The sequence below is a fragment of the Virgibacillus salinus genome (assembly GCF_900102415.1).
GTDB lineage: Bacteria > Bacillota > Bacilli > Bacillales > Amphibacillaceae > Lentibacillus > Lentibacillus subterraneus.
In genome coordinates this window covers 115,344-1,038,089 of the sequence record NZ_FNKD01000001.1, presented here as the reverse complement: position 1 = coordinate 1,038,089, position 922,746 = coordinate 115,344, and the positions used below count along the sequence as shown (strand labels likewise).

Annotated in this window: 852 protein-coding genes, 3 tRNA genes, 11 pseudogenes, 7 riboswitches and 1 other annotated feature (2 of these 874 running past the window's edge); of the genes and pseudogenes, 207 read left to right on the top strand and 659 right to left on the bottom strand. The window is 38.1% G+C overall.

The genetic code is table 11. The features are described 5' to 3' along the window. The 9 genes from asnB to BLS02_RS04840 form a co-directional block, all read right to left on the bottom strand. On the bottom strand, positions 1-1,716 hold the 5' portion of the coding sequence (gene asnB, locus BLS02_RS04880) for an asparagine synthase (glutamine-hydrolyzing) (protein ID WP_092491829.1). Its footprint begins 132 nt before the window's first position; the window shows 1,716 of its 1,848 coding nt (coding positions 1-1,716); its start codon is at positions 1,714-1,716; its stop codon lies beyond the left edge, outside the window. A gap of 671 nt (positions 1,717-2,387) precedes the next feature. After that, positions 2,388-3,374: a Gfo/Idh/MocA family protein gene (locus tag BLS02_RS04875; RefSeq protein ID WP_368073004.1), complete on the bottom strand. Its 987-nt coding sequence runs from the start codon at positions 3,372-3,374 to the stop codon at positions 2,388-2,390. A gap of 69 nt (positions 3,375-3,443) precedes the next feature. Beyond that, a complete protein-coding gene (locus BLS02_RS04870; protein ID WP_092491827.1) occupies positions 3,444-3,773 on the bottom strand; it encodes a PTS lactose/cellobiose transporter subunit IIA in 330 nt (109 codons plus the stop codon). Between the two features lie 15 nt (positions 3,774-3,788). Then, complete coding sequence (locus tag BLS02_RS04865; protein WP_092491826.1) at positions 3,789-5,096, bottom strand: PTS sugar transporter subunit IIC; 1,308 nt, start codon at positions 5,094-5,096, stop codon at positions 3,789-3,791. 13 nt (positions 5,097-5,109) lie between these two features. After that, positions 5,110-5,412: a PTS sugar transporter subunit IIB gene (locus BLS02_RS04860; protein WP_092491825.1), complete on the bottom strand. Its 303-nt coding sequence runs from the start codon at positions 5,410-5,412 to the stop codon at positions 5,110-5,112. Positions 5,413-5,430: 18 nt separating this feature from the next. Further along, positions 5,431-5,652, bottom strand: coding sequence for a hypothetical protein (locus BLS02_RS04855; RefSeq protein ID WP_092491824.1), 222 nt, complete (start codon positions 5,650-5,652; stop codon positions 5,431-5,433). Between the two features lie 223 nt (positions 5,653-5,875). Further along, complete coding sequence (locus BLS02_RS04850) at positions 5,876-8,509, bottom strand: sigma 54-interacting transcriptional regulator (protein ID WP_092491823.1); 2,634 nt, start codon at positions 8,507-8,509, stop codon at positions 5,876-5,878. Positions 8,510-8,911: 402 nt separating this feature from the next. Beyond that, positions 8,912-11,293: a penicillin acylase family protein gene (locus BLS02_RS04845; RefSeq protein ID WP_092491822.1), complete on the bottom strand. Its 2,382-nt coding sequence runs from the start codon at positions 11,291-11,293 to the stop codon at positions 8,912-8,914. Positions 11,294-11,489: 196 nt separating this feature from the next. Next, positions 11,490-12,338, bottom strand: coding sequence for a chemotaxis protein (locus BLS02_RS04840; RefSeq protein WP_092491821.1), 849 nt, complete (start codon positions 12,336-12,338; stop codon positions 11,490-11,492). Between the two features lie 262 nt (positions 12,339-12,600). Here BLS02_RS04840 and rfbA (BLS02_RS04835) point away from each other — a divergent pair, with 262 nt between their 5' ends. From rfbA (BLS02_RS04835) to BLS02_RS18745, 8 genes are read left to right on the top strand one after another with little or no spacing between them, the layout of a single operon-like run. After that, positions 12,601-13,533, top strand: a complete 933-nt coding sequence (gene rfbA, locus BLS02_RS04835; RefSeq protein ID WP_092491820.1) for a glucose-1-phosphate thymidylyltransferase RfbA — start codon at positions 12,601-12,603, stop codon at positions 13,531-13,533. Beyond that, complete coding sequence (gene rfbB, locus BLS02_RS04830; RefSeq protein WP_092491819.1) at positions 13,526-14,542, top strand: dTDP-glucose 4,6-dehydratase; 1,017 nt, start codon at positions 13,526-13,528, stop codon at positions 14,540-14,542. The genes rfbA (BLS02_RS04835) and rfbB (BLS02_RS04830) overlap by 8 nt, the downstream gene beginning before the upstream one ends. Continuing rightward, the gene (locus BLS02_RS04825; protein WP_092491818.1) at positions 14,512-15,462 is read left to right on the top strand and encodes a glycosyltransferase family 2 protein; all 951 of its coding nucleotides are present in this window, start codon (positions 14,512-14,514) and stop codon (positions 15,460-15,462) included. The genes rfbB (BLS02_RS04830) and BLS02_RS04825 overlap by 31 nt, the downstream gene beginning before the upstream one ends. Before the next feature lie 4 nt (positions 15,463-15,466). Further along, positions 15,467-16,141 carry an N-acetyltransferase gene (locus BLS02_RS04820; RefSeq protein WP_092491817.1) on the top strand — a complete coding sequence of 225 codons (675 nt, stop codon included), beginning with the start codon at positions 15,467-15,469 and terminating at the stop codon, positions 16,139-16,141. A 2-nt stretch (positions 16,142-16,143) separates the two neighbouring features. Continuing rightward, complete coding sequence (locus tag BLS02_RS04815) at positions 16,144-16,509, top strand: EamA family transporter (RefSeq protein WP_092491816.1); 366 nt, start codon at positions 16,144-16,146, stop codon at positions 16,507-16,509. A gap of 1 nt (position 16,510) precedes the next feature. Next, on the top strand, positions 16,511-17,632 hold the full coding sequence (rffA, locus tag BLS02_RS04810) for a dTDP-4-amino-4,6-dideoxygalactose transaminase (RefSeq protein ID WP_439144711.1): 1,122 nt from the start codon (positions 16,511-16,513) through the stop codon (positions 17,630-17,632). Then, positions 17,595-19,271 carry a DUF6044 family protein gene (locus tag BLS02_RS04805; protein WP_092491814.1) on the top strand — a complete coding sequence of 559 codons (1,677 nt, stop codon included), beginning with the start codon at positions 17,595-17,597 and terminating at the stop codon, positions 19,269-19,271. Before rffA ends, BLS02_RS04805 begins: the two co-directional genes overlap by 38 nt. Beyond that, positions 19,228-19,551 carry a hypothetical protein gene (locus BLS02_RS18745; protein ID WP_139180766.1) on the top strand — a complete coding sequence of 108 codons (324 nt, stop codon included), beginning with the start codon at positions 19,228-19,230 and terminating at the stop codon, positions 19,549-19,551. The genes BLS02_RS04805 and BLS02_RS18745 overlap by 44 nt, the downstream gene beginning before the upstream one ends. Here BLS02_RS18745 and BLS02_RS04795 read toward each other — a convergent pair. From BLS02_RS04795 to BLS02_RS04740, 12 genes are all read right to left on the bottom strand, one after another. Continuing rightward, complete coding sequence (locus BLS02_RS04795) at positions 19,539-19,979, bottom strand: hypothetical protein (RefSeq protein ID WP_092491812.1); 441 nt, start codon at positions 19,977-19,979, stop codon at positions 19,539-19,541. The genes BLS02_RS18745 and BLS02_RS04795 overlap by 13 nt on opposite strands. Before the next feature lie 26 nt (positions 19,980-20,005). Beyond that, on the bottom strand, positions 20,006-20,419 hold the full coding sequence (locus BLS02_RS04790; RefSeq protein WP_092491811.1) for a hypothetical protein: 414 nt from the start codon (positions 20,417-20,419) through the stop codon (positions 20,006-20,008). A gap of 89 nt (positions 20,420-20,508) precedes the next feature. Continuing rightward, positions 20,509-20,787: a ferredoxin reductase domain-containing protein gene (locus BLS02_RS04785; RefSeq protein ID WP_092491810.1), complete on the bottom strand. Its 279-nt coding sequence runs from the start codon at positions 20,785-20,787 to the stop codon at positions 20,509-20,511. Positions 20,788-20,953: 166 nt separating this feature from the next. Further along, positions 20,954-22,189 carry a threonine synthase gene (locus tag BLS02_RS04780; protein WP_092491809.1) on the bottom strand — a complete coding sequence of 412 codons (1,236 nt, stop codon included), beginning with the start codon at positions 22,187-22,189 and terminating at the stop codon, positions 20,954-20,956. A 34-nt stretch (positions 22,190-22,223) separates the two neighbouring features. Then, positions 22,224-23,438 carry a Gfo/Idh/MocA family protein gene (locus tag BLS02_RS04775; RefSeq protein ID WP_254788722.1) on the bottom strand — a complete coding sequence of 405 codons (1,215 nt, stop codon included), beginning with the start codon at positions 23,436-23,438 and terminating at the stop codon, positions 22,224-22,226. Positions 23,439-23,454: 16 nt separating this feature from the next. Next, on the bottom strand, positions 23,455-24,351 hold the full coding sequence (locus BLS02_RS04770) for a class II fructose-bisphosphate aldolase (protein WP_092491807.1): 897 nt from the start codon (positions 24,349-24,351) through the stop codon (positions 23,455-23,457). A 16-nt stretch (positions 24,352-24,367) separates the two neighbouring features. Continuing rightward, positions 24,368-25,102 carry a GntR family transcriptional regulator gene (locus tag BLS02_RS19300; RefSeq protein WP_092491806.1) on the bottom strand — a complete coding sequence of 245 codons (735 nt, stop codon included), beginning with the start codon at positions 25,100-25,102 and terminating at the stop codon, positions 24,368-24,370. Between the two features lie 4 nt (positions 25,103-25,106). Then, positions 25,107-26,255: a diphosphate--fructose-6-phosphate 1-phosphotransferase gene (locus BLS02_RS04760; protein WP_092491805.1), complete on the bottom strand. Its 1,149-nt coding sequence runs from the start codon at positions 26,253-26,255 to the stop codon at positions 25,107-25,109. A gap of 17 nt (positions 26,256-26,272) precedes the next feature. Beyond that, positions 26,273-27,613 (bottom strand): sulfoquinovose isomerase, encoded by a 1,341-nt coding sequence (sftI, locus tag BLS02_RS04755; protein ID WP_092491804.1) that lies wholly within the window; start codon positions 27,611-27,613, stop codon positions 26,273-26,275. A 443-nt stretch (positions 27,614-28,056) separates the two neighbouring features. Continuing rightward, complete coding sequence (locus tag BLS02_RS04750; RefSeq protein ID WP_425445142.1) at positions 28,057-28,806, bottom strand: carbohydrate ABC transporter permease; 750 nt, start codon at positions 28,804-28,806, stop codon at positions 28,057-28,059. Between the two features lie 77 nt (positions 28,807-28,883). Continuing rightward, positions 28,884-29,759 (bottom strand): carbohydrate ABC transporter permease, encoded by an 876-nt coding sequence (locus BLS02_RS04745; RefSeq protein ID WP_092491802.1) that lies wholly within the window; start codon positions 29,757-29,759, stop codon positions 28,884-28,886. Between the two features lie 48 nt (positions 29,760-29,807). Continuing rightward, positions 29,808-31,073 (bottom strand): ABC transporter substrate-binding protein, encoded by a 1,266-nt coding sequence (locus tag BLS02_RS04740; protein WP_092491801.1) that lies wholly within the window; start codon positions 31,071-31,073, stop codon positions 29,808-29,810. A 238-nt stretch (positions 31,074-31,311) separates the two neighbouring features. Between BLS02_RS04740 and BLS02_RS19145 the strand changes: the two are divergent. Next, positions 31,312-31,443, top strand: a pseudogene (locus tag BLS02_RS19145) (acyl-CoA dehydrogenase); the annotation flags it as partial. A 54-nt stretch (positions 31,444-31,497) separates the two neighbouring features. Here the strand turns inward: BLS02_RS19145 and BLS02_RS04735 are convergent. Then, positions 31,498-33,216, bottom strand: coding sequence for a methyl-accepting chemotaxis protein (locus BLS02_RS04735; RefSeq protein WP_092491800.1), 1,719 nt, complete (start codon positions 33,214-33,216; stop codon positions 31,498-31,500). A gap of 494 nt (positions 33,217-33,710) precedes the next feature. Next, entirely contained in the window at positions 33,711-34,541 is an 831-nt protein-coding gene (locus BLS02_RS04730; protein WP_092491799.1) for an aldo/keto reductase, read from the bottom strand. 155 nt (positions 34,542-34,696) lie between these two features. Here BLS02_RS04730 and BLS02_RS04725 point away from each other — a divergent pair. Both BLS02_RS04725 and BLS02_RS04720 read left to right on the top strand, forming a co-directional pair. Continuing rightward, a tRNA-Thr gene (locus BLS02_RS04725) sits at positions 34,697-34,762 on the top strand. Between the two features lie 27 nt (positions 34,763-34,789). Next, positions 34,790-34,879 (top strand) — tRNA-Ser (locus tag BLS02_RS04720). A 50-nt stretch (positions 34,880-34,929) separates the two neighbouring features. Here BLS02_RS04720 and uxuA (BLS02_RS04715) read toward each other — a convergent pair. The 13 genes from uxuA (BLS02_RS04715) to BLS02_RS04655 all read right to left on the bottom strand — a co-directional run bounded on the left by uxuA (BLS02_RS04715) (position 34,930) and on the right by BLS02_RS04655 (position 46,531). Next, positions 34,930-36,003 carry a mannonate dehydratase gene (gene uxuA / locus BLS02_RS04715; RefSeq protein ID WP_092491798.1) on the bottom strand — a complete coding sequence of 358 codons (1,074 nt, stop codon included), beginning with the start codon at positions 36,001-36,003 and terminating at the stop codon, positions 34,930-34,932. A gap of 23 nt (positions 36,004-36,026) precedes the next feature. Further along, positions 36,027-36,647, bottom strand: coding sequence for a bifunctional 2-keto-4-hydroxyglutarate aldolase/2-keto-3-deoxy-6-phosphogluconate aldolase (locus BLS02_RS04710; RefSeq protein WP_092491797.1), 621 nt, complete (start codon positions 36,645-36,647; stop codon positions 36,027-36,029). 15 nt (positions 36,648-36,662) lie between these two features. Beyond that, entirely contained in the window at positions 36,663-37,433 is a 771-nt protein-coding gene (locus BLS02_RS04705; RefSeq protein ID WP_092491796.1) for a glucose 1-dehydrogenase, read from the bottom strand. A 28-nt stretch (positions 37,434-37,461) separates the two neighbouring features. Next, on the bottom strand, positions 37,462-38,478 hold the full coding sequence (locus tag BLS02_RS04700) for a zinc-binding alcohol dehydrogenase family protein (RefSeq protein WP_092491795.1): 1,017 nt from the start codon (positions 38,476-38,478) through the stop codon (positions 37,462-37,464). A 15-nt stretch (positions 38,479-38,493) separates the two neighbouring features. Then, on the bottom strand, positions 38,494-39,771 hold the full coding sequence (locus tag BLS02_RS04695; RefSeq protein ID WP_092491794.1) for a TRAP transporter large permease: 1,278 nt from the start codon (positions 39,769-39,771) through the stop codon (positions 38,494-38,496). Further along, positions 39,771-40,256, bottom strand: a complete 486-nt coding sequence (locus BLS02_RS04690) for a TRAP transporter small permease (RefSeq protein WP_092491793.1) — start codon at positions 40,254-40,256, stop codon at positions 39,771-39,773. The genes BLS02_RS04695 and BLS02_RS04690 overlap by 1 nt, the downstream gene beginning before the upstream one ends. A gap of 63 nt (positions 40,257-40,319) precedes the next feature. Continuing rightward, a complete protein-coding gene (locus tag BLS02_RS04685; RefSeq protein ID WP_092491792.1) occupies positions 40,320-41,330 on the bottom strand; it encodes a TRAP transporter substrate-binding protein in 1,011 nt (336 codons plus the stop codon). Between the two features lie 114 nt (positions 41,331-41,444). Beyond that, a complete protein-coding gene (gene allD, locus BLS02_RS04680; protein WP_092491791.1) occupies positions 41,445-42,455 on the bottom strand; it encodes an ureidoglycolate dehydrogenase in 1,011 nt (336 codons plus the stop codon). A gap of 14 nt (positions 42,456-42,469) precedes the next feature. Then, complete coding sequence (hxlB, locus tag BLS02_RS04675; protein ID WP_092491790.1) at positions 42,470-43,021, bottom strand: 6-phospho-3-hexuloisomerase; 552 nt, start codon at positions 43,019-43,021, stop codon at positions 42,470-42,472. Beyond that, positions 43,021-43,638: a 3-hexulose-6-phosphate synthase gene (gene hxlA / locus BLS02_RS04670; protein WP_254788721.1), complete on the bottom strand. Its 618-nt coding sequence runs from the start codon at positions 43,636-43,638 to the stop codon at positions 43,021-43,023. Before hxlA ends, hxlB begins: the two co-directional genes overlap by 1 nt. An 8-nt stretch (positions 43,639-43,646) precedes the next feature. After that, positions 43,647-44,597 carry a sugar kinase gene (locus tag BLS02_RS04665; RefSeq protein ID WP_092491788.1) on the bottom strand — a complete coding sequence of 317 codons (951 nt, stop codon included), beginning with the start codon at positions 44,595-44,597 and terminating at the stop codon, positions 43,647-43,649. Then, positions 44,590-45,618 (bottom strand): LacI family DNA-binding transcriptional regulator, encoded by a 1,029-nt coding sequence (locus tag BLS02_RS04660; RefSeq protein ID WP_092491787.1) that lies wholly within the window; start codon positions 45,616-45,618, stop codon positions 44,590-44,592. Before BLS02_RS04660 ends, BLS02_RS04665 begins: the two co-directional genes overlap by 8 nt. A 244-nt stretch (positions 45,619-45,862) precedes the next feature. Next, on the bottom strand, positions 45,863-46,531 hold the full coding sequence (locus tag BLS02_RS04655; RefSeq protein ID WP_092491786.1) for an HAD family hydrolase: 669 nt from the start codon (positions 46,529-46,531) through the stop codon (positions 45,863-45,865). A gap of 140 nt (positions 46,532-46,671) precedes the next feature. On the opposite strand from BLS02_RS04655, the gene BLS02_RS04650 reads away from it, so the two are divergent. Beyond that, a complete protein-coding gene (locus BLS02_RS04650) occupies positions 46,672-46,881 on the top strand; it encodes a hypothetical protein (protein WP_092491785.1) in 210 nt (69 codons plus the stop codon). A gap of 90 nt (positions 46,882-46,971) precedes the next feature. Here BLS02_RS04650 and BLS02_RS04645 read toward each other — a convergent pair whose 3' ends face one another. Continuing rightward, positions 46,972-47,730, bottom strand: coding sequence for an alpha/beta hydrolase (locus tag BLS02_RS04645; protein ID WP_092491784.1), 759 nt, complete (start codon positions 47,728-47,730; stop codon positions 46,972-46,974). 688 nt (positions 47,731-48,418) lie between these two features. On the opposite strand from BLS02_RS04645, the gene BLS02_RS04635 reads away from it, so the two are divergent. Together BLS02_RS04635 and BLS02_RS04630 are read left to right on the top strand one after the other, a co-directional pair. Next, positions 48,419-49,186: a 2-keto-4-pentenoate hydratase gene (locus BLS02_RS04635; RefSeq protein WP_092491782.1), complete on the top strand. Its 768-nt coding sequence runs from the start codon at positions 48,419-48,421 to the stop codon at positions 49,184-49,186. Positions 49,187-49,324: 138 nt separating this feature from the next. Continuing rightward, entirely contained in the window at positions 49,325-50,416 is a 1,092-nt protein-coding gene (locus tag BLS02_RS04630) for a branched-chain amino acid aminotransferase (protein WP_092491781.1), read from the top strand. A 136-nt stretch (positions 50,417-50,552) separates the two neighbouring features. On the opposite strand, the gene BLS02_RS04625 is transcribed toward BLS02_RS04630, so the two are convergent. The 12 genes from BLS02_RS04625 to BLS02_RS04570 form a co-directional block, all read right to left on the bottom strand. Further along, a complete protein-coding gene (locus BLS02_RS04625; RefSeq protein ID WP_092491780.1) occupies positions 50,553-52,190 on the bottom strand; it encodes an amidohydrolase in 1,638 nt (545 codons plus the stop codon). A 5-nt stretch (positions 52,191-52,195) separates the two neighbouring features. Further along, the gene (locus BLS02_RS04620; protein ID WP_092491779.1) at positions 52,196-53,635 is read right to left on the bottom strand and encodes a sodium:solute symporter family protein; all 1,440 of its coding nucleotides are present in this window, start codon (positions 53,633-53,635) and stop codon (positions 52,196-52,198) included. Between the two features lie 613 nt (positions 53,636-54,248). Beyond that, on the bottom strand, positions 54,249-55,337 hold the full coding sequence (locus tag BLS02_RS04615; RefSeq protein ID WP_092491778.1) for a tartrate dehydrogenase: 1,089 nt from the start codon (positions 55,335-55,337) through the stop codon (positions 54,249-54,251). Between the two features lie 24 nt (positions 55,338-55,361). Continuing rightward, entirely contained in the window at positions 55,362-56,912 is a 1,551-nt protein-coding gene (locus tag BLS02_RS04610; protein ID WP_092491777.1) for a Na+/H+ antiporter NhaC family protein, read from the bottom strand. A 45-nt stretch (positions 56,913-56,957) separates the two neighbouring features. Beyond that, a complete protein-coding gene (gene alr / locus BLS02_RS04605) occupies positions 56,958-58,091 on the bottom strand; it encodes an alanine racemase (RefSeq protein ID WP_092491776.1) in 1,134 nt (377 codons plus the stop codon). A gap of 25 nt (positions 58,092-58,116) precedes the next feature. After that, on the bottom strand, positions 58,117-58,938 hold the full coding sequence (gene dat, locus BLS02_RS04600) for a D-amino-acid transaminase (RefSeq protein ID WP_368073006.1): 822 nt from the start codon (positions 58,936-58,938) through the stop codon (positions 58,117-58,119). A 31-nt stretch (positions 58,939-58,969) separates the two neighbouring features. Then, on the bottom strand, positions 58,970-59,959 hold the full coding sequence (locus BLS02_RS04595) for a pyridoxal-phosphate dependent enzyme (protein WP_092491774.1): 990 nt from the start codon (positions 59,957-59,959) through the stop codon (positions 58,970-58,972). A gap of 165 nt (positions 59,960-60,124) precedes the next feature. Then, complete coding sequence (locus BLS02_RS04590) at positions 60,125-61,312, bottom strand: M20 metallopeptidase family protein (protein ID WP_254788720.1); 1,188 nt, start codon at positions 61,310-61,312, stop codon at positions 60,125-60,127. Positions 61,313-61,489: 177 nt separating this feature from the next. Further along, positions 61,490-61,864, bottom strand: a complete 375-nt coding sequence (locus BLS02_RS04585) for a RidA family protein (RefSeq protein WP_245736053.1) — start codon at positions 61,862-61,864, stop codon at positions 61,490-61,492. A gap of 43 nt (positions 61,865-61,907) precedes the next feature. Then, positions 61,908-63,353 (bottom strand): NAD-dependent succinate-semialdehyde dehydrogenase, encoded by a 1,446-nt coding sequence (locus tag BLS02_RS04580; RefSeq protein ID WP_302846734.1) that lies wholly within the window; start codon positions 63,351-63,353, stop codon positions 61,908-61,910. A gap of 36 nt (positions 63,354-63,389) precedes the next feature. Next, positions 63,390-64,742 carry a 4-aminobutyrate--2-oxoglutarate transaminase gene (gabT, locus tag BLS02_RS04575; protein ID WP_092491772.1) on the bottom strand — a complete coding sequence of 451 codons (1,353 nt, stop codon included), beginning with the start codon at positions 64,740-64,742 and terminating at the stop codon, positions 63,390-63,392. Between the two features lie 33 nt (positions 64,743-64,775). Further along, positions 64,776-65,429: a GntR family transcriptional regulator gene (locus BLS02_RS04570; RefSeq protein ID WP_092491771.1), complete on the bottom strand. Its 654-nt coding sequence runs from the start codon at positions 65,427-65,429 to the stop codon at positions 64,776-64,778. Positions 65,430-65,834: 405 nt separating this feature from the next. Here BLS02_RS04570 and BLS02_RS04565 point away from each other — a divergent pair, with 405 nt between their 5' ends. Then, a complete protein-coding gene (locus BLS02_RS04565; protein WP_092491770.1) occupies positions 65,835-66,818 on the top strand; it encodes a 2-hydroxyacid dehydrogenase in 984 nt (327 codons plus the stop codon). Between the two features lie 212 nt (positions 66,819-67,030). On the opposite strand, the gene BLS02_RS04560 is transcribed toward BLS02_RS04565, so the two are convergent. The 3 genes from BLS02_RS04560 to BLS02_RS04550 all read right to left on the bottom strand — a co-directional run bounded on the left by BLS02_RS04560 (position 67,031) and on the right by BLS02_RS04550 (position 71,449). Then, positions 67,031-68,218, bottom strand: coding sequence for a M24 family metallopeptidase (locus BLS02_RS04560; RefSeq protein ID WP_092491769.1), 1,188 nt, complete (start codon positions 68,216-68,218; stop codon positions 67,031-67,033). 396 nt (positions 68,219-68,614) lie between these two features. After that, a complete protein-coding gene (locus tag BLS02_RS04555; RefSeq protein ID WP_092491768.1) occupies positions 68,615-70,021 on the bottom strand; it encodes an APC family permease in 1,407 nt (468 codons plus the stop codon). A gap of 84 nt (positions 70,022-70,105) precedes the next feature. Continuing rightward, complete coding sequence (locus tag BLS02_RS04550) at positions 70,106-71,449, bottom strand: aminotransferase family protein (RefSeq protein WP_092491767.1); 1,344 nt, start codon at positions 71,447-71,449, stop codon at positions 70,106-70,108. Between the two features lie 563 nt (positions 71,450-72,012). Between BLS02_RS04550 and BLS02_RS04545 the strand changes: the two genes are divergently transcribed. Continuing rightward, positions 72,013-72,846 (top strand): YitT family protein, encoded by an 834-nt coding sequence (locus BLS02_RS04545; protein ID WP_092491766.1) that lies wholly within the window; start codon positions 72,013-72,015, stop codon positions 72,844-72,846. 104 nt (positions 72,847-72,950) lie between these two features. Here the strand turns inward: BLS02_RS04545 and BLS02_RS04540 are convergent, their stop codons facing one another. Continuing rightward, positions 72,951-73,517, bottom strand: coding sequence for an REP-associated tyrosine transposase (locus tag BLS02_RS04540; RefSeq protein ID WP_092491765.1), 567 nt, complete (start codon positions 73,515-73,517; stop codon positions 72,951-72,953). Positions 73,518-73,954: 437 nt separating this feature from the next. On the opposite strand from BLS02_RS04540, the gene BLS02_RS04535 reads away from it, so the two are divergent. From BLS02_RS04535 to BLS02_RS04520, 4 genes are all read left to right on the top strand, one after another. Then, entirely contained in the window at positions 73,955-75,349 is a 1,395-nt protein-coding gene (locus BLS02_RS04535) for an MmgE/PrpD family protein (RefSeq protein ID WP_254788719.1), read from the top strand. Next, positions 75,346-76,170: a phosphosulfolactate synthase gene (locus BLS02_RS04530; RefSeq protein ID WP_092491764.1), complete on the top strand. Its 825-nt coding sequence runs from the start codon at positions 75,346-75,348 to the stop codon at positions 76,168-76,170. The genes BLS02_RS04535 and BLS02_RS04530 overlap by 4 nt, the downstream gene beginning before the upstream one ends. Positions 76,171-76,303: 133 nt before the next feature. Further along, the gene (locus BLS02_RS04525; protein ID WP_092491763.1) at positions 76,304-76,717 is read left to right on the top strand and encodes a hypothetical protein; all 414 of its coding nucleotides are present in this window, start codon (positions 76,304-76,306) and stop codon (positions 76,715-76,717) included. A 70-nt stretch (positions 76,718-76,787) separates the two neighbouring features. Then, positions 76,788-77,234, top strand: a complete 447-nt coding sequence (locus tag BLS02_RS04520) for a flavodoxin domain-containing protein (protein ID WP_092491762.1) — start codon at positions 76,788-76,790, stop codon at positions 77,232-77,234. 51 nt (positions 77,235-77,285) lie between these two features. On the opposite strand, the gene thrB is transcribed toward BLS02_RS04520, so the two are convergent. Genes thrB through dapG form a run of 4 tightly spaced genes read right to left on the bottom strand, consistent with a single transcriptional unit; the run spans position 77,286 to position 81,761 of the window. After that, positions 77,286-78,176, bottom strand: a complete 891-nt coding sequence (gene thrB / locus BLS02_RS04515; RefSeq protein WP_092491761.1) for a homoserine kinase — start codon at positions 78,174-78,176, stop codon at positions 77,286-77,288. Continuing rightward, entirely contained in the window at positions 78,163-79,236 is a 1,074-nt protein-coding gene (thrC, locus tag BLS02_RS04510; RefSeq protein ID WP_092491760.1) for a threonine synthase, read from the bottom strand. Before thrC ends, thrB begins: the two co-directional genes overlap by 14 nt. Continuing rightward, a complete protein-coding gene (locus BLS02_RS04505) occupies positions 79,233-80,543 on the bottom strand; it encodes a homoserine dehydrogenase (protein ID WP_092491759.1) in 1,311 nt (436 codons plus the stop codon). The genes thrC and BLS02_RS04505 overlap by 4 nt, the downstream gene beginning before the upstream one ends. A 15-nt stretch (positions 80,544-80,558) precedes the next feature. Beyond that, entirely contained in the window at positions 80,559-81,761 is a 1,203-nt protein-coding gene (dapG, locus tag BLS02_RS04500) for an aspartate kinase (protein WP_092491758.1), read from the bottom strand. A 798-nt stretch (positions 81,762-82,559) separates the two neighbouring features. Between dapG and BLS02_RS04495 the strand changes: the two genes are divergently transcribed. After that, positions 82,560-83,615 (top strand): dipeptidase, encoded by a 1,056-nt coding sequence (locus BLS02_RS04495; protein WP_092491757.1) that lies wholly within the window; start codon positions 82,560-82,562, stop codon positions 83,613-83,615. Between the two features lie 105 nt (positions 83,616-83,720). Here BLS02_RS04495 and BLS02_RS04490 read toward each other — a convergent pair whose 3' ends face one another. From BLS02_RS04490 to BLS02_RS04435, 12 genes are all read right to left on the bottom strand, one after another. Then, positions 83,721-84,899, bottom strand: a complete 1,179-nt coding sequence (locus tag BLS02_RS04490; RefSeq protein WP_092491756.1) for a pyridoxal phosphate-dependent aminotransferase — start codon at positions 84,897-84,899, stop codon at positions 83,721-83,723. A gap of 78 nt (positions 84,900-84,977) precedes the next feature. Further along, positions 84,978-85,985 carry a threonine ammonia-lyase gene (gene ilvA, locus BLS02_RS04485; RefSeq protein ID WP_092491755.1) on the bottom strand — a complete coding sequence of 336 codons (1,008 nt, stop codon included), beginning with the start codon at positions 85,983-85,985 and terminating at the stop codon, positions 84,978-84,980. 334 nt (positions 85,986-86,319) lie between these two features. Beyond that, positions 86,320-86,895 (bottom strand): 3-isopropylmalate dehydratase small subunit, encoded by a 576-nt coding sequence (gene leuD, locus BLS02_RS04480; RefSeq protein WP_092491754.1) that lies wholly within the window; start codon positions 86,893-86,895, stop codon positions 86,320-86,322. Between the two features lie 13 nt (positions 86,896-86,908). Continuing rightward, a complete protein-coding gene (gene leuC, locus BLS02_RS04475; protein WP_092491753.1) occupies positions 86,909-88,315 on the bottom strand; it encodes a 3-isopropylmalate dehydratase large subunit in 1,407 nt (468 codons plus the stop codon). Positions 88,316-88,335: 20 nt separating this feature from the next. Further along, on the bottom strand, positions 88,336-89,442 hold the full coding sequence (gene leuB / locus BLS02_RS04470; RefSeq protein ID WP_092491752.1) for a 3-isopropylmalate dehydrogenase: 1,107 nt from the start codon (positions 89,440-89,442) through the stop codon (positions 88,336-88,338). Continuing rightward, on the bottom strand, positions 89,443-90,999 hold the full coding sequence (locus tag BLS02_RS04465; RefSeq protein WP_092491751.1) for a 2-isopropylmalate synthase: 1,557 nt from the start codon (positions 90,997-90,999) through the stop codon (positions 89,443-89,445). It lies immediately after the preceding gene. Next, positions 90,986-92,029 carry a ketol-acid reductoisomerase gene (gene ilvC / locus BLS02_RS04460; RefSeq protein WP_092491750.1) on the bottom strand — a complete coding sequence of 348 codons (1,044 nt, stop codon included), beginning with the start codon at positions 92,027-92,029 and terminating at the stop codon, positions 90,986-90,988. Before ilvC ends, BLS02_RS04465 begins: the two co-directional genes overlap by 14 nt. Before the next feature lie 40 nt (positions 92,030-92,069). After that, on the bottom strand, positions 92,070-92,588 hold the full coding sequence (gene ilvN / locus BLS02_RS04455; RefSeq protein ID WP_092491749.1) for an acetolactate synthase small subunit: 519 nt from the start codon (positions 92,586-92,588) through the stop codon (positions 92,070-92,072). Beyond that, entirely contained in the window at positions 92,585-94,306 is a 1,722-nt protein-coding gene (gene ilvB / locus BLS02_RS04450; protein ID WP_092491748.1) for a biosynthetic-type acetolactate synthase large subunit, read from the bottom strand. The genes ilvN and ilvB overlap by 4 nt, the downstream gene beginning before the upstream one ends. 954 nt (positions 94,307-95,260) lie before the next feature. Next, entirely contained in the window at positions 95,261-96,940 is a 1,680-nt protein-coding gene (ilvD, locus tag BLS02_RS04445) for a dihydroxy-acid dehydratase (RefSeq protein WP_092491747.1), read from the bottom strand. A gap of 362 nt (positions 96,941-97,302) precedes the next feature. Next, positions 97,303-98,232, bottom strand: coding sequence for an ornithine cyclodeaminase family protein (locus BLS02_RS04440; RefSeq protein ID WP_092491746.1), 930 nt, complete (start codon positions 98,230-98,232; stop codon positions 97,303-97,305). 68 nt (positions 98,233-98,300) lie between these two features. Next, positions 98,301-99,473: a CdaR family transcriptional regulator gene (locus BLS02_RS04435; RefSeq protein WP_092491745.1), complete on the bottom strand. Its 1,173-nt coding sequence runs from the start codon at positions 99,471-99,473 to the stop codon at positions 98,301-98,303. Between the two features lie 176 nt (positions 99,474-99,649). Between BLS02_RS04435 and BLS02_RS04430 the strand changes: the two genes are divergently transcribed. Further along, positions 99,650-100,816 carry an NAD(P)/FAD-dependent oxidoreductase gene (locus BLS02_RS04430; RefSeq protein WP_092491744.1) on the top strand — a complete coding sequence of 389 codons (1,167 nt, stop codon included), beginning with the start codon at positions 99,650-99,652 and terminating at the stop codon, positions 100,814-100,816. Between the two features lie 98 nt (positions 100,817-100,914). Next, on the top strand, positions 100,915-102,375 hold the full coding sequence (locus BLS02_RS04425; RefSeq protein ID WP_092491743.1) for a sodium/proline symporter: 1,461 nt from the start codon (positions 100,915-100,917) through the stop codon (positions 102,373-102,375). Positions 102,376-102,524: 149 nt separating this feature from the next. Here BLS02_RS04425 and BLS02_RS04420 read toward each other — a convergent pair whose 3' ends face one another. Then, the gene (locus tag BLS02_RS04420) at positions 102,525-102,818 is read right to left on the bottom strand and encodes a DUF3006 domain-containing protein (RefSeq protein ID WP_092491742.1); all 294 of its coding nucleotides are present in this window, start codon (positions 102,816-102,818) and stop codon (positions 102,525-102,527) included. 246 nt (positions 102,819-103,064) lie between these two features. Between BLS02_RS04420 and BLS02_RS04415 the strand changes: the two genes are divergently transcribed. Next, entirely contained in the window at positions 103,065-104,348 is a 1,284-nt protein-coding gene (locus tag BLS02_RS04415; RefSeq protein WP_092491741.1) for an MBL fold metallo-hydrolase, read from the top strand. A gap of 3 nt (positions 104,349-104,351) precedes the next feature. Continuing rightward, complete coding sequence (locus tag BLS02_RS04410; RefSeq protein WP_092491740.1) at positions 104,352-104,618, top strand: DUF3006 domain-containing protein; 267 nt, start codon at positions 104,352-104,354, stop codon at positions 104,616-104,618. A gap of 87 nt (positions 104,619-104,705) precedes the next feature. On the opposite strand, the gene motB is transcribed toward BLS02_RS04410, so the two are convergent. Together motB and motA are read right to left on the bottom strand one after the other, a co-directional pair. Then, positions 104,706-105,485 carry a flagellar motor protein MotB gene (motB, locus tag BLS02_RS04405; RefSeq protein WP_092491739.1) on the bottom strand — a complete coding sequence of 260 codons (780 nt, stop codon included), beginning with the start codon at positions 105,483-105,485 and terminating at the stop codon, positions 104,706-104,708. Beyond that, positions 105,463-106,263: a flagellar motor stator protein MotA gene (gene motA, locus BLS02_RS04400; RefSeq protein ID WP_092492230.1), complete on the bottom strand. Its 801-nt coding sequence runs from the start codon at positions 106,261-106,263 to the stop codon at positions 105,463-105,465. The genes motB and motA overlap by 23 nt, the downstream gene beginning before the upstream one ends. A gap of 120 nt (positions 106,264-106,383) precedes the next feature. Then, a riboswitch (cyclic di-GMP riboswitch) is annotated at positions 106,384-106,468 on the bottom strand. A gap of 225 nt (positions 106,469-106,693) precedes the next feature. Here motA and BLS02_RS04395 point away from each other — a divergent pair. Both BLS02_RS04395 and BLS02_RS04390 read left to right on the top strand, forming a co-directional pair. Next, positions 106,694-106,766 (top strand) — tRNA-Ala (locus BLS02_RS04395). Between the two features lie 220 nt (positions 106,767-106,986). Further along, entirely contained in the window at positions 106,987-110,118 is a 3,132-nt protein-coding gene (locus BLS02_RS04390) for a M14 family metallocarboxypeptidase (protein ID WP_175559434.1), read from the top strand. A 120-nt stretch (positions 110,119-110,238) separates the two neighbouring features. Here BLS02_RS04390 and panD read toward each other — a convergent pair whose 3' ends face one another. The 9 genes from panD to BLS02_RS04345 form a co-directional block, all read right to left on the bottom strand. After that, complete coding sequence (gene panD, locus BLS02_RS04385; RefSeq protein ID WP_092491737.1) at positions 110,239-110,631, bottom strand: aspartate 1-decarboxylase; 393 nt, start codon at positions 110,629-110,631, stop codon at positions 110,239-110,241. A gap of 297 nt (positions 110,632-110,928) precedes the next feature. Next, positions 110,929-111,384: an SRPBCC family protein gene (locus tag BLS02_RS04380; RefSeq protein WP_092491736.1), complete on the bottom strand. Its 456-nt coding sequence runs from the start codon at positions 111,382-111,384 to the stop codon at positions 110,929-110,931. Positions 111,385-111,487: 103 nt separating this feature from the next. Then, a complete protein-coding gene (locus BLS02_RS04375; protein ID WP_254788717.1) occupies positions 111,488-112,936 on the bottom strand; it encodes an amidase in 1,449 nt (482 codons plus the stop codon). A 47-nt stretch (positions 112,937-112,983) separates the two neighbouring features. Further along, positions 112,984-113,517 (bottom strand): helix-turn-helix domain-containing protein, encoded by a 534-nt coding sequence (locus tag BLS02_RS04370; RefSeq protein WP_302846738.1) that lies wholly within the window; start codon positions 113,515-113,517, stop codon positions 112,984-112,986. Between the two features lie 63 nt (positions 113,518-113,580). Next, the gene (locus BLS02_RS04365) at positions 113,581-114,933 is read right to left on the bottom strand and encodes a tripartite tricarboxylate transporter permease (RefSeq protein ID WP_092491734.1); all 1,353 of its coding nucleotides are present in this window, start codon (positions 114,931-114,933) and stop codon (positions 113,581-113,583) included. A gap of 2 nt (positions 114,934-114,935) precedes the next feature. Next, on the bottom strand, positions 114,936-115,172 hold the full coding sequence (locus tag BLS02_RS04360) for a hypothetical protein (protein WP_092491733.1): 237 nt from the start codon (positions 115,170-115,172) through the stop codon (positions 114,936-114,938). Between the two features lie 40 nt (positions 115,173-115,212). Further along, entirely contained in the window at positions 115,213-116,121 is a 909-nt protein-coding gene (locus BLS02_RS04355) for a hydroxymethylglutaryl-CoA lyase (protein ID WP_092491732.1), read from the bottom strand. A gap of 29 nt (positions 116,122-116,150) precedes the next feature. Further along, positions 116,151-117,410, bottom strand: coding sequence for a hydroxymethylglutaryl-CoA reductase, degradative (locus BLS02_RS04350; RefSeq protein WP_217633932.1), 1,260 nt, complete (start codon positions 117,408-117,410; stop codon positions 116,151-116,153). Positions 117,411-117,772: 362 nt separating this feature from the next. Then, on the bottom strand, positions 117,773-117,979 hold the full coding sequence (locus tag BLS02_RS04345; protein ID WP_092491730.1) for a hypothetical protein: 207 nt from the start codon (positions 117,977-117,979) through the stop codon (positions 117,773-117,775). A gap of 265 nt (positions 117,980-118,244) precedes the next feature. On the opposite strand from BLS02_RS04345, the gene BLS02_RS04340 reads away from it, so the two are divergent. Then, a complete protein-coding gene (locus tag BLS02_RS04340) occupies positions 118,245-118,763 on the top strand; it encodes a GNAT family N-acetyltransferase (RefSeq protein ID WP_092491729.1) in 519 nt (172 codons plus the stop codon). A gap of 67 nt (positions 118,764-118,830) precedes the next feature. Here the strand turns inward: BLS02_RS04340 and manA are convergent, their stop codons facing one another. From manA to BLS02_RS04290, 10 genes are all read right to left on the bottom strand, one after another. Then, positions 118,831-119,790 (bottom strand): mannose-6-phosphate isomerase, class I, encoded by a 960-nt coding sequence (gene manA, locus BLS02_RS04335; RefSeq protein WP_092491728.1) that lies wholly within the window; start codon positions 119,788-119,790, stop codon positions 118,831-118,833. Positions 119,791-119,809: 19 nt separating this feature from the next. Then, positions 119,810-120,721 (bottom strand): ROK family protein, encoded by a 912-nt coding sequence (locus BLS02_RS04330; RefSeq protein WP_092491727.1) that lies wholly within the window; start codon positions 120,719-120,721, stop codon positions 119,810-119,812. A gap of 263 nt (positions 120,722-120,984) precedes the next feature. After that, on the bottom strand, positions 120,985-124,872 hold the full coding sequence (locus BLS02_RS04325) for a beta-galactosidase, LacZ type (RefSeq protein ID WP_092491726.1): 3,888 nt from the start codon (positions 124,870-124,872) through the stop codon (positions 120,985-120,987). A 673-nt stretch (positions 124,873-125,545) separates the two neighbouring features. After that, positions 125,546-126,529: an aldo/keto reductase gene (locus BLS02_RS04320; protein ID WP_092491725.1), complete on the bottom strand. Its 984-nt coding sequence runs from the start codon at positions 126,527-126,529 to the stop codon at positions 125,546-125,548. 203 nt (positions 126,530-126,732) lie between these two features. Continuing rightward, a complete protein-coding gene (locus BLS02_RS04315; protein WP_092491724.1) occupies positions 126,733-127,554 on the bottom strand; it encodes a carbohydrate ABC transporter permease in 822 nt (273 codons plus the stop codon). Then, on the bottom strand, positions 127,554-128,495 hold the full coding sequence (locus BLS02_RS04310) for a carbohydrate ABC transporter permease (protein WP_092491723.1): 942 nt from the start codon (positions 128,493-128,495) through the stop codon (positions 127,554-127,556). The genes BLS02_RS04315 and BLS02_RS04310 overlap by 1 nt, the downstream gene beginning before the upstream one ends. Before the next feature lie 216 nt (positions 128,496-128,711). Next, positions 128,712-129,995, bottom strand: a complete 1,284-nt coding sequence (locus BLS02_RS04305; protein ID WP_092491722.1) for an ABC transporter substrate-binding protein — start codon at positions 129,993-129,995, stop codon at positions 128,712-128,714. A gap of 97 nt (positions 129,996-130,092) precedes the next feature. Next, positions 130,093-131,514 (bottom strand): response regulator, encoded by a 1,422-nt coding sequence (locus tag BLS02_RS04300; protein WP_092491721.1) that lies wholly within the window; start codon positions 131,512-131,514, stop codon positions 130,093-130,095. After that, on the bottom strand, positions 131,511-132,941 hold the full coding sequence (locus BLS02_RS04295) for a sensor histidine kinase (protein WP_092491720.1): 1,431 nt from the start codon (positions 132,939-132,941) through the stop codon (positions 131,511-131,513). Before BLS02_RS04295 ends, BLS02_RS04300 begins: the two co-directional genes overlap by 4 nt. Further along, positions 132,938-133,924 carry a sugar-binding protein gene (locus BLS02_RS04290; RefSeq protein WP_092491719.1) on the bottom strand — a complete coding sequence of 329 codons (987 nt, stop codon included), beginning with the start codon at positions 133,922-133,924 and terminating at the stop codon, positions 132,938-132,940. Before BLS02_RS04290 ends, BLS02_RS04295 begins: the two co-directional genes overlap by 4 nt. A gap of 480 nt (positions 133,925-134,404) precedes the next feature. Here BLS02_RS04290 and BLS02_RS04285 point away from each other — a divergent pair. Further along, positions 134,405-139,438, top strand: a pseudogene (locus tag BLS02_RS04285) (GH92 family glycosyl hydrolase); the annotation flags it as partial. A gap of 115 nt (positions 139,439-139,553) precedes the next feature. On the opposite strand, the gene BLS02_RS04280 reads toward BLS02_RS04285, so the two are convergent. Both BLS02_RS04280 and BLS02_RS04275 read right to left on the bottom strand, forming a co-directional pair. Beyond that, positions 139,554-142,556 (bottom strand): glycoside hydrolase family 2 TIM barrel-domain containing protein, encoded by a 3,003-nt coding sequence (locus BLS02_RS04280; protein ID WP_092491717.1) that lies wholly within the window; start codon positions 142,554-142,556, stop codon positions 139,554-139,556. Between the two features lie 136 nt (positions 142,557-142,692). Continuing rightward, positions 142,693-143,868 (bottom strand): ROK family transcriptional regulator, encoded by a 1,176-nt coding sequence (locus tag BLS02_RS04275; RefSeq protein ID WP_092491716.1) that lies wholly within the window; start codon positions 143,866-143,868, stop codon positions 142,693-142,695. Between the two features lie 380 nt (positions 143,869-144,248). Here BLS02_RS04275 and BLS02_RS04270 point away from each other — a divergent pair, with 380 nt between their 5' ends. From BLS02_RS04270 to BLS02_RS04255, 4 genes are all read left to right on the top strand, one after another. Then, the gene (locus tag BLS02_RS04270; RefSeq protein WP_092491715.1) at positions 144,249-145,433 is read left to right on the top strand and encodes a galactokinase; all 1,185 of its coding nucleotides are present in this window, start codon (positions 144,249-144,251) and stop codon (positions 145,431-145,433) included. Then, entirely contained in the window at positions 145,430-146,434 is a 1,005-nt protein-coding gene (gene galE / locus BLS02_RS04265; RefSeq protein ID WP_092491714.1) for a UDP-glucose 4-epimerase GalE, read from the top strand. The genes BLS02_RS04270 and galE (BLS02_RS04265) overlap by 4 nt, the downstream gene beginning before the upstream one ends. Next, positions 146,431-147,924, top strand: a complete 1,494-nt coding sequence (gene galT / locus BLS02_RS04260) for a UDP-glucose--hexose-1-phosphate uridylyltransferase (protein ID WP_092491713.1) — start codon at positions 146,431-146,433, stop codon at positions 147,922-147,924. Before galE (BLS02_RS04265) ends, galT begins: the two co-directional genes overlap by 4 nt. Before the next feature lie 72 nt (positions 147,925-147,996). Beyond that, entirely contained in the window at positions 147,997-149,034 is a 1,038-nt protein-coding gene (locus BLS02_RS04255; protein WP_092491712.1) for an aldose epimerase family protein, read from the top strand. 117 nt (positions 149,035-149,151) lie between these two features. On the opposite strand, the gene BLS02_RS04250 is transcribed toward BLS02_RS04255, so the two are convergent. The 3 genes from BLS02_RS04250 to xylA all read right to left on the bottom strand — a co-directional run bounded on the left by BLS02_RS04250 (position 149,152) and on the right by xylA (position 153,545). Further along, positions 149,152-150,576, bottom strand: coding sequence for an endo-1,4-beta-xylanase (locus tag BLS02_RS04250; RefSeq protein WP_092491711.1), 1,425 nt, complete (start codon positions 150,574-150,576; stop codon positions 149,152-149,154). A gap of 139 nt (positions 150,577-150,715) precedes the next feature. Continuing rightward, positions 150,716-152,215: a xylulokinase gene (gene xylB / locus BLS02_RS04245; RefSeq protein WP_092491710.1), complete on the bottom strand. Its 1,500-nt coding sequence runs from the start codon at positions 152,213-152,215 to the stop codon at positions 150,716-150,718. 4 nt (positions 152,216-152,219) lie between these two features. After that, entirely contained in the window at positions 152,220-153,545 is a 1,326-nt protein-coding gene (gene xylA / locus BLS02_RS04240) for a xylose isomerase (RefSeq protein ID WP_092491709.1), read from the bottom strand. Between the two features lie 259 nt (positions 153,546-153,804). Here xylA and BLS02_RS04235 point away from each other — a divergent pair, with 259 nt between their 5' ends. Continuing rightward, positions 153,805-154,431, top strand: a complete 627-nt coding sequence (locus BLS02_RS04235; protein WP_092491708.1) for a YesL family protein — start codon at positions 153,805-153,807, stop codon at positions 154,429-154,431. 57 nt (positions 154,432-154,488) lie between these two features. On the opposite strand, the gene BLS02_RS04230 is transcribed toward BLS02_RS04235, so the two are convergent. The 4 genes from BLS02_RS04230 to BLS02_RS04215 form a co-directional block, all read right to left on the bottom strand. Continuing rightward, positions 154,489-156,096, bottom strand: a complete 1,608-nt coding sequence (locus BLS02_RS04230; RefSeq protein ID WP_092491707.1) for a glycoside hydrolase family 43 protein — start codon at positions 156,094-156,096, stop codon at positions 154,489-154,491. Positions 156,097-156,126: 30 nt separating this feature from the next. After that, positions 156,127-156,948 carry a carbohydrate ABC transporter permease gene (locus BLS02_RS04225; RefSeq protein ID WP_092491706.1) on the bottom strand — a complete coding sequence of 274 codons (822 nt, stop codon included), beginning with the start codon at positions 156,946-156,948 and terminating at the stop codon, positions 156,127-156,129. Between the two features lie 22 nt (positions 156,949-156,970). Further along, the gene (locus tag BLS02_RS04220) at positions 156,971-157,849 is read right to left on the bottom strand and encodes a carbohydrate ABC transporter permease (RefSeq protein WP_092491705.1); all 879 of its coding nucleotides are present in this window, start codon (positions 157,847-157,849) and stop codon (positions 156,971-156,973) included. Between the two features lie 369 nt (positions 157,850-158,218). After that, positions 158,219-159,526 carry an extracellular solute-binding protein gene (locus BLS02_RS04215; protein WP_092491704.1) on the bottom strand — a complete coding sequence of 436 codons (1,308 nt, stop codon included), beginning with the start codon at positions 159,524-159,526 and terminating at the stop codon, positions 158,219-158,221. Between the two features lie 245 nt (positions 159,527-159,771). Here BLS02_RS04215 and BLS02_RS04210 point away from each other — a divergent pair, with 245 nt between their 5' ends. Further along, positions 159,772-160,971 carry an ROK family transcriptional regulator gene (locus tag BLS02_RS04210; protein ID WP_092491703.1) on the top strand — a complete coding sequence of 400 codons (1,200 nt, stop codon included), beginning with the start codon at positions 159,772-159,774 and terminating at the stop codon, positions 160,969-160,971. 56 nt (positions 160,972-161,027) lie between these two features. Here BLS02_RS04210 and BLS02_RS04205 read toward each other — a convergent pair whose 3' ends face one another. From BLS02_RS04205 to BLS02_RS04190, 4 genes are all read right to left on the bottom strand, one after another. Continuing rightward, positions 161,028-162,029 carry a Gfo/Idh/MocA family protein gene (locus BLS02_RS04205; protein WP_092491702.1) on the bottom strand — a complete coding sequence of 334 codons (1,002 nt, stop codon included), beginning with the start codon at positions 162,027-162,029 and terminating at the stop codon, positions 161,028-161,030. Positions 162,030-162,182: 153 nt separating this feature from the next. After that, a complete protein-coding gene (locus BLS02_RS04200) occupies positions 162,183-163,094 on the bottom strand; it encodes an AEC family transporter (protein ID WP_092491701.1) in 912 nt (303 codons plus the stop codon). 58 nt (positions 163,095-163,152) lie between these two features. Further along, positions 163,153-163,842: a ribose-5-phosphate isomerase RpiA gene (gene rpiA, locus BLS02_RS04195; protein WP_092491700.1), complete on the bottom strand. Its 690-nt coding sequence runs from the start codon at positions 163,840-163,842 to the stop codon at positions 163,153-163,155. A 24-nt stretch (positions 163,843-163,866) separates the two neighbouring features. Beyond that, positions 163,867-164,643, bottom strand: a complete 777-nt coding sequence (locus BLS02_RS04190; RefSeq protein WP_092491699.1) for a glucose 1-dehydrogenase — start codon at positions 164,641-164,643, stop codon at positions 163,867-163,869. Between the two features lie 194 nt (positions 164,644-164,837). Between BLS02_RS04190 and BLS02_RS04185 the strand changes: the two genes are divergently transcribed. Further along, positions 164,838-165,689, top strand: a complete 852-nt coding sequence (locus tag BLS02_RS04185) for a MurR/RpiR family transcriptional regulator (protein WP_092492228.1) — start codon at positions 164,838-164,840, stop codon at positions 165,687-165,689. A 134-nt stretch (positions 165,690-165,823) separates the two neighbouring features. Further along, positions 165,824-167,326: a gluconokinase gene (locus BLS02_RS04180; protein WP_092491698.1), complete on the top strand. Its 1,503-nt coding sequence runs from the start codon at positions 165,824-165,826 to the stop codon at positions 167,324-167,326. A gap of 16 nt (positions 167,327-167,342) precedes the next feature. Here the strand turns inward: BLS02_RS04180 and BLS02_RS04175 are convergent, their stop codons facing one another. The 19 genes from BLS02_RS04175 to BLS02_RS04085 all read right to left on the bottom strand — a co-directional run bounded on the left by BLS02_RS04175 (position 167,343) and on the right by BLS02_RS04085 (position 185,112). Continuing rightward, positions 167,343-168,062 (bottom strand): hypothetical protein, encoded by a 720-nt coding sequence (locus tag BLS02_RS04175; protein ID WP_092491697.1) that lies wholly within the window; start codon positions 168,060-168,062, stop codon positions 167,343-167,345. Then, positions 168,049-169,158: a molybdopterin-dependent oxidoreductase gene (locus tag BLS02_RS04170; protein WP_175559432.1), complete on the bottom strand. Its 1,110-nt coding sequence runs from the start codon at positions 169,156-169,158 to the stop codon at positions 168,049-168,051. Before BLS02_RS04170 ends, BLS02_RS04175 begins: the two co-directional genes overlap by 14 nt. A gap of 27 nt (positions 169,159-169,185) precedes the next feature. Continuing rightward, positions 169,186-169,443: an HPr family phosphocarrier protein gene (locus BLS02_RS04165; protein WP_092491695.1), complete on the bottom strand. Its 258-nt coding sequence runs from the start codon at positions 169,441-169,443 to the stop codon at positions 169,186-169,188. Between the two features lie 18 nt (positions 169,444-169,461). Continuing rightward, positions 169,462-170,454 carry a C-terminal binding protein gene (locus BLS02_RS04160; protein WP_092491694.1) on the bottom strand — a complete coding sequence of 331 codons (993 nt, stop codon included), beginning with the start codon at positions 170,452-170,454 and terminating at the stop codon, positions 169,462-169,464. A gap of 60 nt (positions 170,455-170,514) precedes the next feature. Further along, positions 170,515-171,663: a galactonate dehydratase gene (gene dgoD, locus BLS02_RS04155; RefSeq protein ID WP_092491693.1), complete on the bottom strand. Its 1,149-nt coding sequence runs from the start codon at positions 171,661-171,663 to the stop codon at positions 170,515-170,517. Between the two features lie 12 nt (positions 171,664-171,675). Then, positions 171,676-172,320, bottom strand: coding sequence for a bifunctional 4-hydroxy-2-oxoglutarate aldolase/2-dehydro-3-deoxy-phosphogluconate aldolase (locus BLS02_RS04150; RefSeq protein ID WP_092491692.1), 645 nt, complete (start codon positions 172,318-172,320; stop codon positions 171,676-171,678). Positions 172,321-172,343: 23 nt separating this feature from the next. After that, a complete protein-coding gene (locus BLS02_RS04145; protein ID WP_092491691.1) occupies positions 172,344-173,312 on the bottom strand; it encodes a sugar kinase in 969 nt (322 codons plus the stop codon). 1 nt (position 173,313) lies between these two features. Beyond that, positions 173,314-174,594 (bottom strand): TRAP transporter large permease, encoded by a 1,281-nt coding sequence (locus BLS02_RS04140; RefSeq protein ID WP_092491690.1) that lies wholly within the window; start codon positions 174,592-174,594, stop codon positions 173,314-173,316. Positions 174,595-174,612: 18 nt separating this feature from the next. After that, positions 174,613-175,149: a TRAP transporter small permease gene (locus BLS02_RS04135; protein WP_092491689.1), complete on the bottom strand. Its 537-nt coding sequence runs from the start codon at positions 175,147-175,149 to the stop codon at positions 174,613-174,615. Positions 175,150-175,406: 257 nt separating this feature from the next. Next, positions 175,407-176,495 (bottom strand): TRAP transporter substrate-binding protein, encoded by a 1,089-nt coding sequence (locus BLS02_RS04130; RefSeq protein ID WP_092491688.1) that lies wholly within the window; start codon positions 176,493-176,495, stop codon positions 175,407-175,409. A 25-nt stretch (positions 176,496-176,520) separates the two neighbouring features. After that, on the bottom strand, positions 176,521-177,417 hold the full coding sequence (gnd, locus tag BLS02_RS04125) for a phosphogluconate dehydrogenase (NAD(+)-dependent, decarboxylating) (protein ID WP_092491687.1): 897 nt from the start codon (positions 177,415-177,417) through the stop codon (positions 176,521-176,523). A 482-nt stretch (positions 177,418-177,899) separates the two neighbouring features. Then, the gene (locus BLS02_RS04120; RefSeq protein WP_092491686.1) at positions 177,900-178,583 is read right to left on the bottom strand and encodes a copper homeostasis protein CutC; all 684 of its coding nucleotides are present in this window, start codon (positions 178,581-178,583) and stop codon (positions 177,900-177,902) included. A 49-nt stretch (positions 178,584-178,632) separates the two neighbouring features. After that, positions 178,633-179,505 carry an NAD(P)-dependent oxidoreductase gene (locus tag BLS02_RS04115; RefSeq protein ID WP_092491685.1) on the bottom strand — a complete coding sequence of 291 codons (873 nt, stop codon included), beginning with the start codon at positions 179,503-179,505 and terminating at the stop codon, positions 178,633-178,635. Positions 179,506-179,718: 213 nt separating this feature from the next. Continuing rightward, the gene (locus BLS02_RS04110) at positions 179,719-180,429 is read right to left on the bottom strand and encodes an FAD-dependent oxidoreductase (RefSeq protein WP_254788715.1); all 711 of its coding nucleotides are present in this window, start codon (positions 180,427-180,429) and stop codon (positions 179,719-179,721) included. 168 nt (positions 180,430-180,597) lie between these two features. Continuing rightward, entirely contained in the window at positions 180,598-181,611 is a 1,014-nt protein-coding gene (locus BLS02_RS04105) for an NADP-dependent oxidoreductase (RefSeq protein WP_092491684.1), read from the bottom strand. 116 nt (positions 181,612-181,727) lie between these two features. Next, positions 181,728-182,462: an SDR family oxidoreductase gene (locus BLS02_RS04100; protein ID WP_092492226.1), complete on the bottom strand. Its 735-nt coding sequence runs from the start codon at positions 182,460-182,462 to the stop codon at positions 181,728-181,730. Between the two features lie 142 nt (positions 182,463-182,604). After that, positions 182,605-183,426, bottom strand: coding sequence for a MetQ/NlpA family ABC transporter substrate-binding protein (locus tag BLS02_RS04095; protein ID WP_092491683.1), 822 nt, complete (start codon positions 183,424-183,426; stop codon positions 182,605-182,607). A 17-nt stretch (positions 183,427-183,443) separates the two neighbouring features. Next, complete coding sequence (locus BLS02_RS04090) at positions 183,444-184,109, bottom strand: methionine ABC transporter permease (protein WP_092491682.1); 666 nt, start codon at positions 184,107-184,109, stop codon at positions 183,444-183,446. Then, positions 184,099-185,112 (bottom strand): methionine ABC transporter ATP-binding protein, encoded by a 1,014-nt coding sequence (locus BLS02_RS04085; RefSeq protein WP_092491681.1) that lies wholly within the window; start codon positions 185,110-185,112, stop codon positions 184,099-184,101. Before BLS02_RS04085 ends, BLS02_RS04090 begins: the two co-directional genes overlap by 11 nt. Before the next feature lie 174 nt (positions 185,113-185,286). After that, positions 185,287-185,397: riboswitch (SAM riboswitch) on the bottom strand. A gap of 219 nt (positions 185,398-185,616) precedes the next feature. Here BLS02_RS04085 and htpX point away from each other — a divergent pair. Beyond that, positions 185,617-186,531, top strand: a complete 915-nt coding sequence (htpX, locus tag BLS02_RS04080; protein WP_092491680.1) for a protease HtpX — start codon at positions 185,617-185,619, stop codon at positions 186,529-186,531. A 264-nt stretch (positions 186,532-186,795) separates the two neighbouring features. Continuing rightward, positions 186,796-187,215 (top strand): hypothetical protein, encoded by a 420-nt coding sequence (locus BLS02_RS04075; protein WP_092491679.1) that lies wholly within the window; start codon positions 186,796-186,798, stop codon positions 187,213-187,215. A gap of 63 nt (positions 187,216-187,278) precedes the next feature. On the opposite strand, the gene BLS02_RS04070 is transcribed toward BLS02_RS04075, so the two are convergent. Next, the gene (locus BLS02_RS04070) at positions 187,279-187,620 is read right to left on the bottom strand and encodes an ASCH domain-containing protein (RefSeq protein WP_092491678.1); all 342 of its coding nucleotides are present in this window, start codon (positions 187,618-187,620) and stop codon (positions 187,279-187,281) included. Between the two features lie 216 nt (positions 187,621-187,836). Between BLS02_RS04070 and BLS02_RS04065 the strand changes: the two genes are divergently transcribed. Genes BLS02_RS04065 through BLS02_RS04055 form a run of 3 tightly spaced genes read left to right on the top strand, consistent with a single transcriptional unit; the run spans position 187,837 to position 191,755 of the window. Further along, the gene (locus BLS02_RS04065; RefSeq protein WP_092491677.1) at positions 187,837-188,829 is read left to right on the top strand and encodes a glycosyltransferase family 2 protein; all 993 of its coding nucleotides are present in this window, start codon (positions 187,837-187,839) and stop codon (positions 188,827-188,829) included. Positions 188,830-188,857: 28 nt separating this feature from the next. After that, positions 188,858-189,151: a GtrA family protein gene (locus BLS02_RS04060; RefSeq protein WP_368073003.1), complete on the top strand. Its 294-nt coding sequence runs from the start codon at positions 188,858-188,860 to the stop codon at positions 189,149-189,151. A 12-nt stretch (positions 189,152-189,163) separates the two neighbouring features. Next, the gene (locus tag BLS02_RS04055) at positions 189,164-191,755 is read left to right on the top strand and encodes a YfhO family protein (protein WP_092491675.1); all 2,592 of its coding nucleotides are present in this window, start codon (positions 189,164-189,166) and stop codon (positions 191,753-191,755) included. A 48-nt stretch (positions 191,756-191,803) separates the two neighbouring features. On the opposite strand, the gene BLS02_RS04050 is transcribed toward BLS02_RS04055, so the two are convergent. Beyond that, positions 191,804-192,454 carry a hypothetical protein gene (locus BLS02_RS04050; RefSeq protein WP_092491674.1) on the bottom strand — a complete coding sequence of 217 codons (651 nt, stop codon included), beginning with the start codon at positions 192,452-192,454 and terminating at the stop codon, positions 191,804-191,806. Positions 192,455-192,917: 463 nt separating this feature from the next. Here BLS02_RS04050 and BLS02_RS04045 point away from each other — a divergent pair, with 463 nt between their 5' ends. Genes BLS02_RS04045 through BLS02_RS04035 form a run of 3 tightly spaced genes read left to right on the top strand, consistent with a single transcriptional unit; the run spans position 192,918 to position 197,186 of the window. Continuing rightward, positions 192,918-195,182 (top strand): EAL domain-containing protein, encoded by a 2,265-nt coding sequence (locus tag BLS02_RS04045; protein WP_092491673.1) that lies wholly within the window; start codon positions 192,918-192,920, stop codon positions 195,180-195,182. Further along, entirely contained in the window at positions 195,179-196,813 is a 1,635-nt protein-coding gene (locus BLS02_RS04040) for a thiamine pyrophosphate-binding protein (RefSeq protein ID WP_092491672.1), read from the top strand. The genes BLS02_RS04045 and BLS02_RS04040 overlap by 4 nt, the downstream gene beginning before the upstream one ends. 1 nt (position 196,814) lies before the next feature. Further along, positions 196,815-197,186, top strand: coding sequence for a carboxymuconolactone decarboxylase family protein (locus BLS02_RS04035; RefSeq protein ID WP_092491671.1), 372 nt, complete (start codon positions 196,815-196,817; stop codon positions 197,184-197,186). A gap of 47 nt (positions 197,187-197,233) precedes the next feature. Here BLS02_RS04035 and BLS02_RS04030 read toward each other — a convergent pair whose 3' ends face one another. The 13 genes from BLS02_RS04030 to BLS02_RS03970 form a co-directional block, all read right to left on the bottom strand. Then, positions 197,234-198,181 (bottom strand): LCP family glycopolymer transferase, encoded by a 948-nt coding sequence (locus tag BLS02_RS04030; RefSeq protein WP_092491670.1) that lies wholly within the window; start codon positions 198,179-198,181, stop codon positions 197,234-197,236. Between the two features lie 320 nt (positions 198,182-198,501). Then, entirely contained in the window at positions 198,502-199,497 is a 996-nt protein-coding gene (gene pdxA, locus BLS02_RS04025) for a 4-hydroxythreonine-4-phosphate dehydrogenase PdxA (protein WP_092491669.1), read from the bottom strand. Then, a complete protein-coding gene (locus tag BLS02_RS04020; RefSeq protein WP_092491668.1) occupies positions 199,487-200,791 on the bottom strand; it encodes a four-carbon acid sugar kinase family protein in 1,305 nt (434 codons plus the stop codon). Before BLS02_RS04020 ends, pdxA begins: the two co-directional genes overlap by 11 nt. A gap of 30 nt (positions 200,792-200,821) precedes the next feature. Beyond that, positions 200,822-201,805, bottom strand: a complete 984-nt coding sequence (locus tag BLS02_RS04015; protein WP_092491667.1) for a 2-keto-3-deoxygluconate permease — start codon at positions 201,803-201,805, stop codon at positions 200,822-200,824. Between the two features lie 199 nt (positions 201,806-202,004). Further along, positions 202,005-203,741 carry a sigma-54-dependent Fis family transcriptional regulator gene (locus tag BLS02_RS04010; RefSeq protein WP_175559431.1) on the bottom strand — a complete coding sequence of 579 codons (1,737 nt, stop codon included), beginning with the start codon at positions 203,739-203,741 and terminating at the stop codon, positions 202,005-202,007. Between the two features lie 100 nt (positions 203,742-203,841). Continuing rightward, positions 203,842-204,372 carry a chromate transporter gene (locus BLS02_RS04005; RefSeq protein ID WP_092491665.1) on the bottom strand — a complete coding sequence of 177 codons (531 nt, stop codon included), beginning with the start codon at positions 204,370-204,372 and terminating at the stop codon, positions 203,842-203,844. Positions 204,373-204,377: 5 nt separating this feature from the next. Next, positions 204,378-204,962 carry a chromate transporter gene (locus BLS02_RS04000; RefSeq protein WP_092491664.1) on the bottom strand — a complete coding sequence of 195 codons (585 nt, stop codon included), beginning with the start codon at positions 204,960-204,962 and terminating at the stop codon, positions 204,378-204,380. A gap of 34 nt (positions 204,963-204,996) precedes the next feature. Then, positions 204,997-206,541 (bottom strand): gamma-glutamyltransferase, encoded by a 1,545-nt coding sequence (gene ggt, locus BLS02_RS03995; RefSeq protein WP_175559453.1) that lies wholly within the window; start codon positions 206,539-206,541, stop codon positions 204,997-204,999. Between the two features lie 113 nt (positions 206,542-206,654). Next, the gene (locus BLS02_RS03990; protein ID WP_092491662.1) at positions 206,655-207,626 is read right to left on the bottom strand and encodes an ABC transporter ATP-binding protein; all 972 of its coding nucleotides are present in this window, start codon (positions 207,624-207,626) and stop codon (positions 206,655-206,657) included. Then, entirely contained in the window at positions 207,601-208,446 is an 846-nt protein-coding gene (locus BLS02_RS03985) for an ABC transporter ATP-binding protein (protein WP_425445135.1), read from the bottom strand. Before BLS02_RS03985 ends, BLS02_RS03990 begins: the two co-directional genes overlap by 26 nt. Positions 208,447-208,454: 8 nt before the next feature. After that, entirely contained in the window at positions 208,455-209,990 is a 1,536-nt protein-coding gene (locus BLS02_RS03980) for a glutathione ABC transporter substrate-binding protein (RefSeq protein ID WP_092491660.1), read from the bottom strand. 19 nt (positions 209,991-210,009) lie between these two features. Then, entirely contained in the window at positions 210,010-210,906 is an 897-nt protein-coding gene (locus BLS02_RS03975) for an ABC transporter permease (RefSeq protein ID WP_092491659.1), read from the bottom strand. Between the two features lie 18 nt (positions 210,907-210,924). Continuing rightward, the gene (locus BLS02_RS03970; protein WP_092491658.1) at positions 210,925-211,866 is read right to left on the bottom strand and encodes an ABC transporter permease; all 942 of its coding nucleotides are present in this window, start codon (positions 211,864-211,866) and stop codon (positions 210,925-210,927) included. A 280-nt stretch (positions 211,867-212,146) separates the two neighbouring features. On the opposite strand from BLS02_RS03970, the gene BLS02_RS03965 reads away from it, so the two are divergent. Further along, positions 212,147-212,596: an Lrp/AsnC family transcriptional regulator gene (locus BLS02_RS03965; protein ID WP_092491657.1), complete on the top strand. Its 450-nt coding sequence runs from the start codon at positions 212,147-212,149 to the stop codon at positions 212,594-212,596. Between the two features lie 55 nt (positions 212,597-212,651). Here BLS02_RS03965 and BLS02_RS03960 read toward each other — a convergent pair whose 3' ends face one another. Both BLS02_RS03960 and BLS02_RS18730 read right to left on the bottom strand, forming a co-directional pair. Next, complete coding sequence (locus BLS02_RS03960; protein ID WP_092491656.1) at positions 212,652-214,304, bottom strand: M4 family metallopeptidase; 1,653 nt, start codon at positions 214,302-214,304, stop codon at positions 212,652-212,654. Positions 214,305-214,493: 189 nt separating this feature from the next. After that, the gene (locus BLS02_RS18730) at positions 214,494-214,727 is read right to left on the bottom strand and encodes a hypothetical protein (protein ID WP_139180764.1); all 234 of its coding nucleotides are present in this window, start codon (positions 214,725-214,727) and stop codon (positions 214,494-214,496) included. After that, positions 214,713-214,797: riboswitch (cyclic di-GMP riboswitch) on the bottom strand. (Overlaps the previous gene by 15 nt.) 167 nt (positions 214,798-214,964) lie before the next feature. Here BLS02_RS18730 and BLS02_RS03955 point away from each other — a divergent pair. Beyond that, positions 214,965-215,375 (top strand): ribonuclease HI family protein, encoded by a 411-nt coding sequence (locus BLS02_RS03955; protein WP_092491655.1) that lies wholly within the window; start codon positions 214,965-214,967, stop codon positions 215,373-215,375. A 187-nt stretch (positions 215,376-215,562) separates the two neighbouring features. Here the strand turns inward: BLS02_RS03955 and BLS02_RS03950 are convergent, their stop codons facing one another. Genes BLS02_RS03950 through BLS02_RS03940 form a run of 3 tightly spaced genes read right to left on the bottom strand, consistent with a single transcriptional unit; the run spans position 215,563 to position 217,840 of the window. After that, the gene (locus tag BLS02_RS03950) at positions 215,563-216,312 is read right to left on the bottom strand and encodes an amino acid ABC transporter ATP-binding protein (RefSeq protein ID WP_092491654.1); all 750 of its coding nucleotides are present in this window, start codon (positions 216,310-216,312) and stop codon (positions 215,563-215,565) included. A gap of 15 nt (positions 216,313-216,327) precedes the next feature. Next, complete coding sequence (locus tag BLS02_RS03945; RefSeq protein WP_092491653.1) at positions 216,328-217,032, bottom strand: amino acid ABC transporter permease; 705 nt, start codon at positions 217,030-217,032, stop codon at positions 216,328-216,330. Next, positions 217,016-217,840, bottom strand: a complete 825-nt coding sequence (locus BLS02_RS03940) for an amino acid ABC transporter substrate-binding protein (protein WP_092491652.1) — start codon at positions 217,838-217,840, stop codon at positions 217,016-217,018. Before BLS02_RS03940 ends, BLS02_RS03945 begins: the two co-directional genes overlap by 17 nt. Positions 217,841-218,050: 210 nt before the next feature. Here BLS02_RS03940 and BLS02_RS03935 point away from each other — a divergent pair, with 210 nt between their 5' ends. Beyond that, a complete protein-coding gene (locus BLS02_RS03935; RefSeq protein ID WP_254788714.1) occupies positions 218,051-218,503 on the top strand; it encodes a hemerythrin domain-containing protein in 453 nt (150 codons plus the stop codon). Between the two features lie 81 nt (positions 218,504-218,584). On the opposite strand, the gene BLS02_RS03930 is transcribed toward BLS02_RS03935, so the two are convergent. The 8 genes from BLS02_RS03930 to BLS02_RS03895 form a co-directional block, all read right to left on the bottom strand. Then, entirely contained in the window at positions 218,585-219,907 is a 1,323-nt protein-coding gene (locus BLS02_RS03930; RefSeq protein WP_092491651.1) for a M14 family zinc carboxypeptidase, read from the bottom strand. 260 nt (positions 219,908-220,167) lie between these two features. Next, positions 220,168-221,067 carry a DMT family transporter gene (locus tag BLS02_RS03925; protein WP_092491650.1) on the bottom strand — a complete coding sequence of 300 codons (900 nt, stop codon included), beginning with the start codon at positions 221,065-221,067 and terminating at the stop codon, positions 220,168-220,170. Positions 221,068-221,246: 179 nt separating this feature from the next. After that, the gene (locus BLS02_RS03920) at positions 221,247-222,257 is read right to left on the bottom strand and encodes an aliphatic sulfonate ABC transporter substrate-binding protein (RefSeq protein ID WP_092491649.1); all 1,011 of its coding nucleotides are present in this window, start codon (positions 222,255-222,257) and stop codon (positions 221,247-221,249) included. A 21-nt stretch (positions 222,258-222,278) separates the two neighbouring features. Beyond that, entirely contained in the window at positions 222,279-223,040 is a 762-nt protein-coding gene (locus BLS02_RS03915) for an ABC transporter permease (protein ID WP_092491648.1), read from the bottom strand. Next, on the bottom strand, positions 223,018-223,815 hold the full coding sequence (locus BLS02_RS03910; protein ID WP_092491647.1) for an ABC transporter ATP-binding protein: 798 nt from the start codon (positions 223,813-223,815) through the stop codon (positions 223,018-223,020). The genes BLS02_RS03915 and BLS02_RS03910 overlap by 23 nt, the downstream gene beginning before the upstream one ends. Before the next feature lie 209 nt (positions 223,816-224,024). Then, positions 224,025-225,170, bottom strand: a complete 1,146-nt coding sequence (locus BLS02_RS03905; RefSeq protein ID WP_092491646.1) for an aminotransferase class V-fold PLP-dependent enzyme — start codon at positions 225,168-225,170, stop codon at positions 224,025-224,027. 10 nt (positions 225,171-225,180) lie between these two features. Continuing rightward, the gene (locus tag BLS02_RS03900) at positions 225,181-226,653 is read right to left on the bottom strand and encodes a Na+/H+ antiporter NhaC family protein (RefSeq protein ID WP_092491645.1); all 1,473 of its coding nucleotides are present in this window, start codon (positions 226,651-226,653) and stop codon (positions 225,181-225,183) included. Between the two features lie 21 nt (positions 226,654-226,674). Further along, on the bottom strand, positions 226,675-227,805 hold the full coding sequence (locus BLS02_RS03895) for an aminotransferase class V-fold PLP-dependent enzyme (RefSeq protein ID WP_175559430.1): 1,131 nt from the start codon (positions 227,803-227,805) through the stop codon (positions 226,675-226,677). A 51-nt stretch (positions 227,806-227,856) separates the two neighbouring features. Here BLS02_RS03895 and BLS02_RS03890 point away from each other — a divergent pair, with 51 nt between their 5' ends. Continuing rightward, positions 227,857-228,531: a Crp/Fnr family transcriptional regulator gene (locus BLS02_RS03890; protein WP_092491643.1), complete on the top strand. Its 675-nt coding sequence runs from the start codon at positions 227,857-227,859 to the stop codon at positions 228,529-228,531. A gap of 264 nt (positions 228,532-228,795) precedes the next feature. Here BLS02_RS03890 and BLS02_RS03885 read toward each other — a convergent pair whose 3' ends face one another. Beyond that, positions 228,796-229,656 (bottom strand): protein phosphatase 2C domain-containing protein, encoded by an 861-nt coding sequence (locus BLS02_RS03885; protein WP_092491642.1) that lies wholly within the window; start codon positions 229,654-229,656, stop codon positions 228,796-228,798. A gap of 20 nt (positions 229,657-229,676) precedes the next feature. Further along, a pseudogene (locus tag BLS02_RS19385) lies at positions 229,677-230,084 on the bottom strand (CAP domain-containing protein); the annotation flags it as partial. A gap of 540 nt (positions 230,085-230,624) precedes the next feature. Between BLS02_RS19385 and BLS02_RS03875 the strand changes: the two are divergent. Continuing rightward, positions 230,625-231,563, top strand: coding sequence for a threonine/serine dehydratase family protein (locus BLS02_RS03875; protein ID WP_092491640.1), 939 nt, complete (start codon positions 230,625-230,627; stop codon positions 231,561-231,563). Positions 231,564-231,704: 141 nt separating this feature from the next. On the opposite strand, the gene BLS02_RS03870 is transcribed toward BLS02_RS03875, so the two are convergent. Then, positions 231,705-232,208 carry a hypothetical protein gene (locus tag BLS02_RS03870; RefSeq protein WP_092491639.1) on the bottom strand — a complete coding sequence of 168 codons (504 nt, stop codon included), beginning with the start codon at positions 232,206-232,208 and terminating at the stop codon, positions 231,705-231,707. Positions 232,209-232,606: 398 nt separating this feature from the next. Here BLS02_RS03870 and BLS02_RS03860 point away from each other — a divergent pair, with 398 nt between their 5' ends. After that, positions 232,607-232,993 carry a hypothetical protein gene (locus BLS02_RS03860; RefSeq protein ID WP_092491637.1) on the top strand — a complete coding sequence of 129 codons (387 nt, stop codon included), beginning with the start codon at positions 232,607-232,609 and terminating at the stop codon, positions 232,991-232,993. Between the two features lie 184 nt (positions 232,994-233,177). On the opposite strand, the gene BLS02_RS03855 is transcribed toward BLS02_RS03860, so the two are convergent. Genes BLS02_RS03855 through BLS02_RS03840 form a run of 4 tightly spaced genes read right to left on the bottom strand, consistent with a single transcriptional unit; the run spans position 233,178 to position 237,567 of the window. After that, a complete protein-coding gene (locus BLS02_RS03855) occupies positions 233,178-233,987 on the bottom strand; it encodes a carbohydrate ABC transporter permease (RefSeq protein WP_092491636.1) in 810 nt (269 codons plus the stop codon). A gap of 16 nt (positions 233,988-234,003) precedes the next feature. Then, complete coding sequence (locus BLS02_RS03850) at positions 234,004-234,987, bottom strand: carbohydrate ABC transporter permease (protein WP_092491635.1); 984 nt, start codon at positions 234,985-234,987, stop codon at positions 234,004-234,006. 60 nt (positions 234,988-235,047) lie between these two features. After that, positions 235,048-236,343 carry an extracellular solute-binding protein gene (locus tag BLS02_RS03845; RefSeq protein WP_245735994.1) on the bottom strand — a complete coding sequence of 432 codons (1,296 nt, stop codon included), beginning with the start codon at positions 236,341-236,343 and terminating at the stop codon, positions 235,048-235,050. 48 nt (positions 236,344-236,391) lie between these two features. Beyond that, a complete protein-coding gene (locus tag BLS02_RS03840) occupies positions 236,392-237,567 on the bottom strand; it encodes an ROK family transcriptional regulator (protein ID WP_092491634.1) in 1,176 nt (391 codons plus the stop codon). Positions 237,568-237,838: 271 nt separating this feature from the next. On the opposite strand from BLS02_RS03840, the gene argH (BLS02_RS03835) reads away from it, so the two are divergent. Beyond that, positions 237,839-239,239: an argininosuccinate lyase gene (argH, locus tag BLS02_RS03835; protein ID WP_092491633.1), complete on the top strand. Its 1,401-nt coding sequence runs from the start codon at positions 237,839-237,841 to the stop codon at positions 239,237-239,239. A gap of 113 nt (positions 239,240-239,352) precedes the next feature. On the opposite strand, the gene BLS02_RS03830 is transcribed toward argH (BLS02_RS03835), so the two are convergent. The 20 genes from BLS02_RS03830 to BLS02_RS03740 all read right to left on the bottom strand — a co-directional run bounded on the left by BLS02_RS03830 (position 239,353) and on the right by BLS02_RS03740 (position 265,571). Next, positions 239,353-240,633, bottom strand: a complete 1,281-nt coding sequence (locus BLS02_RS03830) for a family 4 glycosyl hydrolase (protein ID WP_092491632.1) — start codon at positions 240,631-240,633, stop codon at positions 239,353-239,355. Between the two features lie 118 nt (positions 240,634-240,751). Further along, positions 240,752-243,262, bottom strand: a complete 2,511-nt coding sequence (locus BLS02_RS03825; protein ID WP_092491631.1) for an NEW3 domain-containing protein — start codon at positions 243,260-243,262, stop codon at positions 240,752-240,754. 793 nt (positions 243,263-244,055) lie between these two features. After that, positions 244,056-245,240 carry a site-2 protease family protein gene (locus tag BLS02_RS03820; RefSeq protein ID WP_139180762.1) on the bottom strand — a complete coding sequence of 395 codons (1,185 nt, stop codon included), beginning with the start codon at positions 245,238-245,240 and terminating at the stop codon, positions 244,056-244,058. Positions 245,241-245,517: 277 nt separating this feature from the next. Then, positions 245,518-247,455, bottom strand: coding sequence for a BglG family transcription antiterminator (locus BLS02_RS03815; RefSeq protein ID WP_092491629.1), 1,938 nt, complete (start codon positions 247,453-247,455; stop codon positions 245,518-245,520). A 45-nt stretch (positions 247,456-247,500) separates the two neighbouring features. Continuing rightward, on the bottom strand, positions 247,501-248,823 hold the full coding sequence (locus BLS02_RS03810; protein WP_092491628.1) for a 6-phospho-beta-glucosidase: 1,323 nt from the start codon (positions 248,821-248,823) through the stop codon (positions 247,501-247,503). Positions 248,824-248,844: 21 nt separating this feature from the next. Then, positions 248,845-250,233 carry a glycoside hydrolase family 1 protein gene (locus BLS02_RS03805; RefSeq protein ID WP_092491627.1) on the bottom strand — a complete coding sequence of 463 codons (1,389 nt, stop codon included), beginning with the start codon at positions 250,231-250,233 and terminating at the stop codon, positions 248,845-248,847. 16 nt (positions 250,234-250,249) lie between these two features. Further along, entirely contained in the window at positions 250,250-250,561 is a 312-nt protein-coding gene (locus tag BLS02_RS03800) for a PTS lactose/cellobiose transporter subunit IIA (RefSeq protein WP_092491626.1), read from the bottom strand. A gap of 70 nt (positions 250,562-250,631) precedes the next feature. After that, a complete protein-coding gene (celB, locus tag BLS02_RS03795) occupies positions 250,632-251,927 on the bottom strand; it encodes a PTS cellobiose transporter subunit IIC (protein ID WP_092491625.1) in 1,296 nt (431 codons plus the stop codon). A 23-nt stretch (positions 251,928-251,950) separates the two neighbouring features. Continuing rightward, positions 251,951-252,259, bottom strand: coding sequence for a PTS sugar transporter subunit IIB (locus BLS02_RS03790; RefSeq protein ID WP_092491624.1), 309 nt, complete (start codon positions 252,257-252,259; stop codon positions 251,951-251,953). A 265-nt stretch (positions 252,260-252,524) separates the two neighbouring features. Then, a complete protein-coding gene (locus tag BLS02_RS19140; RefSeq protein WP_254788713.1) occupies positions 252,525-253,991 on the bottom strand; it encodes a carbohydrate binding domain-containing protein in 1,467 nt (488 codons plus the stop codon). Between the two features lie 36 nt (positions 253,992-254,027). After that, complete coding sequence (locus BLS02_RS03780) at positions 254,028-256,124, bottom strand: glycoside hydrolase family 97 protein (RefSeq protein ID WP_217633931.1); 2,097 nt, start codon at positions 256,122-256,124, stop codon at positions 254,028-254,030. A gap of 328 nt (positions 256,125-256,452) precedes the next feature. Then, positions 256,453-257,013, bottom strand: coding sequence for a sigma-70 family RNA polymerase sigma factor (locus BLS02_RS03775; protein WP_254788712.1), 561 nt, complete (start codon positions 257,011-257,013; stop codon positions 256,453-256,455). Positions 257,014-257,374: 361 nt separating this feature from the next. Then, the gene (locus BLS02_RS19295) at positions 257,375-257,506 is read right to left on the bottom strand and encodes a hypothetical protein (RefSeq protein WP_302846733.1); all 132 of its coding nucleotides are present in this window, start codon (positions 257,504-257,506) and stop codon (positions 257,375-257,377) included. 52 nt (positions 257,507-257,558) lie between these two features. After that, complete coding sequence (locus tag BLS02_RS03770; protein WP_092491623.1) at positions 257,559-257,807, bottom strand: sigma factor; 249 nt, start codon at positions 257,805-257,807, stop codon at positions 257,559-257,561. A gap of 355 nt (positions 257,808-258,162) precedes the next feature. After that, on the bottom strand, positions 258,163-259,659 hold the full coding sequence (mqo, locus tag BLS02_RS03765) for a malate dehydrogenase (quinone) (protein ID WP_092491622.1): 1,497 nt from the start codon (positions 259,657-259,659) through the stop codon (positions 258,163-258,165). Positions 259,660-259,854: 195 nt separating this feature from the next. Then, entirely contained in the window at positions 259,855-261,198 is a 1,344-nt protein-coding gene (locus tag BLS02_RS03760; RefSeq protein ID WP_092491621.1) for a GntP family permease, read from the bottom strand. A gap of 110 nt (positions 261,199-261,308) precedes the next feature. After that, a complete protein-coding gene (gene rhmD, locus BLS02_RS03755) occupies positions 261,309-262,493 on the bottom strand; it encodes an L-rhamnonate dehydratase (protein ID WP_092491620.1) in 1,185 nt (394 codons plus the stop codon). Positions 262,494-262,517: 24 nt separating this feature from the next. After that, the gene (locus BLS02_RS03750) at positions 262,518-263,543 is read right to left on the bottom strand and encodes a zinc-dependent alcohol dehydrogenase (protein WP_092491619.1); all 1,026 of its coding nucleotides are present in this window, start codon (positions 263,541-263,543) and stop codon (positions 262,518-262,520) included. A 19-nt stretch (positions 263,544-263,562) separates the two neighbouring features. After that, positions 263,563-264,465 (bottom strand): fumarylacetoacetate hydrolase family protein, encoded by a 903-nt coding sequence (locus BLS02_RS03745; protein WP_092491618.1) that lies wholly within the window; start codon positions 264,463-264,465, stop codon positions 263,563-263,565. 341 nt (positions 264,466-264,806) lie between these two features. Continuing rightward, positions 264,807-265,571, bottom strand: a complete 765-nt coding sequence (locus BLS02_RS03740) for an IclR family transcriptional regulator (protein WP_092491617.1) — start codon at positions 265,569-265,571, stop codon at positions 264,807-264,809. A 291-nt stretch (positions 265,572-265,862) separates the two neighbouring features. Here BLS02_RS03740 and BLS02_RS19480 point away from each other — a divergent pair. After that, positions 265,863-266,079, top strand: a pseudogene (locus BLS02_RS19480) (IS91 family transposase); the annotation flags it as partial. A 125-nt stretch (positions 266,080-266,204) separates the two neighbouring features. Here the strand turns inward: BLS02_RS19480 and BLS02_RS03730 are convergent. The 13 genes from BLS02_RS03730 to BLS02_RS03670 form a co-directional block, all read right to left on the bottom strand. Continuing rightward, positions 266,205-268,190, bottom strand: a complete 1,986-nt coding sequence (locus BLS02_RS03730) for a sodium:solute symporter family protein (RefSeq protein ID WP_092491616.1) — start codon at positions 268,188-268,190, stop codon at positions 266,205-266,207. An 11-nt stretch (positions 268,191-268,201) separates the two neighbouring features. After that, on the bottom strand, positions 268,202-268,966 hold the full coding sequence (locus BLS02_RS03725) for a cyclase family protein (RefSeq protein ID WP_092491615.1): 765 nt from the start codon (positions 268,964-268,966) through the stop codon (positions 268,202-268,204). Beyond that, positions 268,963-269,793: a beta-keto acid cleavage family enzyme gene (locus tag BLS02_RS03720; RefSeq protein WP_092491614.1), complete on the bottom strand. Its 831-nt coding sequence runs from the start codon at positions 269,791-269,793 to the stop codon at positions 268,963-268,965. Before BLS02_RS03720 ends, BLS02_RS03725 begins: the two co-directional genes overlap by 4 nt. Before the next feature lie 92 nt (positions 269,794-269,885). After that, positions 269,886-270,695 (bottom strand): TrmB family transcriptional regulator, encoded by an 810-nt coding sequence (locus BLS02_RS03715; RefSeq protein WP_175559428.1) that lies wholly within the window; start codon positions 270,693-270,695, stop codon positions 269,886-269,888. A 777-nt stretch (positions 270,696-271,472) separates the two neighbouring features. Next, positions 271,473-272,417 carry a sugar kinase gene (locus tag BLS02_RS03710; protein ID WP_092491612.1) on the bottom strand — a complete coding sequence of 315 codons (945 nt, stop codon included), beginning with the start codon at positions 272,415-272,417 and terminating at the stop codon, positions 271,473-271,475. Between the two features lie 12 nt (positions 272,418-272,429). Next, entirely contained in the window at positions 272,430-273,278 is an 849-nt protein-coding gene (locus BLS02_RS03705; protein WP_092491611.1) for an SDR family oxidoreductase, read from the bottom strand. Continuing rightward, entirely contained in the window at positions 273,254-274,351 is a 1,098-nt protein-coding gene (gene uxuA / locus BLS02_RS03700) for a mannonate dehydratase (RefSeq protein WP_092491610.1), read from the bottom strand. The genes BLS02_RS03705 and uxuA (BLS02_RS03700) overlap by 25 nt, the downstream gene beginning before the upstream one ends. Before the next feature lie 21 nt (positions 274,352-274,372). Then, entirely contained in the window at positions 274,373-275,776 is a 1,404-nt protein-coding gene (gene uxaC / locus BLS02_RS03695) for a glucuronate isomerase (protein ID WP_092491609.1), read from the bottom strand. 77 nt (positions 275,777-275,853) lie between these two features. After that, positions 275,854-276,612 carry an SDR family NAD(P)-dependent oxidoreductase gene (locus BLS02_RS03690; RefSeq protein ID WP_092491608.1) on the bottom strand — a complete coding sequence of 253 codons (759 nt, stop codon included), beginning with the start codon at positions 276,610-276,612 and terminating at the stop codon, positions 275,854-275,856. A 48-nt stretch (positions 276,613-276,660) separates the two neighbouring features. Further along, on the bottom strand, positions 276,661-277,938 hold the full coding sequence (locus BLS02_RS03685; RefSeq protein ID WP_092491607.1) for a TRAP transporter large permease: 1,278 nt from the start codon (positions 277,936-277,938) through the stop codon (positions 276,661-276,663). A gap of 43 nt (positions 277,939-277,981) precedes the next feature. Continuing rightward, the gene (locus tag BLS02_RS03680) at positions 277,982-278,455 is read right to left on the bottom strand and encodes a TRAP transporter small permease (RefSeq protein WP_139180761.1); all 474 of its coding nucleotides are present in this window, start codon (positions 278,453-278,455) and stop codon (positions 277,982-277,984) included. Between the two features lie 13 nt (positions 278,456-278,468). After that, entirely contained in the window at positions 278,469-279,476 is a 1,008-nt protein-coding gene (locus BLS02_RS03675) for a C4-dicarboxylate TRAP transporter substrate-binding protein (RefSeq protein ID WP_092491605.1), read from the bottom strand. Positions 279,477-279,559: 83 nt separating this feature from the next. Continuing rightward, positions 279,560-280,240, bottom strand: coding sequence for a GntR family transcriptional regulator (locus BLS02_RS03670; RefSeq protein ID WP_092491604.1), 681 nt, complete (start codon positions 280,238-280,240; stop codon positions 279,560-279,562). A 610-nt stretch (positions 280,241-280,850) separates the two neighbouring features. Between BLS02_RS03670 and BLS02_RS03665 the strand changes: the two genes are divergently transcribed. Together BLS02_RS03665 and BLS02_RS19290 are read left to right on the top strand one after the other, a co-directional pair. Further along, complete coding sequence (locus tag BLS02_RS03665; protein WP_092492220.1) at positions 280,851-281,879, top strand: C40 family peptidase; 1,029 nt, start codon at positions 280,851-280,853, stop codon at positions 281,877-281,879. A 258-nt stretch (positions 281,880-282,137) separates the two neighbouring features. Then, complete coding sequence (locus BLS02_RS19290; protein WP_302846732.1) at positions 282,138-282,338, top strand: aspartyl-phosphate phosphatase Spo0E family protein; 201 nt, start codon at positions 282,138-282,140, stop codon at positions 282,336-282,338. Between the two features lie 468 nt (positions 282,339-282,806). Here BLS02_RS19290 and BLS02_RS03650 read toward each other — a convergent pair whose 3' ends face one another. From BLS02_RS03650 to BLS02_RS03600, 11 genes are all read right to left on the bottom strand, one after another. Beyond that, a complete protein-coding gene (locus tag BLS02_RS03650; protein ID WP_092491601.1) occupies positions 282,807-283,859 on the bottom strand; it encodes a galactitol-1-phosphate 5-dehydrogenase in 1,053 nt (350 codons plus the stop codon). Between the two features lie 24 nt (positions 283,860-283,883). Then, positions 283,884-284,039 (bottom strand): hypothetical protein, encoded by a 156-nt coding sequence (locus tag BLS02_RS18890; RefSeq protein WP_175476696.1) that lies wholly within the window; start codon positions 284,037-284,039, stop codon positions 283,884-283,886. Positions 284,040-284,096: 57 nt separating this feature from the next. Beyond that, on the bottom strand, positions 284,097-284,768 hold the full coding sequence (gene deoC, locus BLS02_RS03645) for a deoxyribose-phosphate aldolase (RefSeq protein ID WP_092491600.1): 672 nt from the start codon (positions 284,766-284,768) through the stop codon (positions 284,097-284,099). Positions 284,769-284,789: 21 nt separating this feature from the next. Next, positions 284,790-285,821 (bottom strand): zinc-binding dehydrogenase, encoded by a 1,032-nt coding sequence (locus tag BLS02_RS03640; RefSeq protein WP_092491599.1) that lies wholly within the window; start codon positions 285,819-285,821, stop codon positions 284,790-284,792. Between the two features lie 275 nt (positions 285,822-286,096). Next, positions 286,097-287,356: a galactitol-specific PTS transporter subunit IIC gene (locus BLS02_RS03635; RefSeq protein WP_092491598.1), complete on the bottom strand. Its 1,260-nt coding sequence runs from the start codon at positions 287,354-287,356 to the stop codon at positions 286,097-286,099. 71 nt (positions 287,357-287,427) lie between these two features. Beyond that, entirely contained in the window at positions 287,428-287,712 is a 285-nt protein-coding gene (locus BLS02_RS03630; RefSeq protein WP_092491597.1) for a PTS sugar transporter subunit IIB, read from the bottom strand. After that, on the bottom strand, positions 287,709-288,203 hold the full coding sequence (locus BLS02_RS03625) for a PTS sugar transporter subunit IIA (protein ID WP_092491596.1): 495 nt from the start codon (positions 288,201-288,203) through the stop codon (positions 287,709-287,711). Before BLS02_RS03625 ends, BLS02_RS03630 begins: the two co-directional genes overlap by 4 nt. Before the next feature lie 39 nt (positions 288,204-288,242). Then, positions 288,243-290,300, bottom strand: coding sequence for a BglG family transcription antiterminator (locus BLS02_RS03620; protein ID WP_092491595.1), 2,058 nt, complete (start codon positions 290,298-290,300; stop codon positions 288,243-288,245). Positions 290,301-290,951: 651 nt separating this feature from the next. Then, a complete protein-coding gene (locus tag BLS02_RS03610) occupies positions 290,952-291,902 on the bottom strand; it encodes a nuclease-related domain-containing protein (RefSeq protein ID WP_092491593.1) in 951 nt (316 codons plus the stop codon). Between the two features lie 394 nt (positions 291,903-292,296). Then, entirely contained in the window at positions 292,297-292,512 is a 216-nt protein-coding gene (locus tag BLS02_RS03605; protein WP_092491592.1) for a DUF2922 domain-containing protein, read from the bottom strand. Positions 292,513-292,556: 44 nt separating this feature from the next. Then, entirely contained in the window at positions 292,557-292,781 is a 225-nt protein-coding gene (locus BLS02_RS03600; RefSeq protein ID WP_092491591.1) for a DUF1659 domain-containing protein, read from the bottom strand. A 226-nt stretch (positions 292,782-293,007) separates the two neighbouring features. Here BLS02_RS03600 and BLS02_RS18725 point away from each other — a divergent pair, with 226 nt between their 5' ends. Further along, complete coding sequence (locus tag BLS02_RS18725) at positions 293,008-293,469, top strand: hypothetical protein (protein WP_139180760.1); 462 nt, start codon at positions 293,008-293,010, stop codon at positions 293,467-293,469. A 54-nt stretch (positions 293,470-293,523) separates the two neighbouring features. Here BLS02_RS18725 and BLS02_RS03590 read toward each other — a convergent pair whose 3' ends face one another. From BLS02_RS03590 to BLS02_RS03540, 11 genes are all read right to left on the bottom strand, one after another. Then, positions 293,524-294,309 (bottom strand): Cof-type HAD-IIB family hydrolase, encoded by a 786-nt coding sequence (locus tag BLS02_RS03590; RefSeq protein ID WP_092491589.1) that lies wholly within the window; start codon positions 294,307-294,309, stop codon positions 293,524-293,526. A gap of 57 nt (positions 294,310-294,366) precedes the next feature. Next, positions 294,367-295,746: a dihydrolipoyl dehydrogenase gene (gene lpdA, locus BLS02_RS03585; RefSeq protein ID WP_092491588.1), complete on the bottom strand. Its 1,380-nt coding sequence runs from the start codon at positions 295,744-295,746 to the stop codon at positions 294,367-294,369. Positions 295,747-295,758: 12 nt separating this feature from the next. Beyond that, on the bottom strand, positions 295,759-297,075 hold the full coding sequence (locus BLS02_RS03580) for a dihydrolipoamide acetyltransferase family protein (RefSeq protein WP_092491587.1): 1,317 nt from the start codon (positions 297,073-297,075) through the stop codon (positions 295,759-295,761). A 12-nt stretch (positions 297,076-297,087) separates the two neighbouring features. Beyond that, positions 297,088-298,071 (bottom strand): alpha-ketoacid dehydrogenase subunit beta, encoded by a 984-nt coding sequence (locus BLS02_RS03575; protein WP_092491586.1) that lies wholly within the window; start codon positions 298,069-298,071, stop codon positions 297,088-297,090. Positions 298,072-298,083: 12 nt separating this feature from the next. Next, a complete protein-coding gene (locus BLS02_RS03570) occupies positions 298,084-299,070 on the bottom strand; it encodes a thiamine pyrophosphate-dependent dehydrogenase E1 component subunit alpha (protein WP_092491585.1) in 987 nt (328 codons plus the stop codon). An 809-nt stretch (positions 299,071-299,879) separates the two neighbouring features. Continuing rightward, positions 299,880-301,166: an NAD(P)H-dependent oxidoreductase gene (locus BLS02_RS03565; RefSeq protein ID WP_092491584.1), complete on the bottom strand. Its 1,287-nt coding sequence runs from the start codon at positions 301,164-301,166 to the stop codon at positions 299,880-299,882. A gap of 27 nt (positions 301,167-301,193) precedes the next feature. Beyond that, positions 301,194-301,559 carry a PTS glucitol/sorbitol transporter subunit IIA gene (locus BLS02_RS03560; protein WP_092491583.1) on the bottom strand — a complete coding sequence of 122 codons (366 nt, stop codon included), beginning with the start codon at positions 301,557-301,559 and terminating at the stop codon, positions 301,194-301,196. 181 nt (positions 301,560-301,740) lie between these two features. After that, positions 301,741-302,799: a PTS glucitol/sorbitol transporter subunit IIB gene (gene srlE, locus BLS02_RS03555; protein ID WP_092491582.1), complete on the bottom strand. Its 1,059-nt coding sequence runs from the start codon at positions 302,797-302,799 to the stop codon at positions 301,741-301,743. Positions 302,800-302,823: 24 nt separating this feature from the next. Next, positions 302,824-303,366, bottom strand: a complete 543-nt coding sequence (gene srlA / locus BLS02_RS03550) for a PTS glucitol/sorbitol transporter subunit IIC (protein ID WP_092491581.1) — start codon at positions 303,364-303,366, stop codon at positions 302,824-302,826. After that, the gene (locus BLS02_RS03545) at positions 303,354-303,752 is read right to left on the bottom strand and encodes a transcriptional regulator GutM (protein ID WP_092502497.1); all 399 of its coding nucleotides are present in this window, start codon (positions 303,750-303,752) and stop codon (positions 303,354-303,356) included. The genes srlA and BLS02_RS03545 overlap by 13 nt, the downstream gene beginning before the upstream one ends. A 115-nt stretch (positions 303,753-303,867) precedes the next feature. Continuing rightward, positions 303,868-304,812, bottom strand: coding sequence for a sugar-binding transcriptional regulator (locus BLS02_RS03540; protein WP_092491579.1), 945 nt, complete (start codon positions 304,810-304,812; stop codon positions 303,868-303,870). Positions 304,813-305,002: 190 nt separating this feature from the next. On the opposite strand from BLS02_RS03540, the gene BLS02_RS03535 reads away from it, so the two are divergent. Further along, entirely contained in the window at positions 305,003-306,652 is a 1,650-nt protein-coding gene (locus BLS02_RS03535; RefSeq protein WP_092491578.1) for a glycerol-3-phosphate dehydrogenase/oxidase, read from the top strand. A gap of 16 nt (positions 306,653-306,668) precedes the next feature. Further along, on the top strand, positions 306,669-307,709 hold the full coding sequence (locus BLS02_RS03530) for a zinc-dependent alcohol dehydrogenase (RefSeq protein WP_092491577.1): 1,041 nt from the start codon (positions 306,669-306,671) through the stop codon (positions 307,707-307,709). Between the two features lie 137 nt (positions 307,710-307,846). Here BLS02_RS03530 and BLS02_RS03525 read toward each other — a convergent pair whose 3' ends face one another. From BLS02_RS03525 to BLS02_RS03445, 16 genes are all read right to left on the bottom strand, one after another. After that, on the bottom strand, positions 307,847-308,791 hold the full coding sequence (locus BLS02_RS03525; protein WP_092491576.1) for a sugar-binding transcriptional regulator: 945 nt from the start codon (positions 308,789-308,791) through the stop codon (positions 307,847-307,849). Between the two features lie 791 nt (positions 308,792-309,582). Further along, positions 309,583-310,224: an FIMAH domain-containing protein gene (locus BLS02_RS03515; RefSeq protein ID WP_092491574.1), complete on the bottom strand. Its 642-nt coding sequence runs from the start codon at positions 310,222-310,224 to the stop codon at positions 309,583-309,585. 261 nt (positions 310,225-310,485) lie between these two features. Then, the gene (locus BLS02_RS03510) at positions 310,486-311,295 is read right to left on the bottom strand and encodes an MBL fold metallo-hydrolase (protein ID WP_092491573.1); all 810 of its coding nucleotides are present in this window, start codon (positions 311,293-311,295) and stop codon (positions 310,486-310,488) included. A 38-nt stretch (positions 311,296-311,333) separates the two neighbouring features. Beyond that, positions 311,334-312,419 (bottom strand): GNAT family N-acetyltransferase, encoded by a 1,086-nt coding sequence (locus tag BLS02_RS03505; protein WP_092491572.1) that lies wholly within the window; start codon positions 312,417-312,419, stop codon positions 311,334-311,336. Positions 312,420-312,422: 3 nt separating this feature from the next. Beyond that, the gene (gene nagA, locus BLS02_RS03500) at positions 312,423-313,568 is read right to left on the bottom strand and encodes an N-acetylglucosamine-6-phosphate deacetylase (RefSeq protein WP_092491571.1); all 1,146 of its coding nucleotides are present in this window, start codon (positions 313,566-313,568) and stop codon (positions 312,423-312,425) included. A 9-nt stretch (positions 313,569-313,577) separates the two neighbouring features. Continuing rightward, positions 313,578-314,456 (bottom strand): ROK family protein, encoded by an 879-nt coding sequence (locus BLS02_RS03495; RefSeq protein ID WP_092491570.1) that lies wholly within the window; start codon positions 314,454-314,456, stop codon positions 313,578-313,580. A 55-nt stretch (positions 314,457-314,511) separates the two neighbouring features. Continuing rightward, on the bottom strand, positions 314,512-315,486 hold the full coding sequence (locus BLS02_RS03490) for a Gfo/Idh/MocA family protein (protein ID WP_092491569.1): 975 nt from the start codon (positions 315,484-315,486) through the stop codon (positions 314,512-314,514). Then, positions 315,486-316,169: a hypothetical protein gene (locus tag BLS02_RS03485; RefSeq protein WP_092491568.1), complete on the bottom strand. Its 684-nt coding sequence runs from the start codon at positions 316,167-316,169 to the stop codon at positions 315,486-315,488. The genes BLS02_RS03490 and BLS02_RS03485 overlap by 1 nt, the downstream gene beginning before the upstream one ends. 11 nt (positions 316,170-316,180) lie before the next feature. Then, positions 316,181-317,023, bottom strand: a complete 843-nt coding sequence (locus BLS02_RS03480; protein ID WP_092491567.1) for a sugar phosphate isomerase/epimerase family protein — start codon at positions 317,021-317,023, stop codon at positions 316,181-316,183. Positions 317,024-317,482: 459 nt separating this feature from the next. Continuing rightward, complete coding sequence (locus BLS02_RS03475; RefSeq protein WP_092491566.1) at positions 317,483-318,508, bottom strand: acetylxylan esterase; 1,026 nt, start codon at positions 318,506-318,508, stop codon at positions 317,483-317,485. 14 nt (positions 318,509-318,522) lie between these two features. Beyond that, positions 318,523-320,085: an FAD-dependent oxidoreductase gene (locus BLS02_RS03470; RefSeq protein WP_254788711.1), complete on the bottom strand. Its 1,563-nt coding sequence runs from the start codon at positions 320,083-320,085 to the stop codon at positions 318,523-318,525. After that, on the bottom strand, positions 320,086-321,138 hold the full coding sequence (locus tag BLS02_RS03465) for a Gfo/Idh/MocA family protein (protein ID WP_092491565.1): 1,053 nt from the start codon (positions 321,136-321,138) through the stop codon (positions 320,086-320,088). It abuts the gene before it with no gap. A 31-nt stretch (positions 321,139-321,169) separates the two neighbouring features. Further along, the gene (locus BLS02_RS03460) at positions 321,170-322,225 is read right to left on the bottom strand and encodes a Gfo/Idh/MocA family protein (RefSeq protein ID WP_092491564.1); all 1,056 of its coding nucleotides are present in this window, start codon (positions 322,223-322,225) and stop codon (positions 321,170-321,172) included. A gap of 13 nt (positions 322,226-322,238) precedes the next feature. Continuing rightward, complete coding sequence (locus tag BLS02_RS03455; RefSeq protein WP_092491563.1) at positions 322,239-323,243, bottom strand: zinc-dependent alcohol dehydrogenase; 1,005 nt, start codon at positions 323,241-323,243, stop codon at positions 322,239-322,241. Positions 323,244-323,278: 35 nt separating this feature from the next. Then, positions 323,279-324,331 (bottom strand): dihydrodipicolinate synthase family protein, encoded by a 1,053-nt coding sequence (locus BLS02_RS03450; protein ID WP_092491562.1) that lies wholly within the window; start codon positions 324,329-324,331, stop codon positions 323,279-323,281. After that, the gene (locus tag BLS02_RS03445) at positions 324,332-325,348 is read right to left on the bottom strand and encodes an NAD-dependent epimerase/dehydratase family protein (protein ID WP_092491561.1); all 1,017 of its coding nucleotides are present in this window, start codon (positions 325,346-325,348) and stop codon (positions 324,332-324,334) included. 239 nt (positions 325,349-325,587) lie between these two features. On the opposite strand from BLS02_RS03445, the gene BLS02_RS03440 reads away from it, so the two are divergent. Together BLS02_RS03440 and BLS02_RS18715 are read left to right on the top strand one after the other, a co-directional pair. After that, a complete protein-coding gene (locus tag BLS02_RS03440) occupies positions 325,588-326,946 on the top strand; it encodes a GGDEF domain-containing protein (RefSeq protein ID WP_092491560.1) in 1,359 nt (452 codons plus the stop codon). 29 nt (positions 326,947-326,975) lie between these two features. Continuing rightward, positions 326,976-327,188 carry a hypothetical protein gene (locus BLS02_RS18715; RefSeq protein ID WP_139180759.1) on the top strand — a complete coding sequence of 71 codons (213 nt, stop codon included), beginning with the start codon at positions 326,976-326,978 and terminating at the stop codon, positions 327,186-327,188. A gap of 28 nt (positions 327,189-327,216) precedes the next feature. On the opposite strand, the gene BLS02_RS03435 is transcribed toward BLS02_RS18715, so the two are convergent. The 7 genes from BLS02_RS03435 to BLS02_RS03405 form a co-directional block, all read right to left on the bottom strand. Then, a complete protein-coding gene (locus tag BLS02_RS03435; RefSeq protein ID WP_092491559.1) occupies positions 327,217-328,335 on the bottom strand; it encodes a mandelate racemase/muconate lactonizing enzyme family protein in 1,119 nt (372 codons plus the stop codon). 15 nt (positions 328,336-328,350) lie between these two features. After that, on the bottom strand, positions 328,351-329,379 hold the full coding sequence (locus BLS02_RS03430) for an alpha/beta hydrolase family protein (RefSeq protein WP_092491558.1): 1,029 nt from the start codon (positions 329,377-329,379) through the stop codon (positions 328,351-328,353). A 12-nt stretch (positions 329,380-329,391) separates the two neighbouring features. Continuing rightward, on the bottom strand, positions 329,392-330,414 hold the full coding sequence (locus BLS02_RS03425) for a Gfo/Idh/MocA family protein (protein WP_092491557.1): 1,023 nt from the start codon (positions 330,412-330,414) through the stop codon (positions 329,392-329,394). A gap of 14 nt (positions 330,415-330,428) precedes the next feature. Continuing rightward, on the bottom strand, positions 330,429-331,334 hold the full coding sequence (locus BLS02_RS03420; protein ID WP_092491556.1) for a Gfo/Idh/MocA family protein: 906 nt from the start codon (positions 331,332-331,334) through the stop codon (positions 330,429-330,431). Positions 331,335-331,367: 33 nt separating this feature from the next. Beyond that, a complete protein-coding gene (locus BLS02_RS03415; protein WP_092491555.1) occupies positions 331,368-332,171 on the bottom strand; it encodes a carbohydrate ABC transporter permease in 804 nt (267 codons plus the stop codon). Positions 332,172-332,204: 33 nt separating this feature from the next. After that, positions 332,205-333,125 (bottom strand): carbohydrate ABC transporter permease, encoded by a 921-nt coding sequence (locus tag BLS02_RS03410; RefSeq protein WP_439144710.1) that lies wholly within the window; start codon positions 333,123-333,125, stop codon positions 332,205-332,207. 169 nt (positions 333,126-333,294) lie between these two features. After that, a complete protein-coding gene (locus BLS02_RS03405; RefSeq protein ID WP_092491554.1) occupies positions 333,295-334,548 on the bottom strand; it encodes a sugar ABC transporter substrate-binding protein in 1,254 nt (417 codons plus the stop codon). 381 nt (positions 334,549-334,929) lie between these two features. Between BLS02_RS03405 and BLS02_RS03400 the strand changes: the two genes are divergently transcribed. The 3 genes from BLS02_RS03400 (at position 334,930) to BLS02_RS03390 (ending at position 340,602) form a co-directional block, all read left to right on the top strand. Continuing rightward, entirely contained in the window at positions 334,930-335,550 is a 621-nt protein-coding gene (locus tag BLS02_RS03400; RefSeq protein ID WP_092491553.1) for a YesL family protein, read from the top strand. A 281-nt stretch (positions 335,551-335,831) separates the two neighbouring features. Beyond that, on the top strand, positions 335,832-337,808 hold the full coding sequence (locus BLS02_RS03395) for a ligand-binding sensor domain-containing protein (protein WP_092491552.1): 1,977 nt from the start codon (positions 335,832-335,834) through the stop codon (positions 337,806-337,808). Positions 337,809-337,827: 19 nt separating this feature from the next. Beyond that, positions 337,828-340,602 (top strand): FIMAH domain-containing protein, encoded by a 2,775-nt coding sequence (locus BLS02_RS03390; protein ID WP_092491551.1) that lies wholly within the window; start codon positions 337,828-337,830, stop codon positions 340,600-340,602. A gap of 142 nt (positions 340,603-340,744) precedes the next feature. On the opposite strand, the gene BLS02_RS03385 is transcribed toward BLS02_RS03390, so the two are convergent. The 32 genes and pseudogenes from BLS02_RS03385 to BLS02_RS03230 all read right to left on the bottom strand — a co-directional run bounded on the left by BLS02_RS03385 (position 340,745) and on the right by BLS02_RS03230 (position 379,569). After that, on the bottom strand, positions 340,745-342,337 hold the full coding sequence (locus BLS02_RS03385; RefSeq protein ID WP_092491550.1) for an FAD-dependent oxidoreductase: 1,593 nt from the start codon (positions 342,335-342,337) through the stop codon (positions 340,745-340,747). 1,020 nt (positions 342,338-343,357) lie between these two features. Then, positions 343,358-345,118 carry an asparagine synthetase B family protein gene (locus BLS02_RS03375; protein ID WP_092491548.1) on the bottom strand — a complete coding sequence of 587 codons (1,761 nt, stop codon included), beginning with the start codon at positions 345,116-345,118 and terminating at the stop codon, positions 343,358-343,360. Beyond that, on the bottom strand, positions 345,115-346,419 hold the full coding sequence (locus BLS02_RS03370) for a lipopolysaccharide biosynthesis protein (RefSeq protein WP_092491547.1): 1,305 nt from the start codon (positions 346,417-346,419) through the stop codon (positions 345,115-345,117). Before BLS02_RS03370 ends, BLS02_RS03375 begins: the two co-directional genes overlap by 4 nt. A 26-nt stretch (positions 346,420-346,445) precedes the next feature. Further along, positions 346,446-347,486 carry a glycosyltransferase family 2 protein gene (locus tag BLS02_RS03365; protein ID WP_092491546.1) on the bottom strand — a complete coding sequence of 347 codons (1,041 nt, stop codon included), beginning with the start codon at positions 347,484-347,486 and terminating at the stop codon, positions 346,446-346,448. A 216-nt stretch (positions 347,487-347,702) separates the two neighbouring features. After that, positions 347,703-348,509 carry a 3'(2'),5'-bisphosphate nucleotidase CysQ gene (gene cysQ / locus BLS02_RS03360; RefSeq protein ID WP_092491545.1) on the bottom strand — a complete coding sequence of 269 codons (807 nt, stop codon included), beginning with the start codon at positions 348,507-348,509 and terminating at the stop codon, positions 347,703-347,705. After that, entirely contained in the window at positions 348,509-349,111 is a 603-nt protein-coding gene (gene cysC / locus BLS02_RS03355) for an adenylyl-sulfate kinase (protein ID WP_092491544.1), read from the bottom strand. The genes cysQ and cysC overlap by 1 nt, the downstream gene beginning before the upstream one ends. A 12-nt stretch (positions 349,112-349,123) precedes the next feature. Next, positions 349,124-350,902, bottom strand: coding sequence for an SLC13 family permease (locus tag BLS02_RS03350; protein WP_092491543.1), 1,779 nt, complete (start codon positions 350,900-350,902; stop codon positions 349,124-349,126). A 17-nt stretch (positions 350,903-350,919) separates the two neighbouring features. Further along, positions 350,920-352,071 (bottom strand): sulfate adenylyltransferase, encoded by a 1,152-nt coding sequence (gene sat / locus BLS02_RS03345; protein WP_092491542.1) that lies wholly within the window; start codon positions 352,069-352,071, stop codon positions 350,920-350,922. Positions 352,072-352,593: 522 nt separating this feature from the next. Continuing rightward, positions 352,594-353,613 carry a dTDP-glucose 4,6-dehydratase gene (rfbB, locus tag BLS02_RS03340; protein WP_092491541.1) on the bottom strand — a complete coding sequence of 340 codons (1,020 nt, stop codon included), beginning with the start codon at positions 353,611-353,613 and terminating at the stop codon, positions 352,594-352,596. A gap of 1 nt (position 353,614) precedes the next feature. Then, on the bottom strand, positions 353,615-354,469 hold the full coding sequence (rfbD, locus tag BLS02_RS03335) for a dTDP-4-dehydrorhamnose reductase (protein ID WP_092491540.1): 855 nt from the start codon (positions 354,467-354,469) through the stop codon (positions 353,615-353,617). Between the two features lie 7 nt (positions 354,470-354,476). Then, positions 354,477-355,037 carry a dTDP-4-dehydrorhamnose 3,5-epimerase gene (rfbC, locus tag BLS02_RS03330; protein ID WP_092491539.1) on the bottom strand — a complete coding sequence of 187 codons (561 nt, stop codon included), beginning with the start codon at positions 355,035-355,037 and terminating at the stop codon, positions 354,477-354,479. 16 nt (positions 355,038-355,053) lie between these two features. Further along, positions 355,054-355,932 (bottom strand): glucose-1-phosphate thymidylyltransferase RfbA, encoded by an 879-nt coding sequence (gene rfbA / locus BLS02_RS03325; protein ID WP_092492217.1) that lies wholly within the window; start codon positions 355,930-355,932, stop codon positions 355,054-355,056. 277 nt (positions 355,933-356,209) lie between these two features. After that, positions 356,210-356,848 carry a sugar transferase gene (locus tag BLS02_RS03320; protein WP_092491538.1) on the bottom strand — a complete coding sequence of 213 codons (639 nt, stop codon included), beginning with the start codon at positions 356,846-356,848 and terminating at the stop codon, positions 356,210-356,212. Then, positions 356,814-357,824, bottom strand: a complete 1,011-nt coding sequence (locus BLS02_RS03315) for a hypothetical protein (protein WP_092491537.1) — start codon at positions 357,822-357,824, stop codon at positions 356,814-356,816. Before BLS02_RS03315 ends, BLS02_RS03320 begins: the two co-directional genes overlap by 35 nt. A 362-nt stretch (positions 357,825-358,186) precedes the next feature. Next, entirely contained in the window at positions 358,187-359,359 is a 1,173-nt protein-coding gene (locus BLS02_RS03310; protein ID WP_092491536.1) for a glycosyltransferase family 4 protein, read from the bottom strand. A gap of 13 nt (positions 359,360-359,372) precedes the next feature. Continuing rightward, positions 359,373-361,265 carry an alginate lyase family protein gene (locus tag BLS02_RS03305; RefSeq protein ID WP_092491535.1) on the bottom strand — a complete coding sequence of 631 codons (1,893 nt, stop codon included), beginning with the start codon at positions 361,263-361,265 and terminating at the stop codon, positions 359,373-359,375. A 32-nt stretch (positions 361,266-361,297) separates the two neighbouring features. Continuing rightward, positions 361,298-362,578: a nucleotide sugar dehydrogenase gene (locus tag BLS02_RS03300; RefSeq protein ID WP_092491534.1), complete on the bottom strand. Its 1,281-nt coding sequence runs from the start codon at positions 362,576-362,578 to the stop codon at positions 361,298-361,300. Positions 362,579-362,678: 100 nt separating this feature from the next. Beyond that, on the bottom strand, positions 362,679-363,452 hold the full coding sequence (locus BLS02_RS03295) for a sulfotransferase family protein (protein WP_139180758.1): 774 nt from the start codon (positions 363,450-363,452) through the stop codon (positions 362,679-362,681). A gap of 472 nt (positions 363,453-363,924) precedes the next feature. Then, entirely contained in the window at positions 363,925-365,415 is a 1,491-nt protein-coding gene (locus BLS02_RS03290; RefSeq protein ID WP_175559427.1) for a lipopolysaccharide biosynthesis protein, read from the bottom strand. A gap of 215 nt (positions 365,416-365,630) precedes the next feature. Then, positions 365,631-366,584 (bottom strand): glycosyltransferase, encoded by a 954-nt coding sequence (locus BLS02_RS03285; RefSeq protein WP_092491531.1) that lies wholly within the window; start codon positions 366,582-366,584, stop codon positions 365,631-365,633. A 19-nt stretch (positions 366,585-366,603) separates the two neighbouring features. Next, positions 366,604-367,809 (bottom strand): DUF6337 family protein, encoded by a 1,206-nt coding sequence (locus BLS02_RS03280; RefSeq protein ID WP_092491530.1) that lies wholly within the window; start codon positions 367,807-367,809, stop codon positions 366,604-366,606. Positions 367,810-367,877: 68 nt separating this feature from the next. After that, positions 367,878-368,741 carry a sulfotransferase domain-containing protein gene (locus tag BLS02_RS03275; protein WP_092491529.1) on the bottom strand — a complete coding sequence of 288 codons (864 nt, stop codon included), beginning with the start codon at positions 368,739-368,741 and terminating at the stop codon, positions 367,878-367,880. Positions 368,742-368,857: 116 nt separating this feature from the next. Beyond that, a complete protein-coding gene (locus BLS02_RS03270; RefSeq protein WP_092491528.1) occupies positions 368,858-370,051 on the bottom strand; it encodes a polysaccharide pyruvyl transferase family protein in 1,194 nt (397 codons plus the stop codon). Then, on the bottom strand, positions 370,044-371,156 hold the full coding sequence (locus tag BLS02_RS03265) for a glycosyltransferase (protein WP_092491527.1): 1,113 nt from the start codon (positions 371,154-371,156) through the stop codon (positions 370,044-370,046). Before BLS02_RS03265 ends, BLS02_RS03270 begins: the two co-directional genes overlap by 8 nt. Before the next feature lie 412 nt (positions 371,157-371,568). Further along, positions 371,569-371,661, bottom strand: a pseudogene (locus BLS02_RS19135) (UTP--glucose-1-phosphate uridylyltransferase); the annotation flags it as partial. Positions 371,662-371,763: 102 nt separating this feature from the next. Continuing rightward, positions 371,764-372,717 carry a Wzz/FepE/Etk N-terminal domain-containing protein gene (locus BLS02_RS03260; RefSeq protein ID WP_092491526.1) on the bottom strand — a complete coding sequence of 318 codons (954 nt, stop codon included), beginning with the start codon at positions 372,715-372,717 and terminating at the stop codon, positions 371,764-371,766. 51 nt (positions 372,718-372,768) lie between these two features. After that, complete coding sequence (locus BLS02_RS19380; RefSeq protein ID WP_368073005.1) at positions 372,769-373,431, bottom strand: O-antigen ligase family protein; 663 nt, start codon at positions 373,429-373,431, stop codon at positions 372,769-372,771. A gap of 520 nt (positions 373,432-373,951) precedes the next feature. Beyond that, complete coding sequence (locus tag BLS02_RS03250; RefSeq protein ID WP_092491524.1) at positions 373,952-375,781, bottom strand: polysaccharide biosynthesis protein; 1,830 nt, start codon at positions 375,779-375,781, stop codon at positions 373,952-373,954. Between the two features lie 312 nt (positions 375,782-376,093). Then, positions 376,094-376,861, bottom strand: a complete 768-nt coding sequence (locus BLS02_RS03245; protein ID WP_092491523.1) for a tyrosine-protein phosphatase — start codon at positions 376,859-376,861, stop codon at positions 376,094-376,096. A gap of 21 nt (positions 376,862-376,882) precedes the next feature. After that, positions 376,883-377,575 (bottom strand): CpsD/CapB family tyrosine-protein kinase, encoded by a 693-nt coding sequence (locus BLS02_RS03240; RefSeq protein WP_092491522.1) that lies wholly within the window; start codon positions 377,573-377,575, stop codon positions 376,883-376,885. Continuing rightward, the gene (locus BLS02_RS03235) at positions 377,556-378,314 is read right to left on the bottom strand and encodes a YveK family protein (protein WP_092491521.1); all 759 of its coding nucleotides are present in this window, start codon (positions 378,312-378,314) and stop codon (positions 377,556-377,558) included. The genes BLS02_RS03240 and BLS02_RS03235 overlap by 20 nt, the downstream gene beginning before the upstream one ends. Before the next feature lie 520 nt (positions 378,315-378,834). Further along, the gene (locus BLS02_RS03230) at positions 378,835-379,569 is read right to left on the bottom strand and encodes a WecB/TagA/CpsF family glycosyltransferase (protein ID WP_092491520.1); all 735 of its coding nucleotides are present in this window, start codon (positions 379,567-379,569) and stop codon (positions 378,835-378,837) included. Between the two features lie 252 nt (positions 379,570-379,821). On the opposite strand from BLS02_RS03230, the gene BLS02_RS03225 reads away from it, so the two are divergent. Next, entirely contained in the window at positions 379,822-380,862 is a 1,041-nt protein-coding gene (locus BLS02_RS03225; RefSeq protein WP_092491519.1) for an LCP family protein, read from the top strand. A gap of 37 nt (positions 380,863-380,899) precedes the next feature. Here the strand turns inward: BLS02_RS03225 and BLS02_RS03220 are convergent, their stop codons facing one another. Beyond that, positions 380,900-381,955 carry a glycosyltransferase family 4 protein gene (locus BLS02_RS03220; RefSeq protein ID WP_092491518.1) on the bottom strand — a complete coding sequence of 352 codons (1,056 nt, stop codon included), beginning with the start codon at positions 381,953-381,955 and terminating at the stop codon, positions 380,900-380,902. Positions 381,956-382,168: 213 nt separating this feature from the next. Between BLS02_RS03220 and BLS02_RS03215 the strand changes: the two genes are divergently transcribed. Next, positions 382,169-382,885, top strand: coding sequence for a glycerophosphodiester phosphodiesterase (locus tag BLS02_RS03215; protein WP_175559425.1), 717 nt, complete (start codon positions 382,169-382,171; stop codon positions 382,883-382,885). 38 nt (positions 382,886-382,923) lie between these two features. Here BLS02_RS03215 and BLS02_RS03210 read toward each other — a convergent pair whose 3' ends face one another. From BLS02_RS03210 to BLS02_RS03185, 6 genes and pseudogenes are all read right to left on the bottom strand, one after another. Beyond that, complete coding sequence (locus BLS02_RS03210; protein ID WP_092491516.1) at positions 382,924-383,889, bottom strand: hypothetical protein; 966 nt, start codon at positions 383,887-383,889, stop codon at positions 382,924-382,926. Between the two features lie 110 nt (positions 383,890-383,999). After that, the gene (gene tagH / locus BLS02_RS03205) at positions 384,000-384,791 is read right to left on the bottom strand and encodes a teichoic acids export ABC transporter ATP-binding subunit TagH (protein WP_092491515.1); all 792 of its coding nucleotides are present in this window, start codon (positions 384,789-384,791) and stop codon (positions 384,000-384,002) included. 15 nt (positions 384,792-384,806) lie between these two features. Further along, positions 384,807-385,628: an ABC transporter permease gene (locus BLS02_RS03200; RefSeq protein WP_092491514.1), complete on the bottom strand. Its 822-nt coding sequence runs from the start codon at positions 385,626-385,628 to the stop codon at positions 384,807-384,809. Between the two features lie 119 nt (positions 385,629-385,747). Next, positions 385,748-386,944: pseudogene (locus tag BLS02_RS03195) on the bottom strand (CDP-glycerol glycerophosphotransferase family protein); the annotation flags it as partial. 64 nt (positions 386,945-387,008) lie between these two features. Beyond that, positions 387,009-389,126: a bifunctional glycosyltransferase/CDP-glycerol:glycerophosphate glycerophosphotransferase gene (locus BLS02_RS03190; protein ID WP_092491512.1), complete on the bottom strand. Its 2,118-nt coding sequence runs from the start codon at positions 389,124-389,126 to the stop codon at positions 387,009-387,011. Between the two features lie 214 nt (positions 389,127-389,340). Then, on the bottom strand, positions 389,341-392,067 hold the full coding sequence (locus BLS02_RS03185) for a CDP-glycerol:glycerophosphate glycerophosphotransferase (RefSeq protein ID WP_092491511.1): 2,727 nt from the start codon (positions 392,065-392,067) through the stop codon (positions 389,341-389,343). 213 nt (positions 392,068-392,280) lie between these two features. Here BLS02_RS03185 and BLS02_RS03180 point away from each other — a divergent pair, with 213 nt between their 5' ends. The 6 genes from BLS02_RS03180 (at position 392,281) to BLS02_RS03155 (ending at position 401,180) form a co-directional block, all read left to right on the top strand. Further along, the gene (locus BLS02_RS03180; RefSeq protein ID WP_092491510.1) at positions 392,281-395,133 is read left to right on the top strand and encodes a CDP-glycerol glycerophosphotransferase family protein; all 2,853 of its coding nucleotides are present in this window, start codon (positions 392,281-392,283) and stop codon (positions 395,131-395,133) included. 277 nt (positions 395,134-395,410) lie between these two features. After that, complete coding sequence (locus tag BLS02_RS03175) at positions 395,411-397,759, top strand: SH3 domain-containing protein (protein WP_092491509.1); 2,349 nt, start codon at positions 395,411-395,413, stop codon at positions 397,757-397,759. Positions 397,760-397,954: 195 nt separating this feature from the next. Further along, entirely contained in the window at positions 397,955-398,353 is a 399-nt protein-coding gene (tagD, locus tag BLS02_RS03170) for a glycerol-3-phosphate cytidylyltransferase (protein ID WP_092491508.1), read from the top strand. Further along, positions 398,346-399,530: a CDP-glycerol glycerophosphotransferase family protein gene (locus BLS02_RS03165; protein WP_139180756.1), complete on the top strand. Its 1,185-nt coding sequence runs from the start codon at positions 398,346-398,348 to the stop codon at positions 399,528-399,530. Before tagD (BLS02_RS03170) ends, BLS02_RS03165 begins: the two co-directional genes overlap by 8 nt. A 110-nt stretch (positions 399,531-399,640) precedes the next feature. Next, positions 399,641-400,033 (top strand): glycerol-3-phosphate cytidylyltransferase, encoded by a 393-nt coding sequence (gene tagD / locus BLS02_RS03160; protein ID WP_092491507.1) that lies wholly within the window; start codon positions 399,641-399,643, stop codon positions 400,031-400,033. Beyond that, the gene (locus BLS02_RS03155) at positions 400,026-401,180 is read left to right on the top strand and encodes a CDP-glycerol glycerophosphotransferase family protein (RefSeq protein WP_092491506.1); all 1,155 of its coding nucleotides are present in this window, start codon (positions 400,026-400,028) and stop codon (positions 401,178-401,180) included. Before tagD (BLS02_RS03160) ends, BLS02_RS03155 begins: the two co-directional genes overlap by 8 nt. Positions 401,181-401,184: 4 nt before the next feature. Here the strand turns inward: BLS02_RS03155 and pssE are convergent, their stop codons facing one another. The 13 genes from pssE to BLS02_RS03090 all read right to left on the bottom strand — a co-directional run bounded on the left by pssE (position 401,185) and on the right by BLS02_RS03090 (position 415,267). Then, on the bottom strand, positions 401,185-401,664 hold the full coding sequence (gene pssE, locus BLS02_RS03150; protein ID WP_092491505.1) for a PssE/Cps14G family polysaccharide biosynthesis glycosyltransferase: 480 nt from the start codon (positions 401,662-401,664) through the stop codon (positions 401,185-401,187). Continuing rightward, positions 401,661-402,131, bottom strand: coding sequence for a PssD/Cps14F family polysaccharide biosynthesis glycosyltransferase (gene pssD / locus BLS02_RS03145; RefSeq protein WP_254788710.1), 471 nt, complete (start codon positions 402,129-402,131; stop codon positions 401,661-401,663). The genes pssE and pssD overlap by 4 nt, the downstream gene beginning before the upstream one ends. A 13-nt stretch (positions 402,132-402,144) precedes the next feature. After that, positions 402,145-403,245 (bottom strand): glycosyltransferase, encoded by a 1,101-nt coding sequence (locus BLS02_RS03140; protein ID WP_254788709.1) that lies wholly within the window; start codon positions 403,243-403,245, stop codon positions 402,145-402,147. A 15-nt stretch (positions 403,246-403,260) separates the two neighbouring features. Further along, on the bottom strand, positions 403,261-404,586 hold the full coding sequence (locus BLS02_RS03135) for an O-antigen ligase family protein (RefSeq protein ID WP_092491503.1): 1,326 nt from the start codon (positions 404,584-404,586) through the stop codon (positions 403,261-403,263). Between the two features lie 130 nt (positions 404,587-404,716). Beyond that, positions 404,717-406,033: a UDP-glucose dehydrogenase family protein gene (locus BLS02_RS03130; protein WP_092491502.1), complete on the bottom strand. Its 1,317-nt coding sequence runs from the start codon at positions 406,031-406,033 to the stop codon at positions 404,717-404,719. 1,077 nt (positions 406,034-407,110) lie between these two features. Then, on the bottom strand, positions 407,111-408,571 hold the full coding sequence (locus BLS02_RS03125) for an APC family permease (protein WP_092491501.1): 1,461 nt from the start codon (positions 408,569-408,571) through the stop codon (positions 407,111-407,113). Between the two features lie 440 nt (positions 408,572-409,011). Beyond that, positions 409,012-409,905, bottom strand: coding sequence for a UTP--glucose-1-phosphate uridylyltransferase GalU (gene galU / locus BLS02_RS03120; RefSeq protein WP_092491500.1), 894 nt, complete (start codon positions 409,903-409,905; stop codon positions 409,012-409,014). Positions 409,906-409,986: 81 nt separating this feature from the next. Beyond that, positions 409,987-411,063, bottom strand: a complete 1,077-nt coding sequence (locus tag BLS02_RS03115) for a glycosyltransferase family 4 protein (protein WP_092491499.1) — start codon at positions 411,061-411,063, stop codon at positions 409,987-409,989. 291 nt (positions 411,064-411,354) lie between these two features. Beyond that, positions 411,355-412,215 carry a permease gene (locus BLS02_RS03110; RefSeq protein WP_092491498.1) on the bottom strand — a complete coding sequence of 287 codons (861 nt, stop codon included), beginning with the start codon at positions 412,213-412,215 and terminating at the stop codon, positions 411,355-411,357. A 168-nt stretch (positions 412,216-412,383) separates the two neighbouring features. After that, positions 412,384-412,707 carry an ArsR/SmtB family transcription factor gene (locus tag BLS02_RS03105; RefSeq protein ID WP_092491497.1) on the bottom strand — a complete coding sequence of 108 codons (324 nt, stop codon included), beginning with the start codon at positions 412,705-412,707 and terminating at the stop codon, positions 412,384-412,386. A 164-nt stretch (positions 412,708-412,871) separates the two neighbouring features. Next, on the bottom strand, positions 412,872-413,513 hold the full coding sequence (locus BLS02_RS03100) for a TetR/AcrR family transcriptional regulator (protein ID WP_092491496.1): 642 nt from the start codon (positions 413,511-413,513) through the stop codon (positions 412,872-412,874). A gap of 19 nt (positions 413,514-413,532) precedes the next feature. Then, positions 413,533-414,549 (bottom strand): ABC transporter permease, encoded by a 1,017-nt coding sequence (locus BLS02_RS03095; protein WP_092491495.1) that lies wholly within the window; start codon positions 414,547-414,549, stop codon positions 413,533-413,535. After that, positions 414,527-415,267: an ABC transporter ATP-binding protein gene (locus tag BLS02_RS03090; protein WP_092491494.1), complete on the bottom strand. Its 741-nt coding sequence runs from the start codon at positions 415,265-415,267 to the stop codon at positions 414,527-414,529. The genes BLS02_RS03095 and BLS02_RS03090 overlap by 23 nt, the downstream gene beginning before the upstream one ends. A gap of 252 nt (positions 415,268-415,519) precedes the next feature. Here BLS02_RS03090 and BLS02_RS03085 point away from each other — a divergent pair, with 252 nt between their 5' ends. The 3 genes from BLS02_RS03085 (at position 415,520) to BLS02_RS03075 (ending at position 417,472) form a co-directional block, all read left to right on the top strand. Continuing rightward, a complete protein-coding gene (locus BLS02_RS03085; protein ID WP_092491493.1) occupies positions 415,520-415,951 on the top strand; it encodes a DUF2935 domain-containing protein in 432 nt (143 codons plus the stop codon). 300 nt (positions 415,952-416,251) lie between these two features. Further along, positions 416,252-416,989, top strand: a complete 738-nt coding sequence (locus tag BLS02_RS03080; protein WP_092492214.1) for a threonine/serine exporter family protein — start codon at positions 416,252-416,254, stop codon at positions 416,987-416,989. Between the two features lie 42 nt (positions 416,990-417,031). Next, positions 417,032-417,472 (top strand): threonine/serine exporter family protein, encoded by a 441-nt coding sequence (locus BLS02_RS03075; RefSeq protein ID WP_092491492.1) that lies wholly within the window; start codon positions 417,032-417,034, stop codon positions 417,470-417,472. Positions 417,473-417,484: 12 nt separating this feature from the next. On the opposite strand, the gene BLS02_RS03070 is transcribed toward BLS02_RS03075, so the two are convergent. The 5 genes from BLS02_RS03070 to BLS02_RS03050 form a co-directional block, all read right to left on the bottom strand. Further along, positions 417,485-417,775 (bottom strand): hypothetical protein, encoded by a 291-nt coding sequence (locus BLS02_RS03070; protein WP_092491491.1) that lies wholly within the window; start codon positions 417,773-417,775, stop codon positions 417,485-417,487. Positions 417,776-418,029: 254 nt separating this feature from the next. After that, on the bottom strand, positions 418,030-421,095 hold the full coding sequence (locus tag BLS02_RS03065) for an efflux RND transporter permease subunit (protein ID WP_092491490.1): 3,066 nt from the start codon (positions 421,093-421,095) through the stop codon (positions 418,030-418,032). A 3-nt stretch (positions 421,096-421,098) separates the two neighbouring features. Further along, the gene (locus BLS02_RS03060; RefSeq protein WP_092491489.1) at positions 421,099-421,959 is read right to left on the bottom strand and encodes an efflux RND transporter periplasmic adaptor subunit; all 861 of its coding nucleotides are present in this window, start codon (positions 421,957-421,959) and stop codon (positions 421,099-421,101) included. Between the two features lie 24 nt (positions 421,960-421,983). Beyond that, positions 421,984-422,838, bottom strand: a complete 855-nt coding sequence (locus BLS02_RS03055; protein WP_092491488.1) for a TetR/AcrR family transcriptional regulator — start codon at positions 422,836-422,838, stop codon at positions 421,984-421,986. Positions 422,839-422,977: 139 nt separating this feature from the next. Continuing rightward, positions 422,978-423,478: a competence protein ComK gene (locus BLS02_RS03050; protein ID WP_092491487.1), complete on the bottom strand. Its 501-nt coding sequence runs from the start codon at positions 423,476-423,478 to the stop codon at positions 422,978-422,980. A gap of 117 nt (positions 423,479-423,595) precedes the next feature. Here BLS02_RS03050 and BLS02_RS03045 point away from each other — a divergent pair, with 117 nt between their 5' ends. Beyond that, positions 423,596-423,784, top strand: coding sequence for a YjfB family protein (locus tag BLS02_RS03045; RefSeq protein ID WP_092491486.1), 189 nt, complete (start codon positions 423,596-423,598; stop codon positions 423,782-423,784). A 106-nt stretch (positions 423,785-423,890) separates the two neighbouring features. On the opposite strand, the gene BLS02_RS03040 is transcribed toward BLS02_RS03045, so the two are convergent. From BLS02_RS03040 to BLS02_RS03015, 6 genes are all read right to left on the bottom strand, one after another. After that, a complete protein-coding gene (locus BLS02_RS03040; protein WP_092491485.1) occupies positions 423,891-424,193 on the bottom strand; it encodes a hypothetical protein in 303 nt (100 codons plus the stop codon). Positions 424,194-424,399: 206 nt separating this feature from the next. After that, the gene (gene fabZ, locus BLS02_RS03035) at positions 424,400-424,819 is read right to left on the bottom strand and encodes a 3-hydroxyacyl-ACP dehydratase FabZ (RefSeq protein WP_092491484.1); all 420 of its coding nucleotides are present in this window, start codon (positions 424,817-424,819) and stop codon (positions 424,400-424,402) included. A gap of 147 nt (positions 424,820-424,966) precedes the next feature. After that, on the bottom strand, positions 424,967-425,320 hold the full coding sequence (locus tag BLS02_RS03030; protein ID WP_092491483.1) for a DNA-directed RNA polymerase subunit beta: 354 nt from the start codon (positions 425,318-425,320) through the stop codon (positions 424,967-424,969). A 30-nt stretch (positions 425,321-425,350) separates the two neighbouring features. Further along, on the bottom strand, positions 425,351-426,181 hold the full coding sequence (locus tag BLS02_RS03025; RefSeq protein WP_092491482.1) for a flagellar hook-basal body protein: 831 nt from the start codon (positions 426,179-426,181) through the stop codon (positions 425,351-425,353). Between the two features lie 10 nt (positions 426,182-426,191). Further along, complete coding sequence (locus BLS02_RS03020; protein WP_092491481.1) at positions 426,192-426,995, bottom strand: flagellar hook-basal body protein; 804 nt, start codon at positions 426,993-426,995, stop codon at positions 426,192-426,194. Between the two features lie 122 nt (positions 426,996-427,117). Continuing rightward, positions 427,118-428,119, bottom strand: coding sequence for a rod shape-determining protein (locus BLS02_RS03015; protein ID WP_092491480.1), 1,002 nt, complete (start codon positions 428,117-428,119; stop codon positions 427,118-427,120). A 201-nt stretch (positions 428,120-428,320) separates the two neighbouring features. Between BLS02_RS03015 and BLS02_RS03010 the strand changes: the two genes are divergently transcribed. Then, positions 428,321-429,379 (top strand): nuclease-related domain-containing protein, encoded by a 1,059-nt coding sequence (locus BLS02_RS03010; protein ID WP_092491479.1) that lies wholly within the window; start codon positions 428,321-428,323, stop codon positions 429,377-429,379. A gap of 155 nt (positions 429,380-429,534) precedes the next feature. On the opposite strand, the gene BLS02_RS18705 is transcribed toward BLS02_RS03010, so the two are convergent. The 60 genes from BLS02_RS18705 to BLS02_RS02710 form a co-directional block, all read right to left on the bottom strand. Then, positions 429,535-429,714 carry a hypothetical protein gene (locus tag BLS02_RS18705; protein ID WP_139180755.1) on the bottom strand — a complete coding sequence of 60 codons (180 nt, stop codon included), beginning with the start codon at positions 429,712-429,714 and terminating at the stop codon, positions 429,535-429,537. Positions 429,715-429,921: 207 nt separating this feature from the next. Next, positions 429,922-430,206 (bottom strand): sporulation transcriptional regulator SpoIIID, encoded by a 285-nt coding sequence (gene spoIIID / locus BLS02_RS03000; protein WP_245735983.1) that lies wholly within the window; start codon positions 430,204-430,206, stop codon positions 429,922-429,924. A 411-nt stretch (positions 430,207-430,617) separates the two neighbouring features. Further along, positions 430,618-430,746, bottom strand: coding sequence for a hypothetical protein (locus tag BLS02_RS19285; protein WP_281243640.1), 129 nt, complete (start codon positions 430,744-430,746; stop codon positions 430,618-430,620). A gap of 81 nt (positions 430,747-430,827) precedes the next feature. Beyond that, the gene (locus BLS02_RS02995) at positions 430,828-431,865 is read right to left on the bottom strand and encodes an AimR family lysis-lysogeny pheromone receptor (protein WP_092491476.1); all 1,038 of its coding nucleotides are present in this window, start codon (positions 431,863-431,865) and stop codon (positions 430,828-430,830) included. 218 nt (positions 431,866-432,083) lie between these two features. Further along, the gene (locus BLS02_RS02990) at positions 432,084-432,971 is read right to left on the bottom strand and encodes a stage II sporulation protein SpoIIQ (protein ID WP_092491475.1); all 888 of its coding nucleotides are present in this window, start codon (positions 432,969-432,971) and stop codon (positions 432,084-432,086) included. Between the two features lie 273 nt (positions 432,972-433,244). Beyond that, complete coding sequence (gene spoIID, locus BLS02_RS02985; protein ID WP_092491474.1) at positions 433,245-434,375, bottom strand: stage II sporulation protein D; 1,131 nt, start codon at positions 434,373-434,375, stop codon at positions 433,245-433,247. Positions 434,376-434,502: 127 nt separating this feature from the next. Continuing rightward, a complete protein-coding gene (locus BLS02_RS02980; protein WP_092491473.1) occupies positions 434,503-435,519 on the bottom strand; it encodes an ABC transporter ATP-binding protein in 1,017 nt (338 codons plus the stop codon). 2 nt (positions 435,520-435,521) lie between these two features. Continuing rightward, a complete protein-coding gene (locus BLS02_RS02975) occupies positions 435,522-436,463 on the bottom strand; it encodes a C40 family peptidase (RefSeq protein ID WP_092491472.1) in 942 nt (313 codons plus the stop codon). Between the two features lie 26 nt (positions 436,464-436,489). Next, positions 436,490-437,584, bottom strand: coding sequence for a mandelate racemase/muconate lactonizing enzyme family protein (locus BLS02_RS02970; RefSeq protein WP_092491471.1), 1,095 nt, complete (start codon positions 437,582-437,584; stop codon positions 436,490-436,492). A 21-nt stretch (positions 437,585-437,605) separates the two neighbouring features. Then, the gene (locus BLS02_RS02965) at positions 437,606-438,526 is read right to left on the bottom strand and encodes a S66 peptidase family protein (protein ID WP_092491470.1); all 921 of its coding nucleotides are present in this window, start codon (positions 438,524-438,526) and stop codon (positions 437,606-437,608) included. A 433-nt stretch (positions 438,527-438,959) separates the two neighbouring features. Continuing rightward, positions 438,960-440,603, bottom strand: a complete 1,644-nt coding sequence (locus BLS02_RS02955) for a peptide ABC transporter substrate-binding protein (RefSeq protein ID WP_092491468.1) — start codon at positions 440,601-440,603, stop codon at positions 438,960-438,962. Between the two features lie 23 nt (positions 440,604-440,626). Continuing rightward, complete coding sequence (locus BLS02_RS02950; RefSeq protein WP_092491467.1) at positions 440,627-441,631, bottom strand: ABC transporter ATP-binding protein; 1,005 nt, start codon at positions 441,629-441,631, stop codon at positions 440,627-440,629. Positions 441,632-441,640: 9 nt separating this feature from the next. Continuing rightward, positions 441,641-442,594, bottom strand: coding sequence for an ABC transporter permease (locus tag BLS02_RS02945; protein WP_092491466.1), 954 nt, complete (start codon positions 442,592-442,594; stop codon positions 441,641-441,643). 1 nt (position 442,595) lies between these two features. Further along, a complete protein-coding gene (locus BLS02_RS02940; protein WP_092491465.1) occupies positions 442,596-443,528 on the bottom strand; it encodes an ABC transporter permease in 933 nt (310 codons plus the stop codon). Positions 443,529-443,540: 12 nt separating this feature from the next. Further along, the gene (locus tag BLS02_RS02935; RefSeq protein WP_092491464.1) at positions 443,541-444,365 is read right to left on the bottom strand and encodes a M55 family metallopeptidase; all 825 of its coding nucleotides are present in this window, start codon (positions 444,363-444,365) and stop codon (positions 443,541-443,543) included. 262 nt (positions 444,366-444,627) lie between these two features. After that, complete coding sequence (gene murA, locus BLS02_RS02930) at positions 444,628-445,956, bottom strand: UDP-N-acetylglucosamine 1-carboxyvinyltransferase (protein WP_092491463.1); 1,329 nt, start codon at positions 445,954-445,956, stop codon at positions 444,628-444,630. Between the two features lie 34 nt (positions 445,957-445,990). Further along, on the bottom strand, positions 445,991-446,707 hold the full coding sequence (locus BLS02_RS02925) for a YwmB family TATA-box binding protein (RefSeq protein ID WP_092491462.1): 717 nt from the start codon (positions 446,705-446,707) through the stop codon (positions 445,991-445,993). A gap of 133 nt (positions 446,708-446,840) precedes the next feature. Beyond that, the gene (locus BLS02_RS02920; protein ID WP_092491461.1) at positions 446,841-447,071 is read right to left on the bottom strand and encodes a DUF1146 family protein; all 231 of its coding nucleotides are present in this window, start codon (positions 447,069-447,071) and stop codon (positions 446,841-446,843) included. Positions 447,072-447,427: 356 nt separating this feature from the next. Further along, positions 447,428-447,823: a F0F1 ATP synthase subunit epsilon gene (locus BLS02_RS02915; protein WP_092491460.1), complete on the bottom strand. Its 396-nt coding sequence runs from the start codon at positions 447,821-447,823 to the stop codon at positions 447,428-447,430. A gap of 332 nt (positions 447,824-448,155) precedes the next feature. Next, positions 448,156-449,568, bottom strand: a complete 1,413-nt coding sequence (atpD, locus tag BLS02_RS02910; RefSeq protein ID WP_092491459.1) for a F0F1 ATP synthase subunit beta — start codon at positions 449,566-449,568, stop codon at positions 448,156-448,158. Positions 449,569-449,607: 39 nt separating this feature from the next. After that, positions 449,608-450,471 carry an ATP synthase F1 subunit gamma gene (gene atpG / locus BLS02_RS02905; RefSeq protein ID WP_092491458.1) on the bottom strand — a complete coding sequence of 288 codons (864 nt, stop codon included), beginning with the start codon at positions 450,469-450,471 and terminating at the stop codon, positions 449,608-449,610. 177 nt (positions 450,472-450,648) lie between these two features. Beyond that, complete coding sequence (atpA, locus tag BLS02_RS02900) at positions 450,649-452,157, bottom strand: F0F1 ATP synthase subunit alpha (protein WP_092491457.1); 1,509 nt, start codon at positions 452,155-452,157, stop codon at positions 450,649-450,651. Between the two features lie 21 nt (positions 452,158-452,178). Then, entirely contained in the window at positions 452,179-452,721 is a 543-nt protein-coding gene (locus BLS02_RS02895; protein ID WP_092491456.1) for a F0F1 ATP synthase subunit delta, read from the bottom strand. Next, the gene (gene atpF / locus BLS02_RS02890) at positions 452,721-453,245 is read right to left on the bottom strand and encodes a F0F1 ATP synthase subunit B (RefSeq protein ID WP_092491455.1); all 525 of its coding nucleotides are present in this window, start codon (positions 453,243-453,245) and stop codon (positions 452,721-452,723) included. Before atpF ends, BLS02_RS02895 begins: the two co-directional genes overlap by 1 nt. A gap of 125 nt (positions 453,246-453,370) precedes the next feature. Then, the gene (atpE, locus tag BLS02_RS02885) at positions 453,371-453,577 is read right to left on the bottom strand and encodes a F0F1 ATP synthase subunit C (protein WP_092491454.1); all 207 of its coding nucleotides are present in this window, start codon (positions 453,575-453,577) and stop codon (positions 453,371-453,373) included. Between the two features lie 148 nt (positions 453,578-453,725). Further along, on the bottom strand, positions 453,726-454,448 hold the full coding sequence (gene atpB / locus BLS02_RS02880) for a F0F1 ATP synthase subunit A (protein ID WP_092491453.1): 723 nt from the start codon (positions 454,446-454,448) through the stop codon (positions 453,726-453,728). A gap of 23 nt (positions 454,449-454,471) precedes the next feature. After that, a complete protein-coding gene (locus BLS02_RS02875) occupies positions 454,472-454,840 on the bottom strand; it encodes an ATP synthase subunit I (RefSeq protein ID WP_092491452.1) in 369 nt (122 codons plus the stop codon). A gap of 430 nt (positions 454,841-455,270) precedes the next feature. Beyond that, positions 455,271-457,430: a S8 family serine peptidase gene (locus BLS02_RS02870; protein ID WP_092491451.1), complete on the bottom strand. Its 2,160-nt coding sequence runs from the start codon at positions 457,428-457,430 to the stop codon at positions 455,271-455,273. A 182-nt stretch (positions 457,431-457,612) separates the two neighbouring features. Continuing rightward, positions 457,613-458,728 (bottom strand): non-hydrolyzing UDP-N-acetylglucosamine 2-epimerase, encoded by a 1,116-nt coding sequence (wecB, locus tag BLS02_RS02865; RefSeq protein WP_092491450.1) that lies wholly within the window; start codon positions 458,726-458,728, stop codon positions 457,613-457,615. An 18-nt stretch (positions 458,729-458,746) separates the two neighbouring features. After that, positions 458,747-459,376 (bottom strand): uracil phosphoribosyltransferase, encoded by a 630-nt coding sequence (gene upp, locus BLS02_RS02860; RefSeq protein ID WP_092491449.1) that lies wholly within the window; start codon positions 459,374-459,376, stop codon positions 458,747-458,749. A 126-nt stretch (positions 459,377-459,502) separates the two neighbouring features. After that, on the bottom strand, positions 459,503-460,738 hold the full coding sequence (gene glyA, locus BLS02_RS02855; RefSeq protein WP_092491448.1) for a serine hydroxymethyltransferase: 1,236 nt from the start codon (positions 460,736-460,738) through the stop codon (positions 459,503-459,505). A 20-nt stretch (positions 460,739-460,758) separates the two neighbouring features. After that, positions 460,759-461,334, bottom strand: coding sequence for a TIGR01440 family protein (locus BLS02_RS02850; protein ID WP_092492213.1), 576 nt, complete (start codon positions 461,332-461,334; stop codon positions 460,759-460,761). Between the two features lie 29 nt (positions 461,335-461,363). After that, positions 461,364-461,804 carry a ribose 5-phosphate isomerase B gene (rpiB, locus tag BLS02_RS02845; protein WP_092491447.1) on the bottom strand — a complete coding sequence of 147 codons (441 nt, stop codon included), beginning with the start codon at positions 461,802-461,804 and terminating at the stop codon, positions 461,364-461,366. A 65-nt stretch (positions 461,805-461,869) separates the two neighbouring features. Continuing rightward, positions 461,870-462,484 carry a low molecular weight protein arginine phosphatase gene (locus BLS02_RS02840; RefSeq protein WP_092491446.1) on the bottom strand — a complete coding sequence of 205 codons (615 nt, stop codon included), beginning with the start codon at positions 462,482-462,484 and terminating at the stop codon, positions 461,870-461,872. Positions 462,485-462,658: 174 nt separating this feature from the next. Next, positions 462,659-463,213, bottom strand: a complete 555-nt coding sequence (locus BLS02_RS02835; protein WP_092491445.1) for a manganese efflux pump MntP — start codon at positions 463,211-463,213, stop codon at positions 462,659-462,661. A 67-nt stretch (positions 463,214-463,280) separates the two neighbouring features. Then, the gene (locus BLS02_RS02830) at positions 463,281-464,288 is read right to left on the bottom strand and encodes an L-threonylcarbamoyladenylate synthase (protein WP_092492212.1); all 1,008 of its coding nucleotides are present in this window, start codon (positions 464,286-464,288) and stop codon (positions 463,281-463,283) included. Between the two features lie 442 nt (positions 464,289-464,730). Then, positions 464,731-465,132: a GNAT family N-acetyltransferase gene (locus tag BLS02_RS02825; protein WP_092491444.1), complete on the bottom strand. Its 402-nt coding sequence runs from the start codon at positions 465,130-465,132 to the stop codon at positions 464,731-464,733. Positions 465,133-465,234: 102 nt separating this feature from the next. Beyond that, positions 465,235-465,849, bottom strand: coding sequence for a stage II sporulation protein R (gene spoIIR / locus BLS02_RS02820; RefSeq protein WP_092491443.1), 615 nt, complete (start codon positions 465,847-465,849; stop codon positions 465,235-465,237). A 71-nt stretch (positions 465,850-465,920) separates the two neighbouring features. Then, positions 465,921-466,772 (bottom strand): peptide chain release factor N(5)-glutamine methyltransferase, encoded by an 852-nt coding sequence (gene prmC / locus BLS02_RS02815; RefSeq protein WP_092491442.1) that lies wholly within the window; start codon positions 466,770-466,772, stop codon positions 465,921-465,923. A gap of 1 nt (position 466,773) precedes the next feature. Continuing rightward, entirely contained in the window at positions 466,774-467,844 is a 1,071-nt protein-coding gene (gene prfA, locus BLS02_RS02810) for a peptide chain release factor 1 (protein WP_092491441.1), read from the bottom strand. A 334-nt stretch (positions 467,845-468,178) separates the two neighbouring features. Further along, the gene (locus BLS02_RS02805) at positions 468,179-468,799 is read right to left on the bottom strand and encodes a thymidine kinase (protein ID WP_092491440.1); all 621 of its coding nucleotides are present in this window, start codon (positions 468,797-468,799) and stop codon (positions 468,179-468,181) included. Positions 468,800-469,156: 357 nt separating this feature from the next. Next, the gene (locus BLS02_RS02800) at positions 469,157-469,402 is read right to left on the bottom strand and encodes a type B 50S ribosomal protein L31 (RefSeq protein ID WP_092491439.1); all 246 of its coding nucleotides are present in this window, start codon (positions 469,400-469,402) and stop codon (positions 469,157-469,159) included. A gap of 149 nt (positions 469,403-469,551) precedes the next feature. Continuing rightward, positions 469,552-470,832: a transcription termination factor Rho gene (gene rho, locus BLS02_RS02795; protein ID WP_092491438.1), complete on the bottom strand. Its 1,281-nt coding sequence runs from the start codon at positions 470,830-470,832 to the stop codon at positions 469,552-469,554. A gap of 396 nt (positions 470,833-471,228) precedes the next feature. Continuing rightward, on the bottom strand, positions 471,229-472,197 hold the full coding sequence (gene glpX / locus BLS02_RS02790) for a class II fructose-bisphosphatase (protein WP_092491437.1): 969 nt from the start codon (positions 472,195-472,197) through the stop codon (positions 471,229-471,231). 98 nt (positions 472,198-472,295) lie between these two features. Further along, positions 472,296-473,582 (bottom strand): UDP-N-acetylglucosamine 1-carboxyvinyltransferase, encoded by a 1,287-nt coding sequence (locus BLS02_RS02785; RefSeq protein ID WP_092491436.1) that lies wholly within the window; start codon positions 473,580-473,582, stop codon positions 472,296-472,298. 182 nt (positions 473,583-473,764) lie between these two features. After that, positions 473,765-474,406 (bottom strand): fructose-6-phosphate aldolase, encoded by a 642-nt coding sequence (gene fsa / locus BLS02_RS02780; RefSeq protein WP_092491435.1) that lies wholly within the window; start codon positions 474,404-474,406, stop codon positions 473,765-473,767. 64 nt (positions 474,407-474,470) lie between these two features. After that, positions 474,471-475,337, bottom strand: a complete 867-nt coding sequence (gene fba / locus BLS02_RS02775; RefSeq protein WP_092491434.1) for a class II fructose-1,6-bisphosphate aldolase — start codon at positions 475,335-475,337, stop codon at positions 474,471-474,473. A gap of 191 nt (positions 475,338-475,528) precedes the next feature. Continuing rightward, positions 475,529-475,888, bottom strand: a complete 360-nt coding sequence (locus tag BLS02_RS02770) for a response regulator (protein ID WP_092491433.1) — start codon at positions 475,886-475,888, stop codon at positions 475,529-475,531. 203 nt (positions 475,889-476,091) lie between these two features. After that, positions 476,092-477,690, bottom strand: a complete 1,599-nt coding sequence (locus BLS02_RS02765; protein WP_092491432.1) for a CTP synthase — start codon at positions 477,688-477,690, stop codon at positions 476,092-476,094. 496 nt (positions 477,691-478,186) lie between these two features. Continuing rightward, a complete protein-coding gene (rpoE, locus tag BLS02_RS02760; protein ID WP_092491431.1) occupies positions 478,187-478,744 on the bottom strand; it encodes a DNA-directed RNA polymerase subunit delta in 558 nt (185 codons plus the stop codon). 767 nt (positions 478,745-479,511) lie between these two features. Next, complete coding sequence (icmF, locus tag BLS02_RS02755) at positions 479,512-482,751, bottom strand: fused isobutyryl-CoA mutase/GTPase IcmF (RefSeq protein WP_092492211.1); 3,240 nt, start codon at positions 482,749-482,751, stop codon at positions 479,512-479,514. 5 nt (positions 482,752-482,756) lie between these two features. After that, positions 482,757-483,398: a TetR/AcrR family transcriptional regulator gene (locus BLS02_RS02750; RefSeq protein WP_092491430.1), complete on the bottom strand. Its 642-nt coding sequence runs from the start codon at positions 483,396-483,398 to the stop codon at positions 482,757-482,759. Next, a complete protein-coding gene (gene meaB / locus BLS02_RS02745; protein ID WP_092491429.1) occupies positions 483,395-484,321 on the bottom strand; it encodes a methylmalonyl Co-A mutase-associated GTPase MeaB in 927 nt (308 codons plus the stop codon). Before meaB ends, BLS02_RS02750 begins: the two co-directional genes overlap by 4 nt. 351 nt (positions 484,322-484,672) lie before the next feature. After that, on the bottom strand, positions 484,673-485,812 hold the full coding sequence (locus BLS02_RS02740) for an acyl-CoA dehydrogenase (RefSeq protein WP_092491428.1): 1,140 nt from the start codon (positions 485,810-485,812) through the stop codon (positions 484,673-484,675). Positions 485,813-485,827: 15 nt separating this feature from the next. Continuing rightward, the gene (locus tag BLS02_RS02735; protein WP_092491427.1) at positions 485,828-486,970 is read right to left on the bottom strand and encodes an acyl-CoA dehydrogenase; all 1,143 of its coding nucleotides are present in this window, start codon (positions 486,968-486,970) and stop codon (positions 485,828-485,830) included. Between the two features lie 36 nt (positions 486,971-487,006). Next, on the bottom strand, positions 487,007-487,855 hold the full coding sequence (locus BLS02_RS02730; protein WP_092491426.1) for a 3-hydroxybutyryl-CoA dehydrogenase: 849 nt from the start codon (positions 487,853-487,855) through the stop codon (positions 487,007-487,009). Positions 487,856-487,932: 77 nt separating this feature from the next. Further along, complete coding sequence (locus BLS02_RS02725) at positions 487,933-489,120, bottom strand: acetyl-CoA C-acetyltransferase (protein WP_092491425.1); 1,188 nt, start codon at positions 489,118-489,120, stop codon at positions 487,933-487,935. Between the two features lie 273 nt (positions 489,121-489,393). Further along, on the bottom strand, positions 489,394-491,502 hold the full coding sequence (locus BLS02_RS02720; RefSeq protein ID WP_092491424.1) for a heterodisulfide reductase-related iron-sulfur binding cluster: 2,109 nt from the start codon (positions 491,500-491,502) through the stop codon (positions 489,394-489,396). A gap of 847 nt (positions 491,503-492,349) precedes the next feature. Next, positions 492,350-494,020, bottom strand: coding sequence for an arginine--tRNA ligase (argS, locus tag BLS02_RS02715; RefSeq protein WP_092491423.1), 1,671 nt, complete (start codon positions 494,018-494,020; stop codon positions 492,350-492,352). Beyond that, the gene (locus BLS02_RS02710; protein ID WP_092491422.1) at positions 494,017-494,457 is read right to left on the bottom strand and encodes a YwiB family protein; all 441 of its coding nucleotides are present in this window, start codon (positions 494,455-494,457) and stop codon (positions 494,017-494,019) included. The genes argS and BLS02_RS02710 overlap by 4 nt, the downstream gene beginning before the upstream one ends. Positions 494,458-494,629: 172 nt before the next feature. On the opposite strand from BLS02_RS02710, the gene BLS02_RS02705 reads away from it, so the two are divergent. After that, the gene (locus tag BLS02_RS02705; RefSeq protein WP_092491421.1) at positions 494,630-496,666 is read left to right on the top strand and encodes a transglycosylase domain-containing protein; all 2,037 of its coding nucleotides are present in this window, start codon (positions 494,630-494,632) and stop codon (positions 496,664-496,666) included. A gap of 311 nt (positions 496,667-496,977) precedes the next feature. Here the strand turns inward: BLS02_RS02705 and BLS02_RS02700 are convergent, their stop codons facing one another. From BLS02_RS02700 to BLS02_RS02690, 3 genes are all read right to left on the bottom strand, one after another. Further along, positions 496,978-497,499: a YwhD family protein gene (locus BLS02_RS02700; protein ID WP_092491420.1), complete on the bottom strand. Its 522-nt coding sequence runs from the start codon at positions 497,497-497,499 to the stop codon at positions 496,978-496,980. A 96-nt stretch (positions 497,500-497,595) separates the two neighbouring features. Continuing rightward, on the bottom strand, positions 497,596-498,096 hold the full coding sequence (locus BLS02_RS02695; RefSeq protein WP_092491419.1) for a YwgA family protein: 501 nt from the start codon (positions 498,094-498,096) through the stop codon (positions 497,596-497,598). Further along, entirely contained in the window at positions 498,086-499,405 is a 1,320-nt protein-coding gene (locus BLS02_RS02690; protein WP_092491418.1) for an HD domain-containing protein, read from the bottom strand. Before BLS02_RS02690 ends, BLS02_RS02695 begins: the two co-directional genes overlap by 11 nt. 97 nt (positions 499,406-499,502) lie before the next feature. Between BLS02_RS02690 and BLS02_RS02685 the strand changes: the two genes are divergently transcribed. Beyond that, positions 499,503-500,354 (top strand): lipoate--protein ligase family protein, encoded by an 852-nt coding sequence (locus tag BLS02_RS02685; RefSeq protein ID WP_092491417.1) that lies wholly within the window; start codon positions 499,503-499,505, stop codon positions 500,352-500,354. Beyond that, positions 500,329-500,547 (top strand): hypothetical protein, encoded by a 219-nt coding sequence (locus BLS02_RS18700; RefSeq protein WP_139180754.1) that lies wholly within the window; start codon positions 500,329-500,331, stop codon positions 500,545-500,547. Before BLS02_RS02685 ends, BLS02_RS18700 begins: the two co-directional genes overlap by 26 nt. A 91-nt stretch (positions 500,548-500,638) precedes the next feature. Here BLS02_RS18700 and pta read toward each other — a convergent pair whose 3' ends face one another. Next, positions 500,639-501,607, bottom strand: coding sequence for a phosphate acetyltransferase (pta, locus tag BLS02_RS02680; RefSeq protein ID WP_092491416.1), 969 nt, complete (start codon positions 501,605-501,607; stop codon positions 500,639-500,641). Between the two features lie 197 nt (positions 501,608-501,804). On the opposite strand from pta, the gene hemQ reads away from it, so the two are divergent. From hemQ to BLS02_RS02660, 4 genes are all read left to right on the top strand, one after another. After that, a complete protein-coding gene (hemQ, locus tag BLS02_RS02675; protein ID WP_092491415.1) occupies positions 501,805-502,545 on the top strand; it encodes a hydrogen peroxide-dependent heme synthase in 741 nt (246 codons plus the stop codon). 225 nt (positions 502,546-502,770) lie between these two features. Then, positions 502,771-502,920, top strand: a complete 150-nt coding sequence (locus BLS02_RS02670; RefSeq protein WP_425445144.1) for a hypothetical protein — start codon at positions 502,771-502,773, stop codon at positions 502,918-502,920. 301 nt (positions 502,921-503,221) lie between these two features. Then, entirely contained in the window at positions 503,222-503,704 is a 483-nt protein-coding gene (gene gerQ / locus BLS02_RS02665; RefSeq protein WP_092491414.1) for a spore coat protein GerQ, read from the top strand. A gap of 73 nt (positions 503,705-503,777) precedes the next feature. Further along, positions 503,778-504,029: a hypothetical protein gene (locus BLS02_RS02660; protein WP_092491413.1), complete on the top strand. Its 252-nt coding sequence runs from the start codon at positions 503,778-503,780 to the stop codon at positions 504,027-504,029. Here BLS02_RS02660 and BLS02_RS02655 read toward each other — a convergent pair. From BLS02_RS02655 to BLS02_RS19270, 6 genes are all read right to left on the bottom strand, one after another. Further along, entirely contained in the window at positions 504,024-504,392 is a 369-nt protein-coding gene (locus BLS02_RS02655) for a DUF423 domain-containing protein (protein ID WP_092491412.1), read from the bottom strand. The genes BLS02_RS02660 and BLS02_RS02655 overlap by 6 nt on opposite strands. 108 nt (positions 504,393-504,500) lie before the next feature. Continuing rightward, the gene (locus BLS02_RS02650) at positions 504,501-504,785 is read right to left on the bottom strand and encodes a YwdI family protein (protein WP_092491411.1); all 285 of its coding nucleotides are present in this window, start codon (positions 504,783-504,785) and stop codon (positions 504,501-504,503) included. A 147-nt stretch (positions 504,786-504,932) separates the two neighbouring features. Continuing rightward, on the bottom strand, positions 504,933-505,061 hold the full coding sequence (locus tag BLS02_RS19280; protein WP_281243639.1) for a hypothetical protein: 129 nt from the start codon (positions 505,059-505,061) through the stop codon (positions 504,933-504,935). A gap of 410 nt (positions 505,062-505,471) precedes the next feature. Further along, on the bottom strand, positions 505,472-505,771 hold the full coding sequence (locus BLS02_RS02645) for a phasin family protein (protein WP_092491410.1): 300 nt from the start codon (positions 505,769-505,771) through the stop codon (positions 505,472-505,474). Positions 505,772-505,855: 84 nt separating this feature from the next. Then, a complete protein-coding gene (locus BLS02_RS19275) occupies positions 505,856-505,990 on the bottom strand; it encodes a hypothetical protein (protein WP_281243638.1) in 135 nt (44 codons plus the stop codon). Between the two features lie 114 nt (positions 505,991-506,104). After that, entirely contained in the window at positions 506,105-506,230 is a 126-nt protein-coding gene (locus tag BLS02_RS19270; RefSeq protein ID WP_302846731.1) for a hypothetical protein, read from the bottom strand. Positions 506,231-506,565: 335 nt separating this feature from the next. On the opposite strand from BLS02_RS19270, the gene BLS02_RS02635 reads away from it, so the two are divergent. Together BLS02_RS02635 and BLS02_RS02630 are read left to right on the top strand one after the other, a co-directional pair. After that, entirely contained in the window at positions 506,566-508,683 is a 2,118-nt protein-coding gene (locus BLS02_RS02635) for a choice-of-anchor J domain-containing protein (RefSeq protein ID WP_092491408.1), read from the top strand. A gap of 523 nt (positions 508,684-509,206) precedes the next feature. Beyond that, positions 509,207-510,556, top strand: coding sequence for a YjiH family protein (locus BLS02_RS02630; protein ID WP_092491407.1), 1,350 nt, complete (start codon positions 509,207-509,209; stop codon positions 510,554-510,556). 226 nt (positions 510,557-510,782) lie between these two features. On the opposite strand, the gene BLS02_RS02625 is transcribed toward BLS02_RS02630, so the two are convergent. The 3 genes from BLS02_RS02625 to BLS02_RS02615 form a co-directional block, all read right to left on the bottom strand. Continuing rightward, positions 510,783-511,610: a sugar nucleotide-binding protein gene (locus tag BLS02_RS02625; RefSeq protein WP_092491406.1), complete on the bottom strand. Its 828-nt coding sequence runs from the start codon at positions 511,608-511,610 to the stop codon at positions 510,783-510,785. Between the two features lie 34 nt (positions 511,611-511,644). After that, positions 511,645-512,661 carry an acyltransferase family protein gene (locus BLS02_RS02620; RefSeq protein ID WP_092491405.1) on the bottom strand — a complete coding sequence of 339 codons (1,017 nt, stop codon included), beginning with the start codon at positions 512,659-512,661 and terminating at the stop codon, positions 511,645-511,647. Between the two features lie 333 nt (positions 512,662-512,994). Further along, positions 512,995-513,858, bottom strand: coding sequence for a non-homologous end joining protein Ku (locus BLS02_RS02615; RefSeq protein ID WP_092491404.1), 864 nt, complete (start codon positions 513,856-513,858; stop codon positions 512,995-512,997). Between the two features lie 115 nt (positions 513,859-513,973). Here BLS02_RS02615 and BLS02_RS02610 point away from each other — a divergent pair, with 115 nt between their 5' ends. Both BLS02_RS02610 and BLS02_RS18695 read left to right on the top strand, forming a co-directional pair. Continuing rightward, entirely contained in the window at positions 513,974-515,764 is a 1,791-nt protein-coding gene (locus tag BLS02_RS02610) for a DNA ligase D (protein ID WP_254788736.1), read from the top strand. Positions 515,765-515,798: 34 nt separating this feature from the next. After that, entirely contained in the window at positions 515,799-516,122 is a 324-nt protein-coding gene (locus BLS02_RS18695; protein WP_139180753.1) for a hypothetical protein, read from the top strand. 46 nt (positions 516,123-516,168) lie between these two features. Here the strand turns inward: BLS02_RS18695 and BLS02_RS02605 are convergent, their stop codons facing one another. The 6 genes from BLS02_RS02605 to BLS02_RS02580 form a co-directional block, all read right to left on the bottom strand. Continuing rightward, positions 516,169-517,563 carry an L-cystine transporter gene (locus tag BLS02_RS02605; RefSeq protein ID WP_092491402.1) on the bottom strand — a complete coding sequence of 465 codons (1,395 nt, stop codon included), beginning with the start codon at positions 517,561-517,563 and terminating at the stop codon, positions 516,169-516,171. A 216-nt stretch (positions 517,564-517,779) separates the two neighbouring features. After that, a complete protein-coding gene (locus tag BLS02_RS02600; protein ID WP_092491401.1) occupies positions 517,780-518,220 on the bottom strand; it encodes an OsmC family protein in 441 nt (146 codons plus the stop codon). 15 nt (positions 518,221-518,235) lie between these two features. After that, positions 518,236-519,414, bottom strand: a complete 1,179-nt coding sequence (gene chrA / locus BLS02_RS02595) for a chromate efflux transporter (RefSeq protein WP_092491400.1) — start codon at positions 519,412-519,414, stop codon at positions 518,236-518,238. A gap of 202 nt (positions 519,415-519,616) precedes the next feature. Continuing rightward, positions 519,617-519,976: a DUF488 domain-containing protein gene (locus BLS02_RS02590; protein ID WP_092491399.1), complete on the bottom strand. Its 360-nt coding sequence runs from the start codon at positions 519,974-519,976 to the stop codon at positions 519,617-519,619. A gap of 20 nt (positions 519,977-519,996) precedes the next feature. Then, complete coding sequence (locus BLS02_RS02585; protein ID WP_092491398.1) at positions 519,997-520,755, bottom strand: TerC family protein; 759 nt, start codon at positions 520,753-520,755, stop codon at positions 519,997-519,999. Positions 520,756-521,043: 288 nt separating this feature from the next. Beyond that, positions 521,044-522,771 (bottom strand): phospho-sugar mutase, encoded by a 1,728-nt coding sequence (locus BLS02_RS02580; RefSeq protein WP_092491397.1) that lies wholly within the window; start codon positions 522,769-522,771, stop codon positions 521,044-521,046. A 166-nt stretch (positions 522,772-522,937) separates the two neighbouring features. Between BLS02_RS02580 and BLS02_RS02575 the strand changes: the two genes are divergently transcribed. After that, the gene (locus BLS02_RS02575; RefSeq protein ID WP_254788708.1) at positions 522,938-524,050 is read left to right on the top strand and encodes an AI-2E family transporter; all 1,113 of its coding nucleotides are present in this window, start codon (positions 522,938-522,940) and stop codon (positions 524,048-524,050) included. A 174-nt stretch (positions 524,051-524,224) separates the two neighbouring features. On the opposite strand, the gene BLS02_RS02570 is transcribed toward BLS02_RS02575, so the two are convergent. Further along, positions 524,225-525,082, bottom strand: coding sequence for a GNAT family N-acetyltransferase (locus BLS02_RS02570; RefSeq protein ID WP_175559424.1), 858 nt, complete (start codon positions 525,080-525,082; stop codon positions 524,225-524,227). A 92-nt stretch (positions 525,083-525,174) separates the two neighbouring features. On the opposite strand from BLS02_RS02570, the gene BLS02_RS02565 reads away from it, so the two are divergent. Continuing rightward, positions 525,175-525,354, top strand: a complete 180-nt coding sequence (locus BLS02_RS02565; RefSeq protein WP_092491395.1) for an SE1832 family protein — start codon at positions 525,175-525,177, stop codon at positions 525,352-525,354. An 83-nt stretch (positions 525,355-525,437) separates the two neighbouring features. Here BLS02_RS02565 and BLS02_RS02560 read toward each other — a convergent pair whose 3' ends face one another. Next, positions 525,438-527,288 (bottom strand): cation:proton antiporter, encoded by a 1,851-nt coding sequence (locus tag BLS02_RS02560; protein WP_092491394.1) that lies wholly within the window; start codon positions 527,286-527,288, stop codon positions 525,438-525,440. Positions 527,289-527,719: 431 nt separating this feature from the next. Between BLS02_RS02560 and brnQ the strand changes: the two genes are divergently transcribed. Together brnQ and recQ are read left to right on the top strand one after the other, a co-directional pair. Further along, a complete protein-coding gene (gene brnQ / locus BLS02_RS02555) occupies positions 527,720-529,015 on the top strand; it encodes a branched-chain amino acid transport system II carrier protein (protein ID WP_092491393.1) in 1,296 nt (431 codons plus the stop codon). 142 nt (positions 529,016-529,157) lie between these two features. Beyond that, positions 529,158-531,305: a DNA helicase RecQ gene (recQ, locus tag BLS02_RS02550; protein ID WP_092491392.1), complete on the top strand. Its 2,148-nt coding sequence runs from the start codon at positions 529,158-529,160 to the stop codon at positions 531,303-531,305. Positions 531,306-531,960: 655 nt separating this feature from the next. Here the strand turns inward: recQ and BLS02_RS02545 are convergent. Further along, complete coding sequence (locus BLS02_RS02545; protein ID WP_092491391.1) at positions 531,961-533,205, bottom strand: aminopeptidase; 1,245 nt, start codon at positions 533,203-533,205, stop codon at positions 531,961-531,963. A 181-nt stretch (positions 533,206-533,386) separates the two neighbouring features. Here BLS02_RS02545 and BLS02_RS02540 point away from each other — a divergent pair, with 181 nt between their 5' ends. Further along, on the top strand, positions 533,387-533,716 hold the full coding sequence (locus BLS02_RS02540; RefSeq protein WP_092491390.1) for a winged helix-turn-helix transcriptional regulator: 330 nt from the start codon (positions 533,387-533,389) through the stop codon (positions 533,714-533,716). A 38-nt stretch (positions 533,717-533,754) separates the two neighbouring features. Here the strand turns inward: BLS02_RS02540 and hutG are convergent, their stop codons facing one another. The 7 genes from hutG to cls form a co-directional block, all read right to left on the bottom strand. Then, the gene (gene hutG / locus BLS02_RS02535) at positions 533,755-534,696 is read right to left on the bottom strand and encodes a formimidoylglutamase (RefSeq protein WP_092491389.1); all 942 of its coding nucleotides are present in this window, start codon (positions 534,694-534,696) and stop codon (positions 533,755-533,757) included. Then, entirely contained in the window at positions 534,693-535,946 is a 1,254-nt protein-coding gene (hutI, locus tag BLS02_RS02530) for an imidazolonepropionase (RefSeq protein WP_092491388.1), read from the bottom strand. Before hutI ends, hutG begins: the two co-directional genes overlap by 4 nt. 15 nt (positions 535,947-535,961) lie before the next feature. Then, the gene (hutU, locus tag BLS02_RS02525) at positions 535,962-537,608 is read right to left on the bottom strand and encodes a urocanate hydratase (protein ID WP_092491387.1); all 1,647 of its coding nucleotides are present in this window, start codon (positions 537,606-537,608) and stop codon (positions 535,962-535,964) included. Then, positions 537,601-539,121 carry a histidine ammonia-lyase gene (hutH, locus tag BLS02_RS02520; RefSeq protein ID WP_092491386.1) on the bottom strand — a complete coding sequence of 507 codons (1,521 nt, stop codon included), beginning with the start codon at positions 539,119-539,121 and terminating at the stop codon, positions 537,601-537,603. Before hutH ends, hutU begins: the two co-directional genes overlap by 8 nt. A 605-nt stretch (positions 539,122-539,726) precedes the next feature. Further along, on the bottom strand, positions 539,727-541,151 hold the full coding sequence (locus tag BLS02_RS02510) for an alanine/glycine:cation symporter family protein (RefSeq protein ID WP_092491384.1): 1,425 nt from the start codon (positions 541,149-541,151) through the stop codon (positions 539,727-539,729). A gap of 295 nt (positions 541,152-541,446) precedes the next feature. Then, positions 541,447-541,968, bottom strand: coding sequence for an acyl-CoA thioesterase (locus tag BLS02_RS02505; protein WP_092491383.1), 522 nt, complete (start codon positions 541,966-541,968; stop codon positions 541,447-541,449). 62 nt (positions 541,969-542,030) lie between these two features. Beyond that, positions 542,031-543,473 (bottom strand): cardiolipin synthase, encoded by a 1,443-nt coding sequence (gene cls, locus BLS02_RS02500; RefSeq protein ID WP_092491382.1) that lies wholly within the window; start codon positions 543,471-543,473, stop codon positions 542,031-542,033. A gap of 101 nt (positions 543,474-543,574) precedes the next feature. Here cls and BLS02_RS02495 point away from each other — a divergent pair, with 101 nt between their 5' ends. After that, positions 543,575-544,132: a short-chain dehydrogenase gene (locus tag BLS02_RS02495; protein WP_092491381.1), complete on the top strand. Its 558-nt coding sequence runs from the start codon at positions 543,575-543,577 to the stop codon at positions 544,130-544,132. On the opposite strand, the gene megL is transcribed toward BLS02_RS02495, so the two are convergent. Next, complete coding sequence (gene megL, locus BLS02_RS02490; protein ID WP_092491380.1) at positions 544,133-545,317, bottom strand: methionine gamma-lyase; 1,185 nt, start codon at positions 545,315-545,317, stop codon at positions 544,133-544,135. Positions 545,318-545,542: 225 nt separating this feature from the next. Here megL and rarD point away from each other — a divergent pair, with 225 nt between their 5' ends. From rarD to BLS02_RS02465, 5 genes are all read left to right on the top strand, one after another. Continuing rightward, positions 545,543-546,445: an EamA family transporter RarD gene (gene rarD, locus BLS02_RS02485; RefSeq protein WP_092491379.1), complete on the top strand. Its 903-nt coding sequence runs from the start codon at positions 545,543-545,545 to the stop codon at positions 546,443-546,445. Positions 546,446-546,730: 285 nt separating this feature from the next. Further along, positions 546,731-546,848: riboswitch (SAM riboswitch) on the top strand. Between the two features lie 97 nt (positions 546,849-546,945). Then, on the top strand, positions 546,946-548,706 hold the full coding sequence (locus tag BLS02_RS02480; RefSeq protein ID WP_092491378.1) for a PLP-dependent aspartate aminotransferase family protein: 1,761 nt from the start codon (positions 546,946-546,948) through the stop codon (positions 548,704-548,706). 57 nt (positions 548,707-548,763) lie between these two features. Beyond that, a complete protein-coding gene (locus tag BLS02_RS02475; protein ID WP_092491377.1) occupies positions 548,764-549,756 on the top strand; it encodes a homoserine dehydrogenase in 993 nt (330 codons plus the stop codon). A gap of 417 nt (positions 549,757-550,173) precedes the next feature. Next, positions 550,174-551,061, top strand: coding sequence for an SGNH/GDSL hydrolase family protein (locus BLS02_RS02470; protein ID WP_092491376.1), 888 nt, complete (start codon positions 550,174-550,176; stop codon positions 551,059-551,061). A gap of 12 nt (positions 551,062-551,073) precedes the next feature. Next, positions 551,074-551,697 carry a YpmS family protein gene (locus BLS02_RS02465; protein ID WP_092491375.1) on the top strand — a complete coding sequence of 208 codons (624 nt, stop codon included), beginning with the start codon at positions 551,074-551,076 and terminating at the stop codon, positions 551,695-551,697. Positions 551,698-551,726: 29 nt separating this feature from the next. On the opposite strand, the gene BLS02_RS02460 is transcribed toward BLS02_RS02465, so the two are convergent. Further along, positions 551,727-552,710 (bottom strand): helix-turn-helix transcriptional regulator, encoded by a 984-nt coding sequence (locus BLS02_RS02460; RefSeq protein WP_092491374.1) that lies wholly within the window; start codon positions 552,708-552,710, stop codon positions 551,727-551,729. A 54-nt stretch (positions 552,711-552,764) separates the two neighbouring features. Then, positions 552,765-553,400 carry a hypothetical protein gene (locus BLS02_RS02455; RefSeq protein ID WP_092491373.1) on the bottom strand — a complete coding sequence of 212 codons (636 nt, stop codon included), beginning with the start codon at positions 553,398-553,400 and terminating at the stop codon, positions 552,765-552,767. Between the two features lie 273 nt (positions 553,401-553,673). Between BLS02_RS02455 and BLS02_RS02450 the strand changes: the two genes are divergently transcribed. Both BLS02_RS02450 and BLS02_RS18880 read left to right on the top strand, forming a co-directional pair. Beyond that, on the top strand, positions 553,674-555,293 hold the full coding sequence (locus BLS02_RS02450; protein ID WP_092491372.1) for an ABC-F family ATP-binding cassette domain-containing protein: 1,620 nt from the start codon (positions 553,674-553,676) through the stop codon (positions 555,291-555,293). Between the two features lie 66 nt (positions 555,294-555,359). Continuing rightward, on the top strand, positions 555,360-555,542 hold the full coding sequence (locus tag BLS02_RS18880; protein ID WP_175559423.1) for a hypothetical protein: 183 nt from the start codon (positions 555,360-555,362) through the stop codon (positions 555,540-555,542). An 81-nt stretch (positions 555,543-555,623) separates the two neighbouring features. On the opposite strand, the gene BLS02_RS02440 is transcribed toward BLS02_RS18880, so the two are convergent. The 3 genes from BLS02_RS02440 to BLS02_RS02430 form a co-directional block, all read right to left on the bottom strand. After that, the gene (locus BLS02_RS02440; RefSeq protein ID WP_092491370.1) at positions 555,624-556,556 is read right to left on the bottom strand and encodes an L-threonine 3-dehydrogenase; all 933 of its coding nucleotides are present in this window, start codon (positions 556,554-556,556) and stop codon (positions 555,624-555,626) included. A 46-nt stretch (positions 556,557-556,602) separates the two neighbouring features. Next, a complete protein-coding gene (locus BLS02_RS02435; protein ID WP_092491369.1) occupies positions 556,603-557,793 on the bottom strand; it encodes a glycine C-acetyltransferase in 1,191 nt (396 codons plus the stop codon). Positions 557,794-557,858: 65 nt separating this feature from the next. Then, entirely contained in the window at positions 557,859-558,263 is a 405-nt protein-coding gene (locus tag BLS02_RS02430; RefSeq protein WP_092491368.1) for a hypothetical protein, read from the bottom strand. Between the two features lie 130 nt (positions 558,264-558,393). Between BLS02_RS02430 and BLS02_RS19265 the strand changes: the two genes are divergently transcribed. Further along, positions 558,394-558,525: a hypothetical protein gene (locus BLS02_RS19265; protein WP_281243636.1), complete on the top strand. Its 132-nt coding sequence runs from the start codon at positions 558,394-558,396 to the stop codon at positions 558,523-558,525. A 65-nt stretch (positions 558,526-558,590) separates the two neighbouring features. Here the strand turns inward: BLS02_RS19265 and BLS02_RS02425 are convergent, their stop codons facing one another. The 6 genes from BLS02_RS02425 to BLS02_RS02400 all read right to left on the bottom strand — a co-directional run bounded on the left by BLS02_RS02425 (position 558,591) and on the right by BLS02_RS02400 (position 565,926). Continuing rightward, complete coding sequence (locus BLS02_RS02425; RefSeq protein WP_092491367.1) at positions 558,591-559,364, bottom strand: 3D domain-containing protein; 774 nt, start codon at positions 559,362-559,364, stop codon at positions 558,591-558,593. Between the two features lie 605 nt (positions 559,365-559,969). Continuing rightward, positions 559,970-560,905 carry an ABC transporter ATP-binding protein gene (locus BLS02_RS02420; RefSeq protein ID WP_092491366.1) on the bottom strand — a complete coding sequence of 312 codons (936 nt, stop codon included), beginning with the start codon at positions 560,903-560,905 and terminating at the stop codon, positions 559,970-559,972. Beyond that, on the bottom strand, positions 560,905-561,957 hold the full coding sequence (locus tag BLS02_RS02415; RefSeq protein ID WP_092491365.1) for an ABC transporter ATP-binding protein: 1,053 nt from the start codon (positions 561,955-561,957) through the stop codon (positions 560,905-560,907). The genes BLS02_RS02420 and BLS02_RS02415 overlap by 1 nt, the downstream gene beginning before the upstream one ends. Positions 561,958-561,975: 18 nt before the next feature. Further along, on the bottom strand, positions 561,976-563,133 hold the full coding sequence (gene opp3C / locus BLS02_RS02410) for an oligopeptide ABC transporter permease (RefSeq protein ID WP_092491364.1): 1,158 nt from the start codon (positions 563,131-563,133) through the stop codon (positions 561,976-561,978). Next, positions 563,134-564,063 (bottom strand): oligopeptide ABC transporter permease, encoded by a 930-nt coding sequence (gene opp3b / locus BLS02_RS02405; RefSeq protein ID WP_092491363.1) that lies wholly within the window; start codon positions 564,061-564,063, stop codon positions 563,134-563,136. Between the two features lie 153 nt (positions 564,064-564,216). Next, positions 564,217-565,926, bottom strand: coding sequence for a peptide ABC transporter substrate-binding protein (locus BLS02_RS02400; RefSeq protein ID WP_092491362.1), 1,710 nt, complete (start codon positions 565,924-565,926; stop codon positions 564,217-564,219). A 250-nt stretch (positions 565,927-566,176) separates the two neighbouring features. Between BLS02_RS02400 and BLS02_RS02395 the strand changes: the two genes are divergently transcribed. Then, positions 566,177-566,545, top strand: a complete 369-nt coding sequence (locus BLS02_RS02395) for a DUF3899 domain-containing protein (RefSeq protein WP_092491361.1) — start codon at positions 566,177-566,179, stop codon at positions 566,543-566,545. A 79-nt stretch (positions 566,546-566,624) separates the two neighbouring features. On the opposite strand, the gene BLS02_RS02390 is transcribed toward BLS02_RS02395, so the two are convergent. Beyond that, positions 566,625-567,524: a DUF1002 domain-containing protein gene (locus BLS02_RS02390; protein WP_092492209.1), complete on the bottom strand. Its 900-nt coding sequence runs from the start codon at positions 567,522-567,524 to the stop codon at positions 566,625-566,627. A gap of 269 nt (positions 567,525-567,793) precedes the next feature. Between BLS02_RS02390 and BLS02_RS02385 the strand changes: the two genes are divergently transcribed. Together BLS02_RS02385 and BLS02_RS02380 are read left to right on the top strand one after the other, a co-directional pair. Then, entirely contained in the window at positions 567,794-568,993 is a 1,200-nt protein-coding gene (locus BLS02_RS02385) for an MFS transporter (protein ID WP_092491360.1), read from the top strand. Between the two features lie 151 nt (positions 568,994-569,144). Beyond that, the gene (locus BLS02_RS02380) at positions 569,145-569,390 is read left to right on the top strand and encodes a YuzB family protein (protein ID WP_092491359.1); all 246 of its coding nucleotides are present in this window, start codon (positions 569,145-569,147) and stop codon (positions 569,388-569,390) included. A gap of 380 nt (positions 569,391-569,770) precedes the next feature. Here BLS02_RS02380 and BLS02_RS02375 read toward each other — a convergent pair whose 3' ends face one another. From BLS02_RS02375 to BLS02_RS02360, 4 genes are read right to left on the bottom strand one after another with little or no spacing between them, the layout of a single operon-like run. Continuing rightward, positions 569,771-570,940: an iron-containing alcohol dehydrogenase gene (locus tag BLS02_RS02375; RefSeq protein ID WP_092491358.1), complete on the bottom strand. Its 1,170-nt coding sequence runs from the start codon at positions 570,938-570,940 to the stop codon at positions 569,771-569,773. 18 nt (positions 570,941-570,958) lie between these two features. Continuing rightward, entirely contained in the window at positions 570,959-571,336 is a 378-nt protein-coding gene (locus BLS02_RS02370; RefSeq protein WP_092491357.1) for a RidA family protein, read from the bottom strand. A 49-nt stretch (positions 571,337-571,385) separates the two neighbouring features. After that, on the bottom strand, positions 571,386-572,006 hold the full coding sequence (locus tag BLS02_RS02365) for a lysozyme family protein (RefSeq protein ID WP_092491356.1): 621 nt from the start codon (positions 572,004-572,006) through the stop codon (positions 571,386-571,388). Between the two features lie 44 nt (positions 572,007-572,050). Beyond that, positions 572,051-573,394, bottom strand: a complete 1,344-nt coding sequence (locus BLS02_RS02360; protein WP_092491355.1) for an MATE family efflux transporter — start codon at positions 573,392-573,394, stop codon at positions 572,051-572,053. Positions 573,395-573,664: 270 nt separating this feature from the next. Here BLS02_RS02360 and BLS02_RS02355 point away from each other — a divergent pair, with 270 nt between their 5' ends. Then, the gene (locus tag BLS02_RS02355) at positions 573,665-575,287 is read left to right on the top strand and encodes a long-chain fatty acid--CoA ligase (RefSeq protein WP_092491354.1); all 1,623 of its coding nucleotides are present in this window, start codon (positions 573,665-573,667) and stop codon (positions 575,285-575,287) included. Positions 575,288-575,641: 354 nt separating this feature from the next. Here the strand turns inward: BLS02_RS02355 and BLS02_RS02350 are convergent, their stop codons facing one another. After that, on the bottom strand, positions 575,642-576,676 hold the full coding sequence (locus tag BLS02_RS02350; RefSeq protein WP_092491353.1) for an NAD(P)H-dependent flavin oxidoreductase: 1,035 nt from the start codon (positions 576,674-576,676) through the stop codon (positions 575,642-575,644). Positions 576,677-576,863: 187 nt separating this feature from the next. Between BLS02_RS02350 and BLS02_RS02345 the strand changes: the two genes are divergently transcribed. Then, entirely contained in the window at positions 576,864-577,655 is a 792-nt protein-coding gene (locus BLS02_RS02345) for a serine hydrolase (RefSeq protein WP_175559422.1), read from the top strand. A gap of 15 nt (positions 577,656-577,670) precedes the next feature. Then, positions 577,671-578,966, top strand: coding sequence for a hypothetical protein (locus BLS02_RS02340; RefSeq protein WP_092491351.1), 1,296 nt, complete (start codon positions 577,671-577,673; stop codon positions 578,964-578,966). A 742-nt stretch (positions 578,967-579,708) separates the two neighbouring features. Here the strand turns inward: BLS02_RS02340 and BLS02_RS02335 are convergent. The 10 genes from BLS02_RS02335 to BLS02_RS02295 form a co-directional block, all read right to left on the bottom strand. Further along, on the bottom strand, positions 579,709-582,873 hold the full coding sequence (locus BLS02_RS02335; RefSeq protein WP_092491350.1) for a DEAD/DEAH box helicase: 3,165 nt from the start codon (positions 582,871-582,873) through the stop codon (positions 579,709-579,711). A gap of 296 nt (positions 582,874-583,169) precedes the next feature. Then, on the bottom strand, positions 583,170-583,304 hold the full coding sequence (locus BLS02_RS02330) for a YvrJ family protein (RefSeq protein ID WP_092491349.1): 135 nt from the start codon (positions 583,302-583,304) through the stop codon (positions 583,170-583,172). Between the two features lie 122 nt (positions 583,305-583,426). Then, positions 583,427-583,642: a DUF2922 domain-containing protein gene (locus tag BLS02_RS02325; RefSeq protein WP_092491348.1), complete on the bottom strand. Its 216-nt coding sequence runs from the start codon at positions 583,640-583,642 to the stop codon at positions 583,427-583,429. A gap of 32 nt (positions 583,643-583,674) precedes the next feature. Continuing rightward, positions 583,675-583,899 (bottom strand): DUF1659 domain-containing protein, encoded by a 225-nt coding sequence (locus BLS02_RS02320; protein WP_092491347.1) that lies wholly within the window; start codon positions 583,897-583,899, stop codon positions 583,675-583,677. Positions 583,900-584,117: 218 nt separating this feature from the next. Continuing rightward, on the bottom strand, positions 584,118-585,317 hold the full coding sequence (locus BLS02_RS02315; protein ID WP_092491346.1) for an MFS transporter: 1,200 nt from the start codon (positions 585,315-585,317) through the stop codon (positions 584,118-584,120). A 373-nt stretch (positions 585,318-585,690) separates the two neighbouring features. Beyond that, the gene (locus BLS02_RS19130; protein WP_280922988.1) at positions 585,691-585,792 is read right to left on the bottom strand and encodes a putative holin-like toxin; all 102 of its coding nucleotides are present in this window, start codon (positions 585,790-585,792) and stop codon (positions 585,691-585,693) included. Between the two features lie 234 nt (positions 585,793-586,026). Next, on the bottom strand, positions 586,027-586,623 hold the full coding sequence (locus BLS02_RS02310; RefSeq protein ID WP_092491345.1) for a superoxide dismutase family protein: 597 nt from the start codon (positions 586,621-586,623) through the stop codon (positions 586,027-586,029). A 141-nt stretch (positions 586,624-586,764) separates the two neighbouring features. After that, positions 586,765-587,007, bottom strand: a complete 243-nt coding sequence (locus BLS02_RS02305; RefSeq protein WP_092491344.1) for a hypothetical protein — start codon at positions 587,005-587,007, stop codon at positions 586,765-586,767. A 65-nt stretch (positions 587,008-587,072) separates the two neighbouring features. Beyond that, complete coding sequence (locus BLS02_RS02300; protein ID WP_092491343.1) at positions 587,073-587,582, bottom strand: DoxX family protein; 510 nt, start codon at positions 587,580-587,582, stop codon at positions 587,073-587,075. 199 nt (positions 587,583-587,781) lie between these two features. Further along, positions 587,782-587,991, bottom strand: coding sequence for a hypothetical protein (locus tag BLS02_RS02295; protein ID WP_092491342.1), 210 nt, complete (start codon positions 587,989-587,991; stop codon positions 587,782-587,784). 78 nt (positions 587,992-588,069) lie between these two features. Between BLS02_RS02295 and BLS02_RS02290 the strand changes: the two genes are divergently transcribed. Next, positions 588,070-588,408: a YqzG/YhdC family protein gene (locus BLS02_RS02290; protein WP_092491341.1), complete on the top strand. Its 339-nt coding sequence runs from the start codon at positions 588,070-588,072 to the stop codon at positions 588,406-588,408. On the opposite strand, the gene BLS02_RS02285 is transcribed toward BLS02_RS02290, so the two are convergent. From BLS02_RS02285 to BLS02_RS02250, 8 genes are all read right to left on the bottom strand, one after another. After that, entirely contained in the window at positions 588,405-588,872 is a 468-nt protein-coding gene (locus BLS02_RS02285; RefSeq protein WP_092491340.1) for a hypothetical protein, read from the bottom strand. The genes BLS02_RS02290 and BLS02_RS02285 overlap by 4 nt on opposite strands. Before the next feature lie 124 nt (positions 588,873-588,996). Beyond that, entirely contained in the window at positions 588,997-589,245 is a 249-nt protein-coding gene (locus BLS02_RS02280; RefSeq protein ID WP_092491339.1) for a hypothetical protein, read from the bottom strand. A gap of 355 nt (positions 589,246-589,600) precedes the next feature. Next, complete coding sequence (locus BLS02_RS02275; protein ID WP_092491338.1) at positions 589,601-589,885, bottom strand: TIGR04104 family putative zinc finger protein; 285 nt, start codon at positions 589,883-589,885, stop codon at positions 589,601-589,603. A 6-nt stretch (positions 589,886-589,891) separates the two neighbouring features. Continuing rightward, positions 589,892-590,323 (bottom strand): DUF1801 domain-containing protein, encoded by a 432-nt coding sequence (locus tag BLS02_RS02270; protein WP_092491337.1) that lies wholly within the window; start codon positions 590,321-590,323, stop codon positions 589,892-589,894. Beyond that, positions 590,311-590,829, bottom strand: a complete 519-nt coding sequence (locus BLS02_RS02265) for a DinB family protein (protein ID WP_092491336.1) — start codon at positions 590,827-590,829, stop codon at positions 590,311-590,313. The genes BLS02_RS02270 and BLS02_RS02265 overlap by 13 nt, the downstream gene beginning before the upstream one ends. 189 nt (positions 590,830-591,018) lie before the next feature. Continuing rightward, positions 591,019-591,300, bottom strand: a complete 282-nt coding sequence (locus tag BLS02_RS02260; protein WP_092491335.1) for a hypothetical protein — start codon at positions 591,298-591,300, stop codon at positions 591,019-591,021. A 307-nt stretch (positions 591,301-591,607) separates the two neighbouring features. After that, positions 591,608-592,165, bottom strand: coding sequence for a histidine phosphatase family protein (locus tag BLS02_RS02255; protein WP_092491334.1), 558 nt, complete (start codon positions 592,163-592,165; stop codon positions 591,608-591,610). Positions 592,166-592,188: 23 nt separating this feature from the next. After that, a complete protein-coding gene (locus BLS02_RS02250; RefSeq protein WP_092491333.1) occupies positions 592,189-592,620 on the bottom strand; it encodes a VOC family protein in 432 nt (143 codons plus the stop codon). Positions 592,621-592,771: 151 nt separating this feature from the next. Between BLS02_RS02250 and BLS02_RS02245 the strand changes: the two genes are divergently transcribed. Further along, positions 592,772-593,857: an N-acetylmuramoyl-L-alanine amidase family protein gene (locus BLS02_RS02245; RefSeq protein WP_092491332.1), complete on the top strand. Its 1,086-nt coding sequence runs from the start codon at positions 592,772-592,774 to the stop codon at positions 593,855-593,857. A gap of 79 nt (positions 593,858-593,936) precedes the next feature. On the opposite strand, the gene BLS02_RS02240 is transcribed toward BLS02_RS02245, so the two are convergent. Then, complete coding sequence (locus BLS02_RS02240; RefSeq protein WP_092491331.1) at positions 593,937-594,974, bottom strand: MerR family transcriptional regulator; 1,038 nt, start codon at positions 594,972-594,974, stop codon at positions 593,937-593,939. Between the two features lie 178 nt (positions 594,975-595,152). Beyond that, entirely contained in the window at positions 595,153-596,544 is a 1,392-nt protein-coding gene (locus tag BLS02_RS02235; RefSeq protein ID WP_092491330.1) for a sodium:solute symporter family protein, read from the bottom strand. 140 nt (positions 596,545-596,684) lie between these two features. Between BLS02_RS02235 and BLS02_RS02230 the strand changes: the two genes are divergently transcribed. Next, on the top strand, positions 596,685-597,944 hold the full coding sequence (locus BLS02_RS02230) for a hypothetical protein (protein ID WP_092491329.1): 1,260 nt from the start codon (positions 596,685-596,687) through the stop codon (positions 597,942-597,944). Positions 597,945-598,145: 201 nt separating this feature from the next. On the opposite strand, the gene BLS02_RS02225 is transcribed toward BLS02_RS02230, so the two are convergent. The 8 genes from BLS02_RS02225 to BLS02_RS02190 form a co-directional block, all read right to left on the bottom strand. Beyond that, the gene (locus BLS02_RS02225) at positions 598,146-599,189 is read right to left on the bottom strand and encodes a ribonucleotide-diphosphate reductase subunit beta (protein ID WP_092491328.1); all 1,044 of its coding nucleotides are present in this window, start codon (positions 599,187-599,189) and stop codon (positions 598,146-598,148) included. After that, positions 599,170-599,604 (bottom strand): flavodoxin, encoded by a 435-nt coding sequence (locus BLS02_RS02220; protein WP_092491327.1) that lies wholly within the window; start codon positions 599,602-599,604, stop codon positions 599,170-599,172. The genes BLS02_RS02225 and BLS02_RS02220 overlap by 20 nt, the downstream gene beginning before the upstream one ends. Next, complete coding sequence (locus BLS02_RS02215; protein WP_092491326.1) at positions 599,601-601,802, bottom strand: ribonucleoside-diphosphate reductase subunit alpha; 2,202 nt, start codon at positions 601,800-601,802, stop codon at positions 599,601-599,603. Before BLS02_RS02215 ends, BLS02_RS02220 begins: the two co-directional genes overlap by 4 nt. 116 nt (positions 601,803-601,918) lie before the next feature. Next, a riboswitch (cobalamin riboswitch) is annotated at positions 601,919-602,111 on the bottom strand. 195 nt (positions 602,112-602,306) lie between these two features. Next, positions 602,307-603,053 (bottom strand): GNAT family protein, encoded by a 747-nt coding sequence (locus BLS02_RS02210; protein WP_092491325.1) that lies wholly within the window; start codon positions 603,051-603,053, stop codon positions 602,307-602,309. A gap of 23 nt (positions 603,054-603,076) precedes the next feature. Continuing rightward, a complete protein-coding gene (locus BLS02_RS02205; protein ID WP_092491324.1) occupies positions 603,077-603,607 on the bottom strand; it encodes a GNAT family N-acetyltransferase in 531 nt (176 codons plus the stop codon). A 202-nt stretch (positions 603,608-603,809) separates the two neighbouring features. Then, complete coding sequence (locus BLS02_RS02200) at positions 603,810-604,289, bottom strand: thioesterase family protein (RefSeq protein ID WP_092491323.1); 480 nt, start codon at positions 604,287-604,289, stop codon at positions 603,810-603,812. Positions 604,290-604,308: 19 nt separating this feature from the next. Further along, complete coding sequence (locus BLS02_RS02195) at positions 604,309-605,283, bottom strand: 3-hydroxyacyl-CoA dehydrogenase NAD-binding domain-containing protein (RefSeq protein WP_092491322.1); 975 nt, start codon at positions 605,281-605,283, stop codon at positions 604,309-604,311. Position 605,284: 1 nt separating this feature from the next. Next, on the bottom strand, positions 605,285-606,178 hold the full coding sequence (locus BLS02_RS02190) for a beta-keto acid cleavage family enzyme (RefSeq protein ID WP_092491321.1): 894 nt from the start codon (positions 606,176-606,178) through the stop codon (positions 605,285-605,287). A 195-nt stretch (positions 606,179-606,373) separates the two neighbouring features. On the opposite strand from BLS02_RS02190, the gene BLS02_RS02185 reads away from it, so the two are divergent. Further along, the gene (locus BLS02_RS02185; RefSeq protein WP_092491320.1) at positions 606,374-608,032 is read left to right on the top strand and encodes a BCCT family transporter; all 1,659 of its coding nucleotides are present in this window, start codon (positions 606,374-606,376) and stop codon (positions 608,030-608,032) included. 77 nt (positions 608,033-608,109) lie between these two features. Here BLS02_RS02185 and BLS02_RS19125 read toward each other — a convergent pair. Further along, positions 608,110-608,313: pseudogene (locus BLS02_RS19125) on the bottom strand (phospholipase); the annotation flags it as partial. 217 nt (positions 608,314-608,530) lie between these two features. On the opposite strand from BLS02_RS19125, the gene BLS02_RS02175 reads away from it, so the two are divergent. After that, on the top strand, positions 608,531-609,937 hold the full coding sequence (locus BLS02_RS02175) for a Na+/H+ antiporter NhaC family protein (protein ID WP_092491319.1): 1,407 nt from the start codon (positions 608,531-608,533) through the stop codon (positions 609,935-609,937). A 19-nt stretch (positions 609,938-609,956) separates the two neighbouring features. On the opposite strand, the gene BLS02_RS02170 is transcribed toward BLS02_RS02175, so the two are convergent. The 3 genes from BLS02_RS02170 to BLS02_RS02160 all read right to left on the bottom strand — a co-directional run bounded on the left by BLS02_RS02170 (position 609,957) and on the right by BLS02_RS02160 (position 612,562). Beyond that, positions 609,957-610,610, bottom strand: coding sequence for a DUF421 domain-containing protein (locus BLS02_RS02170; protein ID WP_092491318.1), 654 nt, complete (start codon positions 610,608-610,610; stop codon positions 609,957-609,959). Between the two features lie 248 nt (positions 610,611-610,858). Then, positions 610,859-611,380 (bottom strand): hypothetical protein, encoded by a 522-nt coding sequence (locus BLS02_RS02165; RefSeq protein ID WP_092491317.1) that lies wholly within the window; start codon positions 611,378-611,380, stop codon positions 610,859-610,861. A gap of 9 nt (positions 611,381-611,389) precedes the next feature. Continuing rightward, complete coding sequence (locus tag BLS02_RS02160; protein ID WP_092491316.1) at positions 611,390-612,562, bottom strand: ParM/StbA family protein; 1,173 nt, start codon at positions 612,560-612,562, stop codon at positions 611,390-611,392. Positions 612,563-612,926: 364 nt separating this feature from the next. On the opposite strand from BLS02_RS02160, the gene BLS02_RS02155 reads away from it, so the two are divergent. Continuing rightward, the gene (locus BLS02_RS02155; RefSeq protein WP_092491315.1) at positions 612,927-614,186 is read left to right on the top strand and encodes a GGDEF domain-containing protein; all 1,260 of its coding nucleotides are present in this window, start codon (positions 612,927-612,929) and stop codon (positions 614,184-614,186) included. 4 nt (positions 614,187-614,190) lie between these two features. On the opposite strand, the gene BLS02_RS02150 is transcribed toward BLS02_RS02155, so the two are convergent. Beyond that, positions 614,191-614,916, bottom strand: a complete 726-nt coding sequence (locus tag BLS02_RS02150) for a DUF421 domain-containing protein (protein WP_092491314.1) — start codon at positions 614,914-614,916, stop codon at positions 614,191-614,193. 209 nt (positions 614,917-615,125) lie between these two features. On the opposite strand from BLS02_RS02150, the gene BLS02_RS02145 reads away from it, so the two are divergent. Beyond that, complete coding sequence (locus BLS02_RS02145) at positions 615,126-616,031, top strand: EamA family transporter (protein ID WP_092491313.1); 906 nt, start codon at positions 615,126-615,128, stop codon at positions 616,029-616,031. 197 nt (positions 616,032-616,228) lie between these two features. Here the strand turns inward: BLS02_RS02145 and rlmN are convergent, their stop codons facing one another. The 51 genes from rlmN to gltB form a co-directional block, all read right to left on the bottom strand. Then, positions 616,229-617,302: a dual-specificity RNA methyltransferase RlmN gene (rlmN, locus tag BLS02_RS02140; RefSeq protein WP_092491312.1), complete on the bottom strand. Its 1,074-nt coding sequence runs from the start codon at positions 617,300-617,302 to the stop codon at positions 616,229-616,231. Positions 617,303-617,388: 86 nt separating this feature from the next. Continuing rightward, a complete protein-coding gene (locus tag BLS02_RS02135; RefSeq protein WP_092491311.1) occupies positions 617,389-618,372 on the bottom strand; it encodes a metallophosphoesterase in 984 nt (327 codons plus the stop codon). Between the two features lie 22 nt (positions 618,373-618,394). Continuing rightward, a complete protein-coding gene (locus BLS02_RS02130; protein WP_092491310.1) occupies positions 618,395-620,191 on the bottom strand; it encodes an ABC transporter ATP-binding protein in 1,797 nt (598 codons plus the stop codon). 12 nt (positions 620,192-620,203) lie between these two features. After that, positions 620,204-621,391, bottom strand: coding sequence for a nucleotidyltransferase domain-containing protein (locus BLS02_RS02125; RefSeq protein WP_092491309.1), 1,188 nt, complete (start codon positions 621,389-621,391; stop codon positions 620,204-620,206). A 19-nt stretch (positions 621,392-621,410) separates the two neighbouring features. Continuing rightward, on the bottom strand, positions 621,411-621,851 hold the full coding sequence (locus tag BLS02_RS02120) for a lasso peptide biosynthesis B2 protein (RefSeq protein WP_092491308.1): 441 nt from the start codon (positions 621,849-621,851) through the stop codon (positions 621,411-621,413). A 20-nt stretch (positions 621,852-621,871) separates the two neighbouring features. After that, positions 621,872-622,162, bottom strand: a complete 291-nt coding sequence (locus tag BLS02_RS02115; RefSeq protein WP_092491307.1) for a lasso peptide biosynthesis PqqD family chaperone — start codon at positions 622,160-622,162, stop codon at positions 621,872-621,874. Next, positions 622,159-623,091, bottom strand: coding sequence for an aldolase (locus tag BLS02_RS02110; RefSeq protein WP_092492208.1), 933 nt, complete (start codon positions 623,089-623,091; stop codon positions 622,159-622,161). Before BLS02_RS02110 ends, BLS02_RS02115 begins: the two co-directional genes overlap by 4 nt. A 76-nt stretch (positions 623,092-623,167) precedes the next feature. Then, positions 623,168-623,323: a paeninodin family lasso peptide gene (locus BLS02_RS18690; RefSeq protein ID WP_139180752.1), complete on the bottom strand. Its 156-nt coding sequence runs from the start codon at positions 623,321-623,323 to the stop codon at positions 623,168-623,170. Between the two features lie 15 nt (positions 623,324-623,338). After that, entirely contained in the window at positions 623,339-625,279 is a 1,941-nt protein-coding gene (locus BLS02_RS02105; protein ID WP_092491306.1) for an asparagine synthase-related protein, read from the bottom strand. A 216-nt stretch (positions 625,280-625,495) separates the two neighbouring features. Beyond that, positions 625,496-625,627 carry a paeninodin family lasso peptide gene (locus BLS02_RS18685; RefSeq protein ID WP_139180751.1) on the bottom strand — a complete coding sequence of 44 codons (132 nt, stop codon included), beginning with the start codon at positions 625,625-625,627 and terminating at the stop codon, positions 625,496-625,498. Beyond that, positions 625,581-627,584: a lasso peptide isopeptide bond-forming cyclase gene (locus BLS02_RS02100; RefSeq protein WP_092491305.1), complete on the bottom strand. Its 2,004-nt coding sequence runs from the start codon at positions 627,582-627,584 to the stop codon at positions 625,581-625,583. The genes BLS02_RS18685 and BLS02_RS02100 overlap by 47 nt, the downstream gene beginning before the upstream one ends. Positions 627,585-627,711: 127 nt before the next feature. After that, positions 627,712-628,428: a metallophosphoesterase family protein gene (locus BLS02_RS02095; protein ID WP_092491304.1), complete on the bottom strand. Its 717-nt coding sequence runs from the start codon at positions 628,426-628,428 to the stop codon at positions 627,712-627,714. Between the two features lie 19 nt (positions 628,429-628,447). Next, positions 628,448-629,587, bottom strand: a complete 1,140-nt coding sequence (locus BLS02_RS02090; protein WP_092491303.1) for an acyltransferase — start codon at positions 629,585-629,587, stop codon at positions 628,448-628,450. Positions 629,588-629,634: 47 nt separating this feature from the next. Further along, complete coding sequence (locus BLS02_RS02085) at positions 629,635-630,957, bottom strand: UDP-glucose dehydrogenase family protein (RefSeq protein WP_092491302.1); 1,323 nt, start codon at positions 630,955-630,957, stop codon at positions 629,635-629,637. A 47-nt stretch (positions 630,958-631,004) separates the two neighbouring features. Next, positions 631,005-632,159, bottom strand: a complete 1,155-nt coding sequence (locus BLS02_RS02080; protein ID WP_092491301.1) for an SAF domain-containing protein — start codon at positions 632,157-632,159, stop codon at positions 631,005-631,007. 48 nt (positions 632,160-632,207) lie between these two features. Continuing rightward, entirely contained in the window at positions 632,208-633,284 is a 1,077-nt protein-coding gene (locus tag BLS02_RS02075; protein WP_092491300.1) for an NAD-dependent epimerase/dehydratase family protein, read from the bottom strand. Between the two features lie 14 nt (positions 633,285-633,298). Further along, the gene (gene lhgO, locus BLS02_RS02070; protein WP_092491299.1) at positions 633,299-634,525 is read right to left on the bottom strand and encodes an L-2-hydroxyglutarate oxidase; all 1,227 of its coding nucleotides are present in this window, start codon (positions 634,523-634,525) and stop codon (positions 633,299-633,301) included. Next, positions 634,512-635,096: a dTDP-4-dehydrorhamnose 3,5-epimerase gene (rfbC, locus tag BLS02_RS02065; RefSeq protein WP_092491298.1), complete on the bottom strand. Its 585-nt coding sequence runs from the start codon at positions 635,094-635,096 to the stop codon at positions 634,512-634,514. Before rfbC (BLS02_RS02065) ends, lhgO begins: the two co-directional genes overlap by 14 nt. 27 nt (positions 635,097-635,123) lie before the next feature. Further along, positions 635,124-636,029, bottom strand: a complete 906-nt coding sequence (rfbA, locus tag BLS02_RS02060; RefSeq protein ID WP_092491297.1) for a glucose-1-phosphate thymidylyltransferase RfbA — start codon at positions 636,027-636,029, stop codon at positions 635,124-635,126. Between the two features lie 191 nt (positions 636,030-636,220). Further along, complete coding sequence (locus BLS02_RS02055) at positions 636,221-637,420, bottom strand: hypothetical protein (RefSeq protein ID WP_092491296.1); 1,200 nt, start codon at positions 637,418-637,420, stop codon at positions 636,221-636,223. A gap of 263 nt (positions 637,421-637,683) precedes the next feature. Further along, positions 637,684-639,453, bottom strand: coding sequence for an ABC transporter ATP-binding protein (locus BLS02_RS02050; protein ID WP_092491295.1), 1,770 nt, complete (start codon positions 639,451-639,453; stop codon positions 637,684-637,686). A gap of 141 nt (positions 639,454-639,594) precedes the next feature. Further along, the gene (locus BLS02_RS02045) at positions 639,595-640,491 is read right to left on the bottom strand and encodes an ATP-grasp fold amidoligase family protein (protein ID WP_092491294.1); all 897 of its coding nucleotides are present in this window, start codon (positions 640,489-640,491) and stop codon (positions 639,595-639,597) included. A 125-nt stretch (positions 640,492-640,616) separates the two neighbouring features. Continuing rightward, entirely contained in the window at positions 640,617-641,519 is a 903-nt protein-coding gene (locus tag BLS02_RS02040; protein WP_175559421.1) for an ATP-grasp fold amidoligase family protein, read from the bottom strand. Positions 641,520-641,584: 65 nt separating this feature from the next. Beyond that, positions 641,585-642,604 carry a glycosyltransferase family 2 protein gene (locus BLS02_RS02035; RefSeq protein ID WP_092491292.1) on the bottom strand — a complete coding sequence of 340 codons (1,020 nt, stop codon included), beginning with the start codon at positions 642,602-642,604 and terminating at the stop codon, positions 641,585-641,587. A gap of 24 nt (positions 642,605-642,628) precedes the next feature. Beyond that, positions 642,629-643,660: a glycosyltransferase family 2 protein gene (locus BLS02_RS02030; RefSeq protein WP_092491291.1), complete on the bottom strand. Its 1,032-nt coding sequence runs from the start codon at positions 643,658-643,660 to the stop codon at positions 642,629-642,631. Between the two features lie 56 nt (positions 643,661-643,716). Next, complete coding sequence (locus BLS02_RS02025) at positions 643,717-644,718, bottom strand: glycosyltransferase family 2 protein (protein WP_175559420.1); 1,002 nt, start codon at positions 644,716-644,718, stop codon at positions 643,717-643,719. Between the two features lie 20 nt (positions 644,719-644,738). Continuing rightward, a complete protein-coding gene (locus tag BLS02_RS02020; RefSeq protein WP_092491289.1) occupies positions 644,739-645,935 on the bottom strand; it encodes a glycosyltransferase in 1,197 nt (398 codons plus the stop codon). Then, complete coding sequence (locus BLS02_RS02015; RefSeq protein ID WP_092491288.1) at positions 645,932-647,146, bottom strand: glycosyltransferase; 1,215 nt, start codon at positions 647,144-647,146, stop codon at positions 645,932-645,934. Before BLS02_RS02015 ends, BLS02_RS02020 begins: the two co-directional genes overlap by 4 nt. Further along, positions 647,143-648,150, bottom strand: a complete 1,008-nt coding sequence (locus BLS02_RS02010) for a glycosyltransferase family 2 protein (protein WP_092491287.1) — start codon at positions 648,148-648,150, stop codon at positions 647,143-647,145. Before BLS02_RS02010 ends, BLS02_RS02015 begins: the two co-directional genes overlap by 4 nt. A gap of 30 nt (positions 648,151-648,180) precedes the next feature. Beyond that, positions 648,181-649,173 (bottom strand): glycosyltransferase family 2 protein, encoded by a 993-nt coding sequence (locus BLS02_RS02005; protein WP_092491286.1) that lies wholly within the window; start codon positions 649,171-649,173, stop codon positions 648,181-648,183. 16 nt (positions 649,174-649,189) lie between these two features. Then, the gene (locus tag BLS02_RS02000; protein WP_092491285.1) at positions 649,190-650,167 is read right to left on the bottom strand and encodes a glycosyltransferase family 2 protein; all 978 of its coding nucleotides are present in this window, start codon (positions 650,165-650,167) and stop codon (positions 649,190-649,192) included. A gap of 12 nt (positions 650,168-650,179) precedes the next feature. Then, complete coding sequence (locus BLS02_RS01995; RefSeq protein WP_092491284.1) at positions 650,180-650,596, bottom strand: FAD synthase family protein; 417 nt, start codon at positions 650,594-650,596, stop codon at positions 650,180-650,182. After that, a complete protein-coding gene (locus tag BLS02_RS01990; RefSeq protein ID WP_092491283.1) occupies positions 650,583-651,758 on the bottom strand; it encodes a CDP-glycerol glycerophosphotransferase family protein in 1,176 nt (391 codons plus the stop codon). The genes BLS02_RS01995 and BLS02_RS01990 overlap by 14 nt, the downstream gene beginning before the upstream one ends. After that, a complete protein-coding gene (locus BLS02_RS01985) occupies positions 651,755-652,792 on the bottom strand; it encodes a glycosyltransferase family 2 protein (protein WP_092491282.1) in 1,038 nt (345 codons plus the stop codon). The genes BLS02_RS01990 and BLS02_RS01985 overlap by 4 nt, the downstream gene beginning before the upstream one ends. 16 nt (positions 652,793-652,808) lie before the next feature. Next, positions 652,809-653,987 (bottom strand): glycosyltransferase, encoded by a 1,179-nt coding sequence (locus BLS02_RS01980; protein ID WP_092491281.1) that lies wholly within the window; start codon positions 653,985-653,987, stop codon positions 652,809-652,811. Then, complete coding sequence (locus BLS02_RS01975) at positions 653,959-655,095, bottom strand: glycosyltransferase family 1 protein (RefSeq protein ID WP_092491280.1); 1,137 nt, start codon at positions 655,093-655,095, stop codon at positions 653,959-653,961. Before BLS02_RS01975 ends, BLS02_RS01980 begins: the two co-directional genes overlap by 29 nt. Before the next feature lie 15 nt (positions 655,096-655,110). After that, the gene (locus BLS02_RS01970) at positions 655,111-655,455 is read right to left on the bottom strand and encodes a helix-turn-helix domain-containing protein (protein WP_092491279.1); all 345 of its coding nucleotides are present in this window, start codon (positions 655,453-655,455) and stop codon (positions 655,111-655,113) included. A gap of 3 nt (positions 655,456-655,458) precedes the next feature. After that, complete coding sequence (locus BLS02_RS01965) at positions 655,459-656,613, bottom strand: DegT/DnrJ/EryC1/StrS family aminotransferase (RefSeq protein ID WP_092492207.1); 1,155 nt, start codon at positions 656,611-656,613, stop codon at positions 655,459-655,461. Between the two features lie 52 nt (positions 656,614-656,665). Continuing rightward, positions 656,666-657,295, bottom strand: a complete 630-nt coding sequence (locus BLS02_RS01960; protein WP_245735966.1) for an acetyltransferase — start codon at positions 657,293-657,295, stop codon at positions 656,666-656,668. Position 657,296: 1 nt separating this feature from the next. Next, positions 657,297-657,896 (bottom strand): sugar transferase, encoded by a 600-nt coding sequence (locus tag BLS02_RS01955; RefSeq protein WP_092491277.1) that lies wholly within the window; start codon positions 657,894-657,896, stop codon positions 657,297-657,299. Positions 657,897-658,053: 157 nt separating this feature from the next. Continuing rightward, positions 658,054-659,133 carry a UDP-glucose 4-epimerase GalE gene (galE, locus tag BLS02_RS01950; protein ID WP_092491276.1) on the bottom strand — a complete coding sequence of 360 codons (1,080 nt, stop codon included), beginning with the start codon at positions 659,131-659,133 and terminating at the stop codon, positions 658,054-658,056. 19 nt (positions 659,134-659,152) lie between these two features. Next, complete coding sequence (locus BLS02_RS01945) at positions 659,153-660,229, bottom strand: EpsG family protein (RefSeq protein WP_092491275.1); 1,077 nt, start codon at positions 660,227-660,229, stop codon at positions 659,153-659,155. Between the two features lie 26 nt (positions 660,230-660,255). Next, positions 660,256-661,140, bottom strand: a complete 885-nt coding sequence (locus BLS02_RS01940; protein ID WP_092491274.1) for a glycosyltransferase family 2 protein — start codon at positions 661,138-661,140, stop codon at positions 660,256-660,258. Beyond that, the gene (locus tag BLS02_RS01935; RefSeq protein ID WP_092491273.1) at positions 661,137-662,255 is read right to left on the bottom strand and encodes a glycosyltransferase family 1 protein; all 1,119 of its coding nucleotides are present in this window, start codon (positions 662,253-662,255) and stop codon (positions 661,137-661,139) included. The genes BLS02_RS01940 and BLS02_RS01935 overlap by 4 nt, the downstream gene beginning before the upstream one ends. Then, positions 662,240-663,394 (bottom strand): glycosyltransferase family 4 protein, encoded by a 1,155-nt coding sequence (locus tag BLS02_RS01930; protein ID WP_092491272.1) that lies wholly within the window; start codon positions 663,392-663,394, stop codon positions 662,240-662,242. Before BLS02_RS01930 ends, BLS02_RS01935 begins: the two co-directional genes overlap by 16 nt. A gap of 26 nt (positions 663,395-663,420) precedes the next feature. Then, positions 663,421-664,299, bottom strand: a complete 879-nt coding sequence (galU, locus tag BLS02_RS01925; RefSeq protein WP_092491271.1) for a UTP--glucose-1-phosphate uridylyltransferase GalU — start codon at positions 664,297-664,299, stop codon at positions 663,421-663,423. A gap of 21 nt (positions 664,300-664,320) precedes the next feature. Next, the gene (locus BLS02_RS01920) at positions 664,321-666,147 is read right to left on the bottom strand and encodes a polysaccharide biosynthesis protein (protein WP_092491270.1); all 1,827 of its coding nucleotides are present in this window, start codon (positions 666,145-666,147) and stop codon (positions 664,321-664,323) included. A 307-nt stretch (positions 666,148-666,454) separates the two neighbouring features. Continuing rightward, a complete protein-coding gene (locus BLS02_RS01915; protein ID WP_245735965.1) occupies positions 666,455-667,108 on the bottom strand; it encodes a CpsD/CapB family tyrosine-protein kinase in 654 nt (217 codons plus the stop codon). Further along, a complete protein-coding gene (locus BLS02_RS01910) occupies positions 667,098-667,832 on the bottom strand; it encodes a YveK family protein (protein WP_175476687.1) in 735 nt (244 codons plus the stop codon). The genes BLS02_RS01915 and BLS02_RS01910 overlap by 11 nt, the downstream gene beginning before the upstream one ends. Positions 667,833-668,127: 295 nt before the next feature. Then, positions 668,128-669,612, bottom strand: coding sequence for a glutamate synthase subunit beta (locus tag BLS02_RS01905; protein WP_092491267.1), 1,485 nt, complete (start codon positions 669,610-669,612; stop codon positions 668,128-668,130). Between the two features lie 554 nt (positions 669,613-670,166). Then, positions 670,167-674,789, bottom strand: coding sequence for a glutamate synthase large subunit (gene gltB / locus BLS02_RS01900; protein ID WP_092491266.1), 4,623 nt, complete (start codon positions 674,787-674,789; stop codon positions 670,167-670,169). A gap of 352 nt (positions 674,790-675,141) precedes the next feature. On the opposite strand from gltB, the gene BLS02_RS01895 reads away from it, so the two are divergent. The 5 genes from BLS02_RS01895 (at position 675,142) to BLS02_RS01870 (ending at position 679,686) form a co-directional block, all read left to right on the top strand. Then, positions 675,142-676,584 carry a sensor histidine kinase gene (locus tag BLS02_RS01895; protein ID WP_092491265.1) on the top strand — a complete coding sequence of 481 codons (1,443 nt, stop codon included), beginning with the start codon at positions 675,142-675,144 and terminating at the stop codon, positions 676,582-676,584. After that, positions 676,577-677,263 (top strand): response regulator transcription factor, encoded by a 687-nt coding sequence (locus BLS02_RS01890; RefSeq protein ID WP_092491264.1) that lies wholly within the window; start codon positions 676,577-676,579, stop codon positions 677,261-677,263. The genes BLS02_RS01895 and BLS02_RS01890 overlap by 8 nt, the downstream gene beginning before the upstream one ends. A 140-nt stretch (positions 677,264-677,403) precedes the next feature. After that, positions 677,404-677,898: a hypothetical protein gene (locus tag BLS02_RS01885; protein ID WP_092491263.1), complete on the top strand. Its 495-nt coding sequence runs from the start codon at positions 677,404-677,406 to the stop codon at positions 677,896-677,898. A 21-nt stretch (positions 677,899-677,919) separates the two neighbouring features. Then, on the top strand, positions 677,920-678,327 hold the full coding sequence (locus tag BLS02_RS01880) for a DUF6220 domain-containing protein (RefSeq protein WP_092491262.1): 408 nt from the start codon (positions 677,920-677,922) through the stop codon (positions 678,325-678,327). Between the two features lie 357 nt (positions 678,328-678,684). Further along, positions 678,685-679,686 carry an LLM class flavin-dependent oxidoreductase gene (locus BLS02_RS01870; protein ID WP_092491260.1) on the top strand — a complete coding sequence of 334 codons (1,002 nt, stop codon included), beginning with the start codon at positions 678,685-678,687 and terminating at the stop codon, positions 679,684-679,686. A gap of 46 nt (positions 679,687-679,732) precedes the next feature. Here BLS02_RS01870 and BLS02_RS01865 read toward each other — a convergent pair whose 3' ends face one another. After that, complete coding sequence (locus BLS02_RS01865; RefSeq protein ID WP_092491259.1) at positions 679,733-679,936, bottom strand: SDR family oxidoreductase; 204 nt, start codon at positions 679,934-679,936, stop codon at positions 679,733-679,735. Between the two features lie 105 nt (positions 679,937-680,041). Here BLS02_RS01865 and BLS02_RS01860 point away from each other — a divergent pair, with 105 nt between their 5' ends. Then, complete coding sequence (locus BLS02_RS01860) at positions 680,042-680,806, top strand: C40 family peptidase (RefSeq protein WP_092491258.1); 765 nt, start codon at positions 680,042-680,044, stop codon at positions 680,804-680,806. 67 nt (positions 680,807-680,873) lie between these two features. Here BLS02_RS01860 and wrbA read toward each other — a convergent pair whose 3' ends face one another. From wrbA to BLS02_RS01830, 6 genes are all read right to left on the bottom strand, one after another. Next, positions 680,874-681,482 (bottom strand): NAD(P)H:quinone oxidoreductase, encoded by a 609-nt coding sequence (gene wrbA, locus BLS02_RS01855; protein ID WP_092491257.1) that lies wholly within the window; start codon positions 681,480-681,482, stop codon positions 680,874-680,876. Between the two features lie 263 nt (positions 681,483-681,745). Further along, entirely contained in the window at positions 681,746-682,171 is a 426-nt protein-coding gene (locus BLS02_RS01850) for an RDD family protein (RefSeq protein WP_092491256.1), read from the bottom strand. Between the two features lie 33 nt (positions 682,172-682,204). After that, on the bottom strand, positions 682,205-682,771 hold the full coding sequence (locus tag BLS02_RS01845) for a hypothetical protein (RefSeq protein WP_092491255.1): 567 nt from the start codon (positions 682,769-682,771) through the stop codon (positions 682,205-682,207). Between the two features lie 130 nt (positions 682,772-682,901). Continuing rightward, on the bottom strand, positions 682,902-683,906 hold the full coding sequence (locus tag BLS02_RS01840) for a DUF3231 family protein (protein WP_092491254.1): 1,005 nt from the start codon (positions 683,904-683,906) through the stop codon (positions 682,902-682,904). A 102-nt stretch (positions 683,907-684,008) separates the two neighbouring features. Further along, positions 684,009-684,923, bottom strand: coding sequence for a pseudouridine-5'-phosphate glycosidase (locus BLS02_RS01835; protein ID WP_092491253.1), 915 nt, complete (start codon positions 684,921-684,923; stop codon positions 684,009-684,011). Next, the gene (locus BLS02_RS01830; protein WP_092491252.1) at positions 684,920-686,005 is read right to left on the bottom strand and encodes a carbohydrate kinase; all 1,086 of its coding nucleotides are present in this window, start codon (positions 686,003-686,005) and stop codon (positions 684,920-684,922) included. The genes BLS02_RS01835 and BLS02_RS01830 overlap by 4 nt, the downstream gene beginning before the upstream one ends. Before the next feature lie 186 nt (positions 686,006-686,191). Between BLS02_RS01830 and BLS02_RS01825 the strand changes: the two genes are divergently transcribed. The 3 genes from BLS02_RS01825 (at position 686,192) to BLS02_RS01815 (ending at position 688,014) form a co-directional block, all read left to right on the top strand. After that, on the top strand, positions 686,192-686,605 hold the full coding sequence (locus BLS02_RS01825; RefSeq protein ID WP_092491251.1) for a DUF4395 domain-containing protein: 414 nt from the start codon (positions 686,192-686,194) through the stop codon (positions 686,603-686,605). Positions 686,606-686,751: 146 nt separating this feature from the next. Then, a complete protein-coding gene (locus tag BLS02_RS01820) occupies positions 686,752-687,324 on the top strand; it encodes a DUF899 family protein (RefSeq protein WP_175559419.1) in 573 nt (190 codons plus the stop codon). 231 nt (positions 687,325-687,555) lie between these two features. Then, a complete protein-coding gene (locus BLS02_RS01815; protein ID WP_092491249.1) occupies positions 687,556-688,014 on the top strand; it encodes a DinB family protein in 459 nt (152 codons plus the stop codon). 56 nt (positions 688,015-688,070) lie between these two features. On the opposite strand, the pseudogene BLS02_RS01810 reads toward BLS02_RS01815, so the two are convergent. Continuing rightward, positions 688,071-689,198, bottom strand: a pseudogene (locus BLS02_RS01810) (acetyl-CoA hydrolase/transferase C-terminal domain-containing protein); the annotation flags it as partial. Positions 689,199-689,641: 443 nt separating this feature from the next. Between BLS02_RS01810 and BLS02_RS01805 the strand changes: the two are divergent. After that, on the top strand, positions 689,642-690,703 hold the full coding sequence (locus tag BLS02_RS01805) for an NAD(P)/FAD-dependent oxidoreductase (RefSeq protein ID WP_092491248.1): 1,062 nt from the start codon (positions 689,642-689,644) through the stop codon (positions 690,701-690,703). Between the two features lie 51 nt (positions 690,704-690,754). On the opposite strand, the gene BLS02_RS01800 is transcribed toward BLS02_RS01805, so the two are convergent. The 3 genes from BLS02_RS01800 to BLS02_RS01790 all read right to left on the bottom strand — a co-directional run bounded on the left by BLS02_RS01800 (position 690,755) and on the right by BLS02_RS01790 (position 692,060). Then, positions 690,755-691,069, bottom strand: coding sequence for a DMT family transporter (locus tag BLS02_RS01800; protein ID WP_092491247.1), 315 nt, complete (start codon positions 691,067-691,069; stop codon positions 690,755-690,757). Then, the gene (locus BLS02_RS01795; protein ID WP_425445134.1) at positions 691,069-691,416 is read right to left on the bottom strand and encodes a DMT family transporter; all 348 of its coding nucleotides are present in this window, start codon (positions 691,414-691,416) and stop codon (positions 691,069-691,071) included. Before BLS02_RS01795 ends, BLS02_RS01800 begins: the two co-directional genes overlap by 1 nt. 71 nt (positions 691,417-691,487) lie before the next feature. Next, on the bottom strand, positions 691,488-692,060 hold the full coding sequence (locus BLS02_RS01790; RefSeq protein WP_092491245.1) for a TetR family transcriptional regulator: 573 nt from the start codon (positions 692,058-692,060) through the stop codon (positions 691,488-691,490). 171 nt (positions 692,061-692,231) lie between these two features. On the opposite strand from BLS02_RS01790, the gene BLS02_RS01785 reads away from it, so the two are divergent. Next, entirely contained in the window at positions 692,232-692,498 is a 267-nt protein-coding gene (locus BLS02_RS01785; protein WP_092491244.1) for a hypothetical protein, read from the top strand. A 459-nt stretch (positions 692,499-692,957) separates the two neighbouring features. On the opposite strand, the gene arsC is transcribed toward BLS02_RS01785, so the two are convergent. Genes arsC through BLS02_RS01770 form a run of 3 tightly spaced genes read right to left on the bottom strand, consistent with a single transcriptional unit; the run spans position 692,958 to position 695,055 of the window. Beyond that, positions 692,958-693,377 carry an arsenate reductase (thioredoxin) gene (arsC, locus tag BLS02_RS01780; protein ID WP_092491243.1) on the bottom strand — a complete coding sequence of 140 codons (420 nt, stop codon included), beginning with the start codon at positions 693,375-693,377 and terminating at the stop codon, positions 692,958-692,960. An 18-nt stretch (positions 693,378-693,395) separates the two neighbouring features. Next, positions 693,396-694,694, bottom strand: a complete 1,299-nt coding sequence (locus BLS02_RS01775; protein ID WP_092491242.1) for an arsenic transporter — start codon at positions 694,692-694,694, stop codon at positions 693,396-693,398. Positions 694,695-694,710: 16 nt separating this feature from the next. After that, positions 694,711-695,055, bottom strand: a complete 345-nt coding sequence (locus BLS02_RS01770) for an ArsR/SmtB family transcription factor (RefSeq protein ID WP_092491241.1) — start codon at positions 695,053-695,055, stop codon at positions 694,711-694,713. A 145-nt stretch (positions 695,056-695,200) separates the two neighbouring features. Between BLS02_RS01770 and BLS02_RS01765 the strand changes: the two genes are divergently transcribed. The 3 genes from BLS02_RS01765 (at position 695,201) to BLS02_RS01755 (ending at position 697,136) form a co-directional block, all read left to right on the top strand. Further along, the gene (locus BLS02_RS01765) at positions 695,201-695,614 is read left to right on the top strand and encodes a VOC family protein (protein WP_092491240.1); all 414 of its coding nucleotides are present in this window, start codon (positions 695,201-695,203) and stop codon (positions 695,612-695,614) included. An 88-nt stretch (positions 695,615-695,702) separates the two neighbouring features. Next, on the top strand, positions 695,703-696,152 hold the full coding sequence (locus BLS02_RS01760) for a hypothetical protein (protein WP_092491239.1): 450 nt from the start codon (positions 695,703-695,705) through the stop codon (positions 696,150-696,152). Positions 696,153-696,197: 45 nt separating this feature from the next. Beyond that, a complete protein-coding gene (locus BLS02_RS01755) occupies positions 696,198-697,136 on the top strand; it encodes an aldo/keto reductase (protein WP_092491238.1) in 939 nt (312 codons plus the stop codon). Positions 697,137-697,442: 306 nt separating this feature from the next. Here the strand turns inward: BLS02_RS01755 and BLS02_RS01750 are convergent, their stop codons facing one another. Further along, positions 697,443-697,922, bottom strand: coding sequence for a PaaI family thioesterase (locus BLS02_RS01750; RefSeq protein WP_092491237.1), 480 nt, complete (start codon positions 697,920-697,922; stop codon positions 697,443-697,445). Between the two features lie 115 nt (positions 697,923-698,037). On the opposite strand from BLS02_RS01750, the gene BLS02_RS01745 reads away from it, so the two are divergent. After that, positions 698,038-699,120, top strand: coding sequence for a DUF3231 family protein (locus tag BLS02_RS01745; protein WP_092491236.1), 1,083 nt, complete (start codon positions 698,038-698,040; stop codon positions 699,118-699,120). Positions 699,121-699,327: 207 nt separating this feature from the next. Here the strand turns inward: BLS02_RS01745 and BLS02_RS01740 are convergent, their stop codons facing one another. From BLS02_RS01740 to BLS02_RS01675, 14 genes are all read right to left on the bottom strand, one after another. Further along, on the bottom strand, positions 699,328-699,882 hold the full coding sequence (locus BLS02_RS01740) for a DJ-1/PfpI family protein (protein ID WP_092491235.1): 555 nt from the start codon (positions 699,880-699,882) through the stop codon (positions 699,328-699,330). Between the two features lie 75 nt (positions 699,883-699,957). Beyond that, positions 699,958-700,890 carry a fumarylacetoacetate hydrolase family protein gene (locus BLS02_RS01735; protein ID WP_092491234.1) on the bottom strand — a complete coding sequence of 311 codons (933 nt, stop codon included), beginning with the start codon at positions 700,888-700,890 and terminating at the stop codon, positions 699,958-699,960. Between the two features lie 22 nt (positions 700,891-700,912). Beyond that, positions 700,913-704,323: a hypothetical protein gene (locus BLS02_RS01730; protein ID WP_092491233.1), complete on the bottom strand. Its 3,411-nt coding sequence runs from the start codon at positions 704,321-704,323 to the stop codon at positions 700,913-700,915. A gap of 599 nt (positions 704,324-704,922) precedes the next feature. Next, positions 704,923-705,099, bottom strand: a complete 177-nt coding sequence (locus tag BLS02_RS01725) for a YjzC family protein (protein ID WP_092491232.1) — start codon at positions 705,097-705,099, stop codon at positions 704,923-704,925. 120 nt (positions 705,100-705,219) lie between these two features. Then, entirely contained in the window at positions 705,220-705,648 is a 429-nt protein-coding gene (locus BLS02_RS01720; RefSeq protein WP_092491231.1) for a cell wall hydrolase, read from the bottom strand. Between the two features lie 223 nt (positions 705,649-705,871). Beyond that, the gene (locus BLS02_RS01715) at positions 705,872-706,852 is read right to left on the bottom strand and encodes a TIGR00341 family protein (protein WP_092491230.1); all 981 of its coding nucleotides are present in this window, start codon (positions 706,850-706,852) and stop codon (positions 705,872-705,874) included. Between the two features lie 240 nt (positions 706,853-707,092). Beyond that, complete coding sequence (locus tag BLS02_RS01710; RefSeq protein ID WP_092491229.1) at positions 707,093-708,229, bottom strand: ABC transporter substrate-binding protein; 1,137 nt, start codon at positions 708,227-708,229, stop codon at positions 707,093-707,095. A 6-nt stretch (positions 708,230-708,235) separates the two neighbouring features. Further along, positions 708,236-709,033, bottom strand: coding sequence for an ABC transporter ATP-binding protein (locus tag BLS02_RS01705; protein WP_092492206.1), 798 nt, complete (start codon positions 709,031-709,033; stop codon positions 708,236-708,238). A 33-nt stretch (positions 709,034-709,066) separates the two neighbouring features. Beyond that, positions 709,067-709,873, bottom strand: coding sequence for an ABC transporter permease (locus BLS02_RS01700; protein WP_092491228.1), 807 nt, complete (start codon positions 709,871-709,873; stop codon positions 709,067-709,069). Positions 709,874-710,201: 328 nt separating this feature from the next. Continuing rightward, positions 710,202-710,996 carry an ABC transporter ATP-binding protein gene (locus tag BLS02_RS01695; RefSeq protein WP_092491227.1) on the bottom strand — a complete coding sequence of 265 codons (795 nt, stop codon included), beginning with the start codon at positions 710,994-710,996 and terminating at the stop codon, positions 710,202-710,204. A gap of 1 nt (position 710,997) precedes the next feature. Further along, positions 710,998-711,984 (bottom strand): ABC transporter permease, encoded by a 987-nt coding sequence (locus BLS02_RS01690; protein WP_092491226.1) that lies wholly within the window; start codon positions 711,982-711,984, stop codon positions 710,998-711,000. Positions 711,985-712,054: 70 nt separating this feature from the next. Then, positions 712,055-713,095: an ABC transporter substrate-binding protein gene (locus BLS02_RS01685; RefSeq protein ID WP_092491225.1), complete on the bottom strand. Its 1,041-nt coding sequence runs from the start codon at positions 713,093-713,095 to the stop codon at positions 712,055-712,057. A 304-nt stretch (positions 713,096-713,399) separates the two neighbouring features. Further along, positions 713,400-713,720, bottom strand: coding sequence for a nucleoside triphosphate pyrophosphohydrolase (locus BLS02_RS01680; RefSeq protein WP_092491224.1), 321 nt, complete (start codon positions 713,718-713,720; stop codon positions 713,400-713,402). 232 nt (positions 713,721-713,952) lie between these two features. Continuing rightward, positions 713,953-715,110, bottom strand: a complete 1,158-nt coding sequence (locus BLS02_RS01675) for a hypothetical protein (RefSeq protein ID WP_092491223.1) — start codon at positions 715,108-715,110, stop codon at positions 713,953-713,955. Positions 715,111-715,426: 316 nt separating this feature from the next. Between BLS02_RS01675 and BLS02_RS01670 the strand changes: the two genes are divergently transcribed. From BLS02_RS01670 to BLS02_RS01645, 7 genes are all read left to right on the top strand, one after another. Then, positions 715,427-716,971, top strand: coding sequence for a solute symporter family protein (locus BLS02_RS01670; RefSeq protein ID WP_092491222.1), 1,545 nt, complete (start codon positions 715,427-715,429; stop codon positions 716,969-716,971). Further along, complete coding sequence (locus BLS02_RS01665) at positions 716,968-718,707, top strand: LytS/YhcK type 5TM receptor domain-containing protein (protein ID WP_092491221.1); 1,740 nt, start codon at positions 716,968-716,970, stop codon at positions 718,705-718,707. The genes BLS02_RS01670 and BLS02_RS01665 overlap by 4 nt, the downstream gene beginning before the upstream one ends. Before the next feature lie 20 nt (positions 718,708-718,727). Beyond that, complete coding sequence (locus BLS02_RS01660) at positions 718,728-719,486, top strand: LytR/AlgR family response regulator transcription factor (RefSeq protein WP_092491220.1); 759 nt, start codon at positions 718,728-718,730, stop codon at positions 719,484-719,486. A 180-nt stretch (positions 719,487-719,666) separates the two neighbouring features. After that, positions 719,667-719,960 carry a hypothetical protein gene (locus BLS02_RS19475; protein ID WP_439144701.1) on the top strand — a complete coding sequence of 98 codons (294 nt, stop codon included), beginning with the start codon at positions 719,667-719,669 and terminating at the stop codon, positions 719,958-719,960. Continuing rightward, complete coding sequence (acsA, locus tag BLS02_RS01655) at positions 719,941-721,392, top strand: acetate--CoA ligase (RefSeq protein WP_439144700.1); 1,452 nt, start codon at positions 719,941-719,943, stop codon at positions 721,390-721,392. The genes BLS02_RS19475 and acsA overlap by 20 nt, the downstream gene beginning before the upstream one ends. A gap of 141 nt (positions 721,393-721,533) precedes the next feature. After that, positions 721,534-721,890, top strand: coding sequence for a DUF485 domain-containing protein (locus BLS02_RS01650; protein ID WP_092491219.1), 357 nt, complete (start codon positions 721,534-721,536; stop codon positions 721,888-721,890). Beyond that, complete coding sequence (locus tag BLS02_RS01645) at positions 721,890-723,428, top strand: solute symporter family protein (protein WP_092491218.1); 1,539 nt, start codon at positions 721,890-721,892, stop codon at positions 723,426-723,428. The genes BLS02_RS01650 and BLS02_RS01645 overlap by 1 nt, the downstream gene beginning before the upstream one ends. A 170-nt stretch (positions 723,429-723,598) precedes the next feature. Here the strand turns inward: BLS02_RS01645 and BLS02_RS01640 are convergent, their stop codons facing one another. Beyond that, positions 723,599-724,213 (bottom strand): PH domain-containing protein, encoded by a 615-nt coding sequence (locus BLS02_RS01640; protein ID WP_092491217.1) that lies wholly within the window; start codon positions 724,211-724,213, stop codon positions 723,599-723,601. A 281-nt stretch (positions 724,214-724,494) separates the two neighbouring features. Here BLS02_RS01640 and BLS02_RS01635 point away from each other — a divergent pair, with 281 nt between their 5' ends. Continuing rightward, the gene (locus tag BLS02_RS01635) at positions 724,495-725,070 is read left to right on the top strand and encodes an acetylglutamate kinase (RefSeq protein WP_439144709.1); all 576 of its coding nucleotides are present in this window, start codon (positions 724,495-724,497) and stop codon (positions 725,068-725,070) included. A gap of 116 nt (positions 725,071-725,186) precedes the next feature. On the opposite strand, the gene BLS02_RS01630 is transcribed toward BLS02_RS01635, so the two are convergent. Next, positions 725,187-725,414 (bottom strand): hypothetical protein, encoded by a 228-nt coding sequence (locus BLS02_RS01630; protein WP_092491215.1) that lies wholly within the window; start codon positions 725,412-725,414, stop codon positions 725,187-725,189. 65 nt (positions 725,415-725,479) lie between these two features. Continuing rightward, a riboswitch (SAM riboswitch) is annotated at positions 725,480-725,581 on the bottom strand. Between the two features lie 480 nt (positions 725,582-726,061). Between BLS02_RS01630 and BLS02_RS01625 the strand changes: the two genes are divergently transcribed. Together BLS02_RS01625 and BLS02_RS01620 are read left to right on the top strand one after the other, a co-directional pair. Continuing rightward, positions 726,062-726,616 (top strand): CBO0543 family protein, encoded by a 555-nt coding sequence (locus BLS02_RS01625; protein ID WP_139180750.1) that lies wholly within the window; start codon positions 726,062-726,064, stop codon positions 726,614-726,616. 96 nt (positions 726,617-726,712) lie between these two features. Then, on the top strand, positions 726,713-727,882 hold the full coding sequence (locus tag BLS02_RS01620; RefSeq protein WP_254788705.1) for a D-alanyl-D-alanine carboxypeptidase family protein: 1,170 nt from the start codon (positions 726,713-726,715) through the stop codon (positions 727,880-727,882). Positions 727,883-727,934: 52 nt separating this feature from the next. Here the strand turns inward: BLS02_RS01620 and coaW are convergent, their stop codons facing one another. Then, entirely contained in the window at positions 727,935-728,753 is an 819-nt protein-coding gene (gene coaW / locus BLS02_RS01615; protein WP_092491213.1) for a type II pantothenate kinase, read from the bottom strand. A 306-nt stretch (positions 728,754-729,059) separates the two neighbouring features. Next, positions 729,060-729,872, bottom strand: a complete 813-nt coding sequence (locus BLS02_RS01605) for an alpha/beta fold hydrolase (protein WP_092491211.1) — start codon at positions 729,870-729,872, stop codon at positions 729,060-729,062. Between the two features lie 143 nt (positions 729,873-730,015). Here BLS02_RS01605 and argF point away from each other — a divergent pair, with 143 nt between their 5' ends. Genes argF through argH (BLS02_RS01590) form a run of 3 tightly spaced genes read left to right on the top strand, consistent with a single transcriptional unit; the run spans position 730,016 to position 733,601 of the window. Beyond that, positions 730,016-730,990, top strand: coding sequence for an ornithine carbamoyltransferase (argF, locus tag BLS02_RS01600; RefSeq protein WP_439144699.1), 975 nt, complete (start codon positions 730,016-730,018; stop codon positions 730,988-730,990). After that, positions 730,983-732,200, top strand: coding sequence for an argininosuccinate synthase (locus tag BLS02_RS01595; RefSeq protein WP_092491210.1), 1,218 nt, complete (start codon positions 730,983-730,985; stop codon positions 732,198-732,200). Before argF ends, BLS02_RS01595 begins: the two co-directional genes overlap by 8 nt. Positions 732,201-732,212: 12 nt before the next feature. Further along, positions 732,213-733,601 carry an argininosuccinate lyase gene (gene argH, locus BLS02_RS01590; protein ID WP_092491209.1) on the top strand — a complete coding sequence of 463 codons (1,389 nt, stop codon included), beginning with the start codon at positions 732,213-732,215 and terminating at the stop codon, positions 733,599-733,601. Positions 733,602-733,683: 82 nt separating this feature from the next. On the opposite strand, the gene BLS02_RS01585 is transcribed toward argH (BLS02_RS01590), so the two are convergent. The 4 genes from BLS02_RS01585 to BLS02_RS01570 all read right to left on the bottom strand — a co-directional run bounded on the left by BLS02_RS01585 (position 733,684) and on the right by BLS02_RS01570 (position 738,052). Beyond that, positions 733,684-734,619 (bottom strand): nucleoside hydrolase, encoded by a 936-nt coding sequence (locus BLS02_RS01585; RefSeq protein ID WP_092491208.1) that lies wholly within the window; start codon positions 734,617-734,619, stop codon positions 733,684-733,686. A gap of 43 nt (positions 734,620-734,662) precedes the next feature. Then, the gene (locus BLS02_RS01580; protein ID WP_092491207.1) at positions 734,663-735,190 is read right to left on the bottom strand and encodes a protease complex subunit PrcB family protein; all 528 of its coding nucleotides are present in this window, start codon (positions 735,188-735,190) and stop codon (positions 734,663-734,665) included. A 341-nt stretch (positions 735,191-735,531) separates the two neighbouring features. After that, positions 735,532-737,049, bottom strand: a complete 1,518-nt coding sequence (locus BLS02_RS01575) for a family 10 glycosylhydrolase (RefSeq protein WP_092491206.1) — start codon at positions 737,047-737,049, stop codon at positions 735,532-735,534. A 358-nt stretch (positions 737,050-737,407) separates the two neighbouring features. Beyond that, the gene (locus BLS02_RS01570; RefSeq protein WP_092491205.1) at positions 737,408-738,052 is read right to left on the bottom strand and encodes an SDR family oxidoreductase; all 645 of its coding nucleotides are present in this window, start codon (positions 738,050-738,052) and stop codon (positions 737,408-737,410) included. Between the two features lie 154 nt (positions 738,053-738,206). Between BLS02_RS01570 and BLS02_RS01565 the strand changes: the two genes are divergently transcribed. Continuing rightward, a complete protein-coding gene (locus tag BLS02_RS01565; RefSeq protein WP_092492203.1) occupies positions 738,207-740,378 on the top strand; it encodes an FUSC family protein in 2,172 nt (723 codons plus the stop codon). Positions 740,379-740,496: 118 nt separating this feature from the next. Here the strand turns inward: BLS02_RS01565 and BLS02_RS01560 are convergent, their stop codons facing one another. The 8 genes from BLS02_RS01560 to BLS02_RS01530 form a co-directional block, all read right to left on the bottom strand. Next, positions 740,497-740,700, bottom strand: a complete 204-nt coding sequence (locus BLS02_RS01560) for a CDGSH iron-sulfur domain-containing protein (RefSeq protein WP_092491204.1) — start codon at positions 740,698-740,700, stop codon at positions 740,497-740,499. Between the two features lie 258 nt (positions 740,701-740,958). Then, positions 740,959-741,687, bottom strand: coding sequence for a hypothetical protein (locus BLS02_RS01555; RefSeq protein ID WP_092491203.1), 729 nt, complete (start codon positions 741,685-741,687; stop codon positions 740,959-740,961). A gap of 75 nt (positions 741,688-741,762) precedes the next feature. Beyond that, on the bottom strand, positions 741,763-742,287 hold the full coding sequence (locus tag BLS02_RS01550; protein ID WP_092491202.1) for a D-glycero-alpha-D-manno-heptose-1,7-bisphosphate 7-phosphatase: 525 nt from the start codon (positions 742,285-742,287) through the stop codon (positions 741,763-741,765). Between the two features lie 4 nt (positions 742,288-742,291). Next, positions 742,292-742,870, bottom strand: a complete 579-nt coding sequence (locus BLS02_RS01545; protein ID WP_092491201.1) for a GNAT family N-acetyltransferase — start codon at positions 742,868-742,870, stop codon at positions 742,292-742,294. A gap of 62 nt (positions 742,871-742,932) precedes the next feature. Further along, a complete protein-coding gene (locus BLS02_RS18865; RefSeq protein ID WP_175476684.1) occupies positions 742,933-743,070 on the bottom strand; it encodes a hypothetical protein in 138 nt (45 codons plus the stop codon). Between the two features lie 73 nt (positions 743,071-743,143). Then, positions 743,144-743,743, bottom strand: a complete 600-nt coding sequence (locus BLS02_RS01540; RefSeq protein ID WP_092491200.1) for a response regulator transcription factor — start codon at positions 743,741-743,743, stop codon at positions 743,144-743,146. A gap of 11 nt (positions 743,744-743,754) precedes the next feature. Beyond that, a complete protein-coding gene (locus tag BLS02_RS01535) occupies positions 743,755-744,876 on the bottom strand; it encodes a sensor histidine kinase (RefSeq protein ID WP_092491199.1) in 1,122 nt (373 codons plus the stop codon). A 113-nt stretch (positions 744,877-744,989) separates the two neighbouring features. After that, positions 744,990-746,042, bottom strand: a complete 1,053-nt coding sequence (locus BLS02_RS01530; protein WP_092491198.1) for a Delta(5) desaturase DesA — start codon at positions 746,040-746,042, stop codon at positions 744,990-744,992. Between the two features lie 232 nt (positions 746,043-746,274). On the opposite strand from BLS02_RS01530, the gene BLS02_RS01525 reads away from it, so the two are divergent. Together BLS02_RS01525 and BLS02_RS01520 are read left to right on the top strand one after the other, a co-directional pair. Further along, a complete protein-coding gene (locus tag BLS02_RS01525) occupies positions 746,275-746,865 on the top strand; it encodes a sigma-70 family RNA polymerase sigma factor (protein ID WP_092491197.1) in 591 nt (196 codons plus the stop codon). After that, on the top strand, positions 746,858-748,015 hold the full coding sequence (locus BLS02_RS01520) for a hypothetical protein (RefSeq protein ID WP_092491196.1): 1,158 nt from the start codon (positions 746,858-746,860) through the stop codon (positions 748,013-748,015). The genes BLS02_RS01525 and BLS02_RS01520 overlap by 8 nt, the downstream gene beginning before the upstream one ends. 80 nt (positions 748,016-748,095) lie before the next feature. Here the strand turns inward: BLS02_RS01520 and BLS02_RS01515 are convergent, their stop codons facing one another. The 10 genes from BLS02_RS01515 to BLS02_RS01470 are packed head-to-tail and all read right to left on the bottom strand — an operon-like array spanning position 748,096 to position 755,432. Beyond that, complete coding sequence (locus tag BLS02_RS01515) at positions 748,096-748,323, bottom strand: hypothetical protein (protein ID WP_092491195.1); 228 nt, start codon at positions 748,321-748,323, stop codon at positions 748,096-748,098. A gap of 9 nt (positions 748,324-748,332) precedes the next feature. Continuing rightward, positions 748,333-749,265, bottom strand: a complete 933-nt coding sequence (locus tag BLS02_RS01510; RefSeq protein WP_092491194.1) for a type II secretion system F family protein — start codon at positions 749,263-749,265, stop codon at positions 748,333-748,335. Between the two features lie 3 nt (positions 749,266-749,268). Then, positions 749,269-750,225 (bottom strand): type II secretion system F family protein, encoded by a 957-nt coding sequence (locus BLS02_RS01505; protein WP_175559418.1) that lies wholly within the window; start codon positions 750,223-750,225, stop codon positions 749,269-749,271. Beyond that, positions 750,225-751,550: a TadA family conjugal transfer-associated ATPase gene (locus tag BLS02_RS01500; protein ID WP_092491192.1), complete on the bottom strand. Its 1,326-nt coding sequence runs from the start codon at positions 751,548-751,550 to the stop codon at positions 750,225-750,227. Before BLS02_RS01500 ends, BLS02_RS01505 begins: the two co-directional genes overlap by 1 nt. Continuing rightward, positions 751,550-752,731: a CpaE/TadZ family protein gene (locus BLS02_RS01495; RefSeq protein ID WP_092491191.1), complete on the bottom strand. Its 1,182-nt coding sequence runs from the start codon at positions 752,729-752,731 to the stop codon at positions 751,550-751,552. The genes BLS02_RS01500 and BLS02_RS01495 overlap by 1 nt, the downstream gene beginning before the upstream one ends. Further along, positions 752,731-753,342 (bottom strand): Flp pilus assembly protein CpaB, encoded by a 612-nt coding sequence (gene cpaB, locus BLS02_RS01490; RefSeq protein WP_092491190.1) that lies wholly within the window; start codon positions 753,340-753,342, stop codon positions 752,731-752,733. Before cpaB ends, BLS02_RS01495 begins: the two co-directional genes overlap by 1 nt. Before the next feature lie 27 nt (positions 753,343-753,369). Further along, on the bottom strand, positions 753,370-754,323 hold the full coding sequence (locus tag BLS02_RS01485) for a TadE/TadG family type IV pilus assembly protein (RefSeq protein WP_092491189.1): 954 nt from the start codon (positions 754,321-754,323) through the stop codon (positions 753,370-753,372). After that, complete coding sequence (locus BLS02_RS01480; RefSeq protein WP_092491188.1) at positions 754,320-754,700, bottom strand: TadE/TadG family type IV pilus assembly protein; 381 nt, start codon at positions 754,698-754,700, stop codon at positions 754,320-754,322. The genes BLS02_RS01485 and BLS02_RS01480 overlap by 4 nt, the downstream gene beginning before the upstream one ends. Beyond that, positions 754,697-755,206 carry an A24 family peptidase gene (locus tag BLS02_RS01475; protein ID WP_092491187.1) on the bottom strand — a complete coding sequence of 170 codons (510 nt, stop codon included), beginning with the start codon at positions 755,204-755,206 and terminating at the stop codon, positions 754,697-754,699. The genes BLS02_RS01480 and BLS02_RS01475 overlap by 4 nt, the downstream gene beginning before the upstream one ends. A 58-nt stretch (positions 755,207-755,264) precedes the next feature. Further along, entirely contained in the window at positions 755,265-755,432 is a 168-nt protein-coding gene (locus tag BLS02_RS01470) for a Flp family type IVb pilin (RefSeq protein WP_092491186.1), read from the bottom strand. A gap of 213 nt (positions 755,433-755,645) precedes the next feature. Here BLS02_RS01470 and BLS02_RS01465 point away from each other — a divergent pair, with 213 nt between their 5' ends. From BLS02_RS01465 to BLS02_RS01455, 3 genes are all read left to right on the top strand, one after another. Further along, positions 755,646-755,972, top strand: coding sequence for a DUF192 domain-containing protein (locus tag BLS02_RS01465; RefSeq protein WP_092491185.1), 327 nt, complete (start codon positions 755,646-755,648; stop codon positions 755,970-755,972). A gap of 140 nt (positions 755,973-756,112) precedes the next feature. Continuing rightward, positions 756,113-757,690 (top strand): Na+/H+ antiporter, encoded by a 1,578-nt coding sequence (locus tag BLS02_RS01460; RefSeq protein WP_092491184.1) that lies wholly within the window; start codon positions 756,113-756,115, stop codon positions 757,688-757,690. A 193-nt stretch (positions 757,691-757,883) separates the two neighbouring features. After that, positions 757,884-758,519: a lysoplasmalogenase family protein gene (locus BLS02_RS01455; protein ID WP_368073002.1), complete on the top strand. Its 636-nt coding sequence runs from the start codon at positions 757,884-757,886 to the stop codon at positions 758,517-758,519. Positions 758,520-758,557: 38 nt separating this feature from the next. Here the strand turns inward: BLS02_RS01455 and BLS02_RS01450 are convergent, their stop codons facing one another. Then, positions 758,558-760,213, bottom strand: coding sequence for an FAD-binding dehydrogenase (locus tag BLS02_RS01450; protein WP_092491183.1), 1,656 nt, complete (start codon positions 760,211-760,213; stop codon positions 758,558-758,560). Positions 760,214-760,520: 307 nt separating this feature from the next. On the opposite strand from BLS02_RS01450, the gene BLS02_RS01445 reads away from it, so the two are divergent. Further along, positions 760,521-762,908 (top strand): immune inhibitor A domain-containing protein, encoded by a 2,388-nt coding sequence (locus BLS02_RS01445; protein ID WP_092491182.1) that lies wholly within the window; start codon positions 760,521-760,523, stop codon positions 762,906-762,908. A gap of 154 nt (positions 762,909-763,062) precedes the next feature. On the opposite strand, the gene BLS02_RS01440 is transcribed toward BLS02_RS01445, so the two are convergent. Both BLS02_RS01440 and BLS02_RS01435 read right to left on the bottom strand, forming a co-directional pair. Further along, entirely contained in the window at positions 763,063-763,680 is a 618-nt protein-coding gene (locus tag BLS02_RS01440; RefSeq protein ID WP_092491181.1) for a class I SAM-dependent methyltransferase, read from the bottom strand. A gap of 53 nt (positions 763,681-763,733) precedes the next feature. Continuing rightward, positions 763,734-765,005 carry an MFS transporter gene (locus BLS02_RS01435; RefSeq protein ID WP_092491180.1) on the bottom strand — a complete coding sequence of 424 codons (1,272 nt, stop codon included), beginning with the start codon at positions 765,003-765,005 and terminating at the stop codon, positions 763,734-763,736. A gap of 163 nt (positions 765,006-765,168) precedes the next feature. Between BLS02_RS01435 and BLS02_RS01430 the strand changes: the two genes are divergently transcribed. From BLS02_RS01430 to BLS02_RS01385, 12 genes are all read left to right on the top strand, one after another. Beyond that, positions 765,169-765,354, top strand: coding sequence for an H-type small acid-soluble spore protein (locus BLS02_RS01430; protein WP_092491179.1), 186 nt, complete (start codon positions 765,169-765,171; stop codon positions 765,352-765,354). Between the two features lie 18 nt (positions 765,355-765,372). After that, positions 765,373-765,561, top strand: coding sequence for an H-type small acid-soluble spore protein (locus BLS02_RS01425; RefSeq protein WP_092491178.1), 189 nt, complete (start codon positions 765,373-765,375; stop codon positions 765,559-765,561). Between the two features lie 115 nt (positions 765,562-765,676). Continuing rightward, entirely contained in the window at positions 765,677-765,775 is a 99-nt protein-coding gene (locus BLS02_RS18680; protein ID WP_139180775.1) for a DUF4023 family protein, read from the top strand. A 95-nt stretch (positions 765,776-765,870) separates the two neighbouring features. After that, on the top strand, positions 765,871-766,650 hold the full coding sequence (locus BLS02_RS01420; protein ID WP_092491177.1) for a CAP domain-containing protein: 780 nt from the start codon (positions 765,871-765,873) through the stop codon (positions 766,648-766,650). Between the two features lie 266 nt (positions 766,651-766,916). Further along, positions 766,917-768,155, top strand: coding sequence for a dicarboxylate/amino acid:cation symporter (locus tag BLS02_RS01415; RefSeq protein ID WP_092491176.1), 1,239 nt, complete (start codon positions 766,917-766,919; stop codon positions 768,153-768,155). Between the two features lie 759 nt (positions 768,156-768,914). Continuing rightward, the gene (locus tag BLS02_RS01410; RefSeq protein ID WP_092491175.1) at positions 768,915-769,676 is read left to right on the top strand and encodes an AAA family ATPase; all 762 of its coding nucleotides are present in this window, start codon (positions 768,915-768,917) and stop codon (positions 769,674-769,676) included. A 44-nt stretch (positions 769,677-769,720) separates the two neighbouring features. Further along, positions 769,721-770,956: a polysaccharide deacetylase family protein gene (locus BLS02_RS01405; protein WP_092491174.1), complete on the top strand. Its 1,236-nt coding sequence runs from the start codon at positions 769,721-769,723 to the stop codon at positions 770,954-770,956. A 31-nt stretch (positions 770,957-770,987) separates the two neighbouring features. Next, on the top strand, positions 770,988-771,851 hold the full coding sequence (locus BLS02_RS01400) for a M23 family metallopeptidase (RefSeq protein WP_092491173.1): 864 nt from the start codon (positions 770,988-770,990) through the stop codon (positions 771,849-771,851). Positions 771,852-771,879: 28 nt separating this feature from the next. Then, positions 771,880-772,272 carry a bactofilin family protein gene (locus BLS02_RS01395; protein ID WP_092491172.1) on the top strand — a complete coding sequence of 131 codons (393 nt, stop codon included), beginning with the start codon at positions 771,880-771,882 and terminating at the stop codon, positions 772,270-772,272. Between the two features lie 43 nt (positions 772,273-772,315). Beyond that, positions 772,316-772,468, top strand: coding sequence for a hypothetical protein (locus tag BLS02_RS18860; protein WP_175559417.1), 153 nt, complete (start codon positions 772,316-772,318; stop codon positions 772,466-772,468). Positions 772,469-772,628: 160 nt separating this feature from the next. After that, positions 772,629-773,381 carry an SGNH/GDSL hydrolase family protein gene (locus tag BLS02_RS01390; RefSeq protein WP_092491171.1) on the top strand — a complete coding sequence of 251 codons (753 nt, stop codon included), beginning with the start codon at positions 772,629-772,631 and terminating at the stop codon, positions 773,379-773,381. 199 nt (positions 773,382-773,580) lie between these two features. Then, on the top strand, positions 773,581-774,777 hold the full coding sequence (locus BLS02_RS01385; RefSeq protein WP_245735960.1) for a PLL family lectin: 1,197 nt from the start codon (positions 773,581-773,583) through the stop codon (positions 774,775-774,777). Positions 774,778-774,798: 21 nt separating this feature from the next. Here the strand turns inward: BLS02_RS01385 and BLS02_RS01380 are convergent, their stop codons facing one another. After that, positions 774,799-775,902 carry an alanine/ornithine racemase family PLP-dependent enzyme gene (locus BLS02_RS01380; RefSeq protein ID WP_254788703.1) on the bottom strand — a complete coding sequence of 368 codons (1,104 nt, stop codon included), beginning with the start codon at positions 775,900-775,902 and terminating at the stop codon, positions 774,799-774,801. Next, positions 775,899-776,987, bottom strand: a complete 1,089-nt coding sequence (locus BLS02_RS01375; RefSeq protein WP_092491170.1) for an N-acetyltransferase DgcN family protein — start codon at positions 776,985-776,987, stop codon at positions 775,899-775,901. Before BLS02_RS01375 ends, BLS02_RS01380 begins: the two co-directional genes overlap by 4 nt. A gap of 715 nt (positions 776,988-777,702) precedes the next feature. On the opposite strand from BLS02_RS01375, the gene BLS02_RS01370 reads away from it, so the two are divergent. Then, positions 777,703-778,209, top strand: coding sequence for a hypothetical protein (locus BLS02_RS01370; RefSeq protein ID WP_092491169.1), 507 nt, complete (start codon positions 777,703-777,705; stop codon positions 778,207-778,209). A gap of 229 nt (positions 778,210-778,438) precedes the next feature. On the opposite strand, the gene BLS02_RS01365 is transcribed toward BLS02_RS01370, so the two are convergent. Next, on the bottom strand, positions 778,439-779,470 hold the full coding sequence (locus tag BLS02_RS01365; protein WP_254788702.1) for a tellurite resistance/C4-dicarboxylate transporter family protein: 1,032 nt from the start codon (positions 779,468-779,470) through the stop codon (positions 778,439-778,441). A gap of 182 nt (positions 779,471-779,652) precedes the next feature. Between BLS02_RS01365 and BLS02_RS01360 the strand changes: the two genes are divergently transcribed. Continuing rightward, positions 779,653-780,561, top strand: a complete 909-nt coding sequence (locus BLS02_RS01360; protein ID WP_092491167.1) for a Gfo/Idh/MocA family protein — start codon at positions 779,653-779,655, stop codon at positions 780,559-780,561. A gap of 402 nt (positions 780,562-780,963) precedes the next feature. Here the strand turns inward: BLS02_RS01360 and BLS02_RS01355 are convergent, their stop codons facing one another. The 9 genes from BLS02_RS01355 to BLS02_RS01315 form a co-directional block, all read right to left on the bottom strand. Continuing rightward, positions 780,964-781,170 (bottom strand): hypothetical protein, encoded by a 207-nt coding sequence (locus tag BLS02_RS01355; protein WP_092491166.1) that lies wholly within the window; start codon positions 781,168-781,170, stop codon positions 780,964-780,966. Positions 781,171-781,288: 118 nt separating this feature from the next. Continuing rightward, a complete protein-coding gene (locus tag BLS02_RS01350; RefSeq protein ID WP_092491165.1) occupies positions 781,289-781,573 on the bottom strand; it encodes a hypothetical protein in 285 nt (94 codons plus the stop codon). Positions 781,574-782,023: 450 nt separating this feature from the next. Next, positions 782,024-782,926, bottom strand: coding sequence for an anti sigma factor C-terminal domain-containing protein (locus BLS02_RS01345; protein ID WP_175559416.1), 903 nt, complete (start codon positions 782,924-782,926; stop codon positions 782,024-782,026). Next, positions 782,916-783,419 (bottom strand): RNA polymerase sigma factor, encoded by a 504-nt coding sequence (locus tag BLS02_RS01340; RefSeq protein ID WP_092491163.1) that lies wholly within the window; start codon positions 783,417-783,419, stop codon positions 782,916-782,918. The genes BLS02_RS01345 and BLS02_RS01340 overlap by 11 nt, the downstream gene beginning before the upstream one ends. Positions 783,420-783,626: 207 nt before the next feature. Then, the gene (locus BLS02_RS01335; protein WP_092491162.1) at positions 783,627-784,160 is read right to left on the bottom strand and encodes a hypothetical protein; all 534 of its coding nucleotides are present in this window, start codon (positions 784,158-784,160) and stop codon (positions 783,627-783,629) included. A 149-nt stretch (positions 784,161-784,309) separates the two neighbouring features. Further along, positions 784,310-784,720, bottom strand: coding sequence for an immunity 70 family protein (locus BLS02_RS01330; RefSeq protein ID WP_092491161.1), 411 nt, complete (start codon positions 784,718-784,720; stop codon positions 784,310-784,312). A 128-nt stretch (positions 784,721-784,848) separates the two neighbouring features. Next, positions 784,849-785,139, bottom strand: coding sequence for a hypothetical protein (locus tag BLS02_RS01325; protein WP_139180749.1), 291 nt, complete (start codon positions 785,137-785,139; stop codon positions 784,849-784,851). Positions 785,140-785,686: 547 nt separating this feature from the next. After that, a complete protein-coding gene (locus tag BLS02_RS01320; protein ID WP_092491159.1) occupies positions 785,687-786,043 on the bottom strand; it encodes a nucleotide excision repair endonuclease in 357 nt (118 codons plus the stop codon). Between the two features lie 221 nt (positions 786,044-786,264). Next, positions 786,265-787,767 carry a malate:quinone oxidoreductase gene (locus tag BLS02_RS01315; RefSeq protein WP_092491158.1) on the bottom strand — a complete coding sequence of 501 codons (1,503 nt, stop codon included), beginning with the start codon at positions 787,765-787,767 and terminating at the stop codon, positions 786,265-786,267. Between the two features lie 261 nt (positions 787,768-788,028). Here BLS02_RS01315 and BLS02_RS18855 point away from each other — a divergent pair, with 261 nt between their 5' ends. Both BLS02_RS18855 and BLS02_RS19120 read left to right on the top strand, forming a co-directional pair. Beyond that, positions 788,029-788,193 carry a hypothetical protein gene (locus tag BLS02_RS18855; RefSeq protein ID WP_175559415.1) on the top strand — a complete coding sequence of 55 codons (165 nt, stop codon included), beginning with the start codon at positions 788,029-788,031 and terminating at the stop codon, positions 788,191-788,193. Positions 788,194-788,236: 43 nt separating this feature from the next. Continuing rightward, complete coding sequence (locus tag BLS02_RS19120; RefSeq protein WP_254788701.1) at positions 788,237-788,362, top strand: DUF6254 family protein; 126 nt, start codon at positions 788,237-788,239, stop codon at positions 788,360-788,362. 122 nt (positions 788,363-788,484) lie between these two features. On the opposite strand, the gene BLS02_RS01310 is transcribed toward BLS02_RS19120, so the two are convergent. Together BLS02_RS01310 and BLS02_RS01305 are read right to left on the bottom strand one after the other, a co-directional pair. Then, positions 788,485-789,678, bottom strand: coding sequence for an aminotransferase-like domain-containing protein (locus BLS02_RS01310; RefSeq protein ID WP_092491157.1), 1,194 nt, complete (start codon positions 789,676-789,678; stop codon positions 788,485-788,487). 112 nt (positions 789,679-789,790) lie between these two features. Further along, the gene (locus tag BLS02_RS01305; RefSeq protein ID WP_092491156.1) at positions 789,791-791,179 is read right to left on the bottom strand and encodes a YjiH family protein; all 1,389 of its coding nucleotides are present in this window, start codon (positions 791,177-791,179) and stop codon (positions 789,791-789,793) included. A gap of 514 nt (positions 791,180-791,693) precedes the next feature. On the opposite strand from BLS02_RS01305, the gene BLS02_RS01300 reads away from it, so the two are divergent. Then, positions 791,694-792,995 carry a voltage-gated chloride channel family protein gene (locus BLS02_RS01300; RefSeq protein WP_092491155.1) on the top strand — a complete coding sequence of 434 codons (1,302 nt, stop codon included), beginning with the start codon at positions 791,694-791,696 and terminating at the stop codon, positions 792,993-792,995. 170 nt (positions 792,996-793,165) lie between these two features. Further along, the gene (locus BLS02_RS01295) at positions 793,166-793,777 is read left to right on the top strand and encodes a DUF421 domain-containing protein (RefSeq protein ID WP_092491154.1); all 612 of its coding nucleotides are present in this window, start codon (positions 793,166-793,168) and stop codon (positions 793,775-793,777) included. A 515-nt stretch (positions 793,778-794,292) separates the two neighbouring features. Here the strand turns inward: BLS02_RS01295 and BLS02_RS01290 are convergent. Together BLS02_RS01290 and BLS02_RS01285 are read right to left on the bottom strand one after the other, a co-directional pair. Then, the gene (locus tag BLS02_RS01290) at positions 794,293-794,982 is read right to left on the bottom strand and encodes an LrgB family protein (protein ID WP_092491153.1); all 690 of its coding nucleotides are present in this window, start codon (positions 794,980-794,982) and stop codon (positions 794,293-794,295) included. Continuing rightward, the gene (locus BLS02_RS01285) at positions 794,975-795,346 is read right to left on the bottom strand and encodes a CidA/LrgA family protein (RefSeq protein WP_092491152.1); all 372 of its coding nucleotides are present in this window, start codon (positions 795,344-795,346) and stop codon (positions 794,975-794,977) included. The genes BLS02_RS01290 and BLS02_RS01285 overlap by 8 nt, the downstream gene beginning before the upstream one ends. A 501-nt stretch (positions 795,347-795,847) precedes the next feature. Here BLS02_RS01285 and BLS02_RS01275 point away from each other — a divergent pair. Further along, entirely contained in the window at positions 795,848-796,288 is a 441-nt protein-coding gene (locus BLS02_RS01275) for a staygreen family protein (RefSeq protein WP_092491150.1), read from the top strand. Positions 796,289-796,773: 485 nt separating this feature from the next. On the opposite strand, the gene BLS02_RS01270 is transcribed toward BLS02_RS01275, so the two are convergent. The 4 genes from BLS02_RS01270 to BLS02_RS01255 form a co-directional block, all read right to left on the bottom strand. Next, positions 796,774-797,373 (bottom strand): dihydrofolate reductase family protein, encoded by a 600-nt coding sequence (locus BLS02_RS01270; protein WP_092491149.1) that lies wholly within the window; start codon positions 797,371-797,373, stop codon positions 796,774-796,776. A 13-nt stretch (positions 797,374-797,386) separates the two neighbouring features. Beyond that, the gene (locus BLS02_RS01265) at positions 797,387-797,842 is read right to left on the bottom strand and encodes an SRPBCC family protein (RefSeq protein WP_092491148.1); all 456 of its coding nucleotides are present in this window, start codon (positions 797,840-797,842) and stop codon (positions 797,387-797,389) included. Then, positions 797,826-798,185, bottom strand: a complete 360-nt coding sequence (locus BLS02_RS01260) for an ArsR/SmtB family transcription factor (protein WP_092491147.1) — start codon at positions 798,183-798,185, stop codon at positions 797,826-797,828. The genes BLS02_RS01265 and BLS02_RS01260 overlap by 17 nt, the downstream gene beginning before the upstream one ends. Before the next feature lie 109 nt (positions 798,186-798,294). Continuing rightward, positions 798,295-798,474, bottom strand: coding sequence for a hypothetical protein (locus tag BLS02_RS01255; RefSeq protein WP_092491146.1), 180 nt, complete (start codon positions 798,472-798,474; stop codon positions 798,295-798,297). 182 nt (positions 798,475-798,656) lie between these two features. Here BLS02_RS01255 and BLS02_RS01250 point away from each other — a divergent pair, with 182 nt between their 5' ends. Then, the gene (locus BLS02_RS01250; protein WP_092491145.1) at positions 798,657-799,163 is read left to right on the top strand and encodes a CBO0543 family protein; all 507 of its coding nucleotides are present in this window, start codon (positions 798,657-798,659) and stop codon (positions 799,161-799,163) included. Between the two features lie 380 nt (positions 799,164-799,543). On the opposite strand, the gene clpP is transcribed toward BLS02_RS01250, so the two are convergent. The 23 genes from clpP to BLS02_RS01140 form a co-directional block, all read right to left on the bottom strand. Next, positions 799,544-800,125: an ATP-dependent Clp endopeptidase proteolytic subunit ClpP gene (gene clpP / locus BLS02_RS01245; protein WP_092491144.1), complete on the bottom strand. Its 582-nt coding sequence runs from the start codon at positions 800,123-800,125 to the stop codon at positions 799,544-799,546. Between the two features lie 24 nt (positions 800,126-800,149). Then, positions 800,150-800,839 (bottom strand): sigma-70 family RNA polymerase sigma factor, encoded by a 690-nt coding sequence (locus BLS02_RS01240; protein ID WP_092491143.1) that lies wholly within the window; start codon positions 800,837-800,839, stop codon positions 800,150-800,152. 183 nt (positions 800,840-801,022) lie between these two features. Continuing rightward, entirely contained in the window at positions 801,023-801,415 is a 393-nt protein-coding gene (locus tag BLS02_RS01235; RefSeq protein ID WP_254788699.1) for a nuclear transport factor 2 family protein, read from the bottom strand. A 72-nt stretch (positions 801,416-801,487) separates the two neighbouring features. Beyond that, positions 801,488-802,105: a TetR/AcrR family transcriptional regulator gene (locus tag BLS02_RS01230; RefSeq protein WP_092492199.1), complete on the bottom strand. Its 618-nt coding sequence runs from the start codon at positions 802,103-802,105 to the stop codon at positions 801,488-801,490. After that, complete coding sequence (locus BLS02_RS01225; protein WP_254788698.1) at positions 802,059-803,345, bottom strand: MFS transporter; 1,287 nt, start codon at positions 803,343-803,345, stop codon at positions 802,059-802,061. The genes BLS02_RS01230 and BLS02_RS01225 overlap by 47 nt, the downstream gene beginning before the upstream one ends. Positions 803,346-803,709: 364 nt before the next feature. After that, positions 803,710-804,675, bottom strand: a complete 966-nt coding sequence (locus BLS02_RS01220) for a hypothetical protein (RefSeq protein WP_092491141.1) — start codon at positions 804,673-804,675, stop codon at positions 803,710-803,712. After that, positions 804,672-805,121, bottom strand: coding sequence for a DUF6932 family protein (locus BLS02_RS01215; protein ID WP_092491140.1), 450 nt, complete (start codon positions 805,119-805,121; stop codon positions 804,672-804,674). The genes BLS02_RS01220 and BLS02_RS01215 overlap by 4 nt, the downstream gene beginning before the upstream one ends. 243 nt (positions 805,122-805,364) lie before the next feature. Beyond that, positions 805,365-805,592 carry an HTH-like domain-containing protein gene (locus tag BLS02_RS01210; RefSeq protein ID WP_092491139.1) on the bottom strand — a complete coding sequence of 76 codons (228 nt, stop codon included), beginning with the start codon at positions 805,590-805,592 and terminating at the stop codon, positions 805,365-805,367. 121 nt (positions 805,593-805,713) lie between these two features. Next, positions 805,714-806,889: a nuclease-related domain-containing protein gene (locus BLS02_RS01205; protein ID WP_092491138.1), complete on the bottom strand. Its 1,176-nt coding sequence runs from the start codon at positions 806,887-806,889 to the stop codon at positions 805,714-805,716. 215 nt (positions 806,890-807,104) lie between these two features. Beyond that, on the bottom strand, positions 807,105-807,455 hold the full coding sequence (locus BLS02_RS01200) for a hypothetical protein (RefSeq protein ID WP_092491137.1): 351 nt from the start codon (positions 807,453-807,455) through the stop codon (positions 807,105-807,107). Between the two features lie 21 nt (positions 807,456-807,476). Then, positions 807,477-808,088: a hypothetical protein gene (locus BLS02_RS01195; RefSeq protein WP_175559414.1), complete on the bottom strand. Its 612-nt coding sequence runs from the start codon at positions 808,086-808,088 to the stop codon at positions 807,477-807,479. Between the two features lie 145 nt (positions 808,089-808,233). Then, on the bottom strand, positions 808,234-808,560 hold the full coding sequence (locus tag BLS02_RS01190) for a hypothetical protein (RefSeq protein ID WP_254788697.1): 327 nt from the start codon (positions 808,558-808,560) through the stop codon (positions 808,234-808,236). 298 nt (positions 808,561-808,858) lie between these two features. After that, positions 808,859-809,143, bottom strand: a complete 285-nt coding sequence (locus tag BLS02_RS01185; RefSeq protein ID WP_092491136.1) for a hypothetical protein — start codon at positions 809,141-809,143, stop codon at positions 808,859-808,861. A gap of 50 nt (positions 809,144-809,193) precedes the next feature. Then, a complete protein-coding gene (locus BLS02_RS01180; RefSeq protein ID WP_302846730.1) occupies positions 809,194-810,876 on the bottom strand; it encodes a recombinase family protein in 1,683 nt (560 codons plus the stop codon). After that, complete coding sequence (locus tag BLS02_RS01175) at positions 810,869-811,402, bottom strand: recombinase family protein (RefSeq protein ID WP_092491135.1); 534 nt, start codon at positions 811,400-811,402, stop codon at positions 810,869-810,871. The genes BLS02_RS01180 and BLS02_RS01175 overlap by 8 nt, the downstream gene beginning before the upstream one ends. After that, the gene (locus BLS02_RS19260; RefSeq protein ID WP_302846729.1) at positions 811,392-811,517 is read right to left on the bottom strand and encodes a hypothetical protein; all 126 of its coding nucleotides are present in this window, start codon (positions 811,515-811,517) and stop codon (positions 811,392-811,394) included. Before BLS02_RS19260 ends, BLS02_RS01175 begins: the two co-directional genes overlap by 11 nt. A 193-nt stretch (positions 811,518-811,710) precedes the next feature. After that, positions 811,711-814,239, bottom strand: a complete 2,529-nt coding sequence (locus BLS02_RS01170) for a hypothetical protein (RefSeq protein ID WP_092491134.1) — start codon at positions 814,237-814,239, stop codon at positions 811,711-811,713. A 72-nt stretch (positions 814,240-814,311) separates the two neighbouring features. Continuing rightward, positions 814,312-814,512: a hypothetical protein gene (locus BLS02_RS01165; RefSeq protein ID WP_092491133.1), complete on the bottom strand. Its 201-nt coding sequence runs from the start codon at positions 814,510-814,512 to the stop codon at positions 814,312-814,314. A gap of 106 nt (positions 814,513-814,618) precedes the next feature. Then, entirely contained in the window at positions 814,619-815,050 is a 432-nt protein-coding gene (locus BLS02_RS01160) for a hypothetical protein (RefSeq protein ID WP_092491132.1), read from the bottom strand. Further along, positions 815,022-815,630, bottom strand: a complete 609-nt coding sequence (locus tag BLS02_RS01155; RefSeq protein WP_092491131.1) for a hypothetical protein — start codon at positions 815,628-815,630, stop codon at positions 815,022-815,024. The genes BLS02_RS01160 and BLS02_RS01155 overlap by 29 nt, the downstream gene beginning before the upstream one ends. Positions 815,631-816,035: 405 nt before the next feature. Further along, entirely contained in the window at positions 816,036-816,224 is a 189-nt protein-coding gene (locus BLS02_RS01150; RefSeq protein WP_092491130.1) for a hypothetical protein, read from the bottom strand. A gap of 371 nt (positions 816,225-816,595) precedes the next feature. Continuing rightward, complete coding sequence (locus BLS02_RS01145) at positions 816,596-817,351, bottom strand: hypothetical protein (RefSeq protein WP_092491129.1); 756 nt, start codon at positions 817,349-817,351, stop codon at positions 816,596-816,598. Positions 817,352-817,807: 456 nt separating this feature from the next. Then, the gene (locus BLS02_RS01140) at positions 817,808-818,128 is read right to left on the bottom strand and encodes a hypothetical protein (protein WP_092491128.1); all 321 of its coding nucleotides are present in this window, start codon (positions 818,126-818,128) and stop codon (positions 817,808-817,810) included. A 317-nt stretch (positions 818,129-818,445) separates the two neighbouring features. On the opposite strand from BLS02_RS01140, the gene BLS02_RS01135 reads away from it, so the two are divergent. The 3 genes from BLS02_RS01135 to BLS02_RS01125 all read left to right on the top strand — a co-directional run bounded on the left by BLS02_RS01135 (position 818,446) and on the right by BLS02_RS01125 (position 820,410). Further along, positions 818,446-819,453 (top strand): hypothetical protein, encoded by a 1,008-nt coding sequence (locus tag BLS02_RS01135; protein WP_139180747.1) that lies wholly within the window; start codon positions 818,446-818,448, stop codon positions 819,451-819,453. A 177-nt stretch (positions 819,454-819,630) separates the two neighbouring features. Next, on the top strand, positions 819,631-820,008 hold the full coding sequence (locus BLS02_RS01130) for a hypothetical protein (protein ID WP_092491126.1): 378 nt from the start codon (positions 819,631-819,633) through the stop codon (positions 820,006-820,008). A 15-nt stretch (positions 820,009-820,023) separates the two neighbouring features. After that, positions 820,024-820,410 carry a hypothetical protein gene (locus tag BLS02_RS01125; RefSeq protein ID WP_092491125.1) on the top strand — a complete coding sequence of 129 codons (387 nt, stop codon included), beginning with the start codon at positions 820,024-820,026 and terminating at the stop codon, positions 820,408-820,410. 364 nt (positions 820,411-820,774) lie between these two features. Here the strand turns inward: BLS02_RS01125 and BLS02_RS01120 are convergent, their stop codons facing one another. The 7 genes from BLS02_RS01120 to BLS02_RS01090 all read right to left on the bottom strand — a co-directional run bounded on the left by BLS02_RS01120 (position 820,775) and on the right by BLS02_RS01090 (position 827,153). Beyond that, positions 820,775-821,116 carry a DUF960 family protein gene (locus tag BLS02_RS01120; protein WP_175559413.1) on the bottom strand — a complete coding sequence of 114 codons (342 nt, stop codon included), beginning with the start codon at positions 821,114-821,116 and terminating at the stop codon, positions 820,775-820,777. After that, positions 821,067-821,390 (bottom strand): hypothetical protein, encoded by a 324-nt coding sequence (locus BLS02_RS01115; RefSeq protein ID WP_254788696.1) that lies wholly within the window; start codon positions 821,388-821,390, stop codon positions 821,067-821,069. Before BLS02_RS01115 ends, BLS02_RS01120 begins: the two co-directional genes overlap by 50 nt. Positions 821,391-821,405: 15 nt before the next feature. Then, positions 821,406-821,909, bottom strand: a complete 504-nt coding sequence (radC, locus tag BLS02_RS01110; RefSeq protein ID WP_092492193.1) for a RadC family protein — start codon at positions 821,907-821,909, stop codon at positions 821,406-821,408. Between the two features lie 318 nt (positions 821,910-822,227). Then, positions 822,228-825,509: an Eco57I restriction-modification methylase domain-containing protein gene (locus BLS02_RS01105; RefSeq protein WP_092491123.1), complete on the bottom strand. Its 3,282-nt coding sequence runs from the start codon at positions 825,507-825,509 to the stop codon at positions 822,228-822,230. 47 nt (positions 825,510-825,556) lie between these two features. Next, positions 825,557-825,769, bottom strand: a complete 213-nt coding sequence (locus tag BLS02_RS01100) for a hypothetical protein (protein ID WP_092491122.1) — start codon at positions 825,767-825,769, stop codon at positions 825,557-825,559. Positions 825,770-825,834: 65 nt separating this feature from the next. Then, positions 825,835-826,314 carry a 23S rRNA (pseudouridine(1915)-N(3))-methyltransferase RlmH gene (gene rlmH / locus BLS02_RS01095; protein ID WP_092491121.1) on the bottom strand — a complete coding sequence of 160 codons (480 nt, stop codon included), beginning with the start codon at positions 826,312-826,314 and terminating at the stop codon, positions 825,835-825,837. 86 nt (positions 826,315-826,400) lie between these two features. Further along, a complete protein-coding gene (locus BLS02_RS01090) occupies positions 826,401-827,153 on the bottom strand; it encodes a hypothetical protein (protein WP_092491120.1) in 753 nt (250 codons plus the stop codon). A gap of 191 nt (positions 827,154-827,344) precedes the next feature. After that, positions 827,345-827,432: riboswitch (cyclic di-GMP riboswitch) on the top strand. Positions 827,433-827,464: 32 nt separating this feature from the next. Here BLS02_RS01090 and BLS02_RS01085 point away from each other — a divergent pair. The 8 genes from BLS02_RS01085 to BLS02_RS01050 all read left to right on the top strand — a co-directional run bounded on the left by BLS02_RS01085 (position 827,465) and on the right by BLS02_RS01050 (position 834,115). Beyond that, positions 827,465-827,653 carry a Spo0E family sporulation regulatory protein-aspartic acid phosphatase gene (locus BLS02_RS01085; protein WP_092491119.1) on the top strand — a complete coding sequence of 63 codons (189 nt, stop codon included), beginning with the start codon at positions 827,465-827,467 and terminating at the stop codon, positions 827,651-827,653. Between the two features lie 138 nt (positions 827,654-827,791). Beyond that, a complete protein-coding gene (locus BLS02_RS01080; RefSeq protein WP_092491118.1) occupies positions 827,792-829,009 on the top strand; it encodes a lysophospholipid acyltransferase family protein in 1,218 nt (405 codons plus the stop codon). Further along, a complete protein-coding gene (locus BLS02_RS01075) occupies positions 829,006-830,370 on the top strand; it encodes a sodium/glutamate symporter family protein (RefSeq protein ID WP_092491117.1) in 1,365 nt (454 codons plus the stop codon). The genes BLS02_RS01080 and BLS02_RS01075 overlap by 4 nt, the downstream gene beginning before the upstream one ends. A gap of 74 nt (positions 830,371-830,444) precedes the next feature. Then, positions 830,445-830,951: a GNAT family N-acetyltransferase gene (locus tag BLS02_RS01070; RefSeq protein ID WP_254788695.1), complete on the top strand. Its 507-nt coding sequence runs from the start codon at positions 830,445-830,447 to the stop codon at positions 830,949-830,951. A 136-nt stretch (positions 830,952-831,087) separates the two neighbouring features. Beyond that, positions 831,088-831,369 carry a hypothetical protein gene (locus BLS02_RS01065; RefSeq protein WP_092491116.1) on the top strand — a complete coding sequence of 94 codons (282 nt, stop codon included), beginning with the start codon at positions 831,088-831,090 and terminating at the stop codon, positions 831,367-831,369. Positions 831,370-831,667: 298 nt separating this feature from the next. Beyond that, on the top strand, positions 831,668-832,480 hold the full coding sequence (locus tag BLS02_RS01060; RefSeq protein WP_254788694.1) for a LysM peptidoglycan-binding domain-containing protein: 813 nt from the start codon (positions 831,668-831,670) through the stop codon (positions 832,478-832,480). Between the two features lie 160 nt (positions 832,481-832,640). Beyond that, positions 832,641-833,654 carry a C45 family autoproteolytic acyltransferase/hydrolase gene (locus tag BLS02_RS01055; RefSeq protein ID WP_092491115.1) on the top strand — a complete coding sequence of 338 codons (1,014 nt, stop codon included), beginning with the start codon at positions 832,641-832,643 and terminating at the stop codon, positions 833,652-833,654. Positions 833,655-833,674: 20 nt separating this feature from the next. Further along, positions 833,675-834,115 carry a DUF4181 domain-containing protein gene (locus BLS02_RS01050; RefSeq protein WP_092491114.1) on the top strand — a complete coding sequence of 147 codons (441 nt, stop codon included), beginning with the start codon at positions 833,675-833,677 and terminating at the stop codon, positions 834,113-834,115. 96 nt (positions 834,116-834,211) lie between these two features. On the opposite strand, the gene BLS02_RS01045 is transcribed toward BLS02_RS01050, so the two are convergent. Continuing rightward, positions 834,212-834,427, bottom strand: coding sequence for a hypothetical protein (locus BLS02_RS01045; RefSeq protein ID WP_092491113.1), 216 nt, complete (start codon positions 834,425-834,427; stop codon positions 834,212-834,214). A gap of 136 nt (positions 834,428-834,563) precedes the next feature. On the opposite strand from BLS02_RS01045, the gene BLS02_RS01040 reads away from it, so the two are divergent. Genes BLS02_RS01040 through BLS02_RS01025 form a run of 4 tightly spaced genes read left to right on the top strand, consistent with a single transcriptional unit; the run spans position 834,564 to position 836,835 of the window. Next, a complete protein-coding gene (locus tag BLS02_RS01040) occupies positions 834,564-835,568 on the top strand; it encodes a serine hydrolase domain-containing protein (RefSeq protein WP_092491112.1) in 1,005 nt (334 codons plus the stop codon). A 60-nt stretch (positions 835,569-835,628) separates the two neighbouring features. Further along, the gene (locus BLS02_RS01035; protein WP_254788693.1) at positions 835,629-836,114 is read left to right on the top strand and encodes an NUDIX hydrolase; all 486 of its coding nucleotides are present in this window, start codon (positions 835,629-835,631) and stop codon (positions 836,112-836,114) included. Positions 836,115-836,169: 55 nt separating this feature from the next. Then, a complete protein-coding gene (locus BLS02_RS01030) occupies positions 836,170-836,388 on the top strand; it encodes a hypothetical protein (protein WP_092491110.1) in 219 nt (72 codons plus the stop codon). 24 nt (positions 836,389-836,412) lie between these two features. Beyond that, a complete protein-coding gene (locus tag BLS02_RS01025) occupies positions 836,413-836,835 on the top strand; it encodes an NUDIX hydrolase (protein WP_092491109.1) in 423 nt (140 codons plus the stop codon). Positions 836,836-836,844: 9 nt separating this feature from the next. On the opposite strand, the gene BLS02_RS01020 is transcribed toward BLS02_RS01025, so the two are convergent. The 3 genes from BLS02_RS01020 to BLS02_RS01010 form a co-directional block, all read right to left on the bottom strand. Continuing rightward, on the bottom strand, positions 836,845-837,483 hold the full coding sequence (locus tag BLS02_RS01020; protein ID WP_092491108.1) for a potassium channel family protein: 639 nt from the start codon (positions 837,481-837,483) through the stop codon (positions 836,845-836,847). A gap of 73 nt (positions 837,484-837,556) precedes the next feature. Continuing rightward, positions 837,557-838,882, bottom strand: a complete 1,326-nt coding sequence (locus BLS02_RS01015; RefSeq protein ID WP_092491107.1) for a TrkH family potassium uptake protein — start codon at positions 838,880-838,882, stop codon at positions 837,557-837,559. A gap of 4 nt (positions 838,883-838,886) precedes the next feature. Beyond that, the gene (locus tag BLS02_RS01010; RefSeq protein ID WP_092492190.1) at positions 838,887-839,546 is read right to left on the bottom strand and encodes a potassium channel family protein; all 660 of its coding nucleotides are present in this window, start codon (positions 839,544-839,546) and stop codon (positions 838,887-838,889) included. Between the two features lie 298 nt (positions 839,547-839,844). On the opposite strand from BLS02_RS01010, the gene BLS02_RS01005 reads away from it, so the two are divergent. Then, complete coding sequence (locus BLS02_RS01005; RefSeq protein WP_092491106.1) at positions 839,845-841,203, top strand: TrkH family potassium uptake protein; 1,359 nt, start codon at positions 839,845-839,847, stop codon at positions 841,201-841,203. A gap of 906 nt (positions 841,204-842,109) precedes the next feature. Here the strand turns inward: BLS02_RS01005 and BLS02_RS00995 are convergent. Both BLS02_RS00995 and BLS02_RS00990 read right to left on the bottom strand, forming a co-directional pair. Then, on the bottom strand, positions 842,110-843,132 hold the full coding sequence (locus tag BLS02_RS00995) for a DUF3231 family protein (protein WP_254788692.1): 1,023 nt from the start codon (positions 843,130-843,132) through the stop codon (positions 842,110-842,112). 508 nt (positions 843,133-843,640) lie between these two features. Then, positions 843,641-844,279, bottom strand: a pseudogene (locus BLS02_RS00990) (SpoVR family protein); the annotation flags it as partial. 14 nt (positions 844,280-844,293) lie between these two features. Between BLS02_RS00990 and sda the strand changes: the two are divergent. Further along, positions 844,294-844,488 (top strand): sporulation histidine kinase inhibitor Sda, encoded by a 195-nt coding sequence (gene sda, locus BLS02_RS00985; RefSeq protein WP_092491103.1) that lies wholly within the window; start codon positions 844,294-844,296, stop codon positions 844,486-844,488. Between the two features lie 163 nt (positions 844,489-844,651). On the opposite strand, the gene BLS02_RS00980 is transcribed toward sda, so the two are convergent. The 3 genes and pseudogenes from BLS02_RS00980 to BLS02_RS00970 all read right to left on the bottom strand — a co-directional run. Beyond that, a complete protein-coding gene (locus BLS02_RS00980) occupies positions 844,652-845,683 on the bottom strand; it encodes a DUF3231 family protein (RefSeq protein WP_092491102.1) in 1,032 nt (343 codons plus the stop codon). A 27-nt stretch (positions 845,684-845,710) separates the two neighbouring features. After that, positions 845,711-846,721 carry a DUF3231 family protein gene (locus tag BLS02_RS00975; protein ID WP_092491101.1) on the bottom strand — a complete coding sequence of 337 codons (1,011 nt, stop codon included), beginning with the start codon at positions 846,719-846,721 and terminating at the stop codon, positions 845,711-845,713. 378 nt (positions 846,722-847,099) lie between these two features. Beyond that, positions 847,100-847,750: pseudogene (locus BLS02_RS00970) on the bottom strand (SpoVR family protein); the annotation flags it as partial. A gap of 372 nt (positions 847,751-848,122) precedes the next feature. Between BLS02_RS00970 and BLS02_RS00965 the strand changes: the two are divergent. The 8 genes and pseudogenes from BLS02_RS00965 to BLS02_RS00930 all read left to right on the top strand — a co-directional run bounded on the left by BLS02_RS00965 (position 848,123) and on the right by BLS02_RS00930 (position 853,128). Continuing rightward, positions 848,123-848,665, top strand: a complete 543-nt coding sequence (locus BLS02_RS00965; protein ID WP_092491100.1) for a DinB family protein — start codon at positions 848,123-848,125, stop codon at positions 848,663-848,665. A 114-nt stretch (positions 848,666-848,779) separates the two neighbouring features. Next, positions 848,780-848,971: a hypothetical protein gene (locus BLS02_RS00960; protein WP_092491099.1), complete on the top strand. Its 192-nt coding sequence runs from the start codon at positions 848,780-848,782 to the stop codon at positions 848,969-848,971. 107 nt (positions 848,972-849,078) lie between these two features. Continuing rightward, positions 849,079-849,270: a hypothetical protein gene (locus BLS02_RS00955; RefSeq protein ID WP_092491098.1), complete on the top strand. Its 192-nt coding sequence runs from the start codon at positions 849,079-849,081 to the stop codon at positions 849,268-849,270. A gap of 65 nt (positions 849,271-849,335) precedes the next feature. After that, the gene (locus BLS02_RS00950; protein ID WP_092491097.1) at positions 849,336-849,545 is read left to right on the top strand and encodes a hypothetical protein; all 210 of its coding nucleotides are present in this window, start codon (positions 849,336-849,338) and stop codon (positions 849,543-849,545) included. Positions 849,546-849,791: 246 nt separating this feature from the next. Continuing rightward, complete coding sequence (locus tag BLS02_RS00945; RefSeq protein ID WP_092491096.1) at positions 849,792-850,355, top strand: LOG family protein; 564 nt, start codon at positions 849,792-849,794, stop codon at positions 850,353-850,355. 43 nt (positions 850,356-850,398) lie between these two features. Further along, complete coding sequence (locus BLS02_RS19255) at positions 850,399-850,521, top strand: hypothetical protein (RefSeq protein WP_302846728.1); 123 nt, start codon at positions 850,399-850,401, stop codon at positions 850,519-850,521. A gap of 327 nt (positions 850,522-850,848) precedes the next feature. Further along, positions 850,849-851,405 (top strand): annotated as a pseudogene (locus BLS02_RS00935) (histidine phosphatase family protein). Between the two features lie 126 nt (positions 851,406-851,531). Continuing rightward, positions 851,532-851,790, top strand: a binding site (T-box leader). A gap of 81 nt (positions 851,791-851,871) precedes the next feature. Beyond that, positions 851,872-853,128 (top strand): MFS transporter, encoded by a 1,257-nt coding sequence (locus BLS02_RS00930; RefSeq protein ID WP_092491095.1) that lies wholly within the window; start codon positions 851,872-851,874, stop codon positions 853,126-853,128. Positions 853,129-853,490: 362 nt separating this feature from the next. Here the strand turns inward: BLS02_RS00930 and BLS02_RS00925 are convergent, their stop codons facing one another. Both BLS02_RS00925 and BLS02_RS00920 read right to left on the bottom strand, forming a co-directional pair. Next, positions 853,491-854,897: a SpoVR family protein gene (locus BLS02_RS00925; RefSeq protein ID WP_092491094.1), complete on the bottom strand. Its 1,407-nt coding sequence runs from the start codon at positions 854,895-854,897 to the stop codon at positions 853,491-853,493. Positions 854,898-854,953: 56 nt separating this feature from the next. Next, positions 854,954-856,771 (bottom strand): LysM peptidoglycan-binding domain-containing protein, encoded by a 1,818-nt coding sequence (locus BLS02_RS00920; RefSeq protein WP_092491093.1) that lies wholly within the window; start codon positions 856,769-856,771, stop codon positions 854,954-854,956. Between the two features lie 172 nt (positions 856,772-856,943). Between BLS02_RS00920 and BLS02_RS00915 the strand changes: the two genes are divergently transcribed. Then, a complete protein-coding gene (locus tag BLS02_RS00915) occupies positions 856,944-857,291 on the top strand; it encodes a protein YmzB (RefSeq protein ID WP_092491092.1) in 348 nt (115 codons plus the stop codon). A 76-nt stretch (positions 857,292-857,367) separates the two neighbouring features. On the opposite strand, the gene yhbH is transcribed toward BLS02_RS00915, so the two are convergent. Together yhbH and BLS02_RS00905 are read right to left on the bottom strand one after the other, a co-directional pair. Continuing rightward, on the bottom strand, positions 857,368-858,525 hold the full coding sequence (gene yhbH / locus BLS02_RS00910; protein WP_092491091.1) for a sporulation protein YhbH: 1,158 nt from the start codon (positions 858,523-858,525) through the stop codon (positions 857,368-857,370). Positions 858,526-858,793: 268 nt separating this feature from the next. Beyond that, positions 858,794-860,689 carry a PrkA family serine protein kinase gene (locus tag BLS02_RS00905; RefSeq protein WP_092491090.1) on the bottom strand — a complete coding sequence of 632 codons (1,896 nt, stop codon included), beginning with the start codon at positions 860,687-860,689 and terminating at the stop codon, positions 858,794-858,796. 299 nt (positions 860,690-860,988) lie between these two features. Between BLS02_RS00905 and BLS02_RS00900 the strand changes: the two genes are divergently transcribed. Both BLS02_RS00900 and BLS02_RS00895 read left to right on the top strand, forming a co-directional pair. After that, entirely contained in the window at positions 860,989-862,620 is a 1,632-nt protein-coding gene (locus tag BLS02_RS00900; RefSeq protein WP_092491089.1) for an acetolactate synthase large subunit, read from the top strand. Positions 862,621-862,641: 21 nt separating this feature from the next. Continuing rightward, the gene (locus tag BLS02_RS00895) at positions 862,642-864,069 is read left to right on the top strand and encodes an aldehyde dehydrogenase family protein (RefSeq protein ID WP_092491088.1); all 1,428 of its coding nucleotides are present in this window, start codon (positions 862,642-862,644) and stop codon (positions 864,067-864,069) included. A 335-nt stretch (positions 864,070-864,404) separates the two neighbouring features. Here the strand turns inward: BLS02_RS00895 and BLS02_RS00890 are convergent, their stop codons facing one another. The 16 genes from BLS02_RS00890 to BLS02_RS00815 all read right to left on the bottom strand — a co-directional run bounded on the left by BLS02_RS00890 (position 864,405) and on the right by BLS02_RS00815 (position 880,270). Next, entirely contained in the window at positions 864,405-866,153 is a 1,749-nt protein-coding gene (locus tag BLS02_RS00890; RefSeq protein ID WP_092491087.1) for an acyl-CoA dehydrogenase family protein, read from the bottom strand. A 14-nt stretch (positions 866,154-866,167) separates the two neighbouring features. Further along, complete coding sequence (locus BLS02_RS00885; protein WP_092491086.1) at positions 866,168-866,947, bottom strand: enoyl-CoA hydratase; 780 nt, start codon at positions 866,945-866,947, stop codon at positions 866,168-866,170. Next, on the bottom strand, positions 866,948-867,826 hold the full coding sequence (locus tag BLS02_RS00880) for a 3-hydroxyacyl-CoA dehydrogenase family protein (RefSeq protein WP_092491085.1): 879 nt from the start codon (positions 867,824-867,826) through the stop codon (positions 866,948-866,950). 94 nt (positions 867,827-867,920) lie between these two features. Next, entirely contained in the window at positions 867,921-869,528 is a 1,608-nt protein-coding gene (locus BLS02_RS00875) for a long-chain-fatty-acid--CoA ligase (RefSeq protein ID WP_092491084.1), read from the bottom strand. A gap of 658 nt (positions 869,529-870,186) precedes the next feature. Next, positions 870,187-871,161: a quinone oxidoreductase family protein gene (locus BLS02_RS00870; protein WP_092491083.1), complete on the bottom strand. Its 975-nt coding sequence runs from the start codon at positions 871,159-871,161 to the stop codon at positions 870,187-870,189. A 24-nt stretch (positions 871,162-871,185) separates the two neighbouring features. Further along, positions 871,186-871,920, bottom strand: coding sequence for a 2-phosphosulfolactate phosphatase (locus tag BLS02_RS00865; RefSeq protein WP_092491082.1), 735 nt, complete (start codon positions 871,918-871,920; stop codon positions 871,186-871,188). 6 nt (positions 871,921-871,926) lie between these two features. Then, positions 871,927-873,003 carry a phosphotransferase family protein gene (locus BLS02_RS00860; protein ID WP_092491081.1) on the bottom strand — a complete coding sequence of 359 codons (1,077 nt, stop codon included), beginning with the start codon at positions 873,001-873,003 and terminating at the stop codon, positions 871,927-871,929. Next, positions 872,996-873,385, bottom strand: coding sequence for an acyl-CoA thioesterase (locus tag BLS02_RS00855; protein WP_302846736.1), 390 nt, complete (start codon positions 873,383-873,385; stop codon positions 872,996-872,998). Before BLS02_RS00855 ends, BLS02_RS00860 begins: the two co-directional genes overlap by 8 nt. Positions 873,386-873,413: 28 nt before the next feature. Further along, a complete protein-coding gene (locus tag BLS02_RS00850; protein WP_092491079.1) occupies positions 873,414-873,977 on the bottom strand; it encodes a TetR/AcrR family transcriptional regulator in 564 nt (187 codons plus the stop codon). A gap of 27 nt (positions 873,978-874,004) precedes the next feature. Next, positions 874,005-874,778 carry an SDR family oxidoreductase gene (locus BLS02_RS00845; protein ID WP_092491078.1) on the bottom strand — a complete coding sequence of 258 codons (774 nt, stop codon included), beginning with the start codon at positions 874,776-874,778 and terminating at the stop codon, positions 874,005-874,007. 18 nt (positions 874,779-874,796) lie between these two features. Beyond that, positions 874,797-876,005 (bottom strand): acyl-CoA dehydrogenase, encoded by a 1,209-nt coding sequence (locus BLS02_RS00840; RefSeq protein ID WP_092491077.1) that lies wholly within the window; start codon positions 876,003-876,005, stop codon positions 874,797-874,799. A 154-nt stretch (positions 876,006-876,159) separates the two neighbouring features. Beyond that, the gene (locus tag BLS02_RS00835; RefSeq protein ID WP_092491076.1) at positions 876,160-876,441 is read right to left on the bottom strand and encodes a hypothetical protein; all 282 of its coding nucleotides are present in this window, start codon (positions 876,439-876,441) and stop codon (positions 876,160-876,162) included. 235 nt (positions 876,442-876,676) lie between these two features. Continuing rightward, a complete protein-coding gene (locus tag BLS02_RS00830) occupies positions 876,677-877,843 on the bottom strand; it encodes a TraB/GumN family protein (RefSeq protein ID WP_092491075.1) in 1,167 nt (388 codons plus the stop codon). Between the two features lie 99 nt (positions 877,844-877,942). Then, positions 877,943-878,545 (bottom strand): YpjP family protein, encoded by a 603-nt coding sequence (locus BLS02_RS00825; RefSeq protein ID WP_092491074.1) that lies wholly within the window; start codon positions 878,543-878,545, stop codon positions 877,943-877,945. A gap of 447 nt (positions 878,546-878,992) precedes the next feature. Then, the gene (gene cbpA / locus BLS02_RS00820) at positions 878,993-879,619 is read right to left on the bottom strand and encodes a cyclic di-AMP binding protein CbpA (protein WP_092491073.1); all 627 of its coding nucleotides are present in this window, start codon (positions 879,617-879,619) and stop codon (positions 878,993-878,995) included. Positions 879,620-879,721: 102 nt separating this feature from the next. Further along, the gene (locus BLS02_RS00815) at positions 879,722-880,270 is read right to left on the bottom strand and encodes a hypothetical protein (RefSeq protein WP_092491072.1); all 549 of its coding nucleotides are present in this window, start codon (positions 880,268-880,270) and stop codon (positions 879,722-879,724) included. A gap of 294 nt (positions 880,271-880,564) precedes the next feature. Here BLS02_RS00815 and gdhA point away from each other — a divergent pair, with 294 nt between their 5' ends. Then, positions 880,565-881,947 (top strand): NADP-specific glutamate dehydrogenase, encoded by a 1,383-nt coding sequence (gene gdhA, locus BLS02_RS00810; RefSeq protein WP_092491071.1) that lies wholly within the window; start codon positions 880,565-880,567, stop codon positions 881,945-881,947. Positions 881,948-882,006: 59 nt separating this feature from the next. Here gdhA and BLS02_RS00805 read toward each other — a convergent pair whose 3' ends face one another. Continuing rightward, the gene (locus BLS02_RS00805) at positions 882,007-882,477 is read right to left on the bottom strand and encodes a DinB family protein (protein ID WP_092491070.1); all 471 of its coding nucleotides are present in this window, start codon (positions 882,475-882,477) and stop codon (positions 882,007-882,009) included. 292 nt (positions 882,478-882,769) lie between these two features. On the opposite strand from BLS02_RS00805, the gene BLS02_RS00800 reads away from it, so the two are divergent. After that, positions 882,770-883,129 (top strand): Lin0512 family protein, encoded by a 360-nt coding sequence (locus BLS02_RS00800; RefSeq protein ID WP_092491069.1) that lies wholly within the window; start codon positions 882,770-882,772, stop codon positions 883,127-883,129. A gap of 1,220 nt (positions 883,130-884,349) precedes the next feature. Here BLS02_RS00800 and dacB read toward each other — a convergent pair. The 6 genes from dacB to BLS02_RS00770 form a co-directional block, all read right to left on the bottom strand. Beyond that, positions 884,350-885,870, bottom strand: coding sequence for a D-alanyl-D-alanine carboxypeptidase/D-alanyl-D-alanine endopeptidase (gene dacB, locus BLS02_RS00795; protein WP_092491068.1), 1,521 nt, complete (start codon positions 885,868-885,870; stop codon positions 884,350-884,352). A gap of 241 nt (positions 885,871-886,111) precedes the next feature. Next, on the bottom strand, positions 886,112-887,146 hold the full coding sequence (locus BLS02_RS00790; RefSeq protein ID WP_092491067.1) for a Gfo/Idh/MocA family protein: 1,035 nt from the start codon (positions 887,144-887,146) through the stop codon (positions 886,112-886,114). An 11-nt stretch (positions 887,147-887,157) separates the two neighbouring features. After that, the gene (locus BLS02_RS00785) at positions 887,158-888,138 is read right to left on the bottom strand and encodes an ABC transporter permease (RefSeq protein WP_092491066.1); all 981 of its coding nucleotides are present in this window, start codon (positions 888,136-888,138) and stop codon (positions 887,158-887,160) included. After that, a complete protein-coding gene (locus tag BLS02_RS00780; protein ID WP_092491065.1) occupies positions 888,131-889,645 on the bottom strand; it encodes a sugar ABC transporter ATP-binding protein in 1,515 nt (504 codons plus the stop codon). The genes BLS02_RS00785 and BLS02_RS00780 overlap by 8 nt, the downstream gene beginning before the upstream one ends. Positions 889,646-889,722: 77 nt before the next feature. Beyond that, positions 889,723-890,682 (bottom strand): substrate-binding domain-containing protein, encoded by a 960-nt coding sequence (locus BLS02_RS00775; RefSeq protein ID WP_092491064.1) that lies wholly within the window; start codon positions 890,680-890,682, stop codon positions 889,723-889,725. 126 nt (positions 890,683-890,808) lie between these two features. Next, a complete protein-coding gene (locus BLS02_RS00770; RefSeq protein ID WP_092491063.1) occupies positions 890,809-891,798 on the bottom strand; it encodes a LacI family DNA-binding transcriptional regulator in 990 nt (329 codons plus the stop codon). 208 nt (positions 891,799-892,006) lie between these two features. Between BLS02_RS00770 and BLS02_RS00765 the strand changes: the two genes are divergently transcribed. The 4 genes from BLS02_RS00765 to BLS02_RS00750 all read left to right on the top strand — a co-directional run bounded on the left by BLS02_RS00765 (position 892,007) and on the right by BLS02_RS00750 (position 895,137). Then, positions 892,007-892,975, top strand: a complete 969-nt coding sequence (locus BLS02_RS00765; RefSeq protein ID WP_092491062.1) for a sugar phosphate isomerase/epimerase family protein — start codon at positions 892,007-892,009, stop codon at positions 892,973-892,975. Positions 892,976-893,832: 857 nt separating this feature from the next. Further along, positions 893,833-894,147 carry an ArsR/SmtB family transcription factor gene (locus BLS02_RS00760; RefSeq protein WP_092491061.1) on the top strand — a complete coding sequence of 105 codons (315 nt, stop codon included), beginning with the start codon at positions 893,833-893,835 and terminating at the stop codon, positions 894,145-894,147. Between the two features lie 85 nt (positions 894,148-894,232). Beyond that, positions 894,233-894,661 (top strand): DMT family transporter, encoded by a 429-nt coding sequence (locus BLS02_RS00755; protein ID WP_092491060.1) that lies wholly within the window; start codon positions 894,233-894,235, stop codon positions 894,659-894,661. A gap of 11 nt (positions 894,662-894,672) precedes the next feature. Then, the gene (locus BLS02_RS00750) at positions 894,673-895,137 is read left to right on the top strand and encodes a DMT family transporter (RefSeq protein WP_092491059.1); all 465 of its coding nucleotides are present in this window, start codon (positions 894,673-894,675) and stop codon (positions 895,135-895,137) included. 563 nt (positions 895,138-895,700) lie between these two features. Here BLS02_RS00750 and BLS02_RS18850 read toward each other — a convergent pair. From BLS02_RS18850 to BLS02_RS00705, 10 genes are all read right to left on the bottom strand, one after another. After that, positions 895,701-895,871 carry a hypothetical protein gene (locus tag BLS02_RS18850; RefSeq protein ID WP_175559411.1) on the bottom strand — a complete coding sequence of 57 codons (171 nt, stop codon included), beginning with the start codon at positions 895,869-895,871 and terminating at the stop codon, positions 895,701-895,703. Positions 895,872-895,957: 86 nt separating this feature from the next. Beyond that, on the bottom strand, positions 895,958-896,812 hold the full coding sequence (locus BLS02_RS00745; RefSeq protein ID WP_092491058.1) for an alpha/beta fold hydrolase: 855 nt from the start codon (positions 896,810-896,812) through the stop codon (positions 895,958-895,960). 169 nt (positions 896,813-896,981) lie between these two features. Further along, a complete protein-coding gene (locus tag BLS02_RS00740; protein ID WP_092491057.1) occupies positions 896,982-897,314 on the bottom strand; it encodes a helix-turn-helix domain-containing protein in 333 nt (110 codons plus the stop codon). A 129-nt stretch (positions 897,315-897,443) separates the two neighbouring features. Next, complete coding sequence (locus BLS02_RS00735) at positions 897,444-897,950, bottom strand: GNAT family N-acetyltransferase (protein ID WP_254788689.1); 507 nt, start codon at positions 897,948-897,950, stop codon at positions 897,444-897,446. Positions 897,951-898,254: 304 nt separating this feature from the next. Beyond that, positions 898,255-898,911 carry a Type 1 glutamine amidotransferase-like domain-containing protein gene (locus BLS02_RS00730; protein ID WP_092491056.1) on the bottom strand — a complete coding sequence of 219 codons (657 nt, stop codon included), beginning with the start codon at positions 898,909-898,911 and terminating at the stop codon, positions 898,255-898,257. Between the two features lie 175 nt (positions 898,912-899,086). After that, positions 899,087-899,485, bottom strand: coding sequence for an ester cyclase (locus BLS02_RS00725; RefSeq protein WP_092491055.1), 399 nt, complete (start codon positions 899,483-899,485; stop codon positions 899,087-899,089). Positions 899,486-899,606: 121 nt separating this feature from the next. Continuing rightward, positions 899,607-900,230: a DJ-1/PfpI family protein gene (locus tag BLS02_RS00720; protein WP_092491054.1), complete on the bottom strand. Its 624-nt coding sequence runs from the start codon at positions 900,228-900,230 to the stop codon at positions 899,607-899,609. Positions 900,231-900,450: 220 nt separating this feature from the next. Further along, complete coding sequence (locus BLS02_RS00715; protein ID WP_254788688.1) at positions 900,451-900,906, bottom strand: DinB family protein; 456 nt, start codon at positions 900,904-900,906, stop codon at positions 900,451-900,453. Positions 900,907-901,156: 250 nt separating this feature from the next. Next, positions 901,157-901,576 carry a flavoprotein gene (locus BLS02_RS00710; protein ID WP_092491053.1) on the bottom strand — a complete coding sequence of 140 codons (420 nt, stop codon included), beginning with the start codon at positions 901,574-901,576 and terminating at the stop codon, positions 901,157-901,159. Positions 901,577-901,785: 209 nt separating this feature from the next. Next, the gene (locus BLS02_RS00705) at positions 901,786-902,022 is read right to left on the bottom strand and encodes a hypothetical protein (protein ID WP_092491052.1); all 237 of its coding nucleotides are present in this window, start codon (positions 902,020-902,022) and stop codon (positions 901,786-901,788) included. Between the two features lie 463 nt (positions 902,023-902,485). Here BLS02_RS00705 and BLS02_RS00700 point away from each other — a divergent pair, with 463 nt between their 5' ends. Next, positions 902,486-903,037 carry a GNAT family N-acetyltransferase gene (locus BLS02_RS00700; protein WP_092491051.1) on the top strand — a complete coding sequence of 184 codons (552 nt, stop codon included), beginning with the start codon at positions 902,486-902,488 and terminating at the stop codon, positions 903,035-903,037. After that, on the top strand, positions 903,034-903,411 hold the full coding sequence (locus tag BLS02_RS00695) for a nucleoside 2-deoxyribosyltransferase (RefSeq protein WP_092491050.1): 378 nt from the start codon (positions 903,034-903,036) through the stop codon (positions 903,409-903,411). The genes BLS02_RS00700 and BLS02_RS00695 overlap by 4 nt, the downstream gene beginning before the upstream one ends. 81 nt (positions 903,412-903,492) lie before the next feature. Here the strand turns inward: BLS02_RS00695 and BLS02_RS00690 are convergent, their stop codons facing one another. Continuing rightward, positions 903,493-903,789, bottom strand: coding sequence for a 4a-hydroxytetrahydrobiopterin dehydratase (locus tag BLS02_RS00690; protein ID WP_092491049.1), 297 nt, complete (start codon positions 903,787-903,789; stop codon positions 903,493-903,495). Positions 903,790-904,370: 581 nt separating this feature from the next. Here BLS02_RS00690 and BLS02_RS00685 point away from each other — a divergent pair. Continuing rightward, a complete protein-coding gene (locus tag BLS02_RS00685; protein WP_092491048.1) occupies positions 904,371-905,051 on the top strand; it encodes a type 1 glutamine amidotransferase domain-containing protein in 681 nt (226 codons plus the stop codon). Positions 905,052-905,442: 391 nt separating this feature from the next. Here the strand turns inward: BLS02_RS00685 and BLS02_RS00680 are convergent, their stop codons facing one another. Then, positions 905,443-907,158 (bottom strand): ABC transporter ATP-binding protein, encoded by a 1,716-nt coding sequence (locus BLS02_RS00680; protein ID WP_092491047.1) that lies wholly within the window; start codon positions 907,156-907,158, stop codon positions 905,443-905,445. A gap of 152 nt (positions 907,159-907,310) precedes the next feature. Between BLS02_RS00680 and BLS02_RS00675 the strand changes: the two genes are divergently transcribed. Next, the gene (locus BLS02_RS00675; RefSeq protein ID WP_092491046.1) at positions 907,311-907,688 is read left to right on the top strand and encodes a DoxX family protein; all 378 of its coding nucleotides are present in this window, start codon (positions 907,311-907,313) and stop codon (positions 907,686-907,688) included. Positions 907,689-907,692: 4 nt separating this feature from the next. On the opposite strand, the gene BLS02_RS00670 is transcribed toward BLS02_RS00675, so the two are convergent. The 13 genes from BLS02_RS00670 to rplI form a co-directional block, all read right to left on the bottom strand. Beyond that, positions 907,693-908,523, bottom strand: a complete 831-nt coding sequence (locus BLS02_RS00670; protein WP_092491045.1) for an ABC transporter permease — start codon at positions 908,521-908,523, stop codon at positions 907,693-907,695. Further along, a complete protein-coding gene (locus BLS02_RS00665) occupies positions 908,523-909,491 on the bottom strand; it encodes an ATP-binding cassette domain-containing protein (RefSeq protein ID WP_092491044.1) in 969 nt (322 codons plus the stop codon). Before BLS02_RS00665 ends, BLS02_RS00670 begins: the two co-directional genes overlap by 1 nt. Next, on the bottom strand, positions 909,484-909,957 hold the full coding sequence (locus tag BLS02_RS00660; protein ID WP_092491043.1) for a MarR family winged helix-turn-helix transcriptional regulator: 474 nt from the start codon (positions 909,955-909,957) through the stop codon (positions 909,484-909,486). The genes BLS02_RS00665 and BLS02_RS00660 overlap by 8 nt, the downstream gene beginning before the upstream one ends. Positions 909,958-910,207: 250 nt before the next feature. Next, positions 910,208-911,437 (bottom strand): S1C family serine protease, encoded by a 1,230-nt coding sequence (locus tag BLS02_RS00655; protein WP_092491042.1) that lies wholly within the window; start codon positions 911,435-911,437, stop codon positions 910,208-910,210. Positions 911,438-911,961: 524 nt separating this feature from the next. Beyond that, a complete protein-coding gene (locus BLS02_RS00650) occupies positions 911,962-912,747 on the bottom strand; it encodes an MBL fold metallo-hydrolase (RefSeq protein ID WP_092491041.1) in 786 nt (261 codons plus the stop codon). Between the two features lie 6 nt (positions 912,748-912,753). Continuing rightward, the gene (locus BLS02_RS00645) at positions 912,754-913,674 is read right to left on the bottom strand and encodes a two-component system regulatory protein YycI (protein ID WP_092491040.1); all 921 of its coding nucleotides are present in this window, start codon (positions 913,672-913,674) and stop codon (positions 912,754-912,756) included. A 2-nt stretch (positions 913,675-913,676) separates the two neighbouring features. Next, positions 913,677-914,978: a YycH family regulatory protein gene (locus BLS02_RS00640; protein WP_092491039.1), complete on the bottom strand. Its 1,302-nt coding sequence runs from the start codon at positions 914,976-914,978 to the stop codon at positions 913,677-913,679. Further along, a complete protein-coding gene (gene walK, locus BLS02_RS00635) occupies positions 914,978-916,804 on the bottom strand; it encodes a cell wall metabolism sensor histidine kinase WalK (protein WP_092491038.1) in 1,827 nt (608 codons plus the stop codon). Before walK ends, BLS02_RS00640 begins: the two co-directional genes overlap by 1 nt. A 5-nt stretch (positions 916,805-916,809) precedes the next feature. Continuing rightward, positions 916,810-917,514 carry a response regulator YycF gene (yycF, locus tag BLS02_RS00630; RefSeq protein ID WP_092491037.1) on the bottom strand — a complete coding sequence of 235 codons (705 nt, stop codon included), beginning with the start codon at positions 917,512-917,514 and terminating at the stop codon, positions 916,810-916,812. Positions 917,515-917,639: 125 nt separating this feature from the next. Next, positions 917,640-919,142, bottom strand: a complete 1,503-nt coding sequence (locus tag BLS02_RS00625) for a M23 family metallopeptidase (protein WP_254788686.1) — start codon at positions 919,140-919,142, stop codon at positions 917,640-917,642. Between the two features lie 527 nt (positions 919,143-919,669). Next, entirely contained in the window at positions 919,670-920,956 is a 1,287-nt protein-coding gene (locus tag BLS02_RS00620; RefSeq protein ID WP_092491036.1) for an adenylosuccinate synthase, read from the bottom strand. A 228-nt stretch (positions 920,957-921,184) separates the two neighbouring features. Next, positions 921,185-922,558: a replicative DNA helicase gene (dnaB, locus tag BLS02_RS00615; RefSeq protein ID WP_092491035.1), complete on the bottom strand. Its 1,374-nt coding sequence runs from the start codon at positions 922,556-922,558 to the stop codon at positions 921,185-921,187. A 48-nt stretch (positions 922,559-922,606) separates the two neighbouring features. Next, positions 922,607-922,746, bottom strand: partial view of a 50S ribosomal protein L9 gene (gene rplI / locus BLS02_RS00610; RefSeq protein ID WP_092491034.1) — the end only. The gene runs 307 nt beyond the window's last position; the window shows 140 of its 447 coding nt (coding positions 308-447); its start codon lies beyond the right edge, outside the window — the gene reads right to left on this strand; it ends in the stop codon at positions 922,607-922,609.

Genomic DNA, 922,746 nt, shown 5'->3' with positions numbered 1-922,746 from the left:
TGCTTCTACTTTTTTTCGATCTATAAATTCAAATAGCGGCGAACCGGAATCTGCTAGAATTTCATTCATCCAGTTAACCACTTGTCTAGTGTATTCTGGTTGAAATGTTTTTGGATATGGGCTCTTCTTCCGATACAATATATCGTCCGGCAGGATTCCTTCCATAGCCTTTCGTAAAATACCTTTCTCCCTGCCATGTAAATTCTTCATTTCCCATGGTATATTCCAAACATATTCTACTAATTTATGATCGGCAAATGGCACCCTAACTTCCAGACTGGCACCCATACTCATCCGATCCTTACGATCCAGCAATTGCGCCATAAACCAATGCATATTTAAATAAAATAGTTCCCTGCGCCTTGCGTCCTCCGCATTTTCCCCATCAAGTCTTGGTGTCTCATCAATCGTCTCTTTATAACGATTATATACATAGTCTTTAAGATTTAGTTTTGTTTGCCAATCTGAGTGAAGCAAATCTATTCTTTCATCCAGGGATCTCATCCAAGGAAAACCATCGTCTGATGAGGCTGTGGGGTCATGAAACCAAGGATATCCACCAAAAATTTCATCTGCACATTCTCCGGATAAGCTCACTGTTGTATGCTCTTTAATACGCCTGCTAAACCATAACAGAGACGAATCAATATCAGCCATTCCTGGTTGGTCACGTAAATCAACCGATTCCTTTAGCAAACTCGCTAATTCATAACCAGTCATCACTTCATCATGATGATTGGTTGAAAAGTGTTTAACCATCTTTTCAATCCATGGTCGATCACTAGAAGGCTGAAATTTGCTAGACTCAAAGTACTGATCGTTACCTTCATAATCTACCGAAAAAGTAGCAAGCTGACCTCTGTGGTTTGCTTTAAAATAGTCAGATGCAATAGCAGTTATTGCACTTGAATCTAAGCCGCCTGATAGAAACGTTGAGACTGGCACATCAGCAACTAGCTGACGCTGAACAGCATCAACAAATAACTCCCGCACAATTTCAGATGTTTCCTCTATTGAATCATGATGTGGATTGCTTTCTACATTCCAGTATCGCCAAACTTTTAACCCGTTTTTAGAAAAAATCAAAGAATGACCCGCCCGTAATTCATCAATTCCTTTAAATATTCCATGTCCTGGTGTTCTCGATGGACCTAAGCCAAATACCTCAGCCAAACCATCACGATCAACTGCCGTCTTCATATCTGAATGCGCCAATATTGCTTTTAGTTCAGACCCAAAAAGTAAACGTCCTGAACCTTCATAGAAAAACAACGGCTTAACACCAAGTCTATCTCGTGACATAAATAACTGTTCTCTCTCCTCATCCCACACCCCAAAAGCATAAATTCCGTTTAAGAAATCAACACAATTTTCTTTCCATTCAATATAAGCTGTAAGCAGCACTTCTGTATCTGATGTTGTATAGAAATTATAACCTCTGTTTCGTAACTCTTTTCGTAATTCTTCCGTATTATATAACTCACCATTATACACAAGCGTATAAGTAAATCCATCTTTCTTCTTATGCATTGGCTGTTTTCCACCTTCAATGTCAATAACAGCAAGTCTTTTGTGACCAAACGCAGCATGTTTATCCACCCAAACTTGTGTATCGTCCGGGCCACGCAAAGTCAATGTATCTGTCATTTTTGCCAATGCAGGTCGCTCGTTCCAAGCGCTAATATTCCAATTCACCAATCCAGTAATCCCGCACAATTCACTTCATCCTCTCACAGAATATCAACAGAATAGTATATGCAGGTGACATAATAAGTATTCCAGATACAACTTATGAGTATATGACAAACAACCTTAAATAATGATAGTGAAAAAAAGAAAGAGCCAGGGACATAACTAAAACTTTCCACCTTAAAGATGGATAATAACAGGCTAGAATTTTTAGAAAGGTTATTTTCAATGGTTGGATCTATTGCGTAGTTGATATAAACTGTGAAGTAACATGGAAAAATACTCAACCGGAATCATAACTTCGATATGAGTGACCGTTTCTCACTATTTAAACAGAGTTCGGGTTCTCATAGCCCTGATGAAGACACGTTTCACACTATTTGAACAGTGTTCGCGTTCTCATAACCCCGATGAAGACACGTTTCACGCTATTTGAATAGCGTCCGGGTTCTCATAACCCTGATGAGAGAGCCCATGGCTAGTAAGACTGCGAAAGTGTTAGCTTGAGCAGATGTTGCATTGGTACTGGAGTGGTGCAAAAGAAAATTTTCACTGTGTCGCAGTTTATATCTAATTAGCAAGAAAAATAAATCCGAACTTATTCTAATTCTATTTCAAGAATTTTGAATCATAGTTCGGATTTTACTTTGACCAGATCACTTTTGTCCCGGCTTCACATAGCCAGTCAATCTCTCGTTTTATTTTTCAGAAGCAAATACAATCCCAGTTTGTATACGTGCTTCTTCAGTTACAGAAAGTACATTGAAACTCAATTCTTTCAGTTCCTTATATGCCTTATCATTTCCAGTTTCTATAATTCTGGCAAAATGGTCAATCTCAAACACCATGTTATTGTCTTGATTTACAGAATTTAAAGTTACTCGTTCTTTTGATGGTGTTTTAAAAAGGCGCGGGTTATTTATCTCCCCAGCATCATCGAAAATTAGTGTCCCTTGCTCACCTTGAATCTCACATGAATTAAAGGAATTGGATATCTTTGAACATAGAATCGTACAAGTGAAATCAGAATACGTTAAAACTAATGTGCCATTGCCGTCGACACCACTCTTTAATTTAACCGGAAAGTATGAAATATTTTCAGGCTGTCCAAACAAAGCTATTGCCACAGATAAAGGATAAACACCGAGATCAACAAGTGCTCCACCAGAAAATTCCGCTGTAAAGATATTTGGATTTTCTCCCTGCAAATACTTATCATAACGGGAAGAGTACTGAATAAGATGCAACGACATACTGCGAACATTTCCGATTTTATCAACATTATCCTTCAAACTTTTAAAATTAGGTGAATGTATATTGCGCATTGCCTCGAATAAATAAACATTATTTTCTTCAGCTATTTGATGGGCCTTTTTCCACTCTTCCGTATTTGAAAAAATTGGCTTCTCACATACAACATGTTTTTTTTGCTTTAAAACTGTAATAGCATGTTCAATATGCATCGAATTTGGGGATGCAATATAAACACAGTCCAACTCCCTGCTTTTTGCCATTTGTTCGATGTCTGTAAAAACGTTTTTTACATTATGTTTGTCAGCAAACATATTCGCCTTTTCAGAAGTCCTGGAATAAACAGCATTATGCCTAAAATTTTCGGAACTTTTAGACGCATCTATAAATGCATCCGTAATCCATCCTGTACCGATTGTACCGAATCTCATCATCTCATCCTTCCTTTTGAATATAAATACTGCCCAACACCAGTGATGTTAGGCAGTATATACTACAAGATTTTATTGTTCAAGCTTTTCGATACGCTTTTCCAGGCTCTCTGTTGATTTCAAATGATTTATCATTCGCTTGATCAATTGTATCTCTGCCTGTGCAGTCATTACATGATCCTGTGCGTGTATCATGAAGAAGTTTGGTACAGTATCATCTTCGCTTTGAATTAGCTGTGTTTGATACTTATGACCTTTAAGAAATTCTTCATCCGCTTCCTCAAGTAACTTCTCGGCATCATCAAACTTATATTCTTCCGCTTCATTCAGGGCTTCATAAGCTGCACCACGGGCGTTTCCACCGTGTAAAATAAGTTGCATCATTATTTCTTCATAATTCATAGCGCAATCTCCTCTCTAGCTGTTAGCTGGCTGTTCTTCGTTATTTGATTGCTCTTCTTCGACAAGTTGTTTTTCATATCGTTTAAAGAATGGGTAATAAATTACTGTCGCAATTACTGCGTTCATAATCTGAACAAGACCTGCCAGCCATGAACCACCGGTAGCAATAAATCCACCAAAGAAAATCGGCACCGTAAATGGTGGTTGAACGATAACAGGTGGCAAAATACCTGTTGCAAATAAAATATAGTTGACAGTAACAATAATTACTGGACCTAATATAAAAGGAATTATTAGAACCGGGTTCAGAACGATCGGAAGTCCGAAAATTACTGGTTCATTAATGTTAAAGAATGACGGGATAATAGCCGTCTTCCCTACTTGTTTAATTTGCGCTGACGCTGAGAAGACCATGAAGATAACCAGTCCCAGTGTTGCACCTGACCCACCGATATGTGTAAACATATGGAAGAAGGGCTCTGTAACAATACCTGTTGCTTCACTTCCTGATTCAATTGCATCAGCATTGCTAGCTAGCTGCGTCATCCAAAATGGATAGGCAACAGAAGATACGACGTTCATTCCATGAATACCAATTGACCACAGAACAAGCATTAACAAAATCATACCGAGGGCTGCCCAGTAAGAGTTTGATGCTGCAACAAATGGACTAAACGCGTCCAATACTAATTGCGGGATTGTAACGCCAAAGTTCGCCCAGACAATCCATGCCAGAATCCACACTAAAGGAAGGATTAACATGAATGGAACTAGCGCTCGAAAGGTTCGCATTACATATGGTGGAACACCTGCTGGCATTTCAAAAGCAACACCCTTATTAATAAGAAACCGCATTGCTTCAGTTGTTAGTATACCTAATATAATTGCTACGAATAACCCTTGTCCACCTAGATAGTTTAAAATATCACCAAAAGGTACTTGTGTAATGTCTTTTACTGGAAACGCAGTCATAAAGAAAGCTAGCATCGAAAGAATACCTGCCATAACTGCATCCATATCTTCCCGAATCGCTAAACTATAACCAACACCAAACGCCACCGTTAATGCCATTAGTCCAAAGGTCAGGTTAAATGGAAATAGTAGCTGTGCCTGAATAGGCTCTACTGCGTTTTCCCACGCATTAATTATTCCCCAGTCCAAAGAAGATGGCGGGTTGGCAATAATTAAGAAGAACGCCCCTGTAATAATAACTGGTAATGCAAAAATAACGAATGCATCTCGAATTGCCTGCAAGTATTTATTTTGGGCAATTTTTCCCAATGGTTCCATAAGGTGATCTTCTAGCCATTTTGCTATGTTCATTTCTATCTCCCCCTTATTTCATTAAATTTAATGCTTGATCAAGTACTTTATCGCCATCCATTAATGCGAATGCACGTTGATCAACAAGTTCTACCGGAATATTATGTTCATCTGCCACTTTTGTAACTTCTTTCTTCAGATGACGAACCTGTGGCTCCAATAATGCAACATCATATTCGCTTGCTTTCTGTTTAAATTCACCGGTTCCTCCAGCAAAAGCTTGAAAATCCAAATCTCTTTTTTCTGCTGCTTCCTGAACCTTTTTAGCTAATTGACTTGAAGTTGCTCCCCAGCTGCATAAGATAATTAATTTCATTTTAGTCCACTCCTTGAATTAATTTTTTGATAGAATCTTTCTAGCTAATGCATCAACATTTTTATAGTGACCCATTAGCCAATATGAAAACCATGACGCTGCGAAAATAGTTAATGAAAATGCGACACCAATTCCCAGGATAAGGTTTGCGGAAGGCTGATTCGTTATAACTGAATACAGACCGTATCCCACCCAAATCAGTGAAAATGCGAGTGCATAAATAAATAGAAACTTTTTCATTTTATCCCTCCCCTTGTTATAGTCCCAAAATTGTTGTTGCCTATACCTTTTTACAGAATTGAAACTTGATACATCTTTCATGTATCATTAAGCAAAAACTGTGCCAACTTATACTAATCAAACGAATTTACTCTTCAAAACATTGACATAACAATAATATTATTTTTCACAATAAGTAAAAAAAGCGCAATAAAAAAATGTGTGCAATTTTTATTGCACACATTTAGTGAGAGAGCTTTACCAGCTCCTTACGTATTTCGCTTACTAGTTCAATCTGGAAAACTTCTTCTATTTTGTTATAAAGAGGCGACCAAAGCTTATCCTCTTTGTCCGTAATTGCTGTTGTGTTGTCTAATGGAATGGAAGATATATATTGTTCATTAGTACCTTTTACATTTACCGAGATAATTCGATCAATTAAAACACTTAAATGCATCCACATACCAAGTTCCCTATTCGTATCCCATCCATAATAATGGCGAATCTGTGGAATAAACTCATTTAAGATTCCAGCAATTGTCTTCGGGTTTATATAGGTAACAATCTCTCCAAGTCCTTGAACAATCAAATCATAAATTTCTTCACTTGAAACATTTTTTTCCACGTTGGGGATTGTTGATTGGCGGGTGATTTCCAGCAGTTTCAACATTCTGGAAATACCCTCTTGCTGCAATAGTTCCCACGCTGGAATATATGGAATACCATCGATAGAAACCGGAACAGTCCCGATTATAGCAATCACTTCATAATAACTTTTCAAGTCTTTAAGGATGGAAGTGTCTTTCGTATTCGGATCAATTCTGACTGACCGAATCAATACATCCTGATCAAGTGTTGATAATTGATTCTCAATCCATGACTCTAGTAACTGTGCAGCACCCTCTCCAGTGAAACAAACCGTGGCAATAAGGCGCTTTTTCTTAATATTAGCTGACTCTTGTTCTTTTTCCATAAAAGTAAACATTGCCTTTTTAGATTCGTAATAGATATCATCCAAAGTCTGATCAGAAACAAGCGATTTTCTGCCAGCTTCCAGCACCATTGGAAGATTAACGCTTGATAGAGTTTTAATCGGCACATCCAATTCGTGCTGAATCGTATCGCCCATCGTAATCAGCGATCCGATATCAACTAGTAATAATGCACCTTTTATATGGTTTAGCCCAATAACTTTTTCCTTAACTCGTTCATATGTGTCTGCTGCAGCAATATCCAATGGCATATCAATCGCATGTATTACATTATTACCTAGCAGATAATTCGTAACTTCCGCCATCGAGGAAGCAGTTGATTTGCCATGGGTGACAAGAATAACCGCAATGGTTTGTTCAGATGCCTGTTTGTAATTCTGCTCAGGTGTCAGAAAATGTGCAATGAGCTCTATTTCTGATTTTGGCAAGTCTAATTCAATTGTTTTTTGCAAATGTGCCGCAAGCTGGCTCGCTGCCTGACGATAGGCCATATTTGGATGAATCATCTCTGGAATTGGAGCTTTATCAACATTATTCTTAAGGTGATTACGATAATTTTGTAAATGCAAGCCAATTACGTATAACTGATTCTCATGAATATTAATTGGCATAATATCCTTCAATTGTTTCGCCGCATTCTGTAATGCCCGATACAAATCTTCCTCTATCAACTGCTTCCACCCTTGTTGCAGTGAGCCCGAATGCTGATACTTTTGTGTTAAATCCTGTATATAATTTAAAACAACTGATTGAAGTCTATCGCTGCCATTCTGTTGCGAACCCTTATCGAGCCGTTGATAGATATTTGGAAAAGACTTTTGGTCAGACTCTTTTGCTTCAATTAGTTGAACCGCTTTTTGTTCATCCGTTTCCTGATGCACGAGTGCCGTGCTGTTACCAGGAAAATCCTCCATTTTTATTAGCACATTTTCTTCTTCTTTATTTAAATAACGTAAATAGGCACGCGCACAAACAATTTGAATATCACTTTTCAGCTGTCCGATATTACCAGGACAATCATAAGTCAAGAATGCATTCCGACATGCATCCTCAATCGATAAATTAGTATTCATTTTTGCAGCTTCTTCAGCGAGGAAATGCTCAATCAGTGCCTCACGTTCTGATATTGTTCTTTCTCTTAAAGGTGGAACATTCAATTTAACCGAAAAACGCCTTAATAACGTCGGCAGTAAATAGCTTTCAGAATCCTCCGTTGTGGCACCAATCAGCGCGATGTTGGCGGTCCTTTCTTGTGTTGCTTCACCCAGGCGGCGATAAACCCCTTTATCTATTAGGTAAAACAACATCTCCTGCCCAGAAGGCGGAAGACGGTGAATTTCATCCAGGAAAAGAATACCACCATCTGCCTGTTCAACTAAACCTTTTTTATCCTCTGTTGCACCTGTAAAGGCACCTTCTTTAATACCGAAGATTTGGCCAACAAGTAATTCAGCATTTTGCGCATAATCTGCACAATTAAAGGCAATGAAAGGTACTTCCTTGCGCTCAGTTGACTTTTCTATCGCCATGTTGGATAATTTTTCTGCTAGATAGGATTTCCCTGTTCCCGTTTCACCTGTCAATAGAATGGGGAGTGGTCTGGAAGGATACAAAAACGCTGCAGTTCCTGTTTCCAGAATCGGCTGGAGACTGTCACCCGCGCCAATCACGTCCGTTTCAGATGCTTTATTGCTGCTGGAAGTTTTTATTTTGTATTTCACAGGCTTCCCAGGAAGCTTAATGACCTTTTCCGCTTTTACCAAGTCATTTAAATAGCGACTAGCTGTGGACCGGTCTATATTGAGTTGCTCACCAATATCACCCGCGCTTAAGCTATTTTTATCTGTATTGTTAAGTTTTTTATAAATATCCATTATGCGACTCATAGCATGCTATACCTCATCTATCTTAAATAATAGTAATGCACATTTAATTTTAGCAGGAATAGCACAAAAATGCATATTTATTGACTAGCAAATAAAAGATGAGGCGACCTTATGTTTTACTGATGGCTTAGAAAAAGCTTAGAGAAAAAATCTTCTCTAAGCTCGTTTCCTTTTATAAGCGGACTCACGGGACGCTATTCTTGCAAAACAGTGACCTTTTAGCAGTTATCCGGACATAGAAGCACTTATTTTACATATATCGTACTTAATAGAAAGAATTTTGCCAAATAAGGTATCTGGTGTCCGAATACGCCACCATATTAGTTGTTTTTTACAAAATAAAGTACCTGCTGTCCGCCAAACTTCATAATTATATTTTTACCCGAATTTGCTTTACATATTTTAAGGCGTCAACGTTAATTCGATTCCTTTTTCTGCATTCATCTTAGTCACATGATATCCGCCGCCGACCCAGTCGTTCATTTGGTTATGGTACCAGTCACTCTTAAAGTGTCCAGCCTGGCCCGGGCCTACGATATGATAACCTGTTTTCATATCATTAGTATCGATCACAAACCGCCATGATGCACCATGATCAACAATTCCGGTTTCGGCATCATAACTCGCAGCCATTGGAGTAACACTGCTCCCACCAACAGAAATTGGATCCTCGTTATTGAAAAAGAATTCCAGTACCGGACTTACATCTGACAATGGATGATAAAACTGAACCTTATGGTAGTCGCCCCATTTCCAATCTGCTGTTTCGTTTCCATACTCTTTTAACAATTTGTCCATTGTATTTTCAAGTGACACGCTTAGCACTTTCTTAATTCCGCCATTCTCCTCAACCCATATCGAATCATTACCTTTACGGAGAAGTTCATCAGTTGTTTGCCCACGGCTGCCGAATAAATCCATGACATCTTCAGGAATTTCACCATCATATAAAATAGCTTCAATTTCATCCAGCCATTGGTGAAATATTAGTGGCTGAGCTGCATCAACATGATCCTTGTAATCCCATTCCAAAAGCAGTTCCAATGCCCTTTGAGCGTCATCCGTTAATTCCACACTATTTAACGTTTCTGCAAACATTGGTACAAACTCCCTTGCCTGTAAATTCATTTGGTCCATCTGCAACGCCTGCATATCTTTAGCCGTTAAATCATTACCTGTTTCAAGTACTTCAGCAATCCGCTCATAACGATACGGTTGTGCCCACATGTTGCTAATATGATAAGGATATTCGTCACCGATTATTTTATTGTTTGCAGTCGCAATAAATCCCTTATCAGGATTAACTACTGTCGGCAATTCATCAAATGGAATATACCCTTTCCAGTTATTCTCTTTTTCCCAACCTTCTAGAGGTAACTGTGCATCCTCACCATCTTCATAAATAGGAATATTTCCATTTGCTTTATAAGCAATCGTCCCATCCTTTGATGCAAACACAAAGTTTTGCGCTGGAGACAGGAACTTTTCCAAACCTTTCTCAAATTCTGGCCAATTTGATGCACGGTTTATTTCCAAAATAGCTTCAAGCTCTGTCGTTGCTTCCAAAGCCGTCCACCTTAAGGACATAACTGTATCCTTCGCGCTTTCATTGGCATGTTCTGAAATGATCGGCCCATGACGTGTCTCAACAACCTCGTAATCTATTGTTTCACCATCTTTAACCTTGATTGGCTCATCGATTACTTCAGCTTCTTCCCAATTATCCTCATACAAAAATTCATTAGGGTTATCAGGATTTCTCTTTTCCAGATAAAGCTGCTGGACATCTGGCCCAGTATTCGTAACGCCCCAGGCAATTTCCTCATTATGGCCTAATATAATCCCAGGAACACCAGCGAAAATAACGCCGCTCACACTCACGTCAGGTGACTCCAATTGCATCTGATACCAAATCGATGGCGTCGCAAGACCTAAGTGCGGATCATTCGCTAATAACGGCTGGCCCGACTCTGACTTTTCGCCACTTACAACCCAGTTATTGCTTCCATTAAAAGCATGTGGAATAATCGCATTTTCAAAACTTGCTGCCACATCAACTTCATCCGCGCCTATGATTGTCGGCTTATTTTCAGGGTAAGTCGGAAATAACTCATACGCCTTTTCTTCAGCAAAGTTGTTCAGTGCATAATAGTTAAACGCTTGACGCTCCCAATGCCCACCAAGGTCAAACGCCATATATTTACCTATTGTCAATGAATCAACCGGTGTCCATTCGGCTGGTTCAGACCCCATAAGTGTAAACTCGACAGGTAAACTATTTTCTTCTTTTGCCTGTCTAATATACGCGTTCACACCGTCGGCAAACCACTGTAAAACTTTCTTGCTTTCATCAGAATAGGTATCATATGACCCCTCCGCTGCCCGTCTTAATCCTAGTGAACGAAAATACTTATCATGACCGACAGCTGCTTCGCCAACAATCTCACTTAACGTCCCAGATGCCTGCCTGCGCGACATTTCCATCTGGAACATTCTGCTTTGGGCCTGTATGTATCCTTGAGCCATGAACAGATCATGATTGTTTGCCGCCTTGATATGCGGCACACCATCCCCATCCGTTATCACTGTCACCTCATTTTCCAATGATGGCAACTCAATTGTCCCTTCAGTCTGTGCAAGTGACTTATTTATGTATCCATTTACAAAAACAAACAGACTAATCCCTATCGCCAACAATACCCCAAGACTGATAAGAATTATTTTTTTCTTATTCCTCTTTTTCTTTAGTGGCTCCAGATTAACTTCCTGTGTTTGCAATGACATAATCCCCCCTTGTTTCTTAGCAAGATAGTATTGAATAAGCGCAACTGATTGCATGCACTCCATGCTTAATCCAAGTTTTCTAATATCTATTATTATATTCATTCGATATATACCGACAAAAGTCCTGCAAATCTACTAAATATTTAACGATAAGAGATTGGAGAACAGACTTTCTTAGAAAAGAACAAGTTCAAGCCTAGTCATTCACAACCTTCCATGTCCTGATTAGCCCCTCAACAATAGCACGAACCACTTCCGGATCCGTATCATATTTCGTATGCGAAAGCGGGTTCCAGCTTGTCAGCAATCCTCCAGTATTTACCCCAACGTCTTTTTTCACTGCCCGATTATATTCACCGTTCAGCCCCTTAAGTGGATATGCCAGAATATCATCTTTATCATAAAAATTAAGCCATTCTCCTTTTAAACCTGGGTAAAATTTCTCCAAATCAAGTGACGGAACAGCGATTGGCGAGCCAAAATCAATATATCGCATCGACCATAATGCCATTGGACTTCCCATCGTATAAAAGAGAGTTAGCGTCTCACATTGTTCAATCGGTGTCTGGTGGGTACACGTTTTCGTTTCAACACCCATATTTTCACGTCTGAACTGTAAATCATAAAAATAATTACTCGCAACTACAGTTCCAAGGCTATGACTGATGACACAAAGTGGTGCGTTTTGTCCAGCCCGTTCTTTCAATTTTCGAATCGCTTTAGCAACCAGCGTATGAACCTTATCATAGTTTTGCCCACCCGAACTCGTAGGCTGGTACGCAACAGCATCGGATAAAAAATCAATTATAAAGCGGCGCATCCGTGTATAATCCAAATCCTGATCCTGTTGCAGATTATTCCAAAGCTCCTCCTGCTCACCTGCAAAAATAGCCGACCAGTACACAGGCTCAAACTCCAGCTCTGAGCTCTTTACCCCTAACTTTTTCTCAAAACGATTCGAAATACGTCTAATCATTTTCTCAGCAAAATGTTTATCAGGTGTACCTGCTCCATGTAAAATCAATATGGCAATTTTTTGGGTCATACGTCGCCTCCTCTAAATACCTATTAACCTACTGAACAAGACAGACTTCAATTACAAACAATATATCCCATCTTCACTAGAAAAACAATCTCTTATTCGTAATAAAAATGCAACGTTATTGTAAGATTATTACAGCGCTAAAAAGGTTATATACTTGTTAACAGAGTCATTTCTGTAAGCGAAATATTATTTAACATAAACCGACAAAAACCGGGAAGTGACAGGCACCACCACCACCACCACTACCAAAGGAGTGATTTTAATGAAGGGGATTATTCTTGCTGGGGGTAGCGGTTCGAGGCTTTCTCCGAGTACCGACAGTATTAGTAAACATTTACTTGCTGTCTATGATAAGCCTATGATTTATTATCCATTATCAGTATTAATGCTGGGTGGGATTACCGACATCATGATTATTACCACACCTGAAGATAAACCCCGCTTTAAGGACCTTTTGGGCGACGGCTCATCACTTGGCATCAACCTTAACTACTTGGAACAATCAGATCCAAATGGGATCCCGGAGGCATTTATTCTAGCTGAGGATTTCATCGGAAAAGATGATGTGACACTTATCCTAGGTGATAATATTTTTTACGGTCAAGGTTTCACGACCCTATTTAGAAAAGCACTTGAAAATCATCGGAACGCAACAATATTCGGATATCGTGTAAAAGATGCACATCGGTTTGGGGTAGCAGAATTTGATCATAATCAGAAAGTAATTTCCCTTGAGGAAAAACCGGAACAGCCAAAATCAGATTTTGCCGTAACTGGGCTATATATTTACGACTACCGCGCTGTCCAGATTGCTAAACAACTACCATACTCAGCACGAGGCGAACTGGAAATCACCGACTTAAATAAAGAATACCTAAAAGGCAGCCAGCTTGACGTGCAATTATTGGGTAGAGGGTTTGCTTGGATGGATGCTGGAACACATGAATCACTTTTCGAGGCATCTGAATTTGTAAAGATTACGCAGCAGCGTCAAGGATTTAAAATTGCATGTCTGGAAGAAATCGCCTATTACATGGGCTATATGAGCCAGAAAGCACTAAAGGAAAAAGGAAGAGCAATGGAGAAGACCGATTACGGAAAATATCTACTCGAAATTGCTGACCGTAAACACACAGAACAATACTGGGAATCTATTGATCGAAATCCAATGTTAGGACTGGTAGAAAATGAATAAAACATTACTCATAACAGGCGGAAATGGATTTATTGGTTCAAATTTCATCTATTATTTCCTGAATAAATATCCCGATTACCAGCTAATAAATGTTGATAAATTAACCTATGCAGGCTCAACAGCCAATCTTCGTGAAGTGGAGAATTTTGAAAATTATCACTTCATTCAAGGAGATATTGCTGATGAAGTTCTCATAAAAAGTGTATTTTCAATTTACGATATTTATGGTGTTATCCATTTTGCAGCTGAATCGCATGTTGATCGGTCCATTGAAGATGCAGCATCGTTTATTGAATCAAATGTACTCGGAACAACCGTATTGCTTCAGGCTGCTCGCGAATCATGGGAATTGAAAGGTGAACTTGCAACAAGACGCTTCCATCATATTTCAACCGATGAAGTTTATGGATCACTTGGCGCAGCTGGAAAATTTCATGAAGATACACCCTATGACCCCCGTAACCCGTACAGTGCTTCCAAAGCAAGTGCCAATATGCTTGTAAAAAGCTTCGGCAATACGTATGGGATGAATGTTGTTATTTCGAGCAGCTCCAACAATTATGGGCCCAAGCAGCACGAGGAAAAACTGATACCAACAATTATTTCAAAATCCTTAAAAGGTGAGTCTATCCCTGTCTATGGTGATGGAAAAAACATACGTGACTGGCTTTATGTTCAAGATCATTGCCGGGCATTGGATCTTATTTTTCACAATGCAAAACCATTAGAAACATACAACATTGGTGGCGGAAATGAAATTACGAATATCGAACTAGCGATGAAAATATGTGATATTCTGGACCATCTAAAACCTGAAAATCATAGCTGTAAAGAATTGATTGCATTTACAGAAGATCGCCCGGGACATGACAGACGTTATGCAGTCGACGATACAAAACTAAGGGAAACCTTAGGGTGGGAGCCAGCGATGGATTTGGATACGGGATTAAAAAATACGGTTGAATGGTATGTGGAACAATGGGAACAAATCACCCAACAATCTCTGTAGTCATTCCAGTATTCGGATGCGAACCTTGTTTGAACCAACTTTATGACCGTATTAGAACAACCATCGAAAAAATCCCTGCCCAGTTCGAAATTATTTTAGTAAACGATGCCAGTCCTGATAATGCCTGGGAAACCATTAAACAGCTAAGCGTAACAGATGATCGCATAAAAGGAATTGACCTTGCCAGAAATTTCGGTCAGCACCATGCAATTACTGCTGGTCTTGACTACGCTATCGGTAACTGGGTTGTTGTGATGGATTGTGATTTACAGGACCGTCCAGAAGAAATCCGAACTTTGTACGATAAAGCTCAAGAAGGATATGAAGTCGTATTTGGGAATCGTGTACAGCGTCAGGATAATTTGTTTAAGCGAAAATCATCACAGTTTTTTTACTCAGTTTATGATTATTTTACAGGTGGGACATCAGACCATACCTCTGCCAACTTTAGTATCAGTTCCAAAAAAGTGGTTGATGGATTCAAGCAAATGCGCGAACAAAACCGATTCTTCCCACTTTTCATTCAATGGATGGGGTATAAATCGAGTACTGTCCAAGTCGAGCATAACTCAAGAAAGGCAGGAAAAACTTCCTATAACATAAAAAAACTAGTCACTCTAGCAACCGATGCTATCATATCCCAATCGAATAAACCACTTCGCTTATCAATTCAATTTGGCTTCTTAATTTCGTTGGGATCATTTCTTTATGGGATGTATCTATTTGCAAGATACTTCTTTTTAGCAGAACCCGTACAAGGCTGGACCAGTGTCATGGTCTCCATTTACTTTATTGGTGGATTGATTTTTTTCAACTTTGGCATTCTTGGGCTTTATCTAGGCAAGGTATTTAATGAGACAAAGGCAAGACCACTTTATTTAATTCGTGAGACGACAGAAGATAACGACAAACGGAGCTGATAATATGAAACATTTACGGGAAACCCCTTGGGACAAGAGAAATTTTAATATGGACACATTTGAAGTGACTGGAACACGTGAAGAAGCGCTTCAGGAAACAAATAAGTATAATGGGCACTACACCCTTAAGATTGGCCCCTTGGAAAGTCCGGAGCTCCTTCTAAAATATGGTTTTTATTATATGGACACATTAATCGAGCCCGTATGTAAAAAAGAAAATTTACATCTTTTCGATAAAGATGCCACATCAATTACGAAAGATTATAATCCATCGGAGATTATTCTAATAGCAGAAGAATCGTTCAAGCACGGGCGGTTTCATCGTGATTTCAATATCCCAAATTCGATGGCTGACACTCGCTACATGAATTGGGTAAAGGACCTTCAGGAGAAGGATCAGATTTACGCCCTCATGTATGAAGATGATACAGCAGGTTTTTTTGCTTATGAGGATGACAAAGTTCTTCTGCTTGGAATTAAAGAGGAATACCGAAGCAGAGGTCTGGCAAAAGCATTTACGAGTCAAGGCTGTGCCGAGCAATTCAAGCACGGGCATAACGAGTTACGGACGTCCATTTCAGCTGCTAATGTGGCTTCATTAAATCTGTTTTATTCACTTGGCTTCAGGCTTATGAATACAGTCGACGTTTACCATAAAGTAACCGGCCCAGGTGTGTGATCATGGGATACCTTTATATTTTTGGCACAATATTTTTCACCGTTTATGGCCAAATTGTTTTAAAATGGAAAATTGATAAAGCAGGCTTACTACCAGAAGCATTGACTGATAAAGTTTATTTCCTCTTGCATTTATTACTCAACCCTTGGATTCTATCTGGGTTCATTTCAGCATTTGTCGCATCCCTTTTTTGGATGGCAGCAATGACAAAATTCAATATCAGCTATGCATACCCTTTTATGAGTCTGTCATTTGTTTTAGTGTTTCTGCTTTCCGTAATTATTTTCGGGGATCCCATAACTGTACAAAAAGTAGTTGGATTAACGTTAATAGTTGCGGGCATTATCGTTACAAGTCAATCGTTGTGAGGTGATAGATTTGATTCCGTTTAATAAACCATGTGTTGTTGGAGAAGAAGCAGCAGCAATGCAGGAAGCAATTGAACAAACAAAGCTGTCCGGCAATGGACCGTTTGGAAAAAAATGTACCGACTGGCTTGAAGCACGACTGCAGTGCGAGAAAGTTATCCTGACACCATCATGTACAGCTGCACTTGAAATGACCACATTGTTAATGGAAGTTGGCGAAAAGGATGAAGTAATCATGCCATCGTACACATTTGTTTCAACGGCTAATGCATTTGCTCTACGAGGAACAGCGATTCGCTTTGTTGACATCGAACCAAATACTATGAATATCTCACCTGATGCAATCGAAGCAGCTATAACCAGTCGTACAAAGGCGATAGTTGTTGTTCACTATGCGGGTATATCTTGTGATATGGATTCGATAATGGATATTGCAAATCGCTACGGACTATGGGTTATAGAAGATGCGGCCCAGGCACTGTTCAGCTCGTACAATGGAAAGCCTCTAGGTACCATTGGACACTTTGGTGCGATTAGCTTTCATGAAACAAAGAATTTTACTTGCGGTGAAGGTGGTGCCTTAATCGTAAATCACTCTGAGTCAGTCGAACGCGCAGAAATTTTACAGGAAAAAGGCACAAACCGGGAGCAATTCTTTAAAGGAATGGTAGATAAATATACATGGCGCGATGTTGGTTCATCCTATTTATTGAGCGACCTAAATGCAGCATACCTGTCTGTTCAATTACAGCATGCCGAATTGATTAATAAGAGCCGATTACGTGCATGGAAGCAATATTACGATGGGTTAACTGATTTGCCCGAAGTTGAAGTTCCGCACGTCCCATCAGAATGCCAACACAATGCCCATATGTTTTATATAAAAACCAATCAGCAACAGGAGCTGATTGAATACCTTAAAAAACATGACATAATGGCCGTAACACATTACGTGCCGCTACATTCGTCACATGCAGGGAAAAAGTTTGGAAAGTTTATTGGTGAAGATCAGTTCACCACAACTGAAAGTGAAAAAATTGTTCGCTTACCATTATACTTTGGAATAGGAGAAGAGGCTGTAGATGATGTGGTCACCCATACACAAGCTTTTTTCAACACCTAAATTAATAACGTTCGCATGTCTGGTGATTATCGCCTATCTGCTGCCATATTATATTCTTGGTGAAGACACACATATTCGCGTGCACGACAATTTAGACTCAAACATTGTCTGGTACAAACTGCTCGTTGAAAGTGGACAGTTATTTTCACCAGGAACAATTCCAAATGTGATTAATGGACTGCCACGAAGTACACTTGCCTCCCCATTTGATGCAATGGTGTGGCTTTATGTACTCTTCGAACCGATGACAGCTTATACGATTGGGCAAACAATCATGCGGTTTGTTGCTTTCTATGGCATGTATATTTTACTTCGAAATCGTATTGAAACACCATTAATTTCAGTTGGTGCAGCACTATGTTTTGCACTGCTGCCATTTTGGCCATCAGGTCTCTTAACAATTGCAGGTCTGCCACTTGCTTTACATGTATTTTTAACAATCCGCGACCATGGGTGGAACATCAATAAATATTATTGGCTAGTATTATTGTTACTGCCGTTTTTCTCAAGTTTTATCCTTACATTTGTATTTTTCTTAGGTCTGATGGGCGTAATTTGGTTAATTGATTGGATACGATTAAAAAAGTCCAACTGGGCATTTTTTACCGCGATTACGTCTATGACAGTTCTCTTTTTGATGAAAAATTATCTATTACTTTATTCCATGTTTTTAAGCGATGGATTTATATCGCACCGGACAGAAAATGACCTTGGACATAATGATTTGGCAGAGACATTGAAGTTATTTTCCCATAATTTCGTTAACGGACATACGCACGACATGGCAGTCCACACCAAAATCATCGTCCCTGTTATCGGTGTTGCGTTCCTTGTTGCAGCATATCGTAATCTGAAACCGAAAATATTACCTAGCTTATTTATATTCAACGCCTTGATTTCACTCTGGTACGCATTCTGGTATTGGGGAGGATGGCGTGTATTAAAGGATCAAATTATGATTCTGAACACGTTTAACTTCAGCAGGATACATTTTCTCGATCCAGTGATTTGGTATATCTGCTTTGCATTGGCATTGTGGATTCTATGGAAGCATCTCCGATTTGGGAAAGTTTTAGTAGTAGCCTTAATTGTTGCGCAATGTGGCATCGTGTTTTATTTAAATGAAGAAAATAAATACAGTAAACTGGGCACTCCCACATTTGCTGAATTTTATTCAGAGAATTTATTTGATTCGATTGAAAGTTATATTGGAAAGGACCAATCCAAATACAGCGTTGTCAGCATCGCTATGCACCCAACCATTGCTCAATATAACGGATTCTATACACTTGATACGTATAACAACAGTTTTCCATTGGAATACAAGCACAAATTCCGAAAAATAATCGCACCCGAACTTGAAAAAAACTCAAATCTTAAGAATTATTTCGATACCTGGGGCGGCAGACTGTATATGTATGTTAGTGAGCTCGGCGAAAATTATCGATTCACAAAACATAGTAACAAAGAATTGGAAAATCTCAATATAAATACTGAGGCACTGTCTATGTTAGGTGGAGACTATGTGTTGTCTGCCCTGCCTATTTTGAATAACGAAGAGAATGGGCTTATATTTGAGCGGAGTTTCGAAAATAGTGAATCCCCATGGAAGATCTATTTATATAAAATTGTCGCTTGACTTTGAGGCGTCATCGCTCGACTTTGAGGCGTTGTCGCTCGACTTTGGGGTATTGTCGCTCGACTTTGAGGCGTTGTCGCTCGACTTTGGGCCGTTGTCGCTCGACTTTGATCCGTTGTCGCTCGACTTTGGTCCGTTGTCGCTCGACTTTGGTCCGTTGTCGCTCGACTTTGAGGAATCGTCGCTCGACTTTGGGGCAACTTCGCTCGACCCCTCACCATGTCAAAGTTCAATTTTCTTAGTACATACTAATAGAAGAATACAGGTTCACTTATTGTAGTCCCAGAGTACTTTCCACTCCCCTTCAACCATCGTCGCATAAACATCCTGGACAATATGAAACCGGCCATATTTACCTTTATACTCTTGTGTGACAGTCAATTTATAAACAAGATCAATCGGTTCTGCTCCTTCTTCAATTTTCCAGTTCTTTACTTCCACTGCTTCGTCCAAGGAGTAAGTAAACGTAGTAACCCCAAAGTGATTCATGAACACGTGCGCGCGATCCTGCAGATAGTGCCCTTTATCAAACTTTTCTTGCATTAATGGATGGAACATTGCCCAGGAATCGGAAAAGGCCCCATCCTGTTCATATGCATAAAACATGTCAATTGCCTCAACCGCATAATCCTCAGGAGACTTATCAATGAGAAAATATATGGTAAAACCAATACCAAAGGTGACCACCAACAGCAGCACTATCCTCATCTTACCCCTCCTAATTGAATGGGCAATTACATTCCTAATTTAACCCATAACTTATCTCCGTTAACTTTGAACCCTTTTACATTGCCAACCGGTATATCTCTAATCCTGTCAATACAATTCAAATCAATCCTTATCGTATTTTTTTTATAGTGTAAAAAAGGTGGTCTGTTAAATATTTTACTTTTCAGCCACCCTAAATTAAGCGGTGTTATCCTATCAATTTGAAAATACAGCACTCGCTTGTCCGCATGTATTGGCTTTAAATCTATTTCAAAATTCATGTTAAAAATCAGCTTTTTAGCTACGCCGCTGAACCGTATTAAATCATCTTGCATGCATATAGATAGGTCCTGTACAGAATTTTGCCGGGCCAGTCTTTTTTCAAAGATGCGTAAGAGTATATTTGATGAAATTGGCAGGTTTACTCCTAGGTTGTTCATTAGATTCTTCCTTTGCAAATGCCGTTAATACCATTTTATTCGAAAATAGGCGAAATATTATATAATTTACCCAGTCTAAAATCTTTGTTTCAAGTGACAAGTAACCATCGATACCCCGAAAACTCCTCAGCACGAATATCATCCTCATTCGCACCTTCTTCAACAAACATGTCATACATGGCCATCACCATACCAGCCGGCCTGGTAAGATAATAGATTGGTTTGCTGACATCTGACACGTAACGCTTCAACAATTTCGCATCAATGTAACCGTTCTCTCCGCCCCATTCATCCGAATCGGCTTTCATCATGACAGGAACAAAACTGAATTTAGGATTCTGTTCCGCAAACTTTTCGAAATCAGTCATGACTGAACTTCCGGTGTATGCAAAGTGAAATTACCATGAGGATCGTCAAATTTCACCTTTTTTCGCTCGAGCAAGTCCTTAAGTATCCGTTAATATGCAGAATTACTCCCCAAAAAGATTTTGTAAAACCATTAAAAAAAGCCACCAGTCTTATAAACCAGCAGCTTCAATCTCCTTTATAGACAGGCTCCAACTTATTAATCGAATCCTCCTTACCCAACATCCCCGGGCTCACTTCAATAATATCCGGATACTTAATACCAGCTCCTGTGTTCAGAGCAACTACAGTTTCATCCTGTCCAACCCACCCGCTTTCTCTTAAGCTGCGAATCGCTGCAAATGTAGCAGCACCTTCTGGACAAATAAAACATCCTTCCATGTTAGCCACTTTCTCCTGTTCCTTAAGCATCGATTCGTCATCGATCGCAATCGCGCAGCCATCGGTATTATAAATAGCATCTAACACTAGAAAATCTCCTAATGCTTTCGGGACATTGATACCGAATGCAACGGTTTCGGAATTCTTCCAAAACACAGATTCGTGTTTTCCTTCTTCCCATGCCTCGACAATAGGCGCACATCCCGTTGATTGAACAGCTACTAATCGGGGAAGCTTTCCTTTGACCCAGCCTAATTCCTTTAATTCGTTCAGAGCTTTATAAATTCCAATCAGACCAACGCCGCCACCAGTTGGATATAAAATGACATCAGGCATATTCCAATTAAGCTGTTCAGCGATTTCCAGCCCCATTGTTTTCTTTCCTTCAATCCGATAGGGCTCTTTCAATGTAGAGGCATCGTAAAGGTTATAGTCCTTGACCGCTTTTCCTACTATTTTTCCGGCATCACTAATGAGTCCATTCACTAAATAAAGATTGGCTCCTGATAGAGCGATTTCATTTCGGTTGATTTTGGGAGCATCTGTCGGCATCACAATGGTAGCTATTATACCAGCCCTGGCAGCATATAAAGCCCATGCTGCACCAGCGTTTCCATTTGTCGGCATTACTAGTTCCTTAACGCCAACTTCTTTTGCCTTCGATACACCAACGGCTGCCCCTCTTGCCTTAAACGTACCTGTCGGGATCAGTGCCTCATCCTTCATGTACAGACTTCCAATGGACATATCATTTCCAAGTTTCCGCAACGGGATTAATGGAGTCATACCTTCTCCCAGTGAAACGACATTAATTTCTTCCTCAACCGGAAGTAATTCGTGATACCGCCATAATGTAAGTTCCCTTGTCCCCCATTCACCGGGTGCTACATTCTTCTTCATTTTTTCCAAGTCATATGTTACTAATAAAGGTGAACCACAAGTGCATACTTGATGCTGCTCGCTGGTCCCAAATGTATTTCCACATTTCGGACAATAAAGATGCGAAATATAACTGAATTTCAACATATCCCCTCCTATCTAAAGACATGGTTGTATATCATTCCAATAGTTTCGAATAAATATCTTGTTCCAACATATCACTTACATTGATTACCTCACCGTTTTTTATGGAACGTTCAGCAGCTTCCCCGACAACAATGGACCAAAAACCTTCTTCCACTGTGGCTGTTGCTTTATAATTACCCTCTATGTTATCGATAAAATACTTGTGCTCATAATATGTGGCGCCGCTATGACCACTTCCCTGAATGACTGTTGGGTAGCAGGGGACTGCTGTTTTTGCTGTTCCGTTTTCTCCACTTAATACTTCCAGATACGTTCTGTCACCGTTTATAGGTAAAAAATCCTCTTTTTCGTACGCTTTCAGTCTGCCTCCGTCACCGCATATTGTTATTTCTTCATAAAACATAGGTGCAAACATACATAGCTGAAATTGGGCTTTGATACCATTCTCGTAATTTACCGTGACCATCGCATTGTCGATAATATTCGACTTGGTACCTTTATAATAAAAATCCGTAAAATTGACATCCATGCTGCCTGTTGCGTAAACTTTTTCCGGCCTCGATTGTGCGAATAAGTTTAATAGATCAAAGTAGTGACAGCATTTTTCAACCAGTGTTCCCCCAGAGTATTCCGAAAATTTATTCCACTGATTGACCTTATCCAAAAATGGCACACGATGCTCTACAATACTTATATTTTTGATATTTCCTGCTGATTTTCTTTCCAGCATTTCGTGAATGGCTTCCGTATAAATAGGTTTATGTCTGTATTGAAGACCAATTTGAAAAATAGAATCGTAGTCTTTTGCTATCTCTTTTATCTCCCAGGTGTCCTTTAATGTTGTTGCCATCGGCTTTTCTAATAAAATATGTTTTCCTGACTTAACTGCCTCTTTAACAATGTCAACATGTGTATAATTAGGGGTGCAAATAATTAGCCCGTCAACTTCCGAATCCTGACAAGCACTTTCTAACGTATCATAAACTTTCAATTTATTACCCGGATACTGCTGCCGAAAAAAATGACAGGTATTCTCTATACTGTTTTCATTAAGATCAAAGATACCATTGATTTTTGCCCGTCCCTCCAACATTGTAACCTTTATGTGCTCCTGGCCAATCATACCTGCACCAATTACATTAAATTTATACTTAGGGGGAGTTTTTGAGAATAAATACTTATCTTTCTCTGTTAAATAGTCTGACTTAAAAAAACCAGTATAAAAATTATTATTTGTTTCACTCACCACCTGATACACCTCCTTACAGTCGACACGCCGGAATCGAATAATTTTGAAGGACATCCGCAGCCTTATTCTGGCTCCCAAATAGATTTATTTTTTCTTTTACTTTCTCTTTCATATAGGTTTTACCTGTCCCAAGTGAATTAGCGAGTACAAATTCCTGCTGGTTTTCCTCGAACACTTTTTGAATACCGTAAGTGAAAGACTGCCTCAATTCGGTATCCACGTTAATTTTAGCAACACCTAATGAAATAGCCTTTTCTATTTGCTCATCAGGTACACCAGAACCACCATGCAAAACAATTGGCCGTCGTACAGCTTCTGTTATATCTTGTAATCTTTCAAAACGTATTTTTGGTTCTGCCTTGTAAAGACCATGTGCAGTGCCAATAGATACTGCTAAATAATCCACATCCGTTTCTTGTACAAATGAAACAGCTTCTTCTGTTGTAGTTATTAGGGCGTCTTTTTCATGAACAGTTATATCATCTTCTGTTCCTCCAATTTTTCCAATTTCACCTTCTGAACCAATGTTAAGCGCCCTGGCTATAGCCACAACTTTTTTAGTTAACGCTGTATTTTCAACAAATGATAAGGACGAGCCATCAAACATAACGGATTGAAACCCTAATTGGATCGCTTTCATCGTTTGTTGAAAATCACTGCTATGGTCAAGATGATTAGTAATTGGAACGGTGGTATTCCTCCCATACCAATCAATTAATAATTTCATTGGATCCATGCCTAAGGTTTGAATAACTTTCTGTCCTACCTGAATCATAACAGGTGACTGTTCCTCTTCTGCCGCTTCAATTATAGCTTGAACAGTTTCGGCATTGTGTGCACTAAAAGCACCTATCCCATAACCATTTCTATAAGCATGATCTAATAATAGCTTGCCATTCAGAAAAGGCATTTTTAACTTACCTCCTTTATCTGTTTAACTCAATATCATAATGATACTGATCACTGCGATATTTTGTTTTCGTATATTCAATCGGGTGGTTGTTCATACCAAAACTTAAACGATTCATCTCAAGCATCGCCTCACCGGGCCTTATACCCAGTAAATCTGCCTCGTCCTGCGTTGCATTAATCGCATAAATTTTTTCGCTTGCCTTATGAAGATAGATATTGTGGTTCTCTAAAATTTCATAATACCTTGCTGCATTCAGGTCGTATTGCATTAAAATACTCCCAATATTATATGGCCAGCACGTTCGCTCCAAAGCAATTGGCATATCATCAGCAAACCGGATTCTTTCTATTAAAAGAATAGGTTGATCTTCCTTAACAGCTAACATTGATTTTTCAGTAAATAGCATATCACTAAATTCCGTTCGTATCAGTTTTGATTGAGGAATTTGACCTTTTTCAACTACCTCCTCAGCAAATCCTTTAAGGCGGCCTAAACTCCCTACTAATCTCTGAGGTTTAACAAACGTACCTCTGCCTTGTGTTTTTTCCAGTAATCCGATTTGTACAAGAACAGAAATCGCTTGCCTAATAGTCGTTCGGCTTACGTCAAATTCTTTCATTAATTCCCGTTCGGTTGGGATCAGTGTTTGTTCTCCCCACACACCATCCTGAATGCGTTTAACCAATACATCCTTAATTTGAAGATATAAAGCCTTATTTGAGTTATGATCTAATTTATTTGCAGACATCAACTTATCTCCTTTGCAATGGCGGCGGATAAGAGGATAAGTCATAACCAATCAGTGGGCTCAGCCATTCATTATACGCTGCCTGGTCATTCAAAAATTTTGCTGGAAGTTTTCTTTCCCCGCTTTGAACAATCGTTTTAAGGGAAACTGGTGTAAACACTGATTCATATGCAGTATTTTCGGAACGCTGGAGAGATACCATGACATCTGTCGCTCCTTCTCTAAGCCAGCGGGCTCCCACACTGCCGACTTGAATGGCTTCGGTATAATCAGTTGCTGAAACGGAAGCAGAGCAGCTTCTTTGATTCATTCCTAACAATTCAGCACGCACCATGACATTCATGTGTTCATTAACCTTATTTTCAATCTCCTTTGAAATCCCTCCCAAAACGGAATGACCATTTACACGCTCTCTCTCTATTTGGCTTCCTTTATCCAAGCATACCCCTTCGCTTACAACAATCAGCGCAACACCATAATCCCGAGTTGCCTTTTTAATATGATGAAATAAAATCTCAGGTCTTAACGGCTTTTCAGGCAATGCGATAAAATGGGGACCATCGTTTTCGTATTCCTTGAGAAAACCAGAAGCTCTCGCCAACCAGCCAGCGTTTCTGCCCATTGTTTCAATAATCCGTACTTGTTCAAAATTATTCATAGCCAAGAGATCACGTCCCATATCCCTTGTCACTTGTGCCACATATCTGGCAGCACTCCCAAAACCCGGAGAATGGTCTGTTCCTGCCAAGTCATTATCCACCGTTTTGGGGAGACCTAATAGTTGCAACTGATAATGCTGACGAATAGCTTCATCTTTTATTTTGTCCATTGCCTCCATGGTTCCGTTTCCACCAATGAAGACAAGCGTATCAATCTGGAGGTCTTGGAGTACCTGTACAGATTGGCTTATTTGTTCCTCACTTAATGTATAGCGGCCGGCACCCAGAGATGCACCAGGCACTTTTTCATGTGCCAATATATTGTCAATCACGTTGTCACTAGCTTGCAGAAACTTTTCTTTTGCTAACCCTTCAAAACCGTTCCTAATGAATGTAAGGGAGTGATCCTTATATAACGCACGGACAAAAGCTGCCAACGTGGCGTTAATAACTGCTGTCGGTCCTCCAGCTTGCCCAATGGCAATATGCTTCATTGATTCCTTAGCTCCCTTCAATCCAACGTGTATACAGATACTGGTAATTGCAGCTGTTTACCTAATTCCATTAAATCACTAACAACATCTTCATAAACCATTCCGTAATGAGGTTCGAACCCTTCTTCCATTAGACCGTAAAGTGTCTCCGTCACATTCGTTTCCAGTTCAACCTCGACCGAAGTTCCATTAAAACGTTGTGGGGTATCAAGTGCCTTCCCCCTCATAACAAGCAGTCTGTATCCTCCAGTGGTATAGCCGACACGAAAGATAGTCACTATTCCTGGTTTAAGTCCGAATTCCATCGTAAATCCAAGCCCGCGATTTGGATGCACCCCAGGCTGAGCGCCCTGCTCAGGATGCGCCAATGAGTACGCTCCTGCTCCACAGTGCCATAATACAACGGAATTACTAGCTTCATTTACATGCACCATATCACCTAGGTATGGCGCTTCCCCCCCTGACAATTCTTGCAAAATAAACATTGTGAGGGCTCCATGGATATCCGATTCACAAGAGGAGACAACCCCATCCTCCGTGAATTGGGACAATGTCGAACATGCAGCAGCTCCAAGTTCATTAAAAAATTCCGGCCAGCAGCGAATAGAAAGTGCAGAAATATTTCTCCGATGTATTTCTTCCCGTACAAAAGCTGAGAACTGTGCAAATCGTTTAACCGTTTCATCAGTTGCGTTCAAACCAATAACTTGCTCCTTGGCACGGCTAATCTCCTTTTCCCATTTTTCCTCAGGCATCTGTTTACTTTTAGCGAACGCTTCCTGTAAATCCATCCGGATCACATCGATTCCAAATTGATCTTTCAGTTGTTTCTCATCTGTTCCTGAAAAATAAAACCCTGGCTGGTGATCACCCAGGACGCCAATGTTAAAATTCTTGATCCGGTCAATCAACGTTCGTATGTTAAGTTGTTGTTTTATATTTCGTTGAACCTGTGCATCCTCTGAATTACCAAACACAAATGTATAAGGATGACGATCACTTTTCAAGACATGACAAGTGCTATTTCCGCCTGTCAGTGAATTAAGCCGTAACCGCTCACCAACGCTTGGTTCTCGTATGGACCATACAATTACAGGCGCAGAGGAATGATCCAACAACATCCTGATAAATTGACCATCAGCAAATGTGACGCTTTGATAAATCGTAACGGCAACCTCATCAATGTTTATATCTAGAAGAAATTTTTGCAATGCACTAGGAGCTGTAATGATTCTTTCCGGTTCAATCAGCTCATCGGTCAAGTCATGCAAAAGGGCTGAACTATTTTGCCGCTCCTTCTCGCCTGTTTCCAGATCGAACGTTTTTCTTCCGATTGGCAGGTATAATATTTTTCCCATTGCAATCACTTCCTCCCTGGTATTTCGTGATAAAAAATGGTTCTTTTCCTATAGTTTGTTACTATCTGTACCCGCAGCCCGTATACACTTCACTTTCCGGGAGACGACTGTAGAGTTCTTCTTTTGCTCGTCGTGTAACAAGTTGGTGCTGTGATATTGCGCATAAAAGATTGCTATCGCACTGCGAGGTCTCACCGATGCCTTTGTTCGAGGCCACTGAAAGACTACCGTATCATTAACCAAGTGAAAATCACTTCCCATATTTCATTCAATAATCATCTTATAGTAGGGAGTAACATAACATTTCACTCATTCTTTACTATGTGAAGTGGAAAATAAATCTTCCTTTGCTCCCCCAGGAGTCTTCGTGTATACGGTTGTGAATAATATATGCTTAAATATTTCTTCAAAAACAACAAATCTTTTAGAAATAGCCTAAAAAATTAGCCTTTGACCGTACCGGATGTCATGCCTGCAACAAAATAACGTTGTAAAAAGATATACATGATGACCATTGGAATGGATGCAATCAGTACTCCTGTAAACAACATTGGGTAATTCGTGGAATACTGCCCTTGAAAGTCCAGTAGTGCAAGCGGCAGTGTTTTATATGCATTATCTGTAATAAACAGCAATGGAAACAGCAAATCATTCCAGTGCATCACAAACAAAAAGATGGCAGTGGCTGAAAGTGAAGGCAATGATAATGGAATAACGACTTTTGAAAAAATCCGCCAGTTGCCGGCACCATCAATGGTGGACGCTTCAAATAGTTCTTTTGGCAGTGTCTTCATAAAACCAGTCAGAATAAAAACACCAACAGGTAATGTGGAAGCTATATTAACTAAAATCAGCCCTAACAAACTGTTTGTTAATCCTAAATCTAAAACAAGTGAATATAACGGAACCATATTCACCTGGGGCGGAACCATCATGCCGACCGTAAACAATGCGAAAAGTACATTCCCCTTCCAGTTATTAAGCCGTGTTATGCCAAAAGCAATCATGGCAGCGAAAAACAAGGTGAGCGATACTGAGGAAAGGGTCACGACCGAGCTATTCACAAAATAGCCTGCCATCGTCTGTTCTTGAAAGATGTTGATAAAGTTATCGATGATGAGACCATCTACCGGTATTCCCAACGGATTATCAAACGTCTGCTCCAATGTTTTCATCGATGTCAAAACGACCATTAAAAGCGGTACAAGTATCAGAACGGCATATATAAGTACCGCAGACTTTCTAATAAACAAGCGCATTGCCCCCTTCCCTAGTAAGATACCCGGTTGGATCGCAGCACCTTAAACTGAATATACGTAATCAACGCAATAATACACATAAAGATGACTGAAATACCCGACGCATATCCAAAATCATAATTTCTGAAAGCAACGGTATAAATGTAAGTGGATATAATTTCTGTCGAATAATTTGGCCCACCGCCAGTTAAAGCGAAGATTAAATCAAAAGCCTGAAACGACTGTATTGTTGTATAGGCTATTACAATCGTCGCTGACGGTGCCAGCAATGGCCAGGTGATTTTTCGGAATAGCTGCCATTTAGAAGCTCCTTCCATTTTGGCCGCTTCATATAAATCATTCGGAATGGCATGCAGTCCAGCTACAAAAATGATTAGCATCTGACCTGCATGGAACCAAACTTGTGTAAAAGCCAACGAATAAATCGCAATATCACCGTTACCAAGCCAATTTTGTGTCAAAAATCCAATCCCTAAAAGATTCAATAATTGATTTAAAATCCCCAAATTCGGGTCATAAACAAACGCCCATATAAAAGCAACCGAAACAGATGATAAAATAGTCGGGAAGAAAAACAAGGCTCGCAGGTAGTAATTCACTTTCGTATTTTTAACCAGAATAATAGCGAATATCAAAGCTACCAAGGTTTGAAAAATGGCGACGAAAATCATAAACTCCAAGTTATTGCCTACAGACTTCATGAAGATACTATCGCCCGTAACAGCACGTTCATAATTCGCAAATCCGACATAATTAAAATCAGCACTTATTCCATCCCAATCAGTAAACGAATAATATAATGCGCTAACTGTCGGAAACAAAAAGAATATCGAATACAGTATCAAACCCGGAATAAAAAACAGATAAATCGCCTTTGAAATTTTCATGAAATCAATCCTTCTCGAAATTACTTATAAGCGAGCCTTACTTGTCATTTACTCTATATTTTCCTCAATAATTCGCTGTGCTTCTGCAGCAGCATCTTCCGGCGAGGCATCACCTAAAACATTTTCAATTGATCCAAGTACAGCATCCTCCACAGCAGCCTCTGTGATTAAATACCTTGGCTGGAAGCGTGTCTTTTTATCAGTAATCCAATGCGCCGTATTCTGAAGTTCCTCTGATTCATATTCCACATCTTTTACAGTTAAGTGCTGTCCCGTTCCATTAGCATACTGAGAAGCAATTTCAGGTTGGCTCAAAAAGTTGATAAACTGCTTCGCTTCTTCTTTCTTTTCGGAATTTTTGTTAATTGCGAGCATAAACGTAGCCGTATGGATACCTTCGTACTCTACTTCATTTTCCGGTACCGTAATTGGCGGTAAAAGGCCCAATTTAAGATCCGGATTCAACTCCTTTAACGCAGCCATATGATAGGAACCGGTAGCCAGCATTGCTGCTTCCTCATTTGCAACCATTTGCATGGCAGAGTCCTGATTTGTCCCTAAAGCGTTTTCCTGGAAGTAGCCATTCTCATTGAAATATTGAAAGTCTTCTAATGTATTAGTCCACCAATCATTTGTCAGTGACTCTTCACCACTTTCAAGTTTCTGAAAAACTTCTTCATCTTTCGCATTGTTCATCATCATGCTATTCATCGTTTGGTTCGGCCCAATATCAGCACCTGGAAATGCAACAGGAACGATATCATTTTCGATCAATGTATCCACCATTTCCTGGTACTGTGACCAGCTTTTTGGAACATCAAGTCCTAATTCCTCAAACATACCCTTGTTATATACAGGCATATTAAATACAAGCTGATACGGGATGGCTAGTTGTTTTCCATCAGCCTGACCAACGCTAATAGGTCCTTCCGAAAAGTTACCCACAAAGTCTTCATTCGTTAAATCGGTAAACAAACCCGCTTCCTTCATTGCCTCAAATTGCGATCCCGGAAATGATGTGAACACATCACCGGTAGATCCATCACGAAGCAATTGCTGTGCGTTTGACTGATACTGTTCGGACGGATAAATATTCATCTTAATATCGATGTCAGGATTTTCTTCTTCAAACTGTGCAATAATATCTTCAAATACCTCCTTATCTTCACCCCTCCAATGAATAAAACTAAGCTCAGTTGCTTCAGACGCCGATGACGAATCATCACTATCCTGTTCTTCCTGACTTGAGCTATCTGCACAAGCTGCTGCAAAAAGCATCCCTAAAAACATAAAACCGGCCAGCCACTTTTTCATGAACTAATAACCTCCTCTTATATTTGTAATAATAAATTCCTAAAGGTAGGTACCTTTTGAACCAAGATGCATGTCTTCAATTAAAACGCCTGTTTATAAAAGCGCTTTCAATAAATCTGAAAATATCTCTTATTATTAAAAAACCTATTCCTCATTTTAAATAAATAGAACTGCTTGAATAAAAAACTAGTCAAGCAGTTCTAGAATTATCACTAATGATGCAGGTTAGGGTAAATCAGCACGTAGCCTATCCAAACAAAACCCATTGCAGCGCCATTATCGTAACGTAAGAGCAGGTATCCATAACCCACCAATGGATGATATGACAATCATGCAGCTAGGGAATAAAGCAATTGAACAAAACAGCTAAAATAGTAAAAGGATCGTTCGCAATAATAGCGAGCGATCCTTTTTCAATTAATCCTTATAGTTTAAATTTCCTTACTAATCCATTCAATTCTTCTGCCAGCTTGGCAAGGTCCTCTGAGCTTGCTGCCACTTCCTCCATTGAACTGCTAGTTTGCTGCGCCGATGCAGAAGTTTGCTCAACGCCCGCAGCAGATTCTTCAGAAATAGATGCAATTTCTTCAATAGATCCATTCATTTCCTGACTCCCTGCGGAAATTTCGGATAAATTTTCAGACACAGTGTTTATACTATTAACCATTTCTTTAACGGCTGTGTTTATTCCATTAAATGTCTCACTTGTTGTTTTGATTTGTCCTGTTCCTTGTTCAACCTCACGATATCCACCTTGTAACGATTCAGATACTGCGGTTGATTCATTTTGAATACTTGCCACAATCTCTGTAATATCCGTAACAGAAACGGAAACTTGTTCAGCAAGCTTCCGAACCTCATCAGCTACTACAGCAAAGCCTTTTCCATGCTCACCAGCCCGGGCAGCTTCAATTGCTGCGTTCAACGCAAGAAGGTTTGTTTGTTCGGCAATATCTTTAATTACCGAAACCAATTTGGATATTTCCTTGGATTTGGAATCCAGACCTTCTACTTTTTCAACAGCATCTTTTACAATTTGGTCTATCCTGATCATTTGTTCTGTAGAAGATTCCATCAGCTGACTACCTTTATCTGTCATACCAAGTACGTCATTTGATGCTCTTTGGATACGTTCTCCGTTGTCATTTGCTTCCATAACCTTGGTTGAAAATGACCCCATAACCGTTGATAGTTCACTTGCACTGTTAGCCTGTGTTTCTGAACCAGAGGATAACTCCTGCATAGTTGTGGCAATTTGTTCAGATCCTGACTTTACCTCATTGGCCGACTGGGTAAGTTCCTCACTTTGGCTGTTTACCGTTTCCGAAACATTTGCTACCTGCTGAATTACATTTCGCAGGTTTGCACTCATTGTGTTCACAGCCGCAGCAAGCTTTCCAATTTCATCTTTTCCCTTATAATCAATTTTTTGCACAGTCAGGTCACCATCGGCAATTTTATTACTTACTTCAACAACACTATTCAGGTTTCGGGAAACTTTACGACTGACTATGTAAGCAAGTATTCCGCCAATGAATATAGCTGTAACTACAGATGCCACCTGGATAATAAGTGTCAAATTCTGACTTTCCTTTGTTTGTGTTATTGCCGCATCACGTTCCTCGTTAACAATGGCCCGTAAACTTTCCAATAAACCCACTGTTTTAGACCTAAGTTTGTTCGCCTGCGTTACATAGTGCTCAGCAGTTCGCTCATCACCATTTTCAATGGCATCAACAATACGTTGTTCAAACAATTTATTTATCAATTGGTCATTCTCAACAATTTTATCAAATAATTCCTGCTGTTCCTTCGTATCCATTTTATCACTCAACTGAGCTTCCAAAACATCGAACTGATTGCTACTCGCCGCATATTCATCAGCAATTTCCTGATCCTGATTTTCAAGGTATTCGACAATACGAATACCTTTAGACCTTGTCAGTGAACCCATTTCAGTAAGATTGATAGACCTGTCTCCTCTTCTTTCCAATGCATCAACATTATCCCCGATATTTGAAATTAACATTGTTGCCGTCCCAGTTGAAGCTCCAAATAAAATAAAAACTAAAATTAATATAAGACCGTACTTCTTCCCAATCGATATATCCTTGAAGTTGAATTTAAATTTGTTTTTAAACATTCCCGACTTCCCCTCTATCTCTATTAACTTAATATTAAGTTATGTCTCTCCTATTAATATCGACATAAAGTACCTGTTTGTTAATATTAAAAAACTAGACTTATCGCCAAGCATTAATGACTAAAGCCTTAGTCGCACTTATGCAGTAAGAAAGGATTTATTCTTTCTTAACTGCTAAAAAAAGCTATTCTACTAATATAATAGAATAGCCAAGTTTTAGAGTAATAATAATATTAAGCCGTTTGGCAGTCAAAGCGATCATAGCAACTTCAATATTTCAATCAGTTTGCGTTTATAAGTCAACTACAGGACTTTACTAATGGTACTAAAATCATATTAATGATTACTAAACAAAAATTTAGAAAACTAGACTTATCGCCAAGCCTTAATGGCGAAAGCCTTAGTTGCACTTATGCAGTAAGAAAGGATTTATACTTTCTTAACTGCCAACAAGTTTCTGTATATTTTGGAAAGAACAGCCAATCAAGCTTTTATCAAACATCAAAACTGTCAGGATTTCCACCACTGCGATCATTAATATTTAAACCGCTGATCCGTTCGATATCTTCCTCCGTTAATGAAAAATCAAATATATTCGCATTCTCGATAATCCGGTGTTCTTTTACCGACTTAGGAATCGTAATAACATTCGTTTGTATATCCCATCTTAAAATCACTTGTGCTGCAGACTTATTATATTTTTCGGCAATTTCAACTATAGTCGGTTCATCCAAGAGACCGCCTCTTTTAAGCGGAGACCATGCTTCTAGTTGGATGCTTCTGTCTTCACAAAATGATTTAAGCTCTGGTTGTGTAAGATGAGGATGATGTTCCACCTGATTTATCGCTGGTCTAACATCACAATCAGCCAACAGACTTTCTAAGTGCTGTACATGGAAATTACTCACACCAATTGACTTGACCTTTCCATCTTCATACAATTTCTCCATTGCTCTCCACGTGTCTTTAAACTTTCCACTGACCGGCCAATGAATTAAGTAGAGATCAAGATAATCCAACCCTAGTTTCTTAAGACTTGATTCAAATGCCTTTAATGTATTATCATAACCTTGCTCATCATTCCATACCTTTGACGTAACAAAGATTTCCTCTCTCGGTATTCCAGATTGCCTAATTCCTTCTCCTACTCCTGTTTCATTTTCATAGAAAGACGCAGTATCAATACTTCTGTAACCATAGTTTAGGGCCGCCTTAACCGCCTCAGTCGCAACTTCTCCATCTTCAACTTTGTAGACGCCGAGACCAAATCCAGGCATCTTTACACCATTATTTAATGTGACTGTATCCTGCAGACTATTTATCATAATTATTACCTCCACATACAATTATTTATTTTAAATCCTATCCTACTTTAAAGCTATAAATCAAATCATAATAACATTTATCCGTAAAAATATAGACGAATTACATACTTAAAGAAAATACAAAATTGAAGTATTATTTTTATTGTAATTAAGTGGCTGGTGTAGCACAGTTGGCAGTGATGTTCACTCGTAATGAAGAGATTCGAATCCTCTCACCAGCATCCTCGTAATCTCTGCTAGTAAAATATGGAGAAATACCCAAGTCTGGCTGAAGGGGATGCACTCGAAATGCATTAGGGCGGGTAACCGTCGCGTGGGTTCGAATCCCACTTTCTCCTTTTCTATCATAATAGAAAAAAATCGGATAGTGAAAGACACTATCCGGCTTTTACTGACTTTCCTTTTTAAATCTATCAAATGAATCCCATAATCCCCATAAATACATAATTCCGAGTGCTCGATCATAAAGTCCGTAACCTGGTCTACTATTTTCTCCCCATATATGTCTACCGTGATCAGGCCTAACGTATCCGGAGAAACCTGTATCATGATAAGCCTTTACAATATTATTGATGTCAACACTTCCATCTTTTGTACGATGAGATGTTTCTATAAAATCCCCGTTATCGTACGTTTTCACATTTCTAATATGAGCAAAGTGAATTCGGGCTGAAAATTCACGAACCATATTAGTAATATCATTATTAGGGTTTGCACCGAGCGAACCACTACATAAAGTTAAACCATTATACGGGTCATCTACCAGTTTTAAAAACCTTTGGATATTTTCCCTATTAGTTATAATTCGTGGCAAACCAAATACTGACCAAGGTGGATCGTCGGGATGAATCGCCATTTTTATATTGTTTTCTTTAGCAACTGGTATAACTCTTTCAAGAAAGTATTGAAGGTTGGACCATAAATCTTCTTCTGTTACCTGTTTATACTGTTCAAATAGCTTAGATAAATGTTCAAGTCTTTCTGGCTCCCAGCCTGGCATAGTAAACGAAGAATTATTAGAAATCATTTCCACTAGTTCCACTGGATCAGATTCCTTTATTTTTTCATTTTCAAAAAATAAGGCTGTTGATCCATCCTCCATTCCCTTAAACAATTCAGTCCGTGTCCAATCAAAAACCGGCATGAAATTATAACAAATAACTTTCACACCCGCTTTTGCCAAATTCTCAATAGTCTTGATATAATTATTGATATATTTTTCACGTGAAGGTAATCCCAGTTTTATATCCTCATGTATGTTAACACTTTCTACAACATCTATATTTAAGCCGTAATTCTCTACTTCTTTTTTCACCTCTAAAATTTTTTCCTCAGGCCATTCTTCTCCCGCTGGCACGTCATGAAGAGCCCATGCCACACCTTCTACACCAGGTATTTGTTTGATATGATCTAACTCAATTGTATCGTTTCCTTTTCCAAACCACCTTACTATCATTCTCATATATTGTTACACCCCCCATCAACTTATTTCAAACTTGAAACTTTAAAAACAAATTCCCTGGATGCGTTCTCGGTATCCTTTAAACTTCCTTTAATCAATGAGCTCCCTACTCCTACAACTTCAGCACCGTTCTTAAACCAATCGTCAATATTAGATAAATCCACTCCACCTGTTGGCATAATAGACAGTTGCGGTAATGGTGCTTTGAATTGCTTTATTGCCTTAGGTCCGAAAACACCACCGGGAAATAGTTTAATCATTGAACAGCCTGATGAAAGAGCAGTCATCATCTCAGACACTGTCATGCACCCTGGCAAATATGGAATTTGATATAGATTGCACAGTGATGCAGTTTCTTTATCAAAACCTGGACTTACAATGTATTCCGCACCAGATTGCATTGCCATCCTAGCTGTAGTTGCATCCAACACAGTTCCTGCACCAACCAGAACATCAGGAAAGCGTTCGGACAACGTTTTAATTGCTTCTTCCACTTGAGGAATTGTATATGTTAACTCAACGCTAGTAATCCCACCCCGAATACACGCTTCCGAGGATTCAATAGCTTTTTGACTTGACTCCGCACGAATTACAGCTACTATTTTTGATTCTTTTAATTTTTGTAATGTATCGATCATTTGCATAGCATTCACTCCCTGCTAAATTTTGGTTGCACCAAATCCTCCGTCTACAGTTATCATTGAACCAGTAACAAAACCAGCTGCTTTTTCAGATGCTAACCAAATTACAGCCCCTTGTAATTCTTCAGGATTCCCAAATCGTTTCATAGGTGTGTGGTCCATGATTGATTTCACACGATCCTCCGTAAGAATTTTGCGATTTTGTTCTGCTGGGAAGAAGCCTGGAATGATAGCATTTACTCTTATATTATCCGGAGCCAGCTCCTGTGCCATAAATTCTGTAATACTATTAATAGCAGCTTTGGAAGCAGAATATGTTACTACTTTTGTCAGCGGCGTAATGGAGGAAACAGAAGAAACATTAATTATGCTTCCACCTCGTTCTCTTTCTTTGTTCCTACGCGCAAATTCCTGGCATGTAAACATTACAGACTTCAAATTAACATCCATTATACTATCCCACTCGTCTTCTTTTATATCAAAAAAAGGTGTTGAGCTATTAACCCCTGTGGCATTAATTAAAATGTCCCAGCCACCATACTTTTTATCAATCGCTTCAGCCGCTTCTTTAATAGAGTCCATCTGCAACACATCTAATTTTATAAAATCTGCTTTTACATCATACTGTTTAATCTCCTTTAAAATGGAATTTGCTTTATCCTCATTTCGGCCAGTTAAAACTATATCTGCTCCACTTTGCGCCAAGCCTAGTGCCATAGATGAACCAAGTGTGCTTGTACCACCCATAACAACTGCAATTTTATTATGCAAATTAAACATTTCATTCATTAAAAAAACCTCCAAATATTTTGCCATCCTACAGTTTAATTATTACTTTACGTACTCCAGAAGGCATTTCTTCCATTAATTTAAAAGCTTCTTGAACATCATCTAAAGCAAACTCATGACTTATTAAGTCTTTCACATCAAAGTCTTTCGAATTAAACAATTCAACAACCTTAGGAAAACGATGCGTCTGTAGTCTTGAACCACATATAGTTAACTCTTTCTTTGTGATATTTACTTGTGCTATACGAGAAACATCTACATGGAACCCTAATAAAACCACTCTTGCTGCAACAGATGTTACATCGATTGCTTGCTCAGCTGTTTTTGGAGTTCCTACGGCGTCAATTACTACGTTTGCACCCATTTCACTTGTCCAGTTAGAAAGTGCTTCGCTAACATCCTGGTCTCGAGGATTTATTATAAGATCTGCTCCCCACTTACGAGCGAAATCTAACCTTTCCTGATTAAAATCAGATATAGCTACTTTTGCTCCTGCATTCAAGGCCATTTTCAAACAGCATAATCCAATTGGTCCGGCACCTATTATATAGACCATATCTTCATTCTGAATTTGACCACGATATGTTGCTTGTGCACCAATTGAAAAAGGTTCAATTAAAGCAATCTCGGACCAGTCAAGCGAAGAATCCACACGATGAACAAGGTTCTCAGGCATTACAGTTACTTCACGCCCACCACCTTCTCTATGAACACCATATACTTCTACATGCTCACATACATTTGGACGCCCCTGCTTACAAGCATAGCATTCACCGCAGGATGTCATTGGTTCAATTACGACTTTGTCACCAACGCTTAAGCCTGACACAGCATCGCCTATACCCTCTATTTCACCTGCTACTTCGTGGCCGATAATTCGAGGGTAAGAAGCAAAAGGATTCTGCCCATGTAGAATGTGCATATCAGACCCACAAATTCCCATTGCCTTCATACGAACCTTTACTTCATTCGATTTCATTAGTTTAGGTTCTTCTACTTCAGCCACGCGTAAATCATGTGGCTCCTTTACTTGTATTGCTCTCATCTATATACCTCCGATCTAATTATCAAAAAGACTTGGTAAAAACAGAGTGATTTCAGGGATGAACGCCACTAATAATAATACAATTAAGCTTACAGCAAGAAATGGCAATAATGCTACCGAAGCTCGCCCAATTGATACTTTCCCAATACTGGAAGCCACGAATAAACATACCCCTACTGGTGGTGTTGACAGGCCAATCATTAGGTTCAATACCATCATGACACCAAAATGAACCGGATCCATACCAAGCTGTGTTGCAATTGGTAATAGTACAGGGAAAAGAATAACGATAGCCGCTATAGTTTCCATAAATGTACCAACAAACAATAATAATAAATTTATCAATAAAATAATTATTATTGGATTATCAGAAATAGATAAGATAAAATCAGCAACTAACTGTGGTATTCGCTCACTTACCAATATCCATCCAAATAAATTTGCAAATCCAACGAGAACCATAATACCAGCAGCACCAACCATTGAATCTAGTATAATCTTTGGCATTTCACGAATCTTCAAGTCCCTGTAAATAAATAGTCCTACTAAAGTCGCGTATACCACTGCTACAATAGATGCTTCAGTTGGTGTGAAATAACCACTGAGTATGCCAAATAATATAACTACCGTCATCATTAAGGCCCAAAACGCACCCCAAAAAGACTTGAATATAACTGGGAAACTTTGCCGTTCTCCCCTAGGATACTTACGTTTAGCAGAGATAACATACGTAACAATCATTAGTCCTGTAGCAAGTAATATTCCAGGAATTACTCCGGCAATAAATAAGTCACCTATGGAAACTGTTGCCAATGTACCCAGAATAATCATTGGCAATGATGGTGGGATAATTGGACCAATCGTTGAGGATGATGATGTAACAGCAACTGAAAAAGATGCATCATACCCCTCCTTTTTCATAGAAGGAATCATAACCGAACCGATACTTGCTGTATCCGCAAGCGCTGTTCCGGATATTCCAGCAAAACCCATTGAAGCACCAACATTTGCTAAACCTAGACCTCCACGAATATGACCTACAATATTATTCGTAAATGCGATAATTCTTTTTGTTATCCCACCTGCATTCATCAAGTTTCCAGCTAAGATAAAACCAGGTATACAGAGCAAAGTGAATGAATTAATCCCTTCAAACATTTTTTGCGGGATAATCGATAAAGATATATCAGTTAAGAGAAGGTAAATTAGCGAGGATAAACCCAAACTAAAAGCGATTGGAACACCAACAAAAATCATTACGATAAATGACAAAAATAAAATCAGTGCCATCATTATTCAACACCCTCTTCCCTCTTAACGGTATTTTCCTTTAGAACATGAATTATATTTAAGAAGCTATACAAAGCTAGAAACAGAAGTGTTATTGACATACTTAAGTAGACATAAAACATATCAAGTCCCAGAGTTGCAGATGTTTGCCCCTCTCCGAGCATTGCAAATTCATATGCATACGTAACAAGCACTCCTGAAAATACACCTAATACCAGATAAATAAATGCATTATAGAACTTCTTTATTCTATTTGGGAGGAATCCAACAAGCAAATCCACTGTAATATACTCCCTTTTCTCCATTGCTACTGGTGCTCCAAATGCAATAGAATAAACAAATAAGTATCTTGACAACTCTTCCGTCCATACAAAAGTTAATGGTGAATATCTACCAGTGATTTGGATAAGAACAACTACAATCAAAGCAGAAAACGTTAGAACTGTTAAGAATTTAAGTATCCTGCTGAAAACATTTACCGCTTTCATGGTTTCACCTCATTTAAAAAGATTAAGGGGGGAACATCTACTAAGAGATGCTCCCGATATTCATTATTCTGCTGCGCTTAGAATTTTTTCATAAAGTGCTAATTGTTCCTCTGAAAGGCTATTTTGTACCGCTGGTTTCATTGCTTCAGCAAAAGCATCTTGATCAACTTCAACGAATTCCATGCCCTTATCTTCCAACTTTTGAACATATCCTTCTGTTTCAGTTTTATATAAATCCATGCCGAATGCCTGTGCTTCTTCTGCAGCCTCTTTTACTGCTGCTTGCATATCTTCATTCAACGAGTTTAACTGTTCGTTTCCTACAACAACATAAATCCAGCTGCGAACGTGTTCTGTTTTGTTAACGTAGTCTTGTACTTCAAAGAAACTTGCACTATGAATTAAATCAACTGGGTTTTCCTGGCCATCAATAACACCTTGTTGTAGTCCTGTAAATACTTCACTAAAATCCATTACCTGTGGACGAGCTCCAGCTTCTTTCCATGAATCCATGAATAATGGAACGTTAGGAACTCTCATTTTAAATCCTTCTAAATCAGAAGGTGATTTAATTGGTTCGTTTGATGTTAGATTACGTGGAGCACGCAAATGATAGTACAATGGTGTCACGCCAACTTTTTCTTTGACGGCGCTTTCAATTTCCTCACCAATATCTCCTTCTACAACACTCTTAACATGTTCTTCATCTTTAAATGCGTATGGCACTGCCATTAGAGCAGCTTCGGGTGCCCAGTTTTGCATCGTTTCACCAGAAATAGTCATATCAACAGTTCCAGCTTCAATACCATTTAGTACTTCTGTTTCACTTCCTAATTGCTCGTTTGGATAAATTTCGATTTCTAATTTACCATCTGTTTTTTCACTAACTAATTCTGAAAATTTTACTGCAGTTTTATGCCATTGGTGATCTTCATTAGATAAATGACCAAGCTTCCAAGTAGTTGTTTCTCCTTCACTACCGCTGCTTTCCCCATTTGATGATTCATCTCCACCACAAGCTGCCAAAATAAAAATTAGTGATAGCCCCATTAATAAGCCAATAACTCTCTTCATAATATTAATCCTCCCTGGAAATATAATTTGTTGTTCTCTTAGTCACCGTTTTCATTTAAGAATATTTAGTATATTTAATAAATTAATCCCCCCTTTAACGTAATAAAGATTAGATTATGAAGTTAAATATTCATAAATACTTTCAGGAATAGGTATACCACTATTCATTCGTTCTTTCTCTTTCAATTGCTCAGGTTCTCCTGGCACCATAACTGAATTAAACCCTTCTGCAGGTTCAAGCTGGTGTAATTCGTCAATCATATTGTCAATGTTTTCAAGGAATTGATCTTTTTCAATGAATAATCCTGGATCAACCGTTAAAATCACATGTCCCAAACGACGGTTATTATTATAATCACCATACATAGTAGCGATATTTGTTCCGAATGCAGAACCTGTTAAAATTCCGGAAAGTACATCTACGGTTAGAGCTAGTCCGTATCCTTTTGGACCACCGATAGGCAATAGGTTTTTTACTAAGTTAGGATCTGTAACAGGATTCCCGTTGGCATCTACACCCCAATTATCCGGTATGGATTTACCAGTTTCTCTAGCATGTAGTACTTTTCCTAATGCTACGTTACTTGTAGCCATATCAAGTATAATTGGCTTGTTATTTTTTGCTGGAAATCCATATGCTATAGGGTTTGTACCAAAATACGGCTCAGATCCGCCAAATGGAACCACTGCACTGTCTGTTTGAGTCATTACCATACTTACAACTTCTTCTTTTGCAGCTTGTTCTGCAAAATAGGATAGAGCACCACAATGACTGCTGTTAACAATTCCAACCATGCCAATTCCGTTTTTCTTCGCTAAATCAATTGCTTTATCCATCGCTTCTTTAGTAATAACATGACCCATTCCATTATCACCATCGAATAATGCTGCTGTTTTACCTCTATCCTCAACATTAAAATCCGGATTTGGATTCATTCCGCCTTCATTCATTCGTTTCACATAATGTTCTGTTCGCAACACTCCGTGAGAGCTTACTCCTCTAGAGTCAGCATGTACCAAAACATCTGCAACTACTAATGCATGTTCTTTACTTACATTTGCTTCAGTTAATTTGTTTACAACAAGTGATTTTAATTCTTTCTCTTGAACTATTACGTCTGTCATCTATATCTTCCTTTCTAGTCAAGGTTCTCATGCTGCCTCTTCATATAATAATTAATGTCATCACGGCTTTGAGTTAAGGAAATTACGATTGCATCTAGTAAAATATGAACACTTTGATCAAACTGATTACCCATCGGTTGAATTGTTGCAGGTTCTTCCGGACGTCTTAGCTTAGTTGCAGCAGGGACCTGGATAGTTTCATCAGCTAGATGACTAAGTTCGGAGTCAGCTGCAGTTGTAACTAATAATAAGGTTGCTCCTGATTTCTTTACCTGTTCAGCAGCCGATAAAAGTGAGGTTGAATTCCCCGATCCACTAATCTCCACCAAAACATCATTTTTTTGAATACTGGGCGTTATTGTTTCACCTTTGACAAAAACGTCGTAACCTGCATGCATTAACCGCATGGCGAACGCTTTTCCCATTAGACCTGAGCGACCTTCACCGGCAACAAATATTCGGTCTGCCTTATTAAGTTCATTTGAAAATGACTCAATTTGGTTTTCATCAAGCTGTTCGGCAACTTGCTTTAGTTCCTCAAGAATTTTTAAATGAGTTTTCTTCATTACTTTCCAATCACCTCCTGCATATTTTTAGCTGCTTGTTCAGGATTCAGAGAGCCCGTAATATAGCTTCCGATAATATACACGTTAGGATTTAGTTTCGAAAAGTACTGAACGCACTCTGGGTCAATACCTCCAGCTACAAAAATGGTAAAGCCTTCAAGTACATCTTGATAATTTTCCAGAATTTCCAAGGATGTTTCACCTTGCATGTCCTTTCCAATATGCATTGATACTGCCTTTACACCAATTTCCTTCAACTCTAAAATACGATCCTTTGTTGTTATACCAAGTAAGTCTACAACAATATGTTTTCTGTGTTCTTCAGCAACTTGTAATGAGTCTATTATTGTTTTATCTGCCGAAAAACCCATTACAGTTGTATAATCTGCACCAGCTTCGAAGGCTTGATGCGTCTCATGCTTTCCTGCATCACATGTTTTCATATCAGCCAAAATCTCTTTTTCAGGGTACCTTTCTTTCATCTCCTGAACGATTGACATTCCGTATTGCTTTATAACACCAGTTCCAATTTCAATGTAATCAATATATCTATTAATTTGGGCAACTATCTTGAAGCATTCTTCCTTACCCATTCGGTCGAGAGCTATTTGAATCATCAAGACCCCTACCTTTCAATAGTCTTTATCTCCTCTAATCTGTTCAGGGCATCTTCTAGGTATGGCAACCCTTCATTATCACCAACCACTTCAACAACCATTGAACCCAGAATATTAGCAAACTTTAATATCTTTTCTGCACCCCAGTGATTTAGTAGTCCATAAAGAACACCTGCATCGAAACCATCCCCAGCACCAACGGTATCTATAGCGTTTACATTTTCTTCAGAAGGTTGTTCATATAAATTATTATCAGTCCACAGCATTGCGCCATTTTCACCTTGTTTAATAAATAAATGTGATACTGAGTATTCTTTTACTTTCCCAATCCATTTGTCTATATCCTCTGTACCGAACAACAATTCTAATTCATCAGTTCCTGCCAATAAATAATCAATATCTTCCATCCATCGCAATAGTGTTTGTCGAGCCAATTTTTCATCCCATAGCTTTAATCGAATGTTTGGATCCATTGATATTTTTAAGTTATACTTTTTTGCTAATTTAATAGCCTCATATACAGTATTAATGTTTTGATTATTTACTGCTGGGAAAACCCCTGTAATATGCAGCAACCTTGCTTCTTTAAAGTATTCTTCATTTAAAGAATTTGAATCTAGCGTTAGTGTTGGTGATTTCTCCCGATAGTAAAATGTATTTGATGACCCATCTCCATTTATTTCCTTAAAATTAATTGACGTCGGATAGCCATTCATGAGCTCCACTTCACTAACGTCAATACCTTCTCCGCGAGCGAAATTATAAATATATCTGCCAAATTCATCCTGACCTAACCGGCTTATCCATCCTGTTTTTAAACCAAGCCGAGCACATCCAATCGCAACATTAAATTCTGCCCCACCAACTTTTCGTTTGAATGAGTTAACGAAGCGCATTGGCCCAGTTGTATCAGGATCAAAAGTAATCATGGCATCGCCAATTGTTATAACATCATTCACTAGATACACCTTCTTTCTTAGTTGAATTACGAATGATTATTGATGGTTCATGTCGATGTATTACTGGATCTTTTATTTTTTTATCCTTAATTTTTTTCAATAAAATTGTTGCCACCTCTTTACCCATTTCAAATGTTGGTTGCGCTATGGTCGTTAGAGGTGGTGAATGAATAGGACCAAATGATACTTCATCAATCGTTATTAACCCTATATCCTTACCAATTTCTATATCGTTTTCAAAGGTATATTTTAATATTTCCATTAGAGTCAAGTCGTTACCAGAAATAATAGCATCAGGCTTTTTATCCAATGAAAACAGAGCATCTAGACCTTGGTTGAACGAGTTCAGTTCCATCCCTCTAATGAATTCAGGTCTAACTGTTATACCGTTTGCTTTAAGAGTACTTTTGTATCCATTTATTCTTTCAACCCTAGGCGTAACGTTATCAACTAGTGATGTAGTTACTATGGCTATATCTTTATAACCATTCTTCAATAGATGACTAACAGCAAGTTCGGAAGCCCTTTCATTATCTAAAAGAACTGTATCCGTATTAAGCCCATCAACTAGCCGATCCAAAAAGACAATTGGGTAGTTCTGCTTCAGTAGTTTGTCATAAGTTCCTAAGTTACCACTTATTGGTACTACTATTAATCCATCCACTTGTTTAGCTAAGAGAGTTTCAATATATTTCTTTTCTTTTTCTGGATTATCGTCAGCATTGCATATTATCGTAGAAAAGCCATTATCGTTACATACATTTTCTATTGCTCTAATAACTTGGGTGGAATATGCATGTAGAATATTAGCCACGATAACACCAATTGTCGATGTACTCTTCTTTTTCAAGCTTCTGGCAACAACGTTTGGTTGATACTCCAATTCCGAAATTGCATTTTGAACTCTTGTTCGAGTTTCCTCACCCATATATTCAAATCGCTCATTCAAAAATTGAGACACTGTACTTTTTGATACCTCAGCTTTTTCAGCCACATCTGCAATCGTCATTTTCCTACTCATGATAATCTCCCTTATTCCTTACTAAAACGGTTTACTAAATCGATTTAGTGAAATTATATAATAGATGTAAGCGTTTTACAATGGTAAAATTATTTTTTTGAAAAATTCCTTTAAGAAATTGGGTAATAATACACACAAATCACAGACACAGCAATGTCTGACTAAATATAACATCATAAAAAACGTCATCCCATCTGGAATGACGTTTTATTATTTATGCAACTTTTCCGACATATGAACAATTTCAAGCAGACTTAAATATCGGCCAATTATACTTTTCAGCTAGCTTTTTCATTGCTTCATCTGGATTTACAACAATTGGATGGTTGGCAAATTGAAATAATGGGAAATCGCTTAAACTATCCGCATATGCCCATACTTCCACTGATCCAGTGATGTTATTTTCATCATTGATCCATTTCCGTACTTTATTTACTTTTTCATCTCCATTAATCACAGTCCCGATTTCACCAGTGCAAATGCCGTTCTGATCATACTGTAACTCCGTACTAATAATATGTACTTGCAAATTCACTTCCCTTGTAAATGCCTTTAAAAAGGGATGGAGTGCACCAGATAGGACAATTATTTCATCACCTTGCTCCTGGTGTTCCTGAATTTTTTTAACGAGCCCTTGATGAATATCTTCCCTGCCAATGTCCACTAGCTTACGGAAAAATTCATCCATTTCTGTTTCAGACTTTCCTTTAAAGGATTTAGCAAAAGCTTTAAAAAAGCTGATCCGGAATGCGTTCTTTCCTTTTAAAATTCCATTAACAGCCGCTTTGATAACTCCCGCACCAACGACTGCCCACTGTTTAATGTTAAAATCCTTTTGCGCTGCCTGAAACATAACTTTAAATGAATTCCCTTGGAATAGAGTGCCATCGAAATCTACCGTTACAACTGCCATTACTATATCACCTCTAGTACAATTGTATCCAAGCAATGGAGGAATGTAAATATTTTCATGGATGTATATGCTTCAGTACATATCACAAAATTGATATTAAAGTACAATCCATTTAATATACTAACAAGGAGTGTTGTTACATGCGTATTAAACATGGTGGAAAGCTAAGCAAAGCTTATTTCAAGTCATATATGAAATTGATAATGAATACCAGAGATTGTTCACTTGAAGAATCAAGTTCAATAACACTGGAGCGAATATTCGTTGAAGAAAAAGACGAGACTGATGTCGAGGTCTACCAAAATTATTTAAAAGCATTTGAGGAATTACGAGATATTAATACAGATTAAAGGAATTGCTATTGACAGAGCAATTCCTTTTTAGCAAGTAAGAAAGCTCATAAGATTCCCTTTGACGATAATCCAAGTCTTATAATCAGCCTAAATCTTACTTATTCGCTTTATAAATCCCACACATTTTTCAGCAATCAATTCTTTATCGTTATCCAGTGTAGCAACATGATAACTATTTTCAAGTTTCACCAGTTCACGGTCATTTGATGAGATAGAATCGTATATCTCCTGTGAATTATCAGGTGGAACGACATGATCAACCGTTGACGAAAATATCATTGCTGGTGTTTCTATCATTGATAGATTCCCTCTGACAATCATCGAAAGGGCGATAAGTTCCTTCATCGACTTTACCGGCGTTTTAGCATATGCGAGTTCTTCCACGCCTTCTTGTTTTATATCCGACCCAATACCATCAACAAATCGCGTCTTTGTATCCCGAAGTGAATCATGAGTTTTAATTAAATCAGGCATATGCACTGCAGCGTTAATGGGCATAATTCCTTTGATTAAGGAAGAATTCTCTGCCACATAAAGTGTTAATGTTCCGCCCATGGATAACCCTGTCACGAAAATCTCATCACATGTCTTATTTAATATTTCTAAGGCATCTCCTACTGATCGAATCCAATCGCGATACGCTGTAGTTTCCATATCCTTTGGGTCAGTTCCATGCCCTTTAAGACTTGGTCCATAAACCGTAAAGCCTTCATCTGCTAATTTTTCACCCAAGAACCGCATACTCTGTGTTGTGCCAGTGAAGCCATGGATAACTAGCACCCCTATTTTGTTTCCCGAAAAATAAAATTCTTCGGCATTTTCCATCACTTGATAAGATTCACCCATATTACCCCTCCGTTTCACACTATTACTGTATTTATTCGATGGATACTTCTAATATTCCTTCAGTCAACTGGGATTAATCACATTATAGGATAAAACGATCTTCTCTACTACTACATTCGAATCTCGAAGGATAAAAGTGTCATTAAAACTAAAAATATTTTTCTTTAATTATTGACACTTTTCATCGCTTGGAATCGATTGTAGTAGTAAGAAGTCCTAGTCAAGCTTACTGAACAGTACTAATGCCTTTCACTGTGCAGCCTTTCCTCTAAATTTGACTTTGTCTTTGTATGATTATGCAGGTCACAATAATACACAACTGTTTTTAGTTTAAGTGAAATTTCACAAGTTCCTGTCTGCCTGATAAAATTTTTCCAGTAATAATAATTGTGCGTCTCTGTTTGAATAACTTCATGATTGGTGCTTAATTCTTCCCAATTGTGCTGTTGTTCAACCTCTATGTTCTCTGCGTTTACTAATCTCATGGGCATCAGAATCAGAAAAACCAATCCAGTCATAATAATATACCTTCGCAATAACATCACCACTTTTATTGTTAGTCTGTTCTCATTTAAGTAACATTCACTAAAAATTGGAAACTATACACACAACGTGTTGAAATACATTACACAATCGATAATTTTCTGTTAATATATTTATCAACTATATAAAAAAGGGGCCTGAAGCAATGACCAATACTACTAATCTGGTAAATACGTTATATAATGCATACAGTCTTGGACAAGCTATTTCCAAGGAAGAGATTCCAGAAACTATTAGTAAAGAAGATGCATACAGTGTCCAGCATCAACTCACTGAGCTGAAATCAGCCAATAGCAATGATAAATTGATAGGCTATAAAATAAGTTTAACAAGTGAAGAAACACAGCAATTATTCAATTCCACAACACCTTTATATGGTGCATTAACAAAATCGAGTCTTTCTGACGGATCGATTGATTTAAAAAAAATGCTATCCCCTCTTATCGAAATTGAGCTAATGTTTATTGCACATGAAGATCTATCGGCAACAGATGACATACATTCTATTTTACAGAAAATGAGTATTGCACCAGGACTGGAAATTCCAGATTCACGTTTCAATGATTGGTTTCCAAAACTCAGTTTAGGTCAAGTTATTGCAGATAGTGCAGTTGCTGGTAATGTGATTGTTGGAGAACCAGTCGAGGGAATATCTTATGACCAATTAACAAATATAAATGCAAATCTTACATTAAATGGCGAAATAATTGCACAAGGCCCGTCGACCGAAGTGCTTGGTAATCCTGTTCATGCAATCCAATGGCTTATCGAAGAACTGGCTAAAAAAGGACGAACAATTCAAAAAGGAATGATCATCTCATCTGGTACATTCATTCTGCCTAAACCTCTTGAAAAAGGAAAATATCAGGTTTCTTTTGATAGAGTTGGTTCAGTTAATCTTGACGTATTATAATTGTAAAAATCGCACGATAAATGGGGGTAACAGGCACACACCTAAAAAGTTTAATAATTATCACAATTTAGTATTGCATTAACATAAAATATGCCGTAACATTGATATCAAATTTTTACACCACAGGGGGCTGGCGACATGGATAATCATTCAATTAAAGTTAATTATTGTTCAACAGGAAAAGTAAAGCCAAAGTCGGATGAATTGGAATTTGGAAGAATCTTCACCGACCATATGTTTATCATGGATTATTCAGATTCTTTGGGGTGGCATGATGCACGTATTATACCGTATCAACCACTTTTGATTGACCCCTCTGCAATGGTATTCCATTACGGTCAATCCGTTTTTGAAGGGTTGAAAGCATATCATACACCTGAAGGAGATGCACAATTATTTCGACCTAAAAAAAACCTTGAGCGGATAAACCGATCAAACGACCGGCTATGTATCCCGGAGCTTGACGAAGAATTTGCTCTACACGCAATCAAACAGCTAGTCGGTATCGATAAGGATTGGATTCCAAAAGCTGATGGAACATCACTCTACATCCGCCCTTTTATTATATCTACTGAGGCTTATCTTGGTGTTGCACCATCACGACATTATCAATTTATTGTTATCCTTTCACCGGTTGGTGCTTATTATAAAGAAGGAATTAATCCTGTTAAAATTGCTGTGGAAAATAAATATGTACGCACAGTAGCAGGAGGAACCGGTGAAGCCAAAACTGGCGGAAACTATGCAGCCAGTTTAAAAGCACAGGAACTAGTTGCAAACAGTGGATATGCACAGGTATTATGGCTTGATGGAGTTGAGAGGGAATACATTGAAGAAGTCGGCAGTATGAATGTGTTCTTTAAAATAAATGGAGAAATCGTGACCCCAGCATTAAATGGAAGTATTTTAAAAGGTGTGACGAGGGACTCTGTGATCGAATTATTGAAACACTGGGATATTCCCGTTGTTGAACGAAAAATTTCCATGCAGGAATTATATGACGCACATGAGAATGGATCACTGGAGGAAGCATTCGGAGCTGGTACTGCTGCAGTTATTTCACCAATTGGTCAGTTAACATGGAATGGCGATCATATTATAATTAACAACGCGGAAACAGGCTCAGTTTCCAAAAAACTTTATGACACATTAACAGGTATTCAATATGGAAAACAGGAAGACCCATTTGGCTGGATCGAGAAAGTGAAAGCAGTTAGTAAAGTTAAATAATTAGAAAACTTGGCTTATCGCCAATCCTTGATGGCGTAAGCCTTGCACTTATGCAGTAAGACAGCATTCATGCTTTTTTAACTGCTGAAAAATGTAACCCCCTAGCTGCATTAACTAGGGGGTTGCATTATTAATATTACTTATTTTCCTGGTCACGTTGAAATACTACTTCACCGTCAATCATTGTTGACTCAATGACAACATCCTTAATTTCCACCGGATCTAATTCAAGCAGATTTCGATCCAATATTGCAAAATCAGCACGCTTTCCTTCTTTTATAGAACCATTAACATCTTCTGTACCATTGAGTTTCGCACCATAAATGGTCATAGACTTCAAGCCTTCCAGTACGGATATCTTTTCATCCTCACCAAGCACATATCCATCCTTTGTAAGACGATTTACGGCAGCCCATATGGAAAACAGTGGAGAAATCGGTGTGATCGGACAATCAGAATGCAGTGTGTATAGTATTCCATGATCAGACACACTTGCAAGTGGATCTATTTTCGCTCCCCGATCTGGTCCCAGGAAAATATCACGGTGATCATCACCCCAATAATAGACATGGTTAATGAAAACAGATGCCGCAATATCATACCTGGCCATTCTTTCTAAATCCTGTTCTCTTGCAGTTTGTAAATGTTCAATCCGATGAAGGTGATTTTCTTTAGGTTGCAGGTCCAATGCTTTCGAATATCCTTCAATAATTGAAGCAATCGCCAGGTCTCCATTCCCATGTGTTGTAATCCGAAATCCTTCTTTATGAAATCGCTGGTATAATGCATTCAAGGTTTCCTGAGAATGTATAAGCTCACCATTGAAATATTCATCTCCATAATAGCCATCACGCAAAGCAGCAGTTCGCCCCTGGATTGATCCATCCTGAAAGAGCTTTACACTGTCCAATTTTCCACGACCATTCGTATCTTTATCAATTCGCTGCCCCATTTCTTCTGCATCAAATCCCATAAACTCACCATCATCAAATAAGTGGTGCATGATCATATAGCGCATATACAACGGGTTTTTCCTAGTACGAACCGCTTCCATATGTGCCTTGTATTCTTCAAACCCTAAATCGAGACCTACAGCTGCATCCGTACTAGTCGTTATTCCTACCTTCAAATAATCGCGTGCTGCCGCTTCCAACTGATCAACCAACTCATCCGTAGTTGCCTGAGGCATTCGATGCATGACACGTTCCAATACCGGCAACTCATATAGTACCCCGTCAAGTTTACCATCTGCATCACGTCCGAAGTGCCCTCCGGATGGATTCTCAATAGCTTCAGATACCTCACAGTACTCAAGTGCCTTTGAGTTTACTATAGCAAGATGTCCGGAAATATGCCGAATAAATACAGGATGATCTGGAGAAACTTCATCTAAGTCTTTACGGGTTATATGACGGTTCTCTGCAAGTTTTGTGTTATCATATCCAGCCCCTACAATCCATTGCCCATCCGGTTTCCCTTTGATTTCCATTTTCACAATAGACAAAATATCATTCACTGTTTTGTTTGGAGGAGTCGAACAATTCAATTGTTGCTTTTGCTGTGAAAACATAAATAAGTGATTATGGGTATCGATGAAACCCGGAATAAGAGTGCGCCCGTCTAAATCAATCCACTGATTCGCTTTTGTTTCAGTTTCCAGATAATCAAACCATATTTTTGCGATTTTTCCATCGGAGACCCCTACCGCATTAGCAGCTCGACTATCTTCTAATGTAAGAATGTTTCCATTATATATGACTTTATCATAACTCAATCATGTTAACTCCTTTCATGAACATCTTCATCTGATTGTATAAAATCCTCAAAATAAACTGCATGAACTTTTTCTCTTTTTGAATGCTGTGTTAGAAGACTAACAACTATTAATGTTATTAAAGAAACAGTAAATCCTACTATCGTTACATCTATCGGCATATCTAAAAATGGCCAGAAAATTGTGATAGTTGCTGACAGAATCATGGATGATAAACCACCCATAGCTGTTACACGTTTCCAGAACATAACTGCAAGAAATGGAAAAACAAGTGTTACCGCGGATAGTCGCAGTGCCCACTGATAAATCGTAATAATATCTGTAATGTTATATGCGACAATTAAGCCCAACACTGAAATAATTACTACACTCCAGCGTGATACCCGCATCATTTGACGTTCATCAGCATCCGGTTTAATCAATCGGGCATATAAATCCTTCGTCAAATTCGAACTCCCCTGAAGAATAAATGAATCCGCTCCTGTCATTAAAGCTGAAAGTAGACCAACTAGGATAATTCCACCAAGAGATGGCGGCAGCAATTCAATTGTTACATAGGAGAATATCAAATCAGGATTAATATCTGAAGGTACAAATCCACGGGCAATAACTCCAATTCCGTATGGCAAAATAGAAATCAGGGCACCTATGATAACAGCTGTTATCCCAGCCTTGCGCGCTACCTCTTCAGATTTCGAAGCGAAAATTCGCTGCCAGGTGGATTGCCAAATTAAATAAAATGGGCCAACTGATAGCGCATAAATTAAGACAGCGGTAACCCCTTCTTTTCCAAATGGTGTTAAATAATCTGCAGGAGTTGTGGCAAGAATCTCTTTCAAGCCTCCTCCATACATGATACTTGCAATAAACAACATGATAATACCAACCACTAAAATAACTGACTGAATCGCATCCGTAATTATAGTCGCAGGTAAACCACCCAAAATAGTAAATCCTAAAATTAATGCAAATGACACAATAACACCCGCATTAAATGACATATCAAATGCCAACGTAAAGACCGTTGACATCCCAACTATTTGCAGTGCTAATGTCGGTACTGAATAGATAAATGCAGATAATATTGAAGGAAAGATTCCAGTCTTACTGCCGAATCGTTCACTAAATAAATCCGCTAATGTATATAGTCGCTGGCGACGAAGCGGCTTGGCAAACAATACAATTAATAATAGTGTAAATATGTATGCTGGCAAAGCAAATTTAAAAAAGCCTGACATTCCAACTGTAAATCCCATTCCTACCCAGCCGATAAATACTGCTGCACCACAGAACGTACTAATTATAGTTCCTACGATTGACCAATAGCCCATATTCCAGCCTGCAATTAAGTAATCATCTGATCCTTTGACACGGAAAAAGTACCAAAAACCCATCCCAAAAAGAAATCCAAAATAAATGATAAAGTAAAATAAATACCAACTCATGTTTAACCTCCAAAATTGTACTAATATTCATTATATATTAGTACAAAAACCTTGTATAATAGCAGATTGTAAAGGGTGTACGAGTATTTGCTATTATTTTATGGAATGTAGGAGATATGTATTCTGTGTGTCGGAATACCGTAATAAGTGTTGAATTTTGCCGAAATCTTTTGGTTATCTTTAGAACTTTCTATTTTATAAAACTTTGTTGTTGACACAAGAGAAGTGAATTACGACTACTTCAATTATATGGTATGTACTTAAACTGGCAGGATTATACAATAAGGGGGATAAAGTGTTACCACTCGCCCGCCAACCAATCGAAGTGAATCCTCGTTCCGCTAAATTGCTGAAATGATGCTCTCGGATGGGTGAGACGGATCCTCGTTCCGCTAATAGCTGAAAATCAGCCAATTTTGAGGCAAAAATGGCGAATAGCGGAATGAGGATCCGCCAAAATAGTAAACTGGATCCTCATTCCGTTAAAAATAGATTCTTCAACAATAGAGGCAAAATGTATACTAACTATTAAATGATTTCCAATGTTATTAGCATTTTTATCTCCCAAAATTGAATTAGCCAGTAAAATAGTAAACTAGCAACCCTATTAAAATTATTTAACTTTAATAGTGTCAGCAGTTATTTTCAATTTTTCAATGAATGAATCGCCTACATCCCCTGTAGCAGCATTTCCACCTAAATCCGGGGTCAGCATCTCTGTTTCTTTAACCATATCCTGTATCGTAGTTAGTACTGCTTTACCCCAACGTTCTTCTCCAAAAAAATCTAACATCTGACTAACAGACCAAATAGCTGCAATCGGGTTAGCTATCCCTTTTCCAGCAATATCCGGAGCAGATCCATGTACAGGCTCAAACATAGAAGGGTATTGCTTTTCAGGATTTACATTGGCACCTGTTGCAAGCCCAAGTCCTCCGGTTATTCCAGCGCCGAGATCTGTTATGATATCACCAAAGAGATTGGATGTTACTACAACCTCAAACCGCTCGGGGTCTGATACTAAATACAGACTGGCAGCATCAACAAGATAAGAATACGTCTCGACATCAGGATATTCTTTTCCCACTTCTTCAATTACTTCATCCCAGAATACCATCGAATAGTTAAGTGCGTTGCCTTTACTTATGCTTGTGAGTGTTCTATTTGACTTGCGAGCTTCCTCATAAGCATAACGGATGATTCTCTCTGTACCTTTACGGGAAAACACGCCAGTTTGCAATACCACCTCTTCAGGCTGTCCTTTAAACAGCCTGTCCCCTGCCCCAGCATACTCACCCTCACTATTTTCGCGGATAACAAGGAAATCAATATCCTCTTCAGTTTTTGATTTCAATGGTGTCAGCGACTGATTTAATAGTGTGACTGGTCGCAAGTTAACATACTGATCAAATTCTTTTCGGATTCGTAATAGAAGTTCCCATAATGAAATATGATCAGGTACTCCAGGGTAACCAACAGCACCTAAATAGATAGCATCAAAATGTCTTAATTTATTAATGCCATCGTCATCCATCATCTTTCCGGTTTTTAGATAGTGTTCACAGCCCCAAGGAAACTCTGTGAAGGAGAAGGAAAGTTTGGTATCCATTTTTTCAATTGCTTTTAGAACTTTCACACCCTCTGTCACAACTTCCGGTCCAATACCATCGCCTGGGATTAGTGCAATATCGAAATTTTTCATAGTAGCTCCTTTCTGTAACTAAAATTACGCTCCAATCCTCTTTTCATCTTCTATAAACTTCTTCTCATTCCGATTACCCAAATAACGAAGCAGGAAGAACTGAGCGATGATACCCACAATCAACAGTACAATACTGCTTCCAATTAAGGTGTACGACAAATATAAAACGCCCGCAATTCCCGCTGGTACCATAGCATATGGAATCTGCGTGTTAACATGGGCGATATGATCGGACTCAGCGAATATGGAGGCCATAACAGTCGTATCTGAAATTGGCGAAACATGATCTCCAAAAATTGCCCCGGCAAAAACAGCACCAATTACAATATGAACTAAATCCATGCCACCAAAGGTATATGCCATTGGAATTGCAATTGGAGTCAGTATTGACATTGTGCCCCATGATGTACCGGTTGCAAATGAGATAAACATACCTATCGCAAATACAAGAAATGGGACTAGGGCTGCGGTCATCCACCCTTCTGTTGCACTGACAACGAATTCCGCTGTGCCAAGGACCGATGTGACTGTTCCAATGGACCAGGCCAATATGATAATTACTAGTGCAGGAAGCATTGTTCGAATACCACCAAGCAATGTTTCTTCACACTTTTTCAGGCTCATACCCTGGATAAGTGCCAGAATAATGCCGACCGTAGTCATCGCAAATGCGCCCCATGTTAAAGCAACCGAAACATCAGTAGCTGCAAGTGCATCCATAATCGAAATCCCTGTAGCACCACCACCTGAATACCATAATCCCCAAATACTTACTGAAATAAGTGTTACAAGTGGAAGAATGAAATTCCAGACACTACCTTCTTTCTTATGTGGTTCACCTAGATCCTGATCAACAGAAGATAAGGGTGTTGATCCATCAGGTATTAATTTGCCAGTTGTCTGTGCTCGGTGTTCGGCTTTTGCCATTGGACCAAAATCCTTACCGGCAATGATCATCGGAACGGCTAACAGACATAGTATTGCATAAAAGTTCCACGGAATTGATTGTAAAAATGCGAAGTAAGGTTCTGCACCTACAATGCTAAGGCTTGCAAAGGCTGCGGCAATCAAGGATACCTGGAAGCCAATCCAGTCGGAAACTGGTCCTATTGTCGCTATCGGAGCAGCTGTCGAGTCTAGTATGTAAGATAACTTTTCCCTCGATACCTTATGTTTAGCGGTAATATCTTTTGAAGCATTTCCAACAATGACAGAGTTCACGTAATCGTTAAAAAAGATGAGCATTCCTAAAAGGTAAGGTAAAAATTGAACTCTTTTTCTAGTAGTTAATTTCTTTTCCAATAATCGTATCAGACCATCTGAACCGCCTGTCTTGAACATAAAGGCAGCACCTGTCCCAAGTAACGCCGTCATAACGAGAAATCGTGCGTTCCAAGGATCAGTCATAACATCCTTCATCCATGTAAAGGTTTCCCCTACTGCACCAAATGGGTTTCCTCCCGCAGCAATTAAACCACCTACCAAAATACTAATAAACAATGAAAACAAGACACGTTTCGTTAAAATTGCAAGTACCACCGCAACAATCGGTGGGACAACAGATAAAAAGTCCATAGTGTTTTCCCCTTTTCTTATTAGTAATATTGCAAATAAAGTCTATTAAACATATACTCGCCGAATTCTTTCCATTAAACTCGACAAAACTTCATCCACGATGCTGTCCATCCATCCTGCTATTTCACGTGCTAGAATTTCCTCCTTTCCCTGACCGCCCATCATAACAACTTCGTCCCCTTCGCAAACATCCGGTACGTTCGTGACGTCTATAACCGTTTGGTCCAGGGAAATCGTTCCAACAATCTTGGCTCGATGTCCCCTAACAAGCATTTCACCCTTATTAGATAAGGCTCGCTGATAACCATCACCATGCCCAACAGGTACGATAGCAATCTTTTCAGCAGTGGTAGTGACATAGCAGCCACCATAGCCAATTGGAGTGTTTGGCGGCAACTCCCGAACATGCAAAATTTTGGATTTCAACTGCATAACTGGTTTTAGCGAAATTAAATCACGTTGATGAAGTTCAGGCGGATATCCAAATAAAGCAATCCCGGACCTAACCATATCCAAATGCATATCCTTTCTTTCGATAGCAACAGTCGAAGCACCAACATGGCGAATCAGAAAATTAAATCCCAAGTCATGTAGCTTAGATACTGTGTCGATAAATAATTTATATTGCTGCTCAGTTGTTTCCCAATCCCTTTCATCGGCACTGGAAAAATGGGTGTATATACCTTCCCACTGCAATCCAGGAAGGTTGTAACACGACTTGCAGAAATTACTAGCTTCACCTGGGGAAATCCCAAACCTGTGAAGTCCAGTATCTATTTTTAAATGTACTGGTATTGTTTTTCCTTCCCTTGTTGCCTCATCGCTAATTGCATGTGCCAGTTTTATTGAAGAAACAGATGCTGTTAATCCATAATAAACAGCATCCGCTGCTTGTTCAGGCATAATGGAACCTAACAGATGAATAGGTACAGATATGCCGCTTTCCCGGAGCAATGCACCTTCCTCAACAGTTGTGACACCAAGCCGGTCTGCTCCTGCTTTAACAGCTTCACGTCCGATTGGAACAGAACCGTGTCCATATCCATTTGTTTTTATCACGGCCATAAGCATGCTGTTTCCAACTGCTTTTTTTAGTGTCCTTACATTTTCGTTGAAAGCTGCCAAATTCACTTCCGCTATTGTTGGACTTCCAGACGTCATTGTTAATGAATACGACACAGTTCAGTCCCTCCCCTAAAATCCTCTAGTAAAGCGAGCGAAACTCCTTCACTATTTGTTTTGTGATTTCCCCAGGTTCCCCATCACCTATTGTGTGATCATCAACTTTCAGGATCGGCACAACATCCAACTTGGTAGCCGAAATAAATACTTCATCTGCATTCAGTAATTCATCGACTGTGTACGTCTGTTCATTTACTTTTAAATTTAACGCCTCACACAATTGAATTATTTTTCTCCTGGTAATCCCATTTAAAATATAGTTGTCAGCTGGATGTGTGTAGAATTCACCATCTTTCACCATAAATACATTCGAAGCACTCGCCTCCGTAACGATCTCACCACGATGAAGGATAGCTTCAATTGCACCATGCTCAACAGCCTCTTGTTTAGCCAACACATTCGGAAGTAGATTAAGTGTCTTTATATCACACCTTAACCAGCGAATGTCTTCCGTCAAAACTGCTGTTGCACCCTGATCTTCCACGTTATTCGCTCGATCCTCAGCCCTAGTATAAGCCACAGTTACGGTTGAAGTATCTGCGTTCGGAAATTCATGCCATCTTGCGGCAGCCCCTCTTGAAACCTGCATATAAATAATGCCTTCGTTCAAGCTATTCGCCGATACTAATTCTTCGAGCTTGGTTTTCAAATTACCAATTGAACTAGACATGTTTAACTTAATTTCTTTTGCACTTCTTTCCAGCCGTTCCAAATGTTCATCAAGCATCAGCGGTTTACCATCATAGACACCGATAACTTCATAGATTCCATCTCCGAATTGATAGCCGCGATCCTCTATATCGACCAGGTTTTTCCTATCCATAATCCGGTCATTGAAAAGCATTTTATTCAACACAAAAACCTCCTTTACCTTTTCACTCTGGAATTGTAGATTTATATTTGTTTGCTATATCCAATATGACGGATGTTTCGACACTGCAGCCACTAATAACAACTACAACCTCGCTGCCAAGCTGTATTCTGTTATTCAAAATTGCGCCGATTCCGGAAGCAGCTGCACCTTCGATAATCATCCGGTGATTATCCAGCATAAATCCCATTCCCTCAGCAATTTCATCTTCATTCAGCAAAATAATTTCATCGACATACTGCTGAACCATATCAAACGTGTAACTATTGTTGAGACCAATTCCTCCTAGCAAACTATCAGCTAACGTGTTCTGTTCTTCCACGATGATAGGCTTTCCAGCTTGAATACTCTCATACATTGTCGCACCGTGCTCTGTTGATGCTCCTATCACCTGAATATCCGGATCAGTTGATTTCAATGCTACTCCTAATCCGGAGTGCAGACCACCACCAGATAGCCCGCCAATCACTGTATCAACCTCAGGCAAATCCTCTAATAATTCCAAACCAATCGTTCCCTGCCCAGAAATAATATAAGGGTCATCAAATGGATGAATGACAGTCAGACCTTGTTCTCGTTCCAGCTGGTAACTGCGTCTTTCCGCATCATCCTGTGACTCACCATATATTTCTATCTCAGCCCCTGAACGCTTTAGAGTATTAACCTTCCCATTTGGAACTCGTTTCGAAATACAAATCGTAGCATTAATTCCCAGTTTTTTTGCTACATAAGCTACACTCATCCCAAAATTCCCTGTCGAGAACGTTGTGATACCACGTTCCTGTTTCTCAGGCGTTAGACTCAAAATCTTATTTGTTGCTCCCCTGATTTTAAATGAATCGCTTACATTTAAGTTTTCCAATTTTAAATGAACCGACGTACCTGCAAATTCCGATAATACAGGGGAATAAATCAGCGGGGATTTCTTAACAACGGAAGAAATCCGCTTCTTCGCTTTCCAGACATCACGTAGCACAACAGATTTTCCAGCCATTCTATCCCCCCTTTTTGGACTAAAGTACACATAAGTTAACTGACTTCGAGCGACTGCCTCCCGATTTCCACCAAGATTCACCTATTCCTTATTTTAGAAAACTTGGCTTATCGCCAAGCTCTAATATAGATAAGCCTTAGTTGCACTTATGCAGTAAGAAAGTAGTTATACTTTCTTAACTGCCAAAAAACGTTTAACTGTTTCCCCCAAAATAGATACGCCAACAGGAAGAACCTTTTCATTTATATCAAAATTCGGTGTATGCAGTTCGCGGGTTTTTCCATCACCAACTGCACAACCCAGAAATAACATTGCACCCGGTACAACCTGCGTCATATGTGCAAAGTCTTCTCCCCCTAAGCCGAATGGTGTGTCGAGTACCTTGAACTCCGGATGAATATCCCTAATAACCTCTCGAAAGAGCTGATTAACTGCTGGATCATTCTTTAGTGAAGGGTCTTCAGGAGTTATCGTCAATTCATAATCACCGTCAAAAACCCTTACTAATGAAAGGGACTTTTCCAATTCAGCATGTAATACCTCTCGGACATTAGGATCATAACTCCGAATTGTTCCTTTGATTTGTACTTCAGATGGGATAACATTTCCGGCCACACCGCTTTGGATACTGCCAACACTGATTACTGCTGAATCAAGAGGAGAGATCCGACGCGACACAATTCCGTGCATAGCTTGCAGGACAGGACCAAGCATCCATACTGGATCAGTTCCCAAATGTGGGTATGCGCCGTGACCACCAGTGCCAAAAACAGCAGCATCAAACACATCTACGTTAGCCATGCTATAGCCATCGTGTACCTTTACCTCCCCAAGCTGATTTTCAGGACTCATATGAAGCGCTATAACACGATCAACACCCTCTAGTACCCCTGCTTTAATCATATATGGCGCACCGGTCGAGCCGTGGACATCGGCCTTTTCTTCAGCAGGCTGAAATAAAAATTTCACAGTTCCTTTTAACCCGCCATTTTGAAAGCTCTCTCCTAATAAACTAGCAACCCCTAAGCCAATCGCCATATGTGCATCATGTCCGCAAGCATGCATCACACCTTCATTACGGGACTTAAAATAATGATTCGTTTCTTCATGAATTGGCAATGCATCCATATCCGCTCGAACCGCTATTGTTGGACCAGATCCTGACGAGAGTGTACCAACGACTGCTGTTGGACACCCTATTTCAGCTTCTACCTGCATACCTGGGATTTTTTCTAAAACCGAAGCAACAAACTTTGATGTTTCCACTTCCTGAAAGCTTAATTCCGGAATAGTGTGAAGCTTGCGGCGCCACTTGGATAACTGATCAGCCATGTTTTGTGCTTTTTTTAACACCTTCACATCCCCCCTTTTAGAAAACGTGGCATTCGGTTAAAGGGATTCTCATGAAAGCGTGTTTTGCTTTCTCCCCCCCTTATAATGTGGCGTGCACGCCCTATGGCGGCTGTATTTATTCTTCATTAACTGCTAAAAAAGAAGGGAGTCAATTTTAAGCAACTCCCTCCATCAAGATCAATTAACGGATGCTATAGCAGTGATTTCAACTTTAACTCCTAACATTTGACTGCCAATCGTAATTCTCGCTGGCTTTATTTCTACATCTTCAAAATATGATGCATATACGTTGTTGAATTCTCGAACATTTTCCTCATTCAAATTAGCTAAATGACATGTCATATGGACAATGTTTGACAAACTAGCATTCTTCTCAGCTAGAATACCTTTAATATTTTCCAAACTTGCAGCGGCTTGAGCTGCGATTGTATTTCCTGCCGAATCCCCATTTGGATGAACACCATCTTGCCCTGAGATAAAAATAAAGTTACCAGATTGAACGCCTTGTGAATATGGTCCGCTCGGTTGTGGAGCATTGAGCGTCTGTATCATTTGTTTCAAAAAATCACATCCTCTTCAAGTAACTGTTCAACCACTATTCCATTCCAATTGAAACATACTGTGATTCTACAAAAGCGTCGATTCCTTCATGCCCGCCTTCTCTGCCGATACCGCTCTCTTTCATTCCACCAAACGGAACCTGTGCTGCTGAAGGAGCCCCGTCATTCCAGCCGACAATCCCGAAATTAAGCTGTTCAATCACACGGTGACCTTTTGCAACATTGTCCGTAAAGACATAAGCGGCTAACCCATATGGCGTATCATTCGCTAATTTTACGGCATCCTCTTCTGATGCAATTTTTTGAATAGGTGCTACAGGGCCAAATGTTTCCTCCTGCATAATTACCATGGATTGGTCCACATCTTTAACGACTGTTGGTGTGTGGAAAACTCCGCCGTCATCTGTGATAGGCTTACCTCCCGTAACAACATGAGCACCTTTTTTAACTGCGTCATCCATGTGATGCTTAACCTTATCCAATCCTGCCTGATTAATTAATGGTCCAATATCAACTGAATCATCGGCACCATTTCCGACTTTTAATTTCTCAACTTGTTGCGCAAACTTCTCTACAAACTCGTCATAGACTCCCGCCTGCACGTAAATTCGATTTGCACAAATACACGTTTGACCAGCATTTCTGAATTTAGAAGCCATTACACCTTTAACCGCCAAATCAACATTAGCATCATCTAAAACGATTAATGGTGCATGACCGCCGAGTTCCAGCGATAATCGCTTCACTTGATCAGCACTTTGACGTATTAAAATTTTCCCAACCTCGGTTGAACCAGTAAAGGTAATTTTACGAACCTTGTCATTATCCATAATAGCCTTAGCAATTTTGGATGATGAACCTGTTACTAGATTAATAACACCTTTTGGAAATCCAGCCTGCTCACATAATTCCATTATTTTAACAGCTGTTAATGGACTTTCACTTGATGGTTTCATTACAACCGTACAGCCAGCAGCCAATGCCGGACCCATCTTACGAGTTAACATTGCAGCCGGAAAATTCCAAGGTGTTATCGCTGCAACAACACCAACTGGCTTTTTCCATACTTGCAGGCGTTTATTCGTCGCATGTGAAGGAATTGTTTCACCATAAATCCGCTTACCTTCCTCAGCAAACCATTCAATAAAAGAAGCTGCATATTTTACTTCTCCCCTTGACTCGTTAATTGGCTTACCCATTTCAAGTGTCATTACTTGTGCTACTTCTTCCAGATTATCCAGCATGAGCTGATTTAATTTTTTCAAATAACCGGCGCGTTCATAGGCAGTAAGCTCTGACCATGATTGATAAGCTTCATGTGCAGCACTGATTGCTTGTGAGGCTTCTTTTTCACCACCATTAGGAACCGTTCCGATAATGTCACTGTTTGCTGGGTTCGTAACGTTTAACGTGCTCAGGCTATCACCAACCCATTCACCGTTAATGTTCATTAAATAATTATTTGTCTTTACTTCATTCATTTTTGCTTCACTCCAATCAGGAAATCTAGAATTCTATTAACCATTTACCCCAACAAGCACTGCTTCAATCGATTCTTCCAGGATATTCAATGCTTCCTCAAGCTGTTCATCAGTAATTACTAAAGGCATAAGCAGGCGAACAACATTGTCATGTACACCGGCTTTTAATACGATAACTCCGCGCTTGTGAGCTTCTTTTAAGACCTGACCTGTCAGCTCTTTTGCAGGTTCTTTACTATCACGATCTTTAACAAGCTCAAGCGCGCACATAGCTCCAAGACCTCTATATTCACCAATAACATCAAAACGATCGTACATGTTTTTAAATCTTTCCATCACTTTTTTACCAATAATATCAGCACGATCGTTTATATTTTCTTTCTCCATTACTTCCAATACGGCAAGCCCTGCCCGGCAACCAAGCGGACTACCACAATACGTACCTCCTAATTCACCAGGTTTGGCACTATCCATTACCTCTTCACGGCCAATCACACCACTAATTGGCAACCCTGCAGCCATCGACTTAGAAATAGCTGTCAGGTCAGGTTCAACGTCATAATGTTCCATTCCAAAGTACTTTCCGGTACGCCCAAAACCTGTTTGGATTTCGTCTGCAATAAACAGTATGCCGTGCTGTTTACAAATTTCATATATTCCCTGAACGAATTTTTTACTAGGAATAATAAATCCGCTTTCTCCTTGAACAGGCTCCATAATAAACGCTGCAACTTGGCTTGGGTCAACTTCACTAATGAAAAAGCTCTCCACCTGTTCTAACAAATAATCAGTGTATTCCTCTTCATTCATTGATTCAGGGCGGCGATAGTTATAAGGGTATGGCGCATGATAAACTTCTGGTGCAAACGGGCCATATTCATATTTGAATGGTCTTACTTTTCCGGTTAGTGACATTGTCATTAATGTACGGCCATGGAATCCACCTGAAAACGATACTACTGCCTGACGCTTCGTATACTTCCGAGCAATTTTCACTGCGTTTTCTACAGCCTCTGCTCCACTATTTAAGAACATTACTTTCTTTTTTGAATAGCCTGGTGCAAGCGTTGCTAATTTTTCAGCAAAATCGATATACGGATCGTACATCATGACATTAAATCCAGTATGAATGTAGCGATCAACCTGGTCGTGTAAAGCGCTTACAATTGTGTCATGACTATGGCCAACATTAATACAGCCAATAGCTCCAGCTAAATCAATAAAATGGTTCCCGTCAACATCCTGCAGCAACGCACCTTTTGCTTTTTCAACAAATGTTGGAACTCCATAGCCAACCCCTTGAGGTACAACGTCATGTCTACGATCCAGCAGCTTCTTTGCCTTTGGCCCTGGCAGTTCAGTTTGAACGTTTGCGAACTTTTTGTTCATAATGTTAAGCCTCCCCAACCTTTAAAAATTATTTTACTTCACACCAAGTAAATGTGCCTCTACGTATGCGATATGATTCTTAACGCTCTCATTCACTGTATGCACATCCCTTGATACTAATGCTTTAAGTAATTCTTTATGCTCATCATAGAAAGCTTGAAAACTGGAATAATATTGATCAAGATGCATAAGAAACGTTCTAATTTGCACTTGAAGCGAGTCGTAAATTTTTATAATTCGTGAGTTACCACATAAATTAACGACATAACTATGAAATTGCATATCAAGATCAAACAATTCATTCCAATCCTTTTCGTCAGCCTTTTTCTTCATTTGCTCGATAATCTGCTCCAAAAATTCAATATGTTTTTTTTCAAGACTTTTTATTGCTTGTGTGAAGGCCTGTGATTCAATCAATGTGCGTAACTCAATAATTTCATCCAAATCCTGTTCGGTAAAATCAGCAACATAAGTACCTTTCCTCGCTTGACTTATAACCAGTTCTTCAATTTCAAGTATCTTCAGTGCTTCGCGGATCGTACTCCGACTCACATCAAAGCTTTCCGCTAAATCCGTTTCAAGTAAACGTTCACCAAACTGAATCTCTTCATTCCATATTTTCCTCTTAAGTTGATCCGCAATTAGCTGACTTAATGGCTTTTGCACGATGTAATTATCATCTTCCATATGCAGAACATCCTTCCTATCCTTTTGTATAAAGATGTTTTATGTCGATTGTCGACAATTACTATTTTCATAGTAATGCATAATTTTTGAATTGTCAAATTTTTTATACGTTTAAAGGAGTAATAGTGTATTCTTCAACTCATGCCCCTGATTTGCAAACCTGCCTGGACTTTCGTTACAGATGTGGATAATTATGACAGCTAAGAACCAAAATACGTTTTATTTTTTTTGATAAAACAAGGCATTGCAGAGATAATACACAATGTTTAAATAGAGGTAATGACTTGAATCATAAACTTTATTTATATTATTTTAAATTTTTTATTTTTTATTGACTTTACACCATATAATGGCTATTTTTATGTTAGATACATTGCCGACATAAATGGGAAATGAGGGATTAAAGTGAAAAGAAAAATTATCGCATATAACCGAGTGGAAAAGCCTGTTCTGAAAGATTTACAGAATAAGTTCGATGTCCGCTTTTTTAACAATGCTGATATCAAAAGTAACCCTGAATTCTTGGAGTTCCTTGGTCAGGCGGAAGGCATTATCGGATTGGAATTGCCTGTTGACCGTGAATTACTGGACCTTGCTCCCCACCTAAAAATAGTCAGCAATGTCTCGGTTGGGTACAGTAACCTAGACATCAGCGAAATGAGTAAGCGAAACATTATGGCAACCAATACACCAGACGTCCTAACTGATACAGTTGCTGATACAATATTTGGTATACTTGTTGCCACAGCCAGGCGAATTCCGGAATTAGATCAATTTGTTAAAAATGGCGAATGGATAACAGAGGCGATTGGCCCTAAATATTTCGGCGTTAATGTTCATCACAAAACGTTAGGGATTATTGGTATGGGTAGAATTGGTCAGGCAATTGCTAAAAGGGCTCACCATGGTTTTGATATGGATATTTTATATCATAGTCGCACAAAAAAACCGGATGTTGAGGAAAATTTTAATGCAACATATTGTGACCTAGATAGATTACTGGAGAGTTCTGACTTCGTTTGTCTCATTACGCCACTAACACCAGAAACAGAAGGTCTCATCGGGAAAAGGGAATTTCAGTTAATGAAAGAATCAGCTATCTTTATAAACGGGTCTCGGGGGAAAACAGTCGTAGAAAAGGATTTAATTAAGGCTCTGCAAAATGGGAATATTGCAGCAGCTGGTTTAGATGTTTTTGAAAGAGAGCCCATTAAGCTGAGTAACCCGTTACTGCAGATGAAAAACGTTGTAACAACTCCTCATATCGGGTCATCCACACATGAGACTGAGCTGAGGATGTCAGAAGTTGCTGCCAGCAATCTCGAAGCAGGGTTAACAGGTAAAAAGCCACTTAATTTGATTGATGCCAGCGTATGGAAGGAATCATAATAACTGTCAGAAAACCTGGCTTACCATTTAAGGGATTCTTAGAAAACGTTCTGTGTTTGCATAGAGTCCCTTTTCTTTGGAGTAAAAGCCATAGTTACACTTATGCAGTAAGATAGTATTTCTTAACTGCCAGAAAAATAGAGTGCAAGAATCATAATGATTTTGCACTCTAGACTATTGAACTTTTTTGATGTTTTCGATTTAACATTAGATTAAGCAAGCCGTATATTCGGTTTAACCATCAATTCACGTGGGAAATTAGCCAAAATTTCGCATCCTGTTTCCGTCACCTGAAATGATTCACTAATTTCGACACCCATATTGTCCATCCAAATACCAGGGATTAAATGAAATGTCATATTCGGTTTTAATACCGTACGGTCCCCAGGTCTAAGACTTGCCGTATGCTCACCCCAATCTGGAGGGTAATTGAGCCCCATGGAATACCCCATCCGCGACTCTTTTTTAATTCCGCTTTTTTCGATAACTTTACGCCAAACCATCTCAAGCTCTTCACATGTAATACCTGGTTTGACAGCATTTAATGCCTCACCGATTCCTTCAAGTACAACATCTGATACATATTGCATTTCTTCTGATGGCATACCAATTACTGCAGTTCTTGCTAGCGGTGCGTGATATCGTTTATAGCAGCCAGCCAACTCAATAATAACTGGATCCCCATGCTTAAATCTATCGTCTGTCCAAGTCAAATGACATGCAGATGTCTTTTCTCCTGTTGGTAATAATGGAACAATTGAAGGATAATCACCACCAAAATCTTCGGTGCCGGTAATCTGCGCATGAGATATTTCTGCTACGACATCACATTCGCGGACCCCTTCATTAATCGTATCAAAAGCTACTTGCATTGCCTTTTCAGAAATTCTAGCAGCTTGCTTCATATAGGCAATCTCCCGATCCGATTTTATGATGCGCACCCAATTGACCATATTTGTACCATCTTTAAACGTCGCATTTGGCAACCCTTGTGTTAATCGCATATAACACTTAGCTGTAAAATAATACGCATCAAGTTCAACGGCGATCGTTTGCCTCGCTCGGTTTTTTTCTTTTAGTAAGTCACACACAAAGTCCATTGGATGCAAAATAGTCGATTGAACATAATGATCTGCATACGGTGTTATATGGTCTATATCTAACCATGTAGTATGCAGTGCAGCACTAGCGTCTTGCCCACGCCCAATCCATATCGGCTGTTCCTCATCAATCATTACGACAAGTAGTTGGTGAACGTAAAAGGACCAAGCATCATATCCAGTCAAATAATTCATATTAGCAGGGTCCGTTACTAACAGGATATCAACTCCGGCATCAGCCATCCGCTGCTTTGTACTAACTAATCTCTCTTTAAACTCAGAAATAGGAAATGTTAACACAAATCATCCCTTCCCCTCGTGCTCAATTTTACTAACTATATACACAGAAGCGCATATTTATTACAGAAATAAGTTTGATAGTTGTGGGTCGGATTGTTGGAAGAAGTAAGTTATGTTGTGTAGTGTATGTGGCGTGATAACAGTCTTTATACATTAAATGCATAAAAGATTTAAAATGGAACAACATTTACATTTTGTCGATTGTCGACATTATCTAAATACTATTATAATTCAGTACAATTCCAAAAGTCAATAAATTTCTATCGCCCATTTTCGTTCCTGTCACATCCCGGTTTTTAGCGAACCTTGTCGACCGGACCTGCCCAACTGTCCCATTAAAAAACGGAACAACCTAAATTTAATGGGTTGTTCCGTTTTTTAATTATAATTCACTACCTAAGCAACTCTATCAATCTCTTTTTTCATATGCTCATCTGAATACGCTTTTCCGTACTTTACAATTGAAAACTTATACAGTATAATGCCTAGAATTACCCATGCCCCTACAATCACCCATTCATACGGCCAAATAAGTGCAGAAGGCATTCCCGGCATATAAAGTATTGTTATACCTCCTGACATGAATACTGCAATCCATCCAATTGTCGTGCCCCCACGTAATCTAAATGGACGCTTCATGCCCGGTGCTTTTTTACGTAAGATAATAAACGATATAGCTACCATTAACCATGCAACAACCAAACCGAGTCCACCAGCATCAACTAACCATACAAGGGCTGGACGACCTAATAATGGTGCAATGGTTGAGAAAACACCAATCAGCAATATTGCTCGATGTGGCGTATTATATTTAGGATGCAGTTCGCCTAGCGATTTTGGAAGCATCCCTGCTCTTGCAAGCGCATAGATTGCACGACTTCCACCAACGTAGAAACCAATCCAACTGGTTAAAATCCCCCCAATACCCCCGAGGACTAGTAGATTGCCCATCATCTGGCTATCACCAAATGCTTTTGCCATCGCATCAGCCGTTACAAGATTTGATTCACCTATTTCAGTTGGACTCAACACACGTGAAACACCAAAAATCACAGCAACATACCATACAACAGCAAGAATAACCGAACCAATTAATAACTGTCCGATTTTCTTTTGTGGAAGATTAATTTCTTCAGCAGCTTGTGGGATAACATCAAATCCAACAAACATAAAAGGAGTCATGATAATAACAGTAAGCAACCCAGCAATTCCCTTTTCAAAGAATGGCTGCATATTCTGAGCGTTTCCTCCGGCAGTACTACCAGTTATCAGCATTAGTCCCGCTATCAGAATCAGCAACGTGAGGATAAACGTTATCGCGGTCGTAAGTTTAATTCCACGATAATTTATCCACGCAACGAGAACGGATCCCAGTATACCAACACCTGCCCATGTCGCTGTGACATCCCAACCTGCTATCGTGTATAAATAACCTTGACTGTATTCTGGAATTAAATATTCAAAAACAGTTGGAAGAGCAACTGCCTCAAAAGCCACCACTGAAACATATCCAAGAATTATGGCCCATGTTGCTATAAATGATGCTCTTCTTCCCATAGCCTTGTAGGTATATACATGTTCACCGCCAGCAAGAGGAAGTGCTGAAGATAATTCCGCATAAGTTAAACCAACAACCACAACTAGTAATCCACCAATTGTAAATGCAAGAATAGCTCCCAATGATCCAGCCTCGGTTATCCATAAACCTGTTGTTACTACCCAACCCCATCCAATCATTGCACCAAAAGCCAGTGCAATAACATCCTTATTACCTAGAATTCTTAATAATTTCCTTTCGTTCATTTTGCTCCCTCCGATCGATTTTGGTAACTAATTAGCAAGTCCATGTATAATTCATATGTTTTTACACTGAAATTTATTTAAGTGTTAAGATGTCACGCCAAGCTGTTTTTGAACTGACAATACAGAATCGTAGAGTTTTTCCACCAATGTATTTATCTGCTCGTTATCTATAACAATTGGTGGTGCAAAGCAGATAATATCTGTACCATTAAACGTGACAGGACGGCATATTACCCCTCTTTCATATAACGCTTCAATTACTCTTGGAGCAACATTCAGTTCTTGTGCGAATCGTTTATTTGTTACTGGATTCTGAACAAGCTCAACAGCACCAAGAAGTCCGATAGTTCGTACATCCCCAACAATATCAAGGTTTTCCTTCACCATTTTGAAACTCTTCAGCAATACCTCCCCCATTTTCCGGGAATTTTCAATTAGATTTTCGTGTTCAATAATCTCGATATTTTTCAATGCAACAGCTGCAGCAGTCGGGTGGCCACTATATGTAAATCCATGGAATAAGGTACCTTTTGACTTTTCCTTTAGCACGTTGTGAATATGATCTGAAACAACAACACCTCCCAGCGGAATATAACCACTGGTAACTCCTTTTGCGAACGTCATCAAATCAGGTGTAGCTCCCCAATTTTCCATTCCAAACATTTTTCCAGTCCGGCCAAACCCGGTTATTATTTCATCAGCAATAAACAAAATTTCATATTCATCGCACAATTTGCGAACCTCTTTAAAATAATCTGCTGGGGGAATCAGCACACCACCAGCACCTTGAACAGGTTCCACTAAAAATGCCGCTATATTCTCCGGCCCTTCGTCTTCAATCACTTGACGAAGAGAAGCTATTGCCTTTTCCGTATTGCCCCCGTATGGTGATTCCGCATGGATAAAATCAATCATCATATGTCCGGCCATTCCCCAAAATTCCGGTATCCCTGTCACACTAGTAGATGCTGCAGCCACACCATGATAGCCGCGCTTTAGGGCAATAATTTTCCTTCGACCCGGCTTCCCCTGTATTTTCCAGTAATGGCGAACTAGCTTAATAGCAGAATCATTTGACTCCGAACCGCCAGATGTGAAAAATACAGCATTCAAACCTGTGGGAGAAATAGTTGCAATCTTCTCAGCTAGTTTTATCGCAGGTTCATGGCTAAAGGTTGAAAAAGCAGAACTAAACGCTAACTTTTTCAATTGTTGTGCAGCCACTTCGGCCAGTTCTTCTCTTCCATGTCCAATATTTACATTCCAAAGAGACGACATCGCATCAATGTATACGTTTCCATTTGTGTCCGTTAAGTAAATTCCCTCTCCCTTTTCCATAATCACTTTTGCTCCATCCTTTTGTTGTTGCTGGATTGACGAAGTTGGATGAATAAAATGTCGCTTGTCTAACTCAATTAAATTTTCCACATTGGCCCCTCCTTGTTTTAGGTGTATCCGACGCTTTTTACTGTCACATATAAATAAAAAAACCAGATATATGGACAGGAGAAAATAAGGTATATACTCCTATCTATATAACTGGTCGTGATCTAGGTACTTGCTCCACTTATCCAGCAGAGTCAATTAGATTTAGCAGTTAATATTATTTAATTATTATTAATTTACCAAATATTTAGTAAGCGGTCAACTCCTTTTTTGATAGTCCCTTATCGTAAATTTTATTGCGCTGTAACCATCGCAATTTATTTATGAAATACGACGTAGTGTGTAAAAATACTCAACCGGGTCTCATAACCCTGATGAGTGAGCCCATGGCTAGTAAGACTGCAAAAGTGCTAGCTTGAGCAGATGTTGCATTGGTACCGGAGTGGTGCAAAGGTTTTTTGTGTCAAAAACAACAAACCTTTAGAAAACAGCCTTTTGCTATAAGGTCACAACATACAATATGCCGGGGGCAGCTAAAATTTTTGCACTGAAGGTTTTATCACGACAATTTTAGATAGTATAATAACTGTGGAGGTGAAAACCAGATGAATAAAACGGTAAAAGATATACTCATGATTATTATTGGTTCATTTATTTTTGCAATCGGTGTTAATTATTTCGCCATTCCGAACCGTTTGTCAGAAGGTGGTGTAATTGGTATTACGATTGTCACGTTTTATTTATTCGACTGGTCCCCGGGGATTGTAAACTTTATCCTTAACACATCACTCGTGGCAGTCGGTTATAGATTTTTTGATAAACGTGTAATCGTTTATACAGTAATTGCAATTATTTTTTCTTCATTATTTTTACACTTCACAGTTGGTTGGGGTGACGAAATAAATGGTGATACATTGCTTGCCGCTTTATTCGCTGGTTTGTCGGTTGGACTCGGACTTGGACTTATTTTCCGGTCCGGTGGTACGTCAGGTGGATCGGCTATCCTCGCCCGACTTGGAAACCAACTTTTAGGCTGGACGATTGGAAAGGGAATGCTTGTAATCGACATTGCCGTTATTGTTGTATCCTCCTTCATCATTGGTCAGGAAAAAGCCATGTACACACTGATTTCTGTTTATGTCGGCGCAAAAGTAATTGATGTTGTTGTGGAAGGTGCCAATGAACGGACAGCCGTAATGATTATATCCAGCCACCCGGATCAAGTACTTGATGCAGTGACTAACAAAATGGATCGCGGCATCACAATACTTGAAGGAAGAGGTGGCTATACAAAATCACATCGCGAAGTATTGTATCTTGTCATTAACAGGTATGAAATCGTCCCCTTCCGAAAAATAATAATGACTATCGATCCAGAAGCATATGTAACCGTGCACGGCGTCCAGGAAATATTCCGAAAAGGATATAAAGGCAGGTAACGGTCTGGCCTGAAGAGGTGCCTGTCGGAAGAGGTGCCTGTCACTCCCCGAATTTTAGCGAATCGTGTCGAACCTGAACAATAAGTATTTAAAAGGTCAGCACCTTATACCAGATGCTGACCTTTTTCTATTTCCTCATTTAAGTACATCCTATACTTCTCCCGTTTTTCTGTGACAGACCCGGAAAAGCTATCTAAAATAACATCGCTATTCAACAAAGCACTCTTTTTCGTATACAAATAGTATCGATAACTGCTCCAGCGGTAAGATTCAGGAGTTTTTACCATCCCCGCTTTAAGAGGGTTTAAATGAATGTACCTGCTAATCTCAAGCATATCCTCGTTTGAATAAATAATCTTATCAAAATAACGTTTTTCAAATACGTGGCCCGTTATACTATTCTTCGTATTATAATAATCGGCATAACGCTTGTTAAGAAGTGACATAACTTTGGAGACAGGCTGTACTTGAGAGCGTAACTGAAGATGAAAATGATTAGTCATCAGGCAATATGTAGCAAGCTCAAATGGAGCTTGCTCATTGACTTCCTGTAGCATGTGAAGAAAAACTTTAAAATCACCTATATCCTTAAAAAGAGCATCCCGCCGATTACCACGACAAACGATGTGATAAAAGGATTCGGGTACCCAAAGACGTGGTTTTCGTACCATAATTCACCTCACTTTTCATTCCTTATTTAAGATAATTGATATGGCTCGAAAAAGCAAAAGCGTAAAATAGGCTGGGTTATCCCTAAAATTAAGATTTCAACCAGCAGAGTCATGAAATAATGCAATTCACTCGTAAATCCCAGCAAAATAGAGCTAACATCCACTATCAAAATAGAAAACCAACCAAATTTGCGCTTCGACATATATTGACAAAAACCGGGGAGTGACAGGCACCAACGAAACTCTCACCCAACAACTTTAACTTATCAATAGGTATAAGTTTTTGATATCACTTTTTTAAGTTTAAATAATTTATTTTTATCACTAACAAGCATACTATAGTAAGTGAAGGAAGGGAAAACATCTCTTGCTTCACGATACCGCCTTTGTGGCCACAGAACTATTCATTTCCATCAAAATATTTGGAGGTGACTCACATGTCAATGCAAGAAAGTACAATGGTTGAACAGCTTGCAGATTGGACAAATGACATTAAATGGGATGACCTTTCTGAAGAAGCAATTGCTGCTCTTAAAGGGCGCATGCTTGACTCGATTGGCTGTGCAATAGGGTCTCTTGAGGGAGAACCTGTTAAAGCGATTCGCAAAATGACAGAAGATCTGGGTGGAGAACCACTCGTCACATTAATCGGTGGCGGAAAAACGACCCCTGATTATGCAACTTTCCATAACGGGGCTACAATCCGCTATCTGGATTTCAACGACTCTTATTTAGCAAAGGATGAGACCGGTCATCCATCAGATAATATAGCACCAGTCCTGGCAGCTGCAGAATATGCTAATGCCGACGGACGTGACTTTCTAACAGCACTGGCCATTGCCTATCAGGTTCAATGCCGTCTGTCGGATGTCGCACCAGTAAGAAATCACGGGTTTGATCATACCGTTCAGGGTGAGTATGGCGCAGCAGCTGGAGCCGCGCGAGCTATGGGGCTTAGCAGTAAACAGATTGCAAACGCCATTGCGATTGCAGGTACAGGCTACAATTCACTGCGCGTAACAAGAACCGGCGAACTTTCGAACTGGAAAGGTCTCGCCTATCCAAACACTGCTATGGGAGCAGTTCACGCAACATTGCTTGCAAACTATGACATCACAGGTCCCCGCGAGGTTTTCGAAGGCAATAAAGGATTGATGGATTCAATCACTGGTCAATTTGAAATAGATTGGGCAAAAGAAGATCTTGAACGCGTGACCGATACAATCATAAAACGCTATAATGCAGAAATACATTCACAGTCATCAATTGAAGGAATTCTCGAACTGCGTGACCGTGAAAATATCAAAGCGCATGATATAAAAGAAATTCGACTTACCACCTTTGATGTTGCCTACAACATTATCGGTGGCGGAGAAGAAGGCAGTAAAAAAATAATCCGCTATAAAGAAGAAGCTGATCACTCCTTACCATATATGTTGTCTGCTGCATATCTGGATGGTAACGTCATGCCCGAACAATACGAACCGGACCGCATAAATCAAGACGATATCCAGCAACTCCTGCAAAAAGTGCATGTTGAGCCAAGCGATGAATTTAGTGATCGTTTTCCAGACGAAATGGCATGCAGGATTGAAATCGAAACAAATGATGGCCGTATTTTTGACATTGAAAAGCGTGACTATCAAGGCTTCAAAACACAACCCGCCAGCTGGGAAGTACTAATGGGAAAATATAATGGATTGACTCAAAAGATTGACAGCAATTTGGCTGCCGAAATCTCCAATACAATAAGAAATCTTGAAAACGTAAAAATTAGTGAACTAACTGCATTACTTGGTCAAATTAAAATCAAGGAGGATGAATCATTATGAGTAATCAAAAAGCATTTCAAGGAATTCGCATGAACAGCCGTCAGGAAAAACCACGTACACGTGGAATAACCGAAATTCGCGGACCATACTATTCCGTTATGGGCAAAAATTATCTCCAGGATATTTTAGAAACAATGGGTGATTATGTTGATTCATTAAAATTTGCTGGCGGGGCTTTCACATTATACCCCGAGGATAAACTTCGTGAATTAATCGACCTAGCACACGATTATGATGTAAAAGTATCGACTGGTGGGTTCATGGAAACAGTTGTAACACAAGGTCCTGAAGCAATTGATCACTATATAAGTGAGTGTAAACGTGTCGGCTTTGACATTATCGAAATTTCCACAGGCTTCATTACCATGCCAACCGATGATATTGTCCGTCTGGTTGAAAAGGTACAAAACGCCGGCTTACTCGCCAAACCAGAAATCGGCGTACAATTCGGTGCAGGTGGTACAAATACTGTTGAACAAAATGAAGCTGAAGGCATTACTGATCCAGCACAGGCTATCGAAGTCGGCAAGAGATGCTTAGACGCCGGAGCTTATATGCTAATGATTGAATCAGAAGGTATTACGGAAAGTGTTCACACATGGCGTACCGAGGTTGCAACTCAGTTCGCACGTGAACTTGGTACTGAGAAAGTTATGTTCGAGGCAGCCGATCCGGATGTATTTGAATGGTATATCAAAAACTACGGCCCGGAAATTAACGTCTTCGTTGACCACAGCCAGATTGTTCAGCTTGAAACATTACGCCGTGGCACCTGGGGAACAAAGGATTTATGGGGTCGCGTAGTTACGCTGGGTGAATAATAATTTAAAAAATATAGCCGGGCACACTAACCCGGCTATATTTATTACAAAACTTGACCTGCGACAATTAATAAAATCATAAACTGCCTTATAATTAATTTAAGTAATAAAAATATAGCGGGAATTGGACAGTATGAAGATAACTGCATTTATCATCATAATTGTAATGACCCTATTAACTACTTTTGCCATGCAATTTGAAGGCAGCACGCTACACCTTTCGGAAACATTAAAGGTGAATCCCAAATCTATTACTAAAATTACGTTATCTCCTCCATCTGATAGCAGCTATAATAGTACAACTGAAGAAGACAAGATCCAGGAGTTTATTCAGTTCATCGACCGGTTTAATTATAAAATAATCAGAGGGAATGAACCAGCCTATTTACCTATGACAGCGAGTATGATTTATCTGTATGAAGATGGGAAAGTGGACTTTATTGTTTCATTTGAGGACAAAGTAATGATCAGCCAGGAGGTTTTTGAGGTAAAAAACGGAGAAATCAAACATAGCTTTGTAACCGACTATTATAAATCACTGGAATGAATTAATTGAAAGTAATTCTCATTAGGACGTATAATACAGTTAGAAACAGATAAAAAGGAGATGACCTCTAATGGCTAGGATTTTAGTTATATATGCAAGCTTGACTGGCAGCACAGAAATAATGGCAGAAAGTATCGTCGAACATATTAAAGATGATCATGATGTTGTCGTCAAAACGTTTGACTTCGATCCAATTGATGCAAAGGAATTGAAGAATTTTGATGGAATATTGATTGGCTCTTATTCATGGGATGACGATATCCCATTTGAAGTAGAAGGATTTCATGATGATATGGATGAAGTTGATTTAACGGGAAAACTCGTGGGTGTATTTGGCTCATGTGATTCCTATTACGATATATATGGTCCCGCACTTGATACAATGGCTATAAAAGCAGAAAAACAAAATGCAACCGTCTTTGAGGAAAAATTAAAAATTGAGCTTGAACCCGATCCTGATGACATCAAGCATTGCCAACGTTTTGCCGATGAATTTTTAAAAGAAATAAAGAAGTAATTACATAAGCCCTTAGTTATTATCTAAGGGCTTTAAGTATATCTTTCAAACTCAGTTAACCTGTAAGCCTGTTTGATCAATTTGTAAACCGGCAATCGTGTAACCTGTTAGTCCTGCTTCCATCTGTTCCCGAATATAAGCTCCCTTTCCTTTAGGAACAAAGGAAATCATAGTTGGCCCCGCTCCGCTTATCACTGTTCCATACGCACCCTTGGCTTTTGCTTTTCGCCTTATATTTTCGTAGTTCGGAATGAGTTCTGCCCGATAAGGCTCATGAAACAGATCATTCTCCATCATCTTACCGGCAACATGATAATCGCCAGACAGTAGAGCGGCAATCATTACGTTGGTAATTGCACTTGCACTAGTGGCATTTTTTCTGGAAAAGTTAGCTGGAAGTACACTTCGCGCGGTTTCAGTCTTCAGTTCACTATCAGGTATGCAGACAACAACATCTAAATCAAGTGAAGTCAGCCGGACATATTCAACTTGATTATTCTGCGTTGTAGCAGTAACGACGACCCCTCCAAATAGGGAAGCTGCGATATTGTCCGGATGTCCTTCGATATCGGTCCCATATTGCAGCTTTTGTTCACCTGTTAAAGACAGACCACATAACTGATTGGCTAATTCAATCCCAGCCAGTACCGCAGATGCACTGCTTCCGAGTCCCCGTGCTAACGGAATTTCACTAGCTACAGTCACTTTACAACCTGGTAATGTTTTTTGATGGCGATCTGCTGTTTGCTTGGCAATTTTATAGATGAAGTGATCCGCATAGTCTGTGAAAGAAGGCAGAAAATGGGATTTGTGCTCAAACTCCCATTCCTCCTGTTCTGTTACATCCAATGTCAAAAAACGGTTTAATGCAAGACCTGCTGAATCGAATCCTGGTCCTATATTTGCTGAACTTGCTGGAATAGAAATCTTAAACTGTTTCAAGTTCTGTCACCATATCTGTGATATAAGCCGTAACTTTTTCTTCATCATTTGGAAGTGACACAGGATCGACTGTTACCTGTTCAATCGCTGTTTGTGGATCCTTCAGACCGTTACCAGTTAGCACAGCTGCAACCTTGCTGCCTTGTTTAATAGCCCCTTCCTTACACTGCTGAATAACTCCCGCAATCGATGCACAGGATCCAGGCTCTGCAAAAATCCCTTCCTTTTTTGCCAGGAGTTGAAAGGCTTTTTTTATTTCATCATCTGTTACCATACCAATTTTTCCACCAGATTCATCTCTTGCAGCTATCGCCATGTCCCAGCTTGCTGGATTGCCAATACGAATTGCTGTTGCAACTGTCTCTGGATTAGGGATGATTTTATTTTTCACAATAGCTGCGGCTCCCTCAGCTTCAAATCCAAACATTCTCGGAAGAGCTGTTTGCTTTTCTCTGTTATATTCTTTAAATCCTTTCCAATAGGCACTAATATTCCCGGCGTTGCCGACAGGAACTGCAAGGATATCAGGTGCCTCGCCAAGCTGTTCACAAACCTCAAATGCAGCTGTCTTTTGTCCTTCAAGACGATAGGGGTTCACCGAATTCACAAGTGTAACCGGTGCATTTTCACTTAGTTTACGCACCATTTTTAACGCATCATCAAAGTTGCCGTCGATTTCAACAATCTCAGCACCATACATTTTGGCCTGTGCAAGTTTTCCAAGTGCTACTTTTCCCTTAGGAATCACGATAATTGCGCGCAGACCTGCTCTTGCAGCATATGCTGCTGCTGAGGCTGATGTATTACCGGTTGAAGCACAAATAACGGATTTACTTCCTTCTTCAACTGCCTTTGCAACAGCCATCACCATTCCGCGGTCTTTAAATGAGCCAGTAGGATTTGCTCCTTCCACTTTGCCATACAGTTCCACACCCAATAACTCTGATAGGTGTGGAAAATGTATTAAGGGTGTATTGCCTTCATGAAGTGACAAGGCAGGTGTTTTTTTGGTTACAGGTAAATAGCTTTGGTAATGATCAATTATTCCTTGCCAGCTCATTGGTCATAGCCTCCTTCAATGCGGAAATAGCTTTTCACTTCCTCGACAACATCGACCTTCGCTAATTTTTCCAGCGCTTGATTGATTTTTTCCAAAGTTGTTTGATGTGTAACTACGATAACCTCAGCAAGTCCATTTTCCTTATCATTTTTGATTGGATCCTGCAAAATCCGTTCAAAACTTATATCTAATTCATTAAACAAGGATGAGATTTCCGTAAATGTTCCGCTCCGATCCTGCACATGTATTCTAAAATAATACTGTCCAAAGCGCTGTTCAGGTGATTTTAGCACCTTGTCATAACGAGGTGTAACAACCTGTTGTCCAGTTACACCCAGCAGCATATTTTTAATGACTGCAGTAACATCAGACATTACAGCTGTAGCAGTCGGTAAGCTTCCTGCCCCAGGCCCGTAAAACATTGTCTCGCCAACAGCTTTTCCGTTAACATAAACCGCATTGTACTCATTTTTCACTGCTGCCAGTGGATGGTTCTCAGGCAAAAATGTTGGCTGTACACTTACTTCAATCTGCTTATCCTGAAAATCTGCAAAGCCGATCAGCTTCATTTTAAGGCCAAGCTGCCTCCCAAACTGGAGGTCCTCTAAGGCCAGACCATCTATCCCATCAACCTCTACATCCGCTAGATCTACGGATGTTGAAAAAGCAAGTCTGGCAAGGATCGCCATTTTTCTGGCGGCATCCAATCCACCTACATCCCCTGTAGGATCAGCCTCAGCAAAGCCTAGCTCCTGAGCTTCTTTTAATGCATCTTCATAGGCTACTCCTTCATCATCCATTTTCGTTAGAATATAATTTGTAGTCCCATTTACAATTCCCATCACTTTTTCGATTCGGTCTGATGCGAGTCCATCAACTATACCGCCTATAATAGGGATCCCCCCTGCTACACTGGCTTCATAGAACAAGTCACATCCGTTTTGTTTTGCCGCATATTGCAGCTCTGGACCGTGTAATGCCATTAAATCTTTATTTGCAGTTACTACGTGCTTTTTGGCTTTAAATGCTCTTAAAATATGTTCACGCGCTTCATCAATACCACCCATGACTTCAATAATGATGTCAATTTCAGGATCAGCCAACACTGCTTCTGGGTTTGTCGTGAGAGTTGCAGGATTTACTTGTACATCACGATCCTTCTCTACGTCACAAACCAAAATACTTTTGATAGTGACCCCGCACCCCAGCTGATGGACAAGTTCTTCCTGATGTCCTTCAACAATTTGCACCACACCAGAGCCAACTGTTCCTAAACCTAAAAGTCCTACAGATATATTTTTTTCCATAATCTCACCTCATTTTTAATTTGTTACACCTGATTCTAACGGTTGACTTAATTGAAGCGTATCATGCAGCAAATTCACTGCCCTGACTAGATCCATCTCGTGTATTAATACACCTATAGTTGTATGACTGTCAGCTGATTGCAAAATTTGAATATCTTTTTCATTCAGTTCATCTGCAATTTTAGAAGCAATTGGACCGCTTAAAAGATCATTCCCAACTACAGACACCTTTGCACAATTTTCGATTACCTGTGGCGGTTTGCAACCCAGGTCCTTAATGAGACCTATTGCTGTTTGTGTATTAGCCTTTGGAATTGTGAAAAGTAATCCAGTTGAGGATATAGCTGAAAAGTCAACTTGAATCCCTGTATCTGATAACTTCTTAAAAATTTGATCGCGATGCTCTTTCTTTTCAATCTTAAAATGGGTTAACGCCGACTTATGAGCAATACCAGTAATTGATTGTTCAGGACCAAAATCTGTGATCAGCGTTCCATTTTTTGTCTCATAAGTAGAACGTACATGTAGTGGTACATTCGCCACTCTGGCAATCTCAACAGCACTTGGATGAATCACTTTCGCGCCTTGATTTGCCAAGTTACAGCTATCCGAGTAGGTCGCACGTTTTAACTGCCTTGCCGACTTGACTATTCTCGGATCTGCAGTCATAATCCCGTTGACATCCGTAAAGATTTCAATTTTTTCCGCATTTAGGGCCACTCCTAATGCTGCTGCAGTCGTGTCACTTCCACCTCTGCCAATCGTCGTAATCTCTCCATCAGTTGTTTGCCCCTGAAAACCCGCAACAACTACTACATCGAAGTTATTTAGCTCTTTTTCCAGGCGGGTTGTATCCACATTCTTAATCTCCGCTTGTGTAAATTCTGCTGTTGTCATGATTCCAGCCTGACCGCCAGTGAGTGCAGTAGAATTAATATGATTTTTTTGCAGTTCATTTGATAAAACAATACTTGCAATTGTTTCTCCGCACGACATCAACAAATCCATTTCACGTTCATTGTGAAAAGGTACCGACCAGTCAACAAGATTTAGCAATGTATCTGTTGCATAAGTGTCAGGCTGGCGCCCCAATGCTGACACAACCACAACCAACTTATACTGCCTTTCAACTGCATATTTAATATGCGAAATAACTTTAGAAATGCTCTCTTCTGATTGTAATGAGGTACCTCCAAATTTCTGAACTAAAACTGTCATCTCGACCCTCCCTAAATTTTTTCCGGTTCTGTCCTCTCCATAATTTCAATGGAGCCTGCTAGGATATTAGAAAACTTGGCATTCGCCAAGCCTTAATATAGATAAGCCTTAGTTGCGCTTATGCAGTAAGAAAGAATTTATACTTTCTTAACTGCTAAATAAAAAAGACCCTTCTCTTCCCATAATCCTGCATAAGTTCAGAATTAATGGGGAGAAAAGAGTCTACTTTTCACGGTTCCACCCAGGTTTATAGCAATCTCGCGACTACTACCTTGTGAAGCTGTCGAACAGCCCGTTTTGATAACAGGTGCATTTGATTGCACCTGGCCAAGTCTAATAAGATAACCCGTTCAACTTAGCACTCGGAGATGGTTTCAGAACACTTGTATTTCCAGGCTTCCAGCAACCCCAGATCTCTGTTAATACAAATCACATGTTCCTTCGTTCTCGTCAATGAGTTAATTTTATTCTTTTATAAGATGTGTATTTCATTTATTGAATATTTGATATTGCCGATAATCATATAACGTTTTACGCAGTTGGTCAACAGCTTTTTCTAATTTTTTAATATCTTTTCTAATAAATTGTAATTGTATGCGGTTGCAATGTCTGTGGCATAAGGAAAGCTACACAATATTACAATATTATTACACTGCTAATGTGCTGCAGCAAAGAAACCCAGGAAGTGACAGGCACCACATATTAATTCAGTCACATTGTTGCGGGTTTGGTATATTTTAATGTAAGGATAATGGTATACTAATTTAGAAAAATATCACACTAGGAGGTTCCCACATAATGAGCAACTTCCCAATTTTCGATGGGCATAACGATACACTTTTGAGTCTTCATTTACCTGAAGAAGCGAAAGAACGATCATTTTTCAAAGAGAGCGACATAGGACATATTGATTTTCCCCGAGCCAAAAAAGGCAATTTCGGTGGTGGTTTTTTTGCAGTATGGACACCTAATGACGGCTATGAAGTTAATCCTGAAGACCATGTAACATCAGATGGATACGATATACCACTTCCACCACCAATTAAACATAAAAAAGCATTGGCCAACACAAATACGTTTGCTGCTGGCTTGTTTCGACTCGAAAACGAATCAGATGGAAAATTTAAGGTAGTTCGCAATGCAACTGAACTGGCACATTGTCTTAAAAACGACGTCATGGCTGCTGTGCTTCATATAGAAGGCGCTGCAGCCATTGATACAAATTTTGATACACTGCACGTTTTATATAAAGCTGGACTGCGTTCACTTGGAATCGTATGGAGCAGACCAAACGTCTATGGTGAAGGTGTTCCCTTCCGCTACCCATCATCCCCTGATATTGGGTCTGGACTTACTGAGACCGGCAAGCTGCTTGTTCGTGAATGTAATAAACTAGGCATCATGGTCGACACGACACACTTGAATGAAAAGGGATTCTGGGATGTTGCGCAAATTACAGATGCACCTATCGTAGCAACTCATTCTAATGTACATGCACTTTGTCCAATATCACGTAATCTGACAGACAAGCAGTTAGAAGCTGTTGCACAATCAAATGGTGTAGTTGGTATCAATTATGCGGTGAACATGCTTCGTGAAGACGGTGGAACTGATACGGATATTTCGCTGGATTTAATTGTTCGCCATGTCAGCTATATAGCTGACAAGTTCGGTATAGACCATGTCGCTCTCGGGTCTGATTTTGATGGTACAACCGTACCAGACGAACTCAAAGACGTTACTGGTTTACCCAAACTTGTTGCACGACTACAAGCACACGGATTTAACGATGATGAATTACGAAAAATCACCCACGGAAACTGGATCAGGGTACTGAGTGAAACGTGGAAATAGGTGGTGCAGTGCCTGTCACTTCCCGATTTTTGTCAAACTTTGTCGAACAACATAAATATCTACCAATACAAAGCAGCCGTCATGTAATAACGGCTGCTTTCTATCTTACTTATTAAATATCCCTAATCTACCAATACGCTCTACCGCTTCCTCCAGTCGTGCTTCGGAATCAAGCAGACCAACACGAACATAGCCTTCCCCATTTGACCCAAAACCATTTCCAGGAGCAACAACCACATGTGCTTTTTCCAGCAATAAATCAGCAAATTCTTCTGAAGTATAACCAGTCGGGACAGGTAGCCAGGCAAAGAACGTACCCTTTGGCGCGTCCGCTTCCCAGCCGATTCTATCCAATGCAGCAATGAATCGCTCCCGACGATTTGCATATGTATCAACCAAGTATTGCGCTGCGGTCTGATCACCAGTCAACGCTTCTGCAGCAGCTTCCTGTACTGCTCCAAACAAACTGACATACATGTGATCCTGCACAAGGTTAATGCTCTCAATAACAGAAGGATTTCCTACAGCAAAAGCAACTCGCCATCCAGCCATACTATAGGCTTTTGATAACGTATAGATCTCGACCCCGACATCTTTTGCACCAGCTGATTGCAGAAAACTAACTGGCTTTTCCTCTTCAAATCCAATTGTCGCATAGGCAAAATCATGCACAACACAAAAATCATGCTTATTCGCTAGTTCAATCGTTTCATCAAAAAACTCTTTACTTGCGGTTGCTGCAGTCGGATTGTTCGGGTAGTTTAAAAACATCAGCTTCGCCCGTTCAAGTTCTTCCTCACTTATCTCACTGTAATCAGGCAAAAATCCGTTCTTCCTAAGCAGTGGCATAAACGCTGTTTCAGCATCAGCCATTGCCGTGCCTGACATGTAATCCGGATATCCCGGGTCAGGCAGCAATGCCAAATCACCGGGGTTCAACAAACACTGACTCAATTCCACAAGCCCTGTTTTTGCCCCAAACAAAATAGCTACTTCTGTTTTCGGATCTATCGTTACACCGTACTCCCTTTGGTAAAAGTCTGCTACAGAGTCTTTTAAATACTGGAACCCTTGAAACGGTGTATACTTATGATTTCTCGGTTTTTCTGCACCCTCCTGCAGTGCCTTCACTATATGCTCAGGTGTCGGCAGGTCCGGGTTTCCCTGTCCAAGAACTATAACATCATGACCCTTTTCTTTCATAGATTGCGTCTTCTTAACCAGCTTCGCAAAAAACTGTTCAGGCAACCGCCTCAGCATATCTGATTGCTCAAATTTTCTCACACGAACCACTCCCCAATCCCAGATTAAGTTTTATCGTAACGATGTTTCCCGGGATTGTAAAGGGAGCCCACAATAAATTTACGATGCAAATATCCTTTGTTCTCCCGCTAATTTTTGAATCATCGGAAGCATCCCAATATCCAAGTTACCGCCACTAACAATCACTCCACAATTTCTGGAGCGAATTCTGTCATGATATTTAAACAGTGCTGCAAGTGACGCAGCACCTGCCCCTTCCATTAACGTTTTATTACGTTCAAGCATATAAACAATTGCTGAGGCAATTTCCTCATCGCACACTGTTACAATATCATCGACATACTTTCGGATAACCGGTAATGTATTTTTCCCTGGCTGTTTCACTGCAATACCCTCTGCTATTGTTTTAACAGATGTAAGTTTTTCATTCACGTTACGATGAAAACTTTTATGCATGGCAGCAGCTCCATTTGCCTGGACACCGATCACTCTGATATTGCGATTGATATGTTTTGCAGCTGTCGCGATGCCGCTAATTAATCCGCCACCACCAATTGGTACCAAAATCGTGTCAATCCTGTCTTCCTGACGCAACATTTCCATCGCAATAGTCCCTTGCCCTGCCATAACGTCATAATCATCAAATGGATGTATATACGCTGCTCCAGTTTCTGCTTTTCTTTCTAATGAAGCCTCAAATGCCTCTTGGAATGATTCACCAATAAGAACAACCTCTGCTCCATATGCCTTAGTGGCATTGATTTTTGCAAGCGGCGTTCCTTCTGCCATAAATATCGTCGTCTTCACTCCCAATTTAGCTCCTGCATAAGCTACACCTTGTGCATGATTCCCTGCTGATGCAGTAACCACGCCATTTTGTAACTGTTCCTTTGGAAGCTGCATTAGTTTAAAGGTTGCTCCTCTAAATTTGAACGCACCTGTTTTCTGCTGATTTTCCATTTTAAAATACACGTTTTTCCCGACCATTTGATTGGTGGTAGACGAGGTTAGTAACGGTGTGCGATGGACAAAAGGCTCGAGCCGCTTCCATGCATTGTAAACCGTTTCGCCAGTTAAGAAATTCCCAAGGTTTACACTCCTTTTTATTATAAAACTGTTTTTTGCTGTTTAATGCCTAATAGAAATATACTAGACATCCCTACAAGCACCATGTCTTCGCTTTCGAAATATCTTCCCCACAAGAGTCTCACAGAGTTCCCCCTGCTAAAGTGTGCAAAAACCAGCGGAGGAAATACATGGAGACTCCTGCGGGAATAGCAACAGCTGAAGATCCCGCAGGAAGCGGTTTTTGCTTCCGAGGAAGCTGAAGCGTTACCCGCGGAAAGCGGAATGTATTTCCGTAGCGGTGTCACAGCACTTAAATTATCTTTCTACATCACAGTTTATATAAAACCAGCCTAACTAAAATAGCAGTTATTCACTATCTGCCCTCAAACGCAGTGATTTTAGCTTCATGATGCAACGTAAGAGCGATATCGTCCCAGCCATTTAACAGCTTTTCTTTATGGTAGTTATCAATCGAAAATGGAACTGTTCGTTTATCATCAACAATCTGCTGATTTTCCAAATCCACTTGCAAATAAAGTGCTGATTCTTCCGCTTGTTTCATCCATTCACTTACTTGTTTTTCATCCATCTGCACTGGAATAATCCCATTCTTCAAGGCGTTATTATAAAAAATATCGGCAAAACTAGGGGCGATAATTACCCGAAACCCATAATCCAGCAACGCCCACGGTGCATGTTCACGTGATGATCCGCACCCAAAATTTTCACCGCCCAATAAGATAGAGGCATCCGCATATGCATTTTGATTCAAAATAAAGTCATACCGTTGCTTGCCATTATCATCAAACCGCCAGTGATAAAAGAGAAATTGTCCGAATCCGGTTCGTTCGACACGTTTCAAAAACTGCTTTGGGATAATCTGATCTGTATCAACATTTGTACGATTTAATGGAAATACTTTTCCAGTATGCTTTTGAATTGCTTCCATAACCACTCACCTCCTATTGCAGTGCCCCTGCATATTGACGTACATCCACAAAATGACCTTCAATCGCAGCAACAGTCGCCATTTCCGGGCTAACCAGATGAGTTCTGGCACCATTTCCTTGCCGCCCCTCAAAGTTGCGGTTCGACGTTGAGGCACACCTTCCACCAGGAGGAACAATGTCATCATTCATAGCTAGACACATACTGCAGCCAGCCTCTCGCCATTCAAACCCAGCTTCTTTGAAAATAAGATCAAGTCCCTCTTCTTCCGCTTGCCATTTCACTTTAAATGATCCTGGAACAACAATCGCTCTAACTTTTGGATTCACTTTTCTACCTTGAATAACTGATGCAGCTTTTTTCAAATCACCCAATCGTGAATTGGTACAGGAACCGATGAACACATGGTCAATTTCAATTGAGGTAATTGGCTGATTTTCCTTTAATCCCATATATTCCAACGCTCGTTCCAAGTCCTCTTTATACTCTGCATCATTTACTGACGGAGTGGAACCATTTACAGGTACACACATACCAGGATTTGTTCCCCATGTTACTTGCGGTTCAACTTCAGCTGCCTTAATTGTTACGGTCTCATCATAAACTGCACCTTCATCAGTAGCGAGCTTCAGCCATTCACCAGTAAGCTGATCAAATTCCTCACCTTCAGGCACATGTGCCCGGCCGCGCAGGAATTCAACAGTTTTTTCATCCGGACTGATCAAGCCAGCTCTTGCACCAGCTTCAATCGACATATTGCAAACAGTCATCCGACCTTCCATAGACAAATTCCGAATCGCATCTCCGGTATACTCAATTACGTATCCTGTGCCAAACCTAACGCCATATTTCCCGATAATAGCTAGTATTAAATCCTTCGCTGTCACACCTGGACCAAGATCTCCATCCACATGGACATTTAGCGTCTTTGGTTTTTCCTGCCACAATGTTTGCGTCGCCAAAACATGCTCAACTTCACTTGTTCCAATTCCAAAGGCCAATGAACCAAAAGCGCCATGTGTAGAGGTATGACTATCTCCGCAAACAATCGTTTTTCCCGGCTGTGTCAACCCAAGTTCCGGACCAATCACATGAACAATCCCCTGATCAGGATGATACATATCTGCAAGAGTAATACCAAAGTCCATGCAGTTCTTTTTCAACCTTTCCATCTGTTTTACCGAAATTTCATCCTTTATTACATCACGGTTTTTCGTTGGAACATTATGGTCCATCGTTGCATAAGTCAGGTCCGGCCGACGTACTTTGCGATCAGTCAGCCGTAATCCTTCAAATGCCTGTGGTGACGTAACTTCATGAACAAGGTGCAGATCAATATACATAAGACTCGGTTTTCCTTCTTCATCATGGACAACATGCTTATTCCAAATTTTTTCTACAATCGTTTCGGGCTTCCCCATTAGGAATACCTCCTCTCTCTTTAAAAATATGAACTGCAAATACTGTCTGAAACGCTTTTAGTCGTGATATTTTCTATAACTGCCTCTGTCATCTCGGCGGTACCAACAAGTTTTCCGCCTTCTCTATTCAAATCAGCTGTATGATAGCCTTCATTTAACGTATCATTTACTGCTGATTCAATCTCAGCAGCCTCCTCTTCCATGTTAAAAGAATGGCGAAGCATCATAGCCGCTGACAGAATCATCCCAATTGGATTGGCCATTCCACGTCCTGCAATATCAGGCGCAGAACCATGAACTGGCTCGTAAAGACCGACACCGTCTGAACGTACACTTGCGGACGGCAGCATTCCAAGCGAACCTGTTAAAACGGATGCCTCATCACTTAAAATATCGCCAAATAAATTCTCCGTAACCATAACGTCAAACTGATCAGGACTAGTAACAAGCTTCATTGCAGCAGCGTCAACAAGCAGATGGTCCACCGTTACATCTGGATACTGCTGTCGCTTTTCCTCGACAACTTCCCGCCAAAGACGGCTTGATTCCAGCACATTTGCTTTATCCACTGAAGTTAAATGCTTTCGTCGTTTTCGTGCACTTTGGAATGCTTTATCCACAATCCGTTCAATTTCATAGCGCTGATAATAAAGAGTATCAACAGCCGCCTGCCCATTTTCTCGCCGTTCACTAGGCTGCCCAAAATATAGACCACCTGTTAATTCACGAATGATTAAAATGTCACTTCCACTGATAACTTCTTGCTTCAGTGGAGAAACATGTTCTAATGCCGGAAAACTCTTGATTGGCCGCAAATTCGCAAACAGACCCAATTGTTTCCTAATTCCAAGTAATCCTTTTTCAGGCCGCTTGTTTGCCGGGAGATTATCCCACTTCTTTCCCCCAACAGACCCTAGTAATACAGCTTCAGCCTGCTGGCAAGCCTTCAACGTATCATCCGGCAGCGGGTTGCCATAGCGGTCAATCGCATCTCCACCTATGGCATGTTCATGAAAAGCAAAACGGTGGCCGTATTCTGTAGCAACCGTATTCAGTACTAACTTCGCTGACTCCATCACTTCTTTACCAATACCATCTCCTGGCAGCAAAACAACCTGTTTTTTCATTTAATATCCTCCTTTAACAGCCTCTTCTTTCGGCTTTGATATATGATATTGAATCATGTAGCGGTTCACAGCATTTAAAAAAGCATTTGCCGACGCCTCAACAACATCCTGTGCTGTTCCACGTCCATTCATTGATTCTCCATTTACCAAAAGCTGTACATGTGATTCAGCAAGTGCATCTTTTCCGCGTCCAACTGAGTTCAGTTGATAATCAACTAATTGCAATTCCTGTTCGATTAAGCTATCCAATGTGTTATATAGTGCTTCAACACTTCCCTGACCTGTACGAGCATTCTGAACCTTATTCCCGTCAGGAGTAGTCAAGGATACTGTCGCTGTAGGAATATTCGCTGTACCATATTGCACCTGGAACATTTCCATTAGATACTTAGCTGCACCAGATTGATCTGTCTGTATTTCCATCAAAATTGTAAAAATATCATCGTCCGTTACTTCTTTCTTACGATCAGTTAGTTGTTTAAATTGATAGAATGCCTTTTTCAAATTTTCCTCAGCTAGCTCAAACCCCAGTGACTTAACTTTATCCTGGAACGCATGACGCCCGGAATGTTTTCCAAGAAATAGTGTATTTGACTGAACTCCAACCATTTCTGGTGTAATAATTTCGTATGTTTCCTTGTTTTTTAGAACGCCATCCTGATGGATACCAGCTTCATGTGAAAATGCATTACGGCCAACAACAGCCTTATTTGCCTGGACAAACATTCCAGATAACTTCGCAATAAGGTCACTCGTACGCTTTATCTCGTTCAATTTCAGTCCAGTTGTATAAGGATATTGATCAGAGCGAATTTCGAATGCTACAGCCAATTCTTCTAATGATGCATTACCAGCACGTTCTCCAATACCATTTATCGTTCCTTCTACCTGAGTAGCACCGTTTTCCACAGCAGCAATCGAATTGGCAACCGCCATACCCAAATCATTATGGCAGTGACAGGATAAATCTACCTGATCAATATTAGGTACTGTTTCTTTAATAAATTGAAATAGCTCCCCATATTCTTTTGGAGTCGTGTAACCGACAGTATCTGGTAAATTAATCACTGTGGCACCAGCATCAATCACTTGCTCAATTATCTGTGCAAGGAAATTCCAGTCTGACCGCGAAGCATCTTCAGCTGACCACTCCACTTGCGGGAACTTTTGCCTTGCATATGCGACGATATCTACCGCTGTTTCAATCACTTGCTCAGGTGTTTGTTTCAGCTTATATGTCATATGAATCGGTGAAGTTGCCAAAAAGATATGAAGGCACGGTTCTTCTGCATATTTCAGCGCATCCCATGCCGTGTCGACATCTGATTTCACTGCCCTTGCAAGTCCCGTAACCGATGTTCCTTTGATGGTTTCAGCAATTGCTTTTACTGCTTCAAAGTCACCCTGGGAAGAAGCAGGAAAACCTGCCTCCATCCGGTCAACACCCAATTTCTCAAGCTGTCTGGCGATTTCCAGCTTCTCAAGTTTATTTAAATTTACTCCCGGTGATTGTTCACCGTCTCTCAAAGTCGTATCAAAAATTTTAATTTGTGACATGCACATTCACATCCTTTTGCTTTTCTTTTGTTGCTTGTAATGGCTGTTTTACAAAAGGCATTAAATCACGGAGCTCCTTTCCAACTTTTTCAATCGGATGCTGGTTTTCCAAGGCATTGATTGCATAGAATTGAGGACGGTTTGCCTTATTTTCCAAAATCCAGCCTTTCGCGAATTCACCTGATTGAACTTCAGAAAGCACTTCTTTCATGCGGGCTTTTGTTTCATCGTTGATGACTCGTGGTCCTGAAACAAAATCACCCCATTGCGCGGTATCAGAAACTGAATAACGCATATTTTCAAGTCCACCTTCATAAAGCAGATCTACAATCAGTTTCACTTCATGCATACATTCAAAATAGGCTACTTCAGGCTGATACCCTGCTTCAGTCAATGTCTCAAACCCAGCTTTTATTAAATTTGTAAGTCCACCGCAAAGTACTGCTTGCTCACCAAACAAATCTGTCTCCGTCTCTTCCTGAAATGACGTTTCAAGAACACCCGCTCTTGCTGCGCCAATTCCTTGAGAATAGGCAAGTGACAGTTGCTTGGCATTGCCGGTAACATCCTGGAAAACACCATACAATGCTGGGACTCCAGCACCTCCCTCGTAAGTCCGGCGAACCAGATGTCCTGGACCTTTTGGAGCAACAAGGAAGACATCAACATCTGAAGGTGGAACAATTTGATTAAAATGAATGTTAAACCCGTGCGCGAACGCCATTGCATTACCCGACTGCAAGTTTGGCTTAATGCTTGCTTCGTAAACCTCTGTCTGATGTTCATCCGGCAGCAGCACCATAACAACATCAGCAACCTTAACAGCATCAGCAACAGAATAGACCTTAAAGCCGTCTTCCTCTGCTTTTTGCTGCGATTTTCCTGGCCTTAGACCAACTACAACGTCATACCCGCTCTCTCTAAGGTTTAATGCATGTGCATGCCCTTGTGATCCGTAACCTACCACCGCGATTTTCTTTTCCTGCAATACCTGCTTATCGATTTCTTTTTCATAATATACTTTTGCCATCTGAAACATCCTCCTCAAAGTTTTTTTAATTTAACATTCTTTACACTGGAAACGAATTGATTTCGGTTACCTGCTGGGGCTGCTGCCCTCTTAGGAATGCAGTTACACCAGTTTTGGAAAGCTCTTTAATTCCGTATGGCCTTAATAATGAAATTAACGCTTCAACCTTATCAGGTTTACCGGTGACCTGAATCGTCAGGCTTTCCCGGGAAACGTCAATGATGGATGCCCGAAACGGAGTAATTACTCCTTGAATTTCTGCACGCAATTGGCCGCTCCCTTTCACCTTTATCAATGCTAGTTCCCTTGCAACAATCGCCTTTTCTGTAATATCCGATACTTTCAATACATCAATTTGTTTGTTGAGCTGTTTGGTCAGCTGCTCCAGTTTCTGATGATCACCTACCTCGACAACAAAGGTCATTTTCGATATGCCTTCTGTTTCGGATGCACCAACTGAAATACTTTCGATGTTAAATTGCCGCTTATGCATCATCCCGGTTACTCGATTTAGTACGCCTCCTCGATTTTGAACTGTTGCACTTATAATTCGTCTCATTTTGTCACCCCTACCATTTCGTGAATTCCTTTTCCTGGGGCAATCATCGGATACACATTTGATAATTGAACAACTCGGCAATCAACAACAACCGGACCATCATATGCAAAAACTTCCTGCAATCTTTCTGTTACATCCGCTTCCTTGTCGATCTTCATCCCACGGATCCCGTAACTTTCAGCTAGTTTCACAAAATCAGGATTTGATGAAAAAACTGATTCAGAGTAACGTTCCTCATAAAAACTTTCCTGCCACTGCCTTACCATTCCGAGCGCCTCATTATTAACAATGATTACTTTAACAGGTAGGTTTCGTTCCTTAACTACAGAAAGTTCCTGAAAAGTCATCTGAAAGCCTCCGTCACCTACTAACGCAACAACAAGATCCTTAGGCGCTCCAAGTTGTGCACCAATTGCAGCGGGAAATCCGAATCCCATTGTTCCGAGACCTCCTGATGTCACCCAACGATTTGGTTTTTCCATTTTATAAAATTGCGCTGCCCACATTTGATGCTGTCCGACGTCAGTCGTAACAATTGCTTTTCCTGACGATTGTTTATAAACCTGTTCTATCAGCCATTGTGGCGATATTTCTTTATCCGACTGTTCATACCACAAAGGATAATCTGTTTTATTTACTTGCAGCTTTTTCAGCCAAGGTTCATGATGCATAGCCGGAACAGCCTTTTCCAGTAACATCTTCAACGCTTCATCCGCATCAGCAACAACAGGAATTTCCGTCTTAATATTCTTGCCGATCTCAGCAGGGTCAATATCAATATGTGCAACCTTCGCATTCGGCGCAAAATGTTTTAAGTTTCCGGTCAAGCGATCATCAAACCTTGCACCAATATTAATTAATAAGTCACTTTCATAAATCGCCATATTCGCCGCGTAAGTTCCATGCATTCCGCCCATTCCAAGTGATAACTTCTCTGATCCCGGATAAGTTCCTAGACCAAGTAATGTTGTTACTACCGGTAGCTGATGTTTCTCCGCAAACTGCTTTAAGTTCTCCGACGCATTTGCAAATTGAACACCCGCTCCAGCGAGAATAACCGGTTTTTCCGCACGGCTTAGAGCGTCAGCTAGTTTAACAATTTGTAACGGGTTAGGCTTTTTGGTTGGCTGATATCCAGGTAAATGAAAATCACTGGAAAATGTCTCTGTCGTTACAGCTGCTGATACATCTTTAGGTATATCAATCACAACAGGTCCTGGTCTTCCTGAAGCAGCAATATAAAAAGCTTCTTTCACGATCCTGGGTATTTCAGATACACGTTTTACTTGATAATTGTATTTGGTAATTGGAGTCGTAATCCCCAGCACATCCGACTCCTGAAAAGCATCCGTTCCAATTACACCACTTGCTACCTGCCCGGTAAATACGACTAGCGGTAACGAATCCATCATCGCGTCGGTAATACCTGTTATCAGGTTCGTTGCTCCCGGTCCAGATGTCGCCATCACAACGCCTGGTTTACCCGTAACCCTTGCATACCCTTCAGCCGCATGAACCGACCCCTGTTCATGCCGTGACAGCACATGCTGAAAAGATGCTTGACTTCGATACAACGCATCATAAATTGGGAGTACCGCCCCGCCTGGATAACCGAAAATTGTATCGGCACCAGCCTCTACAAGAGCATTCATCAACACATCAGCACCGGTCATCTTTTCTGTTACACTTACCATTTCAGGTTTCGCCTCCACTTTCACTATTGCATGCCTCCTTAAAATTAATTTTTTAGAAAACTTGGCTTATCGCCAATTTAGCAAGCCTTAGTTGCAATTATGCATAAGAAAGCTTTTTATACTTTCTAAAATTGCTTATAAAAAAAAAGACCCTTCTTTCCCCACACACCTGCCAATAAGCAGAATGAATGGGGAGAAAAGAGTCTCTTTTCACGGTACCACCCAAGTTTACAGCATCCTCACGAATCCTGCCTCACTAAGCTGACAAACAGCTTTTTTTGATAACAGGTATACCCGTGTATACCTGACAGAATCTAATTGGGAGCTTTATTTGCAACCCTTTCAATTCTGCACTCAGGGACGATGTCAGAACAACATGTAATTCCGGGCTTACAGCAACCCCGGATCTCTGTAAAAACATGGGCCATGTTCCTTTATTCCCATCATCGAGTTGATGATATTATTTGTATCTGAAAATTTGATATTGTCGATAATATTATACCGTTTCACAGCAAAGGTCAACCACTTTTTGAAAATTTTTTGATACTTTTGATTAGTCAAATAGTTTGAATGCGTTTACATTATGATTGCGATAAGAATTTCGTGCATATATTACATTTACATTACAGTGTAAAAGGGGAGATTTGTCCGCTATAAGGTTGAAGTTTTTTGATATCTGGTTGAAGTTCTCGATATTGGGATGAAGTTCAGATATCCGGTTGAAGTTCACATTTAGGTCGATATATTCATTTTCCAGTTGATAAACTAAATTTCAAGTCGATATCCTTCCATTACCGTTGATAAACCATACATCTGGTTGATATATCCGGTTTCAGGTTGATAAGGCAAATTTCAAGTCGATACCCTTCCTTTTCGGTTGATATATCCAATTTCCGGTTGATAAACATATCCGATCGAAGTTCTATAGATTCTTAACCACCAAAAAATAACCCCGGTATTATCCGGGGCATCAAAAAACTATTTAAAATCAGTCACTGCTCCTTTTGAAGAACAAGAAACCGTATGAGCATATTTACCTAAGACACCTTTTTTATACATAGGTGGAGCCGTCCATTCATCTCTGCGGCGCTGTAATTCATCTTCAGAAATCTCAAAAGAAATTTCCTTTTGCTCCGAATCAATCGTAACAAGATCATTTTCTTGTAAAAGCGCTACTGGACCGCCATCCTGTGCTTCTGGTGCAATATGACCTACTACAAGACCATGTGTACCACCGGAAAATCTGCCGTCCGTCAACAATGCCACTTTTTCACCAAGTCCCTTACCAACAAGCAAACTTGAGATTGACAGCATCTCAGGCATACCGGGGCCACCTTTTGGACCGACATAGCGGATGACTACCACATCACCCTCAGCAATCTTATTCTCACTAATTGCCGCCGAAGCCTCGTTCTCCGTATTAAACACACGTGCCGGACCAGTATGACGACTGACTTTCACACCGGAAACTTTCGCTACTGCGCCGCGTGGGGCTAAATTACCTTTCAGAACAATCAATGGACCATCCGCACGCTTAGGGTTATCAAATGGCATAATTACTTTCTGATCATCCTGCAATGGAGGTGCCTCAGCTAAATTCTCGGCAACTGTTTTTCCAGTTACCGTCAAACAATCCCCGTGCAAATACCCTTCTTCATAAAGAAGCTTCATGACTGCCTGCACACCACCTGCATTATGTAGATCCTGCATCACATATTTGCCACTTGGCTTCATATCAGCAAGGTGCGGTACTTTCGGTTGCATCCTGTTAAAGTCATCAATGGTCAGATCAACATCAATCGCATGGGCCATCGCCAGCAAATGAAGGACCGCATTTGTCGATCCGCCCAATGCCATCACTACCGTTATTGCATTCTCAAATGCTTTTTTAGTCATAATATCTTTTGGATAAATACCTTTTTCCAGTAAATGATACACAGCTTCACCTGCAGCAGCGCAATCAGCTGCTTTTTCCTTTGATTCAGCAGGATTCGACGAACTACCAGGCAAACTCATGCCCATTGCTTCCACAGCTGACGCCATCGTGTTCGCCGTATACATCCCACCACAGGCACCGGCACCAGGACATGCATTACATTCAATCGCTTTTAATTCCTGATCATCAATGTCACCGTTGCTGTGTTTACCAACTCCTTCAAACACCGACACAATATCAATATCTTTTCCACCGTGGGAACCAGGGGAAATTGTTCCGCCATATACGAAAACAGACGGTACCTCGCTATTAGCAATCCCAATCATACAACCGGGAATATTTTTATCACAGGCACCAATTGCCACAAGTCCATCTAAGCTTTCTGCACCAGTCACCGTTTCAATAGAATCTGCAATAAGATCCCGGCTTGGAAGTGAATAACGCATACCACTCGTACCCATGGAAATACCATCAGAAACAGTTATCGTGTTAAACATAAGTGGAACACCGCCAGCTTCTTTAGCACCTTTCTTGGAACTCATCGCCAAATCGTTCAGGTGGATGTTACAGGGCGTTACCTCACTCCACGTACTTGCAACACCAATCATTGGCTTTTTAAAATCATCATCCGTAACACCAACTGCACGAAGCATCGCACGGTTCGGTGCTCTCAAAAAACTATCACTGAAAACATTACTCTTTATCCGTAAGTCTTTTCCCATAACAAGCCCCACCTTTCTTTTGTAAAACTATTCTAATAATTTAATATAAAATTCTACCACTAACAGCTGAAAATGAAAAGGTATTTTTTAGAATAATGATGCAAAGATAGAGAGGAAGACTTAATATGAAAATGATAGAATAGTGCTAAATTGCTTAGAAAACTTGACATTCTTTAAAGAAATTTTTATGAAAGCGTATTTTGCTTTCTTAGGACCCCTTATACTTGAAGTGTAAGGCCATAATGGCGAGTGAGTTAGTTCACCTAGGCAGTTGGAAAGTATTTCTTAACTGACTGCTACAAAGTAATACTGCTAGATATGCTATCCTACCCTTAATTTTGGTAACTTAAAATAATTTTGTATTAGCTGTTTTTTTCATAGATGACTTTAGCCGTAATCAAATCAAAAATACCTATACCAACAGACTTAAACAATAAAGTTTTGTCCGAAATATCGTTCGGCCTATGTCGTTCCTTAATCATTTCTTCTAATGACATTGTACTGCTTTCATTTGCTCCAAATTGTTTCGCTCGAATCATATCCCCCGACTCGTGGAATGCACTAGATGCATCAACATAAAACTCATCTACTGCTGATAGAAAAGAATCAGGAAGTTCCTGCATGGAAGGCTTAAAAGATCCAACTGCCACAACTAGTTTCCCCTTCCAAACCGATGGCTCCATATTAGGCAAGACCGGTGTTTTGGATGTTGTCGTAGTAATAACAATATCTGAATTTATGATTAGTTCGGCCAATCCAGCCTCCTGTACAGTTAAATCAGGGAACTCTTTTTCTGCTTTTGAAATAAAATCATTTAATTTTTTGCTACTGCGATTATAGACATATACTGTTTCAATTGTTCTCACAGCGCATGCTGATTGCAAATGACTCCATCCTTGGGTACCCGTGCCAATAATTCCAATCGAGGAGGCATGCTGATCTGATAGATATTTCATCCCAAGTCCACCAAGTGCCCCAGTACGTAATGCAGTTATTGGCATTGCATCAAACGTCATAAGAGGTTCAAGTGTTTTACGATTATAAAGCACCATTAACCCATGTATCGTCGGCTTATCCAGCTTCGTATTGTTGGGTGCAACACCTACTAATTTTGTTGAATAGTAATCCCCATAAAATGCCGGCATTAATAACGCTGTGTTATCCTCATCATCAATATGCATGCGATCAGGAGTTATCTCATTACTAGACTTATCCTGCAGGTAATAGTCTTCGATAGAACTTATTACTTCCCTCATCGATATCGCTTTGTTTATTTCTTTACTTGATAACATGCCATACGTCCTCCTTTATTTTCATAAAATTATGTATTTTATCTTAACATAATATGTAAACAACCATCCTATTTCAGCACAAAATACAGTAGTGTGCAATGTTCGAAACAGCTTGTGTCGAGGCCTGTAATATTATTAATTTTTTTCAGACGATAGATTAACGTGTTGCGATGGATAAATAAATCTTCAGCTGCTTTACTTATATTCATATTGTTATTGCAGTAAGTGATGAAATCATGTTTTAGCTGTGAAAATGCATCATCGTTTATAAGTGGTTTCAAGCGTTGAACAAGTATCTTTTGCATGTTTAAACCCAGCTGATGTGGAAGCATCTCAATTAATATATCCCAATCGAAATAAGAATAAATTTTTGGTGTGATCATGGATTCATGCGAGAATTTTATAAGCGAATCTGCTTCCCAATATGATTGAGCTACATGGTCCAGCGACGAGCAGATATTTCCCGAGGCAATAATTACATCACTGAGTTTATATACCTGAAACATTTCCAACAAATGAATGCTGCAATTCCTAAAGTCATTCATAAACTTCTGAAAATCTTCTTCACTATTAGTACACTTTAAAAATACAATTCTCTCAGTGTTTAAGAACGCACATATATCTTGTTGATTCCCGCTAAATGCGCGAACAATACAGTCCAGTATTGTTTTTTTCATGCGCTCTGGCGGGATATGTCCATGTTTATCTTGCATATTCTTCAATAAATAGTCACCGATATCTATTACAATACAAGTACGCTTCCAATTTGGTTCAATATGAAGCAACTCACAATAATGACTGATTTGTTCATGATTAATAGGTTCATTTAATAGAATATACTGGACAAACGATTCCAATGTCATAGCTTCCAAATTCTCAATTTGAACATGGAGTGTTTCCTGCCACATCATCTCCACATATTTCTTCACCAGATACGCATAGGATTCAACTTCTTGCGGATTTCCAATAATACCAAGGACACCAACAGGCTTGTTTTCAAAATTAAGAGGAACAGCAACTCCTGGCAATACATTATCCATATGGATTGTTTTTTCTTCAGTAAATAAAATGACTTTATTAGCTTTGATAACCTCAATTGAGGGTGTATGTATCGTTCCAATTCGCAAAGGATTTGTATCTCCGATTATATAACCTTGTTCATCACTTACACTAATTGGAAATGGCAATATTTCTGAAACCGTTTTCACTGTATTTTGTGCAAATTGTACAAAGCCTTCCATCACAGTTTCCTCCCTCACATAACCTGTTCACTTTAATATTATCACAATATTTTAAATAATAATACACTTCACTTTCCACTACTAATTTTGTGTAAAGTGCCCATAGACTTTACTGTGAAAAATACGTTATAAATAAAATGTTAAGAATTATCTAACTATTAATCAGAGGTGATTTAATGCAAAAAACATCAGATATCATCATTATTGGCGGGAGTGTAATCGGTTCGAGTGTTGCTTATAACCTGCTAAATGATGGTTACACAGGCAAGATTACAGTTTTTGAAAAAGACCCTATATATGAATTTTCCTCAACGCCTAGAAGTGCTGGAGGCATCCGCCAGTTATTCACCACAGCAATCAACATTCAAATTAGTCGCTACAGTTTAGAACGATACAAAACATTTCCTGAAGACATGGCAATCAACGGTGAAAAGGCTGAAATAGACTTTCAGCAACGAGGCTATTTATTCCTAGCTAAAAATGAAAACATGGATCAATTACAAAAGCAAGCGAACTTACAACGCGAATATGGTGTTCCATCTGAATTTTTGTCACCTGAGGAATTAGTAACCATTATTCCTGAATTAAACACAGATGATTTACAAGGAGGGTTGTATTGTGCAGAAGACGGATATCTTGATCCCTATTCGGTCATGCAAGGCTATGCCAAAAAGGCAAAACAGCTTGGGGCCACTTATGTATATGAACCAGTTGAAACGATAATAAAAAACAATCGGGGTGTTACCGGTGTACAATTAGAAAATGGCGATACATATCACGCACCAATCGTTATAAATTGTGCCGGTCCTTGGGCACCAGCATTAAGTGAAACAATTAACTGTCCTGTGCCTGTTATTCCATTAAAAAGGCAGATTATCCAGTTTGACATTGCAGAACCTTTAACACATAAACTGCCTCTAACTGTTGACCCGACTGGGGTTTATTTTCGTCATGAAGGACAGAGTCTGATTGTAGGGTTCTCGGAAAAAGTCAAACCAGGAATCGACTTTAAATGGTCCCGCGAACTTTTCCTGGAGCAATTATGGCCTATTCTCGGACATCGGATTGATAATTTTCTATACGCAAAGGTCATCAGTGGCTGGGCAGGAATGTACAGCCATAATACAGAGGATCAAAATGCGATTATCGGTGAACATCCAGAAGTAAATGGTTATTATTTAGCCTGTGGGTTCAGTGGACATGGTATGCAGCAGGCGCCAGCTGTGGGTAAAGGTTTGTCCGAATTAATCCGTACAGGAAACTATCAAACACTTAATTTATCACCGCTCCGATTTGAACGTTTTGAAGAAAAAGATTTACTTATTGAAGGTGCAATAGTGTAATCTATATCGACTATAGAAGGAGGATGATTTAACGGTCTCAAGCTAAGATTTATGCACTAGTATTATGTAAGCGATTACAAAAAATGGAGGTTTTACGAATGAATATAATATTAATCGAATTTATTCTGTATTGCTTAGTAATATTGACTATTGGTTACTATTTCAGTAAAAAAAGTAAGACACATTCCGATTTTTTACTGGGTGGAAAAAAGTTACCTGGATGGGCACTTGCCTTTTCCGAACGTGCAACTGGTGAATCAGCATGGTTACTCTTAGGGTATACCGGTTTTGTATTTATGACAGGGTTATCAGGGGTTTGGGTAGCTGCCGGTATCGCAATTGGTATTTTATTTGCCTGGCTATTCCTAGCCAAGAAATTTATGAGGGAGACCAATAAATATAACGTCCTCACACTCCCAGATTACCTTGCAGCACGTTTTGGTGAAAAAGCCAATATTATTCGCTGGCTGACAAGTATCCTTATTGCGGGATTTCTAATGTTTTATGTAGGCGCACAAATGGCTGGTGCTGGCAAAATGCTCTTCACAACATTTGGTATGTCCCCCACAGCTGGCGTTATTCTAGCTACTATTATCATAATTATTATTGCATTTGCTGGCGGTTTTATATCAGTAGTTTGGACAGATATGATTCAAAGTATCATGATGTTAATCACCTTAGTTATTTTACCGATTGTCGCACTTATTTACATTAACACAAACGACTTATCAATCAGTCAATCACTTGCTGATGCAGGTAATTCGTACAATAATTGGTTTGGTGGTTTGACTGGATTTGCTCTTGGCGTATTATTCTTCAACAACTTCTCATGGTTCTTTGGATTTTTAGGGGGACAGCCACAGCTTAGCGCTCGTTTCATGGCCCTTAAAAATGATAAAGAAGCTAATCAAGGCAGTGTAGTTGCAATCATATGGACAGTTCTCGCTTACAGCGGGGCATTCCTAATCGGTATATGTGCAATTGCGATGTATAGTCAGGGATCTTTTGCCGATGTCGAAATCATTCTGCCTACTATGATTCTGGACTTAATGCCTCCTTGGATTGCCGGAATTCTACTTGCAGGAATCTTGGCTGCAATTATCACCACTGCTGATTCACAGCTAATGGTTGTTACAAGTTCTGTCAGTGAGGATATTATTCACAAAGCAATGGGTATCGATTTAACCGAGAAACAATTAATCTGGATCTCGCGTGCTTCTGTTGTATTTTTCGGATTAGTTGGAATGACAATTGCTCTCGTATCTGAATCGTTGCTTTATCTTGTTGTCAGCTGGGCCTGGGCAGGAGTCGGGTGTACACTGTCACCAGCTATTCTAATGACATTTTTCTGGAAACGTTACTCGGGTGCTGGTGTTATTGCTACTATCCTATCAGGCTTAATATCTACATTAATTTGGATTAGCACACCACTTGAAGAAATGATCACATCAAAGTTCTCCACCTTTTTCATAGCTCTATTTTTCGGTATCGTATTTAGCTTATTAATGCCAGATAGGGACGAGAAGATAGAGTTAGGTACAACGGAAGAAGCATTATAATGATTATAGTTGGAGGAAGTGCCTTAGGTGCTTCCTCTTACTATAATAATCGAACCTCAAGTCAAGAAAGTGGCATAAAAAGTAAAATAAATTTTTTCCTGAAAGATGCCACTTTTTTTGTTTCACGTTCGATTGTAGTATAAATAGAACTACTTGATTAATTTAGTTATTCCGATCAGACAAAATCCGCTAAATACCGGCAAATCGCAGGCACCACGCATTTTAATCTGGAGCCATGTATTCGGTGTACTCCCAGGTGGTAATGTATGCATCGGTACAACAAGTTCTTGCTGCAATTCTTCCAGTAAAATAACGGCCTGATTACCATCTTCAATTCGGTCCAATACTCCGGCTGTAATCAGTTCTGAATTGACGTCAGAATCCAGGTAAGTCAATGACAACAAAAACAGTACCAACAGGTAATACTTCCAGACAATATTCATGAGTTGCTCCTTGTTTAACTTTTTTTCTATTATGACAAGATAGATCGCAATTTGCACATAACGATAATTGGAAAAGCGGAGCAGACATCTAAGGGAAAATTAAATTCTTTCCTTAGAAAAAATTAAATTTTCACGTACAAAACTCAGTTCAAAAATCAATTATGATCATTTTGTATATAGATTTTCCCTAATAGCTCTGATACGCTTAAAGATAAGCAATAGTTAGGCGATTGGGGAGACATTAAGATGACCAAAAAATATTTATTTATTCTAATTTTCGCTATTCTGGTAGCATGCGGCCAAAACACAGATCAAGGTTCAACTGATCAACAAAAGGGCACAAACCATTCGGAATCAGTAAAAGATTCATTACAGGATAAGGAGAAACCGAAAGAGCAAGATTCAAACCAAAGCGAAACCGATGGAGCTACCAAACCAATTTCAGATGATAAACCTGTTAAAAAGAGCAATTCATTATCAGATTTGAAGGTTCACTACATCGATGTTGGACAAGCTGACGCTACCCTTTTTCAATATAAGAGTAATGGTGAGCAATACACTATATTATTTGATACTGGAGATTGGCAAGGAAATGAGGTGGCTAACTACCTTTTAGCACAAGGTGTTTCTTCTATCGATGTGCTCATTGTCAGTCATGCTGATGCTGATCACTCCGGGCAATTGGCAGATGTCATGAACACATTTGATGTTGGCGAAGTTTGGATGTCTGGAAATGAAAGTTCATCACAAACATTTCAACAAGGTATGAAAGCTGTTCTGGCAAGTGATGCTGACTACGATGAGCCAAGAACCGGAGACACGTTTGAAATTGGTACGATGGACATAACCGTTCTCCATCCAAGCAGTATTTCTGGCAACACAAACGAAGAATCCATTTCCGCAAAATTCACATATGGCGACATGAGCTTCCTGTTCACTGGCGATGCTGATCGTGATAGCGAAATGGAAATGGTAAACAGCGGAAATAATGTTAATGCTGACATTGTGCAATTAGGACACCACGGATCCAACACATCCAGTAGTCCAGCCTTTATTGATGCAGTAAGTCCTGAAATAGCCATTTACAGTGCAGGAGCAGATAACCAATATGGACACCCTCATGCCGAAGTGATTTCACTTATTCAAAACGCTGGGATCAAATTATATGGTACTGATGTTCATGGAACGATTGTTGTAACAACGGATGGAAAAGACTATACCATCCAAACAAAAGAAGATGGCACAATCAGCCCAAGTAACAGCGATTCCTCAGATAACTCATCCAATAATGATACAAATAATCAATCAACTAGCACGGAAAATAAGACAGCAACTAGGGACTGTATTAACATCAACAATGCATCATCTAATAAATTGCAGGAAATTATCCATATCGGTCCGGCACGTGCAGAGGATTTGATGAAATTACGTCCATATCAATCAGTAGATGATTTAACAGATGTTAGTGGAATTGGTCCATCGCGGATAGCCGATATCAAAAGCCAAGGCTTAGCATGTACAGGAGGATAAAACATGAGAGGAATACTAGATCGATTTGAAGACAATAACAAAGCCGTCATCCTCATTGAGGAAACCAAGGAAGAAGTGGTCATTCCGGTTGATGAATTACCTAATGGCAGCAGCGAAAATACGTACTTCATTATGGAAAAAATAGACGATAAGTACCAGATTGTTTCGATTGATGAAGCAACCACCCAAAAGGAAGCTGAAGAAACATCTGATTTAATGGCAAAATTACGTGCAAAAAGTAAAGGGAGTAAGTTTAAGAAGAAGCAATAATATGAAAAGCCGAAATCCTATATGGACTCCAGCTTTTAGTTTATTTATCGATAAAAATTGACAAAAATCGGGAAGTGACAGGCACCACTACAATTCTTCTTTAATATCATAATTAGGCAATACCAGCACTTCTACTCGTCTGTTTTTTGCCCGATTTTGATCATTGGTGTTCGGTACTAGTGGTTTATGTTCACCAAACCCCTTTGCACTGAATGTTCTTGGGTCAAGTTTGTCATTCTCTAGTATTAAACGCATGAAGTTAACCGCTCGCATGACACTTAAATCCCAATTCGATGAGAATTTACTAGTACGAATTGGCCGTTCATCTGTATGTCCACTGACTACTATTTGATGTGGTGGATCCGTGTACAAAAAGGTTGATATAGCACTTGCAATTTTCCTGCCTTCTCCCCTCACCACCGCGCTTCCAGAATCAAATGTTACATCATTGATAATAGTAACTAATAATCCTTCTCCAGTTAACTTTGTTCCTAACTTTTCGGCAAGATTGTTTTCAGTTATATATTCATTTATTCTCTTCTGCAGCAATTCCAATCTATTTAACTCTTGTTCACTGTCACTTAACTTTTCTTCTTTTTCCTCTTCCTCAGGTTTTTCAGTCTCCTCTTCATCCTCTTCCACATCCTGAGGCATCTCTACTGTGCTATTACTTTCTTCTAGTATCCCATCGCCCCCGGAAAACTCACTATTAAACACGCGAGAGAGCTCCTCATATTTTTTTGCATCTAGCTCACTCATCGCAAATAAAACTATGAATAATGCCAGGAGCAGCGTTAATAAATCCGCATAAGGAAGCAACCAGGATTCACTCATATGAGTTTCATCATTCTTTTTCTTTCTGCGCATCTGATCCCTCCTGGTCTAACTTCGATAACTCTTTTGGAGATAAATATGAACTTAATTTATCCCGAATCAGCTGTGGGGATTCACCATTTGTTATGGATAAGACACCTTCAATTATGATTTGTTTCATCAGCACCTCTTTTTTTGATTTCTCTTTAAGTTTGTTTGCAAAAGGGTGCCACAATACATAACCAGAAAATATACCAAACAGAGTTGCGATAAAAGCCGAAGAGATAGCATGTCCTAAAGCCTCCATGTCATTCATATCACCTAAAGCAGCGATTAAACCGACAACCGCCCCCAACACACCAAGCGTTGGAGCGTATGTACCAGCCTGTGAAAAGACGGAAACACCTTTCTGATGCCTCTCTTCCATAGCGTCAATTTTTTCTAACATAAGCTCTCTAATAAACTCCGTTGATTGCCCATCAACAGCCAACTGGATGCCTGACGACAAAAAACTGTCATCCACCTGTTCTATTTTAGACTCAAGCGATAGTATTCCTTCTTTCCGAGTAAGCTCTGCCCATTCAGTAAATCTATCAACAGTTTGTTTTACATCGTTCTGCTTATCTTCCTTAAATAGTATTATAAATAGTCTCGGTACCTTTTTAATCGTTTCCATTGGAAAAGCAATACACACAGACGCAGCTGTTCCGAAAAATATAATAATAAAAGCAGCAGGATTAACTAACGCTGCGGGATTAACACCTTTAAGTGTCATACCTATCCCAATAGCTAAAAATCCGATAAAAATGCCAATAATTGATGTCTTATCCATCATTATGTACCTCCTTGAAGATAGGGAATAACTGAGAATTCCCGATTTTCCTATAATTAAAAATAGCCTACCAAAAATGATAGACTTTAATTAGCTTAACTACTAATCTTTTCATCCTTTTTCGGTAACCCGGCGATCATAGTCATAAAACCTTAGACCCGTGGCTCTGCGTCCTTACCTTTCAATAAGTTTGCCGTTATCGCAGGTTATTCAACTTTTTTCTCATCAATCAACCCTTATTTTTATTAGAAGTTTCATACTAACTATATCGTTCAAAATTCCGGAAAGTTGAATATCAAAAGGGAAGAAAAAATATTTCGAAAAATTTAACATGTGTTGTGGCCAGTATGATTGCGCCTTCTGATACTCTAAAATCATCTGATACCTTGAAAAAAATAAAGAAAATGCTTATAATAAAGTCTGACTCAACGGGGCATTAGCTCAGCTGGGAGAGCATCGTGCTGGCAGCGCGAGGGTCAGCGGTTCGAGCCCGCTATGCTCCATCCAACTTAAGTCTTGTGGTATCAAGGGGTAAATAGAAATATCCACTTACATCATGTAAGTGGTTTTTTTGCGTTGTGTGCGAAAAACCCAAAGGTACAAACTATAAAATATATAAATGAAATTTTTATATTATTCTTTACTAATACTTTACTTTGAACCTTTTTTATTAATTTTGAACTGATATAATAAAGACTAACTATTATTATGGAGGGGTGTTTTTTGAGGTATAAACTATTAATAAATATTATATTTTTTATTGTATTAATGGGATTGGTGAGTCAACCTATCTTTACATCTGCTGAAGAGGTGGAAGCATCTAGAGCAGTGTCTATGGATGGAACTCTTCAAGTATATGTCGATAAAGATGTTGAATCAGAAGTATTAATAGAATATGAACTGGGTACTATTATCAATTACCAGAAAGATGAAAATGACGGTAATTGGTTAAATGTAGAAGTAATTATTGGCGAGGAAACAAAGAAAGGATATGTACATAAAGATGACGTTACATTGATCGAACCCGAAACACAAGATCTTCAGGGTGTAGTAATTCCTGATGTCATGAACGTTTATCAAAAGCCAGTTGAGAATTCTATTGTAATGAAATCTATTGAAAAAGGTACATTAGTATCTTATCAAACATTCACTAATGGTTGGTACGAGATAACATTAAATGCTGATGGGAAAGAAACAACAGGTTACATAATCGCAGAAGAAGTAGAAGAGCCACTGAACAATCCAAGCTCTTTCTCTGGAATTGCTTTAAATGATAAAACGCATGTTTACTCCAAAGCTTCTAAGGACTCTGTGTCGCTGAAGAGTTATCCAAAAGGAAAACTTTTATATTATCAAGCTTTTATTAGTGGTTGGTATAAAGCTATTGTGTACGTGGATGGTCAACCGCATACAGGCTACATATCTCATGATGATGTGGAAGAACCTGTTCAGAACCAGCAAAGTTTGTCAGGAATAGCTTCAAACAGTCAGACTAATATCTATTCCTTTGCAAGCAAGAATAGTGAAATACTAAAAAGTTATCCAAAAGGTGACATATTATATTATAAGACATTTCTGAGTAATTGGTATGAGGCATTAGTATATGTAAATGGTGAGGCTAGAATAGGATACATTCATTTGAATGATGTACAAGAGCCTACCAATAATCCTGTCTCTTTATCAGGTGTTGCGCAAAAAAATAAAACATACATATATTCTAATGCAAATAAAAATTCAAAAATAATAAAAAACTATCCGCAAGGTAAAACATTATATTATAAAACGTTCATTGATGGATGGTACGAAGCTTTAGTATATATAAATGGAGAAGCAAAAACAGGTTATATATCCGCTTCTGATGTGGAGGAACCTGTTGGAGACCAAAAAAGTCTAAAAGGTGTCTCGATAAACTCTACTACTAATGTATATAAGCGACCTAGTAGAGATAGTTCATCCTTGAAGTCGTATGAGGCTGGACAAATACTATATTATAAAACGTATTTAGAAGATTGGTATGAAGCACTGGTTTATGTGAATGGGGATAAACGCACGGGGTACATTCATGTCAATGATGTGGAGTCACCTGTTAAGAACCAAAAAAGCTCATCAGGATACGCTGTAAAGAAAACTCATGTGCATTCTAACCCTAGTAAAAATAGTAGCTCGTTGAAATCCTACGATGAAGGAAGTTTGCTTTACTATAAAACATTTTTAAGTAAATGGTATGAAGCAATTATATATAAAAACGGGGTAAAATATACCGGTTATATCCATAAAGGTGATATTGAAGAGCCTGTGAAAAATCAAGAGAATTTATCAGGTTATGCATTAAACAAAACGCTAATTCATTCAAGTCCAAGCAGGACTAGTAAGTCATTGAAATCTTATCAAGAAGGTAGCTTATTGTACTATAAAACATTCTTGAATAATTGGTATGAAGCATTAATTTATAAAAATGGAGAAAAGCATATCGGTTATATTCACCAAAAAGATGTTGAGATGCCTGTAGATAATCATGAGAGTATGAGAGGTTATGCATACCATTCCAAAATAAACGTTTATTCAGCTCCTAGTAAGAAGCGGGACGTATTAAAATCTTATAATGAAGGAAAACTATTATACTATAAAACTTTTATGGAAGATTGGTATAAAGCCTTGATATATGTGAATGGAGAAGCACAAGCTGGTTACATTCACAAAAACGACGTATTAGATGAAAATGCTAGTCGGAATACCTTAGATGGGATAGCAGTAAGAGATAAGACATTTGTTTACAATAAGACTTCAAGAAAATCAAAGAAACTGAAGGGATATAGCTTTGGTTCGAAATTGATTTTCAAATCCTTTACATCAAATTGGTATGAAGCAATCATTTTTATAGATGGAAAAAAACATACTGGTTATATTCATAAGAATGATGTGGTAGATGAGATGGATGATATTGGACCGATTGTCAATCCTAAGACTGTCTATTCCTACAATCAAATGGTTAGTGACATTACCAAGCTAAAGAACGCCTATCCAGGAATCATTCGTACTAATGTCATCGGTAAATCAGTCGAAGGACGGGATATACCATTAGTGAAAGTAGGGAATGGGGATAAAAAGATTACAATCAATTCATCCCACCATGCTCGTGAATGGATTACAACAAATTTGGTTATGCATCAAATTGATGAGTATAGTAGAGCTTTTGTGAACGGGACAAAAATTGATGGCTATAATGTTCGCAAATTGCTGAATCAAGTGACAATCTACTATGTACCTATGGTAAATCCCGACGGAGTGACCTTGAATCAATTTGGGGCGGATGGTTTCAATAATAGATCTCAATTAATTAGATTGAATAATGGAAGTACAAACTTTACTGCGTGGAAGGCCAATTCAAGGGGAGTAGACTTGAATAGACAATATCCCGCTAAATGGGAAAATATCAGATACGTCGCTTCTAGCCCAGGACCATACAATTATAAGGGAACAGCACCACTTACCGAGCCGGAAGTACAAGCTCTTTACAATTTCACCAAAAAACATAATTTTGAATCACACGTAGCTTATCATTCTTCTGGTGAAATCTTATATTGGGCTTTCAACTCAACTGGAAAATTAAGAGAAGAACATCGGGAAATTGCGGAAAAAGTGAGTAATAAAACTGGTTATAGTCTTTACCATCCTACCAATCCAAGTGGTGGGGGGTATACTGATTGGGTAATTGAATCATTGAAAAAAACTGGTTTGACACCTGAACTCTCACCGCCTGTTGGGAACCAACCTGTACCTTTAAGTTATTATGATCGAATATGGAGACAAAATAACTCTATTGGTTTATTGCTAGCAAAAGAGGCTCTTAAATAGGTTGAACGCATATAATCCTACCAAGTGTACTTGGTAGGATTATTCTTTTTGCAGTTAATTACGTCATTCTATTGTTAACTCCAGTGACCAGCATTTCAGCCTTTTTCTCACAACCATAATTTATAATTCCACACCCTCAGGCCAATGTAAATCATGTTCCTCAACACTGGTAATCTCGTTATTTTCATCAACAAATACTACTTTAGGCTTTAAATGTTCTATTTCCTCATCGGTCATGAGGCCTTGGCTCAAAATAATAACCAGATCATCTGGAGAGAATAAGTTTGCAGGCGGACCGTTGAGGCAAATGCGGTTCGAGCCCTCTGGAGCCGGAATGGCATAGGTCTTCCATCTTGCAGCATTTCGTATGTTTGCAATCTGTACCATTTCATAAGGCTTAATATTTGCTTCCTTCATTAACTTGCAATCGATCGTTATACTGCCAACATAATCAAGCTCAGCCTCCGTGACTGTAGCTCTATGTATCTTTCCTTTACACATTAAGCGTTGCATAAAAATGCCTCCTCTGTAATAAATGAACATCTCAAGTATAGTATGACTTAAAACCAACGATAATTACAAGTGGGCTTTTACAAGCATTGCAAACTCTACCTTTGATAAAGTGCCTGTCACTTCCCGTTTTTTATCATAATATGTCGAATGCGATATCTATTTCGTTCCTGTAACAACAACAACATTACAACCATTAATATAACCATTTTTCACCTTTCCAGGTCCTTATAAACAAAACACCGCTCTCCGTTTAGAGAACAGTGTCCGAAAACAACAATATTTATAAAACAAAAATTGTTACAAAGATCGGGAAGTTACAGGTACTAATTCATTTGCTACTGCTGTGGTTAGCTCTTTCGTGGTTTTTGGTACGAATGATTTTAGCACTGAGTTTATCATCGGTCCGGTAAATCCTTTTGCGGTTATATTTAGGGAGCCAGTCATTCTTGTCACATATTCGTTTTTCTCCTCAGCTTCAAAAAAACCATTTCCATCAAAATTCTCGTTCACTCCGGTTAAACGAAAAGAGACTGTGGTCGGCTCTTTCCATTCTGTGATGTCCACCTGAAGACAAACTGTTTTTTGTATAATACCGACGTCACCTTTAAATGTCCAGGTCGATTGTTTGGTGTTAAGAATTTCATGCGTCACATAGCCAGGAACTAATGGGGCCCACTTATTCATATCACTGACAAATTCCCAGATGTATTCAATCGGAATATCAAGATCCACCTGGTGCTTCCCATATGGCATTATACTACCTCCCTGTTTGTTAAACTTACGTTAAATTGCACATTTATTATTATATGCCTGCTTTATAAATCTAGAAGCATATTCTAAAATTATTATTATGAGACTAATCCAATCCACTACAACGATTATATCCGCCAGATTTCCGCTCCACTATCTTGCCTAACTGGAATATCGCATCCTCATTACCATTCGCACTTATAATCTGAATACCAATTGGCATATCATTTTCATCAGTGCCAGCCGGTATTGTCAATGATGGCAACCCCCAAACATTAGCGTATGCAATATATGGCATATAGTGCAGGAACGTTTTACGGATGGAGAATATTTCTTGAAATACCTTTCCATGCTCAGGTGCGCCTGTATGATAAACCGGTAAAATTAATAACCGATTGTTCAAAAAAGCGGCTACCTCCTCATCTCCCTGCTCAATAATACCTTCTATTTCCTTTATTCTGCCTGCCGATGGTTTGAATAGTTTAGCTCCAATTAATGCCCATGACAAATACGGATGAACCTTAGTTTTCCTGGTTAGTTTTTCTTTAGCATATGCGGCTAATACGTTTGAACGGTCCGTACTGAACGCTAGTTTTTCCATACTCTTTCCACCATCAAGTGACATAATTTCCTGCCATAGCTGGGCACTATTTTCAAAGTAAGGAGGTGTGGATCTATTTACCAAAAATAATCTACTTAAATATTGTTCAATTCCACTCAGCGTCTCCTTAGTTTTTTGCGATAACGGAATATTCATATCGAATGATAAAATATCAATCTCGAAATCACTGAGGGATTGCTCGGTAAAGGGGTTATTTGCAATAATATCGTATATTAATTCCATATCACGCACCGATTTTCCCATCGGCCCCATTCCTGACATTCTTTTTTGTAAAGGAATAGTGTCAGCTGGAAAATGGCCATTGGATGATACTTGAAATTTCCCCGGTTTAAATCCAACTACCCCATTAAAATGACTTGGAAAGCGAATAGAGCCACCAATATCGGAACCAATTCCAGCTGCAGCTCCACCTGCTCCGAGCAATGCACCTTCTCCACCACTTGAGCCGCCAGCTGTTCTGGCAACATCCCATGGGTTGTTCGTTCTGCCATACAATTTATTATCAGTTTCCTGACAAAAACATAGTGCAGGTATATTTGACTTACCTAGAATAATTGCACCAGCCTCTTTTAACTTTGCCACAACATCTGCATCTTCTCTCGCTATCAAGTGCTTTCTATTTAACAGTCCACCTGTTGTTTTCATGTTCACAACATTAAATGCTTCTTTCACACTAATTGGAACCCCAAATAGTGGCCCTTTATTGACGTGCTCTTTTTGATTATCTTTTTCTTGAGCCTCTCTTATGGCTTCTGCATATCGTTCCTCCACAACAGCATTAACAGCAGGATTCACTCTCTTAAGATGTTCTATATAAATGTTTACCACTTCATAACTGGATAATTCTCCACTTTTAATAGCATTAGCAATAGAAGTAGCATCCATGTCTAAGATGGATTGTGCAGATAACAATGAAACTTGATCCGTCCCCATTTCATCCCATCCTTTTGGTTATTATTTCGAAAACAGGTTTATCGATTTTATAATTGGTTATCTATAAATACCGACAGCACCTTGGCCCCTTCATTATCTACTGGGATAAATAAATGAGGTTTATCCCCATTAAAATATGCACTATCCTCTGCTTCCATATAGTGTTTATTACCATCATAATAAAGGTAAATGGACCCCTTTAAAATATAAATAAATTCATCTTGTGAGTGTGTATACGATTCCTGACGTAAATTTGAATCCTTTGGTGTAACGTTAACAATCGTCGGTTCAACACCAGAATATGAAGATCTGTTTGCAAGTAATTCATATGAATAGCCCATATTCTCATCTGTTACATTAGACTCCCTATTTGTCTTTGGAAGCAACACGAGATTCTGTTCTGCCTGATCGTCCAGCACCCAAGATAGCGGTACATCCAATGCTTTACTAATTTTCGATAACGTAGCAATCGCAGAAGAGGTTTGCCCGTTTTCAATTTTTGACAATAAGCTCTTTGAAATCCCGCATTCATCAGCTATTTGTTGTTGTGTTTTCTTTTTCCGCAAACGAATTTGATTTATTTTTTGGCCTAAACTATCAAGATTTATGAGAAACCTCTCCTTTTGTAATCGTTTTTCTTCAAATTAACTCAAAACACCTAAAAGCCATGGTGCAGCATATAAAATCATAAACAGCACACCATAGTTTACACCATTCTTATGAAGTAAACCTGAAACAAGTGCTATTAGCATAGTACCAAAGATATTGATCCATCCAGCATCCATAAATGCTAACATAACGACTAAACCCGCAAAAAGCCCGATTAGTGCTTCGTGTGGAATATACTTAAATACAAAAGCGCATATTTGGCTTGCATATTTGATAGTTACATAAAAAGTAATAAGTATAGCAATTATGGCGCCAATTATTGTAGCTGTCATGATTTCACCCATGGAAAGTAAATGATGAATATTGTGTTCAGGTGTGAAAACTGGAGGAGCATTGAATAATCCAGCTGCAGGGCCGATAGCCATCGGTGACAAAGGTAATCCAATAGCAATTAACGGGACTAATGTTCCTGAAATATAAGCGGCATTTGTTAAACCATCCATTGTAGATATTGCCCTGGAAGCCCGCTGAACAGGATCTTTAATATGTCTAGTTAAAAACTCCCCTAAAAATACTGTCATACCAACCGGTGAAAGAAAAAAAGTAACTGCCCCTATAAAACTACCGAATGCAGAAGATGCCGTTTCCTTCTTGGTTAAGATATTAAACGGGTTTGGAAATCCTTTCTCTTTCTTGGCGCTTTTAAGACTTATTTCTTTATTCCCTAGTCCAGGCAAATTTTTACGAAAATCATTATTTAAAAGCTCAAATAATTTAAATGCAATTGGACCAATCGTAATTCCTAAAAAGAAAGAAACAAAGACTGTTACATCTGAGGGTACAATTTCAAGTCCCCAATATAAATGACGTAGCCCCTGTATGAGCAGAGCAAAAGGAACTATAATTGCTAAAGATAAGATTTTATTTTTGGTCATTAATGCAAGGAATATTGCACCTAAAAAAAAGATTAAACCTGCATACTCACTGATTTTATCTGCGTAGGGTAGAATTAAATTTGCGATTAAGAAACTTGTAGGTATGGAAACCAGCGTTCCTACCACAGAACCTGAAGACATTTTTTTAATACTTTGATCTGGCAACCCATGCGTTTTCAATACCATAGCATGCTCGACCATTGGTGCTGACATAACACCACCAGGTATACCTGCTATTGCAACAGGAATCGAATCAGTTAATTTTTTAGCCACGATAGCGGCAATGAAAAATGATAGAATCACATAAGGCGAAACCCCTACAAGCACAAGTGCAATAGTCACAGGAGCTAGCACAGCTGTCTCGTCTGTTCCTGGTGCGATTCCAATGAGTGTATATAAGGCAGCACCCCCTATGCTAGCAAGTATCATTTGTAAAACAATCATCATATCCAAGTCTAAACATCCTCTCTCATTTTGGAAATAGTTCGTTTTGGTTTAATAATAATACTGCTGACTATAAAGCCAATAACACCGCCGACAAGACCAGTAATTAAAGGTTGAGGCGCCTCGCCTGGAGCGATTATATATCCACCAAGAGCAAAAGCGATACAAAGTGCCATAGAGATACCAAGATCTTTAATTTTTACATTATCTCCCCACACATCTACATAATCCTTCTGTTCTTCGTTCAAAATCTCACCCCCTTGTTATACGAAATTGTTTCAAACTACATCAAATTCCCCTACCACTAACAGCATAGGCAAGCGACTTACTTGGCAGTTCTTTTTTCAGTTTGTCCTGTATAAAAAATGCAGCTTCCTGTATCTTGTTTTCCTGAATCCCTGTATCAATTCCTAAACCATGTAACAGATATAGCACATCATTAGTTGCCACATTACCTGCAGCTCCCGGTGCATATGGGCACCCTCCCAGTCCTCCAACAGAGCTGTCAAATCGGGAAACGCCATATTGAAGTGATCTCATAATGTTGGCAATAGCCATTCCCCTCGTATTATGAAAATGCATGATAATCTTATCTTCCGGAAAACGGGAAAGAATGGCTTCGAGTAACTGTTCCACTTGTGATGGAACTGCTGAACCAATCGTGTCACCCAAAGAAATTTCGTCTGCTCCATACTCAAATAATTTTTCGCAAACACGGACAACTTGTTCAGGTGTAATTTTTCCCTCAAAAGGACAATAAAACACAGTTGAAACATAGCCTGTAACACGCTTGTTTGCCTGTTTTGCCTCGTGAACCACTTGGCCCAACACTGGAAATGTATCAGCAATAGATTTATTAATATTTTTTCGATTATGTGTTTCACTTGCCGACATAAATACCGATGCACCGTCAATTCCTGTCTCAAGGGCATGCTGCAGTCCCTTCAGATTTGGTACAAGTGCCGAATAAAAGACATCCGGATTCCGCTTAATTTGCCTTCCGACTTCACGAGCATCAGACAAGGCCGGAATCCACTTTGGGTGAACAAATGAAGAATATTCGATCTCTTTTACCCCCGAATCGGAGAGCTTATTGATCCAAGCCACCTTATCTGCAGTCGGAATCCATCTCTTTTCGTTCTGCAAACCATCGCGAGGTCCGACTTCTTTCAATTGAACATATTTTGGCCATTGCATGTTTACCCCTCCTAGTTCTCTTGAAAAAACTACTTCTGTAGTGTCTGCACAATTTGTTGAATATCATCAAAGCTGAACTTTTCCTGCTCTGCTGCAAGTCTAACAACTTGATCTATTTGATCATTTCTCGCCCCGGCCATCGATGCCATGTTTCTGGCATGCAGCTTCATATGGCCCTTTTGAATACCTTCGCTCGCCAAGGCTTTTAATCCGGCAAAATTCTGTGCCAATCCTGTAGCTGCAATAATTCCTGCAAGCTTTTCAGCTGTTTTAACCTGCAAGATTTTTGTTGCAAGTTTAGCTACAGGATGCGCTTGCGTTGCGCCACCTATTAATCCTGCAGCTAACGGCAGCTCAATAGTTCCGATAATGGAATTGTCTTCACCAAGCTCCCATTGTGTTAGCGAACGATATCTTCCCGTAATCGAAGCATATGCATGAGCACCCGCCTCAACAGCCCTTGTATCATTTCCTGTTGCAAGAACAACAGCAGAAATTCCATTCATGATTCCTTTATTATGTGTCGCAGCACGATATGGATCAGCAATTGCTAACTGATGTGCCTTCATAAATTTACTGATTGCCTCCTGATCTCCTCCAAATGAATCTTCAAATACAGCTCGCGCCCGCACGATCCGCTGATCAGCAAGGTTGGATAAAATGCGTAAGACTACCTGACCCCCAGTAATATTCTCAATTAACGGTGAAACAGCTTCAGCCATTGTATTAACAGCATTAGCACCCATGGCATCTTTTGTATCAACCAGTAAATGAACAACAATCATTTTTTCGTCTTCACCTTGAATAACATGTACATCCAAATCCTTCGCTCCACCACCAAACGACACAAGCGTTTGATCCTGTTCATTACAAAGTCGTAATATAACATCTTTATTTTCATAAATTCGTGCTAATGCACCATAAGGATCATTCAAGTTCGTTACTTGTACCTGCCCCCTCATAATTGAACCAGAATAAGAAGTCGTAAAGCCTCCAGTGTTGTACGCGAATTTCGCAGCATGACTCGCGGCCGCCACCACAGATGGCTCTTCTGTAGCCATTGGTACAAAAACGTCTTTTCCATCCACTTTAAAGTTAGCAGCAACTCCTAATGGAATAGGTAAATATCCAATTACATTTTCTATCATTCGATCTGCTTGTTCAATCGTAAATCCATGTTCCCCTTTTATAATCTTTTTTTCATCATCTGAAAGTTCAAGATGTGCTGTTACCTTATCCAGCCTTTGTTCCGGTGATAACTTATAGAAACCCGAAATATATGATGTCATTATGAACCCTCCTAAAGTTTGTTGAGATAAAAGAATGCGCTTTCAAAGTTATATTTATCAATGTTTCCTTATATTCAATTTTGTTGAATACAGTGTATAATGAATTTTCTAAATATGTCAACTTTTTATTTAAATAATTATAGCTTCTTTGAAAAATCATAAAAATTAAGGCTTAAAAGTAATACAATTTCTTGTTAATCTTTCAACAAAAAAGGCTGCTAGTTCTAATTAAATCCTAAATAAAACTAACAACTGGATATCATATCTGTTCATCTTACGTACCTTTTCACCTGTCTTTTTAAATTCCTTAAATAAATAAAGGAGCTCTTTCCATAGAAAGGGCTCCTTACGTGGCGTTAAACTTAGTCATTGGTTTGCCGGTTTTTCTGTTTAACCTCTTCAGCATTGGTATCACTATAAATGTTGGTACCACGGCCACCTGATGTCTTAGCAATCCATTCTTTTGCTTCATTATACGACAGCCCAGAATGCCGGCTCTGTTCTTTAACCGCATCAATATCTGTTCCTGCAGCCGTATATCTGTCATTATTTTGATTACTTTCCTTCATGAAAAAACCTCCATTCCGTTTCCTATTATTTTGCACAAATGACGGTTTTTAATTAGGGAATATATTTAGTGGTTGAATATCTCATATACAGAATAGTTTTTGGTGAATTTCAGGAGTTGTCCGGTTTATACATATTTTTTCCCAACACGAATCGCACCTTTCACAATTGGATAATAACTAGCAATACTTATTCCTTGTGACTGACATCTAAACTTCTGATAGTATTAATTGATAATGAGAGTAATTGATGGGAGGAATATACAGCATGTCAAAGGATGTAAAACTACGCACATTGGAAAAAGATGATTTGGAGTTTTTACACAAGCTGAACAATGATCCAGATGTGATGGATTATTGGTTTGAAGAACCTTATATGTCTATGGAAAAGCTAAAGGATGAATATGAAAAAAGCCAGGACAGCACACGAGAGAGACAGTTTATATTAACTTATAAAGGGGAAAAATTGGGATTTGTAGGCTTGTATGGTATTGATCAGAGACACCGATATGCGGAATTTGCGATTATGATTGATACCGCACATCAGGGTAATGGTTATGCAAGCACAGCAACTCAGTTGGCGATGAACTATGCTTTTTCCACGCTTAACCTGCACAAGCTTTATTTAGTTGTGGACAAAGTGAACGAAAAGGCAATTCATATTTATGAAAAAGTAGGTTTTCAGGCTGAAGGCGAATTGTATGAACACTATTTTGTCAACGGTGAGTATCATGACGCCGTGTTGATGAGTATCTTTGAAAAAGACTATTGGAAACTGCTTAAATAGCAATAATCTGTAAATAATCATAATGGAGGAAGTTCCTTGCCACTTCCTCCATTTGTATACTTAACACTTAATCCATTCCAGGCACCGAAGCAATAATTTCCAAATCACCTTCAATTATATATTCCTCTACAGTACTTGGTAATATAAAATGATCTCCTATCTGTACTGGAAACGTCTGTCCATCAACCATAACATTACCTTTTCCACTAATCACACTTACTAAAAGGAAAGACTCCAATTTTCGTGAAACTTCACCATCGAGTTTCCAGTGATAGACACTGAAATACTTCTCATCAACTAACTGTGTACTAACCAAATCGTCAATTACTTTTTCAATATGTCGTGAGTCAACTTCCTCATGTGGATAATTAGTTACCTCAATAGCAGCGTCAACGTGTAATTCACGTGTATTTCCTTCCGTATCAGTACGGTCATAATCATAGACCCTATATGTAATATCTGAACTTTGCTGTATCTCCAAAATGACTATTGCCTTTCCAATTGCATGAATTGTACCACTTGGGACGTATATAAAATCACCTTTTTGAACCTTTACACGTCTAAGTAACTTATCCCAGTCCCCGGAATTAACCATTCCCTTAAATTCTTCAGCTGATTGTGCATGGTGTCCGAGAACAATTTCCGCACCTTCTTCACAGTCCAGCACATACCAGCATTCAGTTTTTCCGTAACTTTCACCCTCAACTTCTCTTGCATATGTATCATCAGGATGAACCTGGACAGATAAATCATTGTTAGCATCCAAAATTTTAACTAATAACGGAAAATCTCCTTCAGTAGATGTCTTCCCAAATATTTCTGGATGTTCCTTCCACGCTTCAGCTAAATTCTTTCCCTGTAACGGACCATTTACTATTTCAGAAGGTCCATTTGAATGGGCTGATATAACCCATGCCTCACCTGTTTTGTTATTCGGGATGTCGTATCCAAAAAGTGTTTGTAAATTATTGCCGCCCCATATACGCTCCTGAAATACAGGTTTCAGAAAAATTGGTTCGTTATACATTTTTATTCCTCCATACCTATTATCGAGCAAAACATAAAGCTGCCGCTCCAATAACACCGGAACTTTGTTCTAACTTAGCCGGAACTATTTCTGTTTGTCTTCCTGTTTCGTTTAATGCGAATTCACTCACATATGCTTGAATCGATTGAAACAGCGGATCACCTACTTTTGATACTCCACCTCCGATCACGATTTTTTCGGTGTCAAAGGTATTAATAACTGAGACACATGCAACACCAAGTACACGGAAAACCTTTTCGATTAAACGAATAATTTCCTTATTTCCATTAAAATAAAGATTAAATACATCTTTTGTAGATATGTCTTTTCCGATAATCGCCGAACCCTGTCTGGCAATTGCCGTTCCTGAGGCAATCCACTCTAAGCAGCCGTATTGTCCGCACGTACATTTTCCGAACGATGGGTCAACCACTGTATGTCCAATGTCACCTGCATTCCCCTTCAATCCCCGTAGCAGCTTCCCTTCCGCCACAATGCCAGCACCAATGCCTGTACTCACTGTTATATAGGCAAAGTTATCATTCTCTTGTGCTGCACCTATCAGTCTCTCAGCCATTGCTGCAGCGTTTGCATCGTTTTCCAAGGAAACAGGAATAGAGAAATGCTGCTCAACTATTTGTGTTATTGGCACATCAATCCATCCACTTAAATTAGGTGGCGACGTAATAATGCCATTTTTACTATCTAATGGTCCAGGTGCCCCAATACCGATACCTATTAGCTGTTCCATTGGGATTCCCGTTCTTTTGATAACCTGTTCTATTTCATTATTAATTTTCCCCACCATTTTAATTGCAGGAATCGATAGATCAGTAGGAATAACTGATTCTGTTAAAATATTACCAGCTTCATCAACTATCGCTATTGCGACTTTTGTTCCACCGATATCAACGCCTATAGCATGCTGCATTATGTACACACCCTTTTATTTATATCTTATCATAATTAGGCTAAAGTGCCGTCTTTCCCTATTAAACTAAAAATGGAAGTTTACCCGTGGAACAGAGGGACAGGTTCCCGCCCCTCCTGCACCCTCTCCCATGAAAAGGCTATCCACAATTAACCTTTGAGACAGCCTTCTTTACTACCAAGCTACTAACTTAGTCTAATAGTAGTAATCTCAGTGAATCTGCAGTTAAAGAGGCACTGTCAATTTGCGCACCATAGTTCAAATCAATCAGTCATTATCATCTTAGGGGCAGCCCAAGCACCGTGACCATGTCCGTTTGATCCACCATCAACCGTTCTCATTACTAATTTCAGTTCTTTTTTACTTTCTATATTCACACTAATAAACTGTTGGGGTGTACTTTTTCTCATTGGATTTGTTTGATATGCCATTTCTCCGTCCAACCATACTTCAAATATAAAGAGGTTACCGTCTTTATCCGCATGTTGTTCAACGCCTGCATAGGTTTCAAATCGGTCAAATTCCCAGTTTGTTAAATCGTAAATAATTTCTGAAATAGCATGGATCCCTAACCCCTTATTGTAGATAACCGGGCCTTCTTCACCTTGGAGCGTGATTGGTGGACCAGCAAGTGATGAGTCTTTTTGTATCGTTCCCCAACCAACTGTAGCGCTTTCCCATAGTATGTCACTCAAGTATAAGTCAGAAACAGGATTGAATTTTACGGTGTACGTTTGTTCTAAGAATCCATCCTTTGTCCGAGCGTGGATAAGGGTTTGACCAGATATTTTTTCTGCCTCCTCTATTTCATACTCGATGTCTTCATTAGCCGGAGTCACTTGTATTTTAGGTATATCTGCATTTAATGCACTAGAGAAAGTATACGTATAATTTGTCATATCGGTATGGAACTCTTCTAATGACTTGCCATCAACTTTAATATCTTCTATTAAACTCAAATCAATTTGACGGTTACTAAGGTCTGTTGCTGATTGTCCGTCACTAAATGGACGGAGAACATAATTATAGGAATAGGAATGATCTGTATACAACATGTATTGTGGAAGTGCCGTACCACCCCAACTATTCCATACTCCCATTTGTGCTTGGTTAATTGTTAATGCAATACCATCAAGTTTAGTTAATTCGAATGGATGGTTAGCTTGTTCTAAATCACTTTCCGCGTAATGAAGTGCAGAAAATTCAAATTGTGGTAATCCACCAACCATTAAACCATTTCCGTTATCATTTGTTAATGTTAACCAACGGACATCTGTCTTATTACCTGTCTCTTGTGGTCGAGGATAAGAAAAGAATTGCTCTGTAACGGTACTGTTGTATACATTAACCTCAGCACCATCTTTACGATCCGAGTAATTATCGAAAGGACCGCGCCCATAATAATTAACGTTCTCAAATTCACCAGGAAGTCTTAATTCCATACCAACTGCTGGGATTTCAGAAAGTGTCGTACTAGGTTTAACGGTGCTTCGTACTACTACTTCCCCACTTCCATAAACAAAATAACCCACGCGATAAAGTGTTTCACCAGTAGTCGGTAAAATAGCATCTACTTGAATGTGTACAACCTTTTCACTAATTTCTCTTGCTTTTATATTAGTGATATCCATATGTTCTCCAGCATTTCGCCAAGAGCTATTTCGGCCTAACATTCCATTCATTAAATCATTGTCATTACGAGCACGCCAGAAATTTGGAATAGGTCCTGATTTGAATAACTCTATTCCATTCTGCTTAAAAGAGGTAATTGTCCCTTTTTCCTTACTGAACTCTAAGTTAAATTCTTTACCGGATACACTTATTACTGATTCCTCATTATTAACAGAAAGATCTGACATTAAAGTGGTATTAAACCCTGGAGATGCAGGTGCGTTGTAAGGCATTTTAAATTGGTTGCTCGCTACTTCATACCCCTTCTTAGCCCAAGGTTCATTTTTGGTTAGCGAAAAGCTAACCTCTAACCAATACTCTGCTCCTTCTTCTAACTGTTTAGGCGTGTTTATTGGTAAGGTAATCTCTTTTGTTTCTCCTCCAGCAATGTCTTCATTAATTTCACCTTCCTGAATCGCTTCACCATCTTGTTTTAGTACCCATTTGCCGGCAAATTTATTTAAGTTGATAAATAAGTGTTCATTATAAATATTAATCTTGTTTTTCTTAAGATCTACATCCTTAATATCAATATTTTGATAGACAGACTTGACTGCGTACATTTCCGGTTGTGGTGTACGGTCAGGACTTAGAAGACCATTCATCATAAATATCCCATCGGATGGATAACTACCCCAGTCACCTCCGTAAGAAAAGTACGTCTCACCTTCATAGTCCTTAGTTATTGGTAGTCCTTCTGCGCCACCATCAACTGGAAGGCGTACAGACTGGTCAACAAAGTCCCAAATAAACCCACCTTGTAAATTTTCATATTGATCAATTATATCCCAGTATTCTTTTATATTTCCTACACTGTTACCCATCGCGTGTTCGTATTCACTCATAATAAGTGGTCGGTTATTCCGCTTTCCATAGGTTTCAAGAGTACTTAGGCTTGGATACATAAAACTATCAAAATCAGCCAGACTATTATCCTGCTGGAAATGAACAAGTCTAGTAGAGTCAAACTCCTTAATCCATTCTGAGGCTTCTCTAAATACGTCACCTGATCCAACTTCATTCCCCATGGACCAGAAAATTACGGATGGATGATTTTTATCACGTTCAACCATTGTTTTAATTCGATCTAACACTGCTCCGCTCCAATCTGGACTGTTGCCTGGAAATGGCCTCATATTATGCGTTTCATTATTTGCTTCATCTAAAATATATATCCCGTACTCATCAGCCAATTCATAAAATGTGGAACTAAAAGGGTAGTGTCCTGTTCTAACAGCGTTGATGTTAAATTTTTTCATTATCTTAATATCTTTTCTTATTTGTTCTTCAGACATGGTATAACCAGTATCCGGGTGAACTGCGTGACGATTAACACCTTTAATAGTTATCGGCTTTCCATTGATCCTAACTTGGGTTCCCTTAATGTCGATTTCTCTAAACCCTACATTCGAACTTAACACCTCAACTATTTCCCCTTTTGGATCCTTTAATTTTAATACAAGTGTATACAGGTTTGGTTTTTCAGCAGACCACTTTAAAGGGTTTACTAAGGGGATTTCTGAGTAGAATCCACCTTCATTATCACCCGTAGAAGAGGCAGCTAATTTTTTTGGTTCGTTCCAAAAAGCTTTGTCAATTTCATTATATAACTGTACTTCAATCGAATAATCATCTAAATTAACATTATCTTTATTTGAAAGCTGTCCATCAATCTTTAAGGTTGCATCTTTGTAGTCATCATCTAAATGCGCTTCAACTTTATAATCATCCATGTGGACATCTCGTGTTGAATAAACGTAAACGTCCCTAAATATACCACTTAAATCAACCATATCCTGATTCTCTAACCACGCTCCATCTGACCACCGAAATACTTCAACAGCAAGTGTGTTTTTGCCTTTTTTAACATAATCAGTAATATTAAATTCTGCAGGAGTGAAACTGTCCTCACTATACCCAACCTTCTCACCGTTCACCCAAACATTAAACGCGGATTTAACCCCCTGGAACGAAAGGATTACTTGTCGTTTATCCCAGTTCCCCGGTATTTGGAATTCATGTCGGTAAGACCCTACTTCGTTATGTTCAATAGGAACTTCTGGAGGTGAAATCTTCCCGTATCCCTGCCAAGGATGGTCTTGATTTTGATAGATAATATCCCCATGTCCTAGTAGCTGCCAGTTACTAGGTACTGGAATCGTAGTCCAATCTGAATCATCGTAGTCGTCTAAGTAAAAATTCTCTGGTCTCTCATTTGAATCATTCGACCAAAAAAACTTCCAATCCCCATTAAGAGAACGATAGAATCGCGAACTATCCAGGTTTCTTTTTACAGCTGCTCTTTCATTGTTGAATGGAATGGTTTCTACACTTGCAGGCTCTCTGTTAACTTGGAAAGTCTCAGGTGTACCGTTCCATACAGATTCATCGCCTTCAGCTAAGACATTTGAAGAAAAACCAACAAGATTTAATGAGAAGAAAATAATGATAAGTGAATACATACGTATTGATTGTTTCATATAATAATAAAACCTCCTTAAATAAAATGTTAACGCTGTTAGTCAAAAGGAACCCTAAAATTGCGGATAACTTTTAAACCATCACCTACAGTAGCCTTAAACACTATATACCCTTAATAAGATGCCTCCTTTTCACGAAAAATTATAAAGCGACTTACTCTAGTGTACTTTTTTGAGAACTCTATCTAAGATGGAATAAAGGAAGGATTGTGAAATCTTTGGTAGCGCTTACATTAAATTATAAGTGACTATTCTGGATATGTTGGATTAAAAACTGGATAATATCAAGAATTTATTCACTATTTTAAGACTACGGGAATGAGATTTGGTTATGTTTAGGTCTTAGTAATTAGTTAATGATGAAAAAGAACTACAAAAATAAGGCCTGTTCCTCCCTAAATAAAAAGACTGTCCACAAATCATCTCAGGGACAGCCACTTTTTACTATCATACTTTTATCTGAAGGTTACGAGACGGGGATTCTTGTCCGAGACACTGAAAAATTGATAATATTTCCTTCCGAACTATCTTAAAAGTGTTCAATATACAGAAGATAAAATATGAAGCAACTTATATATGGTTGTGAACTTCTTCCTTTTTGGGTAGGTTACACTTTTTCAGTTGCCTCTTCCTGTTCCCTCTGTCCCTGTAACTCCCAATCGTCCAGTTTAATTTAATAAGCTCCCCGTATATGTTCATATACCTCATTACGATAAAACGTTACCAGTCTTTCTAATTCTTCGGGCGAATACCCTTTTACATCTAAGGACTGTAGATTATCCTCTACCTGCCCCACATTTTTGAATCCAGGAATAACACTGGAGATTTCCTTATGTTCCAGAATCCACTTAAGCGCAGCACGAGTCATACTCCCTCTGCCATCAGCTATCCAATCCAGCTTACGGCTCAGCTCGACTCCCTTATTAAAATCAAGTCCGGCAAACGTTTCACCTACATTAAAAGCTTCACCATCCCGATTAAAGTTACGATGGTCATCTGCATCAAATTTAGCACTTTCGCTAAACTTTCCAGTAAGTAGCCCACTTGCCAATGGTACACGGGCAAGGATACCTACTCCTTTTTTATATGCTTGGGGGAACAGCTTCTCTAATGGCTTCTGACGAAAAATATTAAAAATGACCTGTAGTGAACTTGCATTTGTATGTTCCAGGCAATATGAGCCTTCTTCAACAGTCTCAACGCTTACGCCATAGTAACGTATTTTCCCTTGTTCCTTTAACTTTTCCAATGCCTCGAAGACTCTGCCGTCTTGCAGTACTTCCATTGGTGGACAATGGATTTGATACAAATCAATTTGATTACGATTCAAGCGCTTTAAGCTCTCCTCACAATACTCCGTCACGCGTTCTAACGAGTACGTTTCAAGGTCATGAATATCACCAGCACGGCAAAATTTCGTCGCAATGTGAATGGAATCTTCTTTTCCTTTTGTTGCCTTAGCCAATAGTTCCTCACTATGACCATCACCATAAACATCGGCAGTATCAAAGAAATTGACACCTTCATCCATGGCACGGTCTAAAGCACGCACTGCCTCTTTATCATTCAACTTACCCCATGCACCACCAATTGCCCATGTGCCAAAGCTTAATTCACTTATTTTCAAATCTGTCTTTCCAAGTTGACGGTAGTTCATAATTTCTCTCCTCCTCACTTTACGTAGTATGTTTGTATCGAAAGGATCACTTCTTCATGTGCGTCAAAAGACGAATTACTTACACTTAAGGATCAGAGTGTTCCCTCCGATCCTTAAAATTCGCTACCAGTGAAAGTTTTCCTCTAGCCTGGAGAGTGGTAAGAATAGTCCACTTGTAAGCATTGCTTGGTACCAAAAACCTTCTATCCCTTCACAGATCCAGCCAGAAGGCCACGAACAAAGTATTTTCCCAATATGATATAAACAAGCAGCGTTGGTAATGCTGCAATTAGTGCTCCGGCCATTTGAACATTCCACTCGACAATCTGACTCCCAGAAAGATTCTGCAACGCCACCATAATTGGCTGGTTTTCATTTGTTGTAATAGTTACTGCAAATAAAAACTCGTTCCAAATATTCGTAAACTGCCAGATTGCTACTACTACAAACCCTGTTATTGATAACGGCACCATAATATGTCTGAAAACACCAAGAAAACTTGCCCCATCAATTTTAGCAGCTTCAATCATTTCATCTGGAATACTTGCATAGAAGTTTCGGAACATTAAGGTTGTAATCGGCAAGCCATATACAACATGTACAAGAACCAGCCCTGCAATAGTGTCGTACAATCCAATACTACGTATGAATTGTATCAGTGGTATCAGGATGCTTTGATACGGGATAAACATTCCAAATAAAATAATCATGAATAATGTTTCCGAACCTTTAAATTTCCATTTGGATAAAACATATCCATTCATTGCCCCTAACAGGGCAGATAAGAGAGTTGCAGGAACCACTAAGTATACACTGTTCATAAAGTTGGGGGCGAGTTGCTTGATTGCCTGTGCATAGGAGCTGAAGTCAATTGAAGTAGGTAACGCCCACATTTGTTCCAATGAAACTTCATCCAATGGTTTTAAACTCGTTACAATGATTACATAAATCGGCATTAAAAATAATATAGCTAAAAAGATTAATATCAAATATTTTATTGTTTTTCCAATCGGAAATGCCGCCATTAATTATCACCCTTTCTACTGTTCCATAGGTACGGAACAATGAATATTGCTACCAAAAGTAGCATGATAATTGCAATAGCAGCACCATTTGCATAGTAATGCCCTTTAAACGTTGTTTCGAACATATAAACAGCAGGAACATCGGTAACATAGTTTGCCCCTGATCCTGTCATGGCATAAATTAGATCAAATATTTTCAATGATATATGAGCCATGATGATAATAACACTTACCGTTATCGGCATTAACATCGGAATTACAACCTTCCGATATATCTGGAATTCACTTGCCCCGTCAATTCTTGCTGCTTCACGGAGTTCATCAGGGATTCCACGCAAACCTGCCAAATACATTGCTAATGAAAATCCGGTCATCTGCCAAACCGCTGCAATAACTACTGCTATAATCGCGACCGGTAACCCAAACTCTATCTTGCCCCACTCAAAGCCAGCAATAATATTTGTATCCGTATACCACTTTGGGGTTATTCCAAACACCTGTAGAAACTGATTAAATCCTGTTGATGGATTCAATAACCATTGCCATACTACACCCGTAACAATAAATGACAACGCCATTGGGAATAAAAAGATATTACGGAAAATGGACTCACCTTTTAATTTTTGGTCAATCAGAATCCCTAATCCCAACCCAGATACAATGACCAATCCTATGAAAAAGATGGTGAAAAATACTGTATTCCGTAAATCAGCCTGAAAACGGTAATCTTGAAATAAATAAATATAGTTTTCAAGTCCAGCAAAGGAAAAATCAGGTGCAAGTGTGTTCCAATTACTTACTGATACAAACCCTGTCCATCCGATAAACCCGTAAACGAATACAAGAATCAGGATAATAGACGGTATGAGAAATGCCACTGCTGTCCAATGGTCTTTGGTAATTTTGTGCTTATGCTTTTTCTTAATTGCTGTCTCCTCCAAATTGTTTCCTCCTTACTTAGAGGCTTTTCTCTGTTAGAAAATCCGGCTTACATTACGGAAATCTTATAATAGCGCCTTCTGCTTTCCTGACTTCCTTATACCTTGGAGTGCAAGCCTTAGTTGCACTTAGCAGTCAGCAGTGTATATACTTTCTGGACTTTTAAAAAATCAATAAGAGACTGCCCCCGCTTTCAGGCAGCCTCAAAATTCCACTTATTAAAGTTCAGATGATGCAGATTTTAATGCTTGAATAAAGTTATCAACATCACGTTGTGTTACAAAAATATTTACAGCCTGATTAGCTTTTGTCAGAAAACCTGCAGCAGCTGCAGACCCGTGCGCAAGACTTGGCACTAAACGTGAGTCTTTAAAGTCTTGCATTGCTTCTTTTCCATATTCATCATATTTTGATTCATCAGCATCAGTACGTGCAGGAATTGAACCTTTTAATGGATTAAATACATCCTGTGCCTCAGTAGATCCAAGGAATGTCAAAAATTCCTTAACATCTTTCGGATTTTCAATTCCTTTAGGCAATCCAAATGTATCAGTGATGACTTGAAACTCACCTTTTGTTCCAGGGAATTCAAAGAATCCAAAGTCTTTGTTTGTTTCCATATCCAAATCGTTTACAAAGTAACCTTTTGCCCAGTCACCCATATTAATCATAGCTGCTTCTCCATTAGAAACGAGTTGTGCAGAATCCTGCCAGTTTCGTGCAGCGTGGTCTTCATTAATGTTATCAAGAACCTTACCGAACTGCTCGGCAGCTTCAACTACTCGTTCATCATCAAACGGAATCTCGCCCGCGAATAATTTTTTGTAATCGTCAGGTCCAAGCACACCTAACAAAACGTTTTCGAAGATTTGTGTTGCCGGCCAGGAATTTTTATCACCCAGTGCTACCGGTGTAATACCTGCTTTTTTTAATTTCTCTGATGCTGCGAAGAACTCCTCGAATGTCTCTGGTTCTTCAATGCCATTGTCTTCAAATACCTTCTTATTATAAAAAATCACATTTCCTCTATGAATATTTACTGGTACGGAGTAAATATCTCCATCCTTACTGACCAAATCAATCAGTTCCTCAGGAAATTTTCCCTTCCATCCATTTTTCTCATAAAGTTCGTTAAGTGGCTCCATTTTTCCAGCTGCCACCCAGCCTTCATTCAATTCGTCACCACCGTGAACCTGGAATGTTGATGGTGGATCGTCACCTTGCATCCGAGTAGCAAGTACTGCTTTGGCGTTCGTACCAGCTCCACCGGCAACTGCTGCATTTTCCACCTTGATTTCGGGATGCTCTTTCTCAAATAAGTCAATTAATGCAAGTAAGCCATCTTCTTCACCAGCACCAGTCCACCAGCTGAAAATTTCAACTTTGTTTTCACTTTTCTCTTCTCCTGAGTCTGAACTACCTTCTGCATCATCTGAACCACTGCATGCAGCTAACACAAGAGCTAATGCAAGCAGTAAAATAACACTAAATAATTTCTTCATATTTTTCCCCCTTTTTATGGTAACGCTTACAGATACTATTATAAATATTCAGATTGGCAGTTGCGTTTTTGATTACTGTATTATTTTATGATTACCTTCACTTTTTAAAGATTTGCTGCTGAAACTTCTTCGGTGACATTTGATAAGACCTTTTAAACACCCTGCTGAAATAATTGGGATCATTGTAACCGACCATATAACTGATTTCCTTAAGAGAATACCGATTTTCCATAATTAAAAGCTTTGCTTCATTCATTCTTCGGCCAGTTATAAATTCTACAAATGTATTTCCGAACTCCTTTTTAAATACATTTGAAAAGTAATTCGGACTTAATCCGACGTGTGCAGCCATCTCCTCCAGTGTGATTCCATGCCTGTAATGTTCATCTATATATTCCTTCACTTTCTCCATGAGCTTCTTCGAACGATAATGTTCCTGGAATTTCAAACAGCACAGGTTAATAAATTGCTGCCACTCTAAATCGGAGTCCAGTTCAGAAATGGTGTTCTCGGGGAAAGCAATATTTTGTTCTTCCATCATCCGCTTCACATTAAAATAAATATCCTCATGATCATCTATAGAAAAGAAGTTACGTTTATCTTTATAAAGCTGGATTGACTCATGTTCATTACCTTTCTCAACTTCAGCCAGCATCTGAACAATGACATCCTGAATATTATCATTGTCTTCATTTTCCTCTAGGAATCCGTATTTTCTATTATTTGTCTTTGTCAGTTGATAAGCTGCTGTTAGGGCTTCATGATACGACTTTGGAAAATTACCCAGGACTGAACATGGATTTCCAATGCCAATATAACAGTGGTTACCGAATTCCAATTGAATCTTTCGGACTTGCATTAAAATGTCAGACTTATTTAATTTTGTATTTGCTAAGATACAACAGGCAATCCGTCCATCTGTACTATCCACAATAAATGGGTGCTCCAGATATTTTGTAAGCCTTTCTCGAATCGGTTCTATATCAGTAGGCTGAGCAAGTTGCATCACAAGAAAATAACCACTTTCAAACGAAGGAAAATATTCTTTCTGAATCGAATAGGCTTCTTTGTCTAAAGGCTGATGCATTAATTTTGTAATAAAACTTTCTTCGATTAGGTTTCTTTTTTCGGTCTTCTGTTGCAACTCATACTCAATTTCCTTTTTCACACGCAAAATCGATTTGACAATCTCTTCTTTTTTGCCAGGTTTTAAAATATATTCCTTTACACCGTGACTCATCGCTTGCTTCGCAAAATCAAAAGAATCGTATGCAGATACCAATATAAATTTACTTGAAGGGCTCAAGTTCTGTATTTCCTCAATCGCTTCAAGTCCATTAATTCCAGGCATTTTAATATCCATAAAGATAATATCAAGGGGATTTTGCTGTACAAGTTCAATTGCTTCTCTTCCGTTCGTAGCCTCGTCAATAATCTTAATTTCTGAAAAGTTATTCTCAAGAAACTTTCGCATAGCTTTACGTTCAAGCAATTCATCTTCAGCAATTAGGATTCTCATTCCAGCTCCTCCTTATCTTGTGGCAGTAAAAGCCTTATCATGGTTCCCTGCCCAGGCTTCGACTTCATCTCAACGATATGGGTCAAACGGAAGAAAAGCTGTAATCGTCTGATTACATTCGTTAGTCCTATTCCAGTCGAATGACCGACATGCTCTTCCTGCTGTTTTGTTAGAGAAAGAATTTGATTGACTTTCTCTTGTTCCATGCCTACACCATCATCGCTAATTTCAACAATTACATTCTTTAATTCCTGGTAAATGACAAGAGAAATCATCCCCCCTTCTTCTTTCCCCTCAATTCCGTGGATAAAAGCATTCTCAACTAAGGGCTGTAATGTTAATCGGGGAACTTCGAGCACAAGACAGGACTCATCAATATCTACATGAAACGTTATCCGTTCAGAAAATCTGACCTTTTGAATATGAAAATAGTCTTTAACGACCTTAACTTCATCTTCTAGTGAAACACGATGTTCAATTTCCCCAAGACTGTGCCTAAGCAGTGTCGCCGCAGAATCTATTAATCCGGAAGTTGATTTGGCATCTTCCAAATATGCCATTTTGGAAATTGTGTTTAACGTATTGAACAAAAAATGCGGGTTTATTTGATTTTGCAAGTGCTTTAGTTCCATTTCCTTAACTAATCGATCAAGCTCTGATTGATCCTGTATTTCCTCAAATAGTTCATAAATGTTTGAACGCATTTGGTTAAACGTATCCCCGAGCAATCTTAGTTCATCATTAGTATGAACATTAATGGGATCCCCCTTCAAGTCACCTCTGGATACTTCCTCAGCAGCAACAGACAGTTGTCCTAATGGACGGGTAATCCCTTTTGAATACCATAAGGCAAAAAATACCGCCAGCATAATAGTTGTCAGAAACAAAAAAGCGATAAATAGCAGAAAGTTTTTATTACGCAACTGCAAATCATCGTAAAATGATTGATAAGCCGTTAGTTCGAGCTTAATAATTTCCAGTGTGGATTCTGCTATGTAATCCGATGCATTTCCTGCTTCCTCCAAGTGATTTATATACTTTTCACTGTCATCTCTTAAAACAAAACCAACTGTTAGTTCCGTTTCACGAATGTATGTCTCAATTAGATTTATATAATTTTTCATTTCAATTGTGTCTATATAGTAAAATGTGGTCGTTAACTGGTCCACGTTTCCTTCCAGTTCTGATTTTATCCTATAATAATCTTCAGCACTTCCAGACTTCGGTTCGTTCACATATGATTTTGTTGTTGAATATAACTCTGAAGTCTGTTGTGATATAGTATTCAGCAATAGAAAACGCTGGAAACTGTCATTATATGTTTTAGTTAATTCATTTGAACTGACAAAGATAGAAATCGCTGTTACATGAAATAGAATAACAAAAACAAAGAAATAAATGATTAGCTTACCGCGAATTGTCTTCATTTTAACCCACCATACTTAAGTGAACTTAAATCCCTTTTTTCTATCACTTTAGTATCGGTATAAATCTCTTTATTTAATAAATCATTGTTCTGCAACTCAATCATCACATTTACCGATTTAATTCCCATCTTCTTAGGATATTGTGCAATCGTTGCATCAATTTTTCCTTCTCGAATTAATCCCTGTGTTTCAGGCAGCAAATCAAATGCAATAATAGGAAATTCTTTATATGTACCAATTTCCTGAATTCCATCAACAATACCGATTCCATCCAATGCACTTGTTCCAACAAACATAGTTATAGATGGATGTTGTTTTAATAGCGAGTAGGTTGCCTGAGCAGCACCAATTGCAGTAATATTGGACTCTTCTATGTCAACAATATGTATACGGGGAGTCTGCTTTATTACATGTTTGAAACCTTCCAGTCTTCTTTGTTGATTAATTGCGTTATATCTCCCTGTAACAATTCCCACGTATTGTTCACCTGTGGTATTTTCGATTACCGCCTTACCGGCTAATTTTCCTGCATAGAAATTATCTGTTCCGATGTAGGCTTTACGCTCACTGCTTTGAACATCTGTATCCACTGTGATTATAGGAATTCCTCGCTCAACCCCTTTATGTACTAAATCAACAAAGCGTTCGCCTGGAACCCCTTGAACAATAATCCCGTCCACCTTAGCAGAAATCATCCGATCCAATAACTTTAAAAGTTTATCATTGTTTGCCCTGGACGGAGCAAGGTACTCCAAATAGATATCATGTTCAGCTGCAGCCTTTTTAGCTCCTTCCTCGACTTGCCTCCAATATTCGTTGTCCGCTTCTTCAGCTATTAATGCAAAATGATAATTGTAATCTGCTGATTCCACTTTTTCCGTTTGAATAATAAATGTTTTATAACCATAAATAAGCATACCGATAAAACATATGCAGAAGATAACACCACTCAATGTATAAACTAGTAATCTAGAATTGCTCATTGCATCTCATCCTATTAACATTATGAATCTATTCTATCATGATGCTGCTAAAAATTGAAAAAATAATTTACAGAGTATTGCAAACTTAATTTATTTAAATAATGCAATATTTATTTTTTGAATAAAATTGTCCTATGTGAATGATAGATAACCCTGATCACACATAGGCAAAAAGTATTATGACCCTGATGGAATAGGTGTTAAGTTCTATTTTTTGTTGATGTTCTTTTCTTATAATAATCTAGAAATTATTAAAAAAATCCATCAAATTATTGTAAGCGGTTACAATAACTGAAGTATAATTCTACTAATAGTAATAGGGTTGAAAATGGAAAGGGAGTGAATACAGAAATGATGCTGTTGTAGGACGGACGAATTTTTTTATCAAACCAGTTAACTACAAAAAATCTATTAAAAATTGGAGGATGAGAAGTGAGAAAAAAGTTTATATCAAAATTATCAGTTATTCTTTGTATTCTAATGGTAGTCTCGGCGCTGCCAATCTCACCAGTAAAATCAACTATGACTGAAGCTGCTGCAACCAGCAATTTTAATTCATCATTTGAAGTCAACGAACAACAACCAACATGGGAAAATACTTCAGAAGTAGATAATGAAGGCAATAAAATGACCTCAGGTGTGATTGGAAAAATTCCTTATGATTCAATCCAGGGGGATATAACAAATAAAGTAGAAGGAGTCTCAGCTAGTAACAGCAATCCCCCAAATGAAGTAGCTACTAATTTAACAGATCGAAGTGCACAGTCAAAATGGTTAGCATTCGAATCAAGTGCATGGATTGAATTTTCATTTGCAGAGCCACAGAATCTGGTTAAATATGCACTAACATCTGCTAATGACGCACCAGGAAGGGATCCAAAAAATTGGACATTAGTTGGCTCTAACGATAGGGAAAACTGGGTGGAGCTAGACACAAGAACGGATCAGGCTTTCAAAGACAGGTATAAAAGAAAAGTATTTGAATTTGAAAATAATCAGGAATACACTTATTATCGCCTGAAAATAACCGAAAATGCTGGTGATGGGCTTACTCAATTGGCAGAAGTTGCATTGTCCAACGGAATTGATGTCCCGCCACCACCTCCATCTGACATGAAAACATACGTTAGCGAAGGTCCTACAAGTAGCTATACCGCAAAGACCAGAGTTGGCTGGACGGGTACAAAAGCGTTAACTTATGAAGGCAGACATGAAGTTGACGGGGAAGCATATGCCTATAACAAGCTATTTGATGTGAACATTAAAGTTACACCAGAAGCACAGCTGTCGTATTATATCCATCCACAGTTTGTGGATCAGGATCAACTGGACTATTCTAGTACCTATGTATCGATTGACCTAGCATTTACCGATGGTTCCTATTTGAGTGATCTTGGAGCAAAAGACCAGCATGGTGTTGTGTTAAACCCTCAGAAACAAGGAAAATCGGAAACACTTTATCCAAATCAATGGAACCATAAACTAGCTGACATTGGATCAGTTGCTGAAGGAAAAACCATTGATAGAATACTTGTTACTTACAAGAATCCAAAAGGACCGGGTGTCTTTAAGGGAAGTATTGACGATATTAAAATCGAAGGTAACCCCGAACCAGCAGACTACACAAGTCCTGTAGATTACGTAAACATACTAAGAGGAACGAATTCGAATGGTTCATTTTCACGTGGGAATAACTTTCCAGCAGTAGCAGTCCCACACGGTTTTAATTTCTGGACTCCCGTAACGGATTCTGGTTCTACAAGCTGGCTTTATAGTTATCAGCAATCGAATAACGAGAACAATCTTCCAGAACTAGAGGCATTCTCTCTTAGCCATGAAACTAGCCCGTGGATGGGAGACCGTCAGACATTCCAGGTTATGCCGGCTAAAGGGGATAATCCGAGTGCTGATCGTAATGAACGAGCACTTCCGTTCAAGCATAAAAATGAAATAGCAAAACCCCATTATTACAGCGTAGAGTTTGAAAATGGTATACAAACAGAAATGACCCCCACGAATCGAGCAGCAATGTTTAACTTCACATTTACGGAAGATACCTCAAATCTTATTTTTGACAATGTAAATAATAATGGCGGTTTAACCTTAAGTTCAGATAAGCAGACAATTACTGGGTATTCAGATGTTAAAAGTGGTCTTTCAACAGGGGCAACAAGGATGTTTATTTACGCAAAAGTTGATAAGCCCGTAAAAGATAGTGGTAAGTTAACCGGTGAAGGAAGAGATAATGTCACAGGTTATTTGCAATTTGATACATCTGGTGCTGACAAAACGGTCAGCATGAAAATAGCAACATCTCTAATTAGTGTTGAACAAGCTAAGAAGAATTTAGAACAAGATATAAAGGCTGATACTAGTTTTGAAGACTTAAAAGAAAAGGCAAAAGAACTTTGGAATGAGAAGCTGGGTATTATTGAAATAGAAGGGGCAACACATGATGAGCTTGTAACATTTTACTCAAACATGTACCGTCTGTTCACATACCCAAACAAAGCATATGAAAATACTGGTACAGACACTGACCCTGTTTATAAATACGCAAGTCCATTTTCGGAAGAAGTTGGCGAGAATACTGCAATGGAAACGGGGGCTAATATTGTAGAAGGTAAGCCTTATGTCAACAATGGCTTTTGGGATACGTACCGAACGACTTGGCCTGCTTATACATTATTGACACCGACACAAGCAGGTGAAATGATCGACGGATTTGTCCAACAGTATAAGGATGGAGGTTGGATCTCAAGGTGGTCTTCTCCTGGATATGCGAATTTGATGGTTGGTACAAGCTCAGATGTGGCATTTGGAGATGCATATCAGAAAGGGATAACAAACTTTGATGTTGAAGCCTATTATGAATCTGCGTTAAAAAATGCCTCTGTTGCAAGTGAAGATCAAAGTGTTGGTCGAAAAGGATTATCCACATCCATCTTTGACGGATATACGAGCAACTCAACCGGTGAAGGCATGTCATGGGCAATGGATGGTTATATCAATGACTTTGCAATTGCAAACATGGCAAAAGAACTACTCGAAAAAACAGATAAAAATGATCCCAAATACGAGCAGTATCAAGCAGAACATAACTACTACTTGTCTCGTGCTCAAAACTACGTGAATATGTTTAATCCGGAAACAGATTTCTTTATGGGCAAAAAAGCTTCAGGTAAATGGAGAGCTACGCCGGAAAACTATGACCCAAGAGAATGGGGCGGAGACTACACAGAAACAAATGGATGGAATATGGCTTTTCACGTTCCACAGGATGGTCAGGGTTTAGCCAACCTTTATGGTGGCAGGGACGGGCTTGCAAATAAACTGGATGAATTTTTCTCTACCCCGGAAACTGCCTTACATCCAGGTCACTATGGTGGTATTATTCATGAAATGCGTGAGGCAAGAGATGTACGAATGGGAATGTACGGACATAGCAATCAGCCTTCCCATCATATCCCATACATGTATAATCTCGCAGGGCAACCTTGGAAAACACAGGAAAAGGTTAGTGAAGTATTATCACGACTTTATTTAGGAAGTGAGATTGGCCAGGGATACCCGGGAGATGAAGATAATGGTGAAATGTCTGCATGGTATATTTTCAGTGCAGCAGGATTCTATCCATTACAGATGGGGAAACCAGAATATGCAATTGGGGCTCCATTCTTTGAGAAAATGACTATCCATTTGGAAAGTGGCAAAGATCTTGTAATTAAAGCTCCAAATGTAAGCAAAAAGAATAAATATGTACAAAGCTTGAAGGTGAATGGTAAATCCTATAATAAGACGACACTATCCCATGACTTGTTAGCTGAAGGGGCAACACTTGAATTTGATATGGGACCGGAGCCGTCTGATTGGGGAACAAGTGAAGATGCATTACCTGCATCTATTACAGATAATGCAACTAACGGTTCTTCCCTGCTTCCAGATCCTTTAAAAGATTTGACAAATGATACTAATGGCAGCACCGTTCATAGTGATAAGGGCGTTGCGGATCGCCTTTTCGATAACAACTCTGAAACAAAAGTGACATTGGAAAGTGACAATCCATGGGTTCAATTTCAGTTTGAGGATGGTGCAACAAGACCGTTAATGTACACCATTACTTCAGGCAACAACGACCAATCAGATCCAAAAAGCTGGACATTGTTAGGATCTAAAAATGCAAAAGATTGGACAATAGTTGATGAAAGAACAGACGTTAGTTTTAAATGGCGGGAATTCACAAAACCATTTAGTATTCAAAACCCTGGTGAATATACCTATTATAGATTAAAGGTAACTGAAAATGGAAAAAATGGCTCTACTTCATTTGCAGAACTTGAACTTCTCGGTTATGGAAATACGGATGAGAAATTTGAACAAGTGAAAGAGACGTATGAAGGTTATCGTGATTCTGGCGATATTAAAGGAGCACTGATCAAGCAGTTCGATACCAAATATGGTCAGGCAGAAGATCAGTTTGAAAAAGAGCATTTTAAACAGGCAGCTAAGAAACTGGATGATCTGTTGAAATCCTTGAATAAGAAGTCCGGGAACATTACAAAAGATGCAACAAAAGTACTAAGTGCAGACATAAATGCACTAATCACTTCTGTTTCACGATTAAATTCAGGTGGTAATCCAGGCAAAGGACAATGGAAATATAAAGATGAGGTAGAACAAGTGCCAGTCTTTGAAGTTTCCAAGCTAGCCGCTCCTACTGTTAAACCAGGAGGAGATGCTACGATTTCAGTTATTGTTACAAATATCGGATTATTAGCAGGTGACAAACAAATTGACTTTTCTTTTGATGGAGCTCCTGTTGAAACAAAAACAATTACCCTTGAACCTGGTGAAAGTAAGACTGTAACATTTACCGTAAGTGACGTGGCATTAGGAATACACCAATTTAAAATTAATGAATTAACCGGAACATTAAAAGCTCTACATGATGGACCAGTGCTGTCACTTGATTTTGAAGATACTGTGCAAGATGCATCACCTTATGGACATGATGGAACGATACATGGCGATGTATCGTTTGTAGAAGGAAAAGTTGGAAATGCCATTAAACTAAATGGTGGATGGGTTGATATTCCTTCCAGTAAGTTGTTGAATGGTGATGATGAATTTACAATTGGGCTATGGGTTAACCTTGAAGACCCAGGCCAAGATCAGAAAATTATAGGTAAAACCACTATTGGAAATGGTTATGTTTTAGGTGTAGACGGTGGCCTTTATCCTGAAATGTGGGATGATAGTGGAAGCAGGTTTAGCTTTAATAATGGCTCGATTGCTCCTAATGAGTGGACTCATCTGGCGCTAACCTGGAAACAAAATGGGCAGGTCACTGGCTATATCGATGGAGAAGAAGCAGCAAGTGTGGCAGCAGGAATGAATCCAATAGCACCTAATGATAACCCGTTAATTATTGGTGGAGCACCATGGGGACCTGATGGACTTCAGACAAAAGGTTTAGTCGATGAAGTTCGAATCTACAAAGAAGCACTAAGCTCAGAAGAGGTAAAAGAAATGTACACGGGTAACGCAAATTAGATTAATTTTATCTTAATTGCTAAACAGAAAAAAACTCCGATCCTATTGCGAGGGATCGGAGTTTTTTGAGTGCTCGTTATTCGACTGTGAATTTCGCTTCAGCCCAGTTTCCATGGTCTTCTGCGTTACCATCACCTGCGTCTGTAACTACTAATTTTAGTTTCTTTTTCCCTGTTATATCTAGGTCAACTTTCTTTGCTGGGGTGTTATTATACATAATGCCACTCTCATATACGAGTTCTCCATCTAACCATGCTTCAAAGGCAATTGAACCACCGCCTATCTCCTGGTCAACTCCCACGAAAGACTGAAAGCGTGCATAGCCTTTTCCTTCCAAATCGTAGACAATTTCTGAGTGAGCATGTGTTCCAATTCCTTTATCATAGGTAACTTCTGATGAACCATCCCATAATCGTAACGGATTGCCTTCAATCGATTTATCCATCTGAATCGATCTCCAGCCAACCGTTGCACTCTTCCATTCCGTATCACTTAAATATAGTTCATCTACAATCTCAAAATTAATTTCATATTTTGCTGATAGCAATCCATTGTTTGAGGTAACTTCCACAACCGTTTTTCCTGGAAGTCCTTCCGCTGGTGTTATATCAACTGTAACGTTATCGCCCGTCGGAATCACGTCTACCTGTGGTACTTCGTCAATCGTACCCTTTAGGTAACTAATCGAATACTTGTTTATTTCTGTATTAAAGTTTGCTAAGGATTCACCATTAATTTTGATATTCTTAACTAAGTCATCCGTTACTACACGTTTGCTCAATTCCATTGGAGAATCATTCTTTGAAATTGGCTGCAAACGATAGCTGTAGGCATATGTCTTATCCGTATCTAACGTAAATTCTGGATGCGGTCTTGCCCCCCAGCTGTTATCGCCACCAAGTCCCATTTGATGATAATTTAAGGTAACAAATATGTCTTCCTGTTTTTCCAATTCATATGGATGTGCGGAGGACTCTAAATCCTCTTCCGTATAATGAAGTGCATTAACTTCCATTAGCGGTAAGCCGGTAGCCATTAAACCAATCCCTTTTTTATTGGTAAAGGTTACCCAACGTACATCCGTTTTGTTTCCAGTTTCCTGTGGTTCGACATATGGGAAAAATTGATCGTCCACTGTACTGCTGTATACACCAACAGGATAGCCGGTTTTACGGTCCCAGTAGTTGCTTTCAGGCCCGCGCCCATACCAGTCCATTTGTTCAAACTCTTCTGGAATGGTTAATTCCATTCCTATAGCCGGGATTTCTGGTAAACTCTCTCCTGCTTCTAATGTACTTTTTACAACTACTTCACCTGTTCCATATACAATATATGCTGTTTGGAACTTAGATTCATTTGTCGTCGGTAAGGTGCCGATCACATTTATTCGAACAGCATTTTCGCCGTAATTCGTTACCTCAACATCTGTCACAGTTCTGTTTTCACCAGCATCCCTCCATGTACCCGAAATGCTAGGCATGCCATATCCTTTATCATTGTCAAGTGGAGCTCTCCAGTAGTCAGGTACCGGTCCACTCTTAATTAATTCTGTTTTCTTGTATGTGAAAGATGTGATGGTACCTTTAGCTTTATTAAAGTTCAGCTTAAAGTCTGTTCCATCAACGGATATAACAGAATCTCCATTCTCTACATTAATTTCAGGCATCCCTGATATCTCTTCTGGTTGTACATTTGGAACATCGTACTGCACTTCAAATTGTTCGTATGCAATCTCATGACCTTTAGAGGCCCATTTTGTGTCTTCTTTCAACGTAAAACTTACATCTAAAAAGTACTCTGCACCTGCTTCCAACGTTGGCTTTTCCATTGGTACTGTTATTTCTTCTGTTGATAATGGATTAACATTTAATTCATTTATTTTTCCTTCTTGAATCACTTTACCGTCTCGTTTTAATTCCCAATGGGCATCAAATGCATTCAAGTTTGTAAACAGGAATTCATTTTTCAACTCGATGACACCATTTTTCACATCTACGGCATGAACTTCGATTTCTTGATATACTTTTTTAACTTCTTTTAGTTCCGGTTGAACCGTCCGATCTGCAGAAACCAAACCATTTGCCATGAAGTTATCGTCATTTGGGTTATCCCCCCAATCCCCTCCATATGCGTGGTAAAATCCCTTATCTTTACCAGGTATAGGTTCAAGTAGAGTTTGATTCACCCAATCCCAAATAAATCCACCTTGTAGGTTATTATAAGAATCAATAACATCCCAATATTGGTTAAGATTACCGACACTATTCCCCATAGCGTGAGCATATTCAATCAGGAGAAAAGGTTTTTCATTTCCAGATTTTCCATAATCATCGACACTTGAAACAGAGGGATACATCACACTTTCCATATCAGCCCAGCGGTCGTCTCCTTCATAGTGAATGATCCTGGTTGGATCTAATTCGCGTGCTAACTCAGCCATATGCTTGAAGGTCGTACCAGTTCCTGCTTCATTTCCTAATGACCAGATCAATACCGATGGATGGTTCTTGTCACGTTCAACCATGCTTTCCATACGATCAAGTGATGCTGGAAGCCATTGTGGATCACTTTTAGGTAGTTGCCACCTGATTCCATGGGATTCCAGGTTTGCTTCGTCTATAATATAGAGCCCGTATTCATCAGCTAAATCATACCACTCTGCTTGATTCGGATAGTGTGACGTACGAACTGCGTTAATATTGTGCTTCTTCATCAATTTAATGTCTTGGATCATGCGTTCTCTCGAAACCGTTCGTCCATCTACCGGATCCATTTCATGACGGTTAACACCTTTAAATGTGATCGGTTTACCGTTTAGTTTCATTTGACCATCTTTAACCTTAAATTCCCGGAATCCCACTTTTGTACTTGTTGTTTCTGTGATGTTGCCATTTTTATCTTTTAGTGCTAAAACAAGTGTATAAAGGTTCGGTTGTTCAGCCGACCATTTTTTTGGGTTCTCAATTAACTGCTCTTTTTTAACAGATAATTTTGTTTTTCCGTTAAAATCAACTGCAGTTTTTAACGGCTCTTCTAATACCTCTTTATTATTACTAAATACCCACGGCGGTTGTTTCATCTGGAGTAGTCCTGCAACGCTTAGGTTTCCGAGTTCTCATACAATTCAAATTCTCTGATCACCCTCAATAAGCTGTTAACCTTTGATTTTTAGGCATTAGTCAAGAAATTTTCTATTACTATTCAACAGGTTACTATCATGAAACAGGATAAAAGAATTCCTCCAAAAGCAGCGATACAGCTCCTAACAGTGTTGCATCTTCCCCTAAATTGGTTACTACTACCTCAGTCTTCTTTGCCTTCGGGGTAAGTATTCGCTCTTCAATCGTTTGATGAATGGCAGGTAGAATATACGCTTGGCTTTTCATAACTCCACCACCCAACACAATTTTCCTCGGATTAACTAAATGAATAAGGTTCGTTAGACCAATACCAATAATCATTCCTGTTTCATGTAATATACCCACATATGCTGTGTTACCGGATTTGGCTAATTCAAATACAACTTCCGCTGTTGGCGTGATCGGGTTGGCCATATCTTCTAACTTTTTGCGTGCACGTTCAGCAATGGCCGAACCAGTCGCAAAGGTTTGAAGGCAGCCGCGATTGCCGCACTCACACACTTCCCCATTAATATCAATTGTCATATGACCAATTTCACCAGCTATATTTTGTGCGCCATGAAATAGTTTTCCATTAACAACCATACCTGCACCAACTCCACGGCCCAAGTTCACTGCAACCATACTGTCCAACTCACCATGTCCTCCAAACCATGATTCTCCCATTGCCATAGCGCGGGCATCGTTTTCTACTTTAATCATGACATTAAATTCCGTTTCTAGTTCCTCTTTAATAGGAATATTAGTAAGCTTTAAATTTGGCGCTATGAGAGATGTTCCTTTTGATACATCTACAACTCCGTGCATAGCTATCCCAATTCCCATAATTTCGCGATCTCCGATGGGAATTTCATTAATAACATCACGTATAGACTTTTTTAAAATCGAAAGAAACTGATCATTAGAGATTGGAAGGGCCAGTTTGGCGGATGATCGATTCACAATATTTCCTGCAAAATCCGTAAGAATACATTCAATTCTCTCAGGACCGGCATCAACTCCAACAATGTAGAAAGCTTTACTATTAATGTGAAGCATCGTTGGCTTTCTGCCACCCATAGATTGTCCACTGTCACTCTCAATTACAATGCCCTGATCAATTAACTCTTTAACAATACTACTTACTGTTGGTGGTGTGAGTTTAGTGTCTTTTGCGATTTGCGCACGAGAAATCGGCTCGTGCGTTCTTATCTTATTTAATATAATTGACTTATTCACTGATTTCATCAGCCTAAATGAGCCTCGCTGCATCGTAAATCCCCCGTACAATAGTTATTTTTTCTTATTATATCATGTATCAGCCTTTGGTAATGTAAATAACTTAATCGTAAAATCTATATTAATAACTGCACTGACTTATATAAAGATAGGGATTCCCCTCCTCTCCAATATCTAGCATTATTTAATTACCTTCAGCTTTTATTGAATATTCCAGCTAAATCTTTTATAATTAACTTAGTTAAATTAATTAATTAAGTTAGCAACTGGATTTTACTTGTAAACTATTTTAGAAAACATGGCATATCGCCAACCTTAGTTGCACTTATATAGTAAGAAAGGATTTATACTTTCTTATCTAATAACAATAAACATATAGCGTTTTAGTATCCATTAAAACCTGGAGGTTACTTATGAACACAAATGAACTGACCAACCAATTCCAATCCATTTTCCATACAACCGATTTACCGCTCATCTTCTTCGCCCCTGGCCGAATCAACCTAATCGGTGAGCATACTGATTATAACGGTGGCCATGTCTTTCCAGCAGCCATTTCTTTTGGTACATATGCACTTGCCAGAAAACGAAATGATCAGAATTTGCGGTTTTATTCGCTGAATTTTCCTGAGAAGAATATAATAGAATGTGAGCTTGCAGATCTCTCCTACCAGGAAACACATAGTTGGGCAAATTACCCGAAAGGCATGATTAAAATATTACAGGACTATGGGCATGCCATTACGACTGGGATGGATATCTTATTTTATGGAAACATTCCTAATGGGGCTGGCCTGTCCTCCTCAGCTTCCATCGAAATGGTGACAGGAGTGCTTTTGGAGGAATACTACCAACTTGATATTGATCGTGTTACTATGGTTCAGCTAGGACAAAAGGTGGAAAATGACTATATTGGCGTGAACAGTGGGATAATGGATCAGTTCGCAATTGGTATGGGGAAAAAAAATCATGCCATTTTATTAAACTGTCAAACATTGGAATACCGTTATGCTCCAATTCATCTTGATAATTATGCAATTATCATCATAAATACCAATAAGCAGCGAACGTTAGCTGGATCCAGCTACAATGAACGACGCAAACAATGTGAGGAAGCACTTGCCGATTTGCAGACAGAGCTTTCGATTAGCAGTCTTGGAGAGCTATCCAATGAACAGTTTCAAAGGTATCAGCATTTAATCACTAATAGCATCAACCTCAGGCGCGCTAAACATGCAGTATTTGAAAATAGTCGAACCCTGGAAGCGCTCGATCAGCTGCAACAAGGTAACCTGAACCAGTTTGGTAAATTAATGAATGCATCCCACCTTTCTTTACAGCAGGATTATGAAGTAACCGGACGTGAGCTTGATACACTTGTCGAAGCAATATGGGAGCAGGATGGCGTACTCGGTTCCCGCATGACCGGCGCAGGATTTGGTGGCTGTGCCATTGCCATTGTGGAAAAAGATAGAATAGAAGATTTTAAGCGAAATGTAAATAAAATATATCGAAACGACGTCGGATATGATGCAACATTTTACACAGCATCAATATCCGATGGTGCTAAACAATTGGAAGAAGGAGTGATAGAATGAGTGTTTTAGTATTAGGCGGAGCCGGTTATATTGGGTCCCATGCAGTATATCAGCTGATGGAAGAGGGTCAAGATGTTGTAGTGGTTGATAATCTTGAAACTGGTCATCAGGATGCTATTCATCCAGAGGCTACCTTCTATCAGGGAGATATTCGAGAGATTACCTTTTTACGTGAAGTTTTTAAAAAAGAATCCATAGATGCAGTTATCCACTTTGCCGCAAATTCACTTGTTGGCGAATCCATGGATAAGCCATTGAAATACTTTGATAATAATGTTCATGGCACACAGGTTTTATTAAAGGTTATGGTGGAGCATGATGTGAAATATATCGTGTTTTCCTCTACTGCCGCTATCTACGGCGAGCCGGAAACTGTCCCCATTACTGAGTTAATGCCAACAATTCCAACAAATGCTTATGGTGAAACGAAGCTAACAATGGAAAAATTGATAAAATGGACGTCACAGGCACATGGAATCAGCTATACGTCCCTCCGTTATTTCAATGTTGCAGGTGCCAAACAATCAGCAGTAATCGGTGAAGATCATCGTCCGGAAACACACCTTGTTCCAATTATTTTACAAGCGGCCCTTGAAAAGCGTGAGTCTATAACTATTTTCGGAGAAGATTATGACACCCCAGACGGCACATGCATTCGCGACTATGTTCATGTTGATGATTTGATCAGCGCACACCTGCTCGCATTGGACTATCTGAAAAATGGTGGCAAGAGTGATATTTTCAACCTTGGAAGCAGTCAGGGATTTTCTGTTAAAGAAATGATAGACGTCGCAAGAAAAGTAACCGGCAAAAAGATTCCAGCAGTAATTGGGCCACGTCGTACTGGTGACCCAAGCACCTTGATTGCAAGCTCGGGTAAAGCAAGACAGATTCTTGGCTGGAGACCAAAACGCACCTTCATTCAGCAAATTATGGAGGATGCATGGAGATGGCACTCCACTCATTCAGACGGCTATAAATCGGATGTGAATGAAAAATGATCTATGAGCAAATTTCCAGTCTGATTGAGAAGGCAATTGAAGCAGAACTTATCGAACGGACTGATCGTATATATGTCCGTAACCAGGTTATGCAGCAACTGCGATTGACTTCTTTTCCGGAAAACGTGTACGGTTCTAATAATAATGACTCCATTGCTGACCTTCTTGAGGATATTATTTCCTGGGCAGTAGAGCAAAAAATAATTGAAGATGTTTTTGATGAAAAAGAAATCTTAACAGCGAACATAATGAATTGCTTTGTAGCAAGACCATCAGTTATCAATCACAACTTTTATACAAAATATGAGCAATCACCAGTTGCAGCGACCGATTATTTCTATCAACTAAGCAAATACAGTAATTACATTCAGTTGAATCGCATCCGGAAGAACATCCATTTTAAAGCAGACAACAATTATGGGGTATTCGATATTACAATTAACTTATCCAAACCGGAAAAGGACCCTGAGCAAATTAATCGCGAACGTAAAATGAAGCAAACCGTACATTATCCAAAATGCCTTCTTTGTGTGGAAAACGAAGGCTTTACTGGAAGAACTGGACATCCAGCACGGGCGAATCATCGGGTGATTCAAGTACCTATTTTAGGCGAAAATTGGTATCTGCAATACTCGCCATATGTCTATTATAATGAGCATAGTATTTTGCTCGCAGAAGAGCACCGTAATATGAAAATTGATAGGCATACTTTTGCCCGACTGCTCGCATTCACGGAAAGATTCCCACACTATTTCATTGGCTCGAATGCGGATTTACCAATTGTTGGTGGGTCAATTTTAAGTCATGATCATTACCAGGCAGGGCGGTATCAATTTGCCATGACCAATGCCAAAGATGTTCTTAACTTTAAGTTGAAAAATTTTTCGAATGTTTCTGCATCTGTCTTAAAATGGCCATTGTCTGTTATTCGTTTGAAAAGTAATAATCAAGTAAAACTTGTGGATGCAGCCGATTATATTTTACAGATATGGAAAAATTACTCAGACAGAGATGCAAAAATTCTTGCTTTTTCAGGAGAAACAACGCATAACACAATTACCCCGATAGCAAGAGTTCGCGATGGTTCATTTGAGCTTGATCTGGTATTACGAAATAATCGCACAACTGAAGAACATCCAATGGGGATTTTCCACCCACATGAAGATGTGCATCATATTAAGAAAGAAAACATAGGCCTGATTGAAGTGATGGGTCTTGCTGTACTACCAGCTAGATTAAAGGATGAGCTTAGTGATTTAAAAAAGTTTCTACTTGGTGAATCAACTAACGTGGCAGCATATCATCAGGAATGGGCCGATTCCCTGCAGGATAAGTATGGTACAATTACTGACTCTGACAAGGCAAATGAATTTGTGGAAAAGGAACTTGGGAAGAAGTTTACTAGAGTACTAGAGGATGCCGGTGTTTTTAAACAGACGGAAGCAGGGTTGGATTCCTTTAAACAGTTTGTTTCGGCATTGAATAGATAGTATTTCAGAGCAATAACACATGATTATAAAACGCTTTTATTCAAACTTTAAATAAAAGGAAATGAACACTCAATGAAAATTACAACAAAAAACATAAATCCTAAAGAAAATATAACTTGGCAACTCTACACGCTTTCCAACGATAATCAAATGGAAGTAAGCTTTCTTAATTATGGAGGAGCAATAACAGAAATACGAACCCCAGACCGTAATGGAAAAGTTGAGAATATAGTTCTGGGCTATAAAGATTACCGGAATTACATAGATAATCCTACCTTTTTTGGAGCCATTATCGGTCGTGTTGCGGGAAGAATAAAAGATGCCACATTTAAGGTAGTTAACCAATCATTTTCGTTAACTGCTAATGATGGGCAAAATCATTTACATGGTGGAGCAACAGCATTTCATCAATCTGTATGGGAGGCTACTCCCTTTGAAACAGAAACATCTGTTGGTGTAAAGCTTTCACATAAAAGCCCTGACGGGGATGATGGTTATCCTGGGAATATCCATGTTAATGTTATCTATGAATTAAACAACCAGGATGAGTTTACGATTACATGTGATGCAACTACAGATAGAACGACACCACTAGCACTCACAAATCATACATATTTTAATTTAAGTGGGGACTTGAAGGATACAATAGAAAATCACAATGTAACGATGGGAAGCAGCCAATTTGCAGAGTTAGATGAATATCTCATCCCAACAGGCAAAAAACTTAATGTTAAGAACACACCATTTGACTTTACTTCAGGCCGAAAAATTAAACATGGAATATACTCTACTCATCTACAAAATAAAATAGTCGGAAACGGGTATGATCATTACTTTCTTTTTGAAAAGCCTCAATCAAATATTACTGTATCAGAGGAACAAAGCGGACGTACATTAACTGTCCACACTGATGAACCAGGAATGGTTATGTATACATCCAATAACCTGGACACTGGTCTTGAGCTTAATGAAAGGGTTTCAGAAAGGTATTTGGGGCTTTGCTTAGAAACACAAAAGCACCCCGCATCGCTCATCTATGATGATTTACCGTCAATACTTTTACATCCTAGAGAAAGATATCATTCAAAAACTAGATTTAAATTCGGGTAGGAGTGGTGACAGTCATTTCCCGTTTTTTAGCGAAGAATATTATATAATAAGGATAAATAAAGGAAGGGAAATCAGCCATAGTTGGCTGATTTCCCTTAATTATATTACCCAGATCATCTATTGCCACTTTCTAACAAGATACTCACTATTTTGTTTAAGAATATTATAAGCATTTTCAGAAATCATTTCTTTTCCTTTCTCATTTTCAAGCTTTTTAATAAATTTGTCCATATGATCAATAGCTTTCTCAGTCTCACCCTTATCTTCAAAGTTAATCACCGAATCCAAGTGCGCCTGTAATGATCTAGCAGTACCATAGTTTTCAAACTCTCCGTCTTGTTCAAAATCACCAATAAGTATTCTCATCTCGTTTAAATCATAATCCATCATTTCCCAATAGGATGGTTTTACATTGAAATTTGGATCAAAGACAAATGGTGCATCTTTCCCAACTCCATTATTATAATCTTCTGCACGATCATCAAGCCATGTATGATCATCGGCAATACCCCAGAATGTTACGTTGCTGATTTTATCATCTAATTCCTCATAGAGCTCAAATAACTGATTGTACCGCTCTGCTTGATCGAACAGACGTCCACTTGCCAGGATTTCATCATAGTTTGCAAAAGCAGGAGTTGGCGGCCATCCATAAAGACTAACATCTAACTCGGTAATTTGATTATCCAATCCTAAACCAGCGAACATATTGATAGATTCTCTTGTATCTTCAATAGAAGGCCAACCGATTTGAATGTGTGCCTGATGTCCTACTCCATCAATTGGAACCCCTTGGTCCAGTAAATCTTTTACCAAATCATACATATAGTCTCTCTTTGGTTCTACTTCGGTATTATAATCATTAATAAATAATTTGGCATCTTCTGCGGCATATTTTCTCGTTGTCTCAAAAGCTTTTTTAATATAGTCTGTTCCAGTAATCTGGTACCATTTAGATTCACGTAAGCCTCTGTCATTAGATGCATAAGGGTCAATTGTTTCATTGACAACATCCCAGGCATCCACTTCATCCTTGTAGCGCGTTACGATAGTCTTAATGTGAGTTTCCAGACGTTCAAGTAAAATCTCCTTATTTCTTTCTCGCTGTTCAGGATCTGTTTCATCTACCATTGGATTTCCTTCCCCATCCAGGAAAAACCATTCCGGTACCTGACTATGCCAAACAAGCGTGTGGAAACGCAAATCCATGTCATTCTCTTTCGCAAACTGAACAATTTTGTCTGCTTCTTCAAAGTTAAAATTTCCTTCTTGTGGCTGAATATTGATAGGCTTCATCACATTCTCGGCAACAATGCTGTTATAATGGCGCTTTAATACCTCTCCATGAATTCCTTCCAGCTGATACGGTTCAACAGCAGCCCCAATAGGAAAGGAATCTTCATATCTTTTTTCAAGCGGCGTTACCTCTAAAGCACTTTTTGATTCATACCCCTCCTCTGCATCGGCTACGCTTGTCCCTGCAGGTAATAATAACGACAAGGCTAACCCTGTAACAACTGTTACTCCTAGAACTTTTAACATCAAACATTCCCCTTTCTATAATCATTTTAAAAAAAACTAAACCGATAGACACCTCCCCCAATAAAAGTTCTGATATATTAAAAAGACCACCTCAAAGAGCGTTGAAAACTTCTGAGATAGCCTTTTTTTGTGAGTATATTTATTTGCGGAATTCTAAAAGTACTTCATTCATTTTTTTCGTCAGACCATATATTTCCTGATATACACCGAATAACTTTTTATAGATTTCAACATTATCCCTATCCGGAATAAACTCTTTCTCTACTTGTAAAAAATCATCCGCACAATCGCTTAATGAATCAAACCAGCCACTGCCGTATGCCGCTAACATTGCCGCTCCCATTCCAGGGCCTTGCTCACTTGAAAGTTTGATGATTCTGGCATCGAAAATATCAGCCTGCATTTGGAGCCAAACATCATTTTTCGCACCGCCACCTATTGAAACTATTGAATCAATCATCTTTCCATTATTACGGAAAATGTTAATCGATTCATTTAAAGAAAATGTGATCCCCTCGAGAACCGCTCGAACAAAATCCTTTCGCTGATGCGAACTATCCATGCCAATAAAACTTGCCCGAATCGCAGCATCTGCATGTGGAGTTCTTTCGCCTGCCAAATAAGGCGTGAACAACAATCCATTAGATCCAATTGGAACAGAATTCACTTCAGATACTAAACCATCAAACGACTCATCCTTGGCAAAGACATCTTTAAACCAACTGAGACTATGCCCGGCCGATAGGGTAACACCCATTGTATAAAAAGCATTAGGTGCCCCGTGGTTAAAGTAATGAACTTTACCTTGAAATTCTTTTTCATCACTATCTTCATAGGAAAGGACAACACCAGAGGTACCAATACTGCAAAGCGTTTTTCCATCCTCTAGAATTCCTGAACCAATAGCACCACAGGCATTGTCTGCGCCACCGGCAAATACGCTTGTTGATTTCGATAGGCCAGTAATACCAGCAACTTCAGTACATATTTTCCCTGTTTCAGCATGTGACTCAACTAATGGAGGGCAAAGCTTTGGATCAATGTCCACTAAATTACAAATCTCTGTACTCCATTCTTTCTTACCTATGTCCAATAGTAATGTGCCTGCAGCATCGGAAAATTCCATGTGCAGTTGGCCTGTTAGTCTATAGCGCAGGTAATCTTTTGGTAAAACAAATTTCCTGGCTTTTTTAAACAATGCTGGTTCATGTTCTTTTACCCATAACAGCTTTGGTAATGTGAATCCTTCTAGTGCAGGGTTTTTCACTATATCTAGCAATCTCTCTTCGCCTACAGCATTATAAATTTGCTGGCATTGTTCAGTCGTACGTGTATCATTCCAAAGAATAGCGTTACGTAGTACTTCATTATTTTCATCTAGCAAAACTAAGCCATGCATTTGTCCGGCAAAACTAATACCTTCAATTTCATCAGGGCTGATGTTGCTATTCGTCAACAGATCTGATAGCCCTGCAACTGTCTGTTCCACCCATACATGAGGGTCCTGTTCACTGTATCCGCTTTTTTCCTGAATTAAAGGGTATTCTTTTGAAATTTCGTGTACAACCTCACCATTTCTGTTAACCAGTAACATCTTCACCGCGCTGGTTCCTAAGTCGATACCGATTACATATTTCATAGCATCACTCCCCAGCATAAGCTTTTAATAAGTATTGATTCAATGTCGCTTTAATTTGTTCCAGACGTCCGGATTGATGGCTGATTTCAGATAAACCTAAAGCATGATCCTCCAGCTTTTGAAAATCAGTTTTTCCTTGAACAACATCCAAACCGATCCCTTCCTTGTAGCTGCTATATCTGTTTTCAACAATTTCCTCAAGAACGTTATCATCAATCAGTTTTTGCGCTACTTTTAACCCGACTGCGAAGCTATCCATCCCGGCAATATGAGCATGGAATAAATCCTCCGGCTCAAATGAACCTCTTCTAACCTTCGCATCAAAGTTTAATCCGCCACGGCCGAGACCACCATTTTTAATAATTTCATACATTGCTAATGTTGTAGCATGCAGATCTGTAGGGAATTCATCTGTATCCCATCCTAACAATGGATGCCCTTGGTTGGCGTCAACTGAGCCTAACATATCATTAATACGTGCATAATTAAGTTCGTGTTCAAATGTATGCCCGGCCAGTGTGGCATGATTTGCTTCAATATTAAATTTAAAATGGTCCTGAAGATCGTAATTTTGTAAAAAGGCAAATCCACTGGCTACATCAAAATCATATTGATGTGTAGTCGGTTCTTTCGGCTTAGGCTCGATTAGAAATTGAGCATCAAAACCTATCTCTTTAGCATAATCAACAGCCATATGAAAAAATCTTCCCAAGTTATCCATTTCCAGTTTCATATCTGTGTTAAGAAGTGTTTCATAGCCTTCACGTCCACCCCAGAATACATAATTTTCTGCACCCAGTTCTTTACCAATTTCCAATCCTTTTTTAACTTTTGCAGCCGAATAAGCAAAAACATCTGCATTATTAGAGGAAGCTGCTCCATGAATAAAACGAGGGTGCGTAAAGTTATTCGCTGTATTCCAAAGTAATTTAGTTTTGCTGTCCTTCATATACCCCTTCATGAGGTCAACAATCGTATCCAGATTCTTATTCGTTTCCCTTAAATTGCTTCCCTCAGGAGCAATATCTACATCATGGAAACAAAAATATGGTACATTCAGTTTTTCAAAGAATTCAAAGGCAGCTTCTAATCTAGATTTAGCCAAATCCATCCCTTTATATTTATCCCATGGCCGAACCATCGTACCGGCACCGAATGGATCGGAACCATCCATTGTAAATGTATGCCAATAGGCAACCCCAAAACGAAGGTATTCCTCTACCGTTTTATTGCCTACTTTTTCTTCCGGATTATAAAATTTAAACGCAAATGGATTAGTTGAATTCGCTCCTTCGTATTTTATCTGCCCAATATCGTTAAAAAATGTCATTATAATAACCTCCCAATAATTTATAATGTCTTAATTGAAGATTTTGAAATCGCATACATCAAACAGTCTAAATTTAAACTCCGTAAGGTATGTATGTTTTACGTTAATGTAACTGCTTACATAAAAGTATACCAACCAAAAGTTAGTTTGTCTATCACATGAACAAAGTTTATAATAAACATGTGATAACCTTCTTCCCTTGGATAAATGATTAATTTATAATGGATCACATGGAACATCCCGAAAGGAGGATTCCATCTTGAATAGTACAAGTGGCTTTATTTATAGTGTATTAGAATGGATTACAAGGTTTGCCTATGTAAATTTGCTCTGGATAGTGTTCACATTAGCGGGCGGCATCGTATTAGGCATCTTCCCTGCTACAGTATCCTTGTTCGCCGTGATACGAAAATGGCTCTATGGCGAAGCAGACATTCCAGTTTTTAAATCATTCTGGAATTTTTACAAAAAAGATTTTATAAAAAGTAATTTACTTGGCGTATTTATCAGTGGGTTAGTCATACTTATAGGAATCGACTTTTTATTTATAGAGGTAAATGTAAACGATTTACTTAGATTAACGTATTTACCATTGTATATATTTATGTTCCTGTTTCTATTATTCTTTTTCTACATCTTCCCGGCATTTGTTCATTATGATTTAAAATTGCGGAAAGTGATCAAGAATGCTTTTCTTGTAATGTTAATTACTCCGCTTCATAGTTTACTAATTATTGTAAGTCTCATATCCATTTATTTTATTATGGAAGCAGTGCCAGCTTTGGTCTTTATATTTGGTGCAAGTATTTATGCATTTATTACGATGTGGCTTTGTCTAAATGCATTTTCAAAAGTTGAAAAAAAAGGAAAACGTTCAAGAGGGTGAAAAAGAATCCAGCGACTCTTCTACAAGAGTTAACCTGGAATTCTTCTCTGGTTGTATCTATTTTTCTTTGTAAATAAAGTAATCAAAATCAGCTTGCTTGCTTTGGCCAGATGTATCCTGGCAATGCATGCCAACAAATGCGCCTGTAAAAAATCCTCCCCCTTGAATATAATCATCTGACAGTTTATAGGAAGGAAATTGAATTGGGATAACTGTCCAGTTTTCACCGTCAAATGAATAGGAATACTCGTAAATGTTTGTCTGTACATCAACCCGAAGGTACACATATTCCACATCATCAGGGAGAACAACTTCTTTACCTTTAAGCGGATGATTAAATGTAAAGTTATCACAGGTCATAAGCTCTAGTATTCTACCTTTCTCTTCATGCCAGGAGACCTGCAATGATGTCCAGTTTTGCGTATTATAATAATTTACTAGACCTGCAGATTGCTGAAAAGTATCTGGCTTGAAAGCTACTTTTGTCTCTGCAGTAAATTCAAAGTGCTGCCACCGCCGTGCGACATATGCTTGCGTAAATTTTGATGATAATGATTCTTTTCCATATAATCGTAAATGCCCGGGGTTGTCGTTTAGCGAGACAATCTTCTCCCCTAATGGAACACGTAATGTCTGAAAATGAGGGTTTAATTCAATTGAATCAAAGTCATCTTTTTCAGGATAATCTTTTTCCCATTTCACTTCTTCTATTGATGGTCCCTCAATTTCTAATAAAGGCTGATTACCTCCAACGACATATGGCCAGTCATTTTTCCATTCCAATCGCTGAATTGCTGTTTCTCTGCCAAGCGGACAAAATCCACGAGGATCCAACAAGGGCTGACCTTCTCTTGGCAATGGCCTTCCTGTTAAATGAACTAAAAACCATTCATCTGTATGTGTTTTAACCATCGAAGCATGCCCTGATTTCTGCAATGTATTTCTGGGGTATGGCCAAGAAGTAATCAATGGATTACTAGGATGAACTTCGTATGGCCCACCTATATTTTTAGAGCGGGCAATTGTAGCTTGGTGATCATATTTTGTACCACCTTCAGCAGTTAACAAGTAGTAATAACCATTTATTTTATATAAATGAGGCGCTTCTGTTAATTTTATGTCTGTTCCTTTAAATATAACTTCTGCTTTTCCAACAAGTTTTTGTTCATTCACATTATATTCCTGGAGCACAATACCATAGAAATCATGGTTTCCTGAACGATGATCCCACAGCATATTTGTTAAGTATTTTTTGCCATCGTCATCATGAAATAAAGATGGGTCAAATCCTGAACTGTTTAAGTGTACTGGCTCTGACCAGTCACCATCAATCGTCTCACATGTGACAAGATAATTATGACTATCTTTCCAATTCCCTTCTGTTACCTTGACATCAGTATAGATAAGCCAGAACTTCCCATCGCTATAGGAAAGCGCGGGCGCCCATATGCCTCCTGAGTCAGGATTACCAATCATATTAAGCTGACTCAGCCGGTTAAGTGGACGCGAAATTAACCGCCAATTCTTCAAATCCTTCGAGTGATAAATTCCTACTCCCGGGAACCATTCAAATGTAGAAACAGCAATATAGTAATCCTCTCCAGCACGACAAATACTTGGATCCGGATTAAATCCTGTTAATATTGGATTTCGAATAATAGCCATTTAAATCCACCTCTACCTCTCTATATTTTCTTATCCTTTTACTGCACTCGCTGAAATCCCTTCGACAATTTTGTTACTGAAGAAGAAGAACGCAATTAAAATTGGAACAATACTAATTACGAGGGTAGCTCCGATTGCACCCCAGTCAGTCATATATTGTCCAACAAAGTTTTGAATTCCCACCGTTAATGTCTTATACTTATCTGAACTAATAAAGGTATTAACAAATACAAATTCATTCCAATTGTAAATCATGTTTATAATAACCGTTGTTGACATTACTGGTATTGTCATCGGTATGATAATACGAAAAAACAAGCGATTAATAGAGCAGCCATCTATGATTGCAGCCTCCTCAATTTCACGTGGCAGGGTATAATAAAAACCTAACAGTATCATCATCGTTATTGGAAGGTTGTAAGCAGTATACGTAATGATAATCGAAAATGGATTATCAATTAAATTAACGGTTAGGAACATTTTAAATAGTGGTATCAGTGCTGAATGGATTGGTATCATTAAACCGACCATAAATAAACCTAATACTAACGAACTGAGCTTCCAGCGCATCCGTGTGATAGCGAAAGTGGCCATACTTGCTAATAAGACAGTTAGAAAAATAGCCACAACCGTATACCAAACACTATTGAAAAAATATACTCCTATATCACCTTGCCAAACCTTAATATAGTTTTCCCATTTCAGTTCCTGTGGGAGTGCGAGTGGAGATCCCCCGAAAATTTCCCTAGTATCTTTTAAAGAAAATAGAACAAGCCATACTAACGGAAAAATCTGAAAGACTCCTACTACCCCTAAGCAAAAGTAAAGAATTAAATATCCTATACGATTCATGTATTTAACCTCCTTCTCCCTTCTAATACTGCACTTCATCATCGGTAGCAGTTAACTTGCGGATGAATACTGTGACAATAAGTGTAATGATTAATAATAGGAAGCCAATTGCACTTCCGTAGCCAAAGTCAGAGACTGAAAATGCTAATTTATACATATAAGAAGCCATTACTTCACTTGCTCCACTTGGACCTCCGCCAGTCATAACATAAATTAAGTCAAAGTATTTCAATGACCCAACAATAGCCAATACAATAGTTACCTTTATAACCCCCATAATAAGAGGTAATTTTACTTTATAGGCTATCTGCAAAGGAGAAGCTCCATCAATTTTGGCTGCCTCAATTAGTGAATCAGGGATATTTTTAAGAGCTGCATAATAAATCAATATATAAAAGCCTGCATACTGCCATAAAATAGGAATAAAGATAGCATACAATACGATATTTGGATCCCCTAACCAGACGGGGGTATTCTCTATGCCTAAGCCTCTTAATAGACTATTTAAGATACCATTCGCCGGATTATAAATCTTAATCCAAAGTTGCGCAATCGCCACAGAAGACAGCAGCATTGGTATTAAATATATTTTCCTAAGCAGACCTGCACCTTTTATTTTCGAGGCCAAAATAAGGGATATTGCTAAGTAAATTACTAAACTTAATGTAGAAAAGGCCGCCAGTAAAAAGGAATGCATGGCACTATCCCAAAACTTATCATCTTGGACAGCGTTAATATAATTCTCTAGACCAATAAATTGCATATCACCGATTCCATCCCACTCCATTAAGCCATAATAGCCTGTCAGAATTAATGGTATGTAGATTAATATAGCAATCAGCAGAAGAGCAGGAAGTATATACAATGCAATCATTAGCTTGTTAGACATAACTTTATTCAAAACCTTCACCCCCAAATAATTGTATATAAATCGCTATGCTAGTAAACTAATTTTCTTATTGAAACCTTTGCGCTTCATATGTTTCACCAAACTTCATTGTAACCGTTTTCTTTTTTTATAATTAAAAAACTTTAATAAGTACTATACCATTCTTATTAAAGTGCAGTTTTAGAATATCAAAATACGAGCTGTTTGTCTAGTGGATAAACAAAGTTTATATCGTTTAGTTTATATCAGTAAACTTGTAGCTAGTAGTAATAGTATAGCAGATTACTATGGCCCTATTTTTTCACCAAAAAAATAAGGCTGTCGAGTTTCTTATCGACAGCCTGTGGACATACAATTAAAGCTTTTTCTTCTACTTATATTCTATTCACCTTCAGCAAGCGCTTCTTCTTGTAGTTCAGTAAACTTCTCTGGTGTTATTTCCCCGCCAAATAATGATTGAATTGCATCCAGGTGGACCTGTGCTACATCAGGATCCATTTGAACATCGGCAAATAGTGTAATATTCTCCGCCGCGCTTAATTCATCCAGTACATTAATATACATTTCTGGGAGATCAACAGAACTCGTATCAACTTTAGTTGCTGGGATAACCCCTGCATCTGTTACAGCTTGTTGTCCCCATTGTTCAACAAAGTAAGAAGCAAATTCTTTAGATTCAGTTTTAACCTCAGAGTTTTCTGCTACAAATAATCCAACTCCTGGTCCACCAACCCAGCTGTTCAAGCTTCCTTGACCATCAACAGTTGGGAAGTTAAAGAAACCAACCGAATCTCTGAATTCTTGTGGCACATCTTCGTTCGTTGTATAGTTAGGCAAATCCCATGATCCGATTAAATACATAGCGGCTTGACCATTCATAAATAAGCTTTTAGCCTCCTGATCAGCAAGGGCATTATAACCTTCATTAAACGCATCCAGTTCTGTTAAACTTTGTATTTCTTCCGCTGCTTTTACTAGTGCTGGATCTTCAAACGAGCCAGATCGATCAATTGCATTAGTTAGTGTTTCCGCTCCACCAATACGGTCAGCCAGGTACATATACCATAATGAACCAGTCCACCGGTCTTTATTTCCTAAAGCAATTGGTGCAATATTATTTTCTCGTAATGTATCAACAACGTTTTTGAATTCTTCATATGTCTTTGGAACTTCCAAACCATTCTCTTCAAATATTGCCTTATTATAGAAAATAGGTGCGATATTTAATTCTAACGGAAGTCCATATGTGTTCCCATCCATTGCATACGCTTCAGTTGTTCCAGACACAAAGTTTTCCTGTAAACCACTGTCTAACACATCATTTAAAGGAGCGAACATCTCCCCTTCAACATAAGGCTTTAAAAATCCTGCCGCCCATGTCATTCCAACATCAGGTAGTTCTCCGGATGCCGAAAGTACCTTCAGTTTTTCCTTGTATTGCTCATTGCCTAGAATCTCCAATTCAACTTTTACACCGGGATTATCCTCTTCGTACTTACTTACAATTTTATTAACAATTTCGTAGTGGTCTTTTGAACTACCCTCTGGCCACAAATGCATAAACTCAATTGTTTTTTTATCACTTTCAGCTTCATTTCCACTAGCATCTCCATCTTCAGAACAGGCAGCAAACACCATCAGTACCAAAACTAGTAAAGCAAATAATAATACTGATTTCTTCTTCAACATATTTATACCCCCTCGTTTTTGTAAACGCTTTCTAATTCCATGTGTATAGAATAGCAAACAAATCATCGTTTGTCTACTGAATAAACAAAGTTTATAATAATACTTAGTTGTCGATAATAGTTAAATAGAGGTCTCGCTTTTTATAACTGCTTTAAATGGTGTTATACTTATACTAATTAATAACGTTCTGAATAAAGGTGGCCTACAATAATTAAATATCTAAGGAAAAGGAGAACACGGTAATTATGGGAATAAATCAAACATGGAATCAATTCGTCGTTAAAAAAGGAAACAAATCATTAGTGCTGCATACAATTAAAGTTAGCTCACCGAGTTCACGGGCAGATGTTGCTCATAAAACTGGGCTCAATAAAGGAACTGTATCTTCTTTGGTAAATGAACTGCTTCAGGAACAGCTGATTACCGAATCAGGCCCAGGACAATCAAGTGGTGGCAGAAGACCTGTCATGCTACATTTCAACCAAATTGCCGGGTTCTCTATTGGTATAGATTTAGGTGTTAATTATTTACTTGGGACATTAACCGATCTTCAAGGAAACATTTGCTACGAAAAAAAAATCAATTACAGTCAGCTGTCGTATGAAGAATTAGAAAAAAGGCTAGTTGAAGTAATTGATTTTTTAACAAACTCTGCGCCTTCGAGTCCATATGGGATTGTCGGAATTGGCATAGGCGTACCAGGGACGGTAAGTACAAACGGTGAAGTATTATTAGCACCAAATTTAGGCTGGAAAAATGTAGACTTAAAAACAGTTATAGAAGAAAAATATGATGTACCTGTTACGATTGAAAACGAAGCAAATGCTGGTGCTTACGGAGAAAAAAAATTCGGGGTAGGAAAAACCGTCGACAATATTATTTATATCAGTGCAGGTATTGGAATAGGGGTAGGCTTAATCCTTAATGGGGAACTTTTTAAAGGCAGTAAAGGGTTTTCCGGTGAATTAGGACACATGACAATCCAATCCAATGGACTTAAGTGCCGCTGTGGTAATGAAGGTTGCTGGGAATTATACGCATCTGAACAAGCTTTATTAAACGAAGCTAAACAACTGGGCATATACCCAGAGGGTAATAATGAATTAACTCTCGAAGATATTAATAAACTAGCTGAGGCCAACAATCCAGATGCTATTCAGCTATTTGAAAAAATCGGGGATTATTTAGGAATCGGCGTGAATAATATAATAAATATTTTTAACCCAGACCAAATCATTATTGGTAATCGGATTGCTACCTCTGAAAAATGGCTTAAGAAAACACTAGAAAATAGAATGAAAACCCATACGTTATGGTATCAGCATAGTGATTTAAACATTTACTTTTCGGAATTAAACATCCACTCCACTGCTCTTGGAGTTGCTGCTATAACTGCAGAGAAATTTTTAAATGTAAATTTCGAGAAAAAGGCATTAGAAGTATAAAAGTAATATGTAACCCTAATTTGCCAAAAATCCGACAAATTAGGGTTTATATAAACCTAAGATATTTCGATTAGACGACCTTGCTTGATTGATTCATAGCAAGCATCAATCACACGCATATTATTTATCGTATTATTAAAATCATGATACACCTGAGTTTTTTTATCTATAATTGCCTGTGATAAATGCTCCACCTGGCTTCGGTATTGATCGCAATTCACTGTTTCAGTTCGTTGCACATTTCCCTTTTCAACAACCACTAACCCGTCGCCACCATTATTATCCGGACGGTATGCTCTAGGAACTTTAATCCGTCCCTCTGTTCCGACCACCTCATATTCACTCCGATGTGCCATATTAAAACTAGAGTCAAATATTGCTCGTACTCCATTTGGAAATGTCATATACCCCACTGCATCGGTTTCTACTCCATACGCAGGGTCAACTGCACCATGCACTTGAACAGTATTTGGTTCAGTCCGAAGTATATTCCTAATCGAATGAATACCATAACAGCCGATATCATAAATACTGCCGCCACCCTTTTGATTACTCATACGGATATTATTTTCCTTTTTGGCAAGGTAAAACGAGAAAGCAGCGCGCATCAGTTTCACTTCACCAATCTCACCAGAGTCAATTATCTCTTTCACACGATTATGCTGCGAGTGAAAGTAATACATAAATGCTTCCATGAAAAGAACCCCGTGCTCATCACAAACTTTTTTCATTTCCAAAACATCATTGGAGTTTATTGCTGCTGGCTTCTCACATAAAATATGTTTACCCTTCTTAGCAGCCTCAATTACCCACTGTTTATGCAAATGGTTTGGCAATGGAATATAAACAGCATCAATATTCGAGTCATTCAACAGCTTATCATAGCCATCATAGGCAGTTGGGATACCGAATTTTTCCGCTACCTTTTCAGCCTTCGTAATGTCACTCCCACTTGCTATAGCTGTCACTTCGGCATTATCTGAACGTGAGAATGCAGGTAAAAGTGCTTTTTGTGCAATATTTGCAGTGCTTAATACACCCCAACGGATTTTTGACATGAAAACTCCTCCTGTATGAATAGTTGCAATCTTTTATTAATTATACATGAAATTGTTTCGACAGCAAAAATGTTCAAATGTCGAAAAAACAGTCAATATGTCATTTCCCGGGAAATAAGAAGAATATTGTTGTTTTGTGAAAAAATCTAGCAATCAACCAATTATATTCATCAGAACCCATAATAAAAAGAAAGTAATTAGAATCGTCAAATTGGATACAGTTCCGATAAATCTCTGGTCATAGTTAAATTCAACAGAATAAGGCAAAACAGACACAGATACCGGCAGCATCAGACCAATAAGGACAGTATATCTAAACATATCATCATAAGGTAATATAAAAAAGAGTGATATACCGACAGTTAAGCCAAGTACATATCTAATGGTCAAGACCTTTATAATGAGTGTATAGTAGCTTTTATCAAACTTAAAATTTAAATAAATACCTAGTAATAAAAATGATAGAGGCATGTTTGCTACGGAAATTATCTCGGAAACATTTACTACCATTTCTGGAAGCTGAATACTTATAATATTCAATCCACAAACAATAATATAAGTCATTAATGGGATTGAACCGGTTAACTTCCTCATGATTACACCTGGACTAAGCTCTGCCTTATCGGATGAATAATAGCTGCCTATTAGATATAGTAAACCAAACACGATAAATGCATTTCCAACATCAAACATCCCGAAATATTTAATACCTTCTCTTCCCCAGATTCCTTCAACAAGCGGATATGCAAACAAGCCAATATTAAAGCCGGGTACCAGCATGCCAAGCATACCTTTATTTTCTCTGCTTTCCTTTCTAAATATAATAATAGATACAAAAGCCGAAAGTAATCCATAACAAAAGGCTATACCTATAAGAAGAAATAAGGAAGATTCAATTTTAATGTCACTAAAAGATACAATTATTAATGCCGGAAGAGTCAGATTGAATATTATTCTCGCTAAACCTTCACCATCTTTTTCCTTTATTATATTAAATCGCTTTAGTGTATATCCCAATGCTATGATTATTACGGCATACAGAAATTGTTCATTAAAGCCAGACATTATGTAGCTCACCCTTAGTTATGTATAGTTATATTGTTTCATCATTCATAAAAAAGCATTAGAATTCATTCACATGAGTTCTAATTCCATTATCACTTCCAATAATAACGCGATCCACCATGCCCACAAATAAACCAGTTTCCACAACACCAGTCATTAGTTTTAACTTTTCATGCAATCTGGTTGGTTGGGGAATTTTTTCAAAACTGCAATCTAAAATATAATTATCATTATCAGTAATAAATATTTCATTGTTATCTTTTTTTCGTAAATAGGGAACACAATTCAGCTGAGAAATATGATGTGCGGTTAGTTCCCATCCAAACTGGACCACTTCAACAGGTAATAAAAAATCCCCCAGTGCAGGAACCAATTTAGATTCGTCTGCTATAATGATAAGCTCCTTTGCCACCGAATCAACTATTTTTTCCCTAACGAGTGAGCCGCCTCCACCTTTTAGAAGGTTGAGCTGTTCATCTATTTCGTCAGCTCCATCAATAGCTAAGTCAATTTCAATTACGTTTGAGGAGTCAGTTAAGGGAATGCCGTATTCTCGTGCTAATTTTTCCGTTTTATATGAAGTTGGTATGCCTTTAATATCCAATCCTTCGTTAACGCTTTCTCCAAGCTTTTTAAGCATCCAGTCGATGGTTGACCCAGATCCCAACCCCACAGTCATTCCGTTTTTGATATATCTAACAGCCTCTTCTGCAACCTTTATTTTATTCCTGTCTATTTTATTTAGCATGTATATCACTCCTAGTCCAATGGATTAACGGCCCAGCCATCCGCCATCCACTGCTAATAAATGGCCATGAATATATGCTGACGCCTCTGAAGCAAGAAATACTACAGTACCCTTAAAATCTTCTGGATTGCCCCAACGATCTGCAGGTATTCGATCAAGTATTTGTTTACTTCTAACAGGATCGTTTATTAAAGCCGTATTCATGTCTGTCGTTATATAGCCTGGAACAATTGCATTTACATTTACGTTTTCTTTTGCCCACTCATTTGAAAGTGCCTTAGTTAGTTGGGCTACCGCGCCTTTGGCCGCAGCATATGCAGGAACGGTTATCCCACCTTGAAATGAGAGTAAGGAAGCGATATTAATAATCTTTCCACTACCTTGTCCAACCATGTACCGACCGGCCTGCTGGCATAAAGTCCATACAGTTTTAAGGTTAACATTTATCACATCGTCCCAATCTTGCTCAGTGAATTCGACGGATGGTGAGCGACGTTGTATCCCAGCGCTATTTACTAAAATATCAATTCTCCCATAAAGCGCAACGACTTCAGGAATAGCATTTTTAACTTGGTCTGGATTCTCCAAATCACAGGCAATAATTTTACACTGCCGGCCTGTATTTGCTTCAATTTCTTCCTTAACGTCTGTTTGTTCGGGGTTTCGCTGTAACAGCGCAATATCCGCACCTGCATCTGCTAAAGCAAAAGCCATTGACCGGCCAATTCCTCTTGTCGCCCCTGTAACTACTGCAATCTTTCCACTTAACTGAAATAAATTTGCCACGAGAATCCCCCTCATTTTATGGAACCTACATATCATAACATTTCCTAAATGCAAGCTATCTGTTTGTATAAATCTAATGATAATCGAGTTAGATGATAATTGAAAGAAAAAAATTTTCATCTTTTCTCTTTATTTTAAACTTATTTTCATATAAGATTATAATTAAACGCATAAACACAAATTAAGGAAGTGGGTTATTAGTGAATACAATTACTCCAGCCACAAACGTCTTAAATAGAATCCGTTCAGCTTATAGTTCTTTTAGTGAAAAAGAAAAACTGGTTGCCGACTACATTCTTGATAAGCCAGAAAAAATTATTCATGCAACAATTAATCAGGTTGCCGATGATTTGATGATAGCAGATGCTACTGTTTTTCGCTTTTGTAAGCGATTAGGCTTCAAAGGTTACCAATCACTTAAAATTGTATTAGCTTCTGAAATAGTCAATCCCATCAAAGATATTCACGAGTCAATAAATGAAAATGATTCAGAGCTGGAAGTTACCAAAAAAGTATTCCAGTCAAATATAAAAGCAATCGAATATACAAGAGATTTACAATCACAGGATTCTATCCAGCAGGCAGTTGACTTTCTAACACGATCCAATAATCTAAGTTTTTACGGAAATGGCGGTTCTGGGATTGTCGGCTTAGATGCACAGCATAAGTTTATAAAAACTGGCCTGATTAGCCAGGCCTATACAGACAGTCATTTACAGCTCATGTCTGCATCTCAATTAAATGAACAATCTGTTGCCATATTTATTTCACACTCTGGTTCTAATAAAGACTTGCTCGACGTAATTGAAGTTGCAAAAAAGAGAAATGCCAAGACAATAGGAATTACAAACTTTGCCAAATCACCACTAAGCAAAGTAGTTGATATTAGTCTGTTCACTGCAGCACAAGAAACTGAGTACCGATCAGAGGCACTTGCCTCACGAATTGCCGAGCTAAGTATTATCGACGCCTTATATGTCAATTACTGCCTGCAAAAAAAGGAGCAAACAAAAGAGTCCTTATCCAAAATGCGTGATGCAATTTCAAGCAAACGATTATAAGGATACAAAGGTAAAGGCGCCCTACTGGAAGGCAATGGGCGCTGGATGTAGGGACTTGACGCGGCAACAAACTAATCAACATAAATAACTGCCAACATTATATCAACTTTTACATACGAAAAGGAGAATCAAGCATGTCCTCTTATATTATAGGGCTTGATATAGGTACTACGAGCGTCAAAGCTTTAATGTTTGATTATAGTGGGAGAATCATAGCTGAGCACGAAAAGAAATATCCAATCCTTTACCCCGCTTTGAATTGGGCTGAACAAGATCCACTTGAAATTGAAATAGCAGCTATCCACGTTTTAAAAACAGTAATACTAGAATCCAATACTCCCAAAAAACTACTAAAGGGAATTGGAATCTCTTCAGCTATGCACTCACTGATATGTGCCACAGACGATGGAGAGCCCCTCTCAAATTCGATTATTTGGGCTGATTCACGAAGTCAGAATCAGGCAGATCACCTTAAACAATCAAATTCAGCTTTATTCTTTAAAACAGGTACTCCTCTTCATCCGATGACCCCTCTAGCAAAATTAGTCTGGATGAAAGAGCTGGCTTGGCAGCCTTACAAAGACGCAAACAAATATTTTTCCATTAAAGAATTTCTTGTGAAGCGATGGTTTAATGAAGAAGTGGTTGATTATTCAGTAGCAGCTTCAACTGGTTTATTTGATGTGGAGAAAATGGATTGGAATGAAGAAGCACTTACCGAAGCTGGCATAACAAGAGACAATCTCTTCTCACCTGTTCCACCTACTTATCTTCTAAAAGGTTTGAAATCTAGTATTGCCAAAGAAATAGGCATCGACCAACAGGTTCCATTTACAATTGGAGCTTCTGACGGCCCTTTAGCCAATTTAGGTGTAGGAGCGTTAAAACCCGGTGATACCGCAATCACAATTGGAACAAGCTGTGCCATAAGACAGTTTACAGCCAAACCGCTGTTAGATAAAAAAGAAGAAATATTCACCTATCGATTCGATTCGAAATCATGGATAACTGGGGGTGCCTCGAATAACGGGGGGATTGTTTTAGCTTGGCTCCAGTCTTTATTTAGCTCGGAAGGTGACGAACTTTCTATGGAAGACATGAGTCAACTGGCAGCATCCTCGCCGCCCGGAGCTAACAATTTATTATTCCTTCCATACATCACAGGGGAAAGAGCCCCCATCTGGGACTCACAAGCCAAAGGAACATTTATCGGCTTGACCTCTACACACCAAAAAGGTGATTTAATTAGAGCAGCTATGGAAGGCGTCATTCTTAATGTGTACCAAATTGGACAAGCGCTGAACAGACTAGGCAATGAACATGTAAATCTTTTTGCTAATGGCGGCTTCAGTCATTCCGATATTTGGGTCAGTATTCTTGCCGACACTTTCGGAAAAACCGTACATTTACCTGAGAGTCATCAAAGTTCAGCTTGGGGCGCTGCTTGGTTAGCTTTATTCAGTCTTAATGAAGTTTCTACCCTTGCTGATATTAAAAAGGTCGTCCCAATGAAGGATACGATAGAACCTAATTTAAACAATCATCTATTATATAAACGTTTATATGAGATATTCAAAGACGTTTATGGACAAATTAATACAACCTATACCAGGTTAGATAACCTGCAGAGGCCATAGTAGTTTCACAGATTAGTTAGTCAATTTCTTCCGCCTTCTCCGCCTCTTCTGGAAGAGCGGGAACAGCATCCTTGTTGGTATCAAAAAAGAGGTGATAAGTTAGCGTTTCGGGATAAGAGACAAGTGGACCTAATGAATCAGGGTGTACTGGATTAACTACCCATTCAAGAGAAAATGGTTCTCCTCTCTTAAAATTCATCTCTAAATAAGTATCGTCTTGCTTACTAAGTAGTGTACCCCGAAAGTCGATTGATGGAAACGCTTTGAAAATGGCTTTATATGTGATATGGTCCCCATTTTTATCTTTAGTGATTTGCTCTGCATGTTTTAATAAATCAACTGTCCATTTAAATGGATTATCAAGTGGTGCCAGTTCTTCTGTGAAACTGTGGGGGAAAGTTCCAACAAACCAATGGCCACTGCTCTTTAAGTAAAATTGCTCCTCAAATACATAAGCATCAAATGAAAATTCATCACCATCAGATATTGGTGTGGTAATCTGATAATAAGAGTTTTCTTCTGACCAGACTCCCTGGCTTTCAGAATATACTTTATTGTCCCACTTGTAGGCTGATTCAATCTGGTACATACGTGTTTCATTATCTTCTAGCAATGTAACCCATTGACTATATTGATAGTCTTCCTTGCTTAGGAACAACGCGTAACCAATCGACAATCCGATAACAATAGACAGAAGTGGCAAAAGCCATTTTTTAACAGGTTTATAAATAGCCATCTAAGTCATAGTCCCCATTCGTTTGCCAGTAGCCTTGTTCTCGGCCTGCAGTCAATTGGATTCTGGTAACCCACTTCACTGATTTATATCCGTACATATTTGGATGGTAAAGTCGACAAGGGAATCCCTGTGATCTTTTCAATGGCAAGCCATCAAGCTCAAATATAAGCATGGCTTCTTCATCAAGCAGTTGGGAAATAGTAAAGGAGTCATAGTATAATTCATCTCCTGAATAAACCGTTACATAGATATCATTAGGATGATTCGCATAATACGGTTCTAGCAGATTCTTCAAATAAATGCCACGCAATTCTACGCCCCTGACACTCCAGCCTGTAACACAATGAAAATCATCGACGATTGAATACCATGGTAATTTTCGCATATCTTTCATCGTTAATTCTTCCCTTACCTGATTAAGATCTTCGATGGCGACCTTCCAGTCTTCTTCCTCATACCGTGGATAATCGTTGGTTACATTATAGATTCGAAAATAGCCCCTTCTTTTCTCTTCGTTCTCTGGGATAGACAGTATAGGGGAAATCCAGCGAATCCAGCCTCCTAAAAATAGAAAAACGAGGAATAACAGAAGCGACTTCGTAATATCACGTCTCCCTAATTTGTTTTCGGATATCCAATCAGGGACTTGTTTACGCCCTCTCCACCAATTCGGCCACGGAATCCTTACATTAAATAGATGCCCATAACCGTGAATTAAGATCCAAGGAATGACAATCCAGGTCGACCAATCATGAATGATTACACTGTTGTTCCGCACCCATACTGGGACGAGATGCTGAAAATACATCAGAATACCAGAACTTAGCCATAGTGAAAAAAGAAGGACAAATAACCATATGTTGAACTTTTTAATTGGGGCACGTTTTTTACCATACAAAAATGCCTGATAAATAGAGATCAGCATAATTCCAATATAAAAAATGGCGATAACTATATGAATCGCCACGAGTGGTATTTTCCACTCATTAAACAGTGTCCTGAAAAAAGAAACATATAAGCTAATGCCAGTAAGTAAAAGCAGAATAAGAACTGTTGCGTGTATATGATGAATCCAAGCTAATTGTTTCCGATTCATTTTCATATCCCCTAACTTTTATTCAAGTCACGAAAGGAATCGAACAACTTCATCAAGAGCTTCTTTGCAATCTTCCCCTACAACTCTAATTGTAAGATGATCACCATTTTGTAATTGCAGCGTGATTAATCCTAAAAAACTTTTCAGACTGATCTCTAGAACAGATCCTCCGACTATTTTCTTTAGGTAAATTTCCGAGTGATATTTTTGTGTCATTTGACTTAGGTCAATAATTGTCTCCTCTTCCGTAATATTAACCACCACTTCTTGCGTAATTTCGTTCATTACCTCCTCCTCCTTTCTCTATTTATCCCTAAGCAGAACTTTCCCTTTAATTTTTTTATTAACTAAATATGTTGGATAATAACCTGTTAATACGTCTGCTACATTTTGAGCTACTTTACTTTTAAGCTCTAATTCAGCCTCCTTTGAATTCCACGCTATATGCGCGGTTAGAGTAACATTCTTCATCTCAAGCAACGGATTATTAAGGTCTATAGGTTCCGTTTCAAGTACATCCAAGGAAGCCCCGGAAATCACATTTTCTCTTAGAGCATCAACTAACGCTTGCTCATCAACAACAGGTCCTCTTGAGGTATTAATAAGAAATGCTTGTTCTTTCATCTGTTTAAATTGTTCTTTTCCGACCATCCCTTTTGTCTGTTTGTTCAGCGGAGCATGAACGGAGACAAAATCAGATAGCTCGCACAGTGTTGACAGATCCACCAGCTCAACGTCTAATTGTTCCGCTGCATGAACAGGAATAAAAGGATCGTGAGCGACCACCTTCAATCCAAAGGCTTGTGCTTTTTTCGCTAACAGCTGTGGGATATTGCCAAAGCCTACTAACCCTAAAACCTGATTACTTAACCGATAAATTGGGGCAGTGACCTTGTAATCCCAAACTCCTCTTCTGACAGCCTTATCCTGCTCGACTATTTTCCGTACCGAAGCCATTAAAAGAGCAAATGCATGGTCCGATACTTCCTCAATGCAATAGTCCGTCACATTGCAAACCATAATGCCCTTCTCAGTAGCAGCATTAACATCAATGACATCATAGCCTATTCCATACCTTGATACTACTTTACAATTTGTGAGTTGATCGATCACTTTTCTGGAAATTGGTGCATACTGACAAATGATTCCATCAGCATCTTTAGCTGCATGAATGACTTCTTCCTCTGTCGTACATTGGGCAGAAACAACTTCAGCTCCAATACGTTCCAATATTTCAATTTCTGGAGCTATCGTATCATAATTAAAATCTGTTACTACTACCTTAAACTCACTCATATCCTTGCCTCCTTACGTTTGCAAAAATATAGAAAATATATACCTCAAGCTTTTGCTTCTCTACCATTCAGCCACTGAATTATCTTTATGACGCCATACCGGATTTTTCCAGTTATGCCCTATCTTTGCTTGTTCACGTACATATTCCTCGTTAATGGTGATTCCGAGCCCCGGTCCTTTTAACATTGCTACATAGCCATCTTTATAGTCCAGCACGGATGGATCAGACAAGTAATCCAATAAATCATTACCTTTGTTGTAGTGAATGCCTAAACTTTGCTCTTGAATGAATGCATTATGCGATGTAGCATCTACCTGTAAACAAGAAGCTAAAGCAATCGGTCCAAGTGGACAGTGTGGAGCTACAGCTACATCATAAGCTTCAGCCATTGAAAAGATTTTTTTACACTCCGTAATGCCGCCTGCATGAGACAAGTCGGGCTGGATAATATCCACATAGCCACCCGTAAATAGATCTTTAAAATCCCAGCGCGAAAACATTCTTTCACCTGTTGCTATTGGTATATTGGTTAAACCAGCGATATCTCTAAGTATTTCATTATTTTCCGGCAATACTGGTTCTTCAATAAACATTGGGCGATATTGCTCGAGTTCTTTCACCAATACTTTCGCCATAGGCTTATGAACTCTCCCATGAAAGTCAATGCCGATTCCAATGTTGCCCCCTACTGCTTCACGAACAGCTGCTATTCGTTCAACTGCTGCATCAACTTTGTCGTATGAATCAACATATTGTAATTCCTCGGTTCCATTCATTTTAACAGCGGTAAACCCTTTATCGACAGCTTCTTTGGCCGACTTCCCAACCTCAGTTGGACGGTCACCGCCAATCCATGAATAAACTTTTATCGTGTCACGACATGCCCCGCCCATTAGTTCTGAAACAGATGCATTATAATATTTCCCTTTAATATCCCATAGCGCCTGATCAATACCTGCAATCGCACTCATTAGAATAGGACCACCTCGGTAAAAACCAGACCGATACATTACTTGCCAATGATCTTCAATTAGAAGTGGGTCTTTTCCCAGCAAATAATCTCCTAATTCTTCAACGGCAGCTTTGACTGTTGCCGCTCTTCCTTCGACCACTGGTTCACCCCAGCCAAAAATCCCTTGATCGGTCTCAATTTTAAGAAACAACCATCTTGGGGGGACTACAAAGGTTTCTAATTTTGTTATTTTCATTGTTAGACTCCTTTACAATCTTGCTCGTTTAATCCGCATCACGAACTGTTCTGCGATTTCCGTAAGTTTTTCAAAGTTTCCGTCTGCGATTGCCTCTGCATCCGTCAGAGAGCTTCCAACACCGACAGCTACCGAACCCGTACGAATAAGGTGCTCAACATTATCAAGTGATACACCGCCAGTTGGCATCATTGAAATGTGGCCTAATGGACCTTGTAAATCTTTGATATAATTTTCGGAAAGAGCATTGGCTGGGAAAACCTTGATTAAGTCTGCACCAGCCTGATATGCCTTCACTATTTCAGTAGGGGTCATGGCACCAGGGATAGAGATTTTCCCGTATTTATTAGTCAGCTGAATAGTTTCTGCATCAAAAATAGGTGAGAAAATGAAATCAGCACCCGCCTGTATAGCCGTTTTTGCTGTTTCTGTATCTATGACTGTCCCAGCACCAATCAATACGTTATTTCCATGCTCAATTTTCAGTTGATTTATCATCTCAAATGATCCATCAGAATCAACTGTTATTTCTATTGCCCCTGTTCCGCCTTTGATTAAAGCATTACTAATCTCGTAAATTTTATCTTTATCAAGTTTACGGAGTACTGCAACAAGACCAGACTTTTTCAAAAATTGCAGCTGTTCCCATTTATCCATTGCACATCCCCCTGGAACTTTAGTTATCGATTTACATCACTATTATTTGAACCATTATCTAAAAATTGTTCTAGTTCATCTTCCCTCGGCAGTCCTTCAACGTCACCATGCATTCCAACAGTAATAGCTCCGATTGCATTTGCCCGAGCCAATGTATCAGGTAAAGAATCATTTCGCAGCATACCACTGATAATCCCTGCAGCAAATCCATCTCCAGCGCCAACCGGGTCAATCACTTGAGCGACAGGGTAGCCCCTGACAAATCCGCTCGCTTCACCTTTTTGATAGTAAGCACCTTCACTACCAAGCTTAACAACAATTGTTTTCTTTCCATCCTTGTTAAGGGCAGCAGCGATTGCTTCTGGTCCTGTTTCCCCTGTTAAAAACGTTCCTTCATCAAGTCCAGGAAGGATGACATCTGCTTGCTCAGCCATTTTCAGTAGAACCGCTCGCGCCTTTTCCGCCTTCCAAAGTTTTAGTCTAAGATTTGGATCAAAAACAATCGTCGTGTTATTTTTTTTGGCAATGTCCATTACTTGAAAGACCGTCTGCTCACACGTTTCACTTAAAGCTGGCGTAATACCTGTTACATGAAGAAATTTTGCATTCGCTATATATGACTTATCCAAATCCTGTGGCGTCATTAAGCTTGCTGCCGAATGTTTCCGGTAGTAAAACACATTTAAATTCTCATGTGACTTTTTTTCCTTAAAAAGAAGACCTGTTGGAGCCTCATCCGTTTGAAGACAAGCTGACGTATCAATTCCTTCTCCGCGAATAAATTGAAGAATGTAGCGTCCAAAGGGATCATTCCCAAGCTTGCTAAACCACCCGACTTTATGACCAAGCCGCGTAAGCCCAATACTTACATTTGATTCTGCTCCACCTATATGTTTATGAAATTGACCAACATATTCCAGTGGAAACATCTGAACTGGTTCAAACAGGACCATGGTTTCGCCAAATGTGACGACATCCAAAGATTTTTCCATATTAACCTCCAAGACTCGGCAAGAATAATGATAACTGTGGAAAAACAATTATTATGATAAGTGTAACCAGCATGGCAAAGAAAAATGGCATAATTGCCTTTGCAATTGTTTCAATAGGCAAACCGGAGATGCCCGAAGCAACGAATAGGTTAACACCTAGTGGTGGCGTGATAAATCCTATTGCAAGGTTAACGACCATAATGATTCCAAAGTGCATTGGATCATAACCAATTTGAACTGCAATTGGCAGTAATATAGGCGTCAAAATGATAATAGCTGCCAATGTATCCATAAAACAGCCGACAACTAATAACAATAGTGTAATTAACATCATAATAATAATTGGACTTTCAGAAACTGCCATCATTGCATTTGCTACCTTTAAAGGTATTTGTTCAATGGTGAGAAATCGCCCAAACGCAGTTGCTGTCCCCACAATAATTAAGATTGTTGCAGTCATTAGAGCTGCATCTGTTAATACCTTTGGAAGCATACGAAATGACAGTTCACGATAAATTGCCATACCAGCAATTAACCCATAAACGACCGCAATAACTGCAGCTTCTGTAGGAGTGAAGTATCCACCATAAATTCCTCCCAAAATAATAACCGGAATTAAAAGTGCCCATTTTGCTTCCCAAGTTGCTACCCAAATCTTTTTTAGTGAAGTTGGTTCGTCCATTCCTTTAAAGCCCATTTTCTTAGAGTAGAAGTATGCATAAACCATCAATCCCATGGCGACTAACAAACCAGGTATAATACCCCCAATGAATAAGTCACCAATCGATGTACTCCCAACAACACCATAAATAACCATCGGAATACTTGGTGGAATAATGACCCCTAAAGAACCAGCTGCTGCAACAACAGCCGTGGAAAACTTCTTATCATAGCCATTTCTTACCATTGCAGGTATCATAATACTTCCGATTGCAGCCACTGTGGCAGGACCAGACCCGGAAATTGCCGCGAAAAACATACACGTAATTATTGTAGCAATCGCAAATCCACCTGTTTTATTACCAACTAATGCGTTTGCAACATTAAATAAACGCTCCGATATTCCACCTTTACCCATGATTTCCCCAGCTAAAATAAAAAATGGAACAGCCATTAATGGAAAGGAATCGATTGAAGTTACTAATTCCTTCATTAGAAATTCAATCGGTAGGGTACCAGAGTAGAAAATAGTGATTAATGTTGCTATACCTAATGAAATCCCAATGGGTACAGTTAAAATTAAAAGTACTGCAAAACTGCCAAATAAAACACCCGATACCATTTTGTGTAACCTCCTAACCTATTCAATAGGATCCTTCTGCGCTCTTTCATACTCAAGTGTAACTACATCTGAAACCTTTCTTGATCCAAATAAAGCAGTAAAATTCTGTACGAGATTCTGTATCAGACGAATTGCTGTTAAACCCATGCCAACCGGAGTTGCCATATATACTAAACCCATCGGTATATGTAATGCCGGTGATTGTTGTCCAAATGCTAAGAGCTTTTCTCCAATGGAGTAACCATAAATGATTGTGAATATCGCAAAAGCCAAAAATAGTAAATTAGCAAAAATAGTGAGAATAACTCTTCCTTTTTCTTTCAGCAAATGCAGCATAATATCAATCTTTATATGTCTTTGCTTTTTCACACCTAAACTTATCCCTATATAAACAAGCCATATAAAACTAAACCGTGCTAGTTCTTCCGACCAGGATAGCGAATTATCGAAGGTTCGCATGACAACTTGCAGAAAGATAACTACAACCATTACAACTGATAATATGACAAGTAAGACTTCTTCAATATATTCATCAATCCATTTTATAATTTTCATGTGGTAATCACCTCTTCATCATTCAAATCATGATAATCATGATTTTGAGTTGAAATCCTAAAGCCTTTATTCCGTGTATATTATAGTGAAAAAAGACTCTGAAGATTAACTCCCCAAAGTCTTTTTAAATGTAATGCACATCCACAATACCTGCCCCAAATAAACATAAGATATAAAAATACCACACCTTATATTGTTAAGGGAATTGTCGTAGGAGCAGGTCAATTAATTACAATAACTATTAGACTCCTTATTACTTACTTCGATGCCTCATCAATCGCATCATAGACTTCCTGTACCAGATCTTCACCAATCTTTTCTGTATACTCATCCAAGACAGGCTGAATAATATCTACCATTTCCTGGCGAGCTTCTGGAGTGATTTCAGTATAAGTCATTCCTTCATTTTGTAGGTCTTCTACATACTTTTCATTTGCTTCACGATTTAGTTTACGTTCATATTTTCCAGCTTCTAGAGCAGCGTCTCTTACAATAGTTTGTTGTTCATCTGTTAATCCATCATAAAATTCTTTGCTCATAAGGAACACAAATGGACTGTAAACATGGTGTGTGCTAGATACATAATCTTGAACTTCATAGAATTTTTCCAAGTAGATTGTTGCAACCGGATTCTCCTGACCATCAACTGTACCTTGCTGCATCGCAGTGAATAACTCTGTAAATGCCATTGGAGTTGGGTTAGCACCTAATGCGCGAAATGCATCTAAATGCAAGTCATTTTCCATGGTACGAATTTTTAATCCTTCAAAGTCTTCAGCAGTTGCTACTTCACGCTTACTGTTCGTTAAATCACGGAAACCATTTTCCCAATAAGCTAAACCTACTAAATTCTGATCTTCAAGCATATCCAAGAATTTTTGCCCAACTTCTCCATCCAATACTGCATCAGCTGTTTCTTCATCTGGGAATAGGAATGGAAAGTCAAAAATACTATATTCAGGTACAAAGTTAGCAAGAGGAGCCGTTGATGGAATTGTTACTTCTTGAGATCCTAACTGAAGTGCTTCCGTCATTGTACGGTCATCACCAAGTTGGCCACTTGCATAAGTTTCAACCACGATTGCTCCATCGGTTTTTTCTTCCACAATTTCCTTAAACTTTAATAGTCCTTTATACTGTGGATGATCCTCATTCAGTCCGATTCCTGCACGAATTGTCTTTGTTTCTCCTGAAGAGTCAGCTTCTTCTGTTTCTTCAGTACCATCTGTTGCTTCTGCGTTGTTGTCACTAGAATTGTCAGACGATGATTCATCACCATCACCGCTACATGCACCAAGAAAAATAACCATTAGAGCTACAACTGCAAACATTAAAATCTTCTTCATTTTTATAAATCCCCCTATTTTTTGATTAATTTTTAATAACGTCATGTCCACCAAATTCATTTCGTAAAGCAGCAACAACCTTACCTGTAAAGGTATCTTCCTCAAGCGATCGATATCGCATCATTAGTGATAAGGCAATGACTGGTGCTGCAACCTGCATATCAAGTGCTGACTCAACAGCCCATTTTCCTTCACCTGAAGAATTCATAACCCCTTTGATACCATCAAGATTAGCATCTTTTGCAAATGCACCTTCAGTCAATTCCATTAGCCACGAACTGATAATAGAACCATGATTCCAAACTTTAGATACGCTTTCATAATCATAATCAAATGGACTTTTACTGAGGATATCGAAGCCTTCCGCGATAGATTGCATCATTCCGTACTCAATGCCATTATGTACCATTTTTAGGAAATGACCACTCCCCAATGGACCAGTATATAAATATCCATTTTCTACAGTAACACTTTCGAAAATTGGCTCTATTTCTTTAAATACCTCTTGTTCTCCGCCAATCATTGCACAAATACCATTTCTAGCTCCATTTATTCCACCACTAGTACCTACATCATAGAAATGAATTCCTTTCTCCTTTAATTGATTCCCTCGACGAATAGAATCTTTATAGTTTGAATTCCCCCCATCAATAATAATGTCACCCGGGTCAAGTTTATCCTGTAAATCACTTACCAACGCTTCTGTAGCTTCGCCAGCTGGGACCATCGCCCATATTATTCGAGGGCTTTCTAACTGTTGTATTACTTCCTCAGTTGAATATGCCGGGATGGCACCTTCAGATGAAATTTCTTTCACCTGTTCGTGATTGATGTCGTATGTGATAACTTCATGACCTTGGTCAATTAAGTTAAGTGCTAGGTTGTAACCCATCTTGCCTAGACCAAGTAGTGAAAGTTTCATCCATGTAACCCCTTTCAAAATAATGAAAAAATATTTCTTAAATTCATTATATATGAAAAGAAATTTTATTCAATACTTTTTAGATAAAATATGAAAAAAATTTTATCTAGGAAAGTATTTGCTTTATGCGTTGTTGATGTCGCGCGTTCTGGACTATTTGAACACGAAAACTACCAGAAAAGAAATAGATTACAAAGTTTGTTTAAATATTAGTCAGCGGACAGAGTGCTATTATTTTACATATATCAACATAAAATAGGGGGAATTTTATCAAATAATGTAACTGATGCCCGCGAAAATAATTTTAGGTATTCCTCTATTTAATTAGACTAATATTTCACTATCCCATTAAACCAAAAAAGCTAATACCAATAAAAATGACCATCAGTACAAAATGATGGTCATTTCACATTATTATATTTGTGATAATCAGCGTCTCTATTATGATGACAGACGCTTTTTCTATTTGATACTTTTAGCGTTTAACCCTTTAACTTCTCCTGAACCTCCTTCATCACATCCGGATCAAAGCCATTTCCAAATGAATTGCCAACTCGCACTGATTTTCCGAAATGATACTGAGTGGCACCAACAGCCTCGTGGATTTCTTTGATATTTGCAGGTGTAAGTCCTGACCCCGGTATGATGACAGGTCCATAACCCTTTTCTGCAAGCTCTTGAAGCTGTTGTTTCCCTGCTTCAGCATTTGCTTTGCCACCTGACGTTAATATCCGCTTCACATTCTGTCGGTATTTTGTCAAGGTTTCATATGCAAGTTGCTGTGATGGTAATTCGTCAAATGCACGGTGAAAAGTGATATCCAGATTAGGATAAAGCCGGATAAGTTCCTCCAGCATAGTCGTATTAATTGTATAATCCTGATTTAATGCCCCAAATACAATGCGATTGCTGCCAAGTTTTTGAATGACATCGATATCGTCACGAATAATTTCGAAATCCTCATCTGTATAGCAGAAATGATAGCTATGCGGGCGGACCATAACCTGCACAGGGGTGGCTACACTTTCCAGCACTTGCTTGATTGTTCCATAACTTGGAGTCAAGCCACCCTCCTGCATAGCTGAGACAAGTTCAAGTCTATCTGCTCCCAGCTTCTCAGCTTGAATTGCTTCCTGCCCATTTTGGACAATTACTTCTACTTTCATCAGATCACCAGCCTTCATATGTATTGTCTGGGAAGTGACATGCATCTCACTATTGAAATAGTTTTATCAATGCTTGTGTTCCGCTGTCGTTTTCTCCTTTTTCGGCTAGTTCTTTGTATAGTTCCAGTGAAAGTGAAAGCCCTGGTGTAGAGAGTCCCATTTCTTGTGCCGACTCAAGTGCAATGGTCATATCTTTGATAAAATGCTTCACATAAAATCCTGGTTCAAAATCACCTGCAAGCATCCGTGGGGCTAGCTTTGATAACGAAAAACTGCCTGCTGCACCGGTTGTAATACTATCCAGAACTCGGGAAGGATCGAGCCCTGACTTTTTGGCATAGGCTATTGCCTCACAAACTCCAATCATATTCGATGCAATTGCGATTTGATTTACTAATTTCGTATGCTGACCTGCACCAGCTTTCCCCTGTAAAATAATATTTTCTCCAAGTACATCAAAGATTGGGGAAATTTCATTAAATACATGCTGTTCACCGCCAGCCATTATGGCAAGTGTTCCGTTTTGGGCACCAACATCACCACCGGATACTGGCGCATCTAATACATGAATATTTTTTTCCTCTGCTTTTTGGTTGATGTAAATGGCAAGCGCTGGTTTGGATGTAGTCATATCAACTACATATGTACCAGACCTTGCATTTTCGATAATTCCTTCTTCCCCAAAATAAACACTTTCCACATCTGATGGATAACCGACCATGGTTATAATAACGTCAGATGTCTGCGCTAAATCAGCGACGGAATCTTTCCAAACTGCACCGTTATCCAATAACTCCTGAGCTTTTTCTTTTGTCCGGGTATAGATATTTATGGAATAACCTGCTTTTTGCAGATTTAACGTCATACTTTTGCCCATTACGCCTGTTCCAATAACCCCAATAACTGACTGCTTTGAAGGCATAACTTCTCACACCTCTCCCTTTATGTTAACTGTTTCCATTATATTAGAAAATTCGGCTTATCGCCACGCTCAATGACGAAAGCTCTTGTTACACTTATTCCAGTAAGAAAGTATTTATGTTAATTGCGAACAAATTACAAAGAAACTTTTCAGCTAGCTGCTCAAATAAAAAGCTCTGACCAATAAGGACAGAACTAGCTTTTTACTACTCGTTTAATATCCCGGAAATTCTTCAGTAATGATATTATCATCATTTACCCCTGCTTCAATTAGCATTTCCCGCATATCCCATACCATACCAGGTGGACCAGACAGATAATATATTGGCACATTTACATCTGAAATATACTTTTTAAGCATATCAGCATCAATATGACCACTTTCCCCATTCCAATTTGAGTCGGCTCTTGTCATTACAGGAACAAATGTAAATTTACCATTTTTCTCTGCAAATGCTTCAAAGTCATTCAGAAATGGTGCATCGTCAGGTGTTTTATTCGAATACAATAACGTCATGTCATGTGAAGTTTTGTCAATGGTTGCTTGGGCAATCATGCTCCGTACTGGAGTGATGCCAATACCTCCTATTATAAATACGGCAGGTGTTGATTCCGTTTTATGAAGGGAAAAATCGCCATATGGTCCATTAAATTCAACCTCCTCACCATCTGGTAAATCCTTTAATACCTGCTTATAAGCAGAATCACGTATTCTTGTCGCAGTAGCTAATTTATTTTCAGCCGGCGCATATACAAAGGAAAAGTCTCTTGAATTCCCTTTTTCATCTGACTCACTCGGTTCAATTAAATTAAACTCACCAAATTGTCCTGCCTTAAATTCAAGTCCATCAGGATTTTCCCAGTGAAACAGCATAGTGTCATTCGCAATAACTTCTTTTTTAATTAATTTAATTGTATTAGACACTTTATTCAGCTCCCTTCCATCTCAATCAAACAATCTATTTAGCTTTACCCAATATAGCCAAATTTCAATCAAAAGCGTCGTCGTGCCTGTCACTCCCCGGTATTTGTCATTATATGTCGAACAGAAACTGAAAAGGATGCGCTCCATTACGGAAACGCATCCTTCGACTTATTCTATATCAGATACTTTTACAACTGCTTTCCCCAGATTTGCTCCCTGGAATAAATCCAGAAATGCATCAATTGTCTGGTCGAATCCTTCTGTAATTGTTTCTTCGTATTGTATTTTTCCTGCCTGCAGCCATCCAGCTAATGCTTCAGATCCTTCTTTAAAACGGGAAGCATAATCACCAACAGTGAAACCTTTCATTAACGCGCTTGATTTAATCAGGTAGCCTTGGACACGTAAACCAATATCGGCCTCCTGGTTATTATAGGAAGAAATCGCTCCACAAACAGGGATACGCGCAAATTTATTCAATAGTGGAAGAACGGCATCACCAATTTCCCCGCCAACATTTTCATAATAAACGTCAATTCCGTTAGGACACGCATTTGCCAATGCCGTTTTAATGTCCACCGTTTTATAGTTAATCGCAGCATCAAATCCTAGCTCATTTTTAAGGTATTCTATTTTTTCATTCGAACCGGCAATACCAACGACATATGCTCCTTTAATTTTGGCAATCTGGCCTACAACAGAACCGACAGCACCGGCTGCTCCTGATACAACGACTGTTTCACCTTCCTTTGGCTCGGCTATATCAAGCAGTCCGAAATAAGCTGTTAGGCCTGTCATTCCTAACACACTTAAATAAGCAGATGCTGGGGCAAGTTTCGTGTCAATTTTCCGTATCCCGGATTGGTCTACAACCGTATACTCCTGCCATCCTAACGCGCCCGTTACAACATCATTTTTTTCAAAATGTGCGGACTTCGATTCAATAACCTGTCCTATCACAGCGCTTGTAATTACGGAGTCCAATTCAAATGGCGGGACATAAGACTTCACATTATTCATTCTTCCTCTTAAATAAGGGTCCACCGATATATAGTTAGTACGAATAAGCACTTCACCTTCAGCCGGCTCTCCAATTGGTACTTCGGCAAATTCAAAGTCCTCTTTTGTAGGCGTTCCTGATGGTCTTTTTATAAGTTTAATTTGTTGTTGCAAACGAGTCATCCTTTCTTTTTTTAAAACCTTAGTTACTATCCAAATATAACACCAATGCAACTCTATATACCAATAAGTAAGCTGTCATCTTATTAAAAGGCTGACAGCTTAATCAAATTTATTCCTTATCCCTGATTGTTAGGGCGAACAACCACTTCATTAACATCTACATTTTCCGGCTGATTTACAGCATAGAATACAGCCTCAGCAATGTCCTCACTATTCAGTGGCGTCATTGACCCGGCACTTTTTTTAAAGTTAGAAAGAACTTCTTCATCTGTGATCGTATTTGTAAGCTCCGTCTGAACTGCACCTGGAGAAATGGATGTTGTACGGATGTTGCTTTGTGCCACTTCTTTTGCTAGTCCCTCCATCATAATACGAACTGCAAACTTCGTCCCTGAGTACACCGCACTGCTTGGAAATACCTCATGCCCAGCAACGGAAGATGTCGTTAAAATATGGCCAGCGTTTTTCTCTAGCATATGCGGAAGTACTGCTGCTACACCATAAAGCACTCCCTTGATGTTGACATCAACCATTCTGTCCCACTCATCTATCTTCAGATTTTTCATGAAGGATAAAGGCATTAACCCTGCATTATTGAAAAGAACATCTATTTGACCGTATTCCTTTATAGCAAAATCAGCAAGTTCCTGCATTTGTTCTCTCGATGTAACATCTGTTTTCTTTATAGCAATGCTGCCATTTTCAGAGCTGATTTTATTTTTAATTTCTTCTAATCGTTCTTCTCTGCGTGCAGCAAGGACAACATTGGCTCCTTCATTAGCAAACTTTTCGGCTGTTGCTTCACCAATACCGCTGCTTGCACCAGTAATAACAATTGTTTTCCCTGTCATATTACCCACATATATCACTCCATTAATTAGTCTAATACAGTATTTTCCCCTGCATAACCATTTTTAAACGAAGCAATGTATAACTGCCAAAAAAAATATCGAGTACCACGATTACGTGATACTCGATATTCGATAATAGACTTTATTTCATCCACGTAGGCTTGCCAAATCCTTTAAACTGCTCATCAATAATCTTTTCAAACTCTGCTGATTCAATTACCTCTTTAATATCCTTAGCCCATTTTGTGTCAATATCTTTCGTATTAACAACCACCCGGTTTCGATAATCATCAGGCATTTCTTCAAGTACTAATGCCTCCAGCAGATCCAAATCTGCTGCTAAGGCATAATTCCCGGGTACTGCAGCTAAATCCTCACTTTCTACGGTTCTTGGTAGCTGTCCTGCCTCTATTTGTTGGAACTTCAGATTATTTGGATTTTCAACAACATCCTCTATTGTTGCACGTAATGGGTCAATACCATCCTTTATCGTTATCAGGCCAGCATCTTGCAACATAAGCAACGTTCTAGCTAAATTAGTTGGGTCATTTGCGATTGTGATTGTGCTTCCATCTTTAATATCTTTCAGCGTATCAAACTTATTTGAATAAACACCCATAGGAGCTGTAGGTACTATTTTTACCTCAGACAACTCCATATTATGTTCCTTTTCAAATGCTTCATAGTATATTTTATGCTGGAATAGATTCGCATCCAAATCTCCATTGTCTAACGCTTTATTCGGTTGAATATAGTCACTGAATTCTGTATTTTTAACGGTATATCCTTTTTCTTCAAGTAATGGCTCCAATGCCTTTGTCACCATGTCACTGTAAGGTCCAGTCGTCGCCCCAAATTCGATTGTCTTATCATCTCCATCATCACCAGATGCCTCGCCCGACCCACAAGCTGCAAGTACCAATGCTGCCAATAACATTACTAGTAATCCTAATCCTTTTTTCATTTTAAATTTCCTCCTCATTATCGTTTATTAACTGTTTTTGCTATAAAATCACCTGTGTACTGAATCACTTGTACCATTACAATCAGGACTATAACAGTCGTATACATGACCAAATCATCGTAGCGGTAATAGCCATATCGAATTGCTAAATCACCGATACCTCCACCGCCAATCGTACCTGCCATCGCTGAAAATCCGATTAAACTAATCGTTGTTATCGTCAGTCCACTTATGATCCCTGGCTTTATCTCAGGTAAAATAATATCCTTAATAATCATCCATGGTGACGCACCGACAGAAATGGCCGCTTCTATAACCCCTTTATCAATTTCCCTGGCTGCTGATTCTACTATTCTTGCAAAAAAAGGAATAGCTGCAACTGACAAGGGTACTGCTGCTGCAGTAGGACCAATTGTCGTACCTAAAAGACTGTTCGTTAACGGTAATAGGAAAACAAGCAGAATGATAAACGGAATTGACCGAACAAGATTGGTAATCACCCCTGCAACGCTTTTCACAAGTTTATTTTCCAAAAAGAACCCTTTGTCCGTTACATATAAAATTATTCCAAGTGGAAGACCGATTACAATAGCAACCAATAATGCTACTCCAACCATATAAAGTGTTTGAAAGAAAGCAGTATTCAGTTCCGGTAAGATTTCAATCAAGCGACTAAATTCCATTTTGAATCACCTCCACCTGTTTCACCCTATCCTCTAAATAAGCGATAGCTTTTTCAATTTCATCCTTATCACCATTTAACTCCATAATAAAAATACCAAGTGGAGCATCCTGTATGTATTCAACTTTCCCATGTAAAATATTCGCACTAACTCGAAAGCCCTGCATCATATCGGATACGATTGCTTCCTCAGCAAGCTTTCCGCGAAATTGAAGCTTAACCAATGTACCTTTGCATGATTCAAGCAATTTTTCAGGCAAAGAAAATTGCAATACTGTTTCAATAAAGTTCTTCGTTAACTCCTCCTTTGGATCAGAGAAGATATCATAAACAGGTCCTTCTTCAATAATTCGCCCATCCTGCATCACAGCACACCGTTGACAAATTTCCTTGACAACCTCCATCTCATGGGTAATGACAACAATTGTGATACCAAGCTCTTTATTAATTTTTTTCAATAAAGCTAAAATAGATTTGGTGGTACTTGGATCGAGCGACGATGTTGCCTCGTCACAAAGCAATACTTTAGGATTATTCGCAAGCGCCCTGGCTATACTGACACGTTGCTTCTGACCACCGCTTAACTGTGATGGATAATGATTAATCTTGTCAGATAAACCAACCAGTTCCAATAATTCTACCACCCTATCTTTTCGGGCAACCTTATCAATTCCAGCAGCCTTTAACGCGAACGAAACATTTTCAAAAACCGTTTTAGAAGCAACTAAATGAAATCCTTGAAAAATCATCCCAATCGATTGTCTTGCTGTTCGCAAAGCTTTTGGAGGTAAGGTTAACAAATTCACACCATCAACGAGGACTGCTCCTGAAGTCGGCCGTTCCAAAATGTTCATGCATCGAAGCAACGTGCTTTTACCTGCGCCACTATAGCCGACAATTCCATATACCTCCCCTTTGCTCACATTTAGAGATACGTCGTCTACACCCACAACCTTTTGATGCTTCGATTGGTATACCTTTTCTATCTCTTGAAGTTCTATCATCACCTAACCTCCTTTAGATTAGAAAACTTGGCATTTGTTAAAAGAATTCTTTTGAAAGCTTATTTAGCTTTCTTAGAACCTCTGATAATTTTTGGGATGCAAGTCTTCCTTAATGGCGAATGCCTAAAAAACCCCCTCTTCCAAAATGAAAGAGGGGGTTGATTATGTATTCAATCCTTATCTCTCAGAATGGTAAACATCATTCTGCAGGAATTAGCACCACACCTTAAAGGTAGGTTGCTGTGACATCGTAGAGCCTGATCCCTCCGTCACTCTGGATAAGATATTTAATTTTTTTAATTAGTACGACTAATATTATATTTATTCCGTATTTTTGTCAACAGCAAATTTTTAACAATGCAACTTACTTCTCTACTGTAGTGAAATCATGGTAAACTAGAATCGTATATATTAGCAGTTAAAAAAATTACTGCATAAGTGCAACTAAGGCACTCGACATTAAAGCTTGGTGAATGCCAAGTCTTATAAAAATGGGGGAAATGAATGGGTAAACGAATATTACTTTTTATAATAACAAACATTCTAGTTTTAACGACGATTATAATCGCCTGGTCGCTAATTACAACTTATACAGGGATTAGCGGTTCGTTTGAAAATAGCAGTGGTTATTTGGGAATTGATTATGCATCACTAATGGTATTCAGCTTGCTGGTAGGTTTCATAGGATCGTTCTTCTCACTGGCAATATCACGCTGGATTGCCAAGAAAATGATGAAGGTCAAAGTGCTGGATCCGAATGGCCAATTATCAGCACATGAACGCGCTGTAGTTGAAAAGGTTCATCGACTTTCTCGTGCAGCTGGATTAGTTCATATGCCTGAGGTTGGAATTTACCAATCTGGCGAAGTCAATGCATTTGCGACAGGCCCTACCAAGAAACGATCGCTTGTTGCTGTTTCAGCTGGTCTATTGAACAACTTGGACGATAAAGCGGTTGAAGGTGTCATTGCCCATGAGGTAGCCCACGTATCTAACGGCGACATGGTAACCATGACATTATTACAGGGAATTGTTAACACGTTTGTAGTCTTCTTCTCAAGGATTGCAGCAATTATTGCGTCACGATTTGTGCGCGAAGAAATGCAATTTGTCGTCCGTTTCGCGGCGATTATTGTTTTCCAAATCTTATTCTCAATTCTTGGAAGTATCGTCGTAAGTGCTTACTCAAGACACCGAGAATATCATGCTGACCGTGGAGGCGCAGATTTAGCTGGTCGGGATAAAATGGCCCATGCGCTGCGTTCATTGAAAAATAACGTTGGCCGAGCTAGTGTGAATGATCGTACCGATGATTCAGCAGTTCAGACAATGAAGATAAATGGAAAAAGCGGTCTAATCTCACTCTTCTCATCTCACCCGGATATCGATGAGAGAATTAAACGATTAGAACAGCGCTAACTTTTAACGGGTATTTAGGATAAACAATAAATCGCTTATGAATTAGGGGTACAAACCACACGTGGATTTGTACCCCTTTTTAATTGGCTTCAGTTATTTTAACATTGCGATTAAACTCAAGACGCATTATGTTTAAACTATTCGCAACGAACGCTAAATGCAGGTGGATCCCCGGCTCCTATTTATATAGTTATTAGATCCAGAAATTAATGAATAACCCAGCAAATTATGGGAAAAGTAGAAAAAACAAGGAGGTATAACACTATGAAGAAGTTTCTGCTTTTCATTGGTATTGTTCCAATTACAAGTCTAATGTTAGTTGGATTTAACAACGCGGAACAGCATTCCGATGTACGCGGAATGCATGAGCTTAGTAATAAGGAAGACATTTTAAGAGGTACCAGTGAAGTGATTACCACTACAGAAGAATTAAAAGAGTTAACAGAATCTGATGAAAATAATAGTACTGAAATTAATCAACTCGGGGAAGAAATCGAAAAAAGGTGGGACCGGATCGAAAAGAAAGTCGAAATGGATTACCCAGAAGATTACACACATATCGAGGAGAGTCTGTACCCGTTAATTGCAATGGCTAATAGAGAAATACCCAACAAAAAACAACTTCATGATTTGTCCAAAGAAACACTAGAAAAGCTAGAGAACTTTAAGAAGAAGATTAATTAAGTCTAGCGGGACGGAGGGGACAGGTTCATCGTCCCGCTGACGGAGTATGCCCCCTCCATCCCCCTACTCAGCTAATTCGTACTCATGAGCCCAAACTTTCATTTCGGGTTCCCATTTCATTCCAGGATGTATGGATAAAATGGCGTTCTTATATCCGTCCGCATTTTGGTAGCCTTCCTGCATTGCATCTTTATCTGTTATTTCGCCAAGTTTTTGTTCATAGACATTCGTTACAATACACTTCTGACCTTTAAGTGTCATGACCTCACCAATATCTGCATAACGTCCATTTCGGCGGGTTGCAGTTTTTTTGCCGTTAATTACCTTATCTATATCTGCTTCAATTGTAACCAGTTTATCAATCGCACACGTTTTTGGTGGTAAAGCGTTATTCTGTTCTGCCATTACGTAACCTCTCCTTTGTTTATCTAATTCAATTATATACGTTGAGAGATTACAAGGCTAATATTAATTTCAGGACGGCGAGACAAAGGAATAGGTTCCTCATCCCAACACCACTGGGACGGTGTTCCTGTCCCCTCCGTCCCCCTCAAATAATAAATATTCAAATGTTGTTCATACTAAGCTGTAAAATGCTACACAATAAAAGCAGGTGCATCTATGAATTCCCAACTTATTTCAATTATCATTCCATCTTATAATGAAGCAAGTAACATTGAGCCTCTTTATCAGGCAATTGCTAATGAGTTTTCCGGCATCAATTATGAATATGAACTTCTTTTTATCAATGATGGAAGTACAGATGACACGCTAAATCGTATCAAACAGCTGGAATCAATCGACCCAAATGTGAAGTATATCGCTTTCACAAGAAACTTTGGCAAAGAAGTAGCACTCCTTGCAGGCTTTCAGCATGTTAAAGGGGAAGCTGTAATTGTCATGGACGCTGATTTACAGCACCCCTGTTCCTTAATTAAACCATTCATTCAAGGATATGAGGAAGGATTCCATCAAGTCATCGCCCAGCGCAATCGAAAGGGAGACAGTCGAATACGGTCATACCTTTCCTCTCTCTATTACTGTATTGCTAACAAAGTAGTAGATGTTGAACTTAAGGATGGTGCTGGAGACTTCAGGCTATTAAGCAGAAATGCAGTCGAAGCACTTCTGCTTTTAAATGAAGGTAACCGTTTTTCAAAAGGCTTGTTTTCCTGGATAGGCTTAAATCAAAAAACAATTTTTTATGAAAATATAGCCCGGCAAAACGGAAAGCCTAAATGGTCACTCTCCAAGTTATTGAATTATGGTATTGACGGGGTTATTTCTTTTAACAACAGGCCACTAAGAATTTGTTTTTATACTGGCGCTCTTATTTTACTCCTGTCTCTCATTTATATTTTTGTCAACCTGCTTTTTATTATGACTAATGGTATTACTGAACCCGGGTACTTCACCATTATCTCTGCCGTTCTATTTCTGGGAGGTGTTCAATTACTCTGTCTTGGTGTGATTGGCGAGTACATTGGAAGGATTTATTATGAAACAAAAAAACGCCCCCATTATTTAATACAGGAAACAAATATTTTAAAAGGAGAACATCGTGAACGTAATCAGGCTAGAATTTATAAGATTTATAATAGTGGGGATCATTAATACCTTAATTTATTATGGGATTTATTTGATGTTTAATGTAATGCTGGAAATTAACTATATGGCTTCTCACATTATTGGGTTTGCGATTAGTTTAATTGTTTCCTTTTTTCTTAGTTCCTACTTCACATTTCAAGTAAAGCCGTCTTTAAAAAAATTCCTGCAATTCCCGCTGACACAGCTTTTTAATATCAGCATTTCATCCGTACTAATTTATTTATTTGTTGAGTATTTATTTATTGATAGCACGATTGCTCCGATCGTTTCCCTATTTATCACCGTTCCTTTCACATTTTTGATTACGGGAAAAATTCTAAAGAAATAACGGAGAATACATATGCAAAAAAAACGCAGTCTAATTTTTCTTATAATCTGTAGCCTTGTCGTTGCTATGCTGGGACATCTATTTTTTATAACAGAATGGTTTCAGGATAGATATATGGTAGGGCCGAATGATGGCTTACAGCAAATGGTTACATTTAAAAAGCTTTTGTATGAGCAATATTCCACTGGAAACTTCTTTTATTCCTATCAATTTGGTTTAGGTGGCGGTACGTACAGTCAATTGGCGTTTTACTTTTCAACGTCATTTATGTTTATGTTAACGGCAGCTTTCGTTTACTTATTACAATCTGTACAGTTAATTGGCCCCGCCGATACATTATTTTGGGCGAATGCAGCTGTATTTGTCAGCATCGTCCGGCTGGCGATTATTATTGTTATAACAACATATGTATTTCGCTATATGAAATGCAACTGGATGCCTGCATTTACCGGGGCTGCTATCTATGGATTATCCGCCATCTATTTTCGCCATGTAACTTATTGGGAGTTTTTTGCGGATGCAATGCTGTGGGTCCCATTACTTGTATTTGCTGTGGAAAAAATCATTCGTGAAGCACAAGGTGGCTGGTTCATTGTTGCTGTCGCAGTCACTCTCTTTAACAATTTTTACTTTGCGTATGTTAACTTAATCTTTATCCTGATTTACATCATGCTTCGTTGGAAAATTCAGTTGGTCGAGAATGAAACGAACCGACTGAGGCAATTAAAAATGTACTTTGTCAGCGGGATCCTCGGTCTAGGAATCAGTGCGATTTCTTTTGTTCCTGCTGTTTATGGCTATTTGAATAATCATCGACCACCATATAGCCAGCAAGTTCCTTTATTTAATTGGGATAACATTTTATTTAACAGCCGATTCGTGATTATCCCTGCCCTTTTTTTGATTTTACTTTTCGTATTTTCCTTGTATAAAAATCGGACCTTTCGACTGTTTGCAGCGTTGAGTATAATATTTATACTTCTTCACTTCACTCCAATCGTAGCCAGTGCATTTAATGGATTTTCTGCACCTCAATATCGTTGGGAATACCTGCTTTCCTTTACAATAGGTGGTTGTGTAGCTTTCGGCTTAAAATATATAGATGAAATTAGCAAAAAAAAATTGACAATTGCAAGCATTATCGTAACTATTGCTTATCTTTTTACTGTTTTTTTTGATAAAAATATAAGCATCACTTCTTATCTAAGTTTTGCAGTATTAACTATGGTCCTTATCACGATATTTTTACTTTTCATGTTTATATGGGGGAAAGATCGAGTACGTCTCATACTGTTGTACACCGGACTTTTAATCATTCCTATTGTTTTTGCAAATGTTTTCCAATACGGGCTTTCCGTGCCGGGAAAAGTAGATGAAGTATCAAAAAATCATTTGCGAAGTGAGGATTATAATGGAGAAGAACAGCGGCAAATTATTCAGCAGATTAAAGACCGCGATAATAATCCTTTCTATCGGATTGATTGGAAAGTTGGATCCTTCAATAATACACCTATTGTACAAAATTTTAATGGAATGAGTGTTTATGGAAGTATATTGAATAAGCATTTACTCTACTTTTACCTGTATGATCTAAACATTGACATGGGGCGGGAAAGTGTTAGCCGATATGCAACCCTCGGAAACCGTGCTAACTTGTATAGCCTGCTTCAAGGAAAATACATGATCATAGAGAAGGACAATAACAGCCCTATTCCATATGGATTCAACAAAATAATTGAATCAGAAAACTACATTGTATTTCAAAACAATAATATATTGCCATTTGCACGCACTGCCAAAATGCTTTTCTCGGAACAAGAAATGAAACATACTTCAGTATTGGCAAGAGAATATGCCATGCTGGAAGGCGCAATTGTACCGAATAAAAACAACACTGCTGCAATTCCAAAAGAGCAGAATATAATTGATACAGCAACTCTTGAAACAGTGAACGCTTTATATAATGACAATAAGCTCTCAGTCACAGATGATCAGGGTGGAATTGATATTATAGCCGATGAAATTCACCCTGATACAAAAGATTTTTATATCCGTTTTCATCTTGAAAATCTGGCAGCCGACCAAGGATTCACTTTAAAAGTAAATGACTATAAAACAACACGTAAGTCCAATCAATCTGTTTATAAAACCTACGATGATAATCTGACCATTCGCGTTTCAAAGGCAGACAAAGTCAAAATACGCTTGCCAAAAGGAGACTATATTTTAAAAGTTATAGCACTGTATCAGGAAGACTATTCAAAGCTGGAACAAGCCAAAAGACAAGCGACAGAAACTAAGAAGATAAACTGGAGCGATAACCGCATTACAATTACCTACAACAACCAGAACAATGACAATCTCATGATCCTGCCAATTCCCTACGAAAAAGGCTGGGAAGTAAAAGTGAATGAGGAAACACAAGCAGTAAAAAAGGTTAACTACGCATTTGTTGGCTTTCCTATAGAAAAAGGAATCAACCACATACAGTTAGATTACTACCCACCATACTTCAGAACCACACTAGTAATAACCCTCATAAGCCTCATACTATCTGTGGTGAGCTGGTGGAGAGCCAGAGGGACAGGTACCTTGTCCCGCTAGAGCTGAAAGTGTGGGGACGGGGTTCCTGACCCTCCGTCCCGCTTCGCCTTAATTAAAGGATATTTCGTTAATTTTCCATTGTCCTTCTAATTTGGTGAAGACAAATTCCATATCAAATATTCCGTGTAATTCGCTTTTGTGTTTTTGGACCAGTTTATATGTGGCTTCATTAGATTTTTCTATTGTATAAGGATTATCTTTGTTAAACATTGGATAGAGGTCTCTTGGAATCAAATATAGACTGCCATCTCCTTCTTTCACAAAGCCACTCCATATTGTTTGTGCCATATCTGTCGTCATAATATCGGTGAACTGGTTATATAGCTGTTCTTTCGTTTTTATTGTTTTAAATTTGTATCCAACATATTCTTCATTAAAATTGTCATAATCCACATCCGACTTTATTCTTTCAAACATATTATTATAGTTGGTTAGTATTTTTAAAAAAGTTTCTTCTTTATTAGATCCATTTTTATTTGTGTTTTCATTTTCAGAGGAGTTGTTTTTCGATGTTTCGCTTATATTATCACCGGCACTATTCACATGTAAAAGTGCAGTAGATTTGACTGCCTTAGACGCATTTAGTGAATGCTGATGACTTTCTGGCGACTTTTCCGTACCGCTGCTGTTTTCTTCTGCTGTACCACAACCGGAGATCAGTAACGTAATAGTTAAACTGACCATTAAAATGTGTTTCACAATAACACCCTCTCCATTAAGTTCTATCTATTTAGACGGATTAGCATATGCAAATGTTTCATTTATATTACAATATTCTTATCCTTTGTAATATTATTACCAAATTTTATCTTAGTAAAACTTCTGCAGGGGGATGAAATCATGGGCTTGCCTCACCTCAAAACAAGGCAGATCAGCATCACAGCGTTGTCCTCATTTTTAATTCAACTACTTCTAGTACCTCTTATACTATTACAATCGAATCTCATGTAAAAAAAGTGTCATGCGAAAATAAATATTTTTTCTTTAAATAGTACACTTTTTCGCTTCCAGAAACGATAGTAATAGTAAGAGATATATTTCCTGCTTCAACTTACAGGGGCTTGAATTCAGGTGCCCTTAGTCCGTTCACTGAATTGACATGCGAGTAGTCATAGCTTATAATGAGGTGTTATATTTTGGAAAAAAATCCGGAGTGATATAAATGCTAAACCAGGAAGATAACTTTATAACTAGATCAAAACAATTGTGTGAAGAAAGTGGAATGGATCCGAATGTTATGTCCAGACCAAAAGTATTTTTAACCGAAAATGAACTAGCAGAAAAGAGAAAATCTTATAGTGAGATCCTATCTGTTGTAAGCTTTTTCTCAAATAAGCTATTAAATTCATTAGAAGGTACTCCAATATTAGTAGTTATTTCTGATGCGAATGGATATCTTTTAGATATAGATGGCGACGAATCAATAAAGGCTACCACCGAACAGTTTGGAATTATATTAGGAAGCCAATTTACACAGGAAGACACGGGAACAAATGTTGTAAGTCTAACATTACAACAAAAACATCCAATAAGTTTAATAGGTGAAGACCATTACCATAAATCCCTCCAAAATATAGCCTGTTATGGTGATACATTTCAATATACAGATGAAAAAAATTTACTTGGCAGTGTTTCAATTATGATGCCTATTCAATTTCAAAATCCGTTGTTTTTAACCATGCTTTCACAAGCTGTTGATTCGATTGAAAGAGAGTTATTGCTAAGGAAGCAAAATAGGAAACTAGATATCATGAATCAAATCATGTTAAGCAGAACAAGTAATGGTATCGTTATCACAGATGAAAATGGGATTACAACTGAATTTAATGATTTTGCTCAACAAATCTCAAATAATAGTAAAGATTCCGTTATAGGAAAAAATATTTACGAATCACAATTAACGGGCGACTATTTTAAAAAAGTACTAGAACAAGAAAAAACCTTTAAAAATGAAGTTATTAAATTTACAAATCAGCAAGGTGAACGTACTGTTTGTTTATTTGATGCACAACCAATCTATGAAGAAGGAAAAATGGTTGGCGCATTCGGGCAATTCAGGGATATTTCTGTTCGATATTCCCTGCAGGAAAAATATAATTATTTAGCATACCATGATGATCTAACTAATCTAGCAAATAGACGCTACATCAAAAAAGAAGTAGAAACACTTATAGACGAGATTAAATCCGGTTATCAAAGAAATTTGGCTATATTATTTTTGGATCTGGACCGATTTAAAATAATAAATGACAACTTTGGCCATTCAAATGGCGATATACTCTTAACGGAAGTGAGTAAGAGACTGTCCAAATGTTTAGGAGAAAATGACTTGCTCGCCAGAATGGGTGGTGACGAGTTTATTTTCCTGCTTAAGGACTTTGAAGATTTTAGTTACGTTACTGAAAAAGCGGGAGAGATATTAGCTCAATTTAATGAGCCTTTTCAAGTTGCAGCAAACGAACTGCATACTACTGCTAGCATTGGCATTGCAATTTATCCTGATTACCCAATCACACCTGAACAACTTATGGTATATGCGGATAATGCAATGTATCAAGCAAAGTCACAGGGTAAAAACCGTTATGCGGTTTATACATCTGAATTATTAGTGGACTCTGTGGAGGAATTACAGCTTGAAGCTGATTTACGAAAAGCGTTGGATCAAAATGAATTCGTATTACATTATCAGCCTCAAATTAATAACAAAACAGGAAAAATAGTTGGGCTAGAAGCATTAATTCGATGGCAGCACCCTAAGCTGGGTTTACTCTATCCGGGCAAGTTCATAAAGTTAGCAGAAGATAGCGGTCTAATTACGCAAATTGGTGAATGGGTGATAAAGGAAGCATGTACCCAAAATAAAAAATGGCAAGAGGATGGTTGGGAACCAATAAAAATTGCAGTTAATCTATCAACACAGCAATTTTTGACCCAGGACCTAGTCAAGTTTATGGAAGGTGTTCTTAATGAGGCAGGATTAGATCCAAAATATTTAGTCGTAGAAATTACAGAGTATATGGCAATGGAATATGATTACTCCCTTAAAGTATTACAACAACTTAAAGCCCTTGGAATTTGTATCAGTATCGATGATTTCGGTACTGGTTATAGTTCTTTAAAATATCTTAAGGACTTTCCGGTCGATTACATAAAAATCGATAAGTCATTTGTCGGAGAAATAATAGAAGATAATAATGATGCTGTCATTGTGAAAGCAATTATTACATTAGCTCACAATCTTAGTATGGAGGTAATTGCAGAAGGGGTTGAAACAAAAGCACAGTTAGAATTTCTGCAACAATACCACTGCGATAAAACACAGGGATATTTCTTCAGCAAAGCTATCTCAGCTGAGGAATTCGAACAAGATTATCACACTTTACAAAAACAAATTAAGTCAAAAAACGAGAGGATAATGGATAAATGAATACTTCTGCATCAATATTAGCTGCAAATTTTAAAAAATGGGGAGTTGACCACCTATTTGGTATACCTGGTAAGGCTATCTCTCCAATTATATTTGAATTAAGGAAATATGATATAGAGTTTGTACTGAGTAAGCATGAGTCTGGCGGTGGGTTTGCGGCAACTGGCTACTCGATGATGAATCAGAAAATCGGGGTGGCTCTCGGGACTTCTGGACCAGGAGGTACTAACCTGCTAACAGCAGCAGGACAAGCGAAAGCAACTCATACACCTTTGCTGCTTATTACAGGTCACCCTTCTATGAAAGATACCGGTAAAGCAATGGGGCAAGATTCAAGTATATTTGGGACAGACCTTCTTGACATGTATAAATCGGTAACTAAATTCAGTGCTAGGGTAGAACGAGGCGATATGCTACAATCTTATCTCCAGCATGCTCTGGAAAAAGCCCTATCTGGTATTAAAGGACCAGTACACTTATCAATTCCTTTCGATATTTTAATAGAAGAGATAGAACCTTTTGAAATAGATTTACCGAGCCCAAGTGAGATGGTTTCGCCTGCCATTGACGATGTCATTGAAAAATTGGATTCAGCACAACGCCCGCTTTTATTTTTAGGAAAAGGCGTACATTCAAGCAGAGCATATGAAGAAGTACAGATGCTTGCTGAACATTGGAAAATACCTGTTATGACAACACCGGGTGGCAAGGGGACATTCATCTCCAACCACAAACTCTCGCTGGGAGCATTTGGATTAGGCGGCACAGTGGAAGCGACCGACTATGTAAATCAGGGTGTAGACCTATTAATCGTAATCGGATCAAAATTAAGTGATATGTCCATACCTGGTCTTTCAAAAGATATGTATCCAGAACATCTTATTCACTTTGATTATGACCCAACATTTATCGGAAAATCTATCAATGTACCTACAACACCAGTTCTGGGAGATATTCGATCTAACTTAAAAGTTATTTTAAGAGATATACCTAAACCTGACAGTGCTGAATTTTCAACTGACATCAAGACCGCGCAAGTCGAAAACAACCATCCAAATGAGCGAATGTCTGCAGTCACCGCATTAAAATCTATGAGAAACGCTTTGCCTAATGATGCGATTGTCTTTGGAGATGATGGCAGTCACTCGTTCTACGGAATTCAAAATTTTGATATTTATAAACCAGGAACTTTCTTTTTTGATGATATCTTCGGCGCCATGGGAAATGGAATTGGCTATTCAATCGGCGCAAAACTAGCAGCTCCTGACAAAACGATTGTTTGTCTAGTTGGAGATGGATGTATGTTTATGCACGGCACAGAAATTTCTACGGCATATAATTATGATTCCCCTGTGCTTTTCATCGTATTAAATAATGGAAGATTAGATATGGTGGAAAAGGGAATGAAAAAAATGACCGGTTCATCCACTGGTGGCGTTTATGAAACACCTTTAGATGCAGCGTTATTTGCTCAATCAATGGGATTACAAGCATATACCTGCCAAAATTCACTTGATTTAACAGACCAAATTAAACAAGCACTACACACTACAAAAGAAACTAAAAAACCAGTTGTTGTGGAGGTTTTAGTCGATCAGAATGAAACACCACCAACCATGGGGAGGCAGTAAAATGGAAAACAGTAAACGATATGAGGCCGGCATGGATGTAATGAAAAAACTATTCTCAGATGAAGTCCGTGGAGGAATGGAAGGGATGAAGGAAATTTCACCTGACTTTTGGGAAATGATAGTTTCGTTTGGATTTGGTGACACCTATTCAAGAGAAGTACTGTCGCTATCACAAAAGGAGATCATTACGCTAACTGCACTAATCACACAAGGGGCATTTGATCAGCTCAAAGTCCACCTGCAAGCAGCACTCAAAATTGGATTAACAAGAGACGAAATCACCGAAATTATCATCCATTGCTCTGCATACACCGGCTTCCCCAAAGCCGTCCAAGCAATGGGAATCGCCGGCGAAGTGTTTGACGGGTCATGAGGGTCCCAGTCAGTGGCGGGACATGAGGGACAGGTCCCTCGTCCCGCTCATCCCACTTCATTAATCATTTCGTGCACTTTGGCGATTTCTTCATCTGGAATTAGATAATAATATACGCCGTCAATCTCTGTTCCGCTTCCTTTCATCATATAACTTACTGTATTCTTTCTGACATTCTTGTAGTTAAACAGCAGATCCTTCATATCAGCAAAATCCATATTGGTTGCCATATTTTTACCAAGAACATCAATCATATTATCAATTTTATTAACCGATGCGATACTTGAGCCTTTATCAATAATGGCTTCAATAACCTGACGTTGACGTTTAGTTCTGCCGAAATCACCGTTTGGGTCCTTGTAACGCATGCGGACGTAACCCATTGCCTCTGGCCCATTTAGTGAAATTTCACCTTTGGCATAATGGTAACCTTTTTCGTAGTATCCAGTATCATACCACTCCAGTTGGTTATCAACGGTAATCCCTCCAACAGCATCAACCATTTCAGTTAAGCCTTCCATATTCATTTGCACATAATAGTCTAAGTTAATATTCAACAAGCTCTCCACTGTCGCAATAGACATATCCGTTCCACCAAATGCATAGGCATGATTAATTTTATCTTCAAGACCTTTTCCAACAATAGTTGTTCTAGTATCACGAGGAATACTGATTAATTTCATCTTATTATTTTTTGGATCCAGCGACAGAACCATCAATGCATCTGAACGACCACTGTCCCCAGCACGTTTATCAACACCTAACAGCAAGATATTTAATGGTTCTTCTCCCTTGATTTTCTTTTTACCTAATTCATGATCAATGGATGGTACTTTTTGATGAATTTTCTCATTCACGGTATCCTTGGCATCATTATAAAGTAAAAGGGCATACGCTCCCACACCAATTGCCAAGATTAAAATCAACACTAAACTATATTTAATCCAGGGACGTTTTCGCTTATACTTGTTATTTGAACGTTTTTGTTCTGACATATACACATACCTCTATCTATGGAAAATAAATACATTTCTATTGAAAAACAGGTCTATTATACCATCTAATAGAGGAAAATTACTAGTTACATTTAGATTTCATATGTATATCGTACATGAGTCTAAGCTCTTCCCTATATTTATAATAGCTTATCGGCAAGTCCTAATAGCGATAGGCTTAGTAAGGATTGTAATTTCTTAACTGCCAAAAAACAAGACGGCATAAGTCGTTTAACCGATTTATACCGTCTTATTAACAATGTTAATTTCATTCATATATTATTCGACATAAACCGGGAAGTGACAGGCACCACCACCACCTACTTCTCCGGTGCCAATTCTATTGCTTGTCTCAGGGCTTCCAGCATGCTTCTTTCGTCTGCTTTGCCTGTGCCTGCGATGTCAAATGCTGTTCCGTGGTCAACACTTGTTCTGATAATTGGCAGACCTACTGTGATATTTACTCCAGCTTCAAGTCCCAATACCTTAATTGGTCCATGTCCCTGGTCGTGATACATGGCTAGTACGATATCAAAATCACCCCGCTGCGCTCTGAAAAATAACGTATCAGCTGGAAGTGGTCCTTCAACATTCAGTCCTTCCTCTGTTGCCCGGTCAATAGCTGGGATGATTTTTTCTTCCTCTTCCCCATAACCGAATAATCCGTTCTCTCCAGCGTGAGGGTTAATTCCGCATACACCTATTTTAGGTTGGTCTACTCCAGCATTTGTTAGTGTTTCATGAGCTAAACGAATAACTTTATAAACGCGCTCCGGATTAATCATATTGATAGCATCGATCAGACCGACATGAGTCGTTACGTGAATTACCTTTAATTTAGGCGACGACAGCATCATAGAAAAGTCTTTCGTACCCGTTAACTCAGCCAGAATTTCTGTATGTCCAGGGTAAATATGTCCACCTTTATGCAATGCTTCTTTATTTAAAGGAGCAGTACAAATTGCATCAATTCGACCGTTGTTTGCAAGTTCGATTGCAGTCCTTAAATATTCAAATGCTGCATTTCCTGCCTCTGAAGAAACCTGTCCAAATGGCAGATCTCCTGGAAGTAAATCAAGATCATAACAAGCAATTTCACCAAAATTTGTTGTGAAATCAGAATCACCATCTACTTCCTTAATCGTTAATTCAGTATTAAGCAGTTCTGCAGCACGCTTCAGCATTTTTGCATCGCCAATTACAATTGGATGGGATTGTTCATATACATGCTTACTCTGTAAACTTTTCACAATAATCTCCGGTCCTACTCCTGAAGCGTCCCCCATTGTGATACCTACTATTGGTTTATTGCTCATCTTTATAAACTCCCTTCAATTCCTGCATTGCATTATAAATCGAAGCTTCTTTTCCAAATGCTCCCGCTTTTGTAACCACTGTATATTCCAGATCTGTACCGATTAGTGTCCCCAATGGAATTCCTGCTTCAACTTGCTTGATTAAACGAAAGCCTATTCCACCTAAATGACGCGAGGTGTCTTTTGCTGTATCTCCGCCTGTTAGTACCAAACCAGTAAGGTCTTTATTTTTTTCAGTAATTGCTGCTACGATTTCGCCAATCGCACCAGAAATACGTTCTCCTATTTGATATCCTGTTAAATTAAGCTTTTTTCCAGTTTCCATAACTTGATCTCTTACTTTTTGATTAGAAGGAACATACAAAACAATATCATTCCCGATTGCTAATCCTTTAAGCAAATCTTTTATAGTATTCTGTCTTAATTTTTCCCAATCATTCCCAAAGATTTGCACGGGATCTAGTTCAACCGCTGTTACGCCAGCTTGATCAACCGCATAACGCACTTGATTCTGGGTTACCTGTGATAAACTTCCGCAAACTGTCATGACACGATTGGATTTGGCAAAAGATCGCTTGTCTGTCTTTTCACTGATTCCAAGGACTTCAGGAAGTACCTCAGCTAAGCCAGCAGACCCAGACCATATAATCCGATCAGAAACTTGAACCATCTTTTTGGCAGCTTTTTGTAAATCATCCTGAGATTCTGCATCACAAACAATATAGTTTATCTCATTTTCTTTGAAGCTATTAACCTTTTTACGAAAATCTGATAAACCTGCCTCAATATCTGCTTTTTTCAATAAGCCAATCGGTTGTCCAATTTCGTTTTCCAACAGCTTAGGGATGAACGATTCCGTGACAGGGTGCTTCGGATCCTTTGATATTTCTGTTTCAGCTATCTTCTCACCATTAACATAATGAATCCCATCTTTCGTCTTTCTGCCAAGCGGAGGGAAAGCCGGAGCAATAAATACAAACTCCGGCTTAAATACTTCATACAGGGCCTGCAACTCGGTTCCAATATGCCCCCTCAGGGTAGAATCCATTTTTTTATAAATAGATAAATAACCTGCTTGTTTTAAAAACTGACCAGCCTGCTTCGTTACAGAAGCCGCTTCATCCTTAGACAACGCACGTGAATTTGTATCAATGACAACTCCGCTATCAAGGTTATTCTGATCTTTCGGAATATCAAAAAGAACGGAAGTATTGATACCTTTTTCTGTAAGCTGAACGCCACTATCATTTGCTCCAGTTAAATCGTCTGCAATAATACCTATATTGTGTTTCATGTTGATTCCTCATTTATTAACAGATTTATATTATTCAACTACATAGTCGTCTGGTACTTTAACACCCTTTTTGTCTAGCCGCTTCACAAGAAAACCGATATATACCGGAAGCAGAATCGCTGTTGTAACAGTTGATGCTGCAACCTGTACTGTAGCAAGGTCAACGTGTGAAGCAAAGCTTGCACTGGCAGCTGCAATTGCGGCTGGTGTTGCTACTGCGTTACCTGCAGTTGAACCCTCTGAAGCACCAGCAATAGGATTCCATTTAAATGCTTTAAAAATGAAGTACCCTGCTGTACCAGTTAAGAATACAGTTGCTAGGCCAAGGATAATACCTGACAATCCGCCATCAATAATTGCGCCAAAGTCAATTCCCATACCTAATGCAAAAGCGAAGAACGGAATTAACATGGAACTTCCTTTATCGAAGAACTCTCTCATTTCTTCATCTAAATTACCTAATACCATACCAACAATTATTGGTAATAATACTGCGATAAATGAAACGAATGAAAACAGCCCGTCAACGAATCCCATAGCACCAAAAATAGATAACGCTACCATTGTAAAGAAAGGACCATCATTTAACGCAAGCAAAGAATATGCTGCACGGTCTGTTTTATCACCATACTGGCCAACCAGCGCTACATACAAGCCACCATTACTGTTAGTCATTGCAGCAATAATTGCAATTGGCGCTAAACCTAACCAAAGACCATTATCTCCAGCTAACATATATGCAATCAGACCGAAAGTTGCACCTACTATCCATTTGGTCGTCAGCAATGTTGCACCTTTACCAAGACTGACCCCAACATTTTTCAAATTAATTTGTGCTCCTGTACATAATAGGAATAGTGCGATAAGCGCGCCTGCCCCATCTACGAATAATGCCTGTGTGAAGTTACCGATCCTTAGTAAATCAGGTGCGATAGTATTAAGTGTTGCAGCAAGCAACAATGGTATTACCATCATACCTCCAGGAACTTTTTCTATCGATGCTTTAATTCTCATGTTTATCCCCCTCATAATATATTGTTTAATAATTAAACATAAAATATAATGTAAAGCGTTTTCATATATTATGATAAGATAGATTGATATAAAATGCAACACATTTTATCTTTTTATTTTTTACCAAAAAACTCCTTTTAATTATCGTTGCATTTTTAAACAATTGTATTAAAAAAGAGAACCCTATCTAGGATTCCCCTTACTGCTTTAATTTTCTCCATAAAGTTGAACGATTAATATTCAACCTTTTTGCAGCTTTTGATTGATTGTTTCCTTCTTCTTCCAATACCTGCCTGATCACCTGTTGTTCTATTTCTTCCAATGTTCCATCAAGTTGCAGCTTTTTATCATTAACCATCGACATTTGTTTGTATTTATTCATCAATTCTTTTACATGGAAAAGTTCTATATAATTTGCCGTCGTCATCGTACTTAATTCCCTGATTATCTTTTTTAGTTGGGACAGATTTCCTAACCATTCAAATTGCAAAAGATATTCAATTGCATCTTGTTTCATTCCGATTGTTTCAAAACCATTTTCAGCATGAAATTCAGCTAAGAAGTAATCAACAAACACTCCAATGTCCTCTTTTCTCTCCCTTAACGGTGAAAGATGAATGACATGATCAGAAATCTTTTGATAAAGCTCTTTATCAAGTGCTTTGTTGTCCACCAATTGATCAAGCGACTCGTTAGCTAGTACAATAACTTGCATGGTATTTGGTATATTTCGTAATAAGTTTTTAATGGTATCCTGCATTTCAGCAGACAGTGATTCAATGTCTTTTATAACAACTGTACCGTGCTTTATAGCCGTAAGCTTTGCTTGTATCTTATCTCCACTTGTTAAGTGGCTTCCCTCTAAAACAACCATAGGATACCCTTGGCCAAATTTTTCAAAATGTATTTCTTGCGCAACTGTGTATTTCCCTGTACCGGATTCGCCAATAATGCTCACCAATTCATCAGCATGTGCAAATTGCTGTATATTATTTCGTAAACGCTTGGCTTCGTCACTCTCTCCAATAATCGGAATATGTACAGGGGCACCTATAAGTCTAACCGCTCTATTGTCGGATTTTAACACTGAGGCATGAATATTTATCCCTGCAATACCTTCCGACTTACTCACCATAAAGGCTTGTAATTCATATATAGTATTTTCACCTTCAACCTCAGTCCACTGATTTGTTTCGTTTTCCAGAACCCTCTTTATGACCTTCGAAATAACAGGTGATTCTAATATCTCATGGCACTGAATATCTTGTTCGTACATTAAATTTTTCTCAATTACATCTGCATTTTTATTCAATAAGATAACCGGGAAAGGCATCGAATTGAAGGTTTCCTGAAAATAATAGAATTGGCTGTTCACTCTGCGAAAGAAGTTATATACTCTTATTCCTTCTTCAAAAGCATCTGTAACGGCTTCTTTTCCGGACGTAATCAGAACACCACGCAATCCTACCTGTTCAGCAACTTGAACCGTGATAACATCACCAATCACCACAGCGAAACCTTGTTGCTTCAGTTCCTCCAAGTGACCTCTCACTTCAGTTCTGGATTTAATTGTGATCATCTTTACATCAAATTCTAAAATATTGCATATAGTTGCTGCCCCTTGAGAAATATTCGCATAGCCAACGAGCGCAACCCCTTTTTTGATACCACGAATGAGAGTGAAAACACGCAGCATATCATACCCAGTTATATCAATATGCACAACAGGTATCGAAACTTCATCCTGAATCATTGTGGCTGTTCCACCACGACTGATGATTAGCTCATACCCTTGCTTTTCTGCTAATTTCGCCACCTTTACGCCTTCCTCAAGGTTAGCTATAGTCACATCCAAATCTATATCTTCTGGTGTATCCACTTTTTTAGCCGTTTCTGCCAGACCTTGATACGGAGCAATTAGGAGTGTTTTTATCATCTTCCATCCCTCACTTGTTGCATATTTCAACACTTCCATTATTACATATAGACGGTTAAATGTCATGTGAAATAGGGATGAATATAGGTAAGTTAACCACTTACCCCAATAATAACCCGCCATACACTAGTGCAGCCCCAATAACAAAGGCCGGATGTACTTTCATACGTTCTATTAATAAGTAACTGCAAATTGTAATTAAAGCTGTCTGCCAGAATCCTATTCCTACATAGGACTCTTTGAAAAAGTTCCAAGCCATAACACCTAATAATATTGCGATTACAGGGCGTACATATTGCGTAAGTCTTTTAACTTTGTTGGAGTCTTTATATTTATAAAGGATTCCTACCAGCAAAATCATAATTATTAAAGAAGGTGCCACTGCTGCAAAAACACCAATAAAAGCTCCTAGTATACCGCCTTCATCGTACCCGATATACCCAGCCATTTTCGTCGCTATTGGACCTGGTAAAGAGTTTGCGAGTGCCAGCATTTCACTAAATTCCTGTACACTCATCCACTCGTACCGTTCTACAACTTCATGTTCCACTAAAGGAATTGAAGCTGGTCCACCTCCATAGCCAAGGATACCTGGGATAAAAAAGGCCATAAATATATGCCAGTACTTCATAACCTTTAGCCCTCCTTCTCCCTAACATGCTGTTGCGTTTCATCTTTTTTACTGCTTTTATCTTTCTTAACTAAAGCCATTAGTAACAAAAATCCGATTACGATACCTGGATGCATATTTAAAAAATATAGTAAGGCAAAAATTATAATAGCCATAACTCCTGATTGCATCCAGCCCATACCTTTAACAGCTTTATCAAAAAACTGCCACGTCAGTACTGCTAGCATTACACCGACAACCGGTATTACCGCTGCAGTCATCCCCTGCACCCATGGAAGATCATCAATTGATGACAGGGAAGCTAACAAAATTATCATCAGAATAATTGTGGGCAGGATTGTTGCTAATACTGCATTTATCATTCCAATAAAACCAGAAACATTATGTCCAATATACCCTGCAAGTTTCGTTGCAATTGGACCTGGTAATGTATTCCCTAGCGCCAGCAGATCACCAAAGTCTTCATCACTCATCCATTTATATTTATCTACTACTTCTTTATGGATGAGCGGAATTGACCCAGGCCCTCCACCATATCCGAGCATGCCTATTCTAAAAAAGGCAATAAATAAGTCCCAATGTGTTTTCATAGATAGCTTTCCTTTTGTTTAGTTTTATCTTTACCTACCATGCTGTAACAGCACCATCTGTCCGTGACTCTGTTCCACCTACCAATACTCCGGTTTCAGGGTCTCGCCAAATTATTTGACCACGGCCAAAGCTATTTGGTTCGAGTGCTATTTGTACATCATGTCCTTTATCTGACAATGCTTGTGCAATATGGTGTGGTAGTCTGTTTTCTACTTCTACCACTTTATCTTTAAGCCATTGCCAACGTGGTGCATCAAGCGATGCCTGTGGATTGAGTCCAAAATCAATCGTGTTCATGATTACCTGAACATGCCCTTGTGGCTGCATAAAGCCGCCCATTACACCAAAAGGACCGACGGGCTGATTGTTTTTTGTTAAAAACCCTGGAATAATCGTATGGTAAGTTTTTTTGCCACCTTTTAAAGCATTGACGTGCTGTTCATCCAACGAAAAATTATGGCCACGATTTTGTAAAGCAATTCCTGTTCCAGGTACAACTAAGCCTGAGCCGAATCCCATGTAGTTACTTTGTATAAAAGAAACCATGTTCCCTTCATTATCTGCTGTTGCTAAATAAACCGTACCACTCAAGGAAGGTTCTCCTGCTTCAGGAAGAAGTGCATTGTCACCGATAAGCTTTCTTCGCGTTTCCCCATAATCATCAAGCAGTAATTCATCAGACGTGACTTCCATATAATCTTCTTGGGTTACGTGCTTTTGCCCATCTGCAAATGCTAGTTTAATAGCTTCAATTTGCTTATGGTATGTTTCTGCGGAATCTTTTTCTTGGAAATTAAACCCTTTTAAAATGTTCAATGCCTGTAGTGCAATAATACCCTGACCGTTTGGCGGGATTTCCCAGACATCATATCCCCGATAATTCACATTAATTGGGTTCACCCATTCTGCTTTATGTTCTGCAAGATCTGCAGCAGTTAGGTAGCCACCATTTTCTTTTGAAAAGCTAGCAATTTTCTCGGCTAGTTCACCACGGTAAAATGATTCAGCATTTGTTTCAGCAATGGAGCGTAATGTATCAGCATGATCTAATGAAGACCATACTTCACCGACTCTGGGTGCTCGACCTTTAGGAGCAAATGTGTCAAACCAATGTGTAAAGACATCTTCCTTCAAGTTCTTCTTAAACCCCTCGTAAGCCTTGTTCCAAAACTTACTTAACGTAGGGGATAACGGGTATCCCTTTGTAGCATAATTAATTGCCGGCTGTAATACTTCCCTTAATGGAAGTTTCCCAAATTGCTTAGAAAGCTCAGCCCACGCCCCAGGTGCTCCTGGTACGGTTACAGGAGTGAAGCCATATTTAGGAATTTCATTATGCCCAGATCCCTTAACAGCATCGATTGAAATGCTTTTCGGGGCACGTCCGCTTGAATTCAAGCCATGCAATTCACCTTTTACCCAAACTAATGCAAAGGCATCTCCACCAATGCCATTAGAAGTAGGTTCTACTACTGTAAGGCACGCTGCTGTTGCAATCGCCGCGTCTATTGCATTTCCACCCATTTTCAAAATATCCATCCCCGCCTGCGAAGCTAAAGGCTGGGAAGTTGCAACCATACCATTATTAGCATATGTTGCATTTCGTGTTGTTGTATATGGATGAGATTGGTCGGTAAAAGAATTCAATATGATCCTCCTCGTATAGTTATATTATTATTATTTAAAAAATATCAAACTTCGTGACATGCAATAAAATGACCCTCTTCTACCTCACGCCATTCTGGAACGACTGTTTTACAATGTTCCTGTGCTAATGGACAACGGGTATGAAATGGACAGCCCGTTGGATAGTTGGATGCACTCGGCAAATCTCCCTCAAGCTTTATCCGTTCCTTTTTCCGGCCTGGTATTGGACGAGGAATAGCGGATAATAATGCTCTTGTATATGGATGCAATGGATTCTTATATATTTGGTCAGATGAACCAAGTTCCACCATGGTACCAAGATACATCACTAACACACGATCACACATGTGCTTCACAACTCCTAGGTCGTGAGAAATAAACATATAAGTCAGCTGGTACCTTTTTTGCAGATCAATCAGAAGTCGAATAATTTGAGCTTGTACGGACACATCCAGTGCAGAAACAGCTTCATCACACACAATTAATGATGGATTAAGTGCAATTGCACGAGCAATGCCAATTCGCTGTCGTTGCCCTCCACTAAATTCATGTGGGTATCTATTATAATGATCCTCCTGCAGTCCAACCTCTACTAAAAGTTCCCGAACGCGCTTTTGCCTATCTGCCTTCGATAAACTACTGTGAATTACAAATACCTCTTCCAAAGCATCGCCAATTCGTTGCCGGGGATTCAAGGATGCAAAAGGATCCTGAAATATCATTTGCATATCCTTTTTGTATTCTTTTAATTTACGTTTTGACAAACCTTCAATATGGTCGCCACGAAATTCAATGGTACCATCGGTTATATCCTCTAAGCCTAAAACTGATCTTCCAAATGTCGATTTCCCACAGCCAGACTCACCCACAATACCAAGAGTTTCTCCTTCATGTACCTGTAAGCTAACATTCTCGACAGCTTTCACATTTGCTGTTGTCCTTTGAAGCACTCCGCTTTTTATCGGGAAGTACTTTTTCAAATCCTTTACTTCAAGAAGAGGTTGTTGATCCGTCATCAGTAGTCGCCTCCTGGAGCCAAAATTTACTTTCATCATCTACATTCGGCACTGCAGCTAGAAGTTTTTTTGTATAGGAATGCTGCGGGCTGTTAAATACACTGTACACATCACCCATCTCGACAACTTCACCACCATACATAACCATAACTCGGTCGGCTATCTCAGCAACAACCCCCATATCATGCGTTACAAACACAACGCCCATCCCCATTTGTTCCTTTAAATCATCAATTAACTCGATAATCTGGGCCTGGATAGTTACATCCAAAGCTGTCGTTGGTTCATCTGCTATTAATAAGGAGGGGTCACATGCTAATGCCATTGCAATCATTACCCTTTGCCTCATTCCGCCACTAAGTTCATGTGGATATTGTTTTAATTTTTCCTCAGGATTTGGTATCCCCACTTTGTCCAGTAAATCAATACTATTTTGTGTAGCTTCTTTTTTTGACAGTTTTCGGTGAATCATTAATGGCTCTCTAAGCTGAAAACCTATACTAAAAACCGGATTCAATGCTGTCATTGGTTCCTGGAATATCATTGACATTTCGTTGCCTCTGATCTTTTGCAGCTGTTCCTCAGATTTACCTACAATTTCATCACCCTTCAAGCGTATGGAGCCAGTTATTTCCCCATTAGCAGGTAAAAGACCCATTATGGATAGGGAAGTAGCACTTTTTCCACACCCAGATTCACCAACTATGCATAATGTCTCCCCTTTATTCACGGAGAAAGAAATACCCTGAACAGCAGGAAGTTTCCCGCCTGCTGTCCGGTATTGGGTGACAAGGTTTTCTACTAGTAATAAATGTCCCATCAATAACCCTACTCTCTGCTAACGTTATATAATAACCACTGACCAGTAGGATCTACAACTAAGCCTTTAACAGACTCATCGTATGCGGCTGTAACCGTTCCATGTTGCATAACCACCCATGGCGCATCTTTTATGGCCATTACATTCGCTTCATGTAGTTTTTCCTTACGAACTTCCTGATCGACCGTTTCACGTGATTCTTCTACTAATTTATCAAAGGCATCATTACTATATCTGCTAAAGTTTGATGAATCGATATTGTCTGAATGTAGATTTGGATAAAGTAATTCACTTCCATCGGCTGTACTATTGGACCAGCCCAGGAAGGTCATTTCGTAATTACCCTTTCTTCCCGTTTCCAGAAAAGTTGCCCATTCCATTGTTTCAATTTCTACATTTAGACCGATTTCTGTTAACTGAGCCTGCACAATTTCAGCCATCTTCATATAATTATCACGATTCGCTGTTAAAAGTGTTACTTTTTGACCACTATACCCATTTTCCTCTATTAATTGTGAAGCTTTTTCCTTATCATACGGGTAGCTCGCTTCTTTGGCTTTTTCATTATAACCAAACACCTTTGGTCCAATAACGCTCTCGTTATGCGTTCCTAATCCATTTAATTGCTTAACATATGCTTCCTGATTAACTCCGTAAGCAACAGCTTGTCTGAATTTCAATTCATTAAATGGTGCCTTATCCATATTGAACCCTAAATAAGATACACGTGTTCCTTCAGACTTCTGAACTTCAACACCTTTAAGTGACTCGATTCTAGGAAGCTGATCAGATGGTAAAGCATCGATAAATTGGACTTTACCTGTTTCTAGCATTGAAATTGCTGTGGAAGTTTCCGGAACCACCTTAAATGTAACCTTTTCCAATGAAGCGGGATCCTTCCAATAGTCTTCATTTCTCTTTAATGTGATATGGTCTCCTTCTACCCATTCTCCAAATACAAATGGACCAGTTCCTACAGGATCTTTGTTAATATCCCCTTCCTTATCAGCAGTTGGACTAACAATGGCTGCGTTCGTATGGCTTAATGCTGCCAACATTGGACCATAAGGTTTTTCCGTTTTGAGAACTACTGTATATTCATCTCTTACTTCAATGGAAGATATCGGTTCTAGTAGCGATGCTCTTGGTGCCGCTCTTTCAGGATCTTTAATTTGTTCAAACGTATACTTTACTGCTTTAGCATTGAACGGTGTTCCGTCGTGAAATTTAATATCTTCACGAAGATGAATTACCCATGTATTATCATCGGGTGTCTCATATGACTTCGCCAATAACGGCTTTGCTTCCAATGTTTCGGGATCTTGCGTGAATAAAGTTTCATAGATTTGATAAGTAACATTAGATGAAACCGAATCATTCGTGTCAATTGGAGACAAACCAGCAGCATCTGTTGTAGTTGCGTATGTTACTTCGTTTGGCGCTTCACTACTGCTATTTTCTCCACTACTACTTTCACTGCATCCAACTAATGTAATTATTGTTATTAATACAAGCATGAAAAGCTGAAACATTCTTTTACTCATATAAATTCCTCCTCATTTTTTATCCATCTAATTCCATATTAGGATCCAATGCATCCCTTAATCCGTCACCAACGACATTAAATGCAAAGATAGTTAGCATAATAGCTACTCCTGGAATAACTGACATATGTGGAGCGCTCCACATGAAGTCTTGACCCGCTGCTATCATTGCTCCCCATTCAGGTGTTGGCGGTTGTGCTCCAAGTCCTAAGAAACTCAATGCTGATGTAGATAAAATAGCTGTACCCATTCGCATTGTTGCAAACACAATAATTGGTGCTGTGCAGTTTGGCAATATATGTTTTAGTATTATCCTTGCATCACTTGCTCCCAATGACTTCATAGCTAAAATATATTCCTGCTTTTTAATGGATAAGGCACTCCCTCTTACTATCCTTGCGCACCCAGGGATTGACCAAATACTAATTGCAATAATCACATTTACCAGGCTCGTCCCTAACATCGCAATAATTAGCATTGCTAGTAAAATCCCAGGAAATGCAAATAACAAGTCAACAATTCTCATAATTATGCCATCAAGTTTCTTATAGTAACCACCCAGAAGACCTAAAATAAGTCCTCCAATTAACCCTAATATAACGGATGACAACCCCACTACAAGGGAAATCCTGGCACCGTATATTAATCGTGACCACATGTCCCTGCCATAGTTATCAGTTCCAAGTAGGTGACCTTGTTCACCAACCCCAAGCTCCGTCTCACTTAAATTTTGTTCAAACGGACCCTGACTAACGAGCAGAGGTGCAAATACAGCGATAATTATTAGAATTGCAATAATGAAAAGTCCAAAGACTGCTAGCTTATTTTTCAGTAACCGTTTAAAGGTTTTTACGAGATTGCTTTCTCGTTTCCTTGAAGTTGCATTTTTTCCATTTAAAGCCAAATTAGATGGCACCACTTTTCCTCCTCACCGCTAGTTGTACGTTATTCTTGGGTCAATTAGTGCATAAATAATATCTACTATTAAGTTAACTATTACGAAAATTGCAGCTACTAACAGCACGGTACCTTGTACAACAGGGAAGTCCCTTGCTGCAATTGCGTCTATCATTAATCTACCTATACCATTAATTGCAAATACTTGCTCGGTAATGATAGTACCACCCAATAATGCTCCGAAATTTATACCAATAACGGTAACAACTGGTATCATTGCATTTCTCAAAGCATGAATCCAAATTAATGACCAGCGCTTCACACCTTTTGCTTTAGCAGTACGTATATAGTCAGATTTAATTACTTCTAACATCGCTGACCGACTCATACGGGCAATTAAAGCTGCTGAAGCAGTTCCTAATGTAATTGCCGGTAATATCAACTCAACTACACCCTGGAAAGTAAAAATCGAGGAGTTTAAACCTCCTACTGGAAGCCATTGCAGATTAACCGCGAATATAAGTATTAGCATCGTTCCCAGCCAAAAGTTGGGAATAGATACACCCGCCAATGAAAATGTCGTACTGGATATATCAATCCAGGAATTTTGCTTAATGGCTGCGATCATACCTGCAATAATCCCGATAATTATCGCCACGACCATGCTTGCACTAGCAAGTTTTATCGTATTCGGAAATCTAGTTAAAATAGCCTCCGTCACTGATTGTCCTGTTTGGTATGAGTAACCAAAATCACCTTGCAGAATACCACCCAAGTAATCAAAATACTGAACTAAAACTGGTCTATCTAACCCTAAGTCTACTCTGATTGCTTCAAGATCTGAGTTACTTGCTGTAGGTCCACCAATGATGGTTGCAGGATCTCCGGGAGCAATAAACATACTCATAAACACTAAAAATGAGATACCCAACAACAATAAAACTAACTGGAACAGCCTTCTAACTACTAAACCGATCACTTTATCACTCCTCCATTCAATATATATTTAAAGTTGTCAAACTTTTTATTAAATTACTAAAATAGTACATAATTATGAATTGAAAGTCAATAGAATTTCAGACAAAAAGTATAATAAAATGGTGTAACCGATTCCATTAATGACAAATAAATGGTAAAAAAGTTTCATTTTGTATAAAATCAAGCATATTAACTTAGCTAAAAAGTTTTGTTAAAATGTCTATTTTCTGATATTATAAAAAAAGAAATCAAAAAATAGTAATTTTTAGGGGAAGTTAACTATGAAATATGATGATATAGATCGGAAAATTATAGAAGAATTAATTGTCGATGGAAGGTTATCGTATGTAGAGTTAGCTGAGAAGGTAGGTTTCTCACGTGTAGCTGTTAAAGATAGAATTAAGAACCTGAAGGATACTGGAGTAATCGAGAATTTTACTGTTACCATTAACTCAGAAAAGTTCGGGAAAAATGTTTCCGCTTTTTTTGAAGTAGATGTGGAACCAAAGCAGTTACAGAAAGTAGCGCAAAACCTTGCAGATAACCCCAATGTCGCTAGTGTATATCAAATGACTGGTCCCAGCACACTGCATATGCATGTACTTGTGGAGGACTTCAAAATGCTAGAAGTTTTTATTAACAACGAACTATATGCTGTTGAGGGCATAACAAGGGTAGAAAGTTCTATACTATTAAAAAGATTTAAAAGTCGGATAGGATATAAGCTGTAGATTATTAATAAAGCTTGCAAGGGAAACAATCCCCTGCAAGCTTTTAATTATATTGCTAGTAAATTCCTACCTGATCAAATCCACTAGCAACCTCTTCTGCTTCTATACTATCTTCACCATAAATATCTACCGCTGACTGTACGATAGCTGCTCGTGCAACACTAAAATCTGAATCCGGTGTTAAGTAAGTAGTTAATGCACGATAGTAAATATGCCCAAGTTTATCCTTGCCAATTTGCTGACCTATTAGGTATGCAGCATGGTTGGTAATGGACGAGTTAACATGAACACCACCATTATCTACCCAAATTGGCATATGATAGAATTCATCCATATGTTCAGGGTACATTCCGTCACCATATGGGGCTCTAGCGTCAGACACTGCAAATTGGTCTGGATTACTTAAGCTGCGTAATGCAACCCTTCCCTCTTCAATGGAGGCTGGCGCCATAATGTCTTCACCCAATTCCCAATCATCTTCATCGATAAGGGCTCCAAACACATCAGCGAATGACTCATTCAATGCACCTGATTTATTCCGGTAACGTAAATTTGCCGAGTGACTGATCACACCGTGAGTCATCTCATGAGCAGCGACATCAAGACCTGCCGATAGTGGTACCATAAACTCGCCATCCCCGTCACCATAAGTCATCTGACGTCCATTCCAAAAAGCATTATTATAATTGTTGCCAAAGTGAACGTAAGAAACGATAGCCATTCCATTACCGTCAAGGGAGTTACGATCATGTTCATTAAGGTAATAATCATATACAGTTTCTGAATTATAGTGTGCATCTACTGCCGGGTGTTGGTACTCATCCATCCAGGCTTCACTCTTGTTTTCGAAAATATTTCCAGTGTTATAATCATATGTGTAAATACCTTCTAGACTATTATGTGATTCATCATATAACTTAAATGTGGTGCTTTCATCAGGTTGTATTTCCATCGTTGTGTGAAGCTGTCGCTTTGCACCGTGCACCCCTTCGCCTACACCTTTGTGTGCCTTCTTTTCGATTTCATCGGCATGCAATAACGCATTATACTTATCAATGACATCTCCCGATTTGGCATCAACAAATACAAACCAGTTGCCAGGTTTGTCACCAAGGAAATTAACATTAATTTTATAGGCTAGATTACTTTCTCCTTCGAATGAATAAACAACGAGGTCAGAGGTAGGTTTATACGCAAGTTTTTCTGGAGCATTCACTGATGACTTAGCTTGGTGTATAGCTTCGCTGATGTCAACGGAAGGATTGGTGTTAATAACATTACCTTCAACTACTTTATTATGGTTGCCATTTACTGCAACAACCTCATTTTTCTTGTTAAAGTGAACAATTATTTCTGTACCTTCTACAGGCACTCCATTTTTCGTTTGATCAAAGCGAATGTGTGTCATTCCAAGATCATCTTTTTGAACATCTTTAACCTTTAGATTTTCCTCTGGATTCTTAATCCCAAACCTTTTTTCATTTTGCTTCAGGAAATTAACCGCATTTGAGGCATTGCTGTCTTTAAACTTTTTTGCGACTTTTCCCTTAACAAATATAGGGACATTCGCATTTGCATTCCACTTCTTCTCTTCTTGCACACTGCTAAAACTAGAGTCTTGCGGTTTAGCTAACACGTCACTCACTGTGACCGAGCCAATTAATAGCGCTGAAGACAGAACAACAGGAACAATATACTTTTTCTTCAATATTATACCTCCTATTTAATTTGATAGTTTTATTATAGATTAGTAGACCGATAATTTCATGATTAATTAGAATTGTTTTAATTTTATGATAAATGGTTATGTTTACCTAATATGGTTATTGATTAGGGTAATAGAGACTATCTTTTAACTTCATAGAAGTAATAGCAATTTAATCAAAAAAAGCACCATTCAGGCGCTTTTTTTGTCTTTCACTATGTAGTTCATTGCTGCTTCTTCATGATAATTAATTTTCTGTTCAAGCTCATGTTTGAATCTCTCATCAAGACAATCGGAAACAACAGTTGATAATTCCCTCAGTCTTAATTGATGCCAAAAAAACCTACCACGATAGTAAAATTTCTTCAAACATATTCCTGCTTGCAATGCCATAAATCGACGGAGGTCGTATTCGATATCTGGCAAGCATTGTCATCCGACTTTAGCCCCTGTAGTTTTGCGTCATCGCTTTTCAACGATTTTGCCCTTTCGTACAATTTATGTTGTTAGTTGTATTACCGTGTATATAGTCACGGTTTTTAATGATTCTTTATGCCTGTTTATAAAAGCTAATTTCTTTGCGGAGCAAAATAATTCAGGTAAACTGTACGCTAAACTGATATAATTTCTTTACAAGACTCGCTTAAAAAGGAGATAAAAGCATTGATTAATGTTTACACAGATGGGGCATCAAATGGCAACCCGGGAATTAGTGGTGCTGGTGTTTATATAAAAGCAAACGGAAAAATATACGAATATTCATTTCCATTAGGAGAAATGTCTAACCATGAAGCAGAATTTCATGCTGTGTTAAAAGCATTGGAAATTTGCCTGGAAAATTTTCCAGATGAAATACTGTCATTTCGGTCGGATTCAAAGCTAGTAGTAGATACAATTGAAAAAGATTTCACGAAAAATCAAACCTTTCTCCCCTTACTTGAGAAAATTAGAGATAATTCAAGCAGCTTTCCATACTTTTTTATCAAGTGGATACCTGATAAAAATAACTACGCAGATAAATTGGCGAGAAAAGCTATTCAACGGGACGGAGGGTCAGGTTCCTCGTCCCATTAATGCCAATCCCGAGGTCGCCCCTCGCCCCATTAGAAAACTTGGCTTATCGCCAAGCTTTAATATAGATAAGCCTTAGTTGCAATTATGCAGTAAGAAAGTATCTACACTTTCTTACTTGTCAAAAAAGCTGAAATTCCTCCTAAATGGAATTTCGGCTTTTTACATTCATACCCAGAACCCTGGTCCGTTACGCTGGATTCAGTATCCTTTTCAGAAACTGCTTCGTCCGCTCTTCTTTTGGTTCCTTAAGCACTTGACTTGGAGGACCTTGTTCGACGATATAACCTTCATCCATAAACAGGACTTCATCGGATACCTGTTCGGCAAATTGTAATTCGTGGGTTACGACAACCATTGTCCAATTTTCTTTTACCAGGTCTTTGATGACGGATAATACTTCTCCGATTAACTCTGGGTCTAATGCAGAAGTAGGTTCATCAAATAACATCAGTTCAGGTTTAATTGCCAATGCTCGTGCAATACCAACCCGTTGCTGCTGACCGCCGGATAACTGATTTGGGTAAAGATTTGCTTTATCCTTTAACCCTACTTTTGTAAGCAACTCTATTGCCCTGTTTTGCTCCTCTTCCTTCTTACCTCTTTGCACAATAATGGGACCCTCTGTCACATTCTCCAGTGCAGTTTTATGTGGAAAAAGATTATAGGATTGGAACACCATCCCGGACTTTCTTCTCAATTTCAATACATCCCGTTTATGGATTTTGTTGGAAAAATCCAGATTAAAAGAATCATGAAATGAAAAGGTTCCTTCATTTGGCTGTTCCAATGCATTCAGGCAGCGAAGTAGTGTTGTTTTCCCTGAACCTGAAGGACCTATAATTGATAATACTTTTCCTTTTTCGATTGTTAAATTTATGTCTTTCAATACTTCCAACTCTCCAAATGATTTGGTCAAGCCATTCACAGTTAAATACACAGATAATTCACCTTCCTAGGAAGAAATATGACGCTCCAGTCGGGTTTCGATTGCCTGCTGAACAAGTGACAACAGAAAGCAAACAACCCAATATAAAAATGCCGCTTCAATATATATAAGCATGAAATCGTATGTTACAGCCGCAATCTCTTGTGCCTTCCTGAACAACTCCGTGACAAGAATTAACGAAGCAAGCGACGTATCCTTCACCAGACTGATAAACGTATTGGATAACGGTGGCACGGATACCCTTGTCGCTTGAGGAAGAATTATTCGCCTAAGCGCTGTATTTTGGGTCATCCCAATCGTATATGCGGCCTCCCATTGACCCTTTGAAATAGATAAAATAGAAGCACGAATAATTTCTGATGCATATGCCGCTACGTTAATCGAAAATGCAATAACCGCACTTGGAAAAGGGTCAATCGTTACATCAAGACTTGGCAGCCCATAAAACACAATAAATAATTGAACAAGCAAGGGCGTCCCTCTGACTGCCGATACAATTGCAATAGACGGTGCGCGGAGAAATGCTGATTTGGAAAGCCGCATGATGGCAAGCAATAGTGCGAACAATAAGCCAACGGTAAATGCTATTAAAGTAAGCGGGATTGTATATTGAATCCCGCCTAAAATCATTGGAAGCAAAGAGTTTTTGAATAACTCCCAGCCTCCCATCGTTGCATCTATGGTAAATAATATATTACTTGGAAGAAACATCTTCACCAAACCATTCTTTTGCAATTTTAGCTAGTGTGCCATCTTCTTTCATTGCCTTCAATTGTTTATCAACCGCATTAACTAGTTCCTCATTCCCTTTATTAAAAGCAAATGCCGTTTTGGAAGCATCATCCTGTTTGGCAGCAATTTTAATTTGCTCTGATCCCTGCTGCTGGATATAGTCGAGGACGGCGAGTCTGTCATTCACTGTTACATCTGCTCTACTTTGCTTCAGCAATTCAATTGATTGAGCTAAACCTTTAATACTAACGATTTCCGCCCCATTTTCTTTAGCAATCTCTTCAAAGTTACTTGTAAGGGACTGTGCGGACTTTTTCCCTTTTAAATCGTCAAACGAATCAATACTTTCATTATCTTTAGGTGTAACAACCACTGCTGATGAATATGTGTAAGGCACGGAAAAGTCATAGTTCGCCTTACGTTCTTCATTGATTCCTACCTGGTTAGCGATAAGATCAAATCGTTTTGAATTCAAGCCTGCAAACATCGAATCCCATTTTGTTTCCATGAATTCAACGTCAACATCCATTCTATTTGCAACTTCCCGGATGACTTCTACATCATAGCCAGTTAATTTGTCTTCTGCATTATGGAATGTAAACGGAGCATATGTGCCTTCCGTTCCTACAGTAAGAACACCTTTTTCCATAACTTGATCATATAAACTAGCCGTTTTTTCTCCTGATTCATTATCTGCACTGTTATTTTGCTGCTCTTCGCCAGATCCACATGCCGATATAACAGCCACTAAACTTGCCAGTACCAACAAATAAAATAATTTTTTCATATTTATACCCCCAGTAATCTTATCGGAATAATGTCTAATTGATTATAAAGTATCAAACCCAATATGTAAATGAATTGATTTCGAACTTATTTATATACTTACCTAAAACTAGAATTTCATTAACCCGGGACGGAGGGTCAGGTGCTTGTCCCTAATCCTGAAAATGCTATAATGAGGAAAAAATTGGATAGGCACAAGAGGAGGATTATAATGGCAAACCGTAAAGGCATTAAACGTCATGAGTCACTACAACCTCTGTCACGTCACCATATGATTGGGCTGCACTTAGCACTGAAGCTAAAACGAGCTGGAACAGATGAAAGCCGTTTAACAATAGAAGAAATTAAGCAGGAAACCGATCAATTTTGGAATCCAAATGGGCAACAGCATTTTCGAGAAGAAGAGGAATTTCTTTTACCTGCATACGCCCAGTATGCAAAAGTAGATCAGCCGGAGATAATAGAGATGCTTTTGGAACACGTAAAGATACGCGCACAAATGGATAATCTTATCAATGGAGAAGATGTCAGTTTAGATGTCATGCACGAGTTGGGTATACTGTTAGAGGCACATATCCGAAAGGAAGAACGAATGATTTTTCCCATGATAGAAAAAGCATTACCTGAGGACAAGCTTCATGAGCTATCCCCTTATTTGCATTGAGTCATCGGTAGTTGAAAATTCTTTCCGAATAAATAACCACCTCTCTAAAAATGAGGTGGTTACTCTCTTATTCGGATCAACTTAAAAAGCGTCATCTTCCCTAGTTGTCGGATCACTTATTCTATTAGTTGATACAGGAATATCATCGTAGATTTGTGGATCTACATCATTAATCGTTCCATCTGATAGCCCCTTAAACACTTCATAAAGTGGCTTTTTAACAGTTTCTTTAAGCATACCATTTTGTTTTTGGCCCAATGTTTGGGTTTGGCCTTTAATTTCAATTAACATAATAGCAGCATCATTTAGTGCAAATGCTCCTAATGCAGTACCTGGCAGATTTACATCTGGATACTTTTGAATTGCTCCAAAATGTGAGTTACCAGTTTGTAATGTAAGATAAGAAAGTGCGTTTACTTGTTTTCCAAGCTTTAAGACATCCTCATCAACCTCATACTTTTTACCAGAAAAAGGATCTTCATACGATTGTGTCGCTACTACGGCAGCGAGCTGAACAGGAACGGAACGATTGTCCTCGTCTGATAAAGTGTTAAATCCACGGTGGTGAACATCTACAAACACATCAGGCTGAAATTCCTGAAATACAGATGTTACCGTTCTTGACTCAGCTGTTACATAAAAGCCACCGTATCTACTGTTATTGGTAGAGCGACTATTCAGAAAATCAGCAACTTCTGACTTGTCCTGGTCTTCAATATTAAGGTCAAGATTCGGGTTATAGTCCCTATTCTGATCATATCCCGGAATTCCATAAACGATGCGCCCATTGTTATTTTGAGCTCGTTCACTGCCATCCTCATTATAATACCAAGGTGCTAAAGTATCAGCCGGTAATCCTAATGCTTCCGGATCCCAAGTTTGATGCGTATACCTAGTTGGATACCAGCTATCCTCATATTTATTGTCTGCACCTTCCGGATTAATACGTGGCATAATCCATATCGATACATTTTCCAAAATTTCATTTACTTCTTTACCATTTGATGAAAGCTTTTTGATAATATCCAAGGCAGCTTCCGTACTAATTTGTTCATTGCCATGGATTTGTGTCGTAATAAGTACTCGTTTCTTATCTGGATCACTATCACCAAATTTCACAACATGGAGTGGTTCACCCTTGTCCTCCGCTGTACTATATCCATCTGGTGATAGATTTGAATAACCTGCTATATCAAGCTTCATTTTTCCATTAGAGTTTCTTTCCAGTTTCTGGAGTTTTTTGTATAATTCCTCATTACTCATATAGCTAGAAAGCGAAATGTTTTGTTCGTTTTCGACGTAAGGGCCATTAGGACGAGATTGCGGGTCTGCAGTAACACTTGATGAGAAGACTAATGTGAATACAAACGTGATAGGAATTGCTAACTTGATTAACTTCTTCATGTCTATTCCTCCTAAGTGATTTGATAGTTTAATTATAGAGTAATAGACTTATATTTTCATGATTAATTAGAATTGTTTTAATTTTATAACAAATAGTAGTGTTCACCTAGTTAACTGTTAAATACAGGTAAAATAGACTATAAAATCCATATTGTACGGAAATTCATATAAAAGTATTGTCTTCGAATTCATAAAGAATTTGGAAGGCAGGGGGATTGGGGCAATGAGAGGCTGGTAGATGCGGGACGAGGAACCTGACCCTACGTCCCTCTCCTCTTCATCAACATATACTCTACAGCACCTGTTCCAATAAACACACCGCTCAAAATCAAGATAAATCCAACTATGTGATTCATCGTAATTACTTCATTTAAAAAGATAGATGCTCCGGTGATCGCAAAAAGTGTGTTCATATTGATAAATAGGGCTGCTTCTGCTGGTCCTACTTTTTTTATGGCATAATTATATGTCATATGGCCAAACGCTGATGCAAAAACTGCACTGAACAAAAAGACCGCTCCCAGCTTCCAATCAAACAGATAGGTAATCTCCTGAATTTCTGAACCAAAAGCCTGGCTCAATATAAAAATAAAAACCGAGCCAAGTAAAAGCATGTAACCAGTTGCCAGACGTGGATCAAATGTCGGTTTCAGTTTGCTAATCAGAACAAAACTAAACCCCTGAACGATAACTCCCAAAAACACGATGAAGTCACCTAATGAAATAGCAGCCAATCCATCAGCACCTGTCAATGTTGTTACGACCACTCCAATAAATCCTAAAATGAATCCAGAGACCCTGAGCCACGTAACACGCTCACGCAAAATGATTACAGTCATCATCACGGTAACCAGAGGCATCATCCCTAAAATCAACCCCCCGTTTATACCCGATGTCAAATCTAGACCAATCGCAACAAACGAATGATGTAAAACGACATTAAAAATGGCTATGTAAAAAATGACCAGCCACTCATGCTTGCGAGGTAACCTGAATATCCCCATCACAGCACAAATTATCAGCACAACAACCCCGGCAGTCATAATTCTAAAAGACGTCAACAGCATCGGGTCAATTGCATCAACAAGCACCTTCAGCGCCGATAGATTTAACCCCCACATTAACATTACCAGTAATAATAAAATATATATTTTAACCATAAAACTCTTCACCTAATTCCACAGTTGATTCTTCTACTCTACAATACTACCAGGGAACTGTCACGGGACAGTGGGGTCAGGTCCCTTGTCCCCCCCATTTCTATCACTGGGACAAGGTTCCTGTCCCCAGCGTCCCAGTCCAAGCAAAAAGCCAGCTCCGTGGCTGGCTTTTTCCTTAATTATTCAATAAAACTAGTATCAACTAATCCTTCTAGGTCTGGTTTTTCTTTTAAGAATTCAAGATCATGGGAGGAGTTTGCGAATTCTTGTAATACTTCTGCATCAACTTCATATGTGAAATTAATTCGTTCCCATGCGTTATCAATAACAGATGCGGAAAGTTCCTGATCGGTAATTTCCTTTATCTTTTTGATAGCAATTTCTTTAGCTTCTGCTGGGTTATCTTGAATGAACTCTGTTGCTTTTTTGTGACCATCCACGATACTTTGAACGAGGTCAGGTTTGTTTTCGACTAGATCTTGTGACGTTACAAATACAGCTGCTGGTAATGTTTCACCATATGCAACATCTTTAGTATCTACGAGTACTTTACCGCTTCCTTTTTCCTCGATTACAGATGCCCATGGTTCAGGAACTGTAGCTGCATCAACGTTTCCTGTGGTAAACATGCTGTGATATGTTGCTGGTTTACCTGTAACATGCTTCATCTCTCCACCAGTTCGGTCGGATGTGATGCCATATTCTTCCTTCATCATTGTTTCAAATTGAACATCATGCGTGCAGCCTACACGTGGTGAGATAAAAGTTTTTCCTTTCATGTCTTCTGGTGATTCGATATTGGCGTCTTTTCTAGCCATAATCACCGTACCACCTGTTGATCCTGCACCAACAACATTAATTTCTGCTCCACTTGTGAAGTGATTCATCGCTGGCCCTGGTCCAACGAGTCCACCTTGGATGTCACCTGTTTCAATAGCTGTCATAAAGGCTGAACCATCCGGGAAATACTGATATTTTACTGTTGTTCCGTCTGGTAGTGTTTCTGAGTACAAGTCTTTTTCTTCAGCTACCATCCCAGCAACATGGTTAATGTTTGGGAAGTATCCTATCGTAATTTCTTTTGAACCATCACCACTTTCATCTCCACCTGATGCTTCACCGCTGCTCCCGCATGCAGCTAATACGAGACTAAGTGCTGCTAATGCTATAATTGATAAAAATCTCTTCATTTTCCACTTCCACCCTTCATTTTATTTAACTAATCCCCAACGTTTCATAACGTTTTTCTCTAATTTAGAAAATACAAGTTGATCGACGATTGCTCCAATCAGTCCGATAATGATAATAATGGCAATAACCTGATCCATCCTGGCATAGTCTTGTGCGTATCTCAATGAATATCCCAATCCGGGACCATTACTCAATAATTCACCAGCCATTAATGCGCGCCAGCTGAATGCCCAGGAAAGCCTGACACCAGACATGAAATATGGAATACTTGCAGGTACTTCAACACGGTAAAATAATCCAAACCCGCTTGTTCCCATCGTTCTTGCTGCTCGAACGAAGTGAGGTGGTACATTATGAATTGCCGACCTGACATTTAAGGCCATCACAAATGTGCCGCCTAACACAACGACAAATACGACAGCAAATTCGGTGAATCCAAATAACATAATAGCAAGCGGAACCCAGACAATACTCGGTATACTTTGCAATGCAATTAAATACATGCCCGCTGTTTCATCCGCCTGTTTCGATTTGCCTAGTATCACACCGACAATCGTTCCCAGGAGAATCGCCATGAACAATCCTGCAAATAAATGTTTAAAACTCGCCCCTAGTGCCTTGACGAAATCCCCTTGCGTAAATCCTTCATACAATGCTGTCCAAACTTTACCAGGGGACGGAAAAACAACATCTGCAAACACATTTATCGAAAAAACTAACTGCCATAATCCAATGATTGCGGCCAAAAATAATACACGTTTAACGACTATATTGAATTTCATTTGATAACTCTTCCTCTAAGACTTTTTTTATTTCACCTTCAAGCAAATCCATGACTTTCTTTTCATGTTCAATTACGACTTGGTCCTCACGCTTTCTAGGTCTTGGTATATCGACTTTAAAATCAGAAATCACTCTGCCGGGACGCGTCCCCATCACAATGACACGATCTGACAGTTTAATAGCTTCCTGGATACTATGCGTTACAAAGAGGATCGTTTTTTGTGTTTCCTGCCAAATTTTTATTAACTCATCCTGCAGTATATGGCGTGTTTGTTCGTCCAACGCTCCAAATGGTTCATCCATTAATAAGACCTTCGGATCCATTGCGAGAGCTCGAGCAATGGCAACACGTTGCTGCATCCCGCCTGACAGTTCATAAATAAAGCTGTTTTTAAATCTGCTTAAGTGGACCATTTTAAGATAGTGATCGGCCCGTTCATTAGCTTCTTTTTTACTCATAATTCCTTTTAATGGAAAGGTAATGTTATCGCGAACATTGAGCCATGGGAATAAGGAAGGTTGCTGAAAAACCATACCGCGTTCTCGTCCGGCCTGTTTAATTTCCTTTTCCTGAAGCAGAATTGACCCTGACGTTGCGCTCTCAAGCCCTGCGATCATCGATAGTAAGGTTGATTTCCCACAGCCAGAGGGTCCTAGAATAGACACGAATTCGTTCTCAGATACATTTATGTCAATATCGGAAAATACTTCAAATGATGACTGCTTCTCCTCGTCTGTAAAAGTCTTTCCAACATGATTCAATTCAAGAAACAATGAATTCCCTCCTTTTTATGACAATTCCTATCAACTAACTTGGTTATTACAGTATACTCATCTTGCCTTGCATGTGTCAATGGTTTTTGTTCCTATTTATGCATATTGATGAATCCTTCTTTCATAAAAATTAGCCACACATTTAAAAAACCCCACATAATATTTGTGGGGTTTGCTGAGGATTAGTCAATGGGCGTCTATTTAAATATCTATCCATTAATCATCTCAACCAACTGCTCAACTTCTGTTTCCGTTGTTCTATAATGAAACCCGATTCGAATTCCTCCAATTCCGTTAATAGATCGTAAACTAACTTTCATATCGTTCTCGGAAAGTTTATTAAATAACTGCCTCTCTTTATCAATCCCATCTTTATTTGTTAATGTTATAATGGATGACCATGTATTTGGTGAATCACTCCCTAAAATCTCATAACCTTCCATTAAATACATTCTACTTCTAAATAATTTTTGTAACTTCATAATATGTTCTATAGCAACGTCTATGCCAAAGTTCTGCCAACAAGCAATACTTTTACTTAGCATCAGGGCTCCAAGGGCATTTATCATTCCACCTGACTCAAAAATACTGGCATCATTTCGACGTGACATATCAGTTAAATCAACTAACTTCCGTGTTCGTGATTCAAGATAATTAACCCAACCTACCTTAGGCTCCTTAAGATTAAAGTATCCATAATAAGCTGGACATATTTGTTTAAGCAAACGATCACTAATGTACATAAAGCCTAATCCAAATGGGCTATTTAATAATTTATGTCCACCTACAATGTATGCATCAATCTGATCATTTTTTAAGTCACGTCTAAATACACCTGCCTCCTGAATCCCATCAATTATCCAAAATTCATTAGACTTTTTGTCACGTAACTTCAAAAGATCCTGGAATGAGAAACGGTATCCACTTACTTCTTGAACAGCACTCATGCACAGAATATTGGCATCCCTGCTCAAACAGTTATTTATTGTATTCGCAGAAATTATCCCATCCCTGGTCTGGCAGTAGTGTATTCCATCAGAACGATCCCATACGAGTGCACTGGACATAAACTCAATATCTGGAACCCCTACTTCAACATCAATTTCAGAATCTCTTAAAGCAGATGCAATAGTACCGAGACCTTCTGTTGTATTGGAAATAAACGCTATGTTATCAGCAGAAACGTTATATAAATCAGCTATTTGTTCTCGTGTTTTCTCTACTAGTGTTACCATTTCCAATGTATAGTCTTTTTCGCTTATAATATTCATTGGTAGCTGAGTTAAAAATACTTCTGCTTCCTTTAGAGCCTCTTTATCTGGTATACCCAGTGAGCCATAATCAAAATATACCATCTAACAATCCTCACTTCGCCGCCTTATTGAAATCGTTATCATTTTGTTCATGACCATAAATATCTATTGATTCTGCTTGATATTCATCTTCACTCATAAATTCAAGACCCCATCCACTAAATGCTGCATACACGATTACAATGACCATAGCTATACAGTAAAACACATAAGGTACAACACCTACTGGGTTAAAATTTGGATATACAGCTAAATCAACCGTTCCGCCAACAAATGCAAACGGAATTAACAACCCTACACTATAAGGTAAAAATCCAATAATTGATGTGGAGCCGGCGTCAAGTAAATTACCTCTTCTCCAGGGCTGAATCCTAAATTTATGTCCAAGTCTTCTAACAAAATCACCTAACATAACCATTGAAGGGGTACCGGCTGTCGTTAGTGCATTTAAAATTAGCGTAGCGAATACAATTACAACTTCAGCACGCTGTGGTGTAGTAGCTACAATCTCAGCCTTTTCAATTAGCCAATCCAAAAAACCACCACGTTGAAGTGTCCCAATTAAGGCCATCAGGAATATTGTAAAGACAGCAACTCCTACCATCCCAAAAATACCATCTAAAATAATCCCTCCAGCAGTGAACTCCTCACGGTTTATAGACAAAATATTTTTGAACCCTATTAAGCCTGTCACAAGCCCCAAAATAAGTCCAAAGGCATTAGAGTATAATAAACCCTCAACAAGGTCTCGCCCTTTTATCATTAAAAACAACAGTAGTGCAGGAACTAATAACATAACTAATCCTAGAGGTGAAATATCTTCAGGTGGCTGAACTGATCCTGAACTATTAGAAAAAAGTGCAAAAATGATATAAAGCCCTATAGTTATGGAACCTGCAGCAATTGCGTACCTAAGGCGACTCTTAACAACTCTATCAATATCTGTTCCTTGCGAATACGCAGAAACTATTGTCGTATCTGAAATAGGAGCCAAATTATCACCTACATAAGCACCACCAATAATTGCACCAATTATTAGCAACGGATCTCCTCCTAGCGCATAGCCAACAGGGAATAATATAGGACTCGCTGCAATTAACGAGCCAACTGCTGTTCCAGTTGCCATAGAAATAAGAGCTGTAATCAAAAATGCAATTAACGGAAACCATGCAACTGATAACCCTATTTCCAATAAAGACCACACCAATCCTTCAACAAGGCCAGTTGATTGCAATAACTTAGCCATAATTCCTGCTAAAAACCATGCTAATAACATAATTGCCAGCATACGCGAGGTAATCCCCTGTATTAGTGAGTCTATATATACCTTTTTATTCTTTGCTAACATTAGTCCTACTAGTAAAGCTAATAAAATCATCGGCCAAAAGGCTTCTGGTAAAGCTGCTCCAGTAAACCCAAGCCATAAGATTCCAATAAACATTACCCCAAAGGGAACCAGTAAAATCGGTACGCCCCCATAGAATTCCAGTTTTCTATTCGTTACATCCTGCTTATCTCGAGACATGTTGACTCCTCCTCCAAAAGATTAATTAACTAATTTAGCAAGTTCTTTTATTGCTAACCTAACGTCATCTTTGGTGTTATAAAAATGTGGAGCGATTCTAACAACGTCATTTCGAGCTGAAACAATAATACCTTCATTCTTTAATAAACCCTCAACTTCTGATGCATTTTCTACATAAATTGCAGTGTTAGAAGCTTTACTCTTTAGTGAATTAGGACTTTTAACCATTAACCCCCTCTCTGCTGCTTCTTCAATCGCAATCTGAGATAATAGTTTTAAATGTTCTTCAATATCACCTATTAAGTATTGATTTAATACTTTTAACGCAGCTTCTGCCGCAAAACCGTTAATCATCGGAAATGTTCCTGAATCAAAGCGCTTTGTCCCCCCTCCGTAGTCAACGTTTTTAATATCAAATGCAAATGGATTACTCTGCCCAAACCATCCTGTAATTTTAGGTGTCATCCGGTCCGCAATTTCTTTCTTAATATATAAAAATGCGATACCCGGAATACCTAAAGCGTACTTTTGCAAACCGGCAGTCAGCATATCTATATCCATTTCCTTAACATCAATAGGACATTGACCTAACGATTGATAAGCATCTACAGATAAATACGCTCCCTTTTCATGGACAACTTTTGCAACTTCCTTTAAATCTTGTTTAAAACCATCATAAAAGGAAACATGCGAGGTATTTACAATTAATGTTTGATCATCAATGTGACTATCATAATCCTCAGCCTCAATAAATCCGTCTTTCTTATGACCAATAAAATCTATATCAAATTTATCTTGATGAGATAGCCAAACATGACCAACTGTAGGAAAGTCGAAATCAGCAACTAAAACTTTTTTTCTCTTCTGATCTGTTAAACTAGTTGCTATACTTGATACACCATGTGATACACTAGATACAATAGCTATTTCACTAGGATCAGCATTAATCATTTTTGCAAATTCAGAACGAGCGTTTTCACAAGCTTGCATCCATCCTCCCCAATCCATTCCGTTCTCTTCCCAGGAGGACATGTATTTATTAATAGACTCTTTCACATCAACGTGCATCGCACTTTGAGAGCAGCTTGAAAGTTGGATTTTATTTTTTAAAATTGGAAAAGACTCTCTTATTTTATTAATATCATTTATCACTATAATCATTCCTTTCAAAACTATAAATATAGTGGGAGGTTCATAATTAAAATGGAAATACTAACGCAAACAATATCCCCTTGGTTAGAAAACTTAGACTATGACTGGAGCCCACTTATTGACCAAGCGAAAACGAAAGAACTCACTTCAAACATTCATATCTACGACCAAGGCGATCAAGCAGACACTGTTTTTCTAGTTCTGTCCGGACGTGTAAGACTATTTATGCTATCAAGTGATGGGAGAGAAAAAGCGATATCAATAGCCGGAAAAAACTGTCTAATGGGCGAAAACCGGGTACGAAAAGATAACACCTACTTTGAAAATGCAGTAACTGCCTCTTCAGTTAGCATTGCGTATATACCCTACGCCAAATTTGAATCGATTATCTATGATAATAAAGATCTTATGGCACAATACATTGATTTGCTAAACACCAAATTACGATTAGCTACTGTCTATAACCTTCACCTTTCATATGGAAGTTCTATAAAACGTATTTGTGACGCTTTCTACCATCTTGCTATGAACTACGGTAATAAAAAGGACGACGGAATTACCATCCGAATTCAATTTACTCATCAAGAACTTGCAAACCTAATTGGGACAAGTAGAGTAACAGTCGCAAATACGGTAAATAATTTGTTGAAACAACAAATTTTAGTAAAAAAAGGTAAGTTTTATCACATCCCAAAATTATCAAGGTTAATCAATACCACTAACTAGTACAATTGTGCCCTAAGCAAAATAAAAAGTCTGTTAAATACTTTACATATTAACAGACTTTTTTATATTTTCAGATTTAGGAAAATTTGTTAACAGCGGAAGTAGGAACGTCCTGCTTACAAAAAAGAAATTGATTTAGTGGATTTTCGCAAGCAGTCGAGGATGCTGAATAAGACTATTGAAGGAACATTAACTGTTTGTTCTTTTTATCTGTTGGAGCTTCTCTGGACTCTATAGCTTTAGTCCTACCCTACTACAATTCAATTACAATTCAACCAAAACCCCAGTCTTATCATCCCTCTGTTTCATTCGAGGATATTTCATACACTGCGGATCTTCCTCTTCTCTTTTCTCAACTTCATCCAATAATCCCTCCAGACCATTGTCAAAAGCTATTTGAGCAGTCTTACTCCAAGCATTGATTTCATCAAGTTCTGTTGGCAAAAGTAGCCCGTCACTTAATAAAAGAATTCCAGTAACTCTATTGAGCGGAATTCTACCATATTCTATATAATCAAACGCCTTATCACTGCCATCAATAACACTGTAACCATCAGCCGAATTAAGCTTATCCCGATTCCGTAGCAACGTAGGTTTAACCTTTTCTCGAAGCTCTTTTAAATCCAAATCATTTCCTGCTTCCTCACGTAACTTAACCAATTCACTAATTGCCTCTTTATCCAGGTATTGGACCAGATCATGAGTAACAGTACGTATTTCATCGCTTTCATATTTAAGGAACAACATGCAATCTCCTGCATGAAAATAGTCAAAAGCTAACCCATCTTGCTCAAATTGGACAGCAGCTACACCTGTTGAACTTCTCTGCTTTTTAGGTATCTCATTAATACTGGGAGTATCTAATTTTCTAAAACTAGTCTCATAGTATTCCACAGCTTTTTCACTTAATCTGTAATTTGCTGCCTGCATACTTTCATAGAGGGATTTAGCTTGTGTAACCTGCTGCAATTCTTCCTGTACAGCATGTGAAGCTAGATAGCCCGGCATACCATCCAAACCTGTTGCACCATCAATAGCTGCAAAGATATGAGCATCTTCATTTATAACATAGGCATCCTCATTAATATCTTTATCGCCCTTTTTGTATATCTTGGTTATTTTCAAATCAATTAACCTCCCCCAACCTACCTTGGTGTCATAAATAATTGCGTCCAGTAGGTCTTATATGGCAGCCCAGCACCTTCAACATATCCAACACCAATATGTGTGAATCCATCCTTCATAATATTTTTTCGATGACCTTCACTGTTCATCCAGCCCTCTACAACCTGTTCAGGACTGCGTTGCCCGGCTGCAATATTTTCACCTGCTAAGCTATAGTTAAAGTTGAATTGCTGCATCATATCAAAAGGTGAACCGTATGTTGGCGATGTGTGGCTAAAATAATTGTTTTCAGCCATGTCCTGCGATTTCTTTCTGGCAAGACTGCTTAGACGGTCATGCATTTTTAGTGGATCTAAGTTCTCTTTTGCCCGTTCTTCATTAACGAGTGCAACTACTTTCTTCTCAAACTCGGAAGGATCTTTAGCCTCAAGGTCCGAGGACGCACTTTGCTCTGTAGAACTTCCTGGGTTCGTTTCTCCACCTCTTGGAACTCTCACCAATTGAGTTAAATTATCTTTAACTTCCGCTACACTTATATCATTGTCAGCGAGCCATTCTTTTATATTTATTGTCCATTTATCAAAAGTCGCTGCTTCTATTTTGTCAGCCTTCCACGTTTTCTGCACTGTATCTGGTGTTTGAATCGACACCATAAATAAAATAGCCACAAACACAAATAACCATCTCAACATTTGTGTTCACTCCTTCGTTTGTGAAATCTCTCTAAACATATCATTCCTGTAGTCAGACTGTCTATATCGTCTGTGATATCTGCATGAATACCCACTATGTAATATTTCCCTTTTTTTATCATTAAAAAACAAACTTGAAATATTATTAGGCATTATCACCAAATCTCAATTAATTTAATCGAAAAGAAAACTGCTAGATTATATGATAAAATAAATCACATAATTAACGGGACGATGAGCCTGTCCCTCTTGTCCCTCATAAAGGAGTTGTATCAATTGATCACACTAAAAAACATTCATCAAGCTGCTGTACAGATTTCAGATACGATCAATGAAACACCAATCCTTACTTCCACAGCGCTTTCTTCAATTTGCAGGAATAACATGTTTTTAAAAAGTGAACATTTGCAGAAAACAGGTTCCTTTAAAATCAGAGGTGCTACGCATAAGGTTAAACAAGCCGTTCAAGATGGGGCGACATACGTAACAGCAGCTTCCTCTGGAAATCACGGGCAAGCAGTTGCTTATATTTCCGACATCCTTGGAGTTCCAGCCACAATTGTTGTGCCTGAGGATGCAACGGCCAGTAAATTGAATGCCATCCGAGACTATAATGGTGAAATCGAGGAATGTGGGACAACTTCAGCAGAAAGATTGCCTCGCGCAAAGGAATTAGCAGCTAAAAAGAATGGCGTGTTTATTCCCCCATATGACGACCCATATATCATGGCAGGACAAGGTACAGTAGGAATGGAGATATTGAAGCAGTTAGATGATGTTGATGTGGTAGTTGTTCCCATCGGTGGTGGTGGTCTTATTTCCGGAATATTAACAGCAATTAAGGAAACGAAACCACATGTGAAAGTTATTGGAGTCGAACCGGAAATAGCTAACGATACACACCTTTCGTTGGAAAATGGAATAATCACATCAATTCCTGGAACAAGTACAATTGCCGACGGGCTGCGAACGAGTCAGCCTGGTGATCTGACATTTCCGATTGTGCAAAAGTATTTAGACGACCTGGTATTAGTCAGTGAAACAGAGATCCAGCAGGCCCTATTTTTTATTCTCGAACGAATGAAACAGGTCATTGAACCATCCAGTGCTGTCGCAATAGCTGCGGCGATGTTTGAGAAGTTGGGTGTACAAGAAAAAAACATAGCATGTGTTGTTTCCGGCGGTAATCTGGATGTGCGTAAGCTTGGGACATAGGGTCAGGTCCCTTGTCCCGCTGCTGTGGTACCGGGACGATGGACCTGTCCCCTGTTGTCCCTTCAGGAGCAATACTTACTTTTGTATGAGTGCGCACACCAGTCAAAACTGGGACAAGGTTCCTGTCCCTCTTTGTCCCTGTTATTTCAAGAAGGATGCACTTACGTTTACCATAATTCCGGAGTCTTCGGGCACGGCACTCGAGTTTATTGATAATTTGTCATTGTGGAAACTCAAACTATTTATACCATCCATATTCATTTCACTAATTAGTTCATATCCATTATCATTCATGAAGACCTTATACATTTCCATAATTTCATCTACAGTCATCGACTCAGTTAAATATGAAACAGTTAGTCCATTAGTATCCCCTTCATTTACTTGTACAGAGCTGATGATTTTATATTCACCAGGAAAAGGAATCTCATCGGGAAATTCCTCTGGTAGTTCCTGAGATGAACTCACTGAAACACTCTCCCCATCCTCTGACTCTAATTTCACTTCACTACCTTCATCTCCGCCAACAGACACACTATCTCCATTATCTCCAACTGGAATGGTAATATCATCGTCTCCGCAGCCACTCAATAACAAGGTGACGATAGATAAACCAAGAATAAACAGTACAACTTTATTTTTCATTATCAACAAATCCTCCCAAATTATAATTAACTTACTACCACCTTTTAATTATATTGGATGAGGCTAGCTATTGATATTATACTTAGGGATACACTTTGGTTTTACTGGACGGAGAGTCAGGTTCCTCGCCCCACTGCGTACCATCCAATTAGATATGAAACAAGAAATAGTATCTATTTTAACTATAATCGATCCTCACGTTATAAAAGTGGCATCGGATAAATATTTTTATCCAGATGCCACTTTTTCAGTTTGAGAAACGATAGTACTTAAAAGAAAGTTATTTTCTGCTTTAGCAGAAAATGGACCGCTGACCCAAGAGAAAGCAGCCCAAAAAACACCATGCTATCATAACAATCCTTATCAAAAAATATACATTTAGATGAGGGGGAATTGGTGTGAGTGAAATCAAATGCTTAGTGTGTGGTGGAGAACACTTCCGTAAAGGATACTATGATATTGATGTTAACGTCGATATTTATTCAACAGCTTATAACAATGTTAGAACCATGACTAACAGTTTTGAGTATCCAGTTGATATCGATGTTGACGTAGATACTGATATAGACTATCAAACAGATACGAGGGCAGAAATTAATCTGATGCTGGTACCAGAAGAAAAGAAATCCTTTATTGATCGCCATTCTGATGTTTATAAATATGCTTGTGAGGATTGCGGCTATATTATGACATTTACAAAAGTAAAAAATGTTAAAAGTAAAAAAGAAGAACATGAACAAAAACAGAGGGAGAATAATTATGATTGGACTGATTTTGGTAATTAGGGGAGCTGTTGACTGAAAACGTGGATCGTATTTTTCATGCGGAGTTTTTGAAAGCTTGGGTCTGGGACAAATAAAACGCCCCTACCATCCCAACGTTCCCATGTGGACGACTAATTAAAAAATGCATCTCCCAAAAATGTTTACCTAGGAGATGCACCCTATTTTGATAGCATGTTTCTCTTCATTACTTCATACCAGTTAAAACAATACCTTTAATTATATGACGCTGCAGTAGGATAAAAACCAGAATTAATGGAATAACAGAAATAGTAGCTCCAGTCATTATCAAATGCCATTGGGATTCAGCCTCCCCAGATGAAAAGTACGATAACCCTACAGGCAAGGTTCGAAGACTTGAGGATTCTGTTACAATCAATGGCCACAGAAACGCGTTCCAGTTACTAAGAAAAGAAAAAATACCTAAAGCAGATATTGCTGGCCACACTTGCGGAACAGCTATCTTAAAGAAAATTGAAAACTCATTCATGCCGTCAATTCGTGCAGCGTTCAATAGATCTTCTGGAATCTGTTCCATAAATTGTTTCATCAAAAATACTCCGAAACCAGTCATTAGACCCGGAAACAGTATCCCCCAATAAGTATTGGTCCAGCCTAGTTCCGAACTCATCATGTACCATGGAATAATTAGCATTTCTACTGGTACCATCAAAGTACTAAGTATCACTATAAATAAAAATTTCCTTCCAAAAAAAGTAAATTTTGCTATGATATAGCCAACAAGTGTATCGAAGAATATTACACTCACTGTCGTAATAACTGCGATAATAACACTATTTAAAAACCACCTGATAAACATACTTTCTTGTAAAACCTCAATATAATTTGCTAAGGTTGCACTTTCTGGAATAATATTCAGATTAAATATATCCATTGGTGCTTTTAAAGAAGTAGATAACATCCAGATAAATGGAAAAAGCATAACAACTGCGCCTATTATTAGGGCTATATAAGGTAATAACTTTCCTGGTTTCATCCTCACACCTCCTATATTAATAATCAAATTTCTTGGTTAGTACTTTCATTTGGAAAATAGTCAAGCCCAAAATAAATAGGAACAATATTACAGTTGCTGCAGAAGCCATTCCCATATCATATTGTTGGAACGCCTGTTGATAGATATAAACAACAACTGAAATTGTAGAATCTAGCGGTCCACCGCTACCATCTGAACTCATATTAATTACCTGGGTGAAGGAAACCTGGATAAACGTAATCATTCCAATAATGGCTGAAAATACGATAGTTGGGTTAAGTAGCGGAACAGTAACATTCCAAAATTTTTGCCATGGGCTAGCTCCATCAATATCAGCTGCTTCATATAACATTTGTGGAATGTTTCCCAATCCAGCTAAAAATAAAACCATTTGGAATCCGATTGATTGCCAAATCATAGCTGCTGCTATAACATAAAGTGCTTGATCTGGAGAACCTAAAAAAGGTTGTGGCGGTAAACCTATATTTATCAATACATCATTAATAAAACCGTTACCCATAAAAAGCCATTGAAAAACCCAACTTATGGCAACAATACTGGTCACATATGGAATAAAGTAAATGACTCTAAATAAGCCCTTAAACCGATTGATTTTGTGCAGTAATAGCGCAACGGTTATACCGAATAGCAATTGACCTGCAACGCCTATTACAATATAAATAAAAGTATTTAAAAGGGATTTAAGGAAAACTTCATCCTGAAACAGCGCTACAAAATTATCAAGGCCTACAAAGGGGCGCTCCCCAGTTGCAAGGAGGTTCCACTCCCTAAAACCCATATTAAATGTAAATAAGGTTGGCATAACTCGTATGCCTAAATAGAAGATTAATGGGAGCATTAGACTGATAAATATAAAGAAATACTTTTGATATTTATGGGTCTTTCTGAGTTTATAAAAGAAAGGTGCTTTTTGTTTAACTTTTTCCTTTTTTTTATCATATTCTCTATCATAGTCTTGAGAAGATTTTAATTGTTCCATTATGTACCCCCTTATTGTGAAGAAAGGAGAAGGGAAATACCCTTCCCCCATCAAAACCTTCTATTTATCACTCCAATACTCATCATAAAGTTCCTGTGTAGAATCAACCATTTCATTGAATGCTTCCTCTGGATCTGCTTCTTCCAATAAAACTTTATTAGCGGCATCGATTACAATATCACGTTCCTTAGTTTCATCTATAAAGAAATGAGCATTTGCAAAAGGTAATGATTCAATAAATGGACCGTATATTTCGTGATTTACATATTTATCCTGCATTGCAACTGCTTCTTTAGCAGGAAGTTCTCCTGTAGCGTCCAACCACTTTTCCATTACACCCTCACTTGTTAAGAACTTTATAAATTTAGAGGCAGCTTCCAATTTTTCGCCCTCCACGTCTGAAGTAATACCATTAGTCCAGAAAGAAGCATTAGTGGATTTTTCATCCTTTGCAGGAAGTGGCGCAACTGCATAATTCAAATCGGGAGCATCACTCTGCAATGTTCCTATCCGAAACGACCCATCTATGTTCATAGCAGCTTTTTCTGACATAAAAGCCGTCACATCATCGGTATAAAAACCTTGCTCTGAGGTTCCAAGTTCTCCAGGGAAACTTAACCAATATTTAAATGCTTCAAGCCCTGCAGATCCTTCCCCCCAAACTACTTCTTTTCGATCGTCACCTAAAACTTTACCGCCAGCTTGATACGTCAAGCCATCTCTTAGCCAATGATGCCCCTGTTGTGAAGGTTCCCAAGCTAATCCAGACTGCTCAATTCGCCCGTTGTCTTCTGCTTTCGTTAATTTAACAGCATAATCCTGTAGTTCATCCCATGTTTCGGGTGGAGCATTTGGATCAAGACCAGCTTCTTCAAAAAGATCTTTATTATAGAATAATGCTAGTGTTCGAACTGCTGTTGGTATTGTCCAGTATTCACCATCCAGTTTTGTAGCTTCCACTAATGGGAAAAATTCATTTTCAATTTCCTCATGTGAAAAAGTATCTTGAGGCAGCGGCTGTAAATAACCAGAATCTACATAAGACGGAACCCATCCATAAAATAAATTAATTACATCTGGCCCATTTCCTGCTGGCACTTGGGCAGCTACCTGTTCATTATACTGATCATAAGGAAAAGTTGTTTGCTCAATAGTAATTCCCGGATTTTCTTCCTCAAACTCCTTAATTAACTCATTCATTAAGTTAACCTTTGAATCGAAAGCATACTGCCAGTATTCTAATGTAATATCACCATCAGACCCTTCTGCTGCGTTTTCCCCGTCTTCATCCGAGCATGCAGACAATATAAACAACACCATTATTCCCAGCAATATCAATTGCCATTTCTTAATCATTTAAAAACCCCCTACTCATAATTTATAAAACCAAGATTCATTAAGTAATCAATCTTTCAAAATAGACTCGTGTTCTTTTAACAACAAATAACCTGCCCCTAACAATGAAACATCCTTAACAGATGTTATTTCAAGCTCTGTTTGTATAGGTATATGCTTTTCAATTGTTGCAGATAAATATGGTAAAAATTGATTCATAGATTTTGAGATTCCGCCCCCCAATACAATCCGTTCAGGGTTTATAATGGAAATCACATTTACTAAGGCAAAGGCAAGATGCGACAGGGTTTCATTAATCACCTCCAAGGCAATTTCATCTTTGTCCATGGCCATTTGGAATACTTTTTTTGCTGACCAAACTTCATTTACACCATTTTTGCCCACTAAATTACTAAGCATTCTCCGTGAAATAGAAGGGCCCCCAACATGGTTATCTAAAAATCCATAACCTGTAAAAGTATGTTCATATTTTTTCTCTGCTGTATCTTTATCAGTAACCATATACCCTATCTCACCTGCCGAATAAGAGGATCCGCGATAAAGTTGACCATTGATAATCACGCCGCAACCAATACCGGTTCCTAATGTTATGACAAGAAAATTATTATTTTCCGTACCCATTCCTTTCCATAATTCACCTAGAGCAGCAACATTTACGTCATTGTCGAGATAAACTGGGAATGGCAGAAGATACTCCATTTGCGATTTCAAAGGGACGTTTTTCCAACCAACACTAGGAGCATCAACCACAACACCTTTATTCACATCAGTTATTCCAGGTACTCCAATGCCTGCACCGAATATTTGATCATTTTCAAGGTTACTATCTTTAATTAGTTTTTTAATCATATCAGCAATTACTGGGGTAAGTTGACTACCTACAAATGGTTGTGTTTCAAAAGATAGTTGATTTATAACTGTCCCTCCAAGGTTCATGACAGCCATTTTCACAGAGGTGCCCCCAATATCTACGCCAACAAGATAGTATGCCTCCTGGTTAAAGTAAATTTTGAATGGTTTTCTTCCACCAGAGGAGCTTCCTCTTATACTTTCTTCTTCACTGACCCACCCTTCTACCAACAATTTATCAACAACATTAGATACAGTTGGCTTACTAATAGATAGTGCCTTAGAAATGTCTGAACGTGAAATTCCTGGATTTCTTTGAATATAACGAATAATTATTCTTTTGTTTAAGTCTTTTATGTTATTAGAACTCACCATGATGCCTCGGGTATATATGGTTTTTCCCTCCCTTCAAAAACAATTCACTTTCCAATAAGTTAGTAAAGTTTACTTATTAATTAAACACACAATACTAAAATATTTCAGAAAAGTCAACGCTTTCATTTGATAATTTTACTAACTTGTCCATTTTTCTGAATAATCAATGCTTTACAATGAAAGCGCTTTTGTATAGACTAATAATAATATTTAAATAAGTAAGTAAGGCTTACTAACTATAATTTTTTTATATTTTGGAGGTCGAATTGGGATGAAAGAATTAAAGAATGAATTTGAAGCTACCGATGGTGTTGAATTTCCAGGGGAAGTGTATGTGGAGGAATTATTAAAACCCATATTCAATGACCAAAAACAGTACTTATTTGAAGCGATGTTTAAAATAAACAAAGCGCATACGACTATGCTGACAGAGCAAGGGATTCTTACCAAGGATGAATGTAATAAGGTTTTTGAAGGATTAAATCTAGTAGAAGGCTTGGATCGAAGTGATTTATTGTATACTGAAGAGTTTGAGGATTTATTTTTCCTTGTAGAATCTAAAATTGGGAATCACATTGGTGATGAATTGGCGGGTAAAATGCATATTGCAAAAAGTAGAAATGATATGGGTGAAGCAATGTACCGTATAGTGTTACGAAACTATCTAGAGCAGACTATAGATAATGCAGAGAAATTAAATCAAGTAATTCTCTATCAAGCAGAACAACACATAGAATCTATTATGCCTGCCCATACTCATACCCAACCGGCACAACCAACGACATTCGGACACTATCTAGTCGCAATATATGATAATTTATCAAGAGACATTGAAAGATTAAAACAGGCATATAAGACAGTAAACCAATCTCCTATGGGCGCAGCTGCCATTACTACAACGGGATTTCCTATAAATCGAGAGCGAATGGCCGACTTGCTTGAGTTTGATGGGTTAATTGAAAATTCCTATGATGCAATTGGTACAGGGGATTATTTAATAGAAGCAGCACAAGAATTAATAAGCCTTATGACAAATATGGGTAGATGGATTCAAGAGTTTTTACGAATGTCATCAAAAGAGGTTGGATTGTTACAAGTATCAAATGCATATGTTCAGGTTAGCAGCATTATGCCACAAAAAAGAAATCCTGTTTCTGTAGAACATTCTCGCGCCATTGCTAGCAGTGCTGCAGCAGAGGGGATGGCAGTACTTCATATGATTCATAATACACCATACGGAGATATAAATGACACAGAAGATGATTTGCAGCCTCATCTGTATGGTGGATATCAAAAGGCTAATAGAGTGATAAAATTAATGCGAGCTGTTATTCTTACATTAAATTTCAATAAAGAGCGTGCTCATCAGCAAGCAAAGGAAAATATGATTACGATCACAGAACTTGCCGATGTACTTGCCCGGGATTACGGTGTGCCCTTTAGAAAAGCACATAAAAAGGCAAGCACTATAGCAAAACGTGCTAATGAAGAAAAGAAGGAACTTTATCAAATACCATTATCTAAAGTGAATGAATGGTTAGGTAATGTTCAATTAGAAAATAATGATTGGGAATCCATCATTGACCCCAAACAATTTGTAGAACGAAGAAAGGTAACAGGGGGAACAAATTCTAAGGTAGTATTAGATATGATACAACGGAGGAAAAGGTAAAAATTTATTCTTGAGAAGTTTGTGTCCCCCTAAAACTATTATTAATACGGGGGGGATTACAACTGCAACTTTCTTAATTTAGACCAATCATAGTTTTCCTCCATTACTTTTCATTAGAATTGATTCAAATAAGGTTTGTTGATTTCCATTAACTCCTCATAAATTTTCATTGCAGCATTTGCACTTGGAACATTTGGATCGGTAAGTAAGGCTTGCATAACCAAATTTCTGTCACCGTTAACTCCTGCATCTACTACAAGATGCTGAACATCAATTTGTGTTTCACATAAAGCAGCAATCCCCCTCGGAAGCTTACCAAGTGCAAGTCCATTTATCCCGTTACCACTGATTAAAGAAGGCACTTCAACAATTGCATCATTTGGAAGATTAGTTATATAGCCTTCGTTTGGGATATTTACAGATTCAACCATTTCATTCGTATTATTTGTTATTCCGTTTATTATAGTAAACGCTTTTTCTCCAGAGGGCTTAATTAAATCACTGTCAATAGTTACCTCATCATTAATAATGTCGTTTAAAGTTTTAACTACATTTTGACGCCTTTTTTCATATTTATTAAAATCATAGCCTGCTTTACTAATCATTTCATGCGCATAAGGAAAGAATTCACCTAAATGACTGTCACCAGACGTTGGAAAAAGCCCATAATTGTGGAAAATAAACCTCGATAATTTTTCATATTCTGTAGTATAAATTGCCTCTTTTTCTATTAAGAGCGGATACAAATCTTCTCCATTGCGTTTATCTCTAATATCAACCATCCAAGTAAAATGGTTTATACCCCAAGCTTTCACATCAATATATTCTCTATCAATATTAGTTAATGTTGAAACAATACCAATTCCTGCGTTAATTTGATGACAGAGACCTACCACTTTAACATTCGTATACTTTTTAATTGCCATGCATAAGCGACTTTCAGAATTTGTAAAATTAATTAGTAGTGCATCAGGACAATACGTTTCTATATCCTTACAAATATCAAGAATAATTGGAAGGTTTCTCATGGTATGAAAGACTGCACCCGGTCCGACATTTTCACCCAATACATGGGGAATTCCATGCTTTTGTGGAATTGAAAAATCCCACTTCCACATTTTCACCCGATCAACAGCGATAGATACAATTACAAAATCCGCTCCTGGTAAGGCATCAAGTCTATCGGTGGTCGATGATATCTTGTATCCAGCATCAAGGTAATCATTAAACCGAATTGCGACTGATTCCATTCTTTCAACGGCAACTTTGTCAATATCTACTAATACCAGTTCACTTCCCCATAAATCTTTTGTAGAAAAAGCATCTTTCAACATACTTAGTCCGAAAATGGCGCTACCTGCACCAACAATAACTATTTTCGTTTTATTCACCATAAAAGACCCCCCTTAATTAGGTTACTCTCTAAAAATTCCCCCGAATCACAATAAATAAAAGATATTGCGATTCAGGGGATTCTTTTTGTAATTTTCCTATTGCTGATACTAGGTACTTCTATTCTTCATATAATGGATAGCTGATTAGGTTGCTAAAAATGCGATACCCACCAGGTACATTATTCTGAATTTGTCGGTACCAAACTAGGTTTGTATACATGTATGTTCCCTCTCCATGATCAGCCATCAAGATACCACCGTTAAATGGCTCCTCATTCGGGTCAGCCATACTTACGAACGTTTCAAATCTATCATCCCATTGCATAGGGTAATATAAACCACGCTCCTGAACCCAATTGGACCAGTCATTTTCAGTTATACTGTTTGGATAGTTAAACAAAGGATGATTTGGTTTCAGAACGTCAACTTCGGCATCTTCATTTGTGACACGCCACTCGATTGAAGGCTGGCCTATAACAAGATTGTATGGACTTGTTTCATCGGGATTCCAATTATCCCATGGCTTATTGTATTGCACTACAAGATGTCCTCCATCTTCAACGTAATCTAGCAATCGTCCATTGTTATTTCTTAAATCTTCACGAGAAAGATATGCTCTAACACCAGTAACAATGGTGTCGTATTGGGACAGATCAGCGGATTGAAGGTCTTCTTGTGATAATTTCGTAACATCCATCCCAATACCTTGTAATCCTTCAGTAACTTTATCAAATCCACTATCAACATATCCTACCTTCAATGTTTCAGGTACGTTTAAATCGAATGCGACTCCTTCGACTTTTGCAGGGTAAAGATAGTAGGACTTATCGATATGATCGTAATCAATCTTTTGTACGTCTGTGCTTAATGATTTTCCATTTGCGTTTACGATAGGGTTAATAGAAAATTCACCTTTGTTAACACTAGATCCAGGCGAAACGGTAAACGTTATCGTTTTGGATTCACCCTCTTCTTCAAATGTAACAGGTGCTGCTTCAGGCTCAACTTCCCATCCTTTTGGTACATCTAAGCTGACAGACGCATCAAGCTCTCCATTCGTATTATTCTGTACTTCAGCATCCACGGTGATTTGTTCTGGGACATCCAAAGTATTTACTACTAAGTTATTTGGATCGACCTGCACGGAGACATCCGGCAATACAGCTACGGTAGCATTTGCATCATAACTATGCTTCACTTCTGTTGGTCCTACCGAATAGGATACTTCTGAATGGATAACAGGCTCTTCATAAGGCTTAAAGTAATTAGCATCAGAGGGAACATTGATAGTAAATTCAATAGTTTTCTCCTCACCGGCTTTTAAACTGGATAGAGTTGTTGCTTCATTCAAGGTCCAACCCTCTGGTAGATTTAGCGTTGTGCCAACCTCCTTTAGAGGATGCTTCCCTTTATTTGCTAGGGTAACGGTAACTTGTGTTTGTCCATTTTGAACAAGCGTAGTATCTTCAACCACTGTCTCTACTTTCAAGTTAGCAGCCACTTTACTTACATCAGAGAGTTGTTGCTGTTTAACATCAAGGCGAAACAGAATATCTTCTTTAATCTTATCTTCCAGATTACTATTTTTTAATTTCGACTCTAACTTTCTTGCTTCATTAAGAGCAATATGAGCCTTTTTCATTGCCTTATTACGATTTGGATATTGTTTTATAACCTTCTCGAGTGTCTTTTGAAAATGGCTTAGTTCTTCACTTAACAGTTCGTTATTTAATTGACTTGCAATTTCAGAGAAATCATATGCTAGTCCATCAAAAAGGTCCTCTTGTTCTGGAATATCCTTTAATGACTTAGCAAGTCTTAAGTTAATTTTCTCTGGTTCAGCTGGAATGTCATTTCCCATTCCTTGGCTTTTGTGAAGATAACGCGACTTTTCGCCAAGCTGTGGGTAAGTCATCCCATAAATCGGATCATACATACCGATTTCTGTTGAAGTAGTTGCGTTTTTAGAGTCTGCGGGAAGGTACAATTTTTTAGCTTGCCAAGTAGAAAGCCCTTCTTCCTCAAGCTGTTCGGGATACACGGTTGGATCCGCCGCATCTTCGAAAGCCTTTCTTGTAAGCTGATTAATTGCTCTGTGGTGTCCATGTTGAGTGTTTACATCTAAAAAAGATGTGAAGAGAATATCGGGTTTATATGTTCTTATTCTATGAATAAAACGTTCATAGGTTTGGTCGCTTCCCCACTTTTCTAACGTTTCATCCGAACTCTTAGAGAAACCAAAGTCATAAATAGGGTCACTAGTTGTTTGACTTAAATGAAATACATCAATGCCAGTAACCTCGGAAGCCTCAATAAGCTCATTTGAACGGATTATCCCTAATCCATTACCGAGTTCCTTACCTATTTCATTTTGTCCTCCTTCCCCACGGTTAGCGATAAGACTCGCAGTTCTTAATCCAAGTCCTCGTGAAAGGTATGCAAGAAGATGACTGCGCTCATCATCCGGGTGAGCCCCAGTATTCATGAAACTTAATGTAGTATCTAAAGGCTGCAATGTATTCCAGAGTTCAACATCATGTTCAACTTTTTCTTTTCCCACTGTTTTCATAGGTGTCATTAGTGGGATTAGTAAAAATAGAATTAAAAACAAATAAATAATTTTCTTCATGGTATTTCTCCCTTCATGTTTCTGATACAGTGACAGGTTTACTTACCAAATACTTATTTATCTTCATGTTAGTATCTTAAATACGATCACCTCCTAAATTTAATTGATAAAAAGTAGTTTATACTATAAGTTAGTAAAGTTTACTTACCAACAATAGACGCACTTCAACTGAAAGCCCATTCATTTATGAATTCTAAATATGTTGAAGATAAATTTATTCTTACATTTATCTTCCCTTATGCATATATTCCCCATCGTTTACGGGCCCACCTAGGGTATAAGAAAAATCGATCCTTCTTGTAAGGGAGGTTAATGGATAAATATTAACAAATTATTTTAAATAGTTTGTCATTTATTGTTAAAAGTACCATATTTATGTCCCCTAGTATATAATTCATTATTACTATTTATAATTAATCTAAGAAAACTTCACATGAGTCATAAGTACTGAATTTAGGAGTGTAAAATTTCAATTATATACTGAAAAAAGACTGAAAAACAGTTGCTAAAAATGAACAAGAAATTGATATCCGCCACAAAATAAAATGCCGTGGAACTTTCCGGGTCACCAACAGCGCAAGATATACAAAAACAATATCTGCCTATACTAAACGAATCTAATATAAATAAAGTGGCACCTGGATAGAAAAATTTAATTTTTTCAATCCAGGTGCCACTTTTTCAGTTTGAGAAACGATAGTACTTAAAAGAAAGGTATTTTCTGCTCTAGCAGAAAATCAACATTGTTATGGTACCTTACGCAAAATATCGTGCGATTGTATACCACACTCCACTACATCCCCTCTATCTGACTTGCATCTAAAATGCCCATTGCAAAAACTAGGATTACAGCAAGCAGTATAGCTAAAGATAAATAGAGAGCGAGCGACTTAACTTTTGTTCCGACCGAGGTTTGGTAGTATGCTTTAACACGCTTGACCTCTTTTCTAATCTCCATAAGTTGGTATTCATTTTTGTGGTAAATAGTTTCAACTAGTGAATCGAAATGAGTAGCCTCATCTACTTCCAGCGTATCCTCTCTAATGTTCATTTCATTTAAAATTCTTCTTAAAATGTGTTTCTCCGCCTTGTTCTTTTTGATTTCTGTACGCTTCTTTTCCTGTAAAATCGGAAAGGTGAAGCCTGTATTATTCTGCAGGTAATGATTAACTTGGTCTTTTCGTTCTTTTATTTTGACAAATAAAGTAGTAAATTGATTTTCAGTGATATCGGAATGGCCAAAATCGCTTGACTGATCAGCTAAAAATCTAAACTCCTTGTTTATTTCGGTCAAAACATTCTCTTCATGCTTCATAATCTCCATGTCTGTATTCTTTTTGAATTGTTTCCACCATGTTACGAGACCGAAAATAAATATTAAAATTAGTATGGGATCTGGTGAGATAAAAAGAATCGGAATTAAAACTAACAGCCCAACTAACCATATATTCGGTGACAATACACTCACGATCCGTCCACCATCAAGTGGGGATACCGGAAATAGGTTGAATAAATTAATAAGTGCGCCAAGCTGAATGACAAGAGCCCAATAAGGATCCCCTGTCGTCGTGTATAAAGCAAATGCTGGAATTATGGATATTAATCCAGCTAAAGGACCACCATATGCCACAAAAAATTCTGTTTTGGCATTGTCTATCTTTTTCGGGTCTATCCCTATCGCAGCCCCTAAAAATGGAATGAAAACTGCGGGACTTGTTGGAATGTTTTTCATCTTAGCTGCAACAAGGTGCCCCATCTCGTGAATAAATATCAAGTAAACTAGTGCGATTGCAAATTTCCATCCAAAAAATATCGCATACGCCCATAGTGATACAAACATTGAAGCTAACGTAGCAAATTTTCCAACTTTCAATAAGACTAGCAGCCATTTTGCTTTGGTTAATAAGAAGACTCCAATTACGGCTAGCCATCCCCAGTAACTTTTATTTGTATTTTGTTTAGCAGTTGTTGCCATCATAAATCCCCTCTATCCATTGTTGCTCTCATCTATATTAGCAAGTTTAACATAAACTTATTTTTGAGTGTCTGATACTTGAAAGTTTAGTTAACTCATTAACTAAATCAATGGGTGGATTGATCCTATGGAGGGATGGGAGTGAAAACACCTAAAGCATCCAACTGTTATTCCATTCTTTGAATTTTCTACACAACTGGAAACCGGGACGGAGGATCAGGTTCATCGTCCCAATTTTTAATGAAGCCCGGGACAAGGTTCCTGTCCCTCCTGTCCCACTTCACTGCAATAGTGCTTTGATGAATTGGTCGTATGTTTGGGTGTTAATCAGTTTTTGTACGGTGGTTGGGCTATCAATGATTTTTCCTAGAAGTTCGTACATGGATTGGAGATCTTCCATGCTGTTCCGTCTGACACTAAGTATGCAGACAAATTGAACTGGCTTCTCGCCCCAGATAACTGGTTTTTCTAGTGTACATACTGACAAAAATGTTTCGTCCGATTGTGGTGATATCGGATGGGGGACTGCGACTAGATTGCCGTAAGCCGTTGAGGCAACTTTTTCACGTTCATAAATAGCATCCAGAAATGCCTCGTTGACCATCGATTGATGCTTTAAATGTTCAAACATAAAACGTAACACGTCATCTTTGGAACTAAAATTCCTTTTTAAAAACATTAGTTCCGGATGAAAATAATCGTAAATTGATTGTTCGTCTTCAACGACAAACAATTCGATATTTTCAATATCCTGTTTACCGAGGACAGCGTTTACTTCAATCACCGGTAATGAAATGTCTTCCGGAATTGGAACTGAACTGATAATAAAATCAATCGCACTTAAATCATACTGGTTCAGCTTGTAATATTGAGTAGTTCCGATGACTTCCAGCTTTCCTTCAAATTTTGACTTGATCCGATAGTAGAGCAGTCGGGCACTTCCCAAGCCGGATGCACAGACAATTAGGCAGCGCTTTGGTTTTGTCTCCATCCTTCGCCTTTCCATGGCAGCACCTATATGTAAGGCAAGATACCCGATTTCATTTTCATTTATTTCCGAGCCAGTTTGTTCTTCGATCGCTAGTCCGGCTATGATTCCAGCCTCATATGCCATTGGATAATTCCGCTTGATATCCTCCAGCATCGGATTCCGGATATTCATGCCATATTTGTATCGATTAATGGCAGGTTTTAAATGCAAGCCTAGCGCAATCAACAATTCTTGATCAGGGTAGATTTTCAAATTCATTTTATCTTCTATTTTTTCAAGTATCGCGTTAACCAAATGGTGCGTATCCGTTTCAATTAGATGATCAACCTGGTCGTCTTCACCTGTCCCGGAAACTGACACCATTTTCGTACCGAGTAGATGAATTGCTACATAGGCTACTTCTTCTTCCGGGAATGTCATGCCTAATTTATTTTCAACTTTTTTTACGATACGTTCGGCTACTTTAAATTCCTTTTGTTTGATAATTTCCTCAAAATCCGTATGATACAGTGAAACGTGATGGCCATCCTTAATTCGTTTATATGCAATGACTATATGGATCAGAAGATTGTTAATCGCGATATCCGATAATGTAATGTCATTAGCTTTGATCTCATCTACAATAATTTTAACCACATCATCCATATCTTTTTTATGAAAAGAAGAAAAAAGTTCATCTGGAAGCTTGTCACTTATTTCCTCACTCCTGTCAAAGACATACTCAGCCATGCAGAACCGAAGTTTCAGCTCATCACCTACTACCATTAAACCATGATTGGGACGGGATTCCAGGTGGATATCATAATCACTCAATACAGTCTTAACATTTTTCAGGTCATTTTGGATGGTGGATTTGCTAACGTAAATTTCATCTGCCAAATCATCCAATTTCAGATAACAATCACTCAGTAAAAAACGCTTAATCAGGTAAGCCGTACGCTCTTCCGGCAGACTGGGAACAAGGCTGTCATTCGATACTTCCTCATTAAAAATACTCTTAAGAAAATGCCGGAATTTATGGTCATCGTTCATTTCCAGTTGGTATCCTTTGCCCATAATGGTATGAATTTTTGCACCATGCTCAGAAATAACCTCGTTCAGGTTTTTGACATCGTTTCTAGTCGTCCGTGCTGTAACCTGATTAATAGTTGCAAGATAATCCCCGGTTATCGGTGAATCCATAGCCATCAATTCCCGCAGTATATGTTTCATTCTGGCGTTTAGCATCTCGTTTCTTCTCCTTATCCTCCAAAACGTTTTACCTAGAATAACTTATGAGGTAACCTGATTAACGAATTGCGGCAAATAATCCCGATGCGCTTCCATCATCTCATCAAGTATATTCTTTGCGATGGTGTCAGACGGAACAAGCGGATTAATAGTCATGGCTAGCATGGCTTTCTGGTAATCTCCTGTGACAGCCGCTTCTGCACTAATCTGTTCAAACGACTTTATTTGTTGAACAAGTCCTCTAGTGGCAACCGGGAGATCCCCAACAGCAATTGGTTTCGGTCCATCTTTTGTGATTACACAGTTAACTTCGACTGCCGAATCGTCTGGAATGCCAGCAATCGCTCCATTGTTTTGAGTGTTCACCGGCTGTATATCACCTTTATTATTATAAATAGAATTAATCAAACTGCAGGCGGCATCGCTGTAATAAGCACCACCCCGTTCCTCCAGCTGCTTCGGTTTCACAGTTAGGTCGGGATTCTTATAAATATCAAATAGTTCTTTTTCAAGCTGCTTTACAACCTGAGCTCGTGTCCCTTTTTCAGCGAAATCTTCTTGTTCTTCTTCCAATAATTTGCTTGTCTGGTAATAATAACGGTGATAGGGGCATGGTAAAGCAGCTAACCCTCTAATGAAGTCTTTATCCCAGCCAAGATCGACAATGTTTTTCATGGTAAGGCCGTTACCACTAACTAATTTATCCAATACATCCTCTGTTATTGTTTCACCGTCCAGGTATATGTTCAGTCCATAAACCATATGATTCAAGCCGGCAAAATCAATATGTATTCTATCAGCGTCAACACCAAGCATCTCCGCAACACCCATCCGCATTCCAACAGGCACATTGCATAAACCGACTGTTTTTGTGATATTGCTATAGCGTAAGACTGCTTCTGTCACCATACCAGCTGGATTGGAAAAATTGATCAGCCATGCATTGGGACAATATGTTTCGATGTCCCGGCAGATATCTAAAATGACCGGAATTGTCCTTAATCCCTTAAACAAACCACCAGGACCATTTGTTTCCTGGCCGATGACCCCATACTTTAGAGGTATTGCTTCATCTTTGGCACGTGCATCCAATTGGCCAACCCGGATTTGGGTGGTAACAAAATCCGCCCCCGTCAACGCTTCACGACGATCGAGTGACGTGTAAATTTCCAGCGGGACACCAGCTTTTTCAACCATCCTTTTTGCTAGAGCACCGATGATTGCTAGTTTTTCGCTGCCTTCAGGAATATCAACAAGCCACAATTCCCGGACAGGAAGTTCTTTATACCTATTAATAAATCCCTCAACAAGTTCCGGTGTATAACTTGAGCCGCCACCTATAGTCACTATTTTAATACCAGGCATGTCTTAACGCCACCTCCTGTTTTAAAATCCATTATTATCTGAAACAGCCTTAATCCAATAGGCACTTTTCTTGGCAGTACGTTCTTGTGTTTCCAGGTTAACTGAGAAAAAGCCATAACGATTTTTATACGCGTTCATCCATGACCAGTTATCCATGAACGACCATAGATGATAACCCTTCGCATTGCACCCTTCTTCAATGGCTTGATGCAGCCACTTCAAGTGTTCCCGAATGAATTCAATTCGGTAGTCATCCTGGATTTCGCCATTTTCAATAAATCGCTCTTCATTCTGTACGCCCATACCATTTTCGGATATAAAGGATGGAATATTGCCGTAGTTCTCTTTTAAATTAATCATAATATCATAGACGCCTTTTTCATAGATTTCCCAGCCGCGATATTTATTCATTTTACGTCCAGGCATTTCATACATATCAAAAAACCAGTCAGGCATGAACGGTCCATATGGATTTGGCATGTTCTCTTTTGCTTTTACACGACGTGGCTGATAATAGTTCACACCTAGAATGTCTGCTGTATTTGTTTTCAATAATTTCTTGTCACCTTTTTCCACTGTTGGTAGGTGCCCATGCTCCTTCAAAATATCAATGAGTTCTTGCGGGTATTCTCCCAGAACAGCAGGATCCAGAAAACTCCTATTGAAAAATAAATCCGCAATCTGTGATGCCCTTAAATCAGCCGGATTATTACTCCGTGGATAGGACGGTGTCAAATTAAGAATAATCCCGATGATGCCGTCCGGTATATGATGTCTGCGGAACGCCTCGACAGCTTTTGCGTGGGCAATCATTGTATTATATGCAACCTGAAAGGCACGTTTGGCATCAACAATGTTCGGATAGTGAAAATCGTATAAATAACCACCTTCAACAGGAACGATTGGCTCATTAAAAGTAAACCATTTCGTCACACAATCGCCGAACAGACGGAAACATTCATCCGCAAATCTGGCATAAGCTTCAACAACTTCTCTGTTTTCCCATCCGCCTTCTTCCTGCAATTCAAATGGCATATCAAAATGGAATAGATTTATGAATGGTTCAATATCATGTGCGAGCAATTCGTCAATGACATTGTTATAGAATGTTACAGCCTCCGGGTTAATCTCCCCTCGACCACCAGGAATCAATCTTGACCAGGAGATCGAGAATCTATATGTGTTATGCCCGATTTCCTTCATCCGTCTGATATCTTCTTTATAACGATGGTAAAAATCAGAAGTAGTCTCTGGCCCGACATTTTCAAAAAAACGATTTGACTCTGTTTCATACCAGTGATCCCATATATTCTTGCCTTTGCCACCCGCGTTGGCAGCACCTTCAATTTGGGTGGCTGATGTGGCACTTCCCCACCAGAAATCCTTTGGAAATGAATAGGTAATTGTCATGCATTATACCGCCTTTCTATTTGATCCGATAAATTTCAACAAGTTCAACCGCAAGATCCCGAACCGTCATGGATGTCATTAGATGGTCCTGCGAATGAATTAGCATCAGATTTAGTGGTGATTCGTCACCATTAGCTTCATTCTGTAACAGTTTAGTTTGGTATTCATGTGCCTTGTTCAACTCTTCTCCGGCATTTTCCATGAGCTGATCAGCCTTCACAAAATTACCTTCTTTTGCTTCCTGTATAGCTTCCATAGCGCTTGACTTCCCATTGCCAGCATATAAGATTATTTGAAATGCGGTTTCTGTTATATTGTTAGTATCCACGTGTTTTCACCTCTGAAGAATAATGTGAGATAATGGCCCTGCCAACACAGGACCATTTTTTAAAATAAGTCTAACTTGCTTTACTTGTTCCTTCCTTTTTCTCCGATTCATAATAGCTTTTATCAAGAATTTTCAGGAACGGCCACCAGATCAGGAACACAACCGCCATATTGAAAAACTGCAGCACTGCCCCCTGCCAGGCATTCCCTGTTGCCAGAAAGCCACTTATACCAACTGGAGTCGTCCATGGCACAATAATCCCGGCTGGTTTTGGCACGAGACCAGTCGCCATCGAAAAGTATGTGATGAACGTAATAACAACCGGTGCAAGCAGCCATGGAATTAATGCCAGCGGATTCATGATAATCGGCAGACCAAATATAATTGGTTCGTTAACATTAAATATCCCTGGAGGTCCGCCAAGCTTACCAAGTTCCTTCAGCTGACGACTTCGTCCAATCAGAAATATACCAATTACAACTGCCAGAGTCATACCTGACCCGCCCATACCGACAAGGAAAGTATCAATAAACTGCTTGGTAATAATATTTGGCAATTCCTCGCCTGCCTGGAACGCCTGCAGGTTTTCGTCATTTAACGCGTACCAGATTGGGTCAAACACCGAGTTGATAATGATCTGTCCATGCAAACCAAAGAACCAGAACAGCTGAATCAACAGAACCGCCACAATCGTAGCAGCCAAACCGCTCCCCAGAGACGTCAATGGCTCCTGAATAAGTGTATAAATAAAGTTCTGAACCGTTTCAAATGGTGTATAACTGAAAATAATTCGGATAACGATAAATACACCTAGTGTTAATGTAATTGGAATTAAAGCACTGAATGAACGCGATACCGCTTCAGGTACACCCGCTGGCATCTTGATGGTCCAATTTTTCTGGACAAAAATCCGGTAAAGCTCAGCAGCGAAGAACGCCGTGAAAATACCAAGGAACATCCCTTCCGCACCAAGCACGTTCGTCGGGATGACACCTGAAACCCCTTCAAGTGTCTGTGGCGTCAGAATAAGAAACGCAGCAAATGCTGCCACACCACCATAAATTCCTTCTATATCATAAGACTCTGTCAATTTAGTACCTATACCAATAATAACAAAAGCACCCATAATGCTGAGTGTTGCAGCAGAAGCTGGCCCCAAAGCACTTTGATATGTTGCAAAGGCATCTTCACCAATCAATTTATCCAAAAATGGAAGATTGGCAAGAACGACAAAAATAGATCCAAAAATAATTAATGGCAATGCTATCATGAAACCATCACGCAATGCGGTTAAATAACGGTTATTATTCAACTTTTCCGCAATTGGCATCAAGATGTTTTCAAGAATATCCATGAATTTATTCATTTTGACTCTCCCCCTATTAAAGTTTAACCGTCAATCAGCTTCAGAGCATGATCAAGAACTGCTTTTCCGTCAACACGCCCATATGCAACAGGATTAATGACATCTAGTGGTACACCAAGCTCATCAGCCACTTTTCCATATTTCTTCTTCATAAATCGCATCTGCGGACCGATAAGCAGCACATCCGCATTTTCCAGTTCTTTAACGGCTTTATCCTGAGCAACCGCCCAGATTTTCACATCAATTCCACGACCTTTCGCTTCCTCCTCCATTTTTTTAACTAATAGACTTGTAGACATTCCGGATGAACATGCTAATAAAATATGTTTCATAATAGTTCCTCCCCAAAGGCTTGTTTGTCTTGAAGTACTTTCATTATAATTTAAAAGCGCTTACATGTAGACACAATGTATTTCCGTTGATAGTAGGAAAAAGTTATTTATTGCTTTGCTTTTGGCAGGAAGGAATAAAAAAAGGTTAGGAACCTGAGCGGACATTATCCGCGTCGTTCCTAACCTTTTTATGCACAGAGATTAACCGGTAGAAAAATCTTCTTGCCTAGTTAATAGTAGCTACCATATTGTCAGCTCATTAACTTTAATTAGTCTCAACCAAAGTTAATGTCACATTATCAATTTGCAAATTAGTATTACCAGGCGCTTCCTGATAGAAAGCAATTTTCAGGGTTCCGTTGGTCACCTGAACAGTTCCACTTATCTCTTTGTACTCTGTTCCATGAGTAATATCAGTGTATACAGGATCTCCTCCATAACCTGATAATTCCATTCTGCTTACATCAGCAGTTCCGGAATTTTGTTTAACCATTGCACTCACGGTATACGTACCATTTTCGAGTTCAGTTATTGTTTGTGAAACCTCTGCAGTATATGGATTAGTACTCCATATCCAGTACTTACTGCCTTCATATGCATCGTTACTGTCTACACCACCAGATGCATTACCTGTCAACGTCCATCCAGTTGTTCCATCTTCAAAATCTCCGTTGATCAATTTTATAGTTGGATCATCATAGCCTGGTACCTCTATGTCCGGCTTATCTTCCCATTCTACAAATATCTCCAACGGGCTGACTGGCCCAGTATAAAGACCACCACCACCTGTTCCATCAAAAACTCTTATACTAATAACATTTTCTTCACCATATTGGATGGCTTCAGCAGGGATTACATATTCTCTATCCACTTCCCATGCAGTGACCATTCCTGCTTCCCCTTCTCCTGTTGGGAACGTACCGGTTTGGCCAATCTTATGTCCGTTGAAGTATGTTGTGTCTACATCATCAATCTTTCCCAATCTTACTTTTAATGAATGACCTTCCCATTCTGCAGGAATGTCGATTGTTTTTCTGTACCAGCCATATACACTGTTATCTGTATAGTTAGAGTGTTCCTCCCAGCTTGATGGAAGATTTACTGTTTCCCAGTCGCTATCATCAAAATCTTCTTCTTTCCAGCTAGGATCGTCTCCTTTTTGAAATAACCATTTCCCTGCCATTTCAATAGAAGGTAATCCTATGGTTTTTGTAAGGTCACCTAAGGAAACTTCGAATACTCCAACAGTTTCTGTAAGCTGATAAGTAAGCCTTACTTCTACGCTGGCTCCTCCTGCTTGTGCAGGCACTTCTACTGTTTCACTTTTTACAACCTCGCCATTCACATATAGTGGCACCTCTGTTTCTCCTGCATAGCTTCCATAGTTAACTACATCGGCTGTTGCTGTAATTGTTTGGCCTTCTAACAATACATCTAAATTGTAATAGTCAAATGTTGGTTCTTTTTCATTAACCGTTACTTGTTTTGTATTTAGTCCACTTACCCTGAATTGATAATCGCCTGCTTCAAACAGTTTATTGTAGGTTAAGCTTACCTCCTTGGTACTTCTAGGAGCAACCCTTACAAACTTTTCGTCTACCTTTTCTCCATCAATTTTCAATTCCAATTGTTTAGCGGCAATTACATTCCCTTTATTTCTAAGGTTGACTTTCACTGCAAATTCATCATTGGATTGAATAGATTTAGCAAAATCTTCATAGGAAACTTTCACTTTTTGTTTCTTGTAATTCGGAAATTTTGCTAGTTCCTATTTAGATGCCGGATAAATTCTAACTGCTTGCCCGCCACCTGCTGCAAGGGAAGCAGTTAATGTGTCATTCGACTTTACAATTACTTTATTTATAGAGACCGATGTTGGATTCGTTACCAAATCTGCGTCAGGACCATCAGAATAAATTTCAGCTACATATTGTTCACCTTTATCCAGGAAGTCCAGGGCTATATCCAAATCTCTCGCGTTTTCATCTGTGATACTTCCGATATACCATTCTTCTCCACTGCGACGGATAATACTGGCATAATCCCCAATTGCAGCGTTTGGAACGATGATATCATCCCATGTTACCGGGACGTCCTTAATAAACTGAAATTCTGGTAAAATATTTCCATCCTCATCCTTGTAATTTTCTGGTAAATCGGCAACCATCTGTGTTCCACTGGAAATGGTTACATACAAGGCTAGTTGTTTAGCTCGTGTTGTATGGACACGAGTATTAGCATGTGATATTTCAACATCAAAAATTCCTGGCGTAAAATCAATAGGTCCACCCATCATTCTAGTGAATGGAAGAATTGTTGCATGTTCAGGAGGATTTGTATCGTCGCTAAAGGCACTATATTCCATTCCACTAACACCTTCACGACTCATCCAGTTCGGATAGGTACGTTCAAGGCCTGTACCTTTAATTGGTTCGTGGGTATCAATCATAATCTGATGTTCGGCCGCTCTTTTCACAGCATCTAAGTAATGATTAACCATATATTGACCATGATGACGCTGACCCTCTGGATTATGGATTCCATTGTCAGCAACATATCCACTTTTAATGGCATGAATCCCTAACTCTTGATATAAATCATAGGCTTCACCCATTTGATTCTCGTAATTCACGATATCTCCTGATGTTTCGTTATGCATAATATAAGAGACATCTTTATTTTGCGCATACTCGACAACCTCTTTTAAATCATAGTCAGGATAAGATTTAGTAAAATTAAATTGATCTCCATTTTCAATCCAATTTCCATCCCAGCCAATGTTCCATCCTTCGACTAATAGACCGATATTTTGGTTTTCAGTATCAAGATAGTTGTGGGCGAAATCGATATATTCTTTTGCATGTTCTGTTGTAGCACCATGCTTTGGACCTGATGCCCATGTTGATTTGCCACTAATCATTTCCCACCAAACCCCTACATATTTCATTGGCTCGATCCATGAAGTATTCTCTAGAGCATTTGGCTCATTTAGATTTAAAACCATATCAGATTCAACAAGGTCACCAGCGTTTTCTCCAACTTGAATGGTCCTCCACGGTGTTTCTATTGGGAATGAGTCCTTTTTAACCTTTGTACCGTCTGGCCATGGTGCTAAGTGACTTTCTAATGTATTTTCTTTTCCATCTACTGCTTTTAGAGCCATACCCGCATAATCTATTAAAGCAGCCTCATGAACAGTAAGGTGTATCCCTTCTGGTGTTTTCATAGTAAAAGGAGTACTAACTTCTTGAACTTGACTTAATAGAGTTTGTTTATAGTTATATTCATAACTATCCCAGTCATTTGGAATCCACCAGGAAGTATTATTACTTGATAATTGAAATTCCGTTTCCTCTGATGTTATTTCTATATGTTCACTACTAAAACCATTTTGTTCTGGCAGGACATATTTAAATCCTAACCCCTCATCAAAAACTCTAAAGATAAGGTTCAATTTTCTATGCGGTTCTTCTTCCTCCTGCAGATAAACTGTTAATTCTTCATAATGGTTTTTTATCTCGCTTTTTTCACCCCATTGAGGCTCCCAGGTCTCGTTAAAACTATCAGTAGTAGTTTTGATGATTTTAAAGTTATTTTTTAAGGGTAGTTGTTCTTTAAACTCAAATCCTAAAGTTGAGGAATCAACAAGATTAACCCCGTTATAGGAAAGCTGATAACTTGGCGCTCCCTTATCAGTTAGTTGAAAACCCAGGTTAACCTTGCCATCAGGTGAGCCTACCTGCGCGGTCATCTCCTGTTCACTTTCCACTTCGGCACTTACTTGTACAACCGTTGCAATGGAAAAAGCTAGTATTAAACTTAGCATCAGGTAAAATTTCCGTATTACTTTATTTTTATTCCCCATACTTTTCCTCCTTTTTATCATTTCACTTGCTTGAAATTATCGTCAGACGCTTGACCGTTCTTCTTAAAAAAGAAAAACAATGTTACAAGTACTCCCTCCCTCATTATTAGATAACGTTACAATAGTTTAGTATACAGAAATTTCTAATTTTTTAATTGATTAAAGTCTGTACTTTCTTATGATTTTTATCAATTTTTTATTATGCGAATCAATTTCATAATTACTCTTTTGAGGGACAGGTTGAGCTTTTGTTTTTTTGTTTATATAAATTTAATCCCTTAATTTTCATATTTTAGTAGTCGATTTTCAGAGGTCTCTTCCTGTCCCCTCAGAAGGGCCTATACAAACTCTCAAGATACTCCCCCTCATCTTTCAACTTCTTCCTCATTTCTCTTCCCCAGCTTTTCACGGCATCAATGGATACACCTTCCTGCTGAGCGATTTCTTGCTTTGACATCCCTTCAATGATGAAGAAATGCACCCATTTCCATTGATTTTCGGTTAGCTTGGACTTCACGCTTTCCCAAAAGGTATTATCCTCGATGGTGATACCATTCTGGTCGAATATTGGAAGTTTCATTGTCCCGCAGCTGTTGCCATTATCTACTTCGCATATTTCTTTTTGATTAATTTTCTGTTCATTATTGTCTTCTCTTGTTTTCGTTCGGAGCATGTCGATTAGGCGGTTGCGAATTGTGTAGTTGAAATAGGTTGCAAGTGGGCCTTTGTCTGGGTCGTATTTTTTGTAAGCCATCCACATCGCGTACAGTCCTTCTACGTAGAATTCCCGATGCGGGTCGTTTATTCCCAGCTTCAGCATATGATAATGGATCCTTTTTTCATTTTGCTCGAAGATTTCTTCAAACGTCATACTCACCTTTTCAGTCATTTTTTCTCCCCCTAATAACTATACTTTTAATAGAGCAAGTCCACTAAATCTCATCCTATGTATCTCTCAATTTTCGCTGTAAAATCGGAAAATGTCCCTATAATTGTGATATTCAGATTACCCATCTATTCATTTGTATAATCGATAGAACTCTGCAAAAGGTGGCATTTTACTGAAAAAAAATTATGTATGAAATTTTTAGAAATAAACAAAACTGCCAGATCAACTAGTGAACCATCACCACAGACCTAACAGTTTCTATGTTTTTTATACTGCTTCAACACAACCTACACCCACACATCAAAATCTAAAGAATGGTGGAATCTGACTCCAATTTCCCAGCTTTTCACTGCCTCTGTGGTTACGCTTTCATTTTTGCAAATTCCTTTAGTGATATTCCTAATAGAAACTCCCTCATTTCCATTGGTTTTCTTTTAGCTTTTACTTCATTGCTCTCCCAGAGCATATCTGTGATTCCTGATTGATCTACCATTGGAAATTTCGTTAATCCGTTCCGATCGCTTTATCCGTGCTACATATTTCTTCTATGTTGTTACCTTATCTTGTTTGTTTTTCATATCAATGAGACGTTTATGAATTGTGTAGTTAAAGTAAGTTGCCAGTGGTCCTTTGTTTGGCTCGTATTTTTTGTATGCCATCCACAACTCATATAATCCTTCCACGTAAAACTCCCGATACGGATTGTAGCTACCAAGTTTGTGCATATGGTAGTGAATTCTTTTTGCATTTTGCTTAAAGAATTCCTCAAACGTTACATTTTCTTTGTCTTTCATTGATTGGCCCCCTTTATTATTCTCTTATATAATAGAGTATGTTCACAAATTCGTCATCAAAAATTTTCCATTTCTGACTAAAAATTTAGCTTTTATGGAAAAAATGTCGAAAATTTGTAATATTTGATCGAAAAGCACGCTTATTTCAGCTATTTAATCGATAAAATCACACAAAAAGTGGCCACAACTTTAAAGATATCAGTTTTTATGTAAGGCACCTAACCTCCAATTCCCACCTAAAAACTATAAAGATTTTTTGACATAATTCGGGAAGTGACAGGCACCCCCAAAAAAGCTGTCCGCCCCAAAAAAGACCCTTCCCCTCGAAAGGAAATGAGCCTCATTCATCACTTAATTATTCCTGCTTTTTTAAATTATCCAATTCCAGAGCTTTCATTGTTGAAGTTTTAATTTCAGCAATAAGTTCGGGTTTATCAGATAACGTTTCACCATATGAGGGAATCATTTCTTTTAATTTTGGTTTCCACTCATTAAGCTTTTGCGGGAAGCATTTTTCAATTAATCCAAGCATGTCTGAAACAGACGTTGATGCACCCGGCGAACCACCAAGTAATGCAGCCAATGTTCTATCGTGGCTGTGAACAATTTCCGTATCACTAAATTGAATGGTCCCTTTACCAGCTGGCGTATCTTTAATCACTTGTACACGTTGTCCAGCCACTTTTAGTTCCCAGTCCTCGTCTTTTGCATTAGGAAAGAATTCTCGTAATTCATTCATTCTCTCTTTCTTTGATAGTCTCAATTGTTGAATCAAGTATTTCAGCAACGATATATTTTTGACGCCCGCTGCTAACATGGTAATCATATTGTCCGCCTTGACTGAAGCAAACAAGTCCAAATTTGAACCTGACTTATGAAACTTAGGTAAAAAGCCTGCAAAAGGACCAAAAATTAGTGTTCTTTTACCATCGATAAAACGCGTATCCAAATGTGGAACAACCATTAGTGGTGCTCCAGGTGGATTTTTACCATATACCTTTGCGTAGTGCTGTTCAATCACCTTAGGATTATTACATTCCAGATATTGTCCACTGATAGGAAAACCGCCAATGTGTTTCCCTTCAGGAATTCCGGTTTTCTGTAATAAAAGCAAGCTGCCGCCGCCGGCTCCTATGAAAACAAACTTCGAAGTATGCGTTCCAATTGCACCGTTCTTGTCCCGAACCTTCAATTCCCACAACCCATCTGTGGTCTGCTTTATATCTAGCACATTATGATTGTAATTAACAGATACGTTTTCTCTTTCCAAATAATCGTACATTGTGCGGGTCAATTCCCCATAGTTAACATCTGTTCCATCATCAATTTTCGATCCGGCAACAGATTCATTTGCTGACCTATCATTCATAATAAGCGGGAACCATTCTTTTAATCGTTCTGGATCTTGGGAAAACTCTATTTCTTGAAATAAAGGATGCCCAGATAATGCTTCAAAGCGTTTTTTTAGAAATTCTACATTTTCCTCGCCTTTAACAAAACTCACATGAGGTAAACTGGTAATAAAATTGCGTGGGTTCTCAATTAAACTACGATTTGTCAAATAAGCCCAGAGTTGCCTTGACAAGTGAAAACGTTCATTTATTCTAACTGCTGCATTAATATCGATGGAACCGTCAGATTGTTCATTTGTATAATTCAACTCGCATAATGCGGCATGTCCTGTTCCTGAATTATTTTTTTCGTTAGAGCTTTCTCCACCAGCAACTCCAAGCTGTTCGAAAGCTGTAATTTTCCAATTAGGTTCTAATTCTTTAAACAATACTCCCAAGGTTGCACTCATAATCCCAGCACCTATTAGAACAACGTCTGATGTAGATGATTGATAACTCATTTTGGCTCACTCCCATTTATATAGTTCGAATTCTCGTTTAAACAGAGTTCAGTATTATAAGACCATAAGCTCCGTTTTCGAAAGCAAGTGGAACTAGCTTTCGAAAACGGAGCCAAACTGTTGGTTCCAGCACTTATGGAAATATGAAAGGTAATTATGAAACTCGTATAATAACATCCTCTATAAATCTTATACTTAGAATATATGTGCTCCGATTATCGTAATGAATAATACGACAAAACCAGCAATTGCTTCACTAGTGGTATATGTTTTCAAACCACCCTTAACAGTTAATCCAGCAATTTTGGTTGAAATCCAGAATCCACTGTCATTTACATGCCCAAGCATTAATCCACCTGAGAGAGAAGCCATGGCAACCCAAACCGGATGAATATCGACACCTGTTGCAACTCCAGCCATAATAGTCATTGTAGTAATACCGGCTACTGTACCTGAACCGGTGATTGTCCTAAACATAACACCCATAAAAAATGCTACCAAAATAATACTTATGGTGGACTGGGCATCGCTTACAAAAATATTTACAATAGCCTGATCAATGCCAGTGTTTTCGATAATTTTACCGAAAGCTCCACCAGCCCCGGTAATTAACAATACGATACCTGTTGCCTGCATTGCTTCTGAAGAGGAATTATCTCTTTCTTCTTTGCTAAGCGATTTGGCTGCGATAAAGTAAGCTGCTAATGTACCGATTAGTAATGCAATAATCCGATGACTAAAGAAGGCGATTACAGCAGGATTTTCATCATAGAAAACGCTTCCAACTGAACCTAAAATAATCATAATACTTGGTAAAATGATTGGAATTAAGGCCAGCAATGCAGATGGCGGATTTGATGGAACATCTATTCTTCCAAAAGTATTGTCCAATGACTCATCCTCGTCCTGCTCTTTATTCCAAAATCCTTTATCTAAAATAATGAAATATAGTTTGATCGTTACCATTGTAGCCACAAATCCAACTAATGTACCTATCAAAATCATAATTCCTAAGTCAAAATCCAATATACTTGCAGCAGCTAATGGATTTGGTGTTGGTGGCACCAGTGTATGTGCTACAGCCGCACCAATTATAATTGCCCCTACAGAGTATGGTAAAGGTTTATTTGCTTGTTTCCCCAATTGAATTGCTAATGGTACCAAGATGATAAAGGCAACATCAAAGAATACTGGTATTGCCAGGATGAACGAAGCTGCACCCAAGGCATATAAAGCCCATTTTTCGGACGTCCTGTTCAAAACTGCCGTCGCAATTGAGTAAGCACCACCGGAATCGGAAATAAGTTTACCCAATATAACTCCAAGGCCAATTGGAATACCCAATGCAGTCATTAATCCTCCAAAGCCTTCTGAAATACTAGTTAACGTTTCCACGAGTCCAAGTCCTGAAGCAATCCCCATAAATAAACTGGCAATAACTAACGTTACAGCAACATTAAATTTAAACTTCATTGCTAACGTTAAAATGATTACAAGTGATAAAAATAAGTATCCTATCAAAAAAATATCTTCACTCATATTCCTGTCTCCCCCTTGTTATTTTAATATTAAGAAATATATTTATCTACTTCCGGGCGATATAAGCTTACCTCGCCCTGGAAGTTGAAAATTTAAATTTTATAATTCTATTAATCTTTATTTACTTTTTGCAGATTTGCTTTTTTATTTAGACTTACACCAAAACCTGGACGGTCGCTTAATTTGACCTTACCGTTTTCTGGAATAATTTCATCCTCAAGTAATGGGTAATATTGCGGAACAACCTTATCTGCATTCGGGCTCATGACCAAATATTCTGCAAACGGACTGTTAGTCTTGGTAGTCACATAATGATAGCTGTACACCCCACTGCCATGAGGAATTACGTATTTTCCATAGCTTTCAGCCAAATTACCGATCTTTATTAGCTCAGTTAATCCACCACACCATCCAACATCCGGCTGGATAATATCCACGTCACTGAACTCCATTAACATTCTAAATCCGTAGCGTGTCGCTTCATGTTCTCCACCGGTAACCATCATGTTATTTGGTGCCCTTTTCTTCAAATCACGGTATGCCCAATAATCATCCGGGTTGAAGCATTCCTCAATCCATCTAAATCCAAGCTCTGATGATTTTTCCATTAATTTTTGTGCGTATGGCAAATCGAGTGACATCCAGCAATCCCACATAAGCCAGAAATCATCGCCAACACGTTCACGCATATCTGCTGCTTGTTCAATGTTTTTCCGTAACCCTTCTTCGCCATCAGCAGGACCATATACCAATGGAATTTTACCACCGATAAAGCCCATTTCTTTAGCCAAATCCGGGCGCGGTCCGGTTGCATAACATGAAATCTCATCTCGGACCTTTCCGCCAATCATGGCATATACGGGTTCTTGTCTGACTTTTCCAATTAAATCCCATAAAGCAAGATCAACTGCTGAAATCGCATTCATAACTACACCTTTTCGACCATAATACATTGTCGATCGATACATTTGGTCCCACATTTTTTCAACATTTTCCACTGGTTGTCCAACAATAAATCGATCTAGGTGATTCATGACTATCCATGCAGCCGGGTAGCCTCCGGTTGAAATTCCAACACCAACTTCTCCATTATCCGCTTCAACCTCGATTACTAATGTCTTTAAAGCATTAATCCCAAAACTGGTTCTTGTTTTTTTGTATTCAGGATAAATACTCATTGGTGTTGCAATTTGATTGACAATCCAATGTTCCTGTCCCTGATCGTGATAGTCACCGCCGCCACCACCTGCAACATATGCACGAATGTCTTTGATCTTTTGACCGGTCAACCCCATTATTCTACCTCCCTAAAATTCCTATTATTTATTAAGATCAAGGAAAATTTTACTGTTTTTAACTTTGCCTTCGATTAAATCCATGAAAGATTGCTGTCCATCTTCCAGCTTACGAACTTCTGTCCATCCATCTGGTGTAACCTTGGCATTGACAAGTAATTGAACTGCATCTTGGAAATCCTGTCTGGAATAACAGAAAGATCCTAATACCGTAATCTCACTTCTAATAAAGTCATTGATTGGTAAAGGTGTCTCATTAACTCCCAGTCCAACATTCATAATAACGCCACCAGGATTGATAACTTTAGCTGCCTGTGATCTAGTTGGCAGAAATCCGACGGCATCAATCAACACATCTATACCTTTATCACCAGCGATTTTCTCCAGTTCCTGTTCAAACCCATCCTCACCGTTATTCAAGGTGTGCTCAATACCAATTTCATTCAATGTTTGCAACCGTTCTTCATTAATATCAGCAACAATTACATGGTTTGCACCAAGTTCTTTTGCAACAAATGAACTTAATAAGCCGATAGCTCCTGCACCATAAATCAATACATTTGGTACAGTATGTAAAGCCAGCGCTCTTCTTACAGCTCTGAAACAGCAAGCTAATGGTTCTGCCAGTGTAGCAGCATAGGAGTCAATACTTTCTGGCACTTCAACAACAGCACTTGCGGGAACAGCAACATATTCCGCAAATGCACCTGAACGGTGAATTCCGATAATTTGTCTGTTTTCACATTGCGTTTCGTTACCTCGTACGCATTGTTTACAGCTTCCACAAGTTAATAGTGGATTTACGACAACCTTTGCGCCCTTCGTAACTCCATTAACTTCCTCGCCTAAACACTCAACATGTCCACTAAACTCATGACCCATTATGAGCGGTGGAACACGCAAACTATTATGTCCTAAGAAGCCCTCAATTTCGGAGCCGCAAATACCGGCGACATCCACTTTTACCAACACTTCATCCTTTGCCAGTTCGGGTACGGACCTTTCCTCTACATCCATTTGCTTTGGTCCATTCCATGATAGTACTTTCATCTGTTTTCCCCCTTCGTTGTTATCGAACTGGATTTTCCAGTACTCCAATATTCTCTATCTCAATTTTGCATGTATCACCCGATTTTAAAAATAATTGCGGATTACGGAAAACGCCTACCCCATGAGGTGTTCCGGTTGCAATGATATCCCCAGGTTCAAATGTGAAACCTTTTGACAGATATGAAATGATGAATGGAATATTAAATATTAAGTGTTTCGTATTTGAATCCTGCAGTCTTTCCCCATTCAAATCAAGTTTGATATCCAAATGATGCGGATCTTCAATATCCTCTTTTGTAACAATCACAGGACCAAGTGGTGCAAACGTATCATAGGATTTTCCTCTTACCCACTGTACATCTGCAAATTGTACATCCCTGGCACTGACATCATTAATGATTGTGTAACCAAAGACATGATCCATTGCATCTTCTTCAGGGATATTCCTACCTTTCTTCCCAATGACAACTGCAAGCTCTGCTTCATAATCCACCTGTTCTGATTCCTCAGGTAATTCAATCGCTTCACCAGGAGCTGTTAGACATGAAGCCCATTTTGAAAAAATCATCGGTTGTTTTGGTGGTTCCACATTCTGTTCAATACAATGGTCCATATAATTATTTCCTACACAAACTACTTTTCCTGGACGAGATACCGGATTCAATACCTTGACGTCCTCATAACGATAAACCGCTCCCGTTACTGTATCTGCGTTATCTTTTGCCCACTTCCAGACCTTGTTAATAACAGGCAATGTTTTATCATTATTAACCACCAATTCATCCAAATTATTTACTAATGAAACATTCTGATTGGTTGCTTCATTATATAAATCTACTAATTTCCCCAAGTCATATACATTTGTGTCTTCCTGAATACCAATTCTTTCTTGTTCCTTTAATTCGAATGTGAGTAATTTCATGTTTCCACTCCTTGTTAGTTAATATTAAATTTGATAACGTTTCCAAAAAGTTTTAATCAAGTGGTAGATTATCTAACTTTTAGTAGAATCTCCCCTTTTTTATTAGTTTATTATAGTAAACTTAGTTTTATTAAATGAACTATTTAATATAGTAACATAAGACAATTTATTGTCAAATAATTTTTAACCTTCTTCAACTTTGAAAACTTGGCTTATCGTTAAGACTTAATTGGGAAACCTTAGCTACGCTTATGCGCTCAATTTTTAGTGTTTTCTAACCAATAAAAAAATGCCATATACCATTCAATCAGGAATATGACATCATTAATACCTTCATTATTTTATCCTAAATAGCCGCTTATCTTAGATAGTTTGTTTGCTAATTCAATAATTTCTGTGGTTGCTATTTCTTTCTTCTTTATCCAACTCGTTTTCGGCATAGTAAAACTTATGCCATAAACAATTCTATTGCTATGATCATAAACAGGCGCTCCTACACAATAAAACCCCTCAGCACCCTCCTGTTCTTCAACCACATATCCATCTAATTTTGCCTTTTGTAACTGGTCCCATAACTGTTCAATATTTTCCACTGTATAGTCCGTTTTCTTTTTAAATGATTCATCTTTATAAATTTCTTTTAGTTCGTCAAATTCATACTGCGCCAACTGAATCTTTCCGATTGCGGAAGCGTACGCCGCAAATCGGGTTCCTGGATCTGTAACAAGTCTGACCGGTGAGCTTCCTTCTTCCCTACCGATATAAAAAACATCGCCACCCATTAGTTTGCCTAACTGAATATGTTCATCAACGATTTGGATTGCCTTTTTAGCCTCACTAGAAAACGTTTCCATAATATTGAATTGATTTAAATAAGTGGAACCGATAAATCCTAAAACTGAGCCCAGATTATATTTCTCATTCTGTCCTTTTTCGATCCAGCCTAACGTCTCCATTGTATTTAATAAAGAATACATAGAACTTTTATTTATTTCTAATCGATTTGATAAATCAATCAACCTTAACCCATCCGGATTCTTAGCAACTTGTTCAATAATCAGGTTTGCCCTTTCCAGCGCCGGCACCCAATACTTTTGCTTTACCAATTTCAACCACCGTTCCTTTATCAGTAAAATTTCAGTTTATAATAGTAAACTTACTTTATTATAACACACATAAATTAGCGACAATATTAAGGCAGATTTCGTGTCTCGTCTTTTTAATGAAACAGTTGGCAATTGCTGAAATAATTTTCAAATATAGATTTCTATGTTGTTCGTCTAATAGATTCCAAATGATGCTGCGTTTTAGGGGGTTGTTGCTTGTAATGGCTGCTGATTCCCATTAATCCAATACATCCAATCGTTCGAGGTGATAGGCACCCATAAATTCAAGAGAATGACTCTTATTTTCACGTTGTATTCACGGTGCCGAAGCAACTGCACAGGGTTATTTATCACAATAAAAAATTACTGTACGATATAATGTACAAAGCAGTCGCTGAGACTTTAATGGGGAATATCCGCAGACAGAAATATCTTGGCGCATAGATTGGCTTTTTTTCCGTTTTACACATATGGGAAAAATCTACACTATCATCCTCATATTAATTCAAAAAAATAAGCCGCCAGTTCCAGCAGCACTTCTCTAGCGCAGCCAAATCTAACAGCATATACTATAAAACTATTCTACTTTAAATATACGAAAAATAACTAGAGGTTACTAACGTGTTTAATAAATCAAACAATTACTTGGTTAATCTTTGAATCATATTTATCCAAAAGGGTTTTCCCTTCTTCACTGATATTAATTTTCCTTTTCCATAGGCCACCTTCATTCAAATATCCTTGTTTAATTAACTTGGATATAATAACAGAGGCTTTCAATGAATCCATTTTTTGTTCTTTTATATATTGGTTGAATGCTGCGATTCCAGAATCCACTTTTTGTAAAATGATTAAGTCAGCCATCGTTATCTTTTCTTCAAATTTGTCTCTTGAATCGGCGATTACTTTGACATGCTTTAAACCCGCCTTTGTTATATTAAAAGTATAAAATCCCGGACCAGTGTGCTTATCTCGATAAATCAATCTATTCTGGTCAAGACTTTCAATGAATTTGTTGCTGATTGAAGAATCTACACCAAGCATATCGGAAACTTCAGCCATTGTATTATAACCGTTAGAAATAAGTTTCAATACTTGTAATTCCTGTTCACTAGGTTTAAATGAACTGTCAACTGGTTCTTCATTTAGCTTCCACCCTATTTTTCCGTAATAGTTTGGTGTAGTCATCAAACTAACAGTAATGGTGGATACTACAGTTACAACTAAACCCACTACGCCTACGTGGGTGTATTGAGCAATTGAAAATATTCCTAATAAATCTAGTAAAGTAAATAGCGCTGTTATTCCGATTCCTAGTACAGCCCCATAAAAAGCTCCTTGCTTTGATGTACGTTTCCACCATATTCCTAAAAAGACTAATACAGAAGGTGGCCCTAACCAAGCTGTGGCGAATGCGAATAAATATAATGGCCCTCCAGGATAAAAGCACAGAAACCAAACTAATATCCCCAATCCTACTGTAATTAACTTGGAAGGTAAGGTAAGCTCTTCCGGTGTTGCCTTTGGTCTCATAAAGCGTTGATAAACATCTCTGACAGCTGTGCCAGAAGCACCTATTAATGCTGTTGTAGAAGTAGATATTGATGCTGCGAGTGAACCCATAAGAGCAAGTGCTGCTATAGCAATCGGTAAGCCCTGAAGAACTACCCCGAATGCGGCCATTGGTGAAACACTGCCGTTCGGAGCAAACATGTCAGAAAATGCAGAGCCTGCATATATCCCGGCAAATGTTAGAATTAGATAAGGAACAGTTGCCAATAGAATAGCGGCATAAATAAATGAACGTTTTGCAGTCTTTTCACTTCTTGTAGATGACACACGCAACCAGTAATAGTTATTACCCCATACTAAGAAGCAAGCAAACAGTATAGCAAATGTTAAAAGACTAGGATATTGTAAAGAAAAAATACTCAATTGCCCTCCAGTAAATCCATGAGCCCAATAACTTAAATCACTTGGCCAGTTATTACTAATGAAACTAGGTCCTCCGAACTCGATTAGTAGTGAAATTAGCATTGCTGGAAGTGCTATTAAACCAATGCACATTTGTACAAAGTCAGTTAATGTGACAGCCCAGAATCCACCGATATAAGTGAAAAACAAGAACAGGAAAAAGATTACAGAGAGTGTTGCGATCAAAGACCATCCCGTAAACCCATTAACTACAATCGCCATCGAAACAACATTATTAGCCATAATTCCAAGTAACCCTAAAATACTTGCTATAGTAACTAAAACTCGTGTTCTTGAATCAAACCTCATCTCAAGCCATTCAGGCAATGTATGTGCTCCCGACCTGCGAATATACGGTGCGAAGAAAACGCCATAAAGGGCTAATCCGCCAATAAGATATGCAAATCCGAAGCCATATGAACCCCAAAACCCGTACATAACTGCTAAACCTGGTCCTAATGTAATAATCGTACCAGCGAATCCAATTGCGGCAACTCCAAAGATATTAACAATTAAACCTACTTCTCTACCAGCTAGTAAATAGTCATTTGAATTGTTTACCCATTTTCTTGTAATCAACCCACCATATAATAGGACCATGAAAAAAATCGCAAAATAGATAATAAAGATCGTATTGAACCCCATTAGTATTCCCCCTATTCAATAATTGCTACTGGTCTTGCCCATCCAGCACTAGCTTGCTCAATTTTCACCGGAAAAACAGCCACCTTAAACCCGTGAGGCTTTGATATTTTATCGAGGTTAGCTAGTTTTTCTATCTGACAATATTCCTTTTCTTCCCCCACAAAGTGAGCAGCCCACAGCACTCCATCTCTTGGTTCCTTTTTATATTCTTCTGCTTGCAGATGGAAAGGTATGTCCCACCCCCAACCATCAATTCCCATGACTTTAATTCCACTATCGATCAACCATCGCGTTGCATCAGCAGACACACCAGCATGAGCATTAAAATAACCTTCTTCATAAATCTTTTTGTCTGCATCCGTCCGAATTAAGACAATATCATATGGCTTTAAAGAATAATCCATCTCAGTAAGTTTTTGTTTTAGATCGTTAGTCGTAATCTCGTACCCTGGTTCCTTATCATGAAAGTCAAATAAAACACCAGGTCTGTAAAACCAATCAAGTGGCATTTCATCAATTGTCCTTGCTCGTTTCCCTTCAGATGTCGGCCAATAGTGCCATGGTGCATCAACATGTGTACCTGTATGAGTATTTAGAGTTACCGTTTCAACCGCCCAAGCCTTCTTTTCTGGGAAGTCATTAGCCTCTAAACCAAACATGCTGGCAGCTTGCACTGCTCCTTGCTCATGTTTAGAATAATCAATCTTAGCAGGAAGTGGCTCCTTTACTTTCTCGCTTAGCGGGACACTTAAATCGATAATTTGGAAGTCACTCATTTGACAACCCCCACATGGTTTAGCCCTAAAATCTTCCGAGTTTCATTTACATCAGCAACTTCCCGCCCTAATTCACCTGAAATGCGCACGATCCTCTCAACAAATTGAGCGTTCGTTTTTGCTAATTCATCTTTCTTATAAAAGACGTTATCTTCCATCCCAACCCGTACATGACCACCTAGAACTATACCCAATGTATTCATAGCCAGTTGATGTTTTCCGATTCCTATTACGGACCAGGTTGAACCAGATGGAATGCTATCAACCAAATGAATTAAATTTTTTGGAGTTGCTGTCATGCCACCAGGTACTCCTAAAACAAATTGAAAATGAAAAGGCGGTTTAATAAGTCCTTTTTTCGCTAGCATTAAGGCATTGTTAATCATTCCAGTATCAAAAACCTCTATTTCTGGTTTAACATTATATTCGTTCATATTGTTAGATAATTTCTCTAAGAATGGTGGTGAATTGATAAAAACTGAAGGTCCAAAATTCATTGACCCAGCGTCCAATGATGCAAACTCAGGAGCTAATTCACAAACCTTTAGTCGTTCCTCTTCCTCTAAATTCAGTCCTCCCGAAGAAGTAAGATTGATTATGATGTCACACTTATCTTTAATTCGCTCTACTGTCTCCTGAAACTTCTCGAAGTCCATTGAAGGGTTACCCTTTTCATCCCTAACATGAATGTGTGCTATGGAGGCACCAGCATTATACGAATCAAACACTTCATTAGCTATTTCTTCAGGTGTTATCGGGAGATAAGGCGAGTTATCCCTTGTTGTGACTGCACCTGTTGTTGCTACAGTAATAATTAATTTTTCCATAAAGATCCTCCTTGTTTTAATATTCTTTGACTAAACTCCTGCCCTCTTTTTTGAAAGCCCTTTCATTTAATCTCAGAAATATTTCCAGCAAATCAAAAGTCTTTAATTAGATTTTCAAGATCCTGTCCATACTTCTTTTTCATCACCCCCTCGAAGTCGTGAAGTATCCGATTCACATAAATATCATGACGGATATAGTTACGGGTGGTAGATATTGTCACCGGATGACTAGAAACTACTGCATGGGGAGAATTGTTTAAGGACTGAAGTATAATCGCTTTCGACTGATCTGTCACAATAGAAAGTTCTCCTGTGTGTCGATGGGAAGCGATATCCCCCCCATAGTGTTTAAAGTTTCGCCAGAGTACATCTGTATTATTACCTTCATCAAACGTCAAGGTAACAATGCTGATTCCCCGGTTATAAGCTTCAGTTAGTGGGGCCTTCAAAGCATAAAGTTCTTCACACCAACAACTCATTACAATTTCAGATTCACAGTGTGCGATTGCTGATTCAACTGCTTCCATTGATGATGAGTAACCATGTATCACAAAAAGCTCGGTCCAATTGGTGTCACTCATCGAAGAAATATTTGTTAGTTCTTTCGAAAGAAAATCTACATTACCCGAAAACGCTTCTTTTTTTTGCTGCAGTAAATCCTTATAGGGTAATGGGCTATAACGGACTTTTTTACCTTTATCACCACCAGAAACCGTAAAAATAACGTCACGTTCTTGCATTTTACGAATCGTTTCATAAACCTTTGGTGTTGGCACACCAGATAACACGGCAATTGCATTCCCATTTGCTGGGTGGGAGCGTATGAGAGCTAAATAAATTTTAGCCTCATATTCTGTGAAACCTAGTTCTTTTAAACTGTCTATTATTTGTTGTATATTCAATACGATTCACCTCTGGAAATAGTATACTACTAGGGTAGTTATTTAGTCAATTGAAAATATTAAGAATATTTAATTTTTCAATTCAAAGTTAATTTACAATTCTTACCTTAGAGGCCAATTGCAACAAGAGATGAAAAAGCGCCTTCTCGCAAAAGAAAACGCTTTTTCTAGGGTATTTAATTAGATTCCATGCTTAGCAAAAAAGTGTTCGCGATTACACGTTTAACATTAAACTTGGAATTTTGCCGCTCACACCATGACCAAAAAAGAATCAGGAATTTCCTTGTATTCTTTTGTTCTTAGCAATTGTTCGAATTCTTCTAGCCCAAGCATAACCATGTCAGATTGTCTAGCTAACAACTACATGTATTTTTTTGCTACTTCTAATCCTAAAAAGTCCATAATTTTAACCGTATATTCGGATCGAATGATACAAAGGATTGATTAGCCCCAGAATTCTATAACAGTCTGAACTCTTTAAAATAATAATCATTTATAAAAGGGGTAATACCAGGTAAATGAACTAAACGTGCATGTTTCAAGATCTCCCAAGGAATATGATCAGTTGTAAGATGACTTCCGGCTGATTGCTGTCTGTTATATTAAACCTGGTTATTTCCTGCTCGCAAGCAGTTCTATAATATAGAGACCTGTCGAAGTGTTCATCCTAGAAAAGCTTCACCTGCGAAAAGTCTCCTTACTTCTCTTTTGCCCGCTAAAAAACTTATCGCTGACTCTGCAGACATACTGTCCAAAGCAGTTCTTGCTATCCCCCCTTTATCGTAAAACTTTATTTGCAGAATTTAATGGGTTAACCTGATGCCAGTATGGATAACCTTCAACATCCCCCGCCACTGACAGAGCATAAGCACCAACACGATTACCTAATTCTGCTGAATTTCGATAATCCCAACCACGAATTAGACCCGATAGAAAACCTGCAGCAAATCCATCCCCTGCTCCTGCGGTATCAATTATTTTTGAAACCTCAACACCAGGTATGTAATGCTGTTCATTTTGGGTTGCCATATAGGAACCTTTTTCACCTATTTTTACTACAACAACCTTTGTTTTCCCATGCAGCAAGGATTGTGATATTTGTTCAGGCGTATCTTTACCAGTTAAGGTTTGCCCTTCATCCAATCCAGCTAGAACAATATCACACTTTCCTGCTATATCTGTTAATACATTTGCCGCTTCCTTTTTCGACCATAGTTTAAGCCTAATATTTGGATCAAATACAACCACTTGTTTATTCTTTTTTGCAAGTTCAATTATTCGATAAATTGCCTGTTTACAAGATTCACTAAGGCCAGGAGTTATACCTGTCAAATGGATGAATCTAGCTTTTGAAATATACTCCTCATTTAGGTCCTTTGGCGATAGATTACTGGCAGCAGAAGATTTACGATAGTAATATATACTAGGATCTTGCCCCGGGTTCATCTCCTTAAAGAACAGACCTGTAGGGTTTTCTTGATCAAAAATAATATTTGAGGTATCTACCCCTTCACCACGTATAAAATTCCGAATATAATAACCAAATTCATCATTACCTAATCGACTTATCCAACCGGTTTTATGTCCAAGCCTTGATAGAGCAATAGCCACGTTTGATTCGGCTCCTCCAAGTGTCCTATTAAATCGATCAGAAAACCTTAAAGGTCCGGATGAAGTCGGGGTGAAAAGTACCATACTTTCACCTATTGTGACCAAATCCATAAGTAATCCCCCTTATACTCCAGAATAAGCCATAAATCCCCCATCAACTGGAACTGTTATGCCAGTTACAAATCTAGACATATTACTATCAGCAAGCCATAGTAATGTCCCTAATAAATCTTCCGGTTCACCAAATCTGTCCATTGGTGTATTTGAAATAATTTTAGTTGACCTTTCAGTTAAGGTTCCATCAGGATTCGTTAGAAGGTTTTTGTTTTGTTCTGTCAGAAAAAAACCTGGTGCAATAGCATTTACACGTATTCCGACATCCGCTAAATGAACCGCTAACCACTGGGTAATATTATTAATCCCTGCTTTCCCGGCACTATATGCAGGTACCTTTGTCATCGGTGATGGCGCACTCATCGATGAAATGTTAATCACTGTTGCTCCATTAAGATTAATCATGCCTTTTGCAAAAACCTGGGTTGGAATAATCGTACCCAATAAATTTAAATTTAGGACATGTTGAAATCCTTTTTCTGTTAAATCGAAAAACGTTTTAAGTTCTTTGTTTTTAAGATCATCTGGCTTAAGTGTTTCATTTGTCGTTGTTCCTTCCGGATGATTTCCTCCAGCACCGTTGACTAATATATCACAAGGTCCATATTTCTCCGTGATGGTTTTCTCGGCATTTTTCACATTTTCTGCATCTAACACATCACAAGCAATAGCCGTTGCCTCTCCACCATTACTTTTGATTTCCTCTGCTACTTTTTTTCCCTTTTCAATCGTTCGATTTAGCACAGCGACTTTAACACCCTGTCTGCCAAACTCTTTAGCCATTTCTCGGCAAAGAACACCACTTCCTCCTGTTATAACAGCAACTTTACCGTTTAAATTTTCATTGATGGGTAACATACTTTTTTCTCCCTTCTTATATTTACCAATGAGTCCCATATGCCTAATAAGTACATGGCACCAAGCGCACGGTCATATAGACCATATCCCGGTCTACATTCTTCATCCCAAATGTGCCTGCCGTGATCCGGTCTTACGTACCCTTTGAAATCCGCATCGTATAATTCAGTAACAATTCCCGGTATATCTAAACAACCATCTGCATTGTAATGTGAAGTTTCGATAAAATTGCCATTTTCATATCTTTTTAAGTTGCGAATGTGAACAAAGTGAATTCGACTAGAAAATATTCTTACCATATCGACAAGGTCATTTTCCGGATTCGCGCCAAGAGAGCCAGTACAGAAAGTTAGACCATTATAAGGACTATCTACTAATTTTAAAAATCTTTGTAAATTACTTTTGTTCGTAATGATACGTGGGAGGCCAAACACAGAAAATGGTGGATCATCCGGGTGAATAGCCATCTTGATATCAAGCTTTTCAGCCACAGGAATTACTTTTTCTAAAAAATAATGCAGATTATTCCAAAGGTCTTCCTCTGTTACTCCCTCATATTCCTTAAATAATTCTGTTAAATATTGTAACCTCTCTGGCTCCCAGCCCGGCATTGTGTAATCAGAGCTATGGGAAATCATTTTCGCTAGTTCCATAGGATTGGTGTCTTTAACTTTACTTTTTTCAAAAAAGAGTGCTGTGGAACCATCCTGGTGTTTCCCATAAAGATCTGTACGCACCCAATCGAAAACCGGCATAAAATTATAACAAATTACTTTAACACCAACACACGCAAGTCGCTCCATTGTCTTAATGTAATTATTGATATATTCATCCCTCGATGGTAATCCCAGCTTAATATCCTCGTGAATATTGACGCTTTCAACCACTTCTATGTTTAGTCCAGACTGACTTGCTTGCGATTCTACCTCCTGTATCCTGTGAAGAGGCCATTCCTGACCAGTTGGAATGTCATGAAGAGCCCAAACAACTCCCTTCACACCAGGTATCTGTTTTATATTGTTTAAAGGAACTCGGTCATTCCCTTCTCCAAACCACCGAAAAACCATCTCCATCGTTGTATGCACGTCCCTCTTTTAATGTTCAATATTTAAATAGTTACATATATTATTAAAGGAAATATCTTGCACCACTTTCCCATTCCATTCCATTTCATTTGGAATTTCTCCATTTTCTACCCAGTTACCAATTGTATTACATAAAATCCTTCTAAAATACTCATGCCTTGTATAGGAAAGTAAACTACGAGAATCTGTTAGCATTCCAACAAAATTAGTCAGGACACCTACATTTGCAAGAGTCTTAATTTGGTTTTCCATACCATCGCGATGGTCATTAAACCACCATGCTGTGCCAAATTGAATTTTTCCCGGCGTACCTTTTTGAAAGTTACCAGCCATAGATGCGATCATATAATTATCACGAGGATTTAGATTGTAAAGAATCGTCTTCGGCAATTGGTCACTTTCTTCCAATTGACTTAATAAATTTGCCAAATCATTCGCATACGTAAAGTCTGCTATTGAATCAAAGCCTGTATTCGGGCCAATTTCCTCTACCATCTTTTTGTTTGTATTTCTTAACCCTCCGATATGGAGCTGCATAGCCCACTCTTTTTCAGCATAGAACTTTCCTAATTGAATCAGGACATCCGTTTTATATTGGATTGCTTGTTCTTCACTTATCGTCTCACCTCTTAATGCCTTTTTGAAGATAGCGTTGATTTCTTCCTTAGAAGCTTCACGATAAAAAGAAGAATCTAGACCATGATCAGCTAACCTGCAGCCAACTTCATGAAAATAGTCAATTCTGGACTTAAGTGCATCTAAAAATTCATGAAAACTTTTAATTCTATGTTCCGAAACTTTTTCTAATTGGCTTACCCAATCAGAAAAAGAATGTAAATGGATGTTTAAAGCCCCGTCTGGCCGAAAAGTTGGTAAAACCTTAACATCAAAGGTATGGTCATCTTTAATTTTTTGATGATACTTTAAATCATCTAAAGGGTCATCTGTTGTACAGATACCTTTAACATTAAAATTACTGATTAATCCTCTAGCACTAAAACTTTCTTTCTGAATTATTTCATTACACTTTCCCCATATTATTTCAGCATTCTCAGCATTAAGATTGTCATAAATACCAAAGCACCTTTGTAGTTCTAAATACGTCCAATGGAAAAGCGGATTGCCCATTAAATTTGGTACAGTTTCCGCCCATTTCACGAACTTTTCTTTATCACTTTTATTCCCTGTTATATATTCTTCAGCTATTCCATTTGCTCTTAATACTCTCCACTTATAGTGATCTTCACCTAGCCAGGCCTCGGTAATAGTAGAAAACTGCTTATCTTCTGCAATTTCTTTAGCAGTAAGATGGCAGTGATAATCAAAAATCGGCATATTCTTGGCATACTCGTGATAGAGTATTTTTGCTGTTTCGGTTTCTAATAAAAAATCGGCACCCAAAAAATTCCTCACAAAAACCCTCCTAGCCTCTAGTCAAGGCCTAATTATGAATTGGCTAAATCATAAAGTGAATGGACAAAACCTAGAGGTTAATCCATTAAGAGGCCACCGTTCACTTCTATGATTTCGCCTGTAATGTAATTGGCATAATTAGATGCTAAATACATTGCTGCACCAGCTATTTCTTCTGGCTCTCCCTCTCTTTTCATTGGAACCTGACTTGCCATTTTTTCACGCATTTCTTTTGTACTATATTTATCATGGAATGGTGTGCGTATAATTCCAGGAGCTATCCCGTTAACGTAAATATTGTCGTCAACTACTTCCTTTGCAAGGCCTCTGGTAAACGTTGATACAGCCGCTTTAGCCGATGCGTATGCGACGGCGCCACCGCCACCACCATTTCTAGCAGCTATTGATGTGATATTAATAATTCTTCCTTTACGCTGCTCTTTCATAATGGGCAAAACAGATTGTGTTACATTTAAAACAGAATTCACATTTATATCAAAGATTTTCTTCCATGATTCCATATCTATGGACGCTATTTCGCTTCGTTTTACCATCGTTCCGGCATTGTTTATTAAAACATCAATTCTATCAAAATGAGCCTTAATCTCTGATACCATCGACTCGACTTGGTCACGGTCCGTTACATCACCTTTAACAAGTAAGGCTTTATTTCCCTTAGCTCGAATGGTATTTAGTACTTGTTCTGCCTTTTCAATGTTAGAATTTCCATGCACAACAACCTTCGCACCATGTCCAGCAAAAGCTAATGCTATAGAACGGCCAATTCCCGTACTACTTCCTGTAACCCAGACAACTTGATTTTCAAAAGTAAACAATTACTTCAACCTCCCTCATATGTCACTGTTATAAATTATAAGTACCTATCAAAATATGCTAGGCAAAAATAGCGAAACCTCCGGAACAAATGTTAACAATAAAACCAGGATAACAACTCCTACAAAAAACGGTAAGGACTCTTTCACATAATCTTCAATGGGAACGTCTGTTAAGGAACAGACTGTATACATCGTTACACCAACTGGTGGGGTCATTCCTCCAAAAGTTACAATTGTCATCATTAAGATACCAAAGTGAACTGGGTCTACCCCAATCTGTTCAATAATAGGTAAAAATATTGGCGTAAGTAATAGTACTAATACAGTTGACTCAATAAACATACCTGCTATCAAAAGGAAGAGTAAAATTAACAAAAGCAATAATGTCGAATTACTCGTCACCCCTAATAAAAAGTCCGCTGCGCTTTGGGGAAGTCTCTCATATGTAATAAGATATCCTAACATGGCAGAAGTCGATATAATTAATAGGATTGTCGCATTATCCACTACTGATTGTGATATAGAGGCTTTCAAACTTTTCCAATCTAGTTCTTTAAAAACAAATATACCAATAAAGAGAGCATATACTACCGCAAATGCACCTGCTTCAGAGGCCGTGAAAATACCAAATCGAATTCCCACAACTAATATAACCGGAAATAATAATGCCCAAATACTTTCTTTGAAAGATACAAATATTTCCTTGAGTGATGACCTCTTTGTTATTGTTTCCTGATCATATTTCCTTTTTTTCGCAATGATATAAGTTACAATCATTAAAAAACTCATCATCAAAATACCAGGGATAATTCCTGCTAAAAATAAACTACCTATTGATACTTCCCCCACGTAACCATATAGAATTAAACCAATACTAGGCGGTATGGTTGCAGTAATTAAAGAACTGACAGCGATTACACTCGCAGAAAAACCTCCCGAATAACCTCGCTTAATCATTGGGGACCCCAACACCCTACTTTGCATAGCAGCATCAGCATTCGCTGATCCTGAAATCCCCCCCATAATGGTACTTAAAACAATGGACACATGGGCCAAACTTCCAACAATGTGACCAATTAGCGCATTAGCAAACCGTATAAGGCGATTCGTTATCCCTGAGGAATTCATAAGGTTTCCGGCTAGAATAAAAAACGGTACGGCTAGCAGCGGAAAAGATTGTGTTCCAGCCACCATGCGCTGAGAGGCAATCTCAAATGGCAGGCCTGGTTCAAATGCAAATAAGGACAAGCTGGCTATACCAATAGCGAATGCTACTGGCATATTAAGAAATAGCAGTACAAAAAATATTATCGCTACCATTAACATGCATTCCACCTCCTTCACTTGAAAAATAAAGTCTGACTTCTTATTAGGAAATTATTTTAAATGCTTTTATGTTTTCATAGATTTTCGCTAGTGCTGTAAAAGACATCAATAGGCATCCAATAGGCACTGCAATCGTGATGAATGAGTAACTTATTGAAAGAGAATTGATTTGCCTTATATCATTTTCAAAACTAAGCATAAATCCATATCTACACAAAAACACTAAAAAGCCTATAATAAATACCAGCATTATGATCTCCAGTACAACTTGTGCTTTTTTTGGAAGTTTCTTCACAAAAAAGTCAACACCTATATGTCTATTTTCTCTTAGAGAACGGTTTGCCCCCAGAAATATCGCCCATACAAATAACAACTGGGCAATATCAACAGACCATGCGATGGGGCTCCCAGCCCATCGCATGATTGAAGCAATAAAAACAAAAAGCACAACTGTCATTAATAAAAGACTAGACATAAAATTTTCTACTTTGATATAAGTATTAATTACTTTTTTCAAGGATATCACTCACTTATTTCCCTAGAGTTTTATTAATTTTTTCACGAAGCTCTGTATAACCGTCAAATTCCTCATATACAGCATTCGTTTTCTCTTTAAAAGGGGCTACATCCACCTCATTAACCGTAACACCTTCATCAATTAACTTTTGTTCATATTCTTCTAATGATTTTACTGTATTTTCAGATGCAATTTCACCTTGTTTTTGTGCCTCTTCATAAATAACCTTTTGATAATCACTTGGTAAATTTGACATCCAATCTGCGCCAGCAACTATTCCAGTTATTAATTGAAAATGTCTTGTTTTCGTTAAATAATCAACAACCTCATGTAGGTTTGCCCCATAAGTAGCAGGGTGCTGAGCTTCAGCGGCATCAATAACCCCTTGCTGTAAAGCTGGGTAAACCTCTGTCCAAGCAATACCAGCTGGACTCATGCCAAGTGACTCCATTGTAGCTAAGGCAACAGGTGATCCCATTGTACGAATTTTTAATCCCTCTAAATCATCTGGTGTTTCAATTGGCTCATTTGTTAACATATGTCTTTCACCCTGGTACCAGTTAAATGAAAGTATTTGTAAATTGTGATCTGTTGCCAAATTTTCTGACCATCCATTAAATAAATCTGATTGGGCAACCTTGTTCGCCTCGTCAAAATTGTCTACGATATAAGGCGCTGTTAAAATTCCGATTTCAGGAACCATATCTGCTAAACGACCAGAGTCTACTAGCACTGCCACATTTGCACCAGTTTTAGCTTGCTCGATAATATCATTGTCTGCCCCTAAGGAACCGCTTCCAAAAATTTCGATCGTAACTTTTCCATCTGTTCTTTCTTTAACCGACTCGCTAAAATCCTTTAGACCTTCATATATCGGATCTCCATCTGTAAGTGCAGTTCCTAATTTAAGTGTGTAAGATTCCCCTTCACTTCCACTATCTCCGCTCGCTTCATCTCCGCAAGCGCTTACAAAAGTCAATAATAAAACAGACAGAATAGCTACTAACATTTTAGATTTCATAAGAAAATACCTCCTATTAATTTTTAATAATATAAAGCTATCAATCCTATAATCTTTCACGAACACCAATGACTAACCATGTATTAGTTGAAATAGTCAGGGAATTCCTGTTTTAATTTCCCCTGTTCGAACGTCAATTTCCTTAAATGATTTTCCATGACTTGGTGAGCAATTTCAGCCTCTTGCTTCCTAATCGCATCAATAATTTTTTCATGGTGTGATAATATTAAATCCCAATCATGATTCATTGTAAGACTGAGCATACGGATTCTGTTTAGATGAGCGTTCATCTGTTGGATAATTGCCCAGATCCGTTCCTTTCCTGCCCCCATAATAATCGTTTTATGGAAACTTTCATCGAGCTCATATAATTTTGTATAATCTTTATTCTTAACAGCTTCTTTTTGGAGAATAAAATTACTTTCCAATTCTTTTAAATTGTGATTTTCAAAGTTTTGACTTGCGACTTTTACTGCAGCTTTTTCTAGATGTTCCCTAATAAACCTTGCTTCTTCCATGTGATTAAGGTCTATTAATGAAACAAATGTCCCTTTCTGTGGATATACTTCCAGTAGTTCTTCTTGGGCAAGTTTCATAAATCCTTCCCTTACTGGAGTTCGGCTCACCTCTAACATCTCTGAAATTTCCTTTTCAGAAATGCTTCGGCCAGGGCTCAATTCAAGCATAATAATTTTTTTCCGTATCGTTTCATAAACATAATCCCTTGTTGAGTAACGATTAATCTGTTTTTGATGATTTAACATTTCACCTCCCCCTTTCCATTTTTAATAGGCTAAAAATAGTGTACCATAATAGTATACTTGTATGGTAGTATATTTCTAAATTTTTTGCAAATTGATTTTTTTCTAAAGTTTTAAATTTTTAAGAACCTAAACACTAATTCCATTTAAAGGTGCTTTGTGGTTTTAGCAAGTAGGTATAATTATATCCCTGAAATTTAAGCGTATTAATAGACTCACAATTAGTCATTGAATTTAATAAAAATTACCCACAAAGTGAGGTAATTCAATGAAAGCTGCATTAATCTATGGTGAAAAGACGAATTGAGGACGTAGATATACCAAAGGCAAGTATCGGGGGCAGAAACCATTGTTCCAACGCGGCGGGGGTCTGACCCCAATGACGCCTAGTACATCTTGAAAATCTTTGTCATAAGAGGGAATAAAATCTTCTATCATTGAAGCGGAGCGAATGATACATTATCCTCCACTGGTACAGGCTCTATGTGTAAAATTCGATTGTTTTTTTAAAATGTGTCTACTACTATTTTCCTATTTCTAATGGAATCTATTAAAAATATGTAGAATCATGCTATAATTAACGCACTTTATATGGAAGGGAGTATTGAAAAATTTGAACAACAAGAAATTATTCATGTCGGTAACTGCAAGTGCGTTTATAGCCTCAGCATTTGTCGGTGCAGAAGATGCAGATGCAGCATCGTATAAGGTGAAAAGCGGTGACTCATTGTGGGCGATAGCAACTAAATACGATGTTAGTGTCGGACAGCTTAGATCATGGAACAGTCTATCAGGAAACATTATTTTCCCAAATCAGTTAATCGAAACATCCAAATCTACTACTACATCAAACTCTAATTCTACTAATCAGACAACGAAATCTACTACATATACCGTTAAGAGTGGTGACACACTGAGCGGCATCGCAAGCAAACATAATATTTCTCTAGCTAAATTAATGAAATGGAACGATTTGGATACAACGCTGATTTATCCTGGGAACGAGTTTGTGGTTTCTAAGGGTGGGGCCGGTAATAGCGGGCAGCCTGAAGTGAGCCCTGCACCGGATAAGGAAGTTGCATCATCGAAAGTGTACACCGTTAAGTCAGGAGACAGCTTGTCTGCGATTGGTTCGCGCAATGGTGTTAGTGTTGCTCAGTTGAAGAAGTGGAACGGGCTGAGTTCAGACTTGATATTGATTGGTCAGAAGCTGAATATTGGCGGGAAGTCGACTACTGATGATGGAGGCGATACGAGTGCGCCTACTGCTGATGTTGACTATAACGTTAATAAATTGATAAGCGGTGCTAAGAGTGTAAACGGTGCAGGCTACGCATGGGGTGGCGAGTCACCAAGCGGCTTTGATTGCAGCGGATTTATTTATTATGCGTATAGTGAGGCAGGAAAAGACCTAAGCCGACTATCGACTGAAGGCTACTACAACCGCTCATTCTATATTAATAAACCACAAGTAGGCGATCTCGTATTCTTCGAGAACACCTATAAGTCCGGGATATCACATATGGGAATCTATCTAGGTAACAACGAATTCATCCACGCCGGCTCAAGTGGCGTGAAGATTACTAGTTTGGATAACTCTTACTGGAGCAAGCACTTCGATGGGTTTAAGCGGTTTTACTAGGTTTTAAGTGTGAAGGAGAACATCCAGCTGATGCTGGATGTTTTTTTAATGGCGATTGCACGAGGTTGGTTGCTATCCCAAAGTTTTGTGCTATAGTCATTCGGTATAATGTTAATATTTTCTAATTATTGTCGATATAACAAATAATAAATGGTACAATTAGACAAGAAATACCCTATTACAAAGATTCTAATATAAATCTAAGACCTAAATTACTTCATGCTATTATATTCTAGCTCAAGTTTCTAGCTTTGGATTGTGATTTGGCAATTAAGGAGATGTTGTATAATAGATACCCATGCCGAGTATACAGATGAGCTGTTACGAAATATTGAAAATAAGAAAGACAAAATGATAAAGATAGCCCAAACTTACGGTCTAACAGCAAGAGAAACATTAAAATATAGTCAAGAATTAGATGAGTTAATAACTAAGTACCAATATATGCAAGAATACTAGAGATAAGGGGAACATTCAGCAGGTGCTGGATGTTTTTTTATTTACTGGGAAGGTAATTTTCTGCTTTAGCAGAAAATATCCTATTGAATTGATTAGATAAAGTAGAAGATTTTCGGCAGATGCCGAAAATCACCCTTCAACTGTACGGCAGCTGTCACTCTATCTATATTGAGATCTGCTTGGGGAAGGCTTACTCGGACGGGGCTGTTTTTTGCGCGAGTTTGCGGGCTTGCTCGCTCGAGTTTGGGGGTTGCTCGCTCGAGTTTGAGTGTTGCTCGCTCGAGTTTTGGGGGTGCTCGCTCGAGTTTGGGGGCTACTCGCTCGAGTTTGAGGGCTGCTCGCTCGAGTTTGGGGGCTGCTCGCTCGAGTTTGGTGTTGCTCGCTCGAGTCTGAGGGCTGCTCGCTCGAGTTTGCGCGACAGCAGCAATTTTCTGCTCCAAATAAAAAAGCGCCCACATGGACGCGTGATTATCCTAGTTCTGGATAGAAGAGTACTTTGACATATGATCCTTTGCGGTTAATCAGGTTGTCAAAGGTTTCTGGCCCTTCCTGCAAGTTCAGGCGGTGGGAGATCATTGGTTTGACGTTAATTTGTCCTGTGCTCATGTAGTGGACGGATGAACTCCATTCTTTTCCGGGGAACGGCGAGGATAGCGCATTCCAGGATCCGAGCACGTTTAGTTCATTTCGGACGATGCGCTCAAAATAAAAGCGTTCGATATTAATGTCGGCATATGGGATACCCATAAAGACGACTTCTCCGCCTTTTTTTGGCAGGGCGAATACTTGGGCCGATGTGATTGGAGATCCTGCTGATTCGACAGCGAGGTCAACCCCTTTACCGTTTGTATGTGCTTCGATTTGTTCATGTGCTGGTTTCTCCAATGAATTGATTAGCACATCCGCACCGACTTCTTTGGCAACTTCAAGCTTCGTGTCATCGATATCAATTGCATAGACTTTCTTTGCACCGAATATTTTTGCCCATTGGACGGCGAGCAATCCGATACTGCCACAACCCATGATGGCCACTTCGGCTCCTGGCTGGATGCTTGTGCGGTAAAATCCATGCGCTACGACGGATGATGGTTCTACCAGTGCTGCTGTATCGTAGTCCACATTATCTGGAATTGGTACAATATTTTCCTCTGGCAGTTTTACAAATTCTGCATATGAACCTGGTACGCGCGCGCCAATGACATGCAATTTCTCACAGCGTGATGGTTCTCCTTTTTGGCAACTTTCACATTCGCCGCAATAAAAAGCAGGACAGCCGGACACTCGGTCACCTGGTTTAACGTTTTTCACACCTGCGCCAACGGCTGTGACTTCGCCTGAAAACTCATGGCCGAATGTCATGCCTTCAACATATGGTCCCAATTTTTTGTAGCGTGAAATATCGGAACCGCATATCCCAACAGCCTTCACCTTAATAATCACGTCATCTGCTTGTTCAATGACTGGTTTTGCTGATTCTTCAAAACGGATATCCTGTTCATCATAAAGATTAAGGGATCTCATTTCTATCACCCTTTCTAGTTGTGATTAGTTAGCTGTTTCTTCTGTCTTTTTTTTACTGGACAAGATTTTATATAATGCAAATCCTACAATGATTGTATTGAAATAGATTTGATAGTCGAGGTAAAAATCACTTATTCCGCGTAAAGGTCCAAGCATAACTTCCAACATTGCGTCGACCATTTTTAACCCTCTTTTCTAATGGGATCAATCGGGCTTTGATACCCGATCGTCCACTGATTAATAGTTAGCATTTGATGTTCCACCAGTAACAATTGCTATGGCACCACTTGCTCCGATGCGGTCTGCACCTGCTTCGACAATTGCTATTGCATCGTCGTAGGTGCGAACACCACCAGCAGCTTTCACACCGAAATCCGGTCCGACAACAGAACGTAATAGTTTCACATCTTCAACAGTAGCACCGCCACCATTAAAGCCTGTTGCCGTTTTGACAAAGTCTGCACCTGCTTCGACAATCAGCTTGGCAGCCTTGACTTTCTCGTTTTCCGTTAACAGTGCTGTCTCAATGATTACTTTCGTTGTCAGGCCTTTAGATGCGTTAACTACTTCAGCAATATCCTGTCTTACAACATCATATTCCTGTGACTTCAGTGCACCTAAATTGATCAGCATATCAATCTCTTCAGTACCGTTTTCAATCGCTTCTTTTGTCTCGGCAACTTTTGTCTTCGTTGTAGCACCGCCTAATGAGAAGCCAATTGGTACACCCACTTTAATGTTGTGTGGTGACAATAGCTCATAAGCATATGGCACATAGTACGGATTGACGAATACTGTCTTAAATCCATATTCAATCGTTTCCTGGCAAAAAGCCTTAATATCTGCCCTACTCACGGTTGGGTTCAGCAGTGTATAGTCAATAATATCGGTCAGTTTTTGTTTATCCATTTTCCAGCTCACTTCCCATGTTTAATCAACAGGTGTCAGTAATACTTTGATTGCATCCCCGTCTTTGATGGCTTTATAAGCTTCATCCCATTGGGTAATATCAAATTCATGTGTGATCATATCCGTTGCATTAACAGACCCATTATTGATCAGTTCCAGGGATGGCTCCCAGTCTGCCGGTTTCTGACTTCTGCTGCCGACAACCCGGATTTCTTTTTGAATGACTTTTTCCATATCGAATTGGATTTCTGACGCTGGGAAAATACCAACTTGTGCGTATTGCCCTTTTTTGCGCAGCAGATCAAGTCCTTGTTTTGCTGCTGGAATTGCACCAGAGCATTCAAACACAACATCTGCGCCGTAGCCATTTGTCAGGCTGTTAACCACTTCTTTGACATCCTGTTTTTGAATATTAACAACGTTGTCGATGCCAAGCTCTTCTGCTTTATCGAGGCGAACCTGGTCATTTGTTAAGCCGGTAATAATAACTTTTGCACCGCGGCTTTTGGCAACCTGTGCCGTAAATAGCCCGATCGGTCCTGGACCAATAACAACAACGATGTCCCCTTCGTTAACATCTGTTTTGTAAACTGCGTGATGCGTACATGCCAATGGTTCGGTCATAGCAGCATCCTCGTATGAAACATTTTCTGGCAAATGATGCAGGCTGTCTTTACGGGCAACCAAATATTTGGCAAAGCCGCCATCCTGCTGTGTTCCAAGTCCTTTACGATGATTACAGAGATTGTAGTCGCCGGCTTGGCAATACTCGCATTCGCCGCAAATGTAGAATGTTGTTTCTGATGTGACACGGTCACCTGGTTTGAACTCTGTAACGCCTTCTCCAACGTCAACAACTTCTCCGGAAAATTCATGTCCTAATGTAACAGGGACTGCAACTTTGTAATGACCTTCGTACGTGTGGATATCGGAACCGCAAATACCTGCATATTTGACTTTGATTTTGACTTGATCTTTGCCAGCTTGCGGTTCTGGTTTTTCCTGAATTTCCAGGTTTCCAAATCCATGTTCTCTTTTGACTAAAGCTTTCATTGATGACTCCTCCTATCATGTTCGATTACAGTGGCTGTTTTATGTTTTGTTGATTTATGCTTTGATTTAGATATGAACTGCGTCATAGACTTAGGGTGATTGATTAGTCTAGTGTAGTTCTCTGACCATGCAGCTGGAATATATGGCTTAATATAAATGAGCACAATCCAGCGCAGTGTATTTCCGGAGCGACAGTCTATGACGCAGTTTAGTTTTTCAACAACAAACATTCAAAAAACAGCCAACACATTTAATGGTAAGTTTAGAGGAACAATTTAGTTAAATAGTGCAAAGAATTTCCAAATAATCCAGTTCACCAGGTTACCACCTTGGTCGATACTTGAGATTTTGGCTGATCCTTCAGGCATTTCAAATTGTGCATTTTGTGCCATTTCCGTAAAGATTGGTGCAATATCTGTTGCCATATAAAGTGATAATGCAATCATAATCGTACCAACAATTACCGAGTGCACAATGTTACCTCTTGCTGCACCGACGATGAATGCGACAACAAATGGAATTGTAGCCAAGTCACCAAACGGTAATAATGCGTTACCAGGAAGGATAACTGCTAGCAATACTGTAATTGGAACAAGAATTAATGCTGTTGCAATAACAGAAGGATGTCCAAGTAATACTGCTGCGTCAAGTCCAATATGGATTTCTTTATCACCAAAGTGTTTATTCAACCACTCACGTGCAGATTCTGATACAGGCATTAGCCCTTCCATCAGGATCTTAACCATTTTCGGCATTAACACCATAACGGCTGCCATTGACATACCAATGTCAATAACGTCACCGACACTGTATCCTGCTAATGCACCAATTGCTGCACCTAGGAACAGTCCGATAAAGATTGATTCACCAAAAATACCAAATCGTTTTTGAATCGTGTCCGGGTCAGCATTCAAATTTTTCAGACCAGGAACTTTTTGAAGTAATTTTACTAACCAGATTCCTGGTGCATAAGAGATTGTACTTCCTGTTGCAATCGACACACCTGGTAGCTCATAGAAATCACTAACCATAGGTGCTGTCCAGTCAGCAACTTTCAGTGTTACTATTTGGAAAATCACCGCAGCGATTAGTCCTTGAATGATACTGCCTGAAATTGTGTAAACAAGTGCTGCCATAAACGTGTAGTGCCAGAAGTTCCAAATATCAACGTTCATAGTTTTTGTTGTTTTGGTTAATAGCATGGCAACGTTTACAATCAGGCCAAGTGGTATGATAAATGCTGCTACTGTAGATGCCCAAGCGATGGATGATGTAGCAGGCCACCCAACATCAATGACGTTCAATTCAACTCCGAGCCGATCAACCATTCCTTGTGCAGCTGGTCCCAAGTTATTAACCAGCAAATCAACGACTAGGAAGATACCGACAAATGCTACCCCTATTGTTAGACCGGATCGGAATGCTTTACCTGGCTTCTGCCCGAATAATAGACCTAATAAGAATATAACAACAGGTAAAATAACGGTAGCTCCAAGATCCAAAAAGGCTTGAATAAAATCAACAAAACCTTGCATTGTTCTTCCTCCTCATACTGTGATGTGAATCTCGATTTCTTTTGATACAAGAAACCGAGATTGTCAGTTTATTATTTTTGCAGTTCTTCTAAGATTTGTTTCTTTGTATCTTCTGTCCCAATACCTGTTAGGAATGAGCGAGCATTAATGACTGGGAATGGATATTCCTTTTTAGTCATTGCTGTTGTTACGAGTAAGTCAGCTGTATCAATATAGCTGTTTACTTCTGCAATTTTGATTTGTCTGATGTCCAAGCTAAGACCATGTTCTTTTTCCATATCCTCGATTGCTCCATTAACAACTGTTGATGTTGCAATACCAGCGCCACATGCTACTAATACTTGTTTCTTTTTCAATTCGACTCACCTCCTTTAAGAGCTGCTAAATCTAACTTAGCCTCCAGTAATTGTTTGATTTCAGTTTTATCTGCTGAATTAACCAGCTGCTGCAATGTTTCCTGATTCTGGAAAACCTGCATCAATTTCTGCAGCAATGATAGCTGTGAATGGGCCTCATCCATTGCCAGCATAAAGACAACCTTGACTGGTGTTGTTTCACTGTCATCGCCACCCATCACACAAAAATCAATCGGGTCTTTTAAAATACCGACACTGATTGTTTTTTGGTTAACATGTTCCACATCTGTATGTGGAATGGCGACTGACACTTCACCAGTTGGCAGGCCAGTGGCAAATTCACCTTCTCTGGCAATAATTGCATCCGTAAAACTTGCTTTTACTAGCTGTTTATCTGCCAGATTCTGACCCATTTTTGCTAAAATAGCTTCCTTTGAATCGCCTTCTACATTTAATAGAATGACAGATTCATCAAAATATAATTCGCCCAATTTCGACACTCCTTTTCTATGCTGATACGGACCACTTGCTCAATCTTTCGAATAAGATTGTATAATGGCATGGATGGCTTCTTTCGTTTGAGCATTAATCAGCTGATTGCGGTCCTGCTGTGATCCAGAAAGTTCCATTAGCTGCATAAGCGCATGTAAGTGCTGTTGTTTATCAACCGCCGCAATAACAATAATTAAATGAATGTTGTAATCTGATGAAAACGTAACGCCTTCTTCTAACCTCAATAAGCTCATTCCAACTTTGTTGACCCCGTCCTCAGGTGATGCATGCGGAATCGCTATATTCGGTCCGATCACAATGTATGGATCTTCATTTGAATAGCGAAGCATGGCGTCTACATATTCCGGGGTGACCGCGCCTCTTTCAACCAGCGGCTGTGCACTCAGGCGGACCGCTTCTTCCCAGGATTCAGCGCTTTTTTTCAATGTAATGGTGCCAGGTTTAATTAGCTCATCCAAGTTCCTCGTTTTACGGACCGTATTCTGGCTAATCGATGAATCATCATCCCTTTTTACATAGCGTTGTAATTCCTCAGCTAATGCTTGTTCATTTTCAATCGATGAATGATTGCGAATAATCGCCATCAGCTCTTCGACATTCAGATCATGCGGCAAATAGCCATGCAGCTCAAGCATTACCTGCTTCCGAAGGCGTTTCTTTTCCTCACGTCCAAGAAATGCCTTTGCAATAAATAATTTTTTATCCGTTTCCAAAAATGTCGGTGCAAACACAATGTCATAATCCAATTTATAATTCAGGAACTCACGAACTGACAGTGAGTCGAGAAAGACAAACTCTGGAAAAAGTTCACTTAACTCGTTAAACATCAGTCTTGATACCGATACACCCTGCGGACAAACAACAATTGCTTTTGTCTTCTTCTCAATGCTTTCCCCTTGGCGTTTCATCCAGCCACCGATCAGCATCGTGATATACGCGATTTCACTATCAGGAATGGGGCTGCCAACCAAATTTGCCAATGGTCCTGTTGACCGTTTAACCAAATGGTGCAACTCCTTAAATTCTTTACTTAATGAACCCTCAAGCGAAATCGTTTCTGACAGCTGATACTTAATACGGTAATAGGCTGGCTTGATATGCTGCAGCAATTTATCCAAAAGCAATCCACGATCCTGCAGATAAATACAAGCACTTTTTTCAAACAGACGCAGCATATTATCAATCACCGGAACCAGATTTGGAATGACATCTTCATCTGTCGGGAAGTCTGTCCTGTAAACATTTGTTGTCAATAAATGCAATGTGATGAACAAGCGCTCCTCCATTGGAATCTTGTCAGCTTCCTGGAAAATCTCTTCCGTCGCCTGATATTCCTTCGTATTGGAGAGTTCCTCATATTCAATGGAAAAAATATTGACAGCATGCCCCTGTTCAATCCTTCTCAGAATCAAAATAAGCACATATGGCATAGTCCCAAGCTTCTCATCCGTGAACTTCAGATCAAGCTTATTCTCAACATTTTCAATCCGCTCGTAATATTCAGCTACTTCCTGTTCATCAATCGAAGCCAGCTTCTTCAACTGTCGCTCTCCATCAGTCATGGACAGCATCTGGTACGTTGCATAAATGAGTAAATTGCGAATCTTGAACTCCTTGCCCTCAATCAAATACCCGAATTTTCGCGAATAACGAAGATTCAAATCATAATTATCCAGGAAAACCTGTGCATCCTTTAAATCACTAAGAACTGTATTCTTACTCACATCCAATTCAATTGAAAAGTGATTTAGCGATAATTCCTCTTCCGTGCTCAACAGCATCATGATAATGATTTGAACCCGCTGTTCACCAGTCAAAATCGCTGTATCCATTGGAACGCTTTCATTCTCGATACTATACATAGTAAAAACGGATTGATCGATAACAAAATATCCTTGTCTTGTTCTTTCAATACTCGGAAGGTCTTTACGCATTAGCCAATCATTAATTTTATTAATGCTGTAACCAAGCTGTCGACGCGTTAAATTATATTTCTTCTCAATCGCCAAACTCGTAACACCAGGGTTACTAATTAGTTCATCCAGGACTTTATTATCCCTCTCACTAAGTGGCACAATGTCTCCCCTCCCTCCGTTAAGTTAATTATATCACCGCACCAACGCATAAAGTATACGTTTTCAGCACAAGTGATTGAACAGTTGATGTACAACATTGTGATTTACATTTTCAAAACCAAGGTATTACATAGTTTGGGGTATGGTGGTGGGAATTATGTATTGGGGTTGATTCTGGGGTGGGGCGGTCGCTCGAGATTAGGGGTTGCTCGCTCGAGTTTGTGGCTGCTCGCTGGAGTTTGGGGCTGCTCGCTGGAGTTTGAGGGGTGCTCGCTCGAGTTTGGGCGCTGCTCGCTCGAGTATGGGAGCTGCTCGCTCGAGTTTAGAGGCTGCTCGCTCGAGTTTGGGGTGCGCTCGCTCGAGTTTCGGGCGCGCTCGCTCGAGTTTGGGGGCTGCTCGCTCGAGTTTGAGGGCTGCTCGCTCGAGTTTGGGGCTGCTCGCTGGAGTTTGAGGGGTGCTCGCTCGAGTTTGGGCGCTGCTCGCTCGAGTTTGGGGATGCTCGCTCGAGTTTGGGAGCTGCTCGCTCGAGCTTGGGTACTCAATTAAATAGGAAAACATCCAGCCTCGGCTGGATGTTTACATTATTATTTTTGATAGAAGATTTTCGGCTCTTGCCGAAAATCAACAATATTGGTGAGGTCGTTCTAATTTTCAATGCTTTACCCAATACCTACCTTTCTCGATGTAAATAAGTCCGCTTTTTGATAGTAACCTTGTAGCTCCATTCCGTGAGTTCAATTTTAGAAAACGCATGCATTCTCTGTTTGTTATGTAGGGTTTTACTAATAACAAGTAATCAGATATTGCATTTAGGTGAGCGTTCTTCGAGAACATTTCACATCTCCTGCACCTCCACCCGCCATATACCCGCTCCATCCCCAGCAATCCACATTCTGGACAGATAACCCCAGGGGACAGATCCATTTTTTTGATGGAAAATTTCTTGTTAATATCCATATCAAACACATTGCAGGCATTCAGAATTATTTTTCCGACTTTTCCATCTTGAATTTTGTTAACACTTTGCTCGGTAATCTGTTTTTCTTTTTCCATAACCATGGATGGGATGCGTGCGGCATGAGCTACTACTTTTCCAATTGCTTCTGTATCACCATTTACTTTAATTATGGTTGATGGTTCACTGATAGCTACGAAATAATAGATTGGGATACTAGGCAGATTGTGTTGGGAGAGCCAGTTTTGAAGATGAAATTGTTGGTTTTGGACTTGGGTGATAGGATATTCGAATCCTTTATCTACCTTTCCGTCGCTCCGGGTCATTTGTTTGAGGGTTGAATCGAAGGTTATCGTATCATTATAGTTTTTTGAATCAACAATATAGATCGCCTGCTGTGAAAGAACCAGTGAATCAATTTGCACATTTTTGCCGTTCACCCGCAAATAAACATCTTGAAGAATGGTATAGTTTGTTGCCAAATAGTCAAGGTAGTAATCTACTTTCGATTCCCCACTAAACCCTTTCTGTTGGATTGCGGCATCTTCCTTCATCGCTGGTAACTGTTGAAAATGTGGTGACAGTCGAGGGATCGCTGCGTCAAGCTTTTGGAGTGGTCGTGGTTTAGTCCTTATTTTCATATTCATTTCCATTGCTCCTTAATTCATTTATAGTAATATATAACGTTTTGCTTCATAAGGGAAATCAGCAACAATCACTGAAGTGGCAATAAAAATGAAATTTAATTCTACTAAAAATAAGGGAATGGAACTTTCCTTTACCCAGGTCAAAATTTCACCTGTTTTAGTGAGAGTGAAATATTAATTTATTGATTCCTGGAGAAATTTTCGGTATCCGTCGAAATTTAACACTTCTCCAACTGCTGATGCAAGAAATAATTAAAAATCATATAGAAATAGCGACAATATCTAACAAATTATTTCCCCGGAAATAATTTTGTCAATATTTGTTTGATAAAATGGGATATGGAACGTAATAACATACTAAAGGACCAGTGCACCCCCGCACTGGTCCTCAATATTATACTAATTCAACTTCCTGCACATTGCGTTCAACTACGCGTGCGCTTTTGATAGTTACCAGATTTCCACCTGAAGATGTGAATGCATCTTGTGCGATGACCTCGTCCATTGCAGCCTTGACTGCTACTGGATCAACTGGCTCAATTGGCTTCTCTAATGAGTATGTCACTGTTTTTCCTTCAGCGTTTAAGAATTTAAGTTCTAACTTTTTCATTATGGTCCCTCCTTTCCTTCCTTATTTTGTAGAGATGTGAGCGATTATGCTCCTCTTAGTTCGGAACTGTCTTTTCGCTCGATACTTAATAGTGGGCGTTGCTGTAAAACGACGACTGCGTTAGCGATTGAATATAACTGATCAGCTGTTGCAGCGATCTTTACATTGTTGAAGCTCTTTGTTTTGAAAAGCTGCTTACCTGATATTTCGTCAATACCGTCATCCAAAATCAAGCTCATTCGTGAGTTCACCATTTGTGCTACTGCCATGTTACTCACCTCCTTTCACACATACTATCGAACCTCACGACTAAAAAGTGGCATCGAAAATAAAAAAATTTTTTTCACTGAAAATGCCACTTTTTTGGTTTAAGAAACGATAGTACTTAAAAGAAAGAGATTTTCTGCTTTAGCAGAAAATGGCCTATTGAATAGTTCACTAAAAAGCAGAAGATTTTCGGCATCCGCCGAAAATTAACATTATTGGAGAGGGTAGTTGCGCGAGTTACGTGCGTTATTGGTCGAGTTTGAGGACTGCTCGCTCGAGTTTGGGTGCTACTCGCTCGAGTCTGAGTGCTGCTCGTTCGAGTTTGAGGGCTGCTCGTTCGAGTTTGAGGGCTGCTCGCTCGAGTTTGGGGGCTGCTCGCTCGAGTTTGAGGGCTGCTCGCTCGAGTTTGGGTGCTACTCGCTCGAGTCTGAGTGCTACTCGCTCGAGTTTAAGTTCTGCTCGCTCGAGTTTGGGGGCTACTCGCTCGAGTTTGAGGGCTACTCGCTCGAGTTTGAGGGCTGCTCGCTCGAGTTTAAGTTCTGCTCGCTCGAGTTTGGGTGCTGCTCGCTCGAGTCTGAGTGCTGCTCGTTCGAGTTTGAGGGCTACTCGCTCGACTCTGAGTGCTGCTCGCTCGAGTTTGGGGGCTACTCGCTCGAGTTTACACGCTACTCGCTCGATACCGAATTCTAACATATCAAAAAAAGCAGACCCGCCTAAGCGAGTCTGCCTTGATCAAACGTTTGATTAACTTTTGATTAACCCAACCATTCTAAGTCCGTGCAGAATGCCATCATCTTGTACATCTTTTGTCACTAGTTTGGCTGATTCCTTAACTGCATCTGATGCATTGCCCATTGCGATGCTATTCCTGACTGATTGCAACATTTTAATATCATTCAGGCCGTCACCAAATGCGTATACATCATCAGCGGGAATTTGCAGATGATCGATTAATTTTTCTATACCAGCTGCCTTTGATCCGCCGTGGGGAAGGACATCCATGGAGTGCTCATGCCAACGAATAAATTCAAGCTGCTGCTTGAATGCTTCCCAATAGTCCTGTTCACTCTCCTCTGGAGTGAACAACAGGGCTTGGTATACTTCTCCACTATAATGGAATTTGGGATTATAGGTTAACTCCTGGTCAACTTTTAATGAGTCGATTGCCCTTTTCACCAGTGGATGATTTTCCGTATTGGAATACCAATCTTCATGATTCACATAGATAATAGGATGATTTTTGGTTGCTGCAAAGTTATTTAATTCTTGCAGAACATTTGATGATAAGGGATTTTTATATATTGCTTCATTTTCAAAAACAACGTATTGCCCGTTCATACTGACATGTGTATCGATATCCAATTCTTCCAATATTGGTTTGAATGTGAAGGGAGCACGTCCTGTCGCAGCAGCGACGATATGTCCTTTGCGCTTTAATTCAGCGATTGCTTTTTTTGCTGTAGCTTGTAATTGCTTATTGTGATCGAGAAGGGTTCCGTCAATATCAAAGAAGATTAATTTCTTATTCATTTTTTTCTCCATTTCATAGAAAATTGGCCATCATTTAAAATGATGACCACTATTAGATTAATTAAAATGTATTCCTTTTTCAAGCCATGCGCTTCCAGCTTCAAACAACGATTCAGATATCGTTGGATGCGGGAATACCATGCTTTCGATTTCATCTACGGTTCCTTCCAAGTGCATGTAAGATGTTGCTTGGCTGATCATTTCCGTGACATGGGCGCCAACCATGACAACACCTAGAATTTCGCCGTATTTTTCCTCGGCAATGATTTTCATAAAGCCGCTTGTTTCACCAGCTGCAATCGCTTTTCCGTTCGCAGCGATGTCGACTTTTTTCGCCTTCACGCGATATCCTGCTTCTTTTGCCTGGTTTTCAGTTAATCCAACACTGGCAATCTCAGGGAAGGTATAGACACATCGCGGTATGATCGATTCCTTTTTAGCAGATTTACCTAAAATATGATTAACCGCTTTGATGCCTTCATCGGTCGCAGCATGGGCAAGCAGGAATCCACCAACCAAGTCTCCAACAGCATAAATGCCATCAATGGAGGTTTTCATATCCTGATTTGCTTTGACAAATTTACCGTCAAAATCAACGGACAACTCCTCTGTCCCAGTGAGATTCGGGGTTCTTCCTACTGAAATGAGCACACTGTTTGTCTGGATACTTTTCGTCTCGCCATTCTTCTCCATTTTAACAGTTGTTTTACCATTATCAGATATAAAACTGGTAATCTTGGATCCTGTATGAATGGTAATCCCGTTATTAGCGAATTCTTTCGCCAAATAATCAGCGGCATCAGGGTCCTCGTTAGGCAAAATACGGTCAGCCATTTCGACGATTTCTACCTTCGTATCGAGGCTGTTAAAAATACAAGCAATTTCCAGACCGATAACGCCACCTCCAACAATTACCATATGGGATGGAACTTCACTTATATCGAAAATGGTATCACTCGTATAATAGTCAACAGTATCCAGGCCAGGTAGGGGTGGGACAAAAGGCTTCGAACCATTCGCTAATATAACATTATTAGCCTGCAGCTTTTCACTGCCATTACCAGTCTTAACAGTAACCGTTTTGCTGTCATCAACATACCCATATCCTTCAAATACTGTAATTTTATTTTGTTTCATTAATCCTTTGATTCCATTTTTTAGCTGGTTAACGACTTTATTTTTTCGGTTGACCATTTCTTCTATTGAATAGGAAAAATCATTCACCGTGATTCCATATGTCCTGGAATCTTTTATTTCTTCAATTACTTCAGCATGTTTTAATAATGTTTTGGAAGGAATGCAGCCTCGATTCAAGCATGTTCCACCAAGGTCACGTCCTTCAACCAGCGCTACGTTCAGGCCTTCTTTTGCAGCGCGGATTGCTGCTACATAGCCACCGGGGCCACCGCCAATTATTGCTAGATCAAATGTCTTCATGGATTTCACCTCCTATACTAACAGACCATATGGATTTTCTAAGCGATCTTTTAATTCTGTTAGGAATGCAGCTGCTGGTGCGCCGTCGATTGCCCGATGATCAAATGACAGGCTGAGTACCATCATTGGTCGAACTTCAACCGATCCATCGACAACAACTGGCTTTTCAACGATTCGACCGACGCCAAGAATTGCTGTTTCAGGCGGATTAATAATTGGTGTAAACCCATCGACAGCATACATGCCTAAGTTACTGATGCTGAACGTGCTGCCGGACATTTCAGCTGGTGACAATTTGCCATCACGTGCCTTCAAGCCTAGTGTTTTACTTGCTTCAGTTAATTCAGCAAGACCTTTTTTGTCAGCGTCAGGAATAGATGGAACGATCAATCCGTTCTCGACCGCTACAGCCAATCCGATATTCACATCTTTATTCATTACGATTTCATCACCAACGAGCGAGGCATTCACTTTCGGATGATTTCCTAATACGTGTGCTGTTGCTTTGATAATAATTTCAGTATAAGAAAGTCGATAGCCTGTCTGTTTTTCGATAACTGGCAGTAATGATTTACGAACGTCAATTACCTGTGACATGTCAATTTCACTTGTTAGCGTGACATGTGGAATACTCTGCGTGCTTTCCAGCATCTTGTCTGCAACTGCTTTACGCAAGCCTTTCAGCTTAACGCGTTCAGGCTCTTCAGTTGGCTCCGTCTGAGCAGCAGCATATCCTGTGACATCCGCTTTCTCTATTTTCCCACGAGCTCCAGATCCTTGTACCTGACTAAGGTCCACACCTTTGTCAGCAGCTATTTTTTCAGCAAGCGGTGTAGCACGGTTTGTATTGATCGCTTCAACAACATCTTGTTCGTGTACACGGCTCTTAGGACCTGAACCCGATACACTGGACAATTCGATATTATTTTCCCGGGCAACACGTCTTGCTGCTGGCGTAGCACGTACTTTATCAGTTGCAGATCCTTCAGGCTGTTCAGCTGCTGGCTGCTCAGCTTCCTCAGCAGATTCACCAGCATCAGAAGACTCTTCCTCATCTGCTAATTCTGGCGGTTCGTCCGGTACCTCTTCGTTTTCCTCACCAACATACCCAATAACCGCATTTACAGGTATCTCATCATCCACTTGATAATATTTTTTTAAAAAGACGCCTTCTTCATATGACTCAACTTCAATATTGATTTTGTCAGTCATGATTTCAAATAAAGGCTCACCGATTTCAACAGGATCGCCTTCTTCTTTCAACCATTGAAGCAACGTACCAACTTCCATCGTACTGCTTAGCTTTGGCATGAAAACTTCTTTAGCCATTACGATCCCCCCTTACGCCTTATTTAACGTTTTCTTAACGGATTGAACAATGTCAGGAACCTGTGGAACCGATGCTTTTTCCAAATCTGGATTATATGGAACTGGCACAGGTAGTGCTCCCAGGCGCTGAATTGGTGCATCAAGATAATCAAATGCATCACTTTCCGCTATCATACTGGCAATCTCACCGCCGACTCCACCGCGTTTAACTGCCTCATGGACAACAACAACGCGTCCTGTTTTTGAGACGGATTGAACAATTGTTTCTTCATCTAATGGCACGATTGTTCGTGGATCTACCACTTCGACACTAATGCCCTCTTTTTCAAGTTCTTCAGCTGCCTCTAAAGCACGATGCACCATAACCGCTGTAGCAACGATTGTCACATCAGTACCTTCACGTTTCACATCTGCTTTTCCTAAAGGAATGCTGTATTGATCCTCAGGAACATCGGATTTTGTTTTGTATAATACTTTATGCTCGTAAAATACAACCGGGTTATCGTCATCCATCGCCGCTTTTAACAAGCCTTTTGCATCATAAGCTGTTGATGGCTGTACAACCTTTAGACCCGGAACGTGTGCCACCCAAGCTTCCAGACTTTGTGAGTGCTGTGCGGCTGCACCAGTTCCAGAACCACTTGGCGTACGCAATACCATCGGCACTGTAGCTTTACCTCCGTACATATAGCGCATTTTGGCTGCCTGGTTAACCATTTGGTCCATCGCGATGGTAATAAAATCGGAGAACTGCAATTCCAAAATCGGACGCATTCCGGTTAATGCTGAACCAACAGCCGCCCCGGAAATCCCTGACTCACTAATTGGTGTGTTTCTGACACGTTCAGGACCGAACTCCTCAATCATGCCACGAGTTACACCAAAGGCACCGCCATATACTCCAATATCTTCACCAAGTATAAATACATCATCATTCTTTCTCATTTCCTGTTCCATTGCTTCACGAACTGCTTCTGAATAGGTTATCTCTCTCATGATTATTCCCTCCTATGCGTAAACGTCACTTAATAGGTCTTCGTTAGCTGGCATTGGTCCTTCTTTTGCGAAATCAACTGATTCCTCGACAACTTGTTTTGCTTCACTTCTTAGTGATTTTGATTCTTCTTCGGTGAAAATTCCCGCTTCAATCAATACACCAGCAAAACGTTTGATTGGATCTTTATCTTTCCATTCTTTCTCTTCTTCACGTGTACGATATTTCTTCGCATCACTCTTTGAATGACCTTTCCAGCGGTATGTTTTCGCTTCGATTAACGTTGGGCCATTCCCGTTTCTGGCGTTTTCAACTGCTTCATGTGTTGTATTCATCATTTCAACAATGTCGTTTCCATCAACCGTAACACCAGGGAAACCGTATGACTGAGCACGCTCAGAAATGTCCTTTACATTGACCATATCTTTAACGGGGCCAGACATGCCGTATTGGTTATTCTCACAGATAAACACAATAGGCAGGTTCCAGATAGAAGCAAGGTTTAATGCTTCATGAAAGCTTCCCTCGTTTGATGCACCATCACCAAAGAAACACAGTGTCACATAATCCTGTTTTTTCATGTGGGCTGTTAATGCAGAACCGACTGCTAATGGAATACCACCACCAACAATCCCGTTTGCACCTAGATTCCCTCGTTCAACATCGGCAATATGCATTGATCCGCCTTTACCTTTGCAGTAACCGTTTTCACGACCAAACAGTTCCGCCATCATTTTGTTTACATCCGCACCTTTGGCGATACAATGTCCATGGCCGCGGTGAGTACTTGTAATTTTATCCTGGTCCTGTATAACAGCACATGCGCCGGACGCACTAGCTTCTTGCCCTACGCATAGATGTGTCGTTCCATGAATTTCACCTTTCGCAAAAAATTCATCAACCTTCTCTTCAAAAAATCTTATTGTCCACATTTGTTTATATAAATCTACCAATTTGTCCTTGCCAACATCAGGTACTAATTTTACGTTATTTAATTCCATTTATTTCACTCCTTTTACATTTGTTCATTATAATTACGTTTGTAACAATGATAAAATTTTCTGGCTCTTTCGTCAAGTGATTTGCTAGAAAATGTGGCTTATCGCCAAGCTTTTATGGTGAAAGTATTAGTTGCTCATATGCAGGTATTCTTACTTGCTTAATTGTTAAAAAAACCTCCCCACATGAAGAGTGAAGAGGTATTTATTTAGTTAAGCTGTTTTAAAAGATTTGATACAAAGATATAAACTGCAATACACTGAAAATTTCTTTTGTGAGCTATGACTCCACTTCAGAAATACACTTCGCTTTCACTGCTCTGGGTACAAAGACGACATCTACCCAAACTGAAGCTTTCATAGTGTCTTCTTAGCTTTGGGCAACGCTCCAGCTTCCCCGGAAGCCAAAACCGCTTCCTGCGGGATCTTCAGCTGTTGCTTCGACGAACAGGACGTTCTAGTACCGGCGTTGGTCACAGGACGTGACCGGTTTTAGCCGGTGACCCACAGGAGTCTACGTGTATTTCCTACGCTGGATTTTGCTCACTAAATATTAACAAATGTATATTGTGTTGGATAAAAACGAAATTTCAGACTATTTAAACCTGCAGTTGGAATATGCGAGACTCCTGTGGGACAGCGATCCTAAGAGACTCCACAGTGAGCGTTCTTTGCGAGCGAGGAGGCTCGTGGTGAGCCCACGGAAAGCGAGTATATTCCAACTGCGTGGTTAGACAGCTATACTAAATACTTCGAACAGGTTACTCTTAATCTACATCGTAGTTCATTTCAACTAAAAGCAACAATAGTCTTTATCCCTTATCCTGCATTGAGCGCAGTTTCCAGATGGTAGATTCGTTTGTTTGCTCGATATCACCGTAAGTAATTATATCGCCTTTTTTAATCGCATTCTTCAGCTTCACGTTTTTATCAACCAACCCGATTGGCAGAGCACCTTTTTCTCTTGCCTCATCCGCTTTTAAAAGTTTCCCATAAACAGTAAATCCGCCAATACTATCGAGAAACTCACCTTCAGCCAAGTCTTTTTTAGCTACTGCAACAGTTTCTCCTTGTCCCCCGAAATATGGAGTAATCGTAGGCTCGTTGTCAAAGTAAGCTTTAGCAATCGATAATGGTGTCTCAAGACTTGTTAAGTGGTATGGACGATATAAGACATAGTTTGGTCCGTCTCCCATTTTCAAGTATTTCATTTCAGCATTTACCTCTTCTTTGTCAGAGGTAATAATGGCGAATACTCCTGGGGCAACACCGTTAACAAAATCTACTATTCTTCTTCCATTAAGCTTTCCGCCTTGTGACTTATCTTTAAAAATATTCGGAAGATCTGCTACTGAGCCTTCAAATCCATGCATGCCTGGCTGATCTGGTGCAAAACCAATTGCATTAGCAACAGCGTTCATTTCAACCATTGTCTTGGTTCCATCCTGGAATGAGGCAAGCATTTTTGGGCTTGATCCTTTCGCTTTAGCTTCGTCTGCTGCTGTGTCAGGATTTGCTTCCAAATTCAGTGGGTTGTTCTTTCCTTTTCCGACTGCAACAATTTCAAAGCCCATTGCATCTGCAAAATCATATAATTCCATAATTGCACCTGGTTCGTCACCAGCAGTACCTGTATAAACAACACCAGCGGAATCCGCCATCTTCTTCAATAGTGGCCCAACAGTAACATCGGCTTCCACGTTAAGCATGACAATATGTTTCTTATTCAGAATGGTATCCCAGGCGATTTCAGCTCCAAGATTCGGAATGCCTGTAGCATCAACCACTACATCAACATCAGGTAACGATGTAACAAGTTTGACGTTTGTTGTGGCGACCACTTGATTCTGATTTATCGCTGATTCAGCTTTTGTTAAATCATCAGTAACAGCAATAGTTGAAGTACTGATTCCAGCATTTTTATAGGCATTTTCCACATTTTCTATTGCAAGGTCCGCCGTGGCAACTACACGCATTCCTTTCATACCTTCAATCTGAGAAATCATGCCTCTTCCCATTTGTCCTGCACCTATAAGACCTACCTTGATATAAGAACCTTCATTTTCTAATTTCTGCAGTTTTCTATTAATATTAAGCATTTGCTTCACTCCATTTCTGCGTTGTAATTATCTTCTGAATGATATAATCATTTTTTCATTTACTTCAGGTATTTGTTTTTGCTCCAAGCACACAGTTCCTGGTAATTCTGAATGTGAATCGCCATTAAAATTAAATGTAGCGTGACCAAGCTCTTTCATTGTTTCGTTAGCTTTATCACCGACAAACAAAATCTTAAAAGGTTCATCGTTAATGACCATTTCGTCCCCTGCTTTTATATCCTGAGTCAATGAATCGCCATCATGAACAACTGAAATACTTTTCAAATCTGCTGGAACTGTATCATTAAAAAGAATCATCATTTTTTCTTCAAACATTAGTGGAGCATCTTCTCCAACTTCAACAACCTTTACTTCATAAAAAGAATTAGACATATCAATACATCTCCTTACCTGTGTTAAGATCATTTCTAAGATGAATGTTACACGAAACAAGTGTGATATTCAATTACTTTTTTACAATTGTAACAATTGATTACATTTGTAAAAACACAATCATTTTTATACCCTCCTTCACTGGAAAAGAGGGTATAAATTTGTGTCGTCTTAAATACTCTTAGCTGTATAGCCCAAAGCTTGCAAAGTATGCAATTACAACTGCAGCTGGTCCTGTAACTAATCTGGAAAAGAGTACTGCTGGTACACCGACTTCAATCGTTTCTGGTTCAGCCTCTCCAAGTGTTAAGCCAACAGGAACAAAGTCTGTCCCTACTTGTGGGTTGATGGCGAATAATGCCGGTAATGTCATCTGTGGCGGGATATTCCCCTTACCAACTTCAACCCCGATTAGAACACCTACAACCTGAGCAATTACAGCGCCTGGTGCAAGTAAAGGTGAAATGATTGGTATGGAACAAATAAGGGAAAGTATTAACATCCCCAGTAATGAAGTTGCCAATGGTGTTACGGTATTAGCGATGAAATCACCAATTCCTGTATAGTTAATAATCCCCATTAACACACTGACAAAGGCCATGAACGGTAGAATGTTCTTAATAACTGTATCAATTGTATCTCTACCAGCTTGGAAGAATGTGCTGACAACGTTCCCAACCTTATCACCGAGCACTTCAATTACTCGATTAATTATATTCTTCTTCTTACCTTGTCTTTCCTCTTGTGCTGCAACTTTTCCTTTTGCTTCTTCTTTCTTCTGTTTTGCAACATTTTTATCCAATAACGATTCATCATTCCCTGTTCCCTGGTCCTTACTTTCTTCTTGCTGGTTTCCTTCAGAAGAACCGTCAGCCTGGCCAATCTTTTCTGTGGTAACACCTGAAACAAAATTTTCTTCATTGATGAATTTGGCAAGCGGGCCAGAAGGTGAATTACTAAATACATTTATAGTCTTTATTCCCATTTTCGGGTACACACCACTTCTGGCTGTCCCTCCGCAGTTGATAACGGCGCAGATCATTTCTTCTTTTGCTACTGACTTTTGGAAGCCGTCAATCGCAATACCGCCTGTCCGATCTGCTATTTCCTGTGCAACTGGATGAATCCCACCACCAGTTACGGATATAATATATTTTTTATCGTCAGTCGGATGGATAATAAGTGGACCTCCCCATCCAGATGAACCTTTTGAAACTTTTACAGCTTGATATTCACTCATAGATTATCCTCCTCACCATTATTGCTATGCCGCAATATTTTCAGATTCCTGTTGTCTGTTTTTAATCATTCGATTCGTAATAAGCTCTGTAACAAAGCCTCTCAATAACATTACTACTATTCCGACAAGTAAAAACCGAAGTGCTAGTGGACCGGTAGATAGCCCTAGTTCTGTTATACCAGCTGCTATCCCTGTATAAACAAACAATTCAGCCGGATTCGCATGTGGAAATAAACCGGTAATTGGGTGAACAAATGAAACCGCAGAGTCATAAAAAGCTGGTTTTTGTTTTTCAGGCAAGAAACGACCGAACGTATAGCACATTGGATTTGTTAGGAAAAACACTGCTAAAAATGGAAAGATCGTATACCGTAAAATAAAATACTTCGTACAATATTGAGCGAATTTAAATACCCTTTCTTCCCCGATAAATTTAATTAAAGCGTTTACAGCTGTAATCAAAACAATTAACAATGGAATGATGCCCGTTACAAGGCCCATAAATGTATCTCCGCCAGCCTGGAACATTCCAATAAAGCCTTCTGCAAGCGTGATTAAGAAATCCATGCTTTATTCTCCTTTCCTTTGTTTAATTCTTTTTTAATCATATCAACGGCATTGGAAAGAGCGTGATATTCTTTTTTTGATAAGAAATCTACAAATCTCGTCTCCTCCAACTTCATACCTACTAATTGTTTAATATCATTGAATCTAGCAAAAACTGTTATACCTTTCATAACTTTTGCATCAATAATATGTGACTTTTCATCACAGACAAGTACAATGATTGCGCCATTACCTAATCTTTTCTTGTAATAGCCTGTTCCTAAATATCCAGAGTCTCTTCTGCTCAGTTTTTTAATTTCAGACTTATAATGCTTGACCTGAAAATGAGTCATCAAAAACTGTAATCCCCAAATAAAGGCAAATATGAAAATAAAAGTTCCCCACATTGTATCGCCCCCCTTTTTTACATTTGTATTCATGTGAAACTTTTGTAAATACAATAGTAAAACGCTTTCATCTTCATGTCAATATATTTTTTAATTTTTTTGTTTTTTCATAATACTAATCGTATTCCAGCAATGATTCCGCGGTTTTGTCATCTGTTACCAGTACATCCAAGTATTTACTTTTTAGGGCTACATGAAGACCTTCAGCCTTATAAGCTCCTTCAGCAATAGCTAAAACTTCAGGTATTTCTTTTATTTCTTCCAAATCTAATCCTATTACTCTATCATTTATTGGATGCTGGACAAGTTGACCATCCCTATTATAAAAACATGAATTAATATCGCCAACTGCCCCTGAGTCTTTTAATGTCCTTACATCCTGTTCATTTAAATAGCCCATTCCAACCATTGTTGATTCACACGAAGGGCTGCTTACACCAACGATTGCTATATCGACTTTTCTTCCCTCTTCCAGCACAGCAGCTACATCCTTAGAATTTTTAATAGCGTGCTTCAAATCAGCAGTTTCAGCCACTGCGGGAGCATACAAATAGGAAGAACTAGTATTTAACTGTTGAGCAAGCTGAAACGATAAATGATTGGAGTGATATTGCACAAACCCCTGCCCCATTCCTCCGATCAATGGGACTAAATGAATATGACTCTGCTGCTGACTTTGAAATTCTTCTACAAAAGTAGATACAGATTTACCCCAGGAAACCCCTATTGTGTTAAGTTGATTTATTTTTTTAGATAGATAGGCAGTAGCCGCTTGACCCAAACGACGTCTCACCATTTCCGGACCCTTATTAGAGACGGAAACTACTACCGCTTCATGCAGACCATACTTTTTTTCCAGCTTTCGTTCCAGTTCTACGGTATGAACCGTTTCATCCTTCATATAAACTTCTACAATATTTTTCTCTCTAGCTTGCTGAAGTATTTTAGAAATAATAGGTCTGGACAAGTCTACTTTCTTGCAAATTTCGTTTTGAGTCCATCCTTCTAAATAATATAGTTTTGAGACCTTCGCAATTAAATTCCGCTCTTTTGCATCCAATCTATAATCCCCCTAGTTACATTCGTAAGATTCGATGTCTTTAATATTAACAACAAATCAAGAAATCAGAAAGCGATTTCATACCCTTATTGACTAAGGATAATAAAAAAGATATACTAAATTCAAATAAATTTACAATTGAAATTATATAGAACATATGTAAAAAAACAGCTTAATTGGAGGACCTACTATGAGCACTAAAACTTTTTCTGCATTGGACCGAAATTCCACCATTAAACAAATGGAGAACGAGCATTTTGATTTGTTGGTTATTGGTGGAGGCATAACGGGAAGTGGTATCGCATTAGATGCAGTAAACCGTGGGTTAAAGGTTGGATTGATTGAAAGAAATGATTTTGCGGCAGGAACAAGCAGCCGCTCAGGTAAGTTGATACACGGAGGTCTAAAATATTTACAGAAATTGGACTTCAACGTTATTAAAGAAATCGGAAGCGAACGTGATATTGTCTACAATAATGCTCGTCATTTAGTCTATCCGATTAAGATGAATTTCCCATTGATTAAAAGGGAATCTTATAATCTATTAACATTAAAAGCTGGACTTTCATTATATGATCGCCTGGCTGGCGTAAAGAAGGACGAACGTCATACCATTCACGGTAAGAAAAAAACATTGCAATACGAGCCATTATTTAATGAGAAAACCGTTACTGGAAGCGGGGCGTATGTTGAGTATCGTACAGATGACAGCCGTTTAACATTAGAAGTGGCAAAAACAGCATCTGAGAAAGGTGCAACTGTCCTGAATTACGCTGAGATGACAGACTTTCTTCAAGATGAGAACAATCATGTCAAAGGTGTAATAGCTAAGGACCTTAACCAAGGTCAGAACATCCGAGTCACTGCAACACATGTCGTTAATGCGACAGGCCCATGGGTCGATGAGGTTCGAAAAAAAGATCGCCCAATAACAGGAAAATACATGGTACTTGCTAAAGGCATTCACATTGTTTTTGACCATCAATCACTGCCAGTCAAATCTTCAATCTATTTTCAGCATAAAGGGCGCATGATTGCAGTAATACCACGAGGTAACCGCACCTATGTTGGATCAACTGAATCTATCTACAAACAGGATATGGATGATATTCACGTTAAATCCTCAGAAGTAGACTATTTAATTGGCTGTCTGCATGCTATATTCCCATCTCTGGACTTAGGAAAAAATGATGTTATTTCAAGCTGGGCCGGTATTCGCCCGCTTATAGGGGAAGATGGCAATTCACCAGCAGAGTTATCAAGACATGATGAAATTTTCGAATCGGATACAGGACTGATTACGATTGCAGGCGGAAAACTAACAGGCTACAGAAAAATGGCTGAACGGGTATTACAGCATATTGAGAAAAAAGACAGTTCAATCAAATCCAAAAACACAACAGACCAGGTTAAATTATCTGGCGGACATTTTAATTCTCAGGAGGAAATAACATCACATGTCCCGTATTTACACGGCAAATTTAAACATTTGAATCTATCTATTGATGAGGTTAACGACTATGTTTTCCGGTATGGCTCAAACACAGAAAACCTGCTTAAACTGATTGACCGGTATGATGATCGTTTTGAGGATAAAGAGTTAAGAAATATCGCAGCAGAAGTAAGATATACAGTTGAACATGAAATGGCAGCATCATTAGCTGATTTCTATGATCGCCGTACAAGCTATCTTTTATTTGATCTTGATAAAGTAAAACGCACACTGCCTATTGTCACTGAGGAAATGGCGCAATTACTGGAATGGACTGAGGCGAGAACGACCGATGAAATAGAAAAAATGAATTACGAGATAAAAAAAGCATTAACATTTGTTGAATAGCAAGGAGGAACCAGTTATGTATTCAGTTGCTCTTACAGATAAACGAACATTGGAATTACAGGAACGGGAATATCCTAAGATTACTAGTGATGAAATATTACTCAAGGTTCATGCGATTGGCGTATGCGGATCAGACCTTCGAGTATACCAGCATGGTGATGCCAGGGTTGACTTCCCACGCGTTATCGGACATGAAATTGCCGGTGAAGTGGTCGAATCAGGCAGCAATCTTTCCAGGTTTCAAACCGGCGACAGAGTAACCCTCGGCGCGCATATCCCATGTGGCGAATGTGTTTTTTGCCAAAAAAATGAGGGACATCAATGCGTAGAAGGAAAATCAATGGGATATCACGTTGATGGCGGATTTGCTGAATATGTTGTTTTGCCAAAGAAATTTGTTGAAAATGGCTCCATTCAAAAAATAGCTGATACAACCTCATATGAATTAGCCAGTTTGTCCGAACCTTTTTCATGTGTGTTAAGCGGCCTGTATGAAGTCGATGTAAAACCTGGAGAGAATGTAGTAGTTTACGGGGCTGGAGCGATTGGGTGCATGTATATTGCTGCATTGAAAAAAATGGGTGCTGCCAAGGTAATTGCCGTGCAAAGATCTGCACCAAGACGACAAAAAGCATTAGAAAGCGGCGCCGACATTGTCATTGATCCTAATTCAGCAGACACCGCACTTGAAATTAGTGACGCAACACAAGGACTAGGCGCTGACACTGTCATTGTCACAGCACCTTCAACCGAAGTGCAGAAGGAAGCATTGGAAGTTGTGAAGAAAACAGGGAAAGTACTATTCTTTGCCGGTATAAAAAATGTTACCGAAGTTCCGATTAATACAAATCACTTCATCTACAAACAGTTGAAGGTCGTTGGTACGCACGGTGCACCACGTCATCTGCATATCGAGGCGGTAAAATGGATTGATGAAGGACTGCTTGATTTTTCATCCTTTATAACCCATACCTTTCCGCTAAAAGAAACGGACAAGGCCTTTGAAACAGCGGTAAGTAAAGAAGGACTCAAATGTGTTGTGAAGCCAACTGAATAAAAATTAGAAAACTTGGCATTCGCCCAAGCTTTAATGGCGGAATGCCTTAGTTGCTCTTATGCAGTAAGAAAGTATTTACACTTTCTTAACTGCCAAAAGGAATGAAATTGGTTTTGCGGCCAACTTCATTCCTTTTATTATTCTTCAAGTAATTCCTGAGCAGTTCGGTCATCGGTAATTAATACGTTTAAATACCCACCTTTTAGCGCAGCCTCAATACTCTCCAGTTTGTATGAGCCTTCGACAATTCCTATTACTTCAGGAATATTTCTGATCTCATCTAAATTCAGCCCAATTACCCGATTATTTAATGGGTGATCAACTTCTTTTCCAACCGCATCAAAAAAACGTGAGCTAATGTCGCCAACAGCACCGGCCTTGCGGAGAGATGCTAAATCACTTTCCTCCAAATAACCTATCGTCTCCATTGTTGAACTTTTAAACGGATTCCCTAGCCCAACTAAAGCCATGTCCACATTGCGCCCTCGTTCTAAAACATGTGCAATATCCTTTGAGTTAACAAGCCGCTCCTTCAGCTCATCACTCTCAACCATTGCTGGCGCATAAAGATATGAACAGGATGTATTCATTTTCTGAGCCAGATTAAATGCAAGCTGATTGGAATGAAGGTGAACATAATCGCTCCCCATCCCCCCAACAATTGGAACAATATTAATATCATCCCTACGTTCATAAGGATATTCTTCAATCAAGGAAAGGAGCGTCGTACCCCAGGAAATCCCAAGACTTTTGATACCTTTTAAATTCTTAGCTATATACGAAGCTGCCGTCTTACCAAGCTGCCGCTTAGCCATATCCGGCGCAAATCCAGCAGTCGAAACAACAATAACCTCGCTCAATCCATATTTCTTTTCAAGCGTTTGCTCCAGTTCAACCGTTTGAACTGTCTCATCTTTAATATATATCTCAACAATTCCTTCTTTTTTGGCATTGTTTAACAGCTTAGAGATAACCGGTCGGGAGACATTATTTCGTGCCGCAATCTGGGCCTGTGTCCAACCCTCAAAATAATACAACTTGGCCACCTTTACCATCAAGCGGCGTTCTTCCCAATTCAACATAATATCGCTCTTTTCCTCTTAATTTCTATTCTAAGTATAACATTATATTCGAGTACGCGCGCGTGTCGTTACATCCGTTCCAAATAATTACCCTTGTAACGAGTTTAATGGGGATGATGCATCGTGTCAAGCGTATTGTAAGTGGAAGGAGGGGTGCTGCCGCTCGAGTTTAGGCGCGGCTCGCTCGAGTTTGGGGTCTGCTCGCTCGAGTTTGAAGGCTGTTCGCTCGAGTTTGGGCGCTGCTCGCCCGAGTTTGGGTGCAGCTCGCTCGAGTTTGAGCACTGCTCGCTCGAGTTTAAGCACTGCTCGCTCGAGTTTAGGCGCTGCTCGCTCGAGTTTAGGCGCTAATCGCTCGAGTTTAAGCACTACTCGCTCGAGTTTCCACACCGCTCGCTCGAAATCTAGCCCCGCTCTCTCGAGTTTGGGCGCTGTTCGCTCGAGTTTGAGCACTGCTCGCTCGAGTTTAAGCGCTGCTCGCTCAAGTTTAGGCGCTGCTCGCTCAAGTTTAGGCGCTACTCGCTCGAGTTTGCGCACTACTCGCTCGAGTTTGAGGGCTGCTCGCTCGAGTTTGAGGGCTACTCGCTCGAGTTTGGGTGTTACTCGCTCGAGTTTGGGCGCTATTCGCTCGAGTTTGGGTGCTCCTCGCTCGAGTTTGAGGGCTCCTCGCTCGAGTTTGAGGACTACTCGCTCGAGTTTGAGCCCTCCACGCTCGAAATTTAGCCCAGCTCGCTCGATCCCAAACCATAAAAAAGAGTAAGCAACATAAAGATGCTTACTCTTCCCTAATGACGCTAGTCCTGTAAATACGATTCTTTTATCGATGCTATGTTACTCTCAAGTAAACTCTTTAACTCTTCCTCGACACTGCTATTCTCTAAGTGCTTCAGGAAATCTTCTAGATGCTTGATTGCTTGGTCTGTTTCCTCATTTTCATAATGATGGTTGGCTTGTGCTAGGCGATTTACAAGCTGTTGGGCTACTGAATGTTCAATATCTCCTGCTTCTTCAAGTGATTGCACTTGTTCTGTTAGAGATGTTGTTGTGACTTGAACTGTGATCTCAATTTTATTGGAAGCGATAGTTTCACCGTTATAGGAAACGTTCGCCTGTATCACAGTGCTTCCCGCATTTTTAGCAGTGATTTTTCCATTTTCTATTGTTGCCACTTGTGGAGCACTGTTCGTCCATTCAACGTCTGCTCCAGCTAAGTCAACATTATTGCCGTTAGCCAGTGTGACAGCAAGATCTGCACTTGTTTCTTCGCCTTGAACTAGAACTATTGTCACCTCTTCATCAGTTATGGAAGCCGTTTCTAATGGAACAGGTAATTTAAATAGATTTTCTCCGTTGGCATAGTAAATGTTACCTTCACAATCCAAGTCCGTTAAGTGCACATTGTTTCCGATAAGTTGTTTGCTCTTCTGTATCTGCACTATAGGCAAACACCTTTGCTTCTTGGGCGGTCGGTTCAATTCCAAGTCCGCCAGCGTTGGATGAACCTCCATAAACCATTCCGTTTAGATATGTTAGTCCGATAATACTTTAATTCTGTATTATATTGCGAATACTATTCCATTCCGCTTTTCTGGGTCTATCTCGTAAATGCGGGCACCACCATAAGTATCCATATATACATTTCCATTACAAAAAATATTTAACTGTGAAAAAATTCAAATTAACGATTCTTGGTCTATCTATACCTGTAATTCCATCCCATCATACGCTACATCAATTCCAAATGGGACTAGCAATTTTTCTAAATCATCATGCAACAATCCGCAATTATGGGAAAAATGTGTTGCTACAACCCTGGATTTCTCATGAAGTACACCTAATTCAGCAAATTTTGCTTTCGTATCCTTAACTGCTTCTATATTCATGTGGATTGTCTTTCTATCTATTAACCCATTTGTGCAATCAAGTATAGCAATATCTATGACACGTTGAGCTAACCAATTAAAGGTTTCTTCAGGGAATACTCCTGTATCATGACCATACAGACAAGTCTTTCCTTCTTTTTCTATAAAATAAATAAAACTATTTTCGTCCGGTTTATGGTCTGCCGGCAAAGGTGTTATTAACTTGCCACCTATTTCATTTGTTGTAAAAGCCTGGACAGGCGCAATATTAAAATACTCCTTCTCATTCTCAAGTGTTTCATGACAACGTTGAACGACGTTCTCATTTCCGTAAATATTAACAACATCCCCGAAATCTTTAGCAAAATCGGGGGTACGCATTCTTATATCTTCCGGGTAAAAGTGATCATGATGTGTATGGGTAATGATTAAATGTTCAAAATCAGAGATCATATCTCCGTCACGCAATACATGCATGAAAGTATCTGGTGGAAAATCAATCTTTAAATTATCATCTACTAATGCTGACGTTCTCGTTCGAATGTCTTTCCCACCAAGCTCCTTTGCCTTTTGACAAAGCTCACACCGGCAAAAGATTGCTGGAATACCTTCAGCTGCAGCACTGCCTAGCAAGCGAATTTTCATTTTATATCACCTCATTGGAAAATTTGATTATATTTTGTTCACACATAATACAATCCTTCTGTACTAGGTATTGGAATAGGAAGCAATGTCTTTAAATTACCTAGTTCAACATTATCCTGAAAATCAAATAACACCTTTACCAAATCTGCCGGTAGCAATGTGACTTGTGATTCATTATACTGCAGGGTTACATTCCCGTCTTTTGAAGTTATCGTCAACTTCTCAACCACAGCAAGATTTTTCTCCATTAAATACGGCATTACCTGCTCTATTAATCTCTCAGCATTAACAATATGTACGGTGCCACCATTCTGCTCGACCTTGAATGGAAGATCACTTAACTTATCATGAAGCGACTCCTGCCAAGGGACAGTTAAATCTATTTTCGGTACAACATTGTTGGCCAATAAATCCGTAAATATCCCGCGGATTGCTTCTGGATTACCACCCCAGTCCGTTACAATAGCAGATTCATTCTCAGGTACTCCAATTACCACATATGCTTCGATTGTCCCGTGATTCTCAGCAACATATAACGCTTGTTTCTGCTTAAAAATACTTGCATAACCGCCTGCATCAAGAAGCATTGCCCACTCCCATATATTAGTTTCATAGCGAACTTCTTTTGCTTTTATTAAATCATCAACTTGAAAGAGATCTGTCGCAGAACCTTTCCTTACTGATCCTTTATAATTTTGTTCCTCAGGAATATTATCGATTTTATAATTGTACACTTTTCCAAAATGATAACAGTCATTTCGCCTATACAATCCGCGATCACCAGACACAAACAACAATGACGCTCCGGCCTGATCGATGAAGTTATATACTTTCTTTAGGATGGCAGTTGCTATGCCCTGCCCCTGGTAATCAGGATGTGTGCAAACAGATCCAATCGAGAAAGTATTTAATTCAGCACTTCCAATGACCATTTTCGATGGCACTAATCCAATAAAACTCACCAATTGATCACCATCAAAGGCAGCGAATGACTGGTTTAATTGCTTAGAGAAAACCTGCGGGAATGCATCTCCCATTGACGTATGATCCTTTTCTCGAAACGTTTGATTGGATAATTCTATCGCCTGTTCAAATTCCTGTTCTTTTAAATGGCGAATATCCATTTATCATGCACCTCCAGAGTAAACTGTTTCCCCATTAACAATTGTTTTCTCAACAGTTAAATTGTTACCTAGAATCATGATGTCGGCTTTATATCCTGCAGCAATTCTACCTCTATTTTCTCCTTGATCTATTGCATTCAACGGTGCCTGTGTTGCCATGTAAATAGCTTTTTCCAATGGAATATTGCACTGGTCCACAACATACTTAATTCCTTTATCCAACGTAATTGCGCTTCCTGCTAGTTGACCGTTATTCAAGGTTACTTTATTGCCAGTCTTTATAAGGTTCTTTTCCCGGAAAAAATATTCTCCATTAGCTAATTCGTTATATCCCGTACAATCAGATATAAGGACCATCCGTTCACTGCCCTTCACCTTATATAGAAGCTCAATCATCCTGGGATGTATATGGATACCATCTGTAATAATTTCGCATGTTAGGTTATCATAATACAAAGAAGCAGCAGCGGTCCCGGGTGTTCGATGGTGCACGGGACTCATCGCATTGAATGTATGCGTTATTTGTGTCAGCCCAGACTCTATTGCTAATCCGATTTCCTCAATTGTTGCGTTTGTATGTCCAGCTGAAACGTATATGCCGTTTGTATGTAAGTGATTTAGTATCACATAATCTTCCATTTCCTCTGGAGCCAATGTAATAATAGAAATGGTATCTAAAAAAGGATCCAAAACATTATCGACATCATTCCAGGTGAGCTGCCTTATATAGGACTTACTTTGTGCTCCGCTATACTTCGGACTAATCCAAGGTCCTTCCAGATGAACGCCAAGGCAGTTAGCACCAACAGCCGGATTATCCTGATACGACTTGGCACCCTCAAGAAACTTCTTCACATCGGTAACTGTACCTGTTCTGGAAGTAGCTAAAAAAGATGTTACCCCGTAACACGGCAGGCATTTTGAGATTTCAGCAAATGCTTCCTGATTGTCCATAAAATCAAACCCATTTACACCATGAATATGAATATCTGTTAATCCAGGGCAGATAAAACCATTCACTTCATATACGGCACCATTATTAGCTGCTTTCTCGTTGCCAACGCAGGTTATTTCGCCATTCGTTATTTCAACAAAACAATCCTTTATCATACGCCCATCTGTGATGACATCACCTTTTAAATAGTACATTTTAATCCCTCACTTACCTTGTTTGACTAACGAACTGGCTCCAATCATGCTTGCATTATTTTTTAGATGTGCCTGCTGTAATACTATCGGAACAGATGCTGTTGCTGCCATTTTTTCTTCCAATTCACTCCACCAATACTTGCTGGAATCAATCACACCACCACCAATTACAATCATTTCCGGATCAAATAAATATTGCAGGTTAATAAGTCCAATTGACAGGTATTCTAAATATTGATCAACAACGCTTTTACAGGATGCATCTTTCGTATAGTTTTTAAATACATCTTCTGGCTGATAATTTTTCGAAGCTAAATCAGATTCAATTGAAATCATTCTTTCCAATGCTTTGCCTGATGCGTATGCCTCCCAACAGCCTTTACGCCCACATCCACAAACCAATCCATCTGGAACAATTGTCATGTGACCAACTTCGCCGCCGTACCCGCTATTTCCATGAACCAATTCATTATTAAGGATTATTCCACCACCGATACCTGTTCCTAGTGTGACACAAATATAACTGCTGACGGCTCTTGCCGCCCCTGCAGTTCCTTCTGCCAAAGCTGCGCAATTCGCATCATTTCCCACTACAACCGAAACATGAAAGGCATCTTCCAGCATATCCTGTATTGGCACATTTGCTAAGGCATGTAAATTAGGACAGCTTTTTATTACGCCATTATGAAAATCAACTATCCCAGCTGAAGCAACCCCAATACCTTGAATTTTTTCATCCTGGACAAGTTCTTTTAGCGCATCAATCATATTTTCAACAATTGCTTCCTTAGGCGTTCTTATTTGATTCTCTTTAACAAGTTGACTATTTCCATCAAACATGCCGAATTTAATTTTGGTACCGCCGATATCAATTCCAATCGTGTACACTGGCTGTTACCTCCTTCTTATAAAAGTGGACACCTTATACAGGTGCCCGCAATGTTTATAAATTTACTGCTGATTTCTTTTCACTCGATTTATACGCTGCTAAAGCAACTTCCAGCGCCTTTAAACCGTCCCTTCCAGTTATGAATGGTTTTCTTCCCTCTTCTACACAGTTAACAAAATCTCGAATTAGGCCAAGATCCATATCATTTCCATAGAAAACATGATTTAGCGATTTAGATCCGCTTGTAAACATTCTAAAATGTTCTTTAAATGCATCAGCCTTCACTGTCTTCTTTGTGCCGACGACTTCAATTGTTGCATCACCCCAGATTGGATATTCTTTAAATCTTGACCAACTCGCGTCATGTGAAGCAACAACACCATTTTCAAATTCCAATGTGAGCAGCCCTGCATCATCAATAGCGATGTCATGAAAATAAGAGTCTACAATCGCATGTACTTCGGTAATTTCCTTTCCTAAATACCAGCGCATAATGTCAACCATATGTACTGTATGATCTAATACAGCACCTCCACCAGATTGCTCTTTATCGATAAACCAACCACCGGGATTTTGACCTCTGTTTGTGGTACGAAAAGCAACAATGTCACCAAGTTCTCCATCATCAATCATATTCTTTAGCTTCCGCATCGGGGAGCTGAATCTTACCGGAAATGCTGTTTGTAAAACTACGTCATTCTTGTCACAAATGTTAATCATTTCTTGTGCATCTTCTACTGTTGTGGCAATTGGCTTTTCGCATAAAATATGTTTATTGGCTTTGGCAGCATTTATGACCATTTCTTTATGGCGGAAGTTTTCACTGCAAATAATGACAGCATCCATATCCATCGCAAGAAACGATTCCTGATCGTTGAAATGCTTTGTTAGATACTTTTCAGCCACTTCTTTTCCTCTATCTGAATCATCATCAAAGATTCCAACTAATTCAACATTGGGCAGTTTCATCAAACCGTCCGCATAACTGTGTGCATGCATATGCGCGAAACTCATCATTCCAATTTTCATTAATTAGCACCTCCGTTTACAAGCTGACTGAAATTGTTCAAACGTTTGATCAATCCTTGATCTGCTGTATGAGCAGACTCAATGATGGAGTCTACTGAATAAACTAACGATGGGTCAGTTGGATTCATCGTTTCACTATTGAATTCCAGGATAGTTTTTATCCCGCTCCACTCGAGTTCAATGCTTTCATCCTGATCAGAAAATGTATATTCCAAATGTGCCATTGTTCCACCGCCAAAATTGACAGTGACGATCAGATGGTAAGGAGAAACTGTCTGATTTGTATGCTTCACTTGAATATCCTGCGTTTCACCTAATAGTGAGGAAAGAACATATAAATCACCAGCAATCAGCTCCTTGCTTTCATCATTACCATTTATTCTTCTTAAACGAAAAACACCCTTTGGCTTATTTTCTTTTTCAATAACCTCTTTTATTTTTTGGAAAAACGTATAGTTTTCCAAATCAAAATAAACATTTACCCCTTCTGCAGCGTTATCCAGTAAGGTCGACGGAATAAATATGTTATTATTTTCGTGTAAAACAGCATCCAGTTTAGTCTTGCTTAAAGATAATAATGCCGTTTCATCTTGTTCCGCCTGTCGTTCAACCGAATCTACAATGGTTCGTAATGTAGCTTGATAATCGATTTTATCTAACCTTGCAAATACAATATTCCCCATTCTTCTCCCTCCTACTGAAGTAAATTCCTTAGACGATTGACCGCTTCTTCATTGGCATCCTTAGCATCGTCCTTACCTTCGTATTCGATTGAAAGCCATCTTTGATAATTCATTTCTTTTAGACCTTGAACAATGTAAGCTAAATCCACCTGCCCATCTCCAGGGATGGTACCAATCAATTCCGTACCTTGTGCTGAACGAAATCCTTTGATATCTTCACTGGCTTCTTTTTCCCGGAAGTCCTTAAAGTGAACATGGACAATTTTATCTTTCAGTCGATCAAAAGCTTGATGAGGTTTCTCATGTACTAATAAAAAGTTACCTGTATCAAATGTGGATTTCACATACGGGCTATTGACTTTTTTTATGATCTCTTCAACCTGTTCACTCTTTCCAGCTAATAGACCATGGTTTTCAATTGCTAAATAAATCTGCTCTTTTTCAGCTGCTTCAGCACATTGCCTCAAGCCATCAACTATCCAGCCCTGACCATCCTCATAAGTTAAGTCATCATGTATGTCTCCGCAAAACACACGGATTATATTTGTGTTTAATTGCTTAGCTACTTGAATAGCATCTTTTACTTTAGTTACTTCCTTTGCCCGTTCTTCACTTGATTCTTTTACAAAATTATTCGTGACGTCATAGGCGGAAACCTTTAAGTTATGTTTCTTCAGTGCTTTTGTCACTTGCTCGAGTTCGTTGCTAATATCGTCTTTATTTTGCCAAAAAATATCAAGGAGCTCGACGCCGTCCAATGAAATATGATTGGCATAATCAATGAAATCTACAGTAGACCAATTTTCCTTTTTAACGGTTGAAATTAAACTGTACATGCTGACACTAATATTCATAATTATCCTCCTTGTATTTAGGTACTTTAAATTGAGCTTTAAGTTCTTTTTTCGTAAAGACTCTTTTCGTAAGTTTTGTGACTTTTTAAGCTTCTCAGTTCAGACTGCGAGAAACGGTCGCTCATCGGGGTTATGAGAATCCGAATTCTGTTCAAACATCGAAAAATAGTCACTCATGAGAGTCATGAGAACCCGAATTCTGTTCAAACATCGAAAAATAGTCACTCATGAGAGTCATGAGAACCCGAATTCTGTTCGAACAGCGAGAAACGATCACTCATCGGTCGAGTATTTTACCGCAGCGTTGGATTAGCACTCTTCTTATATAGTATGGAAGAAAACCACGATAAAGTTATGAAGCAGTTTATAGATTCTTATAATATAGTACATTCCATTTCTTGGGTGTTCTAAAAAACCATAATACGTTGACTAGTTCAGTTATGTCCTGGAAATTGTACCTTACAAATCAAATAGGTGTTGTTTAGTTATTCCTGGTATTTCATCATGGGGCTTATTTTCTAATTGTCTGCTCAAGAATTCGAGCTTTTTTTCATCATGAAATGGGTTAAGCTCATGGGTGAATTGTGGATATATCTCGATTTTTTTGTTGACTGACTGAATATGGTTAAAGGCTGCAAATGCTGTTGATGGTGGTGTAATTGCATCCTCTAATCCTGCCGCCATTAATGTTGAGCAGTTAATAGATTCACAGAAATGAACACTATCAATATAGCCCAATGTCTCAGCAACCTGATCGTAAGTATTGTACTGTGGGTCATTCCACTTAAAATAGTTTACAATTTCCATATACGGACCGGACAGAGCAACATCCAATGCCCGTTCAAAATGGGTAAGAAATGGCCAATCAGCTAACACAAAATCCATTTCTCCATCTAATCCTGCAGCACTAAGTGCCAGCCCGCCACCCTGCGAAGAGCCCATAACCCCCAGTTTCGTTGGCGTAAAGGGAGACTCCTCAGACCTGATCCATTTTATTTGCATTAAAATATCACGGTATACGTTGGTAAAGTAATAGTTTTCAGGGTCGTAAATTCCAAGTAACATCCAGCCCGGAATTCTGCTTCCATTCTGATACTTTCCATAATCAGGTGATAATCCTTGCCCACGAACATCAAATGTATAGACTGCAAATCCAAGTGACACCCATTTCAGGTAATCAACGGGCAGCCCGCAACTACCTGTATACCCAGGAAAGCATACGATTACCGGACATTCCAACGCTGATTTTGGTTTGATTAGCATGCCATTCAGCGGCGTATCATCCCAGCTTTTAAAAACAATATCTAAGACCTCTATAGATGGAACAGGATATTTTCTTAAACCTGTTTCAACCTGTGAATGCTTATTTTTCAATTTATTCTTTTGCTCAGACCAAAATGCGTCAAAATCATGTGGTTTATTCCCTAATGCCGGACGGTAATCACGAAGCTTTTCGAGTGGAAAGTCCCCAACTTGCCTTCCCATAACAGCTCACCTCATTACTCTTTATAAAATTCATCAGGCCATTCAAGCTCAAACCCGCTTTCCCTTAACTCATTCTGAAATGCTGCTAGTAAGTTATCATTCTCTCGTACTGACTTCGGATCTGTATTATTGTTAAGACAAAATCCAGCCAACGCACCGCATGCCTCACCAATATTCCATTCCACCGGGTGAAGACGGTAACAGCCATTCGTAACATGAGTTGTTCCGATGTTTTTGCACCCGGCCAAAACGTTATCTGCATCTTTTGGAATAAGTGCGCCCAACGGTATATGAAAAGGAAGCGCTTTAATATCAAGATAGGTTTTTCCTGCCATACTAGGATGTAAGTCAATACTATATGATCCGATCCCGACACTATCTTTGTATCGTTTACCAGCCTGACCGTTGTTAAAATTTGGCGACACATCCTGCTCGGCGACGGTATATTCTGCCTTTATCCTTCTTGATTCTCTGATATAGGCAGCTTTTGCCAACCCATCTTCTGTGCCAAAGATGTCTTTTCGAAGCTTTAATCCTGGATATCCCTGAGCCCCATCAGATCTTGGTGCCTCGGTTTGCAGCCAGTATAATAGGGAAAGACTCAGTTGTTTTGCCTGATATAGATGCTTTGCTTTTTTTGACTCTGAAACATCATATATATTCCCTAAAAAGTAATCATTTTGCGGCCAATTCATTAATGAGACATCGCCTGGATTATAAGGATTTTCGTATTGGTTCTTATCAAATATTCGGCGATACTCCCACAATGGAAATCCTGTTTCCTCCCGAAATAATGTATATTCACGCTTTTCTCTTGTAATAGGATGCGGTGCGAAAAAACTTAATAGTTTATCCGGCCAAATAGCTGGATGGAACTCCTTCCAAAATTCATACATCGCAGGCTTTGGGATGGTATGGTCTTCTCCTTCTCGATACTCCATACCCAAAACATATGTGAACGCTTGAATATCATCAGGGTCAGCAACATCCAATGCGTGTGGTTCCCCAGTGTCCTTCTTTGCTTCTGCTCCTGTTACATATTCCATTTCAGCTAACGGCAGTACATCACCCGCTTCTGTTGCATCGATAAAATATTGCGCGGTAACCTGTTTCTCAGCACCTGTTTGCACATGTTCAAACGTCATGGATCGAACCGTTTTTCCGGCTTTTTTTACAGAAGTGACCTTTGTGTTTAAGTCGATTGTTAGCTGATTCGTCAGTACATAAGTCATTAACATTTCATTTAACACATGCAGTGTCACACGCGGATCATGGCAAATGTTGCTCACTAACCCGTTTCCAGGATTTAAGATGGCTTCACCTGACTTTACCGTCATATTACGCGAATAGGTTTCTCTTACTTTATTACGGTAATCACGATATCTCTTTGTTGAACCAAACTCCTCTATCCACTTATGTTCATCGGGAGGAACCCCTTGTGATGTCACCTGGCCGCCTATCCATTCTGTTTCTTCTGTTAACAGAACGTTTAGTCCACTTTCGCAGGCGGAGAGTGCTGCTGCACAGCCACCCAATCCCCCGCCTACGATTACTAGCTCCTTATTCAGATTTTCCATCTACAGATAAACCTCTTTGCCGTTTTCTGCTGACTCATAAACAGCATTGAGCATTTTCATCACCTGGACACCATCTGCAACAGGCGCGATTGTTTCTTCTCCATCTTTACAGCACGTAACAAAATGGTTGATCTCATTCACGAATGCTTTATGAACATCAAATTTAAGTGTATCCAGCTGTGGGGTAACATTTAAAATGGTATTATGCTTCTCCGTAACTAAAGATAGCTCGGGTTCAATTTCCGCTCCGCCCTTATCGCCATATAGCTTAACATTTACTTCATCTTTTTTTGCTTGCAAGGTAAAGCTAACATCTACTAAAAGGGATGCACCATTTTCAAAACGGATTAATGCATTTGTTAAATCTTCTACATCATTCAACGTCGGATCGTAATCAGCAGCCTGGTAGAATGATAGATTCTCAATGTGACTGCGATTTCCTAATTTTGAATACGTATTGCCGCTTACTGATACTGGGCGCGGTTTCCCCATCATGTACCAGCAAATATCAATCATATGAACACCTAAGTCGATTAAAGGACCGCCACCAGATTTTGAAATGTCGCTAAACCAGCCTCCAGGATTGCCAAGTCTTCTTAAGCATGAGGCTTTGGCATAATAAATTTCACCTAACTCATCATTATCAATAAACGTTTTTAATAGTTTTGCATTATCGCCATGCCGTCTAACAAAACCAACCTGCAATACCTTTCCTGACTTTTTGGCTGCCGCTTCGATTGCTAATGCTTCCTCGGTTGTCATGCTTAATGGCTTTTCCACCAATACATGCTTGCCAGCTTCCAATGCTGCGATAGCAATTTTTGCATGGGTGTTATTCCATGTACAAATACTGACAGCGTCAATTTCGTCATTTTGCAATAACTGCTGATAGTCACTGTACAACTGGGTCACTCCATACAATTCACCTTTTTCATTCAGACGGTTTTGATTGCTGTCACATAGCGCAACTAAATCCGCTTCCTCGCTTTCAAGATACGGCTTAATATGAAATTCAGATATCGACCCTACCCCAATAACTCCAACTTTCAACATTTAGACAAGCCCCTTTCTTTTATTAAAAAAATTAATCGAAACTGACTTCTTTATTCTGATCTGATGAATCATAAATTCCGTGAATCATTTTCAAAATTTCATACCCATCATTGCCATCAATTAATGGAGTTGTGTTTGTTTGCACACATTCAATAAAATGCTCGATTTCAGCTTTAAATGGTATGCTGCTCTCGTATAATGGACTTGTCTTGCTGAGCAACCCGTTCTCTTCCTTAAAAATAGTAAGTGGTGATAAGGTTGCACCACCTTTATTGCCAAATAATTCAATATCAATATTACCGTCCTGCTCCCCATTCACGGCCCAAGCGATCTCAAGTGATAAAACTGAGCCGTTTTTAAAGCGGATCCAGGCAGAACTGAAATCCTCTACATCAAATACATGTTCTGCATTTAATTTTTTGTTTTTCGATTCCCAGCTTGAGGTGTACTTTGTTTGATAATTCCCCAATCCGTTAAGCGTTTTTCCTGTAATCGATTGAACCTGTGGATTTCCCATAAGCCACCATGCCAAATCAAGTGCATGGACGCCGATATCCATCATCGCACCACCGCCAGCTAAAGCTTTATTGGTAAACCAGCCCTTTGGTGTCCCGCGACGTCTGAACAGTTTTGCTTTTGCATAGTAAACATCTCCAAATGCTTGCTGTTCTGCATATTCTTTTAAGATACCCGTATCACGACGAAAACGATGGGTCATTCCAACCATCGTCAATACATCTTTTGCTTTAGCTAATTCCAAATAGTCGTTTACATCCTGTAAATCAGTACCAATTGGTTTTTCCATAAATACATGTATTCCCTTTTGGGCCGCCAGTGTAGCAATCGGAATATGAGTTTGGTTTGGTGTGCAGATAATAACTGCATCGATTGCAACCTGTTTAAACATCTCTTCAGCTTCCTGAAAAGAATGTGGGATTTGATATTTTTCAGCTATTTCCTGCGCCTTATTGATATCCAAATCCGCAACAGCAGCTATCGTTACATTTTCAGAGTCGTTTAAATGAAGGATATGGCTCGTTTCCGCAATAGCACCAAGCCCAATTATCCCTACGTTGACATTTTCCATTTTAATCAGCACCTTATTTTGAGAAATTTATCACCTTTGTTAACGTGGTTGATTTTTTATTTACTAGTTCATCAAAGGCAGCAGATACATCGCTGAAGTTAATTTCCTCTTTAATGAAAGAGCTTACATTAATTCGTTTTTCGCTTACTAGTCTGATATATTCTTCTATATTTCTGCCTTCTGTCCAGCGAACAAATCCATATGGATAGTCATTGGCCCCTGCTTCGTAAGTCTTATCGTACCTGCCTGGGCCACCTGCTCTTGAAATAAGAATTTGCGCTTCTTTGCTGAACATCCGGTTTCTCGGAAAATCTGGTTCAATGTCACCGACAATAACAACTTTCCCTTTATTTCTTATCCATTCGAGACTTTGTGCTGTTAAAGGCGATTTCTTACCACCCGCACATAGAAGTACAGCATCTGCACCATTCCCGCTGGTGCTATTTTGTATCTCACGTTCCATAGCGTTTATCGTAGAAAATGACTTTATATTCGTTTCTTCTTGCAGCATTGATGCTCGTTCTTCATGAAAGTCATAAGCAATAACATTGTAGGCTGCAGCGTCTGCAATTTTAGCAATCATTTGACCGAGTAATCCTAATCCTACTACAGATACTGTTTCACCAAATTGAAGATTTGCAACCCGCAGTGCATGAATAGCAATCGCACCAATACCAGCAAGTGCCGCCTCCTTTGGTTTAACATTTGAAGGAACTTTAGCATAGAGAGTTTTCGGAACTAATAAGTACTCGGAATGCTGCACATACGGAGCGCCATAAACAGCAACCAAATCCCCGGGCTTCACATCTGTAATATCACCTCCGCACTCCTCGACTACTCCCATCGCGCTGTAGCCTAACGTAATTTTTTTATCGGTACTATTTTCGATAATTGTTAATTCAGTACCTGGTGAAATAATCGAGTACATTGTCTTTATTAATAAGTGGGAAGGTTTTACTGCAGGTGAATCATCCACAACTATTTCAACCTGTTTGTTGTTGGCAATAATTTTTTGCATTTTTCCTTTACTCCTTCCATAAAACTCTTACATTACTAGCTGAACCACTTTGAAAGATTCTTTTTCACGAATTCATCATCATGTAAATGCGGGTATGCTGCATATACACGATTTATTTCTTCCATTTGATTAGGTCCCAATTCTTCTTTTTCCAGTAGGCACCATCTTCCTTGAAGCAGGCCTTGTCTGGCTAACACTTCATTAATCCCGGCAATACTCCCTTTAAATTGATTTTTAGCATCAAAGAAGGCAGCATTTGCATCTGTGATCTCCTGTGCTGATGTTAACAACTTACTTGGGATATGATCGTTATGCTGTACCTTTTTTATGTCATCAAATACTTCTACTGCTTTCTTTGTCCATACTGACCAATGTCCCAGTAAACCTCCGACAATCTTCTTTTCTACCTTTTCCCCATCGACATCTACATTGTAAGTAGTCAATAGGTCATTAACGATATTGTCATCATTCCCGGTATATAAAGCAATGTCCTCATTTCTTTGGGAGTTGCATACTGCCCTTACCACATCAAGCGAAAGATAGCGGTTAAACGGAGCAATCTTAATCGCATGCACATTAGGAATATCCGCAAATTTTCTCCAGAAATCATACGAAAATACTCTTCCACCAACAGCTGGCTGCAGGTAAAACCCGAAAACAGGGATGATTTCAGCTACCTTTTTTGTTCTATCAAGTAATTCTTCCTCTGTATGAGACTGCAAACCTCCCATACTTAGTAATCCAAGGTCATATCCTATTTTTTTAGCAAATTCTGCTTCTTTAACTGCTTGATCTGCAGGGCCACAAATTCCAGCAATCTTAATAAATGAATCTGGTGCCTGGGCCTTTTTCATCTCTTCAATCGCAAGTGTTAACACCTTTTCAAACAAATTAAACGCAGGATCACGGATCTCAAACTGGGTTGTATGGACCCCAACTGCCAGACCCCCTACTCCCGCATCAATATAATATCGGGTAAGTGCTCGCTGACTTCGCTCGTCAAGTTCTCTTTCTTCTGTTAAGGCTAATGGATGTGCTGGAATAAACGCGCCTTCATGCAAATAATTTTTTACTGGACTTTTTAACATTTAAAATGCCCCTTGCCTCTCTTGGAAATGAGTTGGTTTGTCGTATGTAGAGCCATCATTCTTCAGCCATTCTGCCGTCATGTCAATCATTTGTTGTATCGTTACTTTTGGATATCCAAATAATTTATGTGCTTGAGAAGCGTTATTTAATAGGGCAGTAGGGTTTTCCTCGTTATAAAAGTTGACATCTTTATCAAATCGTTTAGCAAATTCCTCAGCAAGCCAGCGAACGGATACTGTTTCTGGGCCAGTGGCATTTAATATCTTGGGTGGGGCTTCCGTATATAATAAGGAGCGAACAGCATATTCATTTGCATCACCTTGCCAAATGACATTGACATTTCCCATTTCAAGATCAATGGACTGATCATTATATACTTGTTTGGCAATTTCCAGTAACACACCATATCGGAGATCAATTGCATAATTTAATCTGAATAGCAGCATCGGTGTTTTATTTTTATGTGAGAAATGGGTGAGTACACGTTCCCTTCCTAAACAGGATTGTGCATACTCTCCAACTGGACTAACAGGTGTGTCCTCAGAGCAATTGCTGCTTAATACATTTACAAGGGGGTATACATTCCCAGTTGAGAACGCGACCATTCGTGAATCAGCAAATTTTTCAGCAAGCCTACCTGGTAAATACGCATTCATAGCCCAGGTGAAATGCTCATTTCCAACAGTTCCAAACTTATTCCCAGCCATATAAATGACATTTTTAGCGGTTGGAAGTGATTGGAGGTCGGACTCATTTAGCAAATCAGCTGAGATTGTTTCAATACCAAAGTCCTCCAATTCTTTTTTTAACGTTCCGGAAGAAAACCTTGATACACCAATTACCTTTTTATTCAGGCCACCATCATCTATAGCTCTTTTCGTTAATTTTGCCATTGAAGGTCCCATTTTCCCGCCAATACCTAATATCATAATATCACCTTCCAATTTTGAAAGGTCTTCAATTAATTCTTCAGATGGCTCTGTCATAAACTTTTCTAACTCTGAGATCGTTTTCATTTAACCACTCCTACTTATTTTATGTTTTTTCTCTTTTCGATTGAAATTTCAGATAATATACTTATTATTCTATGAACAATTCCATTAAAAGACAAGTCTTGAATGCGTCTTTATTAGATAGACTCTGGAAATTCATCAAGGTATTGAATTTTGACAATTCTAATTATAAAAAGTATTATAAATATAATGATGACTAAAAGACATGTCTATACATTTGTCTTTCTAAGGGAGATGATTTTATGCAAATTAATAAACGAGTTGATGATAGTTCAGAAATTAATATTGGCATTATCGGATCAAAGTCCCTCCTAGACCAAACAAAAGAAACGTTAAAATCTTTTCCAAACTTTAAACCAGTCTTTGGTGTAGTTGAAGCTGACACTGCAATTACAGATTTAGCAATAGAGTTAATGCATGATGTTGATGTTCTAGTGTTTACAGAGTTCCATTTATACAATCTCGCCAAGCAATCGTTAGATTTCTCAATCCCTGTTCATCATGTTCCATTAATGGGTACCGGACTGTACAGGTCACTATTTCTTATTAAAAGCAACTATGGTTTAAAACGTTTGTCAGTCGATACGATTGAAGAAAAATATGTCGAAAAAATACTCGTCGAATTAGGTGAAGAAAACTATGAGTTTAAAGTATTTCCTAACCACTCCAAACCAAAATTGATTGAAGACATTATGAATTTCCACATTGAAAACTATAAGTCTGATGGATCAATTGTACTCACAGGAATACAGGAGGTTTCTATTAGATTGTCAGAAATGAATATTCCAAACGAGTGGGTAACACCTACACAACAGGACATGATTGTTTCCTTAGAACGTGCTTTACTTGCAACAAACACCCGCCGGAACAAAGAATCACAAATTGTTTTTGGGTTAATAAACGTTGATGACTTTAAAAGAGTCACTGAAAAATATAAATCAGAACATGATATACAATTACTAAAATTAAACATCCAGCAAATTCTCCTCGATTACATAAAACAGCTTGATGGACATTTAATAAATCTCGGCGGAGAAGAATATTCATTCATCACTACACGCGGCATTTTTGAACGTGAAACCAGAGGATATAAGTTCATACCCTTACTTCAAGATACAAATAATGCTATTGGAATCACGCTAAGTATTGGTGTCGGCTTTGGAAGTTCTGCTGCCGAGGCAGGCACTCACGCACGGTTAGCATTACGTCAGTCAAAAGAACTGGGCGGCGATGTTTGTTATATTGTCCGCGAAGATAAAAGTGTCTTAGGCCCGGTCGATATTACTACCAACACACAATACGAAAGATACGATTTAGCTATTACGGATGCACAACTGCTAGAGCGAGCTGAAAAGGCTGGTATGTCTGCATCCTATATGACAAAGCTAATGGCACGTGTTGCCCGCTACGGAATCATCGATTATACTGCACAAGAACTGGCTACAACTCTTAAAATAACGATTAGAAGTGCACACCGGATCTTGTTAAAATGGATGGATGCTGAACTAGTCGAGATTATTGGCGAGGAAAAAGTAACCTATAAAGGCAGACCCCGCCGAATCTATCGTCTTACTTTTATAATGGATGAACAGCTGAAATAAGTCCTTTTAATGTGTGTTGTCGCTCGAGTTTGGCGCGCTGCTCGCTCGAGTTTGGGGCGTCGTCGCTCGAATTTGATGCGCTGTCGCTCGACTTTGGCGCGCTGTCGCTTGAGTTTGGGCGCTGCTCGCTCGAGTTTGGGCGCTGTTCGCTCGAGTTTGAGTGCTCCTCGCTCGAGTTTGGCGCACGCTCGCTCGAGTTCAACGCACATTCGCTCGAGTTCAGCATGCTCTCGCTCGGCTAAGGCACTTTCTCGCAACTCTAGTACACTGCTATACTGATAGCCTCTCAAGCTTAGCAGTATCAACTCCCCATCCTATTCCAAACCCACCAGGCAGTGTAACTTCGCCATGTTCAATCTCAGCTTTTACCTTAGAGGGATCATCAGCCAAAAATAGTGGGCCGTTCAGATCGACTGGTGATGTGATACCTAACGCATGAAACAGCTGTGCACTAGCATAAAGACCTAACGATGATTCCGTTAACCCTCCACCGATTAATTCCATTCCAGCTGCTTGAGCAATTTCACCACATCGTTTCGCTCGTGAGATGCCACTCATTTTCGTCACTTTAATGACAATAGCGTCACATGCCTCTAATCGGATAGCTCGAACAACATCTTCAGGCGTCCATATACTCTCATCTAAAGCGATAGGAATGGTTGTAAATTCCCGAAGCTTTGCATGTCCTAGTAAATCACCAGCTGCTAATGGCTGCTCAAATACATTGACTCCAACTTCCTCCATTTCTCTGCTTAGACGCATCGCCTCTTTTAACCGGTAAGCTTGATTAGCATCAACACGAAAGTAAACTTCAGGCATTATTTCCTTTACAGCTCTTATTATTTCAATATCTTTTTCAGGGTTTAATCCTATTTTTACGTCAACACCTGTATATCCCTGGTCCTTCGCAATTCTTGCCTTTTTTGCAGCATCTTCCACGTTTGTGACACTAATTAAATAGGAAAGGGCAATTTTCCTTTGCTGTGGTGACAGCCATACATGCGCAAGTGGTTGTTTTGAACTTTTTCCGACAGCATCCATAACAGCCATGTCAATTGCCGCCTTCGCTATCGGCTGACCGCGTGTTATTCCTGATGATATCTGCTGATCCATTACACTGTGAATTTCCTCCAGATTAACTAATTCCATACCCATTAATGACTCAGCAAAATAGTTTTGAATCGTACTTACCACTGTTTCCAATGTTTCATAACTCCAGCGATGACTTGGCCGTGCTTCTCCCCAGCCTTCCGTGCCGTCATCAGTCGTTATACGTACATAAACATGTGGCGCACCAGCATTCTTGCTCCCAACCTGCCCACCAGAAATGGAGAAGTTTTGCAGCATCGGTAAATTTAAAGGAAAAACATCGATAGCTGTTATTCGCATAAATTGATTACTCCTTCAAAAGTTGACATTATGATCCAACCATTTATCTAAAAACTGATATGCAGATTCTCGTATGTGCGGTGGGAAATCATGTCCTTCAGAACCAAGCAACGATGTGAAGCGGTCATGATAGCCCAGCTTTTCATATAGCTGATAGACATTATGCAATCCGCTTGCAATCGACTTCCAATGCGGAAAAATTGAATCACTTTGTCCGCTCCAATTAAACATTGGCTTCGGTGCAACAAGAGCCAAAATCTCGTGAAACTCAAAAGGGATATCCCCTTCTGCTATCATTGGTGTTAATTTTGGAAAATGTGTATACCAATCGCGATCAGCCCAGCGTTGCGGCCGGTAATCCCCAGTGAACATAGAAAATCCGCAGCTAGTTACAATAGCCTTAACCCTGTCGTCTATACCAGCCAAGTAATAAGCATTATAGCCACCGAATGAATGACCAATAGCTCCGATACGATTCCTGTCAACAAACCGATGGGATTCGAGTAAATCTATTCCATGCCGATGATCAGTAAGATTCTTGGCAGTAATCGATGAATACTGCGGGAAATCACGATAAAAATAAGCATTATGAAACGGTTTTTCACCTGTTTTAATCCGTTCTCCCGCAGTTAAAGCGTCTGGAGCTAATACGACATAGCCTCTTTTGACCAGTTCAACTGCATAATTTTTAAAATGCTTGGCATTATTTGTGCTTACCGAATCCTTACCCATTTCGTCTGTACCATGCAGTGCAATTAGTGCCGGCAGCTTTTTTTCTTCTGCTCCCTTTGGAATCAGTAAGTATGCCGTAACAGTATCAGCGTCAGCTGTGTTGTATGTGACATGTTGTCTGATAAAGCCATCTTCTTTTGTCTCTGCATGTATTGTAAAATCTAACGGAACCCTCTCAGGAAGTTTGCCTATCATATCCTGCCACCGCTTAAAGATATCTGATCTTCTTTTCAGCCAATCTTCTGTAGAATCAATACCCTCAATAAGTGATGGTATACCTTGCTCATTTAACATATGCAGCTTGTAAGTCAATCAAATACCTCCTTACGTTTTAAAAGGGTGGAAATCCGAAAGCACTACTTCACGACCTGAGCGAGCTGATTCATATATTGCCAAAATAATTTCAACTGATTTCCTTGCTTCAATCCCAGATATCATTGGCTCACGGTTCTCTAAAATAGCTTCAATCATGTCACCAACAATAATGGAGTGTCCGTCATGATCATCCTCGGGCAATTGTGGCTCCTCAAGCTCTCTATCAGTGTTCATGAATTCCCAAATGTCCACGGTAGTATCGGAAACTTTTACTGTTCCTTTGTCACCATTGACTTCAATGGATGTCTGCTGTTCCGGAAATACGGAAGTGGCACCTTGAATTGTCCCAAATCCACCATGTTTAAACTTCACCACAGCAACTGCAGTATCCTCGACTTCAATATTTTTGCGAGCTAATGTATCATTGTAAGCAAATACACTTTCAACCTCTCCGCCAATCCACTGTAAAAGATCAATGCCATGTACACCCTGATTCATCAGTGCTCCGCCGCCATCAAGTTCCCATTTACCGCGCCAGCCAGCACTAGCATAATAGTCATCATCACGAAAATATTTTAAATAAGCGTGGATCATCATCATGTTTCCTAATAGCCCATTTTCTTTAGTATCCTTGGCAGCAATAAAATGCGGCAATGTCCTCCTTTGGAAAACAGCACCTAGTTTAACGCCTGCTTGGTTGCACGCATGAATCATCTGGTCCATCTGCTCGAACTTAATATCTAATGGCTTTTCGCATAACATATGCTTTCCCTTTGCGGCACACGCAAGTGCAAACTTCGCGTGCATACCGCTTGGCACACATAGACAGACAACATCAATCTGTTCTTGAAGCATCTCGTGGTAATTGGTAAACGTTTTTGCTACGCCAAATTCCTCAGCTAAAACAGCGGCCTTTTGTTCATCAATATCCGATATCGCCACAAGTTCAGCCTGGGGATTTGATACAATTGCTTTGGCATGCAAAGGCGCTAATACACCAGCACCTATGATGCCAAATTTTATTGAGGTCATATTTTCACCTGCTCCTAAATTAAAACCTGTTTTCCAGTAGTTCTACTTTCGTTCGCCGCTTCAATAAATCGAATTACCTCTTTTGTTTCTGCTAACGAAACTCTAGGGATTCCATCTTGAAAGAAATCCATTATCTGATCTAATAAGCTGGCATAATAAGGCTTCGCACTGGTGTTTATATCGACATATTCGGTACCCTGTTCAAAGTGAATTGCTGCTCCAAATTGCTTGTTACCTTTACGGTTACCCCGAACAGTTCCAAAAAGCCCATCCTGCCGCTGTCCAACAATAACATCATGTTCATTGTTTGTTGTGGTGGTTACTGACTGGAAGCCTTCACCTAAAATCGCAAACAGCATTTCAATCGAATGGATTCCATACCAAAAAAAGCCCGGTTGCTTCTCCTGCAGTTCCATTGGGCCAAAGCAATCAGCACCTATTATTTCTCCTTTATCAGACATTGATAATACTTCTACCAATCGATCTGCATAACGAAGAGCAGACGTACTCATAACTGGAGTCTGGTAAACTGAAGCAAGTTTAACCATTTCAGCAGCCTTTTCTGACTTCAGACTGAACGGTTTATCGATAAAAATTGGTTTCTTATAGGAGATAATTCTTCGCAACTGTTCTAAATGAACTCTTCCATCTACTGATTCTAATAAAATAGCATCACTTTCTTCTGCTACACGTTCAATTGAGTCAGTAATGTTAACATCATAATTACGCTGAAGTTCCTTTGTAAAACCCTCTACACGAGAGATACTAAGGTCAAAATCAGGGGAACCTCCAGGAAAAGCTATCACAACTTTTCCACCAGGTACATGATATTTTTCCAAAGGGTCATTAAGTAATTTTGTAAAGGCTACAGCATGCGATGTATCTAACCCAATGATGCCGACCTTCAAGTTGTCTGACATATTTTTCCGCCTTTCAGTTAGCGATAATACCTTTTATTTTAGCCCTGACATCTGAATTCCTTCTGTGAAATAACGCTGGAAGAATAAAAATATAATGAAAGTCGGAATAAAGGAAAGTGTCGATCCGGCCATCTGAATTCCAAAGTTGCCCTCTTTCCCTAGTAAAGATGCTAAACCTACTGTAATGGGGAACATCTCTTCCTTCGTCATATAAATTAGCGGTTGGAATAAGTCATTCCAATTTGATATAAATGAAAAGGTTCCAACGGTTGCAACTACAGGTACCGACAATGGTAAAATAACTCTAAAGAAAACTTGAATATCAGTTGCACCATCAATACGTGCTGCCTCTTCTAAATCATTCGGTATATTTTGTAAAAATTGCTTAATTAAAAACACACCCATTATTCCCCATAATTCAGGGATAATCAAAGACCAATACGTATTTATCCATCCGAAATCAGAGAACATAATGTATTTCGGTATTATTAAAAGCTGCTGCGGTATCATGATAACCGCCATAAACACCCAGAAGATTACGTCTCTGCCAGGGAACTTCTTTTTTGCAAAAATATATCCTAAGATTGCACAGAAAAGCATTTGGCTACCCACCGGAAAAATTGTAATCACGATTGAATTAAAAATCCATCTAAGAAATATTCCATCATTGAAAATTTGCTTGTAGTTCACTAATGACGGATCCTCAGGTATCCAAAATAATGGGTCTAACAAAGCGTATTGCATCTCTTTTAATGATCCTAGTGCCATTATGATAAAAGGCAAAAGAAACGATATACCCAATATAATCAATGCAAAATAAATGAATATTTTTCTCACTTTTCTTATGCTCCTTTCCAAATCATCAACATATTAAAAATGTGTAGTTTCTTTGCCAAGGTATTTTCTTTGAATAAGCGAAATAACCAAAATGATAAAGAATAGTATATACGATAGAACTGCCGCGTAACTCAAGTTAAGTCCAGTAAACCCTTGTTCATATAAGTAATATACTATAGTCGTGGTCGAGTAATTTGGCCCTCCACCTGTAAGCAAGAATGTTGAATCAAATATTTGAAAGGAACCGATAGTCGTTATAATCGCTACGTAAAAATGAATCGGCTTTAAAAGTGGAAACGTTATTCTCCAAAAAATTTTAAAGCGTGATGCTCCATCAATCCGTGCAGCTTCATATAATTGTTTTGGTATCGATTGAAGACCAGCAAAATAATATATCATCGTACTTCCGGCAACTTTAAAAACACTTAAACCTGCAAGTACCATAAGTGCTTGACTTGAGTCTGCCAAAAACAATTGTGGTTCAACCCCAAAAAAACTCAACAAATAGTTAACCATACCAGATCCTGTTCCTCTGAAAAGCCAACCCCAAATTCCAGCTATTATTACAAAGGAGGTTACTACAGGTAAGAAAAAGATACCTTTAAACACACCTGCTGCTTTAACACCTGAGTTAATGATTAACGCCAAAATTAATCCGAGCGTCATAGTAGGTACAATATAATAGATGGAAAATAGGACAGTATTCCAAATTGCCCGCCAAGCTAAATCATCCCCTAAAAATGTCTTCCAGTTTTTCAACCCCACAAATACTGGATCTCCAATTATTTTCCAATCCATAAAAGTGAGTACAAAACTGTAGGCGAAAGGATATACTTGGAATATTAAAAAGTGAATCAAGGCAGGAGTCAAAAAGATATAAACAATTGCATTTCTGTCCCATTGACGTTTGATTCGTTGCTTTAGAGGCAAATTTGTCTTTTTAGAATGTTGTATTCTATCTTTTTTCCTTTTGATTCGTTCCTTTAATGGGAGTTTTCTTTTATTAGGAGATTCCATTTCTCCATTAACCTTTTCTGCATTATTCAGAGTAATCACCTAATTTCATATGTAAGTTAGGAACAGAGAGTTTGATTAAACCAAACCCTCTGTTCTATTAAACTATTTACTTATCAAGCTCAGCTTGAATACCCTCTGCCGCTGCATCTGCTGCTTCCTGTGGAGTTTTCTTCCCTTCCATCATCGTTTGTACTTCTGCTTGAATTGCTGGCATAATGGAACGCCCTTTTGGATGAATAACTCCTGGTAGTGCATATTGTGTATATTCGGAAAGCTGACTTAGATATTCTTGGTCATCAAATATATCTTTAGCTGATTTTCTAGTTGGGATGTATTGGGTAACTGTATTGAATTTCCTTTGGTTTTCCGAATTCGTTACAGTTTTAACAAATTCAGCTGCCGCCGATGGATTATCGCTATTTTTAGTAACCACAAACATTCCTGTTGTACCATACGTTACTTGTTCCTCTTTCTTCAGAGGTGGAGCAATTGTGAAATCAATCTGATCTTTTGCTAACAAATTACTTAAGGTTATTCCTGATCCTAGTATTGTCATGATTTCCCCACCATCCCACAATGCATTATGTTCCTGTGCGGTTATGGAATCTTCAGGAATCCAACCTTCTTCATACATCTTATTGATAAACTCAAACGTTTCGACACCCTGCTCATTATTAATTAGAATTTCATCGTCTTGCGTCAGTACTTTACCACCATTTTGCCATAGCCATGGATACAAGGTACCATTCATTGAACCCCCGCCAGGATAGCTCAGAGAATAGTAACCTTCTTCTTTTGCCTTTTTAGACCATTCTTCAAACTCAGCCCAAGTTGTTGGTAAATTTTCTGGATCTTCACCGATTGCTTCTACTATTTTGTTATTATAGAAAAATGTATAAGCTTCCTGAAGTATAGGGAGACCATATGTTTTATCTTTCCATTGAGTTGATACCAATGAAGATTCTACAAAATCACTCATATCAAAATCCTTTAGATACGGATCAAGTTCTAATAATAACCCCTCAGAAGCGTATTGTGGCATTTGGTCTGGAATTGCATAAAACACATCAGGACCATTACCAGCAGCGAGAGCTGTTAATATCTTCTGATCACGATTACCCCAAGGAATTTGCTCAAAGTTTACTGTTACCCCGTTTTCTTCTTCATAAGAAGCAATAACTTCTTCCCACATTTTAGCCTCTGCATCACCCTCGCCTGTGAACGGATGAGCCCATACAGTTATTTCACCAGATAATTCACCATCTTCAGCAGGTGCAGATGTTTCTTCCTCATCAGGACTACAGCCTACAATCAGCATCCCTACTACAATAAGTAACAAAAAAATCCTAAGTTTTCTCATCAACTAAAACCCCTCTCTTTTCATTTTCGAGACAGCTTACGAAAAAAATTGTATTATCCCCTCCAATCCTCAAATGCACGTTTCTATGAAAGCGATGTCAAATATAGGTGTTAACCCGAGACCATCAAAATCGGTATTTCGTGCACAGTGTTTTTAATTATTTTAATATTCGATAACTTATTATTAGTCTATGTTGTTTTTCATCTAGAGACAAGTCACTAAAGTGTCTTTAATAAAACAAAATTTCCTGCCAGGAGAAAATCGTATTTATTCATCCGTGTTGACATGATTTTTGGACACCAATATAATGAATAAAAATATTAGAAATTTTGTGTAAAAATAAAAAAGTTACGCTTCTTGCTTAACTTAAGGGGGAACAGCATGACATTCGGTGGTTGGGAAAAATTTAATACGGCTGCTTTTTGGATGATCAAATTAGCTTACATAAATTTACTTTGGATTTTATTTACAATAGGAGGACTAGTGATTTTCGGATTGTTTCCAGCTACCGTGGCAATGTTTACTGTTGTCCGTAAATGGATGCGCAAAGAAAATAACTTTAAGATCTTCCCGGCATTTTGGACAGTTTTTCGCACTGATTTTATAAAGTCAAATGGTCATGGTTTATTATTTATTATTGTTGGTTATATCCTTTATTACGACTTTACTTTTCTGCAGCTAAACGATGGTAAATTATCCTATCTGCTTCCAGTATTAATTTTTATTCTTATTTCATATGCCGTGACCTTGTTATTTTTCTTTCCTGTATTCGTCCATTTTGACTTGAAATTCTTTCAATATATTAAACAATCTTTTTTAGTTGCAATAACTTCCCCAATTGAAACAATACTAAGTGCTGTTTCGATTGTATTACTATATTTTGTAATCACGCTTTTACCAGGAATAATTCCGTTATTTAGTGGCAGTCTTTTGGCAATTGCGATGACTTGGACTAGTTTTAGAGCCTTCAGAAAAATTGAGCACAGGAAAGGATTAACTTAAACAGGTATAGAGTAATATTAAAGGAAAGGTTTAACCTCTAGGGTTAGGCCTTTTTTAGTGCCGGAAAAATCCACATAGTACATTTGTCCCATTTAACATAAGGACTCTTAAAAGACTTGTTATAGGTCGGTACTTGTCTAAAAATATTAATTATAGAGAAAATTGAAAACGCTTTCTGTGTGAAGGCAATAATTAGTAATAGGGAAACCTAATAATTGGAGGTGAATCCAGCTTAGAGTATAACTTTTAACAATTCTCAATGGAAGGGATGAGTAATTAAGATGCGTAAAGTAACATTTCTATTGGCATTACCTTTACTATTCACTATTTATTTAGGTGTTGTTGAAAACAAAAGTACAGAAGCCGCAGAAAGTAACGTACGCGAAATTGGAACTGCTTTAAATGCTGTTTCAATTCCTGGGGCTGCCTATGGTAAAAGTCCAGATGGTGAAGAAGATTGGATTTATGCAGTCTCCGGAGGGTCGCCAGCAGTTTTTAATGTTGTGAATGCTGAATCCGGTGAACTGGTTAATAGTTTTTCATTAGAGGGCGCTAGTAACAGCTGGGCACTTACAGTAGACCCTGACGGAAATGTTTATATGGGGACCTACTCAAATGGTACACTATACCGTTATGTACCAGGCAGCGATCATATTGAAAACCTCGGAAAGCCCCTTGCAGGTGAATCATTTATCTGGCGCATTAGCTCCGATGAAGACGGTAACATTTATGGCGGGACATATCCTAGCGGTAAAGTATTTCAATATAATCCCGAAACGGACGAGTTCCGTGATTATGGCCAAATGGTTGAAGGGCAGCAATACGTTAGAAGTATAGATATTTATAAAGACAAGGCATATGCCGGGGTTGGAACCAATGGGGCAAATCTTGTCGAGTTAGATACAGAGACAGGAGAAACCAAGCAAATACCACTGCCTGACAAGTTTTCAGGGGCAACAAATGTATACGATATTAACGTTGTCCGCAATAAACTATTTGCCAGAGTCACTGGCGCTAGCACTATTCTTGTATACGACTTGAAAACAATGGAAGTTATTGACGAGATTGAAGATGCGAATGGAATAGATGTCTCCCAGGCGGGGCCAAAGAACAACATTTATTTAATCAGAAATGAACAGCTCTATTCTTATAATTTAAATACGCTTGAGTTAAAAGCGACAGGATTTGATGACCTCTTTTCAGCACGAGGATTTGGCTGGATTAATCTCGGCACGAAGGAATTTCCAGGCAAAACCTTAGCAAGCATATCGTGGAACGGGGAAATCCGAAAATATAACCCGATAACCGGTAACACTGAAATCACACCTGGACAAATCAAGGGGGAACCAGTCGATATTCAATCCCTCACTCAAGGTCCTAACGGAAATATATTTGTTGGTGGTTATTTTTCCGGCGGGCTTGCTGAGTTCGATTATCAAGCAGATCAACTTACAGAGTATAAAGGTTTGGGGCAAATTGAAGGTATGGTAACGCATAATAACAGATTGTATATGGGCATTTATACAGGAGCAGAGCTTTTTTCATACAATCCTGATAACCCATATGAGCTAGGTAAAAATCCAGTAGAGCACTTCAGCTTGAAGGATAAAGAACAAGATCGACCTTTTGCACTAGTTTCTGCTGGCGATAAACTGGCGGTCGGTACTGTGCCTGATTACGGAAAACTAGGCGGAGCATTAACTATCTTTGATCCCACTACAAATGAATACTCCTTCCATCGAAACGTCGTGGAAAACCAAAGTGTAATATCACTTGCTTATAAAGACGGATTAGTATATGGAGGAACTTCGGTCTGGGGAGGACTAGGAATCCAACCAACTGAAGACGAAGCAAAGTTATTCATCTGGGATATGGAGAATGAACAGAAAGTATTAGAGACCGTTCCAGTACCTGGTGAAAAAGCAATTTCAGCACTAACCCTTGATGATGAAGGAAACCTATGGGGATTAACATCAGGTGTTCTGTTTAAATATGACACACAGTCCAACCAGATCGTTCGACACGAAGAACTATATTCATTGAATTGGGATGCAGTTGGCCACTTATGGCGTGGAGGCGCGTTAACATTTGATGACGATGGTAATCTTTATGGTCAGACACATAATGAACTTTTCAAAGTAAATCCGGAAACATGGGAAAAAGAAACGCTAGCTGAAGATGCAACTTTATTCGCGCAAGATGCTGATGGAAACTTCTACTTCGCAAGAGACCATAAACTTTATCAATATCAACGATAATAATGAGGAGAGATATTAAATGAAAGGAAAGCCAATTTTAAACAAATGGTTCTATTTATTAGCAGGATTGTTAGTACTTGTTTTAGCAGGAGTCCCATCACTAGCACAGGCTAACTCGAATCAGGAGTCAACTGAACTTGCTAACACCACTTATGGGGAACCCGAAAAGGTATTAGCACCTCTCACTGGAACAGTTAGTATCTTCGATGGAGCAGTTGGAAAAGAAGATGGCAATAACGTCATGTACACTACCGCAAAAGGAATACCTGCCAAGCTTAATGTGGTAGACCTAGATAATTACGAATTGCTGCGGACGATTACCCTTGAAGGTGCCGAGAGTACATGGGCACATGAAGTAACAGTCGATGGTGACTTGTATATAGCTACTATTGGCGGGGGCGCAAAGCTTTGGAAATATTCTCCTGAAACGAAGGATGCTAAGGTTGTCGCTACCTTCCCAGGGCAAACATTTCCTTATTCGATAACATCGGACCCTGAAGGAAATGTATATGTTGGAACCTATCCGGGCGGAAAAGTGTATAAATTTAATCCGGAAAGTGAAGAAGTTACAGATTATGGAAAAATGATTGATGAGTCTTCAAGGCAATATATTCGATCAATCGCTTATATTGAGGGAAACATTTATGCCGGAACTGCTAAAGATAAAATAATCAAATACAATATTGCAACAGGAGAGAAATCAAACATTGCATCATCTTTAGATGAGACGGGCACCGTATACGACATGGATAGAGTGGATAATCGCTACTTGTTTATCAGGTATAATGACACCAACAATGGCTACATTTACGATACAGAAACGCAAGAGTGGCTTGATGTTGTTGTTCCAAACGTAAGAGGATTACATGTAGAACAAGAATCATACAATGGATTAGTGTATTACATGACACCAGATGATAAATTCATGTCGATCGATTTAAACACACTGGAGATAAATGACACAGGTATGAGATATGGCAGTGGCTTGCGAGGAGCGGATTGGGTTGAACTAAGCGATCCGGATCTACCTGGTAAAAGTCTCGTTACCATTAACTGGAGTGGCAGTGTAACAATTTTTAATATCGAGACAAACCAGGTTATAGAGCGCCCTTCTTTAGTAAAAGGGGCACCAGCGATTATGAGTAAAGTAAAGAATGGTCCCGATGGAAACATATATATTACTGGTACACAAGCCACAGAAGGAGCTATCTTTAATCCGGTTGAGAACTCGACTGTCTCTTTTAATCTAGGACAGGGAGATAGCATGCATGCCGTTGGAGATAAAATGCTATTTGGCGTTTATCCTGGGGCAAGAATTTTTGAATATGACACAAAAAAAGAACCAACAGAAAACAATCCTAAGCAGCTGTTTCAAATTGGGAAAGAACAAGATAGAATCAGTGATATAACCAGCGGAGATGGAAAAACGTTTATCGGAAGTATTCCCGATTATGGTAAGCTAGGTGGTGCTTTGACGCTATATGACCAGACAGGAGAACAAACAGTCTACCGTAATATAGTAGAAAATCAAAGCATTGCTAGCTTAGCCTATAAAGATGGTATTGTTTATGGCACAACCACCATTAACGGCGGTCTAGGAATAGACCCAGTTGCTGAACAGGCCAAAATTTTCAAGTGGGATGTAGAAAATGAACAGAAAACAGAAGAAATATCACTATCAATCGAAGGTTTAGACAACCCACAGACAATTGGCGACTTATCCTTTGGTAAAAATGGTTTGTTATGGGGTGCTGCAAATAACATTATTTTTGCATTGGATCCCGACACGTTAAATGTAGTAAAAAGCAAAAAGATTTATCCTGATGGAGCTCTTTATTACGCTGACTGGCAAACAATTGATCTTGAATGGTCAAACAATATATTGTATGCAAAATTTGATAATAATCTAACTGCAATAGATCCTGAAACACTTCTCAGTCATAAGATCACCGATGCAAAATCTTTTACAATAGGAGACGATGGAAACATATACTACTCGCTTCCATCTAACCGGACACTTCTATATAAGGTTGAGGTAACAAGTGCAGGGCTTATACAGGAAATTCTAGACGGTTATCACACCTCAGAAGACATTGCGGAACCAGTCTATTCTCAATTGACTAATAAGTTGGAACAAGCAAAACACCATCTAAATAAGGATGATATAAGCCAGGCTGTTAAGCATCTGAATGATCTGCTTAAACTTCTGAACAACGATTCTATGAAAGAATTTATTTCAGATGATGCAAAGGATATATTGAATTCTAAAGTCGAAAATCTTATAGAAACCTTGTCATCTGAAAATGAGGAACCGCCAGTGAATTCCATACAACTAATAAATCCTGGCTTTGAGGAACCTTTGACAGATGAGGCTATACCTGGGTGGACATCTGCATTTCAAGTAGGTGGAGAATATTACTACGAAATTACGGATGAACGCAGTTTTAGTGGAAACAATAGTTTAAAGATTGATGATACTGTAAGATCTGCATCTGTTGCACTATACAGTGATAAAATAGATGTTGAACCTGGTGTTGAGTATATGGCTTCAACTCAAGCTTTTACTGAAGAAGGTTCAGCAAGCTTTCTGTTACGCTTTTACGATAAAGATGGTAACCAAGTCGCTAATTATGCTAACCATTTTGAGACCATGCTCGGCCAATGGGAAAAAATAAACACTCAGGGTGTAGCCCCAGATAATGCTGCATATGTACGGATCTATGCATATACAACAAGCTATCAAATAGGAACCGTTTATTTTGATGATATCAATCTATGGACAAACCATGAATAGATAAGTACTAATTAGAAAACTTGGCATTCGCCAAGCCTTAATGGCGAGTGCCTTAGTTACACTTATGCAGTAAGAAAGGATTTATACTTTCTTAACTGCCTAAAAAGGTCAATGTATTGTGTATTCAATACATTGACCTTTTTTATTTTCCGAACGTATTTTTCATTCGTTTGAGTGGATCATCTTCTATTGCAGGATCCCATTGTAAAACTTGGTCAGCATTGTGAAGTTCTTTTATAAGTTCATTATAGTCTATGTTTTGCACGTTTGTTTTATTTTTAAAAGCAAGAGCTGCAGCTAATCCTGCTGATTGGCCAATAATCATAAACACTGGTTCCATGCGGATTGACCCGTAGGCAATATGGGAACTTGATAAACAGACTGGAACTAATAAATTTGTACATTCATCTGCACGGGGACGAATGGAGCGATAGGAAATCGGATACGGTGAAATAGGAATTTCCACATCCCCCTCATTGACACATTCTCCATCCAGCACAACTCGTCTGACATGATGTGAATCCATTTGATAGGAAGCAAGACCAACCGAATCATCAACACCGGTTTTTCCCAGACAATTATTATCTGTCATTACGTAATCTGATATCATTCTTCTGCTTTCGCGAATATATAATTGCGGTGGCCAATGCCCGGTCTTTTCAAATTCATCTTTTGGCAACCCCCACTGTGAAACCTCCTCAAGAATATGTAATTGAACTCGCATGTCATTGGACAAAAAATATAACATTCCTAAATTATAATTCACATGATCCTGAAAAATTTCCTCGCGGGTCTGATAACTGCCTTCTGGCCATTGATGGTTCATTCCAATATTGTCAGTTGATACAGCCCCATAGTTATTCAAATCAGACTTCCCATTAGGAAGCATTATATGAAGATTCATAGCATCCCATACACCTGCATTGATATAACGTAATAAAAGCAAATATCTATTTGGATCATACTTTGGGGGTTCTGGAAACGGAACGCGGTTTTCAGGAACTCTTGTTAGGCAAATACGAAAATTATAGGATTGAATACGGTGATCCCCGTCTCCCTGATATTCCTGATCCGTGGAATCCTCGGTCACTCCAGGCAAGAGTCCGCTTTCCTTATCACCTTCTATGATATATGGATCAACTGGCTTTTCGAACTTATGATGTGGCTCACCAAAACGAACACCATTATATGTTTCGTCATATGTTGCATTTGACTCGCGCCCCACCGTGTAGGAAATGTTCGATTTTGCCATCAAATCTCCTTCGTAACTAGCATCTACATAATATGCTCCCTTAAATGTATTGCCGTTTTCCATCACGATTTCATTAATCTCTTTATCTTTGTTCATCTCAACCTCTTTAAGATGTTGGCCATAATAGATTGGTATATTATATTCTTCTATCCAACTCTTAAATAGATGCTTGGCAGCTTTTGGCTCAAATGTCCATTGCTCTTCTTTACCATAATAGTTGCCAATTTTTTTATAGAATTCTCTTGAAAGACCGCCAATAGCATCTTTAGCGCCTAAATCAGTAGCCCCAAGTCCACTAGCAGTAATCCCACCGATATGATTTCCAAATTCAGCGATAGCAACCGTCAGTCCCATTGTTTTTGCCTGAATCGCAGCCGTAATTCCTGCTGGTGTTGCACCATATACAATTAAATCTTTTATGATTGTTTGTGGGTTATTAGAAACTTTTGATGGTACATAGTAGTTAAGGTTACTAAAATCCATTTATTTGCCCCCGTTCTGTGCTTTCGCTAGCCATGCCCCTAAGAACTAATACATTGTTAATCATTATAGTATTAATATTAAGTCCTTAATAGGTCTTTAAGACATTGTAGGGAACCAGAAGCTGCGCATACCCTTCTGTTACTATTACAATCGATACTCGCGTGAAAAAAGTGGCATCGGGGTTAAATAAATATTTTTTCGATGCAGATGCCACTTTTCATGCTTTGGAAACGATAGTACTTATGAGAAAGGTATTTTCTGCTTTAGCAGAAAATGACCTATTGAAATTTAGTAGAGGATTTTCGGCCTGCGCCGAAAATCTACATCCTTGGAAAGACCTATCGCTCGAGTTGAGTTGTGGCTCGCTCGAGTTTGAGTGTGGCTCGCTCGAGTTTGGGCGTTGCTCGCTCGTGTTTGAGGGCTGCTCGCTCGAGTTTGGGCGTTGCTCGCTCGAGTTTGGGTGTGGCTCGCTCGAGTTTGAGGGTTGCTCGCTCGTGTTTGAGGGCTGCTCGCTCGAGTTGGGGTGTGGCTCGCTCGAGTTTGGGTGTGGCTCGCTCGAGTTTGAGGTTGTTCGCTCGAGTTTGGGGCTGCTCGCTCGAGTTTGGGCGCTGCTCGCTCGAGTTTGGGGGCTGCTCGCTCGAGTTTGAGGGCTGCTCGCTCGAGTTTGAGGGTTGCTCGCTCGAGTTTGGGTGTGGCTCGCTCGAGTTCGAGGGTTGCTCGCTCGAGTTTGGGGGCTGATCGCTCGAGTTTGAGCGTTGCTCGCTCGAGTTTGGGGGTTGCTCGCTCGAGTTTGAGCGTTGCTCGCTCGAGTTTGGGGGTTGCTCGCTCGAGTTTGAGGGCTGCTCGCTCGAGTTTGAGAGCGCCTCGCTCGAGTTTGAGAGCGCCTCGCTCGAGTTTGAGGGTGGCTCGCTCGAGTTTGAGGGCTGCTCGCTCGAGTTTGAGGGCTGCTCGCTCGAGTTTGGGGGCGGCTCGCTCGCAATTGGACATTAAAAAAAGCACCCCAATGAGGTGCCCCAAAACTTACTTCCTTCTATGATCACTATACAATGTCTGCATTAGATTAATTTTCTGGACATAATTCAAATCATTACTTTCAAACAACTTGGATACATCTTTTTCCTTAAACGCTGGAGCTATTACATCCATACCACTTGAGTATTCACTTATAGCTTTTTCCCAATCTGGACTACTCATGACTGTCGACCATTCTGTCCAGGGTCCCTGATTACCTTTAATCAATCCAGCCCTTTCACTTATCTCCTGTTTTATCCAGCTTGTAAATTGAACAAAGCTGTTAATGTACCATGGGTAATACGGTAACCGACCATCAACATGAAACAGCCACTTTGTGGGCTTTAACAATGGCTTGGTCGCCTTTTGAAACAGTCTCCTGTTAAGCTTCCATTTTTGTGGAACTGCAGCACTTATTTTCACAGCATCTTTAGTCATAAAAGGTTCATAGGTCCGAAATAGTCTGCGATTAGCATGAAGGTTGGGTATATTAATATTCATAGAAATTGGCCAAAGCTGAAACCATTCTTCTGCGGATTCACTCCGAAAACGCTTAATACAATCTAAATGAGCTTGGCGTCGTTTCGTTAATTCTGAAAGTACATCAGCTGTAAAAGTATTGTTTTTTAAATGCACATCGGCTGAATGATCATTTCTTTTAATATGAGGTACAAATGGAAAGCGTCCTGAACCACCGAATTTTTTAACACATGCACCCTTTAAGGAAACATCTGAGAATAGACCTCCAAAAACAGCGGGATACTCGTCCAATTTACAGCTTTTGTGAAAACCGTAAGTATGTGCGTGAAAATACTGTGAGCCGCCACCAACTAAATTTGTGCTAGAAGGCAGTATTTCAAGATAATGCAGCTTACCCCGTTCAGCCAAGTTGAAATTTGCACCATAAGCATTAGCAGCTCGTTTAGCCACTTTTCCTTCCCTGTTCATATGATCAAGGAAAATATAGGCGTCTCGTTTACTTTTAGCAGGCAACAGGCCAGAAATTGTACGTGAGTCTTCTCCACCACTAATAAACTGCGCAATATGAGACATTTCATTTGTAATAAGGTCCACATATTTTTGTATACCATTTCTAAGATCGTCAGCTGCTTTATCTATTGATTGATACATGTTTTTTTCTTCCGGCAGCCAATATGTGTTACTTTGGAATTCGGAGGTACTACTTATGAGAGAATACTCCGTTGCTGGTTTTATCTGGCGGATAGCATTGTACATTGTAAATGGAAAAGTTACCACACCATGAAGAATAAAATCAACTTTTGATATGACATCTATATTAGCTTGTTGATCGGCTACATTTGCCAGTAAATCGACGTGAGTTGACAGCATAATACTTGATTCCTGGTATGAAAAAACTGGGATAAATGACATTAAATCTGTTATACAAGTTACTTCTGATGAATGCTTATTAATAATCAATATAGCAAAAGGACCACTCAAATCTTCATCCCATTGTATAACACCTTCACGCCAGCGGTCATAGATAGCTTGCGTACCTGCTACGCCTGAATTATTATTTAAGAACTTGTTATCCTGAAAATATAGTACAGGCCCGCCAATCACAACACAAATATACTCAGAATTTTCATAAGGCTGAAATCCATTATACAGATTTCGGCTCACAGCTAGAGAACCCCACTCTCCATGAAATTCTTCAACTGATGGTCCATCCTGTTGATAGATAGACTGAACATTTTGTGTTAGTTTTCCCTTTTTAATAGACTCTTTAGAATAAATGAAATCACTCATAACCTATCGCCATCCGATTGTTTATCTTCATAGTTTTTACTTATATGAAGCGTTATTAAAATTAAACTAATATTAAGTATTGCACCTGACACTCCAAACAAGGCAATCGCCACTAGATCACTCATAAATACATAATAACCAATTGCTAAAGCAGCAATTCTTGTTATTAACATAAATACCGTGAATTTCAAATGGAAAGCTTGCGCTGCCAGAACAGGTAGTGCTACAACACTGGGTCTATTGATAAATCCAAAAAAGGTCCAAAGTGCAATCCATCGTGCATATTCCCCTGCTGTCACCCATTCTGCACCAAACACAAAACTAAAAAGCCAGGGTCCAAAGATGACTACAGTTGCAAAAGGAATTATCCCTACTGCTCCAAGCGCTACCGTTGCCTTTTTAATCAAATTTGTGAGGTTTTCACCATTGTTGGCAGCTTCAGATATTCGTGGATAAAAAACATCTCCCACCGATTTACTAATAAGCTGCGTAGGTAATCTAAGGACCATCCTTCCAATTGAATAAAAGCCTACAGAAGCTGGACCAAAAAAACTCGTTAGCAATAAAATTGGCAGGCCTTGTGATGCTGCATCCAGGAAGACTTCTGGTGCTCTATAGTATGGAAAGTCCCTATATTTAGTAGCAATTTCTTTCATAGATACCTTTTCTGTATGTAAATCTGTTTGCTTGTAGTCAGTTTTTCTAGCAAATATGACCATCATCAAGGCTCTCAAACCATTACCTAATGCCGATAGAATTATAAGAACAGCTGCTACCGGATAAATAAATCCAATTCCTACCTTACTTCCTTGTATAATTAAGGAATGAAGAAATGCCACTTTGGCTGTAATAGCAAATTGCTTTGTTCGAATTAACCATTGCTCTGCGACTTGCATGAAACCTGAAAATAGTACAACGATAGGAATTAAATACAAAAATGGAGCAATATTCTCAAGGTTAAATAAATTAACAACTGGCTGATGAAACACCAACAAGATAATAGCCGTACCAACTGCAATTCCGGTTGAAATACACAATGAAAGTAGAATTATTCCCTTAGCATCTCGATCACTCTTAGGCAGTACAATTGCTATCGGGTAGGTCAACGCTGCAACGGGAGCAATAATGCCAACCACTGCCATAAATACACCCATTAAACCAAAGGCTTCAGGCCCATACAATCGAGTGATGAAGGGAGAAAGTGCCATCGTTACTAATTGAGCTGCAGCTGTTCCAGATGCCATTATTATGACATTGCGTACAAATGGCTTTTTAGTTAATTTCAAAATTTTACGCTTCATTCAATACCCCTCTTAAAATATTGAATTTATAATAGTAGAAAGTTATATATATGTTTTGGCACCATGTAACTCAAATCCCTTGTTATTGATCTGACACTTTTCACCTTACAAACTTCATTATATACCCGAAGTTTTCGACTTAGATTAATCTTACGACGATTTAAGACAACGAGCACTGTGTCTCTGATTATTTCTGAGAATAATTCTTCTTTAAACAGCTTATTATGCCTGTTCTGTTCCACCATTTTTGTTAGTAACCTTGGTAAGTGATCTAGCGTACTATCGCTAATCTCACTTTGATAGTTATCATTGAAAAATTCATTAAATACCCTCAATTCTACTTCTGTTAAATCAAAGTTATAGAAGTCTAAAATGTCTCGATGAATAGAATCGTTTATTTTTTTCCGTTGAATGATCTTACTGGACTTTGATTTTTTTGTAACATTAGTGTGCCCCGTCCGATACTTAAGTAATACCTCAGGTAGAATTGACAACTCACCCACTTTGGAGAGTTGAATCCACATATCATAATCCTGAGCTACAAAATACTCAGGATTATACCTAAGCTCATATTTGTTAATAGTCTCTAAACGAAGGAAAGAAGTTGGATTAGCAATACGGTTAAGAAATAGTAATCCTGCCTTGATCTCTTCAGAGGTAATATTCTTCGGCCTCATTACTTTTTTAAACCTGCCTCCGAATATTTCATAATAAGTCCCTATACCATCTATATTTGAATTGTTTTCCATATAATTAACTTGCTTCTCTATCCTTGTTAAATATGCAATATCATCCGAATCCATAATAGCCATATATTTACCTTGTGATTTCTCAAGACCTAAGTTCCTAGTGTATGGTATACCTCTGTTAATTTCATTTTTTATTAACCGGATTCGAGGATCTGTATAGGAATTCACTATATTTACGGAATTATCCGTAGATCCATCATCTACGATTACTACTTCTATGTTAGAATATGTCTGATTAATGACGCTCTCTAATGCTTCACTAATATATTCCTCGCAGTTGTATAATGGTATAAATACGGTAACTAAAGGTTGATCCATTTATGTAACTCCTTAAAATTAAATCCTTAGAACAGTATGGACATATAATCGTGTTTTTATTAGAAAACTTGGCTTATCGCCAAATCTTTATGGAAAAAGCCTTAGTTGGACTATTGCAGTAACAAAGTATTTATGCTTTGTTAACTGCAAAAAAAAGATCCTTACCGGTATTAAAGTAAGGATCTTTCTCTCTATAGTAACTACTTTTTAAAAAGGTTAGTGATTTCTCTCTACCAAAAACCAGCCATTCTTTAAATTCTCGCGATTATAATAAAAACGCTCTTCATCCTCATGTCTAATTACTTTCCCACCAGATGCTTCTACAATTGCTTGTCCAGCTCCTGTATCCCATTCCATCGTTGGTGCATAACGTGGGTAGTAATCAGCTTTACCTTCTGCCACTAAGCAGAATTTAAGTGAACTACCAGCCGTGACTACATCCACCTCACGATCCTTGCGTAATCCTTCAATAAATTCTTCCGTTTCTGCTGACATATGGGAACGACTTGCAACGACATTAACCACATTAGTATCAGCGACTTCCGGTAAACGAATACTTTCAGAAACTAACGCTTCATCATCTGTGATATCCTTTTTAGATGCATCTTCCAATTTAAAAGCACCTACGCCTTCACGGCCAAAATAAAATGTATCCAGGACAGGTGCATAGATTACTCCCAATGTTGGGTATTTTCCTTCGATCAGTGCAATATTCACAGTAAATTCGCCATTTTTCTTAATGAACTCTTTTGTTCCATCCAGTGGATCCACTAGGAAAAATTGAGTCCAATCTTTACGTTCCTCATAAGGGATATCCGTGCCTTCTTCACTTAGTACAGGAATATCTGAATACGCAGTTTGCAAGCCTTTCATAATAGCCTGATGAGATCGTTGATCCGCTTTAGTCAGCGGTGAATCATCTTCTTTGGTTTCAACTTCAATATCTTTTTCGTATACATCAAAAATTTCGCGTCCAGCTTCCAATGAAACATCGAGTAATTTTTTTATGCTCACATCTGTCATTATTCCAGGTATCCTTTCTCTTTCAGGTAATGTACAATTTCTTGCACAGATTCCTCAAGAGTTAATTTATCGGTATCGATTGTTACTTCTGGATTCTTAGGCTCTTCATATGGAGCGTCGATTCCAGTGAATCCTTTGATCTCTCCAGCTCGTGCTTTTTTGTACAAGCCTTTTGGATCACGCGATTCACATGTTTCAACACTAGCGTCAACAAATACTTCAATAAATTCACCATCTTCCACAAGTTCACGAACTTCATCGCGATCTTCACGATATGGTGAAATAAACGCTGATAAGGTAAATAATCCAGCATCAACCATTAATTTTGAAACTTCACCTATACGGCGAATATTCTCTTTGCGATCTTCTGGACTAAATCCTAGGTTTTTATTTAAGCCGTGACGAACATTGTCGCCATCCAGGCGGTATGTGCGTACTCCCTGGGAATAGAGTTCTTTTTCCAATTCAACTGATACAGTTGATTTACCTGAGCCAGAAAGTCCTGTAAACCAAATTACTGCGCTCTTATGTTTGTTTAATCCTCGTCTATTTTCTTTCGTTACCTTTGAATCGTGCCATACGATGTTTTCTGCTTTTGCCATGTTATATTCCTCCTAAAACCATACATTATATATTATTGAAACAGATGTAATCATTACTAAAATACTAAGTGGCGTACCAACTTTTATATAATCTTTAAACGTATATCCGCCTGGTCCAAACACTATAAGGTTTGTTTGGTAACCTATTGGTGTAATAAAGCTTGCTGAAGCAGCGATTGCAACAGTTACCGCAAAACCCATAGGGGACACATTAAGCTGGGCTGAAAGCTCAAGGACAATTGGAATCATCAAGACAGCTGCTGCGGTGTTCGTAATTAATTCCGTAAATAAATTTGTCAAAAAGTAAACCATAAATAAAATAACTAATAACCCTAAAGGTTCACCAAAGCTGACAAGTCCCTTAGCCAGCCATTCAGCCAATCCTGTTTCTGTCATGGCCGCGCCAATTCCGAGTGCGCTTGCTATTAACAACAATACATCAAACTGAACATATTGTTTCGCTTCTCCTGGAGTGAGAACTTTTGTGCCCAGCAATATGAGAACTGCTAATGCCATAGCCTTAAACATAGTAAACACACCGGCTGTAACTAGTGCAATCATGACGACTAACAGTGCGATTGAGAACCAGCCTTTTGCCGGATTCTGTTTAAGTGTTTTTGGTGTATCCAATGAAGATACAACATAAAAATCATTTGATTGGTAATGTTTTTCCAAAAAGTCTGAACCAGCTAGTAATAGCAGTGTATCCCCAGGACGTAAGACAATTTCCCCAACCTTGCTTTTAATCCGTTCATTGTTACGATGAACGGCGATAACGCCAGCATCATATTTCGAACGGAACTGGGCTTCTTTAATAGACCTTGACGTTAAAGAGGACTGGTGGGATACAACAACCTCAATCAAATTGGATGTACCATTTTTCAAATCATTTAATCCAATATTTGTACCTGTCTCAAGTGTCAGTCCTTTAATTTTTTCAAGCTCAGCTATGGTTGTTATCAAACCTGTAAAGATCAATCGGTCGCCTTGCTTAATAACCGTTCTCGATTTCACTGGTGAGATATGCTCTTTCCCCCGGATGATTTCAACCAAGTAAAGACCTTTCAGATCCCTGAGCCCAGCATCTTTAACGTTTTTTCCAACATGCTGAAATGACTCCGTTACATGCATTTCAGCTATATATTCTTTGGAATTTTCTTGAACCCGCTGACTGAACCCTTTGTTGTCTGGAAGCAACCGATGGCCAATTGTAAATAAATAAATGAGACCGACAATTGCAATTGGAATACCAACTACTGCTAGGCTAAACAACGAAAATCCACTAAAGCCATAATCTACCAACATTCCGTGAACTACTAAGTTAGTAGACGTTCCGATTAATGTAATCGTTCCACCTAAAATAGTGACATACGATAATGGAATTAGATACTTAGAAGGGGCAATCCCACGATCCTCACACCATTTTTTAATGATTGGCGTAAATGTTACTACAATCGGTGTATTGTTTAAGAATGCTGAAAAAAATGAGGTAGGTAGAAAGAATCGCAGCATGGAACCGGTTTGTGTCTTACTGTTCTTCAGCCAGCCTTCCATCATCCGATCAATCAGTCCACTTTTTTGCACTGCCCCTGCAACGATGAACAGTAAAGCGATCGTGAGCATACCTTGATTCGAAAATCCACTCAATGCTTGGTCCGGTGTTAATATACCAGTTACTAATAAAATAACCAATACTGAAAAAATAACCATATCAGGCCGAGCTACTTCAAAAAGTAACCCGGCTAACATGGCTATAATCATGATCAGAACAAAAATCATCTCAAATGACATGGGAGTCAATCCCCTTTTTAGTTTTGTTGCATCCCTTTAATAAGAATGTCAGCAACTTCCGGACGTGAAAATTCCTTTGGAGGACGTTCCCCATTGCGTAATTTTTCGCGCACTTTTGTTCCACTTAAATGTACATGGTATTCTTTATCGTGCGGGCATGTCTTGGCTGTACCCATATTACCACATTCTGTGCAGAAGAAAGCATGTTCAAATTTAAATATTTGAATACCTAACTCCTCTTCAAACTGTGATATAAACTCTTGCGCTTCGTAAGTTCCATAATAATCACCCACACCAGCATGGTCACGGCCGACAATGAAGTGTGTGCAACCAAAGTTTTTACGAACAATCGCATGCAATACAGATTCTTTTGGCCCAGCATAACGCATAGCTGCTGGATAAATCGCAAGACGAGTGCGTTCAGCAGGATAGTAATGTTTAAGAATCGCTTGATAGCTTTCCATGCGGATATCTGCTGGAATGTCATCTGATTTTGTTTCACCGACTAATGGATTTAAAAGTAATCCATCAACAGCTTCTAGCGCACATTTTTGAATATACTCATGTGCACGGTGTACTGGGTTCCGTGTTTGGAATCCGACAATCGTTTTCCAGCCTAAATCAGCAAACATTTTGCGTGTTTGATTCGGATCCATATAAAATTCGTTAAATACTCCATGATCAGGACGGTTCAATAACGTAATTGGTCCACCTAAGTATACATTTCCGCGGTCATAAAGTTTTTTAACACCTGGATGTGCTTCTTCGGTAGTCCCATAAACGTTCTGTGCCTCAAGCTTCTGATCATACGTATATTTTTCTTCTAGCTTAATCGTTCCATAAATGATCCCGTCTTCACCTTTAAGTGCGATTTCCTCACCTATTTTATACTGTTCTGCTTCATCCTCTGTAACAGACAGTGTAATGGGTACTGTCCATACCGTACCATCAGCTAAATGATTGTTTTTTACAACATTCTCATAATCAGCTTGTCCCATGAAACCAGCAAGTGGACTAAAGCCACCAATACCGATTAGTTCAATATCTGAAATCACCCAAGGATTTGCTTGGATTGTCTTTAATGATTCAGCATTTGATACTGCTTGTTCTCTTTCTTGTCCTTCTAGTTCGCGGTTCACTAGTGTACCGCCGTGTGGTTGATTCGACATTTAATTACCTCCAGATGAATTTACTATTATAGATAATGTGAAGTCTTGTAAGAATGTGATTAATTAGAAAAATGCTCTTATATATTTTAACATAAAATCTTGTATCTTTGAAAACTTTGAGGAGTACAGTAAATAGAGGATATCCCAATCGATTTTACATAAATAGTATCCACTCATTTAGGATAAAGTTTTGCTCTATCATTGTATAAAACCACCACATCATAGCACAGTTAACGCAACACATAAGAAATATAAATAATATTAATATTATTCGAGAGTAATCTTAAGTTTTTGCAGAAAAACACCGCGATAATTAATCCAATCTTTTCATCTGAACTTTCCGTGTTGCTAGAACTTCTACATATAATGCAGCAGCTTAACAAAAATAAAACAGATAAGAAACCAATTTATTAACTATAAAAATGAACATTATCTCCCGATGAGTGTTTTTATTATATACTGGGAACCAGTCACAGAAGACCAAAATATATCTGTAGGAGTTTGGTTGTTCGCCGGACATTGTTATAAAGAATACTGTTTATCAAAGTAGTTTTTATACTCACCACTAATAATCTGTTCCCACCATTGTTTATTACCCAAATACCACTGAATGGTTTGTGCTATACCAGTTTCAAAGTTATACTTTGGTTTCCAACCTAATTCTTCGAGTTTTGTAGGATCAATTGCATAGCGTTTATCATGTCCTAATCGATCTGGAACAAACTCAATCAAGTCGTCATTCTTCTCTAAAGTGTTAATTATAGTTTTTACTACATCTAAATTAGTACGTTCATTATGGCCACCTATATTATAAACTTCTCCACTTTCACCCTCGTGTAACACTAAATCTATTGCAGAACAATGGTCTTGAACATGCAACCAATCACGAATGTTCCTCCCATCTCCATACACAGGGACTTTCTCATCATTGAACACTCTTGATATCGTTAATGGAATCAACTTCTCTGGAAAATGATAGGGTCCATAATTATTGGAGCAGCGAGTTATATTGACAGGCATTCCAAAGGTTTCATGATAAGAACGAACTAGAAAATCTGAGGATGCTTTAGTGGCACTATAAGGGCTATTAGGTTGAAGAGGAGTATCCTCTGTGAAATAAGTAGTTGGCTCAAAATCTAGCTCGCCATAAACCTCATCAGTTGAAACATGAACAAACTTAGATGTATATATTGATTTTGCTGCATCAAGTAACACTTGTGTACCTAAAACATTCGTTCGTATGAAAATCTCTGGGTCTGTTATAGAACGGTCGACATGGCTTTCGGCTGCAAAGTGTACAACATAATCAAATTGTTCTTTTTTAAATAAAGACATGATTGTCTTTCTATCAGAAATATCTGCTTTAATAAAATGATAGTTACTTTTTGCTTCTATGTCATAATGTTTAGTTAAGTCTCCAGCATAAGTTAACTGATCTAAATTATAAATATCATACTGGGGATGCTTTTCAAGCATATAGTGCACAAAGTTACCACCGATAAACCCTGCTCCACCTGTAACTAATATTTTCTTTTTTAACATCCTATTTCACCTCTACTTCTAGCTGATGCAAATAATGAGTAAGAGCATCTTGCCAACTTGGTAACCTATTAAAACCTTGTTGTTCTAATTTGTTCTTAGACATACGAGAGTTCTTTGGTCGCACAGCTCGTGTAGGATATTCCTCTGTAGTAATAGCATTTACTTTCACTTTCTTATTACTCTGCTTAAATATCTCTTTTGCAAAATCAGCCCAGGTACAAAAACCCTCATTCGATGCATGGTAAATGCCATATTTTTCAGTCTGTATCATGTCAATTAGTAATTTCGCTAAATCAAACGTGTATGTCGGTGAGCCATACTGATCACCAACTACATTTAATTCACTATGAGTTTCAGAAAGTCGCAACATTGTATTAATAAAATTATTACCATTGATACCAAATACCCAAGAAATTCGAACAATGAACCAGTTTTCTAATAATTCCTGAACTGCTTTTTCACCCTCATGTTTGGTCAAGCCATAATAGCCAACTGGATTTACTTCACTAGTTTCTTTGAAAGGTATTTCTCCAGTACCTTTTAATACATAATCAGTGCTAATATATATAAATCTTGCTTCAACCTTTTTGGCTGCACCAGCTAGATATTTTGTCCCGTTAACATTTACATTCCAACATAACTCTTTATTGTCTTCAGCTTTATCTACCGCTGTAAATGCTGCACAATGAATGATTGCATCAGGGTTAAGTTCATTCACATAATTAGAAACAGCTTGTTCTTCAGTAATATCTAATTCATCAGGCCCAACACCATGCATGTCCAAACCATGCTCTAAACCTTCTTCAACAACATCAAATCCAAGTTGTCCTGTATAACCAGTAACTAGTATTTTCATAGAAATATTACTCCTCAAACCTAAAATTGTTTTCTGCGTCTTCTAACAACGGGGCTTTTTCATCTTTCTCAGATAACACTGGTTCAATATCGATTGGCCATTTAATTCCAATAGCTGGATCATTCCAAATAATTCCTCGGTCGCACTCAGGTGCATAAACTTCATCTACTTTATATTGTACTTCGGCATCTGCCGTTAATGTTATAAATGCATGTGCAAATCCCTTTGGTACTAACAACTGTTTTTTGTTTTCTGCAGATAATTCTACCCCAAACCACTGTCCATAAGTGGGACTTTCTTTTCTTATATCTACCGCAACATCAAAAATTGACCCCTGTGTGCAGCGGACAAGCTTTGTTTGTGCTTTTGGATTTAGTTGATAATGTAAACCTCGTAAGGTACCTTTAGTTGCAGAAAAAGATTGGTTATCCTGCACAAAGTCTAACTCTATTCCTGCTACTTTAAACTTTGTTGCGCTGTATGTTTCCATAAACCATCCACGATGATCTCCAAATACTTTTGGCTCGATAACTTTTACTCCAGGTAGATTAGTATCCAGGATTTCCATTCTATCGCCTCACAATTTAGTATTTTATGTCGCCATTTGCTACTTTTAACAGATATTGGCCATATCCAGTCTTAGAAAATAACTCGCCAGACTCTATTAATTCATCTTTGTTTATCCATCCATTTAGATAAGCAATTTCTTCTGGGGCAGATATTTTAATTCCTTGGTGGTCTTCGATAGTTTTCACGAAATTAGTAGCTGATACCAAACTTTCATGGGTTCCCGTGTCTAACCACGTATGACCCCGTCCTAATAATTCTACATCTAATTCACTAGATTGCAGATATGCTTCATTTATTGATGTGATTTCTAATTCCCCACGCGTAGAAGGTTCGACATTTTTCGCAATATCGACAACCCGATTATCATAAAAGTATAAACCAGTCACTGCATAGTTCGATTTTGGATATTCAGGTTTCTCTTCCACACTCAGAACTTTGCTATTTTCAGCAAATTCAACTACTCCATATCTTGCAGGATCAAGAACATGATATCCAAAAACTGTGGCTCCTCTTTCCTTTTTTGCTGCCTTTGAAAGTATGTTTCTCAAACCACTTCCATAATAAACATTATCTCCTAAAATCATTGCTACTGAATCATTACCAATGAATTCCTCTCCAATGATAAATGCTTGTGCTAATCCATCAGGACTTGGTTGAACTTTATACTCTAGATTTATTCCAAATTGAGATCCATCACCAAGCAATGAACTGAAGCGTGGAGTATCCTCTGGGGTGGAAATAATTAGAATATCTTTAATCCCTGCCAACATTAAAGTGGACAAAGGATAATAAATCATTGGTTTATCATAAATAGGTAATAATTGCTTACTTGTCACCATTGTAAGGGGATATAAACGAGTGCCACTTCCACCTGCAAGAATAATTCCTTTCATCATAATCAAATCCTCTCATTTATGTCTATTATCTTAAGAAAAGATAAGTAAGAACATTAATACAGCTTGATTTACTAATTCTCTACCTATTACTTAGTCCAGCCTCTGTGTCCCTTTCCATTGTTGCTCATCTTAAATATTAACTCTTTTCCTTCTCCATAGAGCTTAAACTATAGATAACTGTTTCAGAAGATTATTCTTATTGATTACACTTTTACGTTTCGGGATGTGATGGGGATAAATGATATTTTTAATTCCTTTATTCATTACTAAACTATCATACAGATCCTTTCCCTTCTAAAACCTGTGCGACTGTCTTTAAAAAAACCCTCAAATCAAACCATAAATTAAAGTTCTTGACGTAATACAAATCATGCCTAATCTTATTTCCATGATTCATGTTACTTCTGCCATTCGCTTGTGCCCAACCGGTAATACCAGGTTTAACTGCCAATCGTTGCTTCTGTTTTGAGCTATAGCACTTTGTAATCTCAATTATTTCCGGCCTAGGACCTATTACACTCATATCGCCTTTTAATACATTGATAAACTGCGGTAGCTCATCCAAACTATATTTTCGGATAAATCTTCCAATCTTTATTATGTTTGGATTATCAGCAGATCCTGTTTTAAAAACAAATTCATCCGGCACACCATTCTTCCAGTCATAAATTCTACCCTTACTCTTTTCGTCAAACGTTTGCTTCACTTTCATGGAGCGGAATTTATACAGACCAAAGTATACATCACCTTTACCACTTCGCTGCTGTTTAAAGAACACCGGTCTTCCATCTTCTTTGATAATTAATATAGCTAATGCCAAAAATACAGGGCTGAGAATAATCAATACAATTAAACTAAATACTATATCAATTAAGCGCTTAATTGCTAGTTGAAATGACTTTTTTGATTTCATATATTCTACTTCTGTCTGCCTCACTGAGTTGCTCACTTACTTTCACACCTCCTAGGCCATCTGCTATACCAATCACTTGATTTGGATGCTTTATATTGTCCACAATCACAGTTCCATCAGCACCAATATATCCACCAGCTACGACAGGAACACCTTTTATGAAGGCTTGTCCATAAACTTCCTTAAAAAAGGTATGTATATGATCATGCGTTGACAAAAATTGGTATGGCAAAGCAATTCTAGTATCAAGTCTCGTGATGTTTATATTAACTGATAACATATGTTGAATAAAGTCATTGCTAAAATTATTTATACCACCATCAATTATGAACGAATTTTCTCCAATGACTGGGAATATAGTTTCCTCATTTGTTAATTGACCGGATAAGAATGATATAACTACATCCACTTTTTCAGTTTCTTGAATTTGATTCATTGTTTTAATAATAGGAGTATGTTTAGGCAAAAATATATTTAAGGCCTCAGTAACAGTTATTTCTTTTTCATTATTTCTTCCTTTAATATATACATGTGCTTGTCTCTCTGCAAGTCTTGTAGCAATTTTACTGGCTAGATTTCCTGTTCCTATGACTATAACTTTCTTATCATATAGGTCATCATTTAAAAAATATCGTATTAATAAATCGCAGGATTCTACAGTAATATCATTTGGTTTGACTGTTTCTATCTTTGATTTTTTTATTGTTTCTCTTGCAGTTTTAAATAGATTTAAATCCTGTTTTTGTTCTATATCTATATATATATAATCTACTTCTCCATCAAAAAAAGAAAGTGTTTCTTCCAATGAGTTTTTGTCATTTATCATAAAGCAAGCCATAGACATTCTTGAAATAGTTCTTCTCGGGAGAACTCTAAAAGCTAGGGCATGTTTAGCAGTTGTGCTGATCATTATAGACTTATGAGTATAATTTTGTAGATTAGAGAGCTCTTTTTGAAGAATATTTTTTATTTCCAATTATTGCACCAATCCTTATTTTTTTAGTAATCACTGATTAACATTCAAGTATAATAGCACACAACCTTAGAAACTCAATCATCCTAAATAATCTTATTCGACCAATTACCTTTCTTTCCCGTTTGGTGAGAAATGTAACTCTGTAATAGCACACTGCTAGTGGACAATCTATTTTCTAGTACTAAACTATTTCTGTGTCCTAACTACTTTTTTATTATGCTGCACGTCAAGCTTCAGAATAGTCGCGTTATGTTACCATGGACTAAAACACTCTACTTTCTAAACCTAAACATGCGGATCCATTCTGACTGCCTTTTATTTTTTGACGACTTTCTTTAATTGATATTAATTAACAAATTTTCTTACAGTTGACTTAGAAATTGCACAAAGCCTTCTTCTCGATTATAATTTTTTATAACATATTCTCTATTAGTAATAGAAGCCTCATCATAGAAATCCTTATTGTTTTCATATTCAACTAATGCATTTACTAAGCTTTTGGGATTACTAGGATCGAAAAATAAAGCACAACCTAATTCATTTAAGATATCTTTACCTTCACCTTTTATACTAGTAATAATTGGTTTATTATTTAACAAGTAATCAAATAGTTTAGATGGTATTGTTTTCTCAAAAACAGGGTCTTCAATTAAGCTGAAAAATAATAAATCTACATTCTCAAGTTTAGTTAATACTTCATTTTTAGGTAGTGCCCCAGTAAACTTTATATTTCTTAGATCAAATTCTTCTGCGTTTTCTTTTAACTTTTTAAGCTCTATTCCATCCCCAATAATTAAAAATTCAAATTTTGATTCTTGTGGTAAAAATTGAGCAGCTTTCAAAATTACATTCATATTTTGTACTATCCCTATATTTCCAGCATAACCTATTGTTATCTTCTCACTATGCCCTTTATTGGTTGGTTGTAACTCGCTGTTAATAGTTGCAGGGGATATCCCATTATATAATACATGGATATTACTATGTATTGACTCCTTATAAATATAATTACGCATTGGATTCGACACACAGGTAATCACATCTGCTTTTTTATATAAAAATCTTTCTATTATTTTAGTGATTTTATATAATAATCCTCCGCGCTTTAACATACCCGCAGAAACAGCTGAATCTGGCCAAACATCTCTTATATCAATTACCAATTTGCTCCTTTTAAAAAAGGATACAATTAAACCTCCAAGTGCCACAAATAATGGAGGAGATGTTACTATTATATAACCATATCTTTCCTTTCTTAAACGATATAGAGAATAAAACATAGATTTAAACATAAATCCAAAATAGTTTTTTACATAGTTTATAAAAGATTTTTTATTAACTTTTTCTAATTCTATTCTTTGAATATTATCTACTTCTTGAATTTCTTCGACTGCTGTTTTTTGTGGATATGTTGTTACAACAGTTACATCAAATTCTAGTTTCTGCAAAGCATTATATAAATCATTAATTCTAAACGAAGCAGCATTAATATCTGGTGGAAAATATTGAGACAATAATAGTACTTTTTTTTCCATGAAAATGCACCTTTCACTTAAATTCTTTATTTTCAACTATCACTTTGGTATCCATTGTAATTGGCAATGGACCGTTAAAGGAGATAATAATCTTTCTTGTTTCAATTTCAGTTTTCCATTGTTCTGATATCCATGTTTTTTCAAATTTTATATCGCTTTTAGTATTAGAAGTGAAAGTTAAACAAACAATCGAATTTTTAAATATTAATTTACAAGTATTATTTACTATACTTATATTTTTACATGTCTTACCGACTTGGAAGTATAACTTTCCATTTATTAAGCCTTTCCCAGTAAGGCTATCTTTGATACACCAAGTTGCATCTTTATCCCACAACACTTCTCTTTTATGGGTGACACATTGTTTTAACCTTTTGTAACCATCATGCAATGCACTGAACTTTTCAATAGAAGAATTTAAGTCAACATAGTTTAGTTTACTCTTTGCAATATAACCGGGTCTAAAAGCTCCCCAGAAAGTAGTTTGATTTTCATTTTCAACTTCGATAGTATTATGAGCTTTAGTACTTCTATAGTAATCTCTTTTTTCCCCTGCTTTATACTCGTATGTTCCTGGGTCAATAAAAATATCCTCATTATTAGCATGTAAATAGACACTTAAATTATCCGCGTGTGCGTGACCGGCATTATGATTGGGACCAACACTACCAGCATCAAATAATAAATAATTGCTACCATTTTCCCACCCACTTCTCATTACACCGTAATTTGATCCCTTTAATAGTAGGGACTTATAGATGGGCTGAGACGCAGTTAATCTATTATACCTAACTAGACCTTCATTACCATAAACTTTGAACAGATATCTTAATGGTTGCTTTCCTACAGCAAATTTAAAATCATTTCTATTAAAAAATACGGCAGCAATAGCAAATAATTCATTAACATTTACTGGATAATTTTTCACTGAATCATTTAAAAGTGGCAGAGTCTTATCAGGTTTTAATATATTTAAAATAAACTCATACATTTTTTCTGTATAAGTAAAAAATTCTTTCGGCAACGAAATGTTGTTTTTCTTGGCATATATAAGCACTTCGATATAGTCTTTCGCGGTCATTACTTGATAACTTGTTGAATTTTCATATTGTGATCCATCTTCTCTTACCTCTTTAATGAGTTGAGAATGTAACACCTTTATTCCGACCCTCAAGTAAGTTCCAGACTTTTTAATAAAGGGAAATGTTATACCTATCCAAAATAATGCTTTTCCATTAGCAGTAAAATGATTATTTGCTAAATCCTTCTCTAAGTTCGAGTACAAAAATCTTGCTTGCTGATCAACAGATCCAATAAATTTATCTTTGAAACCTTTAAAAAGCTCAGCATCAGTTTCTTGCAATAATTCCCATAAATATGACCAATAAATCAATCTTTGAGAAATTGTATATGCTTCCCATGAATTTCTTTGGCCAGGATATGTTTGATCAATCCAATCATTAACAAGTTCTTGTGCTGTATCAATATATTTCTTGTCTTTGGTTAAATTATATGATTCAATTAAAACTAATAAATATTCAAAGTAATGAAGATAATAAAACCATAGTTTGTCTGTATCAATATCATTCTCCCAGTCAACAGACTGTTCTTTGAATTGGTGAGTTATATTTAAAAAAGTAAATTTATAATCACAAATATCATTTGCCTTTTGTCTTACTTTCCACTTGTAGCCTTCGATATCTTCAATCTCTTTAAAATCAGTCCAATTATAATAATATTTTACTGGAAGATAGTGTCCTTTTATTATAAAACCAAAGGGAAACAACTTTCTTCCCCATTTGGGATAGATGAATTTAGACTTAACAATCTTGATCATTCTATAATAAAACTGTTTATAACTAATTCGAGACATTAGCAAACAATAATTTTTGATTTTACCTTTCATATCAAACACATCTCTTTTTATATTAAATTAATTTATTTGACCAACCATTCAATTTCTTTTAGGTTATATAAATTACCAAAATTATAATAATTAATTTGTTCAGCAACATTTTTAACACAGTTTTTAGTGTCTAATACATTTGGAGTTGTCATTAACTGGTCAATTTCTTGCCAATCAAGACACTTAAACTCATCATGTTCAGTAAGAATCAATAATATGTCAGCATTTTGTAAGGCGTTTTTATACGATGATAACTTGAATGTTATTTGTTCTTGTTTTACGTAAGGGTCATACGCTTCAACATTATAATTCTCAGTCATAAGCTGTTCTGCAATTTTCATTGCTGGACTTTCTCGTACATCATCAATATTCCCTTTATACGCTAACCCAAATATCGCAATTTTCGATGACGTCTTAACCACTTTTTTCATTTGATCAATCACAAATTCTGGCATTGAATTATTAATAGTTCTAGCATTACTAATTAGTTTCGCATTTTCAGGATCTTTTTCGATAATAAAATACGGGTCAACAGCTAAACAATGTCCTCCAACACCCGGACCAGGCTGATGCACATTTACCCTTGGATGTTCATTCGCCAAAGAAATAACTTCCAATACATCTATATTTAGTCCTTCAGAAATCTTAGTCAACTCATTAGCTAATGCTATATTAACATCACGATATGTGTTTTCCATTAGTTTAGACATCTCAGCACTTTCAGCAGTTGTTTCCAAAATTTTTCCTTGCACAAAGGACCGATATACTTTAGCTGCTTTTTCTGTAGAATTAGAATTAATTCCTCCTACAGTTCTATTATTCTCATATAATTCTTTCAAAATTTTTCCAGGAAGTACTCTTTCAGGACAATGTGCTAGGTAGATATCATCACCTGATTTAAACCCAGCTTCATCTATAATAGGTGCTACTACATCCCTTGTTGTTCTAGGTGGAATAGTAGACTCTAATATAATGGTATCACCTAGTTTAAGAACTGGTAGTATTGATTTAATCGCATTTTCAACATACCGGAGGTTAGCTGTCAAATCATGATTATGTGGGGTAGGTACAGCAATTACAAATACATCAGCCTCAACTGGCGACATTCTTGCACAGAATTTTTTTTCAACCACTACTTCCTTTACTGCTTCTTCTAACCCATTTTCTTTAATATGGACTCTCCCTTTATTCAACTCATCAATTGCTAATGAATTTATATCCACTCCTGTTACTTCCCAGCCATTTTGGGCGAATACGACTGCTGTTGGTAAACCTATGTAGCCAAGTCCTATGACGCATAATTTACTAATCATAATAATCACACCCTTCAATTTTCACAAAATTACTAATAATTTAGCCTACGTCAATAATGCTAATTATTAAAAATTAAGTTTTGATAATAAAAAACTATAGCTATTTGATATAGTACTTTATTATTTTCAATACATGTTTGTGCCCAATTATAAAAAAATCAACAGGATTCTTAATACGCTTATTAAGCTTGCCTAGTATTTCTTTTCTTTTTGATATACTTCTCTTAGACCGTACTACGTCTAATGGTTTAACGACTTTTTTTGCCTGATTTATTTCATTTTCATTAGGGGATAACTCCAAAAAGTTAATTAGACCGTAAATAATCTGCTCGGAATTACTATGTAAATCCTTGAAATTGATATAATAGTAATCGTTGCTAGATAATGTCATTATGAATTCGTTTATATCCTGTGTATAGCGATTATGAAGGTGTTTTCCTTTTTTTATAGGCATTTTATTCCTTTTCTTTAGAGAGTCCGATACCTCTTGTTCATCTCTATCCACAATAATATATTTTGGATTCTCAAGATATGATTGATAATAAGGCATTAATAAACAGGTCCTTGGTTCTTTCCAGCCCCATATCTCATGTTTTCTCTTTTCAGAAATTAATTGAGAGATTTTTTTATCAAAGTTATGCTTATTCTTTAATAATCTATTTCTCGTAGGTGGGAAATCCCATGTTCCTTCTGAATATGATAATATTTCTCTATTTAACTTTAAAAAATCCATATCTTCACCATGACCATATGGATTACCCGGGGACGCCCCCAGTAAATCGTCACCTATATGTACACCTAACTTTTGTAAGATCATTGATACCGTAGAAGTTCCTGATCTATGCATCCCTAATACTATTACTTGTTTTGACAATTTAATCACACCATTAGCATATATTTTAGTTTTAGCTGTTCTAAATAGAAATCCATTATTGCTTACTTTCTGCATACCAATTTATAGTCTCTGTTACCCTTACTCAATATTATAAGAATGTTTGCATCGTTAAATACTATTTTGAAGGGACAACTGTACATCTTTTACCATGACCTTTTCTTCTTAATAATAGCTTCAATTACCTTTTAAATTTTTTTTCATTATGCTATCAATATTATTCTCATAATTTATTAAAGTCTAAAGTTTTACAGTAATTATATAAATTAATAGATCACATAAGTTTAGGGACATTCTATAGATGGTACCTTCTCATCGTTCATCACTTTGGTAATGATCAGTGGAAATACTTTTACTTAATTTCATTTTTAGAAGTTATACTAAAGTCAATATAAGCTACACTACAAGTGTAACCCTAGTTAATATAAAACTCGAGTTATACGTCAATTCAACTCTAATTTTTTGAAGGTTCTTTCATTCCAAAAACTTTTTTTAAAAAGTGTTTTTCATCTCCATTCAATGCTATTAAAGGCATTATTACTGAGTATAATATAGTTATTAATACCACTGAAAAAACAAAGTAGGGTAGAAAAGAAATGTTTATTACCTCTTTAACACTAAAGCCTATTATATAAACAACAAAAGCTGAAATTAGGACTCTAAAATAATAGTTATTGTAAGGGTGAAAAGAAAAGATTCTCCAAACAAATAATATCTGTAAACAATTTAATAATATAACACCTGATGCTACTGCAATTATGGCACCAATCAAACCATAAATTTGAACAAGTATTATTGATGCTATAACAGTTAATAATGCTTGCAGTAAAGATAATTTAATCATAAGTTTCTGTCTACCAGTCATTAATAAAATATGCCCGCTGGAACCTGTAGAAGCATTGATGAATTGAGCAATAGCAAGTATTTGTAACAAGACTCCCCATTCCTGAAAATTTTTACCGAATACCCCCATCAGAAAATCGGAATTCAATAGAATAATCATACTAATGTATGAACCAATAATTAACGTCCATTTTGTTGTTATTATATAGAAATCACTAAATTCTTGGATCCTATCTTCATTATATAGTAAAGAAATTGTTGGAGCGAACACCATATTAATAGAAGTTAAAAGAAATGCCGCTAGTATAGTAGTTTGCTGAGAGATTCTAAATATACCCACTTCAGTAGCTGTTAAGTAGAAACCTAAAACCAGTACAGGGCTAAATTTAACCGATTGATTTAATAGTTGAACTAGAGTGAATTGTAAAGAATTGTTGAAATCACTCACAGTTAATTTTAGTTTATTAGACCTTATAATTGACATTAGTTCTCTTCTTACACAAAAAGCTATGAAGAAAGCTATGAAATAACTAATTACATACGCTATTATAACATAATAAATACTATCTAATCCTGCAAGGTATATAAATACCGCAAAAATAAAAAAAGCGAATGGTCTTATAAAGTTCTCAGGTATTATTGCATTTCCAAACTTAAGAAGTGATTGATTCCAGGATCTGAAAAATGTTATAAAAGCTATCAATGGTATGGTCCAAACAACAATTAACAAAACTTCTTTATACATAGGAATATTTAAAATTTTATCAATATAACTTCTACTAATCAAAAGCACGGTTACAACTATCGAAGAGGTTATTAATAATAGAAGAAAAAGTTTACTAATTGTGTTTTGATATTTCACTTTATCTTTTATTTTAGGTATAGAAGCTAATGTCACAGTTTCTATACCGAATTTTGCAACTATAATAGAGAAAGCAACCAGTGACGTGAAAAATGTAAATGTACCAAAAAGACTTACAGGAAGTACCCTTGCAATTATAGCAAGCGTGGTATACATGAAAAGAGCGTTAAATATTTTTCCACTAAACACAATAATAGTACCTTTAGAATTAGTTCCTAATCTATTTAATAATGATTTCACCTTCATATTAACTCCTTAATAACTTTCATACCTAATGTTGTTCTCTGTATTCACTATGATTAATGCTTTATATCTTTTTAAATTGAGTAAGGCATTTTTTCTATATTAATTTAATTTTTATAGTTTGGTCGTTCCATTCTATCTTCTCTTTTCTTAGTGTGTTTTCAAGCTAGAGATAATTAACAATAACTTGCATTCCTTCAAGAGTATTGCAACTAATTTGACTTGTAAAAATAAGCGATATATATATCTCCAAATAACATCTTTATGTTCATATAATACTTATGATTTTTTAAAAGATGTATTAATGAGGATATTTTTCTTTTCTCACATAATTTTAATCTATCTCTTAAAAAAGTAATAGTACTATATATAGTTGTTATTCTCTCATTATAAATAAAAATATCATTTTGGTAATTTTCAAGTACAGTTTCTATCCACTCGATATTCCTATATATTTTATTTATTCGGTTTTCTTTATCTAAGCTAATAGAAAATGAATTCGATTGTCCCGGGTTAGTCACATTATCATTGTGTATTCTGCGCAATATAACAGGAGTACTCAATTTATAAGCCGAATTTAAAATAAGAGAAAGCCTAAAGCATTGTGCATCATGTCCTAAGTCGTAAAAATTTAATGTATAGACCTTTTGAGCTAATTCTTTAGATATACACATAGTGCAGCCCAAAGCATTTTTATGAATGAATTTTTCTGAAAAATTAACCTTAGAAACAATTTTACTTATCTTCTTATTAAAAGAATTGGTTTGTTTTGAAACTAACCTTTCCTCCTCATCAATTGATATACTCTCCCCAAACAACATGTGTATATTATAATTAGTTTCCATAATATTTGACATTGTTTCTACTTTATCAATGTGCCAAATATCATCTTGATCGGAAAAAAATATTAATTCCCCATTAGCTTCATTCATCAAATCAATAAAGTTTCCTCTCCAGCCTTTATTAAAATCATTAATTTGAATTTTCCAATTGTCTAATTTGTTTTGGGCAATAAAATTTTCAATTAATTCAACAGTATTATCAGTTGACTTGTCATCTCTGATTAATACCTCATCCACTTGTCTTGTCTGTCTTAAAATAGACTTTAGTTGCTGGATGATAAATCTTTCACCATTATATGTGGCCATTATTATAGATGTTTTCATTAAATCACCACTATCCGTATTATTGATTTTTCTTATATAAAAATAATTTAGGTATAAAGATGCTAAACAACATAATTTCCCAAGGTATCATCAATGTATAATAATTAGAAAAGAACGATAACATACTAAAAGTTATAAATACTGATACAAATAGCTTTAAGGTTTCTCCTTTAGTTTGTAAAGATTTAGTAAATAGAAATTCTAATATCATTCCCCATATGAAAACTAAAAGAATAAATAATAATAGATTATTGAATGAATAAAGTTGTCCTACAGTACTAACTACAGGTGAAGTTAATTCCCCAGAATTCATATTGAACCCAATAGTTTGTAAGCCAATACTAAATTCCTCAAGTTTATAACTCTCACCTATTAAATTTTTAAAAATAAAATTAGGCAAGGCTAAAAACGTCTCTGCAAACCAACTGCCTATGTTGTCATTAATTATTCCTTCATGTACTAGAATATTCATATTTATCACACTACCTGCAATGTATGTCCATATATTATATATATAAAAACTTAAATCAGGATGAGCGTTGCGGGCTAGAAATAATATAGCATAATTTAAAATGAAAAGGAAAGGAACTATTAGTAACGAAATTCTAGCTCCTTTTAACCAATACTTTTTATCTTTGATACTGATATACAGATATAATATAAATACGAGAGAAATAACATGATACTTTACAAAAGAAAAAAACGCCAATAATATTCCAGTTAAAACAATCCCTATTAAATATTTTTTATTTTGTTTTATACCAACATATAATAAAATGCCTAGTAGGGGATAAGTTGAAAGAAACAAGTGACCAATAATTCCATCAAGACCGAAATCTTTATATCCAGATTTCACCAACTCTTTACTGCTCGAAGTAACAGAAAAATAACCTATTTGAATTAATTTTAATACAAATACTGTAACAACATATGTTGTGATATTTTTAATGTTTATATTATAAACACCTGATAACTTACTTTCAGGTAGTCTTATTTTACTTAAAAAATAGTCAGAAAAAAGTGTTCCAGTAAAAAATACCACTAAAAAAACTATTATAACCATAATTACTTTATCACTTATTGAAAAGAAGCCAAAAGTGGTTGCAATTAAATTATTTATAATGATTATAAAAATGAAAGGTGTAACTATAAATATTGTCGTATTAAGTAAATTAGTACGCAACAAATATAGTATAAAAATTATTAAAATATAGACTAATAACATTAAGTATTCCATTTTTCCTTATTAACACTCATTTCTTGAGTTTTGTTTATTTAAATTAATCTCTAATTTTATCTGTCTAACCATTTATTAAAATTTTTATTTGTTAAATTATTTAACTCTAAAATATCCTCCCTATAAAATTCCATTAAAGATCTATAATCAACCTTCTTTATATTAGTATAATCTTGTGTTTGTTTCATGTTATCAACTAACAACTTCCTCAAACCTATATTTCTAGCAATATCATTTAAAAAGCCCAATTTTGTTTTAAATCTAAAAAAGCTCGCTAACCTCCTTGTGTTATCATATATGAATTTATTCTTAACAGTAAAAGACTGATTTGATTTCTTATAAAGATTCGATTCATCCACTTTTCCATTATTTATATTTAAAAACTCCAATACTTCTTCTATTAACCCTTTAGGGTTACTTGAAATCATGTCAAAATCCAATACTAAAATATTGTTATCTGGAAATAATTTATAATAGTTTTTTAACTGACTTGCATACAAACCTCTTTCGATAATTTTCTTATCTTGATTTTTAACATATTGAGAAAATTCACCATCAATATAGCCTTTCCTTCTTATATACCAATAATGAGAATATGCTCTATAAATTGGATTCCTTAACATAACTATTAGTTTAACTTCTGGATTAACTTTATAAATTTCTTTATAAGCTTGACTATCGCAAAGGTACATAGGTGATGCTTCACCAGCTAATTGATGATCTTTTCTGTTTTTAAAAAATTGCATATACCAACTTAAATTTTTCTGATAACCAGGATTTAATTCTAAAAAAGAATTATATTTATTAAAATAGTTAACCTCTTTGGTATCGGGGAGATAGATATTATCTATTTGTTTCAAGTTGTCATAAAGCCAAGTAGTACCTGATTTTTCCGCTCCTACTATTAAAAAGTCAATCATCTGCTTGTTCCTTTCTTATTACCAAATTATAAAGACAAGATTTAACCTAAGGAATAATTGCTACTCATATAACCTTTTCAGATAATTATATTAGCAAACCTTCATCAATCTTAAAATTATTTTATAAAAGTTATCAATTGATCTTTATTTAAAGTTATTAATTCATTAATTTTCTGTTTATGCATATTTTCATTCTTTAACAAATCCTCAGCTGTTAATGAAATTTGATCTAAGTTACTATTCTCTTCTAAATAGTAATAAGGCATTTGAAACATATCCATAACACCAGGGTTCTTGAATCCCCAACTTTTATCAAAATATCCAACTACAGGAGTACCACTTAACAATGATAAGATTAATGAATGCAACCTCATACCTATAACTAGATTACATTCAGAATAGAACCTAATTAAATTCATAGGGTCTTGTTCTTCTATATAGAATATCCTTTCATCTTTATTAAGTTCAGAGTAAATATCTCTCGAAATTTGAATATCCTTTTTTGTTTGAGCTACAATGTAAATCTCATTTTTATCCTTTGCTAAATTTTTTACGGTATGCTTTATATGTTCTTTAATACTATTATACTTATTTCCATCGAACTCTGTAAGGTCCCCAACTGACTGAGCGCGTACGGTTATTGCTATTCTATCAATTCCTGATTTTTTAATTCCATTCTTTTTATTTGATTGGATAAAGAAAGCTAAGTCTATAGAAGGCTTTATATTTTTTAAATTAAATCTATCTTTTAAATAATTATAACTAATTTCTTCTCTAGTAAAAACATTGTCTGAACGTTTCAGATATTTACTAATCATAAGCTTTCCAATAATATCTATCTTAGATGCTGATTGCGGGAAAATTATATAGGGGGTTTTATATTTCAAAGCTATTTTTAATGGGTACATTAATGCACGTAGCCTTGCATAATCAGACAACCCTTTTGCTCTTAATAAATTACCACCATTGAAAACAACTATATCTGACTGGCTTATTTGTTGAATCAGGCCTTTACTTGCTCTAGTTAACCCCAAGGTAGTTAATATACCATGTACAGTAGTTTTAATTTTTTGCTTTCTATTTCCCTCACGATTTAAAGTGAAAGGTGAAGAAAATAGTTTGATATCATTATAAGTATTTAAATACTTATTACTAATCTTAAATTCTATATGAGATTTATCAAATAAAGAAATTGCATGAACGGTATACCCCGCATCTTGAAGAACTTGTATTGCTCCAAGATTTATAGCCATATCCCCGCCATTCTTAAGACCATAGGTGTAAACTAAAGTAGCTATCTTTTCATTCATAATTCTCCCCCGAATAACTTATTATTTTTTTATATATAGAATACATATCCTTTACATTTTCCTCCCAATTATATAACCTTTCAACTTTAGCTATTCCATTTTCCCCCATTTTATTACGGAGGGATTCATCTAAAATTAGCTTGTATAAATAATCAGAAAGTTCATCTATATTCTTATTTTCAAAAACGAACCCGGTTACTGTGTGGTCTACCACTTCTGGCAAACCTCCAACATTAGAAACAATTACAGGTTTTCCACAAGCACTTGCTTCTATAACTGCAACTCCAAAACTTTCTATCATGCTGGGCGCACAATAAATATCAAACTTATTTAACCATTTCGGCACTTCATCGTGATTTATTCTACCTATAAATTCTACTTTATCTTGAATGTTCAACTTTCTTGAAAGTAACTCTAAATTATTTCTCTCGCTTCCCTTACCTACTATAATTAATTTTATATCACCTGATATATCTTCTTTTTGTTCTTCATTGAGTTTTAATATAGTATTATGAAAAGCTTTTATCAGATAGTCGATACCATATGTCGTCTCAAGTCTTTTTACTATTCCCACAACTAACCCAGAATTATTTTCACGTGCATTACACGGTCTAAAACTGTTTAAATTAACACCAAATGGAGTAACTTCAATTGCTTTATTTAGCTGTGGGTATAGTTTGTTTATATGATCTTTCATAGAATGGCTTGTCGATGCAATTACATTTATGTTTTTTAGATTATGATATATTAATAACTTGTGTAACCATGTTTTTTCCGGAAACTCAAACACATCAGATCCATAGACTGATAATAAGGTTGGAATTTTATTTAAATTACTTATTACCGCTAAAGTGGCATGTCCACTTGCCTGATGAATGTGTATAATATCCGGTTTAACAAGTTTAAGTTTTTTTTCAAAATCCTTCTTGTTTAAAAGATATCCCCACGGAGATGGATACTTAAGTTTGATTACAGTAATACTGGAATCGACAACTTCGATCGGATCATGCATTGTAATCAAAGTTAAATCACATTTTTCAGCTATAGCATTAGCCCATCGTATAACATGTATGGAGTTTGCTGGGGCAAGAAAAGCAACTTTCACTTAAAATCATCCACCTTTTTATAATTTATTATATATTTATAAGACCAATTTCAATAATAAAATTAATCATTATTAACAAAGTAATAAATAGCCCTGGTAAATTTAGAATTTACCAAACTGACTAAATATTAAAGGTATTTTTATAGATAAGCTAAACCTGCCCTATAATTGTTATTAAGAATCCACTGTATCAAAATACATTCGATTATATATTATTTAAAAAGACATTTTAGACCAGTTGACACGTATACTACTAATGTATATATTCTTAATTTCCTAGTCTTGATTATAATTTGTTGATTTAATACTTCCGGTTATTACAGATAATGTTCTTCAAACTATGTTGAGAAGCTGTATAGTTTAACCAAGAAACCATAAAAACCGCAAATGGCTCATCACCTAGTTCAAATTATTCCTTTTTTAAAAGGTTATCTTTAAAGTTGTGATCGAAATGACCTTCAATCGCACGCTTTTCCTTGCCATTAACAATGATAATATCTTTAAGCTAATCTTTACTTTGTTGCTGGTTAGAATCTAGTACTCAGTCCAGTTGCTCGGTACTAGATTTTTTACTGTTTTCAATTTAACAACCCCTTCCATTAAAGTATTAGTTGTTATTATCTATACTAGGGTCACTACTAAAATATCCCCTAACAAGAGTCACGAAAACACCAACTATCAAACCTAGTACTATAGAAATAGCCAAATTTAATACTTTACTTGGCGAAATTGGACTTTGAGGAACAAATGAATCCGACAACACATTTGTGCTTATATCAACTATATTCATTGTACTTATGCTTCTTACTTCATCATATTTGTTGCTATAAAAATTATATAAAGAAGTTAAGTCATTTATCTTTCTATTAATCTTTTCATATTTAACTTGTTCAGATTTATCTAAGTTATTAAGTTCATTTAAAAGATATTCATTTGCTTCCAACACATATTCACTACCAGAAGCATTTTGCTGGAATAAGATTAATGTAGGCAAGTCTTCACCCGCACCAAGATTATTATATTCTTCTACAGCTTTCGTGATTTGCTTATCTTCCTCTTTCATCTTAGACTGATATTCTTCCTCTAGTAAAGTTAGTCTCGTCTGAATATTCTTACCTAGTTCATCTCTCGTTAGGGAAATCGCACCATCTATAATTGCTTTAATATCTTCTCTATTTGTACCTTCCATTGAAATTGAGATAAATGAATTTGTTTCTTCACCCTGCACATTAGGAAGTTCAACATTAATTTTGTCTTGCAGCTGGCCAATTGTTGAATCCAAATTTTCTTGTTTAATAAGTTTTTCTAAAACGATAGTTGATTTCATCGTCTGTTCAAAAACTTCTGGCTTAGTCATTTCATTTATATACGGTTGAACTGTTTCAGGTACTGAAGCAACATTATGTACTGTTACTTTCGCATTCCCTTTGTATACTGGATTGGCAATAAAAAAACTATAAACAAAACTTATTAATAACGCCACAATTGTTATACCAACAATAATCCATTTGCCTCTCCATAATTTCTCTATTATCTCTCTCAAGCTGATTTCTTCTTCCAACTAATTCACCCCTGAATTGCACGTTAATAAAATTAATGAGCATCTTATTTTTCAAACATTTTGATCTTTTATATAGAATAGTGCTTTATTAACTAACAAAGCTAGTATCAACCAACTTAAAACGGAAATCACTGAAAAACTATATATTAACTGCCCCTCAAAAACCTGAAGAATTAATATACCTATAAAGAATGATACTAATGTTTTAAGTCTATGATCAGTAGATACATTTTTCGTTTCCTTAATTAGCGACATAATGATCCACAACACACACATGAATAACAGTAATCCAACTAAACCTCCTTGATAGAAAAGCTGCACATATAAACTGTGTAAATAACCATTTAATAATTCAAACTGGACATTATTCCCAAGTCCCAATAAGACCTTATCGGAATCTACTACGTTGTTAATGGCTCCCTCCCATAGTCTCTGTCTTCCACTGAAAAGGGATTTGTCAGTATACTTTAAACTAACCTCATTTAAATATGTCCCAATTTCAGTTCCTTTAATTTTTATATAAAAAAACGTAATTAATATACTTAATGCAACAATTGAAATGATTACTGGTTTTATATAATTACAAATTTTATTCCAAAAAGAGTATATAAATAGCACAAACAATAGGGCCAAAATTGTAGTCCTAGAATTAGTATCATAAATAACAATAAATAGTAATATGATTGAATAAATATTTATTACTCTAAATATCATATTAGATACATTTAAACTCATCATACAAAAAAACAATAGTAAAAAAGCAATTAGACCATTAGAATTAATAAAGCGTATATCCTCGATTAACATAGGTAAAAACACTATATTACTATACAAAAATACAAAAATTGTCCACATTGGATATATTATAAATGTTTCCTTAAATATACTGATAAATATAAACATGAAATAAATAACTGTTAAATATAGTAAGTATTGTACATCTATTTCGAAGTTTCCATTTACGTTAACAATATAGTAAAAAAAGAACAAAGTCGTCATACTCACTAATAAGACGGTGTATTTGGAAATATGTAATTGCTTAACAAAAAAGAAAAAATACATGCTTAGGAAGACCAAAATAATAAATGGACCTATTAAAGAATTTGTATGCATGAAATTATAATGTGTGAACTGTAATGCCATCACAGAAATGCATATAATTAAAAGAAGATTTATAGTATATTTCACAGAACTTTCATTGATTTCATATCCCATATTTTCCCCAACTCATTAATTAATTAATTACTATTTCTTTAATGTTGTTTTGTTGATTTGCTATTAGTAACAATTCTTCTTTCAACCCATTAATGGATAGGTATTGAAACTCACTAGTAATTGATTGAACGACATCTGTATTAACCCTATTGGTCTTTCCAATATAAATCTTATCAAACACTTGTTTAGGATAAACTTCATCTGTACTTAAAAGTTCTTCAAACATTTTCTCACCTGGTCGTTTCCCTGTATAGTTTATCGTGATTTCCTCTTCCGTGAACCCGGATAATTTGATAAGATTTTTGGCTAAATCAACAATTTTTACCGGTTCACCCATATCCAGAACAAATATTTCTCCTCCGCGCGCTAGTGTTCCTGCTTGGATAACTAAGCGTGATGCCTCTGGGATTGTCATGAAATATCGTGTCATTTCTGGGTGAGTGACTGTAACAGGACCACCTTTTTCAATCTGCTTTTTAAATAATGGGATAACACTACCACTACTTCCTAATACATTCCCAAACCTAACCGCGACAAATTTGGTTTTGCTCTGGAAACTCAAATCCTGGATTACCATCTCGGCGATTCGTTTTGTAGCTCCCATCACATTAGTGGGATTGACCGCTTTATCAGAAGAAATAAGAACAAACGTTTCCACGCAAAATGCATCAGCTGATTCTGCGACATTTTTCGTGCCAAGAACATTGTTTTTCACTGCTTCATAAGGGTTATACTCCATTAGTGGCACATGTTTGTGTGCTGCTGCATGGTATATCGTTGTCGGTTTATGTTCTTCCACTATTTCAAATATGCGGTTCCGATCTTGTACATCACCGATAATAGGTACAATTTCTATTCCCATATTGCCAAACTTCTCACGAAGCTCCATTTCAATGGTATAAATACTAAATTCACCATGTCCCACAAGTACTATTTTACTAGGTGTGAACCTCATAAGCTGCCTACAGATTTCCGAGCCAATCGATCCGCCAGCACCTGTTACAAGAATGGTTGCATTCGTTACATTTTCAGATATCGCATCAATATCTAATTCAACCGGTTCCCGGCCTAGGAGGTCCTCAACCTCAACATTTTTCAACTGACTGACTGAAACCTTCCCAGTCATTATATCCTCAATTTTGGGGATCATTTGAGTTTTAGCATTTGTTTTATTGCATTCGACAATAACTTTATTTAAAGCCCCATTACGTAAAGATGGAATGGCTATTACAATATGTTCAATGCTCTTTTTTTCAACTATTTTTGAAATATCTTTAACTCGTCCCATAACTGGTAAATTATAAAGCTGCATTTTCTGTTTTGAAAAATCATCATCAACAAATGCAACAGGTTGCAACTCAGATGTGTTATTGTTGTTCTTTAATTGACGAACAATCATAGCTCCTGCTGATCCAGCCCCAACTATGAGTGTGCGCTTTTTATTTGTTCCTTCAGTAATGTATCTGTCACGAACAATTCTCCATAAAAATCGGGAGCCACCAATTAATATAACGTGTAGCATCCAAGTTACTACTAGCGCTCTCCTGTAAATGGCAAAATCATTTACAATGTATTGAACGACTCCAGCAGATACAATAGATAATGTAATTGCTTGAACAATAGCAATCAATTCTCCAACACTAGCATATGCCCAAACCTTATTATATAATTTGTAAATAAAAGCCCAAAGGTGATGGAAAAATAAGAGTGCAATTGAACTAATTAGTAAAGCGGGCATTGCAAATACTGATATATCCGGATAAACAATCCATGATGCGACAAATATTGCTAAACTAACAATCAACGAATCTAGCAATATTAACAACGACATCCTTATACGATATGTCAAACTAGCCTCTCCTTTCGGTACTTCTTGATGTATTTAGAGTTTAAATTATAATTATATTTAATTGGTTATAGTTTTTGTCGAAATTAGTCTTACATATTATAACACTTTTAGGCATACAAAAAAACAGACCCTGTTTAATTCATATCCGTTGCCAAAATCCTCGTACACTAAACCCATCTATGTATGTAATACAAAAGACCTATTTTTGAGTCGAAATCTGTGTTTTAGTATACTCCCATGTATAAAGATAGGCAAGAACAAATTACAATTATATAATAATAAAAGAGCTATACAAAAAGATGTATAGCTCTACTAAAACAAACCTAGAATTTTTTTCTTTTTAATATATATTGGCTGACCTCTAATAACAGTTTTCCCTTCAATTAAAAGTTGGCTGTTTTCCATAAACTGATAGAATGTTTCAGACCCATACTCATTACGTAGTGTTTGATATGCTTCATATAAATGAAAATCCCTTGTTGTCGTGTTATGTGCATCAGATGCTATAAAGTGGGTCAGGTTAGCATCAATCAATTTATGAGATAGTTTTTGTATATTTTTTCCGAGTTTGCCGACAAAACTGGCTGCAGTAATTTGTGTTAACGCTCCAGTACGAACAAAGTCATATAAAATAGAGGGATGTTCAATAATTCTTTTGTTTCGTTCCGGATGTACAATGATTGGGATATATTCTGCCATTTGGATATCGAATAGTAATTGCCTCGTATATCGAGGTACCTCTGAAGTAGGTAATTCGACAAATACATATTTTGTATTTCTGTTTAATGGAAGAATATCTTCACTAGTAAGATCATTTAATAGATCTCCGTATATTCGTGGCTCCTGCCCTGGTAAGATTGTTAAAGGGATATCAACTTCCATTAGTTTGTTATTTAAATGCTCAATATTGCGCAATATACTTTCTTTATTATTCGTATATCTGCCATTTTTGTGATGTGGTGTGGCAATAATGGTGTGTATACCCTGATCAACTGCCTGTTTAGCCATTTCAATACTTTGTGGTAATGTTGAAGGTCCGTCATCAACGTTAGGCAATATGTGACAATGTATGTCAATCATTTATATCACACCTCTCTGTTATTAGTTTATACCATAATAATAGTAGTTCTGTGATTCCTTTTGTTCACGATCATTCAAAATAGTACCTAGTAATTTTGCTTTGCCAGGACTTAGTAATTCTACTGCTTTTCTTGCTGCCTCATTTTCCGTATGTTTACTACGTACCACAAGAATTGCCCCCTGACAAATATTTGTTATAATCTGCGCATCCGTAACTGCTAATACTGGAGGGGTATCAAATAATATAACGTCATATAGTTGGGATGCCTCGTTGAGCATTTGCTTCATTTTTTTTGATGCTAGTAATTCGGATGGGTTAGGTGGAATCGGGCCACATGAAATAATATCTAGGTTATTGATTTCACTTGTTGATATTGCCTCCTCCAGCGATATATCACCGACTAACATATTGCTTAATCCCCTTAGATTATCTAGTCGAAATGTATAATGAACCGTGGGCTTCCGTAAATCTGCATCAATCAGCAATACCTTCTTTCCTTGCTGTGAATAAACAACAGCTAAATTTGCCACTGTTACCGATTTCCCCTCACCTGGACCGGATGACGTTACCATTATGGACTTTAATTCCTCATCAACCGATGTGAATTGAAGGTTCGTGCGAATAGTTCTATACTGCTCAGAAACTGGTGATCTGGGATTTTGGTTTGTAATTAGGTTCCTTATTTTATTATTACTACCCCTTTTTCGAGCCATACAGTCGCCTCCTATCTGAACGGTTTAGTGTTGGTTTAAAACGTTCCTTTTGTACATCCCCATCATTTATATGTGTAATTACTCCAAGTACTGGCAGATTTAATGTTTTTTCAACATCTTCTTCTGACATTATAGTGTTATCTAAATACTCTAGTAGAAAAGCCGATCCAACACCTATCATTCCTCCTAATACTACTGCGATAGCGATATTGAGCATAGGCCTTGGACTAACAGGGGAAGGATTCTCCTTCATTTCTGCTTCCGATAAGATGTGAACATTGTCTGCGTTCATCAGATCAGGAATTTTGGTCTGGAAAATCTGAACAGTAGTATTTGCTATCTGTGTTGCTAGATTTGAATTTGTATCTGTTACAGTAACTGTAACTACTTGTGAATTTTCCTCATTTAAAACATTTATTTTATTTTGTAGTTGTGTAACTGAGTAGGATAGGTTTAATTCTTTAACAACCTCCTCAAGAATAGCAGGGCTTTTAATAATGATATTATATGTATTAATAAGTTCAACATTTGAACGAATATCGTTAACATTATAATTAGTGCTTTTATCCTGTTCGCTTTGATTTACGATGAACTGGGAACTTGATTCGTATGTTGGTGTGAGAAAAACATAACTTATTATTGTACTTATAATAGCTGCCCCAATAGTGAAAGATAGAATTAATAGAAACTTCTTTTTGATTACATCGAATATTTCTTTAAGAGATATAGTTTCTTCCATGGTGTTCCCCCAGATATATAATTTGCTTATTAGTTTTAAGTACCCTGCTTTAGGGATAAATAATCATTTACTTTAAGAGCATTTCGAAATAATGAAGTTCTTTTTGGGTGTGGAATATATTTCCTCTAACAAACAGGCTACTACTTTACCTTGGCAAACTAGACAAAAACGTGACACGTAATTAAGATATAATTCTAAAAATGTTAAAATTTTACTACACATTTTCATGAAGAAAATGTAAAATAGGATATATGCACTTTATATAAGGATTTTGGCCTAATTTTAAGAGAAAATGGCTTTTATATTGTGGCGTTGTTATTACATGTGACGTTGAATCAGTCAGTCTAGAAGGTCATGGAGAAATTACGGATGATGGTCTGTGGTATTATGCAGTGGATGATAAAAGTATTAACAGTGTGCAAATCGAATTACGTGATAGTCTGAATTTAAAATCAAATGTAGATGGTTTTGCTGAGAATGATAAGCAAAAAGAGGTATACTAAAAAGCTAGTGTGCGCCACTAGCTTTTTCTGAATACTATACGAACCATAAATTCAAACACTTTCAAAATACGCTTTAGTCGAAATGGTTGTTTCAACAAACGATAAAGCCATTCAAGATTAAGTTTGATCCATATTTCAGGTGCGCGGTTCACCTCACCAGCAAGAACATCAAGACTGCCTCCCACTCCCATAAATATTCCCTTTTGGAATTGTTCACTATGCCTGGCAATCCATAGTTCCTGTCTCGGAAGACCTAAAGCTACAAAAACGATATCAGCATTAGCGTTTTGAACTTTCTCTACAAGTTCTTGATCATCTAATTTAAAGAAACCGTGGTGACGACCAGCAATATTTATATTGGGAAATCGTTTTTCCACTTCCAATACAGCTTTTTCGTTAACCTCTTCTTTTGCTCCTAAGAAGAAACAACTTAATCCTTTATCATTGACGAATTCGAGCAAATCTAGCATTAAGTCGTAGCCAGCTATTCGTTCCTGAAGTGGTAGTTTCATATATTTAGCTGCCATTAAAATACCCGCACCATCTGGGACAACATAATCTGCTGAATGAATTGCTTGTTCATACTGTTCATTTTCACGTGCCTTCATAACAATCTCTGGATTGGCTGTAACGATAAATTGTTTATGTTCATTCATTAAGCTTGGATAGATATGATTTTTCAAGAAAATATCTTTTGTTGCATTTATAAAATTAACGTTCATAATTTTTATTGTTTTCAACTGATTAGTCATATTTTGCAACCTTTCCTGCTCTCATTCGTCTAATATATATGGATTTAAATTTCAATTTGAAATATTCTTCTAATAAGAATGTAATAAAAAAAGAATTTACTAAAAAGCCTATTCATAGTAAAATAAAGAATAGTTTTTCGTTAAGCGATTGTAAAGTTTTTAAAGACTTTTGGATTATGATATCATTAAATGTTTTATTTTCCTAATAAACATATACTATATATAAATTACGTACAAGAGGGGAATTTTTTTATGTCTGAAAAATCAAGACTTATAAGGAGAAATAAGAAGCGTAAACTTCGAAAACGAGCTTATTTTATACTAATACCAGTTATCATAGCATTTATCGGCCTGTCATATGGAGCGTATTTGTACGTGAAAGCTGATACTGTATTATCTGATTCCTACCAGGAGGATGGCAAAGAAAAATCAGACCTGCGTGAAAAGGAAGTTGATCCTAATGAGGACAATGTTTCTATTCTGATTGCAGGTGTTGATGCTAGTGATGTCCGCAGTAATTCGAACAGCTCTAGAACGGACACACTAATGCTGGCAACTTTGAACAAGGAAGATAAAAGTGTGAAAATGCTCAGTATCCCAAGAGATTCATTCGTTTATATTCCGGAAGTTGGTTATGAGACAAAAATTAACCATGCTCATGCCTACGGTGGAATGGATGCAACAGTTAAAACAGTAGAAAACCTAATGGATATTCCAGTCGATTATTACGTAAAACTTAATTTCGAAGCTTTTATCGACGTTGTGGATGCAGTAAATGGCATTTCCGTTGATGTTCCTTATGAACTATATGAGCAAAATTCAAAGGACGTAGCTGGGGCGGTCCATTTGTTACCTGGAGAACAGGATTTAAATGGCGAGGAAGCACTTGCACTTGCTCGAACAAGGAAGTATGATAACGATATTGAACGAGGTAAGAGACAACAGGAAATCATTAAATCTGTAATTAAAAAAGCTGTTTCAATAGATTCCATCTTAAAATATGACAATATAATTGAGGCTGTCGGTAAGAATATGGCGACAAACATGACATTCAGCGAAATGAAAAGTTTTATTTCTTACGGGACAGGTGGAGGAAACCTTGACTTTGAAACCTATACGCTGGAAGGTCGTGACTATCAGCCAGGCGATACGTACTACTGGCAATTGGATGATGTTGCATTAACTGAAACAAAAGAAATGTTTAAGCAGCATCTGGAAATTGACAGCTCGACAACCGCTTCTGACTCAGATGAGACTTCTACAGCAACTGGAGACTCTTCCAATTCATATTAAGCAGAAAGCTGCTAGCCAATGGCTAGCAGCTTTTATATTATGATTTTTGCCTTATACCTTTTATGAAGTTCGTTAGTGGCTTAAATTCACTATTAATCATCTCAAGATTTTCAATTAAAATTTGGATTGCTAATAATGATATAGAAAAGATTAAAATGGATCCCCATACTGTTGTCATCGAAAATAGTATCGCCGATAAACTGAACATAGTACTAAGCGCATAAATGAATAATACTGTTTGTTTATGGGTGAATCCAGACTTCACTAACCTATGGTGCAAATGTGAGCTATCCGGGCTAGATAATGGTTGTTTATTTATATGCCTTCGTACAATCGCAATTAACGTGTCTGAGATTGGTACACCTAGTATAAAAATCGGGATAATAAACGAAATAACCGTTACATTCTTGAATCCTAACAATGCTAGCACTGATATCATATAGCCAAGAAAAAGAGCTCCTGTATCACCCATAAAGATTTTTGCTGGATAAAAATTATATCGTAAAAATCCAACGGTACTGAAAAACAATATAAGTGCCATCGTTGCTACATATATGTTACCCATGATAACCGCCATTCCAGCAATGGTAAATAACGCAATAGCTGATACACCCGCTGCTAGTCCATCCAATCCATCAATTAAGTTAATCGCATTTGTAATCCCTGCTATCCACAGAATCGTTACGACTGAACTCAAGAAACCAAATTCAATCTGTCCACCAAACGGCAAGTTGATAAATTCAACTTGCAGTCCTCCCCAGAAGACAACTAGCGAGGCCACTGTTAGCTGAGTCATAAACTTAACTCTAGGTGACAAATCATAAACATCATCAAAGAAGCCAAGCAAAATTATTATGAGAGCACCACTGATTATGGGAATGTGATACTCACTTGCCGGCTGAAGTATAAGTAAACCTATAATAAAACTGATGAAGATAGCTAAACCACCCAATGTCGGTATTGGGTCAGCATGCATTTTTCGGTGATTTGGTTTATCGGTAGCATTCATTTTTAATGCAAATTTTATAAACATCGGCGTGATGATTAAGGAAACAAGCATCAATAAAAAGGCTAATATTACAATCTTTACCATTTAGCCCACCTCAATTTTTATCTCTTGCTTACAATAGACGTCTCATGTGTTAAAATATTTCATACTCAAATATATATTATATACTTTTTCTGTAGAACTCGCCACCGTATATACTAAAATAATCCTTCTTGTAATTTACCCGTTCATGAAAAAATAATGCATCCTTGTATTATGTTAGTATTGATTTAGAAAACCGTAAGGAGCGTGTACAACTTGACACTAAACTTCGCCCATCGTGGCTCATTGACTGAAGCACCGGAGAATACGTTACCTGCTTTCAAGAAAGCCATTAGGCATGGTACTAAAGCACTTGAGCTTGATGTACAGCTATCAAAAGATAATCATTTAGTTGTATGCCATGACCACAAATTTTCTAGGTTTAATAAAGATGTAGAAGGCCTAATCAAAGATTATTCAATAGAAGAGATAAAACAAATTGACATTGGCTCAGCATTTGGTGATGAGTATATAGGGGTTACCCTTCCAACTCTTGAAGAAGTTCTAAAAATATGCCCACCAGACCTTCTGTTGAATATTGAGATAAAAAATATACCTGTAATATATGACGGTATAGAACAAATTTTACTTGATACACTCCATGAACATGACCGTCTCAAAAATCTGGTCATCTCTTCATTCGATCATGTAGCATTAAAAAAAGTACAAGAAATCAACTCGAACATTCAGCTCGGTATGCTATTCTACTATCGCATTCTAAATCCATGGGATTATGCCAATACCAGCGGATTGAATATTAGTAGCATCCACCCCAACCAAGTGTACGTCGATCAAACCTTTGTTCAAGAATGTAAACAGAATGGATATAGTGTATACCCGTTCACAGTCAATAATGTGGGAAGATATGAGGAATTGTTAGAGTATGGAGTGGATGGAGTGTTTTCAAACGAACCGGAAATTTTTATTCGATAAATATACGCCCTGCATATTACAGGGCGTTACAAAATGTATTATGACTTCAGGTAATATTCAGGAAGCTCTATCCCTTCCCTTTTTGCTAACATTTGATTATCATCAATATAGTAATCATTTATTTTTCTTCGAAGTTCGTCTGACAATTTATATCGTTTATAATGTAATTTATAGCTTAATTTATTCTGTAAAAAAGTCCGAGGAGAAATGGGAATCTTCTTTTTTTCTCTACCCATAAGCTTTTTGACTATTTTTTTACTATACTTTCTCTTTAATATTATTTCGGTCTCAGGTATTTTACCATTTGGATTCTTTTTCGTTTTAAATATTGTATTCAGTCTTCTGGCCATTTTAGCTTGAAGAGCACCATAACTTCTGTTCAATGGTTCATTGCTGTATTTAGGTATCTTTTTAACGCCCATATAATTTAATAATTGTAATAAATATTTTTCTTTTTCATACTTGAAGTTTTCATATATAAATACATAGTAATCGTTACCAAACACTTGTTCAACATGATTCAAATAATCATTATACAAATAATGTTCGAATATCCCGTTTTTCTCTAATTCATCAAAGTATACTTTTTCTTTCTTGTAACCGCCTTGGTGCAAATACTCAATATATAGTGACGTCATTATATCTACTTGCTTTCTGATTCCAACGATAACATTAACATCATAAAGATCTTCCGGAAAAATTCTCTTTAAATCCTCAAGTATGTTAAAGGCGCTTTTCGATTTCTTTTGGGCAAAAGGACTCCCAGTCAAGCCTTCATATGAAATAAGTGTAGGTTTCTTAGCAGAACCTTTTTTATCAAATTTTTGCCTTAAATCCACAATGTCCTCGTCACTTAACTTATTCAACCTTACTCTTCTGAATAGTTCCTTAGCATGTGATTTTCTTATTAACTTTACCTCTTTTAAATTTGGAAACAGATTAAATTGGAGAAACGTTGTTGCAGTTTTATGGAATCCAACGTGTAAGTATATTTTTCTTTTCACATCTATTCACCCTTGTTTTTTAGTATTGAAGTTCCTCAAATTATTCTCTTTCGTATACGAATTTCGGTTATTATAGCGAAATAATCAGCTGGAGTCAATCAGGATTAAACTTATCCTTGCTGATTATTCTTTGAGGCATTTTTTCTGTACCTTTTCCTTTTTTTCTTTGACATGGATTTCCATTGCATTAAAAACTCTTCATACTTTGGGATAACTTCCTCTACTAAGCCAAAGTCTTTAACTTTGCCATATTCTAGCCAAAGTACCTTGTTACAGAACTGTTTCATCTGGTTAAGTGAATGACTCACAAAAATCATCGTTTTTCCATCTTCCTTAAAATCGTTCATTTTATTAAAGCTCTTTTCAGAGAATGATTTATCTCCTACTGACAGTGCTTCATCAATAATTAAAATATCAGGATCAATATTGACCGATATTGAAAAACCCAATCTGGATTTCATCCCACTTGAATAGGATTTAACAGGTTGATCAATAAAATTTCCCAACTCTGCAAACTCGATAATTTCAGGTTCAAGTTCATTTATTTCTTTTTTATTTAATCCCAGCATTAGACACTTCAGTTCAATATTGTCTCTACCTGTTAAATCACCCTTCAGTCCAGAGGCAACTGCAATCAGTGACGCTTGTCCGTTTAATTCTACTGATCCTGAGGTTTCAGGTATTATCCCGGCTACAATATTTGATAAAGTCGATTTACCGGATCCATTAATACCAATAAACCCTATAACATCCCCTTTTTCCGCTTCAAAACTAACATTGTTCAAAGCATAAAAATCCTCACCATAGCTTCTAGGTGTGATTAAATCCAAAATTCTTTCCTTACTGCCGTTATACAATTTGTATTTCTTGGTTATATTTTTAGCAATAATTGCCTTCTCCATTTTCATCACTTACCTTTACAAGAAATCAATAAAATGCCTTCTGAATTTGACATGTATTTTTGCTCCAATAATAAATAACACAGTTACAAAACCCCAGAAGAATAACGTTAACTCCCAGTTTGTAATAAAATACCAATCCACCCCGAATAACGCATAGCGGTATCCTTCAATTAAATAAAATAAAGGATTCAGTTGCATCAAATTCATCAGTGTCTCAAATTCCTCTAATAACGTTAACGGCCAAAGTACTCCTGAAACGTAGAGCATCATGCGTAAAGTTGAGTTTAACAACATGTGAACATCTCTGACTATGGTAGATAATGTAGATGTTATAAGAGCTATGGAGAAAAACAGACAGAATGATGCAAATATGAAATAGAAAAGCTGTAAATAATAAATATTCACATAATAGCCAAAAAATTGAACTACTATAATTGTGATTCCTAATAAAAGTAGATGAATATAAAACTTAGAAAATATTACAAAATTAGGTATTACACTCATTGGAAAATTCATTTTGGATAGCATTTTCAATCTTGAATAAATAGACTTTGATCCTTGAATAGTTGATTGGTAAAAGAAACTCCACAAGAAAAAGGCAGCCAATAACCAAGGGAAAAAGGGTATCAGTTTATCCCCTACCTCTACTGAAGGACGCTCTCTTAAAGTGCTAAAGACGAACCAATAAATCATGACTTGTATAGCTGGGCCAATAAGTTCCCACGCAAATCCTAAATAATTACTCCGATTTTTACTTTTTAATTCATACAAGGAAAGCCTTTTTATTAGATAAAAATGTTCTATTTGTTCTTTTATGACTGTTATAGCTGATTTCATCATACTTTTCCCTTTCAATGGTCAAACTTTGACTTAATAATTTTATATTATACAAGCGACGACCTGAAATAACAATAGAATTAATCAATAGCAACTTAACCTATAGGATACAATAAGCTTTATTTATAATTGTTTACAAAAACCTCATTTACAACCCGCTCACTTGCGTGGCCATCCTCTAGATAACAGAACCTTTCATAAAACCTCTTGGTCCTCTCTGATGGCATAAAATTTTCCGGTTCTATCTCTTTTATTACTTCAATTAATTCATTAGTTGATTTCACCAAGGGTCCTGGAGCTTCCGACTCAAAGTCGAAGTAGAATCCTCGAAGGTTATCCCTATATTCTTCAATGTCATATACAAAAAATACCATTGGACGCTTCAGAATAGCATAATCAAAAAATACAGAGGAATAATCTGTAATGAGCATATCAGAAATCAGATATAACTCACGAATGTCTTCATGGCTCGTAAAGTCATATACAAACCCATTGTAATTTGTTAAGTCAAGGTTTTCTGCCACAAGGTAGTGCAGCCTCAATAGAATTATATATTTATCCCCCAACTGCTCTTTCATCTCATTCAAATCCATTTCCAATGAGAATTTATATTCACCCTTTGTGTAAAACTGATTATCCCTCCATGTAGGAGCATATAAGATGATCCTTTTATCTTTCGGTAATCCACATCTACTTTTTATTTCATCAGTTGTTTTCTTATCATTACAATTAATTAGAATGTCATTTCTTGGATAACCAGATTCAATAAATTTTCGGTCAAATTGAAATGCTCTTCTGAAAATATCAGTTGAATATTCATTAGGAGATACGAGGTAATCCCACTTGCTTGTTGATACTAAAAAGTTTCTCTTATATTTTTCTATATTTGTGTCTGGCATATGAACCTCATCCATATCAGTAGCTAATTTCTTCAATGGGGTTCCGTGCCATGTTTGCAAATATGTTACTTTCTCAGACTTAGGGATCCATAAAGGCAGTCTGCTGTTAGTAACCCAATATTTTGCCCTTACCATTACAAATATCCATTTGATTGAGAACCGCTTGGTATATTTAATATCACGCTTACTAAATATGCTTAAGTACCTTCTATCAGCACTCCAACATAAGCGATATTCATGGAAATATTTCCTCATATATTCGTAAATCGCTCGTGGATTATCACTATATTGCTTGCCGTGAAAACTTTCAAATATCACCAATTTATCGTCTTTTGGCATGATTGATAGCAAAATCCTGAACAAAATCTTGTAACATCTAAAGATCATTTTACCAAGTTTATGCTTCATTTTAATCACCACATATTTCCATTCTAAAAAAGAAAGAAGGACATAAATCCTTCTCCACATTATAAATTAATTTCTAATTATCAAAAACTCTTTCAACTGTATTTTTCGTAGCTTCTCCATCATCCCATAAACAAAATTTATTATAAAATCTGTCATAAGTCTCTTTATAGCTATCACGAAGACCATCAATATTCTCAACTGCATTAACTACCTCATCAGTTGTTAGCAGCAGCGGTCCTGGTACTTCTTCTTCCATATTAAAATAAAAGCCCCGTAATTCATCCCGATATTTTTCTATATCGTAGGTGTAGAATAATATAGGTTTCTTTAAATGTGCAAAATCAAAGAATACTGAAGAATAGTCAGTAATTAATATATCAGAAACTAAATAAAGCTCAGCGATATCATCATATAAACTGAAGTCATAAACAAACCCTTTTTGGTCTGACACATCCAGACTGTTCGCAATATGATAGTGAGTCCTTAGCAGGACAACGTATTCATCGTTAAAGTTTTCTTGCATTTTGTCTAAATCCAGATTTAATGTAAACTTGTAATTTCCTCTCGAGAAGAATTCATCATCCCGCCAGGTAGGTGCGTATAAAATTACCTTTTTATCAAGAGGGACACCTAGTCTCTCTTTTATTTTCTGAATATCATTTTCATTATTTTTTTTGTACAAAATATCATTCCGCGGATAACCAAATTCCAGCATTTCTTTATCATACTTGAATGCTCGCCTGAATATTGCAGAAGAATATTGGTTAGGGGAAATTAAATAATCCCACCTGCGTGACTGTTCATAAAAGTTTTGCTTATAGTTTGGATCAGCTGAATATATATCCTCTATATCAAACACTAACGTTTTTAATGGTGTGCCATGCCAGGTTTGAAGATAGACATTTCCTGCACGTTTATCCAAATACTTTGGCATTCTTGAATTACACACCCAATATTTAGCTCTGGCCAAATAGTAGAAATATCTTAAGCTGAACCGTTTTACCTGGATAGGATTCCCTGGGATGTTTTTCTTTTCTTTTACGCTCCATACAAACTTATAATCCATATTGTTATCAATCATATGTTCATATATATATTTAGGGCTATCGGAATAGGATTTTGCTAAAAAACTCTCGAAGAAAACCGTTTTTTTCTGCATCTTCATTTTCATAAAAACCCGTTGGTACAGAAATGTATACAGCTTTTTCTTGGACTTAAATCCTTCGCGCAAGTCCCTAAATAATTGATGTCTTTTATTCACCTTTTTGTATTGATCAATCCCATTCGATAGAGCATTGATTTCATTTTTCAATACCCAACTATGCTTGTTGATTAGTCTGTTGTTGATTCTTGATACGGTATTCGATAATCGTTCATAGAATGTGTCGATTTCATGGCTATTTTTAAAATAAGTTACAATATCCTTTCGATAAAAATTCAGCATCTGCTTATCCAGAAATTCAATTGCTGACTTATCACGATAGGTGTCTTTCAAGTCATTGTATATGAATATAAAGTCATTGATTTGATGCGATTTATCATATTGTGACAATGATGGATTTGAAATTGGATCATTTCTCTTCCTTTTAAAATATATAGCTTCTTTAACATGAGCAATTTGTTCAGCATGGATATAAGCAGGAACCATAAACGCAAGATCAGAAAAAACTTCGACATCCTCGGAAAACGATAATCCTTCCTTCAAAACAAAGTCCTTTCTAATCAAATAGTTTACAGCAAAATAGTTTTCTAACAAATTATATTTAGTGTCGGTATAGTTATGAATTTTGAATAAACCATCAAATATTATTGCCATGCTGCTACTAAAATTGGTGTATTTAAATTTTCCCCGGATTATATTGTTTTGTTTGATATTGTCGATCAAAATTTGCAATGTTTTTTCAGGCAGATAATCATCGCTGTCCATAAAATATATAAAGTCTCCAGTAGATTCTTGTATTCCCAGGTTTCGTGCAGCGCCGGCACCTTTTCTTTCTTGTAGATGGAATAGCTTTATCCTATTGTCCTTCAAAGTTATATTCTCTAGTAATTGTGTACACTTCTCACCACTATTATCATTAACTAAAAGTATTTCAATGTTTTTGTATGTCTGTCTTATTAAGGAGTTTATACACTCATCTATATATTCTTCCGTATTGTATACGGGTATAATCACTGAAATCTTTGCCATACTAATCCTCCCACGTAGAATATGAATTAATATATTATAACATACAAAAAATAACTAAATACACACTAATATTAGTGTGTAAAAAGTAAAACCAAAAAACTTTACCAATAAAAGATATATTCTACTCACCTAACAAGAATATGGGGGTATATAAATAATTAAATAAATTTAAAAACATGCCATTGTACACGTTAGTGTTTTTGTTGCAGTTATTCTAATCCATTTCTTTAATTCGAGTATACACTCTTCTAGAATTAAACTGATCGTTATATTCAAAGAAAGAATCGATCCTATCTTTATATTTTACAGAAAGTGAACAATTATCCTTTATTGAATTTGTTATTGTATTAATTATATCATCATACTTGCTAACAACTGGTCCAAATCCCATATCCTCATAACTAAAGTAACCACTAGAAAAATGCTTACGATGAAACTCGAATTGATCAAACTGAAAATAAATTACAGGTTTTCTCAAGTATGCAAAATCAAAAGCAACAGATGAATAATCTGTTATTAATAAGCTAGAGCTATTAAATAGCTCAAAATAGTTAACATCATCAGGATTAATTATTTCCACATTTTTACTTTCTTTAAAATCAGATACCTGTTCCTTTAATGCAGGGTGTATTACAAACTTAATTTTGTATCCGTATTTTTCTAATACACCTAGCACCTGTTTATCATTTATTAATTTATTGTACATCAAGAAATATTCCGTCTGTACAAAATTCTTATTGTAAACTCGATTGAAATTCTGATCTAACTCTGAAGAAATATTCTTCCTCCAAGTCGGCATAATTAAAATCTGTTTATCAGCATTATCAGATAGCCTGTCATATCTAGCCAAACCAGTGCAAACAACTTCTTCATCGGTGTAGCCATACCGCCCATTCACTATGGAATCATATTCCTGTTGTGACGATGTTATAAATAACTTAATGTTTTTCTTGTATTTGTTAAGCCATCCGGACAAATCATTTTGAATAATACCATGTTGTAAGAAAACAAAATCAAAATTTATTAAATCCTTATAATACATTTCTGCTGATTGGAACGGATGTACAATCACTTCATCTGCGTGCGATGAAATTAACTTATCACTTAACATCAATAATAATTTATGGTAAAAAGAACCATAACGTATTACCTTCCCATATTGTCTCATTCGGGAATAGTCTGAAGAGTTACTGGATATTACAAAATATTTTTTTATATTATCCTTAGTTTTTACAGCAAATTTGAATAAAACCTCAGCATTGTCATCCGCTTTATCTATACGGTCCATGAACAAATAAATATCACGTCTTTTAAAAGATTTAATTAAATAATAAAAGAGTCTTGTAGCTATTACTTTTCCTGCCTCAGATTTACTTAAGCGACGAACTAACTTTTTTAACATTCCGGCTTCTTTTATAAAGTGATTTTTAAAGGTATTACCCATTAATATTAACTTCTTTTTACCAGGGGAAACAATCACCTTATCTTTAGCATAATAGCTAGGGAATTCTCTTGAAAACTTTATCGTTGGGGATATTTTGTAATCCAATTTACAATTAACATCATTTACCTTCATATTGAATTCCAATTTTGCTGGTTTTTCAATTTCTGCTGCATTAAATTCTACTTTAAACCCATAAACTTCTTTATACTTAATTCCCCATACTTTTGCTTCACTTAAGGGTCGTTCAACTCGTGTGGTTTTTATTTCCCTCCCTCTAAATAGAAGCGTAAGTTCACAACGTGCAGGATCAAAAGCACTTACAAACATACCTTCAATAAAAACCCGGTCCTTTTTAACTTCCAAAAGATTAATATGAACCTTTTGCTCTTTTAGACTATTGAGCAGTTTTCCATCAAAATAAAGCTTGATGTTTTTCTTAAACTTTACGATATTAAATTTATTTTGCGTTTCGTTAAGATATTTCAATTTTAGAATAAATATTTTTAAATGGAGATTTATGGACTGAGATTTTATTACGTCATTATCAATAAATTGAAGTATACCATGTACAAGTTCAATAAATTCTTGTTCCTTACAGTCACTCAAAATTGCAGAGATATCTTTGACTTTAAACTTGTAATGCAAATCATACATTATTACATGCTGTAAATACTTTGGTACAAAACCCCACTTATCAAGAGCCATGTTAATCATAGAATTTGAAAAACGAACAAGATTCTCATTGTACCAATCCTCGGAAATCCTACGTGTTTGTATTGCTGAAGATTGACTTCCCCTATATCTGTAGTAATAACTGGTATTTGCTAGTACACCAAAAAAACCTTTAATTAGTATTATTTCATTTATGTATTTTGCGTCTTCTGCATATTTTAAACTTTCATCGAATTTATGGGCCTTAGCTTGATGAGACGTTATAAATACACTACTTACATGAAGCTGAATTTTTTCAGGTGTTTCTCTAGTGTTAATTATTTTTGTCTTCTTAAATTTTTCATTAAGTTTGTGTGGCCCCTCTTTAGCTTCAAAGTAATAAATAGGTAAACAAACTACATCTACACTATTTTTATTTTTCTCAAAGAAGTCATATACCTTTTCTAAGGCATCCTTCCCTAAAATGTCATCGGAATCTAAGAAATTAATGTATTTACCTTCTGCATGGGAAATACCTAAATTCCGGGCACTACTTACCCCTCCATTTTCCTTTTTAATATAAATTATATTATCAGGAAACCTATCTCTATATTTAATACATATTTTCTCGCTATTGTCAGGACTTCCATCATTTACAAGAATAACTTGGACATGTTTTGTAAACTCCAGTGTTTGCTTTACTATACTTAATATGGTTTCCTCAATATAATTTTCAACATTATATATAGGTATAATAATAGAAAACAAGAAATTCTTTTGGTTATATTGGATATCAGTTTGCTTTCCATAATTCTGGATGTAATTTCGTGTTTTGTTTTGATCCATTATAGCTTTTTACTCCTTTTTTATATGCAAATATTTATAAAGAAACTAGATGTAATTATTACTTCAACAAAATTCCCCTTAAATTGAGTAGTTGCAACAATTTATCACAATGTATAGAATTAATTTTAACATAGTTATTTAATCGGGTTAATATTTAAACTAACTATGATACGCACTTTAACATGAGTAGTAATTTAATGAGGAGCCTAAAGTATGAATCTTTATCAGAAACTTGTACAAATAGCAACTGGAGTTGTGCATAAATTTATGGATAGTAATACACATGAATATAATGTTGAGTTTTTTAATGATGGCAATAATAATATTTCTTTAAAAATAAGCAGTAATAGCCGACTTCCATTAATTAGAAAGTATTTAGTACTAAAAAAGAGCGATAAAATAATTGCTAATTATCAGTTACATAGGGAATCCTCTCACTATAGAGCCAAAATTCCATATAGTGATTTTGAAAACTTTCCTGATCTAGAAAAAGTTTCTTTTTTTATCAAATCTCATTCAAAAGAAAACCAACTTGTTGTTAAAGAATTATTAAATTCCCCTGATAATTCAGCACATAAAATTATTCACAATCAATTCTTTACTGAGGTCTACACTACCAAAAATAATGCCTTAGTAATGCGAACAACCAAATTCATCAAAAAAAATGTTATAAAAAAACTGCCTAACTTGGTAGAAAATATACTGGTGTCAGATAATTATATTCGTTTAGATGGTTGGGCACCCGTGAACTCGATACCTATTAATACTATAACTTTGGTAGTAAGACACAGAAAAACCAATCAATTCTATGAATTCCCAGTCACTAAACTTAATCAGAATAGTTGGGCTTCAACCGTCTACTATGAAGACATTGACATTAATGAAGGTACATGGGACTTCTTCCTTTTAGTAAATGGTTCTGGATATTTCAGAGTAAAATGTAAAAATAGTTCCCTTGTTGAATCTTCTACATTCATAAATTCGACGGAAAAAGAGTCAGGTATAAACTCTTTTTATTTGACTAAATATGGTTCATTATCTCTAGTTAATGAGAGAAAATGGATTGAATTATCTACTATAGACTCAGCCTATACTAAAGATTCCATATTTATTATGGAGGGTGTTATAGAAAGTGATTTATTTGATACTGCACAAGTCCTTAAAGAATTTCAAATAGAATTAAGGAATAGAAGAACTGGAAAGTATTCTCTGGTACCCTTGGATGTACAAAGAAACCTTAATAACTCCTACGATATTTCATTTTCTCTTGATTATAACAATATAATCCCTTTTAATGAGTCCATGAACTCAAAGTGGGATGTTTATATATCCTTTATAATGAATGGAAAACTGGGGCGTCTTCGAGTTCATTATTTGTCTGATGCAATTACAAAGCTTTCTAGGTACCAATTTCATCATTACAACTTGCATCAAATATATTTTTATTCAACAATTCAAAAAAACTTATCGATCTCCTTAAGTAAATTGACAATTATACGTAATGTTGAGAATTGTATTTTTGATAAAGAAAAGTTACTTTTAAAAGGGTATGCCTATATAAATACCATTGAATGGAAAAATGAAAATGACTTAAAGAGATATATTATAATCAGAGACCGTCAAACCAATAAAGAATTAAAACTTCCTTTAGAAGGTCACCTAAACTATCATGAAGCTAATCAGCACCAATATTATTATAGCGGTTTCGATATTTCAATAGACACTAGGGATCTAAATGACTTATCTACAAGTTCATTTGATAATACCTTTGATTTAATTATACAATTTGATTACCAAGGTGGAAGTTTAGAAAAAAAAGTAGGAAGCCAGGATTTTCAATATTACAGAGATGGACACCTTGATAAAACAACTACAAAATACAATAACTTATATATTCTAACTTATTTAAGGTATACACCTTTTGGTAATCTAAAGTTGGAGACGCTAAAGTACAGTGAAGAAAATTATAATCTATTAACTAGTCGTCATATCCAACCAGATACAACAAATGAAATTTGGTTAATTGGAGAACGACCAGATACAGCACAAGACACAGGATACCACTTCTTCAAATATTGTCGCGAAAATTATCCTGATTTAGAAATATATTATGTTATAAGTGCAGACTCTAAAGATAGAACGAACATTGAACATTTAGGTAATGTACTATATTTAGGCTCTACTGAACATATTAAAAAGACAAAAATGGCAACTACTTTTATAGGCTCACATGAACTGGAATATTTTTTACCTTCTAAAGGGAATGAATTACCTTCTTTCAAAAATGGTAAGCGAGTGTTTCTTCAACATGGTATCTTGGGAAGGAAGAAAGTGGAGTATGATAAAAAAAACTATAAAATTCCATTTAATTTAGTATGTGTCAGTTCAAGTGCAGAAAAAGAATTAGTAGTTAATGAGTTAGGCTATAATGAGAGTGAAGTAGCAATTACAGGTCTCTCAAGATTCGATAATCTGCTAAAAAATAACCAAAAAAAGAAAGAGATTTTAGTAATACCAACATGGCGTGAATGGCTTTATAGTGGGGACAGTTTTCTCTCGTCTGAGTATTTCAAGAGATATAAAAATCTCTTACAAAACGAAGAATTACATCAACTTTTGGAGAAATATGATATCACCCTTAATTTCTTTCCGCATTATAGAATGCAAACTTTTATAGAACACTTTGAAGCTTTATCAACTAAGCATATTAATATTATTGGATTAGCTGATAAAAAAGTACAAGACTTACTACTAGAGAGCAGTTTAATGATTACAGACTACTCTTCTGTATCTTTTGATTTTAACTATATGTCAAAACCAGTTATATTTTATCATTTTGATTTTGATAAATTCTTTAGAAATGGCATATTACGTTCGCCTGAAGATACTTTTCTTGGGGATATTCGTCAGACAGAGACTAGTGTAGTAGAATCGATTAAAAAATATATAACAGCAAATTTTGAAGAGGATCCCATCATTAGTAAAAATAAACTAGGGGTGTTCGATAATATAGATACTAATAATAATAAGAGGATATTTAATGAAATAAAAAATGACAAAAAATAGTAAAAAGTACATGGATAATCTCCATGTACTTTTTACTATTTTTTGGATTAAGTGTTTTATAGAATTGATATTTCATTTATAATAAGATTCAGTTACAAAGATTTTGTAGTTTCATGTTAAAATATGTAACTATAGCATGTTATATACTTTGCTACTATCTTAATAACTTTAATCTACTAAACTACTTTTTGTTATTAAGATATAGTAACTAATTTTAACTAAAGGAGGGGATAGTGATTTTTAAATTAAAACTAAATAAAGGAGGGAGTATCAATAATTGGTTAATTTACAACAACGAAAATTGATACTTAGTTTTCTTTTTGCCATTTGCATGCTGGTAACTATTATACCTATTAATGAGTATAAGGTAAGTGCAGCAGAGATTCATAGAGGTGTTGCATTAAAAGATACAACAAATGTTTACCAGAGTAAAGATAGAGACGCCAAGGTTTTAAAAGACTACTCAGAAGGAACCATTTTATACTATCAATCAAATTCTGGTAATTGGTTTATGGCAACAGTCTTTGTGAACGGTAAGGCACAAGATGGTTATATCCATAAGTCTGATGTAGACACTGCCTCTGTTGGTCAATCAGTCCTAAATGGGGTTTCTTTAAAAAGCCCTACATCCATTTATTCTAAGGCATCTACTAACTCTAGCAAACTAAAATCCTATAATATTGGATCTACTTTATATTACAGAGACTTTGCAAGCGACTGGTATGTAGCTACCGTTTCAGTCAATGGAGAAGCAAGAGAAGGGTTTATTCATAAATCACATATTGGAGAAGCAGTAAAGTCAAATAGAGTATTAAAAGGAATAGGATTAAAAAGTCCAACATCTGTTTATAATGAAGCTTCAACAAGTTCTAAATCATTAAGATCATACTCTAAAGGTAGTATTCTTTACTATCAACCTTTCACAACTAATTGGTACAAAGCTACTGTATCTGTAAATGGTAACCATAGAACTGGGTACATCCATAGATCACATGTTGAAAATGCATCTGCTGGAAATACGGTTTTAAATGGGGTTTCGCTTAAAAAACCTACATCTATATACTCTAAGGCATCTACAAATTCTAATAAACTAAAATCTTATAAAATTGGATCCACCTTATATTACAGAAACTTTTCCAGCGATTGGTATATAGCTACTATTAGTGTGAACGGTAAATCAAGAGATGGATATATTCATAAATCACATGTAGAAAAGGCAGCAGAAACAAGTGGTTTACTGAGTGGAAAATCATTAAAACAGCCAACTGCTGTATTTAGAGAGGCTTCCACTAGTTCTAAATCATTAAAAACATATGATAAAAATATTGTTTTATACTATGAGCCATTTACGACAAATTGGTACAAAGCTACTGTTTCTGTGAACGGAAAAAATAGAACAGGTTATATCCACACTAATCATGTGGCTACTGGTGATACTTCGGTAGGTCATAAATATAATGAGACAAATTATGACAGTGATTTTTATGAAGTAGTCGATACACAAATGAAAAGAGCACCTCAAGTTTGGAGATCAGGTGGTTTTGTTGACGCTTCAGAAGAACAGGTAGCTTATTATGTAAATTCTTCTAACTTCCATAAAGATGATAATAGCTTTTTTCAATTTCTTGATTTATCTGAACCCGCGGGTGTAGATGCTAAAGAAATTGACCAGAATATCCTGAATAACAAAGGCACACTTTCAGGTCAAGCACAGGCTTTTATTGATGGAGCAAATGAATATAATACTAATGAAATATATTTAATGGCACACGCAATACATGAAACTGGTAATGGTACTTCTGAGTTAGCGCAGGGTGTTACCTATAATGGTGAAACAGTTTACAATATGTATGGAATTGGTGCTTATGATGATTGTGCTGTAGAATGTGGTGCTGAGCACGCATTTGAACAAGGTTGGTTCACACCTGAAGAAGCAATTATTGGAGGCGCGGCATTTATAGGGAGAAACTATATAAATGACGGACAAAACACATTGTATAAGATGCGTTGGAACCCTGATAAACCTGGGGATCATCAATATGCTACTGATGTTGCATGGGCTGTCTCCCAAACTAGTAACATTAGTAATCTATATAACCTAATAGAAAACTATGTACTGGTATTTGATATTCCTAAGTATGACAATCAGCCTAATGAATCAGGTGATCCATATGCATACGAAACTAAATATCCAGATGGTCTATATGGAATTACGGATACCGGATCAGATAACCTAAACTTCAGAGATGCGCCAAATGGTGATCGAATTGGAAGTATTCCGGATGGCTCTAAGATAGAAGTTATCGGATTTAATGGAGCTTGGTTGTATGTGAAATATGATGGTAAGACAGGCTGGGTTCACGGTGACTATGTAAATCTACTGAATTTACTTGAAGTTACAGCTACAGACTTAAATGTACGCCCTAAGCCAAACACTTCGAATGATCCGATTGGTCAAATTGAAGACAGTGGGACTTTAATTGCAGGTGTACTAAACGACAATAAAATGGTGAAACAAAAGGCAGATGGTTATGTATGGTATAAAATCTACTATAATGGCCAAGTTGCCTGGGTAAGTAGTGGGTCAACTTCCAACCCAAACGAATTTGTGAAAGTTGTTAAATAACTTTAATACTTTAACACACCATATGCTATTATTTAGCATATGGTGTTTTTTTATATTCATGTTTCTATTATTGTAATTTCATAGTATAATATAAAGAATGAATTTATTAAGAAATTGAAAAGTCACTGTTAAGTTTACGTAAAGAAACTATAGTATTATAGAATATAAAGCATCATTAGATGGAGGCTATTATAAATGAAAAAAGTAATCACTTATGGAACATTTGATTTACTTCACACTGGGCACATCAACATTCTACGCCGTGCAAAGGAATTCGGCGACTATTTGATTGTTGCCATTTCAGCAGATGTTTTTAATAAAATAAAAGGTAAAAAAGCATATTATAGCTTTGAACAACGCAAAGCAATTCTAGAAGCTATTCGATATGTAGACGAAGTTATTCCTGAGTACAATTGGGAACAAAAAGTGGAAGATGTGCAAAAGCATGACGTTGATGTCTTTGTAATGGGAGACGACTGGACCGGTGAATTCGACTTCTTAAAAGAGCATTGTGAAGTTGTGTATTTACCAAGAACAGTCGGGATATCAACTACTAAAATCAAAAAAGACTTGAATAATACGAACAATGGCTAGAGAACTGGCAATTACAGTGTACCTTTCTGTTTTTCGTACACTCTTTCAGATTTTAAAAATGTTTCCCCAGAAGAAGAAAACAACATTTGTTGCTTCATTTGGGGATAATATTTTGTATACTGTTAATGAGCTTGAAAAACAGACTGATGATCAGTTAGTAATTCTTAAGACCTCCCATTGCAAGATTAATTTTGACAGTTCAGCTAATAGAAAAGTACTAGACTTTGAGAGTGTTAATATTATAAATTGGGTTCTGTCCATCTACCATCTGGCAACCTCGGAAAAGGTTATTGCTGACAATTATTATGGTTTTTTAGCAGTGACCGAGTTTAAGCCCAATGTTCAATGTATCCAACTTTGGCATGCTGCAGGTGCAATCAAACAGTTTGGATTAAAGGATCCATCGATTCAAAATCGATCTCCACGAGCGTTCGAGCGTTTCCAAAAGGTTTATCACCGATTTGATTATGTTGTAGTTGGTTCCGAGCGCATGGCGTCTATTTTCCGAAAAAGCTTTAATATATCAAACGACCAAATATTACGCACAGGAATACCAAGAAGCGATTTCTTTTTTGATGCTGTGGCTAAAAATGAAGCAGAAAATTCATTAAAACAGGATTTCCCAGTTATTAATGGGAAGAAAGTTATTTTATATGCACCGACATACCGTGACAATGATTTAAATGCAACGGATTTACATTTAAACATTGAAAAAATGTATCGTGAGTTCAAGGATGACTATGTATTATTTCTGCGTCTTCACCCAGCAATTGATGGAGAATATCAGAATAAATTTCCCGGTTTTGTTATCAATGTATCAAGCTATCATAATATGAATCATTTATTAGTGATCTCGGATATTTTAATATCTGATTACTCCTCTATTCCGTTTGAATATTCATTACTGGACAAGCCAATGGTATTCTATGCATATGATTTGGAAGACTACGCTAAGATAAGAGGATTCTGGGAAGCTTATGATGAATTAGTTCCTGGGCCTGTCGTGAAATCTACAGAAGATTTAATTGATGTGATTAAAAGTGGTAGTTTTAATATGAATCGAGTTAGCATTTTTGCTAATCAATGGAATCAATATTCAAATGGATATTCAAGTGAAAGTTTGGTTAAAGCTATTTACACCGAAGAAGAGCAATCGAAAGTTGCAGACCAAGTCTGATACCCAGAGAACAGTTATACTGTATCTCTGGGTTTTTAGTATGATTATCTTTTTATTAATAATGCATACTATTACTACTATAAACCTTATTATAAAGTGGAGGTTTTACTATGAAAAAGGTAATCACATACGGAACTTTTGATATTCTACACACTGGCCATATAAATTTATTACGTCGTGCTAAAGAATATGGTGACTATTTGATTGTTGCTATTTCATCTGATTCGTTTAATGCGTTAAAAGGTAAAGCCGCATATTATACTTTTGAGCAACGTAAAGCGATCCTGGAAGCTGTCCGTTATGTAGATGAAGTGATCCCAGAGGATACATGGGAACAAAAGCTGGAAGATGTGAAAAAGCATAATATCGATGTATTTATTATGGGAGATGACTGGAAAGGTGATTTTGACTTTTTAAAGGAACATTGCGAAGTTGTTTATTTACCTAGAACTGTTGGAATATCATCAACACAAATTAAGACAGATTTGAATAAAAATGGTTAGAGAATTAGTAATTTCCATATACCTATACGTTTTGCGTACATTCTTTAATTTATTTAAGTTATTTCCCCGAAAGCATAAAACAACGTTTGTTGCCTCTTTTGGCATTAATATTATATATACGATAAACGAGTTGGAGAAAAAAACAGATCACCAAGTCGTTATTCTTAAGACACCTCAATGCAAAAACACTTATGAAGATAGCCCGCGTAGAACGATATTGAAGTTCGGAAGTCTTAATATAATTGACTGGGTTCGATCAATTTATCATTTAGCTACCTCTAAAATAGTTTTTGTAGACAATTATTATGGTTTTTTATCTATGACCAAATTTAGACCGAACACCCAATGTATCCAGTTATGGCATGCAGATGGGGCGATTAAGCGGTTTGGGTTGATGGATCGATCTATTGAAAACCGCCACCCTAGAGCCTGTGTACGATTCAAGAATGTTTATAAACGGTTTGATTACGTTGTTGCTGGTTCGGAAAAGATGGCTGCTATTTTTGGTGTGGCCTTTGATTTGTCGGATAAGCAAATCTTGCGTACTGGGATACCAAGAACCGATTTCTTTTTCGATACGATGGCAATAAATAAGGCAGAACAATCATTACTAAGTAAATTTCCAATCATAAATGAAAAGAAAGTTATCCTATATTCCCCAACTTATCGTGCCAATGACCTTGATTCATCAGAACTTAAATTGGATATTGAAAGATTGTACAATGCGCTAAAAAATGAATATGTGTTGTTTCTAAGTCTTCACCCTAAAGTAAAGTCAAAACTCCAAAATGACTACCCTTATTTTGTTTTCGATATTTCCAACTATCGATATTTAAATCATTTACTGGTAATTAGTGATATTTTAATTACAGATTACTCATCGATCCCATTTGAATTTTCATTACTGAGTAAGCCGATGGTGTTTTTTGCATATGACTTGGAGGAGTATGCGCATGAGAAAGGTTTTTGGGAGAATTATGAAGACCTTGTTCCAGGACCTGTTGTTAAACATACGGACGCTTTGATTGATGTATTGAAGGCTGGTGAGTTTGATATGGAAAGGGTTCGGGCATTTGCCGATGAATGGAATCAGTATTCGAGAGGTAAATCGAGTGAGCGTTTGATTAAAGCTTTATATAAGGAGTAGCTGATTATACTTCATTGATGAAATCCTCGATCAATTGATAAATCTGTTCCCTGCCAGACCGAAAAGGCTTTGGTTGAAATGTCTCGGCTTTTTGAATAACCTCCTCCAGCATTGTACCATCTTCCCAGCTTAAAATATGTCCTTGGTTAACCAAGGCAGATACAATCTGTAACTGATGATCATCATTATGTTCTCCATATTTTTTCAAGCGGGCGCAGGCAATTACACTTTTCCCTTTTTTTAGACCTGCAGTAATTGATCCTGTACCTGCATGCGTGATAATGAGACGAGCCTGTTCACATAATAGGTCCATTTCTTTATAACTGACAAATTGTTTGATGGTTAATTTATTACTATTATATTTTGTATGACCAGACTGGACGATAATATCGTCTTCAATTATATTCTCGCTCTTTAATCGCTCTACTTCCTTTAATAGTCTGGTGAAAGGCAACTCATGGGTACCTAAAACAACTAAAATCAATAGATAGACCCCCCATTTACTGCTTTTGGATAAACCTTTTTCATTGTTTCCCATTGAACGATAAACAAGTCCGCTATTGGATATACCAATCTACCTGATAATGTTGGACTGGTTGTTTTTGCAAAGCTTTCAATAAAGATTACTTTTTTTCGGAAAAGCTTGGCAATATAACACATTGGGACTGCGGTGTGTGCCCCTGTCGTGATAATTACATCCGGTCGTTTATTCAGAAAAATAAAGAATGCTTTGAACATGTTGAATGAAAATTTAAAGATGTACCGAAATAGATAATTTCTGGCACCATAGACAAGCAAAGATATTGGGTATTTATCTTTTAAATCCATTGTTATTGCACATTTCTCAGTAACAATATGATATTGATAATTTTTAAATAGGGGTTCAAGCTGTAATAACTGTGTTAAATGTCCGCCTACAGACGAAATAAGAAGTACTTTTTTTGGGTTCAACTTTATTTCGCTCCTATTCTTGGTGATATAGTTCAAGCAGTTGTTCAATCTGCTTTTCTTGGTCGTACTTATGAGCCTTCTCTTCCCCATTCGCAATAAGCTCTTTGCGAAAATTATCATTCGTTAGTATAGATTCAATCCCTATCCTTAATGATTCTTTGTTTTTTGGCTCTACCAAAACCCCGGCATTGTTGGCTAGTAAATAACGCAATCCACCAACATTCGTTCCAACTACTGGCGTATGACAGGACATTGCCTCCAATGCAACAAGGCCAAAACCTTCCATATGTGATGGGATTACGAAAACATCGACCGCTGATTGCCATCTTGCTAAATCTTTTTGCTTCTTAGGTGGATGGATTTTGATATCCTGTGTATTCTCGTTTGAGATTTTATCTTTAAGCCATCTCACATATGCTGGCTCTTTCTGGGCCCCGATTAAATGGAGTTCCAGATTAGGATGCTCATCTTTCAAGTCGCTGTATGCGTCTACAAGTTCTGTTATTCCTTTAGCTGCAATAATATTGCCTACAAATAAAATAGATTTGGATGAAGAGGATATATCTAATAAATGCTTAGCTTGCTCCTTGTCCATTGGTGTAAAAACCTGTCTATTGACACCCATGTTTAGAAGGGTAATTTTCTCTTCCTTTACCTTAAAGGCTGTCACCATGTCAGTTTTTAGCTTTTCTCCAACAGCGATAACATGATCTGCTTCATGTAATACCTGTTCTGTTTGTCTGAAAAAGAAAGGCCCTATTCTCGACATCTTGTCCAAGTCTCCGCCATGTGCAGTAACGATTACCCTGGTACCGAAAGTTTTTAGAAATAATAGGGCTAGCCAGCCGCTTGGAAAAACGTAGTGGGCGTGTATGATGTCATAGCTTCTACCTCTCGTAAGTAAGATATAGATGATGCGTATAGTCCATACGAAGTATTTTTTTAATACAAATAGTTTCCCCATACGTGGTTCCTTGATTGCAGCAACATCTACTTGGATTCCTCGTTTCTTAAGTTCTTCCACCTGATTTTTAACAAAGATTCCAAAGGTAGGATTCGCTTTACTCGGATACATCGTACTTATTACTAATATTCTCTCCAATTTTTTAGTCATCTTATACATATCCTTTTATTTTTTGATGTATGATGATTGTTGTTGTTTCGTTAATGCAAATAGGTAAGCGATAAATATGCCTAAGTATATACTTGAAGCTGGTGATGAAAGAACATGACCTGCTATCATAGAGCTGCCCAGACCTAAACTGACAGATAATCCTACAAGCACAATGGCTAAATTGATTTTCTTCAGGTGATAGTTGAAAATATTAATTAGGATATGATATCCAAAATAAATAAATGGCAGCATTAACAGTACAAAACCTAGTAAACCAAAGTTATAATACCAGTCTAAAAAGTCCATTTCGATTAACTTGGGTGACACGACATAATTGCCACCAACCCCCATACCAAATAGCCTCTGTGATAAGGGAGCTTCCCTGTATTGCTCCTTAATATTGTTTAAAAAATCACTTCTGCCACTTAACAAATTCTGATGAAGTTGTCCTTCATTTCCATGGTCCTCCTCCATATTAAAAGGTCTATTTTCCTGATTAGTAAAATCTATACCAAAGGAGAAACTTAGATTGTTGCCAATTGAGGTACTTGGCGTTATTAAAATTGTCGCTGCTAGTAATGCTGAAAGCGTGATTACGTTAAACCAATCTTTCCTATTTCGTACAATCTTAGGAATGAGTACTAAGATAGAAATACTTAGTACAATTATTATTGACCCAAAACTAACTTTAGTACCAACTGTTAGCATCGCCCAAATAACCAGGCCGATAAATGGCAATAACCTTGCCTTCTTTAGTCGGGATTTTTGATTAATCATGTATAAAACCATCATACTAAATCCCATTCCTAAAATGACGCTCAGCTCATTTCCTGAAAAAAACCATCCAGAATGACCTTCCTTAGCTAGTGCTCCATAGCTTCTTTTTGCTGTATCCGAAAGTCCTGCCAACAGCATTACTGCAGCAATACTTACCATATTGATAAAAATACAGAGCTGTATAATCCTTTGCCAGTTTTTCTTTAAAGAAAATGAACGAATTACAAATACATAGACAATAAGTAATTCAACAAAGAAAACGGATTTTATTATATACGTTATTTCAAGAGACATCATAAACTGATTTTTGACCATTAAATTATTGGTAAAATGAATTACCATAAAAAGACCAAGCATAATGATATATATAAGGCCTATCTTTCTCTCTTTGTTATCTGGAAGTATCAATATGTATATAAATCCCATTCCCATAGCTACAACTCTCAAGATAATTGAGATAGGAATATTGAAATAAGCTAACACATCTAAGGCTGGCTGTAAGAGAATAAAGTAGATAAATAAAATTTCCACACTGTTCCTATGCTTTTGCAAATCTAAATTCATAAGGGGGTTCCCCTTTCAATATAAACCCCCGTACAGGAGTAAACGCTATTTTGTTACATAAATTGTCTTTACTATTATTTGACATTCTATCTAGTTTTAAACAAAAGAAAAGATGCCCAACGAGGCACCTTTAGTTTTGTCTATTTATTGATGGTCGACCAACGGAGTGGTATTCGATACCACTTCCATTAAATTTTTCTAATGAAAAGCAGTTTCTTCCGTCAAAAACAATCGGGTATGATAAGTATTGTCTAAAAAGGCTAATCGGATATTCCTTTATTTCTTTCCAGTCGGTTAGAATTACTGCACAGTTTGCATGGTTCAAAACTTCTTCGATTGTCTTCACATAATTTACTTCTTTCGGCAGAACGCTCTTGGCATTTTCAACGGCTACTGGATCATAGGCATTAATTTTAGCACCAGCATCTATTATTCTATGTGCTACCTGTACAGATGGCGCGCCCCTCATATCATCTGTATTTGCCTTGAAAGCCAACCCCAGTAATGCAATTGTTATATCCTCGATATTGCCGCTAAATCGTTTAATAATTTTATCGACCAATATATCTGTTTGTTTTTCATTAACATATTGAACACTTTCTAGAATAAACATGGGATAGTCCACGCGGTTTCCTAAGGCAATTATGGCATTTGTATCTTTTGGAAAACATGAACCTCCATATCCAATACCCGCTTTCAAAAATCGTCCACCGATACGACCATCCATTCCAATTCCGTTTGCTACATCGTCCACGTTTGCACCAACATGCTCACATAGGTTGGCTATCTCATTTATAAAGCTGATTTTGGTTGCCAGAAAGGTATTCGATGCATACTTAATCATTTCGGCACTTCTAAGGTCTGTTTTTACAATTGGGATATTATATGGTTTATAGATTTCCTCCATAATGTCCATCGCTTCTTCATCTTCACAACCTATCACGATACGGTCACCGTTAAACGTATCGTGTACAGCTGTTCCCTGACGCAAAAATTCAGGATTGGAGACGACTTTAACGGTAAGGTTAGTTATTGCATTTTGTTCAATACTCGTTTTAATATGTTCATTCGTACCTATAGGGACGGTACTTTTGGTTACTATTACAACATCGTTATGTAGGTATTTCACTATATCGCTACAAACTGTATTTAAGAATGTTAAATCTGCCGAACCATCTGCCCCCTGAGGTGTTCCAACGGCTAAAAAGATTACCTCTTTAGCAGCTAGACCTTCTTCATAATTGGAAGTGAAGTGCAATCTTTCTCTCTGAATATTTGTCTGTAATAGTTCCTCTAAACCTTCTTCATAAATGGGAGACTTGCCGCTCCTTAATGTCTTCACTTTCTCCTCATCAATATCAATACATGTAACATTGTTGCCGATTTCAGATAAACAAACACCTGTGACAAGACCTACATAACCGATACCGATTACAGCAATATTCACTATGGCATGCCTCCTTTTTTTGATTAAACTTCTAACTAATACTTATGTATCGAAAAGCTGTTTTAGTAATTTTTATACTTTATTAGAAGGTCAATACAGGTTCAAAGCTATGGCAATGATGTATGTGTTAATACTTTTAAGTTTAATGCATATGGAGGATTACAGAATAACTATGAAGGCTATCAGCAACGTCACTATAATAATTCCTGCCTTTAATCCAGACGAAAAATTGCTCAATTAGCTAAATCAGAAAAATGTACTATTCTTAAACATGCAGTAAACCCTGGGTAAGGGCAGAGAATTAAAAACAGCCATTAATCACTTTTTAAATAATCATAACGAATCGATAGGGATAGTAAATGTAGACGCTGATGGGCAGTATTCTGTAGAAGATATCAAAAAAGTTGCAATGAAATTAAACCAGCACCCTAACAGTCTGATCTTAGGCGTGAGGGATTTTTCCGAGGATAACATTCCATTGAGAAGCCGATTTGGCAATGAGATGAAAAAATGCGATTATATCATCGTTTTGGATACGGATGGGAATTTTAAAACATTCTTCTCAACCTATGTAGACTCCAATAATTTGGAGGGAGTTTTTAACGTTAATAATAGTAATAATGGGTTAACAATTGTGCCTGTACAGTAGATAACCCCGGAGCAGATATCCAATCCAATCCACTCCGGGGCCTTTATTTTTGTCTAGGAAACTATAAAATTTAAGTTCTGTGAATAACTGGACTCCCGAATCAGCCACGTCCAGCTCCGACGTACAGGACGTACTAGTGCCGGTGACGGCACAGGACGTGGCGTTCTCACCGGCCAGCGCCTAGCGCCTAGTGGACTTTCCTCCCCGTGTCTACGATAAGAAATAAAGGATGTTCGACTAAAACCACCACATCCTGTGGCAACGTCGAACTACCCCACGTCCTGTGGGGCAGCTTACGCTCTTCGTGTATCCTTTATCTCAGGGAAAAGGAAGATCGACTAAGACCGCCGCTTTGCGCGGCAACGTCGACCCACCCGCGATGCACGGGCACAGTCCATACGGCGCTGAACAGGCGCTTACGCTTTTGTTCACTCTCTGTTCTTCGCTTCTATTTTCTTATTACCTAATATTAGGTAGTTCAGTTCCTCTTTTGGAATTTTATTGAATTCAGTTCGCTTGGCTAGATAGAATATTACGCCTAATATGATCCATGAGATCAGTGCGATTCTGGATTCAATTCCCAGGAATGCTGGTGAAGCTGGGATAAGCAATAAGCTCAAGAACGTCAGGCTGGCTAACATTCCTACTCCTGCAATTGTCTTTTTCATTGGTGCTACAACATGTTTCTTATGATTAAAGTCTTTGTCTTTTGACCATTTAAAAAGTGAAAATGCTGTAAAACATGTATAGAAATATGCAATTGTTACACCAATTGATGACATGTCTACTACCCAGATAAGAGCCTCACGCCCAAACCATGGTGCAAACATAGATACAATTACCGTGAAAATGATACCAACATACGGTGTTTTATATTTAGGATGAAGCCTTGAAAATGCTTCAGGGATTATTTTCGCACGTGACATAGCGAATAGTAAACGGCTTGATGAGATAATAAAACCATTTAAACCTGTGAAAACACCCATTGTAAGTGCGACAACCAGAATTACGAGTCCCATCGTGCCTACCGTATCCTGAATAGCTGCTCCTGTTCCCCATTGCTGACCTTCAGCAACAAGTCCTTGCCAAGGCTGTGTCATAGCAGTTGCAATAATCATCAAGCTATATAATACAGCCGCGAATAATATCGCCAGAATAATTAATGTGAATGCTTTTTTAGATGAAAAACGAAATTCTTCTGCTGCCTGGGGTATGTTATCAAAGCCAACGTAAGCCCATGGCGCAATTGCTACGATTGAAATAATTGCAGCAAATGCTGTTGTTCCTGTTGGGAATGCTGGTGATATATTCGATAAGCCTGCACCCGGCTGTCCGCCAACTAAAAATGTTATGGCGAGGACACCTAAGATCATAATAGTACAAAAGATAAATTGCATGCGGCCTGTTAAGCCAGTTCCTCGTATATTTAAAAAGCCAAACAATCCTAATGCTGCTGATGCAATAATGATTTCCATTCCATAAACATCCCACCCAGCTATTTGGTAAAGATGCAGGTTCTCAATTAATGCAGGAAAAACATATTTAAACATTAATGCAAAAGCTGAGGCGTTCAATGCAACGATACAAATATACCCAAGCGTTAAAAACCATCCGCTTATAAATGCGTGTGTACGACCTAAACTAATAAATGCATAGGCAAATTCCCCTCCTGATACTGGGAAACTTTTTATTAAAAATCCATAGCTCACAGCGATCAACATCATTAGTAATGCGCCAATACCGAAACCTGCAATTACTCCTAATGGACCAGCCTGGGACATCCAGTTCGTTGGCTGTACGAAAGCACCCCAACCAATTGATGAGCCTAGGGCAATCGCCCATACCCAATGTGGCTTTAGTGATTTTTTTAGCGTCTGTCGTTCTTCCATGCTTCGTCTCCTTTTAACCTCTTTTTTTTGATACTACCCCGTTATACCAAAATTCGACTATTTTCGCAATATTTCTAGTACTAGCATATGCGAGGTATGGGAAATTATTTTGGCGTTATATGCCCCTTATATTCTGTGGTAAGGAATTTTGGGATTATATGGGGGGATTTGGGATATTTTCCGGCCGGGGATGTGGTGCCTTCCGCTGGATGTGGTGCCTGTCACTTCCCGTTATTTGTCGAATAGGTTTCCAGCGATATGCTCCTTTTTATACTGTTTCCAGTTTTAAGTTGTTGTATCCCGATATACAGCAAATGTGCCACAATAAAGACTGTAGGCGTGAAGAGGATATTTTCTTGAACAATTGAAATGTTGTCCCACACAAAGAAACACAGCTGCTACGCTGTGTCAGAACTCCACTCTTGTGTGGATTATTACAGTTATTTTAGGTTAGTTTTTTGTCCACTTAAAGTCGTATTTAATTCATTCAAATAGTTCATTAACGGTTCTCTTAAATCATCTCGGGTTAGTGCCATTTCTATCGTAGTTTGGATAAATCCTAATTGTTCACCAACGTCATAACGTGCTCCTTCAATCTCCAAAGCAAAAACGCGTTGAATTTTATTCAATTCTTGTATCGCATCTGTTAATTGAATTTCTCCACCGGCACCAACATGTTGTTTTTCCAGAAAATCAAAAATCTCTGGTGTTAATATATATCTTCCAATAATCGCCATGTTGGATGGAGCTGTTCCTTGCTTAGGTTTCTCGACGAAACTTTTTACCTGATGGGAGTTACCTAGCTTCTTCAACGGATCAATTATGCCGTATCGATGTGTGTCTTCTACTGGAACGTTTTTCACCCCGATTACGGAGGATTTCTTCAGCTCATATTCATTTATAAGTTGATGTAAACCAGGGTTCTCACTATGAATAATATCGTCACCAAGTAAAACTGCAAAAGGATCATTGCCGATAAATTTTCTGGCACACCAAATAGCATGTCCCAGCCCTTTTGGTTCCTTTTGTCTTATGTAATGGATATCAACATTTGCAGACTTCCTGATTTTCTCAAGCAACTCAAATTTTTCCTTCTTCATCAAGTTCTCTTCTAATTCGAAAGCACTGTCGAAATGATCCTCGATAGCTCGCTTTCCTTTTCCTGTAACTATGATAATATCCTCGATTCCTGAATCTATTGCTTCATCAACGATATATTCTATCGTGGGCTTATCAACGATAGGCAGCATTTCCTTAGGCATTGCTTTTGTAGCGGGTAGGAATCTTGTCCCCAGTCCGGCAGCAGGTATTATTGCTTTCTTAATACTTTTCATATAGAACCTCCTCAAAACATTATTAAATTAAAATGTGTTTTAATCCCTGGAATACTATTTAATTTTTACTTTCCTCTTATTTCATTGGCCTTTTTCCCGTATTTTAAACACTCTCTTCAGTGTATCGATAATCGGCTTTTTTCCACCCATGACCAAACCACTAAGTTCGGCAATAATGTGCAACAACGCGAGCACTATAAAAGTGATGATGAGCGATGTTGTTAATGTTGCATTGGAGAATAGAATTGCCATTGCTCCGAAAAGTGTACTAAATGCATAGATGATAAGAACTGTTTTTCGATGGCTGAATCCAGACGCAAGCAGTTGGTAATGAATATGCTTATTGTCCGGCATCAAGATATTTTCCTTATTGTAAGCGCGGCGGACAATGGCAAAAAGTGTGTCGAAAATCGGTACAGCTAGAACGATAATTGGAATAATAAAGCTGAACAATGCGATATTTTTAAACAAACCTAGCATGGATACGACGGCAATCGCATAGCCGAGAAAATTTGAGCCGGTATCGCCCATATAAATTTTCGCAGGGTAAAAGTTATGATATAAGAAGCCCAAATTAGCACCTATCAGGACAATGCATAGGTATGCGGCCATGATTTGTACATCAATCAGCGCCATAATGAACATACTTGTTAACGCAATTGTCGTGACCCCTGTGGCGAGCCCGTCCAGACCGTCAATGAGATTGATTGCATTTGTTATGCCGACAACCCAAAGTACAGTAACAAGAACGCTCACAAATCCGAGATCGATCATCCCGATAATTGGCAGTGTGATTTTGTCGATGATTAACCCTGATGAAAGGAGGAAAGATGCTGCTATTAACTGACCACCGAGTTTAATAACAGGGCGAATATTGTAACGATCATCGAGGGCACCGGTTATTAGAATCACTACAGCTCCAAGGATGATTTCGGGCAGGTGTTCATGTTGCGGCTGTAAATAAAGCGCGCCTAAAAACACCCCAAGGAAGATGGCTAGACCACCTAATCTCGGCGTTACTTTTGTATGTATTTTGCGATGGTTTGGCAGATCAACGACACCTATTTTTATTGCGAGTTTTTTAACAGGGTAGGTTAATAGGAATGTTGCGATAAGCGCAATAAAAAAGGCTATCGCCAAGTCGGTATAATTTATCATAGAACTTCTCCTAAAATTTGCTTGATGTTGGACCTTGATGCGTAATTGATTTAAATTATATCGAATAGGTGTAGTGATAAGCAAATTATAGTTAGGTTGGAAGTCGCTGTTCACCTTTTTACATAAACTAAGAGGACTTTCTGATTTATTGAAAGTCCTCCTCCCATCTACTTCGAACAACAAGATTCCTCTTTAACCTCGCTGATTTTCACGTCACAGCAATCGTTGTCCTCGTTATTCTTTGAAAAGATTTTTTCGATAAGCTTCTTCACTTGGGCTCACCTCCCTTCATTAAACCAAGTAGAAGATAAATCCTGATACGGTAGCCATTGAAATGACTGAGGCGACAAATGCGATCACAAGCTGTTTTTTGAAAATGGATTTCAGTAATATTAGTTCCGGCAAGCTTGCACCAGCTGAGCTGATCATCATTGCCATTACAGGTCCAAGTGCCATTCCTTTCATGATGAATACATGGGAAATAGGTATCATACTTGATAATCGGATGTACAAAGGTATTCCGATCACTGCCGCAATTGGCACGATCCACCATGTTTCTTTTCCAAGCCATTGGGCTATCCATTCAGTTGGGACTAATCCATGGATGACTGCACCGATTGCTGCTCCAATGATTAAATATGGGTAAACGCTTTTCATGAGTGCTATTGTTTCGTCCCATGCTCCTCTCCAGTTGAATTGTTTGGCTTCTTCCTCATAACCTGTCATCACCACGTTTTTTACATAACGCTCGAATTTCAGCTTGCTTAACGTGAGGCCGATAATTACTGAGGCGATGGCAGTCACGACGGTGTAAATCAAGGCAACTTTCCATCCGAGAATGACACCCATTAATGTAAGAATGGTTGGGTCTAGTACCGGTGATGCAAATAGAAAAATCACGACAATTTTGAATGGCATATTTTTTCGCAGCATGTTTACGACAACCGGAATTGTTGAGCATGAACAAAATGGTGTAATAAAAGCGAACAATAATGCCGCTAAGATACCAATAAGCTGATTGCTTTTGGATAGATAATGTTCGATTTTTTTATAAGGTATGTAGGATTGAAGTGCGCTTAGGATAAATGAGATGACAAAGAATAGTACAGTTAATTCAAGCGCAATCATGAGAAAGTTTTTTAATGTTTCCATATTGAATCTCTCCTTTATATTAATCAACTTTTTTTGATTAATTGAATATATCAAAAAAAGTTGATATATAGTTTTAGAAAACCTGCCATTCGCCAAGCCTTAATGGCGAATGCCTTAGTTGCACTTATGCAGTAAGAAAGGATTTATTCTTACTTACCTGCCAAAAAATTAGCAGCAGGATGGAACGAATACACAGCAAAGTTCGTCTGAGAGCAGGCTTTTTACTCCGGAATTGTTCAGTTCATAGTAGCCCCATGTACCTTTTGTTTCTTTTTTAATCAGATTTGCATCCAGTAAAATTTTGAGATGGTATGACAGTTTTGATTGTGGCATTCCGACCATGTCCACAAGGTCACAAACGCATGTTGAGCCATTATGGCATAGGAGATTCATAATCTGAAGTCGTTTCGTATCTGAAAGTGCTTTAAATTTTGACGCATATGTTGTGAATGCTTCCTCGCTTGGATTGTTAAGTACATTTAACTCTTTCATTAGGAGTCGCCTCTCTTTATATCAAATATTTTTGATTTAATGTTATTATATACCATTTAGCGGAAAAAGCAACCATTAAAACAAAAAAAATTGATTAATTGCTCGACAAAATTCGGGTCGTACCTGTCACTTCCCGATGAATGGATGGCGTGGGGACTGGCTCATCACCCTTTCTTTCCCACCCCTCCCATTATATATGCAATCGTCTGGTTTATTTCTGTTTCGTCGTCCCAATCCTTGTCTGATTGAACGATGAATCTTGTTATCATGAATCCCAGGATTGTTGTGACCATCATGCGGATCATTGTCTCATTTGGCAGGTCCCGCAGTTCTCCTTTTTCTTTATAGAAGTCGAGCGCCTGATTAAACGCTGGGATGACTTTTTCGCCAAATTCTTTTTTATAGGCGGTTTGAATCTCCGGGTGAAATGCTAATTCCTGCAGTAGAATTTTTATCAACGGAAGATTGGACTGTGCGAACTCAAAGCGATTTTTTATAAAGGCATAGAGCAGGTCCTCAAAGTGTTCATAGTCATTTTGGAAGACCTGGCTGACGAATTTCTTTGCAAAAACGGGTGCTGAGAAATTCGTTATTACAGGTGTAACAATCGCAACGAGCAGGTCTTTTTTTGTGCGATAGTGGCGAAAAATTGTTCCTTCAGCCACTCCTGCCCTATTGGCGATTTCACTTGTTGATGTGTTGTAGTAGCCTTTTTCAGAAAATAGTTCGATGGCAGCTTTGACGATTTCGATCTGTTTTGGGGTCATCTTTTCTTCATTTCGTAATGTTTCCATCATATCTGACATGAGTGGTTTCCTCCTGGGATTATAGTGTTCGATGGCGTTTGAGTGCGAAAATATTAAGGATAATAAATACTGCTGAGAATCCTATCAATACACTTATGTCACCGGTAACGGTCGCTAACTCCTGCCCTTTAATCATGATTTCCTTTAATGCATCTGCTCCATACGTTAATGGCATTACTTTTCCAATGGTATTAATCCATTCAACGGATTCAGTCGGAAAAACACCGGAAAAGAATACCTGTGGAATGATGATAATCGGGATAAACTGCATCATTTGAAATTCATTTTTGGCATAAGCTGACAGTAAAGTGCCAAGGCTTAATGCCGTGATAGCTAGCAGAAACGTGATAAACAGTACTGCTATGAACGATCCGGCCATGTAAATACCAAGTACATAAATGGAGAATGCTGTAACGATAATCGATTGAATGATAATAAATATGCCAAACCCGAGCAGATAGCCAATGACAATTTCCCAGCGTTTTAATGGGGTTGCCAGTAATCGTTCGAGTGTTCCCTGCGTCCGTTCGCGCAGGAATGAAACGCCTCCAATAATAAATACGAAAAAGAAGACGAAGAACCCGATCAAGACAGAGCCTGTTTGATCAAATAAATTCAGGTCAGATGTGCCATGGAGAAAGTTAATTTCCAATTCGGGCGCGTTTGGATTTATTTGTTTTACCGCATTACTGATGACACGCTGGACGGCAGATGTTGCTGAGGGGTTACTTCCTTCCATTGTCAGTTGTGCCTGATTTTTTTCAAAAAAGAGATGGGCATCGGCATGTTCATTTTGAAGTGCGGTTTTGGCCTGGGGTTCGTCTGCCTCCAGAATTGTTGCATCCTGCTGTTCGAGGGCATTCTGCATCTGTGTTGGGACATCTGTAACTGCGATTGTCGGTACGTATTCCTCCATATCAAGCACAAGCCATAGCAATGTCATGACCAATAGTGGTGCGACCATCATCATGGCGATGCTGCGTTTATCGCGGAGAAACTGGTGGATGATTCGCTTAATGATTGCTTGAATGCGCATGTGCGGCACCTCCATACTGTAAGAAGGCCTCTTCCAGGGTATCGGTGTTGCTTTTTGATTTTAATTGCTGGGAACTTCCCTGGGCGATAACATAGCCATCCCTTAGCAGTGCGAGATTATCACATTTTTCCGCTTCGTCCATTACGTGTGTAGTGATGATGATTGTCGTGCCCTGCTTTTGCATGTTTCGTAGCTCCTCCCAGATGGACGCGCGAAGAACCGGGTCAATGCCGACAGTCGGCTCATCCAGAATCAGCAGGTTTGGCTGGTGCAGGAGTGCTACAGCTAATGACATGCGCCGCTTCATGCCACCAGAGTATTTTTCCAGAGTCTTATCAAGATGATCCTGTAGGTCAACGATTTTTGCAGCTTCTGTGACACGTTCTTTCTGCTGCTTTTTAGGGATCTTATATATACTAGCGAAAAAATACAGGTTTTCCCGGGCTGTCAACTCACTGTATAAAGCGTCTGACTGGGCCATGTAGCCGATTTCCTGCATTTGTTTGAAGGACGGCATTTGCTGATTATCGATGTGGATTATTCCATTCGTGGGAGTTAGCAGGCCGATCATGATTTTGACGAGCGTTGTTTTTCCTGAACCTGATGGACCAAGCAGTCCAAAGAGCTGCCCTTCTGGAATGGATAGGTCGACTTCTTTCAAAACGGATTCCTTATTGTAGCTGTGAGCGATATTGTTCATTTCGATAAAGGCGGACATGGTGGAACCTCCTTTTGTTTACGTGAGTGGTGTGAGTGGTGTGAGTGGTGTGAATGGTGCGAGTGGTGTGAGTGATTACTCACTTTTTATAATAAGCTATTTATGTTGAGTTGTAAAGGATGTGACGCGAAATATTATTCGACATAAACCGGGAAATGACAGGCACCGCACGAATTTTTCACTAGCATGAACTGGCTTCTTTTCGCATAAATATTATTGGACATATTTTATTTTCATCAGGGAGGCAGGGAGATGCAGTTTTATTATGGGAGTCAAATGCCGCTTCGGGTTTTGGATGAGGCGGAGTTTTGGAAGGAACAGGAGTCTGAGCATACAGTAGTGATGCGGGAACTTGTTCAGGATTTAGAGAGCGAATACGTTGATGCGTTGAAGCGTTGGGAGGATGTGCTGAATACGACACACCAGCATGTTAAGCGATTTGTTGAGTCAGTCATCCGGAGCAATAATCAGATATCGCCAGCGTTGTATAATCAGGTACTTGAGCTAGTGACATTTTGTTTACAGGAGAGTGTTGCATTTACGCAGTTCTGCAGGCAAGTGAAGAGCGAAAGTGCTGCTGTTCAGGCTAACCCAACCGCTAAAGTCGTTATCGACCACATAATTGACGAGTCAGAATACTTTATTGGGATTGCACAGACAATTTTATACGAACAGCAGATTTAATTCTATTGGATGGACGCCTTTATCGGGTGTCCATTTTTGGTGGTTGGCAGATGATTGAATTATGTTGCGGGGAGACTTGAATGACTTAATGAGGAAAATTTTCTGCAGTGGCAGAAAATCAACTGCTCCATTTGTGAACTTCGGTGATTGAACTGTGAACTTCGAGCAACCTTATTGTGAACTACGGTAGGTTTCATGTGAACTTCGGGAGTTGTGAACTTCAGCATTTCAGCTAAATTTCCTTTCAAAAACGCTCTACACACCTTATAATGAAAAAAGATAAAGGTGGTGTTGACTGTGATGGATCGAGTGGTAATTGCAAAAGTATGTATGCTTGCGGGAAAAATTATGCTAGAAAGTGGTGCGGAGACGTATCGTGTAGAGGACACAATGAGTCGGATTGCGTCTGCATATGGTTTGGCGAATGTACAAAGTTATGCGACGCCGACGGGTATTAATTTTTCCGCTGACTTTGCTGATGTTACGAACTTTATCCGGATTTCCAATCGGTCAACTGACTTACATAAAATTGCGGAAGTTAATAGTATTTCCCGTAATATTGCAGCCGGTAACGTTACCATTAATGAAGCGTTAGAGTCGCTGAACAATGTCAATGAAGCAAGCTACGCATTCCCTTTTTGGATTCAAATTGTCGCTGCCGCTTTTGTTAGTGGAGGCTTTGCAATTATGTTTGGGGGAGTTTGGCCTGATTTTATTCCTTCCTTTATTGCAGGTGGGGTTGGCTATGCAGTAATGGTGTGGTTTAAACAGTTAATTGAAATTGGCTTTGTTGCTGATTTTGTTGCATCATTTGTGATTGGTATTTTTGCAATGTTGTTTATAGCAAACGGATTCGGTGTGAATCTGGATAAAGTGATTGTCGGGGCGGTAATGCCACTTGTGCCTGGGCTACTAATCACAAATGCTGTCCGTGATTTAGTTGCAGGACACTTGGTTGCGGGTTTATCCAAAGGCGTCGAAGCAATGTTAACAGCTTTTGCAATCGGTGCTGGCGTAGCTGTTGTGTTTGCTTTTTAGGTGGTGCCATTCCCCAGTTTTGTGAAAGGTGGTTTTTTTACCGTGATAATCGTTACTCAACTTATAACAAGTTTCATAGCTGCAGCTGGGTTTGGGGTGTTGTTTAATGCACCGAGAAAGGCGCTTATTCAATGTGGTCTCATTGGTATGCTCGGCTGGATTTTATATTACGTTCTTGTCCTGGGTGAGATGGATGTTGTGCCAGCAACTGTTTTTGGTGCGATGCTTGTCGCTGTTTTGAGTCAGCTTAGCTCCAAAATATTCAAAAAGCCGGTGATAGTTTTCAATGTATCCGGAATCATCCCGCTCGTTCCAGGTGGGGTTGCTTACGATGCAATGCGCCATTTTGTGGAGAATGATTATTTTACCGCAGTACAGCTCTCAGCTAAAGTCATGCTTTTAGCAGGAGCAATTGCGATCGGATTGATGTTTTCAGAAGTAGCGAATCAGTTGATTAAAAAAATAAATTCGGCAGGTGCATAACACCTGTCGAATTTATTTTTTGTTAAATCCTGCATCAATTAATAGAACGATTGCGGTTATGATGTGCATGATCATTCCAATTATCGGTATAACACCAACAGCTGATGTGACCATTCCAATAATGCTTCCGGCCTTGCTTCCTTTTTCATTGTGTGCGATGAGCAGGGTTACCAGGTGCAGGATGAACATGACGAACAAGGCACCCCAACCTGAACTAAGTACAAACGCTCCACCAATGATTGGAATTCCAAGGAACGCTTCACAGCCTCCAGTTACCCATTTCATAATACGAGATAACGACATAATGTTGCCTCCTAAATAAATATCTCATTCAATAGTAGCATATTGCGTAGGACAAACACACTAATTTTGTATATCGCTGGCAGTTTGTAATCATAAATTAGCTGAGGGGTCGCTGGTTGTCGGGTGATTCAGTCTTTGTGGGTGGTGCCTGTCACTTCCCGGTATTTGTCGAATGCTATTGCGCGAGTTTTGTGTTATGTCGCGCGACTTGAACTCACCAAAGAAGCTCCCCGCCGTAGCAGGGAGCTTCTCCATTATGCTGATTTATTTTTTCGTCGTACTATTTTCGCAGTTAAATCGTCGAACAATGTATATACGACTGGGATTAGCAGCAGTGTAAAGATGCTGGAGATTCCGAGTCCGAATATAATTGTGACTGCTAGCGGCTGCTGCATTTCTGCACCTTCGCCTAATGCGAGTGCTAAAGGCACCATTGCTAGTACGGTTGTTAAAGTTGTCATCAGGATCGGGCGTAATCTGCTTGGTCCTGCTTGTAAGATTGCTTCATATCGATCTTTACCGTTTCGCCGTAATATATTGATGTAGTCAACGAGCACGATCGAGTTGTTGACTACGATACCGGCGAGCATGATTATTCCGATAAACGCTGGAATACTTAATGGTAATCCTGTTACGAATAGTCCTACCATAACACCGACAACGGTTGCTGGCATGGAGAACATGATAATCAATGGGAATAGGAAGTTCTCAAATTGCACTGCCATGACCGCATAGACTAGGAATATCGAGAAGATCAGCGCGATTGAAAGGTCTGTGAATGACTCGGCCATATCCTGTGCCTGGCCACCGATTTTGTAGCTGTAACCTTCAGGCAGATTGATTCCTTCCAGCTCTGCTTCGATATCTGTCGTGATGCTCCCGAGATCGCGATCAACAATTTCGCTAGTTATATTCATTTGCGGTTGTTGATTTTCTCTCAATAATGTTACAGGTCCTTGCACTTCTTTAAATGTCACAATTGAATCCAATGGAATCGACGCGCCGGATTGTGATTGTATTTTCATATCTTGTAAATCATTTATTGTGCTGCGTTCGTCCTCTGGGAACATTAGCTTGACGTTCATTTCGTTGCCTTCTTCACGATACTTTGATGCAACTTGACCAGTAAATTGCAGCTGTATTTGACTTATAATTTGTTGCTGATTCAAGCCGTATGCTGCTGCTTTTTCCTCATCAACCTCAATTGTCATTTGTGGAATGCCATCTTCGGCTGCAGACGTCGGATTGTATACACCATCAACAGTTGAAATTTGATCAACTACACGACTGGATAATTCGCGCAACACTTCATGCTCTGGTCCTTTAAGCTGAATTTGTACAGGGTCTCCCATACCCATTCCGCTGTCAGTAGCGTTAACTGTTATTTCAGCACCTGGAATTGATTGAACATCTTCATCAATTTCCTGCACGATATCTTTTGTTGTTTTTGATCTGTCGGTTGAAGGGATTAGCTGCATTGTGTATGTTGCCTGATTTCCGCTTGCAGCCATCGCACCAAATCCGCCACCTCCAACACTGACATAGTTCGTCTCGATGACATCATCATATTCGGTCAGCTGTTCATTTATTTGATCCACGATTCCTTGTGTGTGTTCCAATGAACTTCCCGGTGCTGCTTCAACACGGATTTCCATTTGCCCCTGATCTGAGGATGGGATAAATTCCGCTCCAATTAGTGGTGTCAGCGCCAAGCTTCCTGCAATTGCGATGATGGTGCCGAACACGGTTGTTTTACGGTGCTTGAGTACCCATCTCAGTACGCTCCGGTAGCCATTATTGACACGATCCAGCAAGCGGTCAAACCAGTAACGGCGCCCTTTATCTTCCATCGCCTTCGTTAGTAATTTTGATGAAATCATTGGCACTAATGTTACCGCCACAACAAGTGACGCGATTAACGAGAACGATACTGCTAATGCCAGTGGAGTGAACATGTCGGATGCAATTCCTTCAACATAAATAATTGGTAAAAATACGACCAATGTTGTAGTTGTTGAGGCAATTACAGCGGGTGCAAGCTCTGATGCCCCTTTTGTTGCCGACTCCATTATCGAATAGCCTTTTTTCCGGTATGAATAGATATTTTCTAAAATAACGATTGAGCTGTCGACCATCATACCGAGCCCGAGCGCCAGACCCCCAAGCGTTAGCACGTTCAGTGTTTCACCGGTAAAATACATTAAAGTAAATGTTGAGATAATCGCAATTGGTATGGATAGTCCAATAACAATTGTTGCTCGAACACTTTTCAAAAATAATAGCAAAATGAAGATCGAGATAATGCCACCGATCAAAATGTTTTTAACAACGGAACTGATCGACATTTCGATGAACTCGGATGTGTCTATAATGACATCTAGGTTAGCATCGGGAGGCAGTTCACCTTTAATTTCTTCCATGCTCTCTTTAATGTTCGTTGCAACTTCTACCGTGTTGCCGTCCGTTTTTTTCATAATGGAAAGCACGACAGATGGTTCACCGTTTACAAGTGTTTCTGTCGATGATTTTTTATATGTGTCCTTCACTTCAGCGACGTCATCGATATAAACTTTCCCACCGGATTGAGTTTGAACAAACGTTTGTTTAATTTCTTCAACTGACTCAAATTCACCTGTCACACGAAGCTGCAGTTTCTTATTACCTTTTTCAACAGCCCCGACTGATGCGGACTGATTCGAACTATTCAGCGACTGCGTAATCATCTGGGCTGAGACGCCGTACTGCTGTAATTTTGCCTGATCGAGTATGAGCTGAATTTCTCGTTCTTTCGCCCCTTCGACTGTAACGGATGCCACTCCACCTTGACGTTCAAAGAATGGAACGACTTCATCCTCAGCAACTTGTGTTAGTGTCGCAGAGTCATCACCAGTTAGACCAACCCACATAACAGGTAACTGGTCCGGGCTGAATCGCATCACACTTGGTTCACCCGCTTCTTCAGGCAAAAATCCTTTAGCCTGGTCGACCTTTTCCCGTACATCAAGTAAGGCTTGATCAAGATCTACCCCATTATTAAACATCATGATGACAAGAGAAGATCCTGATTGGGACTGTGATTGCACCGTTTGGATTCCTTCCACTGAGCTCACCGATGATTCAATTGGCCGACTAATTAAATTCTCTACTTCCTGTGGTGCAGCATCACCATAACTTGTTGCTACAACAGCTACCGGGAGATCGATTTTAGGAAAAAGATCAACCGTCAAGCTGCGGACTGAAACAATGCCTAGGGCGATAATCGCCAAGACAATCATGATTACACCAACAGGACGTTTTACGGATGTATTTACTAGTTTCAAGATTTATTCCCCTTCTTTCACGACGTTGACTTTGCTTTCGTCCGTAAGTGTCAGTTGTCCATTTGTAACGACCTGAGCACCGTCGTTGACCTCACCCTCAATCGCTGTTTCATTGGATTGAGATTCTTTGATCGATACTTCTTTTTTAATTGCTTTCTCATCTTCAATTACATAAATGAACGTTTCGCCACTTTCATCGACGATCGCTGCGGTTGGTACGATAACGGTGTCTTTCACTCTTTTTTCTGGAACCTTCATAACTGCAACCATTCCAGCTAGAACAGCTTCATCTTTATTTTCAATAGTTGCCTCCACTGGATACAGACCAGTGTCATCAGGCATTGAGCCAATAGATGTAATTTCTGCATCGTATTCTATGTCGTCAATTGATGCGGTGAACGTGTCTTCTTTTTCAAAAAGATCCAGCGTACCAGCTGCTACGGTAAAGTTTAGCTTCATTGTGTCGAAATCAGCAATTACTGCTAATGGCTCTGAATTCGATACCATAGCGCCCTCCTCAGCATTTAGATTAGCAATCTCGCCATCTTTGGAGGCATAGATATTCTGGTCCCCTCTTGCTGTTTGAATGGTTGCTATCAGGTCATCCTCTTCGACCATTTCACCATTTTCGACTTCCAGTTCCGTAAGCTCTCCAGGATTTTGCAGCGTGACTGGCGTCGTGCTTGCCGGTGCTGTTCGTCCGTAGAGTGATTTTTCAACAACCAAGTCACCAGTTGTTACTTCGACTGTTTCGACTGGAGTAACTGTTTCTTTCTTATCTCCGTCTGATTCATCGTTTTGATTACATGCAGCAAGAACACCGATTAAGGCTATTGCTGTAATACTTACAAGCATTTTTCGCATTGATGTAACTCCTCTTCTATTAATTTAATCAAGCAAGTCAATATGCAATATTCTGGCGATCTCTTCACATTCTTTTTCCAGTTCAGAAATTCGCTGAAAATGAACCAGCAACCCTTGGACCATCATGTATTGCGGTTCGTCTTTATTTATTTCTTTTAAAATAATATCAATTACTTCGTCTAGCTGCTTGACTTTTTCCTGAGGCAACTGCAGTTTGTGGACTTTTTCTTTGAGGTCAGTCAATTGCTGCTCGCCATCCTGATATAAGTTGGCAATATTTTTTTCCGTGATTAATGGTATCTCATCACGGTCTAACAGGCCTCTCACAATATCGTCGATTCGCCTTACAAGGTATGCACCTATTTTCGTCCGGTCAATATCGATGTCGTCGATAACAATCCATTTGAAATAGCCGTTCATCAGCCCATCCAGCTGAATACTTACATCCACTACATAGGGAGTGACTTTTTCGCCATAAATATCACTTATATTTTGCCGCAACCAATAAAAATTTTGCATTTTCATTTGCCTGATAAACGCATCAGTATCTTGCCCAATCGAAATATTTTCTCGAAGCTGCATCGTGATAAAGTCCTTATACTCGTATATGTACGCGATAATGACTTCGATTTGTTTCGCTAAGCTTGCGCGAGGCTCGAGATTTTGTTCACTGACCTTTTTAATTTGCTCGGTAATCTCATCATGGTAAAAATGAAAAGCTGTTGTGATGAAATCCTCTTTTGACTGAAAATATAAATAAAATGCACCTTTGGAAACGCCTGCTTCAGACGCTATTTCCTGAATTGACGTCTTATGGTAGCCCTTCTCAGCAAATAATTTCATGCCTGCTTCGATGAGCTTCATTTTTTTATCATTCATTTAAACACCTGTTTCTTTATACGATTTAATTGCTAATTGGTTTCAACTTTGCAGACTAAACTAACCGGTCAGTCACTTTACCTATATTACATTATGCAGGGTTTTTTTGGCAAGAAAAAAACTCCCTTAGTTCGGAAGTTTAATAAAGGTTCCATGGTAATGAGCGTTTGCCAAAAAAGATCGAACGATTTAATTGAGCAATAACCTGACTTGTCCGTTTGAATTGGAGGTCAAATGATTTTTCTGATGTGTTAACATATATGCCTGTGCCATCATTAAATACAATATATGTTCTGCCATCACGCTGTTCATAACCTTTAATTTGATAGAAGGAGAGCCACGCACAATCTTTATTTTTCGTTGACGATGTGGGTAGCATGAAAACACCTTTTCCCGGTATAATCGGAACAGGAACCTTACTGTTAATCTTAAGAATATCTTTGACTGCTGCTCGCCGTCCTTCAAGTGTTGAACCGTACAATAAACATGTATGATCAATGATCTGCTCCGGCCTATGGATGGAGTGCGATTCACGCTGTGTCTCCAAAATTCGTGACCGGTAATATGAAGAATCATGCGTTAAAATTGCCTTTGTTTGCTGCGTAATTATGTAAACTGATGATGAAATACCGTCCTCCATTCACTTCCCCCCCGGTAAGCTATAAGCATATTGTACTATGTTTTATCAAGATAATCTATTTGATGTTCACATTTGTACGATTTTTGTCGATAAAAGAAGCGTAAGGAGGCTTGTGTAATGGATATAGCAGCAATGTCTGTTGTCTCAGCAAATCAACAGGTACGATCTGATGCAAGTTTGGCTGTCATGAAAAATGCAAAAGGGCTTATGGAGCAACAGGGCCAGCAATTAATTGAAATGATGCAAACGCCTCAAGCTTCAGCGCCCCATCCATCTCTCGGAAGCTCGATTGATGTAAAAGCATAGCCTTTTGAAAAATCCTCTGCATAAGCGGAGGATTTTTATTTGGCAGTAATAAAGTTAAAAATCCCCTCTATTTTGATAAGGGGATTTTTAATGATGTAGTGAGCAATTAGTTGTTGTCATCCTCATTCATTGTATCTTCATTTCCATCACCCATGCCATTATTGTTATCTGTATCAGTGTCATTATTGTTAGCGTCGTCTCCGCCATTACCATTCATGTCACCATTTTCGTCTTGATTCATGCCACCATCCTGATTGTTCTCGTCTTCATTCATATCACCATTATCTTCCTCTTGATTCAATGGAGCCTCATCCTCAACGGGATCTTCTTGCTCATCAGTTCCACATGCAGCAACTAGTGACAATGCTAAAATTGGTGCGCCAAATTTAATTAGTAATTTCCTTTTCATGATGTTTCCCTCCTTAAATTGTTCACTATCGACTATAGCTTATCCATTTTCTAAAATGTGATACTCTTTTTAATGAAATTGTTGCTTAGCGTTCAGCTAGAGGAAGAAATATTGTAGTTAATCAAACAGGCAGAGGACAATTAGCGTGATTCCGGTCTTTACAGTATAAAAAATTCCCCACATATGTAGTGTGGAGAATTCCAATTTTATTGAATTGCGAATGTAATTTCTGCTTCACAGGTAACTTCGCCATCAACTGTTGCGACAGCTTTTCCTTTTCCAATTGGCCCTTTTACTCGAATTATCTCAACGTCCAATTTTAACTGATCACCTGGCTTGACCTGACGTTTAAATCGGCATTTATCCAGTCCTGCCAGAAAGCCGATTTTGCCTTTATTTTCTTCGATTCCAAGCACAGCAATTGCTCCAGCTTGTGCAAGTGCTTCAACAATTAATACACCTGGCATAACAGGGTAATTTGGAAAATGCCCTTGGAAAAATGGTTCGTTCGCGGTCACATTTTTAATTGCTGTAACACGCTTTCCTTCTTCCATTTCGATCACTTTATCGACTAATAAAAATGGGTACCGGTGTGGAATTGTTTCCTTAATTTGTTCGATGTCCATTCGTATCTCTCCTTCATTCTTTTGCCTTCATTATAGCAAATATCGATTTTTGGAGTACATGCCTTAACGGCGAATGTCATAGTTGCACTTATCAGTATTTATGCTTTTTAACTGCTAAAATAAGCATATCCATTCGAGTGGATATGCTTACTCTCTTTTCACTACTATATCGATAATGTGCTGCCACGTTTCCTTTTCCAACGCGTCGCTAGGATTCCCCTCTCCGATAATCCCATAACCAACCATCAGCCCGGCCGCTAATGCTGCTGCACATACAATAAGCACAACAATAATCCGTGCCCATATTGGAAAAATACGGCGACGTGGCTTCTTGTTTTGTCGTTTTTCTAACTTCTGTTTTTTCTTTTGCTCTTTACGCGTGGATTTGTCTGTTGATTTTTCATTTTCCCGCTGCTGGGTAAGTTCTTTTTCCTGATCAGCGGATTGCTTCTTACTTCTTGTCTTTTTATCAACAGGTTTATCCGTTTGTTTTGTTGGCATGGTTTCTTTCTCCTTATATCCTTTTGTTACTTATCGAAGCTGGTTAACGAGTCCCATCATCTGATCACTCATTGAAATTGTTCTGGAATTAAACTGATACGAACGTTGTGTTGAAATCATGTCCGTCATTTGTTTGGAAATATCTACATTCGAATGTTCTAATGCTCCACTTTTCAACACATCGGTATTCGGGGCGACGGCTTGAATTATTTCATTAAAATTAAATCCTAATTCATCCAGATTTGGCATACGAAATGCATTTTCACCTGTAGCTTCTAATAGTCTAGGTCGCACCGCTTCAGCAATTGCTAGATTACCAGTATTTTCCGTTTGGTTCCCTCGTTTGACTGTGATTTGCCCATCAGGCTGGATATTAATCGCATCAAAGCCTTCCTCAATAACAATTGGTCCATTTTCTCCCATTACTGGGTTGCCATCTTTTGTCGTTAGCATAACCGACTGGTTGTTATTAACCGGGCTTAAATAAAAGGAGCCATCGCGTGTATATCGAGTTTCCGCATTACCATTTTCGGTAACCTGAATTTGATATAAATGATTTTCTCCGAGTAATGCAGTGTCCAAAGTACGATTTGTCTCGGTTATAGACCCTGGTGCAAGATCAATATTGACCGAACCAAGCTTGGCGCCTGACCCAACTCGCACTCCATCAGGGGTTAAGCGCCCTTCGGCATTAGCAGGATCTGTCATGTTGTTGATTTGTTGAAATAACAATGATGAGAAATCTGCTTGGCGTGTTTTATAGCCGGTTGTTTGGCTATTTGCCATATTATTTCCAATCAAATCCAGTTTATTTTGCAGCTGATTCATTGTAACTGCCGCTTGAATCATCGTTCGTGACATAGTATCCCTCCTAGCCTAGTCGACCAATTTCGCTAACTGCTTTCCCCATACTTTCATCATAAGCCTTCAACACACGCTGGTTCGTCTCAAACATCCGGTATGACTCCATCATTTGAGTCATCGACTGTAATGCATTGACGTTTGAACGTTCTAAGGCTCCTTGTTGAACACTGAATGTAGCTCCAACTGGTACTGCACCTGCTTCACCATTAAATAGTCCATTTCCTTCTTTGGCAAAATCATTCGCGTTCGCAGTGTACGCAATACCAAGCGGAATAGTTTGACCATTAACTTGAAGTTCGCCTTCCTGCGTTACATCAAATTCCATACCGTTCGTCTGAATTGGATTTCCAGCCTGGTCTAATACGTAATAGCCCTGGTTCGTTGTGAGAAATCCTTCTCCATCAACTGTAAAATCCCCATTACGTGTGAAGCGCTCTTCTCCATCCTCGTTTTGCACCGTGAAAAACAGGCTCCCTGTTTCATCTGGAAGCTGTCCGTTCACAAGCGCCAAGTCGGTTCCAATGCCCGTTTCCCGAATATCGCCTTGTTTAAAATTAGGGAAGTCTTCCTGCACGTATACTCCGCTGTTCATGGACCCAATTGGATTTTGCACTGGCAAATTCAACCCGTGCGTAGTCGGGATCTTTTTTTCACCCATTTGCTGCATCAACATCTCAGGAAAAGCACGTAACGTCGGCTGATCCGCTTTATAACCCGGTGTATTAGCATTGGCAATATTATTTGATAAAGCTTCCTGTGCGCGTTGCTGCGAAAGCATTCCGCTGGCTGCTGTATAAAATCCTCTAAGCAAGATTTCCAACCCCCTTAAAAGGTGATTATTTCAAGAAGTTATATAGTGTGTTATTTCTAATCAGTTAAGCAAGATTACTAAAGCTTTTACTACTAAAGCATGAAGTTAAGCAAGTTTTCTAATTAGCCAATTTTTTTCCGTTCAATTTTATCGATGTTCTCTAACATAATGCCTGTACCTTTTGCGACACAATTCATTGGCTCTTCTGACATAAAAACAGGAACCTTTAATTCTTCGGCCAATAGTTGATCGATACCGTGGATTAGTGCTCCGCCACCTGTCAAAATGACACCACGATCGATAATATCGGCTGATAATTCTGGTGGTGTTCGCTCAAGTACCAGTTTAGCACCCTGCGTAATTAATGAGACAGGCTCACGCAGTGCTTCTTCAATTTCATCAGAATAGACTGTAATTGTGCGCGGCAAACCAGATACCATATCACGCCCGCGAATGTCCATTTGTTCTTGGCGTCCACCTTTAAAAACAGTCGCTACATTTATTTTAATATCTTCTGCTGTACGTTCACCAATTAGCAATTTGTATTCTTTTTTTATGTATTGAAGAATCTCAGCATCAAACTTGTCCCCAGCCATTTTTATCGACTCAGCTGTTACGATATCACCCATTGATAGTACTGCTACGTCTGTGGTTCCTCCACCAACATCAACGACCATATTTCCGCTCGGCTGGAAGATTTCCATGCCAGCTCCAATCGCTGCAACTTTAGGCTCTTCTTCAAGATAAACGCGTTTACCTCCAGATTTCTCAGCCGCTTCTTTAATCGCTTTTTGCTCCACCTTTGTAATATTTGTCGGGCAGCAAATAAGCATTCTCGGCTTAGAAAGAAAACCTCTTACATTAATTTTATTTATAAAATGCTTTAACATAGCTTCTGTAACATCAAAGTCAGCAATCACACCATCTTTCAATGGACGAATGGCCTCAATATTTCCTGGTGTACGTCCAACCATGCGACGCGCCGCTTCGCCTACTTCAAGCACACGGCCTGTATTACGATCCATCGCAACAACAGATGGTTCGTCTAAAACAATTCCTTTACCTTTTACATGTATCAACACATTGGCAGTTCCAAGGTCGATTCCGATATCCCTAGAAAACATTAATTTAGATCCTCCCTGCTACAATTACTTTCTCGCATCTGTAAGAGAACACAATGCTACTAATATTATATTTTACCACAAAAATCCACATATAACTGCAAATTTTGAAAAAAAGGTAGTGAAATTTAATCAATAATCACCACATTACGAAGCAGGATATTCGTATTTCTTGTCGAATTTATAAATATTAAGAGAAAAGGAGTGGTTCCACTGAGTTTAAAAAATAGATTTAAGAATTATGACCTCTTGGCCTACGAAGCTGTATTCCGACAGCTGCTGGAAGATTACTGGAAAAGTGATAGCATCATTTCTGCATATAAGAAGGAGAAAGCAGGTTACGATGGCGAAAAGAATGTTGACTACAAGCTTTCCACCTATCCACAAAAAGATCTCATCGTTTTTCAAGGTATCCGACTACCCAACCCTCCATTTTATTTTCAAATAGACACACTCATACTTACACGGAATTTGATTTATATTTTGGAAGTTAAAAATTATCAGGGTAAGTTCCAATATGACTCCAAATTGCAACAATTGACACAGGAAGTCGACGGAAAAGCTACAGCTTATAAAGATCCTATTTTACAAGCTGAGGCCCAGAAGACACATCTGCAGCAATGGCTGGAGAAACACGGGATCTACAATGTGCCAATAGAGACACTTGTTGTCATCGCATTTCCTTCAACCATTATTGAAAATATCCATCAAGACCCAGAAGTTTATAAAAAAATTATTCACAGCGAAAGTTTGCACCAGCATTTGAACAGGCTTAGTGAAACGCACACGAAAAATATTTTGACGGCAGCTACTATTCGAAAACTTACAAAAGCGCTTCTACATGAGGATCAACCCCTTCACACAAACATACTCGATTTTCACAATTTAAGTGATCAGCACCTGATTAAAGGAGTGCCTTGTGAAAAATGTAATCACTCTTCAATGTTGCGGTTATATAAAAAGTGGCTATGTCCTAAATGCAAAGCTACTGCTGTCAAAGCACACGAACGGAAGATATTAGATTACTTTCTTTTACATGGCGATACCATTTCGAATAAACAGTGCCGCGAACTTCTTCAGGTTGGTCCTAGGACCGCATATACAATATTAAATTCAATGAATCTCAGCCACAAAGGTAGTAACAGCGCAAGAAAGTATTATTCACCCTCTTTAAATGAATTCCCACAAAATTCATATCTACCTACAAAAATGCAGAGACATATAAAGCTCTCAAATTCACGAATAAAGTGGCACCATACATAATAAAATGTGCTTCTGTTGATGTTCTGGCTGTTCTGTTGATGGTCCGGCTGTTCTGTTGATGTCCGGCTCTTCTGTTGATGTTCGCCGCTCTTCTGTTGATGTTCGCGCTCTTCTGTCGATGTTCCCGCTCTTCTGTTGATGTTCCGGCTCTTCTGTTAATGTCCGCGCTCTTCTGTTGATGTCCGCTGCTCTTCTGTTGATGTCCGCTGCTCTTCTGTTGATGTCCGCTGCTCTTCTGTTGATGTCCGCGCTCTTCTGTTGATGTTCCCGCTCTTCTGTTGATGTTCGCCGCTCTTCTGTTGATGTCCGCGCTCTTCTGTTGATGTTCGCCGCAATTACGCACGATTTCGACCACAGAATCCCGCAAATCAACAAAACAGGAACCCGGCCATCATTCGGCTGGGTTCCTGTTTTGTCCTACTGTGAAGTGGAAAACTCTTGCTGTGTATTCTTTCTGTTGTCGCTCCACCACCTCCTTAAGGATAGGGATGTTGTTTGTCAGGCTAACTCTCATGCAAAGTAATATTCCCCCTAAATAAGTATCACCCGACTGGTTTGACTGTGGAGTCTTCAGTTTTTTGATCTAGTCTGTACTTGTTACGGGTTGCTTCTCCTCCACGGAGATGGCGGATTGATTTGTGGTAATCGAGTATGTGTTTTACTTCATTGTAGAGTTCTGGGTTTATTTCTGGTAATCGCTCTGTCAGATCTTTATGGACTGTGCTTTTGGAAACACCAAATTCTTTTGCTATCACTCGGACGGTTTTCCTCGTCTCCACGACATATTTCCCTATCCTGATAGTCCTCTCTTTGATGTAATCGTGCACACCGTTCGCCTCCCTAAGTTGGATATTTCCGAGGTGTGGATCGAGACAAGGTGATACAATTTTTATGCTGCTCACTTATCTACTGACAAATACTCATGTGCAGCTGCTACTATGGTTTTGTTATGAACATGGACAAAATGGTCCGTGTTATATGATGTTTTGTCTATGTAGTGGGTTATTTTGTGGTGGGTAGATGGAAAGCTACACAAGCTCTCACCTCAGACTTTTCTGATTGCTTGGTTTGTAATATTTTATTAATGTACAGAGAGGATTATGATTAAATTTACATCTTTTGGGGATGAGGACAAGAAGTATTTTTTCAAAAAGAAATATTAAAAAGAAAATAGGGTGTTTGACTTCTATCGAAAATCACTTTTGAGCGTGTTTTTTCTACAAAATTACGCTAGATAATTAATCGAGGTCGCCTAATTCTGGATCATGATAAGTTGGCTGTTCGTCGATTGCAAGTTCATCAAAATGAAATGTGCTACTCATTAATATTAATAAACTAATGCCTGCAATAGCTGCTAACTTTTTCAATTTTTTTCCTCCTTTATGTTTACTATTAAATTACACCCTATTTTCAAAAAACACCATTTAAATAAAAATTACTCTGGAGGTTTACGCACCCATTTCACGGATTGATTGAAGTGGTAGTCTGCTGAAGAAATAATCACTACGGTTCTCAATAAAGCTGTTATATGATTGAAGAAGTATGTGTTTATCTTGTTTTGCAAGTCCCAGATAGTACATCTTAAAGGGACTATCTATTGGAACCTCACTTAGTATTGATTCTGCTTTTGCATTATTTCCCTTAGCAATTTCAATATGGGCTTGTTCGCTTTTATCTGTTGTTGTCATTCCTTCTACCTTCTTGAAGTGTGCCGATAAAAATGGAATATTTCTTTGTTCAGTTACTGCAACATCTGTTTGAAAATCATTTTTTTTAGCTATTTTCAATGCTTCTGACATATGATACATACCTTGAAAATAAGTGTCGAAAAGATAAGAAAACCCAAGATTTGTATGTACATTTATTTTTGTTTTTGGACAAGTAGTATCATTTAAAACTCGAAATGCATATTTTCGTGCCATGATCACTTCATTCCGTATTAAATAAAAGACAAATAAACTTTGATTTAAACGTATTTGAAATAATGATAGCAGGAATCTGTCCTCTATTTTTTCAAACAAATATTGCTGTTTTTCCAGGGAGTTACCGAATTGACTATAATCATTCATACTATGATATATGTTGATTTTCACGAATTCAATTAAGCATTGAAGTGCAGGCTCGTCCGTCACTATATTCCCTAATTGTTTTATTGTTTCACTCGGGGAGTATCGCTTATATTTCCGGTCAATAGTCACCTGGTATACTGCTGCCCATTTTTGATTAGAAATACAATCAGATACTTTATTTTTATTAATCAATTTCTGCAAATCATGATAATAGCCATTCATATATAAGAATTCCATGCCTTTTTTGCTAATTTCATTTGATGTTGTTTGCAGGCAAAAATTTCGGGCAAGCCGATCTGCGGTTTGCTCATCATGTTCCTGTTTTAAAACTTGTAAAACTTGCTCCAATGTATACTGATTATTACTGGTCATTGTTATAATAGAGTTAGGCATTAAATTCGCTTTGGAAAAGTGCATTATGGGAGCTCCTTTCTAATCATCTATATGATCGGCAAATCTGAATTTACCTAATTTTCTTTCAATTATTCGCAAATTTATATACTACCGATTATATTACCACACATTTACCTTATAAAAACCCTATTCGTTCGACATTTTTCGCGCCATGACAGGGCAAAATCTTCTTTTAGCAAAAAAATAACCCTAGTAATTAAACTAGGGTTTGCGTTAATAGATTACGCATCATCTTCTGAGGAAGATGAATCGGATGTATCGTCCGTAGTATTTCCACCTTCAACATTTGAGTTTTGACTGTTTTGGGTTGATGCATCTTCAGCACCTGCACCTGAATCTTCCGTGCTTTCTTCAGTTCCATCAGATTCAACACTTTCTTCTTCCGTTGCTTCTGATTCAGTACCCTCGTCTTCTGTTGCAGCTTCATCCAGTGCACTTAATGGTTGATTGAAAAATGATTCTGGATTCACTTCATTTCCATCTTTTCTAATTTCAAAATGGACGTGTGTACCACTTTCCTGACCAAACATGTTTTCTCCAGCTTTACCAAGAACTTCGCCTTGCTGAACCTTGTCTCCTGATTTAACGTTGACTCCCTGCAGGCTCGCATAATAGGTTACAACATCATTTTCATGCGATAATGCAACAACATTTCCTAACAAGGGGTCCTCTCTGACTTCTGTAACTGTACCGCTTAACGATGCTAACACATCAAATGTTTCACCGTCTGCGGATGCAATGTCAATGCCTGTACTTTGATAAAAACGATTGTTAAACATGACCAATGCATTTTCCTGTTCCTCTTGTTCTGCGTTGTAATCATAGAATTTAGTTACGATTTCTGCTTGATCTTGGTTTACGACAGGCATCTTAATGACTTCCTGTTGATCCATAACGGATTGTGCATCTTCATCATGTTCTGCTGGTGTATATGTTTCTGAACTTTGATCATCCTCAGTTTCCTGAATCTGATTGTCCAGGTTTTGATACCATACCACCACCGATAGAAGAAGCGCAGCAATCGTTAAGTACACTGCTGGAAAAAACCACTTCTTGCGAAAAATTCGACTCCACTTGTTTTTTGGAGTACCGTTGTTTTCTTCTTTCATATTGTTATCACCTCAACAACCATTCTGAGCAGAAAAAGGAAATTCTATACATTAAATTAAAAAAATTTCTTGATTTGATGTATTTTTTGAATAATTCAGGGTAAATTAAGCATTTATTGGCTGCACAGTGGCTATTGATAGACTGTTTTTGGTATATTCATTGATTTACTTTTGGTCGGTATATAGCTTATTTCTGGAGTTCAGTCTCATATGGATTACTTCAACCTCCGTAAAAAAAAGCCCCAGGATGTATTTCCATCCTAGAGCTTCAGATTATTTAGCTACTAATGTTGGTACTGTTTCATCAAGTGGGTTAACTTCTATACCTTTGTAGTAATACTTGACGATTTCCTTGTAATTCTTACCTTCTTTAGCCATTCCGTTTGCTCCGTATTGGCTCATGCCTATTCCATGTCCGAAACCTTTTGTTTTAAAGATCAAATGGTTGTTCTTTTGCTCGATGGAAAAGTCACTTGATTTTAATTCTAGTTCTTCACGGATTTTCCGACCTGAATAGGTTTGATCTGCAATTTTCAATTTGTCGACACGGTTGCTTTCTGTTCGAGTAATTTCCATTGTAAGCTTATCATTGTTTGGCAAATCTACCCCTAGAAGTGATTCCACTTCCTGCATGGTAAATATTTTTTGGTCTAAAAATTTTGGTGAATTTTTATCCCATGGACTTTTCACACTGCGTAAATAGGGTACTTCATTTTCCCAGTAATCCTCGGAATTCTCGGTATAACCGTTACTTGTTGAAAAAAAGGCTATTTGGATTGGTGCATTATTATAGGTTAGAATTTCTCCTGAGGTTTCTGAAACTGCTTTTTTTATTTTATTAATTTTCCAACTATAGTCACTGCCCCATTCTTCCCTTAGCTCCTTTTCGTTATGATAAACCTGATCGTATATTGTATCTGTTACATCTGAGGCATCTGAATTACCTTGCTGCATAAGGTGATTCACGATGAACGTCCTTGCTGCTAGCGCTTGTGCCTTTAAGGCTTCGACTTCAAATTTAGCTGGCATTTCAGAAGCCACTACACGCGAAACATATGTCTCGAGTGGTACATCCTCGACAGTGTCGGAGTTAGCCCGCATTACCGCAACAGAGAATGGTGACTTTCCCATTGTAATTTCGACTTGTTCAGGTGTATCATTTTCAATCGTCACATTCTTCTCCCCGTCCTTGGCAACAAACGGAACAACTACTAACGTTGGAATGACTAGAATGATGGTGATCAAACTTGCAAAAAATAAGATGCTTGGAACTTTCCACGATGTGGGTGTCTTATTGAGGTTTAATGGTTTCTTTCTTTTCTGAAGTAATTGCAATTTTAATGTTTCACTTTTGCGCTGCTTTTTCTTTTTCCAAGCTTTAGGAAGGTTTTTATTTTTTTTCATTAACTGCCTCCTTACCAATATGTTTAGTATAGTGCCTATTTGGTTTCATTTCTAGCATTCCTACTATTAAATTTATACAGTAATCGAAAACAATAGAACTAGATAATAAAAAAAAGCCTGTGCAAATTTATCGCTGCACAGACTCTGCTCCGACTCTACTATTTTTTTCGTGACCTTTCAATGATTCATCATATAGGTGGCAGGCGACATAATGGTCTTGTTCAACTTCTCTCCATTCCGGGACTTTTGCTGAACAGACTTCCATCGCCATTGGACAGCGAGTGCGGAATACGCAGCCGCTTGGCGGGTTAATCGGGCTTGGCAATTCACCTTCCAGGATAACCCGCTCTCTGCTATCTTCAATATCCGGATCTGGAATCGGGATAGCTGATAATAAAGCTTGTGTATATGGATGGAGCGGTTTTTCATAGAGTGCTTCACTCGCCGTTAATTCAACCATGTTTCCTAAATACATAACCCCGATGCGATTGGAAATTTGTTTAACCATTGATAAGTCATGGGCAATGAACAGGAATGTGAGCCCTTTTTCTTCCTGTAGTTTTTTTAACAAGTTGACAACTTGTGCCTGGACGGAAACATCCAATGCTGAAATTGGTTCATCGGCAATGAGAAAATCTGGATTTAATGCCAATGCACGAGCAATTCCAATCCGCTGACGCTGGCCACCGCTAAATTCATGCGGGTAACGATTAGCATGGTCTCGATTCAACCCAACCTCTTCCAGCAATTCATAAACACGATCAAGTTGTTCGCTTTTATTTTTAAATATTCCATGTACTTCCATTGGCTCAGCAATTACTTCCTTAACCGTTGAGCGTGGGTTAAGCGATGCATATGGATCCTGGAAAATCATTTGCATGTTGCGGTAGAATTTAAATCGTTCCTTTTCATCCATTTCATGAACGTTCTGTCCATCATAAATAACATCGCCTGACGTTTTTTCATACAGACCCATGATGGTGCGTCCAGTTGTCGATTTCCCGCACCCAGATTCTCCAACTAGCCCGAACGTTTCTCCTTTGTTGACGTGAAACGTAACGTTATTGACAGCTTGAAGGACTTTTCCTTTACTCATACTAAAATATTTGTGCAGCTCGCTAACTTGTAGAATTTTCTCATCCATTGTTATTTCTCCTCTGCTTTCTGCCAGTATCTTGTGGCAGCACAAAGCTCTTTTTCATATACAGTTCCACTGAGATTAATGATTTCAATGCCTTTTCCTGTTTGTGGGGAATGGAGCATTTTCCCATCGCCATAATAAAATCCAACATGGTGCAATTTACCCTTTCCCTCTTCATATGCAAAAAACATTAAATCGCCTGGTAACAGCTGATCATATGGAACTCTTTCTCCTGCATCTGCCTGATCACCAGCATCACGAGGAATCTGATAGCCATTTGCTTTGTGCATCGCATAAGCGAATCCTGAACAATCATAGCCAAATGAGCTCATGCCACCCCAAAAGTAGTCAAGCCCTACATAGCGCTCACCATCTTCAATAAGTTTGTGACCACTTTGTTTTTCCAATCCTTTGCTTGCAGGGAAAACAGTTACGGCTGAATTTGGTAAAAACCCGGCTCCATGCGGTGTATTCATTTTGACTCTATCATCAATCTGTTCGATTACCGGCAGAGTCGTCATGTAACTGAGCTTTAAAACGTTGTTGCCATTTTCAGATTCCAGCCATACTTTATCATCAACTACAGCAGCAGTATTTTCGGTTTGCCAATCCTGTTGATTGACTTGTTTAAGCTGTTGCATCGGAACCCACCCTGGATACCCACGGCCATCCTTTTTAGATGGCTGCGTTGGTACGACAACATGTGCCCAGTCATCCTTTGTTTCGGTAATGATAACTGCCTCACCATATAGTAATTGAGATTGAACACGATTTTCATCACATAGGGCTACATTTGTTTCGTATGTTAAACTATCAATCCACTTATCTATGTTGGTTGGGTTCGTGATGCCCGGGGTGTCTAACGTACGTGCAGATGTTGGTGAAGTCCACACTGTAGCCACTTGTACCGCCGTCACCCATAATTGATCAAACGTTTGATTAGTCACTGATTTGCTCCCCCTTTTGCTGCTAATTAATCCACGATAAATTTATCATTAATTTTCTCAATTCCTAAACCTATGCCGACCCCTAACTCAATATCGCTTTCCTTATATGCGATCCCGCCCTCAATTAAATCTTCTGAAAGCATTAATGGTGCGTCAAAATCATATCGGTTTACATTGGGCTGACTTGCAGCAAAATGCGCAGCTGCGGTAATTCCAATTTTTGTTTCGATCATGCTGCCAACCATACATCCAATTCCGTAAATATGTGCTAGTTTGGCAATCCGCAATGCTTCGTGAATGCCTCCTGCTTTCATAAGCTTAATGTTTATTAAGTCGGCAGCTCCGTTTTCCAGCACACGTTTTGCATCATGGATTGAAAAAATACTCTCATCGGCCATGATTGGGGTTTGAGTATTTTCTGTTACATATTTCAACCCTTCTACGTCATATGCTTTAACCGGCTGTTCTACTAGCTCAACATCAAGACCGAGGTCCTCCATCTTCTGAATCGCACGAACAGCTTCTTTTGCATGCCAGCCTTGGTTTGCATCGAGACGAATAAGCGCATGACCTCCGATACGTTTTCGGATTGCTTTGATACGTTCAATATCTTTCTCGATTTTATCTTTGCCGACTTTAACCTTTAATATGGAGAACCCGTCATGGATGTATTGCTGTGCATCATCAGCCATCTCATCAGGGTGGTTTACACTGACTGTATAGTCGGTCTCTATTGTACTGGAATAGCCGCCAAGAAATTCGAACAGCGGCATGCTGGCTTGTTGTGCGATGCAATCGTAAATCGCCATATCAACCGCTGCTTTAGCACTTGTGTTTCCAACAGCACTTTTATAAAGCCTTTCAAAGACCTGCTCACGGTTCCGTAATGATTCTCCGAGTAATAACGGTTTGAAAATTTTTGTGATCGCATAATCAATACTCGCCAGACTATCCCCTGTAATAACATGTGTCGGTGGTGCCTCGCCATAGCCAACAATTCCGTTATCACAGGTTACTTTGACGACAACAGACTCGGCAACAGTCACCGTTCGTAACGCAGTCTTAAACGGTTTATGTAATGGTATTGCTATTTGAAATGTTTCGATGTTTTGTATATTCATAGATTTGACTCCTCCAGTAACTTACTTCACTCCTGCATCGATAGTGAGTGATTTCTCAGCTGTTGACAATTCCGCCGATGTGCCAAGTGGTACTGAAAAGTGCGGGAGGCAGTGGCCAATTTTAAAGCCTAACATCACCGGACACTGAAGGTCGGCAAAATAATCATGAAAAACCTGTTCCAATGACAGAGATGGTTTTTCTTTTTTCGGTTCGGCTTCGGCAAAATCCCCAACAATAATTCCCGCTGCATCAGTCAGTTTTCCGGCAAGTTTTAACTGGTTCAGCATCGCATCAACTCGATACGGCTCCTCGCCTATATCTTCGAGTAACAGCAGTTTTCCTGTTGTATCAATTTCATATGCTGTACCTAATGTACTAATCAGCAGGGACAGGTTTCCCCCAACTAACGTACCTGTTGCTTCGCCCGGGACAAGGACTTGCAGTGAGGAAATATCTTCCGTGTAGAATAGTTTCGCAGGTTTAAATAATTGCTGGAATAAGCTTGCAGACAACGAATCAAAATCAGCATCCGCAATATCAGATGCAAGCATTGGACCATGAAACGTAACAAGATCAGTTGCTTGGCGAATCGTTGTATGTAAATAGGTTATGTCGCTATAGCCCCAAATGATTTTCGGATTTTGTTTAATTAGCTCGTAATCAATATCCTTGGCGATTCTCCCAGTACCATATCCGCCTCTGGCGAAAATAATTGCCTTAACACTTTTGTCAGCTATCATATCGTGAAAGTCAGCTAACCGCTGTTCATCCGTTCCGGCCAAATAGCCGTGAACTTCGTCAATATATTTTCCCAGTCTGATGTTCAGGCCCATTTTTTCAAAAAAAGGAATAGCCCGCTTCAAGCGTTTCATATCAACTGGGCTTGCTGGTGCAATCACACCAATCGTATCACCATTATATAAACGTTCTGGAAGTATCATCAGAATACCTCTTTCTGTGCTTTAAAATTTAAAGTGGAAAGAAGGAGTGGCCCGGGATGAGCCATTCCTCCTTAACACTTAATAGGTTGTCGCTCGAGTTTGGTGCTCGTCGCTCGAGTTTGGCTGCTCGTCGCTCGAGTTTAGCTTCTCGTCGCTCGAGTTTGGCTGCTTCTCGCTCGAGTTGGGCTGCTCGTCGCTCGAGTTTGGGTGCTTCTCGCTCGAGTTGGGCTGCTATCGCTCGAGTTGGGCTGCTCGTCGCTCGAGTTGGGCTGCTTCTCGCTCGAGTTTGGGTGCTCGTCGCTCGAGTTTGGGCGCGTGTCGCTCGAGTTTGGCTGCTCGTCGCTCGAGTTTGATCTGCTGTCGCTCGAGTTTGGCTGCTTGTCGCTCGAGTTTGGGTACTCGTCGCTCGAGTTTCAAGATATATAAGATGAGTCTATTTCTTATCTGCCCATTTAAGTTCTAGATAACCTACTGGATGGCGTACAACTCCAGTTACGTCATCTTTATAGATAAACACTTGGTTATAATAATGAATTGGGAAAATAGGCATTTCTTCAGCTAGTAAGCTCTCCGCTTCATACATTAATCCCCAACGCTTTTCTTCATCTGTTTCCGTTTTAGCCTGTGAAATCAACTCATCATATTTTTCGTTTGACCAGCCAGTACGGTTCATAGTTGAATCGGTAACAAAGCTTTCCAGGAAGTTTACCGGATCGCCATAGTCAAATATGAATGAACTACGTGACAGCTGGTGTTTCAATCCTTTTTGATCTTCGAGGAATACGTTCCACTCCGTGTTCTCAAGCGTTACATCAACACCAAGGTTCTCAGTGAACATATCCTGTAGTGTTGCAGCAATCGCTTTGTGTGACTCACTTGTATTATACGTTAATGTTACAGGTGGCAACTCGTCATAACCTTCTTCGGCCATACCTTCTTCTAGTAGTTTCTTAGCTTGTTCTGGGTCAAAATTCACAAGATCGCCATTGGCTTCACGGAATTCTTCACCACTCGGTCCTGTAAACCCAGGTGATACAAAGCCTGTTGCCGCTTTTTCTTTATTTTTTGTTACATAGTCAACAATATTCTGCTGGTTAACCGCTAATGCAAATGCTTTACGGATCTTAGCATTCTGGAACGGTTCTTTTGTAACATTAAAGCGATAGAAATAAAGTCCAGCTTGTTCCTCGATAACAACATTGTCACCATCCAACAGCTGTTCAGCCATATCTGGTGGAATATTCGTCATATCAAGCTCATCACTTTCAAACATTTGATACTCGGTGTTTGTATCATTAACCATTGCCCAATTTACTTTATCTAATTTCACTGTATCTTTATCCCAATATTGATCGTTCTTTACCATAACCATTTCACTATCGTGTGACCATGATTCAAGTTTGAATGGTCCGTTGGCTACAAATGTTTCTGCTTCTGAAAACCATTCTGGGCTTTCTTTTGCCACTTCAGCGTTTACCGGGAAGAATGCTGGATTCGAAATTACTTGTAAAAAGAATCCGGTTGGTGCAGTTAATGTTACTTCAAATGTTTTTTCATCTACTGCTTTTACCATTACATCTTCTGCAGACCCTTCACCACTGTTGTATGCCTCGCCACCTTCGATAAAGTAGCCTAGGAATGCAGCAGGTGAACCAGTTTCAGGATTTAACAGCTGCTTCCATGCATAAACAAAATCCTCTGCTGTTACAGGGTCCCCATTTGACCAGTTTGCATCCTCACGAAGATGGAATGTGTATGTTTTATCACCATTGGATTTTTCCCAATCCTCAGCCATTGCTGGTTGTGGGGTATCATCTTTCCCTAAACGTGTTAAACCTTCCATTAGGTTGTTCAAGACATTCCATGAAACTGAGTCAAAACCAACTGGTGGATTTAATGATGTAGGTTCTTCCCCATTGTTCATATACAATACTTTTTCTTCACTTTCTGCCCCTTCACTGTTGCCTTCTCCGTCATTACCTTCGTTGCCTGAATCATCGCCGCCCGAACTCGTTGTACACGCAGCTAATGCGATAATCGTTAATACAGAAATAAATAATAAAAACCATTTCTTCATAAGTTGTAACGCCCCTTTTGTTTTTATTTTGTTGCTGTACTTGCTAAAAGCTGTTTAGCCCGTTCATCCTGCAGCCAGCAATCCACTTTGTGTGAGTCGCTGAGTTCAGTCTGATCCGGGTAAACTTTATCACACACCTCCATTGCGAATGGACATCTTGCTGTAAATGGACATCCTGCGGGAGGTGAGAATAAATCTGGTGGTGTTCCGTCAATCGGAATTAATTTTTCGCCTTGTAAGTCAAGACGTGGAACTGATTTAAGCAGTCCTTTTGTATATGGATGTTCTGGGTTGTAAAAAATCTCTCTCCTGCTGCCAACTTCAATTATTTTTCCAGCATACATAACGGCAATGCGGTCGGCAATTTTGGCAACTACTCCAAGGTCATGGGTAATCAAAATAATGGAGACACCCATTTGTTGCTGAATTCTATCAAAGAGTTCCAGGATTTGTGCCTGAATCGTTACATCGAGTGCTGTTGTTGGCTCGTCTGCTATAAGCAGATCCGGTTCACAAATAAGTGCCATTGCAATCACAATTCTCTGTCGCATTCCACCGCTGAATTGGTGGGGATATTGCTTTAGTCGTTCATCAGGATTTGGAATTCCTACCAAATCCATCATTTCGATTGCTTTTGCCTTTGCATCAGTACTTGACGTATTATAATGTTGCCGTAATCCCTCAACAAGCTGTGTGCCAATTGTTAACGTTGGGTTCAATGCTGTCATCGGGTCCTGAAATATCATTGATATATCAAAGCCTCGAATGGAACGCATTTCTTTTTCCGGAAGACTTGTTAAATCCTTTCCATTAAATGTAATCGTCCCGTTCGAAATTTTGCCCGGTGGATCCGGTATCAGCCGCATGATTGCATTTGACGTAACACTTTTTCCGCAGCCTGATTCTCCAACGATTGCTAGTGTTTCTCCTTTATTTAAATGAAAATTCACCCCCCGTACAGCTTTGACCGTTCCCCCATATGTAGAGAACGTTACGTGAAGATCGTTTACTTCAAGTATTTTTTCCATTTGTGTCACCTACTTCCTCAGCTTCGGATCGAGTGCATCCTGAAGCCCGTCGCCTAATACGTTAAATGCAAACATTGTAAATGAAATAAAGAATGCCGGGAAAAATAAAGTCCACCATTTACCGGATAATATTGCCCCTAATGAGTCATTCGCCATGACACCCCAGCTTGCAAATGGTGTTTGAATACCTAAACCTAGGAAACTTAAAAACGCTTCTGCGAAAATTGCGGTTGGTACGGTTAAAGTCATTTGTACAATAATCGGTCCCATCGTATTTGGAAGCAGATTTTTCCGAATGATTCGTTTAGTCTTTGTACCAAATGACTTCGATGCCAGCACAAATTCATAGTTTTTGATTTGCAGAACCTGACCCCGAACAATCCTGGCCATGCCAACCCATCCTGTTATTGTCAGTGCAAGGATAATCGTTGTTAGACTTGGCCCTAAAACTACTAACAGCAAAATAACTACTAATAAGTATGGAAGTCCATATAAAATTTCGATAATACGCATCATGATATTGTCTGTACGTCCACCTTTATAGCCGGAAATCCCACCATAAATCACACCTACGAAAAAGTCTATGAGAGCTGCCATCAAGCCGACAAATAACGATATTCGCGCACCATACCATGTCCGTGTAAATACATCCCGTCCAAGCGAGTCAGTGCCAAACCAATGCGTGCCATTTGGTGGCTGAAATTGATTCGGTAAGTTCTGTTCGCGAACGGAGAAAGGTGAGAGCATTGGACCGATTACTGCCATGATTCCTAGTAAAATTAGAAAAATAAGCCCGGCCATTGCTATTTTATTTTTCCGAAGTCGTTTCCAGGCATCCTGCCAATAGGAAAGTGATGGTCTGGAAACAGCCTCTGCTGCTTCATTGTCTTTTTCCTTCCACTTAAACCAGTCATCTGGTACGTCGGCAGGAGAATAGGTTTTTGACTCATCTGCTAGTTTCATATTATTCTCCCCCCTTTTTGTGCATTTTGATTCTAGGGTCTAGTATTCCATAAGCAATATCTACTAAAAATAGTGTAAAGATAAGGAATGCACTATAGAAAACGGTTGTCCCCATAATTACTGGGTAGTCCCGCTGGTTAATACTTTCGATAAAATATTTTCCCATACCTGGGATCGCATAGATTTTTTCAATTACGAATGTTCCCGTCAGAATACCCGCTAGCAGGGTCCCCATAATCGTCACAACAGGCATAAGTGAATTTTTCAAGGCATGTTTTACAACGATCTTCCATGGTGACAACCCTTTTGCACGGGCCATCTTGATATAGTCCTGAGTTAGGACCTCAATCATCGTTGAACGTGTCAGACGGGCGATAATTGCCATCGGACCTGTAGCTAATGCGACGACAGGTAATATCATGTGACGAGGACTTGCCCACGTTGCTGCTGGCAATATCCCCAAATATACTGCAAATGATTGAATGAATATTGTTGCCAGGACAAAGTTAGGAATTGAGATACCGAGAACAGCTATACTCATTGCCAGATAGTCAATAATTCCATTATGTCGTAATGCTGCCAGAATTCCTAAAAGTATTCCAGATATAACAGCAACTAAAATCGTCACCATACCAAGTTCAAATGATACAGGAAAGCCTCGGCTAAGGAGGTCATTTACAGTTTCAGTAGGCTGCTTGATTGATGGTCCGAAATCCAAGGTAACGATTGATTTTAAATAAAGCAAATATTGTATGTAATATGGTTCATCCAGATTATAGTGGGCTTCCAGGTTAGCCTGGACAACTTCATTTGTACCCCGTTCTTCGTTTAACGGTGAGCCTGGTATGGTTATCATAAGGACAAAAGTAAGCGTAACTATAATCCATAACGTTACTGCCATTATGGCAAACCTCTTCAAAATATATCGTAGCATCTGTTTACACTCCTATGAAAAAGTTGTACGCATAGCGAGCTCAGTCATTACCAGCATAGCTTGATACGCTTCTAGAATATCTTTTGCTTGATATTTAACGATTGTAGTGCCTGGCGCTATTTCTGTTCCAGGCATAAGATTTGCCCACTCAGCCTGTCCGTGGTTATTAAATTCAATCTCTAAGGTAGGATTTTCGGGTAGTGTTAACGGCTTAACATTATGCCGATTATCCAATGCTTGGTTTACTTTATTGGTTAGTAGCTCCCCTGCCTTTTTAGGAGTTAGGCTTTTGACCGACGACCGTGAGATAGTCTCTTTTACTGCGGCGGTTGTAATGTTTGGAATTAGTTCCTCCGCTTCTTTGGCAGCTTGATCATCACCAGCAACCATTAAAATTGGAACACCGTAATAGCCCGCAAGATAAGCGTTTAACCCAAGCTCTCCAATTGGCTTATCGTTGATATAGAAATTCCGTACTGCGTGAATCATGGCATGTGACATTACACCGTATTGACCTGCACGAGCATGGTATCCGACAAACATTGCTCCTGCATAGCTATCATCCAATCCTTGCATCATAGAATAGGGTTTTACTTCCCCTGTAATTAAAGTTGCATCTGGATGCAGCTGTTCTATTAAAATATTATTCATTTTAGAGTGACTATCATTTATTAAGATTTCATCACAACCAAACTTATACGCAGTATCAATGACATAATTTGTTTCATCTGTCATAATTTTACGTCCGCGTTCATAGTTGTGTTCTTTGTAGTCCACATATGTATAATCAGGAAGTCCTGTTATTCCTTCCATGTCTACAGAAATGTATAATTTCATGATGTATGCTCCTTTTTGAGTTCGTAATTTTCTTTCAATTTTACCATAGAAAAGCTAAAATACAATGATGAATTTGAATGAAATTAATCTTTGGAAAAAATTTTAATTAGAAAACTTAGCAATAGCCAAGCACTATTAGTGGGCGCCATAGTTGCACTGTGCAGTAAGAAAATATGCCTGTTTTTTTGCAAAAGAAAAAGCAGATGTCAAAAAACCTAACATCTGCTTCAAATCTTATATTCTATAAATTCATTTTACTTACCTAGGAAAGCTCAGCAATAATTGATTCACTTTGTTTATCTACTTGTACAAAGGGGTTAACAACATCACCGTTTTCATCTACACGTTCAATATCCGCACCTAATGCAGCTAATTTTCCAGCGAAATCAACATATCCGCGATCAAGATGCTTTAATTCTGTCACACGTGTGAATCCTTCTGCACGTAGTCCAGCCAAAATTAGTGCTGCAGCCGCACGTAAATCAGATGCAGCAACTTCAGCACCTTGCAGATCAGATGGCCCTTCAATAATAACACTGCGGCCTTCTATTTTCATTTTAGCATTCATGCGGCGAAATTCCTCCACATGCATAAAACGGTTCTCAAACACTGTTTCGGTTATAACACTAGTGCCATATGCACTAAGCATTAATGACATCATCTGTGACTGCATATCAGTCGGAAACCCTGGATGTGGTAATGTCTTAATGTCAGTAGACTTTAATTTATCAGGTCCAATAACCCGAATACCATCATGCTCTTCCAGAACGGTTACATCCATTTCTTGCAGTTTGGAAATAACAGAACGCAAATGCTCAGTTTCAGCATTTTCGATAAATACATTTCCACCAGTTATTGCTGCTGCGACCATAAATGTCCCAGCTTCTACACGGTCTGGAATAATCCCATGCTCCGTTCCATAAAGTTTTTCGACACCTTCAATACGAATTGTTTCTGTTCCAGCACCAATTACTCTAGCGCCCATTTTGTTAAGGAAATTAGCTAAATCAACAATCTCAGGTTCTTTAGCGCAATTTTCTATAATAGTCTTACCCTCAGCTAGTGCTGCAGCCATGATAATATTTTCTGTTGCACCAACACTCGGCATATCCAAATAGATTTTTGCACCGTGCAGACGTCCTTCTGATTCCAATTCCACAAAACCATTACCAACGTGTACATTTGCACCCATAGCCTCAAAGCCTTTTAAATGTAAATCTATTGGTCGTGATCCAATCGCACAGCCACCAGGCATCGCAACCTTCGCATGACCATAACGAGCCAGAAGTGGCCCAAGAACAAGCACGGATGCACGCATTTTACGTACATATTCGAAAGGAGCTTCTGTTTTCAAGGGTTTTGTTGCATCTACGTTAATTGTATTATTTTCAAAATGTACGTTTGCATTCATATTTCGTAAAACTTCATTAATTGTATACACATCAGCTAAGTTAGGAACGTCGGTGATAATACTTTCACCTTCGCTTGCAAGAATACTTGCAGTGATTACAGGTAACACTGCATTTTTGGCACCTTCTACTTTAACAGTGCCATTCAGTTGATTCCCGCCTCGTACTATGATTTTTTCCATATTCCAAATCTCCTTATGTTCCATTTTCACTATATTAATATTCAGTAATCAGGATAGGTGTTCCTATCGTTAGTTTGGTTTTCCCATTTTCAATATCTTTAAACGCTAGTTGTAAGTTCATAGGCTTATCCATTATAGTGATTTTCTGGTCCCATAATGGTGTATACCCATACACAACTTTAGTTAACATTGAATTTTCCACTGTATCTGACTGTTCGTCTATATTCTGTAAGTTCAACGATTCTTTTATTCTATTTAAAAAATAAACACTTCCAAGTTTACCACTTAATGTTGTAGTAATACAAGCGAATTTTGTAGAATTATCACTAAAAAAATCATATTGTACCGATTCAAGTCTATTTAAATAATCTTTTTTAATAGATTTATTCCATGAATTCCCTTCGAGTACTACAGTAAATTGTGCCTGATACTTATCGTCTTTAGGAATGACAATATTATATGTTTCGTTAATATTTGTCTTTTTGTTAATGTACCCAAAAGAATATTTTATACTGTTTTCAGCTTCTTTGCTAGTGACCATTTGACTATTTTTTGTTTTCAGCTTTTTAATTAACTGTTTTACCCTATCCTTGCTCATTTGCTCTTTAATGGTTACCTCCCAATTTTCAACTTCCATATCGCTCCCAGTCAATGTTGAAGCCAACGCTGACATTTCTTCCTGCTGCTTTTGGCTAACTGCATCACCTGTAGTTAATAATAATATAATTGACATAAGTACAATCTTCTTCATAAAAAAATCCCCCTTGCAAAACTATATAAATAGTATGAACAGGGAGATTACTTAAAATACCTAGAAAACCTAGTAAATTATCGACATGATTTTCATATGATAGATTTATAAATTTGTATTAATTAGTGATGTTTTAGAAAAGAAACATTAGATCTTGAGACCATTGAAGAAATTCCAAAAAGAACCTGCTAACCCCGGCCCCAATAACTATTGTAATGAACATAATTAAAATTCTTGCTTCCGTTTCACGACCCTTCCTTATTAGTGGATCGAAATTAACCGTTGTAACGACTCTCCAAGTTATATATATGAAGATTAAATGCGATATCATACTTATTAATGCTGTTAGTCCAATTGACGACATATTTTCACACCTTGCTTTTAATGATTTTACTACTCGATTGTTATTTCACTACTGTAACCTTGCCATGTATAGTGCTTGTTGTCAATTATTTGATTGTCGAGAGAAGTGTTTACGAATGCGACTATTTTTTTCATTTCCCGGGAAATATCGACATAATATAGTGGGAAATGAAATGGATTAGGGGGATTCCTACTGAGTAAAACGAGTTGTGATTGTTTTGTTGATGCTGACGCTCTTCTGTTGATGTTTCATGCTCTTCTGTTGATTTTACCGTATTAATCGCATTATGTTAAAGAAAATTCTACAACAAAAAAATCCCTTATAACATTCTGTTACAAGAGACTTTTCTGCATTTTTTACCGACCGATTTCCAGTCGATTCGTTGCTCGTTTGAGTGCTAATTCTGCCCGTTGGAAGTCGATATCATCTTGTTTAGACTGGAGGCGTTTCTCTGCTCGTGTTTTTGCTTCTCGTGCACGATCAACATTGATTTCAGAAGGCTTTTCAGCAGACTGAGCAAGAATTGTTACCTTATCTGGCCTTACCTCCAAAAACCCGCCATTCACAGCTAATCGCTCCGTATCATTTTCGCGTTTTAATCGTACACCGCTAATTGTTAAAGGAGCAACCATTGGGATGTGTCCTGGTAAAATACCAAGCTCCCCATTTTCTGCTTTACAGCTAACCATATCGAAACTATCTTCCAATACTGGACCATCAGGAGTAACAACACTCACAGTTAGTGTTTTCAATGTAACCCCTCCTCAGACAAGTAAATAGTCGAATGCGAATTAATACTTCCCACCCGCTATTTTGTCTTCGTTATTGTCTAGCTTCGGCTCATAGCGACTAGCGATACTTCCCTCGCCTCAGTATGATAAGTTAACATCAGCTCTCTTAGTGAAGGCCGACTAAAGTCGGGCTACACGCCCAACGTCGGCATGCCTCTATGAAGGAGCATGTTTCCTTTATCTAGAGGCTTAAGGATAATCAGCTAAAAACGCCGCTTTGCGCGGCAACGCTGATCCACCCTGCATGGCAGGGAGCAGTCCGTACGTCGCTGTTCAATAGCCTTCGCTTTTCCTTATTCCATATCTTTTGCTTTTTCTACTACGTCTTCGATGCGACCAACTAGGCGGAATGCATCCTCTGGCAGATCGTCATATTTTCCATCAAGAATTTCTCTGAACCCATTAACTGTTTCACTAACTGGTACATAAGAACCTTTTTGGCCTGTAAACTGTTCAGCTACGTGGAAGTTTTGAGATAAGAAGAACTGAATACGGCGTGCGCGTGATACAGTTTGTTTATCTTCGTCAGATAATTCATCCATACCAAGGATTGCAATGATATCCTGCAATTCTTTATACTTTTGAATTGTTTGTTGTACCTCACGAGCTACTTCATAATGATCATTACCTACTACTTCAGGGTCTAATGCGCGTGAAGTAGATGCTAATGGATCCACTGCTGGATAAATACCTTGCTCGGATAGTTTACGGTCCAAGTTGGTTGTTGCATCCAAGTGAGCGAAAGTTGTTGCTGGTGCGGGGTCTGTGTAGTCATCGGCAGGTACATAAATTGCCTGGATTGACGTAACAGAACCTTTATCTGTTGATGTAATACGCTCTTGCAGTTGTCCCATCTCTGTTGCAAGTGTTGGCTGGTAACCAACTGCAGATGGCATACGTCCTAGAAGTGCTGATACTTCCGAACCTGCCTGGGTAAAACGATAAATATTATCAATAAATAACAACACGTCCTGTTGTTTTTCATCACGGAAATATTCAGCCATTGTCAAGCCTGTTAAAGCAACACGCATACGTGCACCAGGTGGCTCGTTCATCTGACCAAATACCATTGCAGTTTTCGCAATAACGCCTGAATCCTTCATTTCATAGTAAAGGTCATTACCTTCACGTGTACGCTCACCTACACCGGCGAATACAGAAATACCACCGTGCTCTTGAGCGATGTTATTGATTAACTCTTGAATTAGAACGGTTTTACCTACACCGGCACCACCGAACAATCCGATTTTACCACCTTTAATATATGGTGCTAGTAAGTCAACAACTTTAATACCTGTTTCTAAAATCTCAGTTTCTGTTGCTAAGTTTTCAAATTCAGGTGCTTCCCGGTGAATTGGATCACGTCGAGTGTCTTCTGCTAATGGTGCGTCAAGATCTATTTTTTCACCTAAAACATTAAATACCCGTCCTAATGTAACTTCACCAACTGGTGCTGTTATAGCACTGCCTTGGTCTTCTACTGGCATACCACGCTTAACACCATCAGTCGATCCCATTGCAATGGTACGAACAGTGTTATCGCCTTGATGAAGTGCAACTTCCAATGTAAGGTCGATATCTACTCCGCCTTCATCTGTTGCTTCAGAACGGACAACTAATGCGTTATAAATTTCTGGAAGCTGGTTGTCGCCAAATTTAACGTCAACAACTGGTCCCATAATTTGTGTAACATGTCCTTTGTTCATCAGTTTCCCTCCTATCTTACTTTCGAACTGGTCAAGTAGCTATTCTAGTGCTGCAACTCCACCAATTATCTCGGTAATCTCTTGTGTGATAGCTGCCTGGCGTGCACGGTTATATGACAATGACAAGTCATCAATAATATCCTCCGCATTATCGGATGCACTGTTCATTGCAGTTCTCCGTGCTGCGTGTTCACTCGCTTTACCGTCTAACAATGCACCGTAAATTAAGCTCTCTGCATATTGTGGTAATAGAACCTTGAGAATTTGCTCTTGATCCGGTTCATATTCATACTGACTGCCACTCATACCAGCCTTACCTTCAATGTCAGTAATCGGCAGTATTTTTTTCGATGTAACTTCCTGAGAAATCGCACTTACATAATGGTTATAATAGATGTTTAATTCATCAATTTCTTCGTCAGTGAACATTTGCACTGTTTCAGATGCAAGTTCTTTAATTTCAGCAAAATCAGGTTGGTCAGCCAATCCGATTATACTCTTGGCAATCGGCATATCACGTTTCTTGAAAAACTCATATCCAATACGTCCAATTGCAACTACTGTATACTCATCTGAAGAATTATGACGTTCGTTAATTGTCCGAAACACATTACGCAGCACGCTGCTGTTATAAGCACCTGCCAAACCGCGGTCAGATGTGATCACAATATAACCAGTCTTTTTAACATCGCGTTTTTGCAACATTGGATGTTGTGCATCCGTGTTTCCGTTTGCAATGCTGCCGACTACTTCCTCCATTTTTTCACTGTATGGAACGAATGATTTAACATTCTGTTCTGCTTTGTTTAATTTGGAAGCGGAGACCATCTCCATAGCCTTTGTAATCTGTTTCATCTTTGTTGTGGAACTAATACGATTTTTAATATCTCTAAGTGATGCCAAGCTTTTTCACCACCCTTTCATTATGGCCTACAGGATAATAAAAACTCCCTGAGTTACATCACACGCAGAAAAAGGGGATTCCTTTTTCAAGGATGCAGGTTAGTTCGACTTTGCCACAAGACGTGACGTTTTTAGTCGAACCTCCTTTTAATTCTGGGCAATTATCGTACTATACAATTATTCACTAGGTAAGAATGTCTTTTTAAATGACGCAACTGCATCATCCATCTTTTCTGCTTCTGGTAATTTACCAGTATCACGAATAGATGTAAGCAATTCTTTACTATTTTCATCCAACCATAGATGGAATTCACTTTCAAAACGTGTGATATCCTCTACAGGAATCTCATCCAGGAAGCCTTTTGTAAGTGCGTAAATAATCATTACCTGTTTTTCAACAGCTATTGGCTTATTCAACCCTTGTTTAAGTACTTCAACTGTACGTGCACCACGATCAAGCTTTGCTTTTGTAGCTTTATCAAGATCAGAGCCAAACTGTGCGAATGCTTCCAACTCACGGAAAGATGCAAGGTCAAGACGTAGCGTACCTGCTACTTTTTTCATTGCTTTAATTTGTGCTGAACCACCAACACGGGATACAGATAAACCTGCGTTAATCGCTGGTCGAACACCAGAGAAGAACAAGTCAGATTGTAAGAAAATCTGTCCATCTGTAATAGAGATTACGTTTGTTGGGATATATGCACCAATATCGCCTGCTTGTGTTTCAACAAATGGCAGTGCAGTTAACGAACCGCCGCCTTTGTCATCATTTAACTTCGCTGCACGTTCCAGAAGGCGTGAATGTAAGTAGAAAACATCCCCTGGGAATGCTTCACGGCCTGGCGGGCGACGTAGTAATAATGAAAGTTCACGGTATGCTGCTGCTTGTTTTGACAAGTCATCATAAACAACTAGTACATGCTTACCGTTATACATAAATTCTTCACCCATTGATACACCTGTATATGGAGCCAAATATAGTAATGGCGCAGGGTCTGATGCACCTGCAGTTACTACAATTGTGTTATCCAATGCACCATAGCGACGGAATGTTTCAACTGTACCTCTAACGGTTGACTCTTTTTGACCGATTGCAACATATATACAGATCATATCCTGATCTTTTTGGTTTATAATGGTATCAACCGCTACAGTTGTTTTACCTGTTTGACGGTCCCCAATGATAAGCTCACGTTGCCCACGACCAATTGGTACAAGTGCATCGATTGCTTTAATACCTGTTTGTAATGGTTCATCAACTGATTTACGATCCATAACACCAGGTGCCGCAGATTCAATCGGACGTGATTTAGTTGTTTCAGCTGGCCCTTTTCCATCAATTGTTTGTCCTAGAGGATTAACAACGCGTCCAAGCAGCTCCTCACCAACTGGTACTTGCATGATTCTGCCTGTGCGGCGTACTTCATCGCCTTCTTTGATCTCTGTAAATGGGCCTAAAATAACGATACCAACATTACTTTCTTCAAGGTTTTGCGCCATGCCCATTACACCGTTTGAAAATTCAACAAGCTCACCAGCCATGACATCGTCAAGACCATGAGCACGGGCGATACCGTCTCCGACTTCAATTACAGTCCCGACATCGCTAACTTCAATTTCCGAGTCAAAATTCTCAATTTGCTGTTTAATCAGACTACTGATTTCTTCAGCTTTGATGCTCATACCATTTCACCCCTATCTTCATTAGTTTGCAGTTACAATACTCCGTTCGATACGCTTTAGTTTTCCACTAATTGTTCCATCATATATTGTGTTGCCGATGCGTAACTTAATGCCGCCAACAATAGATGGATCAACAATGTTATTTAGCTTGATTGTTTGTTTATTAAATCGTTTTGCAAATGTGTTTTCAAGCTCCTGTTTTTCAGCATCTGTTAGTTCACGAACAGAATATACTGTAGCTACTGCAATTCCTTTTGCATCGTTTACCGAATGGATAAAATGGTCAATAATGTCTGGTACAATCTCAATGCGATGACGTTCTGCAAGAATTTTTAATGTATGAACGATATCACTTGAGAAATCATGAAACACTTCATCGACAAATTGTTTCTTTTCCGCATTATTAACACGTGGATGCTTTAGGAATGTTAAAAGTTTACTATTTGATTCAAATACTTCTTTTAGAACATTAAATTCTTCTACTAACTGTTCTATTTTTCCTTGTTCGTTTCCAAGCTGAAAAAGAGCGTCTGCATAACGTTTGGCAACTACTGCTTCACTCATTACTCTTCTCCTGCCTCTTTAATATATTCGTTGATCAATTTCTCTTGATCTTGTTCACTGATTTCTTTTTCAATAACTTTACTTGCTATAAGAACAGATAATGAAGCCACCTTATCTTGAAGTGCTTGAAGTGCTTTCTCTTTTTCATTCTCGATTTCTTCTTGTGCTGATTTCTTGATGCGGTCTGCTTCGTTGCGTGCAGATTCCACAATATCCTGCTCTTGCTTCACACCAGCACTTTTTGCATCTTCAATGATCTTTTGTGCTTCTTGTTTTGTTTGTTTCAATTGAGCCGCGGCCTCTTGTGATGATTTCTCTGCTTCAGCACGACTTTTTTCTGCTTCTTCTATTTCATTTGCTACATATTCTTCACGCTTTTGCATTACTCCCATTAATGGGCCCCATGCATATTTACGCAGTAGTATAAGCAATACGATAAAGAAGAACAGTTGTGTCAGCATGTCGCCTACCTGGAGACCTCCAAGTGATGCATAAATAGTAGTAAACCCAGTGAATGCTTGCACAAAATTCACTCCTTTCACGTTACTTATTGGGCATTAAAATATAAATTGAAAACAACGGCGAAGGTTATATTATTTAATTTAATAGACACGCTCCGCCATTAAAGTTCGTTTGTGATTAAATTTAATTACATTACCATTAGCGCGATTACTACCGCGATAATCGGCATTGCCTCAACCAAACCTACACCAATAAACATTGTTGTTTGAAGTTGACTTTTAAGTTCTGGCTGACGTGCAATCCCCTCAACCGTACGACTTACGATCAAACCGTTACCTACACCGGCACCTAATGCCGCTAAACCTACTGCTACTGCTGCTGCTAAAGCACTCATAATATAAATCCTCCTCAAAATAGTTGTATAAGTTTTTCCGCAGTTAAGAAAGTATAAATTCTTTCTTACTGCATAAGTGTAACTAATAATTTCCTGTTCCAGCAGATAAGTTCTGCTGAAACTGGCTAATTAACAAAAATAATATTGCTTAATGGTCACTTGACACTTTGTGTGACATATAGACCATTGTTAGCATTGTGAAAATAAATGCTTGTATTGAACCTATAAACAAGCTGAACCCTTGCCATGCCAACATCGGAATTGCTCCGCCAAGGAATCCCCAAATACCCGCTGATGTCGTAGCTGCCAGTAAGCCAAGCAGTACTTCCCCAGCATAGATGTTACCAAATAGACGAAGACCTAATGTTAGTGTGTTAGCAAACTCTTCAATGATCTTTATTGGTAGGAACACAGGAAATGGACGTATATAGTCTTTTCCGTATTCTTTTACCCCGCGTACTTTTATTCCATAATAATGGGTTAACACGATGACCATTGTTGATAGCGTTAGTGTGATACCAGGATCGGATGTTGGCGACTTCCACCATAAGTCATGGCCGAATGTTACCATTGTTGCAACACCCATTAAATTACTTACAAGAATGTATGTGATGAGTGTCAGACCCAGAGGCAAGAAAACCTTACCTGTTTTCCAATCCATCGTGTCATTAATCATTCCTTTTACAAAGTCAATGACCCATTCCATAAAATTCTGTGCACCTGTTGGCTTCATTTGAAGCTTTCTAGAACCTAGTACACAAAGAACGAACACGATAAGGGAGGCAATTGCCATCATCAATACGTTGGATAAATTAAAATCAAGCCATGATATTCCAAATACATCTAATGCTAATGGTGCTTCATGATCCACTTTCTTCACCCCTCTTCCATGCACTACTCCTTAGATTTGAACATAACAAAATCTATTATAATGACGAGATAGGATGTCATTAATCCAATTAAAACAGCAATAATATGAAAATGTTCTTCAAAGCGAAGTGCGATAATAACGGCTAATGCTACTGCTGCTAGTCGCGATACAGTACCGAGCCCTCTTGCGGATTGATTCTTTTCTACAGACTCTGCAAAATCGTTTGTTTTCTTTTGTAAAAGCGATAAATTATAAAAACTTACGATGCTTCCTAAAAGAAGTCCGAGGAAGATACTCTGATATGGGGTAAACCCTGCTCCAAGTACCCAAACTGCGAGAAGGTAGAACATCCACTTACGTTGTCGAGTGGCCATACTTTGATAATTCGACATGATTTGACTCTTCTCCTGTGTTTTCGCGTAAAATAGATTGTTCGTAGTCAAGCTCTATTAAAAAGCTTGTCGAATTGACCTCACTTAAATATTTTTACTAGTTAAAACAAAAAAATAAGTGAGATAAATCACTGCTTATGCGGAACAATTTTGGTACACTTATGTAACAATTTTTACTTAAAAACACAATTATTTCAGCATAGTGTAACCCTTATCATTCCACACTTGATTAGTGTACATTAGCCATACCCCATTGTCAATTAGAATGACAACGAAAAACTACTTGACTAGTTACCAATTTTCAGGCAGCATAATACTACCATTTCACCGAGTACAGACAAACCATGAAATAATTACTTAGTTACTATTATAAATGAAATCACTCCTTAATTTAATGACGATTCTGTGAACAGTATCTTGTCGAATTTGGTTATTGAATATAAATTACGGTTTGATAACTCTCAAGCTCGCCATTCTCCAAATGAACCGTAATAATTGCAAGATACCTTCCAGGTTTACCTAATTCAGATTCTTTTAAATAACCTTCATTCATACCTACCTGCACTTCTTCCGTTTGTAAAAACTGCCGATCAAAAATCAGAGTTTCGGGGTTGTACAACTTCACATCGACACTTTTAGCTGGGTCAGTTAAGTATAGCTGATAGACAAACTGGTCATCTGAAAAAGGTTTTAATGAAAATTCGAATCCCATTGCCTTAGGATAGTCAGCAGTTTCATTCACAAACAAGTATGGTAAATGATACAGCTCTTTTCCCTGCTTTAACGTAAGCCAACCTTGGTGTAGTCCTTTTTCTAGTAGTGTACTGTTAACACTCAGTTCAACAGGGATCTTCCTCGTCTCGCCGGCTGGGATTGTAAACGTCTGTGGCAGATTCCATCTAAGTCCCTTTTGCTGCTTGGGTATGTTAAATGCATAAGTTTGTACCTGTTTGGAGTTATTTTCGATGGTCAGTTCAATCTTCTTTGTTTCTTTGTAATCCGTTACTTTTCTGAATGACAGCAATGGATTATGGATAATAGTTGGGGTATTTATAGCTTTTTGTGGCTGAATTTCACCCATCCCCTGAATGTTTGGTTTGAAAGGTATTGATTGATTTGTATTAATCCTGCTTGCAGTGGTTTTTAGTGCACCGGTAAGTTGTTTAATTGTCCAGTCTGGATGTGCTTCTTTAAGGAGTGCCATTGCTCCTGTTACATGTGGAGCCGCCATACTTGTTCCCTGCAGCTCCTGGTATCCTCCTGGAACGGTGCTTAGGATATTTGTGCCTGGTGCACTAACTTCAGGCTTCAAGTCCCAGTTAACCGTTACAGGACCACGAGAACTAAAATCAGCTATTGCTAGTTTAGACTTTTCGTAATTTGATTCCATGTAAACTTTCTTGCCCTTCGTGTATTGCTCAAGCCATTCCCCATCCTGTTTCGAAATGGCTGCAACGGGGATCTGAATTGGATCTTCTGCATTCTCAACTGACCCTTGAAAAATACCAGGCTCATTATTTGAAATAAGCAACGCGATTGCCCCAGCATCCTGTGCCATCTTAGCTTTTTTGTGAAAAGGGGTTTTCCCACGACTGGAGAAAGCTATTTTACCTTTGATGTTTTTGCTGGTTAGTTGCGCTATCTTATAGTCTGTCGAGAAATTCCATGGTGTTGACCCTGCCATTTGCGTTAGTTTAATTTTTTTATCTTCCAATGTTTCCAACAAATATGGCACTGTCTGCGGATTAGCTGCCGCTCCAACAGAAAGCGCATTTGTTGCCGTGGCAGGTGAGCCAACAGTCCAGTCGCCCGGCCCATTATTCCCATTAGCAATGACGACTGCGACACCAAGTTCAACCGCACGATTTACAGCAACACTTGTCGGAAAATCCGGACCATTCACAGAATTTCCCAGGGAGAGATTAATGATATCTGCCCCATCATCCACAGCCTGTTCCAATGCCGCAATCACTTGTACGGATGTTCCTCGACCACCAGGCCCAAGAGCACGATAAGCATATAAATCAACTTGAGGAGCAACCCCCTCCAGATCACCATTAGCTGCAATTATTCCTGCTACATGTGTCCCATGAAGCGTCGGCATTCCTTGGGATTGGATTGTTTCCATCGGATCATCATCAAGATCTACCAAATCAAATCCTGCTACATAATTTGAAGCGAGGTCCGGATGGTCATAATCAATTCCTGTGTCGACTACAGCCACCTGTACACCTTTTCCAGTATATGTGGTGTCATTGAGAGAGGCAGGCATAACTGCGTTTTTCGTTTTTTCTTTAAGCAGCTCGTACTGTGTTTGATATGTAGTAACGGGATGAATGGCTTTAATAAATTCCAATGATTCCATTTTCTCCAGTTTTTTAGGGGTTGCCTGCAGTGCTAGACCGTTAAAAAGTGTCTCGTACGTTGCAATAACATCTATGTAAGGATGATACACTTCAAGATATTTTTTATGTTCTGATGGATCACCTTCAACTTCTATGATAATGGATGCGGTATTATCGGCTATTGCGTGGGTAGATGCAGGTAAGACTGTAATGGATATTAATAGTATAGTCAGGAAAAAACGCATAGCTTATGGGTCCCCTTTTGATCGATAATGTGTGCTATTTATCATTTGGCAAAAGAGGAAGATTCATACATGGGAAATAAATCGAGTAGAGTGAAAAAGCACGGTGTGTTGCTCATTCACTTAGACATTTCTAGTAGCATTTCGACGAAAAAAACCCAGCGCCAAGGCTGGATTTTTATCAACTAACTATTAAAATATCCTACTATCGCGTCGGCTATTTTTCTTGAAGCCTCTCCGTCACCATATGGATTGGACGCTTTAGCCATTTTTAGATGAGCCTCGTCATCACTCAGCAATTCATTAGCTAGGTCAAAAATTGTATCTTCATCGGTCCCTGCTAATTTTAATGTTCCCGCGTCAATACCTTCAGGTCGCTCGGTTGTATCACGCAGAACGAGGACAGGTACACCCAATGATGGAGCTTCCTCCTGTACCCCGCCTGAATCGGTCATAATTAAATGGGACCTGGCAGCAAAGTTATGAAAGTCAACAACACCAAGTGGCTCAATTAATTGAATGCGACCATCATCACCTAAGATATCATTTGCGGTCTGCTGGACAACTGGATTCAAATGGACTGGGTAGACAACCTGAACGTCATCATGTGTTTCGACGAGTCGCTTAATGGCCCGGAACATTTGCTCCATATTATTACCAAGGTTCTCGCGCCGATGGGCTGTCATAAGAACTAATCGCTTGTCTCCAAGTGCATCAATGATTGGGCTTGAATACGCATCGTCAACCGTCGTTTTCAATGCATCTATTGCTGTATTTCCTGTTACAAAAATACTGTCGTATGGTTTATTTTCCTCCAATAGGTTTTGCATTGATCTATCGGTTGGTGCAAAATGCAAATCAGCCATAACACCTGTTAACTGGCGATTCATTTCCTCTGGATATGGTGAATATTTATCCCACGTACGTAAGCCTGCTTCAACATGCCCAACTGCAATCTGATTGTAGTAACCAGCAAGGGAAGCAGCAAATGTTGTAGTCGTATCGCCATGGACAAGCACAATATCTGGTTTGGTTTCTTTCATTACCTCGTCCAAGCCTTCAAGTGCTCGTGTTGTAATTTGTGCCAATGACTGTTTTTGTTTCATAATATTTAAATCGAAATCAGGTGTAATTTCAAAAATATCCAGCACTTGGTCGAGCATTTCCCGATGCTGTGCAGTTACAGTAACAATTGGCTCAAATTCATCTGGGCGCTTCTTCAATTCAAGAACAAGCGGGGCCATTTTGATTGCTTCTGGCCTCGTTCCAAATATTGTCATGACTTTAATACGTCTACTCATTATATTTCCACCTTAAACTTATTTTGTACCAAACAGACGGTCTCCAGCATCACCAAGGCCTGGTCTTATATAGCCTTTATCATCTAACTTTTCATCAAGAGCTCCGAGGTAAATATCAACATCCGGATGCTCTTCTTTAATTACTTCCACACCTTCAGGTGCAGCAATTAGACACATTAAACGGATTTGCTTAGCACCACGTTTTTTTAAGGAATGTATCGCATCATTTGCTGATCCGCCAGTAGCAAGCATTGGGTCAATAACAATTAATTCACGCTCTTCTATATCCGATGGAAGTTTAATGTAATACTCCACCGGTTTCAGTGTTTCTGGATCGCGGTATAAACCAACATGGCCAACTTTTGCTGCTGGAATTAGCTTCAAAACGCCGTCAACCATTCCAAGACCAGCACGAAGAATTGGTATAAGACCAATCTTTTTACCAGCTAATACTTTCGTTTGTGTTTCCATCACTGGTGTATTGATCGTTTTATCCTGCAGCGGAAGATTTCTTGTGATTTCAAAGGCCATTAACATTGCAACCTCGTCAACAAGCTCACGAAATTCTTTTGTTCCTGTAGACTTTTCTCTTATGTACGTTAACTTATGTTGAATTAACGGATGATCCAGTACGAATACATTTCCCATTTTGCCGATCACTCCTTATTAATAGTTGCATCTTTAAAATTGTACTGAAAAAAGGACAAGCTTTCAAGTGAACCGTTAAATTTTAACCAAAAAGAGATGCTCCTCAAAAAGGAACATCCTGATTAGTTATGCGTATAGTGGAAACTTGCCAGTTAACGCTTTAACGCGATCTGCAGCTTCACTTAATTTAACTTCATCTTCATGATTTTTTAATGTGAATGAAATAATTGATGCGATTTCTTTCATTTCTGCTTTTGCAAAGCCGCGTGTTGTGACAGCAGCGGTTCCGATGCGGACGCCACTTGTTACGAATGGACTCTCCGTATCAAATGGAATTGTATTTTTATTCGTAGTAATACCAATTTCATCCAGTACTTTTTCAGCGACCTTACCTGTAAGTTCCAGTGGAGTAACGTCGAGTAACAATAAATGATTATCTGTTCCACCAGAAACAACACGTACTCCTTCGTTCTTCAGTGCTTCACCCATAGTTTTTGCGTTTTCAATGACCTGCTTGGAGTATGATTTAAAATCGTCTGATAATGCTTCATTAAATGATGTTGCTTTTGCAGCAATCACATGCATTAATGGTCCACCCTGCATACCTGGAAATACGGACTTGTCGATTTTCTTCGCGTATTCTTCTTTACAAAGAATCATTCCGCCACGTGGTCCACGCAATGTTTTATGTGTAGTTGTTGTGACAAAATCTGCATATGGAACAGGACTAGAATGTAATCCGGAAGCGACTAGACCAGCGATATGTGCCATATCAACCATAAGATATGCATCTACGGCATCTGCAATTTCGCGGAATTTGCCAAAATCAATTTCACGTGAATATGCACTAGCCCCGGCAACAATCATCTTTGGCTGTACTTCTTTTGCGTGTTCTAAAACAGCATCATAGTCAAGCTGCTCAGTTTCCTTATCGACACCATAGTCAACGAAGTTATAAAGCTTACCACTGAAATTAACTGGGCTACCATGTGTTAGGTGACCGCCATGGTTAAGATTCATTCCTAAAACAGTATCGCCTGGTTCTAATGCAGTAAAATAGACTGCCATATTTGCTTGTGCACCAGAATGAGGCTGTACATTGGCATGTTCTGCATCAAACAATTTTTTTGCACGATCACGCGCCAGATTTTCTACGACATCAACATGCTCACAGCCACCATAGTAGCGTTTACCTGGATAACCTTCTGCATATTTATTGGTTAGCACAGAACCCATTGCTTCCATAACTGCTTCAGATACAAAGTTTTCAGATGCGATTAGCTCAATTTTCTCCTGCTGCCGTGTTTTTTCTGCTTGAATTGCGTTAAATAATTCATTATCTGCTTGTTTAACATGTTCCATTATACTTCCCCCTTATGTAATTAAGTGCAACGATTATTTAATTCTATATCTTCATATACTGCACGCTTTCCGCCGATTAATTTTGGTCGTGTGCGTGCAGTGGTCACCCTTGCATCACCAATCATCCGTTGTTCAAAACGGAGCGGGACAGCTACTTGCCTTAAGTGCATGCCAATCATAGTTTCTCCTATATCCATTCCACTGTTTGCCTGAATCGTTTCAACAACTACTGGATCAACCATATTCTTATAGGCAAACGTTGCCATTGATCCACCTGCTTTTCGCACTGGGATAACGGAAACTCCCTCAAGGTGCTGCTGTAGCATCGTTTCTTTTTCAACGACTAAGGCTCGATTCAAATGTTCACAGCATTGGAAAACGAGCTGAACACCAATTTGCTGCTTTAGCCTTTTCAACGCTTTAAAAATAACTGAAGCAATCTCCTCACTCCCGGATGTACCTATATGCGAGCCAGCGACTTCACTTGTTGAACAGCCAATTACAAATAAATCGCCCTTCTTAAGATGGTCACTTTCAATCCATTGTGAAACGACAGCTTCCACATCACGCTCGACTCGCTGTATTAAATCCGTCATCATAAATCACCATCCTGTTTTAGGAGATTTTATTTATCTTCGTATGATGTGATTTTTCCGATACGATTTGCGTGGCGCCCACCATCAAATTCAGTTTCAAGCCATATTTTAGCAATTTCGCGAGCCAGACCAGGGCCAATTACTCGTTCACCCATTGCAAGGATATTGGAGTCATTGTGCTGGCGAGTTAATTTCGCACTATAAACATCATGTGTCAATGCACACCGTATACCTTTCACCTTATTTGCCGAAATCGACATGCCAATCCCTGTCCCGCAAATAAAGATACCTCGATCAAATTCACCACTGGCAACGCGTTCAGCCGCCGGCAATGAATAATCCGGATAATCGACTGATGTCTCGCATGAACAGCCAGTGTCTTCGTATTCAATATTCATTTCGTCCAACAGATTTTTTACTTCGCTGCGTATTGTCATGCCTGCATGGTCTGCTGTTAAAATAACTTTCATTACCCATCTCTCCTTCTCCTATTGTAGATGTCTTATTTTTATTATGCATTATATCTTTCCATATTTTAAGTGTTAGAATTGTTAATTTTTTTATGCAATAAATCAATATACTTTTCCAGTTCTCTTAAGGTGTCCTGATATGTTTTTAAGTCACCACCGAACGGATCGGAAATATCATAGTTAATTAAGTTGGCCTCCAGTTTTTGAATGTGTTCGATATCATCTTGTAGATGTTTTGTAAGCTCTTCTTCTAGTTGATGATTTTTAAGCTCATGCTGATTTTCATGAATGAACTGGGATCGTTTTTCTTCAAATTCGGCATAGGCCTTTTTAAGTTCGTTCCATACTTTCTTATCCGCTTCTGATACATATTCTTTTAGTGTGAAATATTTGTCCTGAAAATTGGGATGCTGCAATATTAACGATTGCTTATGCTGCGTCGTCATTGTAATTACTAAGTCTGATGAATGTAAAAGCTTATCTGTTACTGGTTGTGATTTAGTGTCCAATGTAATTCCGCGATCTAGCAGTGCTTGGATTGCATGGTTATTCGGACGTTGATTCTTTCCTGCAAAAATTCCAGCAGACTGCACCTGAATATCAGGCATTTTATGTTTAATTAACGCTTCTGCCATTGGACTTCGACATGTATTTCCTGTACAAACGAACAATATCTTCATATGGATACCTCCGATTATATAAATCCACATTCAAACTATACCATAGAATAAAGGAGATTGTCAGACACTTTTACATGATGATTAAAATCACTAAAGGTATACTACAACCTTGCAAACATTTTTCCCATAAAAAAAAGATCTCCTGCAATAGCAGAAAATCAAGCAAATTAATCCTTATCCAAATAAAATATTTAGACCGAAACCACAAAGGATACTGCCACCTAAAATTTCACTGTATACACCGAGCAATCCGTGTACTTTTTTCCCTAAAATCATTCCTGCCCAAGTCAGAACGGTACTAACAATACCAAATAGCATAAGTGCTATCATTGTTTTTACTCCAGACATCCCTAAGCTTAATCCAACTGAAAAGCTATCAAGGCTTACACTTATGGCAAAAAACAATAGTCCAATACCAACTGGTTGTACAATTTTTTTCGTATCATGATTAAATGCTGAAAATACCATTTGCGCACCTATACCAACTAGTAAAAGGCCTCCGATAAGTGTTGTGAATTGCCCAATTTGTGTGGATATTGCTTGTCCTAACAAAATACCGATAAACGGCATTATGATGTGAAATAACCCGATTATGAGTCCAATTAATGCTATACGCTTTAACCTGACTTGCTGCATCCCCATGCCTAAGCTAACAGAAAATGCGTCCATTCCCAATGCAATTGCCATAAACAAGAGGGATACTATTTCCCCAATCTGATATACCGACATCCTCCATCCTCCTCGGATATGCTATTAAACTATATGCATGTCCGAGTGAAAATATGTGATGATAATCTTACAGATGAGCCGAGGATGCTTTTTTCAAGCGATTCATAATCGCCTCTCCAATATTTGTCTCTGGAAATGTTTCACATAAAATTAAATCTATATTCCCATCCTTAAACTCACGCAAGGCATCATAAAGATTTGCAGCAATTTCTTTTAATTCAAAGCCAAGCGGAATAATTTGATCGGCCTCCAGTTTCCGAGCCGTAGCAGTACTTGCCATGACACCAACTCGATTCTGTTGAGCTCGTTCACGATTTATTACTTCCTGCATTCTATCAGGTGACCCCGCTACTAGCCACATAGGTACTTCTGGTGCATAATGTCGATATTTCATTCCAGGGGCTTTTGGCTTCTCGGATGCGTTCGCCAGTGCCGGATCAAGCATAACCTTACCTACTACCTGCTCAAGCTGCTCTTTTGTTATACCACCTGGTCTAAGGATAATTGGCAGTTCCTGTGTACAGTCGATAACTGTCGATTCAACACCAACCCCAGTTGGTCCTCCATCAACAAGTCCGGCGATTTTCCCATTTAAGTCTTCCCATACATGGTCTGCTGTTGTTGGACTTGGCTTTCCGGAAACATTCGCGCTCGGAGCGGCAATTGGTATACCGCATTCTTTTAGTAACTTGTTCGCAACTGGATGATCTGGTATTCGAACACCAATTGTGGATAACCCTGCAGTTACATTTTCTGCGCACGTCCCATTACTTGGCAGAACGAATGTTACCGGGCCAGGTGTGAATGCATCAATTAACTTTTCTGCAATTGGTGATAACGAGCTTACCAGACTGTTTAATTGCTCTTTAGTGGCAACATGGGCGATTAACGGATTATCTTCAGGCCGCCCTTTTGCCTCAAAAATTTTTGAGACAGCAGTGTTATTAGTCGCATCTGCCCCTAATCCATAAACTGTTTCAGTTGGAAAAGCTACTGTTTGACCGTCTTCTAATAGGGCCGCAGCTTCTGAAATTGCCATTTTATTTGTTTGTACATTCCATCGTTTTGTTTGCATCATCGTTGAGCCTCTTTTCTAACGTTAATTTTAGTCGATGGTGGTTTTTTTGGCAAAAAAATAGCTCTTTAAGTAAAGATTGATGTTTTTAGTCTTTGGAATTAGATATAAACTGCGGCATAGTGAAAAATTTTTTTGTACTGCTTTTTTTCGTTCCAATGATGTTGAGTGCTTAGATGCCAGCCGCCCTAAGTTGCGCGAAGTGTATTTCCGCAGCGTTGTCGTAGCACTTAAGTATTTTTCCACATTACTTCACAGTTGATTGATTTTTGCTAACAAGAATCTATTAAAAACGCACATAAAAATAGCCTGTTGAAGATTTTCCACAGACTATCCACAAATTATGCCTTATTAACGGGGGATTGTTAATAAATTATATTTAAAATCCACAGTTTTTAAACACCTTATACACAAGGAATTGTGTATAACTGTGGATATGTGCTTAAGATACGTTATAAGTCCACCAACTACCTTTATCGATTGGGTGTTTATCCACTAAAATGTTTTCTTTCTGTGGATAAAACTGTAATGCTTCTAATAAAATATCGACCATTGGCTGATGGCTGTGGACAAATACTTTCTTCGCTTGTTTTTCTTTTGCCATTGCTAGAATAGCTTCCAGTAAAACAGGTAATGATTTTGCATAGTCTTTCGTAATATAAAGCTGCTTCAACCAGTATATATCATCATCGATGGAATCTAATATAAAGCACCCTTCAATATTATTATCAATTTCCACAATATAGCCTTTTTTCTTCAGTAAATCTTGTTCCACGTTATCATTACTTGTTAAAAAGCTTTCCAGTTTTTCCTGAGATGCCTGGTTTGCTGCGATTAATTTCATTTTTTCACCTCTATTATTTTTGATAGTATAACTAAGGCTTTCGCCATTAGATCTTGGCGATAAGCCAAGTTTTCTATATATCCTATGCAAAAACTATAAAGTCTATGACCAGCCAAACCATTCAAAAAGAAAAAACTTTACTTCAGCTTGTTCATCATCTTCTTCAGCTAACGCTTTGTCATCTACTTCTTCATCACTACTTGCACTGGCAACACTCGTTCCATTAGAAAAGTCCAAGAAGCATAATGGTGGAAATAGAACACACCACCAATTAGAACCTTTACCTTGACCAAGCGTTATTAAAACAGCTTCGTACTCACCTGGTGGATATAGGAAATTTCCATATAATTTTGCTGGAAATGTAACATTTGTTCCATATTCTACATGATAATCTTGCTCAATATTTTCCCGTTTCAGAACATCCGCTACAATTGCTTCAATTTCTGGGGTACGTGCATCAATCAAATCTCTCGCTTGATTGATATCGGTTATCTCCTTAACCCATTCGGAAATAACAGCATTGACCTCATCGCGGACCATTCGTTTCAATTGCTGATCTTCATCATTATCACTGTTTGCTAGAATGCGTAACCGAATTGCCTCATCCGGTATAACTTTAATGTTGGAATCGGAATGTGATTCATCACTTGTTCCCTTAACTGGCATTGATAATATAATAATAATAAATATAATTGCCGAAATTACTAGTTTCTTCATCTTTATGATCCCCCTCCATCTGATTTACAAACAGTATGGGCAGGGGACTATTTTTTTAAACTAGTAATCTATTATTTTTTTAAATGGGCTTGGATAATGCGGTCCCTTTTATTTATGTCTTTAATGATTTGTACGTTACTTGTTGGAAATTGTTCGGATAAAAGAGCTCGAACAGCTTCACCTTGTCTATCACCAATTTCGAAAAAAATATCTGCATGACCATTGATGACGTGAGGAAGATCTTCTATGATTTGTCTATATGAGGCTAACCCATTCTCATCAGCAAAGAGAGCAAGCTCCGGGTCAAATTTTTTCACTGTGTCAACAAGGCCGGCTTTATCCTGATGTGCAATATATGGTGGATTCGAAACAATAATATCTATCTTTTTTCCGATAAGGGGTGTTAAAAAGTCACCTTGCAGAAATGTGACGTCCGCACCCAATTGTTTGGCATTTTGACGTGCAATAGATAGCGCATCTTGTGAAATGTCAGTAGCATAAACTGTTGCTCGAGGGAGCTCAAGCGCCAGTGTTACAGCAATAATTCCGCTACCTGTTCCAATATCGACAATTGTGAGAGGCTCGTTTGGTGTAGTTTGGATAACTTGCTGGACAAGCTCTTCAGTTTCTGGCCTTGGGATAAGTGTATGCTCGTTCACACTAAATTGTCTGCTGTAGAATTCTTCGTATCCAATAATATGCTGGATTGGAATGCCGGTTTCTGCGTGAACTTTTATAGCATCTTGAAATTGCGCTGTAATTTTTTCTGGAACAGGATCACGCATCATCGTGAAAAAATCAGATCTAGATACTTGGAGGAAATGCTGCAGCAGCAGATCGGCAGCTTTTTCTTCGCGATTATGTTTTTTTAAAAAAAGAGAAGCCCATTGGAGGACTTCATGCTGCTTGGATTCTTTTTCCATATTATTCACCAATTTGCTCTAATTTTTTGGTTTGTTCTTCAACTAACATTGCATCAATGAAGTCATCTAACTTGCCTTCTAATACCTGGTCAAGCTTCTGAATCGTTAAACCAATGCGGTGATCGGTAACACGAGTTTGCGGGAAATTATACGTACGAATACGTTCCGAACGATCTCCTGTACCTACAGCTGATTTTCTATTTTCATCATACTCAGCTTGTGCCTCACGCTGGAATTTATCATAAATACGTGCACGCAAAACTTTCATCGCTTTTTCCTTGTTTTTAATCTGTGATTTTTCATCTTGACATGATACAACAACACCTGTTGGATCATGGGTCAAACGAACAGCGGACATTGTTGTGTTAACACTTTGTCCACCAGGGCCACTTGATGCAAATGTGTCCACACGAATATCTTTCTCATGAATATCAATTTCGACATCTTCTGTCTCAGGCAGTACGGCTACAGTTGCCGTTGATGTATGAATCCTGCCGCCAGATTCTGTTTCCGGAACACGCTGGACTCGGTGTGCACCATTTTCATATTTCAACTTGGAGTATGCTCCAGTACCATTTATCATGAAAATAATTTCCTTATATCCGCCAACTCCAGTGGAACTAGCCTCAATTACATCTATCTTCCATCCCTGCATCTCGGCATATTTAGAATACATGCGATAAAGGTCACCTGCAAATAACGCAGCCTCATCACCGCCGGCAGCACCACGAATTTCCATAATAACGTTCTTATCATCATTAGGATCTTTTGGCAGAAGAAGAATTTTCAGCTTCTCTTCAAGTGATTCTGTGTTTTCTTTTAATTCCTCAATTTCCATTTTAACCATATCATTCATTTCGCCATCAAGGTCATCTTCAAGCATAGCCTTCGCATCGTCTAACTGCGACATTTTATCTTTATATTCACGATATACCTGAATAATTTCCTCAAGACCTGATTGTTCCTTCGAATACTCTCGTAATTTGTTCGTATCACTTATAATATCCGGATCACTAAGTAGTTCATTAAGCTTATTATAACGATTCTCCAATGATTGTATACGATCTAACATCACGGTCACCTCTTTCTAATTAACAGTATAATTATAGTATACTCCCGTGAGGAGGTCAAAGTTTACATTTAGATGGTGATTTTCTGCCTTGCAGAAGCTCTTTCTATTTGTGGAATCTGGGGCGCAACTGTTGCGTGTTGATTCAGTCTTCGTGTGGATTATTCAGTCTATTTTAGGCCGTTGAGGCGTTTATTCAGTATTCGTTGCCGTTGATTCAGTATTTGCTATACCTGATTCAGTACTCACTTGCAATCATTCAGTTTTTTTGGCCAAAAAAAGCTAAATCCAGAAATCCTTCACTCTCTAATCAAAAAAAGAGCGCTTATGCACTCTTTTACTTGGATAGTTTTGATAGGGTTTTTACTACTTCATTTTTGGGTTTGTTTGGGACTTCATGATGATGGCGGCATCTTGGTTCATATGATTCAGATGCACCTACCATGATTACCGGGTCGTCATATGATGCCGGCTTACCATCAATTAAGCGTTGGGTTCGGCTTGCAGGTGATCCGCAAATTGGGCAAATAGCATTAAGCTTGGATACTGATTCACTCAGCGCCATTAATTTTGGCATCGGTCCAAATGGTTCACCACGAAAGTCGGTATCCAAGCCAGCTGTAATTACACGAATACCTTTATTCGCCAATTCATCAGCTACTGCTGTAATATTATCGTCAAAAAATTGGACTTCGTCAATACCGATGACATCCACTTCATTATCGATATCTTCCAGAATTTCATCCGAGTTTTTGACAGGGCGTGCGATAGCCGATGTGCCGTTATGTGTTACAACTGAATCATCGGCAAAACGATCATCAATCGCTGGCTTAAAAACGCGTACAGATAAGTTGCCGTATGTTGCACGACGAACGCGGCGTATTAATTCTTCTGATTTACCAGAAAACATACTGCCACAGATGACTTCTACCCAGCCACTTTGTTTCATAATGTACATATGCGGGATCTCCCTTCAACGTGTTTTCGATATGTATTTATATTATTGTTTAACATTTATTTCGACAAATATTGATAGGACTTTTAGATTGGCAGTTAAGAAAGTATAGCATAAGTGCAACTAAAGCTTGGCGATATGCCAAGTTTTCTAATATTAGGTTATCCTATCCCACATTTCTGAACCGTAGTTTAAAAATGGAAGTAAAAAAACAGGCAAAGGTAAGACATTTTGCCTGTTTCTACTTTTGACTGAATCTATCCAGCCTTTTATCAATCCAGCTTCAGAACTGGAGATACAAATCATTATTAATTAGCAAACTATGTGCAATATATATGATTCCCCAGCTCTTTCAGCCTCTTAGTTCATTTTATATTTTTTCTTGAATCGGTCTACACGTCCGCCAACTTTGTCAGCTTTTTGTTTACCTGTGTAGAACGGGTGTGAATCTGAACTGATTTCAACACGGATCAATGGATATGTGTTACCATCTTCCCATTCAATTGTTTCTTCTGAGTTTTGTGTTGAGCCACTCATAAATTTAAAATCTGAGCTTGTATCAAGAAACACAACTTTTCTGTATTCTGGATGAATATCTTTTTTCATGTCTTTCCACTCCTTTTTGCCCTGAATCCTTTGGAACAGAGTTTATTGCAAGAGCCGTCATAGGTACGATACCTTATCTAAACTCACATAAAAAGATTATAACAGTCTATAGTATCGATTGCAATAGCAAAAACTTCCTTAAGACAAGTTTACTTCTTAATACCTTTACGGCTCATTTCTTCGTCCATTTGCTGGAAAAATTCCATATTATTCTTCGACGATCTTAATCGTTTCAGGAAGCGATCAAGGAAGTTATGTGAATCCTGCATCGTTTTTCGGATAGCCCATATTTTATCCAAGTGCTCTTTGGAGACAAGCAGTTCTTCTTTTCGTGTGCCTGATTTTAAAATATCGATTGCCGGGAAAATCCGACGCTCAGCCAGGCTGCGGTCAAGATGCAGTTCCATATTACCTGTTCCTTTAAATTCCTCATAAATAACATCGTCCATCCGTGACCCTGTATCAACCAGAGCCGTTGCCAGAATCGTAAAGCTTCCACCCTCTTCAATATTACGTGCCGCACCAAAGAACCGTTTAGGACGATGGAATGCAGCCGGGTCAATACCACCTGAGAGTGTTCTCCCGCTTGGCGGAATGACAAGGTTATATGCACGTGCCAAACGCGTAATACTGTCCATTAATACAATTACATCACGTTTATGTTCAACTAATCGCATTGCTCGTTCTAAGACGAGCTCAGAAACCTTAATATGGCTTTCTGGACCTTCATCAAATGTTGAACTAACTACATCAACATCTGAATGTACCGAGCGTTCGATATCTGTAACTTCTTCAGGACGCTCGTCCACTAGCAGAATAATTAGTTTTGCATCTGGATGATTTGCTGAGATACTGTTTGCTATTTCTTTTAATAGTACAGTTTTACCAGCTTTTGGTGGTGCTACAATTAAACCACGCTGTCCGAAGCCAACTGGTGTCATCAGATCTATAATCCGGGTAGAAAGACTTTTCGTGTTCTTTTCCAACTGCATAAATCGATCAGGATACAGTGCTGTTAAAGCAGGAAAATGCACACGTTCCTTTGAGGTTTCAGGATCTTCGCCATTCACAGCATCAACATGCAAAAGTCCATAATAACGTTCATTTTCTTTTGGTGGGCGTACCTTTCCAGATACTTTATCGCCGTTTCTCAGGTCAAAGCGGCGAATCTGAGATGCAGAGATATAAATGTCTTCTGCGCTTGCAGAATAGTTGATTGGCCGTAAGAAACCGAACCCTTCCGATGTAATAATCTCCAGTACTCCATCCATAAATAAGTAGCCATCTTTTTCAGCTTGAGCTTTAAGTATAGCAAAAATAAGTTCTTTTTTTGTCAGTTTTGAATAATAAGAAACCTTGTGCTCTCGTGCTAGAGCATATACATCCTTTAATGTTAATGTCTCTAAATGAGAGATTGATAATTCAGCCATTTAATCACCACGCCTATTCATTTTTACATTTTAAAATTTAATCAAAAAATATGAAGTTCTTGTATTTTTAGGCAGATAAGAAAATATAAATCCTTTCTTACTGCATAAGTGCAACTAAGGCTTTCGCCAATAAGGCTTGGCGAAAAGTCAAATTTTCTAAAGTAAGTTACTCGGGTTTATTAGTTATATGGTCTGTTCTAACAGAAATGAAGAGTTGTCGGAAGCTAGAATAGAAGTTGTTTTTATAAATTATATTAACCAATCATTACTAGTATTAAACATCTACAATAATACCTGTTTGTGTCATAATATTCAACTCTATTTTTATATTCTTGGCAGTTGGATGATAAATAGAGAAGGAAGCCGCGAAATTGGCTTCCCTTCTATAATAATTTATTATGGTTCCATTACGAGGTTTGGTTTTTTCTTCAGGCTATGGTCGCCATCGATAAAACGGACTGTCCCACTTTTGGCACGCATAACTACTGTTTGTGTTGTTGCCTTGACGCCTTTAAACTGGACACCTTGTAACAATTCACCGTCAGTGACTCCTGTTGCGGCGAAAATTGCATCATCACCACCACAGAAATCATCCATATAGAATACTTTATTCGTATCAGCTATTCCCATTTCTTTACAACGATTTGTTTCTTCATCGTTTGCCGGGACAAGCTTTCCTTGGATTTCACCGCCTAGACATTTTAAGGCAACTGCAGCCAGTACACCCTCTGGGGCTCCACCTGTACCTAATAAAATATCTACACCTGTATCATCAAAAGCTGTGTTCATTGCTCCAGCCACATCACCGTCTGGAATTAACTTGATTCGTGCACCTGCAGCGCGTATTTCCTCAACTAGCTCTGCATGACGAGGGCGATCCAAAACGACTGCCACAAGATCTTCCATATTTTTATTTTTGGCTTTCGCAACAGCTTTTAAGTTTTCTAGTGTTGATGCATTAATATCTACTTTGCCTACTGCTTCTGGTCCGACAGCTAGTTTTTGCATGTACATATCGGGCGCATGCAAAAGCTTCTTATGGTCGGCGATCGCTATTACGGCAAGTGCATTCCATGTACCCTGAGCAACAATGTTTGTTCCTTCCAATGGGTCAACGGCTATATCTACCCTTGGACCAGATCCAGTCCCAAGCTCTTCACCAATATAGAGCATTGGTGCTTCATCCATTTCACCTTCACCGATTACAACTGTTCCCTGCATCGGAATTGTATCAAAAACGTCACGCATTGCTGATGTTGCTGCATCGTCGGCTTCTTCCTTTTTGCCTCGCCCCATCCATCGTGCTGATGATAATGCAGCTGCCTCTGTGACGCGTACGATTTCCATTGTTAAACTTCTTTCCATAATATTTCCTCTCCCTTTAAATGTAATATCCTCATCCCAAGAAGATATTAAATATGGAGATTACTACATGGAAGCAATGCAAACTCTTGTTTTTTTGTCTAAGAGTTTTGGAATTGCTCTATTTCTTGTTGTGTCATTTCTTCCCGCCATACATTTGCACCGAGGTCGATTAGTTTCTCTGTAATTTTCTCGTATCCTCGATCAATATGTTCCAGGCCGGTAATTTCGGTTATTCCATTTGCCATTAGTCCGGCGATAATAAGGGATGCACCCGCACGTAAATCAGTTGCCTTTACGCGTGCGCCTTCTAGCTGGACTGGTCCGGAAACAATTACAGATCCACCCTCAACTTTTATTATAGCATTCATTCGCCGTAATTCATCAATATGTTTTAATCTTGCTGAATAAATTGTATCCGTGATAACACCTGTATTAACTGCTTTAGTTAATAACGTTGTAAAAGGCTGCTGTAAATCGGTTGGAAAACCTGGGTAGACGAGTGTTTTTACATCAACGCTTTTAAGTGGTTTTTTTGGAGCAATATATAGTTGCTCGTCTTTTTCTTCCACTACTACGCCCATTTCTCGTAACTTGGCTAATACGGACTCAAGATGCTGTGAAATCACATTGTCGATAATTACTTCTTTACCCTGGGCCGCAGCTGCGATTGCATATGTTCCAGCTTCAATTCGGTCTGGAATGATCGTATGGCGGCACCCGTGTAAATGCTCAACACCTTCAATTCTGATAACGTCAGTTCCGACACCTTTTATTTTCGCACCCATATTTGTCAGCAAGGTAGCTACATCAATAATTTCTGGTTCTTTTGCTGCATTTTCAATCACTGTTTTACCTTTTGCTTTAACAGCTGCAAGCATAATATTAATTGTAGCACCAACACTAACAACGTCCAGATATATTCGCGCACCTTTTAGTTCATTTGCCCTAATATAAATTGCGCCTTGTTCATTGGTAACCTCAGCTCCAAGTGCCTCGAAGCCTTTGATGTGCTGATCAATTGGGCGTGGACCTAAGTGGCAGCCACCTGGCAAACCGATAACTGCCTGGTTGAACTTGCCAAGCATAGCGCCCATAAAATAGTAGGATGCTCGCAGTTTCTTCACTTTCCCATTTGGCAATGGCATTGATACCATATTCTCTGGGTCAATATGCACTGTTTGCCCGTCCCAGCTTACTTTTCCACCAATCTCTTCAAGCAAGTCACCAAGTGTGTACACATCTGAGATTTCTGGTAGTCCTTCAATCATTACATGGGAATCAGCTAATAGTGCAGCAGGTAATAATGCGACTGCACTATTTTTGGCTCCGTTGATTCGAACCTTTCCGTTTAGCAAATTTCCGCCTTCCACTAACATTTTCTGCATTCGGGGCACCTCACTTTTTGACGCACAGAATGTACTAATTCCGGATTGGCCACAGAATTAATAGCCCTTTTTTCCGGTTGAGGTTATTCAAAAAATTAATTTTGAACACACATACTTTCTGGTTGTTTTTAGTTTTTACTATTCTTTCCTTTATTTTGCACAATTTTCCCAATTATATGTGCTTATTTATTTTTGTTCCAATCAGACAGAAACTTTTCGATACCTTGATCTGTCAGTGGATGCTTAACAAGCTGACCGAGAACTTTGTATGGAATTGTTGCAATGTGCGCTCCATTTAGTGAAGCGTCAATAACATGTAATGGATTTCTGATTGATGCTGCAATAATTTCTGTGCTTATATCATGTAAATCGAATATCTCAGAAATAGTTGCGACTAATGTCATTCCGTCATGACCAATGTCATCCAAACGACCAAGGAATGGTGATACATAAGATGCACCTGCGCGAGCAGCAAGTAAGGCTTGATTGGCATTAAAAATTAACGTAACATTTGTTTTTATGTTCAAATCACTGAATGCCTTAACAGCCTTAAGTCCTTCTAATGTCATCGGGACCTTAACTGTTATATTTGGTGCAATTGCCGCAAGTTCTTTACCTTCCTTAATCATACCTTCAGCGTCTTCAGCAATAACCTCAGCACTTACTGAACCTGACACTTCATCGGTAATTTCTTTTAATCGATCATGAAATGAAACACCTTCTTTTGCTACTAAACTTGGGTTTGTGGTCACGCCTGCTAATATACCAAGTTCATTTGCGGAACGAACCTCTTCAATATTTGCGGTATCGATAAAAAATTTCATCGTTTATGCTCCTCTCTTTCTTGCAATAGTCTTACTATTTAACACTATGCTTAAACTGTTCTTTCTATTTTGCTTGTTTAGAAGAACCAAATTCACGCATTTTGCCAATAACGGTTTCCTTAATTGCGTCACGACTTGGACCTAAATATTTACGAGGATCATAAAGATCCGGTTTTTCATTTAATACTTCTCGAACTTTATTTGCTTGTGCAACCTGACTCTCTGTATTCACATTAATTTTTGCTGAGCCTAAGGAAATGGCACGTTTGATATCTTTCGTCGGAATGCCTGTACCACCGTGCAATACAAGTGGAATATTTGTCAGGTTCATTACTTCCTCCATACGGTCAAATCCGAGGTTCGGTTCACCTTTATAAGGACCATGCACTGAGCCTAATGCTGGTGCGAAACAATCAACGTTCGTTTCGTTGACAAGTCTTTCACACTCCGCAGGGATTGCATATGCAGCTTCTGCATCTTCAACAATTATGTCATCTTCCTGCCCGCCAACTCGACCGAGCTCTGCTTCAACAGAAACGCCATGAATATGTGCTAGCTCAACTACTTTTCGCGTTAACTCAATATTGTCATCTAGTGGTTGTGAGGATGCATCAATCATCACAGATGTGAATCCTGCCTGAATTGCCTTTGCACATGCTTCAAAGCTTGAACCATGATCAAGGTGGATAGCAACCGGCACAGTTGTACCATATTCTTCCATAAGCGCTTTAACCATTGAAACAACTACTTTAAATCCGTCCATATATTTTCCAGCGCCTTCAGAAACACCAAGGATAACTGGTGACTTTTCTTCTTCAGCAGCCTGCAGAATTGCTTGGGCATATTCCATATTATTTAAATTGAATTGTCCAACTGCATAACCATTTCCCTTGCCCTTTTCGAGCATTTCTTTCATTGATACTAGCGGCATTCTATGTCCTCCTTAGATGATTACGTCTACTTCAATAAATTAAACTACAATATAAGAATACCAACAACAACATCAAGTCGCAAGAACAAAAGAGCAAGTGCCTGTCCTTCGCCGAATTCCACATAACAAAATAGTAGCTAATGTGGTAAAGTCAGCTACAAAATTGTTATCTATTTACAACTTATCAATAATCATCCAATTAAGCTTTTTGTGTAGTCACATACATCTTTAACGTTAAATGGCTTTGCAAGCACCTTTTTTACCATATCGTAATTTTGAGATTCTTTCATTATATCTTCCGCTAAACCACTCATTAATATAGCAGGTACTTCAATTTTATCACGTTCCAATTGCTGTATTACCTCTACGCCATCAACAACAGGTAACTTATAATCCAGCATAATCAAGTCATATGAGCTTTTGTTAAGCTCATCCAATGCTTCCTTGCCCGTTTTTGCCGTTGTTACACGATACCCCTGATTTGTAAATATCTCCTGTAAAAGTAAACGTATACCTGGTTGGTCATCAACCACTAATATTTCCTTTTTCATAAAGATAACCTTCTCCCCACCTCGAACATAAATTTCTCTCTCTTTAACTACATATTTCTACATACACTCCGAAAAATCCTTCTTTTTAAAGAACATATTTTTTATGATCATATGATACAAAGTCACTAATAATAAAAAAGACCTATACAAAGAACAGAATGTACGTTCTCTATATAGGTCCTATTATGTTGTTTATAGTTACGTTATTTATTTACTACTGCACCGATAAAGCCATGGAATAATGCTTGTGATCTTGTTGGACGTGATTTAAATTCCGGATGAAATTGACATGCGACAAACCATGGATGGTCGGTAATCTCAATTGTTTCGACCAATCTGCCATCAGGGCTTGTTCCAGAAAAGATGAATCCATTATCCTTCATTTGCTCTCGGTATTCATTATTAAATTCATAACGGTGGCGGTGGCGTTCATACACAATATCTGCTCCATCGTATGCTGCCTTTGTTTTGGTATTATTTGTTAATTTACATGGATAAATGCCGAGTCTTAACGTCCCACCAAAATCTGATATATTTTTCTGCTCAGGCAATAAATCTATTATTGGATATGGTGTTTTTGGATTGATTTCTGCTGAATGGGCACCTTTTAGTCCTAATACGTTACGAGCAAATTCTACAGTAGCAAGCTGCATCCCAAGACAGATTCCAAAAAATGGTATTTTGTTTTCACGTGCATAGCGAATTGCTTCAATTTTCCCCTCTATTCCACGGTCACCAAAACCACCAGGTACTAAAATACCATCGACATGCTTCAGTTCATTTTTAATTGTTTCTTCATCGAGCTTCTCAGCGTTAATCCAGTTAATTTTAATGTCAGTATCATAGTAAAATCCTGCATGCTTTAATGACTCGACAACTGAGAGATATGCATCAGGGAGCTCAACGTATTTTCCGACAAGTCCGATTGTAACCGTTTCGGAAAGATTTCTTACCTTGTTGACCAGTTGTTTCCATTCACCCATATCTGCCGGCTGACATTCCAGTCCGAAATGATCACATGTCAGCTGATCCAGTTGCTGCTCCTGTAATGAAATAGGAACCTGGTATAATGTATCTGCATCAGGCATTTCAATCACTGCATTTTCGTTTATATCACAAAATAATGCTATTTTCTCTTTCATATCCTTGCTGATTGGCAGTTCTGTACGCAAGACAATCGTGTCTGGCTGAATACCTAGTGAGCGCAATTCCTTCACACTGTGCTGAGTTGGCTTAGTTTTCATTTCGCCTGCAGCCTTAATGTATGGTACCAAAGTACAATGAATATACATAACATGTTCCTTGCCAATGTCACTCTTAATTTGACGTATTGCCTCCAAAAACGGCAAGGACTCAATATCACCAACTGTCCCGCCAATCTCCGTAATAACTACATCTGCTTTTGTAGCTTGACCAGCCCGAAATACCTGTTCTTTAATTTCATTTGTTATATGTGGAATAACCTGAACCGTTCCACCCAGGTAATCTCCGCGACGTTCTTTTTTTATAACACTGGAATATACTTTCCCGGTTGTTATGTTACTGTATTTATTTAAATTAATATCAATAAACCTTTCATAATGACCCAAATCTAAGTCGGTTTCTGCTCCATCTTCTGTCACAAACACCTCACCATGCTGATATGGACTCATTGTTCCCGGGTCAACGTTAATGTACGGATCAAACTTTTGTATCGTTACTATTAAACCTCTGTTTTTTAATAAGCGACCTAATGATGCTGCTGTTATTCCTTTTCCTAAAGAAGAAACAACGCCACCTGTTACAAAAATATACTTCGTCACTACTCATCCCTCGTCTTTCTCTATTTATTATTAGATTTATATTTTTCCTGTCTGATTAGAAACCTTTCAAAAACTATGTTCTGCTTAAATAACAAGGGTTAACCATTAGAAAAATCTGGCATTCGCTAATCTTTAGGCGAAATGCCTCAGATTCATTATTCCTAACTGCGTATAAAAGCGTAAGTGGCTGTTCAGTTCCGTATGGGTTTTGCCCGCGCATCGCGAGTGGGTCGACGTTGTTGTGTAATGCTGCTATTAGTCGACCTTCCTTTATTTCTTAGCTTAGACATGGGGAGGGAAGTCCATACGGTGCTGGAGCTGAACGTCGCTAAATCTGTAGTCCAGTTATCTTTAGCACTTAATTATTTTATAGTTGCATAAACAATAAAAAAAGCGCCTCCCCTATTAATCAAGGGAAACGCTTTATGACTTTGAATTTAAAGAGCCCAATAAAAATTGTACTCATAAGGGCTAAAAAAGTCAAGCGAGCCTTTTATTATTTTTTATCTTCTTCGTCATCTTCTTCGTCAAAATCGTCATCATCTTCATCAAATTCATCTATATCCTCGTCAAAATCGTCTGATTCGTCGTCAAGGCTTTCATCGAATGCTTCGTCTTTCTCGTCACCATCGTCTCCCGTTTCTTTAAAGTCACCAGTAAGCACTTCTATATCATCAGCGGGAATTTCTTCTTCCTCTTTCGGCTCTTCCTTTTTAGCTACTTTTTTCTTCTTTGGTTTCGGTTTAGCTTTTGCTTTTTTCTTTTTCTTAGGGGCTGCCGCTACTTCTTCATCCGTTTCTTCAACTAAGTACCAACGTTTTAGACCCCAGTTATCTGTGTGAACAGCCATAAATCGACCATCAACTGTCAGATTTGTATGGAATTGTGCTATGTTTTCCGATTTTTGCTTTTCTGTGAATCCTTTTAACTCTGCAACTTTATCGTAAACTCCATAGAAATCCTGGGCCTTTTTCTTGTCTGTTAAAATTAAATGTGCCAACTCAATCATTGGTTTGTTTACAAGTTCTTCGCGGCTATACTTTTTCAGGCTCACGATACCGCACTCCCTTTTTCATGTATTAGTGAATTAAATATTATAAGTATCTTAAAGCAGTTAAGAAAGTATAAATTCTTTCTTATTGCATAAAAGCAACTAAGACGTTCGCCGTTAGACCTTGGCGATAAGCTAAGTTTCTAACAAACTCTATTTAATATGCTCTCTATAAACCATACCATACATTATAAACAAATCTCACCTGAATATGCTAGTGTAATCTACAAAAAAGTTGAGAAAAAGAGATTATTTTCTCAACCTTAATATATTCTTCACACTTCTCTCATCCAGTTCAAGCGCCCAGCGACTAGCGCGACTTCCCTCACCTCTGTACGATAAGTCAACATCGTTTCGCTTCGCTCATACGTGTTTCCTTTATCTCCGACGGCTCAGTCCAGTCCGTACGTCGCTAAACGGGCGCTTTCACTTTTGTCTCATCCAGTTCAAGCGCCCAGCGACTAGCGCGACTTCCCTCACCTCTGTACGATAAGTCAACATCGTTTCGCTTCGCTCATACGTGTTTCCTTTATCTCAAAGAATTGTCGGAAGTTCAACTAAGACCGCCACTTTGCGCGGCAACGTTGAACCACCCGCGATACGCGGGCGCAGTCCGTACGTCGCTAAACGGGCGCTTTCACTTTTGATGATCTAGATCCGGTGCCTAGACACTCGAGTCATAAGCAGTTCGCCTCCGTGTGGAAAAACCCCCACACTGCGCGCTCTGCTTATGCTTGTCGTGTCTTTCAAGGCACCTGCGCTTTTCGCACTTACATATTCCTTCTGTATTGTCCGCCTACTTCGTAAAGGGCGTTTGTTATTTGTCCGAGGCTTGCTACTTTTACTGTTTCCATTAGTTCTACGAAAATATTTCCGCCTGAGGCTGCGACTTCTTTTAATTTTGATAATGCAGCCTCAGTTTTGTCTTCGTTACCACCTTGGAATTTGTGCAGTTCGCTTATTTGATGTTCTTTTTCCTCTTTGGATGCTCGCGCAAGTTCCATAGAATCTATTTTATCCTCTGAAGGCGGGTTCGGGTTCAAGTATGTGTTAACCCCTACAAGCGGCAATTCACCGGAATGTTTTTTACCTTCATAGTATAGAGATTCTTCCTGGATTTTTCCGCGTTGATATTGACGCTCCATTGCACCTAGCACGCCACCACGGTCATTCATTTTTTCAAATTCCTGGAGAACAGCTTCCTCAACTAAGTCTGTTAATTCTTCAACAACAAAAGAACCTTGCATCGAATTCTCATTTTTCGTTAAGCCGAACTCTTTATTAATGATCATTTGAATTGCCATTGCCCGACGTACAGAATCTTCTGTAGGTGTTGTGATGGCTTCATCAAAAGCATTGGTATGCAAGGAATTGGTATTATCCTGAATGGCTAATAGTGCTTGCAAAGTTGTACGGATATCGTTAAAATCAATTTCCTGTGCGTGCAGGGAACGACCAGATGTCTGAATATGGTATTTCAGTTTCTGAGCTCGCTCATTCGCTCCATATTTATCACGCATCGTTACTGCCCAGATACGGCGCGCAACACGACCAATTACTGTATACTCGGGATCTAATCCATTTGAAAAGAAGAATGATAGATTCTGCGCAAATTTGTTAACGTCCATTCCGCGACTCAAATAGTATTCTACGTACGTAAAGCCATTTGCTAATGTAAATGCAAGCTGTGTAATCGGATTAGCCCCAGCTTCTGCTATATGATAACCGGAAATCGAAACAGAATAATAGTTTCGAACTTCTTTATCAATAAAGTATTGCTGGATATCACCCATCATACGCAGTGCGAATTCAGTTGAAAAAATACATGTGTTTTGCCCCTGATCTTCTTTTAAAATATCCGCTTGGACTGTTCCGCGTACAACAGAAACTGTGTCATCTCGAAGCTTCTCGTACTCTTCCTGGTTAGGCTCACGTCCATTATCTTCTTTAAATTTCGTAATTTGCTGATCGATTGCTGTATTGAAAAACATTGCCAAAATTATCGGAGCAGGACCATTAATTGTCATGGATACCGATGTTTTTGGGTCTGTTAAATCAAATCCATTGTATAGCTTTTTCATGTCCTCAAGCGTACAAATACTTACGCCACTTTCGCCAACTTTCCCGTATATATCGGGACGTGGTGCTGGGTCTTCTCCGTACAATGTTACCGAGTCAAATGCAGTTGACAGGCGTTTTGCTTCCTCGCCTTTTGATAAATAGTGGAAGCGGCGATTTGTTCGTTCAGGTGTACCTTCTCCAGCAAACTGTCGTGTAGGGTCTTCCCCTTTTCGTTTAAATGGAAAAACTCCTGCAGTAAACGGAAATGCTCCAGGAACATTTTCCTTCATTAGCCATTCCAGACGTTCTCCCCAGTCCGAAAACTTCGGAAACGCAACTTTAGGGATTTTTAACCCTGCTAGTGTCTCTGTTGTAATATCCATTTCAATTTCTTTATCTCGAATGGAGAATGTCAATTTATCCTGACTGTATCTTTCTTTTGTTTCATCCCATCCCTGAAGTGACTTTTTCGCAGCGGGGTCAAGCTTTTCTTCGTATTGATCAAACGTTTGATCAATCACTTTTTTAGTGTTCTCGTCCTCTACTACTTCCTTTGCACCTTCAAGCTGATAAAGTTTACGAGCGATATCGCTTTGCTTCTTCGCATTTTGATGATAGTTACGAACGTGAGTTGAAATCTCACGTAAATAATGACGGCGCTCATTGGTGATAATCATGTTTTGCTTTTCCGCGATAATATTACGTTCAAAACTGATTTCATCATTCCAGTCATGTTTTTCATTTAACGTATCAATCAGTGATGCGAACAATGCGTTTGTTCCTGCATCATTAAATTGGCTGGCAATTGTACCAAAGACAGGGAATTTTTCTTTGTCTTGGTGAAAAAGCATATGACTGCGTTCATATTGTTTACGCACCTGATTCAATGCGTCTTCAGAACCTTTTTGCTCATACTTATTGATTACGATGAAATCTGCAAAATCAATCATATCGATTTTTTCAAGCTGTGATGGCGCGCCAAATTCTGCTGTCATGACATACATAGATAAGTCTGTCACATCAGTAATCGCAGCATCACCCTGCCCAATACCGCTCGTTTCAATAATAATGAAATCATATCCTGAAGCGCGAACAACATCAATGACGTCCTGGATTGCTTTGGATAGTTCACTTCTCGAGTCACGTGTTGCTAAAGATCGCATATAAACACGGTCGGTAAAAATTGCGTTCATCCGGATTCGATCACCGAGTAATGCGCCACCTGTTTTCTTTTTCGTCGGGTCAATCGAGATGATCGCAACTTTTTTGTCCGGAACTTCATTAATGAAGCGGCGGATGAGTTCATCGGTTAGTGAACTTTTCCCTGCGCCACCAGTGCCGGTAATACCAAGAACTGGAGCATTATTTGATTGGGATTGAAGCGACTTAAGTACTTGCTGCTTTTCTTCATGGTCCTTTTGATTACTTTCCATATAGGTGATAAACCGGGCAATTGCTTGACGTTCTCCAGTTAGCAGTTTATCTTTGTCTTTTTTCAGATCAATTGGTGGAAGGAAATCACATTCTTTAAGCATCTGGTTAATCATACCCTGCAGTCCATATTTACGACCATCCTCCGGGGAAAATATCCATGACACCCCATACTCATGCAATTCTTTAATTTCGCGTGGAATGATTGTACCGCCACCGCCACCATAAACTTTAATATGTGTGGCACCAAGTTCATTTAGTAAATCAATCATATATTTAAAATATTCAACATGGCCACCCTGATAGGATGACATGGCAATTCCTTGTGCATCTTCCTGAATGGCTGCGTAGACAACTTCTTCTACTGAACGATTATGCCCAAGATGAATAACCTCTGCTCCACTTGCTTGGAGAATTCTTCGCATTATATTAATTGATGCATCATGTCCGTCATATAAACTTGATGCTGTTACAAAACGGACCGGATTTGTCGGTTTATACAGTTCTGGTTGTTCCATCATCATCAAGCCTCCTTATCTTTTGCTATTGTTCTGTCGATTGCTAGTGATTCCATTAAATAATGGATTTGACGATCAATATACTCTTTCAGGGTGAATTGTTTTTGCAGGACCCACCGTCTGAATCCCCACATATGTCCTTGTATGAATATATTATTCGCCATTAATTCAGCGTCCTGCTTGGAAATTTCATGTGGCAGGCAAGTAACGATAACTTTCTCAAGCATGCCAACCATATCCCGCTCTTTTTGCAGTACATATTCTTTGGTGTCCTTCTTTAGCGATTTTACTTCCTGGTACATGATAACGACTTCTTCCTGCATTTCATCCATTAAGTAAAAATATGATTCAATGACTTTTTCTAGATTGGTAACAGATGGGTTCTCCAAATCAATTGCTGCTTCAAGACGTTCATGAACTTGCTCGTAAATGGCATCACATACAAGAAATAGCACATCTTCTTTCGTTCGAATGTACTCGTAAAGCGTACCAATACTGAACCCAGACTCTTTTGCTATTTCTCTTGTTGTTGTGCGATGGAACCCTTTTTCTTTAAATAAGGTTATTGCACCCTTAATCATTTGGTTTCGGCGTATTTCAACTAGTTCAGCATTTTTTACAGAAGAAAGGATTTGGTTTTGAGTCATTTAATGTCCCCCTTCCACTTTTCAAATAAGTCCTGCGCCAATTGGTATGGATCACTATTCGCCTCGATCGTTATGTCTGTCTCTTCGATATACTTTTTGACATCACGCCATATTTCTTCGCGGACTAACTCATATACTTCTAATTCCTGCTGCTGTTTTCGACGTTTTTTTCCTTCGTCAGTGTTGTATAAGTATTGATGATGCTGATCAATCTTTTCCCATAGTTTATCGATACCTTTATTTTCCGTTGTAATCGTCTTAACAATAGATGGTTCATGGTCGCCTTTGGTTGTCATCATCACAAGCTCTTTCAGGAGTGCTTTCAGTTTCCCTACTCCCTGGAGATCTGCTTTGTTAATGACAAATAAATCAGCAATCTCCATGATACCCGCTTTGAAAATTTGCAGGACATCACCGCTGTTAGGTGTTAAAACAAGTGCCGTTGTATCAACGAGTTTCATAATATCAAGCTCGGATTGACCAACACCAACCGTTTCCACCATTACAACATCAAATCCATAGGCATCACAAATTCGCACCGCATCCTTTGTTGCCCGTGCTAAGCCGCCAAGACTGCCACGTGTTGCCATACTGCGGATGTAGACACCGTCATCAGTAAAATGTTCATTCATCCGAACACGATCCCCAAGTAATGCACCACCACTAAATGGACTTGTAGGATCAACCGCTATAATTGCTACTGTTTTTCCTTCATTACGGATGTGGGTAATGAGGCGGTTCACCAGCGAACTCTTCCCAGCACCAGGTGACCCTGTAATACCAACGTAGCGAGCATGTTTTTTTATCGAAAACACATCGCTTAGCATGGCAAGTTTATCAGGATGGTCATTTTCAACCATGGTGATAGCTCGTGCCAAAGCGCGTATATCCTTTTCTTTCATCCGTTCTACAAGGTTGTGCATGTGGTGGCATCCTTTCAGCTTACTCGATATTGTGGTGTGCTGGCTCGAATTTCCGGTTTGCTCTCTCGATATTGCTGGGTGCTCGCTCGATATCGTGGTGCAGTTGCTTGAAATTGTGAACTTGAGCCAAATTATTGTTAACTTGAGCGGAATTTGTGACAACATGAGCGGAAATCATGTTATCTTGAGCCGATTTTGTGACAATTTGAGCCAATGTGGTGCAGTCGCTCGAAATCGTGGGGCGGTCGCTCGAATTTACGGTTTGACCGCTCAATATTGTGAACATCGGCGTTTTTCTTGTTATCTACGGCGAAGTCACTGTGAACATCGGCAAAAACGCCATATTGTTAGCTATTTCGTCAGCATGCGCCCAATAACCATACGCTGAACTTCATTTGTTCCTTCATAAATTTGCGTAATTTTCGCGTCACGCATATAGCGTTCGACTGGATAGTCTTTTGTGTAGCCATATCCGCCGAATACCTGGACAGCTTCGACCGTAATGCGCATTGCTGCATCTCCGGCAAAAAGCTTCGACATTGCAGAGGCTTTGCCATAGGGTTGACCCTCTGATTCCAGCCATGCAGCCTGATAGGTTAAGAGACGGGATGCTTCGATTTCTGTTGCCATGTCCGCTAGCTTAAATGATATACCTTGGTTCGCTGCAATTGGCTTGCCGAACTGTTCGCGTTCTTTTGCATAATCAACCGATGCATCCAATGCACCCTGGGCGATTCCCAATGCCTGTGCTGCGATTCCGTTACGACCACCATCAAGTGTAGTCATCGCAATTTTGAATCCATCTCCTTCAGCACCCAGCATATTTTCTTTCGGAATACGGCAGTTTTCAAAAATAAGCTCGGTAGTTGGTGATGAACGAATTCCCAGTTTCTTCTCTTTTTTACCAAATGTGAATCCTTCTGTTCCTTTTTCAACGATGAAAGCACTTATTCCTTTATGTTTAGCATCACTATCTGTTTTTGCAAAAACAATATAGAGATCTGCAACACCACCGTTGGTAATCCACACTTTGTTACCATTTAATACGTAATGGTCACCGTCTTCTTTTGCCACGGTTTTCATGGATACAACGTCACTGCCGGCACCAGGTTCAGATAATGCGTATGCTCCTAATGCCTCACCAGTTGCCAAACGATAGAGGAATGTTTTCTTTTGCTCTTCATTTCCGTATTTGAAAATTGGCCAGCTTGCCAGCGATAGATGTGCCGATAATGTAACACCTGTTGATGCACAAACACGTGATAGCTCTTCAACTGCTATTACATAACTCACGTAGTCAGCTCCGATTCCACCGTACTCTTCCGGCCATGGTATCCCTGTCAGGCCAAGTTCGGCCATTTTATCGAAAATATCACGGTCAAAGCGCTCTTCTTCATCACGCTCAGCCGCAGTCGGTTCCACATCTTTTTTTGCAAAATCTCGGACCATTTTACGTAGCATTTCTTGTTCGTCTGTTAGTTGAAAATTCATAATCTGTTGTCCTCCTTAGTCTTTTAAAAGGTTTTTAGCTATTACGATATGCTGAATTTCATTTGTTCCTTCATATATCTCGGTCACTTTGGCATCACGGAATAAGCGCTCTACCGGATAATCCTCGGTATACCCATATCCGCCGTACACCTGGACAGCTTCGATTGCAGCTTTACTTGCAGTTTTGGACGCATACATTTTTGCCATCGATGCTTCCTTGTTACACGGTAAGTTGCGTTCTACTAATGATGCAACGTTATAGACTAATAGTTTCGCAGCTTCGACTTCTGTTGCCATATCAGCTATTTTAAATGATATACCCTGATTTTGCGAGATTGGCTTGCCGAATTGTTCGCGTTCTTTTGCGTATGCGGTTGCATGCTCGACTGCAGCTTCACCAATTCCTAGTGCTTGTGCGGCTATCCCAATGCGTCCCACATTCAGGTTCGCCATAGCGATTCTAAAGCCGTCACCTTCATTGCCTAGAAGCTGTTCTTTTGGGACGACACAATTGTCAAAACTTAGTGGTACCGTACTTGAACCATGCAGCCCCATTTTCTTTTCAGCCTTACCAATCACAAATCCCGGTGTATTCTTTTCAATTATAAACGCACTGACACCTTTCGCGCCTGCTTCATCACTTGTACGGGCAAACGTAATAAATGTATCAGCCGCTCCGCCATTTGTAATAAACATCTTTGAGCCATTTAAAATATAGTTATCGCCATCTTTTTTTGCTCGTGTTTTCAGGTTTGCAACGTCAGATCCTGCACCTGGTTCGGTAACGGCAAAAGCACCAAGAAACTCGCCTGATGCCAATTTTGGCAAATAGTACTTTTTTTGTTTGTTATTTCCAAAATATAAAATTGGATTTGTACCGACAGATGTGTGTACAGATAAAATAACACCGATTGTTGCGCTGACCTTTGAAAGCTCATTAATGGCGATAATATAGGATGTATAATCCATCCCGGTACCACCGTACTCTTCCGGAATAGGAATCCCCATCAATCCAAGCTCACCCATTTTCTGGATGACTTCTTTTGGAAAGCGGTCTTCTTGTTCCATTCTCTCTATTTCCGGTTGTACTTCTTTTTGGGCAAAATCCTGAACCATTTTGCGCATCATTTCCTGTTCGTCGGAAAAATTGAGATTCATTCTAAATGCCCCCCTTCCTGTTTTTCTTGGTAGTTTTTAATACTGATAAAATCCTCTGCCTGATTTTTTACCTAACCAGCCGGCTTTTACATATTTTCTAAGTAATGGACATGGACGGTATTTGCTATCGCCAAACCCTTCATATAATACTTCCATAATATATAGACATGTATCAAGCCCGATAAAGTCTGCCAGTGTTAATGGCCCCATCGGATGATTCATACCGAGTTTCATAACTGTATCTATGTCCTCTACTGAAGCTACTCCTTCATGTAATGAAAAGATCGCCTCATTGATCATCGGCATAAGAATACGGTTTGCGGCAAAGCCTGGTGAGTCGTTTACTTCTACTGGGCTTTTTGATAGTTTGTTAGTCATATCCTCAACTACCTGATAGGTTTCGTCGCTTGTCTGTAATCCACGGATAATTTCAACGAGCTTCATCACCGGTACTGGGTTCATAAAATGCATCCCGATAACTTGTTCCGGGCGGTTTGTTGCTGCTGCAATTTCGGTAATTGGCAGTGATGACGTGTTTGTAGCTAGGATTGCATGCTTTGGTGCGATTTTATCTAAATCACTGAACACTTTTGTTTTTACATCCATGTTTTCAACAATTGCTTCGATAACGAAATCACGTGATTGTGCATCCTGCAAATCAGAGGATGGCGTTAATCTGTTTAATGTCTCCGTTTTATCTGATTCACTGATTCGTTCTTTGTCTACAGCACGTGTTAAAAGCTTTTCAATGTTTTTCATGCCTTTTTCAAGTGCTTCTTTGTTCATATCATTTAAAAGAACGTCAAATCCTGATTGTGCAAAGACTTGAGCAATTCCTGCGCCCATCTGTCCTGCACCGATTACCATAACTTTATTAATTGCCATGATGTAGGTTCCTCCTTGATTTATTAAATTGTTGTGAACTTGAGCCGAATATGTGTCCGTTTGAGCCAAACACCCTATTATTGCTTCGGTACTTCAATCAGCATTGCGTCACCTTGGCCGCCACCACTGCAAATTGCTGCAATTCCGATTCCGCCACCTTGACGTTTCAATTCATGAATTAATGTCAAAATAATGCGTGCACCACTTGCGCCGATTGGATGACCAAGTGCTACTGCTCCGCCATTTACATTCACTTTTTCCGGATCGATGCCAGCGATTTTACCACTCGCCAGTGACACAGCTGCGAAAGCTTCGTTAATTTCAAATAAGTCAATGTCATCTTTGGAATAGCCAGTTTTTTCTAACAGTTTGTTAATAACAAGTCCTGGCGTTTGCGGGAAATCTTTTGCTTCAACGGCAACTTCCGCGTGACCAAGCACAGTTGCCATCGGCGATTTCCCAAGCTGTTCAGCCTTTTCATCTGACATCACGACAAATGCGCATGCGCCATCATTAACACCAGGTGCGTTACCAGCAGTAATTGTTCCGTTTTTATCAAACGCTGGGCGTAAACTAGCTAATCGCTCCACACTTGTATCTTTACGTGGTGCTTCATCCGTATCTACAACTATTGGGTCACCTTTGCGCTGCGGCACTTCCACCGGTACGATTTCTTCTGAAAATTTACCATCCTCAATTGCTTTTACTGCACGTTGATGACTGCGGTATGACCACTCGTCTTGTGATTCTCTCGTCAAATTGTATTCGTCAGCTGTGCTGTTTCCGTAATTACCCATGTGCACACCTTCGAAAGAGCATGTTAGCCCATCATGGACCATCATATCTTTTACTTTCTTATCTCCCATTCGGTTACCCCAACGAGCATCTGGAAGGAAATATGGTGCGTTGCTCATGCTTTCCATTCCACCAGCAACAATTACATCTTCATCACCAAGTCGGATTAACTGGTCGGCAAGTGTTACACTGCGTAATCCAGATGCACAAACTTTGTTGATTGTTTCCGTTTTGACATTCCATGGAATTCCTGCTTCACGAGCTGCCTGACGTGAAGGGATTTGCCCTTGACCACCTTGCAAAACGCTTCCCATAATTACTTCATCGATTTCTTTTTCATCAAGGCCTGCACGGTTTAATGACTCGCGAATTGCCTTCCCACCAAGCTGTGATGCTGTGAAAGGCTTTAGTCCGCCTCCAAATTTACCAAATGGTGTTCTTGCTCCAGATACGATAACTGTTTTTCGCATACATTCAACATCCTTTCAAAAAGTAGAATTAAATTTTTAATATGATAGCGCTTACCATAATTCGATTGAACGCTCGCTCAATCTGTTTCCGAAAAAGTAGAGGGGCAGTTATACCCCTCTATTATTTAAGCAGTTAAGAAAGTATAAATACTTTCTTACTGCATAAGTGCAACTATGGCTTATCTATATTAAGTCTTGCACTCCAGAGTATAAGGGGTTCTAAGAAAGCAAAATACGCTTTCATAAGAATCCCTTTAACGAATGCCAAGTTGTCTAAGCTGTTTTTGCTTCATCTTCAATGAATACGGATAGTGCGAGAATTTCTGCTACATCCAATGTGCTGATATCTTCATCAACTTCTTTTGCTTTAGTACCATCACTTAACATCGTCAAACAGAATGGACAAGCACTGGAAATCATAGTTGATTGAGTTTCCATTGCCTGTTCTGTACGGGCAACATTAATGCGGTTACCTGTTGTTTCCTCCGTCCACATTAAGCCTCCACCTGCACCACAACACATGCCATTTTCTTTATTGCGCTGCATTTCTACCAATTCAAGACCTGGAATAGATTTCAAAATTTCACGTGGCGGGTCATAAACACCATTGTATCTTCCAAGGTAACATGAGTCATGGTATGTTAGCTTTTGATTGATTTCACGTTTTGGTTCAAGCTTACCATTCATCACCATGTCATAGAGCATTTGTGTGTGGTGATAAACTTCTGCCTCAAAACCGAAGTCAGGGTATTCATTTTTGAAAATATTATATGCGTGTGGATCTATTGTTACGATCTTGGTCACACCATTTTTCTCGAATTCTTTAATATTTTTCTCAGCAATTTCCTGGAATAGGAATTCATTTCCGATACGGCGTGCCGTGTCGCCTGAGTTTGTTTCTTTATTACCTAAAATTGCAAAGTTGATTCCAGCTTTATTCATTAACTTCGCAAACGCTAGTGCAATTTTTTGGCTTCGGTTATCAAATGAACCCATGGAACTTACCCAGAAAAGATATTCAAATTCTTTTTCTTCTTTTTTCAATTCTTTTACTGTAGGAATGTATGCTTCTTCATCAAGTTCACGCCATTTGATACGATCCTTCTTCGATAGTCCCCATGGATTACCTTGACGTTCTATGTTCATAACAGCACGTTGAGCATCCGGATCCATTTTACCTTCTGTCATAACTAGGTAACGACGCATATCGATAATTGTTCCAACATGCTCGTTATTTACTGGACAAGCGTCTTCACAGTTCCGGCATGTCGTACAGCCTGAAAGCTCTTCTGCAGTAATAACATCACCGATTAGGCTTGCACTTTCCATGCCTGCTGCTGCTTCATTTGCTCCAGCATTTGCAGCTTGGTTCCCATTGGTGTTTGAAAATGCATAAGATGGCACCCAAGGTGAATTACCTGTGACTGCTGCACCTCTTTCTGTTAGATGATCACGAACTTTAATCATAATATCCATCGGAGACAGCATTTTACCTGTTCCAGATGCCGGACACACATCGGTACAACGTCCGCATTCAACACATGCATAAAAGTCAATCATCTGGTGCTGTTCAAAATCTTCTACTTTCCCAACACCGAATGAAATTTCATCTTCGTTTTCTTCTTCATCTAGATCGAAGTCTATTTTTTTCAACTTCCCTGGAACACGCTTGCTTAAAAATACGTTAATTGGTGCTGCTATTAAGTGTGCGTGTTTTGACTGTGGTACATATACCAAGAATGTAAGAATCGTAATCGTATGAATCCACCAAAACACATAGAATAATACCATTGCAGCCGTTTGTGGTAACCAGCTAAATGCTCCTGCTATTAAACTAGCAATAGGCTCGGTCCATGTTAATCCTTCACCATGCCAGATTAAAGCCATTCCATTGCCTGCCAAAACAGATACCATTAACGTTCCAATAAAAATTAAAACAAGTCCTGCCTTAAAGCCGCGCTTAAGTCGAACGATTTTTTCTACGTAACGACGGTGAAACGCCCATACAACAGCAACCAGTATCATTAACGTTACAAGTTCCTGGAAAAAAGTAAATCCTGCATAGAAAGGCCCGAATGGTAAATGACTTCCTGGCGCCAATCCTCTGATAAACATATCAATCGCTCCAAATTGCACAAGGATGAAACCATAGAACATCATAACGTGAATCGTCCCGGATTTTTTATCCTTCAATAGTTTCGATTGACCAAAAACGATTTTTCCTATTCGACGGAACCGTTCTTTAAAATCACGATCAAACTCAGATTTTTTACCGAGTTTAATATACGATATACGTGTTGCTACAACTCTAGCGAATAAATACAAACCATAGATGACAATTGCTAGAAATGCTAGCAAATTAATCAATAAAAACGTGTCCATCATTCGCTCCTCCTTTTGTCTTAGTATAACGAAAAATGATAGCGATTGCATTAATTATAAAAAAATATAGATGCGTACCGCCACTATTTTTTAAGTTTAATATACTAATACTTTATATGTGAATGATCATTCAGTCAACTCATTTTTAGGGAGTTGTGACAATTGTCATAATTATAAACTGCTGTATATATAAAAATAATATTACAACTGATGCCACTTTGTTGGGTTCAGAAACGATTGTAGATATAGAAAGATGCACCCACCCCCTATGTCACGCAAATTCATTGCCAAGGAGCATTTTTTCAAGGGAAAAAGTTTCGTTTTTACCTACTTAGGATGTTAACGGACACCACGGCCTCTAACTGTGACAAAATGAGGTGATTTAAGGTGTAGGCGGACACCAGATCCCTTATTGAGGTATTCTACTGCCATTATTGGATGCTTTTCATTAAATAAGGCATCCTGTGTCCGAAAAGCTTATCAAATAGCGTGTTTTCATCGGAATAAGAGCTTCTGTGTCCGCTAAAATATGTTTCATAATTTCACCTAAGCTTATCTGTCCACTTGCAACAAATAATTTGTAAATACGTCTTAATTGGCGATTACTTATATAAATAATCAGCAATCCCATGTGTAGTAAATGGTCGAAAGCATCCGGCGCGCATATCGAACAACTTCTGCCTCGAGCCAAGATAATTCAGTGTGAACAATTCAATGTTGACTTATACGGGGAAGGAAGCCACTAGGCACTAGTACGTCTGGTACGCCGATCTTGGACGTGCTGATTCGGAAGTCCAGTTTCCTATACAACAAAAAACTTGCAGAGGCCTTAACCCCTGCAAGCAGCTTACATCTTTTCTGGTGCAGATACACCGAGTATTTGTAGTCCATTAGCGATTGTAATTCGTACTGCTTTCATTAATGCAATACGTGCTTTTGTCATTTCTGGTTCATCCTGATTCAATACCTTTTCTGCATTGTAAAAACTGTGCAGCAGTGTTGCCAAATCAAACACATATTGCGTCACTTTGTGAGGTGTATGTTTTTCAGCAGACTCTGCAATCGTTTTTGGGAACTCGCCAAGTTTTTTAAGTAAATCAATTTCTTTTTCAGCAGTTAACAGCTCTGCATTAAAGTTTTCATCACTTGCGAGTCCTTTTTCTTCTGCCTGCTTTAGCATTGTACAAATTCTTGCGTGTGCATACTGAACATAGTAGACAGGATTATCATTCGATTCGGAACGTGCAAGGTCCATATCAAAGTCAAGCTGTGAATCGTTTGAACGCATCACAAAGTAATAACGGACGGCATCAACACCAACCTCTTCCATTAATTCACGCAGCGCAACAGCTTTGCCTGTCCGCTTACTCATGCGAATCTTTTCGCCGCCTTCAAACAGGCTTACCATTTGGATGACTTTTACATCAAACTTTTCAACAGGATATCCAAGTGCTTCAATTGCTGAGCGCATCCGGGCGATATAGCCATGGTGATCAGATCCCCAGACATTGATAATTTGATCAAAGCCACGTTCGATCTTATTTTTGTGGTATGCAATATCAGGTGTCAGATACGTATAGCTGCCATCCTGTTTAATTAACACACGATCCTTATCATCACCAAAGTCCGTTGAACGGAACCATGTTGCTCCATCCTGCTCATAAACATAGCTCCCATCCTTTAACGTTTGGACTGCTTCCGTCACTTTGTTGTTATCATATAATGATTGCTCGGAAAACCAGTTGTCAAAATAGACGCCAAAATCGTTCAGATCTCTTTTCAGCTTATCAAGCTCATATGTTAATCCATACTCTTTAAAAAACTTCACTCGTTCTGTTTCATCTGCATCGGCCCATTTATCGCCATATTCAGTGGCTAATTGTTTGCCAATACCAACAAGATCTTTACCATGATAGCCGCCCTCAGGCATTTCTGCATCGTGACCTAGCGCCTGCAGATACCGCGCCTGAATGGATAATGCCATGTTATCAATCTGATTTCCAGCATCGTTAATGTAATACTCCCGTTCAACATTATAGCCTGCTGCATCCAGAACGTTGCAGAATACATCACCAAATGCTGCGCCACGAGCATGTCCAAGGTGCAAATCACCGGTTGGGTTTACGGAAACAAACTCAACCTGAACCTTTTTGCCCTGCCCTGCTTCTGTTTGCCCATATGTTTTGTCAGCTTTCAATATTGTTGGGACAAGTTCACCAAGATAATCATTCTTCATGAAAAAATTAATAAAACCTGGCCCAGCAATTTCCACTTTTTCAATTGTTGCTTTTGTTTGGTCAATATTTGCCACGATATCATCCGCTATCTGACGTGGTGCTTTTTTGGCAACCCGTGCCAGCTGCATCGCAATGTTTGTAGCAAAGTCACCATGCGCCTTGTCCTTTGGTTTTTCTAAAATAACTGATGGCAACTCATCTTCCGTAGCGAGGTTAGCATTTAGGACGGAAGCAGCGATTTCCCGCTTCAATACATCCTCTGTTTGCGCCAAAACGTTCATTGGGAGTCCTCCTCTTTAATTGATAGTATTATTTTTTGCTTACGTTCTTCCTGCCCATTTAGCTTCACAGTATAGTCGAGTTTTAACAAGCCATTTTGCTGATTGGCAAGCTCTTGGTATTGCATCGAATTTGTGAAAGTTTCCATATGTATATGACCATATTCATGCTGGAATACATTTTCCGATGTTTGCCTTAAACGGAATTGCTGATGCATTTTAACCGACCCTATTCGTTTAATACTAACCTTATCAGCATGAATAGTTATCAAATTGTTAATTAATGATCCATCGTCCGCTTTCTCTTTAAAGGTAAGTACATCTATATTATCTTTTTTATAAAAATTTCCATTTTCTTTAACAGTATTGTACTCTGTCTGCCCGTCATCGTTAATAACTGTCTGAAGTTCAATTGAAACCTCTTTTGGTTCTGAATTCATCGAATCGCTCCTGCTTTGTATAATTTCCTATTATAGCGATAATTGTATGCATTTATCAACATAAAGCAGTTAAATACCCATACATACAATATATCCCTCATGATTTTACGTTTAATTCTACTTAACTTTTCCCATAATGAAAGTAATGAAATCTTACTGGAGATAAAAGTGTATGAGAAAATTTTTCCGATTAAAGAAAAGCAGGTTAATTCTATTATTTCCTATAAGTATTTTTATACTTGGGATTGTTTGCCTTGCAGGGGTTTATTTGGTGAGCTTTTTGCTCGGTCCCCCAAAACTAACGACCGATCAAAATACAATTTATTATAGCATAAATGAAGAAGTGATTGGCGAAGAACGTGGTGCAGAAAATCGATATTGGGTTGATTTAGAAGAAATGTCACCCCATTTAATTGACGCAACCCTAGCGATTGAGGATCAGTATTTTTATAAGCATAATGGGTTTGATTTAAAACGAATTGCTGGTGCGGTACTATCTGACTTAAAGAGTTTTTCATTAAGAGAAGGTGCTAGTACACTGACGCAGCAATATGCCCGGAATTTATATTTAACACATGATAAAACGTGGTCTCGTAAACTGAAGGAAGCTTTTCATACAGTAAGGATTGAAATGTACTACTCCAAAAATGAAATTCTGGAGGGCTATTTAAATACGATTTACTATGGCCATGGTGCACATGGTATTGAAGCGGCTAGCAGGTATTTTTTTAACAAATCTTCTAGTGCGTTATCATTAGCTGAAGCATCAATGCTGGCAGCAATTCCAAAAGGTCCTACCTATTATTCACCGCTTAATGACCGGGATAATGCCGAAGAACGGCAAGAACGAATTTTAGGGCTAATGCAGCATGACGGAGACATTACAGAACAGGAGTATTTTTTAGCCAGCCGGGAAAGACTTGCATTCACAGAACAGGAAGAGCGTGAAAAGATTGCAGTAGCCCCTTATTTTCAAGACACTGTTTTAATAGAAGCCGCTGATATACTAAACGTAGAATCTGAATTAGTTCGGTCAGGCGGATATGAAATTCATACGACATTGGATGTCGACCTGCAGCAAGAACTGGAACGCAGCGCCAAAAATGTTATTCAGCCTGGTAGCGAAATAAATATCGGCGCAATGGCTATGGACCCAGCCACTGGCGGCATACGTGCTTTATTAGGTGGAAGAGATTATCAAAAAAGTGAGTTTAATCGCGCCATTAGTGCAAAGCGAATGCCAGGGTCAGCCTTTAAACCATTTTTATATTACGCCGCCTTAAACAATGGCTATACACCAAGTACAATGTTGATGAGTAAACCGACATCATTTGAACTCGAGGATGGAAAAGTATATCAGCCGAGTAACTATAACGGGTATTACGCGAATGAGGAAATATCATTAGCTCAGGCAATAGCTTTATCTGATAACGTTTATGCCGTTAGAACGAATCTGTTTCTTGGTGCTGACACACTAGTTGATACAGCTAGAAAAGTTGGTATTGACGGAGACTTACCTGCTGTACCGTCATTGGCTCTGGGAACGGCTGCAGTATCTGTAGAGGATATGGTAACTGGATATGGCACGATAGCTAATGGCGGCAATCAAATAGAAGGACATACCGTCACAAAAATCATTGATCGTCATGGACAAACGATATTCGAAAGAGACCAAGAAGAAGGTAAACAAGTGCTCGATCCTGAGTCCGCATTTATATTAACCCATTTAATGACTGGGATGTTTGATCGGTCATTGGATGGATATATGGCTGTGACAGGATCTTCAATTGCTAATCAATTGAGTCGTACTTATGCTGGAAAATCTGGGACAACGAACACAGACAGTTGGATGATGGGATACAGCCCCTCACTTGTTGCAGGAATATGGACAGGCTATGATAACAATGCCCTTATGAAAAAAACTGCAGAAGTCAGCTATGCCAAAGACGTCTGGGCAGGGTTTATGGAAGCGGCCCACAAAGATTTGCCATTACAAAGATTCACTGCGCCATCAGGTGTTGTAGGATTGCCAATTGATCCTGATTCAGGCGAACGGGCAACAGCATATTGTGACACAAGCCGTGTCATGTATTTTGAGAAGGGTACCGAACCAACAGAATATTGCTCAATCCACTTACCCGATGGCAAAACACAAGAAAATAAAAAACAAAAAGGAATGCTTCAAAAATGGTTTGATAAACTGTTCTAGAAGGGGTGCCTGTCACTTCCCGGTTTTTGTCAAACTTTGTCAAGCGCAGCCACACCATTAGAAAACTTGGCTTTTCGCCAAGTCTTAATGTAGATAAGCCTTAGTTGCACTTATGCAGTAAGAAAGAATTTATACTTTCTTATCTGCAAATAAAAGAAGCTGACTCCTGTAAGGTCCATCTTACGTTTGGAGTCAGCTTCTTTTTTGTCCTAGCAATACATGAGTTAGCCCATGTATATACATTTTACAAATTTATTGATTAAAGTACAAGTTGTAAATCAATTGTTCATAATACGGTCACAAAATGTTCATTATTTCGGAAGTACTTCTTTTAACTCATCTGTAGAATTATTCCACATATCTCCACCTTCAAAATCGGCAAGGAAATCCTTTAATAGCTTTTTCGAATGATCATCCATGTGTTCAAGCATAATCTTTCCCTTTAATGATTTTTCCATGTGAGTCACATGCTCAGGCATTGATTTATAAGCTCGTTTGATTGAACGGTCAACACGAACTTCACTTCCGCAAACACCGGAAAAATAGGCGCCATTTTTATTTTTTTCAACATTTACCCAAACAATCCAATATAATTTCCCATTTGGCACTTCATCTTTGTTAGGTAAAAATTTGACACGTCGTTCTATTTCACTTCGAGCGTGCATTGCTCCCATATCTACAAACGCACGATCTTCATTTGGGTCAATAATCACCGGGGACATATTTTCAAGACTGACAGTACCGGCACCATACCCTCCGTGACCGTCCGTTGAATCATCTTTAAGTATTGTAAATTGATTAGTCTTCTTTTTATTCTGATCTTCTGAACTCACTTTCGGAACCCTCCTACTTAGGTTTTAATTAATATTCTAGCATAACTGAAGCCCTCATTTCATCCATTGCAATTTAAAATTAAAAACCCACCAACATTATTGAGGTGGGTTAATTGATTTAATAAATTGGCTTGCTTCAGTTATTTCATCATTTGTATACTTTTGCTTCGGCTTGACGGTATGTATCTTTTCAACCATGTCCGCCTCCGTTAAATCATCAAAATAAAGCATTGTCGATACAAGTTCAAGAAAACGCGAACTCTTACCTTTCAATAATTGAACCTGCTTTGTCATATCAGGTATTTCCAATTTAAATTGATTTAAAAATTCCTGACCATCTGCGGTAATGCTGTAGTTATATTGAAAATAGTTACTCTTTTCCTCTTTTTCCTCAGCAATAAAGCCTAGATTACATAGTTCCTCTGTACGAAGCGATAGCTCTTCAGAGTAAGGACCATAGAAATGAAATTGATATTTTTCCTCAAAAGGCATATCACATTTTTGTAATATATAAATCATCTTCTGCAGCTTTTTCCGACCCGTAACTTCATTTGCCACAGAAAAAAATTGCATTAATTTCGCATGATTAGTTAACATTATTTCCCGCTCCTTCACCATATAATAATTCTAAAATTCTTCGTTTGGCTGGGCAATCTTCACTAAGTTCTTCCAACAAATCTTTAGGAAAATACAGCTTATGGTCCGTACGTTTTTTCCCTGAGATAGCTTCAACGATATCCGAATGACGGGAAAGCTCTTTCAGCTCATCGTTAGGCATCATCAAATGAATCGGAAGTCGTTCTTCCTCTTCACCAGGTCGATAAAAATCATATGGCAGATCAGATGACGAATCGACCACAAGGTAATATTCCGGATCAATTCCGGCCTCCTGAAACAACCGATAAAGCTCCATCCACTCATTCATTTGCTGGTTCGGATTAAATTCAATATATTTAAACAGGCGACGATTCATAAACCGTTCACACAAATCATGCAGAATCTCGTCATCTTCCTCCTGCCATAACTGAAAGTAGTAAGAGACAATGGATTCATCCAGTTTCAAATAATCAGCTAGATCAACCTTTTCCTTAAAAAATGAAATAAAATGCATTGGCTTCAGTTTAAAGGTATAATCTGTTTCAAATAAATATTTGGCACGATGGAGGATTTTTGACAGAATGACTTCTGCACTTCTCGTTACAGGATGAAAATATACCTGCCAGTACATTTGGTAGCGACTCATGATATAGTCTTCCACCGCGTGCATTCCACTTGATTTAATGACAACCTGATCATCAATCGGACGCATCACCCGTAAAATTCGTTCCATATCAAAATGTCCATAGCTGACACCAGTGAAATAAGCATCACGTTGCAGATAATCCATCCGATCAGCATCAATCTGGCTTGATATGAGACTGACAACTAATTTGTCCTCATATGTTTTATCAATCACGTCAGCAACCTTTTTAGAAAAACCAGGTGAAACGCGCTCTAAGATTGTATGTATATGTGTATCACCCATAATAATTTGTTGGGTAAAATGCTCATGATCCAGCTTAAATACTTTTTCAAACGAATGGGAAAATGGTCCATGACCCAGATCGTGCAGTAAAGCAGCACATAAGCACAGCAGACGCTCATCATCATTCCAATGCGGGCGGTTTTCGAAATTATAAAGAATCCGGCGGACAATTTCATAAACGCCTAATGAATGGTTGAAGCGGCTATGTTCTGCCCCATGAAACGTTAAATTAGTCGTTCCAAGCTGTTTAATCCGGCGTAAACGCTGAAATTCCGGTGCAGCAATCAAATCCCAGATAACACGATCTTTCACGTGAACATATCTATGGACGGGATCTTTAAATACTTTTTCTTCATTTAATTGTTCATCTTTGTACGCCATTTTTCCAACCCGTTTCTTTTCGACATTATTTACTTTATTATATAATGAATAACCTAAGGATAAAAGAGCCAATCTTTCTGAGCAAAAGGAGAAAACTATGAAAAACTGGAAGGAAATCGTCAGGCACAAGCAGTTTCGCTATCTCGATCATTCAAAAGAAAATTTTTTTAATAAAAAAGCCTATACAGCATTAACGTCGTTTGCAATTGATGATGTACTGGCGCTATCTGTTGGTGGAAAAAACACTGCACCGGCAATAAGGTTATGGGTCCACCCTGATACCGTTGTGTTAGGCATTCCTGATGCACGTTTACCTTATATTGAAGAAGGCGTAGAACTGCTAAACAAACAGGGATATCATGTTGTTGTCCGGAATTCCGGAGGGTTAGCGGTCGCATTAGACGCAGGTGTTTTAAATATTTCGCTGGTCCTGCCTGATGTGAAGCATATTTCTATTCATGATTGTTATGAGGCGATGGTGAGCTTTATCCAGTACATGCTGCGCGACCTGACAAATGAAATTGAGGCCTATGAAATTGTTGGCTCCTATTGTCCTGGTGACTATGATTTAAGTATCGGCGGCAGAAAATTTGCTGGGATTTCACAGCGTCGAGTAAAAGATGGAGCAGCCATTCAAATATACTTGGATGTGGAAGGAAAAGGTGTTGAGCGAGCATCATTGATTCGTGATTTTTATAGGGTGGGGCTTAAAGACGCTGAAACCAAGTTTTCGTTTCCAGATGTGGATCCATCAACAATGGCTTCGCTAACAGAACTTTTAGGGACAAAAATAACTGTTAATGGGATGAAGGATCGTGTTTTAGAATCCCTTCAGCACTTTAGTAACACGATTGTAACGGATGATTTTTCCGCTGATGAACTGGAGGCTTTTAAAACAAGATACGAACAAATGGTCAAGCGGAATGAGAAAATTGCTGGGATGCAGTGATTTATCGACCGCAATAACTGTATATCAACCCGATACATCGTTTATCAACCCGGGAATTCATTTATCAACCTGCAATCTCGTTTATCAACCTGATATGCGGTTTATCGACCGGGGATTTGATTTATCGACCGCAATAACTGTATATCAACCCGGTATTCCGTTTATCAACCTATATATCCATATATCAACCTGAAAACTCATCTATCAACCAACCAGCATACGGTATCAACTTAAAAAAGGCTTACAGCAGAACTTCAATTCGCTGTAAGCCTTTCTTTTTTGTATTATGCTTGTGCTGCTGTAATGATTGCCAGTTTATAGACATCGTCAGCACTGCACCCTCGCGATAAGTCATTCACAGGTTTGTTGAGCCCTTGCAGAACTGGACCTACTGCTTCAAACTCTCCTAATCGCTGGGCTATTTTATACCCGATGTTTCCCGCTTCAAGACTTGGAAAAATAAATACATTCGCATCACCTTTCAAGACGGAATCTGGAGCTTTTTTCGAGGCAACACTTGGAACAAATGCTGCGTCAAACTGAAACTCGCCATCAATTACGAGTGAAGGATTTTTTTCTTTTGCAAGATTTAATGCGTCAACAACTTTATCTGTTTCTTCAGACTGAGCCGAACCTTTTGTCGAAAAACTAAGCATTGCAATACGTGGGTCAACATTAAACAATTCGGCAGTAACAGCACTCTCTACTGCTATCTCCGCCAGATCCTGACTGTCAGGGTTAATGTTGATCGCACAATCAGCAAACACATATTTTTCATCGTTTCGAACCATGATAAATACGCCGGAGGTCTTTTTAATTCCATCTTTTGTTTTTATAATCTGTAATGCTGGTCTGACAGTATCCGCGGTTGAATGAGTCGCACCACTAACAAGTCCATCTGCCTGATTCATGTATACAAGCATCGTTCCAAAGTAGTTCGCATCAAGCAAGGTTTCTCGTGCTTGTTCAGCGGTAACTTTTCCTTTACGGCGTTCAACAAAGGTTTCCACCATTAAATCAAATTCAGCAAAGTCTTTTGGATCCATTAATTTGCATGTGGAAATATCGACACCAATTTCTTCTGCTTTCTGTTTCATCTTGCTCCTATTCCCTAATAAAATAGGTGTTAGAATACCAGCTGCACCAAGTTGGCTTGCTGCGGTAAGAATTCGTTCATCCATCCCTTCCGGAAAAACGATAGATTTATCAGTTGTTTTTATTTTATCACTTAATTGATCAAAAAGATTACTCATGATTGAGTACCTCCTATTATATTTTCTACTTAAAATGATAATTGATTATCGAGCCTATTAAAAGAAATCACCCTTCATTTTTGCAGTAATTTTGACGGACTGGTGACAAAACCTTATTCCATGATTATCGTTCCCTAATTATGATATAGTAAAAACATATGATGAATAATTTCAAATTGATGAAGGAGAGATATAGAATGGCAGCTGAAGCAGTTGAAACCTTGGATGGCTGGTATTGTTTGCATGATTTACGCACGATTGACTGGACATCCTGGAAATACGCATCCAGTGAAGAGCGCGAATCAGCAATCCATGAATTTAAAAATCTACTTACCAAATGGGAAGCTGTTGAAAATGAAGAAAATGGAAGTCATGTTTTATACAAAGTTGTTGGCCAAAAAGCTGATTTAATGTTTATGTTTTTGCGTCCAACTATGGATGAGTTGACTGATATTGAAACGGAATTTAACAAATCAAAATTTGCCGAATTTCTACTTCACGCCCATTCGTATGTATCTGTTGTTGAGCTTTCGAAATATGGCCCTCAGCATGCGGAGGATGATCCTAGAACACAGGAACGCCTGAAACCGATTCTGCCTAAATGGGAGCATATTAGTTTCTATCCGATGAACAAAAGTCGCGACGGTGAAGATAACTGGTATTCAGTCGACTTTAAAGAACGGGCAAAACTACTTTATGAACATAGTAAAACAGGCCGAAAATACGCAGGTAATATTAAGCAAATCATCACTGGTTCCTTCGGTTTTGATGACTGGGAATGGGGCGTAACCCTTTTTGCTCACGATCCTTTACAGCTGAAAAAAATCGTCTACGAAATGCGCTTTGATGAAGTAAGTGCACGCTTCGGTGAGTTTGGCGAATTTTTCGTTGGAAACCACTTGGCAAAAGATGATATTGACGCTTATTTACACGTATAACTAAATGAAAATTGTCTCGATAAATTCGAGGCAATTTTTTTGTTTAATTTGAAGGAGAAACTCCTACCAGATTTTGAGATTTTCAACCACAACTTACACATACACGTGTGTGGTTCATTCCTGCTATAAAAAATCCTCTAAGGACAGTCATCATTCCGCCCATACTTACATACACATATTTAGTAGACCTAACAGCACGAGTTACAAAAACGAGGTGTGTTTGGTGTGGCTGTTATTCGATACAATCAAAAAGAATTAAAATTATCGGCAAGGTTAATGCGTGCAAAAGCTGAAGAGGACGGTAAACTTGGCATGCTTATGGTGGGAAACACTGATTGTGAGTCAGGCCCGTCAGAAGGATATAAATTTAGTTAGAAAACTTGGCATTCGCTGATGGGATTCTTATGAAGGTGTATTTTGCTTTCTTAGAACTCCTTATACTCTGAAATGCATGCCTTAATATAGATAAGCTTTAGCTGCATCTTTACAGTATTTTCTTAACTGCCAAGAAGGGTTTTTAGCTGAAAAGGTACTATCCCGCATCAAACTCTTTGTGGTTTTTCAGGCTAGAGGGCGCATGTCAAACCCCATGGAACATAGGCAGGTACAAAGCAAATTGTTACTATGCACCAACAGCATTTGAATGTCCAAAAGCATACTAATAGGAGGTTTTTTTATGAGTGAAAACGAGAGAAATAAAAATCAAGGCTTTACAAATTCGTACCAGCAATATCCTTACTATTACTATCCACAATTTTCACCAGCGTATTATCCAGCTTATGACCCTAGGCAAATGCCTCAGAGTCCGCAAAATCAGCAGAACCAGCAGGCACAACAGCAACAACAAGCTGATGGCATGGGGCAACTTGGTACTGGGCAACTTCCAATGGAGCAATCTTACATTGAAAATATTCTTCGGCTGAATGAGGGAAAAGCTGCTACCGTGTATATGACATTTGAAAATAATAGTCAGTGGAATGCTAAAGTTTTTAGAGGAATTGTTGAAGCAGCTGGAAGAGATCATATCATTTTAAGTGATCCTCAATCAGGAAAAAGGTATTTACTGTTAATGATATACCTTGACTATGTAACTTTTGATGAGGAAATTAATTACTCCTACCCATATGGAAATGGAGAATCAGTATACCCATCACGATAAACAACTGTTGAACGTTAGAAAAACTTGGTATAAAACCAAGTTTTTCTATTATCAACAACTGGGGGAAGTTCAAATGAGACATCCTTACGAAAAATTCATTCGCCTTGAATTGATAACCCTTGTATTAGTTGTGATAATTGGGCTAATTTCTATTTTTCAAGGTATTCTCATCATTATGTTGTTTAGTTTATATTTATTAGCTATTAGTATTTTCTGTGAAGCAATTATTGCTATGAACACTCATAATACAGCAGAGGGTGCGAAACAATTTGTTAAAGCCACTATGCTTATGCTTGTCACAACCATCCTTCTTTTCCAACTATAGATATTTCATAACAGCATACCCAAGCAGCACCCAGCCAATTAGAAATGCGACGCCGCCAATTGGTGTAATCATTGCAAAAGTTTTAATACCGGTAGTTGAATAGATATATAGCGTGCCTGAGAATAATAGAATACCAACCAGGAACATCCAGCCTGCCCAGACCATGCCGCCGCTCTGTAATTTCGCTAGTAGTAGTCCAGTAATCAGTAGTGCCATTGTATGAAACATTTGATAGTTAACTGCTTTGTCCCACGTTTTTAAGGCTTTTTCGGACAACTTCCCCTCAAGCCCATGTGCTCCGAAAGCTCCCAGGGCAACTGCCAGGAATCCATTTATTGCTCCCAGAATTAAGAATAACTTCATAATTTATGCCCCTCTCTTTTTTCAGCAGTTAAGAAAGTATTAATACTTTCTTACTGCATAAGTGCAACTAAGGCTTAGCTAGGCGATAAGCCAAGCTTTCTAATGTTGTTAAAAGTCGAATATGGAACTGCCATTTGCATCGTCATCTTCTTCAATTTCACGACGTGTTGTGCTTTCTTTTCGACCATTATTGCTATGTCCGATCATCGCTTTCATTTCTTCCGTTGAAATCTCACTACTATTAGATTTTGGTTTCTCTTCCAATATTAGTTCACAAAGAAGCTGTACATTAGCAATATGTTTTTGCACCACAGCATTATCATCGCTTTTTTGCTGTGCCTGCGTTAATTCCTTCATCATTTTCTGAATGATTGTATCAGTTGCCACTGCCATGATGACCACTCCTTTTTTCAATCTGAACTCAATTTAGTATAACACTATCAGCAGAATTACAAAAAGCCTTGAAGGCTATCTTCAAGACTTTTTGTGCTTAATCCGTTATATCGTTAATTGACATTATGTAGGTGTAAGGGAATACAATTAAGCATTCACCTGCTGCTCCCTCGTATAGCGCTCATAAACCCATTGTAAAAACTCTACTTCGTTCTTATACAATCGCCTTCCAAGCTTTTCTTCTGTATCCTCCAGTAGCTGCAAAAAGCTTCTCATAACGCTATATCCCCCTATTGTGGTGCAACCGTATTCTTCCCCTTTTATAATTGTACCGTTTATTATATTGGTAATCAACAGAAAATTTGCTAAATTATTCAATTCACTGATAAAATATCCTTATATTTTACAGGTTCGGAATTTTAAATGGTAATTAATACCTATTATATAAAATTTTACACTAAATAAGGGAGATAAACAAGAACGAAAATAAACATCAACGAAGTGCCAATAGTACGCAAATGTCGATTGTTTTTCTGTATAAAGTCCATATGGTATTTCCCTAGAGTATTGAATAATCAGCAGAATTATCCAGAATACGCCAAACAGTTGCACTTATGCACTAAGAATGGATTTATACTTTCTTAACTGCCAAAAAAACAGGCCTCCATTAGAGACCTGCTTTCATTCTATTCTTCATCCAATTTTTCCTCTAAGACCGAGATGCGTGCGCGTAATTCATTGATCTCTTCTTTTGTAGCTAAGCCAAGCTCTTTTGCCATGTCTTGGGTTTGTTCAAATTGCTTGGTGCTCCACTCGTCTGTCTTCATTTCGCCCTTTTCAACAAAGTTACGCATTACCGTTCTTGCCTGTTCCTGGGATAACTCATTTTTATCAACAAGTTCCTGCAGTTTTCGGTCCAATTTCTCTTTACCACTTACTGCTGCTCCAAGGCCTAATAAGAATCCTTTTCTTAAAATATCACTCATTATCTACACCCCCCTAATGGCTTGGTTTTATAAAATTGATAGTGTTTTTTAAAACAACTAAAAGCGTTAATAAAAATACTTCTGTTACGGTGCCTCAAGTATTATCAGATTGTTAATATATACGAAAGCACCCATAACAATCATGACAAAAATAATTCTTTCAAGCAATAGATTAAAATGGTGTACCTGCTTTGTGTGTACTGCTGTTCTTTCTGCCATTACTTATTTCTTTCCCCACTTTCCAGCCAATCTAACATAGCTCGGGAAAATGAAAGAGTTAGCTTCAGGGTATATTTAAAAATCGAATGGTTAGATTTTTGCCCGTGATCTACCTTAATAAATATACGTATGTCTTCCTTCAATTGATACGTCATTTGGTAAAATAAAATTCTTTTCATCCATTGTTTCGATAATTGTATCATAATCACAGCTAATTTTTGCACCCTCCACCCATTCCATAACAAATACTCGATTCGTGCAAAGATATTCATAATATGATTGAATGTGAATTTGTTTGCTTGATTTCTTATTTTAAAGTATAAGCTATGTGCGTGTTCTTGTTCAAAACAGAGTTCTTTATCCATGACACATGTAATTCTATGTACAGTTCTGTCGATTTTTAAAATTTTCTGCGTCAAAAATAGTTCTTTATACCTGTTAAAATGAGAAAAAGGTCGTACAAATAGTTCTAAATAACCATTCGTAATATTTTGAAAATTAGTAAAAGCTTGTATATAATAGGAGTATGTAGTGAATTTCTACTATATAATTCTATGAATCTAGGGAGGTTTTTTATGAAGAAGTTAGTAGCATTTATTTCAGCAAGCGCATTGATTTTATCGTTGGCAGTTCCAGCAGCAGCTAACGATTCATCAGGTCAGGCAGATAAAGTAACCAATTGGGATAAAGAACGTTATGGTGATACAGTAGATATTACGTCTCACCTGAACAAGCTAACTGAGGATGAGGATTTCCAAAAAGAATCGGAACAGATCATTAAGGAATCAGCTAAAGATTTAAATGATGGTGAGGAAGATAGCAACTCATCTCAAAATGATGATGGGAATTCAACAACATCTGTTGGTAGTACCAAGTCCTTCCTTAACCGTGATCTTGCATTTAAACAATTCACTTTAAAGAGTGTTGGTGAAAATGTGGAAATCTGGGTTGCGAACGACCTAAGCTTTCCTGAAGGTGACCCCCGTGATCCACAAGTTGTCACACAAGAGCAAGCAGACAAGTTACGTGACGAATTTGATTCGAATATCTATCCGACCGTAACGGGTTTCTTTGGTACACCTGATTCACTCGATGGTAATGAAGCGGCTTTAGAAGACCTTGGCATAGTACCTGAGGGATATTACCAATCAGAGGATGGTAACGATAAAGTAATCATGCTGGTCGACAATATTACGGATGATAACTACTACGATCCAGATTATCCATTCTTTGTAGCAGGGTTTTTCTGGCAAACCTTGGAACAATATATGGATCGTAATATAATTACAATTGATGCTAATAATTGGGAAGAACGATTAGAAGGTACATTCTTCTCCACCACCATTCATGAAATGCAACACTTGATCCACGCAGACAATGACCCAACTGAAACATCATGGCTGAACGAGGGATTCTCAACATTTTCCGAATACCTAGGCGGTTATGGACATGATGCCGGATCAATAAACTTTCTACTAGACCATCCAGAGAATTCATTAACAAATTGGGATGACCATGTAAATGCTGAAACAGGTCCGGAAACGATTGCCGACTATGGCTTGGTTTACTTGTTCACCCTTTACAACTACGAACAATTTGGACAAGATTTCATTTTAGATGTTGCTAAAAGTCCATTGACCTCAATTGAAAGTTACAACCAAGCGTATCAGGACAACGGAATTGACGAAACATTTCAGAGTGTTTACGAAAAATTCGTTACTGCTGTTTTGATGGATGAACCTGATAATGTGAAAGGTGAAAAAGGTATTTACGGCTTCGACATAATTGACTTACGTGAACTTCCGGTAGATGACGAAGGAACTGAACGTGGTACAACCGTTAATTTTGAAAAAGCAAAGCAATATGAGAAAGATGGTGTTCCAGCATGGGGCGCTGACTATAAGGTATTAGATTTTGACAGTAAAATTAAAGATATCACTTTTAACGGCATTGACTTCCTACCAATGAAGTGGGAGACTGTCGCAGACCCTCTTGATTCAGCAAACGATGTGTTCTGGGGTAATGAGGGACATGAAGCTGATCACAATCTAATATTTGAAGCTGACTTATCCAATGTATCTGAAGCAACACTTAATTTTGATCACTACATGGATATTGAAGAACAGTGGGACTTTGGTGCTGTCCAAGTTTCGACTGACAATGGCCAGTCATGGACTAGTCTCGCCAATGAAAATACCCGCTCAGACATCGTTCCTGAAGGTTACCCAAAGATTAAGGAAAACCTGCCAGGATTCACCGGGCATTCTGAAGACTGGGGACAAGAAAGCTTTGACCTTTCCGAATATGCTGGTCAGCAGGTTCACATCTCCTTCCGCTATTTAACAGACTGGGGATACAATGACACTGGATGGTTTATTGACAATATCGCTATTCCGGAAATCGGTTTAAGTTATGATGGCTCTTCTACTGACGATTTCCTATCAAAAGGAGAGCTAGCAGAAGATTATGTTAACTACTCCGTTACATTTGTAAATAAAGACGAGCATGGAAAATACAAAGTAAAACATGTAGATCCTTTTAATGTTACGGATGAAGACGCATTACAATTAAGACAGTTGTTCAAAAAAGGAACCAACTACATGACAACCTGGTATTCAGCACCATCTGATCAAGTAGACCCAGTTCCTTTTGAATATGAGATTAAGTTAAAATCAAATAACGGGAAAAAATAACTAATACTAAAGGCTGGTCATCTATCTGGATGATCAGCCTTTTGTCATTGTCTAGGAAACTATAAAATTAAAGTGCTGTAGATAACTGGACTCCCGAATCAGCCATGTACAGGACGTACTAGTGCCGGTGACGCCACAGGACGGGCGTTCTCACCGGCCAGCGCCTAGCGCCTAGTGGACTTCCCTCCCCGTGTCCACGATAAGAAATAAAGGATGTTCGACTAAAACCACCACATCCTGTGGCAACGTCGAACTACCCCACGTCCTGTGGGGCAGCTTACGCTCTTCGTGTATCCTTTTCGCTTTCCAAGCATAAGATTCATCTTGACTTTCGCCATCATTGGCGATAAGTCAAGTTCATCTAATCTCGGGGAAAAGGAAGATCGACTAAGACCGCCGCTTTGCGCGGCAACGTCGACCTAGCCGCAGCGCTGAACAGGAGCTTACGTTTTTGTCATTCCTAGTCATATCTTTTCGTATACTTTATAATAGAAATATAAGATTTTTACTTAGGGGGGAAATCATGAAAAATAACTCGTATGAAATGAGCAACCATTTAAAATTTATTATCCCATCGCTTCTTGGAATATTCCTGTTTATGACTCCTGTTGGTACTGATGGTGGCATGACAATTCCGATTGCTGTTTTAGCCAATTGGATACAGGAATTACTTGTTAATCAGCTATCAGCGATCATGATGATAATTATTACGTTAACTGCAATCATGACCATTGTTGCTTGGTTGCTTGGTAAGGAAGCTTTTAGTAAGACACCATTTTTTCAACAGTTATTTCACGTAAGTATATTTTGGGTAATAACCCGTATTCTTGCAGCCATTTTTGCAATCATGGTTTATTTCCGAATAGGTCCTGAAGCAATACATGGACCAGCTACAGGGCAACTATTATTAGGTGACTTACTGCATGTACTTTTCGCTGTATTTTTATTTGCTGGCCTATTTCTGCCACTATTAATGAATTATGGTTTATTGGACTTATTTGGTACATTAATGACCAAGGTAATGCGCCCATTATTTAAACTTCCTGGACGTGGATCAATTGACTCTCTAGCATCGTGGATAGGTGATGGCACAATTGGTGTTCTGCTGACAAGTAAACAGTATGAAGGAGGCTACTATACAAAACGTGAGGCGGCTGTTATTGGCACCACATTTTCGGTTGTTTCGATTACATTTACTTTAGTCGTTATTAGTGAAGTAGACCTAATGCATATGTTTATTCCGTTTTATTTAACAGTAATTGCAGCAGGGTTTGTTGCAGCACTAATCATGCCACGAATTCCGCCGCTTTCCACAAAGGCAAATACGTATATTACAGAAGCTGAGGGCGGTATTGAAGAAGATATTCCCGAGGGTTATAATACACTGACATTTGGCTATAAAAAAGCATTGGACCGCAGTAAGAAAGAAACAAGTATCACTAAGTTCTTTAAAGAAGGCGGACAGAACATCCTCGATATGTGGATGGGGGTTGCACCTATCGTGATGGCTTTCGGCTTAATTGCCTTAATTATCGCTGAATATACTCCAGTATTTACCTGGCTTGGGCTTCCGTTCATTCCATTATTGGAATTAATGCAAGTTCCATATGCTCAAGCAGCGTCTGAAACCATTCTAATTGGCTTTGCCGATATGTTTCTTCCTGCCATTATTGGATCTTCCATTGAAGCGGAAATAACCAGATTTATTATTGCGGCCTTATCAGTTACACAGTTAATTTACATGTCAGAGGTTGGTGGGCTTTTACTTGGCTCCAAAGTGCCTGTCTCATTTAAAGACTTATTTATCATCTTTCTTTTGAGAACACTGATAACACTGCCGATCATCACCTTAATAGCGCATATGTTATTTTAAAGAAAGGCTTTTTTCTAAAAGTTAGTTGTTTTTGGAAGAAAAGATATAAGCTGTGACATTAGAAAACTTGGCTTATCGCCAAGCCTTTATATAGATAAGCCTTAGTTGCACTTATGCAGTAAGAAAGAACTTATATTTCTTAACTGCCAAGTAAACAACCCACCATTTCATAATGGTGGGTTGCTTTAATTATAAATTAATTAAAGGGGGTATTATAGTATACGTTTTAATGAAATTTTTGTTTCGTTATTTTTTTAATTTTTTTGGTATTGAGTGAAGTATTTTTCGGTACTTCCTGATTCACTACCTCTTCCTCTGATTCCTTTTCAACAAGATTCATATCGTAGCCAAATTCCTCTGCCTTTTGCCGCATGAATTCATAGAAGCTTTGACTCTTGTTCGGCCCAACATGATATACACCTGTAACATCATTTTGAACAAATTCAACAACCACATTTGCCAAGTCATCAACATATACAAACGTGCGAATTAAATCATCCCGAAAAGCAATTCGTTTATCTGACCGAAGATGATAAGATAATTTATCGGTTCGTTCGTCAAGTTTACCTATTTTATTCTCACCATAAATCGGACCAGCGCGCAATATAGTATAATTGGACAGTTCTTTCGTGATAAAGCGTTCTGCCTTTACTTTTGCATTAGCATAATTAGCCAGCAAATGGTCATCGGGCAATTTTGACATTGGATCATCTTCATTATATGGGCCTTTACCTTCTGCAAATACAAAATCTGATGAAATGTAAACTAATTTTGTTTGTGGTGTGAGATGCGTTATTAAGTGCATAAGCCCTTGATCTACCAGTTCATGTTCATTTGGCCCACTCATCACTGACCATACCACTACATCAGGTTGTGCTTTTTTAAAGAAATCAGAAAATGACTCTGGCTGATTAATATCCAGTTTATATAAATCATCAAACATGGTCGGTTCTCTTAGGAATGTGCCAACCACTTCGACATCACGAGTATCTTTTAGCAATTGATATATAGAAGCGCCTGTGTAGCCACTTGCTCCAAATACACATACTTTCATCTCTATTCACCTTCCCTTTCCCATATACTTTGTTTTAAGCATGATGGTGGTGATCTTTATTTTCCCGTCGACTAAACAGCCTTTTCAATTTTGAAATGTTTCCCTCAATAATTGGCTGACTTACTACTTGGATTGGTTTGCTAGATAAGACAAGAACAATTGTTGCCGAAATAGCAGCCAAACCTACTAAATCCAGTATGTTATTTATCTCAAATAATCCTGCTTGCCTGAAAAATTGAATAAAAAACCCGTGCAACAGATAGACATATAATGTTCTTGTGCCCAACTTTGTGAATTTATTGTGAGCTTTAGGAATCCATGCTAATACGCTGATTGCCATAATAGCTGACATAAGATATACGAGTAATCGTGCAAACAAGCCAAACTCTGGCTGACCTAAATCACTGTATGATTTGGAAGCAAGCAGCCACCCTGAATTAAAATCAGGCGCAATATATATAGCTACTGCTACTGTTGCCATAATTGCAATTGATGCTATCTTCGCACTCTTATGCTTTATCCACATTACATGATTCTGCGTTAGCCAGTAACCCAACAAGAAAAATGGGAAAAATACGAATGTGCGAGATAAACTAAATGTGTGTCCAATTTCTCCAAAATAGCCAACTGCTAAGCCAATACTTATAGCAGTGATTACGCTTAGTACTGCTGGAATCTTTTTAAACCAATACAGCAATATGTGCCAGCTGAATAAACTAAACAGGAACCATAATGACCAGTGCGGGTAGAACACACCCGTCTGCCAGCCTTCTTTGCCAATGAAAAAGTAATAAACTGTATATAGAACCTGAAAAATAACATATGGCACTAATAATTTTCTAGCTAAATTTAATATATATTTCTTGTTCCCTGATCCTTTTGCAAAAAAACCTGCCAGGAAAATAAATGCTGGCATATGAAAAGTGTAGATCCATAAATAAAATGAACTCATTTCCCGTGATCCATCCGTAAATGGCTGTATCATATGGCCAAATACGACGAGGAAAATTAAAAATACTTTTGCGTTATCAAAAAATGCATTTCGTTCCATGCTTCTCATCCCTTTTACGTTCATAATCATCCAACCCTATAAATCTTATACCCGATTCCAAACAGAAATACGATAGTATACCAGCGATTTATTGAGGTTGTTATTGAATTGTAAACGGAATGAAAAAATGAAATATAAGTGTTAGAAAACTTCGCATTGTTAACGGGACTCTTATGAAAGCGTATTTTGTCAGCTAAGACCCCTTATATTTTGGAGTAAAAGCCTTAATGGGGTGAGTGAAATAGTTGGACTACTTATGCAGTAAGAAAGTATCCATCATAACTGCTAAAAAGAAACATGCCCCTTCCTTATAGGATAGGTGACATGCTCATTTTATTTAGCCGTCTTTTTCTTTTGTGTTGACGTTTTAGTCTTTGGTTCTGGTTTCTTTTTCGACTTTTCTTTTGTCTTTTTTTGCTCATTTTCCTGAGTACGATCGAGTGAAGCCTGCAGTGCGTCCATTAAATTAGTTGCTTTCTCAGGCTTCGGCTTGTCTTTTGCAGTTGTAACTTCTTCCTGATTTTTCTTTTCCTCGATTAGATCTAATAAAGCGGAACGGTATTCATCTTTATATTTTTCTGGATCAAAGGTTGTCGTTAATTGATCAATTAGCATTTTGGCCGTATCCAGCTCTTTCTTTGGTGTATCGGCTTCTTCTGGAACATTTGGCACGTCCTGGACATTACGAACTTCATCTGGAAAATGTATTGTTTCCACTACAAGTGTGTTCTGATAAATACGGATAACCGCTAGTTGTTCTTTTGAGCGTATAATCATTTTAGCAATTCCGATTTTCCCTGTGTCCTCAAGTGCAGAACGCAGCAGACTGTATGCCTTGCCTCCACCTTCACTCGGTGATAGGAAATAACTTTTTTCAAAATAAATTGGGTCTATTTCTTCTAATTTTACAAAGTCAACAATTTCTACGGCCTTATCAGCCTGTTCCTTCTTTAAGTTTTCCAGCTCTTCATCATCCAGAACAACAAATTTGTTTTTGGCATATTCATACGCTTTTACAATTTCATCATTTTCAATCTCTCGGTCACATACTGGACATGTACGTTCATACTTTATCGGAGATTGACATTCTTTATGAAGCTGTCGTAATTTCACGTCTTTATTTTCGGTCGCAGCATGCATCTTTACAGGGATGTTCACAAGTCCGAAGCTGATGGTTCCCTTCCACATCGTGTGCATTATCATAACCTCCCTTTTTACCATAGTGTACCGCCATAGATTTTTTTTATCCTTTTGATATTTTTCTATTGTATGAGCAACATTAATATAAAGGAGTGTGTTAGCCGTGAATATAATGAAGCCAAATGCCAGTGAGCAAATTCCGACCGGGACTGAGTGGGTTTATGAAGTAAAGTATGATGGATTTCGCTGTGTTCTTCATTGGGAGAAAGAGACTATCCGTTTAATAAGCAGGAACGATACAGATCTTACTGCAAATTTTCCAGAGATCATTATGGCTTGCCTGGCCAAGCAATCGTCAATTGAGGATTCCCTTCCACTCCGAGTTGATGGTGAATTGGTTGTTTTGAATAATGAATACCAGGCCAATTTTTCCTGGATTCAAAAGCGTGGACGTCTTAAAAATAAAGAACCAATCGAAAATGCTGCTGCAACTCGTCCAGCAAGCTTTATGGCGTTTGATTTACTGGAATATGAGGGTGAATCACTAGTCAACGAAGAGTTTGCTGAACGTAAAAAAAAGCTTGCTGTCATTTTTGACAAGGGACAGTTTGAGAGCCTGTTACGTTATGTACCTTTTACAAATGATGCAGATGAATTGTGGGCGAAGGTATTTGACTATAAAAGTGAAGGCATAGTCGCTAAGCGTTTGAATAGCGTATACGGAGATAAAAAGAAGCATAACGATTGGTTTAAAATCAAAAACTGGCGCAAAATTAATGGGTTTTTAACTTTTTATAATACTAAAAATGACTATTTTACTGTTTGTGTTTTTGATCATGATGAAGTTCTTTCTATTGGCAAATGTAAGCATGGGCTGGATGACGAGGAATCTTATACTTTGAAAGATCTATTTCGCTCAAATGGGGCAAAAGAAGGTGATGGATTCAGACTGCCACCTGCAATATGTGCTGAGATTAATACGTTAGACTTATTTAAAAGTGAGTTACGAGAGCCCGAGTTTAATCAGATACTGCCAAGTATGGAAGCCACCGATTGCACATTAAATAAATTAAAGCTCGATATCACATTACCTCCTAATATAGTTGAACTTACAAATACAGATAAAATTTTCTGGCCACAGGCTGATATGACAAAAGGTGATTTACTTGTTTACATACGGGAAATTTCTCCTTACATGCTGCCTTTTCTCAAAGATCGACGTTTAACAGTTATTCGCTGTCCTGATGGAGTACATAAGGAATATTTTTTTCAAAAACATCTACCCGATTACGCACCATCCTTTATTAAAAGTGTCTTTATTGAGGATGAGGAGTTCTTTATTTGTGATTCATTGAATTCATTATTGTGGTTTGCTAATCATGGAGCAGTTGAATTTCATATTCCATTTCAATCGGCTGACAATGACACCCCAACGGAAATAGCTTTCGACTTGGATCCACCTGACAGAGAGGCATTTCCACTAGCTATTAAGGCTGCCAATATACTGAAACAATTGCTTGATAACCTTGAATTAGTTTCATTTGTTAAAACATCTGGCGGAAAAGGGCTGCAAATACACATTCCTATCCCGAACGAAAGCATGACGTATGATCAGACAGGGGTTTTCACCCAAGCAATCGCCTGGACAATTGAAAAGGAACACCCTGATTTATTTACTACTGAACGACTCAAGAAAAACAGAGGAGACCGCCTGTATATTGATTATTTACAGCATGGCAAAGACAAAACATTAATTGCCCCATATTCACCACGGAAAAGAGATGATGCAACAGTTTCAGCACCATTATTTTGGGAAGAAGTTAAGGAAGGACTCACGCCTGATTCGTATACAATTGCTAATGTTGTTGAACGTGTGAAGAGGGACGGATGCCCGTTCGATCGTTATTTTGAAGTGGGTAAAACGCAAGTAATGGATAAAATCTTGGGGCTTGTGGTGAGGTAATCTTGGTTGGAGTGTTTGATCGCTCGAGTTTGAGGTGCTGTCGCTCGAGTTTGGCGTGTTGTCGCTCGACTTTGGCGTGTTGTCGCTCGAGTTTGATGTGTTGTCGCTCGAGTTTGGCTCTGGTTCGCTCGAGTTTGACGTGGTGTCGCTCGACTTTGGTGTGATGTCGCTCGACTTTGGTGTGATGTCGCTCGAGTTTGGCGTGTTGTCGCTCGAGTTTGGCGTGGTTTCGCTCGACTTTGGTGTGATGTCGCTCGAGTTTGGCGTGGTTTCGCTCGAGTTTGGCTCTGGCTCGCTCGAGTTTGACGTGTTGTCGCTCGACTTTGACTCCAGCTCGCTCGAGTTAAGACCCTTTTGAAGCAATAAAAATAGTCGCCCCCAGTCTGGAACGACTATTTTTAAAATTATAGTGATGTTTCTTGTTCGATTGCTGTTTTATCGTTAAAGGTTTTCAGGTTTAATTTTTTCATTATACGTGATGTTAAGGTACCTGAAAGCATCGAATCATTTACATTCAATGCGGTACGACCCATGTCGATTAGTGCTTCAATTGAAATTAATAGTCCGGCTAATGCGACCGGCAGACCCATTGATGATAGTACTATTAATGCGGCGAATGTTGCGCCACCACCTACACCTGCTACTCCAAATGAACTAATACCTATGATTAGCACTAATTGCGTGATAAATCCTGGTGTAAACGGATCGATTCCAACTGATGGTGCAATCATAACAGCTAACATGGCTGGGTAGATTCCTGCACAACCATTTTGCCCAATCGTAGCACCAAAGGATGCAGACATATTGGCAATCCCAGAATCAACACCAAGTGAGTTTCGTTGCGCTTGAATATTTAGCGGAATTGTCCCAGCACTTGAGCGTGAAGTAAATGCAAAGCCAAGTACTGGCAACACTTTTCTCAAGTATGTCATTGGATTCAAACCGAATACGCCTACCATAACAAGATGGATGATAAACATGACGGCTAATGCAACATATGAAGCAATAACAAACTTACCTAGCTCCATAATCCCAGCGACATCTGTGTTTGCTACTGTATTTGCCATTAATGCGAGTATACCAAATGGTGTTAACCGTAAAACCAGCGTTACAATTCGCATAACCACTGCATATATCGAGTTCATTATTTTCGTAAACATTTCTGCTTGTTCCGGATTTTTTCTTCGTAAACCGAGAACGGCGATCCCGATTATTATCGAGAATATTACAACTGCAATTACAGATGTAGATCGTTGTTGCGTCATATCCAGGAATATGTTTGACGGGATAAAGCTTAGAATTTTTTCAGGTGTAGATAGATCCTCTATATCACCTAATCTTGATTCCAGCATAGTTCCTCGATCGTTTTCTGCTTGACCTGCCTCAATTTCACTAGCATTTAAGTCAAATATTGCGGCACTTCCTATCCCTACAAGTGCTGCTATCATTGCGGTTCCCACTAAGATACCAATAATCCAACCTGCCATTTTCCCAAGTTCTGAACCTTTTTCCAAATTAATTATCGATTGAATAATTGAGACCATAACCAGAGGTACGACAATCATCATTAATAAGCTAATATATCCCCTGCCTACAATGTTATACCACTCGGTTGTCTGTGATAACACTTCCGACCCTGCACCGTATACAGCCTGTAGAATGGCACCTAATACGATACCAAGTCCCAAACCTGTGAACACACGTTTACTAAATGAAAAATGTTTCTTTTGCATGTAAATAAGTAGTCCAATGATTGCTGCTAATGCCGCGATATTCACTAAAATATATGCTAAGTCCACGATAATTCCTCCTTTATCCTTTTTGTGTTTATTGTTCTTTATGCTTGTAGCATCATTATATGATGGCGCATAGAAAAACGATACACATTAATATATATTATTCCCATCAAAATAGTATGTTTTAATACTATACAATTGTACGGAATAAATTGTCAAGAGATGAATTACTAGTGTTATCGAAACAAAAAAATAACAAGGCCACAAAATGCGACCTTGCTACGTTATATCTGCTTGTAATTCTATTTCAACATTTCCTTTTAGTGCACGTGAAATCATACAGCTTGTTTCTGCTTTTTCAACCAGCTTATGCAGTTTCTTATAATCCGTTTCCGCTGCATTTTCCTGTAGTGCAACTGTTGGCTTGTGGATGATTTTTTTATAAGTAATGATGCCATTTGTCACGTCAACAATGCCTTCTGATTCAAGTCCCATTTCCTTTAATGGAAGTTTGGTACGCTCAATCATAGCCGCTAATGTAATCAGATAGCACGTTGCAGCTGCACCTAACAGCATCTCGTCGGGGTTCGTACCTATTCCAGGACCATCCATTTCGGGTGGAATTGATACTTTCGTTTGTAGGTTCCCGGCTTCAATAGATCCTGTACTATTCCGTCCACCAGGCCAGTCTGCTTTTAATTGAAAATGATGCTCAGCCATCAAATCACCTCAAGTTTAAAGAATATAACTTATACCAGTTCCAACTATAACACCAATAATTACGATTAGCCACGCAGGTGTTTTCCAGAAATGGAGCAGCCCAAATAGGATTGCGGCAAGTCCGAAGTCAGCTCCGTTATTGATCGAACTCGTAAAAACTGGATCATAGAGTGCTGCAAGTAAAATTCCAACCACACTTGCATTGACACCAGTTAGGATCCCTTGAAAACTTGAACGTTTACGTAATTCACTTAAAAAAGGAAGTGCACCAACAATTAATAGGAATGACGGCAAAAAGATAGCAACCGTTGCAACAATAGCACCGGCAACCCCACTAATCATCGTTCCTAAATAACTTGCGAATGTAAATAAAGGTCCTGGAACCGCTTGAGCCATACCGTACCCTGCCAAGAATTCACTACTTGATAATAGGCCATTCGGAACGACTTCCTGCTCCAGCAATGGTAGTACAACATGACCCCCACCAAAAACGATAGCTCCAACACGGAAGAATGTATCAAATATAGAAAGATATATGTTTGAAGCAGTTTGCGAAAGAATTGGTAAAAAGATTAATAATAAAACTAAAACCGATATCGAAATAATACCTTGTTGTTTTGTAATTGAAACGGGAAAAGGCTGCACCTTTGAATCAGCATGTTTCGAAAAAAGAAAATAACCTAAAATTGCCGCACCAATAATCACTGAGATTTGTACAATTGCTGACGGAAATAACAGCATAACCATTGCTGCAATTAATGCCACCGCTATTCTCGGTTGATCTGGTGTTAACTTTTTACCGAGACCAATCACAGCATGGGCGACAACTGCGACCGCTACAATTTTCAAACTCCCAATCCAAGCAGCACCTTCCAATGAAAAAGTCTGATATAATAGCGCAAACATTACAAGCACAATAACAGATGGTATTGTAAATCCCAGCCACGAGACTACACCACCTAAGAAACCGCCACGCAGCATGCCGATTGCAATCCCTACTTGACTACTTGCAGGGCCAGGAAGAAATTGACATAAAGCAATTATATCTGCATAGGTTTTGTCATCAATCCATTTTCGTTTATCTATGTATTCTTCTTTAAAATAACCTAGGTGTGCGACCGGGCCACCGAACGAAGTAAGTCCAAGCTTTAACGATGCACCTAAAATTTCAATCAGTGAGCGTTTTTTCTTCATATCTGCCCCTCCAGCATTTATTTTCCTTATAAAATAACACATTTACTGGGAATAAGCGATAAAATTTACATAAATTTAACTAAAAAACTTGTCGCCAGGTCACTAATAGCAAAAGCCTTAATTGCACTTATGTAATAAGAAAGTATCTCATACTGTCTTAAGATCCAAAAATCCCCACTAAACTAATAGTGAGGATTTTCGCTTACTGCCGGTCCAGTATTTCTTTTAGAACGCGTGCCTGATTATATTGTTCATCTTTTGCCGCAAATAATAATGTCAGATTTTTGTTATACTGTTTTGTTAGTTCTTTTAGTTTTTGGAGTTCTTCCTGCTGGTCACCGTTCTTGAGTTCTTCTTTATATTTCTTTTTGAATGCATCATATTTATCAGGGTCATGTCCAAACCATTTACGCAATTCATTCGATGGTCCAACTTCCTTCATCCAATGATCCAGATGAGCATCCTCTTTTGACATACCCCGTGGCCAGACGCGATCTACCAACACGCGTACACCATCATTTTTTTCAACTTTTTCATAAATTCGCTTCATTTGTACAGGCATTGAAATACTCCTTTATGAATTTACTCCTTTTCCTCTACCTCTTTCTTACCTGACATAAACCAGCCGCTAGCTGCAATAGCAACTAACACTGCGTAGAAAATCAGTTTCCATATTGTAGAATGCGGGAAGTCGTGTGGAATCCAAGCAATGTCAGGATGTGCAAATACAATTAATGCTAGTTTCACACCTACCCAACCGACAATTACAAATGCGGCTATTTCAAGGCCAGGCCGTTTATTCAGTAATTCAACAAATACATTTGCAGCGAATCGCATAATGATCAGACCAATCATACCACCGGCAAGCACTACTGCAAACTGTCCACCGTCAAGACTACCTACGTTTGTCCAACCTGTTGGTGGTAAAGCAACTGCAAGTGCTACCGCTGCCAGAATAGAATCTACCGCAAATGCCAGGTCGGCAAATTCTACCTTTACAACTGTCATCCAGAAGCCACTGCCTTCTTCTTTCGGTTTCTTTTCTTCCTTTTTAGACCATAGCTTGTCATATAAATGCTTGATGGAAATGAATAGCAGGTATGCTGCGCCTAAAGCTTGTACTTGCCATACATCAACTAGAAACGAGATAATAAATAATGAGCCAAATCGTAAAACAAATGCCCCTGCAAGTCCGTAAAATAATGCTTTTTTACGTTTTTTGGGTGGTAAATGTTTCACCATTATTGCTAACACTAATGCATTATCCGCAGCCAAGAGACCCTCAAGACCGATTAATATTACTAATACCCATAAATACTCGATTAATAGCTGTATATCCAATTAAATCTCTCCTCAAAAAAATGGTCCTCACCAACAGGTAAGAACCAATTACAAAAGACCCTTACCCTGTTAATGGTAAAGGTCTCGCTAACAACGCACGTTGCCAATTAAGCCGGAGATACTATCTCGAAATGACGGCTATAATTGTCCAGCTACTCCCCTTTAGGAATATTATGTTACTTAAATTAAACCTTTTCCTTCGCTAAATGTCAACTATTAGATTCGTTATCTACTTTACCATTACATATATCGTTTCTTATACAATACCCTTTTTGGCAAAAAGTATTCTTAAATCTGATCTATTACTTCATCCATATGTGTCTTCAATGCAGCCAGGCGACCATCGCTTTCCTGTTTACTAGAACCGCATACACCAAAGTAACATTTAATTTTCGGTTCAGTTCCAGATGGTCGTAAACAGACCCAGCTATCTTTTTCTAGCTTATATTTGACCACGTTTTCTTGTGGCAGATCAATTTGTTCAATCGATTGCTCACTTCCTAATATTGTCCGCTCGCCAGAATCATAGTCCTCGATTTGCTGGACTTGTAAACCTGCTATTTCAGTAAGCGGCTCTTTTCGAATGGTTTTCATAATAGCAGCGATTTTTTCGGAACCCTCTTTTCCTTTAAATGTTAAAGAAGACATCCCTTCCAAGTAATACCCGTGTCTTTCATAGAGTTCATCTAACGCAGCATGCAGCGTTTTCCCTTGTTTTTTCCAAAAATAAGCCATTTCACTTGCGTGTACCGCTGCCTGGACAGCGTCTTTATCGCGTGCAAAACTACTTATCAAATAGCCGTAACTCTCTTCATAACCGAATACAAATGTTTCACCTGTTGCATCGAATTGGCGAATTTTTTCACCGATAAATTTAAACCCGGTTAATGTATCAATTGTCTTCACGCCATAATAATCTGCAATTTTCCGACCTAGCTCTGATGTCACAATTGTTTTTATCATACGGCCATTTGCCAGTAATGCCTGTTCACTATGTGACAGAATATAGTCCAATAATAATGACCCCAACTGGTTTCCAGTGAGAACATTATATTCTCCGGCATCATTTCTGACAGCAACCCCTAATCGGTCTGCATCAGGATCTGTACCGATTAGAATATCCGCACCCGATTGTTTCCCAAGCTCAATAGCCATACTAAATGCCTGGTGTTCCTCCGGGTTAGGTGACTCAACGGTTGAGAATTCCGGATCTGGTTCAGCTTGTGCTTTCACAACTTCCACCTGATTAAAGTTTAATTGCTGCAGACCTTTCATCACTAAATCATAAGCTGTTCCATGTAAGGGAGTGAATACGATTTGCAACTCTTTATCCTGGTTACGCTCATCCGCATTTAAATTGGAAATTTGCTCTAAGCATTCCAAATAAGCATTATCAATTTCACTGCCAATCCATGAAAGTAACTCTCTTTCCTTTAGCTCACTCTCTTCCATGTACGGAATAGTCAATTCATCATCTGCTTTTTGTATTGCAGCAGTGATGTCACTTGCTTCCTCAGGAGTAATTTGACCCCCATCCTCATTGTAAACTTTAAACCCATTATATTCAGGCGGGTTGTGACTAGCGGTGATCATTACTCCAGCGACTGCTCCGAGGTAGCGCACAGCAAATGACAGAACTGGTGTCGGGTGCAATGTATTAAATACATGCGCCTTTATGCCAAAATCACCAAGCACTTTCGCTGTTTCCAGTGCAAATTCTTTAGACATATACCTGGAGTCATAGGAGACAACTACACCTCGGTCTCTAACGTTCACACAATTTACTTTTAAGTAATTAACAAGTCCATTCACGGCTTTTCGAACTGTATAAATATTCATGCGGTTGATGCCAGGACCCAGTAACCCGCGCATACCACCAGTACCAAAAGTTAATTCTTTATAAAACGCATCTTCTAGCGATTTATTATCTTTAATATCTTCCAGTTCTTTTTTTAATGATGGTTCAAGATGCTGAAACGTTCTCCATTTTTCATATGCTGTTTTCCAATTATCCATAAGGTGTAATCCCCCTCTTCTAACGAATACATTTGCTCAAATTCTAGCATACTTTGTGCCCATATTCTATTTCTCTATGAAAGTTTACGTTTATTCGGATCCGCTTCAGGTGAAAATAGTGAAGTAAGCTTCCTATTATTGCCATAAACAGTTAGAATAGAGAATAATGAAATTTAAAAAGAAAGTTGTGATTATGGTGCTCGACAAACGTTGGTTTCAAATATTAACTATGTTTATACTTATCTTTCTATTAATCTTACTTATTTCTGTCACCGATTTTATTTTCGATCCTATCTTTAAATATATGGGCGCCGTAGCTGTACCTATTGTAGGCGCTGGTATCCTCTTTTATTTAACAAAACCTGTAATGCATTTTTTAGAGAAATACAAAATTAATCGTGTGTTTTCCATAATCATTGTATTTCTGCTCTTAATTTTACTTGGATTTTTAATTTCTACTTATATTGTACCAATTGCCCAAAAACAATTCTCAAATCTGATTGATAATATACCTAAAATGGTTTCTGGCGCTGAGGATATCATAACATACTGGCAGGCCAACCAAAATCTGATACCTCCAGAAGTGAATAACACCATTAATGATTTTATGTCAAACTTACAATCACACATTGAGTCTGCGATGTCATTTATATTTGGTTTTGTCGGTCAGCTAATTGGATTTGTTTTTGCATTAGTGCTTGTACCGTTCTTCTTGTTTTTCATGTTAAAAGATGGCGAAAGATTCGCACCATTTATGACGCAAATCTTTGAAAAGAAGAAGGCTGAAAACATTCGTGCGTTAATGCACAAAATCGATGACGCATTAACTTCTTACATTCAAGGTCAGTTAATTGTCAGCTTTTGTATTGGTGTTTTGCTATTTATAGGTTATTTAATAATTAACCTGGAATATGCGTTAACCTTGGCGTTATTTGGTATGATTATGTGCGTTATTCCATTTCTCGGACCATTTCTTGCTGTTATCCCGGCTATTATCGTTGGCTTTTTTCAGGACCCAATGGTGGCAGTATGGGTAGCAGTTGTAATGATTATTGCACAACAAATCGAAGGTAACTTTGTGTCACCAAATGTGATGGGACGTGCACTAAAACTGCATCCATTAACTGTTATCACCTTAATCCTAGCTGCTGGAAGCATTGCAGGTTTTCTGGGAATCCTTTTTGCAGTACCGTTCTATGCAGTAGTAAAAACCATCATTGTTCACTTTTATAAAACATATCAGGATTCAAAAGTTAATCAGGATGATGCATTAATTTAATTAGGATTGTTTATGTAAAAAGTAGCATGGAATAAACCCCTTGCTACTTTTTTTAGGCGGAGGATTACATGGAGACTCCTGCGGGAGGAAAGGCATCGGCGAGACCCGCAGTGCGCAGCACGAGGAGGCTCGCCAGCAGCCCGCAGAAAGCGAAATCTATTTCCGCGGGCGGTGTCAGAGCCTAGTGTTAAAATTATATACAATTGAGGAGCCTACTTCATAATAGCCTATCTTTTTATAAATACGGTTAGAAGTTGAATTGGCTAAATCCGTGTATAAACTGCAAAACTGAAAGCCATCTTCTAGCAGTTTTTCTGTTAATTTCGCTACAGCGGCAGTTGCATATCCATTTCTTTTCCATTCATCTGGGGTAAAGACTGCATTCAGTGTTGCACCATTCTTCGTTTTTCTTGACCGATTAACCATGGAAACAGGAATACCCTCTACCACCCAGAAATAAAGCGTCCGATTGTATATAAACGATTGAGCCATTTGATCAGCATCATCCTCAGAGATATTTTCACTTGCTGCTACACCAAATTGGATTAGCCAATTTTTAACGAGAGGACGGTCTTGGGGTTTAGCTTCACGCAACTGCCCTTCTATCTCTGGAAATGTATTCACTTGATCAAGCTGATATATTAATTGCCTCATTTTGATAGTTGCCTGTGTTTGCGTCAGGCTTTCCCATTCATTCCTAAAAGTTCCCGCTTCCTTAGTCGGACCCAATACTCCAGGAACACTTACTCTACTCTCACAAAGAAATGCTGCGACCTTACGAATAACATTATTATGTACATAGTCAATGTCAGCAAGTATCCAGTTATTCGTTGAAGTCTGCATAAATGCATATATTGGTTCGCCATCTACTTCGACTAAGCCTAAATGAAATCCTTTTTTATAGGAATCGCTATCATTGGTAAGCCGGTCCAGAATCCCGAGCATTAGATTATTTGATGCTTCTCTTTCCAGCAGCAGCGACTCAACATTATCTTTATAATTTTCAAGAGATGGTTCAAACTTCACATCCATATTAAGAGCCTCCTTTGATATAAATAATACTAATTTAATTTCTTGTTTTGTAAAGACCATTTCAGCTAAACTGATAATGGGGAGTGATATTCATGACTAAAAAAGAAATTGAAGCGGAAATCGCAGAATTGAAGTCAGACTATATCCGTATTCAAGGGGATCTTGAAAAAGCAACATCTTTCGGAGTAAATACTTCGAAGGGTGAAAAGCAACTGATTCAAATAGAGAAACAATTAGCTGAGTTTAATCGTAAGTTGGAAGAAATAAATTAAGCAAACAGGGCTGTCTACTGACAGCCCTGTTTTTTAGTTAATATTATTCGACATAAAACGGGAAGTGACAGGCACCACCACTACTACTTTCCGTTTCCGTCGCGTTGATTTTCGAGTCGTTCGCGTATTTTTTTGATTTCTTTTACTGGTGGGGTCAGACTGACTACTATATCTCCGTTTTCTGGTGTCACTCTCATTTCTTCTGAGTAAAACTTAATTTGACCAGATGGCTTAATGATATACAGGAGAATTGTCTCATCTTCTTTTTCCTCTAAATATTGTTTATATTTATATTGATCGGTAATTGCGGTCTGCCGAAATTTATAATGGCTTGAGATTTTATTCGTTAATTCCTCTTTTGATACATCCTCTTTAAACAGTATTCTTCCACCCACCTTATCAACAGTGCTGTTCACATCGCTATCAACCAGATTATAAGGACTGATTTTAAATACATTCGTGCGACCATATTCTGGTATAAACGTTGTACAAACAAGTGCATTATACGAGTGGAAATCAGTTGCTGCAATTAAGTAATCATAAGGGATTGTATCTAAATGATATTCCGTTTGCTCTGACAGCATTTCTCCATGATAAAATGCTATTCCCGCTTCACGGGCCAATCTTAACCGTTCCCATGATGAATCCACAATAAGGACTGGTGCTTTCTGTTCTTTAAGTGATTTAGCGAGATTTATCGTAAACTTATTACTACCCACAATTAACGTACCAGGCCTTCCCTCCATTGAAAGATGGAGCTTTCTGGCCGTCCAACGTATTGTGAACCCATGTGCTACAACGGTGAAAAATACTAATGCAAATGTGAGTGTCGTAATAAGGGACGCATCCTCATATCCTGCTCCACCCAAAATAGAAGCAAAATAACTAGAAACTGTCAGTGCAACAATTCCTCTTGGAGCAATCCAGCCGAGCAGTAATTTTTCATTTAATGATAAATCTGTGCCAATTGTTGATAGGAAAATTGATATTGGACGAACTACGAACATCATTAATATCACATATCCGATAATGTGTGGATCGAATACTTTCAGTAACGTTTCTACTTGTAATGAAGCGGTAAGCATAATAAAAATTGCGGAAATTAATAATATCGAAATGTTTTCCTTAAAGTGACGCATGTCTGCGACTGAACTTATTCCAATATTCGCCAGGGTCATACCCATAGCTGTTACAGCGAGTAATCCTGTCTCATGCATAACCTCATCAGCTAATGTAAAACTAAATATAACAACGATAAACACAGCCGGTGATTTTAAAAACTCCGGAATATTTCCCGTTTCGAACATCCAACCCATTCCACGGCCACATGCCCAACCTAATATTGCAGCAAATACAGATGCTGCGAAGAATAATAGCAGCGCTGAACCATCAGGATTAGTCGAAGTCAGAAAGGCAATAATTTCAAAGGCAAACACTGCGAGCAGTGCACCAATTGGATCAACAATAATGCCTTCCCATTTCAGGATTTTTGCAGGCCTTGGCTTCAGTTTTGACTGGCGCAGCAATGGCATAATAACAGTCGGACCTGTCACAATGAACAAACCGCCAATAACAAATGCAACAGCCCACGACAAGCCGGCAATATAATGAGCAGTCAACGACCCAAGAATCCAAGCAATAAATGCTCCGGCAGTTGAAATTCGAAATACCGGTCGTCCCAGTCCTCGAATTTCCTTGAAGCTCAAGTTCAAACTTCCCTCGAACAGGATAATTGCTACAGCTACAGAAATAATTGGTTTATATAAATCTCCAAAGTCTTGTTCAGGATTCATGAATCCAAATACTGGACCTACCAATAAGCCAGTAATGGACATTACTACAATTGCTGGCATTCGATAGCGCCATGCAACCCATTGAGACCCAATCCCTAAAAGACCTATAAGCATTATTTCAGAAAGTATAGATGCAACCATATCAGACCCCCTAACTTAGATTTTGCTTATGAAAGCTTACTTTGCTTTCGTAGAACCCCTTATACTTTGGAGTGCAAGCCTTAATATAGTTAAGCTTTAGTTGCACTTATGCAGTAAGAAAGTATTTATACTTTCTTAACTGCTAACAAAGTCAATAATAAGTTATTCTAAATGGGTAACGATTGAATGTAAACAATTTTAATTCGAGAGCTTGCGATATTACAATTCTCAACTTATACAAATTAGGTTTCACAGAAATGTAAGAACTCACTCATATAAAACATTGACAGTGGTTATCTACCTTGTTAGAATTATTTTGCTTTAAACTATTTTTCGAATTTTTCACCACAATATTTTTTTGATTATTACGTAATTTAATAGTTTTTTTGCATCCATTACCAACAAGATCATAGCAGAAAGGAACGAAAAATATGAATAAAGACACTTTTATCATAGGATTTATGTTATTTGCATTATTTTTTGGAGCTGGAAATCTAATATACCCACCAACACTAGGGATTGAATCTGGTACATCCTATTGGGCGGCCATTGCCGGATTTGTTATAACTGGAGTTGGCTTACCGATACTTGCTGTAACCGCTATTTCGTTTGTAAATAATGATGCAAGAGAACTAGCTGATCGCGTCCACCCTATGTTTGGACTTATTTTCATATCTGTTGTTTATTTAGCAATTGGACCATTCTTCGGAATTCCACGTGCTTCAACCGTAGCATATGAAATGAGTGTCGAACCCTTCACTAACGCTTCAACGCTGTCTTTATTTCTATTTACTACTATTTTCTTTGTATTAGTATATATTGTTAGCCGGAATCCATCCAAAATGGTTGACCGAATTGGACAGTATTTAACACCTATTTTATTAATTGCTATTATAGCTTTATGTGTCGGCGGGTTCTTATTATTAGACAGCACATTTGCTGGACCTACAGAAAAATATGCAGCATCACCCTTCTTTGCCGGCTTTGTTGAAGGTTATCTGACGATGGATGCAATTGGTGCCTTAGCATTTGGTATTATCGTTGTTAATGCATTCAAGGAGCGCGGTATTTCATCACAGAAAGAACTTGTGAAATCTACGTTAAAAGCAGGAATTGTCACTGGAATTGGACTTGTAACCGTATATGGTTCTATTGGCTGGATTGGTGCCAAGATGGCAGCTGATGGAAACTATACTAACGGCGGTGATATTTTATCAAGTGCAGCGAATGTTATGTTTGGCAGCTTTGGTGCTTTACTGCTTGGAATTATCGTATCCTTAGCATGTTTCACTACATCGGTGGGGCTTGTTGTCGCATGTGGTCAATTTTTCACAAAAATAACTCGCTTTTCCTACAATTGGATCATTCTGCTCGTAACGGTAGTCAGTTTCTTGACCGCGAACCAGGGATTGAACACTATCATCAGTATCTCTGTTCCAGTACTTGTGTTTATTTATCCAATTGCTATCGTTCTTATTTTACTCACCTATACACAAAAATTATTTAATCAATCTAAAGCGGTATATCGTGGATCGATCCTATTAACAGGGATTATCTCATTGTACGATGGCCTGGCTGCGTTTGGAGTAAAAATGCCAGCTATTACAACTGCTATGGAATTTCTTCCATTTTTCGAACTTGGACTAGGATGGCTCGTTCCAGCAATAATCGGTGGGATAATCGGATACCTTTTCAAAGGCACCCTAGCACCCTCCTACTCAAGCTAAGAGCTAACAAAATGTTAGCTCTTTTTTGGTGCCTTTTTTTTGGTGCCTGTCACTTCCCGTTTTTTGTCAATCTTTGTCGGTTTGTTAGCTCTTTTTTACAACGAAAAATATGTTAATATAAATTAAGCAAAGGGGAATAAACATGATGATTGAAGAAGAAAAAGTCCTGCAAACATATTTTGGCTATGAAACATTCCGGCCTGGACAAAAACAAACAATTGATAAGATTACTTCAAAACAAAATACATTAGCTGTTATGCCAACTGGTGGTGGTAAGTCGTTATGCTACCAGATTCCTGGTCTAACACTGGATGGAACAGCTATTATTATTTCACCACTAATTTCACTCATGAAGGATCAGGTGGATGCACTTCAGTCACTGGGAATTGCTGCAACTTACATAAATAGTTCACTTTCTGCGAGTGAACAACAGACTCGTCTGAAAGATACCGAAGCAGGTCGTTATAAATTCGTTTATGTTGCACCAGAGCGCTTCGAATCTTCTTTTTTCGTATCTGTTATAAAACGAATTGAGTTAGCGTTAATTGCTTTTGATGAGGCACATTGTATTTCGCAATGGGGACATGACTTCAGACCAAGTTATCGCTCGATCGTTTCCAATTTAAAACGATTATCTAATATACCGGTAATGATTGGTTTAACCGCAACTGCGACTGAAGAGGTTATTTCAGATATTCAGTCGTTATTAAATATAGAAAGTGAACATGTTGTTAACACGGGGTTTGAACGGGAAAATTTGTCGTTCCATATCGTTAAAGGTAAAGATAAACCGACTTATATTCGATCTTTTTTGGACGAACATCAAAATGAATCTGGAATCATTTATGCAGCTACACGAAAACAGACAGATGCATTATATGATCAATTAACCAAAAGAGGTATTTCAGTGGCTAAATATCATGCTGGATTATCTGAAACCGAGCGCAAAGAGGCACAAGCCGCATTTATCCATGATGAAAAAACAATCATGATTGCCACAAATGCGTTTGGGATGGGTATCGACAAATCCAATGTGCGCTTTGTAATCCATTACGCGATGCCGATGACAATAGAATCGTACTACCAGGAAGCAGGAAGAGCTGGTCGTGACGGAGAGCATAGTGATTGTATTCTGCTATTCTCTCCGCAAGATATTCAGCTGCAAAAATTCCTCATCGAACAATCACTCATGGATGATGATGCAAAACAGAGTGAATACCGCAAGCTACAGGCAATGATTAACTATTGCCATACACATAGCTGTTTAACATCTTTTATTCTTGATTATTTTAATGACAATCCCTCGAACCAAACTTGTGGTCGCTGCAGTAATTGTCTTCACCGACAGGAACGGACTGATATAACGGAAGAAGCACAAATGATTCTGTCCTGTGTAAAGCGAATGGGTGAACGTTTTGGCGTCGGAATGACTGCCAAAGTTTTAAAAGGATCGAAGGATAAAAAAATAAATGACTTTCAGTTGAATAAGATTTCCACCTATGGAATATTATCTGCCTACACAGAAAAAGAATTAACCGAATGGATTCATTTTTTAATTGCTGAACAATTACTCGCAACCGAAGAAGGTAAATTCCCAACAATAAAATTAAATCAGAACTCGGTTGATGTCTTAAAAGGAAGTCGAACTGTATGGATGTACACAGCGCCGATTCCAGCTGGTGAAGAAGCAGATTATCAGGAAGAATTGTTTACTTTGCTGCGAGAATTACGTAAAAAAATGGCTGACGAGAGAGGCGTTCCACCGTACGTACTGTTTTCAGATGCAACATTAAAAGAACTAAGCCGTTATTTTCCGGAAACAAAGGAAGATATGCTTTCCATTAAAGGTGTCGGTGAAAAGAAATATGACCAATTTGGTGCTGACTTTCTTGCTGTTGTTCAGGAATGGCGCCATGACAATCCAAACGTGACAAAAGCTGTGCCAATATCCGGGGGCGGGTCTACTGCTCCCAAAAAGACTAAACAGGCTGATGACCGTCCAAGTCACATTATTAGTTATACCATGTTTCAAGCTGGTAAACTGATAAAGGATATCGCTGTTATCCGGGAATTATCCAAGCAAACGATTGAAGGCCACGTTTTTAAAGCATTTAAAGATGGATATCCAATCGCATGGGAAATATTTTTTAACAGTGATGAAGAAGAAACAGTCATGCAGGCCCATAATGAAATGGATGAGCCCAAACTGAAGACCCTAAAAGAATCGTTGCCAGAAGGATATGATTATACGAAAATTAAGGCAGTACTAGTGAAAAATAACCTTGCTTGAGTAGCGCTGTCTCCCGACTATGATTCACTACTACAATCGAATCTAAAGTACAAAAAGTGGCATATAAATTTTATATTTTACATGCCACTTTTAATGCTCGGGAAACGATTGTGTTGATAGAAACTGCTACGTAATGTAAAAAAATACTTGAGTGCGGGGACACCACTCCGGAAATACACTCCGCTTTCCAAGGCAACGCTTCAGCTTCCTCGGAAGGAGTCTCCGTGAATTTCCTGCGTTGGATTGTGCTCACTTTGTCCTAAATATTAACAAATGTTGTATTATGATGATTAAAAACAGGATTTTAAACTTTAAAACCAGCAGTTGGAATATGCGAGACTCCTGTGAGACAGCGAGCTTTTTTGCGATCGAGGCAGACTAAACACGCCACTTCCTGTGGCAACGTCTGCAATAGCACGTCCTACGCGTCGGATGCTCGTGGTGAGCTCACGGCTAAGAAAAAACTGCGAAAGCTTAAGCTTGGGCAGATGTCTCCTTTGTACCCGGAGCGGTGAAAGCCAGTATATTCCAGCTGCGAGGGTCAGGGAGCCAAACTAAATACTACGAATCGATTACTCTTAATCTGTATCGCATTTAAGATTTTTGTCAATAAAAAGAAGAGAAATTGGCACAACAGCCAACTCCTCCATTATTACTAGTCACCTTTAATATTCAATGCCCATGTTCCGTTGCGGAATACAGGTTCTGTTGTGCCATCTTCCAACACGCCATCAATATCAAGCTCTTCTGAACCAATCATGAAATCAACGTGTGTTAAACTATCATTTACACCATGTTTATCAAGCTGCTCGTCGTTCATTTCAGCTCCACCCTTAAGATTTGTAGGGTATGCTTTTCCTAAAGCGATGTGACAAGATGCATTCTCATCAAACAGCGTGTTGTAAAAGATCAGGCCTGATTGTGAAACTGGTGACTCATGTGGCACAAGTGCAACTTCACCCAATCGACGCGCACCCTCATCTGTATCCAACAAATGTTTAAGTGTGTCTTCACCTTGTTCTGCTTTGTAATCAACAACTTTTCCGTCTTTAAACGTCAGACTGAAATTATCAATCAAGCTTCCACCATGATTCAATGGTTTAGTACTTGAAACTGTTCCATTTACACCATATTTATGTGGCAGGGAGAACACTTCTTCTGTTGGCATGTTTGGGTTAAAAGTAGTGCCCTGTTCAGACACTGCAGATCCGCCTTTCCAGATATGCCCTTCTGGAAGTTCCAGTTCCAAATCAGTCCCCGGAGCTTTATAAATAAGTTTTTTATATGATTTCTTATTTAATATTTCACGTGCTGTTTTCAGTGTTTCGTTATGTGCATCCCATGCAGCTATTGGATTATCCTGGTCAACGCGAACGATTTTAACTATCGCTTCCCAAAGACTCTCAATTGCTTTATCCTTTGATTTATCAGGGAAGATTTTTTGAGCCCAGTCACCTGTTGGTATCGATATAATTGACCATGTGATTCGATCATTCATCGTATATTTACGGAAGTTTGTCATTGCTTGTGCTGCTGCCTTGTTTGCCTTAGCGACACGTGATGAGTCAATATCCTTCAGTAAGTCAGGATTTGTTGAGCGAATTGACAATACCGCTGCCCCATCCTCAGCAAACGTATCATGTAATTTGACACGCCACTCAGGGAAATCGGCAATCACTTCATCTGGTGCATTTTCGTATTTTAATAGGGTTAATTCATCATCAACCCAATTAATATGTACATTCTTTGCGCCCATTTCATACGCTTTTCGAGCAACAATTTTTGTGAAATCGGCTCCTTCAATTGGCGCATTTATCATCAACGCCTGATTTTCCTGCAAATTAACCCCTGTACGTAAAGCTAATTCAGCATACTTTTCCTTTGTTTGTTGATCTACCATACTTTTACCTCCAAAAAAATAGTATTTCGTGTATCGTTATTATTTCACAAATCTAAATAATTACCAAATGATAAAGACAGGTATTTCGAATCATGTCCGATTTACGCAACCCCAGTTATATGTTACTATATAAATAGGTTACTATTTGTAATCAAATTATTTCGTCAGAGAGGTGATCTGCATGAGTGATTTATGTCCGCGTTTTGAAAATGCAATGGAAATTATCAGTAAACGCTGGGTTGGTCTAATATTGTTTGAATTGCTAGAAGGCACAAAACGTTTTTCCGAAATGGAAGCTGATTTGCCAATTAGTGGAAGATTACTCTCTGATCGCCTGAAGTTGCTGGAACAAAAAGACATAATTGAGCGCAATATATACTCGGAATTTCCAGTTCGAATAGAATATTCATTATCTGAAAAAGGCAAAGCCTTAGAACCGGTTATTCAAGAAATTCAGCACTGGGCTGATGACTGGGTGTCTATAGAAGATATCGGCGAAAGCAAAGTATAATATGATTGAGGAGCCTAATACACAGGCTCCTTTTTATATTATATCTGCTTCCCTTTCATAAAACTCAACATGACATATGCTGCAACCCGGCTTGTCATATTACGAAAGTCGATTGTTGGGTCAATTTCGACGATATCCATTGTGTTGACTTTTTTATTTTCAGACGCAAATAACACCCCCTCCAGTAGTGTTTTACTGTCCATGCCACCCGGGCCAATTGCCGGGCATCCCGGCGCAAATGCCTGATCCAAAACATCGATATCAACTGACATATAAATTTCATCCACTTTTCCGGCAAGCCTTTCTAATTCTTCTTCCAAAATAGCTTTTATTCCATTTTGATGCACATCGTTCATTGTATAAACTGTTACCCCGTTCGCATCAGCATATTCCTGGTATGCTTTGGCATTGGTAAAGTCGCGAATTCCAATTTGGACAAGATTTTCACCGTTTATAATGCTGTCATCAAGTAAGCGGCGAAATGGTGTTCCGTTTGTTGGGCCACCGTCTTTAGTATTGCGCAAGTCATGGTGTGCATCAAACTGAATAACGCCGACTGTCCTGTTTTTGGCATGTGCCTTGATTGATGAATAACTGATGGAATGATCCCCACCGAGTATCATCCAGTGATTTGCCGCATTAGTTGCATAGACATCTGACAATCCCTCATATATACGGTGCTGGTTGCCCTTGATATCCGTCGGGTCCATATAAATATCACCAAAATCAATTATCGGATCAGTTAATTCAACTCCAGACTCAGCGGAATAGGTTGTGTAGCTTTGTAATGCTGACCGGATCGCGCCTGGTGCCTGGGATGCTCCTGAATGACTTATCGATGGTTTGGATAATGGGACACCTGCAACTGAAAAATCATAATTTAGCCCCTTTTGCCATGGCGTTAATAATTCTTTAGCTTTTGTTGTATATCGATCCTTAAAAATTGCTTCACCAGCTGGTTTCACATGACGTAAACTCATCGTATTTCCCCTCTTTTATATAAAATTTCACCGTTTTTAAGTACCGTATTTGCATGATTGACCCCGTAGTGATACGGAATGTACTTATAATTAGGGGCATCCCATATGACAATATCGCCCCTGCGACCGGTAGCGATTGTTCCGGCTTCATAACCCCGACCAATTGCATGTGCTGCATTTACGGTAACGGCATGCCATATTTCAGCCGGTGTTAGCTTTAATTTTAACGCTGCAATTGACATAATTAACTGCAGATTTTCTGTTACCGAGCTTCCCGGGTTAAAGTCCGTAGAAACAGTGATAGCCGCTCCCTCATCAATCATTTTTCTTGCACGCGGATACGTATCTTTTCCTAAATAAAAAACAGTTCCGGGAAGGATAACACCAATTGTATTCGATGATGCTAACTGTTTTATTCCATTGTCAGACGCAACTGCCAAATGCTCACCGCTAATTGCTCCAACTTCAACAGCAAGCTCAGTACCGCCTAATTGATCAATTTCATCAGCATGTATTTTTAAGCCAAAACCCTTTTCTTTAGCCTTTTTCAAATAGCGGCGCGACTGCTCAACAGAAAAGACGCCTGTCTCGGTAAAAATATCTATAAATTCTGCCAGGTTCTTTTCTTTTATTTCGTCAAAAAGTTCACTCATCAGACTTAAAAACGCTTCAGGATCTTCTTTGTGTTCGGGTGGGATTGCATGAGCTCCCAGGAATGTCGAAACAATGTCGAGCGGATGTTTTACATTTGCCTCCTTAGTTACTTGCAATTGCTTAAGTTCTGTCTGTTTATCAAGTCCATAGCCGCTTTTCGCCTCAACCGTAGTTATTCCATGCATAGCCATTCGATCCAAATGAAATAGCGCCTTTTCCAGCAGCTCATTATATGAGGCATCCCGCGTTGCATTTACCGTTGATAAAATGCCTCCTCCCTGCTTTAAAATTTCCAGATAAGGAACACCTTGCTGTTTTAATGCCATTTCTTCTTCACGGGACCCGCCGAAAACCAGATGGGTATGAGGCTCGACAAGTCCTGGGGTAACAAGTTTTCCGTCTGCATCAATAGTTTTATCTGCTTGAATGTTCACCGCTTTTTCTGCTGACCCAATCCATTTAATTTTCCCATCTTTAACCGCAACGGCAGCCCCTTCCATTACCGTTAAGTCATTCATGTCACTACCTTTAACAGGTCCTTTTTTATCCATCGTTAATAGCTGACCGATGTTAGTAATAAGTGTATCTACTTTCATAATAAATAGCGCCCCCTACTTTTTAATCGGAATTGTAATATCGTGATCTTCTGCAAATCTCTGCGCTTTTTCATAGCCTGCATCAGCATGGCGGATAATGCCCATCCCTGGATCAGTTGTTAGCACCCGTTCCAGACGTTCTTTTGCCAAGTCAGTCCCGTCTGCTACCGCGACCATACCTGCGTGGAGCGAATAGCCCATACCTACACCACCACCGTGATGAAATGATATCCATGAACCGCCAGCAGCCGTATTAATTAAGGCGTTCAAAACAGCCCAATCGGCAACAGCGTCACTGCCATCCTTCATGCCTTCTGTTTCACGGTTTGGTGATGCAACCGACCCGCAGTCCAAATGATCACGACCAATCACTACTGGTGCTTTCAATTCACCGCTTCTGACCAATTCATTAATTGCGAGTCCCATTTTCGCCCTCTCTCCATAGCCTAACCAGCAAATACGTGAAGGAAGTCCCTGAAAGGCAACTTGCTCCTGTGCCATATCAATCCAGCGAATAAGTCCTTCGTTCTCCGGAAACAGTTCTTTAATTAATTGGTCGGTACGATAAATATCTTCCGGGTCCCCCGATAGAGCTGCCCACCTAAATGGACCCTTACCTTCACTAAATAGTGGGCGGATATATGCTGGTACAAAGCCTGGAAAATTAAATGCATTTGAAATCCCTTCATCTTTAGCTACCTGGCGAATGTTATTTCCGTAATCAAATACAGTCGACCCATTTTGCTGATAGGTAAGCATTGCTTCCACGTGTTTAGCCATACTCTGTTTTGCTAGTTTAGTATAGTTGGCAGGGTCATTTTTGCGTAACACAGCCGCTTCATCAACATTATATCCAATTGGTATATACCCGTTTAGAGGGTCATGTGCAGATGTCTGGTCAGTTACGACGTCAATCTGTATATCCTTTGTCAAAAGTTCATGATGAACCTCTGCAGCATTTCCCAATAGTCCGATTGATAATGGCTTTCCTTGCTGTTTAGCGTTATTTGCCAGTTTAATCGCTTCATCCAGACTATCAGCCATCACATCACAATATTTTGTCTTAATCCGTTTTTCAATATGGCTCTTATCCACTTCTACAGCGATAACAACCCCTTCATTCATCGTGACAGCAAGAGGCTGTGCACCGCCCATTCCTCCAAGTCCTGCCGTTAATGTGATCGTATGTTTCAATGAACCATTAAAATGTTTTTTAGCAAGTGCTGCAAATGTTTCATAGGTTCCTTGCAAGATCCCTTGTGTACCAATGTAGATCCAACTTCCTGCTGTCATTTGCCCATACATCATTAACCCTTGTTTATCGAGCTCATGAAAATGGTCCCATGTTGCCCATTTTGGAACTAATACTGAATTAGAAAGAAGCACACGTGGTGCATGTTTGTGTGTTTTAAAAACCCCAACAGGCTTACCGGACTGAACCAGCATTGTTTCATCATTTTCCAGATTGCGAAGTGTGTTAACTATTGCATCAAAGGCTTCCCAATTACGTGCAGCCTTACCAATACCGCCATAGACCACAAGCTCATCCGGGTTTTCTGCCACTTCCGGATCAAGATTGTTGTACAGCATCCGTAATGCAGCTTCTTGCTCCCAGCCTTTACATTCCAGTTCTAAGCCCTTTTTAGCCGTCACTTTACTCATGTAAAACCCCTCCTTTATAATTTACTTCACTTTCCTTATCAGTTTTTAGCCAGTTTGCTAGACTTTCAATATCCGTTGCGAATACTCGGTCTTTCGTAATACTAGGAACTAGATTACGTGCTTTTTTATAAAATTCACGCGTTTGCGATGCCATACTTTCAATACCTCGAAACTCAACTGCCTGCATGGCACAAATAAGTTCAATCGCAACAACATGACGGGTATTTTGCAGCATCTGAAGCGCATGACGTGCCGCGATCGTTCCCATACTCACATGGTCCTCCTGGTTAGCTGATGACGGAATTGAATCGACGCTTGCTGGATGTGCGAGCGTTTTATTTTCCGAAACAAGTGACGCAGCACTATACTGCATAATCATTGCTCCTGATTCCAAGCCTGGATTCGGGCTTAAAAATGGTGGCAGATCATTCAGCTGTGGATTCACCAGCCGTTCAATTCGGCGCTCTGCGATATTAGCAGTTTCAGCAATTCCAAGTTTTAGAAAGTCCATTGCAAAGGCTATAGGCTGGCCGTGAAAATTCCCGCCCGAAATCACTTTATTTTCATCTGAAAAAATCAACGGATTATCGGTTACGGCATTCACTTCAATTTCCAGCTTTTCCTTTACATAATTAACTGTTTGCCATGATGCTCCAAGTACTTGTGGAATGCACCTTAATGAATACGCGTCCTGAACCCGAATTTCACCTTGCTTTGTTGTAAGCTTGCTATCGCAGAGAATTGAGCGAATTCGTGCTGCTACATTAATCTGTTCCTGATGGCCACGTACCTGTTGTAAATCATGGTCAAATGCATCCATTATTCCGTTTAAACCTTCCATCGTCATTGCTGCAGTCTGTTCACTTTGATGGAGTAATTTTTCCATTTCCAAAAAAGCTACCACACCAACGGCCGTCATGGCTTGTGTCCCGTTAATAAGCGCAAGCCCTTCTTTTGCTTTAAGTGTTATCGATGGGATACCTGCATCTGCTAAAGCATTCACCGTGTTCATCTGTTTTCCGTTATAAAAAACTTCCCCCTCACCAAGTAAAGCCAATGCTAGGTGTGACAGTGGCGCCAAATCACCACTAGCTCCAAGTGAACCCTGCTGGGGAATAACCGGATGAATCCCAGCATTAATCAGCTCTATAAATTGATTTATCAGTTGCGTTCGCACCCCCGAGTATCCTTTAACAAGCGCATTGGCTCGCAACAGCAGCATTGTCCGGCTAATTGGTTCTGGGAATGGATCACCAATACCACATGCATGCGAATGAATCAGATTTAACTGCAGTTCATCCAAGTCCTCCTCGGCAATTAAGACATCACTGAACTTGCCAAAGCCAGTATTAATGCCATACATGGTCTTCTTTTCATTGAGCATATTTTCGACGGTTTTTCGGTTGGCATCAATTTTTACTTCAGTATCTTGTGATAGAGCTACCTGCTCATAGTCAAAAACAACCCGTTTCACCTCATCCAGTGACAACGTTTCATCTGTTAAAATAATCATTTTGCACCTCCGTATCATCGCTTTACTATAATAAAGCACGCAAAGTAAAAGGAGGCTATGGTCGTTAAACCATGCCTCCTGAATATTTATTATTACCGGTGAGTAAATGTTGTTGTTTCCAATGTGAAAACATAATCGCACCTCAATATTGAAATTTTCTTACTTTATATTGTAAGCGTTTTCCTGCGAGGATGCAAATTTACTTTTGTCGTGGTGGTGGGTGGAATTGTGAACTTGAGCGGGAAATTTGTGAACTTGAGCCGATTTTGTGACAGCTTGAGCCGAATCATTGTGATCTTCAGCCGATTCTGTGACAACTTCAGCGAATTCACCTAATTCAGCTGCAAAACAGAACAAAAGCGCAAACGCCTGTTCAGCGCCGTATGGACTGGACTGACCCGTGTGAGATAAAGGATACACGAAGAGCGTAAGCGATTCGATGTTGACTTATCGTAGACACGGGGAGGGAAGTCCACTAGGCGCTAGGCGCTGGAGCTGGACGTCGCTGATTCGGTAGTCCAATTATCCACAGCACTTAAATTTTAAAATTTCCTATACGATAAAAACTGCCTGCTCCCCATCAGGAAGCAGACAGCACCTTAAGCTTATTCTTCTTTTTCCGATGTTTGATCACGGCCCCAGAACTCAATACCTGTCTGGTCATCCAGTGTATCACGATAAAACACGGGATCTTTACCGGCCTTCCGCTGTTCGCGGTAATCCTGTAACACGCGATTGGCAATTTTAAACAGCTTGGTAATGGCATAGAGGTTAATCAGCGCCATAATCCCCATTGTCAGATCGGCCATTGCCCATACTAGATCGAATGTAGCGATTGCACCAAATACTACCATTGCCAATACGGCGATACGATAAATAAATAGACCTGTCTTGCTATCTTTAATAAAACCAATATTATTTTCCCCATAGTAATAGTTTCCAAGGATAGAGCTATAAGCAAAGAAGAAAATTGCGATGGCTATAAAGACCGCTGCCCAGTCGCCGATATGGAATTCGAATGCATTTTGTGTCAATTGAATTCCATCCGCTTCACTTCCGTAAATCCCCCCTGCAGAAATCAGGATAAACCCTGTCGCACTGCATATAAGGATCGTATCAAAAAATACACCTAATGCCTGAATCAACCCCTGTTTGGCTGGGTGGGAAACTTCCGCAGTAGCAGCAGCATTCGGCGCACTACCCATACCAGCTTCATTGGAAAATAATCCACGCTTAATTCCCATTAGAATGGCAGCACCAAATCCGCCGCCAGCAATTTCACGAATACCAAATGCATTTGCAAAAATTAATGAAATCATGTCAGGAACAGCAGCTATATTAATAATAAGGATATAAATAGCTATGATAATATATAGAATCGCCATCACCGGAACGATAATTTGTGTTACATTTGCGATGGTTTTTAGTCCGCCAAATATAACGATTGCCGTTAACAGAACCAAAATAACAGCCATTATGTTTCTATTTATATCAAATTCACCATTGAAGGCAAGACTTATTGTGTTGGATTGAACAGAATTAAATACAAGACCATATGTAAATGTAATGGTGATTGCAAACACTATCCCAAGCCAGCGCTTATTAAGCCCTTTTTCCATATAATATGCGGGTCCACCGCGATACTGATCAGCTTCTGGAACTTTATAAACTTGTGCAAGTGTACTTTCTACAAATGCTGTAGCTGAACCCAACAGCGCAATCAGCCACATCCAGAAAATAGCACCTGGGCCTCCAACTGCAACCGCTGACGCAACCCCGGCAAGATTTCCGGTACCAACGCGTGATGCAGCACTTATTGCAAATGCCTGAAACGATGATGTACCTTTTTTTCCTGAAGCATTAATTGTTCGTTTATCAAATAATACGCGGAACATTTCTGGCAAATAACGAAATTGAACAAATTTCGTTTTAATAGTGAACCAAAGTCCCACTCCGATTAAGGCCGCTATTAAAATATATGTCCACATCGTTTCGTTTGCTATTCCAAGTAGTTTCTCGAATAATTCCATGATGTTTGTTCCCCTTTCAAACCATATATTTATAGGGTTATTCCCCATTCTTTAGGTCTGTAATCTTTCATTAGAAAATTGATATTCGTTAAAGGGATTCTTATGAGATCTTATTTTTCCTAGAGCCCCTTATACTCTGGAGAGCATGCCTTAATATAGATGACCTTAGTTGCACTTATGCACTAAGAACGTATTTATAATAACTGAATAAAAATAATAGAAGCCAGTAAAAATGGCTCCTGTTAAATAATTATTATATCTTAAATTCAGATTTAAACTCAATGGGAAAAAATTCCTAAACCCCTTGATTCCAAGGGAAATCTGTACCAAAAGTAGATGCAACCTCTTTTGAATGCTTTCTCCGTTCTTTCCGCCTTTCTGCACGAACAGGTGCAGATTCGTGTAAATTCTCTTGCTGACTTGTTACAGGATAAACGGAAGGTATTGGTGTTGGTCTCCCATCATCATCAACTGCCACAAATGTCATAAAAGCTGTTGTGCAAACTTTTCTATCACCTGTCAGCAGATCTTCTGTAACAGCCTTCACAAACACCTCCATTGATGTATTGTGAGTCCATGTTACAAACGCTTCAACACAGATGGTATCACCCTCTTTCACTGGAGCTAAAAAGTCTACTGAATCGGTTGATGCAGTAACAACCGGTTTTCTGGCATGCCGCCCTGCAGCAATCGCACCCACATCATCTATATGGGCCATTAATTTCCCACCAAATAATGTACCATGTGAATTCGTATCTGGCGGCAAAACGTGTGATGTTTTTACTGCTAATGAATATGAGCATGCTTTACTTTCCATTTAAATCTCTCCTAAATAATATTATCTTAATATATCTTACCCGATATAACCCCATCTACTCCTTACAATATGGGTGAAAGTAATCTGGATACCGATTCTTTAAACCGGACTCCTAATGAGCGTTTGGCGTATAGTTTCCTCGTCATTATCGTTGAGTGTGCAACATCATCGTGAAATTCTTCTACTAACCTTTCCGCTAAACCTTTATCATATAAAAATGCATTGACTTCAAAATTTAATCGAAAACTCCTCACATCAATATTTGCGGTCCCGACAGAGGCTATCTTTCCATCAACAACGATCGTTTTTGCATGAAGAAATCCATGCTGATAAATATAAACATCTGCACCCGCATTAAGTAAATCACCAATGTAAGAGAGTGTTGCCCAGTAGACAAATGGATGATCCGGTTTATTCGGGATCATTATCTTTACATCAACACCTGATAATACGGCAATTCGTAATGCATCCCGAAGGCTCTCATCCGGAATGAAATATGGCGTTTGTATGTAAACATATTCTTTTGCTGTCATAATCATTTTGATATAACCGTTTTTAATTTGTTCCCAATCAGAATCCGGTCCACTTGAGACGATTTGCACCCCGACATCCCCGTCACTTTCTGCTGCAAAGTAACGGTCTTCATACATAATATCGTTACGTGACGCCTGATTCCAATCCAAAATAAAGCGTGTCTGCATGTTGGGCACAGCATCACCGCTAATACGTAAATGTGTATCACGCCAGTAACCAAACTTTTTGTTATGGCCAAGATATTCATCACCAATGTTAAACCCGCCAATATAGCCAATTGTACCATCAATAATAGCTAGTTTCCGGTGATTCCGATAATTGATTTTCAAATTAACTTTGGGTATCTTTGGCGGAAAAAATGATTCAACCTGAACCCCTGCTTTACGCATACGATTGAGAAACTTTTTACTGATTCCTCTTGAACCCATATCATCATACAATGCACGTACTTCAACACCTTCACTCGCCTTTCTAATCAGGACATCGGCAATTTTCATTCCTAATTTATCATGACGAATAATATAGTAAAGCAAATGTATATGATCCTCCGCCTTCTCCAGGTCCTCAAGCAATGCAGCAAATTTCTTTTCACCATCCGTATATATTTCCACACTATTATCTTGTGTGAAAAGGGCATCGTTATTACGTAGATGTAAATAATATAAATCCTTATATTCAATTAACTCTTTATGCTTAAAGTTAAAATTATTTCCTTCTATTGCACGCAACTGCTTCTGTACAGCCCTTTTCACACCCAACTTACTCTTTGTATCCCATGTGAATATCCGCTGGGAACTTAGTCTCCTGCCGAAAATTAAATACAAAATAAACCCGACAATTGGGATGAAAAGCAATACCATTAACCATGCCCATGTTGAGCTTGGATCTTTTCGTTCCAGAAAGATAATCGTTAATGCCAGCGCAATATTAAAGAAAAGTATAAAACCAAAGAAAACAGACAAAAAACTCACGTGTATATCTCTCCTTACCAAGCAGTTACGTTATCCTTTAATATAGCATAGTTTTCGTTAATACGTTAGCCTTGTATTATATATATAAAGGGTGTGGAAAAATGAAAAATCAATACGCACTAGTTGTTGGAGGTACTGGCATGCTGAAAAATGTATGTCATTGGCTGATTGAACAAGATTATCATGTATATGTTATTGGACGGAACCAATCTAAACTTAATAAGCTGAAACAAGAGACTATTCAGCCAGAAAACCTTCATGGAATTGCTGTTGATTATCAAAACAGTACTTGTTTATCAAACGAATTATCCAACTTGTTTGAAACAAATGGTATACCTGACATTGTGGTCAGTTGGATTCATTCGTCAGCTCCGCAAGCCCTTCCTTTAATTAAGGATATGATAAGCAAGCAGGATTTAAGCACTGATTGGCGATTAATCCACATACAGGGTAGTGCCCGTTTTTTGGAAAAAGAAAACACGCCTGTACCAAAAAATTGCTTGTACAGACGTGTCTATTTAGGTTTCATTTTAGAAAACAACGATTCCCGCTGGCTTACTCATAATGAAATTTCAAGCGGTGTCATTCATGCTATCACTACCGATAGTAATGAGACCATCGTTGGGACGTTAGAACCATGGGACATGCGACCACAATAATTAAAGGTTATTCAAAGCTTGTTCCAGATCCTCCCAGATATCTTCCCACGCTTCAAGACCTGCGGATAACCGGATAAGCTGATCTGTTATTCCCATTTCAAGACGAGATTCCTCTGGTACAACGGCATGTGTCATAGTTGACGGATGCTGAATTAATGTCTCCGCATCACCAAGACTGACAGCAATTTTTAGGAACTTCAGGTTATTCAGCATTCGTTGTGCATCCTGTTTTGTTCCGTCTATTTCAAATGAAATTAAACCACCACCGCGTTTCATTTGTTTTTGACGAATTGGAAAATCAGGATGACTTTCATCATTTGGATAAAAAACACGTGCAACTTTAGGATGGTTACGCAACTTCCCAAATATTTTTTCCGCGTTATCACAATGGCGGTCAATCCGAATTGGAAGTGTTTTAAGCCCTCTTAGTAATAACCATGCATCCAGTGGTGACATAATTCCGCCGATATCCTTTAGGGTTGTCATCGCAACCTTATCCAAAAAGTCTTTTTTTCCAACAGCAAGCCCTGCTACTACATCTCCATGGCCGCCAATATATTTTGTTGCACTATGGAGTACAACATCACACCCTAATTCAAGTGGTCGCTGTAAATATGGTGATGAAAATGTATTATCGACAACCACCGGAATCCCCTTTTCATGAGCCACTTCAGCAACCATTTCTAGATCAATTAACTTCATCGTCGGATTAATTGGCGTTTCGACATAAATACATGTCGTTTCAGGCTTAATTAGCGCGCGAATTTCCTCTTTTGTTTCCATTGCTGAAAAATCATGTGAAATATTAAATTTTTCTTCCATCATTGCTAGTAAACCGAAAGTACAGCCATACAATCCTGATGAACACAATACATGGTCATTCGCTTTTGTTAGAGCAATCAAAATAGCAGATACAGCAGCCATCCCTGATCCAAAAGCTAGCCCGCGTTCGCCGCTCTCCAAAGCTGCAATCCGTTCTTCTAATACACTTACTGTGGGATTTCCTAACCTGGAATAGATATAACCCTCTTCCTCACCTGCAAATCGTCGTTCTCCTTGCTCTGCTGTTTCGAACGTGTATGTTGATGTCTGAAACAAAGGTGTTGCAAGACTACCAAGCATGTCTTTGGAATCGTACCCTTCATGAATAACCGATGTTTCAAAGTGTTTATGTTTTTTTGCCATTAGTAAGTCCCCCCAGATAAACAATCTTATAATCTCATATACTACTATCATATTGTATTTACCAACTTTTTGAAAGCGTTTTCTGAAGAAATGTTAAAAGCAGAGTTATTGCTTTTTTCAGAAAGAAAATCTAGAATTAGCTTACTTAGATTAGTAGTATGCATATCGCATGATTCGATAGTGTTCACTTGAATCTGGATATATCCTAGAAACGGGGTCTTCAAAATGAATCAAGAAAATAAGATTGGAATTATATATGCAGCAGGCGCCTATTTATTATGGGGATTTCTTCCCGCGTATTGGAAGCTGATAGACCAGGTTCCACCTGATGAAATATTAGCACATCGTATATTATGGTCATTTATTTTTATGATTATTGTGGTTCTAGTTGTCCAAAAATGGAAGCTTTTCCTAAAGGAATGCAGAATTATTTTAAACGATAGAAAAAAATTGACTGGAATTACATTCGCATCAGTTGCCATTAGCATCAATTGGCTTACCTTTATATGGGCGGTTAACAATGAACATGTAATTCAGGCAAGCCTCGGTTATTACATAAACCCGCTTGTAAGTATTTTATTAGGAATGATTGTGCTAAAAGAAACATTAACACGTGGCCAGATGCTATCATTTCTACTTGCTGCAGTTGGTGTTATTAATTTGACAATCAGTTATGGTGTCTTTCCGTGGGTATCACTATTGTTAGCATTCAGTTTTGCAATTTACGGATTGCTAAAAAAAACTGTAGATGTTAGTGCAATGTTCGGTCTAACTATCGAGACAATGATTGTAACTCCTATTGCTCTTATTTATTTACTATCTATCCCTGGCAGTTCATTGGCATCTGATCCAATGTTCTCCAGTTTTGGGTTATTACTGTTTGGCGCTGGTGTCGTTACAGCGATTCCACTATTATTGTTTGCAAGCGGCGCGAAACGAATCCCATTATCAATGGTAGGATTCCTTCAATATATCGCACCAACTATCATGCTAGTTCTAGGTGTGTTTGTTTATCAGGAGACTTTTTCACTGGCGCATTTTATATCGTTCGCATTAATCTGGATAGCACTATTTATATACATGTCATCTGCACATCGTAGTTCAGGTCGGCTTAGGGAGAAAAATTAGGCTCTTAATGACGCAGTGAAAATATACTCGCTTTCCGCGGGCAAGCAGCAAGCCTCCTCAGCTCGTTCCTTGCTTCCGGAGTCTTGCGTAGCTGTCAATTTTTTATTCGGCAACAAACTTAAATCAGCCAAAATTAAATCAATTTTCAGAATTCACTTGACGTACAATCATTCCTGCGTATATAATGTTCAATAACTTTAGAAAACTTGGCTTATCGCCAAGCCTTAGTTGCAATTATGCAGCAAGAAAGGATTTATACTTTCTTAACTGCCAATAAAGTTACATCTCTTATCGAGAGTGGTGGAGGGAATAGGCCCTGTGAAACCCGGCAACCTTAAAAGCTTAACTAATGCTTAGTAAGGTGCTAAATCCTACAGGTCAAGTATGATCTGGAAGATAAGGGGAGGATCGTTACATATTACGCCCTCTTCTTAGGAAGAGGGCTTTTTATTATCTCCTCTCCCTCCAGAAAACAGTAAAATCTAAAGGAGGAATTTATCATGTCAAATTTTCATTTGCACAATCAGGAAACACAGTTACTTCACGGAGGTCAGGAACCAGATCCAACAACCGGATCACGTGCGGTACCCATCTATCAAACTACTTCCTACGTTTTTCGGGACACCGAACATGCACAAAATCTTTTCGGGCTACAAGAACCAGGTAATATTTATACACGAATCATGAATCCGACAGTTGATGCATTCGAACAGCGAATCGCATTACTGGAAGATGGCGTAGCCGCAGTTGCAACTTCATCCGGGATGTCAGCCATTACATTGGCCATTTTAAATCTTGCAAGCAGTGGTGATGAGATCGTTGCTGACAGTAATCTATACGGTGGGACGTATAACCTGTTTGCTAACACTCTCCCTCGATACGGAATCGACGTTAAATTTGTTGATGGAACAGATCCAGAGACTATTACTACTGCAATTACCGAAAAAACGAAAGCTATTTTCGGAGAGATTATCACAAATCCAAGTCTAAATGTGCTGGACGTTGAAAAAATTGCAGGAATTGCTCATGACAACGGGGTTCCATTAATCATTGACAATACATTTGCGACTCCATACAATACGAAGCCACTGACATGGGGAGCGGATATTGTTGTACATTCAGCTACTAAGTGGATCGGCGGTCATGGTACAACTATCGGCGGCGTTGTCGTTGATGGCGGTAGGTTCAATTGGGGGAACGGTAAATTCCCAGTCTTTACTGAACCCGACGAGAGTTACAACGGACTTCGCTACGTCGATATTGGGCCGGCAGCGTTCGCAACCAAACTGCGCGTGCAGCTGCTGCGCGATATAGGTGCCTGCCTAAGTCCACAGAATGCATTCCTGTTTTTACAAGGACTGGAAACATTGCACTTACGTGTTGAGCGCCATAACAAAAACGCCGAAGAAGTTGCAGCATATTTACAAAAACATCCTGCAGTTGAATGGGTTAATTTTCCTGGGTTACAGGATCATCCATCACACGAGTTAGCCAATAAATATTTACAGAATGGCTATGGATCGATTATAACGTTTGGAATAAAGGGTGGCCGTGACGCAGGCCGGAAATTGATTGATGGTGTTACACTCTGGTCACATGTTGCCAACGTCGGTGATGCGAAGTCGTTAATCATCCACCCAGCGTCAACTACACACCAACAATTAGGTGAAGAAGACCTGGTTAAAAGCGGTGTTACGGAAGAGTTAGTGAGACTTTCTATTGGACTCGAATCAACCAATGATATATTAGTTGATTTAGACCAGGCAATCGCTAATGCAACCGGTGAAGCAAAAACATTTCAAGCAACAGAAGAAGATGCAGTCAAGTGGCTCTTATCTTCACCATTTGACCGTAAAGACGGTGGTATTCGCCAAAAGGTAGTTGCGGTTAGCGGATTGGATGATCAAACTAATTCATTTTATAAAAGTACGAAACAATTACAGCAGTTAGGATTTCAAATTGTTCCATTAAGTACTTCTTCAAAAGAAATATTAAATGTGCAAACATATGAACAGTTAGATGATGTGCCACTTGAAATTGATGCCATTCTGTCCTATGACAGAATTCTTCCACCAGAAACTATCGAGCAATTTATTAATAAGGACGGTAAAATTATTTGGGTTGAAAATCCAAAAGATACAGATGAAACAGTAAACCATGCAAAAGCTGCTGGAATTTCTGTTATTACAGATAAAAACATTTACCATGAAGCGATTCGCATTCGAGAAAACGGCTCTGGAAGTGTGCTAGTAGAAGCTTAAGTGTAAAAAAACGAAGGATCTACGGTTATCATTTTTAGATGAGGGAGGGATTAACAAATGAAACCGATAAATATTGCGTTAATCGGACTTGGAACAGTTGGCTGCGGTGTCTACCAAACACTGCACATTCACCGTCAACGGCTCGAAAAACTAGTCGGATCTCCCATCAACATTTCAACAATTATTATTGAGAATCCTGACAAACATCAGAAAATTTCAGCCAAGACAAACATTACAACAGATGTTAATACTGTTTTAAATAACCCTGAGATCGATGTTGTCTTTGAAGCAATTGTTGGAAAAGAACCAGCTTTTTCATTGCTGAAAAGATGTATCCAAGCAAAAAAACACGTCATCACTTCTAATAAGGAAATGTTCGCAATCCACGGTGAAGAGTTGAAAAGACTTGCCACCCAATATAATGTTCAAATTGGATATGACGCAACTACAGCCGGTGGCATACCGATTATCCAGACTATCCAACAACTTTTAAAAGCAAATCAGATCCAATATGTGCAAGCAATTTTAAATGGTACTACCAACTTTATCCTATCAGCAATGCGGGAAAAGAACATAACATTCTCCACTGCTTTGGATGAGGCACAAAACTGGGGGTATGCCGAAGCAGATCCAGAAAATGACATTGAAGGTTTTGATGCATATTATAAGCTAATGATTCTTAGTGACCTTATTTTTGAAAAACAACCTGATTTAAAATATGTTAAAAGAATAGGAATACGTGATATTACCGAGGACTCCCTTCAAGGGTTACAAACGGAAGGTAAACGAGTTAAGCATATTGCAAAGATAGGTTATGATGCTACAGGGAACCTTACTGCAAGCGTTGAACCAGAAGCAGTTTCCAAAGAACACCCATTATATGCTGTTGAAGGCGTAAACAATGCTATTCATATTAAAGGAGATATAGTTGGTGACTTAACGTTCGCGGGGCCAGGAGCAGGATCATTTCCTACCGCGAGTGCAATGATTGAGGATTTTTGTATTTTGTTTAAAAAAGAGCAAGCTGCAATAGCTGGAGCGCCCGTTTAGCTGCTCCCCTCATTGTGGGTGGATCGACGTTGCCACAGGATGTGGTGGTTTTAGTCGAACATCCTTCATCTTTTATCGTAAGGAAGTGAAGGAAATTCACGAGCGCTGAAGCTAGATGTTTTTTTTATAACATGGCTTATCGTTAAGCCACAGTTGAACACACGCAGTATGAAAGAATTTATACTTTCTTAAGCGCTAGAAAAATTCGTCTTCTACTGAAGGCGATTTTTTTAGTTTAAGTATAGAAGGTAAAGGGAATTATCTCTTATTAGATTAAAATGTAATACAATCGAAATATGAAATATTGATACTTACCAATTATAATGGGTACATATATAGTAATAAAACGTGATATGTACTAAGATAAAATATCATTTCAATATATAGGTAGAATATTTCAGTATAGGTGTGAGATTCATGAAAAGAAGATACATTTTTATTATTTTGGGTATACTGATTATAGGTTTAGCTATTATTATCTTTTTATATCAACCTGAACCAAATTTAAATGAATCAGCAGATAATAATTCACAGGAAGAGACACAGCAGGAAACTGAACCAGACAAAGAAATAGAAACGGAAGATGAACAGCCAGAAGAAGAAACAAAAGAACCAATCACTAAATTCAGAGAAATAATAAGTGGTGCACTTCAAGGTACAATTGACTTTTTCACAAATAAAGAAGCGCATGTTGCAGCCATTGGAGACTCATTAACACAAGGTGTCGGCGATAAAGTAGTTGATGGTGGTTATATTGGTATTCTGGATAATACCATTAATAAAGATAATCAATTGGTAACATTTGAAAACTATGGAAAACGTGGGAACCGCTCAAGCCAGCTATTAAAACGGCTTGAACAGCCCGAAATAGCACAATCGGTCAAAGAAGCAGATATCGTATTGATTACAATAGGCGCAAATGATATTATGCAAGTCGTCAAAGAAAACTTTTCCGACTTGACGATTAAGGATTTTTCCCAAGAACGGATCGCATACAAAGAACGGTTAAAAATTATTTTTGAAAGAATCAAAGACCTAAACTCAGACGCTGATATATATCTATTAGGTTTCTATAATCCCTTTGAAAAATATTTTAAAGATCTCGAAGAACTTGGTATGATTGTTGAAAATTGGAACAACACAGGTAAAAATGTCACAGAACAATATGAGAATGCGACATTTATACCTACAGTTGATCTATTTGAGGATACAGATAAAAATTTAATCGCAGATGATAATTTTCATCCTAACCATCTGGGATATCAACGGATTGCCAAACGAGTATTAGAACATATAACAGACTAGGAGGTAAGTGGAATGGCGGAACATAAAAAGTCAAAAAATAGATGGAAACGATTTTTTTTGATTTTACTAGGTTTGAACATTGTCATTTTTATATGTATTGCTGCTCTTATTTTTTGGCCAGTTTCCGACACAAAAACACCTTCTAATGAGGAGTATGAAACGCAGCAAAGTTCAGAATTCATCGTTCGTACGACAAAAAAGAACTTAAATGAGTTAGTAAATGCATATACCGATAAGCTTTTGAAAGGTACTAACCACCATTATGAAGTGTCATTGGATGAGGATGTTCACTTGATCGGTGAACTTCCCGTATTCTCATCTACTGTCCCACTCTCTGTTCATTTCGAACCCTTTGTTCAGGAAAATGGCGACGTGATTTTGAAACAGAAATCCATCTCTATTGGATTACTGGAACTGCCTAATCAGAAAATAATGGAATACATGAAAAAGTACTTGCCAATGCCAAAGTGGGTTGCAGTTGATCCAAAAGAAGAGGAAATTTATCTTGCAGTAACAGATATGGAGATCAGAAGTAATTTCCAAGTTAGTGTAGAGCATATTGACTTAGAAGCAAACAATCTAGCATTTAAAATTAAAGTTCCTTACAAATCACTAGGGATTGAAATGGAAGAATAATAGAAAAATCGGGAGACTAGTCCCGATTTTTAATCTTGATAAACCTCACTCATTTGAATAATTTTGTCTTTCATTCTCTCAACAAGGTGGTCTGGAGATAGAACTTTTGCCTTGTTTCCCCATGTGAGAATCCAATTTATTAACCCATCCGATAGCTTGACTTTGGTTGTCAGCATAAAGTGATCTTCATCCATTTCCTTAATATCCGCCTCTTGCCCAAAGCGATCCAAAACTACATTAACCATGCTGTTATGGAATCTTATTTTCATCCACATTTCTTCTCCAGCGAACATATGAAAGCTTTGATTCACGTACTCCTGAAGATTGAATTCACATTTGGTAAAGTGCTTTTCGCTTACCTCAATATGGCGGATTCGATCCAATCGATAATGCCTTAATTCATTTGTATCCTGAAATCGCCCAATTAGGTAATAGTAGTCATTTTGCCAAATTAGTGCATATGGCTCTACATGATAGAAATCCCCATTACGATGATACTCGAATTCCTTCTTTACATTAAATTTTCCATATTGATATGTAAGAACTTTATCCTCCGAAATTGCTCGATGGACACAGTCAATATTAATCTTGACCAGTTCATAGTCAATATTGGCTGACTGATCAAACAAAATTGGCTCTGGCAAGGTTTTTGCAATATGTTTACTAGTCAGTTCCTTTACTTTCTGGATCAATTTCTCTTTCTCATTTGTTGTAATAAAACGTGCCGATAAAATAGCATCAATAATCAGTCGCAGCTGATACGTTTCAAATAATCTCGTTTGATGGCTAAATAATATTTTACCGAATTTGCCTTTATTTTGGACAATTTCAAAGTCCATATCATCCAAAGCTTCAAGATCACGCTTTATCGTTCGGTTATCAAAGGTAACATCACCAGCAATTATTCGAATCTTTTCGCTTAGTTCGCCTATACCCATTTCATGATATTCATCAGTTTCATTAAATAAAATCTCTCTGATTTTTAATAATCGATAATTACTACTTCTTTCCAACTAAATACATCTCCTTCCATAAAAAGAACCTATACATATAATGTAAGGTTCTTCTCATTTGATGACTAATCGTTTTACTTTTTTAGATAGTAAGAAAATAAATGATTGCTTTGTTAATTGTGCCTCACCTTTTACCAGCCTTCGTTGTGTTATCAAGTCCCTTTGGCTTTCTTGATAGTTACCTAGTGTTCCTTGATAAACTAATTCCAGCCCCTCATGATTGCGAATATCTGCTGGTGTTGTAAAACAGGTTGGTTTTTTAAATTCCAGTGATTCAACATCCTGAAGAACCGTAGCAACAAATTGAGAACAAAATAATGCGTCTTCCCGATTTATCTCAACCTGCAGCAATACCCCAATCAAGCCGAGGAAATTGTATTTGTAGTTACTTTTACGCAGTTCGATTTCTTCAATTTTCTCTTTAATTTTATTCGTATCGGTTTCAGATAGCCCGTATGAATACACAGCACATGCTGAATTTTTTAAAAAATCACTGCGAATATCTTCCTTCACAAATCCTCCGATAAAAGGATTACGCGGTTTTTTTCGACCAAAACTGTAAACTTCCTGTAAGTCTGGCTCAAATGCAAGAGAGACATGATTTAAAGGCTGCTTTGTGCAATAGTTAATTAGCCGGGATAAGTATGTCCCAGTGTCTGTAAAGAGAAAATAAATCCTGTTTTCCCCCATTTAATTCCCCTCCGTTAAGTTACCAATCTATGATGGTAACTTGTTAACGTTTTATATATCGTTAATATATTGTTACATACATTCAGTAAAAAATATAGTCTTTTTTAAGTTACAGATAGTATAAAAGTAAATAATTTTAAAATAATCCAAAATCTCTCAAAATTTTTGGTGATTTCTTATGTCATTAGAAGTTTTTTAAACGTTTACGTTGACGAAATGGCTCAAATCCCGTAAGCTTACCTTGATTACTATTTAATGGAGGAAGCTACAAGCATGATTAATGTTACAAATGTAAGTTTACAATATGGCGATAAAAAATTATTCGAAGATGTAGATTTAAAATTCACTCCCGGGAACTGCTATGGCTTGATTGGAGCTAATGGCGCAGGAAAGTCTACTTTCCTTAAAGTATTGTCCGGTGAAGTTGAGCCGCAATCAGGTAATGTATCTTTATCCCCCGGTGAACGAATGACTGTCTTAAAACAGGACCATTTCGCTTATGAAGAATACGAAGTGCTCGATACAGTCCTAATGGGACATGAACAATTATACAGCGTAAAACAGGAAAAAGATGCTATTTATATGAAAGCAGACTTTTCCGAAGAAGATGGTATGCGTGCAGCTGAGCTAGAAGGCGAATTTGCTGAAATGAACGGCTGGGAAGCAGAATCGGATGCCGCAGTTTTATTAAAGGGACTTGGCCTTCATGAGTCGTTACACACAATGAAGATGGGTGATCTAGCTGCAGACCAGAAGATTAAAGTGCTGCTTGCTCAAGCTCTTTTTGGCAATCCTGATATTTTATTATTGGATGAGCCTACAAACGGCCTGGATATACAAGCAATACAATGGCTGGAAGAATTTCTGATTAACTTTGAAAACACTGTAATTGTAGTGTCTCATGACCGTCACTTTTTAAATAAAGTATGCACACACATTGCTGATGTTGACTATGGAAAAATAGAAATTTATATCGGCAACTATGATTTCTGGTACGAATCCAGTCAGCTAGCTACAAAAATGGCACAGGAATCAAATAAGAAAAAAGAAGAAAAAATTAAGGAATTGCAGGCGTTTGTCGCCAGATTTAGTGCTAATGCATCGAAATCAAAACAAGCAACATCACGTAAGAAACTTTTAGATAGCATTACGTTAGATGATATCAAACCATCTTCACGTAAATATCCTTATATTTCGTTCACTCCTGGACGTGAGATTGGTAATGATTTATTGCGTGTAGAAGGATTAACAAAAACAATCGGTGATACAAAAGTATTGGACAATCTTAGCTTTACGATGAATAAAGATGACAAAATTGCCCTCGTCGGTAAAAATGACATCGCTAAGACAACACTTTTCAAGATTCTTATGGGTGAAATGGAACCAGATGCTGGAACATTTAAGTGGGGTGTAACGACATCACAATCCTACTTCCCTAAAGATAATAGCGCCTATTTTGAAAACAATGACTTGCCACTGGTTGACTGGTTGCGTCAATATTCACCAGAAGATGAGACGGAGACTTTCTTGCGTGGATTCCTAGGTCGTATGTTATTCTCTGGTGAAGAAGCATTGAAAAAAGCAAGCGTCTTATCAGGTGGTGAGAAAGTTCGTTGCATGCTTAGCAAAATGATGTTGAGCAGTGCGAACGTATTGATATTAGACGAGCCGACGAACCACTTGGATCTGGAATCCATTACTGCATTAAATAATGGCTTGGTTAGGTTTAAAGGATCTATTTTGTTCACGTCACATGACCATCAATTTATCGAAAGTATTGCAAACCGTTTGATTGAAATTACACCTAATGGGGTTATCGATAAAGAAATGAGTTATGATGAGTACATTTCCGATCAAAAGCTGCAGCAAAAAATTGCCGAAATGTATGCTTAATTAAAGAAGAGACTTGATTTGAGTTTTATTCAAATCAAGTCTCTTTTTTTTGCTGCTCGTTTCGGATTGGCTGTCGCTCGAGTTGCGCTGCTTGTCGCTCGAGTTGGGCTGCTTGTCGCTCGATTTGTGCGACTTGTTGCTCGAGTTGCGCCGCTTGTGGCTCGAGTTGCGCCGCTTGTGGCTCGAGTTGCGCTGCTTGTCGCTCGAGTTGCGCCGCTTGTCGCTCGAGTTGGGCTGCTTATCGCTTGAGTTGGGCTGCTTGTCGCTCGAGTTGGGCTGCTTATCGCTCGAGTTGGGCTGCTTGTCGCTCGAGTTTCGAGTTAGTACATATTACTTTATACTAATCTTTTCAATCATGTCCTTAGTCATCCTGGCAATATCATACTCTGCTTTAAATCCCCATTCTTCCGCTGCGTTTGAGGAATCAATACTGTCTGGCCAGCTCTCAGCTATTTTCTGACGGACAGGATCAACATCATAATTCAATTCAAACTCAGGAATGTGCTTTTGGATTTCTCTTGCAAAATCCTCTGGTGCTGCCGATATTGAGGAAATATTAAATGCATTACGGTGTATAAGTTTTTCAGAATCTGCCTCCATAAGCTGTATTATCGCATTTAATGCATCTGGCATGTACATCATGTCCATATATGTATTTTCAGCTATATACGATGTGTATTTCTTATTCTTGATTGCTTCATAGTATATTTCTACTGCGTAATCAGTTGTTCCACCACCGGGAGGGGTCATATATGAAATGAGACCAGGATAGCGAACTCCACGTGTATCAACGCCAAAGCGGTGATAATAATAGTCACAAAGTAACTCCCCGGCAACTTTATTAACTCCATACATTGTAGTAGGCCGCATTATTGTATCCTGTGGTGTCCTCAATTTTGGAGTCATTGGTCCAAATGCACCAATAGAACTCGGAGTGAAGAATTGTAAATCGAGTTCTCGAGCAACTTCAAGAGCGTTCATCAGTCCACCCATATTTAGATTCCAAGCAGTTTGAGGAATTGACTCTGCTTTAGCTGATAATAAGGCTGCCAAATGCATAATCGTGTCTACATTATGCTTTTTTGCTGTTTCAAATAAACTTTCTGCATTGGTAACATCTATTATTTCAAATGGACCTTCTTCATCTTCTCTCTTTCGAATATCAGATCCAATTACATTTGATGCACCGTAGTTTTCTCGTAATTTTGTTACAAGCTCTGAGCCAATTTGACCAGATGCACCTGTAACTAGTATCTTTTTCATATTAATTACCCCCAACAAATCCTTCAGATAAAGATCTCATCCTAAATTAGATGAGACCCATTTCTTTTCCTACCTTTTTATAAATTTCTATTGCTTTATCTAGCATTTCTTTTGTATGTGCTGCAGTTGGCATGTTACGGACTCGCCCTGCCCCTCTTGGAACTGTAGGGAAAACAATCGATTTAGCATAGACACCTTCTTCATTCAATCGCTTACTGAACTTCTGGGTGTCATTCTCATCACCGATGACACAAGGCGTAATTGGTGTCTCGCTATTACCAATATCAAATCCTAAATTCTTTAAGCCTTCTTTTAAGTAATCACTATTCTGCCAAAGCTTCTCATTTAGTTCCGTAGATTCAATTAATAGGTCAACTGCCTTTGTGCTTGCTGCCGCATCTGCTGGTGAAACGGCTGTCGAAAATAAGAACGGTCGTGAACGTACTTTTAACCAGTCGATTAATTCAGCTTTCCCTGCTACATAACCGCCTATTACACCAATTGCTTTGGATAACGTTCCCATCTGAAAATCAACTTTGTCCTGTAAGCCAAAATGCTTAACTGTTCCAACACCTTTGCCTAACACACCTGAACCATGTGCATCGTCAACATACGTAATTAAATCAAACTCTTCGGCTATTTCAACAATCTCTGGTAGTTTGGCAACATCTCCATCCATTGAGAATACACCATCTGTTATAACCATTACTTTGTTATATTGACCAGACTCAACTGCTTCTTTTGCCTTATTTCTTAAATCTTCCATATCGGAGTGATTCACACGAATTATTTTTGCCTTAGATAAACGACATCCGTCGATAATTGATGCATGGTTTAATTCATCTGAAAGGATTGCATCATTCTTATCCATTACTGCTGAAATAGCAGCCATGTTACAGTTAAAACCTGATTGATAAGAAATAACAGCTTCTGTTCCTTTAAATTCTGCTAGCTTCTCCTCAAGTTTGATGTGCAGATCCAATGTGCCATTAATCGTACGAACAGCCCCTGCACCTACACCATGCGAGTCAACTGCATTTTTTGCCACTTCCTTTAAACGTTCATCGGTTGCAAGACCGAGGTAATTATTTGACGAAAGATTTATAAGCTCTTTTCCATTAATATTAATCGTTGGTCCATTCGCCCCTTGTACAGGATCGATTTCGTTATAAAGACCACGCTCTTTTAAGTCCATTATATTTTCTTCCAAGAATGAATGTAATACTTTACTTGTCATACGTTACTTCCTCCTTAAAGTATGTAAACAATAATCAATAAATATATTTTAACACATCGCACGTATTATTTAACAATTCCACTTGATTCATACGGCTTCTGCTTCTCATCTTTTAATTTCAGAATAACACCTGTGACTAAAACCAACGATGATAACAATGCTATATAAAGACCTGTTCCAGCTTCACTGACCGATGCCCCCATATAATGCTGTGAAACTTTTATGATGTAATAAAGCAGGAATACTGCTGCAGCTAATGATCCTGAAATTCCTAATAAACCTGGTGACTTTTTAGCAAACACAGTAAAAACTGGATAAAAAAACAATATAAGAACGATATAACCACGATGAGCGAATCCACTTGCGCTATCAGTAAATGCAAGATTCACCCATGGTAAAAACAAGGAAATTATATATAGTATCGTTGAAATTAAAATTAATACATCACCGGTACTTCTTTCTTTTAACATATGCCTCCCTACTTTCTTATTATATTTCAAATTTGTAACATTTACCTATTCTATTGTCACATATTTCTATGGTACTTATATCATTATTTTACTATAATATTAAATAGATTAACAAAGTGAGGTATGAAGTATGAGGAAACTATTAATTGTACTATTTATGGTTTTAATATTAAGTTTCGGTATAGTTGGTTATACCCAATCTACTGATGATACAAACAATGTCGTGGATGAACAGAATGAAAATAAGCTTATTGTTAATTAATGTTTAATTGCAAAATAAAAAAGGAAAACATCTACTAAAAGATGCTTTCCTTTATAAGCTAGTTACTATTCAACTATTGTTACATCAACTGAACGAACGCCCCAGTTATATGCTTTGTCTTTTGTTTTTACATAAACGTCAATCTTATGACCTTTAATTGCACCACCGATATCAGCAGCAGTTGCATAACCGTAACCTTCAACATACACCTCTGATCCAAGTGGAATCACATTAGGATCAACTGCAATTACTTTAGCATTTGGGTTTGCATTTAAGTCAACTCCAGTTGAAGTAACCCCAGAACATCCGTCGCAATTAGCAGTGTATGCAGTTGCACTTACTGAAATTGTTTTACCTTCTGGTTTATCTTGTGATGACTTTTCTTGTTTACTAGATTGTGAAGCATTAGATGAACTTTCATTATTCGAAGATCCATTTGATGAACTTTCTGTTGAAGCTGTTGCTGGAGCCGAATCTTCCTGCGCCACGTTAACACCTTTAATTTCAAGTTCTTGTCCAATTACAATTAGATCTGATTCTAGTTTATTCCATTTTTTCAGATCTTGCACAGATACATCATATTCTTTACCAATTCCAATTAATGTATCACCTTGCTCTACCATATATGTCTCATTTATAAATAGTTTCTGCTTTGGCTGTATAACTGTTGTTTTTAATTCGTTAGTTTCAACCAATTCGTCTACAGTAGTATTATATTCCTCTGCGATATCCCAAAGGTTATCTCCTTTTTCAACTTTGTATTCTGCTGCAGAAGCAGTGGTTAATGTTGCGCCAGCAATAATGACACCTGTAGCGATTGATGCTACTATTTTCTTCATAGGTAGTCCCTCCTTTAATTTCTGACATTGCCCATAGTATCACAGGTTAGTAGGACAATGCAGTTACAAGACTTTTAAGAGTCTATTACAAGGATTACCAAACTAAAGAAGATTTATTACAATTATAATAGATTTATTTCAAATTGCTATTTATATTACATATTTATATGAAAACAGCTTGTTTTGATAGTATGATAGACTCTATTGTAATCAGTTCATTAGAAAACTTGGCATTCGCGAAACCTTAATGGCGAATCCCTTAGCTGCACTTATGCAGTAAGTAAGTTTTTATACTTTCTTAACTTCTAATAAAAACCTGTGCTGTTTTAAGCAGCGGTTCGTTTATATATCCGGGAACCTGATTCCGCTAAAAGGAAGAAAATAGCTTGAATCTAGTTCTCCTAAACTAATGAGCATATAAAATTCAATTAATACTAGACTTCTTTCATATTTAACTAAGAGAGGCTGTTGGGGTTTTATGAATAAGATTATATTATTACGTTTAAAATGCTGTTGAACTCTTACTTAGATTTTATGTATATTGAAATTAGCATTCTACTCAAGACTAAACCCCTGCTGTTTATCCAGCAGGGGTTTTAACTTACTTATTTATTATTCAATTGCTCCTGATACTGCTTAAATTCTTTTTCAGTACAGCGTACCCAGTGGTCAGGTTTAACTTCCCGAAATTCTGGTTCTTCATCAGTTTCATAATCAGCAGGATCATATGCGAATCTTTTCCGGCCTCGTTCATATTCTGGATCTGGTAATGGAATCGCTGATAAGAGTGATCTTGTATATGGATGAAGTGGATTCCTGTACAACTCATCACTGTCAGCCAGTTCCACCATATTGCCATAATACATAACACCTGTTCGATCACTGATATATTTAACCATTGAAAGGTCATGTGCGATAAATAGAAAAGTAAGGTTATGTTCACGCTGTAATTTTTTAAGCAGATTCACAACCTGTGCCTGAATAGACACGTCAAGTGCTGAAATAGGTTCATCAGCTATAATGAATTCCGGCTCAACTGCTAAGGCTCGCGCAATACCAATACGCTGCCTTTGACCGCCACTGAATTCATGTGGAAAACGAGTTGCATGCTCTTTATTCAGTCCGACTGTCTCCAGCAATGATTCGACACGGTTTTTACGCTCTGTTTCATTTTTTGCCAAATTATGAATGTCGATACCTTCTGCAATGATATCCATAACAGTCATTCTTGGGTTTAAAGAAGATGATGGATCCTGGAAAATCATCTGCATTTTCCGGTTAAATTTCAGCATATCCTCTTTGGATTTCTTCCCGTGAACACTTTCATTTTTATATTTAACTTCACCACCAGTGGCCTCATATAAACGGATGATTGTCCGGCCAGTTGTTGATTTGCCACAACCAGATTCGCCAACCAGACCGAATGTTTCACCTTTATAAATATCAAATGAAATTCCATTCACCGCTTTGATGGTGTTCTTACGCCCTGCTTTAAAGAATTTCTGTAAGTTTTTTACTTCTAGGAGTTTTTCGTTTTCCATTACTTTTCACCATCCTTATCGTCTGTCGAAGCAAATCCTTGCATTCTACGTTTGACGGAAGCAGGTGGTTCCATTTTTGGTGCATCCTTATGCAATAGCCAGGACGCGGCATAATGTGTGTCAGATACCTTGAACATAGGCGGTTCCATCTTCGTATCTATCTCCAATGCGAATTCATTTCTTGGGGCAAATGCATCCCCTTTAGGTGGATTCAACATATCTGGAGGGCTTCCTGGAATAGTAAATAATTCTTCCTCTTCACTATCCAGGGTTGGCATTGAGCCCAGAAGACCCCAAGTATACGGATGTTTTGGATTATAGAATATCTCATCCACTTTCCCAATTTCAACAATTTTCCCGGCATACATAACCGCAACCCGATCCGCAACATTTGCAACAACACCCAGATCATGCGTGATAAATACAATCGCACTGTCTGTTTCTCGTTGAATGTCCTTCATGAGATCGAGAATTTGCGCTTGGATTGTAACGTCAAGTGCTGTAGTTGGTTCATCTGCAATAAGTACTTTTGGATTACAGGCAAGTGCAATCGCTACCACTGCACGTTGACGCATTCCGCCTGAGAATTGGTGCGGGTATTGATTTAACCTTAAAACAGGGTGTGGAATTCCAACTTGCTCCAATAGGTCAATCGCTTTTTTCTTTGCTTCTCCGCGAGCCATATTCCGGTGTTTGATCAGACCCTCCATAATTTGGTTCCCTACTTTCATTGTTGGGTTCAGGGAGGTCATAGGGTCCTGGAATACCATGGACATATCTTTTCCGCGAATTTTTTGCATTTGCTTATTTGAATAGTTAGCAATATCATTTCCTTCAAATAAAATCTCTCCTGATTTTATTTGCCCTTGTGGCTTTGGAAGTAGTTGCATAAGAGCTTTTGTTGTTACAGATTTCCCAGAACCCGATTCACCAACAATAGCCAGGGTTTCTCCTTTTTCTACATCAAAGCTCACACCTCGAACAGCTTGAACTTCACCGCTGTAGGTGTTAAATGATACGCTCAGATCTTTCACTTCCAATAATTTACTCATTCAAAGACACCTACCTTTTTATTTATGCATTTTCGGATCAAACGCATCGCGAAGTCCGTCACCAATCAAGTTGAAGGCAATCATGATTACTGAAATCAAGATTGCGGGATAAAATACCATGTAAGGATAAAGTCTAAAGACATCAAATCCTGAATTAATTAATGCACCAAGCGACGCTTCAGGTGGTACAATACCAAGCCCAATGAAGCTTAGAAATGCTTCGAAGAATATCGCATTCGGAATGGTGAACATTGTATTAATAATAATTATCCCAGCAACATTTGGTAATAAATGTTTCCTAATAGTATTTCCACCTGATTGGCCCAGTGTCCTTGCGGCAAGCACAAATTCTTCGTTTTTCAACTTCAGAATTTCACCCCTTACAATACGTGCCATACCTATCCATCCGGTCATCGTAAGGGCTATGATAATAGAAACTATGCCTGGCTGCAGTACAATTATCATCAGTAGTATAACAACAAGGTTAGGAATACCGATGAGAATTTCAATTATACGTTGCATGAAACTATCAATTCTTCCGCCGTAGTATCCGGAGATACCGCCATAGGCTACACCAATCACCAGATCAATCAATGCAGCAACTGAAGCAATAATAAGAGAAACTCTTGTCCCCAGCCACATCCTTGTCCATTGATCACGTCCGAGTGTATCGGTTCCTAACCAGTAATATTGATCCATCATTTCCTGCGCTTCATAAATATGATAAGTAGCCTCTACTTCTGCTGAGTCCTTTGAGCCGTCTCCTTCAGCCAGTACTTTAATATCAATAAAATCTTCTTTGTTATCATAACGCATAACGGCATTTTTGGTTGCTTCTTCTACCGTATCGCCGTCGAATTCACTAGTTAATGTACCGTTTAAACCTAGCCAGGAAATGTTTTCAAGAACAGGTACTCGCGGTGGCATTTTTGCCCTTGATAGATCCTGACCATCCATCTTATGTTCGTTGAAATACGGTCCTATAATACTCAAGAGAATGACAATAACCAGCAGAATCATACTAATAACAGCAAATTTATTCTTGAAAAAGGTTCTTCTTGCATCCTGCATAAATGATCTCGGGGGACCAGAAATCTTTTCACTTGTATCTTCTTTCCGTTCGAGGGGAACTAAAAGTTCTTTAGGTACGTCTTTATGCTCGTTTTCTTGTGTCATTTAACTTTCCCCTCCCGTCAGTCGGATTCTTGGATCGATTAGTACATATAGAAGGTCGATCACCAGAATTATTGCCACAAATAAGAACGCAAAGAATAGTGTTAGACCCATAATGGTTGGATAATCAACTACCATAACAGATGTAACGAACTGTTCACCTATTCCTGGAACCGCAAAAATCTGTTCAATAACCAAGGTTCCTGTCATTAAACCGACGGCCATAGGACCTACTACTGTTACCAGTGGAATTAGAGCATTTCTTAAACCATGTTTAAAAATAATTCCAAACTCAGTTACACCTTTAGCTCTTGCTGTAGTAATAAAATCAGAGCCAAGTACTTCAAGCATTTCTGTCCTTGTAAAACGAGCTGATATTGCCATCGGAAAGATTAATAATGCAATTGTAGGCAATATGGTATGTTCATATGTCCCCCATAATGCAACAGGGAACATCTCAAACTTCACGGCGAGATACCATTGTAGTAACCCTGCAAATATAAAGGAAGGAATAGAAGTACCCAATACAGCAATAATGGTTGAGGTATAATCAAGTACACCATTATGTGAAATGGCTGCCACCAGCCCGAATAATATACCTAGTACTGTCCCAAATACGAGGGCTTGTGCACCGAGTACCATGGAGGGACCGATACGAGCCATAATGATATCCGTTACCGGGGTATTGTCAAACTGGAAGGAAATACCTAAGTCACCTTGTACAAGACCAGCTATGTATTTCACGTATTGAACAGGAATGGGATCGTTCAATCCGTATTTTTCTAATACAATTGTCTGTTGTGCTTCACTTAGTTTGTTTTCAACTGATAGTGGACTTCCTGGAAGCATTTTCATAAGAAAAAACGAGACGCTGGCAATAATGAACAATGTAATTGCCATATAAAAAACACGCTTTAATATATAACGAAGCATTTCTGCACCTCCTGAATTTCTGTTTAATCGTGCTGATATTAAAATATTCAATATTATATGACTTTTTAGCGAAAAGGGCAAAAGAGAGCATATGCCATAAGGTCATATACTCTCTTCCCTTTCAAATTATAGCATATTTTATTAAAATAATTTTTATTCTTCTGCTCCTACGCTTGCCCATTTATATTCGTAAGTAGGGCCAAACGCATTAACGTAAACATCTTGAACACTTGGACGTACTAGCTGAGCAGATGCACTCTGATAGATAGGTGCTACAGCTGCTTGTTCAGCTAGAATTTTTTCTGCTTCAAGGAAGTTTGCGTAACGAGCTTCAGGATCTTGTGCTAACGTTGTCGCAGTTTCTTCTAGCAATGAATCATATTTTTCGTTTGAGAATCCCATTTTGTTGTTTCCACCATCAGTAAGCCATAAGTTTAAGAAGGTATATGGATCAAGATAGTCTGGTCCCCAACCAGCGAACTGAATTTGGTAATCCATGTTTGTATCCAAATCAAGACGCTGTTCAAATGGAACTTGCTTCAATTCTACAGTTAATCCTGGAAGATTTGTTTGAAGCTGATTAGCAAGATATTCGTTCATTGTTTTCGCTGTCTCACTATCACCTGCTAAGAATTCTAATGTTACAGAATCTTTACCAATTTCTTCAAGGCCTTTTTCCCAAAGTGATTTTGCTTCCTCGACATCATGTGTTACAAGATCACCATTTGCCTCACGGAAGTCTTCGCCACTTGGAGTCTGTACGAAGTCTTTAGGAACAAATCCTGTTGATACAAGTGAACCATTGTTAAGAATTTCGTTAACTAATGCTTCTTTGTCAAATGCTTTACTAATTGCTTTACGAATGTTAACATTTGCAAGCGCATCGCTTCCAGTTTGGTTAAGTTTCAAATAGAATAATGCTGTTTCAGGTACTACACGATAGTCGTCATGTGTAGAATATTGATCTACAAGGTCAGAAGATAAACCAGCACGGTCGATTTCACCGGATTCATAAAGGTCTACCGCTGTTTGTGGATCTTTTACAACTTCATAAGTCATTTTTTCAAGTTTTACTGTTTCAGCATCCCAGTAGTCCGCATTTTTGTTAAGCTCCCAAGAACTGCTTGTGCTTTCCCAGTTATCTAATGTATATGGTCCGTTGAAAACAAGTGTGTCTGTGCTTGTAGCATACTTGTCACCTTGCTCTTCAACAAATTTCTTATTTAACGGATAATATGTTGCAAATGTAGTTAATGACTCAAAGTAAGGTACTGGGTTTTCCAGTGTAACTTCAAATGTGTAATCATCTACTGCTTTTACACCTAATTCTTTAACAGGTACATCACCTGAGTTAACAGCTGTTGCGTTTTTAATAACGCCACCCATCATGTATGGACCATACTCTGATCCGGTATCAGGGTTTACTGCACGCTGCCAAGAATAAACGAAGTCATGTGCCGTTACAGGGTCACCATTTGACCATTTAGCGTCTTCGCGAAGCGTGAATGTCCAAGTAGTACCATCTTCACTAACTTCATGATCTGTGGCAATACCAGGTACAACTTCTCCATCTTTCAAGCGATAAAGCCCATCCATTGTAGCACCTAGGAACTGAATACCAAATTCATCAGTAACCATAGAAGCGTCCATTGATGGAATAGTGTCACCATTAATGAAGTTCATTACCTGTTCAGGCTCTGAAGTTTCCTCTTCACCTGTTTCTTCTCCGCTGCCTTCTTCTGTGCTAGTGTCATCTCCGCCTTCTGACGAAGTATCGCCACCGTCATCTCCACCGGAACAAGCTCCGAGGAAGAGACCTAGCATTAAAGCTAGTGCTAAAAACCATACTTTTTTCAACTTCATGTTGAAAATTACCCCCTTGATAATATTAATTTTTCTGACTTTTTAGCAGATTCTATCTACTAAATAGAATTATACAATTTTTCTTACAAGTTTGTAAAGACTTTTTTAAGAAAATTAAAATTCCATACGCTCTATCGGTTGTCTGTCGGTCATTACCAGCATTTTATTATTTTACAACTTTATTACAATTCAACTTAAATGAACTATGATATACTCAATATTATTGTAATTTTGAAGGTGGAATAGATAAATGTACAGGAAAAATTGGTTCATTCTGATTCTCAATATAAGTATTATTTTTATTATGGTATATTTGCGGGCACCAGTCTTTTCATTGGTTCACTTTATAAACATGACATTTTATTTTTCACTGATTTATATTGTCATATTTTTAGCAATGTACACAATGAAGGGCGGGTTCTATGATGGGGTTACATTCGGCTTCAGAAGGTTTCACAGTGTAATGTCAAAGCAAAGTGATTATCTTGAAGAATGGAAAGAAAAGCCACTTCCTTCATCAAAAGTTAGTCAGCGTTTCTATAAGTTTGCACGTTTTCAAAGTATCGCATTACTTACCCTGCTGGTCGCTTTAGTGCTTTTCTATTATGGTTATCAATAATCTATTATGAATTTAAAAAGATAAGGATTGCCTCATAGTGGACAATCCTTATCTTAAAATTACTTTTAAACCCAAATTTCTAGTTAAATAAACCTTCAAAAAAGTTTCCAATTAAGTTAGCGAACTTTTTAAAAAAATTCTCTACTTTGTTCCAAAACCCTTCATCATTTACAAGTTCTTGAACTTTAGAAGCAATATTATCAAGCTGATTCTTTACTTCATCGAAGTTAATATTTAAATCCTTCATTTTATTAAACAGATCGATTAGCATTTGACGATCTTCTTCACTTAATGAAATTCCCAATTTATCAAGCTGCTCCTGAACGATTTTCTCAACATCTTCTTTTGTAGCTGGGTTTTGATCAGCTATTGCTTTTTTAATTTCAGTGAGCAATTCACTTACTTTTTCCTGACTTAACCCATCCTTGGCAAGATCTGTTGCAACACCAAGTTCTTCGTCAGCTAATTGCATTCTTTCCTTATCAAGGGGTTGTCCTTCAGCATCATAGGCCTTATAAATTCCTGTTAATGCAGAGTGTCCGCTAACTTTTACAGGTGAAGCTACGTCAACTGTTGCATCCTCTACTCCAGCCGTCAAGAGTGCGTTTGCATACATTTCATTTGTTACTTGTGTAATGTTTTCTGGTGTTACAATATTAATTGATAGACCCTCACCTTTTTCTTGCCGGGTGATTTTCGCTGATGAAAACATTCTTGAATTTGGATCTCCATCAATGTAATTGGCGATATCCTCACCTGTTACTGTATATTCTTTCACCGCTTCAGGATCATTAACATCCAGTAGGTCACTTACTTTGTTTTTTTGCTCATCTGACAAGGTATCTCCGTAGACAACTATTGGAACACCTAACTTTTCATTTATACCTCCATTATTAGCAGCCTGAACCGGTGCTGCGAGACTAGTAATCAATCCAACTATCAACACAAAAACAGCAGCCAACTTCAAATAATTATTCATCATTACAGTTACTCCTTTATTAATCAGTTTTTTTTATTCTATGCTTGTCTAATACTATTAGTAATTACGATACATTATAACGTTTTATGATGACCATGAATACATTTTTCCCTATTTGTTTAACAATCTAACATTTTGTTAATAAAATATGAGCATTTAATTTCCAAATTAGTTCATGTTACTATATATTTAGTGTACCGAAATAAATTTGAAAGAAGGGATTTGTTATTTCAGAGCAAAATCCTAATATAAAACGAAATTTAATTATTATGTGGTTCGCCAACTTTTTCATTGCCGGAAGTATTACCATGGTACTTCCATTTATTTCATTATATATAGAAGAATTCGGTAATTTCACTGATTCTTATGTGCAGACTTGGTCAGGATGGATATTCGGAATCACCTTTGTCACTGCCTTTATTTTCTCACCAATCTGGGGCCGTATCGGTGATAAGTACGGCAGGAAAAAGATTCTAATAATTTCTGCTGCAGGTCTTGGTTTATCAGTACTTCTAATGGGTTTTGCCTCCTCAGTATGGGAGCTTTTTTTATTGCGCTTATTTATGGGGATATTTACTGGATTTATTCCAATGTCCCAGGCTATGATTTCAACACAGACACCGAGGAGAATTGCTGGTCAGGTGCTAGGGACTTTGCAAACCGGCAGTATAACTGGAGCGTTAATGGGGCCATTACTCGGTGGTGTTCTTGCTGATGCTTTTGGATACGCGTCCACATTTAAGTGGATTTCGATTACAATATTTCTCTCTGGTATTATTGTATTATTTGGTGTAAGAGAGATTTTAATACAGTTTTCAGATGATAATCAGGAGCAAGTTTCCTATTCTACTAAAGAAGTGCTCATGCATATCATACGCAACCCGGTATTACTCGTCGTCATGCTCATTTCCACATTGGTTCAAATTGCACATTTTAGCATTCAACCAATTCTGTCCTTATATGTAGCTGAGATACACGGTCCAGCCAGCATAGCGTTCTATTCTGGAATGGCATTCTCAGCGGCTGGACTTGGAAATTTGTTAATGGCTAAGCGCTGGGGCAGATTAGGTGACCGTATAGGCTATACAAAAATAATGATTTTCTTATTATTCATGGCCGGTATTGTCTATTTGCCCGGGGCATTCGTTACCAATATTTGGCAATTAGTCGTACTAAGATTTTTATTAGGAATTTCTATCGGTGGATTGGTTCCGGTTCGAGTCGCATATATACGTCAGGAAGCACCATTATCTATGCAAGGTGAAGTGCTCGGGTATAATACCAGCTTACGGTTTTTAGGAAATATCATCGGGCCTGCACTGGGAGGTATGCTCGCAGGGTTCTTCGGCTTCTCCGCAGTTTTTTTCGTAACTAGTGGATTGCTCTTAATAGGCGGGGTTATAATGCTCGGGGCATGGTATAAGCACGAATACGAGGGAAAGCGAACGCACTCACTTTCCTCTTCGTAGCAGATTTCCGCGGAGCTTTGAAGACTAAGTAATAAATGCTGAAATCCAACAAACAAAATTCCCCACAATAATATATTGATTTGTTATACTGGATATGCTACAACTAGTAGAGTCAATAAATTATTCAGACATTAGAAAGAAAGTGATAGCAATGGGAATTGTCGTTGTTGAGGTTTGTGACGGAAATGCGATCACTACTTTAGATATAGAAGATATCATCGAAAAGGAATTTCCAGAGGTAGCCGTGCTTATGAATGAATGTTTGTCATTTTGCGGGCTATGTCGGGTTAAGCCATATGCACTAGTAAACAACAAACGCGTTTTCGGTAACACACCTGAAGAATGTTTAGATAAAATAAGATCAGCCATAAAAGAAGAACTAGCTGTTTATCAATAACAGCTAGTTCTTTTCTTTTTGTCTCTAATTAGTAAGAATTGTTGGTGTTTAACGCCGCAGTGGAAATATACTCGCTTTCCGCGGGCAAGCCGCAAGCCTCCTCAGCCCGTTACCTTGCTCCGGGGTCTTTCGTAGCTTATTAAGACGAACAGGACGTTCTAGTGTCTGCGTTGGTCACATTTAGCCGACGCCCGCAGGAGTATCACATAGTTCCACAGCTGATGTGTATTCACATTCCCTACAACAACTGCCTTCTCTTTATTAAGGGAAATTATATATTCTTGTTATTAATTAACATTTTTACTACAGCGTCGAAACGTCCTATTTGAAGAGTACACTTTTTGTTATTTCCCGGGAAATTTTTTGTCGGAAACTGCCATTTACAGGCTAGCTTTGAATATTTCTACTGAATCCTGCCGAGATAATTTTTTAAAGTTACCAAACTCGGGACGTGCAATAACAGTCTTATCGGCCATCTCTTCAACTGTGTTTTGATCGATGTCGTAATCCGCTAATGTAGCCGGTGCTCCAATATCATTCCAGAATTCGCGTAGTTTATTAATTCCCTCAAGCGCAACATCACGATCACTTAGCCCTTCTGCTTCAACATTAAACACACGAACTGCAAGTTGCTTAAAGCGATCTGTGTTCGTATCATCTAATACATGCTTCATCCAGTTTGGAAAAATAATTGCGAGTCCACCACCATGAGGAATATCATGTACGGCTGATACAGCATGCTCTAGATTATGTGTTGCCCAATCACCACGATACCCCATATTCAACATTCCATTTAATGCTAAGGTCCCACTTAACATCATAGTTTCTCGATACTCATAGTTTTCCAGGTCATCCAATAATTTTGGTGCTGTTTCAATAACTGTACGCAGTATCGACTCACAAAAACGATCCTGTACCAGAGTATTTCCTGCTTGGTGAAAATAATGTTCTAACACATGTGACATTATATCAACAATGCCATATACTGTTTGGTCACGCGGAACGGAAAATGTATTGCTTGGATCAAGAATGGAAAACTTAGGGAAAGTTGATGGTGTTCCCCAGCCATGTTTTTCATGTGTTTCCCAATTGGTAATAACCGAACCTGCATTCATTTCAGATCCTGTTGCAGCAATAGTCAGGACTGTACCAAATGGAAGCGCATCGTTTACCTGCTCTTTTTTCGTGACAATATCCCAAATATCAATATCCGTTTTAGCGCCTGTTACAATTGCTTTTGTCGCATCAATCGTACTGCCTCCACCAACTGCAAGCACAAATTCAACATCTTCATTTTTGCAAATTTCAATGCCTTTCCGAACTGTTGAAACACGCGGATTAGGTTCTACCCCTGAAAGTTCAACTACCTCGGCATTTATTTTACTTAATTGATTCACGACTTCTTCATATACGCCATTTCTCTTTATACTCCCACCACCATATACAAGCAGCACTTTTTTACCGTAAGCTGCAACTTCATTAGGCAATGCTTCCAGTTGACCTTTTCCAAAAATTAATTTAACCGGGTTATAGAATGTAAAATTATCCAATTGATATTCCTCCTGCTGTTATTTTGTATATACGATTACGTCCATTTCTACAAGAACGTCTTTCGGTAACCTGCTAACTTCAACTGTTGCCCGAGCTGGATACGGTTCGGTTAAAAAGCCACCATAAATCTCATTTACAGTTGCAAAATCATCCATCGAATTAAGATAGATTGTAAATTTAACCACCTGGGAAAAGTTCGCTCCAGCTTCAGTCAGTATCGCCTGCAGATTTGCCAGCACTTGTTCTGTTTGCTTTTCTATTCCATCAACTACCTCGCTATTTGCAGGATCAATTCCGATCTGCCCTGAGACATAAATAAAATCCCCAGCCTGAATCGCCTGTGAATATGGTCCAATTGCAGCCGGTGCATACACAGTATGTATTGCTTTTACCATGTTAATTCCTCCTTATAATTTAATTTTATCATTTCCATATTCAGTCTTACTACTCTTTTGCAAGTTCGTCCTTATATTCCATTACATCACGAACATAATATATATCACCATAGCAGGCATTATATTGCTTTGCTTCTTCTCGTAAACATGTATATATCGACTTATTTGATGAGGTATTATACATTTTTTGAGAGAAATTTATAGCTGCTTCTTGGGTATACGTTCCCGAATTATCGTTGATGTAATCGATAAATCCTTTACCAAAATTATACGACTGAATTGCTAGTTTCAAGTCACCATTTGCTTGTTTGATAGTTTGGGAAAAGTAATAGACTCCTTGTTTAATAGATAGTTCTGGTTCATCTATGCATCCTCTCTCTCCGCAGTAACTTTCAGATGACTGCATCGGGTCATTCCCCCGACCACCGGATTCCTGCATCATCATTGCAAGCATCACATCCACATATTTTGTTACACCGTACTGTTTTGCATACTTTTCAACAGTCGGCTTATATTCCCATACCTGCTCACTTATCAACGGGCGTGAAACTTCAAACTGATGACTATCTGGCCGTTCAAGCGCTAGAAAGGACACTATGATAAATACACCAGTCAAGACAACTGCTATTACCACTGTTTGTTTAATTGCTGTTTTTGTTTTTCTTTTCATAAAATCCCTCTGTCATTCTTTTGTTAGTTTCATAGAATAAGCTTCTAGTGCTTTTTGGCGAACAATTCTTTCTCTCGCCATTTTCCGAATCGATAATACATATAAGCAAATAGGCTGCTCACCAAAAAGCTTGATCCCATACCAATCGCTATGCCAGTTTCGCCAAGCCAGTTGGAGAAAAGAGCGGTTAACGGAAAACGAAGCACCCACAATGAAATAACATTGAGCACTAGCACCTGATACATTGCTCCCGACGCCCTAACAATTCCATTTAATATAAAATTAATCCCGAGGAACGGATAGCATAATGCGATAATCTGCAGATACCTTGTTCCGAATGATATCGCTGCTTCATCTTGCAGAAATAGCAGTATACCGTATTCCGCAAAAAATACGACTAGAATTCCTACGATAAGCATAACAGAAAAATTGTAGAGGACACCAAACCTTGCTATGCTTTTCACACGTGACCAATTCTGAACACCTATATTTTGACCAGCCATACTGCTAACAGCTGTTCCAAGCGCATGTGCCGGTAGCATCAAAATACTATCCAAACGCTGCGCAGCACCAAAGCCAGCGACTACATCTTCCCCGTATATCGTTACAACACTCATTATTGCAGCTACTCCTGCAGAAATAACAGCCATTTGCAACCCTGATGGAATGCCGAGATTTAAAATTAGGCCAACTTCCTTTTTTGACGGAATTGATGGCATGGAGAATGGGGCCAGTTTACGGTACAAAACATGGATAACTCCATAAAGAAATGCACTTCCCTGTGCCACAATAGTTGCATATGCCGCCCCATCAATGCCCAAATTGAAGCCAGCGATGAACAGTGGATCTAGTACAATATTTAGTGCTACTGCCAGCATTACGAACCGAAGCGGTGTTTTACTATCACCGAGTGCACGAAGAACGGTGCTAATAAAGTTATATCCAAACAAGAACAATATCCCAAGGAAATTCACTTGCAAATATGTCTTCGCATCATTCATCATGCCTTCTGGTGTACCCAATAACTGCAGAAGCTGTTCAGCCATAAGATAACCAACAGTTCCTAATAAAACTGAAAGCAATACCAAAATCACGACGAATGCATTGAGATAGCGTTCTAACCCCGTATCATCTTTTTTACCTTTTTGCTGTGACAGAATTGTCAACGCAGCATTATTTAACCCAATAACAAATGATAACACCGTAAAAATAATTGTACTCGAAACAGCAACAGATCCGAGCGCATTTGAACCAAGCAAATTACCTACCCATAAACTGTCAGCAAACTGGTAGGATGTTTGCAGCAAATTGGTCAGCATAATCGGCCCTGAAAATATGATCAACTGCTTTAATATATTGCCTTGTGTGAAATCATGCTGTTTCTTCATAACCGTCAGCCTTTCTTACTTCAACCTATTATTGAGATTTTAACTTAATTCCGGGATCTTCAACCTAATATCGAGAACTTCAACTTGATTCCGAATTCGTCAAACCTAAACCCAATAATCTTAACCTGCCATTTTCATATTCCATTCATTTTACCACGGATCAATAAACTCCTCCTTTGCGAAACTTATTTATAAAGTTTTTCTAATAATTAAAATAATGTGATATTATTAAAGTATGCTTGTATAATTTATAAAAAGGAGATGTTTCGTATGATGCAAGTCCCATTAACAGTAGGACCCATGCTTGAACATGCAGAAAAGTTTTTCTCAAAAAAACAAGTCATCTCGCAAACGCATGATAAGCTTCACCGGCTTACATATGCCGATATCGGAGAAAGAACAAGGCGCTTAATGAGTGTTCTCGATGGTCTAGGAATACAAAAAGGTGATCGGGTCGGCACATTAGCCTGGAATCATCACCGGCACTTGGAGATTTATTTTGCCGCACCAGGTATGGGGGCAGTGTTGCACACCATTAATATCCGATTATCCCCCGAGCACATTATTTACATTATAAATCATGCGGAAGATAAGATTTTATTTATTGACGAAGACGTTTTACCCCTCATCGAAGCCGTACAGGATAAGCTTCAAACGGTTGAAGCATTTGTCGTTATGACTGACAAGTCCGAACTCCCAGAATCTACTTTAAAACCACTTTATTCGTATGAAGAATTACTGCATACAGGAGATCCTACACATGAATTTTCAAAAACAATCGATGAAAATGATCCAGCCGGAATGTGCTATACATCCGCTACAACAGGTAAACCTAAAGGTGTTGTCTACTCGCATCGCGGGATAGTCCTGCACAGTTATGCTCTTGGATTAGCTGATTCAGCTGCAGTTTCAGAATCTGATGTGTCAATGGCTGTTGTACCACAATTTCACGTTAATGCCTGGGGGACACCATTTGCATGTACCTGGTTTGGATCAACACAAGTCATGCCAGGCCCACGTTTTACACCAAAACGACTTGCCGAATTCATAGAAAAATTCAATGTTACCATTACTGCCGGGGTTCCAACGATATGGTTGGGATTACTGCGAGAACTGGAACAAGGCAATTATGACACATCAAGCTTGCGTGCAGTACTTTGCGGTGGATCCGCTGCACCAAAGGGACTTATCCAAGCATTCGAGCAAAAGTACAAAATTCCTTTTATTCATGCCTATGGTGCAACTGAAACAACACCACTCGTAACTCTTTCCAGGCTAAAGAGCTACCAGGAGAAAGAGTTAGGTGAAGAGGATAAATTAGATCAACGCGCCAAACAGGGTGCACTTATACCTGGTCTTGATATGAAAATCATGGGTAATAATGGCGAAGTAGCCTGGGATGGTGAACAGATGGGTGAGTTACTCCTTCGCGGACCATGGATAGCCGACGAATACTATAAGGACGAAAGAAGTGAAAATGCGTTTGTTGATGGCTGGTTCCATACTGGTGATGTTGTAACAGTAGACGAAGAAGGTACACTTAAAATTGTCGACCGCACGAAGGACCTGATTAAGAGTGGTGGAGAATGGATTTCTTCCGTTGATCTGGAGAACGCCCTTATGGCGCACGATGCTGTTTTCGAGGCTAGTGTTATAGCAATTCCAGACGCTGAATGGCAGGAGCGACCAATCGCATGTGTTGTTTTACACGAAGGTTTTGCTGACAAAGTCGGCAAGGATGATATGCTTGAATTCATTCGGCCGCAATTCGCAAAGTTCTGGCTACCAGATGATGTACTATTCTTCGATGAAATCCCTAAAACATCAGTGGGTAAATTCCTGAAGCGCCAGCTACGTGAACAGGTAAAAGAACATTATAATATGCAAAAATAATAAGGTATTGAGGAAATCGGCTATTACGCCGATTTCTTTTATTATTGTCGAGAAATGTTCTCCTATAAGGAGTTATCAACCCGAATTGCTGGGTATCGATCCGAATTATGATTTATCAACTTTAATTGCCGGATATCAACCAGTATCAGGATTTATCAACCCGAATTTCTGGTTATCAACCTGAATCGTGACTTATCAACTTGAATTGCTGGGTATCAACCCGAATTATGATTTATCAACTTGAATTGCTGGATATCAGCCTGAATTATGATTTATCAACCCGAATTGCTGGATATCAACCTGAATCATGAGATATCAACCTGATCCAGAAATTATCATCTCATACTAAGAAGGTTATACTAACGACTGAATAATTTCGGCAACTGTTTCCTCTTTTTCAATATTCCCAACACCTTGCCCAGCCCAAAGTGATTGAACATCAGCAACAGCGAATTCTTTACCTGCATTCCTAATATCCTTTGTAAGCTGGTTTTGTATTGGAAACGGCAATGGCGAGATTCCACTTGCCTCCACTTCGACTATGAATCTATTATTGACAGCGCGTGCTGGTCGGCCAGAGAATACTTTGGTAATTTTGGTATCATTTGTTTGTGCCTTAATGAGTGCTCTTCGATATGCTTCATTTGTTCCAGCTTCTTTTGCCATCAAAAACCTGGTACCTAACTGAACACTTGCAGCACCCATTGCCAATAATGCTTCAAATTGTTTCTTTTTATGTATTCCTCCCGCTGCAATAACCGGCAATGAGACATTGTCCAATATTTCCTGCAGCAGCACATGCAAACCAATATTGCTTCCATTTGGGTATTTTTTTACATCAAATGTACCACGGTGCCCGCCTGCTTCACTCCCCTGGGCGACAATTGCGTCGTATCCTGCGTCTTCCATTTGCTTAGCCTCATCAAGATTTGTAGCCATCCCAATTAAGGTGACGTTATGATTCTTTAATCGTTTAATCAAAACAGAGGACAAAACACCAAATGCTGTGCTGACTATGGGAATATTTTCCTCCAGGATGACATAAATCTTCTCTTCTAAATTATCTTTTACTTTAACTGAATCTTCTCCTGGGTCAATGTCCAATTCATTTCTATAGTTGTTTAATATATGTTGCATTCTCTGAATATCAGTGGAGAACGTCTCCAAGTTGGTAGCAAATAAATTAACCGCGAATGGATTATTGGTCAGGCTCCTCACTTGCTGAATGTTTTCTTTTAATGCTGCTGCACTCATATATCCGGCTCCAATCGTGCCAAGCGCTCCGTTATTAGTGACAGCTGCTACCATTTCTGGAGTTGTAATTCCCCCAGCCATTCCTGCTTGAATTATAGGTACTTCAATATTCAGCTTTTCAAATAAATCATTCACACCTGAACCCTCCCACTCTTTTTTATTCACTCTATAAGAATACCATATTAAGTAATAATTACTAAAACTTTCCTAACTTTCCTTCTTGACAATATTTAGAAAATTTCGTAATATGTTAATGTTAACGAATGGTGTCGTTAAATATTTCGTTAAGTGTGAAATTGAGTATAAGGATGTGAAAATAAACGTGAACCAACTGCAATTGGAAACTGGTATTCGTACTATTATCAACAAAACGATAGATAGATTCTCTATTTTTATACATACCGATGACGGAGAAATCGCTATTAATGCATATGAACCCAGAAAGGCAGCTAGCCTAATTAAAATACCTATCCTAATCGAAGCCTTCCGCCAACTTGAATCTGATCAGTTTCGGTCTGACACTTTAGTATATATTGAGCAAGATATGAAAGTTGGAGGGGCAGGCGTTATAAATTATCTTACTAGCTCGAATGTATATAGTTATAAAAATCTGATGGAATTAATGATTATCATTTCCGATAACACTGCTGCAAACATTGTTCTTGATAAGGTAGAAATGTATCAGGTTAATGCGCTAGCAAGGCATTTAAAATGTGAGCATACCGAAATTCAACGCAAGTTTATGGATATAGCATCACAAAGTGCTGGGCTTGAAAATTATACGAGTGCATACGATATGTATCACTTTCTGTCTACTATTGCTAATCGCAGCAATACGATAAGTGACAATAGCAGATCACAAATTGTTGAAATATTATCGAATCAACAATTCGGAGACAAACTTGCTAGCTATTTACCATTTAATTCAGATGTAAAGCTATATCATAAATCAGGTGAGTTAGACGGCGTAGAACATGATGCTGCTATTCTGGAATATCAGAACAAACGCATTGAGGCTGTTGTTATGAGCGAAGGCTGGGAGAATAATGGAATAGGAAAAAGACATATTGCAGAAATAGGAAACCTATTAATTGATTACATAAAATCAAACTAATTATGAGGAGGAATAATGGTGAAAGTAAAAATTGCTGTTTTTGGTCGCGAGAAGTTAATTGATCGAATTACTAAATATGTTGAAGACCAAGAGGACATCGAAATTTTCCCGTTTGTTTACACTGAAACAAAAGAGGTCACCGAATTGGTCGAAAAAGCGTTTATGTGTGATATCTATTTATTTGCAGGATCATTACCGTACTTATACGCAAAAGAAAAAGTGGAAAAGAAGCGACTTCCAGCTGTACAGGTGGATTTTGATGAGTACATGATCTTAACATCTTTTTACCGAGTCAGAAATCATCACAAGCAGGAACTGAACAGACTTTCAATTGATGTGATGAGTCGAAGGCATGTCGATAAGGTGCTGAATGAAATGGAGTTAACCAACGAGGAAATATATACTTACAGCTATGAAAATGATGAACCAGTAGATATTAACCGGATTGCCAGATATCATGAAAATTTATGGAATGAGGGTAAAATTGATTACGCCCTTACGTCGATTGAAGAGGTTGAGTCAATTTTAAAAGAAAAGAGAATCCCAACTAGCTGCATGAAAATTCCCTTACTTAACATTGAACGCGCAGTTGACCAAGCCAAATCTATTACAACTCTAAATCAATCTAAAAGCGCTCAAATCGTTGCTGGATACGTTCAAATCAAAGAATTCGATTTGATTAAGGCCGAAAAAGGCGATTTTCAAGCACAGCAATTACAGCTGAAGCTACACCAAATTCTATTAAATTACTCCCAAAAAACATATGCCTCTGTTCTATCAAATGGCAATGATAAGTTTGTAATATTTGGAACAAGAGGGATCTTAGATCACATCACCAACCATTATCGTGACTTTCCATTACTTAAGGAAATGGAGCGTGCCTTAAATACCTCGGTAGATATAGGATTCGGCCTTGGTCTAACTGCTAAGCAAGCCGAGGACAACGCAAAGTTAGCATTGGAAGCTTGTACTCAGTCAAACGATGGTACATGTTATATTGTCAATGAACGTCAAGATACCATTGGTCCACTTGGAGTTGAAAAGGAATTTAATACATCGGAATTGTACCGTTCCTTAATCCATCAAGCTAAACTTAACAATGAGTTATCCTATAACTTTATCGACTTTATCGAAATCAGAAACAATGAACCCTTCTCATCCAATGACATCGCCAGTTACTACCGTGTCACGAAGCGAAGTGCAGAGCGTACTGTTAAAAAACTATTGGCTGGTGAAGTAATTAAAGTAGTTGGCGAGGAAAAACCATATATGAAGGGACGTCCTCGGAAATTGTTTCAGCTGAATCAGTAACCATTAGCATTCGACAGCCTTTAGCCTTATGGTGGATATCATAGCACTTATAATGCTATAAGAAATGATTATATACTTTTGTATGAAAACACCTCTCTAGCTCTATTACAAATTCATTTTCCATAACAAATGGTGGCTGCACATTGCGGAGCCACGGAGGTTTAACGAAATAAATTTTTTCTAATCTATTTACTTTTAAGCGGACACAGAAGACGCTATTTCTATAAAAAAGTCACCTTTTCGAAGTTATCCGGACACAGAAGCCCTTATTTCACATATATCATGGTTAATAGTGGGGATTTGTAACAAATAAGGTCCTTGGTGTCCGCAAACATCACCATTTTCCTGTATTTCAGTCAAATAAGGTCCCTGGTGTCCGCAAAACCTCTCAACATCATTTATATGAAAATTCATGATAGATTGTGGCTGCGCACTTGGCAGCCATATTGCTTTCTTAACTGTCAAAAAAAAACCAGATTCAGCTATCTGGTTTTTTGCTTAAGATTTTTTGTTGTTAAATAAATAATTCATTATCTCATCGAAGAATGTTACTGAATCGGTTATTAGAAATATAGGCAGGAGCATTATGGCTAGTACAACTGCTATGTTGGATACAAAAAATTTCACAAATCCTTTAAGTAAACCAACCAAACTCACCATCCCCTTTATAGAATTATGAATCTACAATAATAACCTATTTATGATTTACCCAAACGTGCATACATCATACGGATCCGGAGACTTATATGTTGAGAAGTTCCCGGACATCATCTTCGCTTAGACTAGACAGCATTGTTTCACCTGGCTGGATTACCTGATCAATCAGCTCACGTTTTTTCTGCTGCAGATCGTATATCTTTTCTTCGATTGTTCCCTCTGTAATAAGGCGGATTACTTGGACAACATTTTTCTGACCAAAACGATGTGCACGGCCTGTAGCCTGATCCTCAACAGCTGGATTCCACCATAAATCATATAGGATAACGGTGTCTGCACCAGTTAAGTTTAACCCTGTTCCACCCGCTTTAAGCGAGATGAGAAATACATTATTTTCGCCATTATTAAAACGCTCACTCATCTTCACGCGGTCCTCTGAAGCCGTTTGCCCATGCAAATAGAAATAATCAATTTCCTCTTGTTTCAGTTTTTCAATAATAATCTCGTGCATACTTGTAAATTGTGAGAATATCAGCATCCGCTTTCCGTTTGCAATTGCATTTCGTACAGTATCCATTAACTGGTTCAGCTTCCCTGATTCTCCCTGGTAATTTTCTACGAATACGGATGGGTGGCAGCATATTTGTCGCAACCGCGTTAATCCGGCCAGAATCTTCATCCGATTTTGGTTAAAGCCGCTTTCTTTCATGGACTGAGCTGCTTCTTGCTGCAACTCGCGCCAATAACCAACATACAGATCCTTTTGGTCTTTTGTCAGTTCTGAGACGTGTACTGTTTCAATTTTATCTGGCAATTCTTTCAATACATCTTTTTTCAGCCGGCGTAAAATAAATGGCTTTGTCAGCTGAGCAATTTTTTCATGTGATAACTGTTTAAAGCTACGTTGATTTGGCATTAGTCCGGGTAATATAACCTGAAAAATTGCCCACAGCTCGTCGATTGAATTTTCTATTGGTGTTCCACTTAAAGCAAATCTTCTACTCGCTTTAATTTCACGAATTGCTCGCGATGTCTTTGTTGCATAGTTTTTAATGTACTGTGACTCATCTAAAATCAATGTTTGGAATGATTGCTCGCGATAAAGCTCTATATCCTGCCGTAGTGTTGCATAAGATGTAATCCAGACATCCATATCAGTATATTCCTCAATCTTTTTCACTCGTTCTAATGGGGCTCCTGTTAAAATTGCCACATTCAAATCGGGCGCAAATTTATCACATTCATTTTTCCAATTATATACAACCGATGATGGTGCAACAATCAAATGTGGCATATCACTGGGCTCTGACAGGATATAAGCAATACTCTGTAATGTTTTTCCAAGCCCCATATCATCAGCCAAAATACCTCCAAGATAATATGCACTTAACGACTTAAACCATTGATACCCGGTCATTTGGTAATCTCGTAATGTTGCATTAAGGCTTTCCGGCAATGGATAAACCTGTTCCTCTGGGGATTTCAGCTGATGCAAGAGCTTACGAAAAGACGGGTCGTAATTCTTTTTTGTGTCAATTAACTCATCAACCTGTGCACCACGGTAGACAGGCATTTGAACATTTCCATCCTGTAAGTCATCTTTTTGAATATCCAAATCATCAAAAAGCTGCTTCATGGAAGAGAATTCATCCCCTTCGAGAGAAAGCAGTGCACCGCTTTGCATTCGGTAGTAGCGCTTCTTCTCCATAACAGCATTAAGAATATGGCTGATTTCTGAATCATCCACTCCATCGATATTAAAGCCAATTTCAAGCAGATTTGAAGATGATTCATGCCGTACACTCGTGCTAGGCGATGGCTCATTTTCAACGATAAAGTTACGTATCTCTGAAGTAAGGAATAGCTCGACATATTTATCAAGCAATGGCAGTACATCGTAAAGAAAATCATAAAGACTTTCTTCATCTGCTTCGATATATAATTCTTTACCATTGTAATGAAAATTCGCATGCTCAATAAGATGCATAATCTGCTGTTCTTTTTCAACATCTCGAATAATGATGACATCATCCTGTTCACGCCCGCTAAACGGATCTATCTGGTAGTCACCATAATGATACTCAAGTTTGCCGACAATCCAATTTGACTGAACTTCCAGGAATAATTTTGCGCGTAAAGGCACTTGAATAATTTCTGCTGCGACATTTTCATCTATTTGTACATCACCGACCTTCTTAAGTGATGGAAGGACTTCGGAAATAAAGGCATCAGCCTGCTTTTTAGGAATAGGAAGGTGTTCGTTCTCTCTTCCCACCTGGGTGATTTGTTCGATAATCGGAATCTGTTCTTTCGCTGGAAAATAAAATGCACCATGTGAAAACAGCATTTGATATAGCTTGAAATAAGTCATGGAAGCCATTTCGTCCATGGACAAAACCAGTTCCCCCTGTTCGTTTTTCGCAAGGTCAAAATGGAATGGCAGTTCATCCTCTACAATATCGATATGCTGAAAGCTCTGATCCCTTGTTTCAACAGTGAAGTCTCGTTTAATGAGCATGTGCAATAACTGTTTGGCAAGTAGTGGCGGGATAACAACTGACCGCTCTGGTGAGTCCTGATAATGATAGATGCCGCGATCAAGATATATCTTTTCATTACGTAATACGGAAAACAACAGCTCAAAAATTTCCATATCCTGCTGCATGAAATAATGTGTTTCCGGACTGTATGTGAAGGTTTTTGTAAAGTAATGCTCGTTTCCTTTCATTACATCGTTTAGAAAATCATGTGCATTTTTTACAACAAGGCATCTTTTCTCACCGACTTTTAATTCCAATAACAGATTACGTTCAAACGACCACTTGAAATAATACTCTACATGCAGCGGTATTTTTTCGGATAATACTTCTGATGTTGGTTGATAATTGGTTAATGAGGATATGGAATCAATTAGCCAATTAGTAGTTTGATAGTTATCACTCATTTTCCGAGGTGGATTATTTGTTTCTCTAGCAGAGATTGAAATTAGAGTGGCGACAATATGCTTACACGATCCATATGTGTCAAATGCTGGACAATCACAATACGCATCAACGGATCCCTTCGCAAAATCGGACGTATTAATTTCAACAAAATAATCTTCAGTCCCCTGTACAGTTGCAGTCCAGACTTGATAATTTATATCATACAGTAAATCACTAACTAGGTTTTTATTGTAATACTCCAAACCGCGTCTATAGACAACGGATGGAAACATCTTTTGTATATTGATATCACGAAAGCTTTTCAAAACACAAGTACCCTACCTTCTACCATCTCTTTATCTATCATTGTATATGACACGTTCTGTTTTTTAAACTAAATACTTTTACAAGGATGGGATATTTTGGAGGAAATTATACTTTTAAAGTACAAGTTTAAAAAGAGGGGCATTCATTAAAGGGATTCCTATGAAAGCATATTTTTTTCTTAGAACTCTTATACTTTTGAGTACAAGCCTTAATATATATAAGCCTTAGTTGCACTTATGCAGTAAGAAAGGATTTATACTTTCTTACTGCTAAGAAGAAATCTCATGTGCGAGCTCTACTTCAATTTACTTGGCAGTGCCTGGATGGATACGATTAGATCGTTGAGTTTACCTTCGATGCGGTGCAACAAATAGAATGTTACCACAATCGGAAAGCCTACTTCTGTCACAAAGGATACCCATGTTTCCAATAAAATCACTCCTGTCTGATTTGAATTTTTGCATATTTATGCTTTCTTAACTGTTAAAAAAAAGACCAAGGCTCGAGTGCCACTGGTCTTAAGAACAGATGATAAAGGTTACCGCTACCTAATTAAGCTAGTTCTATTTCAGCTACGTTACGTTCTACGATACGTGCGCTCTTTTTTGAAACTAGATTGCCGCCTGATGATGTGAATGCATCTTGTGTGATGATTTCGTCCATTGCGCTGGTGACAGCAGCTGGATCAACTGGTTCAATTGGGTTTTCCAATGAATATGTTACAGTTTTACCTTCGTTATTTAAAAATTTAAGTTCAAGTTTCTTCATTATGATTCCTCCTCCCATTTATTTTTTAAGAACTATGCCTGATTAATTTCTGAGCTGTCATTACGTTCAATATTGTAAAGCGGGCGTTCCTGAAGTCCTGCAAATGCTGTAGCGATTGCGTACAACTGATCAGCAGTTGCAGCAGGTTTAACGTTATTAAAACTTTTGGTTTTGTAGATGATATCGCCTGTTAGAATATCATTGCCATCATCCAGTGTTAACGTTAATTGCGTTGTAACTATTTGTGATACAGCCATGTCGATCACCTCCTTTCACTACTACAATCGAACTCCAGCAGCAAAAAGTGGCATTAACTAAAAATTTATTTTTAAAACTTTAGAAAACTTGGCTTATCCCCAAAATCTTAGTTGCACTTATGCAGTAAGAAAGGATTTATACTTTCTTAAATGCTAAAAAAAGCCACCTTTTCGGATTGGGCGGCGATAGTAATATACATAATGAAACCAAGCAACAATTATGCAGCTGCTTGGTTTTTACGCTTTGTTTTTATGATTAAATATAGGTATAGAATAATTGAAAACAATACCGAGGCAGCGGAGGTTAGATAAATAACACTATAATTAAACATAAAAGCCAACTGGCCAAAAGTGATTGCGCCAAGACCGACACCTAAATCAAAAAACGAGAAGAATGTAGCGTTTGCCATTCCCTTTCGATTATCAGGAGCTTTATCTACGGACCAAGCCTGCAATGCCGGCTGCACTGAACCAAATCCAAGCCCATACATTCCAGCTGCAATCAGCATGATAAATGTACTTGGCAGCCATGCTAATAAAAGCATCGCACCAAAGATAAGAACTGTCCCTGGCAGAAATACATATACATGTCCCTTTTTATCATAAATTTTCCCTGTGAAAGTTCTGGAAACCATAAGGAAAAGAGCAAATACAAGGAAATAAGATTCAATTCCAAGTATATGTTTTTCCTCAGCATATAACGGAAGAAAGGAGGTTATCCCACCAAATGTTACGGTTATAAAAAACAATAGCACTGCCGGCTGTAATGCTGTTTTTTCAAAAATATCAAATTTGACAGTGGTTGATTTTCCCGCTATTTGATCGACCTTTTTGTAATGGATTCTTGATGATAGCAAAAATGCCACAAAGCCTAAAGAGGCACAGATCAGAAATAATTGTGTAAAAGAAATGTAGCCAACCAATGTAAGTCCTAACGTTGGACCAAACGCGAGTGCCAGATTACCAGATAAGCCAAAGTACCCCATCCCCTCACCACGTCGCTTTGGTGGAATCAGGTCTGTTGCAATTGTTCCAGTTGCGGTGGTAGACAAACCCCAGCCGACACCTTGCATAATTCGCATGATAAGCAAAAACACGATACTTGCAGCAAATGCATAGGAACCAACAGATAATACAAAAATAGCTAGACCTGTCATGTAAACAAAGCCTCTGCCCTTCGACTCCAATGCATGACCGGCATACGGACGGAGAAGGAGGGCTGAAAAAGTGAATACACCAACAATAATCCCAATTAATTGGTCACTGCCTCCCAATTCCTTGACGAAAAGCGGCAATGTCGGAAGTGTCATTTGGAATCCCAGAAATATAAAAAAATTAGCTAGGCAGATAAACACGAAATCCTTTGACCAAATTTTGTCGGAGATAGTTGAAGTCTTTACCTGCGAATATGTAGTCATTAATTCCGTCCCTCCTCTCGTTACTCAAAAACACATTATACATGGCTCAATCGCGCCTGTCACTTTCCGTTTTACAGTGTTAATACTTTTTCAGTTCTTGAGTTTATTCACACTAGTAGCAGAATATGGTATACTTAAAATAGATAATTAATATTAAAAATTTGCATATCGCTAAAGGATTCTTATGAATGCTACTTTGATTCTTAGAATCCCTTATACTTTGGGTGCATAGATTAGCCTTAGTTGCACATATTATAAGAAAAGACCACAGCGTGAACTGTGGTCTTTGGATAAGTGGTTCCCCTAAAGGGATCGGCCATTTCTTTGCGAATAGACCTCACCCTAAAATCATTTCAGGGAAAATAGGGAGGGTCTATTTTTTATTGATCGTCGATATGATCAAGGCGAGCAATGCAATCAACATGGTACCAAAACTTCCCAGCACCATCATCACTTCATACACGCTCAGAGGCATCACCCCCTTTTCACAAAAGGGTTAGCCGACCTCCCTAAAAGAACATTATCCTTGTCCTATTATAATATGAACTTATACAATAAGAAACGTACATTCGTACCAGTTTTAGAATTTTTTCAAATTTATGGGCTATTGAATCTGCTGTGCAAGCATTAGTTGTGACTTATGAAGTAAGAATGTATTTATACGTTCTACTTGCATAGAGAAACCCGGATGAAAACCCGGGTCATAAATCTATTCGCCTATTACACCACATGCTATCCGATCACCTGCATTACCAGATGGCTGTGACTTATAATCGTCTGCTTCAGCATGAATTATAAGCGCCGTTCCTTCATTTCCAAGTAAGGAATTCTTTTTACCTTTTATCAGTGTCACCATATCAGCTATGCCTTCTGTTCGTACTGTTCCATCCTCTTTTACTACTATATTTGGCAAGTCCCCCGCATGTGGACCCTTTGGATGTTCAAATCCATGTTTCGCGTTGGTCGGATTGAAGTGACCACCGGCCGACTCAAAATCGGGTGTTTCACATACTCCTTTTTCATGAATGTGAAACCCGTGAGTACCTGGTGGCAAGTTTGATGCATCAAGCGTAATATTAGTTCCATCATGTACCTGTCTGATTGTCGCTGTGCCGACTTTTTCCATATCCCTATTATACATTGTTACATTAACTTCTGTTGTTTCTTCGCTTAGACTTCCAAAGGTTTCTATACTCGTTTCACTTCCATGGTGCTTGGTATTCTCCATGTCATCATCCGTATCTGCACAGCCGCTCAATACCATGAAAAATAACAATGCAGCTAATAAAACAACCCACCTCTTCATGTTTAGCAAGCTCCTTTCTGTTTTGGTGAAGTTCTTTTCTCAAACCTTATTCTGCACAAAACTGGAAGACTTAAACATTTCATGAAAGTGTAATAAATTTTTTTACTAAAGATTTTTCTTAAAGGATATGTAAAAGAATGATCATTGCCGACGTTTGGCTGTGTCGTAAATAAGTATTGCTGCAAAGCCGACACTATCATGTCCTATACAGCCTTTTGTTAGGATCAAGTCCACATTGTTAACCATGATGGGTCCTCGTTCCGTTAATTCAACAAATCCCGTGTTTGGAGCTTGGTTTAAGATCCTCTTCATATCTCTTGGAACAGCTTTTTCTGCTTTTAGCGAAGAGGATTCATATTGCCGATCTGCATTTCGAATTAGCAATAAAAAATACACACGCTAGTTTAACGTGTGTATTGATTTTTTTACATATGCACCTATTTTAAAAGTTAGACAGTTGCAGCCTCGTTTCTATGTTTTTGTTTAGGATTATGTGCCTTTAGGAATGGAACAACCCAGCGGTCTAATCCAAATCGACCTGCGTTATACCCAGCTACCAGGATGAACACTGTAATTAATACCATTTGAGCGTTTGTGCTGACCGTACCACTGAATAAGAATGCAAAGTTCATTGTGATACCCATCAGTGCTGCAAAGTTTGTGAAAATACCTAAGATTAGCGCTAACCCGACTAACAACTCGCCCCACATAACCATAAAGCTAAATAACTCAGCGTTCGGCAATGCGAAAGTTTCAAGGAAGGTTGCCCACCAGCCTTGAACAGCTGGATGTTCCCCGCTTGCACTTGCTATTGCTCCTTGCATAAAACCACTTGCATCAAAATTGCCTCCCGCTATCTTTCCATATCCTCCGGTCAGCCATTGGTACCCAATGTATATTCTAAGAAACGCCAATACTCCAGCTGCTACTTTATTATTGCGAATGAAATTTACAAACATGATATCCATCTCCTTAAAGTTTTTATTATTATTTGTTCAGTATTTCACAAATTAACTTGGATGAATCTCTTTACTACACTTATATAATAACATGGATCTACTGATCTTTGATTAGATTGTTCAGTATTTCACAATTTAGATGAAAAGTTATGTCAAAAATGTGAACTTGCTGCTTTGTTGTGGTTAGACTGGTTATCTCTTATGATTTTTTTATTGCGTAAATAATAACATATATACCCGCCAGTGCTGTAATACTAGCTATTGTAAGGGGGATTGCAACAATTTCTTTTAATTCCATGCTAAAATTATGGAACTCGACTGCATAAATTGCATTTGCAATCAGCGCTGAGCCATATATGATTGCGCTAACCAGTAAAAGTTTAACCCCAAAGTCTATTTTCTCCATCATAATTAGTCTTCCCTCCTTCACATTTCGTATAAAAATCAGTTGTAATGAAACAATAAGCGTTAGATTGGAGGCTTGTACATGCGACTATTACTCATTTCATTCAGTGTATTTCTACTACTATTTTCATCTAACCTAGAAGCATTTCCAGTTCAACAAATTGCAGTTGCGGAGAAAGATATCCCTTCTTATGCTAAATGGGGAAGAATGGCTATGAAGGAGACGCAAGCAAAATACCCTAATGCTGATATCATCGATTACCTTCACAGAGGACGGGAAACCAAAGAAGGTTCCACAATTGAAAAATTCAAGTTGTGGTTAAAGGAAAATGACAAAGAGTTCGGTGTCTTCATTAACATAGAATTTAATACGGAAACAGAAAAAGTTATCGATATTACGTTCCGGGAGTCATCAAGCTAAGGTTGTTCTTTATTTTTTAACGTGAACTCCTCTGTTTCTTCGCCCCACTGAACACTGACTTTAACCTCTTGGTTCTCAGAGCTAGTAACTCCACTGCTAGCGCCGCCATGTCTAAATACTTTCTTTTCAGGTGCCTTATCAAATGTACGATTGGACCCCATACTTCCAGACGAAGTTTCAAACTTATATTTCAGTTTTCTCACTGACGACAATTCGCTAAGTTCTCCCTTATAAGCAAGTATAATGTCGGTTTCACTTTCACTGTCACCCCTCAAGGTGTCATTCTCTTCATAGAAGACTTGTTCCCCTTCTACATGATATTCTGCTTTCCAATTTTCACTTTCGCCTGCAAACGTATAGTCATGTTCAATAACTTCTCTATTCTCTGACCTCATTACGGAGGTTGTCGCAATTAGTAAAATTACAAGTCCGACAATGCCAATTATTAGCTTATTACGGTTCAATTGCAGCCCTCCTCTTTTTAAACTTCTATTATAATAATTAAAAGTCCTGCGAAAAGACGCATCCTTTATGGAAGATATGCGCCCTTTTTGTTGATTATTTAAATTCTCCCCCGCTCTAATACTTCTAATATCGACTCTTATGGATAGCCTCCTGTGCCTTATGCAGATATTTCTGTTTAACCTTAATATCATATGTTGATGAAAAGCTTGAACTTCCTAAATTTCCGTTCATTGGTGTGGCTGTTTTTGTTTTAGTAATTATTCCTGCATCATTAAGATTACCTTTAACTCTCCCGTATTCCTCCAGATTTTGAGTGAAGCAAACAGTTTCCCAGCTATTTTCTCGAAAAAATAAAACAATGCGCCGCAGCATTTTAAATACCTCCAGTCACTTATCATGAGTGAATTTTTTCCACATCAACATTTCCTGGCATTAAAAGAAACCGGTGTCATCATTAATTATTATATCTCACCCCTCCACATTCCCCCTCTTCTTGATTAGCTTCACCGACTCTTCTACTCCTGCTGCAATCACACATTACTCAGACAGTTTACTTGATAGATATCCTAATCACCTTATGTTTATATTTATTAATATTGGTCTGTCCTTTATGAAAAAGTCTTATTGACAATTTCTACCCATTCGATAAAATTCCTGCAAAAAAACGCATTCTTTATGTAAGAAATGCGCCTGTCTTTAACTCGTAGAATTAATTAACTCTTCCTTTTCACCAAAAGGGTTCCTGTTTATTGGATAACTTTAGTATAGATGGGTGAAAAATGAACGAAGCAATTACAGCCGCTATTATAGTCACCAGTACCGCCCACAAGCTTAAGTCAAGTAACACAGTGATTGGGAATACAGCTAACGGTAAGAAGTCTAACCATGACCTTATTTGTCTTGACTTGTTCGTCTCATATTGTTTTTTGCCACAATGAGGACATTTCATCTTAAAAGCTGCAACTGATTGGATCCACGTCCATTCGTTCCCGCAATTTTGACAAATCGGCATTACAAGTCAGTCACCCTTCTCATTCGGATACGTTTCTCTTAAAAAAGCTATCGATCGGTTGATTAGTGCTTTTAATACATCAACATCAATATCAGCTACTTTATTGATATACACACACGCTTTTCCTGTTGTGTGCTTTCCGAAATCTTTTAGGAGTTCCTCTCGTTCTGTGTCACCTGTTGCAAAATACAAACTGATTTTCGCCTTACGTGGTGAGAAACCAACAAGCGGTGCATCGCCTTCGTGGCCTGATGCGTATTTATAATGATAGGAACCAAAGCCAATAATACTTGGCCCCCAGATCTTCGCTGGATAGCCTGTCGTTTCCCTAAAAATATCCAGCAACTTATATGCATCCTCACGCTTTTTAATGCTGTCAACGCTTTCGATGAACTCTATCACACTATTGTCATTTTCCTTTGTTTTCAGTTCATACATTTGTGTCTATTTAATAGATTTTTCATATCTGTTGGGGTTAAAAGATCCGTATCAGATGGAATATATCCTAACTGCCTAGCCATTGATACAATTTGGCCTTTGTGATGAAACTCGTGAGTGGTTGTATGTGTGAAAAGCCATAATACAGAGAGTTCCTCGTGATCTTCTTGCCAAGGAACTCGTCCTGTCAGTTTATATTCATACTCACCTTCGTATTCATCTATAAAACTGCAGACCAGGGTATCTATTTCATTAAAGACTTCTCTCATATCATTAACGTTACGTACATTTTCAGGGTTCACTGGTGTTATATTTTTCTTTAGTCCGAACTTACCCAGCCAGGACTGGTAGCATTCAGCTACATGGGCATGGAGATTTCGTACAGACCCCCAGCCAAACCCTTCAATTTCCTTTACATAATCATCATGATCCAACTGTTCACATAAGCTAAAGAGCTGCTCTCTGGTATATTTAATTAAGTCGTACTGGCTTTTTAATAGATTCATAATGATTGACTCCTCTCTATGTTTAATTAACAAAAAGCTATTTCTTCTTACTGCGAAAAATTACGAACAGATAAAAAGATAACATAACAAAATAGATCAGGCCGATACCCAGCAAAGCTTTAATAATAAAGTCCACAGAACTCCTCCTTTTTCATGCTTCCCAAGTACGGCTTAATCTCTTTTTGATAGTTATTTAATAATTTTTTCAGTTTCTTCCCGGAATTGTTCCACCAATGGCATCAGTTCATTAGTCATACGGTCAAATGATTCCTGGTTCATTTCCTTATCACTGTATATAATTAGCGAATTGAAAATCTCATTTAGAGTACTTTTAACTTTATTATATGAATCGGCATCACTATTTAGTAAATTACGAACGCCCTGTTCATAATTTGAGAGAAGCCTGTTAGCGTTTAAATCAGTAGAGTGAAACGTTTCCAAGGTAGATATCTGTAACAAAACATTCTCCATAAGGGTACTGTCTCTCTTTTCTATAGCTCTCACAGTCCCTGTTATATGGTTTTTAGAAAACTTGGCTTATCGCCAACCCCTAATGGCGAAAGCCTTAGTTGCACTTATGCAGTAAGAAAGGATTTATACTTTCTTAACTGCTGAAAAATTAATAACTCCTTACGATACAGCGCACTCTCCATATCTTCGTTCGTTTCGTATTGATTTAACGAAGCAATGCTTAAAATAACGATTAAGAGAATGGCAATTACTGAATATAAATTTCTCCTATTAATCTCCTGCCTAATGTTACGTTTTTTAATCTACCTCAATCCTCCCATACTCTTTTCACTTCCACTAAAGCTTTTTCATCGAACGTTAATTTATAGATATCCGGCATACTTAGCGCTTTCCAAAAATGAAAATCATATTGCTTATCAAAATAGTTCATGATTATCGCCATAATATTACCATGTGTTCCAACCGCAACATTTCTCCCTTTATACTGTTCTGACACATGCTTAATAGCTTTCACGCCTCTTTGTTGAGCATGGTAATTTGACTCACCCCCGGTCCACGCAAAATTATAATCATGCCAAACCTTCGTTATAGCATCATCAAAATCATTAACAGGCTTTCCAGCTAACTTCCGCTCCTTGAACCCTTCCTCTATAATAACTTCCTGTTCTATGTATTCTGCTATTCCTTCAACCGTCTGAATCGCACGCATATAAGGGCTAGATACCACTACATCAATGTTTTCAGCTTGGAGCAATTCCGTAACCTTTTCAACTGCAATAAATCCTTTCTGAGATAAAGGCCGTTTTCGTTCATCAGGCGTATAAGTCGAGTGGGCATGACGAACTAAATATATATTTGTATTCATAATGCATCCAACACTCCATTATCCTAATCAATAATTAACATGTCATTCTCATCAAATTCCCAGTCTTCCCCATAGGCAACTTCCCACATATAGCCATCTGGATCTGAGAAATAACCACTATATCCTCCCCAAAAAACGCGCACAGGATATTTCACTACAGTACCTCCAGCTTGTTCAGCTTTTTCTATTACCTCATCAACCTCCTCAGCTGATTTTGCGTTATAAGCAAGGGTGATCCCAGAGAATCCCTGTTTTGCTGGTGGATGTTCAGCATTTATATCCTTTGCTAATTCTTCCAGCGGGTATAATGCCAGTTTTGTCCCATTATTATGGAAAAAAACAATCCCTGGATTATCGTCTGTTACGTTAGTTTGAAAGCCTAGTCCATCACGGTAGAACTTTAGAGATTCACTTATATTTGTTACACCAAGTGTTAATAGATTTATTCTGTTCATCCTAATTCTCCTTCCTACACTATTATTTACTTCTCTATTTTCCAATTAAATCCTCCATTTTTTGCTAGTTCTTTTGATTTATTTTGCAGAAAAAAGGTTTATTATTTTTTATAAAGGAAATAAAATGACCATTAAGTTTAAGGAGGATTTCATGAAACAAAACCAAACTGTCACTATTGTTGGTGTCTTTTTGCTATTACTTTTAGTATTTATACCCTCCGTTCATGCCGATAGTGGACAGACATATGAGGTTGGCACTGATTCACTGAATGTCAGATCTGCCCCGGCCCACAGTGCTGAAGTAATCGGTCAGCTTAATGATGGTGACCGAGTAGTTGTTTTCGATAAAGCTTTTGGTTGGGTACAAACATATTACAACGGACAAGAAGCGTGGGTGGCATCGGATTATTTGTTTGCCGCTAATGGGGTTACTTCTGTTAACCAAAAGGAAATAACTGTTATTGCTGATGAGGTGAGACTCAGAACAGGTCCAGGTACACAACATAAGATACTCGGGTATGCTTCCTCTGGAGATACATACACCATGGTTAAAACATCAAATAAGTGGAATAAGATTATGCTCAACGATGGCTCTATTGCATGGATTGCTTCATGGCTTACAAATGGCAACGGAAGTAATCATCCAGCCGAAACTAGTGAAAATCACAATCATGCAAAAAAGCAATCCAGCGACTCTTTAGCAGGTTACAACATCGTCCTTGACCCTGGTCATGGCGGTAAAGATCCTGGTGCTATTGGGATTGGCGGAACGTTTGAAAAAGGAATCATCATGGATACTGCTGATAACGTTGCTAAACAGTTACGTGATGCTGGCGCGACCGTTATTCTGACCCGAAAAGACGATTATTTCATCCCACTTGAAGAACGCGTGAGGATAAGTAATGCTTATAATACACATGCTTTTATCAGTCTTCACTATAATGCATATCCATCACTTGCGATAAATGGTGTGAGTACTTATTTCCATTCCGGTGGGGATGATCGTGTTCTGGCAGGTGAAATTCAATCTGCCATTGCACAAAAAGTTCCATTAAAAAATCGAGGTGTTATGCAAAAAGGTTATCATGTGCTACGTGAGAATAATGATTTGTCTGTGTTAATTGAATTAGGATTCATCACCAATCCTTATGATTTAGATACGGTTGGAACAGCGGAATATCATAATAATGTAGCAGCAGGAGTTGTAGAAGGGTTAAAGAATTATTTTGATGAGTAATATGAAGGGCTGTCCATTAGCTATCATGGCTAATAGACAGCCCTTCTTTAACAATAAACAGCATAAGTGTCATTTTTCACTATCTTTTCTTCGCGTAAACCATACTCAAAATATCGTTAAACTGATAAGTCTCTACGTGATAATTGTTAGCATTCAGCCATTCTACCAGCTTGGATTGATCAGCATAAAATTCATCCTCTATGGCTTCGATTGCTTCGGTATTACCCTGTGTACGGAATCGTTCTATCACTTCTTTTCGATGCTGTTCATCCTGAAACATCAAATCCACAATGCAAATCTGCCCATCTTCTTTAAGGACACGGGACATTTCTTCTAATGCAAGCAATTTCTCATTTTCTGAAATATGGTGCAATGCATAGCTTGATACGATTCCGTCAGCATGGTTATCCAATAACGGGAGCGCGAGAAAGTGTCCTTTTCGTGTTTCGATTGTCGGGTGTTTTTCGCTACATACGTTAAGCATTCGTTCGGATTGGTCTACACCGATTACATTTACTTGCTTATCGAGAAATCTCGAACCTAAGTTACCCGTGCCGACTCCTACATCCACACATACATCATTTGGCTGTAGCTTGATAGTATCCGCAATTCTGGATAATGCTTTATCATAATCCTGATGAACATTGAATCGATAGCCTGCCATTTTGATATTCTGATCATATCCTGCAGCCTGCTTATCAAAATTCCATTTATCTTCCCAGTTTTTGCGCAAGTTTTTCATGTTTTTCAGGTGCTGGGAAAGTATGAAGATATCTCGTGCCTGATAGTTATCATCAGCTGTCTGTTCAACCATCTTATCAATCGTGTTGATCATATCCTTCATCTCAATCCATTTTTCGAAGAGAGCTGAGCGCTGAACGTTCAAATAATCTTTCATACTCATATTGGGATCATCCAGAATTCGCTTTATATTTTCAATACGCATACCGATTTCCCTTAAAGCAAGAATCGTACTTAGGCGCAAAAGGTCTTTTTCAGAATAAATTCTGTAATGATTTTCTGTGTCCTTCTTTGGCGAAATCAGTCCCTTTTGTTCATAAAATCGAATTGCTCTTGGTGTTGTGTTTAACTGTTTTGCGACTTCTTTAATTTGCATGTTTTAGCCCCTTTCTATTACCACTATAAACGTTGACGTTACGTTAATGTAAAGGGACAAATTTAATAATATTGTTGTCACTATATAATCGAACCTCACGGCAAAAAAGTGCCATAATTTATTTTTAAATTTATGACACCTAATTGGATTGAGATTCGATAATAGGGTGAATAGATCTTTATTTATTTCGATCATCTGAAGTCATTAGTGTGACAACAATCAGTACGATTACGGCTACCGGAAGTGCTATGATAACACTGTTCAATTCAAACGGCTTTCCAAGCAGAATCTCCCAGATTAACGTCGTTACGACACCTGCAACCATCGAGGATATACCACCCGCCATGTTTACCCGCTTCCAGAAGAAAACGGCGAGTAATGCTGGGGTAAGACCCGCTCCGTATACTGTATATGCGTACATTTGTACTTCAAGGACTGTTGGGAAAAATCTGATCAGAATATATGATATTACACCCAACAGGATGATGAAAAATTTTGTCATTCCTAATAATTGCTTGTCCGAGGCTTCTTTTTTTATATATTTTCCCACGATATCATATGTCACATTTGTCGCTGCTGATAAAAGATAAGAATTACCAGTCGTTACAATAAACGCTGTTGCTGCAGCCAGCAGGATCCCGCCAATTACTGTTGGCATAACAGTGGTTGTAGCCATTAGTGCCATCCCCGGATCAATATTTGGGAACATGGAACTTGATGCAAATGCAATAAAAGAAATCGCTGGAGAAATAAGCAACATTCCGATCAGCCAGCCGATTTGCGCTCTTTTTGCTGATTTACCACCTGTCGATGATGCCAGACGCTGGTACATGTTCTGGTCACCTAACAGTAGAAATAAGGATGGTAACAGGAATCCGAGTAATTGAATGTTGTTTAATTCACCTGTTGCAGTTAAGTGTTCAGCCGGAACATTATTCGTTACGCCATCCCATCCACCTGCTATCACGTAAATCGTTGGCAATGTTATAAACAATGCTGCAATTGCCAGAAATGCACTTAATGCATCGGTTGGTGCGACTGAACGTAAGCCACCGATTGAAGCCAGAAACACAATGAGAACTGCACCAATAATGGTACCAACCTCTACTGACATTCCAGTTGTTAAGTTTAAAATAAATCCAAGACCTGTCATTTGGTAAGAAACGATTCCAACAAAGGCAAGGATAATAATGATACTTGCAATCATTCTGGCAGTTGAACCGTATTTTTCTTCCAAAATTCCCGATACAGTATATTTACCGAACTCACGAATTTTTGGGGCAATTAAATATAGTATACCAATACCTACAAGGGTGGGGATCATCATCAATAGTGCGGGGATAATTCCATAGGTGAATGCCATTGATGTTTCCCCACCAGAAATACTTCCACTGCCTGTCCAGGTGGCAAGCAATGTACCTGTTAAGACTATCGTTCCTAAACCTTTTCCTGCTAAAATAAAATCTTCACTGTTGGATATTTTTCGAGAATAGTAAATACCCATTATAATCATGATAACTCCATAAGCACCTACAAACCAAAGCAGAGTAGGATTATGTTCAATACCCATATGTTACGCTCCTTTTCTAAGTTGTTTTTCCTTATAATGCTGTTATTTAGGCTAACATATACAGTTGAAATTAATATGGATAGAAAGAACTAATTGAAATGTTATAATGGATATAATTCGAAAAAAGAGAGGTTTTAACGATGAACGGACAGCTTCAGAACTTAATTGACGATACCCGTGAGAAATTTGGACTAAATGATTATTATTTGAAAAGACATCATTTTTTCCGCGAAATAAATAACTTTAATGAGACAGCGTATATTTTGAATATGGAATGGTTCCCGAATAATTCTGCCCAATCTGATGAAGATTATAACCCACCTGGAACAGCGGTTATCGATATTAATTTCCACACAAAAGCGTTAAAGCGCATTATTTTTGTTGAGGATGTTTCATATGCCGATAGCAGTTTGTATCCAACTTCAGAAAAAGAGAGTGCAATTGAATGGATTGAAGAAGTGACAGATTTAACGTTTGGCAGGCAATTTCTGATTGTTCACGAGGAAGATGACATGTTAAGCTTCGGTGCAGCTGTAGACAATATCCCAGTGGCGCCAACTGGGACCATTGAAATTGGGTTTAATGACGAGGGGCAGCTATCCCTATTTACTATTGATGGTGATTTTCCAGATGAGGACCAAATACAATGGGAACCGTTTGGTCTGACTCCCGATAAGTACGAACCCATAGCAAGCGAGCAATGTAAATTGATAGAAGTTCCTGATAAGGATCAGGAAAAATGGCTGCCAATCTACGGGATAGAAGAGATTTATCTGGTAAATAATGGGGAAAGAACAATCCCATTTGATAAGGACCTAATTTCCTATATACACAAAGACATGATCCTGGAATGGGATAAGTCAATCGAGGGAGAATTCACACAACAAGATATTGATTTATCGATTGAAGTTACGCTCGACCAGGCACTGGAGAATGAGCAACATCCGGACACAATACCGATTACAAATACGGAAGCAGCGACATGTGAGCAAGAAGTGTTACGGTTCTTACAACTTGAATTTCCAGACGAAAGCGGCGAATGGAAATTAACCGGATTATACCTGGAAAATGGCTATATTTTCGCGGAACTAAAACCAACGGAGTTTACAAATCGTGCCTTTGATCGCAAAATAAAACTGATGATTGATCGGGAGAATTATCATGCGGTTCATTATGTTGATAATGATATGCTGCTTGATATGTTCAAGCATTTTAAAGATGCGGACGAACCTGCTGTGTCACAGGAGGAAGCATTTAAAAAACTTCGCGAATATGTAGAAGCAGAACCTGTATATGTATATGATCAGGAGCAAAAAAGCTATATTATGTGCGGGAAAATTGATTGCCCATATGGCGTGAATGCTATTACCGGTGATATAGTCTTATTGGCTGGATTATAAGGGGGAAACGGTGTGCTCTGGAGGGGGCACACCGTTTGTTGTAATAATTACGAAACCTGGTCAAACATTTGTCTGGCTAATTATGAACATTCGAGCCGAAAATTTGTGAACTTGAGCCGAGTTGTGACAACTCGAGCCGGACTTGTGACTACTTCAGCCGATTTTGTGTCTACTTGAGCCAAACAGCCTTCTCACGCCAAACTAAAGGTCATCAAATCCATTTAAATCGCTCGTCTTCGTATATTGTCGTGACTTCTGCTCAAAAAAGTCTGTTTTCGTTCCATCGAAGTTATCAACATAAGCACGGATCCATTTCATTGGGTTATCTGTATGATCAGGATAGATTTCACTGAGCCCCATCATACGCAGCATCTTGTTCGCACGGTATTTAATGTATCCTGACATTTCATCCAAATCGATGCCTTCAACATCTGCCAGCACATAACGGGACCACTCTGTTTCCAGTTCAACCGATTCCTTGAACTGCTCATATATCCAATCTGAAAATGAAGCCGTATTCAACTCCGGATTCTCATCCAGGGTTGCCCGGAATAATTCAGCAATAAACCGACCATGCTCAAGTTCATCCCTATTGATATAGCTTATCATTGTTGATGTGCCGACCATTTTATTTTGCCTGGCCAGATTATAAAAGAATGCGAACCCCGAATAGAAGAACATACCTTCAAGTAGTCCAGTAAACACCATTGTTTTTAGTATATTTTCCATCGATGGCTCGTCCACAAACGCATTGTATTGCTGCATGAGATTATCATTCCGCTTGATTAAAACAGGATCATTGCGTCCGAGCTGGAATGCTTCATTTTGTTCATCCAGTGAAACAACAGACGACAGCACATAGGAATAACTCTCATTATGGACGGCTTCCTGCTGAGCAATCACTGCCATAATCGACTGGACAGATGGGTCACTGGCATACAAGGAAAAGAGCAGTGCCGTTCTTGTCTGAGGTGCATCCAGGGTCGATAATAGTCCAATAATTTTTAAATACGCGTCCTGGTCCGTTTTCGTCAGCAGCGAAAACTGGCGTACGTCGCCTGACATATTTACTTCATCAGCCTGCCAGTAGTTTCCGATGAGTCGTTTATACATTTTATACCAATGCGGATATGCGATATCGTTCCAATTCAAAATTCCGCTTGCTTCCCCTCCGAATAGTGCCGTTGATTTGTTAGGGTGTAATGGTTCCAATGTTTTGGCTTTTTTAAGCAAGGATTTTGACATCATGCAACACTCCTTCTACCCATTTTTCTACTACGTGCTCCTGTGAACCTCGTGGTGACTGCTCAATTTTCAACCCAGGCCACTGGCTATGATAAAATGCCGATAATTTATCCACTGCCCTGCAAAAAAGCGTATCCCCGCCGAATTGCGTGTCACCAGTACCAAACACAGCAACATGCTCCGGTTTATAGCCAACCTCCTGCACAAAATCTTTCACTTCGTCCGGCGTACGACCCATATCCCACGTGAACGTTCCGAGAAAAATTTGGTCATATTCAGAAGCATCAATTGGATAATCAATTCCAATCCGATGCATATCAACAGTCACATTGTCTGTTTGAAGTTGATCAGTAATAATTTCCGCTACTTCCTTTGTGTTTCCGCTGTATGATAAATACGCTACTAAACTTCTCAACTCTCACACCACACACATTCTTCGACATCATTAGCTGTTGAACGTACATAATAGGTCGTTTTCAGGCCTTCCTTCCATGCCCGGAGATGTAAATCCAGCATCACAGACGCTTTAATAGTGTGCGGGACATAAAAGTTGAATGAGATACTTTGATCAATATGTTTTTGTCTTGCAGCGTTCTGTCTAATCGACCAGCGCTGGTCAAGTATATATGCAGAGCGTCGGTAAACATCATAGGACTGGTAATCCAATTCTGGCGCAGTGACTGCAATCTTGAAATCCTTTTTTTCCTCATAGTAAAAAGGTTTGAAAATTGGATCGATACTCGCTGTCGAGCCAGCAATCATGGATGTTGATGAATTTGGGGCAACTGCCATTAAGTAGCCATTTCGAATGCCATTATCTGCTACATCACGCTTCAGATTCAACCACTTTTCATCGGTATAGCCCTTTTCGGTAAAATAACTCCCTTTCTGCCATTTACTACCTTCAAATGCTGGATAGTTCCCTTTTTCTTTACTAAGTTCCATGCTGTTTTTGATTGTCAGGTAGGCAATTTTTTCATATAAGTTGTCGGCATAGGATACTGCCTCGTCTGATTCCCAATGGATATGTTCTTTTGCCAGCAGATGGTGCCAGCCGAATGTTCCCAGACCAATAGCACGGTATTTCTGATTTGTCATTTGCGTTTGTTTGATTGGTAATGTGTTGATGTCAATCACATTATCCAGCATACGAACCTGAATAGTAACAAGCCGCTCAAGCACACCATCCGGAACTGCTTGTCCCAAATTAATCGAGCTTAAATTACAAACAACATAATCGCCTGCTTTATATTTTTTTACAATCGTATTCTCAGCTTCCACATACTCCTCCAGAAATTCAGTTGGTGATTGATTCTGAGTAATCTCAGTGCATAAATTCGAGCAATAAATCATCCCGTTATGCGGATTATTATTTTTTCGGTTTACTTCATCACGGTAAAACATGAATGGTGTTCCCGACTCAAGCTGTGATTTCATAATCCGCTTGATAATATCTATTGCCGGTACGACTTTTCTCGATAGCTCAGTCGATTGCACACATTCCAGATACCTTTGACGCCATGTGCCATCGCCTTTTTCCTCATCATAAAAATCTTCCAGCGAATAACCCATAACCTGACGAACTTCATGCGGATCAAATAAATGCCAATCACCGCGGTTTTCTACCTGTTCCATAAAATAATCCGGTAAGCTGACACCCGTGAAAATATCATGGGCGCGCATCCGATCATCACCATTATTTAATTTCAAGTCGAGAAATGGCTCAATATCTTTATGCCATACATCCAGATAGATAGCGATCGCACCTTTTCGTGTCCCCAGCTGGTCTACGTTAACAGCGGTATTGTTGAGTTGCTTAATCCATGGAACGACACCACTGGACATATTCTTGTATCCCTTGATTGAACTGCCGCGGCTACGGATTTTCCCCATGTAAACGCCAATTCCTCCACCATTTTTGGAAAGCTTAGCAATGTCAGTATTACTGTCATAGATAGACTGCAAACTGTCATCTACTGTGTCGATAAAACAGCTGGACAGCTGACCGTGAGATTTACCAGCATTTGTTAAGGTTGGTGTGGCAACGGTCATATATAAATTACTCAACGCCCAGTATGCTTCTGTGACATAATGACTGCGATTTACTTGCGCTTCGTCCTGCATTAAGTACATCGCAATGATCATCCATCTTTCCTGTGGTAGCTCATATGTATTCTTGTTATGGTCTGTTGCAAGGTAGCGAGTTGCCAGAGTGTACAGTCCCAAGTAGTTAAATAATAAGTCCCTCTCTGGCTGAACTACTTCGGCAAAATAATCGATTTCCTCTTTCTTATACGTTTTTAACAAATGCTCTGAATAGATACCCTTTTCCGTAAGTGTTGTGATAAGTTCATAGAAGTTTCCGTACCGTAAATTCGCATCGTATCCCCTGTTTTCTGCAGCAGTTTTGTATAATTCCTTTAAATAAATACGGCTAGCTGCAAAGGTCCAATCAGGGTTGGCTTCATCGATATTTTCAAGGGCTATTTTTATCAGATTCTCCGTAGTTCCGGTCCGATTGGCTTTTTCCAACAAAATTTCCTTGTCTATATTTAATCCTTTTGTTGCATATTCAATCAATTGTGAGATTTGCCCATTTGCTGTCATTACCATGTTTTTTCCTCCTTTTTTCTAAAACAAAAAAACGTTCACCCAGGGGATGAACGGTTAGAACGACAGAAAATATGTATATATCTCTCTATCGTTTCACCTTCTCTTACCCCGAGGAATTGAAACTACAAGCTATGGCAGGTCTCCTGGCTCGTGCTTCTATCTACTAGAGTCCTTCCCATACCGTAGCCGTGAAGCTTTCGGTACAGTGGGTTACTCGTTCGTCCACACTTACAGTTGCGGGGACAGCTCCAGTTTTTCACTGGATTCCCTATTATGACAATAAATGTCACCTTAACTTGCAACACTATATATAGTTGTTATTTTTATTATTATACCAATATATTGTATTGAAAGACTATCATATAATATTACTTCTTGCAATACGGATATGTAAAAATAATGGAGGATTTAAGTTTTAATATAATTGCACCGGTTTTTATGAACTTCGGCGAACTAGTTGTGAACTTCGAGCAACCTAATTGTGATCTTCAGTATTTTGGGGATTTAGCTTATCTTCTTATAAACCTTATTCCGCTCAATCACATGACACCCATTGGCCATAAAAGTTTTTAACATCGGCTGGTTACTTTCACTCGTACCGCCAATATAACGGAAAGCATTAAATTCATCCTTTAACAGCTGCAGTGCGAGTTTATGAAGGGGGATGCTTTTTCCTTTGCCACGTTTGCTTGGAATCAAGCCAAAATAAAAAAGTCTTCCTTCGTCCAGGGTACCTGGTTCAATATGTGGAATAGCAACTCCAACTGGCAGCCCTTCCTCATAAGCAACTAAACAAGAATCTTTATAGTCAGGCCCTAACTCTATTTCCAGGCTTTTCATTTGTTCATCAAGCGTTAATGAAGATGGGGCATTGAGTGAATCGGTCATTGATTCTGCCCAAATTTCTCTAAACTCATGTTGCGAAATACTATGTAATGACTTAAATGTAAAATTAGATTCCAGTTCAACTACCTCATTAAGTTCCTTATAAACAGTGACCATTTCATCATGAAACTGAAAATTATTGTCTTGAAGCACTTCATAGACCTCTTCAGTGAATTTACTGTTTACCATAATATTCACATTGGGGATTTCTCCGAGCTCAAGGTCATTAATAAAATTAGATATAAATTCAATCATTTCCTCAGCAGTTAATGCCTTTGTCTCTTCAATCGTTACAAAGTTTTTACCTTTCACAATTTTAACTTTTGCATAAATTTCTAATCTACTCATAGTTCCTTTAGGTTCCATAATTCGCACAACCCCCAATCTTTCTATTCCTTAAACCATTCATTCTCCAATATACTCATTTCCCATACGTTCCAGTACTCATCTCCAACTTTTGCTGCTTCTCTATGTAACCCTTCTTTTGTAAACCCTGACTTCTCATAGCAAGCAATTGCTGAAGCATTAAAATCATACACACCAAGACTTACTCTGTGCAAATTATGTTTTTCAAAAGCAATGCTTAAGACTTCTCTAATCATTTGCTGACCTATCCCTTGTCCTCTCACGCTTTTATCACCAATTAATACTCTGCCGATTCGCCCCTTATTGTTGGCTTTATCAATCCTTCCTAACGAAATATGACCAATTGTGCTTCCTGATTCTTTATACACAACTTTATATGCAAATGTATTGGAGTCTTCGCTATTCGCATTCTGAATATAGTTTGATAATTGGGTTTCACTTAAAGGGTACTCAAATTGATTAGCACCACCCCATTGGTATAAAAATTCTTCTGTGTTAATCCAATTGATCAGCTGTTGGAAATCCGTACTTTCGAATTGCTTTAACTCAATCATTTTTACATTCTCCTCTAAAAATTAATTGTATTTCTTAGTATAAAGGTTACTTTCAAACTTTCAAACGCTCCATTATTTAAAAACTTGGCTTATCGCCAGTCTTTATATAGAAAATCCTTAGTTGCGCTTATTCTGTAAGAAAGTATTGGTACTTTCTTAACTCAAAAATTAAGACGCTACTCCTGAGCAACGTCCATACCATTTACTTCTTCTTGCTTCGTATTCCTATTACTCGGCCAGCTTCTTTGGGCTTTTCATCTGGAGTATGATTATCTGCTAAATCTTTAACCTTTGCAAAAATTTCATCTGGAAAAGGTGCAGGTCTGCCTGACGTTTGGTCAATTCCCATCAGCATTTGCTCGCTTGTTGCAGCACGTTTTCCATTTTCCCCATACAATTCATAAAAAACATGTGCACGCTTTTCGTCATAATCAAGCATTTGCAGATGTACTTCAAACGGCTCACCTAACTTCATTTCAGCCAGATAACAAACATGATTTTCCATTGTAAAAACCGTATAGTGATTATTTTCGCGAAAGTCATCTGTAATTCCAACCAACTTCATAAATCGATCGACGCCCCAGCTAAATGCGCGGACATATTCAGCATCATTCATATGCCCATTATAGTCAATCCAATCTTCGCGAACCTGATCATTAATAATTACTTTTGCTTCTCCCATATAAAACTCCCTCTTTCTATCAAATTTTACCGGTAAGATTTGCACCAGGCCAGTATTTTTCTAATAATTGCTGCAGTTCAATTAAAAATTGATCCCTGCGTTCTTCGAGACTGTTCATCTCAGCTCCATCAGTCTGCTTTTCACACCCAGTAATGACTTTCTCAGCCAATTCGTCGGTTAATTCAGGGGCTACAAGTTTTGTCCATGGCAGCTTTAAAGCTGGTCCAAATTGATCAAGTAAATGACGCATACCTTGCTTACCGCCTCCCATATGTAATGTTAGAAATGGCCCCATCAATGCCCAGCGTAACCCGGGCCCATAGATAATAGATGCATCAACTTCTTCCGTTGTTGCTACACCATCGTTAACAATATGAAGCGATTCACGCCAGATAGCTTCCATTAACCGATCGGCGACATGCCCTTCGATTTCTTTTTGGATAACAAGTGGTTTCATATTAAGTTTATCATATAAGTCTTTTGCTTTTTCAATAAAAAATAGTTCCGTTTTACTGCCTCCAACCAATTCTACTAATGGTATTAAGTAGACTGGATTAAATGGATGAGCAACAATAACGCGCTCTGGATGGTGAGCACAATCAGCCTGAAGTGTGCTTGGCAATATTCCGGATGTGCTCGAAGCGATCACCGTTTCTTCAGGTGTGTATTGGTCAATTTCAGCCATGACTTTTCGCTTAAGCTGCTCACGCTCCGGTACGTTTTCCTGCACAAAATCAGCATGAGTCAGGGCAATTTCAAGGTCTGTTTCAAATGATAAATTATGCATAGATGCCTCATCTGCTAATCCCATCCTCTCCATTGCTGGCCAGGATTTTTCTACTGCATCACGCATTCGTTCTTCTGCCGTCGGATCAGGGTCAGTTGCTGTGACATGATAACCGTTCGCTAAAAATCGAGTAATCCAGCCATTACCGATTACGCCAGTCCCTACGACAGTGATGTTTTTTATCTGAGATGTATCATGTCCATCCATGTTAATCCGCCTTCCCATCATGTTTACGAAGTTTTAAAAATTCACGTGCATCATGTGGAGTCATGATTTCTGACCCTAAACTATGAACAATTCCAATTGCTTTATCGACCAGTTGTTCATTTGTCGCCAATGTTCCCTTTTTCAAATAGATATTATCTTCCAAGCCAACACGAACATTTCCGCCCTGGAGAACTGATTCGGCTACCATTGGCATTTGCATCCGTCCGATACCAAACGCAGCCCAGCTAGCATTATCCGCGACACGACTTTTCATATATGCTAATGTCTCTGCATCAGCATCAGCTCCCCACGGGATTCCGAGGCAAAATTGAAACATTGGATCACCATCAATTAAACCCTCTTCCACCAATTGATTGGCAAATCGGACATGACCTGTATCAAAGCACTCAAGTTCTGGTTTAACACCACTTTCCTGAATTAGCTTTGCTTGTTTTCGCAGCCAGTCTGTAGGGCTGACATAAACCTGATTTCCAAAATTGACACTTCCGCAATCCAGCGTACAAATTTCAGGTAACAGCATACCCACAGGCTCATGGCGCTGTTCAGGGGTTTGCATATCAGTACCTTCACCACCCTTAGTAGGATCAGCATCACTTGGAACCCAATCGCCACCACCACCAGCAGTAATATTTATAATCACATCAGTATCTGCTTCACGTATTCGTTCCACTAGTTCTCTAAAAATCTCCACATCATGACTTAGCATTCCTGTCTCAGGATCACGTACATGAACATGAGCAATCGTCGCACCTGCTTTTGCCGCTTTAATGGATGAATCCGCAATTTCTTTTGGTGTTACAGGTACATTCGGATTTTTTGATGTGGTATCTCCCGCACCTGTTACCGCACATGATAAGATGACATTTTTATTCATGAAATTCCTCCTAACAGTTATCCATCATAAAAAGTTTTCTTTTCTGCTTATACTGTTTACTTAAATTAACTTTTTTATTATTTTCATCGACATAAACAGTAACTACATGTTTTATGAAACCTCTCGGAAAGATTAATGTTTGTGTATATCCTGCTTAGTTATAGAAAAGCTATCTGTAGAAAGGGTGATATCGATATGAACAAAAGTTTGATTGACTGGCCCACATTTATAGGTGCTCTAATATTACTCCTCGCTGTTTCCATTCCACTTGCTGTTTTCCCTAAAGAAGGTAAAGAGATCGTCGGTGCTGCAAATGAATTCATGACAGGGAATTTTGGTGTACTTTATTTATTGGGTGGACTCGCAGCTTTTGCATTTCTAATCTTCGTTGCGTTCAGTAAAAACGGTCGTATTAAACTTGGGGATGAAGATGCCGAAAGGGAATTTGGAACAATATCCTGGGCGGCAATGCTTTTTGCAGCGGGTATTGGCTCGAGCATTCTTTACTGGGGAATGATTGAATGGGCTTACTACTATCAAGGTCCGCCGTTTGGCATAGAGGGAAGCTCACGTGAGGCGATTGACTGGGCGCCTGCATATGGTATTTTTCACTGGGGTCCAATCGCTTGGGCAATTTATACGCTACCGGCTCTACCGATTGCATACTTTTATTATGTAAGAAAAAAACCTGTATTGAAAATAAGTGAAGCAGTAAGACCTGTCCTTGGACGATTGGTAGATACACCGCTAGGAGTTGTTATTGATGTCCTTTTCATGTTTGGGCTAATGGGAGGTGCAGGAACAACACTTGCATTAGGTACCCCTATGATTGCTGAAGGTGTTAACTCGATAACCGGCTTACCGGTAAACCTAACTTTAAAAGCCTTCATTATGCTGATTTGTACTGCTATCTTTGCAGTAAGCGCCTATTCCGGCTTGCGTCGCGGAATAAAAGTGTTAAGTGATATCAACCTATGGCTTGCCATCTTCATTTTATTATTTATGTTTATCTTTGGACCAACTTTATTTATTAGTGAAACGACATTGACCAGCATCGGTCTTATATTCGATAACTTCTTTAAAATGGCCACATGGCTGGAACCGTTTGGAAATATAAGCGGATATAGTGAAACAGAATTCCCAGAAGCATGGACGGTTTTCTATTGGGCATGGTGGGTTGTTTACGCCCCATTTGTCGGTCTGTTTGTTGCACGTATTTCCCGTGGGAGAACGATACAAGAAATGATTTTCGGGACGATGATGTACGGAACGATAGGATGCATCCTGTTTTTTGGAATTATGGGGAACTATGGTCTGCATTTACAGCTGACCGGAAGTTTCGACGTTATTGGTTTTATGAATGAAAATAGTGCACCTGCAGCTATTATCGCCATTATGAACCAGCTTCCAATGTCCGGCATAATGGTTACCCTCTTCACCATTCTTGCAATTATTTTCCTGGCAACGACTTTCGATTCATCATCCTATATACTGTCTGCCGTTGTCCAAAAGGAAGTAAAGGGAGAACCACTCCGCTGGAATCGCCTGTTCTGGGCATTCACACTTTGTCTGATGCCACTTGTTCTGATGATTGTCGGGGACCTCCAGACGCTGCAAACAGCCAGTATTGTAGCCGGTTTTCCAGTCATTTTCATCATGGCACTGATGGCCTGGTCATTTATGAAAGCGTCTAATGAAGACATAAGGGCATCCAAGGATTATGAGCCACCAACAATTCACATTGATCATCGTGAAACAAAAGAGCTTCGCCGAAGGAAAAGAAGAGAAAGGCGGTCCGCGCTGGAAGCCCTGGAAGGTAAGGATATAAATAAAGATAATAATCGTGATAAATAGACCGTTGGCATGCAGACGGATGATCTCTCAGCATGATTTGCAAATACCACCCTTTCATTAGAGTAAGTGTTCTCAAATTAGCAAAAAAGTGATTGTACTTTCATTACGTAATAAAGTGTTCTGGCATGTCTCCCTTGTTGGGTATAAGGGTTGATTAGAGGGCGAAGACGGTAAAGAAATTCCTGATCACATTTACATGAGGGTCCATACCGTCTATAGCACATATCATGTTCTTTACAGGCAGCATCAACCGGGTTAACTGGAGAACCTGGTCCACTGCTGCCCGGCCCGCATCATCTATATCCTGGAAACAGGCAAATTCGCGTACGTAAATTCCCATTCTTTTTTTCCATAACTTTGCCTCCTGACTTACAGGAATAATATCTAGTTTATGTGAGGCAAAAACGATTGGTTGTTTGAATACCTAAGTACAACTAATACTTTAATTAACACAGAATGAAATCAAGTAAATCGTAGCTATGGAAGGTGGCAGTTACAATGGAACATGCTTGGCTATCCTTAATTCCATTTATAATCGTTATCGGATTGTCCATTTGGCTTAAAAAAATCCTGCCAGGACTTGTGCTTGGCCTCCTTGTTGGAGCGTTGCTTGTTGAATTCAGTGTGTTAGGCGGGTCCCAGGAAACTGTCAATTATATCGTAACGACTTTATCAGACGAAAATAACATTAAGATTATTGCCTTTCTTTATTTATTTGGCGGCCTTATCGGCATGATGAACATCTCGGGTGGTATTAAGGGTTTTTCTGAGTGGATTGGTGGAAAGATAGATTCACAACGTGGGTTGTTAAGCCTGATTTGGCTCACATTGCCATTTACATTCATGATGCCGATGTTCCGGATTATGATGATCGGTCCAGTGGTTAAATCGCTGATGAGTGAAATGAAAATATCCAAACGGAAAGTCGGTTTCACGATGGATGTATCGACTAGTTCGGTAATTGTCCTGTTACCTGTTGCGACTGCATTTGTCGGTTTTATGGTCTCACTTGTTGAGGGTGGCATTCAGAAACATAATCTGGATATGGATCCATACCAAATTTTCCTGCTCAGTATTCCGTTTAACTTTTTTGCCATCGTTATGCTAATCATAGGGCTGATTCGAACATTCTGGTCGTCTTCTGAGAAAGAAGTGGAAAAAAAGAAATCAAATGAGGAAGAAAGCTATCACCGTAAAGGAATTAAAAAGGAGTTATCGATGGTTAAAGCACAGCCATGGAACCTGATTGTGCCTTTATTTTTATTACTGGGGTTGTCGCTATTCCTTTTGTGGCAAGATGGAGTTGCTAAGGGAGCGGACACTATTTTCCAGGCGTTCTCGGAGGCCGATGCAACGTTTGTGATGCTGCTGGCAGTATTTATAACACTAATAATAACCTTTGTTTTTTACATGATACGTAAACAGGAGTTAGGAGAAACAATCTTCCACTTCTTTGATGGAGGAAACCAATTGATGCAAGCGATTATTCTGCTTGTACTTGTTTGGGCATTGTCGCTCGTTGCAGAAGATCTCGGGTTTTCCCAGTTCATCAGCTCAACGCTCGGTTCTTTTTTACCAAGCTTTACTATTCCTGCTATCATATTTCTCCTCGGTTCGGTTGTTGCTTACTTCATTGGATCATCCTGGGGAACATGGGGCTTATTCATGCCACTCGGAATAGCACTGGCTGTATCGACAGGTGCGTCGATTCCTTTGACGGTAGGGGCTGTATTTGCAAGTGGATCATTTGGCGCGATGACATCTCCACTTGGCGACACAACCATAACAACTGCATCCATCCTGGAGATGCCTTTGGTCGATTATGCGCGCTATAAATTAAAAATTTGCTCTATAGGTGTAGTGATTGCTGTTGGAATATATCTTGCCGTTGGGTTCTTTGTATAGTCAGTAAAACACCCCCACCTTATTGTAAATGTTTTGGCGAGGGTGTTTTCGGATTATCTTCGTCCAATTCGTTAAAAATATCTTTCTGGTTGGTTACTTGTGTCAATTGATTATTCAGTTGTGTTAATTGCTTGTTTAACTGTTGAATCTCTTTATTTGGTGCCAATTGATTCAGTGTTCCCTGCATATCAGTTGCCAGCTGCTGAAATTCTTTCTTTGTAACTGGCTGTGCTTCTTTTTTCAATATAAATCCTACTTGACCATTCGGTTCCAGTGTTGCCCACTCTATATCACTTAGATTTAATACATTTTTAAGGCGCAGGTTCATCTCAAGCTGATCTACTGTTAATCTTAACTTCTTTAGGTTTTGTTCCTGTAATTGACCGTTTTTAATTAACACTTTGGATTTTCCCGTAATAATTCTTTCAAATATATTTCCCTTAACTTGTGCATATTCCATTAAGAATAATGTGAAAACCAGTACTGCCCCTACAGCTAGAGTCTGCCAGATGCTATTGCCAGAAACCGGTTGTATAAGTAATGAGCCGATACCAATCATGATTACTGTTTGCGGAAGAGTCATTTGTGAAATTGACTTTCTGCCTGCAAACCGCAATAAGAATGTACCACCCAATACTATAAGTACTGCCTTCCATATCCAATCAAGCTCCATCATATCAAACTCCCTTACGATTGTTGTTATGATTAGTTTGACTTGATTGGTGGTTATTATACGAAAGGAGACATGGACAAAATTATTTTAGTCAAAGTAAAATCCGAACTAAGATTCAAAATTCTTAAAATAGAATTCGAATTAGTTCGGATTTTTACTGAACTATTGAAAATGAACGTTTAAACATCCTAACCTGTCGTTATTCGTCTTCAAAGTGAAAAGTTTTAGTTATGTGCCGGCCACTTTCATTATTTATTCATTTTTGAGAAAAAGTCACCTAATGGGTCTTCCTCGTCTTCCTCAGGTTCTTCTTCCTGATGAAGTTCATCTAATTTATCCAAATCCACTCCGTCTAAATTGATTTCCTGTTCTTCATTTGTGACAGCAGCATCTTCTTCCTGTAAATAAAGTGCCTCTTCCACGTCACGGGAATTACTGTTTAAAGACGCCAGCAAAGTTGTTGCCCGCATGGGATCCTGAAGCAGCTGGTATAGTATACTGCCAATTAATGCTTCAGAGTGCTCATGCTTCAACCAGCTTTTCTGTTCTTTGGTTAATTGTTTCGGGAGCGGTACCGTTAATGTTTCTCGTTCCTTTGCAAAAGTCTCGTTAACGCCTCTAAGTACATATTGTGCGATTTCGCTTGAAAAATTCCGGCGTTCCGTTTCCTTCAGTCGTTGCAGTTGCTTTAATAAGTAATCAGGTGTATCTGACGGGACACGAAACGTAATCGATTGCCCCCGTTCGATGCTTTTTTTGGAATCTCGCATACTATCACCCTACTTTTCTTTCGTTGTCTCTTGTTCCTTTACCTCTTTTGGAGCATTCTTGTTCGTAAAATCAGTGATTAACTTGTAATACGCATTGGCCATCATCCAGATGCTCTCATTTTCATCTTCAAAGAAGTCTAAATTGTAGCCATCGAGCTTGTTATTAAGTGCCTTTAGATAATCCTTCAGCACCGCTGATCCGCCACCAACAAAATAACAGATTTCCGACTGGGAATTCTTTTGCCATACATTACGTAGATAACGATATTCTTTCTTAGCAAGCTCCAATAAAATTCGATCAGTAATGTCATGAACGTTTGTCCGACTTCCTTTTACCATAATGTGATGACGATCATTTTTACGTGTAATTATATCAACTACATCACGGCGGCTGTCGAGCTCTACACCATGTCTGGTACGAATTTCTTCGCGGATCTCCTCAAGGGATTCTGCAACACCAAGATGGAATCCTTGTGCTTTATCATCGTCAACATTCCGGTTGCGAATTACAGCAATATCCGTTGAAAGTCCGCCAATATCTTGAATTAGTATTTGCTTATCAATTAATTCCTTATTAATAACGTTAAGATCATTATCCATAATCAGGTTTACATATGCTGCAAAGCCCTCAGGATAAACCTTTACTTCATCAAATTTGATGTTTACTTTCTTCCCTTGGTGTTGCGGTGTTACTAAAAACTCAACCTGATGAACGGAACCAAGTAATTGGGAGCGGTACCCTACATCTTTTCCTTCCTTTACTTCACGTAATGGAAGACCTGTTCCCAGTGTATAGTTGGCATCAATTACATCTTTTTTTGTCGCTTTAAATGCATCACTGCTTACTGCATCAAATGCAATAGAAGCAAACAGCATAATCAATGTCTGGTCTTCCTCCGACTTACTGCTTCCCGGATCCAGTTCTGTTGAATTATTCGTTTTCGTTGCCAAATTACCAACCCGATATACCGCATTGTTTTCTTCCAGGGCAGGGGAGTGGACACGAATGTGCAGGTTATCTATTGGATCCTTTTTATCGAGGTCTTCAATTCCAATAACTGGCCTGTCCTCCATATCCCTCGCAATTACATTTGGTATGTAGCAATTACTTTCCATTTTACCAAAGTTTGCCTTTAATGCATCATTTCCTACATCGACTGCTGCAATTCTAGATTTTGTCATGTTTGTATTTCTCCTCTCGTGAAAATGAACTTGCTAGTATAACGTTAATAGATTTGCTTGAATTACGCAATCGGACTTTTATCGTATTCTTTTATGTATACATGTTTTCAATATTGCAATCATTTATATAACGGTATGCACACAGTTTTGTATACTTGTACACGGTAATGAATGCAATACGTAAACAATTTGTATTCATGTGTACATTATTGTTTACACATGAATGAACAGAGGAAACTTGAATTATCCCTAATCTTTTTTATAAAATTCTACTTTCTTAACTGCCATAAAAAAGCTAGTTATGATATGATAAAGGTTATTATATAGGTTGTAAGTCCTATACATATAAAAAGGGGGCCATACTATGTTGCGAGTCAAAATCTTCATTATATTTCTATTCTTAACTTCCTTCGTTCTGGCTTTTATGTCAGGACCAATTTCAATCGAAACCTCAACATATATGAAAGCCCTTGTACTGTATTGGCTTTTCTCAACTCTTTACACACATCTTAGAGTGAATTCAAAAAGCGGAAAGTTAAATATGGATTACGGTGTTTCCTATAGTATGTCAATTGCTCTGTTCGCTGGACCGATTGGGCTATTTATCTATGAAACACTTTATCGTTTTACTGTATATATCATTAGAAGAGTTACAAAAACAGGTGACCCGGATGAATTGTTACATACATTTTATAACATTGGTTCGTTTGCACTTAACAACACAATTGTCTTCTATTTATTTTTTTACTTTTATCCCAGTTTTCAAAACATCCCTTTTGGTTTTTGGCTGCTTATTATCCTATTAGCGCTAATTGTTGCCCTATTATCGGATATATACCTAATTACAATATCCTACTTTTTTGGTGATATAAGCACTCCTAGAGAAGCATTCGACTTCATAAAAAGCCGCAGCATAACAGATTTAGGTAAAATAGCATTCTCAAACGGATTCTTGCTAGTATTTTTACAAGCGGAAAGCTGGCAGATGGTTATCGCCCTATTTATCTTAAACTATCTGGTCAGTCGTTCTTTTGTTGATAAATCACTAAGCATCCAAAATAAAGTGGAGCGTGACAAATTTGAACAAATGGCGTATACAGACTTTATGACAGAAGTGTATAACCGCGCTTTTATGGATAAAAAAATGAAGGAATTTAATTTATCAGGTGAATATCTAGGGATAATTGTAGCGGATATAGATAAATTCAAGCAATATAATGATAATTATAATCACGCTGTTGGAGACAAGGTTATTCAGAGTTTTGCTACCACTTTGCACAGGTACCTAAACGACGAAGACTTCCTGTTCAGAACAGGTGGTGAAGAATTTACGATTTTCCTAAGAAATAGAACATTTGAAGAATGCTCGGTACTCGTTGAACAGATGCGAGATGGTGTAGTGAATAGCCCGGTACATGCGGAATTTCATTCAAAAAACGTATCCATTTCATACACAGCTTCATTTGGATTATATTTCTATAAAACTAGTGAGTTTCTATCTATTGAAAAGGGTTATATTTATGCAGATCACCTATTACTACGATCAAAGGAACTTGGTAAAAATCTTGTGTCAGTGAAGAATGGAATGAATGATCTTCCATTGTCTGTGAGGTATTCTGAGTGACAACCTAATGTCGAATAGGGGGAACTTCTGTCCCCTGTTCCTCCATTAGTGAAATCTGAAGCTCGTGCTGATAATTAATGGAGGCATAAAAAACGTCATCTAAGTTGTCAATATTCCTACTGGCTAATTGCTCCATCAACCAGCTTTCATCCAATTTAAGACTGTACAGCACATTAGTATATATATTTCCCTCTACGATAACAGGAAAGGTTATTGATGAGGTTGTTTTGACTATGCCCAAATCTTGTGCAGTAACTGAATGATTGGATGCTTTTTTCAAAACACTTAGTGATCCATTCGCTTCAATGATTGCCGTCTCAACTTCGTTTAAATCAAATACACTCTTCTCTCTGAGCATCTGCAGGATATTGTCAATGGAATAACGCATCTGTTTCATGTTTTTATGTAACAGTTTGCCATTTTGGATAACGATGGTTGGTTCAAATGTCAGTAGTTTTCCAATTTTTCGATTGGATATTTTCCATTTAGCTACGATTTTTTGAAGTATAGCGATAGCAATAATTGCAAACGCAGTTGGAAGATGGTGTATATTCGGATCTGCTATGTCAGCCCCCACTACCGCACCCAAAGTGACGATAATTAGAAAATCAAATATTGGTAATTCCCCTATCGCACGTTTACCCATAAAAATTGTTACAAAGAGTAATAATGGCAAAATAGTAACAATCCTACCTAGAATGATAAGTAATTCTTTTATTGTTTCCAGCATGGCTTACCCCTTACTCATACTCTCTTCTAATGGATATTGGATAGAAAAGTATGAAAAATATGATACTAGCATTCTTTCCTGCATTGACCCTATTCATACATTTATAGATTACATGAAAGATGCATTTATTATTCATGAAGGCTTCCATCGGCTAAGAATCAACCATCTATGTTATCCTTGTTATGCTTAATAGTAGGAGGCGGAAATAGATGGGCGATAAGAAGGGTATATTCTTTGTATTAATAGGTGCAGGCAGTTTTGGATTCACTCCGGTTTTTGCCAAACTAGGATTCAGCAACGGCTATACACTCGGGCAAATTAATATTGTTCAAATGCTTATATCCCTTGTTTTACTGTGGGGCATCGTCATAGCAAAGCGCTCTTCATTCAGGGGATTAAACAAAAAGAACATTAAACAAATTATGATAACAGGCTCATTTGTTGGACTAACGAGCATATTTTACTATGGTTCGATGATATACCTTCCTGCTTCATTAGCAATTATATTATTATTTCAATTCGTTTGGATTGGTATCCTGTTTGAATGGATTCTTAGTAAAGTAACACCAAGCCTAGTAACATTATTGGCAATGGCACTGATATTAATAGGCGTGTTTTTTGCCTCAAATATTCTAAATGGCAGTCTGGAAAAGTTGCCTGCGATGGGATTTGTATTTGGGATTCTTGCGGCATTTACATATGCAGGATTTATAAATTTCAGTGGTAAAGTGGCAATTGAGGTTGATCCATGGGTTCGTAGTTCATTGATGGTTACAGGATCGACTGTGCTGGTAATCCTGATTTTTATAAAGGATATACCATCTATACCTGTGACAGATGGGTCTTTATGGATAGTAACTGCGGGGGTTGCCTTATTCGGATCCGTTATGCCTCCATTATTTTTCGCGCTTGGAGCGCATTTGATTTCAGGTGGTCTCGTAAATATTCTGAGTTCATTTGAATTACCAGTGGCTATTATATCGGCAAGTATAATTCTCTCCGAATCCATCACTCTTGTACAATGGTTAGGAACGTTTTTGATTATAGTCGCTATTATATTGAATGAATTGGGGAGTATGCGGCTTTACCATAGAAAACATTCAGCAAGTGACTAGGACATAGATCCTCCTTTATGGCTTTACCGTATTAAAGAAAATGATACATTCTTAACTGCATGAAAAAACCAATCGCCTGATAATGACGATTGGTTTTTTGCTTGGCAGATAAGAAAGTATAAATCCTTTCTTACTGCATAAGTGCAACTAAGGCTTTCGCCATAAAAGCATGGCGACAAGCCAAGTTTTCTAAACCACTATACTGTTTTCTTTTCTTTTTTTTTCTTTATTTGTTTGCTTCGGAGCTGTCCGCATGCTGCGTCAATATCTGCTCCGTTTTCCCAGCGAACACCACAATTAATACCGTTTTGTTTCAATGTTTCATAAAACGCCTGAATTGTTTCTGAATCACTTCGCTGATATTGATTATCATCAACTGAATTGTATGGAATTAAATTCACATATGTCAGGTGCTTCTTATCACCAAGCAGTTTAGCAAGCTGTCTTGCTTCTGTCTTATGGTCATTTACATCCTTCAGCATGATATACTCATACGTTATGCGACGATTTACTTTTTCCAGGTAATAATCGACAGAATCCATGAGCTTCTCAATTGGAAATGCCTTATTTATTTTCATAATACGTGTTCTGAGTTCGTTATTTGGTGCATGTAATGAGATGGCAAGGTTAACTTGTGTGCCAGCATCAGCCCACTCATATATTTTGTTTGCAATACCACTTGTTGATACAGTGATATGTCTTGCACCAATGCATAGACCTTTGTCATCGTTCACGACATTAATGAAGTCCATAAGATTTGTGAAGTTATCAAATGGCTCACCAATTCCCATAACAACGATATGACTAACGCGCTCACCTTCATCCTTCTCATCAAGATGCTTCTGTACATTCATGATCTGTTCGACAATCTCGCTACTATTCAAGTCGCGACTTTTCTTCAATAGACCACTCGCACAAAATGTGCATCCAATGTTACAGCCTACCTGTGTCGTTACACAAACAGATAAACCATAATTGAAACGCATTAACACCGTTTCAATAATATTGCCGTCTGACAGCTTGAATAAGTATTTAATCGTACCGTCAGCTGATTCTTGCTTGATTTCCTCCGATAATGTGTGCAGGACGAAATTCTCTTCCAGAAGTGCTATCGTTTCCTTGTTCACATTTTTCATCTCAGAGAACGCTGTGACGCGTTTTTTATAAAGCCAGTTCCATACCTGGTCGGCACGGAATCGTAGTTGACCATTATCCATTAACCAGTCTGTTAATTGTTCATATGTTAGTCCATAAATGGATGTTTCACTCATTTTGTACCCTCATTTCAAACATTGCAATTCTTATATTGTACTATATTACTGCATCAATCGCAACGTCGCAAATACAAACCTTCTAATCATCGAATCCGCTTCAACGTTAAAAGATTGATTTCAGGTGGATTGAACATTCGAAACTTAAAAAAAGATAATGCATCACTGCTTCCTAAACCTGCACTGACATATTGTTTTGTTTGTTTATACTCCCACAGTCCCTTCACACGATCATTTGATGGGAAAAAGCTGCTTTTATGCCATGGCTCCGGGACAAAAAGCGCTCCTACAAATGGCAGTCGAAATTGTCCCCCATGATAATGTCCTGCCATTATCAGGTCATAGTCCCTCCAAATTGTTTTGTCGTTAGTATGGATAAAATCAATTCGGTTATCTGCCACTGGATAATGGTTTAGTGCGATTACCACATCCGCTTCATCTACATTATCAAGGACTTTCATATCCTGCCATAACTGTTTTTGGTATGTAAGATAGTTCTCATTTGAATTATACGGCGGTGTGACGATTCCCTCACTTGTTCCCACATATTCAGAGCTGCTTATTATCGACAACTCGAAGTTAACAAAATGGATATTAGCTTCTTCCAGTTTAACAGTTTCAACAGACTCTAATAATTCAACCCCTCTTTGTTCCATACCTTTAATGAACTCACTTTTTTCAATGCTAGGGGCAAATTGATAACTATAGGGGTCATCGTTCCCTGATACGAACCAGGCATTTTCCTTATCCGTTATCCCATCAAGTATCGAATAAAAGGACTTGTAATTAGTGCTTTCTGTATTGTCGAGAATGTCTCCTGTGAAAACAATCGCATCATAGTCAATATCATTAATAGCACCGATCAAGCGCTTCTGATTGTTACCGAATTCTTTTTCCTGCAGGTCAGAAACCTGAAGAATCCGGAATCCATCAAGCTCTTCCGGCATATCATCAATTGCGATATCTTCCTCTGTGACGGTGATTCGATTGTTATCCCAAACTATATAACCAATTAAAATGAAAATACTAAGTAAAGACCCTAGTAAGATCCTGCCTCCAATCTTCTTCAATGATAACCCGCCCCAATGTTCATTATTGTGTTACTTCTGTCTGATTTCGCAATAAATAGCTGAATGTGCTTCTTTTTTCTCTGGCCAGCTCCGTAAAACCGCCCTTTTGGATAACTTCTCCCTCCTCCAGTACAACAACTTGATCCGCATTCCGGATGGTCGACAAACGGTGCGCAATCACAATAATCGTCATCTTCCCTTTTAATCTATCTAATGCTTCCTGGATTTTCGCTTCATTTTCCGTATCAAGTGCACTTGTCGCTTCATCCAGCACAAGAATGGACGGGTTGCGCAGGATTGCACGCGCTAATACAAGACGTTGCCGTTCGCCGCCTGATAACTTAATCCCCCGATCACCAATCAGTGTATCAATACCGTCTGGAAGTCCGTTGACAAATTCAGCTGCTGAGGAAAATTCCAAAGCTTCCCACATCTGCTGTTCGTTCGCGTTTGGTTCTACTAACAACAAATTTTCTCTTATACTCGTATTAAATAGAAATGGATCCTGTGGCACATAGCTAATCGACCGCCTTAATGATAGAAGATTGTCACTCGTTAAGGGCACTCCATCAATTAACACCTTCCCTTTTTCGGCCTGGTTAAGGCCCATCAGTAAATCGACTAATGTGCTTTTTCCTGCACCAGAACGTCCGACAAATGCGGTCATCTGATTGGAAGGGATGCTTAAGTTAATATTCTGCAACGCATAGTGAGGTTCATTTTGATTATATCGGAAATAAACACCGTCACATTGCAATCCTTCTCTAATAGCAAGCGGCTGGATATCCTGATTCCTACCCATCGAAAATTCCCTAGCCGTGTCACATTCATTTTGAAGCGCATTTACTGCTTTAAAGGATGGGATCGTTGTTGCAATTTGTTCCATTGAAGATTGAATCCCTGCAACTCTGGGCCAAAGCCTTGAAAAAATGACGATAACTAACATTAGTTGCGCTGCCTGCGCGCTAAACATGGTTACCGCAATATAAATAAATACAGCAATTAGAACTGCAGATGCAATTTTATAATATAATTGCGAGGTTGATTTCAATCTCGTATAATCCACCTGCTGGTTTTGCATTTTTTCCGTGATCGAGCCAAACCAGTCTAACCTCGAATCCTCCAATGTATTACTTTTGATATCCTTAATCCCATTAACCTGATCGGTTATACCCGAAAGATAACTTCTTCCCAGCTCAAAGTTCATTTTCCCTAAAGCAAGCGATCGTTTAAGAAACTTCCGGTTAAAAAAGATAAGTACTAATCCACAAAGCAATACAAATACCGTAATATTTGGTGAAAGCCAGAATGCAAGCCCGATCTGGATTAACGTGAAAACAAGTGAAGCAGCAAATTGTAAAAATGAGTATGTGCCCGCACTGGCACGGGCTATTTCAGCTGTTAATATATTGATAAGGTCAGATTTTCGTTGTTTAACGAAAAAATCCCAGTTCGCGTGAAGTAACGTCCGGTAAGTCTCCATCCGCATATGCCTTAAAAACCCTTGCTGTATAACTGTATTTTTTACAGTTAACTGCCTGTTCATAACATTTTGTCCAACAACAACAAGCACAAATATCGCTAATATTATCGGCAGACCAAATGAACTTGGAATATCCTGAAAAAACCCAAACATACTTAACAATGGCGATCCTCCAGCATCCATATCTACTATCCCGCTCATACTAATTAAGGGAATCAATAAAATTATCCCAATCCCTTCAAGCAACCCTATGCCTATCATTGCAAAGAGGTTAATATACAGGATTTTACCGGAATACGCATGAATTTGTTTTAGAAAGTAAAATACATGTTTCAATTGAAAGTCCCCCTAGGGTAAAGCATGCTTTCTTGTTTTTCTCCAGACCCACAAAAATGGGCGCAACGGAAAATAGAGAAAATGAAACGCCTTTGGTAATGGCAATGTGCTCTCATCCTCTGGATATGGATAAAGAAAGCTCATCATAAAAAATAATTTTTGCTGTGTACTCATTAACGAAAATAGATAATGTTTATGATAGCTGGCAATAGCTTCAGGTACAGGATCCGTATGTAAGTTGATCTGTTGTTTATAATAAAATAGTGCCTTTTGCGCTAGTTCCTTTGGGCAGGTATGATTGGTTAATGCTTTCATCCCTCTAGTAAGCTTTTTATCTAGCAGCTGTTCTACTAAAATTAACGCTTGCCCTGCAGTTTGATATAGTTGGTATTTTTTTAATAAACGTTTGGTTAGCTGCCAATCCATTTGCTGATGGAGTAATTCACGAATATCGAGCAGCCACCGCATACGGGACCAGCCATGGCGTGCCCCGTGAGACACAAGGAATAAAAACATGTCTTCTTTACTGAGAACATGAACTGGAAAGCTGGTAAGATTACTAATGCACTTTCGCTTCCACAAGTCATTAAAACTCGGTTCCTTTCCGGGTCCAGGATTCAGCCTCCAATGTACTTCAAGTTTAATCTTCTTTTGCGGGTGAAAATAGGTAACATGATGATGCCGCCACTTCCAGTCATTCAGCACCGTTTGAATATAATCATCCTTTTGATACCCTTGTTCTGTAAGTAGCGTTTCAGCCTTTTCAAGTTGATTGATCGGAATCAGCATATCCAAGTCACTCGAAGTACGAAGCGAAATATCTCCGTATAGCTCATGCGCAAGAACAGGCCCTTTCAGGAAAATCAGTGGAATGTGGTCGTCAGCAAACATCCTACCTACCTGTTCCATTTCACCACTTAAATAAAGCATCTGAAACGTATTTCGTTTATATTGCTTATTGAGGAATTTTTTTACATAAAGGGGAATTATATCGTCATCCATCTGTTTTAACTTTGGACTTAACACCGGATAGACACGGTGGTGCATCGTTAAATCAATGAACTGATCCCAATCGATATCTGTTAGCAGTTCAAAATATTGTGTTTTAAGGTGAGCAGGTGAATCACTCTTCTGCAGCATAAAAATAAGCTGTAATTCTTTTGGTATAGCTGTGAGATCAAGCTTGAACTTATTAACCATTGGTAGTTACCCTCCCTGCTCAAACACTTTTGGCAAACTTACTGATTACAGTAAAGCGTTCCATTCCTTCCGAGCCCGTAATGTAAAAAGGACCACTTCGAAGCCATGCATGTGCGATTAATTGGCCGGTGTCATCCTTGGCAGTCCCCAGATAAAGCGTGCTTTCGATTTTCCTTCTTTCCAGCATTTTCATTGCAGCAATTGCTTTAACAAGACACTGACTTTCCCATAACGTGTAACGGCTAGTGATTTGTATAGTCTGGGATATATGTGCCAGGAGAGCTTTATTATCTGTCTGCAGCGTAAACGGTGTCTCACCCATAATATCTCCCAGTGAAGGTGCAACTTTCGCAAATGGAAGGGCTTTGAGAATACGCCCCCATCCTAAATAAAAATATGATTCAAATAAGAGCAGCTTCGACTGTCTGTTTAATTTTAAAAAAACACCTAACTTTTTCATAAGGGTCGTTCCTTTCTTAATTAGGCTGCGTCCACTATGCCTTCCTCTACTAAAAGGGTTAAAAAAGACAGGACCTGTTCTTCACATTCACTATGTTCGACATCATACTGCTCGGTTAAGATAGTAATTAGGTTTTGGACGGTGATTGGCACTTCAAGTAACTCCCATATTTCACCGCCCATTTCGCCCAAGTTATAATACTTACCATTGTGAATGCTCAGCATCACTTTTTCTCCATCCATATCACTGACGATGTTCCCTTCTTTTTGACTAACCATATGTTGAACTGAAAGGCTTTGGTGTTTAATCATACAATCTCCTCCTTCTTAACTCTAGTTAAAATGAAGTCCGCTAACTTATCGGCTGTAAAATGGGAAGTCGGCCGAATTAACCGATGAAAATCTATTTTATTGACCATGCTTGCAGAAGTACTGAAGTGCCAATCCATCATCCCTGAACGAGAAACAAGGAAGTTTCGATATGTATGGTGAAACAATGCATGGAACCGTTCCAGTTTCTGAATTGGAGCAACCTCAATCTCATTAACATCTGATCTGATCAGTTCAAAAACACCTGCTAAAGGGACTGACTCTCCAGCAAACTGATCACGAACTGGAACTGCGAATTTAGTCTCTCTATCTATTATTGGCCGAAGTTGTTTTGAATCAATTCCAAACTGATCCAGACTCTCCTGCCACAATTTCTGCTGTGGATATGCTGGGGTAACGATTGGGACATTCTCTTCAGAAAGAGTCACCGGAATCACGTCATCACTTAAAAGCTGATACCCCCGCTTTAATAATGCTGAAGCAAGTGTTGATTTTCCAGCACCAGAATCACCAACAATTGCATATGCCTTTCCATCGATTACTAATGCGCTGCCGTGTAATGGGAGAACCATTCTTTGCATGAGTAATGCCCCCATGCAGGTGCCGAGAATATAAAGACGTATTTGATCTTCCTCTGAACCCTCGATAGGTGAAACGAAGATCTCCCGCCCGTTTTTAATTAAATAAATAGCCGTATCTGGCACATGAAACATAGTGAAATCCTTCTCCACCACAAAATATCTATCAGCCTCGGAAAGTTCAGACCACAGCCCTGTTAAATCAGCTTTATGAACCTTCACACTGGCTAAATGTTCTTCCATGTCTATTTGCGGCAATTCCGGCAAAAAAAATTCACTGAAAATGCTTAAGCCAAAAGCTCTGTATGTAAATTTTTTTAGCGTGTTAATCATCATGTGAGTTCCCCCATTTTTATGGTGGCCCTTATACCTTTATAGGTATAAGAGCCGACTTTCTTAAGTAGTGCGCTTAGCTACCCAAACAGCTTGCATTTGACCTTCCTTCATGTGTTTCCTCTTTCCCATCCGAAACATCAAAACAATCAGCATTTGCGTTTCCTGGTCCATTCAGTGTCATGCTAACGTCGAGCACCTCAAGCATTGGTTGTTTCCATACTTTTTTCACGTTATCACCTCCTTCTTAGCGAAAACGTTTAATAAAACGGGAAACGATCAAACTTCGCGTCAACAATTTAAAATTTGCATCAAACAGTAATTCTTGCTTTGGCTCAGTCCCTATATTTGATAATGCTTCTTTAATTATCCTCCCGTTTATAAACTCGTTAACTTTACTGTCTTTAGAAAGCTCATGTAGTTCGTAAATAAAACCATTCCAATCAGATTTCATTCGGTGGACGATATCTGCTCCCTGTATGCCGCGTTTTCTTTGGTTCAGCCTTACCTCATCTGGCAGGAAACCTTTCATAGACCGACGAATGATCGATCTTTCCATACCACCTGTTACATACTGTTCATTTGGTAGCGCTAGGCAAAATCGAATGACGTTTAGATCGTTGGTTGGGTCACGATTCCATATTCCATTTCGCAAAGACAGTTTTGTTTCAGCCACCCCACTTTTATTCCAAGTAAATAGCTGCTTATAATAATTATTTCTATATTCCGTTAGATTAGTAAGGTTACTGTTCAAGCTGAAGCCATTAGCTTTAAGCTTTTCAAATACATTCGTCTCTTCTGCCAATGATGGACTAATAAATGCGGGGAAGTAATCATGCTGTTGTTTCTTTTTTGTAACTAATGACCGCAGTGCTCTTTTAACAATAAAAGGAGCAACAACGGACTTCCCAGTATTATAATTAGTACAGTATGCATCTAATTCGTTATAAAGGCTGATCCACCTTAACTTCTTAAACATATCTGTATAATAATCATACGTTAATTTCATGGACCCCCACGAAATAGAGTGGTTTCCTCTTGCCCCGTTTAGCATCACTTTTACCCCGTTTTTCTGGGCATGTTCATTTATTCCTTTTAACCAAAAAGCATTTTCAAAGAACTTATAAGGCATCTCCATAATTTCGAGAAAATTATCGACTTCTGATAAAGGGCTTTTGCCATCGAAACTTAAATAGTTATCCGATATATTACCTACATGATTTACAGTTTCCTTTATATACGGACTTTCATTTGCTACATAGTAATTAGGAGTCCAATCGTCAAAAGAACCTTCGGGAACATAACTAAAAGTATGTAATCGTTTATTTTCCTTTTTAAGCACCGGTGCTGCAAAACTGACTACAGAACCAGAATCTAATCCGCCACTTAAGTGTGATCCAACCTCTCCATGTGTACGAACCCTTGCCTTTACTGACTTTTGAAATACATCGCGAAATGCTTCCTCATACTCTGCGTTGGAATTAAGCCTGAGTGTTTCATTCACTTCGACCGTGCAATATCTTGACAGCGAAACCTTTCCATCCTTAACCGTTATACAATGTGAAGGTGGAATCTGTTGGATGGACTTGTAAACCGTCGAAAACATATCAACCGCTTCGACCATCGTTGGGATTGCTATAAATTCAGCAAGCCACTGTTCATTCAATTCTTTATTTACATACGGCAATGTGAATAATGGTTCTATCGTTGTAGAAAAGGCAAACCTGCTATCGTTACGGTAATAATACAGAGTCCTTGCACCTGAAAAATCTCTTGCACCAAATAACTTATGTTCTTTTTCATCCCATATCATGAATGCAAAATCACCGAGCAGCTTCTTTGGTGCTTCTTCTCCCCATTTATAATACGCCAACAGAATTAACTGGCTATCTGGTATTATCTTTCTTAATTCTCGATTAACCTGTAGCATATTGAACAATTCATCCCGATTATCGATAATGGCATCAGCTGTAATTGCTAGCTGTCTTTCATAATCATAATATGGCAGTAGCTCGCCTATTGACTCTGGTGTTATCCACTGGGCATGGCACCCCAGGAATATATTATCGTTTTTCCATGTATTAATATTGTCGGAGGGATATTGTAAGAGGGACTTCATTAGGCTATCGATATGGTCAACTGGAATAGGAGCTCTGTTAGCATGAAAAATGCCCGTTATTGCACTCATTGGGGGCCTCCTTATCGATTACACCAAAGCTGTTGTTCTCATTAAAGAACTGTAAATCAAAAAAATATATGTTATAAAGTACAATGTTTACATAAATTTATCACTTTTCAGCTATAGTGTCAATCAAGCAATTAAGATTTTTATATGGAATTAGCCCTCATACCTCACTATATGTATAAGGGCTGTAAATCCATAATGTTGCTGTAAAATATAAAATTAACTTTCATGAAGTTGAACTGACTCATCGTCATCTTCAAATGTAGCATCTACATCCCTAATTCCAGGTCCCTGCATTGTCTTGTTAATGTCTAACACTTCCAACATTGGTTTTTGCCATTCTTTTTGCATAGATATCACCTCCCTCAAGGTAAAATGACTTTAAGAAACGATAAACAATTAAGGCGCGCATTAAAACCCTGAGTTCTGGGTCAAACGCATATTCTGGTCGTGGTCCTTCCTGAACTTTGGGAATGGCTGTTTCAAGCATTTCTATATTCAAAAAATTCGAGACTATAGGATCTTTAACAAGTTGTTTTAATTCTTCTAAAAACGAATCCCAAGATGGAGTTGATCGATGAATCCAATCAGCCCCTTGAATCCCTCTTACCTTTTGATTCAATCTAACTCTATCAGGAAGAAATCCTTCTGTTGCCCTTCGAATAAGTGCTCGGTCTAATCCATCTTTCACAAACTGGTCTTCCGGTAATGATAAACAAAATCGAATGACCCTTATATCATTAGTTGGATCGCGGTTCCAAACCCCATAACGTAAAGATAATTTCGTTCCAGATGTTCCAGTGGAATTCCACATAAATTCCTTTTCAAAGTGTCTTTTCCTTATTTCATAAATGTTGTATTTTGAGGCTCCATCCATATCAATCCCGTTTTGCTGAAGCTTATTAAATACCTTATATTCCTTTGCAAATTCAGGATTTATTAGCATCGGCAATTGATAAACTTCTTGCGGCTGACCCAATCGATTCATTAACGGAAATGCTTTCTTTCCAATAACTGAAAGTAATCGAGATTTATTAGTTATTCCTGTTTTTAAGCTATAACGCTGCAATTCGTCCCTAAGTCGAGGCCACTTCATCTTTTTAAGGAGGAGCCCATAATAATCCAAAGCCGGTCCCCAGGAAATTGAAAAGTTACCCCTCGCACCATTCAAAAGCACCCCGATTCCCTGGTGTTTTGCTTCCGCATATATCCCCTTTAACCAAAGAGAATTTTCAAAAAATTTATAAGGCATTTCCATTATTTCAAGCCATTCATCAATTTCTGAAATGGAACTTCTGCCTTCAAAGCGCAAATAGTGGTCCTCTATATTACCAGCATATTTAACAGTTGATTTAATATAATCCTGTTCATCAGCCATTCTGTGACTAGGTGTCCAATCTATAAAGTCGTTCTCTGGAATATAACTATATGTATATAATTGTTTATTTACTTTTTGTAAAGACTTAGCTGCAAAACTAGTGACTGCACCCGAATCTAAACCACCACTTAACTGAGTGCCAACTGAGTGGAATGTACGTAAGCGTGAATTCACTGCGGTTTGAAATACCTCTTTAAATGCTTCAACGTAATCTTCATCCTTTTTATAGCTAACATCTTTAACTGAAATCAGCGTATTATACTTTGATATTATTATTTTTCCATCCTCTACTGAAATTGAGTGAGATGGAGGAACTTGTTGAATATTTTCAATGACGGTTATTGAGCTATCGACGACATCAATCATGTTAGGTATAGCTAGGTATTCCGCAAGCCACTGTTCATTTATACACTTTTCTATATAAGGTAACGCTAATAATGGCTGCATGACCGTACAAAAGGCGAATCGCTGATTTTTATGGAAAAAATAGAGCGTTCTAGCTCCAGAAAAGTCCCTCGCACCAAATAGTCTTTTCCTTTTCTCATCCCAAATCATAAATGCAAAATCACCTATTAAATGTTTAGGAGTTTCCTTCCCCCATTTATAGTAGGCTAGCAAAATTAGTTGGCTATCAGGTATGATTTCCCCTTCATCTTCATCAATTTGCAATTTCTGAAACAATTCCAGACGATTGTCAATAATCGCATCCGCTGTTATTGATAATTGCCGCTCATAGTCATAGTAAGGTAGCTGCTCCCCAACTGATTCAGGTGTTATCCACTGGGCATGACAGCCTAAAAAGATATTCTGTTTTTGCCATATCTGAACATCATCCGCAGGGAATTTCTGCAATGCTTTCATCATTCCTAGACTATGTTCCCGTGATACAGGTTCTTCGCTTATATTATAAATTCCAGCAATTGCACTCATGGCTTCCCCCAGTTTAAAATACTCTAATTGTATTTCTATATTTAGAATTAGTTCAATACCATACTATTTTGTTCCTTATAACGAACGATACTATAAATACTTAAAGAATGCAACCGTAAAATATACTTTAAACCCCGGCATTTATTAAGATTTTCTCCATAGTATTGATATTTGGATAATATGTATTTTTAAATTGGCCAATCACATCATTTTCGTTATAATCAACTCTAACAATAGACACTTGAAAGCTATCCTTATCAACATCCACCACAACATATGAAGCCATGCTCAGTCCGTCAAACGGTAAGCCAACACTCCCAGTATTCACAATACATTTCCCTTCTATATATCTGATATAGGCTTTATGGATGTGCCCATATATATATAGATCAGCGTCACGTTGCATTAATTTTTCCTCTACGGCTTCATCATGCTCATGTGGTTGAACAACATCAAACAAACTTAACGGCGTCGCATGGAATGCATGAATTTTGAAGTTACTATATTCTAGGTTTAACTCTGTGGGAAGCTGACTAAGATAATCGATGCTATTCGAACTAAGTTTGGAGTAAGTCCAGTCTCTTTCCTTATTCATTATTTCGAAAGCTTGTACAGGTACCTCGTCATTTTGAACTCCACGTACTACCCACTCATCGGCATTTCCTTTGATAACATCCGTATCCAATGATTTTACTAACTCAAGTGAACGCTTTGGTTCTGGACCTCTAAAGCACAAATCGCCAAGAACAAAAATCTTATCTATTTCTTTCTGTTCTATGTCTTTCAAAACTGCATCCAAAGCAAGTGCATTACCATGGATGTCAGATATAAATGCTAATTTCATTGTTACCACCTCATTTTCTTTAAATAGCTGTCTTTTTAACTTCTTCTTCCATCATGGGGGCACTGTTCTTGCTGGTATTATTACCAAATCTAAGCAAAGAAAATAACAAATTAATCCTATACAGACATAAGTTAAATACTTTATAGAAGTAATAAGAAAAAATAAAAATTACAAGCGCAAATATTAAATTAAACAAGATATTATTCCTTAAATACTCAAGTCCCATAAAATTAAGAGAAAGCGCTGCAATACTTATTATAAATAAATGTGAAACATATATCCCTACTGCATTTTTACCCATTTTTGCTATAAATGTTTTTGGACCTATCGATTTATTTTTCAATGCTATAAATAAAAAACATAATGTTAAAGGGGCAGTTGATAAGTAATAATCCCCAATGGTCCGTTCACCGTCTAGCACAAATACAGTAATTAATCTCTCCATAACCTGAATTAATGAAAAAAGCAGAATCAAGTAAATAAAGTATCTTGATTTAATTCCACGGACTTTCTGCATTATCCATTTATAATGAAAGGCAATATAGCAGCCAAGTGTTGTATAAAATACTCCAAAGAACAATGCGTCTTTCGTTTGTATTGGTAAGTGAAATATACTTGTATATGTTTGTCCAAAGAGACCAATTATATTTAAGATAGCGCCCAAAATCAGCAGCAGACCTAGCTTCCGAATTCTGATAAATACATATAAGATAACAATCGACCAAATTAACGCCGTCAAGTACCACAAATGATACGACGTCATCCCTTCTCCATAATAAAGGGCATCTATATTTACAAAAGTCTTTATGTATTGATTCAACTCAGAACTTACGTTTAACCCCATATAAATAGCTAGCACAGCTCGTAAAATAAGATCATAAATCAGATAAAATAAGTACCAAGTAATAAACAATCCAATCAGCTTGAACATATAGCGGCTAAAATAGGCTTTTGAGGTAAAGTTATTCATCACTTTTTGGCCAAAGAAGTATCCTGAAACAATAAAAAAGAAGGGGATTACCCATCTTGGAAAAACACCTATTATAAAGGATATATGTTCACTACTCTGCCAATCGTAGCCATAAGTTACGGTATGTAAACAGACAACTATAAATACCGCAAAACATTTTACAACGTCTATTGTAGTGTATCTTTCCAAGTAAAGTTCCTCCCTTCAAAGTCTCGAACTTGACTTGTAGCAGAATGCTATATCAATACAGACTCACCTTTTAACGCCGGCCTTCCAACCGAATGATATTCTATCCCTTTATCTTTAACCATATCTAGTGAAAAGCAATTTCTTCCGTCAATAATAATAGGGTCAATCATCAATCTTCTGACATTGTTAAAGTCTAATTCTATTATTTCTCTCCACTCTGTTATGATAAGAGCTAGATTAGCTTCGGTTAGGGCATCATTAATCGAATTAGCAAATTGTACTTTTTCAGAAAGTACGTGCTTTGCAACTTCATTTGCAATTGGGTCATAAGCAATAACCTCAGCACCTTCTTGAAGAAGTCCAGTTGAAATAACAATAGATGCAGCCTCACGCATATCATCTGTATTTGGTTTGAATGCTAAACCCAGCAAAGCAATCCGCATACCTTTCAGACTACCCAAGCGTTGTCGTGCCTTCTCTACTAACAGTGTTTGCTGATTATTATTAACATTTATTACAGCTTTCAATAGATTAAAATCATGTTGTACTCCACCAGCGATTTGAACCAAAGCATTTGTATCTTTTGGAAAGCAAGATCCTCCATAGCCTATTCCTGCATTCAAAAATTGATTTCCAACTCTTTTATCCTTCCCCATTCCTTTAGCAACATCATCAACATTTGCCCCAAGCTTTTCGCAAATAGTAGATATTTCATTTATAAAACTAATTTTTGTTGCTAGAAATGCATTAGATGCATATTTAATCATTTCTGCACTTCGAATATCAGTTTTAAAAATCGGCACACTGAATGGTTTATTAACCTGTTCGATTATTGATGCTGCTTTATCATTTTCTGCACCAATCACAATACGATCGCCGTTAAACGTGTCATTGATTGCTGAACCTTCTCGCAGGAATTCCGGATTCGAAACAATGTCAAAGGATATATCTTTGGGGATCTTCGCTTTAATTAATTCCCCAATATATTCATTCGTCCCTACTGGTACAGTACTTTTAATGACTATCACTATATCTTTTGAAATATTCATTGCAATATCTTCTGCTACTATTTCCAGGAAATTTAAATTAGCTGTACCATCTTTATTTTGTGGAGTCCCAACTGCAATATATATAATATCAGTATCTTTAAGGCACTCTTTCAAACTACTTGTAAAACTAAGCCTATTATCATCTATATTCTTTAGCATAAGTGATTCCAGGCCAGGTTCATGAATAGGAGAAAGACCCTCCTTCAATTTAGCAATCTTATCTTTATTAACATCAACACATGTGACATAATGACCAATATCTGCTAGAGAAACGCCAGTAACTAATCCTACATACCCCGCCCCAACTACTGTTATATTCAACTGTTCTCCCCCCTAAATTCATTCCATTTTTAGCCTTCAACTCGTTATCAACTATTAATTGGCAACTTTTCAATCGTCTCAAGCCATGCTGTTAAAGCTAAGCTCTCGGGCAGCTCCACATCATCGAACGTAATGATTTGTCCTTCTTCGACTGTTCTTTTCATGACTGCATTCACCAGCAAACCAATCGGAACGTGATTTTGATTCGAAGTCATTTTAACTGCTTCTCCTCTTACCTGAAAACTGCCGATTCCTTTTTCGATTTCCTCTCCAGGCTGAAGTGTTCTCTTTGCAATAGCCGCGACTCCAACTGAAGGATTTTCTCCGTTGTTTAATAGAACACCACCCCCATTGATAACCCTTTTGATTGTTTTTACGACTTCCAGGTGGCAAAGATGAAAGTTTTGCAGAATTGTATAATATGGTCCTTCTCCCATCTTAAAATAACGAAGTGCATCTTTTTGACGGCTGTCGTGTTCTGCTGTAATAAATACACCAGGGGGAGCTTTTGGTGCTAACACAAATTCAGAAATAGGATACCCTAACTGTTTAGCCTCTTCAGCTAATTCGGCACCTGTTTCGTTTAAGTCATTTGAACTGGGTGCCAGAAGCCCATCAACAGCAATTCCAGCGCCAAGTCCGTTAGCAACTAATGCTTGTTCTACTTGAACCTTTGTGCCATCTGTAAACGATATTGTCATGTCAAGACGAACACCATTCCTTTTCGAGAAATACTCCATATCTTCAAGTATCGGATCTAATTTGAGAAAGCCTTTAATATTTCCATATACTAATGGTTTAAAGCCCATCTCTACTACATTTTCATGTAATGATGCTAAACAACCAGGTTGATCTCCCTCTGCTTCTGTAATGAATCCCCTCTTTGCAAAATATGAACCAGTTGTCACTTGAAGTTCAGCATTCATTGTTATAACAGGTAAGGAAGCTTTGATTGCCTGATCGATAACTTCAGTTCCATAAATAACATCACCACTGCACTCAACTACTAAGTCACAATTTCCAATGAAATCTTCTACGGAATTTGTAAGTCTTTCTGGAAAGGGATAATCATTCATAGTAGTAATATCACGGCGCGTGAGAACCTTTGCTAAGCTTAATTCAGATTGTTTTCCAACTTCCAACGCTATCCCTTTACCAATTAAACCTGTTCCAGCAATACCAACTCGCGTTATTTTATCCATTAAATAGCCTCCTAATAAAGTGTTCTTTCTCAATAAAGAACGTTTCAATTAAAAAAACACTCCCCGACTTCGGTGAGCTATACTTAATTGGTCATTTTTTTGTATTTCTAAAATACCGCCATACATGCCTACCTGCTTCATTATGTTCTGCCATTTAATTAATTCTTTATACCAATTTAGCGTTATCGTTTGCTCCGTCTTTTCGAGGGTTCCAGCTTCCAACTTCTGATAAATTTGAAGTGCACCATCTGCCGCTGTATAGTTAGCCTCCCAATTCAGAGCGTTCTCGATCTTCTCAAAATTAACACGATATGAGCGGTGATCTGGTTCGCCATACCACTCAATCTTTACATCAATTGGCAATGCAGCGGCAATTTCCTCCGCAAGTGATCCTAATTGATAATTATTTCGCTTAGATCCTACATTAAAAATCTCACCATTAACCATATGAGCATCCGCTTCTAACAACAGGCACATTACATCGGTCGTATCTTCCACATGTACCATTGGTCTCCATTGTGACCCATCCCGCATTAAAGGAATAATTCCATTTTCCCATGCACCATAAGTCATCCCATTTACCGCTAAATCAAACCTCATTCTTGGTGAATAACCATATACAGTTGCTTGCCGCATCACAGTCACCGTAAAATTATCCTCAGCTAATGGAAGGACCCCATTCTCAGCCTCTTCATTTGCTTTTGCATAGACTGTTAATGGATTTGTTTCAGCATACTCATCAACGATTGTATCCTTATCCTGAAACCCATAAATACTGCATGAAGAAGGCAATATGTATCGTTCTACACCCATCTTTTTTGCAAGCATAGCCGTGTTCACTCTTGCTGCAAAATTCACTTCATACGTAACTTCCTTAAATAACTCCCCACTTGGATCATTTGAAATAGCTACTAGATCAATAACTGCATCAACGTCAATGAAATGCTCTTCTTTTAACCGCCGACAATCTTCATGAATAATCGTTAAGTTGTTGTGGGGTTGTAGTTTATCAACTCCAAAAAAGAATCGATCAATTACCGTAACTGTGTAATTTTTTTCTAATAACTTCGGTACTAAAATACTTCCAATATACCCACCTGCACCTGTTACGAGCACATTTTTCACTTTTTTCTTCCTCCTTACGATATTTTATCCTTCTCTAACTTTCTCCCTTGCCTCTTAACAATTCCATCCACTACATATCGTGAAAATGGGAATGCACAGGTAAAGCCTGGTGAAACTGCATTTAGTATATGGAAGGAACGATTATTACCTTCAACAACAAAATCCTGTACGAGCTCTAATGTTTCCTTGTTCAATAGTTGAGCACGAATCCCGGGTTTCATGAAATCACCAAATCCTTTATGATTTAGATGCTTAACCATCTTCAAGGATAAATTTATAAAATAAGCTTTCTTATATTTTTTCATTTCTTCAAATGCCAGGGATCGGAAATTAAACGAATTGGTTAAAAACAACTTTGCCTCATAAAATAATATGCTGAAAAACTCGTTAAACTTGAAATTACCCAACCCACTGTAGTTTTCCCGCCATAAGGCAGGGATAGCTGTTGGCCCGATTTTAATTGAACCATTCACTGTCTTCGTATAGTGAACACCTAAAAAAGGATTAGCTAAGTTCGGCACAGGATATATATTTGTCTTCACATCCGATTTATTCTTGGCATACTTAAGATAGATTCCTTTAAACGGAATAATTGTATACTTCTCACCGAACTGATAATCCTTAGCAATTTTATCTGCATATAACCCAGCTGCATTTATAAAATAGTCACATGTGAAGGTTCCATTATTTGTTCGAATCTGTTCATTTAATTTCCCCTTATATTGGTTGTTGCACCTGATGTCTACACCCTTGTTTATGACTTCAGCTTTAACTGCCTGACATACCTCAATTGGATCTACAGAAGAGGTTGTTGGAGAATAAAGAGCCCACTTACAGGTCTTTACATTAGGATCAATCAAATGTGCTTCCTGTTCTTTGAGCCAGTGGAGTTTAACGCCGTTTTTCTCTGCTCGCTTTTTTAATTCTTTTAATCCCTGTAACTCTTCCTCATTTGTGGCTACCACAAGCTTCCCACACTTATTTATCTTCAGACCATGTTCATCGCAATACGCCGTCAATTCCTGGTTGCCTTCTCTCGTAAACTTTGCCTTCAAGCTATTAGCAGTATAATAGAATCCAGCATGTAGCACGCCACTATTCCTACCGCTGGAATGATGAGCTACATCGGATTCCTTCTCTAAGATACAAACAGACTCATCCGGAAATCTGTTCTTTAATTCCCTTGCAATGGACAATCCTATGATGCCGCCGCCAACAATCAGGTAATCATAAGACTCCATGATCAACACCTTCTTTAGTCTGATACAGGAAGTTAATTTCCGCATCGTTTAGCAATGGCTGCTTAGCATCTTTTTCGGATAAAATTGGATTAGAGGTAGGCCAGTCAATTGCAAGTGCAGGATCATTCCAAAGTATGCCCTTATCATTTTCTGCCGAGTAATAGTCATCTACCTTATACTGAACATGTGTGTTTTCCTGCAATGTACAAAATCCGTGAGCAAATCCTTTCGGAACAACAAGCATCCGGTGATTATCCTCACTCAACGTAACCCCCACCCACTGACCATAAGTTGGCGAACCTTTACGAATATCTACTGCTACATCATAAATTGCTCCAGTAATTACCCTGACAAGTTTTGTTTGAGCATTTGGATTTAACTGATAATGAAGCCCACGAATAACGTCCTTATCTACTGAAAGCGAGTGATTATCCTGAATAAAATCAAATTTTAATCCGAGTTCTGCAAACTTTTTAAAATTAAAGCTTTCCATGAAAAAACCTCGATTATCCTTAAAAACCTTTGGCTCAATAATTTTCACACCATCAAGCTTTGTATCAATTAGTTTCATTATTTTCCTCCCAAGGTATTTATTAATTTACTTCAACAGATGTAATCCTTCTCTCTCTTTATTCCTGTTCATCTCCACCAACCGAATCAAATATTGACCGTACTCACTCTTCCTTAGGGGATCCGCTAACTCTAATAGCTTAGACTCAGAAATATAACCTTTCTTATAAGAAATCTCTTCCAAGCATGCCACTTTTAAGCGCTGTCGCTTTTCGATTATTTCAATAAACTGTGATGCTTCTAACAATGACTCATGTGTTCCAGTGTCTAACCAGGCAAATCCTCGACCGAGTAAATCAACATTTAACCGATCTCGCTCTAGGTATTCTTGGAGAATATCGGTTATTTCCAGTTCACCTCTTGCGGATGGCTTTACACTTTTTGCTATATCTACAACCTGATTATCAAAGAAATATAAGCCGGTTATCGCATAATTAGATTTAGGCACCAAAGGCTTCTCTACAATAGAAAGTGCCTTCCCATTTGGATCAAATTCCACTACACCAAACCGTTCAGGATCTTTAACATTATAGCCGAAAATAGTAGCACCATTTAATTGCTTTGTTACTCTTTCAAGGTGCGACGTGAATTCATGACCATAGAAAATATTATCACCTAAAATTAAAGAAACATCGTCATCACCAATAAAATCTTCACCAATTATAAAAGCCTCTGCTAACCCATTAGGTTCATCTTGAATGGTGTAAGACAAATTAATTCCTAACTCCGCACCATCACCTAATAACTGCTCAAACCGTGGCGTATCTTCAGGCGTCGATATAATCAAAATATCCCTAATCCCAGCCAGCATTAACACCGAGATGGGATAGTAAATCATCGGTTTATCATATATCGGCAGCAACTGTTTGGATATCGATCTTGTTAATGGGTATAACCGTGTTCCGCTTCCACCAGCCAGAATAATTCCTTTCATAACCAACCCATCCTTTACTATATTTAATTTTTAAAAGTAAAGACCATCTCAAATAATTGAGATGGTCTTTTACAGGTACAATTTTAGTTCTATATGCAACTCTCAGATCCATTGCCTTTCTAGTTTCAATGTTCAGTTGCATGACATGATTTAATTTGATGAAATTGAGCATCATGGAATACTTCTCAGTTTCAACTACTGATATAAGATGCACCATGACTATTAATAATTTCTTCAATTAACTCAAATCTGCTAATCCATGTTATAATCTCATTCATACTTTTTGCTTCTTCGTTCGGATTATTTTCAACCAACTTAAGTTCGATTAACTCTAAGTAGAATAAGTAGCGATAAATCTCTGCATATTGTATGTTCCTAATATCAAGGGAACTACAGTTACTTTTCCGTTTTATTTCCTCGTAATATGCATTAATACTCTTGGCTAATACGTCGGCTAATTGGGTGATTCCTTCTTTATCTACCTTATCAAAACCACTTTTATTTGATGCCAACATAAATAAGAAATAATAATAATCAAAATAGAAGCTACGTTTCCCAAGTGTACTCCAATCTATTACGCGAGCATACTTATTATTTAATAGTATATTACCTTCCCAAAAATCGCCATGCGAAGATACTAAGATTATTTCTTCTACACGTTTATAATTTTCTATCATAAATTTTATAAAATCCAGGAACCTTATAGTTTTTTGAATGATACTTGCAAAATCAGGGTTATTTAATTGATGTTTTTTTATTAAAGATTCAATAAAATAGAATCTTTTCTGTGTGTAAGAATTGATTTTCACTGGATCTGGAGTAGTTGAAAATAAAATTTTTTCAAGAATAGGGAATGTCTCAGAATAAATCTTCTCAAGATTATTAAAACTATATGATGGCCTTCTATGGTTAATATACTCTTCTATAATATATTGCTCACCTATATCCCAATTTATTACTCTTGGTGCTAAACTACATTGGGTTGCAATTCGGGCATTGCAAATTACTTTATCAACTTCTATTGGTGCCCCATGCCTCGGAAAACTAGTTATTACTACTTTATCTCTAAAATTGAAAATCTTTTGTTCACCTTGACGCAATTGTAATAAACAGTGTCCATAATAGTTAGTTTTTACAGTTGAGATTGTATTTCCGCTTTCCTTAAATTTTTTTTTCTTATTATAAAAATTGAAGGTGAATTGCAATACTCTTATTGCCCTAATCACAGTGATAGGGAGAAAGTTAAATATGTGAATTCCTGACTTTCTTTCAAAAATAGCAAAAGGCTTTGTCATGGTGAACAAGAAGAAACAAAGCTTTAATATACCTTGTTCTACATTAATATATAACTGGTTTTCAATTAGTATGAAACAGTTCTTCCTAATTCCCATATCAATCTCCTTATTAAGACTATAAATTCACATTGATCAGTTTAGAATGAATAGTTTAATATCTGCACGGCCAACACATGACAGGCAAACCTAACCTACCATCCCAACTGTTTTTACTGTGTTATCAGTATATTGTCCTTTAATTATTAATTATGGTTTAGATATTATAGTGTATACTTAACTCTCGTTCTATCTTCTGCTAAATCAGCTCATTATAATTCAATTAAGGAGAACGTATTTTTTAATATGAGTACTCATAATTCTCAAATGACGGATTCTTCTAAATTAGTATTCACAAGTCTTCCTTTATCAATTTTGAAAATAATGTCACAATTCTCTATTGTACTAAGCCTATGTGCAATTATAATTAATGTCTTCTCTCCTTTTAATCCGTCAATGGCCTTCATAATTTCTTTTTCTGTGCCATTATCTAGGGATGATGTTGCTTCATCCATAAATAATATTTCTGGATTATGATATAAAGCACGTGCTATACCAATGCGTTGTCGTTGGCCACCAGAAAGTCTGACCCCTCGTTCTCCTACCGTAGTTTCGAGTTTTTCTGGGAGTTCTTCTATAAACTCTTTTAATTGCGCTTGATCTAATGCACGCCATACTTCATCTTCATCAATTTTATCCTTATCTATTCCAAAGGCAACATTACCACGTATAGTATCATCTGAAAGGAATATCGATTGGGGAATATAGCCAATTTTCTGCTGCCATAACGACCTTTGTTCATGTAAGTTCATTTCATCTACAAGAATAGTTCCCTTTTCAGGCTGAAACAGCCCCAAAATAATATCAACAAGTGTTGTTTTTCCAGCACCTGATTCACCGATAAATGCAACCGATGTCCCTATTGGTATTGTTAGGGAAACATCTTTAACAGAACATTCTTTTTGATCTGGATAACGAAAAGACACTCCATTTAGCTTTATAGAATCTTTAAACGTTCTTTCTCCTCGATTTATTATTACCGAGTCTCTATTTCTCTTTATTTTTCCATTTTCATCTTTATTTAAAAATAAATCATCATAGACAATAGACAAGGCTGGCTGATTGTATCGAATACTGGTAATTAATGAGATTACTCGGGTTATGGAAGGCATCAATCGAAAAGAAGCCATGGCAAACAGCGCCATTGTCGATACAATTTGTGTTAAACCTGTTCCCTGAAATACGATGATTAGCATTGTAATAAGCACAATAGATACCAACAAGGTTTCTATAAACAGCCTTGGTGCTAATTCTAGCATCTTCATGTAACGGCTATTATTTGCCTTGATTTGACTCTGGGAAGTATAAGAGTTAATAAAGAAACTTTCCTTGCCCGATACTTTAACTTCTTTACTTGCCCCTAATCCCTGGTTCACCCATTTAATCATTGTTCCACTTACTTTTTGCTGTTCCTTTCCTAAAGAGCTAATCTTTTTACGAAGAAATGCAAAAAATAAAAAAACACTTCCACCTAATAATATGGAGGCCACCAGTGTTGCAATTGGAGCCGTCATTAATAATAAAACTAAAATACAGGTAATAACCAGAAACTCAGTGAATAGTTGAAAGCCTGCCATCACGATACCTTGAAAAACTTTTGATACCTCTCCATTTACATTACGCAGTAAATCTGCAGTGTTTCTTTGTAAGTGGAAAGTGTATGGCTTTGTTAAATATTCCTTAAATAATGTACGAGATAATTTAACTTGCTGATTTAAAATCACTCTGAATTGAGTATAATTAAAAATCAGCAAGTATAGATTTTTTAAAATAAATACTGTCAATAAAGTTATGACAGAAAATATGATAAATGTTGTTGTTGATTCAAAATTAAACACGTCATAAATGTAAGACAAAATAGCTTGTTCCTGAATAATAGCAGGATCGGTTACAATTCCTACAAACGGTACAATTAAACCTATTCCGAATGTTTCAAATAAAGCTGCTACTATCATCATAAAGAATAAAATAATCAATTTTTTCTTTTCTCTTTTGTTAAAAAGATTTAACAATTTAGTTAAAGAAATCTTCAATTTTGTTACCTCCTTCATAAAAATTTGCCTCAGTAATTGTAAGTTTGTGAAAAACTAAATTGATATGTGTTATTCACACCAGCAAACTATCTAGCTAAGGTTTTTTCCTATTTGAATCAGTAAGCTATCAATTTCTCATAACTACGGAATAATTAAGGGTTCACCGAATAATCTGTCAAACTTAAAATCACTAAATTTCCCAAACCCGTTGTTTGGTGTAAATGTTAATTCACCAACATATATTTTCCCATGGCTATAATATAAGTCCACACGAACAAACGGAAAACCATCAGAAAGTTTACGAGATATCTCGAGCATTTCATTATAGTGGTACGGTTTCTTTACACTAATATTAGTATCCGGTAGTCCACTAATGTTCATATTTAACCAATTCCAATTTACATCATAGTATCCTTTTTTTCTTGTATTTTCCGTAACTTTAACAGCCACTGTATATTGAGGCTCACCATGGTAACAATAAAACTTATATTCTTTCATATCCCCAGCTGAGTCTTCTATTAATTGTTCAATTATTACTCTGCCTCTTATATTTTTATAATTCTTTTCTCCTGATACATAAAAGTAATTTGTATTTATCCAACTTTCAATTCTCTCCTTAGCTTTAAACCAGTCTAATTCTGCTTTATCTTTAACAATCATATTCCAGCCAGAACCATGCGTAGCTTTAACAATAAATTTTTTAGGAAGTAAATCTATATTAATATCATTAGCATTTTCATAAACTCCAATTTTTGGAATTAAATACTTCTCCCCTACCATTTCTTTTACATAATTTCTAACTTCATTCTTATCAACGTACTTAGCATATTTTTCTAATGATCCATACAGTTTTAACCATTGAATTTTTTCTGTAAGTGTTATCGGCACTTTAAAATTAATGGTATATCCATGTTGCCGTAGAAATTTTCTTTTTATATATCTTTTATGGGTAACAGGTATTAGGAATCTTGCTTTATTTTTTAGTTTTACTATATTATCTAAGGCTCTAATAAGTATCTTCTTGGCTCTATATACCATGATAAACCCCCTCCGTTCTGTAATAGTCAATTTGAATTGAACACATATATATGTAATAAATAAAAAAACTCCTACCTGATAAGATAGAAGAGACCATAGTTCCAAATATATGATTTAAATTTTAATTATTTTTTAACTGGTAGAATCAAGTGACTACCAAAAAGTCTGTCGAATTCAACATCACTAAATTTTGCAAAGCCATTATCTGATGTGAATGTTAGTTCACCAACATATATTTTCCCTTGACTATAGTATAAGTCCACACGAACAAACGCAAAGTCATTAGAGAGTTTAGTACATATATCTAACATTTCTTCAAAGTGATAAGGTTTTGTCATACTATGATTTGTTATTGGCTGCCCTTTCATATTCATGTTTAACTTATTCCAATTTAGATCATAAAATTCTAGTTGCCTAGAATAAGGATCTGTTACTACCATGATATATTGTGGCTTACCATGATAACAATAAAATTTATATTCTTTAACAGCACCATTTGGATCGTCTATTAATTGTTCAATAATTACTCTGCCTCTTATATTTTTATAATTCTTTTCCCCTGAGGTATAAAAGTAATTTGTATTTATCCATTTTTTGATCTTATTTGTAGTGTTATTCCAGTTTAAGTTTGACTTATCTTTAACTATCATGTTCCAGCCTGATCCATGTGTAGCCTTAATAACAAACCTTTCTGGAAGTAAATCCAGTTCAATATCATTGGCGTTCTTATAAACTCCAATTTTGGGAATTAAATAGTTCTCCCCTACCTTTTCCTTCACATAACTTCTTACCTCATTTTTGTCAACATATTCCGCGTATTGTTCTAATGATCCGTATAATTTAATCCATTGTATTTTTTCTGATAAAGTAACCGGATTTTTAAAATTTATATTATATCCATGTTGCTGCAGAAACCTTTTTTTAATAAATCTTTTATGTGTAATAGGTAATAAGAATCTCGCTTTACTTTTCAGCCTTATTAACTTATCTAATATTCTAATGACAATAAATTTAATAATGTTTTTCAATTTAACTCTCCCCATCTTTTCACCACTACATATAGGTCTTCATGGAAGGCAATCATTAGAAGTATTTAAACAGTTCGTCTCCCTTTAATAATCAATGTATATAAATTATAAAATTTATAAAATAAACTACCTAATGAATAATTACGAACAAGTAAATAAGAAATAATTCTTACCTTTACTGGGTCTCTTTTTACTAATTCCTTGAAATAAGTATTTTTTTTAATATTTATCTTCATGCTTCTCCATCTTTTATACAGAGTCTTACTTAAGTAATTTTTTTTATTATAAATAATGTCTCTATTAACCCAAAAGTTATGAATAAAAGCTAAAAATTCAAATTCCTCCTTGTTCTCTGAGTATATATGATGATATTTAAGTTGTTGTTGAATATAGCTGGTTGCCTTTTCCACTTCTAGTAAAACTGGTGATATTGAGTTAGTTACAGATGTACTTCTAGAGGTAACGTAAAAATATAAATACTTGTCGATAAGACAAACTTTTGGATCATGCATACCCAAGGAGCATGAAAATGCTAAATCTTGTGCCTTAGCAATACTCTGAGGGAAAGAAATTTCATTATTAATGATAAACTTTCGCTTGATTAACTTACTCCATAAAGATGGATTTATTTTACTTGTCATAATCTTTTTTAAAAAGTCATCTCCAACCAGCATTTGAAAATTAATACTTTTAGTTGAACTTTTTTTCATTTCATCTCCATCTACGAAATAAAATTTATAACACACGATATCATAATCTTTTTGTTTAGCTTTTTTATATAATACTTCAATGGCATCTTCTGCTAACCAATCATCTCCGTCCACAAATAGTAAGTACTCTCCTTTTGCAACATTAAAGCCATTCTTCCTTGCTCTCATAACCCCTTTATTACTTTGGTTAATAACCTTAATCCTGGGATCAATCTCTGCCATTTGTTGAATACCTCTTAGTGTATTATCTGTAGAACCATCATTAACTACTATGATTTCTATATCTTTGAGGGTTTGACTAACTAGAGACTCCATACATTTTTTTATGTACCTTTCTATATTGTATGCTGATACTATTAAACTAACTTTTGGCATTATGATGGACTCTCCTTTTTGATTTTATTTGTACTGACATAAGCTAATATCATTTATTTGTCCGAAATAACTTGATAACTTTTTTCGAATTTTGATAAATCTACTGTATACTGACGGGTGATATAAGAATAATTTAAGCTCCATTTTGTCTTTCTCGTTTAATATATCCTTATAATTTTTGAATCCTGTTCTAAATTCATTTTTCAATTCCGACAGAACCTTTTTTTCGGATGGAAAATGCCTCTTCACCGAATAGTAATGAATGATAATTAGGTGTAAATAAGTATTCGTTACCTGTTGAAGCAAGTAATTATATTTCTGTAACTCAAAAAGCAAAACCCGATCCCTTAGTGCTTCAATTGCATCAAGTCTCTTTAGATTATATTTTTCATTAGTAAAACTTGCATCGTTGTGATAGTAGTAATACAAGATCGCATCTGTAAAAACAATTTTTTTCGTAGCTTGAATTATATGGTGAATCACAAATTCGTCATCGTGCACTTTCCCGTCTGGATACCGAACGTGTTTAAAAATCTCTCTTTTATATAGTTTGTTCCAAGGTACAACCATAGCTAAATTTTTTTCGTTAAATAAATTTTGAAAGGCTTCTTCTTGTCTAAAAGAGTGAATTTGCTGGTTTGTTATTGTCTTATCGCTTCCTTTTATATGCTCACTTATGTTGGCATTGTAGACTTTAGTTATCCCACACATTGCTATGTCAGCGTCATTATCATTGAGGTGTTTCAGCAAAATCTCATACATTTTTGGGTGAATACTGTCGTCAGAGTCCACAAATCCTATTAGATCACCGCTAGCCATGTCCAGACCTTTATTTCTTACAGATGACAAACCTACGTTTGATTGATGGACCACAATAATTCTCTCATCAAGTTCAGCAAATTCATCACATATTTCTGGACTTTTGTCTTTAGAACCATCATTAATAATAATGATTTCGAGATTTTCATAAGTTTGATTCAATATACTATTAAAGCACTTTTCAATGAATGCTTCCCCGTTATAAACAGGGACAATAACAGATATTAATGGGTTCATGTTGGAATTTCCCCTCCCTTACTAGAAAAGTCTCCTCTGCCTCCTTCAAATAAAGTCTAACTACTTAGCACGAATTGATTTCTAATATGATAAACCGCCAGTGTTATCCTTGGTAACCTAGACCAAAAATGAATTAAATAGGTTTCCTTTTTTGATACGTAGGGATTATCTAAAAATAAATGTTTCCACGAGATAATTTGCTGGGTCACGACCTTCAATGACTTTTTTCGGACTTCCTTATTTTCCTTCATAATATCAATAACCAACCATCTAAGGGATTTATAATAGTCCGCAGTAATGATATCCAGAACATATTTAGATGTGTTTTTTTGATTTAAAAACTCTATAGACTCTTCAAAGTTTTCAATAATGTCTAACCGTTTTATGCTATATTTCGTTAACTTCTTCCTAGTCATACTTTCCGAATGTATAACATAAAAATACAATCGTTCTTCCGTAAACACTACTTTATTGGCTTGTTGGATAAGACGGTATTGCACGGCTGCATCTTCAAATTTTCTGCCAATTGGAAATCTAACTTCATTAAATAATTCCTTCCTATAAAGCTTATTACATAAGCCAAATCCTGTAAGTTTGCCACTGTACATTTTATATAATGCTTCTTCATTATTCATCGAATGAATGTTATCACTTATAGCAGGTTTACCTAACATCTCACCATTCACGTCTATTAAGTAATTGTTACATGTGCTTATGTCTGCACGATTTGTCTCGCAAAGCTTAAATAACTTCCCAAGCATAGTTAGATCAAGCCGATCATCACCATCAGCCATTAGAATGTATTTTCCGGTAGAAGCTTCAAGCGCTAAATTACGAGCTGCTGAAACTCCTTGGTTAGACTGATAAATATAAGTTATCCTCTCATCCAACTGTCTGTAATAGTTGCAAATCTCACTTGTGCGATCAGTGGAACCATCATCTATGATAATTAGCTCAAAGTCTGTAAACTGCTGATTTAATATAGAGATAATACATTTCTCAACATATTTCTCTAAATTAAATACAGTAATTGAAACACTAATTGAAGGTGCTTTCACGCTTAAAATCCTCCCCTTCATCAAATGGCATCTTTTTTAAAATTTGTAATAGGAACTGCTTTTTCAACTTTTTCCTTTTCTAAAGCTTGACTCAATTTATTTTTTAATTCTGGATCCTCTATTAAGCTGATGACATTTTGCATTATCTCCTGTTCCTTAAACCCTGAAATCAACCCCGTCACTCCGTGTTTAATCTGTTCTTGGGCTCCTACTGTATCTGTCGTCACAATAGGTCTCTCCAATGCTCGTGCTTCGGCAATAGTAATACAGTAACCTTCATGTCTCGAAGGCTGGACATATATATCGCTTTGACGTATATAAGGATAAGGATTGCTTTTTGCTCCTTCTAATATAAAGGAATCTTCTAAGTCAAATTCCTTTATCAATTTCTGTATATGAGTCCTCCATTCTCCCTCCCCAACCCAATGCCACTGTATGTTATATCCAAGTTGTCTTAATGCATACAGGATTTTAACCGCTATATCGGGTCCCTTCTCTTTCATAATCCTTGCTACCGTCACAATTCGAATGATTGAAGAATCCGGAAATACATCTTCTTTTACTGCAAGCTCTGTAAGAGTCATTGCAGAAACTTCATTTGTTCGAGTCTCTATTTTGTGACTTAGAGTAGGTAGTTTTTCTTTCAATTGAATTGCAGCGGTGTTTGAGACCACACATATACGATTGAATGACTTATACAATCTTCGTGCAAATTTTGGGTCAAATCCTATTTGGTTTACATCAAAATGTATCCATTGATTCTTTTCTGCTGCCTTCACTCGAGTGGCAATATAGTATGTTATTATATCCATCGGTCCCGCATAGGCGACTGCAATGTCATACTCTTCTTCCATTATTGGAACTTGTTTAAAGATTTTTTTAAACAAAATTCGTCTGTCTTTAGTTACTCTCATATAGCTATGGATAGCCATAAGAAAAAGCGCCTGTTTATACCAACGCTTGGATAAATAATCTTTTATTTTTTCTTTAGGATTGTAAGTAAGATCTCGTAGTTGTCGCCCAACCTGAGGAAATTCCTTCATCTCCTGAATCTTTACATGCTGGGGAATTTCTTGATAAAACCCACCTTTTTTTTGTAACAGTAATAAAGTTATTTCATATTCCTCTTCAGGTAATTTATCAAGCATATTTAAGAAGGCTCGTTCCGTTCCTCCTACATTCATACTGATTAGCATAAACAGTACTTTTTTTCTCATAACTGTATTTTTTCACCCTCTTTTTCTAGACCTTTGACCAGTTGATAAAACTTATGAATCTCTTCTATATTTCCCTTTTTCTCTTGTTTTTGGTAAGTAATAATTCCGTTTCTTATATCATGGTGTTCTAATAGTTGTTGAATCCCTTCTGCTACTGCTTCTGGTTTCATATCAACTGTAATTCCGTTTTTACCTTCTATCATCTGACTGTATACAGCATCAAATCTTGTGGTGACAATGGGAGTATTAAGCATTCTTGCTTCAGCAAGTGCTATTCCATAACCTTCAAATCTGGACGTCTGAACATATAAATCCGCTTCTTTTAAAAAAGGATATGGATTAGATTTAACTCCCAAAAGAACCATTTCCTTTTCCAACTTAAGTGAATGAATCTGCTCTTGTATCTCTTTCTCCAGAGGACCCTTGCCAAGCACATACCAACGAAACGATATGCCAGATTCTTTTAGTTTTGCACATGCCTTTAAGGCAATATCATAGCCTTTCTGCCTTGCGAGCCGGCCAATCGTTAATATCCTTATCCCATTAAAATTATCATCATACCCTTTACCATTTTTGGCCATTTTATTTATTAATTCCGGATTATTAATATCGTAAATAACTTGTAACTTATCTTCTACTGTCAGTTGGTTCTGTAAAAATATCTCTTTTGTTTTCTCAGAAACAGTTATAATTTTATCCATCCTGTTATAATGCTTCATCTGATACTTTTTTTCTACTCCTTCTAAGTAGTAACTGACGTTAACCCACGCAAACTTTTTTGCTGCTCTTACCTTTTCTGACACGTAAAACGTTGGTACTCCTTGAGCATAAGCAATTGCCGCATCATATTTTGTTGAATTAGGCGGAATAACTGATCCGATACTTTCCCAGAATAATCGTGCCTTGGTAATATTATTTACTTTTCCAATCCTCAACCTAAATGAATAAGATAGCCTTGCTAATACATAGCTTGGTGGAGATAATATAGCTGTTTTCCAAAAAGGATTCGATGCAAAATTTGTGTATTCAAATGGAGGTAATACCCTTACTTCTTTTGGAACAAGAGATTCTAGTTCTCCTCCATATAAAAACAGTTGAAGATCTACGTCATATGAGTCAAAATCTATTAAACTTAACAAGGTAACTAAACTCTTTTCAGCTCCTGCACATGCAAGTGAATCGATAACAAATAACAGTTTTTTCTTCTTCATAACTGCTTCACCAATTTCTTACCCTCTAGTCGCGATATCAGTAGTTTATGAAGGTATGGGCTTAGGAAGAAGGCACTAAACATAACCTTTTTCCTATTACTTACCTGTGAATTTTTTATCATTCTAGGAAACAACTTGTTATATAACTTTTTTATCTCCTTACGTCTACCTTCTGCTCCTGGAAGCTCAATCTGAGATTGTAAATAATACCAGAAAAAATGCTCCGAAAAATGGAGAAGAGATTTTTCTTCCACATCTTTTAACTTTTTTTCTCTGAAGAATACAGCACGCTCATACAGCGCTAACACTTTGTCAAACTTCCCTATAGTCATTGGTATAGGTACTGAGCTTCCCTTGCGTCCCTCACAAACAACATAATAATAAAGTGGCTCATGAATATAAACCACTTGAGCTGCTTGATAAATGAGTCTATGAGCAACAAATTCATCATCGTCAACATAACCAATAGGGTATTTAATATTATTAAATAGTTCTCTTCGGTACATCTTACTCCATGGAACGGAAAACAAACGGTCTGTATCATACAGACCGTGTAATGCCTGAGTCCCTGAAGAAATAGTTAAAGAATAGTTCTGTAACTGTTCATGTCTTCTATTATAATTTTTATCTTCCCCTTCTTCTATCGCCTGGAAATCACACAGCGCTATGCCTGCTTGGGCAGAAACCATGTGATGATAAAGTACATTCAGCATTTGCTCGTGGAGAAAATCATCACAGTCGATAAAAGTGATAAACTCCCCTGTTGAACAAGATATACCAATATTACGTATAGTACCTATATCACTATGCTCTCTATGAATAACCGAAATTCTATTATCTTGCTTTGAATATTGGTCGCAAATTATTCCACTATTATCAGTAGATCCATAATTAATCAAAATGAGTTCAAAATCAGTAAGAGTTTGTGTTAATACAGAATTTATACAAAGTGATATATTTAATTCCTGATTATATACTGGTGCTATTACACTTATCATTGGCATGGTAACACCTCCTGATTTAAACCTTTATTTTCAGCGTCTAACAACTTCATTAGGTTTCTTCCTCCAACCTTTAATTAATAATCTATGAATATCAGGACTAAGGCGAAATACACTGAATACAATCTTTTTCTTTTTATTAGTCAGAGGATTTCTCACTATTCTAAGAAATAATTTGTTATAAATAGATTTAATTTCAGCACGTTTATCATGCGCCTGCGGTAGCTCGATTTGAGATTGTAAATAATACCAGAAAAAGTATTCTGTAAAATCCAATAGAGCTTTCTCCTCTAAATTGTGCAGGTTTTTTTCTCTAAAAAAATCTGCTCGGTCATGCAGAGCTATAATCTTATCGAACTTTTTTGCTGTCATTGGTGAATGAGTAGTACTTCCATTACGAATAACATAAAAATAGAGTGGTGCATGAACGTATACAATTTTATTTGTTTCATAAAGGAGTCTGTGGGCTGTGAATTCATCATCGTATAAATAGCCGCTTGGATACTTCACGTCCTTAAAGAGACCTTTTTTATATAATTTGTTCCAAGGTACAACATACGTATGCGTTTTTTCGTATAATCCGTTCAAAGCCTGTATATGTGTATTAGTAGTAACGGAATAGTCTAGAATCACATTTTTCCTTTTTTCCTCTTGCCCTTCTTCTGTGGGAAGATAATCACACATTGCAATATCTGCATTGTTAGAAGTAATATGCTTATAAAGGATTTCTACCATCTGTTCGTGGAAATAATCATCACAGTCAATAAAAGTTATATAATCACCGGTCGCATGAGCAATACCTGTATTACGAGCTGCTGCAATGCCATCATTGCTTTTGTGTACAACCATTATTCTTTCATCTTTTTTTGCATATTCCTCACAAATACAACCGCTATTATCAGTTGATCCATCGTTTATTAGTATTAATTCAAAATCCTTGAACGACTGGTCTAACACAGAATTTATACATAACGGTATGTAAGCTTCTAAATTATATATTAATGCGATAATACTTACTTTTGGCATAGTGTGCCTCCACTTATTAAGAAATGTGACATTTCAATATCTTTTTTTCCTTTGCTGAGATGTAATATTGATAATTTATCATCCGCAACTTGAGCTTCACCTTCCAAGACAGCTGTTTCAATTTTGGGATATTATGAAAGTGCTTCCTCACTTCACGACTAATTCGAGTAAATTGTTCATTTGCTTCTTGCTTATCCGAAATTTGACCTAGAATTGTTTGAACATTATCCAGAGACCACCAGATAAATCTCATCCATACTTCCTCCATTAATTGAGGATAAACATCATTTATAGTATGGATAATTTCATCCCAAGCTTTGTAACTATCAATTCTTCCTTTATGAAACTTTTCTGTAAGAATGCTTTGCTCACGATTCCGATAGATATAGCCTGTTTTCGAAGTATTAACGATGCGATCTGCTTTTAAAAATAGCTGATATGAAACAGCTAAATCTTCATGAATTCTACCTTCTGGAAAAGTAATATTGTCAAAACAATGGCGTCGGTAGAGTTTGTTCCATAATGCAAATCTGTATATTTTTCCACGAAATAATTCTCGTAATGCTTCCTCTTGTGAAAGTGTGATTATATGGTTTTTCTCTCTAAAATGTGTTACTTCATCTCCAAACTGGCGAGCGTATCCGCAAACCGAAATATCACTATCATTATCTTCCATTAAGTTCTGCAAGTTCTCAAACATATCCGGCAGAATCCAGTCATCACTATCTACAAATCCAATCAATTCTCCAGTGGCGTGCTGAACACCTGTATTCCTTGCTGCACTCACACCTTGCGAATCCTGATGAATTACAATTATGCGCGAATCTTCTTTTGCAAATTCTTTACAAATAGTAGGACTGTTATCAGTTGATCCATCATTAATTAATAGAATTTCCAGTTCCTTTTTCGTTTGATTACAAATACTTGATAGACATTCCTCTAAGTATGTTTCCACATTATAAACAGGGACAATAATACTAATAGTCGGTTTCATTTACTCTCCCCCTTACAACTCTACCTTCTGCTTCACGATCGTCGACGAGACACCCTTTGTATATGGGAAATAGACGATGTCGACTCCTTCTTTGTTAAACTTTTTTTCCAGTTCATTAAAAAGAGCATTTCCTTTCCAGTCGTCACCAACAAACATGACGTCAAAAAGTAAATGCTCCCAAGCTCGATATTTATCTCTGTCTTTTTGTGGTATTGCTTCATCGACATATTTAATCCCTTCTACAATTTCTATTCTTTCCTCATAAGGGATGATGGGTTGCTTATTTTTGTATTTCATCACTAACTCATCTGTACTTACGCCTACAATGAGAAATTCGCATTTTTCTTTTGCTTTTTTTAAAATGTTCAGGTGACCAACATGAAATAGATCAAATACCCCTGTTGTATAGCCGATTTTATACTGCTTCATATATTTCTTCACTCCTTTTCCCTTTTTGGCCATGGCAAATACGGTCGATCCGCTTTACCAATTGTTTGCTTGCATTTCCGTCCTCGAAACTGCCAATCTTATATAGGAACTTTTCTATTTCTTTTCGATATGGTACGTAATCAAACGTGGCGACTTTTTCTAAAAGGTCATTGTTGCTAGTTGCACTAATAAACGAAAGGTCTGTTATATCAAAATACAGCTTTCTTTCCTGTCTTGTATACTCCTCTAAATCCGGTACATAGAGAAAACATGGCCGTTTGGTTATCGAATAATCGAATATTAGTGATGAATAGTCGGATATCAGTACATCTGCTGCTAGCAGTAATTCCTGTATATCGTCGTATGAAGTTACATCCATAACACGATCACCATAAGTAAGCTTGCCTGATTCTGCGGTTAAGTGTGGATGTAGTTTAACCAATATTGTCCACTCATTGCCAAACCTGCTTTCCAGCTGGCGTACCAAGCGAGACCAGTCAATATTATAAACTTCCAGGTTATTATTTTTTCTAAATGTTGGTGCATATAACAAAACTTTAGAATCAGAATTAACATGTAACTTTTCTAATACATCCGCTCTCTTGTCTGGATTACGTTTGAACAATAAGTCATTCCTTGGTGTTCCATGCTCAAAAATCTCTCCTCCATACCAGAAGGATCGTTTAAATATAGCGGTACTGTATTTACATCCGGATAATAATAAATCACATTTTGCTGAGTCTTTCTTCGCCATTTTTACGTAGCTTGGTGGGAGCACAGCCTCAGCATCCTTTTCAATATGTTTTAACCGTAGTGAACTGTGCCATGTTTGAATGTAATACTGCTTCTTTCGTTTAACAAATAAACCAGTAGTTCGATAATTTGTAATGATCACTTTCGACGTGCACAATTCATAAAAATATCGTAATGACATGACCTTTACTTTTTTAACATGGTCCAGGTGTTTTTTGGAATCAGGGTCATTAAAGGCCCAGACAACGTCAAATCTGTCTTTTGGGTAATACTTCTTAATATATTCGGTAATATACTTTGGACTGCATCCATACTGACTTCCATAATAACTAAATAAGAATATTTTGTTCTGTTTTATCGGAAGACAGTTACATATATAAATAATAATTAACGCGATCCATTTCTTCATTTAGATGACACCTCCTGCTTTAATCCAACTGGTTTAGGCAATATTCTAGTCGCCCTCATCACTTTCCTTACTCCAAGAAATAGAACATTTAAATAAGGATGTAGGGAAAATAAATATAATTGCTTTCTTAACGTTTTGTCGTCCATTACTGCTCTTCTCAGCTTATAGTAGTTTTCACTTATGTAGGATTGTATTTCTTTTCGATGCAACCCGTTTTTATCCTTCTCTCTGTTAAGCAGCAATAGATTATAATGGATAAAGCTCATATTCAATATAGCCTTATAGGACTCATCTGTTAGTCCCTGATAATAATTCTCGATAAACCGGTGCCTTTCCTTTAACCCTTTAATAATATCGAGGTTTTTTGGAGTATAGGATGCGACGATGCTATCATACCGTTGATAATAGTAATATAATGGCTTATGTAAAAGCACAAACTTTTCAACTCGTTGCATCACTTGATGTGCCCAAAACACATCTTCAAATAACACTCCTTTTTGAAATGGGATATCGTTGATCAGCCTTGTTTTATAAAGCTTACCCCAGGCAAAATTCTTCACCCGTTCGTTAATAACTAACTCATACATTAGCTTTCTATTATCCAGTTGTATTGGCGCATCATGTTCATTATGATACCTATTATCCAAAAGTAATTTATCTTCATGGGCATAAAAAAAAGCTGATTGAACAACTTCAGCTTGATATGCCTGGCTACATTTAACCAGGCTTTCAATCATGTTATTTTCCAGCCAATCATCACTATCAACAAACATGGTGAATTCTCCTGTTGCACGTTTCATTCCATGATTTCGTGCGTCAGATAACCCCCCGTTTTCCTTATGGATCACCTTTATCCGGGGATCTGATTTATTGTAATTAGCTGCAATAGCTCCACAATTGTCCGGAGAACCATCATCTACAAGGATGACTTCTAAGTTAAAGTATGTTTGATTAAGAATACTTTCGATGCAGCGATGAATATATTTTTCCACCTTATAGATTGGGACAACAACACTAACTTTTCCCTTTCGCATCCTGTATTGCCCCCCTCTATATCAGTTCGTATAGTTTTTCCAGTTCCTTGCTATTATGAAAATTGATGTTGCTGCAGTTTGCTGCGAGTCTATCTCGCAATGCCTTATCGCTATATAACGTTTCTATCCCATCCGCTATACCGTCAGCCGATAAGTCGCAAATCATTCCATCAACCCCATCGTTCACCTGGCTTCTTGCTGTTGGATAATTTGTTATCAGTACTGGCTTACCAAGTATCTGCGCTTCCCCAACCGTTACAGCCTTTCCTTCATACCGTGATGGCTGAATATAAAGGTCTGCTTCTTTTAAATAGGTATATGGATTGGTTTGTTTCCCCAATAAAATGAAGCTGTCTTGTAAATCATTTGTCGCAATTAACTTCCCCAGCATTTCCTGATCTCCGCCATAACCAACAACATACCAGACGATATCATCATAACCTCTGTCCTTTAGTAGCTTTAAAGCACTCACTGCATTATCAATTCCTTTTGCATGAGAAAGTCTTGCTACTGTTATCAGTTTAAATCGCGGATCAGCAGTCATCGGATTTTCAACTTTCTCATCTGATAATGCTTTCACAATGTCTGGTGATGCAATGTTCTCGATGACAATAACCCTCTCTTTTAAGCTAGGGTATTTTTTAATAAATGCGTTTTTACATGCTCCGGATACGGCTACAATATAGTTAAATTTGCACCACATGTTTAAATCCATGTTTATATCCGTTTCTACTGTTGAAAAATCAGTATGTATCCAGGCTATCTTGGTCTCGGCTTCTACCTTCTCTGCTACAACGTAATGCGGCCATAAATAGCTGATTGCAGCATCGTATTTCTTTTCCAATCTTGGCAGAAATGGCAATGCATACTTCCACATAAATTGCATTTGCCTGTATCCTGGTTCTGAAACCTTGCTCTTATTTGCTTTATACTTAGCCATAAGCCTTGTCAGACCTAGTATTACTTTACCTGATTTTAAAACTTGCCCGATCGGTATTCGAAAGGTTTTATAGGCGTTTGACTCTTCCAGTAAATTTGCTTTATCAGGGAGCAAATCGATTAAATCGCCTGTATGGCTGTATAGCATAAGATCAATATGGCTTCTGCTGTAATCGAAGTTATCCAACATACTAATCATACTTCTTTCAACACCTCCAACCTCCATATCAAAGCTGGCGATTAAAATCTCTTTCATATTGCCCTCCTGAACTGGATTGATATATAGTCATCAAAGTGGCTATTGCTCGCTTTAGGGAATACCCGCTTTTTTCAAATCCATTTATAATATTATAGGTGTTTTTTTCTTTCTGACCTGCCAATTCAACTATTCTGTCTGCCCAAACATCAGGTCCATCAGCTAATGAAAGCTTTGATATTAAACCTATTCCTAAATCTGCTTCTGGCTGGATAGCTTCTGATACCACGGCGGGCAATCCACATGCTTGAGCTTCAAGCAGCACAAGACCTAATCCTTCATAATGGGATGGAAAAATAAAAACATCCATGCTATGCAACATGGTAGATATGTCATGTCTTATCCCCGTAAATCTTATGTTTTCAAGGATGCCTTCCTGTTCAGCCTTTTCTTCTATTTGTCGTCTTAAATTTCCATCTCCTACTAGTAACAGTTTAATAGCAGGGTCTCTATTAATGAGACATTTCATTATTTCTAATATAAACTCATGATTCTTTGCTTCTATAAACCTGCCAATATGACCAATAACGATGCTCTTACCTAAACCTTCCTTTACTTTAAGTTCCGTGACCTTCTTTTGCGGATTTACCAGGAATGTTAAATACTCAATCGCATTTGGGAAGTATGAATACTTCGATTTTGCTAACCCTTTATTTCCAAATAAATACTTTCCTGCCCCCTCGCTGCACGCTAGTAAGTTTGTAGAGAAATGGTTGATGATAAACCGCATTACTTTGATGTAGGCTTTTCGCATAAATCTGCTACTACTGTCCATGGTTGTATGTGCATGTGAAATTCTAATTTTAACACCAGCTAAGTAGGCAGCAATTGCTGCAATACCACAATGAAACAATGTATGTGCGTGTATAGCGTCATATGGCCCATATTTTTTGATGACATGATAAAGTTCTTGTATGGAATTGGTCTTCGATAATTTGATAACTCTGCCACCGCGGTCTTTAATTTCATCATCGTAATGAGCATCTTGATCGCTATATGAAATAAAATCAAACTGTACCTTCTTACGATCAACGTTTCTGTAAATATTCATTAGCATGGTTTCTGTTCCTGCTCTGTTCATTGCCCCAACAACGTGAAGAATCCTCATTTTGTTATCCTCTTTTCACGTCTTTTCCCCAAATTTGTCATTCTGCCATTTAGCAAATTCAATAACCGTCTTATATTTCTGGAGCTCATCTTTATCAACTCCCGAATTCTTCAGTTCCTCAACAAAATCCAGCCATTCATTTTCTGGCAATAGTTCATCAATAGGTTTTGTACCTAGTAATGTTCTAAGGTCCGCATCTAAGACTGCTGCGATTCGGTCAATAATTTGAATAGATGGATTTTGATTTAAATTACGTTCAATATTACTCAAATACGACTTAGATATATTTGCTCGCTGGGCACACTCAGATAAACTGAGCCCTTTCTGTTTACGGATAATTTGTATTTTTTCACCTATCATAGTCTATACCTCATGTTTTCTTAGGATAAAATAACTTGTATTTTTACCGATTTCACGAAACATATCTCGAATACATCTTATAACCCTCTGTTGATCGTCACCTGTTAAGTTTGACCCAGATGGAAGACATATTCCTGAGATAAATAATTGTTCAGCAACATGCTCGTTCCCCTGGTGAGGATAATAACTTGCTTCTTTGAAGAGTGGCTGCATATGAAGTGGCTTCCATACAGGACGGGCCTCTATGTTTTCATTGTTAAGTGCTGTTAATAATTGTTTCACTGTCACCCCTGCTTCTTCCTCATTAAGAGTTAACGTTGTAAGCCAGCGATTCATTCTGGTTTCTTCCAATTCTGGCATAAACGTTATTCCGGGGAGGTTAGCTAATCCTTGATAGTAAATTTCATAAATGCTTCTTCTTGCTGAAACGCGACTGTCGAGTACTTGTAATTGCGTCCTGCCGACCCCAGCTAATATGTTACTCATCCGGTAATTAAATCCGACTGTGCTATGCTGATAGTGAGGAGCCTGATCACGTGCCTGACTTGCCAGGAACCTAGCTCGTTGTATGGCCTTGGCATCATTCGATATAAGCATGCCTCCGCCGGATGTGGTAATAATTTTATTGCCATTAAAGGAATAAATACCGAACTTGCCTAATGTGCCACTGGCTTTTCCTTTATAGGTAGTTCCAAGTGATTCAGCTGCATCCTCAATAATTGGTACATCATATGCGTCACAAATCTCCAAAAGTTCATCCATCTTAGAACTTTGGCCATACAAATTTACAATAATTACGGCCTTTGGCAGCCTTCCAGCAAGTGATGCTTCTTGCATCGCCCTTTCAAGTGCTTGTGGTGACATGTTCCATGACTCAGGTTCTGAATCAATAAAAACTGGGTTTGCTCCTTGATATAAAATCGGATTTGCACTTGCTACAAATGTAAAAGTTGAACAGAAAACTTGATCACCATTTGTTACATTTAATAAAGAAAGAGCCAAATGAATTGCGGCAGTACCCGAACTTACGGCTGCAGCATCTTTGACTCCAACTTTTTGTGCTATTTCCTTTTCAAACGCATCCACATTTGGACCTAGAGGCGCTATCCAATTTGTTTCAAATGCTTCGTTTATATACTGTTGCTCCCTTCCACTCATATGTGGGAGTGATAAATTAATTCTCGGCTTTGTCAAAAAACCACCACCTTTTCTAAATCATTAATCGTTCAATTATTCTCGTCGGACTTCCAACGGCTTTGCTGAATGCTGGAATATGTTCTATTACTGTAGACCCAGCACCTATTACGGACCAGCTGCCAAGATGCTTTCCAGGAATTATTGCTGCCGTTGATCCAACATGCACCCCTTCGCCAGAAGTAACACCTCCAGTTAACGTTGCGTTTGGTGAAATATGTGTATAATCACCAATATTGTTGTCATGCTCTATGACTGCTCCTGTGTTAATAATACAGTGCATGCCGATTTTGGCACTTGCATTGACTACCGCATTTGGCATAATGACAGTTCCATTTCCGATTTCGGCAGAACTGCTTACAACTGCTGTTGAATGAATAACGGATAAAAATTGCTCGGGAAGTAAATTTACTTGGTCAACTATCTTCTTCCTAATTTTATTTTCTCCAATGGCAACCACTACTCGTGTATCGTGCTGAAATAATTGTGTTAAGTAATCTATTGGTGCATAAATAATTCCATTTTGTTTAAATCCACGTTTATGCTTATCATCCAAAATAGCAGTGACTTGATAGTTCACATTCGGAAATAACATCTCTTGTATGACTCTGCTATGTCCACCATCTCCTAAAATAATTACATTCACCCTACAGCACTTCTTTCGTGCCATTAAATTTTTCCATCGTAACAGAATCCCGGCCCGTGATTCCTTCTTTTTTGACTACTTTTAAAAAAGTTTTCAGCAGAATCCTGCAATCAAGAAATAGTGATCGGTTTTCGACATACCACGCATCAAGTCTGAACTTTTCTTCCCAGGTAATTGCATTTCTGCCATTTATTTGTGCCCAGCCAGTAATACCTGGTTTCACGGTATGACGCAATGACTGCTCCTTTGTGTAAAGAGGTAAATACTCCATCAATAATGGCCTGGGTCCAACTAAACTCATATTTCCCTTTAAAACATTGAACAACTGCGGGAATTCATCCAGGCTATACTTTCTAAGAAATCTCCCTAATGGTGTTAGCCTGACATCATCAGATAATTGCTTACTATTATGATAAAATCCGTTAGCCATTGTTCTGAATTTATATAAATAAAAGGCTTCACCGTTCAATCCGGGACGTTGTTGTTTAAACAATATTGGTCTCCCCATTCGCAACCAAATGATTACTGCCACTATAATTATTAAAGGAGAAAACAGTGCAACAATCATTATCGAAATGACACTATCAAGTAAGCGTTTCATTCACCTCTCACTCCTCAGGACATTATTTGGGTATTAGAAAACTAAGCATTCGTTAAAGGGAATCTTATGAAAGCGTATTTTGCTTTCTTAGAAGCCCTTATACTATGGTGTGCAAGCCTTAGTTGCACTTATGCAGTAAGAAAGTATTTATACTTTCTTACCTGCTTAAAAAATCCGCTGCATGTAACTGCACCGGAGATTTACTAGCTTTATTTGTTTTAGTAACCTTTTCGTAACCATTTGGATTATTATATTGCCATCGCCATGTATCTTCACACATAGCATCTATGCCTCGGATTGGCTGCCAGCCGAGTTGTCTCTTTGCCTTTGACGGGTTTGCATAACATATTGCAGCATCACCTGGGCGCCGTTCCTCAATGCAGTAGGGGACTGTCTGATTAGTAGCCCTTTCAAATGCATTGATCATTTCGAGTACGCTATAACCTTTACCGGTCCCAAGATTGTATGCATCTACACCATTGGCATACTGAATCTTTTTTAAAGCTTTTATGTGACCAGCTGCTAAATCGACTACATGGATATAATCTCTGACACCTGTTCCATCTCTTGTTGGATAATCAATCCCAAACACCTGTAGTTGCTGTCTTTTTCCAACCGCAACTTGTGATATATATGGCATTAGATTGTTTGGAATGCCATTCGGATCTTCCCCAATACGACCAGTCTTATGAGCTCCGATTGGATTAAAGTATCTTAGTAAGGCAATACTCCATTCCTGGTCTGAACGATATACATCCCGCAACATCTCCTCAATCATTTGCTTTGTGCGACCGTATGGATTTGTCGCTCCAAGATGGGTTTCTTCTGTAATAGGTACGTTACCCGAAGCACCGTATACAGTCGCTGATGAACTAAATACAAGTTTTTTAACCCCATATTGTTGCATCACTTCACACAATGTAATAGTTCCTGTGATATTGTTTTTATAATAGCGAAGTGGATCGCTAACTGACTCGCCAACAGCTTTTAAGCCTGCAAAGTGAATGACTGAATCAATTTTGTTTTCTCTAAATACATCAGTAACGTGTTCTTTATCAAGTAAATCAACATTATATGCTTTAAACTGTTTTCCTGTGATTTCTTTTACTCGCCTTAATGCTTCATCATTACTATTCGATAAATTATCCAGGACGATAATTTCGTAACCCTCATTAAGAAGCTCCACACATGTATGACTCCCGATATATCCAGCCCCGCCTGTTACTAGAATAGCCATTAAACTCTCCTCCTTTCAGCTACCAAATTAAATAGTCACTTTTATATAAAATATTGAGATTAATAACATTTTCAAAGAAGTAATATGCAAGGTAACATGCAACAATTCCAAAGTAGATAAATTTTTGATCCTTTTTAGTAAACACTTTTACAACCCATGAAATAAGAACTATCTGGTAAAGCTCAAAGTAAATTGAAATTCTGGCAAAAATCCAATTTTGTGTTGAGATAATCATAAAGACCAATCCAAGTATTGCCATATTTACGATATAATCACTTTCAGGAAATATCCGCCTCAGTTTATCTCTCCCTAAATAGGCAATAACTATGGGAGCTGCTGCAACCGCAACCCTCAGAAAGTTAGCACCACCTTCAGAAAAACTTTTGTAATGACTATACTGCGTATCATCTAATGCCGAAAACAATAATGCTGAAAAATAATCAAATCCTATAACAATCAACACAGAAAGCATAAGCAGTACTACGGTGGCCTTTGACCATGCCTTGAACCTAACTAAAAAGTAAATTGGTAATAATATAAGTGCACTTTGATGGAAGAAGGATGACAAAACTATAACTAAAGCATACTTCACGAAGCTTCCTTCAATTAAATATTTTGTAGCTGTAAAGGCTATTGCTGCCGCAAGCACTTGTCTTATCCCATTCATGGACACTAAAAATAGCCCACCCGTTATATAAACGTATAGGCTAATCTCAATCATCCTGGAATAATTATATAAAACCATTACAATAAGCACGTTTGTTATTAAGGCTGCCGTAAAAATCATGATTTGCGGATCTTCTGATATATACGACTTTAATAATCTTTGTAGAATGCCAAATCCGATATCCTTTTGGGCTAGAATGAAATCCCAAGAAAAATCATTTTGCTCATATATTCTTTTATAAACAAATGTATCTCCAATATTTGACCGAAGCCCTGATACAAGTATTAATGATAATAATGCACCAGATATTAAAAGTTTGTTAGGTTTAATTGGAACAGGTGATTCAATTTCTTGTGCAGGGGACGCAAAGTATCGTGCAAAAAGAGAAAAACTGAAAACGATGGCAAGGTTTATCCATAATATTGTCATCTGAAGTTTCCTTTCAATCTAAAACATTAAACTGTCCTCGTTTTGGTTTTAATATATAGATATAATAAAATTCCTATAGGCAGTGCCGGAATAGTAAGCATTTTACTTGGTGTTTCCTGTAAAAATGACCAATTACGACCTAATAAACTGCTAGATACATAGTGGATTGCTTGCTTAAATTTAAATACAAAACTCGCAGATGGTATCTTCATTAATTCTTTACGATAAAAAGAAAACCCCTTTGGATTCCTGCGATATTGATGAAGCATGTTTCGCGAAGAACCATCTGGAAGATATTCGACACAGCATAACACTTCATTCATCAATAACATTTCATAGTCCTGATCGAGCATGTAATACTTGTATGCGAGACCAACATATTTTTCATTCTGAATGATCGGATATGGATAATTTTTGGTTAATTCTGTACGGTAAACAAGCTTCTTATCACCTGTTACCCCATGCGTGTAATGCAGATTAAACAACGTGGAACACTTTATATGATCCGGCAAGATAGAACCAATTATTTGATTATTGCTGTCCGAATCAAGACCAATAATGCCACTAACATTATTACTTCCATACTTCTTCCAGAACGATAAAATCTTTTCCACTGCATCATCTGGCATATAGTCATCTGAATCAATACAAACATTTAATTCTGTATTGATCAGTTCGTATGCGGTGTTATGTGCACCATGCATTCCTTGATTTTCTTGGCGGTAATAGTTTATTTCAAGGATGCCTTCCTTAATCCACGACCTAACCAGGTCCTCGGTATCATCAGTTGACCCATCATCAATAATTAGCCAAATAAAGTCTTTACACGACTGGCGTTTCAGACTCTCGTAACAGATATGAAGACAATATGCCCGATTATATGCTGGGGTGAATATGGTTAGCTGTTTCATATAGCTGCTTCTCCTAATGCCAGATAGGATGCTTGTGTCTGCCCGGCTGTCTCCTTTATGTCATAGCCACTTTTCGATAAGGCGTGGTAATCAATTATTCTGGGTCTGATTTGTTTATCTAAACTTACAATACGTTTAATCCAAATGGCTGTATCTGTTAATGGCAGATAATCAACAAGTCCTGACCCCATATCAGCTTCCTTGGTAATCGTGTCAGCGATTAAACATGGAAGTCCTGCACCTTGTGCTTCTATTAAGGTTACTGGTAAACCTTCATGTATCGAAGGAAAAACAAAAATGTCAATGCCCTGAAGGATTGCGTCAATGTCATCCCGTACCCCCAGTAATTTCACCTTACCATTTAAATTTAACGCATTAATCTTCGCTTCGATTTCTTTCCTTAGTGGCCCCTCACCAGCTATTAACAGAACAGAATTTGCTATCTGCTTATTCAGACCAGCGAAGATATCTAATAAATGTAATTGATTCTTCTGAGGTGCCATTCTTCCAACATGACCGAGGACTAGAGTATCTTTGTCCAGGTTCAGTTCTCTTCTGATAGCATTACGGATCTGCTGTGAGAATTTAAATTTATCCGTTTCAATTCCGTTTTTCAGGATAAAAGCCTCTCCTGATTTATTTTTAAATAACCATTTAGCTGCTGCATGCGAACAGGCATAATAATGTGTTGCATGTGCATTAATTTTGCTGCCTGCGTACCATTTATAGGTTCTTGATGTAAATCCACCTTCACTTTCCGTATTATGGCTATGAGCAATTCTTACCGGTATATTCGCTTTTTTAGCTGCTCTTAACACAAATCCGCTCATTTTATCCATGTGGGAATGGATGATTTTATACTCATGGTGTCTCTTCAGGAATTGATTCAGTGCACGGATAAAACCAGTATGTCCGGCATCAGTAACATATGGGATACGATGAATCTTACCTCCCATGCTTATTATTTCTGAGTCAAAGACTCCCTCTTTACATGTTAAAAAGTCAAATTGTACCTTTGAGCGATCTATGTTTCGGTAGAGGTTCATGATTAGGGTTTCAGCACCACCTCTGTTCATATTAACGACAACATGTAGTACCCTTAACGGGCTGCCCATACCGGTTCCCCCTCTTCCTGCATATAGGATCTATAAATTATTTCCTTCTCAGCCAATACTTTATTTGTAGAATACTTCGCGATAATTGCATTCCTTCCATTTTGCCCAAGCTGATGCTTCATATCGACTGCATTCGAAAGAGCTATTATTTTATTAGCAAACACCTGTGGCTCGAATTTAGCTAACAACCAGCCTGTTTTGTTATTTTGAACAAGTTCTCTATGCCCTCTATTATCAACCGCTACGACAGGGAGCCCACATGACATGGCCTCCATGACATTGACAGGGAGTCCTTCTCTGTAGCTTGATGCAACTGCTATATCACACATTGGCAGAATCTGGTCAATATCCTTTCGAAAACCAAGAAAATCGACCATATGGCTTATTCCAAGGCTATTTGCTAATTCCTGGCAGTTCTCTAATAAAGCACCTTCTCCAGCAAGCAGCAGCTTTGCATTTGGAATTTTTTCTTCTAGTAAAGCTAACGAGCGAAGGAGAAATTGCTGATTTTTATTTTTATTAAACTCAGCTGCATAAAATAATAAAAAGTCATCGGCATGATAGCCAAATGACTTTTTCAGTTCTGCCCGTTTATTTTCATTGATCGGCTTATAACGTACAGTATCGACTCCTACGCCATGAATTTGTTCCGTTCTTTCTGCTTTAAAGCGATGTTTGGTGGCAATATTATAATCTTCCTGATTAATCGTTATTAGACTGTCCGTATATCGTGATAAAAACTTTTCAATCGGATAATAGATAAACCAATTAATAAGAGGTGCGCCTTTACAGAAGTGGAATCCATGTGCTGTATAGATAACTTTTGTTCCTTGTTTTCTTGTCTGCTTTGCAGCGATTCGGGCAAGCACTCCTCCTAGGGGGGTGTGACAATGAATAATAGAATAATTATTCTGACTCATAACCTTCTTTAACTGCTTATAGGCTTCTATATTTGATTTGCTAAAAGGGGATCGTTCAATTGGAATATTATATTGATTATCTGTGTAAGGTAAATTTATGTTTCCTGCTGCAGCAACATCAACATCCCACCCTTGTTCCTTAAACCACTTCATATAAGGCAAATGAAAAGCTTTAAAATGATAATCAACTGTCGCACAGTACAGTATTTTCTTCGTCATGAACATCCCCCCTTTCGCTATAGTTTCTATTTTGTTAATTCTGTTTCGAGAACTGTTGAAAGATAATCTAATAAGTCCTTACGCAAATCTTCCCGATCCAATGCTAATTCTATAGTTGTTTGGATAAATCCCATTTTCTCTCCAACATCATAACGCTTACCTTCAAAGTCATATGCATATACCGCTTCGTGCTTATTAAGCTCTGCGAGGGAATCTGTAAGCTGTATCTCATCTCCGGTACCTGGCTTTTGGTTACCCAGAATTTCGAATATTTGCGGACTTAGAATGTATCGGCCTAAGATGGCTAAATTGGATGGTGCATCTTCCTGTTTTGGTTTTTCCACCAGATTGTGAACATTATAGAGATGGTTTTCTATTGTACTTCCACCAACTATTCCGTACCTTGACACATCTTCATCTCTTACTGTTTGCACGCCAAGGATGGAGGCGTTATATCGGTTATACTGATTTATCAGTTGCTTCAGGCACGCAGTTTCAGATTTGACAATGTCATCTCCGAGCAGCACTGCAAAAGGTTCATTCCCGATGAATTTACGTGCACACCAAATTGCGTGACCAAGACCTTTAGGTTCTTTTTGGCGTATATAATGGATATCCACCATTTTTGAGGATTTTTGGACTTCGCTTAATAAGTCGAACTTCCCTTTATCGAATAAATTTTGTTCCAGTTCAAATGAATTATCAAAGTGATCCTCTATGGCTCTCTTTCCTTTGCCAGTTACGATAATAATGTCTTCAATCCCTGATTCAATTGCTTCTTCAACAATGTATTGGATCGTTGGCTTATCAACAATCGGCAGCATCTCTTTTGGCATTGCCTTTGTTGCTGGAAGAAATCTTGTTCCTAATCCAGCTGCTGGTATAATGGCTTTTTTTACTTTCATTGTATTCCCCCTCTATGCCTTTTATAATGAAATAGCTTTTCTTTGTTGTTGAACCACATCATTATTTGCGAGATTTATTAATTTTTTCCTGAGTAATTCTCTCTCAAATTTGGTATAACTTGAAACGATTTCTTCAATATCTTCCACATAAACACTTGTGGTTTTTCCGATATAAATCTTGGAGTACACTTGCTTTTTATTTACTTCATCTTCTTTTAACAACTCTTCAAAAAGCTTTTCACCTGGCCTTATCCCAGTGAACTCTAATCCAATTTCATCAATTGAATTACCGGATAGTTTGATAAGATTCTTGGCAAGCTCGACTATCTTTACCGGATCTCCCATATCCAGAACAAAGATCTCTCCACCTCTTGCCAATGCGCCGGCCTGAATAACCAATCTCGATGCTTCAGGGATAGTCATGAAATAGCGAACCATGTCTGGATGGGTCACTGTTACCGGGCCACCTTTTTCAATTTGCTTTTTAAATAGTGGAATGACACTTCCACGACTTCCTAATACATTGCCAAATCTCACTGCAACAAATTTTGTACTGCTATTTTGATCCATGTCTTGAATGACCATTTCGGCAAGTCTCTTTGATGCACCCATAACACTTGTCGGGTTGACAGCTTTATCTGTTGATACCATTACAAATGTGTCAACATTATTTAAATGTGCAGCATGAGCAATATTAGTTGTCCCGATAATATTATTCTTAACTGCTTCTTCCGGGTTACGCTCCATTAACGGAACATGTTTATGTGCTGCAGCATGGTAGATGACGTCAGGATTATATGTACTGACTACCGACAACATTTTCTCGGCATCCTGTATATCAGCTATTTCTGTTACGAAATCAATTTCATCCTTTTTAAAGCTCTCTTTCAGCTCCATTTCAATCGTATAGATACTGTTTTCACCATGGCCCAGTAAAACAAGCTGCTTTGGATTAAATTCTGAAATTTGTCTTGATATTTCGGACCCTATAGAACCACCAGCACCTGTAACTAAAACAACTTTATCCCTAATGTTGTCTGAAATGCTTTCGATATCCATTTCCACAGGATCCCGCCCTAGAAGATCTTCTACTTGAACATCACGAAATTGATTAACTGAAACTTTTCCTGTTATTAAATCCTCCAATAATGGAAGGATTTTCGTCTGTGCTTTTGTTTTAGCACATTCCTGAAAAATGATATTTAAATCTTTCTTACTAAGGGAGGGAATCGAAATGATGATATTATCAATCTCGAATTCTTTAACACATTCTGCTATCTGTTTCACCCCGCCTACCACGGGAAGACCTAGGATATCAAGCTGATGTTTCTTTAGATCATCATCGATAAATGCAACTGGTAATAGATTCCCCTCATTATGTTTTAGTAGCTGTCTTGCAACCATTGTCCCAGCTGAACCTGCCCCAATAACTAATGTCCTGATTTTATTGTCCTGCTTATTCATTACTGAGTCACGGTATAATCTCCATACAAACCTTGAACCGCCAATTAGAAACATATCGAGCAGCCATGTAACGGCAAGAAGTCTAAATGAAATATCGTTTAGAAAAATAAATTGGATAACAGCCGCGGACAAAATGGAGTAGGATACTATCTTAAAGATTATTAATAATTCTTTTGTACTGGCATATTCCCAGACTTTTTTGTAGAGTTTGTATTTTACGGATAAAAAATAGTGACACAACAATATTGCCATTGAAATTACAATTAACGGCACAGTAATAACATAGATACTTGCATTAACAAGAAAGCTGCTAATAAAAATCGCTGATAATACGATACACGAGTCAATAATGATGAATAAAGATAAGCGTTGCCGGTATGTCATACATATCCTCCTTTCTTTTAAAGGCCTTAAAATTAAATTATGTATGTATGGGCATTTAACCCGCCCTCACACCACACTACCGACGACTGGCGTCTAAGGTTTATATTGGATAAACCCACAGCATGATCGAGTGCCTACATCGATAATGGCAAGTAGACATCACCAAGATTTCTTAATAACAAATTTAAATAGCAATTTCATTCTTAATAGAGAACGTTTTGTGTTTAGAAAACCTGGCTTATCGCCAAGCCTTAATGATGAATATAGTATTTATGAAATCGACTCAACTGCCAATAAATTTGTATAACTACTTATTGACAATCACGCCTACTATTTCTGCATGAGCTAGGTCCAGAACCCTTTGTGCCTCAATGGCTTTCTCCATACCCGTCTTTCCACGTTGTAAAATTAAAACAACGCCATCACACATATTTGCCAGTATCCTGGTTTCTGTAAAGTCTAAAACAGTCGGAGAGTCGATCAGCACCATATCATAAGCACTTGTTTCTTTCTTTAAAAGATCTATCATCAACTCATTTCCTAGTAATTCAGCAGGGTTGACCAGTGTAGAGCCACTTGTAAGTACCTTTAGTTTTCCAATTCCCGGAATGTACGTTGCCTCTTCAATCGATATTTTGCCAGTAAGTACATCCGTTAACCCAATTTCATTCGATGTTTTAAATACATTATGGATATTCGGATTTCTCAAGTTTGCATCGATTAACAATACTTTCTCCTTTTGCTGTGCCATGGAAACTGCCAGATTCGCTATTAATGTTGTTTTTCCTTCACCTGATCCTGGAGATGTCATAAGAAAAGTCTTATTTTCTTTCTCTTCCGTTAAAAATTTAATATTAGTGCGGATTGTTCTAAATTGGTCAGAAATTATCGAGTTTGATCTTGTGTATGTGATTAGATTTTGTTTTTTTAAGTTAGCAGTTTGTGTCCTTTTATTTAACATCAACTGTTTCACCTCTAATTTCAAGTTGCTTATGTTTTGTTTGCTGGGCCGTTAATTTCTTCTTATTCATATTGGAAACAGTTCCAAGTACATGCACCCCTAATACTTCCTCAATTTCAAGTTCTTTATTGATTGTGTCATCCATTGAATCCAGTAAAAACACCAATCCCGTTCCAGCAATAATTCCAAATACAAATGCAATGATGACGGTTTTATTTTGCCCCCCATTTATAGGAGTAGCATTCACCATCGCTTCATTTAAAATCTGTACGTCATTAAAATTCAGTATGTTCGCTACTCTGCTTTTAAATGCCACTGCTGTTGAATCTGCTATAGCAGCAGCTAACTGCGGATCAGTATTCGTGACAGATATATTAATAATCTGAGAATCTTCCACTCTCTGTACTTCTATCTGACTTTTAATATTTCCTGATGACTGTGATAACCCTAAGTCTTCCTTAACCATATTCATAACGATTGAATCTGTAACCATGACCATAATCGTGCTCATAGACTCGGCTTCTGGGCCAATAATGACATCCGTTGAGGTATTATAAATTGGAGTGCTATTCGCACTTATATAAAAATGCCCTGCTAAAGTAGTGATAACAGTAATTAATGCAATTATCCAAAACCTCTTTTTAATTAGAATAAAAAAATCCTTTAAATTTACTTCTTTAGCTGTTCTTCGATCTATGTATCGATTTTGTTTTAATCTGCTCAATAGCACCAGCCACCCTATCTTTTATAGAATTACATATATATGCATAAAGCACATTTATATTCTTTATAACGAACATTTATTCCAAAAAAAATTTCCTTTGCTCATGAGGATATAATATATATGATTAATACTTATTTTAGTTCTTTATAATGAACAAGTCAACAGTTATTTGGTAATTATATTTAAATTTTTGCTAATTAATACTTAATAAAGAACATACGCTTGTATTTTCCCTACTTATTAATCAATTATTTCACCCAATTAAAAAGCACCCCCAATTGGGGAGTGCTTTATTTTATGGCAATACGGTTTCGCCCATCAAATATCGATCACATTCACGTGCAGCTTCCCGGCCTTCATTAATAGCCCATACAATAAGGCTTTGACCTCGGCGCATGTCACCAGCAGCGAACACGCCATCGACGTTTGTTGTGTATTCACCATATTCAGCTTTAATGGTAGAATTTGGACTTCGTTCAACATTAAGCTGATCCAGCAAGTCCTGTTCTGGTCCGGTAAAACCGATTGCAATCAAAACAAGATCGGCCGGCCAAACTTTTTCAGTGCCTGGTATTTCGTCACGAACCTTTTTCCCGCCTTCATAGCGAAGTTTTACGTTGACCGTATGAACTTCTTTAATATGTCCATTCTCATCACCAACAAATTTCTTGGTCATAACTGCATATGCTCGAGGATCCTCACCAAGCGTGCTTGCTGCTTCCTTATGACCGTACTCAACTCGGTGAATCACTGGGTATTGCGGCCATGGGTTTGTTTCCACATCACGTGTTGAGCCTTTTTTATCATAAATATCAAACTGTGTAAGACTCTTACAGTTGTGACGTACAGACGTAGCAAGACAATCGGTTCCAGTATCACCGCCACCGATGACAATAACATCTTTATCAGTAGCAGAAATATAGTTACCATCAGTCAAATTAGAATCAAGCAAGCTTTTTGAATTTGTGTGCAGAAAATCCATCGCACGGTGAACACCTTTTAGTTTACTACCCTCTACCTCGATATCACGGTGAACAGCAGCGCCACCGCATAGAATAGTAGAATCGTAATCTGATTTAAGCTCAGAAACTGTTATATCTTTACCAACTTCGGTATTTGTTATAAATGTTATACCTTCCTGTTCCAAAATATCCACACGGCGTTTTACAATCTCGTATGATAGTTTCATCTCAGGAATTCCATATGTTAGTAATCCACCTACACGGTCACTGCGTTCAAATACCGTAACGGTATGTCCTGCTTTATTCAACTGAGCAGCGGCAGCAAGTCCAGCTGGACCAGAGCCTACAACTGCAATCTTTTTACCTGTACGTTTCTCGGGAGGATTTGGCACAACCCATCCTTCGTCGAAACCTTTTTCGATAATCGAGCGCTCAATTGTCTTAATTGCCACAGGTGGTTCATTTATACCTAACACACATGCTCCTTCACAAGGGGCAGGACATGCGATTCCTGTAAATTCAGGGAAATTATTCATTTCATGTTCACGTTCTAATGCCTCTTTCCATTTACCTTCATAAACAAGATGATTCCATTCAGGAATAAGGTGGTAAACAGGGCAACCAGTTGTTACGCCATTGATTTCCATTCCTGTATGACATGTTGGGACACCACAGTCCATACAGCGTGCCCCTTGCTGCTGCACTTCTTGTTCAGACAATGGCTTTGTATAGTCGACCCAGTCTTTGGTACGCTCGGCTGGATCACGTTCTTTTTGTGCTTGACGGCTATATTCCATAAATCCCGTTTGTTTCCCCATTAGACTCCTCCTTCTTTTGTGAAAATTCTTTTCGTAAGGATCTTTTCATAAACTTTTGTTGCTATTTAAACCCCGCAGTTGATATAAAATACGGCACATACTAGGATTACCGATTGTAGTATTTAGTGTGGTTCTCTAACCACGCAGTTGGAGGATACTCGCTCGCAAAGAACGCTCACTGTGGGGTCTCTTAGGATCGCTGTCCCACAGGAGTCTCGCATATTCCAACTGCTAGTTTAAATGGTTTGAAATCTAGTTTTTCTATCTCAATATACACTCTGTAAATTTTTAGGATATAGTAAGCAAAATCCAGCGGCGGAAATACACGAAGACTCCTGCGGGAGGATAGGCATAGGTGAGACTCTGAAATGCTTCAGCATGAAGAGGCTCACCAGCCGCCCGCGGAAAGCGAAGTGTATTTCCACAGCAGTGTCATAGCACTCAACTATTTTTCCACATTACTTCGCAGTTTATATCTTTCGCGACAAATACACTATCTTTTACAAAACAGCCTTTATGAAATACCAATTATTCGATGTGCACTTTAACCGATATCACTTCATAACGGGTTCCAATTTTTCTATCTCCGTTTTTATTTTACTGACTCCATTTTTACTTTCTTCAAATGCCTTCATTTCAGCATCAAATTTCGTTAAACCGCTATTTTTCAGCTCTTGAATTCGATTTTGAATTTTAATGTACGATTTAGGGATAACTCGAACAAAACGACCTGCATATATCTCCCAATAAGCAAGAATTCGTTTTGCATGCTTACTTCCAGTATAAAGAATATGCCGTTCGATCATTTCTTTAATATCATTTATTTCTGACTGATTAGTCAGTGGGTCCACACTTACCAGCTCAGGATTCACATTCTCATTAAACGTGCCTTCCTCATCAAATACATATGCAACACCACCTGACATGCCTGCTGCAAAGTTACGACCAGTTTGGCCTAATACGACTACTTTCCCACCAGTCATGTACTCGCAACCATGGCCGCCAACTCCTTCTACAACTACGTTTGCACCACTATTTCTAACACAAAAACGTTCGCCAGCAATTCCTTCAATATACGCTTCACCGGCTGATGCTCCGTAAAAGGCAACATTTCCAACAATAATATTATCTTTAGGCTGAAAAGTTGTAACTGGATCAGGATGCACAATAATCTTTCCACCTGATAATCCTTTTCCAACAAAGTCGTTGGCATCTCCTACAAGGCGTAAAGTCATGCCCCGCGGAATAAACCCTCCAAAGCTTTGACCGGCCGACCCTTTGAGAGTCAAGTCAATAGTGTCTTCTGGCAGTCCTTCCTCACCGTAGCGACGAGTTATTTCACTTCCCAGCAGCGTACCAGTAACCCGGTTAATATTACGAATCGCTGTTGTGAATTGAACAGGCTCTTTATTGTCTATTGCCCGCTGACAGCTTGGAATGAGTTCTTGGTAATCAAGGGTTTTCTCGATTCCGTGATCTTGCTTTATCTTGTTATATCTACCAACCTTTGCTGGCAGATCTGGTTGGTAAAGAAGCGCAGATAAGTCAACATCTTTTGCTTTCCAGTGATCAATGTTTTCATTTCTCTCGAGCGAATCGGTGTTACCAACCATTTCGTTTATTGTTCTAAAACCTAATTCTGCCATGATTTCGCGTGTTTCCTGTGCGATAAATCGCATAAAATTCGCAACATGCTCTGCTTCGCCTGTGAATTTTTTACGTAATTCCGGATTTTGTGTTGCCACACCTACCGGACACGTATCTAAATGACAAACTCGCATCATTACACAGCCTAGTACAACGAGTGGGGCTGTTGAAAACCCATACTCTTCTGCCCCAAGCAATGTCGCATAAACAACATCATGACCAGTCATCATTTTTCCATCAGCTTCCACAGCGATACGGTCTCGTAAACCGTTCAATAAAAGAGTTTGATGGGTTTCAGCAAGTCCGATTTCCCATGGCAGCCCAGTATGCTTAAGGCTAGTTCTAGGAGCCGCACCGGTTCCACCGTCATAGCCACTAATTAACACATGATCAGCACGACCTTTTGCTACACCAGCAGCAATCGTTCCAACACCAACAGCAGATACAAGCTTAACGCTAATCCGAGCATCTGGATTCGTGTTTTTCAAATTATGGATTAACTCGGCTAAGTCCTCAATTGAATAAATATCATGGTGCGGTGGCGGTGAAATTAATTCAACCCCAGGAGTTGATCCACGAACCTCGGCAATCCACGGATATACTTTTTTGCCTGGAAGATGTCCACCTTCACCAGGCTTGGCACCTTGAGCGACCTTGATTTGAATTTCATCTGCATTAACAAGGTAATGACTATTCACACCAAATCTACCAGATGCAACCTGTTTAATAGAGCTTCGTCTAGTATCACCGTTGGCATCAGGCGTAAATCGATTTGGATCCTCACCGCCTTCACCAGAATTGCTTTTCCCGCCAATGCGGTTCATAGCAACTGCCAGTGCTTCATGGGCTTCCTGACTTATTGCTCCGTATGACATTGCACCAGTTTTAAATCTGGCACAAATAGCTTCAACCGATTCAACTTCTTCAATCGGAACCGAGGTTTGTTTTTTATAACGCATTAATCCACGAAGTGATTGCAGATTGTTTCGTTCATCAGTCAGCAGCTTAGAATATTTTTTGAAAGTATCATAGCTGTTCGTCCGACATGCATGCTGCAGCATATGGATTGTATTCGGATTATATTGATGGTCTTCGCCGTCTCCTCGGAACTGAAACTCGTCTCCTGCAGTTAAAGCTTTGTTGCCGCCACGGTTCTCAGTAAACGCTGCTTGATGACGTAATAGTACTTCTTGTTCAATTGTCTTTAAGCCTATACCGCCAAGTCTTGATGCTGTTCGGGTGAAATATTTATCTATCACATCGCTCCGAATACCGACAGCTTCAAAAATCTGTGCGCCACGATAACTTTGAATCGTTGAGATTCCCATCTTGGACAAAATTTTAATAATACCATCTGTAACAGAAGCAATATATTGGTCAATTGCTTCATGCTTAGACGAAACAGCTTCGATGTCATTATTTTCAACGAGATCACCAATTGTATCAATCGCCAAATAAGGATTTATCACTTCTGCTCCATACCCTATAAGCGTTGCAAAGTGATGTACCTCTCTCGGTTCGCCTGATTCAACTAATAGACTAACTTTAGTTCTGATACCTTTTCGAATCAGGTAGTGATGCAGTCCTGAAACGGCTAATAACGCTGGTATCGCAGCTTTTTCCTCTTTAACACCGCGGTCGGATAATATAAGCAGCGTCGAACCATCAGCTATTGCTTCATCTGCTTTTTCAAACAGAACATCTAACGACCCCTCTAGACTTCCTTTTTTTGCATCGAAAAGGGTGGATAACGTTGCTGCTTTGAATCCAGGCAAATGCTCTGCACGGAGCTTTTCCAACTGGTCCTTAGTTACAATAGGAGTTTTTAACCTTATATGCTTACAACTCTCCGGCCCCGGATTAACCAGATCTCCCTCTGCACCAATCGTCGTTTGTGCCATCGTTACAATCTTTTCGCGGATCGCATCGATTGGCGGGTTCGTGACTTGGGCAAATAGCTGCTTAAAATAGTTATATAAAAGCTGTGGTTTTTTTGAAAGAACAGCAAGTGGTGAATCATAGCCCATTGAACCAATCGGATCTTTTCCATCACTGACAAGTGGCTTGATAATTTTATTTAATTCTTCACGTGTATAGCCAAACGCTAGCTGTTGCTCTAATAATGAATCCTCACGATACGATGGCTGCTGCACTGTAGTTCCAGGAATATCCTCAAGATTTTTCATGTTCGTAAGCCAATCTTTATATGGCTCCTCAGCAGCAATTTCCATTTTAATTTCTTCATCTGGTACTATGGTTCCTTTTTCCAAATCCACAAGCAGCATTTTCCCTGGATGCAGTCGTTCTTTGTAAAGGACTTCATCAGCAAATATGTCCAGAGCACCTACTTCTGACCCAAGCACAATCATGCCACCTTTTGTAACATAATAACGTGCTGGCCTTAGCCCGTTTCGGTCCAAACATGCACCAATCTGATTGCCGTCAGTATATACGAGTGCTGCAGGGCCATCCCACGGTTCCATTAATGTACTATGAAATTCATAGAAATCACGTTTCTCCTGATTCATTGCTTCATCATTCGCCCATGGTTCAGGCACCATCATCATTGCAGTATGGGCTAGTGAACGACCTGATAAATGTAAGTATTCAAATGTATTATCGAATATTGATGAGTCACTTCCATCATCATCAATAACAGGCAATATTTTTTCTATATCCTCATCACTAAAATACTCTGATGAACAAAGCTGTTCACGTGCATGCATCCAATTTACATTACCTCGTAAGGTATTAAACTCACCATTATGAATGGTATATCGATTTGGATGTGACCGTTTCCAGCTTGGGAAGGTGTTCGTACTAAAGCGAGAGTGTACTAATGCTAACGCGGATTTAAAATTCGGATGGTTTAAATCAATATAGAAGGAATCCAGCTGCTCAGGAATAAGCATACCCTTATACACAATTGTGCGGGTTGATAAGCTGCTAACGTAAACGTCCTCAAATCCTGTTAGACTGGCAAGTTCCTTTTCCACCCGTTTACGAATTACATATAGTTTACGTTCAAATGCCATTTGATCAGTCAGGTCATCTGATTTCTGAATAAACACCTGACGGATAAACGGCTTACGCTTAGCCGCAACTTTTCCAATGAAGGATTCGTTTATTGGTACAGGTCTCCAGCCCAGAAAGGTTTGGCCCTCTTCGCGAATAATATTTTCAAATATCTCCTTACTCTTTAGTCTAGTCTCACGGTCTTGCGGGAGAAAAGTCATCCCAATGCCATATTCACCAGCTTGAGGTAAAGTGATATTTTCTTTTTCACATTGCTTTTGGAAAAATCGGTGAGGAATCTGTGTAAGTATACCAGCACCATCACCTGTACTTGTGTCCGCTGACTGACCACCACGATGCTCTAAATTACACAGAATGTTTATCGCATTTTGTACGATGTTATGTGTCTTTTTGCCATTTATATTTGCAATCATCCCAATACCGCATGCTTCGTGTTCCAAATCAGGATGATACAGTCCCTGCGCTTCAGGAAATCCATTTTTAGTTCTTGTCATCACAACAACTCCTCTCTTTTGTGGTGCCTTTATTCCCCGGTTTTTGTTCGATATTTACCAAGCCGGGATCAACTTTCTTTTAAAACGGTGTCCTTCAGTATATCATAAATACATTTTTAACTCAAAATTCAGATAAGTTATTTACATACATTAGTATACAAAATGGTTGCTTGTAAACGCTGTCATTCTAGTATTTACAAAACTTTTTATGCACCTTTAATGCATTACTGACAAGGGATTAAGAGTAAATGTGACTAAAATTGAAATTTTTTTATAAAAAGTTTAGATTTTTTTAGAACTTGTTTAGATTTTTGCGTTATGCTAAAGAATATAACAACTGAAGGTGGATATTATGTCAATACGTAAACGGCTTTTTATATCAAATGCAGCAATGATTGTTATGCCAATCATTTTTATAATAGTTATCGTTATTTTATTAAACATCGTCATTAGTGGCGGTTTTAATCAATTCCAGAAAGGAGGATGGAATTCGATGGAAGAAAATGATATAGAAACTTTTAATAGCTTAAAAAAAACGGCATCATTGGAACAGGGTAAATTAGATGACCCTGCCTATCTCCAATCGCTAACAAACCAGCTGGAAGGCGATGAAAGCGGAATAGTTATTCGTAAGGGTTCAGAGCTTTCTTACACGTCGAATCGTATAGGAGATATCTCATATCACGATCTTCCACAATTTGGTAAAAATGAGTTCAACACCAGACCTCCGTTTGGACATGATAAATATACCATTAAGCAGTATGATTTTTATTTTGACAATGGCACAGAGGGTTCTATTTTTCTATTAAGTGAATCTTCATCATTCGCACAATTTGCCAGAACATTTTTTCCGATATTATTTATTAGTTTAATACTCCTGCTTATCCTTACTAATGTGCTCTTATCTTATTTTATGTCTAAAGGCATCCTAAAACCGGTTCGTCAACTATCAAATGCTGCAGCAAATATCCGCAATGGAAATCTTGATTTTTCTGTCAAACCAGTAAGCAAGGATGAGTTAGGTGAATTGGTTAAATCTTTTGATGAAATGCGATTACAATTGAAGGAGTCAATGGAGCTACGTGATAAATATGAAAATAACCGTAAAGAATTGATTGCTAATATTTCACATGATTTGAAAACCCCTATCACTTCAATAATGGGCTACGTGGAGGGGATACAGGATGGTGTTGCCAATACAAAAGAAAAACGAGGAAGGTATTTGGAAACCATACATGCCAAAGCTGAATATATGGATATGTTGATTAAAGAACTATCCCTATATTCCAAACTGGATGTAAAAAGCCTTCAGTTCCATTTTGAGGAAGTAAATATTAAAGCATTTGTGAAAGATTATCTGGAAGAAATGAAGCCAGAACTTATGGACAACAAAGTTCAATTAACATTTAACGAGAATGCAGTTTCGCAAACAACTGTTTCATTGGATAGAGACAAACTCATTCGTGTAATGAACAATATTATTTACAACAGTATAAAATACATCGATAAAAGCGAAAGCATCATAAAAATTTCACTTAAGGATCTTGGCAATATGGTTGAAGTACGTATTAGTGATAACGGTCCAGGGGTTTCGGAAGTAGACCTTGCCAACATTTTTAACCGATTTTACCAAACAGATCCATCACGAAATAAAGGGGGAAGTGGACTTGGTCTTGCGATAGCTTCACAAATTATTAAAGCTCATGGTGGTACAATCAGTGCTACAAGCCCTCAAAATGGGGGATTAACTATTTGCTTTACCCTTAATAAAACTGAAGGTGATAAACATGCGTAGGATATTAATCATTGAAGATGACAAGAGCATTGCAGAATTGGAACAGGATTACCTTGAAATAGAAGGTTTTGAAGTCGTAATTGCTTCAGATGGAGAAACCGGTTTAGAAGCTGTATCGCGACAGCACTTCAATCTTATTTTACTAGATCTAATGCTTCCTAATATAAGTGGTTTTGAATTATGCAAAAAAATACGCATAAATTCCAATATTCCTATCCTCATGGTTACAGCTAAGGATGAAGATATTGATAAGGTACGCGGCCTTGGACTTGGCGCTGATGATTATATTGTAAAACCGTTCAGTCCCAGCGAATTGGTGGCACGAGTAAAAGCGCATTTAGCCAGATATGAACGCTTGATTAAGACCAATGACACTACCGAGGATATTCATAAAAGCGGACTTCGAATAAATATAGCATCCCGACAAGTCTTTATCCACGAAAAGGAAGTTCCATTTACCACTCGTGAATTCGACTTATTAACATTCCTGGCTAAGCACCCAAACCAGGTTTTTAGTAAAGAGCACTTATTTGAAAGAATATGGGGAATCGAATCCATGGGTGACACAGCGACCGTAATCGTTCATGTGAAAAAAATACGCAAGAAGATTGAAAAGGATACAGCTAATCCACAATTTATTCAAACAGTGTGGGGATCCGGATATCGATTTAAAGGCTAAACCATTCCGTTACGGGTGGTTTTTTTTGTTTCTTTTTTTTCATCAGATGTTTATAAAAAGTTTACAAATGCTTTAGTAAGGGTTTATATCTGCTTGTTACATTAGAATAGCAGAACATTTCCTTACGAGGTGGTGAAAAAATGAAACTATCCATTACGCCTAAAAGGTGGTTATTAACTGCCCATATCCTGTTTGCGGCAATCATGCTAGGTAATATGGTAACTTTCTTGCTATTGAGTATAACCATAGCCAATTCCGAGAATGGACAGCTTATCGAAAGCAGTTACCAAGTCATGCATTTATTATCCAAAACTTCCGTTAAAGCATCGACATTCGGAACGATTATCACCGGCATCCTTCTTTCTATCTGGACAAAATGGGGGCTATTTAAATTTTATTGGATTATCGCAAAAGAGTTATTAACAATTCCAATATTCGCGTTAAATTTGTGGGGAATGTACTACTGGACATTACAAGCATTTGAGTTGATTGAATCTTCAGGCGCACGCGCAGATATTTTCATCGTACAGGCAGAGCTTTGGATAGGGATAATCATTCAACTCATTTCACTACTTCTCATGTTTGGACTATCTGTCTTTAAGCCATGGGGAAGGCATACTACGGTTTCTAAATGAATATAAAAAAGGAGGGAATTCATGAAAACTGAAACACTTTCGAGTACCAATCGTATAGTTCGAGGAATCTTAGCAGTAATTTCCCAGTTATTTTTCATTTGCGTAGTTATTCAGGTATTTCTTGCTGGCATTGCAACCTTTGTTAATTATGGTAATTGGGAGCTGCATACAACTTTCATTCATTACTTTGAATTTACTCCAATTATCATGCTGATTCTTTCATTCTTTGTAAGTGTCCCTAAAAAAATACGGTGGGATTATGCCGGTCTTTACCTCTTAATCATTATGCAATATGTGACAACACAGTTAACTGCAAGCGCACCCTTTGTAGCCGCAATCCACCCAGTCATAGCAATGGTATTATTCTGGAGATCGCTTGTTACTGTAAAAGCAACTATGAAATTGATACAAAAAAATAAGAAACTATAGGAGTTGATCATTATGTATGGAGAATATTTTCATCCATTCGGTTTTTTTCTCTTTATAATGCTAATCACATTATTCATTACAAATATTATCATCTGGAAGCGCAGAAACAGTGAGAGGTGCTATTATAATAGTAGTACCCCCAACGCAATGGCAACCTTGGATAATCGACTCGCTAAAGGCGAGGTTAGTATAGAGGAGTATAAGGAGATAAAGGAAACCTTAAAACATTAAAAAGTTGCCATCAAAAGTTAAGAACTTTTGATGGCTTTTTTTATAGAAAAAGAGGAGCTTGTTAAAGCTAATAATTGGACGTTCTGTTATTATCGTCGTATCATTTCTCAATAAGGAGTGAATAACATGACTAAAAAAACATTTAACAATATACCGCTATCCGTATTGGATCTTGCCCCTGTATTGGAAGGTAGCAATCCATCGGAATCTTTTAAAAATAGTGTCGACCTTGCTCAAAGTGTTGAAAAATATGGCTTTAACCGTTTCTGGCTTGCAGAACATCACAACATGCCTGGGATTGCGAGTTCAGCAACGTCAGTAATAATCGGACACATCGCTGGTGCAACCAATCACATGCGTGTCGGCGCTGGTGGTGTTATGCTACCAAACCACGCAACATTAGTTATCGCAGAACAATTTGGCACACTTGAATCCATGTATCCGGGGCGAATTGATCTCGGCTTAGGGCGTGCACCCGGAAGTGATCAAGCTACAGCATATGCCTTGCGTCGTACGTTGAATCAACGTGTGGAGGACTTCCCATTACAAGTTGATGAGCTTGAAGCATATTTTGAGGGAACTGCCAGAGTCAGATCTGTTCCAGGCGAAGGATTAAATATTCCAATTTGGCTATTAGGCTCAAGTGGATTCAGTGCACAACTGGCTGCAAAAAAAGGCTTGTCATTTTCTTTCGCAAGTCACTTCGCACCAGATTACACGATTCCAGCTTTGAATCTTTATCGTGACAATTTTAAACCATCTGATACATTAGCAAAACCTTATGCAATGGTTGGCGTAAATGTAATTGCTGCCGACACAGATGAACAAGCAGAGTACTTAGCAACATCACAGCAACAACAATTCCTAAGTATAAGACAAGGAAAACCTACAAAATTGCAACGTCCAATTGATGATATTGACAGCGTTTGGACCGAAATGGAAAAAGCTGCAGTCGAACAATCAATCAATTCCCGCTCAACCATTGTCGGAAGCAAGAAAACTGTAAAACAAGGACTCGAAAAGTTCCTGGAAGAAACCCAAGCTGATGAAATGATTATCAACTCACAAATTTTTGACCAGGAAGCCCGGAAACGTTCTTATGAAATCGTTGGAGAACTGATGGACTAGAAAGATAATATGCCCCTCACTATTACATGAGGGGCATTTTAATATATCATTTAACTGTCCACCCACCATCAATTTTGATTGGTGCTCCATGGATAAAATCTGATTTATCACTTGCTAAAAATACAGATAAATAAGCAATTTCCTCCGGCTTTGCTGCGCGGCCTGCTGGAGTATCATTCAGCAATTCTGCAAAGCCTGAACAGCTGGCATTTATGCGATTTTGGCGATTTATAGTTGTGCATATATCCATAAGAAAGGATTTACTACTTTCTTACCTGTAAAATATCCATTCATTTAAGCACAATTACAGACGGACACCTATATGTTGTATTAAAAGCATATAGAGGTGTTTTCTATGGAAAATTCTGTTACATCAGGATTCACTGATGGTAATAAGATCAACATTTATATAGATTTAAATTATCCAATTGAATGTATTCAAGTGTATCGTGGCAACCAATTAGTTAGAACATATTCACCCTCACCTGTGATTCGATTGCAAAACAGGAATGTACAGCTACTAACAATTGTTTGTATATTTTCTAGTGGCTACAAACATTCTACAGTCTTTTCCCCTAATTTCAGACAGCCTGAAGGCGATACAGTTGGTAGGATTTTCAAACCTGGCGACATCTTATGTGCCAGTGATAATTATGGAGATTTCCTGCCGCCAGGATATATGGGACACTCCGCTATAGTAGTTGATCAAGACTCTATTATTGAAGCTGTAACCTCCCATCCTCAGGTTAAAAAAAGTCCAATTGACGAGTTCCTAACTATCCATCCAATCCATGTTCATTATCGAAGTAAAGAATCAGATTCAGGAAATAAAGCAGCTAATTTTGCTGAAGAATTCCTGCAGAGCTACAATGATAAATTGGATAATGGATTAGCTGTTCCGCCCTTCACATTCAGCAACCAAATCCCATTAGAAGATCTGGAGACAGGTCTCTACTGTTCAAAGCTTGTCTGGCATAGCTATTATCAAGGAGCTAATATAGCATTTAATAATGACTTCTTCCTTTTCGCACCAGAGGACCTTGCTACAACCCTTCAAAATGACAGTCGCTTTAAACAAATTTATAAACACCCAGAATTCGGCTTTAAAATAGACTTGTAGGGCCTTCCCGGTTAAAAAAAGCCCCATTCGTACTTAACTACGAATGAAGGGCTTCTTAAAGTTGAAATTAGCTTCCTGATTTGATGCGTGTTGCAATATCTACGGTTCGTTTTGCCTGATGCTTAACCGCACCTTCTACCTCTTCGATCATGTTACCGTCCTGGTCGACAGAAACGCTTGTTCCATATGGATTACCACCAGCCCCAAATAATACAGGGTCAGTGTATCCAGGGGTTGCGATGATCATACCCCAATGCATCATGGAAGTATATAAGTTAAGCATTGTTGCCTCTTGTCCCCCATGAGGGTTTTGTGCAGATGTCATTCCGCTTACTACTTTGTTAACAGTTTTGCCTGAAGCCCACAGCCCACCTTGTGAATCGATGAACTGTTTCATTTGAGCAGGAAGGTTTCCAAAACGAGTTGGCACACTAAAGATAATTGCATCTGCCCACTCAACATCTTCTGAAGTTGCTTCTGGGACGTCTTTGGTTGCCTCAGCATGAGCTTTCCATGCTGGGTTAGAAGCAATTGCTTCTTCCGGCGCAAGTTCAGGTACTTTGACTAGTTTTACTTCAGCACCTGCTTCTGCTGCTGCCGCTTCTGCCCATTGAGCCATTTGATAGTTTGTTCCTGTAGAGCTGTAATAAATAACTGCTAGGTTTACGTTTGCCATGTTATTTGTCTCCTTTGTAGTTGATTTTTTACCTAATATTTTCTCTAAAAACCCATATTGACTTTCCTCAATCCTTTCACTTCTATATTTTGTATCAAACACTCCTCTATTATTAAAGAGTTTTAAAGTAACATTTTATTACTAACTTACTTTATGTAACTATATTATCTTGAATTACTAATAATGTCAACTTTGAAAGTCCGAAAACAGTTCACAAAAAAAGCCCAGCACTAACTGAGCTATTTTTTGTGAATTAATTAAAATTATGACTTTCCCGGAGGATCGTATGTCACATACGTTCCAGCTATAAAGTCATGAATTGAACGACTATCTTCCCTAATACCAATCATAAAGGCACTTACAATTAAACCAATTCCTAATGTAAATGCATAGGCCATACCTGCTACAATGACTCTTAATAACATGGTCCCTAAACCTACTTTTCTCCCATCTACTCTGACAATACGGTTCCCATACAAACGTCTTCCCAGTGTATATCCATACCAGCTAACTGGTAATAACAATGTGTACAGTGGTCCTAGTATTTCAATTAGATTAAATGATTCACTATAAAAAAACTGACCATATGAAATTAATGAAATGATGCCTCCTGTTAGAAATATAATGATTAAATCTGCAATCCTTGCTCCAAATCTATTCTGAAACCCGGCTGGATTACTAACCACCATACATCCACTCCTTAAATGCACAAAGAATTTTGTTTAGTTAAATTGTTTTCTCACCTCATGCAGACCTTCCATTCGTTGAATATCCTTATTCACTTTCCAACCTTCATCCGTTTTGATGACACGGATTTGTCCAAAATTTGATATAATTTCCTTCTTACCTTCCTGATTAATTCGTTCAAATTCAATTTCAATGTCATAGTCAAGGCTTACTTCTGATTCTGTTTCCATATTGCCAATTTCAAACGAAATATCCTTAACTGACAAATGACTTTTTGAATCCTGAGCTAGATTGGGGGCAATGGTGTCTAATGCCGTCATCAAGATTTTTGTCATATGAGATTCTGTAACATACATACTATACTTTTCCTCCGCTTGCTTCCGCCTGTCGGGCAGACTGTCGTAACCAAGGTAATCAGAACTTTCATCGTAATCAATCGTAAATTGCTCCGTCTTAAAATCTCTAGCCACATCAATTGCCCTGCTTGTCATTACCTTCTGTGATTCAAAAGTTGCAACCTTATCCTCTTCACTGGTAGTGAAAATTACAATAATTACAAACATAACAACAACAATGACACTAATAAAAACTTTACTTCTCATCAAATCTACCACCTTAACTGACATCTAGCACAACCTTTATAGTAAGTTTAACACAAATATTCAGAATATGATGTAAACTAAAAAATGGCTAACAAATCTTAAAGATTTATCAGCCATATTAGTTTCTTTATTACTTTTCTCTCGAAAGTTCTTGTCTATTCGGTACAAGCGGCTGTTGCTCCAGCCACTTATTTTCCACCATAATTTTATACCATTTTTGAGTTACCCTAAGATTTCTTAAAATAACACGTTCATAAGCGGTTAAAATATCTGTTCGCATGGCTGAGGCTAAGCCCTTACCATAATAACCCTGTGCAACTTGTGACAAAAAGCCAATATGATACATCAGTAATTTATCGGAAAAAGGAGATTCAGTTGAAGTTGTTACCTCTGTCTCCCAAGACTTCGGAACCGATAAATTCTCTTCGTCCAAAATTTTTGAGAAAGATTTTATGTTAGCCTCAGCAATTTTTTGGGAATCAGTCATAAACTTTCTCACATCTTTTGATTTAGCAACCTGACTGAATGCAACACAAAGCGTCTTGGCTAAAATGCTTTTTTTAATATTAAGTGACATACCTATGATTTCTGTTGAAGCTAAACGCCTTCCTTTTCCAAAAAATCCATCCGTAAAATCTTTGGTCGTAATAAATTCCGGGGATTCTCCAGGATAACAGTACGGATCTCTCTGAAAGTCTCCTTTTTTAAGTAATAAATCAATTGTTTGATGGTACATCTTTTTTCCATCAGTATCACATGAATCATAAAAATACCGTAAATCCTCTCTAACGGCGATTCCAAATGAAGTTGTGTGACCAACTAAACCATGTATAGTCATGATATGTAAATAATTCAGACAAAAAATATCACTGAACAATCTCTTCGTACCTTTATTAAGGTCAGATTCATTAAATCCAATTGGCACTGGAAACCCTTCGTTCTCTATAAAAAATACTAGTTGTTTCTTTTGTTTAGCAAAAGTATTAATAGCACCCTGAAAGATGGCTTTTATGGCCTTATCCTCGATAATCGAGAGCATATAGCGATTTATGATATCTGTCATCGTTCCGTTCATATACTGTCCCCACAATGATCCTATTTCGGAGGATGTGAGTTTTAATTTTTCCTTATTCATATCTTCACCTCATTAATACCATTTACTAAAACAGTATTAAATATGAGACTTTTTTGGATTTAACGATTGTGAACAGAAGGTTTTGAAAACATGTTTACATGACTATTCCATTTCCGCTAATTTTACTGCTATTTCCGCTCCAACATGCGCATTATGTTTCACCAACGCAATGTTGGCATCTAAGCTCTTGCCATCGGTTAATTCTTTTACTTTACCTAACAAGAAAGGCGTTACATCCTTTCCGGAGACATAATTTTCTCGGGCTTCCTCCAACGCCGTTTCAATTACTGCGGTAATGTCTTTTTCATCCATTGCATATTCTTCTGGAATCGGATTTGCAATTACAGCTCCACCAGACAAATTTAAATCCCATTTTGCCTTTAATGTAGCAGCGACTGTCTCCGCCTCGTTTATTCGAATATTTACCGGAAATGGGCTTGTCCGTGTGTAAAATGCCGGAAGCACATCTGTCTGATACCCCATTACAGGAACCCCTTTTGTTTCAAGATATTCCATTGTTAAACCAAGATCCAGGATCGACTTTGCCCCTGCACAAACAACAGCTACATTCGTTTTTGCGAGTTCCTCAAGGTCTGCTGAGATATCCATTGATGTTTCCGCTCCACGATGAACACCACCAACACCACCTGTCACAAACGTTTTGATACCAGCTGCTTCAGCACAAATCATTGTCGCAGCCACTGTCGTTGCACCCTTTTTGCCAGTAGCTAATAAAAAAGGCAAATCACGGCGGGAAGTTTTTGCAATATCTTTACTACTGCCAAAATTCTCAAGTTCATCATCACTTAAGCCTATTTTGATTTTCCCATCCAGAATGGCAATGGTCGCCGGTGCTGCTCCATGATCACGAATAATTTGTTCAACTTCACGAGCCGTCTTGACATTTTGGGGATATGGCATTCCATGCGAAATTATTGTTGACTCCAGTGCTACGATAGGTTTTCCTTGCTCTTTTGCTGTGCGGACCTCTTCAGATAATTTAATATAGTTTTTCATGATAACTCCTCCATGTCTTCTTGTAATTGTAATGCCGTCAAGTCACGGCGAACCGTGTAATCTGTTTGCAGTGTTTTCGTTGCATTGGCAATCCCGGCCTTTGTAATGTCTATCAGGCTTTTACCTTCCAGCCATGCATAAGCAACAGCGGATGAGAAGGCATCTCCCGCTCCTGTCACATCAATAATCTCCCTTGTTTCAATCGCCGGTACATGATAGATCTCTTCCGCTTTATTTCCAACAACTGCTCCTTCTTTTCCCTTTGTAATTACTACATTTTCTACACCTAATGCAAGCCACTTTTCAACAACTTCACTTGGTGTAAGATCACAATTAAAGAATGCATTTGACTCGTCAAGATTTGTTATCATCCAGTTCAGCCCATCAAGTGTATCTGGAATATGCTTCATTTTTGGTGCTGATACAGCTACCAGTATAAGTGGTATATCACGACTCTTGGCAAATTTGCATAGAAATTGAAGTGTATCTTTGGGACAATTAAGATCAGCAAGAATGCATTTTGCCTGTTGCAATAGTGACACATGTTGTTGAATCCATTCTGGAATCATTAAATCAAAAACGTCCATATCAGCTAGACCCAGGACGAGTCCACCCGTATCATCCAGTACAGCAGTATATGATCCGGTAGTAGCATTTGAGAAATGAGTAACATCTTCTAGATTCATATATGGAAGTGATTGCTCTGCAATGTAGTTCCACTCTGAGTCCGATCCGCTGACTGTAAGTAATCTTGCATCCATACCTAGCCTCCCCAGGTTTTCAGCGATATTACGCGCCACACCACCTGCATTTTTTGTTGAACGAATAGGATTAGAAGTCCCCAATTGAATACTATCTTTGACATAAACTTTACGGTCTAAATTGGCACCTCCAACACACACAATCTGTTTTAAATCATTCAGCACATATGCCTTACCCCTGATGTATCCCTTTTTCACTAGCCCTGAAATAAGATTAGCTACTGAAGGACGTGATAATTCAAGTGCATTCGCCATTTCCTGTTGGGATATGTATGCATTTTTCTTTATTAAATCGTAAATTTTTTGTTCATTTTCATTCATACAGAAACCTCATCTCTAAACTTTTGTTAATTTAATAAACATTTGTTTATAGTGTACTCATAAGTTTTGTTGCAGTCAAGGAGAGGACTAATAAGTGATCAATAGGCGATACACCAATTTACGCAAAACACTTTATTCCGAGTAAACAACTGTGTATAATATGTTTTAAGAAGGAAGGGGATAAACATGACTATTCCAAAGCCACTTGTTCAGATCAATCAAGCATTTATTGTGATTTCTGCTTTATTAGGTATAATTATTCAACCAGCGATCTTGCTTGTACCATTTGCTGTTGGTGTTTACACTTTACTAACAAAACAAAATCCGATTATTGTGTTCAGTAAAAAGTTTTTGCATAAACCTTTTGAAGAATATAGACAAGAGGATAAAGAACAACAGCTTTTCAATCAATGGATTGCTACGGTTTGCTTAGGTCTGTCAATTGTGTTCTTTTATGTTAATTTAACTGTACTTGGATTCGTATTTAGCCTAATGGTTTTAGCTGCCTCAGGAGTGGCTTTAATGGGCTATTGTATTGGTTGCACGATTCGATACCGGTACATGATGTGGAAGCACAAACGTTCAAACGCTCATCCATAAACTTCGCTTTTCACCCACCCCTTAAATTGGTGGGTTTTTATTTTTTGGAAGGAAATTAACGACTCACATCGAACTTCTTAAATAGCGAAATTTTATTACGTTATTCCAAAATGAGGTTTGTTAAGTTAGTAGAAAGGATGAACGATATGACCACAATAATCAAACAGGAAATCAAAGAATTGGAACAGGAGATTTTTAGAAAGAAAAGGGCTTTAGCGGAGCTGCGAAAGAAAGATGAGCAAAAATATATTACTAATTATGAACTGCGCGAGGCAGACGGCACGAAGGTTCAGCTAAACAAATTATTCGGTGATCATAAAACATTATTCGTCATTCAAAATATGGGTAAAGGCTGTAATTATTGTACATTGTGGGCTGATGAAATCAATGGAATTCTTCACCATATGGAAAGTGTAGCACCAGTAGTATTAGGATCACCTGATAAGCCTTCTGTGATGGCAGAATTTGCTAAAAGCAGAAACTGGAAATTCCACTTGATTTCAACAGAAGGATCCGATTTCAAGCAATCACTGGATTTTGAGCCAAAACCAGGTTCACCACAGCCTGGGGTATCAATTTTAAAAAAGAAAGATGATGGCACGATATATCAGTATTCCAGGGCTCATTTCGGTCCGGGCGATGACTTCTGTGGTATGTGGTCCTTCTTGGATCTCTTACCAGAAGAGGAAGCAGACTGGCACCCTAAAAAGGAATATTAATCGAAGTATCCCTGCTGAGTTCGGCGGGGATTTATCTTGTCACTAAGCAGACCCCTTATTTCACCTACATCCGCTTTTGATAAACAGTCCTCATTAAATTTTTCTAATTTAAGTATGAAGCATCTCCTCAATAGGTCACAAATAAGGATTTATCCTCGCAATGTTTCAGGTTTTAGGATTGGATAACAAATTGGTATAATTAGGTTAACTAAATAAGAGGAGGATACGTACATGAATGAATTAATGTATACACAGTTTGATAAAACGAGAAAAGCCTTTTTAAAGAAAATAGACGGATTGGATAAGGGCCTTACCGATATACAGCCTGCTGGTTTCAATAACACGATTCATTGGCATATCGGTCACGTACTAACAGTAACGGAGCAAGTTTTATTTGGTTACCCAAGAAAATCTCAGCATCTTCCTTCCCATTACAAAGAACTATTTGCTTATGGGACAAATCCTGCCGATTGGTCAGATGATGTTCCATCAATCGAGGAGCTAATTAGTCAATTAACGGATCAACTCGATCGCATTAAAGAAATACCACCGGAAAAATTCAATGAAACTCTGCCAAAACCAATGATGGGTAATGAAACATATGGTGAATTGGCTGTTATGACAACATATCACGAGGCCAATCATCTAGGGCAAATCCATGCGATGGAAAGAGTTATTGAGAATAAGTAGCAGTATTTCCCCTCTCTATACTAAAAAACCACGTTCCATTAAAGGAACGTGGTTTTTTATACGGTTTCAGCAGAAAGCTCACGCATTGTGCCATTTTCGTTAAAATTCGTATGCCATGATAGGGCTTTTTCCAGTACGTGAGGTGTTTGTCCTCCGCGTTCAAGTGCTTCTTGATAATATGCCCAAAGCTGCTCGCGGTAAATTGGATGTGCACAATTTTCGATAATCAACGGTACACGTTCGCGTGGAGCAAGTCCGCGTAAATCCGCATAGCCCTGCTCGGTAACAACGACATCAACATCATGTTCCGTATGGTCAATATGAGATGCGAACGGGACAATACTTGAGATATCGCCATTTTTGGCAATAGATTTTGTTACAAAAATAGCCAATCGCGCATTACGAGCAAAATCACCAGAGCCACCAATGCCATTCATCATTTTCGTACCAGTAACATGTGTCGAGTTAATGTTTCCATAGATATCAAATTCCAACGCTGTATTTATTGATATTAGTCCCAGGCGACGAATAATTTCAGGATGATTGGACATTTCCTGTGACCGCATAATCAATTTATCACGGTACTTTTCAAATTCAGAGAGCACCTGCTTCATCTTTGGCTCTGATAGTGTAATCGAACAGCATGAAGCGAAATCTACTTTTCCAGCGTCAATTAGATCGAATACCGCATCCTGCAACACTTCGGAATATACTTCCAAATTTTCAAATTCAGAATCTACCATTCCGTGCAGCACTGCGTTCGCAATCGAGCCGATACCAGATTGAATTGGTGCAAGGCTTTCAGTTAATCTGCCTGATTTCACCTCGTTCCCTAAAAATTCAAGCAAGTGTTCAGCCATAATTTCTGTTTCATGGTCTGGCTGTACAATTGTTGAAGGTGAGTCTTCCTGATCTGTAAAAACTATCCCTTTTATTTTCGCAGGATCAATCGCAATCCCGGTTGTACCGATGCGGTCATCCGGCTTTACTAGTGCAATCGGATCACGTTCCCCTTGTTTTCCAGGGCTATACAAATCATGCACTCCTTCCAATAGTTCAGACTGGGCCATATTCAGCTCGATAACAACGTTTTCAGCATGTTCCGCAAATGCAAGCGAATTCCCAATCGAAGTTGATGGAATAATCATACCATCCTCTGAAATAGAAATCGCTTCCAAAATAGCAGTCACACATCCCTCAAGCGTGCCCTCATTATGAAATGGGACTGCCATCCCGTGGTAAGGAACTCCAAATACATCACGATCGATGAATTCAGATGCCTTTTGTTCCGTATGCAATGCTTTATGAGCTATCGTCCCCTCTTTAACCGGATCACCATTCCTTATTTTTAAATCAATCCGTTTACTTGGGCGATAATAAATGTATTCTGCAGTATTCGAAACCGCTATGGAAATTTCATCTGAAAACAACTCCCCGATCACGTCCAACAGGGATCCAAACGTCAAACTTTGCATATGTAAGCACCTTTCTAATCGTTCATTTTCTTTACATAATGTATCATTATCACAAGAAAAACAACAATTCCATGCTTTTCCTAGTTTTCAAGCACAACTTTTGGTAATCTTAACAATAGAAGTATTTATACGTACATAAGGGGTTTTTTACTATGAAAAATTTAGTCATTTTAGGTGGCGGCTATGGCGGTGTTAATATTGTACTTGGTTTAATTGATCAAAACCTGCCTGAAGACGTGCGAATTACGGTTATTGATCGCAACCCTTACCATTCGGTTAAAACAGAATTTTACACAATAGCGGCAGGCACATCCGCTGATAAAGATGTCCGCATCGAGTTTCCAGACCATGAAAAAGTAGATTATGTTTATGCTGAAGTTAGTCAAATAGATTCAGAAAACCAGCAAATTCTTTTTGAAAACAGAAGTGACCCAGTATCATATGATTATCTTGTGATTGGCCTTGGATGTGAAGACAACTATCATGGAATCGAAGGGGCTTCAGAATTCACTGAAAGTATCCAAACAATTGGCCATGCTCGTCATGCTGGAATGTCCATTGGTAATTTAAAAGCCTACGGCAAGGCAACGATTGTTGGTGCAGGCTTGAGCGGTATTGAAGCAGCAGCTGAGATACGTGAAAGTAGACCAGACTTGAACATTCGATTACTTGATCGAGGTGCCACAGTATTAAAAGCGTTTGATACAAAAATTCAAAATTATGTTGAAGACTGGTTTTTGAAAAATGACGTTGAAGTCGTACATGGTGCTAACGTTGAGTATGTAGAAAAGGATGGCGTATGCAACAATGGTGTTTGCTTCGTTAATGATGTGACCATCTGGACTGCCGGTGTTCGACCTAATTACCTGGTGCGCGAGCTTCCTTTTGAAAAAGATGATCAGGAAAAGATTATCGTCAATGACTTTTACCAGGTGCCCAAACAGCCAAACACATATGTAGTTGGTGATTGCGCAGCCTCCGAACACTCGCCGAGCGCACAGCTTGCTCGACAGCAAGGTGAGCAGATCGTGGAAATACTAATGGATGTATTCCATGGCAATGAACCGAAAAAGCCAAAAGAACTTAAACTTAAAGGAACTCTCGGTTCACTTGGAAGTTCAGAGGGATTCGGAGAAATGATGTCAAAATCAGTTACAGGCTATCTGCCTCGCGTTGCAAAGTCCGGTATACTATGGCTAAATAAACGACACTAAATTAACACGAAACCAATCGGGCTCTAAAAAGGTTCGATTGGTTTATTTTATTTAAGATAATGCCTTCAATCCGACCACACCGATAATAATTGCGGCAAGACTCACAATACGAGATAGGCTCTTGGATTCTCCAAAGAAAAGCATATTCACCAATACCGCACCAGCAGTACCAATACCTACCCACATGGCGTAAGCAACACTAACTTGTAAAAACGAGAAGGAAATCAAAAGCATCCCCAGTGAAGCGCAAAATCCGCCTATATACAAAATCCCATTTCGAAATGTGCTCTTTTGACTGAATAACTTCAAACCAATGACACCACTAATTTCAAAAACAGAAGCTAACAATACTAAGATTAATCCCATCAGTGAGAACCTCCTTTAGAACGTTTTTCATCTGCCGTATCCGCAAGTTTTAATCCTACTACACCTGCAATCAGGAGCATGATGAAAAACATTTTTCCCAAATTTAAGCTTCCATCAAATAAGTACACGTCCATTAACGCTGTTCCAATTGTACCCGTTGATGCAAATATCGCATAAACAGTGCCAGTCGGAAGTGCTTCACAAGCTTTTCTTAGGAATTGAAAATCCATTATAATTACAATAACTACCAATCCCCATTGCCACCAACTCACAGCAAAATTAAACCCAAGTACCCAGAGCATTTCAAATAAGCATGTTAATAACACATAGATCCAAGCTTTATTCATCACGAGCACCTCCTTTTGACTGACATTCAGTCATTTTTGTGCAAAAATAATGTAAAGGACATTGCACCGGTTTAAAGTCCGAGCGCATGCCCCGCAAATTCCAATACTTCTTTTTTCTTTAGATCAGCAACCTTCTCATCATCATTGCCATACATATAAGATTGTTCTGCTGCTGCTTCAATTAATCCGATTAATATCTCTGCCGTGCGCTGTGGATGTAATGATTCTCGAACGACGCCATCCGCTTGCGCTTTTTGCAGCTGTTTACTTAGCCATTCATAATATGGTTCGTATATCGTTTCCCATTCTTTCAAATACTCAGTTGACGCAAGTCCTGCATAAGTTAAAGCAAACAAATCCCGGTATTCCCTCGTCACATCGAACACTATATCAATAGCTACCTCCAGTTTTTCCGGAAACGGTGAGTCATCCTGGACATTATCATTTATTTTTGTAAGTATTTCTTCTGTCAAAACTTCCGCAATTGATAGCATTACAGATAGTTTAGATGAGAAATATAAATAAAAGGTACCTTGAGCAATGCCGGCGCCTTTAACGATATCTGATACCTTGGTCTTCTCTACACCTTTCTCACGAAAAACATCGATAGCTGATTGTATAATACTCTCTTTTTTATTATCCATTTATAAGCCTCCGTTGGTGACTGACTATCATTCATTTTACAATTTACTTTCGTTTTTGTCAAATTTATGTTCCAGGCATAACACTTTTAAGTTTTTTTAAATTTCGATGCCACCTAACCACCCCTCTCCAACGATAGTAATTGTGAAAACAATTACTAGGGGGAAAATATTATGAAACTACTATTCGAAAAAACATCTAACACATTGGTATCACTGCCTGTCATCCTACATGATCCAGGGTTATGGTACCAACTCAGAGCAAGTCTAACGCTAAACCAATGGAACTGGATCTATTACCACATTATTGGCGGTATGACCATAAGCGAACTTGCCATCCAGGAAAACACCACTATTGAGGCGGTGAATACTTGGGGCAGACAGGTAGAAATGATGCTGACAAGTGAGACTTTCCGGAAGAAGATTATTACCAGAACATAGCCTTGCTGTGAGGGGATTTTTCGTTTAAGGAGGAATAAACTAGTTGTGGTTCGCTTTTCAATGATTACGACATTTCAACATACGTAAACACGGTAATAGGAAAACACAGCTTGTTGATAAACGGATTATAAGTTAGATCAGGGTCAATTTACTGTTCTGACGGATCCTCATTCCGTTATTTCCTATAACTCCCTTGTTTGGAGCATAGTTTAGGATCCTCATTCCGTTATTTGACTGTTTATACCCCATTATCACTTGAATTTGTGCTATTAGCGGAATGAGAATTCATATCACCCCTGTTAGAGCAGCTTTTCTTCCTTTTTGCGGAACGAGGATTCACTTTGCTGAACCTCTTTCCGTCATAGGAAATCTTTTATTATAAAATAACTTTTAGTTTTGTCCCAAAAATAAGGGGTACTAACCAACGTTCGATTGTACCCCTTTTAAGCAGGATTGTTATTATTCACCTGTATCGGCAAAACGTTTGATTCGCTCGCCAATTTGGTCACGCACACGTTGAAAAACCTGCCACTGTTCCTCTTCTGTTCCTTTTGCTTTTGCAGGATCGTCAAATCCCCAATGTTCTCGCTTTACATGGGGTGGTGTCATTGGGCATTTATCTGCAGCATCTCCACAAAGCGTGATAGCCATTGCAGCATTATTTAAAATATCCATATCAATAATTTCTGATTTCTGATCAGAAATATCGATATCCACCTCACCCATTGCTTTAACTGCTTTTGGATTTAATCCATGTGCTTCAATTCCTGCACTCTTCACTTCCCATTCTTCACTTAGAAACTTTTTTGCCCAGCCTTCTGCCATTTGGCTTCTGCAGGAATTTCCAGTGCACAAGAAGTAAATTGTTTTTTTAGACATAGTGGTTCACTCTCCTAATTAAAATATCAGTAACGTTAAATATAGTCCTACTAAGGTTATCAGCAGAATCGGAATGGTAAGAATAATTCCCGTTTTAAAGTATGTTCCCCATGATATTTTGACTCCTTTTTGAGACAAAACATGCAGCCATAACAGAGTTGCCAGGGAACCAATCGGTGTAATCTTCGGACCCAGGTCAGAACCAATGACGTTCGCGTAAATAAGTGCTTCACGCATCACGCCGGAAGTATTCGTTTCCGCAATTGCCAGCGCATCAATCATAACTGTTGGCATATTGTTCATAATTGACGACAGAATAGCAGCAATAAAGCCCATTGAAATGGTAGCTACAAATAAACCTTGCTCAGCACTTGCTTGAAGGGCTTGAGCTAATAAATCAGTAAGCCCGGCATTTCTCAATCCGTATACAACAACATACATACCAATTGAGAAAAAAACGATATCCCAGGGTGCTCCCTTAACCACTGATTTAGTATCAACAGCCTTACTTCTTCTAGCCATTAGTATAAAGAAGATGGCAATTACACCAGCAACAATCGAGACAGGCAGATTAATAAACTCACTGATAAAATAACCAATCAGCAATACACCAAGAACATACCATGACAACCGAAACATCTTTTGATCTTTTATCGCTTCAACTGGTTCTCTCAATTGTGACAGGTCATATTTATCCGGGATATTCTTTCTGAAATAAATTAATAATACTACTATGGTCGCAGTCAGTGAGAATAAGTTTGGAATTATCATTCTGGAAGCATACTCCACAAATCCAATATCAAAGAAATCTGCTGACACAATATTAACTAAGTTACTTACTATAAACGGTAATGATGTTGTATCCGCAATAAATCCACTAGCCATAATAAACGGAAATATCATCTTTTCCTGAAAATTTAAATTGCGGACCATTGCTAAAACAATTGGTGTCAGGATTAGAGCTGCCCCATCATTCGCGAAAAGTGCAGCAACAATTGCACCTAACAAACTCACATAAACGAACATCTTGACCCCGTTGCCATTTGCTGCCCTTGCCATATGAAGAGCTGCCCATTCAAAGAATCCAATTTCGTCTAATATTAATGAAATAAGAATAACAGCAACAAATGCTAATGTTGCGTTCCATACTATTTGTGTAACTTCTATTACATCACTGAATTCAACTACTCCTACTATTAAAGCAAGAACAGCTCCGCCACATGCGGACCATCCAATTGATAACCCTTTTGGCTGCCAAATAACCAAGACAAGCGTTGCCAAAAAGATGAGTGATGCTAGTATAACCGATGATAACAAATCAATTTCCCTCCAATTAACAACATGTAATTCGTGTACCTTGTTCTTCCAATTCTTTTAATCTAAAAACCTGGTCAGGCAGTTGTTCTAGAAGCTGCTCAACAAATGGATAATATTCATTATTTTTATTTATCGAGTAAAAAATCCATTGCCCTCTTCTTTCTTCTTTTACCAATCCTACATCACGCAGTTTTCGAAGATGTTGACTAATGGATGGCTGACTTGCTTTAAAAATCTCAACAAATTCACAAACACAGCAATCATGATTATCAAGTATTTTAACCATGGTCAAACGCGTTTTATCACCCAATAATTTTAAAATTAATGCCGCACTATCTATTTCAATCTCTGTTTTCAGCAAAGAAACACCCCCCTTAACACTCGGATATAAATATATAATAATTTACTTATATATACAACCGAAAAGATTATTCCCGAACACGAATTCATTTACATAACCTTATATATGCTAGAATAATACTATTATCTTCAGGAGGTGAATAGTAATGGATTATAAGCTTGATCACATTGGAATTGCCGTTCGAAATTTAGAGGATAGTATATACTTCTATGAATCCATATTAGGCGGATCATTAATTGACCGGTATAAAAGCGATGCAAAAGGGGTGGAAAGTGAAATTGCTATCATGGAAATTGGTGGAGATCGAACCGAATTACTGGCACCAACTAATAACACCACCTCTCCTATTGCCCGTTTTCTAAAACAAAAAGGAAAAGGTGTTCATCATATTGCCTATCATGTTGGTGACCTTAATAAAGCACTGGATGACCTCAAAAACAGGAATATCCGTGTACTAGAAGATTCCTTACGCACTAATAAGCATGGAAGACGACTAATTTATTTGAATCCTGCTGACACAGATGGAACAATAATCGAATACTGTGATTATCCAAATTAATAAGAAACAATTGTAAGAAAATTATAAAGTTTAGTATACTGTTAGTATGTTATACAGATTGGGTAGATACATATGGAGGGATGTTGAATTGAACAAAAATTATATATATCTTATGGCTTTAATCGGCTCTATTATGGGCATTCTTGGATCAATAAGCTGGGTTTACTATGGGACATCCTTTATTGGAGGATGGATTGAAGGCGACATACAGTCCACCCCTTTTCAGCTCTCTGATAACGCAATGAAAACAGGTTTAATAATTGCATTCATACAAAGTATCATAACGATTTCCTTTTTCATCGTTACTTTAGTTAAAACAACACCAGAGAACCTGGAAAATGAGACCAGGCTGACTGGATTGTGGTTTTTATGGACAGGCATAGGAATTGCGGTTATCAATTTTTTTCACGTAATACCTTGTATTTTATTAATTCTAGCAGGAACTTATAGCATTAAAGAGACAAAAGAAACCGATAATCACACTACTGATCGTGAAATGGATACTAATGAGAATGGTCCTGGATACATCGAAACCTAAAAACGCGCGCATTTATAAAACAGAACATAAGAAAGGTGGTTTATAATGGATAATAAAGTCGAGTTAGGTAAAACAGGTTTATCTATTCATCCGGTTGGATTAGGAGCAAACAAGATTGGGGAAGAAAATAAAGAATCGAATACGGAATATGGCGGTAAAATTGTTTCTTCAGCAATTGAAAACGGCTTGAATTTTATTGATACTGCATTCATGTACGGTAAAGGGCTTTCTGAAGAGATTATCGGAAAAACATTAAAAGAAAATAACTGGAGAAATAACGTTGTACTAGCAACAAAAGGAGCTCATAAGTATACTGGCGACCAGGTAATCACCGATAACTCACCCGAATTTTTAAAGCAAACAGTGGAAGATAGCCTCAAGCGCCTGCAAACAGATGTTATCGACTTATTCTATATTCACTTTCCTGATGATAAGACACCTAAATTTGAAGCTATCGGTGCACTGAATCGGTTAAAAGAAGCCGGGAAAATCCGCTCGATTGGCGTTTCCAACTTTTCTATTGATCAGCTAAAAGAAGCAAATCAGGACGGTTATTTGGATGTTGTACAAGGGAATTATAACCTGCTTGACCGCTCAGCAGAAAGTGAACTTTTCCCATACTTTTCGCAACATGAAATATCCTTTGTTCCATATTTCCCTTTAGCATCCGGTTTATTAGCTGGAAAGTATACAAAAGATACGGTCCTTTCTGAATCACAAAAGAAACGACCTCAATTTCAGGGTGAAACATACATCCGTCATTTAGAAAAAGTCGAAAAGATCCGGGAGATTGCTGCGAAACACAATGTGGACGTTTCACATGTTGTACTGGCATTTTATTTATCCCGTGATCAAATTGATTCTGTTATTCCAGGTGCGAGAAATTCCAAGCAAGTAGTAAATAACTTAAAAGCAGCAGATGTAAAACTTTCTTCAGATGATATTCAAATCATTGATGAACTATATCCGCTGCATAAGAACTAGTATTGAACTTTAACTAGCGGACACAAAATCCGTTATTTCAATTAAAAGATGCTTTTAATTGGATAGGAGGACACACTGGACCTTATTTAACTTATATCAATTTAAAATAAGAGCATTTCTACTAAATAAGGTCTCTGGTGTCCGTTAACACTTTTATATTGTTCGTTTTCTGTAAAATAGCGTACCTGATGTCCGCCAATGTAATTTGCTTTTCCTCAATTAAGTATTTTCAATTTTGATGCCACCAAAACGTCCCCACAAACAAAAACTGCGGATAACTTAAATCAATGGCTTAACAAGATATTATTACTTACCAAAGGTATCGGGCATGAGTGCGGCAACAACTTCACCTTTTGCACAGCATATTTCCCCTGCATAAACTTCCGTATGTATCTTGAATTTCTTGGGATGTATCTCTTCCACCTTCCCAAATGCTTTCAGCGGAACATCCTGTGGTGTCGGTTTAACGAACTTCACCTCGAGTGATGCAGTTACAAAACGTGGTGGTTCTGCACCATCACCAGGTTCATTCCCGTTCTTCCGGTGCAGTGCCAGTGATGCTGAGCCTGTTCCATGACAGTCAATTAGTGATGCAATCAAACCACCGTAAACATAGCCAGGTATTGCCGTGTGTTCAGGTCGCGGCATGTATACAGTAATCGTTTGAGCACCATCCCAGCCAGTCCGAAATTGATGACCCTTTATATTTAATCGACCACAACCATAGCAATGTGAAAAATCATCCGGATATTCATCTTGAATTGCGTTTTCTATCTCTTGATTCATTCGTTTACCTCCTTTTTCTATTAGTATAGCATGGACTTTTGTCAATAATTTGTTTAATAAAATAATATAAATTACACAAACTAAACCTCAGCAGATTTATTAAGGAGGGTTAAAGATGGAATCGGAAGGATCACCTCATGATAAAACGAAGAAACACATGGAAGAACATCAACATCATAAAAAGCTAGCCGCATCAGAGTTAGGCGATTTATTTGAAAATTACCTAGGAGATTCTCTGTTTAAATGCGTATTTGAGCACCATCTGCAAGTTGTAGAAGATGAAGAAATTAAGGATTATATTGAGTTTGCTTTGGATATCTCAAAAAAACACCTAAATATAATTAAAGATATATATACAAAGGAGAATATTCCTATTCCAGTTGGCTTTGGAGAACAGGATATTAGAAAAGAAGCACCGCGATTGTTTAGTGATATGTTTATGGTCTTTTATATTACGGAAATGACTAGAGCCGGGTTATTAACTTATGGTGGTGCGCTTTCAAGCTCATCCAGACAAGATATTATCGACTATTTTGATATGTGCATCCAAGATACTTCCAAAACTTACCGAAGAGGGATTGAGTTATTACTAGCAAAAGGGATGGATATCCTGCCGCCTAATATTCCGTACCCTTCAAAAGTTGACTTCGTTGATAGAAAATCCTTTACTTCAGCTATCAACGCAAAAAATAGACCCTTATCCGCACAGGAAATTAAGCATTTGCAAGTTAATATTAACTCAAATACACTAGGTAAATCCTTCATGCTTGGATTCAGCCAAGTTGCTTCTTCTGATAAATTAAGAAAATATTTCTATGAAGGTGCTCAATTAGCAGATAAGCAAATTAAACAACTGGGTTCCGTCCTTATACAAGATAACTTGCCTTCTCCAAAGCTAATGGACGCGCACGTAACTGATTCTACTACACCACCATTTTCGGATAAATTAATGCTTTATCATACAACATTGTCTAACGGTATCGGAATACAATACTATGGACTGGCTGTTTCCAAAATTTTGAGACATGACATCCATGCAAAACTAGCTACACTTACAGCAGGAATTGCCAAATACTCAAATCAAGGCGTAAATATCACCATTAATAATGGTTGGTTAGAGGAACCTCCAACAGCTGCTGATCGTAAAAAGCTTTCTAAAATGTCTCCCGGAAACCCACCGAATAATTTTAGAAATTAATTAAAGTGGAATTAGGAAACTTGGCAGTCATTAAAGGGATTCTTGAAAGCGTATTTTGCTTTCTAAGAACCCCTTATACTCTGGAGTCCAAGCCTTTCGTATGGCAGTCCTTCTGATTAGGACTACTACGTTAAAGTATGACAATTACATTAATCGTAAGGGCATGTATGGAGTTTTGCCGTTAATTTGCGCTATATCCCTTACCTCCTATCCCTGGTTAACTTGCCGAATAAACTCTTTCATCAATCCGGGCAGGTCTGGCCAAGCATGTCCTGAAATCAAGTTCCCATCTGTGTGAAGTGGCTCATCAATATAAGTCGAACCAGCAGCTTCCACCTCAGGCTTACAAGCTATATAGGCAGTCATTTCCCGGCCATGCAGATGCTCCCTGACAGTCGTTAATACGAGACTTGCGTGACAAACTGCTGCAATAGGTTTTTCAGTTTCAAAAAAATGACGAACGATAGCTGGCACATGCTCATTTAAGCGAACATGCTCAGGGGCACGTCCACCAGGAATTATTAATGCATCATAATCTTCAGGATTGATTTCATCAAAACTGGCGGTTGCATCAATCATATAGCCTTCCTTCTCGGTATATGTTTCCCAGCCGATAAAGTCATGGACAACAGTATGCAGCTTTTTAGCCGAACCCGCGGCAATTGTTGTTTCATAACCTTCCTCCAGACAACGAAAATAAGGATAATAGATTTCCAACGATTCAACAGCATCACCAGCAATGATCAAAATTTTCTTTGACATTTAAATAACCTCCCAAATAGAATTTAAGACTTACTTAAATATATTCTATTTGCAAAAAATTAATCCTTTAAAAATTTACCGTCCCATTACTGTATTTTTCAGCTGTCCAATCTTTTCTACTTCTATTTGTACGACATCCCCGTCCTTTAAAAATTGTGGTGGGTCCATGGCCACACCTACACCATTTGGAGTTCCCGTCAGGATAATATCTCCCGGCTTCAATGTAATTAGATTGGAAATAAACTCAATCAGAAACGGAATATCAAAAATTAACTTATTTGTATTGGAAGATTGACGTTCCTCTCCATTCACAGTTGAACGAATCGATAAGTTACCGGGATTCCCTACTTCATCAGCTGTAACAATCCATGGACCAACTGGAGTACTTTTATCCAAGGTTTTCCCCTGCAGCCACTGAGGCGTTCGTTTTTGCAGATCACGTGCAGATGTATCATTGCCAATCGTGTAACCGGCAATGTAATCCAGGGCATCCTCTTTTTTAACTTGTGACGCTTCTTTTCCAATAACGACTGTCAGTTCAGCTTCATAATCGAGTTTCTGTGTAACATTCCTTTTCTCAATCACATCTTCAGGTCCAATAAGCGCATTTGAAAATTTTGCAAACAGAACAGGAAACTCAGGAACGTCACTTTCCATCTCAACTGCATGTTCGGCATAATTCTTTCCTACACAAATAATTTTCGCAGGTGCAGGAATAGGTGTGGATAGTAATATTTCCTCCTGATTTAGACTAAAACCTTCTGTACTATTTGTTTTAGCATAAGTATATGCTTCTTTGGCTTTATCAATCAATTGATTTCCAGCAGCAAAAAAGTGCGTTGGATCAACAGGAAGCAGCTTTTCTAAATCATTACTAAGATCTGTTTCCTGCTTTGAAAGAAGTAATTGACGATAGGCTTCCTGCAGGTCAATTACCTTCTCATCTAGCATAAACCCAACCCGAAACGAACTTGGTCTTTCTTTTATTTTATAGCTTACTAATTTCATCACAAACACCCCTCTTAGAGTTTTAATCCCAGTTTTTGATCTTTTGAATAATTTTTTTATTAAAAACTGAAATTAGTGTATCTTTTCCATCTGATGTTTTTTGCTTATGCCATTCATTGTAACTTGCAACTGCGATCAATATGGAACCCGTAATAAGCAGATACATCCACCATGGCAGGTTTCCCCAATATGGTCTGGTTTGCAGAAATACATTTAATAGCAGTACTCCTGTTCCAACAAAGAAGAAGGACTTCATTTGATAGGCCATACCACCAATAATGGATACAAGGGCGAGGGTCCCAACAATCAACGCGTCATAAATCGTTGAACTTGCCATCCCATCCTGAATTAAAAGAAGCGAAACGATAACTAGGACTGCCCACTGTACATTGTTGATGAGTGTCTTTAAGGAATTGTCAGCAACCTTTTTAAGTAAAATAACGAGAACGACCCATGGCAGGACATACATTTCCCTTTCCATCAGCTCAGGTAAATCACTATTAACCAATATTGAATAATAGGGTTGCAGTAAATAAGCACAAGCAACAAATATAACCCATTTCGGCGCTGCAAAAGGAATACGATTATTTTGCAGCAATAAGCTTCCGACTAGTAGTAGCCCCGGCAGCAGCTTTGTCCATAGATCTTCTGTCGTCCACAGATATAAGCTTCCTGCAGCAATGAAGCCAACAACCGTATACCAATCAATACGCAGCGGCTCTCCTTTTTCTTTTGCACCTTGAAAAACCAACTGATAAAACTGCTTTCCAACAAGCAAAACTATCAGCACGAATCCCGTTACGGCAACCTGCATAGAATAATCCCATTCCAGTTGGTCGTAGCTGTATAAGAGCATCCCCTGATATAGAAGAAGAAGGGGGATTGCATTGAGGAAATCCCATTTTTCCTTATGCAAAATCCATAACAGACCAATTCCATACAGAACTGTTACAACGAATAACAGTAAGTCAAATGGGCTTATCGATGTGAAAACCCTGATTCCGATCAGAGAGAATGGTACTATATAAAAAGCAATTCTTCGTCCCAAGGATCTATTACTGAGATACCATCCGACAGCAAGTACACCACTTGTTATTAAGAAGGCATAATGAACATGATTATTCCAATCCAATAAAAGCATGGCCAGACTAACGGTTATCCAAAATGACGTGAAGCACGCATATAAAAAGGTATTTACCTTCCATCCAACATTTACTTTAAGAACACTTATACCATAAATCACAGCAGCCAAAAGAAATGCCCAGACTGCCTCTTCACCATTAAACATGTAAGTAACAAGTAAAGAAAACGGCAAGTAAATATGTCCAATCCACCAAAAGGCTTTCACAATTTTGCGGTCCTCGTTTCCGATGAATATTCCAGTACCCAAAAGTAGTAGTGAACCAACAACAAATTGCAACGAATGATACAGATCAGACTGGATATTAAATTGCGTATGAACCGCATACAACACGGTAAAATAAAATAATAAAGAAGTCCCACTGATCAGATAAGGCATGACTATCCACTTTGTCTTTCTATACAGTAAATAGGCCATTCCAATTCCGCCAAGGACAATCAATGCACGAAAATTGTCATCGAAGTCATATAAGAAAGTCCTCATCATTCCAATAACGTAAAATCCTTGAGCCACAAAAAAGGCATTTTCAGAAAAGGCCTTTCGTTTAAGCTTTTTCCATAAAATACTTATTACCAGAACAATAATTCCTGCTAATACCAGATGCCCAGCATCCACAGAAATTGCAGCAACGAAAAATTGATCTTTTGTAAAAAAAGAAACGACTGCAAGACCGATAGAAAGTGCATGAATCCAGGAAGCGATTCTATTACTTGTAAAAAAGACTCGATGTTCAAATTGGTCCATGAAAAGGGAAACTATAGCTAACAATAGAAACATTGTACCTACTTGCCACCAGCTGACAACTCCAAAATGGAGCAGTATAGAAAGAACCATCACAACTCCGCCAATATCACGTGAGCTCCGATTAATCAGTTGGAAGAAATCAAGCTTCATGAAGCAACCAAATACAATGTATAAGAAAAGGCCAGCTATAAACATTGGTAAACCTAAGTACTCATAATCAAATAGATCGCGGACTAGTAAAACCACTTCATAGAATGCAGCCATGAAAAATACTGGACTTAGATATGAAAACAGCGTTCGTTTCACCTTGTTTGTTAAATATGTAAAATTTAGGGCTATGATTAAATACGCAAGTAGTAAAACAAATGATGGTACATTCATATTCATGAGTATGCCCTCTAAACTTATAAAAACAAATGCACCAGCTGAAACGATTGCGCTCGTAAATTGGAAGGCTTTTTGCAGTGAACTGCTATCCTTTATAAAATTCGGCAGTACCACAAACACAAAGCCTAGCAGCGCATACACAATCGCCCCAACCTCATTCAATGTTGAGAACTCAATCAATTGATAGGCACCGTATACTAACAACGCACTAAACACGAAATGATATTCCTTATGGTTTGTCACAAATATCATGGAAAAATATATAACTGCTGTAAGCATCAGGTTAAAGCTATAAATCAGTTCACTTTCATAAAATACAAGCATCAGTAAAGTAGACAAAATTAAATTTGCCTGAATATATAGGACAAACTCCTGTGTAAACAACTGAAAACGTCCCTGCTTGTCTGCATAATGATACGCCGCGATGAGTACTGCGTTAAATGCTATAATCCCCAAGTAAAAACCGTCGACAGACATGCCCAAGGATGCTATAAGAAACCCGGCAAATACCGTAAACGTTACAAAAGAAAACCACACAAATAAACGTGATGCTAACTTTATGGAGAGGAGTAAGTACACAGGCAGAATCACAAGGCTCCCAGCTGCTCCGTATAGATATCGTCCCTCACCAGAAAATGAAAAATAAGCGCCAAATAACTCAAAATAGCCTAGAGACAATATGACAATCGGCAAAAACAGACTACCAAGTACATGAAATGCAAATGCAGTCTTTTCTATTTTTAATATACGTGTTGTAAAATATGCCAGACCGAAGAACAGTAATGATACGAGACCAATAAATCCTGTTTTCTTCCAGTCTGTCAACGTATCCCAAGTGCTTGTAGCAAGAACCAGTCCCCCAATCAGCAGCAAAACCACCCCAAGGATTAGAGACCATGTAATATTCCGATCACGGATTTCCTGTGATGAAAGAACTTTTTTGGCCTTTTTTGGCTTTGGTGCTTTTGGTACTGACTGCTTTTTTACCTTTTCCACGTTCTGTCCCGATATCTGTTGCCTGTCTTCCTGATCAATATAATACTGGTTATGAGCATGCAAAACATCCAAATATGTTCCATTGTCTATGTATTGTTTCTCTTCCAGCTTCTTCAACTCTTCCTCTACAATCTTCTGTCGCTGTTGAGCGTGCAAATGATTCAAGAAATCACCTCTATCTAAACATTACGTAATTTGGGGAATTGGCTGCGAAAAGTAAACAGCTACACGGACTTTCCGGAACATATTGGAGAAGGAATAACCCGTACTTAAGAAAACCCACTGCAACGCTTTTTTTATCGAAATATTTGAAACATTATTATATCATATAATGGTGCCTGTCTGTCATAATTATCCACATCTATAATGTCAATCCTCGTTCCGTTAAATGGACAAAATCAATAGAATATGAGGTTTAAAAAGACAAATAACGGAACGAGGTTCCAGACAGGTCTGCAAATCAGGGGCACTAATTATTATGGGGTTTGAATTTGGATTCGATAAACAAGTTTATTCGATACATTACAGATAACTTTATACTTTTGCGTTAAATCCATCGTTTGGTTCAGTGTACTTTTTTTAGTAACTTACTAACAATCGGGTTTGCAACCAGCGTTTTTTTCATTGCAAATCTTGCAATCGGCTGTGCGAGCAAAGCACACTTTTGTTAAATAACGAACTTAAAAACGCTCAGATTTAATCTGAGCGTTTCAATATGTTTTTAACATTTACTCCCCCGTAACTGAACCCGAGACCTTTATTTCTTAATGTTTCTCATTTGTCCAAACACGATCAAAGTTCGAGTTTTGCGGAAATTTCTCTCCAGCCTTTAGCTTAACTCTTTTCGGATCATTGACATTGTTGCCTGTCTCCCCAATTTCTCTATAAACACCATTGTTCGGTGCTTTTTGCCCAAAACGAAAATGACTGTATTCACCCATTTCAATCACTCCTTATCCTTATTCGTTCTTATTATGGCTAATTGCCCAGCCATTCATTCTTAGAAAAATTGGCTTATCGTTAAAGGGATACAAGGAGCGTCTTTTATCAGACTCGTGAAACTACCACGTACTATAGACTTCTGAACATTCATCTGCTGTTGGCTCATAAAAACAGTGAAGCTTATATCGCCCCACTATGGGTTGATCATACCATGTAGCTGGGCAATCAGCTGGAGGTCTGAAATACCATAAACTATATTTAGCTGGCCAGCGCCTTTCCCCGTTAATTACTCTGCGTGCTAACCGTTTTTCACTTTCTCTTGCTCTTTTATAAAAAGTACCATGTTGAAGTGCTTCATATGCAGTTGGCTGGTTAATTACTTGTGGCAATGTGCGTAATCCTTCAAAATCGGAACAATCTACTCTGGCTCGGTTTACTGTTACAGCACCAACATGCAACATGCCTAACTTCCCTTCTCCTACAGCTTCTGCTCGAAGAAGCCTTGCCAAGAGATTGATATGATAATTTGTAGCCTTCACAACGGCCATTTTTCCACCTCCGTTTAACACCTACTTTTATAAGTATTAAAAAGGCGGTAACATAGTGCCTGTTTATGTATAAATCTACAGCTTAATTCTTAAACTTAACCTAAAGCAGCGGAAACATGAAAGACCCCGGTAGCGAGGTGCAAGCTAAGGAGTTTTTCAGCTTGCTCGGCGGATTAGCGAGTATATTTACAATGCGGTATTAACCAGCCTAAACAACTCTTTTCTAGACGAAGTTTATAAAGATAATAGCAGTAATAAGAACCAAAGCGATAATTGAAACGAATAAGAGAGAAAGTTTACGGGAAATATTTGCCTTCTGCAGATCCTGCCAATTGTTTGGTTTAATACCGCTTAGCCAAAAGACGATAACTGCTGAGAGCATTATAGAATTAACATTGACCAATAATAGAATAAAAGGAACAATAGCCTCCTCCCATCTAGCCGCGCCAAGGTTCATACCCAGCACTACAGCAGGTGGCACTAATGCAACTGAAACCATAACACCCACAAGAGCACCCTCATTCCTTTTAATAAAAGAAAGCGCTCCTGCAGCGCCAGAAGCTAGGGCAGCAATGACATCAATGATCTGAATGACTGTTCTAGATAGAAACTCATCACTATTTACAGGCGCATTGAAAAGAAAACTAAATACACTAGCAACTAATACAGGAACTCCTAATCCAAATAACGATGTCAGTATAGACCGACGCAGTAACTTAAAATCGCCTAGTACAGAAGCAAATGAACCAGCAGTAACAGGACCAATGATCGGAGCAATTACCATAGCACCGATCACAACAGCAGGACTGCTCTTTATAACACCCACCGTCGCAACAAATGCAGAGAAAACGATAAACCACATATAGCTGACACTCATATGGCTTGCTTCAGTAATTGTCGTGAATAATTCGTGACGGCTTGCTCGCTGTAAATCTTTTTCTTCATCCTTAGGTTCCTTTTTTTCCCTGGGAAGATACGTTTGAACAGGCAGCAACATAACTTGATAAGCATCGCTCTCGTTAGGTATCTTCTCCAAATAATTAAGAATTTGTTCAACATCATTTGTTTCCACAAGAATCCGAGTCAGCTTCTGATCTGTAAATTTTTCAGAAACCCAATACGATACAACAGAGAAATTATTCTCAATATCTTCAATATCTAAAAAATCCGGTGGCGCGTAAATTTCGAGCAATTGTAATTTCATCGTTAATTCGTCTCCTATTTGCTTAGAAAACTTGGCATATCGCCATATCTTAATGCGACAGCCTTAGTTACACTTATCTTAACTGCTAAGAAAGATCCTACGCCTTATTGTTACCCCTTTCGTGCTTCTTCATGACGAAAAACACAATTTTTCATTTTTGGCTTTGAAAACTTGGATTATCATTAAAGTGTTCTTAAATACTAAAAAAAACCCTTCTTATATTTAAGAAGGGCCATAAATTTAATACTCGCCTATTATATCTAATACATCCTCGACTAATGACGGATCTACAGCCTTATCAAAGTCTACTTCCCCTTTAATAGCACCATTTTCTTTATACATATTGTATTGTTTCTTGATATCTTCGGTGAACATACGACCATCTGGATTCAAGCCTGTAACGGCAACCTTATTCCATATGGCTGGATCCTTAAGTGCTGTGTGTTCCGTCATAATGTTAATAATCTCTTCCTTTTCACCTTCATCTTTGACAAACACATCATTATAATCACGAACACCTTTTAAGTAGCCTGCCATAAATCGTAAAGCTACTTCTCGACGTTCATTAAGAAACTCTGGTGAACCTAAGACCATTGCGATTTGAGCCTTTGGAGCAAAGTCAGTCACATCCCCAAACTTAACGTGTAAGTCCTGTTCAATTCCTTGTGTTATCAAGGGCTCTATTTGCAGCGCTGCAGCGATTTGATTATTTCCAATCGCAGACATCATATTTCCAAAGTCGGACATTAAGGTAAACTCCACATCATCCCTCGTTAACCCAGCATGCTCTAACATCCGCTCAAATATATAATCATCAACTGCGTTTTTTGTGGAAACAGCTATGCGTTTTCCTTTTAAGTCCTTATAATCTTTAATTTCATCCTGCAGATCCTTTCGTAGAACAAAGGTAAAATAAGAATTACCCATAACGTTATGACCTTTATCAGCTATCATGCGAACGTCAATACCTTGGGCAATGGAGTTAAAAAATGATGCTGAAGATATACCTCCTGCCACATCAATCTTTCCAGCAGCTAGAGCTGGCAGCATTTCATCACTATTACCAAATTTAACGAATTCAACGTTTATGTTGTATTCCTCAAAATAGCCTCTTTCCTTGGCAATATAAAATCCTGCGCCAGATGCGGAACCATCCTCAGCAATTGTTACAGTAACAGGTTCTGCAAGTGGATCAAGTGGCCCTTCCGAACTAGAGTCTTCAGTAGTGCTATCCTGATCCTTCTCTTTTCCTGGATCTGTATTTTGGTCATCTTGTGTGTCGTCTTTAGGTTTAGTCTCTGAATTAGCACAACCTGCTAAGGCAAGCGTTACAATTATGAAAAAGACACCAATTAACTTTAACCATTTTCCCCTCATGATTAATCAACCTTTCTGTTCTTTGGTTTTACGATCATTTTGTACTTCTCTTTGTAGATGCTTCCATATATCAACGAACTGCTCTGCCATTTCCGGGTTTGACCGGACATCCTCAATCGTCCTTGGACGTGGTAAATCAATTTTCTTCTCGCTCAAGATTTTGCCTGGCTGCGCACTCATCAATAATACTTTGTCACCTAACAACAATGCCTCATCAATGCTATGTGTAATGAATAATACAGTTTTCTTTGTTTCTGCCCAGATGGCGAGCAATTCTTCTTGAAGAATAAATTTATTTTGTTCATCCAATGCCGCGAACGGTTCATCCATCAATAGTATTTCCGGATCGTTGGCAAAGGCTCGGGCAATGCTTACCCGCTGCTTCATTCCTCCAGATAATTCTTTTGGAAACAGCTTTGCAAACTGCTTTAATCCAACCTTATCTAAATAGTAATCTGTTTTCTCTTTCACTATTTTCTTCGGAAGGTGACGCATCTTTAATCCAAAGGCAACATTTTCTTCAACTGTCTGCCACGGAATTACACCACGTTCCTGAAATACCATTGATTGCAGAGGTTTAGCATCATCTGACTGATGAATTTCAAATGTTCCTGTACTTGGTTTTTCTAAGCCAGCTAACATTCTTAATAGTGTCGTTTTTCCACACCCACTTGGTCCAAGTAAACAAACAAATTCACCGTCCTCAATATTAAGTGATATATCCTTTAATGCTGTTACACTTTCATTTCGTTTATAAAATACTTTTGTTAACTGATTAATTGTTATTTTACTCGGCTGTGCCATTGTCAAATTGACCCTCCTTATGATTTAATTTGGCTATCTCCACGGAATCAATTTACTTTGCAGTCCTCTTAGAAGTAAGGAGAAGAAGTAGCCAAAGAAGGAAATGAGCACAAGACCTACATACATTTCGGTTAATAAAAAGGCCTTATAATTTACCCAAATTAGATAACCGATCCCGCTGTTTGCTGCAACCATTTCAGCAGCCACAATCGTTAACAAGGCAATCGCCTGCCCCATTTGAATTCCTTCCAGCATAACAGGCAAGGAGCCAGGTAGTGCAATTTTAAAGAAGAAATCCTTAGCACTTGCCCCATAATTCCTAGCAACATCAATATAAATCCTGTCAATATTTGTTACCCCTGCAGCTGTGTTAATGACAACAGGAAAGAAAACACTGATTGCAATGATCAACATCTTGGAAAACTCACCAATTCCAAAAATAATGAGAATAATCGGTAACATCGCTAATGTTGGAATTGGCATTAATGCCATAACTAACGGTGAGAAAAAATGCCGTATCGGTGAATACATTCCCATTAATAGCCCAAGAGCTATCGCTGGGATTACTCCAAGCACAAAACCCGAAAAGATACGATATAAACTAATTTTAATGTGGATAAATAACTCGCCGCTTGTTCCCATCGTAATTAACGTCTTGATTATTACAGAAGGTGGAGGGAAAAAGCGCGGGTCTATGACACTTGTTCTTGATAAGATTTCCCATAAAACCAAAATGAAAATAGGAGATGAGATTGTTAACAAACTCTTCAACCTTTGATTACGTTGTCTTTTTTGCCATTCATTACGTTCTAGCTGAACAGCAGATTGACTGTTCCCCATATCCTCACCACCTCTCATGCACTATGCTATGCATCCGCCCAGAAAGTGGTGATGAATTATACAAGCCATTTTGCTTAGAACCCATTCTACATAGCGTTCTTCTTCATAACTTGATTGTGGGAAAACCAAAAATGCGAGGTGACAAATACAGATGGCAAAATATAATATTTACCAAGATCAGGTGAAGAACTTCAAAATGTGGAATATAACGTAAGTCATGATACAGGAAGCCCAACGTGCCGTCAGGAGCTTAATGACTATGCTTTAAACAAAATAAGGTGATTCAACAGCCCGCATTTTTCGCGAGCAATTGAACCACCTCTTTGGCTTATCCTAAGATTGCACGATCATTTTCAAATTGTTGACCTCTAATTCGTTGGAATTCATGCAATAATTTTTCGATTGTTAGTTTCTGTTTTTCTTCGCCTTTTACATCTAAAATAATTTGTCCCTTATCCATCATAATCAAACGATTCCCTAAGTCTAAGGCCTGTTGCATGTTATGGGTAACCATTATTGTAGTTAAATCGAACTTATCCACTACATCTTTTGTTAGATTTTTAATTAACTCCCCACGAGAGGGATCAAGTGCAGCAGTATGCTCATCTAATAGTAATATATTTGGTTCGGTAAACGTAGCCATCAACAATGATAATGCCTGCCGTTCTCCCCCAGAAAGCAAGCCTACCTTAGCTGATAAACGATCTTCTAAGCCGAGATTCAATGTTTTCAAGTAGTCCCGAAACAATTCTTTTCGCTTTTTTGTTACCCCAATTCGCAGCTTTCGTTTTTTATCGCGTGCATAGGCCATGGCTAAGTTCTCTTCAATTGTCATGGTTGGGGCTGTACCTGCCATCGGATCCTGAAAAACCCTTCCAATATACTTTGACCGCTTGTATTCTGGCAAGCTTGTAACATTTTTTTCATCTACATGAACAAACCCTACATCAGGAATAAGTGTTCCAGAAATTACATTCATCAAGGTCGACTTTCCAGCTCCATTACTGCCAATGACAGTAACAAATTCGCCTTTTTCCATCGTTAAGTTCACCTGTTGCAGTGCCTTTTTCTCATCGGGTGTATTTTCATTAAACGTTATTGAAATATCACTAAGATCTAACATGTTAACCCCCCTCTGCCACAGTACTGTTCAGTTCTTTTCGCTTTTGCTGACGCCGCTTTTTTTCTTTATGTGATTTAATTATTTTCGGGGTAATTAAGGCCGCTACAACAAGTAATGCGGTAATTAATTTCATATCACCCGTTTCTAAAAACTCAACACGTAAAGCAAGGGTTACCACAATACGGTAAATAATCGCTCCACCGATTACGGCAATCGTGGTAATGGCGATTGTCCGTTTTCCAAACAGGGCTTCCCCAATAATCACCGAAGCAAGACCAGTAATAATCATCCCAATTCCAAGCCCAACATCGGCAAATCCGCCATACTGGGCAACTAAAGCTCCAGATAAGGCAACAAAGGCGTTAGAAACACCAAGACCCAGAATAATTAATGTATCCGTGTTAGCCGATAAACTTCGTATCATTTTTTGATTATCTCCAGTAGCTCTAATTGCAAGTCCTACCTCAGTTTTAAGAAAATAATCGGTCAATAGCTTGATGAAAATGCTAACAAATATCATAAAAATAAGAATAGCCCATGTACTGGGTACTTGAGCTGAGCCTAGCGTCTTTAACATGCCATTGAGCGCTTGATCAAAACCTGTTCCTTTCCAAAATCCTTCCACTTGCGTAAAAAGTGTTGATTCATTAAGGAGGGATAAATTCGGCCGACCCATTATCCGTAGATTAATAGAATAAAGTGCAATCATCATGATAATACCTGATAATAATGGGTTTATTTTTCCCTTTGTATGAAGAACACCTGTTATACTGCCTGCTACAAATCCGGCTATTGTACCCAAAATTGTGGCTGTTACAGGATCTGTTCCATTTATAATAGAAATGGCAGCGACAGCACCGCCTGTTACAAAACTTCCATCCACTGTTAAATCAGGGAAATCTAAGATACGAAAGGATAAGTACACACCAAGCGCCATTATCGCATATATAATTCCTGATTCAACTGCTCCAAACATTGATATAAACACAAGATGTCCTCCTCTCTACAGCAAAGGATACAATTGGCCCCTCTAAGAAAGGGACCAAATTCCTATCTCTTTATTCAGGCTCAACGAACTGAGCTTTTTCATCCCATTCTTCGTTCCACTCAATGCCTTGTTCCTCTGCTGCTCCTTTATTAATAAACAATTGCATTTCTGCTGGGTATTCTACCGGAATATCCGCAGTTGTCTTTTCGCCTGTTAACACTTCTACAGCCATTTCACCTGCACGAGTACCAATTGTATGATAATCGATTCCGTATGTGGCAAAACCACCTTTTTTGAGTGAGTTTGGTTCACCAACAATCAATGGAATATCCTGATCATTTGCTACACCAACGACACTATCTAATGCCGATACAACAGTGTTATCCGTAATAATATACATAACATCTACTTCACCTACAAGTGTTGTCGCTGCTTGTTGTACCTCAGCAGATGTTGAAACAGTACGCTCAGCTACACTTAAACTTGTGCCTTCAACTTCTGCCTTCACAGCTTCTATCTGTGATACAGAGTTTTGCTCACCAGAATTATAAATAAGCCCAACCTTCGAACCCTCAAAGTACGTATCGATAAAGTTTACCGTATTCTTAATCGCATCCGGATGAAGGTCGAGTACTCCCGTAATATTTTCTCCCGGTTGATCCATCCCGTCTACTAGACCAGCTCCCACTGCATCCGTAACAGATGTAAAAATAATCGGAATGTCCTGTGTCACCTGCAATGCACTTTGGGCACTCGGTGTCGAATTGGCAAATATTAAATCAACATTATCTGCCACAAAGTTCTGTGCTATAAGACTTGCATTGTTTTGATCATTCTGTGCGTTCTGAAGATCAAACTCTACATCCAGACCCGCTTCCTCAACCGCTTGTTTAAACCCATCATAAGCAGCATCCAGCGATGGATGTTCAACAATTTGAGTTGCCCCTATCGTAAAGGATTGTTTATCCTCTCCTGGATTAGCATCTTGATCAGTTCCATCCCCTGACCCTGAAGTCTGCTCTCCTTCAGCATCTTCACTGGTTCCACAAGCCACCAATGATAGTAAGCTAATCAAAGCTATAATTAGAAAAGCCAGCCAATTTTTCTTCATTTATTTACCCCCTGTATTCTCCGTTTTTTAGAAACTTTCAAAAGATTTATGCCATATTATATCACAGAACAAAATTGATAACATTGTTTTTATACATTAATTTTCATAAATATAAAACTTTCAGGGCTTTTTAGTGATTTTATTAGTACTTTATATGAATATTTATTCGCGACAGCTTATTGATTAATAAAAAAATGAACCCTTCCTTGTGTTCAGAAAGGATTCATTTATATATATATACTTAGTACTCTTATATTGTGCTTTAAGTTCACATCTTTTTAATCTATCACCTAGATTAATACCTTTACTCTACATCGATCAGGAAGACTCTATCATTAAATCCACCGCGTTGTTCGGCTTTTTTCTCGCGAATCTTCTCAACCTCTTCCATAGAGCTTTCATGCACATTTGCTAGTGTATGCATTAATTCAAGCAAGTCAGCTAGCTCATCTAAAGCATCTGAGTCATTATCAGCAGCTAAATATTCCTGCAGTTCCTCCTTGGTCTTCTTTCTAAGTTCTTTTATATAATCTTCATCAGAAAGCGTTGCAGTATTTGCCTTCTTCCCCGTCATTGCAATGATTCCCGGTATTTTATCTCGTATTAGCTTGTTGTATGTTGGCATTTGGCACTCTCATTTCGTTTTTTTATTCAATTCAATTTTCGATAAGTGAAAAAGAGGGTTATTTTCCCTTTTTATTATTTTCACTTGATTTAATGCGATATAAGTATCTATCATATTAGAAAAATTGGTTTATTGCCAAGCCTTAGGTTGCACTGTTTATGCAGTAAGAGATTATTTATGTTTTCTCAAGTGCCAAAAGACTAAACGCCACTATAGCATCCAGCCTCCTATATCACTTATAATCTTCCTCATCCTTTAAAAAATTATCGTAATGCTCCATTTCCTTATAACGTTGCTGCTGGCGATAGCCGTACATAATATTTCGCACAACTTTATCACTTTCAAGTCCTGACCCGATTGCGCCTACTACAGTAGCAACAGAAGTAACAAGCCATGTTAAATGGAAATAGTATTTAAAACCGACTTCTCCCTCAAGTCCTACTGTCTCGGTAAATACTTCTGGTGGGACAAAAAAGGCTACTGCAATCAAAAACAAAATATAGAGCATTGTATAGTAAACCAATACAGCAATTCCCAGAGTTATTACTGTAGCAGTGTTATATAGCAGTCTTAGTTTCCTGTGACTTTTCTTAGTAGGCTTCTCCCACAAATTATGAGCAAAAATAATCCAAATAATCATGCCCAGCATGGCTGCTAGCATCAACACAACAAAACGTGTGGGCCCGTAAGCGACACTAAGTTTCCAAAGGGAAGGAAATACTAGGCCGTAAGCACCGGTTGCGAATGCGATAGCAACTACACGTTTAAATGCAGGAATAATTGACCATGGTCTGTTTGCATGGGCCATACCAAAAAGTAGTCTTTGCCGTCCATTAACTCGCGGTACGACAATAAAACGTACATCGGCTTTTTCTATCTTATCAGGAGGATTAATTTTGCGAATTGGAGAAAAAGCGGAGTCACTTCTCAATAAACGCAAATTATTTAAGGCAGCACTATCTAAATCCTTATTTAAAGCCTTGCCATGTCCGTTTACTCGATAATATAATTCACTAACCATTTGAATGATTGCTTTTTCCACTCGTTTTCCTACAGGCAAAATTCCGAACGCTGGTATAGAAATTTGCGCTACCCCTTCTTTATCATTAACATCACCTAATACGACATCTTTCCCTGAAAAGATAGGAAGATCTGTCAGGCATACTGCATAATCCCAGTTATGTTCCTGTTTTAAATCAGTTGCTCTATTAATGATCTCGTCCACTTTTTCTGCAGCTCCTGTAAGTGGATCACGAATTATTTCAACCTCCCACGAGAGGTTTTTATCAATATTACCGGAGAATGCATCTGGCAATTTGTCCACTAATTTATAAGCGATTGATTCTGGTAATTCAGGGGCTGGAATTATTCCTACGGTCATTTTCTTCAAATCAAAGATCCTCCCCTCTGCAGATTACAACTATTTCCTTATAATACCCGTTTTTTAGTCGCACAAACATTAAAATTTGGTTTATCAGGGTTGTGATTTGCACTTGGTGAAGCAGGAAAGTATAAATAGCATTCTAACTTGTATATCTGACTTAAATGGTACTTGTTTACTAGATTCAGTATCAAACCTCAACCAATCTTTACTTATAAAGTCAATTAAAGTACTATTTATAACAGGTTAAAATTTGTTAAATTTAAATTATTTAGATTAATATACAGTAACCTGATAGAGATTGCTAAACGAAGAAGGTGGAGTAGTGAACATTACATATTTCCTGTTTTTCTTATGTATTATTGTTTGTACGTTGATTATTACTTACTGGGCGGCAAAGCAAAGCAAGACAACAAATCAATTTTACATTGCAGCTGGGAGTTTAACGGGTGTACAAAATGGCATGGCCATTGCTGGAGATTACATTAGCGCTGCATCCTTTCTTGGAATTGTCGGCACGGTAGCAATTAATGGATTTGATGGGTTCCTGTATGCAATTGGTTTTTTAGTTTCTTATTTAATTGTATTATTTTTCATTGCGGAACCTATTCATCGTTTGGGGACTTATTCACTTGGTGATGTAATTTGTTCACGTTTTCCGAGTTATAAGATGCGCTGGATGATGGCAATTGGAGCATTTATCATTTCTATTTTGTACATGATTCCGCAATTGGTAGCGGCTGGTCTTTTAATACGTTTACTTCTTGATATTGACTATTCAACTTCCGTACTAATAATTGGAAGTCTAATGACAATTTATGTGGTATTTGGGGGAATGTTTGCAACGTCATGGGTACAGATCGTTAAAACGGTCGTGCTTCTGTCTGGCACTTTCCTGCTCTCATTAATCGTATTTTCGCACTTTGATTGGAGTATAGCTGAGCTGATTTCACAGGTAAATTTGGGAACGCCATTGGGGGACCAGTTCTTCATGCCTGGTAATTTGTTTGGAAGCCCCCTGGAAACACTATCGCTTCACTTGGCTTTAGTTCTTGGAACAGCTGGTCTTCCGCATATCTTAATCCGCTTTCTTACCGTCCGAAATACATTAGAGGTGCGCAGATCACTGTTGACGGCGAGCTGGATTATCGGGATTTTTTATATTATTACACTTGTTCTTGGACTTGGTACAGTTGCACTTATCGGATACCAGGAATTAATTGCACATGACCCGACTGGGAATTTGGCTGCACCATTATTGGCAAATGAGTTGGGAGGAGACTTCCTGATGGCCTTTATTGCGGCGATTTCATTTACGACTATTGTTGCAGTCGTAGCTGGTTTGGTGATATCTGCTACAACTGCTTTTTCCTATGATATCTATTACCATATTATTAAAAAAGGACAAACAACCGAGAAACAGCAGATACGTGCAGCACAATGGACCGCATTTGTCGTTGGACTCATTTCTACTTTATTTGCGCTTGGACTGCGGAATATTAACGTTACATTCCTTGTCTCCTTGACGTTTATTGTCGCAGCTTCTAGTAATTTACCTGTTCTTTTGTTTACAATCTATTGGAAGCGTTTTACCCAAACAGGAGCAATTATCGGAATGATGTGTGGATTAACTGCCTCACTGACGCTGCTAATTTTCGGTCCGCATATTATGAATCCGGATGGGGGCTGGATTGCGAGAGAGCCTTTTTTTCCATTACATAACCCAGGTATCATTGCCATTCCAATCGGTTTTTTAGGTGCGTATCTTGGCTCGATATTTTCAAATGGGCCAAAGTCTAGTAATTCTGACTTCAGACGCTTCTTTATAAAAGCACAGACCGGCATTGATACGAAGGAGGATATCCAGTGAAATACTTGACGATTATTTTATTTGAACGTCTTGGGTTATTGCTGGTGTTCGCGTTTGTGCTTACACGTATCCCAGGATTCAAGTCATTGCTTTATCGTGAATACTCGAAAAGGATGTCATTTGTACATGCTTGTATGTTTGGCCTTTTTGGAATTGCCGCAACAATAACAGGGATAGTCATTGAAGGAGATTCTGTTGTTAATCGTGAGTTTGTCTGGTTTGTCGAGGATGACCAAATGGCTGTCAGTTCCAGTCTGGTTGCCATTGTCATTGCCGGATTATTAGGTGGACCTGTAGTTGGGTTGGGGGCAGGATTGATTGCTGGAGCGCATCTCTTTTACCTTGGTGGTATCGGTGTTCTGGCAAACAGTCTGGTCAATCCACTGACAGGATTATTAGCAGGATTAACTGCCCAATTCTTTTCAAATGAACGGGTAATCTCCCCATGGAAAGCATTGTTTATCGGTGTATTTCCTCCAGTTCTGCAGATGCAGTTGCTGCTTATTTTTGAACCGCATTCAGATAACATCATCTCACTTGTCAATACGATTGGACTGCCGCTTGTCTTATCAAATAGTATTGCTATTGCGATTTTTACAGCTATGATCAGCATTGTACTGCGTGAGCAAGAAAATGAGGCTGCACTGGCTACCAAACAAGCCTTAACAATCGCTGAGGAAGCTCTTCCTTTTTTAAAAAAAGATTCATCACGTGATATGGCATCGGGAATAGCCAATTTACTCTATGATAGGTTAAAATTAGCTGCTGTTTCCGTAACGAATGAAAAGGAAGTTCTTGCTCACAGGGGTCTAGGAGAAGATCACCATCGCGAGGGAGATCAGATTATTACCGCCTTATCCCATCAGGCAATTTATTCAAAACAGATGCAGATTGCCCATTCACGTACAGAAATTCAGTGCAAACATATCAATTGTCCCCTTGAGGCTGCCATAATAATCCCTGTTATGGATGCAAATGATGCAACTGGACTAATCAAATTTTACTTTCGTAAAGCACAACACATTCGTCCAGTGGAATTAATGCTAGCACAAGGACTTGGACAGTTAATATCCAATCAACTGAATACAATTGCAACTGAAAAGATGAAAACACATATACGTGACGCAGAACTGAGAAATCTTCAAGCGCAAATTAATCCGCACTTTTTATTTAATACACTGCACTTGATTGCTGCATTGTTTCGAAAAGACCCGGAAAAGGCACGCAATATTACGGTTAACCTAGCCCACTATATGCGCTTTAATATCGGGCTAGTTTCTTCGTCACTCATCCATTTGGAAAAAGAATGCCAGCATGTGAAAGCATATATTGAAATTGCCCAGACTCGTTTTTCCAGTCAGCTGCAGATCTTTTTTTCAGAACCAGATGGTATTTCAGAAGTATTTATACCACCATCAACAATTCAACCACTTGTAGAAAACAGTGTCCAGCATGGCTTGAAAGATGCTACAACTGGCGGCGTAGTTAATGTAACAATTCAAAAGTTGGACACCTTCATTCAAGTATCAGTGAGTGACAATGGCTGTGGCTTCCCACCGGATATTTTAAACCAGGCGGGAGATAAATTATTTGAATCTGACAAAGAAGGAGGCGCAGGTTTGTATAACGTTAATCAGCGTTTAATCCATTTACTGGGAGACACTGCACGCTTACATATACGCAACCTGCCTTCCAGTGGAAGTGAAGTGTATTTTAACATTCCGTATAAAGATTAATGGTACGAGGAGGTATTTTTATGAAAAATATTCACGCCATGATTGCAGAGGATGAACAATTTACCCGTGAAGAATTAATCGACTTGCTGAAAAAAGAACAAGATGTCATTACCCACCCAAGTGCTGAGAATGGCCAACAATTAATAGATCTATACGTGGAACATGAACCTGACGTTATTTTCCTTGATGTTCAGATGCCGGGTATTGCTGGTGTTGAGGCAGCGAAGCGAATCAAAGAGCTTTCCTATATTCAACCGCCATTATTCGTCTTTACAACCGCATATGACGAATATGCCATTGATGCGTTTGAAATTGACGCTGTCGACTATTTGTTAAAGCCTTATGATGATACACGTTTTCAAAAGACGATGAAGCGGATCCGAAAACAAATAGCGCAGATGGATATGAAAGAAAACAAGCCCTTCCAGTTTGATGTCCAGTCCCCTGCATCAAAATTACTCGTTGATGATGGGGAACGAATGGTTGTTTTGTCTCCAGATTCCATCTATTACGCAGTTCCATTCAAACGTATGCTTGAGATCCATACAAAGGATGAAGTGATCGAAAGTCGAATGACACTACAGGAATTGGAGGAAAAATTGCACGGACTATCTTTCTTCCGGACACATCGAAGCTATTTAGTAAATTTGAATTTTGTTCGGGAAATCACACCATGGTTTAACGGATCGAGTAATGTAACCCTTAACGATAAACATGGCACATCATTACCGGTTAGTCGTTCTGCAAGAAAGATACTTCTTGACGTATTTAAACATTAACCATTTATGATTTAATTTAGACTATTCAGACATAATTCATTGCAATTGGCCCAATTTCCCTCTCTTACAAACACCATTCATTTATACTATCTAGTAAGCGCTTTCAAGTGAATGTGGAGGTGATCCATGTCAGCTATTCAGATAGCAGGCTACAATTATTAATAGGAGGAGGAATTTGAGGTGAGTAATACACTCGCTCCGTTAAAGGGGCAAGCTAATATGCCTAATTATGATGAAGCGCGTGCTAATTTTTCATGGAAAGAAGTTGAAAAGGACTTTTCATGGCATAAAACAGGGAAAGTGAACATGGCATATGAGACGATTGACCGTCACGCAGAAACGTGGCGAAAGAATAAAGTGGCACTTTATTACAGTGACGATGATCGTGATGAAAAATATACGTTTCAGGACATGAAATTCCTGTCTAATCAATTTGGAAATGTATTACGTAACATTGGAATTGAAAAAGGGTGAACGTGTTTTTTTATTTATGCCAAGATCACCCGAGCTTTATATAAGTTTAATAGGAACATTAAAAATCGGAGCTATTGTCGGACCTTTATTTGAAGCTTTTATGGAACAGGCAGTTCGAGACCGCCTTGAAAATAGTGATGCATCCGTTCTAATTACGACATCTGATTTACTGCCACGTGTCCCATACAAAGAACTTCCACATCTAAAACATATTATTCTGGCCGATGAACGTGATGCTCCTGATGTGGATAAAGACACTACATTTCACCGCTATGAACTAGAAATGAGTAAGGCTTCATCGGATCTTGATATCGAATGGGTTGATCGTGAAGACGGTATGATTCTCCATTACACGTCAGGTTCAACCGGCAAACCAAAAGGTATCCTGCACGTCCACAATGCAATGCTCCAACAATATCAGACTGCAAAATGGATATTAGATCTCAAGGAAGATGATATCTACTGGTGTACAGCTGACCCTGGATGGGTGACAGGTACCTCTTATGGCATTTTCGGACCATGGTTGAATGGCACCTCTAATCTCATTCGCGGTGGTCGTTTTAGCCCTGAAAATTGGTATGGAACCATCGAGAAATATAAAGTGACGGTATGGTTAAGCGCACCAACAGCATTTCGGAAGCTTATGGCTATTGGTGATGATGCAACAAAAGATTTTGATTTAGACTCATTACGTCATGTATTAAGTGTGGGAGAGCCATTAAATGCAGAAGTTATCCATTGGGGAACGAAGGTTTATAACCTGCGCATTCATGACCACTGGTGGATGACAGAAACGGGCGGTATTATTATTGCTAATTACCCATCCATGCCCATGAAACCAGGCTCTATGGGGAAACCATTTCCAGGCATACATGCGGCCATTTTAGATAATGAAGGGAATGAACTTCCTCCAGGGCAAATGGGGAAATTATCTGTCAAATCAGGCTGGCCATCTATGCTGCGAAACGTTTGGAAGAATGAAGAACGCTTCAATAAGTACTTCCCTGTCAAAGGTTTTTTTGAATCAGGTGACCTTGCTTCCAAAGACGAAGATGGCTACTTCTGGTTCGAGGGACGTGATGATGACGTTATTCAAACTTCAGGTGAGAGAGTAGGACCATTCGAGGTTGAAAGCAAGCTTGTCGAACATCCTTCAGTTGCAGAAGCAGCCGTAATCGGCAAACCTGATCCAGTTCGCGGTGAACTTATAAAAGCGTTTGTCGCACTTAAAGACGGCTACACAGAAAGCGAAGAATTACAAGAAGAGCTTCGTTTGTTCGTTAAAAAGGGATTAGCAGCTCATGCAGCTCCAAGGGAAATTGAAATTCGCGACTTTTTACCAAAAACCCGAAGCGGAAAAATTATGCGTCGTGTTCTAAAGGCTTGGGATCTTGATCTTCCAACTGGTGATCTGTCAACAATGGAAGAATAGATTCTTAGAAGACTTGGCATTCGTTAATGGTGAATGCTTTAGTTGCACTTTGCAGTAAGAACGGATGTTAACTGCTAAGAGAAAGAGAGGTTTCTAAGGTTAGATAAAAACCTCTATCTCTAACAAACGAGGAGGGTGATTATGAGTAATGTGAACGATTATAAGACAGAGGAACAGACAGATGACAAGATCGATTTTGTGAAAATAGAGCAGAGTGAGAAGTTTCAAAGGCTAATGAACGACAGAAAAAAGTTCATTGTTCCCTTAACTATATTTTTTCTCGTCTTTTATTTTATGCTTCCCATTCTAACGTCCTATACGACTTTCCTGAATACACCAGCAATCGGTGATATTTCATGGGTTTGGCTATTTGCCTTTGCGCAATTTGTTATGACATGGGTTCTATGTACTTTATATGTTAAAAAGGCAGCATCCTTTGACAGGCAGACAGATGAAATCATTGACGAACAGATTAACAACAAAGGAGGTAATAGCTGATGAATGCAACTGTCGTAATTCTTTTTCTTGCTATTGTCATACTAACACTGATTATTACGTATTTTGCCGCAAAACAAACCCAGTCAACTACTGATTTTTACACAGCTGGTGGTGGCTTGAAGGGGTGGCAAAACGGGGTTGCAATAGCAGGAGACTATTTATCGGCCGCCTCCTTCCTTGGGATTGCCGGCGCAATTGCATTATATGGCTTTGACGGGTTCTTTTATAGTATCGGTTTCCTTATTGCCTATTTGGTTGTCCTGTTTTTAGTGGCAGAGCCGCTTCGGAATCTTGGAAAATATACACTTGCAGATATGCTTAAGGCCCGGTTCGATGAGAAGAAAGTCAGGGGCGCTGCTGCACTTAACACGATAACAATCTCAATCTTTTATATGATTGCACAGCTTGTCGGTGCAGGAGCACTTATCCAGCTGTTATTTGACATCCCCTATTGGATAGCGGTTCTGATTGTTGGTGTAATGATGACGATTTATGTATTGTTTGGAGGAATGATCGCAACCAGTTGGGTTCAAATCGTAAAGGCCGTTCTGCTTATGGCTGGTATGGTTATTATTTCGTTCCTTGTTTTATTGAAGTTTAACTTTAACATAGTAGATATGTTCAATGATGTTAAAACTGTTACTAGTAATGGAGCAGATTATCTGAAGCCGGGTCTAAAGTATACGAATCCATTGGGAACCATTTCCCTAATGATTGCATTAGTACTTGGAACAGCTGGTTTGCCACATATACTAATGCGTTTCTTCACAGTTAAGGATGCTAAAACTGCTCGAAGTTCTGTGATTACAGCAACATGGGTGATTGGTATATTTTATGTGCTGACTTTATTTCTTGGGTTTGGAGCGGCAGCTTTTGTTGGTGAAGCAAATATTCTTGCGGCGAACCCTGGCGGAAACATGGCAGCACCATTACTCGCCGAAGCATTAGGCGGGGAAATTCTATTCGCGTTCATATCGGCAGTTGCCTTTGCTACCATTCTAGCAGTAGTTGCCGGTCTGGTCCTATCAGGTGCATCGGCATTTGCGCATGATTTATATGGTCAGATTATTAAAAAAGGAAAAGCATCTGATCTGCAGCAAATGCGAGCAGCACGATATGCCTCTTTAGCAGTATCTGTTCTTGCAATTATTCTCGCATTGTTTGCGCAATACTTAAATGTAGCCTTCCTAGTGTCATTAGCATTTTGTATTGCAGCAAGTGCAAATCTTCCAGTCATTATTTATACAGTTTACTGGAAGAAGTTTAATACAGCGGGTGCTGTTACAGCAATGTTAACCGGTTTGTTCTCAGCGTTAATTCTTGTATCTATGAGTCCAAGTGTTTTCTCACCGATAGAAGGTGCAGCATTATTTGTCGGGGATCCAATCTTCCCTATTTCTAACCCTGCACTTGTTTCAGTTCCATTAGGCTTTCTTGGGGGTTATCTTGGCACCCTGTTCTCTAAAGACGCCAGTGCGAAAAGATACGCTGAAGTTAAAGTAAAAGCGAATACTGGATATCGGGAAACAGGAAGCTGAAGCAGACTTTGAGCGACTGCCATTATGGCGGTCGCTCATTTTGTTTTATTGGTAGATCACCACTGACTTGTATCCAATCCCAACCAATCAACATCCTCTTAAATCTTAGAGTTCTCCAAAACATAGAAAAAGCTGAACAGTGCCCGGCACCATTCAGCCTTTATAAAAATCTAGTTATTAATATATTTCTCAAAAACGTCTCCGAAGTCTTTCTCGTGATATTCTTCACGAACCGACTTCAACCAGTCAAACCCAAACTCCGTTAACTCTTTATATTGTTCTGCAAGCTTCGTTTCAGATGTTCTTGAATTTTGCAGAACTGTCACAGCTTTATCTAAGCTTTCTCCGGCCATCTCTGTAATAATAGCATTTTCGTGGGTTGTTTCGGCAATGAACAACAGCGCCTTATATAAATCTTTTAATTTATCAATCTCGTCTTTATGGACATCAATACTTAGTGGTTCTTTTCCTAATGTGAATTTGATTTCGATATCCAAATCGATTTTCCCTGCTGTCTCAAGGGATACATCTGAAATCTTGTATTGTGAATAAGGATAACGATTTAGCGTTCGTTTAGAAGAAGCGGCATTTTCACCATTTACATGAATTAGTGCCAGGTTGGTGAAGCAATACTCATCTGCTTTTGTCTTAATCAGGAAGTAAATTTTTTCATCATCTTCGTGTCGGACGTAATCATCCGCATCTGTCTTATCATAGTCCTCCGGGCCTATAATTCTGCCAATATCGGATAAGCCTAATGCATCTGAAGCTAATTTTTTAAACATTCACGTGACTCCCCTTCTTATTATTATTTTCTGAATTATTATACCATTAATGTGCTTCAATGACACTCACCCATTCCTCTGTCTGTGAATAGGCTGTTACGATATTCAAAACAGAGGAGTGAAGAACCAACATGAATAGAGAATTTTATTATACTATCCAGCCAGGAGATAATCTCGGGCTACTGGCTGAACGATTCCACACACCAGCAGAACAAATTTTCAAAAATAACCCCGGAGTGGACCCATACAATCTTCAGGTGGGTCAACGCCTGCTTATTCCAATGAGACAATCCGCTTTCAGGCAGGATGATTGTATCAGTCAAGCAGAATTCGAATTTAGAAGTGATAATCGCAGACTTTGGGAAGAGCATGTTGCATGGACCAGAATGACTATTATCAGCTTGACGTTTAATCTGCCAGATGTGGAATTTGTTATCGCACGACTTTTACAAAATGCTACGGATATGGGAAATGCAATCAGACCCTGCTATGGTGACCGCCTAGCTGATATATACGCTAATTTGGTAAAAGAACATCTCTTATTTGCCGCGGATCTTGTTAAAGCAGCAGTAGCAGGTGATCAGCAGGCTGCAATGGCTGCTGAGCAAAAGTGGTACACTAATGCAGATGAGATTGCCAGGTTCTGGAGCAGTGTAAATCCTTATTTGTCCGAGAAAGGTGTTAGAGATATGTTCTATCAGCACTTAGATTTAACAAAACAGGAAGCAATATTTATGATAAATATGGATTACCAGAAAGATATTCAAATATATGATGAAATTGAGGAACAAGCTTTAGCGATGTCAGATGCCATATCAATTGCAATAGTAAAACAATTTCCTGAGCTATTTGCGTAAATTAACTTGAGTAGGAGGCATATGCCCCTACTCAGCTTGTTACTATTACTGCGGGAATCTTTAAATATGCAGCCTTACAGGACAGTAAGAGTTAACCTACTACTAAAAGACATTTACTAACGATTCCAGTCAGTTTTCTGAGATTCTCTCTTCCTTTCTATGCTCTCGACATTATACTCCATCAAAGGCTTAACAAATTTCTCATAACGTTCCTTCTTGAATCTCTCTAACTCCTCGGCTGTCATGTCCTTTATCACCTCTGACACATGTTGCCCTGGAAGTTCATCAAACTCCTCCTTCGTCAGCCATGTCACGTTCCCATTTTCGATAATGAAATGTTTCATATTAATTCCTCCTTTACATATTAAAAACCCCTTCATGCGTTGGATGCATAAAGGGGTTTTCTACCGATTTATCACTCAAAGCATGGGCTTTGCTGGTGGGAGCACCTTACATTTGCAGGTTGCTGTGACGTCGTTGAGCCAGTTCTCTCGATCACTCTTGATAGCTATTCAATTACATTAAGTATATATGAATTTTTATGGTATATCAATGAATTACCGCCACCACATTAATTCATCACTGTTGGTTACACTAATATAAAGGCTTTTTTAAGTTTGTTGCCTTATCAAATTAATGAAATCATAACGTAGTTGATATAAACTGCGACATAGTGAAAATTTTCTTTTGCACCACTCCGGTACCAATGCAACATCTGCTCAAGCTAGCACTTTCGCAGTCTTACTAGCCATGGGCTCACTCTATAAGGTTATGAGAACCCGAACCTGTTCAAATTGCGTGAAACGTGTCTTCATCAGGGCTATGAGACCCGGTTGAGTATTTTTCCAAAGTAATTCGCAGTTTATATCAACTGTGATGGTTAAAGAGCAACATAACTTGCGAAAAGAACAAATACTAAAAAAGGATTGCGGTGACTTTAATGGTGTGGTTAATTATTCAAAATCTTATCCCACTCAACGAGTTAATCCTATTGAATTCCATTTCACTGCCCCAATTAATTGAAGCCCACAGAGAATTCAGCGACACATTTAAAGCATACTGGCATCAGAATGTATTTCTAACACCTAGATGGTGGTTCTTGATTATGCTTAGCATACTGCCGGCCATTATCTGGTGGATATTAGTTAATAAGAAGAGAATTATTGAAATTACAGCATTCGGATTATTCTATGGTGTTGCAGCAATTATTCTTGATTCAATCGGAAGCAACGCCTTAGCCTGGACCTATCCTTATATCCTTTCACCGTATTTACGTCCGCAATTATATCCTTATGATGTTGGTGTTGTGATCATATCCTTTATGTTTTGTTATCAGCTGTGGAGTAACAGTTTTAAAAAGTTCTTCTTATTTTCAGGACTGCTGGCTGCTTTTTTAGCTTTTGTTGCTGAGCCGATTATGGTATGGTTAGGTTTTTACAAAGCAATATACTGGAAACACATTTATTCATTCCCCATTTACTGGCTTTTAGGCATTATATGCTGGGGAATAATTACGTATTTTAAAAAATTAGAACAGGAGAGATAAATTCTTATGTCTTCTGTTCTTTTCTATGAAAAGAATGAATGTTTTAGCTTTTTATATCGTCTAAATAAGTAAGGAGTAAATAAGGGGGATATTCACATGTCTAACAAAAAAGAGTTGCTATTAATAATTATATCCTTGTTATGTCTATTTCTAACGGCCTGCAGTCAGGGTGGCTCACCTGAACCCACAGATGAATTTGACCAAGAAGAAACAACTGAGAATAGTGAAGAAACTAAAGAGAACACCGAAGATAACAAGTCTGATAAAGATAAAAAGGAAGAAACAGAAAAAGATAAACCATCTTCTGATCAGAAAAATAATGACTCATCGGAAAAACAGGATGATTCTTCCGATAAACAAAAAAATGAAGATGACGGGAGTGCTAATGAAAAAATCCTTCCTGTAGGAACATTATCACATGGAGATAGTGGCCAAAAAGTTAGTATGATGCAGAAGGCCCTTAACCGATTAGGTTATTCATTGACGGTTGATGGTGACTTAGGATGGACCACCGTTTGGGCGATAAAAGATTTTCAAGCACAGTTTCCTAACTTGAAGATTGACGGTGTTTACGGGAAGAACACACGAGAATATATCTTAAAGGCCGTTAATGGTGAGATTGAAGCAAAACCAGGCACTGGTCTAGAAAATAACGATACTGAAGACAACAATGAAAAAAATAGTAACATTGTATCCAACCCATCAAGTATCCTTGCTTTAGTGAATAAAAACAACCAACTGCCAGCTAGTTATGTTCCGAAAAATCTTACAAACCCAAACGTAAGGTTTCCATTTACAGAAGACTTGCCAAAAAAACAAATGCGACAAGTAGCAGCAAATGCACTTGAGAATATGTTTAACGCTGGAGATAAGGCAGGGGTTGACCTTTTCGCACAGTCTGGCTATCGTTCATATGATAGGCAACGAGCCATTTTCGCAGCAAATGCTAGTGAACATGGGCACGAAGCAGCAAATCAATTCAGCGCGCAAGCCGGGGAAAGCGAGCATCAAACCGGTCTGACTATGGATGTCACTAGCGCTGATATCAATTACCGTTTGAACACCAATTTTGCCAATACTGATGAGGGTGAATGGGTTAAAAAACACGCTAGTGAGTATGGTTTCATCATTCGTTATCCAAAAGGAAAAACTAGTATTACCGGCTATCAATATGAACCTTGGCACCTTCGTTACGTTGGCGAGAAAGCCGCTAAATACATTGACAGCAATAACACTACGCTGGAACAGTATCTCAGTGGTCAATAATAGTTATTTTACACAGAGCTTGGACGCGGTTTCCAAGCTCTATTTTATGTAATTAGTCTAGTGATAACAAGGCTCCAACTGCACCGCTATATTCACCGTCCTTTAGAAAAAATGGCTCTTTTCCTGCTAATCTAGTATATTCATCAATAATATCCCGCAAAAGGGGGTTTGACCGGAATGACGAACCGATATAAACGATGGAATCGACGTTGTATTGGACTGCCATTTGTGAGCTGACCGTAACGATTACTTCACCTATCATGCCAATGATTGCTGCCAATATGTCTGACGCTGATGGGTACTGCGCTATCATTGACTCCCTTTTCCCAAAATTGCTTGCAGTCAAATCTCCGGAAATTGGCGGAAGCGCCCCTTCGAAGATATCTTTTACTTTAAGATCCGTATTTCCCCTGTCACCGTTACTAGCTAACTGTACCATCCTTGCATAATCCTCAACTCCGGTTAATAAGTAGGCAAGTCCCATTAACGTTCCACCACCAATGCCAGTTCCTCCAACCCGCTGTTGTTCCATATCATTGACATGATGAATTGATGTACCAGTACCGACATTTACAAACAGAAAATTTGTTTTAAGAGATTCATATTGCTCTCCAATAAGCAGCTGTATACCACGGGCAGTTGCTTCAAATTCGACCACTGTTTTTGCAGAGTCATTCAGTTTTTCTGAAAGTAGCTGGCTTTTCCCACCCGTTATACAAATAATGGGGTTTTCAAAGCTTTCGTAGACCCATGAAACAACATCACCAAGATTGTACGAGGAGAATGTTTGATAAAGAATAGTTTCATTTTTCCTATAAGCCGTCTTTACAAGCGTGCCTCCTGCATCAATCCCTATTTTTGTTTGATTCATTAGTATATCTCCCCTCAGAATTATAGTTTCCAAACATTTCAACGTTACCTATTGTTTGATAGTATTAAATAAAAGCCAACTAACGCACCTGAATGGAGGGACTAATGTGCATTTTCTTAAGGTATTAAAGAACTCAAGGGTTTTCAGAATTCTTACAACCTCAGTAGCCTGGAGTACTATTATTCTACTATTTTTCTTCATCGCTGCTATCGTTTACCTCCTTATTATGGATTATTTTTATAATGAAGACAAAGACAAGTTTAATCAGAATGGGGAGGAAATTACGTTACAATCCTCCTACCAAAGTTAATAAGCTGTTTCTTGAATCCATTCTCTTATATTCCTGGACACTTCACCTGGGGAATCACGATAAATATCATGTGTTGTATTGGGTATCAGACGAACCTGTGCATTCGGTGTGTTTTCTAAAAAATCGTTAGCTTGCTGTTGCCGAAGACCTTCCATTTCTTCCGGGAGCGTACTTCTAAGCAGTAATACCGGACAGGTAATCTTCTCCAGAACATCTTTGGTAGGCTCGGCATAAATTCCTTTTAGAATTGCTTTCGCATCAGAAGCTGGCAGAGCCAACCGGATTTCTCCATTAATTTCTGTAACCTGCGCCTTGGCAGCTGCCTCAATCTCCGTTGACCATCTTGGCATCTCACGCTTCTCTGATTCTATAAATGCCTCCCATGACGGAAAACGAATACTATTATGGAAATCCTCCATCCTTATTAGCTCTTCCTCCAATGAGTCGTTCCCCGGTTGCTGTATATAACCGCCATCAAGTAAAATCACACCCTGAACCTGTTCCGGATAAGCCTTTGCAAAATACAAAGCAAGATGTGCACCCCATGAATGGCCCACAAGGTAGATTTTCGATTTATCTAAGACCTTTACAACCTTCTCAACCTCTTCTGCCATACATGATGGCTTGTACGCTTCTTCCTCTGACAAAGACTTATCGCTCCCATTCCTGGCTAGATCAAATGAGACGACATGATATTCAGCCAAATAGTGCGCCAGTTCCCCAAAACTTAAACCCGTACTCCCCATTCCATGTAGACACACCAATGTCGTATTTTCTCTGTTCCCCCATTCATATAATCCACTTTCCATTCACTTCTCTCCTCAAAATATATTTAATTAATTCAAGTTTATCAAAAAAATTAATAATTTTGTAAAATAATTGTTGTATGTTTATTCATATATATGTATAATAATACATACTTTAACTATGAACCGGAAAGGATTTGATTTTAGTGGCCAACACAATTTCAAAACCGAAATTAAGCGGAAAAGATTTTTTGACGTTAAGTCATTTAAGTAAGGCAGAAATATTAGGGCTTTTAGATGAAGCTGTTGCGTTAAAAAAACAGACAAATGAAGGAATACGTGAACCTCTTTTAAAAGGGAAAGTCCTTGGAATGATTTTTGAAAAGTCATCTACCCGTACAAGGGTTTCATTTGAAGTAGGCATGCTTCAGCTTGGAGGGGAGGCCATTTTCCTTAGTTCTAATGACAGCCAAATCGGTCGCGGAGAATCAATTTTTGATACTGCAAACGTATTATCACGTTATGTTGACGGTTTAATGATCCGAACCTTCAGCCACGACATTGTTGAATCCTATGCACAGCATGCCACTGTCCCTGTTATTAATGGCTTGACCGACACGCACCACCCAACACAGGTGCTTGCTGATTTATTAACCATTTACGAGCATAAAGGTAAACTTTCAGGATTAAAACTTGCCTTTTTCGGTGATGGAAATAACAACATGTGTCATTCATTAATTGAAGGTGCGGTCAAAGTTGGGATGGATATTGCTATTGCCTGTCCCGCCGGTTATGAACCGAATCAGGAAATTTTGCAGCAAATGAAGCAAGAAGCTGAACAAAATGGAACGAAAGTAGAATACAGTGAAGACCCTTTAGATGTGGTAACAGAAGCAGATATTGTTGTTACCGATGTATGGTCGAGTATGGGGCAGGAAGATGAGAATGATCAGCGAAATAAAATTTTCACACCCTATCAGGTAAACGAAAGCCTGTGTGAAAACGTAAAATCAGATTTCATTTTTTTACATTGCTTACCCGCCCACAGAGGGGAAGAAGTTACAGCAGGCATCATAGATGGTCCGCATTCAGTTGTATTTGATGAAGCGGAAAATCGCCTGCATGCACAGAAAGCTTTATTAAAACTATTACTAGAAGATGGAGGGATTAAACATGGCTAAAGAAAAAATCGTGTTAGCCTACTCAGGTGGTTTAGATACATCTGTATCGATTAAATGGTTACAGGAAAAATATAATTATGATGTTATCGCACTGGCAATTGATTTAGGAGAAGAAAAGGATTTAGAAACGGTACGCCAGAAAGCATTAAATGTTGGTGCTATAAAATCAATCGTCATCGATGCTAAAGATATGCTTGCAAAAGAATATCTAATGCCAGCATTACAAGCAAATGCTCTGTACGAGGGTAAGTATCCATTGTCCTCAGCGTTAAGCAGACCATTAATTTCGAAGTTACTTGTCGATGTAGCCGAACAGGAAAATGCAGTAGCTGTTGCTCACGGCTGTACCGGAAAAGGAAATGATCAGATACGTTTTGAAGTTTCCATCAATGCACTTAATCCTGATCTCCAAGTGGTGGCACCAGTAAGAGAATGGGGAATGACCCGCGATGAAGAAATTGCTTACGCAAAAGAGAAAGGTATTCCTGTCTCAGCTAATTTAGATAATCCATTTTCGATCGATGCAAACATTTGGGGAAGAGCTTGTGAAGCGGGTGTATTGGAAAACCCATGGAATGAAGCCCCTGAGGAAGCATTTGCATGGACCAACCCAATCGAGGCAACTCCGGATGAGTCTGAATATGTTGATATCACGTTCGAAGGTGGCATCCCTGTGTCACTAAATGACGAACCAATGGAACTAGTTGATATTATAGAGACATTGAATGAGGCTGGCGGCAAGCATGGTATAGGGCGAATTGATCATATTGAAAACCGCTTAATTGGTATTAAATCACGCGAGGTTTACGAAAATCCGGCAGCATTAATCTTGATCAATGCCCACCAAGAGATGGAATTTCTGACACATACAAGAGAAGTAAGTCAATATAAAAAAACAGTTGAACAGCAATATGCAAAGATGATTTATGAAGGTCTTTGGTATTCACCGTTACGTCTGGCAATAGATGCATTTGTTTTAGAGACACAAAAAACGGTCTCTGGAAAAGTTCGAATCAAGCTGTTTAAAGGAAATCAATTCGTCGTTGCCCGGAAGTCCGAATATAGCTTATATAACGAAGAGCTAGCTACCTATGAAAAAGGTGACATGTTTGATCATACAGCTGCAGTTGGGTTTATCAAACTGTGGGGATTACCAACGAAAGTTCATGCGGAAGTCAATAAAAAAGCAACTGATCTGGTTAAACAATAGGGAGGATTACAAATGTCAAAGCTATGGGGCGGACGTTTCACTAAATCGACCAACGAACTAGTAGAAGAATTCACAGCATCCATCGAGTTTGATCAGCAGTTTGCAATGGAGGATATTGAAGGAAGCATTGCCCACGTTACGATGCTTGCTGAGTGTGAAATCATCACCCATGATGAAGCAAGTCAGCTGGTTAGAGGCCTTAAAATCATTGAAGAGAAAATCAATAACGGCCTGGCTGATTACACGGTTGGGAATGAAGACATCCATATGAACATTGAGCAAATGCTAATTGATGAAATTGGAGCTGTTGGCGGTAAGCTTCACACCGGAAGAAGCCGTAATGATCAAATTGCAACAGATATCCATCTATACGTTAACAACAAAACAAGGGAAATTATCAAGCTTGTTGAGTCTGTCCAATCAACTTTTATAAAACAAGCAAAATCAAATATAAATGTAATCATGCCAGGATATACACATCTGCAACGGGCACAGCCTGTATTATTTTCACACCATCTGCTTGCATACTTCTGGATGCTGGAAAGGGATAAACAACGCCTGATAGATAGTTTACAGCGGGTTAACTGGTCACCATTAGGTGCTGGCGCATTAGCTGGAACGACATTTCCAATTAACCGCGAACGAACTGCAGAATTACTTGGGTTTGAGATGGTTTATCCGAACAGCCTAGACGCTGTTAGTGATCGCGATTTTGTCTTGGAATTCTTATCTATTGCATCAATCATGATGACGCATATTTCCCGGCTATCTGAAGAGCTTGTCATTTGGTCCAGTCAGGAGTTTAATTTCATCGAATTGGATGACTCTTTCTGTACCGGATCAAGTATTATGCCACAAAAGAAAAACCCTGATGTGCCAGAACTATTGCGCGGGAAAACCGGACGTGTCCATGGGAATTTGTTTGGGTTATTGACAGTATTGAAGGGGCTCCCGCTTGCCTACAATAAGGATATGCAGGAGGATAAAGAAGGACTTCTTGATACGGTGAAGGCAATAGATGGTTCGTTACGATTACTTGCGCCAATGATTGAAACGATGCAAGTGAAACAAGACAACATGTACAACGCCGTTGACCAGGACTATTCCAATGCGACTGATATCGCGGACTACCTGGTCACAAAGGGCTTGCCATTTCGACAGGCTCACGAAATAATAGGAAAAATTGTGCTTTATGCAATTGAGCAGAAGAAATATTTACTTGCGTTGACACTAGAAGAATACCAATCCTTTAGTAATCTATTTGAGGAAGATATTTATGTTGTACTCGAGCCAAAGCATGTTGTAGATGCCAGAAACAGTACAGGTGGCACCGCAGAAAGCCAGGTTCGTAAACAGCTTGAGCAGGCTGAGGCAGTGCTTTCTGGAAATAGCGCTTCGTAAAACCGCACATATCCAACTACTAAGCCTTCTAATGTTAATTTTAGAAGGCTTCATTTTTACTCTAAATGCTGGACATGTGTAATTAGGAATACGATTTTAACGAACGAATAAATAAATCCCAAAATTTATCCTGGTTCAATGTTCTAGCAAAATTCGCATTCGGCACCCTGTCTGTCATTCCGTTTGTGTACACACAGGTCATCCCGTAGGTGAATTCTCCTTTTGTCTCAATGTCTACTCGTACACGTTCCATTTCAAACATTGTGGGATCGATTAGATAAGCAACAGGGCAGGGATCATGTACAGCCGCTCTAGTAAATCCAAGTTTACCCTTATATATCCGCGAATAGAAATTCATCATTTGCATAACAGCTGCAGCAACTGGATTGTTGATATCTGACATTTCCTTCATTCTATCTGAAGTTGCCAAAGCCTGATGTGTAACGTCAAGACCAAACATCTCTATTGGTACTCCACTTTCGAAAACAATTTTAGCTGCCTCAGCATCCACATATATATTGAATTCGGCTGCAGGTGTCCTATTACCATATGTTCCGCCACCCATTAATACGATTTCCTTTATTTTCGGAATGATTTTAGGTTCCTTTCTGATTGCCAGCGCAATGTTAGTCAATGGTCCAGTTGGCACGATTGTAATATCTCCATCCGAATCTATAATTTTTTCAATAATTAAGTCCACAGCATGCTGATTAATTATTTGTTTAATAGGCTTATCAGGAAGTGTTGTACCATCCAGCCCGCTCTTGCCATGAACATGTGCAGCAGCTTTCATTTTACGGACCAAAGGCTGTGCTGCTCCCTTTGCGACAGGAACATCATTTAATCCAAGAAGATCGCATAGCCTTAAAGCATTATTTGTATTCTTTTCTACATCAACATTACCTGCTACAGTCGTAATCGCCTCAAGCTTCAAGTTGCTAAGTTTTGACGCAGCAAGCATCATTGCCATCGCATCATCATGGCCTGGGTCACAATCTAAGATAATTCGCCTATTCATATGTAATTCCTCCTTCCGTTCCTATCTATAAAAATGGTCACTTTTATTTAACCTTCCCATCGCTTGTTAACTCTTGAGGCGCTACTAATTCAGTACCTTCCAATTCTTTTTCCTTTGATGTTGAGAACTGAAACGATTGACTGGTTTCACCCTCCAATTCCGCTATCGCCACCGGATACGTAAGTGTTTGTATATTTACACTTCCCTTTTCAGGTTCTGTCACTTCATAGCTAACAGTGTTAACACTATCCGATTGCGAAGAATTGGTTTTCATCTTCTTTATTTGTTCAACTTCTACATTATAGCCGCCGGTTGACTTTTGGCCAAGCAGGATAATTGCATATGTCATCCCATTGACATTGAACACCTTTTCCACTTCTTTTGATCTGTTTTTTTGAATCCATTTTTGAACCCTGTCCGGGGTATTTTCAACTTTAATTGTTTTAAAAGATAGATTAGTGGACTCCTTTTCTCCTCCCATTGTTTCATCCTCCGTCCCTGATCCACAGCCAGATAATAATAAAATTGATAAAATCATTAATACCAGATAACGTATACTATTCCGCTCCATTTATCATGATACTCCTTTCGGTAATACCACTTCCTAATTCTTATATTTCCCTACATTTTTCTTTTTTAAAAGATTTTTGTTTTATCCAAGTAATGAATCTTAGAAGTAGCGACTTTAAACTGTGTCATAACATACCACTTCGGAAATACACTTCTCAGAGTTTGTTCGCTGGTAGACTTGTATCGCAAAGCCTAATGGGGTCTTAGAAAGCAAAAATCTTACCTACTATAAACAGCGAAGTTGCCGCATTCCTTATTAGAAACTGCGGCAACTACATTATACATTACTTACTAATTCAATTACGCAACAACTGCCTGAGTTAGTTAATCTTACCCTTTTGCTCAATTATTACTAGATTGTGGAACAGCTTTAACTTGTAATTCAGTTTCGGTAACTACACCTGCTTCAATGTCCAGTGGCTTTGCAGCACCTTCACCGGTTTCACCATCTATTTGGGCGACATAATGGCCGTCCGGCAAATCTGTTAGCCCGAAGAAACCATTTCCATCCGTTTCGAATTGATATGTTTTTCCTTTTGACCCGCGTAGCACTACTTTTCCATTATCAACCGGGTCCCCATCCTCATCCATAAGATAGCCCATCAAATGTCCTTTAGTTGGGTTTGTTTTCCATGGCATGTCTGGTATTGCTGCTGGTTCAGAGAATACAGGTTCTCCGTATTCACTTTCCTCTGACAACGCCTGGAAGAACGTGTCATTTTCGATTCCGCTGTTATTGGTAGAAGCATAGCTGTATAGTGAAACGCCTGCTAGTCGGTTCCCTTCAGCAGAGGGCTGTAACGCACGATTAATTTGTGCCAGCGTTCCTTCGATTGTATTAATGAAACTTCCGGGTCCAGCAGCTACTTGCCGATCGTACTGATGATTTTTCTCCCATTCAATCCACAAATCATACCACGCTTTTTGAAGCGGAACATGTTCCCTATCGTAATTCATTGGAATAGCCAAATCGACAATACCTTCTTCTAGCCACCCATTCCAATCCTGCAGAACTGTACTGTATGGCGCAGATTGTTTATACTCCTCCATTGTTTCTGGTCCCTTTCCCCAGGCTATGACGGCTGCGGATACTTTAACACCAGGATCTTCAGCAATGGACCTTAAATAGACTTGACGCACTAAGTTGTTTACCTGTTGACGACGCCAGTCTTTCCATTGAGGGTTCTCCGGTTCAGGAACATCCTCTGTACCAGTTTGAGTTAAATAACGATCTACACTTGTTGGATTATAGCCCCACGTTGGATCTGTGTATCGAACAAGGTCCAAATGGACACCATCCACATCATACTCCTTTACGACATTGACATATTGATCTGCTGTATAATCTGCCGCATCAGGATGGCCCGGATCGAGAATATAATCTGCTCCAGAACGATTATCCCCTGAGATGCTTTCTGTCAGCCAGTAATCCTCACCACTTGCAGAAGGACCATGCTGGTTAAATGCATGTTCTTCAGATTCTGGCGGATATAAAGAGTTCCAAATCGGTAAAGTTGTTAGCCATGCATGAACTTCTATATCTGCTTGGTGGGCTTTTTCGATAAGGTACTCAAGTGCGTCAAAATCAGATTCTAACGCAGGATCCTGTGACCTCGGTTCAAGTGATTTATTAAAATAAGAATCTCCTCTCCGTCTTACTTGTACAACCACCGCATTCGCATTAGCTTCTTGGACATCCTGAACAAGCTTGTCCACCTGTTCAGGCGTTTTAATCCCATCATGAAAAGCATCTACCCATATGGCTCGAAATTCTTCTGGCTGTTCTTCAGCCTGTCCTACTGCCGGCACTAAGGAGATGACCATTAATATGACCATCGGTAACACTAACCATTTTCTCACATCTACCTCTCCTCATTTTCAAATTTATTCCATTATACAAAAATTTCTGTAAATTTTAATGAGAAGAAAGATAGATTTATAGAAACGAAAACCATTTGGTACAGTAGTTTTTAACTAGTACAATACCCATGTATGCATTAAACTATCAGAATTCATTCAACTAATAGAACTATGAGAAAACCTCTGTTCTAAAAAGCCCCCTATAGCTTCTTATGCTATAAAGGGGGCTAATTGTCTGTTCTACTATTACAATCGAATGTCACCTGAAAAAAGTGGCATCACCAATTAATTTTATGTTCTTTAATAAAACATGCCACTTTTCTACTCTGGGGTTCGATTATAAGTAAAAGAGGGATATTTACACATTTTTCAGTGCTTCTGCAATAGAGGTATCACCTGACATAAGGTCAAATGACCGTTTATAGGTATTTTCTTCTGTCAGGGATTCCATTACGGTACGTGCTACATCTTCGCGTGGAATAGATCCTCTTTCCAAGTTCTCGGAAGCAGCAATTTTCCCTGTGCCGGGCTCATTTAATAACCCACCAGGTCGAACAATCGTATAATTCAGGTTGCTTTCTTCAAGCATTTTGTCAGCGTAATGCTTAGCAACATAGTATGGCTTAATCTTTTCATGCCATTTTTCCCGGTTATTCGCTTGGAAGGCACTTACCATTACATAACGTTCAACTCCTGCTTTTTCTGCAGCTTCGAACGTTTTAACTGCACCATCAAGATCGATCAATAATGTTTTGTCATAGCCTGTACTTCCGCCAGATCCAGCAGCGAAAATCACGGCGTCGCATCCTCTTGCAGCCTTAACGATTGTATCAGCGCCACCTTCAAGGTTAGCCAGAACTGCGTCAATGCCTTTTTTCTTCAGTTCTTCTGCTTGCTCTTCTTTTCGAACCATTGCTCTTACTGTATGTTCATTACTCTTGTCCAATAAGTCGACAAGGTGCTTACCAATTTGTCCATTTGCACCTATTAATAAAACATTCATGACGTACATCTCCTTCAATTTGGATTTGCCTCACCCTATTATTATTCCAAATTGATGGTTTCATGACAACTTTGCTGTTTGAGTTCAATGGATAATCTGCATTTCAAGTGTTAAAATGAAGCAATAACATTTCTGTTAGGAAAGATTGATGCGGATGAAAGGTTTACACTTAAAACATCACTGGGTTGGCAGACTTCTTGCTTCTGATCCAGGACAAATAAGGTTCCAAAAAGCTGGAAAAGCAACAATCAGTTTAATTTGTGCGGTTATAACTACACTGCTTATTTTGCGAGTAATGGATAATGATCTTCTTACACCGGCCATCGTTTCTGGAATGGTTGGCTTAATGGGTATCATGATGGTAATGGATGAAACCAAGAGTCAAAAGAAAGTGACTACGCTGCTGCTGGGAGTTTCTGGGGCAGCTGGAATAACGATTGGTTCTCTATTAGCAGGAAGTGCCTATTATATTAGTTTGATAATGATTCTCGTTATTTTTAGCAGTCTTTATTTTTCACGATTCGGCGTAAGGTATTTTTCAATTTGTATGATCGGTTTTATGACCATATATATTTCTTCTGTATTAAAGCTTTCCCAGGTTCAATTGCCATGGTTTTATACGGGAGTTCTAATAGGTGTACTGTTCGCATTCTTATTTAATTTCGTTCTATTTCAGGATTCTTCGCAAACTTTAAAAAGAAGTATGCGTTCTTTTCACATCCAAAGCAATCTTACATTTAACATACTAATTAAGTCACTACAGAATAAGGATATCGACCATAATCGCAAGAAGCGTATAGAAAAGAACATTCAGAAGCTTCGTCTATATGCACGAACGGTAGCTGCAAATCTTAACGCAGAAGATATTGATAAAATTTGGCCCGGACTTGAGCCTTCACAATTACGGTTGTACGTTTTCGATACTGGCATGCTTGTTGAGACATTAGGCGGGTCTATTTATAATTTAAAAAATGCCAATGCCCTTGAATCAGATGAATTAAGACGCATACTTAAATGGGTAATGGAGTCGTTACGTGATGCAGAGGTACTATCGCAAAACTATAACGAAAAGAATTTGCAAGACGCAGAACTGGCGGTTCAGGTGCTCCGGAATGTAATAAGAGATCTCCTCAATCGTACAGAAAATCCAAAAGGATGGTTATACCTAATCCGACGTATTGAGTCAATTGCCAATCATGTTGTTGAAGCAGGTATCACTATGCAGCATTCTTTAAACAAAGGCGAACTTGTGCAGCAAGAAGAACAAGATGAAAAAGACGCTGATGATAACGATGACGCTTCCGATGAAAATAAGGAGTTAAAACCATCAACTAAAAAAGCTTATCAGGCTTTAATAGCAGGTGGTATCGCCGTTATCGTTGGCCATATTATTTCACCAACACAGCCCTACTGGGTGCTTTTAACAGCGTTTGTTTGTCTGCTTGGCACTGAGTCAATTGGCAGGATTTATATGAAAGGCTTTCAACGTTCATTCGGTACAGTTATCGGTGCAGTGATTGGCTTTATGCTGGCAAAGATGCTTGCAGGACAATCAATGATTGAACTGGTCTTATTATTTCTGGTGATATTTCTAGCCTTCTATTTATTAACTGTTTCCTATACTTTAATGAGTGTGTTTATTACGATGCTCATCGCCTTTATGTACGATATTCTGCTCGGCGGGATTAGTTTTTCGCTAATCGGGGCCCGAGTCATCGACACAATTGCAGGTGCAATTATCGCGTTAGGTGTATCAACTGTTATTTTTCCTAAAAAAACAAAAGATAAAGTTGCAGATGTAACTGATGAATATTTAGCCGAGCTAAAGCCATTTGTAATCAACTATGTACGAAGGTTTCGCGAGGATGTGAGTGTTAAAGAACTTGCTAACAGCGCAATTGACATAGACAATAAACTCCAATTAATCGAAGATGAAGCTCGTCCACTTTCAAAACCAACCGAGTCTAGCAGTACCTCCGATGTCAGTCGCTGGGTAACTATATTTACAGCAATAAATTATTTTGCACGACACCTGGTTGCCTCAACTTATCGTAAGAAATTTGATTATCCAGTGGAATTGGTAGATACATTTAAACAAGTGGAAGAAAAACTGGAGCATAACATGGATACCTTAAGCGAGCTAATTAAAGGAGCAGAGCATACCGGAATTATTTATCAGCTTGATCGGGAACGCGAACAGATTGAACAGCTTGCTCCGAGCATAAGTCAATCCCATCAGGATCTTATCCACCACTTATTCTATGTATGGCGAATCAACCAATCCATCGTGGCGCTGGCTATGGACTTAGGTGCAGAGGAGCAGTAAAAATGGTGCGTGTTCACCTAAAAAGTAGCACACCATTTGTATGGCTATACAAAAACCCCTTTATGCAACGGTGTACATAAAGGGGTTTTTCATATCGTTCATGGTTATGTTTACAGCCTTATTTTGCACTTGGTTCACTTTCAAAACCAATCTTCTTATGAGTTCCATCACAAAATGGCTTGTTGGACGACTGCCCACAGCGACACAGGGAAAATGCCTTTTTCGTTTCAAACACATTCCCATCAGCATCAACCATCTCTACATCTCCTGTCACAAGCAGTGGTCCATTATTGTTTACTTTAATTTTTCCATTATCACTCATATAAATTTCCTCCCTTACAGTTCTATCTCTACTTATAACATTCGGTACATTTGCTTGAAAACCCTTCTTTATAATAGTGGAAACTTTTACTTTGACATTCACGATTACACTAATTCAGTCTTCCCAGCAATTATTCAGTCTTTATCCAGTCACTTGTACCATTATTAAGTTTTCATCCAAGCTTATTCAGTTTTCAGTGTATTTTGACTGCTTCAAAAAACAAAATCCCCGATATAATATCGAGGATAGTTGTTGCACTTATTTCTTATGATGACCCCAGAATAATTTCCCATTTCTCTCTTCAAACGGGAATAACCCTAGTTGTTTTGCCTTCTCAGCATGCTCTTTCATAATCTCATCCATTATCTCCTGGGTATCTTTATCTTTCGTTTTTATTCCTAATGCCTCGGCTGTCTGGAAAACTTTCTTTTTATAAATTTCTTTATTCAAATCACGTGGATCCTTGCCTTCTGTCTCAATGCCTAACTCTTCGGCCTTACGCTTGACAGATGCTTCAAAAACTTCCTTTTTAAGTTTCTTAGCATTTTTACCCTCTGTTGAAATTCCTAACTCTTCAGCTTTTTGTTTCAGCATCTCTTCATAAACTTCTTCTGCTAGATCTTTTGGCTCTTTACCCTCTGTCTCTATCCCAAGTTCCGCTGCCTTTTGCTTCACCTTTGCATGATGTACTTCCTTGGACAGTTCCTTCATGTCTTTTCCTTCTGTATCTATTCCCAATTCATTGGCAGCTTGCTTCATTTTCGCTTCCATTACTTCTTTTTCCAGTTGATCAATATTCTTGCCTTTTGTTTCTATTCCGAGTTCTTTAGCCTCTAACGTTATAAATATATCTTTATTCGAGCTCTCTTTATCACGTTTTTGAGTATGGATATCCTCTGCTATCCCCTTGTAAAATGGTAATCCTGAAGGTGCGCTCATGGAGAAGCCCATTGACAGCACCAATGCTATTAAAAAACCTTTCAACATCTAGTATTCATCCTTCCTGTTGTTAATTTCAATTTTAGTATTTCCAGAAAGAGAGAATACATGAAGATTTTATAATTATTTTGTTAATGAATCCGCGAACGAAATAAGGTTAGGGTAAAAAAAGTCAGCATCAGCAGCCTCATCTTTTCTGTCTCCAATGAGAACCGTCTGCGTGCCTGCTTCCCTTCCCGCTTCTATATCAGGCGCTCGATCACCAACCATATAGCTATTGGATAAATCAATTTTATGTTTTTCGGCCAAATCCAGAATCATTTGCGGCTTTGGTTTACGGCAGGCACAGTTTGCATGTGGTTTATGTGGACAATATGCAATGTCGTCAACATGTGCACCAAATTCCGCTAAGTCACTTTCCATCTTTTTATGTACGTCATCTAAAGCAGATTCCTGCATATAACCAAGACCAATGCCGCCTTGATTCGTCACGACGAAAACCTTAAATCCTTCGTCGTTAAAACGTTTAATTGCTTCTCCAACCCCATTCAGCAAATAAAAATCCTTTGGCTTGTTCACAAATTTCACCCGATGACTAAGCACTTCATTTATCACGCCATCCCGATCAAGAAACATTCCAATGTACATGATGTCACCTGTTTTCTTGTAAGGCATCATATTCTGACTTCAACAATGAAAAGACGACCGTATCGTGATATCTCTTCCCGTCAAAGTCTGTTTGTCTCATGGTACCTTCTTCTTTGAATCCGTATTTTTTTAAAAGCTTTTCTGAACCTTCATTCTCGGCAAAAATGTCACCGACTATTCGATTTAATTCAAGCGTATCAAAGGCATAATGGAGAATTTGTTCCAAAACCTCCGTCACGACTCCCTTTTTTTGATATTCTTCACGAATGATGACACCTAATTCAGCTTTTTTATGCCACATACTTAATTTATGTAAACTGAATTTACCGATGACCTCACCATTGTCTTTATCTTCAATCACCCATGGCAGTTCTTTTCGTTTAGCAAAGTTCTCCAGTTGTACTTGGATTTCCTGCCACATATCAGTCTCTGATTTTACTGGGTCAGGTGTAATAAATTTCATCGTGTTCTTGTCACGCATAAACCCGAATAATTCACTTGCATCATCTTCCCTTAATCCTCTTAATCGATAGTGATCCGTTTCCAAAACCGGAACCGTTGTAATTACAGCTTCATGGCTCACTTAATACCCTCCAGTAAAAAAGCAGTGTGATTCCATACTATCACACTGCTTTGATTTCTATATTAATCCTTTTTTTGATCAATGAACTCGTTTGGCTCATCGCCGCCATGGATACTGTTATTCTTATATTGACTCTTCCGGCCGTTTCGATGTTCGCCATGTTGTTTGTTTTCTTTAAATTGATTATTCTTGTTTGACATAATAACGCCCCTTTTTAATTACTATGCCTTAGTTTTAGAATTAGGGGCTAACTTTATACATGAGACTTTATTTCTACTTCAGCCAGCCTTTTTCCTTCACCTTTGATATCGCCTCAATACGGTTGCTTACTTCAAGCTTATCCAAAATCACGGAAACGTAATTACGAACAGTTCCATTGGTAAGAAATAGTTCGTTGGCAATTTCCTTTGTATTTTTCCCTTCAGCCACCAATTTGACCACCTGCTCTTCACGCTCAGTCAGTGGATTTTCTTTTTCATATGCCATATCAACAAGCTCCGGAGCATAGATACGCCGGCCTTCCATAATTGTGCGAATGGAACTCGCTAAATCTTCACTCGGACTGTCTTTTAGCAGATACCCACTTACTTTAGCTTTTCGGGCACGTTCAAAATAACCTGTTCGGGCAAATGTTGTTAAAACAATAACTTTACAAGGCTCATCCTTCAATTCCTCAGCTGCATCGAGTCCGCTTTTTATTGGCATTTCAATGTCCATAATGCAGATATCCGGCTGTTGCTCCTTCACAATACTTATAGCTTCCTCTCCATTCTTTGCCTTACCGACAACTTCCATATCTGTCTCCAAATCAAGCAAAGAACCGAGAGCTCCAAGCAGCATTCCCTGATCTTCAGCAATAACAATTCGAATCACAGCATTTCCTCCTATTCTGTTTGCTTGACGACCTTTGGCACTTGGATTTTAAGCGTTGTACCATTATTTGACTCAATATCTAAGCTTCCGTTGACAAATTCCAAGCGCTCTTTCATCCCCTGCAATCCATTTTCTTTATAGGAATCTTTTTTATTAGATATTCCAATCCCATTATCTTCCACTTTTATCAGTACCTCATTTGGAGATTGTGTAATCGTAACATTGCAGAAAGTAGCCTGACTATGCTTAACAATGTTAGTCACAGCCTCCTTCAAACACATACTAAGTACATTCTCAACAAGTAAAGGTGTTTTGGTTAACTCGGTATTTCCCTCCAGATGAAAGTCTATTTGTGCAGCCTTCAATACTTGTTCGACACGTATTAATTCATCGTTTAATTTTGCGCCTTTCATATCTGAAACCATCTCACGTACTTCTTTTAATGCAGTTCGTGCTGTTTGATGGATATCATTAATTTCATTTTTTGCTAAATCAGGTTCAACACTTACCAATTTTCCAGCCAGATCACTCTTCAATCCAATAAGGGAAAGCTTTTGTCCTAAAGTATCATGCAGATCGCGCGCTATCCGCTGACGTTCCTCCAGGACAACCAGCTGAGAAAGCTTTTGGTTCGCATCTTTCAATTGGTTTTCCAATCTCTCCCGCTTATTTCTAAAGTATATGGTAATAGGCAGTAATATTACGCCTATTACACTTATAATTATAAACGGCAGCTGTGTACGGAATATTTCGTTTTGGATAAAAAAACCAGCACTTACTGCAGCAATAGTGGTTGTAAGGTGAATCACATATAACGTAATAAATCTGGATTTATGCTGAATATTACCAATATAGAATGCCAAAAACAAGGCGAAATAAACATAGCCCAAGAATAGTGTCATTACAATGCTTATTACCATTTCTGTACTTACTGAGAGATACACTGTCCAACCTTTAGAAAGAAAGGATACCCTGTATGCAGTGAAAAAAAGCAGAATCATGAAAACACCGAAAATAATTTCCCATGTACCTGAGGTTCGAAAAATAAAATAAAAAGGCAAAATACAAAAAATAATCCATGCATAGATACTAAGCCCTGTATTTTTCGGGATAATATGATACCACTTCTGCATTACAGTTCCTCCTTCTCCGCTTTTATTCAGTATATTAGAAATCTTGACTTATCGCTATCAATACAAAAACATGACCCCTCAATACAATATTGAAGGGTCTTCTACTAAATTGATTATTTTTCCTGAAAACTGGATTTTCCAGGGGTCATTTGTATCCCTAATTTTCTTTTGCGCAATAACTCTTTAATTTCTTTAAAGCTAACAAAAGTCTTGTTGTCTTCATCATATAGTCTGAATCGTATTGACTTCAAACTGGAAGCAAGCGTTATTGTTGTTGCCTGTTGTAATGGCGGAGTTGATTCATGTGCTTTTTCCAGATTATAGTTTGGAACTCTTGGACTTAGATGATGCACGTGATGGAAGCCAATACTTCCTGTCATCCATTCCATTACTTTTGGAAGCTTATAATAAGAGCTTCCATCTACAGCTGCTTTAACAAAATCCCACTCATCTTCGTTTTCAAAATAAGAATCCTCAAATTGATGCTGTACATAAAACAGCCAGATACCTGACGCGCCTGCAATGAACAGAATTGGAGCCTGAACTATAACAAATGCCTGCCAGCCAATTGCCCAAATCAATAGTGCATAAATAACTGCAACTGATACATTGATCAGGTACGTATTCATGCGTTCTTTACGTTTTGCACCTTTGCGATTAAATCGGTTCGACACTAAGAAAAGAAAAATCGGGCCAAAGCCAAACATAACTATTGGATTACGGTAAAGACGATAAGCCATTCTGCCCCAGAAGGATGCTTCAACATACTCATTGACAGTCATCACCCATACATCACCAGTTCCACGCTTGTCCAGGTTACTGCTTGTCGCATGGTGTATCGCATGATCCCGTTTCCACTTATCAAAAGCAAACAACGTTATAACACCGGTTATTGTACCAACAATCCGATTTGCTTTAGCACTTTTGAAGAATGATCCGTGGGTGCAATCATGGAAAATAATAAATGTCCGTATAACAAACCCTGCTGCAACAACAGTCAAAGCTAATGTTAACCATATCGAAACAGACAAACTTTGGTATGCAAGAAACCATGTCAGGAAAAAAGGTATTAATGTATTTATAAGCTGCATTATGCTCGCTTTCTTATCTGAACCCGCAAAAGGGGTAACACTTTTTCGTAATTGTGCTTGTTTTTGTTTACTCATATTGCTTCCTCCTAGAGTAGGATTCTCTATATTTATTTGCAATTATTGATATTCTACTCTACATAATAAAGGAAAAATACAAGCTAATATAGTCATAAACGTCAAATATATCGTATGACAAATGTCATGTTTGTATATATTGGTTTTACTTTAACAAGTATAATTAAAAAATGAATCATTCCATTAAAATACAACGTCTTACATATGAAGAACCAGATTAGGGGGAAATAGAGTGGGCTACTCGAAAGCTTTCCATCCACCGTACAAGGATGATGGTCAGGATATTATACAGATGAATCCGGCTGAAGCAATTGAAGAAATTATGGACTTGTACGGTGATGAAATTAAACGTTTAATATACACATATGTAAAAAATAATGCAGATACAGATGACGTCACGCAGGAAGTCTTTGTGAAGGTTTACCAGAAGCTGAGCACGTTCCAAGGTAAATCCACACTTAGGAGCTGGATTTATTCGATCGCTATCAACAAATCAAAAGATCACCTACGCAGCTGGGAATCACGAAATAAGCGTCTAAAAGAAAAACTGTCGCAGTCTGCTCAATTTATGGAGAAACCTGGAGAAACTCCTGAGGAACAGATAATTCGGCAATACGAATCCAGTGACCTGTTAAATCAGGTAATGGGGTTGCCTGTGAAATACCGTGAAATCATCATCCTATATTACTTTAAGGAACTATCGACAACGGAAATCGGTCACGCATTAAATATGAAAGAAGTATCCGTAAGAACCCGGTTAAATCGTGGACGAGAAAAATTAAAACAGCTCTTATCACTAGAAAGAGGTGTAAACCATGGATAAAAAGTTAAGAGAATTGAAAGATCGATTTGAAAGTGATATTCCAACCTCCTTTACGGATCGAGATAAACAAGGCGTTTTAACTAAAATAGAAAACGGGCAACATAAAAGAGGCACCAAATATTTTTTTCCTAAAGCATTAACAGCAGTTGTCTTAACTACAATACTCTTTGTGGGAGTGACAATCGCCAGCGAACAGCTTGGGTTAACTGGAGGAGATAAACCAAACGAACAAGCTTATATTGATGAAGCTCAAGATTACAGCGTCCATCTTGAGGAGAGTACGGAACAATATCTGACGTTTATTCCTGCTAAAGTTAAGGTGGGAGATACCTTTGGTCAAATGGAAGTAACCGATATCCAAAGACAAGACGAGCAGACAATTGTTAGTTTTAAGGAGTCCAATAAACCAATTATGGTAACTGGAGAACTCTACAATGATGACCAATTCGGTTTTATTCCGGACAAAAAATCTTTGTTAAACATACCGGTTGCAGCCAAAGACATAGGAAAAAACCTAGAATTTCATTTTCAAAATAATAAAAAGGTCGCGAAAATATTTGGAATGGACTTAGAAAATTCAACACTTATATCTATACAAGACTTGACAATTAATGTTGATCAAATCCGATATATTTTTGCAGAAAATGGTTCGCGTATTAAACTTGGAGTGAGGAATGCTGTAAGTTCAGAACCAGAACTTGATTACCCAAAGGAGAAATATGATACATCGATTGAACTATCAGATGAACTCTTAAATGTTTATAGTAAATATGCGGAAACTTTTGATGACAACTTGTTAAAAGGACTAAAGCCAATAGATATTTTTAAACTTTATTTTCATTCAAAAAACGAAGGGAATAATAAAGTTCAGTATGCCCTTTATATTAAAGGTGAAAATCAAGGTACGCCAGATAAAGAAACCTATTTTAACGATCCATTCTTTGCTATTGATCAAACGATGAAACAAAACGCCAAGGATTTTTACCAAAAATTAAAAGAAGTTAAGACTTTTGAGGAAGTTTATTTATCGGGACATCAGGCAATAATCCGTTTTGAACTGGAGGATTCTAACTTTCAAATGGCTGCATTCAGGTTAATTAAAAGCACAGAATTGGGCGTATGGAAGGTTGGTTGGATGCCGATGCAATAAAGGATTTATTCGAAACTACTAAATTAAATTGCTTATAAAGTAACAGAATAACGGTATTGGTTTAATTTCAATACCGTTTTCTATTGATTTATTATATAATTAATAGTTATTTTAGTTAAAAGTATTTGAATATTATTCCGCATGTTGTTCTGTTGATTCACGGTGCTCTTCTGTTGATTGCGCATGTTCTTCTGTCGATTCGGCATGTTATTCTGTTGATTCACGTGCTCTTCTGTCGATTCCGCATGTTGTTCTGTTGATTCACGATGCTCTTCTGGCGATTTCCACTGATATTCTGTTGATTCCACTTGATTCCCCTAAAGCATATCTAACATATAAATAATTAGCGGACCTAACAATACAATAAACATCGCTGGAAAGATAAACAGCATCATTGGAAAAACCATTTTAACCGGAGCTTTCATCGCTTGTTCGCGGGCTAATTGGGTCCGCTGCTCCCTAATTCTCTCCGTTAATGATCGAATAACTTTTGCCATACCTACTCCCAGCATATCCGCTTGGATTAACAACGTGATGATGCTTTGGAACTGATGAACCGGAACACGCTTTCTTAAATCAGCAAACGCTTCCCGTCTGGACTTTCCAAGCTTCATATCGTCTAACGCTTGCATGAACTCTTCTGATAGTGGTCCTTTTGTTTGTTGGCAGACCTTTAGCAAAGAAGCATCTAGACCCATACCTGCCTCAATTGAAAGATTTACCATATCAAAAAAGTCCGGCATCTTTTTCTGAATCTCCTGCCTTCTTTTTTTAGTGATTTTACTTATATAAAAAGACGGATAATACATACCAAGAAGTGCTACAACCCCTGCTAATACAATAACAGAGAAAAAACTTGTTTCTGTTTTACCCAATAACAGAAAGATAGCAAAAAACAGGAATGCGCCTATTAGAAACTGCAGAAAACGAAAGTCAATTGGTGACAGCTTAAGCGGATAACCTGCCTCACGCAGTCTTTGTTCGAGCTCTTTTTTCCTCGTCTTTGATGTTCTTTCGTCGATTACCGCCTTTGCTTTATCTGTATACTTTTTCATGATAACCAAATTTTTACCGCGATCACGATTCTTCTTAGCCTTTTTCTCGCGCTTTATTTTAGCTACATCTATGTCAAAGTAATATTCAGTTCGGCTATTGATGATAATTTGTTTCTGAAATAGCTTCGTTAAAACTGCTCCAAAAATAATCATGAAAAAAAGTGCAGTAAACATGAAAAAATATAGAGTTATCATATTTTACACCTCGATGTGTACTATTTTTTTGATAAAAAACCACCCTAGTACGATGTTAATACACCCAACGATGACCATTGTCCAGCCCAGTGGATGTGAAAATAACATTTGAAAATATTCCGGGTTAACAAGTTTGAGATAAAATGCTAGTGCTACCGGTAAAAGGGTAATGATTACTGATGACATTTTCCCTTGTGCTGTTAACGTATTCACTTCATCCTTCACTCTTGATCTATCGATGATTGTCTCCTGCATCGTCTCCAATAGAAATGCTAGGTTTCCACCACTGGACCGTTGAATGAGCAGTGTATTTAATACTATCTCAAGCTCCTTGTCAGGAAGCCGCTCCAACAAACTCGCAAATGCATCCTCTACTGAAACTCCATAATTTATATCCTGGATCGCTTTTAAAAATTCCGGTCCTAATGGATCATCGATTTCCTCAGCAACCATCTTCATTGCCTGCATAAAGCTAAACCCCGCCCGTAATGCATTCGCCATCGTGCCAAGCGCTTCACCAAGCTGATTAGAACATGCATTTAACCGCTTTTTTCGCTTCTTCTTCACATACATAATTGGAACGTAAAATCCAACTGCACCACAAACAATAAGCAGTAAAAAGTGAAGATTATACATGTATCCAATCATTACTAGGAGAACTCCTACGATTATCCTTCCAATCAATAACTCTCCAAGGGATAGTTTAACGCCTGACTGTGTAAGCAGTTTTTCATTTTTTGATAAATTAATAAATGCTTCTAAAGATTTTCCAGCCTTTCTAATAAAGAACTTCTTTTCTTTCTGACTAACATCTTTCTCTTTTTTAATATTCTCAAAAAAAACATACTTTCTTAAACGTTTTTCGTATTTGCCCTTTTCAATAATTATCGAAAGAATGATCTTCGAAAAAATCGTAATAATTACGAATGCTACAATAATATTAATAACAGTGGTGGACATTACCATTCCTCCCTGAACATTGATTGTAGGTTATATCCCGCTTCTTCAAGCTTTTCCATACAATGTGGACGAATTCCTGTTGATTTAAATTCCCCTTCCATCTTTCCAGAAGCTATATTTCTGCGCTCATTGTAGACGAAAATATCCTGGAGTACGACTGTATCACCTTCCAGACCTAATACCTCAGTGATTTTAACAATCTTCCGTGAACCGTCCTTCATGCGCTCTTGTTGAACTATAATATCGAGCGCACCAGCGACTTGTTCACGAATCGCCCTAACCGGCAGATCAAATCCAGCCATTAAAACCATTGTTTCAAGCCTTGCCAGCAAATCCCTTGGTGAATTCGCGTGACCAGTCCCTAAACTCCCGTCATGACCAGTATTCATTGCCTGAAGCATATCAAGTGCCTCTGCACTTCGAACCTCCCCAACAATAATTCGGTCAGGTCGCATTCGTAGAGAGTTTCGCACAAGGTCCCTGATGGTAACTTCGCCTTGCCCCTCAACATTCCTAGGACGAGATTCCAGTGAGACAATATGATCCTGGGAAAGCTTCAGCTCGGCAGCATCCTCAATTGTAACAATCCGTTCATGCCGTGGAATAAACGATGAGATCACATTTAATGTACTTGTTTTACCTGACCCAGTACCTCCACTAATAAATACATTAAGCTTTGACTCGACTGCCGCCTGTAGAAAATCAGCAATTTCCTGGTTGACGGTCCCCATTCGTAATAAGTCATATATCGTAAACGGGGTCTCCGAAAATTTACGGATCGTAATCGTTGGACCATTTAATGCAAGAGGCGGAATAATTGCATTAACACGCGATCCATCAGGTAATCTTGCATCAACCATAGGAGAGCTTTCATCGACTCTCCTCCCTAGTGGTGCAACAATTTTTTCAATGACACGCAATACATGTAACTCATCACGAAAATAGGTAGTAGTCTTTTCAATCCGCCCATTTAATTCGATATAAACATCGTTTGGCCCATTCACCATAACTTCGGTTACATTCGGGTCAGCGAGCAGCGGTGAAATTGGTCCATAACCTGTTAATTCATGGGTCATGTCTTTAATCATTTGCTTTTTTTCTTCAAATGTTAGTGTTTTACCCTCTTCTTCAAAAAAACTTTCCGTAAGCTGTTCTATCAGTACTTCAATCTCTCCACTTTGGTTTGCAGGCTTTTTCAGTTCATCAACAAGGAAGTTATGAAGACGAACCTCAATGTCTGATGATTTTTTAATCGTACTTGAAGGTTTTGCCTGACCTTTATTTGCTGCCGGCTGCTCTCCACTTAGACGTGTTAATAAGGACATTACACATGCCCCCCTGCTGATACTTCAATCCGTTTAGCCTTTTTCTTCTTTTTAGACGAACGACTCTCCGGATTGTATAAGGCTTCAGCCAACCGGAATAATCGCTTGGCTACTTGCGATCTTGGACTTGTATAATTTAAAGGATTCCCCTCGTTTATCGCGGTTATCATTGGCTTATCCATTGCAGGAAGTGTTGTAAATACTTTTCTTCCAAGCACTTTCTCTAACGTATCCACTGTTATCCCTTTTACTTTCATTTGCCGATTCAATACAACTTTAGCCCTGTCACCTATATGTAATGAACCTAATGTATCCAGCAACATTTTACTATTTTTTAGCGTTGGTAAATCAAGATACGTCATCACCAAAATATCGTCTGAATTCTCCAGCGCAACAATGACATTCTCATCCATACTGCACGATGTATCGATGATCACCACGTCATAAAGCTTTTTAAGCGCATAAATTGCTTTTCGCACATAGTCACCAGTGATGACCTCAGCAAATTCAGGCCTTGGCGGTGCTGCCATTACCGAAATACCATTCTTATATTCCGTCATAAAGTTTTCGATTTGGGTTCCATCCTGGTCCTCTTTTACCCAGTCATATATCGTACGCTTAGGCTTCAGGTCCATGTACATCGCAACATCACCAAATTGCAGATCTAAATCAATCACAGCAACTTTTGCTATCTTCTTGCCATAGGATGCAGCAAGATTAACTGCTACCGTCGTCTTACCAACACCACCCTTAGTACTGGCAACCGTTATTACTTTGGCGTTTTTGACTGGCTTTGACTTTGACTGAAAATACGACTTGCTCTCATTGTTTGAAATAGCCAGCTGGATATCCTCTCTTATTTTAGAAAAGGAAGATGAGAGAAAGATAACATCTGCGGCGCCTGCCCGTAATGCCTTTTTCATATCCAGTTCTTCCTCAGATTGAAAAATTAACAAGGGCGTAGCAAGCGGAAACTGCAGGGATATCTTTTCACATAAACGATACACATCGTAAGCAGTAGTATCTGGTAAAATAACAACACTCTTATCCTCGGATTGTAATTGTTCATATAACTTTGCCTCATTTGCAACCCAGTACAACTTATTTTCAGATTCGTTTATCAATCTGCTTAATCCTGATGTTAAGTCGTCATTTCCGGCAATAGAAAAAATTTTAACCATTATTTAAACACCCCTTCATGTAATTCATCCTCATGGATATGGGTATCCTTTGGCGCTAACTTGTTATCGCCTTCTTGTCTAAGCATTAGATACAGCTCATACCTTGTGGCGAATCCAAGTGCAAGACCCTGTTTCGGCGATAATTCAACCGTCACCATCTGATAACGTTTCATCGTCTCTTTATCATCTGCTGCATGACCGATTGCTAACACTTTCACATTTTCTAAAAGGAGCGTCGCTGAATCATGCTGTGTATCCCTATACTCTTCTGGAACGGTCATAACACCGACTACATCGACAAATGCCCCAGCCTCAATGAAACCTGCAACTCCTGTCACATCAGTTACTTCCATTGTCATTGCGCGATTTCCCTCTGAAACTGGGATCATCTCATTTCCTGTGAATTCATCCGGTTCTTCAGTTTGTGACTCTTCCCCATCGCCAGAGGCTTTAGCCGTTTTAGCGTTTTCTTCGTCTGCCTCATCTTCTTCTGTTACAGTAGTAGCCGGTTCAACAGTCTGGTTTGTGTTTTCTGTAACCAAAAAGTACATCATGCCTGCAGCAATTAATCCAAACACCATCGCAATTAACCATATCTTCTTGGAATTCATATACCCACCTCCTTAACTAAAATTTTATTATTCAACAAGCTTTACTCCGGAAATGCCATAGTCCTCACCTTCATTACTGAATTCACCTGACCTAACGTAATCGATAAAACGTCCACTAAGTTCAAAATGGTGAACCGATTCAATCCAAAAAGCAGCAAATCCAACAATCCTTACTTCTGAAGAACCCGATTCCGTATATTCCTCTACTATTGGAACTGTTACGACACGACTGCATGTATTATCAGCTGTTTCATATGTTTGACAGTGTTCTTTGTCTGCATCCTGTTCAATAAGCGTTTCAAAGGCATCATTTACCGGACCTACCATTGCTCCTGTTTCGGTTTCCACATATTCATAGCTTTCAGGATCATCTGGATCATAAACTTCAAAATCAGCTCCATTTAAAATCGCATCTGCGAGTGCCTGTGCTCCATTTCCGTCTATCCCAAGAAAACCAAAGTTCCCACCAACAGACGAATTCTCACCATTCCCAGGCTGAAAATTCATAACATATGGTGATCCATCTGCAAACTCCCATTCGTCTCCAAGTTCAACCCCAACAGGTGTTATTCCACCTCCACCTATTAACGTATTCATAATTTCCGCACGTGCCTTGGCGGCTACATCTGTCTGGTCGAAACCTAATACTCTAGCAAAGGTGAGGTCTTTGTTAACCGTCTTATGTATTTCAATAAAGTTTTCACCGGTTGATACTTCACTTTCAGTAACGGTAAAGCCGTTATCTGCTGCAATATCTATTGCGACTGCTTTGGCATTTGCCTCTGAAGTTGTTAAAACCTGCGCACCTCCAAGTACTGCAGCATCCAATGATTTTTGCAGACGGCTTTTCTCAAGATACAATCCTCCTGCATCCACCACAATTGCGCTGAATCCTATTAGGACAAACATTAAAAGCGCGACTAAAATCATTGCAATTCCACTTTGTTCTTTAAAAAGTAATTTACATTTTTTCTTCATCATTCCACCCTCATTACTGTTGTGTCTTTTAAATCAAACTCTTCTATAATTTGACCGATAACCGGCGTCAAAAAATCAACTGGATATGTAAGTGTAATGTTCACTTCACTTCCACTTGTTCGGTTTGCTTCGCCTCCTGGAGTAATCACAATCCCTAAATTGTCTTCATCAAGGCTACTAGTTGCATCGATAATTTTTGCTTCGATAACACTGTCTGCAGAACCAATTGCTGCAGTTCGTGCTGCCTCTCTCCCTGCATGATCAAGTGTTAAATAAGCATGAAATATCCTCCCGAAATCAGTTATCCCAAACACCAGGAGCAACAAGATTGGTAATATTAATGCCGTTTCTACTAATGATTGACCTTTTTGTGATTTCATAGATAACTCTCCATTATAAATGTCATAAGTGCTCCCAATACGATTGGAATTGCGTACGGGATTGATACATTGTTCTGCGTATCATTAGAAATTTCCAATGACCCTTTCGTGCTTTTTAAAAATAATAGCGAGAAAAGCATGTTTTTCACTGTCCATACAAGCTGCTTTCGTTTGATTAAGATGAATAAAGCGATAAGTCCCCCAAAAACCCCTGCGTATATTCCGGTATAAAGAACAAATAATGTTCCTTTCCATGCACCAACAGCAGCAAGCAATTTTACATCACCCGCACCAATGCCTCCCATCATGAATGGAATGAATAATAACCCGATTCCTACTAAAAACCCTTGGCCACTGAATAGAAAGCCGTCTAGGCCATTTGTAATGAGGTGATAAATAAGCGCAAAAATAATAGCTGGCATCGTTACTATATTCAGTATTTTCCTGCTGCGAAGATCTGTTATGGTGGAGATAATTAGGATGAGGATAATTGCTAGATTTGTCATATGGTATTCTCCTTTCTTTGAAAAATTAGCCCCGCCGGAGCAGGGCTATTTAAACTAACTAAGCGCCTCTTAACGCATTCAATATGTCACGAAATAGTCTTTCTAACTCAGGTCCAATAGCAACTATAACTGCAATACATGCAACAGCAATCAACCCTACCAACAATCCATACTCCGTTAATGCTTGCCCTTCTTCTTCCTTGAAAAGTCTGATAAAATGATTCATATAAAATTCCTCCTAAGTATTTTTGTTCTTTTTAAAGAACTTAAATGAATTATATACAGAACGATTTTATTTGCAAACCCTCAAATTAGTCCATTTGAACTCTATAAAGAACAATTTGCTTTGTTTTTCGTTCTTTATCTCGTTCATTCTTGCAATTTTGTTTTTTATTTAGAACGAATAATTCATTATAGTGAACAAAAGAAGATAAGAGGGGTGGAAGCTTTGGAAATTAGTTTACCGTTTGAAATAAAGGTAGCTGATAGTTATTGGGCAAGATTAAAAGGACTTCTGTTTTATAAGAAGCCTTTTACGGATGAAGGTCTTTTAATTACACGGTGTAAGTCCGTTCACATGTTTTTCATGCGGTTTCCGATCGATGTGGTATTTCTTGATCATTCAAACAAAGTAGTTAGAGCAATCCCGAATTTAAAACCATGGAAAGTAGTCCCGCCAATACCCAATGCTGATTCAGCACTTGAGCTGCCTATTGGTACGATAGTGAAAAATCACATTACAGAAGGGGATACTATAAAGCTGTAATCGTTATATCCAGAAGTCAACTTCTTAATCGTCGGCTCTTTTTTATGCCTTTTTCGAAACATCTCATGGTAAATTTCATGAAATTGGTAAAAATGAGTGATATGATATGAAAAAGTGTTCGATGAAGGAGGAACAGCATAGTGCAGGAACTGGATTTACATCATATATTTTCGCTTGCTCTTATACTGGTGATGATTGCAGCGGGGATTACCGCTATTGCCATGAAATTTAATAAACCATATCCGATTGCGCTTGTCATTATTGGAGCAATCATTGGTCTAATTAACATCCCTGTCCTTGAGCCTTTAAAGGGTTTTATAACAGAAGGAGAAGTATTTAATTTTGCTGTCATTACGCTGTTCTTGCCTGCTTTATTAGGAGAAGCAGCATTAAAGATTCCATTTTCACACCTATACGATAATAAAAGGCCCATTATCATGCTCGCTTTTGGAGGAACCTTTTTATCTTTTATTGTTATCGGCTTTTCTTCCATGTGGCTGTTACAGTTTTCCGTCCCAGCTGCCTTCGTATTTGCAGCTGTTATGAGTGCTACGGACCCCGTCAGTGTTTTATCGATATTTAAAAACCTCGGTGTAAATAAACGACTATCTACCATTATAGAAGGGGAAAGTTTATTCAATGATGGGTTAGCAGTTGTGCTATTCAACATCTCCGCTTTTTCGCTAATCACCTATGCTGGAATGGGAATTGAAGGGGCAGGTTTAGGTGCTTGGGAATTTGTAAAAGTTGTTGCCCTGGGCGTGATCATTGGTGGTGCATCTGGATATATCATTTCAAGGATTACAAGATATTTTGACGATTACCCATTGGAAATCATTTTCAGTATTATCCTCTTTTATGGAGTCTTTTTACTGGCAGAGACAATTCATGCATCTGGGGTAATTGCTGTTGTTGTTGCTGCACTGATTTTAGGAAATTACGGAGCAAAAATCGGGATGAGCCCCACGACAAAATTGAATATCAATAACTTCTGGGATGTTGTAACATTGCTCGCAAACTCCCTGGTATTTTTAATGGTTGGACTCGAAATCACCATAATTGATGTAACTGATATGTGGGGACTAATCTTCCTCGCTATTATAATTGTCCTTGCTGGTAGAACTGTCGCTGTTTACGCGGGCTTATTTTTCACAAAAACTGTCCCGCTAACCTGGAAACACACGTTGACTTGGGGAGGCTTAAAAGGTTCCTTATCAATTGCGCTGGTTCTCAGCCTGCCAAGAGACTTCGAGGGGCGTGAGGAAATTTTAATATTAGCCTTTAGTGTAGTGTTATTTTCTCTAGTCCTTCAGGGGCTTACGATACAGCCACTGCTAGCTTGGCTTGGCGTTGACAAAAAGGATGACGGCTACGATGACTATGAAAAATTACTGGCACAAGCATACCGTTATGAAAAAGGAATTGAGGAAGTTAAACGGGTTAAAAAGAACCTGCGGATAACCGATACTGTAACAGATGAAATTATCGATGAATACCAGGAAAATCTTGATTCTGTACAGAGCAAAATTGAACAACTCATCCAGAATCAACCTGAATTACGAGAGAAACAGATCAATACACTTGAGCGTCATTCCCTTTACGCACAGCACGAAGCTGTTGAACGTCTAGCTAAAGAAGATATCATTTCCACCGAAATTGCTGATCAGGTAGTTGAGCAAATTATGAATCAACTGGCAGAATTGGAAAGTGAACACTAACAGCGCATTTAGTTTGGGTTCTTGCATTTGTGAAGAGTCCAATCAGCGGAATGAGGATCCGACAAATCAGTAAAACTGTTTCCGGGTCCGCTAAGTATAATAAGGCAAGATGAAAGCGCACTTAGCTTTAACTGCAAAAAGAGGAGTATTTGAAGGTAATATCGAATAATATATAGAATTACCATATAAGGATGTGAGTTTATTGAAAAAATATGGCTTACCTGTACTTATCCTATTAATGAGTATACTCTATATATTTTTCTTTTCTGATCAAATTGTCTTCAAGTTAATCCCAATGTGGCTAATTATTTGTTATGCCTATCTGCAATTCCCATCCAAAAGATCATTTACGCATTGGCTAGTCTTGATAGGTTTATTTTTCTGTATGCTCGGAGACGGACTGTTAGAGAAATCGTTTGTTATCGGGCTGACCGCTTTTCTTATCGGGCACCTTTTTTATATGGCAGCTTTTTTCAGCTGCTGGAAATTCTCTAAAATCAGGTTTGGTACAATCATACTATTAATATTGTACGGCCTATTAATTGGCAAAGAGTTAATGGACGGGCTTGTTACACAGGGGAACGACGCCTTATTGGTACCTGTTCTGTTTTACATAATTATAATTTCCTTAATGGCTTGGGCCGCTATAATGACTAAGAACAAGTGGGCTATTACAGGCAGTATATTATTTGTTATCTCAGACTCGATTCTTGCTTGGAACATGTTTATTTCAGATATCACTTATTCAGGATCGCTTATCATGACTACGTATTATGGAGCACAATTCCTGATTGCTCAAAGTATAGGCAATCTAAAAACTTACTTATAAATGGCGTTAATAACTACGCCATATAAGTCAGTCCTTTTTTATTTTAATTCTTTTGCTATCGCTCGGCCTGCTTCCCGTCCAGTGAATAAACATCCACCTAAGAAGGTCCCCTCAAGTGCGCGGTAGCCGTGTAATCCGCCACCACCAAATCCAGCAACCTCGCCTGCAGCGTATAGGCCGGGAATTGCCTCACCTGTTTCACTTAAAACTTGACCAGACAAATTAGTCTGCAGACCACCCAATGTTTTACGACTAAGGATATTCAACCGAACTGCAATTAGTGGTCCGTTTTTCTTATCCAATAATTTGTGGGGAGAAGCAACTCGGATTAATTTATCACCTAAGTATTTACGTGCCCCACGTATAGCTGTTATCTGTAAATCTTTCGTGAATTTATTGTCCATTTCACGGTCACGTGCTTCAACCTGCCGTTTAATGTCCTCGATATCCAAAAGCTTATCACCTGTCAGTTTGTTCATGCCAACTACTAAATTATCAATATTATCAGCAACAACGAAGTCCTCACCCTTGTCCATAAATGCCTTCACTGGAGAGGTTGGACCAGGCAATACTCTGCTCAATACTTTTTTAATGTTTTTCCCCGTTAAATCAGGGTTTTGTTCTGAACCTGATAGGGCAAATTCACGTTCAATTATTTTCTGTGTCAGAATAAACCAGGAATAGCTGTAACCTGTTTTTTGAATCGTATCCAAGGTCCCGAGTGTATCGAAACCTGGAAAATTTGGTGCTGGCAATCTTTTTCCGGTTGCATCCAGCCATAGTGACGATGGCCCAGGCAGAATGCGTATCCCGTGTTTATTCCATACAGGGTTCCAATTTTTTATCCCTTCCGTATAGTGCCACATGCGATCGCGATTAACAACTCTGCCACCAGCATCTTCTGTAATAGAAAGCATCCGCCCATCAACATGCTTTGGGACACCGGAAACCATATTTTCAGGTGGTTTGCCTAGCCGATCAGGCCAATTTTTTCGAACCAAATCGAAGTTGGCACCTATTCCACCACTGGTAACAAGCACTGCCCTTGTATTATATTCAAAGTCATCAATAATTTCACGTGAACTTTCCTCACCTCGCCCGGCAGAACTCGGAGCGAGAACAGCCCCTCCTGCGCCAACAATAGCACCATTACTCGTAAAAAGGTTATCCACACGATGGCGTGGCATGTACTCGACCAGGCCATTTTTCATGTGTTCGCGAACGCGTCGTTCAAAAGGAGCAACAATTCCAGGACCTGTTCCCCATACAATATGAAAGCGTGGCACCGAATTACCATGTCCTTCAGCATCATATCCACCACGTTCAGCCCAGCCAACTACCGGAAAGAACTTTACACCCATTTCACGAAGCCATGCACGCTTTTCACCAGCTGCGAAGTCCATATACGCTTCAGCCCATTTTCTCCCCCAATAGTCTTCATCATCTTCTCTATAAAATCCTGCTGTACCAAGCCAGTCCTGCCAGGCAAGTTCTTTGGAGTCCTTTACTCCCATTCGGCGCTGTTCTGGCGAATCAACCAAAAACAAACCACCAAACGACCACCAAGCCTGCCCTCCAAACGAAGCTTCAGGTTCCTGATCCAGCAACAGCACTTTTTTGCCAGCGTCAGCTATCTCTGCAGTAGCCACCAAACCAGCAAGACCAGCCCCAACTACTATAACATCATATTCCACTCATATATCTTCCTCTCGACACTATATTATCTCTAACATTATTTTAATTCTTTTGAAAAGTCAATGTTCTAAAGTATGACTTTCAACCCATTCCATTACACAAAATTAACCCTTATTACCTACGTCAGAATTAGGTCTTATAACCCCTTATTTGTCATAATCTGTTTATAATATTTACAATATTCAATTATGAATATACTATTAAATTACTCTTACAATTTATTTACTATTTCAATAGATTTGGAAGGAGGTCTTGATTAATAAATTTATAAAAAATTACTACAATACTTAGGAGGCAATTCATCGTATGAAGAAGAAGGGACTAATTCTTTCGACAACGTTAGCACTTTCACTAGGTTTTAGTGCAGTAAGTGCTGATACAATCTCTACAAACGAAACCGGATCTAATCTATCTACTAAAGTTCAATCATCACAAGGATCATCCTTTGATCCAGGAATGGCTAATGATGAGAAGTTAATCAAGATGCTAAAAGAAAATGGAACCATTGCTAAAGATGCATCACCTGCAGAGGCTCAAAAGGCACTGCAAAAATACTTAAAGAGTAAAGCAAAAGGTGCTAATAAGACTAAAGATGATCTGCCAAATGGCCTTGATACGAATATGAAAGATTCAAAGAATAATAACAACAATCCTCTAAAAAATGGAGAAGGTAACAAACTAGGACAAGCTAAACAGGGCGAGGTTGACTCTGTTGAAGAGGAGAGCTATAACGGGGAAGTTCGTAAAGACAAAGTTCTAGTACTTGCAATTGACTTTCCTGATTATGAAAAAAGTTCGATCACACCAGAGGAAACGGATATGTGGTATGAGAATTATCCAACCCAGCATTTCCAGGACATGATTTTTGGTGATGACGGATATGAAGGCCCTAATGGCGAAAATTTCACCTCTATGAAGCAATATTATGAACAACAATCTGGTCGAAGTTATACTGTTGAAGGTAATGTAGCTGGCTGGTATACAGCTGAAAACCCTGCTGCTTACTATGGCGGAAACGTTCCAGCTCCTGATGGCAGTGATGCTCGCCCTCGTGAGTTAGTTTATGAAGCACTTACAAAAGCAGCTCAGGATGAAAGCATTGATTTAAGCGAATACGATGTTTGGGATCGCGCTGATTATGATGGTGATGGAGTAAAAGCTGAGCCAGACGGAATTATTGACCATTTAATGGTTATCCATGCTGGTGTTGGTGAAGAAGCTGGTGGCGGCTCACTTGGTGGCGACGCAATCTGGTCTCACCGCTGGAACCTTGGGCAGTTAACTGCAGTTCCTGGTGCCACATCTGATAGTGATCGTTTCGGCGGTCTGCTAGGGGCTTATGATTATACAATCGAACCGGAAGATGGCGCTGCTGGTGTATTTGCTCACGAATATGGACATGACTTAGGTCTACCTGATGAGTATGACACTGTATACAGTGGAGCTGGGGAAGCTGTAGCATATTGGTCACTTATGGCAAGCGGCAGCTGGGCTGGAGATGTACCTGGAACAGAACCTCCTGGAATGAGCCCTTTTGCAAAAGAAATGCTGCAAGCTAATCATGGTGGCAACTGGTTAAGCGGATCTACACTTCATTCAGACGAAGTCACATCCGAAGGTACTAGTGCCCTTCTAGATGAGGCTGTAACAAAAGGTACCAACAATGATACAGTTCGCGTCGACCTGCCAAAAAAATTAAATGTGTTGAACACACCTGCAGAAGGTGAGTTTGAATATTATGGTGGCAAAGGTAATGAAGTTGACCACAATATGACAACAACTGTTGACTTAACAGGGGCAACAAATGCAACACTCGATTTCGATGCTTGGTATAACATTGAGCAGGATTGGGATTATGCAATGGTTCAGGTTTCAACAGATGGTGGCGAAACCTGGGAATCACTATCAAGTGAACGAACTAGTTCAACACTAGCTGAAGGTGGATATCCTGCAATTGAAGCAAATCTTCCTGGTTACACTGGTTCAAGTGACGGTTGGGTTCATGAAACAATCGATATAAGCCAGTATGCCGGACAGGAAATTCAGCTTCAATTCCGTTCCATGTCAGACTGGGCTACAAACCTTGATGGATTCTTTGCTGATAATGTAACAGTGACAGCAGACGGAAGTGAAGTATTATCTGACGGTGCTGAGGCAGAACCTAAATTTGAATTAAACGGATTCGTTAAGCATGATGGTAAGTATAAAACAGATCATTATTACTTGCTTGAGTGGAGATCACACAACGGTGTGGATGAAGGTTTAGCAAATATCCGCCGTGGGGCTAGCTTAATGAGCTATGATCAAGGATTACTTGTATGGTATGTCGATGAGTCATACGACAACAACTGGACTGGCACTCACCCAGGTGATGGATTCCTTGGTGTTGTTGATGCTGACCAGCATGCTACTTACTGGAGCGATGGAGCAGTTGGAGCTTCCCGTTATCAATTAAACGATGCGGCATTCAGCCTGGATAAAAGCAGTAAAATGTTCTTAGATTACACTGACCTACTAGGTGTTACGATGACAGACAACTACACGAAACGTACACCATTATTCGATGACAGCGCTGACTGGAGTAATCCAGGTCTTGTAGACGCTGGACGTAATGTTCCAGAATACGGTTTGAAATTCCGTGTAACTGGTCAAAGTGATGATGGTACTGTTGGTCAGGTACTAATCTCTAAGTAAACAAACTTTAAGCCTACCTTTAGTCTTCCTAAAGGTAGGCTTTTATTAGCAGTTACGGCGCTTGCTATTAATGTTTGCACTCCAGAGTATAAAGGGTTCTAAGAAAGCAAAATACGCTTTCATAAGAACCCCTTTAACGAATACCAATTTTTTCTTATTTTCTGCAAATAACTAACCCAAGCGGTAATTTCTCTGCTGCTTCAAAGTCTGCCGGCTTGATTAACGCACCTTTTTGAAAATAGAATTCCTTGGTTGTATACTCCGGAAACAAATTTCTAAACTCATCAATCCTCAACTGATGGATGTGAAATGGTGAACCACATGCAACACCACGCCCTTCACCAAAAGGGGTTGATAAGATAAGCGTGCCCCCTGGCCTTAGCATTTCGTAAATATTAGCTAAAAATTGGCTTTCTTCTTCTACATGTTCAATAGTTTCAAAGCTGAGAACACAGTCAAATTGCCCCAATTTGTCTGGTACTGTTGAATCTGTCACATCACCTTCTATAAAAGTGGATAACGGATGATAAAAAGTACCCTGTGCGTATTTCACTGCTTCAGTATCAATATCGACTCCCACAACTTCACTTACTTTATCCTTACATTTCTTTGCGATGATATGCGTTCCATAACCAGCGCCACTTGCAAAGTCCAGTACACGTCCATGAACAAAATCACTGGCAAAATGATATCTTGCCACATGTTCAATTAACAACTCGTTAGTTATTTTCATCTTTTCGGGAATAACGCGTTCTCCAGTATCCTTTAACATCATATTCACCGCTTAAATAAATTTTATACACTTATTTTAACATATCCTACTTTTTACACCGCTTTTAACTTGTCTTTCTGAGGCTTTCTTGCTGTTATTGCACAAATTAGTCCAATTAATGGAAAGGTCAGTGAAGCAAGCAAAACAGGTGTATAGTTATGAAACAAATCAAATCCAGCACCAAACGGCAGTGGTCCTAAAGATGACCCAAGTACAACCATTGTCATTCCAACACCATTTATACTGCCGATATATTTCCGGCCAAAAAAATCCGGCCAAACAACATTCATTCCAATCCGTTCAATACCATTTGCTATACCCCAAATTGCACCGAATAAAATCGCCATTAGCAGACTTTTTGTGATTAAAAGCATTAACATAAAAATCATTTCGATTACAAAGACACTTGCTAACAAATAATTCGTCTGTATTTTTTCGGTGATAAATCCTGAAACCAGCGACATCGGAAGACCAACAATAGCCATTAAACTTAACACCATTGCAGCAACACCTGGAGAGAGCCCATTCGAATCAAAGATGGAAATAATATGAAACGTGATACCTGTATTAATCATGGATGGAATGCTGACACTAACCAGAATGCCCCAAAAAGCCCATGTACGCATCGCTTCTTTTAATGTCCAATCCTCTTCCGATTCAGGTAGAGTTGTTCCGATAACTGGTTCTGAGTTCTCGTCATCGGCCTCATTTGTCCCGTCCGGTTCCAGTCCCATTACTTCTGGGCGATTGCGGACCCCAAACAGAGCAATTGGAACAAATATGACAAGCAACGACACTCCCCAGAATCTCCACGCAAACTGCCAATCCCATGTTTGAATGAGCCAGGAATTAATAATTGGCAGCAGCATCGCACTAATGAAACTGCCCATCGTCATAAAACTGAATGCCCGACCTCTCTTTTTAACAAACCATTGAGCCACAAGGGTATTGGGAATAAGTGACATTGTGCCTTGACCCAACAGTCTCACTAAAAAGAAACCAATCGCAAGCATAAACATGTTCGTAACTGCACTGTTGAAGAAACAAGCCACCGCAAAGACAATCCCAACTGTTACCATCATGAACCGCTGGCCAAATCGATCAATAAACCGACCAACAAACATCATTGTTAATCCAGCGACAAGTGTGGCTGATGAATATAGGCCGGAAACCTCCGTTCGAGACCAGCCAAAATCATTTATGTATTCGTCAATAAATAGTGAGATGGAATATGTTTGACCTGGCCCTGAAAAAAAGATTCCCAGCCCACCAATAAATACAATAAACCAGCCATAATAAAATTTTTGAAAAAATTTGCCTAACAAAGTTGCACCTCCATGTCCGAACGCCGAAGCTCATTTCATATCTAGGCTAAATTTTACGTCAAAGCAAATGTAAATACAAACGTTAAAATGGTTATTTCATCCTCGTATATTCCCTTTCTCAAAGCAAAAAATAAGATTAAGCAATTTAGAAAGGAGAACTATCATGGACAGTAATCGGGCACAGGAAATTATTGATTCACTTGCAATGATAAACGTAAAATACCATGGAATACCGGTCTATATACAAGGAATAAACGAAGATAGCGAAACAGCAACTGTCTTCCCGCTTGATGAAATGGATCATGAACAACAAGTTGATTTAGATGGCTTATTTGAAGAAGGTCCATAAGAAAGGAGTTAGTTAACAATGAACAGACAACGAGCCGAAGAAATAGCCCAATCAGCAAATATGAAAAACGTTACCTATAACGGAAAACAAGTCTACATTCAGCATGTTAGTGATCAGAATGAAACAGCTAGAGTTTTTGCTTTGGATGACTCGGAAAATGAATTTGATGCCCAGCTTGCACAACTCAACGAAAAGTCAGGAGGATAAATAAATGGATGACACACATAATTTTGTGAAAAAGTTTAACGAAACTTAGAAAACTTGGCTTATCGCCAAGCCTTAATGTAGATAAGCCTTAGTTGCACTTATGCAGTAAGAAAGTATTTATACTTTCTTAACTGCCAAGAAAAAGGATAGACACAACAAGAAACAACAAGGCCGAGGCGATCCTGCCGATAAACTGCCTAACAAACGGAACTAGACATTAAAAGTCCTCCATTTGCTTTAATTTCCCATATATATTTATTAAATAAAAGCACAAATTAATAAAGACAATGAGCAAAGGAGGCTTATAACATGAAATTTAATAAACTTTTCGTAGTATTAATAAGTATACTCTTCTTATTACTGGCTGCATGTAACACTACCAATAATAATGAAGATGCTTCAAATAACGATCCGAGTGAAGAAGATGCTATCTCTTTTACCAAGACAGATGATTCCAGTGGAGACCTTCAGACAGACCAAATAGAAAATCAGCAGAACCAGGGTAATTTCAATATCGACATGTTTGGTTTAGGAGAAGATGATAAAAATTGGAACCAGCGTGAACAGAGTCGACAAGGATTAGATCGACAGGATCAAGGGCAACTTAGACGAGATCAGCAACAGCGAAATCAAGGACAAGAAGGACAAACGCAACAAGAGCAAGACCAGCAGACAGAAGATGAGGCAAACCAAACACAGCCACAACAAGGGCAAAATGAGTTTACGTCAAATGTCATCAAGTTAACAAATCAGGAAAGAAGTAATCAAGGGCTCTCCCCGTTAAAGGCACACAAAAAACTAAGCAACGTAGCCAGAAATAAAGCTCGGGACATGCAATCTAATGGTTATTTTTCACACAACAGTCCAACATATGGATCCCCTTTCGATATGATGAAGAATGCAGGTGTTTCTTATCAATCAGCTGGTGAAAACATCGCTCGTGGGCAGCAGTCACCTCAACAGGTTGTCGATGCCTGGATGAACAGTCAAGGGCACCGTGAAAATATATTGAATGAAAGCTTCACACATATTGGAGTAGGTCATACGGAAAGTGGCGATTACTGGTCACAGATGTTCATCCAAAAATAACGATAACATTTTAACGAGGATCTAAGAAGTCAATTCTTCTCTGATCCTCATTTCTTTAGCCCTTCTTAAGCATGGATTTTGACAGTATTATGTGAGTGCTGTATGTTAAAATAAATTCCGATAAATTTTATAGGAATAATACTTTATTTAGAAAACTTGGCATTCGCCATGCTTTTTGGTGAATACCATAGTTGCACTTATGCAGTAAGAAAGTAGTTATACTTTCTTAACTGCCAAAAGAAACCTGCTTTAAAGGAGGGCATATTATGAATACAATATGGAAAGGCTATATCAATGCTTCACTTATCCTAAAAATTACTGTCGCACTTATTCTTGGCGTTATTGTCGGTTTATTATTTGGCAAGGAAGCAGCTGTCTTAGCTCCTTTTGGAGATTTACTAATTCGATTACTTAAATTCGTTATCGTACCACTCATTTTATTTACGTTAATCGTCGGAGTAAATCAAACCAGGCTGGCTAATCTAGGGCGTATGGGTGGAAAGGTATTTCTGTATTACCTGTTAACATCCGCATTGGCAATTACTGTTGGAATATCTGTTGCAAGTATTCTCGATCCCGGGACTGGGATGACACTAGATACAAATGAAGAATTTGAGGTTCCTGATAACCCGGGTGTCACAAGTGTCATCCTAAATATTGTTCCTGAGAATATTATAACAGCGTTTAGTAACCTAAATCTGCTCGGTATTATTTTCACTGCAATCGCGTTTGGAATTGCTATATCTGCTTTAAGGTCATCCAAAGAGCATGCAGAACTTGGGGAAAGTGTGTATAAAGTAGTTAACGGGCTGAATGAAGCTACATTGAATATTATGAAGGTCATTATTCAATACGTCCCAATCGGGATCTTCGCTATAGTTGCAGAGATCGTTGGTAACCAAGGTTTAAATACACTATTAGAGTTAGGTAACATGATTGTTGTCCTCTATATTGCGTTAATTGTTCAGATTGTTTTTTATATAATCTTTATGATTTTATCAAAAGTAAACCTAAAAGAATTCTTCACACAGGCACGTACACCTATGATTACCGCCTTTGTGACGCAAAGCAGTTCAGGTACATTACCATTAACGCTTGATGCTGCGAAGAACCTGAAGCTATCCAAGAGCCTATATGGATTTAGCTTGCCATTAGGAGCCACTATTAACATGGATGGGGCTGCAATACGCATAGCTGTATCTGCAGCATTTGCCGCCAATATTATTGGTGATCCACTGAGTATTGCTGACATGCTTCAAGTTGTATTAATCGGAACATTAGCATCCGTTGGTACAGCAGGTGTACCAGGTGCTGGAATTATTATGATTGCTACCGTGTTTGCACAGTTAGGACTGCCAATGGAAGCAGTGGGATTACTGACTGCAATAGACGTTCTTGTTGGCATGGGCGCTACAGCACTAAATGTCACCGGTGACTTAGTCGGTACATCTGTTATTAATAAAACGGAAGCCGAACGTAGTAATGAGGAATCAACCACGAATTAAATAGAAGCAATTTAGGACGTGGCTGGGACAAAAGTATTTAGTCAAAGTAAAATCCGAACTATGATTCAAAATTCTTGAAATAGAATTTGAATCAGTTCGGGTTTTTGTTGTTGAAAAGAATTAAACTGCACATACTTTTAAAAAAGTTTGAGTGCTATTATACCACTCCGGAAATACACTTCGCGCACCTAGGGCGGCTGATGAGCCTCCTTGCTCCTACGTCGCTGCGTAGTCTATCTAGGCACAAGCTCCCACAGGAGTCTACGTGTATTTCCTCCGCTGGATTGTACTCACTTTATCCTAACAATTAGCAAATATTTCAGATACGTGCAGTTCTTTTTAATTCCAGCTATGGACCTTCACAGTGACATCTTAATCAGTGGAGGCGGAATACATAGACTCCTATGGGAACAGCACGTTCCGAAGACTCCGGAAGAAGCATTCTGAGCGTCACGAGGAGGCTGAAGTCGTGCCCATGGAAAGCGAAGTATTCTGCCGAAACGAGTCAAAGCACTCTACCCTCTTTAGAACTGGAAAAAAGGCTAAAATTATTTCCACAGTATGTCGCAGTTTATTTCAATTACGTATTAGATTCAACCATTGATAATGAACGTTCTACATAACCTATCCTGTTATTATTCGTCTTTAAAGTAGAGATTTTAGTTATGTCCCACCCTCGTTTTTATGCATAACCCTAAAATTGTTGCGAAAACAGTCGATATAAGAAGAGTCGAACTTTTTTAAATAGGAGATGATAGCGTGACCAAGGATACGGAAAAAAAGTCAATGGGCTGGTTGAAAGGTGTTTTATCTAATCAAAATCAGCCGGAACAGGCAAGTCTTGAAGAGCACCCCTCTTCTGAAGTAACGGAAAAACAGCAGCCAAACAATCATGAGGAACCTGAGCAAACAGACACACCTGAGAACAAACATTTATTCTTAAAGGATAACCAGGATAAGATAGCTTCAGATTTAATTGTTTCTTTAGAAAACATGCTAAAGGACAGGGAACTGATACTTTACAAAAATAATGGGCTAAAGGATCAATTACATACAGCGAATGAAACCATTAATCGTTACAAGCATGACGAAGTTAAAAAAGATCAGCTTATACAAGATAAAAATAAGGAAATTCGCGAGCTAGAAGGTAACCTTACGAATAAACAAATGAGTTATGATCAGCTTCTTGAGGACTACAAAGAATACCAAAGTACTTCTAACACCGAATATGAGAAAATCTCCAATGATCTTGAAACAGAAAGCAATAAATACAACAAGCTAAATGAGGAATCTACGAATGCTCAATACCAGAGCATGTTAAAGATTAAAGAACTGGAAGAAAAAGTTAGAAATCTAGAAATAGAAAACAAAAAATACAATGAACAATACGAAAAAATTACCGATGAAAAAGCTGAATTAATGCAGACCATTAACGACTTTACCGAGCGGATGTCCTTTTCTTTCTCTCCAAAGACTACCGCCGCCAATACTTCACCAGAATCAGCTGATTCATCAGACTAACCAATCGGGTTGCAAACTTCTACTAATAAAAAAAGGAGGCAGCCATGTCAGTCTACCATGGAAAACTAATCGAACTAATAGACATTGAAACCAACGCAGAACAATCATTTTTACGGGTGAAATTATCATTCGAACAGGATACTGAGCTCATTTGGAAAGTTACTAATAATACAGCTGAGAGTTTAAAGGAAATAACCACCTCTGACCAACATTATAAACACAGATTATCCTTTTATAGCTCCTGGGACCCCATCAGAAAGTGTTACGTTAGTTTTTTAACGAGAACATATCGAGATCAAAGTGATAAGGTTTATTTTGCCTGCTCAGAAGAATATGTGAAAGCATTACATGAGATTAAACTTATCCAAAAAACAGAGGACATTGAAAACATAGCCTGTCTATCTTTTAATCAGTTGGAAAGCGTTGAGCTAGAACAAGCACCAAAACAAGATGTATCCAAACCAAAAAAATACAAGCACAAAATGACATGGGCAGCTGTTGCTTTAGTTGGAATCATATCTACTATTCTATTCGGTTATTCAAGTCAAGCTTTAAAAAATCTGTCTGATGAGAAACCAACCGCTAATGCAGAAACGACCAACAGCGAATTGAATACAAAACAAGATATAAAACGCAAACATCCAATCACTAGTTCAACAGAGGTTACCCCTTCTGAACAGTCAAAGTCCAGTATTCCCTCTGTAGAGCTTATTGATGCTCTAACATACAGCATCCCAGAAGGTAGCGTAGCACTTACATTTGATGATGGTCCTTCAAAATTTTCCAAGGAAATTGTTGATATATTAGATGACTTTCAGGTTGGTGGGACATTCTTTTTTATTGGACAAAATGTTAAAAAACATCCAATTTATGTGAAGTACGTGAACTCAGAAGGCTTTTCTATTGGTACGCATTCAACGAATCACGTACATGTATCAAGCCTCTCTTATGAACAACAGGAAAATGAATTAATTCAAACAATACAATTAATTGAAGACATAACGAATGAAGAGGTTGATCTATTTAGACCACCATATGGTGATATGAACCAACTAACAATAGATTTAATTAATGAGCATCAAGGAAAAATGGTGCTTTGGAATAACGATCCGAAAGATTGGAAAAGCAATGACCCAAAAGATATAGTCAGCTCTGTCCAGGGCACAAAAACATCCGGATCAATTATCTTGCTTCACGAATCAGAAGCTGTAATAGAGGCATTACCACAGATAATTAAGTATTTACAAAGCAAAGGCTTGCAAATTGTCAATTTAACTTAGCAAGGAAGTATTTAAGGAGTGATAATAAACATTGAAGCGGAAAATGAAAACACTGACCTTTACCATTCTATCAAATGACGCTAATAAGGTTGTCACTCGGTTTCAGCTACCAAGAAAAATTGTATATATCGTATCGTTTATAGCTATTATCCCAATAATACTTTCATTTTATTTTTTCAACGAAACGAACCAGAAACAACAGATGAATAATCATCTAGCTGCTGATTTAACTATTCAAACGAACAAAGTTGATGGATTACAGACAAAAGTTGATAGTATGGAGCAAAAAACGGCTAAAGTACAAGCTAAAATGAAGGAATTAAAACTGTTGGAATCCCAGATGAGAGAATCTATGACAGAACTACCTGTTAGTTTAGGGCCTAGTGGCGGAATTGATATACAAATACCGGAAAATGAAATGAAACAAAGCGAGTTCGTTAAGCACTATAAAAAAACAATTGACGAAATGGAACAAACAAACAAGGAGCTTAAACATACCCCAACCATCTGGCCGTCAAGCTCACATAGTATTTCATCAGAGTTTGGACCGCGTAGTGATCCATTTAATAGATCATCTTCCCTACATACCGGAATTGATATTAGAGGAAGTACTGGTACTCCTGTTTATGCAGGTGCTGATGGAACTGTAACTTTGGCTAAATACTATGGCGGATATGGAAATACGATTAAAGTTCGACATTCAGATAAGTTCGTAACCCTTTACAGCCATCTTTCAGAAATTAAGGTGAAACAAGGTGACAACTTGAAAAAAGGAGATAACATCGGATCTATAGGCAGTACCGGGAGAAGTACAGGCCCCCATCTCCATTACGAAATTTTGGAAAATGGAAAACCAGTTGACCCTTATCCTTATATGACTATATTTAATAAATAAGTAACAACTTCGAGAAAGGAGACTGTATATGAAAAAAGAAAAACAGCAAAAGATTGTTGATACAATTATTGGGCAAGGGACAGTAATTGAAGGAAAGATCAAACACCCATCAAGCCTGCGTATTGATGGAAAAATTTATGGTGAAGTTGATTGTGCCGGTGATGTTTTTATTGGGAAAGATGGCTATGTTGAACCAACCATCAAAGGAAAGAACATTATCATAGCCGGTGAAGTAAATGGAGATTTATACACTTCTGAAAAAGTACATGTCCAGCCAAGTGGTAAATTATCAGGCAGTGCAACAACAAAAGGTATTATTATTGATGATGGTGGTACGTTTAACGGTGAAAGCACGATTAAAAATAATGACAACAAGGCTTCTGAAAAGAAGAAAAAGAAACAAGACGAAGAAGCTAGTTAACGATTTGAAAAACTTGGCATTCGTTGAAGGATGCTTAGCAAGCATGGATGAGGATCTACATATTGCTAACCTTGCTGGATCCTCGTTCCGTTATTCCTTACAATTCCATCGTTTGGAGCATGATTTAGGATCCTCGTTCAGTTATTTACGTTATTTAACCTCAAATATCATTGATTTTGTGCATTTAGCGGAATGAGGATCCGTATTACTAATCTGAATTTCGCGTTGCCGATAATTCATCTCTCACCTTAACGACATTCTAATGTAAATTATTTTTCAATCATACTAACTTTCGACAGATTAATCGATAGAAATGAATTATAATATAGACAAGTTTATAAAAGGGAGTGTTTTATTTGAAGAAAATAGTTAAGTTACTCGTATTCATTTTAGTTGCAAGTTTGCTTTTCTCAACTCCTGCAGTTGCCAAAAATGGTAATGCGAAAGAGTCCCTTGTATCGCTTGGTGATTCAATTCCATACGGTTATAATTTAAACCAACATAACAAGACAACATCTAAAGATGCTTTTCCATACTTAATGGGAGATTATGGTGATCTGCAGGTTCGTAACCTTGGCATTCCAGGCTGGACAACTCCTGAACTACTAACTTCATTGAAAACAGATCAAAAGTACCGGCAAGCGGTAAGACATGCAGACTATGTTACATTAACAATTGGAAACAATGACCTGCTCCAAGCACTGCAGGCTGCTCAAAGAGAAAGTGGTGGTGATCAGGGTTCTTTTATGGCCATATTACAGCAAAAAGTTGAAGAAAGTAATGTGTTTGCAAATATTGGAGCTATTATAGAAGAAGCTCGTTCACTAACTGACGCGCCAATCGTAATTTACAATGTATATAATCCTTTTCAGCTAGATAATCCATTGCATGCTATCAGCTCTCAAATTTTACCGAGTATAAATAAAAATTTCACAGATTTAGCATCTCTATATAATGTTATGTACGGCAATATTCTGTTAGCTGATTCTTATGCAGCATTTGGCCAAAATCAAGATACCTATGTGATTCCTGATGACATTCATCCTACTATCGAAGGTCAAATTAAGCTTGCAGAAATCGGGTTAAATGTGCTGGGTCTAAACGAATAAAGCAATCTCAGGAAGGACACTTATATCCTTCCTGTTTTTTTGACCAAAAAATCTATTTTACTTACTCATTCCCAATTTTGCCCATAGGTGCATATACTGACTCTGTTAGAAAACTTGCTTTATGCCAATCCTTAATGGCAAAAAGCTAAGTTCCACTAACGCAGTTTCTTAACTGCTAAAAAATGAGGAGGTATATAAATTGTACAGATATCCATATCAAACACCACAATTTGTACCAGTAGATTATTATGGTCAACCTTATATTGATTTTAGGCAACAGCCACAGGAAGTTATGCAGATACTTCGTTCACAGCATAATAACTTATATTCCCAGCTAGAACAAGCTGGAATGAATCGAGGTATAACGGATTATATTTTTTCGCTTGCTGTAGGTTATACACTCAATCAGGCAAACACAAATCAGTCAGCGAGCCAAATATATACTCAATTTCAAAATCAAATCCCGTGGCTATATCAGTTTTTCAGACGATTTAATGTATCGCAGAATCTGGCTGACCGTATACTGACTAGAGTTATTGAAATAACGTTAAATCAGATCGGAAACGGTCAAGGGCAGCCTGGCCAAGGCTGGAGCAGCTGGGAAAACTTAGGAGGCACATTAACTTCTGCTCCCACTGTAGCTTCCTGGCAACCAAATCGGCTTGACGTTTTTGCAAGAGGTACCGGAGACAGACTATACCATAAATGGTGGAACGGAAACCGGTGGAGTGATTGGGAAAACCTTGGCGGCACATTAACATCCCCACCTGCAGCAGTATCTTGGGGTCCTAACCGGATTGATGTATTTGCTAGAGGAACTGACCAGAGCCTGTACCACATATGGTGGAATGGAAATCAGTGGAGCAACTGGGAAAACCTTGGCGGCACGTTAACAAGCGCCCCTACAGTCTCCTCACGCCGTTCAAATCAGCTTGATGTCTTTGTACGAGGAACCAACCAAAGGCTCTATAAAAAGACATGGAATGGCTCAAGGTGGCAAGACTGGGAAGATCTAGGTGGCTCTTTAGCATCAGCACCGGCAGCAGTATCTTGGGGACCAAATCGTATTGATGTATTTGCCAGAGGGCAAAACCAAGACTTAATTCACAAATGGTGGAATGGAAGCAATTGGAGTAACTGGGAAAGCCTTGGTGGTACATTAACTAGTCATCCAACTGTCTCTTCACGTCGGCCCAACCGACTTGATGTCTTTGTACGTGGAACCAATCAAAGGCTTTATAAACGATCATGGAATGGTTCTCGCTGGGAAAATTGGGTAGATCTTGATGGCACTTTAACGTCAGCACCGGCAGCAGTATCTTGGGGACCAAATCGTACTGATGTATTTGCTAGAGGGCGTAATCAAAACCTGATTCATATATATCAAGGGCGTTAGAAAAAATCTTATCCTCACTTTTTACGTGAGGATATGATTATCTTTTACATTCGTATATTTTTTTGTTATATAACTTGAAGACATAATAGCCAGGAGTGCTCCATAATTGGGAGAAAATTTTACCTGATCACCTACTTGCAAATTGACGTCCTTCGCATCAAGAATCGTATGATCGCTGCTTGACCCGAGAATTTCAATATCTAACTCAGGTGTTAATCCTGTTACAAGAACATCCTGGGATCCAAAAGCAACAATGGCCCTGCGAATCAGTCCACGATCACGAAACTTAGGCTGATTTCCAAATGCATCCTGTCCGGTTTCTCCGTCCGGTACAGATGGCTTTATTTTCGATTCAATCACTTCTGAAATGAACGTAAAAGCATCGGTAAATAAACCAGGAATTGCCTTTCGATCAAGTGTTTCACGTCCCAGATAAATGGACTCACCTAGTCTTAAGTTATTGATTTTCCCGATATTTTCAGTAGCCGTAAACCAATTGTAATTAGCCGAATTACCCCCTGAAACATATGAAAGTGGAAGTGAGAATTTTAATTCAATAAGGCCAGCTAGTTTCGATAGGTCTGCCATCTTTTTTTCACTTGGTTTGACCCCTCCAAAGCAGGCGAAGTTTGCACCGATACCAACGATTTTAACTCCTGAAAGTTTTAGGATCTCTTGAACAAAACCCTCAAGGTCTGCAGGCATAATTCCTTCTCTTAAATCTCCCATTTCAACCATCAAGATAATTTCATGTACTGTATTGTATTTTTCAGCTATCGTACTTAGCCCTCTGATAACAGCTAACTCCGTATTCATACTAATATCAGCACTTTTAACAACTGCATCAAGCTCACTGAGAGCAGGTGATCGTAACAGAACAAATTGTGCGTTCACGCCAGCATCACGCATCTTCTTGATATTTTCTATCTTAGAATCTGCGAGTATGTGAATTCCATTACTTACAAAGATTTTGGCGATATTCGGATCACCGCAAACGGTTTTTGTAACCCCCATGATTTCGATCCCTTTTGATCCATAAAACTGAACCAGTTTCTCTGCATTATGGGCAATTTTTCCAATGTTAATTTCAACCCTAGATGTAGCAGGTGCAGCAGTAGCAATCAATTTACGAGTACTTTATTCTTTTTCCTTGCTAACTCCGGATAAGTAGAAAATAATGTATCAATTAACTTGTCACAGCCATGCTTAAGTACATCCGTCGCAGGAAGCTTCAGATCCTTTTCATACCTGGTTACAGCCTCAGAAATTTCTGTATCGGACATATTTTCATGGTTAATAGTTATCCCAATTACCTTTGACTTTGAAAAGTTTTCTATGAGTTCAATTTCACTTTGTATTGTTGGCATTTTCATATAGGTAAAGTCACCAAGATATTTTCTTTTCGGTGGATGCTGAACAATAATCGAACTTGGTCTTGATCCCCTAATGATCGAACATGAACTAATATATGCAGGATGGCTTAATGCCCCCTGGCCCTCAACAATAATTATATCTGGATTCTCATTATCATAAGCTCTCATAATTTGATTTTCAATCTCACCTGTCATAAATTGTGAAGGAATAGCATCTATTGCCACGCCGTATTTCGCACCTTGAATTAAACCAGTTTGCCCAGTTGCAACAAAAGCCACATTTAGACCCTTTTTTATTAATGCTTCTTCAAGGATTACCGATGTTGTTCGTTTACCAACTGCACTGTCTGTACCAAGCACAGCTAGGATTGGGGTTTTTATATCTAATATTCTTCCTGAAAATAGGTGCATATCCTTTTTTTCAGGTGGCTTTCTCACATCATTGATATTTACCCCATACTTTATTGAATGCTTCACAAATTCTTCATCGTTTGTAAAAAATTCATGAAGGGTGTTTACAATACTCATCCCTTTTTTCATTGCCTCCAACACAATTGCTCGTTCATTACGTTTCAGAAAAGCTTCAGATGGAGCTATCCCATAAATAAACTGATCAGGTACTTTAGACAATTGCGCAAGAGCTTGCTCAAGACTTGCGAATACAGGGATGTTGTTTGGTTTCCCTTCTAAGTAATCACCAGCGTCTACACCAGCCTTTGTACTGTCGATTACTCCAACAACCTGATATTTATCCGATCTGCGGACAAGTCCATTTGCAGTTTTTCCATCCATTGTACCGAACATGCTTTCACAATAAACAATTGCTGTTTCTTTCATAAAATTCCACTCCTATAAATATTTTTTCTTAAATAGGCTTTCGTATAAATTGGGAATTTTTACCATATAAGGACAAATAAAATCCCTTCCATTTAGTAAAGATCGACATACGATGAGCCAAGATACTAATCATGCAAGGATATTTTTCGAGGGTATTAAGTTTTTTACTCTACACTTATAAGTATAGCATAGTTTTAGAAATAATATGCCTTTTCAAAAAATACTTGTTTACTGTGCAAACTTTAGAAAACTGAGCATTCGCTAAACCTTAATTCAAGTGCTTTAATTGTATTTATACTTTCTCAACTACTAAAAAGGCAACACTCCCCCGCTTTCTTTAAAGCTGGATGCGTTGCCTTTTAAAATTTGTACGTCAATTTTCTCTAAATCACACCAAGGTCTTCTGGTGCTCCACTTACTAAGATTCTGTCACCATGTTCTAATGTAGTATTCCGATGAAGGATGACTACTTTTTCATATTTATAAATGTGCAAGTTGAGTGACTCTCCCAGAAATGGCAGATTAGTAAAAGGTGTCTGATCATAAAATGGATGATTGACGTAAATTTCTCAATAGTTTTGTTATGTAAGTCGAACAATACCTGGATTATCAATAAGACCAAGTAAAGAAATTGCTTATTTTATACTCAGGTATAATTTATTAATTATATGCTCGCTGTTAAGCTATTAAAAAGTATAAGGGGGAATTAACTCCAATGAAAAAGTTTATAACCGTTTTATGTCTATTCTTCGCTCTCAGTATATTTCTAGTGGCGTGTGGATCCGGTGAAGAAAAATCAAATTCAGAGGCAGATACGCAAGAAGATGTAAACGTTAGTACCACTGATGAAACAGATGAAGCAGAAAATAAACAGGATGAAGACGCAGCTCAGGAAGAAGATCAATCAGCATTACCAGAGGGGGTTCCAGCAGATCTTCCATTTCCAGCTGAAGCCGATTTACAGGTTCAGTCCTATGATACGGCTGGACACAAACAATATGTGGTAGGTTTCTCGTTCTCAGAAGAAATTGATGAGGTCTATAAAAAGTTTAAGGAGTATGCAGATAGTAATGGATACAATATCATCACAGAAGATAATGAAAACTACGGCTTTGAATCGATGAAAGAATCTGATGCAGGTCCAACAACCCTTGGCGTAACCTTTTCAGATATGGGGTCAGTTAAAACGGGAACTGTGAGTTTTGCAATTCCATTAGAGTAGACATAGGGATCCTGCCTACAGCGAAACTCTGAAAAGTATTTGATGGTTTGCCAATAAGGTCACTTCAACGGAATGAAGATCCACTTCGACTGTTTGGCGGATCCTCATTCCGTTATTTACTCGAAAACCCTTGTTTCAGGCTTGGGTTCGGATTCTCGTTCCGTTATTGCTTGCAAACACTCATTTTAAGCTTGGGTGCAGAGGTTCAACCCATAACCGCGAAAACCTTTCATGATTTAAATGCTAAGTAAATATGATAGATTAGCCCACCAAACCCAATTATCCATGCAGCCAAAGCAACAAAAACCATAAATTGAGGTATCACTAACAGAAATGGGACACCTAAAGCTGCTGACAGCTGAAACGTGCTAGTGGTATACATGGAAAGAGGGAAGACCATCCCCCAGAATTGCGGGTCATACTTGAATGGGTAGTGATTGTATATATGACGCCATATCATCAGAATAAATAGTAACGGAATCCACCATGTTCCCGTTATCCAGAAGAATAATGTAAATCCTTTTAAGAATGGAGTGATTTCATCAAGCAAACTCCAATAGTCAGAATGCAATATTAAGGTAGATCCAGCCAAAGTAGTAATGGCAACTGCTCCCATGTTAATCCAGTAAGGAGGAGTAAGAGCCGCAAATTTAAAATTTACAAAGGTAAATCTGTAAAAAATGAGCGTGATAATATTCAGATATAGCATACAGCCTAGAAAATACATACATAACGTAAAAAATAAAATGATTTCATGGCCACTTTCTACATGAGGGGATAAAAGAGTTCCTAAGATAGAAACGGATTGTGTAGCAACTGCTGCAATTAACCAAGCACCATTAATGCCTTCTGCTATTGTAGGTTTATCCCTCCGTACTGTGACCGCTGTAAAAAACGTATACATAATAACTACCCACAGAATAATTGCAAGTATCCACAAATAAACCGGTAATATGTAATTTTCACCAACAATTATTAACTGACTTCCAAACACACTTGTTCCAGCAACTAACGTAAAAAAACCAGGTCCGAGCGTGTGGCTTGTCAAATCTTCTATTACGTCAGGAAAATAGCCAACAAGACGGATAATTGTCAGCAACCACAAGGTAAGATATGCAACAGTATTAATATACAACAATATAGTGGATATAAACTCCATCCCCAGCAAAAATGAACCAATTGATAATGCCCCAGTAGCCATAACCAATGCGAAATAGCCCGGAAAGAGATCCCTTGCCTGCTGCTTTAAAAAATTAATCATTGCTAATCCACCCCCTGAAATCAGGACATTATTGTACATCTAGTTCCTATCTTATCATTTTCTCATTATTTATAACCTCGAATTTATAAAGTAATAAAGAGAAACCTTCTAAATCCGATATTAACTTCCCAGCTAATTAACATGTTATCCTATAAATACACTACTATCATCGGGGTGATTATATGAAAATAGGAATTATTGGTTTGGGTGATATTGCCCAAAAAGGCTACTTGCCTGTTCTCTCTGAAAAAGAAGGAATTGAACTTGTTCTTTGTACTAGAAATGAAGACACGCTGAACCGGTTATCGGAGAAGTATAGAATTAATGAAAAGGTGCAAACAGTAGATGAACTGATCACCAAGAATATTGATGCTGCATTTGTAAGCACTGCTACAGAGGCACATTTTGAAATAGCTGAAAAATTACTTAGAAGTGGAATACACACATATATAGATAAGCCGATATCTATGAAGTTTCACGAAACCAAGAAAATTACAGAGCTCTCAAAAGAAACAAATACATTAGCCATGGTAGGTTTTAATAGAAGATTTATCCCGAAAGTTAAAGAGCTAAAGAAACATGGTAAACCAAGTCTGGTACTTATTCAAAAAAACAGATTTTCCTTACCAGATTATATAAGAAGATTTGTTGTAGAAGATTTCATACATGTTGTAGATACACTTAGATTTCTGATGGATACAACTGTTTTGGATGTAAAAGTAGTGAGCCTGAAAAATGGTGAAATGCTTGACCAACTGGTTATACAGCTTATTGGAGAAGGGTGTACCGCTATGGGGATAATGAACAGGAATGGCGGTGTCACCGAAGAAATCATTGAGTACTCTACTGGGCATGACAAATATGTAGTGAACGGTCTTGTTGAAACAACCCACTATCATAATAAAGAAATACGTATTGCTAAGTCTGGTGATTGGGAGCCAACATTATATAAACGTGGTTTCTATCAGATAGCAGATCATTTTATAGATTCCGTACAAAATAACAAAGTACCTGACCCGTCTATTGATGACTCACTCATCACTCATGAAATATGCGAAAGAATAGTGAAGCAGATTGATCAAGATGCTTAATAATAGGCACAAAATATTTTCAACAATATAGAAGTAAAGTCACATACTAATTATTTCAGTTTTGGAGTACAAAACTTAAGCGTATACAAACTCGTTAAAAATTCGTATCCCCCTTTTTACTGATGTGATAGTGTTTTTTTGCAAATTTATAATCAAAATGCTAGTGTATTTCGTTACATTTTTAAAGTAGATACGAAAATGTGAACGAAAGTATGGCAATTTTATGCGAAAAAGCTGATAAAAATGGGAAGACACCAGTTCAACGAGTAGGTGTTACAAATAAACAATTTGAATAGAAGATTTAATTTATTTCAAGTAACTGATAAAGAGCTTGGGGTTTACCAGCTCTTTGATATTTGGTTTTTCGTTTTTAGCTTTTCTCACGTTAGTGTAGCAATGAGTTTATTTAATGTTTAAAGAAAAGGCATAGCTTGCAGTACCTTGATCCCATTTCACCAGCACCTCATAAATAACCTTGCCTACCCCAGAAAAAACCACCTTATCAGACTCGTTAATGATATTGTTGTCGTCATCCCATATCCTTATGGTATAACTATCTGGCTCTTTTTCGAAGTCAAGTTTGACATTACTATCGGTTGTTACTACCATTGGGTTGTTACCTATATTTGTAATTAAAAATAAAAAAATCTCAGTTCACTGAACTGAGATTTTTCTTCTATTTATTTTCAAGTGCTTCTTAAACTAAAGCACCCGTTAGTTGATCAACTCAAAATATTTTTGTTTCTTCTTTCTTGAAAATACCAACCAATAACATAACTAGTCCGATTATGAAGATAAAGGGGAAAATATACCACATTATCAATCCTGCCCAACCACTTTCTACAATGACTGCATAGGTTAACCCTATCGCAAAAGCAAAAGCTGGTGAAATTGGTACCATAAGAGCAATGCCCCATACCTTATATTTCTTGTTTTTTGGTTTACCTACGCTTAGCTGATAAGCTACAAGCGCACCTATAAATGCAATTCCATACCCTATAAATATCGCCATTTTACCAATCCTTTCTCTATTTCAATATTCTCTTATTTCACAAACCTGCCTCTTTAGCAAAATAGGAGTTGCCGCATCAACAATCTCCTTCTTGTGTTAAAGCACCCGTTTGTTTAAGTACATCTTTTCACAAATACTATCTTCAGTTTAAAGAATTTTGAATCTTAGTAACAACTAAATGTGTTGAAATTAAAGAAAGAAAATATAGAACGGCACTAAGTCCCCCAGAATGTTCTACCAATATATTTGTTAAGAACATTACTAAAAAAGGAATTACTATTATTAGTCCAATGTAGATTCTTAAAGGCTCACTCATATTTATCTAACCTCCTGGCTATTACTATCCTGCTGCTTTAGTTAAACAAGGATGCAATTCCTTATTCAAGGAAAGCACCCGTTTGTTTAAGTACACTCTTTCACAATCATTTGAACTTTTTTGGTTTACATATCTTAATATTTATCAATCGTTACACCTATAACAGAAGTCCTTACAAGTTCCAGGTTCTGAAACCTTTTTAATTCCTTTGGCGTTCCACTTACTACTGCTCCATTAATAGTTGTGTCGTCTGTTGCATTTTCAGTGTACGGGTGTTCTTCCGAAACAGGAAATCCATAAGCATCTTCCCCGTGTTTTACTTTCCATGTATCATCATCCCATTTTTCTTCTAATCGTTCGAGTTTCTTTTCAGTTGCTTTATCAAGCCAAAGCCAAGTTACATTTTTATAGCCCAGCGTTTCACCTAATTCTTCCAGTGTTTTCGGTTCATTAAAAGAAAGCGCCACTTCAACCAATGTGTTTTCATCTAATCCGGTGGCTATTTTCAGTTCCTGGGGCAAAAAGTCATATCTTAAATTGGGGTAGTAGAAGTCAATCATTCGCTCATTATTAACCTTATTATACCGAACAACTCTATTCGCTTCCTTGTTGAATTTAGTCACTTTGCTCATTCCACTGCCACGATCAATTACTTCGACATTGCCTATAGCAGGATATTTTTTCGTCACAGTATCCCAAACAATTCTCCTGTTACCAATTGTTTTATAGTATGTTGTTTTGCCAACTACACTGAACAAATTATGATGATACATTGTGACACTGGTGATTTCTGCTCCTTGCTGATAACCCTCAACAAATATATTTGGCTGCTGTACTTCTTCTTTTTGGATTTTTTTATTAGTGAGATACTCACTGCCACTATAAACCAATACACTACATACAACCAACGTGATAATCGAGATAACGATATATAACATGATCTGTTTCCACTTTGTTTTCTTAATAGATTTTTGAAAAGAAGGATCGCTTGTGAAATCAATTTCCGAGTTCTGATTGGAATTTTTTTTATCGTCCATCATTTCCCTCCTCATATAGCTTGACTAACTTCTTTCTAGCTCGAAACATATTCGTCTTTACAGAACTGTTGCTAATACCTAGTAGTTTAGAAATTTCTTCATACGATAGCTCGGATTCGTATTTTAGTAGAAGAAGCTCCATAAATTGTGGTTTCAGCTTAGAAAGCAACCTATAAAGTTCTTCCCTACGCTCTTTTGCTAGAATAATCAATTCTGGCAGTTCATCTGCTTTATTTTCTTCCATATTTCCCTCTAAATTTAATATGTATTTTTTATTTTTCCGACATTGATCATAATAATAATTCAATGCCACCCGAACCAACCAGCTTCGTACTTTAGAGGAGCGAATGGAATCGGAAAATCTAAGGTATTTATATGCTGTTTCTTGTACCGCATCTTCAGCATCCGAGTGCGGAACACCTTTTTTTACTAAGTACCGAAACACAATATTTAGTTCGTTATTTAGTTCCTCATTTTTGTTTTGGTCTTCCATTGTCCCTCCCCCTATGTTTAGAAGACGTTTGAGCAAAGAAAAAGTTTACAAAGTTAAAGTGAAAACTTGTTCACTAATTTTAAGACTTATAATAAAAAGACTGCATCCGTCAGAAAGATACAGTTACTTAAATAAGAAAGCGACTGCCTGTTGTTCAGCAATCGCACCCGATAATGCAATAAGATTAAGTGTTTTTTTCTAATAACATCAATTTTTCAATGATTTTAAAACTCCTTCATTACGAATTAAGATCTCTTCTATTTTATGTTCCTTACTTAAATTAGCTTGCCCATTCACAATTTGAATTTCTGATAGTTCTTTACCTACTTTTTGTAGTTGTACTTCCATAGAGAAATTATAAATATCTTCATCTGAATTAGTTTTTTCAAATTTAATTTTAATAACTTTCAGATTATAATTATTTCGATATGCAGTTTTTAAGAATACAATTTCATTAGAAGCTAAACTGTATTCCATATACATATCTTCTGTAAAATAATCTTTGAATTGCTCTTCTGAATATTTACTTAAAGCTTTAAGTTCTTCCTCTGCTTCGTTAGTCTTCCAGATTTGTTTCAATTCATCTTCTGGACCTGTAAACATATTGTGTAACACAGCTTTAATTGTCTGTATATTTTCATCTTTCGTTTTCGTTTCTGTATTTTCTGTACAGCCAACTACCATTAAAAATAGTGAAGTAAATAAAGCGGCTGCAAAAAATTTGTATGTTCTTTTTTTCATATAAAATCACCTTTTATAAGTAATACGATGAATTACGTTATTAAGTTTCAAAACATAATTTTCATATCCCGTTCAACTAACCTGCTTCTATAGTTGAACAAGGGTGCAATTCCTTATTAAACGAAAGCACCAGTTAATTTAATAAGCATTTAACCAATTTCAATGTTCTCTTTTTCATTATAAGAAGTTTGAAAAGCATTATATAATACTTCTATTAAGTCTTCACCATCACTTGTAACGAAATAATTAGCTAAGCTGGTTATGTCGGAACTTATGTTATCTCCCCAAGGAGGCTGTAATGAAGTATCCTCAATGTCCCATACTACTTGTGATGGCTTGTAATTTTGAAGCCTTCTGTGAGCATCTTTTAATTCTTCTATTACTTTGGTTGATAAATCCCATTTCAAAGAACCTTGATAAAATTCGTTCATTAAAAAAGGATATTTTGTTCCCCATCCTTCTGGTTCCAAGTGATAAGAAATAGTTGAAAAGAAGGAGTGAAAAAAATCTCCTGAACCAATTTCATAATAAAAATCCCCCACATTTATGCCAATTCCCATAATTACAACCTCCTAAAATCTTATTGTCATTAAGTGACTCTTGTTGCCCATTACTGCTGCTTTAGTTGAACAAGAAATGTCTTTTCTTTATTGAAGTAAAGCACCCTTTAATACGGTAATTACTTTACTTACATTTCTTTTAAGCTTAAACTTTCGGTATCTTCTTCCCACTGTATAGTAATTTCATAGCTGGTTGGTTCTTCACTAAACTGAAAATCAATAGTCTTCTTTCCTTCTTCAGATAGGTGAAATGGCGTAGTAAATTCCATTTCCTTATATTTCCTGGACAACTCTATTTTTTCTTGTGGAATTGCCCCCTCACCAATGTATTCGACAATTAAGTTTTTATCTCTATCATATACAACCTTCCAATTTTCACTTTCCCCAACATAATACCCACTAGAAGTTTCTGAATACAATTCCGAGCATCCAGTCAGGTATAATCCGATTAACAGAAATAACATTAACTTTTTTTAATCATTTGATATCCCCTTGTTCCATAATCCTGCTGCGTTAGTTTAAGTGTAATCGTTCACAATATCTAAATTTATTTTATCATAAATATTCTGAATACCTTGTAAAATCAAGCGAAAACTATTCTACTCCCAATTTATTGGTAAATTAATGTATGACAATTTGCATTTGAATTTGTAGGTCAAAATGTAGACATACACTGGCTATTGTTATCCAACAAATTGGGGTACAAATTACACTACAATTTTAATGATTATTAAACCAAGCACACTATTACACCAACAAAAAAATGACCATCAAATTAGCATACAAATTGATAGTCATTTTACATTACATTTTTAATATTTGTGATAGGAAACGGAACCCGTTATCGTTTTTGGAGTGTTTTTTTAAAATTATACTCCAAAACCGAACTACATAGTCACATACCCAAGTTCTTTTTTGTAACTGGGATAATATGCCTTAACTATTTGTGATAGAGGATACTGGGGTTTATTTAAAATACACCTTTTCAACATTGTACTTTGATTTGAGTTCATTAATAATATACGTTTCATAGATCTCTCTGTGGGCAGGATCCCTGACAATACAAACTTCAATCTTGCTTACTTCATCCCTGTGCAATTTAATTGGCGATACATTATCATTAAAATGTTTTTTAATTCTTGGTCTTAACTTCCTTGCTTTACCAACAAACAAAAGCTCCTGGTTGTCGTTGTAAAACATGAAAATTCCACCCTTATCTCTTGTAATCAGGTGAAAATCTGTAAATCCGTATATATTACTAAGTTCCGGATTATCCTGTTTCGTAATGGTGACATCTGGTGTTGGGACTGTTATATTTATCATTATGCTCACTTCCTCTTCCTGCGTTGTTGTGTAAATGCTATCACAAATCGACATGTATTACTATTTCCATACATATTAAGCCAAATCGTGATAAATAAAAAACCTGGCATCCACCCTCTTCAAAGAGCAAATGCCAGATTTAACTATCGACTTGAGTAGTTTAGTATATGGAAAAGATGATTTATTAATGAATTCTTCTGTTTATTTAAGCACCAAAAGACTTAACTATGAGCCAGCTTCTTTTCGTTTAAATCCAACGCCTCCACTATTGAAGCATGAATTTCCCGAAAAAGCTCTGGGTTCTCGACTAGTGAAACGCCATAAGAAGGAATCATTTCTTTTATTTTCGGTTCCCACTCTTTTAAATATTGCGGGAAGCATTTTTCTATTACCTCAAGCATGACGTGAGCAGCAGTAGAAGCTCCCGGAGAGGCGCCTAGCAATGCTGCTATCGAACCATCAGTGGAAGTGATTACCTCTGTACCGAATTGAAGCGTTCCTTTGCCGCCTCCCTCTGTATCTTTGATAATCTGCACACGCTGCCCTGCTACAACTAAATCCCAATCCTCACTTTTGGCATTCGGGATAAACTCTCGTATTTCTTCCATACGCTTTTCCTTAGATAACATAACTTGCTCAATCAGATATTTTGTCAATGGCATCTCTTTAGTCCCTGCCGCCAACATCGTTACGAGGTTATTCGGTTTTACTGAATTTACTAAATCCAGCATGGAACCAGTTTTTAAGAACTTTGGCGAGAAGCCGGCAAATGGGCCAAACAACAGTGATTTTTTATTTTCGATATATCTTGTATCAAGATGCGGAACAGACATTGGCGGAGCACCAACCTTAGCCTTGCCGTATACTTTTGCTTGATGCTGTGCTACTACTTCCGGATTGTTACACACCATAAATTGCCCGCTTACCGGGAATCCTCCAACATGTTTTGATTCTGGAATACCGGTTTTTTGAAGTAAAGAAAGACTACCGCCCCCGCCACCGACAAAGACGAATCTAGAAGTATGGTATTCGATTTTGCCGTTAACGTTATCATGTACTTTTACTTCCCACTTGCCGTCACTGGTACGTTGGATATCCTCAACACTGTGCTTGTAGTTTACCTCGACATTGTTACTTTCCAAGTGGTCAAACAACTTGCGCGTTAAGGCACCAAAGTTAACATCCGTTCCAGAGTCGACTTTTGTGGCTGCTATCGGTTCATTCGATGTACGGCCTTCCATGATAAGCGGAATCCATTCCTTCAGTTTTTCAGGGGCATCGGAAAATTCCATCCCATGAAACAGAGGATTCTTTGATAGTGCTGCAAAACGCTTCTTCAGGAACGTTACATTTTTCTCTCCACGCACAAAACTCATATGAGGTAATGGCATGATAAAGTCCTGTGGATTATGAATCAGATTGCTGTTTACAAGATATGACCAAAACTGTCTTGAAAGCTGAAACTGTTCATTAATTTTTACAGCTTTGCTAATATCTATAGATCCGTCCTGTTTTTCGGAAGTATAGTTTAACTCGCACAGGGCAGAATGGCCAGTACCCGCATTATTCCATTCGTTAGAGCTTTCTTCTCCTGCTTTGTCGAGCTTCTCAAACGCTGTAATATCCCAATTTGGGGCCAACTCTTTCAGTAATGAACCCAAAGTCGCGCTCATAACTCCAGCACCAATTAAGATAACGTCTGTTTCTTTAGGCATGTTACTCATATTTATCATCCTTAAAATGTTAATTTTACAAAGGGTGTAGGCACAACCTAGTCAAATACCGTACACTATAATCCATTTATATTGTATCATATTTATTTAAATCATAGCTTAACAAATTAACAAACTATCTAAAAACGGAAGGAGATTGAATTTATCTAATCTCCTTCCGTTTAAAGAACTATCGAGTGACTTCATCTGATTATTATGTACGAATATTTCAATCACCTTGTCCCATACTAAGTCCAAAAAGGAGGGACATTCATGGCAAAACGAACAAAGAAAAATGACCCACAGCAAAAGAATAAACAAGGATTTGATTCCAGTAAAACGGATTCAGAATTCTCCAAGGAACTCGGTAGCGCTGCTGCAAATAAAGCACACAAAGAGAAAGCAAAAAAAGAACGAGCATCGAAAACGAAAAATTAGTGAGCAGAGATAAACTACAACATAAAAAGGAGTTCTAGCAGATATGTCTAAATCCAAACATCAACAGGAACGGGAATGGAAAGACAGAAAACAATCACAAAACCCACACGGAAAAGTTAGATCTTTTGAAGAGATAGCTGACGAAACAAGAAGAGATGGGAACAAGTAGGTAAGTCAAAAAAAGAGCCAAAACAGTGCAGTGAGGCGAATCCCCACTGCACTCACTGTCTACAGACTTACAAGTGTTTCCGTAATATGTATTCATACCGACTTTTTCATCAAATTTGAATACTATAAAAGGATTCGTTTGATAACTTTACTTAGTTTTTGAATTCCTTCTACTATCTCTTTTTCCTCCGCGTAACTAAATGATAGACGAAGGTATTCCGCTCCATCCTGCTGATTCAGGAAAAAATGTTTTCCTGGGATATAGGAGACACCTTCATCGAGAGCGTGGGTTAATAATTCCGATGTATCTGCGCCAGCAATTTTGACCCACACAAAGTAACCACCTTCAGACACATACCAGGAGACTGGTTTTGGCATGTATTGTTCCAATGCAGAAAGTAAGACCGTACACTTACGTTGATACGTTTCCCTTAAGGTCTTGAGCCGCTTCTCGAAGTCATTTTTTTCTAAAAAGGAAGCCATTGTTGCTTGAGCAAATGGATGGTCTAAATCCTTTTTAAACCAAGCCACAGCGGTAATCAATTCGGGTGTTGCAGTAATCCATCCGATACGCATTCCCGGCGCTACTACCTTGGATAAAGAACCAAGATGCATTACACGGCCTTCGTTGTCCATTGCTTTTAATGGGTCTGGTTGTTCATCAAAGTATAATTCGCCATAAGCGTCATCTTCTAAAATCAGAAAATCATATTTGGCAGCAAGCTCCAGCACATGTTTCCGGCGATCCATTGTCATCGTTGTACCTGTTGGATTTTGAAAAGTTGGGATGGTATATAAAATACGAGGAAGCGGGAGCCCTTCCCTTTTCCTTTCCGCTAACATCGCTTCTAATTTATTTGTTTGCAGGCCATTTTCATCCACTGGGATACTAATAAAGTGCTTCGTATAGTTTTGGAATACTTCTAACGCTTCCATATACGTTGGCGACTCTATGGCAACGACAGTTTCATGATCCATTATAATGCGGGCAACTAGATCGATCGCCTGACATGCTCCAGATGTAATGAGAAGTTCTTCTTCTGAAACACGGATACCGCGACGTAACAACCTATCATTAATCTGCTCCTTTAGCTTTGCCATTTTAGGGCTTCCAACATAATGCAACGGTAAATCCTTCTCTTCCTCAAGCAGGAGGGTAACTGCTGCTTGAAGCTGTTCAACTGGGATAAGGTTAGGTGCAGGGAATCCAGAGCTTAAACGTATACAACCATCTGGAAGTGTTGGCATCCATTCGCCTGGTGGGTTATTTTTAAGTGCGGCTTTCGTGCTTTCAGTGAAAAAAGATTCACTATTCATTTCTATCAATCACCTTTCCATTAAAACGTGCTGTTATATGCAGATCACTACTTCATAATACCAAAAATAGAAAGCATTGGTGGCGAATACCAATGCTTTTTAGTCTAATTCACTAGAAAAATAACAGATGTGCCATTAATGCAGCAACTGGCAACGTCACGACTGTTCTTTGCAGGAAAATAATAAACAGTTGAGCAAATGAAACTGGAATTTTGGATTTTATTAATAGGATGCCAATTTCAGACATGTATATCAACTGGGATAAGGACATTACACCTATAACAAAACGTGTAAGCTCTGACTCAATCCCACTTCCAATTACAGCTGGTAAAAACATATCTGCAAAACCAACAAGCATAGCAGGTGCAGCAGCTTGAGCCTCTGGAATTTGCAGTAATTGAAGTAATGGCACGAAAGGATATGATAAGTAATTAAAGATAGGCGTAAACTCCGCAATAACAAGTGCAACCGTTCCTAACGCCATCACCAATGGTATTAGAGCGAACCAAATATCGATCACATTCTGTACCCCGCTTTTTATAACACCGGGATAACTCTTGACTTGGTCCGCTTTTTCAACAGCCTTTTTTAATCCCCACCGGAAACTAGATACCCCTTCTGGCACAACTTCATCTATTTGTTTCCCAACCGGCTCGTAATACGTATTTTTCTTAATTGAGAGAGGCGGGATCCTTGGACAAATAATAGCAGCAATTACTCCTGTTACAATTACGGTAAAATAGAACTGGATAAACATATGGTCAATATTTAAAAACCTTGCAATCACAAGACTAAAGGCAATCGAAGCAATGGAGAAGTTCGTTGCAACAACAGATGCTTCACGCTTTGTATAGTAACCAGATTCATATTGTTGTGTTGTTAATAATACACCCACTGTTCCACTTCCCATCCATGATGCTAATGCATCAACAGAGGAACGTCCAGGTAGTTTAAATAAAGGAAACATTACTCTACGTACCAATGTTCCTATAAAATCCATCAAGCCAAATTGAAGTAAAAGAGGCATAAATAAACAAGCAAATAAGAACCAGACCATTAATACCGGAATTAAATCATATAATACTACCCCGCCTGTAATACTCGACCAAATAAATTCAGGACCTATTTGATTCAATGTAAAGACAGCAAATAATGCGCCAATACATCTCAAGATTAACCAGAACGGCGTAATATCAAATAAAGCCGTTAAGAATGCACTCTTTTTAACCGCTTCTATTGTGGTATATTTAACGATCAAACTACCAGCAGCAGAAACACAGAGGATAATTGTCATTATTGAAGGAATATAATCAGCTATTGCACCCTGTAAACCATCCGCTAAAACCCCTAATCCGATTGTTACTTTTCCATTTACAGAAATAGGGACTAAGAACAGCAAAACGCCAATTAATGAGGGAAGCCAAAAAGCCAAATATTGTTTGGCTGTAAACTCCTTTTTGTTCGTAACTTCTTCTGCCTGTTGTAGTTTTTCAGTTAACATGTAGACTCTCCCCAACTTTTATATTTTAAGCAGTTTTTGTAGATTTTGTAGATCGTGTTATCCCGCTAATCTTAATAACTCATAATATATCATTTATTTGCATAATTATGCAATTACTTATCTTATCTTTCAATATGTAAATTGCCTTAATAAAAAAGCCTGTTTTCTTTTTTACGAACTAGAAAGCAGGCTTTTAGAATAGATAAATAAATGTATAAAATATAGTATCTTTTTTTATTAAATTGCTCCGACTTACTTTAAAAACTTCGTCCTCCACACAGAAAAACGCATTACCTGGTGCGGAAAAGTCATTTTGGAGAAAGCATGGGGTTCAACCGCTTCCATGCCTCAAAATGGAAGCATGAGAACCGTCCCCGTGCGTCTCAAACTGAATTAGTAGGTTGATCCCTTTTTGCTTCTTTCATAATTGGCTATTCACTATTTATTTTAATAATTATAATACGATAGGCAACAATAGAATTGAATTTCCCAAAGAAAAGAGGCGAATTGGTGAATGCTGTTAAAGTATAAAAACTTTTTTTCAGTTCTGGGTCAATGGATTATCTTTGGAAGCATAATTGGTATCGTTGTTGGCTCGACAACCTATTTCCTTTTAGAGATGAACGATTATCTAGGAGATGATATACGATTAAAAAGGGATTGGCTTATCTTCCTTCTCCCCTTTGGAGGAATTATCATAGGATTCATATATATGAACTACGGAAAGGTACTTTTGAATAATACTTTGAATGACACTGCTGAACTAAATAATCTGGTGATAGACTCAGTTCATGGAAAAAAAGAGGTACCTCGGAGAATGGGACCTATCGTTTATTTCGCGACTTTTGTCACAGTCCTTTTTGGAGGTTCAACTGGAAGAGAAGGTGCAGCTGTCCAAATGGGAGGAAGTGTCGCTGCTGCGGTAAACAAATTTTTTAAGGTAAACATATTCGACAAGAGAATTTTAATGATGAGCGGGATAAGTGCTGGTTTTGGTTCTGCATTTGGAGCACCTATAACAGGTGCTGTTTTTGGCATGGAGATGACTGCTTTAGGAAAGCTGAAATTTGAAGCACTTGTTCCTTGTCTTACGGCAAGCTTTGTTGGTCATTATGTAACTGCAGCAGCATGGGGACATAAACACGAAGAATTTATAATACAAACCGTACCGGAAATATCTATTAGTACATTTATAATAGTTATTCTTCTATCAGTCATTTTTAGCCTAATAAGTGTTTTATACTGTCAGTTGAGGCATGGGATAGAAAAATTTTCTGAGAAACTTTTCAAAAAAAACCATATGAAAAGAGCCTTTTTTGGAGGTATTGTCATTGTGGTACTAACTTTAATTGTTAGTTCACAAGATTACAATGGCCGAGGATTACAGATGTTAGAACAATCTTTTATAGAAGACGTTCCACCCTTTGCTTTCCTGGCCAAGCTAATATTTACAGCAGTGACTCTTGGTACCGGCTTCGTTGGCGGTGAAGCCATACCTTTATTTTTCATTGGAGCAACATTAGGCAATACCTTACATACATTCATCGATTTACCTATGTCATTTCTCGCTGCATTGGGATTAATTGCTGTTTTTAGCGGAGGGGCTAATACCCCTATAGCAGCATTCCTGCTGGCAATGGAGATGTTTGATGGAAAAGGGTTAGAGTACTTTTTTGTTGCTTGTTTAGTCAGCTATCTATTCTCAGGACATCATGGACTATGGCCATCTCAAAAAATATATGAGCCTAAAAGCAGGTTATATAATACTCTTCGCGCGGAAACTATTGAAAACGTTGAAAAAAAGAAAAAACTTTAGAAAACTAGACGTAAAACAGCAATAAGTAGCCGTTTTATTGCTCTAGTTCTATAAAGACACTTCACTAAAGAATAAAGTAAATGATTTCATCCACAATAAACACTAGATATTAAACCAGAAAGAGTCAACCGTAAGTATATTTTAGTAACATTTGAAAAGAGGGGATCCTATTGGATTTACACTTCATATGGAAAGCTGTCGTCGTCGTGATAGGAGGAATCCTGATTTTACGGTTAGCTGGAAGAAAATCAGTCTCACAGCTTACTGTTGCTCAGACCGTCATGATGATAGCTGTTGGATCATTAATTATTCAACCTGTTGGCGATAGGAACATTTGGATTACAATGTTGATTACATTTTTAATGGTAGCTACACTTCTTTTTATTGAGTATATCGTTTTGAAATCGAATGCTCTTGAAACTTTAATTTATGGTAAAGGACTTGTAGTAGTTGAAAATGGCCAAATTAATGAAAGTAATTTAAAGAAGCTGCGGTTAACGGTTGATATGCTTGAAGTACGAATGAGACAACAAAACATTCAGCATTTTACTGATTTACAATGGGCTACTATAGAATCGAACGGTCAGTTAGGATATATGTTAAAGCCTGATAAACAATACGCTACTAAAGAGGATATTGAGATGCTTAAATCGATGATTGAATCAAATCGATCTAATCCTCCAAATGAACCATCAAAAACAAAAACAAGTGTGTCAGATAACATATTTACTGAGGTTAAAAATAGAAAGCATAAAGAAAAACCCAAAGAGAATTTGGATTAACAGTAATGATAAAAAATTCCAACTAAGCATGATGATTTACGTTTTCTCACTTTTATGATGATTGATTGGAGCGGAGGGCAGTCACTCCTGCGGGAACAGCACGTGTCCGAAGACCTCGATTAGGTGCGCCTGCGTCTTCTAGTAGCGCTCCGAAGTACCCGATTGCGATAAACATTTCGAGGTTGTAGTGCTTCGTTTTTCAGTTTGGTAGATTAGGATGTCCGTTTCATTCGGCATTAGATAACTCTTTTTATTTCTTATTTTCTATTATTTTATTACCTAATTAATTAACATAATCAGGAACATTTGTTCTTGTATTGTTATTAGAAAACTTGGCTTATCGCCAATCCTTAATGGCAAAAGCCTTAGTTGCACTTATGCAGTAAGAAAGTATTTATACTTTCTTATCTGCCAAAAAAATCCTTCAAACTTGTAATAGTTTAAAGGAATTAAAATCACATCATCTATATTGAACAAGAATTAACGAAATGCTTTTGCTGCAGTGCACAAATCCCCTACATCAAAACCGCAACCAGTCCCGGCGTTATAACCGATACAACTACCGCACTGACAACCATTGCAATCGTGCTGACTGATCCTGCGAGCTGGTCATGTTCCATGATGGTTGCTGTTCCGATGGCATGTGATGCACTACCCATCCCGACACCGCGTCCGATCGGGTGATGAATCCGGAAACATTTCATAACTGTTGAGCTGATTAGCACTCCGCCAATTCCCGCTATCATCACAAAAACTGCCGCCAAAGGTGTTGCTCCGCCAAGCGTGTCCGTGATGGCCATGGCTACCGGGGTAGTGACGGATTTTGGAGCAAGTGAATGGATAATCAACTGATCAACCCCCGACCATTTTGCCAGTAAAACACCCGTTGACACGCCGACCGCTGCTCCTAGCATCGTTCCGCTAAGAATAGGTACCAGCAATTTTTTCAATATTTTTCTCCGCTGATAAACCGGATAGGCGAGCGCCACAATCGCAGGACCCAGCATATGGTCTATCCATTCCCCGCCACGCATGTAGATTTCATAAGGAATTTGAAACGCCAATAAGATAGCAATGATGATAACCGTAGCTATAATGACAGGTATGGTAAATGGAGAATTGAATTTCTTGTATATATAGACTGCCGCAGCATATATCCCAACTGTACCGGTAATAGCAGCAACGGCAATAAGGCTATCAATCATGTTCTACTTCCTTCCCACGCATCATCCATTGAGTCACAAGTCCTGATCCTGCCATCACAAGCACCGTACTCACGAGAACGATTACAATCAGGAGAAATCCCTTTCCGTAAAAGACCCCGAAATAATTTATAATCCCGACCGTAGCCGGAATGAAAAACAGCGTTAAATGTTTCACAAAAAAATCGGCACCCTTTTCAACCCACACGTCATTCACAACATTTGTTGAGAGCAGGATAAACAGAATAATTAACCCGATGACACTCCCGGGCACAAATAAATTCAATGCTTCCTGGATCCAATGTCCAATTAAATAGATTCCATACAAAAAAGCAATTTGGATAATTATTTTACATACCTTCAGCAATTGACGACACTTCTTTCGGAACAAAATTATAGTAGAAAGCTTTAATTGCACTTATGCAGTAAGAAAACAGCCGATAAAGTCTATCATAGATTGATTCAGACTATTTGAAAAGTGAACAGGCTCCTTACTGACAAATAATAGTAACGTACAGACTGTGTCAGCGATGATTTCATCCTGAAAAATAATACTATCATTTCGTTCTAGCGTATAAAATTTATGACTGCCCTTCTTTATATTATAATCGAACCATTTTTTAAAAAGGTGGCATATATTTCTTAGAAATTTCCCCATTCAAAATGACACTTTTTACTGAGCAAAAACGATTATAGTAATGAATAGAGTGGGCTAGCTGCTTTCATCAGGCATATGAAAGAATGGCTCCAACTATATGCTTCTTGAACTACCCCCTCTCATTAGATGGCACAAGAAAATACCCTAGTATATTTGATTAATAACCATCATAATATTAAGAAAAAAGTGTTGGGAAGTGTTTACTTCGGCATGTTAAACCCCGATAAACTTTATGTTGAATTTAGAGAAGGTATAACCTCTACAGAACCTATAATCCATAGGCGCTACACACTGACTCATTCGGATATTACTGCAGAGCTTTTTTTGACAGTTGGATTAAGCTTTGCCCAGGATAAGTTTAGCCCTATGAGAGATGAAGTGCTTGGTGAGTGGACTAAAATTAGAGGCTGCTATGTATATAATGTGTATTTGGATGTAGATGGACAATCTGATCAGACTGTTGCAGCAAAACGAAATGACATATTTAGACGTGAATTACCACTTGCCTTGAAAGCCATCAGATATGGAGATAGTAGATTCTTCATTTCACATCCTGAGTTGAATAATTCTTCAATAATAGTTCACTTTAAATCACTATATCCTCAGTTGAATAAGATAGAAAATTGGGGTACTTTTGCAAAGTATACTTAACTCAGATTTCAATAACCAATGGAAATATTTATTGGTACCACTTCTTTTAGACACGCATTACATTACCTAGTGCGGAAATGTCCTTTTAGAAAATAAGAAGCACAGGGGCGGTTATAACGCTTCCGCCAAAATAAGGAAACATGAGAACCGCCCCCGTGCGTCACATCCTGCAAAATAATAACCGTTCCGGAGAATAAAGTGGGCTAACTGCTTTCATCATTCTTCAGTTATATGAAGCAATAGCTCCGTCCCTATGCTGCGTGAATATTAATTTAATGATGAAAAAGAGCATCAAATTGCGTTGCAATTCGATGCTCAGTTATGTTGTATTTTTAATGTTTGTACTTCAAAATTGAACTACTTACTCTCGATCGGAGCGGTTTTCTCTAAAAGACTACAAAAGACTATACTTTTTTCTCAATGATTAGCCTTTTGGTGTAATGCCTGATGGCAAATAAAATATGGTTGTTCTAAATATTTTAAACTTATTTAAGAACTCGATACTGCAGATGAGTGGCTTTTGAAGTATCCATTATGGTGACGGGTTCAAGTTGAATATGCTCGTCTCTGAGCTTTTCGAATAATGGAATGCCTTCACCAAACAGTACGGGGACGAGATGAATCGATATCTCATCGACCAGCCCAGCCGCAATGAACTGTTGGGCGGTGTCCGCACCACCCATGACAGAAACGACTTTACCGTTCGCTGCTTTCTTCGCCTGTTCCAGAGCACTTTCAATTCCATTCACATACGTGTACACACTATTCTCGGGAACATTCTCTGGGGTCTGATGTGTGAGAACAAAAACAGGAATGCGAGCAGGCCCCGTTGGTCCATTTGCACCCCACCAACGAAGGGAATCATCGTATGTAACCCGTCCGGTGATAACCGCCCCCAGACCATTGCCGGCTTCTTCAAGAAGCTTGCGGTTACGACTGTCTTCATCGTCCATCACCCATCCGTGAAGTCGCTCTCCACCAGCCCCCATCGGTTCATCTGCAGAACGGTTTGAAGCCGCTATGAATCCGTCCAGTGACATACTGATATCAAAGACTACTTTACTCTTCGTGCTATTATTTGTCATTAAAAAACTCCTCCTATTTTTTAAATAATTCAACAAGCTTGTCGAAAGACTGTTCCCATCCACTAATAGCATGATTCATTTCTTTCGAATACGGGCCGTTGTGTAACGTCATCTTGGTTTTACCATCCATTTCATCGAGTTGAACCCGAGTAATCATGGCAGAAAGCCTGAGATCTGTTTGTTCCTCGGACCGGAGGACAAGGAGACGAGGTTCTACAAGTTCGATAATTTCGTGTTGAATCCATATCTCTGTGCCAGTATTGATTTGAACCATACATATATTAAACCAACCGCCGACACGAAGGTCAATGTCAATAGATTCCTTCGGGGTTTGGAACCCGGCTGGCCCCCACCATTTAGCCAACAGCTCAGGTTTTGTCCAAGACTTCCAAACTAGCTCACGGGGCGCATCAAAAATTCTTGTTAGAGTAAGCTCCTTATCCCCATTTACATCATTCGGGTTCGTCATATTGATCAGCCTTTCCTTCCTTATTCTTTTTCATTTCAGCTTCTAACACCTTATCTAATGCATCAAAACGTTGAGTCCAAAGCTGTGTAATGTGGTTCGCCCATTCCTCAAGTTCGATTATGGCGTCAGGATTAAGCTGATATATACGCTGTTGAGCTTTTTTTTCCATCCGAACCAGATTCGCTTCTCGAAGAATTTTTAAATGTTGTGAAATCGCTGGTGGACTTATATTAAAACGATCATAAATATCCGTTGCAGTTAACTGCTCTTGACTGGCCAATATCTCTAAGATGTATCGTCGATTAGGCTCGGAAAGAGCATGAAAAATATCCTTAGACACCATGGTAATGTTAAAGTCACCTCCTTCTAAAGGAACTTTGGAACCGTTGCTTACATAATAAATTATATACTTAATTAAGTCAACACTTAAATAAATAAACACTTAAAAAACATTATACCGCAATGTAATTGAAGTAATTTTCCTTATTAAACTTAATCGAACAACCTTTTAAAAGGTGGTTGCCGAGCAGTAAACGAAATAACAAACCTTTATATTTTATATCGGCTAGACCAGCAATCACAAGTACAATAATGACTGGCAGCAAAATTCTTCTTTTTCCTGAAAAATTCATTCATCCATGCTCCTCTACTAAAAGTTTATTAATTACATAACAGCTTTTGTTCATACGCACTAAGGAATGGTAACTAACTATTGATACATGGCACATTTAAATACAGCTAATGCTTATTGCATAAGAGTGGTTAATTTTGGCGATAATACTTGATAGTTTCTACTAATCTTAAGAGGTGGACTATGTATTTATTATTAGTTTTGGTGATTTGGACTTTATTTGCATATAAATTTATTGATTGGTCACGTGTAAAAGATCAATATCCTACGATTTTATTTTTTATTGCCATAAACATGACGTATAACACGATTTATCAAGATCAATTACTGTGGGCTTTTCAGGGGATCACTGCAGAATGGTTAAACCATACGACGATTAATTTATTTTTCACGTTTTATATATGTCCGGTAACCCTGATTATTTTTTTCCAGCGAATGCCTACAGCTAGAAATGCAAAAATTATCTATATAGCAGTTTGGGTAATTTTTTACACTATTATTGAGGCATTATTTGCTCATAAAGCAATGTATGTATACGGAGATGGATGGAATAGCTGGCAGAATATCTGGCTGAACACAATATTTTTCATGTTTTTACTTATCCATTATAGAAAACCTGCTTTGGCACTTATTCTTGCTTTACCAGCAGCAGCACTTTTCTATATCATGTTCCCGGTTCCGCTCTATTAATTAAACCATCCCAGAGGAGAGATTCTTGATGTTCGTTCAAAATGTTTTGTCCACACCAGTCTTTTTGTTGCTACTATTTTTGACCTATTTATCCATGGCGCTCTATTTATTTAGACTCAAAGGAAGAAAATCTAAAAAATAATGCTGAAAACAGCTTCAACAAGCCGAAATATACAAGTTTCCTATACAAAGCTTGATATTTTGGCTTGTTCCTTTTATATATTCATTTACTTATGGTACGGCTTCATGTAACGATTTAAGTGTAAAAAGGTAAAACAATCGAGCAGGAGGAGGTGACTAACCCCCGACCTCTCGCACCACCGTACTCACGGTTCCGTGTACGTTGGTTTCATTTAAGTCCAACGCTGCCGTTTTACCTATTATCTCGCTTGTATGATTTTGTCAATGATCCCATAATCTTTCGCTTCTTCAGCATTTAAGAAATAATCACGGTCTGTATCGACTGCAACCTTTTCAACCGGTTGGCCAGTTCGTTCTGCTATTAATTGATTCAACTGTTTACGCAGCTTTATAATCCTTTTAGCTGATATATCAATATCCGTTGCTTGACCTCGTGCACCACCAAGTGGCTGGTGAAGCATAATTTCACTATTTGGGAGTGCAAATCGTTTACCCTTTGTTCCGGCGAGTAAAAGCATTGCAGCGAATGAGGCCGACATTCCTGTACAAATCGTGCTAATATCTGGTTTAATGTATTGCATCGTATCAAAGATTGCAAACCCTGCAGAAGTTGAACCACCTGGGCTATTGATGTAAAGAGAGATATCCTTATCAGCATCATTAGCCGCTAAAAACAACAGTTGCGCTACAACGCTGTTTGCCATGTGGTCATTAATTTCATCACTTACCATGATAATTCTATCCTTCAACAACCTGGAATATATATCGTACGATCGTTCACCGTGACTTGATTGTTCAATAACATATGGGATTGTAGCCATCCTTATTCCTCCTTTGTATACAGCCTAAGCTGCCATCGAGAAGGAGCCTGAAGGAGGAGAGAATTGATAAAGTTTCAGCTTCGGTTGAGTTTCCACTGGGAATAAAATTGGTATAAGCCTGATCACACCAGTAGGATCATTCAACCGGATCGCCTGGATTATTGCCGGGGTCAATATTTCTACATTCTCCTCGGACCAATAATCCCTGACAGAATGTATTTCTTCATCTAATAACAGCCTTGCAAGCCTTTTTCTGGCTCGGTTTAAAACTGCTTTGACAGCTGTTTCAGTCATATCGAACATCTCGGCGATCTCCATAATTTGATACCTAAACACATCTTTTAACGCAACTATAACCGATTGCTTTGGTGTGAGCTTAGAGATCAACTCTTCTACCAAGTCCATCATGTCATCCTTATACTCATTTGTTTCATCAGTTTCTTCAAACGTAAATCCGATTATTTCTCGATTACGTTTTTGGAGTAAATCCATCCACAAATTAAATGCCATCTTTTTTAACAATGCAGCATTCAAATCTTTATGTTGTCCATAGTGGTTTATCGCTTTGAATAACGTTTCCTGGACAAGATCCTCAGCATCCCATTTGTTTTTGGTTAAATAATGGCAATAAGGAATAAGTGTCGAATAAAGATCTTTCAGCTCAGAAGAATTAACTTTTTCAGTTTGTACTTTTATGCCAGGCCTGGCGTACATTTTACTCACTCCTTTAGCTCCTCTCTTTACTTACTTTAACGATTAAAGAAGGAAAAAAGATACGGGAGTTATATTTTTTTATTTCATCTAACATTTATACCTCATATTTAAGGGAAAAATGATTATATTCTCCGATTTTTTCTAACATGGAGTAGGTCTCTTTCATAGATATATTAATTTTCCTTAAAACATCCCATTGTTGTTAGGAGAACTCTCTGGTATTGGTTGACCTAAATCCCATAATTCAACAATATGACCATCATGGAAACGGAAAATATGAACAACAGCTGCTCCAAGGTCTTCAGGATTCTGTTTCACATGGGAGTGAACCGCAACCATCTCTCCCTCTTCAATAGCATGTTTGATCTTAAATCTCTTGTTGGGATTCTCAGCTGCATCCTCTTCCATTGCTAGTTTGAGTGAATCTGCATCGCCCTGGAAAAAGGCATTATGATGGCGGAATTCCGGACCGATGTATCTCCGGTATGCTTCATCTACATTCCCCGATGCTACAAGCTTTAGAAATGATATCGCTTGATCTTTAAAAGAAATGGTCCCTTTACTCTGCTTTTCCATATTAATAACAATCATCCTTTCATTTTGAAATGATCATGCACCAAACCAGATGATATTATACTATTGTTAATATTACATTCTTACGTTCAATGCCATTTTTAAATATTCAATGAACAGGCTGAACTGCTGTTCCAGCTGTACATCACTTTCCGCCAGGATTGCGTCATCGAGGGCGAGACCATCGATGAAAGTAATGATTGATCGCGAAAGAAGTTCACTGTCAAAACGATCACTAAATTCTCCAGAGTCCTGCCCAGCTTTAATAACATCCGCATAGAGACGAACACCTAAGTTATACCGCTTCTTGCCATATTCTCGTCTTCGCTCATCATTTCTTCCAGTGATAAAAAATTCCAGTTTACTTGGCGCGAGTGGATCCATTTTGGCGTCAGGTGTGCCGTCTTCCCCAAACAGCAGCTGCATGAGAAGTTTCCAATGCGATTCAGTCATTCTCAACAATTTCTCTGTGTTCTCAGCTTCATTTCTAAGTCCCTCTTCAATGATTGCCTCGAATAAGTCTTCCTTATTGGAAAAATACTGATAAAGTCCGCCCCGGCTGACACCAGCTGCATCCATGACGTGCTTCATCGTAGTGTGTTCATAACCATGTTCGATAAAAACATCCCTTGCAGCGCTCATAATATTAGCCCGTCGTTGCTGGAGATGCTCCTCGCTCACTCGTGGAGCCATGTGAATTCCCCCGTTCTACTTTCCTTCTTGTAAAATACCCGATCAACGACACAAGAACCAGCAAGCCTGCCGTAATTGTGAAAGTTGGAATAACCCCAATAACGGTTGACAGCCATCCACCAAGCAACGGTCCAATAATCGTTGCCGTTGTCATAACACTGTTGATAACCCCGAAGACTCGACCCGTCATCTGAACAGGGGTATCGACTTGAACAGTTGCCTGGAATGGCACAAATATCAGACTGGCTGAAAACCCTCCGGCAAATCCGAGGACTGGTGCCCAGATTACTGAGTAGCTAAGGTCGTAATTAGTTAGTACTCCCATCATACCAAAACTCAATCCAATTCCACAAACACCTATCAGCATAAGCGGGTATGCCTGATAATTGGTTTTTTTAGCAAGCAGGTAGCCGGCAAAGAACATACCAAGACCAGATCCTGTAACCAGATAACCGAATAAATCAGGCGAAGCATTCGTTAACACCCGAATTAAAACAATCAACTGCGTGTCGGCCAATTGAAGAATTAAAAGACTGACCCCCATAATCAGTAAGCCGATTACCATGAAACGGCTTGATTTGATAAAAGAAAGTCCCTCGACGAACTCCTTTTTGAATGATCCTTGTTCCTTTTCACCCTCCTCTACGGCCTCTACTTTGATTGCATTAGGTATAAAAAATAACAATAAAGCTGAGACAAAGAACGTTGCTGAGTCGATTATAAATACCTGCTGAGCACCAAATGCCGCAACGAGAATCCCACTAAGAAGTGGCCCAATAATTTTTGTCGATGAATCAATCATTGATGTGATGGACATAGCAGCCTTCATATCACCTTCCCCAACAACCTCCTTCAACTTGCCATTTTTAGCTGGAATGAACACGGCCGATAGCATTCCGACTGCAAACAGCGTGGCATACACCATCCAGAGCGAACTTGCGATGGTGAGGATAAGAATCAAGCCAGCCCGAGTGACATCAGAGATAATCATAATTGTTTTTCGACTGAAGCGATCGGCAACAATTCCCGCTACCGGCCCAAGTAAAGCCATAGGAACAGCCAAACATAGAATAACCAACGAAACCTCCATAGGTGACGCATTCCACTTCAGCCCAACAAGCGTAAATATCGCCACTATACTCAGCCAGTCACCAATACTTGAAATTGCCTGCGCACTCATTAACGTCATGTACCCCTTATTCTTCACTAAACTTTTCATACCGATCTCCCTCTTCCTCATTAAAACGACACCATTGTCGTTATTGGTTAATACTCATTATATCGACACGAGTGTCATTTTTCAACTTTTTTTTTGCCTATTTTGAGAAAAGTTTTAAAAACCTTCTTAAGAAGCACGTAAAAGCCTCCTGCTTTGTTAGGCGGAAGGCATGGTAATTTCATTGACGTTTATGAAGATAGTGTGATTGGAAATTGCTGTTGAAAAAGTTTATGGAAAGGTTAGTGAACAGTTATAAAAACTTCATTTACTTATGGTACGGTTCTCCGTGATTTATCTAAATGAGGTTTTTATTGTATCTATTAAATTTCAATAAGAAAAGTGACCCGAAAAGAGCCACTTTGGTATAAATAATATCATAAAGAGATTATGCTTTTTCAATAAACCTTATTTGTATTGTTTTTGAATTAACCGTTTCATTCTTCAGTATACCTCTTATTACTACAACATCATCTAAATTCTCTTTTAGATCATCTAAAAGAGAATCACTGATATGACCAATTATCTCATTTATATTTTCTTCTCCTTTTAACTCTCTCAATCTAAATGAACCTTTATCAAGGTCTACTTCTCGAACCCTTCCTTCAAAAGTATATATAACCTCTTCTTCGATTTCTTTTGAAAGATTTTCAATAATGTAATCCCTTGTTATTTTAGTTAAAAATATATCTTTTTTGATAAGTGAACCATATAAGTGAACTCGATTGATTTTTTTTGAGCTATTTGGAATTAGTCTTAACACACTTTTTAATGCCATCTCTCTCAACTCAATATCAGGTATTTCTTTTTTAATAGCATCTACAGATCCATGACTAGCTGCCCATGATGCAGCTGTTAAATATAACTCCGCTGTACGTTCAAAATCAGTTTTTTCATCCAATAGTGATAACTGTTCTGTTGGTCTTTGTAAGGCAATCTGTAAACTCCCTTCACGAACATTTGTTAAGGACATATCGCATGCTTTTGATATATAATTTGGTATTTTAGTGAGATTTCTATATCCCTGTTTAAAAGAATACAAATTTTGGAAACCTTTGCGGACCTCTTCTAATATGCTTGACACAACACTTATTGGTGCATTTCCGAAACCTATCTCTGGACCCTGTAGTCTTATAACAATATCCGATCTATCAATTTTTTCTATAACTTGAAACCCAATAAATTCATCAATTTCGCTTCTGAATTCTTTGATTTTCTCTATATAACTACTGGACATTATTTCAAACATTTCAGGATTATGAGGCAATAACTTATCTTTTAAATCAGCAAGTGCATTTTCAAGATGCATAATTTGCTTATTCAGAAATTCTTTTTCCTCTAAGTTATTAATCATATTCCCACCCTCAAAATACCTTTTTTAAGATGTTGTCGAGGCGCCTTAACACCTTGGTAGTATTCAATTATTTCTTTTAAGCTAGCTGATTCATAAAATACATGGAACAAAGTAAAGCCATATTTACTTTTAACGGTGTCTCTGTGCATTACTTCATAGTGGGCCAAAGTCAATGTTTCTGGAGTATAATCATAAGGAGTTATAAGAGCTAAATCTACGTCAGATGGCTTTTCTTTATCGGTAACATAACTTCCATCAACCAGTAAGTGATTACACGGTATTTCTGCAACTTTAATATTTTCAATATATCCTAGTAAGTTATTAAAAAGTTTATTTCTTACATCTTTATTCGGTAAACTAGAAAATATTCTTTCAATGTCTTCTATAGAACAATCATGTACTCCTATTGGTAGTAATCCATTTTTGTCAAAAGGTGGTATCGCCAACTTTTTTCATTCCCTTCAAGTATCCTATATAAATAATAACAGTATTTCTATTTATTTACATAATTTTTAGGGAATTTACAATATTTTAGTCAATAAATTGGATTTTTATACCGTCATGAATGATTTAGCTGTAATTTATTTTCTATTAACATATGAAAGAAAAGCGAGAAGTTACCTTCCTATTTTGCGCTTACATAATGTTGAGGCATCTACCTAATAAACACTTCGGGTCAAACATACTATCTAATCCTTTATCACAACATATTTAGATAGTTTTATACCTTTACTTACTTCGGTGGCATAAGATTTTTTTAACCCTGAAGCCCGAACAATATCAATAACTTTATATTTATTTTTTAAAATATCGTCGGCATATTTAATACCAAACAAATGAATATTAGCTACTTGATAACCTTCTGGAGCATTTGAGTACATTTCCTTTAAATACGTTCCTAACTTATTTTGATCCATCTATATACCCTCCTCTCTTTAATAAGATTAGAAGCGGTAACTATTTAGTAGAGTTAATAGAGATCTTTAATCACATTTAATTGATGTTTTCTTTACAAAATCTACTCAGTGAAGTAGAAGTTTATTCAACTGTTCCTATGTCTAATTCAATTTGTCCTTCATATTCTCGGGTTATACCATAGAATTTATATCTTTCACCCACATTTATATATGGTGTTTCTACATCACTATAAATAATTGCATTAAAGGTAAAATCTTTCACTTGTAATCGAAGAAATTTATTACCACTTTTATTGTCATAGTAGAAGTCATCCACCATAGCAACTACAGTTACTAAATTGTCTGGATTTTCAAATCCTTGCTCTACATTTTCATTTGTAAATGCCTTGTCAGCATCAATAGATGAGTTGGATTTACTAATACTTTCTGTATTAGTACCCTCCAAAAAGCTAACCAATCCACTCGAAATAATTACTAATCCAATAGCCACAAAGAATATAAGTAATCCCACATTTATAATTTTAAAAACGTCTATTTTTTGATGAGAGTTCGATTCCTTTTGTTTATTTGTAGTAATTTCTTTTCCCGCATCATTTTTTTCCATTATATTTGATTCATTAGACTTCTGATCTAAATCTTCAGAACCTGTGAGATAACCAATTTCAATATCCGACGAGGCTTTATTTGAAAATGTAATATTCCTCACAATTTCCTTAATCATTTTTTCAGGCAATAGACTAGATCTGAACTTAGAAGCAGATAGTAGTTTCTTTTCCAACGTAAAGTTTAAATCATCTTTGAATATGTGAAACAAATAAAAGTCAGCAGCATTCTTCTCGTTCCAATCTTCTGTATATTTATCTAAATCTTTTCTATTAAAACCATATTGGATATTAACGTAACCTATGCGTTTATGAGTATCTCCTAGAGTTGGATAGTTCGACAAAAGGTACCCTTTCAAATCATCTACATGTTGCCGCACCTGTTGTAATGGATTTGAGGTTTTACCATTAACTATAGTAAATGTCCCATTTGTTTGAACACCTTGTATTGAATTTACTGACCAATTCTTCACTTCAATTAAACGAAATCCATAAGTAGGAGATATTATCAAGAAATCAGGTTCATATTTACCTATTACTGGTTGAGCAATAATATAAGTATCATCAGACAGATATCTAGCTAAAAGGTCCCCAACTTCAATTTCTCCTCTTAGTCCTTTTAACTCGAACATGGTTTTACTAGAAGTTTGCTCTAGTTGCTCAATTAACTTGTCTCTTCCTATAAGTTTCCCCACGCCCAAATCCCTCTCACATTTTTTAATTAATTTAAATTATAACATATACCTTCCAGTACTATAATTACGTATTACTAGTACTCCAACTTCAATTTTAAATTTAAAAACTAATTAAATTAGAGAAGGGAAATCACCATTTGACAATTTCTCTTCTCCTTAATCGTTACCTATATACTCTTGAAACATATTAGTTAATCAATGATATACACAGTACTTTATGTTACATTTGATGGTCTAAAATATGTTTTCCCCTTAGCATGTGGGTAATTACCGAAATACCAGACTTCTGGTCTATCCATTATTACCTTATATAATATTTGACCATAAAACTTAGCAGCTTCTTCATCATTTCTTCTGCATGACTCCCATATAGGTTCATAAACTGTTCCCATCCAATTATGTCCAGGAATCCAACTCGATGTATGAACATTTGCTGAATCAATTACACAATTCAATTCATCTACTATAATGTCATAATATTTTTTATCTAAACCCAACAACCTTTCATTAAACTTCCTTTCATAGGCTACCTTTGTAATTTGCTCTCCTTCGATTGTAAAAAGCATTTACTCATCTCCCCCATAATTTTATTGAAACAAGTCATCAATTTTAGAAGCTGAAAGAGCTTTACCAATTGTTGTTGTTCTATTCACTATTATTCTAGGGTGATTAAGGTAATCTTTTGTAAGATCGATAGGTTGTCGGAGTTTTTCAACATTAGAAAGTACTGCAATTTGATAATTATTCCAACTTAAAATTTCGTCTGAATACCTATTATCTTGTAGCAATTTCTTTAACTCTGGAAGAGCTTGAATAGAACTACTATCCAATCCCCTATAGATTAAAGATACCTTTCCAACATGACTAATGGAGTTTGGGTATTCACAACTCGAATCACTATAAAAGAAAATATACATCATTGGGCTTACCTTCCTGGTAGGAGAGAAAAAATAGATATTATAATTTTCGAGAATTTCCATATACCATCTTTTCTGGGTAACCGTTACGGCTTCTCTCAAATCTTTGAGCTTAAAATTACCAATTTCTATTTTATCCATATTACTTTCCTCCCCCACTTTTTTCTCAACATGCTCCTGAATTATATTATTTAGATACTCATTTAAACTTTTCTTACCTGCTAATTCTTCAACACGTTTAAATAATCTGTTATTCATCCTTAACAGAAACTTCTTTTCCAATTAACCACCACCAAATGATATCATATACTGAATTGAGTAAATGATATCATTTGGTGAATAGAAAGTCAAATAAAAGTAAGTAAAAAGTATTTTGTGAAGTTCATTTTTTCAGCTATATAAACTTACTACGAGTTAATGGCTCCTTTTAACCCAATTCATTACTTAGTATGTAGTAATAAAGCTGTACATCTTCTGCACTGTAAATGCCTATTCTCTGAATAGCAATAGTCTCTAATCTCAATTCTTCAATATATTCAATGGCAAATGTCATATTCAATATATTAGTTAATTCGTCTTTATTTTCCAATATTATCATAGCTTGGTGTGTATCAAGGGAAAATATTTCTATTCCCTCACCATTACTTAAATAGTCATACAAACTGTGGAACTCCTCTTTTAGATATTCTGAAACCTCAACAGGGAACGACTCTTTCACCATAAGCAACTCATTGTAGTTATGAATCTTCTTCAACTTTGATTCCCCCCATACCGTTTTTGTCCAAATTCAGTCACTATACAGATAACAATCCCTACCGCTGTTCCTAACAAGAAATATTGCAATATTATCTCCTACCTTTTTCATATATTTATATTTGCTCTTTAACAAAGACATAGATAGACACACCAAACATCATTCCGGCTTTAAATAATTCCACCGATTTCATAAAATCACCTCCCTTGAGGCATTTTTCAGACATTAAAATAGAGAATACAGCCCCTAAGGTGAATTCTCGATAATGGTTTAATATACAACTACTATTAGGCAACTTTCATAATTTTATAGCGTTCACCAGTTCATCATTCTTTAAAAACCCTATTGCAATATTGGTTTTTGCTTTTTTATCCTGCAATAGGTATACAACATTCTTGGTTCCTCCCTCATAGAAGAACACAAAGCAATTAATATCTATCATACCTTCAGGAATCATTGCCCTTACTTCACTATTAACAATATCTTCACTTTTCATTAATTGGCTATCAACCAACCAATCATAAGAAGCTAACCTTGGATGATATTTATATATGAACTCCCAGAAAATATCCATTACACTCATAACATTCTCTCCCTTTATAATTTTGATTTGTTGCTTTAAACTCCACAAACCTAGATATTAAAATAAATAGAAAAAGGGGGAGAAAAATCATCGCTGATGGATGACTTTTCTCCCCCTTGAATGGTGAAGTGTCGAACAACTTCTTTATTTAGTTGGATTTGTATAGATTCAATTTCCCTACTTTCGGATATCGTTATCTGTCTTATCAGCAAGTGCAATAACTGTTTACGTTGCTCCCTCGTCATGGCTTCTTTGTAACTTGCTATAAAGTTCTTCATCACTTGTGCGACAATCTTGAAGTTTATTTCCCTTACCGGTCCTTGACCCATCTGCTTCTCAATAGGAGTTATTCGTTCTGTAAGCCTCTCTTTTTCTTCATTCAAACTGGAAAGACGTGTTACAAGATCTGCTTTAATAATAAGCCCTTCTTCATACAAACCCAGCACTTTATCCTTCTTTGACTGGATGGCATCTAGGGACTTTTTAATTGATTCATACTCCTTTCTGATAGGAGCATCCCCATCTTGGTTCTTTCCATTAATTTTGTCCACTATTTGCTGTATTAGAATCTCGTTATTAGCCACATTTGCAATCTTCTTTAATACGTACTCATCTGCATAATCAGTTCGGACACCATTAGAACGGCAAACAGTAGTACCTTTATTTTTCCATGCGCCACATGCATAGTATTCTATTACTCGCTTTGTTCCGTCTTTTTTACGATTGGTTGTTCTGCTAAGCACCATCCCCGCCCCACACATAGGGCAACGCAAGATACCAGTCAATGGAAATTCCCCACTATGAACTCGATTTGGTTTCCCTCCCCTGGTTTTCATTATTGCTTGTGCTTTCTCCCATTCCTCTTCTGAAATAATCGCTTCATGTTGTCCTTTTTCCATGATAGGATGAGGATTGATATTGTTTCGTCGCTTTTCGTTCCAATCTCTCCTAACATTATAGCGAATCACCCCTTTGTATACTGGATTTGTTACAATAGTTTTAATTGCAGTAATGGAAAATTCATTATTGCGTTTGGTTCGATATCCACCTTGGTTTAAATAACCGGTTATATACTTATAGCCATGACCCTCTGTGTATAGCTGAAAGACTTTTCGAACTGTTTGAGCCTCTACCTCGTTCACTACCAGTTTGGACAATTTTCTTTTGGAGTTGTCGCTAGGTGTACTAACCACATCATAGCCAAGCACTTGTCCACCATTCCATGAACCTTCCTTCGCCCGAGCCAGCATCCCCATCTTTACATTCTCTGCGGTATTTGCTCGTTCGAATTCAGCAATGGCAGCCATCATTTGAAATTGTAATACACCAGAGGGGCTTTCCGTTTCATATTTTTCTGTGTATGAACGGAAACCAATATTCTTACCTTTTAGTTTATCTACAATGCTAAGTAGGTCAAGGCTTTTACGGGAGAATCGGTTCATTTTCCAAACTAGTACTACATCAAATGTCTTTTGCTGTGCATCACTAAGTAACTGCTGTAATGCTGGTCTACCCTTAATATTCTTTCCACTTTTTCCGCGATCAACATACTCCTTATAAACAATGTATCCTTCACGTTCACACCATTCTCTAAGAACTCTTGTCTGTTCGTCTATACTATACCCTTCTTCAGCTTGTTCCATAGTAGATACACGAGCATAAACCGCTGCCTTTTTTTGCGGTTCTGACTGAATCATGTCAAGGTTAGATTTATCCATTGCATGATTATGCAATTAACTCACCTCCTTTCAATTTTATAAGATCACCTGATAACAACTCTTCATCAATATCTGGAAGTTTCATTTCATTAATAGCTGCTAGTGCATGAAATTGGAGCTTAGTAAATATATCGCTAGCTTCAAAATTTTCTTTATGTGAAACAAATTCAATATTTTCAGTTGCTAAGGCTTCTACAAAATCAATTAATTCAAAAACTTTGTTGGAGATAATATTCCTTTTCCATACTAGCACCATATCAAATTGGCCTTGTTGTGCATCTGAAAGTAGTTGTTGTAAAGCTGGTTTTTCATGCATTGTTGCTCCATCAATTTCTCTATCAATATATTTCTTACAAACGATATGGCCTTCACGTTTGCACCTTTTGTTTAAAACGCTTATTTGCGCTTCCTTGCTAAAATCAGATTCACTAGTTTGAACTATATAATATGCCACTTTATTTGGTTTACATGAACCATTAATCGGTTCTGATGGCACCTTAAAATTAGGTACATTAGTTACTTCTAATTGGTCATTCATCATCTGTTCGACTCCCTTTACCTTTAGAGTTGTTATTAGTTAAATATGTTGTAACCATTTCAGATAAAATATCTACCAAAGCATCGTATTGATAATCAACTGATGTATCTTTTTCCAAAGAAAATGCCTCCTGTAGTTGGATTAATAGAATAATATATATTTCATTTACGATTAATAGTTATCAAAGTGTATCTGACTTTTTTAGTGCGCAGAAAAGTTGTGTTTTTCGAAATCACCTATCCAATATAGCGACTGTAGCATCAGTAGCGGCTCTGTCTGTCGCTACTGATACTACTGTTGCTATATTAGGGCTAGTCCCACTCCGCAAACTCATCATAGTCTGGCGAAAGTTCGATATCATCAGAATTAATTATCTTGCCACCTGTTTTTTGTTGGTCTATGCGAACATCATTACTACCAACCTTTTTAATAGTCACTTTTTTCGCATCTCCTCCATGGCGAATCTCAAACGTGATTCCAACCTCTTGCAAATTGGATTTAACTTCTTTTAAGCGACGACTAAGAATATGCGCTGCTTTTGGCCATGATTTGACGTTAGTATCGATCCTTTCGCGACCAGCCTCATAATCTAGACGGGTTAGAAGTTGTGCAACAGTCCCAGTCCAACTGTTGGCTTCACGCATCATTGCAACAATAGTAGCTGCAACTGGATGTGAAGAGATAGCTTCTTCGTTAGATTTGTTTTGATTATTACGATAGGCTTCAAGGAAGCGTTCTCCACCATACCCCATTGCTTCAGCTATGGCATACCCCCATCGAGAGAAATCTGCCATTCTGGATAGCTTGTTAAGCGTTACCGTTGGATAAATTGCCATTGCTTTCGACAACGTTTGAAGAACCCCACCTATAATAGCTGCTTTATTTTCTTCAAAGGCTATCCAAATCTCTTTTTCCTCCTTGCGTTCCTCCTCCGGAATTCGTTCTAATTCTAATAGAATGGAACGATCCATCAAATCAGATCTTGTAATCACTACATTAATTCCATTCAAAGCAGGGCACCGTCGTAACTCTAATAAAGTTTCATCATCATCGGTGTATAATGTTCGTTTGCTGAATCCACCACCCGTGGAAGCAATACATAGTAAGTCACTTTTTGCTGCAGATAGAGATTCCAAGTTATCGAAGCATGGCATATAGTTGTTGGCTAATGAGATTGCTAAATCCTGTATACTATTCGGCATGGTCAACAAGTCACGTACTGCTGGATCGACAATTTGGCGTGTCATCCGCATAGAAGTAGATTTGGAAGCGCCTTTTTCCCCACTATAAACAATTACTGCATGTGGAATATTTGGTATAAGACAAGACACGATATAAACCAGATAAAGAATTTGATCATCTTCACTTTTGAGCCGTACATGATTCAAAAGTAATCTAATATCACCACCGAAGTTAGGTTCGACTTGCTCTTTCATATTCTTATTCCTAGTAAAAAGTGTAGGAGGGTCTTCTATGATCCGACACCCTGAAGGTGTAATTTCAACAGTTTTCCAGTTTTTATCTGCCAAATCATAATAGTATTTCCCATTGTCCTCTGCCACTCTTAATTGCAGTCGGCGTTTTTCCCCTTCAAACATTGCTTTCATCTCCATCACACCTAATGCTTGATTCATCCCGTCACTAGTTGGGGCCTGTCCTGTTTCTTCAAAGTACCTTTTGGTCAACCACATTTTGAAGGTTTTACTCCTAACTTTCCACAATTCATTATGACTGTTGATCGCTATCGTCGCGTATGCTTCTTCTAGTTCATTTTGAAAAAAATTCACTTCATCCCCTATACGTATTAGGGTATCTGCTTGTGTAGGTTTCCTTTTTTCATTTTCACCTTTATAATAGTCAGGCTCATACTTAGCTCGAAGCGTTTTCCAATTCTCCTGTGAACAACTATTGTGATGACACCCTGCACCAATTGCACCATTTGAAAATTGAATGATATAAGCACTTTTGTTGGTATGTTCCTCTTTCCAAGGACAATTGTCTAATACATATTTAGTTCCATTTTGCCATGGGCTTTTAAATGAAACTTTGATTCCATATTTTTCGAGCCATGCTTCTAATTCAAAAATACCTTCATTAACTTCATTTCTAGGTACCTTTGGAAGCGTATTTGCTAGTTGCTGCAATTGTTCTGTTGTTACTTCTATCATCTCTTCTGGGCAATGAATAATATGTGAATTGCGATGAGGCCGCTCCTCCGTACTATCACCTTTACAGGATTTCGTGCCATAAAGTTTCCATATTCGCGCCGAATTATAGGTTGTTGTATCAACGTCTACCGATTCATTACTGAATAGAAAATCCAGTGCCTCTAATGCCTTTTTGACTAAATCACGACTCTCATTATTGTTTGGTAAGTTAGTACTATATAGTAAATGCGAACCGTTTCCGCTATCTGCAAGAATTGGATCTGGAAATCCTTGTTCAGATAGAAATTTAATTACCTTTTTTGCTAAACTTAGTGCTGCTTCATGCTCTAAATCAGTTGAAGATATTCCAGCAGGACGAATAGGGTCAAAATCAATTACAAACCATTTTCTTAATTCAATATCTGCATCAGAAGTAGTTTGTTTGGCCCGCCCTTTCACTTGATTTTTAGCCCTTGCGAGCAACTCAGGTTTAACTGGATTTAGCGTGATATAAATTCCTGGTGAATTTCCATCAAATTCATTCGCGCTTTTAGCAAGCATCTTCGCATTATCAAAATACCCACTAACGGTTCCTTTTGGGGTATTTAATATACGAAGCTCTGTTATATCACCCTTTTGTTTTAATATCTGTAACGTATTAACGATTTTCGATTCTACATCAGTGTGATTCACTTTACTTTCCCCCAGTTCATTTTTTGTTTCAGTATTGACCCTATGTTTGGATTTGGACTACCTTTCCACTATCTACCCAAAAGTTGCAGTAGTAGAGTGTTTTATATAAGTACCTTGACCACACTCATCAGTCCCGTAATATTTTCCAGTAAAATGAATTCCTTTGGAATGGAAATGAATATCCTCTGCCTCAATGAAATTGATTTGTCTTTGTTGTTTTTCCTCTTCTAAAACTTCTCTATTTGGCATGCTAACTAATTTTGTATTAGCCATTTCAAATTCCTCCTATAACTTTCTTTCATTTTGTTAATCTCTTACAACATCAATAATTGGACAGAATACCGAAATTCCTACGTTTCGGTATTCTGTGTAACAAGTTTTAGCCTTGGAGTATATTGTCATTTGGTTTCATTTTGATATAAATAACTTTTTCCCCTTCTATTTCCTGCACTTCAAAAATAGGAAAAGTTATTGATGTTCGATTAGTAAAATCCAAATGGTAACGACCTATTATTTCCTTAACAAGTGCAGCGTTATATATAACACCGCTTTTTCCGTTTTTACCAAGTGTATAATTCGTGTTTATTTCAGCTATAAAGTTGGCAATCGCCATATAAGTTTCGGTATAAGCAATTTGCACAGAACTTTGGTCTGTGAGGTGATCCAGAATTGTGGAGTTCAATGACAATCGTTTGCCATTTTGTGAATAGACTATGGTCAATCCACCTGTTCCACTCGTTCTTTTCGTGTCTGTACAATTGGAGCCAACAAAACTATCTAAGTCAGGTAACTCTTTTGTAATTGGATTCATATAAGTTCCACCTTCCATTTGTGCTTACTGTATCCGACACCCTATTTAATCGATGATCAGCAAGTTCCATTATCGAGCATACGTCGTGTAAGAAGTAAGACGGTTGCTCTTCTTCCTCTTCTTCTGGTAGTTCATATCCTTCTACTAGTTCTGGTAGTACTGTTACCAGTAACCCGCAACGTGCCATTATAATATCTGCTGGAACCATATCACCCAAAGGGCTTACATTGATTGCCGTCAAAAACTTCTGATAATTACCATCCATTTCATTTGCTAAAGCAAATGGATGTTCAAGATAGTCATTATTCATTAGAGACCATCCAATTATATGGAATTTTTCTTCACTTATTATTGGGGTAACCCCTAATGGTTGTCCTTCTATCCAGAAACTATAGAGGTTAGAAGGGTTTCTAAATTTATATTGTGAAACAAAACGCAAATATTCATTTTCCTTGATATCTTTTACATCCCGCTTTTTGTCAATTATCCCCCAATCTTCAAACTCTTTATAACTCAACATTCTTTGTTGTTTTCTTATTTCCAATCGACTGAAGCTAACCGTGTTTTTCTCTTGATTCATACTTTGATTCCTCCTCTTTGTTAAATTTGTGGTATAGACAACTTAGATATAACTTACTAAATAATCCAGACCCACGTAATAAGAAATATTTTGACGTTTTATTGCTTTTTTTTTTCGGAAGAGAAAATGACAAAAAAAAGAGCATCTGCTATTTAAACGGGGTCAGTTTCGGGAGGGAAAATTGCTAATAGCAACAGAAAAAACATAATAATTAGCAAACATTCTGAACGATAATTAACAGTATAAACAGCAAGCAAAAACGCTCAGAAAAAGATTTCTGAGCGTTTTTATCGTATTATTTACTTTTCTTCTTCAACTAAAGCACACAATATAGTAAGCAAAGAAATAATAAAAAATCTTAACCAACTATATTGGGGTCTATTCTTAATACTTCTGTTATTTTAGTTAACGTCCATTTTTGTCCCAGTCTTCATACGAATCAAAATTATGATTAGGATCAACAAAGTCTCTTCCAGCTTCCATTAAGCTGCTAGCACACCCTTTGCAGAAAGACTCACCATCTACCAGTAATTCTGAATCGAGTTGATTTTTGGAGAATTCTCCTCCACACTCATTACAAATATACTTTTCCATATGTTTCCTCCTTTTCCAATTTAAATAGTTGAACAAGACTATACTGTTGCTTTATCTATATTTTAACATAAAATCCCATAAAACCTTTTAGAAAAATAGAAATAGTCATAACTAACATCACAAATAGCATTGAAAATGACATAGCGGTTAACACACGATTTAGCACTTTAATTCCAAGTTGTACATAATTCTATGTACCTTTGTTAAAAGGCTTGCTATTTACTATGTGAATTCAGGTGTTAAAATCCAATAAATGTTGTTATATCAATGGAAATAGGAATACAAAACGCTATGCGATTTGTATTCCTATTTGGTGTGTCATTTGCTGTTTTCTCTCCTAGAACTGAACCCGTTACTATTTAGCAACATGCTCATTTATCATAATTCTTATCAATTTCTGCTAAGTTTTCATTTAGTTTGTAAAGATAGTAACCATCAGAGTCGTTTTGTTTTAAATTCTGAATATATAATTCAAGATTGGTTTGTATATATTCAATCCGACTTTTCATAACATCTTCATAAAATGATACCTTATGTTGAGCCGGAAGTTGATTTAATAACTTTAATATCATTTGCAATTTGTGTTCTAGTTTTTCTGCATACTTATCCATATTTGGCATTAAGGTAAATCTATAAAATAAGCTTTTAATGTTTATGGAAATCGTTTCCCAACTCCTCTCGTCGCCAGCTTCACCCCAAAATTCACCAAAAGGATGCAATGTATTTGTATATGCCTCTATCCAAGCATCTTCCTCATTTCCAGCATCCTTAATATCTGCTTGATTACGAAGTTTCTTGAATAAAGATTGATCAAATAAACAGATTAAGACAGCTAAGAAAATGGCATCAATGACATTATAGTTGTAGCCATCATATACAGTTCTTCCTAACTTCGCTTTTGTAATATTCATTTCATTATTGTAGAAGTAGTTCCCCATATCTTTTTTTGTTCTTTGTTCTAGTATTGATTGAATAAGTTCTTCATTAAGAAATTCTATAGTTTTATTTAACCTCTTTTCTAAAGTAGTACGATCTAATTCATGTTTTCCCACCGATAACTCTTCATTTTTCCCGTATTTTATTGCAACATCAATTATTTTATCTTTGCCGTATTTTATCGTTTCCATTAAATACTCACACCCTTTTTTGATTTTTCATCCTCACTTCCCTAAAGTAGCATCAATAGTGTCCATAGCAACTATGAATTGTAGATATTGTCAGTAGTTTTGCTATATTTGGAACAAAAAAGCTAAAAAAATAATTGATTATTTACACATTTATAGCTCTCAATGCTTCTTGTCTGCGATATTCACTTTTTTTCTGACAAGCTTTCGGTAGGTGTATGTTGTTCCATATATAGCGTCAGTACCAACTGTGTCGAGATTTCTCTATAGCCCCTGTTGCTGCTATCCTAGATACACAAACCGCTATCATTTCTGCTTGGCGAGAAAACACCTGTTCATATGATAAGTATATATATTTTACATCAAAACGTTAAATATCGGGCTAATAGAACCTTCTTATTAGCTCTGAAAAAATAAAGCAGCTACCAAGTTTTTACGCTAAGGAAATTACTTATGAAATTATTTATAGATATTATAATTCCTTTTATTTGGTTTAATTTTCTGCCTGTACCCTTGTCGAAGTACCCGATGTAGTTCATCCATGACTTTGCCATTTATTACACCGGATATATATTTGCGATCTAAAGGTAAATCGCTATTAGTCATGCCTTCTACTTCTGCTATCTCTATTATCTTTTTAATACTATTGGTTAATGCATATTGCTTTATTACCCACTTTTCCAGTGTGTCTGTTTCATATTCCTCAATCAATTCAATATACGTTTTTAATCGTTCTACTTCTTTTATGGCTTTATCTAAGGTAATCAATTTATTTGGCATAGTTACTTTCTCCCATGTGGTTCCTTTAATTATTGTAATTTGCTTTAGAATGCATCTTACAGGAAAGGACAAATTTCTTTCTTGAGTCACTTTTAATATTAGTATATATAATGTGTATAAAACAGCAAATTTTGGATTAATTTTAATTACACATCCCCAAACCATTACCTGCAGATAGGGGATGTGTAAAGCTTAATTGAAAAATTTAACTTCTTTTTTATGTTATGACAAAGCTGCACATAGCTCATCATATTTCTTAACTGATAGTTCTTCTTTACATTTAAATTCCAAAAGAATATATTTGAGTCTTGCTTTAATTGAAACGCAGAATCATTCTTTCTGGTATCCTAGAGGTAGAAGTAACTACGATCCAAAAAGAAGGTGTACGAATGAGCTATGTATCGTTCTATCAAATCGTGAAAGAGCTGGAGGATGAAAAGCACAAGGACGCAACTGCTTTACAGTCCGATGAATACTCCCAGAAGGTCAGCGACTATTCCAGAAAGTTTAAGGAAATCCTTGACGGTGTTCATGTAGATATTGACTATTTCAAGGGTTCAAAAGGATATCAATTCCCAGAAGCGTCCAAATCTGCAGTGAAGACCTTGCTCAGTCTATATACGTCCTCTCCCATGAAAAGGGTCAGAAAAGGGAACGTGGACGATCTTTCTTTTAAAGAAATTCAGGAAATTATTGAGTGTATTAAAGAGTTACTAAGCAATACCTTGTGTGGCAAGACCCTTTTGGGAGAACTGAATAAGCTAGAAGCTATATCACAGTACTCGTTCAAAAAATCTAATGCAGATTTGAAAGATCAATCGTTAGATACACTATCAAAAGATGCAAAGGAACTCCTAACTTCCATGGATGGAGAATGGTTGTCTCCTGAAGACCGTATGACATTGGTAGACTACCAAAAGCAAGAACTAAAACAACTGACTGAGAAGATAAAACGAGTAGCAACGTTCATGTCTTTGCTGCGAGAAAAAGAATTGATGGAACAACAAGAACAGGAATCGCAAGAGATAGAGAATCAAAAAAAGAAAATTCACGTGCAAGTAGCGAAAGAAATCGTTCGTATGAATGAAAAGAAAAAAAATAAGCCTACAGAAGAAATGAAGGAGGATATGTCCGTACGTGAACTAGTCGAATGGACAGGGCTATCAGAAGGAAAAATCTTAACAGAATTAAATAAACTGCTTCACGAGAAAGAAAGCAAGCAATTCACTCTTGTTACATACAAAAATGAAAAAGATGCAGACGTACGAACTTCTAAAGACATTCTTTTAGAAGCCATACAGACGTATAACGAAGATTACAAATAAGTCCTGAAAGGGCTTATTTTTTTACTGCCTTCACCTCTTTTGGTACATACGTTCTGCATGTGAAAATAGAAATGACTTTTACCCGTACCGCGCTATTCTATTTATGTATATGCTGAATAGGCATCATGGAATCCAGCATCATGCCTACTTTAACAATAATCAAAAGGAGGAAGAAAAATGTTAATAGTTCCAGTGAGTAATAAGAAAGAGGTAGAATTGGTATTTGATTTAACGGGAGAGGCTAAGGGAATTCTCAGCTATCATATCAGGAAAGTGAAAGTGGAGATACCTCATTATTCGTTCCAAAAAATGAATGTGAATTTGGTGACCGAAGGGCTACGTCTGCTTTCGTCTATTGATGTTCCTTACATGTATGAAAATAATACACATCAATGGATTATCTACCCGAAACGGGTTAATGGATTTGACTCCATAGGATTTCTTCAAAAAACGGTGGACATACAACACCACCAGATTATGAAAGAAATACGAAAACACAATACCGATAAGCCGATGGACATGGATATGACCATGTATGTAGATGTTATTTACTAAGAGGAGGAAATTTAAATGATTGATGCAACAAAATTATTAACCAGCTTTCGTATTAAAAACCATTCCAAGGAAACCAATGTTATCTATGATCCCTTTTTTTCCAATGAGCCTCTGGGAACTGGGTATTTTATTGATGAAATCGCACTAGAGATTCGGTCACCCAATAGCCAATTAATTGATGAAATCGAGCCTGCTTTAAATGACTGTCCTACGGTGAAAATGGCGATATACGATTCACAAACCGCTACTTTTAGTTGTAATGCTGCTGAGGATAGAGAGTGCAACTATCCTCATGAAGTAGAGAGTATGGTTGTTTCTGTCTGCCAACCAGTTCACAACGCTTTGGAAAATTATCCCTACAGCTATCAACTTTATGCCAAGCTAGGTTTCTTTAACGATTAAACTCTGTTGTATTTCTATGTTTATATAATAATTTAGTTTATATTCTGCGCCCTAGTTCAGTGGTTAACTGGGGCTATTTTTTACTCTGAAAACAGAAGGAGGAAAACAATGATTGGGTAGATGGAGTGATTTCTGCAAACACTGAAGAATAAAATCGGTGAAAAGATGTTGAAAGAATATGAATCAATCATTTTTCCGTTTCGTTAAAAACTCAAAAGTACTGTACAACTAGAATATTACTGAACTAATTTGAACATCTGGAAACCTTGTTTAACATGGCCCGTAAAATACCTACAATCGGAATAAGTTGTTACAGAACATTAAAAAAAGTAGGAAATATGGTGATCCTTATTCCCTACTTTTTTTAGTAATCCGATGGAAATAGCATAGTTTGCTTGTCAATATCGTCAATTATCCAAACAGTTATGGATTTAGTAATAGTGTTACCGTTAATATTTATGAATTTTTCCACCATATAAGGATGTTCCTGCTTATTAATTATCTTTAACCTACTACCCGAAACAATAATATCAAAAACCTGTAAATAATCCATCTTATCCTTTCTTTTCAAAGCCAATATATCCATCAACTGCCATAGGGTCATTTGTAATTTTACATTTAGTTCTTCATTAATTGCTTTAGTCATGTAGCGAGACTTATGTTTCTCTGTCATTTTCGTCACCTTTTTTGGGTAAAGTTTTTTCATATACTTTTTTTCCATCCTTAAGGCAAACTAAATAGAGTGGGTAATCGGTTCCTTCTTTAAAGGCGATTCCGATTATCCACTCTGATTTTTCTTCATAATTATACGTTTGAAAAACTACTGGATTTGGCAATAGTTTATTTATTTCAGGAGAAACAATTTCTTTATCAAGCTCATTTAAATATAACAATAATGCCTCTTCCCCCAAATTTTTAATATCAACAGTAATTCCGAACTGTTCTTTCATTAACTTTATGACGTCATCCTTAATATTCAAGTTTTTAATTCCTCCTTACAAGTATCCTTTTTCCTTTAATGATATAAATTTGTCATCACCTAAAATAATATGGTCAAGCAGTTCTATCCCAACAATCTTTCCTGACTCGGAGAGTCTTTTTGTCACGTTAATATCCTCCTGACTTGGTTCAGGTTGTCCACTTGGATGATTATGGCCCACAATTAATGAAGCAGCATTTGAAAGAATAGCAGGTTTAAATACCTCCCTCGGATGTACTACTGATGCGTTTAAGCTTCCTACATGGCAAACATTAATTGATGTCGGTTGATTTTTTGTATCCAGACAAACAACTAGAAAATGTTCACGATCAACTTCTCCTAAAAATTCCTTCATAAGTTCATATCCATCCTCCGGAGATTGAATTGCTCGATTTTTATACATTATGGAAGTCTCTTTAAGAAGCTTTACACTAACAATGTTTACTCGCTTAGCAGGAAGATTTTTGCCAGCCCCTTCTTGAAGTAAGGATAACTGCTTAAACTTTTCATTTGTGTACATATGTTTCATATATATTCCCCCTCATAAAAATACCCTGATGTTACAACTATAGGTTCTAGACCTTATTAATTAATTTCCCTCTCCATAAGTAAGTGGTATCTATTAATAAAAGAATTGGCCAAAAAGTAAATAACCACTGTAAGTGGATAAAGTGGTTAAGTATGACATTATGCTTAACTTTGTTCATAAGACTAATAAAAGCACTTCTTGACCATGATACCTTTCAAATACTTTTCCAATATGAAACCCCGAAGTAACTTTTCGTTACTTCGGGGTTTCATATTAATAATATATTTTTATTTTTCCGATAGATACGGCTTATACAGATTCATTACAAATTTCTAAATAGAGTTGGTTCATTTCTTCCTTTAATGCACCCAAAACTAATTTACCCTCTTCAGAATGAGCCTTCATTGCTAATCCTGAAAGTGCTATATGCTTTTCATTTTCAGGATTATATTTTGGAATCTTGATATTAAAATTAATGCTATACGATCTAGAGCTATAGGTAAATTTAAAATAGTCAACAACAATTTTTGTATTTAATATACCTGAAATGTAATGCGCCTCATCTTCGGTAATAAAATTACCTTTTTTATCCATGCTAATATACGGTGCATGTTTTGCACAAATAGGCAAAATTTCCTTCCCCCAATGAGTCAAGACAGGTTTGACAACCGCTGCAGCCATCTTACTATTATCTCTAAAAGTTACCAAATTTTCTGCAAAGGTATACTTTCCAATCTTCGAAAGAGAATAAAATTCCTTGCCTCGAGCAATCATTTTACTTCTATCTGATTGTTTGCCTATAATAGCTTGATAATCTAATAAATAATTTAAAAGTTTTGGACTGTTCTTTTCTAATTCATCAATTTCAATCAGGTTAGTTGTTTCACTGTCGTAAGGGAAAATCCCGTACTCATTTTCAAAATTAATGTTGAACGGTTCAATTGTTGACCCTTTAACAAGTGGCTTCATATACTTAGTTTCAAGCCTAGTACCGTTAACCGCTGTATTTGATGCTTTGTGAATAGTACTTGTTGAAGAAAAGTTTTTAAATCTGCAGTACTTTTTATCTTTAGATACGTTAAACGCTTCTAAAGTATAAATTTCGTATGGCGTAAATTCTACTCCGCTCCTAGCCTTATAATCACATTGTCCAATAATATTCTTGAAACTCTTGACATCTGAAGAAGAACCTTCAAATATACTCAGCCCTGTTCTAGTCTTATCTAATTGAAATGCTGCTCCCTTTTTTATGTCAAAATACATTTGCACCTCTGAAAAATTATGATGCTTATTTATGAATTGGATTTTTTTATTTCTCTTTTTATTAATATAAGTTACAGGAATGCCATCATTTTCATAGTCCTTAAAATCAAATTTATAGTAATAAGTAGCAAATTTTTCATTTGTATATATGAATGGATCACCTGCTTTAGACCAATCCTCAATTTTCTGCAAATACATTCTAATGTTATTTTCATAGTCTATATAAAAATTTCTAAAACCCGCATATGAGTCTTGGGTCAACAAAGTTTTAGGCATTAAAAATGTTAAAATGCCATCTTTAGTTAACCACTTTCCTGCAGTTACATTTGATATTAAGGCACAGATATTTAAACTTATAGCTCCCATATAAGTCTGCCCTGAAAATAAGTGCCGGTCCACACATTGCTTTTTAATTGTCTGGGCATATGTTTGTGGTAAATGTTCCCACTTAACCCACGGCGGATTCCCTACTATAATATCTATATTTTTTATAGAAGAGATAAGTAACTGATTAGCAATAATCCTTAACCAGGTATTATTTGAATTTTTTTCTTGCAAATCATATAAATTGTCTGCTAAATTTTCAATTTCCTCAACAACTTTATCATTTTTATCCTTCTGAGAGACATTCTCTAGGAATTTTTTAACCCATTTTTCTTTATCGACAACTCTTAAATATTTATTTAAACTACTCATCTTAGTTAAGAAGTTACCGTTGTCAACTAAATTAACAGGCAGAATTGTATTAAAAAATCCGTTAATAGAACCTGTAACAACCGAATAACACTCAACTCCATCCAAGTTAACCTTTTCACCAATAATTGCTGAGTTACCTAAATATACAGGTATTTCCATAGAGGTTTCTTCAGTTATTAAAGGCATCACAGATAAAAAGTAACTTACACGAGATGTGAGTACTGAGATGGGGTTCATGTCTATTCCAATTACTCTTTCGGTGATTTCATTTATCAGTTTATTCTTTTTGTCCTTATCTAGATCCGATAATTTATACTGTCCAATAATCTTCTTAATTGATGTCATTAGGAAAACGCCTGTACCACAGCAGGGATCAATTGCTCTCCACTTTTCTTTATTAACTTCTTTTATGCTTTCAGTAATGACTCTATCCGTTAACCAACTTGGTGTGAAATATTCACCTAAGCTATGTCGAACTGCATTAGGCATTACTTCCATGTATAAGTCCTTAAAGATATCAATCGGTTCATATTCATCTTTAAAAGTAATATATGAATAACCCTCGATAATTTTTATAACCTTTTTAATTGCTTTTGCAATCCCATCATTCCATTGATTCTCAAAAACATACCATGAGAAAAAATCGCCTTCTAAAAGGTTAATATAACCCTCATTTTGAAAATCAAGGCCATTTTCTAATTTATTTGTAAAGTCTCTGAGTTCAGCATTATTTAGGGTGCTTAAATCTTCGAAATATACTAAGCCTTTTCCGTATTGTTTATAGGTCAAAATTTTTGCAGCAATTAATTTTACTATTATAGCGTAGGTTGTTTGTAAAGCATATAAACTTTTAAAATCTGTATCATTTTCTTCAATCTTTACTTGGAATAGCTTTCCCAATTCTCTTCTTCGTTTATTAATATCATCACTTTTTCCGTTATCATTTTCAGATAGATTAAATAGAACTTTCCACTCTTCGAAAATAACACTAGTGTTCTCGTCTATATTTACTCCATTTAAACTTTTGAAAAGTTCATTTGCTAATTCAGCGGTAGTGGAATTTTCCGAATTGAGGCTGAAATCCTTTACAATATTTTCGGGTAAGAATTTTTTATTATCGAAATTTATAATCGACTTAACAATAACAGCTATATCATCAGAATCAATGTCGCTAAAATTCGTCCATCGGATGATGTTATCGACATAATAATAATACTTTATTTTTATGCCATCTGTAAGAATCGCTCTATATTGCTTGCCTTCCAATTCAAAAAGTTGTTCTAAGTAATCAACAACTTGATTATGAGCCTTTTCTTTATCATTCTTTGTTAATAACTTAGATGGATGCTTATATTCAAAAATTAAACTGTTTGAGACTGCGTCCATTCTACCTGTAAATTTATGTCCTAAAATTTTATCATTAACCTCTGGATCTAAATTGATATTATCAATACCAAGTTCATCCGACAAAAACTTTTTTAAATGGTAGCTAAATTCTTGAGCTAAGTGAGTTTCATTCAACGAATTTTTAGCACTGATTTTAATATCCTTCGTAAGCTTCTCCAACTTTTCTCTATAATCAGGGGAATTCATTATCAATTTATACCTTTTTGAACGCAATGTATTATCCATAGAAACACCTCTTATATTTAGTGTCTATAATATAACACACTTCACCTTTACTGGCCACACTTTTCTGGCCAATTGATAAATAAATTGAATTTAGAACCATCGTTTAGAATGATTTGGATACCTACTTTTGATGTTTCTATTTCCAATCTTTCAAACGTGTTGACAAAATGTAAGACTTCATTTAATTCTTCGGGGAATTTTCCTTGTTGAATATCTTTAACAGAATCACATATCATTCTTTCAAATTGTTTGATTTCCATTTCAACATCATCCTTTTTTCATAATAAATAAGCACAGTCCTGAAGACTGTGCTTAAAAACCTCATTTACTTATGGTACGGTTCCCCCCAATTAATCCTAAACCCACGATAAATCTGCTCCAACAATATAAGCCTCATCACCTGGTGCGGAAATGTCATTTTGGAAAATGATAATGCAAGATCACTCCGCTTTTGGACTTCATCACTAATGCCTAATGATCCGCCGATAACAAATGCAAGCTTACTTTTCCCGTAGGTGGCAAGCTCGTCCATTTTGGCTGCGAGCTGTTCAGAACTTAGCATTTTGCCATTGATTTCGAGGGTTATGACATGGGTATCCTGCTTGATGTTAGCGAGAATGCGTTCGCCTTCCTTTTGTTTTACTTCGATCATTTCAGCGTCGCTCATATTTTCCGGGGCTTTTTCATCGGCGACTTCGGTAATTTGAACTTTTGCATATGTACTTAATCGTTTGAGATATTCCTCAATGCCCTGCTTGAGGTATTTTTCCTTTAATTTTCCTACTGTGATAATTTTTATGTTCATTCAAATTCATTCCTTTATGGACTTCGTTTGTTTACATTGTAACAAAGAATGACGATACCGTATTCCAGTATCGCCATTTCACTCAGTTATTCAGACTTCCTCTCTTCTTCTCGTTGTTTCGTCATGAAAAGGGACAGTGGTTGTTCTGATCCAGTCATCAATTTATAGACATATGTGGAAGTAAGGTTATAACTGTTTTCAATACTTTCTGCTATATAGTTAGTTCGTTCAAAAAGAATAGATCGAAACTGATCAATTTGCCTTAACGTTTTCTCCATCAGGGCTTCCTGGTTTTCCAACCGGTTTATAACTTGATCCTGGTTATCGTCTTGTGTGGATATCCACTCTGACATCTCTTTGTTAAGATCATATAATTCACTCATGTGTGATGCGAGTGCCTGGCTTGAGGTTTCATATTTTCCTAGCTGATCTACAATAGCCTGATTCGATTCGCCTAAGAGATTGACTTGTTCTGCAATCTCCTTATTTAATAGTCCACCGTTCTCCAGAATAGCTTGTAACTTTGCATTGTTTCTATCTAGGGTTGTCAGCCATTGCACAGCCTGATTCTCGAAATTTTGGTGCTGAAGGTTACTTTCTTTTAATACTTCCAGCTGTTTGCCAACCTCCTGCCATCTGCCTGCTTGCGTATTAGTTTGTTGGTGGTATAACGATTTTAAGTCACGGAATGAATTGGATAATGATTTATTTAGCTCTTTCTGTTCTTTTATCATCTCGGAGAAATAATCTACGCGAAAGTATCCTTGGTTCGGCTCCAGAATATCGCTGCCATTCATAAAGACATCTGGATGATCATCATTATTAATATATAATCCCATCGCTTGCTCACTTCCTTATTCATATTATTGTATTATCCTATGCGTATTATGAAAAGACGGGACAATAATCCAGGTGAATCAAGTTTAAAATTCTCCAGTATCTTTTCATTATTTTTGCGTTAATTCAGTATATATAGTATATTGTGAATAATATCTTTTATAGAATAAACTGTGTTAGTACCATCACATCATGTACGAAATGGCAAAATCATTGAAAAATGATGACGCAAAGCTACAGGGACTAAGTTGGATATTCCAATAAGTCAGCCAGCTTTCGAATACACTCCTTATTCCTGGAAGGGGGATGTGATTTGGATATAGAAGATGTTCTTAAGATTATTAACGATGATATTAAAATGCTCAAATCTTTGATGTATCAAGTTAAAGCGAATGGAAGTGAGTTTACAGATCCTTCATTAATACAAGTTAGTCAATTATTAGATGTGAAGCTCAACCAACGAAATGATCTAATGTCTTTTTGTGCAAATGAACTAGATTAATTCTAAATTCATGTTTTTGTGGTACTAACACTGCCTCTCTATACTCCGTACACTATTGGGGTATAGCTTTTTTTGTATTTAAGTATGGTAAAATAATAGAGTAATTATTTCATAAATTTTATCGTTGGATGTGAAACTATGAGTATCGAAAATAAACCAAATATGTGGATAATAAATATGCTGTTAATTCCTATCCGCTTCTTTACTAGAAATCGTTCGAAAATAGTAATTGAACGCAATGATACACTTCATATGGAACCACCTTATATTATTTTATCCAACCACGTAAATAACTGGGATCCACTGATTCTGAATAGTTATGTAAAAGAACCGATTTCTTTCATTGCTGCTGACCCTCTTTTTCGAAATCCTTTCTTAAAAAGAATATTAAACTATGTTGGTGCCATTCCAAAGATGAAATTCAAAAATGATACAAGCACGATAAGAGGTGTGCTGAAAGCTAAAAAGCATAATCGGGTTATTGGTATTTTTCCAGAGGGGAACCGTAATTGGGATGGTGACACCGAGCCGCTTATTTATTCAACAGCGAAACTAGTCAAGCTGTTAGACATTCCAGTTGTAGTTGCAACTATTCGCGGTGGCCATCTTACTCATCCAAGGTGGGCAGATAAACATCGCAAAGGCTTAATCTCTATTTCCTATAAAAAAGAATGGGATCAGGGAGCTTTTTCAAACGATTCACCTGACGTCATAAACCAAAAGCTAACCGAAGCGCTTTACCATAATGAAATGGAATGGCAGTCCGAGATTGCGAGTGAATATCAGGGGAAAAATCTAGCAAACTACTTGGAACGCCTGTTGTTTGTTTGTCCACATTGTAGAATACCTGGACAGCTGCATTCGCACGATGACCTGTTTGAATGTCAGAGCTGTGATTATACCGTTCGTTACACACTTTTAGGAAATTTTGAAGAAGTAACACACCCCATCTATTATTCTACTCCTCGTGATTGGAATAAATGGCAGCTTGAATTTTTGAAAGAGACATTACTTGACCCGGATTGGCAGCAGAACTGGAATGAGGCAATGCAGGACCATGTAAAGCTGTTTATATCTTGGGACAATGAACCATTCCGGCTTATTTCTAAAGGGGATTTGAAGTGGAACAATAAAACAATCACTTTTAACGGTGATAACCAGGAGCAATATGCTTTTGCATTTCGGGACCTAGAAGGGATTAATATACAGTTTCATCATAAGCTGGACTTTTTTTATGAAAATCAATTTTACCGAATTGTATTTTATCAGCCCAACACCTCGGCATACAAATGGCTAATGGCAATCAAAACCGCACAGGCATTGGAATCTAAACAGACCAAGGAGGTTATCTCATGAGTAACTCCTGGTCATTAGTACTCGATTTTGCTCTTTTATCTTTTTTAATAGTTATTGCCGCTGTATTAAAAGCGAGAATTCCAGCCTTGCGGAAATTAATTGTGCCAACGTCAATGATTGCGGGTTTCATGGGGCTAATCGTCGGACCTGAACTATTAGGGTGGATAAACTTTGATAAGGATTTACTTGGAAACCTGGTTTACCATCTAATGGCAATTGGCTTTATTGCTTTATCGTTAAAAGAACGGGAAATTGAAAACAGCCCGGCAATCCTTAACTCAGGCCTTATGATTGTTTCCACGTATTTAATTCAGGGATTGGTCGGTTTTGGTTTATTCATGATCCTTGTCGAAACATTTTATCCGGACTTTTTCCCAGGTGTTGGACTATTGCTGCCACTCGGATTCGGTCAAGGACCTGGACAAGCATATTCGATAGGTACACAGTGGGAAGAACTGAGACTAGTTGGTGGCGGGAACCTTGGTTTAACGATTGCCGGGATAGGCTTTATCTGGGCGACGGTTGTCGGGATTATCCTGATGAACCTATTAGCCCGTAACAAAAAATTCCAGAAAACCGAATCTGGACCAGTCAAAACACATAAACAAATGGTAGAAAGGTCCGAGCCAGATGAAATTTCATTAAGTGATGCAATCGATAAGCTAACCTATCAAATAGCATTAATCGGCTTCATTTACCTTGTTACATATTTAACAATATACGGGTTAGACAAAGTATTGACGCCACTCGGAACATTTGGAGCAACTTTTGCCCAGCTAATCATTGGATTCCACTTTTTAATCGGAAGCTTGTACGCGATGTTTTTCCGAACTGTTTTAAATAGATTAAAAAATGCTGGACTTCAGCTTGAACATTCACCGAACAACTTTTTACTGCAGCGAATTTCCGGTTTTTCGTTCGATTACATGATAACCGCATCAATCGCTGCTATTTCGATTTATGCATTACAGGAGTATGCTGTCCCGATTCTGATATTAACTACTTTAGGCGGCTTCGTAACCATCGCATTTTTACTTTGGATTGGACCACGCGTATTTCCTGAGGATAAGCTGCCAAACGTATTAGGATTTTACGGAATGCAAACCGGTACCATATCAACTGGAATGGCACTATTAAAGGCAGTTGATCCAAAATTCCAATCCAATACAGCAGATAATATGGTGATGGGTAGTGCGACAGCAATAATGTTTGGATTTCCTTTATTACTGCTCTTAAATGTGCCAATCGTTGGGTATGTTCAGAACCAGCCAATCATGTATGTCTATACACTTATTGGATTACTTGTTTATTTCCTGGCGCTAGTTGGTGCCTTGCTTTACAGAACACGAAAAACGGTATAGGGAGTTGGATGGAGCGGGTTCCGTTACCTATCACAAAGAATAAAAATGTAAGATAATCTATGAGGAGGTAAAAAATGAACTTGGATTACGTTGAAGGTTTCAATATAAAAATTGCTACGAATGAGGATAGTAGTGAAATTATTAAAATGTTAAAACAGATAGCTCTATGGATGAAAGATAATGAAATAAATCAATGGGGGTTTCTATTAGATGGTGGTGATGATGAAGAAATTGAACAAGCCATATCTAATCAAGAAACGTATATTGTTTTGAAAGATAACGATATTGTGGCTACATTTACACTTTTATCTGAACAAAGTGAATGGGACAGGCATATTTGGGGAGACGATATTTCCTCAGAATCGCTTTACTTACATAGACTTGCAATTATTCCTACATATATGAAGAACGGAATGGGTAGAAGTATTCTTGATTGGATACAGAACAATAAAAGTGATAAAGAATATCTTAAATTAGATTGTGTTGCGGATAATATAAAATTAAATAACTTTTATAAGAATAATAAATTTGAACTTGTTGGTTTAACAGATGGACACAGTAAATATCAAAGGCGTATATAATAAAGGATTAATACTTGAATAGGAAATTGAATCCGCTTGTTCAACTATAGTAGCAGGTTAGTGGAACAGAACAGAAGATATATGAAACGTTTAATAGTTAAACAACGTCATTTTATAAAGGGGGAGGGGGGAGAAAATGAAAAAACTCAGCTTTATTATTATGATTGTTTTTATATTGTTTATTGTTAGTGCCTGTGAAAATAAAAGTGTAAGTCCCAAAATAACAGAAGAAGAAGCAGAGTCAATTGTTATGGAACGCCATTCTGGAGGAATGGGAGAAGTTATAATAAAATCAGTAAGTCATAGTTCAGGAGAGTATATCGTTGAATGGGAAATAGATGCTGATTGTGAGTTCGGTACTGATTATGTAGATGACCAAAGCGGTGAGATAGAAAAAGCTGAAGAGACCAATTGTTAGTATAATGAATATTATATGAGATCTTCAACAAACGGGTGCGTTAGTTGAAGAAGCATTTGAAAATAAATTCAAGGAAAAATCTCAGTTCACTGAACCGAGATTTTTTATTTTTAATTACAAGTATACTGCAAATAGTTATACAAATTCAGTTACATTTAAAAGTGTAATTCTGAATTATGTGATAGGAAACGGAACCAGTAATTTACCCCGCTCCTTTAATCTGCCAACACACTATACACATTCGCCCGCTTGTTACGTATTATATAAGCAGATTTCATCACATTAGGAGGTGATATGTTTGAGTATTGCAACAGGCACATATTTTATTTATCAAGTACAGCCAGGCGACACATTATATGCCATTGCTGACCGGTTTGGCAGTACGCCACAGGCAATTGCAGATGCTAATTATCTGTATCCTCCCGTAACCACACCTGATCTGATTTTTCCTGGACAGTTGTTGGTCGTCCCATCAAATTCAACAAATGACATCTCCACATTTTACGTAGTGGCGCCTGGTGACACGCTTAATCGAATTGCTCTACGGTTCTCAACAGCTATCGAGCTGATTGCTGGAATCAACACAGATATTCAGGATCCTGGCTTGATTTTTCCTGGGCAGCCGTTAATTGTCCCTGCATTTATTTACATTGTAGAACCAGGCGACACGATTTATCAAATGGAACAACGATTTGGTATTCCAAGAGCCAACATTATTAGCGCTAATTTGGATCGACCAGGTTTTTCACCAACAACCATCTGGCCAGGATATGCGCTGATTATACCGCTTGAAACGTCAGAAAATATTGCGGTGATGGACCCTTTACCTGGAACCGTCATTCAAAGCGGACAACGGGTAACAGGATATGCACGGGCTTTTGAAGCGAATGTCCTGCATCAGGTCCGCGATAGTAATGGTGTAATCGTTTCTGAAGAGCGATCTGTAATGGCGGATCAAGGAGCACCGGCATATGGAAGGTTTGAAAGCACTTTACCTTTTGACAGGCAGCCAATCGCAAGCACCGGGGAGGTTTGGGTATATACACGCAGCCCAAGAAATAATGAAATACAGGATTTGGTACAGGTGAAGGTGAATTTCAATTCTGTATAAGGTAGCAGACGCATGGGGTGATCATGCGTCTTTTCTAATAGTTAGTCGATTTGCAGCTATATGGAAACTTTTTGCTTGTTAATCCGTATTGAATGAAGGAATTCGATTGGAATTTATCGAAATATATCGTTGGCGATTTTATTTATAAAGGAGAATCGTTATGTCCGACTTTAATGTGAATATATTTCAGCACCGGGGCAGTTCATATAAAATAGGCTTGAATTTGGGACAGCAAATAGCTGGTACGCCTATAATAGATATCTTTGAAAATATAACTCGTGAACAGATAGATGTTACGAATATGAAAGCCATTTATTCAACATTTTCACCTCATTTATTGGAAGAACTTGAAGGTTTGGCAGAAGGAGCGCAAATCCCGTGGCAAAAAGCTGCTGCACTATTCAGCGGATTTGATGTCCCCAGACCAGAAGCAATGGGTTGTTCGGCGATGGTGACAAATGCGTATTATGTACGAAACTATGACTTCTCGCCTGCTCTCTATGATGGCTATTTCAGCTTAATTCAGCCTGAAGAAGGGTTTGCATCAGCAGGCTATAATCTGCAGGTTCTTGGCAGGCATGATGCTGTCAACCAGCACGGACTGGTAGTAGGTTTGCATTTTGTGAGCAACAACGGTTATACAGAGGGAATTTCTGCATGGATTACAATCAGGATGGTACTTGATACATGTTCTACCGTCACAGATGCAATCGAAATGCTGCGAGAAATTCCGCATGCTGCCTGTTACAATTTTTCCATGGGTGATAAAAAAGGTAATATTGCGGTTGTGGAAGCAAGTCCAGACAGTGTTATCGTGCGAAAAGACGAGTCCTATTTAACATGTGTGAACCACTTTCAGGATAAATCACAGCAACACAATAATAGATCAGTCATAAATAACTCAGAGAAACGCCATACATATATACAAAGCATAAAGAATGAACAGCTGACACAGCAGGAGGCTTTTGATCATTTTCGAGATAAGAAATCCCCACTGTTTTATACGGACTATGAAGAGCTGTTCGGAACGCTGCACACATTTGCTTATGATTTCAAGGATTCAAGACTATTGACTGCCATTGCCCAAAGCAGTCAGATAATCGATATTAATTTTGATGATTGGGTTGCTGGCAAAGCTATTCGTGACCAAAATTTACAGGGAATTATTGAATGAGGGGATAGGAGTGATTTTTTATGTACCCGGGACAGGAACCGATATTTGGGAAGTTGATCGTGCTGATAGTCATACTATCTCTAATAATATTTATCTTTAATACGATTATGCGAAAAATACTTAAAGTTAAACGAACCAAATTCTTTTCGCAAACTCATGTGAATGATTTACATAAAAAAGGTGATTCAATTATTGTAACACTAACTGTTATTGCAACAATTGTTGCAGCCATTATATTTTACGACCATCCAAACTTACCTATCAATAATTCATTGGCAGTCTTTATGGTATCGATGGTATTTTTATTCTTGCAAGAGGTATTTCGAGCAATCATCGAATGGAAGTATAAAAAAGGACAAAATGATTACCTGTATACTATCTTCCAATTAATATTTGTGCTTTTTGTTGGTTACTTCGCATTTCAGTCTGGAGGATTTGGATTGTTTCCTGATTTGTTATGACAGTAAAGCCCTAGCTATTTGAATTGACTGTTTTCACACATGCCGGTGTATCTTCGCTTAACTTTTCCCAGCCTAATCGATCGTTTTCACGCATGTCTACGCCTCCATTTGTTTTCTAGCTGGCCCAACAGAAAGAATGTTATTACGTTTAAATGTGCGCACTTGTCTTCGATAGTAACAGTAGGCAAGAATTTTATCATCATTATAATTGATTACACGGATATAACGCGCAGTTACGTTATTCTCATAATCAATATAAAAGATAACAATCTTTTCCTTAGTATCAATTGAACGCTGGATTAATCCATTCATTCTCAAACCACCTTTTAAGAACGTTTGTTCGTATTATAACACAATCTGTGAAAAGAATTCGATGATTTTACAAGTTTTTCTGATTATTTTTGCTGAAATAAGTACGAGATTGTGAAGGAAAAAAGGAGAAATTATAATGAAGAAGCTTGAAAAATTAATTGGTTGGGTTGAGGATATAAAAGAAAAAAACAAGAGTAGCGCTTCTTCATTATATATCCTTAAAGATAGCAAAGTAATATTGGAACATTATAGTGGTTATCATTCTAATTCTACTGAAGCAGCTCCAATCAATTCATCCTCGCTATTTAACGTAGCATCTGCAAGAAAAAGCTATCTTGGATTAGCAGTGGCTTATGCTCTTTATGAAGGAAAAATAAAAAGCCTTGATGATTATGCAATTGAATATTTTGAAGAAATAGATGAACAACTACTTGGAAAAACCACATTACGGCATTTAGTAACTCATTCACACGGTTTGCACGAAAAAAATGATGGCACTATTTTTAGAGAGTTTGAACCAGGTAATGGCTGGGCTTATAGAGGAATAAATGTGTTAATGATCACTTGGTTGGTAAATAGACTTTTTAATAAGAGTTTTCCAGAACTTTTAAATGAGAGAGTTTTTTTACCTTTAGGTTTATCGAAAACAGTCTGGCAAACTACGGAGAACGAAGCGTTAGTAAAAGAAATTATTAATCCAGATGAAGATGGTTCATATAAGTTGGGCAGTTCCAATAATGGTACTGAATCAAACCTTCATACGACTGCATCAGAGTTTGCACAATGGGGGAACTTCCATTTAAACAAAGGCTTTGCGAATGGGAAACAAATCATTCCAAAAGAAGTGATAGAAACCGCAACTCAAATTCAAAGCCCTATCTTCAAAAATATTAACCTCCCACAAAATGGACTGTTTTGGTATGTACAAGGAAATCCTGCCGATTACAGTGAGATTGGGGAAAGAGTCCCTAAGGGTTCTTATCAAATATTAGGAATAACAGGACCAACTCTTTTAGTGATTCCAGAATACAATGTTGTTGTAGCTAAAATGTATAACAAGAGATACAACTATGGTGATGACAATTACCTTTACTACCTAAGAGAATTTAGTAATTTAGTAGCTGATACCTTTCGAGAATAAATTGTGAAGTAAGTGTACTTAACTAACACGGGCAGTTGAACAAGAATGAGAGGGATTATTGTGTCTGAAAAGAGATATCATAGGGCTTTTGGTGTATATGGAATATATGTAAAGGATGGCAAACTACTAGTAATAAATAAGAATGGCGGTCCGTACATAAACCGATATGACCTTCCTGGAGGGAGCTTAGAAGAGGGAGAATCTTTGTCCGAAGCAATGAAAAGAGAGTTCCTTGAAGAAACGGGTCTTGAAATCGATATTGAAGCTAACATTGGTGTCACAGATTTCAAACTCCCTTGGCTGTGGAAAGATTTTACTGATCTCCACCATATAGCTGTTTACTACTCTGTTAAAAAGATAGGTGGATTGTTGAGCATTCCGGAACAATTTGATGGTCAAGTTTCACTGGGCGCAGTGTGGCTATCGGAAAAAGATGTCTCATTGGACAATGCTTCACCACTAGTTTTAAAGGCTTTCGAATGGCTAAGAACAAGGAATTTAGGTGTTGAGGCTAATACTTTTGAAGATTGGAATGTCTTAAACTAACGAGTATAAGAGTTGAACTAAACCTCATTTACTTTTAACAAAGGGAAGGGATTTAATGTATATTTTTCCGATTCTTCTATTCATCTCATTGGCAACTGTACTTATATTAATGATTTTTATTGCCTGTAAGATTGCTATTACGGGTAAAATTCCGAGAAGTTATTATACTCCATTGGAAGCATCATACGGGCAAGGAAAGGAATTTCATGAAGAAGTGCAGCAGGAAGAACAAGAAGATGAACAAGGCGACGATAAAAACAAAAACTATTCCTAGTTAAAAACGGGGAGTGAATTTTAAGTGCAAAAATGGTTTGGTTCGTCAGGTGTATGCATCAATGAAAACGGTGAATTACTTATGGTATTACAAGGAAAGCCCGAAGAGGATAAAACTTGGTCTGTTCCATCAGGCGGACTAGAAAAAAATGAATCTTTTGAAGAATGTTGTGTTAGGGAAATCAAAGAAGAAACAGGGTATGTTGCAGAAGTGGTTGATGAAATAAAGGTGAAAAAAGGTATTTATGAGAAAATCAATATTTCTTTCGAGGTTCACTATTTCCTTGTAAAGATTGTTGGTGGGGACAGAAAAATTCAAGATCCTGATAATTTAATATATGAAATTGCTTGGAAAAACTTAGAACAATTAATGGAGCTTTGTTTAAGTTTTCCTGAAGATAGAAACATTTTAATTAACAGCATAAAAAGCAATTATAGTCTTAATTAGTTATCAATACTATATTGAAATCAGCAAATCACCATTGTTTATTATTTTTTCAGAAGCAGGGTTAACTGACATTTTTCCATCACAAATTACCCCAATGAGCAGATCATCCTTATCTAAAAATTTATTCTGACATTCTCTAAACTGTTTTCCGATCAAGTGTTTAGGAACAGGCAAAGTTTTATACTGTTGGGAGATTATTTGTTCAATAGATGACCTATTTAAACAATCAGTATACGTTTCATGGAAAAATATGCCTCCCATAAACTCATTAGCTCGAATAATAGTTGTAGCCCCTGCTCTTTTAGCATTTTCAACATGTTTTTTTGTATGAAGTTCTGTTATGATTTTCACATTCGGATTAGCTACCCTTATGGAGATTGTAACTAGAATACTATACTGATCTGCCTCCTCTTCACCCCCAGTGAAATCCGAAGTCACAACAACTGTTTTAGCATGTTCGATATTTGCTTGTTCCAACGTATCCCTTTTAGAGGCATCTCCTTTTATAAACGTAAAATTAAGTTCAGGCGGATTATCTAGAGTAGCATCAATTAATACGACTTTTTCATCCTCTTTTTTTTCATTAATTTCCTTAATTAATTGCTTGGATCGTTCATTCCAACCAATAATTATTTGGTGATTTTCCATTTTTACACCACATTTCTGATTATTATATTACTTGTAATGTAAGAAGTAATAACTACTATAAATAATTACTCCATCAGCCAGTTAATATTTCTTCTCTTGCATATCGAACATTAACTTTTTTATGATTTGCTATAGAAAAGGCTAGTGTCAATGGTCCAACTTTACCGATGACCATAATAGTAATAATAATCACTTTACCAACCGAAGTTAAATCCCCTGTTAATCCCATGGACAAACCAACAGTACCAAATGCGGATACAGCTTCAAAAACAATCATAATAAACGAGGCATCTTCAGTTATATCCAGAATGAAAATGCCTATAAAAACAAAAGTGACACCAATGACAGTAATGGCTAATGAACGGACGACTGTTGAATCAGTAATTGCTCGTTGAAAAATACTTATTTCACTCTCCTTTTTAATAAATGAACTAACAGAGAGCATAAGTGCGAGAAATGTGGTTAATTTTATCCCACCACCTGTTGAGGCACTACCCGCACCAATGAACATTAATAAAATTATAAAGAACAGGGTTGGGTCATTTAAACTAGCTATCTCAAGCGTGTTAAATCCTGCAGTCCTAGGTGTTAATGCTTGAAAATAGGATGCTTGTATTTTATCACCTAATGAGAGGTTACCAATTGTGTTTGGGTTATCAAATTCTAGTGATAACACAAATATTATTGAAATGATATTTGTTATAATCGTACCAATGACCATTAGTTTTGTATGTAAGCTGAACTTTCCAAATTTTTTCTTCCTCCAGATATCGAAGATCACTGTAAAGCCGATACCACCTAGTATGAATGAAAATGTAATAATTATATTAATAATTGGATCTCCAATAAAACGTGATAAGCTATCTGACCAAGTGGAAAAACCCGCATTATTAAAAGCAGAGATAGAATGAAATAAGCTAGCAAACAAACCACCCTTCCAGCCTAGAATGGGTACCCAACGGATTGACAGCAAGGTAAATACAATAGTTTCAACTATTAAAGAAAATGCTAAGAGTTTTTTTGCAAGAATAATAACGCCACCAATTGAATTTTGGTTTAATGATTGGGTAATTAATACATGTTCCTTAAAACCAATCTTTCTACCTGCCATTAAAAAAATAAAAACTGCAAAAGTCATAATTCCTAATCCTCCAAGTTGAATCAAAAGAAGAATTATAATCTGCCCAAATAAAGTAAACGCTGTTCCTGTATCTACTACTATAAGACCAGTAACTGTCATTGCCGATGTTGCTGTGAAAAAAGCATTAAGAACAGTAATATGGTCAGTAGTAGCAAGGGGTAACTTTAATAATAAAGTTCCTATAAATATAAATGTCAAAAAAATCAATAATAAGAATTGGGGAGGATCTAATCTTTTTATTATGTTTTTCTCATTCAACTAGCTACACTCCCTCATTCTCAAAATGTTCAAGATTGTTATTACTCCCTATTGCAATTAATACATCGGTCACAATAATTTTTGTATCAGCCGGAGGAGAGATTAAAATATTGTTGGAGCTTCTTTTAATTGCAATCACACTACAATTGTACTTAGCTCGTATATCAAGTTCCGATAATGTCTTTCCAGCAATTTTTTTACTAGCTATAATTTCCACAATGCTATACTTATCAGATAACTCTATGTAATCAGTTACTTTATCTGATACTATATGGTTCGCAATACGAATCGCCATGTCACGTTCAGGGTGAATTATCTTATCAGCACCAATCTTTCTTAACACTTTCTCGTGATATTCATCCTGTGCTTTTACCCACACTTGTTCTATTCCCATTTCTTTCAGGATAAGCGTTGCTAAAATACTTGACTGTATACCCTCGCCAAGGCTGATAATTACACAATTAAAATTGCTGATTCCAACGGTTTTTAATGATTCTTCATCTATAGCGTCTAATTCTGCAGCATGGCTAACTAAAGATGAAAATTCTTGAACACGTTCTAGACTTTTATCTAAAGCCAGGACATCAACACCTTGACTCACCAATTCCTTACACAAGTTTCCACCGAAACGCCCTAACCCAATTACTGCAAATTCTTTACGCACTGGTTTTTGCTTCAAGTTGGTACTTCCTTTCCTTGTTAGGGTGTTATTTACAGTATCTACATAATTTTAAATTAATATAAGTTAAGTGTTTTCCATACAAATATATTTTGCATTGGATTGGATTCTTTCAATCAAGTCGGTAGAAAAAAGTTGAAGTGATTATTAGAATCAATTATGGAAACAATAATCATTTAACTCTATCTAACTTTATATTGTGCTTTCTCATGTTAAGTCTTATGATATAGTTATGATTTTTGATAAGGGATAGCTTAAATGCGTGTTAAGGGGTTTTTCAGTGATGTCAGCATTCAAATTATTTATAAATCGTTTATCTACTATTCATCTCATTGTTCTTTTTTACTTATTTGCAGTTTTGTTTTCAACAATTTTAATAAGCATACCTTATTTTCATCAAACAGGTGTAGGCTTGTCCTTTATAGATACATTATTTACTGCTGTAAGCGCAATAAGTGTTACCGGATTAACTGTTGTTTCAACTGCGGAAACATTTAATGCAGTTGGTAAAGTAGTTCTTGCAATAATTCTGCAGTTTGGTGGAATTGGAATTATGACTTTAGGAACATTTATTTGGATAATACTTGGAAAGAAAGTTGGACTTCGGGGAAGACAGTTAATTAAAATTGATCAAAATAGAACCACGTTTTCTGGATTAGTAAAATTAATGATAAGTATTTTTAAAATAATACTTATCATTGAATTGTTCGGAACAATCGTTTTGAGCACATATTTTTTGAGTTACTTTGACACATGGCAGGAAGCTTTGTTACAGGGATTTTTTGGAGCTGTGAGCGCGACAACTAATGCTGGATTTGATATAACCGGATCTTCACTAATCCCTTTTGCGCATGATTATTTTGTGCAATTTATAAACATGATTCTGCTAATTTTAGGAGCAATTGGATTTCCTGTACTAATAGAGGTGCAGGATTTACTTAGTGGGAATTACCGGGATATTAATAATAAGTATCATTTCTCCCTTTTTACAAAAATAACTAGTTTCACTTTTTTTAGTCTCCTACTTGCTGGCTGGCTAGTAATTTATGTATTAGAACGTAACGCCTTTTTAGCTGACAAGCTATGGCATGAGAAAATATTTTATAGCCTGTTTCAATCCGTTACCACAAGAAATGGCGGTTTAGCTACCATGGATGTTGGTGACTTTACAATTCCTACATTGTTAGTTATTTGTATTTTAATGTTTATCGGCGCCTCTCCAAGTAGTGTTGGTGGGGGAATTAGAACCACAACATTCGCTATTATGTTATTAGCAATTCTTAATCATGCTAAAGGTAAATCCAGTATTAAGGTGTATGGAAGAGAAATTGATCCAGATGATATTAATCGATCTTTCATTGTAATTACAACGGCAATTATGCTTTGTGCAACCGCAATTATTTTTTTAGCTAGCATTGAGCCTTTCCCAATAATAGAAATAATTTTTGAGGTTTGTTCAGCTTTTGGGACAACTGGACTTTCCATGGGAATCACTTCAGAGTTAAGCACAATCGGTAAATGTGTCATCATTTTTATGATGTTTGTAGGCAGAATTGGGATATTCTCATTTTTGTTTCTCATGAGAGGTAAAGAAACAAGGGATTTATATCACTATCCTAAAGAGAAGGTGATTATCGGCTAATGGGTATAAAAAATGCGCTAGTTGGTGGCCTAGTAGGTTTATTTGTTGGTACTGTTTTATCAAGAATTTCATTATTGTTAATTATTAGTAATTTTCACATTCTTTATATAGAGACACATCCGAATATCTATAGCATTATTGTCAAATTAGTATTTATTATCTTAGGCGTTATTATGAGCAGTAAAATGGTATAGTAAATCTTTTGTCCACTTACAAATGGGGAAGCAGGATAATAGATAATAAGTATGTATGTAAATGACATACTTATGGTTTAGTTTACTATTTGGTTAACCTACACCGTAGGAAGATGAGTTAAACATATTTTGAATTATAAAATTAACGTCATTATATTGAAGAAGCCGGAGATATTCAATCATATCTCCGACTTTTATTTTACACAAAACGCCTGTGCATCTTATTCCCATCATACGAGAATACAACCTGTTTTTCCTCCACATAGGTTTCCATGTGTACATCCATTTAGAAAACTTCATCAGTCGTTCCATTTCTCGTAAAATTCTTTGATGCCAGAGAGATATTATGAGTATTTCAAAATAAGCCCTTACGCAAGTTTTCATTTACAAAATAGAGCAAGTTCTGTAAAACCAATACAAGGTGATAATTAGGGGCCAGACCATAAAGCTCCTGTTCCTCCGGCAAAGCTAGACGTGAACAGGTGCAGTGGTCCTATGGTATCAGAAAATCCAATTCTCACTGAAGGGTGAAACTAATGGAAGTCAACATCTCAATCGAGATAAAGGTTCCCCACGTGCATTCGATGGTTAAAAGAAATCCTTAATATGTCGCCCAAGTATAAGCCGTTCGTATTCGTAAGCTTGCTTCGGAGAGCTTATATATTTATAAAAAATTTTTCTGATAAAAGTTTAATCAGCAGTAATTTAATAATTACTTATTAGTTCTAGCTATCTCATCACGGTCGGGTCCTTGTGGTGGTTGTTCCATCCAACCGTTCTCGATCATAATATTTGCTCCATCATTTGCGTACTTCGCAACTTCTGCAGTTAGTCGAACGTAATGCGCTCCTAGGTCATGTCTTGGGCTCATTCCCATACTTTGTCCATAATGTCCAATACTAGCAGAATTTAAAGCAGTAACATGAAACATCATCAGTTTATCTGAAAAAGGGGCAACACTGGAGTCCGTAGGTAAAATACTCCATGAGCTTGCCGATGGAAGAAGGTCTTTGCTTAATACAGAACCAAAAGTTTCAACATGCTTATCTGCAATATCTCTTCCTCTTACCATGTAATCACGAACTTGCTGGGACTTTGCCACTTGACTAAATCCCATAATTAGGGTTCGACCTAACTGATTTTGTATCAAATTAAAATAAATATTTGACATTTCAATAGCATTTAAAGGTCTGCGATTACCAAACCATCCTGCAAGATAACGTTCTTTTTGGACATATTCCACCTTTTTAGGTGCTGGAATATAAGGTGCTCTGATGAATGTTCCTTTGGACAACATGATTTCTGTTGCTTTGTTAAGCACTTTTGTTGACTCGTGTAAGCATTCGGTAAAGTATTCACACATATCCAAACGAGCGGAATTTGACAAAGCCAATGAGTAAGTTTTCAAACCGATTTTTCCGATATTTTGAATGTAGAATAGATAAAAATCATCCGTGTACAAACGTGGGGCTTCTTTATGAACATCTACTTCCTCTGAAAAACCATCAGGAATGGGAAGTTGTTCTTCCGTGAAAAATGATTTTAATTTTTTAACATGTGCCCGGGCTTGCTTCATTACAAGTTCAAGAACAGAACGGATTTCTTTATCTTCAACATGAGACAAAAAAGCCCCTATGGTACAAATTGATAACGTATCATTCTGATATGATAACCAAATGTTTGCGATTTCTGCTGATGTAAGTTCATTTTTATGGCTGGTTTTGGGAGCTTTCACATTTTTCCCCTCCATTACAAATATAGATTTAACAAGTATGTTTCCCAACCCTGTAAAGATTATTACACCATTATAATTCTTTGTTATGAAAGCTTCATAAACCTAATAAAAACCCCAATCAGTATTTCGAAGGGTAATGAAAACATTGGTAACCAAATTGGTCCGAGTAATATTCCGTTTACTTTAAACGTTGCCATAAAAGTAAGACCACTTGTAACGAAAGAAATGCTAAGGGTGCTTTTTTTACCGTTTGCATCACTGTAAGCATCCCAAATCGCAAAAAATAGCGATATTACAGTCTCAAGAAAAGTAGTGAGTAAAGCTAACGGGTGCACGAGTTAAAGAAGGAGTCTTTACGAAGCTTCTTTTTCTTATCGTACGAACAAAGTAGGTTAGCTCAAGAAGGAAGCTGAGTTAAGCAATTTTAAGTTTTAAAGTTGCCCCTGTGTTGTTAAAGTTAGTGAATTGAAGAAGCCGGAGATATTCAATCATAGCTCCGGCTTTCATTTCATACAAAACGCCTGTGCATCTTATTGCCATCATACGAAAATACAACCTGTTTTTCCTCCACATAGGTTTCCATATGCACATCACGACCCCATAGCTGATAGATGTATGGTATTACATTTTCCAAATACTTTAAATCAAGCTCTATTCCCTCGTAGCCATGGACTAGATAAAGCTCACCATTTCGCAAGTAATCTCCGTTTTCAACCTGTATATACGGGAAGCCGCCGTTGATCCTCATCGAGATAAGCTGATCTCTGACTTTCTCATAATCCTTTTCGGTAATCCGGTAGTCTCTGCCTTGCTTTTCAAACAAATACATATCTTCTTCTTGCACTATTTCTTTTGTTAAATAGTTTCGAATAAAGGAAATATCAGATTCAACTTCACGTACTTCAAACATCTTTTCTCTACCTGATTTAGGCTCAACACCTAACTTCCTCATTTCTTCTGTCGGGTTATTATAGCGTTCCTCAATATTTTCAAACATTTTTAATCCTAAATAGTATGGGTTGATCTGTTGTCTGGAAGGCTGCACAACGCCAGCATTCAACTTGGCAAACTCCACTACTTCATCAGTTGTTAGATCCATCTCCCGTAAAATTCGTTGATGCCAATACGAAGCCCAGCCCTCATATTGCAGAGGTGTTTTCTATGAAAGTCTGTTGTGACAAGCAAAACAAGAAGATACCAGAGGATGTAGAAAAGATGAGTGCCATAAAACATTTAAGTAATGATTTATTTATTGATTCATATTTTAAAGCTAAATCATTCAATTTAGAAAGCGATTTTATTTATTTTCTTTTAAATGAAATCACTACAAGAAGAATAGAGTCGAGAATTAATTAGTATATAATTTCTTACAAGTCTCCGAGTTTATAGGTATTTTTTAAGGATGAACAGGTGTTTCTAATTCAAATAGTGGATGCTTATTTGAATAGCACAATGCTTAATTTTATTAAAAAGCACTAGAAACTTGTATTTCATTTCTAGTGTTTTCAATTTTTGGTATCTAATATTGTTTTCTTGATAATTTTTTTCTGTCTTCAGTCAAGGGGGGTTCTTCCATCCATTTGTTTTTAATAGTAATATTCATTCCATCTTCCATATATTTGCCCATTTCAGAAGCTAGCCTTGTGTAATGGACTACCAAGTCTGCGCGTTGAGAAGTACCAATAGCCGTACCATAAAAACCAATCGTCGTTGAACCAAATAGTGATTTGTGGTACATCATAAGTCGGTCGGAAAACGGTGCAGTTGTCGAATTGGTAATTTCGGAGCTATTTGCTTTAGGAAAAGGGAGTTGTTCCAATGACAACACAGATTGAAGAATTTCACTATGTTTTGTGTATATTTCTGACCCCCGCCACAAAAATTTTTTTACTTCTTCTGATTTAGCAACCTGAGAGAATGCCATTGTAAAAGATTTACTTAACTCGATTTTTTTTAAATCCCAAAAGAGATGACTTATCTCAATGCAGCTTAGCGGTCTTTCACCTCCAAGTAATCCTTTCATGAAAGCTTGTTTTTCAATAAAATTGAAGGAGTTGGCAGGGCTAATGGTTGGTGGTCTTGACACAATACCCTTTTCCAATAGCAAATCTAACGAGTTATTGAAAAGCTCCATTGTTTCATTTTGACAATCGACAAAGTAGTCCCTTATGTCTCGTCGCACATTAGTAGTTAATGCAGCTGCATATCCAGCTAACCCGTTGACACTCATTACGTAGGTATAGGTTAGGCATATCGTATCTTCAAACAAACGAGGGGCTGTCAAATCGACATCATCCCCTGTAAATCCGTGAGGTATAGGGAAATTTTCATTTTTAAAATAGTCTTTGATGATTGGAATATGCCCTTCCGCTAAGCTTAAAGATAACTTTAAAACACTACGAATAGACTCATCTTCAACGTTTTCAAGCATGTATTTGTAAATACATATCGCCATCGTATCATTTTGATACTGCGACCAAAGGTTAGCAATCTCAGGAGCTGTAAGCTTCGCTATATGAGGCGTCTTCTCACTTTTGGTTTGATTGTCCATTTCTTTACCTCCGATTTTTTAAATCCCTTATTTTTTCTTTGCCAATTCATCCCTGTCTAATGCTCTAGGCGGATCTTCCAACCAGCCATTTTTAATCATGATGTTTGCACCATCCTCAGCATATTTAGTAATTTCAATTATTAACCTACTATATTGTACACCTAAATCCCTTCTAGGACTCATTGCCATAGCTGTGCCGTAATAACCAACACTTAAGGCAATTAAAGCTGTGGAGTAGAACATAATTAACTTATCGGAGAAAGTATAAGTAGTTGAGTCTGTCACTTCTGTATCCCCTGACATAGGAACAGGAATGTCATCCTCTCTCATGATGGAACCAAATATCTCACAATGTTTTTCAGAGATTTCTTTACCCCTTATAAGAAACTTTCTTACTTCTTTTGATTTTGCAACCTGGCTATACCCAATCATAGTAGCAACACCTAAAGCATTTCGTTGAAAATTAGCGTAGAGGTTCGTAATTTCTGTACCCGCCAAAGGTCTTCTATCACCAAAATAACCAGTAAGGAACTTTTGACTTTTTACAAAATCATAATTCTCAGGTGTAGGCAGATATGGTGATCTGATATAAAGTCCTTTGACTAATAAAAGTTCCTTTATTTCCCTAAGAAATTCAGCTAATTGTGAAATGCACTCATTAAAGTAACTGTAAACATCTGCCCTTACAGATAATGACAAACTGATACTGTACGCTTGTAAGGAAATTTGAGCGCCTTGATGAAGAAAATTCAAAACATATGTATCAGAAAATAATCTAGGAGCAGTTGCATCTACATCCTCCTCCGTATTAAAACCATATGGGAGAGGATAATTCTCTTTATTGAAAATTTCAGTTAGTGATTTTAGATTTCCTTGAACTAAATCCAAAGCTTGTTGGATAAGTGGTCTAATTTCCTCATCTTCTACCTTGGCTAAAAAATGTTGTAATTGACATGTTAATCCTTTGTCATTCATGTAACTAGCCCAAAGTTGTGTAATCTCTGCTGCTGTCAGTTTTACATGTCTTTCAAATTCCAATTGGTTTACCCCCATTAACGCTATAATTAACTCTCTAAACTCTATCCTATCCAATAATTACCTATAATATTTATCACCAACTTGTGTTTTAGAATAAAGATATGTCCCTTTATATCTGCTGTAAAATGCAAAGGACAGGGATTATCTGTAATTTACCCGGATGTAACTAATAATATTAGTATTAAAATTATTAATAAAAACGACTTTATCATGAATGAACGTACGTACGATTTACGATGTATATTACAGTAAAGAAAGCGAGAACAATCAACTTTGCAATATACTTTCGATAAATGAGGGGGAATATAATGTATTCAATTTATTATCTGCTTCATTACACGACATATTAAAAGGCAGAAGATATCTTCTGCCTCAGTTTCACACAAATCGCCGGTGCATCCTACTCCCATCATAAGAGAACACAGCCTGTTTTTCCTCTACATTGGTTTCGATGTGCACGTCTCTACCCCTCAGCTGGTAAATATATGGAAGCACATTCTCCAAATACTTCAGATCAAGCTCAATTCCTTCAAAACCATGAACCAGATATAGCTCCCCATTACGTAGGTAATCACCGTTTTCAACACATATATACGGAAATCCTCCATTAACCCTCATGGACACAAGCTGGTCTCTTACATTTTCGTAATCCTTATCGGTAATAAGATAATCTCTGCCCTTCTTTTCAAACAAATACATATCTTCCTGCTGTACTAATTCCTTGGTTAAATAATTTCGGATAAACGATATATCTGATTCAATCTCGCGTACTTCAAACATCTTCTAAATGCCTGAATTAGGCTCTATTCCCAGCTTGATCATTTCTTCTGTTGGATTATTGTAGCGTTCCTCAATATCTTCAAATATTTTCAACCCAAGATAATACGGGTTAATCTGCTGTTTTGAAGGCTGCACAACATTTGCTTTTAATTGTGCAAATTCGATGACCTCACCAGTTGTTAAATCCATCTCCCGCAATATCCGCTGGTGCCAATACGAAGCCCAGCCTTCGTATCGCAGAGGTGTTTTCTATGAAAGTCTGTTGTGACAAGCAAAACAAGAAGATACCAGATCTTATGATTTTTTAACAGCCACCGTTTCCTATCACATACATTATAAATATATATGACCGTCAAATTGCACACTAAATTGCTGGCACTCTTTTATTCATGACATAAAAGAAATTTCGTTCAAAGTTCAATTAAATTATTATATTGTTGGGCTACAATTTCAAATGCAAAAGAGGAATACATTGATTAGCATTATAATTGATTTAGAAAGTATTCTGATTGTTTATGTTAAAATAAGTATAGAGTTTGTGAACGATTACACTTAAACTAACGAAGCAGAATTGTTGAATAAGAAAGTATGTTTTATGTAATAGTTAGGGGGATAATGAATATGGACGTACTTAATAAATTTAAAGAACTTAAGACATTTAAAATTGAGGAAATTGAAGGATATTCACCACAAATTGGGCAGTTGGTTTCTATGATGGAATATGCTAGATTTACAACATTAAATGAAGTCCGGGGGTTAACTGTTGAGCAGTTAGATTTTTTGGCAAATAAAGAGGGTAATTCAATCGGTGCATTATTGCTACATATGGCTGCTGTTGAGTTTGGATTTCAAGTTGAGTTATTCAATAAGAGAAAGCCTAATAATCAAGAGATTGAAGAATGGGGAGCTGCCTACCAACTTGGTGATTTAGGAAGAAATCAGATTAAAGGTAATCCTTTAGAGTTTTATATCGAGAAATTGAAAAAGGTTCGTAACAGAACCTTAGAAGAGTTTAATAAAAGAAATGACAAGTGGTTATATGAAGAAGCAATTTGGGATAACAATTTATCCAATAATTATTTTATATGGTTCCATACCTTCGAAGATGAAATCAACCATAGGGGGCAAATAAGGATATTAAAAAAGATGCTACCTAACTTATAGATTGATTATGGTGATGATGGAACAATGTGAATTCTTCAACAAACGTGTGCGATTTTTTTAATAAGGCAAAGGTACTTAAATTGTAAAATATAGATATGTGAGGGAGGAAGAATATTGAAGAAACGGATTTATAGGACAAGATATATTATTGGTATGATTGGTTGTCTTCTTCTTATCATAAGTGGATTATATAATATCATCACTTATGGTTTATCATTTGGTTTTGTAATTCTTTCATTAGGTGGTTGCATTGGCTTTATTGGAGGAATTTACGAAGCAAGTAGAAGAAAAAAGAACTTCAATTAACGGGTGCGATTGTTTAATAAGAGATGATTTATTGCACTAATGGACAGAAGAGTTGAAGAAACTTAAATCTTATTCGACTTATTCATTTGCAATTAGAGGGGGAAACAATGGGCTTTATAATAACTTTCTTTAGTATTTGGTTGTGCAGCTTTTTAATTGCTAGGTTATTTAGTTTATTTGGTGGTAAATGGAGTCCCTTTGGTGAAACTTATTGGAAAAATGATTTAGTTATTTGTTTAGCCCAAGCTCTGATTATTACTCTTATATTCGTATTTTTCTTTTCTTTTAATACTAAATAATTAAAAGATTTCCATTGTGCTAACGGGTGCTTTTGTTAAAAAATAAATTACAGAGGAAGACTGAGTTGGAAAAAATTAAATGTACTAAATGCAACGAAGAAAATAATAGTTACTTAACAAAATGTAAATATTGTGGCAATAGATTTATACCTTTAGAAGCAAATAAAAAAGAATTAAAGTATTGTGAATGTGGTTGCCCAGTTCCAGTAACAAACGGAGTAGGATATTGTGTGAATTGTAAAGAGGAAGTATATGGTTCTGAACTTTTTTACTAATATAATAAGTTTATTTTATTTTCTTCACCACTCTGTAAAGTGTTGAAGAATGTTTCTCTTCTTCTTAAACAAACGGGTGCAATAGTTAAACAAGCCTTTGGTGCTGTTGCGGCAATAAAGGCTTGTTTAGTAAAGATATGAGTTGAAAATATGTGTGTAGTTTTTTCTATTTTTGGTAGAAAATGATGGTAAAATAAATAGTGTTGTATTATATAGTATGATTTTATTTTTGAGAGGAAGATGTTTGTGAAAACAATTGCAGTTTACTGTGGTTCTAGTAAAGGAATTGACCCAATCTATATGGAAGAAGCTAAAAAACTCGGAAAAGTTCTAGTAGATAATGGATTGGACCTTGTTTATGGAGGAGCAACAGTTGGTTGTATGGGGGCAGTTGCTGATGCTGTTATGGAAGCAGGTGGTAAAGTAATAGGTGTTATACCAGAGAAGTTAAAGAACGTTGAAATAGCTCACCAACAACTATCTGAACTACATGTCGTTAGCACTATGCATGAAAGAAAGGCGTTAATGGCAGAGTTTGCTGATGGATTTATTGCATTACCTGGTGGTTCTGGAACTTTAGAGGAATGGTTTGAAGTATTTACTTGGGCGCAACTAGGATACCATAACAAACCGTGTGCATTACTCAATATTAACGATTACTACTCACCTATATTATCACTTTTTGACCATATGATTGAACAAGGGTTTGTTAAAAAGGAGTATAAAGAATTAATAGTTATTGATGGGGATTCAAAAGAGTTAGTTAATAAGCTAATGACATACGAGGGTGCTTATATACATAAATGGTAATAAACTATCACTATAATTATAAATTGAAAAGAGGGAAGAAATCATGGAACAGTTGCTAAAAGAAATAAAGTTACTGAGTGAAAGAGAACCAAAAACGTTAGAACAAATGGCATTGAAGTTATCTGAGGGGTTGGTGAAACCTCCCAAGCTGTTTCATCTTATCTAAAAGCAAGTGGAAGTGACTATAAAGAGTTGGGAATTGATGATGTACAAGAAAAATGTATTGATGCTGTTATAGTAGCTTTAGCTATGTTTTATAAATTATCTGAAAATGATGAAGAATTCCAATAATTAGTTAGTAAAAAGATGGATAAGTGGGAAAGTAAAATGAGTTATCAAAGTTAATTAATCATAATATGTGAAAGGATTCACTTACACTAACGGGTGCGATTGTTCAATAGGAGCAGTCGCTTCCCATGATCAGCTAACGCAGCAGGTTAGTGTAACAAGAAAATGTATAAAAAGCTTTTATTATTAAGGAGTTGATATTTACTTGACTAATTTATTTTTTGTTAGACATGCGCACTCTACTTATACGCCCTTTGAATTGGGAAGACCTTTATCGGAAAGAGGTTTTACTGATGCAACAATCGCTACTGAATTATTAAAAACATAGGAAATTGACCTTGTTGTTTCAAGTCCATATAAAAGAGCTGTTCAAACTGTTAGTGGTATTGCTGAATACATAGATAAAGAGGTTGAAATTGTAGATGGTTTTAAAGAACGAACTTTAACCACAGTCCCTGCCAAAGATTTTACTCTTGCAATAACAAGAGTATGGGAGGATTACAATTTTGCGTGGGAAGGTGGAGAATCCAATATTGTTGCTCAAAAAGAGGTGTAGATACTACTTATGATGTATTAGATAAGTACGAAGGTAAAAACGTCGTTATCGGTACACACGGTAATATAATGGTTTTAATTATGAATTTCTTCGATAATCAGTATGATTTCTCTTTTTGGAAAAATCTCGATATGCCATATATTTATAAATTAACTATTGATGGTAGAGAGCTAAGAAGTGTAAAAAGATTATGGGAAAGGCTTTGATTTTGCTTTTCAACTAAAGTACGGCGATAGTTGCACAAGCCGCATCTCCCGTATGACGATAACGGGAAGAATAGTAAATAATTTGATTTACATTATTTGTTAACGATGATATTATAATAAACAATATTAAAGGCAATGAAGAGAAGAGTAGATAAATAAATTCTTTACAGAGAACTCCAGTTGGCTGAAAAGGAGTAAGAATATGTTTATTGAACCAAGTCTCTGAGCATTACATTGGAACCTTATAAAGGGGATGGTGTAACGGGAGCTCCCGTTAAAGGGCTAGGGTATAAGCATGTATTTGTCCGTACCTGAAAAGGTTAATATGGTGACATATTAATAAACTGGGGTGGCAACACGACGATTATATAATCTCGTCCCCAAGACGAAAGTCTTGGGGGTGGGATTTTTTTGTTGGTTAAAATATCGTGAGTCACAAAATGAACAATTTAGAGGAGGTTTATTAATGAATATCAGAAAAATAGCGGATACATGGAAGTATCCATCTATTATATTATTTAGTATAGGAATTTCAAATATTGGGGCATGGGTATATTTTCTTGCATTAAATCTAATCGTTTTTAATATGACAGGTTCTCCCCTTGCAGTAGCAGTTCTTTATATTATTAACCCCTTGGCTACGTTATTTACGAACTTATGGGGGGGGAGTGTCATTGACCGCATAAATAAAAAGCATCTCATGGTTGCTTTAGATATTATCCAGGGAACTCTTCTTGCTTGTTTAGCATATTTCACTAATACATTGTGGATAATTTATTTGCTCGTCTTTTTTATTAATATGGCTTCATCAGTATATGGTCCAACTTCGGTTAGTTATATTACAAGGTTAATTCCAACCGAACAAAGGCAACGGTTTAATTCTTTAAGAAGTTTACTTGATTCTGGTGCATTTATACTTGGACCAGCAATTACAGGGGTGCTATTTATGATTGGTACGCCTATTTACGCTATTGTTATTAATGCGATTGCTTTTTTCTTTTCAGCTTTAGTCACCTTATTTATGCCAAATGTTGAAAAGCGTCGAGTTAGGAAATCATCAAATCTAAGATTATCACTTAGCTTATTAAAGCAAGATTGGAAAGAGGTATTACAATTTAGCCGTAAGTTTTTGTATGTCATGACTGTTTATTTTCTATTTAGTGCTTTCATTGTCATGCAAACGGCTATTGATTCACTGGAAGTAGCGTTCTCAAAAGAAGTTATTTCTTTATCAGATGGCGAATATGGCTTTCTTGTAAGCATTGCAGGTGCGGGAATTCTCGTAGGCTCTTTGATGAATGTCCTATTCACAAAAAAATTAGCTGTTTCTTTACTCATTGGGATAGGCTCAGTCATGGTATCAGTAGGATACATTATTTTTGCATTCTCTAATAATTTCTTGATTGCATCCGTGGGGGTATTTATACTAGCATTTTCACTTGCCTTCGCAAACACTGGTTTTTACACCTTTTATCAAAACAACATTCCAGTTGAAGTCATGGGACGGGTAGGGAGTATTTACGATTTTGTGGAAGCTTTATTGGTCATAGTTATAACTTCTATATTTGCTGTAACATCTCAATTAATATCCATTCAGTTTGTTGTTGTCTTTGGTGCAATTTTTATGTTTTTACTAACGCTTGCATTATTGTTATTTAGTATTCAACCATCAAAGAGTAAATACTACAGAGCTACTCTGGAAGAAGTGAAAGAAACAATTTAATAACCATAGTTTTCATATACCCTAAGATTTATTAAGCTAATGACAAGTTTTTCAAGGGTTGTCGATTATTTATGTTTTAATACAGATATATTGAATTTGTGAAACAATATACTTAAACAAACGGGTGCGTTACTTGAATAAGGCTAAACATCTCTTGTTGAACTAAAGGAGCAGAATAGTGCAATAATTTTTATAAAAAACTAGCTCTAATTTTAATATAATTAAGCTAATGAGGAGGGGGTAAAAAGTATGGAGAATATAAAAATTATTCTATCAAAGTGGGAGCAAAGTTGCCCCCTGTGTTGTTAAAGTTAGTAAATTGAAGAAGCCGGAGATATTCAATCATATCTCCGACTTTTATTTCACATAAATCGCCTATGCATCTTATTCCCATCATACGAAAATACAACCTGTTTTTCCTCCACATAGGTTTCCATATGCACATCACGACCCCATAGCTGATAGATGTATGGGAGCACATTTTCCAGGTACTTTAGATCGAGCTCAATCCCCTCATAGCCATGGACAAGATAAAGCTCACCATTCCGCAAGTAATCCCCATTCTCAACCTGTATATACGGAAAACCGCCGTTGATTCTCATCGAGATAAGCTGATCTCTGACTTTCTCATAATCCTTTTCCGTAATCCGGTAGTCTCTTCCCTGCTTTTCAAACAAATACATATCTTCCTCTTGCACCATTTCTTTTGTTAAATAGTTTCGAATGAAGGAAATATCGGATTCAATTTCACGTACTTCAAACATCTTTTCTCTGCCTGAATTAGGCTCAACCCCTAACTTCCTCATTTCTTCTGTCGGGTTATTGTAGCGTTCCTCAATATTTTCAAACATTTTTAGCCCAAGATAGTATGGGTTGATCTGCTGTCTGGAAGGCTGCACAACCCCGGCATTCAATTTAGCAAACTCCACTACTTCATCAGTTGTTAAATCCATCTCCCGTAAGATTCGTTGATGCCAGTATGAAGCCCAGCCTTCATTCATGATTTTCGTCTCTAGCTGTGGCCAAAAATATTGCATTTCCTCCCGCATCATCGTTAATATGTCACGCTGCCAATCTTCAAGTTCACGACTGTACTCCTCGATAAATAGCAATATATCTTTTTCCGGATTTGGGGGGAACTTTTTTCGTTTATTCCTTGGACTTGGTTGTTTATCTGCTTCACTTTGATCCAAATTCCATAAATCATCATAGGCGGTTTTAACTTTTGGCGTTGTCTCTTCTTCCTCTTCATTCTGTTCTGGGAGATTACGTCTTATAATAGATGGGTCAATATGTTCCTGAATCGATAAGACAGCATCCAGAAATTGCTCGACTTCATCTTTTCCGTATGCCATTTCGTAGTTAGCAATCCGCTCGGCGGTCGCAGTCATGCTCTCGACCATATCCCGTCTGGTATTTGCAAATCGGGCATTATTTTTGAAAAAATCACAATGTGCAAGTACATGGGCAATTATGAGCTTATTTTGAATAAGGCTGTTTGTATCGAGTAAAAATGCATAACAGGGATTAGAATTGATAACAAGTTCATAAATCTGGCTGAGACCAAGATCATAATGCAGCTTCATTTTGTGAAACTGTTTTCCGAAACTCCAATGGCTATACCGTGTTGGCATGCCATATGCACCAAATGTATAAATTATATCAGCAGGACAAATTTCATAACGCATTGGATAAAAATCAAGACCAAATTCAGTCGCGATTTCCGTGATTTCATCTATCGCGCGATTAAGTGCCTTTGTTTCCGTCAAAATAATCCCTCCAGGTGTGCTTTCTATAGTTTATGACGCCAGAAAGGAATAATGAACTATTGAATAAAAGAAAGTGATGCACTAATTTCTTCTAAATGGTTCTCATCCGCCCATAAAATAAAGTAATTGTACGTGTCTCCACCTATTTGAACAGGGTTCGGATATCGGACAATTAAGGCTGCCTGATTCTCCATTTCGGGTGGCTGGTCGGCAGATGGGAAAATAAAGCACGCCTCTTGAGACTGAATCTGCGTGTTAACAATCCGTGGGGCAGATCCATAAGGCATTAGCTGGTGGAATGCTTCGTTTTGGCAAACCTGATTAAGCGGACTATCTGAGGATATTGCCGAAATCTGAAAAAATCCATCTGGCCCTTCATATCTTTCTGCTGTTACGCTTTGCCAGTTTGCTGGGTATTGAAACTGAACATTATATTCAGTGTTGGTATACGTCTTTTTCAATGGCGATCGAGGTGTTGGTGACCACTGTAATGCCATAATCGACACACCCGCGATCAACCGAATCGGTACTGGATGTGTTAAATCCATCATCCACATTTCGTTGGCAAATTCCTGCTCGTTACAGCCTGATAAATAGGCGATTCTGCTACCATCGCTTGACCATGTAACTGGTGTCGCAAAACAATTTGATATTGCTCTTGTACGATCATTCTGCCCTTGATTACCAGCAGTTCGAATTAATGAAAAATACCCCCTGTCTTCAAACGCAGTAGCACTATAGAGAATCGTTCTTGAATCAGGTGACCATTCAGGGAAATAATTTTTGGCAAGTGGCCCACCCACTACTTCAAAGACGCTACCTGTTGCTATTTGTACGATAAAGATTAGCGAAATGCTAGCGCCAGGAGTAGTATAAAGCACATACAAACCATCTGGAGAAAGACGTACATTATTGTGCCTTCCACCTGTGTTTTGCGTGATTTGTCGCTTATCGGATCCATCCTGCCTAATACGGTAAAGCTGGCTTACCCCTGATTCATCAGGTGCCTGAAAAACGAGTTCCGTACCATTTGGAAACCACTGTACATCTGTCGCACCAGGCTGACTTATTCGCTGAACCTGGTGTGTGTTAACATTGTACAAAATAATATTATCCTGCTTTGTGTAAGTGAGTTTTAGACTATCTGGGGACCAGCTTACATAATTGCCAAACCCTTCATCAAATTGATCAATACGTACAACAGTTCCCTCTTCTACATCAACGACATAGAGTATTGCGTTTTTTCCAACAAAAGCTATCTTGTTACTATTTGGGGACCAAAAAGGTGTAGAAAAGGATTCACCTAAACCTGTTGTAAGCTGCGTACTAACACCGCTCATAAGGTCATATAACCAAATATCGAATCCATCCCCAGTGTTTGCTGTGTAAGCAATTGACCCGCTCAACCCAGGCGGTGCATAAGGAATAATTAACCTCATCCCAGGAAAAATAGCATTAGTTGGTAAACGGTTCACATTTCTAATCAGCTCTGTATTAACGAGTCCACCAGTAGTAACGTTAAATCTTCTGCCAATCTGAAACAGTGAATCCCCAGGTTGGACAATATAGTAAGGAACGCCGGGCGGTACTTTCAATAACTGTCCTTCCTGAATAATATATGGAGGCTCAAGTCCATTCGCTTCGATAATGACAGATTGTGGAACTTTGAAAATTTGCGAGAGATTATAAACGGTATCTCCTGCCCTTACACGAATAACATCAACACCTGGTGGTACAGAAAGCTGTTGCCCAATAAATATCGTGTAAGGTGGCTGTATATTGTTTGCAGCGATTAGAGAATCAACTGGTATCCCCCAGCGAATTGCAATCTGATACAATGTGTCGCCAGGACGGACCGTGTAAAAAAGTTGCATAATATTCACTCCTGAATTATTTAGTTACGAATCTTCATCCTTCTGCCTATAGATTATTCATTCAGACAGCTGGAGGTTCGGAACAGCATCTGCCTATGAAAAGTTATTCCATTTTTCCTTTCCTGAATGATTAATTCAATCATGGAAAATATAAAGTCTAGGAGGGATTACCATGGATCAGCATTTTTTATCGATTGAGGAATTTAACGAGTTATTAAATAATTGGAATGGGCAAACAATTAAAATTTCAAAGATTGAACTTGATGATGTAGATGAAACATTAATACAGTTGAAAAATATTTCTTACTCTACTAACACGAGAAGAATTGATGACTATGAACCCATGCATGCATTGCAATTTAATGGCATAGGTAATGTTAATACCGATTCCAAGGAACACCAGCCATTGCCTTCAGAAATTTATGAAATACCACTGGAAGACTCCTCATTATATGAATTTAACGGATCGAGTTTCTTACTGAGCACATCTAGAGGAGTTTATAAAATTGAACTAGCATAAGAAATATTATTCGACAAATATCGGGGAGTGACAGGCACCAAGATAAACCGGGAAGTGCGTACTCCCCGGGTATATCCTAAGCGTTTACTTCTTGTTTTTGGAAGAATTCTTTTAGTGCGTGGTAGACGTCCTGTTTTCCTTTGAGGATGTAATGGCGGAATTTTGGATTTTCAAATCCGCTGTAGGCTCTCATTAATGTTGACTGGCGGTTATACATGTTGACTTCTGCATAACCAAACATGTTCGAAACATCCATGATCTCATTCACTAATTTAATACATCTCGGATTATCTGACGTTATATTTTCACCATCCGAGAAGTGAAATGGATAGATATTAAAACGATTCGGATTATATTTATCGTCAATTAAATTCAATGCTTGGCTATAGGCTGATGAACATATTGTACCGCCACTTTCACCTTTTGAAAAAAATGCCTCTTCTGTTACAACTTTTGCCTCTGTATGGTGGGCGATAAACGCGATATCTACTGTTTCATATTTGGAGCGAAGGAATTTTGTCATCCAGAAAAAGAAGCTTCTGGCCAGATATTTTTCCAATTTCCCCATTGATGCACTCGTATCCATCATCGCAAGAACAACTGCTTTTGATTCAGGCTTAACAACATCATTCCATGTCTTGAATCGTAAGTCATCATTGCTGATAGGTTCAATTCCGGGTCTTCCTTCAGTTGCATTCCTTTTAATTGCCGTTAATATTGTCCGTTTCTTATCAATGTTACCCATAAGTCCTTTCTTACGGACATCATTAAATTCGACTTTCTCTGTCTTAATTTCAGCTTGTTCTTTTTGCTGCAAATTGGGTAACTCCAGTTCTCTAAAAAGTACTTCCTCTAATTCTGCTAGTGAAACTTCTTTCTCATAATAATCTTTCCCAGCTTGGTCGCCAGCCTGTTTTCCGTCCCCATCACCATTCTCCCCACTAGGGTCACGAGCAATGATATCTCCAACTTCGCTATCTCCATCCCCTTGACCCACATGTTTGGTTTTATCATGATTGTAACGGATTTTATATTCATCTAAAGAACGAATCGGGATCTTAATAATATCGCGACCATTAGACATCACAATATTTTCTTCACTTACTAAATCTGGTAAGTTATTCCTGATGGCATCCTTTACTTTATCATTATGACGCTGTTGATCTTGATAACCTTTACGATGGAGGGACCAATCTTCCTTGGAGACCGCAAAACTTTCCTTATCTTCCTTCATATCAATCCCCTCCTGCTATTAGTTTTCTTTATTCTATGCAATTACAGACAAATATTGACACATATTTAGGTGTTAGACTTGGCATTCGTTTATTTCGCATGCAGTTCTATACTTCTTAAATGGTTAGAAAACTTGGCTTATCCAAGCCTTAAAATGGATAAGCCTTAGTTGCACTTATGCAGATAAGAAAGTATTTATACATTCTTATCTGCTAAAAAAATAACAAGACCTCGTGAACAATTAGTCTTGTTATTTCCAACAATTCGATTTATCGGTTGAGTAAGCTTCCTACATAACGCAATAACTCATTTGCTGAAATGGAGTTGTATCCATACTCGTCGATTAGCCTTGCAACCACTTCATTTATCTTCTTAAGTTGTGATTCATCCGGTGTTTGTGAAGAAGTAGTTATTTTAACAACATCTTTTAAGTCGGCAAACAATTTCTTTTGAATTGCTTCCCGTAGACGGTCATGCGAATTATAGTCAAATCTTTTTCCTTTTCTTGCGTAGGCAGAAATGCGTATGAGAATCTCTTCTCTGAATGCTTTTTTAGCATTTTCTGAGATACCAATTTGTTCTTCGATTGAACGCATTAGTTTTTCATCTGGCTGCATTTCTTCACCGGTTAGTGGATCTTGCAATTTATTTTTATTACAAAATGCCTCAACATTATCAAGATAGTTATTCATTAACGTTTTAGCTGATTCTTCATAGGAATAAACAAATGCTTTTTGAACTTCTTTCTTGGCAATTTCATCGTATTCTTTTCGTGCAACAGATATATAATTCATATAATTCTCTCGGTCTTCCTCTGATATCGATGGGTGTTGATCTAATCCTTCTTTCAATGATCGTAAAACATCAAGGGCATTAATCGCAGGAACATCTTTACGTATAATAGTCGATGAAATTCTGTTGATCACATAACGCGGATCAATTCCATTCATCCCCTCGTTCGGAAATTCCTTCATTAATTCATCGACGTCAATTTGGTTAAACCCTTCCACACTATCTCCATCATACAAGCGCATCTTTTTGACAAGGTCTATCCCTTGCTTGTTGGAATCACTTAGTCTCGTCAGTATAGAAAAGATAGCGGCAACTCTCAGTGCATGTGGGGCAATATGAACATGTGCCATATCACTTTCATTTATCATTTTTTTATAGATACGTTCTTCCTGACTCACTCTTAAGTTATACGGAACAGGCATTACAATGATTCTCGAATGAAGGGCCTCATTCTTTTTATTAGAAATAAAGGAGCGATATTCTGCCTCATTCGTGTGAGCTACAATAAGTTCATCAGCCGAAATCAAGGCAAACCTACCTGCCTTGAAATTACCCTCCTGTGTCAGTGATAGCAAATGCCAGAGAAATTTCTCATCGCATTTCAGCATTTCCTGGAATTCCATCATCCCACGGTTTGCCTTATTCAACTCACCATCAAAGCGATATGCCCTGGGATCTGATTCTGATCCAAATTCAGCAATTGTTGAAAAGTCAATACTACCTGTTAAGTCAGCGATGTCCTGTGACTTGGGGTCGGACGGACTGAACGTTCCAATCCCTACACGTTTATCCTCCGAAAAAATAATCCGTTCAACCTTTACATCCTCTATACGTCCATCGTATTCCTTTTCAAGTCGCATTGAGTTTAATGGTGATAAGCTGCCTTCGATGCGAATACCATATTCTTTTGAAAAATCCTCTCGCAAATGTTTTGGAATAAGATGAAGTGGGTCCTCGTGCATGGGACAGCCTTTAATAGCATAAACCGCACCTGCATCCGTTCTGGAGTACCTTTCAAGACCACGCTTTAGCATTGTTACTATTGTTGACTTTCCACCACTAACAGGCCCCATTAGCAATAATATTCGCTTTCTTACATCAAGTCGCTTTGCTGCAGGGTGAAAGTACTCTTCTACTAGCCTTTCAATCGAATCTTCAAGTCCAAATATCTCTTCACCAAAAAAGTCATACATCCTCTTTCCATCTCTTTCAGATAGACCGGAACTTATAATCATATTATAAACGCGTGAATGAGCCGTTTGGGCAACTTCTGGCCTTTGTTTTACAATTTCCAGGTACTCAGCAAATGTTCCTTCCCAATTTAGCCTTTTCTCTTCTTCACGGTGGCTTTTCACCTTGTTTAGTATATCCATTCTGTTCCCTCCATCTAGGGCGTGGTTAATATAATCTTATGCGGATAGCTTATTCATCATGCTGACTAGTTTATTGGAATCATAGCCTAACTTTTTAATTTGTACTTATAATTAATCATCTTTTAACAAAAACTATTAGCAAACTTGGCTTTCGCGACTTTTAAGAGCGAAAAGCCCTAGTTGCACTTATGCAGTAAGAAAGTAGTTATACTTTCTTAACTGCGAAGCAAAATTGGCTTTCGGTAAAGCTTTTAGTTGCACTTTAATACTGCCCAAAAATAAATAAAGGATGGATGCTGATGAACGTTGCGGAATTACTCGTTAAATGTATGGAGCACGAGGGAGTTGAATATATTTTCGGAGTTCCAGGTGAAGAGAATATCGATGTCATTAATGCGCTTTACGATTCTACTATTGAATTTATCGTAACTAGACACGAAACAAGCGCTGCTTTTATGGCTGGTACATACGGCAGATTAACTGGGAAACCGGGTGTTTGTTTAGCTACATTAGGTCCAGGTGCAACAAATCTTATGACAGGCGTTGCCAATGCTAATATGGATCATGATCCGTTAGTTGCAATTACCGGCCAAGCTGGACTTAGTCGGCATCATAAAATTTCTCACCAGTACTATGATCTAATAAATATGTATGAGCCTGTTACAAAATGGAATGCCCAAATCAAAACAGGAGAAATCACACCTGAAGTCGTTCGCAAAGCTTTCCAAGTAGCGGGGCAAGAGAAATGGGGAGCAACACACATTGATCTCCCTGAAGATATTGCTGACATGGAGGTTGACGCATCTCCAATAAAACCAACTGACAGACCACATACTGAAGCAAGCCCTAAAATAATCAAACGTGCTGCAAAATTGATTGAGGAGGCAGAGCACCCAATTATTCTTGCCGGAAATGGTATTACCAGGCAAAAGGCCGTAGATGAAATGCGGAGTCTGATTGATAAAAGCCACCTGCCTATTGTCAATTCTTTTATGGGAAAAGGAACTGTACCCTGGGAAAATGAGCACAGCTTGCTGACAGCTGGGATTGGCGGACAGGATTACATTACGTGTGGCTTTGACAGTTCTGATTTAATTATTACCATTGGATTTGATATGGCTGAATATTCGCCTAAGGATTGGAATCCGGATGGCAAAAAGTCTGTTATTCATATCGACACTGAGGAAGCTGAGACCGATGAAAATTACCCGGTTATTCTAAGTGTTTTAGGAGATTTAAAAGCAAACCTTCAACAGTTAGCGGGACTACTTGAATCCAAAGACAGAAATATGGATTGGGTTGCAGGTGTAAGAAAGAAGGCATTGGATGAATTTGAATCATATAAGGATGATTCCAGTTTCCCAGTAAAGCCACAAAAAATCATTGCCGATTTACGGTCTGTTTTAAAGGAAGAGGATATTGCTATATCTGATGTTGGTGCCCACAAAATGTGGATGGCTCGGATGTACCACTGTTATGAACCAAATACATGCCTGATATCGAACGGTCTTGCTTCTATGGGTGTGGCTGTTCCAAGTGCAATTGCAGCAAAAATGGTTCACCCGGAACGTAATGTTGTAGCGGTATGTGGAGATGGTTCTTTTCAAATGACAGGTGCTGAATTGGAAACAGCCAAACGACTGAATCTGCCAATTATTGTCTTAATGTGGAGAGATGATGGATACGGGCTAATTGAATGGCACCAATTAAAGAAATTCGATCGTGCATCCTATATTAAATTTGGCAATCCCGACTATATTCAACTTGCTGAATCATATGGGTTTGAAGCAATGAAAATAGATAAAGCAGAAGATTTGAAGCCAGCACTGGAAGAAGCGATAGCAATGAATAAACCTGTATTTATCGATTGTCCAGTTGATTACAGTGAGAACATGAAATTAACCGAGAAATTAGGAGATATAATCTGTTAGTTCTCAGGAAGGAGGATATAAATGATAGGTTCGATTATTAATGGTCAAGAACGCAACACCAGTGAGAACACCACGGATGTTATAAACCCATATAACAAAGAGAAAGTGCAAGAGATTGCACTAGCTTCCCGGGATGATCTTGAGGATGCCATAACTAATTCGTTTGATACGTTCCATAACACAATGAAAAACATGACGGCACATGAGCGGGCTGATATTTTACGAAAAACGGCTGATTTACTGGAAAAGAACACCGAAGAGTTTGCACAAACGATTGTTAAAGAAGCAGGAAAACCAATCACTTTCAGCCGTGATGAAGTTGGGCGAGCTGTCCAAGTTATCCGTTTTGCATCAGAAGAGGCAAAACACATATCTGGTGAGGTAGTTCCAATGGATGCAGCAATAGGTGGTGAAGGGCGGCTGGGATTAGTAAAGAGAGTACCGTTGGGCGTTGTGGGCGCTATTACTCCCTTTAACTTTCCATTAAATCTATCGCTGCACAAAATTGCTCCAGCAATTGCTGCAGGAAATACTGTCATTTTTAAACCAGCCGAAAAAACACCTATATCCGCTCATATGCTTACAAAATTATTTACAGAAGCAGGTCTCCCGGCTGGTGTATTGAACCTTGTAACGGGTACGGGAAAAGAGGTTGGAGAACCACTTGTCCAACACGATAAAGTCCATAAAGTATCATTCACTGGAAGCTTACCCGTTGGCAGGTCGATTAGAAAAACTGCCGGTCTAAAAAAGGTTACCCTTGAGCTTGGTTCGAACTCACCGAATATACTATTCGATGATACTGATGTAGAACAAGCAGTTAAGCTTTTAGTCAAAGGGGCCTTTGCTTTTTCAGGACAAGTATGTATCTCAGCACAACGGGTTTACGTCCAGAAAAATATCTATGATCAGTTTCTGGAGCAATATATTAAGCAAACAAATGACTTAAAGATAGGAAACCCAGAGGATGAAGACACTGATATTGGACCGATGATAAGTGAAGAAGAAGCAACACGGGCCAAACAGTGGGTTGACGATGCCGTGGAGAATGGAGCGAAAATAGCAGCAGGCGGCGATCAAAAAGGGACGATATTAACGCCCACTATCATGACAAATGTTGATAAAAACATGAAAATCATCGCCGAAGAAGTATTCGCGCCAATTGTATCGGTCATTCCATTTGATACGGAAGATGAAGTTGTCGGCTTTTCCAATGATTCCATTTACGGGTTACAGGCAGGTGTCTTTACAAAGGACCTGGACCGGGCGCTGCGTGTTGCTGACAAGCTTGAGATGGGTGGCGTATGGATCAATGAGATATCAACATACCGCCAGGACAACCACCCGTATGGCGGTGTAAAACAAAGTGGTATTGGTAAAGAAGGCGTAAAATATGCCGTCGAAGATATGACCCAGTTGAAGTTTATAGGTATGAAACTGAAACAATAATTTTAGAGAAATGGAGTATAGAGTTGCACAGCAATTTAATGCTCTTACTTTTGATGCAATAGACTTTTGTTAATTGGATTTATGATATATCCACCGAGAATGTGGTATATCGACCAGGAATACGGAATATCAACCGGAAATGCGGTATATCAACCGAGAATTCGGTATATCAACCCACAATGTGATATATCAACTGAAAATGTGATATATCAACCGGTAATGCCGTATATCAACTGAAAAATGCGGTATATCAACCTACCGAGATACAAGTATTAAAAAGCGGTTCAATCAAGGATTTACACTCCCCCGATTGAACCACTTCTTTTATCAAAAGATCAGCTGCTATACCCGTCGTCTTCATATATCCTCGCTGCAATATTCCTGTTTCGATTAATGGAGCCTGAAAAAGAATGACTCATGAGCATGGAATAAACCTGATTTCTGATTGTATCATTATTTTCAAAGAGCTCCTGATCAAGCTGCCTTACAATAACAAGCACTTGGTTAAATGCCTCTTCAAGTGACGTTTCCATCAGCATTTCCTTTAGTGGCGCTTCACCTTTAGAAGCGATCTCTTTCTTGGTACGCAGCACAGCCGACTCGGATGCATACAAGTGGATAGCCACGTCTGATAGTTTCATGAGGACTTCCTGCTGTGTTTCCAACTGCTCGCCAAATTTCTTGCGGGCAAGCTCTACTAGTACAAGGTACATCACTCTTAAATCCTCGATTAGCTTTACATGTTTATCCTGGTCATTGTGCCCCTCTTGCAACCGTTGAAAAGCATTCGTTACGGCTTGCTCGTAAGGAAGTTCTCCTTTCAGTGATTTTTTCAGGAACTGCCCTGTTAAGAGTAAGCGATTCACTTCATTCGTTCCTTCAAATATACGATTAATTCTGGAATCCCTGTATATCTGTTCAATCCGGTATTCATTGATAAATCCTGCTCCGCCGTGTAGCTGAAGGCCTTCATCTGCCAGGAAATTCAATGTCTCCGAGCCATATACCTTGCATGCTGCACATTCCAGGGCATATTCAGATAAACCTGCTGCGACAACACGTTTATCCGCTTCCTGGTCAAGCCCTTTCATTGCCTGCTCCAATAATGCGGACGCTCTGTATTGCATTGATTCGGACGCATAAATTCGTGCTGCCATTTTCGCTATTTTTTCCTTGGAAGCTCCAAAGTCAGCAAGTGCTTGCTTGAATTGCTTCCGTTCCTTAATATGGGATACTGTTTCTTTTAATGCATACTTGGATGCGCCTACACAGGCTGACCCAAGATTAAACCGCCCAAGATTTAAGACAGTAAACGCGATGATGTGACCCCTGCCAATTTCTCCAAGTAGGTTTGCAACAGGGACTTCACAATCTTCTAAAATTACGGACCTTGTTGACGAGCCTTTAATTCCCATCTTTTTCTCCTCGGGTCCAAGCTTTAATCCTGGGAAATCTTTCTCCACGATAAAAGTAGTGAACTTTTCCCCATCCACTTTTGCATAGACAATAAATGTATCCGAAAAAGAGGAGTTAGTAATATATATTTTCGTACCATTTAGCAGGTAATGTGTTTTAGCTTCGTTCAGGACTGCAGTTGTCTTCCCTGACATCGCATCAGACCCTGCTTCAGGCTCTGTTAAACAGTAAGCACCAATATATTCCCCGCTCGCCAGTTTAGGAAGATACTTTTCTTTCTGCTCGGTTGTCCCGTAATAGGTAATTGGCAGTGTTGCAATACATGTATGATTGGAGTGTGCTACACCATAGCTTCCTGTCTGTCCAATCTGCTCCCCGACTATACCTTTGCTAATCTTATCTAGTCCCAGGCCTCCAAATTCTTCAGGGATGCTGTGGGCAAGCAATCCAAGATCCCCCGCCTTCTTCATCAAGTCAACGACAACATTAAACTGTTGTGCTTCAATCTCTTCATGACGCGGTTCAACTTCTTTAATAGCAAATTGCTGTGCTGTCTTTTCAATCATTTTATGTTCGTCTGTTAAATCTTCCGGGAAAAACGCTTCATTCGCTTTTATCTGATTAACTAAGTAAGAACCACCATAATTTCCGGTTTTAATAGTTGCCAAATTATTCACTCTCCCTATTGATGCTTAAAGTTCGCTTTTCTTTTTTCAATAAATGCCTGTACACCTTCTTTAACATCCTCGGTTTGAAAGACATCTGTAAAGAGAGTTGCCTCTCGTTCAATGCCATCCGTTAGATTCATTTCGATTCCTTCGTCGACAGCTTGTTTAATCCTTGATAGTGACTGGAGTGACCTATCAGCAATTTGATTTGCTAGATTCATAGCCTTATTCAGTCCATCACCAGTTGGAACGACGTGATTCACTAATCCTATTTTCTCTGCTGCGTCTGCCGTAATCGGTTCGCCGGTAAACATAAGCTCTTTGGCTTTTGCTTCCCCAACAAGTCGGGGCAGTCTTTGGGTTCCACCGCCACCTGGAAATAAGCCAAGCTTTACTTCCGGAAGACCTATTGTCGTATGTTCCTCGGCAATACGAATATCAAAAGTTAATGCAAGTTCACATCCACCGCCAAAGGTAAGTCCGTCAAGTACCGCAATTGTTGGCTTCGGCAAGTTGTCCAGGTCATTTAACATGTTATGCATTTCCATCACACCTGAACGCATATCAGGATTTCCAATCATGTTTGGAAATTCCTTTATATCCGCTCCAGCCATGAATGCTTTCGTTCCAGCAGTAGTAAGTACAACACATACCACTTCTGGATCTGATTCCACCTTTTCTGTAATTTCTTTTAACTCTTGTTGTACCTGTTGTCCCATAACGTTTAATGGTGGATTATCAATCGTTATTACCGCAATGCCATTTTCTTTTTTAAAGGAAACGAGTTGTCCCATTTATTTCTCCCCTTTCGTATAGTCATACCAGCCCTTACCTGTTTTTCTGCCAAGATTTCCTGCTTTCACTTTTTCCTCGACCGATTTTGCCGGTTTGTCTTTTGGATCGCCTGTTTCCTGATAAAGCTGGAGGTTTCCGTAATAACCAACATCAATTCCAGACAGATCCATCAACTCGAATGGTCCAATCGGATGTTTTAAAGCCTTTTTGGTTATTAAATCAATTGCTTCAAAATCTGCATAGCCTTCCTCATACAAGTAAAGCGCTTCTTTTGATATGGCAAATAGTAGACGATTTGCTATAAAACCATAGATTTCTTTTTCCAATAGCACTCCGGTCCGGCCAATCTGCTCGCAAAAATTCATTGCTGTTTGTGCAGTTTCATCTGACGTTTGATCACTTTTAACCACTTCCACACAATCCATTACAAGTGGCGGAAAGAAGAAATGCATATTTAGTACTTTATCAGGTCTTGTTGTAACCTCAGCAAGCTTGGAATTCACTATTGTTGAGCTATTTGTTGCCAGTATAGCTTTTTGCGGTGCAAGCTTTTCCAGTTCGGAAAACACTTCTCGTTTTATGTCCAGTTTTTCAACTACTGCTTCAATTACTAAGTCAGCATCCTTTACAGCCGCTTCCAGACTTGTTGTCGTTTGAAGACTGGCAAAAGCAGCAGCTTTCTTTTCTTCGGTAATTTTATCTTTACTGACCCATTTCTCCATGTGTCCTTCCAACTGCTCCCTCGCTTTGTCCATGGCGCTTTCCTGAATATCCTGCAGATGTGTTTCAAACCCTCCAAGTGCACTAAGCATAGCAATTTGATGGCCCATGGAACCTGATCCGATAACTGCAACCTTATGTATCGTTTTGTTCGTCATATCCTATCTCCTCCTTACTAACCAACCAGTTAGTATGTTTGATTTAAGAGAGAGCTAATAGGGCACTTCAATATACCCTATTAACTCCATTACCTTATTTCTGTAAACTTTCATCTCTAATTGCCCGTCTTAAAATCTTTCCTACGTTTGTCTTTGGAAGTTCATCCCGGAATTCGACTACCCTCGGTACTTTATAGGACGCCATATTTTCTTTGCAGTATGCAATAAGCTCTTCTTCATCACATTGCTTGCCGTCTTTTAATACAACAACCGCTTTGACGGTTTCTCCTCGATATGCATCAGGGATGCCAACAACAACCGCTTCCTGGACGGCTGGATGCTCATAAATAACCTCTTCCACATCCCGAGGATAAATATTAAACCCACTTGCAATAATCAGGTCCTTTTTACGATCAACAATATAGGCATAGCCATCTTCGTCCATACGGGCAATATCTCCTGTGTATAACCAGCCATCACGAAGCGTGTTGGCCGTTTCTTCAGGCATATTCCAGTATCCCTTCATTACCTGTGGACCTCGAATGACTATCTCGCCAGTTTCACCAACAGGTACTTCCTCGGTTCCCTCTGCTAAATCAACAATTTTATAGTCAGTAGATGGGATTCCTATGCCAATACTGCCTGGTTTTCTTTCGGCAAAAAACGGATTACAGTGTGTAACTGGTGCACTTTCGGAAAGACCATAGCCTTCCAGGATTTTAGCCCCGGTTTTTTCTTCAAAAGAACGTAGTAATTCACCTGGCATCGGAGCACTGCCACTGTTACAAATACGGATGCTGTCAATTCCATACTCTTCTGCTTTTGGATGACTTGTTAATGCTACATACATCGTCGGAACACCTGGGAACGAGGTTGGCTTCAAGTCCTTGATCGTTTGCAGCACTTCCTCCAATTCGAATTTAGGCAGCATGATACTTAATGATCCGGTGTAAATGGAAAGATTCATGCAGGCTGTCATCCCAAACACATGAAAAAGAGGTATTACCGTGAGATAGCGGTCTTTCCCGGTCTGAATTTCATCTTTAAAATATTCATAGACTTGCAACGTATTAGTTAAGATATTTCGGTGTGTAAGCATAACTCCCTTCGAACGCCCTGTCGTCCCACCAGTATATTGCAGTACAGCCACATCTTCTTTCGGATCAATTTCTACTGGCACAGGTGGTCGTTTCGCTTGTTTCAGAAAAGCTGTGAATCCTACTGTCATGCTGTCTTCAGTGTCTCGCCCTTCCAGGTTTACTTTAATCACGCGCTTAACAGATGTGTTATCGATAATTTGGTTCAAGACGGGAAGTAATGGTTCATAGATAACGATTGTTTCTGCCCCTGAATCGGTTAATATATGCTCAAGTTCTTTTCCAACTAGCATCGGATTCACTTGCGTAACTGTTCCACCGGCTTGTAATGTTCCATAGTAACTAATTACATAGTGCGGACAGTTTGGAAGCATAACAGCCACGCGATCTCCTTTACTGAGACCATCTTGCTGAAGAGACGAAGCAAATGCTCCTGTTTGTGTACCAAGCTCCTTATACGTGATTTCTTTTCCATAAAAATAAAGTGCCTGATGATCCCCATAATTGGCAATTGCATTCTTTAGCATATCTGGGACCGAGTCATTAGGTATTTCAAGCTCCTTCTTAATATGCTCCGGGTAGTGCTTTAACCAAGTTCTATTCATTAGTCTTCCTCCCCCTTATTTTGATAACGCTTACATTAAACTTATTCATTGCTTGAACATTTTACGATAGGTTGTTATCTAAAAGTTTCTTGCTATTTATATGAACTGCAGCACAGTGATAATTTTCTTTTATGCTGCTTTCTCTTGTTCTAATGATTGTTGAGCGCTTAAATTCGTTCCGGCAGAATACTTCGCTTTCCATGGGCACGACCTCAGCCTCCTCAGAAGCAAAAAACGCTTCTTGCGGGGTCTTCGGAGCGTGCTGTTCCCATAGGAGTCTGCGTATTCTGCCTCCACTGATAGAGATTTCCTGATTAATGAGTAGTTATATTCCATAAGATTAACGTCGTAGAGTTATTCCATCTGCTGGTTTAAATGGTTTATAATCCTGTTTTTTATCCATCACTTTTCAGGGTAAAGTGAGCAATATCCAGCGCAGGAAATACACGGAGACTCCTGCGGGAATAGCAACAGCTGAAGATCCCGCAGGAAGCGGTTTTTGCTTCCGAGGAAGCTGAAGCGTTGCCCGCGGAAAGCGTAGTGTATTTCTGGAGCGGTGTCATAGCACTCATGTATTTTCCACATTACATCGCAGTTTAGATCAACTACGAAGACTAATATGCAACAAATCCCCCAAGAAAAGTGCCCTACGATGATATTATGGAATTAAAACTAGTTTCCCTTTTGTTTTTCTTCCCTGCATTAAAGCATGAACATTTGCAGCATCTGCTAATGGGTATGTTCCGCCTACCGTTAATTCAAGCTCTCCTTTTTGTACATACGTTAAAAGTTCACTTAGACTATTTTGAAAAAGTTTCGGCTTTCGCATGATTTGTGGCAGGAAGAACCCTACAACGGATTGATTGCGCTTCATTAGTGCACCTGGGTAAAATTTTGCCTGTTCACCACTTGCTGCTCCATATATAACCAGGCGGCCAAATGGCGCTAAACATTCAATCGTTTTATGAAAAACTTCTCCTCCGACCATTTCCAGTGCAACATCAACACCTTCTCCATCCGTTAATTCACGAACTTCTTCTTCCCAATCTTCTTTGGTATAATCTACAGCATGATCTGCACCCATCTGCTTCGCAAACGCCAGTTTCTCCTGATTGCTGGCAGTGGCGATCACTTTTCCTGCTCCAAATAACTTTGCAAGCTGGACAGCCAATGAACCAACTCCACCAGCAGCTGCATGGACAAGAACCGTCTCACCTTCTTCTAATCGGCCCATCGTTTTTAAAATGTGATAGGCACTCAACCCTTGTAATGGAAGTGCTACTGCACGTTCAAATTCCACACCATCCGGAACAGGAATTACTGATGTTGCCGGTACAACTGCATATTCAGCATAGCCTCCAGATTCGATTAGTGCGACAACCCTTGCACCTTTTTGTATACCTTTTACATTGGAACCAACTTCGCTGACCACCCCAGCAACCTCTGCACCTGGGATAAACGGAAGATTAGTTGGTACTACATATTTACCCTCACGCCTGGCAGTGTCTGCATAATTAACACCAACTGCTTGCACTTCAATTAATACATCATCTTCGCTGTAGGCTGGATTATTTTTATCAATAACCTCCAGCACATCTGGTCCACCATATTCGTTTAATTGTACTGCTTTCATAACTATAGCAATCCTCCATATAAATTAGTCTTCTGCAACAATTGTTTTGCCGTCAAATAACCTTGGCACAACGGACAATATGCCCTTTCTGCTAACAAATTCCACTTCATTTTCAACACCATATTCAGCCATCATTTTGCCTACATGTGAATTCTGAAGCACATTTTCCGCTTGATCACTTAAATTCTCATAAAATAACTTTGCTGCCATGGCACTGTCCGTTAAATCTACCTGTTCATGGCTATAGGCACTTACAAGCTGATCAATAAAATATCCCGCTCCATAAAAATCCTCGATGCAAAATGAATTGTTTGATCCGGAACAAACAACAACAATCGATTCATTGTCATATCTTTCAATCAATCGACGGGCGACTGCCTCGCCATTTAACAAGGATGCCATATACACTTTTTTGGCTGATGCTGCTTTACGAATCGCTACTGTTCCATTCGTTGTTGACAACACCACCTTTTTACCGGCTATGTGGTTCTTAAGAAATAATGGTACAGGGTCCAAAAAACCCTTAATCGTTATGCCGTCACGCTCTCCAACAAGACAAACATCATCTTTTTTTATTGCTTCCGCTTCTTTTAACGCTTCCTTTTCATTCAGTACTGGAGTTACCTGTTTTGCTCCATAGGCCAGACACGTTGCAATCGTCGATGTGGCAAGCAGCACATCAAATACGACCGCAATTTTATCTCCTTTCAGTTGTAGATCATCGATTTCTTCTTTTTTCCAGAGAAGATGGACCTTCACAAGACGTCACACACCCTTGGCAGTATGCAACGCATATTGAATTAAGTTGGATACAAATTTATCAAATTGAGAAAATCTCGAATCACTTGTCTGCCCTTGTTTGTATCGGAAATAAATCTGCTGACAAATTACTGCAAGCTTAAAGTACGCAAATGTCTGGTAAAAGTGAATACTTGAGACATCACGACCGCTTTTCTTTGCGTAATCCTCGATAAACTCCGTACGGGTAAAAAATCCATCCATTACGGTCACAGGAGGCTTTCCTAGTCCTTTTTTCAGTAATTCTGGATCACCAGCCTCTATCCAATAACTCATGGCAGCCCCAAGATCTGCCAATGGATCACCTACAGTTGTCATTTCCCAGTCAAACAATCCTGTCATTTCATTAAAATCTTCGGAAAACATAGCATTGTTCAGCTTATAATCATAATGGATAATCGTTGGATCAGGTGATACAGGAATATTATTCGTAAGCCAGTATGTTAACTCGGCTACCCCTAGTACATCATCAGTCTTTGAACGATCGTACCGCTTAATCCATCCCTTCACCTGACGCTCCATAAATCCATCCGGCTTAGCAATGTTGACGAGGCTGGTTCTCGTGTAATCAATTTGATGAAGTTCTACCAATTTGTCCACCATCAGCTCCGAAATCCTGTGCCCCAGCGGCTTATCATACACTACCCCCTCAGGAAATTCGGTATCCAGTACAATCCCCTTTCTTCGTTCCATGATAAAAAAAGGGCTGCCAACAATGTCAGTATTATCCGAAAATACATGAGGCCTTGGGGCTGTTGGGTATGATGGGTGTAATCCCGACAACACCGTATACTCCCGCTCCATATCATGTGCCTTTGGGGCAACTGGACCTAGTGGCGGCCTGCGCAATACTGCTTCCCAGTCATCTATTCGCAATAAATATGTCAAATTTGAGTGCCCAGCACCGAATTGTTCAACCTCAAGCGGTCCATCCGGGACTCCTGCGATATTTTCTCTGATAAATTTTAATAGTGGATCTTTATCGAGTTCTTCACCATTCCGGACGCGGATTGTATCTTTAAAACCGGATTTCATCTCAGTCATCTCCCTTCATATGCGCCTGCAGCTTATCCTTGAATGACTCCGGAATCTCTATTGTTTGCTCTGCATGTACGTCAAAATAAACAAGTACTACCTCACCTCTAGCAATCAAATCTTCTGATTCACTCTCCGTCATCGTACTTGTCAGCGTTATACTCTTGGTTCCAATTTTTAATACCTCTGTGGCGACTTTGAGTGTCTTTCCAAAATATCCTTGCCTGATAAAGTCACACTTTGCTGAAACCAACATAAAAGCAAAATCACCATTCTCAATATCAATGTCAAGCTTTTTCAAAAAATCAATTCTTGCCTCTTCCATATAAATAAAATAACTCGCATTGTTAATGTGGCCCAACAGGTCTGTTTCACTGACACGAACTTTTATATCAAGAATATCCAGCCTACCTCACCCCCTATTGCTCAATCCCTTTCAAAATCATATCCACATAAATTTCAACCAGTTCATCAATCGATATTTCTCCATCTGGCTTATACCACTGGTAACTCCAATTTGTAATACCTAAAATCCCAAACGTAATCATATCCGTCCGTAGTCCTTTGCGGAATTCACCTTGCTGAACACCTTCATTAACCGTCTTTTCGATATTCAGACGAAACTGATCACGCTTCTTTTTAATATTTTCAATGTTTTCATTAGCCAAATGCCTCACCTCACGGAAAAACACCCGTGCACTTGGCCCTTTATCAGCTATATCTGTTACCAGTAATCGGATTGTCCTGCTTAATTTCTCTTTTTGTGAAAGATTTTGATTGTCCAAAATAAGCTGCTGCCGTTCTAATAGATTCGTAATGTAATCAGAGTGAATATCCATTAACAGCTGCTCTTTACTTGAAAAATAATAATAAAATGTCCCTTTGGTCACCTCCAGCACATCGACAATATCCTGAATTGACGTTTGACTGAATCCTTTTTTCTCAAAAAGTATAATACTCTGAGTTGTTATCTTTTCTTTCATATTATATTCCTCGCTAGTTTGATATATTTATAAAGCATGTGCACCGCCATCGACTGATAGAATATCACCGCTGACATAATCAGATGCCTTTGATGCCAGGAATAATGCCGCCCCTTTTAAATCAGCGTCACTTCCCAAGCGATTTAACGGCGTTCCTTCTAAAATTTTATCTTTTCCTGTGTGAATTAACCCTTTTGACATCTTTGTTGGGAAAAACCCTGGTGCGATGGCATTTACGTTAATATTATGCTGTCCCCATTTAGTCGCCAAATCCTTCGTGAACGTCATAATTGCCCCTTTACTCGTATTGTAGCCGATTGTGTCCATGTATCTTGGATCTGTTCCGCCAAAGCCAGCAATCGAAGCGATGTTAATGATTTTACCGCCTTCCTGTTCAATCATTACTTTGCCAACCTCCTGACTCATTAAAAACGTCCCCGTTACATTTACGTTCATTACCTTTTGCCAAGCTTCAATCGGCATATCGACAACAGGTGCGCCCCATGTAGCACCACTATTATTCACAAGAATATCAATGGATCCAAAGTGAGCTTTCGTTTCATCGACTACTTTTTTAACATCATCCTGGTTTGTAACATCACAGCTGAATGCCAGTGAATCAACACCTAGTTTCTTTAATTCCTCACTCATTTCCAGACATGCTTCAAGTTTACGGGAGCAAACTACAACATTAGCGCCTGCTTCTGCTAACCCCTGGGCAATTTGCGCTCCAAGGCCCCGTCCTCCTCCTGTAACAATTGCCGTCTTGCCTTCTAATTTAAATAGTTCTAGTACGTTCATGTTACATTCCCTCCAATTTTATGAATGTTTTCGAAGCTCTAATTTTGCTATCTGCCTGCGGTGGACTTCATCAGGTCCGTCGGCTAATCGGAGTGTTCGCGCATTCGCCCAATGCGCAGCAAGCGTGACGTCATCGCTCACTCCTGCACCACCAAACGCCTGAATTGCTCTGTCTATCACCCGTAATGCCATATTTGGTGCAACAACTTTGATCATTGCTATTTCTGTTTTAGCTTCCTTGTTGCCAACTGTGTCCATCATGTAGGCTGCCTTTAACGTTAATAACCGGGCTTGTTCAATATCTATTCGTGATTCAGCAATCCATTCCTGAACAACACCCTGATCTGCTAATTTTTTGCCAAAAGCAACTCGGTTTTGTACGCGCTTACATAAATCTTCAAGTGCTCGTTCTGCAGCACCAATTAATCGCATACAGTGATGAATGCGTCCTGGACCAAGTCTCCCTTGTGCAATCGCGAAACCTTTACCCTCACCCCAAATCATATTTTCAGCAGGGACTCTTACATTGTCATATGTAATTTCTGCATGCCCATGTGGTGCATGATCATAACCGAACACAGGAAGCATTCGCTCCACTTTTACCCCTGGTGAATCAAGTGGTACTAAAATCATCGACTGTTGCTCATGCCGAGCAGCTTCTGGGTCGCTTTTGCCCATGACAATCGCAATCTCACATCGTGGATCACCAGCTCCAGACGACCACCATTTCCGGCCATTAATTACATACTCATCACCGTCTCTGACAACGCTCGATTCAATATTTGTCGCGTCACTTGAAGCAACATCAGGCTCTGTCATCGAAAAACATGACCGAATCTCTCCATTAAGAAGCGGGAGCAGCCACTTTTGCTTTTGGTCCTTAGTCCCGTAACGATGCAACACTTCCATATTGCCTGTATCTGGAGCGTTACAATTAAACACCTCAGGACCAATCATCGAGCGTCCCATAATTTCACAAAGTGGTGCATATTCCTGATTTGTTAATCCGCCTCCATACTCACTTTCTGGCAAAAATAAATTCCAAAGCCCTTGTGTCTTGGCCTTTTGCTTTAACGTTTCCATAATTGGCGGAACAGCTGTCCAACGACTTTCCTGCTGATTCAATTGCTCATCGTAGACTTTTTCGTTTGGATAAACATGCTCCTCCATGAAATCTGTCAGTTTCTTCTGCATATTGATAACTTTTTCAGAGTACGAAAAATCCATCTCTTCATCTCCTGCTTATCTTCTAATTAACTTACTAACTGGATAGTATGTTCAGAATATTGTAATTAATTATAAATGATTAAGGAAAGAAATGCAATATAAAAACGCCAGATACAATTGGAATTAGGAATTGTCCTGACGTTGTTACTTAGTACTATTTCACATGCTCTTTAAAAGCATTAATAAATTGTTGCGGAGATGATTTTACTGTATATGAATAGACACCCTTATTTGTATGTAAATACAATAGACCGCCTTCCTTGCCAATAACCCGATAAGACATATCAAGTACATTTTCAATCGAAAACTCACGATGCTGTGTTACAATTTTTTCATTATACATATAGATAGTACGTTCATACTCAACATCTCTTTGTTCGATACTGCTTACTTCCCGTTGAACCTTAAAATACGGCTGCTCGGCAATTAAATACATGTACACCCTCCAGCTTTCTTGTGGGTTAAGAAATTATAAAATTTAAATGCTCTGGATAACTGGACTTCCGAATCAGCGACGTCCAGCTCCAGCGCCTAGCGCCTAGTGGACTTCCCTCCCCGTGTCTACGATAAGTCAACATCGAATCGCTTACGCTCTTCGTGTATCCTTTATCTCACACGGGTCAGTCCAGTCCATACGGCACTGAACAGGCGCTTGCGCCTTTGTTCCTACGCTACAAGTTTTCTATGAATAAACGGATCACATCGGCTCCACCAATAAATGTTCCCAAAGAACTTCCCAGATTTGCCAACACAACGACAAGCAAAATACGACTTACTTTATTATGCCAAAAACCCTTCACACTAAACACATCCTCTGAAATAGCTTCAAAATCAGCTACATTTGGTTTGCGAATATAAGCTTGAACAATTCCCGCAAACCAGCCAGCGGCGATTAATGGATTTAGTGAGGTTAATGGGGCCACTACAAAAGCAGTAAGAATTGCAAGCGGATGTGCTAAGGCAACTGCCGCTCCAATCGCTGAAACAGATCCGTTCCATAATACCCAGCTTATCGTTTGCTGGATACCTGCAGAAGGATTTGCATAAAATGTATATGCAATAACTGTCAGAATGAGGATTGGGATTGACCAGCCGATAATTTTAGGAATCTTAGATTTAGGAGGTACCTCATCCAACCGTTCCAAATCGTGTTCATTATTTATTTCTTGTTTAATCCCGGGAACATGTGCCGCCCCCAATACAGCAACAACCTTCGTACCTGGTGCCTCTTTAATTTTCTGGGATAAATACTGGTCACGCTCATCAATTAAAGGCTTCTTTAATTTAGGGAAGCTATCGGTAAACTCCTGCAGCATTGAATTTAGCATGTCCTGTGACTTCATTTTTTCCAGTTCTTCTTCAGATATTGTTTCTTTCGTAAAAATACTGCCAATAACCTGCATGAGAAGCATAGCCTTACCCTTTAGTCCGATACCACTCCAAATACGTGAAAAGGTAGTTTGGATATTCCGATCTGCAAGTACGAGGCCAGCATCATGCTCCTTTGCTGATTCAATCCCTTGAATCATTTCCTGTCCTGCATTAATACCAAACTGCTTTGCCATGCGTTTTTGAAAGGATGATATGGCAAGGTTCATTAAAAGCAGAGTTGCTTTCTTTTCTTTAATAACTTTAAATATATCCATATCCTTCCACTTGTTACCATCAACAATTGATTTATATCGTTGTTCATCCAGTTCAATACAAACAGAATCAGGTTTTTCTGCTTCGATAACTTCTTTTACCTGTTCTGCACTATGCTTTGACACGTGCGCAGTTCCAATAAGAATTAATTCTTTATCATCTATATTTATCCTGGTAATGTTCTCTTCAGACATAAACTACCTTCCTTTTATAACTTCATTAATCACTTTATCCATTATATAATGATATCTTAGACAAACAAAAGCCTGGCGTGAAAACCAGGCTTTCCATCATTATGTCATCCATTTAGGCGGACTGTTTTTATCCCAATAAATCTCACCAATTTCGTGGTGGTTTTCAAAACCATCACTATTTAAATGATAATGGAAGTTAAACCAGTATCCTTCTAACGGCCGGTTGTCACGCCGAACATGGAATCGTGCAATATCTTTTTTTGTTCGATTATCATATATATTAAAAATCTTTTCACCCAGACCCTGTGATGGCCGCTCAGTAATGTTGTAAAAAGGGACTTCGTCTTCTCCTGCTTCTGCTAAAATCATATTAAGGGATTCCTCAATTTTAGGCAAAATAGCAGTCATGAAATCGTCTTCTACATGTGTTACAATCTTAGGCCCCATTTTGGTGAATGTCTGCTCTTTGGCTTTTTTGGTTATTTCATTAATAAAGATTTCTTCATCGGGAATTTGATCAGTTTCCGTTTGATTAATAACCTCAGGTAAAGCAACTGAAACGGATTCATCAATATCCGACTTCGGTGAAATAGCCTCACTATTTTCCTCTGCTTCTCTATCCAGAGAAATTTGCGGGACATAAATCCCTAAGGTCATAATTGCGATAAGGATAACTGAAATTTTTCTGAACCATAGTTTCATAGAAAATATCCCCTTTAATGTACTCTATTAAATTTTACCATGTTAAAGAGAAATGTCTACATTATTCTCTTATTTTATTTAAAAGATTGTTGACAAAAAGGTGTAAACTGCGACACTGAGCAATGTTTATTTCCGCTTCGGACAATCGCACGCTTCAGCTTCCTCGGAAGCATAAACCGCTTCCTGTGGGATCTTCAGCTGTTGCTTCGACGAACAGGACGTTCTAGTACCGGCGTTGGTCACAGGACATGACCGGTTTTAGCCGGTGATCCGCAGGAGTCGACTGCCCTATGCTCCAATAAACCGCCATGTTTGCGAAGGAAATACACGGAGACTCCCTGCAGGAAAGCTCGGCGCGATTCACCTGAAAAGCGTAGTGTATTTCCGAAGTGGTGTCATAGCACTCTAGCATTTTTCTGCATTATGTCAGTTTATATCTAACTGCAATTAATTCAATTTTTCTACGTCTGTTACAGTGAAATTATTTTTGTCCATATCTTTTTTTATGCTGTTTACCATTTGTTCGTTGGCTTCTTCAGGAAGAACAATGCATACCCTTCTAACATATTTAGAGCCATTATTCAGCGAAATAACACTCTGCACATTACAGTATTTATTAACAATTTTAAGCATCTTTCTTAGGACCCCGGCGTATTCAAGCGTTCCAATTGTTAGGGAATAGCTTCCAATGTTTGCTCCCCAGGCATTCTCCAGCACCTGAATGACATTTCCGTTTGTTAATATCCCAATAAATTCTTCTGAATCATCAATGATTGCAAGAAAAGGAAGACGCTTAATCGAAGAAAATACCTTAAAGAATTGATCATCTTCTTTTACATAGCCATCCTGATCAGAAACAAGCTCCTTCAAGGCTCCATCGAGGGAATGTTCTCTTTCATATTCAAGTAAATCAACTTTGTAAATATTACCGACGTATTTAGACTCTGATTCATCCAATACTGGAATACAGCGATAACCGGTTTCCTCCAGTTTATTTAATGCATATTCCATACTGTCAATTTCTTTAACAAATTTAACATCATGTTTACTTACATAATCATTTTTTATAAGCATTTTGTTTACCTCCTAATTTCTCTTATACTATGAATTATTAAATATATTTTTACTATTTTCCTATATTTTCATTATAATATCAATAGTTAGAAAATTAAATCATTAAACCTGAAATACAGAGGAATACTTTTTCCTGTACTTCTTGTCTTCTTCTTTTTCAATTAAATTTAGTGCTGTGTTCTTTATCTCTGCTTCATTCAATACTTCATACAAATTACTAAGGTTTTTAATAATATCGAAGCGAATTAATGTGTAGTTTTTTTCGGAAGGGCAATTATTAAAACGATTAACGAGGTGCTTGATAACCATCTCTTTTTGCTCAGTACCTGCAAGACCTACCTTCCACATTGATTGCAGACTATGTCTGGCTGTAACAAATTTTTTATCTTTTGTTACTTCCCATACTGCTGAAAAGTCATGTAATATCCTTTTTTCGGGGTCACTTTTTGCCAAACTGCATAAAAACTGTGCAGCTCTGGCTCTTTCATGATTATCAGAATTCGTTAAATCAACCACCAATTGATCCCAAACCTCGTATGCCCAGTCCACTTCAACTTTGGTAGCGTCAAGAATATTGTTAAAAGCCTCATATTGTAAGTTCTTATCACCGGATTGTAAATTTTCAAAATAAGTCTGTATCGTATTATCCATTTGATTCCTCCTTCAAGATCAAAATCTGTAACTTAAGTATAGATGAAAGTTTAGTTAAATTAAAAGTTTAAGATAAGCGTAATTATGGATTATCAATTTTTGCACTCTTTAGATTATTAGTGTATAATAGTAGTTTCATCGAAATGACTCCATTTTCGTTTACATAGTAATAATAGAGTCACTTTCGGAGAATATCCCATGTCTATTAAGGATTTGAACATATAGTAAACCTCAGATCTTTTTCCTTGTTACCAACACCTAACTATGACATTGAAGTACTAAAGGAGGAGCTGCATGGATACAGTGCAAGATGTTTTAAAAAAGGAAGACCAAATTGCCAAAGATTATGTGAATAAAGTATATAATACAGTTGAAAAACGTAACCCCAACGAATACGAATTTCTTCAAGCAGTAAAGGAGATATTCGACTCTCTAATTCCCGTATTTGATAAATATCCTAAATATATTAATTACGGCATACTAGAAAGAATTGTCGAACCGGAAAGAGTCATAACATTTAGGGTGCCATGGGTGGATGACCTCGGCACTGTACAGGTGAATCGCGGATTTCGTGTTCAATTCAACAGTGCACTCGGGCCATATAAAGGCGGTATGCGTTTTCACCCTTCTGTGAACACCAGCATTGTTAAATTTTTAGGGTTTGAACAAATTTTCAAAAACTCACTGACAGGACAGCCAATTGGAGGCGGAAAAGGCGGATCTGACTTTGACCCTAAGGGTAAATCAGAGTTGGAAATAATGCGATTTACACAAAGCTTCACTTCCGAATTACACCGATATATCGGGCCGAACATCGATGTGCCAGCAGGCGATATTGGAGTCGGCTCCAGAGAAATCGGCTTCATGTTTGGGCAGTTTAAAAAATTAAGCGGCGGCTTTGAAGCAGGCGTATTGACAGGTAAAGGACTTGAATACGGCGGAAGTCTAGCACGTCGTGAAGCTACTGGCTATGGCACTGTGTATTTTGTTCAGGAAATGATGAAGGACAAAGAACTTGACTTCAACGGAAAAACTGTAGTTGTATCAGGCTCAGGCAATGTCTCCATCTACGCGATTGAAAAGGCTGTAGAATTGGGCGCAAAAGTTGTGGCTTGCAGTGATTCTGATGGCTTTATTTTTGATAAAAATGGAATAAATCTTGAGACGATAAAAAGACTGAAGGAAGATGGATCAGAACGAATCAGTGAATATGTGAAAGAACATCCTCATGCTCTGTATTCCGAGGATTGCAAGGATATCTGGTCAATCCCATGTGACATTGCTTTGCCATGTGCGACACAAAATGAAATTGATGAAGAAACTGCAAGAATGCTAGTAGCGAATGGAGTTAGTGTCGTCGGTGAAGGTGCGAACATGCCTTCTACATTGGAGGCTATCAATGTATTTCTGGACAACGATATTATCTTTGCGCCGTCAAAAGCTGCCAACGCTGGAGGCGTAGCTGTTTCTGCTTTAGAAATGGCACAAAATAGCGGGAAACTATCATGGTCATTTGAAGAAGTCGATATAAAATTAAAAGAAATCATGAGAGATAACTATCGGAAAAGCATTCAAGCTGCAGAGGAATTTGGAACACCTGGCAATTTGGTGGCAGGTGCAAATATTGCTGGATTCCTCAAAGTGGCTGATGCTATGGTGGCACATGGTATTACCTAATAAAATCAACTAGGAAGAGGCTGACATTAAAGTCAGCCTCTTATAACTTTACAAACCACTTATTTTAATTCTGAAGGATGCTTCATGAAAAATGGTACTGCTTCAACCCCCGCCATGCGAGCGTATGTAAATAATTGACCTTTATGGTGTATCTCGTGATCAATTGCATTAGAAAGCCAGAAACTTCCTGGCGCAATATCTTTGTTGAACTCAACTTCATCTGTTAGTTGTGATTTGGAAAGAGATTTTAGATCCTGTTTGGTTGTTTCCGTATATTTCTTGAGAATCTCGCGTACATCACGCATTGTCTCATAATTTGATTCCTCTTGTGGAGGAGTGAACTTTCCATTTTTCACCGTTTTAACAAACATGTCCATCGATGTTGCTATATGAACCGCCAAATCGCCTAGTGACTTCGCATTATCCCAAGGTTTGTACTGAACTTGTTCGTCATCCACTTGTTCTAGCAATTCTTGCACTACTAGCCTATGTTTCAACCAACCATCAACAACTTCATCCATTGTACTCATCTATAATCCTCCTATTAAATTAACTTTTATAAATATACTACATCTACTATGCTACATTATTTGCTATAATTTCAAATAAAAAGGGACCCCCTGATTTTTTAAAATAATTCCGCTGTATGATAGTTCTGATCTTCCACCTACAGGATAACCACATCACAATGCTTCTTTGGTATATGCTTTACTTTTTATCCACTTCGTACAACTAATTTGGCTAAATATGAAGCGTTTGTGTTTATGTGATTTTTTAATCGGGAATTCTACCTATAAACAACTCGACAAGGAGTGATCCAGCATGGAACAAATTCTTTTTATTCAAACTGGCACCGGAATAGATGTGCATGGTCAAAATGTCACAAAAGCTTCGGTTCGCGCAGTTGAAGATGCAATATATGGAAACTCAATGCCAGGGATTGCGAAAAGCCTTCCTGGTCAGCGGATTGAAAATATGAAAGTAAATGTTCGCCTGGCTGTTCCACTCGACCGTGATAACTTAGACATTGAAGAAGTAAAAGATATCATTCCATATGGTACGGTGACCGTCGATGTTACAGACGGTGGAATGGCTACTTCGAGTGGAATTATTCTCGAAGATAAACAGGATGACAATGATTTAATGTATATCGTAAATGCTGCCGTTGAGGTAGGCTATTAAAAGTCTGCTGGTTAGATTAGGGGACACTTGATGATTCTAGGTCTTACCTATGACTACTAACTTTCACGATTAAATTCACAGTGAAGAAAGGCTTGGTTTTTCTAAAAGCTGTTTTTCATTCTAATAGCTGTGATAAACTAAACGCCATTCTTTCAGATATTTAGCGGACACAGGAGCCTCTATTTCGGTTAAAAAGTGCTTTTTGAGGGATACGCGGACACAGGAGCACTTATTTAACATATATCCAAGTGATATAGGGCTAATTTTAGCAAATAAGGTATCTGGTGTCCGCTTAAACCTTAATATTACTTGTTTTCCATAAAATAAGGTCCCTCATGTCCGCTAAAGTGCTTCCGTACAACAACGACACTAGGAGTTACCAAGCAATTTATCTATATACAGTCTTTTTTTTGGGTCATACGACATTTAATGTTGTTTGTATTATTTTTTTTCAAAAATAATACTTTGTGTAACTATATTCGATTCTCAGGACAAAGAAGTGGCAATAAAATATCGACAATTTTGTGGAAATTTAAAAATACTGAGGTAATCGCTGCGATGGCTGGTTTTCATGATGGCTTGGCTGAATTGGCAGTCTATCCCAAATATGGAAGTGGCTGAGACAAAAGTTTTTTAGAAAAGTAAAATCCGAGCTATGATTCAAAATTCTTCAAATAGAATTCGAGTTAGTTCGGATTTATTTTTTATTGCTGATTAGATATAAACTGCGACATACTTTTTAAAAAGTTTGAGTGCTATTATGCCGCTCCGAAAATACACTTCGCTTTCCGCGGGCGGCTGTCGAGCCTCCTCGTGCTCCGCACTGTGGGTCTCGCCGTTGCCTTTCCTCCCGCAGGATTCTACGTGTATTTCCTCCGCTGTATTTGCTCACTTATTCAATAAAATAAATACATGTTGTGATGATATAAACAAGATTTTAGACCCTCTAAACCAGCAGATGGAATATGCGAGACTCCTGTGGGACAGCGAGCCAAAGAAGACCCCACAGGGAGCGTTCTATGCGAGCGAGGAGGCTCGTCGTGAGCCCACGGAAAGCGAGTATATTCCAACTGCGTGGTTAGAGAACTACACTAAATACTACGAATTGGTTACCTTCAGTCTACTTCGCAGTTTATAATAATTAGTATTTGAAAATGAACGTTCTAAACATCTTATCCTGTTATTATTCGTCTTTAGTTATGTTCCAGGCTTTTTCTTTATTACTGGAATTCATGCTCTGCCAAGGTTGTTGCAATTGAATCCTCAATGGAGGAATCCGCATTGCCTAAATAATTATTTAGCATAATGGAAAATACCAATTCTTTTCCATCTTGTGACGTGACATAGCCGGAAAGCGTTGACACACCAGTTAATGAGCCAGTTTTGGCTACAACATTACCTTGGGCTGGCGGTGACGTCATACGGTATCTAAGCGTGCCACCAACAAGACGTTCTGGTGCACCAGCAACCGGCAGGGCGTTTTCAAATGCCGGAAACCAGCTTTTGTCCTGAATTGCAGCCAAAAATTTGGTAAGTTCATTGCTCGGAATCATGTTTTTGTGGGACATACCTGACCCGTCTCGCAAAAGGATTGTATCACGGTTTACGCCAAGGTCAGCTGCCACATCTTCAATGACATCGATTCCTTTATCCCAGCTTCCTTCGCCATGTACCACTTTCCCCATTTCTTTTGCTAGAATTTCACCGTGGCCGTTGTTGCTCAATTTCATGAACGGAATAAAGAGCTCTTCCAGAGTCATCGATTTCCTTGAAGCAAGTACAGTTGCATCCTCAGGTGCTACACCTCTTGTCACATCCGAATTTCCTGTCAGTTTAATGCCATTTTCCTCAAGTGACTTTTTAAATACATCAAGCGCATATCCTGTCGGCTCCCAAACAGAAACCCAGGACCTGGAGCGTGTCCCGTCAACAGGAATGGTTCCCTCAATTAAAATATCATTTGTTCCGTGCTGCCGTTCAATAGAAATGTCCTTGTTTTCGCCTGCTGGGACTGTTTTGGCCTCATTGACAATCGTGACATAGTCGGTTGCAGGCGTAACACTGACGTCTGGCTCGCCGCCAGGTTCATCAGCTGGATAAACCTTAACAATAACCGTTCCCGCATCATAATCTTCATTTGGGGACAAGGATAGCGCTGAAACCTGTGCCCCCGTATAATAAGGCTCGTCAGACCAGTTTAGGTCCAGTGACAGGCGGATATCATCATACCAGCTATCATCACCCATTAAATCGCCCTGAATGACACTGACGCCTTGATCTTTTAATTCGTTTGCAAACTGATCCAGATCACCTTTCATCAGTGTCGGATCACCTTTTCCTTTCAGATATAAATTTCCATGAAGGGCATTCCCTCTGATATTACCGTCCGTCAGTACCTCTGTGGTAAATTGATAATCTGGCCCCAATGTCTCCATAGCTGCTGCACCTGTCAGCAGCTTCATATTAGATGCCGGATGAAGGCGTTCATCACCAGAACGCGCATAGAGTTGTTCACCAGTATTAGCTTCTCGAACACTGACACTTTTACTCGTTCCTTCCAGACTTTCGTGACGGAGAATTTCGTCAAGCTTGTCCGCTAACTGATCATTCTCATTTACTGTTTCTGCCGTATCTTCAGATGCTGTTACAAAGGGTTTCTCCTGACTGGCAAATAGTATAACAACAACCATTGCCAGAAGGAAAAACAGAAATAACTGCTTAACATACCCCTTTGTGATCATAAACTGTTCACATCCTTTTAGATTTATTTGAATATTTTCAATTATACTAAAATATCATCTTAATTTAACCCTATTTTCGACAAAATCATTCCATTCACCTATGTCCGGCAAAAATATAGTCCATAATATCCGGTTTTAATTAACTATTTCAATGGTAGAAAACTAGCTAATAAAAAACCCCTTCCTAGATATTATCAGGAAGGGGGTACTTAACTAGATTATTAAATATTAAACTGTGCGCTTAAATTTTTACAACACTATTCGTCTCTGCGGCTTCCAGTATACCGAGGACCACTTTGAGTGATGACAGTGCATCCTGGCCAGTTACAAGTGGCTCTTCATCAAGGCGGACACAGTTGATAAATGCGTTGATGACACCAGTATTTGTCTGGTTATCATTCGTTTGGATAGCCTCAAGCTGATAATTTACCTGTTCACCATCTTTGGTAATCACTTCAATCTGATACTCAGGATCGTGATAAATTTTCATAATTCCTTTTTCACAATAGATAATTGTGCTATTGTCTTCCTCACCGTAATAAGTCCAGGAAAAGGCTGCTGTACCAAGTCGGCCTTGTTTTGTTTTCAAATTGGAAACGATGTTGTCACAAACTTCAATTGGTTCACCGTTTTCGTCAACTTTATCAAGAGCTCCTTGAAAAGCACTTACTTGTTCGATTTCATCGTCCAATAAGTAATGGATCAGGTCTAGCTTGTGAATACCTAAGTCACCCGCAACACCGAATCCTGAGCGGTCTTTTTTGAAGAACCATGTTGAGTTTGTTTTGTTCACACCCCAATGCTCTGGGCCCTGATGCCCAAAAGTAGTTCTAAATGTGAGAATTTTACCAAGTTCACCATTGTTAAGTATTTCCTTGGCTTTTTGGTGAGCACGGGTAAATCGCTGATTGTGATCCACCATTAACTTTTTCCCGGATTTCCTTTGCGCCTCGACCACTTCATTTGCATGTTCGATTGTAAGGGAGATAGGCTTCTCACATAGGACATGCTTCCCACTAAGCAGTGCTTTGGTTGAAAACAAGTGATGATTTTCATTTGAAGAACAGTCACTAATAACCTGTACTGAGGGATCTGCTAACAATTCATCAATGGTTGTTGCAACGCTTCCGTCAAACAGCTCCGCTAATTCCGCTGACCGCTCCGGGTTTCTATCATAAAAAACAATTTCACTTACATATGGATTTCCCTTATACTCTGGTGCATGACGAAACTTAGCGATTGAACCACATCCGATAATACCTGCTTTTATATTCAAATGACCGCCTCCTATTCTCTCTTCTGAAATACTACTGCTATAATTATAATTAAACCTTTTACCAATCCTTGAAGGTGTGGAGAAACATTCATCAAGTTCATCGTATTATTGAGAATGCCCAGAATCAGCACACCAAAGAATGTTCCAATGATTTTTCCCTTGCCTCCGGTCATTCGAGTACCACCAATGATAACTGCTGCAATAGCATCCAATTCATAGAGCATGCCGGAGCTTGATGACGAAATTGAATTCAGACGTGATGTTTCAATTATTGCTGCCACACTGACAAGTAAACCTGCTAAACTGTAGACGCCAAGCTTCACACGATCAACACGAATTGCTGATAAAACAGCTGCTTTCTCATTACTGCCAATAGCATATACATATCGTCCAAACCGTGTTTTATGCATTAAAATATATACACAAGCGGTCATAATGAGGAATATAATAATCGGATAATCAATCATCCATAAATCGGAATTCGCAATAGCCGTAAATCCAGATACTTCCCCAGACATACTTCCACCGTCGGCAATATATAATGCGATGGAACGAGCTGCCGCCATCATCCCAAGCGTGGCAATGAACGATGCAATTTTTCCCTTGGCGACCATTAACCCATTGAGCAGTCCCGCGAATGAGCCAACAATAAATGCTGTTAAAACAGCTATAAAAATGCTACCTGAAGCATTTAATGCTATTACCGTAATTACACCAACAAGTGCCAGGACAGAACCAACTGATAAATCAATACCTCCGGATAACATTACAACGGTCATCCCTAATGCAATAATACCGATAATCGAAACATGCATTAATATATTTAGCTGATTATTGATGTCTAAAAACCTTGGGCTCATTATCGATGCAGCTATAAATATAATCAGGAATGCAATAATGACACTGTACTCTGACCATAACCAGGAAAGCCTGCTAGGATTATTCGATTTGCTTGTTTGATGATTGGTCTCTTTCCGTTCTGTATTAGCCAATTGTTACGACCTCCCTTTTCGAGCCAGTTGCATAACTCATAATACCGTCTTCTGTTGCATTTTCCCCTTTAAACTCAGCAGTTATTTCACCTTGATACATGACATGAATATTATGGCAAATCTTTAATAATTCAGGTGCCTCAGAAGATAAAATAATTACGCCCTTTCCTTGTTCAGCTAATTCAATAATATGTTGATAAATCTCACGTTTCGCCCCTACATCAATCCCTTGTGTAGGATTATCGAAAATAATAATATCCGTATTTACTTCAAGCCATTTGGCAATAACAACTTTTTGCTGGTTACCACCACTTAACTTATCAATTGTTACTCCTGGATTAGCTACCTTAATATTTAATTTCTCTTTATAATACTGAAACTTACTCTTCTCCACTTTCTCCTGGATAAAGCCTGTTTTTTCAAAATGTGCCATAGAGGATAAGCTCATGTTATGAACTACACTTAAATCTTTAATAATTGCATTTTCCTTTCGATCTTTCGGGACAAGGCCTAATCCAGCTTTTAATGCATGTTTGGGATGACTTATATTTACCACTTGACCGTTTATCTTTATTTCACCGGTGTATTTTTTTCGATAGCCAAACAGACTTTCAAACAGCTCTGTTCTGCCGTCACCAGCTAATCCTGTAAAACCGGCAATTTCGCCTTTATGGACCGTAAAATTAATATCATTAAAGAATTCTTTATCTGTTAAGTTGTTCACTTCTAACGCTGCCGGTCCAAATTCATGCTCTTGTACAAACCGGTCCTCAGATACTGATTTTCCTACCATCAGGTTGGTGATTGTATCTAAGATCTCATTTTCCATACTGCCACCGCCAACCAGTTCCCCGTCACGAAGTACTGTATAGCAATCACAGACTTCTTTTATCTCTTTCAATTTGTGGGAAATATAAATAATTGAAACACCTGACTTTTTCAGGTTCTTCATTAGTTCAAACAACCGATCCACTTCATGTTCTGCTAATGCGGATGTCGGTTCATCCATAATAATAAGTGTGGAATTATGTAGTAGAGCCTTTGAAATTTCTATTAATTGTTTATACGAGGTATCTAGATTTCGTACATACTCTTTAGGATTTATTTCAACACCTAACTCAGCAAGTACTTCACTTGATTGTTTACACATTTCTTCTACTTTTACAAAACCCATTTTATTGCAAAGTTCTGAGCCTAAAAACATATTTTCATAAACTCGCAGATCTGATACAACATTCAGTTCCTGGTGAATAAAACTAATCCCATGCTGTTGTGAAACTCTAGGATTGGTCATTTTAGCGTTCTTCCCATTTACATAGATAGTACCATTATCAGGTTGATGAACCCCACCTAATATGTTCATTAAGGTTGATTTCCCGGCACCGTTTTCTCCTAGTAACGCATGTATTTCTCCGTGCTCCACTGTCAGCGAAACATCCTTTAAAACAGGAACGTTATTAAATGATTTTTTGATGTTCTTCATGGCCATGAAAGGATTTGTAGACATGTATTATACTCTCCTTTTATAGGAAAAGAGGAAATACAGTAGTGGTTTTCACACATGCTGTATTTCCTGATATTTTATTAGAATTTTGAATCTGGATTGTAATACTCTTCAACATTATCTTTTACAACCTTCGTTGCTTCTTTTACCACCATTGATTCTTCTGGATCCTCACCTTGCGCTATATCTGCTGCAATTTTCACACCATCTCTAACCATTGTTGGTGAATAGAGGAAAGTTGCCGAAATTAAACCGTCATCTTTAATACTTTCGAATACGCCTTTAGCTCCGCCTGCACCAGTTACGAATTGTATATCCTCACGTCCTGCTTCTTTAATTGCCTGAACGACACCAAGAGCCATTCCATCATCCTGTGTGAATACAGCATCGATTTCTGGCTGGGCCTGGAGAATATTTGACATAACCTCTAATGACGTTTCAGTTGAAAATTCTCCACTTTGTGAAGCGACTACTTCAATCCCTTCTGCACCATCCATTGCTTCTTTAAATCCTGCACCGCGCTGCTCTGTTACTGAGCTCGGAGGACCTGTTATTTCAACAACTTTGCCTTCCCCGTCTAACTGTTCAATAAAATACTTACCAGCGTTCACACCGATTCCTTCGTTGTCACCTTTAACAACAACCGATGCTGCATCGTTTTCAAGTTCACGGTCAACAATTACTAATGGAATTCCAGCATCCTTAACTTTTTGTCCTACCGGTGACAGTGCCGCTGATTCGATTGGAAGCATTACAATAACATCAACACCCTGTGAGATTAAATCGTCAACATCATTTGCCTGCTTATTTGGATCAGCTGCATTGGTCATTACATAATCAATGCCTTCACTTTCTTTGATTTCTTTTGCCTGATTTTCCGCATTTTCAATTAATGCTCCCATCCATCCATGTGTTGCAGATGGCAATGAAATCCCAATTGTAAGACTATCATCTCCGCTTTCACTTTTTCCTTCTTCACCACATGCTGCCAAACTAATTACCGCTGCTAATGCCAAACATAAAACTAGTAATTTCTTCAACAAATTTCACCCCTTAGTTTATTAATGAAACGCTCTCCTTATAATGTAATCGATTACATCGACATCTAAGGCCAGCGCTCTATTATCAAAATACTATTCAATAACAGAGCGCTACTCTTAGTTGCCTTATCCTGAGGTTGATTCGCGAATAACGAGTTCATGATCTAATATAATACTCTCAATATCAGCACCTTTTATCTTATCAATCAGCATCTCCGCGGCTATCGTGCCCATCCTGTGCATTGGCTGTGCGATTGTTGTCAGTGTTGGATTTGTCATGTTTGAAAAATCAATCTTATCAAAGCCTACAACTGCAATGTCATTAGGTACACTTAGACCATGGCTGTTAATTTCCTTTAATGCCCCAATTGCTAATAAGTCTGATACCGCGAACACTGCTGTCGGTCGGTTTTTTGAGCCTAATATTTTCTTCATTGCATGCTGACCATACTCAAATCCTAATTGCTGTGTGTAATAAATGTGGTCTTCATTAACAGGTATGTTGTGTTCTTCCAATGCCTTCCTATATCCAGCTTTACGTTGACGTGCGTATAAGTATTTTTCATCTGTATTTATCAAAGCAATATTTTCATGCCCAATTTTAATCAAATGTTTTACTGCTCGATATGCGGCTTCCTCATTATCAATTGTTACATATGGTATTCCGCTGTCTTCTGAGTATTCGCTGCATTGGATAATTGCATGACGCTCGGCCAGTTCAGTTAAAGTGTCAATGTTTACAGCCGGATCCATTGAAATTATTCCATCAGCCATTTTTTTCCTGACTAGATCAAAGTAAATGTTCTCCCGCTCAGGATTTGAATCCGTTTCACATAAAAGAATATTGTAATTCTGACTTAGTGCTGCAGTTTCAATTCCATTAATTATGTCCAAATAAAATGGATTTGCAATTTTTGGTATTAGAATTAAAAGAATTCGACTTTCCGAGTTTCGTAGGTTTCTCCCCAGCAAACTTGGTTCATAATTTAATTTTTTAATTGCATCTTCTACTTTAATTCTTGTTTTGGCGGTTACCGTACTTTGCCCATTTAATACCCTGGACACCGTTGCTACGGAAACTCCTGCTTGTTTAGCAACCTGCTGGATGTTTGCCATCTTTTATGTCCTACTTTCCATCATATCAATTTACTATTTGATTGTAATCGTTTACAATTTTTATAGTAATCGATATCAAATTATCTGTCAATACAAAAATTTAATTTATATAAAACTATTGATTTAATAGGATAAATTATATATGTTAATAATGTAATGGATTACAAGGCAGTATATTCTGATAATTATATTGAAGGAGGTCCTTTCTTTGAAATTAGGTGTTTTTACAGTATTATTTTCTGATCAGACTTTTGATGATATGTTACGTTATGTTTCATCAAAAGGACTTGAAGCAATTGAATTAGGTACCGGTGGATTTCCGGGGGATGCACATTGCAAGGTTGATGAACTACTAAATGATGAAACCAAGCTCCAGCAATTTAAACAGAAGATCACGGAATATGGATTAGAAATAAGTGCACTAAGCTGTCATGGCAATGCACTTCATCCCCAGAAGAAAATTGCTAAACCTGCAGATGAGTTATTGAACAAGACAATACGTCTCGCCTCCAAGCTTGATGTTCCAGTTGTAAACACTTTCTCAGGGTGTCCTGGCGATCATGAAGGAGCACTGTATCCAAACTGGCCTGTTACCCCATGGCCACACGACTTTCAGGAAGTACTGAAATGGCAATGGGAACAGAAATTGATTCCATATTGGAAGGATAAAAATGATCTTGCAATAGCCCACAACGTGAAGATCGGTTTGGAACTGCATGGTGGATTTTCGGTCCATACACCAGGTAACATGCTGCGTTTACGGGAAGCATGCGGACCAGCAATTGGCGCAAACCTTGATCCGAGCCACATGTGGTGGCAGGGGATTGACCCAGTAGAGGCAATTAAAATTCTAGGACGTGAAAATGCGATCCATCACTTCCATGCAAAAGATACCATAATCGACCAGCAAAACATGAACCGAAATGGCCTAACCGATATGACCGACTACTCGGAAATGCGTGATCGCGCCTGGTATTTCAGAACAGTTGGCTTTGGCCATGATGTCAAAACATGGGCAGACATGGTCAGCACATTGCGTCTTATGGATTATGATTATGTCGTTAGCATTGAACATGAAGATGGATTAATGTCCATTGATGAAGGGTTCACCAAAGCTGTAGAGAACTTGAAACCCGTTATGGTGAAAGAGTCTGTTGGGGAGATGTGGTGGGCTTAAACAGCTTCATAGAATAAAAGCAAGAGGATGGGGCATAACTAAAACCTTCCACTTTAAGGCGAATAATAACAGGATAGGATAGTTGGATCTAATACGTAGTTGATATAAACTGAGAAGTAAACTATGGATAACCAATTCGTAGCATTTAGTGTGGCACTCTACCCACGCAGTTGGAATATCTCGCGCACCTAGGGCTCACCACGAGCCTTCGACGCACAGGACGTGGCGTACTTAGTCTGCCTCGATCGCGAGTATCGCTCCCTGTGGGGTCTCTTAGGATCGCTGTCCCACAGGAGTCTCGCATAGTCCAACTGCTAGTTTGGTGGTATAAAATCTTAACGGGTTCCGTTTCCTATCACAAAACGTAGAATTAAACTTTAAAATGTAACTAAATTTGTATAACTATTTGCATCGTACTTGTAGTGATATTTGTAATTAAAAATTAAAAATCTCAGTTCACTGAACTGAGATTTTTCTTCTATTTATTTTCAACTGCTTCTTGAACTAACGCACCCGTTACTTTAAGTACATTCTTTCACAAAGTCAGCCTAAATAGATGTCGTTTAAATGCACAGTGTCCTTGTACTGTGCAGTAATTGATTTTGTGTTATTAATTGATCATAGTTATTCCTCCATATTCAACTTTACTGAGTCGTTAGGATAAGATTTAGCTGCTATAACGACAACTCCATTTACCTCGCTCAAGCTACCTTTTAGTTAAGTAACATTCCTTATTCAAATAAATTACAAATACCTTATAATTTAATAAAAATTGTTACTTGATATAAGTAATCATGGGTAATCACCTAATTTCTGCTAATTGACATATCGGAAAAAATCGATATATAATAAGAACTATGGAACCTATCGATGTATTTAAGGCGTTATCAAACAAAACTAGATTTAACATTTTACAGTGGTTGAAGGAACCAGAGAAGCATTTTCCTAAACAAGGCGCTCACCTGCCAAAAGAGGTAAGTTATAAAGGGGGAGTATGTGTAGGAGACATTCAAGAAAAAGCCGAAGCTTCTCAATCTACGGTATCTCACTACTTAAATATGATGCAAAAAGCTGGTCTTCTTGAATCCGTTCGTCATGGTCAGTGGACGTACTATCGAAGAAACGAAGAAGCCATTCGTCAGTTTGCTGAATATCTTAAAACAGAAATCTAAGTTGTTTGATTTCTGTTTTTTTATAAAAAAACATATCGATTATTCTAGATATTTAAAAATAAAGAACTCGGGAGGGATTCATTTAATGCGTTACATCTCATATATATTAGCGTTATTAGCAGGGGCAGCGCTTAGTTTTGAAGGAGCTCTTTACGGTGAATTAGGGAAAACGATAGGAAAGCTCGAAACAAGTTTTTATAACTTCTTTGTGGGTTCAATCATCCTCGGATTATTATGGCTCTTCTTTGGGAAAGGTAAACTTTCCTACGCCGTTGAAGCACCAAAATGGACACTACTTGGTGGTGTCCTGGGGGTTGTCTATTTAACATCTATTGTGATTAGTGTTCCATTTGTTGGTGTCGGAATAACTATGGTAGCAGTAATTATTGGTCAATTAGTAATGAGTATGGTAATTGAACATTATGGTTGGCTTGGAAGTAAGAAATCTAGAATCAATAAAGAAAAAATATTAGCTATTATCTCAATGATTATTGCACTTGTTTTAGTTTACTAGGAGGTCTAAGAATGGGTATATTAATGATTCTATTCACCTTTTTAGGTGGTATCACATTAAGCGCACAGTCAGCTATTAATGGTACATTCAGTCGTAAAGCAGGAACAATCGAAACTACACTTTTAACTTTTCTAACTGGAACAATGTTTCTAGCCATTGTTATTCTCTTTTTTGGTAATGGAAATGTGTTTGCCATTTTAGAGGTACCTAAATGGCAGTTAAGCGCCGTATTTTTAGGGGTATTGTTTTTACTTTTTATTATTGCCGCTGTTCCTAAAATTGGGGTTATTGCAACCAACATTACCGTTATCATTGGTCAACTTGTAGTCGGCATTGTTATTGACAATTTCGGCTGGTTCAATAGTTTAGTAATTCCTTTAGATATGAAACGTTATTTTGCATTACTATTTATGATCATTGCTCTTTATTTTATCTATAAAGGAAATAAACGTGCCAGCGAAGAAATCTCTGCGTAATATAGTAAAATAATACAAAACGCTGCAATCGTTAAAAATAAATTTGCAGCGTTTTGAATAAGATAGAATAACACTATTGAACTTAAATGTCCGTTATTTTAAGTCCATTTTTCACCAAGTCGGCTAAAAGATGAATACCTTTGCTGCGCAGTAATAGTCTACTCCGCAGTATATAATGAACGGTTTTCTTATTCCATATTAACGAGTCTATAGTTGAACAAGAATGCTATTTTCCTTATTAAATGAAAGCACCCGTTTGTTTAAGTACATCTTTTCACAAATACTATCTTCAGTTTAAAGAATTTTGAATCTTAGTAACAACTAAATGTGTTGAAATTAAAGAAAGAAAATATAGAACGGCACTAAGTCCCCCAGAATGTTCTACCAATATATTTGTTAAGAACATTACTAAAAAAGGAATTACTATTATTAGTCCAATGTAGATTCTTAAAGGCTCACTCATATTTATCTAACCTCCTGGCTATTACTATCCTGCTGCTTTAGTTAAACAAGGATGCAATTCCTTATTCAAGGAAAGCACCCGTTAGTTAAATAACCACAGTTTATACTTTTTCAGATTTATCTCTTTTAAATAACCCAAAAACCGTAATTAAAATACCAATAATCATAATGAAAAACTCTCCATCTCCAGGTACTATATATGGGTTTTCTTCCAAGTATAATACCACTATCATTACTGCAATTCCTAATAACATTATTTTAATAGAACGCATATTATCCCCCTATCTTATTCAAGAAACCTGCTGCTATTGTTGAACAAGGTGTGGCAATTCTTCATCAAGTAAAGCACCAGTTAGCTTTATAAGAATTGGTGTTCCTTTATAAATGATTTATACTCTTCAGTAAATTGTTCTGCTTCTTCTAAGAAAGGGTAATGATTACTTTTCTCAAATATAACTAATTTTGAATTGGTTATTCCTGCCTCCATTTCGATAGAGTATATTACTGGACACTGTACATCATATCTACCACAAATTATTAAAGTGGGTGTTGATATAAACTCCAACTTTTTCGTTACGTCATATACTTGCAATTCTCGGCTGAAAAAGTCCATACGAATGGCAGACATTCCTTTACTTATGTTTGGAGAAAAAAGTTCATCATATTTTTCAGGCTCAAATAATGACAGTTTTGTTCTTTCAACTTTTAATTCTTTTCTTTTTTCTGATGATAAATCTGAACGTTTCATTGTTTCATTGAGTTCTTGCATTCTATTAAATTTAGAGTGTTTAGGATTGTAAATACAATCTTTTGAAAATGTCATATATTCTCTTGCAGCAGCTCCGACAATCACATTAAATTTTAGGGACTTTGAAAAGTATATTCCGTAAATTATACCTAACATACCTCCAGTCGAATGCCCAGCAAATCCCCATTTATCAAAACCTAATTCTTCTCGGATAGCTTCTAAATCAAATATTGTTTCTAAGAAACTCAGTTGATAATGTTCTTTGGCTTTCTCCGAATTACCTGCATCTCTTAAATTTATCAAAAACACTTTGTTTGTTTTTGTAAATGTCTCTGCAAAATAATCCCCTGACTGATTAAACTCTGAATAATGGTGAGTAACACAAAGTGGTTCTCCTTCACCCTTCATAAACACTTCAAATACACCACGTGATGTTTTGAGTAAATTACTTTCCCAACTCCCCATAAAAATCTTCCTTTCTTGTTTAACCAACCTTCTTCGTTAATTTAAGTATATCTTTTCACATATTTACTTTAACATAAAATTCCAATGATTCTTCAATTACAAAAATAGGACCGCCGTAATCGACGATCCCTTGTTAAACTCTTGCACCCGTTAATTGAATAAGGTTTTATTATTGTCCTACTTTTAATACTCTAGTTTCAAGCAACCATTTATCAATTGCTTTTACAGAGAAATAATACTCTTCTCCAATCTTCACATATGGAATAACGCTTTTTGTAATATCTTCACTGACAAACATTTGAACTTGCTCTTCTGTAATTCCAAGATAGTCTCCTAATTCAGATTGCGTTAATAATAGTTTTTCTTGTGCAGTTTCCACATTTTCTTCATCATCAATTGCCTGTGCTCCACTATTATTTAACCCATTTGAAATTATCCAACTACCAATAACAATAGCTAAAGCTAATGAAAAAATTGACGTAGCAATTAAATTATTTTTCATTATGTACCCCCCTTTATTCGATTTAATGAAAAGCTACCTTCTTCAACTAAACTGCTGCTATAGTTGAACAAGGATGCAATTCCTTATTCAAGGAAAGCACCCGATAGTATAAGAATTATTAATCCTTTTTTATATATGCCTTTGATATTTACTGTGTCCATCTGTTAAACCAACAAGTTCAAATTTATTATTCTTATAAAAGTTATTCAATTTTATATTATCCGCAACACAATCTAATTTAAGATATTCTTTATTACTTTCATTGTTCTGTATCCAATCCAGAATACTTCTACCCATTCCGTTATTCATATATGTAGGAATAATTGCAAGTCTATGTAAGTAAAGCGATTCTGAGGAAATATCGTCTCCCCAAATATGCCTGTCCCATTCACTTTGTTCAGATAAAAGTTTAAATGTAGCCACAATATCGTTATCTTTCAAAACAATATACGTTTCTTGATTAGATATGGCTTGTTCAATCTCTTCATCATCACCACCATCTAATAGAAACCCCCATTGATTTATTTCATTATCTTTCATCCATAGAGCTATCTGTTTTAGCATTTTAATAATTTCACTACTATCCTCATTCGTAGCAATTTTTATATTGAAACCTTCAACGTAATCCAAGTTCATTTTTTAACTCCTCATAGATTATCTGATTTTCTTAATTTATTCTACGTTTAAATACAACAAACTTCTTCGATATACTAGCTTCGTTAGCTAAATAAGAATATAATACACTTTCTTCTTTTTTCACTATCCTGCTGCTACAGTTGAACAAGAAGTTGAATTTCTTATTCAATATTAGCACTCGTTAGTTGAAGCAGAAAAAATAAACGCATATTCAACACTCGCGCCAGTTCTCCTTCACTTAATTTAATATAGAGACGGTGCATAAAGAAATTAATTCAGTTAAGCCATTAGCGATTCGCTACAACTAGAGCGTCTCATCCAATTTCTGAATCTTTGAGTTAGAAATTAAATAAACATTGCCAAAAACGTCGATTTTGTCTCCTTTTACACGTACAGCGCAATCTTTGTTCGACGCATAAATATTTATTTCTTTCGATAGGGGAGATAGTTCGCTATGAACCAGTGCAATGTTATTTTCAAGATCAAAATGAGACAGGACGGAAAAATTGTCAAGACCGATTCCGTCATAAACAGAGCTCATTTCAACTTCATCTCCAAAGTTTTTCGAGCATAACCATTTAGCGGACATGTTGATTGCTCCAGCGCTTGCTCCCATCACAACGGCGCTGCTTCTTTTAATCGAATCCGATAATTCATATTCCATTAAAAATCTATTTTGATTAAGAATATTGCCACCCAACAAGAAAATGACGGAAGCATTTTGAATTATCGTTTGCGCATCTTCCTTCTGTACGCGGTAATTGATTAAATGATACTCATCAAACATAATGCCAGCCTGATCGAGCCACGAGCGTTCAGTAGCACCATCATCTTCATAAATAGATGGATTTGAGCTAATCATAGCAAGCGATTTTCTATCAGTTATATCCTCCGGTAACACCCTTCCCAGATTCTCTGGAAAAAAATTGTCAAACCAACCTAAATAATAGTGAGTTTTCATAAGTACCCCCTCAGCAAAGTGTAAATAACATTTATTCCTTTCGTCACTCATTCTGTTTTCATATCACTAACAAAATACTCTCGATATGGACCGATTGTTGAACACAAGTTAAACAACGCTCAACTAACCTGCTGCTATAGTTGAATATGAAAATTTGGCAACCCCTTGTCCATGTTTATTTTTTTAATTGGTTCATGACATCAAGGTCACTCATTTCACACCACATTTCCTTAATTAATCCACTCTCAAATCTTATTATCATTATACCTGTTTCTTTTACACGTTGGTCAGAGGACGGAATGTCTTCCCATCCCCCTTTGTAAGTCATATGCCCTGTGTATCTCACAGCTACCTTATCTTCTAATTCTAAATAATCTTCAATGCTCCAAACGTCATTAGTGAAAACCGTTCTAAACCAATTCATAAAATCATTAATAAACTCATCATGTCCGTTAAAATCATGATTTGGTACATGACTAACAAAGTTAGGTGCAGTAATCTCTTTTAAAGCATTAATATCACCTTTAGTGAAAATTTCATTAAACCATCTCTCAACAAGTCGTTTCTTGTTCATTTACTCTTCACCCGCTTCATTATTTATTACATTATTCATTTACTTCTTAAATTAAACTGCAGCAATAGTTGAACAAGGAGTGCATTTCCTTATTCAAGGAGAGCACCCGTCGGTGAAAAATTTATAATGTAAATTCAATAGTTTTAGCAGTTCTTTCTGCAGTAAATTCTCCCACAATTTGCTCAATAATATATAGTGCCATATTTATTCCTGAAGAAACTCCACCAGAAGATATGATGTTGCCATCTTGTACAACTTTTCTATCGGATAAAGCTTGAATCTCAGGATACTTCTCTTGTAACAATTTCAATGCTAAATGGTGGGTAGTTGCTTTCTTTCCATCTAACAAGCCAGTTTCCCCTAATATGTATGCTCCAGTACAAACAGAACATATATATTCAATACTTTTATGCTTAATAATCCAATCTATTATCTTTTGGTTTTTAGCTATAGATTGTACCGCTCTTAAAGGTCCACCTGGGACTATTAAAATATCTAACTCAGGGCTATCATCAATGCTAAAATCAGGTTCTACTTTTATCCCTGAATGAGTTTTTATTTTCATTCCTGTTTCTGAAAGAGTAAATACTTCAAATGGTCTCGTTGGTAATAAATGCTTTTTATAAAGGGTTAATGCTTGCTCGGCTTTGTTATTTGCAGTTAATGATAAAACTTCAGCGGGACCAGCAAAATCTAAAACATCTACATAGTCAAACAGTAAAATTCCGACCTTTCGCTTCTTCATTTATTGTATCTCCTTACCCAAGTTTACTTATTTAGAATTATCTCTTCTTACACTATTCTGCTCCGTTAGTTAAATTTCTATATATTTAATTTTAGCATAATATTCCAATTAGTAATCGTAAATTTCTGAACTAAAAAACAAAAGAAAAGACCGACTTTAACGTCAGTCTGCTTCTTCAACTCTTGCACCCGTTAGTCCAACAAGTAATGCTTTTATCTTCTTAAAGCAATTGCTTCATACTTTTAATTATCCCCATATGTAGATTTTCATGATTCATATGAAAAACAACCATGTCACCTAATGTTCTCATACCTAAGAAAGACTCATTAAGTGGTTCATCAAGGTGTCCTTTACACGCTCGTTCAATAATAATGGGTTGTTCTTCAAGTTGTGTTATTAACTCATTCATTGACGGGGGTTGTTCTGACCAATTTTCTGGTTTACTCCCATTAGGAAATAGTAAGTGATAAGATAGAGGCATTTGCCTCTCCTTCTTGACAGATGGAAACATTGTGTTATCCCATCCTACTAAGATATGACCAGCATTCCAGCGTATGCTGTTATTATGACCTTGTGGAATTCGGTCTGAAAGTTCTTCAGGAATTGTTCGAAGGAACTCCACAGTCCAATTACGCCACAACTTCATCTGTTCAAATAATTGTTCTTCTCTCATCATTCTCCTCTCCCTTACTTCCTATTTATTTTAAATCAACAATAATAACCTAAAATTCCAATGTAAAAGGGTGGAACTAGAATAAAAATAAACACCTTTTTTTCACATTTTTTGTTGCTCTACTTCAACTAAACTGCTTCATTACTTTAAGTACATTAATTCACGTACTTATTCTAACATAAAATTCCAATAATTCTTCAAATAAGAATAGGATCGCCATAATCGACGATCCCTTGTTAAACTTTTGCACCCTTTAGTTGAATTGTAACTTCTTTAAATTTGCATTTGGAACTCCGGCTTCTATGTAACTTCTTATCAATTTCCAATCATTGTTTTCATTTCTTTTAAATGTCTGAAAGAATATGCTAACATTCTCTAATTTCTTTCCATCAATTATTAGTGTAGCTGATAAAATTGCCATAATTTCATCTTGTCGTAAAGGAATTATCGCCTCTTCATTTAAGTCCCATTTGTTATCTTCTTGTTTGGCAAAATTAAACCCTTGTTCCCAGCCAGTTATCGCCTCTTCATAACCAAAGTCTACTAATTCGCCATTTGAAATCTCTCTTGCTTTATAATCTTTGGAAATAATATCTTTCAATTCTGTTAAAGACGAATTTCTCCAAACATCTAAATAGGAATTAAGAAACTTGCGAAATGAACTATCTTCCATAATAAAAGTCCTCCTAAAATATTGAATTTGTTCAACATAAACGCTTAGTTAGTTAAAAAACTTAATAATTTGATTTTAACATAATGTTTAGATAATTCACATGAAAGAAAAAACCATCAAATAAATACTCTTTTTGTTCAACTCTTGCACCCTTTAACATAAACAAGCGAACATATAAATTGCACACACCTAACCTTTAATATTTAGTATCAAGCAAAAACCACAGTAGAAAGACCAATTCCAAAAAGAATACTACCAGTTACTAGAAAGATATTTGTATTTGTTTTAACTTTAGAATCGTAAACCGATGGAGCGTAATCATACTTTGCGAGCCAACCTTCTGCTAAGCTCGCGCCAAGATTATTACTAAAAAAGATAAATATTAGTCCGATAATCCCTAGAAATGAACCTAACATCATCAACCATTTTAAAATATCTTTTCTCATATTCACACCCTCATTGACATACTTCTTGTTAAACAATCCTGCTCCGTTAGTTTAAGTGTAATGGTTCACAATCGCTGCATTTATTTTAACATAAATATTCTGAATACCTTGTAAAATCAAGCGAAAATAAAATAACTTCCAATTTATTAGTAATTTTATGTATGTCAATTTGCATACGAATTTGTAGGTTAAAAGTTTTTGCTTCCGAGGAAGCTGAAGCGTTGCCCTAAGGTGCGCGAAGTGTATTTCCGAAGCGGTGTCATAGCACTCAGCTATTTTTCCAGTTAGTTCGCAGTTTATATCTAATCAGTATCTAAAATAAATCCGAACTAATTCGAATTCTACTTCAAGAATTTTGAATCATATTTCGGATTTTTTCTATATCATTCTTTTAATTTTTAAAGAAAAGCACGTATGTTTATGATAGAATATTTTTTAAACCGTTACAGGAGGAGTGATCCAAATGTTCTTTTATGAAGTAGATGAAGATATTACCTTGAAATTCCTGGATAACAATGATGCAGAATCTCTATTCCAATTAACCGATACTTCACGGGATACTTTGCGAGAATGGCTCGCATGGGTAGATAACACAACGACAGTCGCTGATTCAAAAGAATTCATAAATTCCACTTTGAAAAACTATGATGAGAAAAAGGGTATGACGACAGGAATTTTTTACAAAGGATCACTTGCTGGTGTGGCTGGGTTTAATAATTTTAGTTGGCGAAACCGCATTGCTTCTATTGGATATTGGCTTGGGGCGAATTACCAAGGCCTTGGGATTATGACACGTGCTACAAGCGGCTTGATCGACTATGCATTCCATACGCTCGAGATGAACCGCGTAGAAATTCGTGCTGCTTATGAAAATAAGCGAAGCAGAGCAATTCCTGAACGGCTAGGTTTTGTAAAAGAAGGACAAATACGGCAGGCAGAGTGGTTATACGATCACTATGTGGACCATGTTATTTATGGAATGCTCGCGAGTGAATGGGAGAGCCGTAATCGATGAATTTTTACGTGGCTTCAGGATTTGCAAATAAAGTGCAAGTACAATATGTTACACAAAAGCTCCAGTCCAGGGGTTATAACCTTACATATGACTGGACAAGGAACCAGCGGGCAACAAGCGAGGAAGAACTCAGTAGAATTGGCAAACTTGAAAAAGAAGCAGTTCTTAACTGTGACTTCTTCATTCTTTTGCTTCCTGGTGGAAAAGGAAGCCATACAGAGCTTGGAATGGCGCTTGCATTAGAAAAACGTGTTTATATTTATTCTGCTGACATAATAGATAAAACAACAGCATCAGCGTTTTACTATGTACATGGTGTCGAGCGCTTTTATGGAGAAATTGATGATTTTGTTGAAATGATTGGTTTAACCTAGGTTCTATTACAATACCCCTCTAGCCAAAGGCAGAGGGGATTCGTCATTTCCCGGGAAATATCGACAAAATGTTGTGTTAATTTATTTATCTGCCTCATCATAGAGTTTGTCAAATTGATTAACCATCTCAAAATCCAAATCCGTTAATCCCTTCATTTGCCACGATGAAATTTTTACTGTGACAACTTTATAATCAATCGAAATAAAAGGGTGATGTTGTTTTTGTTCTGCATATTCTGCTATCTGATCAACAAACCGTACACCATTTAAAAAGTCCTTAAAGCGGTATTTGCGTTCAATCCACTTTTCATCAAGTCGTTTCCAATCAGGCAAATTTGCCAATTCCTTTGTAATTTGCTCTTCACTTAACCGTTCCATTATCTCTCCTCCTTATAAATAATTTGATGGTTATCCTCAGTTTAACAAATAATTATCCTAATCACCTAAAATCAACAACTTATACACAGGCTATCCACAGGATTTTGGGGATAACTTAGATAACTTCGCTTATCGCTTGCCCATCACTTGCTGTCAAAACATGTAAAATCGAATTATTCCTGGATCATAAGCATAAAGTGGTATGCCCAAAATAAAATGATTTTCAGAGCAATCCACCACTCTGGTAAACAGGATATAAGTCTCCTTCTAATGTATAAACACTCCGTTATTAATTCTTTTCAGAAGTTTTACAAATTTAAGTAGTTATTTAATAGTGTAAGCATTTTTTTAGACGGAATTACTGTTAGGGGTATATAATGCGAAATGATCTTATTACAAGGTTATTATGAATTATCTTAGTTTCGTTAGTGCATAATAAGCAATGTTTATAAAAGGAGGTTATTCAAACTTATTCCAGTCAATAATTTGAACCAGAAAAAGTAATAAGTCCTGATGTAAAAATTAATGGTTTTGAGACCTGAGGGATAGACGATAGTTCAACAGCTTAGGAGGAATACAAAATGGCAAAAGTGTTAGCAGTATTATCAAGTGGATATAAAGATGAAGAAAATAATTACCAAACAGGTTGGTGGGGTGAAGAATTATTTGCACCGATGGAACTTCTGGAAAAGTCCGGTCATCTAGTTGATTTAGCTTCACCTCTTGGGGGGAAACCTGACATTGATCAAATAAGTATTAGTGAGGAATATGACCCCGAAGGAACGTATAAGGAACTGTATGAATCAGGGAAAGCAGATGAAACGCAAAAGCTTTCAGATGTGAACCCAGCAGATTATGATGTAGTTTTAGTTATTGGCGGTCATGGTGCCATGTATGACCTTGCAAAAAATGAGGATTTACATCGTATTATCAATACGATTTATGATAATGAAGGAATAGTCGCTGCGGAATGTCATGGGCCAGCCCCACTGATTTGGACAACACGCCCTGATGGAAAAAGTATTATTGCAGGTAAGAAAGCAACGGGTTACCCGGATGAAATCGAACCAGAAGGATTATTGGATATTCTTCCATTCAGCCTTGAACAAGAAATGACAGAAATCGCAAACTATGATAAAGGTGATCTTAACCAAAAAGCTCATGCTGTATGGGCAGACAATCAAATTGTAACAAGCCGAGACCCATTCTCTTCTGAACTCATGGGAGAAGAATTAGTTAAAGCACTTGAAAAGAGAAAATAGTAATAAAAAAGTGAAATTATAAATCTTAACAAAATATCCAACTTATTTTTTGAGATTGATAATCAGACAATGTAAAATAAAGTTTTTTGCTTAACTAAACGGGTAGTTTGTAAGAGATATAAAAAGATCATCCATATTAGTCAGAACTAATATGGATGATTCTCTATTTTTTATTTTACGAAAAATAATTTAAACGACGCATTTAAAAATGATATTCGGATACGCTAGAGTTAACTCTAGCAATCTAAAGTCGGCGATCCAGATGATGCTAAGACCAATGTCGGGCCGGTGATTAATAGCGGTCAACTGAAAGGCATTTTAGAGGACCTCGAATCTCTATCTGTTATAGTACTTTTTTCCAAAGGGGAGGATTAGTAAGAATGAAATTATTTTACCTCATCTGCACTTTATGCAAGTGAGCAAATATCCCATCTTGCTTCAATAATTTCTCATGACTTCCTTCTTCTTCGATACCATCCTTGGTTACGACCATGATTCTATCTGCATTCTTAATTGTTGCTAATCGGTGGGCAATTATTAGTGTAGTCCTGTCTTTCGTAAGTTCTGTTAATGCTTTTTGGATTATCGTTTCAGTTTCTGTATCCAGCGCTGATGTTGCTTCATCCAAAATCAGGATCGGTGGATTTTTTAAAAACATACGTGCAATCGCAATACGCTGCTTCTGACCGCCAGATAATTTCAAACCACGTTCACCAACTTGCGTTTCATAGCCCTCCGGCAATTCTTGTATAAATTCCTCCATATGTGCTTGCTTTGCAGCATATTCGATTTCTTCGTTAGTTGCATCAAGCTTTCCATAGGCAATATTATCTCTTAATGTGCCGGTAAATAAAAATACATCCTGCTGCACAACACCTATTTGATGTCGTAACGATTCTTTCGTCATATCTCTAAGATCCAGTCCATCAATCTTAATGCTCCCATCATCAACATCATAGAACCTTGGAATAAGTGAACAAATCGTTGTTTTACCAGCTCCGGATGGTCCGACAAACGCAACTGTTTCACCTGATTGAATATTTAGGCTAAGAGACTTGAGAACAGGTGCTTGTGTTTTTTCATAACCAAAGGTAACGTCCTCAAATGATATGTTTCCTCTTAATGCATTGACTGGCTTTGCACTGTCATGGTCAACGACATCTGGTTCTATGTCCAATAAATCTGTAAAACGTTTAAAGCCTGCCATTCCTTTCGGGTATAACTCGAGCAAAGCGCTAATCTTTTCAATAGGCTTGAACAACACATTAACAAGCAGTACAAAGCCAACTAGTTCTCCCGTTGTAATTTCATCGTTAAAGCTAAGCCATGCACCAACTACTAACACGATTATAACGATCAGGCGCATCATCATGTATATGTTCGAATGGACAAATGCCATTACTTTGTACGCTCCAACTTTTGCTTTACGAAAACTGTAGTTGTCCTTTGTAAAACGTTTCATCTCAAATTTTTCATTTGTAAATGATTGGACAACCCTGACACCTGAAACAGCATCTTCAACCCGTGCGTTCACTTCTGCAATATCATGGTACATTGCCCGCCAGGCCTTATTCATTTTAATGTTACTATAAGCAATCAAAAAGATTAAAAACGGTACGGCAATTAAAATAATCCATGCCAGCTGTGCATTCTGATAAAACATATACCAAAAGGCACCCACAAACGTCATAATCGCAATGAAAAAATCCTCTGGTCCATGGTGTGCCAGCTCTCCAATATCAAATAAATCGTTGGTGATCCGACTCATTATATGTCCTGTTTTTGTGTTATCAAAAAAACGAAATGACTGACGTTGAACATGGTGGAACAAGTCTTGACGCATATCCGTTTCAATATTGACACCAAGTTTATGACCAAGGTACGTCACAACATATTGCAAAAACGTACTAAGTAAATAAATCAGTAATAATCCAATACTGACTATGATAATTAAATCCCAATCATCTTTTGGTAATAGTCTATCAATAAATTCCTGAACAGCTATCGGAAAAGCGAGTTCCAATAACGCTACGAACACTGCAGCTGTGAAATCAATAATAAATAAACGCCGATGTGGCTTGTAGTAAGCAAAAAAACGTCGAATCAAGAGTTGCACTTCCTTTTCAGTTAATCTAAAGGAATTATAAGTCTAATTAAGAGGCTTGGCAATAAAGAGGACTTGCCATCTAAAAAGGTTGTCAAGGTTGTCTATGTTCTTGCATATGTATAACATATAAACTTTTTGGAGGTGGACTACTTATGAAGAAATTACCTGTGATAAATTGGATTTGTTATGCGGTAGGCTACGTATTTATAACGACTGGAATTCTAAAGTTACTTGTTAATGACTTTAAAATTGTTTTCAGCAACTTAGGATTACCATATCCGGAATCAATTCTTTTCCTTGTTGCCATCACAGAAATAGTGTGCGGTGCACTAATTGTTAGCCGGATGTATCTTAAACGCGCTACCGCAGCACTTATATTTATTATCTTAGCAGCGATTTTTCTGACAAAACTGCCTATCTTAACAAACCAAGGTTTTCTTTCTTTTGCATTTGAAGCAAGACTTGATATTGTTATGCTTATCTTGCTCGTACTGCTTTGGCAGAACGCACCAGGCAAAACACTTACCTAGTACTTTACGATTCAGCGTTTGAAAACTTCATGGTAGCAAACACAACAAAAATAGCACCAATAACCCCTACAACAACGACTTCTTCTGTAAATGTAATAATATGATCAAATATCTTTAAATCCAGTCCCATTGCCTGCCGCAGTGGGGCACTCATTGTTTCCGGCTGCAGGATTATTTCTTTAAACATGTCAACAGAGTATGTCAGTGGATTTATTTTCACAATAATATCCATCCATAATGGCAACCCGTTTAACGGGAACATTGCACCTGATAAAAATAGCATAGGGAATAACAGAATTTGAATTACCATTTGAAATCCTTGTGCTGTTTTCAATATACTGGCAATTAATAACCCAATTGCGGATATAGTGAAGGCTACTAGAAACATTATTGGTATCAATTGCAGGATCATCATAAAGGTTATCGAAACACCGATAAATGGAACAAAAATTAGCATCATCAAGCCTTGGATGACAGCAATGGTTGTTCCACCAAGAACTTTTCCAATAGCGATTGACACACGTGACATTGGTGAAACAAGTATTTCACGCATATAACCAAATTCCTTATCCTGTACAACTGATAGTGCAGAGAAGATTGCCGTATTAAAAACCGTCATACCAATAATCCCTGGAAACATAAACTCAACAAAATCAAAATCAGCTAATGGGCCGCCACTTGAATCGCCACCAAGCATTGCTTGCATAGCACCGCTCATTCCACTGCCAAATAAAATCAGGAACATAAATGGCATAGCAAATGACCCAATTAAACGTCCTTTATCTCGAAAAAACTTTATGACATCCCGCTGCCATACAGCAAAAACTGCTTCCATTAGTGCCCCCTCCTCATTGCATGCTTAACATCTTTTTTCGATACTGTTTCTTCACGGATTTCACGACCTGTTAAATGTAAAAAGACATCATTTAATGTTGGCCTGCGTAAATTCACAGTTAATATCCCGATTGAGAATTCCTTTATAAATTGAACAAGAAACTCATTTCCTTTATCTACCTGGAAAGATAAAGCATCATCCACTTCCTTAACTTCTAGATTATAGCTCTTTTCTATCTCAGTTTTCGCTTTTTCATTATCTACAGTTCTTATTTCGATGATATCTCCGCCGACATTCGTTTTTAACTTTTCAGGGGTGTCTAGCGCAATCATTTCGCCATGATCCATCACGGCAACTCGATCGCAGATTTCCGCCTCGTCCATATAATGTGTTGTTAAAAATATGGTAATCCCAGCTTTTTTCTTTAACCGTAAAATATATTCCCATATATGATTTCTTGTTTGCGGATCAAGTCCCACAGTAGGCTCGTCAAGAAATAGCACCCTTGGATAATGCAATAAACCACGAGCTATTTCCAGTCTGCGCTTCATTCCACCTGAGTATGTCTCAACAACCTGCTTTCGCTTATCTGTCAGATCAACAATTTCCAGTACTTCCTGAATACGCTCTTCTCGTTTTTCTTTAGGAACTTTGTAAAAACGGCAGTGGAGCATTAAATTTTCATTTGCTGTCAGTTTTTCATCAAGTGTGGACTCCTGAAAAATAAGGCCAATGCTTTCACGTACCTTATTCTTATCAGTTACAATATCGAAACCGTTAATTACCGCCTCACCACTAGTGGGTTTGTTAATTGTGGATAACATATTGATGGTCGTACTTTTTCCGGCACCATTTGGCCCAAGAAAACCAAATATTTCACCTTCTTCCACAGCAAAATTAACACCTTTAACTGCTTCGAAATCCTTATAGTGCTTTTTTAAGTCATTAACTTCCACAATATTAGTCATGTGACTCTCCCCCATCATCAAGGCCATTTCTGTTTAATACTTCCTTCATCAAAGTTAAACCGTTAATAATCTTTTCAACTTCTTCGTCACTGGCTGTCTGTGTCATATCCTCCATAAATTCTGATATTCCCATATTAAGAGAAGCTTTAATTCCGATTGCTTTGTTCGATAAGGATATTAACACAACTCGTTTATCATCCTTGTTCCGTTCACGTGTAATAAGTTCATTTCGTTCCAAGCGATCCAGAATACTTGATACAGTACTCGCTGCTAAGTTTAAATGCTTACTAATATCACTAACCTTACGCTCTTTGTTCTTATATAAGTAATGTAATATCATCATCTGTGGAGGGGTTATTCCCAGTCCTTGAAACGCTTTGCGCAGCTGCTGATTCATTATTGCATTAATTTCACGAAACAATTGTGCAATTTGCCTACTTGATTGCGGAAATTCATCCATCTTCATTATTTATCCCCTCTTTATTTCGCATTCTAATATTTCGTATACTAAATAATTTATCACACAGATGTTTTTGAGTAAAATAAATAGTTATCCACAATTTTATCCACATATGCACAAATGTTCGTATTTATTTAGTTATAGAATAAATGTTCTGCACAATATATTGATGTTATAAACAATCTATTCACAGTCTGTGGATAAAAAAAGACTAACTTTGGAAGTTAGCCTTTACAATCGTTCTTATTATTTTACTTTATCGTTGTTCACCTAATTTAATTGTTGTCTCTTTTTGTTTTCCATCTCGGTAAAAGGTAACCTTTAATGAATCACCGACTTCTTTTTCCCGGTATAAAACCTTTCTCAGATCAATGATATTCATTACTTCCTTACCACCAACAGCTACAATCACATCGAGCCGCTTTATTCCTGCTTTATCTGCTGGAGATAATGACTCAACACTCCATACATACACGCCACCATTTATGTCTTCAGGAAGGTTTAAGGTTTCATCCCATTCTGTTTGTGGTACTTCTTCAAGTGAATAAATTTCAACACCTAAGTATGGTCTTGTGACTTTACCAGACTTTTCAAGCTCTTCTACAATAGGTCTTGCAGAATCAATCGGAATTGCAAAACCAATTCCCTCTACTGCTTCCTGGTTGACTTTCATCGAATTAATCCCAATCAAATTGCCCTCAATATTAATCAAGGCACCACCGCTGTTACCCGGGTTAATTGCAGCATCTGTTTGTATTACTTCGGCTTGCCAGTCAGCACGCCCATCTTGGTTAAAATCCTGCGGTATCGTACGCTGTTTTCCACTTATGACTCCTTGTGTTACGGAGCCTGAAAACATCATCCCTAATGGATTACCAATTGCGATTGCCGGTTCGCCAACCTTAACACTTTCAGATGTTCCCATTTCAATTGCTTTTTCGACTTGTTTACCATCCATTCGCAATACAGCTAAATCGGAGAACAAATCACTACCAAGTATCTCCGCTTCTATATGATTGTCATTTGATAAAACTACTTCAACTGTATCTGCTCCATCGATCACATGATGATTTGTAATAACGTAGGCATAATCATTCTTTTTTTTATAAATGACTCCTGACCCTGTTCCTTGGTTCTGCCCTCCTTGACCATTGTTCCCTTCCTGTTTATCCCAGAAATTTCCCTGATGTTGGATATTTACAACACCTACTACTGCAGGTGACACATTTTCCACAACATCTGTAATCTGAGTTGAAACATCAACAGAAACGTAGCCACTTGATTCAGGATTGCTGTCTGAATTGTCATTTGCAGTTTCAATAGGAGCAGTCCACGCTTTTGGTAATACATCTGATTTCAATAAGCTGGGTAAAGCAACCAAAATAATAATCATACCAATAATAATTCCTGCTAGAGCAGGAACCAGCCATCGGCTTCGTTTATTATCTTGGTCCGGAGGCTGATAGTCATCATCAAAATAACCCATTGAACCATCCCCTTTTTCTTAAAGGTTCTTTTCGTAAATGTTATTGTTTTTTAGACTTCGCAGTTGATATAAACTGCGAAGAAACATGGAAAAATAGCAGAGTGCTACGTCATCGCTTCGGAAATACACTTCGCTTTCCGTGGGCGGCTTATGAGCCTCCTTGCTCCTACGTCGCTGCGCAGTCTCATCTAGGCCACAGCTCCCACAGGAGTCTACGTGTATTTCCTCCGCTGTTGACTGGAGTAGGAATCACTATTGAATAAATGTGTGACAGCTACACTAGTCCGGGTGAGCGAAGGGCGGTGACTCCTGCGGAAATAGCACGTGTCCGAAGACCCCGCAGAGTGGATTTCTCGAGGAGGCTGAGGCCGTGCCCGCGGAAAGCATCCGCCCGTAGCGACCCCGGACGGCGGGACGAGAGTTTATAGAGATTATTCTAGTAGTTACTTCGCAGTTTATATCTACTGCGAAGAAAGATCTTTATCATTAGCTATTTCTATAGTATTACCAAAATTGACGATTTATTAACCAACATCGTATAACGTGGTTGGCGATTTTGGATCTGTGTCATATATATCAAGCTTAATACCACGTTCCTGCAGCACGCTATCAACTGACATGCGAGCCAAATCTTTCATATTGTTATCTTGACTCAGATGGGCCAAATAAATACGCTTAGTCCGGTTACTAATTATATCGGCTAAAGCAAGTCCACAATCTTCATTGGAAACATGGCCGTTATCACCTAATATACGCCGCTTCACATTCCATGGATAACGACCCATCCGAAGCATACCTACATCATGATTAGCCTCAAATATATAGGCATCCGCATCTTCAACTGTTTTCTTAATTCTTTCAGACACATAACCTAAATCTGTTACTAGTGCCACCTTTTTACCGTTTTGACGAAATGTAAAAAACATTGGTTCTGCAGCATCATGAGAAACTCCGAATGATTCCACATCAATATCACCAAATGTTTTAATTTCTTCCATATTAAAATGAAATTTCTGATCCAATGAAATGGAACCAATGGAGTTCTCCATCGCCTTCCAGGTTTTATCATTTGCATAAATTGGCAAGTTATATTTCCGAGCGATTATTCCAAGTCCTTTTATGTGGTCGCTATGCTCATGTGTTACAAGGATTCCCGTTAGGCTCGAGGGGTTAACTTGAACTTCTCCAAGTAATCGATCCATTTGCTTACCACTTAATCCCGCATCGACTAGCAACTTTTCTTGATCAGATTCAATAAAAAAGGCATTTCCAGTACTTCCTGAAGCGAGCACACTAAAACGCAAAGTCATTCTGTATCACTCCGATTTATCTATTAGCTTTGTATTTAAATGATTTAATACAAATTCTTTTACTTCATTACCATCTTTAAGTTCTTGAAGTGTTTCTGTTGTATCTGTTATATATTGGGTTAAAAATGTCATTTCATCACTGGAAAATACCAGGTTTTCGATAGCATTTACATAAAAGTTCTCATTTTCGTTAACAGTTATCGTCCACGTCGGTGCAAATAACTGCTCACCACTGGATAGAGGTATTCGTGTATGAAAACCCATGTTAACATCAGTTATTTCATCACCAGCCAAGAGCCTGTTGCCATCAAACAATACTTGTATTGCACTTATGGGTTTAATGAGTGACTCTGTATCTGTGGGCGATTCAGCCTCCCCTAACACTGTCTGTGTGTAGAAAATCATTTCATTTTCGTTATTTAGATAAACAACAACTATTCCGTTTTGATTATAGTAAATTGGAAGACCATTTTTCTCCTGGAAGAATACAAGTATATTCATCTCTTCGTTCCATGTACCATATGTGTAATTATCAGACAACAAAATTTTACTTTTTACAATTTCACTTATCAGAGTATTATCTGCATTTTCAGGTATCGTAACGGGCTCCTCAAACAGAGACACGATAAAGTTTCCATTAATAACTTCTGATTGCTGACCATCAAGTCCATTCAACGATTCTACTTCTTCGTCTGTAAACGATTTTTGATTAACCGATATATAAGATTTGTCTAACTCTTCCTCAGGTAAATCAGCACTTATGGTTATATTTTCATTTTCAAGCTGCTCCTTAAACGTAGATGATTCTTCGTTTTCAGCTAATCCATAATCCAGTTCTTCTAGTTTATCAAAGAACATAAACAGCAAATAAGCATTTAAAATGAGAAAGCAGAGGATAAATAACGTCTTGATTTGTCTCCATTGCATCCTCAACTCCCTCCTTTTTGTTGTGTGATAACTTCAAAATTCAATTGCTGCCAGTTGCCATTATAATGTATAAACCATGCTGGTTCTAACGTTACCGCATCATCGCTGCCTCGATATGACAAATGATAACCAACTTTTATATCATTGACATTTTCCATTTTATATCTTGAACTATTCTCTAAATAAATTACCACATCACTGCCTGATCGTAGCTCCATTGAATCGTCACCGCCAAGCAAATTATTCAGCGTAAATAATGGGCGACTGTATTGGTTTAGCTCCGATCCGCGGAATTGCTGCTGAATTATAGACGAATTTGTATTGCTAAATACTGGAAGACCTTCATAATACATTTGATAGCTTATTGTATTCGATGTCATATTAATGCCCATCAAATTAAATTCATCTGTCCATCCATTGTTCTCATTAATATTTGCGATACTCCGTTCAATAAGTTCATTTGAATTCATTTGCTCGTACGGTGACTTGATTGGATTTTGAAATACCATCGTTCTCCTGTTTTGGTAAACACGCATAATTCCTCGTGCACTATCAGTATAGTAGACCTCATTTTCACTAACCTGAGTCCCTCTCACAATATCAGTGTTATTAAATAATGCATCTATCATCAAATTAGAATTAATCTCTCTAACGGCTATCGATCTTCTTGGTTCAACAACTTTATGTTTTGGAATATAGATTGGTGATCCAGCTAATTCAACTCGCAAATACTCTGTTAAACCCTCATATGTTGTAAGATAGTTCCATAATCTCTCAAATTTATCAGGATTATTTACAACTGCTGTTGCCTGCTTTTCACCATTTGATGATTTGAACATAATGTTCAGTGAAGAGGAATTTCTATTAAATGTAATAAACAATCGTTTAAAGTTCCAATCGGGTAAATAAACATCCGAATTAAATGTAAATAAGTCTCCTGCTAATTCCATTGGTAAAGCTTCTGGAAAAATAATTTCCAGCTGATTTTCTTCTGATGGTCTTTCGCCTGTGCTTTTGGTTTGAAATTCATAAAGAACCCACGACTGCATATCCTCGTAAAATGATTTTCGGTCTACTTGGTCCGTAAAGCTGTAATAGTTATCATTATTCTGGAAAATAACCGACTTCGGCTCAATTATAGTTTTCTTGGTTTCCTTTTTACCTCCAAGATTTACACTATCAACAAACTCATCTGTTTTTACCATCGGGTATTCAGGTTGACTACTCCATAAAGCAAACGTAAGTAAAAGACTTACTCCTACTAGTACCACCAATATATATGACTTTATTGTTTCAAGATTCATTATTTACCCCTCCGCTTCTTATTCATTAGCGGAAGTGTAAAGAGAATGGTAGTCCCTTTACCTTCTTTACTTTTAGCCCATATTTTACCGTGATGTGCCTCAACCATTTCCTTAGCAATCGCAAGACCTAGGCCTGTTCCGCCAAACTTACGAGTTCTGGCCTTGTCTGCACGGTAAAAACGTTCAAATATCTTATTAAGCTTTTCATATGCGATACCCATACCTTGGTCTTCAATACTTGCCAGCATTTGATTTTTCTGCTTCACTACATTAAAACGAATTGTTCCACCCTCTGGTGAATATTTAATAGCGTTAGATATAATATTATCAAGTACTTGGGTCATTTTGTCTTTATCCATCCACACATAGAACTGGCCGTTCGGTAATTCACGCTGTAAGGTGATATTATCCGAGACATTCATATCAAAACGATCTATTACATGATGAAAGAATGTGATAAATTCAGTTTTTTCCTTCTGTAGTGAATAATCTTTATCATCCATTCTAGAAAGCTGTAACAAGTCATTCACCATGCGGATCATGCGTTCCGTTTCATTTTGGGTTACACTCAAGAATTTGGGCGCAATTTCCTTATCCTCCCACGCACCTTCTGTCAAAGCTTCAATGTAGCTTCGCATTGTTGTAAGTGGTGTACGTAGTTCATGGGATACATTTGAGACAAACTCACGGCGTTCCTGTTCTACTTTTTCCTGTTCGGTAACATCACTAATAACTGTGATAAACCCTGTGATATCGGCTTCATCATCCGAAATCGTAGAGAAATTTGCACGAATTAAAAAGAAATTATCTTGATCACTAAAATCAATAATCATAGAACCGCTATCTGGCAAATCGGTAATATCCACAGTCTTTTCATCCAACTCAAGTACATCAAGTAAAAAACTGCCATGTGCTTCCTCAGGACTCCTGCCAATAAGCCTCGCTGCTGCATCATTCATCAAAGTAACTGCCCCTGACTTATCAGTAGCAATTACACCATCAGACATATTGGACAATACAGAGCTAAGCTTTCGCCGTTCTTCCTCAGTAGAAGCTCTTGAATGTTTTAATTTTGCATTTAAATCATTAAAAGATTCAGCAAGCTGACCAATTTCATCCGACCCATAAACATTTACTTTCTGAGAAAAGTCTTCTCTAGCCATTGTTTGTGTCTGCCTTCGCATTTCCATAATTGGCTTTGTAATCGTCCTGGCAACAAGAATTCCCAAAAAGGCCGAAACTGTTATTGCTAATACTGAGCCCCGTAAAAAGATGTTATTAATATCCTCCATTTGGTTATATACGCTACTGATTGAGGATTCTATATAAAGAGCACCAACCTGTGTCTCTTCATCATCTGTTATTGGTACTACCCTGCGATATATTAAGTTTCTTTCCGTATTATATACCTTGTCAGAATCAGCAACACCGAAACGCAGTGTATTCTTTATAAAATCACTTGTCGTTTTTTTTCCAATATTACCGCTGCTTGAACTATTACTTGCAGCGATAATTCTGCTTTGCATATTAACTACTTGAATGTTAATAATATTATCCGTGTCGTTCACTCTTACAACATCCTGAACTTCTTGCTTAAGTGTCGGTCCATCTCCGTCTTCAGGTCTTTCTTTGCTAAACGCCTGTTCCATATTAACCTGCAAGATATCAACCGTCGATTCAATAGATTCTTCAAAGTTTTTAACCAGCTCTTTTTCCAACTCTCGTGCAAAATAAGACCCGATAACCTGAATTGCCACAAGCAACAGCAATATAAAGATAATAATGAATTTTAATTGGATCGAACGGAAAAAACCAACTTTATGCATAAAACCTACTCCTGTTCAGGCTTGCGTAAATAATATCCCACACCACGACGTGTAACAATCCACATTGGATTACTTGGATTCTCCTCAATTTTCTCACGAAGGCGTCTTACGGTAACATCCACTGTCCGGACGTCACCAAAGTAGTCATAGCCCCACACTGTTTCAAGTAAATGTTCACGTGTCATAACCTGTCCAGTATGGCGTGCTAAGTAATGCAGCAGTTCAAATTCGCGATGCGTCAACTCCATCTGCACACCATCTCGTGTAACTGCATATGCATCAGGGTGTATTACGAGTTTTCCAATTTCAATATTCTTGGTTGTTTTAACCGCGTCATCAGGCAACTGCTGCTGTCTGCGCAAATTAGCCTTAACCCTTGCGATTATCTCGCGATTACTAAAAGGCTTTGTCACATAATCGTCTGCTCCTAGCTCTAAACCTAACACTTTGTCAATCTCAGCATCCTTAGCAGTTAACATGATGATTGGCATAGACTGAGTCTTTCTAATTTCACGGCATACTTCATTTCCATCTTTGTTTGGTAACATTATATCCAATAGAACTAAATCAGGTTTTTCTGTTTCAGCAAGATCAATTGCTTCATCACCATCATAGGCGACGACTACCTGATAACCTTCTTTTTCTAAGTTGAATTTTAATATATCTGCAATTGGTTGTTCATCATCTACTACTAAAATCTTTTGACTCATTGTAGTCACATCCTTTTCAGCATTCCTTAGCTCTATTTTATCGTACTTTGGCTAAAATGTCTTGCATATGAAAAAGACTGACTCCACTATTCCATGGAGCCAGCCTCAAACTATCTTTATTTTTTCTATAGATATTTCTGTGGGTTTTGCAGGGAACCGTTCTTGTAAAGTTCAAAGTGCAAATGAATACCTGTAGAATTTCCAGTTGATCCCATAACCCCAATCTTGCTTCCTTTTTCTACCGTCTGTCCTGGACTTACACTAATAGATGCAAGATGCGCATACACGGTTTTCATCCCGTTATTATGACTAATAACTATTTTATTACCATAACCGCCACTATCCCATCCAGCAGATACGACTGTACCATTATCAGCTGCAAGAATTGAACGGTTGCTTGGCTGTGCTATGTCCATTCCCTTATGCATTGACCCCCAACGCTCACCAACATTACTGGAGACATATCCTCCGACTGCTGGCCAGTGTAATTCACCTGTTCCTCGTGATGGCACAACTTTTGTCCCTTTTATAATAACTTCTTTTACCGGCTCTTTAGTTGTTTCTTCAGTTACTGTTTCTTTATTAATTATGTTACCATTTTTCTTTTTAAGTGAGTAATGGACTTCCTTTTTGCCTTTTTGTCCTTCTTGCTTAACTTTTTTATCACCTTTATACATTTCATCTGATTCTTTTACTTCAGTTTCATAGTCTATTGTTTCTTCTACTAGTCTTTCTTCATTGACGATAACATCAACAAATGACTTATAATCTGTCACATGAACTTCCTGATCAATCTGCAGAACCGAATTTTCTTTCAATTCTTTATTTAACTCTAGTAATTTGTCAATCGACAGTTCATACTGGTCTGCAATACTACCCAGTACTTCGCCTTTTTCTACCTTGTGTACTTTATCTTCCAAAGTTCCTTTTTCTAGCATTTTCAAACCTTGTTTTACGGTAAGTACTTTTTCGGGTTTAACTTTTTCATCAGAAAATGAAACTTTTTCCGATAGAGCTACGTCTGTAATAATAGAATCTCCAACGTCAAGGTTAAGATTTTCATTTTGTTCATTCTTGTTAGGCTTCTCTTCATTGTCGGAATTGTTAGCGTCACTTTGTCTATTGGTCAGTTTTTCAAGTACCTTTTTATCGACATATTTTGCCTTGTATTCTTTTAAAACTTTATTAGCTGTTTCCTGGTCTTTAAAAAAGCCCACTGTTTCATCGGCAATTTTAATTTCTACTGCTTCTGCTTTAGCTGAAAGATCATCTTTGAGCATATTCACTACATTTTCATTGTCATATGTAGGGTCAAAAACACGTTCAGATACAAATGATACTTTTTCACCGATGGATATGGATAAATCCTCAAATTCTTTACTCTTTTGACTAACCTTTGCATCTATAATTTCCTTAATAGATTCTTTGTCTCCAACTTTCCCAACATGTTTACCATCTACATAAATGTGGAAGATAGTCTCTAAAGAGTCATCATTATCATCTGCATATGCTGTTGTAAGTGTAAAAGAAAGAGCGACACATGTCATAATGGCCACTTTTTGCAGCATGCTAAGTGTACTTCGTCTGTTAGTTCTGTGGTTAGTGGATTTTATCTTCCTTTTATACAATGTCGTTTTCCCCCTTGCCATATATATATATTTATTTATTTAGCAGTTAAAAAGTAAATACATTTTTACTGCATAAGTGCAACTAAGCTTTCTTGCACTCTAAAGTATTTTCTAGTTCAAAAGACTTTCCCAATGTCATTGTCTAATCTACCACAGTTATGGTAGATAATAAAAGAGAGTCAAGGAAAATGTAAAGTAAATGTATAATAACTTCCATTAATTTACATAAATCGCCTTTTATTACCTCTCCCAAAGTGTAAAAGGTGACTTTTGGTGTATTTTATGTCTTTTTTTTGCCCTTATTTTACAGTCATGTTACATAGATAATGACAACTACATTTAAAATTTACTCAATAAAAGGAATTTATTGTAAAAAAATAAGCCAAAACCTAGAAAGTAGTTCAAATATTATCGTAATTTTAATGGATTTTCTTGCACAACTTTCCTCTTGAAGGGAAATTTCTGATTCTTTACATAAAAAACCTCTATCAAATTTGATAGAGGTTTTGATTCTTTTGGACTATTTGTTAACTATAGACACTTCTTACAATATTCGTCTGCGAACGATCTGGTCCGACAGAAAATATAGATAACGGAATCGCAGTCAATTGAGAAATCCGCTCCAGGTAATGCCTTGCATTCTCTGGCAGGTCATGAATACTTTTGACATTTGTAATATCTTCAGTCCAGCCAGGCATCTCTTCGTATACTGGTTCACATTCAGCTAATACTTTCAAGCTTGCCGGAAATTCGTTAATTACTTCACCCTTATGCTTGTAGGCTACACATATTTTTAACGTTTCAATACCAGTTAATACATCAAGTGAGTTTAACGATATATCCGTAATACCACTTACACGGCGTGCATGTCCGACAACTACACTATCAAACCAACCGACACGGCGTGGTCTCCCTGTTGTTGTTCCGTATTCACGACCAACTTCGCGAATTTGGTTACCAATTTCATCATTCAATTCGGTAGGAAACGGACCATCACCAACCCGAGTTGTGTAAGCTTTTGACACGCCTACAACATGATCAATTTTAGTTGGACCAACACCGGAACCGATAGTTACTCCACCAGCAACTGGGTTTGATGATGTAACAAAGGGATATGTTCCCTGGTCAATATCCAGCATAACGCCCTGTGCACCTTCAAATAATACGCGGCGGCCACCGTCAAGCGCGTCATTTAATACGACAGATGTATCACAAACATATTTAGCCAATTGTTGTCCATACTCATAATACTCTTCCAGAATATCTTCAACTTGTATTGGGTCAACTTCATATATTTTCTTAAATAATCGGTTTTTTTCATTTAGATTTTGTTCAAGTTTCACGCGAAAAGTTTCTTTATCTAATAAATCAGCAATACGTATACCAACTCGTGCGGCTTTATCCATATACGCTGGACCTATTCCTTTTTTTGTTGTACCGATTTTATTAGCACCTTTTTCTTCTTCCTGAAGAATATCGATTTTTAGATGATAAGGTAAAATTACATGCGCACGGTTGCTTATACGGAGATTATCAGTCGACACATTTCGTTCGTGTAAGTAAGCAATTTCCTCTACGAACGCTTTTGGATCGATAACCATTCCATTTCCTAATACACATGTCTTTTCACTGAAAAATATACCAGATGGGATCAAATGCAACTTATACGTTACATCATCAAATTTAATTGTATGTCCTGCATTGTTACCACCTTGATAGCGAGCAACAAGCTCGGCATTTTGCGATAAAAAGTCAGTAATCTTACCTTTTCCTTCATCGCCCCATTGCGTTCCAACTACTACTACTGAGGACATGATGCACCTCCACTATATAATCATTTGTTTTTCATTTAGTAACAGCGCAATTCTATCAATAATAATAAACTGTGTCAATATAAAACACGAACGTTATGTTATAAATCAATTAAATCGTTCGTTATAATTGTAATTTAGAAAACATAGCATTCTTATCGAAAGCGTACTTAGAAACCCTTATGCAGCTTCTTAACTTCAAAAAAAACCAGCCCATTTAAAGGGCTGGTTTTATACTTGTGCAGACACTGGAGGGACATCACTATCCGAATAGCGATGGTCCAAATCTACGAACTTATTATATTCTTTAACAAACGCAAGTTCCACATTACCAACAGGACCATTACGCTGTTTGGAAATTATGATTTCAATAATATTTTGTTTCTCAGATTCTTGATCATAATAGTCATCACGATATAAGAACCCAACAATGTCAGCATCCTGCTCAATACTCCCAGATTCACGTAAGTCAGACATCATCGGCCGCTTATCCTGACGTGATTCAACGCCACGTGATAGCTGCGATAATGCAATTAGTGGTACATTCAATTCACGTGCCAAAGCTTTCAAAGAACGGGAAATCTCGGAAACTTCCTGTTGTCTGTTTTCCTTTGAATTGGCATTCCCTTGAATAAGCTGCAGGTAATCTATCAGAATCATACTAAGTCCATTTTCTTGTTTTAAACGTCGACATTTAGACCTAATTTCACTAACACGGATTCCAGGAGAATCATCGATATAAACTCCAGCATTGGATAAACTTCCCATCGCCATTGTTAGTTTACTCCAGTCATCTGCCTCCAAATTACCATTACGCAAACGCTGGGAATCGATATTTCCTTCGGCGCAAAGCATACGGGAAACAAGTTGATCAGCACCCATCTCAAGACTGAAGATAGCTACATTCTCATCAGTGTTTATAGCAACGTTTTGCGCAATATTTAACGCAAACGCCGTTTTACCAACAGATGGTCGTGCAGCAATAATGATTAAATCATTTCTCTGAAAGCCTGAAGTGATTCGATCCAGATCCCTATATCCGGTTGGAATACCTGTCACATCAGCATCTTGGTGTTGTAGTTGTTCAATATTATCATATACTTCGATAAGGACATCTTTTATAGCCTTAAATGCTCCAGAATTTTTCCTGCCAGATACCTCAAGAATGTTCTTTTCTGCTTCATTTAAGACATCTTCCACTTCATCTTCAGTTGCAAAACCGGATGAAACAATATCTGTTGCAGTTCGAATTAATCTGCGAAGTAACGCTTTTTCTTCAACTATTTTACTGTAATAAAGTATATTTGCTGCTGTTGGAACGCTGCCTGCCAAATCAGACAAGTATGCAACACCGCCAACCTCGTCCAGTTTTTTCTCATTCGATAAGGAGGTCGTTACCGTCACAAGATCAATTGGTTCTCCTCTATCCAACAGTTTCAACATCGCTTCGAATATTCTCTGGTGGCTTGCACGATAAAAATCATCAGGCATTAACAGTTCTGATGCTGCAGACAATGCATCAGGTTCTAGAAAAACAGCACCTATAACAGCTTGTTCCGCTTCTATATTATGTGGTGGTGTACGATCATTCCAAATTTCACTCATTCATTTTCCCCCTTCTGGAGAGGATTCCCAAGTTAATAATTGCTTTTCTTAAGCTTCTATTACATGAACTCTTATTGTACCAGTTACTTCCTGGTGTAACTTAACAGGTACATTCGTATATCCTAATGATCGGATTGGGCTATCAAGTTCTATTTTGCGTTTGTCGATTTTATGGCTATAAGTTTCTT

Coding starts and splice junctions, on each gene's coding strand:
- BLS02_RS04875 (WP_368073004.1), bottom strand. CDS start 3,374: ATGATGAGATTCGGTACAATCGGTACAGGATGGATTACGGATGCATTT.
- BLS02_RS04870 (WP_092491827.1), bottom strand. CDS start 3,773: ATGAATTATGAAGAAATAATGATGCAACTTATTTTACACGGTGGAAAC.
- BLS02_RS04865 (WP_092491826.1), bottom strand. CDS start 5,096: ATGAACATAGCAAAATGGCTAGAAGATCACCTTATGGAACCATTGGGA.
- BLS02_RS04860 (WP_092491825.1), bottom strand. CDS start 5,412: ATGAAATTAATTATCTTATGCAGCTGGGGAGCAACTTCAAGTCAATTA.
- BLS02_RS04855 (WP_092491824.1), bottom strand. CDS start 5,652: ATGAAAAAGTTTCTATTTATTTATGCACTCGCATTTTCACTGATTTGG.
- BLS02_RS04850 (WP_092491823.1), bottom strand. CDS start 8,509: ATGAGTCGCATAATGGATATTTATAAAAAACTTAACAATACAGATAAA.
- BLS02_RS04845 (WP_092491822.1), bottom strand. CDS start 11,293: ATGTCATTGCAAACACAGGAAGTTAATCTGGAGCCACTAAAGAAAAAG.
- BLS02_RS04840 (WP_092491821.1), bottom strand. CDS start 12,338: ATGACCCAAAAAATTGCCATATTGATTTTACATGGAGCAGGTACACCT.
- rfbA (WP_092491820.1), top strand. CDS start 12,601: ATGAAGGGGATTATTCTTGCTGGGGGTAGCGGTTCGAGGCTTTCTCCG.
- rfbB (WP_092491819.1), top strand. CDS start 13,526: ATGAATAAAACATTACTCATAACAGGCGGAAATGGATTTATTGGTTCA.
- BLS02_RS04825 (WP_092491818.1), top strand. CDS start 14,512: ATGGGAACAAATCACCCAACAATCTCTGTAGTCATTCCAGTATTCGGA.
- BLS02_RS04820 (WP_092491817.1), top strand. CDS start 15,467: ATGAAACATTTACGGGAAACCCCTTGGGACAAGAGAAATTTTAATATG.
- BLS02_RS04815 (WP_092491816.1), top strand. CDS start 16,144: ATGGGATACCTTTATATTTTTGGCACAATATTTTTCACCGTTTATGGC.
- BLS02_RS04805 (WP_092491814.1), top strand. CDS start 17,595: ATGTGGTCACCCATACACAAGCTTTTTTCAACACCTAAATTAATAACG.
- BLS02_RS04795 (WP_092491812.1), bottom strand. CDS start 19,979: ATGAGGATAGTGCTGCTGTTGGTGGTCACCTTTGGTATTGGTTTTACC.
- BLS02_RS04790 (WP_092491811.1), bottom strand. CDS start 20,419: ATGAACAACCTAGGAGTAAACCTGCCAATTTCATCAAATATACTCTTA.
- BLS02_RS04785 (WP_092491810.1), bottom strand. CDS start 20,787: ATGACTGATTTCGAAAAGTTTGCGGAACAGAATCCTAAATTCAGTTTT.
- BLS02_RS04770 (WP_092491807.1), bottom strand. CDS start 24,351: ATGCCTTTTCTGAATGGCAAGCTATTATTAGATCATGCTTATAGAAAT.
- BLS02_RS19300 (WP_092491806.1), bottom strand. CDS start 25,102: ATGTCTGCAAATAAATTAGATCATAACTCAAATAAGGCTTTATATCTT.
- BLS02_RS04760 (WP_092491805.1), bottom strand. CDS start 26,255: ATGAAGCATATTGCCATTGGGCAAGCTGGAGGACCGACAGCAGTTATT.
- sftI (WP_092491804.1), bottom strand. CDS start 27,613: ATGGGAAAAATATTATACCTGCCAATCGGAAGAAAAACGTTCGATCTG.
- BLS02_RS04750 (WP_425445142.1), bottom strand. CDS start 28,806: ATGGTCGTTTTGACATCGATGAAAACATTGGAGCAGACGTTTGATAAT.
- BLS02_RS04745 (WP_092491802.1), bottom strand. CDS start 29,759: ATGAAAATTTCAAAGGCGATTTATCTGTTTTTTATTCCGGGTTTGATA.
- BLS02_RS04740 (WP_092491801.1), bottom strand. CDS start 31,073: ATGAAAAAGTGGCTGGCCGGTTTTATGTTTTTAGGGATGCTTTTTGCA.
- BLS02_RS04735 (WP_092491800.1), bottom strand. CDS start 33,216: ATGTTTAAAAACAAATTTAAATTCAACTTCAAGGATATATCGATTGGG.
- BLS02_RS04730 (WP_092491799.1), bottom strand. CDS start 34,541: ATGATAAATAGTCTGCAGGATACAGTCACATTAAATAATGGTGTAAAG.
- uxuA (WP_092491798.1), bottom strand. CDS start 36,003: ATGAGAATGATAGTAAGGTGGTTTGGAAAAGGAAACGATACAATTGAG.
- BLS02_RS04710 (WP_092491797.1), bottom strand. CDS start 36,647: ATGCAAATGATCGATACATTACAAAAATTAAAAGAATCAAAAATAGTA.
- BLS02_RS04705 (WP_092491796.1), bottom strand. CDS start 37,433: ATGAATGAAATGTTTAATTTGCATAATAAAATTGCAGTTGTTATGGGT.
- BLS02_RS04700 (WP_092491795.1), bottom strand. CDS start 38,478: ATGAGAGCAATACAAGTAAAGGAGCCACATGATTTACGCGTGGCTGAA.
- BLS02_RS04695 (WP_092491794.1), bottom strand. CDS start 39,771: ATGATGGCACTGATTTTATTTTTGTCATTTATCGTAATGATTTTTGTT.
- BLS02_RS04690 (WP_092491793.1), bottom strand. CDS start 40,256: ATGAAAGCGGTAAATGTTTTCAGCAGGATACTTAAATTCTTAACAGTT.
- BLS02_RS04685 (WP_092491792.1), bottom strand. CDS start 41,330: ATGAAGAGAGTTATTGGCTTATTAATGGGGCTATCACTAATTTTTATT.
- allD (WP_092491791.1), bottom strand. CDS start 42,455: ATGACAGACGTAATAGTTCAAGAGAAAGAATTAAAATCACTTGTTGTA.
- hxlB (WP_092491790.1), bottom strand. CDS start 43,021: ATGAAGAAAACTCATTTAAAAATTCTTGAGGAACTAAAGCAAGTTGCC.
- hxlA (WP_254788721.1), bottom strand. CDS start 43,638: ATGATTCAAATAGCTCTCGACCGAATGGGTAAGGAAGAATGCTTCAAG.
- BLS02_RS04660 (WP_092491787.1), bottom strand. CDS start 45,618: ATGAGTAGGAAAATGACGATTGCAGATGTGGCTGAAAAAGCTGAGGTA.
- BLS02_RS04655 (WP_092491786.1), bottom strand. CDS start 46,531: ATGGCAGTTGTAACGGTAGATTTCGATGGCACTCTATTCCAAGGGAAT.
- BLS02_RS04650 (WP_092491785.1), top strand. CDS start 46,672: ATGCGTATTAAACATGGTGGAAAGCTAAGCAAAGCTTATTTCAAGTCA.
- BLS02_RS04645 (WP_092491784.1), bottom strand. CDS start 47,730: ATGGGTGAATCTTATCAAGTGATGGAAAATGCCGAAGAATTTTATTTT.
- BLS02_RS04635 (WP_092491782.1), top strand. CDS start 48,419: ATGACCAATACTACTAATCTGGTAAATACGTTATATAATGCATACAGT.
- BLS02_RS04630 (WP_092491781.1), top strand. CDS start 49,325: ATGGATAATCATTCAATTAAAGTTAATTATTGTTCAACAGGAAAAGTA.
- BLS02_RS04620 (WP_092491779.1), bottom strand. CDS start 53,635: ATGAGTTGGTATTTATTTTACTTTATCATTTATTTTGGATTTCTTTTT.
- BLS02_RS04615 (WP_092491778.1), bottom strand. CDS start 55,337: ATGAAAAATTTCGATATTGCACTAATCCCAGGCGATGGTATTGGACCG.
- BLS02_RS04610 (WP_092491777.1), bottom strand. CDS start 56,912: ATGGACTTTTTATCTGTTGTCCCACCGATTGTTGCGGTGGTACTTGCA.
- dat (WP_368073006.1), bottom strand. CDS start 58,938: ATGCTTTTCAATGACCGGATTATGGATAGGAAAAACCTGGTCGATATA.
- BLS02_RS04595 (WP_092491774.1), bottom strand. CDS start 59,959: ATGGCTGGAAAATCTGTTGTGCTACGTGATGTCTGGAAAGCGAAGAAG.
- BLS02_RS04585 (WP_245736053.1), bottom strand. CDS start 61,864: ATGATACAGACGCTCAATGCTCCACAACCGAGCGGACCATATTCACAA.
- BLS02_RS04580 (WP_302846734.1), bottom strand. CDS start 63,353: ATGAATGAAGTAAAGACAAATAATTATTTAATGAACATTAACGGTGAA.
- gabT (WP_092491772.1), bottom strand. CDS start 64,742: ATGAACAAAAAGTTCGCAAACGTTCAAACTGAACTGCCAGGGCCAAAG.
- BLS02_RS04570 (WP_092491771.1), bottom strand. CDS start 65,429: ATGGAAGATGATAATTACATCGTGCAAAAGCCATTAAGTCAGCTAATT.
- BLS02_RS04555 (WP_092491768.1), bottom strand. CDS start 70,021: ATGAACGAAAGGAAATTATTAAGAATTCTAGGTAATAAGGATGTTATT.
- BLS02_RS04545 (WP_092491766.1), top strand. CDS start 72,013: ATGAATAAAACGGTAAAAGATATACTCATGATTATTATTGGTTCATTT.
- BLS02_RS04540 (WP_092491765.1), bottom strand. CDS start 73,517: ATGGTACGAAAACCACGTCTTTGGGTACCCGAATCCTTTTATCACATC.
- BLS02_RS04535 (WP_254788719.1), top strand. CDS start 73,955: ATGTCAATGCAAGAAAGTACAATGGTTGAACAGCTTGCAGATTGGACA.
- BLS02_RS04530 (WP_092491764.1), top strand. CDS start 75,346: ATGAGTAATCAAAAAGCATTTCAAGGAATTCGCATGAACAGCCGTCAG.
- BLS02_RS04525 (WP_092491763.1), top strand. CDS start 76,304: ATGAAGATAACTGCATTTATCATCATAATTGTAATGACCCTATTAACT.
- BLS02_RS04520 (WP_092491762.1), top strand. CDS start 76,788: ATGGCTAGGATTTTAGTTATATATGCAAGCTTGACTGGCAGCACAGAA.
- thrC (WP_092491760.1), bottom strand. CDS start 79,236: ATGAGCTGGCAAGGAATAATTGATCATTACCAAAGCTATTTACCTGTA.
- BLS02_RS04505 (WP_092491759.1), bottom strand. CDS start 80,543: ATGGAAAAAAATATATCTGTAGGACTTTTAGGTTTAGGAACAGTTGGC.
- dapG (WP_092491758.1), bottom strand. CDS start 81,761: ATGACAGTTTTAGTTCAGAAATTTGGAGGTACCTCATTACAATCAGAA.
- BLS02_RS04495 (WP_092491757.1), top strand. CDS start 82,560: ATGAGCAACTTCCCAATTTTCGATGGGCATAACGATACACTTTTGAGT.
- leuD (WP_092491754.1), bottom strand. CDS start 86,895: ATGGAAGCAATTCAAAAGCATACTGGAAAAGTATTTCCATTAAATCGT.
- leuC (WP_092491753.1), bottom strand. CDS start 88,315: ATGGGGAAGCCCGAAACGATTGTAGAAAAAATTTGGAATAAGCATGTT.
- leuB (WP_092491752.1), bottom strand. CDS start 89,442: ATGAAAAAACAGGTTGTTTTGCTGCCAGGAGATGGTATTGGTAAAGAA.
- BLS02_RS04465 (WP_092491751.1), bottom strand. CDS start 90,999: ATGTCACAAATTAAAATTTTTGATACGACTTTGAGAGACGGTGAACAA.
- ilvC (WP_092491750.1), bottom strand. CDS start 92,029: ATGGCAAAAGTATATTATGAAAAAGAAATCGATAAGCAGGTATTGCAG.
- ilvN (WP_092491749.1), bottom strand. CDS start 92,588: ATGAGACGAATTATAAGTGCAACAGTTCAAAATCGAGGAGGCGTACTA.
- ilvD (WP_092491747.1), bottom strand. CDS start 96,940: ATGGGAAAAGACTTACGGATAAAGAGTAATGTTTTCAGTGATAGTTTT.
- BLS02_RS04440 (WP_092491746.1), bottom strand. CDS start 98,232: ATGTTATCAAGTAAAGAAATAAACAAAGCGATATCGATGAGGGAAGTA.
- BLS02_RS04435 (WP_092491745.1), bottom strand. CDS start 99,473: ATGGAAGGCTTTGTACAATTTGCACAAAATACAGTGAAAACGGTTTCA.
- BLS02_RS04430 (WP_092491744.1), top strand. CDS start 99,650: ATGCAAAAAACATCAGATATCATCATTATTGGCGGGAGTGTAATCGGT.
- BLS02_RS04425 (WP_092491743.1), top strand. CDS start 100,915: ATGAATATAATATTAATCGAATTTATTCTGTATTGCTTAGTAATATTG.
- BLS02_RS04420 (WP_092491742.1), bottom strand. CDS start 102,818: ATGAATATTGTCTGGAAGTATTACCTGTTGGTACTGTTTTTGTTGTCA.
- BLS02_RS04415 (WP_092491741.1), top strand. CDS start 103,065: ATGACCAAAAAATATTTATTTATTCTAATTTTCGCTATTCTGGTAGCA.
- BLS02_RS04410 (WP_092491740.1), top strand. CDS start 104,352: ATGAGAGGAATACTAGATCGATTTGAAGACAATAACAAAGCCGTCATC.
- motB (WP_092491739.1), bottom strand. CDS start 105,485: ATGCGCAGAAAGAAAAAGAATGATGAAACTCATATGAGTGAATCCTGG.
- motA (WP_092492230.1), bottom strand. CDS start 106,263: ATGGATAAGACATCAATTATTGGCATTTTTATCGGATTTTTAGCTATT.
- panD (WP_092491737.1), bottom strand. CDS start 110,631: ATGCAACGCTTAATGTGTAAAGGAAAGATACATAGAGCTACAGTCACG.
- BLS02_RS04380 (WP_092491736.1), bottom strand. CDS start 111,384: ATGCCATATGGGAAGCACCAGGTGGATCTTGATATTCCGATTGAATAC.
- BLS02_RS04375 (WP_254788717.1), bottom strand. CDS start 112,936: ATGGGGACGGATCAAGTTTCATTGTTATCTGCACAATCCATCTTAGAC.
- BLS02_RS04355 (WP_092491732.1), bottom strand. CDS start 116,121: ATGCAATGGCCAAAATATGTTCAATTGAAAGAAGTCGGACCTCGCGAT.
- BLS02_RS04350 (WP_217633932.1), bottom strand. CDS start 117,410: ATGACATCATATATTTCGGGTTTCTATAAGTTATCACCGGAACAAAGG.
- BLS02_RS04345 (WP_092491730.1), bottom strand. CDS start 117,979: ATGAAGGAAAGTAATCAAAATAATGACAGATATACGGCTGCAGGAACA.
- BLS02_RS04340 (WP_092491729.1), top strand. CDS start 118,245: ATGTCAAAGGATGTAAAACTACGCACATTGGAAAAAGATGATTTGGAG.
- manA (WP_092491728.1), bottom strand. CDS start 119,790: ATGTATAACGAACCAATTTTTCTGAAACCTGTATTTCAGGAGCGTATA.
- BLS02_RS04330 (WP_092491727.1), bottom strand. CDS start 120,721: ATGCAGCATGCTATAGGCGTTGATATCGGTGGAACAAAAGTCGCAATA.
- BLS02_RS04325 (WP_092491726.1), bottom strand. CDS start 124,872: ATGAAACAATCAATACGTATGTATTCACTTATCATTATTTTCTTCTCA.
- BLS02_RS04320 (WP_092491725.1), bottom strand. CDS start 126,529: ATGAACTACCGTCAACTTGGAAAGACAGATTTGAAAATAAGTGAATTA.
- BLS02_RS04315 (WP_092491724.1), bottom strand. CDS start 127,554: ATGGCGGCATTTCCGATTGGAAAAACAATAAAATATTTGATATTAATC.
- BLS02_RS04305 (WP_092491722.1), bottom strand. CDS start 129,995: ATGAAGAAATTATTTAGTGTTATTTTACTGCTTGCATTAGCTCTTGTG.
- BLS02_RS04300 (WP_092491721.1), bottom strand. CDS start 131,514: ATGAGAATCCTAATTGCTGAAGATGAATTGCTTGAACGTAAAGCTATG.
- BLS02_RS04295 (WP_092491720.1), bottom strand. CDS start 132,941: ATGAAGACAATTCGCGGTAAGCTAATCATTTATTTCTTTGTTTTTGTT.
- BLS02_RS04290 (WP_092491719.1), bottom strand. CDS start 133,924: ATGAGCAATTCTAGATTACTAGTTTATACATTGAGTGGTGTTATCTTC.
- BLS02_RS04280 (WP_092491717.1), bottom strand. CDS start 142,556: ATGAAACAACCGCCGTGGGTATTTAGTAATAATAAAGAGGTATTAGAA.
- BLS02_RS04275 (WP_092491716.1), bottom strand. CDS start 143,868: ATGCAGCGAGGCTCATTTAGGCTGATGAAATCAGTGAATAAGTCAATT.
- BLS02_RS04270 (WP_092491715.1), top strand. CDS start 144,249: ATGAACACAAATGAACTGACCAACCAATTCCAATCCATTTTCCATACA.
- galE (WP_092491714.1), top strand. CDS start 145,430: ATGAGTGTTTTAGTATTAGGCGGAGCCGGTTATATTGGGTCCCATGCA.
- galT (WP_092491713.1), top strand. CDS start 146,431: ATGATCTATGAGCAAATTTCCAGTCTGATTGAGAAGGCAATTGAAGCA.
- BLS02_RS04255 (WP_092491712.1), top strand. CDS start 147,997: ATGAAAATTACAACAAAAAACATAAATCCTAAAGAAAATATAACTTGG.
- BLS02_RS04250 (WP_092491711.1), bottom strand. CDS start 150,576: ATGTTAAAAGTTCTAGGAGTAACAGTTGTTACAGGGTTAGCCTTGTCG.
- xylB (WP_092491710.1), bottom strand. CDS start 152,215: ATGAAATATGTAATCGGTATCGACTTAGGAACCAGCGCGGTGAAGATG.
- xylA (WP_092491709.1), bottom strand. CDS start 153,545: ATGACATTTTTTAACGATATTGGGCAGATAAAATACGAAGGAGCGAAT.
- BLS02_RS04230 (WP_092491707.1), bottom strand. CDS start 156,096: ATGGCTATTATTCGAAATCCAATATTAACAGGATTTAATCCGGATCCA.
- BLS02_RS04225 (WP_092491706.1), bottom strand. CDS start 156,948: ATGAATCGTATAGGATATTTAATTCTTTACTTTTGCTTAGGGGTAGTA.
- BLS02_RS04215 (WP_092491704.1), bottom strand. CDS start 159,526: ATGTTGAAGAAGAAATCAGTATTATTATTTGCTTTACTAGTTTTGGTA.
- BLS02_RS04210 (WP_092491703.1), top strand. CDS start 159,772: ATGGGAATAAATCAAACATGGAATCAATTCGTCGTTAAAAAAGGAAAC.
- BLS02_RS04205 (WP_092491702.1), bottom strand. CDS start 162,029: ATGTCAAAAATCCGTTGGGGTGTATTAAGCACTGCAAATATTGCACAA.
- BLS02_RS04200 (WP_092491701.1), bottom strand. CDS start 163,094: ATGTCTGGCTTTAATGAACAATTTCTGTATGCCGTAATAATCATAGCA.
- rpiA (WP_092491700.1), bottom strand. CDS start 163,842: ATGCTAAATAAAATAGACAGGAATAAAATAAAGGTTGCAGAAGAGGCT.
- BLS02_RS04190 (WP_092491699.1), bottom strand. CDS start 164,643: ATGAGGGGGATTCTCGTGGCAAATTTATTTCAGTTAAGTGGAAAGATT.
- BLS02_RS04180 (WP_092491698.1), top strand. CDS start 165,824: ATGTCCTCTTATATTATAGGGCTTGATATAGGTACTACGAGCGTCAAA.
- BLS02_RS04175 (WP_092491697.1), bottom strand. CDS start 168,062: ATGGCTATTTATAAACCTGTTAAAAAATGGCTTTTGCCACTTCTGTCT.
- BLS02_RS04170 (WP_175559432.1), bottom strand. CDS start 169,158: ATGAATCGGAAACAATTAGCTTGGATTCATCATATACACGCAACAGTT.
- BLS02_RS04165 (WP_092491695.1), bottom strand. CDS start 169,443: ATGAACGAAATTACGCAAGAAGTGGTGGTTAATATTACGGAAGAGGAG.
- BLS02_RS04160 (WP_092491694.1), bottom strand. CDS start 170,454: ATGAGTGAGTTTAAGGTAGTAGTAACAGATTTTAATTATGATACGATA.
- dgoD (WP_092491693.1), bottom strand. CDS start 171,663: ATGAAAATAACAAAATTAGAAACCTTTGTAGTCCCCCCAAGATGGTTG.
- BLS02_RS04150 (WP_092491692.1), bottom strand. CDS start 172,320: ATGGATAAATGGGAACAGCTGCAATTTTTGAAAAAGTCTGGTCTTGTT.
- BLS02_RS04145 (WP_092491691.1), bottom strand. CDS start 173,312: ATGGAAAAATCTTTGGATGTCGTCACATTTGGCGAAACCATGGTCCTG.
- BLS02_RS04140 (WP_092491690.1), bottom strand. CDS start 174,594: ATGGTATCGGGTGTTTTATTTGGCAGTTTTGCAGTACTTTTAATTTTA.
- BLS02_RS04135 (WP_092491689.1), bottom strand. CDS start 175,149: ATGAAAATTATAAAATGGATTGATGAATATATTGAAGAAGTCTTACTT.
- BLS02_RS04130 (WP_092491688.1), bottom strand. CDS start 176,495: ATGAAGAAGATTTTAATGTTTGCAGTTGTAGCTCTAATGGTTATTTTT.
- gnd (WP_092491687.1), bottom strand. CDS start 177,417: ATGAAACTTTCACTACTTGGTCTAGGCAAGATGGGTTACAACCTAGCA.
- BLS02_RS04120 (WP_092491686.1), bottom strand. CDS start 178,583: ATGAAAGTAGAAGTAATTGTCCAAAATGGGCAGGAAGCAATTCAAGCT.
- BLS02_RS04115 (WP_092491685.1), bottom strand. CDS start 179,505: ATGCCTTCAAAGCAGTCAGTTATTGGGGTTATTGGAACAGGCGTAATG.
- BLS02_RS04105 (WP_092491684.1), bottom strand. CDS start 181,611: ATGACTCGTTTGCAACAACAAATTAAACTTATAAAAAGACCATCAGGA.
- BLS02_RS04100 (WP_092492226.1), bottom strand. CDS start 182,462: ATGACAGGGAAAACAATTGTTATTACTGGTGCAAGCAGCGGTATTGGT.
- BLS02_RS04095 (WP_092491683.1), bottom strand. CDS start 183,426: ATGAAAAAAGGATTAGGATTACTAGTAATGTTATTGGCAGCATTGGTA.
- BLS02_RS04090 (WP_092491682.1), bottom strand. CDS start 184,109: ATGGAATTTAGTCGCTTGATTGAAATCTTACCGGAACTGAATACTGCT.
- BLS02_RS04085 (WP_092491681.1), bottom strand. CDS start 185,112: ATGATAGAACTTCAAGAGATAGAAAAGGTATACCAATCGAAGCATCAA.
- htpX (WP_092491680.1), top strand. CDS start 185,617: ATGGGTAAACGAATATTACTTTTTATAATAACAAACATTCTAGTTTTA.
- BLS02_RS04075 (WP_092491679.1), top strand. CDS start 186,796: ATGAAGAAGTTTCTGCTTTTCATTGGTATTGTTCCAATTACAAGTCTA.
- BLS02_RS04070 (WP_092491678.1), bottom strand. CDS start 187,620: ATGGCAGAACAGAATAACGCTTTACCACCAAAAACGTGTGCGATTGAT.
- BLS02_RS04065 (WP_092491677.1), top strand. CDS start 187,837: ATGAATTCCCAACTTATTTCAATTATCATTCCATCTTATAATGAAGCA.
- BLS02_RS04060 (WP_368073003.1), top strand. CDS start 188,858: ATGTTTAATGTAATGCTGGAAATTAACTATATGGCTTCTCACATTATT.
- BLS02_RS04055 (WP_092491675.1), top strand. CDS start 189,164: ATGCAAAAAAAACGCAGTCTAATTTTTCTTATAATCTGTAGCCTTGTC.
- BLS02_RS04045 (WP_092491673.1), top strand. CDS start 192,918: ATGCTAAACCAGGAAGATAACTTTATAACTAGATCAAAACAATTGTGT.
- BLS02_RS04040 (WP_092491672.1), top strand. CDS start 195,179: ATGAATACTTCTGCATCAATATTAGCTGCAAATTTTAAAAAATGGGGA.
- BLS02_RS04035 (WP_092491671.1), top strand. CDS start 196,815: ATGGAAAACAGTAAACGATATGAGGCCGGCATGGATGTAATGAAAAAA.
- BLS02_RS04030 (WP_092491670.1), bottom strand. CDS start 198,181: ATGTCAGAACAAAAACGTTCAAATAACAAGTATAAGCGAAAACGTCCC.
- pdxA (WP_092491669.1), bottom strand. CDS start 199,497: ATGAGCAATAAACCAATAGTAGGTATCACAATGGGGGACGCTTCAGGA.
- BLS02_RS04020 (WP_092491668.1), bottom strand. CDS start 200,791: ATGAAACACAATATAGGTATTATTGCAGACGATTTAACTGGAGCAAAT.
- BLS02_RS04015 (WP_092491667.1), bottom strand. CDS start 201,805: ATGAGAATTAAAGCATCGATAGAAAAAGTTCCTGGAGGTATGATGGTA.
- BLS02_RS04010 (WP_175559431.1), bottom strand. CDS start 203,741: ATGATAAAAACACTCCTAATTGCTCCGTATCAAGGTCTGGCAGAAACG.
- BLS02_RS04005 (WP_092491665.1), bottom strand. CDS start 204,372: ATGAAGTACTGGCATATATTTATGGCCTTTTTTATCCCAGGTATCCTT.
- BLS02_RS04000 (WP_092491664.1), bottom strand. CDS start 204,962: ATGAAAACACATTGGGACTTATTTATTGCCTTTTTTAGAATAGGCATG.
- ggt (WP_175559453.1), bottom strand. CDS start 206,541: ATGGTTGCAACTTCCCAGCCTTTAGCTTCGCAGGCGGGGATGGATATT.
- BLS02_RS03990 (WP_092491662.1), bottom strand. CDS start 207,626: ATGACGGATCAACAACCTCTTCTTGAAGTAAAGGATTTGAAAAAGTAC.
- BLS02_RS03985 (WP_425445135.1), bottom strand. CDS start 208,446: ATGGGACATTTATTACTAGTAGAAAACCTTGTCACCCAATACCGGACA.
- BLS02_RS03980 (WP_092491660.1), bottom strand. CDS start 209,990: ATGAGTAAAAGAATGTTTCAGCTTTTCATGCTTGTATTAATAACAATA.
- BLS02_RS03965 (WP_092491657.1), top strand. CDS start 212,147: ATGAAATATGATGATATAGATCGGAAAATTATAGAAGAATTAATTGTC.
- BLS02_RS03945 (WP_092491653.1), bottom strand. CDS start 217,032: ATGTTTCTTCCAAGTAATATATTATTTACCATAGATGCAACGATGGGA.
- BLS02_RS03940 (WP_092491652.1), bottom strand. CDS start 217,840: ATGAAAAAATTATTTTATTTGTTGGTACTGGCAAGTTTAGTGGCTGTT.
- BLS02_RS03935 (WP_254788714.1), top strand. CDS start 218,051: ATGGCAAACCGTAAAGGCATTAAACGTCATGAGTCACTACAACCTCTG.
- BLS02_RS03930 (WP_092491651.1), bottom strand. CDS start 219,907: ATGAAGAAGTTAATCAAGTTAGCAATTCCTATCACGTTTGTATTCACA.
- BLS02_RS03925 (WP_092491650.1), bottom strand. CDS start 221,067: ATGGTTAAAATATATATTTTATTATTACTGGTAATGTTAATGTGGGGG.
- BLS02_RS03920 (WP_092491649.1), bottom strand. CDS start 222,257: ATGAAGAGATTTTTATCAATTATAGCATTAGCAGCACTTAGTCTCGTA.
- BLS02_RS03915 (WP_092491648.1), bottom strand. CDS start 223,040: ATGAAATTCAATATAGTCGTTAAACGTGTATTATTTTTGGCCGCAATC.
- BLS02_RS03905 (WP_092491646.1), bottom strand. CDS start 225,170: ATGGTATATTTTGATTATGGCTCACTGGGTATACCAGATAAAGAGGCT.
- BLS02_RS03900 (WP_092491645.1), bottom strand. CDS start 226,653: ATGTCTCGAGATAAGCAGGATGTAACGAATAGAAAACTGGAATTCTAT.
- BLS02_RS03890 (WP_092491643.1), top strand. CDS start 227,857: ATGGAAATACTAACGCAAACAATATCCCCTTGGTTAGAAAACTTAGAC.
- BLS02_RS03870 (WP_092491639.1), bottom strand. CDS start 232,208: ATGAAAAATAAAGTTGTACTGTTTATTCTTGGTTTATCTATCGTCACC.
- BLS02_RS03855 (WP_092491636.1), bottom strand. CDS start 233,987: ATGAAACCAGGAAAGTTATTACCTTATATAGCCCTAATAATAGGCGCA.
- BLS02_RS03850 (WP_092491635.1), bottom strand. CDS start 234,987: ATGGAACAATTAAAATCTTCTCAAGACTATGATAGAGAATATGATAAA.
- BLS02_RS03845 (WP_245735994.1), bottom strand. CDS start 236,343: ATGATTAAGAAATGGCAATTGATATTGCTGGGAATAATGGTGTTGTTT.
- BLS02_RS03840 (WP_092491634.1), bottom strand. CDS start 237,567: ATGGTGAGTTCTAATAACATAAAAGACTTAAACAAAAGAATAATTATT.
- argH (WP_092491633.1), top strand. CDS start 237,839: ATGAAAGAATTAAAGAATGAATTTGAAGCTACCGATGGTGTTGAATTT.
- BLS02_RS03830 (WP_092491632.1), bottom strand. CDS start 240,633: ATGGTGAATAAAACGAAAATAGTTATTGTTGGTGCAGGTAGCGCCATT.
- BLS02_RS03825 (WP_092491631.1), bottom strand. CDS start 243,262: ATGAAGAAAATTATTTATTTGTTTTTAATTCTATTTTTACTAATCCCA.
- BLS02_RS03820 (WP_139180762.1), bottom strand. CDS start 245,240: ATGATGGCAACAACTGCTAAACAAAATACAAATAAAAGTTACTGGGGA.
- BLS02_RS03815 (WP_092491629.1), bottom strand. CDS start 247,455: ATGCTAAACGCCAGAATGAAACATATACTGCGGGAATTGATGGCTATG.
- BLS02_RS03810 (WP_092491628.1), bottom strand. CDS start 248,823: ATGCCTGGTATTAAAATAGTGACTATAGGTGGCGGCTCAAGTTATACA.
- BLS02_RS03805 (WP_092491627.1), bottom strand. CDS start 250,233: ATGACAATTACCTATTCATTTCCAAAGGATTTCTGGTGGGGAAGTGCC.
- celB (WP_092491625.1), bottom strand. CDS start 251,927: ATGAATAAATTCATGGATATTCTTGAAAACATCTTGATGCCAATTGCG.
- BLS02_RS03790 (WP_092491624.1), bottom strand. CDS start 252,259: ATGAAACATATTTTATTAGCATGTTCATCCGGAATGTCTACAAGTCTA.
- BLS02_RS03780 (WP_217633931.1), bottom strand. CDS start 256,124: ATGGGGAATAAAAATAAAGTAATACGGAAATTTTACCTGATGCTAAGT.
- BLS02_RS03775 (WP_254788712.1), bottom strand. CDS start 257,013: ATGACTGAAAAGGTGAGTATGACGTTTGAAGAAATCTTCGAGCAAAAT.
- BLS02_RS19295 (WP_302846733.1), bottom strand. CDS start 257,506: ATGGTAGATCAATCAGGAATCACAGATATGCTCTGGGAGAGCAATGAA.
- BLS02_RS03770 (WP_092491623.1), bottom strand. CDS start 257,807: ATGAAAGACAAAGAAAATGTAACGTTTGAGGAATTCTTTAAGCAAAAT.
- mqo (WP_092491622.1), bottom strand. CDS start 259,659: ATGAGTTATCAATCATCTACATCAGACGTTGTTCTAATAGGTGCTGGG.
- BLS02_RS03760 (WP_092491621.1), bottom strand. CDS start 261,198: ATGAGTGAAGATATTTTTTTGATAGGATACTTATTTTTATCACTTGTA.
- rhmD (WP_092491620.1), bottom strand. CDS start 262,493: ATGGGGTTGACCGGTCAAAAGATCAAAGACATTCGTGCATATGTTGCA.
- BLS02_RS03750 (WP_092491619.1), bottom strand. CDS start 263,543: ATGAAAGTACTATCATGGAATGGACCAAAGCAAATGGATGTAGAGGAA.
- BLS02_RS03745 (WP_092491618.1), bottom strand. CDS start 264,465: ATGAAATTACTCACATTCGAATTAAAGGAACAAGAAAGAATTGGTATT.
- BLS02_RS03730 (WP_092491616.1), bottom strand. CDS start 268,190: ATGGGGTTCAATACGATCTTTATTATCTATTTTGCGATTTTTTTCATG.
- BLS02_RS03725 (WP_092491615.1), bottom strand. CDS start 268,966: ATGAGTGACTTCCAAATTATCGATTTAAGTGTCCCGCTAAGCGAGAAA.
- BLS02_RS03720 (WP_092491614.1), bottom strand. CDS start 269,793: ATGGAAAAATTAATTATTACTGTAGCAACAACAGGTGCAGTCACAACA.
- BLS02_RS03710 (WP_092491612.1), bottom strand. CDS start 272,417: ATGGATTTGGTCACAATAGGTGAAAGTATGGTACTTTTCACCCCGACT.
- BLS02_RS03705 (WP_092491611.1), bottom strand. CDS start 273,278: ATGTTACCCATCAATGAAAATTTAAACGGTAAAGTTGCTGTTATAACA.
- uxuA (WP_092491610.1), bottom strand. CDS start 274,351: ATGGAGATGGTTTTTCGGTGGTTTGGAGAAGGGAATGACCGAGTTCCT.
- BLS02_RS03685 (WP_092491607.1), bottom strand. CDS start 277,938: ATGTTAATGGTAGCGATAATATTTTTTGTACTGCTATTTCTTAATATG.
- BLS02_RS03675 (WP_092491605.1), bottom strand. CDS start 279,476: ATGAAATCTAAAATGTTAGTAGCTATTCTGTCTGTTTTATTATTGACT.
- BLS02_RS03670 (WP_092491604.1), bottom strand. CDS start 280,240: ATGTTAAATCATCAAAAACAGATTAATCGTTACTCAACAAGGGATTAT.
- BLS02_RS03650 (WP_092491601.1), bottom strand. CDS start 283,859: ATGAGATCCCTTAATCTTTATGATGAACAGGATATCCGTTTTGAAGAA.
- BLS02_RS18890 (WP_175476696.1), bottom strand. CDS start 284,039: ATGGTCGACGCAATGTTGGAAGTTATGCTTGGACCTTTACGCGGAATA.
- deoC (WP_092491600.1), bottom strand. CDS start 284,768: ATGGATAAACAAAAACTGACCGATATTATTGACTATACACTGCTGAAC.
- BLS02_RS03640 (WP_092491599.1), bottom strand. CDS start 285,821: ATGAAAGCTTTAGTCAAAAGAGAACATGGATTTGGAAACCTGGAAATT.
- BLS02_RS03635 (WP_092491598.1), bottom strand. CDS start 287,356: ATGCAAGGTTTTGTTGATTTTATTCAAGCCTTTTTGGATCTTGGAGCT.
- BLS02_RS03610 (WP_092491593.1), bottom strand. CDS start 291,902: ATGAATATGAAAATAAGGACTAAACCACGACCACTCCAAAAGCTTGAC.
- BLS02_RS03605 (WP_092491592.1), bottom strand. CDS start 292,512: ATGAAAAAGTTAGAACTTAAATTCTTAAACGCTGAAGGAAAAACAGTG.
- BLS02_RS03600 (WP_092491591.1), bottom strand. CDS start 292,781: ATGGCAGTAGCACAAATGGTGAACTCACGAATGAGCTTGATTTTGGAT.
- BLS02_RS03590 (WP_092491589.1), bottom strand. CDS start 294,309: ATGAATAAGAAATTAATCTTCTTTGATATTGACGGAACCCTTCTCGAT.
- lpdA (WP_092491588.1), bottom strand. CDS start 295,746: ATGAAGACATTTGATCTAGCAATAATTGGCGGTGGCCCCGGTGGCTAT.
- BLS02_RS03580 (WP_092491587.1), bottom strand. CDS start 297,075: ATGGCTAAAGAAGTTTTCATGCCAAAGCTAAGCAGTACGATGGAAGTT.
- BLS02_RS03575 (WP_092491586.1), bottom strand. CDS start 298,071: ATGAGAGAGATAACCTATTCAGAAGCAGTTCGTGAAGCAATGGAACAG.
- BLS02_RS03570 (WP_092491585.1), bottom strand. CDS start 299,070: ATGGAATTAAATAACGTAAAATTAGTACCTGATGTTGGCAAGGACAAA.
- BLS02_RS03565 (WP_092491584.1), bottom strand. CDS start 301,166: ATGCTTAATATTAATAGAAAACTGCAGAAATTAGAAAATGAAGGTTCT.
- BLS02_RS03560 (WP_092491583.1), bottom strand. CDS start 301,559: ATGTCTAATTCTTTTTATGAAGTAAAGGTTGTTGAAGTTGGAGAAGAT.
- srlE (WP_092491582.1), bottom strand. CDS start 302,799: ATGAGTGAATATCAAGCTGTAAAAGTTTCAAAAGGTTCATCTGGATGG.
- srlA (WP_092491581.1), bottom strand. CDS start 303,366: ATGGATTTCTTAATCACGCTTGCAGAAGGCTTTATTGGAATGTTCCAG.
- BLS02_RS03545 (WP_092502497.1), bottom strand. CDS start 303,752: ATGTGGGGAACTTTTATTTTCATATTTGCCTTTATTTGGGGATTACAG.
- BLS02_RS03535 (WP_092491578.1), top strand. CDS start 305,003: ATGAGCACTAAAACTTTTTCTGCATTGGACCGAAATTCCACCATTAAA.
- BLS02_RS03530 (WP_092491577.1), top strand. CDS start 306,669: ATGTATTCAGTTGCTCTTACAGATAAACGAACATTGGAATTACAGGAA.
- BLS02_RS03525 (WP_092491576.1), bottom strand. CDS start 308,791: ATGTTGAATTGGGAAGAACGCCGCTTGATGGTAAAGGTGGCCAAGTTG.
- BLS02_RS03510 (WP_092491573.1), bottom strand. CDS start 311,295: ATGAAAATTCGCTTGCTAGGCAGTGCTGCAGCTGAAGGTATTCCAGCA.
- BLS02_RS03505 (WP_092491572.1), bottom strand. CDS start 312,419: ATGGATATTCGCCATTTAAAAGAACAGGAATTTGAACAGGCGATAGAA.
- nagA (WP_092491571.1), bottom strand. CDS start 313,568: ATGTACTATTTAAAAGGTGATGTCATCACAGATGGGCGTATGATAAAG.
- BLS02_RS03490 (WP_092491569.1), bottom strand. CDS start 315,486: ATGAAAATTGGAATGATGAGTTTCGCGCATATGCATGCACACAGTTAT.
- BLS02_RS03485 (WP_092491568.1), bottom strand. CDS start 316,169: ATGGGGAATATTGTATTTGCAAGGTTAGATAAAATCGATTATCAAGCT.
- BLS02_RS03480 (WP_092491567.1), bottom strand. CDS start 317,023: ATGAATATTAGTGTCAGCATGTACAGTTTAATTTCAACCGTTAAAAAG.
- BLS02_RS03475 (WP_092491566.1), bottom strand. CDS start 318,508: ATGGGAAGGCAAGTTGGGGACTTTCCACTCGAAAAGCTTCGTGATTAC.
- BLS02_RS03470 (WP_254788711.1), bottom strand. CDS start 320,085: ATGGAAAATCTGAATAAGGAGCTAGTAATCGTAGGCGGGGGATTGGGT.
- BLS02_RS03465 (WP_092491565.1), bottom strand. CDS start 321,138: ATGTTGAAAGTTGGAGTTATTGGGGTAGGGTCGATATCTGAATTTCAT.
- BLS02_RS03460 (WP_092491564.1), bottom strand. CDS start 322,225: ATGGAAAATGTCAACGTAGGGATAATTGGGCTTGGTGCTATTGCGGAA.
- BLS02_RS03455 (WP_092491563.1), bottom strand. CDS start 323,243: ATGCAAAAAATTATTGCCAACAACAAACAGGTTGAAATAGTTGTGGAT.
- BLS02_RS03450 (WP_092491562.1), bottom strand. CDS start 324,331: ATGTTAAAAAGTCCAGTAAAAAATTATTTGCATGAAGGCGCGTTTATT.
- BLS02_RS03445 (WP_092491561.1), bottom strand. CDS start 325,348: ATGAAAACGATCTCAGAGTTAGAAAAGTTTATGACAGAGCCATCTGAA.
- BLS02_RS03440 (WP_092491560.1), top strand. CDS start 325,588: ATGCAAATTAATAAACGAGTTGATGATAGTTCAGAAATTAATATTGGC.
- BLS02_RS03435 (WP_092491559.1), bottom strand. CDS start 328,335: ATGCGAATAACAGCTATCGATGTTTTTCCTTTAAATTTACCGATGCTG.
- BLS02_RS03425 (WP_092491557.1), bottom strand. CDS start 330,414: ATGACCTCAATAAAATTTGGCATCATAGGTGCTGGTGTATTAGCGCCT.
- BLS02_RS03420 (WP_092491556.1), bottom strand. CDS start 331,334: ATGTCAGACAACTTGAAGGTCGGCATCATTGGGTTAGATACATCGCAT.
- BLS02_RS03405 (WP_092491554.1), bottom strand. CDS start 334,548: ATGAGAAAACTTAGGATTTTTTTGTTACTTATTGTAGTAGGGATGCTG.
- BLS02_RS03400 (WP_092491553.1), top strand. CDS start 334,930: ATGACATTCGGTGGTTGGGAAAAATTTAATACGGCTGCTTTTTGGATG.
- BLS02_RS03395 (WP_092491552.1), top strand. CDS start 335,832: ATGCGTAAAGTAACATTTCTATTGGCATTACCTTTACTATTCACTATT.
- BLS02_RS03390 (WP_092491551.1), top strand. CDS start 337,828: ATGAAAGGAAAGCCAATTTTAAACAAATGGTTCTATTTATTAGCAGGA.
- BLS02_RS03385 (WP_092491550.1), bottom strand. CDS start 342,337: ATGGATTTTAGTAACCTTAACTACTATGTACCATCAAAAGTTTCTAAT.
- BLS02_RS03375 (WP_092491548.1), bottom strand. CDS start 345,118: ATGAGTGATTTCATTTATTCTAAAGAGTCTATTAAAAAGGGAAAACTA.
- BLS02_RS03370 (WP_092491547.1), bottom strand. CDS start 346,419: ATGAAGCGTAAAATTTTGAAATTAACTAAAAAGCCATTTGTACGCAAT.
- BLS02_RS03365 (WP_092491546.1), bottom strand. CDS start 347,486: ATGGATCAACCTTTAGTTACCGTATTTATACCATTATACAACTGCGAG.
- cysQ (WP_092491545.1), bottom strand. CDS start 348,509: ATGACAGATGTGAGCATAAAAAAATTACTCGATGTTTCATTGGAAGCT.
- cysC (WP_092491544.1), bottom strand. CDS start 349,111: ATGGCAAAAGCAGAAAACATCGTATGGCACGATTCAAAGGTAACGAAA.
- BLS02_RS03350 (WP_092491543.1), bottom strand. CDS start 350,902: ATGTCATTTGAGATGATTTTTGTTCTGATCATGATTATAGCCATGTTA.
- sat (WP_092491542.1), bottom strand. CDS start 352,071: ATGTCGAATCAACCACACGGCGGTACACTAGTGAACCGCGAACTAGAA.
- rfbB (WP_092491541.1), bottom strand. CDS start 353,613: ATGTTAAAAAAGAAAATATTAGTTACAGGTGGAGCAGGGTTTATCGGT.
- rfbD (WP_092491540.1), bottom strand. CDS start 354,469: ATGAAAATACTAGTTACTGGTTATACAGGACAACTTGGATTTGATGTT.
- rfbC (WP_092491539.1), bottom strand. CDS start 355,037: ATGGAAATCCTGGATACTAATCTACCTGGAGTAAAAGTTATCGAGCCA.
- rfbA (WP_092492217.1), bottom strand. CDS start 355,932: ATGAAAGGAATTATTCTTGCAGGTGGAAGTGGCACTCGTTTATATCCC.
- BLS02_RS03320 (WP_092491538.1), bottom strand. CDS start 356,848: ATGAAATCAAAAAAGTCATTTCAACTAGCAATTAAGCGCTTAATTGAT.
- BLS02_RS03310 (WP_092491536.1), bottom strand. CDS start 359,359: ATGGAAAAAAAAGTACTATTATTGTCTCAATATTTTCCACCAGATATT.
- BLS02_RS03305 (WP_092491535.1), bottom strand. CDS start 361,265: ATGAAAGGTAAAATCAAAAATTATTGTTTGCTAATGTCTCGAATTAGT.
- BLS02_RS03300 (WP_092491534.1), bottom strand. CDS start 362,578: ATGATTAGTAAATTATGCGTCATAGGACTTGGCTACATAGGTTTACCA.
- BLS02_RS03285 (WP_092491531.1), bottom strand. CDS start 366,584: ATGAAAACATCTATAATAATGGCCACATATAATGGTGAAAGATTTATC.
- BLS02_RS03280 (WP_092491530.1), bottom strand. CDS start 367,809: ATGTTATTAGTCTATATTTTAATAATTTTTATACTATATTTGTTGCGT.
- BLS02_RS03275 (WP_092491529.1), bottom strand. CDS start 368,741: ATGATTGACTTTTTAATAGTAGGAGCGGAAAAATCAGGTACTACTTGG.
- BLS02_RS03270 (WP_092491528.1), bottom strand. CDS start 370,051: ATGAATGAAAAGATAGCTACTTTAGTTTACACCTATGGTCTTAAGAAT.
- BLS02_RS19380 (WP_368073005.1), bottom strand. CDS start 373,431: ATGATATTTAGAGTAATAAATATTTATTCAATCATATTACTATTTATT.
- BLS02_RS03245 (WP_092491523.1), bottom strand. CDS start 376,861: ATGATTGACATACATTGTCACATATTGCCTAACGTTGATGACGGACCT.
- BLS02_RS03240 (WP_092491522.1), bottom strand. CDS start 377,575: ATGGCTCGAAAAAGGGGTAGTAATAATAAAATAAGGAACCTAATTACA.
- BLS02_RS03235 (WP_092491521.1), bottom strand. CDS start 378,314: ATGGAAGAAACTATATCTCTTAAAGAAATATTCGATGTAATCAAAAAG.
- BLS02_RS03230 (WP_092491520.1), bottom strand. CDS start 379,569: ATGACTAATCAGTTGAAAACAATAAAAATTATGAACGTTAATTTTATA.
- BLS02_RS03225 (WP_092491519.1), top strand. CDS start 379,822: ATGTCTGAAAAATCAAGACTTATAAGGAGAAATAAGAAGCGTAAACTT.
- BLS02_RS03220 (WP_092491518.1), bottom strand. CDS start 381,955: ATGGTAAAGATTGTAATATTAGCCTTTTTATTGATGCTTGTTTCCTTA.
- tagH (WP_092491515.1), bottom strand. CDS start 384,791: ATGGAGAAGGCAATTATTGCTAAAAATATAACCAAGAAATACAAATTG.
- BLS02_RS03200 (WP_092491514.1), bottom strand. CDS start 385,628: ATGAAATCAGCTATAACAGTCATAAAAGAACAAATAGAACATTTTTAT.
- BLS02_RS03190 (WP_092491512.1), bottom strand. CDS start 389,126: ATGGCAAAGATTTCAGTGATTATACCCGTATACAATACGGAAGAATAT.
- BLS02_RS03185 (WP_092491511.1), bottom strand. CDS start 392,067: ATGGATCAAAACAAAACACGAAATTACATCCAGAATTATGGAAAGCAA.
- BLS02_RS03180 (WP_092491510.1), top strand. CDS start 392,281: ATGAATCTTTATCAGAAACTTGTACAAATAGCAACTGGAGTTGTGCAT.
- tagD (WP_092491508.1), top strand. CDS start 397,955: ATGAAAAAAGTAATCACTTATGGAACATTTGATTTACTTCACACTGGG.
- BLS02_RS03165 (WP_139180756.1), top strand. CDS start 398,346: ATGGCTAGAGAACTGGCAATTACAGTGTACCTTTCTGTTTTTCGTACA.
- tagD (WP_092491507.1), top strand. CDS start 399,641: ATGAAAAAGGTAATCACATACGGAACTTTTGATATTCTACACACTGGC.
- BLS02_RS03155 (WP_092491506.1), top strand. CDS start 400,026: ATGGTTAGAGAATTAGTAATTTCCATATACCTATACGTTTTGCGTACA.
- BLS02_RS03140 (WP_254788709.1), bottom strand. CDS start 403,245: ATGACTAAAAAATTGGAGAGAATATTAGTAATAAGTACGATGTATCCG.
- BLS02_RS03135 (WP_092491503.1), bottom strand. CDS start 404,586: ATGAATTTAGATTTGCAAAAGCATAGGAACAGTGTGGAAATTTTATTT.
- BLS02_RS03125 (WP_092491501.1), bottom strand. CDS start 408,571: ATGGAAGAACGACAGACGCTAAAAAAATCACTAAAGCCACATTGGGTA.
- galU (WP_092491500.1), bottom strand. CDS start 409,905: ATGAAAAGTATTAAGAAAGCAATAATACCTGCTGCCGGACTGGGGACA.
- BLS02_RS03115 (WP_092491499.1), bottom strand. CDS start 411,063: ATGATAAATTATACCGACTTGGCGATAGCCTTTTTTATTGCGCTTATC.
- BLS02_RS03110 (WP_092491498.1), bottom strand. CDS start 412,215: ATGGAAACATTAAAAAACTTTCTCATGATTGCGCTTGAATTAACTGTA.
- BLS02_RS03105 (WP_092491497.1), bottom strand. CDS start 412,707: ATGAAAGAGTTAAATGTACTTAACAATCCAAGCGAGGAAGCATTCACA.
- BLS02_RS03100 (WP_092491496.1), bottom strand. CDS start 413,513: ATGTCAGATATGATGGAAACATTACGAAATGAAGAAAAGATGACCCCA.
- BLS02_RS03095 (WP_092491495.1), bottom strand. CDS start 414,549: ATGCGCATTCAAGCAATCATTAAGCGAATCATCCACCAGTTTCTCCGC.
- BLS02_RS03090 (WP_092491494.1), bottom strand. CDS start 415,267: ATGTCCGCCTTTATCGAAATGAACAATATCGCTCACAGCTACAATAAG.
- BLS02_RS03085 (WP_092491493.1), top strand. CDS start 415,520: ATGCAGTTTTATTATGGGAGTCAAATGCCGCTTCGGGTTTTGGATGAG.
- BLS02_RS03080 (WP_092492214.1), top strand. CDS start 416,252: ATGGATCGAGTGGTAATTGCAAAAGTATGTATGCTTGCGGGAAAAATT.
- BLS02_RS03070 (WP_092491491.1), bottom strand. CDS start 417,775: ATGTCGTTATCTCGTATTATGAAATGGGTAACTGGAGGCTGTGAAGCG.
- BLS02_RS03060 (WP_092491489.1), bottom strand. CDS start 421,959: ATGCGAAAAATGCTTGTAAGTATTACAGCAATAGCCTTAATCGGTGTT.
- BLS02_RS03055 (WP_092491488.1), bottom strand. CDS start 422,838: ATGAATGATAAAAAAATGAAGCTCATCGAAGCAGGCATGAAATTATTT.
- BLS02_RS03050 (WP_092491487.1), bottom strand. CDS start 423,478: ATGGAGGACGGTATTTCATCATCAGTTTACATAATTACGCAGCAAACA.
- BLS02_RS03045 (WP_092491486.1), top strand. CDS start 423,596: ATGGATATAGCAGCAATGTCTGTTGTCTCAGCAAATCAACAGGTACGA.
- BLS02_RS03040 (WP_092491485.1), bottom strand. CDS start 424,193: ATGAAAAGGAAATTACTAATTAAATTTGGCGCACCAATTTTAGCATTG.
- fabZ (WP_092491484.1), bottom strand. CDS start 424,819: ATGGACATCGAACAAATTAAGGAAACAATTCCACACCGGTACCCATTT.
- BLS02_RS03030 (WP_092491483.1), bottom strand. CDS start 425,320: ATGCCAACAAAACAAACGGATAAACCTGTTGATAAAAAGACAAGAAGT.
- BLS02_RS03025 (WP_092491482.1), bottom strand. CDS start 426,181: ATGTCACGAACGATGATTCAAGCGGCAGTTACAATGAATCAGCTGCAA.
- BLS02_RS03015 (WP_092491480.1), bottom strand. CDS start 428,119: ATGTTTTCTAGGGATATCGGAATCGACCTTGGAACTGCCAATGTGTTG.
- BLS02_RS02995 (WP_092491476.1), bottom strand. CDS start 431,865: ATGCACTTTTCCAAAGCGAATTTAATGCCTAACTCTATTATAACAATG.
- BLS02_RS02990 (WP_092491475.1), bottom strand. CDS start 432,971: ATGAAAGAAGAAAACAACGGTACTCCAAAAAACAAGTGGAGTCGAATT.
- spoIID (WP_092491474.1), bottom strand. CDS start 434,375: ATGAAAAAAAATAAAAACCTTCCTAAAGCTTGGAAAAAGAAAAAGCAG.
- BLS02_RS02980 (WP_092491473.1), bottom strand. CDS start 435,519: ATGGATGAGAAAATTCTACAAGTTAGCGAGCTGCACAAATATTTTAGT.
- BLS02_RS02970 (WP_092491471.1), bottom strand. CDS start 437,584: ATGAATATACAAAACATCGAAACATTTCAAATAGCAATACCATTACAT.
- BLS02_RS02965 (WP_092491470.1), bottom strand. CDS start 438,526: ATGATACTTCCAGAACGTTTATATAATGGTGATACGATTGGTGTGATT.
- BLS02_RS02955 (WP_092491468.1), bottom strand. CDS start 440,603: ATGAAGAAATGGTTTTTATTATTTATTTCTGTATTAACGATTATCGCA.
- BLS02_RS02950 (WP_092491467.1), bottom strand. CDS start 441,631: ATGGAAAAAATACTTGAAGTAAACGATCTTCACGTAACGTTCTCTACA.
- BLS02_RS02945 (WP_092491466.1), bottom strand. CDS start 442,594: ATGAAACTAGCAGATGAGTCAAAAACCTATTCTCCTGCCGACGTACCA.
- BLS02_RS02940 (WP_092491465.1), bottom strand. CDS start 443,528: ATGCTACGATATATTTTGAAGAGGTTTGCCATAATGGCAGTAACGTTA.
- BLS02_RS02935 (WP_092491464.1), bottom strand. CDS start 444,365: ATGAAATTATACATTTCTGTAGACATGGAAGGAATAACAGGACTTCCT.
- murA (WP_092491463.1), bottom strand. CDS start 445,956: ATGGAAAAAATCATAGTACGAGGCGGGAATCAACTGAATGGCACTGTT.
- BLS02_RS02925 (WP_092491462.1), bottom strand. CDS start 446,707: ATGAAGAAGATTGTACTTATGTCAATTATATTATTATTAACTACAGGT.
- BLS02_RS02920 (WP_092491461.1), bottom strand. CDS start 447,071: ATGTCGTCAATTGGACTAACAGCATTAATAAGTATGATATCGCATTTA.
- atpD (WP_092491459.1), bottom strand. CDS start 449,568: ATGAACAAAGGACATGTTACACAAATTATGGGACCAGTTGTTGACGTT.
- atpA (WP_092491457.1), bottom strand. CDS start 452,157: ATGAGCATCAAAGCTGAAGAAATCAGTAGTCTGATTAAACAGCAAATT.
- BLS02_RS02895 (WP_092491456.1), bottom strand. CDS start 452,721: ATGAGTGAAGCAGTAGTTGCCAAACGTTATGCAGACGCTCTTTTTCAG.
- atpE (WP_092491454.1), bottom strand. CDS start 453,577: ATGAGTGCTTTAGCAGCAGCAGTAGCAGTAGGTTTAGCGGCATTAGGT.
- BLS02_RS02875 (WP_092491452.1), bottom strand. CDS start 454,840: ATGTCGAATTATCAAAGTATGGCCACTCGACAACGTAAGTGGATGTTC.
- BLS02_RS02870 (WP_092491451.1), bottom strand. CDS start 457,430: ATGCGTTTTTTCCTGACTATACTATTAATATCCATTACAGTCTTACCT.
- wecB (WP_092491450.1), bottom strand. CDS start 458,728: ATGAGTAGACGTATTAAAGTCATGACAATATTTGGAACGAGGCCAGAA.
- upp (WP_092491449.1), bottom strand. CDS start 459,376: ATGGGAAATGTATTCGTACTGGATCATCCGTTAATTCAACATAAGTTA.
- glyA (WP_092491448.1), bottom strand. CDS start 460,738: ATGGAACATGTTAAACAAGCAGATAATGAATTATTTAACGCAATTCAA.
- BLS02_RS02850 (WP_092492213.1), bottom strand. CDS start 461,334: ATGACGGATTTAATACAGCGAGTCGAGCGTGATGTGGAAGCTGTCGTT.
- rpiB (WP_092491447.1), bottom strand. CDS start 461,804: ATGAAAGTTATTTTAACAGCAGACCATGCAGGCATGACAATACGCAGC.
- BLS02_RS02840 (WP_092491446.1), bottom strand. CDS start 462,484: ATGAAGATATTGTTCGTTTGTACAGGAAATACATGTCGAAGTCCAATG.
- BLS02_RS02835 (WP_092491445.1), bottom strand. CDS start 463,213: ATGTCGGTATATCAGATTGGGGAAATAGTATCCCTCTTGTTTATGGCA.
- BLS02_RS02830 (WP_092492212.1), bottom strand. CDS start 464,288: ATGCAAACAAAACGATGGAATGTACAAACAAATAAAATGGCAATTTCA.
- BLS02_RS02825 (WP_092491444.1), bottom strand. CDS start 465,132: ATGAAATTAATCGCAGCAAACCAGGCATCTCAGGAAAAACTGGAAAGC.
- spoIIR (WP_092491443.1), bottom strand. CDS start 465,849: ATGAAGAAACTAGTAATTTCGGCAATTATATTTATTATTATTATATTA.
- prmC (WP_092491442.1), bottom strand. CDS start 466,772: ATGGAAAAAGAATCCAAGCAGCATGAAGTCCTCCAATGGGCTTCTCTT.
- prfA (WP_092491441.1), bottom strand. CDS start 467,844: ATGTTAGATCGTATACAATCATTGGAGAATCGTTATAATAAGCTTAAT.
- BLS02_RS02805 (WP_092491440.1), bottom strand. CDS start 468,799: ATGTACATTATGAAACAAAGTGGCTGGGTAGAAGTCATCTGTGGCAGT.
- BLS02_RS02800 (WP_092491439.1), bottom strand. CDS start 469,402: ATGAAAAAAGATATTCATCCAGAATACAGAAAAGTTGTGTTTCTTGAT.
- rho (WP_092491438.1), bottom strand. CDS start 470,832: ATGGCTGAATTATCAATCTCTCATTTAGAGACATTAACATTAAAGGAT.
- glpX (WP_092491437.1), bottom strand. CDS start 472,197: ATGGAAAGAAGTTTAACAATGGAAATCGTACGCGTCACAGAGGCAGCT.
- BLS02_RS02785 (WP_092491436.1), bottom strand. CDS start 473,582: ATGCAGAAAATGTTAGTGGAAGGCGGAAATTTGCTAAACGGAAAGGTT.
- fsa (WP_092491435.1), bottom strand. CDS start 474,406: ATGAAATTTTTTATCGATACCGCAAATATTGAAGAGGTTCGTTCCGCA.
- fba (WP_092491434.1), bottom strand. CDS start 475,337: ATGCCGCTAGTATCAATGAAAGAAATGCTCGAAAAGGGCAAGGGAAAT.
- BLS02_RS02770 (WP_092491433.1), bottom strand. CDS start 475,888: ATGAAAAAGGAAATATTAGTGGTTGATGACCAACCAGGTATACGTTTA.
- icmF (WP_092492211.1), bottom strand. CDS start 482,751: ATGGAACAACCAGAACTGTATAAACCGACAAATCCGGTCCGTTTTGTA.
- BLS02_RS02750 (WP_092491430.1), bottom strand. CDS start 483,398: ATGACTCAAAACCAAATCCTTTCTTCTGTAAAAAATGCTGAACTAGTT.
- meaB (WP_092491429.1), bottom strand. CDS start 484,321: ATGCACAACCTTGTAGAACGGATGAAAGAAAAGGATATACGCGCTTTG.
- BLS02_RS02740 (WP_092491428.1), bottom strand. CDS start 485,812: ATGAATTTTCAACTAACAGACGAACAAGAAATGCTACGTAAAATGGTC.
- BLS02_RS02735 (WP_092491427.1), bottom strand. CDS start 486,970: ATGAATCTCAATTTTTCCGACGAACAGGAAATGATGCGCAAAATGGTT.
- BLS02_RS02730 (WP_092491426.1), bottom strand. CDS start 487,855: ATGGCAATTAATAAAGTTATGGTAATCGGTGCAGGACAGATGGGCGCA.
- BLS02_RS02725 (WP_092491425.1), bottom strand. CDS start 489,120: ATGCGAAAAACAGTTATCGTATCTGGAGCAAGAACACCATTTGGTAAA.
- BLS02_RS02720 (WP_092491424.1), bottom strand. CDS start 491,502: ATGGACACGTTTTTATTGATTAATTTGCTAGCATTTCTAGCAATTGTC.
- argS (WP_092491423.1), bottom strand. CDS start 494,020: ATGAACGTTTTGGCGCAAACAGAGGATGTATTGAAGCGGGAAATCGCT.
- BLS02_RS02710 (WP_092491422.1), bottom strand. CDS start 494,457: ATGAATTCAGAACCAAAAGAGGTTTCAATTGAACTTCAGACAGTTATT.
- BLS02_RS02705 (WP_092491421.1), top strand. CDS start 494,630: ATGAGAAAATTTTTCCGATTAAAGAAAAGCAGGTTAATTCTATTATTT.
- BLS02_RS02695 (WP_092491419.1), bottom strand. CDS start 498,096: ATGTTAACTAATCATGCGAAATTAATGCAATTTTTTTCTGTGGCAAAT.
- BLS02_RS02690 (WP_092491418.1), bottom strand. CDS start 499,405: ATGGCGTACAAAGATGAACAATTAAATGAAGAAAAAGTATTTAAAGAT.
- BLS02_RS02685 (WP_092491417.1), top strand. CDS start 499,503: ATGAAAAACTGGAAGGAAATCGTCAGGCACAAGCAGTTTCGCTATCTC.
- BLS02_RS18700 (WP_139180754.1), top strand. CDS start 500,329: ATGAGAAAATTGCTGGGATGCAGTGATTTATCGACCGCAATAACTGTA.
- pta (WP_092491416.1), bottom strand. CDS start 501,607: ATGAGTAATCTTTTTGATCAATTAAGTGATAAAATAAAAACAACTGAT.
- hemQ (WP_092491415.1), top strand. CDS start 501,805: ATGGCAGCTGAAGCAGTTGAAACCTTGGATGGCTGGTATTGTTTGCAT.
- gerQ (WP_092491414.1), top strand. CDS start 503,222: ATGAGTGAAAACGAGAGAAATAAAAATCAAGGCTTTACAAATTCGTAC.
- BLS02_RS02660 (WP_092491413.1), top strand. CDS start 503,778: ATGAGACATCCTTACGAAAAATTCATTCGCCTTGAATTGATAACCCTT.
- BLS02_RS02655 (WP_092491412.1), bottom strand. CDS start 504,392: ATGAAGTTATTCTTAATTCTGGGAGCAATAAATGGATTCCTGGCAGTT.
- BLS02_RS02650 (WP_092491411.1), bottom strand. CDS start 504,785: ATGGCAGTGGCAACTGATACAATCATTCAGAAAATGATGAAGGAATTA.
- BLS02_RS19280 (WP_281243639.1), bottom strand. CDS start 505,061: ATGAGAAGCTTTTTGCAGCTACTGGAGGATACAGAAGAAAAGCTTGGA.
- BLS02_RS02645 (WP_092491410.1), bottom strand. CDS start 505,771: ATGAGTGATATTTTAAGAAAAGGATTCTTATTAGGCCTTGGAGCAGCA.
- BLS02_RS19275 (WP_281243638.1), bottom strand. CDS start 505,990: ATGGCAGAAAGAACAGCAGTACACACAAAGCAGGTACACCATTTTAAT.
- BLS02_RS19270 (WP_302846731.1), bottom strand. CDS start 506,230: ATGGAATGGGTGGAGGGTGCAAAAATTAGCTGTGATTATGATACAATT.
- BLS02_RS02635 (WP_092491408.1), top strand. CDS start 506,566: ATGAAGAAGTTAGTAGCATTTATTTCAGCAAGCGCATTGATTTTATCG.
- BLS02_RS02630 (WP_092491407.1), top strand. CDS start 509,207: ATGAAAAATAACTCGTATGAAATGAGCAACCATTTAAAATTTATTATC.
- BLS02_RS02625 (WP_092491406.1), bottom strand. CDS start 511,610: ATGAAAGTATGTGTATTTGGAGCAAGTGGCTACACAGGCGCTTCTATA.
- BLS02_RS02620 (WP_092491405.1), bottom strand. CDS start 512,661: ATGGAACGAAATGCATTTTTTGATAACGCAAAAGTATTTTTAATTTTC.
- BLS02_RS02615 (WP_092491404.1), bottom strand. CDS start 513,858: ATGCACACGATGTGGAAGGGAACCATCAGCTTCGGACTTGTGAACATC.
- BLS02_RS02610 (WP_254788736.1), top strand. CDS start 513,974: ATGAAGCCAAATGCCAGTGAGCAAATTCCGACCGGGACTGAGTGGGTT.
- BLS02_RS02600 (WP_092491401.1), bottom strand. CDS start 518,220: ATGGCTGAGCATCATTTTCAATTAAAAGCAGACTGGCCTGGTGGACGG.
- chrA (WP_092491400.1), bottom strand. CDS start 519,414: ATGAAGAAAAAACGCTCACTGATTGAAATTTTAGGTGCATCGTTAAAG.
- BLS02_RS02590 (WP_092491399.1), bottom strand. CDS start 519,976: ATGCCTGTACAAATGAAGCGAATTTATGAAAAAGTTGAAAAAAATGAT.
- BLS02_RS02580 (WP_092491397.1), bottom strand. CDS start 522,771: ATGGATAATTGGAAAACAGCATATGAAAAATGGAGAACGTTTCAGCAT.
- BLS02_RS02575 (WP_254788708.1), top strand. CDS start 522,938: ATGAAATTTAAAAAGAAAGTTGTGATTATGGTGCTCGACAAACGTTGG.
- BLS02_RS02570 (WP_175559424.1), bottom strand. CDS start 525,082: ATGGATGTGAAGTTTGAACCATCTCTTGAAAATTATAAAGATAATGTT.
- BLS02_RS02565 (WP_092491395.1), top strand. CDS start 525,175: ATGACTAAAAAAGAAATTGAAGCGGAAATCGCAGAATTGAAGTCAGAC.
- BLS02_RS02560 (WP_092491394.1), bottom strand. CDS start 527,288: ATGGTTGCATCTATACTTTCTGAAATAATGCTTATAGGTCTTTTAGGG.
- brnQ (WP_092491393.1), top strand. CDS start 527,720: ATGAATAAAGACACTTTTATCATAGGATTTATGTTATTTGCATTATTT.
- recQ (WP_092491392.1), top strand. CDS start 529,158: ATGATGATTGAAGAAGAAAAAGTCCTGCAAACATATTTTGGCTATGAA.
- BLS02_RS02545 (WP_092491391.1), bottom strand. CDS start 533,205: ATGGTAGATCAACAAACAAAGGAAAAGTATGCTGAATTAGCTTTACGT.
- BLS02_RS02540 (WP_092491390.1), top strand. CDS start 533,387: ATGAGTGATTTATGTCCGCGTTTTGAAAATGCAATGGAAATTATCAGT.
- hutG (WP_092491389.1), bottom strand. CDS start 534,696: ATGAGTTTACGTCATGTGAAACCAGCTGGTGAAGCAATTTTTAAGGAT.
- hutI (WP_092491388.1), bottom strand. CDS start 535,946: ATGAAAGTAGATACACTTATTACTAACATCGGTCAGCTATTAACGATG.
- hutU (WP_092491387.1), bottom strand. CDS start 537,608: ATGAGTAAAGTGACGGCTAAAAAGGGCTTAGAACTGGAATGTAAAGGC.
- hutH (WP_092491386.1), bottom strand. CDS start 539,121: ATGATTATTTTAACAGATGAAACGTTGTCACTGGATGAGGTGAAACGG.
- BLS02_RS02510 (WP_092491384.1), bottom strand. CDS start 541,151: ATGGAATTATTCGAGAAACTACTTGGAATAGCAAACGAAACGATGTGG.
- BLS02_RS02505 (WP_092491383.1), bottom strand. CDS start 541,968: ATGGAAAGTAAAGCATGCTCATATTCATTAGCAGTAAAAACATCACAC.
- BLS02_RS02495 (WP_092491381.1), top strand. CDS start 543,575: ATGAAAAATCAATACGCACTAGTTGTTGGAGGTACTGGCATGCTGAAA.
- megL (WP_092491380.1), bottom strand. CDS start 545,317: ATGGCAAAAAAACATAAACACTTTGAAACATCGGTTATTCATGAAGGG.
- rarD (WP_092491379.1), top strand. CDS start 545,543: ATGAATCAAGAAAATAAGATTGGAATTATATATGCAGCAGGCGCCTAT.
- BLS02_RS02480 (WP_092491378.1), top strand. CDS start 546,946: ATGTCAAATTTTCATTTGCACAATCAGGAAACACAGTTACTTCACGGA.
- BLS02_RS02475 (WP_092491377.1), top strand. CDS start 548,764: ATGAAACCGATAAATATTGCGTTAATCGGACTTGGAACAGTTGGCTGC.
- BLS02_RS02470 (WP_092491376.1), top strand. CDS start 550,174: ATGAAAAGAAGATACATTTTTATTATTTTGGGTATACTGATTATAGGT.
- BLS02_RS02465 (WP_092491375.1), top strand. CDS start 551,074: ATGGCGGAACATAAAAAGTCAAAAAATAGATGGAAACGATTTTTTTTG.
- BLS02_RS02455 (WP_092491373.1), bottom strand. CDS start 553,400: ATGGGGGAAAACAGGATTTATTTTCTCTTTACAGACACTGGGACATAC.
- BLS02_RS02450 (WP_092491372.1), top strand. CDS start 553,674: ATGATTAATGTTACAAATGTAAGTTTACAATATGGCGATAAAAAATTA.
- BLS02_RS02440 (WP_092491370.1), bottom strand. CDS start 556,556: ATGAAAAAGATACTAGTTACAGGTGCATCTGGTCAAATTGGCTCAGAG.
- BLS02_RS02435 (WP_092491369.1), bottom strand. CDS start 557,793: ATGACAAGTAAAGTATTACATTCATTCTTGGAAGAAAATATAATGGAC.
- BLS02_RS02430 (WP_092491368.1), bottom strand. CDS start 558,263: ATGTTAAAAGAAAGAAGTACCGGTGATGTATTAATTTTAATTTCAACG.
- BLS02_RS19265 (WP_281243636.1), top strand. CDS start 558,394: ATGAGGAAACTATTAATTGTACTATTTATGGTTTTAATATTAAGTTTC.
- BLS02_RS02425 (WP_092491367.1), bottom strand. CDS start 559,364: ATGAAGAAAATAGTAGCATCAATCGCTACAGGTGTCATTATTGCTGGC.
- BLS02_RS02420 (WP_092491366.1), bottom strand. CDS start 560,905: ATGGAAAACGAAAAACTCCTAGAAGTAAAAAACTTACAGAAATTCTTT.
- BLS02_RS02415 (WP_092491365.1), bottom strand. CDS start 561,957: ATGAGTAAATTATTGGAAGTGAAAGATCTGAGCGTATCATTTAACACC.
- opp3C (WP_092491364.1), bottom strand. CDS start 563,133: ATGACACAAGAAAACGAGCATAAAGACGTACCTAAAGAACTTTTAGTT.
- opp3b (WP_092491363.1), bottom strand. CDS start 564,063: ATGCTTCGTTATATATTAAAGCGTGTTTTTTATATGGCAATTACATTG.
- BLS02_RS02400 (WP_092491362.1), bottom strand. CDS start 565,926: ATGAAGTTGAAAAAAGTATGGTTTTTAGCACTAGCTTTAATGCTAGGT.
- BLS02_RS02395 (WP_092491361.1), top strand. CDS start 566,177: ATGTACAGGAAAAATTGGTTCATTCTGATTCTCAATATAAGTATTATT.
- BLS02_RS02390 (WP_092492209.1), bottom strand. CDS start 567,524: ATGAATAATTATTTGAAGTTGGCTGCTGTTTTTGTGTTGATAGTTGGA.
- BLS02_RS02385 (WP_092491360.1), top strand. CDS start 567,794: ATGTGGTTCGCCAACTTTTTCATTGCCGGAAGTATTACCATGGTACTT.
- BLS02_RS02380 (WP_092491359.1), top strand. CDS start 569,145: ATGGGAATTGTCGTTGTTGAGGTTTGTGACGGAAATGCGATCACTACT.
- BLS02_RS02370 (WP_092491357.1), bottom strand. CDS start 571,336: ATGGTAAAAGCAATACATACTGTGTATGCACCGGCTGCAATTGGACCA.
- BLS02_RS02365 (WP_092491356.1), bottom strand. CDS start 572,006: ATGAAAAGAAAAACAAAAACAGCAATTAAACAAACAGTGGTAATAGCA.
- BLS02_RS02360 (WP_092491355.1), bottom strand. CDS start 573,394: ATGAAGAAACAGCATGATTTCACACAAGGCAATATATTAAAGCAGTTG.
- BLS02_RS02355 (WP_092491354.1), top strand. CDS start 573,665: ATGATGCAAGTCCCATTAACAGTAGGACCCATGCTTGAACATGCAGAA.
- BLS02_RS02340 (WP_092491351.1), top strand. CDS start 577,671: ATGGTGAAAGTAAAAATTGCTGTTTTTGGTCGCGAGAAGTTAATTGAT.
- BLS02_RS02325 (WP_092491348.1), bottom strand. CDS start 583,642: ATGAAGAAACTTGAACTTAAATTTTTAAATAACGAAGGTAAAACTGTA.
- BLS02_RS02320 (WP_092491347.1), bottom strand. CDS start 583,899: ATGGCTGTATCACAAATAGTTACAACGCAATTAACGTTAACACTGGAT.
- BLS02_RS02315 (WP_092491346.1), bottom strand. CDS start 585,317: ATGACTACATATTCGCAGGTAAAGACTTCAACTATCTCCGACAAAATT.
- BLS02_RS19130 (WP_280922988.1), bottom strand. CDS start 585,792: ATGCCTCTGAGCGTGTATGAAGTGATGATGGTGCTGGGAAGTTTTGGT.
- BLS02_RS02310 (WP_092491345.1), bottom strand. CDS start 586,623: ATGAAGAGGTGGGTTGTTTTATTAGCTGCATTGTTATTTTTCATGGTA.
- BLS02_RS02300 (WP_092491343.1), bottom strand. CDS start 587,582: ATGTTTGTAAATTTCATTCGCAATAATAAAGTAGCAGCTGGAGTATTG.
- BLS02_RS02295 (WP_092491342.1), bottom strand. CDS start 587,991: ATGATGGAGAAAATAGACTTTGGGGTTAAACTTTTACTGGTTAGCGCA.
- BLS02_RS02290 (WP_092491341.1), top strand. CDS start 588,070: ATGCGACTATTACTCATTTCATTCAGTGTATTTCTACTACTATTTTCA.
- BLS02_RS02280 (WP_092491339.1), bottom strand. CDS start 589,245: ATGCTGCGGCGCATTGTTTTATTTTTTCGAGAAAATAGCTGGGAAACT.
- BLS02_RS02275 (WP_092491338.1), bottom strand. CDS start 589,885: ATGCCGATTTGTCAAAATTGCGGGAACGAATGGACGTGGATCCAATCA.
- BLS02_RS02270 (WP_092491337.1), bottom strand. CDS start 590,323: ATGTATGAACTGAAAACAAAGGAAAATGACAATAGTGTGATAGAGTTC.
- BLS02_RS02265 (WP_092491336.1), bottom strand. CDS start 590,829: ATGAATCTATTAAAAAGCCAGTACGACTTAATTAAATATACCAGAGAG.
- BLS02_RS02260 (WP_092491335.1), bottom strand. CDS start 591,300: ATGGAGAATGTTTTGTTACAGATATCTACCTTGGAAACGTTTCACTCT.
- BLS02_RS02255 (WP_092491334.1), bottom strand. CDS start 592,165: ATGAATACAAATATATATTTAGTTCGTCATGCCCACTCGACTTATACG.
- BLS02_RS02250 (WP_092491333.1), bottom strand. CDS start 592,620: ATGAACAGAATAAATCTATTAACACTTGGTGTAACAAATATAAGTGAA.
- BLS02_RS02245 (WP_092491332.1), top strand. CDS start 592,772: ATGAAACAAAACCAAACTGTCACTATTGTTGGTGTCTTTTTGCTATTA.
- BLS02_RS02240 (WP_092491331.1), bottom strand. CDS start 594,974: ATGCAAATTAAAGAAGTCGCAAAACAGTTAAACACAACACCAAGAGCA.
- BLS02_RS02235 (WP_092491330.1), bottom strand. CDS start 596,544: ATGGGTATTGAACATAATCCTACTCTGCTTTGGTTTGTAGGTGCTTAT.
- BLS02_RS02230 (WP_092491329.1), top strand. CDS start 596,685: ATGAACGGACAGCTTCAGAACTTAATTGACGATACCCGTGAGAAATTT.
- BLS02_RS02225 (WP_092491328.1), bottom strand. CDS start 599,189: ATGTCAAAATCCTTGCTTAAAAAAGCCAAAACATTGGAACCATTACAC.
- BLS02_RS02215 (WP_092491326.1), bottom strand. CDS start 601,802: ATGGTAATGACAGCAAATGGGCAAATCTCACAATTGATTGAATATGCA.
- BLS02_RS02210 (WP_092491325.1), bottom strand. CDS start 603,053: ATGGAACCTAAAGGAACTATGAGTAGATTAGAAATTTATGCAAAAGTT.
- BLS02_RS02205 (WP_092491324.1), bottom strand. CDS start 603,607: ATGATTGAGTTAAAGCAATTCGAAAGTACGGATTTCCAACAGCTGATC.
- BLS02_RS02200 (WP_092491323.1), bottom strand. CDS start 604,289: ATGGGAGAAGCAAAAGTAATTATTAATGATCAGGTTCGCGAAGATTGG.
- BLS02_RS02195 (WP_092491322.1), bottom strand. CDS start 605,283: ATGGATGGACATGATACATCTCAGATAAAAAACATCACTGTCGTAGGG.
- BLS02_RS02190 (WP_092491321.1), bottom strand. CDS start 606,178: ATGAATAAAAATGTCATCTTATCATGTGCGGTAACAGGTGCGGGAGAT.
- BLS02_RS02185 (WP_092491320.1), top strand. CDS start 606,374: ATGAACAAAAGTTTGATTGACTGGCCCACATTTATAGGTGCTCTAATA.
- BLS02_RS02175 (WP_092491319.1), top strand. CDS start 608,531: ATGGAACATGCTTGGCTATCCTTAATTCCATTTATAATCGTTATCGGA.
- BLS02_RS02170 (WP_092491318.1), bottom strand. CDS start 610,610: ATGGAGCTTGATTGGATATGGAAGGCAGTACTTATAGTATTGGGTGGT.
- BLS02_RS02165 (WP_092491317.1), bottom strand. CDS start 611,380: ATGCGAGATTCCAAAAAAAGCATCGAACGGGGGCAATCGATTACGTTT.
- BLS02_RS02160 (WP_092491316.1), bottom strand. CDS start 612,562: ATGACAAAATCTAGAATTGCAGCAGTCGATGTAGGAAATGATGCATTA.
- BLS02_RS02155 (WP_092491315.1), top strand. CDS start 612,927: ATGTTGCGAGTCAAAATCTTCATTATATTTCTATTCTTAACTTCCTTC.
- BLS02_RS02150 (WP_092491314.1), bottom strand. CDS start 614,916: ATGCTGGAAACAATAAAAGAATTACTTATCATTCTAGGTAGGATTGTT.
- BLS02_RS02145 (WP_092491313.1), top strand. CDS start 615,126: ATGGGCGATAAGAAGGGTATATTCTTTGTATTAATAGGTGCAGGCAGT.
- rlmN (WP_092491312.1), bottom strand. CDS start 617,302: ATGAGTGAAACATCCATTTATGGACTAACATATGAACAATTAACAGAC.
- BLS02_RS02125 (WP_092491309.1), bottom strand. CDS start 621,391: ATGGTTAATAAGTTCAAGCTTGATCTCACAGCTATACCAAAAGAATTA.
- BLS02_RS02120 (WP_092491308.1), bottom strand. CDS start 621,851: ATGAAAAAGTTAGGTGTTTTTTTAAAATTAAACAGACAGTCGAAGCTG.
- BLS02_RS02115 (WP_092491307.1), bottom strand. CDS start 622,162: ATGATTAAACACCAAAGCCTTTCAGTTCAACATATGGTTAGTCAAAAA.
- BLS02_RS02110 (WP_092492208.1), bottom strand. CDS start 623,091: ATGATTAACACGCTAAAAAAATTTACATACAGAGCTTTTGGCTTAAGC.
- BLS02_RS02105 (WP_092491306.1), bottom strand. CDS start 625,279: ATGAGTGCAATAACGGGCATTTTTCATGCTAACAGAGCTCCTATTCCA.
- BLS02_RS18685 (WP_139180751.1), bottom strand. CDS start 625,627: ATGCAAAAAGAATGGCAAAAACCAATGTTGGAAGTGTTAGACATTAAC.
- BLS02_RS02100 (WP_092491305.1), bottom strand. CDS start 627,584: ATGAGTGCAATTGCTGGAATTTATAATATAAGCGAAGAACCTGTATCA.
- BLS02_RS02095 (WP_092491304.1), bottom strand. CDS start 628,428: ATGAAATTAGCATTTATATCTGACATCCATGGTAATGCACTTGCTTTG.
- BLS02_RS02080 (WP_092491301.1), bottom strand. CDS start 632,159: ATGGATAAAATAACGCGAGTTGGTATTGCTGGAACAGGTTTAATTGGT.
- lhgO (WP_092491299.1), bottom strand. CDS start 634,525: ATGGAGTCTTATGATTACCTGATTGTTGGCGGCGGCATCATAGGATTG.
- rfbC (WP_092491298.1), bottom strand. CDS start 635,096: ATGAAACTAATTGATACAAAGCTTGATGGTGTGAAAATTATTGAGCCA.
- rfbA (WP_092491297.1), bottom strand. CDS start 636,029: ATGAAAGGAATTATTCTGGCTGGTGGAAGCGGAACACGGTTATACCCA.
- BLS02_RS02055 (WP_092491296.1), bottom strand. CDS start 637,420: ATGGGAATTAGGAAGAACTGTTTCATACTAATTGAAAACCAGTTATAT.
- BLS02_RS02045 (WP_092491294.1), bottom strand. CDS start 640,491: ATGGTATATAGAGCCAAGAAGATACTTATTAGAGCCTTAGATAATATA.
- BLS02_RS02035 (WP_092491292.1), bottom strand. CDS start 642,604: ATGCCAAAAGTTAGTTTAATAGTATCAGCATACAATATAGAAAGGTAC.
- BLS02_RS02030 (WP_092491291.1), bottom strand. CDS start 643,660: ATGAACCCATTAATATCTGTTATTGTCCCTGTTTATAACGGGGAAGCA.
- BLS02_RS02020 (WP_092491289.1), bottom strand. CDS start 645,935: ATGAGAAAAAAAGTACTGTTTATGCTAATCAGTATGAATGTAGGAGGA.
- BLS02_RS02015 (WP_092491288.1), bottom strand. CDS start 647,146: ATGAAGAAGAAAAAACTGTTATTTGTTATCGATTCACTTGCATGTGCA.
- BLS02_RS02010 (WP_092491287.1), bottom strand. CDS start 648,150: ATGCCAATGATAAGTGTAATAGCACCAGTATATAATCAGGAATTAAAT.
- BLS02_RS02005 (WP_092491286.1), bottom strand. CDS start 649,173: ATGCCAAAAGTAAGTATTATCGCATTAATATATAATTTAGAAGCTTAC.
- BLS02_RS02000 (WP_092491285.1), bottom strand. CDS start 650,167: ATGAAACCGACTATTAGTATTATTGTCCCTGTTTATAATGTGGAAACA.
- BLS02_RS01995 (WP_092491284.1), bottom strand. CDS start 650,596: ATGAAGCAGTATAAAATCGGCTATACAACAGGGGTATTTGATCTATTT.
- BLS02_RS01990 (WP_092491283.1), bottom strand. CDS start 651,758: ATGAAGAAATGGATCGCGTTAATTATTATTTATATATGTAACTGTCTT.
- BLS02_RS01985 (WP_092491282.1), bottom strand. CDS start 652,792: ATGCGAAAGGGAAAAGTTAGTGTTGTTGTCCCAATCTATAAGGTGGAA.
- BLS02_RS01980 (WP_092491281.1), bottom strand. CDS start 653,987: ATGAAAGAGATTTTAATCGCCAGCTTTGATATGGAGGTTGGAGGTGTT.
- BLS02_RS01975 (WP_092491280.1), bottom strand. CDS start 655,095: ATGAGGATTCTTCACGTTGTTGGGGCAATGAACAGAGCAGGAACAGAA.
- BLS02_RS01970 (WP_092491279.1), bottom strand. CDS start 655,455: ATGATAGGTGAAAAAATACAAATTATCCGTAAACAGAAAGGGCTCAGT.
- BLS02_RS01965 (WP_092492207.1), bottom strand. CDS start 656,613: ATGAGTGGAAGGGAGCAACAGTATATAAACGAAGCATTTGAAACAAAT.
- BLS02_RS01955 (WP_092491277.1), bottom strand. CDS start 657,896: ATGAAACGCTTACTTGATAGTGTCATTTCGATAATGATTGTTGCACTG.
- galE (WP_092491276.1), bottom strand. CDS start 659,133: ATGGCTATTCTAGTAACAGGCGGGGCTGGATATATCGGGAGTCATACA.
- BLS02_RS01945 (WP_092491275.1), bottom strand. CDS start 660,229: ATGACAATATTATGGATAAACCTTGCCATCGTTTTCAGTTTTTCTCTT.
- BLS02_RS01940 (WP_092491274.1), bottom strand. CDS start 661,140: ATGAAACAGCTAACCATATTCACCCCAGCATATAATCGGGCATATTGT.
- BLS02_RS01935 (WP_092491273.1), bottom strand. CDS start 662,255: ATGGGCAGCCCGTTAAGGGTACTACATGTTGTCGTTAATATGAACAGA.
- BLS02_RS01930 (WP_092491272.1), bottom strand. CDS start 663,394: ATGACGAAGAAAATACTGTACTGTGCGACAGTTGATTATCATTTTAAA.
- galU (WP_092491271.1), bottom strand. CDS start 664,299: ATGAAAGTAAAAAAAGCCATTATACCAGCAGCTGGATTAGGAACAAGA.
- BLS02_RS01920 (WP_092491270.1), bottom strand. CDS start 666,147: ATGACATACCGGCAACGCTTATCTTTATTCATCATTATTGACTCGTGT.
- BLS02_RS01915 (WP_245735965.1), bottom strand. CDS start 667,108: ATGTTAAATAAAAGGACACAAACTGCTAACTTAAAAAAACAAAATCTA.
- BLS02_RS01905 (WP_092491267.1), bottom strand. CDS start 669,612: ATGGGGAAACAAACGGGATTTATGGAATATAGCCGTCAAGCACAAAAA.
- gltB (WP_092491266.1), bottom strand. CDS start 674,789: ATGACAAGAACTAAAAATGGATTTCCTGAAGCGCAGGGACTGTATCAT.
- BLS02_RS01895 (WP_092491265.1), top strand. CDS start 675,142: ATGTCAATACGTAAACGGCTTTTTATATCAAATGCAGCAATGATTGTT.
- BLS02_RS01890 (WP_092491264.1), top strand. CDS start 676,577: ATGCGTAGGATATTAATCATTGAAGATGACAAGAGCATTGCAGAATTG.
- BLS02_RS01885 (WP_092491263.1), top strand. CDS start 677,404: ATGAAACTATCCATTACGCCTAAAAGGTGGTTATTAACTGCCCATATC.
- BLS02_RS01880 (WP_092491262.1), top strand. CDS start 677,920: ATGAAAACTGAAACACTTTCGAGTACCAATCGTATAGTTCGAGGAATC.
- BLS02_RS01870 (WP_092491260.1), top strand. CDS start 678,685: ATGACTAAAAAAACATTTAACAATATACCGCTATCCGTATTGGATCTT.
- BLS02_RS01865 (WP_092491259.1), bottom strand. CDS start 679,936: ATGGATATATGCACAACTATAAATCGCCAAAATCGCATAAATGCCAGC.
- BLS02_RS01860 (WP_092491258.1), top strand. CDS start 680,042: ATGGAAAATTCTGTTACATCAGGATTCACTGATGGTAATAAGATCAAC.
- wrbA (WP_092491257.1), bottom strand. CDS start 681,482: ATGGCAAACGTAAACCTAGCAGTTATTTATTACAGCTCTACAGGAACA.
- BLS02_RS01850 (WP_092491256.1), bottom strand. CDS start 682,171: ATGGTGGTTAGTAATCCAGCCGGGTTTCAGAATAGATTTGGAGCAAGG.
- BLS02_RS01845 (WP_092491255.1), bottom strand. CDS start 682,771: ATGAGAAGTAAAGTTTTTATTAGTGTCATTGTTGTTGTTATGTTTGTA.
- BLS02_RS01840 (WP_092491254.1), bottom strand. CDS start 683,906: ATGAATAAGGAAAAATTAAAACTCACATCCTCCGAAATAGGATCATTG.
- BLS02_RS01835 (WP_092491253.1), bottom strand. CDS start 684,923: ATGAAAAACTATATTAAATTATCTGAAGAGGTCCGCACAGCAAAAGAG.
- BLS02_RS01830 (WP_092491252.1), bottom strand. CDS start 686,005: ATGAATGAAAATGAACAAAAAATTTACGATTTAATAAAGAAAAATGCA.
- BLS02_RS01825 (WP_092491251.1), top strand. CDS start 686,192: ATGACTATTCCAAAGCCACTTGTTCAGATCAATCAAGCATTTATTGTG.
- BLS02_RS01820 (WP_175559419.1), top strand. CDS start 686,752: ATGACCACAATAATCAAACAGGAAATCAAAGAATTGGAACAGGAGATT.
- BLS02_RS01815 (WP_092491249.1), top strand. CDS start 687,556: ATGAATGAATTAATGTATACACAGTTTGATAAAACGAGAAAAGCCTTT.
- BLS02_RS01805 (WP_092491248.1), top strand. CDS start 689,642: ATGAAAAATTTAGTCATTTTAGGTGGCGGCTATGGCGGTGTTAATATT.
- BLS02_RS01800 (WP_092491247.1), bottom strand. CDS start 691,069: ATGGGATTAATCTTAGTATTGTTAGCTTCTGTTTTTGAAATTAGTGGT.
- BLS02_RS01795 (WP_425445134.1), bottom strand. CDS start 691,416: ATGAATAAAGCTTGGATCTATGTGTTATTAACATGCTTATTTGAAATG.
- BLS02_RS01790 (WP_092491245.1), bottom strand. CDS start 692,060: ATGGATAATAAAAAAGAGAGTATTATACAATCAGCTATCGATGTTTTT.
- BLS02_RS01785 (WP_092491244.1), top strand. CDS start 692,232: ATGAAACTACTATTCGAAAAAACATCTAACACATTGGTATCACTGCCT.
- arsC (WP_092491243.1), bottom strand. CDS start 693,377: ATGTCTAAAAAAACAATTTACTTCTTGTGCACTGGAAATTCCTGCAGA.
- BLS02_RS01765 (WP_092491240.1), top strand. CDS start 695,201: ATGGATTATAAGCTTGATCACATTGGAATTGCCGTTCGAAATTTAGAG.
- BLS02_RS01755 (WP_092491238.1), top strand. CDS start 696,198: ATGGATAATAAAGTCGAGTTAGGTAAAACAGGTTTATCTATTCATCCG.
- BLS02_RS01750 (WP_092491237.1), bottom strand. CDS start 697,922: ATGAATCAAGAGATAGAAAACGCAATTCAAGATGAATATCCGGATGAT.
- BLS02_RS01745 (WP_092491236.1), top strand. CDS start 698,038: ATGGAATCGGAAGGATCACCTCATGATAAAACGAAGAAACACATGGAA.
- BLS02_RS01740 (WP_092491235.1), bottom strand. CDS start 699,882: ATGTCAAAGAAAATTTTGATCATTGCTGGTGATGCTGTTGAATCGTTG.
- BLS02_RS01735 (WP_092491234.1), bottom strand. CDS start 700,890: ATGAAATTAGTAAGCTATAAAATAAAAGAAAGACCAAGTTCGTTTCGG.
- BLS02_RS01725 (WP_092491232.1), bottom strand. CDS start 705,099: ATGGGTGAATACAGTCATTTTCGTTTTGGGCAAAAAGCACCGAACAAT.
- BLS02_RS01720 (WP_092491231.1), bottom strand. CDS start 705,648: ATGGCCGTTGTGAAGGCTACAAATTATCATATCAATCTCTTGGCAAGG.
- BLS02_RS01715 (WP_092491230.1), bottom strand. CDS start 706,852: ATGAAATTACAATTGCTCGAAATTTACGCGCCACCGGATTTTTTAGAT.
- BLS02_RS01710 (WP_092491229.1), bottom strand. CDS start 708,229: ATGAGGGGAAAATGGTTAAAGTTAATTGGTGTCTTTTTCATAATTGTA.
- BLS02_RS01705 (WP_092492206.1), bottom strand. CDS start 709,033: ATGGCACAGCCGAGTAAAATAACAATTAATCAGTTAACAAAAGTATTT.
- BLS02_RS01700 (WP_092491228.1), bottom strand. CDS start 709,873: ATGGGGAACAGTCAATCTGCTGTTCAGCTAGAACGTAATGAATGGCAA.
- BLS02_RS01695 (WP_092491227.1), bottom strand. CDS start 710,996: ATGTTAGATCTTAGTGATATTTCAATAACGTTTAATGAAAATACACCC.
- BLS02_RS01685 (WP_092491225.1), bottom strand. CDS start 713,095: ATGAAGAAAAATTGGCTGGCTTTTCTAATTATAGCTTTGATTAGCTTA.
- BLS02_RS01680 (WP_092491224.1), bottom strand. CDS start 713,720: ATGCCAACATACAACAAGCTAATACGAGATAAAATACCGGGAATCATT.
- BLS02_RS01660 (WP_092491220.1), top strand. CDS start 718,728: ATGAAAAATATTCACGCCATGATTGCAGAGGATGAACAATTTACCCGT.
- BLS02_RS01650 (WP_092491219.1), top strand. CDS start 721,534: ATGAGTAATGTGAACGATTATAAGACAGAGGAACAGACAGATGACAAG.
- BLS02_RS01645 (WP_092491218.1), top strand. CDS start 721,890: ATGAATGCAACTGTCGTAATTCTTTTTCTTGCTATTGTCATACTAACA.
- BLS02_RS01640 (WP_092491217.1), bottom strand. CDS start 724,213: ATGTTTAAAAAATTAGCTTCAGATGCATTAGGCTTATCCGATATTGGC.
- BLS02_RS01635 (WP_439144709.1), top strand. CDS start 724,495: ATGAGACAATCCGCTTTCAGGCAGGATGATTGTATCAGTCAAGCAGAA.
- BLS02_RS01630 (WP_092491215.1), bottom strand. CDS start 725,414: ATGAAACATTTCATTATCGAAAATGGGAACGTGACATGGCTGACGAAG.
- BLS02_RS01620 (WP_254788705.1), top strand. CDS start 726,713: ATGTCTAACAAAAAAGAGTTGCTATTAATAATTATATCCTTGTTATGT.
- coaW (WP_092491213.1), bottom strand. CDS start 728,753: ATGAATCAAACAAAAATAGGGATTGATGCAGGAGGCACGCTTGTAAAG.
- BLS02_RS01605 (WP_092491211.1), bottom strand. CDS start 729,872: ATGGAAAGTGGATTATATGAATGGGGGAACAGAGAAAATACGACATTG.
- BLS02_RS01595 (WP_092491210.1), top strand. CDS start 730,983: ATGGCTAAAGAAAAAATCGTGTTAGCCTACTCAGGTGGTTTAGATACA.
- argH (WP_092491209.1), top strand. CDS start 732,213: ATGTCAAAGCTATGGGGCGGACGTTTCACTAAATCGACCAACGAACTA.
- BLS02_RS01585 (WP_092491208.1), bottom strand. CDS start 734,619: ATGAATAGGCGAATTATCTTAGATTGTGACCCAGGCCATGATGATGCG.
- BLS02_RS01580 (WP_092491207.1), bottom strand. CDS start 735,190: ATGGAGCGGAATAGTATACGTTATCTGGTATTAATGATTTTATCAATT.
- BLS02_RS01570 (WP_092491205.1), bottom strand. CDS start 738,052: ATGAATGTTTTATTAATAGGTGCAAATGGACAAATTGGTAAGCACCTT.
- BLS02_RS01565 (WP_092492203.1), top strand. CDS start 738,207: ATGAAAGGTTTACACTTAAAACATCACTGGGTTGGCAGACTTCTTGCT.
- BLS02_RS01560 (WP_092491204.1), bottom strand. CDS start 740,700: ATGAGTGATAATGGAAAAATTAAAGTAAACAATAATGGACCACTGCTT.
- BLS02_RS01555 (WP_092491203.1), bottom strand. CDS start 741,687: ATGTTGAAAGGTTTTTTAATAGCATTGGTGCTGTCAATGGGCTTCTCC.
- BLS02_RS01550 (WP_092491202.1), bottom strand. CDS start 742,287: ATGTACATTGGAATGTTTCTTGATCGGGATGGCGTGATAAATGAAGTG.
- BLS02_RS18865 (WP_175476684.1), bottom strand. CDS start 743,070: ATGTCAAACAAGAATAATCAATTTAAAGAAAACAAACAACATGGCGAA.
- BLS02_RS01535 (WP_092491199.1), bottom strand. CDS start 744,876: ATGCAGAAGTGGTATCATATTATCCCGAAAAATACAGGGCTTAGTATC.
- BLS02_RS01530 (WP_092491198.1), bottom strand. CDS start 746,042: ATGAGTAAACAAAAACAAGCACAATTACGAAAAAGTGTTACCCCTTTT.
- BLS02_RS01520 (WP_092491196.1), top strand. CDS start 746,858: ATGGATAAAAAGTTAAGAGAATTGAAAGATCGATTTGAAAGTGATATT.
- BLS02_RS01510 (WP_092491194.1), bottom strand. CDS start 749,265: ATGATAACTCTATATTTTTTCATGTTTACTGCACTTTTTTTCATGATT.
- BLS02_RS01505 (WP_175559418.1), bottom strand. CDS start 750,225: ATGTCCACCACTGTTATTAATATTATTGTAGCATTCGTAATTATTACG.
- BLS02_RS01500 (WP_092491192.1), bottom strand. CDS start 751,550: ATGTCCTTATTAACACGTCTAAGTGGAGAGCAGCCGGCAGCAAATAAA.
- BLS02_RS01495 (WP_092491191.1), bottom strand. CDS start 752,731: ATGGTTAAAATTTTTTCTATTGCCGGAAATGACGACTTAACATCAGGA.
- cpaB (WP_092491190.1), bottom strand. CDS start 753,342: ATGAATTCCAAGAAGATATGGTTAATTGCGATGGTGTTTGGATTAATT.
- BLS02_RS01485 (WP_092491189.1), bottom strand. CDS start 754,323: ATGATGAAGAAAAAATGTAAATTACTTTTTAAAGAACAAAGTGGAATT.
- BLS02_RS01480 (WP_092491188.1), bottom strand. CDS start 754,700: ATGAAATCACAAAAAGGTCAATCATTAGTAGAAACGGCATTAATATTA.
- BLS02_RS01475 (WP_092491187.1), bottom strand. CDS start 755,206: ATGACAAATCTAGCAATTATCCTCATCCTAATTATCTCCACCATAACA.
- BLS02_RS01470 (WP_092491186.1), bottom strand. CDS start 755,432: ATGAATCATTTTATCAGACTTTTCAAGGAAGAAGAAGGGCAAGCATTA.
- BLS02_RS01445 (WP_092491182.1), top strand. CDS start 760,521: ATGAAGAAGAAGGGACTAATTCTTTCGACAACGTTAGCACTTTCACTA.
- BLS02_RS01440 (WP_092491181.1), bottom strand. CDS start 763,680: ATGTTAAAGGATACTGGAGAACGCGTTATTCCCGAAAAGATGAAAATA.
- BLS02_RS01430 (WP_092491179.1), top strand. CDS start 765,169: ATGGACAGTAATCGGGCACAGGAAATTATTGATTCACTTGCAATGATA.
- BLS02_RS01425 (WP_092491178.1), top strand. CDS start 765,373: ATGAACAGACAACGAGCCGAAGAAATAGCCCAATCAGCAAATATGAAA.
- BLS02_RS01420 (WP_092491177.1), top strand. CDS start 765,871: ATGAAATTTAATAAACTTTTCGTAGTATTAATAAGTATACTCTTCTTA.
- BLS02_RS01415 (WP_092491176.1), top strand. CDS start 766,917: ATGAATACAATATGGAAAGGCTATATCAATGCTTCACTTATCCTAAAA.
- BLS02_RS01405 (WP_092491174.1), top strand. CDS start 769,721: ATGTCAGTCTACCATGGAAAACTAATCGAACTAATAGACATTGAAACC.
- BLS02_RS01395 (WP_092491172.1), top strand. CDS start 771,880: ATGAAAAAAGAAAAACAGCAAAAGATTGTTGATACAATTATTGGGCAA.
- BLS02_RS18860 (WP_175559417.1), top strand. CDS start 772,316: ATGGATGAGGATCTACATATTGCTAACCTTGCTGGATCCTCGTTCCGT.
- BLS02_RS01375 (WP_092491170.1), bottom strand. CDS start 776,987: ATGAAAGAAACAGCAATTGTTTATTGTGAAAGCATGTTCGGTACAATG.
- BLS02_RS01370 (WP_092491169.1), top strand. CDS start 777,703: ATGAAAAAGTTTATAACCGTTTTATGTCTATTCTTCGCTCTCAGTATA.
- BLS02_RS01365 (WP_254788702.1), bottom strand. CDS start 779,470: ATGATTAATTTTTTAAAGCAGCAGGCAAGGGATCTCTTTCCGGGCTAT.
- BLS02_RS01360 (WP_092491167.1), top strand. CDS start 779,653: ATGAAAATAGGAATTATTGGTTTGGGTGATATTGCCCAAAAAGGCTAC.
- BLS02_RS01355 (WP_092491166.1), bottom strand. CDS start 781,170: ATGGTAGTAACAACCGATAGTAATGTCAAACTTGACTTCGAAAAAGAG.
- BLS02_RS01350 (WP_092491165.1), bottom strand. CDS start 781,573: ATGGCGATATTTATAGGGTATGGAATTGCATTTATAGGTGCGCTTGTA.
- BLS02_RS01345 (WP_175559416.1), bottom strand. CDS start 782,926: ATGGACGATAAAAAAAATTCCAATCAGAACTCGGAAATTGATTTCACA.
- BLS02_RS01340 (WP_092491163.1), bottom strand. CDS start 783,419: ATGGAAGACCAAAACAAAAATGAGGAACTAAATAACGAACTAAATATT.
- BLS02_RS01335 (WP_092491162.1), bottom strand. CDS start 784,160: ATGAAAAAAAGAACATACAAATTTTTTGCAGCCGCTTTATTTACTTCA.
- BLS02_RS01330 (WP_092491161.1), bottom strand. CDS start 784,720: ATGGGAATTGGCATAAATGTGGGGGATTTTTATTATGAAATTGGTTCA.
- BLS02_RS01320 (WP_092491159.1), bottom strand. CDS start 786,043: ATGATAAATATAACAGTCCCAACACCAGATGTCACCATTACGAAACAG.
- BLS02_RS01315 (WP_092491158.1), bottom strand. CDS start 787,767: ATGAGTAACATGCCTAAAGAAACAGACGTTATCTTAATTGGTGCTGGA.
- BLS02_RS18855 (WP_175559415.1), top strand. CDS start 788,029: ATGGCAAAACGAACAAAGAAAAATGACCCACAGCAAAAGAATAAACAA.
- BLS02_RS19120 (WP_254788701.1), top strand. CDS start 788,237: ATGTCTAAATCCAAACATCAACAGGAACGGGAATGGAAAGACAGAAAA.
- BLS02_RS01310 (WP_092491157.1), bottom strand. CDS start 789,678: ATGAATAGTGAATCTTTTTTCACTGAAAGCACGAAAGCCGCACTTAAA.
- BLS02_RS01305 (WP_092491156.1), bottom strand. CDS start 791,179: ATGTTAACTGAAAAACTACAACAGGCAGAAGAAGTTACGAACAAAAAG.
- BLS02_RS01300 (WP_092491155.1), top strand. CDS start 791,694: ATGCTGTTAAAGTATAAAAACTTTTTTTCAGTTCTGGGTCAATGGATT.
- BLS02_RS01290 (WP_092491153.1), bottom strand. CDS start 794,982: ATGATTGATAGCCTTATTGCCGTTGCTGCTATTACCGGTACAGTTGGG.
- BLS02_RS01275 (WP_092491150.1), top strand. CDS start 795,848: ATGTTAAACCCCGATAAACTTTATGTTGAATTTAGAGAAGGTATAACC.
- BLS02_RS01270 (WP_092491149.1), bottom strand. CDS start 797,373: ATGACAAATAATAGCACGAAGAGTAAAGTAGTCTTTGATATCAGTATG.
- BLS02_RS01265 (WP_092491148.1), bottom strand. CDS start 797,842: ATGACGAACCCGAATGATGTAAATGGGGATAAGGAGCTTACTCTAACA.
- BLS02_RS01260 (WP_092491147.1), bottom strand. CDS start 798,185: ATGGTGTCTAAGGATATTTTTCATGCTCTTTCCGAGCCTAATCGACGA.
- BLS02_RS01255 (WP_092491146.1), bottom strand. CDS start 798,474: ATGAATTTTTCAGGAAAAAGAAGAATTTTGCTGCCAGTCATTATTGTA.
- BLS02_RS01250 (WP_092491145.1), top strand. CDS start 798,657: ATGTATTTATTATTAGTTTTGGTGATTTGGACTTTATTTGCATATAAA.
- clpP (WP_092491144.1), bottom strand. CDS start 800,125: ATGGCTACAATCCCATATGTTATTGAACAATCAAGTCACGGTGAACGA.
- BLS02_RS01240 (WP_092491143.1), bottom strand. CDS start 800,839: ATGTACGCCAGGCCTGGCATAAAAGTACAAACTGAAAAAGTTAATTCT.
- BLS02_RS01235 (WP_254788699.1), bottom strand. CDS start 801,415: ATGGAAAAGCAGAGTAAAGGGACCATTTCTTTTAAAGATCAAGCGATA.
- BLS02_RS01230 (WP_092492199.1), bottom strand. CDS start 802,105: ATGGCTCCACGAGTGAGCGAGGAGCATCTCCAGCAACGACGGGCTAAT.
- BLS02_RS01225 (WP_254788698.1), bottom strand. CDS start 803,345: ATGAGGAAGAGGGAGATCGGTATGAAAAGTTTAGTGAAGAATAAGGGG.
- BLS02_RS01220 (WP_092491141.1), bottom strand. CDS start 804,675: ATGATTAATAACTTAGAGGAAAAAGAATTTCTGAATAAGCAAATTATG.
- BLS02_RS01210 (WP_092491139.1), bottom strand. CDS start 805,592: ATGGATCAAAATAAGTTAGGAACGTATTTAAAGGAAATGTACTCAAAT.
- BLS02_RS01200 (WP_092491137.1), bottom strand. CDS start 807,455: ATGCTTTTTACAATCGAAGGAGAGCAAATTACAAAGGTAGCCTATGAA.
- BLS02_RS01185 (WP_092491136.1), bottom strand. CDS start 809,143: ATGAGTGTAATGGATATTTTCTGGGAGTTCATATATAAATATCATCCA.
- BLS02_RS01175 (WP_092491135.1), bottom strand. CDS start 811,402: ATGATGAATGACCAATTAGAAGTAACTAATGTACCTAATTTTAAGGTG.
- BLS02_RS01165 (WP_092491133.1), bottom strand. CDS start 814,512: ATGGCTAATACAAAATTAGTTAGCATGCCAAATAGAGAAGTTTTAGAA.
- BLS02_RS01160 (WP_092491132.1), bottom strand. CDS start 815,050: ATGAATCCAATTACAAAAGAGTTACCTGACTTAGATAGTTTTGTTGGC.
- BLS02_RS01155 (WP_092491131.1), bottom strand. CDS start 815,630: ATGAATCAAGAGAAAAACACGGTTAGCTTCAGTCGATTGGAAATAAGA.
- BLS02_RS01150 (WP_092491130.1), bottom strand. CDS start 816,224: ATGGAAAAGTATATTTGTAATGAGTGTGGAGGAGAATTCTCCAAAAAT.
- BLS02_RS01145 (WP_092491129.1), bottom strand. CDS start 817,351: ATGGAAACGATAAAATACGGCAAAGATAAAATAATTGATGTTGCAATA.
- BLS02_RS01140 (WP_092491128.1), bottom strand. CDS start 818,128: ATGCCAAATAAATTGATTACCTTAGATAAAGCCATAAAAGAAGTAGAA.
- BLS02_RS01130 (WP_092491126.1), top strand. CDS start 819,631: ATGTTAATAGTTCCAGTGAGTAATAAGAAAGAGGTAGAATTGGTATTT.
- BLS02_RS01125 (WP_092491125.1), top strand. CDS start 820,024: ATGATTGATGCAACAAAATTATTAACCAGCTTTCGTATTAAAAACCAT.
- BLS02_RS01120 (WP_175559413.1), bottom strand. CDS start 821,116: ATGAAAAAACTTTACCCAAAAAAGGTGACGAAAATGACAGAGAAACAT.
- radC (WP_092492193.1), bottom strand. CDS start 821,909: ATGTACACAAATGAAAAGTTTAAGCAGTTATCCTTACTTCAAGAAGGG.
- BLS02_RS01105 (WP_092491123.1), bottom strand. CDS start 825,509: ATGGATAATACATTGCGTTCAAAAAGGTATAAATTGATAATGAATTCC.
- BLS02_RS01100 (WP_092491122.1), bottom strand. CDS start 825,769: ATGGAAATCAAACAATTTGAAAGAATGATATGTGATTCTGTTAAAGAT.
- rlmH (WP_092491121.1), bottom strand. CDS start 826,314: ATGAACATAAAAATTATCACAGTAGGAAAATTAAAGGAAAAATACCTC.
- BLS02_RS01090 (WP_092491120.1), bottom strand. CDS start 827,153: ATGGGATTATATATTAATAATGATGATCATCCAGATGTCTTTATGAAT.
- BLS02_RS01080 (WP_092491118.1), top strand. CDS start 827,792: ATGAGTATCGAAAATAAACCAAATATGTGGATAATAAATATGCTGTTA.
- BLS02_RS01075 (WP_092491117.1), top strand. CDS start 829,006: ATGAGTAACTCCTGGTCATTAGTACTCGATTTTGCTCTTTTATCTTTT.
- BLS02_RS01070 (WP_254788695.1), top strand. CDS start 830,445: ATGAACTTGGATTACGTTGAAGGTTTCAATATAAAAATTGCTACGAAT.
- BLS02_RS01065 (WP_092491116.1), top strand. CDS start 831,088: ATGAAAAAACTCAGCTTTATTATTATGATTGTTTTTATATTGTTTATT.
- BLS02_RS01055 (WP_092491115.1), top strand. CDS start 832,641: ATGTCCGACTTTAATGTGAATATATTTCAGCACCGGGGCAGTTCATAT.
- BLS02_RS01050 (WP_092491114.1), top strand. CDS start 833,675: ATGTACCCGGGACAGGAACCGATATTTGGGAAGTTGATCGTGCTGATA.
- BLS02_RS01045 (WP_092491113.1), bottom strand. CDS start 834,427: ATGAATGGATTAATCCAGCGTTCAATTGATACTAAGGAAAAGATTGTT.
- BLS02_RS01040 (WP_092491112.1), top strand. CDS start 834,564: ATGAAGAAGCTTGAAAAATTAATTGGTTGGGTTGAGGATATAAAAGAA.
- BLS02_RS01030 (WP_092491110.1), top strand. CDS start 836,170: ATGTATATTTTTCCGATTCTTCTATTCATCTCATTGGCAACTGTACTT.
- BLS02_RS01020 (WP_092491108.1), bottom strand. CDS start 837,483: ATGGAAAATCACCAAATAATTATTGGTTGGAATGAACGATCCAAGCAA.
- BLS02_RS01005 (WP_092491106.1), top strand. CDS start 839,845: ATGTCAGCATTCAAATTATTTATAAATCGTTTATCTACTATTCATCTC.
- sda (WP_092491103.1), top strand. CDS start 844,294: ATGAAAGTCTGTTGTGACAAGCAAAACAAGAAGATACCAGAGGATGTA.
- BLS02_RS00980 (WP_092491102.1), bottom strand. CDS start 845,683: ATGGACAATCAAACCAAAAGTGAGAAGACGCCTCATATAGCGAAGCTT.
- BLS02_RS00965 (WP_092491100.1), top strand. CDS start 848,123: ATGGACGTACTTAATAAATTTAAAGAACTTAAGACATTTAAAATTGAG.
- BLS02_RS00955 (WP_092491098.1), top strand. CDS start 849,079: ATGGGCTTTATAATAACTTTCTTTAGTATTTGGTTGTGCAGCTTTTTA.
- BLS02_RS19255 (WP_302846728.1), top strand. CDS start 850,399: ATGGAACAGTTGCTAAAAGAAATAAAGTTACTGAGTGAAAGAGAACCA.
- BLS02_RS00930 (WP_092491095.1), top strand. CDS start 851,872: ATGAATATCAGAAAAATAGCGGATACATGGAAGTATCCATCTATTATA.
- BLS02_RS00920 (WP_092491093.1), bottom strand. CDS start 856,771: ATGCAACTTTTTTACACGGTCCGTCCTGGCGACACATTGTATCAGATT.
- BLS02_RS00915 (WP_092491092.1), top strand. CDS start 856,944: ATGGATCAGCATTTTTTATCGATTGAGGAATTTAACGAGTTATTAAAT.
- yhbH (WP_092491091.1), bottom strand. CDS start 858,525: ATGAAGGAAGATAAGGAAAGTTTTGCGGTCTCCAAGGAAGATTGGTCC.
- BLS02_RS00905 (WP_092491090.1), bottom strand. CDS start 860,689: ATGGATATACTAAACAAGGTGAAAAGCCACCGTGAAGAAGAGAAAAGG.
- BLS02_RS00900 (WP_092491089.1), top strand. CDS start 860,989: ATGAACGTTGCGGAATTACTCGTTAAATGTATGGAGCACGAGGGAGTT.
- BLS02_RS00895 (WP_092491088.1), top strand. CDS start 862,642: ATGATAGGTTCGATTATTAATGGTCAAGAACGCAACACCAGTGAGAAC.
- BLS02_RS00885 (WP_092491086.1), bottom strand. CDS start 866,947: ATGGGACAACTCGTTTCCTTTAAAAAAGAAAATGGCATTGCGGTAATA.
- BLS02_RS00880 (WP_092491085.1), bottom strand. CDS start 867,826: ATGACGAACAAAACGATACATAAGGTTGCAGTTATCGGATCAGGTTCC.
- BLS02_RS00875 (WP_092491084.1), bottom strand. CDS start 869,528: ATGAATAGAACTTGGTTAAAGCACTACCCGGAGCATATTAAGAAGGAG.
- BLS02_RS00870 (WP_092491083.1), bottom strand. CDS start 871,161: ATGAAAGCAGTACAATTAAACGAATATGGTGGACCAGATGTGCTGGAG.
- BLS02_RS00860 (WP_092491081.1), bottom strand. CDS start 873,003: ATGACTGAGATGAAATCCGGTTTTAAAGATACAATCCGCGTCCGGAAT.
- BLS02_RS00850 (WP_092491079.1), bottom strand. CDS start 873,977: ATGAAAGAAAAGATAACAACTCAGAGTATTATACTTTTTGAGAAAAAA.
- BLS02_RS00845 (WP_092491078.1), bottom strand. CDS start 874,778: ATGAACGTACTAGAACTATTTAAATTAGAAGGCAAGACGGCAATTGTT.
- BLS02_RS00840 (WP_092491077.1), bottom strand. CDS start 876,005: ATGGATTTTTCGTACTCTGAAAAAGTTATCAATATGCAGAAGAAACTG.
- BLS02_RS00835 (WP_092491076.1), bottom strand. CDS start 876,441: ATGTATTTAATTGCCGAGCAGCCGTATTTTAAGGTTCAACGGGAAGTA.
- BLS02_RS00830 (WP_092491075.1), bottom strand. CDS start 877,843: ATGTCTGAAGAGAACATTACCAGGATAAATATAGATGATAAAGAATTA.
- BLS02_RS00825 (WP_092491074.1), bottom strand. CDS start 878,545: ATGAAACTATGGTTCAGAAAAATTTCAGTTATCCTTATCGCAATTATG.
- cbpA (WP_092491073.1), bottom strand. CDS start 879,619: ATGCTTATAAAAAATGATTATGTAAGTAAACATGATGTTAAATTTGTT.
- BLS02_RS00815 (WP_092491072.1), bottom strand. CDS start 880,270: ATGGATAATACGATACAGACTTATTTTGAAAATTTACAATCCGGTGAT.
- gdhA (WP_092491071.1), top strand. CDS start 880,565: ATGGATACAGTGCAAGATGTTTTAAAAAAGGAAGACCAAATTGCCAAA.
- BLS02_RS00805 (WP_092491070.1), bottom strand. CDS start 882,477: ATGAGTACAATGGATGAAGTTGTTGATGGTTGGTTGAAACATAGGCTA.
- BLS02_RS00800 (WP_092491069.1), top strand. CDS start 882,770: ATGGAACAAATTCTTTTTATTCAAACTGGCACCGGAATAGATGTGCAT.
- dacB (WP_092491068.1), bottom strand. CDS start 885,870: ATGATCACAAAGGGGTATGTTAAGCAGTTATTTCTGTTTTTCCTTCTG.
- BLS02_RS00780 (WP_092491065.1), bottom strand. CDS start 889,645: ATGTCTACAAATCCTTTCATGGCCATGAAGAACATCAAAAAATCATTT.
- BLS02_RS00770 (WP_092491063.1), bottom strand. CDS start 891,798: ATGGCAAACATCCAGCAGGTTGCTAAACAAGCAGGAGTTTCCGTAGCA.
- BLS02_RS00760 (WP_092491061.1), top strand. CDS start 893,833: ATGGAACCTATCGATGTATTTAAGGCGTTATCAAACAAAACTAGATTT.
- BLS02_RS00755 (WP_092491060.1), top strand. CDS start 894,233: ATGCGTTACATCTCATATATATTAGCGTTATTAGCAGGGGCAGCGCTT.
- BLS02_RS00750 (WP_092491059.1), top strand. CDS start 894,673: ATGGGTATATTAATGATTCTATTCACCTTTTTAGGTGGTATCACATTA.
- BLS02_RS18850 (WP_175559411.1), bottom strand. CDS start 895,871: ATGCGTTCTATTAAAATAATGTTATTAGGAATTGCAGTAATGATAGTG.
- BLS02_RS00745 (WP_092491058.1), bottom strand. CDS start 896,812: ATGGGGAGTTGGGAAAGTAATTTACTCAAAACATCACGTGGTGTATTT.
- BLS02_RS00740 (WP_092491057.1), bottom strand. CDS start 897,314: ATGAAAAATAATTTAATTGCTACGTCAATTTTTTCATTAGCTTTAGCT.
- BLS02_RS00735 (WP_254788689.1), bottom strand. CDS start 897,950: ATGAACTTGGATTACGTTGAAGGTTTCAATATAAAAATTGCTACGAAT.
- BLS02_RS00730 (WP_092491056.1), bottom strand. CDS start 898,911: ATGAAAACTCACTATTATTTAGGTTGGTTTGACAATTTTTTTCCAGAG.
- BLS02_RS00725 (WP_092491055.1), bottom strand. CDS start 899,485: ATGAACAAGAAACGACTTGTTGAGAGATGGTTTAATGAAATTTTCACT.
- BLS02_RS00720 (WP_092491054.1), bottom strand. CDS start 900,230: ATGAAGAAGCGAAAGGTCGGAATTTTACTGTTTGACTATGTAGATGTT.
- BLS02_RS00715 (WP_254788688.1), bottom strand. CDS start 900,906: ATGATGAGAGAAGAACAATTATTTGAACAGATGAAGTTGTGGCGTAAT.
- BLS02_RS00710 (WP_092491053.1), bottom strand. CDS start 901,576: ATGGAAGATAGTTCATTTCGCAAGTTTCTTAATTCCTATTTAGATGTT.
- BLS02_RS00705 (WP_092491052.1), bottom strand. CDS start 902,022: ATGAGAAAAGATATTTTAAAATGGTTGATGATGTTAGGTTCATTTCTA.
- BLS02_RS00700 (WP_092491051.1), top strand. CDS start 902,486: ATGTTCTTTTATGAAGTAGATGAAGATATTACCTTGAAATTCCTGGAT.
- BLS02_RS00695 (WP_092491050.1), top strand. CDS start 903,034: ATGAATTTTTACGTGGCTTCAGGATTTGCAAATAAAGTGCAAGTACAA.
- BLS02_RS00690 (WP_092491049.1), bottom strand. CDS start 903,789: ATGGAACGGTTAAGTGAAGAGCAAATTACAAAGGAATTGGCAAATTTG.
- BLS02_RS00685 (WP_092491048.1), top strand. CDS start 904,371: ATGGCAAAAGTGTTAGCAGTATTATCAAGTGGATATAAAGATGAAGAA.
- BLS02_RS00675 (WP_092491046.1), top strand. CDS start 907,311: ATGAAGAAATTACCTGTGATAAATTGGATTTGTTATGCGGTAGGCTAC.
- BLS02_RS00670 (WP_092491045.1), bottom strand. CDS start 908,523: ATGGAAGCAGTTTTTGCTGTATGGCAGCGGGATGTCATAAAGTTTTTT.
- BLS02_RS00665 (WP_092491044.1), bottom strand. CDS start 909,491: ATGACTAATATTGTGGAAGTTAATGACTTAAAAAAGCACTATAAGGAT.
- BLS02_RS00660 (WP_092491043.1), bottom strand. CDS start 909,957: ATGAAGATGGATGAATTTCCGCAATCAAGTAGGCAAATTGCACAATTG.
- BLS02_RS00655 (WP_092491042.1), bottom strand. CDS start 911,437: ATGGGTTATTTTGATGATGACTATCAGCCTCCGGACCAAGATAATAAA.
- BLS02_RS00650 (WP_092491041.1), bottom strand. CDS start 912,747: ATGACTTTGCGTTTTAGTGTGCTCGCTTCAGGAAGTACTGGAAATGCC.
- BLS02_RS00645 (WP_092491040.1), bottom strand. CDS start 913,674: ATGCAATGGAGACAAATCAAGACGTTATTTATCCTCTGCTTTCTCATT.
- BLS02_RS00640 (WP_092491039.1), bottom strand. CDS start 914,978: ATGAATCTTGAAACAATAAAGTCATATATATTGGTGGTACTAGTAGGA.
- walK (WP_092491038.1), bottom strand. CDS start 916,804: ATGCATAAAGTTGGTTTTTTCCGTTCGATCCAATTAAAATTCATTATT.
- yycF (WP_092491037.1), bottom strand. CDS start 917,514: ATGAGTCAAAAGATTTTAGTAGTAGATGATGAACAACCAATTGCAGAT.
- BLS02_RS00620 (WP_092491036.1), bottom strand. CDS start 920,956: ATGTCCTCAGTAGTAGTAGTTGGAACGCAATGGGGCGATGAAGGAAAA.
- dnaB (WP_092491035.1), bottom strand. CDS start 922,558: ATGAGTGAAATTTGGAATGATCGTACACCACCACATAATATAGAAGCG.